This window comes from Halostagnicola bangensis, assembly GCF_054653435.1.
Map to the genome: position 1 here is coordinate 1913252 of NZ_BAAIGG010000002.1, position 898221 is coordinate 2811472.

At 60.4% G+C, this 898221-nt stretch carries 900 protein-coding genes, 11 tRNA genes and 9 pseudogenes (2 of these 920 only partly in view); 481 read left to right on the top strand and 439 right to left on the bottom strand.

The window, feature by feature from the left end; genetic code table 11:
* A protein-coding gene (gene npdG, locus ACYQ14_RS11195; RefSeq protein WP_459888152.1) for an NADPH-dependent F420 reductase crosses the window boundary here: on the bottom strand, positions 1 to 543 show its 5' portion. It extends 123 nt beyond the left edge of the window; 543 of the gene's 666 nt are visible here — the first part of the coding sequence; it begins with the start codon at positions 541 to 543; its stop codon lies off the left edge, out of view.
* Positions 544 to 673: 130 nt separating this feature from the next.
* Here npdG and ACYQ14_RS11200 point away from each other — a divergent pair, with 130 nt between their 5' ends.
* Positions 674 to 1075 carry a hypothetical protein gene (locus ACYQ14_RS11200; protein WP_283835716.1) on the top strand — a complete coding sequence of 134 codons (402 nt, stop codon included), beginning with the start codon at positions 674 to 676 and terminating at the stop codon, positions 1073 to 1075.
* A 157-nt stretch (positions 1076 to 1232) separates the two neighbouring features.
* A complete protein-coding gene (locus ACYQ14_RS11205; protein WP_459888155.1) occupies positions 1233 to 2405 on the top strand; it encodes an MFS transporter in 1173 nt (390 codons plus the stop codon).
* A gap of 47 nt (positions 2406 to 2452) precedes the next feature.
* Here ACYQ14_RS11205 and ACYQ14_RS11210 read toward each other — a convergent pair whose 3' ends face one another.
* Complete coding sequence (locus tag ACYQ14_RS11210; protein ID WP_459888158.1) at positions 2453 to 3865, bottom strand: cupredoxin domain-containing protein; 1413 nt, start codon at positions 3863 to 3865, stop codon at positions 2453 to 2455.
* 143 nt (positions 3866 to 4008) lie between these two features.
* Positions 4009 to 4269 (bottom strand): hypothetical protein, encoded by a 261-nt coding sequence (locus ACYQ14_RS11215; RefSeq protein ID WP_459888161.1) that lies wholly within the window; start codon positions 4267 to 4269, stop codon positions 4009 to 4011.
* A 129-nt stretch (positions 4270 to 4398) separates the two neighbouring features.
* Between ACYQ14_RS11215 and ACYQ14_RS11220 the strand changes: the two genes are divergently transcribed.
* On the top strand, positions 4399 to 5223 hold the full coding sequence (locus ACYQ14_RS11220) for a glycerophosphodiester phosphodiesterase (RefSeq protein WP_459888164.1): 825 nt from the start codon (positions 4399 to 4401) through the stop codon (positions 5221 to 5223).
* Positions 5224 to 5239: 16 nt separating this feature from the next.
* Here ACYQ14_RS11220 and ACYQ14_RS11225 read toward each other — a convergent pair whose 3' ends face one another.
* From ACYQ14_RS11225 to ACYQ14_RS11235, 3 genes are all read right to left on the bottom strand, one after another.
* Complete coding sequence (locus tag ACYQ14_RS11225; protein WP_459888167.1) at positions 5240 to 6820, bottom strand: FAD-dependent oxidoreductase; 1581 nt, start codon at positions 6818 to 6820, stop codon at positions 5240 to 5242.
* A 155-nt stretch (positions 6821 to 6975) separates the two neighbouring features.
* A complete protein-coding gene (locus tag ACYQ14_RS11230) occupies positions 6976 to 7902 on the bottom strand; it encodes a matrixin family metalloprotease (protein WP_459888170.1) in 927 nt (308 codons plus the stop codon).
* Between the two features lie 90 nt (positions 7903 to 7992).
* Positions 7993 to 8874, bottom strand: coding sequence for a TIGR01548 family HAD-type hydrolase (locus ACYQ14_RS11235; protein WP_459890050.1), 882 nt, complete (start codon positions 8872 to 8874; stop codon positions 7993 to 7995).
* Between the two features lie 139 nt (positions 8875 to 9013).
* Between ACYQ14_RS11235 and ACYQ14_RS11240 the strand changes: the two genes are divergently transcribed.
* Positions 9014 to 10450: an MATE family efflux transporter gene (locus tag ACYQ14_RS11240; RefSeq protein ID WP_459888172.1), complete on the top strand. Its 1437-nt coding sequence runs from the start codon at positions 9014 to 9016 to the stop codon at positions 10448 to 10450.
* A gap of 55 nt (positions 10451 to 10505) precedes the next feature.
* On the opposite strand, the gene ACYQ14_RS11245 is transcribed toward ACYQ14_RS11240, so the two are convergent.
* Both ACYQ14_RS11245 and ACYQ14_RS11250 read right to left on the bottom strand, forming a co-directional pair.
* A complete protein-coding gene (locus ACYQ14_RS11245; RefSeq protein WP_459888174.1) occupies positions 10506 to 11084 on the bottom strand; it encodes a DUF3267 domain-containing protein in 579 nt (192 codons plus the stop codon).
* A 65-nt stretch (positions 11085 to 11149) separates the two neighbouring features.
* Complete coding sequence (locus ACYQ14_RS11250; protein WP_459888176.1) at positions 11150 to 11542, bottom strand: UPF0146 family protein; 393 nt, start codon at positions 11540 to 11542, stop codon at positions 11150 to 11152.
* Positions 11543 to 11581: 39 nt separating this feature from the next.
* Here ACYQ14_RS11250 and ACYQ14_RS11255 point away from each other — a divergent pair, with 39 nt between their 5' ends.
* The 3 genes from ACYQ14_RS11255 to ACYQ14_RS11265 all read left to right on the top strand — a co-directional run bounded on the left by ACYQ14_RS11255 (position 11582) and on the right by ACYQ14_RS11265 (position 13906).
* Entirely contained in the window at positions 11582 to 12103 is a 522-nt protein-coding gene (locus ACYQ14_RS11255; RefSeq protein WP_283835732.1) for an archaemetzincin family Zn-dependent metalloprotease, read from the top strand.
* A 106-nt stretch (positions 12104 to 12209) separates the two neighbouring features.
* The gene (locus tag ACYQ14_RS11260) at positions 12210 to 12899 is read left to right on the top strand and encodes a class I SAM-dependent methyltransferase (RefSeq protein ID WP_459888178.1); all 690 of its coding nucleotides are present in this window, start codon (positions 12210 to 12212) and stop codon (positions 12897 to 12899) included.
* 194 nt (positions 12900 to 13093) lie between these two features.
* A complete protein-coding gene (locus tag ACYQ14_RS11265) occupies positions 13094 to 13906 on the top strand; it encodes a hypothetical protein (protein ID WP_459888180.1) in 813 nt (270 codons plus the stop codon).
* Positions 13907 to 13935: 29 nt separating this feature from the next.
* Here the strand turns inward: ACYQ14_RS11265 and ACYQ14_RS11270 are convergent, their stop codons facing one another.
* The 3 genes from ACYQ14_RS11270 to ACYQ14_RS11280 form a co-directional block, all read right to left on the bottom strand.
* Positions 13936 to 14259: a hypothetical protein gene (locus tag ACYQ14_RS11270; RefSeq protein WP_459888181.1), complete on the bottom strand. Its 324-nt coding sequence runs from the start codon at positions 14257 to 14259 to the stop codon at positions 13936 to 13938.
* Between the two features lie 78 nt (positions 14260 to 14337).
* A complete protein-coding gene (locus tag ACYQ14_RS11275; protein ID WP_459888183.1) occupies positions 14338 to 16152 on the bottom strand; it encodes a ribosome biogenesis/translation initiation ATPase RLI in 1815 nt (604 codons plus the stop codon).
* Between the two features lie 2 nt (positions 16153 to 16154).
* Positions 16155 to 16472: an EMC6-like membrane protein gene (locus tag ACYQ14_RS11280; protein WP_459888185.1), complete on the bottom strand. Its 318-nt coding sequence runs from the start codon at positions 16470 to 16472 to the stop codon at positions 16155 to 16157.
* Positions 16473 to 16854: 382 nt separating this feature from the next.
* Between ACYQ14_RS11280 and ACYQ14_RS11285 the strand changes: the two genes are divergently transcribed.
* Positions 16855 to 17151, top strand: coding sequence for a winged helix-turn-helix transcriptional regulator (locus ACYQ14_RS11285; protein ID WP_459888187.1), 297 nt, complete (start codon positions 16855 to 16857; stop codon positions 17149 to 17151).
* A 60-nt stretch (positions 17152 to 17211) separates the two neighbouring features.
* Positions 17212 to 17622, top strand: coding sequence for a hypothetical protein (locus tag ACYQ14_RS11290; protein WP_459888189.1), 411 nt, complete (start codon positions 17212 to 17214; stop codon positions 17620 to 17622).
* A gap of 25 nt (positions 17623 to 17647) precedes the next feature.
* Here ACYQ14_RS11290 and ACYQ14_RS11295 read toward each other — a convergent pair whose 3' ends face one another.
* Complete coding sequence (locus ACYQ14_RS11295; protein ID WP_459888191.1) at positions 17648 to 18520, bottom strand: NAD+ synthase; 873 nt, start codon at positions 18518 to 18520, stop codon at positions 17648 to 17650.
* A gap of 212 nt (positions 18521 to 18732) precedes the next feature.
* Between ACYQ14_RS11295 and ACYQ14_RS11300 the strand changes: the two genes are divergently transcribed.
* From ACYQ14_RS11300 to ACYQ14_RS11310, 3 genes are all read left to right on the top strand, one after another.
* A complete protein-coding gene (locus ACYQ14_RS11300) occupies positions 18733 to 19788 on the top strand; it encodes a M48 family metalloprotease (RefSeq protein WP_459888194.1) in 1056 nt (351 codons plus the stop codon).
* Complete coding sequence (locus ACYQ14_RS11305; protein ID WP_459888197.1) at positions 19785 to 21089, top strand: outer membrane protein assembly factor BamB family protein; 1305 nt, start codon at positions 19785 to 19787, stop codon at positions 21087 to 21089. Before ACYQ14_RS11300 ends, ACYQ14_RS11305 begins: the two co-directional genes overlap by 4 nt.
* A 166-nt stretch (positions 21090 to 21255) precedes the next feature.
* Entirely contained in the window at positions 21256 to 22005 is a 750-nt protein-coding gene (locus ACYQ14_RS11310; RefSeq protein WP_459888200.1) for a hypothetical protein, read from the top strand.
* A gap of 83 nt (positions 22006 to 22088) precedes the next feature.
* Here ACYQ14_RS11310 and ACYQ14_RS11315 read toward each other — a convergent pair whose 3' ends face one another.
* The 5 genes from ACYQ14_RS11315 to ACYQ14_RS11335 all read right to left on the bottom strand — a co-directional run bounded on the left by ACYQ14_RS11315 (position 22089) and on the right by ACYQ14_RS11335 (position 24806).
* Positions 22089 to 22226 (bottom strand): hypothetical protein, encoded by a 138-nt coding sequence (locus ACYQ14_RS11315; RefSeq protein ID WP_459888203.1) that lies wholly within the window; start codon positions 22224 to 22226, stop codon positions 22089 to 22091.
* A 63-nt stretch (positions 22227 to 22289) separates the two neighbouring features.
* A complete protein-coding gene (locus ACYQ14_RS11320) occupies positions 22290 to 22427 on the bottom strand; it encodes a hypothetical protein (RefSeq protein ID WP_459888203.1) in 138 nt (45 codons plus the stop codon).
* Between the two features lie 63 nt (positions 22428 to 22490).
* A complete protein-coding gene (locus ACYQ14_RS11325; RefSeq protein ID WP_459888203.1) occupies positions 22491 to 22628 on the bottom strand; it encodes a hypothetical protein in 138 nt (45 codons plus the stop codon).
* 63 nt (positions 22629 to 22691) lie between these two features.
* Positions 22692 to 22829 carry a hypothetical protein gene (locus ACYQ14_RS11330; protein WP_459888203.1) on the bottom strand — a complete coding sequence of 46 codons (138 nt, stop codon included), beginning with the start codon at positions 22827 to 22829 and terminating at the stop codon, positions 22692 to 22694.
* 63 nt (positions 22830 to 22892) lie between these two features.
* Positions 22893 to 24806, bottom strand: a complete 1914-nt coding sequence (locus tag ACYQ14_RS11335; protein WP_459888205.1) for a PINc/VapC family ATPase — start codon at positions 24804 to 24806, stop codon at positions 22893 to 22895.
* 197 nt (positions 24807 to 25003) lie between these two features.
* Here ACYQ14_RS11335 and ACYQ14_RS11340 point away from each other — a divergent pair, with 197 nt between their 5' ends.
* The gene (locus ACYQ14_RS11340; RefSeq protein ID WP_459888207.1) at positions 25004 to 25606 is read left to right on the top strand and encodes an HAD family hydrolase; all 603 of its coding nucleotides are present in this window, start codon (positions 25004 to 25006) and stop codon (positions 25604 to 25606) included.
* Positions 25607 to 25647: 41 nt separating this feature from the next.
* On the opposite strand, the gene ACYQ14_RS11345 is transcribed toward ACYQ14_RS11340, so the two are convergent.
* Positions 25648 to 26658: a DUF7972 family membrane protein gene (locus ACYQ14_RS11345; protein WP_459888210.1), complete on the bottom strand. Its 1011-nt coding sequence runs from the start codon at positions 26656 to 26658 to the stop codon at positions 25648 to 25650.
* Positions 26651 to 26884, bottom strand: a complete 234-nt coding sequence (locus ACYQ14_RS11350; protein ID WP_459888219.1) for a DUF4177 domain-containing protein — start codon at positions 26882 to 26884, stop codon at positions 26651 to 26653. Before ACYQ14_RS11350 ends, ACYQ14_RS11345 begins: the two co-directional genes overlap by 8 nt.
* A gap of 238 nt (positions 26885 to 27122) precedes the next feature.
* On the opposite strand from ACYQ14_RS11350, the gene ACYQ14_RS11355 reads away from it, so the two are divergent.
* From ACYQ14_RS11355 to ACYQ14_RS11390, 8 genes are all read left to right on the top strand, one after another.
* Positions 27123 to 28079: a glycerophosphodiester phosphodiesterase gene (locus tag ACYQ14_RS11355; protein WP_459888222.1), complete on the top strand. Its 957-nt coding sequence runs from the start codon at positions 27123 to 27125 to the stop codon at positions 28077 to 28079.
* A gap of 123 nt (positions 28080 to 28202) precedes the next feature.
* A complete protein-coding gene (locus ACYQ14_RS11360; protein ID WP_459890052.1) occupies positions 28203 to 29444 on the top strand; it encodes a M20 family metallopeptidase in 1242 nt (413 codons plus the stop codon).
* Positions 29445 to 29540: 96 nt separating this feature from the next.
* Positions 29541 to 29951: a hypothetical protein gene (locus ACYQ14_RS11365; RefSeq protein WP_459888225.1), complete on the top strand. Its 411-nt coding sequence runs from the start codon at positions 29541 to 29543 to the stop codon at positions 29949 to 29951.
* Positions 29952 to 30025: 74 nt separating this feature from the next.
* The gene (locus tag ACYQ14_RS11370; RefSeq protein ID WP_459888228.1) at positions 30026 to 31555 is read left to right on the top strand and encodes a carboxypeptidase M32; all 1530 of its coding nucleotides are present in this window, start codon (positions 30026 to 30028) and stop codon (positions 31553 to 31555) included.
* 60 nt (positions 31556 to 31615) lie between these two features.
* On the top strand, positions 31616 to 32440 hold the full coding sequence (locus ACYQ14_RS11375; protein WP_459888229.1) for an SDR family oxidoreductase: 825 nt from the start codon (positions 31616 to 31618) through the stop codon (positions 32438 to 32440).
* A 110-nt stretch (positions 32441 to 32550) separates the two neighbouring features.
* Entirely contained in the window at positions 32551 to 33063 is a 513-nt protein-coding gene (locus tag ACYQ14_RS11380; protein WP_459888232.1) for a hypothetical protein, read from the top strand.
* 96 nt (positions 33064 to 33159) lie between these two features.
* Positions 33160 to 34098 (top strand): cobalamin-binding protein, encoded by a 939-nt coding sequence (locus tag ACYQ14_RS11385; RefSeq protein WP_459888234.1) that lies wholly within the window; start codon positions 33160 to 33162, stop codon positions 34096 to 34098.
* Positions 34099 to 34137: 39 nt separating this feature from the next.
* Positions 34138 to 34725, top strand: a complete 588-nt coding sequence (locus ACYQ14_RS11390) for a desampylase (RefSeq protein ID WP_459888236.1) — start codon at positions 34138 to 34140, stop codon at positions 34723 to 34725.
* A gap of 44 nt (positions 34726 to 34769) precedes the next feature.
* Here the strand turns inward: ACYQ14_RS11390 and ACYQ14_RS11395 are convergent, their stop codons facing one another.
* Complete coding sequence (locus tag ACYQ14_RS11395) at positions 34770 to 36083, bottom strand: COG1470 family protein (protein WP_459888239.1); 1314 nt, start codon at positions 36081 to 36083, stop codon at positions 34770 to 34772.
* Positions 36084 to 37512: 1429 nt separating this feature from the next.
* Here ACYQ14_RS11395 and ACYQ14_RS11400 point away from each other — a divergent pair.
* The 3 genes from ACYQ14_RS11400 (at position 37513) to ACYQ14_RS11410 (ending at position 40636) form a co-directional block, all read left to right on the top strand.
* Positions 37513 to 38355 (top strand): DUF8159 domain-containing protein, encoded by an 843-nt coding sequence (locus tag ACYQ14_RS11400; RefSeq protein WP_459888242.1) that lies wholly within the window; start codon positions 37513 to 37515, stop codon positions 38353 to 38355.
* A gap of 158 nt (positions 38356 to 38513) precedes the next feature.
* On the top strand, positions 38514 to 39776 hold the full coding sequence (locus ACYQ14_RS11405; protein ID WP_459888244.1) for a HEAT repeat domain-containing protein: 1263 nt from the start codon (positions 38514 to 38516) through the stop codon (positions 39774 to 39776).
* Positions 39773 to 40636 (top strand): CheF family chemotaxis protein, encoded by an 864-nt coding sequence (locus ACYQ14_RS11410; RefSeq protein ID WP_459888247.1) that lies wholly within the window; start codon positions 39773 to 39775, stop codon positions 40634 to 40636. Before ACYQ14_RS11405 ends, ACYQ14_RS11410 begins: the two co-directional genes overlap by 4 nt.
* A 37-nt stretch (positions 40637 to 40673) precedes the next feature.
* Here ACYQ14_RS11410 and ACYQ14_RS11415 read toward each other — a convergent pair whose 3' ends face one another.
* On the bottom strand, positions 40674 to 41381 hold the full coding sequence (locus ACYQ14_RS11415; protein ID WP_459888250.1) for a DUF2270 domain-containing protein: 708 nt from the start codon (positions 41379 to 41381) through the stop codon (positions 40674 to 40676).
* Between the two features lie 299 nt (positions 41382 to 41680).
* On the opposite strand from ACYQ14_RS11415, the gene ACYQ14_RS11420 reads away from it, so the two are divergent.
* The 4 genes from ACYQ14_RS11420 (at position 41681) to ACYQ14_RS11435 (ending at position 45640) form a co-directional block, all read left to right on the top strand.
* Positions 41681 to 42421, top strand: a complete 741-nt coding sequence (locus tag ACYQ14_RS11420; protein ID WP_459888253.1) for a DUF6517 family protein — start codon at positions 41681 to 41683, stop codon at positions 42419 to 42421.
* A gap of 289 nt (positions 42422 to 42710) precedes the next feature.
* Entirely contained in the window at positions 42711 to 43775 is a 1065-nt protein-coding gene (locus tag ACYQ14_RS11425) for a helix-turn-helix transcriptional regulator (protein WP_459888256.1), read from the top strand.
* A gap of 183 nt (positions 43776 to 43958) precedes the next feature.
* Positions 43959 to 44915 carry a hypothetical protein gene (locus tag ACYQ14_RS11430; protein ID WP_459888258.1) on the top strand — a complete coding sequence of 319 codons (957 nt, stop codon included), beginning with the start codon at positions 43959 to 43961 and terminating at the stop codon, positions 44913 to 44915.
* A gap of 2 nt (positions 44916 to 44917) precedes the next feature.
* Positions 44918 to 45640, top strand: coding sequence for a DUF7345 domain-containing protein (locus ACYQ14_RS11435; RefSeq protein ID WP_459888261.1), 723 nt, complete (start codon positions 44918 to 44920; stop codon positions 45638 to 45640).
* 249 nt (positions 45641 to 45889) lie between these two features.
* On the opposite strand, the gene ACYQ14_RS11440 is transcribed toward ACYQ14_RS11435, so the two are convergent.
* The 5 genes from ACYQ14_RS11440 to ACYQ14_RS11460 all read right to left on the bottom strand — a co-directional run bounded on the left by ACYQ14_RS11440 (position 45890) and on the right by ACYQ14_RS11460 (position 48075).
* Positions 45890 to 46183: a hypothetical protein gene (locus ACYQ14_RS11440; RefSeq protein WP_459888264.1), complete on the bottom strand. Its 294-nt coding sequence runs from the start codon at positions 46181 to 46183 to the stop codon at positions 45890 to 45892.
* A 231-nt stretch (positions 46184 to 46414) separates the two neighbouring features.
* Positions 46415 to 46633 (bottom strand): hypothetical protein, encoded by a 219-nt coding sequence (locus ACYQ14_RS11445; RefSeq protein WP_459888267.1) that lies wholly within the window; start codon positions 46631 to 46633, stop codon positions 46415 to 46417.
* A gap of 291 nt (positions 46634 to 46924) precedes the next feature.
* Positions 46925 to 47479, bottom strand: a complete 555-nt coding sequence (locus tag ACYQ14_RS11450; RefSeq protein ID WP_459888270.1) for a DUF7342 family protein — start codon at positions 47477 to 47479, stop codon at positions 46925 to 46927.
* A 156-nt stretch (positions 47480 to 47635) separates the two neighbouring features.
* Positions 47636 to 47863 carry a hypothetical protein gene (locus tag ACYQ14_RS11455; protein ID WP_459888272.1) on the bottom strand — a complete coding sequence of 76 codons (228 nt, stop codon included), beginning with the start codon at positions 47861 to 47863 and terminating at the stop codon, positions 47636 to 47638.
* Positions 47860 to 48075, bottom strand: coding sequence for a hypothetical protein (locus tag ACYQ14_RS11460; protein ID WP_459888274.1), 216 nt, complete (start codon positions 48073 to 48075; stop codon positions 47860 to 47862). Before ACYQ14_RS11460 ends, ACYQ14_RS11455 begins: the two co-directional genes overlap by 4 nt.
* A gap of 671 nt (positions 48076 to 48746) precedes the next feature.
* On the opposite strand from ACYQ14_RS11460, the gene ACYQ14_RS11465 reads away from it, so the two are divergent.
* The gene (locus ACYQ14_RS11465) at positions 48747 to 49079 is read left to right on the top strand and encodes a DUF8065 family protein (RefSeq protein ID WP_459888276.1); all 333 of its coding nucleotides are present in this window, start codon (positions 48747 to 48749) and stop codon (positions 49077 to 49079) included.
* Between the two features lie 2 nt (positions 49080 to 49081).
* On the top strand, positions 49082 to 49696 hold the full coding sequence (locus tag ACYQ14_RS11470) for a hypothetical protein (protein ID WP_459888278.1): 615 nt from the start codon (positions 49082 to 49084) through the stop codon (positions 49694 to 49696).
* Positions 49697 to 49715: 19 nt separating this feature from the next.
* Here ACYQ14_RS11470 and ACYQ14_RS11475 read toward each other — a convergent pair whose 3' ends face one another.
* Entirely contained in the window at positions 49716 to 49847 is a 132-nt protein-coding gene (locus ACYQ14_RS11475; protein ID WP_459888280.1) for a hypothetical protein, read from the bottom strand.
* Between the two features lie 251 nt (positions 49848 to 50098).
* Here ACYQ14_RS11475 and ACYQ14_RS11480 point away from each other — a divergent pair, with 251 nt between their 5' ends.
* A complete protein-coding gene (locus ACYQ14_RS11480; RefSeq protein WP_459888283.1) occupies positions 50099 to 50383 on the top strand; it encodes an AbrB/MazE/SpoVT family DNA-binding domain-containing protein in 285 nt (94 codons plus the stop codon).
* Between the two features lie 75 nt (positions 50384 to 50458).
* Here ACYQ14_RS11480 and ACYQ14_RS11485 read toward each other — a convergent pair whose 3' ends face one another.
* The gene (locus ACYQ14_RS11485; RefSeq protein ID WP_459888285.1) at positions 50459 to 50671 is read right to left on the bottom strand and encodes a hypothetical protein; all 213 of its coding nucleotides are present in this window, start codon (positions 50669 to 50671) and stop codon (positions 50459 to 50461) included.
* A 278-nt stretch (positions 50672 to 50949) separates the two neighbouring features.
* Here ACYQ14_RS11485 and ACYQ14_RS11490 point away from each other — a divergent pair, with 278 nt between their 5' ends.
* The 4 genes from ACYQ14_RS11490 (at position 50950) to ACYQ14_RS11505 (ending at position 53919) form a co-directional block, all read left to right on the top strand.
* The gene (locus ACYQ14_RS11490; RefSeq protein WP_459888287.1) at positions 50950 to 52188 is read left to right on the top strand and encodes a flagellin; all 1239 of its coding nucleotides are present in this window, start codon (positions 50950 to 50952) and stop codon (positions 52186 to 52188) included.
* A gap of 37 nt (positions 52189 to 52225) precedes the next feature.
* Entirely contained in the window at positions 52226 to 52780 is a 555-nt protein-coding gene (locus ACYQ14_RS11495; RefSeq protein WP_459888290.1) for a flagellin, read from the top strand.
* Between the two features lie 83 nt (positions 52781 to 52863).
* Positions 52864 to 53334, top strand: coding sequence for a hypothetical protein (locus ACYQ14_RS11500; RefSeq protein WP_459888293.1), 471 nt, complete (start codon positions 52864 to 52866; stop codon positions 53332 to 53334).
* 240 nt (positions 53335 to 53574) lie between these two features.
* The gene (locus ACYQ14_RS11505; protein WP_459890054.1) at positions 53575 to 53919 is read left to right on the top strand and encodes a hypothetical protein; all 345 of its coding nucleotides are present in this window, start codon (positions 53575 to 53577) and stop codon (positions 53917 to 53919) included.
* Positions 53920 to 54489: 570 nt separating this feature from the next.
* Here ACYQ14_RS11505 and ACYQ14_RS11510 read toward each other — a convergent pair.
* Positions 54490 to 54843 carry a hypothetical protein gene (locus ACYQ14_RS11510; RefSeq protein ID WP_459888296.1) on the bottom strand — a complete coding sequence of 118 codons (354 nt, stop codon included), beginning with the start codon at positions 54841 to 54843 and terminating at the stop codon, positions 54490 to 54492.
* A 510-nt stretch (positions 54844 to 55353) separates the two neighbouring features.
* On the opposite strand from ACYQ14_RS11510, the gene ACYQ14_RS11515 reads away from it, so the two are divergent.
* The 5 genes from ACYQ14_RS11515 (at position 55354) to ACYQ14_RS11535 (ending at position 59665) form a co-directional block, all read left to right on the top strand.
* Positions 55354 to 55842, top strand: coding sequence for a flagellin (locus ACYQ14_RS11515; RefSeq protein WP_459888299.1), 489 nt, complete (start codon positions 55354 to 55356; stop codon positions 55840 to 55842).
* Positions 55843 to 56349 carry an archaellum stator protein ArlG gene (arlG, locus tag ACYQ14_RS11520; RefSeq protein WP_283835783.1) on the top strand — a complete coding sequence of 169 codons (507 nt, stop codon included), beginning with the start codon at positions 55843 to 55845 and terminating at the stop codon, positions 56347 to 56349. It begins immediately after the preceding gene.
* Between the two features lie 21 nt (positions 56350 to 56370).
* Positions 56371 to 57462: a FlaD/FlaE family flagellar protein gene (locus ACYQ14_RS11525; protein WP_459888302.1), complete on the top strand. Its 1092-nt coding sequence runs from the start codon at positions 56371 to 56373 to the stop codon at positions 57460 to 57462.
* Positions 57463 to 57757: 295 nt separating this feature from the next.
* On the top strand, positions 57758 to 59479 hold the full coding sequence (flaJ, locus tag ACYQ14_RS11530) for an archaellar assembly protein FlaJ (RefSeq protein ID WP_459888305.1): 1722 nt from the start codon (positions 57758 to 57760) through the stop codon (positions 59477 to 59479).
* 51 nt (positions 59480 to 59530) lie between these two features.
* A complete protein-coding gene (locus tag ACYQ14_RS11535; RefSeq protein ID WP_283835786.1) occupies positions 59531 to 59665 on the top strand; it encodes a hypothetical protein in 135 nt (44 codons plus the stop codon).
* A gap of 115 nt (positions 59666 to 59780) precedes the next feature.
* On the opposite strand, the gene ACYQ14_RS11540 is transcribed toward ACYQ14_RS11535, so the two are convergent.
* A complete protein-coding gene (locus tag ACYQ14_RS11540) occupies positions 59781 to 60413 on the bottom strand; it encodes a DUF7500 family protein (RefSeq protein ID WP_459888309.1) in 633 nt (210 codons plus the stop codon).
* Positions 60414 to 60923: 510 nt separating this feature from the next.
* Here ACYQ14_RS11540 and ACYQ14_RS11545 point away from each other — a divergent pair.
* The 7 genes from ACYQ14_RS11545 to ACYQ14_RS11575 all read left to right on the top strand — a co-directional run bounded on the left by ACYQ14_RS11545 (position 60924) and on the right by ACYQ14_RS11575 (position 70831).
* Positions 60924 to 63992 (top strand): FlaD/FlaE family flagellar protein, encoded by a 3069-nt coding sequence (locus ACYQ14_RS11545; protein WP_459888312.1) that lies wholly within the window; start codon positions 60924 to 60926, stop codon positions 63990 to 63992.
* Positions 63989 to 64747, top strand: coding sequence for an archaellum protein ArlH (arlH, locus tag ACYQ14_RS11550; RefSeq protein WP_283835790.1), 759 nt, complete (start codon positions 63989 to 63991; stop codon positions 64745 to 64747). Before ACYQ14_RS11545 ends, arlH begins: the two co-directional genes overlap by 4 nt.
* 11 nt (positions 64748 to 64758) lie before the next feature.
* On the top strand, positions 64759 to 66432 hold the full coding sequence (locus ACYQ14_RS11555) for a type II/IV secretion system ATPase subunit (protein WP_459888316.1): 1674 nt from the start codon (positions 64759 to 64761) through the stop codon (positions 66430 to 66432).
* 298 nt (positions 66433 to 66730) lie between these two features.
* On the top strand, positions 66731 to 68386 hold the full coding sequence (locus ACYQ14_RS11560) for a methyl-accepting chemotaxis protein (RefSeq protein ID WP_459888319.1): 1656 nt from the start codon (positions 66731 to 66733) through the stop codon (positions 68384 to 68386).
* Positions 68383 to 69120 (top strand): hypothetical protein, encoded by a 738-nt coding sequence (locus ACYQ14_RS11565; protein ID WP_459888321.1) that lies wholly within the window; start codon positions 68383 to 68385, stop codon positions 69118 to 69120. The genes ACYQ14_RS11560 and ACYQ14_RS11565 overlap by 4 nt, the downstream gene beginning before the upstream one ends.
* Before the next feature lie 139 nt (positions 69121 to 69259).
* Positions 69260 to 69616 carry a chemotaxis protein CheY gene (gene cheY / locus ACYQ14_RS11570; RefSeq protein WP_283835796.1) on the top strand — a complete coding sequence of 119 codons (357 nt, stop codon included), beginning with the start codon at positions 69260 to 69262 and terminating at the stop codon, positions 69614 to 69616.
* A 6-nt stretch (positions 69617 to 69622) separates the two neighbouring features.
* Positions 69623 to 70831, top strand: coding sequence for a chemotaxis protein CheC (locus ACYQ14_RS11575; RefSeq protein ID WP_283835798.1), 1209 nt, complete (start codon positions 69623 to 69625; stop codon positions 70829 to 70831).
* Between the two features lie 41 nt (positions 70832 to 70872).
* Here the strand turns inward: ACYQ14_RS11575 and ACYQ14_RS11580 are convergent, their stop codons facing one another.
* Positions 70873 to 71754, bottom strand: a complete 882-nt coding sequence (locus tag ACYQ14_RS11580) for a CheF family chemotaxis protein (protein WP_283835799.1) — start codon at positions 71752 to 71754, stop codon at positions 70873 to 70875.
* A 126-nt stretch (positions 71755 to 71880) separates the two neighbouring features.
* On the opposite strand from ACYQ14_RS11580, the gene ACYQ14_RS11585 reads away from it, so the two are divergent.
* Both ACYQ14_RS11585 and ACYQ14_RS11590 read left to right on the top strand, forming a co-directional pair.
* Positions 71881 to 72318 (top strand): DUF5807 family protein, encoded by a 438-nt coding sequence (locus ACYQ14_RS11585; protein WP_459888326.1) that lies wholly within the window; start codon positions 71881 to 71883, stop codon positions 72316 to 72318.
* A gap of 112 nt (positions 72319 to 72430) precedes the next feature.
* On the top strand, positions 72431 to 73123 hold the full coding sequence (locus tag ACYQ14_RS11590) for a hypothetical protein (protein ID WP_459888329.1): 693 nt from the start codon (positions 72431 to 72433) through the stop codon (positions 73121 to 73123).
* 30 nt (positions 73124 to 73153) lie between these two features.
* Here ACYQ14_RS11590 and ACYQ14_RS11595 read toward each other — a convergent pair whose 3' ends face one another.
* Positions 73154 to 74365 carry a DHH family phosphoesterase gene (locus tag ACYQ14_RS11595; protein WP_459888332.1) on the bottom strand — a complete coding sequence of 404 codons (1212 nt, stop codon included), beginning with the start codon at positions 74363 to 74365 and terminating at the stop codon, positions 73154 to 73156.
* A gap of 641 nt (positions 74366 to 75006) precedes the next feature.
* A complete protein-coding gene (locus tag ACYQ14_RS11600) occupies positions 75007 to 75858 on the bottom strand; it encodes an IS5 family transposase (RefSeq protein WP_459888334.1) in 852 nt (283 codons plus the stop codon).
* Positions 75859 to 76201: 343 nt separating this feature from the next.
* On the opposite strand from ACYQ14_RS11600, the gene ACYQ14_RS11605 reads away from it, so the two are divergent.
* The 4 genes from ACYQ14_RS11605 to ACYQ14_RS11620 all read left to right on the top strand — a co-directional run bounded on the left by ACYQ14_RS11605 (position 76202) and on the right by ACYQ14_RS11620 (position 79646).
* On the top strand, positions 76202 to 77128 hold the full coding sequence (locus ACYQ14_RS11605) for an ABC transporter substrate-binding protein (RefSeq protein WP_459888337.1): 927 nt from the start codon (positions 76202 to 76204) through the stop codon (positions 77126 to 77128).
* A gap of 167 nt (positions 77129 to 77295) precedes the next feature.
* Positions 77296 to 78006, top strand: a complete 711-nt coding sequence (locus ACYQ14_RS11610; RefSeq protein WP_459888340.1) for an ABC transporter permease — start codon at positions 77296 to 77298, stop codon at positions 78004 to 78006.
* A complete protein-coding gene (locus tag ACYQ14_RS11615) occupies positions 78003 to 78770 on the top strand; it encodes an amino acid ABC transporter ATP-binding protein (protein WP_459888343.1) in 768 nt (255 codons plus the stop codon). Before ACYQ14_RS11610 ends, ACYQ14_RS11615 begins: the two co-directional genes overlap by 4 nt.
* A 99-nt stretch (positions 78771 to 78869) precedes the next feature.
* Complete coding sequence (locus ACYQ14_RS11620; protein ID WP_459888346.1) at positions 78870 to 79646, top strand: LysR family transcriptional regulator; 777 nt, start codon at positions 78870 to 78872, stop codon at positions 79644 to 79646.
* A gap of 27 nt (positions 79647 to 79673) precedes the next feature.
* Here ACYQ14_RS11620 and ACYQ14_RS11625 read toward each other — a convergent pair whose 3' ends face one another.
* Positions 79674 to 80150 carry a universal stress protein gene (locus ACYQ14_RS11625; protein ID WP_459888348.1) on the bottom strand — a complete coding sequence of 159 codons (477 nt, stop codon included), beginning with the start codon at positions 80148 to 80150 and terminating at the stop codon, positions 79674 to 79676.
* Positions 80151 to 80257: 107 nt separating this feature from the next.
* Here ACYQ14_RS11625 and ACYQ14_RS11630 point away from each other — a divergent pair, with 107 nt between their 5' ends.
* The gene (locus ACYQ14_RS11630; protein ID WP_459888351.1) at positions 80258 to 80716 is read left to right on the top strand and encodes a universal stress protein; all 459 of its coding nucleotides are present in this window, start codon (positions 80258 to 80260) and stop codon (positions 80714 to 80716) included.
* 84 nt (positions 80717 to 80800) lie between these two features.
* On the opposite strand, the gene ACYQ14_RS11635 is transcribed toward ACYQ14_RS11630, so the two are convergent.
* Both ACYQ14_RS11635 and ACYQ14_RS11640 read right to left on the bottom strand, forming a co-directional pair.
* A complete protein-coding gene (locus tag ACYQ14_RS11635; RefSeq protein ID WP_459888354.1) occupies positions 80801 to 81367 on the bottom strand; it encodes a GNAT family N-acetyltransferase in 567 nt (188 codons plus the stop codon).
* A gap of 2 nt (positions 81368 to 81369) precedes the next feature.
* The gene (locus ACYQ14_RS11640) at positions 81370 to 81738 is read right to left on the bottom strand and encodes a universal stress protein (RefSeq protein ID WP_459888356.1); all 369 of its coding nucleotides are present in this window, start codon (positions 81736 to 81738) and stop codon (positions 81370 to 81372) included.
* Positions 81739 to 81920: 182 nt separating this feature from the next.
* Here ACYQ14_RS11640 and ACYQ14_RS11645 point away from each other — a divergent pair, with 182 nt between their 5' ends.
* From ACYQ14_RS11645 to ACYQ14_RS11655, 3 genes are all read left to right on the top strand, one after another.
* On the top strand, positions 81921 to 83342 hold the full coding sequence (locus ACYQ14_RS11645; protein WP_459888358.1) for an ATP-binding protein: 1422 nt from the start codon (positions 81921 to 81923) through the stop codon (positions 83340 to 83342).
* An 83-nt stretch (positions 83343 to 83425) separates the two neighbouring features.
* Positions 83426 to 83914, top strand: coding sequence for a DUF2237 family protein (locus ACYQ14_RS11650; RefSeq protein ID WP_459888361.1), 489 nt, complete (start codon positions 83426 to 83428; stop codon positions 83912 to 83914).
* Between the two features lie 2 nt (positions 83915 to 83916).
* Positions 83917 to 84744, top strand: coding sequence for an MBL fold metallo-hydrolase (locus ACYQ14_RS11655; protein WP_459890056.1), 828 nt, complete (start codon positions 83917 to 83919; stop codon positions 84742 to 84744).
* A gap of 202 nt (positions 84745 to 84946) precedes the next feature.
* Here ACYQ14_RS11655 and ACYQ14_RS11660 read toward each other — a convergent pair whose 3' ends face one another.
* A complete protein-coding gene (locus tag ACYQ14_RS11660) occupies positions 84947 to 85969 on the bottom strand; it encodes a DUF5787 family protein (RefSeq protein WP_459888363.1) in 1023 nt (340 codons plus the stop codon).
* A 1128-nt stretch (positions 85970 to 87097) separates the two neighbouring features.
* On the opposite strand from ACYQ14_RS11660, the gene ACYQ14_RS11665 reads away from it, so the two are divergent.
* The gene (locus ACYQ14_RS11665) at positions 87098 to 87826 is read left to right on the top strand and encodes a hypothetical protein (RefSeq protein ID WP_459888366.1); all 729 of its coding nucleotides are present in this window, start codon (positions 87098 to 87100) and stop codon (positions 87824 to 87826) included.
* A gap of 69 nt (positions 87827 to 87895) precedes the next feature.
* On the opposite strand, the pseudogene ACYQ14_RS11670 reads toward ACYQ14_RS11665, so the two are convergent.
* The 3 genes and pseudogenes from ACYQ14_RS11670 to ACYQ14_RS11680 all read right to left on the bottom strand — a co-directional run.
* Positions 87896 to 88468, bottom strand: a pseudogene (locus ACYQ14_RS11670) (IS5 family transposase); the annotation flags it as partial.
* Between the two features lie 296 nt (positions 88469 to 88764).
* Positions 88765 to 88980 (bottom strand): annotated as a pseudogene (locus tag ACYQ14_RS11675) (IS5/IS1182 family transposase); the annotation flags it as partial.
* Positions 88981 to 89267: 287 nt separating this feature from the next.
* Positions 89268 to 90224, bottom strand: a complete 957-nt coding sequence (locus tag ACYQ14_RS11680; protein WP_459888368.1) for an ArsR/SmtB family transcription factor — start codon at positions 90222 to 90224, stop codon at positions 89268 to 89270.
* A 244-nt stretch (positions 90225 to 90468) separates the two neighbouring features.
* Here ACYQ14_RS11680 and ACYQ14_RS11685 point away from each other — a divergent pair, with 244 nt between their 5' ends.
* From ACYQ14_RS11685 to ACYQ14_RS11725, 9 genes are all read left to right on the top strand, one after another.
* On the top strand, positions 90469 to 91701 hold the full coding sequence (locus ACYQ14_RS11685) for a translation initiation factor IF-2 subunit gamma (RefSeq protein ID WP_459888371.1): 1233 nt from the start codon (positions 90469 to 90471) through the stop codon (positions 91699 to 91701).
* A 6-nt stretch (positions 91702 to 91707) separates the two neighbouring features.
* Positions 91708 to 92094, top strand: coding sequence for a type II toxin-antitoxin system VapC family toxin (locus tag ACYQ14_RS11690; RefSeq protein WP_459888374.1), 387 nt, complete (start codon positions 91708 to 91710; stop codon positions 92092 to 92094).
* Positions 92095 to 92667, top strand: a complete 573-nt coding sequence (locus ACYQ14_RS11695; RefSeq protein ID WP_283835832.1) for a DNA-directed RNA polymerase — start codon at positions 92095 to 92097, stop codon at positions 92665 to 92667.
* 2 nt (positions 92668 to 92669) lie between these two features.
* On the top strand, positions 92670 to 92867 hold the full coding sequence (gene spt4 / locus ACYQ14_RS11700) for a transcription elongation factor subunit Spt4 (protein ID WP_459888378.1): 198 nt from the start codon (positions 92670 to 92672) through the stop codon (positions 92865 to 92867).
* A 12-nt stretch (positions 92868 to 92879) separates the two neighbouring features.
* Complete coding sequence (locus ACYQ14_RS11705; RefSeq protein WP_459888380.1) at positions 92880 to 93530, top strand: GTP-dependent dephospho-CoA kinase family protein; 651 nt, start codon at positions 92880 to 92882, stop codon at positions 93528 to 93530.
* Between the two features lie 86 nt (positions 93531 to 93616).
* A complete protein-coding gene (locus ACYQ14_RS11710; protein ID WP_459888381.1) occupies positions 93617 to 94708 on the top strand; it encodes a geranylgeranyl reductase family protein in 1092 nt (363 codons plus the stop codon).
* A gap of 608 nt (positions 94709 to 95316) precedes the next feature.
* Complete coding sequence (locus ACYQ14_RS11715) at positions 95317 to 95700, top strand: ArsR/SmtB family transcription factor (RefSeq protein WP_283835837.1); 384 nt, start codon at positions 95317 to 95319, stop codon at positions 95698 to 95700.
* Between the two features lies 1 nt (position 95701).
* On the top strand, positions 95702 to 96658 hold the full coding sequence (locus ACYQ14_RS11720) for a permease (protein ID WP_283835838.1): 957 nt from the start codon (positions 95702 to 95704) through the stop codon (positions 96656 to 96658).
* Between the two features lie 84 nt (positions 96659 to 96742).
* On the top strand, positions 96743 to 97633 hold the full coding sequence (locus ACYQ14_RS11725; protein ID WP_283835839.1) for an arsenite methyltransferase: 891 nt from the start codon (positions 96743 to 96745) through the stop codon (positions 97631 to 97633).
* A 144-nt stretch (positions 97634 to 97777) separates the two neighbouring features.
* On the opposite strand, the gene ACYQ14_RS11730 is transcribed toward ACYQ14_RS11725, so the two are convergent.
* On the bottom strand, positions 97778 to 98188 hold the full coding sequence (locus ACYQ14_RS11730; protein ID WP_283835841.1) for a hypothetical protein: 411 nt from the start codon (positions 98186 to 98188) through the stop codon (positions 97778 to 97780).
* 156 nt (positions 98189 to 98344) lie between these two features.
* Here ACYQ14_RS11730 and ACYQ14_RS11735 point away from each other — a divergent pair, with 156 nt between their 5' ends.
* A complete protein-coding gene (locus ACYQ14_RS11735) occupies positions 98345 to 98818 on the top strand; it encodes a hypothetical protein (RefSeq protein ID WP_459888386.1) in 474 nt (157 codons plus the stop codon).
* 12 nt (positions 98819 to 98830) lie between these two features.
* Here ACYQ14_RS11735 and ACYQ14_RS11740 read toward each other — a convergent pair whose 3' ends face one another.
* The 3 genes from ACYQ14_RS11740 to ACYQ14_RS11750 all read right to left on the bottom strand — a co-directional run bounded on the left by ACYQ14_RS11740 (position 98831) and on the right by ACYQ14_RS11750 (position 100902).
* Positions 98831 to 99292, bottom strand: a complete 462-nt coding sequence (locus tag ACYQ14_RS11740; protein WP_459888388.1) for a hypothetical protein — start codon at positions 99290 to 99292, stop codon at positions 98831 to 98833.
* Positions 99293 to 99358: 66 nt separating this feature from the next.
* Positions 99359 to 100492 (bottom strand): CAF17-like 4Fe-4S cluster assembly/insertion protein YgfZ, encoded by a 1134-nt coding sequence (gene ygfZ, locus ACYQ14_RS11745; protein WP_459888390.1) that lies wholly within the window; start codon positions 100490 to 100492, stop codon positions 99359 to 99361.
* A 110-nt stretch (positions 100493 to 100602) separates the two neighbouring features.
* Positions 100603 to 100902, bottom strand: coding sequence for a DUF6432 family protein (locus ACYQ14_RS11750; RefSeq protein WP_459888392.1), 300 nt, complete (start codon positions 100900 to 100902; stop codon positions 100603 to 100605).
* A gap of 227 nt (positions 100903 to 101129) precedes the next feature.
* Between ACYQ14_RS11750 and ACYQ14_RS11755 the strand changes: the two genes are divergently transcribed.
* The 3 genes from ACYQ14_RS11755 to ACYQ14_RS11765 all read left to right on the top strand — a co-directional run bounded on the left by ACYQ14_RS11755 (position 101130) and on the right by ACYQ14_RS11765 (position 103172).
* On the top strand, positions 101130 to 102176 hold the full coding sequence (locus ACYQ14_RS11755; RefSeq protein ID WP_459888394.1) for a DUF7093 family protein: 1047 nt from the start codon (positions 101130 to 101132) through the stop codon (positions 102174 to 102176).
* Positions 102177 to 102421: 245 nt separating this feature from the next.
* Entirely contained in the window at positions 102422 to 102805 is a 384-nt protein-coding gene (locus tag ACYQ14_RS11760; protein ID WP_459888397.1) for a DUF5611 family protein, read from the top strand.
* Between the two features lie 178 nt (positions 102806 to 102983).
* Positions 102984 to 103172, top strand: a complete 189-nt coding sequence (locus tag ACYQ14_RS11765) for a hypothetical protein (RefSeq protein WP_283835850.1) — start codon at positions 102984 to 102986, stop codon at positions 103170 to 103172.
* A gap of 32 nt (positions 103173 to 103204) precedes the next feature.
* Here the strand turns inward: ACYQ14_RS11765 and ACYQ14_RS11770 are convergent, their stop codons facing one another.
* A complete protein-coding gene (locus ACYQ14_RS11770) occupies positions 103205 to 104728 on the bottom strand; it encodes a heme-binding protein (protein WP_459888400.1) in 1524 nt (507 codons plus the stop codon).
* A 137-nt stretch (positions 104729 to 104865) separates the two neighbouring features.
* Here ACYQ14_RS11770 and ACYQ14_RS11775 point away from each other — a divergent pair, with 137 nt between their 5' ends.
* Positions 104866 to 105393: a PadR family transcriptional regulator gene (locus tag ACYQ14_RS11775; RefSeq protein WP_459888402.1), complete on the top strand. Its 528-nt coding sequence runs from the start codon at positions 104866 to 104868 to the stop codon at positions 105391 to 105393.
* Positions 105394 to 105637: 244 nt separating this feature from the next.
* Here the strand turns inward: ACYQ14_RS11775 and ACYQ14_RS11780 are convergent, their stop codons facing one another.
* The 3 genes from ACYQ14_RS11780 to pyrH form a co-directional block, all read right to left on the bottom strand.
* Positions 105638 to 107482: a site-2 protease family protein gene (locus ACYQ14_RS11780; protein ID WP_459888405.1), complete on the bottom strand. Its 1845-nt coding sequence runs from the start codon at positions 107480 to 107482 to the stop codon at positions 105638 to 105640.
* Positions 107483 to 107558: 76 nt separating this feature from the next.
* The gene (lysS, locus tag ACYQ14_RS11785) at positions 107559 to 109268 is read right to left on the bottom strand and encodes a lysine--tRNA ligase (RefSeq protein ID WP_459888407.1); all 1710 of its coding nucleotides are present in this window, start codon (positions 109266 to 109268) and stop codon (positions 107559 to 107561) included.
* Positions 109265 to 109990 (bottom strand): UMP kinase, encoded by a 726-nt coding sequence (gene pyrH, locus ACYQ14_RS11790; protein ID WP_459888410.1) that lies wholly within the window; start codon positions 109988 to 109990, stop codon positions 109265 to 109267. The genes lysS and pyrH overlap by 4 nt, the downstream gene beginning before the upstream one ends.
* 156 nt (positions 109991 to 110146) lie before the next feature.
* Here pyrH and ACYQ14_RS11795 point away from each other — a divergent pair, with 156 nt between their 5' ends.
* The 3 genes from ACYQ14_RS11795 (at position 110147) to ACYQ14_RS11805 (ending at position 112816) form a co-directional block, all read left to right on the top strand.
* On the top strand, positions 110147 to 110977 hold the full coding sequence (locus ACYQ14_RS11795; RefSeq protein WP_459888413.1) for a molybdopterin synthase: 831 nt from the start codon (positions 110147 to 110149) through the stop codon (positions 110975 to 110977).
* Between the two features lie 253 nt (positions 110978 to 111230).
* Positions 111231 to 111470 (top strand): DUF7123 family protein, encoded by a 240-nt coding sequence (locus ACYQ14_RS11800; RefSeq protein WP_283835861.1) that lies wholly within the window; start codon positions 111231 to 111233, stop codon positions 111468 to 111470.
* A gap of 173 nt (positions 111471 to 111643) precedes the next feature.
* Positions 111644 to 112816, top strand: coding sequence for a site-2 protease family protein (locus ACYQ14_RS11805; RefSeq protein ID WP_283836359.1), 1173 nt, complete (start codon positions 111644 to 111646; stop codon positions 112814 to 112816).
* A gap of 6 nt (positions 112817 to 112822) precedes the next feature.
* On the opposite strand, the gene thiL is transcribed toward ACYQ14_RS11805, so the two are convergent.
* Positions 112823 to 113737, bottom strand: a complete 915-nt coding sequence (gene thiL, locus ACYQ14_RS11810; RefSeq protein ID WP_459888415.1) for a thiamine-phosphate kinase — start codon at positions 113735 to 113737, stop codon at positions 112823 to 112825.
* A gap of 199 nt (positions 113738 to 113936) precedes the next feature.
* Between thiL and ACYQ14_RS11815 the strand changes: the two genes are divergently transcribed.
* A complete protein-coding gene (locus ACYQ14_RS11815; RefSeq protein WP_459888418.1) occupies positions 113937 to 114392 on the top strand; it encodes a 30S ribosomal protein S19e in 456 nt (151 codons plus the stop codon).
* Here the strand turns inward: ACYQ14_RS11815 and ACYQ14_RS11820 are convergent.
* Complete coding sequence (locus tag ACYQ14_RS11820; RefSeq protein WP_459888421.1) at positions 114383 to 114529, bottom strand: hypothetical protein; 147 nt, start codon at positions 114527 to 114529, stop codon at positions 114383 to 114385. The two genes, ACYQ14_RS11815 and ACYQ14_RS11820, sit on opposite strands and share 10 nt — an antisense overlap.
* A 28-nt stretch (positions 114530 to 114557) precedes the next feature.
* Here ACYQ14_RS11820 and ACYQ14_RS11825 point away from each other — a divergent pair, with 28 nt between their 5' ends.
* The 4 genes from ACYQ14_RS11825 to ACYQ14_RS11840 all read left to right on the top strand — a co-directional run bounded on the left by ACYQ14_RS11825 (position 114558) and on the right by ACYQ14_RS11840 (position 118570).
* The gene (locus tag ACYQ14_RS11825) at positions 114558 to 114908 is read left to right on the top strand and encodes a DNA-binding protein (protein WP_283835867.1); all 351 of its coding nucleotides are present in this window, start codon (positions 114558 to 114560) and stop codon (positions 114906 to 114908) included.
* On the top strand, positions 114908 to 115498 hold the full coding sequence (locus ACYQ14_RS11830) for a DUF7411 family protein (RefSeq protein WP_459888424.1): 591 nt from the start codon (positions 114908 to 114910) through the stop codon (positions 115496 to 115498). Before ACYQ14_RS11825 ends, ACYQ14_RS11830 begins: the two co-directional genes overlap by 1 nt.
* Before the next feature lie 139 nt (positions 115499 to 115637).
* A complete protein-coding gene (hisS, locus tag ACYQ14_RS11835) occupies positions 115638 to 116936 on the top strand; it encodes a histidine--tRNA ligase (protein WP_459888426.1) in 1299 nt (432 codons plus the stop codon).
* Between the two features lie 143 nt (positions 116937 to 117079).
* A complete protein-coding gene (locus ACYQ14_RS11840; protein WP_459888429.1) occupies positions 117080 to 118570 on the top strand; it encodes a sulfatase family protein in 1491 nt (496 codons plus the stop codon).
* A 31-nt stretch (positions 118571 to 118601) separates the two neighbouring features.
* On the opposite strand, the gene ACYQ14_RS11845 is transcribed toward ACYQ14_RS11840, so the two are convergent.
* A complete protein-coding gene (locus ACYQ14_RS11845) occupies positions 118602 to 118847 on the bottom strand; it encodes a DUF7385 family protein (RefSeq protein ID WP_283835872.1) in 246 nt (81 codons plus the stop codon).
* Between the two features lie 238 nt (positions 118848 to 119085).
* Between ACYQ14_RS11845 and ACYQ14_RS11850 the strand changes: the two genes are divergently transcribed.
* Positions 119086 to 119898, top strand: a complete 813-nt coding sequence (locus ACYQ14_RS11850) for a CheR family methyltransferase (RefSeq protein ID WP_459888431.1) — start codon at positions 119086 to 119088, stop codon at positions 119896 to 119898.
* 6 nt (positions 119899 to 119904) lie between these two features.
* Here ACYQ14_RS11850 and ACYQ14_RS11855 read toward each other — a convergent pair whose 3' ends face one another.
* The 8 genes from ACYQ14_RS11855 to ACYQ14_RS11890 form a co-directional block, all read right to left on the bottom strand.
* Positions 119905 to 120945 carry a proline racemase family protein gene (locus ACYQ14_RS11855; protein ID WP_459888434.1) on the bottom strand — a complete coding sequence of 347 codons (1041 nt, stop codon included), beginning with the start codon at positions 120943 to 120945 and terminating at the stop codon, positions 119905 to 119907.
* Between the two features lie 66 nt (positions 120946 to 121011).
* Positions 121012 to 121329 carry a DUF8026 family protein gene (locus ACYQ14_RS11860; protein ID WP_459888436.1) on the bottom strand — a complete coding sequence of 106 codons (318 nt, stop codon included), beginning with the start codon at positions 121327 to 121329 and terminating at the stop codon, positions 121012 to 121014.
* Complete coding sequence (locus tag ACYQ14_RS11865) at positions 121329 to 122789, bottom strand: sodium-dependent transporter (protein ID WP_459888439.1); 1461 nt, start codon at positions 122787 to 122789, stop codon at positions 121329 to 121331. The genes ACYQ14_RS11860 and ACYQ14_RS11865 overlap by 1 nt, the downstream gene beginning before the upstream one ends.
* Positions 122790 to 122904: 115 nt before the next feature.
* Positions 122905 to 125157 carry a DNA mismatch repair endonuclease MutL gene (gene mutL, locus ACYQ14_RS11870; RefSeq protein ID WP_459888442.1) on the bottom strand — a complete coding sequence of 751 codons (2253 nt, stop codon included), beginning with the start codon at positions 125155 to 125157 and terminating at the stop codon, positions 122905 to 122907.
* Positions 125150 to 127939 (bottom strand): DNA mismatch repair protein MutS, encoded by a 2790-nt coding sequence (mutS, locus tag ACYQ14_RS11875; protein ID WP_459888445.1) that lies wholly within the window; start codon positions 127937 to 127939, stop codon positions 125150 to 125152. The genes mutL and mutS (ACYQ14_RS11875) overlap by 8 nt, the downstream gene beginning before the upstream one ends.
* Before the next feature lie 102 nt (positions 127940 to 128041).
* Positions 128042 to 128371 (bottom strand): tRNA-binding protein, encoded by a 330-nt coding sequence (locus tag ACYQ14_RS11880; RefSeq protein ID WP_283835883.1) that lies wholly within the window; start codon positions 128369 to 128371, stop codon positions 128042 to 128044.
* A gap of 115 nt (positions 128372 to 128486) precedes the next feature.
* A complete protein-coding gene (thiD, locus tag ACYQ14_RS11885) occupies positions 128487 to 129833 on the bottom strand; it encodes a bifunctional hydroxymethylpyrimidine kinase/phosphomethylpyrimidine kinase (RefSeq protein ID WP_459888447.1) in 1347 nt (448 codons plus the stop codon).
* 81 nt (positions 129834 to 129914) lie between these two features.
* Complete coding sequence (locus ACYQ14_RS11890) at positions 129915 to 130976, bottom strand: HypE family hydrogenase expression/formation protein (RefSeq protein ID WP_459888450.1); 1062 nt, start codon at positions 130974 to 130976, stop codon at positions 129915 to 129917.
* 151 nt (positions 130977 to 131127) lie between these two features.
* On the opposite strand from ACYQ14_RS11890, the gene ACYQ14_RS11895 reads away from it, so the two are divergent.
* The 4 genes from ACYQ14_RS11895 (at position 131128) to ACYQ14_RS11910 (ending at position 134022) form a co-directional block, all read left to right on the top strand.
* A complete protein-coding gene (locus ACYQ14_RS11895; RefSeq protein WP_459888452.1) occupies positions 131128 to 131955 on the top strand; it encodes a hypothetical protein in 828 nt (275 codons plus the stop codon).
* Between the two features lie 225 nt (positions 131956 to 132180).
* Entirely contained in the window at positions 132181 to 133293 is a 1113-nt protein-coding gene (locus ACYQ14_RS11900; protein WP_459888454.1) for a putative sulfate/molybdate transporter, read from the top strand.
* Between the two features lie 74 nt (positions 133294 to 133367).
* Complete coding sequence (locus ACYQ14_RS11905) at positions 133368 to 133529, top strand: hypothetical protein (RefSeq protein ID WP_459888457.1); 162 nt, start codon at positions 133368 to 133370, stop codon at positions 133527 to 133529.
* Positions 133522 to 134022, top strand: a complete 501-nt coding sequence (locus ACYQ14_RS11910) for a DUF7384 family protein (protein ID WP_459888460.1) — start codon at positions 133522 to 133524, stop codon at positions 134020 to 134022. The genes ACYQ14_RS11905 and ACYQ14_RS11910 overlap by 8 nt, the downstream gene beginning before the upstream one ends.
* A gap of 28 nt (positions 134023 to 134050) precedes the next feature.
* On the opposite strand, the gene ACYQ14_RS11915 is transcribed toward ACYQ14_RS11910, so the two are convergent.
* The 3 genes from ACYQ14_RS11915 to ACYQ14_RS11925 form a co-directional block, all read right to left on the bottom strand.
* A complete protein-coding gene (locus ACYQ14_RS11915) occupies positions 134051 to 134473 on the bottom strand; it encodes a hypothetical protein (protein WP_459888463.1) in 423 nt (140 codons plus the stop codon).
* Positions 134474 to 134514: 41 nt separating this feature from the next.
* A complete protein-coding gene (locus ACYQ14_RS11920; RefSeq protein WP_459888466.1) occupies positions 134515 to 135405 on the bottom strand; it encodes a hypothetical protein in 891 nt (296 codons plus the stop codon).
* A gap of 209 nt (positions 135406 to 135614) precedes the next feature.
* Positions 135615 to 136163, bottom strand: a complete 549-nt coding sequence (locus ACYQ14_RS11925) for an XTP/dITP diphosphatase (RefSeq protein ID WP_459888468.1) — start codon at positions 136161 to 136163, stop codon at positions 135615 to 135617.
* Positions 136164 to 136523: 360 nt separating this feature from the next.
* On the opposite strand from ACYQ14_RS11925, the gene ACYQ14_RS11930 reads away from it, so the two are divergent.
* The gene (locus tag ACYQ14_RS11930) at positions 136524 to 136862 is read left to right on the top strand and encodes a hypothetical protein (RefSeq protein WP_459888471.1); all 339 of its coding nucleotides are present in this window, start codon (positions 136524 to 136526) and stop codon (positions 136860 to 136862) included.
* Positions 136863 to 137391: 529 nt separating this feature from the next.
* On the opposite strand, the gene ACYQ14_RS11935 is transcribed toward ACYQ14_RS11930, so the two are convergent.
* Positions 137392 to 138042, bottom strand: a complete 651-nt coding sequence (locus ACYQ14_RS11935) for a helix-turn-helix domain-containing protein (protein ID WP_459888474.1) — start codon at positions 138040 to 138042, stop codon at positions 137392 to 137394.
* An 82-nt stretch (positions 138043 to 138124) separates the two neighbouring features.
* Here ACYQ14_RS11935 and ACYQ14_RS11940 point away from each other — a divergent pair, with 82 nt between their 5' ends.
* Positions 138125 to 139816, top strand: a complete 1692-nt coding sequence (locus tag ACYQ14_RS11940; protein WP_459888477.1) for an NADH-quinone oxidoreductase subunit D — start codon at positions 138125 to 138127, stop codon at positions 139814 to 139816.
* A gap of 128 nt (positions 139817 to 139944) precedes the next feature.
* On the opposite strand, the gene ACYQ14_RS11945 is transcribed toward ACYQ14_RS11940, so the two are convergent.
* Positions 139945 to 140238: a DUF5808 domain-containing protein gene (locus ACYQ14_RS11945; protein WP_459888480.1), complete on the bottom strand. Its 294-nt coding sequence runs from the start codon at positions 140236 to 140238 to the stop codon at positions 139945 to 139947.
* Positions 140239 to 140339: 101 nt separating this feature from the next.
* Positions 140340 to 140981, bottom strand: a complete 642-nt coding sequence (gene pcp / locus ACYQ14_RS11950) for a pyroglutamyl-peptidase I (RefSeq protein WP_459888482.1) — start codon at positions 140979 to 140981, stop codon at positions 140340 to 140342.
* Positions 140982 to 141104: 123 nt separating this feature from the next.
* Between pcp and ACYQ14_RS11955 the strand changes: the two genes are divergently transcribed.
* On the top strand, positions 141105 to 141464 hold the full coding sequence (locus tag ACYQ14_RS11955; protein ID WP_459888484.1) for a helix-turn-helix transcriptional regulator: 360 nt from the start codon (positions 141105 to 141107) through the stop codon (positions 141462 to 141464).
* A 222-nt stretch (positions 141465 to 141686) separates the two neighbouring features.
* Here the strand turns inward: ACYQ14_RS11955 and ACYQ14_RS11960 are convergent, their stop codons facing one another.
* From ACYQ14_RS11960 to ACYQ14_RS12015, 12 genes are all read right to left on the bottom strand, one after another.
* Positions 141687 to 143459, bottom strand: coding sequence for a bifunctional N(6)-L-threonylcarbamoyladenine synthase/serine/threonine protein kinase (locus tag ACYQ14_RS11960; RefSeq protein WP_459888486.1), 1773 nt, complete (start codon positions 143457 to 143459; stop codon positions 141687 to 141689).
* Between the two features lie 3 nt (positions 143460 to 143462).
* Positions 143463 to 143597, bottom strand: coding sequence for a 30S ribosomal protein S27ae (locus tag ACYQ14_RS11965; RefSeq protein WP_283835901.1), 135 nt, complete (start codon positions 143595 to 143597; stop codon positions 143463 to 143465).
* 1 nt (position 143598) lies between these two features.
* Positions 143599 to 143925 (bottom strand): 30S ribosomal protein S24e, encoded by a 327-nt coding sequence (locus ACYQ14_RS11970; protein WP_283835903.1) that lies wholly within the window; start codon positions 143923 to 143925, stop codon positions 143599 to 143601.
* A gap of 140 nt (positions 143926 to 144065) precedes the next feature.
* Positions 144066 to 145163, bottom strand: coding sequence for a beta propeller repeat protein (locus ACYQ14_RS11975; protein WP_459888490.1), 1098 nt, complete (start codon positions 145161 to 145163; stop codon positions 144066 to 144068).
* A 108-nt stretch (positions 145164 to 145271) separates the two neighbouring features.
* The gene (locus ACYQ14_RS11980; protein WP_459888492.1) at positions 145272 to 145976 is read right to left on the bottom strand and encodes a helix-turn-helix domain-containing protein; all 705 of its coding nucleotides are present in this window, start codon (positions 145974 to 145976) and stop codon (positions 145272 to 145274) included.
* A gap of 244 nt (positions 145977 to 146220) precedes the next feature.
* Positions 146221 to 149178 carry an excinuclease ABC subunit UvrA gene (gene uvrA, locus ACYQ14_RS11985; RefSeq protein WP_459888493.1) on the bottom strand — a complete coding sequence of 986 codons (2958 nt, stop codon included), beginning with the start codon at positions 149176 to 149178 and terminating at the stop codon, positions 146221 to 146223.
* A gap of 206 nt (positions 149179 to 149384) precedes the next feature.
* Complete coding sequence (locus tag ACYQ14_RS11990) at positions 149385 to 149585, bottom strand: hypothetical protein (protein ID WP_459888494.1); 201 nt, start codon at positions 149583 to 149585, stop codon at positions 149385 to 149387.
* Positions 149569 to 149871, bottom strand: coding sequence for a HalOD1 output domain-containing protein (locus ACYQ14_RS11995; protein WP_459888497.1), 303 nt, complete (start codon positions 149869 to 149871; stop codon positions 149569 to 149571). The genes ACYQ14_RS11990 and ACYQ14_RS11995 overlap by 17 nt, the downstream gene beginning before the upstream one ends.
* A 125-nt stretch (positions 149872 to 149996) precedes the next feature.
* Positions 149997 to 150479 carry an Lrp/AsnC family transcriptional regulator gene (locus tag ACYQ14_RS12000; protein ID WP_459888500.1) on the bottom strand — a complete coding sequence of 161 codons (483 nt, stop codon included), beginning with the start codon at positions 150477 to 150479 and terminating at the stop codon, positions 149997 to 149999.
* A gap of 113 nt (positions 150480 to 150592) precedes the next feature.
* Positions 150593 to 150832, bottom strand: a complete 240-nt coding sequence (locus tag ACYQ14_RS12005; protein ID WP_459888503.1) for a hypothetical protein — start codon at positions 150830 to 150832, stop codon at positions 150593 to 150595.
* 146 nt (positions 150833 to 150978) lie between these two features.
* The gene (locus ACYQ14_RS12010; protein ID WP_459888505.1) at positions 150979 to 151416 is read right to left on the bottom strand and encodes a universal stress protein; all 438 of its coding nucleotides are present in this window, start codon (positions 151414 to 151416) and stop codon (positions 150979 to 150981) included.
* Between the two features lie 69 nt (positions 151417 to 151485).
* A complete protein-coding gene (locus ACYQ14_RS12015; RefSeq protein WP_459890058.1) occupies positions 151486 to 151905 on the bottom strand; it encodes a DUF2267 domain-containing protein in 420 nt (139 codons plus the stop codon).
* A 364-nt stretch (positions 151906 to 152269) separates the two neighbouring features.
* On the opposite strand from ACYQ14_RS12015, the gene ACYQ14_RS12020 reads away from it, so the two are divergent.
* Positions 152270 to 153502, top strand: a complete 1233-nt coding sequence (locus ACYQ14_RS12020) for a digeranylgeranylglycerophospholipid reductase (RefSeq protein WP_459888508.1) — start codon at positions 152270 to 152272, stop codon at positions 153500 to 153502.
* 64 nt (positions 153503 to 153566) lie between these two features.
* Here ACYQ14_RS12020 and ACYQ14_RS12025 read toward each other — a convergent pair whose 3' ends face one another.
* The 6 genes from ACYQ14_RS12025 to ACYQ14_RS12050 all read right to left on the bottom strand — a co-directional run bounded on the left by ACYQ14_RS12025 (position 153567) and on the right by ACYQ14_RS12050 (position 158277).
* Positions 153567 to 153878, bottom strand: coding sequence for a hypothetical protein (locus ACYQ14_RS12025; protein WP_459888511.1), 312 nt, complete (start codon positions 153876 to 153878; stop codon positions 153567 to 153569).
* Complete coding sequence (locus tag ACYQ14_RS12030; RefSeq protein ID WP_459888514.1) at positions 153844 to 154317, bottom strand: CPBP family glutamic-type intramembrane protease; 474 nt, start codon at positions 154315 to 154317, stop codon at positions 153844 to 153846. Before ACYQ14_RS12030 ends, ACYQ14_RS12025 begins: the two co-directional genes overlap by 35 nt.
* 349 nt (positions 154318 to 154666) lie before the next feature.
* Positions 154667 to 155518 (bottom strand): ABC transporter permease, encoded by an 852-nt coding sequence (locus tag ACYQ14_RS12035; protein WP_459888517.1) that lies wholly within the window; start codon positions 155516 to 155518, stop codon positions 154667 to 154669.
* Complete coding sequence (locus ACYQ14_RS12040; protein ID WP_459888519.1) at positions 155515 to 156486, bottom strand: ABC transporter ATP-binding protein; 972 nt, start codon at positions 156484 to 156486, stop codon at positions 155515 to 155517. Before ACYQ14_RS12040 ends, ACYQ14_RS12035 begins: the two co-directional genes overlap by 4 nt.
* Before the next feature lie 231 nt (positions 156487 to 156717).
* Positions 156718 to 157458: a TetR/AcrR family transcriptional regulator gene (locus ACYQ14_RS12045; RefSeq protein ID WP_459888522.1), complete on the bottom strand. Its 741-nt coding sequence runs from the start codon at positions 157456 to 157458 to the stop codon at positions 156718 to 156720.
* A gap of 78 nt (positions 157459 to 157536) precedes the next feature.
* Entirely contained in the window at positions 157537 to 158277 is a 741-nt protein-coding gene (locus ACYQ14_RS12050; protein ID WP_459888524.1) for an SDR family NAD(P)-dependent oxidoreductase, read from the bottom strand.
* 114 nt (positions 158278 to 158391) lie between these two features.
* Between ACYQ14_RS12050 and ACYQ14_RS12055 the strand changes: the two genes are divergently transcribed.
* From ACYQ14_RS12055 to ACYQ14_RS12080, 6 genes are all read left to right on the top strand, one after another.
* A complete protein-coding gene (locus ACYQ14_RS12055) occupies positions 158392 to 158847 on the top strand; it encodes a universal stress protein (RefSeq protein ID WP_459888526.1) in 456 nt (151 codons plus the stop codon).
* Between the two features lie 199 nt (positions 158848 to 159046).
* Positions 159047 to 160027 (top strand): ROK family protein, encoded by a 981-nt coding sequence (locus ACYQ14_RS12060; protein ID WP_459888529.1) that lies wholly within the window; start codon positions 159047 to 159049, stop codon positions 160025 to 160027.
* A gap of 121 nt (positions 160028 to 160148) precedes the next feature.
* Positions 160149 to 161555 carry an LVIVD repeat-containing protein gene (locus ACYQ14_RS12065; RefSeq protein WP_459888531.1) on the top strand — a complete coding sequence of 469 codons (1407 nt, stop codon included), beginning with the start codon at positions 160149 to 160151 and terminating at the stop codon, positions 161553 to 161555.
* 139 nt (positions 161556 to 161694) lie between these two features.
* Positions 161695 to 162060, top strand: a complete 366-nt coding sequence (locus ACYQ14_RS12070; protein WP_459888534.1) for a NifU family protein — start codon at positions 161695 to 161697, stop codon at positions 162058 to 162060.
* A 407-nt stretch (positions 162061 to 162467) separates the two neighbouring features.
* Entirely contained in the window at positions 162468 to 163061 is a 594-nt protein-coding gene (locus ACYQ14_RS12075; protein ID WP_459888536.1) for an amino acid-binding protein, read from the top strand.
* Positions 163061 to 164008 (top strand): homoserine dehydrogenase, encoded by a 948-nt coding sequence (locus tag ACYQ14_RS12080; RefSeq protein WP_459888538.1) that lies wholly within the window; start codon positions 163061 to 163063, stop codon positions 164006 to 164008. Before ACYQ14_RS12075 ends, ACYQ14_RS12080 begins: the two co-directional genes overlap by 1 nt.
* A 62-nt stretch (positions 164009 to 164070) precedes the next feature.
* On the opposite strand, the gene ACYQ14_RS12085 is transcribed toward ACYQ14_RS12080, so the two are convergent.
* On the bottom strand, positions 164071 to 164592 hold the full coding sequence (locus tag ACYQ14_RS12085) for a DedA family protein (protein WP_459888540.1): 522 nt from the start codon (positions 164590 to 164592) through the stop codon (positions 164071 to 164073).
* Positions 164593 to 165010: 418 nt separating this feature from the next.
* Between ACYQ14_RS12085 and tuf the strand changes: the two genes are divergently transcribed.
* From tuf to ACYQ14_RS12120, 7 genes are all read left to right on the top strand, one after another.
* Positions 165011 to 166279: a translation elongation factor EF-1 subunit alpha gene (gene tuf / locus ACYQ14_RS12090; RefSeq protein WP_459888543.1), complete on the top strand. Its 1269-nt coding sequence runs from the start codon at positions 165011 to 165013 to the stop codon at positions 166277 to 166279.
* A gap of 5 nt (positions 166280 to 166284) precedes the next feature.
* Positions 166285 to 166593 carry a 30S ribosomal protein S10 gene (rpsJ, locus tag ACYQ14_RS12095; RefSeq protein WP_049953579.1) on the top strand — a complete coding sequence of 103 codons (309 nt, stop codon included), beginning with the start codon at positions 166285 to 166287 and terminating at the stop codon, positions 166591 to 166593.
* A 90-nt stretch (positions 166594 to 166683) separates the two neighbouring features.
* Entirely contained in the window at positions 166684 to 167319 is a 636-nt protein-coding gene (locus ACYQ14_RS12100; RefSeq protein WP_459888546.1) for a rhomboid family intramembrane serine protease, read from the top strand.
* A gap of 105 nt (positions 167320 to 167424) precedes the next feature.
* Positions 167425 to 167496, top strand: a tRNA-Ala gene (locus tag ACYQ14_RS12105).
* A gap of 636 nt (positions 167497 to 168132) precedes the next feature.
* The gene (locus ACYQ14_RS12110; RefSeq protein ID WP_459888548.1) at positions 168133 to 168357 is read left to right on the top strand and encodes a hypothetical protein; all 225 of its coding nucleotides are present in this window, start codon (positions 168133 to 168135) and stop codon (positions 168355 to 168357) included.
* Positions 168357 to 168782 carry a type II toxin-antitoxin system VapC family toxin gene (locus tag ACYQ14_RS12115; RefSeq protein ID WP_459888551.1) on the top strand — a complete coding sequence of 142 codons (426 nt, stop codon included), beginning with the start codon at positions 168357 to 168359 and terminating at the stop codon, positions 168780 to 168782. Before ACYQ14_RS12110 ends, ACYQ14_RS12115 begins: the two co-directional genes overlap by 1 nt.
* A 423-nt stretch (positions 168783 to 169205) precedes the next feature.
* Positions 169206 to 169421, top strand: coding sequence for a hypothetical protein (locus tag ACYQ14_RS12120; RefSeq protein ID WP_459888554.1), 216 nt, complete (start codon positions 169206 to 169208; stop codon positions 169419 to 169421).
* Positions 169422 to 169473: 52 nt separating this feature from the next.
* Here ACYQ14_RS12120 and ACYQ14_RS12125 read toward each other — a convergent pair whose 3' ends face one another.
* Complete coding sequence (locus ACYQ14_RS12125) at positions 169474 to 169875, bottom strand: hypothetical protein (protein ID WP_459888557.1); 402 nt, start codon at positions 169873 to 169875, stop codon at positions 169474 to 169476.
* Between the two features lie 211 nt (positions 169876 to 170086).
* Between ACYQ14_RS12125 and ACYQ14_RS12130 the strand changes: the two genes are divergently transcribed.
* A complete protein-coding gene (locus ACYQ14_RS12130; protein WP_459888560.1) occupies positions 170087 to 170497 on the top strand; it encodes a VOC family protein in 411 nt (136 codons plus the stop codon).
* A gap of 172 nt (positions 170498 to 170669) precedes the next feature.
* Positions 170670 to 170891: a hypothetical protein gene (locus ACYQ14_RS12135; protein WP_459888563.1), complete on the top strand. Its 222-nt coding sequence runs from the start codon at positions 170670 to 170672 to the stop codon at positions 170889 to 170891.
* Here the strand turns inward: ACYQ14_RS12135 and ACYQ14_RS12140 are convergent.
* Together ACYQ14_RS12140 and ACYQ14_RS12145 are read right to left on the bottom strand one after the other, a co-directional pair.
* The gene (locus ACYQ14_RS12140; RefSeq protein WP_459888566.1) at positions 170888 to 171331 is read right to left on the bottom strand and encodes a hypothetical protein; all 444 of its coding nucleotides are present in this window, start codon (positions 171329 to 171331) and stop codon (positions 170888 to 170890) included. The genes ACYQ14_RS12135 and ACYQ14_RS12140 overlap by 4 nt on opposite strands.
* A gap of 216 nt (positions 171332 to 171547) precedes the next feature.
* On the bottom strand, positions 171548 to 171703 hold the full coding sequence (locus ACYQ14_RS12145) for a hypothetical protein (protein ID WP_283835934.1): 156 nt from the start codon (positions 171701 to 171703) through the stop codon (positions 171548 to 171550).
* 213 nt (positions 171704 to 171916) lie between these two features.
* Between ACYQ14_RS12145 and ACYQ14_RS12150 the strand changes: the two genes are divergently transcribed.
* The gene (locus tag ACYQ14_RS12150; RefSeq protein WP_459888569.1) at positions 171917 to 173365 is read left to right on the top strand and encodes an APC family permease; all 1449 of its coding nucleotides are present in this window, start codon (positions 171917 to 171919) and stop codon (positions 173363 to 173365) included.
* A 115-nt stretch (positions 173366 to 173480) separates the two neighbouring features.
* On the opposite strand, the gene ACYQ14_RS12155 is transcribed toward ACYQ14_RS12150, so the two are convergent.
* Both ACYQ14_RS12155 and ACYQ14_RS12160 read right to left on the bottom strand, forming a co-directional pair.
* The gene (locus tag ACYQ14_RS12155) at positions 173481 to 174119 is read right to left on the bottom strand and encodes an NAD(P)-dependent oxidoreductase (RefSeq protein WP_459888572.1); all 639 of its coding nucleotides are present in this window, start codon (positions 174117 to 174119) and stop codon (positions 173481 to 173483) included.
* Between the two features lie 278 nt (positions 174120 to 174397).
* Positions 174398 to 174811, bottom strand: coding sequence for a CBS domain-containing protein (locus ACYQ14_RS12160; protein WP_283835939.1), 414 nt, complete (start codon positions 174809 to 174811; stop codon positions 174398 to 174400).
* A 193-nt stretch (positions 174812 to 175004) separates the two neighbouring features.
* Between ACYQ14_RS12160 and ACYQ14_RS12165 the strand changes: the two genes are divergently transcribed.
* The 4 genes from ACYQ14_RS12165 to ACYQ14_RS12180 all read left to right on the top strand — a co-directional run bounded on the left by ACYQ14_RS12165 (position 175005) and on the right by ACYQ14_RS12180 (position 182764).
* Entirely contained in the window at positions 175005 to 177350 is a 2346-nt protein-coding gene (locus tag ACYQ14_RS12165) for a PD-(D/E)XK nuclease family protein (protein ID WP_459888576.1), read from the top strand.
* Positions 177343 to 178386, top strand: a complete 1044-nt coding sequence (locus ACYQ14_RS12170; protein WP_459888578.1) for a hypothetical protein — start codon at positions 177343 to 177345, stop codon at positions 178384 to 178386. Before ACYQ14_RS12165 ends, ACYQ14_RS12170 begins: the two co-directional genes overlap by 8 nt.
* Positions 178379 to 182194, top strand: a complete 3816-nt coding sequence (locus ACYQ14_RS12175) for a UvrD-helicase domain-containing protein (protein WP_459888581.1) — start codon at positions 178379 to 178381, stop codon at positions 182192 to 182194. The genes ACYQ14_RS12170 and ACYQ14_RS12175 overlap by 8 nt, the downstream gene beginning before the upstream one ends.
* A gap of 81 nt (positions 182195 to 182275) precedes the next feature.
* Complete coding sequence (locus ACYQ14_RS12180) at positions 182276 to 182764, top strand: 8-oxo-dGTP diphosphatase (RefSeq protein ID WP_459888583.1); 489 nt, start codon at positions 182276 to 182278, stop codon at positions 182762 to 182764.
* A gap of 105 nt (positions 182765 to 182869) precedes the next feature.
* Here ACYQ14_RS12180 and ACYQ14_RS12185 read toward each other — a convergent pair whose 3' ends face one another.
* A complete protein-coding gene (locus ACYQ14_RS12185) occupies positions 182870 to 183841 on the bottom strand; it encodes a quinone oxidoreductase family protein (RefSeq protein WP_459888586.1) in 972 nt (323 codons plus the stop codon).
* Between the two features lie 287 nt (positions 183842 to 184128).
* Here ACYQ14_RS12185 and proS point away from each other — a divergent pair, with 287 nt between their 5' ends.
* The 5 genes from proS (at position 184129) to ACYQ14_RS12210 (ending at position 193664) form a co-directional block, all read left to right on the top strand.
* Positions 184129 to 185616, top strand: a complete 1488-nt coding sequence (gene proS / locus ACYQ14_RS12190; protein WP_459888588.1) for a proline--tRNA ligase — start codon at positions 184129 to 184131, stop codon at positions 185614 to 185616.
* 441 nt (positions 185617 to 186057) lie between these two features.
* Positions 186058 to 190608 (top strand): glutamate synthase large subunit, encoded by a 4551-nt coding sequence (gene gltB, locus ACYQ14_RS12195; protein WP_459888590.1) that lies wholly within the window; start codon positions 186058 to 186060, stop codon positions 190606 to 190608.
* 142 nt (positions 190609 to 190750) lie between these two features.
* The gene (locus tag ACYQ14_RS12200) at positions 190751 to 190972 is read left to right on the top strand and encodes a hypothetical protein (RefSeq protein WP_459888592.1); all 222 of its coding nucleotides are present in this window, start codon (positions 190751 to 190753) and stop codon (positions 190970 to 190972) included.
* Positions 190973 to 191143: 171 nt separating this feature from the next.
* Complete coding sequence (locus ACYQ14_RS12205; RefSeq protein WP_459888594.1) at positions 191144 to 192019, top strand: ABC transporter ATP-binding protein; 876 nt, start codon at positions 191144 to 191146, stop codon at positions 192017 to 192019.
* Between the two features lies 1 nt (position 192020).
* Positions 192021 to 193664, top strand: coding sequence for an ABC transporter permease (locus ACYQ14_RS12210; RefSeq protein ID WP_459888596.1), 1644 nt, complete (start codon positions 192021 to 192023; stop codon positions 193662 to 193664).
* Positions 193665 to 193705: 41 nt separating this feature from the next.
* Here ACYQ14_RS12210 and ACYQ14_RS12215 read toward each other — a convergent pair whose 3' ends face one another.
* The 3 genes from ACYQ14_RS12215 to ACYQ14_RS12225 all read right to left on the bottom strand — a co-directional run bounded on the left by ACYQ14_RS12215 (position 193706) and on the right by ACYQ14_RS12225 (position 195816).
* Entirely contained in the window at positions 193706 to 194569 is an 864-nt protein-coding gene (locus tag ACYQ14_RS12215) for an SDR family oxidoreductase (protein WP_459888598.1), read from the bottom strand.
* Between the two features lie 91 nt (positions 194570 to 194660).
* Positions 194661 to 195272, bottom strand: coding sequence for a VOC family protein (locus ACYQ14_RS12220; protein ID WP_283835956.1), 612 nt, complete (start codon positions 195270 to 195272; stop codon positions 194661 to 194663).
* Between the two features lie 130 nt (positions 195273 to 195402).
* Positions 195403 to 195816: a universal stress protein gene (locus ACYQ14_RS12225; RefSeq protein ID WP_459888600.1), complete on the bottom strand. Its 414-nt coding sequence runs from the start codon at positions 195814 to 195816 to the stop codon at positions 195403 to 195405.
* 196 nt (positions 195817 to 196012) lie between these two features.
* On the opposite strand from ACYQ14_RS12225, the gene ACYQ14_RS12230 reads away from it, so the two are divergent.
* On the top strand, positions 196013 to 197170 hold the full coding sequence (locus ACYQ14_RS12230) for a thiamine pyrophosphate-dependent dehydrogenase E1 component subunit alpha (protein WP_459888602.1): 1158 nt from the start codon (positions 196013 to 196015) through the stop codon (positions 197168 to 197170).
* Positions 197171 to 197270: 100 nt separating this feature from the next.
* Positions 197271 to 197762, top strand: coding sequence for a hypothetical protein (locus ACYQ14_RS12235; RefSeq protein WP_459888604.1), 492 nt, complete (start codon positions 197271 to 197273; stop codon positions 197760 to 197762).
* Between the two features lie 17 nt (positions 197763 to 197779).
* On the opposite strand, the gene ACYQ14_RS12240 is transcribed toward ACYQ14_RS12235, so the two are convergent.
* Positions 197780 to 198574 carry a helix-turn-helix transcriptional regulator gene (locus tag ACYQ14_RS12240; RefSeq protein WP_459888606.1) on the bottom strand — a complete coding sequence of 265 codons (795 nt, stop codon included), beginning with the start codon at positions 198572 to 198574 and terminating at the stop codon, positions 197780 to 197782.
* Between the two features lie 231 nt (positions 198575 to 198805).
* Here ACYQ14_RS12240 and ACYQ14_RS12245 point away from each other — a divergent pair, with 231 nt between their 5' ends.
* On the top strand, positions 198806 to 199798 hold the full coding sequence (locus ACYQ14_RS12245; RefSeq protein WP_459888608.1) for a DMT family transporter: 993 nt from the start codon (positions 198806 to 198808) through the stop codon (positions 199796 to 199798).
* A 21-nt stretch (positions 199799 to 199819) separates the two neighbouring features.
* On the opposite strand, the gene ACYQ14_RS12250 is transcribed toward ACYQ14_RS12245, so the two are convergent.
* From ACYQ14_RS12250 to ACYQ14_RS12270, 5 genes and pseudogenes are all read right to left on the bottom strand, one after another.
* On the bottom strand, positions 199820 to 200197 hold the full coding sequence (locus tag ACYQ14_RS12250) for a hypothetical protein (protein WP_459888610.1): 378 nt from the start codon (positions 200195 to 200197) through the stop codon (positions 199820 to 199822).
* A gap of 95 nt (positions 200198 to 200292) precedes the next feature.
* Positions 200293 to 200847: a metal-dependent hydrolase gene (locus tag ACYQ14_RS12255; RefSeq protein WP_459888611.1), complete on the bottom strand. Its 555-nt coding sequence runs from the start codon at positions 200845 to 200847 to the stop codon at positions 200293 to 200295.
* A 50-nt stretch (positions 200848 to 200897) separates the two neighbouring features.
* Complete coding sequence (locus tag ACYQ14_RS12260) at positions 200898 to 201374, bottom strand: VOC family protein (protein ID WP_459888613.1); 477 nt, start codon at positions 201372 to 201374, stop codon at positions 200898 to 200900.
* A 176-nt stretch (positions 201375 to 201550) separates the two neighbouring features.
* On the bottom strand, positions 201551 to 202540 hold the full coding sequence (locus tag ACYQ14_RS12265) for a hypothetical protein (RefSeq protein WP_459888615.1): 990 nt from the start codon (positions 202538 to 202540) through the stop codon (positions 201551 to 201553).
* A 107-nt stretch (positions 202541 to 202647) separates the two neighbouring features.
* Positions 202648 to 203316, bottom strand: a pseudogene (locus ACYQ14_RS12270) (transposase domain-containing protein).
* Between the two features lie 458 nt (positions 203317 to 203774).
* Here ACYQ14_RS12270 and ACYQ14_RS12275 point away from each other — a divergent pair.
* A complete protein-coding gene (locus tag ACYQ14_RS12275; RefSeq protein ID WP_459888616.1) occupies positions 203775 to 204455 on the top strand; it encodes an IS6 family transposase in 681 nt (226 codons plus the stop codon).
* Positions 204456 to 205082: 627 nt separating this feature from the next.
* On the opposite strand, the gene ACYQ14_RS12280 is transcribed toward ACYQ14_RS12275, so the two are convergent.
* Positions 205083 to 205568 carry a deoxyuridine 5'-triphosphate nucleotidohydrolase gene (locus ACYQ14_RS12280; protein WP_459888618.1) on the bottom strand — a complete coding sequence of 162 codons (486 nt, stop codon included), beginning with the start codon at positions 205566 to 205568 and terminating at the stop codon, positions 205083 to 205085.
* Between the two features lie 268 nt (positions 205569 to 205836).
* Between ACYQ14_RS12280 and ACYQ14_RS12285 the strand changes: the two genes are divergently transcribed.
* Together ACYQ14_RS12285 and ACYQ14_RS12290 are read left to right on the top strand one after the other, a co-directional pair.
* Positions 205837 to 207807: an aconitate hydratase gene (locus ACYQ14_RS12285; protein ID WP_459888620.1), complete on the top strand. Its 1971-nt coding sequence runs from the start codon at positions 205837 to 205839 to the stop codon at positions 207805 to 207807.
* A gap of 191 nt (positions 207808 to 207998) precedes the next feature.
* Entirely contained in the window at positions 207999 to 208919 is a 921-nt protein-coding gene (locus ACYQ14_RS12290; protein WP_459888621.1) for a TIGR03571 family LLM class oxidoreductase, read from the top strand.
* A 41-nt stretch (positions 208920 to 208960) separates the two neighbouring features.
* On the opposite strand, the gene ACYQ14_RS12295 is transcribed toward ACYQ14_RS12290, so the two are convergent.
* A complete protein-coding gene (locus ACYQ14_RS12295; protein ID WP_459888623.1) occupies positions 208961 to 209224 on the bottom strand; it encodes a DUF7533 family protein in 264 nt (87 codons plus the stop codon).
* A 99-nt stretch (positions 209225 to 209323) separates the two neighbouring features.
* On the opposite strand from ACYQ14_RS12295, the gene ACYQ14_RS12300 reads away from it, so the two are divergent.
* Together ACYQ14_RS12300 and ACYQ14_RS12305 are read left to right on the top strand one after the other, a co-directional pair.
* Complete coding sequence (locus ACYQ14_RS12300; RefSeq protein WP_459888625.1) at positions 209324 to 209926, top strand: riboflavin synthase; 603 nt, start codon at positions 209324 to 209326, stop codon at positions 209924 to 209926.
* A 106-nt stretch (positions 209927 to 210032) separates the two neighbouring features.
* Positions 210033 to 210668 carry an SDR family oxidoreductase gene (locus tag ACYQ14_RS12305; protein ID WP_459888626.1) on the top strand — a complete coding sequence of 212 codons (636 nt, stop codon included), beginning with the start codon at positions 210033 to 210035 and terminating at the stop codon, positions 210666 to 210668.
* 23 nt (positions 210669 to 210691) lie between these two features.
* Here the strand turns inward: ACYQ14_RS12305 and ACYQ14_RS12310 are convergent, their stop codons facing one another.
* Positions 210692 to 211708: a PrsW family intramembrane metalloprotease gene (locus ACYQ14_RS12310; RefSeq protein ID WP_459888628.1), complete on the bottom strand. Its 1017-nt coding sequence runs from the start codon at positions 211706 to 211708 to the stop codon at positions 210692 to 210694.
* A 211-nt stretch (positions 211709 to 211919) separates the two neighbouring features.
* Here ACYQ14_RS12310 and ACYQ14_RS12315 point away from each other — a divergent pair, with 211 nt between their 5' ends.
* Together ACYQ14_RS12315 and ACYQ14_RS12320 are read left to right on the top strand one after the other, a co-directional pair.
* Entirely contained in the window at positions 211920 to 212297 is a 378-nt protein-coding gene (locus ACYQ14_RS12315) for a DUF7532 family protein (RefSeq protein ID WP_459888630.1), read from the top strand.
* A 49-nt stretch (positions 212298 to 212346) separates the two neighbouring features.
* Positions 212347 to 213831, top strand: a complete 1485-nt coding sequence (locus ACYQ14_RS12320; RefSeq protein ID WP_459888632.1) for a ribonuclease FAU-1 family protein — start codon at positions 212347 to 212349, stop codon at positions 213829 to 213831.
* Positions 213832 to 213861: 30 nt separating this feature from the next.
* Here ACYQ14_RS12320 and ACYQ14_RS12325 read toward each other — a convergent pair whose 3' ends face one another.
* The 3 genes from ACYQ14_RS12325 to ACYQ14_RS12335 form a co-directional block, all read right to left on the bottom strand.
* A complete protein-coding gene (locus ACYQ14_RS12325; RefSeq protein ID WP_459888634.1) occupies positions 213862 to 214341 on the bottom strand; it encodes an NUDIX hydrolase in 480 nt (159 codons plus the stop codon).
* Positions 214342 to 214494: 153 nt separating this feature from the next.
* Complete coding sequence (locus tag ACYQ14_RS12330; RefSeq protein WP_459888636.1) at positions 214495 to 215481, bottom strand: bile acid:sodium symporter family protein; 987 nt, start codon at positions 215479 to 215481, stop codon at positions 214495 to 214497.
* A gap of 271 nt (positions 215482 to 215752) precedes the next feature.
* Complete coding sequence (locus ACYQ14_RS12335; RefSeq protein WP_459888638.1) at positions 215753 to 216871, bottom strand: aldo/keto reductase; 1119 nt, start codon at positions 216869 to 216871, stop codon at positions 215753 to 215755.
* Between the two features lie 172 nt (positions 216872 to 217043).
* Here ACYQ14_RS12335 and ACYQ14_RS12340 point away from each other — a divergent pair, with 172 nt between their 5' ends.
* The 3 genes from ACYQ14_RS12340 to ACYQ14_RS12350 all read left to right on the top strand — a co-directional run bounded on the left by ACYQ14_RS12340 (position 217044) and on the right by ACYQ14_RS12350 (position 218699).
* A complete protein-coding gene (locus ACYQ14_RS12340) occupies positions 217044 to 217283 on the top strand; it encodes a hypothetical protein (protein ID WP_283835984.1) in 240 nt (79 codons plus the stop codon).
* Positions 217284 to 217391: 108 nt separating this feature from the next.
* Entirely contained in the window at positions 217392 to 218291 is a 900-nt protein-coding gene (locus tag ACYQ14_RS12345; protein ID WP_459888641.1) for an acyltransferase, read from the top strand.
* 81 nt (positions 218292 to 218372) lie between these two features.
* Positions 218373 to 218699, top strand: a complete 327-nt coding sequence (locus tag ACYQ14_RS12350; protein ID WP_459888643.1) for a DUF7577 domain-containing protein — start codon at positions 218373 to 218375, stop codon at positions 218697 to 218699.
* 146 nt (positions 218700 to 218845) lie between these two features.
* Here ACYQ14_RS12350 and ACYQ14_RS12355 read toward each other — a convergent pair whose 3' ends face one another.
* The gene (locus ACYQ14_RS12355) at positions 218846 to 219589 is read right to left on the bottom strand and encodes a hypothetical protein (RefSeq protein WP_459888645.1); all 744 of its coding nucleotides are present in this window, start codon (positions 219587 to 219589) and stop codon (positions 218846 to 218848) included.
* Between the two features lie 425 nt (positions 219590 to 220014).
* Between ACYQ14_RS12355 and ACYQ14_RS12360 the strand changes: the two genes are divergently transcribed.
* Positions 220015 to 220257: a PRC-barrel domain containing protein gene (locus ACYQ14_RS12360; RefSeq protein WP_283836369.1), complete on the top strand. Its 243-nt coding sequence runs from the start codon at positions 220015 to 220017 to the stop codon at positions 220255 to 220257.
* A 97-nt stretch (positions 220258 to 220354) separates the two neighbouring features.
* Here ACYQ14_RS12360 and ACYQ14_RS12365 read toward each other — a convergent pair whose 3' ends face one another.
* Positions 220355 to 221149 carry a helix-turn-helix transcriptional regulator gene (locus ACYQ14_RS12365; RefSeq protein WP_459888647.1) on the bottom strand — a complete coding sequence of 265 codons (795 nt, stop codon included), beginning with the start codon at positions 221147 to 221149 and terminating at the stop codon, positions 220355 to 220357.
* A gap of 71 nt (positions 221150 to 221220) precedes the next feature.
* Positions 221221 to 222480: a peptide chain release factor aRF-1 gene (gene prf1 / locus ACYQ14_RS12370; protein ID WP_459888649.1), complete on the bottom strand. Its 1260-nt coding sequence runs from the start codon at positions 222478 to 222480 to the stop codon at positions 221221 to 221223.
* 228 nt (positions 222481 to 222708) lie between these two features.
* Between prf1 and ACYQ14_RS12375 the strand changes: the two genes are divergently transcribed.
* Both ACYQ14_RS12375 and ACYQ14_RS12380 read left to right on the top strand, forming a co-directional pair.
* Positions 222709 to 223584 (top strand): MinD/ParA family ATP-binding protein, encoded by an 876-nt coding sequence (locus tag ACYQ14_RS12375; protein WP_459888651.1) that lies wholly within the window; start codon positions 222709 to 222711, stop codon positions 223582 to 223584.
* Between the two features lie 366 nt (positions 223585 to 223950).
* Positions 223951 to 224496: a DUF8159 domain-containing protein gene (locus ACYQ14_RS12380; protein WP_459888652.1), complete on the top strand. Its 546-nt coding sequence runs from the start codon at positions 223951 to 223953 to the stop codon at positions 224494 to 224496.
* Between the two features lie 82 nt (positions 224497 to 224578).
* Here the strand turns inward: ACYQ14_RS12380 and ACYQ14_RS12385 are convergent, their stop codons facing one another.
* Both ACYQ14_RS12385 and ACYQ14_RS12390 read right to left on the bottom strand, forming a co-directional pair.
* A complete protein-coding gene (locus ACYQ14_RS12385) occupies positions 224579 to 225328 on the bottom strand; it encodes a DICT sensory domain-containing protein (RefSeq protein WP_459888654.1) in 750 nt (249 codons plus the stop codon).
* A gap of 56 nt (positions 225329 to 225384) precedes the next feature.
* Positions 225385 to 225785: pseudogene (locus ACYQ14_RS12390) on the bottom strand (transposase domain-containing protein); the annotation flags it as partial.
* Between the two features lie 1035 nt (positions 225786 to 226820).
* On the opposite strand from ACYQ14_RS12390, the gene ACYQ14_RS12395 reads away from it, so the two are divergent.
* Both ACYQ14_RS12395 and ACYQ14_RS12400 read left to right on the top strand, forming a co-directional pair.
* Positions 226821 to 227144 (top strand): hypothetical protein, encoded by a 324-nt coding sequence (locus tag ACYQ14_RS12395; protein ID WP_459888655.1) that lies wholly within the window; start codon positions 226821 to 226823, stop codon positions 227142 to 227144.
* Between the two features lie 21 nt (positions 227145 to 227165).
* Positions 227166 to 228005 (top strand): hypothetical protein, encoded by an 840-nt coding sequence (locus ACYQ14_RS12400; RefSeq protein ID WP_459888657.1) that lies wholly within the window; start codon positions 227166 to 227168, stop codon positions 228003 to 228005.
* A 113-nt stretch (positions 228006 to 228118) separates the two neighbouring features.
* On the opposite strand, the gene argS is transcribed toward ACYQ14_RS12400, so the two are convergent.
* The 5 genes from argS to ACYQ14_RS12425 all read right to left on the bottom strand — a co-directional run bounded on the left by argS (position 228119) and on the right by ACYQ14_RS12425 (position 233510).
* A complete protein-coding gene (argS, locus tag ACYQ14_RS12405; protein WP_459888658.1) occupies positions 228119 to 229903 on the bottom strand; it encodes an arginine--tRNA ligase in 1785 nt (594 codons plus the stop codon).
* 157 nt (positions 229904 to 230060) lie between these two features.
* Positions 230061 to 230798 (bottom strand): DUF6517 family protein, encoded by a 738-nt coding sequence (locus ACYQ14_RS12410; RefSeq protein WP_459888660.1) that lies wholly within the window; start codon positions 230796 to 230798, stop codon positions 230061 to 230063.
* A gap of 128 nt (positions 230799 to 230926) precedes the next feature.
* Entirely contained in the window at positions 230927 to 232057 is a 1131-nt protein-coding gene (locus tag ACYQ14_RS12415; protein ID WP_459888662.1) for a pyridoxal-phosphate dependent enzyme, read from the bottom strand.
* Between the two features lie 2 nt (positions 232058 to 232059).
* Positions 232060 to 233019 (bottom strand): succinylglutamate desuccinylase/aspartoacylase family protein, encoded by a 960-nt coding sequence (locus ACYQ14_RS12420; protein WP_459890060.1) that lies wholly within the window; start codon positions 233017 to 233019, stop codon positions 232060 to 232062.
* Positions 233020 to 233231: 212 nt separating this feature from the next.
* The gene (locus tag ACYQ14_RS12425) at positions 233232 to 233510 is read right to left on the bottom strand and encodes a hypothetical protein (RefSeq protein WP_459888663.1); all 279 of its coding nucleotides are present in this window, start codon (positions 233508 to 233510) and stop codon (positions 233232 to 233234) included.
* A 610-nt stretch (positions 233511 to 234120) separates the two neighbouring features.
* On the opposite strand from ACYQ14_RS12425, the gene katG reads away from it, so the two are divergent.
* Positions 234121 to 236259 (top strand): catalase/peroxidase HPI, encoded by a 2139-nt coding sequence (katG, locus tag ACYQ14_RS12430; RefSeq protein ID WP_459888665.1) that lies wholly within the window; start codon positions 234121 to 234123, stop codon positions 236257 to 236259.
* A gap of 210 nt (positions 236260 to 236469) precedes the next feature.
* Positions 236470 to 237618 carry an MBL fold metallo-hydrolase gene (locus ACYQ14_RS12435; protein ID WP_459888666.1) on the top strand — a complete coding sequence of 383 codons (1149 nt, stop codon included), beginning with the start codon at positions 236470 to 236472 and terminating at the stop codon, positions 237616 to 237618.
* 189 nt (positions 237619 to 237807) lie between these two features.
* On the opposite strand, the gene ACYQ14_RS12440 is transcribed toward ACYQ14_RS12435, so the two are convergent.
* Positions 237808 to 238137: a nuclear transport factor 2 family protein gene (locus ACYQ14_RS12440; protein ID WP_459888667.1), complete on the bottom strand. Its 330-nt coding sequence runs from the start codon at positions 238135 to 238137 to the stop codon at positions 237808 to 237810.
* A 129-nt stretch (positions 238138 to 238266) separates the two neighbouring features.
* On the opposite strand from ACYQ14_RS12440, the gene ACYQ14_RS12445 reads away from it, so the two are divergent.
* From ACYQ14_RS12445 to ACYQ14_RS12460, 4 genes are all read left to right on the top strand, one after another.
* The gene (locus ACYQ14_RS12445; RefSeq protein WP_459888669.1) at positions 238267 to 240117 is read left to right on the top strand and encodes a Rieske (2Fe-2S) protein; all 1851 of its coding nucleotides are present in this window, start codon (positions 238267 to 238269) and stop codon (positions 240115 to 240117) included.
* Between the two features lie 106 nt (positions 240118 to 240223).
* Positions 240224 to 240427, top strand: a complete 204-nt coding sequence (locus tag ACYQ14_RS12450; protein ID WP_459888671.1) for a hypothetical protein — start codon at positions 240224 to 240226, stop codon at positions 240425 to 240427.
* A 43-nt stretch (positions 240428 to 240470) separates the two neighbouring features.
* Positions 240471 to 240971 carry a DUF367 family protein gene (locus ACYQ14_RS12455; protein ID WP_459888673.1) on the top strand — a complete coding sequence of 167 codons (501 nt, stop codon included), beginning with the start codon at positions 240471 to 240473 and terminating at the stop codon, positions 240969 to 240971.
* A 111-nt stretch (positions 240972 to 241082) separates the two neighbouring features.
* Entirely contained in the window at positions 241083 to 241232 is a 150-nt protein-coding gene (locus ACYQ14_RS12460; RefSeq protein WP_283836009.1) for a 50S ribosomal protein L40e, read from the top strand.
* A gap of 95 nt (positions 241233 to 241327) precedes the next feature.
* On the opposite strand, the gene ACYQ14_RS12465 is transcribed toward ACYQ14_RS12460, so the two are convergent.
* A complete protein-coding gene (locus ACYQ14_RS12465) occupies positions 241328 to 241945 on the bottom strand; it encodes an MBL fold metallo-hydrolase (RefSeq protein WP_459888674.1) in 618 nt (205 codons plus the stop codon).
* A gap of 109 nt (positions 241946 to 242054) precedes the next feature.
* On the opposite strand from ACYQ14_RS12465, the gene ACYQ14_RS12470 reads away from it, so the two are divergent.
* The 7 genes from ACYQ14_RS12470 (at position 242055) to hisH (ending at position 247332) form a co-directional block, all read left to right on the top strand.
* Positions 242055 to 242234, top strand: a complete 180-nt coding sequence (locus ACYQ14_RS12470) for a DUF5786 family protein (RefSeq protein ID WP_283836013.1) — start codon at positions 242055 to 242057, stop codon at positions 242232 to 242234.
* Entirely contained in the window at positions 242234 to 242794 is a 561-nt protein-coding gene (locus ACYQ14_RS12475) for an endonuclease dU (RefSeq protein ID WP_459888676.1), read from the top strand. The genes ACYQ14_RS12470 and ACYQ14_RS12475 overlap by 1 nt, the downstream gene beginning before the upstream one ends.
* A gap of 97 nt (positions 242795 to 242891) precedes the next feature.
* Positions 242892 to 243491, top strand: a complete 600-nt coding sequence (locus tag ACYQ14_RS12480) for a uracil-DNA glycosylase (RefSeq protein WP_459888678.1) — start codon at positions 242892 to 242894, stop codon at positions 243489 to 243491.
* A gap of 119 nt (positions 243492 to 243610) precedes the next feature.
* Positions 243611 to 244576 carry a PhnD/SsuA/transferrin family substrate-binding protein gene (locus ACYQ14_RS12485; RefSeq protein WP_459888680.1) on the top strand — a complete coding sequence of 322 codons (966 nt, stop codon included), beginning with the start codon at positions 243611 to 243613 and terminating at the stop codon, positions 244574 to 244576.
* 68 nt (positions 244577 to 244644) lie between these two features.
* Positions 244645 to 245454, top strand: a complete 810-nt coding sequence (gene phnC / locus ACYQ14_RS12490; RefSeq protein ID WP_283836017.1) for a phosphonate ABC transporter ATP-binding protein — start codon at positions 244645 to 244647, stop codon at positions 245452 to 245454.
* The gene (gene phnE / locus ACYQ14_RS12495; RefSeq protein ID WP_459888681.1) at positions 245451 to 246410 is read left to right on the top strand and encodes a phosphonate ABC transporter, permease protein PhnE; all 960 of its coding nucleotides are present in this window, start codon (positions 245451 to 245453) and stop codon (positions 246408 to 246410) included. The genes phnC and phnE overlap by 4 nt, the downstream gene beginning before the upstream one ends.
* Positions 246411 to 246669: 259 nt before the next feature.
* Entirely contained in the window at positions 246670 to 247332 is a 663-nt protein-coding gene (gene hisH / locus ACYQ14_RS12500; RefSeq protein WP_459888682.1) for an imidazole glycerol phosphate synthase subunit HisH, read from the top strand.
* A 27-nt stretch (positions 247333 to 247359) separates the two neighbouring features.
* Here hisH and ACYQ14_RS12505 read toward each other — a convergent pair whose 3' ends face one another.
* Positions 247360 to 247716 carry a hypothetical protein gene (locus ACYQ14_RS12505; RefSeq protein ID WP_459888684.1) on the bottom strand — a complete coding sequence of 119 codons (357 nt, stop codon included), beginning with the start codon at positions 247714 to 247716 and terminating at the stop codon, positions 247360 to 247362.
* A gap of 365 nt (positions 247717 to 248081) precedes the next feature.
* Here ACYQ14_RS12505 and ACYQ14_RS12510 point away from each other — a divergent pair, with 365 nt between their 5' ends.
* Positions 248082 to 249200 carry a tRNA (guanine(26)-N(2))-dimethyltransferase gene (locus tag ACYQ14_RS12510; protein WP_459888686.1) on the top strand — a complete coding sequence of 373 codons (1119 nt, stop codon included), beginning with the start codon at positions 248082 to 248084 and terminating at the stop codon, positions 249198 to 249200.
* Between the two features lie 66 nt (positions 249201 to 249266).
* On the opposite strand, the gene ACYQ14_RS12515 is transcribed toward ACYQ14_RS12510, so the two are convergent.
* Positions 249267 to 249467: a hypothetical protein gene (locus ACYQ14_RS12515; protein WP_459888688.1), complete on the bottom strand. Its 201-nt coding sequence runs from the start codon at positions 249465 to 249467 to the stop codon at positions 249267 to 249269.
* Positions 249468 to 249566: 99 nt separating this feature from the next.
* Here ACYQ14_RS12515 and ACYQ14_RS12520 point away from each other — a divergent pair, with 99 nt between their 5' ends.
* On the top strand, positions 249567 to 250838 hold the full coding sequence (locus tag ACYQ14_RS12520; RefSeq protein WP_459890062.1) for a YihY/virulence factor BrkB family protein: 1272 nt from the start codon (positions 249567 to 249569) through the stop codon (positions 250836 to 250838).
* A gap of 80 nt (positions 250839 to 250918) precedes the next feature.
* Entirely contained in the window at positions 250919 to 251839 is a 921-nt protein-coding gene (locus tag ACYQ14_RS12525) for a phosphatase PAP2 family protein (RefSeq protein ID WP_459888690.1), read from the top strand.
* A gap of 143 nt (positions 251840 to 251982) precedes the next feature.
* On the opposite strand, the gene glnA is transcribed toward ACYQ14_RS12525, so the two are convergent.
* Positions 251983 to 253338, bottom strand: a complete 1356-nt coding sequence (gene glnA / locus ACYQ14_RS12530; RefSeq protein ID WP_459888691.1) for a type I glutamate--ammonia ligase — start codon at positions 253336 to 253338, stop codon at positions 251983 to 251985.
* Between the two features lie 126 nt (positions 253339 to 253464).
* Between glnA and lrp the strand changes: the two genes are divergently transcribed.
* Complete coding sequence (gene lrp, locus ACYQ14_RS12535) at positions 253465 to 253929, top strand: HTH-type transcriptional regulator Lrp (protein WP_283836026.1); 465 nt, start codon at positions 253465 to 253467, stop codon at positions 253927 to 253929.
* Positions 253930 to 253959: 30 nt separating this feature from the next.
* On the opposite strand, the gene ACYQ14_RS12540 is transcribed toward lrp, so the two are convergent.
* The 4 genes from ACYQ14_RS12540 to ACYQ14_RS12555 all read right to left on the bottom strand — a co-directional run bounded on the left by ACYQ14_RS12540 (position 253960) and on the right by ACYQ14_RS12555 (position 258856).
* Positions 253960 to 255894 carry an ABC transporter ATP-binding protein gene (locus ACYQ14_RS12540; protein ID WP_459888694.1) on the bottom strand — a complete coding sequence of 645 codons (1935 nt, stop codon included), beginning with the start codon at positions 255892 to 255894 and terminating at the stop codon, positions 253960 to 253962.
* A 91-nt stretch (positions 255895 to 255985) separates the two neighbouring features.
* Entirely contained in the window at positions 255986 to 256126 is a 141-nt protein-coding gene (locus tag ACYQ14_RS12545) for a hypothetical protein (protein ID WP_283836030.1), read from the bottom strand.
* Positions 256127 to 256281: 155 nt separating this feature from the next.
* Complete coding sequence (gene thsB, locus ACYQ14_RS12550) at positions 256282 to 257937, bottom strand: thermosome subunit beta (protein ID WP_459890064.1); 1656 nt, start codon at positions 257935 to 257937, stop codon at positions 256282 to 256284.
* A 217-nt stretch (positions 257938 to 258154) separates the two neighbouring features.
* Positions 258155 to 258856, bottom strand: a complete 702-nt coding sequence (locus ACYQ14_RS12555) for an SOS response-associated peptidase (RefSeq protein ID WP_459888696.1) — start codon at positions 258854 to 258856, stop codon at positions 258155 to 258157.
* Positions 258857 to 259720: 864 nt separating this feature from the next.
* Here ACYQ14_RS12555 and ACYQ14_RS12560 point away from each other — a divergent pair.
* Positions 259721 to 260476 carry a hypothetical protein gene (locus ACYQ14_RS12560; RefSeq protein ID WP_459888698.1) on the top strand — a complete coding sequence of 252 codons (756 nt, stop codon included), beginning with the start codon at positions 259721 to 259723 and terminating at the stop codon, positions 260474 to 260476.
* Between the two features lie 803 nt (positions 260477 to 261279).
* A complete protein-coding gene (locus ACYQ14_RS12565; protein ID WP_459888699.1) occupies positions 261280 to 262104 on the top strand; it encodes an IS5 family transposase in 825 nt (274 codons plus the stop codon).
* Positions 262105 to 262156: 52 nt separating this feature from the next.
* On the opposite strand, the gene ACYQ14_RS12570 is transcribed toward ACYQ14_RS12565, so the two are convergent.
* The 7 genes from ACYQ14_RS12570 to ACYQ14_RS12600 form a co-directional block, all read right to left on the bottom strand.
* Positions 262157 to 262237 (bottom strand) — tRNA-Ser (locus ACYQ14_RS12570).
* A 151-nt stretch (positions 262238 to 262388) separates the two neighbouring features.
* A complete protein-coding gene (locus tag ACYQ14_RS12575; protein WP_459890066.1) occupies positions 262389 to 262604 on the bottom strand; it encodes a DUF7981 family protein in 216 nt (71 codons plus the stop codon).
* Between the two features lie 74 nt (positions 262605 to 262678).
* Positions 262679 to 263890 carry a threonine ammonia-lyase gene (ilvA, locus tag ACYQ14_RS12580; RefSeq protein ID WP_459888701.1) on the bottom strand — a complete coding sequence of 404 codons (1212 nt, stop codon included), beginning with the start codon at positions 263888 to 263890 and terminating at the stop codon, positions 262679 to 262681.
* 264 nt (positions 263891 to 264154) lie between these two features.
* Complete coding sequence (locus tag ACYQ14_RS12585; protein WP_459888702.1) at positions 264155 to 264721, bottom strand: gamma-glutamylcyclotransferase family protein; 567 nt, start codon at positions 264719 to 264721, stop codon at positions 264155 to 264157.
* Positions 264722 to 264804: 83 nt separating this feature from the next.
* Positions 264805 to 265953 carry a citrate synthase gene (citZ, locus tag ACYQ14_RS12590; RefSeq protein WP_459888704.1) on the bottom strand — a complete coding sequence of 383 codons (1149 nt, stop codon included), beginning with the start codon at positions 265951 to 265953 and terminating at the stop codon, positions 264805 to 264807.
* 206 nt (positions 265954 to 266159) lie between these two features.
* Positions 266160 to 266333 carry a hypothetical protein gene (locus ACYQ14_RS12595; RefSeq protein ID WP_459888705.1) on the bottom strand — a complete coding sequence of 58 codons (174 nt, stop codon included), beginning with the start codon at positions 266331 to 266333 and terminating at the stop codon, positions 266160 to 266162.
* 196 nt (positions 266334 to 266529) lie between these two features.
* Positions 266530 to 266886, bottom strand: coding sequence for a cell division protein SepF (locus ACYQ14_RS12600; protein WP_283836036.1), 357 nt, complete (start codon positions 266884 to 266886; stop codon positions 266530 to 266532).
* Positions 266887 to 267169: 283 nt separating this feature from the next.
* On the opposite strand from ACYQ14_RS12600, the gene ACYQ14_RS12605 reads away from it, so the two are divergent.
* Positions 267170 to 268135 carry a transcription initiation factor IIB gene (locus tag ACYQ14_RS12605; RefSeq protein WP_283836037.1) on the top strand — a complete coding sequence of 322 codons (966 nt, stop codon included), beginning with the start codon at positions 267170 to 267172 and terminating at the stop codon, positions 268133 to 268135.
* A 66-nt stretch (positions 268136 to 268201) separates the two neighbouring features.
* Here ACYQ14_RS12605 and ACYQ14_RS12610 read toward each other — a convergent pair whose 3' ends face one another.
* On the bottom strand, positions 268202 to 268681 hold the full coding sequence (locus ACYQ14_RS12610; RefSeq protein WP_283836038.1) for an RNA-binding protein: 480 nt from the start codon (positions 268679 to 268681) through the stop codon (positions 268202 to 268204).
* A gap of 154 nt (positions 268682 to 268835) precedes the next feature.
* Here ACYQ14_RS12610 and ACYQ14_RS12615 point away from each other — a divergent pair, with 154 nt between their 5' ends.
* Both ACYQ14_RS12615 and ACYQ14_RS12620 read left to right on the top strand, forming a co-directional pair.
* The gene (locus tag ACYQ14_RS12615) at positions 268836 to 269126 is read left to right on the top strand and encodes a DUF7562 family protein (protein WP_283836040.1); all 291 of its coding nucleotides are present in this window, start codon (positions 268836 to 268838) and stop codon (positions 269124 to 269126) included.
* Positions 269127 to 269212: 86 nt separating this feature from the next.
* Positions 269213 to 270508 (top strand): RNB domain-containing ribonuclease, encoded by a 1296-nt coding sequence (locus ACYQ14_RS12620; RefSeq protein WP_459888707.1) that lies wholly within the window; start codon positions 269213 to 269215, stop codon positions 270506 to 270508.
* 125 nt (positions 270509 to 270633) lie between these two features.
* On the opposite strand, the gene ACYQ14_RS12625 is transcribed toward ACYQ14_RS12620, so the two are convergent.
* Both ACYQ14_RS12625 and ACYQ14_RS12630 read right to left on the bottom strand, forming a co-directional pair.
* On the bottom strand, positions 270634 to 271245 hold the full coding sequence (locus ACYQ14_RS12625) for a GNAT family N-acetyltransferase (RefSeq protein ID WP_459888709.1): 612 nt from the start codon (positions 271243 to 271245) through the stop codon (positions 270634 to 270636).
* Positions 271246 to 271428: 183 nt separating this feature from the next.
* Positions 271429 to 271830, bottom strand: coding sequence for a DoxX family protein (locus tag ACYQ14_RS12630; RefSeq protein ID WP_459888711.1), 402 nt, complete (start codon positions 271828 to 271830; stop codon positions 271429 to 271431).
* A gap of 453 nt (positions 271831 to 272283) precedes the next feature.
* Between ACYQ14_RS12630 and ACYQ14_RS12635 the strand changes: the two genes are divergently transcribed.
* Entirely contained in the window at positions 272284 to 274020 is a 1737-nt protein-coding gene (locus ACYQ14_RS12635) for a methyl-accepting chemotaxis protein (protein ID WP_459888713.1), read from the top strand.
* Positions 274021 to 274059: 39 nt separating this feature from the next.
* Here ACYQ14_RS12635 and ACYQ14_RS12640 read toward each other — a convergent pair whose 3' ends face one another.
* From ACYQ14_RS12640 to rtcA, 5 genes are all read right to left on the bottom strand, one after another.
* The gene (locus ACYQ14_RS12640) at positions 274060 to 276555 is read right to left on the bottom strand and encodes a S8 family serine peptidase (protein ID WP_459888715.1); all 2496 of its coding nucleotides are present in this window, start codon (positions 276553 to 276555) and stop codon (positions 274060 to 274062) included.
* An 85-nt stretch (positions 276556 to 276640) separates the two neighbouring features.
* Positions 276641 to 278125, bottom strand: a complete 1485-nt coding sequence (locus ACYQ14_RS12645) for a dihydrolipoyl dehydrogenase family protein (protein WP_459888717.1) — start codon at positions 278123 to 278125, stop codon at positions 276641 to 276643.
* 771 nt (positions 278126 to 278896) lie between these two features.
* Positions 278897 to 280066 carry a hypothetical protein gene (locus tag ACYQ14_RS12650; protein ID WP_459888719.1) on the bottom strand — a complete coding sequence of 390 codons (1170 nt, stop codon included), beginning with the start codon at positions 280064 to 280066 and terminating at the stop codon, positions 278897 to 278899.
* A gap of 142 nt (positions 280067 to 280208) precedes the next feature.
* A complete protein-coding gene (gene kdgK1, locus ACYQ14_RS12655; protein WP_459888720.1) occupies positions 280209 to 281162 on the bottom strand; it encodes a bifunctional 2-dehydro-3-deoxygluconokinase/2-dehydro-3-deoxygalactonokinase in 954 nt (317 codons plus the stop codon).
* A 120-nt stretch (positions 281163 to 281282) separates the two neighbouring features.
* Complete coding sequence (gene rtcA / locus ACYQ14_RS12660; protein WP_459888721.1) at positions 281283 to 282395, bottom strand: RNA 3'-terminal phosphate cyclase; 1113 nt, start codon at positions 282393 to 282395, stop codon at positions 281283 to 281285.
* Positions 282396 to 282522: 127 nt separating this feature from the next.
* Here rtcA and ACYQ14_RS12665 point away from each other — a divergent pair, with 127 nt between their 5' ends.
* Complete coding sequence (locus ACYQ14_RS12665) at positions 282523 to 283842, top strand: MFS transporter (RefSeq protein WP_459888722.1); 1320 nt, start codon at positions 282523 to 282525, stop codon at positions 283840 to 283842.
* Here the strand turns inward: ACYQ14_RS12665 and ACYQ14_RS12670 are convergent.
* On the bottom strand, positions 283813 to 284778 hold the full coding sequence (locus tag ACYQ14_RS12670; protein WP_459888724.1) for a proline dehydrogenase family protein: 966 nt from the start codon (positions 284776 to 284778) through the stop codon (positions 283813 to 283815). The genes ACYQ14_RS12665 and ACYQ14_RS12670 overlap by 30 nt on opposite strands.
* A 104-nt stretch (positions 284779 to 284882) precedes the next feature.
* Positions 284883 to 285635, bottom strand: a complete 753-nt coding sequence (locus tag ACYQ14_RS12675) for a helix-turn-helix domain-containing protein (RefSeq protein WP_459888725.1) — start codon at positions 285633 to 285635, stop codon at positions 284883 to 284885.
* Positions 285636 to 285722: 87 nt separating this feature from the next.
* Between ACYQ14_RS12675 and ACYQ14_RS12680 the strand changes: the two genes are divergently transcribed.
* Positions 285723 to 287303: an aldehyde dehydrogenase family protein gene (locus ACYQ14_RS12680; RefSeq protein WP_459888726.1), complete on the top strand. Its 1581-nt coding sequence runs from the start codon at positions 285723 to 285725 to the stop codon at positions 287301 to 287303.
* Between the two features lie 70 nt (positions 287304 to 287373).
* Here the strand turns inward: ACYQ14_RS12680 and ACYQ14_RS12685 are convergent, their stop codons facing one another.
* From ACYQ14_RS12685 to ACYQ14_RS12695, 3 genes are all read right to left on the bottom strand, one after another.
* Positions 287374 to 288939, bottom strand: a complete 1566-nt coding sequence (locus ACYQ14_RS12685; RefSeq protein ID WP_459888728.1) for a globin-coupled sensor protein — start codon at positions 288937 to 288939, stop codon at positions 287374 to 287376.
* A 120-nt stretch (positions 288940 to 289059) separates the two neighbouring features.
* Entirely contained in the window at positions 289060 to 290529 is a 1470-nt protein-coding gene (locus tag ACYQ14_RS12690) for a methyl-accepting chemotaxis protein (protein WP_459888730.1), read from the bottom strand.
* A 159-nt stretch (positions 290530 to 290688) separates the two neighbouring features.
* A complete protein-coding gene (locus tag ACYQ14_RS12695; protein ID WP_459888732.1) occupies positions 290689 to 292680 on the bottom strand; it encodes a chemotaxis protein CheA in 1992 nt (663 codons plus the stop codon).
* Between the two features lie 401 nt (positions 292681 to 293081).
* On the opposite strand from ACYQ14_RS12695, the gene ACYQ14_RS12700 reads away from it, so the two are divergent.
* Genes ACYQ14_RS12700 through cheB form a run of 3 tightly spaced genes read left to right on the top strand, consistent with a single transcriptional unit; the run spans position 293082 to position 296122 of the window.
* Positions 293082 to 293981, top strand: a complete 900-nt coding sequence (locus tag ACYQ14_RS12700) for a ParA family protein (protein ID WP_459888733.1) — start codon at positions 293082 to 293084, stop codon at positions 293979 to 293981.
* The gene (locus tag ACYQ14_RS12705) at positions 293978 to 294955 is read left to right on the top strand and encodes a chemotaxis protein CheW (RefSeq protein ID WP_459888735.1); all 978 of its coding nucleotides are present in this window, start codon (positions 293978 to 293980) and stop codon (positions 294953 to 294955) included. The genes ACYQ14_RS12700 and ACYQ14_RS12705 overlap by 4 nt, the downstream gene beginning before the upstream one ends.
* A gap of 24 nt (positions 294956 to 294979) precedes the next feature.
* Positions 294980 to 296122: a chemotaxis-specific protein-glutamate methyltransferase CheB gene (gene cheB / locus ACYQ14_RS12710; protein ID WP_459888737.1), complete on the top strand. Its 1143-nt coding sequence runs from the start codon at positions 294980 to 294982 to the stop codon at positions 296120 to 296122.
* Between the two features lie 236 nt (positions 296123 to 296358).
* On the opposite strand, the gene ACYQ14_RS12715 is transcribed toward cheB, so the two are convergent.
* Positions 296359 to 296823: a chemotaxis protein CheW gene (locus tag ACYQ14_RS12715; RefSeq protein ID WP_459888739.1), complete on the bottom strand. Its 465-nt coding sequence runs from the start codon at positions 296821 to 296823 to the stop codon at positions 296359 to 296361.
* Positions 296824 to 297207: 384 nt separating this feature from the next.
* On the opposite strand from ACYQ14_RS12715, the gene ACYQ14_RS12720 reads away from it, so the two are divergent.
* Positions 297208 to 297786, top strand: a complete 579-nt coding sequence (locus tag ACYQ14_RS12720; RefSeq protein ID WP_459888741.1) for a chemotaxis protein CheD — start codon at positions 297208 to 297210, stop codon at positions 297784 to 297786.
* 257 nt (positions 297787 to 298043) lie between these two features.
* On the top strand, positions 298044 to 298541 hold the full coding sequence (locus ACYQ14_RS12725) for a helix-turn-helix transcriptional regulator (protein WP_283836075.1): 498 nt from the start codon (positions 298044 to 298046) through the stop codon (positions 298539 to 298541).
* A gap of 176 nt (positions 298542 to 298717) precedes the next feature.
* Here the strand turns inward: ACYQ14_RS12725 and ACYQ14_RS12730 are convergent, their stop codons facing one another.
* Together ACYQ14_RS12730 and ACYQ14_RS12735 are read right to left on the bottom strand one after the other, a co-directional pair.
* The gene (locus tag ACYQ14_RS12730; protein ID WP_459888743.1) at positions 298718 to 299155 is read right to left on the bottom strand and encodes a DUF7112 family protein; all 438 of its coding nucleotides are present in this window, start codon (positions 299153 to 299155) and stop codon (positions 298718 to 298720) included.
* 19 nt (positions 299156 to 299174) lie between these two features.
* Positions 299175 to 299564 (bottom strand): 30S ribosomal protein S6e, encoded by a 390-nt coding sequence (locus tag ACYQ14_RS12735; protein ID WP_459888745.1) that lies wholly within the window; start codon positions 299562 to 299564, stop codon positions 299175 to 299177.
* 98 nt (positions 299565 to 299662) lie between these two features.
* Here ACYQ14_RS12735 and ACYQ14_RS12740 point away from each other — a divergent pair, with 98 nt between their 5' ends.
* From ACYQ14_RS12740 to ACYQ14_RS12765, 6 genes are all read left to right on the top strand, one after another.
* On the top strand, positions 299663 to 299941 hold the full coding sequence (locus ACYQ14_RS12740; protein ID WP_459888747.1) for a WNWW family protein: 279 nt from the start codon (positions 299663 to 299665) through the stop codon (positions 299939 to 299941).
* 63 nt (positions 299942 to 300004) lie between these two features.
* The gene (locus ACYQ14_RS12745; protein WP_459888749.1) at positions 300005 to 300790 is read left to right on the top strand and encodes a TetR/AcrR family transcriptional regulator; all 786 of its coding nucleotides are present in this window, start codon (positions 300005 to 300007) and stop codon (positions 300788 to 300790) included.
* A gap of 282 nt (positions 300791 to 301072) precedes the next feature.
* Positions 301073 to 302086: a hypothetical protein gene (locus tag ACYQ14_RS12750; RefSeq protein WP_459888751.1), complete on the top strand. Its 1014-nt coding sequence runs from the start codon at positions 301073 to 301075 to the stop codon at positions 302084 to 302086.
* A complete protein-coding gene (locus ACYQ14_RS12755) occupies positions 302079 to 302417 on the top strand; it encodes a hypothetical protein (RefSeq protein ID WP_459888753.1) in 339 nt (112 codons plus the stop codon). Before ACYQ14_RS12750 ends, ACYQ14_RS12755 begins: the two co-directional genes overlap by 8 nt.
* A gap of 9 nt (positions 302418 to 302426) precedes the next feature.
* The gene (locus ACYQ14_RS12760) at positions 302427 to 303701 is read left to right on the top strand and encodes an MBL fold metallo-hydrolase (protein WP_459888755.1); all 1275 of its coding nucleotides are present in this window, start codon (positions 302427 to 302429) and stop codon (positions 303699 to 303701) included.
* A gap of 153 nt (positions 303702 to 303854) precedes the next feature.
* Positions 303855 to 304412 (top strand): flavodoxin domain-containing protein, encoded by a 558-nt coding sequence (locus tag ACYQ14_RS12765; RefSeq protein ID WP_459888757.1) that lies wholly within the window; start codon positions 303855 to 303857, stop codon positions 304410 to 304412.
* 19 nt (positions 304413 to 304431) lie between these two features.
* Here ACYQ14_RS12765 and ACYQ14_RS12770 read toward each other — a convergent pair whose 3' ends face one another.
* The 3 genes from ACYQ14_RS12770 to ACYQ14_RS12780 form a co-directional block, all read right to left on the bottom strand.
* Positions 304432 to 305184, bottom strand: coding sequence for a pirin family protein (locus tag ACYQ14_RS12770; protein WP_459888759.1), 753 nt, complete (start codon positions 305182 to 305184; stop codon positions 304432 to 304434).
* A gap of 174 nt (positions 305185 to 305358) precedes the next feature.
* Positions 305359 to 306714 carry a restriction endonuclease gene (locus ACYQ14_RS12775; RefSeq protein WP_459888760.1) on the bottom strand — a complete coding sequence of 452 codons (1356 nt, stop codon included), beginning with the start codon at positions 306712 to 306714 and terminating at the stop codon, positions 305359 to 305361.
* A gap of 103 nt (positions 306715 to 306817) precedes the next feature.
* The gene (locus ACYQ14_RS12780; RefSeq protein WP_459888762.1) at positions 306818 to 307246 is read right to left on the bottom strand and encodes a hypothetical protein; all 429 of its coding nucleotides are present in this window, start codon (positions 307244 to 307246) and stop codon (positions 306818 to 306820) included.
* Positions 307247 to 307353: 107 nt separating this feature from the next.
* Between ACYQ14_RS12780 and ACYQ14_RS12785 the strand changes: the two genes are divergently transcribed.
* The 3 genes from ACYQ14_RS12785 to ACYQ14_RS12795 all read left to right on the top strand — a co-directional run bounded on the left by ACYQ14_RS12785 (position 307354) and on the right by ACYQ14_RS12795 (position 309318).
* On the top strand, positions 307354 to 307818 hold the full coding sequence (locus tag ACYQ14_RS12785; protein WP_459888763.1) for a hypothetical protein: 465 nt from the start codon (positions 307354 to 307356) through the stop codon (positions 307816 to 307818).
* Between the two features lie 52 nt (positions 307819 to 307870).
* On the top strand, positions 307871 to 309001 hold the full coding sequence (gene solA, locus ACYQ14_RS12790) for an N-methyl-L-tryptophan oxidase (RefSeq protein WP_459888765.1): 1131 nt from the start codon (positions 307871 to 307873) through the stop codon (positions 308999 to 309001).
* 116 nt (positions 309002 to 309117) lie between these two features.
* Positions 309118 to 309318, top strand: coding sequence for a hypothetical protein (locus tag ACYQ14_RS12795; protein WP_459888766.1), 201 nt, complete (start codon positions 309118 to 309120; stop codon positions 309316 to 309318).
* A gap of 31 nt (positions 309319 to 309349) precedes the next feature.
* On the opposite strand, the gene ACYQ14_RS12800 is transcribed toward ACYQ14_RS12795, so the two are convergent.
* The 4 genes from ACYQ14_RS12800 to ACYQ14_RS12815 form a co-directional block, all read right to left on the bottom strand.
* Positions 309350 to 310462, bottom strand: coding sequence for a M24 family metallopeptidase (locus tag ACYQ14_RS12800; protein WP_459888768.1), 1113 nt, complete (start codon positions 310460 to 310462; stop codon positions 309350 to 309352).
* Positions 310459 to 312366, bottom strand: coding sequence for a UvrD-helicase domain-containing protein (locus tag ACYQ14_RS12805; protein ID WP_459888770.1), 1908 nt, complete (start codon positions 312364 to 312366; stop codon positions 310459 to 310461). Before ACYQ14_RS12805 ends, ACYQ14_RS12800 begins: the two co-directional genes overlap by 4 nt.
* 84 nt (positions 312367 to 312450) lie before the next feature.
* Positions 312451 to 312609, bottom strand: coding sequence for a DUF7563 family protein (locus ACYQ14_RS12810; RefSeq protein WP_459888772.1), 159 nt, complete (start codon positions 312607 to 312609; stop codon positions 312451 to 312453).
* Between the two features lie 204 nt (positions 312610 to 312813).
* Complete coding sequence (locus tag ACYQ14_RS12815; RefSeq protein WP_459888773.1) at positions 312814 to 312999, bottom strand: HVO_0416 family zinc finger protein; 186 nt, start codon at positions 312997 to 312999, stop codon at positions 312814 to 312816.
* 171 nt (positions 313000 to 313170) lie between these two features.
* On the opposite strand from ACYQ14_RS12815, the gene ubaA reads away from it, so the two are divergent.
* From ubaA to ACYQ14_RS12840, 5 genes are all read left to right on the top strand, one after another.
* On the top strand, positions 313171 to 314025 hold the full coding sequence (gene ubaA / locus ACYQ14_RS12820) for an SAMP-activating enzyme E1 (protein ID WP_459888774.1): 855 nt from the start codon (positions 313171 to 313173) through the stop codon (positions 314023 to 314025).
* 148 nt (positions 314026 to 314173) lie between these two features.
* Positions 314174 to 314758 carry a hypothetical protein gene (locus ACYQ14_RS12825; protein ID WP_459888776.1) on the top strand — a complete coding sequence of 195 codons (585 nt, stop codon included), beginning with the start codon at positions 314174 to 314176 and terminating at the stop codon, positions 314756 to 314758.
* Positions 314759 to 314818: 60 nt separating this feature from the next.
* Positions 314819 to 315184, top strand: coding sequence for an Hsp20/alpha crystallin family protein (locus ACYQ14_RS12830; RefSeq protein WP_459888778.1), 366 nt, complete (start codon positions 314819 to 314821; stop codon positions 315182 to 315184).
* Between the two features lie 76 nt (positions 315185 to 315260).
* Entirely contained in the window at positions 315261 to 316865 is a 1605-nt protein-coding gene (locus tag ACYQ14_RS12835; RefSeq protein WP_459890068.1) for an ABC1 kinase family protein, read from the top strand.
* Positions 316866 to 317154: 289 nt separating this feature from the next.
* On the top strand, positions 317155 to 318219 hold the full coding sequence (locus ACYQ14_RS12840; protein ID WP_459888780.1) for an enolase-like domain-containing protein: 1065 nt from the start codon (positions 317155 to 317157) through the stop codon (positions 318217 to 318219).
* A gap of 11 nt (positions 318220 to 318230) precedes the next feature.
* On the opposite strand, the gene ACYQ14_RS12845 is transcribed toward ACYQ14_RS12840, so the two are convergent.
* Positions 318231 to 318818 carry a hypothetical protein gene (locus ACYQ14_RS12845; protein ID WP_459888781.1) on the bottom strand — a complete coding sequence of 196 codons (588 nt, stop codon included), beginning with the start codon at positions 318816 to 318818 and terminating at the stop codon, positions 318231 to 318233.
* Positions 318819 to 318956: 138 nt separating this feature from the next.
* On the opposite strand from ACYQ14_RS12845, the gene ACYQ14_RS12850 reads away from it, so the two are divergent.
* Both ACYQ14_RS12850 and speB read left to right on the top strand, forming a co-directional pair.
* Complete coding sequence (locus ACYQ14_RS12850; RefSeq protein ID WP_459888783.1) at positions 318957 to 319331, top strand: translation initiation factor IF-5A; 375 nt, start codon at positions 318957 to 318959, stop codon at positions 319329 to 319331.
* A complete protein-coding gene (gene speB, locus ACYQ14_RS12855; protein WP_459888785.1) occupies positions 319331 to 320203 on the top strand; it encodes an agmatinase in 873 nt (290 codons plus the stop codon). The genes ACYQ14_RS12850 and speB overlap by 1 nt, the downstream gene beginning before the upstream one ends.
* Before the next feature lie 143 nt (positions 320204 to 320346).
* Here speB and ACYQ14_RS12860 read toward each other — a convergent pair whose 3' ends face one another.
* Positions 320347 to 321267: an acetamidase/formamidase family protein gene (locus ACYQ14_RS12860; protein ID WP_459888787.1), complete on the bottom strand. Its 921-nt coding sequence runs from the start codon at positions 321265 to 321267 to the stop codon at positions 320347 to 320349.
* A 142-nt stretch (positions 321268 to 321409) separates the two neighbouring features.
* Between ACYQ14_RS12860 and ACYQ14_RS12865 the strand changes: the two genes are divergently transcribed.
* The 3 genes from ACYQ14_RS12865 to ACYQ14_RS12875 all read left to right on the top strand — a co-directional run bounded on the left by ACYQ14_RS12865 (position 321410) and on the right by ACYQ14_RS12875 (position 325403).
* Positions 321410 to 322177, top strand: coding sequence for a Nif3-like dinuclear metal center hexameric protein (locus ACYQ14_RS12865; RefSeq protein ID WP_459888789.1), 768 nt, complete (start codon positions 321410 to 321412; stop codon positions 322175 to 322177).
* Positions 322178 to 322710: 533 nt separating this feature from the next.
* Complete coding sequence (locus tag ACYQ14_RS12870; protein WP_459888791.1) at positions 322711 to 323793, top strand: deoxyhypusine synthase; 1083 nt, start codon at positions 322711 to 322713, stop codon at positions 323791 to 323793.
* 218 nt (positions 323794 to 324011) lie between these two features.
* Positions 324012 to 325403, top strand: a complete 1392-nt coding sequence (locus ACYQ14_RS12875) for an ATP-binding protein (RefSeq protein ID WP_459888793.1) — start codon at positions 324012 to 324014, stop codon at positions 325401 to 325403.
* A gap of 104 nt (positions 325404 to 325507) precedes the next feature.
* On the opposite strand, the gene ACYQ14_RS12880 is transcribed toward ACYQ14_RS12875, so the two are convergent.
* Entirely contained in the window at positions 325508 to 325879 is a 372-nt protein-coding gene (locus ACYQ14_RS12880) for a hypothetical protein (protein WP_459888795.1), read from the bottom strand.
* A gap of 240 nt (positions 325880 to 326119) precedes the next feature.
* On the opposite strand from ACYQ14_RS12880, the gene ACYQ14_RS12885 reads away from it, so the two are divergent.
* The 7 genes and pseudogenes from ACYQ14_RS12885 to ACYQ14_RS12910 form a co-directional block, all read left to right on the top strand.
* Positions 326120 to 326317: a hypothetical protein gene (locus tag ACYQ14_RS12885; protein WP_459888797.1), complete on the top strand. Its 198-nt coding sequence runs from the start codon at positions 326120 to 326122 to the stop codon at positions 326315 to 326317.
* Between the two features lie 212 nt (positions 326318 to 326529).
* A complete protein-coding gene (locus tag ACYQ14_RS12890) occupies positions 326530 to 326793 on the top strand; it encodes a transcriptional regulator (protein ID WP_459888799.1) in 264 nt (87 codons plus the stop codon).
* Positions 326794 to 326983: 190 nt separating this feature from the next.
* Positions 326984 to 327253: a type II toxin-antitoxin system HicB family antitoxin gene (locus tag ACYQ14_RS12895; RefSeq protein WP_459888801.1), complete on the top strand. Its 270-nt coding sequence runs from the start codon at positions 326984 to 326986 to the stop codon at positions 327251 to 327253.
* 46 nt (positions 327254 to 327299) lie between these two features.
* Positions 327300 to 327521 (top strand): type II toxin-antitoxin system HicA family toxin, encoded by a 222-nt coding sequence (locus ACYQ14_RS12900; RefSeq protein WP_245779554.1) that lies wholly within the window; start codon positions 327300 to 327302, stop codon positions 327519 to 327521.
* Between the two features lie 166 nt (positions 327522 to 327687).
* Positions 327688 to 327948 (top strand): hypothetical protein, encoded by a 261-nt coding sequence (locus ACYQ14_RS22095; protein ID WP_488193329.1) that lies wholly within the window; start codon positions 327688 to 327690, stop codon positions 327946 to 327948.
* Between the two features lie 41 nt (positions 327949 to 327989).
* Positions 327990 to 328250, top strand: coding sequence for a transcriptional regulator (locus ACYQ14_RS12905; RefSeq protein WP_459888803.1), 261 nt, complete (start codon positions 327990 to 327992; stop codon positions 328248 to 328250).
* Positions 328251 to 328275: 25 nt separating this feature from the next.
* A pseudogene (locus ACYQ14_RS12910) lies at positions 328276 to 328458 on the top strand (hypothetical protein); the annotation flags it as partial.
* Between the two features lie 247 nt (positions 328459 to 328705).
* On the opposite strand, the gene ACYQ14_RS12915 reads toward ACYQ14_RS12910, so the two are convergent.
* Positions 328706 to 329056 (bottom strand): DUF7344 domain-containing protein, encoded by a 351-nt coding sequence (locus tag ACYQ14_RS12915; RefSeq protein WP_459888805.1) that lies wholly within the window; start codon positions 329054 to 329056, stop codon positions 328706 to 328708.
* Between the two features lie 108 nt (positions 329057 to 329164).
* Positions 329165 to 329821 carry a helix-turn-helix domain-containing protein gene (locus ACYQ14_RS12920; protein ID WP_459888807.1) on the bottom strand — a complete coding sequence of 219 codons (657 nt, stop codon included), beginning with the start codon at positions 329819 to 329821 and terminating at the stop codon, positions 329165 to 329167.
* A 196-nt stretch (positions 329822 to 330017) separates the two neighbouring features.
* On the opposite strand from ACYQ14_RS12920, the gene ACYQ14_RS12925 reads away from it, so the two are divergent.
* The 4 genes and pseudogenes from ACYQ14_RS12925 to ACYQ14_RS12940 all read left to right on the top strand — a co-directional run bounded on the left by ACYQ14_RS12925 (position 330018) and on the right by ACYQ14_RS12940 (position 332563).
* On the top strand, positions 330018 to 330659 hold the full coding sequence (locus ACYQ14_RS12925; RefSeq protein WP_459888809.1) for a helix-turn-helix domain-containing protein: 642 nt from the start codon (positions 330018 to 330020) through the stop codon (positions 330657 to 330659).
* Between the two features lie 95 nt (positions 330660 to 330754).
* Complete coding sequence (locus ACYQ14_RS12930; RefSeq protein WP_459888811.1) at positions 330755 to 331108, top strand: HalOD1 output domain-containing protein; 354 nt, start codon at positions 330755 to 330757, stop codon at positions 331106 to 331108.
* Positions 331105 to 331290: a hypothetical protein gene (locus tag ACYQ14_RS12935; RefSeq protein WP_459888813.1), complete on the top strand. Its 186-nt coding sequence runs from the start codon at positions 331105 to 331107 to the stop codon at positions 331288 to 331290. Before ACYQ14_RS12930 ends, ACYQ14_RS12935 begins: the two co-directional genes overlap by 4 nt.
* Before the next feature lie 1010 nt (positions 331291 to 332300).
* Positions 332301 to 332563: pseudogene (locus ACYQ14_RS12940) on the top strand (transcriptional regulator).
* A gap of 366 nt (positions 332564 to 332929) precedes the next feature.
* Here the strand turns inward: ACYQ14_RS12940 and ACYQ14_RS12945 are convergent.
* The 4 genes from ACYQ14_RS12945 to ACYQ14_RS12960 all read right to left on the bottom strand — a co-directional run bounded on the left by ACYQ14_RS12945 (position 332930) and on the right by ACYQ14_RS12960 (position 338985).
* Positions 332930 to 333676 (bottom strand): hypothetical protein, encoded by a 747-nt coding sequence (locus ACYQ14_RS12945; protein ID WP_459888815.1) that lies wholly within the window; start codon positions 333674 to 333676, stop codon positions 332930 to 332932.
* Positions 333673 to 337710 (bottom strand): Eco57I restriction-modification methylase domain-containing protein, encoded by a 4038-nt coding sequence (locus ACYQ14_RS12950; protein WP_459888817.1) that lies wholly within the window; start codon positions 337708 to 337710, stop codon positions 333673 to 333675. Before ACYQ14_RS12950 ends, ACYQ14_RS12945 begins: the two co-directional genes overlap by 4 nt.
* A gap of 158 nt (positions 337711 to 337868) precedes the next feature.
* The gene (locus ACYQ14_RS12955; protein ID WP_459888819.1) at positions 337869 to 338432 is read right to left on the bottom strand and encodes a hypothetical protein; all 564 of its coding nucleotides are present in this window, start codon (positions 338430 to 338432) and stop codon (positions 337869 to 337871) included.
* A gap of 55 nt (positions 338433 to 338487) precedes the next feature.
* On the bottom strand, positions 338488 to 338985 hold the full coding sequence (locus ACYQ14_RS12960; protein ID WP_459888821.1) for a DUF8097 family protein: 498 nt from the start codon (positions 338983 to 338985) through the stop codon (positions 338488 to 338490).
* Positions 338986 to 339251: 266 nt separating this feature from the next.
* On the opposite strand from ACYQ14_RS12960, the gene ACYQ14_RS12965 reads away from it, so the two are divergent.
* Positions 339252 to 339632 (top strand): ArsR/SmtB family transcription factor, encoded by a 381-nt coding sequence (locus tag ACYQ14_RS12965; RefSeq protein WP_459888823.1) that lies wholly within the window; start codon positions 339252 to 339254, stop codon positions 339630 to 339632.
* A gap of 54 nt (positions 339633 to 339686) precedes the next feature.
* On the opposite strand, the gene ACYQ14_RS12970 is transcribed toward ACYQ14_RS12965, so the two are convergent.
* Entirely contained in the window at positions 339687 to 340145 is a 459-nt protein-coding gene (locus tag ACYQ14_RS12970) for a hypothetical protein (RefSeq protein ID WP_459888825.1), read from the bottom strand.
* A 444-nt stretch (positions 340146 to 340589) separates the two neighbouring features.
* Here ACYQ14_RS12970 and ACYQ14_RS12975 point away from each other — a divergent pair, with 444 nt between their 5' ends.
* Positions 340590 to 340856, top strand: coding sequence for a HalOD1 output domain-containing protein (locus tag ACYQ14_RS12975; RefSeq protein WP_283836147.1), 267 nt, complete (start codon positions 340590 to 340592; stop codon positions 340854 to 340856).
* A 254-nt stretch (positions 340857 to 341110) separates the two neighbouring features.
* On the opposite strand, the gene ACYQ14_RS12980 is transcribed toward ACYQ14_RS12975, so the two are convergent.
* A complete protein-coding gene (locus tag ACYQ14_RS12980) occupies positions 341111 to 341626 on the bottom strand; it encodes a DUF8009 family protein (protein WP_459888827.1) in 516 nt (171 codons plus the stop codon).
* A gap of 249 nt (positions 341627 to 341875) precedes the next feature.
* Entirely contained in the window at positions 341876 to 343282 is a 1407-nt protein-coding gene (locus ACYQ14_RS12985; protein WP_459888829.1) for an FAD-dependent oxidoreductase, read from the bottom strand.
* 586 nt (positions 343283 to 343868) lie between these two features.
* Between ACYQ14_RS12985 and ACYQ14_RS12990 the strand changes: the two genes are divergently transcribed.
* Positions 343869 to 345269 carry a cryptochrome/photolyase family protein gene (locus tag ACYQ14_RS12990; RefSeq protein WP_459888831.1) on the top strand — a complete coding sequence of 467 codons (1401 nt, stop codon included), beginning with the start codon at positions 343869 to 343871 and terminating at the stop codon, positions 345267 to 345269.
* 45 nt (positions 345270 to 345314) lie between these two features.
* Here ACYQ14_RS12990 and ACYQ14_RS12995 read toward each other — a convergent pair whose 3' ends face one another.
* From ACYQ14_RS12995 to ACYQ14_RS13030, 8 genes are all read right to left on the bottom strand, one after another.
* Complete coding sequence (locus ACYQ14_RS12995; RefSeq protein ID WP_459888833.1) at positions 345315 to 346361, bottom strand: NAD(P)/FAD-dependent oxidoreductase; 1047 nt, start codon at positions 346359 to 346361, stop codon at positions 345315 to 345317.
* A gap of 176 nt (positions 346362 to 346537) precedes the next feature.
* Positions 346538 to 347542: a DUF7972 family membrane protein gene (locus ACYQ14_RS13000; protein ID WP_488193330.1), complete on the bottom strand. Its 1005-nt coding sequence runs from the start codon at positions 347540 to 347542 to the stop codon at positions 346538 to 346540.
* Positions 347535 to 347738 carry a hypothetical protein gene (locus ACYQ14_RS13005; protein ID WP_459890070.1) on the bottom strand — a complete coding sequence of 68 codons (204 nt, stop codon included), beginning with the start codon at positions 347736 to 347738 and terminating at the stop codon, positions 347535 to 347537. Before ACYQ14_RS13005 ends, ACYQ14_RS13000 begins: the two co-directional genes overlap by 8 nt.
* Positions 347739 to 348005: 267 nt before the next feature.
* Positions 348006 to 348506 carry a hypothetical protein gene (locus tag ACYQ14_RS13010; RefSeq protein ID WP_459888837.1) on the bottom strand — a complete coding sequence of 167 codons (501 nt, stop codon included), beginning with the start codon at positions 348504 to 348506 and terminating at the stop codon, positions 348006 to 348008.
* A gap of 358 nt (positions 348507 to 348864) precedes the next feature.
* Positions 348865 to 349461 carry a hypothetical protein gene (locus ACYQ14_RS13015; protein ID WP_459888839.1) on the bottom strand — a complete coding sequence of 199 codons (597 nt, stop codon included), beginning with the start codon at positions 349459 to 349461 and terminating at the stop codon, positions 348865 to 348867.
* A gap of 426 nt (positions 349462 to 349887) precedes the next feature.
* Complete coding sequence (locus tag ACYQ14_RS13020) at positions 349888 to 351900, bottom strand: hypothetical protein (RefSeq protein WP_459888841.1); 2013 nt, start codon at positions 351898 to 351900, stop codon at positions 349888 to 349890.
* A gap of 7 nt (positions 351901 to 351907) precedes the next feature.
* On the bottom strand, positions 351908 to 352849 hold the full coding sequence (locus tag ACYQ14_RS13025; RefSeq protein ID WP_459888843.1) for a hypothetical protein: 942 nt from the start codon (positions 352847 to 352849) through the stop codon (positions 351908 to 351910).
* A 102-nt stretch (positions 352850 to 352951) separates the two neighbouring features.
* Positions 352952 to 353089 carry a hypothetical protein gene (locus ACYQ14_RS13030; protein ID WP_459890072.1) on the bottom strand — a complete coding sequence of 46 codons (138 nt, stop codon included), beginning with the start codon at positions 353087 to 353089 and terminating at the stop codon, positions 352952 to 352954.
* A 102-nt stretch (positions 353090 to 353191) separates the two neighbouring features.
* Between ACYQ14_RS13030 and ACYQ14_RS13035 the strand changes: the two genes are divergently transcribed.
* Genes ACYQ14_RS13035 through ACYQ14_RS13045 form a run of 3 tightly spaced genes read left to right on the top strand, consistent with a single transcriptional unit; the run spans position 353192 to position 359031 of the window.
* Complete coding sequence (locus ACYQ14_RS13035) at positions 353192 to 354787, top strand: type I restriction-modification system subunit M (protein WP_459888845.1); 1596 nt, start codon at positions 353192 to 353194, stop codon at positions 354785 to 354787.
* Positions 354784 to 356034 (top strand): restriction endonuclease subunit S, encoded by a 1251-nt coding sequence (locus ACYQ14_RS13040; protein WP_459888847.1) that lies wholly within the window; start codon positions 354784 to 354786, stop codon positions 356032 to 356034. Before ACYQ14_RS13035 ends, ACYQ14_RS13040 begins: the two co-directional genes overlap by 4 nt.
* A gap of 12 nt (positions 356035 to 356046) precedes the next feature.
* Entirely contained in the window at positions 356047 to 359031 is a 2985-nt protein-coding gene (locus ACYQ14_RS13045) for a type I restriction endonuclease subunit R (protein WP_459888850.1), read from the top strand.
* A 241-nt stretch (positions 359032 to 359272) separates the two neighbouring features.
* Here ACYQ14_RS13045 and ACYQ14_RS13050 read toward each other — a convergent pair whose 3' ends face one another.
* Positions 359273 to 359482: a hypothetical protein gene (locus ACYQ14_RS13050; RefSeq protein WP_459888852.1), complete on the bottom strand. Its 210-nt coding sequence runs from the start codon at positions 359480 to 359482 to the stop codon at positions 359273 to 359275.
* Between the two features lie 329 nt (positions 359483 to 359811).
* Between ACYQ14_RS13050 and ACYQ14_RS13055 the strand changes: the two genes are divergently transcribed.
* Positions 359812 to 360513, top strand: coding sequence for a glycosyltransferase (locus ACYQ14_RS13055; protein WP_459888854.1), 702 nt, complete (start codon positions 359812 to 359814; stop codon positions 360511 to 360513).
* 162 nt (positions 360514 to 360675) lie between these two features.
* Entirely contained in the window at positions 360676 to 361839 is a 1164-nt protein-coding gene (locus tag ACYQ14_RS13060; RefSeq protein WP_459888856.1) for an AI-2E family transporter, read from the top strand.
* Positions 361840 to 361959: 120 nt separating this feature from the next.
* On the opposite strand, the gene ACYQ14_RS13065 is transcribed toward ACYQ14_RS13060, so the two are convergent.
* Positions 361960 to 362730, bottom strand: coding sequence for a proteasome assembly chaperone family protein (locus ACYQ14_RS13065; protein WP_459888858.1), 771 nt, complete (start codon positions 362728 to 362730; stop codon positions 361960 to 361962).
* Positions 362731 to 362902: 172 nt separating this feature from the next.
* On the opposite strand from ACYQ14_RS13065, the gene ACYQ14_RS13070 reads away from it, so the two are divergent.
* The 4 genes from ACYQ14_RS13070 (at position 362903) to ACYQ14_RS13085 (ending at position 366728) form a co-directional block, all read left to right on the top strand.
* Positions 362903 to 363367 (top strand): copper resistance protein CopD, encoded by a 465-nt coding sequence (locus tag ACYQ14_RS13070; protein WP_459888859.1) that lies wholly within the window; start codon positions 362903 to 362905, stop codon positions 363365 to 363367.
* 120 nt (positions 363368 to 363487) lie between these two features.
* Positions 363488 to 363919, top strand: a complete 432-nt coding sequence (locus ACYQ14_RS13075; protein WP_459888861.1) for a hypothetical protein — start codon at positions 363488 to 363490, stop codon at positions 363917 to 363919.
* Between the two features lie 123 nt (positions 363920 to 364042).
* Positions 364043 to 364942 carry a phosphogluconate dehydrogenase (NAD(+)-dependent, decarboxylating) gene (gene gnd / locus ACYQ14_RS13080; RefSeq protein WP_459888863.1) on the top strand — a complete coding sequence of 300 codons (900 nt, stop codon included), beginning with the start codon at positions 364043 to 364045 and terminating at the stop codon, positions 364940 to 364942.
* A gap of 70 nt (positions 364943 to 365012) precedes the next feature.
* Positions 365013 to 366728 carry an MATE family efflux transporter gene (locus ACYQ14_RS13085; RefSeq protein ID WP_459888865.1) on the top strand — a complete coding sequence of 572 codons (1716 nt, stop codon included), beginning with the start codon at positions 365013 to 365015 and terminating at the stop codon, positions 366726 to 366728.
* A gap of 88 nt (positions 366729 to 366816) precedes the next feature.
* Here ACYQ14_RS13085 and ACYQ14_RS13090 read toward each other — a convergent pair whose 3' ends face one another.
* On the bottom strand, positions 366817 to 366981 hold the full coding sequence (locus tag ACYQ14_RS13090; RefSeq protein ID WP_459888867.1) for a hypothetical protein: 165 nt from the start codon (positions 366979 to 366981) through the stop codon (positions 366817 to 366819).
* Positions 366982 to 367181: 200 nt separating this feature from the next.
* Between ACYQ14_RS13090 and ACYQ14_RS13095 the strand changes: the two genes are divergently transcribed.
* Positions 367182 to 367604 (top strand): hypothetical protein, encoded by a 423-nt coding sequence (locus ACYQ14_RS13095; protein ID WP_459888869.1) that lies wholly within the window; start codon positions 367182 to 367184, stop codon positions 367602 to 367604.
* Positions 367605 to 367653: 49 nt separating this feature from the next.
* On the opposite strand, the gene ACYQ14_RS13100 is transcribed toward ACYQ14_RS13095, so the two are convergent.
* The 5 genes from ACYQ14_RS13100 to ACYQ14_RS13120 all read right to left on the bottom strand — a co-directional run bounded on the left by ACYQ14_RS13100 (position 367654) and on the right by ACYQ14_RS13120 (position 373151).
* Complete coding sequence (locus tag ACYQ14_RS13100) at positions 367654 to 368403, bottom strand: ABC transporter ATP-binding protein (protein WP_459888870.1); 750 nt, start codon at positions 368401 to 368403, stop codon at positions 367654 to 367656.
* A gap of 2 nt (positions 368404 to 368405) precedes the next feature.
* Entirely contained in the window at positions 368406 to 369470 is a 1065-nt protein-coding gene (locus tag ACYQ14_RS13105) for an ABC transporter permease (protein WP_459888871.1), read from the bottom strand.
* Position 369471: 1 nt separating this feature from the next.
* Complete coding sequence (locus tag ACYQ14_RS13110) at positions 369472 to 370578, bottom strand: hypothetical protein (protein ID WP_459888872.1); 1107 nt, start codon at positions 370576 to 370578, stop codon at positions 369472 to 369474.
* Positions 370579 to 370669: 91 nt separating this feature from the next.
* The gene (locus tag ACYQ14_RS13115; RefSeq protein WP_459888874.1) at positions 370670 to 371443 is read right to left on the bottom strand and encodes an enoyl-CoA hydratase/isomerase family protein; all 774 of its coding nucleotides are present in this window, start codon (positions 371441 to 371443) and stop codon (positions 370670 to 370672) included.
* A gap of 118 nt (positions 371444 to 371561) precedes the next feature.
* Positions 371562 to 373151: a sulfatase gene (locus tag ACYQ14_RS13120; protein WP_459888876.1), complete on the bottom strand. Its 1590-nt coding sequence runs from the start codon at positions 373149 to 373151 to the stop codon at positions 371562 to 371564.
* A 311-nt stretch (positions 373152 to 373462) separates the two neighbouring features.
* Here ACYQ14_RS13120 and truA point away from each other — a divergent pair, with 311 nt between their 5' ends.
* Together truA and ACYQ14_RS13130 are read left to right on the top strand one after the other, a co-directional pair.
* A complete protein-coding gene (gene truA / locus ACYQ14_RS13125; RefSeq protein ID WP_459888878.1) occupies positions 373463 to 374326 on the top strand; it encodes a tRNA pseudouridine(38-40) synthase TruA in 864 nt (287 codons plus the stop codon).
* A 105-nt stretch (positions 374327 to 374431) separates the two neighbouring features.
* Positions 374432 to 374674: a hypothetical protein gene (locus ACYQ14_RS13130; RefSeq protein WP_283836182.1), complete on the top strand. Its 243-nt coding sequence runs from the start codon at positions 374432 to 374434 to the stop codon at positions 374672 to 374674.
* Between the two features lie 110 nt (positions 374675 to 374784).
* On the opposite strand, the gene ACYQ14_RS13135 is transcribed toward ACYQ14_RS13130, so the two are convergent.
* Positions 374785 to 376182, bottom strand: a complete 1398-nt coding sequence (locus tag ACYQ14_RS13135) for a M28 family peptidase (RefSeq protein ID WP_459888880.1) — start codon at positions 376180 to 376182, stop codon at positions 374785 to 374787.
* Between the two features lie 176 nt (positions 376183 to 376358).
* On the opposite strand from ACYQ14_RS13135, the gene pepF reads away from it, so the two are divergent.
* From pepF to ACYQ14_RS13165, 6 genes are all read left to right on the top strand, one after another.
* On the top strand, positions 376359 to 378170 hold the full coding sequence (gene pepF / locus ACYQ14_RS13140) for an oligoendopeptidase F (RefSeq protein WP_459888882.1): 1812 nt from the start codon (positions 376359 to 376361) through the stop codon (positions 378168 to 378170).
* Between the two features lie 55 nt (positions 378171 to 378225).
* Entirely contained in the window at positions 378226 to 378612 is a 387-nt protein-coding gene (locus ACYQ14_RS13145; RefSeq protein WP_459888884.1) for a hypothetical protein, read from the top strand.
* 194 nt (positions 378613 to 378806) lie between these two features.
* Complete coding sequence (gene pan2 / locus ACYQ14_RS13150) at positions 378807 to 380039, top strand: proteasome-activating nucleotidase Pan2 (protein ID WP_459888886.1); 1233 nt, start codon at positions 378807 to 378809, stop codon at positions 380037 to 380039.
* 282 nt (positions 380040 to 380321) lie between these two features.
* A complete protein-coding gene (locus ACYQ14_RS13155) occupies positions 380322 to 380801 on the top strand; it encodes a pyruvoyl-dependent arginine decarboxylase (protein ID WP_459888888.1) in 480 nt (159 codons plus the stop codon).
* Positions 380802 to 380859: 58 nt separating this feature from the next.
* The gene (locus ACYQ14_RS13160; protein ID WP_283836193.1) at positions 380860 to 381264 is read left to right on the top strand and encodes a DUF5811 family protein; all 405 of its coding nucleotides are present in this window, start codon (positions 380860 to 380862) and stop codon (positions 381262 to 381264) included.
* Positions 381265 to 381457: 193 nt separating this feature from the next.
* The gene (locus tag ACYQ14_RS13165) at positions 381458 to 382702 is read left to right on the top strand and encodes an RNA-guided endonuclease InsQ/TnpB family protein (RefSeq protein WP_459888890.1); all 1245 of its coding nucleotides are present in this window, start codon (positions 381458 to 381460) and stop codon (positions 382700 to 382702) included.
* An 80-nt stretch (positions 382703 to 382782) separates the two neighbouring features.
* Here ACYQ14_RS13165 and ACYQ14_RS13170 read toward each other — a convergent pair whose 3' ends face one another.
* The 4 genes from ACYQ14_RS13170 to ACYQ14_RS13185 all read right to left on the bottom strand — a co-directional run bounded on the left by ACYQ14_RS13170 (position 382783) and on the right by ACYQ14_RS13185 (position 386630).
* Positions 382783 to 383199, bottom strand: a complete 417-nt coding sequence (locus ACYQ14_RS13170; protein ID WP_459888892.1) for a DUF6276 family protein — start codon at positions 383197 to 383199, stop codon at positions 382783 to 382785.
* 60 nt (positions 383200 to 383259) lie between these two features.
* Entirely contained in the window at positions 383260 to 383982 is a 723-nt protein-coding gene (locus tag ACYQ14_RS13175; protein WP_459888894.1) for a V-type ATP synthase subunit D, read from the bottom strand.
* 96 nt (positions 383983 to 384078) lie between these two features.
* On the bottom strand, positions 384079 to 384822 hold the full coding sequence (locus tag ACYQ14_RS13180; protein ID WP_459888896.1) for a GIDE domain-containing protein: 744 nt from the start codon (positions 384820 to 384822) through the stop codon (positions 384079 to 384081).
* Positions 384823 to 385010: 188 nt separating this feature from the next.
* Positions 385011 to 386630 carry a long-chain-fatty-acid--CoA ligase gene (locus tag ACYQ14_RS13185; protein WP_459888898.1) on the bottom strand — a complete coding sequence of 540 codons (1620 nt, stop codon included), beginning with the start codon at positions 386628 to 386630 and terminating at the stop codon, positions 385011 to 385013.
* Positions 386631 to 386783: 153 nt separating this feature from the next.
* On the opposite strand from ACYQ14_RS13185, the gene ACYQ14_RS13190 reads away from it, so the two are divergent.
* A complete protein-coding gene (locus ACYQ14_RS13190) occupies positions 386784 to 387809 on the top strand; it encodes a PH domain-containing protein (protein WP_459888900.1) in 1026 nt (341 codons plus the stop codon).
* Positions 387810 to 387816: 7 nt separating this feature from the next.
* On the opposite strand, the gene ACYQ14_RS13195 is transcribed toward ACYQ14_RS13190, so the two are convergent.
* The 8 genes from ACYQ14_RS13195 to ahaH form a co-directional block, all read right to left on the bottom strand.
* Positions 387817 to 389241 (bottom strand): ATP synthase subunit B, encoded by a 1425-nt coding sequence (locus tag ACYQ14_RS13195; protein ID WP_459888902.1) that lies wholly within the window; start codon positions 389239 to 389241, stop codon positions 387817 to 387819.
* Between the two features lie 2 nt (positions 389242 to 389243).
* Positions 389244 to 391007, bottom strand: a complete 1764-nt coding sequence (locus ACYQ14_RS13200) for an ATP synthase subunit A (protein ID WP_459888904.1) — start codon at positions 391005 to 391007, stop codon at positions 389244 to 389246.
* 1 nt (position 391008) lies between these two features.
* Complete coding sequence (locus ACYQ14_RS13205) at positions 391009 to 391350, bottom strand: V-type ATP synthase subunit F (protein ID WP_283836203.1); 342 nt, start codon at positions 391348 to 391350, stop codon at positions 391009 to 391011.
* Entirely contained in the window at positions 391347 to 392399 is a 1053-nt protein-coding gene (locus tag ACYQ14_RS13210) for a V-type ATP synthase subunit C (protein ID WP_283836205.1), read from the bottom strand. The genes ACYQ14_RS13205 and ACYQ14_RS13210 overlap by 4 nt, the downstream gene beginning before the upstream one ends.
* The gene (locus ACYQ14_RS13215; protein WP_459888906.1) at positions 392396 to 392977 is read right to left on the bottom strand and encodes a V-type ATP synthase subunit E; all 582 of its coding nucleotides are present in this window, start codon (positions 392975 to 392977) and stop codon (positions 392396 to 392398) included. Before ACYQ14_RS13215 ends, ACYQ14_RS13210 begins: the two co-directional genes overlap by 4 nt.
* Before the next feature lie 19 nt (positions 392978 to 392996).
* Positions 392997 to 393263, bottom strand: a complete 267-nt coding sequence (locus ACYQ14_RS13220; RefSeq protein WP_459888908.1) for a hypothetical protein — start codon at positions 393261 to 393263, stop codon at positions 392997 to 392999.
* A 209-nt stretch (positions 393264 to 393472) separates the two neighbouring features.
* Positions 393473 to 395782 carry a V-type ATP synthase subunit I gene (locus ACYQ14_RS13225; protein ID WP_459888909.1) on the bottom strand — a complete coding sequence of 770 codons (2310 nt, stop codon included), beginning with the start codon at positions 395780 to 395782 and terminating at the stop codon, positions 393473 to 393475.
* The gene (gene ahaH, locus ACYQ14_RS13230) at positions 395769 to 396101 is read right to left on the bottom strand and encodes an ATP synthase archaeal subunit H (RefSeq protein WP_283836212.1); all 333 of its coding nucleotides are present in this window, start codon (positions 396099 to 396101) and stop codon (positions 395769 to 395771) included. The genes ACYQ14_RS13225 and ahaH overlap by 14 nt, the downstream gene beginning before the upstream one ends.
* Before the next feature lie 176 nt (positions 396102 to 396277).
* Here ahaH and ACYQ14_RS13235 point away from each other — a divergent pair, with 176 nt between their 5' ends.
* The gene (locus ACYQ14_RS13235; protein ID WP_459888911.1) at positions 396278 to 396904 is read left to right on the top strand and encodes a methyltransferase domain-containing protein; all 627 of its coding nucleotides are present in this window, start codon (positions 396278 to 396280) and stop codon (positions 396902 to 396904) included.
* Positions 396905 to 397002: 98 nt separating this feature from the next.
* On the opposite strand, the gene ACYQ14_RS13240 is transcribed toward ACYQ14_RS13235, so the two are convergent.
* Positions 397003 to 397527, bottom strand: coding sequence for a type IV pilin domain-containing protein (locus tag ACYQ14_RS13240; protein ID WP_459888913.1), 525 nt, complete (start codon positions 397525 to 397527; stop codon positions 397003 to 397005).
* A gap of 42 nt (positions 397528 to 397569) precedes the next feature.
* On the bottom strand, positions 397570 to 398787 hold the full coding sequence (locus ACYQ14_RS13245; RefSeq protein WP_459888914.1) for a DUF7096 domain-containing protein: 1218 nt from the start codon (positions 398785 to 398787) through the stop codon (positions 397570 to 397572).
* A 157-nt stretch (positions 398788 to 398944) separates the two neighbouring features.
* Here ACYQ14_RS13245 and ACYQ14_RS13250 point away from each other — a divergent pair, with 157 nt between their 5' ends.
* Positions 398945 to 400183, top strand: coding sequence for a helix-turn-helix transcriptional regulator (locus ACYQ14_RS13250; RefSeq protein WP_459888916.1), 1239 nt, complete (start codon positions 398945 to 398947; stop codon positions 400181 to 400183).
* A 97-nt stretch (positions 400184 to 400280) separates the two neighbouring features.
* Here ACYQ14_RS13250 and ACYQ14_RS13255 read toward each other — a convergent pair whose 3' ends face one another.
* Together ACYQ14_RS13255 and ACYQ14_RS13260 are read right to left on the bottom strand one after the other, a co-directional pair.
* A complete protein-coding gene (locus ACYQ14_RS13255) occupies positions 400281 to 401276 on the bottom strand; it encodes a radical SAM protein (RefSeq protein WP_283836382.1) in 996 nt (331 codons plus the stop codon).
* A gap of 126 nt (positions 401277 to 401402) precedes the next feature.
* Positions 401403 to 401963, bottom strand: coding sequence for a cysteine hydrolase family protein (locus ACYQ14_RS13260; RefSeq protein ID WP_459888917.1), 561 nt, complete (start codon positions 401961 to 401963; stop codon positions 401403 to 401405).
* 196 nt (positions 401964 to 402159) lie between these two features.
* Here ACYQ14_RS13260 and ACYQ14_RS13265 point away from each other — a divergent pair, with 196 nt between their 5' ends.
* On the top strand, positions 402160 to 403260 hold the full coding sequence (locus tag ACYQ14_RS13265) for a DUF373 family protein (protein ID WP_283836221.1): 1101 nt from the start codon (positions 402160 to 402162) through the stop codon (positions 403258 to 403260).
* Positions 403261 to 403327: 67 nt separating this feature from the next.
* Entirely contained in the window at positions 403328 to 403807 is a 480-nt protein-coding gene (locus ACYQ14_RS13270; RefSeq protein ID WP_459888918.1) for a cupin domain-containing protein, read from the top strand.
* A gap of 27 nt (positions 403808 to 403834) precedes the next feature.
* Here ACYQ14_RS13270 and ACYQ14_RS13275 read toward each other — a convergent pair whose 3' ends face one another.
* From ACYQ14_RS13275 to ACYQ14_RS13285, 3 genes are all read right to left on the bottom strand, one after another.
* Positions 403835 to 404677 (bottom strand): polyprenyl synthetase family protein, encoded by an 843-nt coding sequence (locus ACYQ14_RS13275; protein ID WP_283836224.1) that lies wholly within the window; start codon positions 404675 to 404677, stop codon positions 403835 to 403837.
* Between the two features lie 216 nt (positions 404678 to 404893).
* Positions 404894 to 405850 carry an electron transfer flavoprotein subunit alpha/FixB family protein gene (locus ACYQ14_RS13280; RefSeq protein ID WP_459888919.1) on the bottom strand — a complete coding sequence of 319 codons (957 nt, stop codon included), beginning with the start codon at positions 405848 to 405850 and terminating at the stop codon, positions 404894 to 404896.
* Positions 405847 to 406638: an electron transfer flavoprotein subunit beta/FixA family protein gene (locus ACYQ14_RS13285; protein ID WP_459888920.1), complete on the bottom strand. Its 792-nt coding sequence runs from the start codon at positions 406636 to 406638 to the stop codon at positions 405847 to 405849. The genes ACYQ14_RS13280 and ACYQ14_RS13285 overlap by 4 nt, the downstream gene beginning before the upstream one ends.
* Positions 406639 to 406884: 246 nt before the next feature.
* Between ACYQ14_RS13285 and ACYQ14_RS13290 the strand changes: the two genes are divergently transcribed.
* The 5 genes from ACYQ14_RS13290 to ACYQ14_RS13310 all read left to right on the top strand — a co-directional run bounded on the left by ACYQ14_RS13290 (position 406885) and on the right by ACYQ14_RS13310 (position 412261).
* Positions 406885 to 407358: a TRAM domain-containing protein gene (locus ACYQ14_RS13290; RefSeq protein ID WP_459888921.1), complete on the top strand. Its 474-nt coding sequence runs from the start codon at positions 406885 to 406887 to the stop codon at positions 407356 to 407358.
* Between the two features lie 324 nt (positions 407359 to 407682).
* The gene (locus tag ACYQ14_RS13295; RefSeq protein ID WP_459888922.1) at positions 407683 to 408141 is read left to right on the top strand and encodes a Tfx family DNA-binding protein; all 459 of its coding nucleotides are present in this window, start codon (positions 407683 to 407685) and stop codon (positions 408139 to 408141) included.
* Between the two features lie 90 nt (positions 408142 to 408231).
* Positions 408232 to 409035: an SDR family oxidoreductase gene (locus ACYQ14_RS13300; protein ID WP_459888923.1), complete on the top strand. Its 804-nt coding sequence runs from the start codon at positions 408232 to 408234 to the stop codon at positions 409033 to 409035.
* Between the two features lie 86 nt (positions 409036 to 409121).
* A complete protein-coding gene (locus ACYQ14_RS13305; RefSeq protein ID WP_459888924.1) occupies positions 409122 to 410393 on the top strand; it encodes a molybdopterin molybdotransferase MoeA in 1272 nt (423 codons plus the stop codon).
* Positions 410394 to 410695: 302 nt separating this feature from the next.
* Entirely contained in the window at positions 410696 to 412261 is a 1566-nt protein-coding gene (locus tag ACYQ14_RS13310) for an HTTM domain-containing protein (protein ID WP_459888925.1), read from the top strand.
* 66 nt (positions 412262 to 412327) lie between these two features.
* On the opposite strand, the gene ACYQ14_RS13315 is transcribed toward ACYQ14_RS13310, so the two are convergent.
* The gene (locus ACYQ14_RS13315; protein ID WP_459888926.1) at positions 412328 to 413476 is read right to left on the bottom strand and encodes a serine hydrolase domain-containing protein; all 1149 of its coding nucleotides are present in this window, start codon (positions 413474 to 413476) and stop codon (positions 412328 to 412330) included.
* A gap of 64 nt (positions 413477 to 413540) precedes the next feature.
* Here ACYQ14_RS13315 and ACYQ14_RS13320 point away from each other — a divergent pair, with 64 nt between their 5' ends.
* The 5 genes from ACYQ14_RS13320 to ACYQ14_RS13340 all read left to right on the top strand — a co-directional run bounded on the left by ACYQ14_RS13320 (position 413541) and on the right by ACYQ14_RS13340 (position 418344).
* A complete protein-coding gene (locus ACYQ14_RS13320) occupies positions 413541 to 414425 on the top strand; it encodes an alpha/beta fold hydrolase (protein ID WP_459888927.1) in 885 nt (294 codons plus the stop codon).
* 63 nt (positions 414426 to 414488) lie between these two features.
* The gene (locus tag ACYQ14_RS13325) at positions 414489 to 415025 is read left to right on the top strand and encodes a DUF7342 family protein (RefSeq protein WP_459888928.1); all 537 of its coding nucleotides are present in this window, start codon (positions 414489 to 414491) and stop codon (positions 415023 to 415025) included.
* The gene (locus ACYQ14_RS13330) at positions 415022 to 415456 is read left to right on the top strand and encodes a toxin-antitoxin system TumE family protein (RefSeq protein ID WP_459888929.1); all 435 of its coding nucleotides are present in this window, start codon (positions 415022 to 415024) and stop codon (positions 415454 to 415456) included. The genes ACYQ14_RS13325 and ACYQ14_RS13330 overlap by 4 nt, the downstream gene beginning before the upstream one ends.
* Positions 415457 to 415584: 128 nt before the next feature.
* Complete coding sequence (locus tag ACYQ14_RS13335; protein WP_459888930.1) at positions 415585 to 417522, top strand: molybdopterin biosynthesis protein; 1938 nt, start codon at positions 415585 to 415587, stop codon at positions 417520 to 417522.
* Between the two features lie 165 nt (positions 417523 to 417687).
* A complete protein-coding gene (locus ACYQ14_RS13340; RefSeq protein ID WP_459888931.1) occupies positions 417688 to 418344 on the top strand; it encodes a helix-turn-helix domain-containing protein in 657 nt (218 codons plus the stop codon).
* A 48-nt stretch (positions 418345 to 418392) separates the two neighbouring features.
* On the opposite strand, the gene ACYQ14_RS13345 is transcribed toward ACYQ14_RS13340, so the two are convergent.
* The 7 genes from ACYQ14_RS13345 to ACYQ14_RS13375 form a co-directional block, all read right to left on the bottom strand.
* Positions 418393 to 419022, bottom strand: a complete 630-nt coding sequence (locus ACYQ14_RS13345) for an HAD family hydrolase (RefSeq protein ID WP_459888932.1) — start codon at positions 419020 to 419022, stop codon at positions 418393 to 418395.
* Between the two features lie 114 nt (positions 419023 to 419136).
* A complete protein-coding gene (gene lwrS, locus ACYQ14_RS13350; RefSeq protein WP_459888933.1) occupies positions 419137 to 419523 on the bottom strand; it encodes an LWR-salt protein in 387 nt (128 codons plus the stop codon).
* A 46-nt stretch (positions 419524 to 419569) separates the two neighbouring features.
* Positions 419570 to 419851, bottom strand: coding sequence for a 4a-hydroxytetrahydrobiopterin dehydratase (locus ACYQ14_RS13355; protein WP_283836248.1), 282 nt, complete (start codon positions 419849 to 419851; stop codon positions 419570 to 419572).
* Positions 419852 to 419915: 64 nt separating this feature from the next.
* Positions 419916 to 421244, bottom strand: a complete 1329-nt coding sequence (gene hemA, locus ACYQ14_RS13360; protein WP_459890074.1) for a glutamyl-tRNA reductase — start codon at positions 421242 to 421244, stop codon at positions 419916 to 419918.
* Between the two features lie 2 nt (positions 421245 to 421246).
* A complete protein-coding gene (locus ACYQ14_RS13365) occupies positions 421247 to 421960 on the bottom strand; it encodes a precorrin-2 dehydrogenase/sirohydrochlorin ferrochelatase family protein (RefSeq protein WP_459888934.1) in 714 nt (237 codons plus the stop codon).
* Between the two features lie 35 nt (positions 421961 to 421995).
* Positions 421996 to 423264 (bottom strand): siroheme decarboxylase subunit beta, encoded by a 1269-nt coding sequence (gene ahbB / locus ACYQ14_RS13370; RefSeq protein ID WP_459888935.1) that lies wholly within the window; start codon positions 423262 to 423264, stop codon positions 421996 to 421998.
* Positions 423265 to 423408: 144 nt separating this feature from the next.
* A complete protein-coding gene (locus ACYQ14_RS13375) occupies positions 423409 to 423813 on the bottom strand; it encodes a DUF5778 family protein (RefSeq protein ID WP_459888936.1) in 405 nt (134 codons plus the stop codon).
* Between the two features lie 151 nt (positions 423814 to 423964).
* Here ACYQ14_RS13375 and uppS point away from each other — a divergent pair, with 151 nt between their 5' ends.
* Complete coding sequence (gene uppS / locus ACYQ14_RS13380) at positions 423965 to 424906, top strand: polyprenyl diphosphate synthase (RefSeq protein WP_459888937.1); 942 nt, start codon at positions 423965 to 423967, stop codon at positions 424904 to 424906.
* 142 nt (positions 424907 to 425048) lie between these two features.
* The gene (locus ACYQ14_RS13385; RefSeq protein ID WP_283836256.1) at positions 425049 to 425279 is read left to right on the top strand and encodes a hypothetical protein; all 231 of its coding nucleotides are present in this window, start codon (positions 425049 to 425051) and stop codon (positions 425277 to 425279) included.
* A 129-nt stretch (positions 425280 to 425408) separates the two neighbouring features.
* Here the strand turns inward: ACYQ14_RS13385 and ACYQ14_RS13390 are convergent, their stop codons facing one another.
* Positions 425409 to 426014 carry an undecaprenyl diphosphate synthase family protein gene (locus ACYQ14_RS13390; protein ID WP_459888938.1) on the bottom strand — a complete coding sequence of 202 codons (606 nt, stop codon included), beginning with the start codon at positions 426012 to 426014 and terminating at the stop codon, positions 425409 to 425411.
* Between the two features lie 229 nt (positions 426015 to 426243).
* Here ACYQ14_RS13390 and ACYQ14_RS13395 point away from each other — a divergent pair, with 229 nt between their 5' ends.
* Both ACYQ14_RS13395 and ACYQ14_RS13400 read left to right on the top strand, forming a co-directional pair.
* Positions 426244 to 426564, top strand: a complete 321-nt coding sequence (locus ACYQ14_RS13395; RefSeq protein ID WP_459888939.1) for a hypothetical protein — start codon at positions 426244 to 426246, stop codon at positions 426562 to 426564.
* 174 nt (positions 426565 to 426738) lie between these two features.
* A complete protein-coding gene (locus ACYQ14_RS13400) occupies positions 426739 to 428064 on the top strand; it encodes a DUF92 domain-containing protein (protein WP_459888940.1) in 1326 nt (441 codons plus the stop codon).
* A 36-nt stretch (positions 428065 to 428100) separates the two neighbouring features.
* Here ACYQ14_RS13400 and dnaG read toward each other — a convergent pair whose 3' ends face one another.
* Both dnaG and ACYQ14_RS13410 read right to left on the bottom strand, forming a co-directional pair.
* Positions 428101 to 429537 carry a DNA primase DnaG gene (gene dnaG, locus ACYQ14_RS13405; RefSeq protein WP_459888941.1) on the bottom strand — a complete coding sequence of 479 codons (1437 nt, stop codon included), beginning with the start codon at positions 429535 to 429537 and terminating at the stop codon, positions 428101 to 428103.
* Between the two features lie 176 nt (positions 429538 to 429713).
* Positions 429714 to 430658, bottom strand: a complete 945-nt coding sequence (locus ACYQ14_RS13410) for an ArsR/SmtB family transcription factor (protein WP_459888942.1) — start codon at positions 430656 to 430658, stop codon at positions 429714 to 429716.
* A 178-nt stretch (positions 430659 to 430836) separates the two neighbouring features.
* On the opposite strand from ACYQ14_RS13410, the gene ACYQ14_RS13415 reads away from it, so the two are divergent.
* From ACYQ14_RS13415 to ACYQ14_RS13425, 3 genes are all read left to right on the top strand, one after another.
* Positions 430837 to 431106 carry a DUF3311 domain-containing protein gene (locus ACYQ14_RS13415; protein WP_459888943.1) on the top strand — a complete coding sequence of 90 codons (270 nt, stop codon included), beginning with the start codon at positions 430837 to 430839 and terminating at the stop codon, positions 431104 to 431106.
* Positions 431103 to 432578, top strand: a complete 1476-nt coding sequence (locus ACYQ14_RS13420; RefSeq protein WP_459888944.1) for a sodium:solute symporter family protein — start codon at positions 431103 to 431105, stop codon at positions 432576 to 432578. Before ACYQ14_RS13415 ends, ACYQ14_RS13420 begins: the two co-directional genes overlap by 4 nt.
* Before the next feature lie 255 nt (positions 432579 to 432833).
* Positions 432834 to 433811 carry an HFX_2341 family transcriptional regulator gene (locus tag ACYQ14_RS13425; RefSeq protein WP_459888945.1) on the top strand — a complete coding sequence of 326 codons (978 nt, stop codon included), beginning with the start codon at positions 432834 to 432836 and terminating at the stop codon, positions 433809 to 433811.
* Between the two features lie 25 nt (positions 433812 to 433836).
* Here the strand turns inward: ACYQ14_RS13425 and ACYQ14_RS13430 are convergent, their stop codons facing one another.
* Positions 433837 to 434190 carry a DUF7344 domain-containing protein gene (locus ACYQ14_RS13430; protein WP_459888946.1) on the bottom strand — a complete coding sequence of 118 codons (354 nt, stop codon included), beginning with the start codon at positions 434188 to 434190 and terminating at the stop codon, positions 433837 to 433839.
* 350 nt (positions 434191 to 434540) lie between these two features.
* On the opposite strand from ACYQ14_RS13430, the gene ACYQ14_RS13435 reads away from it, so the two are divergent.
* From ACYQ14_RS13435 to ACYQ14_RS13450, 4 genes are all read left to right on the top strand, one after another.
* On the top strand, positions 434541 to 437249 hold the full coding sequence (locus ACYQ14_RS13435) for a valine--tRNA ligase (RefSeq protein WP_459888947.1): 2709 nt from the start codon (positions 434541 to 434543) through the stop codon (positions 437247 to 437249).
* A 94-nt stretch (positions 437250 to 437343) separates the two neighbouring features.
* Positions 437344 to 438333 (top strand): immunoglobulin-like domain-containing protein, encoded by a 990-nt coding sequence (locus tag ACYQ14_RS13440; RefSeq protein WP_459888948.1) that lies wholly within the window; start codon positions 437344 to 437346, stop codon positions 438331 to 438333.
* A 134-nt stretch (positions 438334 to 438467) separates the two neighbouring features.
* Positions 438468 to 438683 carry a hypothetical protein gene (locus tag ACYQ14_RS13445; protein WP_459888949.1) on the top strand — a complete coding sequence of 72 codons (216 nt, stop codon included), beginning with the start codon at positions 438468 to 438470 and terminating at the stop codon, positions 438681 to 438683.
* A gap of 209 nt (positions 438684 to 438892) precedes the next feature.
* Positions 438893 to 439267, top strand: a complete 375-nt coding sequence (locus ACYQ14_RS13450; protein WP_459888950.1) for a DUF7344 domain-containing protein — start codon at positions 438893 to 438895, stop codon at positions 439265 to 439267.
* 18 nt (positions 439268 to 439285) lie between these two features.
* On the opposite strand, the gene ACYQ14_RS13455 is transcribed toward ACYQ14_RS13450, so the two are convergent.
* From ACYQ14_RS13455 to ACYQ14_RS13465, 3 genes are all read right to left on the bottom strand, one after another.
* A complete protein-coding gene (locus ACYQ14_RS13455; RefSeq protein ID WP_459888951.1) occupies positions 439286 to 439987 on the bottom strand; it encodes a DUF1405 domain-containing protein in 702 nt (233 codons plus the stop codon).
* Between the two features lie 777 nt (positions 439988 to 440764).
* A complete protein-coding gene (locus ACYQ14_RS13460; protein WP_459888952.1) occupies positions 440765 to 441379 on the bottom strand; it encodes a hypothetical protein in 615 nt (204 codons plus the stop codon).
* A complete protein-coding gene (locus ACYQ14_RS13465; RefSeq protein ID WP_459888953.1) occupies positions 441376 to 441693 on the bottom strand; it encodes a twin-arginine translocation signal domain-containing protein in 318 nt (105 codons plus the stop codon). Before ACYQ14_RS13465 ends, ACYQ14_RS13460 begins: the two co-directional genes overlap by 4 nt.
* A 179-nt stretch (positions 441694 to 441872) precedes the next feature.
* On the opposite strand from ACYQ14_RS13465, the gene pdxS reads away from it, so the two are divergent.
* Entirely contained in the window at positions 441873 to 442781 is a 909-nt protein-coding gene (gene pdxS / locus ACYQ14_RS13470; RefSeq protein ID WP_459888954.1) for a pyridoxal 5'-phosphate synthase lyase subunit PdxS, read from the top strand.
* Positions 442782 to 442991: 210 nt separating this feature from the next.
* Here pdxS and ACYQ14_RS13475 read toward each other — a convergent pair whose 3' ends face one another.
* The 5 genes from ACYQ14_RS13475 to ACYQ14_RS13495 all read right to left on the bottom strand — a co-directional run bounded on the left by ACYQ14_RS13475 (position 442992) and on the right by ACYQ14_RS13495 (position 448350).
* A complete protein-coding gene (locus ACYQ14_RS13475; protein ID WP_459888955.1) occupies positions 442992 to 443372 on the bottom strand; it encodes a VOC family protein in 381 nt (126 codons plus the stop codon).
* Between the two features lie 473 nt (positions 443373 to 443845).
* The gene (locus tag ACYQ14_RS13480; protein ID WP_283836290.1) at positions 443846 to 444727 is read right to left on the bottom strand and encodes a homoserine kinase; all 882 of its coding nucleotides are present in this window, start codon (positions 444725 to 444727) and stop codon (positions 443846 to 443848) included.
* 111 nt (positions 444728 to 444838) lie between these two features.
* On the bottom strand, positions 444839 to 446125 hold the full coding sequence (locus tag ACYQ14_RS13485; RefSeq protein ID WP_283836385.1) for an MFS transporter: 1287 nt from the start codon (positions 446123 to 446125) through the stop codon (positions 444839 to 444841).
* A gap of 231 nt (positions 446126 to 446356) precedes the next feature.
* Positions 446357 to 447583: a polysaccharide deacetylase family protein gene (locus ACYQ14_RS13490; protein ID WP_459888956.1), complete on the bottom strand. Its 1227-nt coding sequence runs from the start codon at positions 447581 to 447583 to the stop codon at positions 446357 to 446359.
* A 137-nt stretch (positions 447584 to 447720) separates the two neighbouring features.
* Entirely contained in the window at positions 447721 to 448350 is a 630-nt protein-coding gene (locus tag ACYQ14_RS13495; protein ID WP_459888957.1) for a DUF6149 family protein, read from the bottom strand.
* A gap of 120 nt (positions 448351 to 448470) precedes the next feature.
* Here ACYQ14_RS13495 and ACYQ14_RS13500 point away from each other — a divergent pair, with 120 nt between their 5' ends.
* The 3 genes from ACYQ14_RS13500 to ACYQ14_RS13510 all read left to right on the top strand — a co-directional run bounded on the left by ACYQ14_RS13500 (position 448471) and on the right by ACYQ14_RS13510 (position 451686).
* Positions 448471 to 449709 (top strand): NAD(P)/FAD-dependent oxidoreductase, encoded by a 1239-nt coding sequence (locus ACYQ14_RS13500; RefSeq protein WP_459888958.1) that lies wholly within the window; start codon positions 448471 to 448473, stop codon positions 449707 to 449709.
* Positions 449710 to 449907: 198 nt separating this feature from the next.
* Positions 449908 to 450135, top strand: coding sequence for a hypothetical protein (locus ACYQ14_RS13505; RefSeq protein ID WP_459888959.1), 228 nt, complete (start codon positions 449908 to 449910; stop codon positions 450133 to 450135).
* Between the two features lie 234 nt (positions 450136 to 450369).
* The gene (locus ACYQ14_RS13510; protein ID WP_459888960.1) at positions 450370 to 451686 is read left to right on the top strand and encodes an MFS transporter; all 1317 of its coding nucleotides are present in this window, start codon (positions 450370 to 450372) and stop codon (positions 451684 to 451686) included.
* 94 nt (positions 451687 to 451780) lie between these two features.
* Here ACYQ14_RS13510 and ACYQ14_RS13515 read toward each other — a convergent pair whose 3' ends face one another.
* On the bottom strand, positions 451781 to 452245 hold the full coding sequence (locus ACYQ14_RS13515; RefSeq protein WP_459888961.1) for an SHOCT domain-containing protein: 465 nt from the start codon (positions 452243 to 452245) through the stop codon (positions 451781 to 451783).
* Positions 452246 to 452398: 153 nt separating this feature from the next.
* On the opposite strand from ACYQ14_RS13515, the gene ACYQ14_RS13520 reads away from it, so the two are divergent.
* The 5 genes from ACYQ14_RS13520 (at position 452399) to ACYQ14_RS13540 (ending at position 461603) form a co-directional block, all read left to right on the top strand.
* The gene (locus ACYQ14_RS13520) at positions 452399 to 452809 is read left to right on the top strand and encodes a DUF7124 domain-containing protein (RefSeq protein ID WP_459888962.1); all 411 of its coding nucleotides are present in this window, start codon (positions 452399 to 452401) and stop codon (positions 452807 to 452809) included.
* Between the two features lie 201 nt (positions 452810 to 453010).
* On the top strand, positions 453011 to 455182 hold the full coding sequence (locus tag ACYQ14_RS13525) for a PQQ-dependent sugar dehydrogenase (RefSeq protein WP_459888963.1): 2172 nt from the start codon (positions 453011 to 453013) through the stop codon (positions 455180 to 455182).
* A 525-nt stretch (positions 455183 to 455707) separates the two neighbouring features.
* Positions 455708 to 456241, top strand: coding sequence for a DUF5815 family protein (locus ACYQ14_RS13530; protein ID WP_459888964.1), 534 nt, complete (start codon positions 455708 to 455710; stop codon positions 456239 to 456241).
* A 511-nt stretch (positions 456242 to 456752) separates the two neighbouring features.
* A complete protein-coding gene (gene carB / locus ACYQ14_RS13535) occupies positions 456753 to 459932 on the top strand; it encodes a carbamoyl-phosphate synthase large subunit (protein ID WP_459888965.1) in 3180 nt (1059 codons plus the stop codon).
* 90 nt (positions 459933 to 460022) lie between these two features.
* The gene (locus ACYQ14_RS13540) at positions 460023 to 461603 is read left to right on the top strand and encodes an acetolactate synthase large subunit (RefSeq protein ID WP_459888966.1); all 1581 of its coding nucleotides are present in this window, start codon (positions 460023 to 460025) and stop codon (positions 461601 to 461603) included.
* A gap of 76 nt (positions 461604 to 461679) precedes the next feature.
* Here the strand turns inward: ACYQ14_RS13540 and ACYQ14_RS13545 are convergent, their stop codons facing one another.
* On the bottom strand, positions 461680 to 463557 hold the full coding sequence (locus ACYQ14_RS13545; RefSeq protein ID WP_459888967.1) for an ABC transporter permease: 1878 nt from the start codon (positions 463555 to 463557) through the stop codon (positions 461680 to 461682).
* Positions 463558 to 463668: 111 nt separating this feature from the next.
* The gene (locus ACYQ14_RS13550) at positions 463669 to 464589 is read right to left on the bottom strand and encodes an ABC transporter ATP-binding protein (RefSeq protein ID WP_459888968.1); all 921 of its coding nucleotides are present in this window, start codon (positions 464587 to 464589) and stop codon (positions 463669 to 463671) included.
* Between the two features lie 338 nt (positions 464590 to 464927).
* Between ACYQ14_RS13550 and ACYQ14_RS13555 the strand changes: the two genes are divergently transcribed.
* A complete protein-coding gene (locus tag ACYQ14_RS13555) occupies positions 464928 to 465551 on the top strand; it encodes a hypothetical protein (protein ID WP_459888969.1) in 624 nt (207 codons plus the stop codon).
* 688 nt (positions 465552 to 466239) lie between these two features.
* On the opposite strand, the gene ACYQ14_RS13560 is transcribed toward ACYQ14_RS13555, so the two are convergent.
* Positions 466240 to 466500: a hypothetical protein gene (locus ACYQ14_RS13560; protein ID WP_459888970.1), complete on the bottom strand. Its 261-nt coding sequence runs from the start codon at positions 466498 to 466500 to the stop codon at positions 466240 to 466242.
* A 179-nt stretch (positions 466501 to 466679) separates the two neighbouring features.
* On the opposite strand from ACYQ14_RS13560, the gene folP reads away from it, so the two are divergent.
* The 4 genes from folP (at position 466680) to ACYQ14_RS13580 (ending at position 471899) form a co-directional block, all read left to right on the top strand.
* On the top strand, positions 466680 to 469196 hold the full coding sequence (folP, locus tag ACYQ14_RS13565) for a dihydropteroate synthase (protein WP_459888971.1): 2517 nt from the start codon (positions 466680 to 466682) through the stop codon (positions 469194 to 469196).
* Between the two features lie 360 nt (positions 469197 to 469556).
* Positions 469557 to 470351 carry a prolipoprotein diacylglyceryl transferase gene (locus ACYQ14_RS13570; protein WP_459888972.1) on the top strand — a complete coding sequence of 265 codons (795 nt, stop codon included), beginning with the start codon at positions 469557 to 469559 and terminating at the stop codon, positions 470349 to 470351.
* 149 nt (positions 470352 to 470500) lie between these two features.
* The gene (gene trpB / locus ACYQ14_RS13575; protein WP_459888973.1) at positions 470501 to 471655 is read left to right on the top strand and encodes a tryptophan synthase subunit beta; all 1155 of its coding nucleotides are present in this window, start codon (positions 470501 to 470503) and stop codon (positions 471653 to 471655) included.
* Positions 471656 to 471728: 73 nt separating this feature from the next.
* Entirely contained in the window at positions 471729 to 471899 is a 171-nt protein-coding gene (locus tag ACYQ14_RS13580; protein WP_459888974.1) for a hypothetical protein, read from the top strand.
* Positions 471900 to 471962: 63 nt separating this feature from the next.
* Here ACYQ14_RS13580 and ACYQ14_RS13585 read toward each other — a convergent pair whose 3' ends face one another.
* The gene (locus ACYQ14_RS13585; RefSeq protein ID WP_459888975.1) at positions 471963 to 473024 is read right to left on the bottom strand and encodes a glycosyltransferase; all 1062 of its coding nucleotides are present in this window, start codon (positions 473022 to 473024) and stop codon (positions 471963 to 471965) included.
* 75 nt (positions 473025 to 473099) lie between these two features.
* Positions 473100 to 473807 carry a hypothetical protein gene (locus ACYQ14_RS13590; protein ID WP_459888976.1) on the bottom strand — a complete coding sequence of 236 codons (708 nt, stop codon included), beginning with the start codon at positions 473805 to 473807 and terminating at the stop codon, positions 473100 to 473102.
* A gap of 402 nt (positions 473808 to 474209) precedes the next feature.
* Here ACYQ14_RS13590 and ACYQ14_RS13595 point away from each other — a divergent pair, with 402 nt between their 5' ends.
* Both ACYQ14_RS13595 and ACYQ14_RS13600 read left to right on the top strand, forming a co-directional pair.
* Entirely contained in the window at positions 474210 to 476102 is a 1893-nt protein-coding gene (locus ACYQ14_RS13595; protein ID WP_459888977.1) for a S9 family peptidase, read from the top strand.
* Between the two features lie 66 nt (positions 476103 to 476168).
* The gene (locus ACYQ14_RS13600; RefSeq protein ID WP_459888978.1) at positions 476169 to 477185 is read left to right on the top strand and encodes a lysylphosphatidylglycerol synthase transmembrane domain-containing protein; all 1017 of its coding nucleotides are present in this window, start codon (positions 476169 to 476171) and stop codon (positions 477183 to 477185) included.
* Positions 477186 to 477301: 116 nt separating this feature from the next.
* Here the strand turns inward: ACYQ14_RS13600 and ACYQ14_RS13605 are convergent, their stop codons facing one another.
* From ACYQ14_RS13605 to ACYQ14_RS13615, 3 genes are all read right to left on the bottom strand, one after another.
* Complete coding sequence (locus tag ACYQ14_RS13605) at positions 477302 to 478363, bottom strand: NAD(P)-dependent glycerol-1-phosphate dehydrogenase (protein WP_459888979.1); 1062 nt, start codon at positions 478361 to 478363, stop codon at positions 477302 to 477304.
* Positions 478364 to 478512: 149 nt separating this feature from the next.
* Positions 478513 to 479319, bottom strand: coding sequence for an FkbM family methyltransferase (locus ACYQ14_RS13610; RefSeq protein ID WP_459888980.1), 807 nt, complete (start codon positions 479317 to 479319; stop codon positions 478513 to 478515).
* Positions 479320 to 479671: 352 nt separating this feature from the next.
* Positions 479672 to 480661 carry an NAD-dependent epimerase/dehydratase family protein gene (locus ACYQ14_RS13615; protein ID WP_459888981.1) on the bottom strand — a complete coding sequence of 330 codons (990 nt, stop codon included), beginning with the start codon at positions 480659 to 480661 and terminating at the stop codon, positions 479672 to 479674.
* 159 nt (positions 480662 to 480820) lie between these two features.
* Between ACYQ14_RS13615 and ACYQ14_RS13620 the strand changes: the two genes are divergently transcribed.
* Positions 480821 to 481183 carry an ArsR/SmtB family transcription factor gene (locus tag ACYQ14_RS13620; protein ID WP_459888982.1) on the top strand — a complete coding sequence of 121 codons (363 nt, stop codon included), beginning with the start codon at positions 480821 to 480823 and terminating at the stop codon, positions 481181 to 481183.
* A gap of 33 nt (positions 481184 to 481216) precedes the next feature.
* On the opposite strand, the gene ddfA is transcribed toward ACYQ14_RS13620, so the two are convergent.
* From ddfA to ACYQ14_RS13635, 3 genes are all read right to left on the bottom strand, one after another.
* A complete protein-coding gene (gene ddfA / locus ACYQ14_RS13625) occupies positions 481217 to 481516 on the bottom strand; it encodes a DdfA family disk-determining factor (RefSeq protein ID WP_459888983.1) in 300 nt (99 codons plus the stop codon).
* A gap of 205 nt (positions 481517 to 481721) precedes the next feature.
* Positions 481722 to 482171, bottom strand: coding sequence for a TrmB family transcriptional regulator sugar-binding domain-containing protein (locus ACYQ14_RS13630; RefSeq protein WP_459888984.1), 450 nt, complete (start codon positions 482169 to 482171; stop codon positions 481722 to 481724).
* Positions 482172 to 482225: 54 nt separating this feature from the next.
* Positions 482226 to 482438, bottom strand: coding sequence for a helix-turn-helix domain-containing protein (locus tag ACYQ14_RS13635; protein ID WP_459888985.1), 213 nt, complete (start codon positions 482436 to 482438; stop codon positions 482226 to 482228).
* A gap of 319 nt (positions 482439 to 482757) precedes the next feature.
* On the opposite strand from ACYQ14_RS13635, the gene ACYQ14_RS13640 reads away from it, so the two are divergent.
* From ACYQ14_RS13640 to ACYQ14_RS13660, 5 genes are all read left to right on the top strand, one after another.
* On the top strand, positions 482758 to 483588 hold the full coding sequence (locus ACYQ14_RS13640; RefSeq protein WP_459888986.1) for a TrmB family transcriptional regulator: 831 nt from the start codon (positions 482758 to 482760) through the stop codon (positions 483586 to 483588).
* 90 nt (positions 483589 to 483678) lie between these two features.
* Complete coding sequence (locus tag ACYQ14_RS13645; RefSeq protein ID WP_459888987.1) at positions 483679 to 484689, top strand: RAD55 family ATPase; 1011 nt, start codon at positions 483679 to 483681, stop codon at positions 484687 to 484689.
* 284 nt (positions 484690 to 484973) lie between these two features.
* Entirely contained in the window at positions 484974 to 485213 is a 240-nt protein-coding gene (locus tag ACYQ14_RS13650; RefSeq protein WP_459888988.1) for a hypothetical protein, read from the top strand.
* Positions 485203 to 485547 (top strand): hypothetical protein, encoded by a 345-nt coding sequence (locus ACYQ14_RS13655; RefSeq protein WP_459888989.1) that lies wholly within the window; start codon positions 485203 to 485205, stop codon positions 485545 to 485547. The genes ACYQ14_RS13650 and ACYQ14_RS13655 overlap by 11 nt, the downstream gene beginning before the upstream one ends.
* Positions 485548 to 485552: 5 nt before the next feature.
* Positions 485553 to 485999 carry a GIY-YIG nuclease family protein gene (locus ACYQ14_RS13660; RefSeq protein WP_459888990.1) on the top strand — a complete coding sequence of 149 codons (447 nt, stop codon included), beginning with the start codon at positions 485553 to 485555 and terminating at the stop codon, positions 485997 to 485999.
* A 23-nt stretch (positions 486000 to 486022) separates the two neighbouring features.
* Here the strand turns inward: ACYQ14_RS13660 and ACYQ14_RS13665 are convergent, their stop codons facing one another.
* The 3 genes from ACYQ14_RS13665 to ACYQ14_RS13675 all read right to left on the bottom strand — a co-directional run bounded on the left by ACYQ14_RS13665 (position 486023) and on the right by ACYQ14_RS13675 (position 488933).
* Positions 486023 to 486469 carry a response regulator gene (locus ACYQ14_RS13665; RefSeq protein WP_459888991.1) on the bottom strand — a complete coding sequence of 149 codons (447 nt, stop codon included), beginning with the start codon at positions 486467 to 486469 and terminating at the stop codon, positions 486023 to 486025.
* Between the two features lie 256 nt (positions 486470 to 486725).
* On the bottom strand, positions 486726 to 488336 hold the full coding sequence (locus ACYQ14_RS13670) for a spermidine synthase (RefSeq protein WP_459888992.1): 1611 nt from the start codon (positions 488334 to 488336) through the stop codon (positions 486726 to 486728).
* Positions 488337 to 488453: 117 nt separating this feature from the next.
* On the bottom strand, positions 488454 to 488933 hold the full coding sequence (locus ACYQ14_RS13675; RefSeq protein WP_459888993.1) for a hypothetical protein: 480 nt from the start codon (positions 488931 to 488933) through the stop codon (positions 488454 to 488456).
* 143 nt (positions 488934 to 489076) lie between these two features.
* Here ACYQ14_RS13675 and ACYQ14_RS13680 point away from each other — a divergent pair, with 143 nt between their 5' ends.
* Positions 489077 to 489715 (top strand): TMEM175 family protein, encoded by a 639-nt coding sequence (locus ACYQ14_RS13680; RefSeq protein WP_459888994.1) that lies wholly within the window; start codon positions 489077 to 489079, stop codon positions 489713 to 489715.
* 100 nt (positions 489716 to 489815) lie between these two features.
* Here the strand turns inward: ACYQ14_RS13680 and ACYQ14_RS13685 are convergent, their stop codons facing one another.
* From ACYQ14_RS13685 to ACYQ14_RS13695, 3 genes are all read right to left on the bottom strand, one after another.
* Complete coding sequence (locus tag ACYQ14_RS13685) at positions 489816 to 490934, bottom strand: hypothetical protein (protein WP_459888995.1); 1119 nt, start codon at positions 490932 to 490934, stop codon at positions 489816 to 489818.
* A 224-nt stretch (positions 490935 to 491158) separates the two neighbouring features.
* The gene (locus ACYQ14_RS13690) at positions 491159 to 493822 is read right to left on the bottom strand and encodes an efflux RND transporter permease subunit (RefSeq protein WP_459888996.1); all 2664 of its coding nucleotides are present in this window, start codon (positions 493820 to 493822) and stop codon (positions 491159 to 491161) included.
* 4 nt (positions 493823 to 493826) lie between these two features.
* Entirely contained in the window at positions 493827 to 495659 is a 1833-nt protein-coding gene (locus ACYQ14_RS13695) for a COG1361 S-layer family protein (RefSeq protein WP_459888997.1), read from the bottom strand.
* Positions 495660 to 495990: 331 nt separating this feature from the next.
* On the opposite strand from ACYQ14_RS13695, the gene ACYQ14_RS13700 reads away from it, so the two are divergent.
* Positions 495991 to 496599, top strand: coding sequence for a TetR/AcrR family transcriptional regulator (locus ACYQ14_RS13700; RefSeq protein WP_459888998.1), 609 nt, complete (start codon positions 495991 to 495993; stop codon positions 496597 to 496599).
* 35 nt (positions 496600 to 496634) lie between these two features.
* On the opposite strand, the gene ACYQ14_RS13705 is transcribed toward ACYQ14_RS13700, so the two are convergent.
* Together ACYQ14_RS13705 and ACYQ14_RS13710 are read right to left on the bottom strand one after the other, a co-directional pair.
* The gene (locus tag ACYQ14_RS13705; protein WP_459888999.1) at positions 496635 to 496769 is read right to left on the bottom strand and encodes a hypothetical protein; all 135 of its coding nucleotides are present in this window, start codon (positions 496767 to 496769) and stop codon (positions 496635 to 496637) included.
* Positions 496766 to 496981, bottom strand: coding sequence for a HalOD1 output domain-containing protein (locus ACYQ14_RS13710; protein WP_459889000.1), 216 nt, complete (start codon positions 496979 to 496981; stop codon positions 496766 to 496768). Before ACYQ14_RS13710 ends, ACYQ14_RS13705 begins: the two co-directional genes overlap by 4 nt.
* 726 nt (positions 496982 to 497707) lie before the next feature.
* On the opposite strand from ACYQ14_RS13710, the gene ACYQ14_RS13715 reads away from it, so the two are divergent.
* From ACYQ14_RS13715 to ACYQ14_RS13730, 4 genes are all read left to right on the top strand, one after another.
* Positions 497708 to 500257 (top strand): BGTF surface domain-containing protein, encoded by a 2550-nt coding sequence (locus tag ACYQ14_RS13715; protein WP_459889001.1) that lies wholly within the window; start codon positions 497708 to 497710, stop codon positions 500255 to 500257.
* A 175-nt stretch (positions 500258 to 500432) separates the two neighbouring features.
* Positions 500433 to 501062, top strand: coding sequence for a hypothetical protein (locus tag ACYQ14_RS13720; RefSeq protein WP_459889002.1), 630 nt, complete (start codon positions 500433 to 500435; stop codon positions 501060 to 501062).
* Between the two features lie 375 nt (positions 501063 to 501437).
* On the top strand, positions 501438 to 504017 hold the full coding sequence (locus tag ACYQ14_RS13725; protein WP_459889003.1) for a PGF-CTERM sorting domain-containing protein: 2580 nt from the start codon (positions 501438 to 501440) through the stop codon (positions 504015 to 504017).
* 357 nt (positions 504018 to 504374) lie between these two features.
* Positions 504375 to 505181, top strand: coding sequence for a cell surface glycoprotein (locus ACYQ14_RS13730; protein ID WP_459889004.1), 807 nt, complete (start codon positions 504375 to 504377; stop codon positions 505179 to 505181).
* A gap of 82 nt (positions 505182 to 505263) precedes the next feature.
* Here the strand turns inward: ACYQ14_RS13730 and ACYQ14_RS13735 are convergent, their stop codons facing one another.
* Positions 505264 to 505869 carry a TetR/AcrR family transcriptional regulator gene (locus tag ACYQ14_RS13735; protein ID WP_459889005.1) on the bottom strand — a complete coding sequence of 202 codons (606 nt, stop codon included), beginning with the start codon at positions 505867 to 505869 and terminating at the stop codon, positions 505264 to 505266.
* 385 nt (positions 505870 to 506254) lie between these two features.
* Here ACYQ14_RS13735 and ACYQ14_RS13740 point away from each other — a divergent pair, with 385 nt between their 5' ends.
* From ACYQ14_RS13740 to ACYQ14_RS13755, 4 genes are all read left to right on the top strand, one after another.
* Positions 506255 to 507964, top strand: a complete 1710-nt coding sequence (locus ACYQ14_RS13740; RefSeq protein WP_459889006.1) for a COG1361 S-layer family protein — start codon at positions 506255 to 506257, stop codon at positions 507962 to 507964.
* On the top strand, positions 507965 to 510442 hold the full coding sequence (locus ACYQ14_RS13745) for an efflux RND transporter permease subunit (protein WP_459889007.1): 2478 nt from the start codon (positions 507965 to 507967) through the stop codon (positions 510440 to 510442).
* 719 nt (positions 510443 to 511161) lie between these two features.
* Positions 511162 to 511689, top strand: coding sequence for a PGF-CTERM sorting domain-containing protein (locus tag ACYQ14_RS13750; protein WP_459889008.1), 528 nt, complete (start codon positions 511162 to 511164; stop codon positions 511687 to 511689).
* A gap of 438 nt (positions 511690 to 512127) precedes the next feature.
* Complete coding sequence (locus ACYQ14_RS13755) at positions 512128 to 512337, top strand: hypothetical protein (protein WP_459889009.1); 210 nt, start codon at positions 512128 to 512130, stop codon at positions 512335 to 512337.
* Positions 512338 to 512611: 274 nt separating this feature from the next.
* Here ACYQ14_RS13755 and ACYQ14_RS13760 read toward each other — a convergent pair whose 3' ends face one another.
* Positions 512612 to 514027 (bottom strand): FAD-dependent oxidoreductase, encoded by a 1416-nt coding sequence (locus tag ACYQ14_RS13760; protein WP_459889010.1) that lies wholly within the window; start codon positions 514025 to 514027, stop codon positions 512612 to 512614.
* Positions 514028 to 514156: 129 nt separating this feature from the next.
* Here ACYQ14_RS13760 and ACYQ14_RS13765 point away from each other — a divergent pair, with 129 nt between their 5' ends.
* The 4 genes from ACYQ14_RS13765 (at position 514157) to ACYQ14_RS13780 (ending at position 516751) form a co-directional block, all read left to right on the top strand.
* Positions 514157 to 514441, top strand: a complete 285-nt coding sequence (locus ACYQ14_RS13765) for a DUF357 domain-containing protein (RefSeq protein WP_459889011.1) — start codon at positions 514157 to 514159, stop codon at positions 514439 to 514441.
* Between the two features lie 511 nt (positions 514442 to 514952).
* Positions 514953 to 515927, top strand: a complete 975-nt coding sequence (locus ACYQ14_RS13770) for a transcription initiation factor IIB (protein WP_283837979.1) — start codon at positions 514953 to 514955, stop codon at positions 515925 to 515927.
* Between the two features lie 135 nt (positions 515928 to 516062).
* Positions 516063 to 516242 carry a DUF7836 family putative zinc-binding protein gene (locus ACYQ14_RS13775; RefSeq protein WP_459889012.1) on the top strand — a complete coding sequence of 60 codons (180 nt, stop codon included), beginning with the start codon at positions 516063 to 516065 and terminating at the stop codon, positions 516240 to 516242.
* A 269-nt stretch (positions 516243 to 516511) separates the two neighbouring features.
* A complete protein-coding gene (locus tag ACYQ14_RS13780) occupies positions 516512 to 516751 on the top strand; it encodes a UPF0058 family protein (protein ID WP_049954084.1) in 240 nt (79 codons plus the stop codon).
* A 442-nt stretch (positions 516752 to 517193) separates the two neighbouring features.
* Here ACYQ14_RS13780 and ACYQ14_RS13785 read toward each other — a convergent pair whose 3' ends face one another.
* Positions 517194 to 517739 (bottom strand): DUF555 domain-containing protein, encoded by a 546-nt coding sequence (locus ACYQ14_RS13785; RefSeq protein WP_459889013.1) that lies wholly within the window; start codon positions 517737 to 517739, stop codon positions 517194 to 517196.
* 264 nt (positions 517740 to 518003) lie between these two features.
* Between ACYQ14_RS13785 and ACYQ14_RS13790 the strand changes: the two genes are divergently transcribed.
* From ACYQ14_RS13790 to ACYQ14_RS13805, 4 genes are all read left to right on the top strand, one after another.
* On the top strand, positions 518004 to 518942 hold the full coding sequence (locus ACYQ14_RS13790) for a DNA-3-methyladenine glycosylase family protein (RefSeq protein ID WP_459889014.1): 939 nt from the start codon (positions 518004 to 518006) through the stop codon (positions 518940 to 518942).
* Positions 518943 to 519504: 562 nt separating this feature from the next.
* Positions 519505 to 519993 (top strand): calcium-binding protein, encoded by a 489-nt coding sequence (locus ACYQ14_RS13795; RefSeq protein ID WP_459889015.1) that lies wholly within the window; start codon positions 519505 to 519507, stop codon positions 519991 to 519993.
* Positions 519994 to 520043: 50 nt separating this feature from the next.
* Positions 520044 to 520637 (top strand): calcium-binding protein, encoded by a 594-nt coding sequence (locus ACYQ14_RS13800; RefSeq protein WP_459889016.1) that lies wholly within the window; start codon positions 520044 to 520046, stop codon positions 520635 to 520637.
* Positions 520638 to 520920: 283 nt separating this feature from the next.
* Entirely contained in the window at positions 520921 to 521679 is a 759-nt protein-coding gene (locus tag ACYQ14_RS13805; RefSeq protein WP_459889017.1) for a maleate cis-trans isomerase family protein, read from the top strand.
* A 91-nt stretch (positions 521680 to 521770) separates the two neighbouring features.
* Here ACYQ14_RS13805 and ACYQ14_RS13810 read toward each other — a convergent pair whose 3' ends face one another.
* Both ACYQ14_RS13810 and ACYQ14_RS13815 read right to left on the bottom strand, forming a co-directional pair.
* A complete protein-coding gene (locus ACYQ14_RS13810) occupies positions 521771 to 522031 on the bottom strand; it encodes a hypothetical protein (RefSeq protein ID WP_283837986.1) in 261 nt (86 codons plus the stop codon).
* A 37-nt stretch (positions 522032 to 522068) separates the two neighbouring features.
* Positions 522069 to 523064, bottom strand: a complete 996-nt coding sequence (locus ACYQ14_RS13815) for an MBL fold metallo-hydrolase (RefSeq protein WP_459889018.1) — start codon at positions 523062 to 523064, stop codon at positions 522069 to 522071.
* A gap of 225 nt (positions 523065 to 523289) precedes the next feature.
* On the opposite strand from ACYQ14_RS13815, the gene ACYQ14_RS13820 reads away from it, so the two are divergent.
* The 13 genes from ACYQ14_RS13820 (at position 523290) to cruF (ending at position 533586) form a co-directional block, all read left to right on the top strand.
* Complete coding sequence (locus ACYQ14_RS13820; RefSeq protein ID WP_459890076.1) at positions 523290 to 524471, top strand: inorganic phosphate transporter; 1182 nt, start codon at positions 523290 to 523292, stop codon at positions 524469 to 524471.
* A gap of 40 nt (positions 524472 to 524511) precedes the next feature.
* Positions 524512 to 524940, top strand: a complete 429-nt coding sequence (locus ACYQ14_RS13825; RefSeq protein ID WP_459889019.1) for a universal stress protein — start codon at positions 524512 to 524514, stop codon at positions 524938 to 524940.
* Positions 524941 to 525057: 117 nt separating this feature from the next.
* Positions 525058 to 525336, top strand: coding sequence for an acylphosphatase (locus ACYQ14_RS13830; protein WP_459889020.1), 279 nt, complete (start codon positions 525058 to 525060; stop codon positions 525334 to 525336).
* A gap of 15 nt (positions 525337 to 525351) precedes the next feature.
* A complete protein-coding gene (locus tag ACYQ14_RS13835; protein WP_459889021.1) occupies positions 525352 to 525789 on the top strand; it encodes a DUF8009 family protein in 438 nt (145 codons plus the stop codon).
* Positions 525790 to 525928: 139 nt separating this feature from the next.
* Positions 525929 to 526123: a hypothetical protein gene (locus ACYQ14_RS13840; RefSeq protein WP_459889022.1), complete on the top strand. Its 195-nt coding sequence runs from the start codon at positions 525929 to 525931 to the stop codon at positions 526121 to 526123.
* A 126-nt stretch (positions 526124 to 526249) separates the two neighbouring features.
* The gene (locus ACYQ14_RS13845; protein WP_459889023.1) at positions 526250 to 526981 is read left to right on the top strand and encodes a fumarylacetoacetate hydrolase family protein; all 732 of its coding nucleotides are present in this window, start codon (positions 526250 to 526252) and stop codon (positions 526979 to 526981) included.
* A gap of 45 nt (positions 526982 to 527026) precedes the next feature.
* Positions 527027 to 527560, top strand: a complete 534-nt coding sequence (locus ACYQ14_RS13850; protein ID WP_459889024.1) for a hypothetical protein — start codon at positions 527027 to 527029, stop codon at positions 527558 to 527560.
* Positions 527561 to 527662: 102 nt separating this feature from the next.
* Positions 527663 to 528775 carry an NAD(P)-dependent alcohol dehydrogenase gene (locus ACYQ14_RS13855; RefSeq protein WP_459889025.1) on the top strand — a complete coding sequence of 371 codons (1113 nt, stop codon included), beginning with the start codon at positions 527663 to 527665 and terminating at the stop codon, positions 528773 to 528775.
* A 143-nt stretch (positions 528776 to 528918) separates the two neighbouring features.
* A complete protein-coding gene (locus tag ACYQ14_RS13860; RefSeq protein WP_082146691.1) occupies positions 528919 to 529203 on the top strand; it encodes a translation initiation factor eIF-1A in 285 nt (94 codons plus the stop codon).
* Between the two features lie 479 nt (positions 529204 to 529682).
* Complete coding sequence (locus ACYQ14_RS13865; protein ID WP_459889026.1) at positions 529683 to 530030, top strand: avidin-fold protein; 348 nt, start codon at positions 529683 to 529685, stop codon at positions 530028 to 530030.
* A 99-nt stretch (positions 530031 to 530129) separates the two neighbouring features.
* Positions 530130 to 531668, top strand: coding sequence for a phytoene desaturase family protein (locus ACYQ14_RS13870; protein ID WP_459889027.1), 1539 nt, complete (start codon positions 530130 to 530132; stop codon positions 531666 to 531668).
* Positions 531669 to 531830: 162 nt separating this feature from the next.
* Positions 531831 to 532739: a prenyltransferase gene (locus ACYQ14_RS13875; RefSeq protein WP_459889028.1), complete on the top strand. Its 909-nt coding sequence runs from the start codon at positions 531831 to 531833 to the stop codon at positions 532737 to 532739.
* Positions 532732 to 533586, top strand: coding sequence for a bisanhydrobacterioruberin hydratase (gene cruF / locus ACYQ14_RS13880; RefSeq protein WP_459889029.1), 855 nt, complete (start codon positions 532732 to 532734; stop codon positions 533584 to 533586). Before ACYQ14_RS13875 ends, cruF begins: the two co-directional genes overlap by 8 nt.
* A gap of 117 nt (positions 533587 to 533703) precedes the next feature.
* Here the strand turns inward: cruF and ACYQ14_RS13885 are convergent, their stop codons facing one another.
* Both ACYQ14_RS13885 and ACYQ14_RS13890 read right to left on the bottom strand, forming a co-directional pair.
* The gene (locus ACYQ14_RS13885; RefSeq protein ID WP_459889030.1) at positions 533704 to 534654 is read right to left on the bottom strand and encodes a phytoene/squalene synthase family protein; all 951 of its coding nucleotides are present in this window, start codon (positions 534652 to 534654) and stop codon (positions 533704 to 533706) included.
* Between the two features lie 237 nt (positions 534655 to 534891).
* Positions 534892 to 536121 carry an ornithine cyclodeaminase, nickel-pincer nucleotide-dependent gene (locus ACYQ14_RS13890; RefSeq protein ID WP_459889031.1) on the bottom strand — a complete coding sequence of 410 codons (1230 nt, stop codon included), beginning with the start codon at positions 536119 to 536121 and terminating at the stop codon, positions 534892 to 534894.
* Between the two features lie 186 nt (positions 536122 to 536307).
* Between ACYQ14_RS13890 and ACYQ14_RS13895 the strand changes: the two genes are divergently transcribed.
* The 11 genes from ACYQ14_RS13895 to ACYQ14_RS13945 all read left to right on the top strand — a co-directional run bounded on the left by ACYQ14_RS13895 (position 536308) and on the right by ACYQ14_RS13945 (position 547363).
* Positions 536308 to 537099, top strand: a complete 792-nt coding sequence (locus ACYQ14_RS13895; RefSeq protein ID WP_459889032.1) for a minichromosome maintenance protein MCM — start codon at positions 536308 to 536310, stop codon at positions 537097 to 537099.
* Between the two features lie 54 nt (positions 537100 to 537153).
* Positions 537154 to 537315: a hypothetical protein gene (locus tag ACYQ14_RS13900; protein ID WP_459889033.1), complete on the top strand. Its 162-nt coding sequence runs from the start codon at positions 537154 to 537156 to the stop codon at positions 537313 to 537315.
* Between the two features lie 127 nt (positions 537316 to 537442).
* Positions 537443 to 537871 (top strand): peptide-methionine (R)-S-oxide reductase MsrB, encoded by a 429-nt coding sequence (msrB, locus tag ACYQ14_RS13905; RefSeq protein WP_459889034.1) that lies wholly within the window; start codon positions 537443 to 537445, stop codon positions 537869 to 537871.
* 144 nt (positions 537872 to 538015) lie between these two features.
* Positions 538016 to 538222: a DUF2196 domain-containing protein gene (locus tag ACYQ14_RS13910; RefSeq protein WP_459890078.1), complete on the top strand. Its 207-nt coding sequence runs from the start codon at positions 538016 to 538018 to the stop codon at positions 538220 to 538222.
* Between the two features lie 303 nt (positions 538223 to 538525).
* Positions 538526 to 539380, top strand: a complete 855-nt coding sequence (locus ACYQ14_RS13915) for a YihY/virulence factor BrkB family protein (RefSeq protein WP_459889035.1) — start codon at positions 538526 to 538528, stop codon at positions 539378 to 539380.
* Positions 539381 to 539462: 82 nt separating this feature from the next.
* Entirely contained in the window at positions 539463 to 542459 is a 2997-nt protein-coding gene (locus ACYQ14_RS13920) for a GAF domain-containing protein (RefSeq protein WP_459889036.1), read from the top strand.
* A 112-nt stretch (positions 542460 to 542571) separates the two neighbouring features.
* Positions 542572 to 542712: a rubrerythrin-like domain-containing protein gene (locus ACYQ14_RS13925; protein WP_459889037.1), complete on the top strand. Its 141-nt coding sequence runs from the start codon at positions 542572 to 542574 to the stop codon at positions 542710 to 542712.
* 3 nt (positions 542713 to 542715) lie between these two features.
* On the top strand, positions 542716 to 544008 hold the full coding sequence (gene gdhB / locus ACYQ14_RS13930) for a glutamate dehydrogenase GdhB (protein ID WP_459889038.1): 1293 nt from the start codon (positions 542716 to 542718) through the stop codon (positions 544006 to 544008).
* A 130-nt stretch (positions 544009 to 544138) separates the two neighbouring features.
* On the top strand, positions 544139 to 544435 hold the full coding sequence (locus ACYQ14_RS13935) for a DUF7990 family protein (protein WP_283838018.1): 297 nt from the start codon (positions 544139 to 544141) through the stop codon (positions 544433 to 544435).
* Entirely contained in the window at positions 544435 to 545406 is a 972-nt protein-coding gene (locus tag ACYQ14_RS13940; RefSeq protein ID WP_459889039.1) for an ArsA family ATPase, read from the top strand. Before ACYQ14_RS13935 ends, ACYQ14_RS13940 begins: the two co-directional genes overlap by 1 nt.
* A 109-nt stretch (positions 545407 to 545515) precedes the next feature.
* Positions 545516 to 547363, top strand: coding sequence for a carbon starvation CstA family protein (locus ACYQ14_RS13945; RefSeq protein WP_459889040.1), 1848 nt, complete (start codon positions 545516 to 545518; stop codon positions 547361 to 547363).
* A 20-nt stretch (positions 547364 to 547383) separates the two neighbouring features.
* Here the strand turns inward: ACYQ14_RS13945 and ACYQ14_RS13950 are convergent, their stop codons facing one another.
* The gene (locus tag ACYQ14_RS13950; protein ID WP_459889041.1) at positions 547384 to 548109 is read right to left on the bottom strand and encodes a DUF8052 family protein; all 726 of its coding nucleotides are present in this window, start codon (positions 548107 to 548109) and stop codon (positions 547384 to 547386) included.
* Positions 548110 to 548309: 200 nt separating this feature from the next.
* Here ACYQ14_RS13950 and ACYQ14_RS13955 point away from each other — a divergent pair, with 200 nt between their 5' ends.
* Positions 548310 to 548534, top strand: coding sequence for a DUF8007 family protein (locus tag ACYQ14_RS13955; protein ID WP_459889042.1), 225 nt, complete (start codon positions 548310 to 548312; stop codon positions 548532 to 548534).
* Positions 548535 to 548573: 39 nt separating this feature from the next.
* On the opposite strand, the gene ACYQ14_RS13960 is transcribed toward ACYQ14_RS13955, so the two are convergent.
* Entirely contained in the window at positions 548574 to 549767 is a 1194-nt protein-coding gene (locus ACYQ14_RS13960; RefSeq protein WP_459889043.1) for a redox-regulated ATPase YchF, read from the bottom strand.
* 369 nt (positions 549768 to 550136) lie between these two features.
* Here ACYQ14_RS13960 and ACYQ14_RS13965 point away from each other — a divergent pair, with 369 nt between their 5' ends.
* The 6 genes from ACYQ14_RS13965 to ACYQ14_RS13990 all read left to right on the top strand — a co-directional run bounded on the left by ACYQ14_RS13965 (position 550137) and on the right by ACYQ14_RS13990 (position 554523).
* Positions 550137 to 550748, top strand: coding sequence for a DUF7344 domain-containing protein (locus tag ACYQ14_RS13965; protein WP_459889044.1), 612 nt, complete (start codon positions 550137 to 550139; stop codon positions 550746 to 550748).
* 302 nt (positions 550749 to 551050) lie between these two features.
* Positions 551051 to 551650 (top strand): DUF7344 domain-containing protein, encoded by a 600-nt coding sequence (locus ACYQ14_RS13970; RefSeq protein WP_459889045.1) that lies wholly within the window; start codon positions 551051 to 551053, stop codon positions 551648 to 551650.
* Positions 551651 to 552038: 388 nt separating this feature from the next.
* Entirely contained in the window at positions 552039 to 552578 is a 540-nt protein-coding gene (locus ACYQ14_RS13975) for a TasA family protein (RefSeq protein WP_283838026.1), read from the top strand.
* A gap of 25 nt (positions 552579 to 552603) precedes the next feature.
* On the top strand, positions 552604 to 553347 hold the full coding sequence (locus ACYQ14_RS13980) for a TasA family protein (RefSeq protein WP_459889046.1): 744 nt from the start codon (positions 552604 to 552606) through the stop codon (positions 553345 to 553347).
* A gap of 7 nt (positions 553348 to 553354) precedes the next feature.
* Positions 553355 to 553900 (top strand): signal peptidase I, encoded by a 546-nt coding sequence (locus ACYQ14_RS13985; protein WP_459889047.1) that lies wholly within the window; start codon positions 553355 to 553357, stop codon positions 553898 to 553900.
* Positions 553900 to 554523, top strand: a complete 624-nt coding sequence (locus ACYQ14_RS13990; protein WP_459889048.1) for a hypothetical protein — start codon at positions 553900 to 553902, stop codon at positions 554521 to 554523. Before ACYQ14_RS13985 ends, ACYQ14_RS13990 begins: the two co-directional genes overlap by 1 nt.
* A gap of 137 nt (positions 554524 to 554660) precedes the next feature.
* Here the strand turns inward: ACYQ14_RS13990 and ACYQ14_RS13995 are convergent, their stop codons facing one another.
* From ACYQ14_RS13995 to ACYQ14_RS14005, 3 genes are all read right to left on the bottom strand, one after another.
* Positions 554661 to 554885, bottom strand: a complete 225-nt coding sequence (locus ACYQ14_RS13995) for a DUF7347 domain-containing protein (protein ID WP_459889049.1) — start codon at positions 554883 to 554885, stop codon at positions 554661 to 554663.
* Between the two features lie 126 nt (positions 554886 to 555011).
* Positions 555012 to 555290, bottom strand: coding sequence for a hypothetical protein (locus ACYQ14_RS14000; RefSeq protein WP_459889050.1), 279 nt, complete (start codon positions 555288 to 555290; stop codon positions 555012 to 555014).
* A 67-nt stretch (positions 555291 to 555357) separates the two neighbouring features.
* Entirely contained in the window at positions 555358 to 556053 is a 696-nt protein-coding gene (locus ACYQ14_RS14005; protein WP_459889051.1) for a class I SAM-dependent methyltransferase, read from the bottom strand.
* A gap of 149 nt (positions 556054 to 556202) precedes the next feature.
* Here ACYQ14_RS14005 and ACYQ14_RS14010 point away from each other — a divergent pair, with 149 nt between their 5' ends.
* The 11 genes from ACYQ14_RS14010 (at position 556203) to ACYQ14_RS14060 (ending at position 565602) form a co-directional block, all read left to right on the top strand.
* Complete coding sequence (locus ACYQ14_RS14010) at positions 556203 to 557225, top strand: polysaccharide deacetylase family protein (protein WP_459889052.1); 1023 nt, start codon at positions 556203 to 556205, stop codon at positions 557223 to 557225.
* Positions 557222 to 558136, top strand: a complete 915-nt coding sequence (locus tag ACYQ14_RS14015; RefSeq protein WP_459889053.1) for a formyltransferase family protein — start codon at positions 557222 to 557224, stop codon at positions 558134 to 558136. The genes ACYQ14_RS14010 and ACYQ14_RS14015 overlap by 4 nt, the downstream gene beginning before the upstream one ends.
* Positions 558137 to 558474: 338 nt before the next feature.
* Positions 558475 to 559086: a translation initiation factor IF-2 subunit beta gene (locus ACYQ14_RS14020; protein ID WP_459889054.1), complete on the top strand. Its 612-nt coding sequence runs from the start codon at positions 558475 to 558477 to the stop codon at positions 559084 to 559086.
* Between the two features lie 165 nt (positions 559087 to 559251).
* Positions 559252 to 559899 carry an HAD family hydrolase gene (locus ACYQ14_RS14025; protein WP_459889055.1) on the top strand — a complete coding sequence of 216 codons (648 nt, stop codon included), beginning with the start codon at positions 559252 to 559254 and terminating at the stop codon, positions 559897 to 559899.
* A gap of 34 nt (positions 559900 to 559933) precedes the next feature.
* Positions 559934 to 560953 (top strand): adenosylcobinamide-phosphate synthase CbiB, encoded by a 1020-nt coding sequence (cbiB, locus tag ACYQ14_RS14030; RefSeq protein ID WP_459889056.1) that lies wholly within the window; start codon positions 559934 to 559936, stop codon positions 560951 to 560953.
* Complete coding sequence (cobS, locus tag ACYQ14_RS14035; RefSeq protein ID WP_459889057.1) at positions 560946 to 561704, top strand: adenosylcobinamide-GDP ribazoletransferase; 759 nt, start codon at positions 560946 to 560948, stop codon at positions 561702 to 561704. The genes cbiB and cobS overlap by 8 nt, the downstream gene beginning before the upstream one ends.
* On the top strand, positions 561704 to 562324 hold the full coding sequence (locus ACYQ14_RS14040; protein WP_459889058.1) for an NTP transferase domain-containing protein: 621 nt from the start codon (positions 561704 to 561706) through the stop codon (positions 562322 to 562324). The genes cobS and ACYQ14_RS14040 overlap by 1 nt, the downstream gene beginning before the upstream one ends.
* On the top strand, positions 562315 to 563355 hold the full coding sequence (gene cobT / locus ACYQ14_RS14045) for a nicotinate mononucleotide-dependent phosphoribosyltransferase CobT (protein ID WP_459889059.1): 1041 nt from the start codon (positions 562315 to 562317) through the stop codon (positions 563353 to 563355). Before ACYQ14_RS14040 ends, cobT begins: the two co-directional genes overlap by 10 nt.
* A complete protein-coding gene (locus ACYQ14_RS14050) occupies positions 563345 to 564409 on the top strand; it encodes an aminotransferase class I/II-fold pyridoxal phosphate-dependent enzyme (protein WP_459889060.1) in 1065 nt (354 codons plus the stop codon). Before cobT ends, ACYQ14_RS14050 begins: the two co-directional genes overlap by 11 nt.
* A 7-nt stretch (positions 564410 to 564416) precedes the next feature.
* The gene (locus ACYQ14_RS14055) at positions 564417 to 565250 is read left to right on the top strand and encodes an adenosylcobinamide amidohydrolase (protein ID WP_459889061.1); all 834 of its coding nucleotides are present in this window, start codon (positions 564417 to 564419) and stop codon (positions 565248 to 565250) included.
* Positions 565251 to 565407: 157 nt separating this feature from the next.
* Complete coding sequence (locus ACYQ14_RS14060; protein WP_459889062.1) at positions 565408 to 565602, top strand: cold-shock protein; 195 nt, start codon at positions 565408 to 565410, stop codon at positions 565600 to 565602.
* A gap of 171 nt (positions 565603 to 565773) precedes the next feature.
* Here the strand turns inward: ACYQ14_RS14060 and ACYQ14_RS14065 are convergent, their stop codons facing one another.
* On the bottom strand, positions 565774 to 566157 hold the full coding sequence (locus ACYQ14_RS14065; protein WP_459889063.1) for a DUF5789 family protein: 384 nt from the start codon (positions 566155 to 566157) through the stop codon (positions 565774 to 565776).
* Between the two features lie 321 nt (positions 566158 to 566478).
* Here ACYQ14_RS14065 and ACYQ14_RS14070 point away from each other — a divergent pair, with 321 nt between their 5' ends.
* Together ACYQ14_RS14070 and ACYQ14_RS14075 are read left to right on the top strand one after the other, a co-directional pair.
* Entirely contained in the window at positions 566479 to 567714 is a 1236-nt protein-coding gene (locus ACYQ14_RS14070) for an FAD-dependent oxidoreductase (RefSeq protein ID WP_459889064.1), read from the top strand.
* A gap of 981 nt (positions 567715 to 568695) precedes the next feature.
* A complete protein-coding gene (locus tag ACYQ14_RS14075) occupies positions 568696 to 568905 on the top strand; it encodes a hypothetical protein (RefSeq protein ID WP_459889065.1) in 210 nt (69 codons plus the stop codon).
* 123 nt (positions 568906 to 569028) lie between these two features.
* Here ACYQ14_RS14075 and ACYQ14_RS14080 read toward each other — a convergent pair.
* Positions 569029 to 569102 (bottom strand) — tRNA-Tyr (locus tag ACYQ14_RS14080).
* 123 nt (positions 569103 to 569225) lie between these two features.
* On the opposite strand from ACYQ14_RS14080, the gene ACYQ14_RS14085 reads away from it, so the two are divergent.
* The 3 genes from ACYQ14_RS14085 to ftsZ all read left to right on the top strand — a co-directional run bounded on the left by ACYQ14_RS14085 (position 569226) and on the right by ftsZ (position 571379).
* Positions 569226 to 569837, top strand: a complete 612-nt coding sequence (locus ACYQ14_RS14085) for a double zinc ribbon domain-containing protein (RefSeq protein ID WP_283838055.1) — start codon at positions 569226 to 569228, stop codon at positions 569835 to 569837.
* A gap of 178 nt (positions 569838 to 570015) precedes the next feature.
* Complete coding sequence (locus ACYQ14_RS14090) at positions 570016 to 570195, top strand: transcriptional regulator CdrS (protein ID WP_049953285.1); 180 nt, start codon at positions 570016 to 570018, stop codon at positions 570193 to 570195.
* A gap of 2 nt (positions 570196 to 570197) precedes the next feature.
* Positions 570198 to 571379 carry a cell division protein FtsZ gene (gene ftsZ / locus ACYQ14_RS14095; RefSeq protein ID WP_459889066.1) on the top strand — a complete coding sequence of 394 codons (1182 nt, stop codon included), beginning with the start codon at positions 570198 to 570200 and terminating at the stop codon, positions 571377 to 571379.
* Between the two features lie 191 nt (positions 571380 to 571570).
* Here the strand turns inward: ftsZ and ncsA are convergent, their stop codons facing one another.
* Positions 571571 to 572536, bottom strand: a complete 966-nt coding sequence (gene ncsA / locus ACYQ14_RS14100; RefSeq protein ID WP_459889067.1) for a tRNA 2-thiolation protein NcsA — start codon at positions 572534 to 572536, stop codon at positions 571571 to 571573.
* A gap of 129 nt (positions 572537 to 572665) precedes the next feature.
* Between ncsA and ACYQ14_RS14105 the strand changes: the two genes are divergently transcribed.
* Positions 572666 to 573373, top strand: a complete 708-nt coding sequence (locus tag ACYQ14_RS14105) for a hypothetical protein (RefSeq protein ID WP_459889068.1) — start codon at positions 572666 to 572668, stop codon at positions 573371 to 573373.
* A 48-nt stretch (positions 573374 to 573421) separates the two neighbouring features.
* Here ACYQ14_RS14105 and ACYQ14_RS14110 read toward each other — a convergent pair whose 3' ends face one another.
* Both ACYQ14_RS14110 and ACYQ14_RS14115 read right to left on the bottom strand, forming a co-directional pair.
* The gene (locus tag ACYQ14_RS14110) at positions 573422 to 574141 is read right to left on the bottom strand and encodes an alpha/beta fold hydrolase (RefSeq protein WP_459889069.1); all 720 of its coding nucleotides are present in this window, start codon (positions 574139 to 574141) and stop codon (positions 573422 to 573424) included.
* Positions 574142 to 574238: 97 nt separating this feature from the next.
* Complete coding sequence (locus ACYQ14_RS14115; protein ID WP_283838065.1) at positions 574239 to 574505, bottom strand: hypothetical protein; 267 nt, start codon at positions 574503 to 574505, stop codon at positions 574239 to 574241.
* 145 nt (positions 574506 to 574650) lie between these two features.
* Here ACYQ14_RS14115 and ACYQ14_RS14120 point away from each other — a divergent pair, with 145 nt between their 5' ends.
* A complete protein-coding gene (locus ACYQ14_RS14120; RefSeq protein WP_459889070.1) occupies positions 574651 to 575313 on the top strand; it encodes a DUF7095 family protein in 663 nt (220 codons plus the stop codon).
* A gap of 105 nt (positions 575314 to 575418) precedes the next feature.
* Positions 575419 to 575610, top strand: coding sequence for a hypothetical protein (locus ACYQ14_RS14125; RefSeq protein ID WP_459889071.1), 192 nt, complete (start codon positions 575419 to 575421; stop codon positions 575608 to 575610).
* Between the two features lie 4 nt (positions 575611 to 575614).
* On the opposite strand, the gene ACYQ14_RS14130 is transcribed toward ACYQ14_RS14125, so the two are convergent.
* Positions 575615 to 576424 (bottom strand): class I SAM-dependent methyltransferase, encoded by an 810-nt coding sequence (locus ACYQ14_RS14130; protein WP_459889072.1) that lies wholly within the window; start codon positions 576422 to 576424, stop codon positions 575615 to 575617.
* Between the two features lie 167 nt (positions 576425 to 576591).
* On the opposite strand from ACYQ14_RS14130, the gene ACYQ14_RS14135 reads away from it, so the two are divergent.
* The gene (locus ACYQ14_RS14135) at positions 576592 to 576840 is read left to right on the top strand and encodes an amphi-Trp domain-containing protein (protein ID WP_459889073.1); all 249 of its coding nucleotides are present in this window, start codon (positions 576592 to 576594) and stop codon (positions 576838 to 576840) included.
* Positions 576841 to 576939: 99 nt separating this feature from the next.
* Here ACYQ14_RS14135 and ACYQ14_RS14140 read toward each other — a convergent pair whose 3' ends face one another.
* The 7 genes from ACYQ14_RS14140 to ACYQ14_RS14170 all read right to left on the bottom strand — a co-directional run bounded on the left by ACYQ14_RS14140 (position 576940) and on the right by ACYQ14_RS14170 (position 584692).
* The gene (locus ACYQ14_RS14140; protein ID WP_459889074.1) at positions 576940 to 577809 is read right to left on the bottom strand and encodes a deoxyribonuclease IV; all 870 of its coding nucleotides are present in this window, start codon (positions 577807 to 577809) and stop codon (positions 576940 to 576942) included.
* 88 nt (positions 577810 to 577897) lie between these two features.
* A complete protein-coding gene (locus ACYQ14_RS14145; protein WP_459889075.1) occupies positions 577898 to 578722 on the bottom strand; it encodes a lipoate--protein ligase family protein in 825 nt (274 codons plus the stop codon).
* 198 nt (positions 578723 to 578920) lie between these two features.
* Entirely contained in the window at positions 578921 to 579859 is a 939-nt protein-coding gene (locus tag ACYQ14_RS14150) for a DUF7551 domain-containing protein (RefSeq protein ID WP_459889076.1), read from the bottom strand.
* 97 nt (positions 579860 to 579956) lie between these two features.
* Positions 579957 to 581087, bottom strand: coding sequence for an ABC transporter substrate-binding protein (locus ACYQ14_RS14155; protein WP_459889077.1), 1131 nt, complete (start codon positions 581085 to 581087; stop codon positions 579957 to 579959).
* A 124-nt stretch (positions 581088 to 581211) separates the two neighbouring features.
* Positions 581212 to 582120 carry an ABC transporter ATP-binding protein gene (locus ACYQ14_RS14160; protein ID WP_459889078.1) on the bottom strand — a complete coding sequence of 303 codons (909 nt, stop codon included), beginning with the start codon at positions 582118 to 582120 and terminating at the stop codon, positions 581212 to 581214.
* A 97-nt stretch (positions 582121 to 582217) separates the two neighbouring features.
* Positions 582218 to 583408 carry a FecCD family ABC transporter permease gene (locus ACYQ14_RS14165; RefSeq protein WP_283838077.1) on the bottom strand — a complete coding sequence of 397 codons (1191 nt, stop codon included), beginning with the start codon at positions 583406 to 583408 and terminating at the stop codon, positions 582218 to 582220.
* A gap of 144 nt (positions 583409 to 583552) precedes the next feature.
* Complete coding sequence (locus tag ACYQ14_RS14170; RefSeq protein WP_459889079.1) at positions 583553 to 584692, bottom strand: ABC transporter substrate-binding protein; 1140 nt, start codon at positions 584690 to 584692, stop codon at positions 583553 to 583555.
* Positions 584693 to 584997: 305 nt separating this feature from the next.
* Between ACYQ14_RS14170 and ACYQ14_RS14175 the strand changes: the two genes are divergently transcribed.
* Positions 584998 to 585906, top strand: coding sequence for a serine/threonine-protein kinase RIO2 (locus ACYQ14_RS14175; protein WP_459889080.1), 909 nt, complete (start codon positions 584998 to 585000; stop codon positions 585904 to 585906).
* A gap of 102 nt (positions 585907 to 586008) precedes the next feature.
* Here the strand turns inward: ACYQ14_RS14175 and ACYQ14_RS14180 are convergent, their stop codons facing one another.
* Positions 586009 to 586170, bottom strand: a complete 162-nt coding sequence (locus ACYQ14_RS14180) for a DUF7838 family putative zinc beta-ribbon protein (RefSeq protein ID WP_283838081.1) — start codon at positions 586168 to 586170, stop codon at positions 586009 to 586011.
* A gap of 348 nt (positions 586171 to 586518) precedes the next feature.
* Here ACYQ14_RS14180 and ACYQ14_RS14185 point away from each other — a divergent pair, with 348 nt between their 5' ends.
* The gene (locus ACYQ14_RS14185; protein WP_459889081.1) at positions 586519 to 587061 is read left to right on the top strand and encodes a twin-arginine translocation signal domain-containing protein; all 543 of its coding nucleotides are present in this window, start codon (positions 586519 to 586521) and stop codon (positions 587059 to 587061) included.
* 136 nt (positions 587062 to 587197) lie between these two features.
* Here the strand turns inward: ACYQ14_RS14185 and ACYQ14_RS14190 are convergent, their stop codons facing one another.
* Positions 587198 to 588580, bottom strand: coding sequence for a metal ABC transporter solute-binding protein, Zn/Mn family (locus tag ACYQ14_RS14190; protein ID WP_459889082.1), 1383 nt, complete (start codon positions 588578 to 588580; stop codon positions 587198 to 587200).
* Between the two features lie 253 nt (positions 588581 to 588833).
* On the opposite strand from ACYQ14_RS14190, the gene ACYQ14_RS14195 reads away from it, so the two are divergent.
* From ACYQ14_RS14195 to ACYQ14_RS14210, 4 genes are all read left to right on the top strand, one after another.
* A complete protein-coding gene (locus ACYQ14_RS14195) occupies positions 588834 to 591149 on the top strand; it encodes a carboxypeptidase-like regulatory domain-containing protein (RefSeq protein ID WP_459889083.1) in 2316 nt (771 codons plus the stop codon).
* A gap of 12 nt (positions 591150 to 591161) precedes the next feature.
* Positions 591162 to 593081: a PKD domain-containing protein gene (locus tag ACYQ14_RS14200; protein ID WP_459889084.1), complete on the top strand. Its 1920-nt coding sequence runs from the start codon at positions 591162 to 591164 to the stop codon at positions 593079 to 593081.
* A 118-nt stretch (positions 593082 to 593199) separates the two neighbouring features.
* Positions 593200 to 593274 (top strand) — tRNA-Val (locus ACYQ14_RS14205).
* Between the two features lie 622 nt (positions 593275 to 593896).
* Positions 593897 to 594190 (top strand): GYD domain-containing protein, encoded by a 294-nt coding sequence (locus ACYQ14_RS14210; RefSeq protein WP_459889085.1) that lies wholly within the window; start codon positions 593897 to 593899, stop codon positions 594188 to 594190.
* 95 nt (positions 594191 to 594285) lie between these two features.
* Here the strand turns inward: ACYQ14_RS14210 and ACYQ14_RS14215 are convergent, their stop codons facing one another.
* The 4 genes from ACYQ14_RS14215 to ACYQ14_RS14230 all read right to left on the bottom strand — a co-directional run bounded on the left by ACYQ14_RS14215 (position 594286) and on the right by ACYQ14_RS14230 (position 600859).
* Positions 594286 to 594546: a cytochrome C oxidase subunit IV family protein gene (locus tag ACYQ14_RS14215; protein WP_459889086.1), complete on the bottom strand. Its 261-nt coding sequence runs from the start codon at positions 594544 to 594546 to the stop codon at positions 594286 to 594288.
* Positions 594547 to 594698: 152 nt separating this feature from the next.
* A complete protein-coding gene (locus tag ACYQ14_RS14220; protein ID WP_459889087.1) occupies positions 594699 to 597185 on the bottom strand; it encodes a cbb3-type cytochrome c oxidase subunit I in 2487 nt (828 codons plus the stop codon).
* Positions 597185 to 598174 carry a cytochrome c oxidase subunit II gene (gene coxB, locus ACYQ14_RS14225; RefSeq protein ID WP_459889088.1) on the bottom strand — a complete coding sequence of 330 codons (990 nt, stop codon included), beginning with the start codon at positions 598172 to 598174 and terminating at the stop codon, positions 597185 to 597187. The genes ACYQ14_RS14220 and coxB overlap by 1 nt, the downstream gene beginning before the upstream one ends.
* Positions 598175 to 598519: 345 nt before the next feature.
* Positions 598520 to 600859: an amino acid permease gene (locus ACYQ14_RS14230; RefSeq protein WP_459889089.1), complete on the bottom strand. Its 2340-nt coding sequence runs from the start codon at positions 600857 to 600859 to the stop codon at positions 598520 to 598522.
* A gap of 372 nt (positions 600860 to 601231) precedes the next feature.
* Here ACYQ14_RS14230 and ACYQ14_RS14235 point away from each other — a divergent pair, with 372 nt between their 5' ends.
* On the top strand, positions 601232 to 601513 hold the full coding sequence (locus tag ACYQ14_RS14235) for an amphi-Trp domain-containing protein (protein WP_283838094.1): 282 nt from the start codon (positions 601232 to 601234) through the stop codon (positions 601511 to 601513).
* Between the two features lie 60 nt (positions 601514 to 601573).
* Here the strand turns inward: ACYQ14_RS14235 and ACYQ14_RS14240 are convergent, their stop codons facing one another.
* A complete protein-coding gene (locus tag ACYQ14_RS14240) occupies positions 601574 to 601981 on the bottom strand; it encodes a DUF7975 family protein (protein WP_459889090.1) in 408 nt (135 codons plus the stop codon).
* Between the two features lie 58 nt (positions 601982 to 602039).
* Between ACYQ14_RS14240 and ACYQ14_RS14245 the strand changes: the two genes are divergently transcribed.
* From ACYQ14_RS14245 to ACYQ14_RS14265, 5 genes are all read left to right on the top strand, one after another.
* A complete protein-coding gene (locus ACYQ14_RS14245; RefSeq protein ID WP_459889091.1) occupies positions 602040 to 602675 on the top strand; it encodes an adenylate kinase in 636 nt (211 codons plus the stop codon).
* Positions 602676 to 602858: 183 nt separating this feature from the next.
* Complete coding sequence (locus tag ACYQ14_RS14250) at positions 602859 to 603809, top strand: DUF106 domain-containing protein (RefSeq protein ID WP_459889092.1); 951 nt, start codon at positions 602859 to 602861, stop codon at positions 603807 to 603809.
* Between the two features lie 157 nt (positions 603810 to 603966).
* Complete coding sequence (cmk, locus tag ACYQ14_RS14255) at positions 603967 to 604542, top strand: (d)CMP kinase (RefSeq protein ID WP_459889093.1); 576 nt, start codon at positions 603967 to 603969, stop codon at positions 604540 to 604542.
* The gene (locus ACYQ14_RS14260) at positions 604542 to 605447 is read left to right on the top strand and encodes an RNA-guided pseudouridylation complex pseudouridine synthase subunit Cbf5 (protein ID WP_459889094.1); all 906 of its coding nucleotides are present in this window, start codon (positions 604542 to 604544) and stop codon (positions 605445 to 605447) included. Before cmk ends, ACYQ14_RS14260 begins: the two co-directional genes overlap by 1 nt.
* A gap of 76 nt (positions 605448 to 605523) precedes the next feature.
* Positions 605524 to 605594 (top strand) — tRNA-Pro (locus tag ACYQ14_RS14265).
* Positions 605595 to 605707: 113 nt separating this feature from the next.
* Here the strand turns inward: ACYQ14_RS14265 and ACYQ14_RS14270 are convergent.
* The 4 genes from ACYQ14_RS14270 to ACYQ14_RS14285 form a co-directional block, all read right to left on the bottom strand.
* A complete protein-coding gene (locus tag ACYQ14_RS14270) occupies positions 605708 to 605884 on the bottom strand; it encodes a hypothetical protein (RefSeq protein WP_459889095.1) in 177 nt (58 codons plus the stop codon).
* 74 nt (positions 605885 to 605958) lie between these two features.
* Positions 605959 to 606375 carry an EamA family transporter gene (locus ACYQ14_RS14275; protein WP_283838102.1) on the bottom strand — a complete coding sequence of 139 codons (417 nt, stop codon included), beginning with the start codon at positions 606373 to 606375 and terminating at the stop codon, positions 605959 to 605961.
* Positions 606375 to 606797: an EamA family transporter gene (locus ACYQ14_RS14280; protein ID WP_459889096.1), complete on the bottom strand. Its 423-nt coding sequence runs from the start codon at positions 606795 to 606797 to the stop codon at positions 606375 to 606377. The genes ACYQ14_RS14275 and ACYQ14_RS14280 overlap by 1 nt, the downstream gene beginning before the upstream one ends.
* Positions 606798 to 607104: 307 nt before the next feature.
* A protein-coding gene (locus tag ACYQ14_RS14285) for an IS630 family transposase (RefSeq protein ID WP_459889097.1) occupies positions 607105 to 608242 on the bottom strand; the annotation gives its coding sequence in 2 pieces (ribosomal slippage) (positions 607105 to 607810 and positions 607809 to 608242; 1140 coding nt in all).
* 130 nt (positions 608243 to 608372) lie between these two features.
* Here ACYQ14_RS14285 and ACYQ14_RS14290 point away from each other — a divergent pair.
* From ACYQ14_RS14290 to ACYQ14_RS14300, 3 genes are all read left to right on the top strand, one after another.
* Positions 608373 to 608846: a hypothetical protein gene (locus ACYQ14_RS14290; protein WP_283838104.1), complete on the top strand. Its 474-nt coding sequence runs from the start codon at positions 608373 to 608375 to the stop codon at positions 608844 to 608846.
* A 300-nt stretch (positions 608847 to 609146) separates the two neighbouring features.
* On the top strand, positions 609147 to 609989 hold the full coding sequence (locus ACYQ14_RS14295; protein ID WP_459889098.1) for an Nmad3 family putative nucleotide modification protein: 843 nt from the start codon (positions 609147 to 609149) through the stop codon (positions 609987 to 609989).
* Positions 609990 to 610061: 72 nt separating this feature from the next.
* A complete protein-coding gene (locus ACYQ14_RS14300) occupies positions 610062 to 610646 on the top strand; it encodes an acyltransferase (protein WP_459889099.1) in 585 nt (194 codons plus the stop codon).
* Between the two features lie 69 nt (positions 610647 to 610715).
* On the opposite strand, the gene ACYQ14_RS14305 is transcribed toward ACYQ14_RS14300, so the two are convergent.
* Positions 610716 to 611870, bottom strand: coding sequence for an NAD(P)/FAD-dependent oxidoreductase (locus ACYQ14_RS14305; RefSeq protein ID WP_459889100.1), 1155 nt, complete (start codon positions 611868 to 611870; stop codon positions 610716 to 610718).
* 267 nt (positions 611871 to 612137) lie between these two features.
* Positions 612138 to 613058 (bottom strand): arginase, encoded by a 921-nt coding sequence (gene rocF / locus ACYQ14_RS14310; RefSeq protein ID WP_459889101.1) that lies wholly within the window; start codon positions 613056 to 613058, stop codon positions 612138 to 612140.
* 89 nt (positions 613059 to 613147) lie between these two features.
* On the opposite strand from rocF, the gene ACYQ14_RS14315 reads away from it, so the two are divergent.
* The 3 genes from ACYQ14_RS14315 (at position 613148) to ACYQ14_RS14325 (ending at position 615620) form a co-directional block, all read left to right on the top strand.
* Positions 613148 to 613828: a metal-dependent transcriptional regulator gene (locus tag ACYQ14_RS14315; RefSeq protein ID WP_459889102.1), complete on the top strand. Its 681-nt coding sequence runs from the start codon at positions 613148 to 613150 to the stop codon at positions 613826 to 613828.
* A 147-nt stretch (positions 613829 to 613975) separates the two neighbouring features.
* Positions 613976 to 614908 carry a ZIP family metal transporter gene (locus ACYQ14_RS14320; protein ID WP_459889103.1) on the top strand — a complete coding sequence of 311 codons (933 nt, stop codon included), beginning with the start codon at positions 613976 to 613978 and terminating at the stop codon, positions 614906 to 614908.
* Positions 614909 to 615086: 178 nt separating this feature from the next.
* Positions 615087 to 615620 carry an Rrf2 family transcriptional regulator gene (locus tag ACYQ14_RS14325; protein ID WP_283838110.1) on the top strand — a complete coding sequence of 178 codons (534 nt, stop codon included), beginning with the start codon at positions 615087 to 615089 and terminating at the stop codon, positions 615618 to 615620.
* A gap of 118 nt (positions 615621 to 615738) precedes the next feature.
* On the opposite strand, the gene gyrA is transcribed toward ACYQ14_RS14325, so the two are convergent.
* The 3 genes from gyrA to ACYQ14_RS14340 form a co-directional block, all read right to left on the bottom strand.
* Positions 615739 to 618255 (bottom strand): DNA gyrase subunit A, encoded by a 2517-nt coding sequence (gyrA, locus tag ACYQ14_RS14330; protein ID WP_459889104.1) that lies wholly within the window; start codon positions 618253 to 618255, stop codon positions 615739 to 615741.
* A 16-nt stretch (positions 618256 to 618271) separates the two neighbouring features.
* Positions 618272 to 620203 carry a DNA topoisomerase (ATP-hydrolyzing) subunit B gene (gyrB, locus tag ACYQ14_RS14335; protein ID WP_459889105.1) on the bottom strand — a complete coding sequence of 644 codons (1932 nt, stop codon included), beginning with the start codon at positions 620201 to 620203 and terminating at the stop codon, positions 618272 to 618274.
* A 150-nt stretch (positions 620204 to 620353) separates the two neighbouring features.
* On the bottom strand, positions 620354 to 621301 hold the full coding sequence (locus ACYQ14_RS14340; RefSeq protein WP_459889106.1) for a biotin--[acetyl-CoA-carboxylase] ligase: 948 nt from the start codon (positions 621299 to 621301) through the stop codon (positions 620354 to 620356).
* 550 nt (positions 621302 to 621851) lie between these two features.
* Between ACYQ14_RS14340 and ACYQ14_RS14345 the strand changes: the two genes are divergently transcribed.
* The 5 genes from ACYQ14_RS14345 to ACYQ14_RS14365 all read left to right on the top strand — a co-directional run bounded on the left by ACYQ14_RS14345 (position 621852) and on the right by ACYQ14_RS14365 (position 628572).
* The gene (locus tag ACYQ14_RS14345; RefSeq protein WP_459889107.1) at positions 621852 to 622148 is read left to right on the top strand and encodes a hypothetical protein; all 297 of its coding nucleotides are present in this window, start codon (positions 621852 to 621854) and stop codon (positions 622146 to 622148) included.
* Positions 622149 to 622644: 496 nt separating this feature from the next.
* Entirely contained in the window at positions 622645 to 622932 is a 288-nt protein-coding gene (locus ACYQ14_RS14350) for a hypothetical protein (RefSeq protein WP_459889108.1), read from the top strand.
* A gap of 299 nt (positions 622933 to 623231) precedes the next feature.
* A complete protein-coding gene (locus ACYQ14_RS14355) occupies positions 623232 to 625892 on the top strand; it encodes a hypothetical protein (protein ID WP_459889109.1) in 2661 nt (886 codons plus the stop codon).
* A gap of 254 nt (positions 625893 to 626146) precedes the next feature.
* Positions 626147 to 627958, top strand: a complete 1812-nt coding sequence (locus tag ACYQ14_RS14360) for an asparagine synthase-related protein (RefSeq protein ID WP_459889110.1) — start codon at positions 626147 to 626149, stop codon at positions 627956 to 627958.
* 212 nt (positions 627959 to 628170) lie between these two features.
* Positions 628171 to 628572 (top strand): hypothetical protein, encoded by a 402-nt coding sequence (locus tag ACYQ14_RS14365; RefSeq protein WP_459889111.1) that lies wholly within the window; start codon positions 628171 to 628173, stop codon positions 628570 to 628572.
* Between the two features lie 346 nt (positions 628573 to 628918).
* On the opposite strand, the gene ACYQ14_RS14370 is transcribed toward ACYQ14_RS14365, so the two are convergent.
* Positions 628919 to 629071: transfer RNA gene (locus ACYQ14_RS14370), tRNA-Met, on the bottom strand.
* Positions 629072 to 629193: 122 nt separating this feature from the next.
* Here ACYQ14_RS14370 and ACYQ14_RS14375 point away from each other — a divergent pair.
* Positions 629194 to 630387 carry a DUF7115 domain-containing protein gene (locus ACYQ14_RS14375; RefSeq protein WP_459889112.1) on the top strand — a complete coding sequence of 398 codons (1194 nt, stop codon included), beginning with the start codon at positions 629194 to 629196 and terminating at the stop codon, positions 630385 to 630387.
* Positions 630388 to 630423: 36 nt separating this feature from the next.
* On the opposite strand, the gene ACYQ14_RS14380 is transcribed toward ACYQ14_RS14375, so the two are convergent.
* Positions 630424 to 630777: a DUF5830 family protein gene (locus ACYQ14_RS14380; RefSeq protein WP_459889113.1), complete on the bottom strand. Its 354-nt coding sequence runs from the start codon at positions 630775 to 630777 to the stop codon at positions 630424 to 630426.
* A gap of 846 nt (positions 630778 to 631623) precedes the next feature.
* On the opposite strand from ACYQ14_RS14380, the gene ACYQ14_RS14385 reads away from it, so the two are divergent.
* The 5 genes from ACYQ14_RS14385 to gcvPB all read left to right on the top strand — a co-directional run bounded on the left by ACYQ14_RS14385 (position 631624) and on the right by gcvPB (position 637837).
* Entirely contained in the window at positions 631624 to 632508 is an 885-nt protein-coding gene (locus tag ACYQ14_RS14385) for a hypothetical protein (protein WP_459889114.1), read from the top strand.
* A gap of 167 nt (positions 632509 to 632675) precedes the next feature.
* Positions 632676 to 633368 (top strand): TVP38/TMEM64 family protein, encoded by a 693-nt coding sequence (locus tag ACYQ14_RS14390; protein ID WP_459889115.1) that lies wholly within the window; start codon positions 632676 to 632678, stop codon positions 633366 to 633368.
* A 129-nt stretch (positions 633369 to 633497) separates the two neighbouring features.
* Positions 633498 to 634835, top strand: coding sequence for a hydroxymethylglutaryl-CoA synthase (gene hmgB, locus ACYQ14_RS14395; protein ID WP_459889116.1), 1338 nt, complete (start codon positions 633498 to 633500; stop codon positions 634833 to 634835).
* A gap of 192 nt (positions 634836 to 635027) precedes the next feature.
* Positions 635028 to 636365 (top strand): aminomethyl-transferring glycine dehydrogenase subunit GcvPA, encoded by a 1338-nt coding sequence (gcvPA, locus tag ACYQ14_RS14400; RefSeq protein WP_459889117.1) that lies wholly within the window; start codon positions 635028 to 635030, stop codon positions 636363 to 636365.
* Positions 636362 to 637837, top strand: coding sequence for an aminomethyl-transferring glycine dehydrogenase subunit GcvPB (gcvPB, locus tag ACYQ14_RS14405; protein WP_459889118.1), 1476 nt, complete (start codon positions 636362 to 636364; stop codon positions 637835 to 637837). Before gcvPA ends, gcvPB begins: the two co-directional genes overlap by 4 nt.
* 175 nt (positions 637838 to 638012) lie before the next feature.
* Here the strand turns inward: gcvPB and secY are convergent, their stop codons facing one another.
* The 25 genes from secY to ACYQ14_RS14530 are packed head-to-tail and all read right to left on the bottom strand — an operon-like array spanning position 638013 to position 652618.
* Positions 638013 to 639467 carry a preprotein translocase subunit SecY gene (secY, locus tag ACYQ14_RS14410; RefSeq protein ID WP_459889119.1) on the bottom strand — a complete coding sequence of 485 codons (1455 nt, stop codon included), beginning with the start codon at positions 639465 to 639467 and terminating at the stop codon, positions 638013 to 638015.
* Between the two features lie 3 nt (positions 639468 to 639470).
* Positions 639471 to 639959, bottom strand: coding sequence for an uL15m family ribosomal protein (locus ACYQ14_RS14415; RefSeq protein WP_459889120.1), 489 nt, complete (start codon positions 639957 to 639959; stop codon positions 639471 to 639473).
* Between the two features lie 2 nt (positions 639960 to 639961).
* Positions 639962 to 640429, bottom strand: coding sequence for a 50S ribosomal protein L30 (gene rpmD, locus ACYQ14_RS14420; protein WP_459889121.1), 468 nt, complete (start codon positions 640427 to 640429; stop codon positions 639962 to 639964).
* Positions 640426 to 641055 (bottom strand): 30S ribosomal protein S5, encoded by a 630-nt coding sequence (locus tag ACYQ14_RS14425; RefSeq protein WP_283835004.1) that lies wholly within the window; start codon positions 641053 to 641055, stop codon positions 640426 to 640428. The genes rpmD and ACYQ14_RS14425 overlap by 4 nt, the downstream gene beginning before the upstream one ends.
* Positions 641052 to 641600, bottom strand: a complete 549-nt coding sequence (locus tag ACYQ14_RS14430; RefSeq protein WP_283835005.1) for a 50S ribosomal protein L18 — start codon at positions 641598 to 641600, stop codon at positions 641052 to 641054. The genes ACYQ14_RS14425 and ACYQ14_RS14430 overlap by 4 nt, the downstream gene beginning before the upstream one ends.
* On the bottom strand, positions 641600 to 642049 hold the full coding sequence (locus ACYQ14_RS14435) for a 50S ribosomal protein L19e (protein WP_459889122.1): 450 nt from the start codon (positions 642047 to 642049) through the stop codon (positions 641600 to 641602). The genes ACYQ14_RS14430 and ACYQ14_RS14435 overlap by 1 nt, the downstream gene beginning before the upstream one ends.
* Positions 642046 to 642858 (bottom strand): 50S ribosomal protein L32e, encoded by an 813-nt coding sequence (locus ACYQ14_RS14440; protein WP_459889123.1) that lies wholly within the window; start codon positions 642856 to 642858, stop codon positions 642046 to 642048. The genes ACYQ14_RS14435 and ACYQ14_RS14440 overlap by 4 nt, the downstream gene beginning before the upstream one ends.
* A 3-nt stretch (positions 642859 to 642861) precedes the next feature.
* Entirely contained in the window at positions 642862 to 643395 is a 534-nt protein-coding gene (locus tag ACYQ14_RS14445; RefSeq protein WP_459889124.1) for a 50S ribosomal protein L6, read from the bottom strand.
* A gap of 2 nt (positions 643396 to 643397) precedes the next feature.
* Positions 643398 to 643790 carry a 30S ribosomal protein S8 gene (locus ACYQ14_RS14450; RefSeq protein ID WP_283835009.1) on the bottom strand — a complete coding sequence of 131 codons (393 nt, stop codon included), beginning with the start codon at positions 643788 to 643790 and terminating at the stop codon, positions 643398 to 643400.
* The gene (locus tag ACYQ14_RS14455; protein WP_283835010.1) at positions 643787 to 643963 is read right to left on the bottom strand and encodes a 30S ribosomal protein S14; all 177 of its coding nucleotides are present in this window, start codon (positions 643961 to 643963) and stop codon (positions 643787 to 643789) included. Before ACYQ14_RS14455 ends, ACYQ14_RS14450 begins: the two co-directional genes overlap by 4 nt.
* On the bottom strand, positions 643956 to 644495 hold the full coding sequence (locus ACYQ14_RS14460) for a 50S ribosomal protein L5 (RefSeq protein ID WP_459889125.1): 540 nt from the start codon (positions 644493 to 644495) through the stop codon (positions 643956 to 643958). The genes ACYQ14_RS14455 and ACYQ14_RS14460 overlap by 8 nt, the downstream gene beginning before the upstream one ends.
* The gene (locus ACYQ14_RS14465; RefSeq protein WP_283835013.1) at positions 644492 to 645187 is read right to left on the bottom strand and encodes a 30S ribosomal protein S4e; all 696 of its coding nucleotides are present in this window, start codon (positions 645185 to 645187) and stop codon (positions 644492 to 644494) included. Before ACYQ14_RS14465 ends, ACYQ14_RS14460 begins: the two co-directional genes overlap by 4 nt.
* The gene (gene rplX, locus ACYQ14_RS14470; RefSeq protein ID WP_283835014.1) at positions 645184 to 645540 is read right to left on the bottom strand and encodes a 50S ribosomal protein L24; all 357 of its coding nucleotides are present in this window, start codon (positions 645538 to 645540) and stop codon (positions 645184 to 645186) included. The genes ACYQ14_RS14465 and rplX overlap by 4 nt, the downstream gene beginning before the upstream one ends.
* 3 nt (positions 645541 to 645543) lie before the next feature.
* Entirely contained in the window at positions 645544 to 645942 is a 399-nt protein-coding gene (locus ACYQ14_RS14475) for a 50S ribosomal protein L14 (RefSeq protein WP_049953233.1), read from the bottom strand.
* Positions 645942 to 646394, bottom strand: a complete 453-nt coding sequence (locus tag ACYQ14_RS14480) for a 30S ribosomal protein S17 (protein WP_283835015.1) — start codon at positions 646392 to 646394, stop codon at positions 645942 to 645944. Before ACYQ14_RS14480 ends, ACYQ14_RS14475 begins: the two co-directional genes overlap by 1 nt.
* Positions 646385 to 646885 carry a ribonuclease P protein component 1 gene (locus tag ACYQ14_RS14485; protein ID WP_283835016.1) on the bottom strand — a complete coding sequence of 167 codons (501 nt, stop codon included), beginning with the start codon at positions 646883 to 646885 and terminating at the stop codon, positions 646385 to 646387. Before ACYQ14_RS14485 ends, ACYQ14_RS14480 begins: the two co-directional genes overlap by 10 nt.
* Positions 646886 to 646896: 11 nt before the next feature.
* On the bottom strand, positions 646897 to 647124 hold the full coding sequence (gene rpmC, locus ACYQ14_RS14490) for a 50S ribosomal protein L29 (protein ID WP_283835017.1): 228 nt from the start codon (positions 647122 to 647124) through the stop codon (positions 646897 to 646899).
* Positions 647124 to 648074, bottom strand: coding sequence for a 30S ribosomal protein S3 (locus tag ACYQ14_RS14495; protein ID WP_459889126.1), 951 nt, complete (start codon positions 648072 to 648074; stop codon positions 647124 to 647126). The genes rpmC and ACYQ14_RS14495 overlap by 1 nt, the downstream gene beginning before the upstream one ends.
* Positions 648075 to 648554, bottom strand: coding sequence for a 50S ribosomal protein L22 (locus tag ACYQ14_RS14500; RefSeq protein WP_459889127.1), 480 nt, complete (start codon positions 648552 to 648554; stop codon positions 648075 to 648077).
* 7 nt (positions 648555 to 648561) lie between these two features.
* A complete protein-coding gene (locus tag ACYQ14_RS14505) occupies positions 648562 to 648984 on the bottom strand; it encodes a 30S ribosomal protein S19 (RefSeq protein WP_459889128.1) in 423 nt (140 codons plus the stop codon).
* Entirely contained in the window at positions 648981 to 649703 is a 723-nt protein-coding gene (locus ACYQ14_RS14510) for a 50S ribosomal protein L2 (RefSeq protein ID WP_283835021.1), read from the bottom strand. The genes ACYQ14_RS14505 and ACYQ14_RS14510 overlap by 4 nt, the downstream gene beginning before the upstream one ends.
* 2 nt (positions 649704 to 649705) lie before the next feature.
* Complete coding sequence (locus ACYQ14_RS14515; protein WP_283835022.1) at positions 649706 to 649960, bottom strand: 50S ribosomal protein L23; 255 nt, start codon at positions 649958 to 649960, stop codon at positions 649706 to 649708.
* Positions 649957 to 650709: a 50S ribosomal protein L4 gene (gene rpl4p, locus ACYQ14_RS14520; RefSeq protein ID WP_459889129.1), complete on the bottom strand. Its 753-nt coding sequence runs from the start codon at positions 650707 to 650709 to the stop codon at positions 649957 to 649959. Before rpl4p ends, ACYQ14_RS14515 begins: the two co-directional genes overlap by 4 nt.
* A gap of 3 nt (positions 650710 to 650712) precedes the next feature.
* The gene (locus tag ACYQ14_RS14525) at positions 650713 to 651732 is read right to left on the bottom strand and encodes a 50S ribosomal protein L3 (RefSeq protein WP_283835024.1); all 1020 of its coding nucleotides are present in this window, start codon (positions 651730 to 651732) and stop codon (positions 650713 to 650715) included.
* A gap of 4 nt (positions 651733 to 651736) precedes the next feature.
* Positions 651737 to 652618, bottom strand: a complete 882-nt coding sequence (locus ACYQ14_RS14530; RefSeq protein WP_459889130.1) for a putative RNA uridine N3 methyltransferase — start codon at positions 652616 to 652618, stop codon at positions 651737 to 651739.
* Between the two features lie 307 nt (positions 652619 to 652925).
* Here ACYQ14_RS14530 and ACYQ14_RS14535 point away from each other — a divergent pair.
* Positions 652926 to 652996, top strand: a tRNA-Gly gene (locus tag ACYQ14_RS14535).
* Between the two features lie 299 nt (positions 652997 to 653295).
* On the opposite strand, the gene ACYQ14_RS14540 is transcribed toward ACYQ14_RS14535, so the two are convergent.
* The 3 genes from ACYQ14_RS14540 to ACYQ14_RS14550 form a co-directional block, all read right to left on the bottom strand.
* Positions 653296 to 653787: a PIN domain-containing protein gene (locus tag ACYQ14_RS14540; protein ID WP_459889131.1), complete on the bottom strand. Its 492-nt coding sequence runs from the start codon at positions 653785 to 653787 to the stop codon at positions 653296 to 653298.
* A 12-nt stretch (positions 653788 to 653799) separates the two neighbouring features.
* Positions 653800 to 654102 carry a ribbon-helix-helix protein, CopG family gene (locus tag ACYQ14_RS14545; protein WP_459889132.1) on the bottom strand — a complete coding sequence of 101 codons (303 nt, stop codon included), beginning with the start codon at positions 654100 to 654102 and terminating at the stop codon, positions 653800 to 653802.
* Between the two features lie 115 nt (positions 654103 to 654217).
* Complete coding sequence (locus ACYQ14_RS14550) at positions 654218 to 655795, bottom strand: HTTM domain-containing protein (protein WP_459889133.1); 1578 nt, start codon at positions 655793 to 655795, stop codon at positions 654218 to 654220.
* A gap of 115 nt (positions 655796 to 655910) precedes the next feature.
* Between ACYQ14_RS14550 and ACYQ14_RS14555 the strand changes: the two genes are divergently transcribed.
* On the top strand, positions 655911 to 656657 hold the full coding sequence (locus ACYQ14_RS14555; protein WP_459889134.1) for a competence/damage-inducible protein A: 747 nt from the start codon (positions 655911 to 655913) through the stop codon (positions 656655 to 656657).
* 84 nt (positions 656658 to 656741) lie between these two features.
* Positions 656742 to 657347, top strand: coding sequence for a GNAT family N-acetyltransferase (locus ACYQ14_RS14560; RefSeq protein ID WP_459889135.1), 606 nt, complete (start codon positions 656742 to 656744; stop codon positions 657345 to 657347).
* Between the two features lie 30 nt (positions 657348 to 657377).
* Here the strand turns inward: ACYQ14_RS14560 and ACYQ14_RS14565 are convergent, their stop codons facing one another.
* On the bottom strand, positions 657378 to 657905 hold the full coding sequence (locus tag ACYQ14_RS14565; protein WP_459889136.1) for a GNAT family N-acetyltransferase: 528 nt from the start codon (positions 657903 to 657905) through the stop codon (positions 657378 to 657380).
* Positions 657906 to 658109: 204 nt separating this feature from the next.
* Between ACYQ14_RS14565 and ACYQ14_RS14570 the strand changes: the two genes are divergently transcribed.
* Positions 658110 to 658637 carry a hypothetical protein gene (locus ACYQ14_RS14570; RefSeq protein ID WP_459889137.1) on the top strand — a complete coding sequence of 176 codons (528 nt, stop codon included), beginning with the start codon at positions 658110 to 658112 and terminating at the stop codon, positions 658635 to 658637.
* A 160-nt stretch (positions 658638 to 658797) separates the two neighbouring features.
* Here the strand turns inward: ACYQ14_RS14570 and gcvH are convergent, their stop codons facing one another.
* Together gcvH and gcvT are read right to left on the bottom strand one after the other, a co-directional pair.
* Entirely contained in the window at positions 658798 to 659181 is a 384-nt protein-coding gene (gene gcvH / locus ACYQ14_RS14575) for a glycine cleavage system protein GcvH (RefSeq protein WP_459889138.1), read from the bottom strand.
* The gene (gene gcvT, locus ACYQ14_RS14580; protein WP_459889139.1) at positions 659181 to 660278 is read right to left on the bottom strand and encodes a glycine cleavage system aminomethyltransferase GcvT; all 1098 of its coding nucleotides are present in this window, start codon (positions 660276 to 660278) and stop codon (positions 659181 to 659183) included. Before gcvT ends, gcvH begins: the two co-directional genes overlap by 1 nt.
* Before the next feature lie 242 nt (positions 660279 to 660520).
* Here gcvT and ACYQ14_RS14585 point away from each other — a divergent pair, with 242 nt between their 5' ends.
* The 3 genes from ACYQ14_RS14585 to ACYQ14_RS14595 all read left to right on the top strand — a co-directional run bounded on the left by ACYQ14_RS14585 (position 660521) and on the right by ACYQ14_RS14595 (position 662562).
* Complete coding sequence (locus ACYQ14_RS14585) at positions 660521 to 661411, top strand: dihydrodipicolinate synthase family protein (RefSeq protein ID WP_459889140.1); 891 nt, start codon at positions 660521 to 660523, stop codon at positions 661409 to 661411.
* 239 nt (positions 661412 to 661650) lie between these two features.
* A complete protein-coding gene (locus tag ACYQ14_RS14590; protein ID WP_459889141.1) occupies positions 661651 to 661863 on the top strand; it encodes a hypothetical protein in 213 nt (70 codons plus the stop codon).
* A 228-nt stretch (positions 661864 to 662091) separates the two neighbouring features.
* Complete coding sequence (locus ACYQ14_RS14595; RefSeq protein WP_283835640.1) at positions 662092 to 662562, top strand: NYN domain-containing protein; 471 nt, start codon at positions 662092 to 662094, stop codon at positions 662560 to 662562.
* Positions 662563 to 662643: 81 nt separating this feature from the next.
* On the opposite strand, the gene pstB is transcribed toward ACYQ14_RS14595, so the two are convergent.
* The 4 genes from pstB to ACYQ14_RS14615 all read right to left on the bottom strand — a co-directional run bounded on the left by pstB (position 662644) and on the right by ACYQ14_RS14615 (position 666578).
* Positions 662644 to 663501, bottom strand: a complete 858-nt coding sequence (pstB, locus tag ACYQ14_RS14600; protein ID WP_459889142.1) for a phosphate ABC transporter ATP-binding protein PstB — start codon at positions 663499 to 663501, stop codon at positions 662644 to 662646.
* A 226-nt stretch (positions 663502 to 663727) separates the two neighbouring features.
* On the bottom strand, positions 663728 to 664663 hold the full coding sequence (pstA, locus tag ACYQ14_RS14605) for a phosphate ABC transporter permease PstA (RefSeq protein WP_283835037.1): 936 nt from the start codon (positions 664661 to 664663) through the stop codon (positions 663728 to 663730).
* Positions 664660 to 665583: a phosphate ABC transporter permease subunit PstC gene (gene pstC / locus ACYQ14_RS14610; RefSeq protein ID WP_283835038.1), complete on the bottom strand. Its 924-nt coding sequence runs from the start codon at positions 665581 to 665583 to the stop codon at positions 664660 to 664662. Before pstC ends, pstA begins: the two co-directional genes overlap by 4 nt.
* Positions 665580 to 666578: a PstS family phosphate ABC transporter substrate-binding protein gene (locus ACYQ14_RS14615; RefSeq protein ID WP_459889143.1), complete on the bottom strand. Its 999-nt coding sequence runs from the start codon at positions 666576 to 666578 to the stop codon at positions 665580 to 665582. Before ACYQ14_RS14615 ends, pstC begins: the two co-directional genes overlap by 4 nt.
* Positions 666579 to 666786: 208 nt before the next feature.
* On the opposite strand from ACYQ14_RS14615, the gene ACYQ14_RS14620 reads away from it, so the two are divergent.
* Together ACYQ14_RS14620 and ACYQ14_RS14625 are read left to right on the top strand one after the other, a co-directional pair.
* Positions 666787 to 667782: a PhoU domain-containing protein gene (locus tag ACYQ14_RS14620; protein WP_283835040.1), complete on the top strand. Its 996-nt coding sequence runs from the start codon at positions 666787 to 666789 to the stop codon at positions 667780 to 667782.
* A 213-nt stretch (positions 667783 to 667995) separates the two neighbouring features.
* Positions 667996 to 668154 (top strand): hypothetical protein, encoded by a 159-nt coding sequence (locus tag ACYQ14_RS14625; protein WP_459889144.1) that lies wholly within the window; start codon positions 667996 to 667998, stop codon positions 668152 to 668154.
* A gap of 276 nt (positions 668155 to 668430) precedes the next feature.
* On the opposite strand, the gene ACYQ14_RS14630 is transcribed toward ACYQ14_RS14625, so the two are convergent.
* Both ACYQ14_RS14630 and ACYQ14_RS14635 read right to left on the bottom strand, forming a co-directional pair.
* Positions 668431 to 668802, bottom strand: coding sequence for a 30S ribosomal protein S8e (locus tag ACYQ14_RS14630; protein WP_459889145.1), 372 nt, complete (start codon positions 668800 to 668802; stop codon positions 668431 to 668433).
* Positions 668803 to 668953: 151 nt separating this feature from the next.
* Entirely contained in the window at positions 668954 to 671209 is a 2256-nt protein-coding gene (locus tag ACYQ14_RS14635; RefSeq protein WP_459889146.1) for an NADP-dependent malic enzyme, read from the bottom strand.
* A gap of 141 nt (positions 671210 to 671350) precedes the next feature.
* Here ACYQ14_RS14635 and ACYQ14_RS14640 point away from each other — a divergent pair, with 141 nt between their 5' ends.
* Positions 671351 to 671824, top strand: coding sequence for a phosphopantetheine adenylyltransferase (locus ACYQ14_RS14640; protein ID WP_459889147.1), 474 nt, complete (start codon positions 671351 to 671353; stop codon positions 671822 to 671824).
* Positions 671825 to 672037: 213 nt separating this feature from the next.
* On the opposite strand, the gene ACYQ14_RS14645 is transcribed toward ACYQ14_RS14640, so the two are convergent.
* Complete coding sequence (locus tag ACYQ14_RS14645; protein ID WP_459889148.1) at positions 672038 to 672346, bottom strand: transcription initiation factor IIB family protein; 309 nt, start codon at positions 672344 to 672346, stop codon at positions 672038 to 672040.
* Positions 672347 to 672588: 242 nt separating this feature from the next.
* Here ACYQ14_RS14645 and ACYQ14_RS14650 point away from each other — a divergent pair, with 242 nt between their 5' ends.
* A complete protein-coding gene (locus ACYQ14_RS14650) occupies positions 672589 to 672810 on the top strand; it encodes a hypothetical protein (protein ID WP_283835663.1) in 222 nt (73 codons plus the stop codon).
* 69 nt (positions 672811 to 672879) lie between these two features.
* Positions 672880 to 672964: transfer RNA gene (locus ACYQ14_RS14655), tRNA-Leu, on the top strand.
* A gap of 179 nt (positions 672965 to 673143) precedes the next feature.
* Here the strand turns inward: ACYQ14_RS14655 and ACYQ14_RS14660 are convergent.
* Both ACYQ14_RS14660 and ACYQ14_RS14665 read right to left on the bottom strand, forming a co-directional pair.
* On the bottom strand, positions 673144 to 674949 hold the full coding sequence (locus ACYQ14_RS14660; protein WP_459889149.1) for a DNA methyltransferase: 1806 nt from the start codon (positions 674947 to 674949) through the stop codon (positions 673144 to 673146).
* Positions 674950 to 675003: 54 nt separating this feature from the next.
* Entirely contained in the window at positions 675004 to 676932 is a 1929-nt protein-coding gene (locus ACYQ14_RS14665; RefSeq protein ID WP_459889150.1) for a hypothetical protein, read from the bottom strand.
* A gap of 258 nt (positions 676933 to 677190) precedes the next feature.
* On the opposite strand from ACYQ14_RS14665, the gene ACYQ14_RS14670 reads away from it, so the two are divergent.
* The 4 genes from ACYQ14_RS14670 to ACYQ14_RS14685 all read left to right on the top strand — a co-directional run bounded on the left by ACYQ14_RS14670 (position 677191) and on the right by ACYQ14_RS14685 (position 682315).
* Entirely contained in the window at positions 677191 to 677772 is a 582-nt protein-coding gene (locus tag ACYQ14_RS14670; protein ID WP_459889151.1) for a hypothetical protein, read from the top strand.
* Between the two features lie 889 nt (positions 677773 to 678661).
* The gene (locus ACYQ14_RS14675; RefSeq protein WP_459889152.1) at positions 678662 to 679876 is read left to right on the top strand and encodes a right-handed parallel beta-helix repeat-containing protein; all 1215 of its coding nucleotides are present in this window, start codon (positions 678662 to 678664) and stop codon (positions 679874 to 679876) included.
* A gap of 516 nt (positions 679877 to 680392) precedes the next feature.
* Complete coding sequence (locus ACYQ14_RS14680; RefSeq protein ID WP_459889153.1) at positions 680393 to 681382, top strand: aldo/keto reductase; 990 nt, start codon at positions 680393 to 680395, stop codon at positions 681380 to 681382.
* Between the two features lie 147 nt (positions 681383 to 681529).
* Complete coding sequence (locus ACYQ14_RS14685) at positions 681530 to 682315, top strand: phytanoyl-CoA dioxygenase family protein (RefSeq protein WP_459889154.1); 786 nt, start codon at positions 681530 to 681532, stop codon at positions 682313 to 682315.
* A 161-nt stretch (positions 682316 to 682476) separates the two neighbouring features.
* Here ACYQ14_RS14685 and ACYQ14_RS14690 read toward each other — a convergent pair whose 3' ends face one another.
* Positions 682477 to 682932 carry a hypothetical protein gene (locus ACYQ14_RS14690; RefSeq protein ID WP_459889155.1) on the bottom strand — a complete coding sequence of 152 codons (456 nt, stop codon included), beginning with the start codon at positions 682930 to 682932 and terminating at the stop codon, positions 682477 to 682479.
* A gap of 181 nt (positions 682933 to 683113) precedes the next feature.
* On the opposite strand from ACYQ14_RS14690, the gene dacZ reads away from it, so the two are divergent.
* Together dacZ and ACYQ14_RS14700 are read left to right on the top strand one after the other, a co-directional pair.
* Positions 683114 to 683926 carry a diadenylate cyclase DacZ gene (gene dacZ / locus ACYQ14_RS14695; RefSeq protein ID WP_459889156.1) on the top strand — a complete coding sequence of 271 codons (813 nt, stop codon included), beginning with the start codon at positions 683114 to 683116 and terminating at the stop codon, positions 683924 to 683926.
* 1 nt (position 683927) lies between these two features.
* On the top strand, positions 683928 to 684692 hold the full coding sequence (locus ACYQ14_RS14700) for a mechanosensitive ion channel domain-containing protein (RefSeq protein WP_459889157.1): 765 nt from the start codon (positions 683928 to 683930) through the stop codon (positions 684690 to 684692).
* Positions 684693 to 684718: 26 nt separating this feature from the next.
* Here ACYQ14_RS14700 and ACYQ14_RS14705 read toward each other — a convergent pair whose 3' ends face one another.
* Positions 684719 to 685540: a nucleoside phosphorylase gene (locus ACYQ14_RS14705; RefSeq protein ID WP_459889158.1), complete on the bottom strand. Its 822-nt coding sequence runs from the start codon at positions 685538 to 685540 to the stop codon at positions 684719 to 684721.
* A gap of 59 nt (positions 685541 to 685599) precedes the next feature.
* On the opposite strand from ACYQ14_RS14705, the gene ACYQ14_RS14710 reads away from it, so the two are divergent.
* Positions 685600 to 686040: a DUF488 family protein, N3 subclade gene (locus ACYQ14_RS14710; RefSeq protein ID WP_459889159.1), complete on the top strand. Its 441-nt coding sequence runs from the start codon at positions 685600 to 685602 to the stop codon at positions 686038 to 686040.
* A gap of 33 nt (positions 686041 to 686073) precedes the next feature.
* Here ACYQ14_RS14710 and cdd read toward each other — a convergent pair whose 3' ends face one another.
* From cdd to ACYQ14_RS14735, 5 genes are all read right to left on the bottom strand, one after another.
* A complete protein-coding gene (gene cdd / locus ACYQ14_RS14715; protein WP_459889160.1) occupies positions 686074 to 686466 on the bottom strand; it encodes a cytidine deaminase in 393 nt (130 codons plus the stop codon).
* Between the two features lie 81 nt (positions 686467 to 686547).
* Complete coding sequence (locus ACYQ14_RS14720) at positions 686548 to 687708, bottom strand: CaiB/BaiF CoA transferase family protein (protein ID WP_459889161.1); 1161 nt, start codon at positions 687706 to 687708, stop codon at positions 686548 to 686550.
* A 44-nt stretch (positions 687709 to 687752) separates the two neighbouring features.
* Positions 687753 to 689156 carry a phosphohexomutase domain-containing protein gene (locus tag ACYQ14_RS14725; RefSeq protein WP_459889162.1) on the bottom strand — a complete coding sequence of 468 codons (1404 nt, stop codon included), beginning with the start codon at positions 689154 to 689156 and terminating at the stop codon, positions 687753 to 687755.
* 56 nt (positions 689157 to 689212) lie between these two features.
* Positions 689213 to 689398 (bottom strand): hypothetical protein, encoded by a 186-nt coding sequence (locus ACYQ14_RS14730; protein WP_459889163.1) that lies wholly within the window; start codon positions 689396 to 689398, stop codon positions 689213 to 689215.
* A 331-nt stretch (positions 689399 to 689729) separates the two neighbouring features.
* A complete protein-coding gene (locus ACYQ14_RS14735) occupies positions 689730 to 690431 on the bottom strand; it encodes a MaoC family dehydratase (protein WP_459889164.1) in 702 nt (233 codons plus the stop codon).
* Between the two features lie 267 nt (positions 690432 to 690698).
* On the opposite strand from ACYQ14_RS14735, the gene ACYQ14_RS14740 reads away from it, so the two are divergent.
* The 4 genes from ACYQ14_RS14740 to phaC are packed head-to-tail and all read left to right on the top strand — an operon-like array spanning position 690699 to position 693552.
* Positions 690699 to 691019: an AbrB/MazE/SpoVT family DNA-binding domain-containing protein gene (locus ACYQ14_RS14740; protein WP_459889165.1), complete on the top strand. Its 321-nt coding sequence runs from the start codon at positions 690699 to 690701 to the stop codon at positions 691017 to 691019.
* Between the two features lies 1 nt (position 691020).
* Positions 691021 to 691506: a hypothetical protein gene (locus ACYQ14_RS14745; protein WP_283835059.1), complete on the top strand. Its 486-nt coding sequence runs from the start codon at positions 691021 to 691023 to the stop codon at positions 691504 to 691506.
* Between the two features lie 39 nt (positions 691507 to 691545).
* Positions 691546 to 692088 carry a poly(R)-hydroxyalkanoic acid synthase subunit PhaE gene (locus ACYQ14_RS14750; protein ID WP_459889166.1) on the top strand — a complete coding sequence of 181 codons (543 nt, stop codon included), beginning with the start codon at positions 691546 to 691548 and terminating at the stop codon, positions 692086 to 692088.
* Between the two features lie 60 nt (positions 692089 to 692148).
* Entirely contained in the window at positions 692149 to 693552 is a 1404-nt protein-coding gene (gene phaC / locus ACYQ14_RS14755; RefSeq protein WP_459889167.1) for a class III poly(R)-hydroxyalkanoic acid synthase subunit PhaC, read from the top strand.
* 26 nt (positions 693553 to 693578) lie between these two features.
* Here phaC and ACYQ14_RS14760 read toward each other — a convergent pair whose 3' ends face one another.
* Complete coding sequence (locus ACYQ14_RS14760; protein ID WP_459889168.1) at positions 693579 to 693794, bottom strand: hypothetical protein; 216 nt, start codon at positions 693792 to 693794, stop codon at positions 693579 to 693581.
* A 478-nt stretch (positions 693795 to 694272) separates the two neighbouring features.
* Between ACYQ14_RS14760 and ACYQ14_RS14765 the strand changes: the two genes are divergently transcribed.
* On the top strand, positions 694273 to 695016 hold the full coding sequence (locus ACYQ14_RS14765; RefSeq protein ID WP_459889169.1) for a beta-ketoacyl-ACP reductase: 744 nt from the start codon (positions 694273 to 694275) through the stop codon (positions 695014 to 695016).
* A 45-nt stretch (positions 695017 to 695061) separates the two neighbouring features.
* Here the strand turns inward: ACYQ14_RS14765 and ACYQ14_RS14770 are convergent, their stop codons facing one another.
* From ACYQ14_RS14770 to ACYQ14_RS14780, 3 genes are all read right to left on the bottom strand, one after another.
* Complete coding sequence (locus ACYQ14_RS14770) at positions 695062 to 695472, bottom strand: hypothetical protein (protein ID WP_459889170.1); 411 nt, start codon at positions 695470 to 695472, stop codon at positions 695062 to 695064.
* A 194-nt stretch (positions 695473 to 695666) separates the two neighbouring features.
* Positions 695667 to 696200 carry a cyclic pyranopterin monophosphate synthase MoaC gene (moaC, locus tag ACYQ14_RS14775; RefSeq protein ID WP_459889171.1) on the bottom strand — a complete coding sequence of 178 codons (534 nt, stop codon included), beginning with the start codon at positions 696198 to 696200 and terminating at the stop codon, positions 695667 to 695669.
* A gap of 3 nt (positions 696201 to 696203) precedes the next feature.
* Positions 696204 to 697664 carry an NAD(P)H-hydrate dehydratase gene (locus ACYQ14_RS14780; RefSeq protein WP_459889172.1) on the bottom strand — a complete coding sequence of 487 codons (1461 nt, stop codon included), beginning with the start codon at positions 697662 to 697664 and terminating at the stop codon, positions 696204 to 696206.
* Between the two features lie 132 nt (positions 697665 to 697796).
* On the opposite strand from ACYQ14_RS14780, the gene ACYQ14_RS14785 reads away from it, so the two are divergent.
* From ACYQ14_RS14785 to ACYQ14_RS14795, 3 genes are all read left to right on the top strand, one after another.
* Entirely contained in the window at positions 697797 to 700712 is a 2916-nt protein-coding gene (locus ACYQ14_RS14785; protein ID WP_459889173.1) for an ATP-dependent helicase, read from the top strand.
* Positions 700713 to 700978: 266 nt separating this feature from the next.
* Positions 700979 to 702118 (top strand): acyl-CoA dehydrogenase family protein, encoded by a 1140-nt coding sequence (locus ACYQ14_RS14790; RefSeq protein ID WP_459889174.1) that lies wholly within the window; start codon positions 700979 to 700981, stop codon positions 702116 to 702118.
* 98 nt (positions 702119 to 702216) lie between these two features.
* Positions 702217 to 702732, top strand: coding sequence for an Lrp/AsnC family transcriptional regulator (locus ACYQ14_RS14795; RefSeq protein ID WP_459889175.1), 516 nt, complete (start codon positions 702217 to 702219; stop codon positions 702730 to 702732).
* 70 nt (positions 702733 to 702802) lie between these two features.
* On the opposite strand, the gene ACYQ14_RS14800 is transcribed toward ACYQ14_RS14795, so the two are convergent.
* The 4 genes from ACYQ14_RS14800 to ACYQ14_RS14815 form a co-directional block, all read right to left on the bottom strand.
* Positions 702803 to 704761, bottom strand: a complete 1959-nt coding sequence (locus ACYQ14_RS14800) for a 3-hydroxyacyl-CoA dehydrogenase/enoyl-CoA hydratase family protein (RefSeq protein ID WP_459889176.1) — start codon at positions 704759 to 704761, stop codon at positions 702803 to 702805.
* A 141-nt stretch (positions 704762 to 704902) separates the two neighbouring features.
* Complete coding sequence (locus ACYQ14_RS14805; RefSeq protein ID WP_459889177.1) at positions 704903 to 705964, bottom strand: phosphotransferase family protein; 1062 nt, start codon at positions 705962 to 705964, stop codon at positions 704903 to 704905.
* A gap of 258 nt (positions 705965 to 706222) precedes the next feature.
* Positions 706223 to 706948 (bottom strand): HAD family hydrolase, encoded by a 726-nt coding sequence (locus tag ACYQ14_RS14810; protein WP_459890081.1) that lies wholly within the window; start codon positions 706946 to 706948, stop codon positions 706223 to 706225.
* 31 nt (positions 706949 to 706979) lie between these two features.
* Positions 706980 to 708188, bottom strand: a complete 1209-nt coding sequence (locus tag ACYQ14_RS14815; protein WP_459889178.1) for an alpha-hydroxy-acid oxidizing protein — start codon at positions 708186 to 708188, stop codon at positions 706980 to 706982.
* 358 nt (positions 708189 to 708546) lie between these two features.
* Here ACYQ14_RS14815 and ACYQ14_RS14820 point away from each other — a divergent pair, with 358 nt between their 5' ends.
* From ACYQ14_RS14820 to ACYQ14_RS14830, 3 genes are all read left to right on the top strand, one after another.
* Positions 708547 to 709323, top strand: coding sequence for an SDR family NAD(P)-dependent oxidoreductase (locus tag ACYQ14_RS14820; protein ID WP_459889179.1), 777 nt, complete (start codon positions 708547 to 708549; stop codon positions 709321 to 709323).
* A 23-nt stretch (positions 709324 to 709346) separates the two neighbouring features.
* Positions 709347 to 710357 carry a TIGR04024 family LLM class F420-dependent oxidoreductase gene (locus ACYQ14_RS14825; protein WP_459890083.1) on the top strand — a complete coding sequence of 337 codons (1011 nt, stop codon included), beginning with the start codon at positions 709347 to 709349 and terminating at the stop codon, positions 710355 to 710357.
* A 131-nt stretch (positions 710358 to 710488) separates the two neighbouring features.
* Positions 710489 to 710665, top strand: coding sequence for a hypothetical protein (locus tag ACYQ14_RS14830; protein WP_459889180.1), 177 nt, complete (start codon positions 710489 to 710491; stop codon positions 710663 to 710665).
* A 68-nt stretch (positions 710666 to 710733) separates the two neighbouring features.
* Here ACYQ14_RS14830 and sod read toward each other — a convergent pair whose 3' ends face one another.
* Both sod and ACYQ14_RS14840 read right to left on the bottom strand, forming a co-directional pair.
* Positions 710734 to 711336: a superoxide dismutase [Mn] gene (gene sod, locus ACYQ14_RS14835; protein WP_283835075.1), complete on the bottom strand. Its 603-nt coding sequence runs from the start codon at positions 711334 to 711336 to the stop codon at positions 710734 to 710736.
* A gap of 138 nt (positions 711337 to 711474) precedes the next feature.
* Entirely contained in the window at positions 711475 to 712017 is a 543-nt protein-coding gene (locus ACYQ14_RS14840; protein WP_459889181.1) for a hypothetical protein, read from the bottom strand.
* Positions 712018 to 712111: 94 nt separating this feature from the next.
* Between ACYQ14_RS14840 and ACYQ14_RS14845 the strand changes: the two genes are divergently transcribed.
* The 3 genes from ACYQ14_RS14845 to ACYQ14_RS14855 all read left to right on the top strand — a co-directional run bounded on the left by ACYQ14_RS14845 (position 712112) and on the right by ACYQ14_RS14855 (position 714275).
* Positions 712112 to 712615 carry a DUF7471 family protein gene (locus tag ACYQ14_RS14845; protein WP_459889182.1) on the top strand — a complete coding sequence of 168 codons (504 nt, stop codon included), beginning with the start codon at positions 712112 to 712114 and terminating at the stop codon, positions 712613 to 712615.
* Complete coding sequence (locus tag ACYQ14_RS14850) at positions 712612 to 713127, top strand: winged helix-turn-helix transcriptional regulator (RefSeq protein WP_459889183.1); 516 nt, start codon at positions 712612 to 712614, stop codon at positions 713125 to 713127. The genes ACYQ14_RS14845 and ACYQ14_RS14850 overlap by 4 nt, the downstream gene beginning before the upstream one ends.
* A 170-nt stretch (positions 713128 to 713297) precedes the next feature.
* Positions 713298 to 714275, top strand: a complete 978-nt coding sequence (locus ACYQ14_RS14855) for an AIR synthase family protein (protein WP_459889184.1) — start codon at positions 713298 to 713300, stop codon at positions 714273 to 714275.
* Here the strand turns inward: ACYQ14_RS14855 and ACYQ14_RS14860 are convergent.
* Positions 714239 to 715387, bottom strand: coding sequence for an NAD-binding protein (locus ACYQ14_RS14860; RefSeq protein WP_459889185.1), 1149 nt, complete (start codon positions 715385 to 715387; stop codon positions 714239 to 714241). The two genes, ACYQ14_RS14855 and ACYQ14_RS14860, sit on opposite strands and share 37 nt — an antisense overlap.
* Positions 715388 to 715487: 100 nt before the next feature.
* Positions 715488 to 716711, bottom strand: a complete 1224-nt coding sequence (locus tag ACYQ14_RS14865; RefSeq protein ID WP_459889186.1) for a lactate racemase domain-containing protein — start codon at positions 716709 to 716711, stop codon at positions 715488 to 715490.
* 123 nt (positions 716712 to 716834) lie between these two features.
* Here ACYQ14_RS14865 and ACYQ14_RS14870 point away from each other — a divergent pair, with 123 nt between their 5' ends.
* The gene (locus ACYQ14_RS14870; protein WP_459889187.1) at positions 716835 to 718076 is read left to right on the top strand and encodes an aminotransferase class I/II-fold pyridoxal phosphate-dependent enzyme; all 1242 of its coding nucleotides are present in this window, start codon (positions 716835 to 716837) and stop codon (positions 718074 to 718076) included.
* Positions 718077 to 718210: 134 nt separating this feature from the next.
* The gene (bioD, locus tag ACYQ14_RS14875; protein WP_459889188.1) at positions 718211 to 718900 is read left to right on the top strand and encodes a dethiobiotin synthase; all 690 of its coding nucleotides are present in this window, start codon (positions 718211 to 718213) and stop codon (positions 718898 to 718900) included.
* A 45-nt stretch (positions 718901 to 718945) separates the two neighbouring features.
* On the opposite strand, the gene ACYQ14_RS14880 is transcribed toward bioD, so the two are convergent.
* Both ACYQ14_RS14880 and ACYQ14_RS14885 read right to left on the bottom strand, forming a co-directional pair.
* A complete protein-coding gene (locus tag ACYQ14_RS14880; RefSeq protein WP_459889189.1) occupies positions 718946 to 719143 on the bottom strand; it encodes a hypothetical protein in 198 nt (65 codons plus the stop codon).
* 60 nt (positions 719144 to 719203) lie between these two features.
* On the bottom strand, positions 719204 to 720769 hold the full coding sequence (locus ACYQ14_RS14885; RefSeq protein ID WP_459889190.1) for a replication factor C large subunit: 1566 nt from the start codon (positions 720767 to 720769) through the stop codon (positions 719204 to 719206).
* A 262-nt stretch (positions 720770 to 721031) separates the two neighbouring features.
* Here ACYQ14_RS14885 and ACYQ14_RS14890 point away from each other — a divergent pair, with 262 nt between their 5' ends.
* Entirely contained in the window at positions 721032 to 721382 is a 351-nt protein-coding gene (locus ACYQ14_RS14890) for a HalOD1 output domain-containing protein (protein ID WP_283835086.1), read from the top strand.
* Between the two features lie 100 nt (positions 721383 to 721482).
* Positions 721483 to 721797 (top strand): MTH1187 family thiamine-binding protein, encoded by a 315-nt coding sequence (locus ACYQ14_RS14895; RefSeq protein WP_459889191.1) that lies wholly within the window; start codon positions 721483 to 721485, stop codon positions 721795 to 721797.
* A 77-nt stretch (positions 721798 to 721874) separates the two neighbouring features.
* On the opposite strand, the gene ACYQ14_RS14900 is transcribed toward ACYQ14_RS14895, so the two are convergent.
* Entirely contained in the window at positions 721875 to 722315 is a 441-nt protein-coding gene (locus tag ACYQ14_RS14900) for a universal stress protein (protein ID WP_459889192.1), read from the bottom strand.
* 236 nt (positions 722316 to 722551) lie between these two features.
* Between ACYQ14_RS14900 and ACYQ14_RS14905 the strand changes: the two genes are divergently transcribed.
* Positions 722552 to 722761, top strand: a complete 210-nt coding sequence (locus ACYQ14_RS14905; protein ID WP_283835089.1) for a heavy-metal-associated domain-containing protein — start codon at positions 722552 to 722554, stop codon at positions 722759 to 722761.
* Positions 722762 to 722899: 138 nt separating this feature from the next.
* Here the strand turns inward: ACYQ14_RS14905 and ACYQ14_RS14910 are convergent, their stop codons facing one another.
* Both ACYQ14_RS14910 and ACYQ14_RS14915 read right to left on the bottom strand, forming a co-directional pair.
* On the bottom strand, positions 722900 to 723145 hold the full coding sequence (locus ACYQ14_RS14910; protein WP_283835090.1) for a glutaredoxin family protein: 246 nt from the start codon (positions 723143 to 723145) through the stop codon (positions 722900 to 722902).
* 87 nt (positions 723146 to 723232) lie between these two features.
* Positions 723233 to 724714: an NCS2 family permease gene (locus ACYQ14_RS14915; protein WP_459889193.1), complete on the bottom strand. Its 1482-nt coding sequence runs from the start codon at positions 724712 to 724714 to the stop codon at positions 723233 to 723235.
* 256 nt (positions 724715 to 724970) lie between these two features.
* On the opposite strand from ACYQ14_RS14915, the gene ACYQ14_RS14920 reads away from it, so the two are divergent.
* Positions 724971 to 725633 carry a potassium channel family protein gene (locus tag ACYQ14_RS14920; RefSeq protein ID WP_459889194.1) on the top strand — a complete coding sequence of 221 codons (663 nt, stop codon included), beginning with the start codon at positions 724971 to 724973 and terminating at the stop codon, positions 725631 to 725633.
* Between the two features lie 291 nt (positions 725634 to 725924).
* Here the strand turns inward: ACYQ14_RS14920 and ACYQ14_RS14925 are convergent, their stop codons facing one another.
* Both ACYQ14_RS14925 and yqeC read right to left on the bottom strand, forming a co-directional pair.
* Positions 725925 to 727061: a DNA methyltransferase gene (locus ACYQ14_RS14925; RefSeq protein ID WP_459889195.1), complete on the bottom strand. Its 1137-nt coding sequence runs from the start codon at positions 727059 to 727061 to the stop codon at positions 725925 to 725927.
* Between the two features lie 30 nt (positions 727062 to 727091).
* The gene (yqeC, locus tag ACYQ14_RS14930) at positions 727092 to 727871 is read right to left on the bottom strand and encodes a selenium cofactor biosynthesis protein YqeC (RefSeq protein ID WP_459889196.1); all 780 of its coding nucleotides are present in this window, start codon (positions 727869 to 727871) and stop codon (positions 727092 to 727094) included.
* A 130-nt stretch (positions 727872 to 728001) separates the two neighbouring features.
* On the opposite strand from yqeC, the gene ACYQ14_RS14935 reads away from it, so the two are divergent.
* Positions 728002 to 729171, top strand: a complete 1170-nt coding sequence (locus tag ACYQ14_RS14935) for a class 1 isoprenoid biosynthesis enzyme (RefSeq protein WP_459889197.1) — start codon at positions 728002 to 728004, stop codon at positions 729169 to 729171.
* 7 nt (positions 729172 to 729178) lie between these two features.
* On the opposite strand, the gene ACYQ14_RS14940 is transcribed toward ACYQ14_RS14935, so the two are convergent.
* Positions 729179 to 729508: a transcription factor S gene (locus ACYQ14_RS14940; RefSeq protein WP_459889198.1), complete on the bottom strand. Its 330-nt coding sequence runs from the start codon at positions 729506 to 729508 to the stop codon at positions 729179 to 729181.
* Between the two features lie 294 nt (positions 729509 to 729802).
* On the opposite strand from ACYQ14_RS14940, the gene ACYQ14_RS14945 reads away from it, so the two are divergent.
* Positions 729803 to 730207 carry a carboxymuconolactone decarboxylase family protein gene (locus ACYQ14_RS14945; RefSeq protein WP_459889199.1) on the top strand — a complete coding sequence of 135 codons (405 nt, stop codon included), beginning with the start codon at positions 729803 to 729805 and terminating at the stop codon, positions 730205 to 730207.
* A 160-nt stretch (positions 730208 to 730367) separates the two neighbouring features.
* Complete coding sequence (locus tag ACYQ14_RS14950; protein WP_459889200.1) at positions 730368 to 730907, top strand: HAD family hydrolase; 540 nt, start codon at positions 730368 to 730370, stop codon at positions 730905 to 730907.
* Positions 730908 to 731037: 130 nt separating this feature from the next.
* Here ACYQ14_RS14950 and ACYQ14_RS14955 read toward each other — a convergent pair whose 3' ends face one another.
* On the bottom strand, positions 731038 to 731271 hold the full coding sequence (locus tag ACYQ14_RS14955; RefSeq protein ID WP_459889201.1) for a DUF5822 domain-containing protein: 234 nt from the start codon (positions 731269 to 731271) through the stop codon (positions 731038 to 731040).
* A 132-nt stretch (positions 731272 to 731403) separates the two neighbouring features.
* Between ACYQ14_RS14955 and panB the strand changes: the two genes are divergently transcribed.
* Positions 731404 to 732216: a 3-methyl-2-oxobutanoate hydroxymethyltransferase gene (gene panB / locus ACYQ14_RS14960; RefSeq protein ID WP_459889202.1), complete on the top strand. Its 813-nt coding sequence runs from the start codon at positions 731404 to 731406 to the stop codon at positions 732214 to 732216.
* A gap of 58 nt (positions 732217 to 732274) precedes the next feature.
* On the opposite strand, the gene ACYQ14_RS14965 is transcribed toward panB, so the two are convergent.
* A complete protein-coding gene (locus ACYQ14_RS14965; RefSeq protein ID WP_459889203.1) occupies positions 732275 to 733045 on the bottom strand; it encodes an alpha/beta fold hydrolase in 771 nt (256 codons plus the stop codon).
* 231 nt (positions 733046 to 733276) lie between these two features.
* On the opposite strand from ACYQ14_RS14965, the gene ACYQ14_RS14970 reads away from it, so the two are divergent.
* The gene (locus tag ACYQ14_RS14970; protein WP_459889204.1) at positions 733277 to 733519 is read left to right on the top strand and encodes a DUF7127 family protein; all 243 of its coding nucleotides are present in this window, start codon (positions 733277 to 733279) and stop codon (positions 733517 to 733519) included.
* On the top strand, positions 733516 to 735780 hold the full coding sequence (locus ACYQ14_RS14975; RefSeq protein WP_459889205.1) for a CDC48 family AAA ATPase: 2265 nt from the start codon (positions 733516 to 733518) through the stop codon (positions 735778 to 735780). Before ACYQ14_RS14970 ends, ACYQ14_RS14975 begins: the two co-directional genes overlap by 4 nt.
* A 268-nt stretch (positions 735781 to 736048) precedes the next feature.
* Here the strand turns inward: ACYQ14_RS14975 and ACYQ14_RS14980 are convergent, their stop codons facing one another.
* From ACYQ14_RS14980 to ACYQ14_RS15000, 5 genes are all read right to left on the bottom strand, one after another.
* The gene (locus tag ACYQ14_RS14980) at positions 736049 to 737338 is read right to left on the bottom strand and encodes an MFS transporter (protein ID WP_459889206.1); all 1290 of its coding nucleotides are present in this window, start codon (positions 737336 to 737338) and stop codon (positions 736049 to 736051) included.
* A 144-nt stretch (positions 737339 to 737482) separates the two neighbouring features.
* Positions 737483 to 737962, bottom strand: a complete 480-nt coding sequence (gene bcp, locus ACYQ14_RS14985; RefSeq protein ID WP_459889207.1) for a thioredoxin-dependent thiol peroxidase — start codon at positions 737960 to 737962, stop codon at positions 737483 to 737485.
* A 62-nt stretch (positions 737963 to 738024) separates the two neighbouring features.
* Positions 738025 to 739011, bottom strand: coding sequence for a DNA replication complex subunit Gins51 (locus ACYQ14_RS14990; RefSeq protein ID WP_459889208.1), 987 nt, complete (start codon positions 739009 to 739011; stop codon positions 738025 to 738027).
* Positions 739008 to 740183: a DNA primase small subunit PriS gene (gene priS / locus ACYQ14_RS14995; protein WP_459889209.1), complete on the bottom strand. Its 1176-nt coding sequence runs from the start codon at positions 740181 to 740183 to the stop codon at positions 739008 to 739010. Before priS ends, ACYQ14_RS14990 begins: the two co-directional genes overlap by 4 nt.
* Positions 740184 to 740425: 242 nt before the next feature.
* Entirely contained in the window at positions 740426 to 740902 is a 477-nt protein-coding gene (locus ACYQ14_RS15000; protein ID WP_283835108.1) for a GNAT family N-acetyltransferase, read from the bottom strand.
* A 196-nt stretch (positions 740903 to 741098) separates the two neighbouring features.
* Between ACYQ14_RS15000 and ACYQ14_RS15005 the strand changes: the two genes are divergently transcribed.
* From ACYQ14_RS15005 to mutS (ACYQ14_RS15045), 9 genes and pseudogenes are all read left to right on the top strand, one after another.
* Complete coding sequence (locus ACYQ14_RS15005; protein WP_283835109.1) at positions 741099 to 741554, top strand: archease; 456 nt, start codon at positions 741099 to 741101, stop codon at positions 741552 to 741554.
* 88 nt (positions 741555 to 741642) lie between these two features.
* Positions 741643 to 742740: a DoxX family protein gene (locus tag ACYQ14_RS15010; RefSeq protein ID WP_459889210.1), complete on the top strand. Its 1098-nt coding sequence runs from the start codon at positions 741643 to 741645 to the stop codon at positions 742738 to 742740.
* Between the two features lie 94 nt (positions 742741 to 742834).
* Positions 742835 to 744319 carry an RtcB family protein gene (locus ACYQ14_RS15015; protein WP_459889211.1) on the top strand — a complete coding sequence of 495 codons (1485 nt, stop codon included), beginning with the start codon at positions 742835 to 742837 and terminating at the stop codon, positions 744317 to 744319.
* A gap of 158 nt (positions 744320 to 744477) precedes the next feature.
* A pseudogene (locus ACYQ14_RS15020) lies at positions 744478 to 744773 on the top strand (toxin-antitoxin system TumE family protein).
* Positions 744774 to 744825: 52 nt separating this feature from the next.
* Complete coding sequence (locus ACYQ14_RS15025; protein ID WP_459889212.1) at positions 744826 to 745227, top strand: HVO_A0114 family putative DNA-binding protein; 402 nt, start codon at positions 744826 to 744828, stop codon at positions 745225 to 745227.
* A gap of 239 nt (positions 745228 to 745466) precedes the next feature.
* Positions 745467 to 745748: a hypothetical protein gene (locus ACYQ14_RS15030; protein ID WP_459889213.1), complete on the top strand. Its 282-nt coding sequence runs from the start codon at positions 745467 to 745469 to the stop codon at positions 745746 to 745748.
* A 70-nt stretch (positions 745749 to 745818) separates the two neighbouring features.
* Positions 745819 to 747276 carry a DNA polymerase Y family protein gene (locus ACYQ14_RS15035; protein WP_459889214.1) on the top strand — a complete coding sequence of 486 codons (1458 nt, stop codon included), beginning with the start codon at positions 745819 to 745821 and terminating at the stop codon, positions 747274 to 747276.
* Between the two features lie 121 nt (positions 747277 to 747397).
* Entirely contained in the window at positions 747398 to 747625 is a 228-nt protein-coding gene (locus ACYQ14_RS15040; RefSeq protein WP_459889215.1) for a hypothetical protein, read from the top strand.
* Between the two features lie 95 nt (positions 747626 to 747720).
* Positions 747721 to 750528 (top strand): DNA mismatch repair protein MutS, encoded by a 2808-nt coding sequence (mutS, locus tag ACYQ14_RS15045; protein WP_459889216.1) that lies wholly within the window; start codon positions 747721 to 747723, stop codon positions 750526 to 750528.
* A gap of 1 nt (position 750529) precedes the next feature.
* Here mutS (ACYQ14_RS15045) and ACYQ14_RS15050 read toward each other — a convergent pair whose 3' ends face one another.
* Complete coding sequence (locus tag ACYQ14_RS15050; RefSeq protein WP_459889217.1) at positions 750530 to 752488, bottom strand: ATP-binding protein; 1959 nt, start codon at positions 752486 to 752488, stop codon at positions 750530 to 750532.
* Between the two features lie 130 nt (positions 752489 to 752618).
* Between ACYQ14_RS15050 and ACYQ14_RS15055 the strand changes: the two genes are divergently transcribed.
* On the top strand, positions 752619 to 752987 hold the full coding sequence (locus tag ACYQ14_RS15055) for a 4a-hydroxytetrahydrobiopterin dehydratase (RefSeq protein ID WP_459889218.1): 369 nt from the start codon (positions 752619 to 752621) through the stop codon (positions 752985 to 752987).
* Between the two features lie 385 nt (positions 752988 to 753372).
* Here the strand turns inward: ACYQ14_RS15055 and nucS are convergent, their stop codons facing one another.
* Positions 753373 to 754089, bottom strand: a complete 717-nt coding sequence (nucS, locus tag ACYQ14_RS15060; RefSeq protein ID WP_459890085.1) for an endonuclease NucS — start codon at positions 754087 to 754089, stop codon at positions 753373 to 753375.
* A 161-nt stretch (positions 754090 to 754250) separates the two neighbouring features.
* Between nucS and ACYQ14_RS15065 the strand changes: the two genes are divergently transcribed.
* Positions 754251 to 754844 carry a hypothetical protein gene (locus ACYQ14_RS15065; protein ID WP_459889219.1) on the top strand — a complete coding sequence of 198 codons (594 nt, stop codon included), beginning with the start codon at positions 754251 to 754253 and terminating at the stop codon, positions 754842 to 754844.
* Positions 754845 to 755010: 166 nt separating this feature from the next.
* Here ACYQ14_RS15065 and ACYQ14_RS15070 read toward each other — a convergent pair whose 3' ends face one another.
* Positions 755011 to 755499, bottom strand: a complete 489-nt coding sequence (locus tag ACYQ14_RS15070; RefSeq protein ID WP_459889220.1) for a DUF7984 family protein — start codon at positions 755497 to 755499, stop codon at positions 755011 to 755013.
* A gap of 322 nt (positions 755500 to 755821) precedes the next feature.
* On the opposite strand from ACYQ14_RS15070, the gene ACYQ14_RS15075 reads away from it, so the two are divergent.
* Together ACYQ14_RS15075 and ACYQ14_RS15080 are read left to right on the top strand one after the other, a co-directional pair.
* A complete protein-coding gene (locus tag ACYQ14_RS15075; RefSeq protein WP_459889221.1) occupies positions 755822 to 757756 on the top strand; it encodes a beta-CASP ribonuclease aCPSF1 in 1935 nt (644 codons plus the stop codon).
* Positions 757757 to 757934: 178 nt separating this feature from the next.
* The gene (locus ACYQ14_RS15080; RefSeq protein ID WP_459889222.1) at positions 757935 to 758897 is read left to right on the top strand and encodes an EamA family transporter; all 963 of its coding nucleotides are present in this window, start codon (positions 757935 to 757937) and stop codon (positions 758895 to 758897) included.
* Positions 758898 to 759014: 117 nt separating this feature from the next.
* Here ACYQ14_RS15080 and ACYQ14_RS15085 read toward each other — a convergent pair whose 3' ends face one another.
* The 12 genes from ACYQ14_RS15085 to ACYQ14_RS15140 form a co-directional block, all read right to left on the bottom strand.
* Positions 759015 to 760250 (bottom strand): MFS transporter, encoded by a 1236-nt coding sequence (locus ACYQ14_RS15085; RefSeq protein WP_459889223.1) that lies wholly within the window; start codon positions 760248 to 760250, stop codon positions 759015 to 759017.
* 191 nt (positions 760251 to 760441) lie between these two features.
* On the bottom strand, positions 760442 to 761245 hold the full coding sequence (locus ACYQ14_RS15090) for an ABC transporter permease (RefSeq protein ID WP_459889224.1): 804 nt from the start codon (positions 761243 to 761245) through the stop codon (positions 760442 to 760444).
* Positions 761238 to 762155: an ABC transporter permease gene (locus tag ACYQ14_RS15095; RefSeq protein WP_459889225.1), complete on the bottom strand. Its 918-nt coding sequence runs from the start codon at positions 762153 to 762155 to the stop codon at positions 761238 to 761240. The genes ACYQ14_RS15090 and ACYQ14_RS15095 overlap by 8 nt, the downstream gene beginning before the upstream one ends.
* A gap of 1 nt (position 762156) precedes the next feature.
* Entirely contained in the window at positions 762157 to 763290 is a 1134-nt protein-coding gene (locus tag ACYQ14_RS15100; RefSeq protein ID WP_459889226.1) for an ABC transporter ATP-binding protein, read from the bottom strand.
* Positions 763291 to 763316: 26 nt separating this feature from the next.
* Positions 763317 to 764459, bottom strand: coding sequence for an ABC transporter substrate-binding protein (locus ACYQ14_RS15105; RefSeq protein ID WP_459889227.1), 1143 nt, complete (start codon positions 764457 to 764459; stop codon positions 763317 to 763319).
* 218 nt (positions 764460 to 764677) lie between these two features.
* Entirely contained in the window at positions 764678 to 765364 is a 687-nt protein-coding gene (gene bluB / locus ACYQ14_RS15110) for a 5,6-dimethylbenzimidazole synthase (protein ID WP_459889228.1), read from the bottom strand.
* A gap of 243 nt (positions 765365 to 765607) precedes the next feature.
* Positions 765608 to 765979, bottom strand: a complete 372-nt coding sequence (locus ACYQ14_RS15115) for a rhodanese-like domain-containing protein (RefSeq protein ID WP_459889229.1) — start codon at positions 765977 to 765979, stop codon at positions 765608 to 765610.
* Between the two features lie 69 nt (positions 765980 to 766048).
* Entirely contained in the window at positions 766049 to 766885 is an 837-nt protein-coding gene (locus tag ACYQ14_RS15120; protein ID WP_459889230.1) for an endonuclease III domain-containing protein, read from the bottom strand.
* 80 nt (positions 766886 to 766965) lie between these two features.
* Positions 766966 to 767469: a DUF371 domain-containing protein gene (locus ACYQ14_RS15125; RefSeq protein ID WP_459889231.1), complete on the bottom strand. Its 504-nt coding sequence runs from the start codon at positions 767467 to 767469 to the stop codon at positions 766966 to 766968.
* A 72-nt stretch (positions 767470 to 767541) separates the two neighbouring features.
* Positions 767542 to 768885, bottom strand: coding sequence for an alkaline phosphatase family protein (locus ACYQ14_RS15130; RefSeq protein ID WP_459889232.1), 1344 nt, complete (start codon positions 768883 to 768885; stop codon positions 767542 to 767544).
* Positions 768886 to 769110: 225 nt separating this feature from the next.
* Positions 769111 to 769233, bottom strand: a complete 123-nt coding sequence (locus tag ACYQ14_RS15135) for a hypothetical protein (RefSeq protein WP_459889233.1) — start codon at positions 769231 to 769233, stop codon at positions 769111 to 769113.
* Between the two features lie 238 nt (positions 769234 to 769471).
* Positions 769472 to 770005, bottom strand: a complete 534-nt coding sequence (locus ACYQ14_RS15140) for an inorganic diphosphatase (protein WP_283835140.1) — start codon at positions 770003 to 770005, stop codon at positions 769472 to 769474.
* A 200-nt stretch (positions 770006 to 770205) separates the two neighbouring features.
* Here ACYQ14_RS15140 and ACYQ14_RS15145 point away from each other — a divergent pair, with 200 nt between their 5' ends.
* Positions 770206 to 770565, top strand: a complete 360-nt coding sequence (locus ACYQ14_RS15145; protein WP_459889234.1) for a PadR family transcriptional regulator — start codon at positions 770206 to 770208, stop codon at positions 770563 to 770565.
* 66 nt (positions 770566 to 770631) lie between these two features.
* Here the strand turns inward: ACYQ14_RS15145 and ACYQ14_RS15150 are convergent, their stop codons facing one another.
* Positions 770632 to 771300, bottom strand: a complete 669-nt coding sequence (locus tag ACYQ14_RS15150; RefSeq protein WP_459889235.1) for a DUF7108 family protein — start codon at positions 771298 to 771300, stop codon at positions 770632 to 770634.
* A gap of 105 nt (positions 771301 to 771405) precedes the next feature.
* Complete coding sequence (gene rnhA / locus ACYQ14_RS15155; RefSeq protein ID WP_459889236.1) at positions 771406 to 771999, bottom strand: ribonuclease HI; 594 nt, start codon at positions 771997 to 771999, stop codon at positions 771406 to 771408.
* A gap of 160 nt (positions 772000 to 772159) precedes the next feature.
* Here rnhA and ACYQ14_RS15160 point away from each other — a divergent pair, with 160 nt between their 5' ends.
* Positions 772160 to 773122, top strand: coding sequence for a transcription initiation factor IIB (locus tag ACYQ14_RS15160; protein ID WP_049953109.1), 963 nt, complete (start codon positions 772160 to 772162; stop codon positions 773120 to 773122).
* A gap of 216 nt (positions 773123 to 773338) precedes the next feature.
* Here the strand turns inward: ACYQ14_RS15160 and gfcR are convergent, their stop codons facing one another.
* Entirely contained in the window at positions 773339 to 773989 is a 651-nt protein-coding gene (gene gfcR, locus ACYQ14_RS15165) for a transcriptional regulator GfcR (protein ID WP_459889237.1), read from the bottom strand.
* A 296-nt stretch (positions 773990 to 774285) separates the two neighbouring features.
* Between gfcR and ACYQ14_RS15170 the strand changes: the two genes are divergently transcribed.
* The 3 genes from ACYQ14_RS15170 (at position 774286) to ACYQ14_RS15180 (ending at position 775860) form a co-directional block, all read left to right on the top strand.
* Positions 774286 to 774579, top strand: a complete 294-nt coding sequence (locus ACYQ14_RS15170) for a hypothetical protein (protein ID WP_459889238.1) — start codon at positions 774286 to 774288, stop codon at positions 774577 to 774579.
* Positions 774580 to 774772: 193 nt separating this feature from the next.
* Complete coding sequence (phoU, locus tag ACYQ14_RS15175) at positions 774773 to 775444, top strand: phosphate signaling complex protein PhoU (RefSeq protein WP_459889239.1); 672 nt, start codon at positions 774773 to 774775, stop codon at positions 775442 to 775444.
* 185 nt (positions 775445 to 775629) lie between these two features.
* Entirely contained in the window at positions 775630 to 775860 is a 231-nt protein-coding gene (locus tag ACYQ14_RS15180; protein ID WP_459889240.1) for a hypothetical protein, read from the top strand.
* Positions 775861 to 775885: 25 nt separating this feature from the next.
* Here the strand turns inward: ACYQ14_RS15180 and ACYQ14_RS15185 are convergent, their stop codons facing one another.
* The 5 genes from ACYQ14_RS15185 to ACYQ14_RS15205 all read right to left on the bottom strand — a co-directional run bounded on the left by ACYQ14_RS15185 (position 775886) and on the right by ACYQ14_RS15205 (position 781695).
* On the bottom strand, positions 775886 to 776260 hold the full coding sequence (locus ACYQ14_RS15185; RefSeq protein ID WP_459889241.1) for a DUF8055 family protein: 375 nt from the start codon (positions 776258 to 776260) through the stop codon (positions 775886 to 775888).
* A 43-nt stretch (positions 776261 to 776303) separates the two neighbouring features.
* Positions 776304 to 778001 carry an FAD-dependent oxidoreductase gene (locus ACYQ14_RS15190; protein WP_459889242.1) on the bottom strand — a complete coding sequence of 566 codons (1698 nt, stop codon included), beginning with the start codon at positions 777999 to 778001 and terminating at the stop codon, positions 776304 to 776306.
* Positions 778001 to 779638: an electron transfer flavoprotein subunit alpha/FixB family protein gene (locus tag ACYQ14_RS15195; protein ID WP_459889243.1), complete on the bottom strand. Its 1638-nt coding sequence runs from the start codon at positions 779636 to 779638 to the stop codon at positions 778001 to 778003. The genes ACYQ14_RS15190 and ACYQ14_RS15195 overlap by 1 nt, the downstream gene beginning before the upstream one ends.
* Before the next feature lie 2 nt (positions 779639 to 779640).
* Positions 779641 to 780504: an electron transfer flavoprotein subunit beta/FixA family protein gene (locus tag ACYQ14_RS15200; protein WP_459889244.1), complete on the bottom strand. Its 864-nt coding sequence runs from the start codon at positions 780502 to 780504 to the stop codon at positions 779641 to 779643.
* A 336-nt stretch (positions 780505 to 780840) separates the two neighbouring features.
* The gene (locus tag ACYQ14_RS15205) at positions 780841 to 781695 is read right to left on the bottom strand and encodes a polymer-forming cytoskeletal protein (protein WP_283835151.1); all 855 of its coding nucleotides are present in this window, start codon (positions 781693 to 781695) and stop codon (positions 780841 to 780843) included.
* Positions 781696 to 781958: 263 nt separating this feature from the next.
* Between ACYQ14_RS15205 and ACYQ14_RS15210 the strand changes: the two genes are divergently transcribed.
* Complete coding sequence (locus tag ACYQ14_RS15210) at positions 781959 to 782156, top strand: DUF5800 family protein (protein ID WP_049953100.1); 198 nt, start codon at positions 781959 to 781961, stop codon at positions 782154 to 782156.
* Positions 782157 to 782176: 20 nt separating this feature from the next.
* Here ACYQ14_RS15210 and ACYQ14_RS15215 read toward each other — a convergent pair whose 3' ends face one another.
* Positions 782177 to 782785: a plastocyanin gene (locus tag ACYQ14_RS15215; protein ID WP_459889245.1), complete on the bottom strand. Its 609-nt coding sequence runs from the start codon at positions 782783 to 782785 to the stop codon at positions 782177 to 782179.
* Positions 782786 to 783014: 229 nt separating this feature from the next.
* Here ACYQ14_RS15215 and ACYQ14_RS15220 point away from each other — a divergent pair, with 229 nt between their 5' ends.
* A complete protein-coding gene (locus ACYQ14_RS15220) occupies positions 783015 to 783644 on the top strand; it encodes a DUF4013 domain-containing protein (RefSeq protein ID WP_459889246.1) in 630 nt (209 codons plus the stop codon).
* A gap of 66 nt (positions 783645 to 783710) precedes the next feature.
* On the opposite strand, the gene ACYQ14_RS15225 is transcribed toward ACYQ14_RS15220, so the two are convergent.
* The 3 genes from ACYQ14_RS15225 to ACYQ14_RS15235 form a co-directional block, all read right to left on the bottom strand.
* Positions 783711 to 784310 (bottom strand): DUF7097 family protein, encoded by a 600-nt coding sequence (locus ACYQ14_RS15225; RefSeq protein WP_459889247.1) that lies wholly within the window; start codon positions 784308 to 784310, stop codon positions 783711 to 783713.
* A gap of 72 nt (positions 784311 to 784382) precedes the next feature.
* On the bottom strand, positions 784383 to 784946 hold the full coding sequence (locus tag ACYQ14_RS15230) for a DUF420 domain-containing protein (protein ID WP_459889248.1): 564 nt from the start codon (positions 784944 to 784946) through the stop codon (positions 784383 to 784385).
* A gap of 221 nt (positions 784947 to 785167) precedes the next feature.
* A tRNA-Leu gene (locus ACYQ14_RS15235) sits at positions 785168 to 785252 on the bottom strand.
* Positions 785253 to 785387: 135 nt separating this feature from the next.
* Between ACYQ14_RS15235 and ACYQ14_RS15240 the strand changes: the two genes are divergently transcribed.
* Both ACYQ14_RS15240 and ACYQ14_RS15245 read left to right on the top strand, forming a co-directional pair.
* Positions 785388 to 785909: a helix-turn-helix domain-containing protein gene (locus ACYQ14_RS15240; protein WP_283835157.1), complete on the top strand. Its 522-nt coding sequence runs from the start codon at positions 785388 to 785390 to the stop codon at positions 785907 to 785909.
* 92 nt (positions 785910 to 786001) lie between these two features.
* Positions 786002 to 787237, top strand: coding sequence for an alanyl-tRNA editing protein (locus ACYQ14_RS15245; protein WP_459889249.1), 1236 nt, complete (start codon positions 786002 to 786004; stop codon positions 787235 to 787237).
* A gap of 33 nt (positions 787238 to 787270) precedes the next feature.
* Here the strand turns inward: ACYQ14_RS15245 and ACYQ14_RS15250 are convergent, their stop codons facing one another.
* From ACYQ14_RS15250 to ACYQ14_RS15260, 3 genes are all read right to left on the bottom strand, one after another.
* On the bottom strand, positions 787271 to 787564 hold the full coding sequence (locus ACYQ14_RS15250) for a hypothetical protein (RefSeq protein WP_459889250.1): 294 nt from the start codon (positions 787562 to 787564) through the stop codon (positions 787271 to 787273).
* A gap of 32 nt (positions 787565 to 787596) precedes the next feature.
* Positions 787597 to 789162: a DUF790 family protein gene (locus ACYQ14_RS15255; protein ID WP_459889251.1), complete on the bottom strand. Its 1566-nt coding sequence runs from the start codon at positions 789160 to 789162 to the stop codon at positions 787597 to 787599.
* A 65-nt stretch (positions 789163 to 789227) separates the two neighbouring features.
* The gene (locus tag ACYQ14_RS15260; protein WP_459889252.1) at positions 789228 to 790682 is read right to left on the bottom strand and encodes a DEAD/DEAH box helicase; all 1455 of its coding nucleotides are present in this window, start codon (positions 790680 to 790682) and stop codon (positions 789228 to 789230) included.
* Positions 790683 to 790850: 168 nt separating this feature from the next.
* Between ACYQ14_RS15260 and ACYQ14_RS15265 the strand changes: the two genes are divergently transcribed.
* Complete coding sequence (locus ACYQ14_RS15265; protein WP_459889253.1) at positions 790851 to 791777, top strand: nucleotide exchange factor GrpE; 927 nt, start codon at positions 790851 to 790853, stop codon at positions 791775 to 791777.
* Between the two features lie 68 nt (positions 791778 to 791845).
* Here the strand turns inward: ACYQ14_RS15265 and ACYQ14_RS15270 are convergent, their stop codons facing one another.
* Complete coding sequence (locus tag ACYQ14_RS15270) at positions 791846 to 792655, bottom strand: alpha/beta fold hydrolase (protein ID WP_459889254.1); 810 nt, start codon at positions 792653 to 792655, stop codon at positions 791846 to 791848.
* A gap of 102 nt (positions 792656 to 792757) precedes the next feature.
* The gene (locus tag ACYQ14_RS15275; RefSeq protein ID WP_459889255.1) at positions 792758 to 793441 is read right to left on the bottom strand and encodes a helix-turn-helix domain-containing protein; all 684 of its coding nucleotides are present in this window, start codon (positions 793439 to 793441) and stop codon (positions 792758 to 792760) included.
* A 205-nt stretch (positions 793442 to 793646) separates the two neighbouring features.
* Between ACYQ14_RS15275 and dnaK the strand changes: the two genes are divergently transcribed.
* From dnaK to ACYQ14_RS15295, 4 genes are all read left to right on the top strand, one after another.
* Positions 793647 to 795629 (top strand): molecular chaperone DnaK, encoded by a 1983-nt coding sequence (dnaK, locus tag ACYQ14_RS15280; protein ID WP_459889256.1) that lies wholly within the window; start codon positions 793647 to 793649, stop codon positions 795627 to 795629.
* Positions 795630 to 795718: 89 nt separating this feature from the next.
* A complete protein-coding gene (dnaJ, locus tag ACYQ14_RS15285; RefSeq protein ID WP_459889257.1) occupies positions 795719 to 796882 on the top strand; it encodes a molecular chaperone DnaJ in 1164 nt (387 codons plus the stop codon).
* Positions 796883 to 797009: 127 nt separating this feature from the next.
* Complete coding sequence (locus tag ACYQ14_RS15290; protein ID WP_459889258.1) at positions 797010 to 797603, top strand: DJ-1/PfpI family protein; 594 nt, start codon at positions 797010 to 797012, stop codon at positions 797601 to 797603.
* 79 nt (positions 797604 to 797682) lie between these two features.
* Positions 797683 to 798489 (top strand): hypothetical protein, encoded by an 807-nt coding sequence (locus tag ACYQ14_RS15295; RefSeq protein WP_459889259.1) that lies wholly within the window; start codon positions 797683 to 797685, stop codon positions 798487 to 798489.
* A gap of 3 nt (positions 798490 to 798492) precedes the next feature.
* Here the strand turns inward: ACYQ14_RS15295 and ACYQ14_RS15300 are convergent, their stop codons facing one another.
* Together ACYQ14_RS15300 and ACYQ14_RS15305 are read right to left on the bottom strand one after the other, a co-directional pair.
* A complete protein-coding gene (locus ACYQ14_RS15300) occupies positions 798493 to 798672 on the bottom strand; it encodes an HVO_2523 family zinc finger protein (RefSeq protein WP_283835170.1) in 180 nt (59 codons plus the stop codon).
* A gap of 159 nt (positions 798673 to 798831) precedes the next feature.
* Positions 798832 to 801957 carry an adenosylcobalamin-dependent ribonucleoside-diphosphate reductase gene (locus ACYQ14_RS15305; protein WP_459889260.1) on the bottom strand — a complete coding sequence of 1042 codons (3126 nt, stop codon included), beginning with the start codon at positions 801955 to 801957 and terminating at the stop codon, positions 798832 to 798834.
* A 417-nt stretch (positions 801958 to 802374) separates the two neighbouring features.
* Here ACYQ14_RS15305 and ACYQ14_RS15310 point away from each other — a divergent pair, with 417 nt between their 5' ends.
* Entirely contained in the window at positions 802375 to 802551 is a 177-nt protein-coding gene (locus ACYQ14_RS15310) for a hypothetical protein (protein ID WP_283835172.1), read from the top strand.
* 117 nt (positions 802552 to 802668) lie between these two features.
* Here ACYQ14_RS15310 and trpG read toward each other — a convergent pair whose 3' ends face one another.
* The 4 genes from trpG to trpD are packed head-to-tail and all read right to left on the bottom strand — an operon-like array spanning position 802669 to position 806673.
* Entirely contained in the window at positions 802669 to 803280 is a 612-nt protein-coding gene (trpG, locus tag ACYQ14_RS15315; RefSeq protein ID WP_459889261.1) for an anthranilate synthase component II, read from the bottom strand.
* Complete coding sequence (gene trpE / locus ACYQ14_RS15320; protein ID WP_459889262.1) at positions 803277 to 804983, bottom strand: anthranilate synthase component I; 1707 nt, start codon at positions 804981 to 804983, stop codon at positions 803277 to 803279. Before trpE ends, trpG begins: the two co-directional genes overlap by 4 nt.
* Positions 804984 to 805009: 26 nt before the next feature.
* Positions 805010 to 805666: a phosphoribosylanthranilate isomerase gene (locus ACYQ14_RS15325; protein ID WP_459889263.1), complete on the bottom strand. Its 657-nt coding sequence runs from the start codon at positions 805664 to 805666 to the stop codon at positions 805010 to 805012.
* Positions 805663 to 806673, bottom strand: a complete 1011-nt coding sequence (gene trpD / locus ACYQ14_RS15330; RefSeq protein WP_459889264.1) for an anthranilate phosphoribosyltransferase — start codon at positions 806671 to 806673, stop codon at positions 805663 to 805665. The genes ACYQ14_RS15325 and trpD overlap by 4 nt, the downstream gene beginning before the upstream one ends.
* 174 nt (positions 806674 to 806847) lie before the next feature.
* Between trpD and ACYQ14_RS15335 the strand changes: the two genes are divergently transcribed.
* Positions 806848 to 806922: transfer RNA gene (locus tag ACYQ14_RS15335), tRNA-Val, on the top strand.
* 269 nt (positions 806923 to 807191) lie between these two features.
* Here the strand turns inward: ACYQ14_RS15335 and ACYQ14_RS15340 are convergent.
* From ACYQ14_RS15340 to ACYQ14_RS15355, 4 genes are all read right to left on the bottom strand, one after another.
* Positions 807192 to 808133, bottom strand: a complete 942-nt coding sequence (locus ACYQ14_RS15340; protein ID WP_459889265.1) for a hypothetical protein — start codon at positions 808131 to 808133, stop codon at positions 807192 to 807194.
* Positions 808134 to 808219: 86 nt separating this feature from the next.
* Complete coding sequence (locus ACYQ14_RS15345; RefSeq protein WP_459889266.1) at positions 808220 to 809002, bottom strand: YihY/virulence factor BrkB family protein; 783 nt, start codon at positions 809000 to 809002, stop codon at positions 808220 to 808222.
* Positions 809003 to 809118: 116 nt separating this feature from the next.
* On the bottom strand, positions 809119 to 809874 hold the full coding sequence (locus ACYQ14_RS15350; protein ID WP_459889267.1) for a CAP domain-containing protein: 756 nt from the start codon (positions 809872 to 809874) through the stop codon (positions 809119 to 809121).
* Between the two features lie 111 nt (positions 809875 to 809985).
* Positions 809986 to 810309 (bottom strand): lycopene cyclase domain-containing protein, encoded by a 324-nt coding sequence (locus ACYQ14_RS15355; RefSeq protein WP_459889268.1) that lies wholly within the window; start codon positions 810307 to 810309, stop codon positions 809986 to 809988.
* Positions 810310 to 810411: 102 nt separating this feature from the next.
* Between ACYQ14_RS15355 and ACYQ14_RS15360 the strand changes: the two genes are divergently transcribed.
* Positions 810412 to 811569, top strand: coding sequence for a CBS domain-containing protein (locus tag ACYQ14_RS15360; RefSeq protein ID WP_459889269.1), 1158 nt, complete (start codon positions 810412 to 810414; stop codon positions 811567 to 811569).
* A gap of 89 nt (positions 811570 to 811658) precedes the next feature.
* Here the strand turns inward: ACYQ14_RS15360 and radB are convergent, their stop codons facing one another.
* Positions 811659 to 812378, bottom strand: coding sequence for a DNA repair and recombination protein RadB (radB, locus tag ACYQ14_RS15365; protein WP_459889270.1), 720 nt, complete (start codon positions 812376 to 812378; stop codon positions 811659 to 811661).
* 243 nt (positions 812379 to 812621) lie between these two features.
* On the opposite strand from radB, the gene ACYQ14_RS15370 reads away from it, so the two are divergent.
* Entirely contained in the window at positions 812622 to 813392 is a 771-nt protein-coding gene (locus ACYQ14_RS15370; RefSeq protein WP_459889271.1) for a RuvC family protein, read from the top strand.
* A 108-nt stretch (positions 813393 to 813500) separates the two neighbouring features.
* Here the strand turns inward: ACYQ14_RS15370 and ACYQ14_RS15375 are convergent, their stop codons facing one another.
* A complete protein-coding gene (locus tag ACYQ14_RS15375; protein ID WP_459889272.1) occupies positions 813501 to 815024 on the bottom strand; it encodes a hypothetical protein in 1524 nt (507 codons plus the stop codon).
* A 722-nt stretch (positions 815025 to 815746) separates the two neighbouring features.
* Between ACYQ14_RS15375 and ACYQ14_RS15380 the strand changes: the two genes are divergently transcribed.
* Positions 815747 to 816307: a hypothetical protein gene (locus ACYQ14_RS15380; RefSeq protein WP_459889273.1), complete on the top strand. Its 561-nt coding sequence runs from the start codon at positions 815747 to 815749 to the stop codon at positions 816305 to 816307.
* Positions 816308 to 816480: 173 nt separating this feature from the next.
* Entirely contained in the window at positions 816481 to 817020 is a 540-nt protein-coding gene (locus ACYQ14_RS15385; RefSeq protein WP_459889274.1) for a hypothetical protein, read from the top strand.
* A gap of 12 nt (positions 817021 to 817032) precedes the next feature.
* Here the strand turns inward: ACYQ14_RS15385 and larC are convergent, their stop codons facing one another.
* Positions 817033 to 818463, bottom strand: a complete 1431-nt coding sequence (gene larC / locus ACYQ14_RS15390) for a nickel pincer cofactor biosynthesis protein LarC (protein ID WP_459889275.1) — start codon at positions 818461 to 818463, stop codon at positions 817033 to 817035.
* Between the two features lie 238 nt (positions 818464 to 818701).
* On the opposite strand from larC, the gene ACYQ14_RS15395 reads away from it, so the two are divergent.
* Both ACYQ14_RS15395 and ACYQ14_RS15400 read left to right on the top strand, forming a co-directional pair.
* Positions 818702 to 820933: a CDC48 family AAA ATPase gene (locus ACYQ14_RS15395; protein ID WP_283835188.1), complete on the top strand. Its 2232-nt coding sequence runs from the start codon at positions 818702 to 818704 to the stop codon at positions 820931 to 820933.
* A 368-nt stretch (positions 820934 to 821301) separates the two neighbouring features.
* Positions 821302 to 821574 carry a DUF8028 family protein gene (locus ACYQ14_RS15400; RefSeq protein WP_459889276.1) on the top strand — a complete coding sequence of 91 codons (273 nt, stop codon included), beginning with the start codon at positions 821302 to 821304 and terminating at the stop codon, positions 821572 to 821574.
* Between the two features lie 93 nt (positions 821575 to 821667).
* On the opposite strand, the gene ACYQ14_RS15405 is transcribed toward ACYQ14_RS15400, so the two are convergent.
* The 6 genes from ACYQ14_RS15405 to ACYQ14_RS15430 form a co-directional block, all read right to left on the bottom strand.
* Positions 821668 to 822576 (bottom strand): DMT family transporter, encoded by a 909-nt coding sequence (locus ACYQ14_RS15405; protein ID WP_459889277.1) that lies wholly within the window; start codon positions 822574 to 822576, stop codon positions 821668 to 821670.
* 137 nt (positions 822577 to 822713) lie between these two features.
* The gene (locus tag ACYQ14_RS15410; protein ID WP_459890087.1) at positions 822714 to 824369 is read right to left on the bottom strand and encodes an ABC transporter ATP-binding protein; all 1656 of its coding nucleotides are present in this window, start codon (positions 824367 to 824369) and stop codon (positions 822714 to 822716) included.
* Positions 824370 to 824413: 44 nt separating this feature from the next.
* Positions 824414 to 825646 (bottom strand): ABC transporter ATP-binding protein, encoded by a 1233-nt coding sequence (locus ACYQ14_RS15415; protein ID WP_459889278.1) that lies wholly within the window; start codon positions 825644 to 825646, stop codon positions 824414 to 824416.
* 6 nt (positions 825647 to 825652) lie between these two features.
* Positions 825653 to 826663: an ABC transporter permease gene (locus ACYQ14_RS15420; RefSeq protein ID WP_459889279.1), complete on the bottom strand. Its 1011-nt coding sequence runs from the start codon at positions 826661 to 826663 to the stop codon at positions 825653 to 825655.
* Positions 826660 to 827649, bottom strand: coding sequence for an ABC transporter permease (locus ACYQ14_RS15425; RefSeq protein WP_283835193.1), 990 nt, complete (start codon positions 827647 to 827649; stop codon positions 826660 to 826662). The genes ACYQ14_RS15420 and ACYQ14_RS15425 overlap by 4 nt, the downstream gene beginning before the upstream one ends.
* Before the next feature lie 127 nt (positions 827650 to 827776).
* Entirely contained in the window at positions 827777 to 829345 is a 1569-nt protein-coding gene (locus ACYQ14_RS15430) for an ABC transporter substrate-binding protein (protein WP_459889280.1), read from the bottom strand.
* A 181-nt stretch (positions 829346 to 829526) separates the two neighbouring features.
* On the opposite strand from ACYQ14_RS15430, the gene ACYQ14_RS15435 reads away from it, so the two are divergent.
* From ACYQ14_RS15435 to ACYQ14_RS15445, 3 genes are all read left to right on the top strand, one after another.
* On the top strand, positions 829527 to 830162 hold the full coding sequence (locus tag ACYQ14_RS15435; protein WP_283835195.1) for a ribonuclease H: 636 nt from the start codon (positions 829527 to 829529) through the stop codon (positions 830160 to 830162).
* Between the two features lie 124 nt (positions 830163 to 830286).
* Positions 830287 to 830745 carry a DUF2240 family protein gene (locus ACYQ14_RS15440; protein ID WP_459889281.1) on the top strand — a complete coding sequence of 153 codons (459 nt, stop codon included), beginning with the start codon at positions 830287 to 830289 and terminating at the stop codon, positions 830743 to 830745.
* 74 nt (positions 830746 to 830819) lie between these two features.
* Positions 830820 to 831227 (top strand): DUF7993 family protein, encoded by a 408-nt coding sequence (locus tag ACYQ14_RS15445; protein ID WP_459889282.1) that lies wholly within the window; start codon positions 830820 to 830822, stop codon positions 831225 to 831227.
* Between the two features lie 16 nt (positions 831228 to 831243).
* Here the strand turns inward: ACYQ14_RS15445 and ACYQ14_RS15450 are convergent, their stop codons facing one another.
* The 3 genes from ACYQ14_RS15450 to ACYQ14_RS15460 form a co-directional block, all read right to left on the bottom strand.
* The gene (locus ACYQ14_RS15450) at positions 831244 to 831903 is read right to left on the bottom strand and encodes an HAD family hydrolase (protein ID WP_459889283.1); all 660 of its coding nucleotides are present in this window, start codon (positions 831901 to 831903) and stop codon (positions 831244 to 831246) included.
* 209 nt (positions 831904 to 832112) lie between these two features.
* A complete protein-coding gene (locus ACYQ14_RS15455) occupies positions 832113 to 832946 on the bottom strand; it encodes an endonuclease V (RefSeq protein WP_459889284.1) in 834 nt (277 codons plus the stop codon).
* A 73-nt stretch (positions 832947 to 833019) separates the two neighbouring features.
* The gene (locus tag ACYQ14_RS15460) at positions 833020 to 834003 is read right to left on the bottom strand and encodes a rhomboid family intramembrane serine protease (RefSeq protein WP_459889285.1); all 984 of its coding nucleotides are present in this window, start codon (positions 834001 to 834003) and stop codon (positions 833020 to 833022) included.
* Between the two features lie 100 nt (positions 834004 to 834103).
* Here ACYQ14_RS15460 and ACYQ14_RS15465 point away from each other — a divergent pair, with 100 nt between their 5' ends.
* From ACYQ14_RS15465 to ACYQ14_RS15475, 3 genes are read left to right on the top strand one after another with little or no spacing between them, the layout of a single operon-like run.
* Entirely contained in the window at positions 834104 to 834544 is a 441-nt protein-coding gene (locus ACYQ14_RS15465; protein ID WP_283835201.1) for a DUF5788 family protein, read from the top strand.
* 33 nt (positions 834545 to 834577) lie between these two features.
* Positions 834578 to 836329: a DNA polymerase/3'-5' exonuclease PolX gene (polX, locus tag ACYQ14_RS15470; RefSeq protein WP_459889286.1), complete on the top strand. Its 1752-nt coding sequence runs from the start codon at positions 834578 to 834580 to the stop codon at positions 836327 to 836329.
* A 40-nt stretch (positions 836330 to 836369) separates the two neighbouring features.
* Complete coding sequence (locus tag ACYQ14_RS15475; RefSeq protein WP_459889287.1) at positions 836370 to 836828, top strand: Mut7-C RNAse domain-containing protein; 459 nt, start codon at positions 836370 to 836372, stop codon at positions 836826 to 836828.
* Positions 836829 to 836895: 67 nt separating this feature from the next.
* Here the strand turns inward: ACYQ14_RS15475 and ACYQ14_RS15480 are convergent, their stop codons facing one another.
* On the bottom strand, positions 836896 to 837660 hold the full coding sequence (locus ACYQ14_RS15480) for a PHP domain-containing protein (protein ID WP_459889288.1): 765 nt from the start codon (positions 837658 to 837660) through the stop codon (positions 836896 to 836898).
* A gap of 114 nt (positions 837661 to 837774) precedes the next feature.
* On the opposite strand from ACYQ14_RS15480, the gene ACYQ14_RS15485 reads away from it, so the two are divergent.
* Positions 837775 to 838062: a DUF7565 family protein gene (locus tag ACYQ14_RS15485; protein ID WP_459889289.1), complete on the top strand. Its 288-nt coding sequence runs from the start codon at positions 837775 to 837777 to the stop codon at positions 838060 to 838062.
* A gap of 546 nt (positions 838063 to 838608) precedes the next feature.
* On the opposite strand, the gene ACYQ14_RS15490 is transcribed toward ACYQ14_RS15485, so the two are convergent.
* Entirely contained in the window at positions 838609 to 839046 is a 438-nt protein-coding gene (locus ACYQ14_RS15490) for a transcription elongation factor Spt5 (RefSeq protein ID WP_283835205.1), read from the bottom strand.
* The gene (locus tag ACYQ14_RS15495) at positions 839046 to 839225 is read right to left on the bottom strand and encodes a protein translocase SEC61 complex subunit gamma (RefSeq protein ID WP_283835206.1); all 180 of its coding nucleotides are present in this window, start codon (positions 839223 to 839225) and stop codon (positions 839046 to 839048) included. Before ACYQ14_RS15495 ends, ACYQ14_RS15490 begins: the two co-directional genes overlap by 1 nt.
* Positions 839226 to 839491: 266 nt before the next feature.
* On the opposite strand from ACYQ14_RS15495, the gene ACYQ14_RS15500 reads away from it, so the two are divergent.
* Positions 839492 to 839680 carry a hypothetical protein gene (locus ACYQ14_RS15500; RefSeq protein WP_459889290.1) on the top strand — a complete coding sequence of 63 codons (189 nt, stop codon included), beginning with the start codon at positions 839492 to 839494 and terminating at the stop codon, positions 839678 to 839680.
* 168 nt (positions 839681 to 839848) lie between these two features.
* Entirely contained in the window at positions 839849 to 841600 is a 1752-nt protein-coding gene (locus tag ACYQ14_RS15505; RefSeq protein ID WP_459889291.1) for a YcaO-like family protein, read from the top strand.
* A 76-nt stretch (positions 841601 to 841676) separates the two neighbouring features.
* On the opposite strand, the gene ACYQ14_RS15510 is transcribed toward ACYQ14_RS15505, so the two are convergent.
* Complete coding sequence (locus ACYQ14_RS15510; protein ID WP_459889292.1) at positions 841677 to 842177, bottom strand: hypothetical protein; 501 nt, start codon at positions 842175 to 842177, stop codon at positions 841677 to 841679.
* Positions 842178 to 842456: 279 nt separating this feature from the next.
* Between ACYQ14_RS15510 and ACYQ14_RS15515 the strand changes: the two are divergent.
* A pseudogene (locus tag ACYQ14_RS15515) lies at positions 842457 to 843966 on the top strand (aldehyde dehydrogenase family protein).
* Positions 843967 to 844093: 127 nt separating this feature from the next.
* Positions 844094 to 844573 (top strand): cupin domain-containing protein, encoded by a 480-nt coding sequence (locus ACYQ14_RS15520; protein ID WP_283835211.1) that lies wholly within the window; start codon positions 844094 to 844096, stop codon positions 844571 to 844573.
* Between the two features lie 120 nt (positions 844574 to 844693).
* Here ACYQ14_RS15520 and guaB read toward each other — a convergent pair whose 3' ends face one another.
* Complete coding sequence (gene guaB / locus ACYQ14_RS15525) at positions 844694 to 846196, bottom strand: IMP dehydrogenase (RefSeq protein WP_459889293.1); 1503 nt, start codon at positions 846194 to 846196, stop codon at positions 844694 to 844696.
* Positions 846197 to 846701: 505 nt separating this feature from the next.
* Here guaB and ACYQ14_RS15530 point away from each other — a divergent pair.
* The 5 genes and pseudogenes from ACYQ14_RS15530 (at position 846702) to ACYQ14_RS15550 (ending at position 850516) form a co-directional block, all read left to right on the top strand.
* Complete coding sequence (locus ACYQ14_RS15530) at positions 846702 to 847598, top strand: DUF5794 domain-containing protein (RefSeq protein WP_459889294.1); 897 nt, start codon at positions 846702 to 846704, stop codon at positions 847596 to 847598.
* Positions 847599 to 847643: 45 nt separating this feature from the next.
* Positions 847644 to 847819 (top strand) — tRNA-Trp (locus ACYQ14_RS15535).
* Positions 847820 to 848533: 714 nt separating this feature from the next.
* On the top strand, positions 848534 to 849214 hold the full coding sequence (locus ACYQ14_RS15540; RefSeq protein WP_459889295.1) for an IS6 family transposase: 681 nt from the start codon (positions 848534 to 848536) through the stop codon (positions 849212 to 849214).
* A gap of 754 nt (positions 849215 to 849968) precedes the next feature.
* Positions 849969 to 850112: pseudogene (locus tag ACYQ14_RS15545) on the top strand (IS5 family transposase); the annotation flags it as partial.
* A 14-nt stretch (positions 850113 to 850126) separates the two neighbouring features.
* The gene (locus ACYQ14_RS15550; RefSeq protein WP_459889296.1) at positions 850127 to 850516 is read left to right on the top strand and encodes a hypothetical protein; all 390 of its coding nucleotides are present in this window, start codon (positions 850127 to 850129) and stop codon (positions 850514 to 850516) included.
* Here ACYQ14_RS15550 and ACYQ14_RS15555 read toward each other — a convergent pair.
* The 3 genes from ACYQ14_RS15555 to ACYQ14_RS15565 all read right to left on the bottom strand — a co-directional run bounded on the left by ACYQ14_RS15555 (position 850497) and on the right by ACYQ14_RS15565 (position 852859).
* Complete coding sequence (locus tag ACYQ14_RS15555; RefSeq protein WP_459889297.1) at positions 850497 to 851237, bottom strand: 3'-5' exonuclease; 741 nt, start codon at positions 851235 to 851237, stop codon at positions 850497 to 850499. The genes ACYQ14_RS15550 and ACYQ14_RS15555 overlap by 20 nt on opposite strands.
* Before the next feature lie 60 nt (positions 851238 to 851297).
* Positions 851298 to 851513 (bottom strand): DUF7692 domain-containing protein, encoded by a 216-nt coding sequence (locus ACYQ14_RS15560; protein WP_459890088.1) that lies wholly within the window; start codon positions 851511 to 851513, stop codon positions 851298 to 851300.
* A 212-nt stretch (positions 851514 to 851725) separates the two neighbouring features.
* Positions 851726 to 852859: a hypothetical protein gene (locus tag ACYQ14_RS15565; RefSeq protein ID WP_459889298.1), complete on the bottom strand. Its 1134-nt coding sequence runs from the start codon at positions 852857 to 852859 to the stop codon at positions 851726 to 851728.
* A gap of 424 nt (positions 852860 to 853283) precedes the next feature.
* On the opposite strand from ACYQ14_RS15565, the gene ACYQ14_RS15570 reads away from it, so the two are divergent.
* Together ACYQ14_RS15570 and ACYQ14_RS15575 are read left to right on the top strand one after the other, a co-directional pair.
* Positions 853284 to 854402: a zinc-dependent alcohol dehydrogenase family protein gene (locus ACYQ14_RS15570; protein WP_459889299.1), complete on the top strand. Its 1119-nt coding sequence runs from the start codon at positions 853284 to 853286 to the stop codon at positions 854400 to 854402.
* Positions 854403 to 854513: 111 nt separating this feature from the next.
* Positions 854514 to 855020: a hypothetical protein gene (locus ACYQ14_RS15575; RefSeq protein WP_459889300.1), complete on the top strand. Its 507-nt coding sequence runs from the start codon at positions 854514 to 854516 to the stop codon at positions 855018 to 855020.
* Position 855021: 1 nt separating this feature from the next.
* On the opposite strand, the gene ACYQ14_RS15580 is transcribed toward ACYQ14_RS15575, so the two are convergent.
* Positions 855022 to 855393, bottom strand: coding sequence for a DUF192 domain-containing protein (locus tag ACYQ14_RS15580; RefSeq protein WP_459889301.1), 372 nt, complete (start codon positions 855391 to 855393; stop codon positions 855022 to 855024).
* 130 nt (positions 855394 to 855523) lie between these two features.
* Positions 855524 to 856558, bottom strand: coding sequence for a glutathione S-transferase family protein (locus ACYQ14_RS15585; RefSeq protein ID WP_459889302.1), 1035 nt, complete (start codon positions 856556 to 856558; stop codon positions 855524 to 855526).
* A gap of 175 nt (positions 856559 to 856733) precedes the next feature.
* Here ACYQ14_RS15585 and ACYQ14_RS15590 point away from each other — a divergent pair, with 175 nt between their 5' ends.
* From ACYQ14_RS15590 to ACYQ14_RS15600, 3 genes are all read left to right on the top strand, one after another.
* Positions 856734 to 858038, top strand: a complete 1305-nt coding sequence (locus ACYQ14_RS15590) for an HAD family hydrolase (RefSeq protein ID WP_459889303.1) — start codon at positions 856734 to 856736, stop codon at positions 858036 to 858038.
* A 174-nt stretch (positions 858039 to 858212) separates the two neighbouring features.
* On the top strand, positions 858213 to 859274 hold the full coding sequence (locus tag ACYQ14_RS15595; RefSeq protein ID WP_459889304.1) for a zinc-dependent alcohol dehydrogenase family protein: 1062 nt from the start codon (positions 858213 to 858215) through the stop codon (positions 859272 to 859274).
* A gap of 956 nt (positions 859275 to 860230) precedes the next feature.
* Positions 860231 to 860446 (top strand): hypothetical protein, encoded by a 216-nt coding sequence (locus tag ACYQ14_RS15600; protein ID WP_283835221.1) that lies wholly within the window; start codon positions 860231 to 860233, stop codon positions 860444 to 860446.
* Between the two features lie 140 nt (positions 860447 to 860586).
* On the opposite strand, the gene gvpM is transcribed toward ACYQ14_RS15600, so the two are convergent.
* From gvpM to ACYQ14_RS15640, 8 genes are all read right to left on the bottom strand, one after another.
* Positions 860587 to 860943, bottom strand: a complete 357-nt coding sequence (gene gvpM / locus ACYQ14_RS15605; protein WP_459889305.1) for a gas vesicle protein GvpM — start codon at positions 860941 to 860943, stop codon at positions 860587 to 860589.
* A complete protein-coding gene (gene gvpL, locus ACYQ14_RS15610; RefSeq protein WP_459889306.1) occupies positions 860940 to 861875 on the bottom strand; it encodes a gas vesicle protein GvpL in 936 nt (311 codons plus the stop codon). The genes gvpM and gvpL overlap by 4 nt, the downstream gene beginning before the upstream one ends.
* Positions 861872 to 862216: a gas vesicle protein K gene (locus ACYQ14_RS15615; RefSeq protein WP_459889307.1), complete on the bottom strand. Its 345-nt coding sequence runs from the start codon at positions 862214 to 862216 to the stop codon at positions 861872 to 861874. The genes gvpL and ACYQ14_RS15615 overlap by 4 nt, the downstream gene beginning before the upstream one ends.
* Entirely contained in the window at positions 862213 to 862827 is a 615-nt protein-coding gene (gene gvpJ, locus ACYQ14_RS15620; protein WP_459889308.1) for a gas vesicle protein GvpJ, read from the bottom strand. Before gvpJ ends, ACYQ14_RS15615 begins: the two co-directional genes overlap by 4 nt.
* A 110-nt stretch (positions 862828 to 862937) precedes the next feature.
* Positions 862938 to 863876 carry a hypothetical protein gene (locus ACYQ14_RS15625; RefSeq protein ID WP_459889309.1) on the bottom strand — a complete coding sequence of 313 codons (939 nt, stop codon included), beginning with the start codon at positions 863874 to 863876 and terminating at the stop codon, positions 862938 to 862940.
* Entirely contained in the window at positions 863869 to 864711 is an 843-nt protein-coding gene (locus ACYQ14_RS15630) for an Hsp20/alpha crystallin family protein (RefSeq protein ID WP_459889310.1), read from the bottom strand. The genes ACYQ14_RS15625 and ACYQ14_RS15630 overlap by 8 nt, the downstream gene beginning before the upstream one ends.
* Entirely contained in the window at positions 864711 to 864965 is a 255-nt protein-coding gene (gene gvpF, locus ACYQ14_RS15635; protein ID WP_459889311.1) for a gas vesicle protein GvpF, read from the bottom strand. The genes ACYQ14_RS15630 and gvpF overlap by 1 nt, the downstream gene beginning before the upstream one ends.
* A gap of 3 nt (positions 864966 to 864968) precedes the next feature.
* Positions 864969 to 865601 carry a GvpL/GvpF family gas vesicle protein gene (locus ACYQ14_RS15640; protein WP_283835229.1) on the bottom strand — a complete coding sequence of 211 codons (633 nt, stop codon included), beginning with the start codon at positions 865599 to 865601 and terminating at the stop codon, positions 864969 to 864971.
* 410 nt (positions 865602 to 866011) lie between these two features.
* Between ACYQ14_RS15640 and ACYQ14_RS15645 the strand changes: the two genes are divergently transcribed.
* The 3 genes from ACYQ14_RS15645 to ACYQ14_RS15655 all read left to right on the top strand — a co-directional run bounded on the left by ACYQ14_RS15645 (position 866012) and on the right by ACYQ14_RS15655 (position 868180).
* On the top strand, positions 866012 to 866350 hold the full coding sequence (locus ACYQ14_RS15645; protein WP_459889312.1) for a hypothetical protein: 339 nt from the start codon (positions 866012 to 866014) through the stop codon (positions 866348 to 866350).
* Between the two features lie 88 nt (positions 866351 to 866438).
* Positions 866439 to 867311 (top strand): ABC transporter ATP-binding protein, encoded by an 873-nt coding sequence (locus ACYQ14_RS15650; RefSeq protein WP_459890090.1) that lies wholly within the window; start codon positions 866439 to 866441, stop codon positions 867309 to 867311.
* Positions 867308 to 868180, top strand: a complete 873-nt coding sequence (locus ACYQ14_RS15655; protein WP_459889313.1) for an ABC transporter permease subunit — start codon at positions 867308 to 867310, stop codon at positions 868178 to 868180. Before ACYQ14_RS15650 ends, ACYQ14_RS15655 begins: the two co-directional genes overlap by 4 nt.
* Before the next feature lie 114 nt (positions 868181 to 868294).
* Here ACYQ14_RS15655 and ACYQ14_RS15660 read toward each other — a convergent pair whose 3' ends face one another.
* From ACYQ14_RS15660 to ACYQ14_RS15670, 3 genes are all read right to left on the bottom strand, one after another.
* Entirely contained in the window at positions 868295 to 869890 is a 1596-nt protein-coding gene (locus tag ACYQ14_RS15660; RefSeq protein WP_459889314.1) for a winged helix-turn-helix transcriptional regulator, read from the bottom strand.
* A gap of 255 nt (positions 869891 to 870145) precedes the next feature.
* Entirely contained in the window at positions 870146 to 870778 is a 633-nt protein-coding gene (locus ACYQ14_RS15665) for a uracil-DNA glycosylase family protein (protein ID WP_459889315.1), read from the bottom strand.
* Between the two features lie 79 nt (positions 870779 to 870857).
* Entirely contained in the window at positions 870858 to 871274 is a 417-nt protein-coding gene (locus ACYQ14_RS15670; RefSeq protein WP_459890092.1) for a CopG family ribbon-helix-helix protein, read from the bottom strand.
* 221 nt (positions 871275 to 871495) lie between these two features.
* On the opposite strand from ACYQ14_RS15670, the gene ACYQ14_RS15675 reads away from it, so the two are divergent.
* Positions 871496 to 871987, top strand: a complete 492-nt coding sequence (locus ACYQ14_RS15675; RefSeq protein WP_459889316.1) for a metal-dependent hydrolase — start codon at positions 871496 to 871498, stop codon at positions 871985 to 871987.
* An 82-nt stretch (positions 871988 to 872069) separates the two neighbouring features.
* Here ACYQ14_RS15675 and ACYQ14_RS15680 read toward each other — a convergent pair whose 3' ends face one another.
* Positions 872070 to 872900: a COX15/CtaA family protein gene (locus tag ACYQ14_RS15680; protein WP_283835237.1), complete on the bottom strand. Its 831-nt coding sequence runs from the start codon at positions 872898 to 872900 to the stop codon at positions 872070 to 872072.
* A 355-nt stretch (positions 872901 to 873255) separates the two neighbouring features.
* Here ACYQ14_RS15680 and purF point away from each other — a divergent pair, with 355 nt between their 5' ends.
* The 3 genes from purF (at position 873256) to ACYQ14_RS15695 (ending at position 876142) form a co-directional block, all read left to right on the top strand.
* Positions 873256 to 874728, top strand: a complete 1473-nt coding sequence (purF, locus tag ACYQ14_RS15685; RefSeq protein ID WP_459890094.1) for an amidophosphoribosyltransferase — start codon at positions 873256 to 873258, stop codon at positions 874726 to 874728.
* A 100-nt stretch (positions 874729 to 874828) separates the two neighbouring features.
* A complete protein-coding gene (locus ACYQ14_RS15690) occupies positions 874829 to 875896 on the top strand; it encodes an mRNA surveillance protein pelota (protein WP_459889317.1) in 1068 nt (355 codons plus the stop codon).
* Between the two features lie 48 nt (positions 875897 to 875944).
* Positions 875945 to 876142, top strand: a complete 198-nt coding sequence (locus ACYQ14_RS15695) for a hypothetical protein (RefSeq protein WP_459889318.1) — start codon at positions 875945 to 875947, stop codon at positions 876140 to 876142.
* 109 nt (positions 876143 to 876251) lie between these two features.
* Here ACYQ14_RS15695 and ACYQ14_RS15700 read toward each other — a convergent pair whose 3' ends face one another.
* The gene (locus ACYQ14_RS15700; protein WP_283835242.1) at positions 876252 to 877784 is read right to left on the bottom strand and encodes a (R)-citramalate synthase; all 1533 of its coding nucleotides are present in this window, start codon (positions 877782 to 877784) and stop codon (positions 876252 to 876254) included.
* 380 nt (positions 877785 to 878164) lie between these two features.
* On the opposite strand from ACYQ14_RS15700, the gene ACYQ14_RS15705 reads away from it, so the two are divergent.
* From ACYQ14_RS15705 to ACYQ14_RS15735, 7 genes are all read left to right on the top strand, one after another.
* Positions 878165 to 879685, top strand: a complete 1521-nt coding sequence (locus ACYQ14_RS15705) for an outer membrane protein assembly factor BamB family protein (protein ID WP_459889319.1) — start codon at positions 878165 to 878167, stop codon at positions 879683 to 879685.
* Positions 879686 to 879979: 294 nt separating this feature from the next.
* Complete coding sequence (locus tag ACYQ14_RS15710; RefSeq protein WP_283835244.1) at positions 879980 to 880951, top strand: transcriptional regulator; 972 nt, start codon at positions 879980 to 879982, stop codon at positions 880949 to 880951.
* A 115-nt stretch (positions 880952 to 881066) separates the two neighbouring features.
* Positions 881067 to 881999 (top strand): methenyltetrahydromethanopterin cyclohydrolase, encoded by a 933-nt coding sequence (gene mch / locus ACYQ14_RS15715; protein ID WP_283835246.1) that lies wholly within the window; start codon positions 881067 to 881069, stop codon positions 881997 to 881999.
* A 2-nt stretch (positions 882000 to 882001) separates the two neighbouring features.
* A complete protein-coding gene (locus ACYQ14_RS15720) occupies positions 882002 to 882457 on the top strand; it encodes a double winged helix-containing putative transcriptional regulator (RefSeq protein WP_459889320.1) in 456 nt (151 codons plus the stop codon).
* A gap of 37 nt (positions 882458 to 882494) precedes the next feature.
* A complete protein-coding gene (locus tag ACYQ14_RS15725) occupies positions 882495 to 883181 on the top strand; it encodes an HAD family hydrolase (protein WP_459889321.1) in 687 nt (228 codons plus the stop codon).
* Positions 883182 to 883241: 60 nt separating this feature from the next.
* Entirely contained in the window at positions 883242 to 883619 is a 378-nt protein-coding gene (locus tag ACYQ14_RS15730) for a hypothetical protein (RefSeq protein WP_459889322.1), read from the top strand.
* A 173-nt stretch (positions 883620 to 883792) separates the two neighbouring features.
* Complete coding sequence (locus tag ACYQ14_RS15735) at positions 883793 to 888007, top strand: ThuA domain-containing protein (protein WP_459889323.1); 4215 nt, start codon at positions 883793 to 883795, stop codon at positions 888005 to 888007.
* Here ACYQ14_RS15735 and ACYQ14_RS15740 read toward each other — a convergent pair whose 3' ends face one another.
* The gene (locus tag ACYQ14_RS15740; protein WP_459889324.1) at positions 888008 to 889681 is read right to left on the bottom strand and encodes a GTPBP1 family GTP-binding protein; all 1674 of its coding nucleotides are present in this window, start codon (positions 889679 to 889681) and stop codon (positions 888008 to 888010) included.
* A gap of 159 nt (positions 889682 to 889840) precedes the next feature.
* On the opposite strand from ACYQ14_RS15740, the gene ACYQ14_RS15745 reads away from it, so the two are divergent.
* Together ACYQ14_RS15745 and ACYQ14_RS15750 are read left to right on the top strand one after the other, a co-directional pair.
* Complete coding sequence (locus tag ACYQ14_RS15745) at positions 889841 to 890020, top strand: hypothetical protein (protein WP_283835257.1); 180 nt, start codon at positions 889841 to 889843, stop codon at positions 890018 to 890020.
* A 59-nt stretch (positions 890021 to 890079) separates the two neighbouring features.
* Positions 890080 to 890352, top strand: coding sequence for a hypothetical protein (locus tag ACYQ14_RS15750; RefSeq protein WP_459889325.1), 273 nt, complete (start codon positions 890080 to 890082; stop codon positions 890350 to 890352).
* A 31-nt stretch (positions 890353 to 890383) separates the two neighbouring features.
* Here the strand turns inward: ACYQ14_RS15750 and pyrF are convergent, their stop codons facing one another.
* Positions 890384 to 891184, bottom strand: a complete 801-nt coding sequence (gene pyrF / locus ACYQ14_RS15755) for an orotidine-5'-phosphate decarboxylase (RefSeq protein ID WP_459889326.1) — start codon at positions 891182 to 891184, stop codon at positions 890384 to 890386.
* 165 nt (positions 891185 to 891349) lie between these two features.
* On the opposite strand from pyrF, the gene ACYQ14_RS15760 reads away from it, so the two are divergent.
* From ACYQ14_RS15760 to ACYQ14_RS15780, 5 genes are all read left to right on the top strand, one after another.
* On the top strand, positions 891350 to 891724 hold the full coding sequence (locus ACYQ14_RS15760) for a methylglyoxal synthase (protein ID WP_459889327.1): 375 nt from the start codon (positions 891350 to 891352) through the stop codon (positions 891722 to 891724).
* A 78-nt stretch (positions 891725 to 891802) separates the two neighbouring features.
* A complete protein-coding gene (locus ACYQ14_RS15765) occupies positions 891803 to 892243 on the top strand; it encodes a MaoC family dehydratase (RefSeq protein WP_459889328.1) in 441 nt (146 codons plus the stop codon).
* 132 nt (positions 892244 to 892375) lie between these two features.
* The gene (locus tag ACYQ14_RS15770) at positions 892376 to 894106 is read left to right on the top strand and encodes a cation:proton antiporter (protein ID WP_459889329.1); all 1731 of its coding nucleotides are present in this window, start codon (positions 892376 to 892378) and stop codon (positions 894104 to 894106) included.
* Complete coding sequence (locus tag ACYQ14_RS15775; RefSeq protein WP_459889330.1) at positions 894099 to 895787, top strand: cation:proton antiporter domain-containing protein; 1689 nt, start codon at positions 894099 to 894101, stop codon at positions 895785 to 895787. The genes ACYQ14_RS15770 and ACYQ14_RS15775 overlap by 8 nt, the downstream gene beginning before the upstream one ends.
* Before the next feature lie 347 nt (positions 895788 to 896134).
* Positions 896135 to 897115, top strand: a complete 981-nt coding sequence (locus ACYQ14_RS15780) for an SDR family oxidoreductase (protein ID WP_459889331.1) — start codon at positions 896135 to 896137, stop codon at positions 897113 to 897115.
* 103 nt (positions 897116 to 897218) lie between these two features.
* On the opposite strand, the gene ACYQ14_RS15785 is transcribed toward ACYQ14_RS15780, so the two are convergent.
* Positions 897219 to 898221, bottom strand: partial view of an ArsA family ATPase gene (locus ACYQ14_RS15785; RefSeq protein ID WP_459889332.1) — the 3' portion only. Its footprint extends 242 nt past the window's final position; 1003 of the gene's 1245 nt are visible here — the last part of the coding sequence; its start codon lies off the right edge, out of view; its stop codon occupies positions 897219 to 897221.

The following is an 898221-nucleotide window of genomic DNA, read 5'->3' on the forward strand; positions in this document are numbered from 1 at the left end:
TCCATCGATTTCGCTCGCCAGCGACGTAACCGTCTGCTTGGCGTTCCCCTCGCCAACGACAAGCGTATCGAGATCGAGGTCGTGATCGAGATTCGAGAGTTCGCCCGCCGCGAGGTTGTGGAACGCGCCGACGACCGGGGTTTCGTCGGGTGCCCGACTCGCGACGAGTTCGGTGACGCTCCCGGCCGACGGCGGATGGTAGTGCATTCCGTCCTCGTCGCCTTTCATCCCAACCGCCGGGGTGACGAGGATCGTGTCCTCGTCGAGTTTTGACGCGACGGTCTCGACGGTGTCACCGGCGTAGTACGGCGGCACCGACAGGATGACGACGTCCGCTCGATCGGTCGCCATTTCGTTCGTGAATCCCTTTATCGAGGCCTCCACGTCACGATCCTCGAGGAGTTTCTCGTACTCTTCGACCGAGTCTCGAGCCTTTTCCGGGTCTCGAGAGCCGATCAGGATCTCGTGGTCGGTGTCGTGTGCAAAACGCAAGGCAAGCCCTTCGCCGATATCGCCAGTTCCGCCGAGTAGCGCGATTCGCATACCTGCCTCTCGGGGAGGCACTCGAATAAAAGGGTGGGAGGTCGGCCGAACTCGCCGGAATCACGGTCGGACCGGCGTTCGAATTCGGTGACCCGACGCATATTTTGGGACGACGGAAAGACTTGTTCGTATGGTACTCTCCGTGTCGGCCCGCACTCGCCGCGTTTTCCTCGTCGGCTGTTTGGCCTACTTCGGTCTCCAGAGCGTCGCCAATCTGCTGAACCATGGCTCGAGCGTGTGGCTCTGGGCCGGCGGGTACGCCATCGCGTCCTTTTCGCTCTTCGGGCCGCTCGCGTGGTTCGTTCGCGATCGCATTCCGGCCGAACGACGCGAAGCGCTCAAATATCCGGTATCTGGTGCTATCTTCCTGTGTTTCGTCCTCGTTTTCGGAGTCGAACTCGCGCTCGGTGGAGTCCTCTTTTTCTTCGATGCGGTCATAGTCGGCGGTCTCGTCGGACTTGTGATCGTACTTCTCGCCGAGAAGACGGTCGTCCCAGCACGGTTCCGGGCGAACGAAAGCGGAGGATTGTAGATCACACCCGGGGGTCGACGGGGCTGGGAAGGGGACTCTACAGATCTTCTTTCGACTCGGCGAGAGAGCCACTCTCGCATTCACTGTCGAACCGCGGAGCATCGAAAACACCACTCTCATACGCTCGCGCTCGAGTCACTCAGGTAGTCTCTCCCCTATGAACTGGCAGTATCGGTATACGGTTCTCGTCCTGTGCATGCTGGCGTTTTTCGTCACCTACTTCGCGCGGCTCGCGATCAGCCCCGTCGTCCCGTTGATCACCGAGGACTTCGGAATTACGAACACGTTGATCGGGTTCGCGCTGACTGGAATGTGGCTCGCGTACGGTCTCGCGCAGTTTCCAAGCGGCGTCCTCGCCGATCGGTACGGCGAAAAGCCGATCGTTCTCGTCGCCGTCGGCGGAACGACGGTGATGAGCCTCGCGCTCGCGCTGTCGCCGCTGTACGGTGCGTTCGTCGCGGCCGCGGTCGTCCTCGGCGGCGTCGCGGGGCTTCACTACGCGGTCGCGACGACGCTGCTCTCTCGGACGTTCGACGATATCGGGACCGCCGTCGGATTCCATTCGATCGGCGGCCCGCTGGCGGGGCTGGTCGCACCGGTTGCGGCGGCCTGGGTCGGCGTTCGGTACGGGTGGCGTCCCGCCGTCGCGCTGACCGCGATCGTCGGGATCCCGATCTTCGTGTTGTTCGTCTGGCGGATCCGTCCGACCGAACCGCGACGGCCGGACGAACCGTTGCGGGATAGCCTCGAGTTACGCTCGCTGGTCGGGCTGATCTCGCGACCGACGATCGCGTTTCCCCTCCTCATCGCGATGGCCGGAACGTACGTCGTTCAGGGACTGTTGTCGTTTTTCCCCGCGTTCCTCGTCGCGTTTCACGGCTACACGCCGACGGCGGCCGGCGTCGCCTTTTCCGTCTTTTTCGTCATCCGGGCGTGCGGCCAGATCGTCCTCGGTCGCGTTTCGGATGTCTACGGACGGGACGTCGCGATCGGGAGTTCGATGATCGCCGGAGCGGTCGGGATACCGCTGGTCGTACTCGGCTCGGGACTGCTCCCGATGGCCGTTGGCGTCGCCCTGGCGGGCGTCGGCTCGAGTTTCTTCGCGGCGATCGATCCACGGTTCATGGACGCGCTTCCAGCCGAAGAGCGCGGAACCGGGTTCGGTCTCGTCCGAACGGTATACACCGTCCTCGGTGCGAGCGGATCGTTCGGCGTCGGCCTCACCGCCGACCTGTTCGGCTGGGGCGTCGCGTTCTGGACCCTGGCGGCCCTGTTTTTCGTCTCCTTTCTCGCCCTCGCGGCGAACCGAGTCTTCGGGCTCGGTTACTAGCTCCCGGTTGATCCGACCGTCGAGCGTCTCCCTGTCCCCGCCGCTTCTCAGGCGATCACTTCGACCATCGTTTCGTCTGCGTCGTCCGCGCCGACGACCCGAACCGGAAACTGCTCGTCCTGGCTGGTCGGATACGTCTCGAACGCGAGCGTGGCGGTGCCGGTATCGCCGCCCGAAACGGTGACCGCCTGGGTGTCGACCCGCTCCGGATCGTGGCCGACGATAAACTCGAGTTCGTCCGAGGCGGTCGACTCGCCGGCGTTCTCGAGTTCGATAATCGCCTCGAGCACCCCGCCCGCCTCGACGGGCGAGTTCGTCTCGAGGATCCGCACCTCAAGCGTTCCGTCGTCAGCACCATCGTCCTCGACTCTATTGACGATCCACGCTCCGTCTAGTTCTCGAGTGGTGCCGTCCGCACAGACGATCCAGGGACTGACCCGGCAGGTGTGACAGAGTGTGCTCTCGGTGGTCGGAAGCGTCGCTGTATCGAGCGTGCCGGAGAGGTCGGTCACGTCGAGGATGGTGTCCGATTGGGTCAGCCACCAGACGACTCGATCGAGGGATCGATCCGATCCCGACAGAGACACTTCGAGTTCGAACTCGAGGTCGTCGTCCGGCGCGAACTCGAGGGTCTCCTCGGCGGGCTGTCGACGTTCGATCGACGGCGATCCCTTGCCGCCGCTCGAGACGTCGATCTCCCAGTACGCAGCGTAGGTTTCGTTCCCGCCGCCGAACCCGCTCTCTCCGCGTCGAGCCACCGACGCAGCGACCTCGTGCGTTCCCGTGGAATCGAACGTGTGCATGTGGAAATACCGCCCGACTTCGGCGAAGTACGCGCCCGTCCACGGCCTCATCCAGGCTCCGGTGGACTCGCCGTCGATCCACCAGTTCACCTCGTGGCTTTCGTCCGGATCGACGGGCTCGACCTCGAACAGCACCGTTGTTCCCGGCTGGACAGTGAGTTCACTATTCGGCATCGCGTTCGGGAGCTCCGACGCCGCGTCCACCGCCACGGTCCGTTCGGCTCCGACCCCGCTGATTTCGATTCGAACCGGGAATTCGTCGTCGCTCCGGACTGGATACGTGTCGAACCCCTGATTGACCGATTCGGTCTCGCCGGCCTCGATCGTCATCGTTTGCCGTCCCAGCCGCTCTTCGGCGTGGCCGACGACGAAATCTACGTCGGCTCGAACGTCCGACGAGCCGGTGTTTTCGATCTCGGCGGTCACCCGGAGATGCTCGCCCGCGTTCACCGGCGCGCTCGTCTCGACGATATCGATCTCGAGGCTCGAGGTGTCGGTCTGCCGGTTCGTGGCATCGGTCTCGAGCGCGGCCGTTGTATCGCGTCCGTTCCGCCCGCCGACTCTCGATTCGTCTCCGACGGCCGTCCCGGTCAGGACGATGCTTCCGGTCGTTACCCCCTGTAGCACCCGCCGCCGCGTGAGTTCCCGTTTCTTCATGACGCACGCTTGCTCCACTCCCGAACGTAAAAGGAGGCTGACCGTTCCGCGATCAAACGCGTCGTTTCGATCCGATGGCCGAGATCGGTCGCGATTCAAACCGGTTTTTCTCCCTCTTGGCGGGTCACGTTCCGCACGGATTCTTACGGCGCATCGTCCTCCTCGGGATTCATCGCGGCTCCGAACCCGCCGCCGTCGTAGGCGTCTCGATTCCGTAGCTCCCGTACCCGTTGCTCGAGTCGGTTCTCGAGCGCTCGGTGGTGCTCCTGGTCGATGTCCGGGTCGTCCGCGAGTTCCTCGAGATCCCGGTTGGCGCGCTCGAGGAGGTCGACCGCGGCTTCGGTCTCGAGGTCCGCCGCTCGCTCGAGGGCGGATTCGATGTCGGCGAGGGTCCTATCCGTCATGGATGGGGTCTCGACGGGAAGCCGTTTCAACGTTTGCGCGCATTTTCAGTCTCCGTACAATGAACGAGGAATACCCGGTCCAACGGACGAGGACTAGATACAACACGACAGCCTGCGTTCGTTTCGCCAATGGCCGAACCCGCCGTTATCGCCCACCGAGCATTCGCCGGTGTCGCCCCAGAGAACACCGTCGCCGCGGCGCGAAACGCCGCCGAGCACAACGACGCGTCGATGCTCGAGATCGACGTCCAGCCCGCGGCCTGCGGAACCCCGGTAGTGATCCACGACGAACGGCTCGAGGGGACCCGCGACGGACGGCCGCTCACCGACGCCGATGGGCTCGTCTGGGAGACTGACCTCGAGACGATCCGCGACGCGAGGGTCCTCGGAACCGACGAAACGGTGCCGACGCTCGAGGCGTTTCTCGAGGCGGTCCCGAACGCGATGGCCGTCAACGTCGAGCTGAAAAATCCCGGGACGGAGTCGCTTCGATTCGGCGAGTCCCTTCCGGAGAGCGACCGCGAGGAGCGAAAGGCGGTCTGGAAGCCGTTCGTCGAACGGGCCGTCGCCGACTGTGACTCCTTCGCCGGCGAGATCCTCTTTTCGTCCTTTTGCGAGGGCGCGATTGCGGCCGTCCGCGATATCGGACCGACCTACGCCGCCGCCGCGCTGGTCTGGGACGACCTCGAGGCCGGCCTCGAGATCGCTCGCCGGTATGACTGCGAGGCGATCCACCCGCCGCGAAACGCGATCGCGGGAACAGCGCTTTCGGGAACGGAGTACGCCGGGTTCTCGGATGCAGAGCCAGAAACCGATCTCCTCGAGGTCGCCCGCGAGGAAGGTCGAGCGGTAAACGTCTGGACCGCCGAGACGTGGACCCAGTTCGACCAACTCGCCGAGGCGGGCGTCGACGGGATAATCGCGGACTACCCCGGCCTCGCCGTCAGGCAGTAACCGCTTATTGAACCGGCTACAGTGAATCGTCGTCTCGAGAAGAGAGATCCTCTGTCGCGGGCCCCTCGAGCACCGTCCCGTCGGGGGCGAACCGCGAGCCGTGACACGGACAGTCCCAGCTACACTCGGCGTCGTTCCAGTCGACGACGCAGTAGGTGTGGGGACAGACCGCGGAGACGGCGTGGAGGTCGCCGTCGCCGTCTCGAGCGGTCGCGATCGGTTTCGGGCCGTCGCGGATGACTCGACCCTCGCCCCGCGAGATGGACTCGAGGTCCGGCGAGAACAGCGTCCGGAGCCAGTCGGTTGCGAACTGGCTCGCGGCGTCGGCGTTTTCGGTGATCGCGTCCGCCGCGGAGGTCTTCGGCGTGAACCGGAGCGGGTCGAACAGGTCGGCTTCGGGCGGGCGCTCGCCGTCGATCAACGCTGCGAGCAGTCGCCCGGCGGCGACGCCGTTCGTCATTCCCCAGCCGCGAAAGCCGGTCGCGACATAGACGTTCTCGCTGGCGAAACCAGCCCGCCCGACGAACGGCACCCGGTCCGCAGTCACGTAATCTTGAGTCGACCAGCGGTAGTCGATCGACTCCACGCGGAACCGCTCGCGCGCCCAGCGCTCGAGCCGCCGGTACCGATCCGCGGTCGAGCCGCCCTGCCCGGTTTTGTGGTTCTCTCCGCCGACGAGGACCAGCGGTTCCTCGCCGTTCCTCCGATAGGTCCGCACCGAGCGGTACGGATCGCCGGGTCGGTAGTACATCCCCGACGGCGGCTCGCCACGGATTCGAATGCCCAGCACGTAGGACCGTTTCGGGTGCATTCTGGTGAAGTAGCCCGCCCGATCGAGGATCGGATAGCCCGTCGCGAGGACGATGCTCGAGGCGGTGACGGTGGCTCCTCGCTCTGTCCGAAGGCGACACGGACTGCCCGGTTCGACGTCGGTTACTCGAGTGTGCTCGTAGACGCCCGTGTCGTCGTTGTTTCCCACTCCCTCGTCGGGGGTATTTCCGCTACCATGCAATTCCTCGGCCAGTCCGAGGAGGTACCGCCGGGGGTGAAACCACGCCTGGTTGTCGAACCGGAGCGCCGCCGAAGCTCGTTCGAACGGTGGCACGGACCGAACTTCGGTCGCCTCGAGTCCCGCCATCGTCGCCGCGTCGGCCTCCCGTTCGATTTCGTCCGGGTCGTCGCCGTAGAGATACGACGGCTGTCGTTCGAACCCGCAATCGATGTCGAGTTCGTCGACCCGCCATTCGACCTCGTCGATCGCCTGCTCGTTTACCGACGCGTACCGTCTCGCGGCTCCGCGGCCGAACTCTCGGCGAAGATGATCGTATATCAGCCCGTGCTGGCTTGTCAGCTTCGCCGTCGATTTCCCGGTGACGCCCGCCGCGACGCGGTCGCGCTCGAGGACGGCGACCGACTTCCCGCGATCCCGCAAGTCGATCGCCGTCGAGAGTCCCGCGATTCCCGCGCCGACGACGGCGACGTCGACCGAGCGGTTCGACTCGAGCGGGCCGTAACTGGCCTCGAGCGTGCTCGCGAGCCAGGGTGAGGTCGGCTCCCCGGGGAGGTCGTCGCTGGGTCGAGTGAATTCGCCTGCCATCTGGTGACCGGTACGACTGCCGGCGGCAAAAAACAAGCGGGGCATGGGCTTTCTGCGAAGTGGAAAACCCTCCCTCTTTGGGCAAAATCACTGCACTCTCGACGACTGATTCACTAGCCTCGACACGTCCGACAACTCGTACGCCAGCAGTACCGTTAGCTGTCGGGTTCGTGCTGGTATTCGGGCGGAGCATCGTCGGCCTCGAGCCCGTGATACCCACCGTACACGCTGCCCATCACGCTCTCGTGGTCGTCCTCTTGAATCCACTCGGTGGTGACTTTGAAGTCGCCGTCGTCTGTGTCGTCGGTTTGGCACACTAACTCCCCGTTGCACGCGTCACGGGAGTCCGTCGCGTCGTAGGCGATCGCCGCGTCGCCGTCGAACTCCTCGACGACATCGACGGTGGTCGTCGTGTCGTGGCCCTTCGATTCTAAGTGAGTGACCCACGTATCCAGTGCCGTTTCGATCCCTCGGACGACGTTTCGTTCGTCGTACGCGTCCGCGATGCGGAGCTGGACGCTCATGTCCCGGTCGATCGCTCGCTCCTGTTCGGGAGCCATGATCGACTGCGGTTCGTCGTCGTGGTCGAGTCCCAGCGTGTGTCCGAGTTCGTGTTTCGTCGTCTCTCGAAGCGTAGTGTTCGTGTATCCTGCCTCGACGCGGATTTCGGCCGTCTCGGGTGCCTGCTCGGTGACGTAGTCCGCACAACCGATGTGGAACGAATCGAACGCCTCTCCGCAGCGCTCGAGGTCGCTGACGAACTCGATGTGCTTGTCCGGGTCCGGATCGGACTGGTTGAGCTCGTACGAAATCGGATACCCGGCGTATTGCTCGCTGTTGTTTTCCCAGTACTCCAATGAGTCCTCGACGATGTGGCGTTTATCCATTTCGACGGCCGAATCGTCGTACGCGACGGTCAGCGTCTCCGTGCCGTAGGGATTCGCGTCGGGGACATCCGAGTTCGCGTTCGGATCGTCGCTCTCGTTCGTGATCCCTTCGAGACCGCCGTTAATACCGAGCCCGGCACAACCAGCCATCACGACGAGCCCAACGACGACGAAGATCCCGAGCGCGGTTCGCATTTGTTGATAGAGGTATCGCGAACGCTTTATGTATTGTGTCGCGTTCTGTCAGTCGTTTCTACATTCGACGGGACGACGCGAAAAGCGGTGTTAGGATTCGTCTTCGGCCTCGAACACGTCCGGCAGTTCGTTGATCGACTCGAGGACAATCGACGCGCCCTCTTCGTCGTACTTCTGCCGCCCGTCCTCGCCCGTCAGCCCGCCGGTCAGCACGCCGATTCCGTGGTAGGTGCGATCCGGATCGCTCTCGCTTGCGTTGACGGCCGTCCGCACGTCGTCGAGTGTGTCGCCGACGAAGACGACGGTGTCGGCGTCGAACTGGGCCGCGAGCGTAGTCAGGGCTCGAGGGTGTGGCTTTCCTTCCTCCCAATCATCCATTGTGAACCGGTTGTCGGCACCGATATCGAGCCCGACGCGCTCGAGAGCGATTTCGGCTTCGGCTTCCGGACGTCCGGTCACCACGCCAACGTCGTAGTCTGCCGTCAGGGCGTCCCGCGTTTCGTCCTCGAGCAACACCGGCTCGTCGTGGATGAACCCGCGCGTTTCGATATCGGGGTCGCCGCCCTCGAGGCCTCGGTAGAGCTCTTCGCCGAGATAGAGCTGCTGGAATACGTCCCGAAGCCGCTCGCGATCCCATCGGTCTTTCACGCGCCGGGTGGCGTTCGCGCCGATTTCCTCCTGGACGACCTCGGTTGCGGCCTCGAGGCCGCCGCCGTTGGCCGCAATTTCGTCCGTGAACCCGTCGATCGAGTCGCGGTACCCCTCCTCGGTCGAAAGCACGTACAGCGCCGCGGCGTCGGTGAGTTCCCAGTCGTTGTTGAACCCGCCGGCGTCCTTGAACTGCTGGATATCTTCCTTGCGAATGCTCCGGTCGTAGACGCGCTCGACGGACTCAACGATCGCTCGACGGTAGGAGTTTTCGACATCGACGAGCACGCCGTCGATGTCGAGGACGACCGCGTCGGCGTCGATGGTGGCGGCTGCGTTCATACGCTGTCGAACGGACCCGAGGTGATAAAGCACGCCGAATTCGGTCGGCTGAAACTCGCGTCTGTGAACGGTCTGACTCGAACCAGCAAACGGAAGTCTCCGTCCCCGAAATGAACGCGTGATGAGTGGGCGAGCGGGAACCGTCGTCGATGCGATCGCCAGGGGGCTCGAGCGGCTCGGGGTCATTTCCGCCGAGCGGTTCCGTCCGACGATGGAGCTCGCGTTGCCCCGGATCGGTACCGGCTTTGCGATCATGTCCAAGCAGACGGCCGACCTCGCGATGGTCGGTATCGCCGTCGGCACGACGGGGACCGCGGGCCTCGCGTTCGCGTTAGCCTACTGGGAGGTCGTGACTATGTTGGGACTCGGGCTCGCGGGCGGCACCGTCACTCTCGTCTCGCAGAATTACGGCGGCGAGCAGACCGAACGCGCATCGATCGTGGTCAAACAGAGCGTTCTGGTGGCAATCGCGTTCGCGATACCGCTTATGGCCGCGTTTTTTCTCTTCGCGGAGCCGTTGATCGGCCTCCTCGCTAACGATTCGGAATCGATTCACCACGGGAGCGTCTACCTCGCATTCGTCGCGCCGGCCATTCTTTTCGAATTGCTCAACTTGATCGCCAGCCGAACGTACACGGGGATCGGCGACACGTTCACGGAAATGATGGCCCGCGGCGGCGGCGCGGTGCTCAACGTAATTCTCAGCGCGCTCCTTATCTTCGGCTTCGATATGGGCGTCGCCGGCGCGGCCATCGGAACCACCCTCTCGACCGGGTTCGTCACCGTCGTCCTCGCGTGGGGGATGGTTGGGCGGAACTACGGCGCGCTGGGGATGGAACCCAGCCCCGTTCCGATTACCCGCACGGGACCCCTTCTGGATGTCGGGATCATCCGTCAACTGATGGAGATCTCGACGCCGGAAATCGGTCGTCGACTCGCACAGGGGATCGTCGTCTTCCCGCTGTTGTGGATCACGGCGGTGTTCGGCCCGGTCATCGTCACCGCTTTCGAGGTCGGCAGACGCGTCCGAAGCCTGATCAACAGCATCAATTGGGGGATGTCCCTGGCCTCGAGTTCGCTCGTCGGCCAGCACCTCGGGGCGAACGAGGAGGACGAAGCCGAGGCCTACGGCGGCGCAATCATCCGGCTCTCGCTGGTGATCTACGTCACCGCAGCTGTGATCGTGGTGGTGTTTGCCGAACCGATCGCCAGTATCTTCGTCTCGAGTCCCGACGAAGTCACGCAAGCCGCGATATTCGTCGCCATCGGCGCGATCAGCGCGGTCGGGTTCGGCCTCGACGGCGCGGCGGCCGGTGCCTTGCTCGGTGCCGGCGCGACTCGCTGGCCGTTCGTCTCCTCGCTGATCGGTCGGTACGTCTTTGCCCTTCCCGCGGCTGCGCTGGGGCTGGTGACGCCGCTCGGCATCGCAGCGCTCTACCTTGCGTTCTTGCTCGAGACGTTCGTTCCGGGCGGGATCAACTACTGGCTCTTCCGGACGGGCCACTGGAAGGCCGTGAGTCGGCGGTATCGTCCCGGCTCGGCAACCGACGGCGACTGATCGGTTCCCGATCGCCAACTCGGAATCTACGCGCTAACGTTGGTCTGAGCACGGCTTAGAACCCGAGCGCCAGCGCGAGTTGCGCCGCAAGGAGCAACAAGCCGACGGCGTAGAGTACGTCGAGGAAGAACCACGACAGCAGGTTCGCGACGTAGATCACGATCACGAACGGGATTCCGAGGAGGACGATCGGCGAGCGCCGCCACTCTGAGAGCGATCGGTTCCACAGCGTCTTCGCGTCGCCGGTGCTGGGAAACGCCTGGACGCCGACGCTGAACCCGAGCCAGCCGAGTACGAGCGCGACGACGACGGTTTCGGTCGTCGTGAGGCTCAGATCGAGACTGGCCCCGACCTCCGGGATGCCACTCGAGAGCACGACCGCGGCGAACCCGACGAACAGACAGAACGCTATCGCCGTGTTGAGCAGAAACGGTGCGACGCTGATGACGAACGACTGCCAGTAGCGGTCAGGTTCGCCGTGTTGGACGTACCCCGCAGGCGTCCCGAGTCGGAAGTACGCGACGTCGACGACGGGAACGCCCATCAGGTCGCAGGCTTTCTTGTGTGCGAACTCGTGGACGACGACCCCGGGAGCGGTGAGGAGACTGAAGAAAAAGCCGATAAACGCGAGCATATGCCAGAACGGCAGTACGGAATCCTAAGTGTTCTGGGTCGGTGTCTGTCGCCGATATCACACGTTCACTCGGCGACGAACAGCGTGTCACCCGGAATCGTCTTTCGATCGACCGGAATGGCTGGCTGGTCGCCGCCGAGGGTCGTAAAGACGAACGGCGCGTCGACCGCTCGAGCGACCTCGAGCGTCGGTCGATGCAACTCGGGCGGCAGGTTTTGGGCGAAGAGCACGTCCGCACCATCATACACCGCGAGGTTCGGATCGACAATGTCGTCGCGGACGAAAGTCACGCTAGCTGGTACGTCGCGCTCGTGGATGTCGGTTCCAGTGACGGAAACCCCCGATTTCGCCAGTACACTCGCCAGATCGGTTCGTCTGCCGATTCCCACCTCGACCACGCAATCTGCACTCGAGAGGTAATCACAGATTGCCTCGAGAGTCCGACGAGAGTGTGCCATGGCGGGACGTTTATGGCACCTGCGGCCATAGTCGTTTTCATGCTCGTCGATATCGTTCCGGTGGGATCCGTTTCCGCGGAGGTCAAGCGGGCGGCCTCCTCAGCGTTGCGTTCGGTCTACGACTGTGAGGTTACGGTCAACGATTCGCAGTCGATTCCAAGCGGTGCGTACGATGACGGACGGAACCAATACTCTGCGGAGTCGTTCATCCAACTCGCGGAACGAACTGGCCGAGGCGATAAGAACATCGCGATCACTCCCCACGACCTTTTCTACCGACGCCGAAACTACGTCTTCGGACTCGCCTACCTCGATGGTAGCGGTAGCGTCGTCTCGACCTACCGGCTCCAGACGTCGTCGGACGGCGGCTTCTCAAACAAGAGCGCCGCCGACATCTTCGAGGACCGTGTTCGAAAGGAGATCGTCCACGAAATCGGCCACACATACGGCCTCGAACACTGCGACAACAACCGTTGCGTGATGAACTTTTCGCCGACGGTTCGCGAGGTCGATATCAAAGAGGAGAACCTCTGTGGAAGCTGCCAGCGGTTGGTAAAGTGATGTATCTCGGGGACACGCCCCGAGGCACTCTCGCTGTAGACCCGCGACATCGCGATTGCGGTCCCGAACACCTCGTTTTTCTTTCTTGCCGTTCTTTCTCGAACCGATGCCCGCCACAGCCCCCTTCGAAACGCTCACCGCCGAGTACGACGCCTGGTTCGAGACGAACCGAGACGCGTACCGAGCGGAACTGGCCGCACTCGAGCAGGTGCTCTCCAAAGACACGCCCTACGTAACCAGCGAAACCGATCCCGCCGGCCCGGCCACCCTCGAGGTCGGTGTCGGAACCGGCCGCTTTGCCGACCCGCTCGAGATTCCGGTCGGAATCGACCCGGCAAGGAACCCGCTTCTCGAGGCCCGAGACCGCGGCGTCGATCCGGTTCGAGGCGTCGCCGAACGGCTCCCCCTGTGCGACGACGCGTTCGATCGGATCCTCTTCGTCACCGTCTGGTGTTTCCTCGACGATATCGAGGACACGCTTTCAGAGACCCGTCGCGTGCTCGCAGCCGACGGGGAACTCGTGATCGCGTTTCTCGACCGCTCGAGCCCGCTAGGGCAGGTGTACCAGGAGAACAAGGATGAGAGCCCGTTCTACGCTGACGCGCAGTTCGTCACCGGAGAGGAAGTCTGCGGTGCGCTCGAGAACGCGGAATTCGTCGTTCGAGAACGGGTTCAGACGGTGTTCGACGAGTCTGTGGAGGAGCCCACCGAGACCGAATTGCACGGCGAAACCGAACGCGTCCGCGACGGCCACGGCGACGGACTGTTCGGCGTCGTTCGAGCCACGCTCGAGTAGCCTCGGCCGACTCGAAAGCCGTCTCCCTCCGCTGGAGAGACAAAGACCACCGCCGGAGGGAACAAGGATTTAGGCTCGAGCGTCCTACGAACGCTTGACACTACTGTCGTGATACCTGCCAGTCTCTCGCAGAGCGGGAGGGTCGACGCGGCCGTAAGTAGCGACTGTCTCGGGGTCGACCCCGGTGAGCGCCGATGACCGGCGACGAGCGGGAGATCGAAATCGAGGTCGAAGCCGAGGGCGACCGCTCGGACGACGGCTCGCTAGACGACGAAATTTCGACCGAGACTGAATCCGACTCCGGCCGGTGGAGCACCGGTCCGAACCCGCTCGAGGATCCCGAGGCGGCGGACGGGGGCGACCTCGGGGACGAACTCGGCCGCATCGACGTCATGTCGACGCCGGAGGGCTACGTCGAGGGTCGCGTAACAGACCTCGAGACGGTCGACGAGACGACGGTTCGTCTCGAGGTCGCGCTCCCCCACGGTCGAACGGCCTCGTTCGCGCTCGAGAAGCCGATTCCGTGGTCCGAGGAGTTTCTCTTGGCCCGGATCGTCGAGGACGTCGGCTACGACGCCGCCTCCGTAGGCCACCTTGTCGGAGAATCCGTGTTCGTCACGCGGGCGGATCTCGAGGACGATGACACGACCGGCTGGGACGGGCTCTGGACGAGCTCCGCTCGCGTGGCGGGCCGGACGGTGAACTCGTTGCTCGAGTCCTCCTTGGGCGGTCGTTTCGAGAAGACCGAAACCGGGCCAACGTGGCGTCTCGTCGATCCGCGGGAACGCCCCGACCCCGTCGAGGAGGGCGATTCCGACGCCGTGACCGTCTCGATCGCGCTCGCGTTCATTCTCGTCGGCGTCGTCACTGCTGCGGCTGGTGCAGTGTTTGGCGTGACAGGAGGTGTTGTCGTCTCGAGTGCCGCGATCGCGTACGCGGTTCCGGGTCTCCTCCTCGCGCTAGTCGGTTTTCTCGTCGCGTATTCGGTAGCTGATCCTCGAGACTAGATGCTGCCGATGTTACCGTCGCGTCGCGCTCACTCGAGCCGACTGAACACAGCGACGCCAGCGACCGTCAGCAGTCCGAGGATACCCAGGAGACGAACGACTCCGGAGAAGGTGAGCAACTGCGCCGCGACGAGTGAGACGAACGCGCCGGAATAACGGACGATTACGGCCGAGTCGATCGCGAGACAGACCGTTCCAGCGATCGTCAGACCGATTCCGAGTGCGAGCACCATCGCCGATAGCCCGGCGGAGTCTGCAAGTATAGTCGCGACGAGCGTGAGGGTAATTCCGAGGACCGCAACCAGTCCTTCCGTCGACCGAGTCGGCAACTGAAAGCGGGAAACTGAATTCACGCGTCAAAATTCTGTCCATTATCGCATGAATATCCCGGTCGTCGACAACTCGAGCCAAAACAAGTCGACCGCCGCCGATCAGACCGAGTAGTAGTACTCGCCTTCGCGTTTCTGCTCGCGATCTAACTGCGAGTCGGGTTTGTTGATACGCGGCCGCGACGTCCGTTCGTCGCGGCGGAACGTGATGTCGAGGTTCTCGAGGAAGTCGTTCATGCCTTGGCGCATCGGCTGTGGGGTCCCGGCGCGGCCCTCGATGGCCGGTTCGCCGTCGAAGACCATCAGGCGATCCGCGAGCAGGTCGATCACGTAGGTGTCGTGGTCGATCACGAGCACGGTCGCGTCCTGCATCTCGGCGTGGCGGCGGATCGCGCTTGTCGCCTGGACCCGCTGTTCGACGTCGAGGTGTGCGGATGGCTCGTCGAGCAGGTACAGATCCGCGGAGTCGGAGAGACAGGCCGCGATGGCGACCCGCTGGCGTTCACCGCCCGAGAGATCCGAGAGGTTCTGTTCCATGATGCGCTCGAGTTGCAGGGGCTGGGCGATTTCGGTGTTCCAGTATGAGGAGCCGAACTGGTCGGTGATCGACGAGAGGAACACGTCGACGCGCATGTGCTGGTCGATGGTGACGTACTGGGGTTTGTAGGAGATATCCAGATCCAGGTCAGCATCCCCGGTCGTCGGCTCGAGATCGCCGGTCAGCAACTGGGCGAACGTCGACTTACCGATCCCGTTCGGGCCGACGATGCCGAGCACTTCGCCTTCCATGATTTCGCCGCCTTCGACCGCGAGTTCGAACTCGCCGTCGCCGTAGGACTTCGTCATGTCCGGATACTCGACGAGCGGGTCGCGGTGGGTCGCGTTCCGCGGCGCGTGTTCTTCGAACTCGATCTGGTCGGGACGGATCCGCATGTTTTCGTTCTCGAGGTAGCCCGAGAGGTACTCGTTGATCCCGTTTCGGACGGATTTTGGCGTCGTGATGACACCGTAGGCCCCGGGCTCACCGTAGGCGACGTGGAGGGTGTCACAGAGCAGATCCAAAATCGCGAGGTCGTGTTCGACGACCAGTACGGATTTGCCCTCCTCCTCGGCGAGTTCGCGGGTGAGTCGTGCGGCGGTAACTCGCTGACCGATATCGAGGTACGGCGTGACTTCGTCGAGGAAATAGAAATCGGTGTCTCGAGCGAGCGTGGCCGCGATAGCGACCCGCTGGAGTTCGCCGCCCGAGAGGTCCTCGATCGCCTGATCCATGACCGGGCCGATCGAGAGTCGTTCGACGAGGTAATCAAGCGCACCCCGTTCGTCGGTGCGCTCGAGCAACTCTCGCGTGTTGCCGTCGAACTGTTCGGGAATCTGGTCGACGTATTGGGGTTTTTGCGAGACGGTTACGTTACCGTCGCGGACGTCCGCGATGTAGTCCTGTAGTTCGGTGCCGCGGTAGGCGTCGAGAACCTCCTCCCAACCCGGCGACTCGTTGTACCGACCCAGGTTCGGTTCGAGTTCGCCCGCGAGGATGCGGACGGCGGTCGTTTTCCCGATCCCGTTCGGACCGAGGATACCGGTGACCTGTCCCTCCTGAGGGGCAGGAAGCCCGTACAGCGAGAAGGCGTTTTCCCCATAGCGGTGGATCGGATCGTCCTCGAGTTCCTGTGGGAGATTAATGATTTCGATGGCGTCGAAGGGACACTTCTCGACGCAGATACCACAGGTTTCGCCGAGACAGATCTCTTCGGAGATACGGACCTGTTCGGGCTGGCCCTGATCGGGTTCCTCGCCGCGAAGGGTGATACACTCCTTGCCCGTCCGGTTCGGCGGACAGTAGTTCTTGCACTCGTAGTTACACCGATCCGGCTGACACCGGTCGAGGTCTACGACGGCGATGCTATCGTCTGCCATCGTTAGATCGTGACCTCCGTCGTGAGCAGAATGCCCCACGTCACGAACCACAGCGAGAAGGTCATGAACGCGATGAACAGATAGTGTTTGAACCCGAACTCGTCCTCATTATAGATGCCGGATACCTGTAAGAGCGGAAACTGGATAATGATCGCTCCGAGGACGACCAACAGCGCCTCTTGATTTTCTGCACCGCCTTCGCCCGTCCCGTAGAGGTAGAGACAGGCGAACGCGGCTGCGACCCCGAGCAAGGCCGACAGCGCCGTCACGCTGATCGAGCGGATGTGCTCGTATCGGTCGCTAATCGATTCCGTCGACATGAGACGCACTCTGTCGCCGTCGGTGAAAAGCCGTTCGCATTGGCGGGAACGCGGGCAATCTGGTTTGCGAGCATTCAGTTCGACGGTTGCAAACTGGGTACGGTCCAGGGCTCGCTCTCGTTCCGGGGCTATCCGTCGCTTTTGGATGCGCCAATTTGTCGACGATCGGCCGGCGACGATGGGGCGGTCGATCCTTCGGTCAACGACTTCCTTCCTGTACCTGCATCTCACGCCCAACCCTGACTGACCAGTCAATTAGGCTCATATGGGGCGTATGAGGGTCTGAAAACAAAATTTTCGCGGTGGCCGTGTCGTATACTTACTCTCTGGTTCCGGGAGCAAGGCTCAACTTTTAAGCCTCTGGGTGCTTTCAAATCGTAGTATGGAAGAGACCGACGGAGAGGAAATCGAAGATCTGCCGCCGAGTGCCAAACTCGTTTTCAAGGTGCTCGAGTACGATGGTCCGCTGACCCAGAAACAGATCGTTCAGGAGTCGATGCTCTCTGCCCGGACGGTCCGCTACGCGCTCGAGCGCCTCGAGGAGATCGGCATCGTCGACGAGGATATCTACTTCGCCGACGCCCGTCAGAGTCTCTACCGACTCGAGGAACCGGTCGCGGCCGACGGTAACGGCGTCGAGGAAGCCGCACCCGAAAAAGACGCCTGCTGTGCCGAATAATCCGGTTTCCGATAACCGCGAGAACGGCAGGATTATTTTATCGTGGTAACGTTCTCGAGTATGGACAAGGAGCGGCTTCCACAGTGGGGTTGGTTGTTGATCGGGTTGTTCGGGATGGCAATTCTCTCGAATTTATTCAATGTTTTCGTCCTCGAGCCCATCGGGCTTCCCCCGAATTATTTCGTCGTCACGCTGATCGCCGCGATGTCGGTCGTCGTGATCTACATCAGCGTCTGGTACGACGACGACCGTGCACACTACTGGGAGAGTTCGAAAGCGAGCATCTTCGGCGACGTGTTTTTCATCCTGCTGGGTGCGATCGTTTCCTCCGGGTTCGTCATCGCGTTCACGCTCGACGCCGGATTGGGGCAACTCGTTCGCGAGCTGTTCGGGATGATCGCGGGATTCGTGACCGCCTGGGGGCTGTTCTACTGGCGAAATACCGACCTGTATCGGGTCGGAAGCGACTAAGCTCGCTGGCAAAATCGAGTTCTTGCTATCGTTCGGTTCGCTCGCCGATTCCGGGCGTCGGTGGAACAGTGCGTTTGTGCTCGGACGCTTCGTGCATCGACAGGACTTCTTCGGCAGTCGCTCGCTCGATACCCATCTCATCGACGGCAGTCTCGAGTGACTGTCCCTGATCCACGACGCGCTCCAGCAGCGGGTCGATGACGGCGTAGGGCGCGCCGAGTTCGTCCGCATCCGTTTGTCCGACGTAGAACCCGGCCGTCGGCTCCTTATCGATGATTTCGTCGGGGACGCCGAGATAGCTCGCGAGGGCACGAACCTCGGTTTTGTAGAGGTCGCCGATCGGGTAACAGTCGGCTGCGCCGTCTCCGTACTTGGTAAAGTAGCCCAGCAATGACTCGGAGCGGTTCGCCGTTCCAAGCACGATCCGCGAGTGGCGATTCGCCGCGTAGTAGAGCGAGACCATCCGCATGCGCGCGGCAACGTTCCCGAGCGCGTGATTGCGCTGGTTCGGCCGGGACATCGACTCTTGATCCGGCTCGAGAGCGGGCGAGACCGTCTCGTCGAAGGAACCGATCAACGACCGGAGGTGAATCTCTCGAAACTCGATCTCGAGTTCCTCGGCGGCCGCTCGAGCGTCGGTCATGTCGGCCTGCTCCGTCTTGTGATACGGCAGTCCGAGTGCGAGCACTTGTTCGCTTCCGACCGCGTCGGCCGCGAGCGTCGCGGTCAGGGTGGAGTCGACGCCGCCGCTCATCGCGACGACGACGCCGTCGACGTCCGCTTCGTTCACGAGCGACTCGACGTACGATGTCGCCCGCTCGTGAACGCTCCGCAGACTATCTCGATCCGTCAGAAACGGACTCCCATCGGATGCGGGGATCGCTTCGTCAGTATTCACGTTTCTCACCGCCACGGTAAAGAGAGTACCTAGTCATTCGACATTCTACTCGTATTTATGAGTGTACCTTAAACAACTAGTAGCCGGAAAGTGCGTACCGTTACCAGTCGGTGCCGTTCGAGGATTCATTTTTCGTCCGTAGAGAGGGTTCCGTCTGTAGACAGGTTTATTTTCCGGACGACTCCAGTAGCTGGTAGCAACGGTTTCCCGCTATGTCCCTCCAGTTCGTCCCCGACGTCGGCCTCGAGCCCGACCGCGAGCTCCGTCTCCGGATGCTTTGCTCGCTCTGTTTGATCGTCTTGCTCCCGTTCGCGTTCGTCTACACCTTCGTCTTTCTCGCGAACACGGTCGGAATCGCCCTGCTCGAGTGGGCGAACGAGCGCCCGTACCACGGCGAGTTCTACGTCGATCCCGTGCTCCTGACCGTCTTCGTCCTCGCCGGCCTCGTCATCCAGTACCGCTACGGGCCAAGAGCGGTCCTCGATTCGGTCGGCGCGAGCCGCGTCGACGCCGACGCGTATCCGACGCTTCACGCGACCGTTACCCGACTCGCGGCCCAAGCCGACGTCCCGAAACCGGATGTCGCGGTCATCAACAGCGACGTCCCCAACGCGTTTGCAGTCGCTGGCGGAGGAACGGAGTGCATCGTCGTGACGACCGGCCTCCTCGAACTTCTCTCGGAGGACGAACTCGAGGCGACCGTGGCCCACGAACTCGCACATCTCTCGAACCGAGACGCGAACCTGATGACGACCGCGTGGCTCCTGCCGACGATCACGTACTTCCTCGCGATCGCGGCGTTTTACGTCCTGTACGGCCTCTTTCGACTGCTCGGATCCGGCGGTGGCACCTCTGGCGGAAACCGCGACGGTCGCGGACTCGCCGTCGCCATCGTCGTTATCGTCGTCAGCGCGGTCGTGACGCTCGCGGTGTCGGCGATGTTTTGGGTCGCGAGCGTCCTCCTCTATCGGGTCCTCTCGAGACACCGCGAGTACGCCGCGGATCGGGCGGCCGCGACCATAACCGGCTCCCCGGCGGCGCTCGCGAGCGCGCTCGAGAAGGTCGACGGGACGATGCCCGAACTCCCGGACGAGGATCTTCGCTCGCTCGACGGCGGTGCCGAGGCGCTCTACCTCGCGCCGCTCGAGTCGCGCGCGTTCGGCTCGAAGGAGCTGATTAGCACGGATATCTTCCCGGAAACCCATCCGAAGACGAGCGATCGAATCGAGCACCTTCGCGACATAGAGCGCGAGGGGGTGACCGGATGAGCGACGACCGGGCGACTCGATCCCGGAGGCAGGTATTGGGGGCGATCGCGGCGGGAACCTCGACCGTCGTCGCCGGCTGCGGCTATCAGCCGGGCGGCGGCGACCTCGACTGGCAGGAGTCGACGGGACACAACGTCGGCTTTGGCTCCTCGAGCGACGAACGTTGGCGCTCGGACGGGACTCACCTCTTCCGGATCCGCAATCGGAGCGGCCGCGATGCGGTTCCGGGCGGGTTCGAGGACGTCAACGGAGCCTACGTTACGGCCTACGACTCGAGCGGTTCGACAGTCTGGAGCGGCGACGCGGGAAGCGAGTACACCGGCGTGCCGAGCATCGCGAACGGGCGGGTCTTCTTCTCGCTCGAGGACGAAACCGTGGCGGCGCTCGAGCGGTCCCCCTCCGACGACGATTCCGGGAGAAACAGCACCGACGACGCCGAAACCGCGTGGACGACCGACTGGGGTGGTCCCTCGCTCGCCCTCTCAGCTTCGGACGACCTCGTCGTCGGCGTTCACGAAGGCGGGGCGGTCGGATTCGATTCGGATAGCGGCGAGGAACGGTTTGTACTCGATCTCGAGGCGGAACCGTTCGACGAAATCGACTCCGTAGCGGTTGGTGGCGAGATTGTGTGGGTCGTCGCCGTCGATACCGACAGCTCCGATGACAACGACGACGATCCCGACGACAACGCCAATACTGACACTAACAACGACAACGACGACGCCGATACTGACACCAACAACGACAGCGGCGACGACCCCGTCCTCCTCGGCTACGATTCCGCGGGCGAGGTGGTCGTCGACCGCTCGCTCCCGTCGACACCCTACTGGCTCGAGACGGCGGGATCAGCCGCACTCGTCGGCGTCGAAACGGACAACGGCGAGGACGAACTGTGGCTGATCGACGATTCGGACGACCGCCGCGGACGAGTGTCGCTCGAGCGGTCCTCGAGCGAGCCGATCGTCGTCGGCGAGCGCGCCTACTTCGCCGCCGGTGGAACGATCTCGGCGATCGATACGTCGACCGGCGAGCGCTCCTGGACGACGGAGGACTACACGGTCCGTGGCGACGTCGCCGCCGACAGCGACCGACTCTACGTGCAGGGAACGACCGAAGCGATGGATCGTTGCGGACTGATCGCCCTCGATCACGACGGCGAGGAAGCCTGGACGGCGTCCGTCCCGCTCGAGGTCGGTTGCTCGGGCGAGCTGTTCGCACTCGAGGATCGACTGGTGGTCGTCGACAACGGTGAGCTGTACGGCTTCCGAAAAACGTTCGGGAGGCGATTCACGCTTTTGTGAAATGCTCGCTCGCCCACTCGGCTCGCGGTACAGACTCGCTTTTTCGCGGTCCGATGCACTCGTTCGCTCGAGGATGGCACGATCGGTGTCGCCCTCACATGATTGCGCCGTGGCTGTGGTAGACGTGTTGCTAATCTTTTATTAGATGGCGGCCATATTCACTTCCATGGCCCGCCTTCTCTCCACGAAGACGCTACAGACGAGAGTCGGAGTTGCTATTGCAACGGTGAGAGATGTGCGGTTCGAACCGGACGCTGATACCCTCGTCGCGATTCTCTCATTATTCGCACTGTGGGGTATTTACTATTTTCAGTCGGTAAGCGATTCGGTTGAGTCGCTTCTCCTGTTCTTGCTGGTCGGAAACTTCGGTCTCACTATTGTGTTTCCCATTTACTACGCGTGTTATGTGCGAGACGAGCCGCTCTCGGAGCTCGGTATTACGACTCGCGGGTGGCGGCGAGCTGTCGTTGCATCAACTATTGCTGCGCTGGTACTCCTTCCCGGCCTCATCTTTGTGAACGAACCTGCCGCCGTTTTAATCCCTCATATCGTCACGGTCGGGCTGATGATCTGGGAACCGTTTTTCGTCCACGGGTGGCTTCAGATTCGGTTCGAGCAGGCGTTCGGTGCTGGTCCCGGTATCGTACTCGCTGGCGCCGCCTTCGCATTGTTTCACGTGGGAACGACGACACTGGCCGGATTACTCATCCTCTTGTTTTTCGGGGCTATTCATGCGGCACTCTTTCGTGCGTTCGACCGGAACCTCCTCGTTCTCTGGCCGATCCTGTGGGCTATCGGAAGTTCACAGGGGACACTCGACAGTATCGTATTCGGCTGGGAAGAAGCAACAGCCTACCTCGGTATTCTCCTCGTCACCGCGGTCATCCTCTTCCTCACTCGGAAACGGTTCAATTGACCTGTCGAACCCTCGGCCTCACGGGTCGCTCACCTCCACTAAAAAGGCCGCTCGCTCACTCCGCTCGCTCGCGGTCCAACTGCTTACGAGGGCACGACGGTAATCGGCTCCGTCCGATCGATCGCCTGCTCGAGTTCGTCGGCGATCGCACTCCCTCGAGAGACCTGAATCTCACACGCGTACCTTTTTTCTCGTCGGGTTCCCCCTTCGGGGTCACCCATCCTCCAAAAAATCTACGCTAAAAAAGGCCGCTCGTTCGCTCCGCTCGCTCGCGGTCCAACTGCTTACGAGGGCACGACGGTAATCGGCTCCGTCCGATCGATCGCCTGCTCGAGTTCGTCGGCGATCGCACTCCCTCGAGAGACCTGAATCTCACACGCGTACCTTTTTTCTCGTCGGGTTCCCCCTTCGGGGTCACCCATCCTCCAAAAAATCTACGCTAAAAAAGGCCGCTCGTTCGCTCCGCTCGCTCGCGGTCCAACTGCTTACGAGGGCACGACGGTAATCGGCTCCGTCCGATCGATCGCCTGCTCGAGTTCGTCGGCGATCGCACTCCCTCGAGAGACCTGAATCTCACACGCGTACCTTTTTTCTCGTCGGGTTCCCCCTTCGGGGTCACCCATCCTCCAAAAAATCTACGCTAAAAAAGGCCGCTCGTTCGCTCCGCTCGCTCGCGGTCCAACTGCTTACGAGGGCACGACGGTAATCGGCTCCGTCCGATCGATCGCCTGCTCGAGTTCGTCGGCGATCGCACTCCCTCGAGAGACCTGAATCTCACACGCGTACCTTTTTTCTCGTCGGGTTCCCCCTTCGGGGTCACCCATCCTCCAAAAAATCTACGCTAAAAAAGGCCGCTCGTTCGCTCCGCTCGCTCGCGGTCCAACTGCTTACGAGGGCACGACGGTAATCGGCTCCGTCCGATCGATCGCCTGCTCGAGTTCGTCGGCGATCGCACTCCCTCGAGAGACCTGAATTTCGCCGCCGCGGCTCACCGTCGCCGTAAACAGGTACTCGCCGTTTGCCTGCAGTTCGACGGTTTCGCTCTGGTGACCGTCGACGGGGATGACGATGTGTCTCGAGGTGATCTCGGGTTGGACGATCTGGCCGGCCTGCTGGCCGCCGCTGTTTCCACCGCCCGCATTCCCGCCGCTTGCGGAACCGCCGCCGGCGTGTTGGGTGCCACCGCTCGCACCGCCCGCCCCGGAGTGGGGGTTTTCGTCGTGGGTGCGAACGTCGATGTCGATGCCGAGTCGGTTCTCGACGTCGTTGATCCGGCCGCCGCCTTTCCCGATCACGCTCGAGATGTCGTCGTCGGTGACGTAGACGACCGCACGATCCTGGCTCTTGAGCTGGACGTCGACGTAGCCGTGGGCGATCGAGCGAATCTCCCGTTCGATCTCCTGTTTGGCGATGCGGTCGACGCCGGATTCCGAACCCGGTCCGCCATCCTCGTCGCCGTCGAGCGGAACGGTGACGACCTGGCGGTTGAAGGTGTAGATTTCGTACTCGGGAACGCCGGTTTCGAACTCCTTGACCTGAATAACCGGTCGCGCGAGGTCTTCCTCGGTGAGTCCCGCGGGGACCTTGACCTCCGTCTGGACGTCATAGACCTTTGCGACCTCCCCGGCCTCGATGTAGACCACGGTGTCGACAACCTGCGGAATCATTCCGAGTTCGACCCGACCGATGAGCCGCTGGAGGGCGTCGATCGGCCGCGTGGCGTGAACGACGCCGAGCATCCCGACGCCCGCGAGTCGCATGTCCGCGAACACCTCGAAGTCGTTGGTTTTGCGGACCTCGTCGTAGATGGTGTAATCGGGTCGAACCATCAACAGGGCATCCGCGGTTTTCTCCATCTCGCCGCCGAGTTCCGTGTACTGGGTGATCTCGGGCCCGACCTGCAGGTCTCGGGGCTTTTCCATCGTCTTCACCGAGTAGTCGTTGTCCGAGATGTACCGGGCGACCGCCTGGGCGAACGTGGACTTGCCAGCCCCGGGCGCGCCGGAGATGAGGACGCCGCGCTGGTGCTCGAGCAGGCGATCTTTCAACTCGTCGGCGTGCTCGTAGTCCTCGATGTCGGTCTGGGCGATCGGGCGAACCGCGGTGATCTCGATCCCGTCCGCGAAGGGCGGTCGGGCGATAGCGATCCGGAAGTCACGGAACTGGACGATCTGCATCCCGGACTCCTTCAGTTCGATGAAGCCGTCGCTCGACTCCTTGGCTCCATCGACGACCTCGCGGGCGTACTCGTCCATCGTCTCCTCATCGAGCGGTTCGTCGGCGATCTCCTCGTAGCGCATCTCGCCGAGTGCGCCGCGTTTTGCCATCGGTACGGTGTCCGTCTTGAGGTGGACGCTCATCGTCTCCTCGTCGAAGTAGCCCTCGACGGAGAGGGTACCGACCTCGCGAACCTTCGGGGAGAGGTACTCGACCTCGAGACCTTTCGCCTGGGCGACTTCGGCTTGCACAATATCGCTCGTGAGGAAGGTCGCCTCGAGATCCTCGGCCAGATCCCGGATCAGGGCGTCGATTTCGCCTTCGGAGGCGTGGCCCCGCTCGATGGCGTTCGGGCGCTCGCCGACGTACTCCACGTCGATGACGCCGTCGTCGGCCAGGTCGGCGAGTCGCTTGAGCTCCGAGAGGCCATCCCAGCCGCTATCGTAGCCGTCGTTTGCCTGCGCCTCGAGTTCCGCGACGACGGCTTCGGGTACCGAAATCGTCGCTCCCTCGAACTGCCCGTCTTCGATCGTCTTCGAGACGCGGCCGTCGATGACCACGCTCGTGTCCGGCACGACGTTCATGTATCAACATAGGGTTGCCGACGCCAATAAGGGTGTTCAACGAGCGGGATGGGTTCTGGTGGGCTCGAGCGCTGTTTTGGGGTCGTTTCTACCGCTGGTCGTTGGAGGCGGTCCGATGGAGAGTCGTCGAACGCTTCGACCGAACCAGGACCGTCAATGGATATTATACGAATCCGACAGAAAGTGTTATCCACGACATGAAAGCGATCTATTTCGACGTAGACGGAACGCTCTTGCACTTCACTCGAGCGTACGACGAGATTCTGGCAGAGACGTTCCGAACGGTCGAGGGCGAGGTTCGAGACGAGTGGGTCGAGACCTACAACGAGAGGTTCTACGATGTATTCTCCGCGTGCGAGCCCAACCCGTCCCGAAACGCGTTCGCGACCGTCGGCGAGAACCCCGACGAACTTCTCGAGGAACTCCGCGAGCGCGAAGTCGAGGCTTGCCAACCGCCCGAACGCGTCCACGCCCACCTCGAGGCGCTGAGCGAGGAGTTCAAACTGGGCGTGCTGACGAACGGGATTCGCTCCTGGCAACTGCGCAAGCTCGAGGCGTACGATCTCGACGCGCACTTCGACGCGATCGTCTCGTCCTACGACGCCGGTGTGCACAAACCCGATCCGGAGCCGTTCGCGCTCGCCGAGCGACGCCTCCCGGCCGACGAGTACGCGATGGTCGGGGACTCCGACGACGATATAGAGGGTGCGGCGCAGGTCGGCTGGGCGACCCACCGATACGAGGAAGACGGGTTCGGGAAGCTTCCCGAGGTTTTCGGCTGGAGCTCTGACCTCGAGTAGAGCTAACGAATACGAGTGAAGCTAACGGCCTCGAGATACCCTCAGCGTTGAGAGTCCCGCAAGATCAGCGCTCCGATTGCCAGGGTCCGTTTCGCGACCGTCGCGATCCGAAGCACGTACGCGGTCAACATGAGGAACGGCACCAGCGTGAACGTGAACGCGAGGCCGACGGCCCAGAGGATGTTCTCCACGCCGAGTGTCGTCCCAGAGAGCATGGTGGCGTCGACGAAGGTCAGCATCATCCCCGAGACGAGCAACGCCGGAATCGCGGCGTAGAGGATCATCCTCGAGAGATCGATGAGCTCCCATTGGAAGTACAACGTCTTGATGTGCTCTCTGGCGGGAGCGAACATGACCAGCGACGTTCGGAGTTCGTCGAAGGCGTCGAAGTGTTCGTCCTCGAGGACGTCCTCGTAGTCGTCTTCGATCCGTTCGATCTGGAAGATCTTCCAGGCGTAGTTGTAGTCCATCGACGCGTAGACGACGTCGAAGGTGCCGAACTTCGCGCCGTCGAGTTTCTCCTGGACAGTTTCGGAGTTGCCGATGATGCTGTCGACCAGTTCGCCGACCTCGTCCTGTAGTTCCGGATCGTTCGTCGACTGTACGCTCTCGCGAACGTCTTCGGCGCGGGTCTGGGTCGCTCCGACGATCTCCCGCAAAAAGGTCGACGGATCCGCCGGCGCGGGTTTTCCGACGAGTTCCTTAATGTAGTCTCGAAAGTCCATCGTCTCGCTCATTCGGGTCCGTTGCTCGCCAAGCGGCCCGTTTTCCTGGGAGACGATCAACTGGCTGATCGTGACGACCAAGGTGACGCCGGTGATGAGCGCGCCGACCATCGAGGAAAACAGCGACTCGATGACGCCTCGATCCTCGAGTAAGTCCGAGAGGGTCGGATCCACGAGGGCACCGAGCATGAACAGCACGAAGAAGGTGCCAGAAAGGACAGCGGTGACGAGTAGTCGGTTCGCGCCGACGAGCAACCAGAGCTTAAGCCGGCTTTCGTCGGCCCGCTCGCGCATCGTGTCCTGCGTACTGACTTGCTCGTCACTCATTGTCGTTTTCCGTCGATCGTTTTCCGTCGCCGTCACCGTGAGCGGGACGTTTGAACACGAGGAACTTCGTGCCGCCGCCGCTGTACTCGATCGTATCGATGAACTCCCACCCCGCGCTCCCGTACTCGTTCAACAGGTCTTCCGGATCATCGGCCTCTTCTCTGGTGGCCCCTCGAGGCGGTCGGGCCGTCTCGTATTCCCATATCGTCTCCGCATTCGATGTCATGGGCTCTCTATCACGAAATCACGGAAAACGATTGTCCCTGTATGTGTCGTCTGCGACGGCACCGACTGGCCGTCCGTCACGTCAACGATTCGGCGGACTTATTTCAACTCACGAGCAGTCATTCCGATACTGATATCTCTATACGCTACTTAATTTGTCTCTCTATATATTTATTAAAAATATAAAATATCAATCGAAAGGACACCAGAACCCAACTGTCATGCGAGATACGACAAGTATGCTGAACCGGCGGCGATTCGTAATCGGAACTGGCGCGGCGGTAACGGGCGGCGCTGTCACATCATCGATCGGTACCGCGGCAGTGGAAGACAGTGAGAGCTGGGATCGGAGCGGTGCTGACGGCGCGGATCCGAACGCTCGCGACGCCCGTGCGACGGTCATCGCCCACCGAGGGTTCGCCGACACATATCCCGAAAACACCGTCGGGGCGTTTGAACTCGCGACTCAGGGTGGAACTGACGATGCCGCTAATCGGCGACGGGCGGATTGGGTCGAACTCGATGTCTATCCGACGCTCGAGGGCGACATTGCCGTGTTTCACGACACCGAATTGGACGACCTGACCGATATCGAGGGCGCGGTCTACGAGACGCCCGCCGAAACGGTGTTCAAGGCGGAGGTCCTCGAGAGCGGGCAGACAGTCCCGTCACTGGATGAAGCCATGGACGCCATTCCAGCCGAAACGGGGGTCAATATCGACCTAAAGGAGGGGTCTCCGAACGTCCAGTTCGGTCGAGTCGAGGACCCGGCGACCGAACGGGAGGAATGGGAGTGGCTCGAGACAGTCGTCGAGATCGCGACCGACTACGAGAACGAACTCCTGTTCTCGACGTTCTGGGAGGGCGCTCTCGCAACTTTGACGGAGATTGCTCCCGACGTTCCGGTCGCTTACCTCCTCTCGGCCTCAATCGAGGAGGGGATCGCAGTAACCGACGAGTACGACGTCGATGCGATCAACCCCCCGCTTGACATGATCTGTAGAACTCCGTTCTTCGACGACGACGCGTACGAATCGATCGATCTCATCGCCGAAGCGCACGACCGGGATCTGCCGGTCAACGTGTGGACGATCAACACGTGGTACGAGGCAGAACGGCTCCTTGAGGCGGGCGTCGACGGACTCATCCTCGACTACTCCGAGATCGTCCGCTGGGGCGCGCTCGAGCGGTACTGACGGATCGTCGGAGTCGCGCCATCGATGGACGACGGTACCGTTCACGAGTTCTCAACGTGGGTTCGCCCCGATCGCTCGTCCGCTTCCGGTGGAACAAACACGTTCGAGGCCGAACCGCTCGGTATGACTGTCGTCGATCTCACGCGAAAATTGGTCTCCATCCCGAGCCACGAGGACGAGACTACGGCGGGTGACTTTCTCGAGGAGTGGCTCCGAACCGAAACTGACGCGGCGGTGACTCGAGACGAGGCAGGGAACGTCATCGCACGAAAGCGCCGGGGAGGTGTCGGACCGGACGAACGATTCTCGAGCAGTGCGGTCGACGGTACCGATAGCCTCGAGCCCGAGTCGCTCGCGTTCGTCGGCCACCACGATGTCGTCCCTCCGGACGAGTCCCAGGTCGCAGACGGCGAGTACGTCGTCGAAGAACGCGACGGCAGGATCTACGGCCGCGGTGCCGCGGACATGAAAGGAGCCGTGGCCGCCGCGGCGATCGCGTTCCGGGATTGTGACCTTGAGTCGGCCCCGGGCGGCGATTTCGACTCGAGCACCGACTCTGATTCGAGCACCGACTCCGACTCGAGCACCGACTCCGACTCGAGCGCCCACGCTGACACCGACGCTCGCCCCGGCGAACTCGTCTTCGCGAGCTTCGTCGGCGAAGAGATCGGCGGGACGGGCGCTCGCCACGCGATCGAAAACGGCTTCGCCCCCGATTACGCCGTCGTCGGCGAAGGGTCGACGAACTACTCCGGGCCGGACGTGACAGATGTCGCCGTCGCCCACAAGGGCCGGCGCGCGAGCACGATCACCGCCCGCGGAGCCGCCGCACACGCGAGTGAACCCGAGGCGGGAGAGAACGCGATATACCGCGCCACCGACGCCGTCGATGCGATTCGGGACCTTGAGGTCCCAACCCTCGAGGTCGCGGGGGACCGACTCGCCGGGAGCTTGGTCGTCACCGAAATCGACGGCGGGTCGGCGTGGAACGTCGTCCCCGAGGTGTGTACGATCACGATCGACGAGCGCACGGTTCCGGGCGAACGGGCGGCCCTCGAGACCGTCGCGGACCGCGAGGGTATCGAGTGGACGATCGACCAGGATCTCCCACCGATGCAATGTGGTGATTACGCATTCGCCGACGCCGTCCTCGAGGCCGCGGACCGGTCCCAATCGGGCGTTCCGGAACTCGTGACGAAACCCCATGCGACGGATGCGGGCTGGCTCTCCCAGGCCGGCACGGAGTGTGTAATCTGTGGCCCCTCCGAACCCGGCGAGGCGCACACGAAGACCGAAAGCGTCTCGATTGCTGTCCTCGAGCGCTGTCTCGAGACCTATCGACGAACCGCGGAACAGTTGATCTGAGTCCGGATTCGAACGCGCCCCACAAGAGTTCAGTCTTCGAGTCTGGCGACGCTGCCAGCGGTGGACTTACGAGCCTTCGGACTGTCAGTTCGGTTAATGGATTCCGGAGGAAACGACCTCGAGCGGACCCGCCGCCGCGAGCGCGCGGATCGGGGCGAGTTACCGACACAGGGTGGCTCCGAACCGACTGAAACGCCCGATTCGGGGACCGATCGGCCGAAAACCGAGGGAATGACGAACGACGGTTCCGACACGGACGATGTCACGGAGACCGACGCAGACGAATCCGGCGACTCCTCGAGTTCTCGAGGCTGGAGCTGGCGGATCGCGATGGCGTTGCGTAACGGAGCCTTCGTCTTGCTCCCGGTCGGCTTCATCGGTCTCACGGTCACCGATACGTGGCTCACCCCCGAGGAGTCGCCGTACTCGCTGGTCTTCGCCGGCGGGATCATCTGTGCCATTGCCTCGATTTATCTGGCGATCTACCAGCACGAGATCGACGACTGAGAACGAAACGCTATCCCACTTTTTGCTCTCCGGAACCCGGACGTTGATGGGTCCGGCTCGAGTACCCCATTCTAATGGCAACGGATCAGACACAGACGACTGACGCGGCCGAGGCCTACGACCGCCTCGAGGAACGCGTCGAGCGGATTTCGAACGTCGGCAACGCCGCGGGCATCTTGCGCTGGGATCAGGAAGTCATCATGCCCGAAGCGGGGACGCCGGCGCGGGCGAAACAGCTCTCGACGCTGTCCTCGCTCAGCCACGAACTGCTGACCGCCGAGGAGACGGGACAGCTTCTCGAGGAGTTAGAAGCCGCGAGCGACGAACTCTCCGGGGATCAGCGGGCGGTCGTTCGCGAGGTTCGCCGGACGCACGACCGCGCGACGAGCGTCCCACAGGAGCTCGTCGAAGAAATCTCGGAGACGACTTCCAACGCGCACCCGACGTGGACCCAGGCCCGCGAGGAGGACGACTTCGAGCAGTTCGCACCAACCCTCGAGAAACTCGTCGAGCTCAAACGCGAGTACGCCGCACACATCGATCCCGACGCGGATCCATACGCGGTTCTGTTCGCGGAGTACGAGCCCTACCTCGACCTTGAGACCGCAGAGGAGATCCTCGAGCGATTGCGGGACGAACTCGTGCCGTTGATCGAAGCGATCGACGACAGCGACGCTGCCCTCGCGACCGACGCCTTCTCCGGGCAGTTCGACGACGACGATCAGGAGGCGCTGGCCCGCGACGTCCTCGACGCGCTGGGCTACGACTGGAGCCGTGGCCGCCTCGATACGGCTCCGCACCCCTTTTCCTCCGGAACCCAGTTCGACGCCCGGGTTACGACCCGCTTCGACGAGGAGGACCTGCTTGGCTCGATCACGTCGGTCATCCACGAGTTCGGCCACGCCAACTACACCATCGGCCTCCCCGACGAGGAGTACGGCACGCCGCTTGGCGAATCGCGGGACCTCTCGGTCCACGAATCCCAATCGCGACTCTGGGAGAACCACGTCGGACGCTCTCGACCGTTCTGGGAGCACTTCCTCCCGACGGCTCGAGAGCGGTTCCCCGAACTCGAGGAGGTGTCCCCGCAGGAGGCCTACGAGGCCGCAAATCAGGTGTACGACGACAACCTGATTCGGGTCGAAGCCGACGAGTTGACCTACCACCTCCACATCGTGATCCGCTTCGAGATCGAGCGCGCGCTCATCTCGGGCGACCTCGAGGTCGAAGACGTTCCCGAGGTCTGGAACGACAAGTACGAGGAGTACCTCGGTGTGCGCCCCGAAACCGACGCCGAGGGCTGTCTGCAGGACATCCACTGGAGCCACGGTTCCTTCGGCTACTTCCCGACCTACTCGCTTGGCTCGGTCCTGGCCGCACAGCTGTATGCGGCCGCCGAGGACGAGTTGGGAGATCTCGACGACCGCACTCGAGACGGAGAGTTCGACGACCTGAACGGCTGGCTCCGTGAGAACGTCCACGCCCACGGGAAACGATACACCACGCCCGATCTGATCGAGGAAGCGACGGGCGAGTCGTTCACGGCCGACTACTTCCTCGAGTACGTCGATTCGAAGTACGGCGCGCTGTACGATCTCGAATAGCGCCAGCTTGCGGACCATTTCGGGACAAGCTACAACCGATTTCGTCTCGAGAACACACCTATGTCCGACGAGCGACACGCACAAGAACCGACGGCGGACTCAGAGGAATCCGAAACGAACGCCGATACTGCGTCGACAACAGACCGCCCTGCCGCCCGACTCGAGGGACAGACGGCGATCGTCACCGGAGCGAGCGCGGGAATCGGAGCGGCGACGGCTCGAGCGCTCGCGGCTGAGGGTGCGAACGTCGTCCTCGCGTCCCGGAGCGAGGACCGACTCGAGGAGCTGGCGGGCGAACTCGAGGGCGATCACGACGTTGAAACGCTCGTCGCACCGACGAACGTCCGAGAGGAGTCTCAAGTTGACTCGCTCATCTCGGAGACCGTCGACCGCTTCGGCGGGATCGACGTGCTGGTGAACAACGCGGGTCTCGCTCGCGGGAGCGCCGTCGAGGACCTTGAGACCGAGGCGTTCGAGACGATGCAGGAGACCAACGTCGGGGGCGTCTTCTACGCGACGCGGGCGGCGATCCCCCACGTTCGAGAGCGCGACGGCCACCTGATCTTCGTCGGGAGCTTCGCGGGGCAGTATCCCCGGCCGTTCAACCCCGTCTATGCGGCAACGAAGTGGTGGGTTCGGGGATTCGCCAAAAGCGTCGCCGCCCAAGTCGGCGACGACGGCGTCGGCGTCACGATCGTCAACCCCTCCGAAGTTCGCTCGGAGTTCGAGACGACCGACGGCGACACCTTCGCCGAGCGCTTCGATCCCGACGAGGCGACCGAGCCGCGGGAGATCGCCGAGGCCATCGCCTTCGCGGCGACGCGCGAGTCCTCGAGCGTGAGCGAACTCGACCTCTTCAGACGGGACAAGTTCAGCGGCTTTTGAGCCGGTCGCTCGCGTCGAGTCGATCGCCTCGAGCGTCGTACTCCCCCCGCTAAAACGGGGTTGGATGTGCCGGGTATACACTCTCGAGCGGAGCCCCCTAGGATCGTCCCATGAAAGTACCAATTCCGGGCTTCAAGGGGGTCTACTACGACACAAGCGCCGAGAACACGGCTGCGACGGTCGCGCTAACGGCCGCCGGACGGCGAGCGCCGAAACCGCACGGCTACGCCGTCCAACTGCTGCCGTACCTGTGGTCGTTCAACGTCGACCTGCAGGAGGTTCCGAACAACCACCCTATTCAGTATCTCCACCCGGAGGGTGCACAGAGTCTCGCCGAACTCGCGGACGACCACGCCGGGCGCGCCGCCGGCACCGACTTCGAGACCGTTCTGCGATTCGCCTGGGAGGTAAACGCGGAAACCGAGGCCGCGGCCAAGCGCGTCTTCGGACGCGACGACCCGTCGAATGACGGCACCGTCATCGAAATCGAAGACGGCACCGTCGACGTCGACGGTAACGAACTCGAGACCGACGAATTCGATATCGATGAGGAAGCCAACGAGTTCAGCACCGACGAGGAGTCCGGCGAGTTCGATATCGACGAAGAGCCCGGCAAGCAGTAGACCGCTCTCGAGAAGAAGCTGTTTGGCGTTGACTGAACGCTCCCGAAGCCACCTCGAGCGACTCCGTTTTTAGTCTTCCAGCCCGACTAGCCGGTTATGCGAATCGTCACGACCCTTCCGTCGGCGACCGAGATCGTTACCGCGCTCGATCTCGAGCCGGTCGGGGTCTCCCACGAGTGCGATTATCCACCGTCAGTGCGGGACATTCCGTCGATTACGGCCTCGAGCGTCGACGTCGACGCCGCGAGTTCCGAGATCGACCGACAGGTGCTCGAGTCGGTGGCGGACGGCGACGGCGTCTACGACGTCGACCTCGAGACGCTCGCGGAACTCGACCCCGATCTCGTCCTGACCCAGGGGATCTGCGACGTCTGTGCGGTCGACGAGGTGGTGATCGAGGAAGCCGTCGAGCGCATCGACGCCGACCCGGAGATTCTGACGACCGACCCTCACACCGCGGGTGACGTACTGGAGGATATCGAGCGCGTCGGCGAGGCAACGGGTCACGGTCGGCGAGCGAGTACGGTCGTCAATGGCCTCGAGAAGCGAATCGAATCGGTTCGATCCCGAACGCGGGAGGGCCTCGCCGACGCGGGTTCGCGTCCCCGTGTCGCCATCTTCGACTGGACCGATCCCGTCATGATCGCCGGCCACTGGACGGCCGAACTCGTCGAGTGGGCCGGGGGCTCCTACGGACTGGCCGATCCCGGCGAGCGCTCGAGACCCCGCGAGTGGGAGGAGATCCGCGCGTACGATCCCGAGGTTATCGTCGCCGCACCCTGCGGATTCGACCTCGAGCAGACGGCCGCGAACATCGAGGATCTGACGGCGCTCGAGGGGTGGGCGGAGCTTTCGGCCGTCAAAGCGGGACGAGTCTGGGCGATGGACGGCAATCACTACCTCAACCGACCCGGCCCGCGGCTGGTCGACACGCTCGAGGCGCTCGCCCAGATTATTTCGCCCGACCCATTCGAGGGACCGCCCGAGGAATCAGTTGCACTGCCGCTCGAGCGTCTCGAGGGAGTTCCGGCGTGAGTTCCTACTCATGAACGAAATCGGTTTTCTTCGAGACGAATGATTGAACTCCCAGCCGATATCCGCGAGGAAATCGTGGCGGCCGCTCGAGGCGGCGTACCGAACGAAATCTGTGGCGTTCTGGGCGGGTCGTTCGGCGTCGACGAGAGTCGCGTTCGATCCCATTACCCCGCCGAAAACGCCGCCCGGAACACCCGGACGCGGTACCGACTCGATCCCGAGGAACAGCTCGAGATTTTCGATCAACTGGAAGCGCGGGGCGAAGAAATCGTCGGGTTCTATCACTCCCACCCGCGCGGCCCGCTCGAGCCGAGCGAGACGGACGCGGCGTGGGCGACGTGGCCTGATCGGTCGTATCTCATCGTCTCGCTCGGGGCGGACGGTTCGGGTGACGACGGCGGGGAGTCCAATGGAGACGACGACTTGACCGGTGAGGGCGACTCGAGCGCTGACGACACGCGGCGAACACGGCTCGGTTCCTGGCGATGGCGCGACGGAGCCGACGCCAAAGCTCCTGACGCCGAAGTTATTGATGGTCGTGTATCTGACGATAAGAATGGGTCCAGCGACAGGGGTGAGTTCGGCGACGAGGGATACTTCGAGCGCGAACGGATCGTCCTCGAGTGAGCTTTCTCGGGATCTCGCGCTGTTTCGGTCCGGTTCGTCCGGCTTCAGAGTTCCGCGATGGTAATGCCGTCCGGTTGGAGCACGACTCCCACGCTGTCGGTCGGCCCCTGGAAGACCTCCGAGTGCGAGGCGACATCGTCGACGCCGACGCCGACCTCGAACTGGCCGTCGTCGGGGAGCGATGGGAACTCCCGCTGTTCGCCGTCCGCGAGCTGGAGGTCCTCCTGAAAGACGACGCCGTTGGCGTCCTTTACCTGTATCCGAACCGTCGAGTCCCGCGGCAGTCCGTTTTCGACGATGACCGACCCGCCGCCGCCAACGATTCCCTGAACGGCGCTCTGGACGGTCGATTGCGCCGTCGCGATGCGGCGTTTGAACGCCTGCGGATCGTCACGGTATTTGAGGGCAACTACGCCGATCACCAGGAGTCCGAGAAGCAAGAGCGGGAGCGCCAGCGACGAGAGCCGATCGAGGAGCGACGTTCCGGAGACGTTGATCTCTGCGCTTCCTTCGGCGGACTCGCCCGCAGTCGCAGTTTCGTTGTTCGCCGTCATGCCAAACCCGTACTCACCGTCTTCCTCGGGCGGCTCGATATCGGCCGAGACCGTTTCAGACTCGTCGGGGTCGAGCGTCACGTTCTTCTCGGTGACCAGTTCTCCGTCCAGCGTGAACTGGATGGTCTGGGTGTCCGGAATCTCGCCCGTGTTCGTTACGTTTCCGCTCATGGTGAGCCCCGATCCGGCGTCGTCCGCTCCCTCGAGTTCGACGTCTTCGACCTCGAACACCGGCCGGTTCGTCGTCGCCGTATCGGACGAGTCACCCGCCTCCGCCGTCACTTCGATCTGGGAGGATGCGTGATCGGTCGGCTCGAAGGTAAATTCCGCTTCGACCGTTTCGGACGCGTTCACCGATAGTTCCCGGCTCTCGCTTCCGTCGGATTCTACGCTGGCTGGATCGTCGACGGACACCGTGAGGTTCACCATCTCCGGTGTGTCGCCGTCGTTTTCTATCTCGACTACCGCCTCGAGGGATTCGTTCGACGCGAACGGATCGTTCACGCTGACATCGGTCGTAACCGCTCGAGCGAACTCGACCGTGTCACTCCGGCCGGGCGTTTCGACAGTTACGCTCGTCACCGGAACGGTATCCTCGTCGAGTTCCGTCGCGAACGTCACGTCCGTCGGCGAGCCGTCCTCGACCGTCACGTTCGTTTCGTTCGCAACCGAACCGTCGACGAGGAACGTCGTCGGAACGACGGTTTCGCCGTCCGGAACGTCCCCGTCGTAGTCGATCGAGGCGTTCACTTCGAGTTCTTCGGAGAGGTTTCCAACTGACGTGTTGAGAATGGTTGCAGACATACTCTCGTTGTGGTCTTGCCTCGAGATTATCGTTATTTCGACCTCATCCTCGTTTGTGATTACGTCTCCATCGCTTTCACTCGACTCAGGAACGTACGCCGTCTCAATTGTTGCTTCTCCGTTTTCGTGAGAACTATTGTTTGTTTCGTACCCGACACTTTCACTTTCACCAGGATCGAGGTCGAACGTTTCGTGTTTGACTTCCTGTCCGTTAATCGAAACTGTCGCTGTCAATTCATCGAACGGAACTGAACCGATACGTTCTATCTCACCGCTGAGGCTCAAATCCTCTCCCTCGACTGGTGTATTCGCATCAAAACTAACAATCGATAGCTCCGCCTCCTTTACATCGATAGCTGTATCCGCCTCTCGCTCGCCATCGAGCTCGAGTTGGAGTTCGTTCATGTCTCCGTATCCGATATCGGTTTCGTCTACGAACGATTTCGTGGTCTGCTCACCACCATCTAACTCAACGTCTTTCCACGAATCAATTCCTTCCTCGAATTCCCCGTTCGAATCTACTCCCGAAAGCTTTGCTGTTTTTTCGACTCTTTCGTAGCCATAATTCGTGAACGTAACATTGACTGACAGCTCTTCCCCCTCCGTGATATCATCAATGCTTTCGAACTCTATTTGCAGTATCTCTTCATCAAAATTGTCGTATTCCGCTGGATCGTCTCCGACTCCAACGAAGTTGGCTTCTTCATCTGCTGTCCGTACTGTTCCATCGTCACTGATCTCTAGGTTTGTACCCCCAACTGCTATATCTGGAGATCCAGATACTTGTTCGACCGGTTCCGTTTCATCACCGTAATCAACTTCCACATCTTCTCTCCCATCCCGTGTCTGAACGACACCCTCTCTTACTACAAGCGGATCGCCGTCAACGGTTACGGCTGGCTCCGGAGGCGTTCCGTCGGCGTATGCCCCACTCACTACGAAATTATCCCCATAATGCACGACTACATCGTCATCGCTTGGGTCAGATGCATCGATAGTAGACTCGACAAGCGAAACCGTCGTTTGTGATTCTTTTCCCTCATTTAGCGCCTCGAAATCTGCACTGGTGTCGCTATCTGCCGCTCCCACCGCCACGCCAGCCCCCAGTCCGACGAGGAGTCCACAGAGGACGAGACCGACGCCGAGCACGGCTAATGCTGGCCGGATCGCTCGAGTAACTCGAGCAAGAACGACCCAACCCGGGTGCGTCCGAAATCGGAAACACGTCTGTAAAGAGAGGTACCTATCGGAACTGACTAGCGAGTGCGAGAGCGGATTCGTTTTCATCCAAACGACACCAATCGTATGTTTCAAACTGTTTGGATGGGGTATTGAAATACTCTCTGGGCGATTATTATACCTATCCTGATATATTGGGTTCGGACGGCCAACGCGCTTTTCACGTAGTTGGTGCTACGCTGACGTATAGATGTCACGGGAAGCCGGCTCTCCCAGTAGGGACGCCGACGACGATCGCGAGTTGGAATTCGATTCCGGATCGTCACGAACAACGCGAACGACGCAGTCGAGACGCACGACTCGATCGGATCGAACGCTCAGCCGTCGCGAAGCACTTGCGACCGCCGGAACGCTGTCGCTGGGTGTGGTTGCCGGCTGTTTGAGTTCCGTTCCCGGTCTCGAGGGCAACGGCCAGGAATTGGTCGAACCGACGGACCCCGGTGACGATCCGGACGGGACTCCAGAAGAGTTCCACTACTGGCTCGAGGACAACGGGATCACCGTCGACGAACTGTACCTCGACCAGGATGACAACAGTTTGCACCTCTTCTACGAGTCGACTGCTGAGGAGGAGATCGAGTCGAACGACGAAATCGTCATCATCATGCAGGTGTACACCGACGGCCTCATCGAACACGGCTCCGATATCGAGAACCTGTTCACGGAAATCCGAGGCGGCTTCGACGGACAGGCTGAAGGGTGGGGAATCCAGACGGAGTGGGCCGACCAGTATCTCGCCGAGGAAATCTCCTGGGAGGCGCTGTTCCAGACGATTATGCAAACCAGAGATTACGGCGGTGATGGTGAAACCGGTGACGACGATTCGCTAAACGAGAGCGATCTCTTGGAAGACGACGCCGGCGACCTTTCCGACGATGGAGATGAGCCGACCGACAGCGAAAGCGAATCGAGCGACGATACCGAAACCGAAGATGACGACGAGTCCGACGACGGATCTACTGACGAAGACGAATCCGACGACGGAAGCGATTCGACGACAGATTCGGAAGGGAACGAAACCGATGCAGAATGACGTTTCGAGCTGTGTTCGGGCAGTTCGCCGTTCCATTGGAAATCCTAACATTCCAAGTTCGTTGAAAATCAACGGAAACAGTAAGTACAGGTGGGGGAGATAGTTGGCCATGCATCGGATGGTGGGACATTCCCCTCGAGGAAGGTGAGAACGCAACAATGACGCTATTCGAACTCGAGCGGAACGCGGAATTCGAGAAACTCGTCGAGCATCTCGAGGCGAGCTCGAATCCCAAGGTACGGAGCCGAACGGCGGAGATACTCGGCAGTCTCGAACCCGAGGAAGCCGACAGTCGATTTCCGAGACAGGATATAGTCGACGCGCTGGTGACGGCGGCGAACGACGACGAGAGTCAGGACGTCCGTGCCTCGGCAATCGACGCCCTCGACCAGTACGGTCAGGAGGCCTTAGAGCAACTTATCGGGGAGATTATCGGCCAGAAACTCGAGGACGTTGCGGAGTGGAAAAAGGCCCAGGCGCTCGCACAGAGCTTGAACGACGATCGACCAGAACTGCGGATGGCGGCGGCGACCGGCCTCGGTCGGATTGGCGAGGATAACGTCGTGGGGCCGCTGGTCAACCAGTTGAACGACCCCAACGCGAGCGTGAGAAAACGCGTCGCTCGAGCCTGCGGTCGTATCGGAGCCGCAGAAAGCGTTCCCGGCCTCTCACAGCTCCTCCACGAGGATCAGTACGACGTTCGCGTCGAGGCCGCCTACGCGCTCGCGGATATCGGGACCGACAACGCGATCCGCGAGCTCTCGAGCGTCACCGACGCCGAGGACGAGACCTTGCGACGGATCGCCGTTGACGCGCTGGGACGGCTCGGAAGCGTCGAGGCGGTCGCACTCCTCGCGGGGGCGTTGCGCGACGACTCCGAGACGGTTCGCCGGACGGCGATGTTCTCGTTGGTGCAGTTGCTCTCTGAGGCCCCGGCGGATGCGAGCCATCAGGTTCGCGAAAAGATCGTCGGCGAGTTAGAGCAGGCTAACGCGAGCGAATCGGTGCAGCCGTTGGTCGACATCTTAGAGCAGAGTACGGAGACCGCCCAGCGCCGGAACGCGGCCTGGTTGCTCGGTCGGGTTGCGGATACCGAACATCGGAGCGAGGCACAGGACGCGTTGATCGAGACGCTAGGCGACGAGGATACGATGACCTCGAAGTTCGCCGCGACGAGTCTCTCGATGCTCGACGGAAACGGGTTAGAAAAGCGCCTGCTCGATCTCGTCGAAAACGGACACATCGACGTGGAGACCCGCGTCAAGGCGCTTTTCGTCCTCGGAAAGGTCGGCGGCGATCCGTCGCGCAAACGGCTTTCGGGATTCGTCGATCGAGTAGAGAACGACCGACTGCGCAAGCGCGGTTTCTCCGCGCTCTCGAAACTCGGCGGTGTTGGCGCACCGACCGGTGACTTCGCATGAGCAAATCCGAGACGAAACTCGCCGACGTGACGGGCCAGTTCACCCAGGTCGTCAAGGAGGGCCGGAAGCTCTCCGATACCGACTGGTCGAACGGCCGAATCGTCCTCTCGAACAAGCGATTGGTGATCGCGAGCAACAGCGGGAAGCAAACGATCCCGCTGGGGAAAATCCAGTCGATCCGCGGCCGGTACGACGTCAACCAGACGATCGCGAAAGTCTCGGACTATATCAGCATCAACGCCGGCCAGAACGTGTTTCTGGTCTCGATGGGCGAGGTCGAGGCGTTCGAACTGCAGATCCAGAAGGCGATCCTGGACGGCGAAATCGTGCTGGTCAAACACCCCGCGGTGAAAGGCGGAGTGATTCAGGACTCCTCGTGGAAGAAAGCCCGCGTCAAGATCAACGAGGGCGTCGCGAACTTCGCCGTCGAGAACGGTAACTTCGTCCAGATCGAAGTCGACGACGTCGGCACCGTCGAAAACGACGAACGAGGGGTTCGCGGACAGGAACGGCCGGTTATCGAAGCCGAACACACCGAAGAGGGCACCAGCGTCCAGACGTACCTCTCGGGCGGCGGGCAGAACTGCGCGATACTCAAGTCCGTCCTCGACCGGGGTGCCGAGAAGAACGCCTCCCAGATCGACCTCTCGAGTCAGGAACAGGAGGTGCTGATGGCGATTTACTCGGGCGTCTCGCCGTTCGAGGTGCCGGAATTCCTCGATATCGACACTGACGACGTCGAGGAGATGTACGAGCGGATGATCGAACTTGATGTCTTAGAGGAGGTCCGTGTTCGCCGCGAGGTCGCGTTGAAACCGCGCGGCCGGAACATCGCGAGCGAGTCGATGAACAGCAAGTGACTTCGCCCTCACTCCTCGCTCAGACTCTTGCCGTTCGCTACTCTTCTTTCCACTCACCGGCCTCCGTGCCGTGTATCTCCCCTTTCGCCTCGCGAGCGTTCGGCCATTTTGCGAGCACGATGATCCCGAGATAGAAGACACAGAGTACCGCGGCGACCCCGGCGCCGTGAATGCCGGGTAACTCCGCGGCTTCCGTCCACTGGGCTTCCGGGGTGAACAGCGTCACTTTCGCGACCCACGCGACGCCAAGCACCGCGAACAAGAGCGCGTAGATTCGGCGCACGCGCCGGGACAGCGCCTCGAGCGCGCTGACTTTGAACGTCGGGGAGCGTAGATCGTCGCCCAATTCTTCGCGCCACCGGGGATGTTCGACGCCGGTCGGATCGAGGGCGTTCGCGAAGACGTTTTCCTGGAAAAAGCGCACTCGAGACCGGTAGACGTCGTAGAACCGATACCGTCGAACTTCGAACGAGAGGAAAACCGAGAGGATGACGATACCGACCAAAAGCAGGTACGCGGGCATGTCCGGACTCGAGAAGACGACCGAAAGGAGGGCCGCCAGAACCGTGATCGCCCAGTTCGTCGTCTGGTCGATCCGATCCTGGGCGGTCGTCGCGTGGGCGACTTCGCCTCGGTAGTAGTGGGGCAGGGCACCGAGGAGCGATTCCGCGTCGCCTGCGATTTCGGCGGCGATCTCCTCGTCTTCGCGCTCGAGCGGTTCGTTGTCGCGGTGGTCGTCAGGCATACGATTTGGTTCGGTACGGACGGCCAAAATCCCGTAGCGGAACTGTGAGGAGTCGGAACTGTCTGCTCTTTGGAGACGCTCTGTAGGGGATACTTATCTCGAGGAAGTGACGTCCGTCGATCTACAGCCGGAATAAGCGAGTGCCTCATTGTGCTTGAGAACTGGCCGCTTTGGCTCACCGTTGCCAGCCCCTTCGTATTCGACGACGTCGAGTGTCGCGAGTCGTCGAATATCCTTGCTTCCACGTTCTTCTAGAAGCCGATAAACTCAAATAAATGAGACAGAGATTCCTTTTCACAATGAATCGAAGACCCCTTCTCGCCAGCGCTGGGACGGTGACCCTCGCAAGTCTTGCAGGTTGCTTGGGTCTTGCTGGACTCGACGAGCATTCCTCGGAACCGGGCGGTGTCGAACAAAGCGTGCTCGAGGAGACGGAGTACGAAAGCGTCGGTATCGAGGAGATACCCGTCGAAGAGGAGGTTGATTTACTGCTTTACGAAGAGAGCGTATCCGTCACCAATCAGCTAACCGAATACGAAAAATCGGTTGATATGGGACCGCTCGGCGACCGGCGCGGTGCCGTCTTTCTCGTGCTTACGACGCCACAGGTGAGTGTCTTCGGTCAAGAGTTCAATCCCGTCGAGGAGATGGATGCCGAAGAGTTAGTCGAACTCGTCGAAGACAACTACGATGACATCAGTAATATCTCACGCGAGGAAGACGATGCCATCACTATTCTCGATCAGGACACGATGCAGTCGCGATTCAGTGCCGACGCGCGATTTGACGGGGAGGATGTCGATGTCTATCTTCACGTGACTGAAGCGATCGAGAGCAACGACGATCACCTCGTGACTATCGGTGTCTATCCGGAGCCGGTGCGGATCGCAGAGGAAGAGAACGTGCTCACGCTTATGGAAAGTGTCATCGAAGAGTTCGATGCGGCTGACGGTGGGCCGTCTACCAACGAGTCGGGTGACGAAGCGAACGGCGACACTCACGAGGACGATATAGCAGATGATGACGACATTGACCTCTGAGACCGTTATCGGGCCGTCAAGTGGGGTTCTGCAATTCTCTGGGCGCTTCCTGTTGTCTACGGAATCGTCACCGGTTTCTCGTCGCGATCGGCGGTTTGAGTTGGGGAACTCGGTGAGGAGGGGTTCCGGATCCGCCTAAGAGAACGCTATTTATTGTTCTAAGCTGATATTTGGATTAGTCGTCTCTCTCAAATGGGCAATATCCTTCCTTATAGGGCTTATGGCCCCATTCAATTGAAAGTTCCTGTCTTTCGAATATTTTATACGAAGCTCTTCACACAGTGGTCGTATGGACGTTCGCGTAGGGGTAATCGTTTTTCTCGTAATGGGTGCGGCCGTGGTGGGTGGACCGACCGTGACTGCAGACGCCGCCCAATCAGATCCACTGGTCTCACAACCCGAGGACATCGACACAGACGAAGTCAGAATGAATATCGCGGTCGAATCCGATGGATCGGCTGAGTGGACGATCGAACTCTGGGTTCACCTCGACGATGCCGAGACGGTCGATGCGTTCGAATCGCTCGAGGACGATATCGACGAGGATCCAGCCGCACACACACAGGAGTTTGCGGACCGGATCGAGGCCACGGTCGACGGGGCAAGTGCGACAACGGAGCGGGAGATGTCGGCGAACGACTTTCACATCGAGACTGATCGTCAATCGTTCGCACGCGAGTACGGCGTCATCAGCTATTCGTTCCAGTGGACAGGCTTTGCCGCCGTCGAAGCTGAACGATTACACGTCGGTGATGCGATCGACGGAATAAATATCGACGACGGAACGCGATTGTTGATCGAATGGCCCGAGGAACACGAACTCGAGTCGATTTCTCCTGATCCAGACGATCAACGCCACCAAGCAGCGCTTTGGCACGGGAGCGAAACCGACTTCATCTCCGGCGAGCCGAGTCTCGTTGTCTCGCCCGCCGAGGATGGACTGAACACCATAGTCGCCGCAATCAGTGTTGGGGCCGTCGGTGTGGTCGTGATCGGTATCGGCTGGTGGTATCGAACTCGTCGAGGCGAGTCCGAACAGGCGGTTGTCGACAGCCCGCCTGCTAGCTCTGCAGATGAAACGTCTGATCACTCGGGCCCCAGTAGCGAACCATCGACCCTCCAACCGGAACTCATGAGCAACGAGGAGCAACTCCTGCATTTGCTCGAGGAAAACGGTGGGCGAATGAAACAACAGGCGGTCGTGGAGACCCTCGAGTGGACGGACGCGAAGACGAGCAAGGTCGTGAGTGGGTTGCGAGAGGAGGGGAACCTCGAGTCGTTCCGACTCGGTCGTGAGAACGTGCTTTCGTTTCCCGATGAGGGTGAGGAGGTGTCGACCGACCACTCGACGTGATGGTTTGTGGTATCTCGTTATAGATCGTGGTATACGATTGATAGATAGGGAAGAGCATCGTCCGTCTGGCGGAATCGCCAGCAGGCGGCGGGACGAAAACCGAGTTAAACCGTCGAAAACGTCGTTGAACCGCCGATAGTATCGTGATAGTCTATTAGTGGAGACTGTCTGGGGTCGAGTACAATGAGCAAAATTACACCGATCGTGCTGGCCGTGGCACTCGTTGTCTCGCTGGCTGTACTACCACTGGGGGCGGCGGGAGCCCTTGCGGATGATTCCGATCAAAGTGCACAGGACGCACAGGAACCGAACGAATCCATTGCCCCCGGAGAACGGCTAACCGGCGTTATCGGAGTGCAGGAGGCCGAGATCGACGCTGAGGTCTCGGATCGCGCGTACGGTATCAAGATTGCGAGCGCTCAGACCAACGAAACGAAAGCGGCCGTTGTTGGCGAGCAACTTGCTGATGTTGACGAACGACTTGCGTCCCTCGAGGAGCGACAGGAATCGCTCGAAGCGGAGCGCGAGGCTGGGAACATTAGCGAGGGACAGTACCGGGCCGCAGTTGCGACAATCGAAGCGGAAACCCGAACCGCCGACCGACTGGCTAACAGTACGGCGACCAATGCGAGCGAAATCCCAGCGGACACACTCGAAGAACGCGGTATCAACACCAGCGCTATTCAGGAGCTCAGCGACCGTGCGAACGAGCTTAGTGGGCCAGAAACGGCTGAAATCGCACGATCAATCGCTGGCGATTCGGTTGGTCACTCGGTTGTGAGTGATCGGGCCCCAGGTGGTCCAGTCGACGCTCCGAACGAGGGCGTCGACGGGAACGAAACGCCGGACGTTGCTGGGGGCCCGGCTGGTCTGGAACAGGAAAACGGCACTAATGACACTGCTTTTGCTGGCTCCGGGAACGGAGCTGCTGAAGAAACTCCCGGAGAGCAGGCCGAAGATAGCGATGAGGACACGGTCGGAGCGAAAGACGCTGACGAAAACGGATCCACGGATGGCGGTTCTGACGGCGAATCCTCGAGTGAAGACAACAGCGGATCCGATGTATCCACCTCGGACGACAGCTCGGACACTCACCCGTCGGATAGCGGCTTTAGCAACGCGCGACCGGCACTCGCTTAATCATGCGAGGAACAATCGCTGTCGCGGGCTTGGTGTCGCTGGTTCTGTTGAGTGCAGTAGCCACACCAGTTGCCGGCTCGAGCGGCATGCAGGACATCGCCGACCCTGCAGGTAGCGAGGAGCCGTCTCTTCACGTCCAGCTTTCCGATGACGGCGATGCAACAGTGACGCTCGTTTCGGTTTACGACATTACCGACTCGGACGAACGCGAGTCGTTCGAATCGATTCGAGCGGACGAGGGGACGCAGGCCGAACTACTCGAGCGATTCACCGATCGATTGGAATCCGTCTCGGCTGAGATCGATACGTCCGACAATACATCGATTGCCGGGGACGAGGTCAACCTCCGGTCCGCTGACGACCGCGGTATCGTGTCGCTCTCGGTAACCTGGCACGAGTTGGCGGCTGTCGATGGTGACTCGCTCGTCGTCGACGAACCGTTTGCGAGCGGTTTCGAGACCGATCGGCCGCTCGTACTCGAGGGCCCAACAGGGTCCACACTCGAGTCGTCGACACCCGAACCGACTGTCGCGGACGGTGAACGGGCGATGTGGGAGACGGAGACCGAACTGGACGGATTCGAAGCGGTCGTCGCTCCGGCGAGCGAGGAATCCGAGAATGAGGTGTCCGACGGCGAGGAGACGGAGTCTGATGGGACACCCGGGTTCGGCGGGATCGTTGCAGTCGGTTCGATCGTCGTTCTCCTCGGCCTTCGGTTACGGTAACTCGAGTCGGTTTCAAACCCCTTCGGGTGTGATCTGTTTACTGAAGCGGTGGAGTCCGTCTGCACCCACCGGGATTGTAAGAACGGGATCGTCGGAAGGGAGCTACTCGAGCAGGTTCCCGCTCACCCGACAGCCACACGGACTCGCGGTGTGGTCGGCGGGGCCGGTGCTGGTCACTCGAGTAACGGGTCGGCCACAGCGGGGACACGGCGGAACCGAGCAACCCTCATACTGTCGGCTGTAAGTCGTTCACGATTCTCGCCGCCCCGAGGGTGCGACAATCTTCACATAGTTACAGCCGGCAGTATCAGGGAACGGGTTCTTTTCGAGGCGGACTTCCCCCATCGAGGCCGAGTTCGCGGGCGAGATTCCAGCCTCGGTCCGGTTCGGGTTTGGAGCCAACCACACCGACACGACCCGCGGGTCGTCGACGGTGGCGAGCAGCGGGATGTCACGAACGCAAGCGGCGAACTGCTGTCGTCGACCTGTCGAATCGAGCACGCGCTCGAGGGGTTCGTCGGTGCGGTGATCGTCGTCGGGCATGGACTGATATGGTCTATTGTCACGATTTACCGGTGGTGAGTCGAACCGTGTGAGACGAGCCTCGGTGGAGGAGCGAAGCGAGTCAACCGTTGCAACCGCAGGACGGTCGCGGTTGCTCCGGCAATGACTTACAATAGTCCGTATGACTCGATACCGACGGCCAAATACCGTACCGGACCCGTGAGATGGGGGATCAGCCGTCTTTTCGTACATCCGCTCACGTGGAACAAATCACCGCGTTGCGCGGTCGGGAACTGTCGGCCGTTCGTCTTCCCACGTGAGCGAATTTATTATCGTTGGAAGGTGAGCCATTCGTCGATCGAACACGTTCAGCGGGTGAGTGTCGAGGTAGTTCCCCGGGACTCGCTGTACGGTCTCTCCCTCGAAATCGACCTGTAGATGGCATTCACCGAGATCCGTGTGCGTTTCATCCTGATGCCATCCGACCATGAGTTGCCGTTCCGGCTCGACCCATTGGATCCAATACCAGTCGAATTCGTTGTTCGGTGGAAAGTCAAATGAAACGTGAAGTTCTGCCTCACTAACGGCGTAGGGGGTATCGAGAAATGATGGGGCGTCGACTTGAGCGCGAACACCGGCTTTGTTCCCGGCTGCCGTCCGATACCACACCCGTTGTATCGGCGAGCTTTCGTTATCTACTCGTGTCCGGAGATTCGTATGGAGGCGCGTGAGGAGCGTCCGTTTGTCGAGATTCGCCCGGTTTGCAAGGAATATCATCTCCTAGGTGGCCGAAGCTGGCGATCCGTTCGATGGATTCGAACCGTGACGGAGCGACTTCGCGTCGTCGTACAACTGGAGAGCGTGTTTTACAAGTCGCTTATTGTCTTCGTAGCGTTCCCACTGACGGAGTATCGAATTTCGGCGGCGAATCTCCGCACTCGTTAGCTCCTCGTCGGTGAGCGTGCCCTCGAGATCTGACCGGGTTTCGACGGCGAATTCGTCGGCCCACTCGTCGATCTCCGCCTGAATATCTGCGATCTGCTCGCGGAGTTCGTCCCTAGTGTGGGTATTGATCAGTTCGGCGACTTCGTCGAAATATCGGCGCTGGTAGTTCGGTGCGTATTTCACGTTGCCGTCGTCTCCGTCCACGGCCCGTATCTGACTGAACTCCACAAGCATCTCGAGTTCGTCCTTTGCAGTCTGCCACGAGGAGATCTGTGCTTCTTCTTTCACCCACTCGACGGACCGCGGTTGCGTGAGCGTCGTCGCAATCTCTCTGACGCGCTCGCGGGCCGTTAACCCGTCAGTCCACGATTCGAGCCCGGAATCGGTCATACGCATCGTACTCGTCACACTCTATTATATATTGTGGTGGCTCTCAGATATACGAGACGTCCCTCGAGCGGTCGCTCGTCCCTTGCGAACTGTTGCTGGCGGTCACACTCGTTTTAGTGAAAAGCAACGCTGTCGGAACTCGTCTCGAGCAGTCCCCTACTCGAGCAGGTTCCCGCTCACCCGACAGCCACACGGACTCGCGGTGTGGTCGGCGGGACCGGTGCTGGTCACTCGAGTAACGGGTCGGCCACAGTGGGGACAGAGCGGGAACGGACAGTCCGCCGGATCCAGGTCCGTCTCGTTCGCCCAGTCGGGGGCCGAATCGGGGGCGCTCTCGAAGTCTGACTCACAATCGGTACTCGAGTCGCGCTCGGAGTCGCTCACGCCGAGACCACCCGTGGACCCTCATCGGTGACGACCAGCGGGATCTCTCGAACCGAGCAGTGGACCGCCGTCCGTGGCCCGCCGGACTCGAGGACGCGCTCGATCGCCTCGGGGTCGATTTCGTCGGCCAGCCGGTAGACATCTCGCGAGAGTCCGTGGGCCTCGAGCGTTTCGACGATTTCGACGGTGAGGGGGGCACTCGAGGCGGTCATCGCGGCTGACCTCCGGACCGGGCGGTCTGGGCTGGCAATCGCTCGAGGGCGCTGGTATCTGGTATTCGATTCAGGTGTCGGACGGGATGTTTAAGCCCGCGGAGAATGAATCCGAACATGGTTGACAAACCCTCTCGGGTTTGGAAGCCACGTCTCGGGTGCTTGGCTCACCCGGGGCATTTCAATACAAAACGCCCCCGTGTGCGGAGTCCATGACTTCCATTTGGGCTGATGTGCTGTAGTGTCATATAATTACTGTTATGGACTGAAAATAACGTCTGTACTTGCTGACTGTCCGCATTTCCGGCACCTGTTTTCGACCCGACACCTCCCGTTTCGGGTGGAACACCGTTCGCCCTGTGGGAACGCCCACCGTGGCTATGTCTTGCGGTTTGGGAACTGTTCTCGAGTGGAAGCGAACGGGTTCGAATCGGGGCGTAATCGGTCGCGTCTGCTTTTCTGAGATCGGGTCTCCGCGCTAGTCTCTTCGTACAGAATTTGCTGGAACACGCGACCGGCGGCCGGTCACGCGGATGCCGGTGATTTGGAAGTGGTCGTCAAACCCATCTAGCGTTGTGAAATACTTCTTTCTATGACTGACAAGTGACAGATAACTTCCACAACTCGAGATATTGTCATGACACGGATGGCGCGTCACAACAGCTATATCGATGCAGAACGAACGGGAAGGCAAGATGGCGACGAACAACGACAAAATCCAGTTCCGGGGGAAAACTGAAAAGGAGGCGACACAGATCGTCGATCAGATGCGCCTCGGAGGAATCAACACCAGTGAGCTTGCTCGACAGGGCCTGCAGGAGAAACTGCGAGAAACGCTTTCCGACGAGGAGAAAATCACTCTCCACCAGCGGTACAAACAAGGAGAGCTCTCTGAAGAGATTGCAGAGATCCTGCTCGGCGATGCGTTGGAGGAGATCGAGCGCGAACGGACGGCCTTCGAGGAGGCTTCGGAGCTTGATACAACGGGAATCTTCCAAGAATAAGGATGGAAACCGATGATGTGCGCCATCCAGTTATCGTCGATACGGATGCATTGATTGCCGTTGCGAACACGAATCTCTGGTCTCGAATCACGGAGAATCTGACGCTGACGACGACGAACGTTTGTTATCAGGAGCTCGAGCGCCACGCTCGGGAGATGTCCGAATATGCACCCGAAGGGACTCGCGAGCAGTGGGTTCACAATGGAAGCAAGATTGCCTGCGAACCGTTCGACGATGCCGAGAACGAGTCGTTTACCGTGGTTCCATGCGTTCCCCGACCGCACGGAGAGGATGCTGGTGAGAAGTCGATAACGCGTGAGATTGAACAGCATCTCGAGATGTACAGATTTGCGATTTTAATGGATAAACACGGCCGTCGGTCTAGTAATCGGGTGTTCGATGAGGCATCGGAAACGACTGGGAAGGCGGTTGCGCCACCGTTTTTGCTGTATTTGCTACTGCGCGAGGACGAATGCACTGTCGCGGAGTTTTGTCGAGCGTGCGGTGAACTGCTTCGCGGAGAAGGATGGACGGGATATCTGGCGATTCAGGCATCCTGGGAAGCAATTCCGGTCGATTGTTCGCAGTATCTCCCGAATACACTGCTTCCGGAATAGAACCCACCTCCTAGAAGCCTTAGAACTCGAATTCGTATTCCGGACGGACGAAATTGTCGTCCTTTGCATCCTGAATCCCTTCCCACAGATCTGTTTCATCCCAGTCGATATCCTCGTCCGGGGTGTCGGATCGGGAGTCAGACTTACTCATACGTCTCTTTATGTTGTGGTGGAGGATAAATATGGCAGTCACAGATACTGCCGAAGAACAAATCTCGAGTACAGTGAATACGACGAGTCCTCCAAGATGTTAGGAGTGCGTTTCGTTCGCTCTCTGCTCGAGGTAGCCCACATCGCGCTCGAGCGACCCTGTCGTTGGTCCGAGAAGTTGCTCATCCACCGCGTAGATAGATTAGTGTGCTGTGCAAAACCGCTACGTTCGTTCCCGCCAAATGTGGGAATATGCTAAAAGTAGATTCGAACGGACGAGTCGTCCTTCCGCAGGAGCTTCGAGAACGGCTCGGGATGACGCCCGGGACAGAGGTGAAGATCTACGAGGAGAGCGGAACGGCGGTCGTCGAACCCGAAGATACCCCCGAACAGAGTATCGAATGCATGGACCGTCTCGTTGCGGAAACGGCTTCAGAAGACGGGGAGACGGCCCCGGTTGACGACGGTGGTGATCCAATTGCCCGGAAGCACCGGGATGCTGTTCGAAGCGGTGTAGCAAACACTACTGACGAGTGATGTGACGTTGAATTTCGAGCCGCCATCTCGTCGACGTGCGCTCGAGATCCAGAAGGCGGGTTCGACCGGCGGCGCTCAGGAGTGGGTTTCGTCCGAGTTCTGCTTGAGGTAGCTCACGTCGCGCTCGAGTTCGTACCCGCGCGGGACGCCGATCCCGTCGAGGCAGTCGTCACAGACCGGCTTGGCGTACGTGCGATTGTTTCGTTTCCCCAGCACGTTGACGTCGTCCAGCGACGTGAGTTCGTCACAGCGACTACACTCGACTTTGGTCCCGTCGATGATGTCCATGGGGAAGAAATTCAGGCCGGTGGGCTTAAGTGTCCCGTCCGAATTAACTGATGGATATTTTATGGTATGGCCGATCGGCAAGTAGAATTAAATAGGAAAACGCGACGACGGCAAGTAGATTTAAGGTATATCGCCATCGGCAAGTAGAGTTATATAGTGTCAGAAATGGCGAATAGACTTAATACAGGTTAGTTAGAAATCGTTGATACGTTCCGGCAGTTCCCAGCGGAGGCACACACGAACTTCGGGGGTGGTGCTGGACGCAAACACAACTAACAATGTTCGAACGAATCACAGACGAAGAAGAACGCGGTCAGGTGGGTATCGGTACACTCATCGTGTTCATCGCGATGGTGCTTGTCGCAGCGATTGCGGCAGGTGTACTGATTAACACCGCCGGTCTGCTGCAGTCGCAGGCGGAGGCAACGGGTCAGGAGAGTACAGCACAGGTTTCCAACGTCGTCCAAATAGAATCAGCTACCGGTCAAGTAGCTGGCTCGGGTGACGTTCTCACTGATGTCGACCTCGAGTTCAATGATATAGGTGATGATGATCCCAACGATGCAACTGATATCACAGTAATCGCTGATGGTGAGGAACTCGCAAATGAAGACGATATTGCCTCACTTGAAGAAGAATTGACTGGTCTGGATCTCTCCAGTGTTGATGAGATTGATATGGTTGTTGATGACGGCAGCGACAACACAGACTCTTCCACACTTGATGTTCACGAAAGCTACGTGGATGAAAATGGAGCCATTGAAATTCAAGTTGACTACAACGACCATGGTGCCGCTGACAATGTGAACCTCGACATCTACAGTCCACTGAACTTCGACCAGAACCCAGAGACGCTCATTACGTTCTACGATGAGATCGGAGAACTTGACAACATAGAAGTGGATTACGGTGGAGGGCAAATTGAAAGTGGTACACCTCACCTTGATGCGGATTTCACTGGTGAAGACCTCTCTGATGGAGATAATGAAGTTTCAGTGACCGTCACTGCTCCTGAAGAGTACGAGGACGAGGACGCCACCATCGAAGTCGACGCTCGTGCGATCGACAACGGTGTCAACATCGTGGACAACAACGATGGCGGAATTGACCTTCAGATGGGTGCTTCCTACGAAAGCAGCGGGGTTGGTGACTACATCGAAAGCGTCTCGATGATGGTTTCCCTCGGACCCGGTGCTGACGCAGTCGACCTCGAGGCAGCGACCTTCGAATTCGTCGGCGAAGAAACCGAGCGCGGACAGGCCGGTGACCTTCAGAACCTCGATATCGAGGACCTCGAAGGTAACAGTCTCTCTGAGGGCGACCTCAATGATGCTGTCCTTACCTCGGACGAACGCTATCAGATTGAACTGAGCCTCAACGGCGGCGGAAACGAGAACTTCACGCCAATCGATGCAGGTAGCTCAGCCGAGTTTACGATCGTCACCGCTGACAGTGCACAGACCACCGAGGTCCTGATGGCACCGTCGACGCTGACGTCCGACGCAATCAGTCTCTAAACCGGTTTAGAGACCTCGCGGGTAATTATATTTATTGATGCTCGAGACGGCCACTGACGAAGAGAGACGCGCACAAGTAGGCATTGGGACGCTTGTCCTGTTCGTAGCGATGGTGCTCATCGCTGCGGTCGCGGCGGGCGTCCTGATGAACACTGCTGGCGTCCTTCAGTCACAGGCCGAAGCGACCGGGCAGGAGAGTACAGCGGAGGTCTCGAACACCCTCGAGGTGTACACCTCAGTCGGGACTCTCGACGAAAACGGACACATCGAGACGGTCGATATGACGGTCAGTTTAGGCCCCGGCTCCAACCCCATCGACCTCGGGAACATCGTCATCGACTATCTCGGGCCGAACGACCACGCCTACGTCAAAGGCGAGCACGTCGCCGTCGACGGCTCCGAGGGCACGGTGCTCGAGGACGGCTCCGACCGCGGGACGATCACGCTCGAGCTCGAGGAGAAAGCCCAACCGCTCGAGCCGGGCGACGGCGCGGCGATTACGATTATCACCAACGACGGAGCCCAGATCAGCCAGGAACTCGTCGTGCCGACCACCCTCAACGGTGAAGAGGGCGAGAAGGTTCGGCTCTGACTGAGTAATTATCGAACTCGATACTACTACGGCCTTTTTGCCGATCCGAATTGTTTTCCCCACCGAACAACATAGTGGATTCAATGACTGATGACTGGCCTGACAAGCGCCGGGAAATTGCTTACTCCGAAGCGCGGGCAGTCATCGACTCGCAAAACGGCACGATGGCAGATATCGATGATAAGGCGATGCGGACTGTCCGGCTGAACGCGGTCCTGCTCGGGTTACTCGTGACAGGACTGCAGTTTGCCCCAGAGATGTTTCAACAGAGGCTACTCCAGGCTGCCTTTGTACTCCTTATTGTCTCAACAGTGTGCGGAATCATTACCTATAACGAATCAAATCTGTACGTCGGGCCTCGAGGTGAGTACGTCGAAGACCTTGCGAAAGACGATTTTCCGAATTCTCCCTGGGAGAAGGATCTACTCGAGACAATGGCTGGAATGATTGCCGAGAATTACGACGATATACAGCGCAATTCTACGTGGTTGACACGCACACAGATTGCCTTGGTCCTCGGTATCATCAGTGCTGTCGCAGCCGTAGCTATTTAATGCCACAACTCGTACGGACAGGTATGAGCGCTGAGAGCCGGGAGAAAGCTGAGGAAAAAGGCCAGAAGAGCGGTAAGGGGTCGGAGCTTGTTTCCAAAGCCGTCGAGAAGGTAACTGGCAGCGACGACGAAGACGATAGCTGAGTAGTGAACAGTACGACCGACTGCTTACGTCTCCGCTCACGGTAAAATTCAACAGCGTACGTATTCCCAACACTTCGCTTAGGGACTACTCGGAGCCATCGACAAAGATGGAACCGCCGAGACTATTGATATGACGGTCAGTTTAGGCCCCGGCTCCAACCCCATCGACCTCGGGAACATCGTCATCGACTATCTCGGGCCGAACGACCACGCCTACGTCAAAGGCGAGCACGTCGCCGTCGACGGCTCCGAGGGCACGGTGCTCGAGGACGGCTCCGACCGCGGGACGATCACGCTCGAGCTCGAGGAGAAAGCCCAACCGCTCGAGCCGGGCGACGGTGCGGCGATTACGATCATCACCAACGACGGAGCCCAGATCAGCCAGGAACTCGTCGTGCCGACCACCCTCCAGGGCGATGCGGGCGAGAAAATCCGCCTCTGAGCGCCCGCCTCGACCGCTGTGTTTGGATTTTGCGGCCTCCCCGTCCCTCCTCGAGTATTCATTTGTCCTCCCCCTCGAGTACCGATTTGTCCTCTTCGAGTACCCCGCTCGGTGAGCGCGCGACCACCTCGAGATTCGCGCCTGTCTCACCGGCAGAACTATTTCTTGAAAGACACCTCTTGTGAAGACTCAACCCACGAACTAGCAATAAGTTTCATAGTGGTATCCTCGAAATCCCGGAACGGGGTCAGGGAGCGACCGATTACGGATGTGAGAGGCACCGAAAATCGACTCCCGCAGCGCCCCGAACTGATCTCTATCAAAAAGGCCATCCCCCGGCCTTTTTCCGACGCAACTATCACTCCTTGCTATCGGGCTGTCGCTCTCTTATCACCGGCTGTCGCCCGCTTACCGGGTGGCTATCAACACTCCTCGCGGCGACGTTACTCGAACGACACTAACGACCGTTCTCGAGTCGCACCGTTCCCCGTCCTCGTACGCGTTGGGGTGGCCGATAGTTCGCGGTAGTCGCCAGTCGGTTTCGAGAAAAGGAACCGGGGCTGTTGTCCGTTACCCGTTGGTTTCGTTCCCGTCCTCGTCATCGTCCGTATCCTCCTCATCCTCATCCGGATCTTCCTCCTCTTCATCCGGATCTTCCTCCTCTTCATCTGGATCCTCTTCCTCCTCATCCAGATCTTCCTCCTCTTCAGCTGGATCCTCTTCCTCCTCAGCCGGATCCTCTTCAGCCGGATCTTCCTCCTCTTCAGCTGGATCCTCTTCCTCTGCGGGGTCCTCGTCTTCGGGAGCCGCTGGATCCTCTTCTTCGGGGTCCTCTCCGTCGTCATTGCAACCGGCCAGCGCAACTGCGAGACCGGATCCGGCGAGTACGGTCAATCGTCGTCGTGTAAGCGTGGGTTCTGTCATGCTGCACTCGAGTCTGAGTCTGTGAGAGGGAATAATACGGTTTGATCGTCCAAGCCGTTAACTCAACTTACCTGTAATTCAGTCGGATTATGGATTCTGAATCGTCGATAAGTCGCCCGTACTACTGAAAATAGGCTCGTATTCACCTCCCGATCAAAACCCCTAGACGGAGTCGTGCTGAAAGGGGCCTTCTCCCCGAAAAAATGTTAAGTTGAAGTTTATCGACTACCTGCCCTCCAGAATCCTCTCACTACGCATTCGTTCGCCAACTAGAGGTACCCCGTCAACGGACTTTTAATTGGTACCATTTCACAATAAACGTTCTCGAGCGGCGAATGCTCGAGTTCGTTCGATCTGCGGGCACACCGCGGCTCCGGTCGAGCGGAAATCACCCCCTGTAGACTCTCGTTTCCGAGACGCCGTCCCTGCTTTTGTGCCTAATTGTCCTGACACTTGCTATCATTCGATGGCCAGAGCGTTTTTGCACGTGCATTGTGTCTCGGAGAACTAATGGGGTTTAGCACGAGCGCTGCGGTTGCGGTTATGCTCATCGGCTTTCTCCTAGCGGCGGGTGTTCTGTTCCCGGCGGTGTTTGCGGCCGGTAGCGATACCGGCAGTGCGTTCTCGGCCCAGGCGGATCAAACTCGAGACCAGATAAACACCGCTATCGACATCTCGACGTTCTCCGAAATCGACGGCGAACCGACCGTCGTCGCGAGCAACGACGGAACGACGACCATCGACGTGATGAAAGTCGACGTTTTGGTCAACGGAGTGTACGTTCACTACGATCACTATACGACCGCCGTCGTGACCGAAACGGCCGGCGGAGAGACCGAATCGAACGGCGAAACCGATATTTGGCATCCGGGCTCGGACCTCGAGATCGTACTCGATTTCGACGAAGTTTCCGCTATCGACGAGGAAGACGTAGAGCGCGTCAAGCTCGTCACCGAGTACGGAATCACGGACAGCGCCGAATACGAGGGGAGTGAGTAGATGGCAAGCGTTTCAGCGACACATCTTATTCTGTTTATCGCGAGTATCGTGGTCGCGGCGGGTATCGCGGGCACGCTCGTCATCGAGGTCGACAACTTGAGCGGGGCGATCGAAACGCAGGGCTCGGCGACGTCCACGGAGATCGAAACGGAGATCAATATCGTTAGCGACGCCGGCCAACCGGATTCGATCTACGACGCCGGCGATGAAGAAACCAACGAGCGGATAACCCTCTACGTCAAGAACATCGGCTCCGAGCACCTCGAGGCCCATCATTCGGCCGTCGATATCCTTGTCAACGGCCAGTACGTCTCGAGCGATCACACGGAACTCGAGCATCTGTACGCCGACAGTAGCTCCTGGCAGACGGGTGACGTGGTCGAACTGACGATCGATCTCGAGGAGGCAAACGGCGATATCGTGATCGATGGCGACACGAGCACGACGGTGATCGTCAACGACAACGAGGACAGCATCGACTTCCACGTCGAGAACGGCGGAGAATAACTCTGATGCGGTGACTCACACATGGTACTGGACTTCAGCGGACTCGGTGGCGATGACGAATCGGACGACATGAGCGGCGGCGACGACCTGATGGGTGGTGCCGACGACGGGCTGATGGGCGACGAGACGATGTTCGCCGACGACGAGGACGACGATTCGGAGATGGAAATCACCTATCAGCTCGACGAAATCGAGAAGGAGGTCGAATCCCTCGAGAACAAAGTCGAGACCGTTCGCGGCGAGAACGAGCAGATCAGTGACTCCATCACGACCGTCGAGAAGAACGTCGACAAACTCGTCGACCTCTATGAAATCGTCACCGAGGGTGTCAACCCCTTCGCCGCCGACCAGGAGATCGGCAACGCCTTCGACACGGAAGAGGGCGGGATGTTCGGCGGCGATGACGATGATCTCGGCGGTGAGATCGACGAGGAAATCGTCGACGCGGAGGCGAACGATTTCCTCGACGACGAGATCGAAGATGAGGACGAAGACGACGGGTTCGGCGACGAGTTCGACGAGGACGGCTCGCTCGAGGACGATGAGTTTACAGACGACGGACTCGAGGACGATGCGTTCTCCGACACGCTCGGTGACGACGAGGATGCGTCGGGAGACGACTCGGAACTCGACGACGAAATCGAGACGTCCTCGCTCGAGGACGAGGTCGCCGAAGAGACACAACCCGATCCGTCCGCCCAGTCTGCGGTCGACGGGATCGACGTCGGCGAAAACGGCCAGGTTGGCGATCCGCCGTATCTCGCCGTCCAGCCCTCGAGAAGCGACGCGGAGCTGGTGACAATCGAGTGGCTCACCTTCCTCGTCGAGACGGTTGGCGTTCCCGGTGCGGCCCAGACGATCGCGTATTACGAGTCGGTCGGCTGGATCTCGCCGCCGGTCGAGACGTACTTACAATCGATGCTCAACGGCTTCGGCGACGACTCACAGCCGGCGACGGAGATCGTCTCGGACCCCGAACCGAAGTCGGTCCTCGAGACCGACGAACACAAGCAAAGTTTGCAGTACATCGCCTGGATCGCGACGCCGGAGCAGGCACCGGAGCTGCTGACCGATGGCTCCGTCCAGGAGGCGATAACCCAGCCGGAGCAGTAGGCGACTGGCCGGTAATTTTGTATACAGCGCACCGACACGTACCAATAACGAACGGTGATGGTCACGGCTCCGACACGGCGGTCACTTTCACCGGGTCGGTGCCCGTCAGGGACCTTCCTCGGCGGCCGTGACTGCGTCGATGCGTCGGGTGACCGTCTCAGCGTGGTGTCCTGCGCTGGAGTGTTACGGGGCGCTGTAGTGCTACGGGATGCTGTAGTGCTACGGGGTGCTGTATTGCTCCGGTGTCGACACCGCACGCGACGAAACTGGCGGACGAAAACGGTTGACGAAGATTATGGGAATCGCAGATAACACGGCGGCGGCGGCCAACGTTAGCGGATCCATCATCCGCTCGTACGAGGAGATGGAACTCCCGGCGAAGTACTACGTGCTGGGGGTCTTGGTCCCCGCCTTCCTGTTTTTCCTCGGGACGTTTGTCGTCGCCTTCCTGCTGGACATCTTTCTGTTCGTCCGGTTGCTGGTTCCCGTTCTCGGGCTGTTGGTCTTCGCGACGGCGCTCGGCTATCCGCGTCTCGCCGTGGACAGTCGCCGAATCGAGATGGAACAGCGGTTCCACCTGCTCGTAATTCACATGACGGTCCTGTCGACGACCAACATCGACCGGATGGAGGTTCTTCGCCAGCTCGCAAGGGAGGATCAGTACGGCGAGCTGGCCGACGAGATTCAGCGGATCGTCGACCTGGTCGACGTCTGGCACCTGAGCCTCGGGGACGCCTGCCGCCGCCGAGCCAAGGCCGTCCCGAGCGAGTCGGTGACGGACCTGTTCGAACGGATGGCCTACACCTTGGAAGCCGGCCAGGAGTTGGACAAGTTCCTGCTCGAGGAACAGGAGGTCCTGATCGAGCAGTACTCGACGGTCTACAGGCAGTCGATGAACAACTTAGACGTCATCAAGGACCTCTACCTGTCGATGATCATTTCGATGACGTTCGCGCTCGTGTTCGCGATCGTGCTTCCGCTGTTGTCGGGGACGAACCCAACGCTGACCGTTTCGCTCGTCATCGTCATGTTCATGTTCGTCCAGATCGGCTTTTTCTTCGTCATTCAGGCGGTCGTCCCGAACGATCCGATCTGGTACCTCGAGGAGGGCTACCGGACGAAAACGAAACAGCGGATGCTCGCGTCGACGATCGCCGGGTTTTCGCTCAGCCTCTTTTTCGTCGTCATGATGACGCTCGTCTTCTTCCGACTGATTCCGCCGCTGTTCCCGGTGCGGTCGATTCCGCTGTTGTTGTATATGCCTATCGCGACGCTCCCGATGTTGATTCCCGGACTCGTATTCTGGTATGAGGAGAAGAACACCTTCGAGCGGGATCGGGAGTTCCCGAACTTTATCCGGGCGCTCGGGACGACCGAGAGCGCAAAGCAAGCCACGACGGGAGAGGTGCTCGACACGCTCCGGACGAAAGATTTCGGGCCGTTGTCCGAGAATATCGACAACCTCTATCGGCGGCTGAACATGCGACTGAGCACGGAGAAGTCCTGGCGGTATTTCACCGGCGAGGCGAACTCGTTCCTGATCCAGAAGTTCAGTAACATGTACCTGATCGGTCGGGAGATGGGTGGCGGCCCGAAACGTCTCGGCGAACTCATCAGCACGAACATGAACGTCATTCTCAACCTTCGTGAGGAGCGAAAACAGAAGGTGACGACGCTCGTCGGCGTCGTGTACGGGATCTCGGTCGCCGCGACGTTCGCGTTGTTCATCGGATTGGAACTGGCCGTGATGCTCTCGGGCTTCGATATCGACACCGGCGAGAACATCGTTTCTGGATCGTTGATTCATACGGATCAGTACAACGTCTACGTCCTTCGATACCTGATCGTCCTCGTCCTGATCTTCAACGCGTTCATCTCGTCGCTCGTGTTGCGACTGGCCGACGGCGGTCACTTCGGAAACTCTTACCTCCACTTCACGGCGTTGCTCTGGATCGGTGGCGTCACCGGCGCGCTCACCCAGCGGTTGATCGATATGCTCATCTCAGTCGATATGTGATTCCGGTGGCCACAAGAGCAATAACCTTCTCATCGAAAAAACCGCACAGAGATGACCCAGGGACCACGACACTTCGGAATGCGTTCGCGTGCGGTCGAATCGGTACACAGCGGAATGTTGTTGTTCGGCTACGCGCTCGTGCTCGCGTTTTTCATGGCCGGCGTAATCTTCCTCAACGGCTCGTAGAACGGGCCGCTCGTCCCTCGATTCGATCCCGGTACGTTCGATTTCAGATCGTTCCCGAGGCTACTGAGGTCGAATGTTGATCGCGGAGAAGCCGTGTTTTAACTGCACATCGCCGCTACTCGAGTTCTGCGAGCAAATCGCCGATCGTACTCGACTCGCTGAGACCGTGTTTTCCGATCGCTTGTCGGATCCGATTCTCGGTCAGTGGCGCGTTGAACTCGGATCTGGCGAGCAAGATCGAGACTGCACGAGTCGTCGGCGTGTTCTGTGAGACGCTCTGGGCGTACCAGAGGACGAGGTTGTCGAACGTTCCGACGACATCGTCCGAGGCGGTCCGGTGTCGGACAGTGTTGTCGTCGAACTGCGAGATGAGATCGATTGCGTACCTCGAATCGAGTCGCTCGAGCTCGTCGGCGAGGACGGTCCGAGCGGCTTCGGGGCTCCGTATCTCTCCCCGTGTCCCCGGCCGGTCGGATCCCCCGCTTCCGTGGCTGGCCCCCGAGCGGGCTGGTTCGGTTGATCGGGACCGGGGCTCGAGTGACTCTTCCTGTGACACGTTCGGCGGGCTCTTGTTCGGCGAGACGACGTACCGACTGTCCGAAATCTCTGCCACGTACGGGCTCTCGGAGATATCTAGATCGTCGGGCGAGAGAATTCCCCCGCTGTCAGCGGGTGCTTGCTGTTCCTCGGGCAGAACAGGCGGAACGTCTGCGTTTTCTTTCGGGTCGTCGGTGTTACCGTCTGTCATGGCCCATCCCTCTACACTGGACTTCGAGCCGGGGGAGAAAGAATCCTTCGCCCAACCTGAGGGTGTGAAAATCTGAACTGTCTGCTGGGATGTCAGCGCTGTTACTCGGTGAATACCCGTCCCTTATCAGTCATTCCACAGTTCTACATGCGCAGATGTAACCTCTGTTGGCGTTTCTCTTTCGTCGTTTTCGACGACTCGTCTCAGCATCCCAGCTCCGACCGACTAGTCTCTTTATTATTCGTGTGATATCTAATGAATTTAAGGATGGGGGCCTGGCCGTTCCGCTCGACAGATAGCGGAGTAGGGGCTCTATACGGCCGATTTTGCATATTGATGAGCTTGAATATAGTCGGCCACAATAACTTAATACATACGTTCATAGTTACATACCATATGAGTACCTTCGTCGTCGAGCAACACGGAGATCTGACGGTTTCTCCTTTGACACGCGGACCAGAACGCTGGGGCGACGAGGGACACAACGACCCGTTTGAGGGATGAATGGTCATGCTATCTATAATCGGAGATATGTTCGGCGGCGGTAACGACGACGGTTCCGGAGGCGGTGATTCCAGTTTGATGGGAGACGACAATATCTCCGGGAGTACGAGCGATGGCGGCTTGATGCCCGAATCAAGCACGGATGGCGGTGGCGGCATGGGGGGCGGTGGCGGCATGGGAGGCGGTGGCGGCATGGGAGGCGGTGGCGGTATGGGGGGCGGTGATGACCTCCTCGGCGGTGGCGGCGGTGACGATATGATGGGCGGCGGCGATGACATGATGGGCGGTGGCGGCGAGATGTCCTTCGACGAGATGGACGAGGGCGACGGTGACGGAGACGGCGCGTCTAACGAAATCGAAGCTCGCGTCGAGGAGATGGAAAACGACGTTGGGTCGCTCTCCTCGACGGTGAACACGGTCCAGAGCGAGAACGAGAAAATCAGCGAATCGCTCGAGGATATCGAAGAGAACATTCGGAAACTGCTGGAAGTCTACGAGATGGTGACACAGGGGGTAAACCCCTTCGTCGAAGGAGATTCGCTGAGCGAGTCGTTCGACGACGGCAGCGGCGGCGCACAAGGAACCGGCAATTTCGGTGATAGTAGCATTTTCGACGGCGATGACGAGGAGGAAGCGGCAGTCGACGATTCTGTCTCCGATGCGGACGCGGAAGACTTCCTCGACGAGGACGTCATCGAGGACGATACGGACGACGGGTTCGGTGACGAGTTCGACGACGCTGACGACGAGTTCGACGACGATACCGGCTCGGACGACGATGTCGGCGGCGGCGACCTCTCGTTTGACGACCTCAAGGACGAATACGAGTCGGGCGCTGCGGAGTGGGACGGCGAGGGAGACGAGATGTCCGACGACCTCGAGACTGGCGAAACTGGGACGGAGATGGATACCGAGTCGGCGGAGACGACCACCGCGGCTGACGTCTTCGACTCGGATGCCACCCAGCCAGAGACGGCCGGATCCGCGGCCGACGATCACATCGAAAACGCCTGGAACGACGGCGGCAGACCATACCTCGAGTCGCTCCCCTCCGAATACGATACGGAGTTTCTCGTCATGGAGTGGCTGGACTACCTGGTCGAGGAGGTCGGCCTCGAGGGAGCAGCCCAGACGGTTCGGTTCTACAGCTCGATTCACTGGGTCGACGACCCCGTCGAAGAGTACCTGCAGACGATGCTCAACGGCTTCGGTGGCGGCCCCGACGTCGATGACCCGCAGCCAAACTCCTCGCTCGGTATCGACCACCGCCGGAGTCTGTGGTGGATCAGTCAGGTCGCATCGCCGAAGAAAAAACAGCGGACGTTCGGCGAGTGGGTCCGGAAAGAGGGGATTCCGACGAGCCGACTGGAGACCGAACTGGATGTCGACGCGATCGAAGAGCGGGCGGCGGCCGCCGAAACGGAGTCCGAATTCGACCGCGATGATGCGTTCGAATCGGCGACCGAGAGCGAGGAGCCAGAAGAGCCGCTCGAGGCGGACTCCTCTGCCGCCGTTTCGGCGGCGACGGGCGCCGGTGACGACCGGTCCGGTGGTCCGAGCACCGGTACGGAGTTTACCTTTGTGAGTTATATCGGCGTCGAGAACGACGACGGCTCGCTGGCACCGGCTTCGAACGGGTGGGTTATCGAGGGCGAATCGGAGCGCGAGCAACCCGAAGCGAACCAGTCCTCTACTCACGACTCGAGTGAACAAGTGACTGCGGGCGAAGATGACTCGAGCGGTGGTGAACCCCTCTCGACTGCTGTCGACACTGACGCCGCCGGAGAGACGATGGCTACCGGTTCGACGGACTCCGGTGAAGAGATGGAAGCCCCACTCGGGAGCATTGAAGAGACTTCCGCCAGCGGAGACATTGGGACTGTCAAAGAGGTTTTAGAGACAGGTGAAGCCGAACCCGAGATAGCGTCCCCTGAGACAGAGACCCCAGCCGCAACCGAAACTGGTGCCGTTGGGGAAGCTCCATCTGCGGCTGAAACTGAGGCTGTTGAGGGCGAGGTTGTTGAGGGCGAGGTTGTTGGAGACGAGGTTGTTGAAGGCGAAACTGTTGAGGACGAGGTTGTTGGAGACGAGATCGTCGAAGAGCTGGCCGTCGACAACGGTGCAACTGAAGCGATTCTGGCTACGGATAACTCGCCGTCTCCGGTTGCAGGTGACTCGCCGTCTTCGGACGACTCGTCGACCCCGGTTGTAGACGAACCGGCGGCGACAGTTTCGGACGATTCACCGCCCGCGGATGACCGGGATGAGACGGCGTCCGAGACGGCAGAACAGGAACTCGAGTGGCAGGAATCCGACGTGGACGAGGCTGGGTCGACCGGACTCGAGCACATCGAGACCGAATCGGCCGGGGCCGAATCAACCGATGTCGAATCGGGCCAGACTGAATTAGCCAAAGCCGAATCAACTGATGGCGAATCGATCGAGACCGAATCGGCCGGGGCCGATCTGACCGAATTCGACCCGGTCGATACCGAACCGGTGGCGGATGTCGTCGAATCAACCGACTCCGAACCGGTGGCGGATGTCGTCGAATCAACCGACTCCGAATCGGCGGAACAGGAGTTCGACTGGGAGGAATCGGACGACTCGGATGCTTCCCAAACCGGTGGTAGCGATGATTCGCCCGCTTCGCAAGCGAACGATTCCGACGACGAGATCGACTGGCTCGACGATTCCGACGATGACCCGTCGGACGGCGACGACGATCCCGGCGATCTCTGGAGCGACTCGGAGTCCGGAGGAAACGGTGCGCTCTGGGACGAGTCCGGATCGGAGTCGTCCCCTCAGGACGACGACGATGGCTTCTGGAACCCGGCAGATGGGTCGGGAGACGGGCCTGAGGCGTCCGGACCCGACGGCGAACCACGCGCTCGAAACACGGCCGATGTCGCTCCACAGGGCGTGGACACTGACGGCGGTCAGGCGCTGTGGGAGACATCGGACGATTCGTCGGCTTCCGCCGACGGCTCCTGGGAGACAAACCAAGACGGGATGTCCGAGAGCCACGACGACGTATCGGTTTCCGAAGAATCGCCGGACGCGGAGGAACAATGAGTCAACTCAATAACATCTTCTCTATCGGCCTCGACGATCGCGACCGACTGAACAAGGAACTTGGTGGCGGCATTCCGACCGGAAGTATCGTCCTCATGGAAGGGGACTACGGTGCCGGAAAAAGTGCGCTGTCCCAGCGGTTTGCCTACGGCCTCTGTGAAACCGGAAAATCGGTTTCCTTTCTCTCGACCGAACTCGAGGTACAGGGCTTTGTCAAACAGATGCACTCGTTGAACTACAACGTCGAAGAGCATCTCCTGTTCGAGAACATGCTGTTTTTACACGGCGACCTCGACAGCGGGAGCGTGTTATCCGCCAGCGACGACGAACAGAACCGACAGGATCTGCTGACCGACCTGATGGAAGAAGAAACCATTTGGACGGCCGACGTCGTGATCGTCGACACCTTCGATGCGATCTTGCGAAACGATCCGAAGTTCGAAGCGCTGGTCAAACAGAACGAGGAACGCCAGGCCGCCCTCGAGATAATCTCGTTCCTCCGGGATATCATTTCCCAGGGGAAAGTCGTCGTGTTGACGGTCGACCCCTCGACCGTCGGCGAGGAGGCGATCGGGCCGTTCAGATCGATCGCGGACGTTTTCATGGAGCTAGAGATGATCGAAGTTGGGAACGATATCCGACGACAGTTGTTCATCAAGCGGTTTGCGGGGATGGGTGAACAGGTCGGTGACCGCATCGGCTATTCGGTCCGTTCGGGCACAGGAATCGTGATCGAGAACCGGAGTGTTGCCTAAGCGAGTTAGCAATGACAGAGCTGGGAACACCAAAGCCGTCGGACGAGCTTCGAGAACTTGCCGCGCGTCGACCGCACCTCCGTGAACATTTAAAGAAGTTCAGACAGATCACGGGCGAGTTTCCGGTCCTGATCGACGAGCCATCCGCAGAGTACGAGACGGATCATCCGAACGTCCTGTACCCGGTCGGTGGCCCAATTTTCAGTCACATTTACGGCGACGTCGGCGCGAAGATGCAGTACTTCGCCGTCGAGCCGACGCTTTCAGAAGAGGAACAAGAGGTCTTTCAGGCGGTCAAAGACTCCCTGTTGCGCCGGAGTACGAGCAAGACCGCACCCGAAAATGACGCCGAGTACGACGACCAGATCGAGGAGTTGCTCCAGGAGGCGACACATATCAAGGGCGACGACCTGAACAATTTCCTCGACCGACTCAAGGTCCAGTTTCATCCGGGCATTCAGGAGATTCCACAGGAGACTTACGAGAACATTAGGTACCGGTTGAACCGCGATATCGTCGGCCTCGGTCCGCTCGAGCCGGTCATGCGCGACCCGGAGAACGAGGACATTCACGTGATCGGCCCCAACGAGTGTTACGTCGATCACGGCACCTACGGCATGGTCGAGACGACCGTCGACTTCGGGACTCAAGAGGAGTTCGATAGCTGGCTGAGCAATATGGGCGAACGGATCGGGAACCCGATGACGGACGCCGAGCCGATTATCGACTCGACGCTTCCGGACGGCTCCCGTCTGAACGTAATTTACAGCGACGATGTGAGTGTGAAAGGGCCCAGCCTCACGATCCGTCAGGGCGACGAGGTTCCGCTGTCGGTCACCCAGATTACGAACTGGGGAACGCTCTCGCCCCAGCTCGCGGCGTATCTCTGGTTGTGTCTCGAGAACGAGCGAACGGTGTTCGTCGTCGGCGAGACGGCGTCGGGGAAGACGACGACGCTGAACAGCATCATGTCGTTCATTCCCCGCGACTCGAAGATTTACACCGCGGAGGACACCGCGGAGGTGCTTCCGCCCCACGACACCTGGCAACAGCTACTGACTCGAGAGAGTCGGAGCGAGGACAGTGCGGACGTCGACATGTTCAATCTGGTCGAGGCGGCGCTTCGTTCCCGTCCGGAGTACATCGTCGTGGGCGAGGTTCGTGGTGAGGAGGGTCGGATGGCGTTCCAGGCGGCCCAGACCGGCCACCCGGTCATGCTTACCTTCCACGCGAGCGATATCGTCTCGATGATTCAGCGATTTACCGGGGACCCGATCAACGTCCCCGAGACGTTCATGGACAACGCCGACGTGGCACTGTTCCAGAACCGGGTGAAACAGGGCGACGACGTCCTGCGTCGGGTCACGAGCGTTCAGGAGATCGAGGGTTACTCCGACCAGATGGACGGCGTCGTCACCCGGCAGGTGTTCTACTGGGACCCCGTCGAGGACGAGATCGTCTTCCAGGGGATGAACAACTCCTACGTCCTCGAAGAACAGATCGCGACGCTGCTCGGGTACGCGGACACGCGAGATATCTACGACGATCTAGAGTTCCGCTCGAACATTATCGAACGGATGATTCAGGAAAACATCCTCGAGTATCACGAGGTAAACTCCACGATCGATCAGTTCCAGCGTGACGGCATCGAGGGGCTTCCGTTCCATATCACCCGTCCGGACTGACTGAACGCATCAGGAGGACTCGTCGTGCTCGCCGACCGAACTGGCTGTGTCCATCCGGTCGGCTCGAACGGCCACGGACACCGTCTCTGTTACGGCGAGAAGAATTAACTGCTTGTAGAATTATTTGGACAGTTAACACGTAGTGTTCGGACCGTGGTCGGTGTGCGTGTAATCGCGAATCAACGGAAGGATAACAATGAATTATGGGTCTTTAGGAGCAGAACGAATTCGGAGCCAGTATAGTGCGAAACTCGCTGTGGTCTTCGCTGGTATACTCGTCACGACAATTATAGCCGGCTTGATCTTTCGCCTTCATATCGTTTCGGGCCCGGCCGAAACCGTCGTCGAGCGCTCGATTGCATCGTTGGCCGGCCTGATGATGGTGACGTTCATCAACCTCGGCGTCGCCTGGATCGTCGTCGGCGGGAACGTCGGGATGGAGTTGCGCCAGCTCGAGTCCGGGGCCGAACGGATCGGCAACGGCGACTTCGATGTCGATCTGAAGACCGACAGAAGCGACGAAATCGGCGCGCTGTACACCTCGCTCGCCGATATGCGCGATTCTCTCGAGACGACCCTCGAGGAAGTGACGGAGAAAGAACGACTGGCACAGGAGGCAAAAGAAGACGCCAGAGGTCGCTCGGAAGAACTCGAGGTTCAACAGGAAAAGCTTCGGGAGGCCCAACAGGAGGCCAAACGACGCAATCAGGAGCTGATCGACGAGGCACAACGGTTCTCCGAGGTGATGGAGGCGTGTGCCGACGGCGATCTGAACAATCGACTGGAACCACGGATCGAAAACGAAGCGATCGAAGCGATCGCCGACTCGTTTAACGAGATGCTCGAGGAGATCACTGGCGTCCTCGAGAATGTACAGACGATGAGTTCGACCGTCGACGACATGGCGGTCGATCTCGAGGCCTCGAGCGAACAGATTCGAGACGCGAGCGGTGACGTTTCTGAATCGATGCAAGAGATCTCCGAGGGGGCAACGACACAGAGCGAGCAACTCGATATCGCGAGTTCGAACGTCAGCGAGCTGTCGGCGGGGAGCGAAGAGGTCGCAGCCGCGACGAGCGACATCGCCGAAACGTCCGAAGACGTGACCGCGAGTGCGAGCGAGGGACAGGAACACGCCGAACAGGTCGAAGCCAACATCGAGCGGCTGGTCGAGATGACCGATTCGGTCGTCGAGACCGTCGAGGCGCTCACCAACGAAGCTGAACAGATCGGCGAGATCACGGAACTCATCGAAGACGTTGCCGATCAGACGAATCTGCTGGCGCTGAACGCGAATATCGAGGCCTCGAGCGCGGGCCAGAGCGGCGAGCGGTTTTCGGTCGTCGCGAACGAAATCAAGCAGTTGGCCGAGGAAACGATGGACGGCGTCGACGATATCGATCGGAGACTTAGCGCGATTCAGGAACAGGCGGAGGTGACCGCCGAGGAGGTCCACTCGGTCGACGGCGAGTTGAAACAGACCTCGCAACTGGTTCGACAGTTGAACGAACAGCTGACCGCGGTCAACGAGGGAATCGAGCAGGTGGATATGCGAATTCAGGAAATCGATTCGACGGCCGACGATCAGGCCGAAGCCGCACAGGAACTCTCCTCGATACTCGCGGACGTGACGAACGTGTCGGCCGAGACGAGCAACCAATCGGAGAAAGTCGCCGCGGCGTCCGAAGAAACGACGGCGACGATCGAACAGGTCTCGAGCTCGGCGGATTCACTCGGCAATCAGGCGGAGAACCTGGCCTCGATGATGAGCGAGTTCGACCTCGGAACCGGATCCAGGTCGGCTTCCGGACGGGCCAAGCTAGAAGCGGACGGTGGCTGGACGGATGATGCGATGCGGGAAGACGATGGTGTGCGAGGGGGAGAGCGGGCACGAAGCGACGACGAACGGGCAACGGACGACGTTGTTCGAACTGACGGGGAGGTGGGCCGATGATCAGTGAACTCGTCCTGTACAGGTGGTTCGGCTTGCTGTTGATAGTCGCTTCTCTCGCGATCATCGGGGCATCGCAGTGGCTTTCCTCGGATATTCGTAAGTACGGCTACCTTCCGGGACTCGCCGCGGCGGGAATGGGTATCTCGTACGTGCTCATGTCGGTCGAGTTCCTAATGATCGAGGTCGAACCCGGCGTCGAAACGTCGGGTGCCCGTTTCATCGGATACACGATCCTGTGGCTCGCGTTCGCCTACGTGTTGAAACAATCAGCCGGTGTCGGTCTTCGAACGACTGGCGCCCTGGTCGTCGCCCTGTTGTGGGCGAACTGGAGTACGCTCGGCGGCTGGCTGACTGACGGGCTTTCCCAGCTCGTTATCATGGCGCTGATGGTGGCCATGATCGGGGTTATGGTCTATCTGCTCACGAAGCCGTTTAGACGGCGGGCCGGTCAGCGAACCGACGAACGACAGCTATTGTACGTGAAAATAATGTACCTCACTATTCTCACGTGGGTCGCGATGCTCCTCTCGGGTGTGCTGGCCGAGTACAACCTCGAGGTGACCGACACGTTCGTCGGCTCGAGCATCGCGATTTACGCCGACGTCGTGTTGATACTCGGGTTTACCGCCATCCTCTTTGGCGGCCGCGAAGCGCTTTCCCATATCGACGAAGCGGATTCGGTGCGGACGGAAGAGAACCGAGTAGACGGTGTTCGGGATCCGGCAGGTTCCTGATCGAGTCTCCGCAATTGAGCGACGATTTCTTCGACCGAACCTCCTGAGACCTGCTCGGAACTCGCGCTGGCGACCTTCCTCCAACCGGAACCGAGAGACGGCCAATTTTATTAAGTAAACTGAGTGTGTCGGACCGCGCATGGACGTATTAATTACGGACGATTCCGGATTCATGCGGGATCTTCTCAGGGAAATTCTCGAGGAGGAACACAACATCGTGGGGGAAGCCGAAAACGGCGTCGAAGCCGTCGAATTGTATCAACAGGAAGAGCCGGATATCGCTTTCATGGATATCGTCATGCCGATCAAAGACGGGATCGAGGCGACCGACGAGATCACCGATCTCGACCCCGACGCGACCATCGTCATGTGTACGAGCGTCGAGCAGGCCGAGCAGATGAAAGACTCGATCAAAGCCGGTGCGGACGGATACATCACGAAACCGTTCCAGAAGGAAAGCGTGCTCGAGGAAGTAAACAGCATCACCGCCGGGTAATTTTTCATGGAAATCGATATTCAGGCCCTCGAGACGTACAACAAGCTCGCTCACGACGGCGCACAGTCGGCGGTCAAGTCGCTGTCTCAGCTCACGGGGATCAACACTCGAGTCGAAGTGACCGACGTTTCGTTGATGTCTCCGTCTGATCTCCAGTACGAGTTCATAGGCAACGAGTACGCGGGTGTCAGCATCGATCTGACCGGAGAGATACAGGGAGAGACGGTCCTCGCGTTCGACGAGCAAGCGCGGACGGCGGTTACGGACGTGCTCGTTCCGGCCGACGACCCCGAGATGAAAAAGAGCAGCATCAAAGAGGTCGGCAACATCATGACCAGCGGCTTCATCGACGGCTGGGCAAACCACCTCAATACGAAGATCAAGAGTTCGCCGCCGACCTATATCGAAGGAACCGGGACGGACGTTCTCCCGCGGTCCGCGACGGAGGGTGACAGCCACCTGCTCGTCTTCCGAAGCCGAGTCGAAGCCTCCCGCGGCGGCGTGAACGAACCCGTCGACTTCCGAATCCTCCTCGTTCCCGATCAGGCATCGCTCGAGACGGCTCTTGAGCCCCGAACCGAGACGAGCATCTCTTTCGAGAAACTCGAGGTGTTCAACGAGATGACCAAGGAGGGAGCGGAGAAATCGGCCGACAACATCACCTCGATGACCGGCATCGAGACGAGCGTCAACATCAGTCGGCTGAGCCTCGTTCCGCTCGAGGACATTCCCGCCGAAGTCGGCAACAAACGCTACGTCGGGACCGTCATGGAGTTCGAGGGCAAACTCAGCGGCTACCTGATCATCCTCTTCGATCAGCCGTCGGGCCGTGCGGTCGTCGATTCGCTCGTGCCGATGGAAACCGAAGGCGAGTGGGGCGAGATGGAACAGGGTGCCTTACAGGAACTGGGCAACATCATGACCAGCGGCTTCATCGACGGCTGGGCGAACGTGTTGAACGCGGAGATCAAACACTCGCCGCCGAAGTTCGTCGCCGACATCGGGTCGTCGATCATGAGCCCGATCATCGCCCAGATCGCCCAGACCGACGACCACGCGTTCATGCTCGACTCGAGCATCGAAACCGACAGCGATCGGGTGTTCACCTGTCAGATGCTCGCCCTGCCGCGTCGAGACGAACTCGAGGAGGCTTTGGACGAAATCTTGATCGAGAACTCCGGTAACACGAAAGTCGACCCTGACGACCTGTTCTGAAACTAGTGCTTTCGTCCGAGAAATCGACTGCTGCGCTTTTGTTACGCGTTGACGTCTTCGATGCGTTGACTCACGACGATTCGACCCTGGGGCGTCAGCGAGAGCCCCTCGCCGTTCTCGACGACCAGTTGTTTGTTTCGAACCGAGTTCAAGACGTTCGTCACGTAGGCCGGATCGCCGTCTAACATGTTCGTAAAGTCGATGTCGCCACCCGTGGCGTGGACCCCGACCAACACGCGTTTTTCCGGATTGGTCAGTTCGATCTCTTCGACCTCTTCGCGAACCTCGTCGTACTCGAGCCTGAAGTATCGTGCCAGCAGATTCACGTACTGGCTCTTTGCGGGCGCGATCTGCGAGGTTTGGGTCATACCGGACTCCTGATCGGTGTGTTTGACGACCAGGGTCACCCGGTCGTCGCTGTCGCCGATCTGGTTCGTTCGGTCGATGTTCATCACCGTCGCGACGTCGATACTGAAGCCGCTGTTTTTCGTCCTGACTTCGACCTGCCTGTTTTTGATGTGAAGGGTTCCGAGAACGACGCTCGAGTCCGTTAGTCGGCCGCCGACCCGCGCCGGGTGTTTGACGGCGACTTTCCGGCCGTCGAGCAGGCAGCGAAAGAGAATTCCGACGAATTTTTCAACCTTTTCGTCCGAGCTTTCGATGACCGCGCTTTGAGTGCCCTCATCCGTCCGGTAACCGATCGTTGCCGTGTCTCCGAAGAACCGTTTGACGTGCTGGGGAACCGTTCCCACGTTCACGTCGATAACTTTGGACAACGGGATCGTTTCCTTCGTTTTCCCCGTCGCAAGCACGACCCGCTTTTCGGTCATAATGATCCGCCCCTCGACCGGTTTGCCCGCGTTCTCACCACCGTTGCTCAAGATAAAGCGACCAGTGATATCCGCGACCACATCCTCGTCCATGGCAATTGCTACTGACTGGATTATCTTAGCTTTTCGGACATTCTCGAGGCCCGACTGGACGGTCGCACGCGCGCTCGCTGGCGGTCAATGACGGCCTTTTTCCCACTCGAGACCCGTTGTCGAGCTATGAGTGATCCACGTGCGGAGTTTTTGGCGGGCGAGCGGCCCGACGACGTCGCGCTGTTTCTGGCCGAATCCTACGTCGAAGACGACAGGTTAGAACAGTTCGGCGAGGAGGTCGAAGGCGGCGTGTTGATCGTCGTCGACGGCGAGAGCGGGCGCAACGCGTTCAAGGCCGCGACCGGCACGGACGCGATGGCCTTCGCGAAGTCGGCGATGGCGACCGAGAGCCCGATCGAGAACGATCTCACCGACGGCGTCTGTCCTGACGCTGACGGTTCCGGCGATGAGACGAACGAGCACAGCGTTCAGTACATCTTCGCGTTCGCCGAAGAGCAAAACGAGGAGGTCGGCGGAGTGTACGCAGATGGGGACGTCGTCCACGCGTACGCGCAGTGTACCTGCGGAACGGCGTACTCGGACCGCTGGGTTGCCGAGCCGTAGTCGCTCCCGTTTTTTGTTGCCGTCCCAACAGTTTCTCTTTGCTCGAGGCGATATCCGCTTTTGAACCCTGATAAAGGACATATTTATCCGTCCTAGAGGGGTACGGCCGTCTATGAGTTCCTTTGAAACGCCACACGAGACCGACCGCGGATTCGGCATCTCGAGTCGCGAGGCTCGCGTGATCGGCGGGGCGAGCATCCTGATGGCGATCAACATCGCCCTGATGTACGTCTTCGTCGAGACGCCGCTCGCGGTGGTCAACGACTACTTGTTCCAGGCACCCATCATCGGCGTGATCGTCTACGGCGCGGCGATCATGGTCGGTGAACTGATCGCCGAACGGGGCATCGAGGGCGGTGATTTCGGTATCGCGTTCGTCGGAATGGTGGTTTTGCAACTCGCGTTCGGCACGTTCGGCGCGGGCGTCCTCTCGTTCGCACCGTCGGAGAGTCAACTCGCGATTCTCGGCGTGACGGCGATCATCGTCGCGATCATGACCGCACTGATATCAGGATACGTCTACGCGCGTTCGAAGACCTTCGAGAGTTGGGGATCGTACGCCAACTACTCGTTCATCGGCGGCGTGATCGCCATCGCCATCGGGACGTTCTTCGCACCGGTCCTGCCGGTCGGGTTCGTCCTGATCTTCCTCGGGTTCATCTTGCGGCTCGGCTGGGAAATCTGGCGCATCCGAGATCAGCGGGACATGCCGGTCGGCCTCCAGACCATCGGCGTCTACATCGCCGTCGCCGGTGTTTTCGTCCACGTCCTGCAGCTCGTGATTCGGTACTTTGCTCGAGAATAGTCGCGACGATTCTTCGGCGTCCGCGATACCTTATTCTTCCGTTGCGTCCGCTTCGCTCGCTTCGTCTTCGACGACGGCTCCGAACGCGTCCAAGATTACCTGCTTCGCGACGGATCCTCGAGTCGTCCAGTGGGTCGCGTAGTCGAGCATGTCGTCGTAGATGTCGGGCTTACAGCCCGCGGCCTTGGGGTGGCCGCCGCCGTTTACCTTCCCGGCGACCTCGTGACACAGTTCGAATTCGTCGGTGCCCCGAATCGAGGCCGAGCCGGCGGGTTTGACTATGATGGAGGCGTCGGCTCCCTGCTCGCGCATGGCTTCGGCGACCTCGTTCTGGGAACACCGGCCGTAGGTGATTCCGACGGTGTAGTCGCCGACCTCCCGGAGCTCCGAGCGGGCGACGGCTCGATCGATTAGAGCCTCTTTCTCGACCCGACGTTCGGCGATGTACTCTTCGACCCACTCGGGGAAGTCCGCGCCGTACTCGCGGACGACCTCGACGTACTCCGCTGGGTCGGTCCAGTAGGCGTAATCCGCGAGGTCGTCGCTCCGGGGGTCCTCTCGGAGCCAGAGGTCGTGATCCCGCGTCACCGCGGCAAGTTCCTCGAACTTCTCGTCGAAGTCGTACTCGAGCGAGCGGTAGACGACGTCCGCCGTGCACTCCTCGTCCGAATCGCCGACGACGAGTGTCACGCCGGCGTCCCGAACCGACGCCGCAACGTTGTCGTCCCACTGGTGGTGATCGTACCACTCGACGCTTCCTGCGGTCTCTTTGGCCGCCTCGAGTTCGTCCTCGACGTACTTGTATCGGTCCGGACAGAGGTCACAGACGTAGAGGTCGATCCCGTCTTTTCCGTGGTCGGCAACCTGCTGGAGCGAATCCTCGAGGTTGTGCGGACTTCCCGGAACGAGCGCGACGCTGTGGGGGGTCGGCTCGGGCTCCTCGAGGAGTTCCTCGTCCTCATCGCCGGTCTCGTCGGTTGCGTTCTCGTCGTCGCTCTCCTCCGCATCGGGCTCCGGAACGTTCTGAACGTCGTCGTAGACCTCGCGCAACAGCGCGACGCAGGCGAGGCCGTCCGCGTCGGGGTCGGCGACGACGGCGACCTCCGCACCCTCGAGGGCGGATTTGGCTTCCTGTTCCTCGAGGTCCTCCTCGAGGGTGTCGGGCATGAAAAAGCCCGTCCCCGGCAGGACGGACTTGCGGGCGAGCGATAACTCGCCGCTCTCGATAAGATCTTCGTACATACCGACAGTTGAGAGGTGACGCGGGAAGAACCCGCCGGTATCGATGCTACCAGTGTTGTCGTAACTTTGGTTACCACTCAAAACCCAGATAAACGTCTCTGCAGCTATTTTTGCGCTATTGATTGATTAAAAGAGACGATATTCGAAAACACCATGGAGTATTTGAAAATAACAAATTCAAATTGATATCTTCTACCTATTTAGTCGCTTGCTTACTAGAGCGTGTCATACAATAGTTCTCGACCGGTCCATTTCGCGCGTTCATCTTTGAATAGAAACTGAAATGCGGTGTTTCCCTGAATCAGGTGTGAGATGAAGCAGCCAACATCACTGCGTAGAGGGTGTGAGTCGTATTCTATGACACGCTATACTATTTAATAATTCCTCACTCAATATCAGTCGATGTATCTAGCTTCCAATTGTTGTCTTCATTGAGATCGGCACCAACACCACCGTATCCAAAGTCCAGATCAATCCACGATGACGTTCGAGTAAATCGGTGACAGTATTCAATTGAAACATATGGATTGTCTCCAGTGACAACCACACTCGTTCCAATATTCACTGTAAAGTCTGGAATGAAACTCTCCAAATTTGGATCAATATGGCCGTGGTGAATCGCCATACGGCGCTTGATTTTGCTAGTTGACGGCACGTTTGATATTGTAGACGACACACATCAGGACGATTTCACGGAACTCACGATACCAGCTTCGCGCACGCACGGCGTCGCCGAGCGTGCGCTTGATCACCGAGAAGACGGTCTCAGACAACGCTCTCTGGCCGTAGAGAGTCCCATCGATCCGCGCGTTATGCGCGTGATCGATGGGACGGAACTCTCGATGCTTGATTAGCGGTCTTACGTCCTTTGCCCGGAGTTTATCGCGTAATTGCTGCCAGTCGTACCCTTTGTCAGCGGCGAGGCTGCGCAACTCGCCCGCATTGCGGCGGGCGAGTTGCCAGCCGATCTGCGTGTCGTGACGTTTCTTGGTCGTGCAGTGAACGTCGAGGACAGCTTGTGACGCTGTATCGACGAGTGCGGTTGTTTTGAGCGTCTGAACACGATAATTCGTCCGACGGCAGTAGTGTTTGCTCGCGTTTTCGCGGTCGAAAAACGTCGCATCCATCGCAGCGTGACCAGATGGCTCGTGCAGTTGCGCCGACAGGCGCAACAGCACTCGCCAGACCTCCATCTTGATCCTGTCAAACGCCTTCACTAGCGTCGAGTGATCAGGGAGATCGGCCTTCTCAAGGCCGATCTCCGCCAGTATTTGTGGCATCTCGCTCAAGAGATCAAGCGCTTCCCGGTAGGTCAAGAGATCAAGCGCTTCCCGGTAGGATTTCTCCAAGTAAATCCGCAGACAATGCAGCGAAACGACGGCGTAGTCGGCGAATCCGCCGCCACCCTTCGGGGCGGCGGATTCACCTTGGCCACCAACAGCACTTTTAGCCAACGTCACTACTTTCCCAGTGAAGCGGGAAATTTTGGACATAGAGCATCCGCCGTTTCCCGCTTCAACTCCCTAGTTCTGACGGTCGAAGTCTACGTAGTCATGCGATTCACCAGAGCCGATCAGATAAGGACCCACCGCATCCGGACGCAACCGCAAGAGTAACTGGACAAGTAGCAAGTAGCGTACGTCTCGTTTTCATATTGAATTTCTCACCAATGAGTAATATGTGTTTCATATCTGAGACCTATAAACTTTATCTTCCAATATCCACCAACTAGTATCAACTTTGTCCGTGGCAGACCATATCCAAATTGTTGGGTCTGTATTTGGGAGTAGTATTTCTATCGATAACTATTTTTAGATAGTCCACATCGTGGTATCCATGTCGATACAACGACGGACGTTTCTCGCTACTGTGGGGAGTAGCGCTGGCGTCGGGCTCGCTGGCTGTCTCAGCGGGGATGATTCAAGTGGCGAGGCGGAGATCAGCGGCACGACGCTTACGCTCACCACGACGACGAGCACCTACGACACGGGCCTGCTCGACGAGATCAACCTCCCGTTCGAGGAACGCTACGGTGTCACCGTCGACACCGTTTCCCAGGGGACGGGTGCGGCCCTCGAGACCGCCCGATCCGGCGACTCGGATGTCGTGATGGTCCACGCCAGATCGCAGGAAGACGAATTTCTCAAGGACGGCTACGGCGTGAACCGACGCGATATCATGGTTAACGATTTCGTCGTCGTCGGGGATTCCGACGACCCGGCGGGGATCGGCGGGGGCGAGGACGCGCCGAAGGCTTTCGAATCGATCGCCGACTCGGGGTCGTTGTTCGTCTCGCGCGGAGACAACTCCGGAACGTACACGAAGGAACTCGAGATATGGGACGAGGCGGGGGTCACCGTCGAAGAGTCCGGCGACTGGTACGTAGACGGCGGCGGCGGGATGGGTGAGATACTGACCGAAACCGACATGCAAGGGGGCTATACGCTCGCTGACCGGGGGACCTACATTTCGATGCAAAGCGATATCGACCTCGAGATTCACGTCGAGGGCCCGATTGAGGACGGCCCCGAGTTGCTCGCGAACCCCTACGGGATCGTCGCCGTCAATCCCGAGGTCCACGACAACGTCGAGTACGATCTCGCGATGGCCTACATCGGCTACATCACGGGTCCCGAGGCTCAAGAGATAATCGAGGAGTACACCGTCGAGGACGAGCAGTTGTTCTTCCCCGAGGCGCTCTCGGAGGATCCGAACTTCCAGCAGTACGTTTCCGAAGAGTGGAGCGGAGGCGACGGTGAGTAGCTGTCGGGTTGCTGTGCGATGATGACCGCGCGTATCACGTGCTTCGGGGAATCGCGACGCTGGACTGAGAAACATCTGTTAGCCGCGTCCGCGACGATGCTTCGTTTCGAACACTACTTCCCGACGGAGTCGAGCTATCCGGACACGAAAACACGAGTGCGTTCGCCATGATATTCGACACCTTTCTCCCCCTCGTAGCCGCGTTCCCCTTCGAGTGGACCTACGTTCGGAGCATCATCGAGGTCTCGTTGTACGTAAGCCTCACCGCCGTTTTCCTCAGCACGATCGTGAGCGTCCCGATCGCGTTGCTCGTCGGATTCAGGGACTTTCGCGGCAAGAACTTCCTCACATCGATCATCACGACCGGGATGGGGTTTCCCAGCGTCGTCGTGGGACTGGTCGTGCTCTTTGCGGTCTCGAACGAAGGACCGCTCGGTTCGTTCGATCTCGTCTTCACGACCGAGGCGATGATCCTTTCACAGATCGTCCTCGCGGTACCGGTTATCACCGGCGTGAGCCTGGCCGCGGTCTCGAGCGTCGAACAGCAGGTCAGGGACGCGGCGTTCGCGATGGGCGGCACGCGCTACGACGTGGCGCTCGTGACGATCAAGGAAGCCCGGTACGGACTTGCGACCGCCGTCCTCGCGGGTTTCGGGCGGGCGATCAGCGAGGTCGGCGGCGTCCTCATCGTCGGCGGCAACATCGCGGGTGCGGACGGCGAATCCGTCACCCGAACGCTGACGACGGCGATCCAACTCGAGGCTAGGCAGGGCCGCTTCGAGACGGCGATGATCCTCGGCGCGATCCTCGTCGCACTCGTCTTGCTCGTAAACGCCATCGTCGTCCGACTGGGCGACGACCGAGGTAGGTACCGATGACGCTTCGAACCGTCGGCGTCGAGCACGGCTACGACGGCGAGGCCATCCTCGAGGACGTGTCGCTCGACGTTCCACCCGGCGAAATCGTCGCGATCATCGGCCCCTCCGGCGTCGGCAAGACGACGCTCCTGCGCTTGCTCGCGATGTTCGAGCGCCCGCGCGGCGGCTCGCTCGAGTACGACGGCACCGACGTGTGGGACGCATCCGAACAACGCCGACTCGAGTACAGACGCGATATCGGGATGGTGTTCCAGGAGGCGAGCCTCTTCGACGCGAACGTCCGGCGGAATGCCGAGTACGGCCTCCACATTCGAAGGTCGTGGCGAGATCGGCTCCGTCGCGAATTCGCGGACCTCGTCGGGCTCCGAAACGGAACGAGCCCGGCGATAGAGGCGCTCGAGGTCGTCGGCCTCGAAGAGAAACTCGAGCAACACGCCGAGTCGCTCTCGGGCGGCGAAGCCCAGCGGGTGGCGTTCGCCCGCGCGCTCGCGTACGAACCCGATTTCCTCCTGCTCGACGAGCCGACGTCGGATCTCGACCCCCGAAACACCGCGGTGATCGAGGAGGCGGTCCGCGAGGCCGGAGATCGCGGTATCGGCGTCGCGATTGCGACCCATGACATGAACCAGGCCGAGCGGATCGCCGATCGTGTCGCCGTCATCCTCGGCGACGGGATCATCGAGGTCGGCGAGACCGAGACGATTTTCGAGGATCCGTCGGACCAGCGCACACAGAAATTTATTGATGGCGAGTTGATTTACTGAAAGACGAACTCGACTCGATCAGGTTTGGCGGAGCCGCGAGAACCGACGGCTCATCGACCGACTCACCGACGACCGACTCACTGACGACCGAATACACCGATGACACTCGAGAAAGAGTACAAGACCGAATTGGCCGTAGACGGCAAGACGATCGACCGGCGTGACATCGAGATGCTCGAGGCGATCGACGAGCACGGCTCGATGCACGCGGCCGCCGACGCCCTCGGGCGATCGTACGCCCGGCTCCAGGGCCGGATCGTCGAACTCGAGGAGTCACTCGGCGACCTCACGGAGCGACGCCGCGGCGGCAAAGGCGGCGGCGGGACCGAACTCACGCAAACGGCTCTCGAGGTCCGCCAGCAGTTCGAGCGCCATCAGACGGAGCTCGATGGGGTCGCTCGAGCGACCGAATCGGTGTTTCCGGGAACGGTTCGAGAGCGGACGGGAGCCCTCGGCACCGTCGAGACGGCCGTCGGCCCCGTCGTGGCGCTCGTTCCGAAGGGGACGACCGACGTCCAGGTCGGCGTTCGATCCGACGCGGTCGTCCTCTCCGACCTTGAGGAATCCCCTGCGGGAGGGGAGACGAGTTTCCGCAACCAGTTCACCGGGACGGTTTCGTCGGTCGACGCGAGCGACGGGATCGCGAGGGTTACGCTCGCGCTCGAACGGGCTCGAGATTCGGCGCCCGACTCCGACGCGGCGGACGACTCCAGCGATCCGTTCGAACTCGAAACTATCGTTACGCAGACGAGCGTCGACACGTTGGATATCGACCCCGGAACGCGAATGCGCGCCTCGTTCAAAGCGACGGCCGCTCGAGCGATTCCGAGGGCTGTCGCCCCGTCCAGCGACGGCCAGCCCGATCAGCTGGATTGAAAACGAACTATCGGCTTCGCCGCAGAATCAGGTGTTGACGGCGTCTTTTGCGGCCGAATCGCCACTCGAGGGGTCGTTGGACGGCTCGAGCTGTCGAACCGTGAGCACGGGAACGGGCGAGGTTCGGACGACGCGTTCGGCGACGCTTCCCAGGAGCAGTCGGTTTTCGCCGTGGCGCCCGCGCGTTCCGGTCACGACGAGGTCGGCGTCGATATCGCGGACGTACGAGCAGATTTCCGCGGCGGGACGGCCTTCGCGAACGTCGGTCGTGAGCTCGAGGCTCGAGCGCTCCTCGACGGTCGCGAGCGCGGCGTCGGCGTGGGTCTCGAGGGCCGTCTCGAGTTCCTCGCGGAGCTGTTCGGGCGAGGCGTCGACTTCGCCGGCGTCGATGACTGAGAGGGCGTGGACCGTCGCGTCGAAGCGGTTCGCGAGGTCGAGCCCGACGTCGACGGCACGTTTCACGCTTTCGGAGCCGTCAGTTGCGACGACGACCGTTTCGAACATACGGGGACGTTGCGTCCGAACCGGTATAAACGTACAGCAGAAGCGACGCCGAAAACGGACGGGAACGAGGAGGGGGCTTTTTGAAGACCGGGTACGCACTCACGAGTATGGACGCCAGCGATCCCGCCACCGTCGATACCGTGCTCGCGCCGGTCGATGGCAGTGTCGAGTCGGCTACCGCCTCCGAGTACGCCGTCGCCGTCGCCGATCGGTACGATGCGTCCGTCCACACGCTGTACGTTCTGGGACGCGGCGTCGTGCGCGGTATGGACGCCGGAACCGTCGAGGAGTCCGATATCGCAGAAAGCACGCAGGATTTTCTCGAGGACATCGGCCAACTCGCAGCCGACTCTGATATCGCGTTCTCCCGGTCGGTGACACACGGCTTTTCACAGACGCAGAAGACACGCCACCCCGGCAGCGCCGTTCTCGACGCGGCCGACGATATCGGCGCTGACTTCATTGTCCTCCCGCGGGAGTCCGTCACTGATTCGGACGCCGATATCCTCGAGAAAGCGGCCGAATACGTGCTCGCGTACGCGAGTCAACCGGTCTTATCCGTTTAACGCTTGCCGGTAAGTCCCCTCCACCGAGTTTGATGGGGGAGTGTTTTGGGCCTCCTTAGAAGAGATCGTCATAGAAGAGATCGTTCACTCGAGTCGGATCGTCATCTCCTGTTCGAAGCTCTCGCTTCCCGTCTGATCGAACCCGACCCGTTCGTAGAGTGCGATCGCTGGGCCGTTCCACCGTTCGACGGTGAGCCAGACTCGCCCGATCCCGACATCGCTCGCGTGGCCCAGCAGGTGCTCGAGCAACTGGGTACCGATTCCCGCTCGCTGGTAGTCCTGCAGGACGAAAATGGCGAGTTCCCACTCGATATCGGCAGGGTCGTCGACGTCAGCGGGGTCGTCTGTGTCTGGGACGAGCGTCGCGTGACCGACGGCGTCGCCGTCGTGGCTAGCGATGACGTTCACCCCGATGTCGACGATGGACTCAAGCCAGTTGCGAATCCGCTCCTCGCCCGTCGGTGGGATACCCTGTGCGCGGTCGACTGGGTCGAACGCATCGTACATTCCAACCAGGTTCTCGAGCACCTCGTCGTCGACTTCGCCCGGAGCCCGGAGTTCGATCGTCCGTCCGTCGCCGTCTTCGAACGAACCGGGCGGCTTCGGAAACGGCCCGGAGGGTTCGTCCGAATACTCTCGTGTTCGTTCCATCGTTATCGAACCAGTTTGACAGTCGTCGGTGCGTTCAACAGGACGAACTCGGCGATCGGACCGAGTCTGATCTTCCCCATCGGGCTGACGGTTCCGCCCCCGATGACCAGCTGATCGAACTCGCCTTGTTCCGAAAAGTTGACGAGCGCGCTTCCGGGATCGCCCTCGAGGGTCTTGACCTCCGTCTCGATGCCGGCCTCGGTGAGGAGCTTCGTCGCCTGTTCGCGCATCTCTTCTTGGGATCGCTTGGATTCGGGTTTGTCGACGACAACGACGGTGAGCTCGTCACCGACGTCCGACGTTCGCTCGATTGTTCGCCGAAGCGTTTTTATCGACTCGTCGCTCCCGGCGAGACCCAGCAGTACCTTCATGCTTCCGTGTGTGTGCCGACGGACGAAAATGATTGTGCCCGGACGCTCGCGCTGACACGCGCCTGGTGAGATCGTCCACCGTCAAGGAGATAGGCTAAACTGTGCATGGGACTCTCAGACGCATATCGCACAACATGTGCGTGACGACGGCGTTAAGACCGTGTGGCCAATAGGCTCACGGAATGAGTGATGCGGCGCTCGATGTCGTCGAGTTCTTGCTCACGACGAGCGTATATTCAGACGACAGATCGCTAGACGAGAACGACTTGCAACCCGACGTCCGGCAGGTGTTCTGGACCAGCGGCTCGGGGGACGAGGACGAACAGAGCGGTAATCGACAGGGTGGAATCACCCGTCCGCTGTCGGCGACCAACCAGACGATTCGCGAGGCGACCGGCGTGGAGGCTCCGTGGAACGCCGTCGGTGATCTCATGTTCACCGATCGCGACGAGTTCTCCGGAACCGTCTCGCTCACCCAGCAGGACATGGCCGAGGACTGGTTCGCCGAACGCGCGAGCGACGAGCGGGTTCTCGAGAATCCGACCCTCGCAAAGCACTTCGAGGACCACGAGGGCCTCGACGTAGACCACGAGGAGGCGCGGGATCGAAATCGCCCGATTCAGGCCGATCGGGTCTGGATCGACGGCCTGCTCGAGGAGTACTTCGACGAGGAAGAGGACGATGACATGCTCGACCTCGTCGAGATCCGCGCGCCCGAAGAGGTCGATATCACGCTCGACGACCTGGTGTTGACCGGGAGTCAGGAGGACGAGATCGACAAGATCGCGAAGGCCATCGAACACCGCGATTACCTCGCGAATATCGGCCTCCGCGAGATCGGAAAGCTCCTGTTCGTCGGGCCGCCGGGGACGGGGAAAACGTCGACGGCACAAGCGCTGGCTCGAGACATGGACTTGCCATTCGTCGAGGTCAAACTCTCGATGATCACGAGCCAGTACTTGGGCGAGACGGCTAAAAACGTCGACAAGACCTTCGAGGTCGCAAAGCGACTCTCGCCGTGTATCCTCTTTATCGACGAGTTCGACTCCGTCGCGAAGACTCGTCGGAGCGACGAACACGCGGCGCTCAAGCGCGCGGTCAACACGCTCTTGAAGAGCATCGACAACATCTCGCTGATTCAGGACGACGTATTGTTGATCGGGGCGACGAACCACCCCGACCAGCTCGACGCGGCGGCGTGGCGGCGCTTCGATGAAATCGTCAACTTCCCAAAGCCCGACTCCGGAATGCGCTCGGACATCCTCCAGGTGATCACGAGCACGATGGATATCGAGGAGTTCGATCCGGGTGTCATCGCCGAAGCGACCCAGGGACTCACCGGGAGCGACCTCCGGATGGTGCTTCGCGAAGCCGTTCTCGAGGCGCTAACCGAGAATCGCCGTGATCTCACCCAGACGGACCTCCTCAACGCCGTCGAGGAGTTCGAAGAGCGCGACAACTTGAAGAACATGGACATGATCGACGGCGACCACGACGCGCTGGTCGCCGGCGGCGACGTGGGCGGTGGCGATAGTGGTAACTCACACGATCACGATCATGACCACGACCATGATCACGCGCACGACCACAGCCACGACGATTAAGCCGAAAGCTAGCTGAATCTCGCGACACCTCGAAGCAGTTTCTGACGCCACTCTTTTCGTCCCCCCGTTCGATAGCTGTACGTATGTCCACTGATCGGAACGTCTACGGAACCGAACTCCAGCCCTGTAGCACCGATCCGGAGACCGGCTTTCTCCGCGACGGCTGTTGTCAGCGCGTCGAGGGCGACCGCGGTCGGCACGAACTCTGTGCCGTGATGACCGAGGAGTTTCTCACCTTCAGCAAGGCGCAAGGAAACGACCTCACGACGCCCAAACCACAGTTCGAGTTCCCCGGCCTCGAGCCCGGCGATCGCTGGTGTCTCTGTCTCGGCCGCTGGCTCGAGGCCGAAGAGGCCGGCCACGCACCGCCGGTGATCCTCGAGGCGACCAACGAGGCTGTCCTTCGCGATGTCGAACCCGACCTGTTGCGCGAGCACGAACACGAACGCGAGAGCGGTAGCGCTTGGAGAACCGGTGATCGAGGATCGGTCGAGAACGACCGAGACAATTCCACCGACGACGGCCGAGGAAGTACCGACGACGAACGCGGGACTATCGACGGCGAGACGTGACGATGCGAATCACGCTACTTGGAACCGGGGATACGACGGGAACGCCGACCGTCGGCTGTGACTGTGATACCTGTGAGGCCGCTCGAGACCGCGATATCGAACGCACTCGGTTTTCGGTCCACGTGGAGAACGAGCGGACGGACGAGTCGCTCCTGATCGATTTCAGTCCCGACTTTCGGTACCAGTTTTTGCGCGAGGACGTCCCGTTGCCCGACGCGGCGATCATCACGCACATCCACTTCGACCACCTCGACGGATTGGGCAACGTCTTTCGAGTGCTCGACGAACTCGACGTCTACGCGGCGGACGAGACCGATCCCGAGACGGGAAAGAGCGTCGCCGAAACCGTCGACAGCGATTACGACTATCTCGACCCGGTGACGGTCCATCCGACGACGCCGCTCGACCCGGTTCGCATCTGCGGCTTCGACGTGACGCTCGTCCCCGTTTTACACCCGCCGCTGGTCTGTTACGGCCTGGCGATCGAGGACCCCGAGACGGGCGCGAAGCTCTCGATTTCGGGCGACACGAGCTACGCCGTCCCCGACGATTCTCGAGCGGTGCTCGCCGACCCCGATCTCCTGCTCGCCGATGGAATCGTTCCGGCACACCTTTGTGAGTTTCACCCCATCGGCGGCCGCCACGAGAATTCCGACGGCGTCCCCCGGACGTTCGGAACGAAACACATGACTCGAGAAGGGGCAATCGAACTCGCCGACGAACTGAACGCCGAGAAGAGGCGACTGGTTCACGTCGCCCATTACTACCCGGCCGACGAAGCGTTCGAAGAACCGCTGGCGCTCGACGGCGAGCAGTACGTTCTCGAGTGAATTTGTCCCCAAGTAGAGCTCCTCGAGAGCCTCTCTTCGAATCGGGGCTCCTCGGGCGGACTCACAGTCCGCGCCGTGTGGCCTCGCCCCGAACCATCCACGTAAATGCGTCGTCGATTTCGCTCAGCGATCGCTCACTTCGAAGATTTAGGAGGCCTTTCGCGGTATCGGAGCGACGACGGGCTCGAGTGACGCGACCCGATCACCCGAACTGATCTAGCCCTGACTGCCGTCGGCGCTCGCCGCTCGGCTCGCGCCGCCACGGCGTTCGGCGGTCGCGTTCGGCCTCGAGATCGATTTCCAGGCCGCTCGCCGGATCGTGACCCGGACACGAAGCGCCACACTCCGACTCGGCGTCGACGATTCGCCCCTTCCAGGAACAAAACGGGAGCGGCGTCGAAAACTCCCCGGCGGATGGCTCGCAGGCCCCGCAGTCGGGAAACCGGAACGTTCGCCACCCCTTCCCGAACGCGCGCTCGGCGATTCGCCGCCGTGTCCGTGCTTTTTGCTCCGCCGAGACGACCGCCACGTCGGTGTGGCCCGGGTGGTACTCGAGCGGTTCGATTCCCGACTCGTCCGTCGAGAGTGACATCGGTTCGCGGACTACTTCGATCTCGAGCTTGCGGTTTCCGACGCCATCGCTCGTATCTCCCCTCGAGACGCGCCAGACGCCGATCTCCCCGGGAATCCGGTTCAGGTGCGCGCCGGTGACGTAGCTCTCCGTTGCGAGGATCGCTTCGTCCACGAGCCCGAGACTCGCGTCGGTCCGGAGCTGGGCCTCGAGGTCGCCGGGCGTTCCGAGATCCGGTTTGTTCTCGATGCCGATAATGCGCGAGTACCAGTCGGGATAGCGCGCGACCTGCCGGACGTACTCGCGGCCGTTTCGCAGTTCGGATTCGAAGAAGTCGATCTCGAGGGCGCGTTCGAGCGCGCTTTTCGCCCGCTCGGGGTGACAGTCGTCGGCGAAGGCGTCTTTCCAGTAGCGAGCCGTTCCGGGGCCGATATCGGCCTCGATTGCGGCGTCGGGGATCGTCTCTCCCGTCAGCGCCAGTCGCTGGTCGAACGCCGGCCCCGGCTCGACACAGACGATGTCGAGGATTCGTCCGCCCGGCTCGGCGACGGCTCCACCGAGTTGTCGAGCGACGATGCCGTTCCTTTCCGTTCCCGGCTGGCCGACGGACTCGAGGTGGGCACACAACTCGAGTTCGAACGCGAACTCCGACACGACCGAAGAGAGGGTGATGAGTGGAAAAAATCCTTGGCTTGTCCACACCAGTCGGTGCCTCGAGTGCGGCGCTCGACGGCGGTGTACGTCTCAGGTACTCGACAAGCGTTTAGAAGAATCTCTTAAGATCAATCGCAGTCATTAACAGGTCTGTGTGCGATGCTGTTGCCTCTCTTTTGCCTATGATTGTTTGCTAAGGCTATATTAAATATCAAGAATTGGCCATCCAAAAAACTTAATATGTATGATCTCGAACCTTTGGGATATGGTCACAAATATGTCGGACTCAGATAGGTTCTTTTCAGCATTACATCGATCATTATTAGGTGCTCTTCTCTCAATAGCTGCCATAATTGGGACTGCGGCCACATATTATGGGTTTTTGAACATTAATATTCTATTCATCCTAGGAGGATTAGTTGTTGTAGGCATTTCTGTCGCCTGGCTTGGTCTTCTTTTTCTTGAGGGGCTCCGAGAGCGATAGACAATCATTGAGCCACCGTAGCTCACTTCAATCATCACATGTCCTATTTATTATAAAAAAGCTTTTGTATGATTATATCACTTGATTAGTAGGTATGATATATTGGATATTTTGGTACAATAGTGGTTAACCCTGTTAGTGGAAAATATTTAAGAATCAAGAAAAACTCACAAATACTATGTGTTATCTAAGACTACTCTATTCTTAAGTGTGGCTTGTGATTAGGTTTCGGAGAATGAACATCGCCTGAACACCTTGGTGGGGTCGGTGCGCAGTACATTTACGGGCTTTCGAGAGATTACCTCAATATTAATTTACTAGGTATTACTCTCCTCGGGACGTAAGTGAGGAACAGGCGCACGCGGTCTTAGATTTTCATAGCGCTCCGTGATGGTTGAACGTTACCGGGTCGCACTTGATGAGAAACAGGATCAGAATGTTGACGAAACAAGGGTTGTACGCCGTCACCGATACATATGATGGTACTGATGAAGATCAATATTTCTGCCTCTTGTATTCCGTAGACTTTAATCTGCACAATTATCCCACTCATAACTTATTATTCGCCAATTTCTATATACAATACCCGAAATACGAGAATATAATTATGATGTTCTTTATATATCTTACAACAAACACCTTAGATGGATATTGTGCTTAGATTCATATACTTTCAGGATTTATTACTAGATGCAATGCGAAAAGCTAACAGACGAAAGATCCTTGGAAACGTTGGAAAAGCCTCGATAATCGGTATTACGGCTGTAAGTGGTGTCGGAAAAGTGGCTGCTGACACAGGCGATCAGTCGAACAACTTAGACATTGATACTAATTTCAATCCTAACAATATTGAGGAGGTCACTGAATTTATGGAAGATCTTGGCGATCTTTCTGAAGAAGACCGTATAGAGGCACAGGAAGCTCTCAACGAACCAAGATCAGAAGCGGTGATTGACTGGTTGGAAGGTATTGAATTTAAACACGAAACTCAGGAACCAGAAGAAGTTCGTACGACATCAACAGGGTGGGATAGTATTTCAGTCACAGGCACAGAAAGTGCTGAACATTGGACCGGAACGCACACTGTTTTGGAATTCGAATACACGGTTGAATGGGAATATAACAGTTGGGAGAACGAAATTAGGAATATCTCAGAACAGCCACATGGTACCACTCCTGACCCATCATGGTCTCACGATGGAGTGGTCAATAACTGGATAAATGAGGATGATGATGAGTTTAATGCCTATCGTCAACATCAGTTTTCATATGTTGGTGGTGGATCGATTCCTTCCCTAACTTTAGAACCATATATAGAAATCACTGGTGATCATAATGGCTTTGGAAGAGTAGTTGACTCTGGAGGTACTTGATAGCGAGCACGCCAGGATCAGTTTCAAATAAATCGGCCGTGGTGAATCGCCATACGGCGCTTGATTTGGCTAGTTGACGGAACGCTTGATGTTATAGACGACACACATCAGAACGATTTCACGGAACTCTCGATACCACCTTCGCGCACGCACGGCATCGCCGAGCGTGCGCTTGATTACCGAGAAGACGGTCTCAGACAGCGCTCTCTGGCCGTAGAGAGCCTCATCGATCCGCGCGTTGTGCGCGTGATCGATGGGGCGGAACTCTCGGTGCTTGATCAGTGGTCTTACGCCTTCTTCCCTGAGTTTATTCGGTAACCGCTGCCAGTCGTAGCCTTTGTCGGCGGCGAGTTGCCAGCCGATCTGCGTGTCGTGACGTTTTTCGGTTGTGCAGTGAACGTCGAGGACAGCCTGTGAGGCCGTATCGACGAGAGCGGTGGTTTTGAGCGTCTGCACGCGGTAATTCGTGCGACGGCAGTAGTGTTTGCTCGCGTTTTCGCGGTCAAAAAATGTCGCGTCCATCGCCGCGTGACCAGATGGCTCGTGCAGCTGCGCCGACAGGCGCAACAGTACTCGCCAGACCGCCATCTCGATCCTGTCAAACGCTTTCACCAGCGTCGAGTGATCAGGGAGATCGGCCTTCTAATGGCTTAGAGAAGGTTTGAAAGTTAATTCGTGCGTGCAAAATAACAGCCTGAAAGAGCCGTGCACCCGGTGCACGGCAATGTAATCGCGTCTCAGAACTACTGTTACTTTTCTGTACTTTTTCTCGATCGAATTTTGAGCTTGAATTCAGCCAGGAGCCGCCCTACTGTGCCTGTTTTCGTGACCTGTATATAAACGACGAACAACCATGCCACGTCTTCTGAGAACTACTCGTAGAGGTCTCCTGTCTCCAGAATTGAGTAGTAGGTTTCAAACCGTCCCTGAATCATTACAAGGCCGATCTCCGCCAGTATTTGAGGCATCTCGCCCAGAAGATCGAGTGCTTCGCGGTAGGATTTCTCCAAGTAAATCCGAAGACAATGTAGCGAAACGACGGCGTAGTCGGCGAATCCGCCGCCACCCTGCGGGGCGGCGGCTTCGCCTCGGCCACCAACAGCACTTTTAGCCAACGTCACGACCTTCCCAGTGAAGCGGGAAATTTTGGACATGAACCATCCGCCGTTTCCCGCTTCAACTCCCTAGTTCTGACGGATCAAGTCGCCGCCGTCTGGTGATTCACCAGAGCCAATAAATCTAATCACTTAGTTTGGATGCCTATTGTGATAAGAGGATGTCGACTTTAGTATCTTTATGGAAGAATGTCTATTGAGTGGCCGATACAACCTCTATATTTCATTTCAAGACCACAGATTAGGTGAATATTGTTGAAATATAGATTTCGTCCGATCGAATTGGGTATTTCGAAAAAAGTGACTGTCTCGAGAAACGCGGGCGGTCAGTCGCAGCGTTCGACTACCGTCTCGAGGACGTCCAGATTGTCGTTTAAGATGATGTGAAGATTGTCTCCCGCCAGCGGAATGTCGACCTCGAGTCGGTACGGATCGCGCTCGAGAATCGACGTATGGTGATCCGAAACGCACCACGGGAGCGTCCAGTACGGGCGCTCGTCGAGCGAAACGCCGCGTTCGCGGTGGAAGCTCACGACCGTCGAGTGGTCGAGCAGTTGTAGTCCGACGGCCGAACATAGGCTGTGGCCACACTGTTGGCAGTCGTGATCGACGCGGATGCCAGCGCCGAGACAGCACTTGCCGTCGGCGTCCTCGACGATGGTCGACTCCGTTCGGCCGTTGCATTCCGGACACACCCCGTCGGCCGCCAGACAGTGCAGGTGCCGAACTCGTTGGTCGAACGCCTCGGCCACCTCCTCGAGCGTGCGGTCGTTCAATCCGCCGGGCGGAAACGAATACTCGCCGTGGCGCTGGCCGCAGTCGGTGCACTCGATGGCTAACTGCTCGTCGACGTACTCGGCTTGCAGCGGACCGCCGCAGGTGACACAGCCGCCTTGGACGGGAAACGGCTCGATCGTCGGCGTTTCGGTAAACGAGCCGGCGATAACCGACCGCACGACCTTCTCGCCGGCGTGTTTGAACTCGTAGCCGCCGTTCGCGGTCGAGGCGGAGTCGCCGTCGAGCGACCCCTCGACGTTTCTGATGAAGTGTCCCGTCAGCTTCTGAAGGTGGTAGTTGAATTGTGCGGAATCGCGCATCCCGACCTCGCGCCTGAGTTCGGAGAACGAGACGGGGTGTTCGTCGGCGGCCCACAGCGCCTCGAGGATCGCCAGGCGCGTTTCGTTTCCGATAAGCGCGAACGCGTCGGCGGGATCCAGACAGTCGGTACACTCGAGGATCCCCTCGGAATCACCCGATTGTAACGATACGTTTGATCGACTCATGGGGGTAATTCACGCGGCCGACTGACAAAGCCATTCCCTTAGCCGAATTTTTGTAACTTTCCCAACCGCTTTGGCCGGTCCGCCTGAACCGTCCACGAAATTCAGCCGCAAATACGTGCGGACGAACTACCAGTTGGGGTGACCGATAGCCACTCGAGTACGTTTCCGGCGGGGAATTCGCTCCTAGAACAGTAGGTTTATCAAGCGCACACGGGAAGTCATATTCAAGATTACTCATCGTCTTATGGCAGGAAATCAACAACCGGAGGTGAACATCGGGCTCGTCGGCCACGTCGACCACGGCAAGACGACGCTGGTACAGGCGCTCAGCGGCTCGTGGACGGACCAACACAGCGAGGAGATGAAACGCGGGATCTCCATCAGACTGGGCTATGCGGACGCGACGTTCCGCACGTGTCCCGGAATGGACGAACCCGAGTGTTACACCGTCGAAGAGGAGTGTCCGGACGGCTCCGAAAGCGAACCGCTCCGGACCGTTTCGTTCGTCGATGCACCGGGTCACGAGACCCTGATGGCGACGATGCTCTCGGGAGCGTCGCTGATGGATGGCGCAGTGTTGGTGGTCAGCGCCAACGAACCCGTCCCACAGCCCCAGACCGAAGAACACCTGATGGCGCTGGATCTCATCGGCATCGAGAACATTGTCATCGCACAGAACAAGGTCGACCTCGTCGACGGCGAGACGGCACGAAACAACTTCGAACAGATTCAGGAGTTCGTTGAAGGGACCGTCGCCGAAGACGCCCCCGTTGTCCCCGTCAGTGCGGGACAGGACGTGAACATTGATCTGCTCATCGGCGCTATCGAGGAGGAGATTCCGACGCCCGAGCGCGGTCCGGGAACCGATGCTCGGCTCCACGTCGCCCGCAGCTTCGACATCAACAAGCCGGGAACGACCTTCGAGGACCTCACCGGTGGCGTCCTCGGCGGTAGTCTGGTCGCCGGCGAACTCGAGAAAGGCGACGAACTCGAAGTCAAACCCGGCCGCGAGGTCGAAGAAGGCGGTCAGAGCGAGTACGTTCCGATCGAAACGACGATCCGATCGCTGCAGGCGGGCGGCGAAAACGTCGAGACCGTCACGCCCGGCGGCCTGCTCGGCGTCGGAACCGGTCTCGATCCGTCGTTGACGAAAGGTGACGCTCTGGCTGGCCAGATGGCTGGTCCTCCCGGGACCCTTCCGCCGACGTGGGAGAAGTTCACGATGGATGTGGATCTGCTCGAGCGCGTCGTCGGCGTCGACGGCGGCGAAACCGTCGACGAGATCAGTACGGGCGAACCCCTCATGATGACCGTCGGCACGTCGACGACCGTCGGCGCGGTCACGAGCGCGCGCGAGGGCGAGTGCGAGGTCAAACTCAAACGTCCCGTCTGTGCGGACCCGGGTGCGAAAATCGCGATCAACCGCCGAATCGGCGCTCGATGGCGGCTGATCGGCCTCGGTACGCTGACGGAGTAAGTCACAATGAGTTCGCGGGTTGCTCTCGATACGAGTGCGCTGATGATGCCTGTCGAACTCGATGTGCGGTTGTTCGACGAACTCGATCGCCTGCTCGGAGAGTTCGAGCCGACGACACCCCAACCCGTCGTCGAAGAACTTCGGCGCCTCTCGGAGAAAGGCGGCACGGAGGGCACCGCGGCGAACGTCGGCCACGACCTGGCGACCGATCGCTGTCTCGTGGTCGACACGGAGGAATCGTACGCAGACGACGCCCTGGTCGAACTTGCCCGAGAGGGCGCGGTCGACTACGTCGTCACGAACGACCGCCCGCTACGCGACCGGGTGCTTGAGGCGAGTAGACCGGTAATTGCATTACGCGGGAGAAACAAGTTGGCAGTAACTCAACCATAGATGTACAAACGGGCTAGATTAACGGACACCGTAGAAGTACCGCCAGAGGAACTCGGCGACGTTTCGCCGCTCCTCGTCAAGCGACTGCTCCAGGACAAGCTGGAAGGACGAATGGACGAGGAAGTCGGAAGCGTCGTCTCTGTCACCGATGTTATCGATATCGGTGAGGGAACGGTTCTTCCGAACGAACCGGGCGTCTACTACGAGGCCGAGTTCGACGCGATCACGTTCGACCCACAGATGCAGGAGGTCGTCGACGGCACCGTCGTCGAAGTCGTCGAGTTCGGTGCCTTCGTCGGCATCGGCCCCGTCGACGGACTCCTCCACGTCTCCCAGATCAGCGACGAGTATCTCGCGTTCGACGGGGAGAACCAGCAACTCGCCTCGAACGAGTCGAATCGTACGCTCGGCGTCGACGACGCCGTCCGCGCGCGAATCGTCACCAAGAGCATCGACGAGCGCAACCCGCGTGACTCGAAGATCGGCCTGACCGCGAAACAGCCCGGTCTCGGGAAACACGGCTGGCTCCAGGAAGACCGAGAGCAACGCGAAGAAGCCGCGGCGGGTGAATAACGATGGCTTCGGATCGTCTCGTCTGTCGAGAGTGCCACCGTGTCAATGACGCCGACGCCGAAACCTGCGAAAGTTGTGCGTCGTCGTCGCTGACCGAGGATTGGGCGGGCTACGTTGTCATTGCCCACCCCGAGGAGAGCCAGATCGCAACAGAGATGCAGGTCACCGAATCCGGCGCGTACGCGCTCAAGGTTCGGTGACGCGGTAGGACCGTGACTCGAACTGGCCCGGATGGCGAAGACGACACGGAAACGGGCCATACCGCCGGTAATACCGGTGACGAAGCCGAATCTCCTCCACCAACTGACGCCGATTCCTCGAGCGACGACCACTCCTCGCTCTCGCTCCCGGTCGACGCACGAGGCGACCTGAAGGATCCGTTCGGACCGATCGAGACCGACGCCGACGTGTTGCTGGCGTCCGTCTCGGGGCCGCTCGTCGCCGTCGGCGATGTCGTTACGTATCACTTCTTGCAGGCTGGCCATCAGCCGGATGTCTCGCTCGTCGACGGCCGAACAAAACGAAGCGCCGTCGACGAAGAGGTCGAACGCGCCGTCACCGACGGCGTCAACCTCGAGGTCGAGAACCCGCCCGGAGTCATCACGGAAGAACTCGTCGGCGCGCTCCTCGAGGCGCTGGTGGCCGACGATCCCATCACGATCCTCGTCGACGGCGAGGAGGATCTCGCCGCGCTTCCTGCGATCGTCGCCGCACCCGACGGCGCGAGCGTCGTCTACGGCCAGCCCGACGAGGGGATGGTCCACGTCCGCGTCGACGACGACGTTCGAAGTCGCGTTCGAGCGTTGCTCGAGCGCTTCGAGGGCGAGGGCGACGCGATATGGGCTCTCCTTGAAGATACCTAATACGCCGATTGGGGTCCTAAAACGTTGATTCAGATACACAGCGAGAGTCGAGAAACTATTTATTCGGCGGCGTGAACGTGACGAACATGTACGATTTCGTCGTCGTCGGCGTCGGGCCGCCGGGAGCGCGCTTCGCCCGACGAGCGGCCAAGAACGGCCACGACGTGCTCGCCCTCGAGAAAGGATCGATCGGCGAGCCGCTGGCCTGTTCGGGACACGTCAGCACTGACGTCTGGAACTTTACCGGGGAGGGCGCTCGCGAGGAACTCCTCCAGAACGAGGTTCGGGGAGCGCGGTTTCACGTGCAAGGGCCAGGAAGCGATTTCTATCCCTTCTACAAAGACGAGGTCGTCTCGAACGTAATCGACCGCGTCGGGCTGGATCGTCACCTCGCGGAGCTCGCGCGGGACGCAGGTGCAGACGTCCGCGACGAACACACCGTAACTGCCGTTCGCGAGTCCGCAGACTCCGTCGAAATCGACGCGAAAGGCCCCGACGGCGAGCGGACGTTCGAGGCGAAGATGGTCGCCGGCTGCGACGGTCCGCGCTCGAGGGTTCGCGAGGCGCTGTCGCTCCCGGAACCGGACGAACTGCTCCACGGCGTGCTCGCGTTCTCGGACGAGGCCGACGACGAGGATTTCGTCGACGTTCACCTCACCGCGCCGCGATTTTTTGCGTGGCGGATTCCCCGAGGCGATGCCGGCGTCGAGTACGGCCTCGCCGCGCCGCCGGGCGTGCAGGTGAACAAACACTTCGAGGAACTCGTTGACGGCTACGAGGTCGACGTCTCTCACCGCTGTTCGGGGGCGATCCCGATCGGGCCGCCGGACCGGGTCACGACGCGTCGAGGCTTCCTGCTCGGCGACGCCGCCGGGCAGACGAAACCGTTCACCGGTGGCGGCATCCTTTATAGCATGACCTGTGCCGACCACGCCGCCCGCGAGATCGATCCCGACCGTCCGACCTCGCTCGCGGCCTACGAGCACACCTGGCGCGAGGAACTCGAGCGCGAACAGCGACTCGGCCACCTCATCCGGCGGGCCTACTCGCTTCCCGAACCCGTCCAGCGGATCGGACTCGGTGCGCTCTCGGGCGAAATCGGGGTTCACATGGACCGGCCGACATCGGCGTTCTCGCTCGAGCACGCACAGGCGATGGTCTCGAGTCTGCGACGGTGACCGGATAGGGGACGATTCTTCTCGGGTTGGGCTGCTCTCAGTTCTTGTACCGCCCCTCGAGCAGAGGTTCGGAAGGTGAGTAGCTACAGATCATTATATTTCTATCATGGTGAGTCGTATATTTAATCACTCCAGTGGGAAGCAGTCCGGGGGACCACAAACCTGATCGCTATTTACTCCAGTAGGGAGTAGCGAGACTATTTTTGTAAAATCTCGCTGGACTCTTCAAACAGGTCGATAACTCGCTGTTCGATTTCATCGCGAATTTCATGCATGTAGTCTAGATTCTGTCTTTTGAGGTCATCAAGCGCCCACTCACGTCAACGTCGCTCTCGCTAAGTATTGTGCTGAAGCGTGACCATGCAAATCCTCTTCTCAACTGCGAGGCTAAACCTGTGCCACCATAACCTTCATGTAAATCGAGAAAATACGATATGATGGTGATGGCTCAGAGTACCCTTAACCGAATCTGGAATCGTCTCGCAAACCGATACAGGCAGGATGAAGAGTCCGAATGTTGTGGAACGGCTATCGAAGAAGTCCAATCTGATTCGACAGAAACCGAGTCCGAAAGCTGTTGCAAATAACTCGGACCGAGAAAATCAAATATGTCTAAGACAGATTCGCTACCCGACGAAGCCTACAGCGCACTCGAACGGCTGTACGACGACCCAGAAGAACGAATCGCCACCTTACAGGATATCCGACCATCTGAACAAGATGTCGCCGGTCAGGAGACCGTCTTCAAGGCCCTCGGGAATGAGGATCGCCTCCGAATTCTGAGTGCACTCCGCGAATCCGAGTGCTGTGGTTGTGAGTTACAGATCGTGCTCGACGCACCCCAATCGACGGTCGCCACCCACCTCCGGAAGCTGAAAGAGGCAGGACTGGTCAAATCCCGGAAGAAGGGTAAGTGGAGCTATTATCGCATCGCCGATACCGCAGTCTTCGAACTGCTCGACCTCGCCCACGCCATTCAAGAGGACGTTTGAAATGCTTCCACCAGGCCTTACCAACGCACTCCTCGACTCGTGGGATTACTTTCTGCACCTCGCCGTCGTTCTCGTACCGCTGTTCATTGGGGCCTCCTTCCTCGTGGGCCTTGCACAGGAGTATCTCCCCCCAGAGAAGGTCGAACGCAAGCTCCATGGTCATGACGAAGGGACTGGCAACGTTGCTGCAGCTGGCTTCGGTGCGGTAACTCCGTTTTGTTCGTGTTCGACTGTCCCTATCCTCGCTGGTTTGTTGCAAGCAGGTGCGCCGCTTGGACTCGCGTTCTCGTTTCTACTTGCATCGCCCCTGGTCAACTGGATTGCAGTGGTTCTGCTTCTCGGCCTCTTCGGAATTGGGGTGACTGCCTACTACGTTACGATCACCTTCGTTGCCGCTGTCGTCGGTGGTATCATCATCGGACGGCTCGGATTAGTTGACCACGTCAAAGAGGTCCGCATTACGGATAGTACGAGTCAGGCCGTAGCGGACGGCGGGACCGTTGATTGCTGTGCCGGAGGGACAGCGAATGTAGAGCAGACGCATCGACAGCATTTCGAATTGGCCGCGCGTGAAGCGTGGTCGTTCTTCGTCGATACACTTCCATATCTTATACTCGGAATGACGATCGGTGCGCTGATTCACGGCGCCGTTCCGGTTGATCTGCTTCATACCGTCGTTGGTCCGGAGAACCCACTTGCCGTGCCGTTAGCGGCGTTGGCAGGTGCCCCGGTCTACATTAGCCTCAGCGGTATGCTTCCCATCGCCGCCTCGCTCAGCGAACAGGGGATTGCAATCGGGACCGTTCTTGCGTTCGTCATCGGTGGCGCAGGTGTGAGCATCCCGAATCTAATTCTCCTAAACAAGCTGTTCAAACGCCGGCTATTGCTCGTCTACGCTGGAACCGTCGTCACAATCGGTATTACCGTTGGCGTCGTGTTCAATCTCTTCATCGTCTGACATCCAAAATATGAGAGACCAACAGTCGACACAATTCTCGTCGCAGTGGGCTCCAAAAAAGTGACACCTACCCGACAAACAACAATGACTGAAAACACAACCGCTCCAGAAGAGTCTACTTTCACTGACGATGAACAGCACGAGACAGTCCGCGACCGATACGCGGAGGTGGCATCTGATGACACGGGCTGTTGCGAATCGAGTTCGAACGCTGATTGTAGCAGTAGCACGGAGTCACCAACAAGTGACGATACCGACACAGAGACACTAACTGGGTGCTGTACAAACGATGAAACATCAACAACATGGGCGGAACAAGTTGGGTATAGTTCTGAAGAGATCGAGTCGGTTCCGACTGATGCGAACCTCGGACTTGGGTGTGGCAATCCGACCGCTATCGCAAACCTGACCCAAGGGCAGACGGTTCTAGACCTCGGCTCCGGCGGAGGGTTCGACTGTTTCCTCGCTGCAAACGAGGTTAGCACGGATGGACACGTCATCGGAGTCGATATGACACCCGAGATGATCGAAAAAGCCCGTACAAATAGTGAGGAAAACGACACTGAAAACGTTGAATTCCGACTCGGTGAGATAGAACATCTCCCTGTTAGTGACGATACCATCGACGTCATCATCTCGAACTGCGTAATCAATCTCTCACCCGACAAGCGCCAAGTGTTTGAAGAGGCCTATCGAGTGCTTCGACCCGGCGGTAGGCTGGCTATCTCGGATGTCGTTTTGACGGCTAAACTCCCTGACGAGTTGCGTGCAGATCTCGACTCAATCGCGGAGTGCGTTGGCGGTGCAACACGAATTAGGGAATTAGAGGGTCTTCTCGAAGAGGCAGGATTCCAAGACGTCCAAATCGAACCTCAGGACGAAACCCAAGACTTCATCCGCGAGTGGGGTGACGACCGCGACTTAGACGAGGTGCTCGTTTCGGCGACTATCCGGGCACACAAACCGAGCAATTAGCCACTACGGTGGAATTTGCTCGTAACCCTTTCTGAATAAGTACCAGCGAGTAGCGATTCGAACTCGCTGTTTCCCCCTGTTCACCGCTCGAAAAACCGCCTGTTCTCGTTCGTAGATTCGTTATCCTTCGAACTTGTACGCAACTCACTCGTCCGGTTCGTCGGCCGCGCCGACCATCCCGCAGACGATGTTCTCGGGTTCGAGAATTTCCTCGCCCGACACGGCGTCCGGATCGAGCAGTAAAATCGTGTCCTCGGGCATCCCCTCTTCGACGCGAACCTCGTGGCCCAGCCGGTCCTCGAGATCCTCGGTGTCGTCGATGTCGGCCTCGTCGGTCTCGAACACGAGTTCCGCGTTGAGCGACGAAAGGACGAGCACGAGATCCTCCGTGTCGGTGTTTTCGACCGCGTACACCTCGAGCAGCGATTTGATCCCGTCGTAGCTCACCTCCTCAAGCGATCTGATCGTCACTCGTTCCGTGTCCGAACCCGCGGCGTCTTCGGACTGGGTTCGCATGCGTGCAGACAGCTCTTCGAAATCCGTACTCGAGTCCATACTGGATCGGTATCGTGTGGAACCAAGTCGCTGTGCCCGGCTAGTACAGGCGGCCGACATTTCGTTCCCGAAATCTGGCTTCGAGATGCTATGCTACCGGTCCCGTTCTGACAAAAGCTTTAAAGGTCGGCCTCGAAGGTATTTCAACTGAATATTATGAGGAACTACCTGTCGACGGCGGCCGTGCTGTCGGGCTCGCTGTTGCTGTTCGTTCCGTTGACTTTCCTGACGGTCCTCGCTGCGGCTGATACCCTCCGGATCGTCGCGGGTCTCGGCCCGATCCAGAACGGGTTCGTCCACGCGACGGTCCTGTTCTCGTCGTTGGTTCTCGGGTACGTCACCGCGATGGAGATCTGTCGTGTCCGTTTGCACGGATTCGCGGAACTCCACAGGGGAACGCGCTCGCGGCAACTGGCCCGACACGGCGTGTTGGGCGTCGTCGCACTCGCTGCGACCGTTGTCCTCGTTCGGATCCTGGTCGCCGCGATATCGTTCGGTTTCGCGAACAACGATCCGACCATTCTCGGACTCGGTGTCGCAGGCGCACTGGCGCTCTCGTGGGCCGCTCTCCGCTCCGTAAACGCGTTTCGCAGGGGAACTCGCCACATTCGAAACGAGGCCTCGAGGTAACCGCCACTCGAGTCACTCCTCCGAGGAGCTCGCGTCCAGATCCACAAACGCGAGCGAAATGAGCGATCCATTGATCCCGACGAGCGCCACGACGAGCAGCCCCAGAGGCGGTTCGCCGTCGGGCGAAAGGGCGACCAGAACGAGCGCCCCGACGCCGACCACGCCGAGTCCGAGCGCGAGGACGAGGTCGGACCACCTGTTCCACGACTGCTCGAGCGTCGGCTCGAGTCTCGCGAGCCACCAGTCGCCCTCGACGGCGTTTGACTCGTTCGTTCTCGGTCTAATCCCGAACAAGCGGAAGATTCCCGCGGGCCCCACGGCTCCGGCGAGCGAGCCGATGCCGACGACCAACAGGGCGACTGCGGCCCGAATCGACAGCACTCGAGACTCGAGGAGCAAGTAAAGGAGGAGAAAAGAGAGGCCGGCGAATCCCGCCAGAAGACCTCGAAGCGCCCGAATAATCGAACTCCGCATACGTGGCGTGACGTACGATGCCGGTGATAGAAACTGTTTGGATACTCGACGACGGGAGCGTCGGTACTACTCGTAGACGGGCAACCGAGCAGATCGGTCGGACCCTTCGACGAACGGCAGCGTCGTTCGCTCTGCAGGGACTTCTTCCCCGTCCACTCGAACCGCTAGCCTCTCAGCCTCGAGTCCGTACTCGACGGTCGCGAGCGCGATCGGGTGCTCGAGCATCGGGCTCGTCTCGGCGCGGGTCACTTCGCCGACGGCGTCGTCCCCATCGAAGACGGCCGCGCCGCTCGAGGGAATCGGGTCGTTTCCGTCGCTCCCGTCGTTGTCGCTTTCCCCGTCGCCGCTGGCCTCGAGCGACAGGCCGACGAGTCGCTTGCTCGGTCTCCCCCGGTTTTCGACCCTCGAGACGACCTCCTGACCGACGAAACACCCTTTCTCGTAGTCCACCGCGTGATCCAGCCCGAGAACGTTCGGAATGCGTCCCTCGAGTTCGGTCTCGAACAGCGGTGAACCGGCCTCTACCGTGAGCGTGTCCCAGGTTCGGTAACCGAAGGGGGCCGCGTTCAACCCCTGATTCAGGAGGGTGTCGTAGACGGCCGCCGCGTCGTCGGCTCCGCAGATCACCTCGTAGCTCTCCTCGCCGGTGAGCGCGTCCGTTCGGATCACGGTTACGCCCTCGTCGCCCATCGATCCGCGCACGAAGGAGTAGCGTTCGTCGGGCGTCGACGATTTGTTCAACACGCTGGCGACCTTCTCGGTGGCTTTCGGGCCGTGAACGCCGAATGTCCCGTACTCGTCGGTCGCGACTCGTATCTCGACGTCCTGAATGAACACCTTCTCGGACCACTCCGATGCCAGTTCCTCGGCGAGATCCGGCGGGGTGAACAGAAGCAGTCGCTCGCCCGCGTTGTAGACGTAGAGTTCGACCTCGATTCCGCCCTGTGGATCGAGAACGAGTGCGTAGCAACCGTCACCGTTCTCGGTCGGAACGCGATTCGTAACGACGTTGTCGACGTACTCGACGCGGTCGTCTCCTTCGACGACGAGGACGCCGTAGGCGGACTCGATCAATCCGGCCGCGTTTCGAACGGCTCTGTGTGCTCGCTCCGGGCGACCGTAGTGTTCGACGATAGTTCGCCCCGCTCGGTCGCCAAACGTTGCCCCGTGATCCTCGTGTAGCGACTCGATGACACTCATACCGTGTTCGAAGGGCCAGACGATATCAGGCGTTTCGATCTCTCGAGTGATTCATCCGTTCGCACAGAGCCTCGAGTGGTTCGCCCGCTGTTCGAGTGACGCTGTGCTCGTTAGAACGGGAACCGCTCGCGAACCCAGTCGCGAAGTGACGCCCCCTCGTTCTCGTCGTCCGGTTCGTCGGGCACCACTCGATCGTCGGGTCTGATGACCGCGCCGCGCCCGTCTCGCTCGACGACGATCAGATTATCGTCTTTGAGCGTCGCCAGCGCGTCCTCGAGATCGTCTATTTCGACCGAAACGGCCGCGCGAAGCTCGAAGACGGTCATGCCGTCCTCGATATTGTTGACAAGCACGTCGAGTACCGCCACCTGCGTTCGCTCTCGGTCCCGGTACTCTCGCTTCGCTTTCATCCAGTGACGTATTTGTCGACCCGGGATTTGACGTTTGCCGTTCGACTGGGGGTCTAGACGCGGCTCGTTCTTTCGTTCGTTGACGTCTCTGCTGGAGTGTCGTCGTATTCACTGGATCAGAGGGCTCTCGATGCGCTTCTCGCGATATCGGCTAGCGACTGTCTAGCCGTCAACGAGTATACCACTTGCAGTACGTTTTTTATGCCGTGAATAGATACGATTGGATAATGGTACTGCGATGTTCGCTGCTCGGCCACAGTTACGGCGAGCCCGAAGTCGATCGCGAGCGTGAAGAACGGGGCAGCGAAGTCGTCCTCACTGTCACGGAGTTTCAAGCGTGTCAGCGCTGCGGTGAGCGAAACATCATCACTGAGAACACGGAAGTGACAAGCATCGTCCCTGATGAGACGCCTGCTCGCGCTTCGAACGCACCTGATGATTCCGACCAAGCGCCAGACCCTGCTCGTTCTACGCCGCCTGAACCGTCCACCGAACAGGCTACGGGCATCGAGCCCGACTCGAGTGGTATCGTGGATGCTGAGCGCGATGCTGAGCCCCTCGATGCCGAGGCCGCCGTCTCGGCTGAACAGATGCCGGCCGAGGCCGCTTCGGATGACGGCGCCGACGAAATCGACGTTCCGACGGACGAAAACGACGAGCCGATCGTCGACGACGGGGAAATCCTCGAGGACGACGGCGACGATGACGACCCGATTTCGGGCGATCGGCGCCACGGCGAGTGGCCCGACTCGGCGGACGTCGGCCCGCCCGTCGGAAGCGATACCGAACCCAGCGCCTGGCCCGACGACGAACAAGAGCGTGCACAGGCCGTAGCCGACGACGAAGACGTCGGCGACCGGCCATCGGAACTCGAGGAACAGCCCGAGGACGACGCCGTAATCCTCGAGAGCGGGTCGGAGACGACGGCCGACTCGAGCGGCAAGCAGTTCGACCACTCCGTCGATGCGAGCGGCGAGCCGGCTGCTGAACCCGGTTCCGATCCAGAGCCCGCTGACGGCTCCGAGACGAGCGCCGTTCAGGTTGAGTCTGTCACCGAGCCCGCCGCTGGCTCCCGGTCGTCGGGTCCCGAAACCGGTATCACCAGCGCAGAGAGCGCACCTGCTCCGGGAGAGAGTTCGCTTCCAGACGGTGCGACTACGGAGTTTTTCTGTCCGCAGTGTCGCTTCGTTGCGCCGGGAGATAGCGGCTCGCTCCGAACCGGCGACATCTGCCCCGAGTGCAAGAAGGGCTACATCGGCGAACGAACGGCGTAGTCGGCCCCCCGGACGCCGACTTACGCACGCTATCGGAATTCCGCCGCACACTGCATCGCTTCGTTCTGATTTCGCGTTCCGGTCGGCAGGTGTCTATTGACATCCTCCCCGCGCTGAAGCGCGAGGTTTTCTCCCCGATTTTCCGTAACTTTGCGTTTACCCGAGCGGCGTCCATCTCCATCCCGTGACTTCGCCAGCCGGAGACTATGAAAAGAGGTAAACACTCCGCCGTATATCTCCAATTTATGAAGGAGTACAAGATGCGACGTGGTGAACACCTCGAGGATCGGATTCCGGATATGGAAGCCACGGTCGAGGAGTACTTCGGACCAATCACCGGCACAGAGGAGTTCAAAGGAAGCGATCTCTACGTTATCGCCGAGCCGGACAACCCCGTCTTCGAACGTATTATCGTCGGTGCGGTCGAGTACTCCGGCAAAAAGGATAAACTCGCCGTCGATTTCGTCGAACGCGATCCCACCGAACTCGGCCCCGACGAACTCGAGGCCGCTGGCGACGCCGTCGACGCGAAAAACGATTTCCTCCTCGAGGCGACCGCTCGAGACGCCAAGTCCCGACGCGACTCGCTAAAACGCTCCGTCGAGGACGATCCGGACCACGATTTCTAGAGTCGGTTTCTTGTTCCGTTTCGATCCATTCACCGCCGAGAGCCTGCGGCTTCGCCCGTCGAAACAGTCGGTTCTGGAACTCCGAGGGACGTTCGCCTCTGAGACTTGAGACGGCGTCTCGCGCTCCGGAGCGTCTGCTTCGAAATAGCTAAAACGTTTTCACCGCAATCGCCCGCTAATGGAACTGCAGACGTTCATCTTTGCGACGGCAGTTGCACATCTCGGTTTCGCGATGTTCATCGTCGGTCACGCCTACTGGACTGATCAGGAGTCCGGAAACTGGCCGTACATCACGCTCGCGTTCGGACTCGCGGGGCTTGCAGGCTATTTCTTTTACGACGAACTCGAGGGGTCTGGCGGGATTTAACCCAAGGAGGGCGATCCGCAGGTTCGGCTGGATTATGCCAAGAAGACGTGTCGCGGCCGGTCCGCGAGAACGTCGCGTCCGAACTCGACAGTTTCAGCGAACGCGTCGCTTCGGAAGAACTCCATCGCGTCCTCGCGGGAATCCCAGCGGCTGGCGATGAACATATCGAGTTCGTTTTCGCGGTTGATCAGCAGATCCGTTTTCCGGTGGCCGTCCATATCGGCCAGCAGACCCGCGACGTCGTCGAACGTTTCGACGAAATCCTCCTGGTGCTCATCTTTCACCGTGTAGAACATTCCCATTGTTCCCCAGGAATCGGACTCGTCGTCTCCGGCCTGTCGAACGATCTCAGGGAGGTCTGAGAGAAATCCGGCCGCCGTACTCGCCGCACGCTCGGTGTCCCAGAGACTCACAATAGCCGTTTCGGCGTCCTCGGCCTCGCTTTCGTAGACGGCCGTCTTCACGTGCGTGTCGTAGTGATCGAAATTCGTTCGCAGGCCGTCAACTTCCTCGAACAGTTCCTCGGGGCTGGCCGCCGAGTAGAGGACGACCGCGTGAACGTCCTCGCCGTGTGGCTGGCCGGCGTAGACGCCCACGTCCTCGAGTTCCTCTCGGATGTCCGCGTCGTCTTCGTCGTCGCGGTCGGAGCCGCCGCCGTGGTCGTGGTGGCCGTCTCCGCCGGACCCGCCGTGATGTCCACCGGACCCGCCGTGGTGGCCGCCTTCGTCACCGTGACCGCCTCCGTGTCCGTGGCCCGAACTTGCGGCCTCCTGTGGCACGAACTCACCCGAGAGGTACGCGCCGAGGTTTTCGGGTGCAAACCGGCGGCCGAAGAGGAATCGGCCGAACTCGCCGAACCGGGAGCTCGAGGGATCGAATCGCATTTCATAAAGCAGTTCCTTGATATCGGTCGGATCGTCGCCGAAGAGCGTGATGCCCCACTCGTGGTCGTCGAGGCCGATACTCCCGGAGATGATCTGCGTGACTCGCCCGGCGTACTGCTTGCCGATATCGCCGTGGCCGGACATGTACTCGGCTCGCTCGTCGAAGGAGAGGTCGTACCAGTTCCACTCGTCGTCGCGGCGCTTGTCCATCGGGTAGAAGTTCGCGTACTCGAAGTCCGGAATTTCGGGTTTGAGCCGCGATTCGATGTACCTGGCCATGCCGGTGTCCTCGACCTCGCTGTCCTCCTCGAAGTACTCCTCGGACATGTAGCCCGAGACTTCGGTCACCGACACGTAGGAGTCGACCTGCTCGGTAAACTCCGCGAGGGCGGTGTGTTCGAACCGCCGCTCGAGCACGTCGATATCCGCGGGTGACGGCCGAAGATGCAAGAACATGAGGTCGGCCTTGTGGCCGAGGATCCCGTACGTCGCCGAGTCGCCTTCCTCGGCGTCCTCGAGTCGTTCGCACGCCGAAAGGTACTCGATTCCCTCCGCGATTGCCTGCTCGCGACGCCGTTGCGGTGCGTCTCGCCAGGCGTCCCAGTCGATCGACCGGAAGTCGTGAAAGACGTACCAGCCTTCCTCGGTCTGTGGCGGTCTGCGTCGTTCCATACGAGCGAGTTAGGCCGGGGTCGCTAAGAAGGACGGGGTTTTCGTCGCAGGGAGAGCGTAGCGCGGATATCCCGTCGCCGGCTGGCAGTTGCGCCGACCGAAACCATTTACGTTCGCCGATTTAAATCAGGGCGTATATGCGGAAAAGCGGGCCACCGAAAGGACTCATCGCCTATCTCGTTCTCGAATTGCTCGAGGAAAAGCCGCGATACGGCTACGAGATACTCAAAGAAATTCGCGACATCAGCGGCGGTCACTGGGAACCATCCTACGGCTCCGTCTACCCGATCCTGTACAAGTTCGAAGAGAAGGGGTGGACCGAGCGAATCGAGCGCGAGGACGAGCCCGACCGAAAGTACTTCGAACTCACCGACTCGGGGTACGAGGAACTCGAGGACAGGCGCGCGAGCGGCTCAGAGAAGGCTCGAGACTTCGCCGACGTCATCCTCGGCTTTTTCCACGTCTACGCAGCCTTCTCGACGGACGAGCGGTTCGAAATCCCGAATCTCGAGGGCGAATGGCGCTTCGACGAGGAGTTCAGCGCGTGGGTCGTCGAACAGGTCGTCCGCCATCACGAACATTACTTCGACAACGACTTCGAACGCATCGAGGACACGCCCGAGGAGTTTTACGAGCGCCACGACGTCGAGCACGACGACGAGTGATTGCGGACGGGTATGCGGACCAGTCGTTCGTCGTTGGTTTGCTCGAGTTCTTGTGGTAAGTATAGGCGGAGGTGTTACCGCTGCGGTCGTGACGCAAGCACTGCACCCGCGAGCGACCAACGGGAGCGAGCGGCTTTTTAGCGTAGATTTTTGGAGGAGTGGTGAGCGAGCAACGCGAGCGAACCCGACGAGAAAAAGGTACGTTTGCAGGCGTAGTGAACACCAGCAAGCTATTGGACGCTTCTCAGGCCAGCATTCCGGGCGCGAATATCATTGCGAGGAAGCTGATCAGCATGGTGACGCCGACGATCGTCGTGACCATCCGGATCATCCCTCGAGTCGTCTCGATGGGCAACCGGGAAGCGACAGCTTCGGTGCTCGTTCGGAGGATGTGACCGCCGTCGAGCGGGAACGCGGGAATGCAGTTGAAGAAGCCGAGTTGGACGTTGATCCAGCCGGTCCAGAACAACAGGTTCGCGATGATGAACACCGTCCCGTCGCCCAGTGCCGCCAGCGACCCCTGCACCTCGTAGAAGTTCTCGACGCCGCCGGTGAAGCCGGCGAAGTTAAACGGCAACAGATCTGTGATCCCGATAATTGGGAGAAACAGGACCAGTACCATCTTTCCGAGGAACGAGTCCGTCATCCCGCCAAAGCTGTCGTCTCCGTCGCCACCGAGAATGGAGAGATACTCGCCGGCGGGGTAGTACTGAACCCCGAGGTCGTTCATCGATATTCCCGAAACCTCCTCAATCGTGCTCTGTGCGCCGATGAGGCCGTAGTCTACGTCCGAACTTTCTCCGAGCGTCACGTCGTACTCGACGGGTTCGTCACCGGCGTATCCCGAAACGACGACCTCCTGACCGGGTTCGGTTCCCTCGAGGAACGTGTAGAGTTCTTCGGTCGACTGGATCGGCTCTCCGTCGATCTCGGTAACGATGAGCGGCTCGTCCGTCGGCGCACCCGCCTCTCCCACCGGCCCGTTCTGTGCGACTTCGATGGCCGCGCCGATCGGTACGTCCTCGAGGTCGACGATCTCGCCGTTATCACCGCGTTCGACCGTGAGCGTGACGGTTTCCTCGTCACCGACGGCGTCGAAGAAGGCGGCTTCCGTGCCGACGTCTTCGCCGTTGACCTCGAGAATCGTATCGCCAATGTCGACATCCGCTGGCCCGCCTTCGATCGCGACAGTGACGAGTAAGGATCGCTCGACGGTCGTCGTCTCCTCGCCGTTGAGTTCTACCTCGACCTCGTCGCTGTCGATTCCTGCGAGCAGTTCGTCGAGGTGGTCGTTCGATTCGACCTCGGTCCCGTCGATCGCGGTGATCCGGTCGTTCGCACCGATATCGGCGTTAGAGGCCGGTGAATCTGGTGCAGCTCCGGCAACCGATGCGCCGGGTGCGACGGCGATCGAGCCCGCGATCGGACCGAACAACAGGACGAAGACGACGATGGTGATCGCGAAGTTGTTCGTCACGCCGGCCGCGAACATCCGCGTCTGACCGCCGCGACTCGCGTTTTTCGAACTCTCCTGTTCGGGTTCGACGAACGCCCCGATCGGCAATAGTGCGAGCATCGCGACGCCCATCGATTCGATGTCGATATCCTCGACGCGACAGAGCAATCCGTGGCCACCTTCGTGGACGACGAGTCCGACGAGCAGGCCGAAGACGATACCGGGAGTCGCAGAGAGCGGGAGGAAATCGTTGACACCGGGGATAACGAGGACGTTCCGCGGCGTCTGGATTCCCGACGGCTCCGGCGACAGGAGCGCGCCGACCGCCGCGAGCAGGAGGAAGACGAACATACTCCCCATCACGACGATGGCGATGCCGACGCCGAAGTTCGCCCAGGCCCGCCAGAATCGCTTCGGGCCCGCTAACCAGTCCAGAAATGCCCGTCCACGTTTCGTGTGGATCGTCAGAATCGGTCCCTGCGCGCCGACGTACGACGGCAACAGATTTCGCTTCCGAAGCGCGATGATCGCGAGCCAGTACGCCGCGAGACCGACGAGAATCCACGATAAGATCCCCGAGGTAAACATCTCGAGGAAAGCAGGTGATGTCGCTGTAAACGGACCGGACTCCATTATCACCCTATCAGGGAGGGGCTCTCAAATGGCTTTTGTCTACGAACGCTCCGAAATTCGACGGCCCACCGTCCCGTTACCGTTCGCGTCGAAGCCGGCCGACGACGAATTCCTGGTCTACTTTCGCGAGAAACGGTCCGAGCTTCGGTCCCTGTTCTTCGTCGAAAAAGAGCCTGTAGCCGGCCGAGAAGAACGATCCCATGTCGACGTCGTGGCGCTTTGCGGTCTCGTAGATCTCCTCTTGGATTTCGTCGGGACCGTGTCCCTCCTCGATGAAATCCGCGAGTTCCTCGAGGGCCGTCTCGGTCGTCTCGTCGAAGTCGTGGTCCGGAATCGCGCTGCGTTTGAGTTCATAGTCGAACTCGTTCTCGGTTCGGCGCGCCCAGTTTCGGGCCTGCTCGACGCGACCGAGCGCGCCCTCGACGGCCCATTCTGGCGCGTCGTCGGGAATGTGTCCTTCGTGACGGGCGATTTCTTCGCGCAGGTCCGGGTCGTCGGTCATGCCCAGTACCGCGGCAAAGGTGTAGGGAAGCCGGATCCGTTCTTCGTCCGGTTCGTCGACGACGAGCGGGTAGACGCGCTCTGCGAACGCCTTCTCGTCTTCGCTCGCCTCGACCTCGTCGTAGTAGATCGATTCGAAGCGGTCGAACTCGTCGACGAGCAGATCGAGTCGCTCGACGCTGAAGTCTCGAGCCTTGCTCGGGTCCTTCGCGAAGAAGTACCGGAGCACTTCGGGCTCGATCAGATCGAGCACGTCGGAAACCAGAATCACGTTTCCGGCGGAGGAGGAAAACGGCTCGCCGTCGAGCGTGAACCACTCGTAAACCATTGGAACCGGCGGTTCGATCCCGAGTACGTTCTCGGCGACGTCGATCCCGCTCGGCCAGGAGCCTTCGGCGTGGTCCTTACCGAAGGGCTCGAAGTCGACGCCCAGCGCCTGCCACTGGGCAGGCCACTCGAAGCGCCAGGGCATCTTCCCCTCGCGGAGCGTGGCGGTTCCCTCGTGGCCGCAGCCGTCGATCGTCTGGTCGCCGGCGTCCATGTCCGTACAGCGGTAGTCGACGGTTCCGGCCTCGAGGTCGATCCCCGTCACCGTCTCGGTAATTTTCCCGCAGTCGGCACAGATTGGGTTGAACGGAACGTATTCGCCGTTCTCGTCCACTTTATCCTGATATTTCGAAAGTACTTCGCGCGCCGTGTCCCGGTTCTCGAGGACGTGGCGAGTGATCTCCTCGAGATCACCGTTTTCGTACAGCTCGGTCGTCGAGACGAACTCAAGGGGCACGTCGACCGCCTCGGCGCTGTCTCTGATGATTTGTGAAAAGTGGTCGCCGTAGGAGTCACAGCACTCGAAGGGGTCCGGAATGTCGGTGTAGGGCGCGCCGAGATTTCGGCCGAGCGCGCCGGCGTTTACCTCGCCCAGGTCGACGAGGTTCCCCTCGAGGTCACAGAGCGTCCGCGGGAGTCCGCGAAGCGGGTCGCGGTCGTCGCCGGTGAACACTTGCGTGACGTCGTGGCCGCGTTCTCGGAGGACCTCGGCGACGTAGTAGCCGCGCATAATCTCGTTGACGTTCCCGAGGTGGGGAACGCCGGAGGGCGAGATTCCGCCCTTGATGACGACGGGCTCGTCCGGATTTCGGGCTTCGACTCTATCCGCAACGTCGTCCGCCCAGAAGGCGTGGTGCGTTTCGTTCCCGTCCTCGCGCTGGAGGGTGTACGGACTCTCCGAACCGGTCGTTTCGGTTTCGTCGATCCCGTCTTCGGGTGCGTCCGAATTGGGACTCATTGCTCGTCGTTCGCCCAGTAGGTCGGTTCCTCGCCCGCGCGTTCCGGAATAACGTCGGTTCCGTCGTGTTCTCCTCGGCGAACGGCTCGCGCGACTCGGTCCGGGTCGGTGCCGTCGAGGACGATGGTTCGCATCCCCGAGCGCTCGATAATCTTCGCCGCCAGCAGGTCGACGGGTGCGGACGCTCCGGCGTTCATCTCGAGGCCGGCGATCACGTCGACGAGTTCGCTCGCGGTGAGTTCGTCGTACTTCGTCGCGTCCTCGGTCTCGTTAGGGTCGTCGCTGTAGACGCCGGGGACGCTGGTCGCGTAGATCAACAGGTCGGCGTCGACGTACTCCGCGAGGGCGGCTCCGACGGCGTCGGTCGTCTGTGCGGGTGCGACGCCCCCCATTATGCAGATATTCCCGCGGCGGAGCGCTTCGCTCGCTTGCTCGTAGTTATGTGCCGGTGCGGTGACCGACTCCTCGCTGAGCGCGGCGATGAGCAATCGCGCGTTTAGCCGAGTGACGTCGATCCCGAGCTGATCGAGTTCGATCTCGTTCGCGTCGAGCTCTCGAGCCGCGCCGATGTAGTCCCGAGCGACGCCGCCGCCGCCGACGACGGCGCCGACGCGACACCCTTCCGAGACGAGGTTTTCGACGACGTCGGCGTGTTCTGCGACTCGAGCCGTACTCGGGTCGGGCACGAGAACGCTGCCACCGATAGAAACGACCACTTTCATACTACAGCGGTGTAGCGTGGTGGCGGGCTTAAGGATTATCAAGCCCGGCTCCGAGCGGGTGGGACTCTCTTTCACCGTACTCGTTGCCGCCCACAATTCGGCTGCTCGCCTTCGAGGGCGACAGCTACAAAGACCAACACGTCCTACCGTTCTCGTATGCACGTACTCGGTATTCTCGAGCGCGACTCGAGCGACGAACTGCTCGATCAGGTCGTCGACCGCGTCGTCGATCGGCTCTCTCGAGCGGGTCGCGTCGGCGTAGTTCGATACGATGCGACGATCGCCGACGGCACGCACGAGTCACTAACGCCTGGTGGCGACGTTACGTACGACCTCGGTGCCGACGGCGACTGGACCGCCGCCGGAACAGGGCTCTCCGTCGGGGATGCTCTCGACGCGCTGGCCACCGACTGTGAGTATGCGGTCGTCGTCGGCGTCTCGACGCTCCGATACCCCTCGATCGTAGTCGGAGCGGCGGACGAACCGTCGGCTGCCGGAACCGTTCTCACGTCGGTCGCGTCGGCCAGCGACCTCGAGGAGGACGACCTCTTCGACGCGCTCGAGCGCCACGAACCGTACGAAACCCTCGAATCGCTCGTCACCGACGTCAAACGCTCGCCGGAGGCGGATCAAGCGGGTGCGATCGCCACGTTCACCGGCCGCGTCCGCGCAAAAGACGACCCCGACGACGAGCGCACGGAGTACCTCGAGTTCGAGAAGTACGAGGGTGTCGCACAACGGCGCATGGCCGCGCTTCGGGAGGATCTCGAGTCTCGCGACGACGTCTACGAGGTCGTGATGTACCATCGGACGGGGGTCGTCAAGGACGGCGAGGATATCGTGTTCGTCGTCGTTCTCGCCGGTCACCGCGAGGAGGCGTTCCGAACGGTCGAGGACGGGATCAACCGATTGAAGGATGAGGTCCCGTTGTTCAAAAAGGAGGTCACCGTCGAGGACGAATTCTGGGTACACGAACAGTCGCAATAATTTATATCTATGCATTAGGATATGTATTAATGAGTTTAGTATCATAAAGCGAATGTTTGAAAATCGTGAGTTTCAAAATCGAAATAACGTATTAGATTCGGTTATAAAACTTCTAACTGAATATGAAACAGTCATAATGGCGATTATAAATGGGTGTGAAACGTCTCTGGCCCCCCTTCTTCCTGAATACATCCGAAATTCTGCTAACCGACCTCCCTTTATAACATACTTCCCCGACAAGGAGCTACTGTCGATGAGCACCACAGCCCAACCCTCCACGGAAAGCAAGGAACGTCGCCTCAAGAATTACCTGCGCAATCGCGCAGAGGACGGCGAACTGTACTTCAAAGGGAAGTTCATCGCTGACGATGTCGGCATGTCCCCCAAAGAGATCGGCGCGCTAATGGTCAAGCTCTCGGAGTCCGCGACGGACCTCGAGGTCGAGAAATGGTCGTACACGAGTGCAACCACGTGGCGCGTCGAACCAGCCTGATCACCGCTTCCACCTCCAAGTCACACGTTGTACACCTCCTGTCCGTGTCGGCGCGTCAGTGACGCTATCCGACACACCCCTTCCCGCCGTTTTTCCCAGACACGATATCCGCCAATCATCACTGTCTGTCACCCGGCACGTTATTTATACGACACGAGGGTGAACCACCGATGATGGACGGTCCGGATTCGTCCGATGTCGGACGACACTGGTATTCCTCCGCCGGAACTGACGTCGACCCTCCCGCTGATGGTCCCTCGCTCGAGCGAATCGAGTCGACGTTCGTCGTTGCTGAAACGCGAACGGAGGACGAGACGCTTCTGTACTTCGGCACGCCGCTCGTTTCGCCGGAAGCGATGATGCGCGAGCTGTGGTCCGTTTTTCGGGAGTCAGGCTACGAGGCGCAGCTCACGGTTCGGGAGGGAAACTACGTGATCGTCGCAGAGCCGACCCAGATCGGCATCAACGGGATTCCCTGGACGAACCTCTTTTTGTTCGTCGCGACGGTCGTCTCGACGCTCTTTGCCGGTTCGATGTGGTACTACATCGACCCGTTTTCGAACCCGACTGAAATTTGGCGGGCCTGGCCGTTTACCGCGGCCCTTCTCGGCGTCCTCGGCGTTCACGAGATGGGACACTATTTGATGAGTCGGTACCACAAAGTCGACGCCTCGCTCCCCTATTTCATCCCCATACCGACGCTTATCGGGACGATGGGTGCGGTCATCAAGATGAAAGGTCGAATGCCCGACCGAAAGGCGCTGTTCGATATCGGCGCTGCGGGCCCGCTCGCGGGGTTGATAGCCACGATCGGCGTAATCAGTATCGGCCTCCATCTGCCACCCGTCGAGCGGCCCGATACCCTCCTCAACAATCCGAACACCGTCGAGTTCATCCTCGGCTACCCGCCGTTGATGGAGTTTCTCGCATCCGTCTTCGATCAGCCACTGTATCAGGACGACCCCACGAGAGACGTGAATCCGGTCGTCATCGGCGGCTGGGTGGGATTGTTTGTCACGTTCTTAAACCTCATCCCAGTGGGCCAACTCGACGGCGGGCACATTCTCCGTGCGATGGCTGGCTCCGTTCAACGAACGATTGCAGCACTCGTTCCCGGCGTCCTGTTCGCCCTCGCGGGATATCTCTACTACGTCAGCGGACACGACATCAACTCGGTACTCATCTGGGGTTTCTGGGGGTTGATAACTGCATTTATCGCCACTGCAGGTCCTGCCCATCCCGTTCGAGAGGAGACACTCGATACGAAACGACTCGCGCTCGGAATACTCACGTTCGGCCTCGGTATTCTCTGTTTCACGCCGGTTCCGGTAACGGTGGTCGGCTAGTTGATCTTATTCTTTCTCTCCGTGCGTGTATCCTCGATCAGGAAGGGGTTCCCCGTCCATCGTTATACCATCGTCGACGACAGCCCCGATCGGTGTGAGTGCCACTGTAATCGCTTTTCGAGCCGATTCGAACGCCGATTCGGGAATCGTTACGACGAGTTCGAAGTCCTCGCCGAAGGTGGTCGCCCGCTCGAGCGCCTTCCCCTCCGTTTCGGCCGTCTCGAAGACGGCGTCGTCGATCGGGATCTCGTCGGCGTCGACGGCGAACCCGCAGTCCGACGCCTCGGCGAGTTGGTGGAGCGACCTGGCGAGCCCGTCACTCGAGTCCATCATCGCCGTCGCGTGGGGCGCGAGCGCTCGTCCGGCGGCGACTCGCGGTTCGAACCGAAACAGCTCGTTCGCGCGTTCCCTGTCCGCATCCCGATCGCTCGATTGGGTTCGGTCTCGAGCGCGCTCGAACAACTCGAGGGCGGCCGCGCTGCGCCCGAGCGTCCCGGTGACGCAGACGAGGTCGCCGGGTTGAGCACCGCTTCGGAGAACGGGATCGGCGGTCGTACCGAACGCCGTCGTTACGGCCGTAAACTCCTCGTGGTCGTCGAGATCGCCGCCCACGTACTCCGCGTCGACGAGCGCGCAGACGTCGCTCGCGCCGCGGACGAACGCGAGCAGTTCCTGCCGGTCGAATTCGGGAGCGGCGTAGGCCGCGACGGCGGCGGTCGCCTGCCCGCCCATCGCCGCGACGTCGGAAAGCGATGCGCCGACTGCTCGCCACCCCGCGGTGTATCGGCTCGTTCCCGGTGGAAAATCCGTCGTCTCGTGAAGCATATCCGTCGTCACCACGAGGTCGTCGACGACGGCGGCGTCGTCTCCCACCGACTCGAGTTCGTCCTCGAGCACTGCCAGCGCGGCGCGTTCGTCCATGCCCTCCCTTTCGCCTCGAGTGCGAAAAACGGTCCGGCACGATCGAACGATCTAGATCGTGCCGGGGACACGACTGTGGCGTCCGTCGGCCGTCGTAGCGTGCCCGGCGTCGACGGCCGTGGCGTGTCACGACAGGCCATAGTTGCCGGCTGCACCCACAACGATGGTCTTAAATGCCGCGGAAGGGAACCAAACGCCAATGGCTACGATGTACGACGTTCCGGCGGACGCGCTCATTCAGGCGCTCGCCGAGGACCTCGAGGACCGACTCGACGAACCCGACTGGGCACAATTCACGAAAACTGGCGTTAGCCGCGATCTTCCGCCAGAGCAGGACAACTTCTGGGCAGTTCGCGCCGGCAGCCTTCTCCGCAAGGTCGCCGACACCGGACCGGTTGGCGTCGAGCGCCTCTCGACCGAATACGGCGGTGCGAAGAGCGGATCGAACCGCTACCAGGTCTCGTCGGACAAGCGAACCGACGGCTCGCGCAACATGATTCGAACCATCCTCCAGCAGCTCGAAGAGGAAGACCTCGTCGAGACTGCAGAAGGAGAAGGTCGCCGAATCACCGCCGAGGGACGCAGTTTCCTCGACGAAACCGCCGGTAACGTCCTCGAAGACCTCGATCGACCGGAACTCGAACGCTACGCGTAGAGACCGACACCGCCGTCGACAGTGGGCGTATTCGCGTCCGCAAGCGGGAGATTGGGACGAGGGAACGGAACGATCGACTCGTTTTCGAACCGATCACGCCCGGAGCGGTTGCGCTGATCGCCCCGGTCCGTAATCATTTTCCCCACTGCGAGAGTAGGCGATTGTATGAGTGGCACCCCTGACGACGAGAATATCGAAGAGCTCCGTCAGAAGAAAATGGAGGAGCTACAGAACCGTGCGGAGAACCAGGGCGGTGACCAGGGACAGGAAGCCGCAAAACAGCAGGCCGACGCCCAGAAACAGGCGCTGCTTCGAAAACATCTGACCGATGAAGCCCGCCAGCGGCTTAACACCGTCAAGATGAGCAAAGAGCAGTTCGGCGAGCAGGTCGAACGACAGGTCGTCGCCCTCGCCCAGAGCGGGCGCATTCAGGGCAAGATCGACGACGAGAAGATGAAACAACTGCTCAAGGAACTCCAGCCCGAGAAGAAGAGCTTCGATATCAAGCGGCGCTGATGGAGCTCGGATTGCTCTACAGCGGCGGCAAAGACTCGACGCTCGCGGCGTTACTTCTCGAGGAGTTTTACGACGTCACGCTATTGACCGCCCACTTCGGCGTTACCGACGACTGGAAACACGCTCGAGCGACCGCCGAATCGACGGAATTTACGTTCGAACGCCTCCAGCTCGAGCCGGGCGTTGCCGAGGAAGCCGCCGAGCAGATACGCGAGGACGGGTTTCCGCGCAACGGCATTCAAATGGTCCACCAGCACGCACTAGAGCGGGCGGCCGAGGAAGGCTACGACGCTGTCGCCGACGGGACGCGCCGCGATGATCGTGTTCCCACGGTGTCGCGCGCGCAAGCCCAGAGCCTCGAGGATCGCCACGAGGTCGATTACATCGCCCCGCTCTCGGGTTTCGGGCGGACCGCCGTCGATTGTCTTGTCGAGAACACCCTCGACGTGACCGTCGGCCCGAGCGAAGAGATCACGCGGGCCGATTACGAGGCCGAACTCAGAGCGCTTCTGGTCGATTCGGCGGGTGAGGCGGCGATCGGAGATCTCTTTCCCGATCACGAACAGACCCACGTGACGGACGTTCGGTGACGGGCGGCCACGTCGCGGATCGGTCAGTAGCGAGGCGACCTGCGTCACGGATTTTCGATTTCTCGAGCGGACGACCACTCGAGGAGAACCGCGGCCGCGAACGAAAGGTTAGAAGTTCGCGCTCGCCAAACGACTGCTCATGTACGACCGGATCAAGGGCTTTCGTGATATCTATCCCGGCGAGATGGCCGCCAGACGCGAGACCATCGACACGCTGGAGGAGACGGCCCGTCAGTACGGCTTTCGCGAGATCGAAACGCCGGCCTTAGAGCGCGCGTCGATGTGGACGGACAAGAGCGGCGACGATATCGTCGACGAACTCTATTCGTTCGAAGATCAGGGCGGACGCCACGTGACGCTCACGCCCGAGCTGACGCCGACCGTCGCGCGGATGGTCGTCGCCAAGCAACAGGAGCTTTCGAAGCCGATTAAGTGGTTCTCGACGCGGCCGTTCTGGCGCTACGAGCAGGTCCAGCAGGGCCGCCAGCGCGAGTTCTATCAAACCAACGTCGATATCTTCGGCTCGAGCGAGCCCGAAGCCGACGCCGAGATTCTGGCGTGGGCCGCCGACGCCATGACCGGGCTCGGCCTCGCGGCGGAAGACTTCGACTTCAGAATATCCCACCGCGACATTTTGGGCGGCGTGCTCGAGACCTACGACGCCGATATCGACACCGAGGCGGCGATCCGCGCCGTCGACAAGTCGGATAAGATCTCTCAGGCCGAGTACCACGATTTACTCGTCGGGGCCGGACTCACCGTCGACGAGGCAGTAGAGTTCGACGAACTGATCGCTTCCGGCGACCTGGAGGCCGTCGAGTCGTTCGCCGGGACCGAGCGCGTGACCGAGGCGGTCACAAACCTTGAGAACGTGCTCAAGGCCGCCGAGGACTTCGGCGTTCGGGAGTACTGTACGATCTCGCTCGAGACCGCGCGCGGACTCGATTACTACACGGGGATCGTCTTCGAGTGTTTCGACTCCGCTGGGGAGGTTTCGCGGTCGATTTTCGGTGGCGGCCGCTACGACGACCTCATCGAGCAGTTCGGCGGCCAGCCGACGCCAGCCGTTGGCGTCGCGCCGGGTCACGCGACCCTGCCGCTGTTGATGCAACGGGCGGGCGTCTGGCCCGAGGAGGAAGTGACGACGGACTACTACGTCCTGCAGGTCGGTGACACGCGAACGGAGGCCGCCCGGATCTCTCGAGCCCTCCGCGAGCGCGGCCACATCGTCGAAACCGATATCGCCGGCCGTTCGTTCGGCGCACAGCTCAACTACGCCGACTCGATCAACGCCGAGACGACGGTTATCGTCGGCGAACAGGATCTCGCGAACGACGAGGTGACGATCAAGGATATGGAGTCGGGCGATCAGATCCAGGCCCCGGTCGAGGATTTCCCTGGCGACCTCGAGCGGCCGACAACCGAGGACTTCTCGTAACCCGATAGTGCCGTCTCTGGTTCGTCGGAACGTGTGGTTTGTCGGAACGTGTCTTGCCCGACTCCCAGTTCCCCTCTCAGTTGAGTTGTGCCCACTTCCATACTGGTGCAAGCGTTAACTGACCGAGCGGTGTAGCCGACCCGATGGCCGACTCACCGCCGAACGTCTTGCTCGTGCTCACAGATCAGGAGCGCTACGACTGTAGCGCCCCCGACGGCCCGCCGGTCGAGACCCCGACGATAGACAGCCTCTCGAGCGAGGGGATGCGATTTGATCGGGCGTTCACCCCGATCAGCATCTGCTCGAGCGCTCGCGCCTCGCTTCTGACCGGGCTGTTTCCACACGGCCACGGCATGCTCAACAACTGCCACGAGGACGATGCGATCCAGCCGAATCTCCCGCCGGAACTGACGACGTTCTCGGAACTGCTCGCGGAGTCGGGCTACGAGCTGACCTACACCGGAAAGTGGCACGTCGGCCGGGACCAGACCCCCGAGGACTTCGGCTTTTCCTATCTCGGTGGGAGCGACAAACACCACGACGACATCGACGACGCGTTTCGCGAGTACCGCGACGAACGCGGTGCACCCGTCGACGACGTCGACCTCGAGGAGGTGATCTACACCGGCGACGATCCGCGCGACGGGAGCGAAGGGACCTTCGTCGCCGCGAAGACGCCAGTCGACGTCGAGGAGACTCGAGCCTGGTTCCTCGCGGAGCGGACGATCGACGCGATCGAAGCCCACGCAGAGGGATATAGAGACTCCCCGTTCTTCCACCGAGCCGATTTCTACGGCCCGCACCATCCCTACGTCGTTCCCGAGCCCTACGCCTCGATGTACGATCCCGAGGAGATCGAGCCGTGGGAGACCTACGCCGAAACCTACGACGGGAAACCGCAGGTTCACGAGAACTACCTCGAGTATCGCGGCGTCGACGGCTTCGACTGGGAGCTCTGGGCCGAAGCGATCGCGAAGTACTGGGGCTTTGTCAGCCTGATCGACGACCAACTCGAGCGGATCCTCGAGGCCCTCGATCGAGCCGGTCTCGCCGAGGAGACGGTCGTCGTCCACGCCTCGGATCACGGCGACTTCACGGGCTCGCACCGGCAGTTCAACAAGGGGCCGCTGATGTACGACGACACGTACAGGATTCCGTTGCAGGTTCGCTGGCCGGGCGTGGTCGGGCCGGGATCGGTCTGTGAGACTCCGATCCACCTCCACGACCTGGCGGCGACGTTCCTCGAGATCGGCGACGTTTCGGTTCCGGACTCGTTCGACGCTCGGAGTCTCGTACCGTTGCTCGAGGGCGGTGACGGAGCGGTTGCAAGCGACGAAGGCCAGGGCACGGATAGCCCGCTGGACTGGCCGGACTCGACGTTCGCACAGTATCACGGCGACGAGTTCGGGCTATACACCCAGCGAATGGTCAGGACGGAACGCTACAAGTACGTCTACAACGGCCCCGACGTGAACGAACTGTATGACCTCGAGGCAGACCCAGCCGAACTTCACAACCTGATCGACCATCCAGATTACGAGCGCGTTCGAGCGGAGATGGCCGAACGGTTACTCGAGTGGATGGAGGCGACGGCGGATCCGAACCGAGCGTGGGTGCCACAGACGTTCAAATAGCTGGTCGTCGGGAAATAGCAGTTCCGTGTACTCAGTGCGACAAAAGAAGCAGTTTCTCTTCCGTTCGAGCGAGACAGAACGGCTTTTCCGGGGGGCTGTCGAACGATGCCGTCGCGTTCTCCGTGACGAACAACCGGTCGAACGGCTGGCCACACGACGGACAGCCGAGTTCTTCCCGGTTCTCGAGCACCCGCGTGTCTCCGTTATCGTTCAAGAGTTTCAGTTTCGTTCGGTAGTCGTGAATGCTGAATCCAGCAGTGATATCGATCCGTCCCATTTCAGTTAGTGTATACTCTTTCCAGAGCCCATTTCAACTTCACTGCCTCTGACAACTATTTGACGATTATAGTATTTTCGGCTGATATTTGTGTCATGCTATTACCCTTCTCTTGAGACTGTCTCCCCGTCACGTCTCTGATTTCGCGACGAAAACATCTAAAAAACATAACTTCAACTTGCCGGTACGTATAAGACCGGTGATTACATGTGTCGATATATCTCGGACCGCGTACGCTATGAGCACATCAGATACTATTCAGCCGATTCTCGAGTTCGTTGAGGAGGAACTCTCCTTTGCGACGAGTTACTACAACGAACGATATCTCGATCGTCGCGTTTCGTCTCGAATGCGTCGAACGGACTCCGAATCGTACAGAGATTATTTCAGCCTGTTGAAACGTGATGAAACCGAACAGGAGGAACTCCTCGACGCGCTGAGCATCAACGTTACCGGGTTCTTCAGGAATCCCAGCGTTTGGGAGGGAATTCAGACCCTGCTCCGGAAATTGACCGACGAACAGTCCCGCGTCCGCATCTGGAGTGCGGCGTGTGCGGACGGCCGCGAGCCGTATTCGCTGTCGATGCTCGCCCACAGCGATCGCAAGATCGACGAATCGCGAATCAGTATCCTCGCGACCGACATCAGCGACGACGCACTCGAGACCGCACGGGGCGGCGTTTATCAGGACCTACAGACGGACGACGTCTCGAGCCAACTGGACTTTCTCGAACGCCCGAATCGCTACATTACGAAAGGCGACGGGCATATCGAAGTCGCGGATACGATTCAAGAACCGGTCGAGTTCGAGCGCCACGACCTGATCAACGGCCGCTCGAAGTCCGGTTTCGATATGGCCGTCTGTCGGAACATCCTCATCTACATCAACGACGAACACAAGACCCCGATTTTCGAGACTATCCGCGACTCGCTCGAGGAGGGCGGCTATATGGTGATCGGGAAATCGGAGACGATCCCCCTCGGTATGCGCCGGGAGTTCGATTCGGTGAACGCGGGAGATAAGACCTATCAGTACCCCGCTGTTGAGTGATCTCGCCTACAGCGTATCCGTTCCGGTACCGTCCGCCGATCCGGTCAACGAAAAGCCCGTCACGGCGTCTTCGGGATCTTTTAGGAACGTGTGGCGTCCGGTAATGTGTGCAGAGCCTCTGATTTCGGGGGTCGTAACCGTAATCCCGTCCCGTTTCTCGGCCTCGAGCAACCGCCCCGTAAATCGGGTTCCGATGACGCTTTCGTACGCGTACGGTTCCTCGACCGCGAGGGCCCCTTCCCGATGGAGGAGCGTCATCTTCGCGCAGGTACCCGTCCCGCAGGGGGACCGGTCGACCTGTCCGTCGCCGAAGACGACGACGTTCCGATCAGCATCGCCGTCTCCGCCGCGTTCGTAGAACTCGACGAGTGAGACGGGTTGGTGCTCGCCCGTGAACGGATGGACGACGTCGAGTCGGTCGTTGATCGCTCGCCGGATCTCGAGACCGTCCTCGACGAAGGCCTCGACCCGTTCGGGTTCGATCGCTCGCTCGAGGGCCGCGGCGTCGACGAGCGCGAAGACGTTTCCGGCGAAGACGATGTCGACGGGCACGGATCGGGCCGACTCGCCGGTCTCGAGCGACACCGTAAGCGCGTCGTAGACGAACGATTCGACGTTTCTGATCGCGACCGATTCGACTCGGCCCGTCTCGTCGACGGTGGGGTGGGTCCGTACGAGTCCGGCCGGCGTTTCCACGGTGATCGTCTCCCGGGCCTCGAGCTGGCCAGTCTCTAAAAGCGCCGTGACGGCACCGATCGTTCCGTGACCGCACATCTCGAGGTAGCCGCCGGTGTCCATGAAGAACAGTCCGAGGTTGGCTTCCTCGGCGGTCGGTTCGACGGGGACCGCCCCGAACATGTCGTCGTGGCCGCGCGGTTCACAGAGGACGAGTTCTCGGAGCCAGTCCTGTCCGTCGGCGAACCGGCGACATTTCTCCGCGACGGTCCCGCCGCGGAGCTGTGATCGATTCGTTCCGCTCGTGATGATTCGCGTCGGCTCTCCGGCTGTGTGCGTGTCGAGCGTTTCGATAAGCGTCTCAGTGTGCATTGTATTGCGTTTGTAATCGTGATTCGGGGCCTGCAAAGCCCGTCTCCAGCGTTCTCGCTCGAGGGGTTAGAGCCGCTCGAGTGACTCGATCTCCCGGTCGCTCCAGTTGTAGAAGTGTTGATCTGTCGTCTCGAGGGTGTCGACGCACTCGTTGTACTGCGCCCTGGCTTCCGCCGCCAACGGGTCGTTCGGATTCTGTTCGATCCAGTCGCGCAGTTCCGCGAGCGCTTTCGGCGAGTAGGTGTCGAGTCGGTCCTGTTGCTCAAGCATCTCGACCTTGCGACTCTCCTGGCGGAGCGTTCGGGTGAGCGCCCAGATAGCGACTCCCCAGAACGCGAGCAGGGTGAACGCGAGCATGCCGAGGACGCCGGGAGTGAGCGGCATTAGTCGTCACCTCCGGTGACCTCGGCGGTATCAGTTTCGGTCGCCGTGCGATCGACTACTGACATGATCCCGTAGCCGATGATCGGGAACAGGATGATGACCAGCATGCCGCCGATCATCTCCGGGGTCCCGAACTCGTCGACCGCGAAGTAGCCCATGATGAAGATCATGACGATCGGGATCACGTACTTGATGACGGGATCCCACCACTTGCCGACATAGATACCGGCGTTCTTGTTTACCGCGAGGACGCGCAGCCGCTCCGGCCCCATCACCCAGCCGATGACGAGGATGATCGCGAGCGTCGCCAGCGGCAGTCCCCAGCTCCCGAAGATGAAGTCCGCAAAGTCGAGGAAGTCGGCCGAGAACGCACTCGGTAGCCCGATGAGCCAGATGAGCCCGCAGATACCGAGTACGGTTTGGGTCCGGTCGAACCGCGTTTCCTCGGCGACCGTCGTGACGCTGACCTCGGTGATCAACAGCCCCGAGGTGAACGTCGCGATGAAAAAGCCGACGAAAAACAAGATTGCGAGGATCCCACCCAGCGGAATCTCGGGGAACACCTGCACGAGCGAGACGAACGCGAGTCCCGCGCCCGCGTCGGGTTCGACGCCGACCGCGAAGACGACCGGGAAGATCGCGAGCGCCGCCAGGATCCCGATGCTCGATTCGCCGATCGCCGTGAAGACGCCGCCTCCGAGCGGAACGTCGTCGTACTCGCGAAGATAGCTCCCGACTGTCAGGGCGATACCCCACCCCAGGCCCGTCGAGAACAGCGCCTGGCCGAGGGCCTCGATCCAGGTGCTACTGTAGGTGAGATACGCCCAGTCGATGCCGAAGGTGAACGCGATCCCCTCGCTCGCACCGTCCAAGGTCAGCCCGTAACCCGTCATGATGACCAGCGAGACCACGAGTGCGGGGACCGCGTAGACGACGATTCGCTCGACGCCCCTTCGGATCCCGAGGATGAGGATCCCGGCGACGCTCGCCATCACGAGCGTGTGGAGCCCGATCATGAGCCCCGAATTCGCAAAGAAGGCCTCCATGAACGGTTCGGCCTCGAACCCGCTCGAGGTGAACGTAAACAGCAGCGAATGTGCCGCGTAGTACAGCGTCCATCCGATCAGCGGCGAGTAATAGGACATCAGCGCGATGTTCACCAGGAGGACGACGACGCCCAGCCCGACCATCCCGCCGGGCCCGAGAACGTCGCGAAACGCGCCGATAACGCCCTTGTTCGTGTACCGTCCCAGCGCGACTTCGGCCATGAGCCCGGGTACCGCCAGCAGGAACAGCAGTACCAGAAACGCCAGGACGAACGCGCCGCCGCCGTTGTCGCCCATCACGTACGGAAACCGCCAGACGTTGCCGGCACCGACCATCGCCCCGACCATCGCCATCAAGAAACCGAACCGAGTCCCCCATTCCTCTCGAGCAGTTTTCGCCTCACTTTCTGCCATGTTTGACACTAGCTACCATAATACTTGCAAACGGGTTATACGTGGTGTTCCCATGGTCGGGTCACGCCGAGTTCACCCGCCGATATGGCGCGCTGTTAGTTACTATCGGCAGCTGTTATCCGCCATGGCCCGGATAATCCCGCTCGAACCGATCCTCGATCTCTCCCTCGTCGAACTGGATGACGACCGGCCGGCCGTGCGGACAGGAATATGGATTCTCACAGGAATCGAGCGCCTCGAGCAGGTCGACGACCGACCCCTCGGTAAGCGACGTGTTGCCTGTGATCGAGGGGTAACACGCCAGATCGCCGAGGAACTCGTCGGCCAGCGCGTCGACCGTCTCGGAGCCGGCCTCGCGGTCGCCGGCGATGAACGACGCGAGCACGTCTCGCAATCGGCTCGGCTCGAGCGTTTTCTCGAGCACCGCGGGGACGGTCGTTACGGCTACTGTCCGGTCGTCGACCCGGTCGGCGTAGAACCCGAGTCGCGAAAGCGCCTCGCGGTAGTGTTCGAACGCCTCGGCTTCGGCGGCCGTTAACTCGAGTTCGACCGGCGAGGCGAGCGCCTGCGCGGCGGGGTCGGCGGCGAAGGCTTCCTGGAGTCGTTCGTAATTTACGCGTTCGTCCGCGGCGTGTTGATCGATCAGCGCGAGGCCGTCGGGCGTTTCACAGACGAGGTACGTGTCCTGTATCTGCCCGAGGACGCGAAGGCTGGGCAGGGAGTCAAACGATGTCGCTTCGCCGGTCGCCACCTCGCCCGCGAGCGTTCGCTGGTCGGTGTCACCGGAGAACTTGCGACCGGACTCGAGGGCGGCTTCGCGTTTGGACCCCCCTGATTCGGATCGATCCGGTGGGGACGACTCTGCCGAACCCAACTCGGCTTGACCCGTTTTTCCGGGAGACTCGCCGCCCGTCGGGGACTCCGGATTCGTCGTCTCGGCCTCCGTTCGTTCAGCTGAGTGCTCCGATTCTACCGCGGTAGTCTCCGTTTCCGAGGATCGGTCGTCCGGGTTTGACGTCGCCGGCCGTTCGCCGTCGTGGGTCGCCGGCCTCGTCTTCTTAGTTTCGGCTCCCGCGTCCGTCTCCGCGTTTGCCTTTCGATCCGTTCGCGTTTTCGGCGCTCGAGTCGTCTCGCCCGTCTCCGACTCGGCCTCTCGGCTCGACTCGGCTCCCTCGTCCGGTTCGTCAACCTGGCCCGATTCGACTTCCCGGTTCGATCCGGCGCTCGCCTCCTCGAGTTCCCCGTCACGACCGGAGCGATCCGGCTCGATTTGGGCTTCTCGTGGCGCGGATCGACCTCGAGGAGCGCTCGAACGGAGCAGTCCGTGCTCCAAGAGTGCAGATTCGACCGCTGAATCGACCGCCCGGCGCACGGCGTCGTCGTCGTCGAAGCGCACCTCGCGCTTGCGCGGGTGGACGTTCACGTCCACGGCCTCGCCCGGCACCTCGAGAAAGAGGACGACGAACGGGTAGCGATCGCTCCCGAGTTGGGTCCCGTAGGCACCCATGATCCCCTCACGGATCGCATCGGAGGTGACCGCCCGGCCGTTGACGTACGTCGCGAGATAGTCTCGGCTCGAGCGGTTGGTTTCGGGGTGGGAAACGAGACCCGTGACGGACTCGAGCGGGCCGACTGGGAGTTCGTCACCGTCGGCCTCGACAGGGAGCATCGCTTTGGCGACCTCGCGGCCGTAGACCGAGAGGACGGCCTCCTGAAGGTCGCTCGTTCCCGTCGTCGCGAACACCTCGCGGTCGTCGTGGGTCAGCGAGACCGCGACGTCGGGATTGGCCAGCGCGTAGCGGGTGACGACGCGGTTGACGTGGGCGAACTCCGTCGCCGTCGTCTTCAGGAACTTTCGGCGGGCGGGCGTGTTGTAGAACAGATCCGCAACCTCGACGGCGGTTCCCTCCGGACAGCCCGTCGGCTCGACAGTCGTCACCTCTCCGCCCTCGTAGACGAGTTTCGTGCCCGTCGCGGCCGACGCTCCCTGTTTGGCTCCGTCGCCGTCGGCTCGAGGCCGAGTCTCGACGGTTAGCCGCGAAACGGAGCCGATCGTGTGCAACGCTTCGCCGCGAAAGCCGAGCGTGGCGACGCCTTTCTCGAGATCCTCGAGTCCCTCGATCTTGCTGGTCGTGTGCTGACGGATCGCCGCGCGAACGGCATCCTCGGTCATGCCGTAGCCGTCGTCGGCGACTCGAATCAGTTCCGTCCCGCCGTCCTCGACCGTAATGTCGATTCTCGAGGCGTCGGCGTCGAGGCTGTTCTCGAGAAGCTCCTTGACCGCGCTGGCTGGCCGCTCGACGACTTCGCCGGCGGCGATGCGGGCGACGGTGTCCTCGTCGAGTTCGCGGATTTCGTGGTCACTCATCCTCGAGCCTCCGTTGCCACTCCTGGACCTTCGTGATCAGTTCGACCGGTGGCGTCTCGTTCACGTCGACGTCCTCGAGGTCCTCGAGCACCTCGACTGTTTCGGGCTTGAGGCCGGCGCTCGCCTCGGCTTCGGAATCGGCGACGGATTCCGCGTCAGCGGCGGACGCTTCGCCAGTGTCAGCTGTGGTGTCAGTTGCCGATTCTGTACCGAGACTGGCCTGCGTACCCGCCCCCGACGCAGCTCCGCCGTCGGTCGTCGCCGCCCGCTCCATCGTGCCACTCGAGAGGTCGAAGACCGCTTGAACCGGTTCCGAGGTGCCGTCGCCCTTCGCTTCGATGGCTTTCTCCTCGCGAAGCCGCTCTAAGACGTCCTGTGCTCGATCGACGACCGGGCCGGGAACCCCGGCGAGGTCGGCGACGTGGATTCCATAGGAGCGATCCGTCGGCCCGTCCCGAACCGTCCGCAGGAAGGTCACGTCGCCGTCGCGTTCGTCCGCCGCGATATGGACGTTCGCGACGCGCGGCAAGTGCTCTGCTAACCCCGTCAGTTCGTGATAGTGGGTTGCAAAGAGGGTCTTCGCTCGAATCTCGTTGTGGAGGTACTCGGTCGCCGACCACGCGATCGAGATGCCGTCGTAGGTCGCCGTTCCGCGGCCCACCTCGTCTAAAATCACCAGCGATTCGTCGGTCGCGGTGTGGAGGATGTTCGAGAGCTCGCTCATCTCGACCATGAACGTCGAGCGGCCCTGAGCCAGTTCGTCGAGCGCCCCGACCCGGGTGAAGATGCCGTCGACGAGGCCGATTTCGGCCTCTCGAGCGGGCACGAAGCTCCCGACCTGTGCGAGCAAGACGATACAGGCGACCTGACGCATGTACGTCGATTTCCCGGACATGTTCGGCCCGGTGACGACCAGAAAGCCCCGGTCGTCGGTCATCCACACGTCGTTGGGGACGAACTCCGTCGTCTGCTCGACGACGGGGTGGCGTCCCTGATCGATGTCGAGGTCGTCGCCTTGGTGGAGGTCGGGTTGTACCCAGCCGTTCGCCGCGGCGTGGCTCGCCAGACTCGAGAGCGCGTCGACGGTTGCGAGCGCTCGTCCGACGTCCTGCAAAAGCGCCGCCTCCGCGGCGACGTCCTCGCGAAGCTCCTCGAAGAGTTCGTACTCGAGGTCGCCCCGCTGTTCCTCGAGCCTGAGTATTTCGCGTTCTTTCTCTTCGAGTTCGGGCGTCGTGAACCGCTTGGAGTTCTTCAGCGTCTTGATCTGCTCGTAGTGATCCGGCACCTGATCCGCGACGGAACGGCCGACCTGGATGTAGTAGCCGTCGGTCTTGTTTCGATCGACGATGACGTGGCTCAACCCGTGCTCTCGCTTCTCGCGGTCGGCGAGGTTCTCGAGCCACCGCTTGACTTTCTCGTGGCGGTCGATCACCTCGTCTAATTCCTCGTGGTAGCCACGCTGGAGCAAGCCGCCCTGGGTGACCGTTGACGGCGGTTCCTCGGCGAGTGCATCGGCGAGCATCTCCCGGAGGTCGGCGACGGCCGCGCGATCCGGCCGATCAACGATCGACGAAAGCGGTGAGCCGGCCAGTTCCTCGTTCGAGGCGATCACGTCCGCGATCCGCGGGAGAACTGCGAGGGTCTTTCGGACCGCGACCAGATCCTGCGCATCGGCGCTTCCGTGGGTCGATTTCGAGGCCAGGCGCTCTAAGTCGTAGGCCTCCCCGAGCACGTCCCGGAGTTCGTCGCGGGCCAGTGCGGCCGAGGAGAGCGCGGCGACGCTCTCCTGGCGCTCCTCGAGAACGGAGAGCGATCGACGGGGCCGCTGGAGCCATTCTTTCAGGCGTCGTCCGCCGGCGCTCGTTTCGGTGTGGTCGATGGTCGCAAACAGCGAGCCCTCGCGCTCGCCCTGCATCGTCTCGGTTAACTCGAGATTCCGCTGAGTGGTTCCGTCGAGGGTCACGTGGTCGTCGCTATGATGGGTCGTGATCCGAGTCATCGACGCGAGCACGCCGGCTCCCGTCTCCTCGACGTAGGCGAGGATCGACCCCGCCGCCGAAATCGCAGGTTGGGGTGCGTCGAGTCCCTCGAGGGGTTCGCGCCCGAACTGCTCGCGAACGACGTGTTCGGCTCGCTTGGGCGCGAACGATTCGGTATCGTGGAGGGTCAGCGTCGCGTCGGTCCGGTCACGTATCTGCTGGAGGATCTCGTCGTCGTTGCGAACTGCGGGGCCCGGAAGCACTTCCACCGGATCGAATCGGTACAGTTCCGTCAGCGTTTCCGCAGCGTCTTCGGCACCCGCGACCAGGAATCGTCCTGTCGTCACGTCGGCGAAGGCCAGTCCGTACGTCGAGCCGTCGCTGCCGCTGGTGGTGCCAGCCGTGCTGGCCGACCCACCGCCGGAATCGCCCTTGAGGACGGCCGCCAGATACTGCGCGTCGGCGTCGGTCGTCTCGAGGAGCGTGCCGGGCGTCACGACGCGAACGATTTCGCGTGCGTGGCCGTCGTCGGTTTCGTACTGGTCGGCGACGGCGACGCGGTAGCCGCGCTCGACCAGCGCCTTGAGATACGGCGTGAGATCGTCGAGTGGAATACCCGCCATCGGGTACGACGACCCGTGGGAGGACTTCTGTGAAATCGTGAGGTCGAGTTCGTCAGCGACGAGTTCGGCGTCCTCGTCGAAGAACTCGTAGAAATCGCCACACTGCATCGCCAGCACCTCCGCGTCGGTCGTCTCCTTGAGCGAGAGAAACTCGCCGACGATACCCGTCGCCTCTGTCATACACGGGAAGTGTCCTTCCATCGCAAAAGACCTGCGGGTTCCGCGGCGGAAGTGGTCGCGGACGTTCGTGTGGGCGTATCGACTCTTCAGAAAACGACGTCTTCAGAACAACAGGCCCCCGAGCGGGACCTCCTCGTCGGGTTCGACGAGAACGGGAAACCCCTCTTCGTCCGGAACGCCGACGGTCAGCGCCTCGGATTTGAAGCCGGCGATCCGAACGCTTCCGAGGTTCGTCGCACAAAGAACCTGCCGCCCCTCGAGTTCGTCGGGCTCGTAATGGTGATCGAGCTGTCCGGCGGACTGAATTTCGCCGTCTCCGTCGCCGAGATCGATCCACAGTTTGGTCATCTTCGGCTTGTTCGCTTCCGGGAACGATTCGGCCTCGAGTATTTCGCCGACTCGAATGTCGACGTCGAACGGGCTTTCGACCATACGCGAGCGAACGGGGGCGGGAACAAAAACGTCAGCGGAACGTCCCGTTGGTGGTGGTCGACCGTCCCGCCCGCTTTCGCGGAACGCCCTCCCTATCGACGGGACAGTCGCCCCGCTAGTCGAGTTCCGAATAGAGCTCGAGGACACGATCGGCTACCGTCTCGGCCTCGACGGCGACTATATACGTCATCGCCTCTTTCCCGACGGCTCCGCGGTCGATAATCGCGGTCGGGTGGTCGCCGTCGCCATCGAAGAGCGTTTCGACGGCCGTCGGCGTCACCCACTCGTCGGTTTCGGACTCGGTATCGCGGGATAGTTCCGTGATCACCCATCCGAGTTCCTCGAGCGCTTGTTCGACCTCCTCGTTGAACCGGAGGTTACACGCAAACCGTAGGCTTGGACAGACCTCTCGAGCGTCGAGCAGGAATCGTGCGACGTTTTTCGAGGCGCCGAACCGAATCGCGCCGTTCGGACTGATCCCGCCCAGTGTTCGGGTGATTCGCCCTTCGACGGCCGCAGTCTCTTCGACGGCGTCCGCGTACGGCGTCGCACCGACGACATTGGTGCCGACTTCCGGCACGAGTGGCGAGATATCCGCTTCGACGATCCGCTCGACGGCAGTCCGTACCAACTCGGTCGTTGCCTCCATCGAGGCCCGATTTCGCTGTTCGACGCCGTGATTGACCGCGCCCGCACCCTGTCCGACATCGTAGTGGTACCGAACCGCGCGGGTGAGAAAGTCGGTCGCGCCGCTGACCGCGTCCTCGAGCGACTCTCCTTTCGCGAGGCGCGCGGTGATCGCCGCGGCGAGCGTACAGCCCGATCCGTGGGTTGCGTCGGTGTCGACGCGCGTGTGTTCGAACGTCGTGGATCCGTCGTCGGTGACGAGTACGTCGCTGATCGTTTCACCGGGGACGTGACCGCCCTTGATCAGGGCCGCGTCCGTTTCGAGCTCGAGGAGCGCCTCGCCGGCCTCGATTGCGCTATCCTCGTCTTCGACGGCAACGCCCGTCAGTACCTCCGCCTCGTCCGCATTTGGCGTGACGACCGCCGCCTCGCCGACGAGATCTTCGTACGCTCGTTCGGCTTCGGGCTCGAGCAACCGATCGCCCGACGTCGCGACCATGACGGGATCGACCACGAGCGGAAACGCGAACCCCTCGGCCGCCATCGCGACGGCCCGGACGATTTCCGTCGTCGCGAGCATTCCCGTCTTGGCCGCGCCGACGTTGAAGTCCCCTGTCACTGCCGAAAGCTGTCCTTCGACTTCCTCGAGCGGGAGCGGGTAGGAGCGTTCGACGCCGCGGCTGTGCTGGGACGTGACCGCGGTGATAGCGCTCGTGCCGTAGACCTCGTGGGCGGCCATCGTCGCGAGGTCGGCCTGGATGCCGGCACCGCCGCCGGAGTCGCTACCGGCGATCGTCAGGGCGACCGGTGGTGTGTCTGGTGCTGGCGTTCGCATACCTACGTGTATTTCTCCGTTATACAAATGGATAGTGGGCTGCGTCTTCCACTTTTGGTTGCCGCGTCGACTGTTGCGCTGTCACTCCTCGGCTAACTCGGCGTATGCCGCCCACGATGGGTCGACGTCCGGGTGCTCGAGGTTCTCGCCGTCGACGGAGACAGTTCCGCCTCGAGTATCGCGCTGTAGTGTCTCGGCTCTCTCCACATCTACAACTCGGCCGATTTCTGCGACGACCGTCTCTCGATCCTCGAGCGCCTCGCGAACGGCGTCGACGCCCGCCGGATCGACGGCGATGACGAGCGAGCCACAGCTCGTCGCGTGCCACGGGTCGATCTCGAGGGCGTCACAGACTTCCGCTACGCCCGGACACATTGGGACGGCCGCGCGATCGATCTCGAATCGAACGCTCCGCTCTCCCGCCCTCTCCGCGCCGTCGGCCATCTCGTTTAACGCCCCGGCGAGGCCGCCTTCGGTAACGTCGTGCATCGCCGTCACAGGGCCGGCCGCGGCGGCAGTGAGCGCGTCGCGGACGCAGTGGACGTCCTCGAGCCGTTCTCGCGCGTCCTCGAGCACGTCGTTCGGGAGTTCCATCTGATCGCCAAACAGCGTACTCAACAGGCCGACCGATTCGACGCCGGGACCGGTCGTGAGGAGGAGTTCGTCGCCGGCTCGAGCCCCGTCGGGGCGAACGATTTCGTCGTGGTCGCCGACCCCCATGGCGGTCGCCGCGCCGACCCACGGATGGGACGGGTCGGAGTAGCGAGCGGTGTGACCGGTGACGACGGAAACGCCCAGATCGACGCACTCGGCGTGAATCGTCTCCCAGACGGTTGCGAATTCCTCGTCACTCATCGATTCGGGAAGGGTAAAACAGATCGAGAGGTGCGACGGCGAAACGCCGCTGACGGCGACGTCCGCGAGCACCAGATCGAGCGCGAATCGGGCGGCGCGCTCGAGGCCGATCTGGGGAAGGATCGAGAGCGGGTCGGTTGCGGTGACCAGCGCTTTCCCGTCGATGTCGAGGACGCCGAAGTCGACCCCGTGTCGAGGGCCGATCGCGACATCGTCTCGCCGCGCGCCGAGGTTCGGGGCGACGTGGCACTCGAAGAACGTCCGGTCGATTTTTCCAAGGTCGCTCACGCGGGTTGCTTTCGGTGCGGGTCTCTTATCGGTGCTGATCGCCGAACAGCTTCGGCCGTCCCGAGACAGTAACGGTTCTGTGACAGTCATCTCTCGCGAAATGAATCGTGGGACAACGGTTTAGAAGCCGTGCGTTGAGCGTTCACGGAACGTGACACATTCAATTCGAAAAAGCGCGATTTTGGCCGTCGTACTGGTCGTTCTGATCGCCGGTTGCTCCGGCGCGATGCCCGGCGGAGACGATCCCGGAGACGAGGAGATCGAGCAGACGGAGATCCTCCAACAGGTCGAAGCCGTCGACACGTATCAGTACGAAATGACGCAAACGATCGAAACGCCAAACGGTGAGGAAACGGTCGTCTCGGAGGGAACGATCAACGAATCGGCGAACAGATCCCACGTGAGTTCGACCACCGCCAACCAACTGATTTCGGAGAACGAGACCATCGACGTCGAGGAATACATCATCGAGAACACGATGTACGCCTCGATCGACGGCGACTGGTTCGAGATGGACCTCGAGGGCGACGTCTGGGAGGAAAGCGCCCAGCTCGCGGCACAGACCGACTTCATCGAATCCGGTACGCTTACCGAAAACGGTACTGAGACGGTCAACGGCGTCGAAACGACCGTCGTCTCCGTTGAGGCGACCGACGAACTCAAAGAAGAACTCGAGAGCTCCCGGGACTTCCAGGCGACCGGAGCGACCGTCGAGGACGTCTCCTACGAGCTCTACGTCGACGAGGAGACGAACTACATCCACGGTATCGACGCCGACCTGACAATGACGTCCGGCGGTGAGACCATCACCTCGACGACGGAGATGATAATCTCCGAGCACAACGAACCGGTCGATATCCAGCTCCCCGAAGACGCCGAAACGGCGGAGGACGTCGAAGACGGCGAGGATATTGGGGATATAGAGGATGCCCAAGACATCGAAGACGCCAACGGTAGCGACGGTAACGAGTCAGCGTAGCGGTGGCGAATCAGTCGGATAGCAAAGACGAGTCACTGTCGGACAGAGATGCCTTCCAGACCACGTCTGGACCCTCGTCGGTTTCTCAGCGTCTCTCGTCACAGCGTGGTTAGGGACCTTCCAAACCGAGCAGAGTGGCAACTGATATCAGTTACGTTTGCTCGAGAAATAACGTCGCAGAGTTTCTGGCAAGAGTAAAAGGGACCGTCAGTCTAGTGGCTACAGATGGCGCATTCGTCACAGCACTCGACTCGAGAATCGCTCGAGTTTTCGACGAGCGAACTGACGGGTGCGCTAGGAGATTCGGTTACGGTTCTGCCCCTGATCGTGGCGCTCGCGGCGACGACATCGGTGTCGTTACCCCACGTTCTCGTCGGTTTCGGCGTGTTCCAGATTGTCTGGGGGCTGTACTACGGGATGCCGTTGTCCGTCGAGCCGATGAAAGCCCTGATCGGCCTGGCGATTGTCGGCACGCTTTCGTACCCGGAACTCGCCGCCGCGGGATTGCTCGCGGGAATCGTCTTACTCGTCGTCGGTCGACTCGGACTCGTCGGGAGGCTCCAAACCGTCGTTGGCGAGCCCGTCGTCCGCGGTATTCAGTTCGCCGTCGCCCTGCTCCTACTCGAGGCCGCTGTCGACCTCTCGATCGAAAGTCTTCCCGTCGCAGCCGCCGGCCTTGCAGTCGTCGTCGTTCTTACGCTCGTCGGATACCGCAAGCAGAGCGTGTTGGTCGTGCTCGGCCTCGGAGCCGTCGCCGCGGTCGCGTACGCGGGCCTTCCGACTCCTCGAGTGCCCGAGGCGATCCTCTTCCCGGCGGGAACACCCGCGTTCAGCGAGGCCGCGCTCGAGGGCACCGTTGCCCAAATCGGGATGACCGTCGGCAACGCGGCTATCGCGACCGCGTTGCTCTGTGGCGATCTCTACGACCGGGATATCTCCGCGGACAACCTTTCACAGAGCATGGGCGTCACCTGTCTCGCGGCGGTGCCGATCGGGGGCGTGCCGATGTGTCACGGAAGCGGCGGACTCGCCGGGAAGTACGCCTTCGGTGCTCGGACCGGCGGCGCGAACGTCCTGCTCGGTATCGGTTACCTCGCGCTGGCGCTCGTCGCGGCCGGAGCCTTACTCGCGGCCTTCCCGATGGCCTTGCTCGGCGTCCTACTAGTTGTGGTCGCGCTCGAGCTCGGTCGCGCCGCCTTCGATCCCGTCGATACGCGACAGTCACTCGCGCTCGTCGTGGGCGTCGGAGCCGTCGGCCTGCTCGTCAACGTCGGCGTCGCGTTCGTCCTCGGCACGGTCGTCTTCTGGGCGCTCGCGCGCCGAAAGCGCGGCGTCTAGGTTCGAGCGGCGGACGGCCGATACCGACGGAAAAAAGGGCACGCCTTTTTCGGTTCGGCCCCAACTCCCGTCTGATGACGATGACGAACTGGGCGGACCTTTTCGATCGAGCCGAGTCGGCCAACGTCGACCTCGAGACGATTCGAGAGACGCTCGAGTCGCAGCGTCACGATTCGTCTGCGGACGAACGCGAACCGGGATCCGACGGGGACGAGGAGGTGGGAGACGATGACTGAGCACCCGGATCCGACCTGCGTCGTGGCCGATGCGGACGTCCTCGCGGCCGATCTGCTCGTCGGCGGCGAGGCTCGAGATGCGCTCGATCACGTTCGACGCCACTCCTGGGTCGACCTCGTCGCGAGCGACGAACTGCTCGACGAGACCGAACGGCTCGTGGCCTCGCTGACCGACGCGGATCTCGCGGCCGACCACCGCGCGCGACTCGAGGCCGAACGCGTTCGCGTCGAACAGCCCGCGGAGGACCACCCCGCGCTGGCCTCGGCCTATCAGGGTAACGCCGCGCACCTGCTGAGCTACGACGAACGGCTCGGGTCGGCGAAGGCCGGGCTGACGCTCCAGTCGCGAGTATCGCTCAGTATCCGCCCACCGGACGCGTTCGCAACGCTGTTCGATCCAGCGAGTTTGTACCAGACCGTGGAGGGTCACGACGGGGAGTATCCCGGCCCGGACTGTGATCCTCGAGAAGACGGCTCGTTCTCGAGCGAGTAATTGGCATCTACTGCGTGTGGGACCGTCGCTAGTTCTCGTCGGGAGCGCAGTCGTGAGAAGAGTGTGGACACTCTTGGATGCCAACGTAGTACCCCGTTCCGCGTTCGTCGACCCAGACGCTCACGCTTACGCATCCGTCGTGATCGTTCGTCTCGAGGACGTTCCACTCTGCCTCATCGTGTCGTTTACTCAGTACTCGAAGCGGCTCATCGGGCCAGTCACACTCGAGCAGGTCGTCGCTGTAGATTTCGCCGGTAACCTCTAGTCTCTCTTCGTAAACCGAATCGTCGTTCTCGCGTTCGACGCGGAGATCCACCGATGGTTCTCCGTCGAGCATATTCAGGACCCTAATTCCCTCGAGGGTCGCGTACTCCTCCTCGGAGTCGAGACAGCCTGCTGTTACTCCGGCCCCTATTCCGGCCGCAAGTCCGAGAAACCGTCTTCGTCGCATATTTCTAAATTATATTAAACATATGAAATAATGACTGTTATCTACACTGTTCCGACGTGACGGTGCCGTGCGACGACGTACATCACCGTCGCTGCCCAGAGGGTGGTAAGGAATCCGAACATGCCGGGAGCCGACGGCCCCGGTACTTGTTGAACCGCCGCCACAAGATAGACGAGCGCGTAGCCGCCGATCGGGAGACCAACGTACAGCCACAGATTCGGAATCCAGTCCGTCTCCGCGGCTCGAGGGGCGGTCGCGTCGATAAAGAGCGAGACGAACGCGATCACCGAAACGAACGCGAGACAGATCGTGAGCAGAGCAGCGAGCAGTCCGTGAAGTTCACTCCGGGACTCGAGGGCGAACGCCCCGACGAGCGTGATCGGTGCCGCGAGCGCGTACGCCGCCACGGGGATCCACCAGCGCGAGTTCCGAACGGTTCGATCCACGGTCTCGTGCGAGTCGACGACTCGCCGGTTTCGGTCGAGTCGCGTCCCTACCCAGCCGCTGAACATGGCGGTCGCCGTGGTCACGAGGACGGTGAGCCCGACCCCGAGGATAATGGTGGGCGGGGTTAGGAGGGCGGCGATCGCGGCCAGTTCCGCGGAGGCATCCCACATCGTGGTCGCGGTGTTTGCCAGATAGATGAGTATCGTCCCGGCTGAGGCTCCGAGCCCGGTCCATACGCCGGCGCGTCGAGCCGTCGTTTCCCGGTCGCTGTAGCGGTAGCCGACGACCAGCGCGGCCAGTAGCAGGGGCGCTCCCGAGATCGTTCCGCCGAGAAAAGCCACGTCGTCCGTGACGACCTCCCAGGAGAGGAGCAGGGTAATCGGAATCGTCGCGAGCCCGGCGAGGATCGCGAACCGCAACGACTCGTCCGTCAGGCCGTCGCGAACGGGTTGGATGGGTGGGAGGGGAGATCGAAGCGAGGTCATGCGATGATTGTGTTATATTGACACCTACCCTTGAAGCTACCGTTCGTTACGAGGGTTGTCGGCCGACAAAAACCAGAACGGACTCGGAATCGACGACCGTCGATCATCACTCGAGGACACTGTAGATAGCCCGCCCGAGAAACCCGTCGATAACCCGCTCGAGAATACCCCACTTTGCCCGCAAAACGAAGTAGCAATTCTCGGCGCGCCTATCGTTCTTCGGCGTACCATTCCGAAAACGTCGCCAGCGCCCGGCCGCGGTGGGAGACGGCGTTTTTCTCTTCGGTGCTCATTTCGGCCATCGTCTGGCCGTTGTACTCGAAGATGGGATCGTAGCCGAAGCCGCCCTCGCCTCGAGGCGCGACCAACGTCCCGGCCACGGAGCCGTCGAACGTCTCGGTGCCGTTCTCGTCGCAGTAGGCCAGTACCGTCCTGAATCGTGCGCGGCGATTGTCCTCCTCGCTGGCAAGTCGCCAGAGTCGTTCGACGCCGACGGTGTCCTCGACGAAGGCGGAGTACGGCCCCGGAAAGCCTCCGAGGGCGTCGACGAACAGTCCCGCGTCGTCGACCAGCACGGGCTCGTCGGCCCCGAGTTCTTCGTAGGCCTCGAGCGCCCCGTGGGCGGCGATCTCCTCGAGTCCGTCGCTCTGGATCTCCGTGTAGTCGTACTCGACCTGCTCGACGGGTTCGATTCCCTCGAGGTAGGCGGTCGCCTCGCGGACCTTCCCCTCGTTTCCGGTGACGAACTGGATGGTCATACGAGAGGAGGTGTTCGGGAGGGCTAAAGCGTCGTCGGTGTCTGGCGCGATAACTACACTCTCTGTCCTTCCCGAACTCTCTCCACGAAATCTCGAGCAGCCATATGGCAGGGGACAGTCTATCTCCTCTTGAACGAAGGTATGTTCAAACTGGTGAACGTACAGAATTCTCAGAGAATACGGAACTGTTAAAAACAAAAACCTTATGGATAGGTTAGATCTGTGTGAATTATGGATCTCTCTCGAAGGAAATTCGGTACTCTGTGCGGAGTCTGTCTTACCGGAACTGCTGGCTGTCTCACCAACTCGTCGGACGATACTACGATTACCGGTGAAGTCGGAGTTAGACGGTTGCTCGGAGTGACAGCCGATGGCGGTCATGGAACCATTCTCTCCGCCAACGAGGACGGAATCGAAGGATTCGCCTTACCAGATGGAGTTGACGCCGACGAACTCGATCCCGCTCTCGAAGCGGGGGATTTGCCCATGAGCGAATTGCACGACGAATTCGAACGGCTCGAGGCAGAAATCGGCATCGAGCTCGCAACCGACGACCCAGAGAACGATCTCGAAGCCAATGATCAGAGAACGTATCTGACGTACTTCGACGTGTTTACGGCCGTTCGAGTCGATCAAAGCTACGAGTTCGTCGTTTCGACTGACAGCGATCGGTTCTTGCTCGAAGCAGTTCCCGAATGACGGGAAACCATTGGTCGTGTCCCACAGTCGTCTAGAGTTCGCCTCTGGTAGCGTCAACTGATACGGATTACTGTAACGATTTACCGGCGGTGAGTCGAACCGTGTGAGACGAGCCTCGGTGGAGGAGCGGAGCGAGTCCACCGGTGCAACCGCAGGACTGGACGCGGTTACGCCGGAAATGACTTACAGTAAACCGTATGACTCTCCATTGCGATTGCAGTTTTGGCTGACCGCTCGAGCGTTCTGCTCGCACGGGCCACAATGAGAGCCGCGTCCTCGCCCTCCCCAACCGACTCGTTCGCTGTCGCGCGACGCATGCGTCGCGCTCCGCTCACTCGCCCACTGGAAGACGCTTCGCGACTTCCAAGCCGTTCGGTCACTCCGTGACCGAAGACCTCGCGTTTTCGAGTCGGGGCTCGCGGTTCCTGCTAGTCACCGTTCGCTTCTCGAGGCCTTCTCCGTTCACGCCTCGCTTCGCTCGCCGCGACTCAGCGCGCGCCACCGCACACTACTCGCCTCTACTACCAACTCACAACTCGAGGCCGCGGATCACCCTTGATTCGGCCTTCTGCAGGTGTTCGGCGGCCGTCCCCGGTGCAACCCCCAACTCCTCGGCGACATCCTCGACGCTTGCTTCGCGCGGAATCGCGTAGTACCCCTTCGCTCGAGCGACGCGAAGGGCCTCCCGCTGGCGCTCGGTCAGGGACATCGGGGCCGAGTCGGGTCGTTCGTACTCGCCGATCCGCTGGACGGTCGCGTCGATCCCGTCCGGAACCGTCTCGAGGGCGCGCCGGAGGTCGTCCGATTCGCCGACGACCGAAAAGCGGATCGTCCAGTCGTCGCAGTATTCGACCGGCGGGAGGGCGACGAGCGTGCCCCGCGTAAACGCCGCGAGCAACTCCTGGCCGACCTCCTCCGGGGCGTCGCGGACGTAGACGGAGAACGACCGAGCGCTCGTTTTCGTCAGATCGGAGGATATCGTCCCGCCGAACTCCTCTAGGGCTCGTTCGTAGACCGTCGCGTCGCCGACGACGTGGAAGATGAACGATCGCTCCTCCTCGCCGCTGAAGTTTCCGTGAACCATTCGGTAGGAGTCGAACGCGTCGTGCTCGGCGACGAACCGGTGCATCGGATGGATCGTCTCCGCGTCGTGGCGCAGGATCAACCGAACGGTCTTCATCGTCCGCAGATCGGCTCGAGTATATAAATAGCCTAGCGACTGGCGCAGAAACGATTCGCAATACTCGTTCGAACGCCCAGCTATGTCGACAGGTTCCGAATCCGAGGCGCTCGAGGCGGACGTGCGAATCGACACGGCGAACGCGGGGGACGGGCGGATCGAAGCCGATCTCGAGGACCTGCTCGGCGAGGCGATCCTCGCTCGAGACGACCACCTCAACGCGCCAGGGATCGTCGTCAGGCCCGACGAGGTCGCGGGGGTTCTCGAGACGCTTCGCGAGCGAGCGGAACTCGATCACTGCTCGTGTGTCACCGCCCAGCAGTACCCGGACCGGTTCGAGACGATCTACCACCTCCGGTCGTACGCCGATCCGACGCGGGAGCTGAGCGTCGTCGTTCCGACGGCGGTCGACGATCCGGTGAGCGAGTCGGCATCGTCCGTCTACACGACCGCGGAGTGGCACGAACGCGAGGCCTACGACCTCGTCGGGATCGAGTACGAGGACCACCCCGACTTACGACGGATCCTTCTGCCCGAAACGTGGCAGGGTCACCCGCTGGCGCGAGACTACGACCGGACGAAGCCACAGGTCGTCACACTCGCGGAGCACGCGAACCCGATCGCGGGCGACGAACGCGACCCCGAGTCGGAGACGATGTTCCTCAACATCGGTCCGCACCACCCCTCCACGCACGGCGTGCTCCACGTCAAGGCAGTTCTGGACGGCGAGACGGTCGCTGACGCCGAACCCGATATCGGCTACATCCATCGCTGTGAAGAGCAGCTGTGCCAACAAAGTACCTACCGCCACCAGATCATGCCCTACCCCGACCGGTGGGACTGGGTCTCCTCGGGCCTGCTCAACGAATGGGCCTACGCCCGAACCGCGGAGGACCTCATGGATATCGACGTTCCCGACTACGCGCAGGTGATCCGAACGATGGGTGCAGAGCTCTCGAGAATGGCCTCGCACTTCATCGCGCTCGGCACCTACGCCCTCGACGTCGTCGGCGAGTTCACCGTGGCCTTCCAGTACGCGATGCGCGACCGCGAACTCGTCCTCGACATCCTCGAGGAACTCACCGGCCAGCGAATGATGTTCAACTATCTCCGACTGGGCGGCGTCGCCTGGGATCTCCCGGAGCCTCGAGAGGAGTTTGTTGCCCACACCCGTGATGTCCTCGCGGACCTCCCCGCGAAAATCGACGAGTATCACGACCTGCTCGCGCGGAACGAAATCTTTCAGCTTCGCTGCGTCGACACGGGCGTCCTCGAGCCCGACGTTGCAAAGGACTACGGCTGTACTGGCCCGGTCGCTCGCGGCTCGGGCATCGACTACGACCTTCGGCGCGACGATCCCTACGGCTACTATCCGAACCTCGAGTGGGACGTCGTCACCGAAGACGGTTGCGACAACTACAGCCGCGTCCTCGTTCGAATGCGGGAGGTCGAAGAGTCAGCCAAAATCGTCGCGCAGTGTCTCGACCTGCTCGAGGAGTGGCCCGAGGGCGACCGGGAGGTGCAGGCGAACGTACCCCGAACCCTGAAACCTGACGCGGATGTAGAAATCTATCGCGCCGTCGAAGCCGCGAAGGGAGAACTCGGGATCTACATCCGAACGGACGGCACCGAGACGCCGGCGCGGTTCAAGATCCGAAGCCCCTGTTTCTCGAACCTCTCCGTGCTCCCCGAACTCGCTCGGGGGGAGTACGTCGCCGACCTGATCGCCTCGATCGGGAGCCTCGATTGTATAATGGGCGAAGTCGATCGATAGCGATGGGTCCCGAAACGTAGCGTACGAGGCCGTTCTGATACGTTGAGTACTCACGCTCCACCGAAACGATGCGCTCGAGGTACCGGCTATCGGAAACGAACGAGGAGCGTGAGTCCGTTAAGAGACGATCAGTCGTCGCCGTCGTTGTCGACGATTACTTCGACCGGTTCGTCGTCCTGGGCGTCTTCGGTTTCGTCCGCGGAGCCGCTCGCTTCCTGCTGGTAGAGCAGGGCACCGGCGACGAGGACGACGATCCATGACCGCCAGTTGGCGAGGTTCAGCGTGTAGCCAACGCCGAACGGTTTCTCGACGAGCATTCCCTCGCCCGGTTTCCAGTACGAAGAGAGCATCCGGCCGATACTTGGGCGTTCGAAGTTGTACGGTACCCCGAGGATCTCTCCGGAGGTCGGCTTGTCTACCATGGACAGACGTACGGCCTCACCTGATAAGAATATTGTGTGACCTTCTCGGTCCTCGATGAATCACATCTGCACCGATAACTACTCCGTCGCTATCCGTTCGACTACGACCTCGTCGTCCGCTCGACCGCGACCTTGAGACCCGAAATCAGCCCGCATTCCATTGTTTCTACGGACATACTCGGCTCGCCGTCGTCCCGTCGCGCGGCCTGTTCGTGGGAGAAGGGTACGTGGATGAACCCGGAGTCGAACTCGGCGGGACACGCGCTCATCTCCGCCAGGTAGCGGGCGGTGTACAGCAGGTTGTTACAGAGGTGGGTTCCCGCGTCGCTCGAGCGAGTCGTCGGAACGCCGGCCTCGATCATCGCCGTTTTCATCTCCCGTAGCGGAAGCGTCGCGAAGTACGCTGCCGGGCCATCTTCGACGACCGGCTCGTCCGCGACCTCCCGGTCGGCGTTGTCCGGAATTCCCGATGTCGTCGTATCCCTGCAGTTGATCCCGACGCGCTCGAGCGAGAGGGTGTTTCGACCCGCAGCGAGACCGAGCGAACAGACGATGTCGGGGTCGTGTTTCTCGAGGGCGTCCTCGAGTCGGTCCCGCGCCAGGTCGAACGTGACGGGGAGCACCACCCCGACGATCGCGGCGTCTGCGATTTCGGTTCCGTCGAGTCGCTCCGCCAGTCGTTTGGCCGGGTTCGTCTCGAACTCGCCGAACGGCTCGTAGCCGGTGAGGAGGACTGTACTCATGAGTCGTATAGTGGTTTCAGGCTCGAGGAGCGGGAGAAGGGTTCCGATTCGAACAGCCGTGCGTTTTCTGGCATTTACCGAATATGCCAATACATCTAATACATTCGGTGACAACCTATACATATGCCGATCGATATCGAGACGTTCGAATCTGCCGCTGAGGATCGGCTCACAAACGGTGGCGAGACGAACGCCGAGCGAGTCATGCGGTTTCTGGCTGCCCATCCAGATCAAGCGTTCACCCAGAGCGAGATCCGCGACGCGACCGACGTGAAAGCTGGTAGTATCAGCGTCGTCCTCTCTCGTCTCGAGGATCGAGACCTCGTTCGACACAGAGGCAATTACTGGGCTCTCGGTGCAGACGAAGAGATTGCAGCGTACGCGAGCACGCTCGAGAGCACACGTGCCGCGAACGATCGCTTCGGAGAGGAGGATATGGACGAGTGGCTGGAGCACGCTGTCGAGGACGAGGATCAGAAATGAGCTATCAACGAGGGGACGTTGTTTGGGGACCTGACCCGTTCAAATCGACTGAAAACCCTCGTCCGTGGCTCATCCTCAACAATGATGCGCATCCATTCGGCGAGGAGCAGTATATGACAGTTACACTGACGACGACGCCGCACGATGGTACCATCCCGCTCGAGTCTGCTGACTGGATAGAGGGGGGTATGCCCCGCCAGAGCTATGCGTCGCCGTGGTCGACTACGACTCCGAAACGTACCGCCCGCGCCCTTCCACGTCCTCGAGTCGCTCGAGAACCCGCTGCTCCCCCGTGTCCCGATACCCCTCCCGAAGCGCCGCTCGGAGCGGCTCGGGATCGTCCGCCGTTCCGACGAGGCTCTGGTCGAAGACGTGGATGTCCATCGCGTAGTCCTCGACGTGGTCAGTGTGGTAGCCGAGTCCGAAGTCGATCAGGTAGGTCCGATCCGAGTCCTGCTCGCGAACTCCATCCGTTCGCTCGTTCGGCGACACGTCGTGTCGCCCTACCCTGACGTTTCGCGTCGTCGGATCGCCGTGGACGAACCCCGCCCGGTGCAGCGTCGCGAGGTGGCGGCCCACGTCGCGAACGCGTTCGGGGGTCAGCGACTCTCGAAGATCCGACTCGCCGACGTGCTCGAACTCGAGCGTTGCTTCCGTGGTATCGATATCGGTGAGAACGGGCGTCGGAACCCCTTCGCGTCGAGCCAGGTTCGTCAGTCTCGCCTCGATCCGGGTCCGCTCGCGTCGCAGTCGCTCGTCGAGTTCCGGGTGGCGGTAGGATTTCGACCGGCGGTTCTTGGTCACCCGGCCGAGCCGTCCGTGGTGCGGCTCAAGGGTCACGAGCGCCTCGGCACCGCGAACGTCGTCGGTGTCGCTCTCGAGGGCGTCGCTTCGGTCCGACCTCCCGCGCCAGGTGATCGGCACCTGATCGGGCCGGAAGTCCGGATCGACGTGGGAGTCCTCGAGTTCGAGCGTATCGCCCGCTTCGTACATTTTCGCGCCGAGGACGGCGATCATGCCGGCGTTGTCCCGCAGGAATCGCGGGTCGGGCGCGTGGAAATCGGCCCCGCGCTGGTCGCACATCTCCTCTAACATCTCCCGCAGGCGCGCGTTCTGGCCGACGCCGCCGCCGAGGACGAGTTCGTCACTGCCGGTCAGCGAGAGCGCGCGTTCGGCGACCTCGGTGAGCATCGCGAAGATGTTCTCCTGCAGGGAGTAGCAGATGTCTTCGACGGCGACTCCGTCGTCGTGGCGCTGTTTCGCCGCGCTCATGATCCCCGAAAAGGAGAAGTCCATCCCCTTGACGACGTAGGGAAGATCGACGTACTCGCCGTCTTTGGCCGCGGCCTCGACCTTGGGTCCGCCGGGGTGGCTCCAGCCGACGTGTCTGGTAAACTTGTCGATGGCGTTGCCGACGCCCGTATCCATCGTCTCCCCGAGAACGCGATACCGTCCGTTTCGGTAGGCCAGCAGGTGGGCGTTCGCGCCGCTGGCATTCAGGCAAACGGGCGAGTCGAATCCGGAGGTGTGTCTGCCGATCTCGAGGTGGGCGACCATGTGATTGACCCCGATCAACGGCACCTCGAGCGTCTGGCTCAGCGCGCGGGCCGCGGTTCCTACGATGCGGAGACAGGGGCCGAGCCCGGGGCCTCGCGCGAAGGCGACGGCGTCGACGGGTGGGCCATCCGTTTCTCCTGTTGCCCCGTCAGACCGCTCCTGTGTGCGTTCTTGGCGTTCTCGAGCGTGCTCGAGGGCCGTCTCGACCACGCGCGGAATCGCCTCGTGCATGTGCTCTGCGGCTTCTCGAGGGTGGATGCCGCCGCTTTCGGGTTCGTACGCGTCGCTTTCGATAAAGATGGCGTCGGAAGCGCTCGCCTCGCCGACGGCCGCACGACTCGTCGGTTCAGCCTTCGAAGAAATGTCCGCGTCGGCGTCGGAATCGTAGACGGCCGCGCTGGCCGCCCAGGCGGTGCCCTCGATTCCGAGGATTCGCATTCGTTATTCCCACTCGGTGTAGCCGCACTTGCCGCAGTGCTGGCGGTCACCGTGGTCGGCGAGGTACGTATCGCCACAGCGCGGGCAGTTCTCGCGGTCTGGGGTGCCGTCGTCGTTGTAGACTTCGTGTCGAGCCATCTTATGCCTCCTCCGCTTCCGCTTCGGCGGTTTCCTCGTCCTCTGCATCGGCGACGATCTTGTTGCGCTCGAGCATGTGGTCCTGTTCGACGTCTCGAGCGAAGTCCGCGGTTTCGTAGACTTTCGCCTGTCCGACGGTCTTTCGCATCCCGAACTTGGTGTCAAGCTTGCGGATGACGACCTCGCCGGCCTCTTTGTTCAGTTTCGCTGCGAGACTGTCACGGACCTGAAGACGAGACGGCGTGGCCTCGTCGTGGGTCAACTCGAACGTGACGTCCGTTCGGTGCAACATGGGGTTCTCCGTTTCGGAGATGATGTCGACGTCCATGATATCACTCAGTTACTCTATTATCCCCGTGTAGCGCCTAAAAGGATTTCGAAGCCGGGGACGCGACCGGTGGGTCAGTTCTCCCGCGGGTTTTCACCGTGACTGGTTCGTTCCGGTCGCCAGCTGAGACAGGGAGGCGCTTAGTGAACGATCAATCCCCGCGGCGTCTGGGTCTCGAGTTCGTCCGGCCACTCGAGGCCAACCCGTTCCCACGAGTCGCCGAAATCACGGCTCGCGAACAGCCCCTGGTTGTTCACGCCGTAGACGACGCCCGGCTCCCCGGTCGTCGCGAAGACGGTTCGAACGACCCCGTCGCCCGTAGGAAGCCCGCGGCCATCGAGTCGCTCCCACGGTGCTCCGTTCCGTTTTCGGTAGACGTGGGCGTCGGCCCGATGGGCGGTGTGAGCCGTCGTCGCGCCGCTCGCACTCGAGACGAGCACCGAGTCGGGATCGCCGGGGTCGACGGTGAGTCCCCAGCAGTAGCGGTGCTCGAGGCCCTCCTGCGGTTGGGACCACGACTGGCCGCCCTCGTTGCTCTCGGCGTAGCCGTCACCCGCCGCGGTATAGACGCGCCCTTCCGCGTCGGCGTGAGTCGCCAGGGTGTGGTTGTCCCGCCTCGAGCCCTCGGGCCGTTCGTGCCACGTTTCACCGCCATCCGCGCTGTAGACGAACGCCCCGGCTTCGATGCCGACGTAGAGTCGATCCGGGTCGAATGGATCGACCTCGAGCCAGCGGGCGTGGTGAGTGCTCGGCCGCGGCGGGAAGAACCACTGCGGTTCGGATGGCAGATCGTCGACCCCCTCGAGTTCCGTCCAGGTGTCGCCGCCGTCCGCTGACCGGTAGACGCGGCTGGGTTCCGTTCCCGCGTAGAGCACGTTCGAGTCGTGGGGACTGATCGCCAGCGACATGACGGCCTCGTCCCCGGCGTACACGTCGCCGTCATCGCTGCCGTCGGTTCCACCGAGTTCTGGTTCGCTCCCGTCGTGTCTCACGAATCCGGTCTCGAGGCGAACGAATGTCTCGCCGCCGTCCGTACTCCGGAAGAGGCCGTTTTCGAACGTCCCGACGAAGATGCGGTCGGGTACGTCGGGAGAAGCGGCCACGCACTCGAGGTCGTAGTCCTCGAGGCGCTCGGTCACGTGCCACCCTCCCTCTTCGGTTTCGTCGAGTCCGCTACCGTCGTCGTCTCGTTCGCAGACGAGCAGTCGATCTCGCATCGCGGCGTACGCTCGAGTCATGCCCGCCCCTACGGCGGCGACTGTGAGAAGTGTTCGGCTCTCGAGTTGTCGTTCCGTTCGCGTCGAATTCGTCGGCGGCCACGTCGAACTCCTCGGCTTCCGGGGGAGTCACCGCGACGATCCCGTCGCGCGAACGGTTTCTCGCCCCGAACCACTCCCGGCGACGATCGTGGACATGAGCCTCGCTTCGATCCGACGAAGGTGTTGCCCGACGGTACCCGGCGAACAATCGAGCTGGGCGGCGATATCCTCGTAGGTCACCTGCCGCGGCTCCTCGTAGTACCCCGCTTCGACGGCGAGACGAAGCACTTCCCGCTGGCGATCCGTGAGGCCGGCGAACGCGCGCCGGTCGGTGGGCTCGTAGCCGCCGAGGCGCTCGATTTCGACGTCGATCGTCGAGCGCGTTTCCTCGAGTAGCCCCCGTAGCTCCTCCTCGGGGCCGACCTCGGAGACGCGGAGCCACCGGTTTTCGGGTCCCGTGTACTCGAGTGGGTAGTCCAACAACACGGCGTACCGCCGGTGGATGTCGAGCAACTGCCGCGTGAGATCGCTCGGCTCGTAGTGAAGCTGGAGGATTGTACTGGTGTCAACCCTCGTGAGTTGGAAATCGATGACGCTCGAGCCGCCCTCCTCGAGGTAGCGCCGGACGTCTCTTTGATCGCCGCGAAGTTCCTTTCGCATGATGACGGTATCGTCGGTGAGCCGGTCGATATCCTGGATGGTCTCGAACGTGACTCCGTGCTCACGGAGGCGCTCTTCTCCCCGATCGAAGTATCCCTGTTGTGGCTTGAGAACGTATGTCACATATCGCATGAGGGTAGCGTACCATTTTAACGATAATAACCATTACGAATTTTCATTGAGCAAAAACAGTCTTGACCGGTAACAAACTTCCCTCGTCTCTTCTCGGACGGATTTTCGCCCAGTCGAAATGGAGTCTTCCGTCCGTCTTTTCGGCTCGAGTAGCCTCGCGAAAAGAAACACCGACTCAGTCCGCGAATCTAAGGGACTCAGCGCGAGTTCCACGGGTCACCCGACCCGTGGTCGTCTCCTCGATTCAGTCGTCGTCCGTCGGTGCCGTAACGGGATCGACGCGTTCGCCGCGAGGGCCCTCGAGGTCGACGGCCGGCAACAGGTCTCGAAGATACCGCCCCGTGTGTGAGGCCTCGAGTCGAGCGATCTCTTCTGGTGTCCCCGTCGCGACGACCTCGCCGCCGTTCTCGCCGCCTTCGGGGCCGAGGTCGATGACGTGGTCGGCGTTTTTCACGAGGTCGAGTTCGTGCTCGATGACGGCGATCGTGTTGCCGTTGTCGGTAAGCCGGTGGAGTACGTCGATCAGCTTCCGTTCGTCCTCCGAGTGAAGGCCGGTCGTGGGCTCGTCGAGCAGGTATAGCGTCTCGCCCGAATCTTTCTTGCCGAGTTCCTCGGCGAGCTTGATCCGCTGGGCCTCCCCGCCCGAGAGCGTCGTCGAGGGCTGGCCGAGTTTCATGTAATCCAGTCCGACGTCTTTCAGCAATTTGAGCCGACGACGGATCTGGCTCGAGGACTCGAAGAACTCGTGGGCCTCCTCGACGGACATCTCGAGGACATCGGCGATCGTCTTGTCCTTGTAGGTGACGTCGAGTGTGGCGTCGTTGTACCGTGCTCCGCCACACTCCTCGCAGGGGACGTAGACGTCAGAGAGGAAGTTCATCTCGATCTTCACCGTTCCCTGGCCGCCACACTCCTCACAGCGGCCACCTTTGACGTTAAAGGAGAATCGCCCCTTCTCGTAGCCGCGCTGTTTCGAGAGTTTGGTCTCGGCGAACAGCTTGCGGACGTAGTCGAAGACGTTCGTGTAGGTCGCCGGGTTCGACCGCGGCGTCCGACCGATCGGCGACTGGTCGATCAGGCGCACGGTCTCGATCTCGTCGAGCCCCTCGAGCGAGTCGTGCTCGCCCGGGATAACGCTCGTGTTGTCGTTCATCTGTCGGGCGAGTCCCTTGTACAGCACGTCATGCATGAGCGTCGACTTGCCGGACCCCGAGACGCCCGTGATCGCGGTGAAACAGCCGAGCGGAATATCCACGTCGAGGTCATCGAGGTTGTGCTGGCGAGCTCCCAAAATAGTCAGCGCACCCTCGGGATCGCGTCGCTCTTCGGGCACCGGAATCGCCCTGCGTCCGGAGAGATAGTCGCCGGTGATCGACTCCTCGCAGTCTTTGAGCTCGTCGACGGTGCCGTTGACGACGACCTCGCCCCCGCGTTTGCCCGGGCCTGGACCCATGTCGATGACGTTGTCCGCCCGGCGCATCGTCTCCTCGTCGTGTTCGACGACGATCAGGGTGTTTCCGAGGTCCCGAAGCTCCTCTAAGGTATCGAGCAGTCGGTCGTTGTCCCGCTGGTGGAGTCCGATCGAGGGCTCGTCGAGGACGTATAGCACACCGACCAGTCCGGACCCGATCTGGGTGGCGAGCCGAATGCGCTGGTTCTCTCCGCCCGAGAGCGTCGAAGCCTCCCGGTCGAGCGTGAGATACTCGAGGCCGACCTCGCACATGAACCCGAGGCGGGCGCGGATCTCCTTTAGAATCTCCTCGGCGATGACCTTCTCGCGCTCGGTGAGGTCCGCTTCCATCGACTCGAAGTGGCCGAGTGCGTCGCCGATACTCGCGGCGTTGATGTCGGTGATCGCCGTGTCGTCGACCAGGACCGCTCGGGAGGCCGGCTTGAGACGCGTTCCGTCACAGGCCGGACACTCGGTGACGCTCATGTAGTCCTCGATGTGTTCGCGCGTCGAGTCGGAGTCGGTCTCGATGTATCGGCGGTCGAGGTTCGGAATGACGCCTTCGAATCGCTTTTTCTTGCGCCGGGTGCCGTTTTTCGTTTGACGCTTGAACAGCACCTGGCCGTCGGTGCCGTAGAGAAACGCCTGCTGAATATCCTCGTCTACCTCCTCGAAGGGCGTCGACAGCGAGACGTCGAAGTGCTCGGAGACGGCGTCGAGTCTGGTCTGGTAGTACGAGCGATTGTAGCTCCAGGGCTCGAAGACGTTTTTCAGGGTCTTGGATTCGTCCTGAATCACGAGGTCCTCGTCGACCTCCTTGGCCTCACCGAGGCCTTCACACTCGGGACAGGCACCGTGGGGCGAATTGAAGGAGAAACTGCGCGTCTCGATTTCGGGAACGTCGATCCCGCAGTGGGTACACGCCAGATCTTTCGAGAACTCGACGACGAGCCGGTCATCGTCGCCGGCTTCGTCGCCGAGCGCGCCGGTCGAGCGCGATTCGGAACCGAGTTCGACGTCTTCGGGCGCGTCCGGTAGGATCACCTTCATGACGCCGTCGGCCTCCTCAAGCGCCGTTTCGACGCTGTCGATGATCCGCGGTCGGTTTTCCGTCGAGACCGAAATTCGGTCGACGATCACGTCGACCGTGTGATCGAAGTTCTCGTCGAGGTCCGGGTTCTCGAGGCTGAGATCGTGTTCCTCGCCGTCGACTTCGACGCGGGCGTACCCCTCCGAAACCAGTTCGTCGAACAGGTCTTCGAAGGCACCCTTCTGGTCGCGCACAACGGGTGCCGCGAGCTTCACCTTCGTTCCTTCGGGAAGCTCGAGGATGCGTTCGACCATATTCTGGGCGCTCTGTTCGCCGACTTCGCGCCCACATTCGGGACAGTGTGGCGTGCCCACGCGGGCATACAGCAGTCGGAGATAGTCGTGCAGTTCCGTGACCGTCCCGACCGTCGAACGGGGGTTGTTCGCCGCGTTCTTCTGATCGATCGAAATCGCCGGGGAGAGCCCTTCGACGGTCTCGACCTGTGGTTTGTCCATCTGCCCGAGGAAGTTTCGGGCGTACGCCGAGAGGCTCTCGATGTATCGGCGCTGGCCTTCGGCGTAGACGGTTTCGAACGCTAGCGAGGATTTGCCCGACCCCGAAAGGCCGGTGACGACGGTAAACGACTCGCGGGGAATCGAGACGTCGAGGTCCTTGAGGTTGTGTTCCTCTGCACCCCGCACCTCGATGTACTCTTTGCTCATCTAGACGTTGGCAACCGCCCCAGAAATGAAGGGCTGTCGGTTACGAGGTCGCCCGGAGTGAAAGTGAACGCCGAACTGGGATCGCTGACTGTCACTGCCGCTATCGGGTAGTGCGATATATCGCTTTCAGCTGCTCGTTTCGCCGGTCTGTAAAATGCGGTAAACGACCACGGGTCGGGTGACCCGCCGAACTCGCGTTGAGTCCTTTAGAACGTCGTCGGTTCCAGCAGCTCTTCGAGCAGAAGTTCTTCACAGACCGCCGGTACCTGCGGCCGAATTACGGAATCGCTCGAGTCGACCGTGTGGCCCGTTTCAATGTGGTGCTCGAGCGCTCGTTCCGAACGTTCTTGCTGGGTTGATCCGTCCGTCTCGTGGACGGCCCAGTCGCAGTTATGACAGTATTTCATCTTGGGAATTCTTCGGCGGATCATTCTCGCTGATACCGATCTCGACTCGATCGTTTTGCTCGACGACGACCGTGTGTCCGCGATAGTCGAACGAGACTCGTCCGGTTCGTGAGTGGCCGTCGTTCGCTGGTTCGAAGAGCGAGTCCAGTGCGCTGGTGTCGATAACGCTGTGTAAGGGGGGCGACACATCGACCGGGTCGATACCCTCGTGGGCAGCGACCTGTTTGATCACCTGAACTGACACCGGGTCTGCTGGATTCGAATTTTGTGGAGGGCAAGTTTCCATTATCCGAGTAAGATCGTATTGACGTATAAGGGCTGTGAACAGTTCCATCTCGTTATACCAGCAGAGAAGATCAATTCTGGTCAGTGACCACTGTGAAAACTCGTGGGCTACCAGCCCTCCCTCTGTTACTCCTCATCTGATTCATCCACCAACGTATTCCCGAAATGATTGAACGGCTGTGAGTACTCCTCGCGAAGGATCTCGGACATTTCTATTTCGAGTCCGAGTTCGTCTAACTCCTCTGCAACCGTCTCGATGCTCTTGGCATCGAGACAGACGATTTCGACGTGGAGGTTTCGCTGTCCCGTGAGGAGTTCGCGAACGTTGACAACCCCGTCGATGTCGGTCGCCTGCTCGGCGAACTCTTTGCGTTCTGCGATCGGGGCCGTACAGACGAACAGAAAGTGATGTGGAACGCCCGCTTCCTCGTAATCGATTCTCGGTTGATAGTCCTGGAGAACCCCTTCTTCTTTGAGTTGCCGAATCCGATTCCCGACGGTACTCGAGGAGACATCGATCCGATCGGCGATATCGTTGTGACTGGTGTTGGTCCGCGTTTCTTCCTGCAGCAGATAGAGAATTTTTCGATCCGTGTCATCGAGGTTCATACCGTCTCCATCACGTGATACCATGTTGACTGTTTTCTCCGTTCTCTATTGTCAACGCCTGCTCGAGACCCCGCTCTCGGTCGCTTGTTGTCTCACTTCGAGACGGTTCCTCCTCAGATCTCGCCGCGGAGAACGACCTCCTCGCCAACCGACTCGAGCATATCCTCTGTCACTCTATATTCCTCTCCGTCGGTATCTTCCATCCCGATCTTCGACAGCAGTTGTTCAAGAAGGCTCGGATTCGGGTCGACGAACGCGGTGTCGTCCTCGACGCTCGAGACGATTCCGAGCGTCTTGCCCTTGGCGTCGACGACTGTTTTGCCGACCTCGTCGTTGGTGATCGGAGCGGCCATGCCGGATATAACAAAACGACCCGGATAAGCCTAGACCCGTCGTATTCCAGCACCGTTTCAGCAGTAGCACCGTTTCAAATCAGTATGATCTCGATCCAGCGCCGTTTCAACACCGGACGCTGACTCCGCCTCAAGCGCTCGATCCGTCAACTCTTGTCGTCCGCTTTCGGCCCGGGAACGATCGTCATCGGGGTCGTCGTTAGTTTCGAAATCCGCTCGGTCGTACTGCCGATTATCGCCCCCGTCAGCCCGCTCGTTCCTCGCTGGCCGACGACGAGCAGATCCGCGTCGATCTCTTCGGCGTACTCGAGGATGGTGTCGGACGGCTTCCCTCGCAAGATGTCGACTCGGATCTGGAGATCGTTGCCGCCGTAGGCTTCGCGCGTCTCTTCGACCAGCCGGCTCGCGGCCTCGTTGAGTTCGTCGACCTGTTCGACGCCGAAGGTCATCGGCGACGTCGTCGTTTCGACGACGGTGAGCACGTGGACGACCGCGTCGGTGCTCTTAGCGAGGCCGATTGCGTGCTTGAGGGCGTTCTCCGCGGAATCGCTGTCGTCGATCGCAACGAGGATGCGGTCGTACATAGTGGATATAGCGGTCGTGCGTGTCTCGTTTGTCAACCAATATAAGAGATACCGGTTCCGACGCCTCGATCACTCCTCCGCTGTGGTCTCCTCGCTCGTCTCGTCTGCTTCGTGATCGACGGCCTCGAACAATCGCTCGAAATCTTCGGGCAACTGGCTGCGGGCTTTCTCGAGGTTCCCCGACGGTGTATCCTCGGCGATGACGGCCACGATTTGCTGAGCGTGATAGTTGGCATCGGAGCGGTCGACCCCCTCCCGCTCGGCGACTCGGTCGAGAAACTCCGAGTAGTCAAAGCGCTGTCCGTGATCCGCTTGGGTGAGGTAGCGATCGATCTCCATCGGCAACGGGCTTGCGAGATCGGTCGCTTCCCCCTCGTGGAGGCGCTCACCGAGCGTCGTCAGGGTCGCCCGTATCGCGCGGACCGCCTGGCCCAGCTGTGCGAACTCGAGTCTGTGGTGTACCTGTCCGGTGAACTCCTTGTAATTCATCGTCACTGGGGGCCACACCGTGAAGCGGTATATAGCGCAGGGACCGGTATATAATGCAGGGAGCAAACGAACACGCGTGGGTCTTACGCCGATTTCGTCCGCGGACTTTCATTCGCGGCCCTGGTCCCGAATACGATCAGAACCGTGACCGTACGACCTGCAGGGGAAACTGGGACAAGTCCTGATCTCGTATTATTTTCAATGTGGTTTATGGCCGCCAACACGGACTGAAATTTCCCGGCGCTAGGAAGGAACGGACTGGCGTACGCGCCGAATCCAACGCCGAGAACTCCCCACTGATAGTGAATACCGCACCGATCCCGGACAAGGTACACTCTTTATCGTCCGGGACAGTCGGGATAACATGAACGACGAGTACGATGTGGTGATCGCCGGCGCAGGCCCCGCTGGGGCCCAATGTGCACGGGATCTCGCGGCGCGGGACTACGACACCGTCGTCCTCGAGACGGAGGTCGAAGACGAGTTCCCGCGACAGTCGAACAAATCGACCGCCGGCACCTTCCCGTCGATGATGTCCGCGTTCGGGATACCCGACGACGTCGTGATGAACTACACCGAGAACGTCGTCCTCGAGTCGCCCAACGAGTACTACGTCCGACAGCAACCGGGTGCGGTCCTCGAGTTCGCCGACTTCAAGCGGTACCTGGTCGCAGACAGTCGGGACCTTGGTGCCGAGTACATCTTCGACGCCCACGTTACGGAACCGATCACGGAGAACGGGACGCCAGTCGGCGTCCGGTACAACGGTTCCGAGGAGGTACACGCCGATATCGTGATCGACGCGACGGGCCCGAGCGCACCGCTCGCGAAGAAACTCGGCGTCAGCGATCTGGAGCGTCAGAATCACGCCATCGGCATCGAGTACGAACTCGAGGGGATCGAGATCGACCGACAGGGCTATGCGGACCTGACGGACGCGATGATGCTCAGGCTCGACCACGACCTCGCGCCCGGCGGCTACTCGTGGATCTTCCACACGGGCGAGGACACGGCCAAGGTCGGCCTCTGTTACATCCAAAACGACAGCCACCAGAACTACGCGCGGGACGATTTCAGCATCGACGACTACCTCCAACACTGGCTCGACACCGACCCCCGATTCGCCGACGCCTCGAGACTCGAGGGGAAACAACACCGCGGCTCGGCCCACATCCAGATGCCGAGTCAGCTGTACATGGACCGGTTCATGGCCATCGGCGACACCGTCCCGACCGTCGACCCGCTCTGGGGAGAAGGGATCAACAAGTGCATGCGATCCGGTCGGGCCGCCGCGACCGCGGCCGACGCTTGCCTCAAACACGGCGAACTCGAGCCGACCGCCGAGAACCTCGAGGTCTACGAGACTCTCTGGCACCGAGACGTCGCACCCAACATGGATTCGCGGCTCCTGATGACGGAACTGCTCTATCTCGCGTCGAACGAACGATACGACCGGCTGATGGCGGACCTCTCGGACCTGGACGACGACACCCTCGCGAAGGCCAACAAGGGGAGCAAACGGGCGATTTTACAACTGTTGTCTCCCGGCGATCTTCCGTTGCTCGCGACGTTCGCCCGTCAGCGACTCGGCCGGTAGTCGCGTTATTCGACCGAATCGCGTTTCTCTCCTACTTATTCTCTCTTCTTTCTCTCCGCCGTCCTCACTCGATTGAGCCTCCGTTGACGACCTCCGGTTCGTCCCAGTCCGTTTCGGTATCCACGAATAGTTCGAGCACCACGAGCGAGAGCGCGAAAGGAACGATTCCGAACGCGATCATCTCGAGCGTTCCCGGATTGGTGACGACGAACGCATCGCCGGCCCACCCGCCGGCGAACAACTGCTGGACGGTCTGGAAGGTGACGTGAAAACCGATACACGCCCAGACGTCGCCGGTGATGGTCGGATCAGCCCGAACACGGCGGCCACTGCGAGGAAGGTTACGCGACGCGTTCGACCGTGGGCGCGGCCCCAATGGCGACCGCCCAGAGGGTGAACAGGACCGCCTGACCGCCCACCGCCAATCGCTGTGGATACGCGGTGGCGAGGTTGCGATAGAGGTATCCGCGAAACACCAACTCCTCGGGAAACGCCTCGTAGAGGAACACGAGTACCATCAGACTGGCGACGAGCAGGAGTAGCTCGCTGAGGGACGCCACGAGGGTTATCTCGACCCATCCGAGGGCCACGACTGCCGTCAACCCGACGGCGGCGGGAAGTAAGTAACACGCCGTTCCGATCAGGAACGACCGCCAGCCGGACCGAAGCGGAGAGAGTCCCAACCCGGCCCACGGGCGTCGGTCGAGAACGTGGCGGGCCAGTACGACCACCGGAACGGTCAGTACGGTAGCGAGGACGGCCGACATGACGTGTCCGGTACGATCGTAGCCCGCGCCGAAGGCCGCTCGGCTCACGTACTGGATGACGAGCTAGATCAGCGTTACGGCGACGAACACGGCTGTGATTCGCCAGAATAGCGAGATACGACGACCGGAGTCATCGTGCGGTCGATCTCCGCCGGAACCATCCGTTCGGACGTGACGCGAATCCGTCATCTCGATTCACCTTCGTTCGATATCGGCTCTGCGACGAGTCGTTCGGATCCGTGAGCAGGCCTCGGAACGGCTCGACGGGCTGTTTCCGCTCTCGGCTGTTCTCGTCCTTTACCGTTCTCGCTCTTCGCTCGTTCCCGCTCGAGTCCTGCGTTCGGTCCGGGACGATTTGACGGTGTAATCGTGAAGTGCATGTTTTGGCTTTGGGGGGTTAGCTCAATACCGCTCGATTGAATCGGTAGTAGCCGATGCCGAGCGGGACGATGATCCACGCCGCGACGAACACCCAGGCGAACCAGGCCTCGAGGTAAAACGGGACGTCGCCAGCGATTCGATCGGCCATCGGAACCGTCTCGACGCCGGCGATGTCGACGATCGAGCTCGAAATCGCGGCCAGGGGTTCCCAAACGCCGAACCGTTCGATCAGAAGGTACCACGCGGGAAGGTCGGTGGCACCCGGAAGCTCGCGCTCGAGGAGCCAGTAGATCCCCATCGGAACGGCCCACCAGATCCAATCGAAGACGACGTAGATACCGAGGACCCCGGCGACGGCCTTCGCACGCGTACTGACGGCCGCGGAGACGCCGACCGCCACCGAAACGTACACGAGCCCCATGAGGATCGAGAAGGCGAAAAGTCCGACATAGTCTGCGACGCCGAAGCCGTCGTAGAGGGCGGCGATCACGACCGCGCCGACGAGAAAGCCGATAGCTGTCGGGACGGCAACGACGGCGGCCCGTCCCAGAACCTTCCCGATGACGACGTCTCGGCGGGTGTTCGGAAGCCCGAGAAGGAATCGAATGCTTCCGGACTCTCGCTCTTTGACGATCGCCTGGTAGCCGACGACGAGTCCGATAACCGAGATCATCAGCGTCATCCACGTGAACATGAAGCTCATCGCCTCGTCGAACCCGGGAGCAGGTCCCTCGCCGGAGGTGTAGAGGAGGTGCGGTATCGCTGAGATCCCCGCAACGGTCAGAATCATCAGGATGGACAGCGCCCAGAGCATCATCGATCGAATCGCGTCCTCGAAGTCCTTGCGGGCGACGTGGACCCAGCTCATGCGCTGCTTTCCTCCTTGGCAACGACGGTCTGGTCGCGCGGCGGGCTATCGGTCGGTGAGTTGGAACCGTTCGTAAACGCCGCGAACAGGTCCTCGAGCGAGGGCTCCTCGCTCGTGATATCCGTTACGATGGCCCCGGTCTCTTCGACGGTGTTGATGACCGGTGCTTTCCGCCTCGAGTCGGTCAGCGCGGCGGAGATCGTCGTTCCGTCGACGAACACGTCCGAGACGCCCTCCAACGCCTCGAGCGCGGGAACAACGCCGTTCTCGACGGCGTCGACGGTAACGATCAGTCGTGAATCGGACGCGAACTGATCTTTGAGTGCATCGATGGTGTCTTCGGCGACGAGCCGTCCGTCGCGCATGATCCCCACGCGATCACAGATTGCCTCGACCTGTTCCATGATGTGACTCGAGAAGAAGACCGTCGTTCCGCGTTCGTTCTCCGATCGGATGATCTCGCGCATCTCCCGGGCACCGTTGGGATCGAGCCCGGAGGACGGCTCGTCGAGGACGAGCAGATCGGGATCGCCGACCAGCGCCATCGCGAGTGCAACGCGCTGTTTCATCCCGGTGGAGAAGCCGCCGGCTTTTCGGTCGGCCGCGTCGGCGAGCCCGACGCGCTCGAGAAGGGCGTCGGGATCGTCGTCGGCTCCTTTCGTGTCGACGGCGAACTGGACGTGTTTTCGAGCGGTTAGGCGCTCGTACATCCCGAAATCTTCGGGAAGCACGCCGATCGATTGCCGGACGGCGAGCGACTCGTCTACGATGTCGTGCCCGAGTACCGTTCCGGATCCCGACGACGGCGGCGTGAACCCGAGGAGCATGTTGATGGTCGTCGACTTTCCGGCCCCGTTCGGCCCGAGGAAGCCGTAAACTTCCCCCTCGTGGACCTCCAGATCCAGGGATTCGACCGCCGTTATGCTCCCGAACTCTCGAGCGAGTGATTTTGTGTGGATAGCCCGCATACCCCACCGTTAGTTTTCCGATCGGCAAATAGGTTGCTACTTCCCTCGAATCCTTCTCGGATACCTGAATATCTCGCCCACAATCACCTCGAGGCCGCCGTTTTCGCCTCGAGTTGGCCTCTCGTTCTCGAGATGTATCCGTCTCGTTCCACGGAGCGGGCACCGATTGCTCTGGTAGCGTTCTCCACTCGTAGCTCGAAATGAGATAAGCAGAAACGAACGTCGGCCCGGTCACTCCGCCGAGTCCAGCAACACTCGCGAAATCAGGATTTCGTCGATCGTCTCTCGAGTTTCCGCGGGTGCTTCGTCCTGGCCCAGATTGATCTTTCTGATGTGTGCGCCGGTGATCAGACCGTCGATAATTCTCGCTATTCGCACGGGATCGACGTCGGTAAAGACGCCCCGATCGATTCCGCCCCGTATAATCTCGCTCAAGTGATCGATGTATTCGTCGGATATCTGGTTGATGAGCTCTTGATGATCCGGGTTGTGGTGGGCCTGAGATTGGATATCGTAGATTACGGTCATGAACATCCAAAATTCGTCGTCGTTCATGTTCGACCCGAGCAGTATATTGTCGATATCTTCGTTCAATTTTGCAACCGGATCGTCGTCCGACGGTTCGAGCGGCTCTTCGTCGAACTCGAGGAGGTACAACAGGAGCTCCGTTATCAGCTCGTCTTTCCCGTCGAAATAGTGGTTGATGAGCTGCCGACTTTTGCTGAACTCGGCGTCGATATCTCGAACCCCTAGATTAGCGTACCCCTTTTTGTACAGCGCGGCGACTGTGGCTTCGATCAGTTCTTCGTACGTGTCGTCCGGAATCGATGGAGAGTGTGAGGACGTCATTTCGTGGTCGATACTACCGGGGAGTAACTGCTGAAGCGACTTGAACGGTTCACCTGACTCGTCGTTCGGCGAAATCGTCGCGATAGGCGCGTTCGCCCCGCGAACGAACGATTTCTCCGCCACGTCTCTATTGATTGCTCCCGGAGACCTCGAGCCCGATCCGGTCGAATCGCTAACGACGAACCGCGGCGTCTCGCACGACTACACCTGCTCGGGCAGCCAGCCGCCGTCGACCTCGACGTTCTCGCCGCTCACGTACTCGTTGTCGGGATCGAGGAAGAAGTACAGCGGTCGGATCAGATCCTCGAAGCTCGCCGGCCGCCCTCGAGGCAACTCCTCGGGGAACTCCTCGGAGTTTTCAACGACGTATGGCGAGATGGCGTTGACGGTGATCCCGTCGTCCTGCGTGTCCGCGGCGAGCATCCGCGTGAACTGGAGGACGCCGGTTTTGGCGACGAAATACGGGAAGTTTTTGGGATTGACCATCGCCCGGTCGCTCGAGGCGTAGCCCACGTTGACGATCCGGCCGTAGCTCGCCTCGCGCATGTCGGGGAGGACCCGCTTCGAACAGAGGGCGGTGCCGTTGAGGTTCGTCTCGAGCACCCGGTTCCACGTCTCGAGGTCGATATCTTCCCAGTGTGACGGGGCGAAGTCGCCGACGTTGTTCACGAGCACGTCGACGGAGCCGAGTTCGGATTCGACGGCCGAGACGAGCCCGTCGACGGAGTCGGGATCGGTGACGTCTCCCTGCACCGTCATCGAGTCGGCCGCGCCGCGTTCGTCGGCGGTGGCGGCGACCGCTCGAGCCTCGTCGGCGCTCGTGTGGTAGTGAACCGCGGTTTTCGCACCGCGTTCGGCCGTTGCCAGCAGAAGTTCTCGTCCCACCCCTCGTCCGCTGCCGGTGACGAGGACGACCTGGTCCGTGAGGTCGGGTCCGTTCATACACGCTCTCCGTCTGCCGCGGGGTTAGAAGTATTGCACCGTGTCCGATGTTCGCGACCTTCAGTACTCGATAGTCAGTTAACGTTTAAGCGGGTAGAGTGAGTTTTCGGTTGTATGTCGCTCGATACAATTTTACTGGCCGTCGGCCCGACCGACTCCGACCGAATCGATGCGCTCGCACAGACAGTCGTCGACGTCGCCGCTCCGGCGGACGCGACCGTCGTTCTCGCACACGTCTTCACGCAGGACGAGTACGAGGAAGTCTGTAGCCGTCTCGACTTCGATCAGGCTCGAGAGGATTTCGACGCGGACGACGTCGCGAACCACCACGCGACGATTCGGGATCTCGAGGACGTGCTCGACGACCACGACGTCGCGTACGATGTCCGCGGTGCCGTCGGCGACCACGGTGAGACGATCGTCGATCTTGCGGAGGCCGTCGACGCGGATCGGGTCGTCGTCGGCGGACGGAAACGATCGCCGGCCGGCAAGGCGGTGTTCGGCTCGACTGCACAGGATATCCTGCTGTCGTCGCCGGCTCCCGTCACGTTCGTCCGCGGCGAAGACTGATCGGTTCACGACCGCGTAGCCGCCCGTTGCCGCGGAGGGTCTGTTCTGGCCGCGTTCAAGCGGAGACCCGTTCTCCGTCTCCCGAGCCGATAATCGGCTCCGAATTGGGACTTGCTCACCCGAACACTGTGGTATATGTTAACTCCAATTCGAGTAAACTGGCAACTTAAGTAACGCCGCGGTCGTCAATACGATAGGAATGGTCTACTACGCGGGCGTCGATCTCGGCGCGACGAACGTGCGTGCGGTCGTCGCTACGGACGACGGGACGATCATCGGTCGGAGTCGGAACGCGACGCCACACGGTCCGACCGGGATTGATGTCACCGAAGGCGTCCTGGCGACGATACGAAACGCGTGTGACGAGGCCGGCATCGGCCCGGAACAGGTCGTCGCCGCGGGAATCGGTTCGATCGGGCCGTTCGATCTTGCCGAGGGGGCCGTCATCGATCCGGCGAACCTCCCTGATACAATCGACCGGATTCCGCTGACGGGTCCGATCTCGAAACTCCTCGAGACCGACGAGGTCCACCTCCACAACGATACAGCCGCGGGGGTCATCGGCGAGCGCTTTCACGCAGACCGAAATCCGGACGACATGGTCTACGTCACGCTCTCCTCGGGTATCGGGGCTGGCGTCTGTTGCGACGGGAAAGTACTCACCGGGTGGGACGGCAACGTCGGTGAGATCGGCCACTGCGTCGTCGATCCGCGGGAGCGACTCACCTGCGGTTGCGGCCGGGACGGCCACTGGGAAGCCTACTGTTCGGGGAACGGGATCCCGGACTACACCCGACTGCTCGCCGAAGACGACCCGACGATTTCGACCGACCTCCCGCTCGAGGACCCCGATTTTACCGCGAAAGATGTCTTCGACCTGGCCGGCGAGGACGAATTGGCCGACTACACGATCGAGCAACTCGCCCACTGGAACGCCATGGGCGTGACCAACATCATCCACTCGTTTGCACCCCTCCTCGTTTCCTTCGGCGGTGCCGTCGCGTTGCACAACGAGGAACTCGTCGTCGACCCGATCCGGGAACGCGTCTCGGAGATGGTGATGACGAACGTTCCCGAGATTCGCGTAACCGATCACGGCGACGACGTCGTCGTCGAAGGTGCCATCGCGAGCGCGCTGACCGGCGGAACCGGCGACCGACGTCGCTTCGAGAGCGATTGAGAAGAGCGCGAGCGAACTCGAAGGAGCCGTCGGACGTTCGCAGGGCGGTTGCCGTACTCGCGAGGTGGTGATCGCGTTCGTGAGGCGGTGCATTATTGGTCGCCGCGCCCGGTTTTCCAGTATGCGACGACGAGCCGTCCTGCAGGCGACCGGTGGTGCGGGATTGTCCTTCTCGGTCGCCGGCTGTCTGTTCGACACCGGACCCGAAGACGTGTCCGACCCCCTCTACGAGCCCCTCAACAGTACCTCGCTCAAGGGGGCCGCCGAAGCCGTGGTCGGCGACGACGGCGAGACCGCCTACGTAGCCAGCGTCGACGGGTTCGCGACTGTCGACGTGACCGATCCGGAGGAGCTGACGGTGCTGGCCGAGCTGAAGAACCTCCTCGAGGACGAGAACGCGGGCGCGTTCGAGGGCGAACCGTTTCTGGACATCCTCGACGTGAAAGTCGGTGACGAGCGACTCGTGGTTCCCGGCCCGGCCAACGAGGGGATGGGGGATGTCTTTCACGGGTTTTTAGTGTACGACGTGAGCGACCCCGCGGAGCCGGTCCTCGCGGCCGAACCGTACGAAACGGGCTATCACATACACAACTGCTTCGTCGACGGTGACTTGCTTTACGTGGTCGCGAACTACGTTCGCGCCGACAACTCGAGTGCTGGCGGCGGTTCGACGCTTGCTGACGATGGTACCGACGACAACATCGCCGACGCGCCGACGAACCCGCTCATCGTCTTCGACATCTCGGGGGGCGACATCGAGGAGATCGGTCGGTGGTCCTTACTCGAGCACGAACCCGAGTGGGCTGGCGTCGACTGGATCCTCCGCTATCTCCACGACGTGTACGTCCGCGACGACCTCGCGGTGCTCGCCTACTGGAACGCGGGAACGTTCCTGCTCGACGTGAGCGACCCTGCCGACCCGCAGTTCGTCTCGCGGCTCCGCGAAACCGACCTCGAGGACCAACTCGAGTACGACACCCGGTCGGAGATCCGGGACGCCCAGCTCGGTCTGCCGGGCAACGATCACTACTCCGCTGTTGACGACACCGGCGAGATACTCGCGATCGGCCGCGAGAGCTGGGAGACCAACCACGAGGGGGCGGACGGCGCGGGCGGCATCGATATCTACGATCTGAGCGACCCGTCCGATCCGGTCTACCGATCGACGATCGACGCCCCGGAGGGGTACGACGAGTCGTACAACGGCGAACCGTGGACGACCTCACACAACTTCGAGTTGCGGGACGGAGAGCTCTACTCGTCGTGGTACGAAGGCGGCGTGAAGATCTACGACCTCTCCGATCTCGAGTCCCCGGAAGAGCTCGCCTGGTGGCGCGAACCGACAAACGGCTCCTTCTGGACGGCTCGCGTGCTCGAGCCCGGCGAGTCGTTCGTCGCGAGCAGTACCGCCTACACGAACACGGACGGACCGGAGAGCAGGCTGTACACGTTCCCGATCGAGTCGGGTGAACAGGCCGATCCGCCGTCGCTGACCGACTCGGGCGTCTTCGGTTCGGACGACGAGTGACCGTCGATTCCGACGAGAGTGACCGTCGAATCGACCACCGTTCGTCCGATCGACGGCTCGAACGAATCAGCCCTCTAAACCTTCACAATCGTTCGGACGCAGCGGAACGTATTCTTTCCTTGAGACACTAGTGGGACCAATGAGTGAATCCCAGGAGGAATCGTCGCTCCACGAGCGCGTCGAAAAGTGGCTCGCCCGGGAGATGCCGATCATCCAGATGCACGGGGGAACGAGCGCAGTTCGGACGGCGGATCCGGACACCGGCGAAGTGATCATCGAACTCGGCGGCGGCTGTAGCGGCTGCTCGGTGAGCGACGTGACGACGGGAAACATCGAAGCGGAACTCCTCAAATGGGACGAAATCGAGGAGATCACCGTTCGGGTCCCCGACGCTCGGGACCAACTCGGCGGCCCCGATCAGGCCGAATCGATCATGGGAATCGACCGAACCGAAGGCGGTCGCGGTGATTGGGGGTCGTCCAACCCCGGCAAGGACCATCTGTAGGTAGCTGGCAAGGCCTCTTTGTAGGTGGCTGGCAGGGACCATCTGTAGGTAGCTGGCAAGGCCTCTTTGTAGGTGGCTGGCAGGGACCATCTGTAGGTAGCTGGCAAGGCCTCTTTGTAGGTGGCTGGCAGGGACCATCTGTAGGTAGAGTAGTTAGCCGAACTCGGACCGCATCGCGTGTTCGGGATACCGTTTCTGGATTTGCATCTGGTTTTCTCATCCCGCTGGGACTCCCGTCCTGCCGGGACACAACGGTAGGATACGTCGACAGTCGGCCAGCCCTCGGGCAATGTATGGTAGGCGTTAGCGAGGCCGGACAGTTTTGGGAACGACTATACGTTTTTACCCGCCCATTACTCAGATACTGACTATGACGACGTGTAGACGCCTTCGGGGAGGTACCGACGATGGGTGATTCGTCCGTCCCCGACGACACGGGATCCAGCACAGTAGACGGGGTAACGTCCGCCGAACCGAGCGCCGACGGCGGCCTTCGTGCCTACACCGTCCGCCTCGAGCTCGTCGACGAACCCGGCGAGTTGCTTCGCGCGCTCGAGCCGATTTCGAAAAACGGCGGCAATCTCCTAAGTATACATCACGAGCGCGGGAACATCACCCCGCGCGGACACATCCCCGTCGAAGTCGACCTCGAGTGCCCGCCGGACCGGTTCGAAGACGTCGTCGAATCGCTCCGCCAGGGCGGCGTCAACGTCATCCAGGCCGGTGCCGAACGCTACGGCGGCGAGGTTTCTGTCGTCCTCGTCGGCCACGTCGTCGACACCGATCTCTCGGATACGCTCTCCGCGATCGAAACCGAAGCGAACGCCGTCGTCCTCGACCTCTCGCTGGCCGCCCCTGACGGCACGAAAGGCACCGCCAGCGCCCGCCTGCGACTCGCGATCGACACCGGCCGAGCCGACGAGGTGCTCGAGACGATCCGATCTATTGGCGCAAAAAAGGATCTCACTGTCGTCGAACCGCTCCCCGGAGGTGACGCCTGATGCGACTCGCCGTGTTAGGTTCCGGCTCCGTCGGCACGTCCGTCGTCAACCTCGCGGGCGAGTACGGCCACGAGGTCGTCGCCCTCGCGGATTCAAGTACCGCGGCGATCGACGATGGCGGAATCGACGTTGAGAACGCCCTCGAGCGCAAGGCCGGCGGTAATCCCGTCGGCGATCACGACCCGGACGCCGTCTTCGAGACCGACTACGACGTCCTCGTCGAGGTCACACCGACGACGCTCGGCGATGCAGAGCCCGGCTTTACGCACACGAAACGCGCATTAGAAGCCGACCGCCACGTCGTCCTGGCGAACAAAGGCCCCGTCGCCGAGCGGTACGAAGAACTGCAGGACCTCGTCGCCGCGAGCGCCGCTTCGATCCGATTCGAAGCGACGGTCGGCGGCGCGATTCCCGTCCTCTCGACCATCGAGGACTGTACGCCCGAAGCAGTCACGGCCGTTCGGGGCGTCCTCAACGGTACCGCGAACTTCATCCTCACTCGGATGGCCGCGGAAGGACTGGACTACGAGCACGTGCTCACGGAAGCACAGGATCTGGGCGTCGCCGAAGCCGACCCGTCGTTCGACGTCGACGGCACCGATGCGGCGCTCAAATTCGTCATCCTCGCGAACGTCCTGAACGACGGCGGCTTCTCCCTCGAGGACGCCACCGTCGACGGGATCGAAAACATTCCCGGAAGCGCGCTCCAACTTGCCGCAGAAGACGGCCGGACGATCCGACTCATCGGCGAAGCGACCCGCGACGGCGTTCGCGTCGGCCCGCGATTGGTCCCCGAACACGGCGCGCTCGCGGTGACGGGAACGCAGAACATCGTCGAAATCGAGACGCGACACGCGGGCTCGCTGGCCTCGAGCGGTCGTGGCGCGGGCGGTCCGGAGACGGCGACGGCCGTGCTCTCGGATGTCGGCCGACTGCCGGAACTGTAGTCGGAAGCAGTTGGTTCTTTTTTCGCGTTAACAGTTCGACTCCGCTTGGAACTTCGCTTCGTTCAGGACACGACGTGGAGCCCGGCGAGTGCAACCCCGACGTACAGAACGTGATAGAGCAGCGTCGACGTCCCCATATGGACCGTATACCTGGTCGTCGAATACGAGCTCGCGCCGGCCGGGATGGTGAGCAGTCCCCGAATCCAGGGGATGAAGTTCGTCACGAAAATCGACGGGCCGCCGTACCTGTCGAACCACTCGTCGAAGCGCTCGAACTGCGTGGATTCTGGCTCGAGCGTCGTATAGGGGACTCGAGTGACGAACAGCGGCCCGTAGCGTCTGCTCCCGACGAAAATCGCAAACTGGCCGACCATGTACCCGATGGAGACGACGACGGTGATGATCCCGATCTGGAGATACGTCGCTCCGCTGGCGATCACGTACCCCGGAAGGAAGACGCTCGTCGGAAACACCTTCCCGATGAACGCCCCCTTCAGGATAAAGATCACGAACAGGAGGGGAAGGCCGAGAAGCGCGATCGATCCATCGGTGAACGTCGATGGCGGGTGGAGGAGTTCGAACATTGGATTTCGCGGACTCGTGTACGGGTGAGGGGGGTTCGTTCGGAGAGCGGGACTTGGTTTTCGTTCGGATAGCGGGGGACTCAGTTCGTTTTCTGAGACCCTTCACTTGTTTGAACGGTGGCGGACGATATAAAACGAGATTCGGAGTTTCAGGTTCGGAAAACGCTGATTGGTCCGATACTGGTTGTTCCACGGGGTTCATCGATATTCTGGGAACCACGGGGATTGCCGGACGCGAGTTCGATGGACTGGCGAACGCCGATGGTTGCTTCAAGGGGTTTCGCCGACACCTTTGTTCGTGTGAACGTTGCGCAAACCGACAGACGTGACCGGGCTCGTTCGAATACACTTTCGAAATGGTTTTAACCGCTACTGCCAAAAGAGACCGATATAAGCGCCTTGCGCGTGAGCTACAACAATGAGCGAAGACAAACCACACCAGAACTTGGCCATCATCGGCCACGTTGACCACGGGAAGAGTACGCTCGTGGGGCGACTCCTCTACGAGACGGGGAGCGTACCCGAGCACGTCATCGAACAGCACCGCGAAGAAGCAGAAGAGAAAGGCAAGGGTGGCTTCGAGTTCGCCTACGTCATGGACAACCTCGCCGAAGAGCGAGAACGTGGTGTCACCATCGACATCGCACACCAGGAGTTCGACACCGAACAGTATTACTTCACGATCGTCGATACACCTGGCCACCGGGACTTCGTCAAGAACATGATCACCGGCGCGTCCCAGGCAGACCACGCAGTTCTCGTCGTCGCGGCAGACGACGGCGTCGCTCCACAGACTCAGGAGCACGTCTTCCTGTCGCGAACGCTCGGTATCGAGAAACTGATCGTCGGTGTCAACAAGATGGACATCGTCGACTACTCCGAGGACGACTACAACGACGTCGTCGAAGAAGTCAACCAGCTCCTCGATCAGGTTAACTTCCAGGTCGACGACGACTCGTTCATCCCGATTTCGGCCTTCGAAGGCGACAACATCGCCGAGACCTCCGACAACACGTCGTGGTACGACGGCCGTTCCCTCCTCGAGACCCTCAACGACCTGCCGGAGTCCGAGCCGCCAACGGATGCGCCGCTTCGACTCCCAATTCAGGACGTCTACACCATCTCCGGTATCGGTACCGTCCCAGTCGGACGCCTCGAGACCGGTGTCATGAACATTGGCGACAACGTCTCCTTCCAGCCATCGGACGTCGGTGGCGAAGTGAAGACGATCGAAATGCACCACGAAGAAGTGCCAGAAGCTGGCCCCGGTGACAACGTCGGATTCAACGTCCGCGGCATCGGCAAGGACGACATCCGCCGCGGTGACGTCTGTGGCCCAGCCGACGACCCACCGAGCGTCGCCGAGACGTTCCAGGCACAGGTCGTCGTCATGCAACACCCATCCGTCATCACGGCGGGTTACACTCCGGTCTTCCACGCACACACCGCACAGGTCGCGTGTACGATCGAATCCATCGACAAGAAGATGGACCCAGCCTCGGGCGAAGTCGCCGAGGAGAACCCAGACTTCATCCAGTCGGGTGACGCTGCCGTGGTCACGATCCGACCACAAAAGCCACTCAGCATCGAGCCATCGAGCGAAATCCCAGAACTCGGGAGCTTCGCCATCCGCGACATGGGTCAGACCATCGCGGCAGGAAAGGTCCTCGAGGTCGACGAGAAGTAATATAGATGCAACAGGCACGCGTTCGACTCGCGGGCACGAGTCCAGAAGACCTCGACGACATCTGTGACGACGTCCGCGAGATTGCGAACAACACCGGCGTCAACCTCAGTGGACCGATTCCACTGCCAACGAAAACCCTCGAAATCCCAACCCGGAAGTCCCCAGACGGCGAAGGGACTGCGACGTGGGAGCACTGGGAGATGCGCGTCCACAAGCGCCTGATCGATCTGGACGCCGACGAACGCGCACTCCGTCAGCTCATGCGCATTCAGGTGCCAAACGACGTTTCGATCGAGATCGTCCTCGAAGACTAAGTTCGAAGCCGATCGCGGTCGCGTTTTTCACTATCGATTCGAGCCGCGTACGGAGTGCACACTTTTGTATTTCCCCGTCCGAGTACAGGTATGTCGACTCGCTCCGGGAACGGAAGTCCAATCCTCGAGTTGGTAGTCGTCTTTCTTCTCGTTCTCGTCGCGCAGTTCGTGACGGAACTCGTCGGTATGATGAGCGGACTGTTCGTTCTCTCGACGCCGATATCGAACGATCCGTGGACGATCGTGACGAGCGTCTACGCCCACAACGGGATCGGGCATCTAGTATCGAACTCGATCGCGCTCGTGCTCTTCGGCTGGCCGATCGCTCGAGCGACGACCAGGCTCCGATTTCATGCCTTTTTCCTCGTGACCGGCGCTATCGCGGGCGTCTCACAGATTCTGGTGATGTCCGGGATCATGTCGATTTCGGGGATCGGCGGATCGGCTCCGGGTGTGCTCGGTGCGAGCGGTGCCGTCTTCGCGCTACTGGGCTATCTCATCGCCGGCAATCGGGTCTCGAGCGGGTTCGCATCGGTGATCGAGGTGCCGAGGTGGGTGACCTACCTCGTCTTCTTCGCGCTCGCCGTGATCGTTACGCTGACGACGCTTGCTCCGGGCGTCGCGTTGATCGCACACTTCACCGGATTCCTGGTCGGCTTGCTTGCCGGCCGCGCTCGAGTGTTACGAACCGGTTCGTCGACGCGGCGGGATCAGCCCACGATATAATCACACCTTGGACGACCCGCTCGAGGTCGGTTGCTCTCGGGCTTTCGTTTCGAGGCGTCCCCGAAACACAAGCCTCAAATAGAAACCTGAGTTAGGTTTGCTCGAGGGCTCGTAGATCAGTGGTAGATCGCTTCCTTCGCAAGGAAGAGGCCCTGGGTTCAAATCCCAGCGAGTCCACTATTTTGCGCCGCGAGCAAATCCGCGAGCGGCGCACATCGTTGTCGAAGCTGGGATTTGAAGCCCTGGAAGTCGTAGCGCGAGCGAAGCGAGCGACCGTCTTCCTCTGGGTTCAAATCCCAGCGTCTTCGTGAGCAACGCGAGCGAAGGCTCGGGAGACTTCGTCTCCCGTTGAGTCCATTTCCTTCACATCGCTTTCGCTCGTTCAGTCAATAGACTCGCCGAACATCGCAAACCCTTCGGGTTTGCTCAATCCCGGCGAGTCCACTCGGCTTTTGCCTCGTCAACAATCCCAACACGGCGGACGATTCCACACACTTCTTTAAGTACAAAATCGCCCATAGGTGAGACTCTCCAGTGACGTTCTCCGCTTGAGTTGAGTCGTTCTTCGCTTCGTCATGGCTTCCGTCCGGGGGTAGCTACAATAACACGTCACTATTCTGAACTTTACTTTTCCGGAAGGGGGTGTGGCTCCGTTTCTTTGCTCCCTGCGGTGGTTGCCTTCGGGGATTGGTTCACTCACGGCTCCCTGGCGGTCACTGGTTGCGACGGTCCGTTCTAGAACAATCTGCTCGAGACGGCCTTATTAATTCTCCAGAAACTTTTTAGTAATACTGTCTCGTAATACTCGCACGTATGACTACCGTATCAGCAAAGATCCCTGATGACATGAAGGAAGAACTCGAAAAGGAAGATATCAACGTTAGCGAGGTTATCCGTAACGCGCTCAAGGAGGAAATCACCGAGCGCCGGCGCGAGAAACTTAGACAGGATGTAGATTCCCTTCGAGAGAAGGTAGGTGACGGTGTTGAAACTGACGAGATTGTTGAAGCAGTTCGTGAAACCCGTCAAGAGAACTAATGTCTGAATATCTCTTTGACGCAAGCTCAGTGGTAGAAATTATCATTGGTGAACACGGAGCCGATGTAGACGTTAGTATCTTGTTCGATGAGTATATGCTCGACTTGACGATGTACGAGGCGGCGAATGCACTTTGGAAAACCGGCCTTGATCACGATAATCTAACTGATTCTGAATTAGAAGACGCTGTTACTATTCTCTCACGACTTGGTACAGAGGCTCAACTCGAGACTGTAATTAACGAAAAACTCTCTACAACGATGGACCTCGCCCAATCAAACGGACTCACGTTCTATGACGCGGCGTATCTTGCAACCACAGAGCGTAATGATCTCACCTTGGTAACTGAAGATAGCGCGCTTCGAAAGGCTGCACGTGGGCAAGAGATTCCTGTAGATAGCGTGCGTACGGATAGCTCACTATAGTTCTCACTTTCCAATCTGACAGTCGGGAACGGGACGAGAGAGGGCATTGATCTACTCTAGGTGAGTCCATTTCCTTCACGTTGCTTTCGCTCGTTCAGTCATGGACTCGCTGAACATCACAAACCTTCGGTTTGCTCAATCCCAGCGAATTCGATCGTTATTAAACTGTTTTGCGCATCGGTATACCATGAACTCGAATAACCTCGCTATATTGTACCGTTTCGCCTATCCGCTTCAATTCGGAAGTGGTGCTGTGTGGTGCCTAATAGAGAGAAGACGTATTGAACCCTATTCCGAGAGATGGTGTCGCGTTTCTGGTTGCTCCCGCCGGAGTGGGCCAGCCGAAAATACGCGAACGGAGCAGGGTGCGATGAGCATACTGCAAGCTATAAGTTCGCATCGGCTCCACCACTCGAGTAGCAGATGGCGACCGAATATCAGGAGTTCTCGAGCGACGGTGAGCGGATCGTACAGATAAAGCGAGGCGGGAGCATCTGGTCGTTTCAGGTGCTCGACGACGATCACCTCGACGCAAAGACGGACGCGGCCGCGTTCGTGACCGACGAGGATGGACAGTTACCGGATCCGGTCAGGCGGAAGCTCGAGGCGGAGGGCTGGGAGCAGATCGATCTGGACTGAGTCAGCGGTTCGAATTAACTCAGGGATGGCTGCGTCGCGATTTCGAACTGAGTCAGAAACGCGAGCCGACGGTCGTCTCTGTGGGCTCCCGATGACCGCCGACCGACCGCTGATCGGCCGCGAGATCGGGATGGATCCACTCGAGGTAGTACCGGTGGTGAGCGAGCCAGTCCTTGAGGTCGCGGCCCGTCCAGACGGTGCCGATTTTGGGGAGCCGGCCGTCGACGCAGACCTCGTGGATGGCGAGTTCGTTGCCGGTCGCAGACGTGCGTTTTTCGTGGAGCAACACCTCGTTTCCGCGGCGTCGGAAGCCGATGACCCGGTAGCCGACGCTGTGTTTTCTCGCGAGCTCCTGGGCGATTCGTTCGGTATCGCCCGCTCGATTGCACTGAGTTAGGTACCGACGGAGTTCGTTTTGGAGCGTTTCTGCTTCACACGGTGTCGTCTGTGCCATGGGGGAGTGGACGGTGGGGAAGGGGTTATTCTCGAGGGGACGGGTTCCGTTTCCGATTTTGGCGTTTCGACGAACGGTAGTTCCAATCGATTGTTCGCAGTCTCTCTCGAGCGACCTCCTTTCGTCTACCTTTCGCCTGCAGACTCGCCCCTATACGGTGTCAGACCGCGTAGAATCCTCGGGGAAATACCCCTCCACGGAAATTCACAATATGACGCACGCACTCAATTGGTTCGAACTCCCCAGTACCGACTTCGACAGGGCAGTCGACTTTTATTCGATCGTTCTCGAGCGCGATATCGAGGTTCACTCGCCCGAGGACGACGACCCCGCCGGACGGGCTGGCATGTTCGATACCGAGGACGGAGAAGTCGGTGGCATGATCGTCGAAGCCGACGAGTATACGACAGAAAGTGGCGATACGATCGGTTATCACCCGATGGACGACGGACTCGTGATCTATCTGACCGTCGACGGCGATCTGGACGACGTAGTCGCTCGAGTCGAATCGAACGGTGGCGAGACTCTCATTCCGAAAGAATCGATCCCCGAGATGGGGGGCCACTACGCGGTTATTACGGATTCTGAGGGGAACCGGGTCGGACTGGTATCAGAGGACTAACGTCTGGATACGTCTTTCTTTTCGAGAGTGCTTTCGGTTCGGCGTGAGTGCCTCGATTTTCGTGTGCTGTTCCCGGCTGGCGTTCGATCGCAGTCGGAGACAACGCTGTTTCTTTCCAACTACTCGAGGACCCATCTCCCCTCGAGTCACACCACATTGGCGGTGATTTCCGGTGAGCATCTCGAGTCCCTCGATCACCGCCGAAATCGTCGAGACGCTCGAGTCTCATGGGATCGCTCGAGACGAGTACCGACTCGCCGACGAGGTCGATCCGGAGGCCTTGGCGCGCGTCGTCGATTCCGCTGCTGGATCGATCGAGGTTCGGGTCGCGATTCTACCTACTCAACTGAGCGGACTAGGCATGCAGTGGCGGGAAACGAGAGTGGGCCGTTAGGATGTGCGTTCAGCGACTTTCCGCACACCGACACCGATGAGGTACGCGAGGCCACCCAGAACGAGCGCGCCAGCGAGCGCGTACAGGGGGCCGTGGGTAAGCCCCTCCTGCAGTTCGCCGGGCGGATCGAGTTTGTAGGCGAGCAGTCGGGGCGGCGTGTAGCGGGTGTCCATCGACCACCGGAGGTAGCCGACGAGCGGCGGAACCACGAATCGCCAGAGGATCGCGAGGAAAACGGCACCGAGGCCCGCGAGGATGCCGGCGCGGGCCAACCCCGCGTAGAGGGCGATTCCTAGCGCCAGAGACAGGGGCCAGAATCCGAGGACGAGGTCGTACTCGAGCAAGAACGCTACCGAAGCGAGGATCGGGAGTGCGAGCGCGAGCACTCCCGCCCGGATACGCGGCGAGCGGTCGCCCAGGAGCGCGTCTCGAGCGTTCACACTCCGATATCTGAGTTCGGCCTGATAACTGTTTGGCACGCTCGAGTCGAACCGCTCGAAGGACGTCCTCGAATCAACTCGTCGGCTTCGCTCCGGCCTACTCGAGCGGCTAGTACTCGGTGATGACCCGGTCAGGAGTGACTGCGATGTCGACTCCGTCCTTACGGCGACTCCATTCTTATGGCGACTCCGCACGGATGCACCCGACTCCCGCGCTCACACTGCGCGCTGGAAGTCGGTGCTCTCGCAGTCGCTGCACTCGTTGGCTCCGTTTTCCAGAATCCCGGCGTACGGTGAGAGAAACATCACCAGGTCGTCGCCACAGTTCCCACAGACACCCGTTACTTTCGTTACCCCTGGATAGAGATCCATGGTCGTGTGTTACATTATCATTGTGCACGATAAAGCTTACCACATGGGTTCGAGCTATGGCGGACCATCGGTGCCTGATTAACGGCGGTTAACACAAATATAGATATATTAACGAAGATGGTGTATCTATTCCATTTACATTACTCTGGTAACAATTTGTCACGGGAGATACATTGAAGGTGCATTGGGTGTCATACACTATCGTGATGGTTGATGCCCGCTGAGGACTACAAATTGATCAACGAACAGGTGGGGCCGATCGCAGCAGTCGCGTTGCTGATCGGAACGGCGGTGGGGATGAGTATTTTTATCGTACCGACGCAGATGGCGGCCTCCGCGGGGCCGTCGATCACGCTCGCAATTCTCGCGTCCGTTATCCCGATGATCCTCGGGGTGTTGTTACTCTTACAGCTCGGGGGGTCGATTCCGGTCGCCGGCGGGACCTACGTCTACGCCTCGAGACTTGTCGGTCCGTACTGGGGGTTTCTGGGAATCGCGGTTCCTGTGATGGCCGTCTGGTCGTACCTCCTGTTCGCGGCACTTGGCTTCGCTGAGTACTTGCCCGTCTTTATCGAGACGCCCGTCGTCGTCGCCGTCTGGCTCCTGCTCACGGCGTTTCTGGCGCTCAACTACGTGGGTATCCAGATGGCCGCGAAGATCCAGATCGGACTCGTCTGCGTCTTGATCGCCGCGATGATCACCTTCATCGTCGGCGGCTTCTCCTCGATGGACACCGCGAACTTCACGCCGCTGTTCCCCGCCGGCGAGGGCGAACCGTTCGCCGAGGGCCTCGGTCCGTTCTTCCTCGCCATCGTCACGCTGTACATTCCCTTCCAGGGGTTCGCGATGATCATCGAAATCGGCGAGGAGATCGAGGAGCCGGCGAAGAACATCCCCCGAGTGCTCGCGGTCGGCATGACCCTCGTCGCCGTGTTGACCATCGGCGTCATCGTCGCGCTCGTGGGGGCCGTTCCGTGGGAGCAGGTCGCCCAGGACGGAGAGGCCGTCGACGGCGGGCTTGCGGCGGTTAGCGAGGGGGTCCTTCCGGGATGGGCGATCGCCTTCATCGCCTTCGGCGCGCTCGTCGCGGCCGCCACGACGGTCAACACCCTGTTGACCTCCTACTCTCGGACGATTATGCGCGCGGCTCGAGACGATGTCGTTCCGGAGTTCTTCGCGGGGATCCACGACGAGTTCAACACGCCGCACCGAGCGCTCCTCTTGCTCGGGCTCCCGCCGTTGCTCGTCGCCCCCTTTACTGGAGCTCTCGACGGGGTTCTCGCCGTCGATATCCTCGACTGGCTGGTCACGGTGACGGTGACGGGTATCTTCATCGCCTTCATGATCAGTGGCGTCGCGCTCTGGAACCTCCCGAAGGTGTTCCCGCAACGCTACGAGTACTCGTTTTACAAACTCCCGATGCCGGTGCTCAAGGTCGTCGCGGTCGGGAACGTCGTCGCCTCCGGGATATTTATGGTGCTGGTCGCCGCCAGCGCGCCCTCCGCGCTCGTCTTCGTGTTCTCGTGGATCGCCCTCGTTACGGGGCTGTACGTCTACCGCATCCGAGCGGCCGAAAAGAACGGAGAGGACCTCCGCGAACGGATGGCGCTGTTACACAAACACGAAACGATCGGCGGCGGGAGTGGCGACGGCGACGACTGAACCCGAACACCGAACTTCTTCGACGTGTTTGGCTTGCTCCTCCCGGTTGATCACTTCCACAATTTTCTCGAAGGGCGCTCTCGAACCGGAAGCCGCGATCGGATCCGATCGGCCGTCAGTATCCGACGCCGAGTTGCGTGTGGATCGCATTGCCGCTTTCGAGTTCGTCGACGAACGCGACGGCGAAGTCCTCCATCGAGATGTGACTCTCGCCGTCGTCGGTGGCCACGAGCTGTCCCTCGGCGGTTCGGTACTCGCCGGTCCGCTTGCCGGGTTCGATCCGGGCCGCCGGCGCGACGTACGACCACTCGAGGACGTCGGCGTCGCGAATCTCCTCGAGGGCGTCGATGTGTGCCTGTGCGAGGGGAACGAGACCGTCCGGAAACTCGTCGGTCTCGATGAGTTTCGTGTCCGGGCCGACGCTCAGTCCGCCCGCGCCGCCGGTCCAGACGAGGCGGTCGACGTCCGTTCGCCCAACTCCTGTGATGAGGGCATCCGCCATTTGGGGGAGGACGTCGACTTCCTCGTTTTCTGCGGGGCCGAGCGCCGATGCGACCGCATCGTGTCCCGCGGCGAGGTCGGCGACGTCGTCCGCGTCGGTCGCGTCGCCGGCAACCGCTTCGACGTTTGGATCATCGACCCCTTCGATCTCGCCGCTTCGAGAGACGCCGGTTACCTCGTGACCGCGCTCCGTGAGTTCGTCCGTTATTCGCCGTCCGATTCGTCCGCTCGCGCCGAATAGGAGTACGTTCATGATGTTTTTCGTGGCTATTGGTATTGTCTCCCACAGTAAAATAGAATATGGTCTCTGTGGAGCGGACCTCTCGAGAAAGCCAGTTCGTTCGGCAAACGGCGGTAATTCTTGCCACCCGAGAGACCGTTTTGATTCGACAAACACAGTCGCGTAGCAACTAGGAACGTACGATCGTCATCATTGACCGTCGACGGTGGTGAAGAGAAACCGCGTTGAACGGCAGTTGGAAGCGCCACTCGTCTCGGCGGTGTCAGGTCCTGTACCTTCGGCTGGTGCCGCTACTCCGCTCCGCCGGGACTCGGCGTCTCGACGTGGGAAAGATAGGCCGTGAGGTCCGAAGTCGTGATGATTCCGATGACGCCTTCGTCGCCGTTTACCACCGGAACGTGGTGGAAGCCGTGCTCGACCATCACGTCCGCAACTTCTCGTATACTGTCCTGTGCCGACGCCGTGATGACGTCCGTCGTCATATAGCGCGAGACTTCGGTCTCGGCTTTGGGATAGCTCTCGGCGACGATCGTGATGAAGTCCGTCGAGGTGAGAATACCCTCGAGCTGGTTCTGTTCGTCGACGACGACGACCGAGCCGATTTCGTTCTCGAGCATCCGTTGTCCCGCCTCTTCGACCAGCGTATCGGGGCTGACCGTGTGAAGGGACGTAGACATCAGTCTCGCGACGAAAATATCGTCCATGCAGATGTGTTATGCGTGAACACTATAATGTGTATCGGAGCCGGATTGTTCCAACGCCGAACGTAATGGCTTCAGTTTATCCTCGAGTTGATGGACCGTGGACATAAATCTGGCAGATATGTTTCGACCGGAGACAGTCCGTCGTGCTTGCGTTTAAATACGAGACAGCCACATAGGATGACTAGACGAACCGATGGTCGGAACCACACCCACCCTCGAGGGAACGCTCGCGGTCTTGCCGACGCTTTCCAGCGACCTCCTCGAGCTCGTCGCAACCGAGTACGATGCCCTCTGTCGGGAACACGGGTCGGGTAACGTCCTCGTCTTGAAGCGCCATCCGACCGGACTCGAACGCGTTCGCGAGGCGCTCGCCCGCGAGCGCATGATCGCGGCCAACGGAAGGAGTGCGGACGAGAACAGTGCAGGCGAAAACCCCGTGACTACCGGTCCCCGGTCGCCGCGTCTGGAGTCGCTTCCCGAGCACGCCTCGAAGGTCCTCGAGGAGTACGATCCGACGCTCGACCGCCTCGAGTACGAAGAGCGGATCGAACTCATCTCGCTGGTTATCGACGGTGCAAGCCGGGACGTGCCGCCGTATCTCGAGCGGGCGGCCGACCACGAGAGCTTCGGCCGCGACGTCGGACAGCTGTTGCTCGAGGCGACGCGACAGCGGATCCGCCTCCGCCGCGACGAAGCTGATTCCGCCCGTTCCGATACGCAGATCCCACCCGAGGAGCTCCACGACTGCCTCGAGTTCCTCTACGCGATGAACGACCGGTTTCACGAGGAACTCGACGCTCGAGGATACGTCGAACGTGCCGACGTTGTCCCGAAGGCGGTCGACCTTCTCGAGGAGAACCGAGACGGCGTCCGCACCCGCATCACTTCGTCGTTCGACGCCGTGCTCGCGCTCGAATTCGAAGAGTTTCGCCATCTCGACCGACGGTACCTCGCCGCGCTCTCCCAGGACGCGACGCTCGTCTGTCTCGGCGAACCGCACGCGAGCACCGAGCGGACGCGGGTCGAACCCGGCTCGCTCGAGGAAATCGCCGACGGGCTCGAGGTCGAATACGTTTCCGAGCGGCGAGAGGCTGCATCTGATGGTGAGCCAGATACCACTTCCAACGCCCGTCCCCCACACCGCCTGATCACGAAATTTCTCGCAACGGGACGAACGGTTGGATCGGACGAGACACGAACCGAACCGGGGACCGCTCGACGCATCCGGGCTCGAACGCGTCGCGAGCAAGTCGATGCGGTCGCGACCGAGATCCAGTCGATCCGTGACCGACGGGACTCCCTTCGATACGACGACATCGCGGTCGCCGTCCCTCGAGTCGAACAGGTGCCCGAAACCCGAACGCGGCTTCGAGATGCGGCCATCCCAACGGCGACGATCGGCGTCCCTTCGCTCGCGGAGGATCCGGCGGTCAACGAACTCTACGCCTTCGTCACGCTCCAGTGTGCTCGTGAGGACGGGATGCTCCCCGCAGATTTTGGTGAGTCAGAGCTACCGCAGACCCGTCGTGACACTCGTCGAAACGAAACACGAACCGTCGCATACGATCGCCTTGAGGCCCGCGTCGACGGATTCTCCTCGGACCTGCTCGAGGAGTGTGCCGGCGCGAGCGTCTCGAGATCGGTCGAGCGCTGGGCCGTCCGAACGAACTTGAAAGATCGAATCTCGAACGAGGAGGAGTGGGTCGACGCCAGAGAACAGTTCGAAGGTATCCAGCGGGTGCTCGAAATCGCTCGTTTCGTCGAGGAGACCGACCTCGTCGGCCCCGACTGGGAGGGGCTTCGACGGATGCTCGAGCGGACGATCAGGTACGATGCGCCCCACGTCCACGCGGTCGACACCCGCGCTCCGACGGGCGGGGTGACGGTCTGTGCGATCGATGAACTGGCGTACGATCCACACGCCGTCGTCTTCCTGCTCGACGTGACCGAAGCGAACTATCCCGGCGACCCCGCACTCACGCAGCTGTTTCCGACGGCTTGGCTCCGCGAAATGTCTCACTACCCGGCCGTCACCGATCCCGACCCGCGGGAGCTCGAGCGAACCTTCGAGCCGGTTGCAGACGCGGAGTCCGTCACGAATCCCTTCGAGACCTATCACGCCCAGCGCGCTCGCAGACGATTGGCGATCGGCACACGAGCGGCGACTGAGCGTCTCTACTGCTGTTCGTACGAACGCGGCTCGGGCGGGCTCCGCCGAACGCACGACGAATCCCGCTATCTGAAACTCCTCGAGCGGGAACCGAACTGTTCGCTCGAGGACGTCGACGTGACGGGCAGAGAGGCGGCGATCTACGGCGAGTCGAACGCACTCGAGGCGCTGCTCGACCAGCCCCGCGGCGAACTCGCTCGCCTCCTGCGGGAGGCGAGCACGGGTGGCGACGCCGACCTCGCCGAGACCGAAGCGCTGCTCGAAGAGATCGCGCTCGTTCTCGCGGAAGGCGATATCGACGAGGAACTCGAGACCGCGGTCTACTCCCAGTTTGAGTTCGCCGCGGGGGAGGTGAGTCGCCGTGAGTGATCGACGGCTCTCGGTCGGCGCGCTCGAGTCGTATCTCCGCTGTCCTCGCCGGTACGAGTTCGCCCACGTCCAGGAGTTACACAGCGACGAGGCCGACTCGCCGTCGACGGATCGAGTCGATCTGCTCCGACGAGCTATTTGCGACGGTCTCCGGACCGGTGAAACCGATCCGGACCCCCTCGAAAACGCCGTCCTCGATCGCCTCTCGACGCTCTGGAGCGAGTACGACGAGCGGTTTCACTCGCGAGCGCAACGGGAGTTCGAACGTCGCGTACTCGACGCGACCGCGCGGGCGTACGTCGATGCGGTCGGGGCGGCCCACGCGTCGGGACTCGCCAAGCTTCGAAACACGGGCACGGCCGGAGAGCTGCTCGGTCCGGACCTCCCGCTGTCGTCGACGGTTTCCGTTTCGACATCGAGTTCGGCTCCGTCCGACGCCGACGATTCGCTTCGTTCCGTGGCTCTCGAGTCGGCCGTCGACTACGTCTACGGTGAAGGTTCTTCACTCGTGGGCGTCCGCTTCGTTCCGACGATCGACTCGCTCGGGCTCCTCCGATACCGGTCCTCGTGGGAAGGAGACGTCGAAACGCTGTTCGCGGACCACTTCGACCCCGACGACTCGACCTTCGAACCCGGACCGGTCGGCGCGCTCCTCGAGACGGCCGTCGTCCTCGACGGACTCCGCGAACTGTGCGATCGACTCGGCCTTGAGGGCCGAACCTGCCGGTACCTCCTGATTCCGCTGGCCGACCGATCCCAGAACTCGGTCAACTGGGTCAGCGAAACCGTCGAGACGACTGTCGAGGGGATCGATCTGACCGACATCTTCATCGACCACCACACGTTCGGAATGACGCACGAACACCGAAACGGGACGATCGAGAACCGACTTGCAACCGTCGTCGAACAACTCGTTTCCGGATCGTTCGACCCCTCGAGACAGTGGGACCAGATCGAATCCGAATCGTGCCCGGACTGTGGGTACGCGGTCTGTTGTCCCGAGTACCTCTCTCAGGAGGTGCGTTTCGATGGATGAGTCCCTCGAGCCGGAGATCGGTGATTCCGTCGGATCGGACGGATCAGATGCCTCTGATCCGAACGATCCAGACCCGCTCGAGCCGAAGGGCAATCAGCGAGCCGTCATCGAAAGTCAGAGCGCGTCGACCTCCGTCGACGCGGGTGCCGGAACCGGCAAAACGACGACGATGCTCATGCGGATCGAACGCGCTATCGGCCGCGGGGAGGTCGATCCCGAGAACGTGCTGGTACTGACCTTCGCGAACGAGGCCGCCTCGAGCATCCGCGAAGCCGTCACCGAACGGCTCGACCCCGAAGCCGCGGCGGCTATCGACGTCTACACTTACCACTCGTTCTGTTACCAGCTCGTCCGCGAGTACGCCTACTACCTCGGCCTCTCGCCGGACTTCGAAATCGTGACCGAACGCAAGCGACGGCGGATCGTCGGCCGGCTACTCGCCGAAACGGAGTACGACTTCGCGGCGGCTCCCGCTCGCGGCGACGGCTCCCCAGAGGACCTCGCCGACGCCGTCGACTGGTTCATCACGACGATGAGCCAGGAGAACGTCGGTCCCGAAACCCTCGAGTCCCAGCTCCCCGCGGTTCGCACGCTCGAGCTGTGTACCGAGTTCGTCCTCTGGCTCGAGGATCTCGCGACCGCCGAGTTTTCGTTCGACAACGAGGCGTTTCGGTTCTTCAACGATCCCGACCATCTCGAGGCCGCACGCGAATCGCTGATCGAGTACGGCAAGCTGGTCGGCTTCTGTCGCGAGAAAATCGCGGAAGCGCCGAGCGAGTTTCGAGCCGATTCCGTCGTTCGGACGATCGATCGATATCTCCGGGCGCTTCAGACGTGCGTGACCAACACGCTCGAGACACTCTCGCTCGAGGAACCGACGACGAAACACCTCCCGAGAGCCCTGTTTGGAAACGAAATCTGGGGCGATTCGACGGGTCGACTCGAGCAGACGCCGTTCGGTCGGTTGAAACACTACGTCGAGTTCCTGCGGCTCGCTCGACACTATACGGATGTCTACGCGGATTACCGGGAGACCTTGGCGAACGAGCACGCTGTCGACTTCGACGAACTCGTTCGAACGGCGACCGGACTACTCACCGACGAAGACGACTCGCGGCCGCCCGAGGGCGAGACCGGAACGAATTCCGTCGCCGACGAAATCGCGGGTCGCTGGGAACACGTCTACTGCGACGAGTTCCAGGATACCGACGAGACGCAGTTCAGACTCATTCGGTCGCTTACTTCAGGAACGGATCGTCCCGACCTGCTCGCCATCGGCGACAAGGATCAGGCGATCTACGGCTGGCGCGGCACCGATCGGAAGGGCCTCGACCGACTCGCCGACACCGACGACGATCACGAGTCGATCGAACTCGAGTTGAACTTTCGCTCGCGCCAGGAGATCCTCGATCTGACGAACCACTGTTCGTACGGCCCGCAGTCCTCGAAGACGCTCCGGGAGAACGACCGAACGATCGGTGAGTATGACGAGCCCGACCCGCCCCACCGGGTCCTGAAGGTCGAAAGCGATGAACTCCCCTGGTCGCCCCCGGAACAGGTCGGAAAAGCGACCTCCCGCTTGCTCAACGGCCAGTTCGAGAACGTCCCGCGGCGCTCGCTCGAGGACGTCGCGATCATTGTTCGAACGAACCGGCAGGCACAGGCCGTCGCCGACGAACTCGAGAACCTCCGGATTCCCTACGAGGTTTCCGGGTCGCCGCGAGGCGAGATTTCACCCGGTATCCGGACGGTCCTCTCGTATCTCCGCGTGCTGGTCGATCCGGATGCTGATTCCCATCTCCGGCGCGTGTTGCTCTACCGATATCGAATCCCCGAGTCGGACCTCGAGACGCTCGCTCGCCGCGACGGCTCGCTGTACGAGGCGTTGTTCGACCTCGAGTTCTCTGATAACGGTGACACCGACGGCGATCAGGGATCGGTCGACGCCCTCGACCGACTCGAGCGGGCCCGCGATCACCTCGCCGCGCTCGAGTCCATTCAGGACGTCTATCCCCTCTCGGAGTTCGTCCGTCGCTTCCGAGAGCGGACGAACCTCGAGTGGTTCCTGACCGCCGACGAGCGGACGGAACTCGAGCGGATCGATCGGTTCGTCGAGGCGTACGATGGGGACTCGGTGCTGGACCGGCTCACGCCGCGGTTCGTCGACGCACTCGAGCGAACGCTCCGCGGGAGCGAGTCGTCGTTCAGTCGCGGATCGCGGTCGGCTGATAGCGTCGACGTGATGACGGTCCACCAGGCAAAGGGACTCCAGTTCGATACCGTCCTCGTCCCCTTCCTCTCGGACGAGGAGTGGTGCGTCGACGGCGATTACGCCCGCCGAGATCGGTACCGGCTCCTCGAGGCGACGCTTGACGACGAAATCGACTCACCCCTGCTCGAGAACCTCGCGGCCGACCCGCTCGGCGAGGAGTGGCGCGTGTTACACGTCGCGCTCACTCGAGCCGAAAATCACCTGTTCGTGTTCGGGTCGGCGTACGAGTACGACGGCGATGAGACGCAGTTGTCCGTCTCTACGGCCGAGAGCTGTCTCGCCGACGAAATCGGGTGGTCCGTCGCGGGGAAACGAATGGATCTCTGGACGACGGTGACCGAGAGCTTCGAAACCGTTCGCGAGCAGTATCCGGAGACTGTCGTCGACTGTACCGAGACGCTTGGGTCCACCACACGGACGAATCCGGGAACGATCACCTACTACCAGGATTACGACGACCGGCGGATCGAACCGCTCGAGACGCGACAGGCCATCGAGACGGTTCACCAGCTTGGTCGACTACTTCGCGAAAACCGATTGCTTCCGGCCGCCGACGCCTCGAGCGTGCCCGGACTCGAGGACCGGTTCGACGTTCCGACGGATCGACAGGCGAGCGCGCTGACGACGGAGACGGTTCGGTTTCCCGTCGAGACGCTCTCGACCGTCTCCGAACTCGAGGCGACGATCCGACACAGTTACAGCGCGCTCGAAACCCACGAGACGTGTCCGCGAAAGCACTACCTCGATCACGTCGTTCGGGCGTTCGACGATCCCGACCGAACGCTCGCTCGAGACCTCGAGGCGTCGCCGACCGACTCGAGTTCGTCGGCGATGGACGGACGGGAACACGGCCGTCTCGTCGGCTCTCTCTTCCACGATGTCGCCGAGGAGGCGTTCCACCGCGGCTACGACACCGAGGACGCCTGGCGAGATGCGGCTATCAGACAGCTGACCGCCCGAAACGTTCCGGAGCACCGCGAGGCCGTTCTCGCCTGCATCGAGCGGTATTTCGAGGCCGAGTCGCCCGACTTCGACGACCCCGTCGCCGACTGGGAGCCCGTCGCGGCCGAACTCCCGTTCGTCCTCGAGAACGTTGCGGGCGTATCGGGTGATGTCGTTGGCTACGCCGATTCGGTGCGGCGAACGCCTACAGGAGAGCTGGTCGTCCTCGATTACAAGGCAACGGCCGAGCGGATCGATCCCGACGACGCCGTTCAACTATCGTTGTACGCTCGAGCGTGCGAGCAGGTGTTCGAGGACCCGATCGCCGCAGTGGGCTACGTATACGTCGGTGACGTCGACGGGCCGCGGGTGGACCTTATCGATCCAGACGAACTTCCCGCGTGGTCGACTGTTCGAGGGTCGCTCGAGTCCGTTGACGAGCCGGCGTTTACCGAAACGACGCCGGGCTCTCACTGTCGATTCTGCGCGCACCGCTCGCTGGGCTGTGGTCCCGACGAGTACGGGCTCGAGGGGGTAGACGAACCCGAAGAAGTCGGCTCGCTCGAAGTAGACGGCGGCAGTACCCCAGAGTGAATCGCATCGATGCGCTCGAGCGACGCGGTTTCACGCTCGAGCTGCGAGACACATTTGGTGGTAGGGAATCCACCGTTGAACATGATCGAAGCGACGCTCTGTTTCGTCGTTCGCGACGGCCGTGTACTACTGATCGAGAAACGCCGCGGACTCGGCGAAGGACTGTACAACGGCCCCGGCGGAAAACTCGAGGACGGCGAAACGCCTCGGGCGTGTGCGATTCGGGAAACGCGCGAGGAGGTGGGTATCGAGGTGTCGGAGCCGGAGAAGGCAGGAACACTCGAGTTCGTTCTCGACAAATCTCTCCACACGAAGTGTCACGTTTTTCGGACGGACTCGTTCGACGGCGAACCGACGATGACAGCGGAGGCGCGACCGGAGTGGTTCGCCATCGACGACGTTCCCTACGACAGGATGTGGGAGGACGACCGATACTGGCTTCCCGGCGTCCTCGAGGGCAAAACGGTGCGAGGCGAGTTCCGCTTTGCGGGCGGTGAGCCGCTCGACGAGGCCGAGTTCGTTGACTACGATCTCGAGTGGTCCGTCTCGTTCCCGGGAACGCACCGATGATCGATCACAGAATCGGTTCGCTGATCGTTTTTGCTCGATCGTCTTTCGAAAAGAGCGTCGCGCTCGGACTGTTTCGGATGGGCTGTTCTGCCCTTTCGAAACTCGCTACGGCGTTAGAACGACTTTGCCCGCACTCTTGCGATCCTCAATGTACTGGTGGGCCTCGGCCGCGTCCACGAGCGGGAACGAGTCGCCGACGATGACCTCGAGGTCCCCGGACGTAAGCCCCTCCGTGAGTTCGGGGACGGCCTTCATAATCTTGCTCGGGTCGTGGTAAGACGCCTGGCCGAGGTGAAAGCCGGAGACGGTTTTGTTCTCGAAGAGGAGCCGTCGATTCTGTGCTTCGGCCGGGACACCGCTGGCGACGCCGTAGGTGACGAGCCGACCGAAGTGTGAAAGCGCATCGAGGCTTCGGTCGAAGACGTCGTCGCCGACGCTTTCGAGGACGAGGTCGACGCCCTCGCCGTCGGTTTTCTCCTCGATCGGTTCTCTGAAGTCGACCTCCGTGTACTGGATCGGGTGATCACATCCCAGTTCTTCGGCGAGTTCGAGCTTTTCCTGCGTGCTCGCGGTTCCGAAGACCTCGGCACCGGCCTGGGAGGCGAGCTGTACCGCGGCCGTCCCGACGCCACCCGCCGCGGCCTGGATCAGCACCGATTCGCCCTCCTCGAGGCCGCCCCACTCGAACAGACAGGAGTGGGCGGTGAGAAACTGGACGGGAAAGCCGGCGGCCTCCTCGAAGCTCATGCCGTCCGGTATCGGAAACAGCATCTGTGCGTTCGCAGTCGCGTACTCTGCGTAGCCGCCGGTGTTGAGCATCGCGACGACGCGGTCGCCCTCCTCGAGGTCGACGCCTTCACCTGTGGCGTCGATCGTTCCGGCGGCTTCCATACCGGGCGTGTAAGGCGCGTCGGGACCGCCCGGGTAGACTCCGCGGCGTTGCATGATGTCCGCGAAGTTGATCCCGGCGGCTTCGACCTCGATGCGGACCTCGCCCGGTTCGGGCTCGGGTTTCTCCTCGTCGACGACCTCGAGTGCGTCACTTTCTCCGTACGCTGTTACCTCGATAGCTCGCATGGGCTACCATTTGTAACACAGTCGCATAAAAGGGCGAGAACTGATAAGAACCGGGCGGCCGTTTCTACTCGAGCGGTTGAAAATCAGGACCAGCCGCTTGGCTTCGAATGCGGATCAGTCCATCCCGGGCCGACTGGTACACTACGTGGAAATGATCTCGCCGACGGGAAGAACGAACAACGTTCGCGTATTCAAGATGGTCCATCCGGGGTGACTTCTCGAGTGGCTGTGACACTCCCCGACCCACCTTCGCATCGTTTAAGACCGCGCTGACTGCATGTCGTGGTATGAGCAACGAGAGTCAGGAACTCGGGATCACCGAGTCGAAATCGCACAAACCGGGCGAGTGGTACGCCGAAGTCGTCCAGAAGGCCGACATCGCCGACTACGCGCCGATGGGCGGATTCATCGTGACGAAGCCGCGTGGCTACGCCCTCTGGGAACGCCTGCAGGACGAACTCGACGGCTGGTTCAAAGAGACCGGCGTCGACAACGTCTACTTCCCGATGTTCATCCCCGAGTCCTTCTTAGAGCGCGAGAAGGATATCGTCGAAGGGTTCGACCCCGAAGTCGCCTGGGTCACCCACGGCGGCCACGACGAACTCGAGGAGCGACTCGCCGTCCGGCCGACCAGCGAGTCGATCATTGCGCCGTTCATGGCCGACTGGACCCGAAGCCACCGGGACCTGCCGCTTCGGCTCAACCAGTGGTGTTCGGTCGTTCGCTGGGAAGCGACTGAGACCAAGCCGTTCTTCCGGACGAAGGAGTTCATGTGGCAGGAGGGCCACACCGCCCACGCGACCGACGAGGGCGCGTGGGACGAAGTCTGGACCAGACTCGGGCAGTACGAGCGAGTGTACGAAGACGTGCTCGCAATCCCCGTGCTTCGCGGGAAAAAGCCCGAACACGACAAGTTCCCCGGCGCGGATACGACGACGACCGTCGAGGCGCTGATGCCCGACGGAAAGTCGGTTCAGGGCGGAACCAGTCACCACCTCGGACAGAGCTTCGCCGAGGCGTTCGACATCACCTTCGTCGACGAAGACGAGGAAGAACAGACCGCCTACACGACGTCGTGGGGACTCTCCTGGCGCGCACTCGGTGCTCTCATCATGACACACTCCGACGATCAGGGGCTCGTGCTTCCGCCGACGATCGCGCCGACGCAGGTCGTCATCGTCCCGATCTGGCAGGAAGATACCAAAGATAAAGTCCTACAGTACTCGTCCGAAATCGCCGCGGAACTCGAGGACGCCGGCGTTCGCGTCGAACTCGACGACCGGGACGAGCGAAATCCCGGCTTCAAGTTCAACGAACACGAACTCAACGGCGTTCCACTTCGACTCGAGATCGGCCCGAACGAGGTCGACGACGAGGAGGTTACGCTGGTTCACCGGCCCGACAACGAGAAGATCTTCGAGGATCGCTCCGGCATCGTCGATACCGTCGAATCGAACCTCGATACCGTCTACGACAAACTGTACGCGGCCGCCGAAGAGACCCTCGAGAACAACGTTCGCGAAGCGGACAGTCCCGAGGAGATCATGGGGACGATCGGCAAACACGGCGGCTACGTTCGAGTGCCGTGGTGTGGCGACCCGGCCTGCGAGGAGGCCATCAAGGAGAAGGTCTCGGCGGAAATCGTCATGCAGCCGTTGGCCGAAGAGGGCGGATCGACGACGGGCGTCCCGGAAACGCCCGAGGACGACGATGCGGAGTGTGCAGTATGTGGCGAATCTGCGGATCAGATCGCGTATTTCGCGAAATCGTACTAAATCGTTCGATTCGGTCGTTGACGCGTACTAACTCTTGCTTTTCGCGTGGGACCTGCCGTTCGATGAACTCGTGCCCGTCTGGTCGAACTCATCGCCATTCACCATTCTGTTCCTCACAACTGAGAAGAATGTCGTTTCCGTCAAAGAGTATGGAAAGTAGTACGATGACCGAGTCTTTTCTGCCCCCAGTAACCAATGCTAATCGTTGCTTGTTGTATATGAACACACCTAATCAATTAGCCCGCAACTCCTTGCCACCGGAAACCAACCCGAATACGTGGTGTTCGCTTGCCCAAGCGACCACTACGTGCCTCTGACACTTTTGTAGTAAATTCGATAGTCCAAACTGTGAATACAACACCTTATATCTGATTATATGTGTCTATAATACACCTAGTCATTATGGGTCAGCCTCTTATGGAAGACGCTCACAGTGGGGGTATGCCACAGCCACAAAGAGCATCATCCACCGACCGTTCACAGGGCCTTGCGGACCCTGCGGACGAGCGGTCGAACTGCGGTGTCGGCGTCGTGATGGACCTCGACGGTGCGGTCGGTCACGACATCGTCGCCGATGGACTCGAACTACTCGTCAATCTCGAACATCGCGGCACGACCGGTGCCGAGGAAAACACCGGTGACGGCGCCGGGATCATGTTACAGAAACCCGACGCCTTCTTCGATGCCGTTCTCGACGCTTCGCTTCCCGAAACCTACGCCGTCGGTTCGCTCTTTTTGCCACAGGACGACGACGCACGCGCCGCTCTCGTCGATATCGCCGAAGAGACGTTTGCTACCTACGACCTCGAGGTTCTCGAGTGGCGAGACGTCCCGACGAACAACGACGGACTCGGCGACACGGCGGTCGCGTCCGAACCCGACGTCTGGCAGGTCGCACTCGCCCCAGAAGGGGATCTCTCTCAGGAGGCGTTCGACCGCCGACTCTACGTCGTTCGGCGCGCGCTCGAAAATTCCATCGAGTCCGCCTCGATCGAAAACGCCGAGCGCTTTTACGTCTGCTCGCTCGATTCGAAGACCATCGTCTACAAGGGACTGTTGAAGGGCGAACAGGTCGAATCCTACTATCCGGATCTCAGCGACGAGCGTATCAAATCGAACTTCGTGATGGTCCACGAGCGTTTCTCAACGAACACGCTCGGGGCCTGGCATCTGGCTCACCCGTATCGAAACATCATCCACAACGGGGAGTTCAACACGATTCAGGGCAACATCAACTGGATGCGCGCCCGCGAGACGGACATCGAGAGCGATGTCGTCTCCGATATCGACGCCGTCAAGCCGATCATCGACGACCCCGACCAGTCCGATACCGCGAGCGTCGACAACGCGCTCGAACTCCTCATGCAGGACGGCCGCGATCTCGAGCACGCGCTCCGGATGCTCGTCCCCGAAGCCTGGCGCGGCGATGACTCGATGGATCAGGATCGGAAGGACTTCTACGATTTCCACGCCTCACTTGTCGAGCCGTGGGACGGACCCGCACTTGTCGCGGCGACCGACGGCGAACGCGTCGGTGCCGTTCTCGATCGGAACGGGCTCCGTCCGTGTCGGTACGACGTGACCACCGACAACCGGCTCATTATGGCCAGCGAGGCCGGCGCGCTCGAGACGAGTCCAGATGAAATCGCCGAGCGCGGTCGCCTCCAGCCCGGTCAGCTGTTCCTCGCCGATCCCAAGGAAGGCCGCGTGATTCCCGACGACGAAGTGTTCGAGGACCTCGTCGACGACCGCTACGGCGAGTGGGTCGCCGACGAACAGGTTTCGCTCGACGATATCGTTTCGACGGGCGATAAGACGCCCCAACAGCAGGTTTCAGATCTGCGTAACTTCCAGGCCACCTTCGGCTACACGCACGACGAACTCGAGAACCTGATCGAGCCGATGACCAAGAAGGGCAAGGACCCGGTCGGCTCGATGGGCGACGACACGCCGCTGTCGGTGCTCACCGAGTTCAACCGCCCGCTGTTTTCGTACTTCAAACAGCTGTTCGCACAGGTCACCAATCCGCCGCTGGATTACATCCGCGAGGAGCTCGTCACCTCGATGGAGTCCCGGCTGGGCTACCAGCGCAACTTGCTCGACGAGTCGCCCGAACACGCCCGACAGCTCGTCCTCGACTCGCCGATTCTCACCGACGCGGAACTCGAGTCGGTTCGAGACTGCGAGGCAAACGGGATCACGTCGACGACGATCGACATCACCTACGAACCCGAAAGTGACGAGCCCGGTCCGGATCTCGAAGCGGCGATCGAACGCGTTCGCGAGGACGCCGTCGCGGCCATCGAGGACGGCTCCGACATTCTCGTCCTCTCCGATCGCGGCGTCGACGCCGAGTCGGCGGCGATCCCGAGCCTGCTCGCGACGGGTGCGGTGCACCACCACCTCGTTCGCAACGGTCTGCGCAATCATGTCGGACTCGTCGTCGAGTCCGCGGATCCGCGAACCGTCCACCACTTCGCGACGCTCGTCGGCTACGGGGCGGGCGCGATCAACCCGTACCTCGCCTACCAGACCATCGAGGACATCACGTCCGGTCCCGACGGCGCGGACACCGACGTGGCGATCGACGCCTACGTCGGCGCGGTCGAAGACGGCCTGCTCAAGATCATGGCCAAGATGGGTATCTCGACGGTCGAGAGCTACCAGGGAGCCCAGATCTTCGAGGCCGTCGGTCTCGATTCGGACCTCGTCGCGGAGTACTTCGCGGGCACCGAGAACCGAACCGAAGGGATCGGGCTCGCCGAGATCGAATCGGACGTCCGCGAACGCCACGAGACGGCCTTCGGCGACGACGAGTCCAAACTCGACCGTCAAGGTGAGTTCGAACACCGATCGAACGGGATCCACCACCAGTGGAACCCCGAGACCGTCGGCGCACTCCAACAATCGGTCCGCTCGAACGACTACGAGCGCTACCAAGAGTTCGCCGAACTGATCAACGACCAACAGACGGAGCTCCAGACCCTCCGTGGGTTGCTCGAGTTCGATTCCGATCGAGAGTCGATTCCGGTCGAAGATGTCGAACCTATCAAGGATATCGTCCAGCGATTCTCGACGGCCGCGATGAGTCTCGGGAGCCTCTCGCCGGAAGCCCACGAGAACAACTCCATCGCGATGAATCGCTTGGGTGCGAAGTCGAACTCCGGCGAGGGCGGCGAACCGCCCGAACGGTTCGACACCGAACGCGAGTGCAACGTCAAACAGGTGGCTTCCGGCCGGTTCGGCGTCACCTCGACGTACCTCTCGAGTGCGGACGAACTCCAGATCAAGATGGCCCAGGGATCCAAGCCCGGCGAGGGCGGTCACCTCCCCGGCGCGAAGGTCAACGAGATGATCGCTCACGTCCGCAAGTCCACGCCGGGCGTCGGCCTCATCTCGCCGCCGCCGCTTCACGATATCTACTCCATTGAGGACCTCAAACAGCTGATATTCGATCTCAAAGCGGCGAACGAGGACGCCGACATCAACGTCAAACTCGTCTCCGAAGCCGGTATCGGCACGGTCGCTGCGGGCGTCGCGAAGGCAAACGCCGACGTGGTCCACATTTCGGGCCACTCCGGCGGCACGGGTGCCTCGCCCCGAACCTCGATCAAGAGCGCCGGCCTCCCCTGGGAGCTCGGCCTCGCCGAAGCCAACCAGATGCTTCGGGAAACGGGACTGCGCGATCGGATTCGCGTCTCGACCGACGGCGGAATGAAGACGGGTCGCGACGTCGCCGTCGCCGCCCTGCTCGGCGCCGAGGAGTACATCTTCGGCACCGGTTCGCTCGTGACCAGTGGCTGCGTGATGGCCCGACAGTGTCACAAGAACACCTGTCCGGTCGGCGTCGCCACCCAGCGTGAGGACCTCCGGAAACGGTTCCCCGGCGAACCAGAACACGTCATCAACTACATGACGTTCATCGCCCAGGAACTGCGCGAGATCATGGCCGAACTCGGCTTCGAGACGGTCGACGAGATGGTCGGCCGCGTCGAGGTCCTCGCACAACGAACCGACGTCGAGCACCCGAAAGCTCGCAAGCTCGACCTCTCCGCACTGCTTGCCAACCCCGAGGGCGACGTCCGCCGGAAGATCCGCGAACAGGATCACGAACTCGAGGAGCAACTCGACCGCAAACTCATCGACGCGGGCGAGCAGGCGATCGAGAACGAGAAGCCGGTCACGCTCGCGACCGACGTGTCGAACGTCGACCGCGCCGTCGGTGCGATGCTCTCGAACCGCGTCACCGACCGCTACGGCGAAGCGGGACTGCCCGAGGACACGCTGACCGTCGACCTCGAGGGAACCGCCGGACAGAGTTTCGGCGCGTTCCTCGCAAGCGGCGTCTCGATGCACCTGAACGGCAGCGCGAACGACTACGTCGGCAAGGGACTTTCCGGCGGTAAGGTGACGATCCGGACGCCCGACTCCGCGACCTACGATCCGGCTCAGAACGTCGCCATCGGCAACGTCGCACTCTACGGCGCGACGGGCGGCGAACTCTACGTCAACGGCGTTGCAGGCGAGCGATTCGCCGTGCGAAACTCGGCGGCCAAGGCGGTCGTCGAAGGCGTCGGCGATCACGGCTGCGAGTACATGACCGGCGGCGTCGTCGCCGTGCTGGGCGAGACAGGCAAGAACTTCGCCGCCGGGATGTCCGGCGGCGTCGCCTACGTCTACGACCCCGACGAGGACTTCGACAACCGTGCCAACACCGGCATGGTGACCCTCCACGAAACGCTCGACGACGAGGACGAAGCGATGCTCCGCCGACTCGTCGAGAACCACGTCGCCTACACCGGCTCCGAGCGCGGGCGGGAACTGCTCGAGAACTGGGAACGCACCCTTGAGTCGTTCGTGAAGGTCATGCCCGACGCCTACCACGAGGCGATCACCGAGGAGGGCCGCGACGACGTTCGTGCCGAACTGCCGGCGACGCCCGAGAGTCCGGCCGAAGCCGAATCGGCGGGCTACGCGGCGAGCGACGACTGATCGGCGTTTTTGTTCTTGGATTGAACGTCAGTTGAATCGGCTCGTTGTCGTGTGAATTTGGTCCACTCGTGTCAGCGACTCTCGCAATCGAGGATGCGAACCCGCACATATTTCAACAAACAATATAGTATAGCTAATAACAATGTCGGGCATAAAAAGGAAGCTACTCACGAGAAAAGCATGGAATCACGGATGGCTCTTCCTTTCGAGCGCCCTATTAGCCGTTTTTCTCGGATCTGCGATTAGGGTTTTCGTCTTCCCCTTCGACTCCGAACTCGTTGAGTTCGTGCTCTATGTGGGAACCATCACGGCGCTCATCCTCTCTTTTGTATACGTGGCCGCTCACATCGACGAACGGATTTGACAGTGCTACGAGGCACGCTGTTTTTGTTTTCTGTCGTCGCGGGTTGCTGTTTTGTTCGCCGTCGTCTAATTCGGCGCTCGAGGTAGCCGTCGGTAGTCGTATACGCCAGTATGGGTGTCCTATTCATGATATTCACTAGCACTTATTTGTGTTCGCTATCTAACTCGATCAATGAATCTGCGATTGACGAACGTCGGCAAACGGTACGCCGAAGGCGTCTGGGGCGTCCGCGAAGTCGACCTCGAGTTGGGCGAGGGAATTCACGGACTGCTCGGGCCCAACGGAGCCGGCAAGTCGACGCTGATGCGGATCATCACGACCGTCTCCGAGCCGACCACCGGGAGCACCTACTGGAACGGAACCGATACCGGCGAGACGCCCGCTGCCGTCCGGGACGTGCTCGGCTACCTGCCACAGCAGTTCGGGGTCTACCCCGATCTGACCGCGGTGGAGTTCCTCGAGTACATCGCCGCGCTCCGCGGACTGGATCGGGAGACCGCCGACGCCCGGATCGAGGAACTGCTCGCGCTGACGAACCTCCAGCAGGTTCGAGACGACAAACTGCGGACGTTTTCGGGCGGCATGCGCCAGCGAGTCGGCATCGCACAGGCGCTGGTAAACGACCCGGAACTGCTGGTCGTCGACGAGCCCACGGTCGGCCTCGATCCGGAGGAACGGGTCAGGTTCCGAAACGTCCTCTCTTCGACCGCGAGCGATCGCGTCGTCCTTCTTTCGACCCACATCGTTCCGGACATCGAAGCGACGGCAACGACGGTCGCGCTGCTCGACGAGGGCGAACTCGTGACCCACACCGATCCGGAATCGCTCGTCGAGGCGACCAACGGCAAGGTCTACGAGTACGTCGTTTCCCGCGAGGACCTCGAGGACGTTCGACGCGAGTACCAGGTTTCGGGCACCGTCCAGCGAGCGGACGGCGTCAGCGTGCGGGTGATCGCCGACGAGCGACCAGCCCCCGACGCGACGACCGTAACCCCGACGCTCGAGGACGCCTACCTCGATCGGATCGAACGGCGCGGGGCGGCCTGATATGCGCGTAGGCGGACTATCCACTCGACGGGTGTACCACGTCGCTCGAGCGGACTTTCTCCAGCGGATTCGTTCCCGCCGGTTGCTCGTCGTGTTGGCCGCGATTGCGTACGTCGGTTACCTGGTCAACGTTGGAACCGTCGAAATCTTCTATCAGGACTCGAGCAACGAACAACTCTACCAGTACGCCGGCGAGCCGACGGCGGCGTACATCGGTCTCACCGCCGGCGTGACCGGCGCATCGATCCTGTTTCTCGCCGGCTACTACGTCCTCAGCGGATCGCTCGAGCGCGATCGGACGACCGGCGTCGAGCGTCTCGTCGGCAGTACGTCGACCACCGACCGAGAACTGCTACTCGGAAAGTGGTGCAGTCACGTCGGCTTCGTCGCCGTCCTGCTGGGAACGCTCGGGGCGGCCGCTCTGCTCAATCACCTCGTTCACGGGACCGGCTCGACCGACCCGCTCTGGATCCTCGGTCCGGTCTTCTTGCTCGGCTTTCCGATCGGCTGTCTCGTCGCCGGCGTGACGATCCTGTTTCAGTCCATCGACCGACTGCGCGGGACGATCGGAAACGTGGTGTACTTCTTCGGCGCCATGCTGCTCGCGGTCGCGGCGGTTCCGGCGGTGGGAGATCGAGCGCCGGCGGAGATCCCGCTCTGGGCCCGGATGACCGATACGATCGGACTGTTCGCACTGGGCGAACTGACCTACGACGCGGTTCTCGAAATCGAGTCGGGCTACGACGGGCTGGGCGTGGCGAACTTCGGCGCAGGGTCGGCCGGCGCGGAAGTCGTCAGGTTCCACTGGACTGGCGACTCGTGGCCGCTCTGGTTTTACGCGAATCGATTCGGACTGGTTCTGCTCGGCGCCGGGTTCGCGCTCGCTGCGGCCGTTCCGTACGACCGATTCTCGTCCGCCAGTTCCTCGAGCGGAACCGGTCTAGTCGATCGCTTCCGAGGAGTAGTTCCGTCCCTGGGATCGGCGACCGACGAGGCGAACGAAACGGTTCGGCGTCCGAACGAGACGACCTTGACGCCGGTAACGGACCGATCCGCTGGCGGCTTCGGCCGGCTCCTCCGCCAGGAGCTTCGGCTGTTCGTTCGGGGTCAACCGTGGTGGTGGTACGCCGGCGCGCTTCTGATCGGGTTTATCGGACTCACCGGATCGGCTCCCTCTGAAGTGATCGTCTCGGTCGCGGCGGTGTGGCCGATCTTCCTGTGGTCGTCGATGGGCGTTCGCACGCTCGAGAACCGCATGACGCCGTTTATCGTCTCCTCGAGACAGCCGTACGGACAGCTTCTCGCGGAGTGGACTGCCGGGGCGATCGTGACCGCGGCGTTTTTCGGCGTCGCGCTCTGGCCCATGGTCCTCGAAGGCGGCGTCGGTGGAATCGTGGTACTTCTCGGCGGCATTCTCTTCGTGCCGTCGCTCGCGCAGGCGATGGGCCTCTGGAGTCGAACGCGACGGCTGTTCGAGTTACTCTATCTCCTTCTCTGGTACGTCGGCCCGCTCAACGGCGTTCCGGCGCTTGACTTCGCGGGCGCGACCGCGGAAACGGCCGGGACGGCGACGCCACTGCTGTTCGGGGCGGTCGGCGTCGGTGCGCTAGTCGCGGCGCTGACCCACCGATACCGCCAGACTTGAGCCAGTTCTTCGGCTCGAGCCGTCGATCGGTGGACGGGATATCACTCCGAGCGACTGAACTCGGGATCGAACATCTGGGCCGACATCGGCGCTGGATCTCCTTCAGTGAGGTTGTATGCAGAAAAGTCCTCGAGACCGGCTTCCCGAAGCAGTTCCTCGTCGTAAACCGCGTTTCCGGTGTACGCTGCGGGGTCGCGACTGAGAATCTCGAGGGCGGTATCGGAGACGATCTCGGGCGTCCGCCAGTCGTCTTCTGTGCCGAGCCCGAAGTACCGCGTTGCGCGGGTGTCGATCGCGGTGACGGGCCAGAAGGCGTTACAGCCGACGTCGTGGTTTCCGAGTTCGCTCGCAAGCGAGAGTGTGAGGAAGGTCATGCCGAGTTTTGACCAGGCGTATGGAGCCTCGCCGGGCGCTCGGTCGACGGTGACCGGCGGCGCGTTGGTCAACAGCCACGAATTCTCGACCTCTTTGAGGTGCTCGAGGAAGGCTCGAGAAGTGAGATGCGTTCCGCGCACGTTCACGTCGGTGAGCAGGTCAAAGCGGTTTGCGGGGAGATCTTCGACGTTGGCGATCTGAATCGCGCTCGCGTTGTTGATGACGATGTTGACCTCGCCGAACTCGTCGATCGCTTGGTCGGCGGCGGCCTCGACCTCCTCTTCGTCGCGGACGTTCACCTGGATAGGCAGGGCGTCGACGCCGCGCTCGCGAGCTTCGCGGGCGGTTTGCTCGATCGTCCCCTCGAGGTCTCGGTCCTCGCCGTAATCGTCTTCCTCGCTCGTCTTTCCGGTCGAGACGATGTTACAGCCCTGTTCGGCGAGCGCCAGTGCGATTTCCTTGCCGATTCCTCGCGTCGTTCCGGTGATAAAAGCGGTTTGTCCGGACAGGTCTGGTTTCTCGAGTGCCATGGTACACTATTGCTCAGCACGACTATAAAACTTCAACCTAGTGGAGAATTGTCTTCGTCGTCAGTGGTAACGGCGAGGACGATGGACCGACTCAGATTCCCGCGCCGGTCGGCGCGTCCGGCAGATCCGCCGGTTCGGCGTCGAGGCCGAGTTCCTCGAGCGCGGCGGCCAGATGTTCGTCTTCGGCGAATTCGGAGCCGTCCTCCTCGCGGATGCGCTGGGTCGTCGCGAGCACTTCGGCGCGGCGGTCGTCCGGGATGTCGTACTTGTCGGCCGAGAGTTCGATCGTGAGGCCGTTGTGATCCCGCGTGTACAGCGAGTGGAAGATGCCCCGATCGAACTCGTTGTAACCGTACCGGGACTCCTCGAGCGCGTCGCGGATCTCGACGAACTCTTCGGCGTCGATAGAAAAGGAAAGGTGGTGGACTGAGCCGACCTGATTGCGAAGCGGTCGGTGATCTGACTGCCGGTCGTCGGTCACGAAGAAGGTGAGGATCCGCCCGTCGCCCGTGTCGAAAAACAGGTGCGTGGAGTTTGGATCGTCCAGGTTCGGTTGTCTAAGCACCAGCGGCATACCGAGCAGGTCGCGGTAGTATTCGATGGTGTCTTCCTCGTTACTTCCGATGAGCGTGATGTGGTCGGTTCCGGTGACGCTGATCGGACTCTTCGGCGGCGTCGCGGTGATCTCGGGTTCGTCGGTCATCGTTCGTGTTCGGCCTACGGGTGCCATCCGTATACCTGTAGTCCCTTACGCATGTTCGGGTCTCTGTACTCGCCCCAACGGGAGAACGGCACACTCGAGGAGTTGAAACTCCCATCGGGTGAGCCGAACGCTACCCGCCGCCGGTGACGACGACCGGCCGTTCCGTGTTGAGGATCGTCGACTGGGTCACGCTCCCGAAGACCGCTTTACCGACCGGGGAACGCTTTCTGCCGCCGAGGACGATCAGGTCGACGTCCCGGTCGTCGGCTTCGATGAGGATGTCTTCGGCCGCGTCGCCGCTATCCTCTGCAATCACGGTCTCGATATCCGCTTCCTCGAGGATCTCTTTCGCTCGACGCACCGACGCGACTCGAGTCGCGGTCTTGTACTGGCTGTACTCCTCGGGAATCTCGTCGTCGTCACCGAAGACGAACAGGAGGGTCGCTTCGATGTCGTCCGTTTCATGTGGAAGCGAAGCGACGTACTGCGCCTGCGCTCGAGCGCGGTCTTCGTCCGTATCGACAGGCACCAGAACCTGATACATGCCGTACGGTTCGGTTTCTGCAACTATAAAATCGACTCCGGGTTTCGAACCCACTCGAGTGGGTTCTCCCGCCGAGTAGCCCGACTCGCTCTCGTGGACCGGTCGACGGCGCTTCTGTTCGACCGGTCGGTCTCTCTGACTATCACTGTTCAGCACTCGATTTTAAGGTGGTTCACTGCCACCGTGGGAGTATCAGATGTCACGCGACGTGCTCGATCGGGACCCCGACGACCGTGTGCAGATTCTCGACCCGACCGGCGACGTGGTCGCGCCGGATCTCGTGCCCGATCTCGAGGCGGAGACGCTTCTCTCGATGTATCGGGATATGAAGTTCTGCCGGCGCTTTGACGAGCGGATGATCAGCCTCCAGCGACAGGGTCGGCTGGGGACCTACGCCTCGCTCGCGGGACAGGAGGGCTCTCAGATCGGGTCGACGTACGCACTCTCCGAGGAGGACATGCTCTCCTTTCAGTACCGCGAGCACGGAGCGATCGTCTCGCGGGACCTCCCCTGGGAGTACCTGCTGTACTGGATGGGCCACGAGGACGGCAACGCCGCCCTGACCGATCTGAACGTCTTCCCGCTGAACATCTCCATCGCCGGGCACATTCCCCACGCCGTCGGCTGGTCCTGGGCGGCCAAACTCAAGGGTGACGAGCGGGTGGGTGTCGTCCACTTCGGCGACGGGTCGACCTCCGAGGGCGACTTTCACGAGGCGATGAACTTCGCGGGCGTCTTCGACACGCCGACGGTCTTTCTGTGTCACAACAACCAGTGGGCGATTTCGGTCCCTCGAGAGCGCCAGACGGCCTCGAAGACGATCGCTCAGAAGGCACACGCCTACGGCTTCGACGGCGTGCAGGTCGACGGGATGGACCCGCTCGCGACCTACGTCGTGACGAAGGCCGCTCGAGAAAAGGCGCTCGGATCGGTCGAAGACGCCCCGGACGAACAGGGAGCCGAAGACGAGGACGACTCGAGCGAGCAGTTGCGACCGACACTCATCGAGGCGGTCCAGTACCGCTTTGGCGCGCACACGACCGCGGATGACCCGAGTGTCTACCGGGACGACGAGGAGGTCAAAGAGTGGCGCGAGCGGGATCCGATCGACCGGTTCGAACTCTACCTCCGGAACGAGGGGCTCATCGACAACGGTCACATCGAGTCCGTCGAAGCCGAAGTCGAGGAAACACTTGCGGAGCTACTCGAGCGGGCGGAAGACTACGAGGCGGATCCTCGAGCGATGTTCGAGTACACCTACGACGAGCCGACGCCGCGACTCGAGGCACAGCGCGAACAGCTCGAATCGCTCCGTTCGATCCACGGCGACGACGCGCTCCTCGAGGACGAATAGTGGACCTTCCCCGGCTACTGCAAGCTCGGTCTTAAAGCGTCAACTGGGACAGGCTAACCGCTTTGGGTCGCGTCTCGAAATCACCACGTAACAGCTCTCCATGCAACTCGAGCAATCAGCGACCGAAACCGGAACAGACACCGATTGGACCGATACGATTCCGAGCGCGTTCGACGCCAGAGTGCTCGGACTCGTCGTGATCCTCGCCGGACTCGCCGCCTCGGTGAACGTCCCCTACGGCGGCCTTCCGATGGCGGGCGTCGCGTTCGCGACGCTCACCGTTATCGGTGTCGTCGGCCACGTTCTCGGCGAGCGAAAACTGCGCCGGATCACCGACGGCCTCGCCGAGCGTTGGAGCCAGAAGGGGGTCGCGATCGAACGGGTTACCCGCTCCTCGAGCGGGATGCGGACCGAATGGACGCTCCACACGCCCGACGGTAACGTGACCGTCGGCGGCCTCGCACTCGCTCCGATGTCGCGGCTGTCAATCGAGTGGGAGGGAATCAGCGACTCGATGTCCGCGGGCGAGGCCGAAGACGACCTCGAGACGCTCGCGAGCGGACTGTATCGCGAAATCTTCGAACTTCCGTAGCTCTCCTTTCGGATCGATTACCCCTCGAGCATCGCTACCTCGAGCAGGTTCGATTCCTCCCAGTACCGCTCGTGGAGGTCTTCGCCCCACATGCGGACGTGCTGATTGTCGGTGTCGAGCGCCGCCTGCAACACGCCGTCGTCGTCGCGGACCATCAGACTCACCACGTCGTCGGCGACGGTCACGGCGTGGGGAACGCCGCCGTCGAAGACTCGAATCTCGGCCCGATCGGTCTCGAGCAACTCTCGAAGCCGCTCTCGGAGCGTCGCGTCGTCCGCGAGCGCGTCGATCGCCGTCGCCGAAAACACGCCCTCGAAGGTCTGGTCGTTCTCGAGCACCTCCCGACACACTGTCTCGAGACTCCGCTCGTTGAACGCGTAGGAGACGATTCGAACGCGGCTTGCACCCCGAATCGTTTCGGTCACTCGCCCGACCGGTGCCCCCGGCCTCGTCTGTGAGGGCGTTGTAATCGTCGCGTCCCGAAGCGCGAGGAGATCGAACGCCATCTCGTCTGTTGGCAACCATTCGACGACGTCTCGGAGCGTGAGTTCCGTCTCGACGATCTTCCGAAGATCCGTAAACCCGGCCGCGATAAGCCGTCCCGTCGCCGTCACGTCGTAGCCGTCGCTCGTTCGGGCGATCCAGTTTCGCTCATCGAAATCACGAAGGATACGCCCGAGCGTCGGCTGTGAAGCACCCGTCGCCTCCTCGAGTTCACGTCGTGTCGAGGACGACTCTCGCAACGCGTTCAACACCGCGACCCGATTCGGGGAGAGCGCGAGAAATTCGATCTCTTCGAGCGCGAGGTCCATACCCGTCGTTCGAACCGTTCCTCAAAGTATGTTTTGGGCCGTGAATAGATTTCACCCCGTGAACGACTGCACCGCTCGAAAGAGTAGCGCACCGCCCCATAGTTTCTTCCTGTGTAATAATTACTGAATTAACTTATGTGGCTCACGCCCTTCTGTTCTCACAAGAGATGATTACGGAACTGCTGACATTCGGTCGGTTCGAACGAGACGCCACGGAGGTGTCGAACTAACGTGTCTCGAGTCCGAACCCTCGTTCTATTCGCCCTCGCGAGCGTCTTCTTCGGCGGGACCTTCGTCGCGGCCAGAGCCGGGCAGGAGTTTATCCCACCGCTTTTGTTCGTCGCGCTTCGCTTCGACATCGCTGCGGTCCTGCTGATCGGCTACGCCGTCTTGACGACGCCTCGCGAGGATCTTGTCCCTACAACTCGAGGCGATATCGCCGGCATCCTCGCCGCCGGCGTCTTCGCCATCGGACTGGCGAACGGGCTCCTGTTCGTCGGTCAGGGTTACGTCACGAGCGCGGTCGGTTCGATCGTCTTCAGCCTCGTTCCGATCTTCTCGCCGTTGCTCGCCAGCGTGTTGCTTACCGACGAGCGCCTGACGGCGACGGGTGCTGTCGGCACCGCCGTCGGACTGGTCGGCGTCGCGATGGTGATCGGCATCGAGCCGGGAAACCTCCTCGGAGCCGCAAACGGCGGCACCGCGATCGTCCTCTTCGGCGCGATCAGCGGCGCGCTCGGTGCCGTCCTGATTCGACGCGCCGACGTGACGACCTCGAGTACCGTCCGGACCGCCTGGGCGCTCCCGGTGAGCGCGCTGATGCTCCACGCGATGAGCTTCGGTGCCGGCGAGTCCGTCGGCGCAATCGAGTGGACGACCGGTGCGATCGTCGCGCTCGTCTACGTGAGCGTCTTCGCCGGTGCAATCGCCTACATCGCCTACTTCGAACTCATCGACGAGGTCGGCGCGATCCGCTCGAGTCTCACCTTCTACGCCAGTCCGGTCTTCGCGACGCTCGGTGGCTGGCTCTTCCTGGGCGAACAGCTCTCGGGACTGGCCGTCGCCGGGTTCGCGGTCATCGTCGCTGGCTTTACGATCATCGGCTACCGGACGATCGTCACCTCGCTCGAGGGAACGGTGCTCCGGGTGGTCCACCGCGTTCCGCCGATCTACCTTCACGGTGATGACCGTCGGGACTCGAGGTTCGACACTGACAGCGACTAACGATGCTGATTGACCGCTCGTTCAGAGTACGTGACTTCGCAACGCTGCAACCGAATGCGGCCAGTCGTCCTCGAGTTCGACCAACGCGGCCTCGACTGTGGTTCGGTTCTCTCGCATCCACGCCTCTTCCTCGTCGAGTCTGTCCGACCACTCTGCGCGCGAGTCGATTTCGAAGTCCGCCGCGGTGTAGGTGTCGCCGTCGACGGGGACGGTGCCGTGAATATCGCCGCAGCTCGAACACCTCGTCGAGGCGATGATGAAGTACCGCTCGAGGCGGTCGACGACCGAGTCGTCGATCCCCTCTGGCGGTGTCGGTTTCTCGTCCGCGGATTCACAGTCATGACAGAGCGTCGTCCGGCTTCCCAACGGTTTCCCGCAGTTCAGGCAGCTGTTCACCATGGGTTCGCTGGCCTCCTTTTTGCGTAAAAACTCTTGTTCGAGCCGCTATTCGACCGGGCTCCTCCTCGAGTCACTTGAGCGGTGTTCTACTCGACCTACTCGAGCCACTCGGGCGTCCACTCCACGATCCGTCGGCGAACCGCCGCGTACCCCACTGAGAGCACCAGTCCGCCGACGATGACGGCACTGATCCATCCCTCGAAGACGAGCAGGCCCGGCACCGCGAGTGCGATCGCGAGAGCGGCGTCTTCCGGCGCGCCGTCGTATCTGATCCACCGCCGCGGACGGATCCACCGAGCACGGACGTGGTCGTACACTGCCCGATCGCTGCGATCGTTCCACGGGTCCATCTCGGGGCCGCCGCCCAGCGCGTCGCTCATCGCGTGGAGCCACGCGGCGACGGCGAACGCGGCGAGTGCGGCGGTCGCGGCCGTGGGAGCGAGCAGAGCGAGGGCGACGAAGCCGACCGCGGCGACGCTCCCCAGTACGGGCGCGTGAAGCGTTCGCCGGTGCTCGAGAACGAGGTCGAAGTCGGGGACGAGTCCGCCGCAGATGGCCCCGACCGCGAGCGGAACCGCGAGTTCGGGAACGGCGTAGGCGACCGGCGCGACGACTGCGAGCCCAGCGAACACGTGCGTCGTCGCCATCATATCCGTGCCTACGGGACCGGAGGGGAAAACTGTAGGCGAATCGCGGTTAGCTAGCTATCACTCGCCGAGTTCTCGGGTACCAGTCCCTTCTCGGCTAACTCCTCGAGCGCCCCCTCGGTCTTCTCGAGGTGGTCGATTCTCATCCCCTCCCGAACTGATTCGGCTTTCGTGAACTGGATCTCCTCGTAATCGACGACCTGCACGCGATTACCCCACGGATCTCGGAAGTCGAGCCCGCGCGTGTCGAGCACGTCGACATCGAACTCCTCGAGTCGCCGCTCGAGGGCTTCGGCGTCGTCGACCACCAGTCCGAAGTGGCGATGTTCGTCTTCGTTCGGCGTCTCGTGTTCTGATAACGCGATGAACTGGTCGCCCATGTCGATAAAGGCGCTCGTGTCGCCTCGACCGCGCAGTTCGAACTCGAAGAGGTCGCCGTAAAACTCGAGGGCGGCGTCGATGTCGCCCACCTCGAGGGCGACGTGGTTGATTCCGACGGGACGAACACGATCGGCGGGTGAGTCGGTCATCGTGTGGCTGAACGTCGTTGATGCTGATAACGTTAGGGACGATCTTGTTTTCGAGTCCGTGCTCAGTGTGGTGGTTTTTCATAGCCTGGATACGGTTCGTCGTCGATTTCGTCCTGATCGGTAACTACGAGACGATGTCTACCCCCTCGGGATCGACCTAAGAAATTATCCACAATTCAACACTGGTGGGTATTTAACCCCTGGATTGCTCTTCCAACGGTAGTATCGCGCTTAATTAGCAACGAACCAGTGTCGTCAAGGATCTCTTTCGGCTCTTCACTCAATAGAATATCCTTCTGATCGTCTGTTATAATATCATCAGTAACACGGATAAGTCCCTCCTCACTAAGCGATTGTTGATTCAACGAATACGCGTTTGAACATGTCGGTGCAGATACTGTAAAGTTAGTAGTCGAAATAGCCGAAGAACTACCGATATCGGTTGCTGATGCGCTTGCATCAATCTCAGCACTGTTGCCATCTCTGGTAGTCACGTCCATTCTTGCATACACACAACTGTCTGTGGTACCCTCGCCAGCATCCCCAACGTTGTTGATCCAATCCCAAATTAGTTCGTAAGAGTGGTTGTTCTCATCCGCACTTCGTTCTGTAAGATAGGTGAAGGCCATAGAAGCAGCAATAGTGCTAGCTGGATTGGAAAAGGCTAACGCCGTTCCAGCACTGACTGCACCAGAAACAGCAGTCTGAACGAAATTTTCGTCAACGTCACTCGGCTCTTCCTCAAAAGCTTCGTACCCACCTATTGCTTCATTATGATCCTGTTGGCTGGTACTGACTATGTTTCCACTGGCATCAATTGATAACTCGTTTGATGCAACAGAATTCCTCTCAAGATAGTCTTCTCCGTCCCAAACAAACGCATTTCCTGTAGCTCCGAAATGGATCCGATGAGTAAAGTCACAGTAATTCTCATCTGCCCAGGAATTATATTCCGAAGCATGAAGGGTTGATTCTAGCCTATACTGACCATCATGAGCATCACGAACGATCGATTCTGAGTCTGAATTCAATGTTGTTGAGGACCCACTTCCACCGCAAAGGGGCGCATATTCATCAGAGTTGTTTTCTTCTTGAGACGCTCCAACTGCACTGACAAAACTGAGACTGGAGATCCCAAGGCTTGCTAATACATTGCGTCGATTCATGGATCGTTTCTCAGACACCATAGGATATATCGTATGCGAATTATTATAAACCCATTAATATAGGAAAGATTAACTTCAAGAATGAGAGATAATACTTAAATTCCTACTTATATATGCCAACCACTTTGTTTGATCCTGCATAGATGAGGGTCTGAGGAACAAGCAGGTAGTGCCGAGAACCGCTTATGCAACTCGCCAACCTGCTCAGAGAACTTGGCCGTGGAATTGAGGTTCGGAAATTGGTGGGCATCGCGTTTGAGTCCTTTCCAGACCTGTTCAATTGAGTCAAGATGTGGTGAGCCGACTATAAGAAATTCGAAGTCAATGCCGGAGCCACGTTGCTGAATCGACGAAAAACACGGCGTCACTGACGTCATGCTTCTCCCGGAGTTCAGTGAGAGAATATTGGGCTGAGAGCGATTGTTCGTGTTGGATAGTGCTCAACATGGAGAAATTCGCTGATTTCGGGATCGACGGCAGCGTACAGCCAGTAGAGCTGATTATCAAGCTGGATCCGGTTTCGTCAAGTGCGATGTGATCCGGTTGTTTCCGTCTGTCGGCTTGTAGGTCAGCTTTCTGAATCCCCAATTGTGAACAGTTGATCTCACCCATTCGACACCGACCCCTTCTAATGCAGACACAGTATCCGAAAGTGATAATCCGAACAGATGGAGCTGGATACTCAATCGCATCAGCTCGCGCGGTGTCGCCTTGCGCTCCACAAAATCTAATTGAACTTCGCTGCCAGAACTGGTGAGATTGCTGAATTCGAGCATAGGAACCACGAATTCCATTATCCCGTTCCTTCAAACTCTAATCTGAACGGCGCCCATTTGACGGTTGGCTGGTTATTTAGTAAGATTTCATCCACCAGCACCCTTCACTTCATATGTTATTAATCAACAATATCACAGGGGTTTTCAGGATAGTTCTCACAATCCCGTTCAATTAGATAAGGAGAGTCTGATTCAAGTTGCACTGCGACCCATTGACAACTGGTCTCACTAGAATCAGCACTGAGAACGATATTGCTCCACTCTTCCGACTCGCCAGTTCTCGCCGCAACAATATATTCGTGTTCTGCTCCAGTATTCCATTCACAGTCGACGATTTGAGTTGAAGGTGAGTCTGAAGCGGATGATATCGTGATTGTTGTTTGCTGAATCGTCGTTTCGTCCGGCAGTGTCTAGTTAGCCCAGTTTGAGAAGCGAGCAGGCCGTAGAGTTACTTTGGCATGAAGCTCGCAGACCTGCTCAGCGAGTCCTACGCGGCGGAATTTGATGAAGTTTGGGAGCGTGAGCGGACGGCGACGCCCGTCAGGGTGTTCGCCGTCCGGCTCCACGCGACCGGTTGTTCGCTTCGAGAAACACAAGCAATTCTTCGCTTGATAGGCGTTGAACGCTCTCATCAAGCAATCTGGAACTGGGTACATCAGCTGGCTGACAGCGTACCAGACCCGCCGGTGGCGAAGCCATCGCGGGTCGCGGTTGATGAGACTGCTGTCAAAATTAACGGCGAATGGTCTTGGTTGTACGCTGCAATAGACCTCGATACAAAGTTGATTCTCGATGCTCAGTTGTTCGGTCGCCACGGCACCGATCCGGCGGCTGCGTTCCTGCATAGACTCCGCGAGAAACATGATCTCTCCGAGACGGTGTTTCTCGTCGATCAGTTTGGCTATCGGACTGCCCTTGCTCGATTAGGACTAAACGGTCGGGTTGACTACACCGACCGAAACCTCATCGAAAAGTGGTTTCACACATTCAAAATGCGCGTTGACCGTTTCCATAACTCGTGGGTGGGCAGTCGGCGGAGCGCTCGCAAATGGATTGAACATTTTGTGCATTATTACAACCACCAGAGACCGCATCAATCGCTCGATGGACGAACGCCGGTTGAGGAGGTTCTAAACTAGACAGTGCCTTTCGTCCTCATCTATCCGAACCTCGACATTTATCTCCTCATCATGAAAATTTTCCACTCGAACACCTCCAAGCTGTGTACCGGTATCCGAAGAGATGCATCCTCCAATTAATGGCGAGTTAGCTAGGATTAGTAATTCTCTTCGTTTCATAGTTCAATCTCATTCCCATCGCTAATAAGTCTACTCTATGATTAGGATCTATTTTGTGGTGACTAACTGCCGAGATGCACTGGTTCCAAGGGTAGCAAAATCGGCAAATAGCAGATGTGTGCAGTAAAAATTGACTTTGCGATTAAAAATTCATACAACTGGAATCGGCTTATCATATTACGATATTGGAATCTGGATTACAAGAATAGACGCAAGAAGCGGTTTACTGATAGAGTCTGAAAATCATCCAATCAGTAATTGAGATACACACGAGTGATAAAGTCGGCGTTCACGCCGATAGTTCCCTCTTCCGGATTGCACACAGCATGCGGCTTGATCCTGCGTGTCTGTCGGAACGTCGTCTCACCCGTTCGTATCACCCGTGAAATATTGGGATATGAATGTGAAAAACTGAGCAACTGGAGAGATCGAACGGCACGTAAAATCCCCCCTTGAGACTGTGCCTCGCTACCCCTCGAGGTTCTCGCCCTGATAACTCCCGTCGTAGAAGTCCTCGTGATCGGCTTTGACTAGAACGAGCTGGGCGATCCGGGCACCACGCTGGATTTCGATGTCGTGGTGGACCTGCAACAGCCCTTCGCCGCGGCCCTCGTAGCCGGCGTCCCAGACGGCCGTATTGAGCATGCAGGAGTTGCGCATGAGCGAGGAGCGCGGATAGACGAACCCGACGTGGCCCTCCGGAATCTCGATCTGTTCGCCGTAGCGAGCCACGTAGGCCCCCTCCGGGAGGTAATACGTCTGGGGCATCTTCTCCTCGAGTTCCTCGAGGGGTCGGGCGACGCGCTCGCCGACGGACTTTCCATCTTTCGTGATACGGCCTGGCTCGAGTTGCTCGAAGACGATCTCGAGGGTGAGATCGACACCGTTAGGTTGAATCTGCTCGTCGGTCGCCGGCGAAACGTAGTCGGCGACGAAGGCACCGGAACGGAACATATCCTCGAAAACGGATCGGAACCGGGAAAAACGTATCGCGTTCCGTCCGATTCGCGGTGGTGTCACATTCTCACGGTACTACCGGACCTGTTCTCCTGATATTGGTATGTTCACTATTCACGTAGGCCTGCCGATTTCGAGTGTGTACATCCGTGTACTTCCGGCGCAACATTTGCGCCATTGATACCGATTTTTCAGGAACTAGCATGGTCGACCCGGACGGAAACACGCTGGATTTATCAGGACGGAAAGCCGAGATTCGGACGCTATGGGACAGACTCTCACCGAAAAGATTCTCGAGGATCACCTCGTCGAGGGCGAACTCGAAACTGGCGAGGAGATCGGCATCGAGATCGATCAGGTACTTACACAGGACACGACCGGTACGATGGTCTGGCTGCAGTTCGAAGCGATGGGACTGGACGAAGTCCAGACCGAAATCGCCGCCCAGTACTGCGACCACCAGACGTACCAGTTCGACTTTAAGAATACGGACGATCACCGCTTCCTGCGTTCTGCGGCCGGTACATTCGGCGCTCATTTCTCCCGACCCGGAAACGGTATCTGTCACAACGTTCACCGCGAGAACTTCGCAGCGCCCGGCAAGACGCTGCTCGGTTCCGACAGCCACACCCCGACGCCCGGCGGGCTCGGCCAGCTCGCGATCGGCGCGGGTGGAATCGACATCACCGTCGCGATGGGCGGTGCACCATACTACGTCGAGATGCCCGAAGTCGTCAACGTTCGCCTCGAAGGCGAGCTTCCAGAGTGGGCGACCGCAAAGGACGTCATCCTCGAGATGCTCCGTCGTCTCACCGTCAAAGGTGGCGTCGGCAAGATTCTCGAGTACACCGGCCCTGGCGTCGAGACGCTCACCGCCCCAGAGCGGATGACGATCACCAACATGGGAACGGAACTCGGCGCGACGACGTCGATCTTCCCGACCGACCACCAGACCGAGGACTACCTCGAACGGCTCGGCCGCGAAGAGGAGTACGTCGAGCTACAGCCCGACGACGACGCTGAGTACGACGACGAGATCGTCGTCGACCTTTCGGACCTCGAGCCGCTGGTCGCCCAGCCCTCGATGCCCGACAAGGTCGTCCCCGTCAGCGAAGTCGCGGGTCAAGACGTCGAACAGGTTATCGTCGGCTCTTGTACCAACGGTGGCTACGAGGACATCCTCCCCGTCGCCAAGATGCTCGAAGGCCGCGAGGTCTCGATGGAAACCGAAACGATCGTCGCACCCGGTTCCAAGCAGGCCTCAGAGATGCTCGCCCGTCAGGGCTGGGTTGCCGAGATGATGGCCGCCGGCGTCAACTTCTCCGAGGCGACCTGCGGTGCCTGTATCGGGATCGGCCACGTGCCGGCCTCCGATTCGGTCTCCATGCGAACCTTCAACCGCAACTTCGAGGGTCGCTCCGGTATCGAAGACGACAACGTCTTCCTCTGCTCGCCGGAAGTCGCCGCCGCTGCCGCGATCGCTGGCGAAATCGTCGACCCACGGGACCTCGAGGACGAACTCGACGATCTCGAGGCACCGGGCGTCGAGCTCCCAGACGAGTACGACGGCTCCAAGACCGACCTCATCGCACCCGACGAGGCGGTCGACGACGAACTCATCAAAGGTCCGAACATCGGCGACGTCCCGATCCGAGACCAGCTCGATTCGGACATCTCCGGTGAAGCGCTCCTGAAGATGGAAGACAACATCACGACCGACCACATCATCCCTGCGACCCAGGACATCCTGATGTACCGGTCGAACGTCCCGAAGCTCTCGGAGTTCACGCTTAGCCGCGTCGACGAGACCTTCGCGGAACGCGCACTCGACGCCGACGGCGGCTTCCTCGTCGCCGGCGAGAACTACGGTCAGGGCTCCTCGCGCGAACACGCAGCCCTCTGTCCGATGTACCTCGGCATCGAGGGCGTCCTCGCACAGAGCTTCGCACGGATCCACCGCGCGAACCTCTTTAACTTCGGTATCGTCCCGCTGACGATCGACGAGGAAACCTACGAGAACATCGATCAGGGCGACGAGATCGAAGTCATCGACGACGTCTACGACGCAGTCGCGAACGGACAGGAGGAGTTCTCCGTCCGCATCAACGACGATTACGAAGTCACGGCGACGCTCGACGCTTCCCAGCGCGAACGCGACATCCTCGCGGCTGGTGGCAAACTCTCCTGGACGAAAGACCAGGCGGAAGGAACCGGCGCCGCACCCGCTGACGACTGATCGGAACCGACTCGAGGTTCCGAGCCCGCAGTTTTGCGGTTTTCTCTTTCCTTTTTGTTGTTGAACGCTGTCCCGCAGTCGCTCGTCGGTGTCGACGGGCTTTGCGTTCGTTCGAAGTCGTTGCTCCGTATTTACGGCAGATCCAACGCCAGAGAAGATATACGACGCAGAGCACTACTTCCGGTAACCGAATGCCTGGATACGAAAACGCGGGTTACCGGCGACTGTTTGAGGACGAGGGACTCTCGTTCGGGCTGAGCTTTCCGCTCACGGACTCGAGCCGCTCGAGGCCGAACGTCGCCGAAGAGATGCGCCTCGCCCGCCGAGCCGAGTCGCTGGGCTTCGACGCGCTCTGGTGTCGCGACGTGCCGACGTACTGGCCGAAATTCGGCGACGCCGGACAGACGTTCGATCCGTGGACCTGGCTCTCACACATCGCCGCCCACACCGACGAAATTGCCCTGGGAACGGCCAGTATCGTCCTCTCACTTCGCCATCCGCTCCACGTCGCCAAGGCGGCGGCGAGTATCGATCGGCTCTCGGACGGCCGACTCGTCCTCGGCGTCGCGACCGGTGACAGGGATCCGGAGTTTCCCGCTTTCAACGTCGACCCCTCGAGTCGCGGTGCCCTTTTTCGGGACGCTATCGAGGTTCTCCGAACTGTCTGGTCCGAACCGGCACCCGAACTCGAGAGCCGGTGGGGAACGCTTTCGGGCGAACTCGAACTCGTCCCGAAGCCGACTACCGAGACGCTTCCGTTGCTCCCGACGGGTCACGCTCGCCAGGATCTCGAGTGGATCGCGGAGAACGGCGACGGCTGGCTGTTCTATCATCTCCCGGAGTCGACTCTCGAGAGCTTTCTTACCGATTGGCGCGAGCAGGCGGGCGAGAAGCCGTTCTCCATGGCGATGGGCGTCGAATTTGCCGATGAATCGGGTGCCGAACCCACGCCGATCCATCAGGGAATGTGCGCCGAGCCCGAGTGGTTCCGTGAGTACTTTCGGGATCTCGAGCGAATGGGCGTCGATCACGTTATCGTCGGACTCGGCGGCGACGATCGAGAGCGTGCACTCGAGATGTTCGAAGCGGAGATTCTCACAGAGTTGTCGTAACGAGGTTTCCCGGCCACCGATACACCGCTGAGTTCGCCGACTCAGTCTCTCTCGGCCGACTCCTCGTGCTCGGGATCGGGCTCGCTCGTGACCGACCCGGCGACGCGTTTGGCGACCGCGGAGGGAACGTCGGAGGGCATCGTGAGCCGACGCTGGATGAGAACCAACCCGGCCGAGAGAACGAGTAACGTCCCGCCGACGAACGGGTCACCCCGAACGAAGAGGAACTCGAGTCCCGCGAGGGCGGCGGGAATCGCGAGGATGAGCACGCCCGCGAGCTTGAACGTGTCGATGATGCCGGCCATTGGGTCGGGCTACGAACGACAGCCCCAAAAAGACGCCGACGTCGGTCAACCCGGAACGGCTTTGGCTCGTCGCCTGCCATCTTCGGGCGAGAGTAGATCATGTTCACGGGAATCGTCGAGGAGACCGGCGAAATCGTCTCGCGCGAGCAGACCGAGGACGGGCTTCGGTTCCGAATCGCGGCCGATACGGTCGCTACGGGGCTCGAGCACGGCCAGAGCATCAGCGTCAGCGGGGCCTGTCTCACGGTCGAACGTTTCGAGGACCGGTCGTGGTTCGAAGTCTTTCTGGCGAGCGAGACGGTTGACCGCACCTATCTCGGCGAACTTGATGAGGGCGATGTCGTTAACCTCGAGCGGGCGATGCCCGCCGACGGACGTTTCGATGGCCACGTCGTGCAGGGTCACGTCGACGCCGTGGCGACCGTTGAGGCCGTCGAATCCGTCGGCGAGGACTGGTACTTCGAGTTCGCCCTCCCCGAGGGCTACGACCGCTACGTCGTCGAGAAGGGGTCGATTACCCTCGACGGAATCAGCCTCACGGTCGCAGAGCTAACCGAAGACGGGAACGTGACGGTCGCGATTATCCCGACGACGTACGACGAGACCGCCCTCTCCGAGAAATCGCCCGGCGATCCGGTCCACCTCGAGGTCGACGTCCTCGCGAAGTACGTCGAACGGTTGCTCGAGTCACACCTCGAGTAGGAGCGTGGGAAGCGAAACTATCGTCGTCGGATGGACAAACTGGCAAACTGGTAGGTAACTGTCGTCATCAAAAAGCTATTCCAGTGGCGATCTCGGAGAGCAGTATATGCACGTACTCGTCGCGGGAGCCCACGGACAGGTCGGACAGCACGTCACGAGCATTTTGGCCGAAAGCGACCACGACGTGCGAGGTATGATCAGGAGCGAGGATCAGGTCGAAGCTATAGAGGATCTCGGCGCTGAGCCCGTTGTTGCGGACCTGACGGAGGAGGTCTCCCACGCCGTGGAGGGCTGTGACGCCGTCGTGTTCGCCGCCGGATCCGGCGGCGACGCCGTCTGGGACGTCGACCGCGACGGCGCGATAACCCTCATGGAAGCCGCCGAGGATCAGGGCGTCGAGCGGTTCGTCATGCTCAGTTCCATTAGCGCTGACACGCCGGAGGAGGCCCCCGAGGCGCTCCGAGACTATCTAAACGCGAAGGCTGAAGCCGACGAGCGGCTCCGAGAGAGCGACCTGACGTACACCATCGTTCGCCCCGGTGAACTCACCAACGAGAACGGAACCGGTCGTATTCGGACGAGTGCCGAACTCGAGCGGACTGACGGCGACGTTCCGCGGGAAGACGTAGCCCAGACGCTGGTCGCCGCACTCACCGCGGAACGCACCGAGGGCCGTACCTTCGAGGTGCTCTCCGGAGACGACACAATCGAAGCGGCGTTGGAGGACCCGCTCGAGTCATAACGGAATCGATAGAACAGCACTCGCTATCGCTGAGCCGGTTCGAACTCCGTCCGTTCCGGCGTGAGGTCCCGATCGGCGATGTCTTCTCGAACATCGCGGTACGTCCGCCGGTAGTGGGCGATTTTTCGGTAGAGGTAGTAGCCGAAGATGGCGTTGAACGCGACGACGAAGCCGACGAAGGCGGCGTCGGGCCCGATTGCCAACAACTCGGCGGCTATCGCCGGAACGAACTGTACGGTGGAGTTGTACAATCCGTGGACGAACGCGGCGACCAGCAGTCCTTTGACGACTAGCGGACCCGCGTTCTGCGGATTGAACTTCGCCAGCCCGAGGTAAAATCCCGCGATGGCGGAGTAGATAACGTGGCCGGGACCGGCCAGCGCTCGAGTCGTCGCGATTTCGGTTGCGGCGACGAACAGTCCGGTCCCCGACTCGAGATCGGTCAGGTAGCCCCCGATGTAGATTGCGTTCTCGATGGAGGCAAAGCCAAGTCCCGCGACGGCACCGTACACCGCGCCGTCGATCACCGCGTCGAAACTGTCGCTTCGATAGGCGTAGACGCGGACGGCGAGTAGTTTGACGGCTTCCTCGACGGGCCCGACGATCAGGAAGAAAAAGAGAAGACTGCCGAGGACGGTCGCCCTATTGATGAACTCGCCGCCGACTGTGTTGATAACCGCGGCGAAGGGTGCAAACAGGATTACCAGCACGAACGTCGCGACGAGCAGACCGAGGGGTTCTCTCGTCGTGATATCCGCGTACCAGATGTACGCCGCGAGCAACGCGGCGGGGACGACCGACAGCAGGAAGAAGACGCTCACGAGCGGTTGCTCGGCGACGATGATGGCTGGAGACAACAGGATCGACGCCGTGATCGCCAGCGCGACCAGTAAGACGATGGCGGGAAATCCGTAGCTGAGTGCGGTGTAGACGCCGTAGGCGAACCGGTCGAGCAACGAGCGCGGCTCCCAGGTCGATACCTCCTGTAAATCCCTCGAGTCGTCTGCGGCCCGTTCGATCGGATCGCGTCGACGTGGCATATCACCCGAATCACCGCCCGCTCGGAAAGACGTTTCCGCCGCAGGCTCGGACTCGCAGTGAGACGCGGGGATTTGGCGTGTGGCTTGGGCGACGGTGAGGCTGTGGTTTTAGTCCGGTGGGGCGTGGCTTGGGCGCACGGAAAGACGGGGATTCGGCCGCACCTCGTTCAAACACGGAATTCACAAAGGTCTCCTGTTCGTATGGAGACGCATGCACTTCGATCAGCGAACCCAACGCGCGCTTCGGGACGTCGGCCTCGAGACCGAGGATCTCCGCGAGGCGTCGACGGCTGTCGTCGAGGCCGTCGAGGACGACGCTCACGCCCTCGAGGCGTTTTTTGACGAGCACGAAACGATCTACTCCGATATGGACATGGCCCACTCGAGCGAGGAGCACCCCGAACACGCCGTCGAGTACCTGGATCTGATGACTCACGCCGACGAGATGCGCGGCTGGCTCCGATTCGACAGCTGGGGCGTCTACGTCGAGGGCGGGCGGATTCTCGAGGACGAACACGTCGAACTGACTCTCGGGCCGACGATCAACGGCCGGGTCAGATTCGCACCGGATCGCGACACCCTCCGATGAGCGGGCGGAATACGAGAACGGCCCAGAACGGAACGATGGAGGGCGAGAGATGACGACGGCTCGCGTCCGCGGAATCTACACGACCGCCGTCACACATCTGCTCCGAGAGGCCGACCTCGAGGTCGTGCAGGCCTCCGAACCGATTCGCGAGCGCTTCGACGATGAGTTCGAAGTCGCTCCCGCGGCCGTCACCGTCGACACCACTCGAGACAGGCAGGGTGTCGGGGTCTCCGGCCCGCCGGAGGCCGTCGAAACCGTCGCGAACGAACTCGAGTCCGTCGCTATCGACGCCTTCCGCTGGGAGAGCGAGGTTTCCGACGGGGCCGTTTTCGACGCCGAAGTGCTCGAGGCCTCGGGCGGAAGCGGCGCGGTCGTCGACCTCGGTGAGGGCCGTCGCGGCTATCTCAACTACGACGATGCGGACGGCTACGTCGACTCGGGCGATCGGTATCGCGTGCAGGTTCGCGAGTCGACGCCGCCGTGGGCCGACGACCGGCCTCGCGTCGTCCCGACGCTCGAAGTCCGGAGCGGCCTCTGTACGCTCTCTCAGGATCGAACCGGCGTCTCGGCCGCGCTTTCGGGCGAGCGTGCCAACGAACTCGTCGGCATGACGGACCTGCTTTCGACGGACGTTCCCGACGGCTGGGGACTCCGCTGGCACCACACGGCCGCCGACGCGGACCTCGAGGCAATGGGCGACGCGCTGGCGGCGATCGCCGAGCGAGCTGAGGCGCTCGAGAGCGAACTCGCAGACGCCCCTCCGGAGCCGGACGAGCCGTCACAACTCGTCGCGACGGAGACCACGATCTGGCTCTGGTTCGGCCGCCGATCGCGGTTTGCGCTCGACGAAGCCCGACGCACGGTCGAGACGACGATGCCGGGTCATCACCGGACCAAGGCCGCAACCAGAGCGGCGAGTTCGGCCGTGGACTTTGCCGAAGCCGTCCGTGGCTCGCTCACGGTTGATTCGAGTTCGGACTCGAACTCGGACTGGCATTCGCGGGCGGATCCGAGCCAAGGCGCGGACGGCGCGTTCCCCTTCGATGCCGTTGCCAAACAGTTCGGCCCCGACTCGGGCGACCGGATCGAGATCGGACACGGCAAACCAGACGGGCGGCTGATCTCGCTCGGTTACGGCGACGTAACCGACTGGGAACCAGACGGGAAGCTCACGCTCGAGCGGAGCATGCGCGGGGGCGGCAGTTACGACGCGCTGGGAACGCCGAAGGAGGACGGCGACACGGCCGTCACGAAGTTCCGGGAGGGTCGCTGGTGGTATCCGACGACGTACAAAGCCGACGACGGCTCGACGAAGGGAACCTACGTCAACGTCTGTACGCCGGTCGAACTCTTCCCCGAGACGGTTCGGTACGTCGATCTCTACGTCGATGTCATTCGGGCGCCCGACGGAGAAGTCGAAATCGTCGACGAAGCCGAACTCGAGGCGGCCGTCGCAGATGACATCGTTTCGACGGAGTTAGCGGAGAAGGCCCGAAGCGTCGCGGGAGCCGTCGAACGGGCGCTTTCGAAGTAGCGCAAGCGAGGCGTCGCTGTCGACTCGAGTTCAGTCCGAGGCCGCCGCGATATCGCCGACACGTTCGACCGGCTCGCCGGGGAGGTCGGCCGACGGGAGAAGGTGCGCGTAGTCGTCGAGGTCGAGCGCGAACTCGCGGTCCGTTGCCGGGTCAACCCAGTAGAGGTCGAACTCGGCGCCGTGTTCTCCGCCCCCGTCCGTCACCGTGTGCGTCCACGCGTCGCGCGGTTCGTGGACGGTCGCGTGAAAGAAGTGGCGCACGTAGCGCTTGGGCGGGGACTCTCGTCGCGTCCAGACGTCGGTCGTGAGGTGGCGGGTCGCGCCGAGCGTTCCGAGTCCGCTCTCCTCCATAACTTCCCTGAACAGCGCCTCTCGAGGGGTTTCTTCCTGCTCGAGGGTACCCTTCGGAATCTGTAGACCGTCGTGTCCCGGTCCGTCGAACACCAGTAACTCACCCGTGTCGCGCGTCACGTAGGCACACGCCTTCTGGACGTACGTGATCTCGGTCATGATACCAGGTGGCACAACGACCGGCGTGAAAAGCGTATCCTCAAGGGAATTAAGTGTGATTAAGGGGATTCGGACGCGGACCTATCAAGAATAGTGATAGTTACGACGATGGGGGCGCGATCTTGACGGTGGGCGAGGACGATGGGTCCCGATTCAGTCTGCAGTCGACGTCGCGTCGGATTCCGTGATCGACACGTCGTCTCGCCGCGTGAAAACCGTCGCGAGGGCGGGTCCGGAGATGTTGTGCCAGACGCTGAACAGGGCCGGGATCAGTGCGGCGATCGGGTCGAAAAACGCCACCGCGAGCGCGACAGCGAGCCCGCTGTTTTGCAGACCGACCTCGAACGCGCAGGCGCGCGCTCGGTCCGTGCTCATCCCGGTCAGATAGCCAGCGCCGTAACCGGCACTGAGCCCGAGCGCGTTGTGGACGATCACCGCGAGGAAGACGACCGCGCTCGCGGCGAGGATCTCCTCGACGTTGAGGCCGACGATCGCGCCGACGATGAGGACGATGGCGAGCACGCTAATCGCGGGGAACACGGAGAGGCCTGCCTCCGCGACTGTCGGTGCGTACCTGTCGAGTACGATTCGCAGGCCTAACCCGGCAATGACCGGGATCAACACGATAAGGACGATCTCCTCGGCCATCGCGCCGAAGGTGACGGTAACCGATTCTCCCGCGAGCAATACGACCCACGCCGGCATCACAAGCGGCGCGGCGAGCGTCGTCACCGACGTGATCGTCACCGAGAGCGCGACGTCGCCGCGGCCGAGGTAGGTCATCACGTTCGAGGCCGTTCCACCCGGCGCGGCACCGAGCAAAATCAACCCGACTCCGATCTCCCACGGCAGACCAAGCAAGACGACGAGCAAATAGGCGAACACCGGCATGAACACCCACTGGGCCGCCGCACCGATGAACACGTCTCGAGGCCGCTCGAGAATTCGTCGAAAATCTGCCGGAGTGAGAGTCAGTCCCATCCCGAGCATGATGACGCCCAGAAACACCGAAATGTAGTCTCCCAGGGGCGTAAACGTCGACGGCGAGTACAGCGCAAGCGCCGAGCCGAGCAGGATCCAGACGACGAAGTACGTGCTCGTGAACGATCCGACGCGCTCTAGGTGTCGTATCAAGCCCATCGGATCGCCTCGTCGTATCCTGTCATACTCTTCCATGGTAGCGCGTCGGCTGATAAACGAATCGGTGGCCGACTAACGGTCGCTTTCTCGAGGAAGTAAATCGTGTTAAAACGGGGTCCAGTCCGGTGGCGCGCTTAGGGATCGAACCCGCTCACTGAGGCTTCATAGGGTCGTCGTAATTCTCTCCCGACATAGATACTCAGTCGCCGGTTTCGTTCGGCGAAACTCGTTCTCCGCTGAGGCTGGCTGAAAATAGTTACGAACGACCCTATCAGTCGGCGGCCAGCTTGTCGAGTCCCGCCGATTCGATATCCGCGCCATCGACCGACGAGCGAAGCGAGTCCATGCCGTCGTCGCGGTCGATATTGAAGTCGTTCTCGTACAGCTCCTCGACGCGGGCCATCTCCTCGTCGGTAAGTTTGGGGACGTCGCTTGCGGCCGCCCACTCGTCGATGTCCGCCTTCGTGCGGAAGGTTGGTGTCACAGTCGCGACGGCGTCGTGTGAGAGGAGCCACGCGATCGAGGCCTGCCCCATCGTGCGTTCTCCCGCCGCGGCGTCCGCGTGCTCTCGCGACCCCTGCACGCTCGAGCTATTCGTAGAGTCCGACTCCGCCCGCTCTAGGAACCGGAGCGCCTCGAGTTTCTCCCAGCCCGTCTCGTACCACTCGTCGGGACGGAAGCCGCGGTGGTCGCCCTCGCCGAGTTCCGTCTCGGGGGTGACCTGCTCGTTGAGGATACCCGAGGAGTGAGGGACGCGGGGGATGAGACTCGTCGAAGAGCCCGTCCGTTCGATCGTCTCGAGGAAGTGGTTGCCGACCTCCTGCTCGAGCATGTTCCAGACCAGCTGGACGGAGTCGAACTCCTCCTCGATGGCGAGGTCGCCCTCCGCGAGCCAGCCGATCGAGGGGCCGAGCGCGAGCCCGGTCGCGTCGATCTTTCCTTCCTCCTCGAGTTCGTCGAGCAGTTCGAGTACGTCGGGCGTGATTTCGGAGGCGTCCGCGTTGTGGAGCTGGAGCACGTCGATCGTCTCAATCTCGAGGCGCTCGAGGCTCTTCTCGACGGCCTCGCGGAGGTACTCCGGATCCATCTCCTTGGGAAGCTCGCCGTGGCCCGCCTGGGGGTTGTTATAGAAGTCGTAGCCGACCTTCGTGGCGAGGGTCACGTCCTCGCGCACGTCGGCGAGCGCCTCGCCGATGAGTTCCTCGCTCCGTCCGTGGCCGTAGACGTCGCCCGTGTCGATGTACGTGACGCCCTGCTCGACGGCGTACCGGACCATCTCGATCGCGTCTTCCTCGGAACGGTCGCCCCACCAGTCGGTGCCGACGACCCACGCGCCGAAGCCGACCTCGCTGACCTCGAGGCCGGAGTCGCCGAGTTCGCTATAATGCATATGCGATCGTTCGGAGCGAGGGGACTTAGGGTGTACGGAACGTGCCCATTCGGTGGGAACCCACCCGCCATACGGTGGTGTCTCAAGGCGGCCGTACCGTCAACGCCGCGATCGGACGCGCCGTCCACGGGGAGATCGAACCCCTTACGGTAATTGTCTACTAGATGCGCGTATGGACGAGTTCCGCTCTCGAAAGAGACATTGGGTCCTCGCGTCGATCGCCGTCATCGTAGCGGTCGTCGGTGTGTTCCTCCTCCAGTCCGGGGCGGTGGCTCTTCCCGGTCCGCTGGGAATGGTGGGTGTTGTTCTGGGAACCGTCATCGGATTCCTGATGGTTATTACGGTAGTTTTGATCGCTGGTGTCCTGTGTGCGTTCGTGGTTGCTCGTCTCGCATCGCTCGTGTTTTCTTGAGGCTGTACCGACCTCAAAAAAATATTTTGCGCTGACAGGAACGCGGAGGTCCGGCAAGTCGATCGGACAACCGAACCCCTATGACCTCCCCGTGAGTAATACGTCTATATGACAAAGCGGTACGTCTCGCTTCCCGAGAAGGCAGAGGCGGGGATGCGGGAGTTCGTAGCGGAGGTCGACGACCGACTCTCGGGCGACGAAGATACGTGCAGCGTCGTCGAAGACGTCCTAATCGACCTTTCCGGTGACAGAGATGCCTACGATCGATGGCAGGCCGGAGCGTCGGTCTCGACGGCCGAACGCGTCCGACTACAGAGCTACGACCCGTGTCACACGACCCTCGAGAGCGAGTACTACGCCGAAAAGGACGAGGAGACGTTTCGCAGGTCGAAACACCTCCAGTGGCTCTGGCGGCAGTTCGACAGTCTCCCGATCGCGGACAACGTCGAATTCGCGCTTCGGTTCCGCCGGATGCTCGCGGACCACCTCTTCGAGGACTGTGGGGAGAACTGCCGATTTTTCAAGGGAATCTCGTTCACGTACGGGCACAACATCACGATCGGCGACAACACGGTCGTACACGACGATGCCCACCTCGACGACCGAGGGAAGCTAACGATTGGCGACCGCGTCTCGATCTCGGACGGTGTTCACGTCTACAGCCACGACCACGATGTCGTCGACCAGACGGCGGTTCGAAACTTCCACACGATCGTCGAAGACGATGTCCGTCTCACGTACGATTCGATGGTCCGCGCCGGCAACAGGGTCGGCGAGAACGCGATCGTCGGCGCACGCGGGATCGTCCAGCACGATATTCCCGCCCACCACATCGCCGTCGGGATGCCCGCCAAAAGCGTCAAAATCAAACCCGGCTGGGAGTCCGTCGCCACGCCGATCGAGGACGCCGGCGTTAACCGACAGGAGCAACGCCACCTCGAGTACGATTTGGACGACGACCTCGAGGTCTTCGACGAGTTCCAGCGCGATCTCGAATCCCCGAACTGATTGAACTGTTTCCCGACGCTGACTCTCTCATGGCTTGAACGCAGGGAATAGCCAAGTGTGTGGAGTGCGTTATGTTCACACATGGACCCCTGGGGGTGGCTCGCCGGTTACGTGGTCCTGTTCGCCCTGCTCCACCTGTTACTGTATTATTTCTACGTCCGCCGAGCGAGCGACGACACGGCGTCGTCGCCGTCGTTTTCGGAACCGGATCAGGGCCGTCCGAAATCGTCACCCCAGACGCCGTACGAACGCTATCCCGCTCGGGAAGCGTTCGACGACCCGTCGGAACTCGAAGAAACCCTCGAGTTCGACGGCGACACGATGCAGTGTCCCCACTGTGGCGCTCGAAACGAGTCTGACCAGACGTTCACGTACTGCTGGAACTGCGTGTCGTCGATTCATCGATAGCATTCTACCACCGCCTGACTCGCTGTGAGCCCGCCTGACTCGCTGTGAGCCCCGGTAATATCTACTTTCGTGAGGACAAGATCTCCTTGTGAGGTGCGATACGGATTCTCGAGATCGAGGAATCGCGTACTCCCACCGGACAGGACCTACGTCGAGGCCGATAATCCGGCCTCGAGCGCGTCGAGGTGGTCCACGCCGACGACGGCGACGACGGACCCTCGCTCTCGGAGGTCTCGTAGTTTCTCGATCATGCACCGTTCGCGGGTCTCGTCGCGGTAGTCGATCGAACTCGGCGGGGTCCCCGTTGTCCCGCCAAGAAGCGCCTGGACGCCCGCGACGTGTGCCCGCTCGTGAGCGGCCTGGGTTTCCGGGTCGTCGTCGTGCTCGCAGGAGTACTCGATCGGTTCATCGCAGGCGACGGTCATCGAGGTCACGTCTGTCAGTGTCGCAGCGACGCGGCAGGTGAGCGCATCCCGCGTCGCGCCTCCGAGGCTCGAGACGACGCGGCGGGCAGTCGAGGGCGAGACGCGATCGGCGACGAGTCGAGCGACGAGGCGACGGAAGAACGGCCAGTTCGGGGCGTCGATACCAGTAATATCTGCGTTCGAAACGGCGTCGATCGCCGCGCTCATCTCGCCGCCGAACCGAGGCGGCGACTGATCGTCTCGAGCGTAGGCTCGGTACAACGCCACGGAGGCCGAGGGCAACTCGAGGGCGAGGATATCGGGCTCGGCCCGTTCGAGGACGGTCCGGACGCGGCCGACGCTCGCCGGGTGGTCGTGGACGACGCCGAGGAGAACGACGTCGCCGTCGGGATACCGAACGGAGCGACAAAACTGGGGGGTGACTCGGGGATCATCGACGGCGGTCGCGATCGAAGACGATGCCATATGGAGACGAATAATACTACGGTAGGACGGTCATAACCCTTCTGTTATTCGCGGAAGTCGCTCGTTTATCGTGCGAAACGGTCATCGGAGCTGGGAATCGGCGGTCGTCGTCGAGACCGGTTCGATCGGAGAGAACCCATTGTTCGCCCGACTCGAGGCGACAAGGTGGACTTATCGGAGTCTCGCCTCCGTTCGGGCTCGTTCCGGGAAGTAACATTCTGTGAGCTATGACAACGGTTTCGATGGTTTATCTAATGTGCGTTCCTGCGTAACGGTGGATACTCGATAGCGAACATCGTCCTGCGATTGTGGACGACCGATTGCGCGTCGGACGAACGCACGCCGACCGAAAAACCAGCCGTTCGCCGACCGAAGCGGCAGTCGCGCCGATCGAATTCAACGGAGTCGAACGCCGGAACTACACTATGCGGGAGAAACTCGAACCCTCGGACACTGGAAAGCGCGTACTAAACGCCGACGGGACTGCAGTCGGACGCATCGCCGACGTGGAGAACGGTCGCGGCTACGTCGTTCTCGACCCTGGCCTCACCGAGACGATCAAAGCGAAACTCGGCTGGGGGTCCGTTACCGACGAGGCGCACCCGCTCGATTCGGGAAGCATCGAGAAGATCACCGACGATGCGGTCTATCTGCGCGGGACGCTGTGAGCGCAGGCGGCGGCTCATAGGGTCGGTTGTACCTTTTTACTGGTTTGTCGCCAGAGCGGGGTGGCAAATGGCCGGAAATGGCGTACAACCGACCCTATCAGCGATCGTCGAACGGGGACAACGAGGTCGCGCTTGCCCGGTGCCGCCGAAACAATCCGTGTGCCCACTCGATTGCGTCCGCGGAGTCATTTCGGATTACCCCCCGGTGTGTCAGGTCCGAATTAAGCAGGATGACGTAGACGACCGATTTTGTCGGCGTTTCGACGATCGATAGCTCGTAGGGCACCGTTTCGACTGCGTAGAGATCGACGCCGCCGTCGACGATCAACTCGCGGAGTCCCTGCGTGTATTCCGTCAGCGTAAACCTCGCGAGATCCTCCGTGAGAAGTAGTTCGACATCGAGATCTCCGTTAACGGACCCGTCGTAGAACTGCCGTCGGAACTGCGGCATCCTGTCGGCCGCAGCCATCCCGCGGACCCGGTCGGCCCGACCGATCAGGTCGATGATTTCCTCGAGCGGTTCACTCGGCGCGTGCGGTGGGGTCTCGAGCAGAGTCGCACCGCGTACCATCTCGACGGCTATCGGCGTCTCGGCTGGCAAGTCTCGCAACAGATCGCTCAGCTGAGAAACCGATTCGAACGTCCGGAGACTTCGGCGATGCTCGGATAGCGCGAGTCGACCCGCGACGGTCAGTTGAAAGCCGTCGTCGGTTCGCCGAATGCAGTCTAATCCCTCGAGTTCGCGGATGGCTCGATTGATCGTCGACCGGGAACAATCGAGGACCTCAATGAGTTCGGGCTTGGCCGCCGGACCGTCCTCGAGTCGCTCGAGCAGTGGCGATCGCTTGGCGACCGTTTGAAGAATATCAGGATCTGCACTCGAGTTCCCCATCTCACCTATTGGACGCAGAGGAGCGGCTAAAAAGTTCTCGGTCCAGATGACGCTTCCCTTGGCCGCTATCGCTAGACGCCCGTACTGTAACGCAAGATCCCTGCAAAGCCACCGAAGGCGTTGTACAGCTGTTCACCCTTCTCGAAGTCGGTCGAGATGAATTTCGTCTCGGTGCCGCGCTGTTCGGCGATTTCGATGAGGTGATCGATCGCGTCTTCTCGATTCTCCTCATCGGCCTCGATCGCAGTGCCACACTCCGTACACTCGTGGTCCGGCGTCGATTTGCGCCGATCGATCACTTCGTAATCGGTGTTCGAACACTCCGGACAGTCGAAGATGACGACGTCGGACCGGAGATCCTCGCTGATCAACAGCGTTTCGACCGACCCCATGATGAGATTGTCTCGCGTCTGTTCGAAACCGTAGGTCGCCTTCTCGCCGGCGTGGAGCTCCTCGAAGAACTGCTCCATCTCCTGCTTTTCTTTCATTACCTCCGCGTCCGCGAGAGCGTCCTCGGCGTTGTCGACGAGTTCCTTCAGGCCGGATTCGTCGGTATAAGAGACATCGAACTTGCCGATAACGTTGTCCTGAATCTCGTGGTGGAGGTAGTCGCCGTCGAGGAACTCGTCTTTGGTCGGTGACGGGCCGCCGACGAGGATGCCGTCCATCTCGTGTCGCTTGGGAACGAACAGGTCGTTGCCCATCTCGGCGACCTCCTGATAGAAGTTATCGATCGCCTCGAGACGGAGTCGAGCGAATCGCTGGGCGGACTGACCACCTTTTCGCTGTTTGCCGGGAACCAGCGAGGAGGCGGACTTGACAGGTTCGATGCGTTTGCCTCGAAGCCAGCCGACGTTTGCCTCGCGTCGATCGAGCACGATCAGGCCGTACAGGCCGTTATCCGCGAGCATGTGCTCGAGCGGTTCGGTGAGAAAGTCCGAATCGCAGTGATAGCGGAAGGATTCGACGGGCTGAGGTGGGCTCTCGAGGACTTTCGTGACCATTTCGGTTCGGCCGCCGCCGGAGTCGACGGCCCCCGAGAACAGGACGAGACCGTTGTCTGGCGGATACGTGTCGTAGTACCGAAGCCGGTCTTTGATAGAGGTTAGCGCGTCCTGAACGTTGGTTCGGGTCTGTTTTGACTTGATGTTAGCCGCTTCGGAGTGTTCCTGGGTGACGTGTGCGACGACGTCACTGATCTGGCGATCGTCGGGGACGTAGATCGTAACGAGTTGTGTTCCCGACCCCTCGAAATTCTTGAGATCCTCGATAACCTTCCGGAATTCGTATTTTTTCCGGTCGGAATGTTCCTGCTCGCCCTCCTGACTCATTGGTCGTACAAAACGGTGCTGCGGGTAAGTATTTGTTGACCTGTTCGAGCACGCGCGCAAAAGTGGCTCGCGGTCGGCGTGAACGCCAATTTTCTCCGGGATTGATCGAGAGTTGTGATCGAATTCGGTTCGGCCATTCCGTTAAATGAGTTAAATTCCACACCAGTTATGGAAGGATATATGTCACGATTTAAGGTGTTCCCGCCACACTGTGGCGATATAATCAATATGTCCGACAAGACGGTATTCGCCATCGGGAGTGGAAAAGGCGGTGTTGGGAAGACGACGACGACGGTAAACCTCGGTACTGCATTGGCACAGACGGGCGAACGCGTGGCGATCGTCGACACCGACCTGGGAATGGCAAACCTCGCGGGGTTCGTCAGCTTGAGTACGGATTCGACCACCCTACACGACGTGCTTGCCGGAAACGCCTCGGTCGCGGACGCGACGTATCCGTTGACGGACAATATCGTGGCCGTCCCGAGTGGAACTGGACTCGAGGAGTACGCCGAGACCTCGCCCGAAGGACTCCGGGAGGTCGTCGATGAACTGCGCGACGAATTTTCGTACGTCTTCCTTGATGTCGGCGCTGGCGTCAGCCACGAAACCGTTCTCCCGCTCGGACTCGCAGATGCCGTCTTGCTCGTCTCGACGCCGGAACCCGCGTCGGTCCACGATACGAAAAAGACCCTCGAGTTGACCGATCACGCCAAGGGGAAAGCCGGCGGATTGATCGTTACTCGGACCCGCTCGGGGAGCAACGTTTCCCCCGAGGACATCGCCTCCCGGCTCGACATTCCGCTGGTCGGTGCGATCCCGGACGACACCGCAGTCCGTGAAAGCGTCTACGCCGGGACGCCCCTCGTCGTGTACGACAGCCAGCGTCCCGCCGCAGTCGCGTACAAACAACTGGCAGCCGAATTTTCCGAGATCGTCTCGGATATGACTACCGCGGACGGGTCGGACGGTCCCAGCGGTGAACCAGCTATCGCTGGAAGAACCGGCGGTGAAGCGTCCGGTTCGTCGGATTCATCCGTGGACGGCTCGGCTTCCGCTGAAGACCGCCCGGAGGGTATCACGGAAGCTGAGACCGATCCCTGATCGACGACTGGTTTGGGCACGACCCGCCGCTCCGTTTTCCACTACCGCGAAGGATTTTGTGGGCATTCCGGCTGTTTTTCCCACCGTCACGAATTTCGTCCGGGTAGCTCCTTGCTACCACGACGACCTTCGACTCTTTCGGGGGCACGGACTCTCTGTGGCTGATCGACGAGCGCGGATTTGGGTGAGTACTGACCCAATAAACCGACACCTGAATAGTTGCACGACGTACTACCACGGCTTCTGAACGGTTATTCGCGGCCAACAGCCCGATATCGAGGGGTTACAGGAAAGATTTCCGGATAGCAACCCATTCCGGAAAGAATGATATGATTACTAATCAGGGGTGGTCTGGAGTGGGTGAATATGGAGCGAAGAAAGATCCTCCTCGGCAGTGGTGCCGTGTTCGCAACCGCACTCGCGGGTTGTTCAGACAGTACAAGTGAAGAGAATGGCGGTGATGACGACGACGGCGGTGACGGTAGTGGAGATGACGGCGACAATGGTATCGACGATAGTAATGGAAACGAAAGCGACGACGATTCCGACGACGAGGAATCGGACGAAGTCCCCGGATTCGATAAAGATAAGATCGATCTCGGTCACACGGACGTGAAAGTCGACGACATCAAACGCGACGGCTATCACGTCGACGTCGAGGTAACGCTCGAGGACACGCTGAGCCAGGACGAACTCTACGCGGTCGTCGAAGAGCTCGGCATCGTCGCCGCGGAGGCGATCGACGATCCGGAAACGTTCGTGGAATCGGTCGAAACCATCGAGTTTACGATCTTCAACATGGACGGAAACACGGTGTTAAGCTTCTACGTCGACGTCGCGTGGGCGGTCGCGTTCGTCCAGAACAACATGTCCGAAGAAGAGTTCAAACACAAAGCGCTCGCAACCGCATAACGGAAACCGACTTTTTTCGGGGAAACGAAACGGCGATGAGTGCCCAGAGTCGCCGTTCACCGTCTGGACCGAGCGTTACCGGCTAAAGCTCCCGTCGAATGTACGCCTCGATTTCCGTTACCGTCTCCGCGTCGAACGTCCAGAACCCCTCCCACGAGCGCGGACTCCTTTCGACGGCGACGAGCGCCGAGTACTGCTCGGCGGCATCGTCGGGGACGTAGACGACGAACCACGAGTCGCGAAACTCCTGCGATCGTCCTCCGTGAACCGTCACGTCGTAGTCGGGGGTCCAATCGGGGATGCCGTAGACGTGCGTGTTCGTATCCGTCTCAGCGAGGTTCCGATACACCGATTTCGTTCCGCGTTCGTCCGCCAGACGTGAAAGCCGTTGAAACGACGCCCGGTGGGTTCCACCGCCCCCTTCCAACCCCAGCCGCTCGATGTATCGGGAGATCGTGATGAGGAGCAGCTTCTCCTTGCTCGAGTCGGGGAATCCGCGAAGGCGAAAGCGAACGTCCTCGAGCCCCTCGAAAACGTCCGGAAGGTCGAGGTCGGCGGGGTCACGGTTCCCGGTGATATACAGGTCGGAGTTAACGAGGAGAATCGAATCTCGAAGTTCGCTGAGCGGTGAGGCGGCCAGCACCTCCCCGTCGTCGAGGAGGTACACCATATCCGAATCTTCGTCGGCTCGCTCCTGTTGTTCGATCGAAACTGGCTGCCCCTCGAAGAGTTCTTCGAGCATCGTCTGAAGCTGACGCGGTGCTTCCCGGTTGACCACGGCGAGTGCGAGCTCCGATCGATCGGTGGTTTCGATAAACTGCTTCAGACTCACGCTTTCGTTCGAATCAAGTGGGTTTCTAGAGCATAAGCGCTCGCCCTCGAGGGATCGTCGTGTTTCTCTCGAAGCTTACGAATGAAGCTGCTCGCGAGAACCTTGGTTCTCGTCGGCTCGAGCTTCGTATGGAGCAATTTGTTCGATCCAGGATCAACGGTAGCGTACAGCCAGTACTGTTCGTCGTCGAGTCCGATCACCGTCTCGTCAACCGCGACGTGATCCGGACTCCGACTGGATTCCGGTTGTAGATCCGCCTTGTGAATCCAGTTGTGAACGGTCGATCGCGCCCGATCAACACGAAATTCCTCGAGGATTCGAACAGTATTCGAAAGCGAGAGTCCAATAAGGTAGAGCTGAATACAGAGCTCATCAACAGTCACGGTGTTGCTTCCCGCTCCACAAAATCCGAGTCTATCTGGACGATGCTTCCTGTGAGGCGTGCGTTTTCGGGCATGAAGTACTCAGAAAACGCCACGCCTCACTCTTCGAATCTTCCTGAACACCACCGAGATAACCCAGAAACACCATTATCCCGGTTTGTTAAGAGTTCTATAGCTCCATCACCCTTCTGTGTACTATCGAGAACGTATTTCGAGCCATAGGAGGGATACAACAGTAGCGGAAAACCTCAACAAACGGACTCATGACTTTCATATAGGATATATCAGGTATCACCGCAACATATTTGATAGTAAAATCATATTATCTCAAATATGGACGAAAAATTACTCGGGATACTCGGCTTTCAAATTTCGATAGTCGCTGGAATCGATCTGCTGCTCCGGGAAATTGGCCCTACCCCGAGGGAGCGGGCTACACCTTGATCTGGGTGGGTGTACTGATCACGGTCGTCGCTGTCGGTCTCAACCACTTTTCATCTGATTAATTGGTTGTGTTCTTAAATCACATGTGACACGGTGAGCAGCACCGAACAGGCTTGGAGCACACGCCATGGGTTGCTTGAGCATGGGAAGTTAGGCGACAGCACAATCGAATACATGAGCTTCACATCGACAGCATCTTGGTCCAGTTCAGTAGGCGTTGAATCTGCGTTAGCTGTGTTCGGCCAGGCGTTGGAAAGGAAGAGACGGTGAGTTTCGGTGTCGACAGTCTCTGTCGGCGGCGATTCACCGCTGACGCGACGTATTTCTACTCACGAGAACCACACTAATCGGGGGAGACTATCGGATGAACCATTCGTCGAGTGATTGATTCGCTGAGGCAGCCCTGCGGACACCAAGGGCTGTTCAGGTAGCGCGAATAACCATCTCAAAGAATTCTCCGAACGACCACTACCAGAGGCGGTGCATCGTTGCAGGGGGAGTCTAGCCAGGGCATGCTGCTGGCTCAGTTGGTGAGACTCTATTTCATTCAAAGTCGACCGAACCAAGCGCTTAATGGCCGAGAACCTGCTGTAGAGGTGCTGAAATAGATAATATCTGAATAAACGAATGTTTTTCATACTAACTAAATATATATTGATTGTAGCATGGATAAAGATAGTGCGAGATTGACGCGGCGATCGATTTTGAAAAGTAGTGCAGTAATTAGTGGATGCGCCATCCTTTCCACTTCGAGTTCTGCAGATGAATTCGAAGCGACCCCGGAAAATTATGCTGTACTTCGAGGTTCTGTCGATGATCCAATCACGGATGGGATGATTCAAGATATGCGAACAGATTTTGTGGGTAGTGTTGCAACATTGGACCACAGTGATTCGCGAGAGGCCTATCTTAATTTAGAGGCGTTCAAAGATGATGAAGTGTATGGGTACAACATATTCACTGACGACAGAGAAAATACTCGAGAATAATTTGTAGTCGTGGGTTCCGGGATGGATTCTCAACCGTTGGTGGCCTCAAGTTCAGATTCGGATCGTTTAACGAGAAAGGCTGACGAGTACTTAGAGGATGCCGCTGCCGAATTAGTGAGTTCTAACGAAGTATCTGCACAAGATTGGGACATTGATTGGACAGATTGGGATAGCGTAGCAAATGATACTGTTCATTGGGAAGCTGAGAAAACTGGAAGTGACTACACAAGTGATGCTCGTCCCGGGAAGGTTATATTCCAAAACAGAGTGAGAAGTAACTGGGACGATGAGCGGATTGCTGCGCGGACAGAAGTGCGGCTTGAGGCTGGTCGTGAGCATTGTCTAGATGATAATGAGGAGTATTGTAAGGAAAATAACACTGTCCATACAGGATGGCGAAATAAAGAAGCTCATATTTACCACGACTGGAATCAAGGCGGAAATAGCGAAGGTGAGGTCATGGGACTCGATCCATCCGGTAATACCTCAGAGGGGTCAAGAACCCGTAGTGCCGAAATCGGCTTGAATTTATCGCGTAATCCCAGCGCTACCCTTGGTTATCAGACCAGTTTGACGATGGAAGAATCGGAATTGACAGAACGAACAACGACTGGCGACCAACGGACGCATCACCAATGGGAGGCATTAAGCTCTGATGCTGATTCTGCGAAGTATTCGGCAGAATTCGAAATAGGAACGGCTGCCAAATATAATGATAACTGTGGAGGTTCTACTCGAATCATTGAGATTGAAGCGGACATCGAATGGGGGATTCGTACAACTTGGCCTGGTTGGGTTAATGATGTAGAACAAGACGTTTGGCTACCATACGATCTCGACTGTGGTGGTTTCCCCCACTAATAATCACTATACGAGAGACACCACTCCACCGTCACCGAACCAGTTCCGCGAGGGAAGTCTCCGCCGCCACCGCTATCGGATCGGTCTCGCGGAGCGATTGCGACGCCCGGTTTTTACATCGAGCGCGGAGCGGCGACGCCGAGCACCGATAGCGCGTTCGAGACGGTGTGTCGCGACGCCGCAACCAGCGCGAGTCGGGCTTCCCGCACCTCGGGTTCGACATCGTCGGCGAGTACAGGGCACTCGCGGTAGAACGTATTAAACGCGTCCGCAAATTCGCGGGTGTAAGTCGCCACCTGATGAGGCTGTAAGTCCTCGGCCGCCTCGTCGATCACCGACGGGAATCGCGCGATAGTCTCGAGAAGGTTTCGTTCGGCTTCGGTCTCGAGCAGATCCGCGTCCGCAGCCGCCGACAGGTTCTCGACGGCTGCGTCCGCGTCGTCCGCAGCGTCGCTTTCTTCTAAGATCCCGCAACAGCGCGCGTGGACGTACTGGACGTACGGCGCGGACTGGGCCTCGAAATCGAGCGCTTGCTCCCACTCGAAGGTAATCGCCTTCGTCGGCTGTTTCGAGACGATATCGTACCGGACCGCCCCGATGCCGACTTGGTGGGCGATGCGCTCGATGTCGTCCTCCTCGAGGTCATCGTCGCGGATGCGGTCGTCGAGACGCGTTTCGACTTCGTCACGTGCGCGCGAAATCGCTTCGTCGAGGAGGTCGTCGAGGTCGACGCCCGTTCCACGGCGGGTCGACATCTTCCCCTCAGGGAGGTTGACGTAGGAGTAAAGCACCTGCCGAAGGCCGTCCGTGTCGTTGCCGAGTAACTCGAGCGTCGTTCGAATCTGTTTGGCCTGCAGTTTGTGATCCTCGCCCAGCACCGTGACGGCGCGGTCGTAGTTGTCGAGTTTCCATTCGTGGTGGGCCAGATCCCGGGTCGGATACAGCGAGGTGTCATCGGAGCGCAGGAAGACGAGGTTCTTGTCGATTCCTTGCTCCTCGAGTTCGAGTTGCCAGGCCTCTTCCTCGTAGACCGCGCCGTCGAGTTCCTTGAGTCGGGCGACGACGTCATCGGTCGAGCCGTCCTTCATGAACCGCGTTTCCTTGACGAACTCGTCGAACTCGGCTGGGAGTCTGGCGAGACACGTCTTCATCCCCGAGAGCACCTGATCGACGACCTCGGTGACGCGGTCGTAGGCCTCCTCGTCGCCGGCCTCGAGGCCCTGCATGATCGACTCGATTTCGGCTTCGGCTTCCTCGACCTCGGCCTCCGAGGCGTCCTCGAGGTAGGCGTTGCCCTTGCGGTAGTATCGAACCAGGTCGTACTCGATGCGGTCGCGTTCGGGGTCGTCCTCGAGGTCCGCCTCGTCGAAGGTCTCGTAGGCCCACGTGAAAACGGCCATCTGTCGTCCCGCGTCGTTGACGTAGTAGTGGCGGTCGACATCGTAGCCAGCCGTATCGAGGAGGTTCGAGACGGCGTCGCCGATGATCGGATTCCGGGCGCGACCGACGTGGACCGGCCCCGTCGGGTTCGCGCTCGTGTGCTCGACGACGACGGATTCGTCCCGATCCTCGAGGTGGCCGTAGCGCTCGTCGGTAGCCCGCTGTAAGGTCGCCTTGAAGTAGGCGTCACTGGGCAGAAAGTTGAGATACGGACCCTGCGTTTCGACTCGAGCGACGTACTTGAGTTCGTCGGTGTCGATTTCGTCCGCGAGTTGCTGGGCGACCTGAGGCGGCGGCGCGCCCGCTTCGCTCGCCAGTCGGAAGGCGACGCTCGAGGCGATCACGCTGTCGACGTCTTCGGGCGGCTCTTCGATCCCGAGGTCCCCGGTCGGGTACTCGAGGGCCGAGAGCGCCCCCTCGAGGGCGTCTTCGACCGATTCGCGTAGGGCTAGGAACATACCGACCCGTATTCAGGGCTCGAGTAAAGGGATGTCGGGTTCGAACGATACCGCGTCGTGGCTCGCGGACCGAACTATTCGGGTTCGAAACGATCGGATTCGATTCGGTGGAAAAGTGTCGTGTCGAACGATCCGTCCGTCTTTCGCCTCGAACCGTTCAAATACCCAAAATGCCTTCGTCCTCGTCTTCGTCGTCGCCCCCATCGCCGTTTTCGCTGTCCTCAGACTCGTTCCCGTTTTCGTTGCCGCCTTCGGGTGCAACGTCGGAAACGCTCTCCATGAGCGAGATGACGTTCGGTTCCTCTTCGTCCCGGAGTTCGTTCGGATACACGCCGACGGTCACGAGGAGGTCGTTGTCGGTTTCGACCGCTTCGCTGATGTGTATCGAAACCTCGACGCTCGAGCCGTCGTAGGTCGCGTCGGCGGTGAATCTGATCTGGGTCGTCTCTTGATCAAGGATCGTCACGGTTTCCTCTCCCTGCGGAGTGACGTTCTCCATCCCGTCGTAGTTGTCTTCGATTTCTGCGACGAGCTCTCCGGCTGACATATCCTCGACGGGATTGAACTGCTGGCTGAGGATGCTAACCTGAGGCGTCGAAACGACGAGGAAGACGCCGCCGTCGTCCAGCGTGAGCGGCCCGACGGACACCGATTTCTCGTGTTCAGTGACGTAGTTCGTCACGCTCACTTCCTCCGAGGTGATCACGAGATCAACCGACTCCTCGAGGGTGTCTTCGACGACCGCGCTCTGTTCGTATCCGGTCTCCTCGCGTGCAGACTCGTCGACGCTCGCGGGCGACGCTTCGTGTTCATCCATTCCGATCGTCCCGAGACAACCGGCGACGCTCGATATCCCGAGGACGGTCGCGCCGGCGAGCAGGCTTCGACGATTCATACGTGAGAATTACTGTCCGGTTTATAAGTGTTTGTTGGATACGTGAGAGACTGTCGCCGGCCTAACAGCTCTTTGATCGACGTCTACGCCCGCTGTGGATCATGGGGGCGTCCCAGACTCCGGCCCGGCTACGAGATTTTAAGGCCGCTTCCAGTCAACGGGACGACGATATCGTCATCGTCTCCGAGTATCCCCAATTCGCGGTATCGAGAAACCGCCGCCGGCGCGATCGCGCTGGTCGGTTCGACGTAGAAACCGCTTCGATGGAGCCGATTCAGCGCGGTTTCGATCGGCTCGTTCTCAAGCGCGATTGCATCTCCGCCGCTCGCTTCGATCGCCTCTACGAGTTCGTCTTCGCGGGCCGGCTCGGCGATCTGGATTCCGTCGGCGACCGTCGCCTGAGGTTCGTCGACGCCGCTCGGAACGCCCGCACTCGTTTCCCCCTCGAGGCGTCGAACGACCGGCGCGTGGCTCGTCGCCTGAACGCCGAGCAGACGCGGGATGTCGTCGGTGATCCCCGTTTCCTCGAGGCGGGAAAAGCCTCGGTAGGCCCCGAGAAAGAGCGTGCCGTGGCCGATCGGGAGGACGACAGCGTCCGGGACGGTCCACCCGCGTTGGGCCGCGAGTTCGAACGCGAACGTCATTGTCCCCGCGTAAAACGCCGGGTTCCACGCGTGGCTCGCGTACCATCCCGTTTCCCCGTCTTCTACGGCCTCGAGGCACGCGGTCGTCACGTCAGCGCGCGTCCCCTCGACCTGCACGGGACGAGCGCCGACGCGTTCGATGGCCCGTAGCTTGGATCGTTTGACGTCCGCCGGAACGTAGATGTCCGCCTCGAGTCCGGCGCGAGCGGCGTAGGTGGCGATCGCCGCACCCGCGTTCCCCGACGAGTCTTCGATCACCTTCTCGACGCCGAGTTCGACGGCTCGAGAGAGCGTCGTCGTCGCGCCGCGGTCCTTGAACGACCCCGTGGGAAAGACGTACTCGAGCTTGAACGACGCGTCCCACCGGGGAGCGTCGACGAGCGGTGTGGCTCCTTCGTGAAGCGAGACGTGTTTCTCGATCGGAAGGAGATCTGCGAACGCCCAGAGGTCGTTCCTCGGTTCCTCGAGGCTCAACTCCGTCGGCACATCCTCCGTCTCCTCGAGCGGCTCGCCTTCCAGAAACTCGAGAGCACGTCCACAGGAACAGCGCCAGGGTTCGTCAGGACTCGCATCGTAGACGGTGTCACACGCGGGACAGACGAGATCGGCCGGCATCGTCAGAAGGAGTCGACGTCGGTTCCGACCGAGCAGACGTACTCTCCGGTCGCGACCTGCGGGAGCCGCCGCGTTCGCCAGAGGACGCCGTCGCTGTCGGCTGTGACCTCGGCTTTCGTTTCGCCGAAGACGCTCGTCACCTCGAACAGCGTTTCGCCCGAACGAACCTGCTGGCCGAGTTCTTTCTGAATCGTGACGAGCCCGCCGACGGGCGAGCCGTACTGCTCGAAGCTGCTCGCGCGAATCTGTCGATTCAGGTCGTAGCTTTCCGGGAGAAAGTCGTAGTACCGAAGGACGTTGAACACGCCCTCGGCCCCCTTCTGAATGCTGGTTTCGTCCCAGCCGACGCAGCCGCCGAGTTCCGGATCGACGGTCGGAATCCCTTTATCGGGTGCTGCTCGTGCGAGCTGTCCGTCCGGCCCCTTCTGGTCGAGCACGTAGCCGCAGCCGAACGCCTTCGCGAGTTCGAGACAGTCGTCGTGCAGGCGGTGGCGTTTCCCACAGCGGACCCGAACCTCGTCGATCATCCGACTCGTCGATCCCTGGTGGAGGTCGAGGATCAGATCCGCCTTCCGTGCCACCTCGAAAACTGCGTGGGCGATCCGCTCGCTCGAGGTACCGTTTTCCGAGCCGGGAAAGGCCCGATTCATCTTCGTATCGTCGATCGGATTTCGATGTTCGGCGACCTGAAACGCGTGATAGTTAACGATTCCGACGATGAGAATCGTCCCTGAAATTTCGGCGGGATCGAGCCGAGGAACGACTCGCGTAAGCACGCCGACACCGTTCAACTCGTCACCGTCGCTCGCCGCCTGCAGGTACAGCGTTTTCCCGGGCTCCGCGCCGTTTACCACGGCGACGGGTAATCCGAACGGGCTGCCGTCTCTCGTCTCCCCGATCTCGAGACGGCCCGTGGCGATCTCGCCGGGCCCCGCGCTTGCGGTTCCGAGCGTCGTCGTCATATCACCGACGACGAGAGCGCTCGCCTTTACTGGTTCGGTCTTCCGGTCTCCGATCGCGCGGTTCTCCAGTTCGGCGCCACCGCTGACGACCGGAACTGTCACTAGCAAAGAAAATCTCTATCGAGCAGACGACCACCGCTCGCTTCGTCCGGAGTGACGGAAAATCAGTCCCTTCCGCTCCGATATCGGCGGAAGTGTTATCGCCAAAAAGCCTATCGGAACGTTCGATCGCCGAATTCGTCGTCCGCTGCATCGTCGTCGTCGCTGCTACCGGAGAGACGCGGCGTGAAGCCGCCGGTTAGGATGACCGCGACGACGATCAGCGTCGAGGAGAGAACCACGTAGTCATCACCGGGGTTGTATCCGGCGAGGTCCGATCCCGTCGAAACGACGAAGATCGTGATGAAAAAGACGACCGTTGCGAGCAACACCATGACGGCAATTCCGATGACGATCATCAACAGCGACGAGAGATACTTGACGAGTGACATACTCGCGATTCACAGTAGGCGTATGTAGTGATTTCGTCTTCGAACACGCTCGGCGCGGGCCGACGATCCCGCGACAAGGATATCGCTCCTCGAGTTCCCTCAAGCCAATTTGGCGAGTTCGACATCGAACACCGAAAACAAATTCGGGAATTAGGAAACTATGTATTGGATACGAGAAGGAACCGGTGCAGGTAGTAATACAACGTCTAACCGAGGACAGGAGGAGGCTACCGACGGCAGGGGAGATTACCAACGTGCAAGGAAGACTCACTGAATCACGGCCTCGGAGAATCCGTTCGAGACGGGTGACGCTTTCGAGACGGATGGCGCCGACTGCGACACACTGGGAACCCGCTTCGGACAACCAGAACCCCCACAGCGTCGGTCCTCCCGGACCGTTGCTGATAGACGGCTATCCTAACGTCGAGAAAATAGCTCTGTTACCCGTTGAATGGCTCAATCTGTGACGGCTGTCAGCGGTTGTACCGGTGACAGAGCACGCCTCATCGCTGATAAAAATTCCCAAAATAGAAATATTACTTGGTTCGTGCCGAAGACTTCGTTAGCAGATTAGAAAATCTTAATAAGCGAAAGTAGCAATACCCTCATGATGACTAGGTCTAACCAAGACTGGTGGCCGGAGAAGTTGAACCTGAAGCTCCTCGACCAGAACGCTCGTGACGACGACCCGATGGGCGAGGACTTCGATTACGCCGAGGAGTTCGAAAAACTCGACCTCGAGGAAGTGAAGGCGGACATCGAAGACGTGCTGACGACGTCTCAGGAGTGGTGGCCGGCGGACTACGGCCACTACGGGCCGTTGATGATTCGGATGGCGTGGCACAGCGCGGGTACCTACCGTACCACCGACGGCCGCGGGGGCGCGTCCGGCGGTCGACAGCGTTTTGCACCCCTGAACAGCTGGCCGGACAACGTCAATCTCGACAAGGCACGACGCCTGCTCTGGCCTGTCAAACAGAAATACGGCCGCAAACTTTCGTGGGCCGACCTGATCGTCCTGACCGGGAACGTCGCCCTCGAGTCGATGGGATTCGAGACGTTCGGCTTTGCCGGCGGACGCGAAGACGCCTACGCCCCCGACGAGGCCGTCTACTGGGGCCCCGAGGACGAGTGGCTTGGATCCGAGCGCCACGACGAAGAGGGCACCCTCGAGGAACCGCTCGGGTCCGACCACATGGGCCTGATCTACGTGAACCCTGAAGGCCCTAACGGCGAGCCCGATCCGGAGAAGGCCGCGGACTACATCCGACAGACGTTCGATCGCATGGCGATGAACGACGAGGAAACGGTCGCGCTCATCGCCGGCGGACACACGTTCGGGAAAACCCACGGCGCCGCCCCCGACGATAACCTCGGCGCACAGCCCGAAGAGGCCCCTATCGATTTACAGGGCCTCGGCTGGGAGAACGAACACGGCACCGGCAAGGGCAACGACACGATCACCAGCGGCCTCGAGGGCGCGTGGACCGACGCGCCGATCTCGTGGGACAGCGGCTTCCTCGACAACCTGTTCGAATACGAGTGGGAACTCGAGCAGAGCCCCGCCGGTGCACACCAGTGGAGACCGAAGGACGAGTCCGCCGACGACGACGTGCCGGACGCCCACGAGCCGTCGGAATCGCACCCGCCGATGATGCTCACGACGGACCTCGCGCTGAAGGAGGATCCGGACTACCGAGAGATTTCACAGCGGTTCCGCGAGGATCCAGCGGCGTTCCAGGAAGCCTTCGCGAAGGCGTGGTACAAGCTGATCCACCGCGACATGGGCCCGCCGATCCGGTTCCTCGGTCCCGAGGTTCCGGACGAAGAGATGCTGTGGCAGGATCCCCTTCCCGACGTCGACCACGACCTGATCGGGGACGAGGAGGTCGCCGAGCTCAAGGAAACGATCCTCGGTACGGATCTCTCCACCTCCCAACTGGTCAAGACCGCCTGGGCGGCGGCCTCGACCTACCGCGACAGCGACAAGCGCGGCGGAGCGAACGGCGCCCGCCTTCGCCTCGAGCCCCAGAGAAACTGGGACGTGAACGATCCGGAGGAACTCGAGACGGTGATCGAGACGCTCGAAGCGATTCAGGAGGACTTCAACAGTTCGCGCTCCGACGGGACGAGGGTCTCGCTGGCCGACCTGATCGTGCTGGGTGGCGCTGCAGCCGTGGAGGATGCAGCAGCAGATGCTGGCTACGACGTGACCGTTCCGTTCGAACCCGGCCGCACCGACGCCTCACAGGCACAGACCGATGTCGAGTCCTTCGAGGCGCTCAAACCCGAAGCGGACGGGTTCCGCAACTACCGCAGTGACGAGGCAGATCGCCCGACGGAGGAACTGCTGGTGGACAAAGCGGAACTCCTGAATCTGACGCCCGACGAGACGACGGTTCTGGTCGGCGGCATGCGCGCGCTGGACGCGAACTATCAGAACTCAGACCTCGGCGTCTTCACCGACCAGCCCGAGACGCTGACCAACGATTTCTTCGTGAACCTGCTCGACAACGACACGGAGGTAGAAGCGTCCTCGGAATCCGAAGAGGTCTTCGAGGTTCGCGACCGCGAAACGGGCGACCTAAAGTGGGAGGCGAGTCGCGTGGACCTCGTCTTCGGTTCGAACTCCCGACTTCGAGCCATTGCGGAAGTCTACGGAACCGACGACGCCGAGGAGAAGTTCGTGCACGACTTCGTCGACGCGTGGAGTAAAGTGATGAAACTCGATCGGTTCGACCTCGAGTAATCGCACTCGAGCGCTTTCGATTCGGTGACCGCGGACGCGTTTCGATCGAGTGTAGCCGCGGTCCATCACCCGGTTTCACAATCGTGTCGTGACGACGTCTCGAACGATGCGACACCTTCGTTTTCAGGACGGTCCGTGATCGTTCCGGCCCGCTCTCGTACACCGCAGTTAGCAGTCGATATTTAGGTCTCAGACCGCCTAGGAACAGGTATGGTCACCACACTCTCGGCGGAGAGACTCGCGGAGCTACAGGACGACGGCGAGGCGTACGCGCTCGTCGATACGCGCCCCGAAGAGAGCTTCGAGTCGTGGCACGTCGCCGACGCGATCAACTTTCCTTTCGGCCCCGAGGAGGAACTCGACGGCCGCCTCGAGGAACTCGAGGAACGCCTCGATGGCACGGACCGAGTGCTCACCATCTGCGCGAAGGGGATCTCCTCGGCTAACCTCGCGACTCAACTCGAGTCCACGACCGACGAGTACGATGTCGCGGCCGTCGAGGGCGGGATGAAAGGCTGGAGTCGGGTCTACGACCGGGCGGAGATCAACGTCGGCGACTCCGTCGAACTCGTCCAGATCCAGCGGCGGGCGAAGGGGTGTCTCTCCTACGTCGTCGGCTGTCCCGAAACCGGCGAGGCGCTGGTGGTCGATCCGACCGCGGACACCGACGAGTTCGCCGTCGCCGCCGAAGAAGCCGGACTCTCGATCGTGGGCGTCCTCGATACGCACGTCCACGCCGACCACGTCTCGGGTGGACGCGAGCTCGCAGACAGGCTCGAGGTCCCCTACTACCTCGGCGAGCGGGCGGCCGAACGCGGCGTCGAAATTTCCTACACGCCCCTCGAGCGAAACGAGGTCCTTGAGGTCGGCACGCTCGAGCTGAAGGCCCTCGAGACGCCGGGTCACACCAGCGAGATGATTTCGGTGCTGATCGACGACCGTGCACTGCTGACCGCCGACACCCTCCACGTCGATTCGACGGGCCGGACGGAACTCGAGTTCAACGAGGACGAGGGTGAGAAAGGAGCGCGGATGCTCTATGAAACTCTCCACCGAACCGTGCTCGCCGAACCCGAGCCGATCGTCGTCTGTCCGGGCCACGTCACCGTCACCGCCGATGGCGAGTTCGCCCACGGCGCACCCAGCGAGCCGATCTCAACGACGGTCCGGGATGCCAGGACCGGGATCGACATTCTCGAACTCGAGGAAGAGGAGTTCGTCGAGCGGATGGCCGACGCGGGCGAAAAGCCCTCGAACTACGAGGAGATCATCGACCGAAATCGCGGCGCGCTCGGAGAGGAACTGGATTCGGAGGATCGAGTCGAACTCGAATTGGGTCCGAACAACTGTTCGGCCTAACGGTGGGGGGTGTCACTTTGAAGGAGACGGTAAGTACAGGCGGAGGCGTTCCGCTGCGGTCGTGACGCAAGCACTGCACCCGCGAGCGACCATCGGGAGCGAGCGGCTTTTTAGCGTAGATTTTTGGAGGAGTGGTGAGCGAGCAACGCGAGCGAACCCGACGAGAAAAAGGTACGTTTGCACGTGTACTTATCGACTGTACGTCTCCAGCCGAACGATTGATTCATCCGCCATCTCGAAGAAATCCGCGAACTCGAATAACTCAGTCTCGCCCTCGAGCACCCGCCCTCGAGCGGCGACCCGACCACACTCTTCGTCGACGACGAGTTCCTCGAGTTCGTGGCTCGTGTCGGGATTCGGCCGTTCCCCGCGCATGAACTCGACGAACGCCTCGCGGCCGTCGAAGGTCCGATCCGGCCGTCGCTGGACGAACGCCGGGTCGAGGATTTCCTCGAGCGTCTCGTACTCGTGGTCGTCAAGTGCGCCGTAGTACCGTCTCACGAGGAGGTCGCCGTCCATATCTGGACGGGTTCGGTCCCGCGGGTGAAAAGTGCAGGCGTCTCGTCGCCGCGTCTACAGACGAATCAGTTAGTGGACAAAAACCTCGTTCAGGGAACGGTTTTCACTCAAGCCGTGGTGGCAATTCGCATGGCTACTGATTCCGACAACCTGTACGAAGTCTCCTCGCTCGAGGAACTCGAGGAGGAGGGGCGAACGTTGGTCTCCCGCGGCGGGACAGCGCTTGCCGTCTTCGCCCACGAGGGCGAGATACGCGCGGTCGACAACCGCTGTCCGCATATGGGATTTCCGCTCGCGGAGGGGACCGTCGATGACGGCATCCTCACCTGTCACTGGCATCACGCGCGATTCGAACTCTCCTGTGGCGACACGTTCGATCCGTGGGCCGACGACGTGCAGACGTATCCGGTCGAGGTTCGGGACGGAACGGTCTACGTCGATCCCACGCCGGAGCGAGCGAAACCTCCCGAGGAGCACTGGGTCGACCGCCTCGAGACGGGACTCGAGGAGAACCTGCGACTCGTTGTCGCCAAGTCGACGATCGGATTGCTCGACGCGGGAGCGGACTACCGCTCGCCCGTCGAAGCGACCCTCGACTTTGGAACCCGATATCGCGAGTCGGGCTGGAGCTCCGGGCTGACCATCCTCGGCTGTATGACGAACGTGATGGACGACCTCGAGGCCGAGAATCGAAAGCGGGCGCTGTACACCGGCGTTCGTCACGTCGCGAGCGACTGCGACGGCGAACCACCGACCGTTTCTCAGCCCGCGTTTTCGACGACCGACGTCTCGCTCGAGCGGCTGAAATCCTGGTTCCGCGAGTGCATCGAAGTCCGGGATGCCGACGGGGCGGAGCGGTGTCTTCGCACGGCGATCGAGGCCGGACACGACGAGGCGGCGGTCGCGGAACTGGTCTTTGCGGCCACGACTGACCACCCCTACCTCTCGACTGGCCACGTCCTCGACTTCGCGAACAAGGCCTTCGAGACACTCGAGCACGTCGGCTGGGAGCGCGCGCCGACGACGCTCGCGAGTCTGGTCGAACCGCTCGCAACCGCTTCCCGAAGCGACGAACGGTCGTCGTGGCGACAGCCGACCGACCTCGTGACCCTCCTCGAGGAGGTCTACGGCGGCGACGTGACCGAGACGAGCGGGCTCGAACGACTCGCCGCTGACGGTGAGGACGTGACGGCCGGTCGCAATGGCGGTAATAGCGGAGATGGCGGATGTGATGGTGATGGCGGCGATTGGGAATCTCCCTCCGGCTTCCAGGAAATATTACTCTCGGACGACCCCGAGGCGATCGTCTCGAGTCTTGCCGACGCGATACGAGCGGGGGCGAGCACCGAAGCCCTCGCACGCGAGACGGCGCGGGCCGCGGCGACTCGAGTCGCCCAGTTCGGCACGGCCAACGAGTTCTCGGACTGGAACACCGTCCACCACACGTTCACCTACGCGAACGCCGTCCACCAATCGACGCGCCGAACCGACGCGATCGAACTCTATCGGGGCGTCTTTGACGTCGCGCTCAACGTCTACCTCGATCGCTTCCTCAACACGCCGCCCGCACCCGTTCCGTCACCCGCCGACAACGAGACGGGCCGCGATCCGGACGCGATCCTCGAGGACCTCCTCAAGACGTTCGACACCGAAGGCGAGGTAAATCGCGCGGGCCGCCTCGTGGCCGAGTTTGTCGGCTGCGGCGGTGATGCGGCCAAACTGAAGCGTACTTTGGGTCACGCCCTCCTGCGCGAGGACGCGGGCTTTCACACGCTCCAGAACGTCGAGGCCGCGTTTCGGCAATTCGACCTGGCTCGAGAACGGATCGGGAGGGCAGACAGCGACGATGTCCGGCAGTGGGTCCCCCTGATCGCGACGGCGCGCTATCTGGCCGCGCACTTTCCGACTCGACGGGAGGCCGAACAGACGTTTACGATCGCGGCCAGATTGAACCGCGGCGAGACGATCCACGAGTCGTAGTCAGGCCGGGCGGAAGACGGTTCGATGCGGCCCGGCCGGCTCATTCCTCGAGACTCGGCGAATTCAGGCACGCTCCTTATCGAACTCCGGGGACTACCCGCTCGCGATGGCCGACCGCAACCTCGTAATCATCCTCGTAACGGCTACCATTTTCGTCGGATTAGTGGCGGGATGGGTAGCCGGGGTCTTCGGAGAGAGGATGGCCGGCCAAACGGCGACCTTCGGATTCACTGTCGGCGCGTTCCTCCTCCTCGTCGTTCTCACCTTCGCCTGGTTCATCGTCACGGACAGCTTCGGAGAAGCGGACTGATCCGAGTCACACTCCTTTTCTCTCACCCCGTCCTACCACGGGTGTGGAGTGTCACGTCTACTACGAAGGCGACGACGATCCGAAGAAGTGCACCGCTCGTCGCCTCGAGAAGTTCGACCGAGCCATCCTCCATCGGTCGATGAGGCAGGTTCCCTACGGGGTCGTCCTCAACCCCCACGCCGAGCAGGCGCTCTCGCCGGCGGACGCCGACGATGGACTTCGGACGCTCGTCGCGCTGGACTGTTCGTGGGAGTCCGCCGAGGAAGCGTCGTTCGCGATGAACGGCGTCCACCGTGCGCTCCCGTTTCTCGTCGCCGCCAACCCGGTGAACTACGGCAACCCGTTCCAGCTGACGACGGTCGAAGCGCTCGCGGGGGCGCTCCGTATCTTCGGCGAGGACCAAGCGGCCGAGGATCTCCTCGAGCCGTTCCGCTGGGGAGAGACGTTCCTGACGCTCAACGAGGAGCCCCTCGATCGGTACGCCGAGTGTGAGGACTCGAGCGACGTCGTCGCCGTGCAGGACGACTACCTGGCCGACGAGTGACTAGTTGCAAACGCTCGCTCTTCCCCCAACGAGCCCCGCGAGACGTCCCTCGCGGGAACTCCCGTGAGTTCGGACCGCAGGCATTATATGCGCCACGAACAACCGACCTGTATGGCCAGTTTCGACGCTGCGGAAAAACGGATGCTCGAGAAGATGATCTGCATGCGCTGTAACGCTCGTAACTCGAAAGACGCGAACCGCTGTCGCAAGTGCGGATACAAGAAGCTCCGACCGAAAGCCAAGGAAGCACGCGCAACGTAAGGTTCGACTCGACGGCTCGATTTTCGTTCGGTGCGCCCGTTTCTCGAGCGACGGGATCGTTCTCGAGCGTCAGAATTAGCCGCTGAGCGATCGCGCTACTCGTCCGGATACTTCGGCTCGCGCTTTTGGGCTCGCTCGAGGGCCGTCTCGACCACGTCGGTGACGTCGCCGTGGAAGACGCCGCCGTGTCCCGCGTACATGTGTTCGACGGAGTCGGGGAGCCGCGAGAGCAGTTCCTCGAGGCTCTCGATGAGGGTCTCTCGAGACTGGCCGGCCATGTCGGTTCGGCCGAAGCTCCCGTAGTCGAACGCGCCGTCGTCGTGGACGACCACGTCGCCGGAAAACAGCGTCGCTCCGGAGACGAACGAGACGTGGTCGTCGGCGTGACCGGGGGTGTAAATGACTTCGAAGGACTCGTCGCCGATCCGGACAGTATCGCCGTCATCGATCTCGTGCGTTCGAAGGGGGTGATCCGCGTACGCGTACACGTCCGGATCGAACGCGTCGCAGACGGCCTCGAGTTGGGCGACGTGATCACCGTGTTGGTGAGTCAGGACGATCGCGTCGATCGTTTCGCCGTCGAGAGACGTTCGGATCTCCTCGACGACGCCGTCCCACGCGCCAGCGTCCACAAGTATCGTTTGATCGCCACGAACGAGAAACGCGTTACAGGTGAACGTCTCCGCATCTTCGGTGACGTGTTGAACCTCCATGGACGGGTTCTCGGTATCTGGTGATATAATACTGGCGTCGATAGTACCGAAATATGATGTTTTTGCCACCCATGGAACTTTTGATGCCCCGGGTCGTATGTACTACCGTATGGGATTCGGAAGCTACGACGAATCCGAACAGCAAGAGGTTGACGCCGATTTTGATGATGATGACGCGGTAGAGTCCGAACAGAGCCACCACGACGGCACGCTCGAGTTCGAAAACGGTGCCTCGAGCGACGAACTGCTCGATCGGCTCGAGGAGATCAAGGACGAAGACGACTCCTGATGAAATCCGGGGCGCGGGCGCTGGGTATCGCCGAATCAGCCACCGGTGAGCGAAGCACGCTCGCCGGCGCGGTCGTTCGGGCCGACCGAACCGTCGAGGAGTTCGCGTTCTCCTCGTGTACGGTCGGCGGAACGGACGCGACTGATGCGGTCATTTCGCTTATCGACGAGTTCGATCGGCCGGACATCGATGACGTGATACTCGGTGCCATCGCCCCCGCGTGGTACAACATCGTCGACCTCTCACGTATCGCGAGAACAACTAATCGATCGGTTATCGCGGTGACGTTCGAAGACAGCGACGGCCTTGAAGACGGCCTCAGAGACGCTTTTTCTGGTGACCGGCTTGCACAGCGCCTCGAGCGCTATCGCTCTCTCCCGCCGAGACAACCGGTGTTGGTCAACGGCGAGACGGTGTACGTCCGCGCCGTCGGGCTCGAGCATTCGAAGGCGGTAGAACTCGTTCGCGCGTTCACGCCCGATGGTGGTCGACCGGAGCCGATTCGGGTCGCTCGAGCGGCCGCGCGAGCGGGCCACGAGTATCGATTTGGCGACCGGTAGCGACTCGAGCCGTCTGTGACTCCATCGTAACCAATCGCTGGCGGGCCACGCAGTTGCGACCCGAAACACGTAGTACCGGGGCGTCCAAGCGACGACCATGGACGAGGAGCTGGACGGACTCGAGGTGACCGCCTGCGAACGATGCCCGAAACTGGTCGACTCGCGGAGTCAGATCGTCAACGGAACGGGCCCGGAAGACGCCGACATCTTGTTCGTCGGCGAAGGACCGGGAGCGAACGAGGACGAACAGGGCGAGCCCTTCGTCGGCCGGAGCGGCTCGGTGCTAGACGACACGTTGCTCGTGGTCGGCCTCGAGCGTGGAGACGTTCGGATTACTAACTGCGTTCGCTGTCGACCGCCCGAGAACCGCGACCCGGCGAAATCGGAACTCGAGAACTGTCGCGGCTACCTCGAGACCGAAATCGACCGAATGGAACCGGACGTGATCGTCACCCTCGGAAAGGTTCCGAGCGAACATTTGCTCGGTCGATCCGTTTCGGTGACTTCGGAGGCTGGAACCGTCGAGGAGATACGGGTCAACGAGACGGCTCGTCGGGTCGTGCTCTCCGTGCATCCGGCGGCGACGCTGTACGACCGAAGCCAGGAGGACACGTTTCGGGAAGCGCTGGAGACGGCCGCTGACCTCGCTGGCGTCGACGGAAGCTCGAGTAACCAGCGGCGATTAGACGGTTTTTAACCGCCCTCGGGAAGAAATATTAAGTTACACATCATATATTCTCTATAGTCCTCTGTTCGTGACATAGAAAACACTAAATGCGTTGCACATCAGTAGGAACTATGTCCGAACGTGGTCGAATGGGTAGTAATCGACGTACATTCTTAACAGGTACCGGTGTCGCTGCAACCGTTGGACTCGCGGGTTGTATCGGGGATCTCGTTGGCAGTGACGACGACGACGTGATCGATATGGTCCTCAACCCGGCGGAGGGCGGCGTCGATATGTCCGAACAGTACGCGCAGTTTTTCCAGTACGTAGAGGACGAAGCCGATATTACGGTCGATTACAGCGAGGCCGAAAGCTACACCGCGACGGTTGCGGCCATCGAGAACGAACAGGCCGAACTGGCCGATATTTCGCCGACCGGCGTCGTCGCCGCTCCGGATTCGATGGACATCCTCGGAATGCGCATTCAACACGGTGCCGCAGTGTATTTCTCGACAATCGTGACGACCCCCGATAGTCCGGTCGATGAACTCTCCGACATCGAAGAAGACCACGATGTTCATCTCGCCGACCAACTTTCGGTTAGTGGCGGACTCTACCCGCTTATGATGCTCCACGAAGGTGGGTTAGATGTTGGCGACGCACCCGACGGCTCACCGGAAGACTTCGAGGTTAGCTATTCCGATCACGACACAGCATTGAATCAACTGTTTGAACGGGAGGACGTCGTCGCAGCGGGGACCGGTGCGTTCGTTTCGTCCGAGTACCTCTCCGAGGACCAGATGTCTGACGATTTCATGGAACACTCCGCCGAAGTCGGCAATCTCGACACGGGCGACGAAGAGTTGCAGTTGCTCGCTGTTTCTGACCCGATCCCCCGCGCACCGATTGTCGCACGGTCGAACTGGGACGACCCCGTTGTCGAAGAAATCGAAGAGGCCTTGTTGGAAGCAGAAGAAGAAGACTTAGTTGATGAAGATGCCGAGGATCCGCTCTGGTTCACTGGTGTCGAAGAAGCGACGATCGAGGATTACGAACCGATCGAAGACGCGATGGACACCCTTGATCTCGCGTTCGAAGACGTGGCTGACGAATAATCTCTCGTCACCGCACGTATCGACTCAGCACCGCTTGATGAAACGAAGACTCTGTATGCTCACGATAGATGAGTAGTATCGAAGTAAATAATCTCAGTAAACGATTTGGCGAAACGCAAGCGTTAGACGATGTCTCGTTTACGATACCCGATGGCGAGTTCGTCGTGGTGTTGGGAACTTCCGGATCTGGTAAATCTACCCTTCTCCGGTGTATGAACGGATTGACCCAGCCCACATCAGGGGAGATCGTCATCAACGGAACTGAGATCACTCAGCCGCACCCCGACACGGCGATGATCTTTCAACAACACAATATTATCGGACAGATGAGCGCCTACTCGAACGCACTCACCGGTTCGCTCAAACGCACTGGCCTGCTCAGTAGCATTCTCAAACGAAACGATACCGAAGACAAGTACCGCGCACTTGAGGCCCTCGAAACCGTCGGATTGCTTGACGAGGCTCAGCAAAGTGCACGCCGGATGAGTGGCGGTCAACAACAGCGAGTCGGAATTGCCCGTGCGCTCGTCCAGGAACCCGAGACGTTACTGGCTGACGAACCCGTTGCGAGTCTGGATCCCGGCAGTGCCCAACAAGTGATGGAATACCTCCTGACAGCAACGGAAGAACACGGGCTAACGACGGCTATAAGCCTCCACCAGGTCAACCTCGCCCAGGAGTTCGGTCAACGCTTTATCGGGCTGAAACACGGCGAGCTCGTCTTCGATGGCTACAAAGACGAATTCGATCTCGATGTGATCGAACGGATCTATGAAGACGTTAACATCGATCAACTGACTGGCCTCGGCGCTCATCGGGAAGACGAAAGCGATAGCGACTCGGGAGCAACGGGGGCAACGGGGGTCGCCGACGTATGAGCACGGACACAGAACAGCCTTCAGAAACGGTTTCACCTGCCGTCGAAGAAAAGCTCGAATCTATTCAACGCGCTCGGCGGCGTCGTTGGATTTTTGCAGGCGGGGCCCTCGGAATCTTGCTATTCGCGTTTAACTACGCGTTGACGATGGTCGGATTTTCGATCCACGAGCTTTTCTACTACGCACCGTTTTTCGCTGAAGCGCTTGATGAGTACTTTCCGCGAACGACCTACTTCGGGTTTTTGCCATTTATCGACTTCATGCAGTACGTCGATTTCATCGTCGAACAGAACCTCTTCCACGAGGCCGGCATCACGCTCGCGATCGGATTCGGCGGCACCATTCTTGGCTTCCCGTTAGCCCTGCTGTTCGCAGTGCTCGGATCGGGTCGAGTGACGCCGTTCCCGTTTAACTTCCTGTTCCGCGGTATGATGTCGTCGATCCGCGCGATCCCAGCGCTCGTCTGGGCGCTGATCTACGTCCCGCTCGGTGGCGTTTCGCCGTTCACGGCGACACTCGCAGTTGCGACGGATACGGTCGGAAATCTGGGTCGCTTGTTCACGGACGAACTCGAGGAGATCGAAGACGGTCCGATCGAGGCCATCCGTACCACGGGTGCCGGCCGAATTCAAGTGATCGTCTTCGGCATGCTCTCGCAGGTGTACACGCCGTTCATTGCGTGGACGTTGTACATCTTCGAGATCAACATCCGAATCGCCGTCACACTGGGTATCATCGGCGGTGGCGGTATCGGGCTCATATTGAACACCCAACAGCGGTTGTTCGCCTACACCGAGATGATGGCGACGATCCTCGTGATCCTGCTGTTGATCATCACCGTCGAAATAATCAGCCAGCGAACCCGGTCGTACATTCGAGAGGGCGACGAAGCGATGGGAATCGTGGAATTGCTGAAGGGGTTCCCCAAACGGATGGCGGAGTCGCTCGCGAAGTAACGACGGCCACCTATTGCTCACGGATCAATCGAGTTTTCGCTGACGTCACGAGAGAGCTATCCTTCCCGGTGATCGGTATCAGGAGTGTATGGAGACTAGTTCACGCTCGAGGTGCTCGCAGACGGCTTTAGCGTCTAATGCGGTTTCCGAGATCATGTGACAGACGGCGTACGACGAGTGCTAAGACAACGGTACTCGATTTTCCGTAATCGATTGTTCGAAGAGTAACGCACTTGCCTTCCCACACGAATCTACGGTTATGAGCACGATGCCATCGCCGCCCGAGGAGGAACTCGCCTCGGTCGTCGTCGTCGACTACGGCCTGGGGAACCTCCGGAGCGTTACCCGCGGATTAGAGCGTGCGGGTGCGGCCGTCGAGATCACCGACGACCCAGAGGCCTTCGAGGCCGCCGACGGCGTCGTCCTCCCCGGCGTCGGCGCGTTTCGGGAGGGCGTTGAGAACGCCGATTCGATCCGCGAGGATCTCGAGGCGGTCGCCGACCGCGGTCAGCCGCTCTTCGGAATCTGTCTCGGAATGCAGATGCTTCTCACCTCGAGCGAGGAGGGAGAGACCGACGGCGACGCCGCGGTCGAGGGTCTGGATTTGATTCCCGGGACGAACGTTCGCTTCGATAACGGACAGAAAGTACCCCACATGGGCTGGAACGAACTCTCGATCGAGCGAGACCACCCGCTGGTTGAGGGCGTCGATGGGGAGTACGCCTACTTCGTCCACTCCTATTACGCCGTTCCGGACGCGGCGAACGCGACAGTCGCCTCGACCGACTACGAACAGGAGTTCCCCTCGATCGTCGCGAACGAGGACGGAACCGTCTTCGGGACGCAGTTCCACCCTGAAAAGAGCGGTGAGACGGGACTGCAGATACTGCGGAATTTCGTCGAAATTTGCGCCGAGGATTGACGACTCGTCCGTCTTTCGTTCTCGAGTTTACAAAAATTCCCGAACTTCTGAGTACCACATATCGTGGTAATCGACGTGGCCGACGCGTCGGGCGATGGCGACCGCAAGCGCGTGCCAGCAGAGGTCGGTCGGATCGTCGTTGTCGAGGTTATACTCGCTGTCCTTGCACGTACAGCCTCGTCCCTCGACGATGTACTCGTCGTCGTAGCCGACGACGATCGTGAAATCCTGGTAGGATTTCACTCGCCGCTCCCCGACGGCTTCGATGGCGCGAACCCCGCGGTCGTCGTGCAGCCTCGTGATCTGCTCGACGATGTCGGGCGTGAGCTGTCCCGACTCCTCGAGCCGGGCTTCCCACTCTTCGACGGGGTTCGAATCGGGCACGACCGAACCTCTCTTCCGAACTGTAAAATCCGTTTGGTTGTCTACGTGCTTTTGGGAGCTGGTAGTGATCTCCGCTCGAGTTGCTCTGATACTGCCGGCTGTAACTATGTGAAGATTCTCGCACCCCCGGGCGGCGAGAATCTTGAACGACTTACAGCCGGCAGTATGAGTGAATTAGATGGCTAAATAGACTGAACCCGCATACGCAGTTGTCTCGGTTGCTGTGGCGGTACTACCGCCCTGAAAGCCGCCGCCCCGGTCGACACTACCCACCGCACCCTCACTGGTGGGACAGGCCCAAACGACACACAAAGATGCTCGAGTCAGACCACGCTGTTTTTCGCCCCGCTCTACGGAGTACGGATATGCGCGTCACGGAGGGAAACGTCGAACTCGAGGTACCCGGCGAACAAACGGAGGGGTTCGAGGAGTCGGTCTTTTATAACCCGCGCCAGGAAATGAACCGCGACCTGACGATCGCGACGCTCCGTGCCTTTCGCGGACGCGAACCGCGAGCCGAGACGTATTTCGATGCGATGACCGCGAGCGGCGTCCGCGGCGTCCGCGCGGCTCGAGACGGGTGGGACGTTACGTGCTGTGATATCGACCCCGAGGCCGTGTCGCTCGCCCGGGAGAATTTCGAGCGAAACGACTGCGAGGCGACTGTCGAGCGGGCAAACGCCAACGCCCTGATGCACGAGTCGATGTTTGACGTGATCGACCTCGATCCGTTCGGAACGCCGATGCCTTTCGCCGACGCGGCCTTCGCCAACTGTCACAACCTCGTCTGTGTCACCGCGACCGATACCGCACCGCTGTGTGGTGCCCACCTCAACAGCGGGATGCGGTCCTACAGCGCCGTGCCGCGAAACACCGACTACCACACCGAGATGGGCGTTCGAACGCTCCTCTCTGCGCTCGCTCGAAGCGGTGCTCGCTTCGACGTCGGCGTCACCCCAATCTTGACCCACGCGACGAGTCACTACGTTCGCACGTACCTTGAGCTCGACCGGAAATCGACCGCCGCGGATCGCGCGCTCGAGGAACTCGGCTATCTCTCTCACTGCGAGGACTGTCTCCACCGCGAAGCGTCCGCAGGACTGATCGCGGAGCCGCTCGAGACGTGTCCCAACTGCGGCGGCGAGCGAATCCTCGTCGCTGGACCGATCTGGCTCGGTGCGATTCAGGACGACGAATTCCTCGAGGCGGTCCGCGGAGAGCTCACCAGCGAGTTCGAGACCGCAGAGACCGCTCGGGAGTTACTCCGCACGCTCGAGGCCGAACTCGAGGAGCCGACCCACTACGATCAACACAAACTGTGCAAAAACTGGGGGCTTCCGGCGAACGCGATGGACGACTTCCTCGCGGATCTTCGTGATGCGGGGTATCGAACGTCGAAGACCCACTACGGCGGAACGACGTTCAAGTCCGACGCGACCGTCGAGGAGATTTTCGACGCGACCGCGGCGTCGCTCGTGGAGTAGCCCGAACAGTTGCGGTACTATCGTTCTCGATCTGTGTCGAAGAATTTCTCAGGTAATCGAACTGCGTTAGTTTCCGTCCGCGTAGAGGCGAACGAGACCGCACTCCGGGCACCGGACCGATTCGACAGCTGTCGACGTACTCATTCCGACCTTCTCGAGGACGGCACTCCCGTCGTCGGAATCGGCGGTGAGCGCCCCGCCGCTCTCTGACTGGATCGCCGTTTCCTCCATGGTCACGTGGCAGTCGGGGCAGTGATATTCGGCCATACACGAACGGTCGAAATGAAATAACAAAAAAGTATCTATAGCAACACTTCGGGTCGCTCGAGGTGGCGATATTTGCCCCTCGGTCACGACTGGGTACACGTGATCGATTACAGACGACTGTTCGAGGTGGGTCGACGAGTGATCAATCTCGCGCGCACCGAACAGTTGACACTGTTAGCCGCCGGTGTCGCCTTCTACGGGTTCATTTCGCTCGTGCCGTTGACGTTGCTCGCGCTCGCGCTCGCGGTGACGATCGGCGGCGAAGCACTAGCGAACTACGTCTCGACGGCGGTTAGTGACGTCCTTACGCCGTCGGCACAGGAACTGCTCGCGGAGACGCTCGTCGACCAGACCGGGGTTCGAAGCGCGACCGTCGTCGGTGCGCTGGGATTGCTCTGGGGTTCGAGCCGGGTCCTGCGCGGGCTCGATCGGGCGTTCTCGAAGATTTACGGAACTGCCGCTTCAAAATCCCTCGTGGATACGTTCTGGGATGCCTTGCTCGTCGCAGCCGCTGTTACGGGCGGGCTCACGGTCGTCGCGATCGTCGAAGGGGTGATCGCGTTCGTTCCGTTCGTCGGCGTCGCGGTAGTCGGTCCACTTCTGGTCTTGTCCGGCCTGTTTGCCGCGTTTCTTCCGATGTTCTTTATCTTTCCGGGCGTCGATATCGAACTCCGCGAAGCGGTCCCCGGAACCGTCGTCGCTTCGATCGGCTGGTTTCTCCTGAGCCGAACGTTTTCGGTGTACGCCGGGTTCGTGGACGACTACGCCGTCTACGGCGTGTTGGGTGCGGTATTGCTCGTTCTCATTTGGCTCTACATCGGCTCGATTATCATCATCTTCGGTGCGGTCTTGAACGCCGTCCTTGCGGGTCGTGATACGGATCGGCAGCTACAAAGTCCCGGCGTGCGACAGGTTTCGACAGAAGCGATGACCGACGACGCCACGGGTGCCGACGGAGATCGATCGGAAGACCGCAAGAGCGCCCGCACGCGGGACAGATCCGACGATCCGGAAGCGCTCAGAGAAGAAATCGAGCGACTTCGCGATCGCCTCGAGTCGTTCGAGGAAGATGTCGACCAGCGGACGGTCCAGCGTGACTCCCTTGAAGGAGAACTCAAACGCTACGTCCGGAAACGAGTGCGCCGGGGGCACCTGGTTGGCTGGGGGCCGTATCTCGTCTTGCTCTACGGAACGGCTATGGCGATTGCGGCGTTTTACTTCCTCGAGGGCGGCTGGGCCATTCTGGCCATGTTCGTCGTCTGGACGTCGACGCTCGGCGTCTACGTCTTGATGGTGTTATTCGGCACCGGAATCTCGATTCTCGGGATCCCTGGTCGAATACGCAACCGAATCGGCGAGTGGCGGTCCTGAAGGTGCCGAGTTCTCGACGGATGCTCTGACTGAGAAACCCACCGAAAGTTATAGTGTTCCAAGGGGTAACCGGTGAGAACATGCTCTTCGAATCGGCGTCCGTCGAAGCCGTGCAGAACGCCTTCCCGGAGTGGATGGCCTTTCTATTCGCGTTTCTCTCCTATCTCGGTAGTGTCTGGTTCGTCGCACCCGCCGTCATCCTCGCGTACTGGCTCGTCGACCGCCATCGGTTCGCGCCGTGGCTGGGGATCGTCATGGGTGGCTACGCGATCATGGTTGGTTTGAAAGGCTATTTCACCGTTGAGCGGCCGGGTGTCGGTCCGACGATCGCTCCCGAGAGCCTCCCGCCCGTTCTCTCGCATCTCTACGCTCCTGCGGTCGAAGTCGGAACAACGAGTTTCCCCAGCGGACACGCTATCGCAGGAACGGTGATCTGGACGATGCTCGTCCTCGAGACCGATCTCGGTTCCAAGCGGGCTCGATACGCGGCCGGAGCTGCGATGATCTCACTCGTCGGGTTCTCGAGGATTGGAGTCGGGCTTCACTACCCGATCGACGTAGCTGTCGGGGTGGGGATCGCGCTTGCGTACCTGTTTGTCGTCCTCTCAGTCAAACGGCGACTCGCTGACCGCGGGACGCACACGGCGACAACCGGCGTCTTCGTGACCGTGGCCGCGATTTCGCTCTGTTCGCTGCTCGTCGGGAACCGGCTGGATGCGGCGGCCCTTCTCGGTGGGGCGATCGGTTCGTTGGTCGTCTGGGAGTATGCACCACCAGCCCGAACCGGGTGGTCGATGACGATACGGACCGTCGCGGGACTGCTCATCGGACTGTCGGTGCTGGGTGCCGCCGCGGGACTCCTGATCCTGTTCGAGAGCTATCTCGTCTGGTTCCTCGTCGGACTCGTCGCTGGAGGAATCGTTCTGGCGTTACCGCAGTTCGGTACGGATGGTGCCGCCGCATCGACGAACGCGAACGGGTCCTCGGGGACGATACGATAGCCTAGCCCCCAATTCGATAGCCCGGAGCCGATTCGAGGGAATCGTCGATGTGACTCATCAGCTGAGAAAACGAAAAGGAAGAATATAGACAGCAAGCGGCCACAGTAGCTGGTTTGAAGCCGTCAACGAGCGGTTCGACGGTCTTAGAACGTCTCGAGGTACCGGTCGAGTTCCCACTGGGAGACATCGACGAGGTAGTCCTTGAACTCCTGGTTCTTGGCTTCGACGAACTTCGGTCCGATGTGGTCGCCGAGCGCGTTGTAGATAACCTCGTCCTCTTCGAGCGCGTCGACCGCTTCGCCGAGGTTCGTTGGGAGCGTCTCGATACCGTACTCTTCGCGTTTTTCCTCGTCGAAGTCGTAGATGTTCTCTCGAACTGGGTCCGGGCACTCGAGATCCTTCTCGATGCCGTCGAGACCGGCGTGGATGAGGGCAGCGAACGCGAGGTACGCGTTACACGACGGATCGGGGAAGCGAGCCTCGATACGGGAGGCGGCTGGGACGCGCGCGGCCGGCTTCCGAATAAGCGCCGAGCGGTTACGGTCGGACCAGGCGACGTAGACGGGTGCCTCGTAGCCGGGAACGAGTCGTTTGTAGCTGTTAACCGTTGGGTTCGCGACCGCCGTGATCGCCGGTGCGTGCTCGAGGATACCGGCGGTGAAGGCGTGGGCTTCCTCCGAGAGGTCGAACTCGTCGTCGCCGTCGTGGAAGGCGTTGTCGCCGTCCTCGGTGAACAGCGATAGGTGCGTGTGCATACCCGAGCCGTTGATCTTCGGAATCGGCTTCGGCATGAACGTCGCGTGTAGGTCGTGTTCGGCGGCGATCGCACGAACGACGGTACGGAAGGTTCCGACGTTGTCGGCCGTCGAAAGCGCGTCGTCGTACTCGAAGTTAATTTCGTGCTGGCCCTGTGCGACCTCGTGGTGGCTGGCTTCGATTTCGAAGCCCATGCTCTCGAGGCCGTAGATGATGTCACGGCGTACGTCGCTGGCGAGATCTTTCGGTGCGAGGTCGAAGTAGCCACCGGCGTCGTTCGTTTTGGTCGTTGCGCGGCCGTCTTCGTCCTCCTCGAACAGGAAGAACTCGGGTTCCGGTGCGGCGTTGACTGTGTAACCGAGATCGTCTGCACGCTCGAGCGCTTGCTTGAGCACGTAGCGTGGGTCCCCCTTGAACGGCTCGCCCGTCGACGTGTTGTACACGTCACAGATCATTCGGGCGGACGCGCTCTCTTCGCTATCTCTCCACGGGAGAATCGCAAACGTGTCCGGATCGGGGACGAGGCGCATGTCCGATTCCTGGATGCGAACGAAGCCCTCGATCGAGGAGCCGTCGAAGTAGATACCGTCGGTGAACGCCTTCTCGGCCTGACGGGCCGGAACGGAGACGTTTTTGACGGTGCCGAGGATGTCGGTAAACTGGAGACGAAGGAAGTCGACATCCTTCGTTTCGATCTCGTCCAATACGTCCTGTTCTGCAGATGTGATGTTTCCGCTTGTCATCTTTCTCGTCGTCCTATCCGATGATCCCTACTACTAAAACCCTACTGTATCGAGCAAATCTTCTACTCTCCCGAGGAAATTGGATATTCGTAAAGTTCTAATGTGATGGGCGAGTGGGTTGATGTGATGACGTACGAAAATCTCGATGCAAAGTTGGTGAATGCACTGCTCGGCGATGGCCGAGCAAGTCTGCGAAGTCTTGCCGAAGAGCTCGACGTGTCTGTAACGACCGTTTCGAACCACCTTTCGGATCTCGAGGATCAGGACGTAATCGACGGCTACACGCCGCGCGTTGACTACGACGCGGTTGGATACGATGTGACGGCAGTTATTCAGCTCAAAGTCGAGGGGAACGCGCTTCCCGATATCACGGAAACGCTCCGCGACCACAAGCAAATGACCAGCGTCTACGAGGTCACCGGCGACTACGATGTGATCGCCATCGGCAAGTTCGTCGACACCGACGGGATGAACGACCAGATCAAAGCATTGCTTACCGACCCGGATATCAAAGCCTCGAACACGAGCGTCGTGCTCAACTCGGTTTCGGAAAACGAACAGTTCGAGCTCGAAGTCGACGAAGACGCGTAGGCGCACCCGATTTCCCGCGGTTTTTCTCCACTACTCGACGAGCGCGTCCGCCGCCGATTCGCGATCGCCAGCTTGTGCGCCCCAGAGCGTTTCGTATCTGCCCTCCGCCTCGAGTAGCTCCTCGTGCGTGCCTCGTTCGACAATCTGGCCGTCCTCCAGAACGAGGATCGCGTCGGCGTCTTTGACCGTCGAGAGCCGGTGTGCGATAACGAGCGTCGTCCGGTCTTCGGTCAACCGGTCGATCGATCGCTGGATCAGGAGTTCGGTCTTCGTATCGACCGCGCTCGTCGCCTCGTCGAGGATCAACACCTCGGGATCGATTAGAACGGCCCGCGCGAGGGCGATCCGCTGGCGCTGACCGCCCGAGAGCTTGACGCCGCGTTCGCCGACGCGCGTCTCGTACCCCTCCGAGAGGTCCTCGATGAACTCGTGAGCCTGTGCCGCCTTCGCAGCGTCTCGAACGGCTTCATCGTCAGCCTCGAACCGACCGTATTGGATGTTGTCGGCGATCGTCCCGTCGAAGAGGAACGTATCCTGACTCACGTAACCGACCGTCGACCGGAGATCCGAGAGTGTCACGTCTCGAACGTTGTGGCCGTCGAGACGGACCGCTCCCTCCTGAACGTCGTACAACCGAAGTAGGAGTTTCAGCGCCGTCGACTTCCCTGCCCCGGTCGGACCGACGAACGCGACCGTTTCGCCGGGATCGGCTTCGAAGGAGACGTCTTCGAGGACCGTCTCCTCGAGTTCCCGTTCGTCGTCTTCACTCGCCGTCGAGTCGCCCGCGCCCCGCAACTCGTTGTCGACGTAGCCGAAGGTGACGTCGTCGTACTCGACGCGCCCCTTCGGGTTCTCAAGGGGAATCGGGTCGTCCGGGTCCTCGACGTGGACAGGGATGTCCATCAGCCCGAAGACGCGCTCGCTCGAGGCCTTGGCGTTCTGGTACTGATCGACGATGTTCGAAACCTCCGCGAGCGGGTCGACGATTCGCTGGGTCAACATCAAGAAGACGACGAAGTCGCCCACGGAGAGGGTGCCGGTGAGCGGCCCCGGGGCGGCGTCGTTGACGAGCCAGAGGCCGCCGACGAGGAAGGTTGCGGCGAACGCAACGCCTGCCAGGAGCTCCATTCCCGGCCGATAGAGGTAGCTCATCTTGAGCACGTCCATCGTCTTCTCGAACAAGTTTCGTGAGGACTTTCGAACGCGACCGACCTCGTACTCCTCGCTCGAGGTCGTCTTGGTCAGACCCATTCCTGCGATAGCGTTCTCGAGGCGGGTGTTCAGTCGGCCGACGGCCGATCGCTCGCGAACGTAGCGCGGTTCGACCACGCGCATGAACCAGACCGTAAAGACAACCATCGCCGGAATCGCAAACAGCGTGACGAACGCGAGTTGCCAGTTCAGGTAGAACAACACGGCCGTGATACCCCCGACCATCACGACCAGACGCGCGGAGTTCATGAGGGCGTTGTCCAGGAACATCTCGAGGTTCTGGGTGTCGTTGTTCAACACCGCCATGACCTCGCCCGTCTGCTTGTCGTCGAAAAACGTCATGTCCAGTTGTTGCATCTTCTCGAACGAATCGACCCGCACCGCGTGCATCACGCCATGGGCGAACATGTTCGCCGTGACGCCGTAGATCCACGTAAAGAGCGCGACGATCAGAAAGGAGCCGGCGATCGCGATAACGGTGAACCAGAACTGCTCCGTTTCCCCCGCCGGGAGCCACGCGTCGGGAACGAGCGGCAGTTCGAACGGCCCCTCGTTAGTAAACAGCGCGTCGATCGCGATCCCCAACAACAACGGCGGGACGAGACTCGCCATCCGCGCGACGAAGTTCGCGACCATCCCCGCCGAAAACCAGCCTGCGCGGCCGGGCGTGTACTCGAGGAACAGCCTCGAGAGCGGTCGATCGACCTCCTCGCGGTAGGCGTCGAACGGCGTCTCGTCGTCGTGGGTACTCACTACGAACGGCGTACCGTGTCGAAACGTAAACCAGATACGGTTCTCATTGCCATTGGTGATCCGCTTCGAGAGGATTTGCTCGGCCCATTGCTCACCGCACGTACAGGATGACCAATCCGAGGACGAGGAGGCCGATACCCCACCACAGGGAATCGCCGGGAAGGACGAACAACAAGAGCGTGACGAGTCCCGAGGAGAACAGCGACCAGCCGATCGTGGTTTGGTAGGTCATACGCTTCGTTCGTGGGCCACGAATAAAGAACGCTGTCCCTGCTCGATTATCGAACGCGATCGCCGATATTTACACAGGTAATAAAAAACGCGGTCGAAGTCATCGTTTCTGGGCTATCCGAGCGGTCGGGGGTTGGATGTGTTTACGGGCCGAATCTACATCATGCCGCCCATGCCGCCGCCCATGCCGCCCATGCCGCCTGCGCCGCCGGGTGCGCCACCCTCGTCGTCGCCCTTATCGGTCGAGAGGTCGCCGGCGGAGATGATGTCGTCGATCTTGAGAACGAGGTTCGCGGCCTCGCTCGCGGAGGTCACGGCCTGCTCTTTGGCGTGGGCCGGTTCGACGACACCGGCGTCGAACGTGTTCTCGACTTCGCTCGAGAAGACGTTCAGACCGGCCTGCACGTCGCCGTCCTCGTGAGCCGCGCGGAGGTCGACGAGCGTGTCGATGCTGTCGAGGCCGGCGTTCTCGGCGAGCACGCGCGGGACGAGCTCGAGGGAGTCGGCGAAGGCTTCGACGGCGAGCTGTTCGCGTCCGGAAACGGAGTCAGCGTAGTCGCGCAGACGCGATGCGAGTTCGACCTCGATTGCGCCGCCGCCGGCCAGGACGCGGCCGTCGGAGACGGTCTGTGCGACGACATCGAGTGCGTCGTTGACGCCGCGCTCGAGTTCGTCGACGACGTGGTCGGTCGAGCCCCGAAGGAGGAGGGTAACGCCGTGTGCGTCCTCTCCTTCGACGTAGAACAGTTCGTCTTCTTCGTCGCGGGTAACGTCACCGAAGCCAAGGTCGGCCTCGGTCGCGCTTGCGAGGTCCGAGACGACCGCGGCGTCGACGACTTCCGAGAGGAACTCGAGGTCGCTTTTCTTGGCGCGGCGGATGGCGAGAATGCCTTCCTTCGCGAGGTAGTGCTGTGCGAGGTCGTCGATCCCTTTCTGACAGAAGACGACGTCGGCGTCGAGGTCGACGATCTGCTGTACCTTCTCCTTGAGCTGTTCTTCCTCGCGGTCGAGGAACTGCTGCAGCTGATCGGGGTCCGTCACCGAGACTTCGGTGTCGACGTCGGTTTCCTCGATCTCGATCGGGTCGTTAAGGAGGAGGATGTTCGCGTCCTCGGCCTCGGTCGGCATGTTGTCGTGGACTGGCTCCTTGTCGATGATGCCGCCTTCGAGAAGGTCGGATTCGCCGACTGCGCGGCCGGTCTGGGTCTCGATGTTGAGGAACTCGAGATCGACGACGTTCTCGCCGTCCTGGGTCTCGACGGTGACGCCGGAGACGGCGTCGACGATGAGCTGGGCGAGGTGCTCTTTGTTGACTTCCGCACCTTTGCCGGTCATCGAGGTTTCGGCCGTTTTCCGGATGAGCTCTTCGTCGCTCGGGTCGATATCCTCGGCGATGTTGTCGACTTCAGCTCGAGCCTGCTCTGCGGCCATGTGGAATCCTTTGATGATGGCCGTTGGGTGAATGTCCTGTTCGAGAAGGTCCTCGGCGTTCTTGAGGAGCTCGCCCGCGATCGCGACGGCGGTCGTGGTACCGTCGCCGGCTTCGTCTTCCTGGGTTTCGGCGACCTCGATGATCATCTCGGCTGTCGGGTTGTCGATATCCATCTCTTTGAGGATGGTGACGCCGTCGTTCGTGATGGTTACCGATCCCATCGAATCGACGAGCATCTTGTCCATTCCCTTCGGGCCGAGTGTCGAGCGAACGGCCTCTGCGACCGCTCGAGCGGCGCTGATATTGTAGTCCTGCGCGTCCTGGTCTTTGACGCGCTGGGAGTCCTCGCTCATCACGATCATCGGCTGTCCCTGTTGCATTCGCTGACTCATAGTCAGCTGATTCTATGTTTGTCCTTCTATATAAATCTTATCTCTCTACGATACCGGCCCGCGTTCGTGAGTCGTCCAGCTCCCCCTCGAAACCGCAGTACAACGATAACCCTACTCGCTGATCATGTGTGTATGTGACACGAGTTTGTGGAAATCCGCATCTCCGTTTCCGCCCTACTTTTATATTCTTTCCCCGGAACGTCGGTCAAACCGGTTCGACCAGCGACGGGTCGTCGGTCGCCGGGCTGTTCACCGCGGTCGAAACCGGATAGGCGACCATCTCCTCGTCGGAACGGGGCTCAAGAACCGACGGTGACTCCTCACCTTCCAGCCACTCTCGTTCGCTGTCGCGCTCGAGAATTGCCGCCATCCGGTGGTGAAGGTCTCCGACGAGATCGTTCGTCGTCGTCGTGATAATTGTAAAGGTCTCGAGCGGTCCGCCTTCGCCGCCGTTCTCGGCGTCCTGGCTCCCGCCCCCGAACGCCTCGAGTCCGGTCTGGGTCGTCGACGGTTCCCAGCGCTCCCAGAGCCCCGCCATCGCGAACGGTCGATCGTCCTCGAAGGCGACCCTGTACGGTTGTTTCCGGCCGTCGTCGGCCTCAACCCATTCGTAGAAGCCGTCCGCGAGAACCAGCGCCCGACGATTTTCGTACGCATCGCGAAAACTCGGCTTCTCGTCGAGCGTCTCCGCACGCGCGTTAATCAGCCCGTCCCTATCGTCGTCGGCCCACGACGGAACCAGGCCCCACTCGAGGGACCGGATCGATTCCGGCTCCTCGTTCGTGATAACGGGAAGTCGCTGACCCGGGGCCATGTTGTATCGCGGCCCAAACGACTCGGAAAAGCGAGCGTCGAACCGATCCTCGAGGTCGTCCTGATCGACGAACAGCGTGTAGCGGCCACACATACCCATAGCTACGGGCTACACCGATAAGGACCTTTCATCGCCGGACGTCGGCGAGTTGTCCCGGCCCAATTTTCGTTCCTAAAACGATTTCTCGAAACGGTATGGGGTCCGTACCCCCTCGAGATCGGCGGGTAGGTGCCCCGTTACCATAATCGATCTCGGTGGATCGACGATTGCTATGGACGATCGATACGAACTCGTGGTGTGTGAGGACGGACTGCTCGAACTACGCGACCGGGACGACCCCGACTGCTGGATCGCGACAGACTCGCCGCTCGAAATCAAACAGTGACCGGGAAGTGAAGGGCTCGAAGCGAAGTGAGATTAATACCGACTGCTCGAGAAGTGACTTATATTACTCGCTTTTGTGTAGCATTTTGTTGGCTTCATAGTATTACTTTGAGGTCGTCTTTGAGAGCTTTTAACTGGTTTTCGCAAGAGTTTGCGACTTACTGGAACGCTCGGTGATACTGTCGGTTCGACAGCCACAACTGAGAAGTCCACTATCTCCTACAGAAGAGCGCTCAGGGTGTTCAAGAGTGTTCCCTAAGCTGATTCAGAGGATTTGTGAGGGTGATATATCGTGAATATCTTATAATAGTATTGAGTAAGAACGTTCAATAACTTTATCCCCACAACATGTGTGTCAATTATACAGAATATCGCCCTCCAGAAGTCGGAGATACCCACCCACAAGCGATTGAAGCTGAATTCAATATTAATCTCGACAATAGAGTATATGTACGGCAGATCTCGCCATCATACCATCGACTAACAGACGGTGAGATCCAAAAATTAAATGAAGAATTGAAAACGAGATATTCAGAGAAGTCAGTTGGTGTTCTCCTTACGTTTTTCCGGAATATGAAAAATGCGAGTATGGAGCCAGAAAACTCACAAACATATGATTGGTTGGTACGACAAGCCCTTGAATGCACAGGCTACATACGACAGGGTGGTAATGCAGTTCAGAAATTATCACCAGAGGTCTGTGATCTATATACAGAATATTATCGAGTAACACAGGCATTTTTGCGCAGAGAGTTCCCCTCTCGTAGTGTAAATATTTATCGAGGGTTATATTCAGAGGAATACAGTAAAATCGCGGAAGCGATGATCAAAGAGCCTTATCGAGAGGGGTACTTGATTCAGTCGCCGGCGGCAACGAGCTATAGCTTGAGCCGAGACATCGCAGAAAAGTTCGAGGAGGGAATTATTGCTGAATGGACATTAATAGATAACACAATTGCATTCGCTGCCGATATGTTGCATAAGCACCCCTCACATCAAGATCCAGAAGGCGAACTCCATGTTATGGCCGGCAATGCGTTCGTGAGAAGTGATTCGTTCGTAATGCGATTTAACGATGAAATACCACTGATTAAGGCAATACGGTTAATGTCTACTCCAAATTCACTCGATGAGGACGATCACGGATCAATTCTTGACCTCCTCAATGAATTATTTGCTCAAGAGATCCAGATTGATGATCAACAGGCGAATACACGGCTCTGGACTTGGTTTGAACACTGCGAGCGAAACACCATATTTGATTCAAAAACCGAAACATTCGCTAGAAAACTTGTTCAATATGTGGTTGGAAAAAAAGAGACGGAGTAGGATCTGCTTAGAGAGAAAGTTTTTAGTAGACACACCGGGACTACTGAACAAGCTATGACTCAGGATAGTGGGACGGATGGCTCCGGAAATGGTACGTATGTACCAGTTGCTGTTGACCCACGAGTGAGTTCGCTCCCTGAAGATCCGGTTGTCGTCCGGTTGAACACGGATTCTGAATTGCGGTGGATCCAATCAGCGCGTAAGGAAAAAACTCGTACTAAACGAGTGCAGGAGTATTCGGATGATGAATTGCAAGAGCGAATTAGTGAGGTTTCTGCTGCTCTTGACCAACGTGGCCAGCAACGCACAAATGACCATGTTCCAGCAAGCGACTAACTGACTTTTCGATTGTTCACCGTTCCCATTTACGCTCTTCCGTAGGAGATTGTTGATACAGTTCCATTCTTGCTCATATTAACAAAATGCCGTGTAGAGCGACTTATGATCAGTAACTCAATTCGGAGTACTCAATTCAAATCGTAAGACGGCACTACATCAACAATGCGCTACACAAGAGCGTATAATAATTTGAGCGCCAGGACAGGGATTTGAACAGCATACGAGACGGTTGCTCGCTTCGCTCGCGGCAAGCCGCTCACATCGCGGTTCTCACTTCGTTCCGAACCGCGCACTGCTCGCGCTGCGACTCGTATGTTCAAATCCCCTCTTCGGGTTTTTGTCGAAATCGTGACTCGCTCAGCTACGCTTCGCTCGTCGGTTGATTTGGCTCTGGTGAATCACTAGACGGCGTCGAGTTGATCCGTTACAACTAGGGAGTTGAAGCGGGAAACGGCGGATGGTCTATGTCCAAAGTTTCCCGCTTCACTGGAAAAGTGGTGACGTTGGCTAAAAGTGCTGTTGGTGGCCGAGGCGAATCCGCCGCCCCGCAGGGCGGCGGCGGATTCGCCGACTATGCCGTCGTTTCGCTGCATTGTCTGCGGATTTATTTGGAGAAATCCTACCGCGAAGCGCTCGATCTCTTGAGCGAGATGCCGCAAATACTCGCCAAGATGGGCCTTGACGCGGCTGATCTCCCCGATCATTCGACGCTAGTGAAGGCATTTGACAGAATCAAGATGGCGATCTGGCGAGTGCTGCTGCGCCTGTCGGCGCAGCTGCACGAGCCATCTGGTCACGCTGCGATGGACGCGACATTCTTCGACCGCGAGAACGCCAGCAAACACTACTGCCGTCGCACGAATTACCGTGTTCAGACGCTCAAAACGACCGCACTCGTCGATACAGCGTCACAAGCTATCCTCGACGTTCACTGCACAACCAAGAAACGTCACGACACGCAGATCGGCTGGCAACTCGCCCGCCGCAACGCGGGCGAGTTGCACAGCCTCGCCGCCGACAAAGGCTACGACTGGCAACGGTTACGTGATAAACTGCGGGAAGAAGGCGTAAGACCGCTGATCAAGCATCGAGAGTTCCGTCCCATCGATCACGCGCATAACGCGCGGATCGATGGGACTCTCTATGGTCAAAGAGCACTGTCTGAGACCGTCTTCTCGGTGATCAAGCGCACGCTCGGCGACGCCGTGCGTGCGCGAAGCTGGTATCGAGAGTTCCGTGAAATCGTCCTGATGTGTGTCGTCTATAACATCAAACGTGCTGTGAGCTAGGCAAATCCAACGCCGTATGGCGATTCACCACGGCCGTTGATTTCGACAAAAACGCCAGGACAGGGATTTGAACCCTGAATCCCAAAGGGAACACGCTTTCCAGGCGTGCGCCTTACCATTCGGCCATCCTGGCTCACTCGTAGATAACCGGGACGGTCGTTTAAAGACTACGATCGGAGAATCGTCCGCCCCACCGCGGTCAGTGTGGCGGGTGTTGGCATCACCGGACAGTCTTACTAAGAGCCGATTAACGAGTTTGGCGCTTCAGAACTCGCTCGAGTCGGTTACTCTCCTACACGCGCCGCCGACCACTCGGCGACGCGATACTCGAGCGCGTAGGTAAGCGCGGTCGTCCCACAGCCGACGAGCACCGCAACGGGAACCGCTTGGGTGATCGAAAGCAATGGCCCTCGAGCCAGCGCGTAGCCTTGAATCAACACGAGAAACGCCATCGTGCCGACCGCACCCCAGAGTACGGCTGATTTGATTCGTGGATTCACTCGATCGATCGATACGGCGGGGTCGACGTAAACGTACCGAAGGCAACCCAGGTGCGCGCCGGCTCCGGTCCCGCTCACACCAGCACGTCGACCTCGTACCCCTCCGATCGGAGATCTTCGAGAAACGTCGCGACGTGGTCGTGGCCGCGCATCTCGAGGTCGATCTCGACTTCGGTGTCGCTCATACTGATGTCTCGAGAGGTTCGGTCGTGCTGGATGCCGTAGATGTTCGCTCGATGAGCCGAGAAGATATCGAGCAGATCCTCGAGCGCCCCGGGGCGGTCCTTGAGAACGGTGCGGATTTTGAGGTATCGTCCCGTTTCGACCAGCCCGCGGACGATGACCGTCGAGAGCATATTCATATCGATATTGCCGCCACAGAGTGCGGGGACGATGACCTCGTCCTCATCGTAGTCGAACTGCTCGAAGAGCACAGCGGCCAGCGGCACAGCGCCCGCTCCCTCGACCAGGATCTTCGAGCGCTCGAGCAACTGCACGAGCGCCGTCGCGATCTGCGGATCGGAGACCGTGACCACTTCGTCGACGCGCTCCTGGATAATCGGGAACGTCTGCTCGCCGATGCTTCGGGTCGCGATTCCGTCTGCGACAGTGTCGACCGAATCGATAGTGACGAGCTCTCCTTTCTCGAGCGAACTGGCCGCGCTCGAGGCACCCTCCGCTTGCACGCCGATGACGCGAACGTCCGGGCGCTGTTCTTTGATCGCCGTCGCGATGCCGCTGATGAGCCCCCCACCGCCGATTGGGACAACGACGGTGTCGACGTCGGGACAGTCCTCGAGGATCTCGAGGCCGATCGTCCCCTGTCCCGCCATCACGTCCGGATCGTCGAAGGCGTGGAGGTAGGTCCTGTCTTCCTCGCGTTCGATCTCGTGGGCGCGTTCGGCGGCCTCGCTGTAGTCGACGCCGTGGAGGACGACCGACGCGCCGTAGTTTTTGGTCGCTTTGACCTTCGCGATCGGCGCGTTTTCGGGCATCACGATCTTCGAATCGACGCCCGTCCGCGTAGCGGCAAGGGCGACTCCCTGGGCGTGATTTCCCGCACTCGCGGTGACGACGCCAGCATCCTTCTGTGCCTGCGAGAGCGTCGCGATTCGGTTCGTCGCGCCCCTGATCTTGAAGGCTCCCGTTCGCTGCAAGTTCTCGAGTTTGAGATGTATCTCGGCATCGGTCATCGCGGAAAACGTGTGTGAGTACTCACACGGCGTGTGTCGGGCCGTCTCTCTCACTCGCGGCCGGGCGTCGAGAATAGCGTCCAATCCGAGCATATACACGAGTACTCGGGACGAAGTGTAAGGATTGCTGTCGGATACTGTCTATCGCCGGCCGCTTGATATGCATTGCTCGACAGAATTGTGGGAAGGTAGTGCCGTCAAAAGAACAGCACTACGGGAATACAGGGAATGCACGGCGTGTGACGTGCGACTATACAGGGGGACCGGGAACATATAAATCTCATGCCTCCGAGGCGGAAGTGTAATCGCAAGCAGGAAGCGTGGTGAAACTGATGTCTGACACTGAGCAGACGATCGTCATTCGGTCATGCGCACGCCGACGGTACCCCCCTCTAGATGCCGACGAACCTGATCACGGAACGGTCCGGCTTCGGGCCAGTACTGGTCGTCATCCCGTACACTCCCAACGCCGAGCCGGTCAGGATCACCGATATAGGTCCAGACGACGTTTTGAGAGCCCGTTTCCCGCGCGCTACCGCTGTCGGAGTCGGTGCTCGGTGACGCCTCGTGATCACAGACAGAGATCGCGTTCTCTTCGGCGGATTTCTCGTCCGCTGTCACTGCGCTCTCGGGACCGTCGATCCAGGGCACTCCCGCGCGGACATACAGCCCGCGGTCGACTCCTTCGTAGGTGTCGAGTGCCTCGAGACCGCGCTCGTCGACCTCGAGCACTCGCCCGTCGACGCTTCCGCCGGGAACGAGCGTCGGATACTCCCCGTCGACGCGGTGGAGGCCCTCGAGGGTCGCGTCGCCGGCGAACTCGTATTCGATCGAATCGGTCGTTCCAGCTCCTCGAGTCGTTTCGTCGAGTACCGCTTCGGCTCGTGCGGCGTTCGTGAGGGTTCCGTAAACGAAGACGTGCATACATTCTTGTCTCACTCTCGAACTCCTTGCTCGTGTCGCCTCGTAACCCGCTCGTACTCGCAAAAATCAGCTCGAAGTTCGTCCTATCGCTCGTCGACTGAGACGAGGTCCTGATCCTCGGGGCCGGTGTAGCGTGCGCGTGGTCGGATGAGTCGGTTGTCCTCCTGGTACTCGAGGACGTGTGCGATCCAGCCGCTCGAGCGGCTCATCGCGAAGATCGGGGTGTACATATCGATCGGGATGCCAAGCTGATAGTAGACCGAGCCGGAGTAGAAGTCAACGTTCGGGGCGATTCCCTTCCCGACGAGTCCCTTATCGTCGGTGAGGTAGTCCTCGATCGTGTTCGTGATGTCGTCCCACTTCGAGTCGCCGGTTTCGGCGAGTTCGCGGCTTCGCTCCTGCAGGATTTTCGCCCGCGGGTCCTTGACGTTGTAGACGCGGTGTCCCCAGCCGGGGATGCGCCGACCTTCCTCGGTCGCCTGTTCGACCCACTCGAGGGGATCGAGGCCGCTCTCGTCGATCTCGATGAGCACTTCCATGACGTCCTGATTCGCGCCGCCGTGGAGCGGCCCCGAGAGGGCACCGATGCCGCCGGTGACCGCGGAGTAGATGTCGGCCATGGTCGAGCCGATGACCATCGAGGTGAACGTCGAGGCGTTGAGGCCGTGATCGGCGTGGAGGATCAGCGCTTGATCGAACGTTTCGGCGGCGACCTCGTCCGGCTGTTCGCCGGTCATCATGTAGAGGAAATTCGCCGCGAGGCCGAGGTCAGGGTCGGGATCGACGGGCGTTTCGCCCTGCCGATACCGTTCGAACGCCGCGAGGATCGTCGGGATCTTGGCCGTGATCCGGCGACCCTTTCGGAGTGACGCCTCGCGATCCGCCGGATCTGCGTCGGGTTCGGGTTCGGAGGCAGAAAGCATCGAGACGCCGGTGCGCATCGCCGCCATCGGTTGCTCGCCGGCATCGGCCAGCGCCTCGACCGTCTCGAGAATGTTGTCGTCGACGGCACGTTCTGCGGCCATCGCGCTGGAAAACTCCGCGAGTTCCTCCTCGTTCGGAAGTTGGCCGTGCCAGAGAAGATACGCGACTTCTTCGTAGCTCGCCCCGCGGGCGAGGTCTTCGATGGTGTACCCGCGATAAACCAGGCGACCCTCGTCGCCGTCGATGGAGCTGAGTCCTGACTCTGCGACCAACACTCCCTCCAGCCCTTTCTTGAGGTCGTCTGCCATACCTGTCGTTTCGGACCCCGATGGAAAAGTATTGTCGTTTGTCCGCTGTCACGGCCGAATGCGGGCGATGTTCCGGTTACTGGGTGGAACACCGAAATTTTCGTGAATATATCGATTTCGACGATTTTACTATAAATAGAACTATTGTCCGAGTTAATCGCACGGAAAATATACGAACGTGAATCAGAAACTCGTCGAGCGATTCATCACTCGTCCCGAATGGATTCGACAGCCCACGAGACGAAGACGAATCCGATCACGGCGATGACGGCGATAGATAGCGTAAACTCGCCGCGAACGGCTATCTGGAAGATGAGAATTGCGGCCAATAAGATGGCCGCCTGCCAGAGATAGTCCGGAACCGAATCGAAACGGGTCATGGCTATCGGTCGTTCGACGGCCCCCAAGTAACTGTCGAACGTTTGGAACCCGTCGAATCCCCCAACAACGAAACGCGTGGTCCCGATTACGACCGGCCGAGAGCGCCGCCCCGAACGACGCGTCATCTCGAGAGCGAATGTATCGAAGTCGGATCGGTCGAATGCGGGTACGAAGTCGGATCGGCCGAACGCGGTGCTATCGACCGAGTTTCTCGCGGCCGATTTTCACGCCGGTCGGAGTGATGATGATCTGGTCGTCACCTTTCCGAACGATGTCGCCGTCGACTTCGTTCGCGACCTGTCGAAGTTCGTCGACGATGTGTTCGACCGTCTTGTCGTTGGTGCGTAATCGCGTGATATCGGCGATAACGATATCGCCGTCGTAGACGGTATCTTTGATGTCGATGGCGGCCTCCTGTCCGTCGACCTCTGCCACGTGTACCTGCATCGCCGCTTCGGTCGTGTTGTCGGTAACGTCGTCGAGATTCAACTCGACGTAATCCTCAGCGGATCGGGACTGGTCCCCGCCGAGAATTTTGGTCATAAGTCCCATTGACAAAATCCAGCCTCGCCGTGAGTATAGTTCTTACGTCAGACACCGTCTGGATTGAACGAACAACGGCGACGAGAACAATTCGCCGAGGCCGAGTTTGCCGCGAGCCGAAAGCGCCCGGGTCGAGTATAATGTTCTGTGTTAACATATCGTGGGATCGAATGCCGTCGAGATGGGCTTGAAACAGCAGACAAATCGATCCTCGTCGTTCTCGAGGACGGTCGAATCACGGGTCTCTCGGTGGGGAGGTGTTAAGGTACCAGGAAGCGAGTACCAATACGAAATGGAAAGTCCCACCCGTCAGCGCGAGCGTGAAACCGAACCGGAGCAGGAAGCGCACGAGTCGGATGGAGAACGGGTGTGTGCTGAATGTGAATCCGGAACACTCGTCAACAGCGACGATCAGGGCGAACTCGTCTGCGATCACTGCGGATTGATCGCCGAAGAGACGAACATCGATCGCGGCCCGGAGTGGCGCGCGTTCAATCATTCGGAACGCCAGAACAAGTCCCGCGTCGGCGCGCCGACGACGAAGACGATGCACGATAAGGGACTGACAACGTCGATCGACTGGAAGAATCAGGACGCCTACGGCCGCTCGCTTTCGGCGGACAAGCGCAGTCAGATGCGACGGCTCCGCAAGTGGCAGGAACGAATCCGGACCAAGGACGCCGGCGAACGAAACCTGCAGTTTGCGCTGTCGGAAACCGATCGGATGGCTTCCGCGCTGGCGATCCCCCGTTCCGTTCGGGAAGTCGCCTGTGTGATGTATCGCCGCGCGCTCGACGAAAACCTCATTCGCGGCCGATCGATCGAGGGCGTCGCGACGAGCACGTTGTACGCGGCCTGTCGGATGGAGGGGATTCCGCGGTCGCTCGAGGAAGTTGCCGCCGTCTCCCGCGTCGACCGCAAGGAAATCGGTCGAACCTACCGGTACATCGCACAGGAGCTGTCACTGAAAATGGAGCCGGTCAACCCGAAAAAGTACGTTCCGCGCTTTTGCTCGGAACTCGAGCTCTCGGAGGAAGTCCAGGGGAAAGCGAACGAGATTATCGATACGACGACGGAGAAAGGACTGCTCTCGGGTAAGTCGCCAACGGGCTACGCCGCCGCCGCGATCTACGCCAGCTCGCTACTGTGTAACCAGAAAAAGACCCAGCGCGAAGTCGCCGACGTTGCACAGGTCACCGAGGTCACGATTCGAAATCGGTATCAGGAGCAGATCGAAGCGATGGGCATTCACGAGTAAGAAGGGAAAATACGAGAGAGCGGATAATTACACGCTATTTTCGACGATTACGCGCTATTTTCGACGTTATCCGGAGAATTCGTAGAGATCGTCGCCGACGTGATGAAGCGAGTCGACGACTTTCCCTTCCTCACCCACCATCTGCGTGCCGTCGACGCGGGCACGACCGACCGCGAGTATCTTTCCGTGTGACTCCTCGGCGATGACGACGAGATCGCCGTCGTCGATGTCTCCAGACGCCTCCGTGATGCCGGGACGCATGACGTCTGCGCCGTCGCTGACGAACGAGATCGCACCGGAGTCGACGGTTACCAGCCGCTTTTCGGGCTCGTAGACGTTTGCCCCGCGAACCGTAAGAAACGGCTCTTCGTCGAAGTACGCGATTCTGGGTTCCCCGTCGACGAGGATAACCTCCCAGTCGACCGCTTCGAACTCGACGCGTTCGTAGGCGTCGCCGTCGAGTTCGATGCCGAGCTGGTTGGCAAGCGTCGTCTCGAGATCAGAGACGACATCGCTGCGGAGATGGTGTCGAGATTTAACCTCCATGCTCGTGTGCACGGGTGGTTCGTGTATAAAACGACCGTTCTCGGGGCCGGAATTCATCGGCGCTGTGGATCGTTCGATTGCTCACCCCGGCGGACAATCGCCGTCATCAACGGGTGTGGTAATCGCTAAGTACTCTCGCACCCACCCGGTGTATATGTGGTCCGTCAGCTCCGATACCGAGACGGTCACCTGCGTCGCCTGCGGCGAGACCGTCGAACGTGAGATGGCTCGAGAGTACGATAAGTACGGCAACCGCTGGGAGCGCGACGGGAAGTGCTTCGAGTACTTCTGTACGTCTTGTCACGACGAACTCTGTCATCACGCTCGAGCCGAACTCGAGGACCTGTTGGTCGATATCGAGGCGGGGGGACACTCCCAGCTCGAGTTTCTGACTCGCTACGTTGCGACCGTCGAGGATCGGTACGGCCCGCTCGAGGAGCGGTGAGCGAAGCTGGTTGTGGCGTTCGGGTTTCGAAGTAAGGAGGAAGTCGTCCCGACACGGCTTTCAGGGACACGTCCGTACGCATCCGTATGAGCGACGAGACACAGGCCGACGCAGGCACGGCCGAAGGGCAGGGCCCGGTCGAGATCTCTGAGGATCTCGCCCGTCACCTCGAGAACAAGCGCGAGGAGTTATTCGAGAAGTTCGAGATCCGCGACGAGTTCCCACAGGAGGTCCTCGATGAGGCCGAGGAACGCACGCAGAACGTTCAGGCAGAGATCAGCGACGAGATCGACGACCGGGAGGATCTTCGCGACCTGACGACCTGGACGACCGACCCGATCGACGCCCAGGACTTCGACGACGCGATTTCGGTCGAAGAGCGCGAGGAAGAGTACGTCCTCTGGGTTCACATCGCCGACGTTACCCACTACGTCAACCCGGAAACGGCGATGTGGGACGAGGCCGTCGAGCGCGGGAATACGGTCTATCTCCCGGCGTACACCATCCACATGTTGCCACCGGTTCTGGCCGAATCGGTTTGCTCGCTCGTTCCCGACGAGGAGCGCTTCGCCCACACGGTCGAGATGCACCTCGACAAGGAGAACCTCTCCTACGAGACGATCGACATCTACAAATCGGTCATCGAATCCAACGAGCGACTCACCTACTCGCAGGCCGAAAACCGACTCGAGGATCCCGACGCGCCGTTGCACGAGGAGAACAAACTGGTCCACAAGCTCGCCGACCGGATGCACGAGATCCGCAAGGAAGACGGCTCGCTCGTGCTCAATCCGAGCCGGGATCGCGCCCATACCATCATCGAGGAGTGCATGCTGAAGGCGAACAAAGCCGTCACACACGAGCTCATGTGGTCTCGCGGCGTCGAAGCGATGTATCGGGTTCACCCACAGCCCAGCCCTGACGAGTGGTCGAAGGCGCTCCAGGAGATTCAGGATCTCGACGGCGTTTCGATCCCCGGCGACAAGTGGGAGGACCCGCGAATGGCGGTCAATGCGACGCTTGAGGACGCCCCAGGTCGCCAGCTCGACAAGATCCAGTGGGCGGTGATGAAGGTCATGCCCCGCGCCCGGTACATGAACGATCCCTTCGGCGGTCACCACGCGCTGAACTTCGAGATTTACGGCCACTTCACGAGTCCTATCCGGCGGCTGTCGGATCTGATCAATCACTGGATCGTCTACCAGAACGACGTGCCCGAGAACCTCGTGGCCCTCTGTGACCGGGCCAGCGATAGGCAGAAAGACGCCGAACAGTGCGAACGCGAGTACAAGACGTTCCTGCAGGAAGTCGGCCTCGATCCGACCGCGGTCAACAACCGCGGCATCGAAGTCGTTGAGGGCGACGCCGAAAACACGCTCTGAGAGGGTCCGATTCTTGAAGTAGTCTATTCTCGAGGCGAGCTATTTTGAGGGGGCTTTCCCAGACACGCTCTCTGACAGCGGTTTTTCGTAGACGTGTCCTATAGCGGTTCTTCCTAGCGATGTTCCTATAGCGGTTTCTCGTAGACGTGCTCCTCGACTGGGTCATCGATCGAGCCCCTGTCATCGATAATCTCGCCAAGGCCACTCGCTTTGGTCTCGAGACGTTCGAAACCGATCGATTCGTAGAACGAGATGCCGACCGTGTTGCCCGCGAGGACGTTCAACCTGAGCCGCTCGAACGACTCTTCGAGTTCTCGCTCGACACCCTCGAGTAACGTCGACCCGACGCTGTTGTCCCACGCGTCAGGATCGACGTAGATCCGATTGAGTTCGGCGGTCGTCTCCGCATGTCGGGTTGTGTCGTCTCCGTTATCTGCAGGAGTTGCCTGAGCGAAGCCGACTGCCGACATTGATCGGTCGTCTTCACTGGGCTCGACTACCGTCTCAACCCCGCTCGGAGCGGTCTTCTCGAGGGTCCCGATCAGGAAGACATCCGTTTCACGACGAGCCGTTCGCTGGATGCTTTCTTCGAGGGCGCTCTCGGTGTACCATTTGTCGATCAGCGCTTCGATCGCTTCGGAACCGAGTATCTCGTCGTAGGTCGCGTGCCAGCTATTGCGGGCTATCCGACGAATAGCCGAAACGTCCTCGAGTGTCACTGGTCTAACTTGTGGCATTTCGGCTCGAGTATCGCCGGGAACTGATAAACAAGTTGTGGTGGTGTGGGAAGGTTACTGACGACGAAACGCCGTCTGCGGACTCGAACGGTAGACTCGAATCTCGAGTCAGAACGTCGCACGAGCTAAGTGATACTAACCGGTGATTCGGAACGCTCGGGGTCGATCGGCTTCGACCGACGATCAGAAGAGACCGAGATTGACCGCGTACGGCCACGAGGTAGCGCCGAGCGCGAGGAATACGAGTGACGCACCGAGCAGCCCGACGTTCTTCAGAAAGCTGTTCACTTCGCCCTGTTTCTGCTCTTCGGGCGCGTTCCAGAAGTCGTGCATCTTCGGCGTGACGACGACGAAGAAGACGACGAGTGCTCCCGCGGCAAGGATCGGGAAGACGCCGAGGGCGATCCCTACTCCGCTAAAGAGCAACATCGCACCCGATACCGGGATCGCGATCGACGCCGCAGGAACGCCTTTCGCTTCGGCGTACCCGATCATACTCTCCGCGTCGAGGAAGTGATTGAGGCCGGTAAACGCGATAACCAGACCGAACAGTATTCGACCGACTAACAGCAGTTCTCCGCTCATGGAATTCTCGAGCACCATCAGTTGCTCACCCGCGGTTCGGCGACAGCGTCGTTCGGCTTCGTCCAACCATCCATCGCTCCGTATTGTAGTTGCATTACGTAACCACGTTCAGCTCCGAACCGACATATATGTTTGCTGATGTTATTGTTATCAGGTATCCCCTGTGTTACCAACGCATTCGGTGACTGGGGCGACTATCACTGCGAAAAAGATACCGCTATAAAAATATCAACATAGATATGGAAAGAGCATAAAACCGGAAACGAGATTCGAGAATGCGGTGACGTGGGAGTTCGTCTCGAACCGTCACCAGCCGTCACCTCGGCCGTTCATCCGACGCCCTTGAACGGAACCGATGAATTGAAAAAGACTGTGCAGTATGTTCCCAAGAGTTCTGATTGTCGGTGGAAATCCGCCATCCGATTTAAATAATGGCTCTACATAACGCTTCACATGCGCAACTCGTTGACGGGATTGGTTGGACTTTCCAATCCGGAAGAATCGGAGGGGACCTCTACGGAATCTACGCCAGCATCCGGTGAGACCGCCGCGTCGGAGTCGTTCGGTCTCACCGACGAGTGGGAGACGACCGATGGTGCGCTGGTCGACCCCGCCGGCGACGTCGAACGCGTTTCGACGGAAACGCCGTTCGGAGAGGCCACCGCGGAATCGATCATCGTCAGCTATCTTCGAGGCTCGAGCGACCCCATCTTCGTCATCGACTCGGACGGAAACTTTACCCACTCGAACGCGGAGTGTCGCGACCTCTTCGGGCGCGTTCCCGGCGAACTACTCGAGAAGAACCTCTTCAACCTCGACGAGGCCGATAACTCCGTCATGAAGGAAGTCCTCGAGACCGAAGAGTCCATCCAGAACCTCGAGGGCGTCGTCGAGGTGGACGACGAGACGATTCACGTCAGCCGAACGTTTTTCCCGCTGTTCGACGCCGCAGGAGAGCTCACCGGTGCGATCGAGATCAATCGCGACGTTTCCGAACGCGTCGAGGCGGTCAACCGTCAGGAGACCTTAGAGCAGTACCAGGCCTACCAGCAGGACGTCGTCGAATCCTTCCAGGGGTGGATGGACAGACTCAGCGGCGGCGATTTCACGATCGAGCCGGAGGTTCCGGAGCCGGAGGGTGACTTCGAGGAAGTGCAGGACGCCTACGACCGCTTTTCGACGATGGCCGAGGATCTCTCGAGCGCGATCGACACCATTCACGATGCGCTCGCGGAAGTGCGACACAACTCCGAACAGTTGGCCCAAATTAGCGACGATCTCGTCGACGCGGCCGAAGAAACCTCCAGCGCGACCGAACAGATCGAACGGGCGAGCGAAGCTGTCGATTCGAAGACGAGCGAACAGGCGGAACAGGCCGCAGTCGCCGAGGAAAACGTCTCGAACCTTTCGGCGGCGATCGAGGAGATCACGGCGAACGCGGGCACGATCGAGCAACGTGCCGCCGAGGCCAGTAATCGGACCGATCAGGGTGCGACGGAGGCCGAAACCGCACTCGAGCGAATGGACGAGTCGATGGCGGCGTCCGGAAAAACGGTGACGCAGGTCCAGACGCTCCAAGAGCAGATGAGCACGATCGGGGAGATGGCGGAACTCGTCAGCGAGATCGCCGACCAGACGAACCTGCTGGCGGTCAACGCCAATATCGAAGCGGCTCGAGCCGACGGCTCCGGCGATCGGTTCGCGGTCGTCGCACAGGAGATCAAGCGCCTGGCGGACGAGTCAAAAGACACCGCCGAAACGATCTCGAAAGACCTCGAGGGGATCCAGTCGGACGTCGAAGAGACCGTCGAAACGATCGAACGGAGCAATCACACGGTCGAGACGAGCACCGAGGCCGTCGACGGTGTCGTCGATCACATCGACGAAATCGACGACGCGGTCCAGGAAACGGACCGAGGGATTCAGAATATCGCTCGAGCGGCAGAAGATCAGGCCTCGGATGCACAGGCCGTCCAGGACGTCGTAAGCGACCTCTCTGAACGGAGCGCGGAGATCGACGATCGGATGGCGGCCGTCGCCACGAACATCGACCAGCAGACGGAGACGATCGACCGGATGGCAGATATTTCGGAAACGATCGACGAGATGGCCGTCGAGATGGAGACCCGCCTTGCTCGTTTCGAACTCGAGACGGTCGGGGCGGGCACCACCGCCCCGAAGGCGTCGTAGTACGCGATTCGGCTCCGGTCGTGCCGAAGTCGTTTTCCGCTATCTCGCCCGCCGGTTTCGGACCGTCGCAGTTCCGAGTATCGCAAGCACCGCTATCACCGCCGTTGCGATCCCGAACCCTGGCGTCGGGAGCAGGTCGTCGGAAAGTTCGACGGTCACCGTTTCGGTCGACTGACTTTCGACGGGCTCGCTCTCTGTGGTTCCCGACCCGGCCTCGGGATCCGTCGCCTCGAGGGTGTACCGGTCACCCGTTCCGGGCACCGTAACCTCGAGCATCCCGTTCTCGTCGGTCCGGTTCGCCGGTTCGAACGAGTCACCCGACTCGAGCGAAATAGAAAGCGTCGCACCGTCGACCGGTTCGCCGTCGCCCGTTTCTGCGGTAATCTCGAGGGTTGCATCTCCCTCGAGCGCGTACGACTCGCTAATTCGATCGCCCGCCGACTCCAGGGTGACGACGCTGTCCTCGTTCGCGTATCCGTCGGCGTCAACGCGCAGTTCGTACTCGGCGAGGCTCGGCACGTTCGCGGCGGTGTAGGTCCCGTTTTCCACGTGACTCGCGGTGTACGTTCCATGGTCTCCGACGAGTTCGACGGTTCCCCCGCCGATTCCGGTATCGAAGTGATCGTCCGTGAGTTCGATTTCGGCGTCACCGTCGCCGCTCAGCGCGGAATCGATTGTCGTCGTCTTGTCGGCGGGAACGTCGCTCGTCTCGCTGACGCCGTCGTAGCCGTCCGCTTCGACGGCAACGGTGTACTTCTGCTCGCCTAAGAGCCCGGTGAACGCGAAGACTCCATCTGTTCCCGTCTCAGTTTCGAACTCCGTGCCGTCCTCGGCGCTGAGGAGGACCGTCGCGTTCGGGACCGCTTCGTTCGTTTCTCGATCAGTGACCGTTCCCTCGACGGTGGCGTGGGTTCCCACTTCGTCGATGGCGGCGTACACGTCGATAATGCCGTTCCCGTACCGCGTGTCGCTCTCCTCGAGGCAGTCGCCCGTGTTTTCGTCCCCGCCGCTCGGCGATCCGTCCTGGTCGCTCGACGACTTATCCTCGAGCGGACACGCATCGTCGGGTTTCCAGGCCGTCTCTCGGAGCGCATCCGTGATTTCAGCCGCCTCGAGTTCCGCCGCCGTCGCCGACTGAACGAGTGCGACCGCGCCGGCAACGTGTGGCGTCGCGATGCTGGTCCCGCTTGCCGTTCGGTACTCACCGTCGGGAATCGTACTCTCTACGCCGACGCCCGGCGCGACGATGTCTGGCGTGGTGTACGTTTCGGGCCAGTGCTTCGGCGCGTCCGACCCCCACGCCTCGTCGGTGTCGATTTCCTCCCCGCTCGAGAACGAAGCCACGCCCGCAGATTCGTTCGCGGCTCCGACGCTTAGCGCGTCGTAGACGTTCCCCGGGGTGAGCGAGGAATCGGCCCCCTGATTGCCGCTCGCGCCGACGACGACTGTTCCGGCGTCGTTCGCGGTTTCGACCGCGCTGATGAACGAGCCACTGTAGCGATACCAGCCGAGGCTGATGCTGACCGCGTCCGCATCGTTCTCGACGGCCCACTCGATCCCCGAGAGAACCGCAGATTCGGACGTTGTACACGTGCCGCCGTCGCAGTCGGAAACGACGGCACCGTGCATGAGATTCGCCTCCGGTGCGACGCCGATCGGCGTCCCGCTCTCGTTGGCGCCCGTCGCGACGCCCGAGACGAGGGTCCCGTGCTCGTCGTAGACGGTCGGTTCGTCCGACGGATCGGTCGTGAAATCCTTCCACGCCTCGAGTTCGATGTCCGGATGGTCGTCGTCGACGCCCGAATCGAGGACGGCGACCGTCGCCCCGTCGCCCTTCGTGTGGAACCCGTCCCAGACGTCCGTGACGTTCGTCTGCTCGAGGTTGTACGGAGTCGAATCGCCACCCGCCGAGACGAGGTCGGCTTCGTCGGTTTCAGTCTGTGGCTGTTTGTCCGTCGCCGCCTGAACAAAAACCTCGTCCTCGAGTCCTATCTCCGTCACGCCGTCGAGTTCGGCGAGTTCTTTCGCGACGGTCGACGAATCCACGCGGTCGGCGTCGATCATCACCGTCGCCGCGTTAGCGATCCAGAACCCGTCTTCGAAATCGACGCCGCCGGTCGCGTTCGCGTACGCCTCGAGCGGTGCCTGTGTCTCCTCGGCGGCCGCTTGCCGCGTCGAGACCGAGGCGTCGTCCGTCCAGTCCGGTTCTCCGGCGTCGTCGGCGAACCCGACGAGCACGGATTGGTTCCCGGAGGCGTTCTCGAGTGTCGGATCGATCGTCGTTGGGTTCGAGTTTGCCGGTGATTGACTCGACTCGAGCGGCGTCTGGCTCGAACCGCCTTCCGATACAATCGTGTTGAATTGGTGCGTCTCGGTCGTCTCCGTCCCTGTTCCCCCGGCGTAGCCCGCCGCCATGCCCCCTCCTGCGACGGCCGCCGGACCGGCCGCGAGCGCGAGCGATATCGCAAGAAGTACCGCCACAGCGGTCGAGTAGGCACACCGCTCTCGACCCTCACCGTTCGATGAACACGACATTATGCGAACGGAGAAAGTCCGGTTGCTTAAGGCGTATGGCTACGTTCCATTGCACCGACAGAACGCCGGGAACGACGATCGAGCGTTACTCGGAGCGCTGGAAGTCCGACGGCGGATCGTCGACGACGCAGTCGGAGCGGGCCGCGAGTTCGGCACAGGCCTCCCGTAACAGACTATCGAGAATTTCGGGCGTCGTCGGGTGGTAGGCCCGACTCGGAATTTCGCGAACGTCGAGGGCCATCTCCACGGCCAGTTGCATCGTCTTGGCCATCACGTCCGCGTGGAGGTGCAAGCCCTGATACCCCAGCACGGAACCGTCTTCGGCGTTGACGACGAGCGTCGCCCGCCCCTCCGGGTGATTCTTCGACTTGAACACGCCCTCGGATGAGGCCTCGCTCGAGACGACGATGGTCTCCATCTCGCTCGTGCCCACGGTCGCCGGCGTGTGTCCGATTCGGGCGAACGGATAGACGCCCAGTCCCGAGAAGATGACGTGGTGGGGGACGTTGGCGTACGGCTCGAGGTCGGCCCCGCGGTCGTGTCGAACGATGTTCGCACCGGCGGTGAACCCTTGCTCTTTGGCGACGTGGAGAATCGGTTCCCTGCCGTTGACGTCGCCGACCACGAAGACCCGCTCGTCGTCGCGGGCTTGCATGGTCGAATCGACCCAGCCCTCGTCGACCTCGAGTGCCGTCTTCTCGAGTCCCAGCCCGTCCACGTTGGGCCGTCGTCCGGTAAAGAGGTAGAGCTCCTCGGCCTCGAGAATCTCTTCGGTTCCGTCCCGTTCGACGATCATGCGGACATCGTTGGTTTCGTCTCCGGCAGATTCAATTCGCTTCTCGTCGGTCTGTGTTAGGATATCCGCGTCGAACTGCTCCCGGTAGAGCTCCAGAATCGTCTCGCCGTACTCGGGCTCCATCTCGTCCAGCGGACGCTCGTCGTGTTCGATGACCGTGAGATCGACGCCGCCGACTTCGGAGAGGTACGGCACCAGCTCGAGGCCGATGTAGCCAAAGCCCATCACGATTGCGCTGTCGGGAAACTCGGTCGCCTCGAGCACGTCTGCACTCGTCGAGAACGAAACGTCCTCGATGCCAGGCAGATCGGGGACGTTGACCACCGAGCCCGTCGCGATCACCACGTAGTCGGGCTCGAGCGTTCGATCACCGACCTCGAGTACGCGCTCCTCGACGAACTCGGCGGTGTCGTGAATAAATTCGACGTCGTCGCGCTCGGCCAACTCGTGGACGTGATCCCGACGATGCTGTGCGAATCCGTGGATGTGCTCGTCTTTCTGGTCGATTACGCGCTCGGGAACGACCTCGGGAGTCCCCTCGAGTCGCTCGTCGTGTCTGACCTGATACCGGTGCTGTGCGGCCGAAAGGATGTCCTTCGAGGGCATACACCCCTTCAGAATGCAGAGCCCCCCGCCCGGCTCCCCGTCGTCGATTAGCGTTAGCTCGAGATCGGAGACCGAACGCTCGGCGTCCTCGCCGGCGCGTTCGACCAGTTCGTCGGCGACGGCGACCCCCGCGCTCCCGTACGCACCGACGATCGCGACGTGTACCATACCTCGTCTTTCGGGGCGATACAAAAAGTCGTTCCGCGCCTCGTACAGAAGGTGGTAGTTGATCGCCTCAATTCTCATATGTTTGAGTGCAGCTCCAGAACTGTCTCTGCGAGGGTGAACTAATAGAAAGCCCTCAGCGGTCTCGCGGTCGCTGTGACGGATATCTTCGTGGTCCACGGATCTCGCTCACTGCGTTCGCGTCGATCCGTGGGCCACTCAGATAGTGCCGCCACAGCAACTCCACTCCGCCGCGAGACCGTTCACGGGTCACTTCCTTCGAGAGCTTCTCCGTTCAGGCCTCGCGTTCCCCGGTCGCGATCGCGGTTCGGAGCGAGCGAAGCGAGTGAGAACCGCGTCCGCTTCGCCCTTTCAGTCCACCTGAAGACGTTCTTGCTCGCTTCGCTGCGGGCTGTGACTTCCGAGCCCACACTCGCTTTGCTCGCATGGACGCCAGGAGTAGCGCTCCGCCTGCCCTTCCCCGGGAAACACGGCTCTCGAAGTACTCGAGCCGTGTTTCTGGCCGAATGCCGCACGCTTGTGGCGTTCACGCAGCTTGTAGCGTGGACGCGAACGCTGTGAGGATACGTCGACGACACTATGCCCGACGGGGAACGAAATGACTCGGAAGCGGTGGGAAAATGGGTGAGAGAAAAAGAGGTGAGGCATTCCTGTGTCGTGGCCACAGCAGAACTACGAAGCCGAAAACACTGGCAAACATCCATATACAGTCGTACTACCCGATAGACGTCCCACTTCTACTCTCCGTCCCGATTAGAGACCGACTCGAGCGGCGGCGGCCGAGAGCAGTGCCGCGATCGAGACACCGACCCCGAATCCGGGCACGCTGTCGCCGAGTGCACCATCGTCGTCGCCGCTCGCGTTCTGGACCGCTACGTTTCGCTCCGAGAAGTGGTTGATGCCGATCAGGACGTCAGCCGCCGCGTCGGCTTCGCTCGAGTGGGTGACCATGTACGCGGATTCGTCGCCGCCGATGGCACCCTCGAGTTCGCTGAAGGACGAGGCTTCGGCCGCGACCTCGCCGTCGACGGTCACCTCAAGGTCCTCGGCCGATTCGGCACCCGCGAGCGCCGCCTCGGAGACCGTCGTGATGATGACCGTTCCCTCGCTCTCTGCGCGTTCGGCGGTCATCTCGAGTCGGTCTTCGCTTTCGGCCTGCGTTTCGACGGCGATATCCTGACCGTACGTGGCCACGTCGGCGACCCGTTCGCCGTCCTGCTCGTCGGCGTAGACTTCGGCGGTCGCCGTACCGTCGGCGATCAGCCGTTCTTGCTCTTGGGCCGCGTCGTCGCGTTCGCCGTCGTCGTACGAGCGGTAGACAAGCGTCGAGTCGCTCCCGAGCTCAGCGGTCACGTCGCCGTTGTCGTTGACGTCGACCTCGCCGTCACCGGCGACCACGAACGCACCGCTTCGGTTGTCGCTCTCGACGACGACGACGTCACCGTCGCTCTCTGCGGTCGCGTTGCTCTCACCGGAGAGCGTCGCTTCGACGTACTGTGACTCCTCGCCGGCGTTGACGGTGAGGATCCCGCGTTCGCTATCGTGGACGCTCATGGAGGCGGATCCCTCGGTTCCGATCTCGGCTCGCGTCTCGGTCTGGGCGCTCAACTCGAGTCCGAGCCCGGAGATGTTCGTCACGGCCGAGAGTCCCGTACTCCCACCGATTCCCGCTGCACTATCGTGGTCGCTCTGGGACTCAACGGAGACGTTCTCGAACACCTCTTCGCCGCCAACGCTGTAACCGGTCACGGCGTTACTCGAAGTCTCGAACGTGACGTGGGTCCCAGCGTACGCCCCGCCGTCCGCGTCAGCCGACTGGGTCGATTCCTGTGCACCTGCACCCGCAGCCCCACCGACGGCGGCGACTGAGAGCGTCGCGGTCGTCAGCAATACGACGAGTGCGATTGCCGTTATTCTGGACATGACAGTCCTGACTTCCGACGGTACCCTAAAGCAGTTTCTGGCAAAACCGTCCAATAGTGTTCGGCATTCACTCTCACAATCCTGCGGCGGCGGTGTCTCCTCCGGCACACCGCAACAAGTCGGAAAACGCGCTTCGAGGGGGTTAGCGCGAAATGTCCGACGTCTGCTCACCGATAACCGATTCGACCTCCGCTTTCGTTACGACCGCGATATCTCCCGGAATCGTTCGCTTGAGCGCCGCCGTCGCCGCGCCGTACTCGAGCGCGCTCGAGACGCCGTCGCCGTCGATTCGGCGGGCGAGGAACGCGCCGGTGAAGGCGTCGCCCGTTCCGATCGGGTCGACGGTGTCGGTCTCGTAAGCATCGTGATCGTGGAACTCGCCTTCGTGCCAGGCGAGTGCACCCTCTGCACCGCGGGTGACGACGACGGTCTCGAAGTCGTATTCGCTTCCGAGGGTCTCCGCTAACTCCCGAGCGTCGCCCTCGAGATCGAGGACGTTACGCGCGTCTCGTCCGGCGACGACAAGCACGTCGATATTCTCGAAAAGGGTTGTCAGGGTCTCTCTGGCCTCGGACGGACTCCAGAGCTTGTGCCGATAGTTAAGGTCGAACGCCGTCGTCGTCCCGTTTTGGCTCGCGGTCTCGAGCAACGTCGCAGTCGTCTCCTCGAGCGTCGCAGAGAGCGCGGGCGTAATTCCCGAGGTGAAAAAGATCTCGGCGTTTCGGATCTCCTCGAGGTCGAACTCCTCGGCCTCGGCGGTCGTCACCGCCGCGTTCTCGCGATCGTAGATGACGTTCGTTCCGCGGGGTTTGCCTGCCTGCTCGAGGTAGTAGGTGCCCTGTCGCCCCTCTGTGGTCCAGACCGGATCGGCGTCGATACCGTACTGATCGAGTTCGGCGGCGACGCGGCGGCCGAGCGGCGATTCGGGGAGTTTCGAGAGCCAGGTCGCCGACGCACCCAGACGCTGGGCCGCGATCGCGACGTTGCTCTCGGCACCGGCAGCGCGAACCTCGAACTCGCCCGCCGTTTCGATCCGTTCGTTTCCCGACGGCGAGAGTCGAAGCATGGTCTCGCCGAACGTCACGAGTTCGCTCACGGGTCCGGTCCTCCCAGCGGTCGTTCCGTCCGCCGTAATTCGGTCATGTCTGGCAAAACGAAGGGGTGTGATAAAAGGTATACTGATCTCTCGAAGGGGTTCGGCGGGACTGTCCTCCGCCTACGCTCGACCCACGAGAACGGCGTCGTCCGCAGGCTCGCGACCGAAATCGAAGCCGAACTCCTCGAGCAGTTCCAGGCTGGCCTCGACGTGTTCGGTCACGGTCGGTATCCGAACCCGTCCACCGGCGAGGGCGAGAAAGACGAGCAACTGATCGCCCAGGTGTCGGTCGACCGCGGCGCTCGATTCGAGAAACCGATTCGCGGCGTCGGCCGCGTCTTCGCCGACTCGCTCGGCCGGCTTCCCGCGCTCCCCGAGGGCGCTGAAGCCCGCCAGTCCGCCGGCGTGTTCCAGCCGGAGTACGATAGCGGAGCCGGGAGAATCGCTCGCGGCGGTCGTCTCTCGCCGGGTCCGAACCTCGAGTTCTTCGTGCTGGCCCACTTCGCCCGCATCGCCGGACCGGTTCGACGCCAGGGACTCGTTCGTCCCCGACAGGCGCTCGAGCGCTCCCGAAACCTGCCGCGAAGCGACATCGCTGTCCGAAAGCGATGCTGACTCCGTCGAGTAACACCGAACGCCGTCGATGCTCCCGCGCATCTCGAGGGCGATCGGCTCGAGGCTCGAGGGAGCCACGTGGAGCGTCGCCTTCCCGCCGCCGTCCGGATAGAACCCGCGCCGATCCACGTCGACGCACGCCTCGAGTCCGAAACTTCGGAGCAGCGGGAGTTTAACCTGTGTCGAGTACTCGATCGCCGGCGACCACGCGACGTCAGTTCCCCCGGTGACGGTAATCGTGAGGGGCCCTTCGAGGGCGGTCGCCAGCGACAAAACGGCGTCGAACAGGAGCGTGATGCTCCCCGCAGTGTCGATGTCGACTGCGTAGCTTCCGCCGGAAATCCCGTTTTGGTCGGACACCCGACAATCGCTGTTCGGTTCGAACCCGTCGTTCGGTTCGAACGTCACCGTCTGCGAGCCGACGTCAGCACCGGAAACGTCGGCGTCGCAGATCGCTTCCATGGTCTCGAGGACGGCGAGGTGTTGCGGTCGAAGGCCGGGCGTCGACCGGTCCCCTCGGACGTTCTCGATCCGGATCGGTTCGCTCTCGAGAGCCGAGAGCGACAGCGCCGTTCGGAGGAACTGACCGCCGGCGTCCGCGCCGTCGAGTTCGCGCATGGGTACTGCTGTGAGGTCGAGGGTAATCCATCTACCGCAGTGGAGTCGTCGTGTTCCGTTGGGAGAGTGGCGTAACTCGAGTTCGCTTTCGAGAGATTTTCGGTGTTCGGAGGGAGAGTGCAACCGAATGCGACTCTGGCAGGATCCGCTCCGACGCCGCTGGTTACTTTGGGGCACGCTCGGCGTGACTTTTCTTCTGGTAAACGTCAATCGACTGTCCTCTGCCGTGTTAGCCGAAGATCTCATGGTCGCCTTCGGAACCTCCGGGGCGCAACTCGGGACGCTCCACGCGGTCTTCTTCTGGGTTTATGCGTTCATGCAGATCCCGACGGGGATCCTCGCGGACCGCGTCGGCCCGCGACTTACGGCGGCCGCCGGCGGGGTGGTGATGAACGTCGGCGCAATCTGGTTTGCGCTCGCTGACAGCTACTTCGCCGCCGGCGTCGCCCGCGGGCTCGTCGGCCTCGGCGGGAGCGTCATCTTCGTCTGCATCCTCCGATTCTGTGCGAACTGGTTTCGAGCCGACGAGTTCGCGACGGTGAGCGGCCTGAGCTTCGCCGTCTCCGGCATCGGCGGCGTGCTCGCAACCACGCCGCTTGCCGTTGCCGTCGACGCAACCGGCTGGCGCGCCTCGATCGGCTGGCTCGGCGTCGTCGGCCTCCTCTGTGCCGTCGCCGTGTTTGTCTTCGTCCGAGATACGCCCGAGGCGGCCGGATTCGAGCAAATCGACGGCGTCCCCGGCCAGTCGACGCTCACCAACGCCGAACTTCGGACCCATCTCTCTGCGGTCCTTCGCGACCGCTGGATCTGGGTCGTGAGCATCATGCTCTTTTGTGCGAACGGCGTCAACCTCACCATCTTCGGACTCTGGGGTGTTCCCTACGTCGTGCAACTGTACGACGTCTCGGTCACCTACGCCTCGGTGTTCACTTTGCTCGGCGGTCTCGGTGTGATGGTCGGCCCGCCCGCGTTCGGCTGGCTTTCGGACCGCCTCGAGCGCCGCGTCGAGTTGATGATCGTGGGCGGAGCCTGTTTCGCGGTCACGCTCGCGGTGATCGCCGTTACCGGCGACCCGCCGCTGGTGGTCGTCGGCCTCGCCTTCTTCCTCACCGGGGTGTTGTTCGGCTCGTTCCTGCTCGGGTACGCGATCGTTAAGGACAGGCATCCCAGCAGCGCGAGCGGTATCTCGACGGGGACGATAAACGGCGCGTCGTTCTTCGGCGCCGCAATGCTCCCGACGGTGATGGGCTGGGCGCTCGACGCCTACTGGACGGGAGAACTCGTCGGCGGCGTCCGAGTCTACACGGAGACCGGTTACCAGCTAGCCTTCGGAATCGCAACCGTCGCCGGAGTGATCGCCTTCGCGTGTACCGTCTGGCTGTTCGTCAACACCGATCGCTCGAGCCCGACCCCTCACTCACGACAGGATCGCTCGAGCGGCGAATAACAGGTTCTCCTTGCGTTCGCGGACTCGCCGGTAGAAGTACAACAACCAGCGAGAACCGTAGGGAACGTACTGATAGACGGTCACGCCATCGGCCGCCAGCTCGCGCTGGACGTCCTCCCGAACGCCCATCAGCATCTGGACTTCGTAGGGCGTTCCGTACTCCTCGTGGAGTTCTCGAGCGTACGCGATCATCGTCGGGTCGTGGCTCCCGATCGCGATGCCGCCGTCGCGGTTCTGGAAGGCGTCCTCGAGCAGGGTTCGGTACGCCTCGTCGACCCGGTCTTTGTCCTTGTAGGCGATCGATTTCGGCTCGTCGTAGGCTCCCTTGACGAGTCGGACCTTGCCGGGAACGTCGTTCAGCCGCTCGAGATCCTCACGCGTGCGTTTCAGGTTCGCTTGGAGACAGAGCCCGACGGCTCCTTCGACGGCCGCTCGGTCTTCGAGCGCCACATCGTCCTCGAGCACTACTCCTTCGGAGCCCGTTCCGCCTTCGACGGTTTCGACAACCTCGAGCTCCGCCGATTCCATCGATTCGGCCGTCTCCACAGAGGCGTACTCTCGAGCGAGCCGTTCGTAGGCCTCGAGCGTCGCGTCCGTCGTCGTGTGGTTTTCCATGTCCACCCAGACGAAGACGTCCCGTTCGGCCGCGTGGGAAACGATCCGCTCGAGGTTCGATTCGAACACCTCCGGTCCGATATCGAGGCCGATCTGTGATGGTTTGACCGAGATACAGACATCGAAGCCCGACATCGCAATCGACTCGACGAGTGAGCAGTACGCGTCGGTATCGTCGGCGACTACGTCAGGGTCGTCGTGGTGTTCGCCGAGCAAATTGAGGATCGCCCCGACGCCGTCGTCGTTGAGCTGTTGGACGTGCTCGAGCGCTTCGGGTGGCGACTCGCCGGCGACGAACCGACTGGCGATCGGTGGAATCATCTAGTCGGATCTAGAAAGCGGGAACTCTTAACCACAACACCGACCAAATGATTCAACAACATATTACAGAAATTATCGTGTCTAATAGGCGATTTCTCGGACGGTCACAGTGGATCGGTCACTTCCTCGATAGCCGGGTCGAGTAGCTTCGCCTCGGCTTTCCGGAGGTGTTCGAGCAACGTCGTTTTCGAAACGTCCGCCTTTTCTGCGAGCTCTCGAGTCGTAATCTCTCGCGGCCAGGCGTAGTAGTTGTGTTCGCACGCGAGTTCGAAGATTTCGCGCTGGCGCGTCGAAAGCAGGGCAACGCGGCCAGGGCTTTCGTCGCTGAACGCGTCGTTCGTGGTGATTTTCGTGACCGTAATCTCGGCCGACCCCTTCTCCCTGACGGCCTCGAGGCGCTCGTGAAGTCGGTCGCGATCGGTGTCGCCGACGAAGACGGACCAAAATTCGGTGCCGTCGCGGATCCGCACTGCCGATTCCTGGATGAACCCCTCCGACGCGAGCGCGTCGCTGATCGTGTGGGTCGGGTCGTACTCGACGAACAGTTCGCGTGCGGTGTTGCCCGGAACGGACTTTGCCTCGTCGAACCCGTACCGACGTTGCATCACGACAACGGAGTCCGTCAGCCGCGAGTTTCGGGTCTCCTGAATCAATTCGTTTGTTTCCTCGAGCGAGTCTCCGTACGCCGTGAAGTGTCCCTTGACCCGGCCGTCGGTCGCGTTGTAGACGGTGTGTGCGAGAAGACTGGCGTCGGTCGCCTCCGTTACCTCGAGCGTCCAGCAGTCCGGATGCCAGATCTCGAGTGTGAGACGAGCACCCCCCATTGGATAGTCGTCCGTTGTCTCTGTCGTCGCCATTGTCAGCTAGTATCACACACTCGTTTAAACCTCTGTCCCGACCATGGGAGGGGAGCCTACTATTCTTCGGAGGAACGATGAATATCCATGGCTCAACAATCTGCCGACGACGTGTACAACCACTACATCGCGGGTGGGTGGTCCGACGGCGACGGAGGAGAAACGTTCGAGAGCGAGAACCCGGCTACGGGAGAGACGCTCGCGACGTTCGAACGGGGGACCGAGTCGGATGTCGACGCCGCACTGGAGGCGGCCGATGAGGCCGCCGAGGAGTGGCGAGCACTCTCCTACATCGACCGGGCGGAGTACCTCTGGGACATCTATCACGAACTACGCGAGCGGACGGACGAACTCGGCGAAATCGTCACGAAAGAGTGTGGCAAGGAGATCTCTGAGGGGCGAGCCGATGTCATCGAAGCCTATCACATGGTCGAGTGGGCCGCCGCCAACGCCCGTCACCCTCACGGCGACGTCGTTCCCAGCGAAATCGCCTCGAAGGACGCCTACATGCGTCGAAAGCCCCGGGGTGTCGTCGGCTGTATCACCCCCTGGAACTTCCCCGTCGCGATCCCCTTCTGGCACATGGCCATCGCGCTGGTCGAGGGGAACACGGTCGTCTGGAAACCCGCCGAACAGACCCCGTGGTGCGGCCAGATCATCGCCGAGATGTTCGAAGACGCGGGCATCCCCGACGGCGTCTTCAACATGGTACAGGGCTTCGGCGACGCCGGCGCGGCTATCACGGACGACGAGCGCGTCGACACCGTCCTCTTTACCGGCTCAGCGGAGGTCGGCCACGAGATCGCCGGCAAGGTCGGTGCCGAACCCGGCAAACTCGCGGCCTGCGAGATGGGCGGCAAAAACGGGATCATCATCGCCGAGGATGCCGACATGGATATCGCGATTCACTCCGCGATCATGTCCAGTTTCAAGACGACCGGCCAGCGCTGCGTCTCGAGCGAGCGCCTGATCGTCCACGAGGAGATCTACGACGAGTTCAAAGAGCGATTCGTCGAGGTTGCACAGAGCATCTCCGTCGGCGATCCGCTGGCCGAAGAGACCTTTATGGGTCCCGCCATCGAGTCCCAGCACGTCGAAAAGATCGCGAAACACAACGAACTGGCCCGACAGGAAGGAGCCGAGGTGCTCGTCGATCGCTTCGAACTCGAGGACGAGGAGATACCCGACGGACATGAAGAGGGGGCGGCTACTGCCGCCGATGGTGAGCGAAGCGGGAGCTTCGCGAACGGTCATTGGGTCGGCCCGTTCGTCTACGAACTCGAGTACGACTCCGACCTGCGGTGTCTACAGGAGGAGTGTTTCGGCCCGCACGTCGCCCTGATCGAATACTCGGGCGATATAGATCGAGCGCTCGAGATCCACAACGACACGAATTATGGGCTCGCCGGGGCGATCGTCAGCGAGGATTACCGGAAGATTCACCGCTTTCGCGACGACGGCGAGGTCGGACTGGCCTACGCGAACCTGCCGTGTATCGGCGCGGAAGTCCACCTCCCCTTCGGCGGCGTGAAGAAGTCGGGGAACGGCTATCCAAGCGCTCGAGAAGCCATCGAAGCCGTCACCGAACGAACCGCGTTTACGCTCAACAACTCGAAAGACATCGAGATGGCACAGGGGCTCTCGGCGGATATCTTGACCGACGACTGAGCGGGGACAACAGTGCGAGAAGTCGATCGATGAAAATGGTGAGAGTGAGAAGTCGATCGGAACCAGCCGATCAGAAGTCGTTGTCGCGCAGCCGGTCGACTTCGTCCTCGATCTCCTTTGCGAGTTCGGCCTGCTGTTCGTTGGCCCTCGCGATCTGTTCGCTCGCAGCGGAGATTTCTTCGGCTTTCCCCATCGAGGAGTCGGTCATGCTGGCGACTTCCTCGGTACTCGCGGCCTGATCGTCCGTGGCGTCTGCGACCTCCTGAATGCCCGTCGTGGCCTCTCGAACCGAGTTTTCGATCCGATTCAGGTCCTCGACCGCGTCCTCGACGAGATCGACCGCATCGTCCGTCTCCGTTCCCGCCCGGTCGATGCTTTCGACGGTGTTTTCGGTATCTTTCTGAATCTGATCGACCATCTGCTCGATGTTCTTGGCCTCCTCCTGAGACTCTTCGGCGAGGGACTTGACCTCGTCGGCGACGACGGCGAAACTGTCCCCGGCTTCGCCCGCGGTCGCCGCTTCGATCGAGGCGTTGACCGCGAGCAGATTCGTCTGATCCGCGATCGTGTTGATGACTTTGACGATCTCGTCGATACGCTCAACTCGCTCTCTAAGCTTCTCGACGTCGTCCGAAACCTCCGCCGCGGCCGCCTCGAGGCTCTCCATCTTCTCGAGCGCGTCTTCGGCGGTATCGGAGGCGTTGTCGGCGATGTCCTTTGCGGTCTCGCTCGTCGAGCTGACCTCCTCCGCGTTCGAGGCGATCTCCTCGACGGTGGCCGAGAGACTCGAGACTTCGCCTGAAACCTGCGACATCGATTCGACCTGGTCCTCGGCGAGCTGACCGACTTCGTTCGACTGTGCCACGGCGCTGTCGGCCGAATTACGGAGTTCTGAAACGCTCTCCTCGACGCTTTCGGTCACCCGTTCCCGGCGCTCGAGTTCCTCCTCGATATCCGCATAGGAGTGAATGTACGTGTCCATCACGACCTGCTGGTCAAGGTTGATAAGTTTGAGCGCCGAGAGCGCTCGGTCGACGACCTCGTCGACGGCGTCGTCAACCGCCTCCTGAGCCTCGCTCGCGGTGAGCATCGGTTCATCGTGCTGTGTCCCCGCGGCGGTCGTGGCGCCGTCCGGGACCGAATCCGAATCGGCTTCGGACAGCTCCGGTCGCTCTTTCGCTTCGGTACCGATTTCGCCGAGAATCCCCTCGTAGTAGATCGAATACGCCCCCAGATAGATTTCCGGACCGAGATCGAGCATATCGTGAAGCTTCCCGATCTTGGCACGCCGGTCGACGTACTCTTTGCCGTACTCTCCTCGGCCGAGGTCTCTGAGATACTCCGCCTGCGTCCGTTTGAGGCTCTCGACCTGCTTGCTCGAGGAGTCTATTATCGCGACCGTCTCCTCGTGAGACTGCAGATGCGCGTAGAATTCGTCGACGAGATCGTCCGCAATATCGTCGAACAGGCCCGACATCGACTCGAGGCGGGCGGCGTCCTCCCGATCGAACCGCGTGTACTCTTTTCGCCACTCGATTCGGTCCGCGTCGATGTCGAGTTCCGCAGTCAACTGCGACCCGATTACGTTCCTCCTGTCTCCATCAGAGATTTTATACTCGCTCCCATCGCCGGTCATAATAACACGTTTGTAATTCTCTGTTACGTATATAAATCCACTTGCTATTCTAACGGATCATGTCTCTAAAGACGCAACTGATTGCTCTCTGGGAGGGAATACGAACCGAACGTATTCGCCTCAAACGTCCTCTGTTAGCCGTTTTGCCTCCGCTTCGATATCGTCCATAAGTTCGAACTGTTCGTCCGCGACACCGGAGATCTCCTCGGATTTCGAGGATACTTCTTCAGTCTGACGATTTGCCTCTTCTGTCATACTTGCAACCTCCTCGATGCTCGCCGCCTGATCGTCCGTCGCCTCCGCGACTTGATTGATCCCTTCGGACGTATCGCTCACCAGATCCTCGATCTGCGAGAGATTATCGACCGTCTCCTGGACTCGCCGAACGCTCTCGTCGAGTTCTTCTATTGCCGTTTCGAGGCTCGTTGCGGTATGTTCGGTATCCTGCTGGATCTGGTTTACCGTCCGTTCGATATTCTTCGCCTCCTCTTTCGAATTTTCGGCCAGGGACTTCACTTCGTTTGCGACGACGGCGAATCTGTCTCCCGTCTGGCCGCTATCTGCGGCTTCGATGGATGCGTTGACGGCCAGGAGGTTCGTCTGGTCGGCGATGTCGTTGATGACCTCGACGACCTCGTCGATCTCTTCGACCCCCTCTCGCAGGGCTTCGACGTCTTCGGAGACCTGCTCCGTCGCTTGCTCGACGCTTTCCATGCTCTCGATCGCCTGTTCGCCGTTCTCGAGAGAATCCTCGACGAACTCGGCGCTCTCGGCGCTCGTCGAACTAACCTCTTGTGCGTTCGAGGCGACCTCCTCGACGGTCGCAGAGACCGTCGAGACCTCGCTGGTGACCGTCGAGATCGATTCGGACTGGTTCGTGGTCATGGAATCGATCTCGGTGGTCGCCTCCTGGACCGCTTCAGTTGCGTCTCGGAGTTCCGCGATCATTTCCTGAGTGTTCTGGGCGATCGATTCGCGACGTTCGATATCCTCCTCGAGGTTGGCGTAGGACTTGACGTACTGGTCGACCGCGACCTGCTGGTCTAAGTTCAGTAACTTGCCCATCGACACGATCCGCTGGACCATCGTTTCGACACCGTCTTGGACGGCACCAGCAGCAACGTCGGCATCGGGATCCGCGTTCGCGACACCGATCTCCTCGAGCACATCGGTTGCGATTCCTTCGGCCAGTGCCTCGAAGTACACTGTGTAGGCTCCGATGACGATACTCGGCTCGACTCCCATCTGCTCGTAGCGCTCACCGGCCTCCGCCCGCTCCTCGTAATACTGCTGACCGTACGATGCGGACGCCATCTCGTCTACGTAGCCGTCTGTTTGCTGTCGAAGTCTCTCGGCGCCGGCCGAGTCGATGGTTCCCATCTCGATCGAGTGATCTGCAAGGGTTTGGGAGATGCGGTCGGACTCCGATCGGATAACCGACGAAATTTCCTCGAGTCGTTTTCGATCGCTCTCGTCGAATCGCGTGAACTCCTTTTGCCACGCCAGCGATTGGCCGCCGATGCCGAGTTTATCGAGTTGGTCCACCCCGGCCACAGTCCCGCCGTCCGTTCGATATGAATCCTCGTTCATGTGGGTAGTAATTGGTATATTTCCTCGCTATCGGGGTTTAGGTTTACTGGCCCCTAGCACGCTCGAGCGCCGTGCTCGTTCGCACATGGGCCCCGAGAATTTGCATTGGGTTCCTGAAAAATCGGGTCGCTCGAGAGTATCGCTTCCGCGACGAATCGGCTACAACGATTCGACGTCGAGGATCATCACGACGTCGCCTTCCCCGAGGACGGACGCGCCGCTGATCCCCTCGGTGCTACTGAGCGAGCCGTGGAACGGTTTGATGACGACTTCCTCCTGGCCGTTCATCCCGTCACATCGCAGTGCAACTTTTCGGATGCCGTCTTTGACCCGAACGATCAGGTCGTCGTCTTGCTTTTCGGTTTCCGGGACGTTGAGGGACTCGCCGAGATCGATAATCGGGTAGGTCTTCGAATCGTGGCTGAGGATCTTCGAGTCGTCGAACGACTGAATGTCCAGATCAGAGATGACGGAGATGTCGTCGACGTTCTTGATCGGGATTCCGTACGCTTCCTCGCCCGTTTCGATGAACAGCACCCGTTCGATTGCGACGCTGACGGGCAGGGTTAGCGTGACACACGTCCCCTCTCCGGGCTCGCTCTCGACGTCGATATCGCCGTCGACACTTTGAACGACGCGATTGACGACGTCCATCCCCACGCCGCGGCCGCTGATATCGGTCACCTCGTCGTTCGTCGAGAACCCCGGATGGAAAATCAGCTCGTAGACCTCCGAGCGCTCGAGCGACTGGACTTTCGCGGGGCTCATCACGTCCTTTTCGATGGCTTTCTTGCGAAGTCGCTCCGGATCAAGACCCGCTCCGTCGTCTTCGATCGCCAGCGTCACCGTATCTCGTTCGCGCGTTCCGCGAAGCTCGATGGTCCCCCCTCTCGATTTCCCCTTCGCTTCCCGAACATCCGGTTTCTCGATCCCGTGGTCGATCGCGTTTCGGATGAGGTGAACGAGCGGATCGCGCATCTCGTTCAAGATCGAGCGGTCCATCTCGATGTCGACGCCGGTCATCTCGAAGGTGATCTCCTTGCCCTGTTCCTGTGCGATATCCCGAACGAGCCGCGGGAAGTGGCCCGCGATGGTCCTGACGGGAACCAACCGCATCTCGAGAACGGTATCCTGAATTCTGGACGTAATCTTGTCGTGCTCGCTGAGTTCCTTTTCGACCTCGGAGACCCCCAGATCCTCGATCGTGTTCCGGAGTTTGATCCGACTCGTGACCATCTCTTCGACCTGGTTGTACAGTTCGTCGATGGTCGTAACGTCGACCCGGATCGATTCGATCTCCGTATCGTGGTTATCCAGAACCGATCCACCGCTTTCGTCCGCCGACGAATCGTCGTCACTGGGTTCTTCGCCCGTGAGCCCACCACGTACGTCGTCGGTCACGTCGACGACGTCGACCGATTCCAGGTAGCGATGACCGTCGTACTCCTCGAAGATCGCATCGGCGTCAGCCGGTTCGTCCGGAGAGACGTACAACTCGAATCCGTCGTCGAACTCGCCGGATTCGATATCGGTTATCGGTGGCTCTCCCGCGTGAACGGTGTACCCATCCTGAATGTCCCCGAGAATGAACATTGCATCGACGAGATTCGACTCCCCATCGCCGATGGCGAGATCGAGGTGAAAGACCGAATCGGCTTCGGCCGCATCCGTCTCCTCGAGCGTATCGAACGGAATATCGATCGACGCCGCTCCCGTTTCAGTATCGGAGTCGGCCGCAGTTCCGGATTCGGAGTCACTGGCGACTTCCGCACCGTCGCTCCCGTCGATTTCGGCCCGGAGCTGATTGACCGTCGCGCTCGGATCCAGTTGAACCTCGCCCGATTCGTCGATCTGCGTGACCATCTCGTCGAGCGAATCGACCGCCTCGAACAGGAGGTTCATCCGGTCGTTCGTCACCGCCATCTTTCCCTCACGGACTTCGTCCAAGAGGTCCTCGAGCGCGTGTGCGAGATTCGACGGCGCTTCGAATCCCATCGCCCCAAAGTTCCCTTTGAGGTTGTGACTCACCCTGAATACCGCATCGATGGCTTCTGCGTCACTCGGATTGTCCTCGAGAGCCAACAGCGAGTTATTGAGTTGGAGAAGGTCGTCCTGACTTTCGCGAATGAATGTATCAAAAACGTCACTCATACCTTGATACGTAGTACGTTGAATACCAATGATTTAGGCTTGTTGGCTGAATTACCAGATCAATGGGGTTTCGGTATCGGTTGCTTACGCTCGTTACAGGACCTGCCAATCCACCTCTGGAGCCAATTGGGGTGTCGTTTCTATCCACGACTCATCAGATGAATTGAACAATACTGAACTGGAGTCTGACTTCGAACTTCCGTCTCCGCGGAACGCTCAGGTATCCTCTACAGAGGGGGCCAGAACAGTTATCCGGATTGCGTTTGACAGTTCTCGTGTAACAGTACACGAACTTCGTATTACGGAGGGAATACAAATAGCAGTGTCCGAGGGAGTCGGTTTATGACGAACCACTATAACAGTACGATTCTATCACGCAACCAGACGGGGGAAATGTCAGAATGACTATGGACGACGAGACGCCGGAGGTGATCGCCGTTTCGCTTCAGAAGGGCGGGACCGGAAAAACGTTCACCGCCATGAATCTCGCAGGGGGGCTGTCAGCGCGGGGGTTCGACGTTCTTTTGGTCGATTTCGACCCGCAGGGAACGCTGACAGCGAACCTCGGCAAACGCGAGCAGTACTTCGATCTCGATACGCTCTCGCTGGATGAGGTATTACTCGACCCCTCGAAGTGGGATCAAGTCACCGAACTGGTAGAAACCGATCACGAGGAGTTCGACCTGATTCCAGCGAACCAATCGTACAACGGGAACAAAACGCCACTCGACGCGGCTGACGCCGGTGAGAATCGTTTCGGACGCCTTCTCGATCAGTTCGAGGACGACTACCACTATATTATCTGTGACTGTCCGCCGGATTTCTCCCCGTACGCGAAGAACGCGGTTACGGCCGGCGAGAAGATCGTCATCCCGATGATTCCGGAGACGGAAATGCCCCACTCCGTCGACCTGCTTTTCGATCAGTACGACGTCCTCGAGATGATGCACGATCTCGATATCGAGTATCTCGCTTCGGTGATGACGGTCAACTCGACGAAGATGACCAACGAACACCAGCGGATCGTCTCCTGGTTCGAGGAGACGTTTGCGGAGAAAGGCGTCGTCACGGACCACCGGGCCGCTTTCGCGAGAGCGAAAAAGAACCAGCAGTCGCTCTATGCCTACGAGGAGTCCTTATCCAACGCGGAACTCGAGACCTACGACAGGCTCGTCCAACTCGTTATGGCACAAACGGACCCGCCGGCGCTCGGAATCGACGTCGAGGCGGCGAAACAGCTCTCGATCGACGGCATTCGCCGTCGTCGAGAACGGAACCACGAACAGGAGGTAAACGCATGAGTGAAGACCCATCAGATCCAGACGACGAGTTCGAGGATCAGCTCTCCGACGTTGGCTCTCGAACTCGAGAGAAGCTTTCGGCGGAAGAACAGAAGAAGGCCGAAAAACTCGGCGTCTCTCCGAGCGCGTCGACGACACCGTCATCCGATGAAGAATCCAGCGAAGCCGCCGGAACCGACGACGGATCCACCGCTGGTGCCGGTACGGATTCTACCACCGGTGACGACGATTCGACCGAGCAACCCCCTCCGTCATCGGACGGATCCGTGGATACCGGCTCCGATTCGGGGACGGTATACGAATACAACGACATGAATTCGGAACTCGAACACGAACCTGAGGCATCTCTCGACGATCAACAGCCGGCGGCCGAACCGGGCACTGACGAACCCGCCAGCGGACCGACGGCCGGGCTAGGCAGTGTCGCTACCGGCGAACGAATGGCTGTCACCAAAACGGAGATCGACTTCGTGACGGGCGACGAGGCCGAAACGAAAGAAACGGAGAAGACGAAGCTGCTGTACTTCGAACTCAACGACGAACTGTTCGCCGCTCCGCTCGAGAGCATTAGTTCCGTCGAGGAGCTGTCGGGACTGACTCGCTACCCGCGTTCACCGGCACCGATCGACGGTGTAACGGATATGCGAGGGAAGATCATCGCCGTCCTAAACCCGAAAGTGATCGTCGATCTTTCGAACGCGAGCCACGAAGACGGCGCGGGCGGGGACTACATTATTGTCCAGGAGGAAATCGAAGACGAACATCGCCTCGGGGTTCGCGTCGACGACATCAGCCACGTCGAATCGGCGACCGAATCGGACATCACCCCGATCTACGACATCTCGGAGATGGACCTCGTCACAATCGACGAATCGTATCTCGAGGGAATCATCCATGGCTATCGCGCCGACGAGCAAGCTCAGGTGCCTCTGGTTGATTTTTCGGCATTGATGGAAACACTGAAAGAGTATTAGTACCCGCCCTGATACGTTATTTATATGGTTACTGTTGGAATCGTGGATGACTCGGCATTCATGCGGAATATTCTCACCGAGATTCTCGAACAACGCGGACACGATGTCGTCGGGGAGGCGAGCGACGGTGAATCCGCCGTCGAACTCGTCGAATCGACCGATGTCGAAGTCATCACGATGGATATCTCGATGCCGGGACAGGGGGGCCACTGGGCGGTCGATAAGATCATGGAACGCCATCCGGTTCCGATCGTCGTTCTGAGCGCCCACGTCCACGAGGACGCCGACGAGGCGCTCGAGTTGATGGAACGTGGTGTCGTCGATATCATTCGAAAGCCCGGCGGAAAGGAGCGATCGGTTTCCCTCTGGGACCGGGCCGACGAAGTCGTCGAGCGGATCGCCGGCGCATCGCAGTCCAGTTCTCGAGCGAGTTCGTCGATGTCGACGTCGGCCGGGTCGGCTCGAGGGTCGAACGCCGAGACCGGAACGAGCACCCGTTCATCGGCGTCGACCGCGTCGGATCGCTCGTCGATCGGATCCTCGACGCGAGCGAGTTCGTCATCCACGGCCGCCGTCGACTCCACGCGAACGACGACGTTACTCATCGGGTCCTCGACAGGCGGCCCCGAGACGGTGGAAACGCTGCTTGCAAATCTCCCGACCGGGCTCGATCTCCGCGTCATCGTCGTCCAGCACATGACAGATGCCCTGACCGGTTCGTTCGCGGACCGCCTCGACGCGGCGACGGAGTTTGAGTTTCGCGAGGCCGGTGCCGACGAGACGATTACGGCCGGCGAGGCCGTCCTCGCGAAGGGGGGCTACCACCTCGAGGTGACGGGGTATCGACGGGGGAGAATCGACATCGATCTCTCGAAAGCGCCGAAAATCAACAACGTCAGGCCGGCCGTCGACGCCATGATGCGGACGGCGGCGGACGTCATCGACGATCACGTGATCGGCGTTATTCTGACCGGAATGGGACAGGACGGAGCGGTTGGAATCCAGTCGGTCGCGGACGCTGGCGGTCGAACGATCGCACAGGACGAGGAAACGTCTCGAATCTTCGGAATGCCCAAAGCGGCGATCGAAACCGGCTCGATCGAACAGGTTCTCGCGATTGAGGATATTCCGGAGGCAATCGTCGATCTCTGTACTGACGAGAACTGATACTGTCGACTGTACGTCGTTCACATTTTCGTCGCCTGGGGGGTGCGAGAATCTTTACAGAGGTCCAACCGACAGTATAAGGCGAGCAATACTCTCGAGCAATCTCTTTTGAGAAGTTCTGTCGACGAGTAAATCTGAATCGTGACGGAGCCGGTTGGAGAGTCTCGTTTCGGTGCGTCCGAAGCTGACACGAAATCGATATCGTTCGGTCTGCTATCGCCGTGGCTCGGTCGTCCTTAAATACGCATCTGGGCCGGATCGAGCCAGATGACGAAATCCTCGTCCTGTCGAATAACACCCTCGACGCCAGGTGCGTCTCCCCCCGCTTCCACGTCGTTCGGGGCAAACGAGTGAACTCCTCTGACGCCGTCGACAAGCCATCCGAGGCGACTGTCTGCACCGTCTTTTCGCTTGAAAACGATCAGCTTTTCGTCGTTGTAGGTGCCCCCAACGTCGAGTAACTGTTTGAGATTCACTACCTTTACCGCCTCGTCTCGCAGGTTGAGGACCCCCTCGATGTGCGATGGCGTACTCGGAAGGGAAGTCAACTCACCGCAGTTGACGATCTCCGCGATATACCCGATTTCGACGCAAAACCCGTCAGTACCGAGTTCGAACTCCAGTACCTCTACCGTTTCCTGGTCGTCCGACTCCTCGATACCTTCTCCAACGCCGTCTTGATCGTACTCTTGTGCTGCCATACGTTACATTCGCCCCCGATTTCAACCGCTGTTGAAACCGTTGTCGTCCCGAACTGTTTCCGAGACACCTACTTAATTCTCGCGGCCCCGCCGTGACTCCTGGGGCCGTTCTCGAGGGTCCGATCGGCGCTGTATGGATATGTGTTAGAAGAATGGCCAGAGTCCTTTTGCCGGCTGGCAACAAGAATTCACTACTACTCGCCGCTCGGTCACACGTCCAGAAATACGATTTACATGACTGATAATTTTGTTGATGGGTTTGGTACGTCGGAATCGCGCGAAGGGCGCGTCAGTCAAACGGGTGCGACTCTGTCCCGATCACCGTCGAACGATCGGTCGAGCGCGAGTCGATCGTTCGAATCGAGAAAACCCGCCTCGAGACGGGTGACGCCGCAGGCGGGCGACCCGGTAACGGTCCATCAGGCGGCACGGGTCGAAGCTCCCGCCGTGGTTCCCAGTCCGGATGAAAGCGTCGCGAAATCGGCGTTCAAAGTCGGCATCGCCGAGTACGCACTGACGGCCCAAAGCGAGTACCGGTCGCTTCGCTCGAGCGGGTTCGGATCGTGCATCGGCGTCGTTGTTCACGACGAGTCGGCGGCCGTCACCGGGCTGTTGCACTTTATGCTCCCATCGGTCGAGAAAATCTCCAATTCGGGTCCGAATCCGGCGAAGTTCGGAGATTCGGGCATCGAAGCGATGATTGACTCGATCAAGAAGGTCGGCGGTGCGGTTTCGACGATGGAAGCCAAACTCGCGGGCGGTGCGAAGATGATGGATTTCGAGAAAAACGGTCAGTCGATCGGGAAACAGAACCTCATCGCCGCACGGACCGCGCTCGAGGCTCGTGCAATACCGATCACGTCGACGGATACCGGTGGTGCGATCGGACGATCGATAACCGTTGATACGGGAACCGGTTCGGTTTCTATTCAGAGGTCTGACGGATCCGAGCTGGTTATTTAGCATATACTGCCGCTTCCCGTCTTCTTAGACCGTACCGACCTTGTTCGCGCTCTCTTCACGAACCGCCTTCACGTTATTATGGTGGTCAAAAACACTTGAATTATCAGAAGATATGCTGGTCAGTTCCCTGTCGTTTATAATGAGGCCGTTCCTCGAACTCAGTAGTCGTGGTTACGTTCCAATCCTGACTGCCATCGGCGATGTGTGGTCGGTGGTGGATTGACCGAACCACGGAACCCCCACAATGGTGATCGAGAATGCGTGAGGAACCACCTGATAGCATGTCCCTTTTCGCAAAATTATCGAGAGTGATTGCTACGAACAAGACGTCGGAATCGCACGAAACACCACTGAACGAACCCGAAGAGCCCGTCGATGTCGAGCACGAATTCGAGGAACTGATGGCGCAAGTCGACGACGTGCTCCAGACCGATGGCGTCCACTTCGAGGACGCGATGATCAAAGAGAACCTCGATGACATCTTGCTCATGCTCATTTCGTTACATGGTGAAACACACGGGAAGGAGCTCCTTTCGGATCTGGATTCGTTGTTCGAGACGGAACTGAGTCCTGGAACCGTCTATCCGCGGCTACACGACCTCGAGGACGAAGAGATCCTCTCGATGCACTCGAAAATTCGAACGAAGGAGTACGCAATCGCGGACGACGACCACGTTCGGTCGAGCGTCGAGGAAACGATGGTCCAGCATCTGGCGTTCGGGCTGCTGTTGTACGCGTTTCTCTATCGACTCTAACTCGACCGGCCATCGTCGATGGCACGCGTATACGTTCTCAAGCCACCGCTCTCGAATTTCTCGCCGCTCTCGAGGCCAAAACCACCGTGCGTAACAGGCCGATCTCCGGCGAGAATAGAGCGCTCGTCACCGCACCGGTGCAACCGAGTCACACGGTTCAGCGGTTGAGCGAGCCGCTACGACTCTTCGATATCGTTCGCGATATCGGACAGGCTGCTCTTTGGCGGCTCCGAGGCGTCGTAGTAGTTCGTTTCGCCGGGACTTCGAAGGCCGTAGGCGAACCCGGGTTCGATGATGTCGATGAGGACCGACCCGCCGTCTCGAACCGTGTGGTCGCCACACCAGTCGGGCAAAATGTCGGTTCCCTCGCGTGGATCGCGAGCGCCCTCCGCCGTCTCGTAGACGCCCTCGATCGTAAGTTCGTCTCCGGTGAGCGCTCGTTCGATCTGTGCGAAACGTTCGGTTCCCTCGATCGTGATTCGGACCAGTTCGTCGACCGAAAAGCCGTCGCTCTCCTCGCCCGGTATCTCCAATCTGACACCCGTTGTCGTCTCCGAAAGCGTCGCTCTGACGGTGCGAATCGACGGATGATCACTCGAAAGTCGATCTGCCATAAAACTGGATGTGCTGTCGTTACTCGTCCTCGGCGAGCAGTTCCTCGACGGCAGTGTCGCCGGATTCGACGACCGAGGCGTTGATCTGTGCGACGGCGTCCGAAACTTCGCGGCCACGAACCGTGATACGACGGCGCTCGCCGTCTCGATCCGGATTGTAGCCCGTCTGCTTTCCTTCCATCAGCACTTCCTGCAGATCCGCCCCGGCGACGGTCTTGTTCAGCGGTCGTCCCGCATCGTCCGAGCCGCCGGTAATCTCGAGCGTGTAGCCCTCAAGACCGACCGCGGAGCCGTCGACTTCGTCGCCGATTGACTTACCGAGGAATCGATTTGCGTCCTGTCCGTCCGCCTCGAGTTGGTGTGCGAGCCCGGAGTCCGGGTCGCCGACAACGACAGTGAAACTTGCCATGCCCGATGGAAAACGTCCTGCAGTCAAAAATACGTCGATCGACCTTCTCGTTGCGCCCCGCCGGTCGAGTCAAGTATCAGCCCGTCGTTTCTCTTCCTGTGGTGATCGGCCCTGATCTGCTCGAGGACCGTCTCCGCGAGCACTTCGACGGAACGACGGCGGAGTCCCGCGTCGTTGCCCGTCAAGCCGTCGACCTCGCCGATTCCGGCCGGTACGAAGCGGATATTGACCTCGAGCTGACTAACGACCTGGTGATCGACGAACTCTCGGACGCCCCCGATGGCACCCCCGCTGAGCGCTGGAACTGGTGGATCGGTTCGCTCGAGGTCGCCTTCGGCGGCTACGAGCAGTTTTTGATCCGTCGGTATCGGCGATAAGACGCCTCTACCGTCCGATGGAAGCGAAACCTCTTTGAGCGTATCTGACTAACTAGTCAGTTAGTGACTGATCCGGACGTTCGCGAAGCGATCATGGCCGCAACGTACGACGCGTTGTGTACCCACGGGTATACCGATCTGACGGCACAGGATATCGCAGACCGAACTGACAAGAGCAAATCCCTCCTGTTCTACCATTACGACTCCAAGGAGGACCTCGTCGCGGATTTCATCGATTACCTGCTCGAGCGCCACGACAAGCGCGTCGAGGCCGCCTCGTCGCGTTCAGCAGTCGATCGATTGGCGACGTTCGTCGACCTTTTCTTGTATGGGCCCGACGACGACGACGAGCGCACGTCCTTTCACACGGCGATGCTCGAATTGCGAGCGCAGGCACCGTACAACGACACATACCGCGAGCAACTCCAGAAGAGCGACGAACGACTCCGGACCACCCTCGAGCGGATTCTCGTGGACGGGATCGAATCCGGCGAGTTCGTCGATCACGATCACGAAGCGGTCGCCGCGTTGCTGGTCGCTTCCTTCGACGGCGCTCGTATCCGTCAGATTACGATCGAGGGGAACAGCTACCTCGAGAAGGTCAGATCGGCGGCCGTCGACCGGATCATCGACGATATCCTCGCTGAGGGCGTCGAGTTCCCGACAGAATCGCGTGCCGAAGATCCGCTCGGACCGGACGAGCAACTCGAAACGTTCGAACTCGGAGCAGAAGTTACAAACGAGTTGGACAACGAACAGGTAACTGGATCGCGGGACGACGAACAGCAGAGCGAATCGACGAGTACCGATCAATCCACCGGCGACGAACGCGATGAACGAACTCAGTAACCATTCACGGCGCACGTCCGAACGACAGCCCCGCCGGTCAGTCGTTCGAAGCGGATTCCTCGCCGGCGGCGGACGGCCTTCGACCGCCCCGACGCGACTCGTGGAGCGGCGAGCGCACGGAACCAGTGAGTGTTCGTTCCCCGTCGCCGAGGAGACGTTTCGAACGCCGCCTCGAACTCGTCTGCACCCACGACGCCCGGTGACAGTAGCTGGTGATCGAAAATGACCGAACACACCTCCACATCCGTTTCAGAAACAGTTGCCGATCGTTTCGATCGAACAATGCCCGCCCTCTCCCCGGCCGTCCGGACGATCGCGTTCGATGCGCTCGAACCGGTCGATCACTCGCTTCCGGTTGCGCTCTGTCAAACGACCGCCGCGGCCGCCTCGAGCGAACGCCCCCCCGAGCAGATGCTCGAGGCGATTACGGTCGCGATAGAGGCACTCCAGGGCTACGTTCAGCTTCGGAGCCAGTTGCTCGAACACGACCGATACACGAGTTCGGTCGACCGAGACGCGGCCATCCTCGCAGGAGATTACTTACACGCGTTCGCACACGCCTCGATCGGCGATTTGTCCGCCGACGATGCCCGACAACTCGAGCTGTTTCGCGTCTTCACAAGCGGCTCGAACGCGCTTTCACGGGCGTATCTCGAGCCGAGTAGCGGCCTCGAGAACTCGGGTATCGATCGATCCCGACGGGCGGAATCTCAGCTGTCGGAGAGCGTCCCTGCCGTCTCCGCGCCGGATGCGATACTCGCGGGCATCGCCGCCGAACTCGGCGCGACGGCAGTCGACGCGACCGAAACCGTCCGTGAATCTATCCGAACCTACGGCTACTCGCTCTCGCGGGCGCTCGCGATAGCGTCTGAGTCGTCGAGTTCGTCTGACGAGAGTCCCCATTCGATCGCGATTCGCGTTCTTTCGGGCCGAACCGCGAGCGACATTCCCGGCGGCCCTCCGACGGCGAGTCCCGACGAATTAGCGACGGAGACCGGGAGAGAGCTGAATTATTCGGAACCGATCGAGTGCGAACTCGAGTACGCACGCACCGCGCTCGAAACCGTTCACACGGTCGAACAGTCCGCTGGTGCGGCGGGTACGCTCGCCCGCACGACCGAAACCGACGCCGGTAGCGGTGACAACTCCGGTTCAGTTACCCCGAGACAAACGGGTAGGTCCCCACCGGATCCCCCGGAGGAAGGACGAACCGAACGTGCTGATCCTCGCCCTCGAGAGCGACTCGAGCGGGCAACACGAATTCCGTTCGAGAACGTACTCGTCTCCAATGAGTGAGTCCAGCCGGCCCTACTGGCCAGCGTACCTATTTACCGCACTCGTCGCGGGGCTCGGTCACTGCTATCTCGGCGAGTGGCGTCGCGGGGTCGCCTGGTTCGGCCTCTACGTTCTCGCGCTGGCGTTTTTGAGCGCACGCACGCTGTCGGGTGCTTTCGAGCCCGGCGAGCCGTTCGTCGTGACGGCGCTCCAGATCGAGTCGGTCACCTACACCGACGTCGCCGTTCCGCTCGCGGTTTTGCTGATCTGTTTGCTCGACGTCTATCTCATCAGGCTGACCGAGGTCGCCGGCCCGAGCGAACCGATGGAGGAAAACCACTCGAACGGCTAGGATCGCCAGATGGAACTCGAGTTTCGTGGCGGTGCCGGCGAAGTCGGCCGGAGCGCACTCCTTATCGACGAGACGCTGTTGGTGGATTTCGGGATGGATTCGGGGAACCCGCCGTCGTTTCCCGTCGGCGACGTCGATCCCGAGGCTATCGTCGTCAGCCACGGCCACCTCGATCACGTCGGTTCGCTCCCCTCGCTGCTTTCGGGGGACGCCCGCCCGGAGATCCACTGGACCCCGCCGACGCGGGACCTCGCGATGGTGCTCGCTCGAGACACACTGAAACTCCACGGCGTCTCCTCGAACGGGCCGACTCAGCGGGGTGGAACCTACGACTGTCCGTTTACCGAGGCCGAAGTCGCGCGGGTAAGTCAGGTGTCGGAAACCCACGGCTACCGCGAGCCCTTCGAGGTCGCCGGCTACGAGGTCACGTTCTTCGACGCGGGCCACATCGTCGGCAGCGCACACGTGCTGATCGACGACGGGGAGACCAGACTCCTCTACACGGGCGATTTCCAGGCGGAAGACCAGCAACTGGTCGAGCGGACGACCGCTCGGCCCGACGCCGATATCGTCGTCTGCGAGAGCACCTACTCGGACACGACGCGAGCGCCCCGCGGGACGATCGAAGACTCGTTCGTCGAGAGCGTTGAGGGGACGATCTGGGAGGGCGGCACCGTCGTCGTCCCCGCATTCGCGATCGGACGCACGCAGGAACTGCTCTGTCTCTGCGAACAACACGACCTCGAGTGCTACGTTGACGGGATGGGAAAGCGCGTGACGGAGCTGTTTTTGCGGGAGCGAAACCGGGAGTTTCTCCGGGATCCGGATCTGCTCCGCCGTGCGAAAGGGAACGCTCGATTCGTCACCGGCAGGGACGGCCAGCGAAAGCGAATCGCCGAAAAAAACACGGTGATCGTCACCACGAGTGGGATGCTCCACGGCGGTCCAGCGATGACCTACGTCCCCGAGGTCCGGAGCCACCCGGTGAACAAGATCGCCATGACGGGCTACCAGGTCGAGGGGACGCCGGGCCGCGACCTCCTCGAGACGGGCAGCGCCGAACTCGACGGGCGGATGATGCCGGTCAGCGCGCAGGTCGAGGCGTACGACTTCTCGGCCCACGCGGATCGAGACGGCGTCCTCGAGTTCCTCGAGTCCTACCGAGAGACCGAGGTTCTCGTCGTCCACGGCGACCGATGCGAGGCGTTCGCGTCGGAACTGGCCGACAGCGGGTTCGACGCGAGTGCACCCGTGGTTGGCGATACGTGGACCAGTGCGGACTGAGTGGCAGACAATCTTCTCGAGAGAGGGTTGCGTTTGATGGCGAGGGAGCCGCGTTTGATAACGAGGCAGGGTCGCGTTTGATGGGTCTCGCCGTCGTCGAGCGACTATGTCGAACCCGAACCCGCGATCGAGAGCCGGCGACGGTGATCGTTAGTGGCTCGAGTACTCGTCTGCTACGGCTCGAGCGAGGGACAGACCGCAAAGATAGCCGACCACATCGGTGACGTTCTCAGCGAGGCGGGCCACGATGTCGTCCTGTCGACAGCGAAGTATCCGCCGAGTGCGTTGACCTCGAGCGAGTTCGCCTACGACGGCGTCGTCATCGGCGCGTCGATCCACAAAGGCAGCCACCAGGGATACGTCGAGGAATTCGTTCGCGAGTACGTCGACGGCCTGAACCGGGTTCCCTCGGCGTTTTTCTCCGTCACCCTCGCATCCGCACAGTCAGATCCGGACGCACAGTCCGAAGCCGAACAGTATCTTCGGGAGTTTCTCGAGGACACTCGATGGGATCCGGACCTGACCCACCCCGTCGCCGGCGCGCTCAAGTACAGCGAGTACGGCTTTCTCACGCGGTTCGTGATGAAGCGCATCGCCTCAAGGGAAGGACTCGATACCGACACCGATCACGACTACGAGTATACAGACTGGGAGGACGTCGAAACCTTCGCGATCGAGTTCGAGGAACTGGTTTCAGCTCGAGCGACGTAACCGACCTCTCTCTCGAGATTCACCGCCCGATGGTTCCCCGCCGGGTGATCGACGCGTCGGGATTGACCAGAAAGGCGACCAACACCGTTTGTTCCTGGGCGGTGACCGTCAGGGATTCATCGCCGACGAGGAGCCCGCTTTCGGCCTCCTCGAAGCGGACGCCGTCGACCTCGAGCGCCCCCTCGAAGACGTAGAAGTACGTATCCCACCCCTCGATCTCGGGAAGCGCAACGCTGGCTCCCTCCTCGAGTCGAGCGTCGTAGAAGTTGACGTCGTTGCGCACGAAGAAGGGCGCATCAGATCCGTCGGGACCGAAGAGGTGTCGCCACTCGTTGGCGACGGGATCTGGGACGGGGCCGTGTTGGATCTCCGGCGTGAGATCGAGACTGTGCGGTCGGACGAAGATTTGCAACATCCGCAACGGCGGGTCGTCTGCGAGCGTCCGTTCCTCGTGCCAAAAGCCGCTTCCCGAGTTCATCACCAGCAGGTGGTCGGCGTCCGTGACCAGCGCGTTCTCCTCTCGGTCGTTGTGACGCATTACGCCGGACGGAACCCAGGAGACGATCTCGTCGTTCCGGTGTGGATGCATCGAAATCAGCGTCTCCGGATCCATGAACGACTCGACGACGGCCGCGAGCGGTCCGTACCCGTGGTCGTCGTGGTCGGGGTGATTCCGGCCGGGAAAGTTAAAGTGGATTCTGAACGATCCCTGATCCTGGGAGACGTCCGTTCGCGGGGCTCCGTAGAGTTCCGATTCGGAACTTGTGTTCATTGTGGCCGCCACTACGGCCCAGAACGCATATATACTCCCTCACTGTCGAGAATATACTCCCTCACAGTCGGGAGCCGAGTCCATCGACACGGCCGTTTATACGGACTGCTGTCGGTCATTTCCGGTGAGCCGCAGGACTCGAGGTTGTACCGGTACTCGCTACAGCAGACCATATCAAAGGACGCCGGCGCTGCTCAACAGTACGAACGCGACGAACAGTGAGGCGAAGACGACTCCGACGGCCAGCGCGACGTTCTCCCGTGCTTTCTCGTGAATCGGCATCTCGTCGTACCGCCGGCGGAACGTTTCGAGGTTTTCCTCGTCGGAGAAGTACTTCGTCTTCAGCGCGAACCGTTCGGTGACGGCACAGCCGGTACAGATCGGCTCGTCCTCGAGGCGTTCGGTTTCGATATGATCCTCGCAGTTGATGCTCCCGCAGTTTTCACAGTAGGTGTACGTTCCGTCGGCCGCATCGCAGTGAACGCACTGGTGGAGGTCGTTCGCAGTCGTCGCTCGAGAGGGGCCAGCGGCGTAGTATTCGTAGGCGTAGTCATATTCGCCAAGCGAGAGACGGGATCGGACGTGCGGAAGGTAGACCGAATCGATATCGAGAACGCTGACGTCGGATCGATTCGGCGTGCACGTCTTCTGATAGTCGACGTTGTTGTCACCGGTGTAGTGTACCGTCGTTGTCTGTCGTTGTTGGATCTGGTCGACGGCCCACTCCTTGTACTCCGTCTCCGTCTGGCCGTATCGCTCGCGAGAGACGGCGTCGAATCGATTCTCGAGAGGTGTTTCCTCGAGGTCGATCCGAGGTGCGGATCGGTTCGCGACGAGTTCGCGAACGGCTCCCTCTGCGACTCGTGGATGCCCGCGGTTCGCGTGCAAGACCAGATCGTTCGTCTCGTCGAGCGAGTGGATCACACCGACGCCGGTCTCGAACGTTGCGCTCGTTCGTGTGCTGACGGTGACCATCGGCTCGAGGTCGACGGCCGTCCGGGGTGAGGGAATCCTCGTCGGATCGAGGTTCTCGACCTCCTGTGTGGCCTCGAAGACGGGTGCATCTCGGCCGGCGGTGGGGTGAGTCGGGCGGAGGGTTTCCTCACAGAGGATTTCGATTCGGCCGTTGTAGAGGTCCATTCCGATCTCGTCGCCGATCTCGCGGAGGTCGCTTCCATCGAGGAGCGCGACGCCACCGTCGCGATTCGCCCCCAGGTTTTCGGCGTACTCTCGAGCAGGGCCGGTAAATCGGCCGGTCGTCGCCACCATGCCGCGTTTGGGGCCGTCGTAGTCGTAGGTCGCGACCGCCGAGTGCAGCTTCTGGACGACGGGCCGGCTTACCGTGTCGGTGTGTTTGCACTCGACGACGACCGCCCGGCGTCGTCCGTCGACGACCTCTTCCATCAGGATATCTCGACCTTCGTCTGCACTGCGTGCAGAGACGCGAACGTTCTCGTATCCAAGGTGTCTGAACACGTCCTCCATCAGGTCCTCGAACTCATAGCCCGAGAGATCGTCGAGTATCGCCATCAGCTTCTCGGAGGATTCTCTCTAGTCGACTGCCGATAGTCTTTCGGCCTCGTGTCGTGCCTTCGCCGGCCTCAGTCGTGTTCGCCGATCGACACTCGCGCGCTCACCGCCGATCGGTCCACCAGCCGGATATCTCTCCGGCCCTGGCGATATACACGACCAGAAACAGTACGCACGCGAACACGCCACCGACCCCGACGTCGGCGAGTAGATCGTTCGGTATCGACTCCACTCGAGCCGTCCCAACGATGACCGCGAATAGACTAATGACGGTAGCGCGGCCGGCAAAGCCGATCCGCCGAAACCACTGCCCGATTCGTCTTCCGAGGGCGGTGTTGGCCCCCGGCCCGATAGCCGCGGCGAACCCGACGAACCCGACGATCACGGCCGGCCACGACAGCGAGTCGAAGAGCACTCGAGGAGCGAAGCCGACGATGACGAGGACTGCGAGGCCGACCTCCGTCCACGTCGGCGACCGATCCGGAAAATACCGATCCGGGAAAGCCGTCGATACTTCGTTCCGTTCGTTCATACGCGGATATTCACGTCAATCGCCATCAGTATTCTCCCGATCGAAGCGGGTCGGCCTGCTCTCGCGCCTGAAACTGTTTTCCCGCGTCTCGTCGTCGAAAGCCTACGATGACCGATTCAGACGGGACTTCGAGTCCGGATGCCGACGACCTCGAGTTGAGCGACGCCGAACTAGAGGCGCTTCACGATCTGCAGTTGGGGATCGAGTACGTCCACCGAGCCTACGGAACGTTGCTCTCCTTTCATCACGAACTCGGCCACGCGATGGATCGAATGGCCGCCGCGGAGGACAACCTTCGAACGGCCGGGCACGGGTCATGGGCCGACGAACTCCAGAATCAGCATCTCCCGGCGGGAGCGGTGAGCGACCAGTGGACGTTCGAACTCGTCGAAGAGTTCTCGGCGGAGTTCCTCGAGGAAGTAGACCGATTCGAAGGAGAGGTTCGCGAGGAGTTAGCCGACGGCCTCGATCACGTGAGCGAACGTCGCCAGAAACGTCGTTTGCGCGAACGTGCGGCGGACGATCAACAGACTGTCGGCGACGAGCAGGATGCGGGCCCAACGGACGGGTGACCGACGCCCATAAGTACGAAACGTTTTCGTTCGCCACGTGATAGGTTGGTGCATGACCGATCGGTACGACGTTATCGTCCTCGGCGTGGGTGGGATGGGAGCCGCGACGGTTTCTCACCTCGCCGAACGGGGGGTGGACGTGCTCGGACTCGAGCGCTACGACGTTCCGCACGGGTACGGTTCGTCCCACGGTATCACGCGCATTATCCGGCTCGCATACTACGAGGACCCAACTTACGTTCCGCTGCTCCGACGGGCGTACGACCTCTGGCGAGACCTCGAGGACGATCACGATCGACAGTTATTGTACCAGACGGGCTCGATCGACGCCGGTCCGTCGGGGAGCGACGTGATCGAGGGCTCGAGACGTTCCTGCGAGAACCACGGCCTCGAACATGAAGTGCTCTCGAGTGCGGAGCTCACCGAGCGCTATCCGGGCTATCAACTCCCCGAGGGATATGAAGCCGTATACCAGCCCGACGGCGGGTTTCTCGTCCCCGAACAGTGTACCGTCGCACACGTCGACCGGGCCCACAGTGAGGGGGCGACGATCCGGGCTCGAGAGCGCGTCGTCGACTGGCGACCAACTGACGACGGCGGTGTGACGGTCGCGACAGACCACACCACCTACGAGGCGGACAACCTCGTCATTACGGCCGGCGCGTGGGCCTCGAAGTTCGTCGACGAGCTCAAGGGCGTCGCCGTCCCCGAACGGCAGGTGTTGGCGTGGCTCCAGCCCGAAACGCCGGCCTACTTCGAACCCCAGAACCATCCCGTCTGGAACCTTGAAGTGCCCGAGGGCCGCTACTACGGCTTCCCAGTCCACGGCGTTCCCGGGTTCAAGTTCGGCCGGTACAATCACCGGGAGAACGACGTCAAGCCTGACGCTTTCGAGCGCGAGCCGACCCAGGCCGACGAACGCCTCCTTCGCGAGTTCGCCGAGGAGTACTTCCCGGAGGGAGCTGGGCCGACGATGCGGCTGAATACGTGTCTGTTCACGAACACGCCGGACGACGATTTCGTTCTCGACACGCTCACAGAACACCCACAGGTCACCGTCGGTGCCGGCTTCTCCGGCCACGGCTTCAAGTTCGCCACCGTGATCGGCGAGGTGCTCGCGGACCTCGCACTCGAGGGCGAAACCGAACACGACATCGATATGTTCTCGCTGGATCGGTTCTGAACTCGAGCGGCCGAACGCTTGCTTCGAGTCTGATTCTGCCGACAGAAACCGTCTCGAGTGCCGAGTGAACTGGTATCTTCCGGAAGCTTCAGTATTTCGTGGAGAAATTCGTTCGTATGTCGGATCTTGCCCTCTACGTCTTCCTCGGGTCGCTCGCTATCCAGTACCCGGCCGCGGCGTTCGTCTACTTCGACTCGAGGCGGTTCGACCTCGAGCCGATGGAACGGTACGACGTCGGCGTGCTCATGCCCGCAATCGGATTTGTCGTGCTGGCGTACTACCTCGCGAAGCGTCGGACTTTCGATCGAAAACTGTAAGCAGAACCGTTCACCTGAGTCTCCTCGAGCGTCACGCGACCGAAAATCGGTCGTAGGCCGCGGGGTCGAGCGACCGAGACGGCGACTCGAGCCACTGGGCGGGTTCGCCGGGAACGAGGATGTCGGCGAGACGAACCGACCGTTCCTCGTCGACGCGAACCGCCGCCTCGATTCGGACCACCGTTTCCGGTCCGACGTCGGCGTCGGCGGCCGTGGGCGCTTCTCGCGGCTCGAGGCCGACACCCGTCACTCGAGCTTCGATGCCATCGGCATCACCAAAGCCGAACGCACGAATCTCGGCCTCGAGATCGGCTTCGACGGCCGTCACCGAGTGCGTCGCGTCGGTCAGCTTCGACCGGACGGATCGAAACGCCCGCGTCAGCGCGACGTGGGCGCGTCGGTGTCCGCCGCCGTCGCTCTCGACGACGAACGTTCGAGTCAGCCCGCCGTGGTACCCCTCGAGCCCTCGAGGGGAGAGTTCGGCGACGATCGGTTCGCCCGCTCGGAGCGACTCCTCGCCCGTCGCGGACGTGATTCCGGTGAGTCCCGCGGGAAGCGCGCCTGCCGCGGCGATCGACGAAGCGATCGCGGTTCGGAGTCGCTCGCTCGTGAGCTGGTCGCCGTCGAAAATGAGCGTCCTGTCGTCGGCAACCTCCGTCTCGGCCAGAACCGTCGCCGCCCGTTGCATTCCGCTCGCGGCCGCCTTCTGTGCCCGTTCGATCCGCACGCGCTCGTCGTCGGATTTCGACCGACGGGCGCGACTCAGCACGTCGCTCGAGGCGAGTTCGAATCCGGCCTGCTCGAGGTAGAGAGCGGCGTCGTGGGGAATCGTCGCCGGCGTCAGTACCGTTCCGGAGACGCTCTCGTCGGCGAGTCTGGTTGCGAGGTCGTCGGCCGGATGGGATCCGGATTGCCCATTGCCGATTTTTTGACCCTGTGAGTGGTGCCAGCTCGAGCCGTCGAAGCCGATAGCGTGAATCGTCTCGACGGAATTGAGGCCCCAAGGACGGCTTTCCGGATCGGATTCTGTGAGACAGTATCGAATAGCTGGCACTCGGGCGGAACCGACGTGAACGAACGCGCCGGCGTCACGCGAGGATAGGTCGAACTCGAGCAGTGCGGTCGGGGGCTCCGCTCCGATCACGGCGCTTCCGCTTCGACCTCGGGTTCGGATCCGTCGACGTCCGGGTCCTGGGCCTGCTCGACGAGTTCTTCCAGGCTCGTGTCGGTCAGTCGGTTATTGAGCAGGACGTCGACGGGGAGCGTCGGCGCGCCGTCGACGAGATTCTCGAGCAAGACCAGCCGTTCTCGGGCGCGAGACATCCCGACGTAGAAGACGCGTCGCTCGTTATCGGTGAGGACAGGAACCGGGGAGGTCGTCTTGGTGAACTCCTCGCAACCGGGGATGTCCGTAATCCCGCCCGATTCGGTCTTGAGGTCTCCCGTCGATCGGTCCTCGATGGTCGCGACCATCTGCTCGACGACCTTCTCGGTGAGGTCCGTTCCGACGATGACGTGGTCGGCTTCGCGGCCCTTCGCGGAGTGGATCGTTCCGACGCGGACGCGATCGGTGTCCATCTTCTGGTAGGTCCCGATACCGAAGTACGACTTGACGCTCTTTTTCTGGAAGTTCGTCACTTTCCGGAGCATGTCCGAGGCCGATTCCGGGCCGGGCATGAACGGCGTGTGATCGGCGATTACCTCCGCGGGGATCATGAGCTCCTCGAGGTCGTCGATTCCGGCTTCTTCTTGTCGGTCGTCGATTGTGTCGAACAACTCGTCGCGCTCGTTGGTTCCGAACGCAGAATCCTGTAGCATGTCTGCGAGCCGGCGGGCCTGTAGTCCGGTGACGTCGTCGCCCTTGTCGATCGCTTCGACCGCGCGGACGTACTGCGTGAGTCGATCGGTCCACATCCGCTGGTCGGTTAGCGAGGTGAAGGGGACCCCTTCGGTGATGAACTCATCGATAAACTGGAACATCTGGTAGCGCGCACGGAACAGCACCATGATCGTCCCCTCTCCCTCGACGAGCGTCTGGCGGACGAGCCTGACGACGTCGAGCATCGAGGCGTTTCGGTGGGCCTCGACGGCCCCGCCCTCTTTGCGCGGTTTGAGGTCCTTGTCCTGGCGCTGGTCGATGTGTCTGATCTCCTGGTTGACCGCGTTGAGAACGTTCGACGGCAGTCGGTAGGAGTTCGGCAGGATGACGTCGTCGTCGACGTCCTCCTCGAGCAAGAGCGCGGGGTCCGCTCCCTGCCAGGAGTAGACGACCTGGTCGTCGTCCCCGGCGATCAGGACCTGATCGACGTAGGGTTTCCACTCCTGATAGACGTCGTACTGCAGGGTCGTAATATCCTGAAACTCGTCGATGACCAGGTAGTCGACGTTTGGCACGAGCGAGCGCTGTCTAACACGCTCTAACATGTCGGCGAAGCCGATTTTTTCTTCCGTTCCTTTGTAGTTTCGCCAGGCGCGGATGACCTCGGGAACGTCGATCCGGTCGTCGTCGGAGGGCCACGTCGGCGTGTACTTGTTTCCTTCCTGTGCGTTCGGGTCGATATCCGGCGGGAGCCGAACCTCTTCGACGTCCCACTGGAAGGGAACGTCGTACCAGTCCGAAACGTCGCGGCGAGTCCGCTGGAGCCACTGACTGGTTGCGATGACCTTGTTCCCGATGGTCGTCGAACGTGCGGTTCGTCGGCCGGCACCGCTGTACTCGTCTTCGAACTCAATGCCGAAGTCGTCGCAGAACTCTTCCTTGTCGGATTCGCCGATAACGTCGCCGCGAGAGAGATCCAGAAGATCGTAGGCTTTGGCGTGCATCGTACAGACGTTGCCCTGTAGCGCTCGCGGGCTTTCGTCGAGTCGTTCGGCGAGCCGCTCGCGAACTTCCTGTGCCGCTGCACGCGTGTACGAGACGACGAGGATATCTCGGAACGTCACGTCGTCTGCCTCGAGAATTTCTTCAACGTGGTCGAGGAGGGCTGTCGTCTTCCCGCTTCCCGGGCCGCCGAATAGCCGGGTCACCTTCGTCTCCGTGGTACTCATTGTACCTGTTCAAGAGCGCAATACCCATAAGTCACGTGGATTGTCGGCGAGAAAATCCGTTCGAGGCGTTCGATTTCGGGTACGTCAGGAATTCCGTGGCGAACGCGTGTTCCTGATCTCGGCACCGTCACGGATCTTGTCGGGACACTTTGGACAGACTCGAGGTTCGTCAATCCCTTCCGGAGTGAATACTCGAGCGTATCGTTCTGTGACGAACGATCGACAGTTCTGGCAGGTGGGCATCTCCAATTCGTGTTAGAAATTTATCGTATATAATTGTTACTACTGTTTATAGATAAAACAATCGGAGAAAATGAAATTAGGAGCGGAAATTCGCTGCGGTGAGTCGATGGGTTCCCGTCGGCAGGGTTCAATTGTGGCTCCTCGGTCGATATGAAGCCACTACCGTGCGGAAAAGGGGATTGTCGCCTGGATACCGGTAGGCCCTCAGAGCTGGGGGGCCCACCCGCAGACGCTACAGTTCGTCGCTGCTGTATCGTGAATGCCGCCGCATTCGGGACACTGTTTCTTGTTATATGTGTTTTCCCACCCTGCTTCGCTGACATCGTGGCCGCGGTCCGTAAGGAACTGGTCGAACATGTCGTCTTCGGCACCACTGGGTGAGGTTGCCATAGTCATGGTATGGCACACCAGAGTATTAAATCAATTGGTTCCGTGCAACATTGTCACAATGCGGGCTTTTCTCGTCACCCTCAACAGGTGAACACACCGATCACTGCTTTCGGCAAAACTCGAGTTTCTCGGACCCACGTACTTTTCTTCGAGGTTCCCCAATAGTCGACTATGAGCGACCTTCGCCTCGATGCGACCCAGCTCGACCGATACTCGAGACACGTGATCATGGACGAAGTCGGCCCGGAGGGCCAAAAGCGGCTCCTCGAGGGATCCGTGCTGGTCGTCGGTGCCGGCGGGTTAGGCTCGCCGGCGATTCAGTACCTCGCCGCCGCGGGTGTCGGGCACCTGGGCATCGTCGACGACGACGTCGTCGAACGCTCGAACTTACAACGCCAGATTATCCACGCCGACGGTGACGTGGGAATCCCGAAAGTCGAGAGCGCGGCGTCGTACGTGACCGCACTCAATCCGGATATCGACGTGGAAACCTACGAAACGCGGCTCACGGCCGATACGGTCGAGGATATCGCCGATGGGTACGATATCGTTCTGGACGCAAGCGACAACTTCGCCACTCGGTACCTGCTAAACGACTACTGCGCGCTTACCGGAACGGCGCTGTCACACGGCGCGATCTACCGGTTCGAGGGCCAGATCACGACGTTCACAAACGATGAATCCGATGCCAGCATCGACTCGAGCGAGGAGCGTCCGTGCTACCGCTGTCTCTTCCCCGAAGCGCCCGAACCGGGCACCGTCCCGGACTGTGCGACGACCGGCGTCCTCGGTGTTCTTCCCGGCACCGTCGGCTGCATTCAGGCGACTGAGGTCGTCAAGTACCTCCTCGGGAAGGGCGACCTTCTCGAGGGGCGCTTGCTGATGTACGACGCGATGGACATGTCCTTCGAGACGGTCGAAATCCGTCAGAACCCGGACTGTCCGGTCTGTGGCGAAACGGGTGCGATCGACTCCATCGAGGAAGTCAGTTACGAGGGAACCTGTCAGGTAACGCATGCGGAATAACATCGGCCTATTCTCATAGAACACGTCCAATACCGGTTCTGTGCGCTTTTCTCGTCGCCATTTTTGATCGGAATTACGAATCACCAGATAGAATAAAATATCAATTAATCCAGAACGTTCAAAACCCCTGACTGTCGACTGGATAGACATGGAACAATCCAACAATGCAGACGACCAGGTGGACAGCACGGGGAACGATGGGGTACCATCCAACGGCGGCGGCGACGAGTCGATCGTCGACCTCGCACAGCAACCGATCGTCAAGCAGTGGACGAAGTTCGTCACGATCCTGTTTGCGTTCGCTGGCGTCGGAGCGGGACTCACCGTTATTCTTCGAGACGTCGTCGATCAACCGATTATAGACTCGAACACGGCAGGTGCACTCACGTTCCCCGGCGTTGACCTCCCGACCGTTGCTGCGATAGTCGCCGTCTTCATCGGCGTCTATCTCGGCTGGAACCTCCAGACGGACGACCAGACGGCGTATCTGGCCGGCGCGATTTCCGTGTTCGCCGGGACTATCGTGAGTATACTGCTGTTCGTGATTTTCTACTCGGTCGCGACCGATCTCTCGATCGACTTCGGCGGTCTCATCGTCAGTTCGATCGTGAGCGGCCTCGGCGTGAGCGTCGCCGCCGCAGGCGGTGTCTGGGCCAGTCGAAACACCGCACCGGAGACGACGGAATCACAGCAGACGGTCGAGTCACAACACGGCGCACAGACGAGCGACTGAGCCTCGCCGATAGCATCCGCGACCGCGGGCTTTTTCGTATCCGCGTGCCAACGTGTAGGCATGTCTACGCTCCGCGAGGCGCTGGGAGACCTTTCCGACGACGTCTTCTTCGATTTGCTCGAGAGTGACGAGTCGTATCTCCTCGTTCTCGACGTGCCGGGCGTCTCGGCCGAAACCCTCCAGGTGACCGTCGACGGCGGCCAGATCGTAATCGACGCGAGCCGCGAGAAGTCGATGGACGACGAGTACCGGTACGTCGAGGAGAACCGATCGCTGTTTCTCGATATCACGCTTCCCATGCCGACGGATGCGACCGACACCGGCGCGGCCGCAACCGTCGAGCGCGGCGTCCTCGAGTTGACCCTGCCCAAGCGAGCGGCGGCGGACGAAACGACGATCGATGTCGTCGCCGGGGAGGACGTCTAACGCGAGGTGGGTTGATCTGTCGACTCTCCGCGCGTACCGACGGTTCGTCGTCGTCGCGTGGCAGTTCCTTCCGCTGTTGGTCGCCTACGCTCGCGACCGGCGGCGGTTCTTCCTGTTCGGTCGCTCGAGACGAATCGATCCGGAAACTCACCGGCACCGAGCGGAGGTCTTGCTCGAGTCGCTACTAACCCTCGGGCCGACGTTCATCAAACTCGGGCAACTGTTGTCGACCCGTCCAGACGTCCTTCCGCCGGAGTACATCGACGTCCTCTCGGCGTTACAGGACGAGGTCCCGCCGGCCGACTGGGACGAGGCGAAGGTCGTTCTCGAGGAGGAGTTGGGGCCGCTCGACGAGCGATACGAGGAGTTCGACACCGACCCGATCAGCGGCGCGAGTTTGGGGCAGGTCTACCGCGCCAAGGCTGACGACACGGACGTCGCGGTGAAGATTCGCCGCCCCGGAATCGAGGAACTCGTCGAGGCGGACCTTCGGGTGATCCGGTGGTCGATGCCGTTCTTGTTGTACTTCGTCGATGACTCCCGATCCTTTTCTCTCGAGAACTTAGCCGAGGAGTTCTCGAAGACGATTCGCGAGGAGATGGACTACGAACGCGAGGCGCGGATGCTGACCGAGATCAAGTCGAACTTCGCGGACGACGAGGAGATCCGAATGCCCGCGGTGCTCGAGAGCCACTCCGGATCGCGCGTGCTCACGATGGAACACGTCGAGGGAACGAAGATCAACGATGTCGAGGAACTCGATCGGAAGGGAATCGATCGAAGCGAGGTCGCGGAGACCCTTCAGCGGGCCTACCTCAAGATGATCATCGACGACGGTGTGTTCCACGCCGACCCGCATCCGGGGAATCTGGCGGTGACCGACGACGGACGGGTCGTCTTCTACGACTTCGGGATGTCGGGCCAGGTCGACGAGTTCGTCCAGGAGAAGATCGTCGAGTTCTATATCGCGGTCGCGAATCAGGATATCGACGCGATACTCGACGCGCTGATCGAAATCGGAACCCTGAGTCCGGATGCTGACCGCGCGGTGATGGCCGACGTGATGGAACTCGCGATCCAGAACGCTCGCGGGGAGGCCGTCGAACAGTATCGCGTCCAGCAGATCGTCGGCCAGATCGAGGATTCGATCTACGAGTTCCCGTTCCGACTGCCGAAAAACCTCGCGCTCGTCCTCCGAGTGGCGACGGTCGTCGAGGGGGTCTGTCTCACCCTCGATTCCGAGTTCGACTTTATCTCGACGGCGACGGACTACCTCACCGAAGAGGGCTACCGCGAGGAGTCGATCCGCAAGTACCTCGCCGAATCCGGCCAACAGATCAGGCGCTCGGGCGAGTCCCTGACGCGGATGGCACCGAAAGTCGAGCGGACGCTGGACCGTCTCGAGCGGGACGACCTCTACGTCCGAATCGGCGTCGAGGACGAAAAGGACGTCTTCGCCGCACTGGCAAAACGCCTCATCTACGGGATGTTGCTCACGATGTCGCTCTTTTCGATGGGGGTCCTCTACGCGCTGGATGCGCCGGAGGCGTCGGTCGTTGCCGTGGTCTTCGCGGCGGCCATGTCGGTCCAACTGTATCGGTCCTTCCGAAAGCGACGCGGCCTCAGAGCGGAGCCGCAGTTCGCACAGAAGCGGCTTCGCCAGCGCCAGCGCGACGACTGATAGGGACGTTCGTACCTATTTTTAGCCCGCCTGAGCAGAGAACGAGGTTCGGGGGATGAAACCGGCGATGGAGTATCTACGTCGGGAGAGAATTATGAAAGACCCTATATTGACCCCGTGGCGAGAGAAATCCCCTGTAGCGCGAGAACTGGCTCCTGTGGCGCGAGAACTGGACCCCGTAGCGTGAGATTGCGTCCGGTGGTTCGACAGTCGGTTGGGACTCCGTACCGACCCGCTCGAGAGGCGATCGGGGTAAACCGATAACTCGTTGGGACCCAACGTAGGGTCTATGGGCTACGAACGAATCGCCGACCTTCCGGTCACCATCGAATCGGTTTCGACGAGTCAACTCGAGGCCGATACCACGAGTGACTTCGCCCGCGTGACGACGCTGTTCTCGCTGTCGGGGCCCGGCGAGAACGGGCAGGTTCGTACGGGAGAGGGTGAAGACGTCACCTACGAAACTGAGGAACACCGCGCGCTGGCCGACGCGGAACTGCCAGCCCTTTCCGGGGAGTACACGATCGATTCGTTTTCGGCGCGACTCGCCGACGTTGATCTCTTCCCCGCGGGGGCTCCCGACCGCGAGGAGTTTCGAAACTACCGACAGTGGGGCCTCGAGAGCGCCGCGCTCGATCTCGGGCTCCGACAAGCGAAGACGGATCTGGCGAGCGCACTCGGGCGATCGTTCGATCCGGTTCGATTCGTCACGAGCACCAGACTCGGCGATCCGCCGTCGACGGACCGACTCGAGAAACTGCGAGAGCGCGTTCCGGGCGTCGAGTTCAAACTCGATCCGACGCCGGAGTGGGACGATGCGGTCGTGGAGGCGGTCGCAGAGACGGTCCCGGTCCGGATCCTGGATCTGAAGGGACAGTACGAGGGAACCGACGTCGACGTACCCGCGGATCCGGAGCTATACCGACGCGTTCTCGAGGCGTTCCCCGATGCGGTGATCGAGGACCCCGCACTGACCGAGGAGACCGACGGCATCTTCGCGGATCCGGCTGTCCGGTCTCGAGTCTCCTGGGACGCCCCGATTCACGGCCTCGAGGACGTCGAGGCCCTCCCGTGGGAACCAGATTGGCTCAACATCAAGCCCTCACGGTTCGGCTCGCTCGAGTCCGTACTCGAGACGATCGCGTTCTGCGAGGATCGGGAGATTCGGATGTACGGCGGCGGGCAGTTCGAACTCGGCGTCGGCCGAACGCAGATACAGACGCTAGCCTCGTTGTTCTACCCGGAGACGCCCAACGATGTCGCGCCGCGGGCGTACAACGTCCCCGAAATTGCAGACCAGTTGCCGGCGAGTCCGCTCGAGATTCCGAGCGAGGGGACCGGGTTCGGGTGGTGAGTCGTCGAACGTTAGCATTCTTCCCACAACACCGGTTTCGAGCCGTCGTTCTCTCCGTGGCGATCGGTGCCGTCGTCGCCGCGTTCGACATCCCGCCGGAGTTCGAGCGCTCGATAGCCGTCCTCCTCGAGTAACCGCGTCGCCATCGACGGTGGAACTGACACCTCTCGGCACTCGCCGGAGACGAGCAAGCCATCCGGACCGAACGTAAACTGGACGTCGTATCGACGAACGCGGACCTCCTCGTTCTCGAGTATCGGATGGATCGTCTCGAGGACGCTCGCGACGTACTCGAAGACGAAATTCAGTTTCGGCGCGTCGACCGTTCCGAAATCGATCCGAACGGTCGGAACGGAGACCGGCTCGCCCTCCTCCCCCGCGTCGACGACGGAGAGGTCCCGAACCGTCGGCGGCGACTCGAGGTGCGTTCGGGTTTCGGGGTGGTCGGCCTTGAGGGCGTTCTCGAGTTGGTGAGCGAGCCGATTGGTTTTGCTGACATCCGTCGAACCGCCGGTACTCGAGGCGTCGCGCCGTCGCCAGAATAGTGTCAGCAGAAGTATCGTGATGGCGAGCGCAACCAGTGGTCCGATCACGTCCATAGACGCGAGATCGACCGGAGTTTGCAAAGTCGTTTCGTCGAACTGTCTCCGCAGCAGAAATCACTTCCCGTCAGAACCGCTGACAGGGTGCTCCGCCGATCCAAACGGTTTATGCCGTTCGGTTGATTATCCCGGCGTATGGCGAAAAAGCAGCAAGAAGTTCGTGATCTCCAGGAAGGTAGCTATGTCGTCATTGACGACGTGGCGTGTAACATCAACTCCTACAGCACGGCAAAGCCCGGTAAACACGGCAGCGCCAAGGCCCGTATCGAGGCCGAGGGGGTCTTCGACGGGAAGAAGCGATCGCTCTCCCAGCCCGTCGACGCGAAGATCTGGGTCCCGATCATCGAGCGAAAGCAGGGACAGATCGTTTCCGTCGACGGCAACGATATGCAGGTAATGGACTTAGAAACCTACGAAACCATCACGATGCGCGTCCCCGAGGAACAGGACGTCTCGCCCGACGAGAACATCGAATACCTCGAGATGGAAGACGAGCGAAAGATCGTCTAATGTTTCCCGGGGCGGCCGACTACCGACGAGCCGACACGCACGGGCCAGACGGAGCGCCCGACGCGGACTTCGTGGTCGTCGGCGCGCCCCTGGACGCCTCGACGACCTTTCAGCCGGGGACCCGATTCGGTCCCCGTCGCATTCGAACGTTTTCCGAAAGTTACGACGATTACGACAATCGGACCAACCAACATTTTTCCGAGCTCCGCGTCTTCGACGACGGCGACGTTCGCGCCTGGGACGAGGTCCCAGAATACCTCGAGTTCCTCGAGAGTTCGATTCGGGAGGTCGTCTGGGACGACGCCGTTCCGCTCGTACTCGGCGGCGAACACACCGTCTCGCTGGCGGGAGCCCGTGCCGTCGAACCCGAGGTGTTCGTCTGTCTCGACGCCCACCTCGATCTGCGCGAGGAGTACGACGGCAACGAACTCTCTCACGCCTGCGTGACACGGCACATCCTCGAGAGCGTCGATTCGGTCGAGGAAGCGATAATTATCGGTGCCAGAACCGGAAGCGAAGAGGAGTGGGAGCGGGCGGAAGCCGACGACGTGACCGTGATTCGACCTGAAGCGCTCGAGCGACCCGGCTCGGGCGACGAGGGAGTCGCTCCACCCCTCGAGTCGACGCTCGACGGGCGGGATGCGTACCTGAGCGTCGACATCGATAGTGCCGATCCCGCCTACGCGCCGGGGACGGGGACGATGGAGCCGTTCGGCCTCGAGCCACGGGAACTCCGATCGGTGGTCCGAACCGTTGGGCCCGCGGCGAGCGGGTTCGACGTGGTCGAGGTCAACGACCGCGACGACGGGCAGGCGGCGGCCCTGGCCGGAAAGCTCCTCCGGGAGTTCGTTTTTTCGGCCGCTGACGGTTGATAACCACCGTGAGCAGCGCGTCTCGCCGGCCGACTCAAGCGGGTCGGAGGCTTTCTGGGAGCGAAATGTAGTTCGGTACGAAGCTATACGCAAGTGGTTCGCAGAAGAGACGTCAGAACCTGCCCGATCGAACCCTCGCTCCGTTACTTAAGATCGAACGGATCCGAGAGGTACGCCTTCGGAATCGCGTTCCGAACCGTCACGAGCGGGTCGACGACCTGGCTGATCTCGAGGCCGCCGACGAGACTGGAGAGCATGTGGGCCTCGGTGGCGTCGAACCCGTGTTCGGCTGCGAGCAGTTCCACGGCATCCTTGTTCGCGATCTCGCAGGCCTCGAGCATCGACTCCGCGCTGGCAATGGGTTTCCAGGCGTCGGACGTTTCGATCAGTGGCCGCTCGAGATCGAATTCGGGCTCTTCGATCACCTCGAGCGAGACGTCGATTTCGGTGGCGACCTCCGCGCCGGTGCCACACATCTCACCGTCGGCCATCGCGATTTTGCAGTCGCCCATCGCGAGCATCGCGCCCTCTTGGAACACCGGGAAGTAGATCGTGTTGCCGGCCGTTACGTCCGTCGTATCCAGGTTCCCGCCGTGGTCGTGGGGGACGAGCGTGTCGTAGGATCCCTCGGCGGGGGCGACGCCGATCGTTCCGATGACGGGATCGACGGGGATCTCGAGGCCCTCGAAGGTGATCGCCGTTCCCGACTCCTCGAGGGGCGTCATCTTCGATCGCGGGGCCTCGATCTCCTCGTCGTCGTTGAGCAGGCCGAACCCCTCGATCGTGATCACGCGGCCCGCGTCCTCGGCGATTCGGATCTCCTCGATTTCGACGGCGAGGACGTCTCCGGGCGAAGCCGCTTCGACTTCGATCGGTCCCGTTGCGGCGTTTACCTCCTCGGGGATTGATTCGATCACGTCGTCCTCGGACTGGACCGCTCCCTCGAGGCTGTCGAGCGTCTCGATCGTGAGCGCGGCGTCGTCGTCGACGCTGTGGATCCCCTCGAGGTCTGGCGTGAAATCGTAGATGACACCGTCGGTCGCAGAAATAGCGCGTCGTTCCATACGTGACGCTTCGACATGAGAGCATGTAAGTCGCCGACTATCGGAATATCGGACCGGTTTCGGTCCTCGAGAGCCGGGCCGCTGTGGTGTTGTCTCCCGCGAGTGGTACAGATACAAGCCCCGGGAGTTCGAATCAGTCGGTATGGAACTCGCGGAATTCGCGACTCGACTCGACGAGGAGCTTCGACACGACGCCTACGCAGAGCTCGATGCGAGTGCGAACGGCCTGCAGATCGGCCCCGACGAAGGGGAACTCGAACACGTCGCCTTCGCCGTCGACGGCGTCGCGGAGACGTTCGAGAAGGCGGTCGATGCGGGCGCGGACGCGCTGGTCACTCACCACGGGATCTCCTGGGGCGGCTTCGATCGCGTGACGGGCCGAAAGTACGACCGCATCGCGGCGCTGATCGAAAACGACCTCGCGCTGTACGTTTCCCACCTTCCGCTTGACGGCCACCAGGACCACGGCAACGCGGCGGGCGTCGCAGACGTACTCGAACTCGAGAACCGCTCGCCGTTCGGCGAACTCGGGCCGGAGTACATCGGCCAGCAGGGAACCGCACTCGAACCCTACACGCTCGAGTCGCTGTGTGATCGCCTCGAGTCCGAACTGGATACGGGTGGGCGGGAGGTTCGCGGCCTCGAGTTCGGTCCCGAGGAGATTTCGGAGATCGGGATCGTAACCGGGAGCGGCACCGACTGGCTCGAGGAGGCCGTGGATACGGACGTCGACGCGCTCGTGACGGGCGAAGGGAAACAGAAGGTCTACCACGAAGCACAGGAAGCCGGCGTTCACGTCGTGCTGGCGGGCCACTACGCGACCGAGACCTTCGGCGTGCGTTCGTTGCAGGAACTAGTCGAGGACTGGGGCCTCGAGACGACGTATCTGGACGTTCCGACCGGGCTATAGTCGGACTTGCTATCTGGCCATCCCCCACCGAGAGACTAGCCGACCTCCCGCCGGGGAAGTCACCGACTTACCGCTGGTCGATCTACCGCTGCGGTGGCGCGCGCCGTGTCACGGTGAGGCGCTCACCGTGACACCATCATGCGCGAGGAATGAGAGAGCGAGCGAATCGGCTGGGGAGCGCGAGATCCGAACGAAGTGAGGATCTCGGAACATGAACGGGGAACGGAGTGACCCGTGAATGACGTGGAAATCCGTGTTGCCAGGACGAGTATCGCTGCCGCGTTCGTCGGAATCCTGGCGCTGAAATCGCCGAATCCTCATTTGTGTCGAATTCGTCGATCTGTCGCTAGAACCGAATTCACTAGTCGCTCTCTCCGAGAACGATCCGTTGGAGAGAGTCCACCGGGAGATGGAGGGGTTTCGGGAGACCAGTTTGGGACGATCTTGTACAACAAGACTGCACTGACTGGCTCGTTCGAGCGCTCGAGAAACGAACCGCGGCGTTGAACACCCTCGGTCCCCCATCCGCGAGTATGACCGACGAGCACGAGCGCGACCACGGACACGAGGCCGAAAGCGGGGACGATCACAACGATCCGGACGACCACGCTCACGGGACCGACGAGGGCCGGGAGACGTTTTCCCACGACCCGATCGGCCACGCCGAGGCTCGAGCCGGGATGACCGTGGGCGAGCTGGCCGACGAGTACGGCAACGCGGGCGTCGGCGCGGCGAACATCCACGAGGCAGTCTCGATTACGGAGGCGATGTTCGACGACGACGTGACCGTTTTCTTCGGCCTCGCGGGTGCGATGGTTCCGACGGGAATGCGTCGCATCGTCGCCGACCTTATTCGTGACGGCTACATCGACGCGCTCGTGACGACGGGGGCGAACCTGACCCACGACAGCATTGAGGCCATCGGCGGGAAACACCACCACGGCTGCGTAACCGCTGAAGGGAAAACCGAGCGCGAGCACGACGAAACCCTTCGCGACGAGGGCGTCGACCGGATCTACAACGTCTACCTGCCACAGGAGTTCTTCGCGACGTTCGAGTCCCATCTCCGGGAGGAGGTGTTCCCGACGCTCGAGGACGAAGGCGTTGTCCCCATCGAACGGCTTACCGAAGAACTCGGACGGGCGAATTCGGAGATTAACGAGCGAGAGGATATCGCGGAGGGTCCCGGCATCGCCGCGGCGGCCTACGAGAACGACGTGCCAATCTACTGCCCCGCGGTTCAGGACTCCGTGTTGGGCCTGCAGGCGTGGATGTACTCCCAGACGAGCGACTTCTCGCTCGACGCGCTCGCGGACATGACCGCGCTGACCGACATCGCTTACGACGCTGAGGAAGCCGGCGCGTTCGTCGTCGGCGGCGGCGTCCCGAAGAACTTCACCCTCCAGACGATGTTGGTGACGCCGGGGGCGTACGACTACGGCGTCCAGCTAACGATGGACCCCAAACAGACCGGCGGGCTCTCGGGTGCGACCCTCGAGGAAGCCCGCTCGTGGGGTAAACTCGAGAAAGACGCGCGAAACGTGTCCGTCTACGGTGACGCGACTATTTCGTTGCCGCTGGTTATCGCGGCGGCTCGAGAGCGACTCGAGGGCTAGGCGTTCCAGCGACGCGCTCTAACAAAACCTTCGGGCCACCGCGCCCGAGTTCGTTTACTTGCGAGGATTCGTGAGATTTGTCGTCTCTCACGACCAATATCTCCCACAGCCAAGATGATACTTTGAAGTTTGATACTCTCGAGTATCATTATTCGAAGTACGATACTTTAGAGTACGATAGTGGAAAACATTATATTACGCAGCCTCTTATTGGCAGTATGACCGAGTTCGTGAACCGAACGGCAGAAATCGATCGCCTTCGGGAGCTATACGAATCGACGGACGCCGAACTCGCGGTGGTCTACGGTCGGCGACGACTCGGCAAGACCGAGTTACTCAAACAGTCGCTCGAGGAGGACGACGACGCCATTATCTATCAGGCGAAGCAGAAAACGAGCGCGTTACAACTCGAGCAGTTCGTCGAGACGGCGTCGGAATCGTATCCCGACGTCGCTCGAATCCGCGAGGACTGGGAGGCGGTACTCGGCTATCTGACCGAGCAAGACGCGATTATCGTCCTCGACGAATTCCCGTACCTCGTCGAAGAGGATCGGAGCCTGCCATCCGTACTTCAGGCGATGTTCGATCACGAGCTCGACGAGTCGGCCGCGACGATTGTACTTGTCGGCTCCTCGATCAGCATGATGGAGGAAGCGGCACTCCTCGGAAACAGTCCACTCTACGGCCGCTCGTCGGTGAAGCTGGATGTGAGACAGCTTCCGTTCGACGCCGCGATGGAGTTTTTCAACAGCGACTACTCAGCTGACGAACAGATCCTTACCTGGGGCGTTTTCGGTGGTGTTCCGTACTATCTCGAGGAGGTATCATCGAGTGCGACCCTCGCGGAGAACCTCCATCGAACGATCCTCTCTCGTCACGGTTCGTTACACGACGAACCGGACTACGTCCTCCGGATGGAACTCACCGAACCGACTCGATATTTTTCGATTCTCGAGGCCATCGCCGGCGGGAGCACGAGTCGGAACGAAATCGCCGGGACGACGGGCATCGACTACAATCAGCTCTCGAAATACCTCAATCGACTCGGGCGACTACGGTTGGTTGACAAGCACGTGCCGATCACCGAGCAAAAAGAGCGGAGTAAACGAAGCAAATACCGTATCAGAGATCCGTTCTTCCGGTTCTGGTTCCATTTCGTCTACGGCACTGGTGATCGATACGACGACCTCGGCTCGGAGGCCTACGACGCACTCATCGAACCGGAGTTACCGGACTTCGTCAGCCTGTCGTTCGAAGAGTTGTGTTGTTCCGCGCTTCGGACGCTCTACCCGGAGCAGACGATCACGGACACGGGACAGTGGTGGTACGGCGAGCACGAAATCGACGTTGTCGGGCTGTCGACCGACGAGACGTTGATCGTCGGCGAATGTAAATTCCAGCGCTCGCCGCTCGGGTACGATGCGCTTTCGTCGCTCCAAACCCACGTCGACGAACTGCGCTGGACGCCCGACGACGGCGGTGACCGTCTCGAGCAGTACGCGCTCTTCTCTCGAAGCGGATTCAAACCGTCCGTCGAGGAAGCTGCCGAGGATCGGGAGGACCTTCGACTGTTTACGGCCGAAGACGTCGTCGAGTCCTTGAACCGCTGACTTGTTGGGGTCGCTTGTTCAGTATTCGTTCTCGAGGAAACTCGAATGGTGCCCCCGATGTCTCTCGTCTATCCGTCTCTTCCCGTGAGGCGTCCGCTTTCGAACTATCCGTCGACCTCCGACGCTTCGGGGTCTGCGTCCTGAACCTCGACGATCACGGCCTGCTCGAGGTGCTCGATGTCTCCACCCGTCCGGATTTGGAGCGTTCGTCCCGGGAGGTCGGGATCGTCATCGTCGGTCGGCTGTTCCGGAACGGAGACGGCGGTCGCCTCCGTAATCGTAACGTCCCGGCGCTGGATCGGGTCGCCCTCGTGCTCGACGGTCTCCCACGTCGCGATGTCGAACTCGTCGATGTCTTCGCCGAAGTATTCCTCGGAATCCCTGTCGATCGAGTCCGCCGTCTGTGACTCTCCGGTCGTTCTGTTGTCGTCGAACTGGACTTCCTCGTGTTTGTACTGCTGAAGATGGACGAGCATGTGCGTTACCATTACTCATGGTGACTAAAGCGTATGACCGGCCAGTGCAAGAGGGTGTGTTAGTGTGCCGTCGCTCGAGTCCGCATCGCCCGTCGCGGGCTCGTCGTTCGTCTCGGAATCTCCCGCCGTGGACGCCTCGTCCGTTTCGGAATCGGGCTCGCGAAGGAGTCGATGCGCCCACTCGGCTTCCGCCCGAATTTCACGGACGTGGCGCGTGGCTTCGTTGGTCGAGGAGTCGGGGTGGTCGGCCTCGAGTTGCTCGAGGAGGATTTCGGCCTGTCTGTCGATCAGCTCGAGACGGTCGAAGGCGCTCGGATGGGTGAGCCGTCGTCGATGCGGAGGGCTCGAGTCCCGGCGTTCGTCGTCGATGCGTGCGGTCGGTCGGGGCTTTCAAGTCCCCGTGAATCGTCGTTGTACATGGCTTCCGTACTGTCTTAGGGAGCTGTCGCGGATCGGTGGCCAAACACCGGTCCGTTTGCTTTCTGGTGGATCAACGCGTAATCAGAGCCAGCAGTTCATCCCGTTGTGTAACCTCACTTTCATCATCTGTGATAAATCTAATCACTGTAAAGTGATCAATAGGTTGGTTATTAGTGATCCAATTCTGATGTATCGACAGGCGTAAGCATCTAATCGAAGATAATCGATCAATGCGAAAGCCCGGTAACTGGATGCAATTGCCGACTGACGAGCGGATCCTCGAAGTCCTTCATTCGTCGGATCTGATTCTGTCCCCTGCTGTTATCGGAAAGAACATTGATAAAAGCCGAGAACAGGTAAATCGGCGTCTTTCTGTTCTTGTCGAGTATGGACTTGTTGTCAGGATTAAGAGCGGTTATTACGAAATCGATGCGGATGGGATGCAGTATCTCGAGGGGAATCTTGACGCGGATTCGCTCGAGGAAGGCGAGTGAGAGGTATTCGGTCCTGTTGAAACCTATTTTGGACACTTATTCTCATGGAACTTTTGTACACTACTATCCACTATTAACCAACACTTCGAACGGTCCCCCGAACCCGTTGGTTAATGGCGAGTGGTTCTCGAGGCACTGAACGAATAGCACTTGCCGAACGCTTAACCACCCACCGAGCATATCACAGCACATGAGTACTGACACTGGCTCGAACGGTTCCCCCGAGCCCGAGACGACGATCACGCTCACCGAGGAAAGCGAGTGGTGGGTCGCAACGGACGAAGCGACCGGCGTCACCAGCCAGGGGAAGACGCGAACCGAGGCGCTCGAAAACCTCGACGAAGCGGTCGCTGGCTACAACGGCGAGGGCCGAGAGCCAACAGACGCAGAACTCCGGAAACTCGGCATCGATCCCGAAAAGAACGTCTCTGGAAAATCACTGCCAGAGGAATTTCAGTAGGCCCAATCTCGAGATGTCGAGGCGAACATATTCTGGCGACGACGTGATGAAAGTCCTCGTGAACCACGGCCCGTTTTATCTCGACCGAATCAAGGGCGACCACTTTATCCTCCGCTGGGAGCCGCCCGACGACCACGATTCGGACGCGCGGACGGTCCCGGTACCTCGACACGACGAAGTATCGACAGGGACGCTCAAGAAGATCGGCGAGCAAGCAGGCATGAAAGAGTTCCAGCGATTCTTGGATTGGCTCGATCGGAACTTGTGACGACCCTCTCACGACAACCGAATCCGAAAAAGAGCGTCTATATCGTAATCAAAACGTAGTGTCCTTGCGGAACGCGCTCGAGGTCCGGGAGTGAGATTTCATATACTATCACGTAGCTACGCGGTATGTATGACCGATATATCTTCCATAAAACGGTATCTCTACTATGCGAGAACGTGCTGACTGGATGGTTCCAACCGATGACGCCCTTCTGGAATATGTGCGGGATGCGGGCGAAGTTCCACCAGCAGTTATTGGACGCAACATCGACTCTCACCCGAACTACGCTGGACAACGTAGCAGGCTCCTCGCTGAGCATGGCTTGCTAGATCGGGAAAATGACGGCTACTATTCGCTTACTGAGCTGGGTCGTCGATATTTAGACGAGTCCCTCGAGTCCGGGGAACTAGACGCTGATCAAGAGTAATAATTGAATCGACACGGTGTACGCATGACCTCTTTCAATCTATGAGACGACCCGGCGACTGGATGCAATTACCTACTGACGAACGTATTCTAGAGATCCTCGAGTCGGGGCTCATTCTCTCGCCACAGGTGGTCGCGAAGAACATCGACAAGTCACGCGTACACGTGAACCGTCGACTTACTGCTCTCGTTGATTACGGACTCGTTGTGCGAGTCGAACGAGGATACTACGAAATTGCTGTGGATGGGGTGCAGTATCTCGAGGGGAATCTTGACGCGGATTCACTCGAGGACGGTGAATGAGAGGTATCCGGTCCTGTTGAAACCTATTTTGGACACTTATTCTCATGGAACTTTTGCCCACTACAGGTGCGTATTGATCGCTGCCCTCGCTGAGTTCGTCACCGAGCAGAACATCGAATCGGTGGTCGAGATCCTCGATGCAGCCCGTGTCGAGGCGCTCTGTGGCGAAAAACACGCCCACGACAACGGTGACCAGCGCTTCCAACGAGAATTCATCCGCACAGAACACTCGTCTATGAGGGACCGCTACCGTCGCCCTTTGCTATCGCTTGAAACACTGATTCCCCACACCGACACCTATCTTTCCGCCCAATAACGTGGATCGAGCTGTCAGGAAGCACCCACGCTGAGTAGACCGCACCACACTCACAGCACCTCGCAGCCACTTTCGTTCGGTCATCTATTTTTGATACGAGCACTCACCCGTGAGAGGGTCTTGACACTGCTTCACTTGTTCAGCACGCCGCATACGTATCAATCAGCGCCAGTGGCTCTTGGTCCAGTTCATCGGTACCGTTCCGGACCTGATTCGTTTCGGTATCGTAGACGATCATGCCGCAGTCTTCCAGCTGTGGGAGATGAATGTGGTGAAGTGCAGTGTGGACGCGTTGTCGATGGTCATCGTCCGGTGGTTCTCCATCTCGAATGCGTTCGGCAACCTGGTCTACGAGCGCGCTAACCTGCATCGCCTCCCCCTCGGTCTGGTTTAGTGACCGAAGGACAGCCCGTCGGTGTTCGTTGGCGACTGCCGAGAGAACCACATCGAGTGGGATCGATTTCCCACTCTCGAAGGTACTGGCTGTCATGTGGTTTCTCCGGAAGCCAATCGTTCCATTCTCGGATTACGGTGCATACTCACCAAGTAATGTGCAAGTTCTGTGAAACTTTGGCATGGTGTGCAAGGGGGACACGGTTCACGTCCCTGACTCGGCGGGGATAAGTGTGTACGTGACGAGCGCCACGATAGCACGGCGGAGTCGTTCCGTCACGGCCTGATCGGAAATCCCGATCTCGTCCGCGAGATCCTTGGTCGTACAGCCTCTCGGGATATCGTAGTACCCCTTCTGGACGGCGAGACGAATCGCTTCGCGCTGGGGCTCGCTCAAGCCGTACCACGGACCGTCGTCCGGTTCCGTTGGATTATACACACGAGTCGTCTCGACCGAGACCTGTGCATCCTCACAGTGCGTCGTGAACTCGCTGAGGGCGCCGTGGCTGGGAAACCGCAACTCGAAGTCCCACGCGTCGGGTGTTCCGACGGCGCTCAGTAGCTGCCCCTCGCTCTCATTGATTCCGCGGAAGATGTGGTCCTGGTTCGCATCCCAATCGAGCGTGAAGAGTGTCCGGTCGTCGAACACGTCCACCGCCGATGCACTGGTGACAGCCGGATGGCGTTGGACGATTTCGAGAAACGACTGTCGTGTCGAGTTGTGGATCCAGAAAAGCGGAACGGTGGCATCACCAACCGGGACGAGGTTTTCGAGTTCGATGGACGTTACCCCCTCGACGCGGAGAATCCGTCCGAGTTCGAAGTCAGCGGATGGAATGCGAACTTCAGCAATAACGCTCATTACTCGCTCTTGGCACATGGTTGGTCCTGCCCGTACAAAACGGAGCGGCTTGGTACACCATGCCTGCGCGAAATTGACGCCGATTCCCGTCCGCTATCCCTTACCAGGCCCGCCATCCACCGCGTGTGGGCCAATCGTAATCGGCCCTTGTACACCATCCACGTCGGTTATCCGCCTTCGTGACCAATCAGTCGATATGGCCACCGTGATGGAGTTCACGATGCCGGCAGCCGAGTTTCCGCTGGGAACGGTTTTCGAAAATTTACCGGAGGTGATGATCGAAATGGAGCGACTTCTCCCACAGGAGAGCCTGATAATCCCGTACTTCTGGGTCCGTGGCGGGCAACCCGAGGATATCGAATCCTGTTTCGAAGCCCACCCTGGCGTGAATAGCATCGATCTCATCGATAGCGTCGAGGACGAGTATCTCATGCGTGCGGAGTGGGATCAGGAGTACGCTGGCATCCTGAACGCCCTCGCCGAGGACAACGTCGTCGTTCTCTCCGCGATCGGGACGAAAGACGGGTGGGACTTCGAGGTCCGGGGTGAGAGTCACGAGAAGATCAGCGAATTTCGCTCCACTGTTCAGGGGTACGATATTTCGATCGAAATTACCGCTGTGCACGCATTGCTCGCGATACACGAAGATGGCTACGAGTTGACTGACACCCAGCGAGAGGCACTGGTGTTGGCCTACGAACACGGCTACTTCGATTCCCCACGCGAGGCGTCGCTCGAAGATGTTGCCGAGGAGCTCGGAATCACCCAGCAGTCGCTTTCGTCTCGACTCAGACGCGGGCACCGACGGCTCATTGGCGGGACGCTCATCACTCCGTAAGCTCGCCCGAACCGCTCGGTGCCCCTATTTATACCTCCTGTATAATCAGTATAGCTGTTCAACCGGTTCAGGCCGCTATATTGGTGTAGAACAGTATGGTAGCCAGCTTAGCCAGTACCGAGTTGGAGTCGATTGGGTATCATTGCAAGTCAGAAACGTGCCGAGCCCAGTACGATCTAGATGAGACCTCCGCAAGCATGGCCGTCGTCGCGGCGCTGTCGGACGTGATGGACAGCGATCCGACCGAACTGGAACCGCTCCACGCGTCCGTCGACACTGGCGCGCTCGATGAGTTCGTCTCTCTTCAGGACGCGGCGAACGGAGATATCTCGGTCACGTTTACCGTCGCGGAGTACGAGATAACCGTCTACAGCTACGGTGTGATCGCAATCGATCCACTAGGACACAATCGAATCGACGACCTGAACGAGGGCGTCCCTCACAAATGACCTCCGAAAAGACGCCGCTCACGACTCGAGCTGAATTAAACACCGAACTGAAAGCGCTCCTTCGTCGGGCGTACACCAACGGGGTCGACGTCGAAGGTGGGTGGAACTGTCGGAACGGTGCCGACCATCCGGACTGGGACGTGATCGTCACCGAAGTACGAAAGAACGAGGGGTCAGATTGACATCCTCTCCGCGCTGAAGGGGCATGACGAGACGCTTAATGAATTAGCTAAGTTCTGGGAATAGGGTCTACCCCACTTATCGGCAGCTGGGGCCTGTAGTGGTACTCCCTCGTACAGCTGTTCCCAATACTTCTCTCGATCATTATGCGTCTCGTTGCACCCGAAAACGCTTCGCGTTTTCGAGGACGAGGATTCCCACGGTACCGCACCGCTGAGTTGGGATGGTTACGGTTTGTAACCCGATCGGCATGGCAGGGCTACTGGCTGTGCCAACCAGCCGTTACTCCTATCCCGGCATGGGATTCGGAGATACTTTTGCTGACTGCATCCCTGAGTTCCAGCACAGTGCTTTCTGCGTGGAATCAGGGAATCCCGATATTGTCCGATTAGCAGGGCGGGTAGACCACCTCGGATACCTGTTGGTACAAGATCCGATTCCTAAAAATCCGTTCAGCAGGTCAAACGAGGCTCGTGAAGGGGTTGTCGGATTCATTCCCGTCCTCGAAAAGCGAAGCTTTTCGATTGTGGTTCGAGACGCTACGCGTCTCGTCATCAAGCGAGACCTCCGGTCTCGCGGGCATCGCGGAGTCTGGCGGGAGCTGCGCTCCCGCTTAGCTTCGCTCCGCTCAGTCACGAAAGACGTACGTCTTTCGAACGACAGCGAGAGCTTTGCTCTCGCCATGCCGCTAAAGCACGGGGCTTTCTCCTTGAACTTCCGTAACTGTGTACCGGAACAACCCCAAGACAGTTCGAGGTTGCTCCAGAAATGACTGACAGCTGACCGTCTCACTCCCCCAGATCGCTCCCACGTTCGGTCTTCTGATAGGGTCGGTTGTCACTGTTTACCGGTCATTCGCCAGAGCGGGGTGGCGAATAACCGGAAATGACTTACAACCGACCCTATGAAGGATGAACGGTCCCATCGCCAGCCGACCGTTCTTTCGGCACCGATGGGAATAGTCAAACAAGAAGCGAGTGACCGATAGCCATATTGCTTACTCGAGTGTGCCATGAGACGACCCGGCGATTGGATGCAATTACCAGCTGATGAACGGATTCTCGAGATTATCGAGTCGGGGCTGGTTCTCTCTCGCCACAAGTAATCGCGAAGAACATCGACAAGTCACGTGTACACGTGAACCGTCGACTTACAGTTCTCGTCGACTACGAACTTGTTGTGAGAGTCGAACGAGGATACTACGAAATTGCTGTGGATGGGGTGCAGTATCTCGAGGGGAATCTTGACGCGGATTCGCTCGAGGCTGGCGAATAATTTCATTTCAAATTTGATCCGAGACGGAGCAAATTAGCAGTAGCTACCGCTACGAATTGAGCCTTGTTGAAAGCCCTCTGGTTGCTCGCGGCCGCTCTTCCGGATATCCTCGTTTGCTCACGGCTCACTTCGTTCCCCGTTCGCAGTCGCGCGGATAGGGTCGGAAGAGCGACGCTCCGCTTTCGCGGCGCAAGCAACCATCGCCCTTTCATTCCGCCAGGTCTCCTCCCTGCCCTACCCCGGATCCCACGACCCGCGCTTTGCGCGGGCACGTGCTCTCGGCCAACTGATGAATGAGGGAGACAGTCCGAATTCCACACGAAAATACTCCTGACCCAAATAAAATTGGTTGGAATGTGCCAGAATCTACTCAAATTGCTTGCGCACGTAACTGACAATTGTGCGGGCCGAAAATACTGGAACGAATTCCTTTCTGAGAAACTCCCGGGTCGCAACAATATCCCACTCTGGATTAGGATCGCCTTCGATCACCCTATTGCGCTGAGCAATCGCTTCGATCGAATCTGAAAGGTCGACCTCAGCTACAGCCCCCTTCGTCTCATCGGAACGGACGTCTTTCGCCCAGAGGACCCATCGCAGGCCATCCGTTCCGATAGCAACTAGATAGCGCTTTTCGCGACTCGTGAGGTATTTTGCAAATGTGCTTGAGTCAACGTAGTCTCTAATGTCATCGGTTGCCTCTCGTTTCGCACCGGTCGCTTGTTCTTCGTTTACGGCTTTTGCTTCCAGAATACAGGCAATCTGAGGCGAGATATTTTTCAGCAAGAAATCGGGTCGCTTGATCTCTATTTTACGATAGGTACTCGGTCGGCGAATGAAGTGCGGTCCCGTTCCAACGTATTCGTCTGATATTGGATTCCGGTAGCCGAGTCCGTGGAGCACCGGCTCGATTAGATACTGCTCTGTGAAGTGCTCTCGTTGCTGTTCTACGATTGGCCCAGAGAGCGTGTGTGGCGTTCGACAAAGCTTTCGTAGTTCACCGCCCTCTCCGAGTTCACGAAATTTCTCTGGGAACGTCTCGAGTTGCTGGCGAACTCGTTCGGCGATCACTGGATCAGGACTGAGTTCAGCGTTGACCTGCCTATCGGTCATTCACTAACGGCCTCCTCGACGATTTCGATTTCTTCGTCGGTCAGGCCGTACAGTTCGTAGACGATTTCATCAATCAACTCGTCCGTCTTCTCGATCTGCTCCTCGAGTTCCTCCGCCCGTGCTTTCGTCTCGAGATAACTCTCTAACCCGTCTCGAACGTCCTCGACGGCGGGAAGGGTGAGCTTCCGCAGGCGGTCGACGGGCGAGTTGGTCTTGGTGGCGGTCTCGCGGAAGTTCGCGAAGCCGCCAGCCTCGTCGACGGCGACGGGGACGAAGACCTCGATCAGGTCGGCCTCGGTTTCGGTGAGGTCCGAAATCTCGAGGGCCGGTAGGGGTTCGGTTTCGGTGTAGCCCCACTGGTCGGTTTTGTAGTTATCTTCATTTTTGGGTTTGTAGCGGGCTGTGAGTTGGATCTCGAGAGAGGTTGGGGATTCACGGATGATTTCGACTGTGCCGATGCGGAGGTTCTCGCGGTCCTCAGCGGTGTCAGTGAGAATAGAATTCGCAGAACCCTTTGGTGGTTGGCTTAGGCCAACCTCGGCAAGGGTTTGTTCCTCTGAATAAGAACCAAGATGATCGAGAAGGGAGAGATTAAGATTTCCTTTCATTTTCGCCTTTTCTATTATTGTCTCGGAACTATGAGACAATTTTTCTTCTATCTCTTCAGAAATACCATCAGATATTGGTAGCGACCGAACATCGTCCGGGTTCATTTTTGGAAAGCTATTCTTTTGCGCATTAGGTGATGTTTTCAGGTTATAATAGCTGAGGAGTTTAGAATTTACAATAGAAAGGAGAGCAGGACCAGCTATCTGTGAATCAGAAGTAAGAACAGGAATCACACTATGTCCATAGTAGTATTCCTCATTTGTGTAACCTGCAATAATTCTATCCTTTCCACCAGTTACTTCTCTAAACAGCAACCGCTCCTCTGCGAAATATTTCGGTTCACGAGGTCGCGAAAGCCAGTTACCATAACTCAGCCATTCACCTTCCCACTCAAAATAAAACCGTGTCACATCCCTGCCATTCAGCCACTTTCCGTATGTTTCGTCCTCTTTCTCATCTGCATGGTATGCTCGATTTTCGATTATTTCTGGATCTTGTCCTGCATGTCGATCATAAGCCGTAACACCTTGTGAAACATCACATATGTTACCTAGGTTTGTTGAAACCGACTCAATATTATTAAGTAACTCTCGCTCATTGATATTCGACATATCATAATCAATCACCTTATTTTCATTCTGGATGAAATGATCTTGGTGGGTAGAATGTTGTAATGCGAATTCTGATGAAGCTAATCTTTCTAGCCGATCTTCATGGGTCCCGGAATCATCAATAATTCCAATATTAATCTCAGAATTCGTTTCTGTCTTAGATAGTGTTATAATTATACTTTCAACAGTAGCATCTTTAAAAACTTCACCACAGTCTATCAAGTTCTGAATTCCAAATTCAGTTAATACAATCTCTCGCAACTTTTCATCACTCTTTAATTTCGTCCATATATTTGGGACAATATATCCACAATATCCTCCTTGCTTGAGGACCTCTCTTGGCTTCTCCATGAAGATGGTATAACTGTCATATTCTCTACTTGCTGTGAAGTAGCTTTCATGGAGATACTTTTGTTCGATTGAACTGAAATCGACACCGTATGGCGGGTTACCAATTACCGCATCAAACCCAGCATCCTCTCGCTTCACTCCATCATCGTCGAAGAACACCTCGGGATACTCTAACTCCCAGTGGAAAAACGCCTCTCCACCGGCCATCTCCTGTGCAGTCTGGAACCACCCCTCCTCGCGAACCTCGAGCCACTCGTCCTCATCGTCGATCGCTCGAGCCATCCGCTCGTACGCCCCTTCAGGAACATCTAGATCGAACCGTTCCGCAGTATGCACGTTCGTCAACTCGAACAGTCGCTGGTAGAACGGATCGGCCCGCACCTCGTCGTAGATCTCCTCCATCGATTTGACGTCCTCGAGCGACTCGTTGTCGATCTCGAGGAGTTCCTGCATCCGTTCCATGACGTGCTCTAACGTATCCTGTCGGACTCGAGCCAATGCCTGATGGAGCGTCAACTGCCCGTCGCCGTCGGCGCTCTCGCTCGAGAGCACCTCAGTCACGTCCGAGCCGACGAGCGAGTTCCCGGCCTTGAGGTGGTGGTCCAGAAACGCCAGGGGCTGGTCGGCCGCGAGCGTCTCGAGCCACATCGAGAGCTTCGCGAGTTCGACGGCCATTCCATTCAGGTCGACGCCGTAAATGCACTCCTTGGCGACGTCTCGGCGAACGCGCTGTTCGTCGAACGCCGTCGCCTCTTCGATCTCGCGAACCTCGGTCATCACCTGCTCCGCGAGGTACTCCGTCGCCCGCGTGAGGAAGTGCCCGCTCCCCATCGCGGGATCGAGGACCTTGAGATCCAGCACCCGACGGTAAAAGGCCCCGAGATACTCGTGTGTGCCGGGCTCGAAGCCCTGCTCCTGTAAGTCCTCGCGGATCTCGTCGATCAACGGATCAACCGTCTCCTCGACGATGTAGGTTACCACGTAGTCGGGCGTGTAGTACGCCCCCGTGGCCTTTCGCTCGCCCTCGTCGTTGACGACGTAGAGGTCGCCGTCATCGACCGTTTCGACCGCGTCCGCAACCGAAACCTCCGTTGCCGGCTCCCAGACCTGCCCGCCGTCCGCCGAGACCGCCGCGTACTCCTCCGGTGCGATCCGGAACTGGTGCTCGAGCAGTCCTTCGTAGACGCTCCCGAGGTGGCGCGTATCAAGATCCGCGTAGTCGGCCAACACGTAGCGACCCTCGTCGTTTTCGGTGGTCGAAATCCGGTAGATGACCTCCGCGAGATGTCGATTGCTCACCTGATGGTCGGTCAGGAAATCGTGTTTCTCCCGGTTGAACAACCCTCCGTTGTACGGCGGAATCCCCAGCGACTCCTCGCCTTCGTCGACGAGCCGGAAGAGATCCTCGAGCCGACTCCACATCGTCGTCGAACGCTCGCTGTAGGCGTCGTCGAATCCGTCGTCAACCTCGCCGATCTCGTCGTGAATCTCGAGTCTGAGTTCGTCCAGGCTGAAGTTCTCCTCGTACTCCGTGACTGCGTCGCCTCCTTCGGGGTGAATCAGTCCACGAGATTCGGCGTAGAGGACGAACATCAGCCGGTATAACAACACCAGCGACTGCTCTTTGAGCTTCTCGAGTCCCTCGTCGTCGTCTGGATCGATATCGAGGTCGTTCGTCTCGGCGAAGCCGCGGCCTAACACCCGCAGTGCCGTAAAGACGTTATCCTGGAGGTCCTCGCCGAGTTCCTGGGCGACCGTTTCGCTCTCGGACCACACCGAATCGAGAAACGTCGTTCCCGACTGTTCGCAAAACGCGTCCGGACGGAAAAAGACGTAGAAGTATTTGAACGCCTCGAGGTCCCCTTCCTCGAGTAGCTCGGGCAAATCAATCTCGTAGTATGTCTGCGTTTCGTAGTCTTTCGTCCCGTAGAGTCGCCACTTGCGTCCGTTGGTCAGCACGCCCCACTGGATGTTTTCGGGCGTCCGCTCGAGATAATGTTTGATCTGGTGGGACGCGTTGCGATACGGGCGCTGTTCGCTAAATCGTTGGCTAAAATCGGCTTCCCATTGTTTGGCTTCGACGAGTCCGATACCGCCGTCGAAGAGGTCAGCCGTATCCTCGGTGTCGAGATAGACTGCGGCGGCGTCCCGCCGAGCGTCGGTATCTTCGAAGAGCAGATTGTCGACAAATCCGCCACCGTCGGGGAGCGTCGTCTCGACGTTCGTTCCGAATCCAAGCACGTCGAGTACCTCGTCGATCCAGTTATCGATCAGCGGATCCTCGTCGTATCCCGAGACGAGATCTTGCTCTAGCTCGTAGAGTGATCGTAACTCCTCGAATACCTCGCGTGCGTCTTCGTCGCAGTCCCACTCGTCTCGTTGCTGGATTCGCTCGTCAAGATAGTGACCGGAGAAGAGATTCGAATTCGTGTATGGTCGCTTTGAAAGCGTCGCCTGACTCATTTTGGATATGAGATTCACCTCAGGACAACCACAAATAGGTGGCGGTGACTTTGGAAAAACAGCCTGTTACTGCCCGTACTCAATTGTACACGATTCCAGAACAAACCACGTCCAACTCGAGCAAGTACGTTCCTGCGAATAACGTTCTACAGACGTAACTACCGCAACTGCTCGAGAATCTGCAAAAACCGGAACGCGGGTTCTCCGTACCCTTTTGTGTCTTCTGCCGCGAGTGCTCGTAGTTCTTCGACTCGTTCGGTGTACGTTTCGTTGATCACGAATTCGATCGACTCGTCGTTCTTTTCCTCGAAATCAGCAGTCAACCTTTCGAATCCGTCGGTGAGATGCCCGTCCGAGATGTAGGGTGCCCAGAGTTGGAACGCGTACTCGTCGGCATCGTTGAAGACTCGAGTGACGTAGTCGTGGTCCGACTGGAACTTGGTCTCGAGTTTCTCGAGTGAGTGCTGGTAGCTATCGTTTCCGTAGTCTTCCCATTTATCGGTATCTGGCGTCCCGGAGTACGCCGAGCCGTTCAGATGCGTAATTACTTCACAAGCGTAGACGGTCTGTGTCCCGTTGTTCGAGTCGATGGCGACGACATCGATCTCGAGTTGATCGCCCTGTTCTTTCGACCTCGAGTTGTAGCTGACCACCTCTGCGTCGGTGATGAGTTTGTGGTACGCGCCGACGATGAGTTCCCCGATCTGAGCGTTAGAAGACATCCATATCAAACTCCTCGCTCTCCTCATTTAATTCATCACACATCTCGAGCACCCCTTACTCCCCAGGCGGTTCGTTGAGAAGCCCGTATTTTACGCGGTAGACAGCCGCTCCAGCACAGCTACCGACGCCGAAGCTGTGGGACGCGTTTTCGTCGTAGCGCGCCAGGAGAAGACCGGAAAGCACCTCGAGCGCCCCGAACCCGATCCGTCGGGCTCGAGACTGTCGGATCGACCCCACGTCGTGATCGTAGAGGTGTCGATAGCCGACTGCAGTTGCGAACCCGTACAGAAACCATCGGGGTGAGAGGGGACCGTCGGGGGTTCCCTCCGCGACGCCTGCCACGAACGCGTTTCCCGGCCGTTGGTGGTCCGGGTCTCGAGTCGGCACACTCGAGTCCCGTGGTTGCATCGCCGCGTCGCTCGTCCCTGGGGTCGGCCCGTCTTCGATTCGGTCGCCGTTTTCGCGACGCTCCAGCAGGGGACGGATCGATATCGCGAGTGCGAACAGGCTCGCGAGCAACTCGAGAATCGCACGATTTCGGCGGGAAATCATCGTGTTGTATTGACGTGTGAATCATATAATAGGTTTCGGACGTTCCCTCTCCGATAGCGCCGAACGCTTCGGATGGGACGGTTTTGAGACACGGCGATACACCGCGTCTTGGCGTGATCGAACCATGTCCTCGAGACCCTCCGGTTCGAATGGATCCGCAACCCCCTTTGAGTCTCGAGGCGACCGCTCGCCCCCTCTTCCTCCCGTTTTGCGGCCGCCAAAATCCCGGAGGGGTTTATCACTGTTCCAGTATCAGCCGGGAGCACATGCAACGGACATCGTATCGCGGCGATCCGACGGCGACCCAACCGATCGACCTCACCGAGACGATCGAGTTACTGGCCGACGACCACGCCCGGGAGATCCTCCAGTCGCTCGACGAGACGAAACGTTCCGCGGCCGAGGTCGTCGACCGCTGCGATATCTCTCGAGTGACCGCCTATCGTCGGCTAAATCGGCTCGAGGATGCCGGGCTCGTCACCGCCGAAATTCGTCCCGTCGCCGACGGGAATCACTGTACGGTGTATGCTAACGCGCTGGACACACTGACGCTCTCTGTGCGTGCGGACGGATTCGAGGGAGCGGTCGAGACCGCTCGAGGCCCGCCTACCGGCCGATCGAACGGGGCGATCGCTGGTGATGACTGACGCCGGAAATGCCCGTCAGGAGTTTCGCCGAGTCGGCCGGATAGTACCAACCGATCAGGCGAACAGCAACAAACCCAGAAAGACCGACGGGAGGAAGATCAGGATCGCGAACACGTGTCGCCAGGTCCCAACCGGCGGCTCTCGAGGGTTGCCGTACTGTTGTTCCCGTTCGTAGGCGACCCACGAGCCGGTTACGACCGCTGTGATCCCGACGGGAACGATTGCGAACATGACGAAACTCCAGCCAACCACCATCGCGAACACCCAGAGACCGGCGAAAAGCCCCAGTAGTTCGCCGCCGAGAAGCGCTCCCGTTGTGAGATGCCGCCACTCGGCGAGCAGTATCGTTCCACCGATGAGACCGACCGCCCAGGCCACTACTCCCATCCCAGAAATTGCTGGAAAAGACTCCGCGAGCGGGCTACCCAACGTCGCGTAGAGAATCCCGGCCGTGGCGAGTAGTCCCAAAACAAACGCCTCTGCCACCATGAAGAGGTCCGGCCTGTCTTTCATATCTTCGTGTCTTCCTGACAGCATATGAACGTATTGGATTACCATAACGACATGGTCTGTGTTTCGTCCGTCTCACCGTCTCTAGCGGCACATATTCAGCACGATACCCTCGAGCAGTGGGAGTGTCTGTGGGGTTGGCATTCCTCGAGAGGACCGCTCGTGCTCGCGACCGGTCGATCGAATTCACTGACGGCGACTGTTCATGACCGACGGCGACCGTTTAGGTACCGATTCGGGATCATCGACGTCGATTTTCAGGGATAGGAGTGACTGAATTCGGCTGCCGTTTCGACAAACTACGGCTTCTCTCTGTCAATGAGACTGTCAATATATTATGCTATTTTGGTACTGATGTCGGTATAATTCCATGACGCTTCAACTCAATGATCAAGTTTAGCGAATTTTCGACAGTTTTAGACCAGTGGCCACGAGTTCGGTAGGTAGATGGATTTGATACGCTCCACTCAAACAACGACATCAAACTGTATCTGGGATCTCATCGATGCGGTCGCGGAATCGAAGGGAGTCGAACCCAGCCAGCTCCCTCCAATTTACGAGACGATCGATCCTGAACCGATAGAGAGTCTGATCAACGGCTCCGGTTCAGCGTTCGAACTGACCTTCGAGTACGTCGGATACCAGATTCGGATAACGCGAGACGGCTACGAGATAATCGATGACGGGACGATAGAGGCGAGCGAAAACTGGTAACTGATCGATCGGATCCCAGCCGTTTACGCATACTTTTCGACGAAAGAGACACAACGGAACCGGATTAGGAACGACGACCCTCGAGCAGATCGTGTTGGCCCACGACTGGGAAATCGAAATCGCGAACAGTAAAATCTCGACGGTGTACGATTCGATATCGACGTTTCGTGAGACGCGGCTTCCCTCGAGCGGTCGAAAGCCACTGAGTCCGAATTCCCCTTCGCGGCCTCGGCAGTGAATTGTCCGGAGCCGTATCACTCGTCCGAGGCGACGTACCGGGCGTTCGTCCAGATTTCGTCGGCATCCCTGTGATCGAAGTAGATCCGGACGCTGGTGATCAACGAGTCTCGCACCTGACTCTCCCACTCCTCGAGCGCCGCTTCGTACTCCTCCTCGAGAACGTCCTCGTCGAGTTCGTCGTCGTGATCTGTTGTCGCTCGCTCGCGGACCGCTTCGCGCGTCGGGACCGTGAGGTGAGTTTCGTTCGGGTGAACGCCGGCTTCGTTTCGGACGAACGTCGCCGGGTCGAGGTGGATCGGTTCCGGATCCCTGTCCGGTGGATACCGCTTTGGCCCCTCCTGTCCGTACGGCTCCGCTTGCACTTCTCCCTCGAACGGCGGCGTGAGTCGAAGGACGTGTGTTCGAAGCCCCTCCTCCTCGTGGTTTCGTGTGAACGCCTCGATGATATCCTCGGGATCGGCGACGACCGTCTCGATATCCGCCGCCGGGTGGGTCCTGAGCGCCCGGTCGGTAGTCTGATTCTCTCGCATGTTTCGTCTACTGATGGTGCGCTCATTTAACGCTGGTGAGATGACTGGGTCCAGTATCCGCGTGACCGGTGCTTGGATGGGAGCGGGTATCCGAGAGCAGAAATCGTCGATGCGCTGGTCAGCGGTGGAGTACGGTTCCGATTTTGGCTTGTCACGTCGCCACTCGAGCGATCGATCAGAAGTAGATCACCTTCGGTCGATCAGCTTCGGCGTCCGAACGGCTGTTGCCCACCCCGTCTGTCGAGCCGATCAGTCGTCGTCGTCCGCGGTCGCAACCGCATCGGCGCGCGCTTCGGGTGCTGCGTCTGAATCGGATTCGTCAATGCGCGGGAAGTTCCCGATCGTCTCCTCGCGGAGTGCGGTCTCGTCGAACTCGTACTCGCCGTCGAGGAACTCGAGCACCCGTTCGGTGTCCTGCACGGCGTTTTTCAGACAGGTCGACGCGCCGGGCGAGGGAGTGATGTTGAAAACGATGTCGTCGCCAACGATTTTCGCCTCGCCCATGTCTAAGGACTTGTTCTTCGTGTCGACGATCTGCGGTCGAACGCCGCCGTAGCCTTTGGCGCGTTCGATATCCTCGAGTTCGGCGCTCGGGACGACCTTCTGGACGTGGGGAAGGAATTGACGAGGGCCGACCTCGGGCAGATCGTAGACGAGGTTTCGGAGCACGTACGGAAGCAAGACGCGATCCGAGAGGATGTTGGCGTAGCTGAGAAACGCCGCCGCGTTCAGGCCGAACACGTCGAGGAAGTCTTTCACGGTCGAGATTCGGCCACGCTCGAGCGTCGGGACGAGTTTTGCGGTCGGTCCGAAGCGCGTGATGCTGTCATCGTGGACGTCAGCGTCGCCGTGGACCGCGGCGAAGGGTAACTTCTTCATCTGGAGGGTGTACACCTTCCCGTTGAGGAGGTCGTCTGCGAGGAAGAAGCTCCCGGCGATGGGGAGCAACACCTTGTCCTCGCCGTAGCCGAGTTCCTTCGCGATCTGGAGACTGTGTGATCCCGCGGCGACGACGGTGGCCTCGCAGTCGAACCGGCCGTTGTCCGTCTCGATGGTGTATCCGTCGAGCGTCGGGGTGATATCCGTGACCTTCGTTCCGGTGTAGACGTCGACGTTCGCCTCTTCTTTCGCGTCTTCGACGAACGACTTAGTCGTCTCGCCGTAGTCGACGACGTAGCCGTCCGGCGTCTGGAGCGCGAGCATTTCCGTCGACGGATCGCGGCCCTCGACGACTGCCGGTTCGATCTCGGCGATCTCCTCGCGGTCGATTGCGCGTAGTTTCGGGAAGAGTTCGCCGAAGCCTTCCTCGTCGTACCGGTACTCGAGTTGCTCGACCTCGTCGTCGCCGACGGCGAGCACCATTTTCGAGCGCTTCGAGTGCATCTCGCGGTCGGGATCGTTCTCCTCGAGGTAGCCCGCGAGCAGTTCCGCGCCCTCCTTGACGTCCTCGGCCTTCTCGAGCGTGTAGTTCGTCTCGATATCTCCGAAGTGGAGCGTCTGGGAGTTGTTCGTGACGTGAGAGTTGATCGCGGCAATTTCGGGCTCTTTCTCGATCAGTGCGATGGAATCGATATCGGTGAACTTCGCTGTCGTGTACAGTAAGGAAGCACCGCTGATACCGCCGCCGACGATGACGAGGTCGTATTTGCCAGACATGGTTTTGGAAGTAGCTAGTTTCGTGACTGCACTCCACACGGATAACTCATATTCTTTCAATCGAGATTTCGTCGATCGACGAAGCTGATATCGACAGAGAGGGCGTTCGATTCAGAAAATCGACGATTAGTTCCCGTTTGGGAATAAACAACTCCACGATCGGATAGTTGTTGAGGAGGCCGAGTGGGGATCCGACTGAAGCTACGCGTGGAGCCGAATGAAGCCACGCGTGAAGCCGACTGAAGTTACGTGGAGGATCGTCACGTGGAGACTCAAGCCACAGTGGGTTCGAGAGTGCCACGCTGGCACTCAAGCAGTGTCTCGAGCCGGGATTGGAGGATTCCGGAATTATCGGCGAGTCGCTCCTGTGGAGTTTCGAGCAGATCTCCTCGAGGTCGACCGGGTTCGGCGATGGAACCGGCGTCGTCCCGTTCGAGAATTGGGTTGTTAGGGGCAATCGATAACTCTCGAGCGGGAGACGCCACACTATGAGCCACAGACGCACAGCTCGGTCCGGGGGAACACGACCGGGCCCTCTCGCAGTCATCGAGATGACTACTACTCCGCGTGGCGGGCCCACCGCGCCATGAACGTTCATTGGCACCGCCGAGACCTTCGACCCGCGGACAACCGCTCGCTTCACGCCGCGGCGGAAACGGGTTCGGTGATACCCGCGTTCGTCTTCGACCCGGCGGTCCTCGAGTTCGCCTCGCCGCCCAGGGTGGCGTTCATGCTCGAGTCACTGTCGGAACTCCGGGCCTGGTATCGCGAGCGTGGCGGCGACCTCCTCGTCCCCATCGGCGATCCCCGAGACGAACTGCCGCGGATTGCCCGCGAGCACGGCGCAGAGCGCGTGTCGTGGAACCGAGACTACTCCGGGCTCGCCAGCGAGCGAGACGAGGCGGTCCGCGAGGCGCTGACCGACGCCGGACTCGAGGCCACGTCCTCCGACGATGCGATCCTGTTCGAACCCGGCTCAATCACCACCCAGCAAGGCGAGACGTACGCCGTCTACTCGTACTTCTGGCGCAAGTGGCGCGATCGCGAGAAGGATTCGCCCGTCCCGGCACCGAACGGCGAGAAACTGGCGTCGGTCTCCGGCAACTCGCTTCCGTCTCAGGAAGCCCTCGGCTTCGACGACCCCGAGGCGGATATTCCCGACGGCGGGATTGAGGCCGCACGCCGCCGGCTCGAGACGTTCTGTGCTGATCCCATCTATCGGTACGCGGACCAACGGGACGACCCCGCGGCCGACGTCACCTCCGGTCTCTCGCCGCATCTCAAATGGGGGACCATCGGCATCCGCACGGTGTACGAGGCGGTAGAGCGTGCGAAAACGGAGACACCGGACGAAGCGGCGGCCGAATCCTGCGAGGAGTTCGAATCCCAACTCGCCTGGAGAGAGTTCTACGCCCATGTACTCGCCACGAATCCGAACACCGTCAGGACGAACTACCGGTCCTACGAGAACCCGATTCAGTGGCGAACCGATTCTGTTGCACTCCAGGCCTGGAAGGACGGGAAGACGGGATATCCGATCGTCGACGCCGGAATGCGCCAGCTTCGAGCCGAGGCGTTCATGCACAACCGCCTGCGAATGATCGTCGCGTCGTTCCTGACGAAGGACCTCCTGTTCGACTGGCGTGAAGGGTACGCCTGGTTCCGCGAGAAACTCGCCGATCACGACACCGCAAGCGACGTCGGCGGCTGGCAGTGGGCGTCCGGAACCGGCACCGACGCACAACCGTACTTCCGGATATTCAACCCGATGACCCAGGGCGAGCGCCACGACCCCGACACCGAGTACATCCGAAACTACGTCCCGGAACTCGAGGAAGTCCCCGCCGAAACGATCCATGATTGGGTTGCCCTCGAGCCCGATGAGCGAGCGAGTGTCGCACCGGAGTATCCGGACCCGATCGTCGACCACGCGGAGCGTCGCGAGGCGGCTATCGACATGTTCGAGGCGGCTCGCGGTGACGAGTAGGTCCCGATTGTCGCTTCGGGTGGTCCGTCTCGTAGCGGGTGTCGTTCAGTTACCGTTCGAAACAGAGTTAGCGACCCGTTCGCCGGTTTCGAGTCCGTTACGGAGCGCGGCGTGGAGCCGTCCCTCGCCGGCGACCCAGTCACCGAGACAGTACAGCCCCTCGCGTTCGGCCGATTCGACTGCGTTCCGGTCGACGCCGCGTTCCGGTTGTGCGTAGCGCCATCCATGGTAATCCGTCCACACCGGCTCCTCGAGGCGGTCGTCGCCGACGACGTCGGCAGTCAGTCGAGCCAGTTCCGCGACGGTCTCGGTCGGATCATCGTCATCCCGTTCGACCGACCACGAATCGTTCGCCTGAACGATCAGGACCGACTCGCCGTCGGGAACGTGACCGGGTTTGCACTCCTCTCTCGCGATCCAGCCGATCTCGTGGTGTTTGTCGGTATTGACGAGCGCGTAGTAGGGGACCTCGAGTTCGAACTCAAAGCCGAGGACGGCGGTCAGGATGGTCCGGTAATCGACCGCTTGGGCGGCCTCGAGGAGCGCGTCGCGGCGCTCGCTCTCCCAGTCGGCCTCGCGGAGGAGGTTCGCAGTTTGCGGTGCCGGCGGATTGCAAAGGAGCCGATCGTACGGTCCCCACCGGTCGCCGTCGGCGTCGGTTAGGTTCCACTGCTCGCCATCACGGCGTATCGCCATGATTCGCGTGTTCCGGTGTACCGTCGCGTCCGTCGCTCCGAACAGACGTTTTGCGAGTTGTGTAATACCCGTCCGATAGGTCAACTTCCGTTCGGTCTCTGCGCGCCCTTCGCTGACCGTGCCGTCCTCGTCGAAGACGTGTATCGGTCCCGAAACGGACGTGAGTCCGTCGGTCTCGAGCTGTTCAGTTACGAGCGAGATCACACGCTCGTCGTCGTCTTTCAGGTAGTTCGCCCCGTAGTCGTAGTACCGACCGTCCGCGCGTCGCGTCGCCGCCCGCCCGCAAACGCCACCGGATTTCTCGAGTACCGTACACTGCGCGTTCGGTGCCTCCTGCTGGATGGCATACGCTGCGGCCGCACTCGCCGCACCCGCGCCGATGATCCCGATTTCCATACGCGACGTACGAACTGACAGAGTAACTGTCTAGGGCTCGCGATTGCGCTGCCCGCTCGAACACTGCGATGACGATATCCACGATGTTTAGGCCCAAAGACGACTGCTGGTGTGTCGTCGGTTGTGTTCTAAATCAATGGCCTCGGCACTCGAACAGGAACGACTGGTGTCCCGTCCTAGACGTTCCGGAGGATGAGTGGATCGATCGCCAGCGTTCGCTTCGCGACCGTGGCGATCCGGAGGATGTATACGGTCAACAGCAGGAACGGGACGAGCGAAAGTGTAAAAGCGGCTCCGATGACCCAGACGAGGTTTTCGACCATCATCGTCTGTCCGGTAATCGTCGTCGAATCGACGAACGCCAGCGTTACCGTGGATATGACGATTCCGGGGACTGCAGTGTAGAGGATGAGCCGTGACAGGTTGATTAACTGCCACTGGAAGTATAGCGTCTTAATATGTTCACGCACGGGCCCGAATATAACGAACGCCTGTTTCAACTCGTCCAATGCCGTGAGCTGGTCGTCGTTCAATACATCGGCGTATTCGTGCTTGAGATGTTCGGTCTGGACGATCTTCCAGGAATAGTTGTAATCCAGGAGCGCAGACACCACTTCGAACGTTCCGAACTCTGCGCCGTCTAGTTTTTGTTTCACGTGTTCGGTGTTCTCGAGTACACTGTCGAGAAAGTCCCCGACCGCCGACTCGAGCTCCGGCTCGTTGGTCGCGTCGATCGTTCGACGAACCGTCTCCGCCCTCGATTCGGTCGCGATGATGATATCGCGAGAAAATTCGGCCGGTTCTGCCGGCAACGGTTTCCCAGTGAGTTCCGAGACGAATCCCCGGACGGTCATCGCGTTACTCATTCGTTCGTGTTGGTCCCCGAGCGGTCCGTTTTCCTGCGAGATGATCAGCTGATTGATTGCGACGACGAGCGTCACCCCCAAGATCAACGCGCTGATCATCGTTCCGAAGATGCTTTCGATAACGCTGCGCTCCTCGAGAAGCACGGCGACGGCCGGGTTAATCGAGCCGATCAGTACGAACACGGCGAAGACGATACCCGCGAGGAACATCGTGACGAGTAGTCGGTTTGCGACCAACAGAAGCCATATTTTCAGCGAACTTTCGTTGGCCCGATCACGCATCGTATCAGCTGTCCCTCTCGAGCGATCACTCACTCGTCACACCCCGTCGACGCTTGAATACCAGATACTTCGTCCCACCGCCGACGTAGTCGATTGTTTCGGTAAGCTTCCACCCGTGCGTTCCAAATTCGTTCAACGTCATTTCCGGATCCCCGGCCTCTTTCAGCGCGACGCCTCGCTCCGGTCTGATGATCTTGTACTCCCACGAAAAATTTCCACTATCTGAGATACAAATCCCACTACGCCAGGAGAGATAAACCTAGTACAGAGCACACTAACTGGGCGCTGCTTCTGTCTTTCTCACACAGGACTCGATCGATCAAATGCCATATTCATCGAATTTCTGAGACTATTTACTGGCATTACCGGACGGTATCGTATTGTGGACGCAGAGTTCAGTACGGGTAAATCGATGGCCTCGGCACTCACGACTCACAATCTATCCATAGTGAATGTGTTTAGCGCGTTTATAGAGCTTTCTCGTTCCGTTATTGAGTCACTCTCGACGTGGGTGAATACGATATGCTACCACCGTACCCACCCCTAGCACGATGCCATAGAGGCCAAGCAACACCCATTGATTTGAGGATAGGACATCGAGTAGGATAGGGATTGCTTGGAAAATAGCGGTAACCGCGAGAACAATTGTAGCGATTGTCAACATCTGATTGCTATATGCACTCTCTTTCCGCCACTCAAGTTGTCGCTCGGCCTGCTTTTGCTCATGAATCATCTGAAGCCCCTCTTTTGTAAGGCGATGCTGCTTGAATTCCGTTGCCATCTCATCCGTGTCAATCCAGGTGATGAGCTCAGCATCTAGGAGATATTTTATTTCGGATGCGACTTGTTCCTCGTTCAATTCCGTAGTATCGAATACCTCGGCGTCGGGTTGAATCGAAATTTTTGGCCCATACGCTTCAATGGTCAGTTCATTTTCATATAACGCCTCAAGAACTTGCATCCATGGTTGTTCGCTCACAGCAATCGATGACGACATATCTGTATGCCCTCTGGATGACTTAATTATCGTTCCGAAACGAACAACCGGACTGGTTAAGACGAACTACTACTTGGCCATATTTAATTTTCAAGTGGCGGATCCTCCGAAGGGATATAGACCTGCTTCAACGGAACCGTTATTTGGTTATCTGAGGCGAGGTCTCGTAGTGCTGAATCCAGAAATGACCGGAGCCTCTAGATACCACGGCCCAGATAAATCGCCACATCCTATGGTTTGACCGCGAAAATTGGGGCCACTGCACTCACAACTCGGAATCTATTCACAGTGAATGTAATTAGCGAGTCTGTCGTGCGTTTTCAAAGTATAAATCAAATTATAAGATTCACTCCAACCATTATTTTTCTAACATCCACTCTCGCTTAAAATCACTCACTCCGTTATAGGCGAAAATGAACCCATACACAGTTAGAATAATCACCACGATCGTTATTCCGACAATTGCCCAGCTAGTAATAGTTCTCTCCATACCAATCTGGGAGATGACGGATAACGAGCTCAAGAATACTCCTCCCAAAGAGAACCCAACTGAAGCGCCAACTACTCCACCCAGGATTCTGTTTCCTACACCGATCCGGTTCACGACGTTGTGATACAACTCGGAAAACTCGGCTATGAAATGCTGATCATCCTCATCGCTAATATCTGGTAATTTTTCATTCAGCCTGTTTTGTCGTTCAGCTAATATACTTGCATATGGCTGGGGACTTACAGTCGTGTGGATAAAGACGAATGTGGCTAGAATAACTCCAGTCGCGATCAACAACCCACCCCAGATCAGTGGATTCTGGACATCAACAAGGCCCGTTTCAATTTCCTGACGGAATAATGATAGAGATGCCACAATTATACCGAATAACAGAATTGAAATCTGCAAACTAGCCTTAGAAGAATCTTGTATCAAAGCTCTACTTGCGTAAACTTGCTCAAGCAAGGTCCCTGCTCGATCAACAATTAAATCACCTCCGTCGTTGTCGAACTCATTAGAGGGGTAATTTCGATTGGGCCCCCTCCCTCCACTCGGATCCGAATAGAATTTTGAGGAATCGATGCGTTCTCTCGAGTCGTATGTCGGTGATCAAGCAAACTTCGACAGTAGCAAATGCGTCGTCATTTTCGAACCTGGCTCTCTCTATGAGTTATCCGATCCGATTCCGCTAGAAACTCGTGTTCCATATGGTCTACGCTATACGGATCTGGGATCGTTTCGTACGGCAGAAACGACGGACGATCTTCTCTAAGTCTCGCCTCGAACCAGGTGAATCAAAGGGGCCTTCTGAATTCCTATTGCTTCCTTTCATGATTTCCACCTTTAGTATCTGAAAGAATTTATTCAGCTTGTTTAGTCATTGACTCAGAACTATATCAATTCAAGTAAACTACCTGCTGAAGTGGCAGACAATATCATGGCTAAAATAGATGCAACGAGTAACAGTTGTGTTGGCGTCAAACTCAATGGGAAATTAGCATTATTTTTGTTATTTAATCGATTATACATACTCACGACATCTGCTTCACTTTCTCTATCTTGCTCCACATCTTCGATATCCGTAGTTTCTTCAAATTGTGGTGGATCAAAGGTATAGTATAACCGTTCTTGAGACTGAGAACGATATGTGAGCATGAAATATAACCCAAACAGGCCTACTTGACTAATAAATAAATATAGATGGCTCGCTTCAGGAACTGATGAGTCAGTTGTGGTTATAATATATGTCGTATAGGCAGAGATCAGAAGGCCAACAAAAACCAGTATTGCTAATGTTCTTCGAAGGCGGCGTTGTGCATCACATACTCGGCGATACACGTGCTTATTATATTCTTCGCGGCGATCATCCAAATCAGAGATATTGAGTGCTTCTCCTGCGTATTCTCGAACAATCGAACGGTATGCGTCGAAATCCTCTCTCGTGTACCTTCGAAGTGTGTTCAACTCATCGACCCGTTCTTCTACGATCGGAAGATATGCTAAAATGAGCAATCCAACAAGTGCATACGAAAGGCCGAGAACAATATCTAATGAATTCTGACTCGCAATCAGGAAGAAATTAGCAAGTAAAGCGATTGCGACAGTCAGTGTTAAGCGTTGTAATTCGTTAGAGAGGTTTGCTGAAGCAGTTGTCACTTGATTTACAAGATCATTCATAAACGTATGTACATCTCGAATTGCATTACTAAGATCTTGAAGCTTAGAATCAACGAGTTCTTCCTCAAAGGTCCGATAATGGTCAACAATATCATCTACTTGTGCAGGTAATTCGCCAAAACTATCACAGTGATGTGTAAGACTCCGCTGCCAGAGATCGATAAACGTCTCTTGGTCTTCGTGGATCGAGATAGCGTCATAAAACTCTTTGAGATCATCCACTGCCTCTATATCGGTACAAATTTCCCCTACATCAACGGGACCGGAAATCGTCGCTGAGGATCCCTTGACAACAAAATCAAATGTATTTGCTTCTTCTGGAACGGATTCTATCCGGTCTGAAAGAAGCGAGAAGAGCGCATAAACAAACGGGATAGTAAGGGCACCGTGCTCGCTAGTCGACGTAAAAGCAGCAGGTGGAATCGCACGGGTACCCTCTCCAAAAGCGGAAAATTCACCCATTGTCTCGGTTTTACTTCGGTAGCGCTCGAGTTCCCCCTGCGTTAGTTCACCAGGGTTTTCGATAGTGAAAACCGAGAGAAGTTCTGGGCTCGGATGATTCTCTGGAAGGTCCTTAAGGAATAGCACTGGTTGCTGCTTTGCTTTAAATTCCTCTAGATATCGACTCATCCCGTTCTGACGAATACATTCTTCTAATGTATCCAGTGATGTCCAAAACTGCGGAGAGTAGTCTTCAGTCGAAGTTCCATTGAGTTCTGTATTCGCTAAAGATTCGGTAGCGATAGTTTCCTTCGAAATTTGTAGCGATATGTCTACCTCGCAATCTTCACTCTGAGAAAGGATGGTAACTAGCTTAGCGATCCCATCATGTGTTCTCTCATCGGGACCTCGAATCATGAGTCGGCATTCTTCAATCTTATTAGCCAATAAATCCTCCCCAAAAGTGACCCCATCCTCTCGGAGTATCTCATAGAAAGTTTCAAAGTAGTCAGATATATCAATACCTTCTCCTATTAGAAGGAGATAATCGCGCCTGGAATCATAGGATACGGTGATTTTCATCCGACCGCGAAGGTATGTAGATTCTCGCTGTACATACTCGGTCAATGATTTGACTCTATCCTCAATAGGTGAATTTTGACTGATTCCTGAATCAATAGTGATATAGTTAAAGTCTTCTTGAATAGAACATCCTATAGAATCTGAAAACAATTCAACTTCTTGAAGAAGACCAAGAGCGGGTTTTTGGACAAGAGAAGAGCACATCGATTATTTATCCTCGTCTATCGCTGACGATCGACGTCTCTTTTCGTCCTTGTTTTGATACTACCTTCGCTCGTTGACCTTGGAGGATTATACGGGTAGAGTTCCCATCTCTTTCGATCGAGAATTGCTCCGGATCAAGTATGTTCTTTAACTCAGTACGGAATTCGATTTCTCCAATAGAGACCTTTACATTTCCATTTAATAGTTGTGTGTGAAGGTCATCCCGCCGATCTTGGAGGTCGTCGATAGTCTCCGATTCTACAAATGGTTCTTCCCCTCGAGATACCTGCTCGAAGAGTTCTTCATCCGGTGTGAGGCTCCGTTTTAGCCCTGCAAAATCCTGCCAATATTGAGATGGTTTCGAAGTATTAGCCTGATAGCTTTTTATCGATTCCTCGTTCGCATCACCGTTACTCGGTTCGATTGCTGGGTAGATTAAGCTCTTATCTACGTCCTTCTCGATGATCCTCTCTGCAGCAGTAACGTCATCTTCCCCGGTCTGATAAACCTCCTCTTTGTAAGGTATCTTGAGTATAGCTGCACAATCTATCCCTTCGTATCGATAGGATGCAACAACGAGTGCATCTCCTCGAGATTGACTCTGCTTTTTATACAGACGGCCTAGGGCTTTTGCGTCTGCAGCCATCTCCTCCGCAGTTCGAACCCGCTTTATACACTCAATGGCTTTTTCTTTCTCCTGATCGAGGTCGTCTCCGATATCCTGTATTCGAGCACTTTTTGATCCACCGTAATTCGGCGAACTACGGGCATCTCCGTACCGTTTGTCTTCGATAATGTTTGAAACGACACCTTCAGATAAACTGCGTATGTCTTCATTTTCACTGTCTTCGAGGTTAGATGAATCTAAGGTACAGATATGGCTGATCTCGTCATGTTTCGGTACGTGCACGACCGATACTGCATCTAATTTGACCAGATTGTCTGTCAATATGATCTAGTGAGGTTAATAGCATCTAATAATACTAACGAACTATGTCTATATTTAGGGATAGAATGAGGCGCTATCGTACATCATTTATAATGTGGTTGGTTAGATTAAATCCGAGAGTTCCTGTTGGTGCTCCTCGAAAGTAACTTCTGCAGTGTGTAGATCCTTTGCCCCAGTGAGAACAACTCGTCCAGTAGCGAAGATCAAAACTACACAATCTCGAGAATACGGGCGATAAATTAGACCAGGAAATTGCTCTGGTTCATGCTCTGTCTTCTCGAGATACGATTTGAAGAGCCATCTAACACAACTTTTAACAGGCCTTGATCAACAGTCTTCCCTATGTCTATCGCGGGAACTTCTAACGGCGAACTTGAACGAAAACTCTGGGAAACCGCTACAAAACTACGAGGTCCTGTTGACCCCTCCGAATACAAAGACTACACTCTCGGCCTCCTGTTCCTCAAAAAAATGTCTGAGGCGTTCGAAGAGCGCCGACAAAAACTAGAAGAGAAAACCCGTGATCCAGACTCACGATACTACGTTGGAGACGATGAAGAAGAGCGAGAGTACATTCTAACCGATAAAGACGAATATACCAGTGAAACCGTTTTTTACATTCCTGAAGAAGCTCGCTGGCAGTACTTAGTCGACAATGCTACTGATCCACAGATTGGGCAGCAAATCGACGAAGCAATGCGAGCGGTTGAAGAGGAAAACCCTCGGCTCAAAGGAATGCTCCCCAAAGGATACTCCCGCTCCACACTGCCCCATGACTCTCTAGAGGGCCTAATTAATCTCTTCGCAGATCTCGAGATGGATGAGCGTGACGAAAACGGAGACAAAAAAGAAGACGAAGATATCTTTGGACGTGTCTATGAATTTTTTATTAAAAAGTTCGCTATGGAAAGCGGGCAAAAAGGAGGGGAATTCTACACCCCTAAAAGTGTAGTCGAACTTCTTGTTGAAATCCTTGAACCCTACGAAGGCCGGATTTTTGATCCGTTCTGCGGCTCTGGAGGGATGTTCGTACAGAGCCACAAATTCCTACAAAGCCACGGAGGAGACACTGATCAAATTTCAATCTATGGCCAAGAAATCAAAGAATCGACTTGGCGAATCAGTAAAATGAATCTGTATCTCCGAGGGCTTGACGGGAACATAAAGCTAGGTGATAGTATTCGAGATGATCAACATCAAGGGCTAGATGCAGACTACATAATCGCAAATCCCCCATTCAACATGGATGGCTGGGGGAGAGACGCAGTTGCAAGTGATGACCCTAGGTTCAAATATGGTGTACCTCCTAACAGCAGTGGTAATTTTGCTTTCATTCAACACATGATACACCATCTGAATGACGGAGGTATCTGTGGTACAGTGATGTCTAATGGGGCTCTCGCAGTTAAAGGAGAAGAAGGAGATATACGGGAAAAGATTATTGAAGATGATTTGGTAGATACTATTATAGCATTACCTAATCGGCTATTTTACACTACGGAAATTCCAGTTTCGCTCTGGATCTTATCCAAGGGCAAAGGAAAACACACTGAATCCCAGCGTAATCGAAAGGATGAATCCTTATTTATAGATGCTCGTGAGATGTTTTTAAAAGTCGACAAGACCCATAAGACCTTGGATAAGGACCATATTACAGAAATTGCAGAGAAAGTGCGGTCTTATCGTGGAGAACCAGAGGCAGATGAATATGAGGATGAGCCCGGATTTTGTAAAATCGCGACTCGTAAGGAAATACAGTCACAAGACTATATTCTAGCGCCTGGACGTTATGTGGGAATTGAAGGCGGAATTGGAAGACCGGATATACCATTTGAGGAACGCATGGATGCGCTATCTGAAGAATTACGGATGTCATTAGACGAAGAGGCCGAATTGAGAAAGAGAATAGAGGCAAGTCTTGACGAGGTGGGATTTTGACGACTCAAACTGAGATCGATGGCTTTCAGTCGGACTGGGAGACAGTTCGACTATCAGATATCATCACGATCAACGACTATCCTAATCTCAAAAAGGGGGAACTTCAAACATACGTCGCAATGGGCAGTCTCAATGAATATGAAAGAAAAATCCAATTAACTGAGAAGAAAAATTACAAATATTCTGCTCCGAGGTTTATTAACGGAGATACTCTTTTCCCAAAAATGTCTAGGTGTCTTGAAAACGGAAAAACAGCATTTGTTGATATCCTTGACGATCATGAAGTTTCTTTTGGATCTACAGAATTTGTGGTTCTCAGAGCAACGGACAAAATCCTTCCAAAATTCATATATTATACGGTCCGAAGGCCAGATATTCGTAGAAAAGCTTACAAATGGAGAAATGGAACCACCGCAAGGAGACAGAGGATATCTACAGATGTCTTCGATAATATTGAAATAAAGCTGCCCCCAAAACGAGAGCAGCAGCAGATCGTTAATCTTTTCGATCAATTAGACTCAAAGATCGAGTCAAGTCAAAAAGCAGACCGAATTATAGAACAGATCACCCAATCAATTTTCACATCTAAATTTCTTGAATTCAACGAAGAAATTGAATTTAAGGAAACTGAAGAGTTTGGAGATATTCCAAAATCGTTCCGGGTTAGCACTCTGTCTGGATTAGCAGATATTAATATGGGCAGTTCACCAAAATCTGAGTATTATAATACAGAAGGGGACGGGCTCCCGTTCTTTCAAGGTAGTAAGAATTTCGGCCTGAAATACCCAGAAGTCGAAAAGTATTGTTCAGAACCAGTGAAAATTGCAGAAGAAGATCAAGTTCTTTTAAGCGTTCGTGCGCCAGTAGGAGATATCAATTGTTCAGAAACTAAATGTTGTATCGGAAGAGGAGTGGCAGCTCTCACTATGAAAGACCATCAAAACTATTTCCTTTATCATCTATTAAAACTCAACAAACGGAGGTGGGACATATACAAAACTGGTACTACGTTCAACTCTATCAACTCATCAGACATAGCTGAATTCCCTATTATAGTACCTCCTTCAAAACTCATTAAACAATTCAATGATATTGTATCTCCGCTCGAAAAGCTGATGAAGAACCATTTTAATCAACGACAGATCATAAGTGAAACCCGAGACCTGCTTTTGCCTAAGTTGATGACTGGGGAGTTGAGAGTAAGTGACATTAATATAGGGGAGAAACCTTCTATAGAAGAGGTATAATCTTTAATGTCGATGAATGAGATGGAGTTGTCGGAGAAACCAGCTCTAATGGTTTTTCAGGACCTTGGCTACGAGTATAGATCAGGTTCTGATCTTGGACCAAATAGTAAAGATCCAGAACGAGAATCTCTTTCGGATATCGTTTTACGCGATCGGTTGCGGAATAAAATACGAGAATTTAATAAAGAAATCCCGGAAGCAGGGGTGGAGGATGCAGTTTCTCAGCTACTCGGTTTTAACTCTCCAAACCTTCTCAAAAATAACAAGAATTTTCACGAAATCCTCACTCAGGGAGTCCAGGTTGAGTATGAGGAGAACGGAGAGACGCGAGCTAAATTTGTTGATATTGTTGATTTTGAAAAGCCGGAGAGAAATAATTTCTTAGTCTCTAATCAGTTCACAGTCCAGATCGGGGATGGTCCTCAGAGGAAACCAGATATCGTTGTTTTTGTGAATGGATTGCCGATCGGGGTTCTCGAGATGAAGAATCCGACTGATCCAAATGCTACGATTGGGAAGGCGTACAAGCAGGTGACTAACCGGTATGTCAACGATATTCCTGACATATTTCACTATAATGAGCTGATCGGTGTGATGGATCTGAGTAATGCCCGACTCGGCTGCCTCTCTGCTGGCTGGGAGTGGTTTTCTCCATGGAGATATATTGACGAGGAGAAGGATGCGACCGATGAGTATTCGCCGGCAGAGGTTCTGATTCGTGGAGCGTTCGATCCTAACCGAGTTTTAGATCTTATCCGTTACTTTGTTCTCTACTCGGATGAAGACGGGAAACTGAGCAAGAAGCTAGCAGCTTACCACCAGTTCTACGCAGTTAACAACGCTGTTGAAAGCAGTCGGAATGCTGTGACAGGTCCTGACGAGAATCGGGCTGGTGTAGTCTGGCATACACAGGGCTCCGGCAAGTCACTGTCTATGGTTTTCTATGCTAACAAGGTTCGTCAGACCAGTGGAATGCGGAACCCGACACTGGTTTTCTTGACTGACCGGAACGCACTAGACGAGCAACTGTTCAAAGAGTTCAAGAATCACGGGCTTCCAGCTGAATGGGCGGACAACGACAACCGAGTAGAGCTAAGAGACCGGTTGGATCGAGAGGCTGGAGGGATAATCTTCGCCACCGTCCAAAAGTTCCAGACCACCGATGAGGAAGCAGTCTATCCCGAGGTAAACGACCGAGAGAACATTTTGGTGGTTGCGGACGAGGCGCACCGCACCCAGTACAAGGATTTAGCTGCAAACGTCAGGAGAGCGCTTCCAAACGCTTCATACCTCGGGTTTACCGCGACACCGATCGAAAAAGAAGACCGTTCCACTACTAACACGTTCGGCGGTTACATTAGCCAGTATACAATCGATCAGTCTCAAAAAGACGGGTCGACCGTACCAATATACTATGAGAGCCGGTTGGCTAAGCTTCAGATCAATGATCCTCGTATCGGAAAACATTTTGAGGAGTTGATGGAGTCGAAGTCGGACGACTTGCGGCAGGAGATGACACGGAGATGGACCAGTCTCCGACGTATAATCGAGAACAACGAGGAAAGAACCGAAGAGATCGCGAAGGACATTGTTGAGCATTTCAACGACCGAGAGCTCGACGGAAAGGGAATGGTCGTTGCGATCAGCCGTGAAACCGCGGTCAAATACAAAAAATCGATAGAAGCGATCCCTGAAGCACCCGAGGTCGAGGTCGTTATCTCTGGCGCAGAGGACTTCATTGATGATCCCGCGGACAATGAAACGCTGAAACGTCGGTTCAAAGACGATGAGGACTCGTTGAAGCTGGCTGTTGTCTGTGACAAATGGTTGACTGGTTTCGACGTTCCATGCCTTCACACGATGTACGTTGATAAACCGATGAAGAACCATAACCTGTTGCAGGCTATCGGTCGTGTAAACCGGGTTTACAAGGACAAACCAGGCGGTCTAATTGTCGACTACATCGGTATCGGAGACAACCTGAAACGGACGTTGAGCAAGTACACGTCCGAAATTCAGGAGACTGCGATGCTCGATCTTGAGGAAGCGGTTGAGGTAATGCGGCAGAAGCATCAGAAGGTAGCTGGCTTCTTTGACCGTATTGAGTATGATGACTGGCCCCAACTCGATCAGTTGGAACGTCAACGTCTGATACATAAGGCGCAGAATGAGGTTTTGGTGACTGAGGAACGTGAAGAGAAGTTCAAGGAGGCGATGGTTGAACTGAAGAAAGCGTTTGCCTTAGTTAGTCCTCATCCCGAGTCAAACGAGATCCGTGTTGATGTCGTGTTCTTTGATGCGGTACTTGACAGTATCAAGAGTATGGAGAACCCCGGAAGGGACGAAGAGGCTGAAGAACTTGATTCCACGATGAAAGAGCTCGTGGCTGAAGGGGTTGGAATCGAAGACTTGGTTGAGCTTTCCGGATTCGACAAGTGGGAGAAAGAGAAACCGGTACTGAGCGAGGGTTTCCTTTCCGATGTCAAAAACGTAGAGTTCGAGAACCTCCAGGTGAAGATGCTTGAACAGCTGATCCGGAACGAAATCTCCACACGGAAACAAGGCAACTTAGCGAAGTACAAATCGTTCGAAGAAGAGCTCGAGAAAACGATCACCGACTACAACAATGATTTCCTCACAACTCAGCAGGTGATCGAGGAACTCAAAGAGTATGCTGACGAGATCCAGAATACCGATGACCGTCAACAAGAGTTAGATTTGAGTGATGAGGAACTTGCGTTCTATGACGCGATTTCGTCGAACTCGGAAACGGAGATAGAAGAGGAGAAGTTGAGAGATATTGCTCAAGAACTAAAACAGAATCTCAAAGAGAGTATTGAAGTTGACTGGACTAACAGAGAAAAGATCCGGGCCGAGATCAAGATTGAAGTCAAAGCAGTACTTCGGAGTAACGGGTTGAAGCTTAGTAAACACGAGCACTTGGTAGATCCGATTGTTGCTCAGGCAGAAGCGTTCTACGGCGGTACAGCCGCTTAGAATTGAAGAGTTTGTTACCCAGTCTAATTTCAATAAAGCTCAAAACCGGAGTGGTACATGTAAATCGATGGCCTCGGCACTCATAGGGCTCGTCACAACCGGTTGCCGAGACCGGCTCGGAGCGGAGGCATCGTCATCGGCCACTCGAGCCTACAGCCTCCGTCGAAAAGTCAGTTCGGATCGCCAGCCAGCGAGGTCGGTCGTCCGTTCGGGTCACAGACGACGACAGGATTTCGGAGATTCAGTCGGACGGCGGCTTCGAATTGCCGGTGACGAACGCGGAGTTACACTCGTCGATCAGGTTCTCGAGTCGGTTCGTTTGCTGTGTCGAAAACGTCTGTTGAACGCGCTGGGATGGATTCCGCCGATCTCGAGTCGGCTGATGATCAGGTGTGGTTGGCGTTCGGTTCGGCGTTTGCGTCGTCTGGGAGTGTAGATTTTGTGTGCTCATGTCGGTCGGGTGATGGAGTGGTGTCCGTGGCTTCAGTCGGTGAAACCCTGCGGGAATCGATACGTTGGCTCGAGAATCGTCTGGGGGCGGCGTTTTCACCGTGCTACGTGTACGACCGACATCTGTACTCACCCCTACAGAGCCGACCACCATAAAAGTTCATGATAAACCAATTCTGGCCGCAAAGTGGCGTGAAAACAATGCACACGGTCGTTTCGAGCGAACGGCCGTTCCGTTTCTTCGATCGCAGTGTCGCCATCTCGAGCGAGGACGGTTGCTCGGGGCGTCATAGTTACAACGCGTGCCGCTAAACTGTCGACCGAATAACTGTGAGCGAGTCGACTGTCGGTTCGGATTCCCCAAACGGGTCGGAAGCCCCGGTCGCCAGTTTCGTTATCCCGGCGCGAAACGAGGCCGACTACCTTCGAGGCACCCTCTCGAGTATCGCCGCGTTGGATACCGCCTACGAGTACGAGGTGATCGTCGTCGACGGCGGCTCGACCGATGGAACGGTCGACATCGCACGCGACTACGATACAACGGTCGTTTCCGACGACGGAGCCGGAATCGGTGCCGCGCGGACACTGGGCGCTGAACACGCCGACGGCGAGTGGCTGGCGTTTATCGACGCCGACACGATAGTCCGGGCGAACTACCTCACGGCGATGCTCGGAGTAGTCGAGGCGAACGGGCTAGCCGGGGCGAGTTCCGCCTGCCGGATCACGGGTCCCCTCCGGGCGAAGCTGATGGAAGCGACGATCAACCACGTCTTTCCCAGACTCGAGTACCCGATTCTACCGGGGTTCAACTGCTTCGTCCACCGACGGGCCTTCCACGATATCGGCGGCTTCCCGAACGTAGCCAACGAGGATACGGCGTTCAGCCGGCGACTCGCTCGCTCTTATCCCACGGGCTACTGCTCGCAGGTGCTCGTCGAGAGTTCCGGCCGAAGGATCGCCGAGTCGGGGCTCACGGGGACACTCTGGCATTACGGTCGACTGGATCTCGAGCGTGTTCGCACACGGTCGTGAGCGAATCGGTAGCCGTTCTCTTTCGGTTGCGAATCGGTAGCCGTTCTCTTTCGGTTGCGAATCGGTAGCCGTTCTCTTTCGTTTCGAATCACGTTCTATCGACTGTCCAACTCGAGGAGCGGTCGGGAGAGTGAAATAGTTCACCTGTCTATCAGTGGGTAGATGGAGTACGACCGCACCTTCGCCCGCCGGTTCGTCGTCGGGTTGGTAGTCCTTGCGCTCTTCGCGCTCGTCGCGTACGTCGCCGTTCGGTTCATCGCAGTGCTCGTCTTTGCGGTCTTTCTGTACTACGCGGTTCGGCCTATCCACAGGTTTCTCGAGCGGTTCGGGCTCCCGCGGCGAGTCAGAGCGGGACTCGCGCTGGTGCTCTTCGGGGTGCCCTTCATTATCCTGGTCGCGTACACCATCGCGATCATCGCGCTGGAAACGCAGACTCTTCTCGAAGCTTACGACGTTCAGGGACAGATGATCGATCAGATCCTCGATGAAGCCGGCATCGCCGATTTCGAGGAATTCCAGAATCTTCTCTCCGGAGCGGTCTCACAGGCATCGCTCGGCGTCCTCGGGGTGACCCTCCTCGGAACGATCAATCTACTCAGCAGTGTGTTCGTTCAGTTGCTTATCCTCGTTGTCCTGACCTACTACATGCTCGTCGACGGGCCGCGGTTCGTCTCGTGGCTCCTCGAGACGTTCGACGAGTCCGGGGTGATGGACGAGTACATTCGGGCCGTAGATCCCGAACTGTCGATGACACTCTTTGGAAACATCGTCAACGTGTTCGTCACGGCTATCGTCGGCATTGCGACGTTTTACACGTACAATCTGTTCGCGCCCGCTGCCGTTCAGGTTCCGTTTCCGGCGCTGATCGGTGCACTGGCCGGAATCGGCAGTCTCATTCCGGTCGTCGGCATCAAACTCGTCTACCTCCCGGTAACCGCTTTATTGGCGGTTACCGCGTGGCTCACTGGTGGTCTCTCGCTTTTGGTTCCCGTCGGCGTGTTGCTCATCGTCAGCGCCGTCCTCGTCGACTTCATCCCCGATTTCTTCATCAGAGCCCACATTAGCGGCGACCAGACCCACACCGGGATGTTACTGGTTTCCTACATCGTCGGACCGGTCGTGTTCGGCTTCTACGGTCTCTTTTTGCTCCCGATCCTGCTTATCCTCGTGATCAACGCCGCACACGTCCTCCTTCCGTACGTGCTCTCTGGCAATCGACCTCCCAGCCGGCAGTCGCGTCTTCAGGAGTACACGGACGGTAAATCCGATCCGACGACATCTGATCCGACGCCATCCGATCGGCTCGAGGGGACCCATCGAAGGTGAGCAAAGAGCCCTAACGAGGACGACCGAAGCGACTGTCGACCACGAGGTACTCGACACGGCGCTTTTTCGCTCGGTGACTGACGGATCGTTTGATTCCGTCTCGAGAAGCTCACATGGGTTTTACATGTACATCCGATTTTCCGGGAAATCTCGGTTTTCGACTGACTGTTCGTTCTGTTGAAGGACGTTCAATCGAGCGGCGAGTTCTTCGTAGTAGCGGTGCATCTCTTCGGAGCGTGCCTGTAGTTCCTGCTCGTCGACGTCGATTTCGTACAGCCGCGCCAATGCGTCTAGAAGTCTGAGCGCAGCGTCGATGTCGGGTCCCGGTGGATGCGAGGGTGTGGTGAGTACGCCGACCGACGGGTCAGTTTCCTCGAGACTGCGAACGAGAATCTGGGCGTGGACTCCGTCGAGGACACCGCCCGGAAGCGCCTCGATATCGGCAGTGCTCTCGTTTGTGAAGTGTGTCCGGCGATATGCTTCGGTGCCGACGTGAAAGACCAGGTGTTCCTCCTCGCTGTGTGGAAACGGTGTTCCTTGCACCAGCGTTATTTCGCCGATTCCGTTGGCATTCGTCCATTCGAGGACTGCATCGACGAACGGGGCCGCGACCGGAACGGGGACGAATAGTTCGCTGAGAAGAATCGTTATCTCCGTGTCGTCGACGGAGTACAGTCGGATCGGATGGCGCGGTTCTCCGTCCGAGACCGGGGCGACGACGGGAAGGTTGCGCGTACTGACCCACCCGATCTGCGTGGTCTCGAGGTGATCGACGAGGTAATCGATTCCCGTGAGTCCCGCAGCACCGATGTCGGCGATACCACCGAGGAGCACGGTTCCGGCGTCGGCGTCGTCTTTCGTGTGTACCTCGAACGATGGAGTTCGTGTCATGTCGGCCGTACACTGTGTGTGACTATAGTTCTGCTAGGGGTACAGACTGCTTCCTACAGAACCGATGCCCACCAAATCAACTCGTTCTCGAAACTCGTGTGAGCCGTGATCTACTTGTGACGGCTAGACGCGAGTCGGAACGCTGATAGGGTCACTGTCTAACCGTTCTCGTATGGTCGATTATCTCGTCGCGACGACGGTCCATCTCATCTTCGCCGCACTCTGGGCCGGAAGCGTCTTCTTCGTCGCGTTCGTCGTCGTTCCGCTGGCTCGAGACGGCGCGTTCAACTCCACGTCGCCGCTGGAAACGATTTCCGGCAAACTGACGACGATCTCCCGCGTGAGCTCGCTCGTGCTTTTAGCGTCGGGTGGCCACCTCGCGGGAACTTCCTACACCTCCGAGAGCCTCTTTTCGAGCTTCAACGGCCAGCTAGTACTGCTGATGGTCGCGCTCTGGCTCGTACTGACCGCGCTCGTCGAAGTCGCAACCAAGCGATTCGAAGCGGGACTCAACGGCAAGAAACTCCGAGAACCCGCTCGAGACGCGCTTCCGCTGTTCCGCGGGGCGGCGGTCGTCGGCGTGGCGCTTCTGGTCGTCGCCGGAGCGCTTTCCGGTGGTCTCGTCGGTCTCGTATAAGCACGAAATTAGTCGGGGAGATAACTATTGTCTGACGTATGTCTGCTTTCCGGCGCGAAGACATATCAAACGGAGATATTTTGACGAAAGATACTTAGTTGATTGCTATAACGTAGGTTCATGATGATCAGGGGGAAAGACGTGGCACTGTCTGCACTCGTCGTCGGCTCAGCTGCGGTCGCAGGCTACGTATTTCGGTCGGGTCGGACGAGAACCACCGGCGCGCGCTCGAAGGCCGACCTCGGCGCGCGCGTCGTCGAGGACGTCCCCGTCGATGCGACCGTTATCGACGCCTCGAGTCGATCGCTCCACGAAATTCCGGGCGCGAGAAAGGCGATCCGCCGAGCGATTCGAAACGACGCCCGCGAAGAATGGGAACACGTCACGTTAGAACGCGATGGCGCCTGGTCGATCGTCGACGCGATCCGGGGGTCGCTTCCCTACCACGAGGGACGACGCGGCGGATACAACGGCGTCTACGTCCGCTACAAGGGCCGTATCGTCGTGCTCGACGCGATCGGCTGGGCCCGCCTCGAGGACCCGATTCAGTAGCTCGCTGAACCCGATTTTCCGACGAAGGCAGTTTTCCCGGCCAGTTTTCGTATCCAGAATCTCGCGTTCGAGAGCCATCGACGAATCACAACCACTACCTCACCCGCCCGCCCAGCCACTGGTATGCAACTGGGCGTAATCGGACTCGGACGGATGGGACAGATCGTCGTTGACCGCGTGCTTGAGGCCGGACACGATGTCGTGGCCTTCGATCTCGACGAGGAAGCGGTCGCGGCGGCCGCCAATGTGGGTGCCGAGCCCGCCGACTCGATCGCAGACTTTCTCGAGCAACTCGGCGAGACGAAACGAATCTGGCTGATGGTTCCCGCGGGCGAAGCTGTCGACGTAACGCTCGAGGAACTCGAGCCGAACCTCGACGGCGACGATATCGTCGTCGACGGCGGGAACTCGAAGTTTCAGGATTCGGTTCGACGCGCCGAATCCTGTCCCGCCGCGTACCTCGACTGTGGCACCTCCGGCGGCCCCGCGGGTGCGGAACTGGGTTTCTCGCTAATGATCGGCGGCCCGACCGAGGCCTACGCGGAACTCGAGCCGATCTTCGACGCGGTCGCGACCGGTCCCGACGGCCACGGGCACATGGGTCCAGCGGGCTCGGGCCACTACGTCAAGATGGTCCACAACGGCGTCGAATACGCGCTGATGCAGGCCTACGGAGAAGGGTTCGAACTCCTCCATGAGGGCCGGTACGACCTCGATCTCGAGGAAGTCTCTCGGGTCTGGAACAACGGCGCGGTGATCCGTTCGTGGCTCCTCGAGCTCTGCGAGGAAGCGTTCCGCGAGGAGGGAGCGGATCTGGGCGACGTGGCGGACCGCGTCGAGGGCGGCTCGACGGGAACGTGGACGGTTCAGGAAGGACTCGAGCAGGAAGTGCCCGTTCCGCTGATCTACACCGCGCTCTCCGAACGGTTCGGCTCACGAGCTGACGACGGTCGATTTTCGCGCCGACTCGCGAGCCGACTGCGGTACGGATTCGGCCGCCACGAGGTCCCGCGGCGGGAGTAACCGCGCTCTTTTTCTGCTCGTCGAAGACCCTTCAAAATATTGATCACCTCGCCACTCCTTGGTCGGGACAGTGTCTGACGATCCCCGCGAGCCGGACGATAGTCCGTCTCGGCGAGAAGATAGCGCCTCTCCTCCGCCCGATGACGCTTCTACTGGCGATTCGACGCCGTCGGACGATCCTCCATCGGGCCCGGCAGATGATTCACTCGAGGATTCGGATGTAGATTCAGGCGAGACGGACTCGAGTTCGGAGTCGGACGAAGACGACTCGAGCGTGTCGTTCAGTCCGTCTAGTTCGATTACGGAGGGGTCGCTCATCGGGCCGCTGTTTCACCTGGCCTGGCCGATCGTCGTTATTCAGCTGTTGCAGGTCACCTACAACGTCGTCGATACGCTCTATCTCGGTCGACTCTCCGCGGAGGCGGTCGGGGCTATCAGCCTCGCGTTCCCGCTCATCTTCCTCCTGATCGCGGTCGCCGGCGGGTTCACGACCGCGGGTGCGATCCTCGTCGCCCAGTACATCGGTGCGAAAGGGAGCCGTTCAGCTGGGCTTGTCGCGGGCCAGACGGTCTCGTTCGTTTCCCTCCTTTCGGTCGTGATCGGCGTCGTCGGCTACTTCTACACCCGACCGGCGCTCGAGATTTTGCCGAGCGATCCCGACACTGCGGCGTCGGTCGTGCCGCTGGCCGCCGACTACATGGAAATCATCTTCCTCGGTATGCCGCTGATGTTCGGCTTCTTCGTCTTCTCGGCGCTCATGCGAGGCTACGGCGACACCCGAACGCCGATGCTCGTGATGGTCATCTCCGTCGTCGTCAACGTCGTCCTCGACCCGCTGTTCATCTTCGGGTTCGACGATAACCCGCTCACGGGTTGGCTCGAGGCCACACCCGTCATCGGGGCGCTCGACTTCGCCGGTGCTGAGGCCTTTTTCTACGCCGCCACCGGCTTCAGCGGTTGGGGAATCGAGGGTGCCGCGTTGGCGACGATCGGCGCTCGCGGCGCGGCCACCGTCGTCGGCCTCTGGATCCTGTTCGCGACGACGCGCGGCCCCGCCGTCTCGCTCGATCACCTTCGACCCGACTTCGAGTTCATCGAGGATATCGTTCGCCTCGGCGTTCCGAGCATGGTCGAGCAGTCGACGAGCGCGCTGGCGATGATCTCCTTGACGGCGATGGTCGTCACGTTCTCGCCGCCCGTAGTCGCCGCCTACGGGCTCGGCAACCGGCTCATCTCACTGGTCTTTCTCCCGGCGATGGGTCTCGGACGAGCGATCGATACCGTCGTCGGGCAGAACCTGGGTGCCGACAGGGCGGACCGCGCCGCGCGTGCCGTTCGCCTCGCGGCCACGACCGGCGCGGGGGTGATGATCCTCGTCGCCGTGGTCGCGGTCTCCTTTACCGAACCGATCGTCAGCGTGTTCCTCGGAGATGTCGAGGACGCTCCCGAAACCATCGCACTGGGCGTCGAGTACGTGCAGATACGCTCGGTCGAGTTCGCGTTCATCGGGGTCTCGCAGGTCGTTCTCGGTGCCTTCCGGGGTGCCGGAAACACGAAGACCGCGATGGTTATCTCCATCTTGACCCTCTGGGTCGGGCGGGTCTCGAGCGTCTTCGTTCTCGTCTTCGTCCTCGATATGGGCGCAACAGGAATCTGGATCGGGATGGCCGTCGGGAACGTCCTCGGCGCAATCGTCGGCGCCGGCTGGTTCGCTCGAGGAACCTGGCGAAACCGATACATCGATGATCCGGATCCAGCGACCGGGACCGAGTCCGCAGAAGACTGATACTGCCGGCTGTACGTCGTTCACAATTCTCGTCGCCCCGGGTTCGAGAATAGTCACACAGTTACAGCCGGCAGTATGAACGCCCCCCTCAGGACGGATGTTGGTGACTGAGTTTTTCGCCGATCATCCCCGGCACTGGCGTCGCACAGTCTTTGCACCGCCACGTTCGACTCGTCGCGCCACGGTCCGATTCGATATCCTGTTTGTACTCGAGCAGCGCACCGCAGATACACCGATACGTTGCGCGGGACATCGGCGCGTTCTACGTTCGGCGGGTGCTTAAACGCCCAGCCAGCGTTCGACGTCCGAATACGTGCGTCTTTGGCAGGCGATCTGAACTCTACTCGTCGATTGTCACCTCTCGGCAACGGCGACCTCCGCCAGCACGGTTGACTCACCGACCGCCGCTCTTTCGTCCGATCGTTTATATATCAAACCGCGGCCAACGAGCCCATGGCAGAACGACCGACCGTCGACCGCCGAACCGTCCTGCAAACCATCGGCTCGAGTACCATCGCCGGGGGCGCACTTGCCTCGAGTGCCGGTGCAACCGACGACGCTCCATCGGATTCTAACGCTTCGGAGTCACGGGCAACCGGAGCCGATTGCGACGACATTCCCTCTGTGACCGAGGCGGCGGCAAACCCGCCCGAATCGTACGTCTCGACCGTCGACCGCGTCGTCGACGGCGAACACGTCGTCATCTTGCTCGAGGACGGCACCCAGACCGTCGGCCAGATCGTCGTTCCTTCGTCGGAGTACCCGTGTCTCGAGGAACGCGACAGGATCGTCGCAACCGTCGAGGACGACGATCTCACGTGTTACCGGTGGCTCGAGCAGCAAACCTCGGACCGTCTATCCGAGTTACTCGACTAACGGGTTACTCGACTGAGTCGAGTAATCTGGCTCACTCTACTGATCCGACTCACTCGAGGGTGTCCCGATACTGCTCGACGACGTCGGCTTCGGGTTCGCCGTCGGCGCGCAGTGTTCCGTCGACGAGGACCGTCACGCGATCCAGCGCCGATTCGAACGCGTCGACGTTGTGCGTGGAGATGACGACGGTTCGATCGCCTGAGTTCGGCTCTGACGCCGACTCGTCTCCGCGCCCACCCTCAATCGTTCCCGACTGGTACGACTCGAGGAACGCCCTGATACGCCGCCTCGAGTGGTCGTCGACGTCGGCCAGCGGCTCGTCGAGCAGGAGGAACTGCGGGCGCTTGACCAGCGCCAGCGAGAGGTCGAGCTTCTTCCGGAAACCGCCGGAGAGCTCGTCAGCCCGTCGGTGGGCGGCGGGTTCGAGTCGAAGCTCCTCGAGGAGCGTCTCGATCCACGAGTCGGGCGGTGGATCGCCGACGAACCCGCGAAACACTTCGAGGTTCTCTCGAGCGGTCAGGGAGGGATAGAACCGGGGTTCCTGAAAGCTGTATCCGACGGTGGCCTCGCCCCGATCGAGGCTCCCGTTCGTCGGCCGTGCAAGGCCGGTGAGTAACCGAAACAGCGTCGTCTTGCCGGAGCCGTTCGGACCGACGAGGCCGTGGAACTCGCCGGGGCGGAACGCGAGCGTGGCCCCCTCGAGATCGAGCGCGGTCGTTTCGCCGTAGCGTTTCGTCACGTCCGTGAGTTCGAGGGGTGTCGTTGGCATGGCTTGCTGGCTTGAATCGGGTTCTGCCATCGTCATCGCCTCCGTCGATACAGCGCGATCGTTAGCAGGAGTGCGATCAACGAGACGCCCGCACTGCCCGCGAGCCACAGCAGGTAATCGGCGTACAGCGAGGGCGGTGTGTCACGCAACAGCGCGCTTCGCAACGTGATCGCCGAGTAGTGCGTCGGGAGCGCCCGCGAGATGGTCGTCTGGGTTGAGGAAAAGAACCCGACGGGATAGACGAGACTCGAGAGCGCGAAGACGCCGAGTGTGAGCCCGAGGTTGACGAACAGCGCGGTCTTCCGGAGCTTCAGCAAGAAGAGGACGGCGAGTCCGGTCGACGCCAGCAAAACAAACGTGAGCGCGACGACGCCGAGCGCCATCGGCGAAAACGCCGCGACGGAGTAACCGAGCCACGACGTTACGGCGGTGATAACCCCGACCGGAACGACCAGTAACAGGCCGTAGAACAGCAGTTTGCTGGCGACGACCGTCTCGAGTCGCGATTCGGTCTGCAACCGATCGAGGACCAGCCGCTCGGAGTGAAGCTGATAGGGGAGATAGACCAGTCCGTAGAGCGCGACAAATGCAAAGAGGCCGGTCGGGACGAGGAACTCCGAGAGGCTTCGTTCCTCGCCGATGCCCTCGCTTTCGACGGCCACGTCCGCGGGGAGCGAGCTGTCGAACTCGGATTCGATAACACCGGCGCTCTCGTTGACCGGTTCCTCGAACGGCACGAACGCGCGGTCGGAAGTGACGGTATAGTTCGCCTCCGCACCCGGTTCCATGAGATCACCCGGTACGTGGACCACGATGTAGACCTCCTCACGCTGGAGCGCTTCGGTCGCTTCCTCGGAACTGTCGTAGGTCTCGGGGGTCGAAAACGCGGTGATTCCGGCTCGAGTGATATCCACTTCGTCGCTCGAGGCGTCCCCTTCGGCGACGAGGCCGACCGGAACGTCCTGGGGTATCGTCTGCTCGAATACGACCGTCCCGCCGGCGAGTGCACCGGGGATCAGTATCAACAGAACGACGACGAGACCCAGGTTTCGTCGGACCGCGATCGCCTCCTTGGACAAGAGGGCCAGTAGATCCACGCTACACCTCTTCGATCAGGTCGATGACGGCCGCTTCGTCGCCCTCGTACCGTATGCTGACGACGGTTTCCGCTCGCTCGAGGTCGACCTCCTCGAGTGCGTCGCCGAGTTCGTCGTCGCTGGTCGATCGCAAGGCCGCGATGGCACCCCTGAGGACCTCCTCGAGTTCCTCGGCGTCGCTTTCGGCGTCGGTGTAGAGACCGGCCTCGAGACGCATGCCACTGTCGACGACGTTGTATGCCCTGCTGACCACGGTCACTTCCTCGAGGATGTCGAAGCTGACCGGGATCGGAATGTCGAACGCATCCAGTTCGTCGGGATCGAGTGTCCCGTCTGCTCGCGTCACCACCGTAAACTGAGCGTCCTGCTCGTCGTGGGCCTCGAGGAGCTGTCCCGATATCGGGTCGTCATCGCCGTATCGAACCTCGAGGGAGTCGCGAACGGCGGCTTCGTTGCCGAGGGCGAATTGGCCCTCCCCGACGACGCCGACGGCGGGGGCGGTCGCCGACCCCGATTCGCCGGTTGGCTCGTACAGGTTCCCGTCGAAGTCGGTGGCCTCGTATTCGGTGCCCTGTCGAGCTTCGATGCTGTCGATCACGTCGTCGGTATTCCAGTCTCCGTCCACGGCCGCGGTGACCGTCGTGGAATCGAGGAACGAAGGCCCGCCACTGGACCCATCTTCAGACTCGTCACTGGATTCGGCTTCAGATTTGCCACCGGATTCGCCTCCGGACTCGTCGTCGAATACCAACACTCTAGTTGCACTCCGAGTGTCGATGTCCGTCTCGGCCTCGAGTCCGTCCAGCGTTTCCACAATGCCAATCGCTCCGCCTTCGATATCGTCGAGTTCCTCGAGCAGTCGGTCGTATTCGTCCGCTTCGAGCGCGTCTCCGTTCAGTTCGGCGAGCAGCTCCGTCTCCGCCGGAACGATGTCCTCGAGGGCTACTGGTTTAGTATCGTCATCTCCGTTTCCCAGGAGGGTATCGGTACAGCCTGCGGTTCCGACGGCGACGGCAACGCCGAGACCGCCGGCGAGTAACTGCCGTCTCGAGCGTTGTCCTCCCGACAGGGCTTCCTCTGGAGAGCGAGACAGAGACCGTTCGATCATGTTGGTTTATCTCACTGACGTGTTCTCTTAACTATGGGGGTATCTCACTACCAGTCGGCGTCGGCTGACAGCTGACCTGCGGTCGTCGGAACTACTGCCCCTGAAAGTCCGGATCGCGGTCTTCGGTGAAGGCCGCGACACCCTCCATCATGTCCTGCGTGTAGAACATCCGCTCCTGTTCGCGCGCCTCGAGTTCGAGCTGTTCTTCGAGGGTGTTGGCGTTCGATCGAAGGAGGAGCCGCCGAAGCGAGGAGTGGACTCGAGTCGGTCCGTTCGCGAGATCTGTCGCCCGTTCGTGCACTCGTTTGTCGATGTTGCCATCCTCGACGACTTCGGTCAGGAGTCCTGCCTCCTCGGCTTCGGGTGCGGGAAGGATGTCTCCGCTCATCAACAACTCCGCGGCGGTGCGGACGCCGACCAGTCGCGGGAGGATAAACGTCGCCCCCGTATCCGCCGTGAGCCCAATGTTCGAGAACGAGAAGCCGATCCGTGCGGATTCGTCGGCGTAGACGAAGTCACAGGCCGTCGCGAGCGATGCCCCTGCGCCGATCGCCGCGCCGTCAACTTTCGCGATCACCGGCTTCGAACAGGTCATGATCGCCTCGACTGCGGCGTGAAAGCCGCGATCGATGGATTCTGCGGTGGGTGTGGAGCCGACCGAGGTGAGGTCCGCACCCGCACAGAAGGCGTCTCCGTCGCCGGTCAGGACGAGACAGCGGACGTCGTCGTTTGCATTGAGTTCACGGAAGGCGGCCGCGAGTTCCTCGGTATCCGACTCGCTCACCGCGTTTTCACGTTCCGGGTTCGAGATCACGACGGTCGCGTACGGTTCGTCCTCGGCGATCTCTGTTCGAATGGTTGTCATAGTACACAGTCACTCTCGATAATCGTATAAAACCCCGCGAACAGCTTTCAATCGGCGTTCAGTTTCTCTACGGCTCGACCAGGTCAGGATGATCTTGGCTTCTCGAGGCTGGACGTGTTCAGAGATAGCCTAAGTCAGCCAGTCGCTCTTTGGTTCCTGCACGCATCGAAACGTTCTCGCTGCCCGCCTCGATCCCGATCGAATCGATGTCTCCGAGTTGGTCATCGAGACGGCGGCGCAACTCCTCGAGCCGGTCGCGACACGACGGCTCGTGTTGGTGGGTTTTGGATTGCTTTCGGTCGTGTTGCTGGCGTTCACCCTGTTGTCGACCGCTTTCGGCTCCTCCGGCTGTCAGCTCCTCGAGTAAATTCCGCTGTTCGTACGGATCCATTTCGAGGTCGTGGAACCGCTCGAATCCGTCGTCGCCGCGGACGTACTTCGCGTCCTGGGTCCGAACAGTCTGTAGCCGGCGGTCGAACGAGCGGACCCGATCCGGAACGTCGCCGAACCGCGCCTCGAGTCGGTCGATCGATGGTTGTGGTGCGACGTACTCCGCGAAAACGGCGTCCCGTGAATCGGTTTCCGAGGCCGGATGCATCGATTGACCTCGGCTCTGCTCGACGAACGCTCGATCCTCGACGCCGGTCGCCTCAAGCAGCGTTTCCGGAAGGTCGAGCAACTGGACGAAATCGCGGCGTTTCCCGCCGCCGGTGAACTCGCCGCCGTGAAGAACCAATGGGACGTGAAGGAGCGTGTCGTACAGGTTGTACTGGTGTCCGAAAAAACCGTGTTCGCCGACGTGTTCGCCGTGATCTCCGCAGACGACCAGGAGCGTGTCCTCCCACTTGCCCGTCCGCTCGAGCGCGCGTTGCAATCGCGCGATCTGTTCGTCGACGTAGGCGAGTTCGGCTCGATAGAGACCGCGAAGCATGGCAAACTCTCGGTCGTCGATCTCGTAGTCGCCGCAGTCGTAGGCTCGAGGGTCCTGTCGAATCGTCGCGGCTTCCTCGTAGCTTGCGCCCTCGGGAAGGTGCTGTTCGGCGAGTTCCTTCGGCGGATCGTACTCGACGTGTGGTTCGATGTAGTTACAGAACAGAAAGAACGGTCGGTCGTCGTCTCGTCCCTCGAGCCAGTTCTCGACCCACGACGTGGTTCGGTCGGCTCCGTCGTCTCCGGCCGGTTGAATCAGCTCGCTGTAAAGGATGTTCGTGGCGTTGACCATCGGATTGCCGTTGAAGAGATTGTCTCGAGTTGCGTCGAGTTTCTCCCGAAGGTCCTCACCGCGAACGACCGCGCCCATGTCGTCGTCGGATTGAATGTACTGCCAGCCCCGCCGCAGGCGGTCGAACCCACGGTCGAAGCCAAACTCTTCGGTGATCCAGGTGTTGTTCGAAACGCCGACGGTCTCGTAGCCGGCGTCGGAAAACGCCTCGGAAAGGGTCCGCAGCGATTCGTTCAAAAACGGGTGGTCTCCGTGTGTTCCGTGCTCCGAGGGGTACGTTCCGGTAAACATCGACGCGTGGGAAGGAAGCGTCCAGGGTGCGGTCGCGAACGCGTTTTCGAACGCCGAACCCTCCGACGCGAGCTTCGAAAGGGCCGGCATCGTCCGATCACTCACGCTTGTCGCTCGAGCGGTATCGAGGACGACGAAGACGACGTTTCGCGAACGCTCATGTGGCTCTGGATCACTGTCAGCTTGTGACTCCATTGTACGCTCTTTCCACCTCCCTCAGGGAAGGTCACCGACCCGGAGTGTGCAGGCCGCTCATACCAAATGGGCCCTGCGGCTCGCCGAACACGCCCGATATTGCCACTCGTTCGGGCGTTGGTGGGTTCAATAGCGATGTTGGCGAATCAGTAGTGGCTCTCCACCGCGCGCTGATACTGTCGACTGTACGTCGTTCACAATTCTCGTCGCCCCGTGGATGTGAGACGCTTCACAGAGGGACAGCCGACAGTATGAGGGCCGGCACCCGACGGAGCTAACAGACAGGGGGTTCTCGGTCGAATCGAACAGTGATGCGCGCCTTTCGGATCGCCTACGACGGCACCGACTACTTCGGCTTTCAGCGCCAGCCCGACGTGGACACCGTCGAGGATACGATTTTCGACGCACTCCGACGTCTCGAGGTACTCCCAGCCGATGCCGACAAACCCGACGGCTACGCCGCCGCCGGTCGCACGGACGCCGGCGTTTCGGCCCTCGAGCAAACGGTCGCCTTCGAGGCTCCGGACTGGCTCACCCCTCGAGTGATCAACAGCGAACTCCCCGCGGACGTGCGAGCCTGGTCGTTTGCCGATCCACCTGCAGGATTTCACGCCACGCATCACGCGACCAGGCGAACGTACACCTACCACCTCTACGCGCCACCTGTAGGGGGGTTGGCGGACGACGAATCACCTCCTTCTGAAGGGATACTGGAGAGGGCGGTACGGATCGAAGATGACCGATTCGACGCCGCGCTCGAGGCGCTTTCGGGCTCGCACGACTTCCACAATCTCACACCGGACGAGCGAAACACCGAGCGGTCGCCGACGCTCGAGGCGGCTCGCGACGACGATTTTCTCGTCGTCACCGTTTCGGCGGGCGGCTTTTCACGCGAACTCGTCCGCAGACTCGTCTCGCTCGCACGCGCAGTCGGGACGGGAGAAGCATCGCTCGAGAAAATCGAGCGAGCGCTCGAGGGCGAACAGTTACCGGGCCACGAGGGTATCGCCCCCGCACCGCCGGAACCGCTCGTGCTGACGGCCGTCGACTACCCGGACCTCGAGTTTCGTGTGGACGAGGAGGCGGCGACGAGCGCGCGACAGATCTTTGAGCGGCGTCGAATCGAACAGCGAACCGCGGATCGGGTCTCGAGACAGCTTCGTGACGGGATGTGAGCGCGGATCGGGATCAGTTATGACCCCATCTGATTTGAGGCGGGGTACTGCTCGGAGAACAGATTGGCGAGTGGGTTTATTAGATTCGGGCGACGACGACGGGGCATGGAACTGTCGCCCGAGGAGTATGGCGCGTACTGGCGAGCGTCGCTTCTGGTCGCCGCCGGTGTGCTCGTCGGCTATCTCGGCTATCGCGTCGCCGCACCGCTTCTGACGCATTCGGAGGCGGGTGCCACGTTGTTCGGGCTCTTCTTGCTGATCGCACTCATCGTCGCCGGGAGCTATCTCGTTACGCTCGGCGTCGCCAGAACGGTTCGGACCGCCGTCGATGCCGAGATGCGCGGTTGAATCCTCCCCGCTCTGAGGCGAGGTTTTGTGCCTGTTCCTCACAACTCCCATCCGCCTACCTCTGCGACGGTTCATAGGGTCGGTTGTCAGTCATTTCCGGCTATTCGCTATCAGTCCCAGCCGTCGGGCCAGATGTTCGCCGCGCGCATGCCCGACTCGTAGTGTTGTTCCTCGAGTGCGCTCAGGAGAACTTCTTTCCCGACTCGAGGGATGTCGGCTCGAGCGGATGCGAGTTCCCGAATTAGGAGGGCGGTCACCATCGCGTGCTCACGGAGATTCCGCGAATCGACTTTATCGCGGGTGTCGGCTTCGGTGTGGCCCCAGCCGCGTCCGCGCTCGCTCCCCGAGGGCGGTTCGCTGTGAAGTTGCAACGCCGGCACGCCGTCTCGAAGAAACGGCCAGTGATCGCTGAAGGGATGCGGTTCGGGAACGTGACCGATCGGCTGGCCGAACTCGTCGGCGACCCGTTCGGCGAGTTCCTCGATCGACTCCGATCCGTGGCTGAACGCCCGCAGGTTTCGGTATCGTCCGGCCCCGTCGACGTTGACGACCGCCCGAACCGACTCGAGATCCGTCCTCGTCGCGAGGGATTCGGCTCCCAGCAATCCGACCTCTTCGCAGCCGACCGCGACGACCCGAACCCGACACTCGAGGTCTGCGGAGAGAGCCGAGAGGATGGACGCCGCGCCGAGGGCGGTTGCGATTCCACAGCCGTTGTCCAGTGCTCCCTCGGCGATGTCGTGGGCGTCGTAGTGGGCGAGCAGAAGGATCTCCGCTGTCGATTCGTTTGTCTCGGCCGCTTCGGTCTCTCCCCCGTCTGCGTTCTTTCGGTCGGGTTTTACCACGCCGTGGACGTTCTGACTCGAGCCGTCGGTCGTCGTCGCTCCGACCTCGAGACGCGCACTGCCGTCGCGGTCGGCGTACTCGCGAAGCCAGTCGCCGGTTTCGTTACTCACGCCGATCCCGGGGATAGGGACTTCGCCGTCGAAAGAAAGCGCGCCGGTTGGGGGCAACTGGCCAGAAACGTGATTCGCGAAGACGAACGCCTCGGCTCCCGCGTCGACGGCGTGGCCGAACTTCTCCATCCGATGGACGAATCGCTGACCCGGCGGCGTCGTCGTACTCGCGACCGCGATCGCCCCCTGCACTGCGTCTCCCGCGGCATCGATCTCTTCGGGGGTTCCGTGGCCCACATCGACCAGCGTCCCCTCGAGATCGCCCGACGGCGAGTAGGGAAGCGAAATCGCGTCGAACGTCCGCTCGACGGGTTCCATGACGGTGAACGACGTTTCTCCGCGTTCCCAGTAGGGCATCGAAAACGCCTTGAGACGAACCTCCTCGAGGCCGGCGTCCCTGAACGAGTCGCCGACCAGTTCCGCCGCGCGCCGTTCGCCCGGCGAACCGGCCATTCGATGCGGGAGTTCGGTCAATTCAGTGAGGAGCTCCCACGGCCGATCGTCGTGCCACGCCCGCCCGAGGACGCGCTCGAGCTGAATGCTCTCGTTCATATCCCGAATTGCACGACGAACGGCAATACGCTGCCGGTGAAAGGCGGTGCGATTGTCGTTTCCGAGAACGGAAGTTCTCCCTCGGGAAGCCGAAACGAACGATCGAGATGCATATTTGATCTCTCCCGCTGACCGGCTTCGGTAGCTTTTCACAGCTTCGTTCCGAAATACGGTGTATGAGTTCTGTACCCAACCGCTCCGAAATCGACCAGGAATATACCTGGGATCTCGAGAGCATCTACGCGACCGACGAAGACTGGGAGGAGGCCTACGCGACGGTGAGCGAGCGCGTCGACGAACTGGCCGACTACGAGGGTCAGACGACCGACGACGCGGAGACGCTCTACGCCGTTCTCGAGCTTCGCAACGACATCATGCGCGAAGTGTCGACCGTCGCGGCCTACGCCAGAATGCGCCGCGACGAGGATACGACTGACCAGGAGTACCAGGCGCTGACCGCGCGCTCGCAGTCACTCGCCGCCGAGGCCCAGTCCGCGGCGTCGTTCATCGAACCCGAACTCCAGACGCTCACCCGGGAGGAGTTCGAGTCGATGGTCGAGACCGAGTCGGCGCTCGAGACCTACGAACACTACGTGGACGACGTGTTGCGGATGAAACCCCACACGCGCTCGGCCGAGGTCGAGGCCCTCCTCGCGGACCTGAGCGAGGTCACGGGTGCCACCGGCGAGGTGTACAACATGCTCTCGAACGCGGACATGACGTTCCCAACCGTCGAAGATCCGGACGGAGACGCCGTCGAGATAACCCAGAGCAACTTCACGAACCTGCTCAAACAATCCGACCGCGAGTTCCGAACGCGCGTCTACGAGGGCTACTTCGACGAGTGGGAGACGGTGCGAAACACCGTCGCGGCGTCGTACAAGAACAGCGTCAAAGCGGACGTCAAGACCGCACGGGCTCGAAACTACGACACCGCTCGCGAGGCCGCACTCGACGGACCGAACGTCCCCGTCGACGTCTACGACACGCTGGTCGACAGCGTCAACGACAACCTCGATAAACTCCACCGCCACGCCGAACTCAAACGGGACGCGCTGGGGGTCGACAATCTTCAGATGTGGGATCTCTATATGCCGCTGACGGGCGGCGAAGGGCCTGACCTCGACTACGACGATGCAACTGACCACGTCGTCGAGGCGGTCGCACCGCTGGGTGAGGATTACCAGTCCCGCGTCGCCGAGGGACTCGAGTCACGCTGGGTCGACGTCTACGAAAACGAGGGCAAACAGGCGGGCGCGTACTCCGGGGGGACCTACGACACGCAGCCGTTCATCCTGATGAACTATCAGGACGACATCACCTCGATGTACACACTGGCCCACGAACTCGGTCACTCGATGCACTCCGAACTCACAAAGGAAGAACAGCCCTACGTCTACTCGGGCTACGAGATCTTCGTGGCCGAAGTCGCCAGCACGGTCAACGAAGCACTCCTGACGAATCACTTGCTCGAGACCGTCGACGATCCCGCGTTCCGAAAGGCCGTCCTCAACGAGTTCTTAGAGCGTGTGCGCTCGACGCTCTATCGCCAGACGCTGTTCGCTGAGTTCGAACACGAAACGCACCAACTCGAGGAGAACGGCGAGCCGCTCACCGCCGACCGCCTGGACGAACTCTACCACGGACTCAAAGCGAAGTACTACGATCCGGCCGTCGTCGACGATCGCATCGCCCGCGAGTGGATGCGCATTCCGCACTTCTACCGGGCGTTCTACGTCTACCAGTACTCGACAGGGATCTCCGCCGCACTCGCGATCGTGGACAATATCCTTCCGGACGGTCCCGGTAGCGACCCGAACTGCGCCGCGGCGGAAGACTACCTCGAGTTCCTCCAGCGGGGCTCTCGAGAGTATCCCCTCGAACTCCTCCGGATCGCCGGCGTCGACATGAGCACCAGCGATCCGATCGACCGCGCGCTCTCGAGCTACGGCGACCGACTCGACGAGATGGCGACTCTGCTCGAGTAGGAAGAACCGACGGCCAATGGTTGTATTTTAGTCACTTGACGAACTATAGCACGGTATGCCCACCTCGAAACGTCTCCGCGCTTCGATAGCCTCACTCGAGTGGACGCCTGTCTCCATCCTGCTCGCCGCACTCATGGCGGTACAGATCACGGTATTCTACGGAACCATCGGCGGCGAACCGAGCGACATTGCCCTCTCGTTGGCCGCATTGTACGTCACAGCGCTAATTCTCGTTGTCTCGCTCGTGGACAGCCTTCACCAATCGAACGTGTTCTTCTTTGCATTGTTTGCTGGCTGGTCGGTCTTCATGTGGATATCATACATATTCGGCCCGTCCACCGTCGCGGCGATTATCGGAACGTTCACCGCCGTCTACACGCTCTATTACGCGGTCAAATACCGGTACGACGGGAATTTCTCTCTTGTCACAGCCGTTCGTTGACGCCGATCTGACTCCTCTAGCACGCACTTCTGGTAGGCTCGGTTGCCTCCTTGAGACGCCAGTTCCGCCCGAAACCGCCTAAGTCTCATCCTTCGACTGGTTCGTGACAATATGCCCCCGGTTGTCGTCCACCCGAAAACCAACCGCGACCCAAAGGCACATTTATCGTGGGTATCTTATCGATGTACATCACGATGTCTCGAAGCCCATCTGTTCCTGAGCGACCACATCGAGAGATCGATCCCGATCTCTCCGATGACGAACGGCTCGAGGCGCTCCGTGGACACTTCGAAGATCTCACCGACGTTCGAGATCAGCTGTCCGAGCAGCTCGATTCTGCACAGGAGCGCCGCGAACGGTTACAGGAGAAAGTCAACACCGTCGAACGCGAAAACGAGACGCTCAAAAGCTCCTCGTTGTACATTTCGACGGTCGAAGACGTTCTCGACGACGACGAAGTGGTCGTCAAACAGCATGGAAACAATCAGGAGGTCCTCACGGACGTCTCTCCACGAATCGCAGAGAAAGTCGAAAGCGGCGATCGCGTTGCCGTCAACGACTCGTTTTCCATTCAAACGGTTCTGGACGCGGAAACCGACGCCCGCGCACAGGCCATGGAAATCTCCGAAAAACCCGATGTCGATTACGACGAAATCGGCGGAATCGACGAACAGGTTCAGGAGGTCCGCGAAGCGGTCGAACAACCCCTCGAGGATCCCGAACTGTTCGAGGATGTCGGTATCGACCCGCCGAGTGGCGTCCTGCTCCACGGACCGCCGGGGACGGGCAAGACAATGCTCGCGAAGGCCGTCGCGACCGAAACCGACGCCACCTTCATCAAGATGGCCGGCTCGGAACTCGTCCGCAAGTTCATCGGCGAAGGCTCCCGCCTCGTTCGGGACCTCTTCGAGATGGCTCGCGAGCGCGAGCCGGCAATTATCTTCATCGACGAAATTGACGCCATCGCGGCGACCCGAACCGAATCGAAGACCTCTGGCGACGCCGAGGTCCAGCGGACCATGATGCAACTGCTCTCGGAGATGGACGGCTTCGAAGCCCGCGGCGAAATCCGCATCATCGCCGCGACCAACCGCTTCGATATGCTCGACCGCGCTATCCTCCGTCCGGGGCGCTTCGACCGCCTCATCGAAGTCCCCGAACCGAATCGGGAGGGCCGCGAACGGATCCTCGAGATCCACACGCGGGATATGACCGTTTCCGACGAGATCGACTTCGCCGATCTCGCGGACGAAACCGACGGCTACTCGGGTGCCGAAATCGAGAGTCTCGCGACCGAAGCCGGCATGTTCGCCGTTCGAGACGACCGCACCGAAGTCCGTCACGAAGACTTCACCGACGCCATCGAGAAGATCGAAGACGACGACTCGAGCGACGTGATTTCCTCGGCCGGGTACTTTTTCCAATAGAACCGACCGTTTGCGCTATCGTTCGAACGCCGATATGTTTCGTTGCGCGGCGAAACCGCCAGCGAAACGTCCCTCGGCAAAATGTCGATCAAAAGCACCGGAAGACGCACCAGCTCACTTCGCTCGCGGTGAGTACCAGTGTGGTCGCTTGCCCTCCCCCGCCTCGCGGCCCCCTCAATTCCTCGGGGGACGCTCGTGGCCACTGCACGTTCTCCGTCAATCCGTCGAAGTGACTCGAATCGAATCGCAACGCCTTACGCTATCGATCCCCGAAATCGGATAATGAGCACGATCCGAATCGTCTGGGGGACCGCGTCGGCCCCGACGGCGATGGCATCTTACGACGCCGCACTCGCCGAAGCCGGCATCGAGAACTACAACCTCGTCGCTGTCTCTTCCGTTATTCCCGCAGACACCGCCGTCGAGGCCGTCGGCACCGCGCCCGATCTCGGCCCCGCCGGCGACCGGCTCACCGTCGTCGAAGCTCGAGCCACGACCGCCGGACCGGGGCGGGTAAGCGCGGGATTGGGTTGGTCCCAATCAGCCGATGACGGGCCGGGGATCTTCTACGAAGCCGCCGACGAAACCGACAGCGAGGACGTCGAAACTCGAGTCCGAGAGGGACTCGCGGCCGGCCAGGAGCTTCGGGAGTGGGAGTTTGCCGATCCTCGAGTTCATGTCGAGAGCGCGCAGGCGAACACGGGTACGTACACGACGGCGGTCGTGTTGGCGGTCTACGGAACGAGCGAGCCGATTTGCTGAATTGTCGGAAGCCGAATCCTTTTTATTGCCCGTCCCCATTAGACTGGTAGGACTTCTCATGAACGGAAATACGCCGTACGCGGGCTTGCCGGGTGTCACTGGGGCTGGAAAGCGTGCAGCGGCGGATATCCCCGATCTGTCGAACACACAAAAACGAACGCTTCACCGCGACGTCTCGCGGATCGCCGCCCGAACGCGGGAGTTCCTTCCGAACGAGTACATCGTCGATTCCGATATCTCGCACGGTACCGGCGGTCCACAGGTGACCGTCGCCGTCCGACCACCCGTCGGTCACGCCGTCAGCGCCGGCTTTACGCCGGACCTTGAGGCGGATATCGAGAACGCCGCCGAAGAAGTGATCGACGCCGACGAGCGCGACGAGGTCGCTCGCGGGCTCGCCGCGAGTGCCGCACTGCAGGTCAAACAGGCGCTGAGCAACAACGTCACGCCGACGGCGAGATAGCGGAGACACAGATCGCCACTCACTCGTTTTACTGGCCGATTCAGCATAATTCGAGGTGGAGCCTCCGACCTCAAGGAGCGAGCGAAGCGAGCGAGTAGGTCGGGAGAGGAAACCGGCAACGGACGACGCAACCGCACGACGGTAGCTACCCGACTCCCAAGCGTATACGTATCGTTAGACAATAATCTGAAACATGGAGGTTCGTCGAACCGCGCCGGTCAAACTCATTGTTCCGGATGAGCGCCGCGACGACCTCCACGAATCCGCCCGACAGTTCCTCCACTGTGCGAACCACGCCGCCGAGTTCTGTTGGGACGACAACTCCTACACGAACTGCGTTATGGCGAACACGACCGCACGGGACGCGCTCTACACGGAACTACGAGAGGAAACCGATCTCACCGCAAACCTCGTTCAAGAAGCCATCCGACGCGCCGTCCAAGCGACGAAAGGGTGTGTAGAACGGTGGAAACAGGGCAAGCGGGTGAGCCAGCCGGAGTTCACGTCATGGAGCATGGTCTACGACAAGCGGAGTGCGACCTTCTACCGCGACCGTGTCTCGCTCTCGACCGTCAACGGACGCGTCGAGTGCGACTTTGAACTTCCGGCAGACAGTCCGACCCCCTACGAGCAGTATGTTCTCTCGCAGGACTACGAGTTCCGAGCAAGCACACTCCAATACGACAAGGAGACCGACGAGTTCTACTTCCACATCACGACTCGGAAGTACGATTCTGACGATGACGAGGTTTCGGAAGATACTGAGCACCAAACAGTCCTCGGTATCGACCTCGGCGTCAACAGCCTCGCAGTGGCTTCGACCGGCACGTTCTGGCAGGGCGACGAGTACGACCACTGGTGCCGCGAGTTCGAGAAGCGACGGGGAGAGATGCAACAGCGCGGCACGCAAGCCGCGCACAACGCGCTGCTTCGCCTCGGAAAACGCGAAGAAGCATGGCGCAAACAGTACATCCATACCGTCGCTAACGAGATCGTTACGGAAGCCGTTGAGAACGGGTGCGACGTGATCGTGTTCGAGGACTTAACGGACATCCGTGAGCGGCTTCCACAGGCTAAATGGAACCACGTCTGGGCGTTCCGCCGCCTGTACGAGTACGTCGAGTATAAGGCCGCGGAACGCGGCGTCACGGCGAAGCAAGTTGCGCCGAACCACACGTCACAACGCTGTTCTCGGATTGACTGTGGGTTCACACACGAAGCGAACCGTGACGGCGAACACTTCGAGTGCCAGAAGTGCGGCTACGAGGTCAACGCGGACTACAACGCGGCGAAAAATATCGGGCTACGCTATGCCCGGAAGCGGAAACACAGACTCCGTTCCTCGCCCAAGTCGGGGAGCGGAGACGCACCAGTAGACGTGCGTGTAAATGGTGGGACGTTGAACGGCAAGAGTCACCGGCCAATTGCTGGTGACTGATTGCCGGGAGTCCACATCAAAGCCCTACCCTCAACGAGCGAACCTCGTATGGGGTGAGCGAAGTAGGGTAGGGTAGTTTACTACACGAGCTGCTCGAGCTGATGGAGCCGACGCTCGAGATCGATCGCCGGCTCAACTGAAGGATCCTTACACACTCTTTCGAGCGTCAGTAACGGATCCGTTCCCGTCCGTTCGAGGTCGGTAAGTAGTTCCTCGAGGGCGGTCCGATTGCGCGCGAGCGACGAACATAATCCGATCACAAGTGCGATCCCGGCGGCCGGCTCCGCACGAGTCGGAAACGCGTCGCTGACGCTCGTAAAGTCGGTCGTCTCCCGAGAAACCGTCCGTGAATCCGTCCCGTCGTCTTTTTCGAGTGCATCGACGGTCAGACACTGCGAGCAGATCGCGGCCGCAGGTGCTTCTGACGGCGAAAACTTACGATAGGATTCCGGAACGGCGAACGAAACGGTCGACGAACCGCAGGTACAACAGCGCATAGGTTTCGGGTATCCGCAGATCGAGTCCCGAGCCGAACGCACGGCACGGAATCGAGGCCCTCAGTTGCCGCCCGCCGCGCTTCCGACCGGCGGCGCCTGTCCGCCCTCGAGGTCCTCTGCTTCCTCGGCTTCTTCGGCAGCTTTTTCTTCTTTTTCTTCCTGTTCTTTCTTCTCCTTGATCTTCTTCAGGCGGAACGTCTCCTCGCGTTCTTGTTCCTCGAGCGACTGCTCGATGTACTCCTGGCCCTCGTAGAGCTCCGGTAGGAGTTTGAACTCGAGGGCGTTGACGCGCCGTTTGGTGGTTTCGATCTCTCGAAGCATCTTCTTCATCGCCGTTTCGACTTCGGCGGCGAGGATGATGCTCTCTAAGAGGTCCTCGTAGGCTTCCGCGGCTTCGTCGATGCGTGCGGAGGTGCCCATGATCCCGTAGCCTCGCTGGCCGAGATCCTTCGAGACGCGCGAGGATTCGATCTGTGGCACGACGACGCCCATGATATTCTTGGACTCGGTCGTGATCTCCGGGTGCTCTTGTAGGGCCGCCGCGGCTCCGCGGACGGCGACGTCGCCTTCCATGGCTCGAGCCATGTTGATCTTCTTTTGTGCCTCGTCGTAGTCCTCGGAAAGCTCGCCGCGGACGTCCTGGGCCTTGTCCAGGATGTCCATGAACTCCATGATGAGACCGTCTCGTTTCTTCTCGAGGGTGCCGTGGCCGCGCTCGGAAAGCTCGATGCGATCCTCGATCGCCATCAAGTTTTTGCGGGTCGGCTTGACGTCCTTGGCCATGTTGTGGAGAGGTTGCGCCCCCAGTCGGATAACTGTTTACAGTTGCTCTCGAGGGAGGCTGTTTCGAGAGTGGTCAGCTTCAGCGACACCGATCGGTCACAATAATTCCGCGCCCATGATCACAACGCCAAACGCACTCGCTGCGAGTCCCGCGAGAGCGTAGCCCGCTCCGCGCATCAGGAGTCGCATTCGCGTTTCTTTCTCGGTGGCGTCCGAGAGCATAAACGTGGGTGCCCCGGTGCCGACAATCGCGACATCGGCGTCGACGCCGGCGGGCGGCCGTTCGGCCGTCCCGACCGCATAGCAGTGGCCGCCGACGTCGAGTCGTTTCTCGGTGTATCGTTTGTTTCCGATGCCGACGCTTCCTAACCCGGGAATGTTAGCCGACACACTGAGATTCCACGAGCCGTCGTCCGGAACCGGCTCGCCTTGCGCGTTCGTCTTTCGCGTTCGCTCCTTCTCGAGGGAGAACGATGCCCCTTCGGGATCGACGTACGCTGTCCCCGACTCGTCTTCGAGGACGAACGGCCGGAACGCTTGGCCGGAATCGATCGTTCGCCAGCTCGAGTTCGAACTCCCGGAGCTGTTACGTCGCTTCTCGACTTCGTACTCGTAGGCAACGCAGTCCTCGCCGAAGTGGACCGACTCGAGGGTCGAATCGTGGCCGCGAATATCGCCCTCGACTTCGACCGTTCCGGATGCGGTGATCGCCTGATTGATCGGGACCGGATCGTTCGCGCTGAGCTGTCGCCACTGCCGGAGCGCCTTTCCCCCCACTACGAGACCGGCGATACCGAGTCCGGCGATGACCACCCCGATGAGTACCGTTACGATGTCCATATCGCTTCCCCCGCAGGCCAGGTACTATTAGGTTTCGCGCTGTTTCCGGGCGAGTAACTCGGTTTTCGACCGACCGTCCGGAACTCGAAGTCGGCGCTTGGCGACCGCGCGAACCAGCATCATCGACGATCGGTTGGCCGTAGCCGCTCGGGTGACGTTCTCGAGCGGGTCCTAACGCGTTCTGCGGCCTACCCCTGTCCGACCATCCGATCTTCGTCCTCCCACTCCTCCTGGCGAAGTTCGTACTTCTGGATCTTGCCGGTCGCGGTCGTCGGCAGTTCCTCGACGAACTCCGTCCGCCGAACTGCCTTGTAGCCGGCCAGATTGTCCCGCGTGAACTCGAGGAGGTCCTCGGTAGTCACTCCCGGTTCCTCGAGGTCGCCGCTTTCGGGGACGACGAACGCTTTCGGCGTCTCGCCCCACTCGTCGCTCGGCGCGGGGATAACCGCGACGTCTGCGACCTCGGGGTGGTCGAACAGCGTGTCCTCGAGTTCGATGCTCGAGATGTTCTCTCCGCCGGAGATGATGATGTCTTTCTTGCGATCCTGAATCGCGATCATCCCGTTTTCGTCGATCGTTGCGAGGTCGCCCGTGTGGTAGTAGCCCTCGATGCGATCGGAGAAGGCCTCCTCGGTCGCGTCGGGTTTATTCCAGTACTTCTCCATGATCTGGTTCCCGCGGACGACGACTTCGCCGAGCGTCTCGTCGTCCCGCGGGACGTCCGCTCCGTCCTCGTCGACGACTCGGATCTCGGTTCCCAGGTAGGCCAGCCCCTGTCGTTTCTTGATTCGGAACCGGTCGTCGCTGTCGTCCTCGAAGTGTCGGCGCGCGTCGGAGGTGGTGATCAGCGGCCCCGTCTCGGTCGCCCCGTAGACGTGTTTTAGGTACCAGTCGAACTCCTCCTCGACGGTTCGGATGGTCGCTTCCGGCGGCGCGCTTCCGGCGGTTGCGAGTCGAACCGGCGAGTCGCCGGTCGTCTCCGGCTCGTGGTCGCCGTAGTAGTCGACCAGCATGTTCAGGACCGTCGGCGCGCCGCACATGTAGGATACGTCCTCGCTTCGGACCGCTTCGAAGATATCCCCAGCGTCGACGCCGCGCGTACAGACGTGTTTCGCCCCGACGCCTGTCACGGCGAAGATGTGTCCCCAGCCGTTGGCGTGGAACATCGGCAACGTCCAGAGGTAGGTGTCGTCGTCGCTGATCTCCTGGTGGGTGACCACCAGATACGCATGAATCGTTTCACAGCGGTGGGTTCGACAGACGCCCTTCGGTTCGCCCGTCGTTCCGGAGGTGTAGTTGATCGTGATGATCTCGTCTTCGTCCATCTCCGGGCGGTCGTACTCGGTGCCGGCCGACTCGATGACCTCATCGAACTCTTCCCACGCTCCATCCCCACCCACCTCCTCCACGTCGTTCGTGATGAACGTCTCCGTGGGAACCTCCTCGCGGACAGCCTCGATGGCGTCCGCGAACTCGTAGTCCGCGTAAATCGCGTCGACGCCCGCGTCAGAAAGGATGTATTCGAAATCGTCTGGCGTCAACCGATAGTTCAGCGGCGTGTGAACCCCGCCGACCTGCATGATCCCGTAGGCCGCCTCGAGGTGATAGTGCGTGTTCGGATCCAACACCGCGACGCGGTCTCCCTTCTCGATACCTCGTTCCTGCAAGGCCGCGGCGAACCCGTCGGCGCGCGATCCGACCTCGTCGTAGGTCAGTCGCTCGCCGGTCGTAGCGACCACCGCCTCTTCGTTTCCATAGTGGCTCCGTGCCCGGTCGAGGAACTCCGTCACGAGCAGTGGTTTGTGCATGCACAGTAACCATCATTATCGATTGGCACGTTTGTTTCGGTCAGTCCACTCGCTCGAGAGTCTCTCCGACGAGGCAGATTCCTCATAATCTCGAGACGAACTGCCCTCGAGCAAAGATTTTGTAATCGTCACTCGTACGAACTACCACACACCGTGTCACGTCGAACACAGTCCGGGACGCTTCCGGAGACGCTCGAGGAGCCCGACGTCGGATTCGTCGCCATCGCAGGCGTCTACGTAGGTGCCGTCTTGCTAGCACTTTTGATCACCGGCGGGCTCGCAGTCGGCGCGTCGGCTCTGGCCATCGTCGGAAGTATTTCGACCGCCGGAACGGTCGGACTCATCGCCGGTGCCGTGCTCGCACGCCGAGCGAACGGCTTTCCCGAGCGACTCGGTCGTAGAACGCGATCGCTGGCGCTCCCGTTCGTGATTCCAGGATTGTTCGCCATCGTCGGGATCGCAGGAGTCGTCTTCTCATCGATCTCCGCGGTCGTAGCGCTCGCGGCTGGGGCTAGCGCCGTCGTCACCGGCTCCGTCACCGCGGTCGTCGCCAGAATGGCACGGACCCGATACGCTCGAGCGGCAACCTCGACGAACCCGATCGTGACGGTACCCTGGTTACTCCCGAACCGCGGCCTCTATTGGATCGGATTTGGCGTGGTCTGTCTCGCCATCGCCGGGCTGTTCGCCCTTCGAGATGGATCGATCCTTCGAGGACGCCCGCTGTGGTGGTCCGTACTCATCGGACTGTTCTCCATCTTCTTCGGCATCTCGATCAGGGTCAACAGAAGGGGTGGCATTCGAGAGGCGATCCGGTCCGGTCCGCCTCGTCGCAGCGTCCTCGACGCGGAGTGGGGGATGGCCGGTTCCGGCACTCTCGAGACGGCAACGAAACTGCAGATACACGACGCGGGAATAGTCCTCAAGCGACCGATGCGCCGTACGTTTGTCCCGTGGTCTGTCGTCGACGATATTCGATTGACCGACACCAAACTCGTGATCGAACGCCGCCGCTGGTTCGATATTCGGTGTGATCGTATTCTACTCGACGACGCTGAAGCGGTTCTCGAGACGATTACCGAGGCGTGGACTGATGCCGTCCGTTCACCTGATCGGGACTATTCGGCTTCCTGTCGGTCGATGTCTACCCAAGAACAAGCAGAATCGGAATCGAAATAGAGCGAATTTAGTCAGCCGAAACGGCTTCGGCTTCTTCGCCGTCTTCTTCTTCGCGGTAGTGCTCTTCGATGAGCTCTTCGTCGATACGGTTGAGAGCCTCTTTCGGCAGCATCGAGAGCAGATCCCAGCCGATCTCGAGGGTTTCCTCGATCGAGCGGTTGGTGTCATAGCCCTGCTGGACGAACTCCGTCTCGAAGCGATCGGCGAAGTCGAGGAACTTGTTGTCTCGTTCCGAAAGCGCTTCGCGACCGACGATGTTCACGAGGTCGCGCAGGTCCTCACCCTCCGCGTACGCGGCGTACATCTGGTCGGAGACATCGCCGTGGTCCTCTCGAGTGAGGCCCTCGCCGATACCGTCGTCCATCAGCCGGGAGAGGCTGGGCAGGACGTTGACCGGCGGTTCGATACCCTGACTGTTCAGATCCCGATCCATCATGATCTGGCCTTCCGTAATGTAGCCGGTCAGGTCCGGAATCGGGTGAGTGTCGTCGTCGCCGGGCATCGTGAGGATCGGAATCTGGGTGACCGATCCCTCACGGCCTTCGATTCGACCTGCCCGCTCGTAGAGCTGGGCCAGGTCGGTGTACATGTATCCGGGGTAGCCACGTCGACCCGGAACCTCCTCACGTGCGGCACCGATCTCTCGGAGCGCCTCACAGTAGTTGGTCATGTCCGTTAGGATGACCAGCACGTGGTAGTCCTTCTCGAAGGCGAGGTACTCGGCGGTCGTCAGGACGAGCCGCGGCGTGACCTGGCGTTCGACTGCCGGGTCGTCCGCGAGGTTCATGAAGACGACCGAGCGCTCGAGTGCGCCCGTTCGCTCGAAGTCCTGCATGAACTCGTTTGCCTCTTCTGCGGTGATTCCCATCGCGCCGAAGATGACTGCAAACTCCGATCCGTCCTCGTCGTCTCCTTCCTCCTCTTCAGGCACGGTCGCCTGCCGGGCGATCTGGAGTGCGAGTTCGTTGTGCGGCAGACCCGATCCGGAGAAGATCGGAAGCTTCTGGCCGCGAACCAGCGTGTTCATGCCGTCGATGGCGGAGACGCCGGTCTGAATGAACTCCTCTGGATACTCCCGGGAGTAGGGGTTGATCGCTTCGCCGACGATGTCGTGTCGTTCGTCGGGGACGATTTCCGGACCGCCGTCGATCGGGTTGCCGGAACCGTCTAACACCCGTCCGAGGAGATCCTCGGTGACGGGCATCTTCATCGTCTCGCCCAGGAAGCGAACGGATGCGTTGCGGTCGATTCCGCCCGTCCCCTCGAACACCTGGATCGAGACAATCCCTTCGCTCGATTCCAGCACCTGACCGCGCAGCGTTCGACCGTCCTCGGTCTCGATCTCGACGATCTCGTCGTAACCGACCGGCTCGTCGACCTCGGCGAACACCAGCGGACCGCTGATTTCCGTGATAGTCTGGTACTCTTTCATTGTTAGTACAGTGCTCGCAGTTGTTCTTTGAGATCGTTCTGGATCTCGTCGATGAACTCCTCGTACTCCTCGGCCGTTCCCATTCGGTTGAGCCGCGGTGCGGCGTCGACGTCCTGGATCTCTTCGACGGGAATGCCCGCCTCGAGGGCCTCGAAGGCCTCGTCGTTGAACGTCTTGATCGCTCCGAGCATCTGGTAGGTCTTTTCGGGTTCGCAGTAGGTGTCAACGTCGTGGAGCGCGTTCTGCTGGAGCCATGCTTCACGCAGGTAGCGTGCGACCTCGAGGGTCAGCTGCTGGTCCTCCGGCAGGGCGTCCTTGCCGACGAGCTGGACGATCTCCTGAAGTTCGCCCTCCTCGTCAAGGACGTCGACCGCCCACTGGCGAACGTCCGACCAGTCGCCCGCGATGTTGTCCTCCCACCACGGATCGAGCTGGTCCTTGTACAGCGAGTAGGACTCGTTCCAGTCGATCGATGGGAAGTGCCGACGTTCCGCGAGGTCGGCGTCGAGCGCCCAGAACGTCTTGACGATACGCAGGGTGTTCTGGGTGACCGGCTCGGAGAAGTCCCCGCCGGGTGGCGAAACCGCACCGACGACCGAAATCGATCCTTCGCCGCCGTTGATCAGCTGGAACTTGCCGGCGCGCTCGTAGAACTCCGAGAGTGACGCGGCAAGATACGCCGGATACCCTTCTTCGCCGGGCATCTCCTCGAGTCGACTCGAGATTTCGCGCATGGCCTCTGCCCACCGGGAGGTGGAGTCGGCCATCAGCGCAACGTCGTAGCCCATGTCGCGGTAGTATTCTGCGATCGTAATTCCCGTATAGATACAGGATTCACGCGCCGCGACGGGCATGTTCGACGTATTGGCGATAAGGCAGGTCCGGGCCATCAGCGGGTTCCCGGTCTGTGGGTCCGGCAGTTCCGGGAAGTCCTCGATGACCTCGGTCATCTCGTTGCCGCGCTCGCCACAGCCGATGTAGACGACGATGTCCGCGTCGGACCACTTGGCGAGCTGTTGCTGGGTGACGGTCTTCCCGGATCCGAACGGACCGGGAATCGCCGCCGTCCCACCTTTTGCAAGCGGGAAGAGTCCGTCCTGGACGCGCTGTCCAGTGACGAGGGGCTCGGTTGGGGTCTCCTTGTCACCGGCGGGACGGGCCTCACGGACCGGCCACTCCTGGTGCATCTGGATCTCCTCGCCGCTGTCCAGTTCGACGACGGTCTCCTCGACCGTGAACTCGCCACTTTCGACGCTCGTGACTTCTCCGCCTTCGTAGTCCGGCGGGACCATCACTTTGTGTTCGATGGTGACCGTCTCCGGCACGACGCCGACGACGTCACCGGGTTCGACCGAATCGCCTTCCGCGACTTCGGCCTCGAACTCCCACTCTTTCTCGAGGTCGATACCGGGGGCGTCGACACCGCGGTCGAGAAACGCCGTCCCCATCTTGTCCTCGAGGACATCGAGCGGGCGCTGGACGCCGTCGTAGATGGAGTCCAGCATTCCCGGTCCGAGGTCGACGCTGAGCGGTTCGCCCGTGTTCTCGACGGGTTCGCCGGGGCCGACGCCGGAGGTTTCTTCGTACACCTGAATCGTGGTCAGGTTCCCTTCGATTTCGATAACCTCGCCCATCAGCCCTTCGTCGCCGACGTAGACGACGTCGTTCATCCGGGCGTCGAGGTCCGCGGCGGTCACGACTGGACCGCTCACGCTTTCGATGACACCGCCAGATTCGGCGGCTTCCGTGTTGTCTGCCTGACTCATACTAGTTCTCGTTATCGTCTTCGTCCTCTTCCATCAGGTCGATACCGATCGCGCGCTTGATCTGGTCACGGAGTCCGCCGCCACCGGTACCGCTTCCGATGGTGACGACGACCGGTTCGACACTCGTTTCGACGTTCTGTCGGACGTTTCGAGAGAGGTGCTCGAGATCGTCGTCGTGCATGACGACGATGCCAACTCCGTCGTCGTTCAAGACTGTGGTGACGGCGTCGTCTAAGTCTTCTCCCTTCTGGTCGTCCGGCACGTTCTCGAACCGGCGGACACCCGCCAGCCGAAAGCCGGTGGTAAACTCCGAACTGCCGACAACTGCGATTTCCTGGCTCATAGGATCACCAGTTCCTCTTCGATCTCGGTTTCGTCCAGTCCGACTTCGCGACCTCGTGCAATCGCGCGAATGTTCTCGACTTCGCGTTCTTTCGCGAGGATGTAGGACAACACTGCCGATACCGAGACCGGGTAAATACTCGAGAGTCGATCCGAGTACTCGAGGAGTGCGGCATCGAGTGCGTGTTCGAACTGAATGAGGCTCTCTGCGTTACGAAGTCGTCCGAGCGCGGTCGAGAGGCGATCGCCGTATCGTCCGCTCTCTGCGATGTGATCGACGAGTTCGTCGTAGTCCGTGACGAGTCGGGAGAGTTCGGACTCGTCGAACAGGACGCCGCCTTCGATGTAGTACTCCGCCGGATCGAGGCCGGAGCCACTTCGTGCGAGCCGAAGCGCGTTCCGAGCGTTCCGGAAGTCGATCTCCGCCTGCAGGAACTCGACGTAGAGGGCGTCCGGCCCTTCGGACGGTCGTCCGAGGTCGTCGAGTAAGTGCTCGTAAAACTCCCTGTCGAGTGCGTTCTCGAGCGGAACGAGAACGCCGGTCTCCTCGTACACCTCGTAGGCTTCAGAAAGCGGCTCGTAGTACATCGTTCGACCGAGCACCTCGATCGCGTCTTCGATCTCGTCGACCTCGAGCAGTCGATCGATCGTCGCCTCCTCGAGTTCGCCGGCGCGGATGAGGTCGGTTTCGATCTCTTCGGCGGGCGTGTCCGTGTAGATGCCGCGGATGATCGTTTTTAGGTTCCAGACATCGAACTTTCTGAGGTAGCGGGCGATACGGTCGTAGACGCGACCGTTCGACCAGTCTAGCAAGTCCTCGAAGTGTCTTGCGAGGTTCTGGTTCAACGCGTATTCGATCAGGTCGACGCCGGAAAACCGCGTGCCGAGCTGGTTGATTTCGCGTTCGTACTCCGTCTCCTCCATAAACCGTGCGATCCCGCTCGGCCCCATCCGGACCAACTTCCGATAATCCTCGTCTGCGAACAGCGCGGCTCGGCGTGACCGAACACGTGCGTTCACGTATTCCGGATTTGAGGCACCTGCGCTCATTGCTCGAATAGTTGGTCGCTGATCTCCCGGAGGTTGTCTTCCCAGACGTTCTCGAGCAGCGAGTCGAACGTGTTGTTCACACGGACTCGCGATTGCTCGCTCTCGACGACGACGCCGCCGAGACAATCGTAGTCTCCGGCGAACGTGTAGCCGTCGTACTCCTCGAGGATCGACTCGAGAAGCTCCTGGTCGTCGGATCGACCGTAAACGCTCACGTCTTCGCCATCGTCGAACTCGACTGCCGCGGCGTCGAGGAGTGTTCGCGTGAGTTCTTCACGGGTGTCTCCCTCGAGCGCTACGAGTTCGTCTTCGACGGTTTCGTGAACGTCGTTGAGGACGTCGCGGCGTGCCTCCAGGCGCTGTTGTTTCGCCTCCAGTTTCGCACTGGAGAGTCGCTGTTCGCGAAGCTGCTCGATCTCACGTTCGACCTCGCGCTCTGCTGAGGCTGTAATCTCCTCGGCGTCTGCCTCGGCTGCCGATTCGATCTCCTCGGCGCGGGCGTCACCCTCTGCGCGTATGTCTTCCGCACGCGCGTGGGCTTCTTCTCGAATGTCTTCAACGACTGTGTCCAAACTCATTGTGAGAAAAGGGGGGCGATTACAGGGCGAGGATGACGATGAGGAGCGCGAAGATAACGAGTGTCTCCGGAAGCACCGTCAGGATGATCCCTGGGATCAGCATGTCTCGGTCCTCGGCGACAGCACCGACGGCAGCGGCGCCGATACCACGTTCTGCGTATCCTGATGCAAGCGCTGCCAGTCCGACAGCGATCGCTGCGGCACCGTAATCAGTGAGGAACGGTGATTCTTCGACGGTTCCGTTCTGCAGTACGACCTCGGTAAGTGCGGCTCCAATTTCAATCATGTGTAAGGTAGTTCTCGGTGTCGTTCAACGGCTTCGAACAGGCTATTCTCGCCACGCGGACACTATAAATCCCCCGAAAGAATTCGACATAGCTAAGCCCTCTCATTAGGCCTTAGACTGCTGTGTTTGGGAGTAACACGAGTGTCGATTCGAGTCGTTCCGTGACTTCGAACGAACGATGAGAAAAACGAGATTCGACGTAAACGCGCTTAATCCGCTGTGTGTGTCTGATCTGTGTGTGTTCGATCGTCACCGAACGGCTCGTACTCTTCGCCGCCGCCCTCGTAGAACTTCTGGAAGAACTCGACGTACTCGAGGCGGAGCATCTGAATGCCCGCCGCGGTGATGCCGAGCAGGAGGACGACGATGTGACCGACAACGAACACTACGACACCGAGGATGATGCCGAGAGCCGAGAGCGCGATCCCGTCACCGAGGTGGATGAGTCCGACGAACTGTTGGGAGAGGTCTCCTGTCCCTGCGACAGTTTCTGCCCCAACGCCTGGGATGTCGAAGTACATGTAGCCGTTGGGAGCCTCGTAGGCACCGAACACCAGGAGGTTCACAACGAACGCCATGACACCCTTCGCGAGCAAGACGGCCACGATTCGTAGGTACGAAAGGACGTGACCGAACGCCCAGGCTGGCGTTTCGGCGACACCTGCAATTCCCTCACCGACGGCCACCATGACGAAGCCGACGAGGAACGCGACGAGGCCGATCACACCGACGAGTTCGGGGAACCCGGCGAAGCCGAGATCCATGAAGTAATCGGAACTGTGGAGCACCGCTTCCTCGCCGCTTCCGACGAGGAACGGCGGTTTGTACTCCGCCGCCGTCAGGTCCGTGCCGAGTCCGAGAGTTCCCGCGTCCTGATGGCTGAAGATCCAGATGAACAGCCCGTTGAGCGCGAGGATCCACGAGAACTTCTCGAAGATCGCGGCTTTCAGGCCGTGATCAAGCTCGTTAATGAAGCCGATGATCAGCCCGATGTTCAAGTGAACGAGGCCGAAGATGACGCTCACGACCGCCCACAGTAGGACCCACTCGACGGTCTGGATACCCTTCGAGAGCGAGCCAGCGAGCGGCAAGTACAGGCCGAGATCGGCCATGTGGACGCCGAAGATATCGTCGAACAGATAACCAAAGAAGACGGTAAATCCGCCGGCCCAGACTGCGATCGACCCGATCGCGCTCATCGCGTCGGAGTCGAAGAACTTCCAGCAAGCCCAGCCCATAGCCATGTAGAGGATACCGTAACCGATGTCCCCGATCATGAACCCGAACGCGGCCGGGAACGTCAGGAAGACGAGCAACGTCGGATCGAGCTCCCTGTATTTTGGCTGGCTGACCATCTGCACCATCATCTCGAACGGCTTGGCTGGCGTGAGATTGTCGAGGACGACCGGTGGATCCTCGTCCATCGTCACGGCACCGTCGTCGCGGTTCGCCGTGCCGCCGTCCGTTGCCGCCTTGGGTTTCTCGCCGTCTTCTTCGGCGGCCGTCTCGTCGGTGTCCTCTTCGTCACCGACGACGCCTCCTTCCTCAGCTGGAACCGGAGCCGAGTGCGTCGGCGCGCCGTGTCGATCGTACTCGGCGCGCTCAAGCTCTTCGATCTCGACGCTGTCGCCGACCGCGTCGTTCAACGATGCGACGAGTTCGTCGTACTCTCCGGAGGGAATCCATCCCTCAGCGATGAACGCTCGACGCGTCGTCGCGAACTGGAGCGGGGCATCGGCCCGTTGCGCTTCGATGCGAAGCTCCTCCTCGATCCGCAGGAGGAATCCGCCCTCCTCGAGTTTGATCTCGCCGAGTTCGGCGTCGGTCGCGTCGAGTTCGTCCTCGAGAGTTGCTTTGCGCTCCTCGAGTTCGCTGACGTACTCCTGTGGACTCTTCTCGGTGTCCGGGACAGCGTAGCGATTGAACTCGATCCCGACGAGCGCATCGTCGATGATGCCCGCCGGCTCGTCACCCTCTGCAGGTGCCGCGACGATTGCGACGACGTCGCCTCCCGTAAACGTCTCGTACGCGTCGATCTCCTCGGCGTCGTCGAGCACCGCGTCGACTTCCTCGGGCGCTCCTTCGCCGACGAGCACGTCGACGTGCTTGTAGCCCGAAAGCAGATCGAGGTCGATTCCGAGTTCGGCGAACGGACCGACCCGGTCGAGTCGCTCCTCGACTTGTCGGAGCTGTTCGCGGACCTCGCTTCGCTCGTCGTCGAGCTCGTTTACACGGGTCCGGACGCGCTCGAGGCGCGCCTCCCAGTCGTCAACGAGCGTTCCCGGGGCGACGTCGTCGGCCGAGAGATCGAGCGTACTCTCGAGCGCTCGAACCGTCACCAGCTTCTCGGAGACGTTGTCGGCTCCTTCCATGGGGTTGCCGTTTTCGAACCCCTCCCAGGTGCCGTCGTAGTCCGAGAGGTGGACCAGGTTGAGCTCGTGAATCGTCTCGATGACCGCGGGCATGACGCCCTTCGAGCCGGTCACCGAGATCTTGCTCATCTGCTCAGGTCTGAGCATGGACGTCCTCCTGGAACAGGGAAACGACGTGATCGGTCACGTCGTCGACCCGCTCTTCGGCTCGTTCGACGAGTGCCTCGCGATCCGCCTTCCCCTCCTCGAGGACGCGTTCGCACTCGTCGTCTATTTGTTCGCGCGCCTCCTCAAGCCGGCGTTCTTTGAGTTCACGCGCTTCCTGTTCAGCGTCTGTGCGAATCTCCTCGGCGCGTTCCCGGGCCTCGGCTATTCGCTCGTCGCGGTCGTTTTCTGCCTTTGCGACGATGTCGTCGGCCTCGTGTTCGGCCGACTGAAGTCGTTCGAGAACCTCTGGCCTCGGCATAATCTAAGCAAGCGAACGTTTGCTCAAGCGCGTATATGGTAGTTGCGAAAGTGATCCACTGATTGGGCCGTCAAAACGCCTAAATCATGACATGGTTACGCAATACACAATTCCGAAATTCGTCCAAAAGGACAGAACAGCAAGCATATTGTGTTCGAACTGAAACCCTACGACTAATGGGAATCCTCGAGAACAAAGCCAGGGCTCGGCTCTTTTATAAGTACCTCTCGACGGTGTACGACCGGATCAACCCGTTCATCTGGAACGAACAAATGCGAACCGAGGCCCTCGACTTGCTCGAGTTTGCGGAGGATATGACGGTGCTCGATGTCGGTTGTGGGACCGGATTCGGGACCGAGGGCTTACTCGAGGAAGTCGATCACGTCTACGCGCTCGATCAGAGCGAACACCAACTCGAGAAGGCCTACGGAAAGTTCGGCAAACGAAATCCGTCCGTCCAGTTCCACCGCGGGGATGCCGAGCGGCTCCCCTTCGCGACAGATACGTTCGACGTCGTCTGGTCCTCGGGATCGATCGAATACTGGCCGAATCCGATCCTGGCGCTTCGAGAGTTCCGTCGCGTCCTGAAACCGGGCGGACAGGTCCTCGTCGTCGGACCGAACTATCCCGACCGCCTCGCCGCACAGAAACTCGCCGACGCGATGATGCTCTTTTACGACGAGTACGAGGCCGACCGAATGTTCAAAACGGCCGGCTTCGAGGAGGTCAAACACAAGTTCATGGGGCCGTCTTACGAACCCGACGTTGCGATCACGACGATCGGTCGTGCCCCCGAGAATTGACTCGACGCGTTTCGCTTACCGCGTCGCGTTTGGTCTCTAGCTCGCGTCGATCGGCGTCGCGTTCTTATCCCTGTTAGGTTGCCATCTTCTCAAAGCCGTCAGGTTGCCGTCTCCTCGAGTACCGCGATTCGATGGGTATCAATAGCGAGCGTCACGGTAACCGTATCGCCCGTCTCTAATCCCGGTTCGTTCGTCGACGCCAGTCGGACGCTCGCAGATTCTCCTCCGCGCCAGATCGAATCGCTTCTGGCGTTGAACGGTCCGGTCGGCGTCTCATCGAACCCCTCCGCACCGACGAACGGAACGGGCGGCTGTGATTCGAGGGGGTCGCCGTTTATTTCGATGGTTATCGCGAGTTTGTCGACGTCGATCGAGTCTCCGCCGATGTGTTCGAGTTCGATCGTCGACTGCTGACCGTCGGCAGCGAGATCGAATCCGGCCGCCGGCGGAGACGGTGCCGTTCCAATCGAGTTTGCACCGGCTGCGACGACGGCTGCGAGAACGACGGTAACGACGAGCAACGTCAGTATCCCGACGAGCGAGCTGACCGCTCGAGTCTCCGCTTTCGTTCCCCGCGGAAAGTCTGAATTTCGCGTTTGGAACGCCCTATCGTTCGAAGCCACACGGAACGATGGATCCGTTATCCGGGATAAACCCTCGGCCAGCTAGGGTCTCGTCAGTTCGACTTCCCCACCGTTTGCCTCGACTTCGACGGTGTACTCTTCGTCCGGTGGCAAGAGCCAGATTGTCCCTTTGTCGTCGGTCTCACCGGCCTCGATTCCGTCGATGGATACGGTTGCAGACTCGACGGGATCGTCTGACTCCGAGTCGTTGACGATGATCTCGATTGGACCGTTCGACGGCGTCTCGTTGTGGGTGAGAACCAGGCCGTTGTCCGTCTCCGTCGTCGTTTCGGAAATCGGTAACGAATCGAGGCTCAACTCCTGGACCTCGTGGTAGATCTCGCCGGAGTTACTGTCGAGGAACGTAGAGAGGACTCCCTGACTGTGGGATATTTCGGCGTGATAGAAGTTCGCTGGGTCCTCGTTGCGATCGCGGAAGCTCGTTTCACCGTCTTCTGCCGCCCACGGGTACAGGTCTTCCGTGTGATGGAACGCATCTATCGTTTCATCGAACTCGTCCCAACCATCTCTATCTCGGTTGTCGAAGCGAGTCGTTTCGACGACGTACGTGTCATCGACTATCGTTTCGAGTTGATACCCGTTTTCGGACGTTTCGATCTCGATAGTCTGTCCCGTTGCGGTTTCCTGCGTCGTTCCATCGGCTAGCGATCGAACCGACCCCTGTTGCATGTCGAGTCGATGTTCGTCTTCGGTGAGGTCGATGCTGTAGCCCAGAATCTGGTCCTCTTTGTCGTCGATTTCGTCGATCGTGTCAGCGAGCGAGTTCGCCTCGTTGTAGTTCCTGATGAGCTTTTGGATGAACTGTTCGCTAGAGATTTCGTTGTTCGCGTGAGCGGCGGCGGCCGTGTGCGAGCGGTCCTCGAGCTCGTTCGTTCGGTTCTGGACGTACTCTCTCGCCGACCTGATCATCGAGATCTGCTCGTCGCTCGTCGCTTCGTCGAACTCGTGGTCGAGGATTGTGTATCGATCGTATTCGCTCCGCAGTTCGTCGTCAGCGGTCGCGAGTTCGGTCCCTAATGTTGTGCTATAGTCGACCGTGTCCGTCCGAGTCTCTCCAGTTAGTTCGAGGCGGTTCGTCGTGCCGTCGAGGGCCGTCGGTTCGACGGATTGGACGGTCGTCGCCTCGTATCTCTCATCAACGTGGCTACCAGCGGCTGATGGATTCGCCGCACTGACGGCCATCGCTGGGAGGGAGAAGACGAGAAGCAACGCGAGGAGGGCGGGCATCGCGTTCGTCATTACATTACTCTATAACCCTCTGGTACAAAAATGAGTCGACAAGTGACGATCGATAGTAATCGCGGACTACCACCAGACTGCGAACGCACCCGACGAAGTAATACGTGATTTTCCGATGGAAAGTGTTTTTTCCCCTGGGAAACCACCGATTGTACGTATGCGGTTATCGACCGCCTTCACGCTTGCCCTCACAGCCCTCCTCGTTACGTCGACGCTCGGAGCAGTGGCCGCCTCTCCATCTACGCCCGCACCGACGGTGGACGATCGAACCGCCGTCCACGCTTCCACCGCAACGACTGTCCAACACTCGGACAGTTTCGGGGCCGCGGATCCGAAACAGGTCTTCACCATCAACATAACCGAATCCGGAGACGCTGAATGGACCGTCGAAAGTCGCTTCATTCTGGAAGACGACGACGAGACTGAACGGTTTATGGAGTTTGCTACCGACCGAGTCTCCAACGACGACTACCCCATAACGGCGTTCGATCAGGCCAGAGCAAACGCCGAGCAGGCGGTCGATCGAGAGATGTCGATTGAGGACGACCAGTGGAACGAGCCCCGTACCGAGGCACCGACAGAAGACGAACACGACACGATCGAGGCCGATGACGACCTCGATGTCGAAGACGCGAAAATCGGAGTCATCTCCTATTCGTTTACCTGGACGAATTTCGGGAAGGTCGACGGTGACCGTATCTACGTCGACGACGTGTTCCAGAACGATGACGGTAGTCTGTTCTCCTTCCTCAACAGCAACCAACAACTCGTTATTCAGGTCCCGCCAAATTACGAAGGGGCGACCCCGGGCGAGGACGACGGTGTCTACACCTGGACCGGTCCCACGGAATTAGACAACGAACCCGACCTCGTCTTCCTGTCGTCGGTCGGTACGAACGGTGGTGGCTTCGACGTCGGATGGATCGGGGGTGGACTCCTCCTGTTCGCGCTCGTGTTCGGCATCGGCGGTTATCTTCTCGCTCAGCGCCGCTCGGATCTCGAGAAACTTTCCGAACGCGTTCCGTGGGTTTCACTGCCGGGAACAGCGGACGGTGATGCCGGTGCGGAGGGCAACTCTTTCGGGACGAATCGCTCGGTTCCGCCGGCGGGCGAGACTCCGGTTTCTGACGGTCGTCGCGACGCCGAACTCGAGTTTGACGAGGTCGAGGATGTCGATCCGTCGCTGTTGAGTGACGAGGAACGCGTCCACAGAATGCTCAGTGATAACGGCGGTCGAATGAAACAGGCGACGATCGTCAAAGAAACCGGATGGTCGAACGCGAAGGTTTCCCAACTGCTCTCGAAGATGGACGATGACGAGGAGATCGAAAAACTCCGAATCGGTCGCGAGAACCTGATCACGCATCCTGAAGTCGACCCAACCGAGATCGACTGACGAACGGCTGGCACTTCGAACGGAATTTTACCCAAATATCACATCCAACCGTCGACAAAAAAGTTGCTCGTCTACCGGCCGGTCACGGTCCAAGACACTACGCGAGCGGCGTTCGTTCGACTACTTGTCCGTCATACGTGGGATACTGCTCGACGATTTCCCCGTCCTCGAGGTCGCCCTCGTCGATCATCTCCTCTAAGAGCCACCAGGCGACTTCGACGTGGTTCGTCTTGACGGTGTAGAACTCCTCCGGAACGCCGAGATCCGCAAGTCGATCCGGTTCGGCGTACGTTTTTCCGTAGACGAGCGTGCCGTCGTCGGTGACATCGTCGAACTCCCTGCGAACGTTCCGTGCGACTCGTTTGAGTCGCCGTCGGTGCTGGGCGGCGTCTTTGAACACGGAGGTACAGAAGTAGGTCCGTTCGTGATCGCCCATTACGTCGAGGATCTTCTCGCGGTCGTTGTCCACCGCACTCATGTGATCTTCTTTGAGTTCGTACCCCTCTTCTTGCATCCGGCGGAAGTTCCCGTCGCTCATCTCGAACTCGTTGATGTTACAGAACTCGGCCGCGCCTTCGTCGAGGAACTCGAGGAACTCCGGTTCGGGGCGAATGCCCGGAATCTCGAAGGCGGGTGTGAGTCCTTCCTCACGCGCGATGTGGAGAATATCCTCCCATTCGGTCCCGTGGAGGTCGCCCCACTGCTCGAGCGGCGGGTGGAACCGTATCTCGTCGAGGCCGGCTTCGGAGAGTCGGCGCATGTTCTCTCGGCCGCCCGGAATCCCGGTGTAGAGGTGGGTGTGGTGGTCCTCGCCGAACTCGTCTTTGAGCAATTCGAGGTAGTGACAGGTGCGCTCTAAAGCTTCCTGGGGTTCCCCGCCCGTGATCGACGTTCCGAGCGCGTCCATCCGATGGGCTTCGGTGAGCACGTCCTCGTCGTCCTCGACGAGCCGTTCGTTCGCGTAAACGTCCGTGACGTTCTTGCGGTTCTCGCCGAGCGGGCAGTAAAAGCAGTCGCGCTGGTCGCAGTAGCCGTAGACGAACAGCACCATCTTTCCGCCTTTCGCACACTGCTCACAGCCCTTCGAAATCATTCGACTCTTCATACAGTCTCGAGGGTCAAAAGCCGTGCGAAACGCGCGATGGGTGTGTTGCATGCTCACGCCGCAGTCGTCGCTCGCGTCCGAAAGCGGCCGCCGCTTCCCGATCTGGGCGGGTCGTTACTCGAGGAGGGCGGCGGTCTCGAGAACCGTCGCGAATTCGCCTCGAAGATGTGCAAGCGCGTGCTGGTGGGTCGTCTCGGCGTCGAAGGTCGTTCCGTCGTTCCCCTCGCGGTCGAACGTCGCGGTGGCGTCCGCGACGACGATCGGATCGAAACCGCGGTTCTCGGCCATCCGGGTCGTCGTCGACACGCAGTGGTCTGTCGTAAACCCACAGCAGACGATCGTCTCGATGTCGCGCTCTCGGAGCCACGACTCGAGTTCCGTTCCGACGAACGCGCCGTTGACCCGCTTTTCGACGACGGGTTCGTCATCTCGAGGCTCGCCCACCGGCTTGAACGCGTTGCCGGGTTCGTCCGGTCGAAGCGGCGAGTCGGGTTCGGTCGAGCTATGTTTGACGTGGACGATCGGCTGTCCGGCCTCGCGCCACCGCGAGCGCAGCTCGCCGATCCTCGCCTCGGCGTCGGGATTGTTCCGCTCGCCGTAGACGGGATCGTCGAATCCCTTCTGCACGTCGATGAGGAGGAGTGCGACCGGCCGGTCGCTCGCAAAGAGGCTCATACCGGCTCTTGGCGGGTCGATGGGTTGAACGCTTCGACCGGGGCCCTCGCTCGATCGGATGCTGTCTGCCCGATCGCCGGCCCCTCGAGGCAGCCTTTTCGACCGTGGTTCGATCGATTGGCGGTCCGTCGCTTCACCTCCCTTCGAGGGGCCGTACCCCGAAGATGGAAATACCACGCCCCCGTACCCCGAGGCGATGCTGTTGGTCCTGTGCGTCGATCTCGACGACGATCTCGGCCGCAAGACCGGCTTCTCGACGCCAGTTATCGGCCGCGAGCCAGTCGAGGAGGCGGCCGTCGCGCTGGCGACCGCCGATCCCGAGGACTCGGACGTCAACGTCATTTTTCAGGGGATCCACGTCTACGACGACCTCACAGAGCGCGACGAGAGCGTCGAGGTCGCGGTCGTGACGGGTAACGACGGCGGCGACGTCGACGCGAACCGAGAAGTCGGCGACGAGGTCGATACAGTCCTCGCGAGCCTCTCGACTGCAGAGGACGTCACGACGCTGGTCATCACCGACGGCGCACAGGACGAGTCCGTTATCCCGATCATCCGCTCGAGGGCCCCCATCGACGGCGTTCGGCGAGTCGTCGTTCGCCAGGCCCAGAACCTCGAGTCGATGTACTACACGATCAAGCAGGTGCTAAACGACCCCGAGACACGCGGAACCGTCCTGATTCCGATCGGGATCCTCCTGCTGATCTACCCGCTCGCGCTGATCGGCGCGCTCCTCGAGCTCCCGGGGCTCGTCCTCGGCGTCACCTCGACGTTGCTCGGGCTGTATCTCATCTCCCGAGGTCTCGGGCTAGGCGAGTACCTCGACGCGACCGTCGAGTACGGCCGCAGATCGCTGTACGCGGGTCGAACGACCCTGCTCGCGTACGTCGTCGCCGCCGCGTTGTTCGTCCTCGGGGGCGTCAGCGGGGTCAATATGCTCGAGGACACTCGAGCGGCCTCCTCGAGCGAGCTCGGGATCCCCATGATGCTCGCCGCGCTGGTTTACGGCTCGGTTCAGTGGTTCGCAGCGGCGGGGATAACGACCAGCCTGGGCCAGATCACCGACGAGTACATCGCCGGCCGGCTCGAGTGGCGATACCTCAACGCGCCGTTTTACGTGATCGCGATCGCGGTCGTTCTCTACGCGGTCAGCGGGTTCTTCCTCGACGAATTCGGGATCGCGACGCTCGCGACCGCACTCACCGCGGGCACCCTGCTCGGTATCGTGAGCACGCTCGCGTTCGCGGTCGCAGAATCGAGGTTCTCGGAGGGGTCCCGGCGAGCGGATAGCGCGTAGGAACCCGAGGTATCGGCACGAACACGGTTCGCAAAAAACTATTTTCTCTCCCTTCTGTACGTGGGCTATGGCCCCGATAAACGCGGACGACCTCGAGTGGACGAACCTGAACCAGGGAACGATGAACGTCCGACGAAAACAGTTGGGCGAGGCGGCGGACGGCGACCAGCTCGGATGTAGTCTCTACGAAATCCCATCCGGGAGCGAATCGTGGCCGTACCACTACCACACAGCAAACGAAGAAGCGATGTACGTGCTCGCGGGGACCGGAACGCTTCGACTCGCGGACGAGATGTACGACCTCAAGGACGGCGACTACGTCTCCTTCCCGGCCGACGAAACGGGCGGGCACAAGGTGATCAACGACTCGGGCGGTCCCCTCCGGTACCTCCTGTTCTCAACGATGAACGAACCCGATGTCTCCGTCTATCCGGACTCGGAAAAACTCGGCGTGTTCGTCGGCGCACCGCCGGGCGGACGCGAGGAACGGTCCGTTCAGGGGTACTATCCGAGGGACGGCGACGTCGACTACTGGCAAGGAGAGTGAGCCCGATATCCACGGATGGGCCAGCGACTACCGCTCGCGCTCGACGACGAACTCCGCCAGCTCGAGCAGGTAGTCTCGTGCCTCCGCATCGACGACGTCGACCGTTCCCAGGGCGTCGATCGCCCGATCCGCTTCCGTGCGTGCACGCGTGTTCGCTTCTTCGGGCGTCAGATCGGTTACCTGCACGACGGAGGGTCGCTCGAGGGCGGCGTCGTGGCCCGTCGGTTTCCCGAGTTCCGACGCGTCGGCCGTGGCGTCTAACACGTCGTCTCTGATCTGGAAGGCGACGCCGACGCGTTCGGCGTACTCCCCGAGCGCTTCGACCGTGAACGGGTCGGAGTCGGCCGCGATCGCGCCGAGTTCGGCCGCGGCGCGAAACAGCGCACCGGTTTTTCGCCGCGCGAGGGTCATGTACTCGGCTTCGTTCGATGGCTGTGAGGAGAGCTCGGTCGCCTCGCCGACGCCGAGTTCGACCATCGATTCAGCGACGACCTGCGTCGCTTTGGGATCCGCCGAAAAGAGCGCGAACGCCTCGCCGAGTAACCCGTCGCTGGTGATAATTGCGGGCCCGTGGCCGAACTCGGCCCAGGCGCTGGTCGTCCCCCGGCGAAGTTCCGAGCGATCGATGATATCGTCGATCACGAGCGACGCGCTGTGGACGAGTTCGATGCCGACGCCGAAGTCGACGGCGTCCGTCCGATCGCCGCCGACGGTTTCACATGCCAGTATCGTCACCATCGGCCGCACTCGCTTCCCCCCCGAGAGCGTCACGTGGCGAACTTCCGACCTGAGCGTCTCGGGGTCGACGCCGTCGACGACCTCGAGGAGACGCTCCTCGATCAGCGCCCGGCGGCGCTCGAGAAGTTCCATTGCCAGCGCTTTGGACGGGGGAAAAAAGTACGTGACGGTTACGGCCGAAGCAGTTCGGTTTCTCGAGACTGTTCGCACGAATTGGCAAACGGCCGGACGGTGAAAATAGCGCTCGTTTATCGCTATACCGTGGTTCTCGCTTCGCTCGAACCACGCGACTCACGGGCGTTCGCCCGTTCGCTATACCGTGGTTCTCGCTTCGCTCGAACCACGCAACTACTGAAACTCTTCGGTCAGCGCCGGCACGACGTCGAAGAGGTCGTCGTAGATCGCGTAGTCCGCGATATCCATGATCGGCGCGTTCTCGTCGGTGTTGATCGCGACGATCGTGTCCGAACCTTTCATCCCGGCGACGTGCTGGACCGCCCCGGAGATACCGATGGCGATGTAGACGTCGGGGGTGACGACCTTTCCGGACTGGCCGACCTGGCGGTTCTTCGGGAGCCAGCCGTTGTCGACGATCGGGCGCGACGAGGACAGCGTCGCGTCGAGCGCGTCCGCGAGATCGCGGATGATGTCGAGGTTCTCCTCCTCTTCGATCCCGCGGCCGACTGAGACCAGCACGTCGGCCTCGCTGATGTCGACGTCGCCGCCGCCGACCTCCTCGAAGCCGTTGACGCTCGAGCCGACCGCGTCCTCGTCGATATCGGCGTCGAAGGCTTCGATCGAGGCGTCGCCGGTGCCCTCCGCGGTGGGCCACTCGGCGCTTCGGATGGTGGCGACGGCCGGACCGGAATCGACCTCGACGGTCGTTTCGACCTTTCCGCCGTACATTTCGCGGTTGGCAACGAGCGTTTCGCCGTCTGACTCGAGCCCGACCGTGTCGGTGACGATGGGGAGGTCGAGTTCGTTCGCGACGGCGGGTGCGTAGTCGAGTCCGTTGACGCTGTTGGGCGCGAGGACGAACTGTGGACCGCACTCGTCGTAGAGCTGGCTGATCGCCTGCGTGTAGACGTCGTGGTTGAACTCCTCGCCGTGGTCGACGGTGTGGATGACGTCGACGCCCTCGCGGTTTGCCTTCTCGGCGAACTCGTCGACGGTGCCACTAATGATCACGAGGTGGAGTTCGCCGCCGGTCTGGTCGGCGAGTTCCCGTCCGGCGGTGATAATCTCGTAGCTGACGTCTCGCAGTTCGCCGCGTCGGTGGTCGGCGACGGCCAGGATATCGCTCATGGCGCCACCCCCTTCTCGCGGAGGAGATCAGCGAGCTGTCCGGCAGTGTTGTCTGCACCGCCTTCGAAGACGGTGACGTCGCTCTCGGTTTCCGGTTCGAACATTCCGGTGAGCGTCAGGTCGCCCTCGATGACGCCTTCGTCGACGCCGAGGTCGGCGAGACTCTGCACGTCGAGTTCCTTTCGCTGGGCCTGTCGGATGCCCCGAAGGCTCGCGTACCGGGGCTCGTTGATCCCGGTCTGGATCGTCAGGACCGCTGGCAGTTCGATATTCGTCAGCTCCTCGACGCCGCCCTCGAGTTCACGTCGAACCGAGGCTGTGCCGTCCTCGAAGTCGTGCTCGAGGTCGTTGACGACGGCTCCCCACTGGAGGCCGAGGTCCGCGGCCAGAGAGACGCCCGTGGCACCGAAGCTGTCGTCGCCGGACTGAACGCCCGACAGAACGAGGTCCGGGCCTTCTTCCTCGACGACGGCTCGGAGGATATCCGTTTTCGCACCGACGTCGAGCAGGTCGACGCCCTCGAGGGAGTCGTCCCAGACGCGGATGGCGCGGTCGGCACCCTTCGCGAGCGCCTGGCGGATGGTCTGTTCGCAGTCCTCAGGGCCGATCGTGACCGTGACGACCTCGTCGGCGACGCCGTCCTCTTGAAGCTGGACGGCCTCTTCGATGGCGTAGTCGTCCCATTCGTTGAGATCGGCACCGAGGTACTGGTCGGCGATCGCAGTACCGTCGATGTCGAACTCGTCTTCGACGGTCGCGACTTCCTTGACCGTAACGAGAATCTTCATCATTGTTTCGTGCGTTGCCATCCCCGTAAACGTTTTCGAAACCCTGTTTCATACACAAGCAGTTGACTCGATATCTTTTCGAGGGGGCGAGGACGTTCGTTGGATTGGTCGGCGACAATCGTAACGGCTCCCCGTTTCGGCGGCTCGGTTCGAGTCATTCGCAGGAAAAACCGGGAGTTCGCTATCGAGAGCAAACGTCGTTTCCAAGACGCAAGCGGTTTAACGCCGCCGCTGATAGGGAATCATATGGCAGACTGTCCACTTGCCGACGACTGTCCGAGCTTTTCGGAGCGGATCTCGGGTATGGGGTGTCAACACTACGGTGACCGTGGTGGAAAGGAGTGGTGTCAACACTACAACCAGCCGATCGACGATCTGAAGAGCCAACCGATCAAGCGCGGGGAAGAGGTCGTCGTCGACATCGTCGATATGCACGAAAGTGGTGCCGGAGTTGGGCGAACCGAAGACGGCTTCATCGTGATGGTCGACGGCGTGCTCCCCGAAGCTCGTTCTCGGGTCGAAATTCAGCGCGTCCACAGCAGCCACGCTCGAGCCGAAGAGATCGAACGGCTTCCGATGGAGTCGGACGAGGACGACGAGTCAGACGGAAGCGACGGCGAACGCGACGATGGCGCTGACAGCGAGACGACTGACGACAACCGAAGTGGGCAGCCGGACCGTGAGCGGCTCGGAAGCCGCGACAACTTCTGGGGATCGTAACGCTCTCACAGCGACAGCCTTTACGGTGGACAGTCGCTTCCATGGAGTCGGTATCGGAGATCGATTGGACAGTTCAGGATGTTCGTCTGGCAGTTTTTATGGAGGGGGCTGACAGCCCCCGTTCGTTCTCGAGTCGTTCGGGCATTGTTTAGATAAGGCGGTTCTAGTAGTATGCGTAGCCGCCGAAACGTTCATGCTCGTTTCACGAGCCCACGCTCCCCAAATACGGTTCGGCCACCCGATTCGATCGTAGACGCTTTGAGCCCGCCGACACGTAGTAGATCATATGAACACGCTCACGAACCTGCTCGGGAGGCCATCGTCGTGATCGACGACATCGAGGAGTTGCTCGAGGATATCGGGTTCGAGGCCGAGACGAGCATTCTGACCCACAGACAGGCACAGGTCCTCGCCTTGCGGGAGCGAGACGTTTCTCAGGCCGACATTGCTGATGCCCTGGGAACCTCGCGGGCGAACGTCTCCTCGATCGAGTCGAGCGCTCGAGAGAACCTGAACAAGGCCCGCGAGACTGTCGCCTTCGCGGAGGCGCTTCGAGCGCCGGTGCGGGTTCGAGTTCCGTCCGGAACGGACCTGTACGACGTGCCGCAGCTGGTCTACGACGCGTGCGACGAAAACGGCGTCAAGGTCGATCACACCGCCCCCGATCTAATGAAGGTCGTCAGCGATGCGGCCGGACCGGCGGTGAAAGGTCGAAAGATTTCCACCCCGCTCATCGTCGGCGTGACCTCGAATGGCCTTGTTCGGGTCCGACATCGGGAATAATCTGTTCGCTACCCTTTTGGGCTGCGCCCCTTCGATTGCGCTCGGTCGGTTTCCCTGAAGCCTTTGTCCCCCTACCCCGTTTGCCCCCGCATGGATCTGGACGTAGACGGTAACGCGGCACTGGTAACGGCATCCTCGAGCGGCCTCGGACTCGCGAGCGCGACGGCACTGGCCGAAGCGGGAGCGAACGTCGCTATCTGCGGCCGCACCGAGGAGAAACTCGAGAGCGCCAAAAAGTCGATCGAGGACGCCCGCGAATCCGCAGATGGAGCGTCCGGAGACGTTCTCGCAGTGCAGGCAGATCTCACGTCGCCCGAGGACATCGCCGATCTGGTCGAGGAGACCGTCGACGCGTTCGGCGGGATCGACCACCTGGTAACCTCTTCCGGCGGCCCGCCGAGCACGACGTTCCTCGAGACCGAACAGAGAGAGTGGTATCAGGCCTACGACCTGCTCGTGATGAGCGTCGTCTGGACGATCGAGGAGGCACACCCGCACCTGCTCGAGTCCGAATACGGCACGATCACCTCGATCACGTCGCGGACGGTCCAGGAGGTCGCGGATGGGCTCCTCCTCTCGAACGCGGTTCGCCGGGGTGTCATCGGACTCATCAAAACTGTTTCTCGAGAGTTCGCACCCGAAATCAGGGCCAACGCCGTGCTTCCGGGGACCATAGAGACGCCCCGAATCGAGGAGCTGATCGAAACCGGAATCGAGCGAGGAACCTACGAGGACTACGAGGCGGGACTCGCCGATCTCTCCGATGAAATCCCGATGGATCGAATCGGTCAGCCCGAGGAACTCGGCGAGACCGTCGCATACCTCTCGAGTCCCCGGGCGAGTTACGTCAACGGGGCCGAGATCCCGATCGACGGCGGCTTGCTCCGGAGTTAGAGAGTCCTCGAGGCCCTCGATAGCCCCACGAAATGCGACCGCGACGGTCCCGCACGTTTTTCCCCTCCGCCCGCACGTTTTCGAGTATGAAAGGTGCCGACCACGAGCGAACCGAAGCCGGGTTCAAGGTACGTACGCCCGTCGACGAGGCTCGCGCCGTCTTGAAAGACGCTCTCGAGTTCGACGAGCGCGAACCTGATACCGAAGCGCTCCCCATCGAACAGGCCAGCGGACGCGTGATCGCCCAATCGGTGACGGCGTCGCGAAACGTCCCCCACTACCAGCGCGCGGCGATGGACGGCTACGCGGTCCGCGCGGCGGACACGTTCGGAGCCAGCGACCGGTCTCCCGCCGTTCTCCGGGTCGCCGACGACGAGTCTGTCACCCCCGAGACCGCCGTCCGAGTCCACACCGGGAGTTCGATCCCGGAGGGGAGCGACGCCGTCGTGATGATCGAACACGTCGAGGAGTTCGACTCCTCGAGCGAACTCGAGGTCGCCGATGCGGTCGCCGAAGGGGAAAACGTCGCGCCGGTGGGCGAAGACGTCGAATCGGGACAGGTGCTCTACGAACCGGGACACCGCCTCAGGCCGTCGGATCTTGGCCTGCTCAAATCCGTCGGACTCGCGCGCGTCCAGGTCGCCAAGGAGCCTCGAGTCGGCGTCATCCCGACGGGCGAGGAACTCGTCCAGCACGACCCTGACCCCGGAGAGGTCATCGAAACCAACGGTCTTACCGTCTCAAGGCTGGTCGAAGGCTGGGGCGGACGAGCGACCTACCGAAACATCGTGACCGACGATCACGACGCGCTCCGGGCCGCCATCGAACGGGATCTGACCAAAGACGTCGTCGTCACGTCCGGCGGCTCGTCGGTCGGCGAACGCGACCTGATCCCGGAGGTCATCGACGACATCGGCGAGGTCGTCGTCCACGGCGTCGGGCTCAAACCCGGCCACCCGGTCTGTCTCGGCGTCGTCGAAGAGACGCCCGTTCTCGCCCTGCCGGGCTATCCCGTCGCCTGTATCGTCAACGCCGTCCAGTTCCTGCGTCCGGTGATGCGCTGGCTCGAGGGAACCGAGCCCGAGCCCCACCCGATGACGATGGCCCGACTTGATCGAAAGATCCCGAGCGAGCCCGCGACGCGGACGTTCGCCCGCGTCAAACTCGAGGAACGCGACGCGGACGACGCGGCGGATACCGCTTCCGAGGACGAACCGGATTTCGACGCGGTGCCGACGAGAGCCAGCGGCTCGGGCGTGCTCTCGAGCGTCTCGCTCGCGGACGGATGGGTCGTCGTCGACGACGACCGCGAGGGGATTCCGGCGGGCGAAACCGTCGCGGTGCAGCGGTGGGAGTGAGCGGCGCGAGCCGCCGTGTGCTCGAATGACACGACGTTTGAAAGGACGCGCCGTCTGCCTGCACGTGATGTCTGTCTGCAGTCCTCTCTGATACGGTCGGTTGGGGGAATAGCGTCAGAAACCTCCCGAGCGACGGTTCTCGAGGATCGTCTGTGTACTCTGCTACACACAAAGCTTATTTCAGAGACGTACACAGAAACGATCATATTTCCAGAATATGATCGTGATCGAACAATCGATCGGAGTGGCCTGCATGCGGTTGGTGTGGAACCGCTCGTTCGAGTCTACCGGGAGCACCTAACATGGGCGTCGCGTCGAAGTTGGGACAGATCGGGCCGAATACTGAACGGTACCAGCGGTTTCTCACCCACCTCGAGCCGGTTCGACGGCGGGTTCGATCCCGGTTCTCGATCGATACGCGCGCGCTCGCCGCCCTTCGAATTTCGCTCGGGCTCATTATTCTGGGCGACCTGCTCTACCGTGCCGGAAACATAGAGCGGTTTTACACCGACAACGGGGCCTACCCTCTCGCGGCCTACGAGGGGACCTACGGGCAGGTCGTCGACTTCTCATTTCATGCGATGTCAGGGGAGCTGTGGGTGCAACAGCTGCTATTCGTCATCGCAGGGGTGTTCGCCATCGCGTTCGTGCTCGGCTATCGGACGAGGCTGGTCGGCGTCGTCTCGTTGCTTCTCTTGCTCTCGTTACAAGCGCGAAACCCGACGATTCTCAACGGCGCGGACCGACTGCTCCGGATCATGTTGCTGGTCGCACTCCTGACGCCGCTGGGAGAGCGATGGTCGATCGACGCGCTTCGTCGCGGTTCGGCCCGGTCGACCGCGCTTAGCTTCGGAACCGCCGCGCTCCTCATCCAGCCGCTGATGGTGCTCTCCCAGAACGCGGTGCTCAAGTACGAAGGGAACACCTGGTACGAGGGCGAAGCGGTCCAGATCGCACTCTCGAACGACGTGATGACCGTGTTTCTGGGCAACTACCTCGTCTCGTATCCCGGACTCCTCGAGGTACTCAACTGGATTTGGGTTGGTTTGCTCGCCGGGTCCGTCGTTTTCCTCTTCCTGACCGACGGGCGGCTCCGGGCGTTTTTCGCGCTCGTCTATATGGGTGCGTTCGCGGGGATGGTGACCACGATGTCGGTCGGGCTGTTCCCGTTCGTCCTGTCGGCGACCATGCTCCCGTTTCTCACGGCCCCATTCTGGGAGACGCTCTCCCGTCTGGCACCCGCCGCGCTGACCGACCGGCGACCGTCCGCGTCACAGCTCGGCCCCCTCGGCCGACCGCCCGTCGAACGCCGCGTTCTCGACGCGCTCGACCGGCGCGGGTACGAGTCCAAAACGTCGTTCGTCCGCGCGTACAGCGGCGCGTTGCTGACCGTCCTCGGCGTTATCGTTCTCGCGTCGATACTGCTGTACGGGACGACCTACGTGACGGGACACGACGTGCCAAACGAACTCGACTCGAGTTACCTCAACGAACAACACTGGGGACTGTACTCGCCGAACCCGTCCGAGGCCTACAGCTGGTACAGCGTCGAAGCGGAACTCGAGTCCGGCTCGCAAGTCGACGCATTCGGGGGTGGAAACGTCACCGCCGATCGCCCGCCGGACGCCTCGCAGGAGTACGATACCTTCCGCGATCGGAAGTTCATGGAATCCGTTCGCGACTCCGGACAGGGTGATTCGAACGGCATTATCTCCCGGAGCTACGCGGAGTGGGCGTGCGAAGAAGCCACCGTGACCCACGACGAGTCGGTCGAAGCGGTGACGGTCTACCGGTTCTACCAGCCCAGCCCGATCGACGGCGAGTACGAGGATACGGGACAACTCACCATCATCGAGACGAAGTGCTAATCGATCTTCACCGAGAGCGCAGCCAGCTTCCGTCGTAATTGCCCCTTCGCTGAACCGCGCCGAACGTCACCGATCGAGCGCCAACCGAACCGCGTCCGCGAGCGTACTTACTCGAGTGATGTGCTCGTAGGTTTCCTCTCGGACACCGTTTGTCACGTACGAGAAGGCGACGTTTCGCTCCGGGTCGGCCCAGCCGACGCTACTGCCAAGCCCCGCGTGGCCGAACACGCGCGACGGCGTGAGCGACCCGAACGGATCCGCACTGGTTCCGCCCTTCCAGACGCCGAGGCCGTACCGCGACGGCCGGTGAAGCGTTCCGTCCTCGTCCGTCGCCGCCCAGAGCGTCGTCATCGCGTCGACGATGTCGGCGTCGAGAACGCGCGCTCCCTCGAGTTCGCCGCCGTTCGCGAGGCAGGCATAGAATCGGGCCATGTTTCGAGCCGTTCCGATCCCGTTCGCGGCAGGGATCACGGACCGGCGGATCGACTCGTCGTTGAACGACTCCGCGAGCTCGGCGTGATCGCCCAGCCCTTCCTCGAGTTCGTGACAGCTGTCGAAGGAGGCGAAGCCGGTGAGCGTCGCGACCGAATCATCCTCGTCGTCTCGGAGTCCGATCCCGGTGTCGTCCATCTCGAGCGGTTCGAAGACCCGATCGGCGGCAACCGCTTCGATGGGTCGACCGGATACTCTCCTGACGAGTTCGCCGACGAGCCAGCCGAATGTCAGCGAGTGGTAGGCAGGCTGTTTGCCGGGCGGGAAGATCGGCTCCATCTCCTCTACAGTCTCGACGACGGCGTCCCAGTCGTTCCAGAGATCCGGACGGCGATCGATTTCGCCGTAGGGAAGCCCCGCCGTGTGGCTGAGGACCTGACGGACGGTTATCGTCGCCTTCGCCGACCCCTCCTCGGCGAACGACGGCCAGTGATCGACGACTCGGTCGTCGTACGAAACGTCCCCGTCCCCGACGAGTGCGTGCAACGCCGTCGCTGCGTACGGTTTCGTACACGAGAACAGGACGTGGCGGGTTTCCGGCGTCGTCGGTTCGACGTCGTCCGGCGCGTCCTCGCTGAGCCCCATCACGCCGCCAGCGAGATCGATCTCGAGTCGCCCGTCGACGTACACGGCACACTGTGCGCCGTGGTGGAGACCGACCTCGAGGTGCCTCTCGAAGAGTTCCCCAATGCGTTGCCGATCCCCCTCGCTAAATAGTGACATACCACCGACTCAACTGGCATTTTAATAACTATTCCTATCTAAGATGTACGGTACTGACTCGGCTATGTACACCGACGCCTCACTCCTGTCCGCTCCGACCGCCGAATCGACGTATCGCGATGTCAACGGCGTTCGCCTCCACGTCGTCGCCGCGGGAGACGAAGACGACCCGCTCGTCGTCTTGCTCCACGGGTTTCCCGAGTTCTTCTACGGCTGGCAAAATCACGTCGAACCGCTTGTCGACGCGGGGTATCGCGTGCTCGTGCCCGACCAACGTGGATACAACTTGAGCGAGAAACCCGACGGCGTCCGCGCCTACAGAAAGAGCGAACTCGCTCGGGACATCGTCGAACTCGTCCACAGCGAAGGCCGCGAGTCCGCCCAGGTCGTCGGTCACGACTGGGGCGCTAGTGTGGCGTGGGAGCTTGCGCTCCGATACCCGGCGACCGTCGACCGACTCGGAATCATCAACGTTCCCCACCCCGACGTTCTTCGACATCACATCCTGCGAAACCCCTCGCAGCTCAAAAAGAGCTGGTACGTCTTCTACTTTCAGCTCCCGCGGATCCCCGAGTGGTCCTGTAGCCGGAACGATTTCGCATACTTGGCGCGGGCACTTCGGGCGAACGCGTCGCCGGGGACGTTCACCGACGAGGATATAGAGCACTATCGCGCCGCGTGGAGCCAGCCGGGTGCGTTGACGGCGACGATCAACTGGTACCGCGCCGCGGTCCGTCACGCTGCCTCGCCACCACGCGAAATCGTGACCGCTCCGACGCTCGTCGTCTGGGGCGAGCAGGATTTCGCGCTCGAGCCCGAGATGGCTCCCGAGAGCCTCGCCTACTGCGAGGACGGCCGCCTCGAGCGGTTTCCCGACACCGGCCACTGGGTTCCTCACGAGGAGCCGGAAGCGGTCTCGGAGTTGCTCCTCGAGCATCTCTCCGAGTAGAGTATACTATTCTTCTATGGAGCAAATATATACGCCTGGCAATCGAATACGAATACAACTCGCATGCCAGATGCTGGATATCCGGACGATGCGAACGCCGTCGAAGAACAACGAGAGCGGTGGGATCAGGATCGTTCGACCCGCGATCGTGTGTACGAAACAGTGATTCAGCTCTCCGAGCCGGCGACCGCGGAGGCCGTCGCCGAGCGCGCTCGGTGTTCGGCGGGTGCCGCGCGGGAACACCTCGAGTGGTTCGAGGAACGAGGGATCGTCGAACCGCTCGAGGGGCGTCCCAAGCGCTATCGACGAAACGACGCATATTTCGAGTGGTCCCGAGCCAACGAGCTTCGACGAGAACACGGCGACGCTGAACTCGAGCAGCTCCTCGGCACTCTCGTCGAGGAAGAACGGACGTATCGCGAACGATATGATGTCGATGGGCCCAACCAGATCGACGCACTCGAGGAAGGAGGGTACGACGACCTCGAGACTGTGTGGGAGGATATCGGCGAATGGAAGTCGATTCGTCGAGATATCCGCGTCGTCGAACGAGCTCGCAAGGATCGAGAGGCCGTCGATGGCACCACGAGTCACGGATGAGCGGAGACGACGAAACCGACTCGGGGCCGATCGACATCGACATCCTGCGAATCGTTCGCCGCCGATTGTCTCGGGACGATCGATTCCAGCGCGTCGAATTCGAACCGTCTTCGGACAGGATCCGGAATCTGGTTGCTCGGTATGATCAGTCACTCTTTCCCGACCGTATTCAGAGCGCGCGACTCGAGATACGGTGGTACGTCGGCGGTGATTTCTCGGTGCACTATCTCGAGGAGCCGACGGATGGAACTCGGTGGGACTGTCGCTGGGATCGACACCCAAAGCCCGTGGGTCGAACACACTTTCATCCGCTGCCGGATGCGGGACGTGCGGTTGAGGCCGAACTTCCGACCGACTACCGCGACGTTCTCCCGATCGTACTGGCGTACGTTTCGGAGCGAATCGATACCCTCTGGGCCGATTCGTCCTGATTTTCGTTCCTCCCAGCCAACTCCCTTGACATCCTCCCCGCGCTGAAGCGCGAGGCTTTCTCCTCGATTCTCCGTAATCGGCCCCGCAATCGACCGACGTTTTTAGCCCCCGCGACCAAACACCCGCTATGGACCGCAAGGAATTTCGCGATCTCGCCTCGCCCGCCGAGGCGCGCGAGGCCATCGACTCGCTGTCGCTCGAGGGGGGCATCGAACGGGTACCGCTCGAGCAAGCCCGCGGCCGCGTGCTCCTCGCGCGAATAGACGCCGAACTCGACGTTCCGGGATTCGATCGATCGAACATGGACGGCTACGCGCTCCGTGCGCGAGAGACGTTCGGCGCGGACGAAGCTGACCCGGCCCGACTCGATCTCGTCGGGACGGTACACGCGGGCGAGAAACCCGACGTGACCGTCGGCGAGGGCGAAGCCGTCGAAATCTCGACCGGCGCGGTGATGCCCGAGGGTGCCGACGCGATGGTCCCCGTTGAGCGGACGGACGAGGCGGGTGCGGGAGCTGACGACGGCGAAAGCGATGCCGCGGCTACCCCTTCCGAAGTGCTCGTCCGAACGAGCGTCGCGCCTGGCGACAACGTGATGTTCGCGGGTGCGGACGTCGCTGCGGGCGAACGGGCCCTCGGCCCCGGAACGCGACTGACGCCGCGGGATATCGGCCTCCTCTCCGCGCTCGGGCGCGAGGAGGTCCCGGTTCGGGCGAAACCTCGAGTCGGCATCGTCTCGACCGGCGACGAACTCGTCAGACCCGGCGGACGCGTCGAAAGCGCTCGCGGGGAGATCTACGACGTCAACAGCTACACCGTCGCCGCGGGTGTCGAAGACGCCGGTGGGGAACCCGTTCTCTACCCCCACGCCGGCGACGACCAAGAGGAGATGGAGCGCGTGCTTCGCGAGGCCGCTGCCGAATGCGACCTCGTCCTCTCGTCCGGCTCGACGAGCGCGAGCGCCGTCGACGTCATCTACCGCGTCATCGAAGAACAGGGCGAACTTCTCTTACACGGCGTCGGCGTCAAACCCGGCAAACCGATGCTCGTGGGCCGACTCGAGGACGCCGGACCGCGCTCTGGCGACTCGGAAGGTGGGTCGAACCCGTCCGCAGGTGAATCGGCCTACGTCGGCCTCCCCGGCTATCCCGTCTCCGCGATGATGGTCTTTCGAACGTTCGTCGCGCCGGCGATCCGGGAGGCAGCGGGCGTTCCGGAGCCTGCGAGCGCAACCGTCTCGGGAGCCATGGCAACGGAAGAGCGCTCCGAACAGGGTCGACTCCGACTCATGCCCGTCGGCGTCACGACCAACGGTGACGGCGAGCGCCTCGTCTATCCAGTCGACAAGGGAAGCGGCGCGACGACGAGCCTCTCCGAAGCCGACGGCGTTGTCGAGGTCCCGGCGGACACGGATTACCTCGAGGCCGGCGAATCCGTCACGGTCCAGCTCTTTTCGCCGGACGTTCAACCACCGACGCTGTTGGGCGTCGGCGAAGACGACCCGTCGCTCAATCGCCTGCTCGACGACCTCGAGAACCCCCGATATCTCCCGGTCGGGACGCGACCGGGCCTCAGGCGGCTTCGAAACGGCGTTCCGGATTTCGCCGTCGTCGCCGGACCGTTCGAGCGAGACGTCGACGCGTCCGAACTCGGCCGCTGGACTCGCGAGTGGGGCCTGATCGTCGAACCGGGCAATCCGCGAGAGATCGAGGGACTGGCGGATCTCGTCGATCGCGATCTCAGTTTCGTCAATCGGACGACTGACTCGGGGCTTCGGACGAGTCTCGAGCGCGCGATCGACGACCTCGCCGACGAACGCGACGCGTCGCGAGGCGAACTCACCGAGTCGATCGACGGATTCGATCTCGGACTCCGAGCACACGAGAGTCCGGCTCGACGCGTCATCACCGGCTCGGCGGACGCCGCCGTCGGCCTTCGCGAGACGGCCGAGCACCTCGACCTCGAGTTCGTCTCCCTCGGCGACCAACCCGTTCGCGTGCTGGGCGATCCGGATCGGCTCGAGAAACCCGGCGTCCGCGCACTCGTCGAGCGCCTCAAGGAGTGAAGTTAATTTGAACTGCTCGATTACGGATTCGACAGCTGTCGAACGACACCTCTCGTCTGAACAGTCCGCGTTCGCTGTCGTTCACGGCATCGTTGGAAACCACTCGGGAAGACTGTCAGTCAGTTCGGAATAGGAGTTTTACCGCTCTCTGCTGTACCAGTAGTGATGTCGACGATTGCCGAGTTCCGTTTCCCAGCGACGGAGACGATGCTCGCAACCACGTTCGAACGAGTCCCCGACGTTCGCTTCGAACTCGAGTCATCCGTCTCGCAGAATCGTCCCTGTTTGTGGGTTATCGGGGCCAATCCCGAGAATATCGAAGCGTCGTTCGACGCCGACCCGGCGGTCGAACGGTTCGAGCACCTCGTCGCGGCGGGGGACCGACTCCTCTACGATGTCACCTTCGCCGGGACGACACCTATCCTCTCCGACGAGTTTCTCGAGGCGAGTTGCTCGCTACTGGCAGTCTGGGGGGTCGACGGGTGGTGGCAAGCCAGGGTCCGCGTGCAGGATCGGGATGCGCTCTGGACGATCAGGGATCGACTCCTCGAGGAGGACGTTTCCGCCGATTTGCGCCGGGTATCCGACGTCACCTCCGAAACGACCCGGGACACGCGACTCACGCCCGAACAACAGGAGGCGCTTGAAGCCGCACTCGAGGAGGGCTACTTCGAGATCCCTCGCCAGATCTCGATGGAAGAACTCGCCGCGACGCTGGATATCTCCCATCAAGCGCTCTCCGAACGACTGCGGCGAGCCTACGAGACACTGGTCAACGAGGAACTCCAACCTGCGGGCGAACCCCCGACCTCGAACCAGTGATCGGGGGGATTCGACGGCGGATCCCGACCACGAACTCCGCTTGAGTGATCAAAACAGTTCGTCGAACGACCGGACTCGGTAATCGCCCAGCACGCACCGCCCGCGCCGATCGTGACCGACGCGCTCGACGTGGATGGCGTCGAGGCCGGCGTTCCAGGCCGCGCCCACGTCGTTCGCTCCGTCGCCCGCGAGAACGCCCGTGTGTCCGTTTTTCGCGACGCCGAGATCGTTCATCACCCGCTCGACCGGCGTCGGGTCCGGCTTCCACCCCGTCTGTTCTGTACAACAGAGCGTCGTATCGAACCAGTCCGCGATCCCCACGTGCTCGAGGACCGGTTCGGCGAGAAACTCCTGGCAGTGCGTGACCAGTCCCACCGGCTCCTCGAGTTCGGCGACGAACTCGGCGTCCTCGTGGAGGTAAGTTTGTTCGGCTCGGACGAGCGGATCTTCCTCGGCGTGGAACGCCTTCCAGAACGCCGTCGGTTCGATCCCCCACTCCAGCAGCTGTCGATCGCGCGAGCCGGTGAGCCCGCTCCAGATAATGTCCGCCTCTTTGTCCGAAAACTCGCGGCCGATGCTATCGCCGACGCGATCGAAAACGTCGCGGGTGTAAGACCACTCCACGTCGACCAGCGTCCCGTCGAGATCGAGGAGCCAGAAATCGTATTCGGAGACCATCTGGACGGTGTCTTACGAGACTCTCGAGTAAGAGTTTGTCGCCCGCACGGACTGGTCGGGAAACTCACGTGACCGTTCGATAGCAGTGAACTAGTGTACCCGCATCTGGCGCGGTTACGAACCGTTCCCTACGACGCGGATGCTCGAGCCGAGGTACTTCGAGAGGACTTCTGAGACGTTCTCGGCGTTGAACGCCTCGAGATCGATCGCGATTTCCTCTTTTAGCGCCTCGAAGTACGCCTCGTCGGTCTGCAGTTCGCGAAAGTCGACCTCCTCAACCTCGAGCGGATGCTCGAGCCACTCCTCGGCGAGTTGGCGTCCATACTGCTGGTCCGACAGTTCGCCGCGCCAGAGCGTGTCTCGAAAAAAGCGCCAGCCGTCGGTTCCCGGTTCGGGTGCCTCGAGCGAAAGCACGGTCTCGACCGTCGCCGGCTCGAGGGAGACGTCGGGCCGGTCGGGTTCGAAGCGGAGTCGAACGCGGAAAACGTAGCGGGCGTTCATCTGTGGATTCTCGGTCCGGATTGCAGTGGTCGTCTCCTCGACCAACTCACGCCGATTGCTCGGATTCGATCAGTTCGGCCATCTCGATGTCCGCGTCCGTGATCCCGCCCTCCTCGTGGCTCGTCAGCCGCACCTCGAGCTCTTCGTACCTGATGATGATCTCGGGGTGGTGAAACTGCGACTCGGCGATTTCGCCGACCATCTGGGCGGCGTTGACGCCGTCGAGGTAGTCGTCAAACTCGTAGACGCGGACGATTTCGTCGCCCTCGCGATCCCACTCCTCGGGAAGTTCCTCGTTGATTTCGTCGTCGGACAAGAGATCTGCCATATTGGTCGAACGGAACGCAGTAAAATAATGATTGTGCCAACCCGACGACCGGCAGAGAAACCGCTTAGTCGTCGTCCGTTGCACCGATCGCTTTGGGGGATGCGTTTCCGAACAGCGACTCCGGTGTCTCACCGCGTTCTCGTCCGCCCGATCCAAAGTCCGGATCGAACAGCTCTAATGCAGTGTTGATCGTGCGCCAGTCGTCCTCCTCGGCGGCCGCTCGTAGGCTCTTGGTCGGCGGCGCGAGCAGTTGACTCACCAGCGAGTCGGCCATCGATTCGATGATCTCGCGCTGTTCGTCGCTTAGCCCCTTTCCGTCCTCGTCCTCGAGCCTCGAGATGGCCGTCTCGAGTTCGCGGGCCTTGATCCGCTCTGCGGACTCGTACATCGTCCCGATGACGTCGTCCGCCCGCGCTCGCTTGTACTGACTCCGAAGGTGGTCGAACTCTCGCTCGATCATCGCTTCAACCTTCGAGGCGGCCTCGGCGCGCTGGCCGCGGGTTCGTTCGGTAACGGTCTCGAGGTCGTCGAGATCGAAGACCGTCACCGACTCGAGTGCGCCCGCGTTCGGGCGGACGTCGCGTGGCTGTCCGAGGTCGACGACGATCTGTTCTCGACCGCCGAGATGTCGTTGTTCGAGTAGCGGATCGTCGCTACTGGTCGCTGTGACGATGACGGTCGCCTGTCCGGTGACCGTCTCGAGCGACCGGAGGGGAACGGCGCGTCCGTCGATGTCGAACTCCTCGACCAGATGCTCTGCGTGGGAAACGGTTCGGTTCGCGACGACGAGCTCCTCGATGCCGGTTTCTGCGAGACTTCGGGCGGCGAGTTGCCCCATCTCGCCGGCACCGATGACGAGCCCCGTCGTTCCCTCCAGCGACCGTTCTCTGGTCGCGAGTCTGGCCGCCGCCGAGCCCAACGAGACGACGCCCTCGTTGATCTTCGTCTCCGTTCGCGCGCGTTCGCCGACGTGGATCGCCTTCGTGACGGCCATCTCGAGCAGGGGACCGATGCCGCCGGCGGTCCGGGCGTCCTCGTAGGCCGTTCGAACCTGTCCGATGATCTGATCCTCGCCGAGGACGACCGACTCGAGCCCCGTCGCGACTCGAAGCAGGTGTTTGAGGCTCTCGCCGTGGTCCGTCCTGACGAGCGCCTCGTCGTCGGTTTCGCCGAAAAATTCCTCGAGCGCCGCCTGGCCGACTGCGCTGTCTCCCGTGACGACGTACGCCTCGACGCGGTTACACGTCGAGAGGACGATCGCCTCTTCGACCTCCGGTATCGAGAGGAACTCGGCGACACTAGAGCGTTGGCTCTCGGGACTTGCCGTTGCAAGATCGTCGACGGTCCCGCTTTCGTGGGTTACTCGCGCGCCAGTAACGACACCTGCTGGCATCATCACGGCTCACCTCCTGTCGCACATTCCTCGTCCAGCACGTCCTCGATCACTTGCCCATAGTTCGAAGTGCCAGTACGTAAAGCTGTCCAAGTGGACGAAGAATTGACGACGCTCGAAACGATGGCCCGTCGTCGGTCGACCGAAACCTCCCGATCTTTGAGTTCGGTTCGCAACTCGCCGAGAACCGTCGCCATCTCGCCCGCGCCCTCGAGCGTCCCCTCAAGTTCCTGTCGGAGGTACTTGCTCAGGACTGGTGCGGTTCCGCCGGTCGAAATCGAAACGACGACCTGATCGTCTCGAACCGTCGCGGGAACGACCACGCTTCCGGGTTCTCGCTCGCCGGACCGATCCGCGCGGTTGACGAGGACGCCTCGGTCGCGAGCCGCTTCGACGGCGGCTTCGTTGACCGCCTCGTCGTCGGTCGCGGCGACGACCAGCGCCGGATCGACTCGCTCGATCCACTCCTCGACCACTTCGGGTTCCGGTGCGGCGCGGACCAGTTCGACGCTTCCCACGGTTTCCGCATCGCTGTGGTTCGCTGTTTCGTCGTCGCCCCCTTCGTTCGAGCTACCGAACGATTCGTCGACGAATTCGGGACTCACAACGGTAACGTCGGCTTCCCTGGCGAACCGGCGTGATTTCCGCGCCCCGACGGGTCCGCCGCCGAAGACGAGCACGGGAACGTTCCTAAAGTCGTGTAGCAGTGGAATCATCGATGTGTGAGTTGGGACTGTTCTCCTGTGCTGTCTTACCGTGTCGTCGTGTTCGCGTCGGCGCGTTCGGCCAACCGAATGCCGGTCTTCTTGAGGATCTCCGTCGAGAACAGGGAATCCCAGTCGTCTTCCTCGACCGCCCAGTGTTCGCTCATCGTCTCCCTGACCTGTTCGATCCGTCGCTGGCTCTCCGCTTCGCTCCGACCGTGCGTCATCGCGAAGAAGTTGTACGGCCAGACATCGTCGTGGCGCGGCCGTTCGTAACAGTGAGTGACGAACGACAGGCCGGCGACTTCGGGACCGACGGTCGAAACGAGATCGTCGGGCACGTCCCAGACGGTCATCCCGTTTTCCGTGTAGCCCAATTTGTAGTGGTTCGGAACCACGCCGATGCGGCGTATCTTCCCCTCGAGATCGAACCGTTTGACGGTCTCAAGGACCCAGCCCGTCTCCTGACCGATGGTTTCGGCCACATCCGCGTAGGGCGTCTCCGTAAGCGGCAGGCCGTCTTGCACCTCGAGGAGCAGATCCCGTTCGTCCGGCGAGAGCGTGTCCCGGTCGGCTGGCGTAACGTCCGGGCCGAGATCGGAACAGTCGACGCCAGCGGATGCGGTGTTTGCGGCTGTCTCGCCCGAGCCGTCTGCACTCGAGCCGAACGGTCCGTCGACGTAGAACTTTGCTTCGACGCGGAACTCCTGTTGTTTCGGGAGGTTGTAGGTCTCCTGTCCGGTTTCGGCTTCGATTTCGGAGAGCACCTCCTCCACACGGCTGCTCACGGCTTCGCCGTTGTCTCGCGGCTTCGCCGTCTGCTCGCGGGTCTTTGACCCGCTCGCACGGTTCGAGGGACTCTCCGAGTCCCTCGCAACTCGACTGTTCGCGGAACTCTGTTCCGCGCTCTTCGCTCGTTCCGAGGCGCTATGCGCCTCGCGCTCGGCGACGCTGACGACAAACCACACGTTGAGGTGTGGATGCTCGCGTCGGTAGTTGTGGGCGACTTCGCGGTGGTCGTTGACGGCCTCGACGATCTCGTCGAACCGATCCTCGGGGGCGTGCATGGCGACCAGCGTCGCCGCTCCGCCGATCTCCTGGGCGTTGACCAGCGGCCCGAACCGCGAGAGCACGCCGCGCTCGTCGAGATCCGCGATCGTCTCGAGAAGTTCGCCCGCGGTGATATCGACGCCTCGCTCAGCCATCGCGCTCGCGGCCGGTTCGAACGGTCGCTCCGTGACCGGAAACCCGCCCTGAAAGGCGTTGACGACCGCTCGCTCACGTTCCGACAGATCGACGCCCGAAGCCGCGTTCATACTGGTTCGTCAGGAGTCGCGTCACATAAGCGAATCGGGACCGCGTGTTCGGCTACGAGCCACGCATGAAAACGGACCGAACGGTCGAAAACGACGAAATCTGGCGTTGAAGCCGAGTCGCTACTGGTGTTTTATGCGTGGCAACTACTCGCCTTCGACGCCGGTCGCGTCGAAGCCGAGTTCGCGCACGTCCTCGAGGATCGCCTCGTGATCCGCGCTCGCTTCGTAGTAGATGACGATATCGAAGCTCCCGTTTCGGAGGAGTTGCTGGCACTCCCAAACGAACTCCTCGTCCTCGAGGGTCAGTCCCTGATGCTGGTTCGAGGAGAAGTCGGTGTCGTCGTTCCCCGAGTAGACGTAGCAGTTGGTCGGGTCGTGGCCCGCGCGCTTGGCGATGATGTCACCGACGTCGATCGTCGCTTGCATCATCTTTACGTCTTCTTGCCCGTCGTACTCGGTATGGACGACGGTCGCGTTGAGTTCGATGTCGCCGGGCTCGAGCAGTGCCTTCGTCCGCTGGTAGAGGTCGTCGTCGATCGCGTCTGGCATTGACGGAGACGAGCCTCCGGGGACTCATAGCCGTCACGGTTCAACGATCGGAGACGTCGCGACCGCCCGCCCTATATAATAGTTTCCACACATATCATTGGTTCCAACTACCACACAAGACACATAGTGATCGGACCCGTTACGATAGGTGATGAAGCGGTGGCTTCGCCGACGCGTCGACTGGGCCTACGAGCAGCTTCTTTCTCGAGAAATCTCCGGTGCGCCGACTCACGTCGCCGTTATTCAAGACGGGAACAGACGCTACGCGCGACGCCACGGCGGCAACGCACCCGACGGGCACCGTGCTGGCGCGGAAACGACCGAACAGGTCCTCGAGTGGTGTCAGGATATCGGCGTCGAGGAGCTTACCCTCTATACGTTTTCGACGGAGAACTTCAACCGTCCCGACGAGGAAAACGAGGAGCTGTTCGATCTCCTCTGTGAGAAACTCCACGAGTTCGCCGACGCCGACCGCGTTCACGAAAACGAGGTTTGCATCCGCGTTATCGGCGACGTCGACCGGCTCCCGGGTCGGGTTCGGGAGGCCATCGACTACGCCGAGGATCGGACCCGCGGTTACGACTCGTTTGTCCTCAACATCGCGCTGGCGTATGGCGGCCGTTCGGAACTGCTCTGTGCCGCCCGGAGCGTCGCTCGAGACGTCGACGAAGGAGACCTCGAGCCCGAATCGATCGACGTCGAGACGATCGAATCGAGACTCTACGACAGCTCCGTCAGGGATGTCGACCTGATTATCAGAACCGGCGGCGACGAGCGGACCTCAAACTTCCTGCCGTGGCACGCCAACGGCAACGAAGCCGCGGTTTTCTTCTGTACGCCCTACTGGCCGGAGTTCTCGAAACCCGATTTCCTTCGAGGGATCCGCACCTACGAACACCGTGAGGCTTCCTGGCGTCGTACCCGTGCCCGTCGTGCGCTGGCACTGCTGGGCGCGGTCAGCGAACCCGAACTCTCGGAAGCGAAATCGGTCGTCGACCGCTTCCGAGATTCGCTTCCGACCGGCGAACAGCCCGAGGAGGGAGACGATGAGGATCTCGAGGGCCTCGAGACGGGACGACAGGCAGCGGACTAGCAGACCGTGCATCGAAGCGCACCGATTTGCATCGTCGCGTGTTTGGTTTCGAAGAATACTGTTTTCGGTTCGCCTGGAAGATCGGTTTTTGGTGCGACGATTCGAAACGTTGAATCACCAACACCCGAAATAGTCTGGTAGGATGGATCGCCGACTATTCGCGATCGGACTCGCGGCAATTTTTCTCGGCGTCGCCGGGCTGGGATACCTCCTCGCAACCGGCGTCTTACAGCACCCGAGTGACGCCGCCGACCAGTACGAAACCGCCGATTTCGTCTTGATCGCGGGATCGTTCACGTCGGTAACTATCGGCGTCGTGTTGACGTTTCGCTCGTACGTTGATCTCGACCCTGACTCGAGGTCGAGGAACTGAACGCCTGCTACTGCGTTTCGAACCCATGGGCTCGATAGAAACTCTCGAATCGACAGGTTTCACGAGGATCGACAGGTTTCACGAGGATCGACAGGTTTCACGAGGATTGACGACGGACGATTCGAGCGCCTACTCCCCGAACCGGCGCGACCGATTGCAAAACTCTCGGACAGCACGAAGGAAGTCCCGTTTTCGGAAATCTCGCCAGTTGACATCAGTAAAGTACAGCTCCGAGTAGACCGACTGCCAGATCATGAAATCCGAGAGCCGTTCGGCTCCGGTCTTGATGACGAGGTCGGGTTCGGAAGGGAAGATCAGGTGTTCTTCAACCGCCTCGTCGTCGATCTCTTCGGGCTCGAGTTCTCCTTCGTCGACGCTGGTCGCGAGGGTCCGAATGGCGCTGGTAAACTCGTGTTTGCCGCCGAGCCCGATCCCGATCTGAATCGGCGCGTCCGCCGGCGTCTCGTCGTCCGGCCCGCGAACTGCGCTTTCGCGGGGTGTCTCAACCGTCTCGAGATCGCTGCGAAGCGTTGGCACTGCCGCTGCGTCGAGGACGCTGACGTAGACCGTCACGCGCTCGGCGTACTCGAACGCCCACCCGAAGAAGTCGGTGAGCGTCTCGTAGGCACCCTCCTCGAGGAGGTCGCGCTCCGTGATGACGAGCGCGACGTGGTCGGGGCCGTCGGCCTCGTAGCGACCGATCCTGTGCGTCAGGTACCGTTCGTACAGTCCCACGGCCGTTGGTTTTTCTGCGAGACCCATACCCGTTTCGGGATCCTTCACGTCTCGATTCGCGGTCGGCCCCCGTTGACGGACGAGACACTGCGTTCGGATCTGTACTTGTATTTTCCGACAAGACCGCGTCAATTCGGGCAGAATCGCGTTCACTCGGAGAGAACGCGTCCGTTCGGATAGAATGCCGTCCGCTCGAAACCATTATGTCATTCGGCCATCCTGTCCCAGTATGGTCCTTTCGTACATCCTTTTCGTGACAGTTGCAATCGGCGGGTACGTCGCCTTCCTTTCGTATTACGACCGTGAAAGCGAGACCCTGATCGGGACGGTGTTCCGAGCCGTCGTCGTAGTCGCCGTTTTGCTCGTTTCACTGCCACTCGGGGTCTTTCTCGGTTCGAGTATCGTCTCCGCGTTCACCGAGAGTCTCCTCGCCAGCTCACTCGTTTTCACCGGCTCGCTTGCCCTGCTGACCGTACTCGGTTTCGGGCTCTATCTTGTCGCCGAGGGGGAGTTCCCGACATCCCTTCGGCGACATGTGTCGGCCGAATAGTCCATACTCGCCCGTTTACCGGAGCGCAGATACGGATTCTCTGCGGTACCACACCCGAAAATCGTTTCGTGATCTTCCTCGGAAAATCGAAGCACAGTTCCTCTACTAGTTTATTTCACCGTCTGTATCGGTTCGGGAAGCTTAAAGTAAACCCCACAGAAAGGATCGGGTACCGTGACAGCACCCGTCTGGCGAGCTGGCGCATTCGCAGTGCTCTCGACGCTTTCGCTCGTCCTTCCACTCTTCGGGCCGGAATCCGCGCTCCTTCTCGCGTCAGTACTGATTCTGGGCGCGCTCATCGTCACCGACGGCCGGCTCTTCGATCTCCTCGCGTACCCTGACGACTACGAAGATGGCCGCCTCTACGGCGTCATCGCGTTCGTCTTCGGCGCCGGCATTCTCGGCTCCTTTACCACGGCGTTCTCGATGCCCGTTTCCGTGCTGGTGGGAACGATCTTCCTCGTCGGCTACGGGAACCTCGCGGAGCGACTCGCTCGCCGCAGACTCGATCACGGGGTCCGCTCCGTCGCCGCGTTCTGCGTCGGCGGCGCCGTCGCCGGCGTGGTCGGCCAGATCGCCACGCTTTCGATCATCGATAACTCGCTGGAGTCCGCACTACCGGCTGTCCTCTTTCTGGCCGCTAGCGGCGCCCTGCTCGCCGCCCTCTTGCGAGACGTCCTCCTGTTGTACGACGACCCGGTGATCATGCTCTCGGTCGGGTTGCTCCTCTGGTTGCTCGCCGAACTCGAGACGACGATCGGCCCGGTCGAGATCCTCGCCGCGCTCGCGGTGACGATCGCACTCGGATACGTTTCGTACGCGCTCGAGACGGCCTCGATCGCGGGAATGCTGACCGGCGTCTTGCTCGGCCTGCTAACGATCGTTCTGGGGGGCTACGGCTGGTTCGTCGTCCTCATCTCCTTTTTCGCGATTGGCGGACTTTCGACGAAGTTTCGATACGACGAAAAGGAAACGCGCGGCGTCGCCGAAGAGAACGACGGTGCGCGAGGGAGCGGGAACGTGCTCGGTAACGCCGCCGTGGGACTGGTCGCAGTTCTCGCCTACGCGGCGAGCTCGGCCGGCATGATACCCCGCGAACCCGAACTGTTTCTCTTCGCCTTCGCGGGATCGGTCGCGGCCGCGATGAGCGATACGCTCTCGAGCGAGGTCGGGAGCGTGTTCGATAAGCCGTTGTTAATCACGACGCTCGAGCCGGTCGACCCCGGAACCGACGGCGGTATCACCTGGCAGGGAACTGTGGCCGGGTTCGGCGGTGCGACCATCGTCGCAATACTGTCTTATGCCTTTTTCGCCGAAGTGGGCCTCGCCGGTGCGGCGATCATCGCGACTGCGGGATTCGTCGGCATGATCGTCGACAGTATTCTGGGTGCGACACTCGAGGGGTCGTCGCTGGGCAATCAAGGCGTGAACTTCCTGGCGACGCTCTCCGGAGCGATCCTCTGTGCGCTGCTCGTACTGTCGTTAGCGATCCTCGGCTGAAAATGAGATTCGATTCCGTTCGAACGGACCGCTTGTCTACGCTTGCTCCGGCGGTTCGTCGGCGATTTCGTCGATCGCGTGGATACGGACTGCGGTCGGTCGCTTCGTGAACTGTCCGAGCGAGCGAGCGACGATTCGATCGACTCCTGCGTCGGTTGCGATATCGAGGAGCCGTTGTCCGAGAATCCCGTCGAGAACGATCGTCGCAGGGTCGTCCTCGAGGCGTTCCAGCGCTTCGTCGGCCTCGCTCGCGGCCTCGTCCTCGAGAATCGTTCCGTCTTCGCCGAGGAACCGAACGCCGTCAGTCCCTTCGCGAATAACCTCGTTTGCGTGCTCGTAGACGGTTCTCGGGCCGCCAGCCGGTTTCGTCTCACTCGAGTGATCCGGACCAACGGACGCGTCTCCCGTTACCGTCTCGGGATCCTCCGCCGTGGCGTCTCCTGTGACCGATCCGTCGTTTGCTGTTGGGTCGGCGTGTTTGGGTGCTGGCGAAGCCGTCTCGATTCCGCTCTTGGATTCGACACCGCTGGAAGAGCCGGCTTGCCGACTCGAGTTCTTCGCTCGCTCGACGGTGTCCTCGAGCGGTGCCGTCTCGGTCGTGCTCGTCACCGGCGGTGACGGCTTCGCGCTGCCGTCGGTCGCGGCGACGGCCTCCTGCGGTTCGTTCAGTTCCGAGATGGTTTCGTAGGGGACCTTGTTCCGCAGCGCCGCGAACAGCTGGTGGTGGTCGAGATCCTCGACCGATTTCTCGGCCGGTGCGAAGGTGACGAAGTCGACTTCCCCGACCTGTGCGAGTTCCTCGAGGATGAGGTCGCCGCCGCGGTCGCCGTCAAGAAAGGCTGTGACGGTCCGGTGGTGCGTGAGTTCCGCAATCGGGTCCGGGATGTTCGTTCCTTCGACTGCAATCGCGTTTTTGATGCCGTATTTGAGGAGTGTGAGGACGTCAGAACGGCCCTCGACGACGATAATCGCGTCGCTGTCCGTTACTCTCGGGCCGGCTGGCAATCCCTCGTATTCGGTGACGTCCTCGACGCGGACGTGCTGGCGGACCTCCGTGAGGATTTCGTCGGAGGTCATCACGGAGTCGTCAAAGCCCGTTCTCAGCAGTTCTTTCGCCCGGTCGACGACCTCGTTTCGCTTGGCCGCCCGAACGTCTTCGATCCCGGTGATCTCGAGTGAGGCTCGACACGGGCCGATTCGGGTGATCGTCTCGAGCGACGCGGCGAGCGTCGCGGTTTCGACCTTATCGAGGCTGGTCGCGATCGTTAGCGTCCCGTGTGATTGGCCGTTCGTGCTCGCGATTTCGACGTCTATGCGACCGACCTTCTGCGATTGTCTGAGGTCGCGGAGGTCGAGTTCGTCGCCGAGAAGCCCTTCGGTTTGTCCGAAGATCGCACCGACGACATCGCTGCGCTCGACGACTCCTTCGGCCGTGACGTCCGCGTGGATGAGATATTTCGACGTGTCTTCCATTGGAGATCCGCCCCGCGAGAGACCTGTTCGGAGACTCGGAGACTCGTTACCTGAAATTATGTCCGACAATGGCAAATAGTTGTTGACCTCGAGTCACAGCCTACGTCTGGTCGCCTATCCGTGTTATTCTCCCACAAACCTTCCGTTCCGTTAGAATTTGGTACACGTTGTGTACTTCAGTAAGCCGACCAGTACCAGTACGCCGTCACGACCGTCAGCACGGATACGCCGCCGAGGAAAAAGAGCAGTCCCGGCGGAACGCTCGAGAGTATTGCTTCCGTCGTCTCGGCGGGGTTTTCGCCGAACACGTCCGCCAGTATACCGCCGTCGTCGGAACCGTCGACGTCCTCGCCGCCGTACCTGTCGGCATCGCTGTCTTCCGAGGGAGCCGCGTCGTCTCCCTCATCCGCTGTTGTCGCGTCGTCGTCATCAGTTCGGTCGTCGGATTCGCCCGGGTCGTCGGATTCGTCCTGTTGAATGGCGACATCCTCGGATTCCGCGTCGTCGGTTCCGCCCTCGTCCTGTTCCTCGTCGTCTCCGACAGCATCGTCAGTCGACCCGTCGTCCCCGTCGCCGGCTCCACCGTCACTTCCGTCGTCGGTTTCTCCATCGTCTCCAGCCCCAACGCCGTCGCCGGTATCTCCGGTAGCGGGTGCCGCCTCGTCCTGTTGGAGTCCCGATCCGACGTACTGCTGGAGGCCGTACTGGACGAGCAAACTGCCGGCGGCGAGTGCGCCGACGCCGCCGAGAAACCTCGAGAGGGCGGTTCGTAACTTCGACGCCGTCGACTCGTCGCTCGTGACGATTAGTGGTCCGTCGGCCGTCGCGTAGACGCTCATTTCGTTGCCACGAGAGGAGTACCAGGTGTCGACGACTTCGACGAGCCCCGCATCCTCGAGTTTCTCGAGGTGGTATCGAACGTTCTGAATCGAGGAGTCGACCGCCTCGGCGATGTCGCTCGGCGTTCCCGGTTCGTCGGCCAGCGTCGAGTAAATCTCCCGAGCCGTCGAGGAAGAGAGCGCCCCGAAGACGGCGTCGGCGTCCTCGTCCTCGAGGTCGACGACTCGCGGTTCCCCCTCGCTCGAAGGCGTGTCGGATCGAAGGGGGAACAGCCGGGCCATAGTGGGTTCAGATTAGGTTCTCTCGCCGACAGTTATACTCCTTTTCCTACGTGAAAACGCGATTTCACCTTGGAAAATCACCCGACGGAATCGCGTCGGGATATTGAACGAAAATATCTCTTCGATCCCCGAAATCGAATAGAAACTATTACCAACGCCGCTGCTCGAGGGAGCACAAATGAGTCGCGCTGAGCTCGTCGGGTGGGGGATCGTGGGGCTCGTTCTCTGCGTGTTCGCGATTCCGTGGTTTCTCTGGGGGACGGAGACACTCGTCGCCGGGCTCCCGCTGTGGATCTGGTGGCATGTTGGGTGGATGCTACTCGCCTCGCTTGTCTTCTGGGTTTTCACGAAGCGCGCGTGGGGAATCGGGATCGAAACCGACGCTGGGGGGACACAGACTGCCAACGGGACTGAATCGGGCCTCGAGGAGCGCGGTGATTCGCCGTGACGCTTTCGATTCAACTGGGGATCATCGTCGGCTATCTGCTTCTCGCGCTCGTGATCGGGCTCGTCGCCTACCGGATGACCGAGCGGACGGCGGAGGATTTCTATCTGGCGAGTCGGACGGTCGGAACGGTCGTCCTCCTGTTTACGACCTTCGCGACGTTACTCTCGGCGTTTACCTTCTTCGCCGGTCCCAACATGGCCTACGCGTGGGGGCCCGAATGGATCCTCGTTATGGGGCTGATGGACGGGATCATCTTCGCGATTCTCTGGTACGTCATCGGCTACAAACAGTGGCTGCTCGGCCAGCTCTATGACTACGTTACCCTCGGAGAGATGCTCGGCGATCGGTTCGCTTCGAGGGAGCTTCGGGGACTCGTCGCCGGCGTCAGTCTGATCTGGCTCTTTCCGTACGTCATGCTTCAGCAGGTCGGCGCGGGAACGGCCCTCGAGGCGCTGACCGAGGGCGCGGTCTCCTACGCGGTGGGGGCCGGGCTCATCACCCTGTTTATGATCCTCTACGTCGTCGTCGCGGGCTTTCGCGGCATCGCCTGGACCGACACGCTCCAGGGCGCGTTCATGCTCGTTACGACCTGGATCGCGTTCATCTGGATACTCGTCGCCGTCGGCGGCCTCGAGACCGCGACGGGAACGCTCCAGAACTCGCCGGCGACGAGTGAATTCCTCGCGCTTGGAAGCGCTAATTACACGCCCCAGTGGATGCTCTCGACGGCGATCACGATCGGCTTCGGCGTCGCGATGTTTCCGCAAGTGAACCAGCGCTTTTTCGTTGCGGGCTCCAAGCGGGTCATCAAACGCTCGTTCGCGCTCTGGCCGATCCTCTGTGTCTTGCTGTTCGTTCCCTCGTTTCTACTCGGCGTCTGGGCGCAGGGGCTGGGCCTCGAGATGGGCGAGAGCGGGAACATCCTTCCCGTCATTTTGAGCGAGTACACCGCGGTCTGGTTCGCCGCGCTGGTCATCGCGGGCGCGATGGCGGCGATGATGTCCTCCTCTGATTCGATGTTGCTCTCGGGATCGTCGTACTTCACTCGAGACCTCTACAGACCGTTCGTCGAGGCCGACCTCTCCGAGCGGCGCGAAGATCTGATCGCCCGCATGGGCGTCGTCTGTTTTGCCGTCGCAACCTTCCTCGCGAGTCTTTACAACCCCGCGACGCTGTTCGAACTCGGCGACGCGGCCTTCGGCGGGTTCGCTCAGCTCGCCCTGCCGGTCATCGTCGCCCTCTACTGGCGCGGGACGACTCGGACAGGACTTATCGCCGGAATTGTCGGGAGTCAGGTGTTTTACCTCTCGAGTCTGTTCGTTTCGCTCGTCCCGAATGCGTACGCCGGGTGGACTGCCGGTGTGGTCGGCATGCTCCTCGGACTGGCACTAACCGTCACCGTTTCGTGGGCCACCACCTCGGTTGTCGAGGAGCGTCGATCGCGGTATTTCGAGGGGCTGTCGGGGGACTGATAGGGTCAGTTGTGCCTGTGTACCGGTTTGTCCCAGAGCGGGGTGGTGAATGGCCGGAAATGACTAACAACCGACCCTATGAAGGATATGTCGAGAGCGATTTCTCGAGTACTGTTCTCCTCGTCCAACCCAAGAGTGACCCCTCGAGAATACTCGAGAAACTGGGACGATACTGGGCGGGAACCGCCGGTGTCGTTTCGCGATGGAATCACTCGAGTTGCTGGGATTCATAAAGACCCCGACGAACTGTATCGTATGCAAACCCACATCGTTCCGGTCGGCTTTGATTACGACCGGCTGATCGCGCCGCTGGTTCGCGATCAGATCGACGTCGATCGCGTTATCTTACTCGAGGGGGCGGTCGGGAGCGAGGCCAACGTCGAGTACTCGAGACACCTCTCGGGAAAGCTCGAGGCCGATTTCGAGAACTTGCTCGGCGCGAGCACGAATCGGTTCGTGCTCGAAAACGTCTACGACTACGACGAGGCGTTCGAGCAGGCCTACGACCTGATCACGAACGAACTGGATCGGGACAACGAGGTCTGGGTGAACATCGCGGCGATGCCCCGAACCGTGAGTTTCGCCTTCGCCAACGCCGCCCACTCGCTGATGGTCGAGCGCCAGGAGGAACGCGAACAGATCCACACCTACTACACGGCCCCCGAGAAGTACCTCGAGACCGAACTCGCCGAGGAGCTTCGGCGGCAGTCGTCGCTGCTCGAGAAACTACTGGAGGGAGGCGATGCCGATAACGAAGCACCCGTCGACCAGCAGGCCGACAGCGTGACGGGCGTCGAGACCGACCGAATCGCGGATCGCCTCGAGAGCGCTCGAGATCTGCTTTCGGAGTTCGACGAGCGCGGAACGACGATCGGTGCGAAGGAGATCGACGGCTCGCACATCGTTGAACTGCCGGTCGCGTCGTTCTCGAATGTCAAGCCCTTCGAGGAGTTCATCCTGTACAAACTCGGCGAGGAAGGCGAGTTCGACTCCGTCTCGGAACTGGCCGAATCGCTGGCTCGAGAGCTCAACGAGGAGTACACCGACAGTTTCCGCTCGAAAGTGATCTACAACGTCGACAGGCTCGGTCCCGGCGGAAAGGGGTACATCGAGCGCGAGGAGCACGGCAAATCGTACCGGACGAGACTCTCCCGAATCGGGGAGCTGTGGGTGCGGTCACACTCCGACGAGGTGCTTTCGGACGGCGACGACCCCGTGTCCACGTCCGACTGAACCGACCGATCAACCGACACCAGTTTCACCCGCTCGCGGTCGCGAAGAACAGATCTTGATCCGCTCGAAATGGAAATCGTTCTCGAGCGGTGTTCTCGAGGGTAACCGTATTCGTCTCTCGATCGTACTCGACGAGACTGTGATCGACGAGCCGCGGGATGTGACAGTGGACTAACGACGTGACGACTCGAGTGTGCGTTTCCTCCTCAATGTCGCGTTGGTGCTTCCCACATTCCATTGCAGCGACTTTGCGTCCGAGCGTCTCAACGGATTCGTGTTTCTCTTCGAAAAGGACCGTAAGTAAGCACCGTCGTCGTGATTTCGAGAGGAGTTGGAACGCTGTTTCTCGACTGATCGGCTGAAGGTTAGCGGAAGGCATACAAATTACTTATGGCTATCTCCTATACAATACTTCCCCCTAATAGTATAAATAATTGAACCTGGACGTCGGGTTCGAACGAGGGACGAAACACATAACATGCCTGCTCGAGGATTGTACTGCATGTCCGACGCCGGAACGAGGGGCTTCACCAGCTTCGAAGACCCACCCAAATCGGTTTTCGTAGGGCCGTCCTAGGCCCCATTCTCTACCCCGTTTCGACGGATGTATTGTTCGCGACTGGATTCAGGCGAGTAACGACCGGTATTACCGATGTTCGAACACCAACTGCGATTTCGACGACAGCGCCACCGACAGTATCGACGACGCCCATTGCGGGCGGTGAGAGCATGAGTACGGAGACGCCGGATAACGACCCCGGGAGCGATTCCGGGCAGTCGTTCGAAGATCCCGACCTCGAGGGCGGGTACGACCCCGAAACGGTCGAATCGCGCTGGCAGGACCAGTGGATCGACAAGGATGTTTATGCCTATGACGGCGACCCCAAACGGGATCCCAACACCGTTTACGCCATCGATACCCCACCGCCGACGGTCTCGGGAAGCCTGCACATGGGACACCTCTACGGCTCGACGCTGCAGGACTTCGCCGCTCGATTCCGTCGAATGTACGACGGCGAGGTATTGTTCCCGTTCGGATACGACGACAACGGGATCGCGAGCGAACGCCTGACCGAGTCGGATCTGGATATCCGACACCAGGACTACGAGCGGCGGGAGTTTCAGGAACTCTGCCGGGAAGTCTGCCAGAAGTACGAGGCGGAGTTCACCGAACAGATGCAGTCGCTGGGCTGTTCGATCGACTGGAATCACACCTACAAGACAATCGAACCGCGCGTCCAGCGCATCTCCCAGCTTTCCTTTATCGACCTCTACGAGAAGGATCGGGAGTACCGCAAGAAAGCGCCCGCGATCTGGTGTCCCGAGTGCGAGACGGCGATCTCGCAGGTCGAAACCGAAGACGACGAGCGCCACGCACACTTCAACGACATCGCCTTCGAACTCGTGGGCTCGGACGCGCCGCGCGAGGAGTTCGTCATCTCGACGACGCGACCCGAACTCCTCCCGGCCTGCGTCTCGGTGTTCGTCCACCCCGACGACGAGGAGAACGAGGACCTCGTCGGCGAGACGGCCCGCGTTCCGCTCTTCGGCCACGAAGTGCCGATCATCGCCGACGAGCGCGTCGACATGGAGAAAGGAAGCGGCGTCGTCATGTGCTGTACGTTCGGCGACCAGAACGACATCGAGTGGTACCAGGCCCACGACCTGCCCCTGCGGGTCGCGATCGACGAAACCGCGACGATGACCGAACTCGCCGGCGACTACGAGGGGCTGTCCACCGAAGACGCTCGAGAAGCCATCGTCGAGGACATCGAAGCCGCCGGGCACCTCCGTGACCGCCGCGATATCGTCCACGACATCGGCGTCCACGAACGCTGTGACACGCCGGTCGAGTACCGCGTCTCCAAACAGTGGTACGTCGAGATTCTTGATCACAAGGAGGAGTACCTCGAAGCCGGCCAGGAGATGGACTGGTACCCAGAGAAGATGTTCACCCGGTACCGCCACTGGATCGAGGGTCTCGAGTGGGACTGGCTGATCTCCCGCCAGCGCGACTCGGGGATCCCGTTCCCGGTCTGGTACTGTACGGAGTGTGACCACGAGGTCGTCGCGGAGAAAGCGGATCTCCCCGTGGACCCGCTCTCGGACGAGCCGCCGGTCGACAGCTGTCCTGAATGTGGCAACGACGAGCTCGAGCCCGAAGAGGACGTCTTCGACACGTGGGCGACCTCCTCGCTGACCCCGCTGATCAACGCCGGCTGGGACTGGGACGAGGGAAGCGAGTCCTTTGAGATGGATAACCCCGAACTGTATCCGTTCGATCTGCGTCCGCAGGGCCACGACATAATCTCCTTTTGGCTGTTCCACACCATCGTCAAGTGCTACGAGCACACGGGCGAGGTGCCCTTCGACGCGACGATGATCAACGGCCACGTTCTGGACGAGAACCGAGAGAAGATGTCCAAGTCCCGCGGCAACGTCGTCGATCCCGACGACGTGCTCGCGGAGTATCCCGTCGACGCGATCCGATTCTGGGCGGCCAACGCCGCGGTCGGCGATGACTTCCCGTATCAGGAAAAAGACCTCCGAGCGGGCGAGAAGCTGCTTCGGAAGCTCTGGAACGCCTCCAAACTCGTCGATACCCTCGCACCCGCCGAGCCCGAGGAACCCGCCGAACTCGAGGCGATCGACCGCTGGATGCTCGCGGAACTCGACGACGCCGTCGTAGAGTTGACTGGCTACCTCGAGGAGTACGAGTTCGCGAAGGCTCGCGACCGCCTGCGGACGTTCTTCTGGAACACGTTCTGTGACGACTACCTCGAGATTGCGAAGACTCGGGAAGACAGTCCGTCGACTCAGTACGCACTACGAACGGCTCACCGAACGTTCCTCGAACTCTGGGCACCGATCCTTCCCCACGTAACCGAGGAGATCTGGCAAGCGATCTACGCCGGCGAAACGAGCGGTGCAGACGCTGGCGACCTCGAGAGCATACACACCCGCAACTGGCCCGAACCGCGCGGCTATGACGCCGACCTCGAGGCCGGAGAGACGGCCATGGAGGCCATCTCTGCACTCCGGCGGTACAAGAGCGAGCGCCAGTTGCCGCTCAACGAAGAACTCGATTCGGTCGCCGTCTACGGCTCGATTTCCGGGTTCGAAAACGCAGTTCAGAACGTGATGCACGTCGCCGATCTCGAGGTGCTCGACGATCAGCCCGAGATCACGACCGAGGTCGCCTCGATCGATCTGGATTACTCGACGCTCGGGCCAAAATACGGTTCGAAGGTCGGTGATATCGACTCGGGTATCGAGAGCGGAGAGTACGAGATTGACGACGACGCAGGCGTACTACGTGTTGCTGGCGAGGAACTCGAGGACGACCTGTTCGAGGTCTCCCTCAAGCGGACCTATTCGGGCGACGGCGAGATGCTCGAGACGGAGTCGGCGGTCATCATCGTCGATCACGACGAATAACGCAGGGACAACGAAGATGCGGTGGTAGCAACGAAGGTGCGACGCTCGTTTCACCTTGGGATATCGTTTTTTATTGCCGGACTGAACTGTCGCTATGGAACGATTCAACCGCCGACACGTACTCGGCGTTATCGGAGCCGGGACACTCGCCGGATGTCTAGATACTGGTGGATTGACGGGCTTGTCGAACGGTCCCGGTGAATCCCCCGGAAACGGCGACGACCCGCTCGAGTCGTCCGATCCACCGAACGACCTGCCATCGTCCTGTCCGGATTACGGCGACAGCGTTGATCGGGTCGTTTGTTACGACGATATCGATTCCGAAGCGGACGACGCGCATCTCGAGCCCTCGGTTCGGACTGTCGATGAAGGGGAGGAGATCGAGTTCACGCTGGTCAACGGTAGCGCCGTCGGACTGGAGACGAACTTTTACAATTGGCGAGTCGACAAGTACGTCGACGACGAGTGGCACCGCGTCGCCCCGCGGGCGGTCAACCAACCGTTGATGCGACTCGAACCCGGGGAGACGCACACCTGGACAGTGACGATCGACAACGACGGGATCGAGGACGGCGAGACGGTCGGATTGGTCGGCGGAACGTCCGATATCGACCTCGCGGGGCTCGGTGCCGGCGCGTACGCGTTTCGGGGTCGCGGCTGGTTCGAAGACGAAGGCCACGACAAGGCAATCGCGTTTGCGGCGACGTTCGAACTCGAGGGTCGAACCCTCGGATTGACTGCCACGGACGCCGTTGTCGACACCGAATGGGAGGGAGAGACGCTCGTCGCTCACTCGGATCGGGGCGACCCGGACGACGAGTATACCACCCTCGGCGCGTACGAACTCGAGGAAATCAACAACGACGTGCTCGAGGGTGTCGAACCCGAACCGGTGATCACCGAACAGCTGCTTCGACAGCCCCAGCTCCGGGATACCATCGCGCTCGCACACGAATACGAGAGTTCGATCGTTCGTCTCGAGGAGTACCACGGGACGATGCCGATTTTCGGCCGCGACAGCGATGGCATCTACGAGTATCAGGGGACGTATTATCGGGTTCGTACTGAGGAACTCGAGGAATGAGTACGAAGCGGTCGTCGCCGTTCGGCCGGCTATTCGTCAACCGACCCGTCTGTCAGTTGATCGTGACGGCGAGTTTTTACCCTCCAGATGACTAGCCCACTGAAGTGTACGCCACGTTGTACACCATAGACGCTATGGCAACAAATTATCACGACGAAGACACCGCGGCGGCGATCACCCAGTTCGAGCGGGATCTCGAGGCGCTTATTCTCGAGGCCTTCGCCAACGGTGTCCCTATCGAAGGAGACTGGGTGTTCGTTTCCGAGCCGCCCGCCGTTCCCGATTGGACCGTTCTGATCGAGCAGCGCTCGAGCGCTCGAGACGATGACGAAGCAACTGGACACCACTGAGCCGAAACCCGAACCACACTCACTGTTTTGTGAAACTTCGAGATGGAGTAAGAAGTTTAACTTTGATGGGTGAGCTCGACATACTTTCAACCGAATTGGGAAGCGGGGGAAAGGTTATAAAATTGTCCGCCAATCTCATGTCGTGCTCAGCTGAAGTCGGTTCGAGACGACCACTCGCCAGCCGCCATGTAGGCCGAGTATAGGACACTATGAAGACAGATACCACGGACGTCAAGCACCGAAGTGGCGATGTACCTCTTCCGACGAACACGATTTTCGACCTATTACTCGATCAGCGGAGACGGTATGTGCTTTATTATCTCTCTCGACGGGTCGGGGCGGTGTCAATCGAAGAGCTCGCAGAAGCGATCGAGCTTCGCGAGGGAACCCAGCGCACGGACAGCCTCGAGCGTATCAGTACGGGCCTCCACCACAATCACTTGCCGAAACTGGTCGATGCGAACGTCGTCAAATATGACCCGGCCACCGAACGAGTCGAGCGACTACCGGCGGCGAGCAAACTCGACCCGTATCTCGAGCTCGCCGCGATCGACGATCTCTCCCAGAGAGCCCGTTGCAGTTGACGGTCGAACCGGGTGCGGTCAGGTCGATGGATCCCGTTTGAGATGCCCCGACTCACACAGTTTGATCCGAATAGCGAGCGCGAAAAAGAGCGCGATGAGCGTGAACGTCACCTCCCCGGCGGCGATGACGCCGAGTGCGTCGGCCTCGAGGAACATCTCGGTGTCTCGAGCGACGGGAATCGTCGTGTGGTGGGGTTCGCCGGTGATCGGAACGAAGTAGTCGACGATGAGGTTACTGCCGTACCAGAGGAGTGCAATAGCGACCGCGTAGACCGGGAAATCGGTGATCCGGTGGAGGACGAACGCCTGGAGGACCATCGCAAGGTGACTCCAGAAGAGGAACTGGTACATCGCCCAGTGGAGCCCGGCGTAGGCGTCGGCGAAGACGATCAGGGTAAAGGGCGTCCAGAGTCCGAGGATGATGTTCCCGAAAAAGGCCAGCGCGGTGAGCCACGGGATTTCGTGACCGAGTTTCCAGCAGGCGATCGCCAACGCGATAAACAGCGTCGCGAGCGGGCTGTCGGGGACCCACGGCCACATGACCGCCGCGGTTTCGGACAGCTGCGGGCTGTAGTACCAGAAGCCGAAGACGGTTCCCAGGAGATTGATCGCGACGACGACCCACGCCAGTCGCAATCCGAGATCCTCGAGCACCCGCGGAACGGGAGCGAAGTACCTGGGCAACGGCGCTCGGTCGGGTAACCGGGTCGGTGTGGACATCGTCTCGTACGGCGCGACGGACGGACGGGGCAAAACGATAGCGGTTGACGACTGTCTCTCGTGACGTGAATTTCGAGCGCAAGACTCGTTCTCCAGGGTTGGGTCGAGTGGTAGGCCTGACTCAACAGTTCACCGGTGGCAGTATGGTCGGGGGTCGTCCGGAATACGCACTACCTGGAATATCACCGTCTGCACCGCGTCGTTCGCTATGAGATCGGACAGTGGCTTTATAGAACTGGCAGCAGCATCGAGGAGGCGAACCGGACGTTGGTACGAGAGCTGAATTCCCACATGGAGCTCGTCGTTTCTGCCCTTGAAGAATAAGCCAGGCAAGCACAGATACTAGTAAAATCATCACTGGCAAGCCTCTTGTGGAAAGAATGCCAAATATCATTCCTCCAGCAAGTAGATGAACAACTGTAGCGAATAATAGTCTAACAAAGTCAATTGTTAAAATACCGCTGCGAATCTTCTTTTGGATAGAATTTATGAACATATATAATATGCCAACCCATAGAATTCCAATTATTCCTAACACAACTGTTTCCACCGATGGGATAATTACAAAACCATCCATCTGTATTATGGTATTCAATCTAAAATAATAAAACTTTATTGATCGAGGCGAGCATCGAATTTTTCACTCGTTTAATCCCCACCAAAGTCTATATCCAAGGTGTCTTTGAGCAGGTTGGCGGACTTTACCGACAGCACTTGATATGACCTGCCCGCATTTCAACTTTCTTGAACTAGATCATATTAATTTCAAACGAACTATCAGAGCATTGTGTCAGCAAGTGCGAAGAGAGAGTTGCAGAGCGCTTGACCAGAAGCATTACAACCGTATCTACTGACTACCTCTGCAGCGACGAGACAAAATCCACCACAAGCAGCCGTGAGTTGCGGATTCAATCTTCCTTGTCTCACACAGGTACTAACACATTGTCTTCTGGTCAATGAATCCCCATATTCGTCACAAGCCTCTGTGACAATAACTAAACATGTTGGCGGTCCAATCGGGCCGATACTTTGGTTCGTGCTAACCTCGTTGTCTGATGCATTCTGCGGTGTAACCGTTTTATTTGTTGAACTAATTGTTTGGACAGCGCGGCCTTCTGATTGAGATGTACTTGCTGGACGGAGCGATGAAGTCTCTGCAGTATCTTTCGCTTCAAAGGCTACAGTATCCACTTTCATCTCTGAAGGTTGTTCTGAATCGGATGACGACTGAAATTCTTCGCTAACTGTTGCAAATGCATTAATGGGAGCTGCTTCGTCTCCATCTTCAGTATTTGCCACAGTTGTAACTATTAGTCCAAATTCTGTTTCCGACTTCGCACAAGGAATGAACAGAACACGTGGGTTAATATCATTAAATTCACTTGCAGTCACCTCTTTCTCTTCGAATTCTGATGGAAGGCTTCAATTGCCTCCACATCCGCTGCTTGTGCATGTTCGAAGCCAACAGTGAAGCCTCGGTCAGTAATCGACTCCAACAGGTTGCTCGTATCTGGGTGTTGTTCCAAATTCTCGTAATCTTTCGTAGTTGCTTCCCTGGATGTAATATCGAACACTTCGGACTGCTCCGAAGCCGAGACAGTATTCGTTGCGCCAAGGCCTGTGACACCCATAACCCCTGCTGTACCTACTGCTTGAAGGAGACTTCTTCGATCTATTCGACTTGAATTACTGTTTTTCTGTGACATTCATGTAGGATGATATGGTAATTACCATTAAATGTTTCTATTGAGGTACACTATGTAAGTTATTATTAAATGAAAATACCAAGGTAATATATGGGTTAGTAATAATAACATGGTGTCGGACAGTTGATCTTCGTTGGTCAAAGGACACGCGTAAGTGCGGTGCGTTCAAACGCCATACTATGACCGAGAAGACCGATCTCGAGGAACTACGACGCGGAACGGACCTCATCAAGCGAGGATTCGCCCGGATGCAAAAGGGCGGCGTCATCATGGACGTCGTTAATCCCGAACAGGCCCGGATCGCCGAGGAAGCCGGTGCGGTGGCCGTGATGTCGCTCGAGGCCGTCCCCGCGGATATCCGAAAGCGCGGCGGCGTCGCCCGGATGGCCGACCCAGCCGATGTCGAAGAAATCGTCAACGAAGTTTCGATCCCCGTCATGGGCAAATCCCGTATCGGCCACACGAAAGAAGCGCAGATTCTCGAGACCGTCGGCGTCGACATGATTGACGAGAGCGAGGTGCTCACCCCCGCGGACAACGACTACCACATCGACAAGCGCGACTTTACGGCTCCGTTCGTCTGTGGCGCGCGCAACCTCGGCGAAGCCCTCCGACGGATCGGCGAGGGAGCGGCGATGATTCGAACCAAAGGCGAAGCCGGAACCGGCGACGTCAACCAGGCGGTCTACCACCAGCGGACGATCAAAGGCGAGATTCGCAAGATCGAGGGGATGACCCACGAGGAACGCGAAGCCTTCGCTCGAGAGATCGAAGCGCCCGCCGAACTCGTCCACGAAACCGCGGAGATGGGTCGCCTGCCGGTCGTCAACTTCGCCGCAGGCGGCATCGCGACGCCCGCCGACGCCGCGCTTATGATGCACCACGAGTGCGACGGCATCTTCGTCGGCAGCGGCATTTTCGGCGCGGAGAACCCGCCCGAGATGGCCGAAGCGATCGTCGAAGCGACGAACAACTGGGACGACCCCGAGACGCTCGCGGACATCTCGAAGAACCTCGGCAAGAGCATGAAAGGCGACGCGAACGTCGACCTCCCCGAGGACGAGCAGATGCAGGGTCGGGGCGTCTAAAGAAAAAGCAACGAGAGTTCCACGGGTCACCGGACCCGTGGTACTTCACGCGGATAGATCGACTCGAGGGGTTCGAAGCGACGGTACTTCACGACCCGTCCTCGACTAACTGATTCTGATTGCCGAGTGAACAGCCGACCGAGGTCGCCCTCCGCGATATCGTCGTCTCGAGAACCGGTCGCACAAACTTTCGGCCGTCAAGCGTTCGTGTCAGTCGGGCAAATCGTAGACGGCTTCGATCCGGTTTCCGTCCGGATCGACGACGTATGCGGCGTAGTAGTGTTCTCCGTACTCGGGTCGAAGCCCCGGCGCTCCGTCGCTCTCGCCGCCTTGCTCGAGCGCTTGTTCGTGGAATTCGTCGACGGCGTCCCGCGTTGGGGAGGCGAAGGCCACGTGTTGTCGAGACGACGGTGGTTGTGCGTCGTCGTCCGCTCGAATCCAGAAACTCTCCGCTTTCTGTGAACGGTAGCCGCTCCCGCCCTCCCAGTCCCACTCCTTGAATCGCGGATAGTCCAGCGGATCGAGAACGGCATCGTAAAACGATCGCGCCTGTTCAACGTCTCTTACGGCGAGTGATACGTGTGAGTACATCGGCGTTCGGTAAGATGTAATACACTATCCCTGTTGCTATTACTGTCATCTAAGTGCAAGGACGATCGTAACCTCGACATCACCGGTCCCCACGTTGACGGATGCGTTTTAGGGTACGTTGCGGACGATAACGACGGTTCCGAGCAACAGTACAGACGTCACCAGGGCCCCGATCTCGGCGGAGAGAACCCTCAAGGGGCGATCAGCCCCGACACCCACAACGCTCGAGCCGCACTCCGCCTCGAGGTCCTGCGGACCTCGCAGCTTCCGGCCGTTCCCAGTACGCTCGCACCGTCTCGGTGTCTCGAGTCGCCACCAGTTCGAACGCGAAGGTGGCGAAGCTACCGAGAACGAAAAACGGGATCGAAACCGACGTCTCGATGAAGACGAACGCGAGACAGAAAGCCGCGAGCGCGCAGACGGCAAGCAGCGCGTCGATTCTTGCCTGTCTGGAACTCGTTCGCTCGAGGCGGTCAATCGCGATACAGCGTCGCGCCCGAGCCGACCTGCGTCTGATAGGCCCGACTTTCGATGTCGTTGTCGTCGAACGCGTCGATCATCGCGCCGGCGACGTTGCGTCGATTATTTCGACCGCAGACGGCGAGGATTCCCGGCCCGGCTCCGCTGACGGTGACGCCGGTCGCACCCGTCTCGAGGGCGGCTTCGCGAACGTCGTCGTAGCCGTCGATGAGCGCGGCGCGTTCGGGGGTGACGATCCCGTCGTCCATACCGCGGCCGACGAGTTCGGGGTCGTTACGCGTCATTCCGACGGCCAGCGTCGCGGCGTTGCCGACAGTCGAGACGACGTTCTCGAGGGCGGCGTCGTCGGGAACGACCCCGCGGGCGTCTCGCGTCGAGACGGCGGTTTCGGGGAGGCAGGCCACCAGCGGCACCGAGGTATCAACCTGCGTGACGCCGCTGTCGGTGACGATAGTAAAGCCGCCCAAAAGCGATGGGGCGACGTTGTCCGAATGCGCTTCGCCCGAGACCAGCGCTTCGCCTTCTGCGGCGATCGGGACGAGTTCCTCGCGCGAGTATCCTCTGTCGTAGAGGGCGTTCAACGCGACGGCGGCCGCCGCGGCGCTCGAGGCCGAAGAGCCCAGACCCGAGGCCGGGCGAACCCCCTTGTCGATTTTGATGTGTGCCGGTGCGTCGAGTGCCTTCGCGACCGCACCGACGGTGTTCCCTTCGGGGTCTTCGGGAATGAAATCGCTTCCCGCGCCCGTCACTGTGATCGTCGTTTCCTGGGCCCGTTCGACGCGGACGATGTCGGCGGGCGTCTCGAGAGCGACGCCGAAGACATCGAAGCCACTCCCGAGATTCGCGCTCGTCGCAGGTGCCCGCACGGTGAGCATGTCGATTCATTCCCAGAGTGCGGCCAAAAAGGTAGCGAACGAAGCCGAAGCGAAACTCGCGTTCAAAGCCGGACCCGAGGGCGGGTTCGAGCCTTGAGATTGGTCTCGCGCTCAGTCGTCCGTTCCCTGTCCGGAGACCGCTGATTCGCCGGTGTAGAGTCGATCGAGCCCGAACAGCAGTCCGGTGGCGAGTCCTGCGCCGACGAGCGAGAACGTTGCGATCATGGCGAAGAAGGTCGCGTTCGAAACGCCGAGGAAGAACCCGCCGAGCGCGATGCTCGCCGAGCCGAGGCCGAACTCGCCGAGGTAGGTGTAGCCGTAGGACAATCCGCGGCTATCGGCGTCCGTGTAGACGGCGACGGCGTTCTGGTAGAACGGCTGAATCGCGAAGAGGAAAAACCCGAAGACCCCACAGAGGACGACGATGGCACCCAGCCCCATTTCCGTCACCGGAACGAACGCGAGCGCGAGCGCGGTGAGGATCGCGAAGATGCCAGCCAATCCCCGCGCCGGCGAGACGCGACTGATGAGCTTTCCGGCGACGTACTGGCCGGCCATCCCGACGACCAGCAGGCCGACGTAGATGTAGAACTCCGGATCGATATCGTACTGCTCCAACGCCGGCACGATTTCAATCCCTTCGATCGCTGGCAATCCGTGGAGGATTTCTGGCAGGTAGGTAAGCATTCCGCGGTAGTACAGCCCTTCGAAGGTGACGATGACGAAGATGATCGCGAACGCGCTCGCGAAGAGGGCTCGAGAACTCGAGACCAGTTCCGGAAGCGAGAGCGCTTCGTTCGGCCCGGCATCGACGTCCTCGTCGACGGCGGCGACGGGATCGAAGTTCGCTTGTAGTCCGTACGCGGTCGCGAAGAAGCCGGGGACGGCGAGTATCGCGGCGACGACGTGCCAGTCGAGGAAGATCAGGAGCGTGGCGGCGACGAACGGACCGAGCGCGATGCCGACGTTGCCGGCGATGCCGTGCCAGGCGAAGACGGTTCCGCGATCCTCGACGCCGGTGCTGATGAGCGCCAGGCCGGCGGGGTGGTAGATGCTCGCGGCGATCCCCCAGAGGACCAATCCGACTGCGATTGCGTAGATCGAGTCGACGAACGTCGCGCCGGCAAGCACGACGAAGGAGAGACTCATCCCGAGCAGACAGAGCAAAATGAGTCGCTTCGTTCCGTACTTGTCCGCCAGAATACCGCCCGGGAGCGCGCCGATACCGAACGGCGCGTAGCCGAGCGCGACGATAATGCCGATCAGTGCAACGCTCACGTCGAACTCGGCGAGCCAGACCACGAGAAAGATCGGGATCGACGTCTCGAACCAGTGGACCAGCGCGTGGCCGGCCATCGTGAAGTTCGCGATCGATTTATCGTTCGCATTGAGAGCCATAGCGACAGTAGTGAGTACCGAAAACGCATCGTCGGGTGTACTTATCCCCTTGGAAAGCCCGCCGATCAGCCGGCACATCTCGCCGGTTGTTTGCCGACTCACCTCGCTCGACCCCTTCGGAGCAAGCCGATCCCCGAACGGTACCGTCTCATACGAACTGCTGTAAGTCATTGCCGGCGCAACCGCAGGCCAGCTTGCGGTTGCGCCGGTAAATCGTTACAGCAGACCGTCTCAGAACAGCAGTTCCTGCTCGAGATCCTGCGGGAGGATCACATCGATCTCGCCGGCAGATTCGTACTCGTGGAGAACCTCGAGCATGTCCTCGAAGTCGGTGAGCAACTCGTCTTCGAGTTCGTGATAGAAGACGCTCGTAATCCCCGGCATCCGTGCGGTTCGTTCGAACTCGAGTTCCGCGCGTTCCCTGCCCGGTTCGCTGATGCGGGAGGCCAGCGCGGTGTTCGAGGTGTATCCCTGCACGGGGTGTCCCCCGCCGAACCCGATTTCGTGATACTCGTCGACGAGTTCGACCGTGGTCGCGTCGAAGTCGCCGAAGGGGTACGCGAAGTATCTGGCACCCTCGTCGTAGCCTCGTTCCTCGAGCCACTCCTTTCCCTCGCGGATCTCGGCTTCCTGTTCGTCGCGGTCCAGATCCGGCAGGTTCGCGTGGGTCACCGTGTGATTGCTCAGACACCACCCGGCGTCGTGGAGGTCAGCGAGTTGCGATTCGCTGAGGCGGGGATAGTCGGTCCCGTTCCGGCCGACGTAGTCGGGATTGATGAACGTGACCGCCTCGTAGCCGTAGTCCTCGAGAAGCGGCAGGGCCTCGGTGTGGTCGGTGACGTGGGTGTCGTCGAACTGGATCATCACCTTCCCGGTTTCGGGACGCGGAACGAAGTGGAGGTCGTCGAACCAGACCGTCCGGGCGGTCTCGTCCGGCGTCCAGAGCTGTAGTTGGACCTCCGTCACCGCGGTTTCGTCGAACTTGTCGTCGAGTTCGTTGATACCGAAATTGTACCGCATGAACGGAATATCGCCGCTTACCGTCCGTCGGTAGTCGATCCGATTCCCGTCTTCGTCCAGCAGCCTGATCCAGGGCGAAACGATCGACTCGGCGGTGACCGCGACGCCCGGAACGACGTTCGAGACGTCGATCGGTTCGTCGAACGTCTTCGAAACTCGTCCGGTCGAGGTCGACGACCCGACCTCGAGTCGAGCGCTCTGGGAGCCGATGAGCGACCGATCGCCGTCCGCAGAAAGCGACCCCGCGCCTTCGTTCCAGTTCGAGAGGTCCTCGAAGTCGTCTTCGGACCCGGGTTCGACGACGCCCGAAGCGGGGACCACTTCGCTGTCGTCTTCATATGATTCGTCTTCGGAAGGATTGCTCGAGCCGTTCGATTCGCTGGGTGCGGATCCCGAACAGCCCGCGAGACATATCGTCGTCGCCGCAGTCGCCGTCATAGCCAGATATGCGCGCCTGTCCATGCCGTCGAAACTATCAACGGACGCTATTGTTATGGCTCGGTTAGCGTCATCATCTCTGAAGTAGGCGGCGACAACCGCGGGACTGAAGCGGTTTCGAGAACGAAACGGTCCGTTCAGGACCGATCGACTGATTCGTCTTCGGCGGTCTCATCTGGTGTGGATGCGGCGTCGACGCCGACCGCGCTCGAGACGTCGATTTCGTCGTCGGGTTCGTCTTGCCCGCCGATGATCAGTTCGCCGTCCTCGGTTTCGACGTAGACGTCGTCTGCGAACCCACCTTCTGCATGCGGGTGATCGGGATCCTCGAGTCGCTCCGGTGTCGAGGCCGCTTCGGGGAGGCCGCCGGCCGGCGCAAACTCGCCGAGCGGGTCGTCGATGGTGATCCCCCACGTCTCGAAGAAGTCGGCGTATCGATCGTAGTGGTCCTCGAGTTCGTCGCCGGGAAATTCCATCATCTCCGTCCAGCCGTGGTTGTAGAAGTCGAAATTCGACTGAATGTGTGTGATTTCGCGCGCCTCGGCTTCCGAGAACCCCTCCTGAAGCGCCGCGAGGTAGGTATCCATCGTCGCGTCGAAGAAGGCGTCGAGTCGCGGCTTGCGCTCCTCAGCGTGTGCGGGATCGGCTTTCTTCATGAATATTTTCGTGTGCATTCGGACGAGACCCGATTTGGCGACCGATCGGACGACGGGCGTCTCGAGGGCTTTTCTCGAGGCGAAGTGACGGGCGTTCTGGCGGATCTTCATACTGATACGTGTGAACCCGAGGATAAAGAGGCGTTTGGATAGCAAAAAACTGCATAATCGAACACGGAAACGTCGCCGAGATAGCAATCCACTTTAACCCTCGTTACGAACGGTCCGAATATGACCGAGTACGTAATCATCGGTGACGGGATCTCGGGTAGCTCGGCCGCTGAGACCCTCCGGGAGGAAGACCCGGACGCGAACATCACGATCATCACCGATGAGGGGGAGCCACTGTACAATCGCATTCTCATCAAAGAACACGCGAAAGGCAAACTTCCGGAGGCTCCAATTTCGATCCACGACGAGGACTGGTACGCCGAACGAGAGATCGAACTCTCGTTGAACACCCACGTGACGACGATCGACTCTGAGGAAAAGATCGTCCGGATTCACGAGGGCGAGGACATCCCCTACGACAAACTCCTGATCGCGACAGGCGGGACACCGACACAGCTTCCGGTTCCCAACAGCGACGCCGAGGGGATCCACCACTTCTGGACGTTCCAGGATGCACGTGCGATCCGCGAGAGCGCCGAAGCCGCAGACGATGCAGTCGTCGTCGGTGCCGGTCTGCTCGGAATCGACTTCGCGGCCGTCTGTGGCGCACAGGGTGTCGAGGGCAAATATCTGATGCGCGGTGACCGCTGGTGGCGCTACGCGCTCTCGGCCGACGGTGCCGAGATCATGCACAATGGTATGCGCGATGTCGGCGTCGAACCGGTGTTCGACAGCGGCGTCGATCACTTCGAGACGGACGACGATGGACAGGTCGCCGCGGCGGTCGATCCGAACGGCGAGCGCTACGAGTGTGACTTCGCCGGCGTCGCCATCGGGCTCACGTTCAACACCGAGTTCCTCTATGGAACCGACCTCGAGATGGACAACGGGATCATCGTCGACGAGTATATGGAGACGAACCTCGAGGATGTCTACGCCGCCGGCGACATCACGCGGTTTTACGACGTCTTGCTGGGCGAGCAGGCCCAGAACGGATCGTGGGGCTCGGCCAAGGAACAGGGCCGCGTCGCCGCGACCAATATGGCGGCTGACGCCCAGTCCGAGGAGTTTCAGTGGGTTTCCTCCTATTCGATCACGCACTTTGACTTCCCGTTCCTCTCGTTCGGTCACCCGACCCTCGGCGACGAGCACGCGGAACGTCGCTACAGCGACACCGAGTGGCGACGGGTCGCGTTCAAAGACGGCAAGATCGTCGGCGGCGTCCTGATCGGGGATCTCTCCCCGCAGAGCACGTTCAAAAAGCTCATGCGCCAACAGCGCGACGTCGCGGATCAGGCGGAGCTCCTCCTCGAGCAATCCGTCGACATGGATAAGCTCGCACCGGCACAAGAGCAGTAATCCGTCGCAGTACGTAACCCGATTGGGTCTTTTCGTTCCTTTAAACTCTTTGTCGACCCGTTGGTGCGGTGACGAGACACCGCGATTTTCGCGGATATTGGAGGATTTCGTCGATAAGCTTGTAAGTCGTCGTCGACCGGCCGGCGTCTCCTCGAGGCAAACGTTTATGTTCGATCGTGTTAGTTGATACCAATAGACATGGCAACCAGTGAAACCGTCGACCGATCACCGACGCTTCGTCGCGTCGAGTCAGTTCCCACGGATGCAACCGTCCGTCACGTCGACCAGCTCGAGGAGTCGTCGTTGACGTGGTTTCTCGAGACTCTTGATTCCAGTGCCACCGCGAGCGCAACCGTCGACGCGCCCGGTCTGGAAGACGGCGACGTGATCGTTTTCACTGCGTGTTATCGGATCGAACTATCCTGAGGTTGGTGTAGTCAGTCCAAATTCGGTTTCGGTGCGTTGTCAACCGGATCGACAGCGGCGAACCCCCACAGAACCCGGCCCAGGTTCGGACGGACTCGAGGGTTGCATATGTCACGTTCCGTGAACGATTAGACAGTCTCACATCCGTTCCCGATAAGCCGCCGTAGCGAGAGATTCCGTGCTCGAGAGTGCCGGAACACAACGATTTAGTGAGTTATCCGACCATAGCCGTTCATGGCACGACAACAGGCCGAAGTGTCCGGGCCCTACGACGCGTTTCGGCAATTTTTCTCCCTCCGACGGGACGTGTTGGTGCTCTCGGTCGCGATGTTCGCGTTCAGCCTGGGCTTTCAGATGACGAACCGGTTTATTCCGGACTATCTCGTCTACCTCGGCGCGGGCGGCTTCGTCGTCGGCCTGTTCGCCACGCTCGGAAACGTCATCGGCGCGGTCTACCCCTACTACGGCGGGATCGTCTCGGATCGCGTTGGTTCTCGGTACGCCCTGACCGTTTTCGGCTTTCTCTCGACGTTCGGATTCGTGATCTGGCTGGCTTCGGCCTACGTTCCGAATATCGATCTCGGTGCGATCGTCCTCGAGCCGTGGGTCTGGGTCTTCGTCGGCCTGCTGTTGGCCCAGTGTTGGAAGTCCTTCGGGATCGGCGGCCACTACGCGATCGTCAAGCAGGCGACCGAGCCCAGTCGGTTGGCTCGCGGCTTTGCCAGCACGGAAACGTTCCGGCGGACGGCGTTCCTGATCGCCCCGCTGATCGTGGCCGTTCTGGTGGTCGACGATCTGATGCCCGGGTTCCTGTGGGTGCTCGTCATCGGGATCGTCTTCGCGCTGTTGGGCACGATTGCACAGCACCTCCTGTACGACGCCGACGCGGACACCGTCGGCAAGGAGTTTCAGGGCGTCGGACAGGTGGTCGACGACTTGCGTTCGCTTCCCGACCCGTTAGGTCCGCTGTTGGTCGGCGACGCGCTGGTTCGATTCGCAAACGGGATGGTGTACGCGTTTTTCATCCTGGTCATCACCCTCGAGATGGGAATCGGGCTGGCGCTGTCGCTCCCCGTTGTCGGAACGATCAGTCTCTCGCCAGCCGCGTTCTTCGGCGTGCTATTGAGCGTCGAGATGCTCGTTGCACTGCTGACGATGGCTCCGGCCGCCAAAATCGCGGAGTACACCGGTCTCAAGGCGGTCGTCGCGCTCGGATTTTTCGTCTACGCGATCTTCCCGATCATGCTGATATTCGCGCCGGAGAACGTCTGGATTCTGATCGCCCTCTTTGCCTTTTCGGGCCTTCGATTCGCCGGACTGCCGGCCCACAAGGCCCTGATCGTCGGCCCGGCCGAGCGGGGCGCGGGCGGTCGAGTGACGGGCTCGTACTATCTCGTTCGCGGCGCAATCGTGATCCCGAGCGGGGCGCTCGGCGGGTTCCTGTGGCAGTACGCCACCCCGGAACTCTCGTTCGTGATCGCCTCGATCATCGGGATGGTCGGCGTCGTCTACTTCCTGGTCTTCGGCGAGGAATTCGAGGCCTACAAGTAGCGCCACGCGGTGATCTCTGCCTCGAGCGGTTCACCACCGATACCTGCTCGAGCAGTTTCCCCCGATACTCGCCTCGAGTGAGTCGGCCCGGTGCTCACGCCAACTCCCGTTCGTCCGGTTCGGCGTCGCGCCGATCGAAGTCGGAATCGGCGGCGTTCTCGTTGCGGGCAGACCGCTCTTTCGAACCGGCCGCGCGATCGCTATCGCTCGCTCGAGCCAGTTCGTCGACCTCGAGAAGTTGCTGGGTTTTGTGCTCCAATTCCGCTTCGGAAAGTTCCCCGCGGGCGTATCGACCCTTGAGTTCCTCGAGCGGATCCGTCTCTTTCTCGCCGGCGTCGATCTGTTCTGCTTTTTTCTCGCCCCACCACTCCTCGACGGCCTCGCGGTCACCGAACAGGAGCGCGACGAGCGCCGATCCGAAGAAGACGCCGAACGCTCCCGCGACGATAAGCCAGATCGTTCCGGTCGCGAGCCCGACGGCGGCGACCCCGGCCATCAGAATCGCGAACACCCCGGTAACGTTCCGTCGAAGGCGCTCGAGCGGACCGGCTTCGCTCATGACAATTGCGTACGACTTTCGAGTTGAAAAACGTTGCCGGTCGACCCGCTGGGACCGCCGGGCGGTTTCGGTATCAATCACGGTGGTTTGAACCTCGGCCACGTCGGTTTCGGTATCGAAGCCGTTTTGCCTCGGCCACGCCTTCGTCCGTGCATGAACGGCGATAGCGACATGACCCTGGCGTTCGAACTCGAGGCGCTCAAGGAGGTCGCCTCTCCCGAAGCGGTCTTCGAGGACGCCAGAAGCTGGACCACCTACATCGGTGTCGTCTCCGAGAAACCGACCTACGTCGTGACGAACTTCACGCGAAAGAACCGCGTTCGTCAGGACTTCTTCTCGGGACCGCGGGGCGTCGACGAGAGTCTCAGCGGCGTCAAAGGGCAGTTCGACACGGACCGTTACGTCTTCATCGGAGCGAGCGACGACGACGAAGCCCGAGCCGAGAAACTCGACTGGGAGTACCTCGACATCGAGGACGCCGCCGAGGCCGCCGACTGGACGATGGCGGCTGAAACGGAACCCGAGGAGATCGAAACGGACTCGTCTCGAGACGACTGGCCCTGAGCACATTACTCGATTTTTCTTTCGTCGCTCGATCCAACAGGAGATTGATACGAGAAGCCATCCAGATAGCTACGCGTTCCTATAAGTCCGTGGTCGTTCCAGCGGGAAATCTTGTGATAATCGACGGTTCCAGCCAACAGCATCGGACTGTCGGTGTAACGGTCGGGGGTACCCTTTGAGTGTCTCGGGAAGATTTAGACGATGGCGCACAACAACGATCGGACGAGAGACGCATCGGAAGCGGGCGACGGGCGAGCAGGGGAACGCCCCGACGGGCGACGGGATGATGCGAACGGCGGGCGGCGGGATGGCGCGGACGGCGGGCGACCGAACGAAGCGGGCGAAGGACGATCCGCTGGGGAAGGACGATCACCCGTTCGACCGTCTCGACGACGATTCTTGCAGACAGCGGCGGCAACCACGGCTGTTGCCGGACTTGGCAGCGTCGGCGCGGCACAGCTCGAGGAGTCCGAAATCGAGCTCGAGGGCGTAAGCGACGGCTGGGTCGGCGTCTCGCCCGAGGAGATCGAAGACGAGACGAACCCGACGCTAGTTCTGGAGGAGGGTGAAACCTACGAGCTCACGTGGGAGAACATCGACGGCATCGGCCACAACTTCGTCATCATCGACGACGACGGCGACCAGTTGGTCGAGACGGAGATCATCGAGGGGGAAGGCGAGACGCAGACGGTCGATTTCGAAGCCACCGACGAGATGACCGAGTACTACTGTGAGCCCCACCCCCAGACGATGCGTGGGGACATTACGACCGACGAGGAGGAAGAAGAAGCTCCCGACGAGGAAGCCGAGCCGTACTTCCCCGAGGGACCGACCGTCGGCGTCGAGCCCGTCGCGGAGGGACTCGTCGCGCCGACCGACTTCCACGACCCCGAGGGAACCGACTACCAGTACGTCGCAGACCAGATGGGAGAGATCTACCGCATCGGGGAGGACGGCCTCGAGGACGAGCCGTTTCTCGATATCGGCGATCGAATGGTCGACGTCGGGGAGGAGTTCGCAGGCGGCTACGCCGACCCCGATGGCGATTACGACGAGCGCGGCCTGCTCGGCCTCGAGTTCCACCCGGAGGACGAGACGCGCGTGTTCGTCAACTACAGCGCGCCGCCGGACGACGAGACGCCCGACGGCTGGTCGCACGTTCAGGTGCTCTCGGAGTTTGAGGCCGACGAGGACGGTGAAACCGCTGATCCGGACTCCGAGCGGTCGATCCTCGAGATACAGCACCCGCAGTTCAACCACGACAGCGGTCCGATGGCCTTCGGTCCCGACGGCTACCTCTACTACCCGATGGGCGATGGCGGCGGCGGAAACGACTCGGACTACGGCCACGTCGAGGACTGGTACGACGAGAACGAGGGCGGCAACGGCCAGGACACCGAGGAGAACCTCCTCGGGGGCGTCCTTCGGATCGACGTCGACGAGGAGGAAGACCAGGAGTTCGGCGAGTACGGCATCCCCGACGACAACCCCTTCGCGGAAGGAGGGGACCTCGAGGGCGAGGGCTTAGAAGAATACTACGCGTGGGGACTGCGCAACCCCTTCGGCATCACGTTCAGCGAGGACGATCGGTGCATCGTCGCCGACGCCGGACAGGTGCTCTACGAGGCGGCCTACGAGATTGAGGCGGGGAACAACTACGGCTGGAACGTCAGGGAAGGATCGCACTGTTTCAGCACGGATACGCCGGCGACGCCGCCGGAAGAGTGTCCGATGGAGACGCCCGATGATGTCCGCGGCGGCGAACCGCTCGTCGATCCTGTCGTCGAGTATCCGCAAGTGTACGAGGGACAGGGCGTCGGCATCGTCATCATCGGCGGACACACCTACGAGGATGATACGGTCGAGGAACTCGAGGGACAGTACATCTTCGGCGACTGGACGGTTGATCAGGGTCGTCAAATGCCACAAGGCCGCGTCTTCGCGGCCACGCCGGAGGACATCGACACGAATCCCGACTCCGTCGAGCGCGACGAGTACGGCGGTCGGCCGCGAGACGACCTCTGGGAGATGGAGGAGGTTCTCTTCGACGGCGGCGAGGACGGCGAACTCCACCACTTCGTCCGCCAGTTCGGCCGCGGAGCCGACGGCGAGGTGTACATCCTCGCGAACCAGATCGGCATCCCCGAGGGAGACACCGGCGTCGTCCTCGAGATCGTTCCCGAGGGCGAGGGCATCGAACTCGAGGCCCCCGAAGAAGTTGAAGAAGAGCCAGATGACGACGAGGATGTCGAAGACGAAGACGAAGAGCATCCAGGTGACATAGACGAAGAAGACGAGGAAGAAGCAGATGACGAAGAAGTGGACGACGAAGAAGCGGACGACGGGAACAACGAGTCGGCGAACGACGACTGATCGGAACTCCCTTCAGTTCGTTCGATTCGTTTGTTTCGTCCGTGGATCGCTCGTTTTGGGATGGGACTGCTCGCCTGAGGACTCCTTAGTCATAGATGATTCGTACGTGCGCGAACTCATGCGAACTCGTCGCTATCTGTCCGGAAGCCGTCGCTGTCAGTTCGGTGTTCACTCGAGTGCGGGCGCAGTCGCTCGCGAGTTGTAGAAAGACGGGGTAGGTCAGTCAGCGTGACCACACGTGGAAACCACGCGGGTCGAAAGGTAACTGCCAGACCGTGCCGTCTACATGCATCTCTTTTCTTGCACTACAAAACCCCTCCGATATGGGGACCCGAAAATGTGGGTTTTCGAGGACTCTCGTTCAGCGAGCCCCTGTCACTCTTCCCGCCTCGAACCACTGTCCGATTGTGACCTCGAGATACCGCCTAGCATCGGGCCGAGCCACTATCCGGCTCGGCCTCAAGGTACCGTCCAGCTCCGCCGCGAGGCGTCGCGCTTATCCCGTCGCCGGTCGAACGTGGCACAATGGCAACACCCCGCGTTCCGGGTGACGATATCGGCAGCTTCGAGCTCCCCTGCGGGACCGAGATCGATCCGCGGGACATCGATCTGGGGATGCGCGAGTACGACTGCTCGTGTGGCGAGACCCACGCCGTGGTCACCGACGTACATCCACCCTCGAGGTTCTTTCCCGAATCGTTCGTCGACGTCCTCGAGGAGACCATCGAAGTCGAAGACAAGTTCGAGAGTTTTGGCACGCCGCACCTGCTGGGGGTCACAATGGAGGAGTTCCCCGAGGAAGTCGCGTCCTACGATGCGGCCGAGGACGGCAGCGTCGGCTACACGCTGGTCTGGGTGACTGATTTCGACTCGAGGCGGCTCCACGAGATCGTCGTCGAACTCGTGATCGAACTCATGGACCACGCGATGAGCCACGCGGGCGACGACCAGGCGATTTCGCAGTTCGAACGGCAGATGCTCGAGTTCGACGTCGAGGCGTTCGTCGAGGAGTATCGCCGGGAGCGGGAGTTCAAGACCGAGCACGATCAGGCGCTATGATTCAGATCGCAAATTTCAATTCATTCATCTGATTGTTCTGTCCGTCTTCGCAACGAATCGAAGCGACCGTTCCTCACACTGGCAACGAGGAGTTCCTCGTCATTCACGGGTCACTCCGTTCCCCGTTCATGTTCTGAGATCCTCACTTCGTTCGGATCTCGCGCTCCCCAACCGATTCGTTCACTCTCGAGTTCGTTCGCTCATCCACTGGAAGACGCTTCGCGACTTCCAAGCCATTCGGTCACTTGGTGACCGAAGACCTCGCGCGCCGGTATCGAACCTCGCAGTAGCTCACGGTTCCTGACAGTCACCGTTCGCTTCTCGAGGCCTTTCACTCCGTTCACGCCTCGCGTAGCTCACCGTGCCACAGCGCGCGCCACCGCTGAGTGGTGGTCCGGTCGTTTCGACACGATAACAGTTCAACGCAATTCGAAATTCGAAATTGGGTTTCGAGAATCGTACTATTTCGTGGGGCTTATTACGATGTGCGAACTCCGGACGAACAAGACCAATGAGTACGGACCACCAGAGCGAGGGGGATGTCACGGGCGACGAGCGTACAATCTTGCTGATCGGTAGCGGCCCGATCCAGATCGGGCAGGCGGCGGAGTTCGACTACTCCGGCGCGCAGGCCTGCCGAGCCCTGCAGGAAGAAGGCGCTCGAGTCGTCCTCGTGAACTCGAACCCGGCGACGATCATGACCGATCCGGAGATGGCCGACCGGGTCTACATCGAGCCGATCACGACCGAGGCGATTTCCGAAATTATTGCCGAGGAGAATCCTGACGGCGTTATCGCCGGTCTGGGTGGCCAGACGGGCCTCAACGTAACTGCCGAACTCGCAGAGGAGGGCGTCCTCGAGGAGTACGATGTCGAGATCATGGGCACGCCGCTGGAGACGATCTACGCGACCGAGGATCGGGATCTGTTCCGCCAGCGCATGGAGAAGATCGGTCAGCCGGTTCCGGCCTCGACGACGATTTCGCTCGACGAGGACGAAGCCGTCTCGGAGATGACCGAGGCGGACCTCGAGGACCGCGTGCAGGCGGCCGTCGACGAGGTCGGTGGCCTTCCCGTTATCGCACGCACCACTTACACGCTCGGGGGCTCGGGATCGGGTGTCGTCCACGAATTCGACGAACTCCTCCAGCGCGTCCGCAAGGGACTGCGCCTCTCGAGAAACAGCGAGGTCCTGATCACCGAGTCCATCGCGGGCTGGGTCGAGTACGAGTACGAAGTCATGCGCGACGCCGACGACTCCTGTATCATCATCTGTAATATGGAGAACATCGACCCGATGGGCATCCATACGGGAGAGTCGACGGTCGTCACGCCCTCCCAGATCGTCCCCGACGAGGGCCACCAGGAGATGCGTACCGCCGCGCTCGACGTGATCCGCGAACTGGGCATTCAGGGCGGTTGTAACATCCAGTTCGCCTGGCACGACGACGGCACCCCCGGTGGCGAGTATCGCGTCGTTGAGGTCAATCCCCGCGTCTCCCGTTCCTCCGCGCTGGCCTCGAAGGCGACCGGATACCCGATCGCCCGCGTCACTGCGAAGGTCGCACTGGGTAAGCGCCTCCACGAGATTGACAACGAAATCACAGGAGAGACGACCGCCGCGTTCGAGCCCGCGATCGACTACGTCGTCACGAAGGTGCCCCGGTGGCCCAAGGACAAGTTCGACGATGTCGATTTCGAGCTGACGACTGCGATGAAATCGACCGGCGAGGCGATGGCCATCGGACGAACCTTCGAGGAGAGTCTGTTGAAATCTCTGCGCTCGACTGAGTACGACCCTGATGTCGACTGGGACGATGTCTCGGACGAGGAACTCGAGGAGCGCTACCTCGAGCGCCCGTCGCCGGACCGTCCGTACGCGATGTTCGAGGCCTACGAGCGCGGTTACACCACCGAGGAGGTCGTCGAGCTCACGGGTATCTTCGAGTGGTACGCAGAGCGATACCACCGCGTCGCCAAGTCGATGCGCGCCGCACAGGATGGTGACTTTACCGAGGCCGCAATCGCGGGACACACCAACACCTCAATTGCCGCGACGACGGGCTCGACGGTCGATACGGTCGAAACTGACGTTCCCGGGCGCACGTACAAGCAGGTCGACACCTGCGCCGGCGAGTTCGAAGCGGAGACGCCGTACTACTACTCCGCGCGTAAATCGGAGTTCGACAAGGGGCCGCTCGTCGGCGATGCCGCCGCGGGCGAACTCGAGGTCGACCGCGACGTCGAGAGCATCATCGTTGTCGGCGGCGGCCCGATCCGAATCGGGCAGGGCGTCGAGTTCGACTACTGTTCGGTCCACGCGGTTCGCGCCCTCAGAGAGCTGGGAATCGACGCTCACGTGGTGAACAACAATCCCGAAACGGTCTCGACGGACTACGACACCTCCGACGGGCTGTTCTTCGAGCCGATCACGGCAGAAGAGGTTGCAGACGTCGCCGAGGCCGCGGACGCCGACGGCGTCATGATCCAGTTCGGCGGCCAGACCTCGGTCAACATCGGCGAACCGCTCCACGACGAGATCGAGCGCCGCGGGCTGGACTGTGACGTGATGGGAACCAGCGTCGAAGCGATGGACCTGGCCGAGGACCGCGACCGGTTCAACGCGCTGATGGACGAACTCGATATCGCCCAGCCAGACGGCGGCACGGCGACCTCGAAAGAGGAAGCCCTCGAGCTGGCCCACGACATCGGCTACCCCGTGCTCGTCCGCCCGAGCTACGTGCTCGGCGGCCGCGCGATGGAGGTCGTCCACGACGACGAGGAACTCGAGCGCTACATCGAGGAAGCGGTTCGCGTCGCGCCGGACAAACCGATCCTCGTCGACGAGTTCCTCGCGGACGCCGTCGAACTCGACGTCGACGCCGTCGCCGACGGCCGCTCGGTGCTCATCGGCGGCATCATGGAACACGTCGAGAGCGCGGGGGTTCACTCGGGCGACTCCGCCTGTATGATCCCGCCGCGCTCGCTCGAGGAGGAGACGCTCGAGCGCGTTCGCGAAGTGACCGAAGACATCGCGTCGGCGCTCAAGACGAGGGGGCTGATGAACGTTCAGCTGGCCGTCAAAGACGGAGAGGTGTACGTACTCGAGGCCAACCCGCGTTCCTCGCGTACCGTCCCGTTCGTCTCGAAGGCGACGGGCGTTCCGATCGCGAAGCTGGCCGCGAAGGTGATGGCCGGGGAAACCTTAGAGAGCCTCGGCATCGACGAGCAGATCCCCGAACACACCTCGATCAAGGAAGTCGTCCTCCCGTTCGACCGACTGCCGGGCTCGGACCCGCGCCTCGGACCGGAGATGAAATCGACCGGCGAAGTGATGGGAACGGCGAGTGAGTTCGGAACGGCCTACTGGAAGGCCCAGCAGGCGTCTTCGAACGCAGTCAGCGATGGAACGGCCGTCGTCGACTTCGACATCGACGGCTTCGAGGACCACTTCGAGGTCGCGACCTTCGACGACGTTCCGCAGGCGATCCGCGAGGGCAAAGTCGACTTCGTCGTCAGCCGCGACCGCGACTCCCTCGAGATGGCCGTCGAGGAGGAGATCCCGTATCTCTCGACGGAAGCCAGCGCGAAGGCGTACGTCGAGGGACTCGAGGCGGCAGACGGCGACCTTGAGGTCGAGACGATCTCCGACCGTCCGAAGCGAACGGCTCGCTGGGGCACCGGCGAGTAATTTCCCCGACCCGCCGCTAATTTCACGAACCGCCGCGTCGGATCTTCTGCAGGGAATACACTATTCTATTGAGAGCGCGGAGCGACGCCCATGCCGACAGCATCTGATCTGCTCGTCGACTGTCTCGAGGCCGAGGGGGTCGACCGCGTCTTCGGGGTACCGGGCGAGGAGATCGAGGACCTGCTGTTCTCGCTTCGCGACTCGGAGATCACGTTCGTTCCGACGCGCCACGAACAGGGGGCGGCGTTCATGGCCGACGTATTCGGCCGGTTGACCGGCGAGGCGGGCGTCTGTCTGTCGACGCTCGGCCCCGGCGCGACGAACCTCGTCACCGGCGTCGCGGACGCCCAGCTTGATAAGAGTCCGGTCGTCGCGATCACCGGGCAGGGCGATCGAGAACGATTGCACAAGGAAAGCCACCAGGCACTCGACGTGATCGACGTGTTCGAGCCGGTCGTCACGTGGAACGCACAGATCGCGGACTCCGAAACCGTTCCCGAGTCGGTGCGAAAAGCGTTCAAGCTCGCGGAGTATGAAAAGCCCGGCGCGACCCACCTCGAGTTCCCCGAGGACGTCGCTCGCGAGGAGATCGATGCCACGCCGATCCCGATCCGCGAGCAGGTTCGGCGTCCGGACCCCGACGACGAATCGGTCGATCGAGCCGCCACGTTGATCGAGTCGGCCGAATGTCCCATTATCCTCGCCGGAAACGGTGCCGTTCGGACGCGCGCCGCCGACAGTATTCGTGCGCTCGTCGACCGGCTCGAGATACCGGTCGTCGCGACGTACATGGGCAAGGGTGCGATCTCCGATCGCGACGCCGCGTCGCTGATGACGCTCGATTCGGGGTCGAACGGTGAAGCCTCGCAGGCGGTCGAGCGGGCCGATTGCGTCGTCGCGGTCGGCTACGATGTCGCCGAACACGATCCGTCGGGCTGGAATCCGGACCTCGAGAAGTCGATCGTCCACGTCGATCTCGAGCCCGCGGAAGTGTATCGCCAGTACGTGCCAGAGGTGGAGATCGTCGCCGACATCGGCGCGTCGATCGCTGCGATCGACGATCGAATCTCGGCTGACGCCTGTTCGTTGTGGTGTGAAAATCTCCACGACCGGATTCTCGAGGGAGCGACGACGAAGCCGAACGAGGACGACCCCATCACCGTCGAAGCTGCCCTTCCGCTCTTGCGCGAGTCGATGGCCGAAGAGGACGTGCTCGTCTCGGACGTCGGCACGCACAAGATGAAAATCGCGCAGGGGTTTCCGACCTACGAGCCCAACACCTGCATCATTTCGAACGGACTGGCGAGCATGGGGATCGCCGTTCCGGGCGCGCTCGCAGCCGACCTCGCGACCGACGCGAACGTCGTCGCGGGAACCGGCGACGGCGGCTTCCTGATGAACGCCGCGGAACTCGAGACCGCGACGCGGCTCGACTGCGGGTTCACGGTCGTGGTGTTCAACGACGAAGATTACGGCCTGATCTCCGAAAAACAGCGCGGCCACCGCGGGGAGCAGTTCGGAACCGAGTTGACGAACCCGGATTTCGTGACGTTCGCCGAGTCGTTCGGGATCGAGGCCCACCGTCCCGAAACGTGGTCGGAGCTCGAGCGAGCCTTCGAGACCGCGGTTCCCTCGGACGACCTAACGCTCATCGAGGTTCGCCTCGAGTAAGCACACGAACCATGCGCGTCCTTCTCTTCGGTGCGAGCGGTCGAATCGGCACTCGAATAGAGTGTGTATCTGTCGGCTAATCGACACTATGGTGGCGATAGAACAGGAGTGCGACGCCGAGTGGAATACTAACCAAGAGCAGGAACTGAACAAACGCGACTGCTGGATGGAGGTACCACGCCGGAACATTCGCGCCATACTCGATTTGTGCGACGACAATATTTGTGCCGCGGTTCGGCTGAAGGTCGCTAATCACGCTCGTGGCAGTGCCCGCTGAATTTGGAACGCCGATAATGGCGTTGGTCACGACGTTGAACAACTGCAGCGGGTGTAGCCACCGTATGAAGAGATATAGTGGATTGTCTGGGGGGGCAAACCCGGTTACGCTCGTGCCTGTGAGTGTACTGTACACTGTGTTTGATATCTCGTACCACAGGATATGAACGACCGGGAAAACCAGTACCGCAACACCAGCGGCCGATTGGCTCTGGAGGATAGTCGATATTGAGACCCCCAGGCCGGCCATTCCGACTACAAACACAAGCGTGAATCCGAGAAATACGCCGAGCCTGCTCAGTGGAACTAGTCCATGCTGTGGTGTGGCAACGAGACAGGTGAGGACGACTGCAGAGACGATGGGAAGGGCAAATGCACCTGCTCGCCCGAGAACGATACCAACCAGGGTGTCTCGCCGAGAAACGGCGGTACTGGCTGTCAGTCGAATCGTCCCGGTATCGCGTTCGCGGACGACTGACCGAAACGTTCCAAAGAGGATTCCAATCGCACCGAAGAGGGATAGCGGTGTCTGCAGCGCAGCAAGCGGGACACGCGCCTCGAGTGATTGCTGAACGTACGTTTCTGGAGAAAGACCGGTGACGCCGCCGATAAAAACGAGAATTCCGACCACCCAGACGAGCGGTGTACGGACGAGACGGTGGAATTCACGCCGAGCAAGCGGCTGCCACGAGCCGGGAAGTAAATCGATGAATCCACCTCGTCCAGTTATGCTTCGGAACCGATGACCGCCGAGCCGAGGAAGTGAAGAGTACCGATTTAGAAGCGCACGAAAGATCCCCGTCCGGCTATGGGTGGCAAGGTCGGTGCGCTGGAAGATCGATATGCCACCACACAACGACAAAACAGGCCACATGAGAAGGAAACCGACCCCACTCCACGCAGGGAGAGGAGCATCTGTCGGCGTGTACGCTCCGGTTTCACTAATCGCTCCGGAGACCTGCGAAACGGCTACTTCAGGTCCTACAGGAACACCGAAAAGCCAGTTTGTGAGAACGTTGTATGCGCTCATAAGTGGGAACCATTTGGCGATTTCGAACGCGGTTGCGTACGCCATCTGATCCCCGGGTGGAGATCCGGTTGCGAGCCGCCAGAGAATCGCGAGGGTCACATCGTTCCAGAATACAAGCGCGAACGTCACGACAGTTCCAAGAATAATCGCGCGGGTTGTGGACGAACTAGCAGCGGAGAGGCCGACGATCACGCCCATCCAAGCGAACACGTACACTGTTGAAAAAAAGAGAAAACCGACCAGCAACAGCAGCGAGAAGCGACCATACTGGACGGCGTCGTAGCTAACTATACAAATCGTTCCGATGAGGATTGGAACGAGGAGGGCAATGGCGCGTCCGAATACTGCGCCCAGAACGAATTGACGTCGAGTGAGTTTGGTCCCAGCGAGTATCCGAGCGGTGCCGGTTTCTCGCTCACGGATTATAGAACGGAAACCGAGAGCAGCGGCTGCAAACGGCACGACCGTTGCGACAGCGACCTGTGCGTTCACCAGCATTACTGCATCAGAGAGTATGTGAATTTCCTCAGAATTCGGTTCCATTGCAAATCGGCTTATAAGGATGACACAGATTCCGACTATCCACGGTGTCTTCCCGCGAAGATAGCGCCGACATTCAGTACGGGCAACTGAGATGGAGGGTATCATTACTACTGTAAATGCAACATATCTAACTTAATAGTCTCGATAGTAAACACACCTGATCTGTCGTGATACGGAACGCCACTAGCGCCTCCGCATCCATTACAAGACCCACCACTATCGATCGAGGCTGTTAGACCGAGCGTCGTTCATCGTAACGAAAGCGTCCTCGATAGTTCCTTCTTCGACGGCAAACGACTGGATAGTCGCTTCTGTTCTATCGAGTGTCTCTAAAACCCGATAGCGCGCCGTCCGGGGACACGTGACGACAACGTATTCATCTTCATGAGAGACATGCTCAACACCATCAAGATCACGAATAGCTTTGATCGCAGTAGTGTCGGCATCGGTCTCGATCCGAAGAGCGGTTTCGACACCAGCCATTTCCCGGAGTTCCGTCGGCGATCCCTCAGCAATCAGCTGACCACCAGCGAGCAGGCCGACACGATCGCAGATGCGTTCGACCTGATCGAGAACGTGACTCGAGAAAAAGACAGTCGCTCCGCGGTCACGTTCGTCAGTAACGACCTCGCGAACGAGCCGTACTCCGTACGGGTCGAGCCCGGAGAACGGTTCGTCGAGGATAAGAAGTTCTGGATCTCCCGCAATCGCCATCGCAAGGCCAAGACGTTGGCGCATTCCTTTTGAATAGCTACCAGCGCGCTTATCGGCTGCGTCATCGAGACCAACTCGGTCGAGCGTTGTCTCAGGATTGCCGGTCGTGTCGTTCGCGTCGAGGATGTACTCGACATGTTCGCGACCGGTAAGAGAACTGTAAACACCAAACTGATCCGGGAGGATCCCTGTTTTAGCGTGAATTGCGCTGGCCTCTTGGCGAACATCCATCCCGAGTACAGTCGCGTTCCCCTCTGTTGGTCGGGTATAATCCATCAGGATGTCGATTGTCGTTGATTTCCCAGCACCATTTGGCCCTAAAAAGCCATACACTTCCTCTTTTTGGACAGTGAGTTCGAGATTGTTGACAGCGGTACTCCCATCGTAGCGTTTTGTGAGGGTAGTTGTCTCGATTGCAGTCATCGTATTACTCCCAGAGATGAACCGACACCGTTGCAAATACCGGTGTTTGAATATCGTGGCTCATAGAGGTTATATAAAAAACACAATTATAAAAACTTTCTTAAATAGGGATGAATATGGCCTATAACTAAATTGTATTTCTTTGATGAAAGCCAAATAGAATAGCCGTAGGATATTAATCTAGGATATTGATATTGTCTATGGACAAAACTTATTGCCTATTCTGGATTTTTCATTGACGTGTTCGGGCTCACCGAACATATGATGATTCCATGACTAGGCAAAAGCCAACCGAAAACCCGCAACGATCGACAACCAACCGGCGACAGATCCTGAAAATGAGCGGAATCACGGCAGCATCTCTCGCTGGAGCATCTACAGTAGGATCCGCTTCGGCAGAATCAAACGCCGAACCCGACACTGATTTCACTCCTCAAAGCCGCAAAGAAGTCGTCGGATTCCTCAACGATGTCGACGAGTTCCCCGAAGAACAACAACAACAGTACGCTAATGAGCTTGACGGTGAGCAAAAACAAGCTATCGTGGACCTCTACGCTGATGCTGAATGGGAGTTCACCACATACCAGGTCGACCGCGGTAGCGATCTGCAGCCATTCTCATCGTACGAAACAACAACCGAAGTCACAGTGGCTGAAGGGCAAGTTACCGGCATTGGAACTGTCTATGAACATGAACAGACTCTAACGTGGGATTATAACGGAAGCGACTATGAAAACGTCTCACAGGAACTCGACTACGATCTCGATGGGCCTTTCGCTACATTTAAAGGGAAAACAGAGGATACCATCGACGAACGTTCGACATCCTTCACTGCCACTCTTTCGGCCGAGTACGAAGCCGACGTCCTTGGTTATACGAGGGGAGGAGAAGCGACGATCGTCACACAAGGGGATGAAGACGGCAATTTCGAACTCCTGTCACGGGACGCCCCAACTAGCTAAACACGCAGAGTAGTGGCGCTCCAAGCCTGAGATCCAGGGTCGACCGGACCGCACCAATCGGGTTCGACCTGTAGTCGACGGGTGATCAGAACGGATGATCAGGAAAGTGCTGCTACTGGCAGACTCTCTGCTTCTTTTACTCCCTACTACGGGAAATTCTTCGGGGCGTGTACTCCGCTGTCTGATCCCAATCACATCCTTTGTGTTCCATCACACCCTGGATAGTTGATTCTCGAATGATCCGAGCGTCTGCTCGTCGAGGGGACGGACGGGTCCAAGCCGATCGTGCGGGCCCACGCCGACGAGCTCGAGTGGTCGATGGTCCATCGGCTGCGCAAGTGGTCGGTAGAACGTCGGTTGCGAGGCCGATCGGAACTCTGTCGAGTACGAAAAGAGACCACGACTCGGTCGTTGGATCGGCGCAGCCGATTATCAGTCTGGGTTGGACGATCCCAAGTTCTCGAAACGACGTCGCGATGGCGAGTGTCGTGACTTTCCGACACGTACCGAAAGCGGACAGTTCGCGCGACTGAGCCTGCTCCTCGTCGTCTGCGTCTTCATCGATTCTACGATTCCCGTCGATGGAATCGGTACTAAGCGATAGCCAAAGTGGCCCAAAGAGAGAGAATTCCAGTTGCGAACGGCAGACCCACTCGAGGGTCGACCGCTACGCTGGCGCCGTCGAGGCCTACGCGACGTATTCGGTCGGATCGACGGACTCGCCGTCGATCGAAACGTCGGTTTCGCCACCGGTGACGGTAATGTCCGTTACTTCGCCGGAGAACTGGAACTCGAGGTGATCCGAGTCGACGGCTCCTTCGACGGTGGTCCCCGAAGCGATGATTGCGTCTTCGAATGGGTCCTCGGAAACCGGTTTGATGGTTCCATCGACGGTAATTTCGAAGTTCGACGGCGTTTCGGATCCTCCTATCGTCAGTAGCTGTGTCATACACTGCATCAAATTCGAACACCACCTCATAAGTTTTCCCTCTCATAGAACAGTAAGAAAGTCCGAACGTCGAGAATCCCTGACAATCAGCGGCGCGTATACGGGCCGTTTGCTCGCAGTATAACCGACACTCCGGGCCGTTGCGCAACCCTAAAGCGGACGGACTCTGTGCAGCAGATATGGAGTATCACGAGGCGGCGGATTTCCTCTTTGGTCTGCGACGATTCCGCCCGAAACCGGGGACGGAATCGACGGCTGCGCTCCTCGCCCACCTCGAGAACCCGCACGAAGACATCGATTTCGTTCAGGTAGCGGGCTCGAACGGAAAGGGGTCGACGGCACGGATGCTCGAGCGAACGCTTCGCGAAACCGGCCTCTCTGTCGGGATCTACACCTCGCCACATCTCGAGGATCTGCGCGAGCGCGTTCGTGTCGACGGGCGCAAGATTCCTCGCTCGGCGGTCTGTTCGTTCGTCGAGTCGAGTCGAGACTATATCACCGAACGCGGCGCGGACGGCGAGTCGCCGACCTTTTTCGAGACGATGACCGGCCTCGCACTGTGGTATTTCGGTCGTGAGGACGTCGATGTCGCGATTCTCGAGGTCGGTATCGGCGGCAAGTTCGACGCGACGAGCGTGGTCGACCCGATAGCGAGCGCCGTGACGAGCGTCAGCCTCGAACACACCGGAATTATCGGCGAAACGAAGGCGGAAATCGCGCGAGATAAAGCACACGTCGCGCCCGCGAACGCACCGCTCGTGACCGGTGTTACCGACGAGACGCTCGAGCCGATCCGCGACGTTGCGGGCGATGTCGTGACGGTCGGAAGGGACGGCAAAGCGCTCGCGAACGAGTCGACTGATCTGGAATCGAGCGATCACCGACCGGACGTTCGCGTCGCGTACGGCGGCCGGGTGAATCACATCGAGGCCGAAATCGAGATCGACGGCGGTGATTGGGGGCTCGAGACGCAAATTCCGCTACCGGGCGAACATCAGGCCGAAAACGCGGGGATCGCTGCGACGCTCGCTCGACAGGTGACCGACGTTACCGACGCCGAACTCGCCCGCGGACTGCGAAACGCCCACTGGCCGGGCCGGTTCGAGGTGCTCGACACCGAGCCGCTGGTCGTTCTCGACGGAGCGCACAATCCAGCCGCGTGCGAGCGAGTCGCCGAAACGCTCTCGACCTACGAGTACGACGACCTCCACCTCGTCTTCGGCGCGATGCACGACAAGGACCACCGGGGGATGGCGGCGGCGCTGCCGACGCCTGACTCGCTCATCGCTTGCGAGCCGACGCTCGACCGGGCCGAGGACCGGGCCGTCCTCGCCGAGGTGTTCGACGACGCCGGCCTCGAGACCGACAACGTACACACCGAATCGGCCGTTCAGGACGCCCTCTCGAGTGCGCTCGAGGCCGCGGGAGAGAACGATGCGGTGCTCGTAACGGGCTCGCTCTTTGCCGTCGCCGAGGCTCGGTCTCGGTGGACCGCGGCGGACGTGCTAAAGCGGATCCGCTCGCTCGAGGACGCCCGCGAAACGCTCGAGGGCGCACAGGTCACGGAGAAGGGCGTCTACCGAATGCGCGGGAAGGCCGTCCACCGCGTCGTCAAGACGAACTTACAGTACAGGCAGGCCTCGTATCTGAAACAGGAACTGTTGAGCCTCGGCGGCGAGTGCGCCCTTTCGGGACTCCAGCGCGAGGACGAACGGACCGACGCCGTCCTGATGGGGACGCTCTCGCAGTTCAAGCGATTGACCGACAAGCTCGAGGCCCAGCCCTACGGGTTGGCCGACGTCGCTCGCGAGCTGCGCGAGACGCTCGAGATCGGCGTCTCGGGACCCGACCATCAGTACCCGTGGCGGGATCGAACGGCGGTGATGGGCATCCTGAACGTCACGCCCGACAGCTTCCACGACGGCGGCGAGTACGGCGACCTCGAGGACGCCGTCTCCCGCGCCGAGGCGATGATCGACGCCGGCGTGGACGTGATCGACATCGGTGGAGAGTCCACCCGCCCGGGTGCCGATCCCGTCTCGCTCGAGGAGGAGATCGACCGCGTCGTTCCCGTCGTCGAGCGGCTCAGGGAGGGTTCGTTGGCGGACGACGTGCTCATCTCCATTGACACGCGCAAGGCGGCCGTCGCCAAGGCGGCACTCGAGGCCGGCGCGGACATTTTGAACGACGTGTCGGGTCTCGAGGATCCGGAGATGCGCTTTGTCGCCGCGGAGTACGACGCGCCGCTGATCGTGATGCACAGCATCGACGCGCCCGTCGTTCCGGATCGGGACGTCGAGTACGACGACGTCGTCGAGGACGTGATCGACGAACTCACCGAACGGGTGTTGCTCGCCGAGAAAGCGGGGCTCGACCGCGAGCAGATCATCGTCGATCCGGGGCTCGGATTCGGAAAGTCGCCCCGCGAAGGGTTCGAACTCCTGGGCCGGACGGAGGAACTCCGGGCGCTCGGCTCGCCGATCCTCATCGGTCACTCCCACAAATCGATGTTCGATCCCGTTACCGACGAGTCGGACGACCGACTCGTCCCGACCGTCGCGGCAAGCGCCCTCGCGGCCGACCGCGGGGCCGATATCGTCCGCGTTCACGACGTGCCCGAGAACGTCGCCGCCGTGAAGACAGCCCTCGCCGTCGGAAATCCGGATCTGGTGGCCGACGACGAACTCGAGTGGTAGGTCGGACTCGGCTTCCCACGGACTGGTTAGGAAACGATCATATATATCCGCTCTCTGCACCGGAGTATGACCTCGTCCGCTGTCGATACGCCGCTTGATTCCCCACTCGAATCGATCGCGTTCATCGTCGGGTTTACGGTGATTTTTCGTCCTAATTCAGGTCGGATTGATAGTTCCTCCTGGTGATCGTCGCCGGACTTGAACCTGGCCGTGATCTACCTACTGTACAAGGTACTGGTCGCCGTCGAAGCCATCTCTCACGAAAGCTGATCTCGGCCGTGTAGTCAGCTGCCGGCCCACGTTTCAACCGTCTCGAGTACGTATCCTCTCCGAATGCGGGCCTCGCCCGCGACTACTACAATGACTGAGGACGCTCTTTCCGACGCCGCGGATGAACCGGGTCTCGAGACGAACGACGGTGACGACGATAGCGCGCAACCGGGACTCGAGGCGGCGAAGTCGCTTCTCTGGACGGGCGCGAGCGACGGCTCGCTGGCGCTTGCCGGCGGTGGCGCGTTCGTTCTGGCGGGCGTTCGATCGATCGTTCGAGGCAGGTTTCGAGCGATCGGACAGCTCGCGCTTGGTGGCGGACTCCTCAAACTCGGCCAGTATCAGCGACGGAACCGCGACGGAACGGCGGTAGAACGGGCGCTCGACCTTCCGGGTGCCCTTGACGGCGAAGAAGACGACGAACCATCGTCGGACGAAACGGATGGGAAAACGAGTTCCGACGAGGCACACGCGGCGACCGAGCGCCACGACCTCGGTCGCGTTTCACAGACCGACGCGGAGGGCGACGTCAGCGCCGATGCCGAGTTCGGGGCCGCCCGAGAGGACGACTCCGAGTCGGAGATCGAATTCATCGAGGAAACCGACGCCGAGCCTCGAGACAGACCGGGGGTCGATGCCGAGAATGACGATCCAAGACGGAACACGGGCGACGAGCGGGTCGAAATCGACGTCTCGGATTCGGCGCTCGCGGATGAACCGGCCGAGGCGACCGGTCCGGATCCGGAACAGGCCCAGCCGTCCCAGACGGAGGGAACAGAGCCCGAGGGAACCATCGAAGAGGATGCGTCCCACATGCGGGCCGACACCCCGGACGAGAGCGGGGATGACGAGGAAAACGAGAGTGGCGAGGAAAGCGAAGAGTGAGGTGTTTGTTGAGTCTCTGTCTGCAAGGAAAACCAGTGGTGACAACTTTGATCGAAACGTTGTTTCGACGGTTCGATACTACGATCAGAGACTTCGCCGATGACTTTCACAAACATACATTATGATGAAGGCGTAACTGCACCCAGACTATGTCTCATGGAAACTTCGAGGGGTACGGCGGTCGACACGTGCCGGAACCGCTCCAAGAGCCGCTCGAGCAACTGGCGACCGCGTACGACGAAATCGGGACCAGCGACGAGTTTCAGGCCGATCTTCGGGATCTGCTCGAGGAGTTCGCTGGCCGACCGACGCCGCTGTATTACGCCGGAAACCTGAGCGAGCGCTACGGAGCCGAAATCTACCTCAAGCGCGAGGATCTGCTCCACGGCGGCGCTCACAAGATCAACAACGCGCTCGGCCAGGCGCTACTCGCGAAACGAGCGGGTCGGGATCGGCTGATCGCTGAGACGGGCGCGGGCCAGCACGGCACCGCGACGGCGATGGTCGGTGCCTTGCTCGGCCTCGAGACGGAGATCTACATGGGGAAAAAGGACGTCCAACGACAGGAGATGAACGTTTTCCGGATGCGATTGATGGGTGCCGAGGTCAACGAAGTGACCCGCGGCGGCGAGGGGCTGGCCGACGCCGTCGACGCCGCGCTCGAGGATTTCGCCGAAAACGTCGAGGACACCCACTACCTCGTCGGGAGCGTCGTCGGGCCGGACCCGTTCCCGCGGATGGTCCGGGACTTCCAGAGCGTCATCGGGACGGAGGCTCGAGAGCAGTTCCTCGATCGGACGGGCGAACTGCCTGACACCGCGGTCGCCTGCGTCGGCGGCGGTTCGAACGCGATCGGATTGTTTCACGCCTTCCGAGACGATGATGACGTCGCGTTCTACGGTGCCGAAGGCGGCGGCGAGGGTTCGGACTCAAGTCGCCACGCGGCACCGCTCTCGAGCGGTAAAGACGACGTTATCCACGGGATGAAAACCCGCGTCATCGACGAGGACGTCGACGTCCACTCCGTCTCGGCAGGACTGGACTACCCCGGCGTCGGCCCCGAACACGCCATGTTTCGCGCCGTCGGTCGGTGCGAGTACAGCGGCGTCACCGACGACGCGGCGCTGGCCGCGTTCAGAGAACTCAGCGAAACGGAGGGGATTATCCCGGCCCTCGAGTCCAGCCACGGACTCGCTCGAGCGATTCAACTGGCCGAAGAGACGGATCACGAGCAGATCCTGGTCAATCTCTCGGGGCGAGGTGACAAGGATATGGAGACCGCCGCCGAGAAATTCGACCTGTAGTCGTTCGGACGCTCCTCCGGAGATAACGGCTGTTACCAAACCTATTTGTTGGAAGAAAATTATTTTCAGAGTAATGCCCGACGACGTGATCGTTCATCGCCTCAACGTCATCATTGTCTTGATCATCGCCGTCCTGGCCGTCCTGCTGTGGCCCGTTTTCTCCCAACTTCTCGTCTACGCCGTCGTCCTGTTGTTTCTCGCCGTCGCCGGGGCAATCGGTTGGTCGCTCGCGCAGTCGATCTGAATCTTCCCTCGACTGCCCGATTCACCTTCCCTTCCCCGATCACTGCTCTCCTGTACGCCCTGCTCACAGTATGCCAGCGTCTTCTCGAAGCGTTCGATACGTCTCGAGATATCGCTCCCGAATCGAACGCTCGTCGTAGGCGGCGAACCGGTCGTCGTAGTCGCGGTACTCGAGGTCGCCGGCGCTGACGATAGCGTTCGTCAGTTCTTCCTCGCTGGTGGTTCGAAAGCCTCGATCCCAGCCCTCGACGAGTTCGTGAGCGCTCGAGTCCGCGTGGTACTCGACGATGCCGACACAGCCCGCGGCGAGCGCCCAGAGCATCTCCGTCGGAAAGACGCAGTGTTCGGCCGTCTGGGCGAAGACGTGTGCCCCGCGGTAGACGGCGATTCGGTCCTCTCGGGGGAGTTCGCCGGCGAACGTGATCCGATCCTCGATCCGAAGATCGCTGGCCAGCCCCTCGTAGTACTCGCGCTCGGGGCCGTCGCCGATGACGACTGCGTTCCAGCTTCGGCGTCGCATTTCGGCCAGCGCGAGCAACAGGCTCTCGAGGTTCGCTCCCTCGTCGAGGCGGCGGGCGTAAACTACTTCCACGCGCTCTCCGGGGGCGACTCCTCGTATCCGCTCGGTATCGATCTGATTCGGGATCGGCGTCACCTGTTCGCTGTCGGCTCCGATTTCTCGGACCCAGGTTCCTACGAGCTCCGAGGGAGCCACGATCCGGTCGGGCTGGTTCGTTGCCCACCGGGTGACCCTGTCGTCGCCGACGCCGCCGTCGCCGTACCACTCGACGACGAGCGGGACGCGAGCGAGTCTCGAGCCCCAGTTGGCCGCGATACCCTGTTCCGGCGGCTGTGCGTTCGCATGGATGATGTCGGGCCCGAACCTGGCGAGGACGAACGGGAGCCGAAGCAGAAACGACGTTTGGGCGTCGAGGCCGGTCGACACGCCGTGGTAGGTAATTCCGTCGCGTTCGAAGACCGACTCCTCGCCGGGCCAGAACTGGGCACAGAAGACGTGGACGTCGTGACCGCCGTCTCGGAGCAACTCGAGGACCGCCTGAAACCGCTGGTTCGTCTCGGTATCGCGGTGATCGACCGTTTCGAACGAGACGAACGCGATGTGCATATGCCGTCGGGACGTAGCCCCGGATTAAAAAATCACCTAAGTTATCGAAGCGCCCGATTGAGTCGAATCAGAGACTCAGTCTTCGTCACCGCCGGGCATTGCATCTTCTACCGTGTCGCTGATGTAATCGCCGAGTCCATCCAACGGCCCGCTATCGTCGTCGTCCGAGGCGTCACTGTCCGATTCATCGTTGCTATCCGATTCGTCTGCTTCGCTTTCATCCTCGTTATCGGATTCCTCCTCGTCCGTTTCGTCGCCAGCGTCGTCCGCAGATTCGTCCGTCTCGTCATTGGCCTCGCTACTTTCCTCGGAGTCGTCCGTCTCGTTAGCGTCGTCGCTGCTTTCGTTTGTGTCGTCGTCTGACTCGGTCTCGTCGTTGCTCTCGCCGTCAGACCCGTCCTCGCCGTCCACCGACACGTTCACGTCGCTATCGGATTCATTTTCTATAGCGTCTACCGATTCATTGATCGCTCCATCCACCGATTCGTTGTCCGCATCGTCGGTCGATCCGTTATCGCCTTCAGCCGACGAATTCTCGTCGCTTTCGGTCTCTCCACCGAGAATCTCTTCGGAGTCGGTATCCGACGTGCCGTCGGAGATCCCGTCAAGGACGCCGATCGACTCTGGGACCCCGTCGCCGCCGGACGCTTCGCCATCTAAAAACTCGGGGCCGACCACTGCGATTGTCAACCCGAACGCGACGAGGACGACCAGCACCGTGACGAGGACTGTCGTGACTGGCGCGGCCTGTTCTTCGCCGGTGGACTCGTCCTCGTCTGCCATCGTCCTGTTTCGTTCCGGATTCGGTCGTTTTGTTATGCACACCGAACAGCGCCGCGGCGTTGCCCCGTTTCGATTCGAACGGTTTGTGTAATAGGGTCGGTTGTCCGTCATTTCCGGCCATTCGCCACCCCGCTCTGGCGACAAACCGGTACACAGGGACAACCGACCCTATGAGAGAACGCAAGAAGGGCAGTGGCGCCACGAGTTCTCCGCGGACAACCGTTCGACGAGAACCGACAGACCGCGATGACCGGCAGACGGACGACGACTAACCGCCAGGAAGAACAGTTGCACCCGCTGGAACAGAGACTAGGCCGGACCTACAGGCGGAACGGTTTTCACTCACGATCGAAATCGAGGGGAAACGGTTACCGGGTTGTCCCGACATGTTCTACGCACCCGATGTACGATATCGAACGCTATCTCAACATCCGCAGCGCCTACGGCGCGTCGTTCGGTCCCGAGGGCGAGCGCCTCTCCATTCTGATGAACACGACCGGCGTTTCGCAGGTCTGGACGCTCGAGGAGCCGGTATCCTGGCCCGAACAGCGAACGTTTACCGACGAACAGGTGAGCTTCGCGTCGTGGTCGCCCGAACGCCTCGAACTGATCTTCGGGATGGACGAGGGCGGCGATGAGCGCGCGCAGTTGTTCCGACTCGACGCCGAGACCGGCGTCATCGAGAACCTGACACGGAAACCCGAGTCCAAGCACCGCTGGGGCGGCTGGAGTCACGACGGCGAGCGGTTCGCGTTCACGTCGAATCGCCGAGACGAATCCGTCTTCGACATCTACGTTCAGAACCGAGACGAGACTGGCGACGGAGCAACGCTCGTCGCCGAGGGCGACGGCTGGCTCACCCTCTCGGGGTGGAGTCCGGACGATTCGAAGCTCCTGGTCTCGAAGGCCTACTCGAACTTCGATCAGGACCTCTACGTGCTCGACCTCGAGGCGGCCACAGACGATACCGACGACCTCGAGTCCATCGATCCGAAATCGGTCGAGCTCGAGCACCTCACGCCCCACGAGGGCGACGTTCGGTACCAGAGCGCGAGTTGGGCCTCGATTCCCGACGGAGCCGACGAGAGTCCGGGACTCTACCTGGTTACTGACAGGGATTCCGACACGCTCGAGCTGGCGTATCTGGATCTCGAGACGAAAACGCTCGAGACCGTCGCCGACGGCGGCGGGTGGAACGTCGACGGAATCGCCGTAGACGACGAGACGGGACGGTTCGTCTACTCGCGGAACGTCGAGGGCTATACCGATCTTACCGTCGGCGAGTTCGACGCCGCGGAGCCGACCGTCTTCGAGACGTTCCCGGAACCGGACCTTCCGGGCGGAATCGCTGGCGGCGTGAGCTTCGGGCCCGACGCCGACCGATTCGCCCTCTCGACCTCGGGCGATACGATCAACACGAACGTCTTCGTGGTCGAGGTCGAAACCGGCGAGACCGAGCAGTGGACCGCGGCACCGACGGCGGGTATCCCCCGCGAAAGCTTCCGCGAGTCGAGCGTCGAACACGTCGAGAGCTTCGGCGTCGACGGGGAAACGCCGCCCGACGGTCTCGAGGTACCCGGCTTCCTCACCCTTCCCGAGACGACCGAGAACGGAGAAACGCCCGTCATCGTCGATATCCACGGCGGTCCCGAGAGTCAGCGTCGACCCTCGTTCTCGAGCGTCAAGCAGTACTTCCTGAATCGGGGCTACGCCTACTTCGAACCGAACGTGCGGGGCTCCTCAGGCTACGGAAGCGAGTACGCGAGCCTCGACGACGTCGAAAAGCGCATGGACTCGGTTGCGGATATCCGCGCCTGCGTCGAGTGGCTCCGGGATCATCCCGCGATCGACCCCGACAGAATCGCGTGCAAGGGTGGCTCCTACGGCGGCTTCATGGTGTTGGCCTCGCTCACCGAGTACCCGGACCTCTGGGCTGCGGGTATCGACGTGGTCGGCATCGCCAACTTCGTCACCTTCCTCGAGAACACCGGCGACTGGCGTCGCGAACTCCGGGAGGCCGAGTACGGCTCGCTCGCCGAGGATCGCGAGTTCCTCGAGGAAATATCACCGATCAATAACGTTTCGTCGCTCGAGGCTCCCCTGTTCGTCCTCCACGGCGAGAACGACCCTCGCGTTCCGGTCGGCGAAGCCGAGCAAATCGTCGAAATGGCCCGAGAGCAGGGCGTTCCCGTTCGGAAGCTGATATTCGCCGACGAGGGCCACGGGTTCTCGAAACTCGACAACCGCATCGAAGCCTACGCCGAAATCGCCGACTTCCTCGACGAACATGTTTAATCGACAACAATCGGAGAACGTCGCCGATGCACGATAGTTAACCGTCCGTGTTCCCGAAAGAGTCGTATGCGCTGGCGACGCGCGGCCGGCGGACTCGGTGTCGCGATAGCGCTCGTTGGGCTTCTCATTTACGGCGTCGGCTGGGAGAATGTCCTCGAGAACGTTCAACAAGCTCATCCGGCCACACTCATCGCGGCGCTCGCCGCCGGAGTCGGAATGCTCGCGCTCCGTGGATTGGTCGTCAAACGACTGCTCGTCCCGATCGGAGACGGCGCTCGAGGCGTCTCGTTCGTCACCGCGTTCCTGTCGGGGTATTTCGCCCGGAGCGCGCTACCCTGGGGCCGTTCGACCGGGACGCCGATCACGGCCTATCTACTGGCGGCGAACTCCGACTCGAAGTTCGAGGATAACCTCGCGGTGGTGGCCACCGCCGAGGTGTTCAACTTCGTCGCCAGCCTCCTCGTCGTGGTTCTGGGCTTTGCGGTGTTCGTGACGACGGGCGGGTCGACGGAAGAGGTGTTTACGAACGTCCTCATCCTCGGGAGCGGCGGTGCGATCGTTGCCGGTGCACTCATCGTCGCCGTCAACCGCGGCTGGGCGAAAACGCTGGTGTACGAAGGCGCTTCGCGGTGTGAAACCCTCATCAAAAAACTCCCTCGAGTGCCGGCTGAGCAGGGCGTCCTCACCGATCGCGTCGAGGGCTTTTTTACGGCACTCGAGCGGATTCAGGCCTCTCGTCGAACGCTCGTCGCCGCGTTTTCGATCGCGATCGTCGGCTGGATCGTCAACGCCTTACCGCTTTACTTCGCCTTGCTCGCCCTCGGCGTCGACGTCTCCCTGGCGCTGGTGTTCGTCTGTGCGCCGTTGGCCTCCTTCGGCGGGATTCTCCCCGTTCCCGGCGGAACGGGCGGTATCGAAGTCGTGCTCGCGAGTCTCCTCATTGCGACGGCGGGCGTTTCGGGAGATGTGGCGACCGCCGCGGCCATCCTCTACCGGCTGACGACCTACTGGACGCACCTCGTGGTCGGCGGGTTCGGGGCGGTATATCTCTCCGTTAGCGGTACGCACCGGGTTCGCGTTTAACTCCAGTATATCTCTAGCAGGACGCTGTTGACATCCTTCTCGAAAAATCCAATTTGCGCGTTCTTCGTAGTCGCCAATCAATTCTCACTGCTTTACCCGCTCGAGCGAGCGAACAATTAGGAGATGACGCCGGTCTTTCTCGCAACCTCTCGAGCGGCTCGTTCGTTCATCCCGTCGCCCAGAATCGTATACCGATCGCGGATCGCGTGACACGTCGTCAGCGATTCGATGACCGTCTCGTCGTCGATACCGAGTTCGTCGGCGGTCGTCGGCGCGTCGATGCTGTCGAGGGCGTTCCTGATGTCCTGCCAGATGCCGCGTTCGCCATCGTGGAGGTAGGCGGTCATGATCGAGCCGACGCCGACCTGATGGCCATGCAGCGCCGCCTCGGGCGCGAGCCGGTCGAGCTGGTGGGAAAAGAGGTGCTCGGCACCGCTGGCGGGTCTCGAGGAGCCCGCGATGGACATCGCGACGCCCGAGGAGACCAGCGCCTTGGTGACGATCCAGGACGACTCCTCGAGTCCGGGACGGACGTGATCGGCGTTGTCGACCAGAATTTCGGCGGTCATCTCCGCGAGTGCGGCGGCGAAGCCGGAGTATTCGACGTCCTTGAGCCGGTGGGCGAGTCGCCAGTCCATCACGGCGGTGTAGTTCGAGATGATGTCCGCGCAGCCGGCGGTCGTGAGTTCCCACGGCGCGTTCGCGAGTATTTCGGTGTCCGCGACGACCGCAAGCGGCGGCTCCGCGGCGACGCTGTGGCGCGTGTCGCCGTCCGGAACCGAGCCGCGATTGCTGACGATGCCGTCGTGGCTCGCCGCCGTCGGAACCGAACAAAAGCCCATGTTCAGGTGGTGGCTAGCCATCTTCGCGATATCGATCGCTTTCCCGCCGCCGATGCCGACGAGGTAGGAGACGTCCTCGGTCTCGGCGGTCTCGATGACTTCCTCGACGGCTTCGAACGTCGCCCGCTCGATGGTTACGATCGCCGGGTCGATTCCGGCCGCCTCGAAGTCGGCCGCGATCGGATCGGCCGCGACCTCTCGAGGTGTCGGACTCGTGACGAACAGCGGTCGTCCCTGGAGGTGGAGGTCCTCGACAACCTCGAGGAACTGCGAGCGAACGCCCTTGCCCACGACGACGTTTCGTGGCAAGCGGATCCACGTCGACTTATCGAACATATCTCTGTGGAGGGCGGCCGCGATATAAAGGCGTTCTCGTCGTGACGTATCGTTCCCCCGTTCGATTTCTCACCGAACGGATGGCTCTGTCGCCTCGAGCGATCTAACCCGTCGATCTGACCCCCGCCTCGAGCGGCTTCGTCGCTCGATCAGGACTGGGTGGCTTTGATGTGAATGTCGAGTCCTCGATCCTCGATCGTCTGGACCGAAAAGCCGAGGTCTCGAATCGACTCCAGAAACGCCGAAACCGACGACCCGTGGTCCTCGATCGACGGGCGGGTATCGGCCTCGGTGTCGCCGACGGCCGGTCGGTGTACTTCGCAGTAAACCGTTCGACAGCGCTCGTCGCGGAGCGTATCGGCCATTCCATCGACGACGCGCGGTTCGGCTCCCTCGACATCGATCTTTACGACGTTCGGCTGTGGAAACCCGTCATCGGCGAGGCTATCGCCCCGATAGGCGGGAACCGTCACCGAGCCGTTCCCGCTGGTCGCGGCGCTTTCGTGGTCCAATGTGAGCTGTTCGTCGGCGTCCCACAGCGCGTACTCGTGGACGGTCGAGTCGACGCCGTTTCGCTCGAGGTGCGTTCGAGCCTGCCCCGCAGTGTCCGGCGTGGGTTCGAACGCTTCGACGCGGTCCGCGCGCTGTCCGGCGAGACTCGAGTGAAAGCCGATGTGCGCGCCGATATCCCAGAGGACGTCCTCTGACTCGACCTCCGAGAGCAGGTCTCGAACCATTTTACGTTCTCCGCTATCGAATATCTGGAGCGAGCGTGCGGCACGGCCTCGAGTGTCGAACGTCGCCGCCGTGTCGCCGAATTCGAACGTTCGCGATCCTCGAAGTCGCCAGTATGCAAGCGTCGCGCGTCTTCGTAGGCTCCGGACCGTTTTCGCCGAAAGCGTCGTTATGCCGTCGTCGCGATAAATGTTGACCGCCCGATGGAGCGGAGTTACCATGTACGGCACACTTCGAAATACGCTAATAAGCTTTGTCGTATCGACTACCCAGGGTGTTCGGCGAATTAGCTAAAACCCGAAAAACACCGATTCCGGAGAGGAATTTGGTCTGTTTGTAAAATCGACCACTCAAATATAACAGATCGATAGCTTTCGATGTGTGCGAACGATAGCTAAATAGATCAACTACATTATATTTGTTGCGTTAGGAAATCACCAATGGTTAATCGGTGCCGTTGACGGGAAAATTCCACTCGTCGTTCCACTTCGGGACACCTTTTACGTACTCTCTGTCCGTTATGTATCTCTTAAAGCCACAGATCGGTCGTTTAGAGGTCCGTTCCCCTCCCAGTCACATCGTCTCGAGCACGCCGAGAACGCGCTCTTCTCTTTCACGCCCGGGATCGTGCTCCGTTCCGTCGCGGTCGCTTTCGAGGTGGTCGGCGACCGACTGGTCGATCGCCTCCTCGAGCGGGGTCGACTCCCAGCCCAGTTCGGCGAGTTTCGCCGTCGAAAGGATGTGTGGGTACTCTCGATAGAAGAGGTACTCCTCGGGCTCGAGTTCGCCCGCCGCAAGTTCGCGCGGTCCCGCGGTGACGACCTCGACCGACGTCTCGAGTGCATCCGCGATCAGTTCGATCGATTCCTCGAGCGTGACGAGTCGTCGATCCCCGACGTTGTACGCTTCGCCCGGGTCGCCGCGCTCGGCGACGATTCGGAGCGCGCTGGCGACGTCTTCGACGTAGGCCCGGTGCCAGACGTTCGTTCCGTCACCGGGAACGAGGACTCGGTCGTGCTCGTTCACCCGGTCGATCCAGAAGTCCAGTCGCTCGGTGTAATCGTGGGGGCCGTAGACGATGCTCGGTCGGACCGCCATCGCGTTGACGCCGCGGTCGGCCGCCGCGAACACCGCACGATCGCCCTCGGCTTTCCGGTTCCCGTAGCTCTCGCTCGAGTCGTCGGTCTCCTGTTCGGTCGGACAGGACTCGAGGGCCGTCACGCCCTCTCGTTTCGGAATCTCTTCGCTTTCGTAGGCCGCCCCGCTCGAGACGTAGACGTAGGCCTCGACGTCGTCGAAGAGCCTCGTCGCCGCTCGGACGTCCTTCGGGTGGTAGGCGATGCAGTCGAAGACGGCGTCGGGATCGGCGTTCTCGGCGGCCACCTCGAGCGCCGAATCGTTCGTCCGGTCGCCCTCGAAGTGGGACACCCGATCGTCCTCTGCGAACGGGTTCTCGTGGTTCCCACGGGTGAAAATCGTCACGTCGTACTCGTGTGCGAGCAGTTCCTCGACGAGGTGGCGGCCGATAAATCGGGTGCCGCCGATTACGAATGCGTGTTCCATACCGCCTCAAGGACGGTCATCGGGAAAACGGTAGTGAACCAACTTCGCAAACGGGGTGTGAGGATTCGAGTTAACGCCATTGATTTCCGCGACGGAGGTCAAGCTGCTCATTCATGTTCTTGCGATCGGACGTTCCGTCTGAACATGGTGGGACTATCTATGGATGCCAATACACAGACGATTTCGACCGAAACAATACTTCAATTAGTCGCCCACCCACGGCGGCGAACGATCCTTCACCAGCTCCGTGAAACTGGTGACATGGTCGTCCCAATCGACGAACTCACCGCCGCTGTCGCGATTCAACGGACCGGTCCGTCGCCGAAATCCGCAACGAACACCCCGCTGTCACGGAACTCGGAAGATAACACGAGCGATAAAGCCGAACTTCACCACAACCATCTCCCGAAGCTAGCTGACGCGGGAGTCATCGAATACGACCGATACGATGGGACCGTTCGATATCGGTCTCACGACCGCGTCGAGGCTCTCCTCGAGTACATTTCGACACACTTAGAGTAGTGGTAGTTTCATTCCGGAGCCGACGGCTCACTCCTAATCGGCCCTCGGTGGCCGGATTTCGATGCTGCCGTCGCTATCGACCGTCACATCAATGTCGTCGTACTGAAATGAGACGCTGATCGTGTCGGTTCTTCCGGTTGACTGGTTCGCTATGATTGTGTCCAGCGCCTCGAGATCGATAAAATCGTATATGGACGGCATCGCTACCGGTTCGGAGTCCGTTACCGCAGCGATCGCTTCGATCACCGCTGTACTGGGTCGGCCCGGCTCAGTCCACTCGTATCGAATCAGGTCGTCAGTTCCCGGTTCAGTGGGAGCGTCATCGGAGGTCATCGTTGAAATATACTGTGGTAGTACCGATGACGCTTCGATCTTAGGGTGCGTCATCGTATCGAGGGATACGGAACCGATGCGGAAAGTAGTTTTGTGATTATGTGAGTGACAACGTGCGTCGGCGGTATCAGCTCCGGTTTCCGTCTAGTTGCCACGTAAACATCGCCTTGAGTACAATCACCAGACTGTTCGTTTCTCCCGCCCCTCATATCGCCGTTTCGTCGCAAGGCTCCGGTCCATCTTCACCCTCATCGGCCACGAGGACGCTCGCCAGCGTCTTCTCTTGATCGGCCATTAACAGGCGTCCGGCGGGTACGTCCAACCAGTCCCACAACGAATCGAACAGTTTGGCGTCGGGGACCCCCTGTCGAATCTTCTCCGTTGCGGCTGGTGACATTCCTGCGAGCCAAATCGTGACACCGCGCTCGGTAGCGGCTTGCAGGGCGTCGATAATTGCTTCGGTGAGGAGATTCGCGACGGTCATGTAGACGATTTCCTCTGTCGCTCCCTCGATGAAGGTTATGACCCTCTCGGTGATCGGTTCACGGTTCGTAACGGTCCAGACGCCGTGTTGTTCCGTCGTCCGGCTTTTCGGCTCGAGGTCGTTGAGGGCGTCCGTCAGCGCGTTTGCCCGGTGAGCGTAGTTCTGGTGCAATCGCCGGCCGATGGTTTCTGCAGAAATCGCGACGAAACGCTTGGGACTCGAGTGTTACACATCGATGAGCCCACGATCGTGTAACTCGTCGGCCGCATCGTAGACGCGCGTTCGAGGAACTTCGGAGGCGTCGCTTACGTTCTGGGTCGTTCCGCCGCCGAGACCGACGAGGGCGACGAACGTCCGGGCAGCGTAGGTACTCAGCCCGAACGCTTTGAGTTGCTTCGTAGCGAGAGTCCGTGGCTCGTCCGACGTGTCGTGGGACATGATCGGTAGGTGGGTATTCCGGTTCAGAAACCTCCCTAATGGGGAGTTCGGTACACAGCGACAGCGTGGTTGGGACCCAGTCTGGGGCTGTGTACCGGTTACCCTTTCACAGTCATCCCGTATATTCTTGTTGTGATTATCTGAGTTAATACCTATCTCCTCCGCGAATCGTTCGAACGGGTGCTCCTCGAGCGAGTTCGCGAGAAACCAGTACCGAAAGCGGGAATTCCCTGCAAGAGGGTACCAAACGGAAGGTGTTTTCACGTGGAGGGTCAAGCGGTAGTCAGCTACTGGGCTACTGGTAGCAGGGTTGGGACCCATGGATAAGTTATCGAATCAGGAAGAGGCAGTCGAACTGCTTCAACAGCTCGGGCTTCAGGAGTACGAGGCGAAAGCATTCGTCGCACTGACCCGTCTCCGACAGGGGACCGCAAAGGAGATCAGCGAGGTCTCAGACGTTCCTCGAACGCGCGTCTACGATGCTGTTCGAGTGCTGGAATCGGCCGGATTAGTCGAGATCCAACACTCGAACCCGCAACGATTTCGCGCCGTTTCAGTCGGCGAGGCGGCCGACACGCTCCAACAGAAATACGAGTCACGGACAGACTCGCTTCGGGACTCTCTCGAGGCGATCGACTCGGTGTCTCCCGACATGGAAACAGACGTCACCCACGAGGTGTGGGCACTCTCGGGATCGACCGGGATCTCGAGCCGGACACAACAGTTGATCGACAAGGCCGACGAAGAACTGATCTTCGTCCTCGGCGACGAAGCCATTTTCACCGACCAGCTCGTTTCTCAGCTCCAGGCGGCACAACAACGCGGTGTGGCTGTCATTATCGGGACGACCGACGAGACGGTCCGCGAACGAGTACAGGACGACCTCCCCGAGTCCGAGGTCTTCATCTCGGGTCTCGGGTGGCTCAGCGACTCTTATTGGGTCAGCGATGACACGGAAATCAGTCGGTTACTCCTGGTGGACCAGAGTTCGATTCTGGTGAGTACGTTCCACGGAACGTCCGAGAACGCTCGCGAACACGAGCAGGCCGTCTTCGGCCGCGGTTTCGATAACGGCCTCGTGGCGATCGCGCGACGCCTGATGGCGACCGGCCTTTCCCCGGTTGATGATCCCGGCACCGACGACCCGTGAGGTTGCGGGACTTCCCGTCCAGGCCCACTTTCTCGACGCTCCACCGAACCGTACGGGGGTTCTTTTTCGCCGCTCGTAGAGCAGACTCCTATGCCATCCCATCCTCGACGCGAGCACGACGGTATCGGACGGCAGTGTGATCACTGCGGCTATCCGATTCCACAGGATCCACACCAGTCGGACGATGCAGCGGTGACGTTCTGTTCCTTGTCCTGTCTCGAGGCGAGCGAAGACGGCGGATCGATTCCCGATCCCGCCGGCTACAAACGAGTCGTCACCGGGGTCGAGCCACTCGATGCGCTCCTTCTGGACGGACTGCCGACTGACTCGTTCGTCCTCCTTTCGGGCGACGAGGGCGCTCGTCGCGAAGAGCTCCTCACCGAACTCGTCTGGCGTGCACTCAAGCGAAACGAACCCGCCGTCGCGCTCACCTACGCCAACCCGCCGACGGCGATCCTCGAGCGGTTCTTCGAGAGCGGCTGGAACGTTATCCCCGCGCTCGAGAACGACCGGCTGCGGATCATCGACGCGTTCACACATCGGCTTGAGGATCGGGATTCGTTTCTCGACACGCGGACGGAGTGGACGGCGTTTCTCGGCGAGGTCGCGTCGGATGCGATCGTCGAAATTCGGGACCCGAGCGACGTCCGCGAAGTCGCGAACAGCCTGACTCGGACCCTCGGAGCGATGGAGATGTCCAAGACCGGCCTGGTCACGATCGATTCGATCGACGAGATCGAGACGCTGATCCAGGAGCAACTGATTCACAACTTCCTCAAAGATATTCGGGCGACTGTCTGCAAGGCTCGATACGTTCCGATCGTTGCGGGCGGAACGACTGCGGGAGATGAGGGCGCTGCCGTCGCCGACGAGTACCTGTTCGACGGCATCGTTGATCTTCGGATGACCGGCCACGTCGCGTCTGATACTCGCTTCACCCAGCTCGGTGTTCGAAAGCTCACGACGGCGCGAGTTCGCACGGAGTGGATCACGACCGGGTACGCCAAACACCGCGGCCTGTTCGCGGTCGATCCGCCGGCCGAGACGCACTCGCTCGCCGACCACAGAACCGGCGCACAGCGGATGGATTCGCCCGACTAATCGGCTGTTACCGTTCCGTGGTACGCGGGGGCGAAGCGGCGCTATCTTCGATTTGAATGCGATTTTCCGGCTTGCACGCGATTGCCCGACTGATCGTTCCGCGGAGAAATCTCGCGGTTCTCCGGAGAACCGTCGCATTCACTCGCGCGGCCTCGAGTGCACTCGTGGAAGCGCGAGCGGGTTTTATTCTCCAGACTGACCAACCCTGCCGGCGCGAGAAACATCGATATTCCAACGGCTGCGGCATTCGATTCGAACCGCGCTAACGGAGGCCTGACAGAGCTATGAACGACAGATACGATTACCGACGGACGAGCGACGGGGACTCGAGCGACAACCAGCGGGTCGACGGGCGACCCGAGGAGAACTCTCCTCGACAGCCGGACGAGCGCTGGAGCGCTCGGGGACAGCAACGCAAAGCGGGTGATCGACAGGCCGGTGACCAACGGCGGGGACAGGAGCGAGGACGACGACAGGAACAAGGCCGGAACCGCGGTCAGGGGCAGGGCCGAGATGAAAACTGACGCCGAGATGAAAAACGGGGCCGAGACCGGGATGGACGAGGTCCCGAACGCGGCGGAAATCGCGATCAGAGTCGACGAGAAGAAGGGGATCTACAGGGTTTCGCCGACGAGCGCGCGAATCTACGCGATGACGATACGGGCACCCGGCGACACGTCGATGATCCGGACCGAGAACGGGGATACGAGGACCGATGCGACTGATTCCGAAAGAGATCCGATTTGGGAGGCTGATCCCGACTGGCGGAGACCTGGAAGGCGGAAGCACCGTCCGGTTCGGCTCTCGAGAACAGCGAAACCGACGCCATTTTTCTCGCGGCGATCCCAGACCGGGTAGTGAGCATGACCGGAACGTACGTCCTCGTAATCGACCTCGAGCGAGCGACGACGCTCGAGGTCGGCGCGCTGGGATCGATCGAGTTCGAAGCCGGTGTGTACGCCTATGTCGGCACGGCGTTTGGACCCGGCGGGTTCGCTCGCGTCGACCGTCACGCCGAACTCGCTCGAGGGGACCGCGAAACTCGCCACTGGCATATCGATTACCTTCTCGGCTGTTCCGAAACAAGCCTCGAGCGGGCCGTTTTCTTTCCCGGCGAAGACAGCGAATGTGCACTCGCCCGAACCCTTCCCGGCGAGCGAGTTCCGAGATTCGGCGCGTCGGATTGTGACTGTCTCGGTCACCTGCTCGAGTCCCCATCGGTGGAGGTCCTTCTCGAGACCGCTCGGGACGCCGGCGGGTCTCTCGATCCAGACGAACCGACGAGTGACGTCACTGGGCCTGAGCGATAGAACAGCGGATACGCTTTGGGACGCTACGAAACCGATGGCGGAAGCTGTACCTCGTCGAACCAGAAGGATTCGATCGTTTCGACCATCTCTACGAATTCGTCGGGACTCCCCGGTTTGGTGAGGTAGGCGTTTGCAGAGAGTTCGTAGCTCTTGAGGATGTCCTCCTCGGCTTTGGAGCTCGTGAGCACGAGGACCGGAAACTTCGGGTGTTCGCCGTTATCTCTGAGTTCCTTGAGAACGTCGAAACCGTCGGTTCTCGGGAGGTTCAAGTCGAGTAACAACAGTTGTGGGTACGGTTGCGAATCGCCGCAGTCAGTCAGATACGCCAGTGTTTCGTCTCCGTCCGCAACGCTGTCTATCACGGCGTCGAACGCCGAACTTTTGAACGCCTCCCGTGTCAGTCGAACGTCTCCCGGGTTGTCCTCGACGAGCAAGACCGTGGGTGACTGAGACGGGTTCAAATTCGTCACACCTACTGTTCGCGTGTCGGGAAGGTAAGACTGACCACTACATGATTTGGAACCGATCGAGATTCGGGTGATCGAGTACCCGATTGTACGCTGTTTGGAGTCCCCCTCCGAACGGTTTCGCGTTGTTGGATTCGAACGGATTTGGATGCGACTCGAGGTTGATACTGTCGGCTGTAAGTCGTTCAAGATCCCCGTCGCCTCGGGGGCGAGAATTTTACACAGTTACAGCCGACAGTATGACTATTCTCTCCGTGGGCTATGGGTGTGCTATCGGGGCCATCGCCGAACTCGAGGCTGTGGCTTCCGATTCGTGCGGATCGTCTGACTCTTCGATTACGTATCGTTGTCCCATCATCGGATCGAGGAGCCTGTCGACGGGCGCGTAGTCGTCCTCTAACAACGGCGCGCCGTCGGTATCGGGCTCGTCCATGTAGTTATCCAGTGCCCCTTCGAGGTCCACGGCCAGATCGCGTTGGTCGTTTCGCTCCTCGAGTTCGGCCTGGCTGAAGTCAGTCTCCTCCTTGGTCGCGACGACCTGGACGTTCTGGACGGAGTTCAGATCGGACGTTCGGAAACTGTAGACGTCCGGAAAGACCCGATCGATCGTCTCGTACTGGGCGTGGTAGAACTCCGCGGCCGACCCGGTCGGCGCGGAGACGACGTTCGCGGTGAGGATACCGTCGTCGGCGAGTCGATCGGAGATGAGTTCCATGAACTCGACTGTCGTAAGCTGGAACGGGACCTGATCTTTCTTGTAGGCGTCGAGGACGATCAGATCGTAGCCGTCGTGCGAGTCGTCCATCTCGGCGAGGTACTGTCGACCGTCGTCCTCGTAGGTGGTCAGGTTCTCGCCGTGCTCGAGGCCGAAGTACTCCTCGGCGGCGTCGGTCACGTCCCCGTCGAGTTCGACCACGTCGACGTTGACGTCGTACTCCTCTTCGAACTCCTGTGGGCCGGTGTAGCCCCCGCCGCCGATAAATAGGACATCGTCCATCTCGTCGGGCCCGTCGTTCATCAACAGCGGAAGGTTGAAGTAGGTCGTGTACTCGAAGACATGCCGATCCGGGTTCTCCATGTCCATCGCGCTGTGTCTGGCTCCGTCGAGGTACATGGTTCGCGTGTCGCCGTCGTCGATCACCTCGAGTTCCTGTTCGCCGGTGTGAGTCTGGTAGATCACATCGCCTCTCGGGTCGAAGGCGCTCGCGCTTCCGACCGCGGCGCCGACGAGCAAGAGCGAGACGACGACCGCCGCGCCGGCGGAGTTTCGAGAGAAGTCGGGGAGCGTAAGCGCCAGGGCGGTCGCGACCAGCAGGAAGCCAAACAGCAGACCGATCCGTTCGACGCTCAGTTCGGGGATCAGGACGAACGTCGTGAGGGCACTGCCGAGAATACTCCCGATGGTGCCGACGGCGTAGACGTGACCGGACGCCTCGCCGACCCCTTCCTTATTACAGAGCTCTGCCCCGTAGGGACTGATGAATCCCAGCAGGTACGTCGGCGGTCCGAACAGGGCGATGACGGCCGGAATCGACGCGTACCGCGCGCCAAGGGGCATCGTCGACGTGTAGAGCAAGAGCAGATCGCTCGCGTAGATCACGATAGCGATGTAGATGGCCGTTCCGAGGAGAATCCAGGACATCTCGCGGGTGGTCGCGGTTTCGGCTCGCTTACCGCCTTGCCAGTATCCCAGACTCAACGCGGCCAGACAGATGGTGATGATACTCCCCCAGGTGTAGATGCTACTGCCGAACTGGGGTGCGATGACTCGTCCCGCCAAAATCTCGAGACCCATGCTCGCGATACCTGCCACGAACACCGCGAGTTCGGGCTTGGTTAACCGGTACGACGCGAGCGTCCGAACGTCCATTATCGAAGCTCAGTCGGTCCGCCGTTGTGTACTTGTTGGATGGGGAATCCTCGAGTCGGCCGATCGTCGACTGACGGCCCGCCGAGCCCATACGGGTCGGTTCACCGTCCCCTCGAGTCAGGCGAGCGCGGCGACATCCGATTTCGATAACTCCCGATACTCGATATCCTGCTCCTCGAGCACCGCATTTAGCTCCTCGAGTCCGCGGTCGATATCGATCCCGACTCGGTCCACGTGGGCGTCCGGCGTCTCGCTCGGATCGGTTTCGAAGTGTGCGGTCAGTTCGAGACCCTCGGGATGGTGGTAGCCCCGGACGTGTACCTGCCACCACTCGTAACCGGTCGGGTGATCGGTGACGTACTCCACCCGGCGCAGATTGAGCACCTCGCCGAAGTACGAAAAGGACATGTCCCAGTTCGGCGCGAAGTGGCGTTCGCCGAGGAGTCGTTCGGCTTCCGACCGGCTGAGCGGAACGAGCACGGACGGCTCGAGCGGTTTCGGTCGCGAGAAGAACCGGCCGCGAACAGAGAGGACGATGCGTCGAAGTTCCCGCAGGACGGCGTCGAGGATGTTCGCTCGAGAGACTCGGCGAGTCATGGAGACAGTACGTCGGCCGCGATAATGAACCAACAGGGCAGTCCGTTCTGAACGCGTGTTCGATGGCTTCCGATATCGTCCGTTCAATCCAACTGGCAGTCTCTAGCCCACTGGATTTTGCATATCGCCGTGGACGGATGCATATGGTTCGGGTGCATATGCTCGAGGGGGAGACGACCGATCGAATGGAGGCGCTGAGCGACGGCGTGTTCGCGATCGTTCTCACGCTTTTGGTCCTTCAGTTCGAGGTACCGGACGTCCCGGCGGATCGCGCCGCGGCCGAACTTCCCGGCGCGCTGGCCGACCAGCAGGCGTTGTTGCTCAGTTACCTGCTTTCGTTTTTCGTCGTCGGCATCTACTGGATCGTCCATCATAACCTGTTTCAACAGATCGTCCGCCACGACAGGCTGTTGCTCTACCTGAACCTCGCTTTCTTGCTCGTCGTCTCCTTTCTTCCGTTCCCGACGGAATTGCTCGGCGTCTACGGCACCCACCTCACCTGGACGCTGTACGCGATCAACATCGCCCTCGTCGGTATCGTCCTGACGATCCTGTGGTGGTACGCGGATCGGCGCGCGTTTACCAGCGACGCCATCGACGACCGAACGGGATTCCTGATCACGCTTCGGGGTCTCATCGCGCCGGCGGTCTTTCTCCTCTCGATCGGCGTGGCCGCGGTGAACCTCTCCGCGGCGTTTTTCGTCCCGCTGTTGATATTCCCGCTGCAGGTGCTCTGGACCAGGCGATATCAGGATCCCGAACTAACCTCCGAGACGGGGTAACGCCGAGTCCCCTCGAGTCAGAGGGTCGGTTGTCCCTGTGTACCGGTTTGTCGCCAGAATGGGGTGGCGACTGGCCGGAAATGACTGACAATCGGCCCTATCAGTCTTCGACCGACTCGTTTCCGTCGTCGCTTTCGGACACCGACTTCCACGTCGCCGTGGCGAGAACGCGGTGCAGATTGGTGTTCACCGCGACCGACCGCTCCGTCGCGCTCGAGGCGAGGCGTCCTCTGAGCGTCGCTTCGAAGCTGTCGTCGATGGTATCGTACTCGTAGTAGGCGCCAAAGGTGGCGTTCGTGGTCGCCGGCTCCTCGAAGGTGATCGAACTCACGGCCCCGTTGACGAGTCCGAACTGGGAGAATGGTTTCGCGACCGAATTCGTGTTCCCCCAGCGATCGTATTGTTCTATCGGTGTTCCGACCGTAATGTCCGTCGGCTCACCGTAGCCCCCGAAGACGATGTGGCCCTTCCCGGCGTGTTCGAGCAACCAGTCGAACTCCTCGATCGAATCGTTCGCTCGCTCGCTCTCGCCGGCCGCGGTTTCGATGACCGCAGTAATCGGTTCGATACCGTCCTCGCCCCGGGAAGCGACGATCGCGTCGTCGCCGACCGCAAGTGTCGGGTCGCCGATCGAGAACTCGCCGTCCGCCGGCGCGTAGATAGTGTAGTCTCCCAGCGTGTCGGTCCGCTCGTACTCGCGACGAAGCGTATTCTCCTCGGGTGTTTCCCTCAGTACGACCGCTATCTCCTCGACGTCGATCGATCCTGACAGGACGAGTGCATCGTTGACCGCCAGGACGTCTTCGACCGTCGAATCGTACTCGTCGGGATCGGCTTCGTCGCGCTCGGTGTCGAACTCTCCCAGCGACGGATACGGCCGGAGCAAGTCCTTGAGTCCCGGCCCGGCGAGTTCGACTGTCAGTCGTTCGGAGAGCATCGTGATCCCCTCGAGCGGATACCCGTGCATCACTTCGCCGGGATCCAGCTGCGTCTCGTACTCCTCGACCACATCGGCGTCGCGCGTGGCCGCCGTCAGTTCGTCCCAGTCGATGTAGCCGAACTCGACCCAGCCGTCGTCGTCGGTGCCGAGTCGGTCGATGTACGCCGGGGGTTGCTCTTCGTCGACGGACGCGAGAACCTCCAGACAGCCCGCGAGCCCAGCCGTCGCCACCGTCGTCAGGGCCCCGGTCTGTTTAAGCAACGTCCGACGATCATACATGAGTTAGTTGAACTCGTCGTTCCAATAGCAAATTACTTCCTTTTCGTGGCACGGTCGCTCTCGCGTGCCGTCGGCACCCGACCGGCCTCAATCTCGAGCGGACTGGATTCCGTTCGACCGCGATTCCGTGCTCACGGGGCGTCGATCGACCGTCGGCCTCGATAGATTGTCGGCTTCGATAGATCGGCGGGAAGTCTGGAGGGCGGATCGACTGCGGCTCTCGATCACTGCCAAGCGGGTAATCCAAGACTCCCGTTCTCGAGTTGATCCCAGACGACGATCACCGAGGGGAGCACGAGGATCGACGTAAAGCAGGCGTAGAACACGCCCAGCGCAAGGAGCAAGCCGAACTCCATGATGAGCGGGATCAACGCGACGTACAACACGCCGAGCCCGCAGACGGTCGTGAGCATACTCCCGGTTAGGGCACCGCCCGTTCCGCGGACGGTCACCATCAGCGCCTCGTGGACGTCGTTGCCGTCCTCGAACTCGTCGACGAATCGGTGCATGAAGTGGACCGTGTAGTCGACCCCCAGCCCGATCGAGACCGAGAGAATCGGCGCGTTGATCGGACTCAACGGGATGTCGAAGTACCGCATCGATCCCGCCAGGAGGGCAACGGTCAACAACACCGGAATCAGGTTGATAACGCCGTAGACCGCCCGGCCCTCGAGCCACCAGTAGGTGAGCACGAGGAAGACGGCCGTCAGCAAGAACGCGATGAGCAAGCTGTTGATCGACGCGTCCGTCGTTTCGTCGATCACGGATTCGAAGATGACGAGCTGGCCGGTCGCCGTCGCGTCCATGGGGATCTCCTCGGCGGTCTCCTGAGCGGCGACGACGGCTTCGTCTTGCTCTGCGTCGACATCGATCATGATGTCGATCTGGGCGGCACCGCGGTCGGTCGTCAGTCGCTGACTCGCCTCACCGCTTGCCTCGGAGTCGAACAGTTCGTCGTAGACGACGTCGACGTCCCGGTCAGGGATCCCATCGCCCGTCGAGTCGTGCCGGGCGACGACCGCGTCGAACTCCGGATCTTGCTCGGCGTGAGACTCGATGACCGAGAGGATGCTTTGTGCATCGGCCTCCCGGCTGTTGCTCCTGAACTCGTCCGGCGGGTTCTCGAGCGCCCTGTTGATGTCTCTCAGGGCGGTATCCGATCGTAAGTCCCCGTCCTCGATGTAGATCGTGACCGACCCCTGCATTCCCTGCTCGAAGTCCTCTTCCATGTAATCGAGGACGGTCATGAAGGTGTACTCGCCGGGAGAGAGCGGGCCGGGTAAGTGCTGGTACTGATCGACGCGATCTTGCTCGGGGAAAAACGCTTCTTCGTCGAACTCGGTATCGACGCCGGTTCCGTAGGCCGCGGCGCTGCCGCCGATGACGAGAATCGCGACGAGGAAGAGCACGGGTGCCGCTTTCGAGATGTGGACGCCCACGGGGAGGATCTTCCCCATGTAGGAGTCTTCGCGGCCCAGCGGGGTGGTTCCGAACTCGGGGAAGCGCGTTCCGTCCCGAAGCCGGTCGAAGCCGACCTTCCCGGCGGGGAGGAAGACGCCGAAGATGAGGAACGTGAAGATCATTCCGAAGGCGGCCACGATCCCGAAGTCTTGCATGCCGTCCATCGAACTGACGAGGTTCGCGGCAAAGCTGAAGACCGTCGTGATCGTCACGATGAGGAACGCGGTCGTCAGCTGTGCCGACGTGACGGTCATCGACTCGCCGATCGAGACACCCTTGGCCCGTTCCTCGCGATAGCGATTGATTATGTGTATCCCGAAGTCGATCCCGACCGCCAGCAGTAAGGGGAAAACGACGATTAGCGAGTCCGAGAAGGGAATGTTCGCAAAGCCCATGAAGCCGAACGTCCAGATCATCGTCATCACGAGCGCCGCCAGACCCAGCCCGAGGTCGATCGGATCCCGGTAGGCTACCAGCAGGAAGAACATGATGAGGACGATCGCGGCCGGGAAGACGACGATCGCGGTATCGCCCAGCAGCTGAAGCGTTTCCTCCTCGATGATCGCGTCGCCGAAGATGACGATGTTCTCGCCGCTCTCGAAGCCGTCGATCTCGTTGGCGATATCCTCGGTCTCGTACTGCAGATCCGCGTAATTGTCCGTGTCGGCCATCGGCGCGGTGTCGTAGGTAATCGCCACCTGCGCGACGTTCGCCTGTGCCGATTCCCGCGTGAAGTCGGTGCTTACGGGCAGGCCGGCGACTTCGTCGGCTTCGGCGATCGCCTCGTCAATCTGGCGCTGAGAGGCGCTGTTGACCGCACGATACTGTTCTTCCGATGTTTCCGCCTCGGGATCGAGCTGTTGTGCGATCAGGGACGCCGGGCTCGTCGACGACTCGACCCGGAGGCCGTCGCGGGTCTCGATCTCGTCCTGGAACTCGAGCATCCGCAAGAGGTTCGGCTCGGAGAGGACGTTGCGATCGTCTTCGATGAACAACTGGGCGGTCGTGCCCCCCTCCTCGTGACCCGTCTCGCCGAAGTCGTCCTGGATGTCCTCGTAGGCCTGGGCCTCCTCGGTGTCGTCGGCGAACTGATCGGCACCGGCTTCCTGGCCGCCGTCGCCCATACCGGCCCCGGCCATGAACACGCCCGTCAGCAGGAGAAAGACGATGACGATCGTCCACGGCCGCTTCGAGATCAGCGGGTTGACTCGCCGAGTGAACGGGTCGCTCCCGCGACCGTCGTCCGGACTTCCGCTCGAGCCACCCAGAGAGCCGACGTGACTCGAGAGCGAGCCGAACAGGCCGCCTCGGGTATCGTTTTCCGAACCGCCTCGAGCGCTCCCGCCGTCGCTTTCGAGACTGCCGTCGCCGGAGCTGGTGGCGAGACTGTCGTCGCTGACGCGGTCGGGGCGATCGGAGTCGGTCATGCAGTTATCCTCGTCGCCACCAGAGGGTGATTCCGACGCCGGCGACGGTGAGCGCGCCCAGGATGCCGACGAGCGTGCCCGTGATGCCGCCGCCGTCGTCTTCGGCGTTCTCGACCTCGATCGGGTGCTGGTAGGTGTCCGAGATCGTCGTATCGCCGCGCTCGGTGTCATACTGGAAGTCCAGCTCGACCGGATGCGTTTCCGTGGTCGCCACGTCGCTGGCCGAGACGTCGAAGGTAATCTCCGCGGATTCGCCGGGGGCGAGTTCGGGGACGAACGCCTCGTCGTTGTCCGTGTCGAGCTCGCCGCTCGTGTACAACATCGCGTCGATGTTCGAGAGCGTCTCCGAGCGCTCGTTGGTGATCTCGAGGGCGAACTCCGCGGTCTCGCCCTGTCGGACCGTGATGTTCTCTCCCTCGAGGGAGAACTCGTCCTGGTAATCCTCGACGACGACGCGTTCTGCGTGTGGCCCGTCCTCGAGCGGCGAGTTGTCGCCGCCGGTGTACTCGACGGTGAACCGGAGCTGGCGGTCGCCGCCGTCGGCCTGGCCGCTGACGTCGGTCGGGAAGCGGAAGTCGGCCGTTTCACCGGGTTCGATTTCGGGGAGGGCATAGCGGGTGTCCTCGATGAACAGCGTTTCGCTCATCGGCTCGACGACCAAGACGGCGTCGTCGACGGATCGGGGCCCGTCGTTGTGGACCTGTCCGGTCACATCGCCGTCATAGCCAACCGCGAGGTCGTCCTCGAGGTTCTGGATGGAGAACTCCTGTTCGCCGGCGGGCGCGAGACTTGCGGTCTCTGGCTCTGCTTCCTGCTGGACGCCGTTCGAATCGCGGTAGGTAAACTCGAGATCGAGTGGTTTCTCGCCGCCGCTTGCGGCCTCGTCGATCCGGACGTTAACGATCGCCGTCGCCGATTCGCCGGGCTCGATGTCGCCGAGGACCTCTTCGGCCGCTTCGCCGTCGATAACGACCCCGCCACCGCCGGCAATGGTCGCTCGAGTCTCGTTCGCGGCTTCGGTGCCGATGTTCTCGACTTCGATCACTGCGTTTCCGCTGGCACCGGGCTCGACGTTGGTGCTGACGTCCGCGACGCTAAAGCGCGGTTCGTCGGGAACTTCGACGGTGATATCGACCGTTTCGCTATCGCTCGTGCGATCGACGCTTCCGTCCGTGCCGATCGTTTCTGCGTACGTGTACTCGATCTCGAGTGTGATGTCGTACTCGCCGGCGTCGATGTTCTGGGGAACTGCCACGGGGAACACCGCCTCGGAGACGCCGCCGTCTTGTACAGGTCCGATGGAGATCTCGTCTAGCTGTGAATCGAACGGGCCGTCGTCGTCCATCTCGACGGTGACGCTCTGGGCGTCGGTCACGCCCTCACCCGAACCAGTCGTGATGTCGCCGTCGTTCGTAATTTCGAACTCGAGTTCCTCGACTGTTCCCGGTGCGACCTCGTTACTCGGGAGGTTTGCGGAGATGTCCGGCTCGCCTCTGTCGGGCGGGACGTAGCCGCCGCCACCCGTGCCCGTATCTGGAAGTCCGCCTTCCATCTCTTCATCTGCGAGGATAAAATCTACAAATCCATCAGCCAGTGCCTCATCCAGTTCCTCAGTAGTATCTATCTCTAGGCTATCGATAAGTGTGCGCAGATCTGATGTACTCACGTCATCTTCATCGATATCATGTTCTTCGTCGAGATGATCTAATGCGTCCTCTAAATCGAGGTCACCGCCTCCATTCTCATCTGCAACTGTTCCGATGGGCGCAACTCCTATACTAATCGTCACAAGGAGTGCGAAGAGGCCTGCAATCAGTGTTTGACGTTGTGCGTTCATCCTCTCACACCCTGTTCCCCTCGAGATAGTCATTCGGTGAAACGTTCACCGTTTCACGAGCGTGCAAATTGAAACTATTAGCTCGTTGAATGTCTGTCATTGTTTCAGGTCGGCAGAGGACACTCATAGGCTTTGTGATTGAACGTTCAATCAACTCCTTTTTTGGTCCCCCGTCTCGTCCACCATGTTATGCATCACAGGGAACCACCGGCCATTGTCAGTTTTCGAGACAACCACGGCTGGCAGGGACGAACAATTGCTCGAGCTCCGACGCCGAACTCGCCGCGAGTCACCGAGTGTTTCAGACTCGAGCATCGAGGGGTGAGTATCTATGTCTCGTGATCTTTTGGAAGATCCCTCGGGAACCCGCGAGGAGATCCTCGCCGCGACGTTCGATACGCTGATGGAACACGGCTACGCGGATCTGACAATCGACAAGATCGGCGACGAGTTCGACAAGAGTCAGTCGCTGATCTACCACCACTACGACGGCAAGGACGACGTCGTTCTCGAGACCTTAGAGCGGTTGCTCGAGGAGCACCGAACGGAAACCTTCGAGGAGGAGATCGACGAGCCGCGGGAATGGCTCGAGGAGATTATCGCAAGACCGCTCGACGAGGACATCGACGAACAAAAGCGCATGTCACTCGCGACACTGTTCGAACTGCGGGCTCGAGCGATCCACGACGACGCCTACCGAGAGCACTTTACCAGAAGTGACGAGGTCTTCGAGGAGTTTCTGGCCGACATCATCGAAGAGGGCAAAGAACAGGGCGTCTTTCGCGCGTGTAACCCCGTCGGCGTCGCAGCGACGGTCATTACCGTGATCAACGGCGCGCTCGTGCGACGCTCGACGAGCGAGAGCGACGACTGGATCGGCGACGTTCGAGACGAAGTGCAGTCGTACCTCGAGAAGTGCGTCTACGCGAACGATTCGTAACTGCGTCAAAAGGAACGAAGCGATTTTGTTCTCGTTTACTCGAGCAGATCCTCTCGAACCTCACACCCGCAGGGATACGCGTTGTGGTGGGTCGGAACGATCTGGACGACCGCGGTAACCGGAACCCCGCAGTGTGGGCACGGAACCGGATCCGGCTCGTCGTCGGTCATTCTTCGAGCACCTGAATCTCCTCGCTCGTCACGACCAGCGGGATTCCTTGCACCTCGAGTCGGACTTCGATCGATTGGTCCGCCGACTCGAGCAGCCGCTCGAGGGCTTCGGGATCGAACTCGCTCGCGAGCTGGTAGGCGTCTTTCGGGAGGCCGTGGTCCTCGAGCGTGTGAACCATCTCGACGGCGAGACACGGCTGGAGTTCGGTCATCCGGCGATCACGCTCCCTCGAGGAGTGGTCGTCGTTCGAGAATCAGTCGTCTTCGCTCGTGAGTCGAGTTCTTTAGGTCGAGAGTCGGGCACCGCTGCTCGAGGGATTGGGTGTGTTGACTCGAGGACCGTCTGTAGTCGACTTCGATTCGTCTGTCGGACGGGATGTTTAAGCCCGCGGAGAAGCAATCGTATCATGGCAACCGATCCAATGTGCGATTGGAAGCCACGTCTCGGGTGGTTCCAGCACCCGGGGCATTTCAAATACGAACGCCCCCATGCGCGGAGTGTGTGGCTTCCATTTGGTGTTACGTCCCGTAGTGTCATATAACTACTGTTTCCGGTCGGGAATAATGTGTGCAGTCTGTTTCTAGCTGTTTGTGGCTGGGGAGGGAATGTGATCTCGAGAGATTTGTGTTCTCGAGAAGCTATTGTTTCGCGTGCGTGTACTATTTCGGCGAGTAATATACTCATAAAAGGGTATTACTCGAGTTCTAACGAGTTGAGCAGTATCCATTGGAAACCCCCTCTAACTGCATATATCGGCCGTAACGATCGTTCCAGATGCGGGAAATTCCAGAAAGCTTATTACTGAAAGCCTACTCCTCTCATCTACCCCTACCCGGTGCAAGCCAGATTCGACGGGGAGTAATCCTCTGTTGTTAGCTGATTGCACTCCAGTTGCATCGCTCGCAAACTACACGAAACCGAAACTACCAATCATAACATGACAAACGACGCAACCTACCGCGAAAAGGGACGTGCGCTGTTCCTCGCCGCGATGATGGTCCTGTCTGTTGTTGCTATGTCCGCAGCGTTTGCGGGCGCGGCAGCGGCAGTCAATGAAGACAACGTTGACGATGGACCCACTTACAGTGACGCGAATAATATCGACGAAGTATGGATCGGCCAAGAAGTAACAATTGAAGGCGGAATCAACGACGGTTACATCGGTATTGGTGAAGGTCCAACTGGTGATGGAGATGATACTATTATGGACGAGAACGTTGACTCTGGTCCTTCGGTAACCATTGATACCAGCGATCTTGAAGCAGGTAACACATACCATATCTTTGACTTCGATGCAGGCACGGACGGAGAAGTTGTGACTGCCTTCGAAGCCGAGTACGAAGACTTAGATGTCGAATTCAGTAGCGACTCCGTTTCTGATGAGGGTACGGTAACACTTGACTTCGAATCTGATCGCGACCGTAATTCCCAGTTAGCTGCAGAAGATGGACACCTCAGTAGTAGTGTTGGTCAAACCCAAGACGTGAACGTCTCTGCTGATGGTATTGATGGGGACGATCTCAATAACATTATCAGCATCAACAATGGTGCAGACAATGTTGAGCATTTCCACGACGGGGAGAATGTAACGCTTACGAACGTTGATGATGAGGCCGACTTCGACTTCAACTTCAATCAAGCTGATGTTGACACAGGTGAGTATGTGTTCTACTTCAATGTAACAGATTCAATGGCAGCGGCCACTGTTACGCTGGAAGTGACTGATGCCGATGAAGACCGATACGTTCTGGACAACGACGATCCCGAGCAGGGTGACATCGCGAACGTGACGATCGGTGTCGAAGAAACGGACGAAGCAATTGTCACGTTGGGTGACTACCAAGAAGATGGTCATGCGTCGATCATCGCTGTTGAAAACATTGAGCACGACAACGTTACACTTCAGTACAATACCTTCAACGCACACGAAAATAATGCTTGGAGCCTGTACGATGACGATGAGGCTGACCTCGTTGGAAGTTATACCCACTCCGACCTTGATTCATCTTCGGAAATTCTCCCAGCTGGATCGTGGAGCCTTGGAGTAGGTACGTATGATCCCGACGAAGTTGCGGACATTCACGCCTTTGACTTGACAGAGGTGGAGGACCTTGGTGACTACGATGCCTATGACCAGGATGATCGTGACAATATGGTCATTAGCGACCGCTCAGCACCAGGTGATATTGTCACACAGACCGCAGCAGAGGACTACAGTGTAACTAGTCTCGACAACTATAACGACGCACACGTTACTGCTACCGAAACCATCGCTACGCAAGAAGGCGATGACGACGAAGTCGGCGACGAGGGTGACTCGCTGTTCCTCTCCGTTGACGACTTTGGTGGAAACGGATCGATTGACCTTCTCGGTAGTGACCCAAGCGGCGTTGACCTCTACAACGATGCAGGCATTTCGATCGAAATCGTTGAGCAGGACTCGGGAGCCGTTGGTTCGCCAACTACCTGGAACACCAGCTACGATGTTGGAGACCACCATGAAGACCTCGACAATGGTCTCCCAGTCGAACTCTACACAGTTGAAGATGATTATGAAGGTGAACTGATCTTCGTGATCAATTACAACGATCTAGAAGGACAGAGCATCTCCGGAGATCAGGATGAATTCGAACTTGACGAAACCTACAACATCTACTTCAATATTACCGAAAGTGAGACTGTTCTCTTCGACGAGAGCTACTCTGACAGTGGCGAACTAACCTTCGAAGAGCCTGAAGTCGAGTGGGACGAGATCGACGAAATAGGTAACTCGAGCGAAGCAACTGCCACCGGAACGACCAACGTGGCACCAGGGACGATTCTCGACGCTGACGCTGACAGTGATGAAGGCAACTTCATTGAGACAACTGATGCAAACGTCTCCGACGATGGTACCTTCGAAGCCGTCTTCGACCTGGGCGATGAAGAACTCGGCGTTATGATGGACCTCTCCGTTGAGGAACCACTCGCTGGTGAGGACGACGAACTCGAGGATGTCCGACTCGTCCAAGCAGAAGACGATGACGACGATGACGAGGACGAACCCGAAGAAGGCCTCGACCTCAGTGTTGACTACGACGACATCGAAGAAGGCGACACCGCCGAAATCGATGCGACTGTAGACAACCACGGCGAGAACGAGACGACCGTCGACGTGGTCCTCGAGATCGACGGCGAGGCTCACGAAGAGTCCTTCGAGATTGACGGCGGCGACTCCGCCTCGCACACCTTCGCAGTCGAAAACCTCAGCGTCGGCGACTACGACTTCACTGTCACCGTCGAAGACGACGAGTTCGACGAAGAGTACGACGGAACGATCTCCGTCAGTGAAGAAGGCGTACCTGACGATGACGATGATGACGCCGACGCACCTGAAGATGACGACGATGATGACGACGACGATGACGGAACGCCCGGATTCGGTGTCGCTGTCGCCCTCGTCGCACTGCTCAGTGCCGCAATGCTCGCACTGCGCCGTCAGGACTAACGCGTCACACTAACCACCGGATCACTCCGGTTATCGCGACAGACATTTCATTTTTGCAGGCGAAACAATGCTCCTTCGAGCGGTTGCAGTCAAGGGAACAACTCTAATTATGAGGTAGATGGGATAGTCTCCAAAATGCGAACGTTCAATATCTGGTCATAGTTAGCCTCACGTAGTGACCAGAGCATTCGAACAACTGTCTGAGAGTCCCCAGACAGATTTCAACATCAACGATCTTTCCTACGCAGAACGAGGGCTGGCTCGGAAGATTAAGGTTCAACAGACTTCCACTGTGGAAAACGACCATAGTGAAGGGAGTTTTACGACTGTTTTCTATCTCGAAGGCGACGAACGCGAAGCCGCAGACGTCTTCGTCGATGAACACAGTGATCGGCTTGCAGAACTCGATTTCTCGAAGCGCAACGTGATCCAGACGAGCGTTTCTCAACATATCTATGACTGGATTCTCCACGCAATGGGTGAGCGGGAGTTAACGAAACACGAAACCGTTGTGCTCGAGAAACGGTCCGATGGAACGCGGTGGATTATCGACCGCGAACAGTACGAAACGAGTCCGAATCGTCGGTATTCGATATCGGAACAGTACGCTGTTCGGATGGATGGACTTTCGGTGAGCACAGTTTTTCACGCGCACGAAGATGCCATAGCTGAGTCGGATCTCGAGGATTGTGACGCGATAGCCGGTGAGGTACGGTATTTACTCGAGTATTTTCGAGTAGAAGAGTCCCTTGAGTGTCGACCGGTGAGTCTCGAGGGTGAAATGGCAGTGCAAAAGCCCGAATGAGGTGTGTTGTACTGGGCCTCTGTGTGGTTCTGGTTGATTTACGCTATTCCTTGGCCAGTTTCGAGGTTCTCATTGGTTAGCTATTATGGTGTTCTCGACAGATAGAACATCTCTATTCTCGAGACTATATTTTCGGTACCACCTTCAGTAGCTCGAAAATCCACATGGAGAACGGTTTAGTCTACTCTTACAACTTTCCTAAAAATGGACCTATCGTACAAGAAGACTTATTACAAACCATCGAAACCACCCAAACACCCCTATCCGGTAGGCTGAGTAGTTCGACGACGGCTCCGTTGGTAGGAAGCCGGTAACGGTCGCCTAACCGCGAATCGCACGCGAAACAATGCAGTACGAAACAATAACACAACATAAATGACAAACGAAAATTCATATCGCGAAAAGGGACGCGCATTGTTCCTTGCCGCGATGATGGTCCTTTCCGTTGTTGCCATGTCCGCAGCGTTTGCGGGAGCGGCAGCAGCTGTCAACGAAGATATTGACGAAGGACCTGTATTTGACGGTGTAGAGGATGTCGATACAGTATGGCTCGGCCAAGAAGTAACAATTGATGATAGTATGGCAATCGGCGACGGCTACGTCGGCATTGGAGAAGGTCCAACAGGTGACGGTGACGACACCGTTGACACCGAAAGCACTGATTCCGATGGCGTTGTGAGCTTCGAAACCAGCGACCTTGAAGCTGGTAGCACCTACCACGTCTACGACTATGATAGTGAAGAAGTAGTCGCTGCATTCGACGTTGAGTCCGAAGATCTTGACGTTAAATTCAGCAATGACGAAGTCCCACAGGACAGCACTGCTACGCTTGAATTCGAATCTGATCGAGAAGATGACAATTACGGGGCTGACGAATTCGGTTACCAGAATGTCAATGTATCCACTGACGAGTTCGATGGTGGGGAATTAGAAAGCCTCGTCTCGGATGACAGTGATGCAGATGCTGCAACGTTTAATGATGAGGATGATGTGAACAACGTCACCTTCGAAAATGTTGATGACGGAGACGACCTCGTCTTCAACCTTGACAACAACGACGTTGATGTTGATGAAGGTGAATACGAGTTCATTATTGATGTCATTGACTCGGACGCACAGACAAACGCAACACTCGAAGTCACTGACGAAGATGTTGACCGATACTTCTCTGCCAACGATGACCCAGAGCAGGGGGACATCGCGAATGTGACTGTTGATGTCGAAGGAACCGATCACGCCGTTGTGACTTTCGGTGACCTCGACGAGAACCACATGTCATTGATCGCTGTCGAAGACATCGAGCACGACAACGTTACGCTTGAGTACAACACCTTCGATGCAGGTCAGGACGATGCATGGCAAGTCCACGAGGATGACGATGCTGAAATCGCCACAGACGGCGAAGGCAACGAAATCCAGTACACCGACACTGAACTCGACCAGAATGAAGAAATCCTCCCAGCCGGTTCCTGGGATCTTGGAGTCGGTGCCTTCGAGAACGGTGACTTCAGCGACTTCAATGGCGAAGATCAACTCGATGATGACGAAGCTGTAGAGACGATCATCGACCACGATGACTACGATCAGGATGACCGAGACTCGATGCTCATCCAGGATCGAACGGCACCGAGCGAGATGGTGACCGAGGTCATTGCTGAAGATGAGACTATTAACGGTATCGAAGACTACGAAGATGCCCACGTAACCGAAGCTGACACGATCGCCACGGAAGGTAGCGATGAAGTCGACGGAGTCGGTGACACGCTGTTCGTCACCGTCGACGACTTCGGTGCAAACGGCAGCCTCACGGACTTCGATGAGACTGTTTCAGGTGAAGACCTCTACGACGAGACCGGCATCTCGCTCGAACTTGTCGAGCAAGATAGCGGTGCAGTCGGCGACGCAGCCGCCTGGAACTCCAGTGAAACTGGCACGGACAACCTAGACATCACGGTTCACTCGCTCGAAGACTACGAGAACGATCTCGTCTTCGAAATCGATTACGAGGAATCTAATGAGCTCGAAAACGATGAGAGCTACGACCTCTACTTCAACATCAGCGAAGAGCTAGAAATCGAAGTTGATGATGGAGAGGGAGGTACTGAGTGGGTTGACGTAGATAACCCACTGACTGCTGGCGACTACAACGACAGTGCCGAGGTAACCTTCGAAGAGCCTGAGATCGAACTCGACGAAATCGACGAGATCGAAGCCAGCGACAGCGCATCTGCAACAGGCACGACGAACGTTGCACCAGGTTCGTTCATCGATGCTGACGCAGACAGTGACGAAGGAAACTTCATCGAGACGACCGATGCTAACGTCTCCGATGATGGAACCTTCGAGGCTCTGTTCGACCTTGAAGGCGAGGAAGTTGGCGTTGGTGATGTCGAAATCAGTGCCCAAACGCCGTTCGGTGACGAAGATGACTCCATCGAGGATGTCCGACTCGTCGAAGCAGAAGACGACGATGACGACGACGATGACGACGACGGAATCTCGCTCGACGTTGACTACGACGACATCGAAGAAGGTGAGGACGCTCACATCGATGCAACCGTAGACAACAACGCGGACAACGAAACCTCCGTTGACGTCACGCTCGAGATCAACGACGAGAGCTACGACCAGACTCTCGACATCGACGGTGACGACTCGGCAACCGCCGAATTCACCGTTGAAGATCTCGACGTTGGCGACTACGACTTCGACGTCACTGCTGACTCTGACGACGACTCCGCCTCCTACGACGGAACGCTTGCCGTCGCAGAGGAAGGTGTCGACGATGACGATGCACCAGCAGACGATGAAGACGACGCTGACGACGACGCACCTGAAGATGACGACGACGATGACGATGACGATGACGATGACGGAACGCCCGGCTTCGGTGTCGCTGTCGCACTCGTCGCACTGCTCAGTGCCGCAATGCTCGCACTGCGCCGTCAGGACTAACGCGTCACACTAACCCGGAACTCTTCCGGATTTCGCCGCATTTTCTACTTTCTTTCGAACGCTACACCGAACAGCGACAGCTCAAGCTTCTCGCGCTTTTCAGACCTAAAGACCCGAAACTCGAGCGTACACGCATCAATTACTCCGGAGAACACACCTCCTCGGTCGAACACGCCTCGAGTATGACTCGAGACGATCATTTCCGTACGGAACCTGCGCCAGAGAGCCTGCGATCAGCAGGAACCGATTCAGAATCTCCGCTATTGATTGCACCGAAACCGTTCGCTTCGAGAATGTACGATTACGCAACTGATAAAATCATGTACACTTATTGAGTGATAATTTCGATGCTCGTCTATGCACCGACGGAAACTGCTAGCGGGGAGCGGAGTAACACTGACGACGATCATCGCGGGCTGTACAGGCGATGCGGACGACGAGGACGGCAACGAAACCGAGAACGGCGACGGCGAGGGCCCGGCGGAGGACACGCCGGAACCCGACGATAATGGAGAAGATGATACCGACGAAGCGAACGAGGAGGACGAACAAATGCGCTCGGGCGACCAACTCCTCTCTTTCGTCGACACCCTCGAGGACGACGAACCGCTGTTCGATCCGGACACCCGTTCGTTCGACGGCTCTGGCCAGACCGTGACCGACGAGTTCTCCCTCGAGGCTGGCCTGACCGCAGTTACGTTCGACCATTCCGGCGAGGGGTATTTCGTGATCACTCTCGAGGGGCAGGAAGAAACGCTACTCGTTAACGAAGTCGGCGACGTAACTGGCGCGGCGGCGATCCCCACCGAGGCCGGAGACTATACGCTCGAGGTCGAAGCCGACGGGGAGTGGGAGATCCACGTAGGGGAACCGATCTCGCCGGAGGACGAACTCCGAGCGATCCCCGTGCAAGCCAGTGGGACGGGCGATGCCGTCGTTGGACCGGTCAAGATCGAGGACGACGTAACGGTCGAGGGCGAACACACTGAAGACGGCACCTTCATCGTCACGATGTACGACGAAAACGACAGCGCCGGAGTCGATGCCGGCGAGACAGTGTTTAGCCAGATCGAAGCGTTCGAGGGCGAGACTCGAGCGCCCCATCCCGGGGTGATCTGGATCGACGTCGTCGCCGACGGCGAGTGGTCGCTCGCGCTCGAATAATAATTAGATCGGTCGAATCCGACTCTTTCCGATAACTGACCGACTGAGATCACCGCCGGACTTCTGTCCGTGTGTCTCGAACCTACTCCTCGAACAGGCCGTCGACGACGACGTCGATCAGTGCATCTCGAGCATCGTCGTACTCACACGTTTCGGAGCCCGACGACAGGTTTTTCGCCCGTGTCGAGAAAACCAGCATTCGGAAGAGTTCGTCTACCAGCACCTCGTCGTCGAATTTGAACGAGTCGAGTTCGGTCCACTCGGAGATCGAACTGAAGATATTGTTCTCGAGCTTTTCGACGAGAGCCTCCCGGTTCGACGTCGAGAGCTGGGACTGGAACGTTCGCAGTTCGTCGCCGACGATGAGGTTCTTGACGATCGGATTCGATTCGACCTCTTCGAACGTTCGCTTGAGGTTGATCCGCACCTGCTCTCGAGGATCGGCCGCGTTCTCGACCTGTTCCTCGAGGTCTTCGTTGAACCGTTCGACTTCCGTAAGCAGGACTTCGCCGTAGAGGACCTCTTTCGAGTCAAAGAACTGGTAGAAGGTGCTGGTGCCGATATTGACCTCGTCGGTGATATCCTTGATGCGGGTCCGTTCTAACCCGTACTGAATGAATAGCTCGCGCCCCGAACTGATCAGCTCTCCCCTGATTCGTTCGCGTTCCTCGTCACTGAATCCCTTCATTTGTGCCTCTGATACTGGTGGATTTGGTGAACAGCCATATATCAATTCTCACTCCGTTCCTGCCCGATACGACGGCACCCATCGGTCTCCCGCCGGGCCCGAACGGATTTCGGCCGGCTGGCACCGTCGGTAGGTGTCCGGAATCGGGTGCCCATTCCGTCGTCGCTGGCTTCCCGTCGATAAATTCGTGTTATACGTCCACACCCACCATTAGGAACTCAAAAATGAAAATCTTTTTTATTCGTGTATTCCCAATAGTCACTATGAGCGATACGAACGGCGTCGGTTACTCCCTCCGTACAACGCGACGGCTTCAGCGTTCTGTCGGCCGTCGACTGGATCCGCGACAACGGTTTCGGCCAGCACAACTGTCGGGTGATCGGCCGTGAAGCTCCGATCCGTCGGAGCCGCCTCGATGGTCTTGCTGTTGGTCACGTCCGGCGTGTTCGTCGCCGGCGTCGATTTGGCCCAGGCCGAGGAGGACGGTGAGGAGGACGAAGTCACGGTAGAGGAACTCCAGCAACAACTGGAGTTCCAACAACAGCAACTCAACCAGATGCAAGAACAGAGTCCGCCGCCCGCTCGCGGTGAGCCGGACCTGAACCTTCGCGTCCCGAATCCGACCGTCCAGACCGGCGAAACCAACGAGGTCAACGTACAGGTGACCAACGACGGCGACTTCGAATCCGGCGTAGACGAGATGCGCGACGCCGTGACGACCGCCCGAAACGTCGAGATCGAAGCCGACGCGGACGATACGCCACTCGAGGTGCGAAGCGGAACGATGTCCGTCGGAACCGTCTCCGACGCACAGCCCAACGAAGCGCCGATCGCGATCGACGTTCCCGAGGATGTCGACGCGGGAACGTACTCGATCGACGTCGACGTCTCGTACATGTACACGGAGCGCTCGACCTCGAGTAGCAACGTCTACGAGGAGTCCGAAACGGAGACGATGTCGATCGATGTCGTCGTCGACGACGACGCGCAGTTTGACATCGTCGAGACGAGAACGGACGCCCAGATCGGCGATTCGGGAACCCTCGAGGCCGACGTCGAAAACACGGGCAACGAAACGGCGACGGACATCAACGTCGCCCTCGAGACGATGAGCGGCGGATTCATGTTCGGGAGCGCAGAGCACGAGACGGCCACAGAGGCAGATAGCGCCTGGATCGACGAACTCGAGCCGAACGAGACGGCGACGGTTTCCTACGACGTCTCGGTGATGCCGGATACGTCCGAACGCCAGTATATGCTGGATGGAACCGTGGCGTTCAAAACGGCCGATGGCTACGACCGCGTTGACGAGAGTCCGGCGGTCGGCGTGATACCGCAGGCCGAACAGCAGTTTACCATCGATACCGTCGAATCCACCCTCTACGTCGGCGAAGACGGCGATATCCGGGGCGTGGTCACGAACGACGGGCCGGCCGACGCTGAAAACGTCGTCGTGCAGTTTACCGAGGAGTCACAGACGATCGTTCCGATCGAGCGAAGCGTTGCCGTCGGAACGCTCGGCGCGGGAGAGTCCGAATCCTTCCAACTTCCGCTCGACGTGAGCGGACAGGCGGAACCGATCGATAGAGCGATCGATCTCGGCGTCCAGTACCGCAATGCCGACTTTGAGCAACGGATGTATCAGGATCTCGAGGTCGTCACCTCGGTCAACGAACAGCGCGATCAGTTCGAGGTCGAGGTCCTCGACCGCGAAATCGGTGCCGGCGACGAGAAACACGTCGACGTCGAGGTGACGAACAACTTAGACGAGACGGTGACGGACGTCGAGGCGAGCCTGTTCGCCGACGATCCGCTCGATAGCGACGACGACGAGGCGTTCGTCGAAACGCTCGAGGCGGGCGAATCCGTGACGATGACGTTCGATCTCGAGGCGGACGACGAGGCGACGGCCAAGACGTATCCGATCTCGTTTGACTTCCGATACGATGATGAGAGCGGGAACAGCCAACTCTCCGACACCACTCGCGTTGCGATCGATGTCGGTGAAGGAAGCGGCGGACTTCCGGTTGGAATCATCGCCGTCGTGACCCTCATCGGAGTCGGTGCGGGTGCGTACGTCTATCAGAGGAGCTAGATGACGGGGCTTGGTGAGCGAATCGAAGCGGGGACCAAACGGCTCAACGAGACGATCGTCTCTCGGCCGCGGACGGTTATTCTCGCGTTCCTGGTTCTCACCGCGATGTTTGCGGGTGGCATGACCGCCATCGAGACCGAAACCGATGCGACGGAGGGCTTTACCGAGGACCTAGCGGAACAGGAGGCCCTCGATGCGATCGACGAGGAGTTCGAAGGGCCGTTTGCGGTCAATGAGGAAACCACCCAACTCGTCCACACCGGCTCTGACGTCCTGACTCGCGAAGAGTTACTCGCTAGCTTGCAGATCATCGAGGAAATAGAAGCGCAGCCGGAGCTTCGCATGGAGTCGGCAAACGGCCCAGCGCCGGCCGTTGCTCAGGCGCTCGAGGAGGATGCACACACAGCCGCCCAACAGCGTCAGGTTATCGAAAGCGCGACGAACACTGAAATCGATCGTGCGATTCAGGCGATCGCCGACGATCCGGCGTTTGCAGGTGTCGTTTCCGACGATCTCAACGAAAACGAGGGGTCGGCCTCGGCGTCGATAACCGTCGTCTCTCACGACGTTCCACAGGAGTTCGATGACGATGACCTCGCGGAAGTCCAAACGTCCGTCCAGGAGATCGCCGACGAGGAGTCGGCCGATGTCATCGCCTTCGGTGGCGGCGTCGTCGCCGAGGAGTTCGAGAACGTCATCGGCGACTCGCTGGCGATCGTGATGCCCGTCGTCGTCGCTCTCCTGCTCGCGTTCCTCGTCGCGGCCTACAGGGATCCGATCGACCTCTCGCTGGGGCTTCTCTCCCTCTTGTTGACGATCGTCTGGACGTTCGGATTCCTCGGCTTCTCGGGGATTCCCTTCGATCAGCAACTAATCGCCGTTCCAGTGTTGTTGCTCGCGGTCGGGGTCGACTTCGGGATACACATCATCAACCGGTACCGAGAGGAGACGATTCAGGGCTACGAACCGTTGACGGCGATGCGGACCGCGAACAACCAGCTCATGATCGCGTTCGTCATCGTGACGGTGACGACCGTCTTCGGGTTCGGCGCGAACGTCGTTTCGGATCTCGATCCGATTCGAAACATGGGGATCGTCTCATCGGTTGGAATCATCTTCACCTTCCTCATCTTCGGGATCTTCCTTCCGGCGGCGAAACTCGAGGTGGACGAACTCCGGGAACGACATGGTGTTCCCGAGTTCAACTCCTCGCCGATCGCATCGGAGGACTCCTCGCTCGGCCGGTTGTTGTCTGTCCCGGCGACTGCGAGCCAGCACGCGCCGACGCTGTTGGTGATCGCCCTACTCGTTTTCAGCGGCGGCATGGGCGTCTACGGAATGGGCGTCGATACGTCGTTCGACGAAGAAGACTTCCTGCCGCCCGAGGAAGAAGCCTGGTACGTCGAACACGTCCCGGAACCGTTTGCACCGGAGGAGTACACGGTCACGCAGACGATCAACGTCCTCGAGGACCGCTTCGACGCCGACCAGGACGAAACGGTCACGCTGTACGTCGAGGGGTCGTTCGAAGAGGACCACGCGCTCGAGTCGCTGGCCAGTCCCAACGAGGATCCGCCCGACAGTTTTGCTGTCGGCCCGGGTGGCCAAACTGATGAACAGAGCATCGTGACGGTCATCCAGTCCTACGCCGAGGAGGACGAGGAATTCGGCGCTCTCGTCGACAGGAACGACGCGAGCGGCAACGGGATTCCGGATCAGAACCTCGATCGTATCTACGACGAACTGTTCGCCTCGCCGGCCGGACCACAGGCGGAGCAGTACCTCACCGAGGATCGCCGTGGTGCCCAGGTCGAGTACGTGATCGACGCCGAAGCGTCCCAGGAAGAGGCGGCCGCCGACGGCGAGGAGTTCGCAGAAGAATTCCGCTACGCCGCGACCGCAACCGGAATGATCGTCATCTTTGACGCGATCACCGGGATGATCTTCGATTCGGCGGTCCAGGGCTTGATCGTTGCGCTGGCCCTGTCGGCGGTGTTCCTCGTGATCGCGTACTGGATTCTCGAGCGAAAGCCACTCCTGGGCATCGTCAACGTGTTCCCGATCGCGATCGCCGTCGCCTTCCTGATCGGGACGATGCGGCTGTTGGGCATGCCGTTGAACGCGTTGACGGCGACGATCCTGTCGATTTCTATCGGCCTCGGGATCGCCTACTCCGTCCACACGACGGCGCGATTCATCGACGAGTACGATGCTCACGGCGACACGCTCGAGGCGCTGACGACGACGTTGTCGGGAACCGGCGGCGCGCTCGCCGGCAGCATGCTCACGACGTCGCTCGGAACGGGGGCGCTTGCGCTTGCCATCACTCCCGTATTAGGCGACTTCGGGCTGTTGATGGCGCTGAGCGTGTTCTACTCGTTCGTCGCGGCCGTCGTCGCGCTCCCGCCCGCGTTCTTCCTCTGGGCGCGAGTCGACGACAGGGAGACGAGTCTCACGGGGCTTCTTCCCGGCTTCTAGTCCGGTGGCTCCGTTGAGACGCGCAGATTTTCCGACCGACGACGTTCTCGTTCGGTGGTTCGGTCCGACGTTCGACACCAGAGCGTCGGTGGCGAACTCATCGTCGTCAGCTGGGTCGTCTCGTGCTCGCACCTGTCGATCAACGGGACTGCAGTTACGGAAGCGTCTTCGTGTCTCGTCGATCACTGCTTCGGATTGCCGGTTAACAACGTCTTTCCTTTCGGAGAGCGAGCTGACGGTTCCCCGTCGCGAACGATCGGTGTAACTTCCGGCGATTGCAACAGTACTGATTACCGAATCCAATTTCCCATCATGTCAGTAGCGAAGATTGATAGCATTGAGCGCCCTAGAAGAACATGCGTCGGGGAGAACCACCGTTTCGACGGCTCGATCACCATTCGACGCCTCTCCTCCGACGCACGTTGTCAACAAAAGGGCCCGACACAGGCCCTTTCAACTGCGTTGTTGATTGGTTCGTTCCTCGAGTGCGCTACACAGTAACGCCGGTGACTTACAACGCAAATAATGACAGTCAATATTTCAATTACAATTCGACTGTAGTAGCGAAAACGGTCTTAGCGCTACCCCTGAGTGGGTTTCGCTATCGCAAACGAATCAACGAAGTTGAAATTCACGGAAATCGCGCTAACCCGGATACACTCACTCGGAGGGTCGGCATCCTTTATTCGAAACCTCGGCCATGGACTGGATGCAGTAACATGAACGTACGCTCCACACTACTGGTCGTGCTCACCGTGACGATGCTCGTTTGCTCGAGTTTCGCGATGGGCGCGGCTGCAACGTCGTCGGACGCGAGTATCGCGACGCTTCAGGACGACCCAGCTGACGATGATGAATTGGACGACGACATCGACGACGAAGCTGAAGATGACGAGGCCGATGACGATATCGGCGACGACGAAGCTGAAGATGACGAGGCCGATGACGGAATCGGCGACGATGAAGCAGAAGATGACGAAGCCGATGACGGAATCGGCGACGATGAAGCAGAAGATGACGAGGCCGATGACGGAATCGGCGACGACGAAGCAGAAGATGACGACGCTGGCATGGACGACGAAGCGGATGACGATGACGGAATGGACGATGACGAAGCAGGCGATGATGCCGGCGTAGACGATGGAGCGGATGACGAGGAAGACGACGAGACGCCTGGCTTTGGCGTCGCCGTTGCACTCGTCGCAGTCCTCGGTGCTGCGCTGTTCGCAGCCCGATCGCAGAACTAACTGTCTGGGCTCTGCGGACCGTTTCACCCAGCATTTCTCACCGTCGCTTTTTTCGGACCGCTCCGAATACCTCGAGTTGCTTCACCGTCGGTTTGACGACGCAACCAAAGCGATGTTTGAGACGCGCTTCGACACGATATTTGAGACGCGCTTCGGCACAATTTACGACCGCGCGGGAAGTGCCACCAATCGAAGTCAAACATCGACTATCCTCCCCGGCGCACACCTACCGGGGACATCACCGGCTTTTCTCGCCGTAATATATTCTGCGCTCTGACATGAACTGCTCGAGACGACAACACTCATTATCTCCGATTGTGTGAAAACGCCTATACTGGCATCACGGGCACTTCGACGGGGCGGTCGCAACGAGATCGGCCACGAACCCGCGACGGGAATCCGAGTGACGGTTGCTGTCACCGAACCCGATAGGCATCCATGAACCGTCCACGCACGAACCGGTGGAAGACGCGACTCGCGGCGTTCGTCACGATCGCGATCGTCTCGATGGCGAGCGTCGCGATGATCGTCGCCGTCGTCGTCTCTGCCGTCATCGCAACGGCGATTCAGTACGCTCGAGCGAAGCTCCGAACCCGAAGCGACTCTCGCTCCGAACGCGAACCACCAGCGGGCTTCGAAGAGCGCTGAGGCGGTCTCGAGATGGACTCCGTTCTCCCTTGGGGCTGTTTCCGCCCGACCCACTCGATTCGATCTCGGCGTGTCGGACCGATCCGAGAATTGCGCTGATCCGGGACGTCGTTCTGGCTCGAACATTGCGCTGGTGAGAGACGTTGCTCTCGATCATGGAACTGTTCTGTCACCGTAGATACTGGTGGGATTGGTCGAGTCGGCAACTGCTCGAGACGAACGGTGTCGGTCACTCGGAGCAGAACCTCGAAACGATGATCTCCGGATGGAACTCTCAGTCGTCTGCGGCCGCCGCCTCGACCTCGCCCGCGGCGCTGGCTCGCTCCTGGTCCTCGAGGTACTCGTCGACGTCGAGTGCGGCTTTCGAGCCCATGCCCGCAGCCGTCACGGCCTGTTGGTAGTGGTAGTCGACGACGTCGCCGGCCCCGAAGATGCCGGACACGTCGGTTTCCGTTTGGCCGGCCCCGTCGCCGCCTTTTGTCTGCAGGTAGCCGTCTGCATCCATCTCCACGCCGGTGCCCTCGAGATAGTCGGTGTTGGGGGTGTGGCCGATGGCGAAAAAGACCGCGCCGACGTCGAACTCGAACTGGTCGGTTTCGGGGTCATCGAGTCGGTCGGTGGGGTGGCCGGCGTCGTTTTGGGCGAGGGTGACGTGGTCGACGCCTTCTTCGGGCGAGCCGTGGATCTCGAGGAGTTCGGTGTTTTTCATGATCTCGATGTCGCCGTCTTCGACCTGCTCGTGGACGCGGTCGATCCAGTACTGCTCGGCGCGGAACTCCTCGCGTCGGTGGGCGATGTAGACGGTGTCGGCGAACTTGGTAAGAAAGGAGGCTTCCTCCATGGCGGCGTCGCCGCCGCCGACGACGAGCATGTCCTCGTCGCGGAAGAAGGCTCCGTCGCAGGTTGCACACGTCGAGAGGCCGTAGCCCATGAGTTCGTCCTCGCCGGGAATACCAAGCGTCCGCGCGCTCGCACCCGAAGCGGCGATTACGGCGTCGGCCGTGTAGACGTCGCCGTTGGTCAACTCGACCCGGAACGGCCTGCTCGAGGCATCCACGTTGGCGATGATGCCATTTTTCAGCTCGGCACCGAACTGCTTGGCCTGCTCTTTCATGTTGTTGACCAGCTCGGGGCCACCGATGCCGTCAGGGAAGCCGGGGTAGTTCGCGACGTCGGTCGTCAGCGTCAACTGGCCGCCGGGTTCGTCGCCCTCGATCACCAGCGGGTCGTTGTCGCCGCGGCCGGCGTAGATCGCGGCCGTCAGCCCGGCGATACCCGTTCCGGCGATGATGAGTTTCCGGTGTTCGACGCTGTCGGCGGCTTCGCCGTCCTCTCGCGGGCTTTGCCCGCTTGAGTGGTTCGCGGAACTCCGTTCCGCACTATCTCCGTTTCGATGTCCCTTCGGCACATCGCCGGTCTCGGTTTCGATCCCTAGTTTCTCGTCGAGTTCGCCGGTTTCGTCGAGCGCGCTGGTCTCGTCCCAGCCGCCGATCAGTTCGTCGTCGATGAACACTTCGGGTGCCGTCTTGCGTCCGTCGGCGCGCTCGATCATCTCCTCGAAAAGCTCCTCATCACCCGTAACGTTGTAGGTCTCGTATTCGACGCCCTTCGCATCGAAGAGGTCCTTTGCCTTCTCACAATACGGGCAGTTCTCCTTGGTGTAGATCTCGACTCGAGGCTCGTCGCTCATACGGTACCGTTGGGACACAACGCCTAAAACGCCTTCTGTTTCCCAGCTTTTCCGGTCTTATCTCTCTTCGCCACCGGCGGTCGGGACGACGCACTTACGGACTCGAGACCCGATAGCTACGCCATATCGATGACCGCAGATCTCGAGGAAAAGACGAACCGGTATGGCGAACTACTGGCCGAAGCGCTAGCGGAAGCGACCGTCGCCCCGCCGGAGGGGACGCCGATGGCCAAGGCTGCGGCCGAGTGCTACGAGATGGCCGAATCCTACCTCGAGGACGGTACCCACTTTCGCGAGCAGGACGACCTCGTCAACGCCCTGGCGTCGTTTTCCTACGGCCACGCCTGGCTCGACGCCGGGGCTCGAGTCGGCCTGTTCGACGTTCCGACGGAGGGTCATCTCTTTACCGTCTGAGGTGGACGGTACCGTGTGAGATGCGCAGTACCTGGAAAATCTAAACCGGCAGGGACGTTTCCCTGTCGCCGAGCCAGGGGAGTCCATCCGGCGTATTCCAGAGACAGCGCTCAGGTAACGGGTATCAGAGACGAAATCCACATAACCGGTACGGAGACGGCGCTCATGTGTCGGAACCCGTCGCTTTCGCCGGGCGTTCCCAGTCGGTGAGAGCGATGACGGTTACTTACCTGTAGACCGAACGAAGTTCATACTACGGTGAGTTCGAACGTGAGTCAACGCACACCTGGCGCGGACCGACATCGTTATATCCACCAGGTTGATTGTCTCCCCCGAAACGATCACGTTTGATCACTATATAGGCGAAACCTATATAACCAAATCGCCGATCAGTTTATAAAGTAGGCAAAAGCTTTATAAACTCTTCGCCCTTACACTATGTTAGCTGCGACGACCGGGTTTTCTTCTGGTTCCCCCACCCGGGAGTCCCAAGTAACTAACTCGATACACCATGACTGATACATCAATCCGAACGTACTCACGCGAAAGTGAGACCGAAGAGGAAACGAGTACGAACGCCGAAGAACAGGAGCGCTGTCCGGAGTGTGGTGGACGGGTCGTCTCCGATGCCGAACACGCCGAGACCGTCTGTGAGGATTGCGGACTCGTCGTCGAAGAAGACGAGATCGACCGCGGTCCGGAGTGGCGAGCGTTCGACGCCGCCGAGAAAGACGAGAAGTCCCGCGTCGGTGCCCCGACCACGAACATGATGCACGATCAGGGGCTCTCGACGAACATCGGCTGGCAGGACAAAGACGCCTACGGGAACTCTCTGAGTTCCCGCCAGCGCCAGAAGATGCAGCGCCTGCGCACCTGGAACGAGCGCTTCCGAACGCGTGACTCCAAGGAGCGAAACCTGAAACAGGCACTCGGCGAGATCGACCGGATGGCCAGCGCCATCGGCCTCCCGGAGAACGTCCGCGAAACGGCGTCGGTCATCTACCGACGCGCGCTCGAGGAGGACCTCCTCCCCGGACGCTCGATCGAGGGGGTCGCGACCTCTTCGCTGTACGCCGCCGCTCGACAGGCCGGCACGCCGCGAAGCCTCGACGAGATTTCGGCCGTCAGCCGCGTCGACAAGATGGAGTTAACGCGAACCTACCGGTACGTCATCCGGGAGCTCGGCCTCGAGGTGCAGCCGGCCGATCCGGAACAGTACGTTCCCCGGTTTGCCAGCGGACTCGACCTCTCCGAGGAGACCGAACGGATGGCTCGAGAACTGCTCGACGCCGCTCGCGAGGAAGGCGTCCACAGCGGGAAATCTCCCGTTGGACTCGCCGCCGCATCGGTCTATGCCGCGGCATTGCTGACCAACGAGAAGGTCACCCAGAACGAGGTCAGCGAGGTCGCGAACATCTCGGAAGTAACGATCCGCAACCGCTACAAGGAACTGCTCGAGGCCTCGGACACGGCGACACCGGCCTAAGACGACGATCCGATCGATCGATGCTGTCGGTAGCGAACCGAACTTTTCCCGTTCGAAATCGACCTCGTAGCAGAAATCTTGTCGTGTCGACATAGCCAAGGAAGTTTTTTCACCCTCGGTGTGTAATACCATGCCATGGACGAGACGTCGATCCAATTGTTGTGTCCTGAATGTACGAAAGATTGGCAGCGAACACCAACTGACCTTCCCGACTCTTCGGAGCTTTTTCATTGCCCGAACTGTCACGCCTCGAGACAGACCTCGGAGTTTACTCGAACCGACCGCGATCTCCGGACGCTCAAACAGTTAGGATAGAGAGTCGTCTCGACTGGACGATGGGCCGCTGGCCATCCGTCATCGTCGCCGACGAGTGGCCCGGCCGCAGTGTCCGTGAAACGGTCGGCGAGCGAAGCCGATTAGGAAAGTCTTAATCGGCTTTTCGCGACTCTTGCTGAGAGTTTTGGTGAATTTGCCTCAACCCGGAATCGTCCAGTGTGGAAACAGGCAACTACGCGGACAGGCCCAGTGTGTTAACATCTCTCAAGATAATAATATAACCCTGCAGTGGTTAGAATTGCATGGTTATGAAGAAACAGGAGCTCATTCACCTTCACGGCCTTCTTGCCGAAGTATCGAACCAGTGTGCCGCGTGGGAAGACTGTCAAATTAACCTCGACGAATACGAATCGCTTGGTATTCGACCGACATCAATCCACAAATCAAAGACAGACCACAAGGCCGCTGTTTTCGCAATCGCAGGGGGAATCACGTACAACATGCGTGAGGAAGAAGAACAAGAAGCAGTCGCTGCAACCGCAGACTGAAGACACGTCGACTCCTCTGAAACTAACTACTCTAGTGACAACGCTGGTGACACTGGTTCTGAGTTCCAATCTCGTTCCGATCAGTATCCTCTTGTTCCGATAAGTATCCGCCTGTTATCGCACGATATCTCTTTGGGGTTACCCGTTTCGTATAATCGTTCCAGGGGCGACTGAACCGCTCGCTGTGCTGATATGGGTATCCTACTCGCTTAATATCGTCCCTTTCTCGCTCGATCGTTGTTCCGTTCGAACGGTTTCGAATTACCGAAGCTGGATCTGGTCGGTAACACGGTATTTCGGACGAGCGTTCAATACCAACGAAACGTTTTGTGTCGTTTCACGCCCCCTCGACGCTTTGGTTTTCTCCAGTTTATCACAGGACTGAGTCCCCCAATATCACTAGAATTTCACGACGGAACCGTTTCGACGGCGACCCGAAAAATCACTCGAGCAGCTCTTCGAACTCGGGCAGAACGTCGTCGTCTGCAGCCGCGTCGACTTCGGCGTCGCTCGACTCGTCGTCGTCCTCGGGAACTGGCTCGTCCGTTTCTTCGTCGTCGCTCGATTCTGCGGTCTCGTCGTCCGCTGATGCGTCTTCATCCGCCGGCGTTTCGTCGTCGACCGCTTCGCTCTCTTCGTCTTCCTCGTCATCGTCTTCGATCACCTCGACGTGGAGGACCTCGAGCGGAATGTTCTCGAGTCGCTGACCGATCTCCTTGCGGGCGATTCGGGAGGCGTGTTCCTCGCGTTCGACGTTGAATACGGTCATCTCGAGTTCCAGCGCGACGAGCGCTTCGTCGGCGGCGATGAAGGCGGGCTCGAGTTCCTCCCCGGAGGGGGACGTCCGCGTCCCCATGTTGATTTCGACGTAATTCAGATCAGGGTTCAACATCTCACCGGTCTTCGAGATCCCGATTCGAATGGCCTCGTTCTCCGTCTCGACGTCGTATACGGGCACGGCGGCCTCGACGACAACCCTGCAGTTCATATCGTGATATTGTATAGCCAACAGTATGAAGCTTCGCCCCACGCAACTCGACTGAGAACCGCCCGCGGCGGAGTTCGCCACAGATCGTACGGTGTCGTCGTGAAGCGGCGAGACTGTCTGCCACCTGCGTCCACCCCACACTCGCTCAGTTTGTCGCGCCCGAGTCAGTTTCCCGTCTCGTCGGAATCGATGCCCGTTCGAATCGCTCGTCGTAACCGACAGCGCTTCGAAAGGCCCAAGCCGTCGCTACCGAATTGCGAGGCAATGGAAACGGGAACGATCCCGATCGCGGAGTGTTCCGGTGGATTCGATCTGTATCGAACGCTCGAGAGCGGACAGAGCTACCTCTGGCGGCGCGAAGACGGCGAGATGTACAACGACGACGCCGAACCCGGTCCCGGCCACGACCGCTGGTATTCGACCGTCGTCGACGGAGACGTCATCCGCGTTCGACGCCGCGGCGGCGATCAACCGGGGGCGGCCGACGATTCGAGCGCCGGCGTCCTCGAGTGGGAGGCGAGCGACGACCGCGAACCGACGATCCGCCGCCTGCTTCGGCTCGACGACGACCTCGAGTCGATCGTCGAATCGGCACCGGCAGATCCGTTCCTCGAGGAGGCCTACGAGGCCTACCGCGGCCTCCGACTGGTCGAGGATCCGCCGTTCGGAACCCTGATCTCGTTTATCTGCTCGGCCCAGATGCGAGTCAGCCGAATTCACGGGATGGTCTCGACGCTCGCCCGAACCTACGGTGACGAGATCGAGTTCGACGGCGAAACCTATCACGCGTTCCCGCGGCCCGAACAGCTCGCGTCATCAACCGAAGCCGAACTGCGCGACCTCGGACTCGGCTATCGCGCCCCCTACGTCGTCCGAACGGCCGAAATGGTTGCGAACGGCGACGGCCATCCGGCGGACGCACGCGACCTCGAGTACGAGGACGCCCGCGACCATCTCACCCAGTTCGTCGGTGTCGGGGACAAGGTTGCTGACTGCATCCTCCTGTTTTCGCTCGGGTTCGACGAAGCCGTCCCGCTCGACACCTGGATCAAGACCGCAATCGCCGACTACTATCCCGACTGCGACTGCGGGAACTACGCTGAAACCTCTCGAGCTATTCGGGAACGTTTCGGCGGGAAATACGCCGGCTACGCCCAGACGTACGTCTTTCATTACCTCAGAACGGACGGAAGCAACCTGTAGACGGTGGCTCTTCTATAGTCAACTTTTGCCTGACAGGATTGCTTGGCGTGGCTGTCTTGAACTGAATCTGTCCGTAATTCGTCTGTCAGTGCCGTTTGCAGAAAACGCCCGAGACAACTGTTTTGTTCGGTTTCTCGACCAAGCAGTTCAATGAGTGAATCTTTCACTGAACGACATGAAAAGATAAACGACGCTATTTAACCTTCCCCATGGTGTCTTCTGTAAATTATGTTCTTAAGGCAATCTCGCATTTCTGTGTCGAAAAATACAGGAAGGCAATAGAACAATGAACAACTCACTCACACAAGAATATATGTGGTCTTCACATCATTTCAAAAACAAAAATAAATCGTTATTATACTTATTAAATTCCTGCCAATAAGGTATAGAAATACCACCAGTGAAGGCTTGATAGGAACAATATAGTGTTGAACGACCGGTAATTTCGGAACAACCACTATTGTTTTTTTAAAGGGGGGTAGAAGCGATGGTCGCCCAAACCGGGCAATGAACGGACATGAGTGATTACACCAATTCAAACGACGAATCGAGACGATCCGTTATGAAGAAAGGCGCACTGACCGCAACGGCTCTCGCGGTCGGTGCAGGAGCGTCTGCGGGGACGGCAACGGCCCAAGAAGAAGAGGGTGAAGTCGTCATAAGCGGCCAGGATTATTACCCGAACGCCGATTTCGAGGTTCTCGCGGAGTTCGAATCCGGCACTCGCGACGAAATCATGGAGTCGGAGAACTTCGAGGGTGAGTTCGACAACGTCGGCGATTGGGACGCCTACGCGGTTAACTTCGACATTGGAACTGGCGGTGTGTTGGGATACTTCTTCGTCGACGAAGACGACGCGGACATCAGTGCCGGAGACACCGGCTCGATGACCGGAAGCGCCTCATTCCGCAACGCAGAGACGAATCTGCTCGAGGCGAACGTCTCCACCGAACCTGCCGAAGAAGAACCGGAAGAGGAAGAGGAAGAACCGCCTGAAGAGGAAGAAGATGAACCGGAAGAGGAAGAAGACCCAGAGAACGAATCGAACTGATACTCATGGAAGATAACGTCAGTTCAGACGGAGAGTCGAGACGGTCCGTTATGAAGAAAGGAGCACTGACTGCAACCGCTCTCGCGGTCGGTGCAGGCGCCTCCGCGGGGACGGCAACGGCCCAAGAAGATGATGAACAAGAGGAAAATGGCCAGGAAGATGAGGGTGAAGTCGTTGTAAGCGGGCAGGATTATTACCCGAACGCCGATTTCGAGGTTCTCGCGGAGTTCGAATCCGGCACTCGCGACGAAATCATGGAGTCGGAGAACTTCGAGGGTGAGTTCGACAACGTTGGCGATTGGGACGCCTACGCGGTTAACTTCGACATTGGAACTGGCGGTGTGTTGGGATACTTCTTCGTCGACGAAGACGACGCGGACATCAGTGCCGGAGACACCGGCTCGATGACCGGAAGCGCCTCATTCCGCAACGCGGAGACGAATCTGCTCGAGGCGAACGTCTCCACCGAACCTGCCGAAGAAGAACCGGAAGAGGAAGAACCGCCTGAAGAGGAGGAGCCCGAGGAAGAGGAGCCGCCCGAGGAAGAGGAGCCGCCTGAAGAAGAGGAACCCGAGGAAGAGCCCCCAGAGGAAGAGGAGCCGCCTGAAGAGGAGAACAACGACAACGGTGGAATTTTCGGTTAAAACCACTCTCTCTTCTTTATTCGGCCAGACATCTCCATATCCTTTTTGTTAACGCACTGTTCTGTTAACGCCTTCTTTGAGAGGGTAGTGCTACGGCCGGAGGGCTTGTAGGTACTACCAGCCTCGCCCGACTGTCTCATGAGCCACGCACTACGCTCCGTGCTCCCTAGATCAAGTATTCTCGAGACAACGCCCCCTCTCGACTGATCGTTGGAAGCACCCATTTCAGGTATCCGATACGCTGTAACTTTCTATACGGCTGGACCCGTAATCCCATCGACCGATGTCAGATCCCTTCAGAATCGGACTCATCGTTCCGAGTTCGAACGTCACGATGGAGACGGAGATTCCGGCAATGGTGAACGCTCGCCCAGATCACTACGGCGAATCGTTCACGTTCCACTCGAGTCGCATGCGGATGCAAAGCGTCACCCAAGAGGAACTCGAGCGCATGGACGAACAGTCCGAGCGCTGTGCCACCCTCCTCTCGGACGCGAGATGCAATGTGCTCGCGTACGCGTGTCTCATCGGAATTATGGCTCAAGGGCCGAGGTATCACGAAGAAAGCGAGACGACACTTCACGAGAAGACCGTCGAGAACGATGGCGACGCGCCTGTCGTAACGAGTGCGGGTGCGCTCGTCCGAGCGCTCGAGCGCCTCGAGGCCGAGGAAGTCGCCCTGATCGCGCCGTATGTAGAGGACCTCACGCGGACGGTAATCGATTACTTCGAAAGCGCCGGCGTCGACGTGATCGACTACGAGACCCTCGAGTGTCCGGATAATCTCGAGGTCGCCCAACTCGACCAGCGAAACCTCATGGATATCGCCGCCGATCTCGACACCGACGCCGCCGATGCGCTCGTCCTCTCATCGTGCGTCCAGATGCCGTCGCTCAACTCCGTCCAGGCCGCGGAGGATCGGTTCGGGATTCCGGTGTTCTCGGCGGCGACCGCGACGACGTACGAGATTCTCGACCACCTTGATCTGAGTACGCAGGTTCCCGGCGCGGGACGACTGCTCGCGGGGCGGATGAACGAGTAAGCGGATCTTGGCGGCTCATCCGTCCACCGCCTTCCTCGCCCTATTCGCTTCGATACTCATTCCTGTCTCACCCGTCCGGACAGTCTCCGTCTCACCTGTCTTTCCCGTCTCGATAATCGTCCCTGCCGGCAATCGCCCAGTACGCCTGCGAGAGGATCGTGATCGCAAATATCGCGCCGAGGACGCCGGTCACGACGAGCGCTTCCGTTCGACCGATGAGAACCGCGGTCAACCCGTACGCGACGCCGAGAAACAGGATCGAGCCGGCGACGAGTTCGAGTAACTCCCGAATATCGGCTCGAGAACTCGAGACGTCGAGAAACTCCTCCTCGAGGCGCTCGATCGGTCCCATCAGCGAAACAGCACCTGATTACGATCGAGGAGCATCATCAGCAGAACTCCTCGAGGGTCGTCTGATTTCGCTTCAGCGGCCGCGCTCGATAGCCGTAATTCGTCTCGAGGACGTCGGCGAACGCCTCATCGAAGCCGTGGTTCGTGTAGACGACGTCGGGGTCGACCGCTTCGACGGTCTCGATGAGTTCGTCGTAGTCGCAGTGGTCGGTGAGCGGGAAGGTAACGTCGTAGTTGCCGCGATACAGGAAGCCATTGTCGACGGCCCAGCCCGAGAATCCGGCTTTGTGCCCGCCGACCGCTTCGACCGTGCGTTCGACCCAGTCGGCTCTAGCCTGATTCGACGGGAGTACGACGATTTCGTCGCTTAGATCCCGTAACTCTCCGTCTCCGTAGGCTCGAGCCGAAAACGAGAGGTCGGTGGCCGCTTCGATGGCGCGGTTGACGCGGTCGATCGATTCGGAGATGAGGAGTTCGCGATCCGAGACCTCGCTCGCGAGCCACTGGAGCTTTTGGGCCCGTCCGAGGGAGTAGCCAAACAGGAACAGCGGCCGGTCGTTGGTATCTGTGATCCAGTCGCGAATTTGCGCCTCGAGTTCGGCTTGATCTGGAAACCGGTATTTTGGAAGCCCGTAGGTCGTCTCCATTACCAGCACGTCGGCCTCGATAGCGTCGGGATCGAACCCCTCGAGATAGGCCCGATCGCGGATCGAAAAGTCGCCCGTGTAACAGTAACGTCGACCGGACGCGTCCTCGAACAGGGCCGCTCGAGAGCCGACGACGTGGCCCGCCGGGACGAGGTCGATCGCCGGCGTCGACTCGACGAACGCGAACTCGGTTCCCGAGCGCGCCTCGGCGATTTCGGCCGTCTCGGCCGAGCAAACGATCGTTTCCGGTGAGCTGGTCGTCGATCCGAACGTGTGATCGGCGTGGGCGTGGCTCACGATATTGACGTCACCGACGGCACTCCGCGCGTCGGCGACGACGTGTGGCTCGCCCTCGAAATGAATGCCGTCGCGATGTCGAACCGTCACTACGTCCACAGACGGGCTCGAGCATCCTTGGCTTGTCGATTTGTTGGTTCTCGAGACTCCATGTTCTCGAGCAGTCGGCCAGAAATCGCGTACCCGTCAGAAATCGTGTTCACTGCGGATAGGAACTGAGCGGCGTTAGTCTGTTAGAAACGGATCGATAAGTTATGGAAATGGTCCGGAAAAGGTCCAGTACTTACTTTACTGATACAGTCGTATTTTCTGATGATGGTCGAAACTCTTCTGCTGATTGGGATCGTCGCCTCGGTGTTCGTCGGAGTCAACATTGGTGGGTCATCGACCGGGATCACGTGGGGGCCGTCCGTCGGTGCCGGAATCGTCAAGAAGACGACTGCGGCGGCCGTCATGACCGTCTTCGTCTTTCTCGGCGGAATAACCGTCGGGCAAAACGTGATGGAGACACTCAGTGAAGGCATTATTACGACCGATCTGACGCTGGCTGCGGGGGTTGCCGTCCTCTTCTTTATCGGATTGGGCATTCTCGTCGCCAACATCTTTGGCGTGCCCGTTCCGACATCGATGACGACTGTCGGTGCGATCGCGGGACTCGGATTGGCAACCGGGACCCTCAACTACGTGACCATGGCGGAGATCATCACCTGGTGGATCGTCACTCCGATCATCGGGTTCTGGGTCGGCGGGGTCATCGGGCGATATCTCTATCCGGCGGTCAATCAGCGGGTCGATATCAAGAAATCCGAGGGCCCGCTCCTGATTCTTGATCGACAGGGAACGGTTCCGACGCCCGCGTTCGGTCCGAACACGACCTGGCGGGAACTCGGTACCACGACAGCCGTCCTTATTATCGGGTGTTACATGGCGTTCAGTGCTGGGGCGAGCAACGTTCCGAACGCCGCTGCGCCGCTCGTCGGCGAAGCCGGGCTGGAAGTGACGAACGCAGTCATTATCGCGACGATTGCGATCGGTATCGGTGGGTTCACCATCGCTCGGCGAACGATGGATTCCGTCGGTGGTGAGCTGAGTGACATTCCACTACTCGCAGCGCTTTTTGTCATGGTGACCGCATCGTCGATCACGACCGCCCTTTCGTACATCGGCATCCCAATCAGCCTCGTGATGGCAACGGTGATGACGATCGTCGGCATCGGCTGGGGTCGGGCGACTCGGCCGATCACCTTCCGCGAAGCCGTCAGTCGCGACAGCGAGGGTGAGGACCGTGAGATCGAGTTGGGTGCGATCGTCACCGAAGAACAAGAAGACAAACCGACACCGCCGATCGGCGAGGCAGAAACCGAAGAAGTGCTTCACGGAAGTGATCTATTCAACCCACAGGCGGTGATCAAGTACGTCTCGATGTGGATCATCGGCCCGTCGATGTCGACGATACTGGCCTACGGGTTCTTTGTTCTCGTCCCCGGGGTCGCCTGACGGAGGGAAACTTACGTCCCTGGTTGCTGTATCTCGAGACATGCTTTCGAGCATTCTCGTCCCGATGGACGACTCCGAACCGGCCGGTCGCGCCCTGAAATACGCGCTTGAAAACCACCCCGACGCCGAGGTCACCGTCCTCCACGTCGTCGGCGCCCCATCGATGATGATGGGCGACGCGGTGGGTCTCACGCTTGAAGACGACATCGACGAAGCCGCCGACGAACGCGCCGATCCTATCTTCGATCGCGCCCACGAGATCGCTACAGACCAGGACAGGGAGATCGAGACGATCGTCAGCGTGGGCCACCCGGCCCGGAACGTCATCGATCGCGCCGACGACTACGATACGGTTGTAATCGGGGCTCACGGTTCGGACCGGAGCCGCGCGGCGCACCGATTTCTCGTCGGTAACGTCGCTGAGACGGTATCAAAGCGGTCGTCGGTGCCGGTAACGATCGTTCGCTGAGCTCCGGTCGGCCCGTACGGTTCGAAGCCGTCTTCGGCGGACTCTTCGATTCTCCAAAACCCGTTACGTATCCGAAAGAGAGCCGGACTTTTACCCCTCGCTCGCCTCCCATCCAACATGACAGATCGAACTCGAGTGCACGTGTTCGTCTCCGGAACCGTCCAGGGCGTCTACTATCGGGCGACGACTCGAGACACGGCTCGAGACGCCGGGGTCGACGGTTGGGTGAAGAACTTGGAGGACGGGCGCGTCGAGGCGGTGTTCGAGGGCCCCGAGGACGCCGTCGCGTCGATGGTCGAGTGGTGTCACGAGGGAAGTCCTGCCGCGGACGTCAGCGACGTGCAGGCCGAGTTCGAAGAACCCCAGGACGAAGACGGGTTCGAAATCCGGTACTAACGCAACCGATCCACCATGTCCGATTCAGAGCCGTCGTCGATCCGATCGCTCGCCGTCGCCGCCGAGGACGTCCTCGACGCGGCGATCTACACTCGAGAAAATCCCGGCACCGCCGTCCTTCGAGCGACGCCGCCGTTTCACGGCCGGATGCGCGCCCGGCTACACGTGTTTCACGATCCGGAGGCTCGAGTGCCCGACGCGATTCACGTAGCGCCGGCCGATCTCCTCGAGGACGAGGTTCTCGAGGCCTACCCCACATTCGGCGAGCAACTCGAGGAGACGGACGGGACCGATCCGGACCGGATCGGGGAACGACGAGAACGGGAACTCGAAGCCTGGCGCGACCGCGCCGCGGACGCGATCTGCGAGTCGGTCGTACTCGAGTCGGTCACAGTCGAGGAGGGCCACGGCGAGGGCCGGAAACACCGCGTCGACGTGAAGCGACTCGGCTGATACTCACCGCTCGAGAACGGAGCCGCGATAGGCGGAGCGGACGGAAACCCCCGTTCGACGGCGACACCTCCTCCGTCACGTACTTTCACTTTCACTGTGGACGGATCGCTTTCACGTACTATCGCTCCAACTGACTGGTATGAATCAACTCGTAAAGCAGTTCGACGACGAACCGAGCGACCGAGAACCGGGAGTCGACTCCGACAGGCCGCGGATCGATGTCAGCGACCTGCGAGCGAAAGGCGTCGAGGAGTTCGTCCGGACGAACGTGGGCACGGATCGCGTCTCGCTCGAACACCGCGGGTCGCACACCTATCTCGTCGTCGAAGAGTAATTCTCGCCGTCCGGAAGTCGCTGTCGCCGTCAAGAAGCAACTCTCGGATTCGCCGGGAGAACGTTCGTTCTGCGCTCGTTTCGGAAAACCGGTACGACTACCCTGCCGCGCTCTCGAGTACCACGCATGCGAATCGCACGGCTCGCGACTCCGGACGGACCGGTCGCTGGACGGTACGAAGACGGCGTGATACATGCAGACGACGGCGAGTACGAGGTGGGCATCGACGGTTCGTTGCTCCCGCCGTCTGTCCCCGACGCGCTGTACTGCGTCGGTCGGAATTACACGGCAACGCTCGAGCAGATGGAGTACGAACGCCCCGATGTACCGGACTTTTTCATCAAGCCACCGACGGCGTTGCTCGGCCACGAACAGCCGATTCCGTACCCCTCGTTTACCGACGAACTGACCTACGCGGGCGAGCTCGCGGCCGTCATCGACGTGCGCTGTCGGAACCTCGAGCCTTCGGAAGTCAACGATGTTGTCCGAGGCTACACGATCATGAACGACATGGACGCGCTCGACCAGGCCGGACGCAGTGCACGCAAGGCGTTTGACAACTCCGGCCCGCTCGGACCATGGCTCGAGACTGATCTCGATCCGACGGGGATCGATATGTGGACGGACGTTGGCGGAGAGCGCCGACAGGAAGCCAACACGGAGCTAATGTTGTTCGATCCGTCCGAAATCGTCTCGCACCTCTCCGAACGCGTCACGTTCGAACCCGGCGACGTCGTCGCCTTCGGCAGTCCGGCGAACCCCGGCCTCGTCGAACCCGGCGAGACAGTCGAAATCACCTACGAGGGGGTCGGAACGTTGCGAAATACGGTAGTCGATCCGGGCGAAGCGGACTCCTAGGGCCGGGCAGAAAGGCACTTCCGAACGCACCTCATTTCCTCGAGTGTGAGTACCGACACGTCGAACGAGCGAGGAACCGGCCCGCAACGAATCGAGGTCTACGACGGCCGAGAGGCGATCGTTGAGTTCGATCCCGACCTCACGTTCGAGTGTGTCGAGGACTGTACCTGGTGTTGTCACCACGGCGTCTTGCTCTACGACCGAGATCTGATCGAGCTCGCCGCTCGAGCGAACCTTTCGGAGACGACGACCGACTTTCGGGGCGAGAAGTTCGTCACTCGCGAGCAAAAAGATCGCGAGGAACACGTCGACGAGGACGGCAACGCCTGTGCGTTCCTCCGGGAGGACGGCCTCTGTTCGCTCCACCTCGAGGAGGACTGGAAACCCACGCGCTGTTCGGTCTTTCCGCTGGGCGTCTGGCTCGAGGACGGCGACCTCCACGTCGACATCCGCGATTCGGCACACGACCACTGCGAGGGGTTAAACGTCAGCGACCGGCGCGTTATCGAGAATCTCGAGGCGTTTCTTCCGAAAGTATTGTGGGACCTCGAGAACCCGGATTCCGAACGAGTCCTGTGATCGACGGCGGTGTGTCTCGCGAATAAGTTCCTTTTGATCGGCTCAGACCTTGTGTAATTGTTCATAACGTACTTGGCAGTTCCTGTGGTAAGTGCTACCGTTATGCAGATAGATGCAGCGGTCGTTAACGAAGAAGGGGGCGCGTTCGATATCGAGGGTGTCGAACTCGAGGAGCCACAGGACAACGAAGTGCTGGTTCGAATCGTCGGCGCTGGCGTCTGCCACACGGATCTGATCGTTCGGGATCAGCTGTATCCGACGCCGTTGCCGGCGGTACTCGGCCACGAAGGGTCCGGCGTGGTCGAATCGGTCGGGGACGGCGTCGCGGCCGTCGAGCCGGGAGACCGAGTCGTCCTGAGCTTCGATTACGACGAGGAGTGTTCCAACTGTCGCGACGGCCACCCGGCTTACTGCGAGGACTTCTTCGCCCACAACTTCGGCGGCGCACGACCCGAAGACGGAACGTCGCCGCTCTCTCAGGACGGCGAGACAGTGAGCGGGCGCTTTTTCGGCCAGTCGTCGTTCGCGACGCACGCGATCGCGACCGAACGGAACGTCGTTCCCGTCGAGGACGACGTTCCGCTCGAGTTGCTCGGGCCGCTCGGCTGCGGGATCCAGACCGGAGCGGGTGCGGTCATCAACTCCCTGGCACCCGAAACCGGCTCTTCGATCGCCATCTTCGGTGCGGGTTCGGTCGGCCTCTCGGCGGTGATGGCCGCGGAGATCGAGGGCTGTACGGACATCGTCTCGGTCGAATTGAAGGACAACCGTCGCGAGTTGGCCGCGGACCTCGGCGCGACTGAAACCGTCGATCCGGCGTCGGTCGACGACGCAGTCGAAGCGGTACGCGAACTGACCGACGGTGGAGTCGACTACGCGCTCGAGACGACCGGCGTTCCCGAGGTGGCCGAACAGACGATCGCCGCGCTCACCCAGCGGGGGACTGTGGGAATCGTCGGTGCCCCGGCGCTCGGGACCGAAGCGAGCTTCGACGTCAACGATCTCATCCTCAACGGGCGATCGATTACCGGAATCGTCGAGGGCGATTCGAACCCAAAGCAGTTTATTCCCGACCTCATCGAACTCTACCGCCAGGGGAAGTTCCCGTTCGACGAACTCGTCACCTACTACGAGTTCGACGAGATCGAAGAGGCGGTCGAGGCTTCGGAGAACGGGGAGACGATCAAGCCGGTACTTCGTATCAGCGAACCATAATATAAAGAATCGTTGACTTCTTGTTTTAGCTCGAAACAGCTCTGGACCTGACTATCTCGACGAGTTGGGAAATTGTGTGGCAGTGAGTGTCATGATAACGTGCGACTCAAATGATTTAACTGTCGGCCGACCGTATCGCTAGTGTGACTGAAGATACAGGGCGGCGGAACCTCCGCATGCCTAACAACGATGAGGTGTTCGCTGTCGTTACCGAGCATCTCGGTGGAAACCACGTCCGGCTTCGCTGCCAGGATGGTGAAGAGCGTCTCGGCCGGATCCCTGGCCGCATGAAGTACCGGACCTGGATTAACGAGGACGATATCGTCGTCGCGGAACCGTGGGACTGGCAGGACGAGAAGGCGACCATCGAATGGCGTTACTCCGGACAGGACGCCGATCAGCTCCGTCGCGAAGGACACATCGACTAATCGACTTATTGCGTCCGTGGTCACACACGGAAGCTTCTTAGCCTCGAGAGAGATCTCTCTTCGTCGCTCGATTCGCCGTTCGCTTTCTGGATTAGCCCCGGCCATCAGTCGAATAGATCTATGCGTGATATTGTCTCCCACAGTTTTATATAGAAGCCGCCCATACGTAGAGATACCGCCGGTCGATAGCAAGTCCGGTGACAGACGTGCAGTGTGTCGCATGTTGAATACCGAACATACCGACACGGGTCGCGCATCCTCGTGGGAGTAGAGACGTGGCGAGGACTCGAGCTTCCTATTCGCGCGACCCTCTTTTCGATTTCTTGGGCATCCATCGACGCGCTACTCGTTGATACCGACGGGTAGTCCGTTCCGTCTGGCGAACGGCCGTCGGTTGTCTCTTGTATCATATAATTATATCTTGAGCCATGGTACCGCAAACCCGGAACCGTTATTCGACGAGCTACCGCTTTCCGTATATGGCAGACGATATTTCGCTGGACGGCCGAACGCTCGCCGGCGTCGCAAATGACGAGGAAGGAGAAGTCGGCGCAGATACACGCTTTCACTTCGAACAAACGGGAGACCGGATTTACGCGAGCTATTCGGGAGGAGCGGTCGTGGACGGTCACCTGGTCGGGACGTTCGACGGGGACCGGTGGGATATCCGATACGCGCAGATCAATGCGGACGGCGAGACGGCGACCGGCCACTCGGTCGGCGACGTCGAACTACTCGAGGACGGGCGCATCAGAGTCGAAGACGAGTGGGAGTGGGAATCAAAGCCCGGCAGTGGAGAGTCGGTCCACGAAGAAATGCTCGAGTGACGGCGCTGACGGGTCACCGCGACTCTCCGGTGTTTCGTTCAGGAAACCCTACGTATGTGTGACCTACCCTTATCAACCAGTCTATACTATCTATTCCCAATGAACCCGTTGGCTGGCGAGTCCGTGGTCGTCGTCGGTGGTGGTGTCGGCGGGCTGTCGACGGCCTGTCACCTCGCGGATGCGGGGGCCGATGTCCGCGTTCTCGAGAAGAACGAACAGTTCGGCGGCCGGGCGTCGGTGCTCGAAAAAGACGGCTTCCGGTTCGATATGGGCCCGTCGTGGTACCTGATGCCCGACGTCTTCGAGCGCTTTTTCGGGCAGTTCGATCGAACGCCGACGGACTACTACGAACTCACCCACCTTGATCCGCATTATCGGATCTTCTTCAAGGACGGCGACGAGGTGGACATCACGCCGGAGCTTGCAGAGACGAAAGTACTCTTTGAATCCTACGAGGACGGTGCCGGCGAGGCGTTAGAACGCTACCTCGAGAAATCTCGAGAGAATTACGAGGTCGGGATGAAACACTTCGTCTACGAAGATCGAACGCGTTTGCGGGACTACCTCGACCTCGACGTCGCCCGGCAGGCCCGCGGGCTCTCCCTGTTGGGGACGATGCAAGGACACGTCGAGGAGTACTTCGACCATCCGAAGCTCCAGCAGATCATGCAGTATACGCTGGTGTTTCTCGGCGGCTCTCCGAACAATACCCCTGCGCTGTACAACCTGATGAGTCACGTCGATTTCAACCTCGGCGTCTGGTACCCCGAAAACGGGCTCGGCGGGGTGATGGACGGGCTCGTCGAACTCGGTCGGGAACTCGGTGTCACCTACGAAACGAATCGCCCAGTAACAGCGATCAAGGGACGCCGCGGCGCGTTTCTGGTCGAGGCTGAGCCGCAGGGAACGGAATCGAACTCGGTCGCCGAGACACTCGAGGCAGATGGCACACCCGGCACGTTCGAGGCGGATCTCGTGGTGAGCAACGCGGATTACGCACATACCGAACGGGAACTACTCACGGCCGAACAGCGGGGGTACGACGCCGACTACTGGGCGTCGAGAACGTACGCGCCCTCTGCGTTCTTGCTCTATCTCGGTGTCGAGGGCGACATCGACGAACTCGCCCACCACACGCTGGTCCTCCCGACAGACTGGGACCAGCACTTCGAGCAGATTTTCGACGACCCGGCCTGGCCCGACGATCCCGCCTACTACTGCTGTGTCCCCTCGGAAACGGACGACGATGTTGCCCCCGACGGCCACAGCGCCCTGTTCGTCCTCGTTCCGATCGCTCCGGGCCTCGAGGACACGCCCGAACGACGCGACCAGTACCGCGAGCAGGTGCTCGAGGATATCGCGGCGAACACGGGCGAAGAGCTCCGCGATCGGATCGTCCTCGAGGAACGGTTCAGCGTCGAGGATTTCGCGGACAGGTACAATAGCTATCGAGGAACGGCACTCGGGATGGCACACACGCTCCGTCAGACGGCGCTCTTTCGGCCGCCCCATCGGTCGAAAGCCGTCGACGGTCTCTATTTCACCGGCTCGTACACGACGCCCGGTATCGGCGTCCCGATGTGTCTCATCAGCGGCGAGTTGACGGCTGAGGCGGTACTCGAGGACTACGGCCAATAGCCCAGCCGAACGGGCATCGACGCTCATCGAATGTCGGAGACAGGACGACCAAACCGACGACGGAGACAGGATGACCAAACCGACGACGGAGACAGGATGACCAAACCGACGACGGAGACAGGACGACTAAAGCCGAACGACGATTCGAAATGACAAACCGAGATGACGAACGACGATGAACTGGGCGGGAACGCCGAATCAACCCGCTTTGGAAGCCGTGACGGTTCGGGCGGCCTCGAGTCACAGCTCCGGTACCTATTGGCGCTCTCGAGACCGCGCTTCTGGCTGTACCTCGCGGGGCCGGTCCTCGTGGGGGTCGCCTACGCGGCGGAGTCGGTCGGCGACCTCGTTTCGGTGTCGGTCGTCGTCCTGTTCGGCTACTTTCTGCTCCCGGCGAACGTGTTCCTGTACGGGATCAACGACATCTACGACCGGGACATCGACGCTGCAAATCCGAAAAAAGCGGACCAAGAAACCCGGTACGAAGGCCAGCGGATCGTCCCCGTCGCCGTCACTGGGTGTGCACTCCTTCCGATGGTGTTCTTCCCGACGCTTTCATCCGGGGCGTGGCCGTGGATCGTCCTGTTTCTCGCGCTGGGAGCCGCCTACAGCGCGCCGCCGCTTCGATTCAAAACGACGCCACTCCTCGATTCGCTTTCGAACGGCCTCTACATCGCCCCCGCCGGAGCGGCGTACGCGGCCGTCGCAGGGAGTCAACCGCCGCTTCTGGCGATTTTGGGCGGCTGGCTCTGGGCCATGGGCATGCACACCTTTTCGGCGATCCCCGACATCGAACCCGACAGAACGACCGGAATCCGGACGACGGCGACGGTGCTGGGCGAGAAACGGACCTACGCCTACTGCGGCGTCTGTTGGCTACTGGCCGCCATCGCTTTCGGCACACTCGAGTATCGACTCGGACTCCTGATGCTCGTCTATCCGACGCTCGTCGTCGCCGTCGCGACCGCGAGCGTGGCCGTCGACCGGGCCTACTGGTGGTTTCCCGCGATCAACACCGCCGTCGGCACCGTTCTGACGATAGGCGGGCTTTGGGGGGTGTTCTATGGCTGAGGAAGCCGGGACGTCAGCGATGCGGGCGGCGACCCAGCGACGACTCGAGGAGACCATCCGGAACAACCGGTTTACGATCGCGGTGGTGTTTCCGATCGTCGGCGCGCTGACGCTACTCGCCAGTGCGGAGGGGATCCTTCCCGAACCGTTTGCGTACAACCCGCTGTTTATCCTGTTCGGGACGGCGGTCATGCGCTCGCCGCTCGTGGTCGGGTTGGGTCCCAGAATCGGCTGGCGGGCGCTCGGCCTGCTCGGCCTGTTGACGGCGTACACCTACGCGATCGAATTCGTCGGCGTCCGAACCGACTGGCCCTACGGAGCCTTCGAGTACACGATCCAGTTAGGCCCGATGCTCTTCGATGAGATCCCGATCGCCCTCCCGCTGTTCTTCGTCCCGCTCGTCCTCAACGCCTACCTGCTGACGTTGCTCGTGCTCGAGGAGTCCGCCGACAGCGCGCTCGTTCGCCTGCTCGTCGCTATCGCGGCGGTCGTCGCCGTCGACCTCGTACTCGACCCCGCCGCGGTCGCGATCGGCTTCTGGACGTTCGACCCTGCGGGCGTCTACTACGGCGTCCCCGTCTCGAACTACGCCGGCTGGATCCTTTCGGGGACCGTCGCGGTCGTCCTCGTCGATTTAGCGTTCGACCGATCAGCACTCCGGGCTCGAGTGGCCGACTGTGAGTTCATCCTCGACGATCTGGTGAGCTTCGTGTTGCTGTGGGGGACGATCAACGTTTTCTACGCGAACTGGCTCGCAGCCGGCGTCGCGCTCCTGTTCTGTGTCGCGCTCTTTCGGACCGAGCGCTACGACCTCGAGATGGTGACGTCGGCGGTTCCCGAGCGGTAGCGGGAGAATTTCTACTAGAAAGAGGCGAAGCTATCAGCTGCGCCGTTCGCTGATATCCTCTCAGGAGATGTCCGAGAACACGCAAATCGCCGGACCAACTCCCCCCACAGAACGACGTTAGTGTGTCGGAACGTTCTCCCCGTGGCCGGGGCCGCGGTGGCAGGTATCGCTCGGCGGCACGGCGGACACCCGCTGAAAGACGGCCTCCGGATCGCGGTTCCAGTGCCAGTGCCAGCGCGTCTTCGCCAGACACCACAGCTTTCGAGTCGTCGAGAGCGACGGTTCCTCGTTCAACACGTCGTAGTTTTGCGCCCGGATAACGGCGTGATGTTCCGCGTACAACACCGCCGCGAGCAACACCGGGAGCTGACAGTCCTTCGGAAGGTACCGGATCCCAGCTACGCCCTCGCGGTAGAGCCGTTCGGTTCGCTTCAGTTCCGACTGCATCACCGAGGCGAACGGGTCGGAGAACTCGAGGTTCTCGACCTCCCGTTCGTCGACACCGTGGTCCTCGAGACTCTCGAGCGGGAGGTAGATTCGATTGCGCTCGAGAACGTCCTCGCGAACGTCCCGCAAAAAGTTCGTCATCTGGAACGCCTCCCCGAGTTTCACCGCGTGGGGACGAACGGTGTCGGCCTCGTCGGATTCCATGATCGCCGTCATCATCACGCCGACGGATGCGGCCGACCCGCGCATGTACTCCTCGAGGTCCTCGTAGCGCTCGTACCGGTTCGTCTCGATGTCGGTCTTCATCGCGTCGATGAAGACGTTGATCTCGCGCTCTCCGATGTCGTAGCGTTCACAGAGCTGTTGAAACGCGATGAGCACGTTGTCCTCGGGCGGTTCCTCGCCGAGGGCCTGCGCTCGGAGCGACTCGAGGTGAGCGGCCTGTTCCGCCGGCGGCGTACCGTTCGCGTCGTCGACGACCTCGTCGGCGATTCGGAAGAACGCGTAGAGCACGTGCGTGGCGTGGCGAACCCGTTCCGGAAGAAATCGCGTCGCGAGATAGAACGTCTTTCCAGTTCGCTTCTGGATCGCCTTGCCGGCCTCGATGTGTTCCTGTTGCATTCTCTCTTTCTCTCCTGACTCGCGTTCGGGCTCTCCCGGTTGGCACCCGACTCTCCTGGTTCGTCCCCAGTCTTCCCGGATTGCGACCCGTCGAGGATGTAGTCCGTACTACAGGTGGATATAAAATAGAAACCCCTCACCAGTTGGGGCCGACGGACGTTCCGCTCGACGTGAACCGATGAGATTTACGCCCTCGACCCGACCGAAACTCGGACGACAATGGCGGTCAGGACCGTTTCACTCCTCGAGCAGTTCCTCAGCCAACATCGGGGTGAACGTCCCGATATCCGTGACCATCCCGATCGCCTGAGCACTGCCGCGATCGAGCAGTTGCGTGACCGTTGCCGGGTTGATATCGACGCAGACGGTTTTCGTCGTCGAGGGGAGACAGTTCCCCACGGCGACCGAGTGGAGCAACGTCGAGAGCATCAACACGAGATCTGCTTCGTGGGCTTGCTCGCGAATCGCGTCCTGGGCCTCGATAGCGTCGGTGATCGTATCCGGTAAGGGCCCGTCGTCGCGGATCGATCCCGCCAGCACGTAGGGAACGTCGTTCTGGATGCACTGGTACATCACGCCCTCCTCGACGATTCCTTCCTCGACGGCCGCTTCGATCCCGCCGACGCGGCCGATCTCGCTGATCGTGTAGATGTGGTGTTTGTGACCCTTGCGCGGATGCTCGAGGCTCTCCGTGTCGACGCCGAGTGAGGTCCCGTAGAGGTCCCGTTCGAGGTCGTGGACGGCGAAGCCGTTGCCCGCGCTGAGCGCGTCGACGTATCCCGCTCGAACCAGGTCCGCGAGCGCGTCCCGGCCGCCGGAGTGGACGATCGCGGGTCCGCAGACGACGAGGACGGTGCCGTCGTTCTCCCGAACTTCGCGCATCTCGTCTGCAATCTCCTCGATCAGCGAAGCGGAGGGGCGCTCGCTCGAGACGCCGCCTTGCATGAAGCCGAACGAACTCCCGCCGTTCCGTGGGCGCTCGGGCGGTTCGACCCTGATCCCTGTCTCGCCGGTGACGACGAGATCCCCTTCGTCGACTGCGTTGAGGACCTTCGTGTGGGCCGCGGGTCCGTCCTCGGTGCGCTCGACGACGAGCGCGCAGTCCATCTCGGGATCCTCGACCTCGATCCACGCGCCGTCGACCCGGACGAACGTCGGATGGTTCGTGGTCGAGTAGAACTCCACCGGGACCACCTGATCGTCGGGCGCGGCCTCGAGCGTTGCGTCCCGCGGATCCGCAACAGTTGCCCCGTTTTGATTCAGTTCGTGGAGGATCGCCCGGAGATCCTCCTCTTCCTCTGCGATGACTCGCATGCGACAATAGGTCTCGGCGTGTTTGTGCCGTCCGACGTTGAACTCCTCGACGTCGAACTCGCCGCCGAGATCCATCACGACCCCGAAACACCGGCCCATCGTCCCCGAGTCGATGATGTGGCCCTCGAGTTCGACCGTTCGCGTCACTGTCATTGTCGACACTTTGCGGCCGAGCGTCGTCAATGTGTGTGTCTTTCGACCGTGGTTCTGTGTCGTTCGACCGTGGTTCTGTGTCGTTCGACTGATCCTCTCTCGATCCCGTCGGGATCAGCACTGTCTTATCACTCGCAGGGAAGTAATCCACAACTAACGAAGGCCGCTGGTGGAGAAGAACGAGTGATGATCTCCGAGCAGGAACTGATCGAGAAGTGGCACACGCACGTGTTTCAATCCGTAGAAGACGACATCAGGGACCTGCTCGTCGCGTTCCCCGATCGTCGGAACCTATCGATCTCGTTCGAACAGTGTGGAACGGACTACCGCTTCACCGCGCCGTTACTGAGCGATCCCGATCGGACCCTCGAGGCCGGTCGAACGGCGCTCGCGGCGTTCGTCGATCAGCGGTTCGACGAACTCGAGACCAACCTCCGCGCGGACGAACGGCTCTACTTTCGCCTGCAGGACGTCCCGGATAGCGTCCGCTACCCGCTCACCTCGATTCGCTCGAGTCACCTGAACAGGCTTATTACCGTCGCCGGAACGGTTCGCTCGCTCGAGTCGCCACAACCGCGGGTCGTGACGGCGGTCTTCGAGTGCGACCGGTGCGGCGAGGAGACGACGGTCCCCCAGCACGATCGACGACTTCGCGATACGGTCCGCTGTCAGGCCTGCCAAACCGGAACGTCGCTCAGACTCGTTCCCGACTACTGCGAGTACGTCGACGCGCAACTCGTCCAGTTGACCGACGGCGATCGAACGCTTCCCGTGTCGCTCGAGCACGACCTCACCGGGTCGGTCGAGGCCGGTGACCGCCTCGAACTCGTCACGATTCCGCGAGCGCGACTCGACAGCGAGACGACTCGAGCCGAAATCGAACTCGAGGCGGTTAGCCTCGATCGACGGCCCCTCGACGAGCACCCCGAAGGGACCGAATCGGCGGCTCCGGTCCCTGAAACCGATAACACGGTTTGACTTTCATTACTCGGTGGAAAAACCTCTATGCAAGTTCATACCATACCCTCGCGTATGGCTTACGAATCAGGGGCGGTCACGCGGTCGCGCTGTTTGAACTGCGGGTTCGAAGCGGAGGGTGGCTCGACGGAGTGGCGACGACTCGAGGTGCCGAAACTCGGCCGGATGACCCAGTGTCCCGAGTGTAAGAGCACGAACGTCATCACCGGGAGATAGGCGGCTTCCACCGTTGGCAGCAGTTTCGTTCGACGTTTCACTCGCCGGTCCCGCTCGAGGAACCTGCAAGCGCGACGGGCCGCGCTGGCCGGACAGACTCTTGAGTCTCTCGTCCCTAGAGGGGAGTATGGAACCTGAAACAGACGCGAGTTCGAGCGAGAGCGGCCGCGTTCCGACGGAAAAGAGCGACGAGGAGTGGCGCGAGGAACTCACCGACGAAGCGTACGAGATTCTCCGCGAGGCTGGAACGGAACCGGCATTCAGCGGCGAATACGTCGACCACAAGGCCGACGGAAGCTACGCTTGCGCCGGCTGCGGAGCAACTTTGTTCGAGTCGGATACCAAGTTCGAGTCCGGTTGCGGCTGGCCCAGTTTCTACGACGTCGACGACGCGCGGGTGAAAACTCGAACGGATACCAGCCACGGAATGCGACGAACGGAGGTTCTCTGTGCGAACTGCGACGGCCACCTCGGTCACGTCTTCGAAGACGGCCCCGAACCAACGGGGAAACGGTTCTGTATCAATTCCGCGGCACTCGAGTTCGAGGACGAGTAGGGCCTTCGGATCGTCTGCTCCAAATGGCGACGCCGAATATGCAGGCCCTGAACGACGACGCCGAATATGCAGGCCCTGAACGACGACGCCGAATATGCAGGCACCATGTTTTCGGACGGCTTTCTCGGACTTCTAGCTAGTCCAATGTCCTCCGAACGACCAACTGCCGAGGAACTCCGACAGGGAATGACCGTCGAAATCGTGCAGGAAGATACCGACATCGAATCCACCGACCAGGAGCCGATCCACGGCGAAGTCGGAACGATCTACGGCGACGACCCGGACGGCCCGCATGTGAAGCTAAAAAGCGGCATCGTCGGCCACGTCCAGTCGGTCGTCGTCGACGAGTAGCGAGACGCCGCCCCCATGGGTGCTCCCGTCCCCTGACGTGTTCGTTTCCAGGCCCGGCACCTCCTTCCGTCAAGCGGTGTCTTCCGTCGAGCGGTGCCTTTCGTCCGGTGTCGGTTCTCGGCCAGCACCGCGGTTCGCCTGATAGGGTCGGTTGTACGTCATTTCCGGCCATTCGCCACCCCGCTCTGGCGACGGACCGCTAAACAGGTACAACCGACCCTATGACACCACCACCCCAGTGCCGCGGCTCGATGCCGTATCCTCGAGACGAGGATATTTCGGTTCCGTCAGTGAACGATGACTATGATCCCCTCGAGCATCCGGACACTCGCTACGGATGTCACGGCCGTCGCTCGCGAACGCCAGATCAGCGTCAAGTCCGCCGGGTTGGCCTACCACGCGTTCAATACGCTCGTTCCCCTCGTTATCCTGTTGCTCGTCGCCGTCACCATACTCGAGTCCCTCGAGGTCGTCCTAGAGGCCCTCGAGACCGCGACCGGGCTCGAGGGAACGATCGGTCGAGACCAACTCGACGAAGCCGCCGGGGACGGTGCGAATCGAACGCGAGCGGCCCTGCTCGCGCTCGGTATCCTACTCTGGAGCGCGGCTCGCCTGTTTCAGGCCGTAAACAGCGCGTTTACGGCAGTCTACGGCTCGAGACAGTCCCAGTCGTCGGTCAAAGCCGCCCTCTCGGCGTCGTTCGTGACGATTCTCTACGCGTTCTTGCTCACGGTTACCGTTGCGGTGGGCGTCGCGCTCGTCGGGTTCCTCGGCGTCAGCGTCTCGCTCTTTTTCGAGGGACCGCTCGCGATGGCAGCGAGCACGATCTCCCTGACGGGGCTGTTGTTCGTCCTGTTCGTCCCGATGTATTACGTGTTTCCCGAACCCGACGTTTCGATTCGCGAGGTGCTTCCCGGAACGGCGTTCGCCGCCGTGACGTGGTCGATTCTCGCCGTCGGCTTTCGCATCTACGTGTTGACCTCCGAGAGCGTCGCCCTGTTCGACATCGCGGGTGCGATCTTGCTGGTCCTGACGTGGGTCTACTTCGGCGGCCTCTGCTTGCTTTTGGGCGCGGTTCTCAACGCAGTGCTCGCCGATCGCGTCGATCCCGACGACGGCTGGGTTCCGATGTCCGAGGAGTTGGCGAAGACGACCTGACCACCACCTTGGCCCGACTCGGGCTGTGATCCCCCCGTCGAGATCGGTGGTTTCTATCCTCCCGAGCGCGTAGCAATGACGAATGGAGTTTTCAGACCTCATCGACGATATCCACGTGCTCGTCGTCGAGGCGGCCGACGGTCCGGATAACGGGGCGCGTTCGCTCGAGTCGACGCTCGAGAGCGTCGCCGGTGACGTGCCCGTCGAAACCGTCTCGGTCACCCGCGTGGAAACGGTCGCGGATGCGCTGGAGTGCGTCGAGACGGCGACGACCGAACTCGGCCCCGCTCCCGGAGCTGATCTCGTCCCCGGCGATATCGATTGCATACTTGCCGCCGCAGAACTTCCCGACGGAACCGGAGTGGAGTTACTCGAGCGATTACAACTCGATCGGTCGACGGCACCGGTTATCCTCTCGCCGTCCGAGGGCTCCGAAACGCTGGCGAGTGCGGCGATTGGTGCCGGCGTTGCCGAATACGTTCCGCGCTCACAATCCGTCGACGAACTTCCCGCGGCCCTCGAGCGAGTGATCGATCGCGAGCGCACGCGTCGCCACGCCCGGGCGTCCCGACGCCGCTTCAGGACCATCTTCGACGACCCGGAGACGTACGTCTGGGAACTCGCCCTCGACGGGACCGTCGCTCGAGCGAATACGGCCGCACTCGAGGCGATCGATGCGGACCACGCCGACGTTCGCGGACGGCCGTTCCAGACGACTACGTGGTGGCGAGCGCAAGACCGCGAATCGATCGAAACGGCGCTCGAACGAGCCGCGTCGGGCGAAGTGGTCGAGCGTGAACTGCTCAGTCGGTACAGCGGTGACGGAGCCGACGACGCAACGGACGCCACGAAACGGGTACTCGAGGTGACGCTTCGCCCCGTTCGCGACGACTCGGGAGTCGTCGTTTCGATAGTTGCCGAGGGAAACGACGTTACCGACCGTATCGAACTCGAGAAGGAACTGCGCGAGTCCGAGGAGCTCCATCGAGTGACGCTCAACCACATGACCGATACGGTCCTCATCACGGACGAGTCCGGTGAGTTCACGTACGTCTGTCCGAACGTTCACTTCATCTTCGGTTACACCGACGACGAGATTCACGAGATGGGATCGATCGAGGAACTGCTCGGCCCCGGTCTGTTCGACCGCGAGGAACTCGCGGCCGACGGCGTGTTGACGAACATCGAGTGTACGGCGACGGACAAGAACGGCGACGAACACGCGCTGTTGGTCAACGTTCGCGAAGTCTCGATTCAGGACGGGACGCTCCTCTACAGCTGTCGCGATATCACCACCCGAAAGCGTCGCGAAGAGGCGCTGACGGCACTGCATAGAACTTCCAGACGACTGCTACTGGCGGAAACGCGGGACGAAATCGCCGACATCGTCGTCGAGGATGCCGTCGACGTGCTCGATCTCGAGGCCAACGCCGCGTACCTGTTCGATACCGACGAGAGCGCCATCCGACCGGCGGCCGCAACGAAGGAAATGGAGCGCGCGGAGGGCTCGCTCTCCGAACATCGGGCGACGGCCGATTCGATCGTGGGCCACGCCTTCGTCGAGGGCGAGCGACGGTTTTTCGACGACGTTCGCGAGTCGGAACTGTTGTCGAACGGGGGCACGAAGCTTCGCCGCTGTGCCTACGTTCCGCTGGGGGAAAACGGCGTCTTCGTCACCGGATCGACGGCCGAGGGAGGGTTCGACGACGTCACTCGAGAGGTGATCGACCTACTCGCGACGACGGCTGAAGCGGCGCTCGATCGGATCGAGCGCGAGTCTGCGCTCTACGAACAGGAGCGCGAGCTGAAAGATCGAAATCAGCGGTTGACGCGACTCAACCGGATCAACGAACTCATTCGAGAGATCGATCAGGCCATGGTTCAGGCCGAGACCCGCGACGAAATCGAAGCGGCTGTCTGCGACCGACTGACGAGCGCGGATCGGTTCTCCTTCGCCTGGATCGGTGAACTGGACCCCGACGGAACGCGCCTCGAGGCGCGTACACACGACGGCGAGAATCGCGGCTACCTCGATACCGTCACCGGCCCCGTCGACAGGCAAACGGGAGAACCGGCCAGCGACACCGCGCAGTCGGGGACCGTCGCGGTCGTCTCGAACGTCGCGGAGGGGATCCACGAGGAACCCTGGCGCAAACAGGCGCTCTCCCAGGAGTTCCAGTCCGCGATCAGCGTCCCGCTTTCCTACGACGAGTTCTCCTATGGCGTGCTCGCGGTCTACGCGGACCGTTCGGCCGCGTTCGACGAAGTGTCCCGCGCCGTCTTCGAGGAACTGGGCGAAACGATCGCGTCGGCGATCGCCGCCGTCGAACGCAAAAACGCGCTACTGACCGTCTCGAGTACGCGCCTCGATCTCGAGGTCGACGACGAGACGTTCGTGTTTCAGCAGCTGGCCAGCCGGGCAAATTGCGAGGTGGCGTTCGACGGCGGCGTCCGTCAGCACGAGGACGGCTCCGTCGTCTCCGTCTTCGCTTCGATCGACGGCGCTCCGGTCGAGGATGTCGCAGCCGCCGCCGAGGATCTCGTCTCGGTCGACGACGTGCAGGTTGTCAGCGACGGTGTCGGCGCGGGCGAATCGTCCGGCCCTGAAGCGCAGGGAGGCGGATCGATCCTCCTCGAGCTTTCGATGCCGTTTCTCGCCCTGCGACTTGCGGACCATGGCGTCGTCCTTCGACGGGTACGGGCGACGCCGACCGGTTCGCGGATCGTCGTCGATGTCCCGAACAACGTCGATGCGAGAGCGCCGACCCGAATGGTGACGAACAGCTTCGAGTCGGTCGAACTTCGTTCGAAGCAACCCGTCGAACGGACGTCCGCGGGCGACCTGCGAACGGAACTGCTCGAGGAGTTGACCGAGCGACAGCTCGAAGTCGTCCGGATGGCCTACCACGGCGGGTTTTTCGAATCGCCGCGCGAGCAAACGGGCGAGGAGATCGCCGACTCGCTCGATATCTCCCCGGCTGCGTTTTACGGACACAACCGAACCGTCCAGCGAAAACTGTTCTCGCTCCTGTTCGACGAAATCGGCCTCCCGGCGACGGGAACACCTGGGGTTGAATAGTGAACCCTCACCGGGAAGTTGTGCTAGTAATATAACGGATACTGTTATCCTAATATCCCTATTATAAATCTGTACGGACGAACGCCGCGTCTCCGGTTCGTCAGTGATACCTATGAAAGACGTAACTACAAATCCCGACGAGGAATCGACCTACGAGTGTTTCGCCTGCGGTGCGGTCGCCCGAGCAACGTCCCCGATCGATTGTCCGGAGTGTGGCGCCGAGATGCGGAATCGAGAGATCCCGATCGAGTAACTCATGTCCTCGGACCTTTCATCCGAGCCGCCTCGAGCGCAAGCGGCCGCGAACGAGCCGGAAACGGCGCTCGAGACGGCCAGACGACAACTCGCTCGTGCCGGCTCACAGCTCGAGATTACCGACGACGTACTCGAGCGGTTGAACCACCCCGCGAAAGTAACTGAGGTCACCGTCCCGGTCGAACGAGACGACGGGAGCGTCGACATTTTCACCGGCTACCGAGCCCAGCACGACAGCGTTCGGGGGCCGTACAAGGGCGGCCTGCGATTTCACCCTGACGTCACTCGAGACGAGTGCGTCGGGCTCTCGATGTGGATGACCTGGAAGTGCGCCGTGATGGACCTCCCCTTCGGCGGCGCTAAAGGCGGCGTCGTCGTCGATCCCAAATCGTTAAGCGAGGACGAACGCGAGCGACTGACCCGCCGGTTCACACAGGAGATCCGGGACGTAATCGGCCCGACGCGGGACATTCCGGCCCCCGATATGGGGACCGACTCGCAGGCGATGGCCTGGATCATGGACGCCTACAGCATGCAACAGGGCGAGACCATCCCCGGCGTCGTCACCGGAAAACCGCCCGCGGTCGGCGGAAGCCACGGTCGTGAAGAAGCGCCCGGACGCAGCGTCGCCATCATCACTCGAGAAACCTGCGAGTACTACGACTCCCCGCTCGAGGACACGACGGTCGCCGTCCAGGGATTCGGTAGCGTCGGCGCGAACGCCGCCCGCCAGCTTGAGGAGTGGGGCGCGACCGTCGTCGCGATCAGCGACGTCAACGGCGCGATTTACGAACCCGACGGGATCGATGTGGCGTCGATCCCGGCTCACGACGAGGAGCCCGAGGCGGTCACCGGCAACGCTGACGACGTCATGCCGAACGAGGAACTGCTCGAGTTAGACGTCGACGTGCTCGTCCCCGCGGCGGTCGGGAACGTCATCACGGAGGCCAACGCCGACGATATTCAGGCCGATCTGGTCGTCGAGGGCGCGAACGGACCGACGACGTTCGCCGCCGACGCCATCCTCGCCGAGCGCGGAATTCCGGTCGTCCCCGATATCCTCGCGAACGCGGGCGGCGTAACGGTGAGTTACTTCGAGTGGCTTCAGGATATCAACCGCCGCGCGTGGAGCCCCGAGGAGGTCAACGCCGAACTCGAGGCCGAGATGGTAACCGCCTGGAACGCGGTTCGATCGGAGGTCGAGTCTCGAGACGTCAGTTGGCGGGACGGGGCCTACATCGTCGCGCTGTCGCGGATCGCGGACGCCCACGAGGCTCGAGGCCTCTGGCCATAATCGCGGCCGCGTACCGAACTGAGCGGGGCTTTGGATTCCAGACTCGTCCGTTCCGGCGACCAACCAGTCGCCGAACTACCCACTTACGGACACGACAGCTTTTTGGCTCCGTACCCGAGCATGGTTGCTAATGACGCTCGCAGACCGTATCGCTACCTTTCGGGCGACTCTCGAGGAGTGGCTCCGTGGGCTCTATCACGGCATGCTTTCACATCCCGCTTACGAGAAGATTGAGGCCGAGGCGGAGGATCTCGAGGATGAGTTCATGCTGTCGTGTTTCCCGGACGCCTTTGGCGTTCCGTCGCCGGTGTCGTATTACACGGCCGAACTCCTGCCGTACCTCGAAGACGAGTTCGAGGCTTGGGAACGACGGCTGTGGGACCGGGCATCGCTCGTCGAACGAAAAGGGAGACAGTACCACTTCTGATGGACCGGTACGTCTTCTTCGGCGGGAAGGGCGGCGTCGGGAAGACGACCGTTTCCGCCGCCTACGCCTACAAGTGCGCCGAGGCCGGTCTCGAGACGCTGGTCGTCTCTACCGATCCGGCCCACTCCGTAAGGGATCTCTTCGACCAGCAGTTCGGTGACGACCCGCGGCCCGTCGAGGGCGTCGAGGGCCTCCACGCCCTCGAGATCGATCCCGAGCAAGAGGTTTCTGAGCACCTGACACAGGTCAAGCGAAACCTCTCCCAGCAGGTTTCAGCGGCGATGGTCAACGACATCGACAGACAGATCGAGATGGCCCACGGCACCCCTGGTGCCTACGAGGCGGCGCTGTTCGATCGGTTCGTCGACGTTATGGAGAGCAGCGAGGCGTACGACCGGGTTGTCTTCGACACCTCGCCGACCGGCGGCACGCTCCGATTGCTCTCGCTCCCGGACTACCTCGAGGGATGGATCGATCGCCTGATGGCCAAGCGTCGCCAAAGCATCGACCTCTTCGAGAAGGCGGCGATCGGGAATCAGGAGCCACGTCGGGTGATGGACGGCGACCCCGTACTCGCCCACCTGCAGGATCGAAAGGAGTTCTTCGAGACCGCGGGCGAGACGCTCCGAAACGACGCTTCGTTTTTCCTGGTGTTCAACCCCGATTCGCTCTCGATTCGGGAGACGAGCCGAGCGATCGACGACCTCGCCGAGCAGGGCCTCGAGGTTCGCGGACTGATCGCGAACAGGCTCACCCCCGAGCCGGATCCCGAAGAGGATGGTCGGGGAGCCCGATACCTTCGCGATCGAGTCGAGACGGAAACCGACCGACTCGAGACGGCCGCGGAGGAGCTATCACCGCCGGTCGTCGCCGAAATCGAGACGCAGGTCGAGGAGATCAAAGGAGATCGGCTCGCCCGAGTCGCCGAGACGCTCGAGATCGACGTCCCCCCTTACAAAAATAGCGACTAGTTGTTTCGTTCTGGACGTTTTTCCCTGAATAGTGGCGCAACTCTACCACTCGCTGTTACCATCCCACATGATTTATGTGGGCATAAAATAATCGGGAGGGTAGACACTTATGACAGGGGTAATTTGGATCGTCGCCACTATAGTCACTCTCTTTACGATTGGCTATATCGGGTACGGGCGATACCTCAAGCGATTCGTCGAACTCGACGACTCGCGCGAGACGCCCGCACACAAGTATCAAGACGGACAAGAGTACGTCCCGGCGAAGAAACCGGTCTTGCTGGGACACCACTTCTCGAGCATTGCAGGGGGCGCGCCGATCGCCGGTCCGATCACGGCGGCGCTCGTCTGGGGTTGGGTCCCGGCCATGCTCTGGGTTGCGATCGGGAACCCGCTGATGGGGGCCGTTCACGACTTCATGTCCCTGTCCTCGAGCGTTCGCCATGAGGGGAAATCGATCGGGTACGTGATCGGCCAGTACGTGGGCGAGCGGGGGAAGAACATGTTCCTCTGGTTTGCTTTCCTGGTGATAATCCTTGTCGTGGCTGTCTTCTCCCTGCTGATCGCGATCATCCTCGACGCGTATCCGCAGGCGGCGACCGCGAGCATTCTGTACATCTTCCTGGCGCTTCTGGCTGGCGTCTGGCTCTATCAGCTCGACCTTCCGTTCGTTGCCGGGACGATCGTTTTCGTCGCTGGCGTGTTCGCCAGCGTGTTCGTCGGTATCCAGTTCCCGATCGCGTTGTTCGAATCCGCCGGGATGCCCGAGAACACGTTCGTTCTCTTGTCGGGTGACGGAATGTGGGTTCCCGGTGCCGCAGTATTCGACAGCGGGAACGTCGCCGCGTGGATAATCGTCTCGCTCGGCTACGCGTTCGTCGCGAGCATCCTTCCCGTCTGGGTGTTGTTGCAGCCGCGTGACTACCTCTCTTCGTTCCTGCTTTACTTCGGTGTCGGCGGGGCGTTACTGGCGGTCGTCGTCGGCACCGCACTCGGAACGCCCGACGAGTCCCTGACGATCGAGCTCCCTGCCTACACCGGGTTCTTCGGCGGGGAACTCGTCGGCGAAGCGATGCCCCTGTTCCCGCTTTTGTTTATCACGATCGCCTGTGGGACGATCAGCGGATTCCACTCGCTGGTCTCCTCGGGAACCACGGCGAAACAGCTCAACAAGGAGAGCGATGCCCGCCTGATCGGCTACGGCGGCATGCTCGCGGAAGGATTACTCGCAGCGACGGCGCTCGCCGCAGTTTCGGTCATCGCGATCACCGATGTCGACGATATCGGCGGTATCGCTGCCGCACTCCCGAACTTCGCCGAAGGCGGTGGGCTCCTCCTCACGGGACTCAACATTCCAATTCAGTACGGTGAGGTGTTCATGGCGCTCGTCTTCGTGAGCTTCCTGCTGACCAGTCTTGACACCGGACTTCGGCTCGGCCGGTACATGGTCGAGGAACTGATCGCGACGCCCGACTCCTCGGCACAGGAGGTCGTCAAGAACAAGTACGTCAACACGGCGATTGCGACGCTGGCCGCGTTCTTGCTCGTCTCGAGCGGCCAGTGGGAAGAACTCTGGCCGCTGTTCGGCGGCGCGAACCAGTTGCTCGCCGCGTTGGCGCTGTTGACGGCGACCATCTGGCTCGCCAACTGGAAGGACTCGAAACAGCTGTTGAGCACGGGTATTCCGGTCGTCGTGATGATATTCATCACGATCCTCGGACTCCTGTGGCTCGCCCTCTACGAGAACCTGTATATGGGTCTGCTCAACTCGGAATGGATGGCCGAAGCCTCGCTCTTAGAGCAGGTCTCGAGCGGACTCCGGATGCTGCTCGCGTTCATCCTAATCTGGCTCGCGATCGCGATCATCAGATTGGGCTGGTCGAACCTTCAGGAGAATCGAGATAACCTGCTCTCGACGGACGAACCGACCAGCGCGACGGGCGAAGACGACGACTAACTCCGACGCGACTCGAACGACTACAGAAACAGCGCCGACCGAACTCGGCTAACTAATCCGCGCTTTTTCTCGACGGGACCCCACAGCGAGAATGCACCGCTGATTTCGGTTCGATCGCTCGCAACGATATCCTCTTCGGCGGGTGCAACCACGCAGAGGTGAACCTCGTAGTGGCCGTGATAGCCGTACTTCAGAAGCGTTCGATTCGAGAACCCGTCGACGAACGAGCGAACGTCGGTCGGAATCTCGGGAGTGACGAGCACGAACGTAAATTCCGTTGCGCGATGTTCGTCGCTCGGGTCGACCCGTTCGTCGGCCAGTTCGTGGCCGAATTCGACCAGTCGCTCGAGGTCGGCAACCGTCACGCTCGAGCGTCGGTCGCCATAGAGGAACTCGCGCATGTGGTGGTTCGCGTACTGCACCGAGGGGTGAAACAGGTGTTTGCTGCTCTCGACGCGGAGTTCGCCGTAGAGGTCGAAGGACTCCCCACGCTCGCGGACTTCCTTCTCGAGGTCGTAGGTGTGCATCAGCCGGTCGCTGACCCGATCGAGGTACTCGTCCTCCCAGACGGGGACGGCTTCGCGGATTTCGGAGGGAAGTTCGTCGAAATCCTCGCCGAACTCCCCGTCGTCGGCCTCGAAGTCGGAGTTTCCTGCCCCCGCGTTGGTGCAGTCGTCGGTGGTCTGTGCTTGGTCTTCTGGTTTCGATTCCCCGTCTTCGGGACTCGTGCCATGTCGTTCACTCATCGACCGTCACCATCCGCCGGTCGCTCGAGTCGATTCGTTGCCCCACGACGGTATCCGCTCATGGTGGGTGATACCACGGAGTCACCAAAAACGCGTCGGCGTGTCGTCGTCCGCCGCTTTGTCCCAAAATTGTCCTCGGTGGTTGCTGGGTCTACAGGAGGCTTAAAGCGAACAAGTTCGTACGTGAACCAGAGTAACCGATGGCGGACGAACGAGAGGCCTGTGGCCGCTGTTCGATGTCGACCACGGTCGATGTTGCAAACGCGGGCCGGAACGAGGACGAGCGCGCCGCCCGTGACCCCTACGCCGGCGACCGGATCGAAGTCGACGAGGACGAACTCCGTCTCGTGTCGCCAGCCGCCTGGCTTTCGGGCGTCTCGAGTCGACTCAACAGTGCTGTCGATGCCTTCGTTTGGAAGCGATAACAAACCCGCAGTAAACCGACCCTTCAGTTTTTCGCCACCTCAGTTCGTCGTCGTCACTTCGATAACGTCTCGCGGTTCGACCTCATAATCCTTGCCGAGCTGTCGGTTCGTCCGACAGTCCGTCGCGTAGAGGAAGCCGTCGCCGATATCCGAGTGCAGGCTGTAGGCAAAGTCCTCCGCGGTCGAGTTCGGATCGATCAGGTAGCAGTCGGGAAGCACCTCGCCGCGTTCGTTGCCCAGCCCGTTCGCGCCACCGGGGAACACCGGAATCACGCCGAGGACGTCGAACAGCGCCGTCTCGAGAGCTGCCTGAACGCCGGTCGCGCCGTACTCGGAAAGGAACTCCCGAATCTGCTCGAGTCCTTCTTTCTGCGAGCCGGAGACATCATCCGTAATCTCGAAGTCCTCATCGCCCGGTCGGTAGTCGACGACGCCGGATTTGTCCGCGGACTTGAGCGCCTTTTCGGCGTGGGCGCTGCAGGGAACGATCGTCAGGTGCTCGTACTCCGGATCGGTCGTAATTTCCTCGTAGTTCTCCTGGGCTTCGGGCGTGTCCATCTTGTTCGCCGCGATCACCATCGGCTTGGTCTCCTTGCGGATTTCGCGGGCCAGCTCGAGTTTGTCCTCGTCGTCCCACTCCTCGGGCTCGAAGCCGACGTCGACCCGCCGAATCAGGCGTTTGATCTCGTCTTCGTTGGTCTTGAACGCGCTCATCTGCTCGGCGAGTTCCTCCTCGATGGCGTCGTCCTCGGTCGTGTACCCCGAGGCGTAGCGTTCGATGCCCTTCTCGAGAACGCCGAGGTACCACTGGTCGAGTTCCTCCTCGAGGAAGGCGATGTCCTTTCGCGGGTCGTGGCCCTCGGTGGGTTCGCCCTCGAGGTCGGTTTCGCCCGAGAAGTCGACGACGTGGACGAGCACGTCGGTTTCGTTGAGGTCGGTGAGGAACTGGTTGCCCAGGCCCGCGCCCTCGTGTGCACCGGGGATCAGGCCGGCCACGTCGACGAGTTTCGTCGGGACGAATCGAGTGCCGTGATCGCAGTAGCCGACGTTCGGCGTACACTCCTCGTCGAATTCGGGCGCGGCACACTCGACGCGGGCGTAGGCCTCGCCCACGCTGGGATCGATCGTCGTGAACGGATAGGCTCCCTCGGGAACGTCGTTCATGGTCGCGGCGTTGAAAAAGCTCGATTTACCGACCGATGGTTTCCCCACCAGTCCGATCCGATAACTCATTGTCCGTTGTGGTCGGCCGGTACCTAAACGGGTTTCTGTCCGTCACTGTCGTGTAACGTCACTACGTACCACGGTTTTCCCTCACTCTTAATGCCCATCCAACATATTGAATAAACTACTATAATATGTTATTCGGAAGTACTAATTACTATTTTATCATGTGTACTATTGCAACGTGTTCGATCTGGAAAGTGATGGTGTGAGCACGGCGAACGACAGGAAGACGACGCGGGAAGATCGGTCGAAAACGAATCGGCCGAACATCCAATCGGCGATGAGAGAATCGTTGTCGGGGGCGTCGAACCGAATCGTTCGTCGAGGCCGGTATCACTTCGACCGAACATCGAACTAACCCGAGTAGGGGGGACTATGAGCATTTCAAAACAGTACAATCTGCGTCAGCTGGGGGAACAGCACCGACGGGAGGACGGTAATCTGGTCGACCGGGAAGTCGCCTATCAGGCGTTGAGCAATAGACGCCGTCGCTTTATCGTTCACTTCCTGTTACGAGAACGGAAACCGATATCGCTCCGAGTGTTATCGAAACAGGTTGCGGCGTGGGAAAACGCCGTCCCGCGGAAACAGGTCACGTCGAAACAGCGAAAGCGCGTCTACACCGCGTTGCATCAGGCGCACTTACCGAAACTCGATAAGATGGGGATCATCGAGTACGACAATCGAGAGATGGTCGCTCACCCGACCGAGAAACTCGGGACGCTTCGGGTCTACATGGATGTCGTTCCCGAGGACGAAATTCCCTGGAGCGTCTTTTATACGGGTATCGCGCTAAGCTTCGGCTCGGGTGCGCTGTTCGGGTGGGCTGGATTCCTCCCCTTCGACGTTCTTCCGGGCTATCTCTGGGCGCTGATAATCTCTCTGGTAATAGTTACGACGGGCCTCTTTAACATCCACAGTGAGTATCGGAATCAGCTCGCAGTAGAGGGCCCGCCGCCGGAAGTTGAACAGACCGAACCGTCCTGAGGACTCGAGGGATCGGACGACCACTACGGTCCGTTCGGCTACTATGACCCGTTCGACCGCGTAGTATACACCGAATACGAGCAGTATACGATCATTGTCGGCCAATAGACACTGTTTGTAGCGTCGCAAACACTCTTTGTCGATTCTGCATATAGTGTATACAAAAGTACAACTCTTCCCTTCTCGAACTCGCGAATGGCAGGTAACGAAACTACTCATCGACACAGCGCCCGGGGTTGTACCGCGTTCGACGGAAGGAATCTGCGTTCGGCCCGCTTCGTGATCGATGAGGGGGGAGACGAATGAGTATTACAGAGCAACAGCGACCACGAACACGGTCCCGCTCGAGTACCACTCCGATCGATCGGGAAATCGCGTACCAGGCGTTGAGTAACAGACGGCGACGGTTTACCGTTCACTACCTGATTCAACAGTGGGAGCCGGTCACGCTCCGAACGTTATCCAATCAGGTTGCGGCGTGGGAAAACGCCGTCCCGCGGGAACAGGTCACGTCGAAACAGCGAAAGCGCGTCTACACCGCGTTGCATCAGGCGCACTTACCGAAACTCGATAAGATGGGGATCATCGAGTACGACACGAACGAAATGGTTGCCCATCCGACCGACAACATCGAAACGCTTCGGGTCTACATGGATGTCGTTCCCGAGGACGAAATTCCCTGGAGCGTCTTTTATACGGGTATCGCGCTAAGCTTCGGCTCGAGTGCGTTCCTCGGATGGATCGGGCTAGTTCCGTTCTCCGTGATCCCGGGCGGTGTATGGGCGGTACTCACCGCATCGATAATCGTCGCCATCGGTACCGTCAACATCTACAGAAACCGCCAGAATCGGCTCGGAACCGAGGGGCCGCCGCCGGAAGTCGCACACGTCGATCCACCCTGATCGTCACGTTTCTCGTCACTTTGGTTTGTCTGGACACTCCTCACTCCGATTCGTCTGGACACTCGTCACCTCGATTTGTCCGGACAGCATTAGAGTAACGACCCTGTCCGGATGTCGCCGCTTCGGCCCCGAATGCGGGTGCAATTTGACGGCTCGAGGTATTCTCAAACCGTGTCATAATCGGCTTGCGAGCGGCGTTTTGAAACTGGTCCTGTCGCGATTGATTTTCGCGACAGTACACACCGTTTGTCCTCTCGTAGATCCGTTATACGGGCTGTAAACGATGGGTACCGATTCGTACGATTTCTTTGTAACATTCACAGCTCGTGTATACAAAAGGAGGTCTCGTCCCTCGCCGAAACTGCGTGAAAACGCAACTGAGAGACAGATGACGAAAGAAATCCAACTGACGCGACGGAAGATACTCGCAAGTACAGCACTCATCGGCGGCGCCGGTGCCACCGCAGGCGCAGGCACGTGGGCGTTCTTCAGTGACGAAGAAACCAGCGAAGGGAACACGATTTCCGCAGGCACGCTCGAGCTCGATGTGAACGAAGGCGACGGCTTCTCCTACACGTGGGAAAACGCCGCGCCGGGTGACGAGGAGGAAGTCAGTGTCTCGTTCCAGAACACCGGTTCGATCGACGCCGCGGAGCTGGCGATCGATACCGACGTTTCCGGCGACGAGGATCTCGCGGAGTACATCGACCTCGATCTCGAGTACACTAACGGCGACGATCCGGACGGACAGACGCTCGCAGAACTCGCCGACGGCGAACTCTCGCTTGAAGGAATCTCCGCCGGTGAGGGCGCGAGTATCAGTATCGACGCGACGTTCAACGAGGGGGCGGGCAACGACCTGCAAGGCGCGTCCGTCGAGATCGATCATACGTTCACTCTGCGACAGGAACCCGGCGAGGACGGCTGATCGAGCGGCCGCTTTTTCGATACTTATGACAAACGACTCAAATCGAACATTGACGAGGCGGAGTGCGCTGGTCGGAGTGGCCGGTATCGGACTCGCCTCCGCGGGGGCGGGTGCGGGGACGTTCGCGTACTTCAGCGACGCCGAAACGTCGTCCGGAAACAGCATCCAGGCCGGAACAATGGAACTGGACGTCTCGAACGGCTACTCGTTCGAATACGCGTTCAAGGATGTCGCTCCGGGCGATACGACGGCGCAGGCGTACGTCGGCGACGGATGGGCGAAACGGAACCTCTCGTTCAACGGCGACGCGGTCAACACCGGCAGCGTCGACGCCGCCTGTCTCGCCGTCTACATCGGGCACGAAACGACACCCGGCGAGGGTCGAGACGGCTCGAGTATGGAGGACGAACTCGAGATCGAGGTCCTCTCCTGGGAGGGGTATGACTACGTCGACGGATTCGAAGTGCTCGGCGAGAGCGAGGCCGACCTTCCCGGTGACTTCGGATTCGAAGTCGACGGCGACGACTTTTTCGACGTCTTCGAAGCAGGCGAGTCGCTGACGCTCGCAGATCTCTCGGAGCGGGAGCTCAGGCTCAACCCCTCGCCGCGGACGAACGGCGACCCGTCCTCTGACGGGCGAACGTTCCACTACGACTTCAGGGTCGGCGAAGGGATGGGCAACGAGTATCAGGGGGCCGAACTGATCACCGACGTCCACTTCGCGCTCTTGCAAGACGAGAGCCAGACGTTCGACGGCACGGTCGGGTAACACCATCATGAGTAGGGGGATCAGCAAACGACGGGCGCTTCACGTTTCGGGAGTAGTGCTGTTCGTTGCGCTGTTGGTACCGTTTCTCGTGTTCGCAGTGCCCGACGTCGCCGGGGCCGACGAGAGCTACGTCGTTCTCTCGGACAGCATGAACCCGACGATCGACGCGGGCGACGTCGTGATCGTCCAGGAGCGCGATCCCTCGAGCATCGAAGAAGGGGACGTACTGACGTTCGACGCGGCTGATCCCGACGAGTTCGATGCGGCCGACGGAACGAGCATCGTCACGCATCGGGTCGTCGACATCGAACAGGCGGACGACGGCCTCGAGTTCGTCACGCAGGGCGACGCGAACAACGCCCCGGATAGCTCCGCGGTCGACGAAGAACAGGTGATCGGGACTGTCGCGTTTTCGATTCCCTCCATCGGGCGCGTCGTCTCGTTTGCAGGGACCCGAACGGGGCTCGCGCTCTTCGTCGTCGTTCCGTGTGCCCTGCTCGTCGTCAACGAACTGTACGAACTCACGGTGAGCGACGAGGGAGGAGAGAGCTGATGGGACGGGTTGCGACCGTATTCAAGCTGCTCGTCCTCTGGGCTGCTGTCCTCATGCTTGTGAGTTCCGTCGGCTTCTCGGGGGCGTACTTCAGCGACCAGTCCTCGAGCGACGCCGCGCAGATTACGGTAGCGGAACCCAAGCCGTCGGACGGAGCCCTCAAATTCACGCCGAAGTCGCTCTCGACAACTAATCAGGGAATCACGACGATCCATCTCGAGCGACCGCCCGATTCAACGATCGATTCCGAGACGGTCGTCGTGACCGTCGGCGGCGACCCGGTCGATGCACCAGTGCGTACCTGCAATCCGCAAAAATGCCTGTTCGAGCCGACCGCACAGGACGTCGTCGACGCCGGGGGCGTCGGCGAGCCGTTGCTCGTAGTGACGGCCGAACTCGAAAACGGCGCCGAACTCGAGGCCTCGACGACCATCGAGATCTTCGAACCGCGCGCCTCGAGCGACGGACCGGATTCGTCCGATTGGAGGAAAGTTGACTCGAGCGCTGGTTCGGCGAACGACGGTACCGACGGCGACCGTGAGACGACTCACGCCGACGAAAACGCGAGCGATGACGATTCCGAGGAGTCCGCGAGCGTGATCGCGGATCGGCCGCTGCAGTAGGGGCAGGGCTCGTTGATGGTGGTCGCCTCGAACTCCCGCTGGTCCGTGATCGTTCCCGCTCTGATCGCTCGAACGATTTGGATGCCCGCCTGTTTGATGCGGTACCCTCCGTCGACTCGTTCGATGAACTCGACGTCTCAGAGCGTCCGCAAGTGGTAACTGAAGTTACCTGAATCCTGGCTGAACTCGCCCGAGCGTCGCTCGGCGACGCGGTCGGCCAAGTCGGGATAGGCCAGGGGATTACCTGCGAATTCGTCGGCCGGTTGCGTCCGCTCGAGAACATCCAATACGGTGAGCCGAAGGTCGTGACTGAGCACCCGAAACACGTCACCGGGCAATTCGTCACCGCACTCTCGGCTCATCTACAACCCTGTAAATCGGCACAGTTGAAACTATCGGAGATATAATTATGTGATTTGAAAGCCATGACGAGAGTATCACGCCTTGGTATCTTAAGAAAAACCCCTACCAGCAAGAGTAAATTTAACCTATCCAACAATTTCTTTCCAACTCCAGGCGGCGAGTGCGATCACGGCGAGGGCAATCACGAAGAAGATGCCCCACTGCTGGGTTCCGGTTTCCGCGAAGGGAGCGAAGACATCCACCACGCCGGTCGCCTGCATCATTCCGATCACGATCGCCAGCAACGTGAATATCGAGACGACGGCGACCCCGATCCAGTTTCGAGCCATCCCCTTGCCCTCCTGCTCGGCCTCCTCCACGTCGTGCGTCGGTTTTTCGGTCGGCTCTCGATCGGGTTCAGACATGTTCTATCCTATACCGGACAGACGTGAAACAGTTCCACCTGCAGCTTCAGGGTGGAAACGCTTCCCTTTAGCCGGGTAGCCACCGCTCTTGTGTCCGGTACAGCGTCCCCCGGACGACCGGGTTGACGGGAAAGACGCCAAACTCGAGTCGCTCGAGTTCCCTGACCGAAAACTCGTCGCGGCAGACGAATCGTTCGACCGTCTCCCGATTTAACTGACAGCCCCCGGCAAGTCGTTCCCACAGCGGGTTCAACAGGTTCTGTCCCGCGCCCTGCCAGCCGTCGGCGTGGACGTGTTCGAGAAAGCGGAACTCGCCGCCGGGTTCGAGAACCCGGGCAACTTCCTCGAGTGCGGCGTCGGGGTCCTGAATCGTACAGAACACGAGTCCGGAGAGTACCACGTCGAAGCTATCGTCGGGATAGGGAAGTGACTCCGCGCGTTCGTCTCGAAGAACCACCTCGAGTCCGGCCTCGGTCGCGCTACGACTGGCTCGCTTGCGCATGTGTGGATCCGGTTCGACGGCGTGGTACTCGAGGGGTTGTTCGGGGTCGTCCTCCCGTTCGTCCACGACGTGGGAGAACATGGCTCCGGCACCCGCTCCAACGTCGAGGACACGACCAGCGAGGTCGGTTGCGAGATATCGGCGGTGTGGTGCCAGTAGCCACTCCATCGGCGAGAGCCCGTCGTACAGCGTCGCAAACAGCGGGTGTGAAATCTCCTCGGTAGCCATCGGCGTGTGGTGGCTCTCGAGGCGAAGTCGCATATAATTCGGGGTCGACCGTCGTGCTGAGTCTGGTTCGGCCGGTAGTGTCCCTCTCGGTTGCTCGCCGACCCGAGCCCGACCGCTCTCGGGAGTCCGCTGTCTGAAAATCGACGGTGTCTATTTAGTTCTCGTTGGGGTGACCTTCCGGTATGGCTTCACGCGGAGACGGCGCGTACACGTTCGCGGTCTGTCTCACCCACGATATCGACCGCGTTTACAAAACGCCACAGAACTACCTCTTCGACTGTCTCGAGCAACGAGACCCTCGGGAGCTGACCGGCCTACTCGCCGCGAAAAATCCCTACTGGCAGTTCGAACGAATCATGGCCCTCGAGTCGATGCTCGGCGTTCGGTCGGCGTTTTACGTCCTCGACGAGCGCCATATCACGGAGCGACCCAAGTGGGAGTGGGCGACGCTCTCGGGCTGGAGCCGGTACTCCGGCCGGTACGACGTGACCGACCCGCAGCTGGTGTCGACGCTCGAGAGCCTCGAGAACGGCGGCTGGGAGGTCGGGTTACAGGGATCGTACACGTCGCCGAGAGATCCCGCTCGGCTCCGATACGAGAAAGAGCGCATCGAGGACGCGACGGGACGACCCGTTCGCGGGAACCGCCAGCACTACCTCAACCTCTCGAAACCTCAGACCTGGGAGTTCCACCGAGAGATCGGTCTCGACTACGACACCTCGCTGGCAGACCCACACAGTCTCGACTTTCAGTACGGCCACGAACTGCGCCGGCCCTTCGACGACGAGTTCGTCGTCTTCCCGTGGACGATCATGGACCAGACGACGATGGAGTCCGCGCGGACGATGTCGGGGATCAAGGACAACGTCGAACGGATCCTCGAGGAGGTGCGCGAGGAAAACGGCGTTCTCGTGCTGGACTGGCACCAACGGACGTTCTACGACCCGGACTTCCCCGGCTGGGGGAGCATCTACCGCTGGGCGATCGAACGCGCCCTCGAGATGGGCGCGTGGGTCGGCCCGCCGCGGGAGTTCTACGATGCGACGAGTCACCCGGACGGAACTGTCGAGGAAACGCTCGGGACACTGGCAAACGATGAAAGTGCCCGAATCGGATCGAACGGCGAACGGGTTCGAACGGCGTCGAACGAGATCCGCGACGGTACCGTCCTCGAGGAACCACCGCACACTCAATCGAGCGAATGAGCCGCACGGAACCGAGCGGGGCGGCGGATCGCGAGTACGAGACGGGTCCCGAAACCGGCCCTCGGCGCGTCTGTATCCTCGCCGACTCCTACCTCGAACGCTGGCAGATCCTGGCCCTCGAGCGGGCGATCGAGCGAACCGACGTCGAAATTCCGCTCGTCTTCGTCGCGGACCCCGACGACCACGACGTCGATCCCGAAGCTGCCGCGTCGGTCGTCAACGGCGGTCTCGGGGTCGACGCGCTCCGACTGGGCGCGAATCTCCTCGCTCGAGAGCGGGCCTGGACGCTGGTCGTCGCCGAGCGGAAGCTGGCCGAACTGGTTGGAAACGAAGCACATCCGCTTGAGCACCGACAGCGAGTCGAGGAGGTGGACTGTCTCGAGGAGTCGACGATCCGACGGGTGAGGCCGATTCGGGACGGCAACTGGAACGAGCTTCCCGAATCGGCCGTCGAAGCCGCCACAGAGCGGTGTGACGTCGTCGTCAGGTTCGGCTTCGGGCTGATTCGCGGCGAGATCCTTTCGGCGACCGACCACGGCGTGTTGAGTTTCCACCCCGCGGATATCAGGCGGTATCGCGGCCTCGGCCCGCCGAAGGTGTTCGTCGACGGCCGCTCGAGAATCGGCGTGACGCTTCAGCGGCTCTCCGAGGAAATCGACGGTGGCGAAATCGTCGCGGAGGATTCGATTCGTATCGACGACTGTCCGACGCTGTGGGACGTCTACGACCGGGTCCACGAACTCGAGGTCGAGTTGCTCGCGACCGGGATCGAGTCGCTTCGAGATTCGAGCCTCGAGCCGACCGTGCCCGACTCGCTCGGACCGTACTACTCGACGAAATCGCGGCGGGAAGTCGGGTTCGCGTTTCGGGCCCTTGCAAAGAATGTTCGTGGGCGGATTGCCAGCTCGTGACGGGTCTAGCACAACTTTTGGTATTACCGTGTCTGAGCACGAGTACGCGCGTAACCGAAAAAGGACAGGCGACCATTCCGAAGGACCCGCGTGAGAAGTATACTCTCGATCCACCAAGCATTGGAAACTGACACAGTCATCACATCCGACGGGGCTGTCCGAGACGCCGGTATCAACATCGTTTGGGAGTAGGGAGTTCATTGCTATCTCCGGCGGCACTGTCGCTGGCGCTATTTGTAAGGGGACAGTTGGGTATCTAGCAATGGGGCGAACGGCTCCACTCGAACCACGAACACCATAGCAGAACGGATTTACGTTCCCGTGGCTTTTGCCCGGATATGGATTACGAATCGAGTCTCGACCGAGCGATGGAGAACGTCCCCGATATCGGGGGCGACGAAGAACGGTTACAGATTCCCGATGCACAGCCACAGAAAGACGGTGCGTTCACCCGATTTACCAACGTTGGCGATGTCGCCGACGTGCTCTCTCGAGAGACCGAGCACCTCCACCGGTTCGTCCAGCGGGAACTGGGAACCAGCGGGAAACTCGAGGGAGGTCGTGCCCGATACAACGGGACCTTCTCCCAGACGGACTTCGACGCCGTGGTCGATTCCTACGTCGAGGAGTACGTTCTCTGTTCGGAGTGTGGCCTGCCCGACACCCGTCTCGTCCGCGAAGACCGCACGCCGATGCTTCGCTGTGACGCCTGCGGTGCGTTCCGCCCCGTCACCAAACGCTCCTCGAGCGCCCAGCAACAACAACAGCGCGAGGCCGTCGAAGAGGGCCAGACCTACACCGTCGAGATCACCGGCACGGGTCGGAAAGGCGACGGCGTCGCGGAGAAAGGCAAGTACACGATCTTCGTCCCCGGTGCGGAGGAAGGCGATGTCGTCGACATCTACATCAAAAACATCTCGGGCAACCTCGCGTTCGCTCGACGCGACTGATCTCTCGGAATCAATCCTGCGTGACTTCTGCGGTAATTTTGTGTGGGGTCTGAACCGACGCCGTACCCCTTCTTTGGTATCACTTGCCACTCACAGCGTTGTCTCCTCCTCGAGGCTCGTCGGCCGACCGCGAAACTAAAGTCAGCTTGTTCCAGTTACACGCACGTGGGAGTTACGTTCGATCTGTTCGACACGCTCGTGACCGCGACGAAACCCGAGGATCCGGCGGCGGCGGTCGCCGCGGAACTCGAGGAGCGAGGCGTCGACGTGCCGCCCGACTGGGGCGACGCATACACCGAAATGCACATCGACGCACCCGAGGGCGCGGAGGTTCCCCTCCCGGCCCACGTCGCTCGAGCGCTCGCGAGCCGCGGCGTGGACTGTCCGTCGAACGCCGCGAGACGGGCCGTCGTCGCCGCCTTCGATCCGGAGGTCGAAACCAGAAACGGCGCTCAAGCGGCCCTCGAAGCCGCTCGAGCGCGCGGTCCAGTCGGGCTCTGTTCGAACTGTAGCGTTCCCGAACTCGTCGGCCGGACGTTGGTTAGGGCCGACGTGAGTCGGGACGATTTCGACGCCGTCGTGACGAGCGTCGGCTGCGGCTGGCGCAAGCCCGCCCCCGAGATGTTCGAGGTGACCGCTGATCGACTCGGCGTCGAGCTGTCGACACTCGTCCACGTCGGCGACGACCCGGCGACGGACGGCGGCGTCGAGGCCGTCGGCGGAACCGCACTGCTACTCGGGGGGAACTCGTCTGCGGGCGTCTCGCTCGAGGAGATCCCCCGGCTACTCGAGGGGGATGAACTGTGGGAGTGACCCGCTGTGAGCTCCACTCGAGGGGGAAATCGCGATGTCCCTGACGACGCCTGCGGTCATCGCGTTGGCGTTCACCTTCGATCTGCTGATCGGCGAACCGCCGAACAAGGTCCATCCGGTCGCGTGGTTCGGCCGTCTCGTCGGCACAGTCGACCGGGGCTGGGGCGGCGACGACCGTCGACAGCGCCGAATCGGCGTCGTCATCGCGCTCGTCCTCCCACTCGTTCCCGTCGTACTCGCCGTCCTCGCCGTTTCCGCGGCGACTCTCGTTACTCCCGCACTCGGCGCGCTCGCCGCCGCGCTCGTCCTCTTTTCGGCGACCAGCCTGCGGCTCCTCCTCGCGCTCACCGGCTCCGTCCTCGAGGCGACGGAGACGGATCCCGAACGAGCCCGCGAGGAACTCCGAGGGCTCGCCGGCCGGGATGCGGCGGAGCTGTCGCCGGCCCAGATTCGGAGTGGAGCGACCGAAAGCGCCGCCGAAAACCTCTCGGATGGATTCGTCGCGGCGTTGCTTCCGTTCGCGGTGCTAGCTCCCGTTTCGTTGCCGGCGGCGGCCGGAGCCGCGGCCTGGGTCAAGGGCGTCAACACCCTCGACTCGATGCTCGGCTACCGATCGAAGCCGATCGGAACCGCGAGTGCGCGTCTGGACGATCTCGTCATGTGGGTTCCCGCGCGTGTGACGGCGTTCTGTCTCGCGGTCGCGACGGCCGATCCGGGTGCGCTACGTTGCGCTCGTCGCTGGGCTCGCGTTCCGTCCTCGCCCAATTCGGGCTGGCCCATGGCGACGCTCGCCTGTGTCCTCTCGGTTCGACTCGAGAAGCCGGGCGCGTACGTGCTCAACGACGGTTCCGGGACCGAACTTCCGACCGTCGAAGACGGCGAACGAGCCGTTACGGTGGTGGGAGTCGCCGCTGCTGTCGCCGTCGGGATCGCCGTTCTCCTGGCGGCAGTATCTGGCGCGATCGGCAACCATGGTGGCATGCTCGTCCTCGAGTCGGCGCTCGAACTCGAAGCAATTACGTTTCCCTGGGAAAGGGTAGGATATAATGAATAAGTGGATCAGTGCGCTTCGGGGTGCTTTCGCCTTTCTTACCCGGCTTCCCGTCCCGCAAGCCGAGGGCGATTGGGACGCCTTTCTCTCGAGGCCGTGGACCTTCCCGATCGTTGGATACGTGGTCGGATGGCTGGTTGCAATTCCCGTGCTCCTTTCGGGGTATCTCCCTGCAGCGGCGGTGGCGTTCGGGTACCTCCTCGCAGTGTATGCGGTGACCGGAATTCACCACCTCGACGGCGTGGCGGATCTAGGCGACGCGCTGGCCGTCCACGGCGACGTCGATCGACGTCGGGAAGCATTGAAAGATACGACGACGGGTGTCGGCGCGATCCTCGCAGTTTCGCTCGTCGCGGCGGGACTCGCGTTCGGCGGACTCGCGCTGACGGAACTCGACACGCTCACCGCCGTCGGTATCATCGTCGTCGCAGAGATCAGCGCGAAACTCGGGATGGCGGCGATGGCCTGCCTCGGAAGCACGGAATACGAAGGGATGGGCGGGACGCTCACCGACGTGGTCGGTCCCCTCGGGTTCGGTATCTCCCTGCTCGTCGCTCTCTCTATGATCGGCCTCACGTGGCCGACTCCCACTGCGGTCGCGACGGTCGCGGGAGCGCTCTTCGGCGTCGGGCTCGCGTGGTTCCTCGCGGTTCGACACCTCGGTGGTCTCAACGGCGATATCTTCGGTGCCGCGAACGAAATCGGCCGCGTCGCCGCTATCCACGCCGGGGTGATCGCGTGGATGCTCTTATAATGTGTGGCGGTCGAGGCACTCGCCTCGAGAGTCCACACGAGAAGCCGCTCCACCCGATTGACGGGACGGCGATGATCGACCACGTTCGTCGCGCGCTCGAGTCGAGCCGCGTCGAGTCGATCTACGCCGCAGTCTCGCCGAATGCGACCGAGACGGCGGCTCACCTCAAGGCCGTCGACGAAATTAAAACGATCGAGACTGCCGGTGACGGATACGTCACGGACCTAATGAGCGCCCTCGAGTGCCCCGAACTAACGCCACCGGTGCTAACCGTAGCCGCGGACCTCCCCGCGCTCGAGGGAACTGTCCTCGACCGACTCCTCGTGCGCCACGGCGACGATACCGACTCCCGGACGATCTGTGTCCCCGCGGCTTTGAAACGTCGACTGGGCATCTGCATCGACTCGCGACTCGAGGACGCACCCCACCTGGTGCCGACTGGGGTCAACGTCGTCGGCACTACTTCCCAAGATATGACAGACGTAAGCTACGACCCGCGATTGGCGATCAACGTGAATCGGCTGGAAGAGACGCGAGTTGCGTCCGAAATTCGATCAGATCGAGCTGGCGAGCGAATTCGATCGGATCGGGCCGGAAAGCGGGGTGACCCGTGCGAGTAGTCCTCGCCGCCGGCGGCACCGAAACGGCGCTGATCGACGGCATCAGTGCGGCGGGTGCCACGCCGGAGCTGATGGCACACACGCCGCCCGCGGACGCCGAAATCGTCGTCTACGGGGAGCCGACGGCGTCCCCGGTGACGCCCGTCAGTCCGAACGGCTGTCCGACGCCCGCCGCGATCACGCGAGCCGTCAGGGAAGTCGTCGGATTCGATCTGACCGTCCTCGACGCAGGCCTTCCCGAGTCGACGGCCGCACCGACCGTATCTCTCGAGGCGGCGCCTGGAAACGACATCCGATCCGCGGAGGCCGTTCCCGACGCGACGGCGATCTACGACCGCGCTCGGGAGTTCGGCGCGAGCCTGCCGGATGACGAAATCCTGGTCGGCGAGACGATTCCCGGCGGAACGACGACCGCACTCGGCGTCCTGACGGCGCTCGGCGAGCCCTCGAGCGTCTCATCGTCGCTTCCGACGAACCCGATTGAGCGCAAACGTGCCGTTGTCGACGAGGCGCTCGCCGCGAGCGGTCTCGCCGTCGGTGAGTGTGCGGACCAGCCCCTCGAGGCGATTCGACGGGTTGGCGATCCGGTCCAGGCCGCGACGATGGGCGTCGCTGCGGGAGCGCTCGAGGCGGAAACGTCGGTGACGCTTGCCGGCGGAACCCAGATGGTGACCGTCGCCGCCCTCTTGGACCACCTCGGGATCGACGACGAACTATCCCTCGCGACCACGTCGTTCGTCGCCGACGAGCAAGCCGGCTCACTCGGGGAAGCCTGCTTTCGCTTGAACTGCGAGCTGATCGTCACCGATCCCGGTTTCGACGACTCGGATCACGTCGCGATGGAACGGTACTGCGCCGGCGAGGCCAAGGAAGGCGTGGCTATGGGCGGCGCGCTCTCGCTCGTTCCCGATGGGGAGCTTCCGGCAGTCAGAGACCGTCTCGAGGTCGTCTGTGATCGGCTCGGAATCGAGGCGTCAGGTGGCGAGCAACTCTCCTCCGAGACGGACGAAGGAACGACACATGGATCCTGACTCGGTTCGCGAGGGACAACGAGTTCCCCACGGCGGCGAGCCCGACAAAGAGATTCTCGATGCGTCGGCGAACACGAACCCGTTCGTTCCCAACGGCGTCGAGGAGGTCTACGCGGACGCCCTCGAGGATTCGCGTCGCTACCCCGACGACGAGTATCCCGAGTTCCGGGCGGCGGCCGCCGAGTACGTCGGTTGCGAGAGCAAGAACGTCGTCCCGACGCCGGGCGGGCTGGCCGCGATTCGGCTCGCGATGGAGACGGCCCTCGAGCCCGGCGACAGGGTGCTCTTGCCGTACCCGAGCTTCGGAGAATACGCCAGAGAGGTTACGTTGCAGGGTGGGGTCCCGATTTTTGCGCCCCACGACGCGATGCTCGAGGCGACGACGAACCTGCTCGAGTCCTGTGCGCTCGCGGTGGTCTGTACGCCGAACAATCCTACGGGGGACGCCGCGGATCTGAGCGCGCTCGAGACGTTCGCGAACCGCTGTGGGGAGGCCGGGACGACGCTACTCGTCGACGAGGCGTTCCTCGGGTTCACCGATTTCCCCTCCGCAGTCGGCCAACTCCAGCGGTCGGGCCAGCGCTGGGAACACGTCGTCGTGGCTCGTTCGCTCACCAAACTCTTCGGACTGCCGGGAATCCGGGCCGGCTTCGCGGTGGCCTCGGGAGAACACGCAGAACGCCTCGAGACGGCCCGCCGCGCGTGGTCTCTTGGCACGCCAGCGGCTCGCGCCGGCGCGTACTGTCTCGAGCAGGATGCGTTCGTCGCGGAGACACGCGAGCGCGTCGAACGCGAACGCGAGCGGATGCGCGACGCGCTGGAGTCCCGGTTCGACGTGTTTCCGTCGGATGCACCATACCTCCTGTGTGACGTCGGCGACGAGGACGTTCCGTCGATCATCGCGAGCGCACGCAATCGCGGTGTCGCGGTCAGGGACGCGACGACGTTTCGGTCGCTCGAGTCCCACATTCGGGTCGCGGTGAAAGATCGAAGACGAAACGATCGAGTGCTCGAGGCGCTGGACGTCGAACCCGCGGAGGGAGTGAGATGGTGACGGACGGATGACTGACGATCGGATGACCGAGACGATTGCGTTCTATACGACCCGACGAGATGGCGTCCTCCAGCTACACCGGGAGGGCATGGAGTGGCTCTCGAGCGGTGCGAACGGCGGTCGGTGGACGACCGATAATGCGTACAACCTCTCGGTTCCCGACGGCTGGCCGCGAACGGACCTCGAGACGTACGTTGTCGACCGGCTCGAGCGGGCCGGATTCGCGGAACGCGGTCCCGCGTTACTGACCGGCGTCGATGTGGCGGACGCTCGCGGTGCTCGGTGCGGATCGGTCGCTGCAGTGGTGACTGCGGGGATTTCGAACCCGGCCGCGCTCCCGATGGATCCGTCGGGCGGAACGCTCCCACAGGAGGGTAAAAGAGGTGACAAAGGGGACGACGAACCGGTCGGTACCGTGAATATTCTCCTCGGAACGACCCGGTCGCTTTCCGCCGGCGCGCTCGCGAACCTCCTCACCGTTGCCGCAGAGGCCAAGGCCGCGACGCTCCTCGAGACGACGGGATTTCCCGGAACGACCAGCGACGCCGTCATCGCCGGACACGATCCAGCTGGATCGCAAACCGAGTTCTCCGGAACTGCAACGGCGATTGGAAGCGCGGCGAGAGCTTGCGTTCGGGATGGGCTTCGCGCCTCGCTCCGTGCACACTACGACGGGAGTGGATTCGAGGATAGCACTGTCGCCGGTGATCGCGCCGACGGTAAAACTGCCGACGCGGCCGCTACCGAAAACGGAACGGCGGTCGGGCTCCCGAACTCGCTCGAAGACGCCAAATATGGGATCTCAACGGATGTCAAAGCGGATGTCTTTTCTCCGAACTGAACGTCTTTCTCCGGGCTGTATACGTTCTCCGGGCTGAGTAGATCGATAACGAGCCCGTTCAGTCGAGGACCGAGGAACGCCGAGCGTGAGCGGTGATGGTCGTGGTACCGTGACCCTCGCAAGGGTTATCCGCGGTGTGGCCCTACATTTGTTTGTAATGGCAAACGGTAACGTTGATTTCTTCAACGACACAGGCGGCTACGGTTTCATTTCGACGGACGACGCGGACGATGACGTATTCTTCCACATGGAAGACGTTGGCGGTCCGGACCTCGAAGAAGGCACAGATATCGAATTCGACATCGAACAGGCACCGAAAGGTCCCCGCGCGACGAACGTCGTCCGCAACTAATCTGATTTCCCCGTCGCCGTCAGGCGACGCTGAATGACGACTTCATTTTTCGACGAACACTACCGACCCGACAGTGATTGCTCTCGCCTAGTGAAGTACCACGGGTCCGGTGACCCGTGGAACTCTCGTTGCTTTCTCTTTAGAAGGGGCCGACCTGTCCGCTCTCGTGTCTCACAGCGAATTCGTATCGCGTTCGTCGACCGGGTTCTGAGATTGGTCTTCGAGGTCCTCGAGGTCGCGTTCGGGATTCGCCTCGTGTAAACCTCCAGCCTGGCCCGTAATCTCTCCGTAGACCGCTTCGCGGGCTTCTTCGGCCGAATCGAACTCCTCGCCCGCCAGCCGATCGAACACGCTCCCCAGCGATTCGGTTTCGTTCGGAAGCTCCATCGGATCGCCGCCGTACTCCGAGGCGATCTCCTCGCTGGTAACCGGATACTCGAGTTCGCCGAGGTGTTCTTCGACGTCCTCGAGGATCGACTCGCTTGTTTCCGCTCGGCTGGCTTTTCGATCACCGATACTATCCTGCGCACGGTCACGGTCGGGTTCCTCAGACATGCTCGGGCGTATCCGCGGCGCGCTGAAAAACGGTTGGCTGGCGAGCGCGTGGGGGTCAACCGAGACGGCTCCGACTCGCTCCGGAGCCGACCGTTGAGCGGATCACCTTCGTCGACCCATCGGCTATTCCCTTCGATATCGAACCCGACGGATCCTCCCTTGCCTTTGACGCCGGTCCGTACAACTATCCGCGGATAGTGTACTCACCCTGCGGTAGCAACCATCATCACACCATCTACCTAGCTACCGCGGGGTCTTTCTCCCCTCGAGGGTGACGTTCTCGAGTGAAACATATGTCCGTCTGCGGCGCTTGATTCGCCTATGAACAGCCGAACGGACGTCCTCGTTATCGGCGGCGGTGCAACCGGCACGGGAATCGCCAGGGACCTCGCACTCCGAGACGTGGACGTGACGCTGGTCGAGCGCGACGGCCTCGCTTCGGGTGCGTCGGGTCGGTCACACGGCCTTCTTCACAGCGGTGCGCGCTACGCCGAAGCCGACGAAGACGGCGCACGAGAATGTCTTCGGGAAAATCGAATTCTGCGAGCGATCGGTGGCGAATGTGTCCGACACACTCGAGGATTGTTCGTCCAACTCGCCGGCGACGATCCGACGTACTTCGACGAGAAGCGCGCGGCGTGCGAGGAAATCGGCATTCCGACGGAGGTCGTCGACGGAAACGCGATTCGAGCCGAACTCCCGGAACTCAACCACGAGGTCGAACGGGCCATGTGGGTCCCCGACGGCGTCGTCATCCCCTCGCGTCTGGTCGCCGCAAACGCTGCGGATGCGCGCGATCACGGCGCCGAAATCCTGACGCACGCTCCGGTGACGTCGATGACGCTCGAGGAGGATGAACGCGGAGAGACGAAAATAACGCGTGTTTCGATCGGCGGCGACATCGACGGAACGATCGAACCCGCCGTCGTCGTAAACGCCACCGGAGCGTACGCAGGTCAGATCGGTGAGCTTGCGGGCGTCTCCATCGAGATGCGGCCGACGCGAGGCGTCATGATATCGGTCGAGTACGACGGTCTCGAGCCGGTGCTCAATCGCTGTCGTGATCCCGACGACGGGGATATCATCGTTCCCCACGACGAGGAGGTCGTCCTCGGCACGACGAGCGTTCCGGTCAGCGATCCCGACGACTACGAACAGGCCGAATGGGAGATCGAAGAGACGGTTACGGAGTGTGCAAAGTTGCTCCCGGACGTCAGCGACCGAACCGCCACCAGAACCTGGTGGGGTGTCAGACCCCTGTACGAACCCGACGAAGTGACTCGAGGCGGCCGCGGAATCTCGAGAGGATCCGTCCGGTTGGATCACGCCGAAGACGGCGTCGAAAACTTCGTTAGTATCGTCGGCGGAAAGCTCACCACGTACAGGGAGATGGCCGAAATGACAGCGGACCTACTCTGTGAGAAACTGGGCGTCGACGCGCAGTGTTTGACGGCCGAGGTTCAACTGCCGAATGCGAACGATCCGGCGAAGCTAGACGAGTACGTTCGCGAGTTCGACGCGCAGGGGCCGACGGATACGGACCTCGTGACCCGGTAATTTTCACCGGGATATCGCCACTCGAGAATATTTATTGGGTTTTTGTCACTCGAGGATCTTTATGGGGATATCGTTTCAGTACGCTTCGTCACGCCTCTCAGCATACTCTCTCGTCAGTGTCAACCAGCGTCTCTCTCGAGGCTCGGAATTGGTTAGTGAATCGATATAGATCGAATTCGACCTCTTACGCAATTTTGTTGACCCACCTCTACCGGTAGAATCTGTGGGAGACGGGATGAATTCGACGGAGCGTTTCCGGTGACTAAAGAAGACAAATACGCAATACTACGGCCGATACATATACGACAGTTCCCCCAGGAATTGAGCACCATGGGAGCGCATATACCAGGGGAGGACATCTCTATCGATACTTCTCTCGTATCGACCTTGTTAGTCGAGAGTGGGTATCGCCTTCGAAGGGTGAGTACCGTATGACGACGCAACTCTGTCCGCAGTGTCTCTACAACGAGAAGAAGGTCAAGAAACCGCCGGATCCGACGCCCGGCACGAAAACGTGCGACAAGTGCGGCGAAGAGTATTGATTCTCGAGCAAACGCGTTTTTGACCGGTGGCCGATGACGAGCTGTCGTCGAACGTAGGAGTTCGTAGCGCCCAGTTCTCAGCTCTCCGATCCTATCGGCGTACGTAACAAATCCAAAACGAATATCGGAACCTCAGAACAGGGAGAAACGAAGAGACAGTTACTCCTCCGACAACTTCAACTCCTGTTGTTCTCCGGGCGCGTTTTTCGCGGAGCGACCGCCGAGCCAGAGGATCGGTGTCGTTTTCGTGATGTGGCAGGCGTCCATCTGGACTCACGGGGATTCTCGTACCCTTGGGGCGACGAGAATCGTGAACGACGTACAGCCGACAGTATACGATGACGCGTTCGTCGGACAGTTGTCTTCGACCCTCGTACTACCGCTCGCGTGGCCAGCTCAGGCTGGCCGTTTATATATGCTCGAGTGGGCAACTTAGGTGATGAACGTGCCCACTGATCGGCTCCTGGTCATGATCATTGCGGCGACCGGATTCGCCGTTCTGGTGGGCGGATGGGCGGGCGGACTCGTCCACGCCGAGGCAACCGGCTGGGAAGAAATCGGGCTCCGTGTCGCAATCGGGATCGTCTTTTTCGCGATCCTCCTCGGTCTCTGGTCGAAGTACGGCGACATCGACGAAGGCTCGAGTTGAGTACGGGTTTTGATTGAAGCGTGGTACGTGCGGTCTCGCTCGTTGCACTCGCGAGCGTACGACTCTCGTGTTCAAATCGGCTCAGGATAGACTTCTCACTGCTCACGTTGTTCGCAAGAGAAGTCCGCCCTCCCCGATTTGAACGGGGGGCAAGTCGATCTACAGTCGACTGCTCTACCAGTCTGAGCTAAGGGCGGGCACTCGAATATAGCAGACGAGGCAGACATAAGGGTTATCATTCGATGGCTGTGTGACAACCGTCCGACAAAGGCAAATGTTCATATGGACGGGGCTAAAATAGGTATCCGATCGAGACACTCATGAGCAAGATCACGTTCCGTGCTGACGACGAGCTCATCGACGAACTCGAGACGTTCGACGCGTCGAAAAGCGAAGTCATGCGCGACGCGCTTCGGACGTACCTCGAGGCTGGTGAGACGAGTCAGACCCACGACTCCATCACCCAGGCCGAGCCGGCACGGACCGACGCTGCCCATGAGAACGACAGTATCGACGAACTCATTCGAGAGCGCGTCGATACGCTGCTCGAGGATCGGCTGACTGAGCACCGTCACCGTGAGACACAGGACGTAAACGTCACAGTGGCACTCGAGAACGCACACCAAACGCGTAAGACACCGAACGCGGTCGAGGACGAACCCGTCGCCGACCATACCGAGCCGCCGCGTCCGACACGAGAGGCAAATCACGGCGGACATCCGTCCGGGGACCAACAGTGCGGGCAGTGCGGTGAATCCCTTTCTGGGGAACACGTATACTGTCCAAACTGTGGTGAGAAGGCCTCACACCGCTTGTTCTGTGAATGTGGTGACGAGCTCCGGTCCGACTGGGCGTTCTGTCCCGGCTGCGGTCGTCGGACGGCCGCAGCTGATGTCCTCGACTCGAACAGCCAACACTCGAGAAATTCGTAATACGGAAAATTTCTCGTCTTACGGAAGTTTTATTACTCATCAACAGCATGCTATAGTTGCGTAAGACGATCGTCTTACACAGGCCGAATACGCCGGGAAACTGGCTATACAGGCGGTCTATCGTGTAAGACAAAGCGTCTAACAGGGGCGCACCGTCTTACCCAGAGGGAATACAACAATGGAGCGTGTGACACTGCGAATTCCGGAACAGCAGATCGACGAGGTCGAACAGCTGGTCGACTCAGGCGAGTTTCCGAACCGGAGCGAGGCAATCCGGTCGGCCGTCCGAGAGATGATCAACGAACAACAAAACGGTCGTCGCGACCAAACAGGCAAACGCGGCTGGGCGAAGGTGTAACGATGCAGGATATCGTACAAGACGCCCTCGACAACGCCGAAGCTGAAGCTCGTCAGATGGACGAGTCGATGGACGACGACGAGTTCGGCGATCCGCGGATCGTGATCGTTGGCTGCGGTGGCGCGGGCAACAACACGATCAATCGCCTGTATAACATCGGTGTCGACGGCGCGGATACCATCGCGATCAACACCGACAAACAGCACCTGAAGATGATCGAGGCCGACACCAAAATCCTCGTTGGGAAATCGCTGACCAACGGGCTCGGTGCCGGTGGCGATCCGTCGATGGGTGAACGCGCGACAGAGATGGCCCAGAGCACGATCAAAGAGGTTCTCGGCGACGCCGACCTCGTCTTCGTGACCGCCGGCATGGGTGGTGGTACCGGCACGGGTGCCGCCCCCGTCGTTTCGAAAATCGCGAAAGATCAGGGCGCAATCGTCGTCGGAATGGTCTCGACGCCGTTCAACGTCGAACGTGCTCGGACGGTCAAAGCCGAGGAAGGCCTCGAGAAACTCCGAGAACAGGCCGACTCGATCATCGTCCTCGATAACAACCGGCTGCTCGATTACGTCCCGAACCTTCCGATCGGGAAAGCCTTCTCCGTGATGGATCAGATCATTGCCGAGACGGTCAAGGGAATTTCGGAGACGATCACCCAGCCGAGCCTGATCAATCTGGACTACGCGGATATGTCCACGATCATGAATCAGGGCGGCGTCGCGGTGATGCTCGTCGGGGAGACACAGGACAAGAACAAGACCCAGGAAGTCGTCAGCGACGCGATGAACCATCCGCTTCTCGATGTCGACTATCGGGGTGCCTCCGGCGGCCTCGTTCACATTACCGGTGGACCGGATCTCACACTGAAAGAGGCCGAAGGCATCGCGGACAACATCACCGAACGACTCGAGGCGAGTGCAAACGTCATCTGGGGCGCGCGCATTCAGGAGAACTACAAGGGCAAGGTTCGCGTCATGGCCATCATGACTGGCGTCCAGAGCGCCCAGGTTCTCGGCCCGACGACGCAGAAACAGGCGGACAAGTCCCGACAAAGTATCGAAGGGATAAACGAGGCCGATTTCGATGCGAGCCAGAACGTCGAAAACTCGCATCCCGGCACCCAGAGTGACGGTGGCAGAGACAAAGTCGAGCAGAAAAACGGCGTCGACGTCATTCGATAATCCGTTCGGTCCGTTCTCGTTTCTCGTGTCTTACTCGACAGTGACGAAGACTGACGAGTGTCTCTCGGCAATCGTTGCTCTTCTGTTAGTCCCTACTCGAACGGCTCGGTTGCTGATTACCCGCTCGCTCGAGAGGACGTGGAGCAGGAAACTGATCTGCATAACGAATCGTTTGACTGCTGAAGCCGTCCTCAGACGAGCGCGTCTAACAACGAACATTTCCGACAGCGTTCTCGGGTCGTCGTGGATCCGCACTCGACGCACTCCCGGAGGTCGGCCCCCTCCTCGTTGTCGCCGTTGTACCGGTTCGCGACGATTCCGGCGAGCTCCTCGTAGCCCGAGAGGATCGAGTGTCGCGTCCCCGGATGGTTCTCCTCGAGGTCATACAGGAGCTGTTGGATCTCGGCGCGGTAGGCTTCGCTCGAGTGGGGACACTCAGTGATGTGGGCGGGGAGGTCCTCGAGGTGCGCGTAGAGGGCGACTTCCTTCTCCGGAACGTCTCGAAGCGGCTTGGCCCGTGGGACGAACGCATCCTGATCTTCGCGTTCCGATATCGGCCCGAGGCTCGCGTCGAAGTGTTTGGCGATCTGGGCGACGTCGCCCTCGAGGAAATTCATCATCGCCGTTTGGGCTTCGTCATCGAGGTTGTGTCCGGTCAGCATGAGGTCGGCCCCGAGTTTCTCGGCGTACTCCTCGAGAAGGTCCCGTCGGAAGACCCCGCAGTAGGCGCAGGCGGCCATGTTTTCGGGGTCGTCCTCGACGACGTCGTCCATCTCGACGCCGAACTCCTCGGCGTAGCTGACGACTTCGTGGCGGATATCGAGGTCGTCGGCCAGCTCGATGCAGGCGTCGACGGACTTGTCGCGGTACCCTTCGATCCCTTCGTGGATGGTCAATCCGACGAGTTCGATGCGGGGGTCCTCTTCGAAGGTGTCGTAGAGAAGTTGTGTAAGAACGACGCTGTCTTTGCCGCCGGAGAGGCCGATAACCCACGTTTGCGGGTTTTCGGGCGTGGCGTCGTGGGGGACGAGGTCGTCCCGACGAACTCTGCGACGGACGCGTTTTTCGACCGATTCGCGAAAGTGAGCCTCACAGAGGTGGGCTCCCGAGTACGCGGCGTGCATGACCGAGGGCTCTTCACACCGGTTACACTCCATTGCGAGCGCCTAGTCGGTCCGGGTGTATGTCGGTTTCGTCTCTGACGGTGTTCTCGAAACTCCCTGATCCGGTTTCGGACGGTGGCGGCGAAACGTCTATGGGACAACACATCTCACTCTCTCGAGAAGATGGTCATGTACGACCGGCCGGACTCGAGTGGCTACCGGATGATCGATACGTTCGACAACGGCTTCGGCTGGCTGGCTCATCCTCAGGAAACGGGACTGCGTGCGAGTCACGCGTTCGTCGGTGACGACGGCGACGTCTGGTTGTTCGATCCCCTCGACGCACTCGGTATCGACGAGGAAATCGACGCGCTCGGCGACGTCGCCGGTGTCGCGGTCTGTTCGCGGTACCACGCCCGCGATTCGGCGGCGTTTGCACGGCGGTACGACGTTCCCGTGTACGTCCCCTCGTGGATGGGGCGCGTACCTGAGCGCCTCGAGGTACCACTCGAGTATTACGAAAGCGAGCTCGGTTCGTCCGGATTCACCGTCGAACAAGTCGGTCCGGTACCCGGGTGGTCCGAAGGCGTCGCCTATCGGGAGAGCGACGACACGCTGTACATCCCCGACTTGCTCGGCACTGCACCGCTGTATACGGTTGGTCCGGAGCGCCTCGGTGTCTTCCTTCTCTGTCGCCCAATGCCGCCGTTCGAGGCGTTTACGGGCCTCGATCCGGCACGGATTCTCGTCGGTCACGGGACCGGACTCTTCGACGAGCCGGCCGGTGCGCTCGTCACCGCGCTGGCGAACGCTCGGCGCGGCTTTCCGCAGGCACTGCTCGAGCACGGTCCGACGCAACTTCGCGCGTTGGCCGGGGCGCTCGGCGACTAGTCGGTCATCGGGCCCCCTCGGAACGAGGTGTTCGGGTGCTGATACCGATCAGGCTGGAACCGTTGGGCGGTTCTCGACGGCTTCGGCCCCGTCTTTCAGGGAGGCGATGAGGGTATCGATGTAGCGTTCTCGAGGGCGGGAGGAAAACAGTTCGTGACCGCCGCTGTAGAGGACGACATGTTCGGACGGCACCCGTTCGCCGATCGGTCGAAGGCTGATGACGGGGTCACGGAGCGAACAGAAGACGACGGCGTCGTGGTCGATCGTGAGCAACTCCTGTTGTGCTCGTCGCGTCTCCCGGATGAACGCCGGTGAGACCCATTCGGGAGTCGTGGCGATCTGGTGGTCCGTCGCGAGACTTCCGAGTTCGGTCTTTCCCATCCCGCCGAAGGGAACGAACGGGAAGCTCGTCGGGATTTTCTCGATCATGTCGAGGGCGAATTCGGGGTGGTCTTCGCTGTAGCCCCACCAGGGGCTGAGATAGACGTGGTTTTCCGCCCCGTCGAGAGCCTGTCCGATGAGCGCGCCCGCACTGTGGCCGAGCAGCTGGTAGCCGTCCAGGTCGATCACGTACTCGACGATCGGCTCGAGCCAGTCGGCTTTGAAGTCATCGATATTCGTCGGGGGTTCGAAGGCGTGGATTCGAAACCCGGCGTCCGCAAGCTTTCCGATGAGCCAGCTCACGTTCTCGTGGGTCCAGCGATTCCCCCAGCCCATGATGAAGACCAGGTCGTCGTCGCTGCCCTCGTTGAAGATCCGATGTCTCATACCCGGTCGTTCGTCGGGCGGAACCAAAAATCTGCGCTCTTGACACAAGCGGTTGCGGATCGATCCTCGAGAACACGGGACCTGCGACACTATTCCCTTATGGGAACAGATCGAGGAGAATAGCGGCACCGAGAGCTCCGACGGCCATCATCGCCCCGCCGATCGCGAGGGCCGGTGTCGTTCCTCCGTCGATCACGATGAACGCACCGACGGAAAAGAAACTGAATGCGAACGCGAGCAAAACTACCGTTCCGATGACGCTCAACAGGGCGTCTTCGATGGCGCGTCGAAGGATCTCGTACTGTCGGCGATTCTCGAGGGCGCGGTCGTCTCCACCGTCGTCTGGAGGGACTGACTCGTCCATCAATGGATTTTCAGACTGATTGATATAAAGCCCTTCTGTCCAGTGTTTCCGGGACTCCCTTTGCCCGGAACGAGCTTTTCTTCGTGTCGGGACCCCTCGAGCGTGCGAGGAAACGATTTTGCGCGTCGAGCCCCTACGAGGCGTAATGACTGGATTTGACCGCTCTACGGCGGTCGATCGACTCGAGGAAGTCGTCGATACCGTCGAGGACGAGCTCATGCCGGTCCCCGTCCGCGAGGTGTGGGCGTTCGGGGACGTGGCGCTGGGACTCGATCCCGTCGAACGGCTCGATATCTACCTCACGAAAGACGTCCTCATGCGTGAAAATTCGGGCCAGGGGCCGTCGGTCGAGGGGAACGAGGGCTCGTACGACGTCGACGGCGTCGGCAAGTCGGTTCGCACCGAGTGGGCGGAGGAGTACCCCCAATTCCTTCGCGCGAACCGGAACGGTCACGCCGCACCCGAAAAGTGCCTTGCGGCTCACCTGCTCCCGTCGGACGAACCGGTCCACCTCGAGGTGTGTAATACGCCCTTCGAGGACAACGTCACGCAACGTCTTCGGGGTGCGAAGCTTCGAGAGGACTACACCCAGCTGCTCGATCCGCGGGGCGTCTGTCTCTGGATCGACGGCACGCGAAGCGACGAAGCGTTTCGGAAACTCCGCGAGAGCGATCTCGCGCTCCCGACGCTCTCGTCGGCCCTCGAGATGCTCGGCATGGACGAGCCGGAGGCGGGCGAAGCCGCACAGACAGTCCACGAGTGGCGCGCCGACCAGGAGGGCGTGACGATCCGCGGTGACGTCGTCTGAGCCGAGTCGTCGATCGTTCAACCGAGTTCTCTTTGCTGTCGTCCGTCCGAGTCGGACATATCCGCGTGACGAAACGTCTTTGCCGTGGCTCTCTGATCTGTGCGTATGAGCAGTGACTCGTCGATCGTCGGCAAAATACTCACGCCGCGGGTCGCAGTGTTTGCGAACGTCGGTCTCGTCGTAACCGGCTCCGTCCTCGGACTGTTGAGGCTGATCGATTCCGTCTCGGGTATTCTGATCGTCGTTATCGGCTTTCTCGGTGTCCTCGCCTCGATATTTGGGTATCGAGAGGAATAGTTGCTTATCGACCGTCGACGCGCCCGACGGTGACGTAAAACGGAACGCGTTCTGACCGCTGGTACTCCTCGTCCTGCATCTGGTCGATCACGCATCGCCCCATCTCGCGCCAGGAATGTCTGAGGTCTCCATACCCCTCCTCGGTCAACTCGCCGGCGAGGAGCGTTTCTTTGTCATCCGCCAGTCCAGCACCCGTCGCTTTTCGACGGGCGACAGTAAGTGCATGTTCCTCGTACGGGGGAGAGATCGTCCGAACGTGATCGTACGATCGCGTTTCGCACACCTCGAGGCCCGCAGACTCGAAGGCCTCGTTCGCGTCGCTACCCAGTGTAACGTCGGTTCCGACGCCGTCGAGGTAGGCTCGACGCGCCCGTTGCTCGAGTCGTTCTTCGCGGTCGACGCTCGAGGCGATTTCGACGGCTGCGTTGTCGGGTTCGACCGCCGCGACGAGGTCGCTCGAGACGCGGGCGAACTCCGAAACCGCCGCGGCCGGATCCGGGAGGTTGATCAACAGCGCCTGACAGACGACCAGGTCGAACGTATCGTCTGGAAACGGAAGTTCGAGGGCGTTCCCGGCGACCGCCGAAACGCCGTTTCTTGTTCGGGCGGCCTCGAGGAGCGTCGAATCGACGTCACAGCCGATTACGGTCCCCGGAGACTCGGCTGCGAGGACTCGACTCAACTCGCCAGTCCCACAGCCGACGTCCAGAATTCTCTCTCGCGACTCGAGGGCCAGCGGAGCGAGCGCGTCTCGAGAATCGTCCCACATCCCCTCGCGGGTTCGACGCAGGTACTCGGCTGCAAACTCGCGCACGAATGGATACTGCGGCGTCTCGAGTAAAAGCGGGTCGGTTCGGACCGGATGCGCTTTCGCGACCGTGGCACTCGAACACTTCTTACAACCTGGCATCCAATTCCCGCTCTGATCGTGCCTGCGGATTCGCGCCAAACCTATTTCCCTTCGATTGATGAATATCCTCTATGGGCGATACGACCTCCTACGAAGACGAAATCGCACGGGAAGAGGCATCGGATCTGGTACAGGAACTGGCTCGAGAACTGCGAAACGACGACGTTGCGGAGATTCGAATCGGAAACAAGATGGTTACGCTGTCGCCGGCATCGTCGATCGAGTACTCCATCGAGGCTCAGGAGCGGTCGCCGATGCTTGGGGGCGCTCGAGAAGAGATCACGCTCGAGTTGGCCTGGAAAGTCGAGGAAGATACCTGAGAAAATCGCAGGCGGCGGTTCGCGGTTCCGCTCCGCGGTCAAGGTGTGGCCCGGGCAAGGTCGAGGTATGAACCGGGCAAGCGAGAACGCTGTTTGACCTTACTCCTCGCGCAGTTCTTTGACCTTCTGGATGTTCCACGCGAAGCCCCGGCCGTCTTCGGTGGGCGTCTCGAGTGCGAACGGAAGCGCTCGTAGATCGGGGTGGTTGACGATTGCCTTCATCCCGTCCTCGCCGATGTACCCCTCGCCGATGTGGGCGTGTTCGTCCTTGTGCGTCCCGACATCGTGTTTCGAGTCGTTGAGGTGGAGGTACTCGAGGTACTCAAGGCCGACCTCGTCGTCGAACCGACCGATCGTCTCGTCGACGGCCTCCGGCGTCGTAAGGTCGTTGCCCGCGACGAGGGTGTGGGCGGTGTCGATACAGATGCCGATATCCGTCTCGGTGCGGTCGATAATGCCCGCGAGGTGCTCGAACTCGCCGCCGAGTTTCGTGCCGCTTCCCGCGTCGGATTCGATGAGAATCGTCACGTCCTCGGGGACGTCGAGGTCGTCGATGACGCCCGCGGCGTTGTCGAGACCGCCTTCGACGCCAGCGCCGGTGTGTGCGCCCAGATGGACGTTTACGTACGGAATATCGAGCCGCTCGGCCGCGTCGAGTTCGGCCTGCATGCTCTCTTTTGACTTCCGGCGGAGGTCCTCTTTGGGCGTACAGAGGTTGACCAGGTACGCAGAGTGGATCACCCACGGCCCCTCGAGTTTTTCGTTGGTCTCTTCCTGGAACCCCTGTGCGGCCTCTTCGCCGATTTCGGGTTGAGCCCAGACCTGTGGCGAGGTCGTAAAGACCTGTCCGCAGTTGCCACCGAACGCGACCTGACGGTGGACTGCATTCCGAATGTCGCTATAGGGTGGAGTCTCTTCGTCCGATGAAACGCGCGAACCGGAAATCGAAACGTGTGCGCCGACCTTCATGGATTCTCGTCAGTACCGAGCCGTGATAGGTATAACGAACCGATGTCGGCGCTTTGCTCTGCTATCGATAGCCGTCGGCTGTACTATCTCAGTGCTCGCTTTTCTCGAGCACGTCCCGATTTCGAACCCACGAGTCCGCCCCGAATTTTCGTGTGGCCAGTTCGTCTGCGGCCTCGAGTTCGGCGTCGCGCCACGTCCCTTCCTCGGCGTCACACCATTCGCCGAGACAGTCGGCGAGTGTCCCGAACGCTTCCTCGCGGTCGATTCCCGCCTGCTCGCGGATGCTCGTCACGCGCTCGGTGAAGGTCGTCCCCTCGAGATCGGTGTCGAACACGCCGACGTGGCGCTCGGGCTCGAGGTCGTAGCTCACCGACCCGTGCTGGATGACGACATCCCGTTGTCGATACTGGGCGTTGCCGCTGATCTTGGCTCCGTCGACGACGATGTCGTGGGCCGGGTGAATATCTCGCAGATAACACGACGGCTGGTAGATCGCCTCGCGTTCGGTGCTCGCGAAGTCGGCGTCGACACCCATTCGGGAGAACGCCTCGAGGATCGGTTCACAGAACAGGGCGTAACAGTCCATGAGGTCCCCGGGAACCTCCTCGGCGGGGGCGACGATCGTGTAGGAGATGTCGGCGACCGAATCGTGGTAGATGCCGCCGCCGCCGGTCTGTCGACGCGTCACGTCGACCCCGTTTTGCTCGCACCACTCCCAGTCGACCGACTCGGCGTCCTGACGATACCCCATCGAGAGCGTGCTGGGTTCCCACGAATAAACGCGAACCGTCCGCAGGTCGTCCTCGAGGGCCGTTCGGGCGGCAACCTCCTCGAGTGACATCTGCGTCGCTCCGTCGCGAGGGTCGTCTCTGATCAGTCGCCAGTCCCGACGCTCGAGGTCGTCCGTAGTCATGTGCTCACGGATGGGCGGAATCGAGTTAGTGATTGCGGAGCTTCGGAGGTCTCGAGGGGACAGATCGATAATCGAACCGATTTGAAGGGAACGTCGAACCGATTTGAACGCAAAGCTGGCAGACTCGAACGCAAAGGTGAACGATTCATACCTAAGATCGCCAGTTCGTTACTTTGGTGAGAGAACGCTGTCGGGTCGTTACTCCGGCGGGACGCTCACCAGTCCGGACGGCTCCTCGTTTGACGCAGTCGTCAGCACGAATTCCCACGTTGATTCGTTGTCAACCGACTCGGCGCTCGAGATCGTGATATTCGGTTCGGAACAGTATCGGAGCAGTTCGATCACGATTGGGAGCGTCACGACGCCGGTTTCCGCTCGGCCGAGCGCGTAGGCGGCGAGAGTCACGGTCCACGACCGCGATTCGACCGACCGGTCGACCGCAATCCGCTCGAGGGTGTAGTCCTCGAGGAGTGCGACAGACTGGAGTCGCGATAACGTCACCTCGAGTGGTTCGTCGCTCGCCGGTGGCGACGACAATCGCTGTGCGGCGGCGAGCAATAGTGGTGCCTGCTCTCCCGGCTCGAGTTGCCGCTCGAGTTCGATCGCCATGCTCTCGAGCAGTCGAAGGCAGAGTTCGTCCGGCGATTCGACCGTTTCCGCGATCTCGAGGTACGTATCCATGATCGCCCGCTCGACCGATCGGTGGGAGGATTCGGCGACGGTTTCGAACACCGACCCCGCGATGGCGTGACAGAAGTCGATGAGTGATTCCTCACTGCCTGGCTCGTTGGGAGGAAACGACAGGGTCGTCTCGGACGCGTCGTCCGATCGTCGCCCGGTCTCGCCAGACGCGACACCGTCGTTCGCGGGATCGTCGGCGATCTGCGACGTCAGATCGTCGTCCTGACAGACGATCACGTCATACCGGGGTAGTTGCGGGTCGTACTGACGGAGGGCGGCCCGGTACTGTTCTGTCGCTCGCGCGCCCGCTCGAGCGGTCGGCCTGTTTTCGAAGCGAAGACCGATGGCGGGTGCGGGATGTTCTCCGGTGCGTCCACATCGCAGGTAGTACGGTCCCGTCTCGTCGGCGAGCGCCTCTAAGTGCTGGCGAATGTCTCCGAGTGTCGTTCCGATCATTGTGTAGTCTCGTTTCAGCTGGTCCGCGTGGCAACCGCGAGTAAAATTCGGTTAGTGGAGTCGCGGATCGTTGTTTTCGTCGTTCGGTGGTGGGGACTCATAGATCGCTGTTGACGATATCTGCGACGCGCTCTCGATCGAAGAGCTGTTCGTCCGTCGGAATATCCTCCGAATCTCCGGGCCACTCGCCGAACTCATCGGGATAGACCTGCTTTGCTAACGCTTCGGTCGAAAACAGATGCGTGATCGGCCCCATGAACTGGCCGGACGACCGGACGACGTTCCCGCTTTCGACGGCTTCGAGCTCGCTCGCAGTTGAGTGATTCTCGAGGGGGTCGATGACCTCGGTTTGCCACTCCTCGTCGGTCATCGAGGAGAGGTTATACGCCCCGAGATAGTCGGGCTCGACCTCGAGCAGGGTCTCGTACCCTACCGGCCCATCGGGTTCAATGTCCGCGAAGGCATCTTCGAAGCCGAGGTCGCGGAAGCTCTGGGCGTCGTTTCGTTTGTCGGCGATCGGTGCCGGTTCGAACTGGCCCGATTCCGCGCTGATCCCCCGCCAGAAGACGGCCGCACTCGGGCGTTCGTCTTCGGGTGGGAGTCCAGCCTCGATATCCGCGATGAATTCGTCGCGGAGTTCGACCCAAGCCTCGTACTGTTCCTCTCGTCGGAATATCTCCGCGATCTTTTCGAACAGTTCGTACATCGTGTAATACGGCTCCTCGTTGCCGTCGAACTCGAACCGAATGTACGAGCCGAGATACGGAGCGACACTCGTTTCGATTTCCTCGAGGTCGGCGTCCGACCAGCCCGAATAGCTCTGGAGCATCCGCGGGTCCATCAGGTGGACGTCGGCGCCGACTTCGTAGAAGATCTCTTTATCGTACGTTCGGGCGGATTCTCCCTCTCCGTACTGTAGAATTTCGTCCGGGTCGTGCTCGACGCCGGGCAACTGGTCGTAAAACTTGTAGGGCTTCCGGTCGGGATAGGCGTGGGCTTCCGGTTGCAATCCGAGAGCCATCGCCATGTCCTCTTGCGTGCCCGGAATGACCGAGAACGTTTCGGGGACTGATTCGAACGTGTGACAGCCCGCCGGTTCGATACAGACTTCGTAAGACTCGGTTTCGCCCGAACCGTTCGATGTCTCGCTTTCTCCGTTCATACAACCCGCGATTGCGGTCGCAATCGCTCCTGAGCCTGCTGCCAGTAACTGGCGTCTGTGCACCATGCTTTTAGGTTGGCCTAAAATATTAAAAGTGCTTTGTTTTAGGCAAACCTAAAAATGTGGCTCAGAGAGCCGAGATAGCTACGCCGACGAAACGCTCACAGAGAAACGACCGATACAACCCTTCTTAGCGCCGTAGTGCGCGTTGGCGCGACGCTTCGATCGAATCATCGTGAAGCGGGCTCACGGGGGTGATCCGTATGCCGTCGTTTTCCTTGACGCGGGCCTCGATCCCGAACACCTCTTCGAGAAGGGCTTCGGTCACGACTTCCGCGGGCCGGCCGCGGGCGTGGATCGAACCCTCGTTGAGCGCGAGCAAGTAATCCGCGTATCGTGCCGCCTGTTCGATATCGTGTAAGACGAGCACGACGGTGACGTCGCTGTGGTCTCGAAGCGCCTCGACGATCTCCATCACCTCGAGCTGGTGGTGGATATCCAGAAACGTCGTGGGTTCGTCGAGCAACAGGATTTCCGTCTCCTGTGCGAGGACCATTGCGATCCAGACTAACTGCTTCTGGCCACCGCTTAGACTCCCCACGTCGCGGTCTCGAAGGTGATCGACGCCGGCGAGCGAGATCGCTCTGTCGACGGCCTCCTGATCGGCCTGCGTCACCGATTCGAAAAACCCTCGATGCGGGTATCGGCCGTGATAGACGAGGTCTTCGACCGACAGGCTTCCCGGGGACATGTTCTCCTGTGAGAGCAGGCCGAACTTCCGAGCGAACTCCTTCGAGTCGAGTTCGTGAGCGTCTCGCCCGTTTAACAGCACCGTTCCCGATTCGAGCGATATCTGCCGAGCGATCCCCTTTAGGAGCGTACTCTTCCCGCTTCCGTTTGGACCGATGAGCGCGGTCACATCGCCTTCCGGAACGACGATCGATTCATCGTCGATGACCGGTTCCTCGGCGTTCGGATAGCCGACGACTAACTCCTTGCCGACGAGCTGTTCGCTCTCGTCGTCATTCGGTCGTTTTCGTTCGGTAATCGGTTCATCCCGTTCTATCTCCGTGTTTTCTCGATGTGTTTCTACGGACATTCGTAATCGCCTCCACGTGCACTGTTTGGTGTTCGTCCTCGTCGTCCGATATGCGCTCGAGCGTGATGGCACCGACAGGTATTCGCCCTTTCGATCATCAGATCTCACCGAGTTGCTCTTTCTTTCGCATTAGATAGAGGAAGTACGGCCCGCCGATCAGTCCCGTAACGATACCGACCGGTATCTGGACGGGGTTGAGTGCGAGTCGCGCACCGACGTCCGCGGCGACCATCAACGCCGGTCCGACGAACAGACAGCCGATGATCAGCCGTTTGTAGTCACTTCCGACGATGTTCCGAACCATGTGCGGGACGATCAGCCCGACGAAGCCGACGATACCGGCCACGGCGATACTCGCGGCGGCCGCGAGGACGGCGACACCGGAGAGGGCGAATCGCACTCGCTCGACGGACATTCCCAGCGACGACGCCGTCTGTTCGCCGAGCAAGAGCACGTTCAGTTGGCGGGAGCTAATGATCGCAAGCCCCATCGCGACCACCGTCCACGGCAGGACCATCCGCACCTGCTGCCAGTCGACGCCGGTGAGCGATCCGCTCGTCCACGCGATAGCTTCCTGAACGATGCCGATATCGTCGGCGAAGAAGAACATCGCGGTCTGGAGCGACCCGAATACCGTTCCGACGATAACGCCGGCGAGGACCAGCCGAATCGGACTCGTTCCGTTCTTCCAGGCGATGACATATACGAGCAGGAACGCAACCGCGCCACCCGCTGAGGCGACCAGCGGAAGGACCGTCGTCAATCCGCTGAAAACCGTCAACACCAGCAGAATCATCAACCCCGCGCCGGAGGAGACGCCGAGGATGAACGGGCTCGCGAGTTCGTTTCGGGTAACCGCCTGAAAGATCGCGCCGGAGACGGCGAGGTTCATGCCGACGAATATCGCCACGAGTACCCGGGGAAGCCGAAGGTTCCAGACGATGAGCGTCTCCGTCGACAACTCGGGTAGCTCTCCCTGATAGCCGGTGAGAAACCGCATCAGATCCTCGCCAACGAAAAAGTTGAGGAGCCATCGGGGATCGAGCAAGACCGTCGTGTCGAACACGGCCCGAATTGCCTGTCCGAACGTCATCGAATACGCCCCGTACCTCACTTGGACGAGCCCGGAAATGGCGACGATTATCGAACTTCCGAGACACAACGAGAGGAGTTTGCCATCAATAAGCGAGGGTTCGTTCCGCCGACGGCCGGCGCTCGCATCGGTACTCGAGGAACCCGGTGATCGTTCAGCGGATCTGCTGGATCGATCCGTTCCAGTTTCGGTCATCGTGGCACTCCGTCTATCCCCATCGAATTCTCGAGACTGTGGGCTACTGTGGTCACATCGATAGCGTACTTCTCGGAGCCGATGCTACCGGGTGCTATCGAGGTGTTAGTCCACTCGCCGTTGCTGTTCGGTTCTCCACGCATGCTATGAGTCGGTACTGATATCTGCGACGCGATCTCGGTCGAACAGGTCCTCGTCGGGCTCGAATTCGTCCGGATAGAGCTGTTGTGCCCCCCGCTCAAGTTCGAACAGGTGGCTGATCGGTCCGAGGTACAGCGGCCCGCCCTGAAAGACGCGACCGTTCTGGACCGCTGTCAGTTCGCTCCCCACGGAGTGGTCTTCCATGTACGAAAGCACGGACTCGCGGAACTCGTCACGGGATTTGTGGTGGTGGCCGCGGATCAGGATCACGTCGGGGTCGACTTCGAGGACGGTTTCATAATCAAGGGTGCCTCGTTCGGTCGTACTCAACCCGTCAATCCCGGTCCCCGAAAGTGCGTCCTCGAGTCCGAGTTCGTGCCAGTGTTTGTTGTCCGTTCCGCGGTCGGAGAGTCGATACGGCGTAAACTCCTCCGGCTCGTCCGAATTGTCGTGCGTGAGTAGTGCGGTTGGTCTGTCTTCGATTGGGGGCAGTCGTGACTCGACGTCCGAAACGAACTCGTCGTGAAGGTCGGCAAACTCCTCGAACCGATCCCGTTGCTGGAATACGTCCGCGACGAGTTCGAATGCCTCGTACATCGAATAGTATCGGTAGTCGTGCCAGTCGTCGGTTCGTCTGAAGATCGTGTTGCCGATGAACGGGGCGACGTTCTCATCGATTTCCTCGACATCTGCTTCTTCGAGCCCGAACGCCGAGTTATGGACGAGCCAATTCGGGTCTATCAGGTGAACGTCTGGGTCTAGTTCGTAGAACAGTTCCCTGTCGACGCCGTCGTTCCAGAGCTCGGTCAGCGAATCCAGATCGAACTCAATGCCGAGTTCGTCGAAGTGCTTCGTGACGATTCGATTCAACTCGCCGGCGGCGAGCAGTCCGTCGCCGACGCCGAGTGCGATTCCCATCTCGGCGTAGTTGCTCTCGTAGACCACCCACTCCTCGGGAACGTCCTGAAATTGGACTTTTCCAACTGGTTCCATCGAGACTGTATACGAATCTTCTCCCCCGCCACCCGAGTCGACTTCGGGCGTCGAACAGCCAGCCAGTAGTACTGATCCGACGGCCGTTCCGCCGGTCGCTAACACTCCCCTTCGAGTTGTCCCGTTTGTGCGTGCTGAGACGACCATCATTCTTTAGGCCCACCTAAATCATTATAACCGCTTCGATTTTTTGGCACACCTAAAACTAGGCGATCCGGTAGAACGTGCGGTGAGGTACTAAATCACAGCTCGACTGCCGTCCGACAGTTCGGCTAAAATCCGTTTTATCCCCGGAATGCCTGGTGAGTGGCTGATGCTCAATACTTGTCTGTTCACAAACTCGGGATTTTATATCTCATTATGTGGTTTATAAACTACTCTCATCGAAACGGGCGAGCGTCTGGACTGGAGTCACACGTCACGACGTTTTTACGTACCCGGCGGGTACACCGTCCATGGTGCGGAATATCGCCGGTCTCTTGCCGGAGCTCGAAACCGAGGACTTCTATCTCCTCTCGGGGGTCGAACAGGGGATGCGTTTCTCCGAGTGGGTCCAGCGAGAGAAATTGACGGACTTCTCCGGCTTGACGCCGGAGGAGGTCGACTACCGCCTCGAGCGCTGTCTCAAACGCGGGTTAGTCGAGAAAAAGACGATCCAGTACGAGGGATACACCCTCCAGTTCGAGGGCTACGATACGCTCGCATTGCGCGCGCTCGTCGAAGGCGACACGATCTCCGAATTCGGAGCGCCCCTCGGCGTCGGCAAGGAAAGCGACGTGTACGAGGTCAAATCGTACAAACCCCTCGCACTGAAGTATCACCGCGAGGGCTATACGAACTTCCGAGAGGTCCACAAAGAACGCGATTACACCGCTGACAACGATCACGTCTCCTGGATGTACACCGCAAGAAAAGCCGCCGAACGGGAACACGACATCCTCGAGTCGCTGTATCCCGACGTATCCGTCCCTCGTCCGATCGAACAGAACCGCCACGCTATCGTCATGGAGAAGATGGACGGCGTCGAACTCTCCCAGACCAGACTCGAGGACGAACAGGTTCGAGGTGTGCTCGACCTCCTGTTGAGAGAGCTCACTCGAGCGTACGAACTCGGCTACGTTCATGCCGACATGAGCGAGTACAACGTCTTCGTCAGCGAGTCAGGGGTAAAAATCTTCGATTGGCCCCAGTCCGTCCCGACGGACCACGAAAACGCGACGACGTTCCTCCGACGAGATCTGAAGAATCTCGTGGGCTACTTCCGCCGAAAGTATCCGAGTCACGTTTCGGACGACCTCGAGAGCGATCGCGTCGCGGATGCGATCGCAGACGGCTCCTTCGAGTCGATCGCGGATATCGAATAGCACCGTTCCGAGGTACTGCTGAGTCGGTATTGTTCTCTGGTCTCGAGTCTCTCCGGAGCTAAAACGTCGATCGGTACCTGATTGGGGAATTCTTGTGGTGAGTTAGGCTGCACTCGAGTCGATATCGTTGATCTGGACGAAACCGTACTCACAATCCGGGCAGTGCCACTTAATTTTCTCGCCGAGGTGCAGGGTCGTACTGGCGGCGCGGTAGAAGGTTTTGACCCCACACTCCGGGCACTCGTGTTCGAGTTCCTGGGACATACGAGTCGATAACGAACGAACCGAGTTTAACGTACTGATTTCGAGTACGCACCCTGGCCATCCCTTATGTAATACATCCCATGTTGCTATATAGAATGTGTGGGCTTCGAACGAAACTCTCGGAGTTCATTCCTCGAGTTAACACCCACACGCCGTCGCGCCGAGATGTCGGCGGCGACGAATGCACACGATTAGGGGCCGTTGGCTGATTTTCGAGAACGGCCCGTCGCACTCGCAAGCGACGACCGGAGTGAATTTCGCTGGCTTTCTGGACCACCCTTGCGACGAGAGATATTAAAAATAGATAAGATGGTAACAATTTTAAACAATACGTGTGGTAGTACTGTTATGAAGCTCTCAAGACGAACGGCCCTCAAGGCCGGTGTCGGAGCGATATCGATGGCCGTACTCGCCGGATGTGCATCTGACGATGCATCCGAAGAGACTGACGACGGTACCGAAACGCCGGATGACGGTGATGACGATGGCTCCGAGTCAGATCCCGATTCCGAGCCGGAAGAACACTCCCTCGAGTTACTCGTCGAGGAAAACGTCGCCCACGAACATGCGTGTCTCCATTCCGACTTCGACGATCGGATGCCGCTCGAGGCCAGTGACTCGAGCGAGGACGCACCGACGGAAGAAGAGACACACGTGATCTGGGAAATTTCGTACGAGGGTGACCAGGGATACTTCGCCTTCGATGCCGACGCCCACGAGTACGACGGGCCGTTCGTCTTCTATACGGCTGAGGGATCGGCCGAACCGGTCGAGGGAACCGAACAAGAACGCGATGCGGTCGACGATGACGAGTGCGAGACCCTCGATGAGTACGTCGAAGTCGAGACGCCTGAGGATGGACGGATCGTTCTCGAACTGCAAACGTCGTAACAAATCGGTTTCTGGGACGCGTCGTCTCGAATTGGCTTTCTTTCGCAAAAAGCGCTTCCACCCAAACGCATCCTCGCCAGCGCTCTCGAGACTACTCTGATCGATCCCGTTTTCGCGGTTTTTTCTCCGCGCGAGACTATTCTGCTCCGAGCGCCTGTCTCAACGACGGGAGGTTAATCTCCTCCATCTGTTCGATCCAGCCGTATCCGGCCTCGTTCCACTCCTGAATGGTCCCTTCGACGGGCGACAGCGGCTCGTAGTGCTCCGCGTCGGTTTCCTCGAGGAGTACCTCGACCATTTGGGGGATATCCTCGCCGGGATTTTGGGTTTCGAAGGGGTCATAGAGGATCGTTTCGATGTCGTGCTCCTCGACGAGTTCGATCATTTCGGAGATGTCCGCGCTGGTTTCTGCTTCGTCAGGAGAGATCCCGACGGGCGTATGTAACTCGAAGTCGTAGCGGGCTTCGATGTACTGGTAGGAGTCGTGACCCGCAAAGACCGCGACGTCGCGGCTCGCGTTCTCGGTGAGTGCTTCGAACTGCGCGTCGATCTCCTCGAGTTTCTCGACGTATGCCCGTGCGTTTTCCTCGTACAGCTCGGTGTTGTCTCCATCGGCGTCGCCGAGTCCGTCCGCGATCGTCATCACGATATCCTGCGCGATAACCGGATCCACCCAGACGTGCGGATCGGGGTACTCCGGCGCTTCGGTCTCCTCGAGTTCCTCGACGACCGAGACCAACATCGCTTCGTCGCTTGTGTCCCAGACGACGTCGCCATCAGCGACGAGTTCGAACACGATTCGGGCCTGCGTCGGCCCGTCTCCACCGAACACGATGTCGTCTCCCCGCGATTCGATCTCGATATCTTCGTCTTCTTCCTCGACGAAACTGGCCTCGAGCTGGAACTGTTTGTCGTCGCCGATCGGCAAAACTCGTCCTTCGTCGTCCTCGAATATTCCAGTGATCACGACCTCGCCGCCAAGTGGAATGTCGGGGACGCCGCCGTGCCAGTGGTCGATGTGCCAGTAGGCGATTTCGTTCCCGGTTCGTTGGTTGTAGACGTCGAACCCCTCGATTTCGAGATCGTTCGGATCGAAGTCGTACTCCGGCGGTTCGCGATCGATGTCCCCATCGGAATCCATCTCGAGAAGCTGGTTCTCGAGCCCGTCCATGCCATCTATGAGCGTGACGTTGTCGTGATTTTGCTCGAACTCCGAGGCGTACTCTTGGGCCCACGGAAATTCGTCGGTGTCGAGATACACGAACACGTTCGAGTTGGCGATATTCCGCTGGAGGTCGCTTGGCGGTTCCCAGCCGTGGCCCATTTCACCGGTCTCGATCGCGTTCTCGAAGTCGATCTCGCCGTCTGCGATCTCATTGGCCCAGTCCCAGAGCGGGAAGAACGCGGCGTATCCACCCTCGGGCTGCTCACCGTCGGGCTCGCCGAGACAGCCGGCGATCGCTCCCAACGCGATAGCTCCTCCGCCCGCTTTCACCATCGAACGGCGTGTCAGCTCCATACGAACGTGTACGAACAGGTACATAAATAAGTTATTATTTTAATGGGCGATTTTGTTAATAAGGGCCATAATCAAACTCCGAATTGTTATTCATACCGGCGGTTGGTGGATGTGCCGGCCGCTCGGACGACCCGAGTGCGCGAATCATCCCCCCACATACTCAAACTAAATCCCAATAGAGAATTATTAGGTATTATTAAATTTGTCTATATTCATAACATATTTAGGAGTGACTGCTAGACTGGTTACTCGAATGACTAATACCGATGCAAGACGTTCGTCTCGAGGAACCGAACTGGGCGTATTCGCAATCGTCTGTCTCGTGTTAGCTGTCGTCGGACTCCTGGCCGCCACCGGGACGGTCGCCACCGAGGCGGGCGAAGACGACGCGACACTCGACGTAAGTACCGTCGAGCTCGTCGATGCGGAGTCCGGTGAGGTCGTTGCCGTCCTCGAGGACGGCGAGTGGGACGGCTCCCTTCCCGCGATCGAAGAGCCGCCGTTAGAGCAGTCGGGGTCGGCCGCCCTAACGCTCGAGGCCGACGCCGAAGACGAGGACGGAAACGAGATCGATCTCGGAGAGTACGACCTGGGTGCAGAGCCGGCCGATGGTACAGACGACGAGCTAGTAAGCGTCGACGAACGCGGGGATGCCGTCCACCTGGACGGCTCCGGTGAGGGAGAAACAGACCTCGTCTTCGTGCTTCGAGACGGCGGGGCCGTCGCCTACGAGACGCCGAGTATCACGGCGGACGTCGACGTGCCACCGGGTGTCAGATTCCTCGTCGAGACCACTATCAATCACACGCACGCCTGCTTCCACGGCGACTACGACGATCGGGTCCCCCTCGACGCAGGTGACGCGCCGGGCTCCGGACCGATCGTCGACGACGATCACGTCCTCTGGAACGTGACCCACGACGGAAACACGGGCTACGTCTCCTTCGACCCCGAACCGATCGGGTACGACGACGTAGACTTCGTCTTCTACTCGGCGGAAGGGTCGATCGAGCCCTTAAACGCCGACGTTCTCGAGCGCGGCGACGTCGACGAGTGTCCGACGATCGAGGAGTACGCGCAGGTCGAAACGCCCGAGGACGGAACGATCGAATTCGCGCTCTCCGGCGAGGATCGCGACGACGGCGACGAACCGGCTATCGAGGTTTCGAACCTCGATATCGCCGAACAGGGAGCCGACGCGGCGATCGACACCGATGAGGACGCACCCGTTACCGTGGACATCGAGAACGTCGACGACGAGGGCGGCGAGAGCACCGTTGAACTCGACGTCCTCGGCGGCGAGCCCGCGAGCGAAACCGTCGACCTCGAGCCCGGAGAGACCGAATCAGTGACGTTCGAGGGCCCGATCGGTGACCTCGACGCCGGCAGTTACGTCGTGTACGCGTCGACCCCCGACGACGGGGAAAGCGGCTCGCTTCTCGTCGATCCCCCGTCGATCGCCGGAACGGTGACGGACTTCGAAGGCGAACCGGTCGAGTCCGCGACAGTGAACCTCTTTCTCGACGGGAACGGGACCGACGGCGACGCCGACCGAACCGTCGAACCCGAGCCCGACGGAACGTATGCGATCGACGACGTCGACGCACGCTTCGGGGCTTCGACCCTCGAGGTGACCGATGTCGACGGTCACGCGGCGGCCGAACGAACGGTCGAGACCGAATTTGGAGCGGATATCGACGCGGACGTTCGACTCGGGCTCGCCGGTGCGGAAACGAACGCCGGCAACGACTTCGCCGGTATCGTCTCCGACGACGAGGAGCTTCCGGTAACCGCGACCGGCCTTACCGGCCCGGACGAGAGCGAACTGGCCGACGACGAGGTTACTATCCAACTGATTCGCGGGGACGACGTCCTCGTGGAGCGTTCCGGCGTCGATATCGAAGACGGTGCCGTTCTGGAAACGACACTCGAGCTCGACTTGATCGATCCCGAGACGGAGCCGGGTCCGGCGACCATCTCGATAAATGAACTCGAGATCGACCGCGAGGGCGAGATCGAACTCGTCCATGAGGTCCGGTCCCTCGAGGACGGTTTTACCACCACTTCGCTTCCGCAGCCCGCCGTGCTCTACACGGACGGTGTCGACTCGATCGAACAGTGGGATACCGAAAACGAGAGCTACGTCAGCCTCGGCGCGAATTACGACGACGGCGATCTCATCGACGGAGCCGACGCGCTCCACCGCGGGTTGTCCGTCGACGCCGACGGCGACGCCCGCCTCGGCTACGAGTTCGAGACGGACGGAGCGCCGACCCCCGGCGAAGTCCACCTGGAAAACGGCTGGCACCTCGCGGGCTCGAACTTCGCGCTCGGCGAAGGAGACGGCACACAGGACGTCGACGACGACCTCGGGACCATCGACGCGGCCGGCGACGGCATCGCGATCTACGACGATCGACAGCGCGTCGGGCCCGCCCCCTCGCTGACGATCGGCGGCTTCGATTCCTACTGGGTCTACGTCGACGACCCGGATCGGGCCGACCGACCGGTCCTCACGCCGAACTACGACGCGACCGCTCGAGCCGACGCGCTGGCCGAGTCCGAGTAACATTTACTACCAATGAACAACTCACGAACGCTCGTCGCGGCGCTGGTGGTGCTTTCGGCGGTTGCAGTCGGCGCCACGTTCGCCGTGACCGCACAGGATGGCAGTCCACCCGGCGAGCCGGCGAATTTCTATGGATCCGTCGTCGACGAAGACGGTATCGAGGCCGACCCCGGCACGATCCTCGTCACAGTCGTCGACGGCGAGGTTGCGGGCGAGATATCCGTCGAAACCGCTGGCGAATACGGCGGCGACGGCCCATTCGACGAGAAGCTGAGCCTCGACAGCGCCGCCGGCGAGGAGGTTTCGTTCCGCGTTGGGGACGCGTCCGGCCCGGAAGCCGTCGAGAGTCCGGTCGATCTCGAGCCTGGAACCGTCGAACGGCCCCTCGAGTTCCCCGCCGGCGCATTCGAGTACGAGCCGACCGAACTCGAGTCCATCACGGTTGAACTGGCCGAAGCCGCACTCGAGCCCGGCGAAACGACCGAAGCGACGGTGACGGCCACCTTCGACGACGGGACGACCGAAACCGTCACCGACGAGGCGGTCCTCTCGAGCGCAGACAGCGAGGTCGCGTCCGTCGACGGAACGACGATCAAGGGAGAAGCCAACGGCGACGTGTCCATCGTCGCCGAGTACAGCGACGGGACGACCGAAAGCGACAAAATCGACCTTACGGTCGAGGACGATGCTGACTCCGGATCCGGATCGGGGCCCGGCTCTGGCCCCGGAACGGATCCCGAGCCTGACCCCAAACCGGAGCCCGACCCGACGACCTACAGCCTCGAGCTTCTCGGCGAACAGAACGTCAACCATGCTCACGCGTGCACTCACGGGGATTACGACGAGCGCACGCCCCTTGAGGCGGGCGACACTGCCGATACCGGACCGATCGTCGACGACGATCACGTTATCTGGGAGGTGACCTACGAGGGCGAGGACGGCTACGTCACGTTCGACGCCGAAGCCCACTGGTACGACGGGCCGTTCGTCTTCTACACGGCTTTCGGTTCCGTCGAACCCGTCGATGCGGAGGTCTTAGAGCGCGGCGGCGTCGACGACGAGGAGCACTGTGACACCCTAGACGAGTATATCGAAGTCGAGACGCCCGACGACGGCACTATCGACCTCGAGCTCACCGGCGGCGAGCCCGTCGACGGCGACACGGGCCCCGGTACGGAACCAGGTGCGGGATCCCAACTCGAGGCCACGTTCGACGTCGAGCCGTCGAACCCAGTCGTGGGAGAAACGGTGACCCTCGACGCCAGAAACACCACGGGCGACGATATCGACGCCTACAACTGGACGGTCGGCGACGCGGAGGCAAGCGGCGAACGGACGAACGTTACCCTCGAGTCTGCCGGCGAGACGAAGATCGAACTGACCGTCGAGAACGCGGACGGTGAGACGGATACGAGTACGGAGACGGTCAACGTGTCGGCGGCCGCCGACCCCCTCGAGGTGACCCAGATCGAGGTTCCCGAGGAGGCGACCGCGGGCGACTCGCTCGAGGCCACAGTCACGGTCGAAAATACGGCCGATGCCAACGCCACCGGCGAGATCACCTACGAGTTCGATGGCTCGGTACGCGACGAGGAGTCGTTGAACCTCACTGGCGGAGCGTCGGAGACGCTCTCGTTTACCGTCACCGCTCCGGACGACCCGGGGACGTATCGCCATGCGGTCGAGACGGGCGCAAACAGTCGTAACGCAGCCACGACAGTCGAGCCAGACCGAGCGGAGGGCGAATCGGACGAAAGTGAACGGGACGACGAGACCCGCGGTGATGACCCGGACGAGAGCGATCTGCAAGGTGACGATGATTCAGGTGACGACGATACGGCTGACGACGGAATTCCGGGATTCACCGCTCCGGCTGCAATCGCGGCGTTCGCTGTTCTCCTCTCGATGAATCGTTTACGGAGATCGAACTGACCGTTCTTCAAGGCGGCGTCACGATTTCGACGGTCGAATTCGGTGGGGGCGCTCGAGAAGTCGCCGACCGGCGATTGAAAGGAAGTCTTAAGTCGAACGCTCGGATACAATCTGGTGCGGGTTGGTGATCTAGTCCGGTTATGATACCTCCTTCACACGGAGGAAGTCGGCAGTTCAAATCTGCCCCAACCCACTACTTTTGCTGCGAGCAACTCCGCGAGCAGCAAAATCGTTATGTTGGGCAGTTTGAACTAAGCAAGTCACGCGCAGCGAAGCGAGCATGTCTTGAAGCAGTTCAAATCTGCCCCAACCCATTTCTCAGCGACATCATGCGACGAGCGGAGCGAGGCGCTCGTCGCTGAGACATGGTGCGGGTAGATTTGAATCAGGGAGAGAAGCGAACGTAGTGAGTGGAACGACCGTGGTTCAAATCTGCCCCAACCCACTAGTTCTGTCGCAAGCAAATCCGTGAGTGACGGTCTCGTAATGTTGGGACAGTATGAACGAGACGAGTCGCACGCCCGGGAAGCGAACGAAGTGAGCGACCCGGAACGTCTCGGCGTGGTTCAAATCTGCTCGAGCACTACTTCTGTCGCAAACGAACCCGGAAACGGCTCAAAATCCTAACGAGGTTCAGATCCAATTCGACCATTGGTACCGGCTACTCGAGACGAACGCTGATTCGTCTCGAGAGGCCCCCAGACCCTCGAGGCCGACCGATCTGAAGCCGACGACCGTGAATATTCGCGAGTCGATGTTTGTCGCTGGCCCGGTGGTAGGGGTTTATCTCTCGAGCCGGTGGCGGTACCACCGCAATGTCCACGTACGTCACCCTTTGGGAGTTCACGGAGCAAGGTTCACAGACGGTCAGAGACAGCCCGGAGCGCGTCGATCGGATCGAGGAACTGTTCGACGAGATGGGCGGGCAACTCGAGGAGTTTTACATGCTGATGGGGCGGTACGATACGATGACGATCAGCGAGTTCCCCGACGACGAAACGGCCGCGCAGGCGGTCCTCGCGGTCACCGAAAAGGGCAACGTTAGTTCGGAGACGCTCAAAGCCTTCTCGAGGGAGGCGTCGAGAGAGCTACTCGAGGGAATCCCGTAGATATCGATTCGGACGTGCGAACGAACGGCGGCCCGATATTCGAACTCTCGAGTCGAACGGAAAGACGAACCGAAAACAGCGTCGGCTGTGACTGATTACTGGATGGAGAAGCCAGCGGCCACGGTGAGCAAGAACACCATGAATACGGCAACCACCATCATGTATGTTATCGCGCGCGGTTCTTCGATAAGGTGCTGGTAGTAGCCGGCGATCAGGAGGGTTTTGGCTACCGCTAGTAGCATAACCCCGCCCATCGCCGTCCAGTAGTCGAAGTCGAATTCGAAGAATACGAACTTCGCAGTACCCAGCACGAGCAACACCACGTAAATGATCGCGTAGGTCCGAACACTCGCCATTGATAGCTGATTGGGGTTGAAGGGCACTTATAGCTTCCTCATATCGCTCGAGATCGAGCGTCGAATTCTCCACGACCGCGCGGCTATTGACCTGTTTTCGAGCGTTGTGGATTCAAAAACAACGTAAAAAGAACGCGTCGTCGCGACGGCCGCTACATCAGGTAGAACAGTGGGAACAGGAAGACCCACACGATGTCGACGAAGTGCCAGTAGAGGCCGAAGTACTCGACGGGCCGATGATCCTCGAGGTAAGCGTCTATCGAGAGGACTCGATAGATCATAAAGCCTGCAACGATCAGGCCGAGTATCACGTGTAACGCGTGGAGCCCCGTCGTCACGTAGTACAGCGAGTACTCGAGCCCGGTGAACCAGTACTCTCCGTCACTGAACTTGACGCTGTACTCGTAGGCTTTCACGCCCATGAACGCGAATCCGAGTAACATCGTCGCGCCGAGGGTTGCGAGAAGCCCTTTCTTGTTCTGGCGTTCTGCCATCACGAGCGCGAGGATGACGGTGAAACTCGAGGTGAGCAGGATGTACGTGTTCAGTAGGCCGGGCCAGGAGGCGAACGGAATCGTCTCCCATTCGGTCCAGCCCATGTGGATACGCATGAACACGTACGCGCCGATTGCCGCGCCGAAGACCACGACGTCGGATGCAAGGAACACCCAGACGCCCATCTTGGTGTTGTCGATGCCGCCGAACGGCCAGCGTTCGGCGATGGCCATCTCGGGTGCGTTGAACTCCTCGACACCGAACTTGAACAGCGTGTACGTGAGAATCACGAGTCCGATAACGGTGAGTATCGGGTACATGATGTCCGGTTCAGCGGCGGGGCCAGCTGGCATCCCGTTGGCGATTTCGGCGTCGCCGGCTTCGACCGCCGACTCCATGAACTCGTAGACGTACGGTGTCAGTCCACTGATGCCGATGAAGGTCACGAAGGTACCGAGGCCGATACCGAACGGCCAGATGCTCGCGTGATCTGCGTGTTCTTCTTCCGCCTGTGCGGCGGGTGATTCGGTTGCGACGCCGCCGTCGGTCGCTTTCGCGGTGTCGTCGACGAACTCGAGTTGGCCGCTCGCGTAGGATGGGCGGCCGCTCCAGTTGTCAAGCGGCGGTGGTGATGGAATCGCCCATTCCGCCGTTCGGGAGTACTTCCACGGGTTGTCCGGCGCTTTCGGCCCGTAGAGGTAGCTGTGGCCGAACGTGATGAACATGATCGCGAACGACGTCGCAAGGACGAACGCGCCGACGGTCGCCATCTGGTGGTAAATCTGCATCCCCTCCCCGTAGTGGAAGACACGACGTGGCGTCTCCCAGGCGAGGAACATCGGGAAGTAAAGCAGGTTGAACCCGAAGAAGTAGACGGCGAAGTTGAGCTTGCCGAGCTTCTCGGAGTACATCTTCCCGGAGATCTTGGGCCACCAGTAGTAGAGCCCGGCGATCAACGCAGTGACGCCGGAGACCATCACGTAGTGGAAGTGAGCGACGACCCAGTAGGTGCCACGGAACTCGTAGTCAAGCACGACGGCACCGAGGAAGACCCCCGTAATACCGCCGAGGATGAACAGGACGAGCGCACCGAGACTGAACAGGAACGGCGTCGTGAATCTGACCCGCCCCTTGACCATGGTGTAGATCAGCGCGAACACCATCAGGTCGAACGGTAACGAAATCCCGATGGTGGTCGCCATGATCAGCGTCTTGATCTCCAAGTTGATCGTCGTCAGGAACATGTGGTGCATCCAGACGAGGAACGACTGGACCGCCACGAGGACCATCGCGATGATGACCCATTTTCGGCCGACGAGACGGCGACCACAGAAGGTCTGGAACGTCTCGAACATGATCCCCAGTGCGGGGAAGAAGACGATGTACACCTCCGGATGGCCGAAGAACCAGAACAGGTGCGCCCAGAGTAAGCCGGACCCTTGATCGGTCGCGAAGTACTGGGTCATCATGACCCGGTCTATTCCTAACAGTAAGAGCGCCGCGAGCAGAGCCGCGAACGCGAACAGCATCATCCAGACCGTGAGCAGCCACGACCAGGTAAACAGCGGAATGTTCCACAGGCCGAGCCCTTCAGCACGCGACCGGTGGATGGTCACGAGGAAGTTTATCGTCCCGAGGGTAATCGAGAGGACGAACAGGATTAACGCGAATACCGTTATAGTCCCCCCCGTCGTCGCCTCAACCGCGGGCGTGTACGTTGGAACGTTTAGCGGGGCATACATCGTCCACCCGCCGGCGAACGTTCCACCCTGGAAGAACGAAAGCGCGATCATGATTCCCGAGAACAGGTAGAACCAGTAACTCAGGGCGTTCAGTCGGGGGAACGCGAGGTCCTTGGCTCCGATCTGAAGCGGGACGAAGTAGTTCGCGAACCCGGATGCAATCGGGGAGAGGAACCAGAACACCATTATCAGCCCGTGAGCTGTCACAGCCTGGTTAAAGCCGTCACCGGAGAGGATTCCGGTGCCGCCGGACTGCCACAGCTGGGCCCGGAACAACAGCGCCATCATCCCGCCGAGCACGAGGAAGAAAAGCGCCGTGGCGAGATAGAGCGTCCCGACGTCTTTGTGGTTCGTCGTGACTAACCACCGCTTGATCGACGTTTTTGGCGGTAGATCACTCATCAGTTCTCACCACCCTCTTCGTCGTTGTCCGTTTCGTCGTTGCCTTCATCCTCGTTATTCTCTTCATCGTCTTCTTCGTCTTCCGGCGATTCGAGCGTGAACGTTTCGTCGGACGGGCCGGTGAATACGATACTTTCTTCGACCGGCTCGAATTCGTCGCCTTCCGGCGTGATTTCGACATCGTAGTCGCCGCCCTGATCGATTTCGTTGATCGTTATCGAGCCATTCTCGAATTCGTCACCGTCGTAGGCGTACTCGTGGTCTTCCTCTTCCTGGTGAACGAGGGTGAGTTCGTCGACGCCTTCGGTCACGGGCTCTTCGTCTTCGTCCTCGAGGGTGATGTCGAGCGTGAACTGCTCGTCGACCCATTCCTCGTAGGCCTCCTGGTCCTCGAGGACGACGAAGTCATCATCCATGCTGGTGTGACTCTGGCCGCAGAGTTCGAAGCACTCGATCGCGTTCTCGTACTCGCCTGGATCTTCGGCGATGAACCACGTTTCGTCGTGTTCACCGGGGATAGCGTCGGCTTTCACCCGTTCTTGTGTTATCCCAAATGTGTGCCAGACGTCAGTTGATGTGACGCTTATTTGGACCGGCTCATCGGCCGGAACGACCAGTTCGTTCGGCTCGAGTCCGTTGTCGTACTCGTAGGACCAGCTAAACGCGGACCCCTGGACATCGACCTCGATCGCGTCTTCGTCGAGTTCGTCGGGGCCGTCTTCGACGTACAGGAGCATCCCGTACGTCCAGACGATGAGCGCGATCACGACGATCGCACTCAGAATGAACGAGACGAATAGTTTCTTGCCGCTGCCTCCGCCTGTCGGAAGTTCTCCGAGCGCCGGCAGATCTTTGTCGTCGGTTCGGTCCTCCGTATCACGGTACTTGTACGCGTTGTACAGTGTATACGAGACGACGATAATACCGACGAGTGTACCGAGTGCGAGGAAGACGAGGAAGATGTCCTCGAACACGTCGACACGTGTCATGTCCTCGGCACCCGTGCCAATCTGCAATGGAGTCGGAGTTGGAAGTGCGCTGTAGATTGTGTTCACCTCTATTTGGAAACCGGGTATATGTCGGACGATGCTCGCTGGGAGCACTTATCTATTTGGAAACGCTGTCCGCGACACTGTCACGACCGCGTCTTACGAGGTATCGTTCGTGACCAGTTGTGTACTCCCCTAGTCCGTCACTAGTCTGTTTGACCCACGGGTCTTTTTTCTGTCGCTCTCAATGCGCTATTCGTCGCCAGAAACCGCGTATTACCGCTCTAATCGGCCGATGACGCGAATATGTTCGGCCGCTCCGAAATGGGCCCCGTTCGACGACCGTCACTCCTCTCGGCGGCCGAACAGCTGTTCACGAAGCGTCCGCGAGGAGCGTTTTTCGGTCAGAAGCACCGGTACGTCGAGTCGTTCGACGATGTCCGAAACCTCCGATCCGCGAACGTATCTCGAGAGCAAGCCGCGTCTCGTCGCGCCGATAAGCACCATCGAGTGATCCGCCGCTTCCCGCTCGATGGCGCTTCCGACGTCGCCCGAATCGTCGACCCGAAGCGTCGCGTCCGCGAGGTCGTTCTCTGTCGCCCACTCCCTGATGAACGCTTCGCCCTCCTCGCGTTCTTCGGGGCTATCGACGACGTGAAGCAGAGTGATCTCGCTCTCATACTCCTCGCGGAGTGCGCGAGCGATCTCCCCACTCAGTTCTGACTCCTCGCCGCCGGCTGTCGGAACCAGCAGTCGATCGGGTGCGACTTCCTCCCCGTTGAGTACGAGAACGTCGGCTGGCAGGTCGGTAGTCAACTCCTCGAGCGGTCGTTCGACGCGACCGCTCTCGAGCATCGAGCCGCCGCTTCCCATGACGATCGCCTCGATGTTGTCGGCTCGTCCGGCGTCGAAGACCTCGTCGAGCGAGCGGTGGGAAATGATCGTCTTCGTCTCGACGTCGACGTCGAACGTTTCGGTGCTTTCCTTGGCGTCGGCGAGCAGTCGTTCGGATTCGGAGCTCACTCGATCGAGCTGGTCTGCGCCCTGTTGTAGCGGCGTCTGATCCGGAACCTGCACGATGTGTGTCGCCAAAACAGAACCATCTTTCTCCCGCGCGAGCGCGCTCCCGAGGGTAAGGAGTGCGCGTTCCGTTCGCGGATTCGCGATGGCGACCATCACTTGTGGTTCGTCCTCGCCGTGTGGTTTGACGGCGCTAACGGCCGAGACCGCTGGATCGGGCATTTCGTCGGAGCGCTCGAGGATGTAATTACTCAGTAGCCCCTCCCGATCGGTGTTGTGCCGGGCGTAGACGAAGTACCAGACGACCGCGAAGACGACGAACAGCAACCCGATAGCGGACGCGATGGGGTCCATGAAGTAGATCAACGCGAGCGAGAAAACGAAGCCGAGAATCGGCGTGAACGGGTAAAACGGCACCGTAAAGTCCGGGTCGTACTCGGGCGCGTCGGCCTCCCGGAAGACGATCAACGAGACATTGATCAGCGCGTAGACGACCAGGTGGAGCACGCTGGCCGCACTCGAGAGGATTTCAACCGTTTCGCCAAGAACGATGATGAAGACGACGATCATCGCTCCGGTGACGGCGATCGAACGGTACGGCGTCGCGTAGGTCGGGTGGATCTCGTTGAGCGAGTCGGAAACGATCTTGTCCCGTCCCATCGCAAAGTTGATTCGCGCGGACGCGAGGATCGACGCGTTCGCGCTCGAGGCGGTCGCCAGGAGTGCGGCGAGGGTAATCGATGTTACGCCGACGCCCAGTGCGGAGAAGTCGAATCCGGCGACTGCGAATTGGATATCGAAGACGACTCCCGCGGCTTCGGACATGGGTGCGTCTTCGTCGAGGACATCGTAAGGGATCAGTCCCATCAGCAGGCCGACGAGGATCGTGTAGATGACCATCACGATCGCGACGCTCCCGATAATCGCGATCGGAAGGTTTCGACCGGGATTCTTGAGTTCTTCGCCGATAGTGGCAATCTTCGCGTAGCCAAGATAGGAGACGAACACGAGTGCGGCACCCGGCAGGATTTCGAACGTTCCTTCAGGGGTGAGACTGCCGCCGGTCATGACCGTGTCCCAGTCGAACGAGAAGAACCCGACGACGGCAAAGATCGTAAGGATACCGAGCAACAGCGTGACGATCACCGTCTGAATGCTTCCCGTTTCTTTCGCGCCGATGTAGTTGACCCCGACGAAGAGCACGCCCGCGATTATCGCGCCGATCTGGATCCCGCCCAGCGTGAACGGACCGAGACCGATCGTCGGGAGCAACGCGACGGAACCGAGCAGTGGCAACGAGACCGTGACACCCTCGAGAAGATCCGCCAGATAGCCACCGAATCCGATGCAGTAGAACGCGGAGGCGAACGCGAGACCGATCCAGTCGCCCATCCCGGAAATCGATCCGAACAGCGGTCCGAGTGCGCGGTTGATGTAGTAGTACGCACCGCCGGCTTTCGGCATCGCCGTTCCCAGTTCGCTTACGGACATCGCGTTGATCAGTGCGATCATCCCACCGAGAACGAACGAGATGACGACGGCCGGACCGACCTCCTGTGCGGCCACGCCCGGCAGGACGAAAATACCCGCTCCGATCATCGTCCCGATACCGATCGTCAGCGCGGAGAGGAGTCCGAGGTCTTTCGCAAGTTCTTCGTCACTCATTTTCGGCGCTCACCCCACCTGCGGTACCGAAGCACGCTTTGACGGGCACCGACTGCGCTACTCGATTGCTATTGTCCCTCTGTGCTACCCCTTCGACATCGAATTGTCGTCTCAACGGCCGGCTATCGGCGTGTTGTGGAGGCTGATTGCTTTTACCATCCATTCAATACACCCCCGTGAATCCGCCCTCGAAACTGCAGACAAAAGATTCGCCTGAACGTTATTTCGTCTGGTATCATGTGCGGAGCAAGACCCTCAGAAGGTAAAAATAGGACGGTATCGAAGACAGATCACCGTTTAAGAACGTCTTCTATCGTCCAGTCACCGAAACCCGGTCGATACTCTTTATATTACCGCTGCCCTACAATTCGTATGCCAGAAGAAGTACTCTTCTCGTTCGAGCGGCGGATGGATCGAGCAGAAATCGCTGATTACCTTCGAACGGTCGCCGACACGCTCGAGGGCTCGGACGACCTGACGCTCGAAGCTGGATCCGAGTCGGTGACGATGGAGCCGCCATCTCGCCCGACGTTCGAAATCAAAGCCGAGCGAGAAACCTCGAGTTCCGGCGGCCCGGCCGAGTTCAGTGTCGAGTTCGAACTCGAGTGGGACGAGGGCGAGGGCGATGAGGACGGATCGCTTTCGATCCAGTAGATACTCTTCGTTCGTAAACGACCACGGGTCAGGTGATCCGTGGAACTCGCGCTGTACCCTTTAGATTTCGACGACCCAGACCTTGCTATCTTCAGGGAGGTCGTAGACACGTTGAATCGCCGCCTCGAGAAACTGTGCGATCCGGTTCGGATCCGCTTTCGCGCTCACACGCGCGTTCGTCCCGTCGGCGTTTTCCGGACGCGTCAGTTCGTCGATCTTGAACGCGGGAAACTCCGAAAGCAACGACTTCAACCGCTCGAGTTCCTCATCCGTACAGTCGAGGTTCACGATACCGTCCGCGAACTGGAGCCACGGAACGCCGAGTTCGGCGGTTTCGGCGTCCGTTCCGAGTGCCCCCTCGTCGACCTCGATCGTCAGAAACGGACTTGCTCGCTCGCGGTGGGCGGTAATCGCGTCGATGAACAGTGACCGGCGCTCTGTGGGTTTGGCCGCGTCGAATCGGCTCATACCGATTCCACGTCCTCGTTTCTTTAAGACTTTATGCGACGGTGCGTTAGGTCTCTGTATGGCACAGCCACGAATTCTGATCCTGGGGGCACCTGGGGCCGGGAAAGGAACACAGAGCGCGAAGATCACCGAACACTTCGATATCGACCACATTACGACCGGCGACGCCTTGCGAGGAAACAAGGAGATGGACATCTCCCACCTCGACCTCGAGTACGACACGCCCGGCGAGTACATGGATGCGGGCGAACTGGTTCCCGACGAAGTCGTCAACGCCATCGTCGACGAGGCACTCTCACAGGCAGACGGCTTCGTTCTCGACGGCTATCCACGGAACCTCGAACAGGCCGAGGAACTCGAGGGAATGACCGATCTCGATCTGGCTCTCATGCTCGAGGTCAGCGAGGAGGAACTCGTTCATCGACTCACCGGCCGCCGAATGGATCCCGAAACCGGCGACATCTATCACGTCGAGTACAACCCCCCGGAAGACGACGAGGTCGAAGACCGTCTGGTTCAACGCGACGACGATACCGAAGAAACCGTCAAAGAGCGACTTCGGGTCTACCGAGAAAACACCGAACCGGTAATTGAGCACTACGAGGACGAGGGAGCGCTCGAGCGTGTCGACGGCGAGCAGGCCCCCGAGCAGGTCTGGGACGACGTCAAGGAAACGATCGAGTCGGAAACCTGAGACCGCTCACCAACGAGGATTCCGGCCACTCGAGCGAGCGACTCACCCGATCTGTCGAGACACGTACGCCCCGTTTCGTCGCTCTGTTCTGCATCCGTCCGCTGCAACGGTATTTTGTGTTTGATCTCCAGTTCGCTGTCGAAGATAAACACTTGTATATCGGACCACCCAAAGAGCGAATAGATGACGCGTACAGCCGATAAAATCAATTCTCTCGTCCGAGAGGACGGCTCGATGACCGAGGCGCTCGAGGCGATCCGCGAAACGGCGGATCAGAACGGAGGAGAGATCGAATGGTCGGACGTCCGCGACGACCTCACGAGCGGGCAGTGGGGACGACTGATCGAGAAGGGAATCCTCGTCGACGGCGAGGAAGGATTCGAAATTGCCGATAGAGAAGCCTACGACGAGGCACTGGACGGCGACGGTAGCGGTGGCGGTATCGATGTCCCCGATGTCGACATCGACGAGGAAGAAGCCAAGTGGTCCCAGTGGGACAAGATGGCAGCCGTCGGCTCCGTACTCATGATGCTCGGTTACATGCGAAATTCAATTCGAAATACGATCGGGAGCACGGTCGACATTGTGCTCGGCCCGCTCGACACTGCGCTTCCGTTCTACGCCGTGATTCTCGCGGTTGCGATGCTTACGGGACTGTATTCGACCCTGCTGCAGGCGAATCTGATGAACACCGAACGCATCGGCAAGTATCAAGAGCGGATGAAGGCCATGCAGGAAAAACAAAAGGACGTTCGCGAGCGCAAGAAAGAAGCCGAAGAGCGCGACGCGAGCGAGGCGGAACTCGAGGCGCTCGAAAACGAGATGCAACAGGCTCGCGAAGAGCAGATGGAAGCCATGGCCGACAACCTCGGGATGTTCAAAGAGCAGTTCCGACCGATGGTTTGGATCATGCTCTTTACGATCCCGCTGTTCCTCTGGATGTACTGGAAAGTCCCGACGCTTGAGGGTACCGAACAGTACGTCATTATGCCGCTCGTCGGCGAGGTGCAGTGGCAAGAGGGATTTATCGGACCGATGTTCGTCTGGATTGTCTGGTACTTCCTGTGCTCGATGGGCTTTACGCAGTTGTTGCGAAAAGCGCTGAACATCGACATGACGCCCTCGAGTACCTGAACCAACTCGATACTCTCCCCAGAAATACGCTTCTCACGCCGTCTTAGTCGCGTCCGTTTCGAGACCACTTTGTTCGAATCGAAACTCCGACCACCGGAACCGAACGGTCAGCGTCGCGATTCAAAACCCATTTTACCCGGTAGCGTGGAGGTGAGATATGTTACTCACCGTCTCCGGACCGCCGGGAAGCGGAAAGAGCACGACAGCAGAGTTACTTGCTGAAGCCTTCGATCTCTCCCACGTGAGCGGCGGTGATATCTTTCGTGAACTCGCCGACGAACGCGGATACACGCCCCTCGAGTTCAACAAACTCGCGGAGGAAAACGACCAGATCGACCACGACCTGGACCGTCGGCTCCGAGAGATCGCGACCCAAGAGGACGACCTCGTACTCGAATCGCGACTCGCCGGCTGGCTCGCTGGCGATTGCGCGGACTTTCGGTTCTGGCTCGACGCGCCCGCGAGCGTTCGCGGCGAGCGGATCGCCGAGCGAGAGGACAAAGACCCGATCCGGGCGACGGAGGAAACCCAGGCTCGAGAGGCGAGCGAGGCCCAGCGGTACGAAGAGTACTATGGGATCGATATCCGCGATCTGACGATCTACGATCTCTCGGTCAACACCGCCCGCTGGGAACCGGATGCCGTCCTCGATATGCTCGTCACCGCAGTCGGCGAGTTCGACTGCGAAGGTGACGAAGGACAAACCCCGATCGAATTGGACTACGAGTTTTGATGCATCTCCGCGGCCCACCGGACGACCGTTCACCCGCCGAGTTGCTCACCTTCGGCGTCGTCAACCTCGACAAACCGCCCGGCCCGTCTTCCCACCAGGTCAGCGGGTGGATCCGAGACGCCGTCAGCGATTCGCTCGAACGAGCCGACGCCGGAACGACGATCGATCGCGCCGCCCACGCCGGAACGCTCGATCCGAAGGTTACCGGCTGTCTGCCGGTCATGCTCGGGAATGCGACCCGCCTCGCGCAGGCGTTTCTCGAAGGGCAAAAGGAGTACGTCAGCGTCCTCGAGTGTCACGCCCCGGTTCCTGCGGACGCCGAATCCGTGATTTCGGCGTTCGAGGGGCCGATCTATCAGAAACCGCCCCGGAAAAGCGCCGTCTCGCGTCGGCTGCGCGTTCGCGAACTGTACGATCTGGAGGTTCTCGAGGCGACCGAGCGACAGGTCCTGTTACGAATTCGCTGTGAGAGTGGCACCTACGTCCGAAAGCTCTGTCACGATATCGGATTGGCGCTCGGAACCGGCGGCCACATGGGGCACCTTCGCCGGACGGCGACGGATCCCTTCGACGACCGAACGCTCCACACCGCCGAAGAGTTCCTCGACGCGCTCGAATTCTGGCTCGAGGACGACGATCCGGAATCGCTTCACGAGATCGTCCTCCCCGGGGAACGGATCCTCGAGCACATTCCCTCGGTCGTCATCGCCGAAAGTGCCGCCCGCGAGGTCGCCGAGGGCGCGCCGGTGTACGCTCCCGGCGTGCTCGAGGTCCCCGACGTCGACCGTGGCTCGCTCGTGACCTGTTACACCCCCAACGGGGCGGCGGTCTGTCTCGGGACGCTCGTCGGCGACGCCTCGAGTGAATCGGGAACGGTCGTGGAACTCGAGCGGGTTCTGGTCTGATCCTCGAGGGCGGCCCGGTCGGGCGGTCCTCGCGAAACGACACGCTTAAACAGCCCACTCCCATCGATCAATATGCGGGACCGTGGGGTAGTGGTATCCTCTGCGGATGGGGTCCGTAGGACCTGAGTTCGACTCTCGGCGGTCCCACTTTCTGTCGCGAACAATTCTGTGAGCGACAGCAATGGAAGAGCCGAGATCGAGCATGCGTATCTCAACGGTTCCATACTTTGGGGAAACTATCTAGAAACCACCCCACTTCGCTATTCCTCGGCCTCGAGGCCGATTCCAGATTCTACCTCGAGAAACGTCGTCCCGCCGCAAGTGCATCCGTTTCGGACGCCGATGGGGAGTACCGATCCGTCCGCTTGTTCGCGCGCCGCGTACGCCGATCCACAGTCGGCACAGACGCCCATCGTTCGAACTTTTTCACCAGTCATTGCCACGGTAAGGCCGCCAGAGCGGTTAAGTATGACTGATCGGAGCAGCCGTGCGACGGCCCGTCATCGAGCGATCAGATCGACATCAATACGATAGCCAACACGGCGAACCCGATGCCCGCCGCCTTCCGAACCGTGAGCGACTCCTCGAGGAAGGCGATGCCGATAACAGAGCTCACGGCGATGAAGAGGCCGTAGATCGGGACGACGACGCTGACCGGGCCGAGCTCGAGCGCGCGGTAGTACGCCAGCAAGCCGACGGCAAGTGCGACTCCCCAGGCGATGACGTAGGTCATCTTGGAGTGGCGGAGATATGGACGGACCGAAACCCCTCTGTAGAGTAACACGCCGCCGATCAGTACGAGCATGACGAAATTCGAGAGGAAGACGGCCACGGTGCTCGGGATCGTTTCCATCGCGATTTTCATCAGCGGGGCCACCAGGCTGTAAGCGACGAACGCGACGAGCGAGAGGCCGAGATATCGCCGCATTATCGCTCGTCACCCGCGCTGAAATAGATCGCGACGATGGCACAGACGATCCCGGCACCTCGAGTCACCGACAGCGTCTCCTCGAGGAAGACGATACCGATGACGGAACTCCCGACGATGAACATTCCGAAAATCGGGACGACAACGCTCACCGGCCCCGCCTCGAGGGCGGACGCGTACGCCAGGATACCGACCGTGAGGAAGAATCCGCCGACGTAGATGTAGACGGCGTCCTGAGAAATCACGGTGGCCGGCTCTCCAGTACCTGTCAGTACCAACACGCCCGTCGTAATCACCAGGAAGACGTTCGTCGCAAAGAACAGACCGACTGCGGCCGGGATGTCTCGAGTCGCGATACTCGTAAGCGGAGCGACGACAGAATACGCGAGCAGTGCGACGATCACCCACAAAAGATACTCCATGTCGTTCTGTGGTTCCGAGTCGGGTATATCAGTTGTTGCCATTTTGTTTGATCGCCTTCGTTTTGTTCGATCGTCCTGCCTCGAACGTGCGTTCCGCGAGTATTTGCCTCGAACGTGCGTTCTGCGGGTTTTTGAGTCGGTGAACGGCAAACGAGTCCGACCGTCGGCTGGCGAAGCGTCAAATCTATCCGTCGAGTCTCGTGGATACGCTGGAGGGTGATTCCCTCGTGTTTGTAAAAAGCAATCACGATAATTGGGTCGGCACTACCCGTTCCAGTCCGCTAGTGCCCTCGCAAGTGTGGATAGCCTAGTTCTGCTCTTTCTCCTTGATGGTTGGATAGAGCCGGTGTAGCTTCGTTCGGGCATTATCGGTAGTGAACTGCCAGTCGATCGAGACGGTAGCCTTGTTGCGCTCGGTTTCCCACGCGGCGACCTCCGTTCGGAGTGTCGCCGCGTCAGGAATGCGTCGGCTGAGGCACTGGGTGCTAAGCGCACTCAACTCGATTTCCGCCATGTTGAGCCAGCTCCCGTGTTTCGGCGTGAAGTGAAACTCGAATCGGTCGAGATACTCTCGTGCTTCTTTCGGGTTACAAAACTCGTAGAAGGCAGCCGGATTGTGCGTGTTGAGGTTGTCAAGAACTACCCGGATGCGGTCTGCATCCGGGTAGTGCTCATCCGCGAGTTCTTGCATTTGGTCGACAAACTCGCGCTTGCGTCGTCTCGGTGTAACCGTGATGTGGCGCCAACCGGTGAGCGGTTCGGTGGCGATATGGATTTTTCGCTCACCGTTGCGTTCATAATGAGTGTCCTCGCGTGCGACCGCTCCCGGTCGCACCGGGAGCGGGTCGCTGACGTGCTTGTGAAGCGTCTTGCTGGACTCATCGAAGCAAATGACTGGACGATCTTCATCGTACGGCTCGTGGTAGAGCGCAAGCACGTTTTCCATGCGGTAGACGAACTTAGCGTTCTGTTTCGGTGGAATCAGCCAGTACTTCGAGCGGTGCGGTTTCAGGTCGTTTTTTTAACCGCTGTCGAACGGTCTCTCGGGAGATCGACTCAAGGTCGATCTCCTCGAGAGTGACTAAGCGATCGGCGAGGAGCTGATACGTCCAGCGAGAGTGTCCGTCTGGTGGGTCAGAGCACGCAAGTGAGAGCAAATGAGCCTCACCACGGCCATCGAGCTTTGGCTCGTAGTCGCGGTCGGGCTTGCGGCGATGGAGCGCCGCAAGCCCTCGCTCAGAGTACGCTTTTCGCGTGCGGTACGGTGTAGAGATCGAACAATCGAGGTGCTCACAGATCGCGGGATCTGTGAGCCCTTCGTCAGCCTTTAGAAGGATTCGTGCACGTGTGATGTCCTCTGCTCTGTGTTCACCCGTCGAAATAATCGCCTCAAGTTCGCTTCGTTCCTCGGTGGAGAGGTTGATGATGTGCTTCTTCCGTCCCATTCCTGTAGAGAGGTGCTCAGAAGAGATAAGCTAAGCAGTCGACGCTTGCAAGTGCACTAGTCGACACGTACAGGTGACTAGCAGAACTAAAACCAACGTTTTATCAGTAATTGCCTCCATTTTTACGGTAATGAGTTCAAATGTATTTCTCGTGCCGTACGACTCCGAAGATTTCGAGCAAACGGTTCTCTCCGAAGTCGATCTGGGCGAATTTCCAGATCACCCCGCGGAGTTTTCCCAGTCTGGGCCGGTCCGGTTCTGGGGTGCACGCGAAGGCTCGAACAACGAAACCTATTTCGAGAAAATGGACGAGGGAGACCTCCTGCTGTTCTATCACGAAGGCGAATATATCGGGACTGGCCGAGTCGGAACCACGTTCGTGGACAACGACGAATGGGCGAGTACAACGTTCTGGAACGGCGATACCGCCACGTTGATCTACACGATCGAAGAGTTCACGTCGGTGTCCGTTCCGAAAGCCGCACTGAACAACATCTTCGATTACTCCGACGGGTACAACCCGCAGGGGCTCATTCGAGTCGCTGACAACCGAGTCGACAACAATCTCGACGCGATCGAACTCGCCGTCCAGAAGTACAACTAGCTGGGAATCGATCACACGTCCGGTCACCGCTTTGGCTCTCGAGAGCGCTGGCCACGACTTCCGGGCGAGACCGAAAAAACGTTGACGGGAACACCCACGAGATGACAGGTCCGACGCGCCACGGGCGCCGTGCTGTCGTCTGGGGAACGGCGACGTTCCGTAATCGACGAACTGGATCTTTAGCCTTCCCTCGCTGCTCAGTGGCGGCGAGACACCGGAACAGTGGAATTGACCCAGAGCAACGACTCGGTCGCTCCATCCATCAGCGGACTTATCCGCTGGCTTGACCCACCGTCGACTATGACTGTCGTCCTCGCCGGTGTCGGCGCTGATAGCACGAACCTCGGAACGCTCGGAAGCCTCACCGAGGACGGGTGCTTCGATTACATTCCGATCCCCGAGAAAACCAGTCAGACCAGCGAACCCGAAACGCTCGGATCGTGGCCGCTCCGAACCCGTGACGATGTCGCGGCCGATCTCGCAACGACGATCTCGCCTCAACCGGTCGCGGACGGCGAAATGCGCGTCTCCGGCGACGAACTTGCCGAGTGGCCGCTTCACCGTGACCCGAATTTCGATGCGCTGACCTACGGCGAACACCGAACGAGCGGGTACGTCGGCCGGTTACGAACCCTCGAGCCGGGAGACATCGTCGGCTTCTACGCCGGTCTTCGGCGACCGGACGGCGACCGCGCGCATCGATACCTCATCGGCTACTTCACCGTCGAGGAGGTCGGCGTTCTCGAACCCGATACGCCCGCCGGTCGACGACGGCAAATTCTCGAGACGCATTCCGAAAACGCCCATGCGAAGCGTGCACGCGACGGGAAAGCGTACCTTGAGGACAAGACGATCGTGATGATCAATGGCCGAGAACCCGGCGGGTTGTTCGATAGGAATCCGATTCGACTCAGCGACTACTACGTCAAACCCGGCAACGAGCGGGCGCAGTACTACCTCCGCGAGGAGGTCGCCGACGCGTTTTCGGTCGTTGCGGGCGGGGAGAACATGATGTACAAGCCGGCCTACCGCTGTTCGATGTCCGGCGACTCGTTTTGCGACCTCGTTGGACTTCCCGGCGAACGCTCGAGCGGGAGTGGACTCGTTGCGGAACTCGAGCGAATCGCTTCCGAGCTCGAGTGAGTCTTCGCTCGCTGCTCGAGGGACCGGAAAATCAGTCGGTTTCATGATGAAAGACGACGAACGAACGAGACAGTGACCGACGATACGGATCAAGGCGACGGGACGAACCGCCGACACGACCGCGTTCGGGTTCATCCGACGACGGGTCCATCGAACTCGCTCGCTCACTGGACAACCGCCCGGAATCCGATGCGGGTCGCGATCAACTATATCGTTGTCTGGCTCGTCCGGCTCTCGCCGAGCCTCGTGCTCAAGCGGTGGCTGATGCGTCGAATCGGCGTTACCGTCGGAGACGGCGTCTCGTGGGGGCTCGAGGCGACGCCGGACGTGTTCTGGCCCGAACTGATCACCGTCAGGGAGCACGCGATCGTAGGCTACGACGCGACGATCCTCTGTCACGAGTTTTTACAGGAAGAGTATCGAACGGGCGAGGTCATCGTTGGCGAACGGGCGATGATCGGTGCCGGAGCCATCGTACTCCCCGGCGTCGAAATTGGGGCCAACGCGCGCGTCGCGGCGAACTCGCTCGTGACGCGAGACGTTCCCGCCGGGATGACTGTTGCGGGTGTTCCGGCGCGACCGATGGGCACCGACTCGAGCGACGAATCCGGTGATAGGACTCCCGATGATGTCGAATGCGACTCCGAGTCGAAGTGAACTCGGATCGAGAACGAAAGCTGGCCGAAATAGAGCGATACTGGGCGTCTAAGGGAGATAACGGCTGAATTACAGCGAGGACCAGGACTTTCGGGCCCGGTTCCAGGAGGTGATGTCGGCGATCCAGCGGGCGGCGATGAATTTCTTCAGGTTCTGGGCGGAGAAGCCGCCGAAGGTATCGAACGGAAGCATCTTGACGTCGTGGGCGACGGCCTTCTCGCCGACCGAGATGACTGTCCCTTTGTCGTCGTACTCCCAGGTTTTTAACGGTCGACCCTCGATCGCTCGAGAGATGTTTTCGCCGACGACTTCGGCGGCTTGCCAGGCGGCCTGGGCCGTCGGTGGTGCGGGCTGGTCGCCCTGATCGATGATAGCCGAGTCGCCGATGGCGAAGACGCGGTCGTCGGAGGTCTGGAAGTTCGCCTCCGTGGTGACGCGATTGTGCTCGTTCTCGAGTTCGGTGTCGTCGAGCGCCTCTCGACCGGTGATTCCGCCGGTCCAGACGAAGGTATCGAAATCGAGGGGTTCGCCCTCGTCGAAGTGGATGACCCCTTCTTCGGCTTCCGTGATCGGGTCGTCGGTGTGAATCTGAACGCCCGCATCCTCGAGGAGGTCACGCAGCGCCTGCTGGATCTCCGGATCGTTTCCGGGGAAGATTTCGTCGAGCGCTTCGACGAGGTGGATCTCGATCGGTGCGCGGTGGATATCGCGGAACTCCGCGATTTCGCCCGCCGTCTGGATCCCCGAGAGACCCGCGCCGCCGATGACGATCTGTGCGGGCTCGCCGCGTGTCGCGTCCTCGCTGGCTTCTTTGATCGCTTCGTGAATCTCGAGGGCGTCGTCGAGACTCTTGAGCGTGAGCGAGTGTTCGTCGAGACCGGGAATGCCGTAGTAGGCCGTTTGACTTCCGAGTCCGACCATCAGGTAATCGTACTCGACGTCTTCGCCGCCCTCGAGGGAGACGTGCCGTTCGTCGGTGTCGATTCCGGTGACCTCGTCTTTGATGAACTCCGTCGAGCGGTCGGCGATATCGCCGACGGGAACCGTGATATCCGATCGAACGTCGGGGTCACGGATCACGCGATGTGACTCGTGTAGAACGAGGTGATAGTTGACGTCGGCGATCCACGTGAGTTGGGCGTCAGCATCGAGCTCCGATTGGAGTTTCTTGACCGCGCCGGCCCCGGCGTACCCGGCACCGAGTACGACAACATTCTCTGTCATACCCAACAGTGGGAAACACACTGATACAAAGGTGTTGAAACACAAACCACTGTGCCGCTAGTTCACACACATATATCCGAAAGACATCATTTCCACGATTGAAAGTTACTCGGTCTATAGTAATTTGTGAAGACGTCTACCAGAGATTTGCAACAAAAAACTCTCTCGACGGCTTACCAACTATCGCTATAGTTCAACGTATTCTCATTTCGTGAACACGGAACGTTCCGCTTTCGAATTCCTCACTCACAGAACCACGACATCGTCTCACAAAATTCGTTTGCCGAACGCACTCGCGGTGAGTTCGGCGGCCAATGTCGCCGTTTCGTTTGCCTCGTCGAGGATCGGGTTTACCTCGACGATGTCCATCGATCGGAGCACGCCATCCTCTGCGTGGCGGGTCGAAACGGTCTCGAGGGCGGAATGCGCTTCTCGGTAGGTAACGCCGCCGCGAACGGGCGTCCCGACGCCGGGTGCGGTTTTGGGATCGAGCCAGTCCAGGTCGAGGCTCACGTGGATCCCGTCGGTCTCGGTTGTCGCGACCTCGAGCGCTTCTTCGACCACGGTCGCAATTCCGCGATTGTCGATATCGGACATCGTAAACGACGTAATCTCGCTGTTCCGGATGAGTTCCCGTTCGCGGTCGTCGATACTTCGAAGGCCGACGTACGCGACTGACTCTTCGCGGACGCGTGGGGCGTGTGCCCAGTCCATGTCTTCGAAGAGACCGCGACCGAGGGTAGCCCCCAGTGGCATCCCGTGGACGTTCCCGCTGGGCGAGGTTTCGGGTGTATTGAGATCAGCGTGTGCGTCGAACCAGACGACGCCGAGATCAGCATCGCGCGCCGACCCGTTCATCGAGCCGATTGCTATCGAGTGATCGCCGCCGAGGACGAGCGGAAAAATCCCCTCTTCGATCGTTTCGTGAACCTGTCGAGCCAATCGAGTATTGACGTCCTCGACCTCTCGGAGGAACTTCGCGTTTCCTCGGCTCGGTTGATTCGCCTCCGGGTCTCGCTCCTCCGCTCGAGGCATTCGAAGATCACCCGAGTCGGTCACCTCGAGGCCGGCGCTCTCGAGTTTTTCGGCGACGCCGGCGTACCTGATGGCCGACGGTCCCATGTCGACACCTCGTCTGTTCGCACCGTAGTCCATCGGCGCACCGATGATTCGAACGGTCTGGTCCATAGTCGGCAGTTCACGTCCAGTCGCTTGGTGGTGACGATCCGTTTCCGGCTGTCGACAGATTTAGGGTTAGACGACTCTAAACTACATCTATGATGCTGAGCGACGTGATGGAGGATTACCTCAAAGCCATTTACCAGCTTCAGCGCGGTCAGGACGACCGCATCAAAACCTCCGAGATCGCGTCGGAACTCGACGTCACGTCGCCGACGGTGACGAGCATGCTCGGGAAACTCGAGGAACGCGGGCTCGTCGACCGAGAAAAGTACCGCGGTGTGACCCTAACCGCGGAGGGCGAGACGGTCGCACTCGAGGTCGTTCGCCATCACCGACTCCTCGAATCGTATCTCACTGAACATCTCGACTACGACTGGTCGGAAGTCCACGAGGAGGCAGACCGGCTCGAACACCACATCAGCGAAGACTTCGAACGGCGTGTCGCGGCCGCACTAGACGAACCGGATGTCGACCCGCACGGGTCGCCGATTCCGGGTGCCGACCTCGAGCCACCCGCAGAACGAAATGGGGACTCCGTGACCGAGTTCGAACAGGGCGATGTCGTCGTCGTCGAGGAAGTCGCCGACCACGATGCGGAGATCCTCTCGTATCTCGCGGATCACGGCGTCGAGCCCGGCGTCGAACTCGAGATTCTCGAGGTCGCTCCGTTCGGGATGGTGACGACTCGAGCTGCCGATCACGACGATCCCGTGTCACTTCCGGAGGGCGTGGCACATCACGTTCGCGTTGCCCCGCTTCCCGAACTAGAGTCCTGACGTCCGGGCACTCTCTGCTGTTCCGTTCCATCCGACTCATTAGATTCGACTCAATCTAAGACTCCGTAGCCAACATATAAGTTTAGACGCCTCTAAATAGCACTCAATGAACTTTTGGGCTTTGCGCTGTCGAGGTGAGTCCGGTCGATGACCGACCGATCGTTCGCCGATCTTCCACGGTGGGTACTCGCAATCGGTCCCGTCGTGGTCCTCGGATCGATCTTCGTCTTCTTGTACGCGACTTCGCCGTTTGGCGACCTCAGCGGCGTCGAAAACGCGAGCAGACTCGAGATTCTGTGGATGTTGACGATCATCGGCGCGTTAGCCGGCGTTGTTCCCGTCGTCGTCGGAATGCTCTGGTTTCCGTTTATTCGGGCGCTTGATCCCCGATATCTCCATGCGTTTCTGGCGCTCGCGGCCGGTGTTCTGGCGTTCATCGCCGTCGAAATGACCGAAGAGGCGGTCGAACACGCCGGAGAGGCCGAGAGTACGGTTTTCGCTGCAGGACTCGCGGTTCTCGGAGTTGGCGGGACCTTCGCGGTGATGTACGCCGCCAGTAAGTGGCGACACCGAAAGATGGCGACTAGCGGGAAGAGCGGTCTCGAAATTGCCTATCTCGTTGCGCTTGCACTCGGATTACACAGCATCGGCGAAGGGCTCGGTATCGGCGTCGCGTTCATCGGCCAGGATGCTTCGATGTTGACCCTCCTCGTCCTCGCGTTTATCCTCCACAACGTAATGGAGGGGCCGACGGTCGTTGCTGCCGTCGCCCGAGACCGATCCGCGCCGCCGCTTCGACACTTCGCGGCGATGGGACTCATTGCCGGTGGCCCGGTCATCCTCGGTGGGTGGATCGGCAGTTTCGGCGAATCTTCCCTGCTCGCCGTCCTGTTCTATGCGATCGCGGTCGGTGCGATCGTTCAGGCGCTCATCGAGGTCGCGGAACTAATTCGATTCGACGCCGAAGCGGTCCTGACTCGCGTCAACGCAGCAACGTTCGTGGTCGGTTTCATCCTCATGTTCCTGCTCGAGGACGTTCTCACGGACGTGTTGCTCGAGGGATGGCTCGTTCCCGCGTGAGTCCGTCTTTGTGACTGTCAGTACTGGTCGTTTGCCCAACGTCGGTATGGGTCGCCACCGGCCCGATCCCCTCTCAAAGAAAGGAAACGCCTTACTACTCACGGGAACAACACAAAATTGTAGAAGAAAACCGGGCTCACCCGCCGGGTTTAAGGAAATCAATTACGTAAGATTCCATATGTCATCAATCGAACTCACACCAAGTCAGAAGAAAATATTGCGCGCCCTCACAAACCTTCACAACGAAACCGACGACGCGATCAAGGGCGAGGATATCGCCGAACAGGTCGATCGAAACCCGGGAACGATTCGCAACCAGATGCAGAGTCTCAAAGCACTCCAGCTCGTCGAAGGTGTCCCCGGTCCGAAAGGGGGATACAAGCCGACAGCGGCGGCCTACGAGGCACTCGAGATTCAGCAGATGGACGACCCGGCTTCCGTCCCACTCGAACACGAAGGTGAGCCTGTAACGGACGTCATCATCGAAGAGATCGATCTCTCGAGCGTCCACCACCCCGAACTCTGTCGCGCCGAAATTCATGTCCAGGGTGCGATCGGCGACATCAACGAGGACGACTCGGTCGTCGTCGGTCCGACACCGCTCTCGAAGCTTCTCATCGAGGGAACCGTCGACGGAAAGGACGATACGAACAACATCCTCATTCTTCGCATCGATGAGATGGTCGCACCGTCCGAAGAACCGGCTCACTGACCGGTTTCAACACCGATCTCTGCTCCTCTTTCTGATTCGTCGGTTTACTTCGGATCGGTCTGTTATCTCGGAACGCAAAATCAGGCCCGCGTATGCCGGTTAGCGCTGCGTTTTCCGGTTAACTATCGTCCGATTCGGGTGACTCACTCGCGTCGTCGTCACCCGCAGCGATCGACGGGATAACGTCGACGCTCGCGACGGCATCCTCGGAATTGACGTCCATGATGGTGACGCCCATGGTATTGCGCCCGACCGTCGAGATTTCGCCGGCTCGAGTCCGCATGATCTGTCCGCGTTCGCTCATCGCGACGAGATGATCGTCTTCCGTGACGGCTTTGACGGCCGTGACGGGGCCGTTTCGGTCGTTGGTCTTGATGTCTATCAGCCCCTTGCCGTACCGGGACTGGGTGCTGTACTCCGAGAGCAACGTCCGCTTTCCGTAGCCGTTCCGGGTGACCGTCAACAGCGCGCGGTCGTCGTCTCCGTCCCGGTCAGTCGCGACGAGCCCGGCGACGGCGTCGCCGTCTTCGCCTTCACCCTGTAGTTTGATCCCGTTGACGCCGCGGGCGTTCCGTCCCATCTCGCGCACTTCGCTCTCGTCGAAGCGGATGGTCATTCCGCGTTCGGTCGCAATGACGAGGTCGGCCGAGCCGTCGGTTACCTCCACGTCGACGAGTTCGTCGCCCTCCTCGAGGCTGGCCGCGATGATCCCCGTCGTGAGGATGTTGTCGAACTCCTCGCCCGACGTGCGCTTGACGTAGCCGTTTTTCGTCACCATCGTCACGCACTCGTCGTCCTCGAACGAGTCGGTGTCGACGACCGCCGTAATCTCCTCGCCGTCGTCGAGGTCGAGAATGTTGACGGCGGACTTGCCACGCGCCGTCCGACCCATCTCCGGAATCTCGTAGGTTTTCAGCTGATAGACCTGCCCGTGGTTGGTAAAGCAGAGCAGGTAGTCGTGGGTGTTCGCGTGGAAGACCGTCGTGACGCGGTCTTCGTCCTTGATATCCGCGCCGATGATCCCCTTCCCGCCTCGGCCCTGGGGGTCGAAGGCGTCGATCGGCATTCGTTTGACGTAGTCGTCTTCAGTCATGACGACGACCACGTCTTCTTCCGGAATGAGATCCTCGTGTGTGACCGTCCCCTGATCTTCGATGATCGAGGTCCGACGCTCGTCGTCGTACTCGTCTTTGATCTCGCGAAGTTCGTCTTTGATGACGGTCAGCAGTTTCTGCTCGCTCTCGAGGATCGCAGTCAGACGTTCGATCTCGGCCTGAACGTCCTCGTACTCGTCTTTGATCTCCGTCGATTCCATCGACGTGAGACTGCCCAGTTGCATCCTGACGATGTGCTCCGCCTGAGCCTCGGAGAAGTCGAACTCCTCTGCAAGCCCGGATCTCGCGGCCGATCGATCCTCGGAGTTTCGGATCAGTTCGACGACGTCCTCGACGTTCTCGAGGGCTTTCAATCGACCTTCGAGAATGTGAGCGCGATCCTCGGCTTCGGCGAGGTCGTACTCGCTTCGTCGGCGCACGACTTCCCGACGGTGGGAGATGTACTCCTCTAAGGTTTCTTTGAGCGAGAGGACCTGCGGTTGGCCGTCGACCAGCGCCAGATTGATGACGCCGAACGTTCGCTCCAAGTGATTCTCGAGTAGTTTGTTCTTGACGACGTCGCTGTTCGCGCCGCGTTTGAGGTCGACGACGATGCGGACGCCGTTTCGGTCCGACTCGTCTCGGAGGTCCGATATCCCCTCGATTTCGCCCTCGTTGACGTCTTCGGCGATGCGCTCGACGATTCGGGCCTTGTTCGACTGGTACGGAAGTTCCGTGATGACGATGCGCTCGCGGTCGTTCTTCCACTCTTCGACCTCGAACTCGGCGCGGACGCGGAGCCGCCCGCGACCGCTGGCGTAGGCCGAATAGATGGCGTCGCGACCGACGATGTTCGCACCCGTCGGGAAGTCGGGACCCTTGACGTGTTCCATCAGGTCCTCGACGGTCGAGTTGGGCTCGTCGATGAGTTCGACCGTCGCGTCGATCACTTCGCCGAGGTTGTGCGGCGGGATGTTCGTCGACATCCCGACCGCGATTCCCGACGAGCCGTTGACGAGCAGGTTCGGGAACGACGACGGAAGCACGGTCGGTTCCTCGAGTCGGTCGTCGTAGTTCGACTGGAAGTCGACGGTATCCTTGTCGATATCCTCGAGTAGCTCTTCTGAGAGCGAGGACATCCGAGCCTCAGTGTATCGTGGCGCTGCGGCCGGATCACCGTCCATCGATCCGAAGTTCCCCTGCCCGTCGACGAGGGGATAGCGCATCGAGAAGTCCTGTGCCAGGCGGACGAGCGTATCGTAGATCGCGCTGTCGCCGTGAGGGTGGTAGTCACCCATCGTTTCGCCGACGATCGAGGAGGACTTCCGGTGGGCCGAACCGCTCGTAATCCCCATCTCGTACATTGCGTACAGGATGCGTCGGTGGACGGGTTTGAGTCCGTCTCGAGCGTCCGGCAGGGCCCGACCCGCGATGACGCTCATCGCGTAGTCGATGTAACTCTGCTCCATCTCGTCTTCAATGCGGACGGTTTCGACCGTCCGGGCCTCTACGTCCGTAGGTTCGGGTACGTCTGAACTCATGTGTGTTGTCTCTCTATCAGATGTCGATCCACTCGGCTTCCGGCGCGTTGTCCTTGATGAACTGCTTTCGGGGCTCGACCGCGTCGCCCATCAGCACGGAGAACATCTTGTCCGCGGCCGCGGCGTCCTCGACGGTGATCTGTTTGAGGATGCGGTTGTCGGGATTCATCGTCGTCTCCCAGAGCTGTTCGGGGTTCATCTCGCCGAGACCCTTGAACCGCTGGACCTGGGTCGGATTCCCGTCGCACTTCTCTTCGACGATCTCGTCGCGTTCCGCGTCAGTCATCGCGTCGTAGGTCTCCCCTCGATACCGAATCCGGTAGAGGGGCGGCTGGGTCGCGTAGACGTACCCGCCCTCGAGCAACGGACGCATGTGCCGATAGATGAACGTCAACAGGAGCGTTCGAATGTGTGCCCCGTCGACGTCCGCGTCCGTCGCCATGATGATCTTCTTGTATCGGATCCCGTCGGTGTCGAACTCGTCGCCGATTCCTGCCCCGATCGCGGTGATCAGGTTCCGAATCTCGTCGTTCTCGAGGATTCGATCGAGTCGATGCTTTTCGACGTTCAGAATCTTTCCTTTGATCGGCAAAACGGCCTGGTACTCGGGGTTTCGAGCCTGTTTTGCGCTTCCCCCTGCGGAGTCACCCTCCGCGACGAACAGTTCGGCTTCCTCTGGGTCTTTGGTCTGACAGTCCGCGAGTTTGCCCGGTAACGAGGTCGAATCGAGTGCGGACTTTCGCCGAGTCAGCTCTTCGGCTTTTCGGGCCGCCATTCGTGCCTTGGCCGCTTCGACGGCCTTCATGACGACCGCCTGGGCGGTGTCGGGATTCTCTTCGAAGTAGATCCCCAGCCCCTCGTGCATGGCACTCTCGACGATTCCCCGGACTTCGCTGTTCCCGAGTTTCGTCTTGGTTTGGCCCTCGAACTGCGGGTCCGGATGTTTGATCGAGATAACCGCTGTGAGCCCCTCGCGGATATCTTCCCCTTTGAGGTTATCCTCGAGGTCCGAGAGGAGGTCGTTTTCCTTTGCGTAATCGTTGACCACGCGGGTGAGTGCGGTCTTAAAGCCGGTGAGGTGCGTCCCGCCTTCGCGCGTGTTGATGTTGTTGGCGAACGCGTGGATCGACCCCTGCAGTTCCTGGGTCGCCTGCATCGCCACCTCGACCTGAATGTTCTCGTCTTCGTCCTCGAAGTAGATGATCTCCTCGTGCATCGCCGAGCGCGTCTCGTTGAGATACTCGACGAACTCGCGGATACCGCCCTCGTACTCGTACGCTTCGGAGACGAACTGGTCGTCATCGTCTCGTTCGCGCTCGTCACGCAGAGTGATGTGAACGCCGGAGTTGAGGAAGGCAAGCTCCCGAAGCCGGTTAGAGAGCGTCGAGAACGCGAACTGGTCCGTCTCGAAGACTTCGTCGTCGGGCCAAAACGTGATCTCGGTGCCCGTATCCTCGTCGTCTGCGAGGTCCCGAACCCGCTCCATATCGCCCTGGGGTTCGCCGCGTTCGAACGCGTGTTCGAAGACGCCGCCGTCGCGCCTGACCTCGACCTCGAACCGACTCGAGAGGGCGTTCACCACGGAGACGCCGACGCCGTGGAGGCCGCCCGAGACCTGGTAGGACTTGTTGTCGAACTTCCCGCCGGCGTGGAGGACGGTTAAAATCACCTCGAGCGCCGGACGGTCGTATTCTTCGTGGGTGTCGACGGGAATCCCACGGCCATCGTCCGTGACGGTAACGGCTCCGTCGTCGTGGATCGAGACGGTGATATCGTCACAGTGGCCTGCCAGTGCCTCGTCGATCGAGTTGTCGACCACCTCGTAGACGAGATGGTGTAATCCTCGAGAATCGGTAGAACCGATGTACATCGCCGGGCGCTTGCGAACGGCCTCCAGGCCTTCTAAAACCTGAATCTGGCCGGCGCCGTACTCGCTTTCCTGAGACATGAAAACCTGTTTTCGGATAGTGGTTCGGGGGTTAAAAAGGTCACGTACGCGCGCGAGCGCGAACAGAAAATACAAAGCTTGTGACGGTTACTGGATATGTGAAGCCGCGCGTAGTTTCTCTCGGGGGAGCATGAATACCCGAAAGCCGGTTTAGGCCCTTCGCAAGTGTTCACAGTCACCTGCGGAAACGATTTGCTCTCCGTCGTCCGTCTCTACCACCAGCGATCCGGTCTCGGTGATGTCGACGGCGGTGCCGACGACTGCTTCGTTGGTTCTGTCGACTCGAACGCGCGTTCCAATCGTTAGCGCGTGATCCCGCCACGCATCGGCGACTTCCTCGAGGGAGCCTCGTTGGGCGTCGAACTCCTCGAGCAGCCGCTGGACGAACACGCGCCGGTCGACGTCGTCGGCCTCGGCTCGAATACTGGTTGCTTCCGGTGGCAGAGACGATGCGTCGATGTTCGCGTTTACGCCGATACCGACGACGACCCAGGCGACGCGATCGGTTTCACCTTCCATTTCCGTGAGAATTCCCGCGAGTTTTCGGTAGGGCCGGTCGAGACTCTCGTCGTCGCTGGGGACGACGACATCGTTTGGCCACTTGATTCGGGCGTCGACGCCCGCTTCGCGAGCCGCTCGCGTTGTCGCAACCGCAGCAGCCAACGTGTACAACGGCGCTCGCGTCGGGGGGATGTTCGGCCGGCAGACGAGGCTCGTCCAGACGCCGCCACTCGGTGCGCTCCAGGTTCGCTTGAGCCGACCTCGTCCGCCGGTTTGCTCATCGGCGAGGACGGCCACGTCTGTGACGCCGTCGGTCGCGAGTTCGCGTGCGCGATCGTTCGTGTTCCCGATGGCGTCGTGATACTCGACGGAAAACGGTGCCTCGAGACCGTACTCGACGGCGTCCGCGTTGTACTCCGTGATCGCGTTGAGAACGTAGCCGTCCGACCCGCTTTCGATCTCGAAGCCCGCATCGCGTAGTTCGTCGATCTGCTTCCAGACCGCCGCCCGCGAAATATCGAGCGACTCCGCGAGCGCCGGTCCACCGACCGGCCCTTCGGATAGCGTCTCGAGAATCGCTCGTCTCGTCTCGTTCATACTCTCGAAAGCGGGGGACGCACACTTCAATTCGCCGGATACGTCTCCGCTCGAGGTCCTCGGATCAGTGACGGCGTTTTACGTTGTCGTTGCTAGTACGTGTTTTCTACTCCGGAACTTGTTCTCGAGTGCGTCGCTGCCCGGCGTTAGTTCCTGAAAATCCGTACGAGTTCTTCGACTCGGTTTTCGCGAGTGCGTTATCCGAGCCTCGGCGTCGTACGTGGCTTCCGGGGGCTTTTACGGCCACGAGTCGGACGCGCCATCCCCTATCGGCGGTGGGCTCGGCTCGGACGGCGGTGCGGGACGCCGGATCCAAACGTCCGTTCGCGCCGTCGTGTGCCTTCGCCGGGAACCTTCAGCGATGACCGTTCCGTCTGTGGTTTGTTTCGCCGGAAGCGGAGCATACGCCCCGTTTCGGACAGCTACCGGAGACCGCTTAATTGTTCCTTTCTTCTCCGATACCGTGGCACTGTGGGTTTTGATCAGGTACCGGCTGTGGAACTTTGATTCCGCTCGTCGTGTTCTCTCTCTGAACAGCGCGAGCGTTCGCGTGACAACCGTTTCGATTGGGTTCGTCGTTGCTACAGGATGCGTTCTCTCCGTCGTCGAATTTCGCGCGACGTTCTCGGCGATTGTGACTGCGAACCGGACCGTTCTCGTCGGCGTTCTCCTCGCCGTCGTCTGCTGGGTCGGCGCGTGGTCGGTTACTCTCTCGCTGGTCTTGCAGATACTCGACGTCGAATACGGGGTGGCCGACGGCATCCTCCTGTTCGGGAACCTGCTCTTTGCGAACAGCATCGCCCCGTCGACGTACCTCGGCGGTGAACCCCTCCCGCGTTTTTATTGACTCGATATCTGAAAAGCGACTACGAAACCAGCTTCGCGACGGTCTCGAGTCTCGATCTTCTGAACTACGTGCCGATGTTCTCGCTCGCAGGCATCGGTCTGGTGTATTTCGTTGCGACGGCCGCGCTCGGCCGACGAATCGAACTCGTTCTTCTGGGCGTGTTTGCCGTGTTCGCCCTGTTGATCCTCGGGATTAGCTACGGCTGGTGGCGACGGAGATGCACCGTTCGAGCCATAGCTAGCGTCGTCAGCGGAGTTTCGACCCGAATGAGCGCGGTCGTCCCCGGCGTTCGCGCGGTATCGCCCGAGACGTTTCACCGACACCTCGGGCTGTTCGTCGACGAAGTCGAACAGGTCGCCGCCGATCAGCACAACCTCAAACGCGCTCGCGTACTCGACGGTCGGCTGGCTGTTCCTCTCGAGTGCGCTCTGGCTCGCGCTGTATGCCGTCGGCTACGCCGTTTTACCCGAAGTAGTGTTGTTCGTCGTTCCACTGGGTGCGATCACGAACGGTCTCCCTCTCTCTGGCGGGTTGGGGGAGCGTCGAGTCGGTGTTCATCGCCTTGCTCGTCGCCGCCACGACCGTTCCCGTACCCGAGGCGACGGCGGCGACGCTACTCTACCGAGCGACGACGTACTGGCTCCCGCTGTGTTTCGGAGCCTGTGCGGTCATCGCGTCGCAGGTTCGATCAGTTGGAAGTTCTAACATCCGAGAACGACGTTCGCCCGAGGCGAAATCGATTCCCTGTTGTCGCTCTCGAGCGGTTTTTGGCACGATTTCGTGAGAGACAATCGACTCAATGGACTTGAAGGGGTGAACTGCTCCCCTTCAGGGGGGTTGTATCGATTCCGTTACTGAGCAACGTCAAATCTGCGTTCAGATCTAAAGTGTTAATTTCTCTTGAAATGTATATTACTTTTCTGTTACTCCACATCGTTTCGTCTTTGAAATAGTAGTACTATGACAGTATTTATTACCTATGGAAATATATAATCTATCATGTCTGAAAAGACAAAACGTAACAGTACCGGAAATAAAAAAGATCGCGGTTCAACCGCAGATACGTTCGGACGCCGCGACTATATGAAAGCCAGCGGCGTGGGTCTCGGCGCTTCGTTGCTCGGAATCAACTCCGGAATAACAGCAGCAACTACGTCCGCTCGCACGACTCGCGTCCAATCCGATGACTACTACGACCTTACAGCCGACGTCCCGGACGACGCCTGGGACCTCTGGCAGGCAAAGCCTGACGTGCGCGAAGAATTCGAGACGGTGGACGCCTCGAATTACGACGGTCGAAACGGCAACCTCTCGAACCGTATCGAGGAGGCGGCCGATCAGAACGCGATCGTTGACCTCGGAAGCGGGATCTACGAGATGGAATCGACGGTTAGCGTCCACTCGGGAACTGTTGGCATTGTTGGCGACGGGGCGAGGATCTACTACGTCGGCGCAGACGACGGCGTCGAGTGGCTATTCGAGACAACACCCGACTATCTGGTAATGGAGGGCGTCACGTTCGATATTTCTGAGGATCCGGGTAACGGATTGAGTACAGACGTTGGTATCCTCAGCAGCAACGGTATCGGGTCGCGGGCGTGGCTCGAAGACGTTAGACTCGACGGATCGAGACACCGCCAACAGATCATCGACGGCGAACTCGAGACGGTCGGCGGGTGGGGTACCTTTCTCGTACAGGCGGCCGACGGAGCGACTGCGTTTATCCATCGATGCGAATTCCCGGACGGCGGAACATCGATGATGGGTGAGCATCCGGACGCAGACACTCACGACCACGCCTACGGTCCGAATGCAGACCCCGCACACGACGGGCTGAACGTCTGGAAGGAGTGTGTCGCCGAGGGCTTTCACTCCAATGCGTTTTACGTTCATAGCAATGACGAGGCGGGACGGAACGTCCTGTGGGACTGCACCGCGAGAAACAACGGACGTGGCAATATGCGGATCTCGCATAACGATCAGATCATCGGCGGCGTCACCGAAGTTACCGACAGACCGGACGGTGAGGAAACCCAGAACGGAACTCCGTTTGTTGTCAACGCTGGCGATAACATGAGCGTGATCGGACTCGAAATCATTGCGGACGGTCCCGACTGGGGGAACGAGGTGATCCAGATCCGAACCGAAGCGGACGAAATCGCCTTCGAAAAAACGGTCGTACACATCCGGGGTGGGTCCAACCGTCCGATTAGAACGGGAACCCCCGATGCAGATGTCGACGTAACGTTCGAGGACTGTTGCATATTGGACGAGGGGTCCAACAACAACACGTTCTGGATCAGTTCCCGTTACGAAAACGATTCCGACGTCTATTTCGAAGACGACGTCCGTGTCGCATCGGACAACGGAAACGAATTCAACATCGGATCCGTTGGCACGCTCCACCACGACGGTGATACGTACAGCGATACCACGGTTTCCGCCGCAGATCTCGGACTCGAGAGTCCAGTAGATGACGACGGAAATCTCCCGGCGTTCTCTTTCGAGTACGAAGACGACGAAAACGGTGACGACGAGACACCAGGGACCGTCATCGACAACTTCGAAGACGGGAACCTCGACAACTATTCGGTCGAAACCGAAGCGACCGTCACCCAGTCTGGCGCCTACCGCGGCGACTACGGCTTAGAACTCGACGGCGATAGCGGGTTCTCGGGTGCGGTTCGATCCGATACCGGATTGAATGCGTACCCGGGACGGAACGATCGGTGGGAGTTCTGGTGGAACACACAAACTCTCGAGGAGGCGTTCTACGCGTACTTTGGGACCCAATCTGACGACTATTCGGAAACGTTCCGACTGGGCGTCTCCTTCGATGATGCCGAATCCTCCCTCTGGTTCCAAGAGCGCGGAGCGGATGGCGATTCGTACCTCGGGAGTACCGACGTGCCCGTCGAGACGGCGACGTGGTATCGGCTGGTCGTCGACGGGACGGACGGCGACGATTGGACGATCTCGATCGACACCGGCGACGGGACGGAAACGATCGGGGAGCTCACAACCGATTCGACGCAGTACACGGGATACGAGCGGTCGAGTATCGCGTACTGGATCAGCGGTAACGATCGGATGTATTTCGACGAGATCACGATCCGCGAACAAAACGACGGCGACGACGGGGGGACAGGAGAACTCGTCGTCGATGACTTCGCAGAAAGCGGCCTGGACGAATGGCAGATCCCATCACAAACGGGGACCGTCGACGCTCACAGCGATAGTTACGACAACTCCTACGCGCTGCGGTGTTACGATGATGGACTCACTCGAGCGTTCGCAAACGAGGACAACAGCCCCTCGCTCGAGAACTTTCCACAGCCGGGCGACCTCTGGGAGTTCTACGTCCAGATTCATACCCCGGGCCTAACTCGCTTCCAGTTCGGTCGTCAGGGCTCCGAAGGTGGCGACGGCCACTATCGCGTCGAGTTGAGCTCGAGCGGGTTTCGGGTCGATCTCCACGACGGCAGTTCGAGCACGACCGTAGGAACCGGCGAATACGGGCTGAGTTACGACACCGGAACGTGGTACCGAGTGCGCCACTGGTGGCACCATCCCGATCAGGACGAAGACCACGTCTGTGAACTCTACGACACCGCTACGGAGGAAGCCGTCGCGACGGTTTCCGGAAACGACACGACCTGGGAAGACGGGGATATCGGCGTATGGGCAAACGACGAGACCGACGTCTCGTTCGATCTCATTCGGATCCTCGACCGGACGCAGTAACGTCGTAACTTTCGAACAACTGGTTGGTTACGCGTTCTACCCCTTTCCGATCGAACCTCCGCCGAATTCGTCGGTAACTGTACAGTTTTGTTCACTCGAGGTATGCCCCTCTATCGATTCCAGTGGTTTCCCTCCTATTTTCTGTCGAAGAAGTAGTTGAAGCTAGCACGAAAGTAATCTTCACTAATCGGATACTGTACGTTGGCGCGTTTAACAGCTCTATAATAATCCCTGCCATCTCCCTTCGATGTCGTATGCCAGGCATTACTGTCGCCCGCGATCCACTCGATCACGAGGCCGTCGACGATGCACTTCTTTCAGTCTGTTTCAACGACAGCTACGACTGTCACCACGTAACCGATGGCGACGAGCAGGTCGTCGCATACACCGGGTACGACGAATATCCAGTCGAAGTTTTCGAGACGGACGAATACACGATCGTTCTCGAGGGCCATCTCTACGGCACAGACGACGTTGCGGCGGCGGTAACGGAGGTTGCCGAGTTCGTCTCGGCGGATCGACAGTCGGAACTCTCCGAGTGGGTCGCTCAGCGAGACGGCGATTTTCTTCTGCTAATCGTTGATCAGACCGACGGCACGACGTGGGCGATAAACGATGCGTTCGGTCGACTGCCGACCTACCGTGCGACCGTCGGAGAGACGACGATACTCACCCGCGAACTCAAGGTCGTCCGCGAACTGGCTCAACAGTTCAGCGATGGACTCTCCGCCGATAGGGTTGCTCTCGGCCAGATGCTATTGTTCGGCTACCCGCTCGGCACGCGGACGCTGTTCGACGGCGTCGAGCAACTTCCGCCGGGTTCGGTCCTCGAGGTTGACTCGGGGACCGTCCGGTCGACGTACGAGTTCCGGTTCGATGAACACTCGAACGAGAATCACTCCGTCGACGAGAACGCCCGTCGCCTCCGGAACGAATTCATCGAAGCTTGCCAGAACCGCGCCCGTGCAACCGACAAAACGATCGTCTCGCTGAGCGGCGGCCTCGACTCGCGGGCGGTGATCGGCGGCTACACCCATACCGATACGGAACTGGTAGCAGCGACGTCAGCGCGTAAAAACGGCGGAAACGCGGCGGAAGTCGATGTCGCGAGGCAGGTCGCGAACGCGCTCGACGTTCCGTGGCAATCGTACGTTGCAGACAGAACCGACCAGCATCGGGAACAACTTCTCGAGATGAGTCAAGGGATGAACAATCTCGGGATGTCCCTCGGACTCAACTTCGCCGAACAGGTGTCGACGGACCACCCCGCCTGTACCTTCGTGACCGGCGACGGGGGAGACAAGGCGATGCCGGACCTCACCCCGTCGAAAGACGTCGAGTCCATGGACGAACTTGTCGAACTGGTCATCGACGGACAACACGTCTTTTCGCTCGAGGAGGTGACGGACATCGTCGATATCGAACGCACCAAACTCATCAGTTCGATCAGCAACAGACTGCTGTCCTATCCCGAATCGACGCTCGAGGGGAGATACGTTCACTTCCTCGTCCGAGAGCGCGGCATCAACTGGCTCAACCACGGCGAAGACCGAACGCGATACTACACCTGGTCGACGACGCCGTTTTACTCGCTTCCGTTCTTTACCGAGGCGATGGCCTGTCCCCCGGAACAAAAGGACGGAACCAAGCTCTACCGGGAGTTCCTCTCCCAACTCCACCCTGAGACGGTCGAGATCGACTACGTCGATTTCGGCGCGCCGATCGACTCGCTCACCTACCGTGTCAAGCGGTTCGGCTACGAGTGGCTCTCCGAACATCCCGCCCTCAAAGACCGCGTCTTCAACCTTCTGGGCCAGGGTGCAAGCGGAGCCGAGAGCCCTCCGGTCGCCCTCGCGGAGGCGACGGGCGATCCATCCGAACTTGAGGACCACTTCTCGAGCGAGGCGGTTCAGCGAATCACGTGGTCGAGCGGGGAGTACACCAGCACCCACCAGTACTTCCTCTTGACGCTCATCGCCGCCACCGCAGAGCAATCCGACGACTCGAGCGAGTCGCAGTCCGGATCGGTTGACGACGAATCGGATCCCCTCTCGGTCTCCCAGTAGTTCGACGCTGTCGACGAACGACGAACCGTCTGCACCGAATAGAGTGTGTTTTTTACCCGTTTGCCACTCGAAACAGACTCGCTGCTCGGTAGTGAGATCGATCGGATTCCTGAAAAATCAGAGAAAGGCTATGAACAGCAGGGAGACATTCAGCACGATCGATCAGAGAGCGGACTGAGGGGTATTTACACTGCGATATATCCGGAATAGATATGGCAGGCGAGCATGTTCTTCGACGGCGAACTATACTTGCGGGTGTTGGGATAGCCACGGCTAGCCTCCCAACCGTACAGGCGTACGACCACGACGACCGTCGTCACCCGTATACACGGGAGGCCGAAGGCGTAGCCGTCACGTTCCACGACTGCTCGCGAATAACAGTCGCCGTCGACGACGACTACCCAGAACCCGAGGAAATCATCGTGGAGATTTCTTACCATGATGGCCCGACGTCAGCGCCGGCGACCGAGGATTTTGACGACGACGACCCGGACTATCCCCGCGAGTTCGACGTGAACTGTCCGTCGGTACTCGGGGAGATCGGTGCTATCAACGACACGTCGGCGGTCGTTCGAGGCGTTCGCATCTATCGAGACGGTAAGCGGCTAGTCTGATGGTTGAACTCGCGTGAGGGTTGTATCGGACTCGAGGACGAGTCCGTCGATCAGGAAGGTATCAAAGCGTACTGCGAGGACTGATATCGTGTGATTCGGCCGCCATGTGAGCGTAGATCGGCATAATGGGTGATTGACTGGTTCTCCGGGCTCCGAACCACGGAAAGACTCACTCCGTTCGTCTTTCCTGCCTTCACCTCGCTCCGCTCGCGGCTTCGCCGCTCGCATTCCCGAGACGCTCACGATGTTCGCGTCCCGCTTCGCTCGGTGAAGACCACCGGGTTCTTCGCCTCCCCGGGCATTTTTCGGCGTCGTCACTCACTTCGTTCGTGACTTCTTGGGAAAATGCCCGGGGAGGGCTCCGAACCCTCGATCTCCGCATGTCCCAGGTTCGAGGCTCGGCAGAGTCCTCGAGGGACACGGAGGCTTCCAAGGCGAAACCGCACCGAATCTCTGAACCCTATGAGTGCGGCGCTATGTCCAGCTAAGCCACCCGGGCCTATTCTTCCGTAGTGCGGTCTCTTTCTTTAACCTTCTCATTCAACTCGTGCATGCACAGCCCCCGCATGGAATCCGTGACTACCCACGGATTTATCACAGGGCATTGCGAACACCGGAACCATGAGCGTCCCCGGCATCGTACAGTCCACTTTGGATGGCAAAGAGATCGTCACGCGCGTTTCTCTCGGTGGCGACGATGAGCTCTTTGTCACCCCCACGGACTCGATCATCTATCGTGCGGATGGCCTGTTGAGCGACGAATCAGTCGAGGAGTTTCCTCACGACGCCGACCGGCTGACGATCTCGGAAGGCCGTCGAAAAACGCGTTTTTCACTCGAGTACGCCCTCGACGGCACTCGCGAGTTCACGATTCCCTCGGGATCGACGAACGCCGTGCTTACCCCGCTTGTCGCGGGTGTACTGAACGGAAACGGAATCTCGGACGCCGGTGAAGAGGTTATTCAAACCTACCGGTTCAGCGAACTCACACTGATCGTCACCAGCGACCGACTCGTCAAACACATCGGAGAGGCGGTATGGGACGAAGACTTCGAGCAGTACCACTTCGACGATGTTACCAACCTCTCGTTCGAGGACGGCAGCGTCGCAACTCAAATCGTTCTCGAGGTTAACGGCCGCCCGAAACGAATCAAGGCCCCGAACGACGAGGCCGTCGATCTCCGAGAACGCCTCGAGCGAGCGTTGTTCGCCTATCACGGCGTCGATTCGCTTCCACAACTCAACGCCGCCGTCGGTGAAAAAGCGGATCCGGAACCGAGCGAGGATCCGGCAACGGCATTCGGAGAGGGCGTCGACCCGCTCGATGCGAACCCGCCGACGCCGGACGAGACGGATCAGGAGTCACCCGAGCCTGTACGCGAAGAGAGTGCAACTACGGACTCGAGTGCGGCGTCGAACGCGGAGCAGGATCACCAACCGGTCGACGGTCCGAGTTCCGCCCAGGAGGCTGAGGAACAACCCGTTGATCCCCTCGCAGAAAGCTCGTCTCGAGACGAGCCGTCGAACCAACAATCCGACGCGGACGCCACACAGCGGGGAACGGTATCCCGGTCGTCCGGGGCCGCAGTGCAAACGGACCGTCCTGCCGAAGGGGACACCGAACGCACTGCCGACGGAACGTCGTCCGCATCCTTTGGCGAGAGCGGATTCAAGTCCGCAACTGCGGGGACCGATCCCGAACTGCTCGAGCGGATCGACGAACTCGAAGCGCAGGTCGCCCGACAGACCGAACTCCTCGAGAGCCAGCAGGAGACGGTCGAACAGTTGATTCAGGAGCTTCGGCAGGGACGATAACAGCCGTCGTTAGCCTGACACGCACAATTTTCGCAACTACTCTCGTCCAGTAACTTTCCGGATACACGAGGAGCCGAACGGACCGATTTCTCCGGCGTCGAGATTCAGGAAGTAGCCAGTCGAGACGCTCGAGCCACAGCGCTGGCAGTGAAAGTCACCTTCTTTCGTGATCACGTCTTCGTCGAAAGTGACGTACTGTCTGCTCTTCGGGCGGATAATCCCGTCTTCGCGCTCGATAATCCCCCGAAGTTCGGCTTCGTCGAGGATCGTTCGGGTGACGGTCGGGTCGTTGGTCACTGTCTCGATTCGATCGACGGCGTCGGCGAGCGATAACGACTCGTGTTCGAGGCGCTCGAGTAATGCCAGCCCACGTTCGACGCGGTCGTCCATCGATGAGTGCTGATCTGCGGAGTAGAATAAACGTTGCGTCCGAACTCGAGGGGCAATGGAACTTGGGAGATCGGCGCAGACGAGTTCCTTGCGCCGTCGAGAAGATGGACCTTGAATAATAGATTTTGTGGTTTCTCGACTACGCAGCACGTTTCCATCCATTTACCCAGACTATGTGAGAGTACATTATTAGGTTTTGACAAATAAATGACTGTCAACCGATCCAAGATCAATCTGTAGGCATGAACTCATACATAACAACAAATAGACGAGACTAATAAATTTTAAATGATGATAGAATCCTATGACACTTTCTATACCCTCCTGACAATGGAAAAATAGGATGTCGGCGACGAATATATTACATGCATCGTCGTCAGATCATTGCTACACTTTGCTCCTTGCCAGTTGGGGTGGTAGTCTCTGGATGTAGCTATTTCAATGATAGACACCAGCAGGAGTCAATTCCTATTGACGTTCATAACGGTTGGGACGAGGTTTTAACCATTGACCTTACCGTGTTATCTAATTCTGGAGTAATGTTTGAGCATCGATATGAGATGGAACCGGGCTCCGGTGACCAGACCCAATCTATTCAAAGAACCCCAACCGAAATCCACCTTGGGTTGAACGAATCACAATCCGAAGAATTCGAATATAATCCGCCGCGTGATTGTGTAATAGCAGATGATGATCCACGAATTACGCTGATGATCTACGAACCTGACGACGTAACGTTGACCTATGGATGTGCCTGGTAGTTTGTTGATCATAACTCACAACCGAGTTAAATCCCCTCCATAAATATTGCGAAATTTATATTATTGGATGTGATTGCTTCTGGTAATGGATCAGGTAAGCAACCAGTGGATTGATCGGAGAAAAATCTTAAAATCAACTGGACTTGCCGGAGTTAGTAGTATCTTAGGGACATCGATGGTATCCGCCGATCAACAGCGTGGTTACAGTCAGGAGGAGTTCGAGCGGCATATCCAGAAAGCAAACAAGATTGAACTGCGCGCGGGCATCGAAGAGCGGGTGAATTACCTGGAGGAGCACGATATCCCAACTACGTACACCCGACTCGTGAACTCTCGACCTGATAAGGAAGAGGGCATGAGTACTCAGGAAGGTACTGGTCAAGGAGGTTTTTGTGTTGAGCCAGACAAATGTGATGGCGATATTGGTCTCAGGCTGACGCTGAGTTTCAATTATCAACTAGCCCGGTACTACGCGAGTCTCTCAATGCGGTATTACTACATGAACCACACTGATATGTACGGGTATGAGGGCCCAGAAAATCCAACGGATGGTGCTGGGATTCTTTGGGATGAGGACCATTGGCAGGTCATTGATCGCAACGATCTTCCAGGCTCGACAACGACCAGTGAGGATGTCTCATGGGATAACGGCAGTTGGAATCAGGAGGGTGTCGGGTATCGTGTTAACTCGAAAATTGCCTGTATGAAGACCGGCACTACTGACAGAGACGAATACGATTGGAGTCGGCCACGAATCGCCGGTGTCTACCTGAGGACTGGTCCTGATCACGAGGACGACTCTGCGATCCACGCCGCTTATGATTATTCGTGGGAAGAGGGCGATGTCAGTGGCGTCTCGGTCGCATACCCGTGGAGTGTGAGTCATGATGTCTCGTATGAGACAAAAACGCAGAACCTCCAGACCGATATCGACGGGGACTCACTTCGAGTCAAACGTAGCGACTCGTAACGATACTGGCCACAGTTTCGTATTTATATCGTAATCGAATTATCAGAGTTACCAACCCCCGTTTCGGGATAACATTAGCAGCGTGGTCAGCTAACAGCGTTAGGATCAAGAAGATCACCAGTCCAAGAGTCACAACACCTTCAACGATAGCGTTCGAACGTCGGTTGATGTCACGGATCCCGCGGCGTGCGATCGGAGGCATACTTCTCGTGAGTGGGATCCTCACTGCTGGGGTAGTGCTTTCACCCGGTTCGACGGCAACGTTTCTCGAGTCAGTTGCCGGCGACCCGGTTCTGTTCGGGCTGGTTGTTGCCGGGTTGTATCTGGTTCGCCCGCTGTTCGCCTGGCCGACCACGCCGCTCGCGCTCGTCGTCGGCTACGGGTTCGGCGTGGCACTCGGCGTTCCGATCGCACTGGTGGGAGTGATCGTTACCGTGACGCCGGTTTTCGTCGCGGCTCGATGGTTCGTTTCGGATCCGAACGACTCGTCGTTGGCGGAGCTCCCATTCGGTGGTGCCATCGATCGAACGGCGACCGCCATCTGTCAATATTATCGAACCGCCGGTCAGATTCGCGGGGTCGCGGTCTCGAGACTCGCTCCGATTCCGTCGGATATCTCGACGTGCACTGCGGCTGTAAGCGGCGTTTCCTATCCACGATTCGTCATCGGGACAGTTCTCGGCGAACTCCCGTGGACGATCACCGCGGTCGTCGTCGGTTCCTCCGCCGCAACCGTGCGTACGGACGGACTCGGCGAACTGGGCTTGTTCCTTACCGCTGGCTGTCTCGTTGCCGTTGTCGTTTTGCTCGCGGGCCCGGCGTACCGAACGATCCGATCGCAATCGCCTGACGCCCAGTAGTCTTCGTTCGTTTTGTCGGTCGCGTTTGGTAGACATCTTCTCGAGCGTGGTTTCTCTCCGTAGCGGAAATCGACAGTCGTCGAAACTCCAAACGACAATACCATGTATCCCGACCCACATTACGGAAGTATGACCGCAGTCGGTATCGACGCCGTCGAGATCTGGACCGGGAATCTCAAACTCGATTTACCTGGTGTATTCGCACCCGAAAAGGGCGAAGACCCCGAAAAATACACCAAGGGACTCGGCCTGAACGCCAGTTCGTTCCCCGATAGCTACGAAGATATCGTCACGATGGGAGCTAACGCGGCTCACCGGTTGATGGAACGCAAGGGCCTCGAACCCGACGATGTCGGCCGGATCGACGTCGCGACCGAGAGCGCGTTCGACAACTCCAAACCGGTTTCGACGTACATCGCCGGCTGCCTCGAGTCGGTCTTCGAGGGCGACTTCCACCATGCAAACAAGGGCGAGCGGAAGTTCGCCTGTATCGCCGGCACCCAGAGTTTGGACGACGCGTACAACTGGATCCGCGCGGGTCGGAATCGTGGCCGCGGGGCGCTCGTAATCGCGACCGACACGGCGCTGTACGCTCGAGACGACCCCGGCGAAGCGACTCAGGGAGCAGGGGCCGTCGCACTGTACATTACCGAGGACCCGGATCTCGTCACGCTTTCGACCGAACAGGGCTACGGTTCGGCCGATGAGACGGACTTTCTCAAGCCCAACCAGCAGTTCCCGAGCGTCGACGGTAAACGATCGGTGCAGGTCTATCTCGCCCGGATGCGGGAGGCGCTGGTCGATTACCAGAGCGTCGCCGGAGAGATTCACCTCGACGACGTCCGGTTCGTTCCGTTCCACACGCCGTTCCCCGGAATGGTCCGGAAGGCGGCGATGCTGGCCTACCGTCACATCATCCGGGATACGGCCGTCGAAGACGAACTCGCAGACGAAATCGGTCGGCAGCCGCGTCCGGAGGCCTTCGAAACTGACGAGGAGTTCCGCGAGGCCCTCCGGGAGTACATGGACGGTCTCAAAGAGACCGACCGCTACCAGGAGTGGTACGCCGAAACGATCGATCCGACGCTGACAATCGCTCGAGAGGTCGGGAACTGGTACACGGGCTCGGTCCACGTTGCGCGAATCAGTGCGCTCAAACACGCCCTCGAGCAGGGCGAAGACCTCTCCGGCCAGAAGCTGGCTGTCGGTTCCTACGGAAGCGGTGCGCAGGCCGAGATTCACACCGAAGTCGTTCAGGACGCCTGGAAGGACGAAATCGGTGCGTTAAACGTCGACGAACAGCTCGAAGAGCGGTACGAACTGAGCTGGGACGACTACGAGGAGATACACGACGTTCACAACCACAATATGGACGTCGATGTCGAGTCGCTAACCACCCCGGAGGGCGAATTCGTCTTCGGCGGCTGGGGCCGGATGGGCGAACGAGAGTACGAGTACGTCGAGTAACGTATCAAATCCGACTGCGGCGAGGACTGTTTTCGACGCGACTATCGGTCGATTTTCGATTCAGCGCTCGACTGAAAGAGGTGCGTTCATTACCCTCTGTTCGGTAGTAGTTACTAACGTGTTTCGGACTGACCCCTCGGGTGCTCGCGGTCTGAGAACGCAGTTTTTGTCCGTCCGAGACCTTCGCTACCCATGAACGGATTACATGCAACGGGGAGTCCGTACGCCCCCCATACGAACGAAAATACCGAGTCCATGCTCGAGGCGGTCGGCGTCGAGACCGTCGAGGAACTGTTCGACATTCCGGAGGAGGTACAGTACGACGGCGAGTTTGAAATTGACGCCAGAACTGAACGCGAAACTCGGCAACTGGTCCGTTCGATACTCCAACGGAACGACGATCTGACGGAACTTCTCGGACGAGGTCACTACGGCTACTACATTCCCTCGGCCGTCGATCACTTGGCGGACCGCTCGGAGTTTTTGACCTCCTACACGCAGTACCAGCCCGAGGTCTCGCAGGGGTTCTTGCAGGCGCTGTTCGAGTACCAGTCGTTGCTCGTCGAACTGACCGGCCTCGGGATCGCAAACTGTTCGATGTACGACGCCGCGACCGCACTCGGCGAAGCGGCAACCCTCGCAGAACGGGTTCGTGACAGCTCGGGCCACCGCGTTCTCGTCCCCGATATTCTGCGCGACGGGAGACGGAGCACCCTCGAGAACTACGTCGCGGGAACCGACCTCACCGTCGAACCTTACGCGACCGACGACGGAAACGTCGATCTCGAGGCGCTCGAGCGCGCGGTCGACGAGGAGACCGTCATGATCTACGCCGAAAACCCGACGGTTCGGGGAACGATCGAAGAACGACTCGCGGAAATCGGTGCGGTCGCCGACGATGTCGACGCGCTGTTTGTCCTCGGAACCGATCCGATCGCGCTCTCCTTGCTCCAGAAACCGGCCGACATCGGCGCGGACGTCGTCATCGGTGACGCGAGCGTTCTCGGTCTGCCGACGAGTTACGGCATGGGTCTCGGACTGTTCGCGACCCGCGAATCCTACCTTCGGCAGGTACCCGGCCGACTCGTCGGCGTGAGCGAAGACGCGACCGACAGGCGAGCGTTCACGCTGACCTTACAGACACGAGAACAACACATTCGCCGCGAACGCGCAACGAGTAACATCTGTACGAATCAGGCGTGGGTCGCCCTTCGAACGGCCATGCACGCCGCCGAACTCGGTCCCGACGGGATGGTCACGCTCGCAAAACGCGGCGTCACTCGAGCAGAGTCCCTCGCCGAGGATGTCGACGCGCTCGTCGGCGTCAAAGCACCTGTCCACAATCGCCGGCACTTCCGCGAGTTCGTCGCTCACGTCGACCAACCGGCACAGCCGATCGCCGCCGATCTCGAGAAACACGGATTCGCGGTCCATGTCGTCGGCGAACACGAGATACAGATCTGCGTCGCCGGCGTTTCCGACGCCAAACTCGATGCGTTCCTCGAGGCCCTAGAGGAGGTGCTTCGATGAGCGACGATCCTCCCGGAAGTACTGACGACGAGGGCAGTCGACCCGAACAATCGCGATACGATCAGGCTCGCTACGTTCGAAACGGTCGATATGAGCCCTTGCTCATCGAGAAGGACAGCACTCGCGTCGAAATCGGCGACGACTCGCCGCTTCCCGAGGAGTTAACGCGAGACGACCTCGAGTTACCTGCTCCATCCGAACCCGAACTGGTTCGTCACTACACGCGACTCTCCCAGATGATCTACGGCATCGACAGCGGCCCGTACCCGCTGGGATCGTGTACGATGAAGTACAACCCGAAATTCACGGAGGACGTCGCGGCCCTGCCAAGCGGTCTGGTCCATCCGGATCGCTCCGACGAGTCGATTCAGGGGACCCTCGAGGTGCTTGCCCGACTGCAGGAGTACCTCGGTCGAATTGGGGGTATGGACGCCGTTACCCTGCAACCGCCCGCGGGCGCTGCGGGCGAGTTCGTCGGCATCCGCGTCGCGACGGCCTACCACGAACACAACGGCGAGGGACATCGCGACGAAGTGATCGTTCCCGAGAGCGCCCACGGGACCAACTTCGCAACCGCCGCACTTGGCGGGTACGACGTCGTTTCCCTACCTAGCGACGAAGAGGGACGAGTGAACATAGAGGCGCTCGAGGCCGCACTTTCGGAGAATACCGCGGCGTTGATGCTGACGAACCCGAACACGCTGGGGCTGTTCGAACGCGACATCTCTGAGATCGCCGAAATGGTCCACGACGCCGGTGGCCTGCTCTACTACGACGGAGCGAATCTGAACGCCCTCCTCGGCCGCGCCCGCCCCGGTGATATGGGTTTCGACGTGATGCATTATAACGTCCACAAGACGTTCGCAACACCCCACGGCGGCGGCGGACCAGGTGCTGGACCCGTCGGCGTCGTCGAGGAGCTCGCCCCCTACCTTCCTGAACCCCGCGTTCGCGAATCCGGCGGCGGCTACGAACTGTTCTCTCCCGAGCACTCCATCGGACACGTCCACGGCTATCAGGGCAACTGGCTCGTCCTCGTCAAGGCCTTCGCCTACATCGCCAGACTCGGCGACGAGGGGCTCACCGACTCGAGCGCAAAGGCCGTCCTCAACGCGAACTACCTCGCGAGTCAGATCGAGTACGACGTTCCGTACGGCCCCTTCCATCACGAGTTTGTCGCCAGCGCGGGCGACCAGGATGCGGCCGATGTCGCCAAGCGAATGCTCGACTACGGCGTCCACCCGCCGACGACGAAGTGGCCCGAAATCGTCCCGGAGGCGCTCATGACCGAACCCACCGAAATCGAGAGCAAAGAGACGCTCGATCAGCTCGCCAGCGGGTTCAACGCGGTAGTCAAAGAGAACGACGAGACGCTCGAGGCCGCACCCGAGCGAACGACCGCGCGTCGAATCGACCAGACCAGCGCGGCTCGGAACCCGCGGCTGTCCTGGCACGCGCTCGAAGAGAAGTAATAACGTTTTAACTTCGAACTCTTCTGAAGAAGGCAAATTTCAGGCAGTACCGATCGGAAGCGTCCTTCGCTATCGGATACGGATGACTCGAGAGTTACACCGCTAAACCATCCGTTAACCGTTTAGCAGCAGTCCAAAAATGAAACCGTAACGCACGAAACGAATCGAGAGCTGCCTACTCCCGACCGAACATCTCGCGCATCATCGGGTGCATCTCCATCATCTGCTCTTCTGCGATCTCCTCGTACAGTTTGTACGTAATGGAGACGGCGAGCAGGAGGCCGGTTCCGTCGACCATCCCGATGGTCCCGAGCATGTTCGCCCAGACGGCGAGCAGTCCGACGAGTGCACCGCCGATGACGGTCACTTGCGGGATGTACCGCTCCATGACCTTCTCGATGACGCCGACGTTCTGTCGGAAGCCGGGAATCTGCATCCCGGAGTTTTGGATCTGGCGCGCGGTCGCGTCCGGACCCATGTTGGTCGTCTCAACCCAGAAGATGGCGAAGATCGCGCCACCGATGACCATAAAGGAGAGGTCGACGCTGACCCGAATCATGACCATCCACCAGGCCTGATCGACCGCGGCGGTCCACCACATCCAGTCTTCTGGTGAGTAGATCGGCGCGGTGTAGTAGAAGAACCCTGAGACGGGTTCGCTCGCGCCGTCGTAGACGCCGAGTGCGGCTGGCATGCCGACCTGACTTTCGAGAATCTGACCCATGAACTGAATGTTCGCCTGCAACGCACGAACGAGGATCATTGGCAGGACGCTCGCGTAGATGAGCTTCACGGGGAAGCGACCGCGAGCACCCTTGACTCGAGCGTGACTCAGCGGGATCTCGACGCGAACCGACTCGGCGTAGACGACGATCCCGAAGATCAGGAACGTCGTTAGCAGAGCGATGATCTGGCCTTCCTCGAGGAAGAGCGTGTACAGGCCATCGCCCGCAAAGATCGAGCCAACGGTCACATCACCGAAGAGGATACGGTACCAGTCGTAGAGGAACCCGCCCTGTTCAGGCTGGATAAATCCGGTGACCAGCCGCTGGCTGACCCCCGCGATAATGAAGAGACCGATACCGCTCCCGATCCCCCATTTGCTCACGACCTCGTCCATGTAGAGGATGAGCACGCCGCCGATGAAGATCTGCGCGAACATCAGCAGCTGAATCTCGGTCGTCGAAAACGCAAAGCCGCCGAGTTGAAGCGACTGCTGGGCTGGGAGGAAGTCGCCGGCAAACACCATTGGCAACGCCGTCAATGCCGTCATGATGATGACGAGCAGTTTCTGAAGCCCCTGATAGAGAACCTGGTCTCGTGGGTCGTCCGTGTCGAGACCAAGCAAGTTCGCACCGCCGAGTAGTTGCATGACGATGCTGGCCGTGACGATCGGGCCAATACCCACCTGCAACAGTGAGCCGTGTTCCCCGGCAATGACCGAGCGGAACTGACCGTAGATGTCCTGTCCGCCGGCTGAGCCGAGCAAGTCGATGTTTGTCAAGAAGAAATACAACACGAGAATACCCGCCGTCCACGCCAGCTTACGCTTGAAGGGAACGTGTCCCTCCGGACGGCGTACTGTCGGCATCCTCGTCAAAACCGGTTCGGCGGCTTCCTTCCATCCCATATGTTATTCCTCGTCGGGTTCGTCGTCGGCTTCGGCTTCCGCAGCTTCTTCGGCGCGTTCGGTGAGGACCGGTTCCCCACCTGCGTCCTCGAGTTTTTCACGGGCGGTGTCGGTAAAGGCATCGGCCGTTATCACGAGCGTGTTCCGGACTTGCCCGCTACCGAGGACTTTTACGACATCTGCCTCGTGACCGTCTTCGACGACGTCACGGGCGTCGATCTCGTAACCGTCGCCGGATTCCTCGGCGAGATCGTCGGCGACGTAGAGCGCGACATCCTCGTCGAGCTTCTGGACGTCGATTTCGACGACCTCCTCTCGGATACCCTGTGGTCGTTTGAAGCCGTGTTTGTGCTTCGGTTCGTAGTTGTGGAACTCGTGTTTTGAGCGCCCGGCACGGCCGCGTCCGCCACGGTGGCCGGCTCCACGCCGGTTCTTATGGGAGCCGCCACTGTGCGTTCGCGAGCCGCGTTGGCGTCGTTTTTTACTCGTCATGATTATCGCATCGATTCTAGGAGCTCGTCAATCTCCGTGGTTGTATGTTTTCCGAGTTGGCCACCTTCGATAGCGGCGTGTTTGACGCCGTCGTGACCACCGCGCGGTGGGTGCAATCGAAGCGTCGGCGAGAGGCCCTGATCGCGGAGGGTCGTCTCCTCTGCCTCCAGTGCCTCGGCCAGCTCGCTGAAATCACTGTACTCCGTGTTCTCGTCGATCCACTCCTCGTCGACATCGGATTGGCGCCCTTCGAGGGGCTCCGCCCGATTCGCGAGCAGCGTTTCGACGACTTCCAGACTCGGCTCACCGTGGGCGACGAAGTCGTTGACCTTCGTGACCATTCCACGGTAGGCGTCGGTGTCCGGAATCAGCGTCGCGTGATTGACGCTGTGAATGTTGAGCATCGAGAGCGTGTCGTCGACGTCCGTGTTGCGGTTTACCTCGCCGCGAATCTGCACGATCGCCTTCATCCCTCGACCACCTCGGGTTGGCGCGCTTGCGAGGCGTTCTCGAGCGCGTTGTAGGTAGCCTTCGCCAGGTTCACCGTCGTCCGGGTGTTGCCGTGGCTCTTGGTCCAGGCGTTCTCGATTCCGGCGAGCTCGAGGACGGCGTGGACGGTGTCACTCGCCGCCAGTCCCAGTCCTTCCGGAGCGGGGATGAGTTCGACCTCGACGGAGCCGGCTTTGCCGGTCGTCTGGTGGGTCAGCGAGTGTGGTCGGTCCGAACGGTCCTCCCACGATCCCGAACCGCGCGGGACCTTGATCATGTTGAGCTTTGCAATACCGATCGCTTTCTGGATGGCAGAGCCGACCTGATCGTCTCGTCCTTCGGCGTAGCCGATGAATCCGTCGCGGTTACCGACGACACAGACACAGCGGAACTTCACCCGCCGTCCGGAGTCGGTCATCCGCTGGACCATGTTGATGTCCAGTACCTCGTCGTCCAGTCCGGGAAGGAGCTGGTCGACGATTTCGGGCTCCTTCAGCGGGAGTCCCGTGTTGAGGGCGTCTTGCATCGTCTCGATTTCGCCCTCCTGGACCTTTCGGCCGAGACGGGTGACTGGCTGCCAGCCGTCGTTGTAGTTGTTTCCACTCATTCTAGGATTGCCTCTCGTACGTCATCGAAGTGTTCGGGTAGTTCGGTTGCATCGAACTCGCCGCTGTAGAGTGGTTCGTCTAGGCTCTCAGCGTACTCGGCGATATGTTCGCCGCGAGTTCGTTCCCAGTCCGCGAGCACACTATCGTTGTGTGGAATCTCGAGACCGGCGTCGATTGCACCCTCCTGAACGGCAAACGCCTTGTTACCGGGTGTCGCCGTGTTGAGGCCGATATCGAGGACCGCTTCCTCGAGACCGGATTCGACGGCGCGCTGGCCAGCTAGTAGGCCGGTCAGATACGCTGCCGGAATGTTTCCTGTTGGTGCTTCCCAACCGTACTCTGCTAAGTCGCTCGAATGTGCACTTGCGTGCGTTTCGTCGCCTTCTGGGCCGGGGGAGATCAGCTGCGCCGTAGTATGCTTGTTGCTCTTGCGAGCAACGAGGCGGGGCTTGCCCGATTTCAGCAGGCGCAACCTCTGGTGGTAGTCCGTCCGGACCTCGCGGCGACGACGCATTGGCACTTTATATCGTGGTCCTGTCGCCATTATTGGTCACCGTAGTTTTCGTCGATGTAGCTCAACAGGTACCGAACGCTTCGGAACTCGCCACCGCCGGCTTTCTTGTAGAGCTGGCGGTACTGCCTCGGCGTCAGCTCGCCTTTGTCGCGGAGTTCACGGAGCTTTCGGCGCTGTGCGCGAATCTGTTTCGTCCACTGTTCTTTCTCGTTCTGGCGTGCGCCCTTCTTTCCTTTACGCTTGCCCGGGCCGTTTTGGTGGCCGTAGGCACGTTTCTTGTTGCGCTCGCGGGCACGGCCGCGGGAGTTTCCGCTGGCATCTTCTGCCTGAATGGTGCCCTCGTCGACGAGTTCGCGAATTTCGTCTCGCGTAATCGCCTCGGCGATATCCGCCTGGGCATCGGGGTCGAGCCAGATTCGGTTCTTGCCGACGTCTAGGACGTCGGATGCAAGTCGTTTCTGTGCGGAAAGATCAGTCATTGTTCGTCCTCCACTTCGACTTCGACGTAGGTTGGGTTCAGCACCCGGACGCCGTCGTCTTCGGCGACTTCCTCGATTCGCTCGCGTTTGCGAGCGCCGACCGAGGAGGCGATTCGGACCGCCTGCGTGTCGCCGTCGACACCCTCGAGGTCGTCAGTGTTCTCGACGTAGACCTCTTCGAAGCCGCTGGGGTGTTTTCCACGGACGGCTTTTGGCGTTCGGTAGCCGGCCTGAACTTTCGGACCCTTTCCTTTGACGCCCCTGCGTTGCTTCGATAGCTGACCGCGCGGGCGTCGCCAGGATTCGGGGGTCCGCTTTTTCATGTGGTAATCCTGCCGGTTGAACTGCGGTTTGCCTTCGCCGCTTCGCTGGCTCAGCAATCGCTGTTCGGTATCCGAGAGGTCGGGCGTCTTCTCGACGAGACCGCGCGGTTGCAGTTCCGTCTCGACGTCTTCCTCGACCGCTTCGGCGTCTTCGTCTTCGATCTCGGCTTCGGTCTCCTCTGTGACCTCGAGATCGCCGACGTCGGCCTTGATACGGGCGGCGAGTGCATTCCCGACGCCTTCCGTGTCGGCCAGATCGTCCTGAGACGCCTCTTTGACGTCTTCGATGGACTCGAATCCGGCTTCGCGAAGTGCATCGGCCTTGCTTGCGCCGACACCGCTGATACTCTCGAGATCCTCCGGTTCGTCGCTTTCTTCGGCGACTTCCGGCTCGGATTCGGTCTCTACGTCCTCGGTTTCCACGTCACCGTCAGTCTCCGAGGGAGCCTGTTCGTCAGCATCGGATTCGTGTTCATCTTCTGCCATTTATCAGGCACCTCCGGCTGCTGGTTTTTCGGTGATGTAGACCCCGTCCTGGAAGACGCGGGTATCCTTTCCTTTGACCTTCGTCAGCTGTTCGATATCTGCTGCGGTCTGTCCAACGTCCTCTTTGTTGGGGCCGACGAGGGTGAGTTTTTCACCGTCGACGGAAACGTCGGTATCACCGTGGATAGTCGTTCGTCGCTCTGCCTTTTCGCCAAGGAAGTTCTCGATGACGACGTCGCCGCCTTCCGAGCGGACCTGCATTGGGAAGTGAGAGTAGAAGACTTCCATCTTGTACTCCCAGCCCGTGGTCACGCCGTGGAAGGCGTTTTCGACGTGGCTCTCGAACGTGCCAACGGTCGCGTTCGTTTTCGCGTCCTCGTTGTCGCTTTCGATGACCACGGTGTCGTCTTCGACCTCGACCGTCACGTCAGGATACCAGAGACGCCGCGTAATGGTGCCTTCTGGACCCTCGACTGTCACGTCGAGATGATCAACCTCAGCGGTTACTTCGTCGGGAATTTCCAGTTCAACTCGCATTGTTAGTAGACGTATGCGATCACCTGCCCTCCAATCCCCTTCTCGCGTGCCTCGTAGTGGCTCATAATGCCACTGCTCGTCGTGACGACGAGCGTCCCGAAGTCTCGAGCCGGGAGGAATCGTTTCTCCCATTTCTCGAAGCCATCGGCACCGACGGCGTAGCGGGGTTTGACGGGCCCACATTCGTTGATCGCTCCTTTCAGTTCGACTTCGAACGTTCCGGCTTTTCCATCGTCGACGAGATCGAATCCGTCGATGTACCCGCGGTCGTAGAAGACCTCGAGTACGCTGCCGATTTCGTTCGAGGCGGGCTGTACCTCGTGGCTCAGGTGCCCGACATCTTCTGCGTTGTCGAGCCCCGAAAGCGCGTTACTGAGCGGGTTATTCCCTGTCATCTGTACTTCTTGAATCCCATGTCGCGGGCGATTTCTCGGAAGCACTGCCGGCACAGGTTGATGTCGTACTTGCCGACGAGTCCCTGCTTTCGACCGCAGCGCTGACAGGCCTCGATCTGGCCCGTGCGCTTTTCGGCGTGTTCGCCCGTTCGTTCGTTTTCACTTTCACTCATCTGTGGACTCCTCCACGTCGACGTCGAAGTTCGACTCGAGGTACGCGATGGCGTCCTCGGGCGTCAGTCGGTGACTCGCTGGAATCTGCTGGGTCGCCTTGTCGCGTTTCGAGACGCGGTAGCCTGGTCGGACCAGGTTAACGGTGACGTCCAGCCCGTAGATCCCGATGCTCGGGTCGTACTCCTGGCTCGGGAACTCGGTGTGTTCTTCGACACCGAAACTGAAGTTCCCCGTATTGTCGAACTGGTTCGCCGAGAGATCGGCGAGTTTCAGTGCCGTCTCGAGGAACTCAGCCGCGTCGTCGTCACGAAGGGTAACCTTCGTGCCGATCGGTTCTCCCTCGCGGATACCGAATTCGGGTTCGGTCTTCTTGGCTTGGGTACGAACGCTTTTCTGGCTGGTAACTTCCTCGATGATGTCTTCAGCTTTCCCGAGGTCGCGACCACCGCGGCCGACGCCCATGTGGACGACGACTTTTTCGACGCGCGGTTTGCGCATCTCGTGGAACTCAGCGTCGCTGGCTTCGCTCATTCATCATCACCCGTGAATTTCTCGTCGATGACGAAGACGTACTCTTCGACGGTTTCGAACAGTTCGTCGTCGGTCTCGACTGTCACGATGTTCGATCCGCTTCCTTGCGTGACTTCGATCTCCTCGATCGTGCCGATCTTGCCGGCGTGGTTGCCGCGAACGGCGGTCACGAGTTCGCCCTCTTCGTACGGGAAGTGAGCGACGATCGATTTGTCTTCGTTGTCGATGACGACCGAGTCTTTCGCGCTGTACTCGTCGTCGACGATGATGTTCGTTCCGTCGTGAAGCGTCAACTGGGTATCGCCGCCAGTGACTTGCTGTTTGCCGTCGATTTTACCGAGGCGGCTGTCGGCCGCGTCGGCGTCGATCGGCGTCAGCGCGAGTCGGCCGCCCTCGTCGGGGAAGATACGGTAGTATTCCTCGAGGTCGGGGAACGCGACGATGTCGAACATCCCGATGGGACGCTGTTCGTCGTTGATTGCGTCTCCGTTGATGAGGATCGAGTCCTCCGAGAGTGCGTAGCGCGCTTCTTTCTTGGAGTCGACGTAGCCGAGAACGTCCCGCAGGAGAACGACGAGCGGAACGCCTGCTTCACCGTGCGGGCCGGCGCCGGCCTTGACGGTGAACGTCTCGGTCTTGCGCTCGACGGGCCAAGATTTCGGTACCGAGAGTCGTTTCTGATGGTTGCTCATGCAGTCTCACCTTCCAGGCGCGCCTCGCGTCGGTCGTCCTCGAGATCGAGGTTCGTGATTCGAACGTTCGAGGGCTCGAGCGGTCGCGGCACTTCTTCGCCGTCTGCCGTCTCGATCGTCACGTCCTCGACGTGGATAACCTGCTCCGTGAGGTCGACCGTCAGCACTTCACCCTCCTCCCCGGCGTGATCGCCGCGCATGACTTCGACCGTGTCGCCCGCGTTGACGCGGGTGCGACGCGTGTCGTACTCATCGCGAAGATCGTCCGAGAGAGTGGCGTGAATTTGCTTCTGTCGCTGGTGAAGCGGGGCACGCGCAGTTTCGTTTCGCTGTTTGTGTGGTTGCTTACTCATTGTCTATACGATCATCGTTGCCGTGCTGGCGATTGCTCCGAAGCGCTCTGCGACTTCGCGGGCGATCGGGCCCTTGATTTCCGTGCCGCGTGGCTCTTCGTTCTCGTCGATGATGACTGCCGCATTGTCCTCGAACTTCAGCCGCGTGCCGTCCGGTCGGCGGATCGATTTCCGCTGACGAACGACGACGGCTTCGAGGACCTGACGGCGCATTTCCGGGGTACCCTTTGTGACCGAAACGGTCACCTTGTCACCGATTCCCGCCTTCGGCTGGCGGCTCTTGGTGCCGTGGTAGCCCGAAACGCTGATGATCTTGAGTTCGCGTGCGCCGGTGTTGTCGGCACACGTGACCAGCGACCCCTTCTTGAGTCCCTGGGTGACGTCGGCTTTCATTGCCTCCATCATTGATCACCGTCGGTTTCGTCTTCCTCGTCTGCGTCCGCCGAAACATCCTCGGCCGAGAGCTCCCGTTCAGGTTCGCTCTGACGGGTCAACTCAGCGAGGTCTTCGGCGGTCGCTTCTTCGGTTACTTCGACGACCACGTGCGATTTCGTCTTCGACAGTGGTCGGGTCTCTGCGATCTTGACCGTGTCACCGACCGAGAGCGGCTCGAGCACGCCCGGCACGTGTGCCGGAATGCGCGAGCGACGTTTCATCTGACGGTCGTACTTCGGAACCGTCACGTCGTACTCTCGCTCGACGACTACGGACTTGTCCATGTCCGTCGAGACGACCGTTCCCTCGAGGATCTGTCCTCGAACGGAAAGCTCGCCGTAGAACGGACACTTCTCGTAGTCGTATTCCTCCGGGTTTTCTGGTTCCGGAGGTGTTGTTACGTCTAGTCCTATTGCCATGGTGAATCACCTGACGTTTCTGTTCGTCGGGCGGGTCGTGAGAGCAGCCGCGATCCATCGACCGTAACGTAGGCTACATCCTCGCCGGCGGCGTCGCGGCGGTCCCCTACGGGATCCTCGCGACGACAGCTAACGGTGGAACCGTTAGCTCGGTCCTCGTCGGTCGACGAGGGTTGAGTGTCGGCCAGTTTGGACGCAGTCCCCGAGGACTTCTCGTCCTCGGCGGCTTCATCTGTGATCGCGAACTCGAACACCGAGCCCGATTTCGGCACCATCACCACTCGAGACTCTCCGTCCTCGTGCTCGACGGTCGAACCGTCTCGCCATCGCTCCGCTTCCGGCGGAACGCAGACCTCTATCGAGAGCGTGTTCGTCGTCTCGACGACGACGCGGCCCTCGAGTCCCTCCCGTCCGTCGTCGTCACTTTCGACGACGCGGACCGGAAGTCCGTTGAGTTCGTGTCGCGGGAGTGTCTCTGGTGTGAGTGCCATCTGTATACTGTTTATTCGGCGTCTGTGTCTTCGTCTTCGAAGTCGCCTTCTTCTTGCTGAATCGTCTTGATCCGCGCGATGGTACGGCCCAGTTCGCCGATGCGACCTGGGTTTTCCGGTGCACCACCGGCTGCGAGGACGGACTTCTGGTTGAGAAGCTCGGTCTCGAGTTCCTCGAGTTCGGCTTCTCGTTCAGCAGCCGTCATGTCGCGGATCTCCGCAACGTGGAGGATCGCCATCAGGAATCACCCTCGTCGGCGTCCTCGTCGTCCGCTGCTTCCATTTCGTCGAGTAGCTCCTCGGCTTCGGCTTCGACGTCTTCCTCGAGTTCATCGAGCTCTTCCTCGATGTCCTCGGCGGAGTCGTCGTCTGCCTCGGCGTCGGCGTCCTCAGACTCGACTTCTTCTTCGATGACCTCCTCGACGACTTCTTCGTCGAGGTCGGGCTCGTCCGCGTCGGCGTCGGTGTCCGCCTCAGCATCGCCGTCCTCCTCGTCGGCCTCTGCAGTTTCGTCTTCTTCGGGCTCGGCCTCGAGCAGTTCTTCGACGCCTTCGTTCGCTTCGACGGCGTCGGGAACGACCTCTTCGGGATCCATATCGTCGTAGATCTGGAAGTCGTCAGGAAGTTCGGCTCCCGGCGGGATGATCTTGACGTCCACGCCGATGGTGCCGAGTTTCATGACCGCGACGCCCTGTCCGTGGTCGACGACCTCTTCGGCGGGTTCGCCGTTGTGTTTGATGTAGCCGCGGTTGAACTTCTCAACGCGCGAGCGTGCACCGGTAACCTTCCCGGAGAGGACGATTTCGGCACCGAGCGCGCCGGCTTCCATGATCCGGTCGATCGTCGTGTGACCGGCCTTTCGGAAGTACCAACCGCGTTCGAGTGCGTTCGAAAGTCGGTCGGCAACGATTCGGGCGTTCAGATCGGGTTCTTCGACCTCCTGAACGTCGATCTGTGGGTCCTCGAGGTTGAACCGGTCTTCGAGGGCCGTCGTCACCTTCCGAATGTTCTCGCCGCCTTTGCCGATGACCATTCCTGGTTTTTCCGCTTTGAGAACGATCTGCGTTCCCATCGGCGTCTTGGCGACGTCCATACCACCGTAGCCTGCGCGACCGAGCTCTTCTTCGAAGAACTCGTCGATCTGCGATCGCTGTAGGCCGTTTTCGATGAATTGGTGTTCGTCTGCCATTTAGTTGTCACCTCCCTCATCAGCGTCGACTTCTTCGACGACGATTTCGACGTCGACCTGCGGCGTGTTCCACGCCGAGGCACGTCCCATCGCTCGAGGTTTCCGACCAACGGATTCGCCGACCTTGTGGGCGGCGACGTGGGCGATCTCCATCGATTGACCGTCGAATCCCTGATGATCTGCGTTCGAGGAAACGTTCTCGAGGAGATCGAGAAATGCCTCGCTGACTTTCTCCGGATAGCGGCCGGCGTCCCAGCCGTCGATATCCGATCGGTGACCGACGCCGCTGTTGTGCGAGCGGAACGGAACCGATTGATTCTCGTCGATGACGTCCTGGAGGTACGCCTGTGCGTCCTCAACGGTTCGACCCTTGAGTTCGCGTGCGACCTCCTTGCTGTGCTTGTGGCTCATGTGACGCTCCCGAAGCATCGCTTTCGCGGTGGCGTCTGGGTCGGCGTCGACTGAGTAGTTGATTCCCATGCGTTGATCACTTCAGTGGGACGAACTTCGACGAGCGAGTTGCACCGATGCCGGCCTGTCCGTGTTCGACGGACGTCCGGGTCAACTGGAACTCGCCGAGATAGTGTCCGATCATCTCGGGTTCGACGCGCACGCGCTCGAAGGACTGGCCGGTGTACACGGCAAACGTCAGTCCGACGAACTCCGGAAGAATCGGCATGTTCCGGAGGTGCGTACGAATCGGTGCGTTCGCGGTCGTCTCCTCGTCTTTCTCGCGGGCTTTCTCGAGCAGCTTCTGCTGTTCGACCGAAAGACCGCGTTCGATACTTCGCCGCTTGCGAGCGGGGAGCAGTTCCACGACGTCCTCGAGTTCCATCTCCTGCAGTTCCTCGAGCGTGTGACCGCGGTAGGTGAACTCACCTTCACGGCCGGTTCGGTAATCAGAACTCATTTGTCACCACCTCGGCCGGTACGGCGCGAGGAAATGTCTCCCACCTTCCGTCCCGGCGGTGCGTCGCGAGAGACGGACTTGGGCTTGCCGGGGTGCTGGCGGCCACCGCCACCGAAGGGGTGGTCGATCGCGTTCATCGCAACACCGCGGACGCGGGGCCACTTCGTGCCCCGGGCCTTCATCTTGTGATACTTGTTCCCTGCCTTGACGAACGGCTTTTCCGTTCGACCGCCGCCGGCGACGACGCCGACGGTTGCACGGCACTGCGGGTCGAGGCGTTTGACCTCGCCGCTGGGGAGTTGAACGACCGCGGCGTCGCGGTCGTGGGTGATTAGGTCCGCGTTGACGCCGGAGGACCGGGCGAACTTGCCGCCGTCGCCCTGGTTCGCTTCGACGTTACAGATTGGGACACCTTCGGGGATCTCCGCCAGCGGGAGCGTGTTCCCGGGCTTGATCTCCGCGGAGATGCCGACCTGAATCTCGTCGCCGACCGTGACTCCCTCGGGAGCGAGGATGAGTCGCTGGTCTCCGTCTTCGAACTCGACGGCGACGACCGGAGCCGAGCGGGCTGGATCGTGCTCAATGTCGACGATCGTTCCGCGAACGACGTCGCTGTCCTCCGGTTTCTTGTGTTCGAGCTTTGCCTTGTATCGGTGGGACGGGGCGCGGAACGTCGGCGTCCCGCGTCCACGTCGCTGTCCAAGAATACGTCGTCCCATTCTCAGAACACCCCGATTCGCGAGGCGACTTCCTGGGCGTCGTCGTCCTCGGAGAGTTTGACGGTTGCTTTCTTGTTCCCGTTCATCGTTACCTGCGTGTTGACGTCAGTGACACCGACGTCGAAGCGCTCTTCGACGACATCCGCGATCTCCGGTTTGGTGGCGTCGACGTCGACGACGAACTGGAGCTTGTTCTCAAAGTCCATGTCGTTCATCGCCTTCTCGGTGACGAGCGGGTAGTCGATGATCGAACTCATCGGTCTGCCACCTCCTCGAGTGCGCTTTCGGTCCAGATCGTCAGTCGACCCGGCTGGGTGCCCGGCGCGAGATCCTCCGCGTTGACTTCGGCGGCGGTCGCGACGTCGGCACCAGCGAGGTTGCGAGCGGCCCGCGATGGACCGGTCTCGCTCGAGGTGACGAAGAGGATCGATGTCGGCGTGTTGTACTTTCGGCCACGGGTTGTCCCGCGTCCGGATCGTACGTTCCGACCCTCGTCGGCACGCTCGATATCGGCGTCGACACCGACCTCCTCGAGGAAGGAGACGACCTCCTTCGTTTTGACGAGGTCTTCGAAGTCGTCGCTGACGACCAGCGGAATTTCTGTGTCGTCGTCGAACTCGTGGCCGCGGTCGGCGACGAGTTCGGCGTCGGTCGTCGCAGCGATCGCGCTGCGGACGGCCAGTTTCTTTTCTTTCGTGTTGATCGATTCAGTCTGATCTTTCTCGGCTTTCGGCGGGTGTGCCTTTCGTCCCTTGACAGCCTGTGGAACGCGGCGAGCGCGTCCGTTCTGTCGTGGAACGTGGGCCATGCCTCGGCCACTACCGAACGATTCCGCAGGCGTTCGCATGCCCGCGAATTCGTCGGCGCCGTAGTCCTGTTTTCGGTTGGCCTGTGACGTGCGGACGGCACGGGCGATCAGGTCCGGGCGGAACTGCGTGTCGAAGACCGCCGGGAGCTCGATTTCCCCTGCGTCTGCACCGTCCAGGTCGCGTACTGTTGCCTGCATGGGTTATCCCTGGTTTGATGCGGTGGAGACGTACCGAACCTCGGGATCGAGGCGCGGCTGGTCTCCGGGTCGGATCGCCGGGCGGAAGCGTACGAGACGCTTGTTCGGCCCGGGGAGCGAGCCCTTGATCAGCGCGTGCGGCCCGTCGACTTCGCCGTAGTTGACGAAGCCGCCGTCGACCGTCGCGTCTGCGCCGTCGCCGATGTCGACGAGGCGTTTGTTCAGTTCGGTTCGCTGGTGGTAGCCTGTCTGTCCCTGCTGTGGAACCGTCGATCGAACGCGGCTCGGGTTCCACGGACCGAGGTTACCGATGCGGCGGCGCCATCCCTGACGGGCGTGTTTGCCCTTTCGCTTCTGGACGCCCCAGCGTTTGACAGGACCCTGGGTCCCTTTCCCTTTCGTGACGCCGCTTGCGTCGACGTACTCGCCGGCACGGAAGACGTCGTTCAGGACGTGTTCGCCGCCGTCGGCGACCACGTCAAGCGCGAAGTCGACGCGTTCCTCGACGGAACCGCCGCCGACGCGCGTCTCCATGACGTCCGGCTTCTTCTTGGGGATCGACTGCAGAGATCCGGGTACTGTGTGGGTGATGACGCGGATGTCGTGGACGCGACCCTGTTCGAGCAGGTCGCGAAGCTTGGCCTCCTCGGCCTCGACATCATAGTCATCCCCGGGAAGGTCCAGAACGCGATCGAGATCGTCGTCGAACTCGTCGGTCCAGACCTCGGTTATCGGCTTGATACCATACGGTGTGTCTTCGTACGCACGCAGAGCAACGGCGCGCATTGGCGGCGTCTCCACGATGGTAACGGGAACGGTCGTCTCCATTCCCTCGGTCGTCGAGTTAGCGGCGTCGTCGACCATTACCACGTGGGTCATGCCGGCCTTGTAGCCCGCGAAGCCCTGGAGCGTTGGCTGTCCATCGTCGTCCGGCCACGAGTTGAATCGTGGGACCTCGCTGGTCGCACGCTGTCGTGGACCGAACCCGAGTGAGCCTTTGCGTGGTGCGTTTGGTTGTGGCATTCTATCACGCTCTCAATGTGAGGGGAGCGAGCGTGGCGAACAGAGCCTCCTCCGTTCTCACCACGCCGCTTCCCTGGTTCGGAACCGTATTGAGCCAGAGGTCGAACCCCGGATCGCCGTTGGGTTCGACGTCTGCGTCGTCCTCCGCATCGAGCCGTTTGACACCGTCTTTCTGAACGGCGTCGGCGTCGATGCCGAGGATTGCCGGCAGCCCTCTTTCGGGCGCACCGAACGCGACGGTGAGACCGTCTCGTTCGATCCGTCCGGCCAGCGTCTCGAGTTTCCCCACGGTGAGCGATTCACCGAACCGGGAAGCTGCGATTCGGACGCCAGCGTCCTCACGGCTGAGGGCCGCCGAAAGGTCCGTTTCCTCGATCGATAGCCCCTGCGTGGGCTTGTCGACGATTTTCGCACGGACCGGTCGTCGCGAAGAGATCCTGACTGTCACGCGCTCTCCCTGCTCGAGTGCCATATCCGACGGCACGTTGAGAGAGATCGGGTGTTGCAGACCGCAATTGACCCGGACGCGTTGATCAGGTCCGACCTCGGTCACGATTCCTTGTCTTTTCGACCCCGAATCGTCGGATTCGGAGCCGGTCTGTGACGTGGCGCGGAGCGGCGGTAAGACACCCACGTACTCCAGTTCGTCCCGTTTGCCCCAGATCTCCTTTCGAAGATGCGGAGGCGTCGTGGCGTACCGCAGTACGGTGCTTACGAACCCGCCGTCGAGATCGCCCCGTTCGCCGTCCCGATCTGGGTAGACGATCAGGCGATCGGCCCGATAGATCGTCGCCGCGCGGGCGACGTATCCGAGTTTGCGAGTAGCCTCGCGTTTGTCCTCGGCTTCTCGAGCGAGTGACGACGGCACGAGTACGCTTGTGGTCATACCGTGACGCTTCGGCGCCTCGTCACTAGACTGTAGCGATATTTTCCCGACGGGATCTTAAAAGGGTAGCGGAATCTCTTTCCGGCTGTGAACCTCTCACAGTATCGAATTCGTGCGTATCAGACACATACACAGTTCCGCTGCGTAACGTGTCCGGAATTTTGACTTACTGCGGGCAAATATGCGGGTTTCGAAGGGAGTGGCGCTCGAGCGAGTGAAATCGCCGCCCTCGTGTGATTGTCTCTCGATATCGAATCAATTCGCAACCCTTATACACCTCTCCAGATGTATTTAGAAGTGTAGCAGGGCGTTGGTAGTGTAGTGGTATCACGTGACCTTGCCATGGTCACAACCTGGGTTCAAATCCCAGCCAACGCATCTTTCTCCGAACAATTACGTGAGGAGAAAGATCTCTCTGGGATTTGAATCAGAGAGTGAAACGAACGAAGTGAGTGGAACGACCGTGGTTCAAATCCCAGCCAACGCACTTTTGTCACGAACAAATTCGTGAGCGATGAGAGTCAACTGGGTTTGAACGAAAGAAGTCGCATGCTCACGAGCAGTGCGCGGTTCGGAACGAAGTGAGAACCGCGATGCGAGCGGCTTACCGCGAGCAACGCGAGTGAGACCGTCTTCGAGTAGTTCAAATCTCAACCAACCATATTCCTCCGAACAATTCATTCTTCGAAGAGACGCTTTGCTCGGCGATATATCGGCGTCCCAAGCCAGTCACGATTTTCGGCCAGCGTTTCGATCCGCTCTCGAGCCTGCTGATTCTCGAGTTCGCCACGTTTGACCAGTGCCTTCAGGAGAAGCGGTGGGATGGCCACTTTCGAACTGGTCACATGCTGTAGCTCTGGAAGCGCCCTGAAATCATCAGTGATCAAGAAATCTGCGTCGAGTTCTTGCGCGAGCGTGACACAGCTTGCTTCTCCCTGATCGATTCGGGATGAGTGTATCGTTGATTCGTTTGTGAGATGAACGACGTAATCTCCTTCGTGCTCAAGGACTGCCGTTGCAGCGGTTCCGTGAATATCATTGTACTCCGCCGTGTTTTCGAGTTCCTGTCTCACCGATTCGGTTGTGTGACTATCGAATTGCTCGAGGATGATCTCGAGAGAATTGACAGTTGCGAGAGAGATAGCGGCGCTTGTATCGATAACGATCATTCCGAAACTATCCTACAGACTCGCGAGTTCGTCTGCGAGTTCGTCACCCTGATCGAGAATCGTTTTCGAGGTTCGAACGGCTTCGGCATCTCGTCGCCCGATAAACTCTCGTAGCGTCTCGAATTCGATTTGGTCGTCGAGATAGAGTTCGACGACAGCTTCTTTGAACTTCTCGTCGTCTTCGACTTCTTCGAAGTACGCCTGGAGAGCTTCTTTGAGTATCTCTGTTCGGTTTCTGTGCGTAACCTCGGCTGCAACGTCGGCTTTCTCGACCAGCTCTTCTGGAAGGCGGAAATTCACTCGTGTTGTACCCATATTGCTTGCCTCGTTGTACATACATTGTACGCACACACTCATAAACGTTATCCGAGCGGCTGATTCGTCTTCACTGAACCGCGTATTACTGTGCGAGAACGATTTCGTCTCGCTCTCAACACGTCCCGGTAATCCGCTCGAGAGCCTCGGGATCATCGACCGGCCCGTCCGGCCCGACGGGTTGCTCGAGGTAGTAGATCGTCAGCTCCGCGATCTCGTGCTCCGAACGATCACAGAGGTACTCGAGTACGGGTTCGTACTGGCTCTCGTCGGCGTGGCTCATATCCGTCCCGTAGCGTTTCCAGAGCGTCGTCGGGAACGTTTCGGCGGGGTTCGGCGGGCGATCCAGCGTGGCTTCGCCGCCGTGAGTGAGATCGACCGTCTCCCCGGACTCGAGTTTGGCTTCGGCGACGTAGCCACTCGAGGCGTCCGGCGGACTCGGAGCGAAGAACGTCCAGCCGACGTCATCCATGTCTTCTTCCAGTTCCGGAGCGGGCGAGTCGACCAGACCGACCTGAGCGGTCTGCCAGAACACCAACGTGAGGAGCACGACGACAAGGAATCCAGACGCACAAATTCCCCCGATTCGGCGGGTCGCGGACGGAACCGTAATCGACGGAATCGAACGCGTTTCGAGCGGCGAACCTCGGGGAAGGGTGGCCCGGATGCTGGTTTCGATGCGCTCGAGTGCGTCTCGAGCCCGACTGCGTTCGATCGACTCCCAGATCTCCGGCGGGAGGAACAATAGCAATCCAGTTATCAGCACGAAAGGGAACACACCGAGACGCATCGTCGCGGCCATTCCGAGGTGGGTGCAGATGAACGCGAGAACGACTGCGGTTCTGAGTTTTCCGCTACACAGGATGAGAAGCGGAGCGGCCGACAGCGTCGCGATCCAGAGCCAGTTGACTGCGGTTAGGACCGTCGAGAGATCCGAGAGATACGGACCGAGCAGAACGACGAACTGCTCGAGATGCATGGTTCGTCGGACGGCGATTCCGTTCATCCAGGCCTCGCTCTGGAACTTGAAAACCGCGTTCGTCGTGTAGATGAGGACGATGTGGGCGAGAATTGTAACCGTCGCAACGGAGACGACTTGCGCCGCGTCGCCGGTCACCCCGTCTTCTGTTTCACCAGTCCCTGCTCGTTCTCGGTTGCCGGTGACTTCTCGAGACCGTCTTCGAGCGGTTCTTTGGGCATCGATCGACCACCGAGTACCGAGCGGGAGGAACAGACCGAGAAACAGAAACGAGGTCAGGATGGTGTCGCCGCCGTTGAGAACGTACGGATTCCGGGTCTGAAGCGAGGCGAGGAGGACGAACGAAACGAACGTTGCGAGGCGAGTTCGGTAGCCAAGAGACAGGGAGACGGCGAAGAGTCCGGCGACCGCGAACAGAACTGCCTGCACCCACATCGATCCTGATAGCGCGTGGATCGACGCCGATGTAAACGCCGGATACACCTCAGCGAGCGCGGATCGTGGAAGGACGCCTGCATCGGTGTAGAACGGCACGGTTCCCGGGACTCGAAGGAGAAGCAGATCGAGGAGGATGACGATACCGAGGGCGATTCGGAACGCGGCGAGGGCTCGAGGGTCGATTCCGAGGTGCCGACCGCCCCTCGATTGGATCGCCGAGATGATCCCTGAACCGCCGGAAACCCAGTTCGAAACAGGGGAACGATCTGCGGTCATCGACGTGGTTCAATCGCTTTCGGGGTTGTCAGCCCCTCTATAAGTGCTTTCCCCTCTTTGACGAACGAGAACGATCGGCGCGAAATATAACTGCTGAGGACGAGAACGATACCGTATGCAGGTTGGGATTTGCACGATCGGTGACGAACTGCTGGCCGGACAAACGACGAATACCAATGCGTCGTGGCTGGCCGAGGAGATCACCGACCGTGGCGGCTCCGTCCGTCGGATACTGACGATTCCCGATGATCGGACGCTCATCGCAGAGACGGTCGCCGAGTGGAACGACGCGTTCGACGCCGTCGTCGTTACCGGCGGTCTCGGCGGGACGCCGGACGACGTGACGCTCGAGGCGGTCGCGGCCGGTCTCGAGCGGGACCTCGTGGTCTTTCCCGACGTTCGAGAACAGATCCTCGAGAAGGGACGCGAACTGCGGGCGGAACGACCGGAGTTCTTCGAGGAGTACGACCTCGAGTTCGACGTCGACGCCGCGGCCTCGCTTCCCGATGGTGCCAGACCGATCGTCACGGATGCCGGCTGGTCGCCGGGCTGTGTGATCGAGAACGTCTACGTCTTCGCTGGGATCCCTGACGAAATGAAGGCCATGTTCGATGTCGTCGAAACCGAGTTCTCCGGCGACATCGTTTCGCAGACCGTGTTCACGCCTGCCCCCGAAGGGTCCCTTCGGGCGGTTCTCGAGGGGGTGAGCGAGCAATTCGACGTCTCGGTCGGCAGTTATCCTCAGAGTGAGGACCGATTAGGACGACTTCGGATTACCGGAACTGACGAGGCCACCGTCGAGGATGCGACGGCGTGGATCCGAGAACGGGTCGAGACGGGTCAACCACCCGACTCGAAGTAAGCTCGGATTCGGCGGATGGCGGACCGAGTCAACGAAGATCCTTGCTGACTATTTTATACAGCGTGTGCGTACGGTGACAAACGAATGTTCCCCGAAACCCTCGAAACCGAGCGCCTCGAGTTCAGAAAACTCACTCGAGAAACGATCGACCCGCTCGAACTGTACGAGTACCGAAACCCTGACAGCGGATTCGACGAGGTTGCGACCCATTTGACCGACGAGGTTCATCACACCCCAGAGGAGTCCCGGCAGTATCTCCTCGAGTCAGCGGAACAGTGGGATGAGCGTACGCGCGCGAACTGGGCGATGTATCCGGCCGCCGAGGAACCGAACGCCGGCGAGTTCGCGGGTGTTGCCAGCCTGATCCCGCTCTGGGAGAAACGAACCGCTCGGCTGGGCATCTGGCTCAGGAAACCGTTCTGGGGTCGTGGCTACTCGGGTGAACGGGCCGCCGCGTTGATCGAACTCGCGTTCGAGGACCTCGATCTCGAGGTTGTTTCGGCGGGACATCTGGCCGGAAACGAGAACTCGAAGCGGGCCATCGAAAAGTACGTCGACCGCTTCGACGGCGAGTACGACGGGCTCCTCCGAAACTGGGTCCCGATCGAAGATTCGGTTCGCGACCTTCACCGCTACACGATCACTCGAGAGCAGTATCGCGAGTCGCGACGTTCCTCGGACTCGAAGTGAGATAAGCGGGCTACCGAGGTTATCCGTCCGTCACTCGAGCGACCGAGAAACGAGTTCGCCCCAGTAGTCGAACCCGTATCGCTCGTAGAAGGCTTGGGCGCGGTCGTTAGCCCGATCGACGTCGAGGACGACACGCTCGAGGGGGAGGTCCTGTTCGGAAAGAACCTCGAGCGCGCGTTCCATGAGTCGGTCGGCAACACCAGTTCCTCGGTGTGGCTCTGCGACGAAGAGTTCGTTCACGACGCCGGCATCCCAGATGAGCGAGAGCGACTCTGGCAGGACGAATATGTAGCCGACGAGATGTTCGCTTCCGTCGGTCGTTCGACCGGCAGTCGCGTTCCGTTCGGCAACCAGGATTGATTGGGCTGATTCTTCGGTACAGCGTTCGGCCCACTCGAGATACCGAGTCCGGTACTCGTCGGTCAATTTCTGCTCGTAGATCTCGGCTTTTTGTTCGTCCCCAGTATCAGTTCCCAGTCTGAGTTCGAACTGGCGTTTGAGCCGCCAGAGGCCGTCGCGGTCCGTCTCGAGGTCGGTGGAGCGAATCTCGATCGACATACCGGAGAATTGAAATCGAGCCGTGTGGCTCTATCGATTAGAGGTGGTGCGTTTCGACCCAAAATCCGGGATACCGTCTGATTTTGGCCTTTTCGGTACGTACAGGTGACACGCATATCGTACAGTTCGTTGAGCGACTCAGCTTTTACCAAGAACGGTAGATGTATCATCAAAATTATTTCTCACGAATAACAATGCGTCGATATGCTTGATCTTCTCTGGAGTATCCTCGGGTTCGTAGTGGTTGTATTCGGTATTATTTTTATCCATGAACTAGGGCATTACATGACTGGACGGTGGGTGGTTGGAATTCCCTCAGCGGATATCAAACTCGTCATGGCGGAGTTTCCCCAGCACGTTGCATTGTGTGACGATGATGAGTGGGTTGGGCCGGACGAATTCGAACGGTACAGTGAACTGTACGAGGGACACGACCCTGACTATGAACATCTCGAAGTCTACATTGGTGCCGGAGAACTTGTCCAGACCCTTGGTGTCGTCGCGATCGCAGCCGTTTTTGTTGGTCTCGGATTGCACAGCATGGCTGCATCAATCGTCCTCATTTCGCTTCTCATGACCGGAGTGTATCTCGCTTGGGATGTTTCTATGGCAGTATATAGCGGGCAGCCAGTCGGAGATTACTCGGCACTCTGGCTAGCAACACCACTTGCTGCTGTTGCAGTATTGGTGGGATTTCTTATTCCGCATGTTGTGATGTATCTGTGGATATAGTTATTTAGGACCGGTGTTCGTAGCTGTAGTGAACGGCCGATACGTGCGACGTGACATCTGACCGGTCCTGACGGGCGGGACTTTCTCCTTGCCCTCTCGTAACCGAAACAATGGTTGTCGATTCGAACGCTGATTCCGAGAAACGAACTGTCGTTGCCGTTCAGGCAATCTGGTCTTCGTACTCCTCGCCCGTCAGCAACGCCTCGAGTTCGTCTTCCTCCGCAGGTTCGATCTCGAGCATCCATCCGTCGCCAAACGGGTCGTCGTTGACGAGTTCTGGCGTGTCGAAGAGTTCCTCGTTGACCGCGACTACCTCGCCGCTGACGGGCGCGTAGAGGCCCGAGACGGCTTTGATCGACTCGATGACGCCGAACTCCTCGTCCCGAACGACGTCGTCTCCTTCGTCGGGGAGTTCGACGAAGACGACGTCGCCCAGTTCGTCTTGTGCGAAGTCCGTGATGCCGACGCGGACGACGCCGTCTGTCTCGAGTGCCCATTCGTGCGATTCTTGATACCGTCTGTCTGCTGGGATGTCGAAGCTCATTATACTGTGTCGATAAACGGAATCGTTTCGACTCTTGCTTTCTTGGACTGTCCGCGGACAACGACTCTGAGCGTCGTGCCCGGATCCGCGTACTCGACCGGAACGTAGCCGAGCCCGATCGGCGACTCGAGGGTTGGACTCATGGTCCCGCTCGTCACCGTCCCGATAACGCGGCTGTCTGTGTTGGTGATGTCGTAGCTGTGTCTCGGGACGCCGCGGTCGATCAGCTTGATGCCGACGAGTTTCTCCTCGACGCCTTCCTCGTGAACTCGCTCGAGTGCGTCCCGACCGACGAAGTCGGTCTCGAGCTTAACCGCAAACCCGATGCGAGCTTCGTAGGGGTTTCGAGGATTGGACTCGCGGTCGAAATCCTGCCCGGCGAGGAGGAAGCCGGCTTCGATCCGGAGCGTATCGCGAGCGCCGAGTCCGCACGGTTTACAGTCGAACGCCGACCAGACCGTTTCCGCGTCGTTCCACGGGACGACGAATTCGAATCCGTCCTCCCCCGTGTACCCGGTTCGGGCGGTCCAACACTCGACGCCGGCGATCGTCGCGTACCGCGCTTCGAACCGAGAGAGATCCGCGATCGATTCCTCGACGACGTCGCCGATGAGACCGGCCGCGTTCGGCCCTTGAACGGCGAACATCGCGTACTCGTCGGTCATGTTGTCGACCGTCGCCTCGAGATCCCACTCGTTTCGGTGGGTGATCCAGCGCTCGTGCATCGCCTCGTCGGTACCGGCGTTCGGAACGAACAGGTACGTTGCCGTCCCGTCCTCGTCGGGGAGCCGATAGATCACTGTGTCGTCGATGATCGTGCCGTCCTCGTCGGTGATCGCCGCGTACTGGGAGTCGCCGACCTCGAGTGCCGCCACGTCGTTCGAGGTGAGTCGCTGCATGAGCCGGGTCGAATCCGGGCCGGTGACGTGAATCTCGCCCATGTGCGAGACGTCAAACTTTCCGGCGTCTTCTCGGACCGCGACGTGTTCGTCGCGGATCGACTCGAACTCGACGGGCATATCCCAGCCGCCGAACTCGGTAAACTTCGCTCCGTAGTCGTCGTGGACCCCACGTAACGGCGGCGTCTGAAGCGGCATAATCGACTGGACACCCCCGGGATAGTAATGTCTTTTCGTCGCTGTGGGCGAAGCAACTCGATTCCGGTTGGCGATCGCCGATCGATTCGACGGTAGTCCGTCGAACTAAACTGTCGATCGACTGCCGAACCGCACGGTAAGCCGTCTGCCGCACCGCACGGTCCGGGTTCGGCTCCCTATCCGGAACCGGAGAGAGGATTCTCGAGGAGTACGGCTTTAGGGATGGACGAAGCACTTCTCGTATGGACATTCGAGATCAGTTGCGGGGCATCACCTGTCCGATGATCACCCCCTTCGCCGACGGGACCGTCGATACCGGTGCAGTAACCGATCTGATCGACCACCTCGAGGCGGGATCGATTGACGCGCTGTTTCCGGCCGGGACGACGGGTGAGTTCGCGAGCTTGTCGCCCGACGAACGGCGACTGCTCGTCGAACATACCGTCGAACAGGCCTCGGTTCCCGTCGTCGCGGGCGCGTCAGCGACGGATGTCGAATCCGCGGTCGAAGCGATCGACGTCGCTTCCGCCGCGGGAGCCGACGCAGCAGTGCTTACGCCGCCGTACTTTCATACGGCGAACGCACCGCAGGGAAACCAGCGATTCTTCGAGATCGTAGCCGATCGGTCGTCGCTTCCACTGCTTCTGTACAACATTCCCGCCTGTACCGGCCGGCAGATTGCCCCGGAAACCGTCGTTTCCCTGGCTGACCACGACCGAATACTCGGGCTCAAAGACTCGAGTGGCGATCTCGAGTACTTTCTTACGGTGCTTGACCGAACTCCGGAGGAGTTCCTCATGCTTCAGGGGTACGACTCGCTTCTCGTCCCGGCGATGCGGATGGGCGCAGACGGCGGTGTCAACGCGCTCTCGAACGTGCTCCCGAACGTCTACGATAGCGCATTAACACGCAAACACGACGAGCGTGGCCGAGCGCTTCAGGAGAACGCGATTAGCCCGCTGTTCGAATCGTGCAAGGAGTTCGGATTCGCGCCGGCGACGAAAACCGCACTCTCCCATCGGGGAGTTATTCGATCAGATCGGGTCCGACCACCGCTGGTGGCCGTCGAAGACGACGGTACAAGACGGATCGCTACCTCCGTCGATCAGGCACTCGAGGAATTTGCGGACTGATAGGGTCGGTTGTAAGTCATTTCCGGAGCAACTGCGAGTCGTACTGCGGTTTCTCCGGTAAATTGTTACAACTGCCCTATGAACTGATCGGTGATCGGGAGCCGATCACGAACCGGTATCGCCGAAGAACCGCTCTCACCGTTACATCTGTTTGACCCCCAAAACTCACTGGTTCCAGTGCTAACACCTCCAAAATAGAAAGACTATTGCGTGGTATATCTCCTCTTGTATCGTATCGAATGGCCAAAAGAGAGGACGTTGAGAGGGTGTTAGCATCCTGTGAGAACTGCGAATCGGTATATGCAGCACGACAGTGGCCGAATGATGATATCCAGATTATTGGTAAGGATGGCTGTAGTTGCGGGGCGAGTACGTTCGAAATCATCGAAGAGACTGACGTTCTCGACGATCCCGACGAGTTCGATGCGACTGCTGGGACAGGCGCCGAGTAAACGACGTACGCCGTGAGCGCGTCGGACTGGGGACAAGATAACTCGAGTACTGATCCAACGCACCGTCGGTCGGTTTCGGAGATCGGTCGCCCTCGAGTACCGGACGGTTTCGAAGACTGGTCGATCCGAATATCGGACCATTCGGAGGGCATATTGGACCGACTGTCGACCCCGCTTCTTTCGTCACACCTATTTCGCGACCCCCGCTACGGAGTAGTATCGATGTCCATCTTCGACCGCGTTCGCTCTCGTCTCGAGTCTTCGTCCGATCCCCCTTCTGACTCGCCGCCCAGCGTCGGGCTCTTCGTCGACGGACCGAACGTGCTTCGCGACGAATTTGACGTCGATCTAGACGACGTCCGGGACGAGGCACTCGAGTACGGACGCGTCGGGATCACCAGGCTCTATCTCGACGAACATGCGACGCCGGGATTGATTCAGGCCGCGGAGGCCCGCGGCTACGAGGTCATTATCACGAGCGGCGACGTGGACGTCAAACTCGCCGTCGATGCGACCGCTTTTAGCGCCGACGAAACCATCGACACCCTCGTCATCGCCTCGCGGGACACGGATTTCAAGCCGGTACTCGAGTACGCGGGCACGGCCGGCATCCACACCGTCGCAATTGCGCCGGGGAGTCACGGTCGCTCCGACGCCCTTCGGAACGCGGCCGACGAGGGGGTTACGCTGGCGGAGTAACGCCGAAGGGTGTCAGCGAACGGAAAAACAGATCTGGGAGAAAAACGATCGAGCGTGTTTCTTGCCTTGCGGAGGGACAGACTACCCGAACTTGCCCGTGATGTAGTCCTCGACGCGCTGGCTCTCCGGGTTGTTAAAGATCTTGTTCGTCTCGTCGAACTCCACGAGTCGACCGCCGGTCAGGAACACGGCCGTCTTGTCCGAAATCCGGGCGGCCTGTTGCATGTTGTGGGTGACGATAACGACGGTGTACTCCTGAGAGAGTTCCTCGACGAGATCCTCGATCTTCGAGGTCGCGACGGGGTCGAGTGCGCTCGCCGGCTCGTCCATCAGAATGACTTCGGGGTCGGGCGCGATCGCGCGGGCGATACAGAGTCGCTGTTGTTGGCCGCCCGAGAGATCGAGCCCCGAGGAATCGAGCTGATCCTTTACCTCGTCCCAGAGTGCGGCTCGCTCGAGAGCCTGCTGGACCTGTTCGTCGACGTTGTCCTCCTGATCTTGGACGCGAAGGCCGTAGGCGACGTTGTCGAAGATACTCTTCGGGAACGGGTTCGGTTTCTGGAAGACCATTCCGATCTTTCGACGGAGTGCAACGGGATCGACGTCCTCGTCGTAGACGTTCTTCCCGTGGAAGTAGAGATCGCCCTCAACGCGAGCGACGTCGATCAGATCGTTCATCCGGTTGATCGATCGCAGGAACGTCGACTTGCCACAGCCCGAGGGCCCAATGAGCGCCGTTACCTGCCGTTCGGGAATATCCATGTCGATCTCGTCGAGGGCCTGTTCGTCGCCGTAAAAGACCTCGAGGTCCCGAGACTGGATTACGGCCTCGTCGCCCCACGCGTCCTCGAGCGTCTCGCTCGAGGTCGTTTCTGCCGGGGGAGAATCGTCGATTTGGTGCTTCGAGACCGTCTCAGGTCCGCCGCTGTTTGCCGTCATACGGGTTACTTGATTGTCGGCCCTCAGGCAGTTACCTGTTCCGGAATCGAGCGCCGAGTGGGTCCCGCTCGAGGCCTCCCGCGGCCGTTCGATAGGCGGCGCTACTGATTCGACATCCCTGGTTCAGCTCGAACTTGGTTCAGTTCAAATCCAGTTCAGCTTGGATCCGGACCAGCTCGAATCCGGACAAGAAACACATTCGCAAGCCGTAACTGCGTGACGTCCGCTATCCTCGCCGATCGTACCTGTTCCTGATAAAAATCGCGACTGCGTTCATCAGCAACAAGATCGCGAGCAAGACGACGATCCCGGCGGCAGCGACATGTTGGAAATCGCCTTCGGGTAAACTCGCCCACTCGAAGATTTGCATCGGCATCGCGGCGAATGGGCCCGTGGGATCAGTTACTTCCGGCGGGGCGAACATCGACGTGGCTGCACCGACCATTAGAATCGGTGCTGTTTCGCCGATCGCCCGCGAGAGCGAGAGAATTATTCCGGTCATGATCCCCGGGACTGCCTCGGGAAGTACGACGTTTCGGACGGTTTGCCACTTCGTCGCGCCCGATCCGTAGGATGCGCGACGCATCGAGTCCGGGACGGCCCGGAGCGCCTCCTGTGAGGAGACGATGACGATCGGGAGGATGAGCAGCGTCAGTGTTAGCGCGCCCGCGATAAGACTCGCGCCGGTGTGGAGCGCCCGGACGAACATCGCCAGTCCGAGTAGACCGTAGACAATCGACGGAACACCGGCGAGATTGGAGATGTTCGCCTCGATAAACTGTGTAAGTCGGGTATCCGGCGCGTACTCTTCGAGATAGATCGCCGCACCGACACCGAGGACGAGGGTAAAGATCGCGGTCAGGCTAATCAGATAGATCGATCCCACCAACGCAGGGTAGATCCCACCGGGTCCTGTTGGAAGATCGCCGTAGTTTGCGGGGTTGTAGTTCTCGACCAACTGCGACGGAGGATAGGTCAAGAATTCCCAGGTAAGCCATCCCCACGCCTCGACGAGCACGTCGAGTAACAAGGCGACCAGTGCAACGATGCCGACCATCGTCGCGCCAACGCAGAGGCCGAGGAACACTCGGCCGATCTGGCGTTTGCGTTTGATCGAAGTGCCGTCGAACTCGAACTCTTCGGATTCAGTTGGAGCGCTCATTCGTACTCCTCCCGGTACCGTGACCGGATCCACATACTTCCGATGTTCATCGTGAATGTCATGATGAATAGTGTCAAGCCGATCGCGAACAGGCTCTGGTAGCCGATCGAGCCGACGGAGGCGTCACCAGTCCCGATTTCGACCATAAATGCAGTCATCGTCTGGACCTCATCGAGCGGATTCGTCGTTATCTGAGAGAGCGCACCTGCGGCGAGCGCCACCGCCATCGTCTCCCCGATTGCCCGCGAGATCGCCAGAATATACGCAGCTAGGATTCCCGACAGCGATGCGGGGACGACGACCTGTGTCGACACCTCGAACTTCGTTGCACCGAGGCCGTAGGCCGCATTTCGAAGCGAGTCCGGAACCGAACTCATCGCGTCTTCCGAAAGGGACGACACCATCGGAATAATCATCACACCGACGACGATCGCACCCGACGCCGCGTTGAACGTTCCCGTTTCCGGGAAGAAAAACTGAATTACCGGTGTAATGAACGACAGGGCAAAAAAGCCATAGACGATCGTCGGGATACCTGCGAGAACCTCGAGTGTCGGTTTGACCGTTTTTCGCACGCGCTGGTCGGCGTATTCGGAGAGGTAAATCGCGGTAAGCGTTCCGACTGGAATCGCAACCAGTGCCGAGCCGACGGTGATCATAAGCGTTCCCCAGACCAGCGGTAACACACCAAACCCGGGATCGTCCGTTGCCCGCGGGGACCAGTTGGTGCTAGTCAAGTACTCGAGGAGAGACACCTCCGAGAAGAAATCGAGCGCACCGTTTACCAAAACAGCGATAATCGCGACCGTCGTTGCGACGGTTACCAGCGCACAGCCGAAGAATACGTAATGTGCGAACCGGTCACCGAGCCCGCCGACATCGTTCGTGCTTCTGGAGAGGTCGATCGAATCAGAACTCATGTGTGCTCCTCGATTGCATTTTCGAGTTTCTCGCGTTGGTTAGAAACTGTCTCCTCGGGAACTGCGTAGAACCCGACCTCACGTGCTGTCTCTCGAGTGTTTTCGAGGTAATACCGTAAGAACTCACGGTAGACCTCTCGACTCAGTTCCTCTGTTCGGACGTACAGATACATCGGTCGAGCAAGCGGTGTGTACCGATCTTCTTCGTCTTCGGCTTCGATCGTTTCCGGGGTCGGGCGTGTACACCCGTTTCCATCGTCGATCCCAATCAGTTCGAGATCGTCTTCGTTCTCGTAGTAGTAGCCAGCACCGCCGAACCCGATCGCGTCCTCGTTTCCTCGAACACCTCTGACGATGACGTTGGTATCGGGGGAACCGCTGTAATCGTCACGAATGTTTGCGACGCCGCCCGTCGCTTCCTCGGTAAAGTAGTCGAACGTCCCGGATGCCGCGTCGCGTCCGTAAAACGAAATCTCTTCGTCGGGCCAATCGTCATCGATATCCGCCCAGGTTTGGATCGGCGAGTCGTTTCGCCAGAGTTCTTCGAGCTGGTCGCTCGTGAGACAATCACACCAGTCGTTATCTGGGTGTTTCATAACCGCGATTCCGTCCATCACGACCTCAAGCTCAAGGATGTCCTCGTCCGGATCGATGCCGTTATCACGGCAAAGTTCCCGTTCGTCGTCACTGATCTCGCGGCTCGCGTTCTGGAGGTCTGTCTCGCCCAAACAGAACTGTTGGAATCCGGCACCGGTGCCGGACCCGCTGACGGGGATTTGCACTTGATTGTTTTGCCAGAGGAATTGCTCTGCAACTAGCGCACTGTTTGGCAACAATGTGTTCGAACCGTCGATGACGATACGCCCCTCGAGTCCACTGTCTTCACCGCGGGTGAGACACCCGGCCAGCCCGGTCAGGGCCGTTCCCGCGGTGCCGAGTAGAACGCGACGGCGAGAAACGCCCCCGCCGCGTCCCGATATCGGCTCAGTTTCCATCACGAAATCATTAGAAGATGGGATCTAAATACCCTTCTATTATTTCTATATAGTACTATGTGGGACAACCATTAACAGGCCCTATATATTGATGGATACTGATCATAATATGCGCGGTTTGCGGCCTTCGAACGCTTCTATAGTCGATTACTGGTGTGTCTCTATAGATTGGAGTAGATTTATAGTACCATGTCCAAAACCCCTGACTATGGAGACGCGAAAAGTCCAGGTGACGGGCGGGTCGACGTACACGGTATCGCTTCCAAAATCCTGGGCAACGGAGAACGAGGTCAGCGCCGGGACGACCGTCGAGTTCTACCCCGAGGACGACTCGCTCCTGTTGACTCCACAGAGCGACGTCGACAGACAGGAGGGGACGCTCGATGTCTCGAATCTCGAGGACGAGCGGTTGACCCGGGCCGTCATGACGATGTACGTCAGCGGGTTCGACCTCATCCGACTCGAGGCAAACCGGATCACGACCGACCAGCGCCGGGCGATCCGGAACGCAACCCAGAGCCTCGTCGGCGTCGAAGTGCTCGAAGAGACCACCGACAGCGTCGTTATCCAGGATCTACTCGACTCCTCGGAGCTTTCGATCGTCAACGCCGTCACCCGCATGCGGCTGATCTCTTCGTCGATGCTCGACGACGCCGTCACCGCCCTCGTCGAGAACGACGACGACATCGCGCGCGACGTGATCGAACGCGACGACGATGTCGACCGTCTCTGGCTGGTCGTCTCGCGGATTTTCCGTGCGACGCTCCGTTCGCCGCGCGCCGCCGAAGAGCTGGGGGTTCCCCGGGAGGACTGTTTCGATTACCACTCGAGCGCCAGACAACTCGAGCGCGTCGCCGACCACGCGGTCAAGATCAGCCAGCTCGCGCTCAAACTCGAGGAGATTCCCGAGGGCGTTGCCAGTGCGCTCGTCTCGCTTCACGACGACGCTTTCGACGTGCTGGAGAAGTCCCTGGACGCGCTGTTCGCCGAAGACGGTGAGGAGGCGAACCGGCTTGGCCACGCCGCTCGAGAGCTAATTTTGGATATCGACGAGCATACCCGGACGATCGACGACATGCTTCGAGAACTCGACCCGATGCAGGCCCAATCGCTCGGCCTGATCATCGACTCGCTGTCTCGGAGCGCAGATTACGGGGGTAACATCGCGGAAACGGCGTTACAGAAGGCCGCGCCGAGCCCCTGAGTTAGGCGTTTACGGTTGACGAGCTGATCGGGCAGCCGGGTTTTCAAGGACCGCTCAATATGGTATTGAACGGTGGACGGATGCTGTAAAAATACCCGCTCGAGTACCGTTCTCTCTTCTTCGTGTCACGATCAGTTACCGAGATCACACGACGAGTGAGAAAGAACTGCGGACACCGGCAGATTCATTTCCGTCTACTGTGATAGGAGGTGTATGTTCGATACCTTACTACACGCCGGGCACGGTCATCCGAATCTCTGGTGGATCCTCGTTCCGAGTTATCTGACGTTCGTGATCGGACTCGGCGTCGGCATGTACTCCGACAGGCTCCGCGAGTTCGTCAGCGGACAGGAAACGCAACCTGCAGAGTGAATTCAGCGGTTTTCGGTCGCTTGGCGCGTTGAAAACACCGTTCTACAGCCGAGGTAGTACGAATCTTCGAGGGCGACCGGAAGACCCTCCGGCTTCCGTGCTCTACTGAAACCGTCGGTTTCGCGGACCTCGCGAGAGATTCGTTCCCATTCAGTGACGAGGGCCCAAAGCTCTCTCGAACCACCTGACCTCGAGTTGGTTCACTGCTCGATGTGAACGGATAGTTCGCGCCGCTCGGGATAGGAGAGACGAACTCGAGAAAATCGAATCCGACAGTTATTCGACGAGAACGGCGTTAACCTGTCCGTTCTGGCCGGGACGGGAGGTGACTCGAGCGTTCCCTTCGTCGGTGTCGATGATTGCGCCCTTGGTGATGATGTTTCGTCGGACGTAGTTCGGGTTCGCGTCGTTTTCGACGACGTCGTTGATCTCGGTCGTCACGGTTTCGCCGCCCTTGTTGACGTTTACGACGTTCGTCGCGAGTGCTCGCGTCTTCTCGCCGTTTCCGCGGACGTCGACGGTCCGGTAGCGCGGTTCACCGACCTGGGTCTCGGTCGGAAGCCGGCCGAGTTCGTATTTGCGTCGGTTTCGGATGTGCTTGAGTCGCCCGCCTGTTCGCTTGCGTGTAGAACGGCCTTGATCTTGCATATCCGTTGAAAGTCCGGGCGGATACTTGAATGCAACCTTTTCGCCCGGGCTGTCAGAGCCGACGGACTAGAGTAAACGACGGACCGATACGTGGTGTAGCGGCGGACCGATACGTGGTGTAGCGGCGGACCGGTGGGTGCGGTCGAAGGCGTTACTCTTGCTGTGCGTCGACGACCGCGACGCCCGCCAGGTTTACGATGTCCTTGACCTCGTCGCCCCGCTGGAGGACGTGAACGGGTTTGTCCATCCCGGTCAGCATCGGACCGATCGCGTCGGCACCGCCCAGACGCTGGAGCAGTTTGTAGCCGATGTTCCCCGACTCGAGGTTCGGGAAGACGAGTACGTTCGCCGGCTCCTCGAGTTCCGAAAAGCCGTAGGTCCCCTCGAGGATGTCCTCGACGACGGCTGTGTCGGCTTGCATCTCGCCGTCAACGGGGAAGTCGACCGCGGGATCGTCCTGGAGTTGTTGTGCCGCCTTGCGCGGTTTGACGGTATCTTCGTTCGTGACGCTGCCGAAGTTCGAGTACGACAGGAGCGCGGCGCGCGGTTCGACGTTGAACCGTCGGGCGAGCTTGCCCGTCTGTTTGGTCACTTCCGCGAGAACGTTCTCGTCGGGCGACTGGTTGACGGTCGCGTCGGCGATGAAGATCACGCGATTCTTGAACGTGAGCATGTAGACGCCGGCGGCGTAGTCGACGTCGTCCGCGGTACCGATAACCTGAAGCGGCGGTCGAAGCGCCGAGGGGTAGTGGTGAGAGAGGCCGGTCAGGAACGCGTCGGCGTCGCCCTCCTCGACCATCACGCTGCCGAAGTAGTTCGTGTCCCGGCGAACGAGTTCGCCCGCTTCGGTGCGCGTGATTCCCTTGCGCTGGCGGAGTTCGTGCAACCGTTCGGCGTAGCGTTCGTAGTCACCCGCATCCGGATCGGCAACTTCCGGTTCGAAGTCGAGGCCGAGGTTCGTGGCGGTCGATTTGATCTCGGCTTCGTCGCCGATGAGAATCGGGAGGGCGATCCCTTGTTCCTGCAGTTGATAGGCCGCCCGGATCATCTTCTCGTTCTCGCCCTCCGCGAGGGCGACCGTTTTGGGTTCGCTTTTGGCCTTGTTGAGGACGACGCGCATCATCTCTCTGGACTTGCCGAGTCTGGCCTCGAGTTGTTCTTCGTACTCGTCGATATCGACGTCCGCGCGAGCGGCACCGGAGTCGACCGCGGCCTCTGCGACGGCGGGTGCGATCCGGAACAGGACTCGAGGATCGACCGGTTTCGGAATAATGTAATCGGGTCCATACTGGATGGGGTCGTCGCCGTAGGCTTTGACAACCGCGTCGGGGACGTCCTGGCGGGCCAGATCCGCCAGCGCACTGGCCGCGGCGACTTTCATGTCTTCGTTGATCTCGGTCGCGCGAACGTCGAGTGCGCCGCGGAAGATGAAGGGAAAGCCGAGGACGTTGTTGACCTGGTTCGGATAGTCCGAGCGGCCCGTCGCCATGATGACGGTGTCGTCTCGAGCCTCCTTAGCTTCAGCGTAGCCGATTTCCGGGTCGGGGTTGGCCATCGCGAAGATGATCGGGTCGTCGCCCATCGACCGAACCATATTCTGGTCGACGACCCCGCCGATCGAGAGGCCGACGAAGACGTCGGCTCCCTTCATCGCGTCCGAGAGATCGCCTTCCGGCACGTCTCGAGCGAACTCCCGTTTGTACTCGTTGATGTCGTCGGCCGCGGCGCGGGCTTGCGTGATGATCCCCGAGGAGTCACACATGAGGATGTTCTCCCGCTTCGCGCCGAGCGAGACGTAGAAGCGAGCGGTTGCGAGCGCGCTTGCGCCGGCTCCGGAGAAAACGATCTGTAGATCCTCGAGATCTTTGTCGGCGATATCGGCCGCGTTGAGCAATGCGGCCCCGGAGATGATCGCGGTTCCGTGCTGGTCGTCGTGGAAGACGGGAATGTCCATCTCTTCGCGAAGCCGTTCCTCGATGGTGAAACAGCCGGGTGCTTTGATGTCCTCTAAATTGATTCCGCCGAAGGTCGGCTCCATCATTTTCGCGGCTTCGACCACCTTCTCCGGATCCGCCTCGTCGAGCTCGATATCGAAGACATCGATATCGGCGAATCGCTTGAAGAGGACGCCTTTTCCTTCCATGACTGGCTTGGACGCCTGGGCACCGATATCGCCCAGTCCGAGCACCGCGGAACCGTTCGAGATCACGCCGACGAGGTTCCCCTTGGCGGTGTACTGAAACGCTTCAGATTCGTCCTCGTCGATCTCGAGACACGGCGCGGCGACGCCGGGCGAGTATGCGAGTGAAAGATCGCGCTGCGTATTCGTCGGTTTCGTCGTCGAAATCTCGAGTTTTCCCGGCGGATCGATTCGGTGGTACTCCAGTGCGTCCTCATCTAGTCCCATACGGGGATCACTAACGTGAACCACTAAAAACAATGCGAAGCCGCATTTCGACAACCGTCGAATTATTTGTCGTCGCGCTCTCGACACGTCCGGGTTCGACGATTCGACCCTTTTATACGGCCTGCGACAGTCCAACCGGGTATGGATGTCGCGCTTGGTGGGACGTTCGACCCCGTCCACGACGGCCATCGGCGGCTGTTCGAACGGGCGTTCGAACTCGGAGACGTGACCGTCGGGTTAACGAGTGACGACCTCGCACCGAAAACGCGCCACGAGGACCGACCCGTGCGGACGTTCGATCAGCGAAAGGATCATCTCGAGGACGAACTCGAGCCGTTCGCCGAGGAGTACGATCGGACGTTCGAAGTCCGGACCCTCCGCGAGCCGACGGGAATCGCGACCGAGCCACAGTACGATTATCTCGTCGTTTCGCCGGAAACCGTTGATGGGGGCGAGAAAATCAACGAAATTCGGCGCGAACGAGGCCACGATTCTCTCGAGGTAATCGTCGTGCCCCACCTTCGGGCCGAAGACGGGGACATTATCTCGAGTACGCGAATCGTCAACGGCGAAATCGACGAACACGGGCGACTGATCGATTCGGACGACCAGTAGCGGGCGCATCGATCCACGTTCGGCGGGTGTCGCCGAACTGCTGTTCTCGCCGCCGCCCCGTTCTCATCGGCCCTTGCCGATGGTTACCGTTTCATCACCGTAGCTGGCACTTACGTGGTTTTGATTTCGGTAAACCGTTTGATAGCGCCGCTGATCCGGGTGGAATTCGTAGCCGGCGCGGCGATCGGTAGCCATCGCGGCCGGTGACCGGTGCTACCAGCGTGGTGGCTCGAGCCCGGCGGTCTCGAGCAGATCCTTCCACCGCTGTTGGATCGAGAGTCGCGAGACGTCGGCGGCGTCGGCGACCGTTCCCTGGGTGCGGCCGTCGCCGGCGACCAGCGAGCCGGCGTAGACGCTTGCGGCGAGGACTGCGCGCTTGGATCGATCCGATTCCGGGACGTCGGTGAGAAAGAGGTCGCCAGCGTACGACCGCGCCTCGGTCGAGAGTTCGAGCCGGTCCGCGACGGTTTCGAGTTCCTCGAGCCAGGGTTCGTACTCGACGCGGTCGCGCGCACTGTGCATGCACCGAGATTTCAGCGCCATCGAAATAAATCCACGGACGTCCTCACTCGGCTGGCCGCGTCGCTTCGGCTGACCGTTTTCCCTGCTCGAAGTTATGGACTCCGTGAACTGTCTCTGGGGTTGGATACTCTTCGCAATAGGGGGCTATACCGGGCAACGTTCAGCTACGAACGACTAGAAAAACTGGCCGTTCGCTGGCGATTTCAATAGGTCACGATTACTAAAGCCGGGGGAGCCGGAAGGTGGATGCGACGCCCGTCGCTCGCTCCCGCGACTCGCGTCTCATCATGAGTACCGAGCCAACTTGCAAACTCGTCTGTACCGGCTGTGGCCTCGAGATGCCGTACAGAGACAGATCGCTGGCCGAGCAGGCGGCGGAACTCCACCAGTTGCGGGATTCTGAGCACGTCACCTTCATCGTTCCACCGGATTGGTCGCCCGAGGAGCCGTTAGTTCACGACTGAGTGCGATGCGTCATGAGGACTAGGACGGATCGACAGGTTCTTACTCGAATCGCGAAAACGATAGCCTGCGCGCGGGTAGCCAAGCTAGGCCAACGGCGCAGCGCTTAGGACGCTGTCCCGTAGGGGTCCGCCGGTTCGAATCCGGTCCCGCGCATTCCTGTCGCTCGCAAACTCGCGAGCGACGGGAATCGCCAATACGGATTCGAACTAGAGAAGTCGCGTGCAGCGGAGCGAGCACGTCTTCGCGTAGTTCGAATCCGGTCCCGTGCACCGTTCACTGAGGATAATATCTGCAACAGAGAGAAGTCTCGTTCCGGGAAGTGGACGATTCGATTAGACGGTACCGTCGCGTGGTTTTTGAAGGATCGTTGCCCATTCACACTCGATAACTCCTCCTTCGTGTTTTCGTCCCTGGAATAGGTCGCGGTTCGTAATACTGTCCCACGCTGAACCCACTAAACGGAAGCCTTCTTCCTCCGAGAAGTCTCCACCGTGTCTCTCGAACTTACCGAGATTTTGTGCAATATCGGCAATATATTTGTGGCTATGGATGAGTTGTTCTCCAATTGTGTTTTCTCCGATTACGAAAAAGTAGTACGCTCCCGGTTTTAGATGCTCGTAGACTCTGGCCAAATTCTTCAACATCCCATCCGCGAAAAATTTCCATGTTACGTATGCTTTGCGTTCTGCTTCATTGTGATCGAGGTTGTGAATAGTCTTAATGTCTGCATCTAGATTCGGGAGTCGAGTCGCTTCGAACGCTTCGTCAGTACCGAGCCAGATGTCTCGAAGAGTTGCCGGTAGGTTTCTTTCTACGGTGCTCATTGAGACGGAGTTGGTCCCAATGATGGACTGGCGCAGTTCCTTTGCTTCGAACTTTTCATCCTCTTCGAGGAAGTCGTAGATCCAGAACAGTCGCAATTTCGAACCCCGATAGTAGTTCATTGCGTTGATATACGGTGGCGAAGTAATTGCGATGTCTACCTCTTCCCGGTATTCCGGGATATCGAAGGTTCTTGCATCTCCGAGACGAATGTCGACCGCCGCATTATGGGCCGCGTTTTGCTCGAAACCGTTCTCAGTATCTGAGGAGTCAAATCTCTGTAAAGTCCGCTGGACAGTCCCACCACTGTAATTGGTTGCGTAGATCTCGTTCCACAATTCAACGAGTTTTCCCCTCGACTCTGCGATCTCCTCCTCGTGGGTTTCGATCACATCAGGCGGATGTTCGTCGTTTTCTATGCGACGACGCATTTTCTTTGATTTGTAAGCCTTCGAGATACCGGGGTCCGCGTTCGAGACGGTAAACACGGTATTGGCAATCATCAAAGTGAGCCAGCGATTGAGTCGGTTTTTGATCTTTTTATTGTCGATACCCAGGTCTCCCAGAGCTTCGGTTTCACTCTCTGTAAGATCCTCGAGAAAGTCAAAATCGCTTTCTTTGAAATCGGCGAGAGCCTTTCTGATGCGAGAGAGGTCACGTATTACTTCCGGCTCGAACCAATGGTCCTTCTTAGTCCTATCAAGAAACTCCGCATCGTATTTCTCATATAGCTTCGCTTCCGTTTCATGGAGTAAACTGACATATTCCGCTTGTGCCTGTTTCAGCGCATTCGGAGGGAGAGGAGAGGTAGAAACCTCAGAAACCAGTCTGGATAGTGGATTGATTTCGATACCCAGGTAGTCTCGACCGGTGATTTTTGCTTCAAGTCCTGTCGTTCCGCTCCCCGAAAACGGGTCGAGAACGATCGGTCTGTCGCCCGATTCGTTCCGTTTGGAGGTGAATTGTCTAATAATGTAACTCGGGATTTGAGGTATGAATATGGCCGGGTGTTTGTGGATATCGTGAGTGAGGTATGTCGTGTTTGGAATCGTCCTCCCGTCGTCCAAATCGTTAGCCAGGGCACGAAAATCCATTTCTGGATACTCGTCAGGTTCTCCTTCGAATGCATAGTTGACACCCTCGCCTTTCGGGACTTCTCCGAGCTGATATCCAGGTTCGTCCGGAACGTGACTCATACCCGGATTGTCTTCAAAACGAAAATCCGGAAAAACGCGGTTTCCCTTCCGTTTCATTTCCACGTTTCCATGTTGGGTATAGATGGATGGGATTTCTGAACCCGAGGCTTCCTCATTCATTGAGTGTACGTTCCTGCTTGCTCAGTTAAAAAGTACTGGAAGCGTGTATTGTCGTTAGGATGATAGAACGGTCGGTTGTTCAGCCTCCCTTTTGGCATCCTCGGGCAGGTCCCGCATAAAACGACCCATGCGGTGACTGACTCGGGCTGGGACCGCAAATTTATCACCTCTCTTTTCGAAGAGCCCGCCTTTGTTCTTGGAGGTTCCAGTAGCCATGTTCTTGAGAAGCGATGTCGGTGTTGCAATGTCCAACAAATCGCCGATCTCGGATTTCGTTGGCGCGTTATCCCAATCGATCGGGTCATCTTCAGATGCAGGGATATTCGTTCCACTCCGCTCATATTCCGTTTTATTTCGAACGGCCCGGACGATGTTCTGTTTCTTGGTCGTATCGTCCTCAACGTCGAACAGGTACGTTTCTAGTGTATGCCGAACATCCCCGAGAGAGGCCTCAACGATATCGTCTTTCTCGTAGTCCGGTTCAGGTGGTGTGGCTTCAGGAAAACGACGTAAGAAGAGGGGTCGGGAGATCGAGTCGTAAACGAGCGTCTCGATCGTAACGTCTTGCAGATAATTGAGCGGATTCCCTCCGAACACCCACTCGACATACTGGTTGTCGCGTTTTTCATCGTACATCTCGGCAACGTCTCGAGCAAACGCCAATAACTCTCTATCGGCCTTTCGACGTTTTCCGGTGCGGCACAACTCTCGAAACTCGACAAGACGGTCGGTCAGTTGGTCATCCTCGAGTATGAGGTCCGCGATCTCCATCGCGTTGTTTCGGTTCTGTGTAGAAATTTCGAAGACCTTGTTTTCCCGCTCTGCGATTGAGAACCCGAGCCAAAGGTCGTCGGCGTCGTTCTCGCTGATGATTCCTCGAAGCGAGCGTGGCGAATCGAACGTCTCTACCGAACCACTTTCACCGGTGGCAATCCGCGAGCCAGTGTATATTGTATTCAGATACACATCGCCGTAGAGGAACGACATGTGGAACTGGATCGTTTCATCGCTATTTGGTGACACCGGTACCTCAAACTCGAGTTGTAGGTTCTGCGAATCTAGATTGATATTACGCAGGTCTTTTGTAAGATTTGTTGGCAGGTCCTCTTCGAATTCTTCGATGAGTCTCCGACTGGTTCCTTGTTGTGGGTCTTCCTCCCAGCGTGCAGGTGTTCTTTTTTCGTTGAAAAGGATCCCGACGTGGAAGTGAATCTCCTCGACTCCAACCTCGTTTAATAATTCGGTTAACGCATACGAATCCGATGAGATGTCGTATTCCTGTCCAATATTATCTGGGATTGTGACGATATTGTTTGACTTTGTTAGCTCACGGACCAACGCTCGCGGCTTTCGCATTAGCGACGGTCTCGCAGTCGTTCCACCGCTGACAACACTCGTCCTGTGCTCTCCGAAAACGAGCGTCCCTTCTTCCTCAAAAAAGAGCGTGGCGTCTGCGTTCGCTTGCTGGTTGTTTTCGGCAAGGTCGAAGGTAATGGAGTCCAGGTCGCTCAATCGATCCTCCTCATCAGCATCGAGCGTCTCGCGGGTATAGTTGAGCGATTTCCAACACAGTTCTGGTTCCAGGAGATACTGTAAGAGATGACCGAGGTTTCGGTCCACATCGAGTCGGTGTGAATCCTCTTCGGCGGCTATCACCTTCTCGAAGAACTTGCCCTTGACCGCGTCAAAGGACCGGGTAAAGTACTCTGCCACGGTGAACAGTCCGCCATAGACTGCGGGCAGGGAATCCTCTGGATTGGCCTCCGTTAGCTCCCGTGCACGTTGGACGCCACCGACGCTCTGATTAGTCAATTGGTCACTGCTCTCGTCACCGTCGCCGTTCGATTGTTTCTCGTGTTCTTGAAACGTCGCTAACGGGAGTTTGCGAACGGTCCTGTTTACCGTCCCTTTGAGTATAACTTCAGCTTCGTTCAACTCTTCATCGTTATGAATAGAGATGATTTTCCTGTCGAAGTAATTCATATCTACTACGTTATCGACGGCATGGATAAATATAGGTACAACTCGTTCGCGATCCTGTGTCTTTTGCAACAGCAAAACGAGTATATCCACAGTCTTTGCATCGAGTTCTTTAGCAAAATTAGTCAAGCAAGCCACTTGCGAATCAGTTAACGCGTAATCTCTCGAGAATCGACCAACGAGCAAGTAGTTCGACTCGTTTGCCCGTCGATCGGAGATGGTATCGGAAAATACTCAATAACTGTCAGTAATGCTCCTCCAGTGAAGTCACGAGCCCTCCTGGGAGTCGCGGTCCTCGTCGCGCTTGCCGTTTCTGTCGCCTTTTTCGTTGCACCCGGGTTGTATTCCTATCCGATCGAGAACCAGAGCTACGGAATCGCCCACGAGTCGACTGAGGCGTTCGATACGGCGCTCGAGGAGACCGCCCTCGAAACCGAGGACATCACCCCAAAGGACGAACTGTCGGGGCCGACACAGCGGGCGCTCGAGGAACCGCGAACGGAGTCTGGGGGCTCGAGCGGTGGATGGGAGGAGATAGCCGTCACCGTCTGTGATGAGGCCGTGCCGCTCTGTCCCGGATATGCTGTCGAGCCTGATTTCCCGGAATCAGCGAGCCGAGATCCGGGATGCGGACTGGAAACCGGTTCGGAATCGTCGAAGACGGCGGCGACACGTACGTCGTCGAGACTCGGTACGGCGGCGGCCCCGGCTTCGGGATGCTCTACATCCTTCCGGCCATGTGGCTCTCACACATCATGTACGGGCTGTATCTCGCTAAGACTGCCGTCACTTATATCGATTCCCGGCCACGTCGGGTTCTGGGCTGTACCGCATACGGGCTAATTCTACTCGGTTGGCCGGCGCTCGTTGTCCTCTCCGGGGAGCCAATGTGGGCGCTGGTCTCCCCACTGATCGCAATCGGCGGATTGGTCGGAACTTGGTGCTGGTACAGCTACAGATTGTGGTGGCGAGACTCCGAAGAGACGTAGGTACTGCCTTGAGGCGAAGCCCGACGCGAACGAACTCGAGACCGAATGTCGCCTTACCCGAAATCGAGTCGGTCGTAGTGCACCCGACACCCGCAGGGGTGAGCCGTGTGGCGTCTGGGTCCGGAGGTGACCACCCGTAGAACCGGTGTCCCATATCGCGGGCAGTCGGGAAACGGCGACTCGTTGCCGCCGTCGGTGTCGACGCCTGCAGGGTCGTCTGCCCTATCGCTTGTGCAGTCGTCTGTTTGATCGTTCACGACGAACGCACCTGGACACCCACACTGGTCACGAGGAGCGAGATTCCGCGAGCGGTAACGCGAACCTCGAGTGTCTGATCCGCGGAGTCGACGAGGCGCTCGAGTGTTGTCGGTGGTGCTCGAGGCTGTTGCTAGTATGAGTTCGGTGCGACTGGCGTACGGGACGTTTATGCCCGCGGAGAAGTAATCCAATCATGGCAACTGACCCGTACGGGTTTGGAAGCCACGTCTCGGGTGCTGGTTCCACCCGGGGCATTTCAATACGAACGCCCCCTTTCGTGGAGTTTTTGGCTTCCATTCGGACAAACGCGCCCACATGTCATATAGCTACTGTTTCAGGGTGAGTGTCGCGTTCGACTCAGGACTCGAGGGCTTGTGGAGCTCCGTGTTTCGTCGACGAGACGAGTACGGAACTGTGGGTTGAATGTCCGAGGAATCGCACAAACGGTTTATTACACGTGTCGGGGTTTAACCAGTGGTGTTTGAATGCTCCCTCAGAGTGAACAGACGCGATTCGGTCGGTCCGTCGGTATCGGAATTATAGTCGTTCTCGCAGTTACTGGCCTCACAGCGGCCGGCATTGGGCTTGGTAGCGTTTCCGGCGAGAACGTCGACGTAACAGAGGTTGATTCCTGCACGACGATCACCGAGCCGGGGAACTACCAACTCAGTACGGACATCGAAGACGCTTCAGAAGATATCTGCATCGAGATAGAAGCGAACAACGTCGTTCTCGACGGGGGCGGGCATACGATCGATGGCGACGTCACCGAGGGTGAAAAATCGGAGTTCGTCACTGCCGTCGAAGAAGACGAGGAAACCTTCCCGACCGATCCCGAGTGGCAACGCATCGGCGTGTCAGTGGGTGCTGAAGCCGATCTCTCGTCCGTCGCGGTGCGCAACGTGACAGTTACCGATTGGTTTTTCGGCGTCAACTACGAGAGCGTGACGAACGGCGAGGTGCAGGGCGTGACGGCGGAGAACAACGGTGACGGCATTTCGGCTTATAACTCGAGTCAGGTTACGTTCGCTGATTCCACGGCGAGTAACGGCAGTACCGGATTCATCTTCGACAGCTGGGACGACGGCGTATCCGAAGACAACACGATACGGAACGTTGACAGCCAGTCGAATACCTTCGACGGCGTAGCGGTCTGGGAAACGACCGACCTTGAGGTGACCGAATCCACGATTTCGGATAACGACGTCGGACTCGTTCTCGGTATCGAGACCGACGACAGCACCGTTTCGAACGTCGAGGTCGACGGAAATACTCAGATAGGCGTGTTATCGCTAGAGTCAAGCGGTCAACAATTCCAAAACGTGGCGGTTAGGAACACGCGAGGAGACGTGGAAACGGAAGGGTGGGCTGACCTCGAGCCGGGTGCGTTCGTGTTCGTCAATACCGCAAACTCCACCATCGAAGATTCGACGGCGCTTGACAACGAGCAGTGGGTTTACCACTCGTCGGACGAGTCAGCGGACAACACCGTCGAAAACCTCGAGACCGAAGCGGGAACGTTCGCGTTCTCTGGAACCGACGTCGCCGTTCAACACGTGCCGCCCGAGGAGGACGAGCAAGCGCCTGAACCAGAGGAAGCGGGAGAGATAACCGCAACTATCGAACGGGCGACCATTTCCGCCATCACCGACCACCTCGAAGAAACGCCGGCCGAAGCGGTGGTTCCCGAAAAAGAGTAATGTGACCGACCATCTCGCACTGTCGCGTCGCGGCTCGCATTGTGCGCAGTTCGCGCTGGTCACAGTTCGCTATTTAGGTCCATAATCGGTCAAGCCGGATGGCCGGCCTTCGAGAGCGGGAGGATGGCTGATTCGTGTATGAATTTCGATCGACCAAATCTGGGCCTCGATCGATCTGAATCTGCGTTTCTTGCTCGACCTGAATCTGCGTATCGACCGAATTAGCTCTACGTTTCTTGCTCGCGCTGGCAACACGGATTTCCACGTCCTCCCCAACCGACTCACTCGCTTCGCTCGCGGTTTCGCCGCTCGCAGTCCGCGACGCGTTGCGTCGCGCTTCGCTCGTTCGTCCCTCGCACAGTTGGGACGACGCGCCTTCGCCGTGCTCAGACGCGCCGACAGCGCGTGCCACCGCACGTAGCTGTGGTGGTTCTGAGCGAATTGCCGTTCCCACAAGTCGACGTTCTCGCTCGGCGAGTGAAACAGATCCAAATACCCCCTTGCCAACAACTACCTATGGACAAGCGACGACTCGGTTCGACGGACCTAAACGTAACGGAGGTCGGCCTCGGCACGTGGAACATCGGCTCGGCCTGGGGCGACGTTTCGGACGAGGAGGCTCGAGCGGCCGTCCGGACGGCCCTCGAGGAGGGCGTGACGTTTCTGGATACCGCCGACGTCTACGGGGACGGTGCAAGCGAGAAGTACATCGGGGAAGTTCTTGAGGACTGGGACGACTCGGCGGAGGTGACCGTCGCCACCAAGGTCGGCCGACGGCTCGAGCCCCACGAAGCCGCGGAGTACACCGCCGCAAACCTCGAGGAACACGTCGATCGGTCTCGAGAGAATCTGGGCGTCGAGACGCTGGATCTCGTGCAACTACACTGTCCGCCGCGGGAGGTCTACTATCAGCCTCGAGTGTTCGAGGCGATGGAGTCACTGGTCGAGGATGGGAAGATCGACCACGTCGGCGTGAGCGTCGAAAAAGTCGAGGAGGGGCTGAAAGCCATCGAGTACCCATGTGTCGAGACCATCCAGATCATCTTCAACCCGCTTCGCCAACGCCCCGCGGAGCTGTTCTTCGAGGAGGCTAAACGCCGTAATATCGGCGTCGTCGTCCGCATTCCACTCGCCTCGGGACTCCTGACGGGCGCGCTCTCGACGGACACGACGTTCCCCGAGAGCGACCACCGGAATTTTAATCGCGATGGCGAAGCCTTCGACCGCGGCGAGACCTTCAGCGGGCTGGCATTCGAGCAGGGGCTCGAGGTCGTCGACCGGATCGAAAGCCACGTTCCCGAGGGGATGACGACCGCGCAGTTTTCCCTGCGCTGGATTCTGGACCACGACGCCGTTTCGACGGTCATCCCCGGCTCGAGTTCCCCCGAGCACATTCGCGAGAACGTCGCCGCCGCCTCCCTGGACTCGCTTTCGAACCAAACCCGCGGCGTCGTTCGAGATATCTACGAGGAAGACGTCTACGACGTGGCCCACCATCAGTGGTGAGCGCGAGAGGCTATTTCACGCCTCGCTCTCGGAGGTCGTAGGCGAGTCGACTCGACCATACGAGTAAAATATCTTACAACGGCTGTGCAAGCGAATGTTTTCGAAAGGACCGAAAGCATTACCTCCGAATACCATCGAGTTGTGGTCATGAAACTCACCGACGAGCAGTTCGAACAGTATCAGTCCGAAGGCTACGTCGTCGTTGAAGACGTGCTCGCCGACGAAACTGTCGATCGAGTGAGAGACCGGCTTCGGGAGTACACCCATGGCGATCGGGAACCGGAGACGTTCGGCAAAATGCTCGAGCCCGCCGTCGAACGCGGCGAGGTGGATGTCGAGGAACCCGGCGACGCCGTTCGAAAGATGGAAGGACTGGGGATGGTCGAGGAGGACGAGGTCTTTGAGGAGGTCGCGAGGGACGAGACCATCGTCTCGATCAACGAACACCTGCTCGGCGAGCACCTCAAGTTGCTCCGAAGCGCCGCGATGCTCAAACCGCCCCACGTCGGCAGCGAGAAGAGCTTCCATCAGGATGCGGCCTACTACCCGATCCGTCCGATGGACCACGTTACTGTCTGGATCGCGGTCGACGAGGCGACCCTCGAGAACGGTTGTATGTCCGTCGTCCCCGGCGAACACACGGAGGGCATCATCACCCACGAAACTGACGAATACGAGACCGATATCGTGATCGACGGCGAGGAGTACGACGACGAGAACCTCGTCAAACTGCCGATGGAGCCGGGTGACGCACTCTTCCAACACTGCCTGCTTCCCCACTACACTGAACCGAACACGACCGACAGTCCCCGCCGAGCGCTCATCATGTCGTACATGGACGCCCGCTCGAGGTTCACTCAGAGCGACGAAGAACGACCCGACTGGGTCGACTCGGTACACATTCAGGGCAAGGAGTTCCCGGGCTGCGTCTGAGCGTTCGCAGACAGCGTTCTTTCTCGTACATTTGTGCTCTCGAATTTGTGCCTCGCCGACTTGTCTCTCTCACCGATTCGATCCCTGCTGAAGTATTCCGACGGGGTGTGTGAGTATTCCCGACGCGCTATTGCGGTTTCCGTGCGCGGGACCGGCATCCGTTATCGCGGGTCGGCGTACTCGTCGGAATCTGCCGATTCGTGATCCGTTTCGTCGTCACTGTGAGACGCGGTTGGATCGCTCGCTTCGTTTCCGCTGGGAGCTGTGACTGTTTCGTCCGTGTCGTCGTCTGAAGCGTTCGGTATCGGATCCGAACCCTCGTGAGTCGTCTCCGCATCGGCGAGCGTGTGCGGATCAGCGGGTTCGTCGCTGTGTCTGGTGTCATCGCGTTCGAAGACGTAGAAAACGGGGCCGATGAGGACGATGACGAGCAGCCCCGGAATGGGAACCGTCGGAACGAACAGGAAGAGTCCGAGCCCTAGCATTCCCGTACTGAATACCAGAAGCGCCCAAACCGGCGGCCAGACGACATCGACTCGTCTCGCGTCCCAGTAGACGACCGCCGAGACGATGCCGATCACCACGGGACCGAGAACGCCGAGGAGGAGATCGTTCATACTCGAACGATTCGAGCGCCCGGGAAAAAGCGTTCTGAGATCACGTCGGGATCCGACGCGAACGAGATTTGGGAAATCTCGAGAGCCGATCGTTTTGCTGAGCGTTCGGCGGAACCCGTGGTAACAGCTATCACCATCAAGCCCACAACGTTTATTCGATCACGAACGACTTCTAGGAGTAATGGACGGATTAGACGATGTGTTCGGGGACATCTTCTCGAGTGTCGATGCCGTCGTACTCTTCGGGCCGAGCGGGTCGTACTACGAGCGCTTTTCGTCGGCCGAAGACCTCGACGTCATCGTCGTCGGAACGGAAAACGTCGTGAGTGCGGACACGTTCGTCGAACTCCCCCTCGAGTTCGAAGACGTCACAGAGCGAGTCTCGTTCGGGCTCGAGGGCGCGTTACAACAGGGAATTATCGAGGACGGCGACGAACTCGCGTGTGCGACGAGCGTGTTCGGAAACAGTATCGACACGGTCTCGCGGGTTCGAGCCGACGCCGAGTCGAAGACGGGTATTTACGACCTGTTCTCGAGATCGCGCGCGGATCCGGAGGTTATCAAGTCGGTTCTCGAGTTAGCGGTCGAACTCGGGAAGAAAGGACAGAAGGGCAAGCCCGTCGGCGCGCTGTTCATCGTCGGCGACGCCGGGAAGGTGATGAACAAGTCCCGGCCGCTTTCGTACAACCCCTTCGAGAAGTCCCACGTCCACGTCGGCGACCCGATCGTGAGCGTGATGCTCAAGGAGTTCTCGCGACTCGACGGCGCATTCGTCATCTCGGATTCGGGCAAGATCGTCTCGGCCTACCGGTACTTAGAGCCCTCCGCGGAAGGTGTCGACATTCCCAAAGGGCTGGGTGCGCGCCATATGGCGGGTGGTGCGATCACCAGAGACACGAACTCGATCGCGATCGCGCTTTCAGAGAGCGACGGAATGGTACGGGCGTTCAAGGGCGGCGAGCTCCTGATCGAGGTCGATCCGGAGGCGTACTGATATGGAGTGGCAGACGTTCGTCGACGAGCCGGCGGTCATCGCCGTCGCAGTGCTCGCGCTCGGATTCGTCGTTGGATATCTCGTCGGCAAACTCAACAAGGAACTGCTGAACGCGGCCGGAGTATCCGACGCCGTCGAAGGGACACCGTTCGAGCGGACCGCCCAGAGTCTCGGGACCTCGACCGTCGAGATCGTCGCCCGGATCAGTTCATGGTTCATCTACGGTATCGCGGTCCTCACCGCGATTCATATCGCACAGCTGCTTCCGACCGACGCGTTCTGGGCGCGTATTATCGAGTTTATCCCGCAACTGTTCATCGCCGTTCTCGTGCTTATTCTCGGATTCATCATCGCCGACAAGGCAGAACTGGTCGTCAGCGAATACCTCCGCGGCGTCAAGCTCCCGGAGGTCGTGATTATCCCGAAAGTCGTGAAGTACACGGTGTTGTACATCGCGTTCATCATCGCGCTGGATCAGGTCGGCGTGGAGGTCTTCGCATTGCTCATCCTGTTGGCCGTCTACGCCATCGGCATCGTCATCGTCGGCGGCTACGCGTTCAAAGATTTCCTCGTCTCGAGTGCCGCGGGCATCTATCTCCTGTTGAACCAACCCTACAGCATCGGCGATCAGGTGAAGATTGGCGACCACTCCGGCATCGTCCAGGAGGTCGATCTGTTCGTGACGAAGATCGAAGACGATTCCGAGGAATTCATCGTTCCGAATCGGAAGGTGTTCGAGGAGGGCGTCGTTCGGATACGAGGCTGATCGGGAACGTTTGATTTCTCTTGGACCTACTCAAGGCTCAGTCCCGCGTGCCATCGATCTGCACCCGCTTTGCGTTTTACGTCGTCCATTTTCGCGAGAAGGTGCGTCGCCAGCGAGGCGGTTTCTGCGGATCTGGACTCCCCTTCGGTTCGGAACTCGCCGGTCTCTCGGTTGGCGTAGACCGAACAGACGGCTCCGGCCCGAAGGCCGTAGATCGATGCGATCGTCATGATCGCGCTGGCTTCCATTTCGATGTTTTTCACGTTCGCTTCTTTGAGATCGTCGACTAACTCCGACGATCCGGCGGCTTCGAATCCCTCGAATCCGGGTCGTCCCTGTCCCGGATAGAAGGCGTCAGCGCTCATCGTAACGCCGGTGTGATAGTCGTAGCCGAGTCGCTCGGCGGCGGCGACGAGCGCACAGACGACCTCGTAGTCCGCGGTCGCGGGATAGTCTTCGCGGACGTACTCGTCGCTGGTTCCTTCCTGGCGGACGCCGCCCGTCGTGATCACCAGATCGCCAACTGCCATCTCTTCTTGTAACGCGCCACAGGAGCCGACGCGGATGAAGGTATCAGCGCCGACGCGAGCGAGTTCTTCGACCGCTATCGCCGTCGACGGACCGCCGATTCCCGTCGAGGTAACCGAAATCGGCGTCTTGTCGTACGTTCCGGTTGCAGTGCGGTACTCGCGGTGATAGGCGCGCTCGTCGTACTCGTCCCAGTGGGCGACGATCTTCTCGATCCGTTCGGGGTTGCCCGGAAGCAAGACGGTGTCTGCAACGTCCGTCGCCCCGACCTCTAAGTGGTACTGTTCGTCCGCGTTCGGGTCTTCGCTGTGACCTGCCATGAGGTTCGAGTGATTCGATCCGGGACCGTATATAAATACGGGGCGAACGAAGCGAACGTATGGGAAACGGTCACCTCGCGGACACCTACGTCGCGGCGATTCAGCACGATCTCGCCGACCTCGAGCCCGAAACCACTCTCGTGGGCGTGGTCCGACACCCGACGTCGTGGTTTCACGCGGCGGTCGACGAGAACGTCCCCGAACTCGGTCCGCCCGAAGAGCTGCTCGAGTCGACCCGCGCCGCCGAAGAGGACCTCAAGATGCGCGGCTTCTGCGGGGAAGGCGCACACAACGCCGCCTGGGAGGAGGTTGGATTCGAGGGGGAGTATCGCACGTTCCTCGAGGAATCGGCGGCCGCACAGGCCGAACTCGCCGCGCTCGAGGAGCGCCTTGAGGAGGGGGAATCACTCGCGCTCGTCTGTTTCGAGAACACGGCGAAAAAGCGGTGTCACCGGACGATTTTGTGTGAGCATCTCGAAGATCGATCCCGGTTCCGGTAGTCGACCGGTATCGCCCCTGCCCGTCATCGACGTTCACTCGAGCATCTCTTCGGTGATCGTATTGGGGAGCAATTCGCCCAGCGTGTACTTACTGGTCGACTCTCCCTCGTCGCAGACGACGACGAGGTCGTCTCCGCAGAACTCGGCGAGCGTCTGCCGACACATCCCACAGGGGGTGACGCCGTCGCGTTGGCTCGAGCTGACGGCGATGCGCTCGAACTCGGTTGCGCCGTTTTTGACCGCCTCCGCGATGGCGACCTCCTCGGCGTGGAGGCTGTTGCTGTAGTTTGCGTTCTCGAGGTTACAGCCGACGTAGACCTCGCCTTCGGCCGTCTCGAGGGCCGCGCCGACGCGATACTCGGAGTAGGGGACGTGCGCTTGCCGCTGAATCTCTCGAGCCGAGTCGATCAGTGTCTCGTCGTTCATGGAACACGATACCGCGACCGTGGGCAAGAAAGCACCGACCCGTTGATTTCCGCCGCATTTGCCGTTTCGAGCGACTGCTGTTCAACGGTTGTCCGCTAGCGCTTCGATTTCGGCTTCATCGTATCCGACGGCCTCGAGCACCGCCTTCGTGTGTTCGCCGTGTTCCGGAACGCCCTCTCGACCGGACGATCCGTCGGCGGTGATCGGTGAAACGATCGCGGGGTACCCCTCCTCTCCCTCTTTTTCACGGCGAACCATCCCTCGAGCGTCTATCTGTGGATGCTCGAGTGCTTCCCCAGGGGAGAGAACCGGTTCGACCGGAACGTCGGCTCCCTCGAGGTCCGCCCACGCCGAGCGAGTCCGGCCGGCGAAGATCGCCTCGAGTTCCTCGCGGAGTGCGTCGCGTTCGGCGGCGTCCTCCGTTCCGTGAACCGTCTCGAGGTCGGGGCGGTCGATCGCCTCGCAGAACGCGATCCAGAATTTTTCCTCGAGGGCCGAGAGCGTGACGTACGCTCCGTCGGCGGTTTCGTACACGTCGTACCACGGGAGTGCTCCGGTGAGGCTGGTCTCGTCCGGACGCGGCTCGTCTCCGAGGAGTGCCGGTAGCGCCACGACCTGCGAGAACGAAACCACCGCGTCGGTTAGCGAGATATCGAGATAGGTTCCCGTCCCGTCGCCGAGTTCCCTCGAGAGGAGCCCGGAGACAATTCCGAACGCCGCGGACATGCCCCCGGCCATGTCCGCGATTGGATAGCCGGGAATCTGGGGCGTCGCGTTGGGATCTGATCGGGTCATATCGAGTAAGCCCGAGAGGCCGACGTAGCCCAGATCGTGTCCGACGCGGTCGCTATAGGGCCCGTCCTGTCCGTAACCGGTCACCGAGCAATAGACGATTTCGGGATTGTGATCGGTGACGGTCTCGTAATCGACGCCGAGTTGATCGGCGACGCCCGGCCTGAACCCTTCGACGACGACGTCCGCGTCCTCGAGGAGCCGGTAGAATGCCGCGGTGGCCTTGTCGGTTTTCAGATCGAGCGCGACGCTTTGTTTGTCGCGGTTAACCGCCGCGAAGATCGCGCCCGTTCCGTCGTCGGTCCGGGGCGGCATCCACCGCGCGTAGTCACCGACGTTCGGCTCTTCGATCTTGATGATCTCGGCACCCAGATCGGCGAGGAGTTGGGTCGCATACGGGCCCGGAAGCAATCGAGTGAGATCGAGGACGCGAACGCCGTCGAGTTGCATAGCCTGGCTAACGGAGCCGAGGGACTTGAAAAGGGGCGTCAGGCTCAGTCCGCGTTTTCGATCGCCGTTTCAACGACGTCGCGTGCCTCAGCAACGAGTTCGTCGACATCGTCGCTTTCCGCATAGATCCGGACGTACGGCTCGGTGCCGCTCGGGCGGACGAGCACCCACGAGGCGTCGGGGAACTCGAGTCGGACGCCATACTCCGTCTCGACTTCGGCGTCCGAAAACGCGTCCGGAAGCGCGGTCTCGAGCGTCTCCATCGCGGATACTTTGCTATCTTCGGGACAGTCAACGCTCACCTTTCGGTAGGGACGTTCGGTGACGGGCTCGCGAAGCGCGTCGGTGTCGCCGGCCTCGAGGGTCAGTGCGGCGATGACGCCCGCGCTCGCGACGCCGTCGATCCAGCCGCCGAAGGAGGTGTGGATGTGTTTCCACGGCTCGGCCGCGAAGACGACCTCGGTGTGTGCGTCGCCCTGTTTGCGTTCGCGGGCGATCCCTTCGTGGAGGGAGCCGAGTCGGACGCGTTCGACGCGACCGCCCGCGGACCGAACCTGTTCGTCGATCCGCGCGGAGGCGTTCGGTGTCGTGACCACGACGGGATCCTCACGGTCGGCGCTTCGCGTGTAATGAGCGGCGACGACCGCCAGAATCGTGTCCTCATGAATCACGTCGCCGTCGGGACCCATGACGACGAACCTGTCGGCGTCTCCGTCCTGTGCGATTCCGAGGTCGAACGAACCCGACTCGAGAAACGCCGAGAGGTCGGTGAGCGTTTCGGGGGTCGGTTTGCTCTCCCGGGCCGAGAAGTGCCCGTCGACGGTTGCGTTCAGCGCGGCGACGTCAGCGCCGAGTCGCTCAAGGATCTGCGGCGTCGCGAGCGCGCCGACGCCGCCTCCGCAGTCGACGGCGATCGAAAGTCCGGAGAGCGGCTTCGACTCCCCGGCGGACGAAACGGCTCCTTCCCTCCCGGACAGGTTCGGGAACTGCTCACGGACGTACGCCGTCACTGCGTCGCGGTAGCCGCCGAGTGCCTCGAGTTCCTCCGATCGTCCCCACTCGTCCCAGCGAGCGAGTTCGGGACTCTCGACGGCGGCCTCTACGGCTCTTTCGGCGTCGCGGTCGTATTCGATCCCGTCGACGAACAGCTTGATGCCGTTGTCTTCCGGCGGGTTGTGACTCGCCGTAAGCATCACACCGCGCCGACCCTGGGAGGCGAACGCGAGCGCGGGCGTCGGAACCTGTCCGAGACGACTGACGTCGGCACCCGCGCTCTCGAGGCCCGCTTCCATCGCGGCGGCCAGCGCGGGGCCCGTTTCGCGCCCGTCGCGCCCGACGACGAACGTCTCGCCGGGTTTTCCGGCGGCCTGTCCAACCGACAGTGCAACTGCCGGTGTTACCGTTTCATCGACTGGCCCACGGATTCCCGCCGTCCCGAACAGCGTCATAACCGGGGGTTTCGCGAGCAGCCACTTATGTGTTGATAGCTTCAAACGACGGCTCTTCAACCCTGCGTAGGTGAGTTCGTAGCGATCGTCGGCGTCTTTCCGAAGGGACAGGCCGACGAGTTGGTCGAGGTGGTACGCAAGCCCGCTGAAGTATCGATGGACAACGCCGTGAACAACGCCGAGAAGGTCCTACCCGCGTTGCTTCCGCCGGTTCGATCGAGCATCGTCTCGAGGATACCCATCCGGACTTCGTTGCCGAGCGACTGGAAGGCGTCGCTCGGCTCGGAGGCGGTTTCGGCTGTCGCCGTTCAGGATCCGTCGACCGTCTCGTTCGCGTCCCCCATCGAGACCGGTTCGACGGTCGTCTCCGGGCTCGATTCGAGACCGCTCCGGTGACGGGATCCGTCGGACTCGTCCTCTGTCGTCATATTCAGTATTCGCGGCGAAGAAAAATACGTCTTCGCGTCGGGAGCATCGCCTTCCGGAGTGAGTAGAGACTTCCGTGTCGATATTGCCCCAGCAGAAACGGATTTGGACGTCCTCTTTTACGCAGGCCCGTTCCCAGCTTTTCAGCTATTCGGGGAACTCGTCGATGAGCACGACCGCCTCCCCCTCGACGACGGTCTCGTCGGCGTCCTCGTCGCGGACGAGCGTCTCGAGCCGATACTGGTCGTTACCAAGCGAATCGACGATTTCGACCCGCGCCGAGACGCGGTCGCCGATCCCGACGGGTCCCTGAAACTCGAGGTCCTGGGAAAGGTAGATAGTGAGTCCGGGAAGGCGCGCGAGTGCGGCGCTGATGAGTCCGGAGACGAGGGTCCCGTGGACGATTCGTTTGCCGAATCGGGTTTCGGCTGCGAAGTCGTCGTCCAGGTGGAGCCGGTTCGTATCGCCGCTGATGTGAGCGAACGCTTGGACATCGTCCTCCGAGAGGGTTTTCTCAAAGGTGACGGTGTCGCCGACGCTGATGTGGTCGGGGGTGTCCGTAGTGCGTTCGAACTCCCAGTCGAGATCCGAGTACTCGACTGACGGGATCGGCGCCGAGACGATGTCCGCCGATTGTTCGACACCCGTAGGGCCGTTCGATCGAGGCTCGTCGGAACTGGATCGACTCGAGCCGTCCTCGTCCGAACCGTCCGTTACGATGGGAGGAACCATCGCGGATACCGCCGCTCGGTTTGCGGCGGCCGTGGTCTGGATAAAACTCCGAGTCATCGCGGACCAGGCGTCGGTCATAGCGGAAACATCCGTTTTCCCCGAATTCTGTTGGGACATCTGATCGATAGCTACGCGAGTCGTCGTTAAGTCTTCTTTGGCTGAGATGGAAACCGATTAATAACTGATAAAACGGCATTACAGGACGTAAAATGGCCGCTAACTGCGGACTGGGTAAAAATCCTGACGTATTTCCACTCCGAATTGTGAACGTTCTGCCCCATCTGAACACACTGAAATGCAATTCACTCCATCAAATGTATCTGAATGGTACTCAATGGTAGCTGGTGGAAACGCTTATTACTGCTCGCGCCATTGGAACACGTGATGACGGACGACTCCGACCAGTCACCCTGGTTTCCGCCTGCGATGTTTACGGAGCAGCTACAGGAAGCCGGTGAGCAGGTCGCCCAATCCCAGCAGGAGCTGATGAAACAGATGATGCAGTCCGGTTCGACGAATCCTCTCGAAGGGATGTCGTCGTTCGGCCCGATGAACATGGGCACGGCGACGTTCAAAGCACGTGTCCAGAGCGGCGGCCGGGTCAGCATTCCCGGCCCGGAACGAGACGCCCTCGATATCGAGGAGGGAGACATCGTTCAGACGATCGTCGTCCCCGTCAAACGCGACCGAGAAGAGGACGAATAACATGACCCAGACCCCACTCACCCAACTGTTCGACGCACAGCGCACCGCAGTGAAACAGAGCCAGACGCTTACCCACGACGCCGTCGAGGCACAGAAGCAGTCGATCGACGCCTTCGCGACTGTCGTCGACTCCTCGAGTTCGATGCTCGAGCAGAACGCCGACCTGACGAAAGGCGCGATCCACGCGTCTCTCGACGCCGTCGAATCGTCGCTTCCCGAGGACGCCGCGAACGTCGACGAACTCCGCGAACTCGTCGACGAGGGCTTCGAGACCGCGACCGAGGCACAGGTCGAAACCCTCGAGACGGTCGTCGAAGCGGTCGAAGAATCCGGCGAAGCCTACGACGAACTCGCCAACAGCTACACTGAGACCGTCGATAGCTCGTTTGACGCGTTCCTCGACGCTCACGAACAGGCCGAAGCCAACATCACGGCCGTCGCCGAAAACGTCGAAGACGCCGCCGAGGAGTTCGACACCTCCGCGTAGCCCCGAAGCGCTTTCACGCTCCAACCCACAATTTTATTCATGACAGACCCAGCATCCCAGGGCCACGACTGGAACGCGGCCGCCGAACAGTGGAACGAACAGTTTCTCGAGGCGCTCGAGCAGAACATGGAAGCTCAGGCCCAGTTCGTCGAGAGCTGGTCAGAAACGGTCGGCGAAGCCGCCGAGGAAAACGAAATCTCTGAAGGCGTCGAGGGCTACGCTCGGGCCTACGAGACGTGGATGGACGCATCCCAACAGATGGTCGATCGGATGAACGACCAGCTCGAGGGCGAGGATGTCGATACCGAAGAGTTTCGCGATATCTGGCTCAACACGGCCAACGACGCGTTCAAAGACGTGATGTCCACGACGGCGTTCGCCAAGATGACCGGCGAGACCGTCGGCGACGTCCTCGAGGCCCAACAGCAAGCCGACGAAGCGGCCGAAACGACGCTTCGAACGCTCGGGTTCGCGACCGAAAGCGACGTCGTCGAGGTCGGCGACCGACTCGTCGAACTCGAGCGACGCCAGCACGCCGTCGAGAAGAAACTGGACCGCGTCCTCGAGCACGTAGAAGAGTAAAACGAGCAGTAACTACGGACTGCCGAGGGACCGATCACTGACACACGGATCACCGACACAATGAAAAACCCATACACACTCGCGATGGACATGCAACGGCAGGCCTGGGAAGGGGCTGCCGAACTCGCCGAGAAGACCCGCGTCGCGCCAGAGCGGACGGAAACGCTCGAGAACGTCGAAGTCGGGCAGACGCCGAGCGAGGTCGTCTACGAGGAGAACAAACTCGAGCTGTTGCACTACGAATCGAAGACCGAAGAACAACACGACGTGCCGATTCTCATCGTCTACGCCCTGATCAACAAACCCTACATCCTCGACCTACAGCCGGATCGGTCGGTCGTCCAGACCTTACTCGAGGCGGGTTACGACGTCTATCTCATCGACTGGGGCGAGCCCTCCGCGCTGGATCGCTCGCTCACGCTCGACGACTACGTCAACCGGTACATCGACAACTGCGTCGATACCGTTCGCGACCGGTCTGGCGAGGACGAGATCAACATTCTCGGCTACTGCATGGGCGGCACGAAGTCGGCCATGTACGCGTCCCTCTATCCGGAGAAAGTCAAGAACCTCGCGCTGATGGCCTCCGGCCTCTGTTTCGCCGGTGACGGCGGCGTCCTCGAGCTGTGGGGGACCGAGGACTATTATGATCCGGATCGGGTTACGAACACGTACGGCAACGTTCCCGCCGAATTCCTTGACGTCGGCTTCGCGCTGATGGATCCCGTCGCGAACAACGTGACGAAGTACGTCCGCTTCTACGATAACATGGAGGACGAGGATTTCGTCGAGAACTTCGCCCGGATGGAGCGCTGGCTCTCGGAGGGGATCGACGTCGCCGGAGCCGCCTACGAGGAGTTCATCACCGACATCTACCAGGAGAACAAGCTGATGGCAAACGAGCTCGTCCTCGGGGGCGAACGCGTCGACCTCGAGAACATCGAGATGCCCGTTCTCCAGATCGTCGCCGAGTACGACCACCTCATCCCGCCGAACGCCTCGAAGCCGTTCAACGACGCGATTCCCTCCGAGGACACGGAGATTCTCGAGTTCCCGACGGGACACATCGGCATGTCGGTCTCCTCGCGGAGCCACGACGAACTCTGGCCGCAGGTCTGTGAGTGGTTCGAGGAGCGGTCGGGGAACGATCTTGCGGGAGAAGCGAAACCGGATGCCGCGAAAGCGGACCCTGACGAGTCGGACGCCACACTCGCTGCGGACGCCGAGGGGGACGAAGCTGGTGTGGATGACGACGGGGTCGAAATCGAAATCGACGGGGTCGACACCGACGAGGACCTCACCGATCTTTCCGGCGTCGGCGAGGCATACGCCGAAAACCTCCGCGAAGCGGGGATCGAGACCATCGACGAACTCGCCGCGGCAGACGCCGCCGATCTCGCGACTGAGACCGGACTCTCCCCGGCACGACTCGAGGACTGGATCGACCAGGCCGCCTCGAGATAGCTCCGGCGGGGCGAAGCTTCGAACAGTCAGCAATCGTCCGTCGGCTCGAGTTCGGTTTCCAATCTGTCCGCCGTTTCGTGTTTCTCGATCTGCCTGTAGACGCAGAGAAGCTCCTCAAGTGGCAACAGCGGGACCGCCGGCTCGGCGGCGCTTTCCATCTCGACGCCGTGGAAATCGACGAGCGGCTCGTGGTGGGCGTTTCGACCGTCGGCGAACACCACCTCGAGTTCCTCCTCGCGCACTCGATACTCGTCGATTTGTGAGTCGCCGACGTCGCGACTCCGGACGAACTCGGCGGAAAACGCGTCCCGAAAGCGTTGGGCTCCCGAATCCGTGGTGAGAATATCGATGTCGGCCGGATCGTCCTCGAGACCCCGCAGAACGGAATCAGTGCTTCCGATAATACACTAGGTTGTGCCGCGTGGAATCTCTGCCACGATCTCGCAAAGGATCGCCGCTTGAGAGTCGGATAGGGCCATTCGAGTCCGTCTTCGTCTCGTGCGTAATGAGTTATTTGGCTGTCGTGTCGGTCCGAAACGGAGGTCCGTCGAGAGATTGAACGCGGCGTTTTCAACTCTCGTTTCTCAGCCACACCGAAAGTACGGTTCGAGGTTACAGTTGTTTGACTATCTCGCGTTCGTATGATCTTGCTTCGATATCGTACAAACTGAGAGCCCGCACGTCATTATATAGGGTATGAGGTTTATTGACTAGGCATCTATGTCAATGGAGGGGCGAACCTGCGTCATCACCGGATCAGCTCGAGGCATTGGTCGAGGGATCGCCGAGTACCTCGGAGCAGAGGGTGCGAACGTCGTGATCAACTATCGCTCGTCGGAAGGGGATGCTCACGAAGCGGTCGATACGATCGAGACGGCCGGCGGGTCGGCGATCACCGCCCAGGCCGATGTCGCTGACCGCGCGGATGTCGAACACATGCGCGAGGTCTGTCTCGAGGCGTTCGGCCCGGCGGACGTACTGGTGAACAACGCCGGTATCACGGCGGACCACCAGTTCACCGAGATGACCCGAGAGGACTGGGACCGCGTGATGGACGTCAACCTCGGCGGGATGTTCAACTGCAGTCAGGTCTTCTATGACGACCTCTGGAACGCCGATGAGGGCCGGTTGATCAACATCTCGAGCGTCGTCGGCAAGCAGGGTAACTTCGGGCAGGCGAACTACGCGGCGGCCAAGAGCGGCATGTTCGGCTTTACCCGCACGATCGCTCTCGAGCTCGCACAGGGCGGCTCGACGGCCAACTGCGTGGCTCCGGGCTTTACCGCGACGGACATGGTCGAGACGGTCCCCGAACACGTCCTCGAGCGGATCATCTCGAGCGTTCCCTTAGAGCGGCTTGCTGACGTGGAGGATATCGCCGCAGTCGTCCGATTCCTCGCAAGCGAGGATTCGTCGTACGTGACTGGCGAAGTGATCGACGTGAACGGCGGGATGGATCTCTAACCGATTCGACCCAATACTCGTTCGTCTCTTTGCCCTCCAAGTGACCTACTGGACTTCTGCACTACCCGGCCCAACGCCGTAACAGAGATTCATCGCCAGCGGAACGAGAACGAGCGCCGCCGGAAACGTCAATAGTACGAGGGTGAACGGATCCGGCGGTGCGATGGTCGTGGCGAGCGCCCATGCGGCGGTCGCACCGATTCCGAACGAACCGGCCCACCGCTCGATCTTCGACGACGAATCCGTCCGTTCCGGGAGCCGCGTTCTGTACACGAGATACGCCGGGATCGCGATCGGTATGAGAACGAACGTAAAGAACCCCCAGAGGAATCCGCTCGCCCCTCGAGCGCTGGCGTCCACCGCGACGGCGTAGCAGAGACACCAGGCCCCTGCAATGAGGAGGAGCAAGAACGCCAGCAACAAGAGCCCTGCAAGATCGATCGATTCGGAAACCATAGTGTTCTCATCTGACAAGTGTTCGAATAAGTAGCTTTCGTTCGCTCGAGAAATGTCTGAAAGTTGTTTCGGAGTTCGCTACTCGCTCGCACGGTTGCGTTTCGATGCGCCCACAGCTCCCCTCGATGCGCCCACAGCTCCCCTCGATGCGCCCACAGCTCCCCTCGATGCTCCCACAGTTCCATCGAGGCGATTTACAACTCTCGTTTTTCCTTCTCGAGCACTTGCACGTTCTCGATACCCGTCGCCGGATACTGGCCGTCCTCGTCCTTTTCGACGGCTTTGACCATATCCCAGACAACGTTGAGTCCGGTCGTGACGCCCTCGAGCGCTTCCATCTCACAGCCCGTCTTCCCGGTCGTCTCGACGGCAACCTCGAGCGCCACGCGGTCGTCCTCGAGCGAGAAGCTGGTCTCAACGTTCGTGATCGGAATCTGGTGGCACATCGGGATCGTCTCCCAGGTGTGTTTGACGGCCTGAATCGCGCCGATTCGGGCGGTCGCGAGCACGTCGCCCTTTCCGATCTGGTCGTCGCGAATCGCCTCGAGCGTCGAGGGCTGGAGCCGGATTTCTCCCGCGGCGACGGCCCGGCGGCTGGTGTCGGGTTTGTCGCCGACGTCGACCATCTGCACGTCGCCGTCGTCGGTAGTGTGGGTGAGTTCGTTGGCGTCGGTTTCGCCGGTATCGCCGGCCCCCTCCGGAACGTTCGTTGGGTGATCGTCGCTCATTCGTTACTCGCCCTCGTCGGTCTCGCCCCAAAGCACTGCTGGAATATCCTCGAGCAGGTCGGACGCGAAGAATCCCTGTCCCATCCGTTCTGCCCGTAGTTCGCCCGCTCTCCCGTTGACGTAGGCACCCGCCGTCGCGGCCTCGAGCGGCTCCGCGTGCTCGAGCAGTCCGGCGACGATGCCCGCGAGAAGGTCGCCGGTTCCGCCGACGGCCATTCCGGGTGTCCCGGCTCGACAGATTCGGGTACGTTCGCCGTCGGTCGCTACGTCGTCGACGCCCTTCGCGAGAACGACGTGACCGAGGTCGGCGGCGAACTCCTCGAGTTCGTCCGCGGCGGCCTCGAGGTCGTCCGTCTCTGGTCCGCCCATCCCCGCCAGTTCGCGACGGTTCGGCGTACAGACCAGCGTCGCCTCGGTCTCGAGATCCGGGACGATCTCGAGGGCGTCGGCGTCGACGACCGCCGGACCCGTGTAGGACTCGAGGAACTGGCGCGCGGCCTCGAGGGTTTCGTCGGCGGTTCCGAGTCCGGGGCCGAGGATCACCACGTCGTCGTAGCGCTCTGCAGTCTCGACGAGGCCTTCCACCTGCTCCGGAACGAGGCGGTCGCCCTCATACGGCTGGACGATCAGGTCCTCCGCGTAGGACTGGATCTCGCCGCCGACGCCCTCCGGTGCGGAGACGAACGAGAGCTCCATTCCGCTCCGGAGGGCGGCCTGCGCGGCCAGCGCCGGGGCCCCGGTGTACGGACCGCCGCCGATGACGAACGCCCGTCCCGTTCGCCCGTCGGGTCGCGCGACGCGGAGATCGCCCGGACCGGCGTAGCGCTCCGCCGCCGCGGGGATCCCGATGTCCGCGACGGAGATGTCGGCCGATAGCTCCTCGAGGCCGGGTTTCTCGTCGTGGAACGTGACGACACGATCCGCCTCGACGCCGTTGTCGGCGTGGGTGTCGCGACCTTCGCCATCCGAATCCGCCGCCGCGTCGGCGTCGAACCCCGAGGGAACGTCGACCGCGATCACGGTCGCGTCGCTCTCGTTGATCGCCCGCGCGGCGGTCGCCTCCGGTTCTCGGAGTTCGCCGCTGATTCCCGTTCCGAGCATCGCGTCGACGACCACGTCGGCGTCGGGGAGAGTAAACTGACTCGAGTCCGTCACCGTTCGCGTCTCGGCGTCCGCGTTCTCGAGTGCGTCCCAGTTCTCTCGCGCGATTTCGGTGCCGATCGCCGCCGGTCGACCGAGCAAGATTGTGGTGCAGTCATAGGCCTCGAGAAAGCGAGCGGCGACGAACGCGTCGCCGCCGTTGTTTCCTCTGCCGGCGACGATTGCCACGCTCGCGCCCGGCTCCGCGGCTTCCCGAACCGCCCTCGCGACGGCGTTCCCGCTCGACTCCATCAGCTGTTTCTGGCTGACGCCCAGCGCGGCCGCGTTCTCGTCGACGGCGGCCATTCGCTCGCCTGTGATCATGGTCGGTCTTCGACGGGCGGTCCGTTGAAGATTGCGGACGGGTCGGTGTTCCGGGGACACCTACCCCGCCGCCGTTTCACTTCCGTTCCGGTGGCCAAACCCTCTTACCTACACGGACCGCAGACGCGTACAATGGATGGGAGCGCGCTGCCCGTCGACGACGAGCACCTGCAGTTCGATCCCTCGATGGTCGAACTCGAGGATCAGGAGGTGTTCGACCTGCTCGAGCCCGCCCTCCAGGAGTGGTGGCTCGAGGAGTTCGGCGAGTACGTTCCCGAGAACGACGGCTTCTTTACGCCGCCACAGGAGGGCGCGATCCCGAAGATCCACGACGGGACGAACACACTGATCTGTGCGCCGACGGGTTCGGGCAAGACGCTCGCTTCCTTTACCGCGATCATCAACGAACTCTTTGAGCGCGATCGTGAGGCCGAGGACGGGTTAGAGAACTCCGTCTACTGCCTGTACGTATCGCCGCTCAAATCCCTCGCCAACGACATCCACCGGAACCTCGAGGTACCGCTGGCGGGAATCGAGGAAATCGTCGAGGATCGCGGCGAGTCGATGGGCGAGATCCGCCATGCGATCCGCCACGGCGATACGTCCTCGAACGACCGACAGAAGATGCTCGAGGAGACGCCCCACATTCTGAACACGACCCCCGAGACGCTGGCGATCTTGCTGAATTCCCCGAAATTCCGCGAGAAGCTCCGAACCGTCGAGTACGTCATCGTCGACGAGATCCACTCGCTGGCCGGAAGCAAGCGCGGCACGCACCTCTCGGTGAGCCTCGAGCGCCTCGAGGCGATGAGCGAGACGGAGATCACCCGAATCGGCTGCTCAGCGACCATCGAACCGCTGTCTCGCGTCGCAGAGTTTCTTGTCGGTTACGAAGATTCTGAGGGACAGGAAGCCGAGTCGAAGGCAGTGGACGATGATTCGAATACAGCAGAAGTCGAGTCGAAGCCAACGGAGGGTGATCCAGACCAACCGGCCAACGAGTCGGGCGACTCCACCTCGGCGAATCTCGACGCCGAGTCCGACCCCGCGGACGAACGAGAATGGGGACCACGACCCTACGAGATCATCGACGCCAGATTCGCCCGCGAATTCGATTTGCAACTCGAGTGTCCGACCGACGATCTGATCAACACGTCTCGAGAGGTCGTTCAGGGACGGTTCTACGAACAACTCCACGAACACATTCAGGACCATACGAACACGCTGGTATTTACGAATACGCGCTCCGGCGCGGAACGCGTGCTCCACAACCTGCGCGAGCGCTTCGACGAGTACGACGAGGAAAATTCGGGCTGTCATCACGGCAGTCTCTCGAAAGGGGTCCGACAGGAGGTCGAAGGCCAGCTCAAAGCGGGTGAACTGGATGTCGTCACCTCCTCGACCAGCCTCGAGCTGGGGATCGACATGCCCCACGTCGACCTCGTGGTGCAGGTCGGCTCGCCGAAATCCGTCGCCGCACTCCTCCAGCGAGTCGGCCGCGCGGGCCATCGCGTCGGCCAGACCGTGACCGGGCGCGTGATCGCACTGGATCGGGACGAACTCCTCGAGTGTGCGGTGATGTTGAAGAAGGCCAAGGACGGATTCGTCGACTCGGTCTCGATCCCCGAAAACGCACAGGACGTCGCCGCCCAGCAGGTCTACGGGATGGCGATCGCCGAAATTCGACCCGAACGCGAGATGCGGACGATCCTCCGCCGGGCCTATCCCTACCGGGACTACTCCGAAGACGAGTACGAGTCCCTGATGAGCTACCTCACGGCCGACTACGCCGGGATGGAGGATCGAAACGTCTACGCGAAGATCTGGCGGGACGAAAACGATCCGCTCGACGGCGAGCACCACCACGAAGAGTTCCCCGTCGGCGAACCCCTGATCGGCAAACGGGGGCGGCTCGCTCGAGTCATCTACATGACCAACATCGGGACGATTCCCGACTCCTTTACCTGCGACGTCCACACCAGAGCGAACGACGAGTGGGTCGGTCAACTCGACGAGAACTACCTCGACACCTTGGAGAAGGGCGACGTGTTCGTTCTTGGCGGCGATCACTTCGAGTACCAGTACCGGCGCGGCTCGAAGGTGTACGCCGATCGGACGAGCGCTCGTCCGACCGTTCCCTCGTGGTACTCCGAACGCCTGCCGCTGTCATACGACCTGGGCTGTGAGATTCTCGTCTTTCAGGGCGAGTTGCTCTCTCACCACGCCGAGGGCGGCTCGCCGCGGGTCCGCGCGTGGCTCCGCGGGTTCCCGCTCGGGGACGACTGCGTTCGGGCGATCGCACGGCTGTTCGATCACCAACTTCGGTACGCGGGTCCGGAAAGCGTAAGCACCGAGAACCGACTCACCATTGAGGTCGAACGCGACCGCGAGGAGTACGAGCGCCACTACTACGTTCACTCGAATTACGGACGGAAGGTCAACGACGGACTCTCCCGGCTGTTCGCCTACCGCTGTGCCCAGGAGGCGACTGCGAACGTCCGCGTTGCCGTCGCCGACAACGGCTTCGTCCTCTCGATGCCGCTCAACCGGAAGATCGACCTCAAGGGGATCGTCTCGGATCTCGAGGCCGAGCAGGTTCGCGAGGATCTTCGAAACGCCATCTCCGGCACCGACCTGCTCCAGCGGTACTTCCGAATCAACGCCACACGTGCGCTGATGATCCTCAAACGCTACAAGGGCTACGAGAAATCCGCCAGCGAACAACAGGTCTCGAGTGAGATGTTGCTGGGCTTTGCGGAGGACCTCGAAGAGTTCGCCGTTATCGAGGAAACCTACCGCGAAATCCTCGAGGACAAACTCAACGTCGAGGAGATCGAAGGTATCATCTCCCGTATCGACGGCGGCGAGCTGGCCGTCGAACGACAGCTGCTGGATTCGCCCTCGCCTCGAGCGTTCGGCCTCGCGACGCTTTCGGCGAGCGATGTCGTCCTCGCCGAGGACGAGAGTGCGGCCTTACAGAACTTCCACGAGCACGTACTCGAGGAGATCGGCGAGGAGTCGGTTCGGGGCCTCCCGACGGACGACTGAGTTATCATCGACGGCCGATAGTGCAGTTAGGGATAGTTCCACCAGAGTAGTACCACGAACAGCTTCACGGATACTATCAGGACTGGTAGAGCGGACAACACCACGGTAGCAAAGCCGGGGTAGCTGGAAAGACCATACAGCTGGGAATACTATTGCAATCTCTCGCTCTCGGAATTGTGCTACCACTCATTCTCAAAATACTACTGTAGTTTAACGTAACTAATAAATACCCAAAAATACTTTTCGTTGGAAAGCGAGTGTGTGGTATGTCCTTTCAACTGACGGACGAACAGCGCGCGATCCGAAACAGCGTCAGGGAATTCGGGAAAGAAGAGATCGAACCGGTCGCTCGAGAGCACGACGAGAACGGGAAGTATCCGGCAGAACTCGTCCAGAAGGCGGCCGAACTGGATCTCGTCGGAACGAGCATCCCGATCGACTACGGCGGCGCGGGGATGGACCTCCTCTCGGGCGTCGTCGTCACCGAAGAACTCTGGCGCGCGGATCCAGGTATCGGGAGCGCCATCGGGAGCCGAGCGTTCGGCGCGACGATGATCGACGAGTTCGGCGACGAGTGGATGAAAGAGGAGTGGCTTCCGGCTATCGCCTCCGGTGAATCCGCCTGTGCGAGCGCGATCAGCGAACCCGCACACGGCTCGAACGTCGCGGGGATCGAGACGACCGCAGAACGGACCGACGACGGCTTCGTGATCAACGGCAACAAAATGTGGATCACGAACGGCACCGTCGCCGACGTCGCCGTCGTGATGGTCAAGACAGACCCCGGCGAAGGGCACAAAGGAATCTCCGCGCTGCTCGTGCCGACCGATACGGACGGGTTCGCCGCGGAGAAGATCGACAACAAACTGGGCATCCGCGCGTCCGATCTGGCCGAACTCATCTTCGACGACGTCTTCGTCCCCGAGGAGAACGTCGTCGGAACCGAAAACCGCGGGTTCTACCAGCTCATGGAGTTCTTTGCGTCGGGCCGAATCAACGTCGCGGCCCAGGCGGTCGGCACCGCACAGGCCGCACTCGACGCCGCCCTCGAGTACGCGGGAGAACGCGAACAGTTCGGCCAACCGATTTCGGAGTTTCAGGCGATTGAACACAAACTCGCGGAGATGGCGACCAACGTCGAGGCGGCCCGCTCGCTCACCTATCGGGCGGCTAGCTGTGCGATGGAGGGCGATGAGGAGATGGCCGCGAAGTTCGCGAGCATGGCGAAGCTGTTCGCGAGCGAGCACGCCGTCGAGGTTGCAGACGAGTCGATTCAGGTCCACGGTGGCTCCGGATACGTCTCCGACTACCCCGCCGAGCGCTACTACCGCGACGCCCGAATTACCAAGATCTACGAGGGGACCAGCGAGATCCAGAAGAACATTATTGCCGATAACCTTCTGTAGCGGTCGACTCAAACGAAACCTCCGAGAACAGATACTAAGATTGATAACTCGAGTTCCTGATCGAAACGCACAGGTGAGATGACTCGAAACAAGCCGATATGACTGAAGACGAGCCCCCGAACTGGGACTTCAAAGACCGCGATATCGCAATTCTCTGTGAACTTGCGGACGACCCGCAACTTTCCTCTCGAGAGTTGACCGACGTCCTGGCATCGGAGTACGATATCGAGGTCTCACACGTCACCGTCAGCGAGTCGATCCGTCGAATGCGCGACGAAGGCGTCTTTCGGGAGGCGATTATCCCGAACGAGGAGTACTACATCTTCGCGCTGTTCGAGTTCAAGTTCAACACCGAACACTTCGCCGAGAGCTGGCAGGAGGCAATGGAGTACATCCGCGAGGACAAGCACACGCTGTTTTTCTTCCTCTCGGATGGCGAGTACCAGTGGAAAACCGTGATGATGTTCCGGGATCGCCAGGAAGTCTCTCGGTGGATTCACGAGTGCTACAAGGACTACGGCGGCGTCATTGCGAACATCCGGAACTCCGCGGTCCACAACGTCCTCAAGTTCCGAACCGATCCGCGGATCTACGAGGACCTCCGCGAGGAGTAACGACGCGTTCAGAGCCGACGCGAGAGCAACGGCGCGTTCGAAACGGAACCGTTTTTCCGCCCGTTTCCGACTACTCTCCTTCGAACTCGGGCTCTCGATCCTCCGCGAAGGCCATCGTCCCTTCCATCACGTCGTCCGTGCTGATCAGGAGGCCAAAGCCCTGACTCTCCATCGCGAGGGCGGCCTCCATGCTCGCGTCCTCGCCCTCGTTCATCACCTTCTTGGCGACCTCGAGGCCGATCGGCGGGCCGTTTCGTAGGTCGCTCACGAACTCCTCGACGATGTCGTCGAACGCCTCGCGATCGACTGTGCGGTTGATCAGGCCCCAATCCTGGGCCCGTTCGGCGTCGATGTGCGAGCCGCGGAAGACGAGCTCTTTCGCTCGAGTCTCCCCGAGGATACGCATGAGTCGCTGGGTGCCCCCGCCGCCGGGGATCAGACCGAGACCGATCTCGGGTGCGCCGAACTGCGAGCGTTCGGTCGCGAGGCGCAGGTCGCACGCGAGTGCAAGCTCGAGCCCGCCGCCGAGACAGAAGCCGTCGATCTTGGCGATGACGGGTCGCGGAAAGTCGTTGACGGTTTCGAATGCCGGCGTCACCTGCATCATATCAGTCGGCTTCGTACTGCTGAACCCGGAGATGTCCGCGCCAGCGCTGAAGGCGCGGTCGCCCGCCCCTTCGATCGTTACACAGCGAACGTCATCGGTGTCGACGCTCGAGAAGAGGTCGTCGATCTCGCCGAGCAGGTCCTCCGAGAGAGCGTTCATCCGCGACGGACGATCGAGTTCGATCTGCAACACGCCGTCCTCGAGGTCGACGTTGATGTCGTGATACGAATCGAGGCCGCCCTCGTCGGTATCGTACTCGTAAAAGCCCGCCCCGGCGTCTTCGCCGGTCCGTCCCTCTTCGACGAGTTCCTCGAGATACGGATGCGGTTCAAAGCGATCCGAGCCGGTCTCTTCCTGTAAAGTCTCGAGTTTCTCTAGAATGGTGTCGATGCCAATCTTGTCCGCGCGGCGGCAGATTCCCTCGGGAAAGCCGAGTCCGAGTCGGACGCCGATGTCGACTTCCTCGGGCGTCGAGACGTCCTCGCTGACGATGTACGCGGCACGATTAGCGAGACGAGCCTCGATCCGGAGCGTGTCGAACCCTTCGCCGTCGCCCGGTTCGTAGTCGGCTCCGTTGCCGTCTTCATAGTTGTAAAATCCCTCGCCAGTCTTCTGACCGAGATTCTCGTTTTCGACCTTCTGTTCGATGATCGGCGGAATCGGATCGCCGCCTTCCTTCCGGACGTGATAGCCCACGTCGATGCCTGTCAGGTCAGCGAGTTCGAACGGCCCCATCGGGTACCCTCGCTGGTGGACCATCGCCGCATCGGCTTCGCGGATCGTCGCTTCGTCTTCGGAAACCATCCACGCCGCTTCGCCGCCGAAGGGGCCGAGGACGGTGTTGACGACGAAGCCGCGGACGTCTTTCCGAACGTAGATCGGCGTCTTGTCGATCGATTCGACCCACTCGTAGCCGGCTTCTGCGACCTCGTCGGTCGTCCGTTCGCCGTAGATGACCTCGACGAGGTCCATCTTCACCGGCGGGTTGAAAAAGTGAAGCCCGAGCACCCGTTCCGGCGTCTCGAGGACCTCCGCGATGTCGCTGATCGGCAGACTCGAGGTGTTCGACGCGAGCAGGGTGTCCTCGTCGGTTAACTCCTCGAGGTCGGCGAAGATGTCGTGTTTCAACTCGAGGTTCTCGGGGGCGGCCTCGATAACCAGATCGGCGTCGGAGACGGCCTCGTCGAGGTCGGTGGTCGTCTCGATTCGATCGAGGACGGCCGCCGCGGGCTCGTCGAGTCGGTCTTTTTCCTCGAGTTTCTCGAGGCTCCACTCGATCTGCTCGTATCCGCCGTCGACGAGGTCATCCTCGATGTCCCGCATGGTGACGTCGTAGCCGGCCATCGCGGTGACTTCGGTGATCCCATGACCCATGTTTCCTGCGCCCAAGACGGCGACGCGGTCGATGGTTCCGTATGACATAGTTATCGTGTCGGTCGATACTCCCTTAATTCCTCCGAACGGACCTTACCAATGTTAAGGAGTATTCGAGCATCGCCACAGATCGTATTCGGCCACGAAAAATGAACGAACGTCGTAATATATTAGTGAACTGTGAACCCGCTACAGCGGCTCCTCTCCGTTGATGATCCGTTTGGCTCGAGCGGCCAGCGCCGGCACCCGATCTTCCATTTTCGGGTACATCGGATCGTCGCTGTTGCCCTCGAGGTAGCGCCGGAAGAACATCTCTCCGAGACCAGCGAGTTTGTAAACTGCGAGTGCACGATAGAACCGATCGTTCGCGAATCTGTAGCCGGTCTGGGACTCCCAGCGATCGACCAGTTCGCGGCGACTCGAGTACCCCTCGCGTTCCATAAAGCGAGTCGTCAATTCCGGAATGGACGGCTCGGGATCCTTCGAATCGCGCCAGTACGAAAGCATCCAGCCCAGATCCGCGCGCGGATCGCCGAGGGTTGCCATCTCCCAGTCGAAGACGCCGACCAGCTCGGGCGTCTCGCCCGGACCGAACATCACGTTATCGAGCTTGTAGTCGCCGTGGACGAGCGTGTGCGGGTGTTCTTCGGGAACGTTCTCCTGAAGCCACTCGCCGACGTCATACAGGTCTGGCACTTCGCGTTCCTCGGCGGTCACGTCGAAGGCCCACATAAGTTGCTGGCCCCAGCGATCGACCTGTCGCTGGGTGTAGCCGGCTGGCCGTCCGAACTCGCCGAGACCAACCGATTTGTACTCCAGGTCGTGGATCGTCGCCAGCGTGTCGACGAGTTCCTCGCCGATCCGGGCTCGAGCGTCGAGGTTCGCAAAGCGCTCGGGTTCGTCCTCCCGAAGGACGTCACCCTCGAGCCGTTCCATTACGTAGAAGTCGCTTCCGATGATGTCGTGATCCTCGCACGCGAAAAGCGGCTCCGGAACGGGAATATCGGTGTAGGCGACGGCGTTCGTCACCTGATACTCCCGGAGCACGTCGTGGGCCGTATCCGCGGTTTCGCCCGGCGGCGGCCGCCGGATGACCAGTTCCCGCTCGCCCCACGTGACGAACAGCGTCTCGTTCGAGTGGCCCTCGCGGTGTCGGCGGACTTCGTACTCCTCGACCGACTCGAGATTGTCGTCCAGAAACGCCGCCAGCGCATCCTCGTCGACGAGGCGTTCGTAGTACTCGTCGCTCATGGCCTCCCGCCGGTCCTTTTATCGCCGTTCGTAGACGAACGCTCGTCGTTCGCTTCGATCCCGTTCGACATAGGTGTGTTCGCTACTGTTCGGCTGGTTAACGAAAATAGTTTCGACGAGAGTAATATCTTACAATGTTTTGGTATGTGGAACTTCGAGTGTCCCGACGGTGCGGTCGCTCCTGTGGACGCCAACCGAGAGCGTCGAAAGCGTCGAAAGCGTCGAAAGCGTCGGAAGCGTCGGAAGCGTCGAAAATGTTCACGCACCATCGACAATATCAAGCACCTCCAGGGGGTCTTCGATCCGGTACGAGACGGCGGGGCCCTCGTCCGCGCCGAACGCGACGCCGTGCAGTCCCGCCTCGGCGGCCCCCTTTACGTCGTGTTCGTACCGATCGCCGATCATGAGCGACCGTTCGGGAGAAACGCCGGCTTTCTCGAGCGCGGTCTCGAACATGGCCGGATCGGGTTTGGTCCGGCCGACCTCCTCCGAGGTCGTGATCGAGTCGAACTGCGACCGAACGCTGAAGCGCTCGAGCATCCGTTTCCCTTCGGCGTCGTCGACATCGCTGATGACGCCGACGTGGAGATCCCGCTCGGCGAGTCGCTCGATGGCCTCAGGAGCGCCGAGAACCGGCTCGATGGACTCGCTTACAGCCGCTTCGAAGGTCGGCTTCCACTCGTCTCGAGGAACGTCCTTACCGACGAGTTCCTCGACAGCGCGGGCGTAGCCCTCCCGAGCCGAGCGAAACGCCGTCCCGTCTCGGTCGCGGAAGTAGTCTCCGACGGTCGTCCGCCACGTCTCGAGTGCCCGTTCTCGTCCCATCTCGAGATCGTACCGGTCGACGAGGCCGGCGACGAACGAGGCGTGGGCCGCCTGCACCGACTCGAGGTCGAGGATCACGCCGCCGATGTCCCAGAAGACGGCGCCCCACTCCGTCGGCGCTCGTTCCGGATCGGCGTCTCGGTCGTCGACGCCGCTCATCTCGAGGCCGCTCACGACCGGTCACATCCGTTCATCGCCGACCCCGTTCACGTCGTCGGATCGTCGAGCGATCGATCTCCTCGAGCGTTCGACAGCCGGCGAGTCCGACGGTTAGGTCCAGATCCGCGAGGAAGTTCCCGAGCACCGACCGGACGCCGTCCTCGCCACCGACCGCGAGTCCGTAGGCGTAGGGTCGTCCGAGGAGTACGGCGTCGGCACCCAGCGCGAGCGCGCGGAACGCGTCGCTGCCCCGCCGAATTCCGCTGTCGAAGAGGATCGGAACCGTTCCGTCGACGGCCTCGACGACCTCCGGAAGCGCCTCGAGGGCGGGAATCGCGCCATCGATCTGGCGACCGCCGTGGTTCGAGACCACGATCCCGTCGACGCCGCGAGCGACGGCCTCGCGCGCGTCGTCCGGGTGGAGAATTCCCTTGAGGATAATCGGCAGATCCGTCTGCTCCTGGATGAACTCGAGGTCGTCCCACGTCAACGACGGGTTGCCGAAGCAGTCGGTGAAGGACTCGAGCGCCTCGACGAGGTTGTGTTCGGGCTCGCCGTCGATCCGGTCGCAAAACGCGGGATCCTCGAAGTAGTTCGTGACGCCTTCGCCCTCGAGGAAGGGGAGGTAGCCGAGTTCGATGTCGCGCTCGCGCCAGCCCATCTTGGGCGTGTCGAGCGTGACGACGATGGCCTCGTAGCCCGCGTCTTCGGCCCGCTCTATGAAGCTCGCGGCGACGTTTCTGTCGGAGCTCCAGTAGAGTTGGAACCAGCCCGGCGAGTCGCCGAGTTCGTCCGCGACGGCTTCGAACGTGTAAGAAGCGACAGAGCTACAGACGAAGGGGATATCGAACTCGCTCACCGCGCGTGCAACGGCGAGTTCGGCCTCGTCGTGCAAGATCCCCTGGACGCCGATGGGCGCAAGCAAGACCGGTGCGGGAAGCTCCGTGTCGAACAGCTCGAGCGAGAGGTCGCGCTCGGCGATGTCACGGAGCATTCGGGGAACGATTTGCCACTCGTCGAACGCCCGGTCGTTGGCCTCCATCGTTGATTCCGAGCCGGCTCCGCCTGCCACGTAGGCGGCTGCCTCGTTGTCGAGCTCCTCGAGGGCCCGTTGCTCTAAGTCCTCGAAGGAGACCGGATACTCCGGTAACTCGTTTCGGAGCATCCCGCTCCGATAGATCGCTTCCTGTCGGTCCGGTCCGTACTGCGTCTGATCTGCTGATGTGTTGTCGTCTGACATGTGTTCCTCCCGTGGACGAGAGCTGGACTGGGTTGTGTGGCTGTTTCGGGCCGTGTGGGCTGTTTCGGGCCGTGTGGGCTGTTTCGGGCCGTGTGGGCTGTTTCGGGTCGTAGATGGGTTGTTTCGGGTCATCTGGGTTTGGTATCCGAGTGCGTCCGACCCGGCTCTTGACCCGTCGTTTCCACCCATCTCGATGGACGGGCCCCCGCGTATGCGTGACTGTGACAAGGAATGTGATGTACTTAACGATAGGGTATCCATCCTCATCTTTATTAACAGTGTCTTCGTATTTCATCTCGATGCTAACAATGGTAATAACACAGTCACAGACAGTACTGACTCGAGAAGGTGAGCACCGATGAGTACCGACCAGTTCAGCGTCGACGGGGCCGTTGCGATCGTAACGGGTGCCTCGAGCGGGATCGGGAAGGCGATCGCGGAATCGTTCGCGGCCGACGGCGTCGACGTCGTGATCTGCTCGCGCGAACAGGACAACGTCGATCCGGTCGCTGAGGGAATCATCGACAGCGATCGGCCGGGCGAGGCCGTCGCCGTGGAGTGTGACGTGACCGACCGCGACGCCGTCGAGGCGCTCGTCGAGACGACCGTTGAGGAGTTCGGCGGACTCGACGTGCTGGTGAACAACGCCGGGGCGTCGTTCATGGCCGGCTTCGACGACATCAGCCCGAACGGCTGGGAGACCATCATCGACATCAACATTAACGGAACCTACCACTGCACCCATGCCGCCGCCGCACACCTCAAAGAGGGCGGCGGCTCGGTCATCAACCTCGCGAGCGTCGCGGGCCAGAAGGGGTCGGCGTACATGAGCCACTACGGCGCGGCCAAGGCGGCCGTCATCAACTTGACGACGTCGCTGTCCGCCGAGTGGGCCGGCGACGACGTTCGAGTCAACTGTATCGCACCCGGCTTCGTCGCCACGCCCGGCGTCGAGAGTCAGATGGGCGTCTCTGCGGACTCGATCGACCGCTCTGAGGTCGACCGGCAGATCGGAACCGTCGAGGAAATCGCCGACGTCGCGCAGTTCCTCGCGAGCCCGGCGGCGTCGTATCTCGTCGGCGAGACGCTGACCGTGAAAGGCGTTCCGAGAGTCGAGGAATCGCCGGACGTATGAGCTCTCGAGTGGGACATCGAACGATGACCGCTCGAGACGTTCACCTCCCGGTGGCGGCACAGCCGAGCGTCGACTCGCTCGTCGAATACGCACAACTGGCCGAAGACGGCGGCTACGACTGCGCGTGGTTACCCGAGACGTGGGGACGCGACGCAGTGACGGTGCTCACATCGATCGCCGAACGAACCGAGACCATCGATCTCGGCTCGAGCATTGTCAACACCTACTCGCGCTCGCCCGCACTTCTGGGACAGACCGCGGCCACGTTACAGGAGGTTTCGGACGGCCGATTCCGGCTCGGCATCGGGCCGAGCGGCCCAATCGTCATCGAGAACTGGCACGGCGTCGAGTTCGACGAGCCGCTTCGGCGCACTCGAGAGTACGTCGACGTGATCCGGCAGGTGCTCTCGGGGGACCCGGTCGAGTACGACGGCGAGTGTTTCTCGCTGTCGGGGTTCAAACTTCGAAGCGAGCCCCCGGAGCGAACGCCGCCGGTCGAAGTGACCGGCATGGGTCCGAAAGCCGTCGAACTCGCCGGCCGGTTCGCCGACGGCTGGCACGCGATCATGTTCACGGCGAGTGGCATGGACGACAGACTCGAGGACCTCGAACGCGGCGTCGACCTCGGCGACCGCTCGCTCGAGGACGTACGGGTGACGGTCGGCGTGACCTGCTGTGTCCTCGACGATGCTGAGCGGGCGCGGGAACTCGCCCGTCAGCACGCCGCCTTCTACGTCGGCGGCATGGGAACCTACTATCGGGACTCGCTCGCTCGACAGGGCTACGACCAGGCCGAGACGATCCACGATGCGTGGCAGGAAGGCGACCGCGAGCGCGCGACAGCGGCGCTCGACGACGACCTGCTCGACGACCTCTGTGCCGCGGGCGACCGCGAGACAGCTCGAGATAACCTGGCGGCGTTCGAGTCGCTCGAGGGCGTCGACTCCGTCGCAGTGAGTTTTCCCCGCGGCGCGAGCGAAGACGACGTTCGCGAGACGATGTCGGCGCTCGCCCCCGAAGAGCGTTCGAACTGAGGCCCGCGTTCGATCTCGACCTCCTTCTCGACTCGGCTCGTCTCGCATTGTGAACGAATCGAACCCCGCCCCGACCGCTCTCCTCCGCCCCACGTTTAACACGCCGATCGGTGTAGGGTGCCCCGATTTACATGGACATTACAGTCGAGGATACGCGGGTCGTCGTCGATCACGAGGGGACAGATTACCGATTCGACGTGATCGGCGAGAACGAACTCGAGTTCGCGGCCTCGAGCGGGGAAGACGTCGCAGCGCCCGAAGGCGTGATCGAGTCGCTCGAGACGAGCGGGTACATCGTTCATCCCTGAACGAACCGCCGCGCCAGTGCTTCGAGTTCGGAGAGGTCTTCCGACAAAAATCGTGCTCCGGACGAGTGCTATTCGAACTGTTCGACGGCTTGCTCGTAGCGATCGGACGGCTCCTCCCAGTCGACGACTTCGAAGAAGTTCTCGACGAAGTCGCCGCGCGCTGGGCCATAATCGTGGTAGTAGGAGTGCTCCCAGACGTCGAGCGCGAGGATCGGGTGGCTTCCCCAGAGCGCTCCCTGGTCGTGCTTGTCGACGACGACGTTGCGAAGCTGATTCGAGAAGCTGTCGTAGACGAGCAACGCCCAGCCGCCAGCTGCGGACGCGGCGGCTTCGAATTCCCCCTTCCAGGCGTCGTAGGAACCGAAATCGTCGGCGATACGGTCGGCGAGTTCTCCGGTCGGCTCGTCGCCGCCCTCGGGCGACATATTCTGCCAGAACAGGTCGTGAAGGACGTGGCCGGAGCCGTTGTGGGTGACGTTCCGGAGTGCGCCGGCCGAAGAGGAGAAGTCGCCATCTTCGCGGTTCGCCTCGAGGGTTTCCTCGGCGCTGTTCCAGCCGTTGACGTAGCCCTGATGGTGGGTGTCGTGATGCCACGTGAGGACCTGTTCGGAGAGGTGCGGTTCGAGCGCGTCGTAGTCGTACGGAAGCGGATCGAGTTCGTAGTCAGTCATCGGTTGTTACCAGCTGTTCGAAGGGGCGAACTCGAGATAAGGATTCCCTGAAATTCGTTTTTGTAAGCTCGATGTCGCTCCTGCAGTGAGCGATCTACAACTCCGCAAAAATCCTCCTCGAGCGTGTCTGACTCGCTATTATCGCTCGAGAGCGTACAGGGCAAAGAACGCGATTGCAGCGCCGGTTTCTGCGACCTTCGTCGAAAGTGCGGTCACGTCCTCTCGCAGGTGATCGATCACGACCTCGTGGGCGGCGCCGTCGTGATCGTCTCCATTGTGGTCGTGACCGTCGTCGCCGTTGTGATCGTGACCATCCCCGTCGTGACTGTGGTCGTCGCCGTTGTGATCATGGCCGTCACCGCCCCCGTGATCGTGCATGTCGACACCGGTCGCCGTCTCGAAGTACCCTAACGCGTGGACATCGGCGTAGGCGAACAGATGTAAGACCATGAGCACGCCACCCGCCAGATAGACCGTCGGCGGGGCGAGCGTCCCTCGAGCGAGGGAAACGAGGAGAGCGACGACGAGCACGGCGCTGACGATGAACAGTATCGGAACGACGCTCAGTGCGCCGTCCGCGACCGATCCGAGGAGGCCTTCGAATCCGATAATGAGATGTGCAAATGCCGAAAAGCCGGCGAGCACGACGGCAGCGCCGAGAAGTACCGATAGTCGTTCCATTGTACCGATAGCACATAGTCAGTGAGTAAACTGGTTTTGGTACGAACGCCGAAAAAGCGAGAGCGAAAAGACCCTTCGCTCGTAACGGTGGTGTATGCAACCGGTTTCGGACGTGGCTGTCCCCTCGTCCACTCATTTGGCTCGATCGGTCTTCGCCGAGTCGAGCCGCTGGATCTTGGACGGCTCGAGCCTTCCGTCGATAGGTGGCCGGGATCCGGGGCCGGCCCGTTCCGTTCGTCCGGAAACGGTCGTCCTCGAGAGTTCGATCGGATCGGGCGAGGTCGACTGGCATCTGGCGCTGTTGTTGGCAATTTCTGCGATCGGTGCCTTGATCGTGTTCGCGTTGGCCGCGACGGCGTTTCGCCGCCGGAGGTCGCTTCCGTACCTGTTAATTACGGCCGCGTTAGGGGCGCTCGTATTGCGCCCGATCGTGGGTGCTGGGACGGTTCTCGGCCACGTTCCGATGGGGCTCCATCACACGATCGAGCACTTGCTCGACGTCGTTATTGCGGGATTCTTGATCGCTGCGGTGCTTTCCGTCGGCACCCTCGAGACGGAGTCGAACGCTGAGAGGAAACCACCGAACGAGGACAAATGAACGAAACTAGAGTACGAATCGAGGACGAAATCGGAACTAGCCCAGGTATCCACTTCAATGCCCTCGTGCGTGATCTCTCGCTCGCACCGGGACAGATCCAGTATCACGTTCGGCGACTGATCGACGACGACCGAGTGATTCGACACGAGCGGTTCGGTCGAACGCACTATTACCCGCCCGAGTACGACGAGTGGGAACGCGACGCCGTCGCCGTCCTCCGACGGGAGACCGCCGGTGCCGTTGCCACGACGCTCTATTCTCGAGAAATCGCCAGCCCGGGAGAACTGACCGACGCGCTCGATGTTCCGCGAAGCACGCTCGAGCACCACCTCTCTCATTTAGAAGATTGCGGCGTCGTCGAGCGCGAGTATGTCCGCGGTAATCGGGTTTCGCTCTCACTGGCACGTCCCTCGGAGACGGCGGCCCTGCTCGAGGCGATTTCACCGGCGCCCGGCACGCGACTGGTCGACCGCTTCGAGCGACTGGTTGACTCCTTGCTCGATGAGGAGTGAGACGATCCGCTGTAACGATTTACCGGTACAACTGTGACTATCCTGCGGTTGCACCGAAAATGACCTTCTGAAGTTAGTCTTCTGATAGGCACTCGTTTCCGTGGCCCCAGTCGGACGGGTCCGCGATCGGAGCCGACAGCTACAAACCGCCGATAGACCCAGACGTAGGTATGCCCGGGAAAGTAAGTCCATCAGATCTGCTCGAGCACGTCTTCGATCGGACGGGCGCGGCCGACGAGACCGTCACGCAGGGGCCCGCCGACGGCGAAGACGCCGCCGCGATCGACTGGCCGGGCGGCACCCTCGTTGTGAGCTCCGATCCGATTTCGCTCGCGGCCTCGCAGGTCGGCACGCTCGGCGTTCACGTCGCGTGCAACGACGTCGCGGCCTCCGGTGCCGATCCGCGGTGGCTCACCGCGGTCGTCATGCTTCCCGAGGAAACCGATCTCGAGCCGATCAGTCGCGATCTCGATGCGGCGGCCCAGGCGGTCGGCGCGTCGATCGTCGGCGGCCACTCCGAGTACGTCGACGCGCTGGATCGCCCGCTCGTCTCGCTCACCGCGATGGGATCGACCGAGGCGTTCGTTCCGACGGGCGGGGCGGAACCCGGCGATAGGGTCGTCTTGACGAAGGCGGCGGGGCTCGAGGGAACGGCGATTCTCGCCGCCGATTTCGGCGACGACCTCGAGGTGGACGCGGCCGCCTGCGAGCGAGCCGAGGCGTTTCTCGAGGAGATTAGCGTCGTTCCGGACGCCAGGCTCGTCCGCGAGTACGCGACGGCCATGCACGACCCGACGGAGGGCGGCGTCGCCGCCGGACTGCTCGAGGTTGCGAGAGCGTCGGAGTGTCGGCTCGATATCGACCGCGACGCCGTCCCGGTCCGCGAGGAGACGGCCGCCCTCTGTGCGGCCGCGGGCGTCGACCCGCTCCGGATCTTCGGATCGGGAGCGTTGGTCGCGACGGTTCCCGACGACGACCTCCAGGCCTGTCTCGATGCGCTGTCGGGCGCGGGGATCGAGGCCGCGGTGATCGGGACCGTGCGGGAGGCGGTCGATCGACCCGAACTCCGCCTCGGCGACGAGACGATCACGAACCCCGTCGAAGACGATCTTTATCCGCTGTGGTCGGCCGTCGACACGGCGGAGTGATCGGCGTGCGAACTCGAGCGGGCCGCGTCGCCGACGATGGCGTTCGCCAGTAGTTCTCCGGGATCGACGACAACGTCGGCGCCGGCTTTCTCGAGAGCGTCCGGGTTTCCGTCCTCGGTGCAGACGACGATCCGAGCGTCGGTTAGCTCCCTCGCGGTGATCACGGCGTAACTGTTCTGGGCGTCGTCCGCCGTCGCGACCAGGAGAGCGGTCGCCTCGGCTACGTTCGCCCGCTCGAGTGCCGCTTCGTCCGCCGGATCGCCGGCGACGATGCCGATGGATCGGTTCTCGAACTTGCTCGTGACCGCCTCATCGGTGCTAACGACGCAGACGTCCGCGTGATTCTCGAGGCCGTCGACGAGGGATTCGGTCAGATCGTCGTACCCCAGGACGACGATTCTGTCGCGTCCGTCACCTCGATTCGGTGCTTTCGCTCGACGGCCGGTTCTCGAGAGCCGGTTTTCGATTTCGGGGCCGATAAGGGAGCCGACAGTCAACCCGACGGTCGTCGGTCCGAGGACGATGAGCGAGATGGCGAACAGCCGCGCACCCTCGGTCAACGGGTGGATGTCCCCGTAGCCGACCGTACTCGAGGTGACGAACGTGAAGTAGACGGCGTCGAGCACGGTGTTTAACTCGTCGAACTGGGCGCGAAGCGCGTACGACCCGGCGGTTCCGTACGAGAACACGCCGATGATGGCGATCAGCGTTCCGAGTTGAGTCGCGCCAAGCGACGTTGAGCGGGTAAACCGACTACTTGTGAGGACGAGGACGATCAGCCCACCCAGCGAGAGGACGACGAGCGGGACCGAGAGGAGCCGCGATTGGGCGATCCCGTGAACCGCGGCGAGGAGGACGAGCGCCCCGGCCGCGACGTAGGCGAGCCGATAGCCGCGGTACATTCCCCAGGCCGTGACCAGCAGAGCGAACCCGAGGACGGTTCCGCTGAACTCCGAAATCGCCTGCAGGTCGCCCCAGAACCCGCTCGCTTGGACGGTCGGGGCGGTGATGATTGCGACGACGCCGGTCGCGATCGAGAGCAACGCGATGGCCGTGACGAGCCAGACGGCGACACGGCCCTGCGGCCGATGTGAACGGATTCGCTCGAGCATGGGCGTTTCCACCACGCCCGTAGCGATAAAATGGGAGCGGCACTCGCCGCTTGCAATGACCCCACCTACCTCGGCGCGCTCGCTCGTTCGGAGCGCCGAACTACCCCTCGACGAGCAGCGTGTTCAACGCGTCGGGGACGACGAGCACGTCGCTGCCGGGTTCGACGGCATCGGCTACGTCCGCTCGAGCGCTCATCAGACAGTCCTCGACGACCGCCGGCGAGGTGCTGTTCGCTACGGTGATGTCGTGCTCGCGGAGCACTCGAGCGACCACGAACGCTCGCTGCGCCCCGGGCTGATAGCCCCGTCGCATCTCCTCGTACAACGTTTCCGCGTCGGGTGCGGTCCGAAGCCGTCGATAGAACCGCTTTTCGCCGTCACCCGCTCCCGCGCCTTCCGGAAGTTCGGCGGGGATAACTAGTTTCCCGCCGGGTTGCAGGGGATTCCGATCGCCCAGCGCGACGTAGGTGGCGGCTCGGGTCGCCTGATAGAGGTTCGCGTCCTTCGGCGCGCCGACGCCGCAGACGACGGCGTCGAACTCGTCACCGACGGGAACGGAGAGGGCGTCGCGAGCGACGGTTGCGAGTTCCCGCACGATCGCCCGGTGATCGCCGGCCGCGACGCCGAGGACGCCGTTCGGGCCGTGGGTCAGGTTGAGACAGAAGTCGATTTCGGCGAGGTCGCCCGCGCGGTCGAGCGCGTTTCGGAACGGGTTCCCGTCGATGCGTCCGAGCCGAACGCCGTCTCGGGCGAGCATCTCGGGACCGTGCGTATAGCGGATCAGCGACTCGCTTCCAGCACCGATCGCGACGGTTTTTGCGCCGCCGCTAAACCCCGCGTACTGGTGGGGTTCGACGACGCCCGTCGAGAGGATCGAGTCCGCCTCTGCGACCGGCGTGCCGATTTCGACCGGACAGCCGTCGACGGCTCCGACCGTCACGATGTCATCCGGATCGTGGTTCACCGCGAGGTCAGCGTGCTGGCCGAGCATCGCATCGATCTCCGCCTCGGTCATCGGCCGGTGGAGCCCGAGACCGACGACGACGGTAACCCGTTCTCGAGCGATGCCGTGATCTGCCAGTCGCTCGAGAAGGGCGGAGAGAAGCACGTCGTCGGGGACCGTTCGAGTGCCGTCGGTAACGACGATCGCGACGTCGTCGTCGGGAGCGACGCGCGACTCGAGTGGCGCGCCGTGTGGGTTTTGGAGCGCCCGATCTGCGGCCGTACGAACGTCGACAGTGTCGATTCCGGACGGCGTGGCGACCGAGACGTCACACTCGGGCAGTCGGAGCTCGATCGTCTCCGTTCCGAGCGAGAGGTTCATAATCTTCTTTCAAACGCCGTCAAAGAAAGTCGCTGTGGTCCGCAGGCCTGCAAATCGCCACGAACTGGTTCGACGGCGTCGAACCGTGAAAGTAAAACCGTGGGGCGGTCACCATCCACGTAGATGGTAGACCGTGGGTTCGAGTTGGAAACACGCCTCCGTCAACGCGAGGCGAACGACTTGAAGCGGGCGCTTTCGCCCGTCGATAGAGTCGCCGAGCGAGGGTACTTTGCAGAACCCTCGGGCGGCAACCTCCCGGTACTCGAGTCCGAGGAGGCGCTGGTGTTCGCGTCGAACAACTATCTCGGACTCACCGACGATCAGCGCGTGCAGGACGCGGCGAGACAGGCCGCGGCGACCGTCGGCACCGGAGCGGGTGCCAGCCGACTCGTGACCGGCGATACGCTCGTTCACCACGACCTCGAGCGGTTGCTCGCAGAAACCAAACGAACGGAACGCGCGCTGACCTTTTCGTCGGGCTACGCCGCGAACATCGGGACGATTACAGCGCTTGAACCCGACGTGATTTTCTCCGATGAGTTGAACCACGCCAGTATTATCGACGCGAGTCGCCTCTCCGACGCCGAGGTCGTAATCTACGACCACTGCGACGCCGACGACCTGCGGGCGAAGCTGACGGCTCGAGCCGAGCGGGCCTCGGAGTCCGCGCCGTCAGGAGAAGCCGGCTCGCCCGCGGCGGACGAATCCTGGCTGATCGTCACGGATTCGGTCTTCAGCATGGACGGAACCGTCGCCCCGCTCGAGGCGATCTGTAGCGCCGCCGAGCGGTTCGGTGCGTGGGTGATGGTCGACGAAGCACACGCGACAGGACTGTACGCCGACGGCGGCGGAATCGTCCAGTCGGAGTCGCTCGAGAATCGCGTCCACGTCCAGATGGGGACGCTCTCGAAGGCCCTCGCGAGTCAGGGCGGCTACGTCGCCGGAAGCAACGAGTTGATCGAGTTGCTGGTCAACGATGCGCGCTCGTTCGTCTTCTCAACGGGGTTGACCCCGCCGGCGGCCGCGACCGCGAGCGAGGCCCTGCACGTCTCTCGCCACAGCGACGCTCGCGAACAGCTCTGGGAGAACGTCGCCCACCTCCGGGACGGACTGGAAGCCCTCGGTCTCGATATCCTCGGCGATTCGCAGATCCTACCCGTGATCATCGGCGACCGTCGGGACGCACTCGACCTCGCCGCCGGCCTCCGCGAGCGGGAAATCGTCGCGCCGGCGATCCGGCCGCCGACCGTTCCCGAAGGAACGAGCCGGATTCGTATCGTTCCGACAGCGGCACACGACGAAGCCGATATCGTCACCTGTCTCGAGGCGTTCCAGACCGTCGGCAACGAAGTTGGATTGCTATGAGCGAGCCGCGATTGTCCGGACGAACGCGGATGACCGATCAGCGCGGATGATCGACCGGGGTCCTCGTACGCGACTACTGACGTAACGATTCCGAGCACACTACTGACGTACAATTTCGAGCACACTACTGACACATGATCCTCGAACATGACGACGAACGGATCGCGGTCGTCGGCACGGATACCGGCGTCGGAAAGACGGTGATTACGGCCGGCGTGACGGCAACGCTTCGCGATGACGGAATCGACGCTCGAGCGGTCAAGCCCGTCCAGACCGGCTACCCGCCCGACGACGACGCCGGGTTCGTGGCGAACGCGTGCGACGATTCCGACGCGGCGAGCTGTTTTAAATACCTCGAGGAACCGCTCGCGCCGCGAGTCGCCGCCGAACGTGCGGGCATCGACCTGTCCGATGGTGAAATCCGAGAGCGGTGTGATTCTGCCCTCGAGTCGGCCGAGATCGGCGTTCTCGAGGGAGTCGGCGGACTCCACGTCCCACTCGTCGAGGGGTACGAGGTGATCGACCTCGTGACGGATCTCGAGTGCCCGGCCGTCGTCGTCACCCGATCGGGTCTCGGAACGTTGAACCACACGACACTGACAGTCGAGGCGCTCGAGCGCCGCGGTGTCGACGTGCGCTCGATCATCTGTAACGAGTATCGCGGCGAGACGGTCGCCGAACGGACGAACGTCGGGGAACTCGAGCGGATGACCGGCCACCCCGTGGAGACGGTTCCGCCGCTCGAAGGTGAAACGCCTCGAGAGCTGGCTCTCGGCGTCCGCCGGTCGATTTCAGGGCCGGTCCGACCGGATGCCGACAAGTAGAGAGGGGCCAAGAGACGTAGCCGAGAGAAACCCGTCGAACTCCTCTCAGAGGGGCGGCGTCGGACGGGTATCTATGTGCGTTTCGTTCTCTGGCTCGGTGACTGATTCGGACGAGGTCGCCTGATCGTCGACGAGATATGTCACGAGTTCGGACTTTCTGTGTTCGACCTCGAGGTGGACGGTAAGCCTCCTTTCGTTCTCGAACGCGTCGGTACAGAGTGGACAGGGGTGTCTTGATGTCATGGGACTCACTCGAGACGAGTTCACACCAAGCACGAACGTAACTGTACGGATCGTTCGCTTCTAGAAAAACTCGTTGAGGCCTGACTGATCGTCGTCGGTCTCGGTTTCGTCAATCGTCTCGCGGGCGTCGTCCTCGTCGGATTCGGTCGCGTCCGATCTGGCAGTTTGGGCGCTCGAGTCGGTGAGCGTCGCTTGATTGTCGGATCCTCCGCCGGAGACGTTCGATCCGTTAGTCCCGTCGGATCGATCGCCAGTACTTCCGGCTGCTTCGTCGCCACCGGTTTCGCCATCGGCGTCATCATCCGACGAACGGACCGCGTTCTCGAAGGCGGTTCCGGAGTGCTCGACGGCGACCTCTGCCGTCCGTTCTTCGGCGTCCTCGACGATAGACTCGACCTTGTTCGTGTCCGCGCCGCTACCGGTGATGAACGAGATTTCGTCGGCGTCCAGCTCGTAGGCCGCCGCCATCGTTACGGTCAGGTCGCGAGGCTTGCAGTGGTGAGTCATCGACTCGAGAAACGGGACGATTTCCCGGCGGGCGGTTCCGACGCTCGTTCCCTCGCGTTCGGCGATTCGCTCGGCGATCGAATCACGGGTGTCTCGAGCGCCGCGGGTTCGGCCGAGCTTCGACCAGTAGCTCGGCGGGCCATAGCGGGTCCAGCCGCCTTTCGATCCCTGTCTCGAGGCGGCGACGCCGGCGGTCATGTTGTCCGAGGCGTACCGCCAGTAGGAGTAGTCTTGAGTGGCTCGGACGCGTCCGAGCCAGCGGTCGGCGTTGGCGAGGAACTCGTAGGCGTCGGCGAGTTCGTCGCCCTCGTAATCTTTCGGAACGTTGTCCTCGATCCAGTTGATAAGATCGTCCGGCGTCTCGTCGACGTCGTACGATGATTTGAGCGCACCTTCCGCGTCTTCCTCTTTGATCAGCGCGTCGAGGTAGTCAAAGATCCCTTCCGTCGTATCCCGTTCGCCGGTGACCACGTCCTCGACGGTGAGTCGATCCGTCTCCTCGGCGACGGCCTGAAGATCGTTGACCGCAGAGCGCAGGTCGCCGCTGGTCGAGTCGGCGATCGCTTTCAGCGCGTCCTCGTCGAATTCAATCCCCTCTCGGCGACAGATATCTCGCAGAACTGGAATGATCGAGCGCGTCGAGACGTCCCGGAACTCGATCGTCTCACAGGAGTTGCGAAGCGACTGGCTCATCTCGTAGAACTCGTTGGCCACGAGGACGATCGGCTGCTCGGCGTCCTTGACGACTCGAGTAACCTCTCGAGAGCCGCCGTAGTCCGCGTTGCCATGGAAGTTGTCGGCCTCGTCTAAAATGACGAGCCGCCGCCCCGTCTCTCCGGCCGTGAGCGTCCCGCTTTTGGCCGCTTCGCCGGCGATCCGTTCGATGACGTCGGCCTGTCTGTCGTCGCTCGCGTTGAGTTCCATCACCGGCCAGCCCATATCGTTGGCCAGCGCGTGTGCCGCGGAGGTCTTGCCGACGCCGGGACTGCCGTGGACGATAACGGCGTCGCGGTGGTCGTCCCAAGTCTCGGCCCACTCCTCGAGTTGGTCGCGAGCCTTGTTGTTCCCACGCACCTCCGAAAGCGTCGTCGGCCGGTACGTTTCGGTCCAATCACTCATTGGTCGTGATAGGAGTGAGCCGCGTTTAGTGGTTGCGGAGCGTCACTCCTCGAGGACTGTTTTCAGGTCGAAGCGGAAGATGTCTTCGTCCACATCCTCGCTGAGGACGATTCTATCGCTGTCAACGAGAGCGATACGTCCACTCCGAAACGACATTCTCTCCTCTATTATTGTAACAAGTGTCTATATTTCAACACTCCGATTGGCTTTTATACGATGAGTCAGTACGAACAATTGGACAATCGAACGAGCAGATATCGAAATGCAAACGGAAGTACATACCTCAGACGAGGCGAGCGAGATCCAGTACGACCAGACGAACGATCGGTACGTATTCGAGTACGACACCGACGGCAGTGCGACGCTGACGGCGACGGTTGTTCACGCACTCGCGTCGATCGCAGATACCGACGTTTCACAGGGCGAGTTCTCACTGTACGATAGCGTCGATCCCGACGCACTGGAACGGCTCTTCGCGTCGAAGGCGGACGGCAGCGATCGAACGGGCGGCCACGTCGCGTTTACCGCCCTCGAACACGAAGTCTACGTCTACGCTAACGGAGATATTATCGTCTACCCACCCAGATCCCAGCGCCGCCGGCCCCCGAACTGACGCGTTCGGCCCTCTTAACCGTCGCTGTTGGCCTGTTTTCTCTACCCGATCACTCCCGAGAGAGGAACGGATTTAGGGACGTCGCCCGTTGTTCGAACCGATGACCGTCATTGGCTTTCTGAGTACGGCACCAGTCATCGAAGACAGCATGTCCGGCGAGGTCGCGAAAGCCGTGGATGCACTCGAGGAGTACGACGTCGAGTACGAAACGGGCCCGATGGGGACGACGATCGAAGCGGAGACGACCGACGAACTCTTCGCCGCGGCCCAGGCCGCCCACGACGCGATCGACGCCGATCGGGTCAGCACGGTCTTCAAAATCGACGACAAGCGGACGAGCGATCAGACTGCGAGCGACAAGGTCGACGCCGTCGAATCGCATCTCGGACGAGCGGCGAAAACCGGCGGAGAGTAGGGTTCGAAGCCCGCGCCTTTCGCTCAAGCAGGGCAGTGACCTCTATCGAACGAAGGGAGTCGGTCGACCTTCGTGGCTCAGTTCGGAACGACCATCACCGGCCGATCGCTGTTCAGGATGATCTTCTGGCTGACGCTGCCGAAGATCGCTTTTCCGGCGGGCGTTCGCCGGCGAGCGCCGAGGACGAGCGTGTCGGAATCGAACTGGTCGGCGACGTTGAGGATCCCGGAAGTCGTGTTGCCGGCGATGGTATGAAAGGCCGTCTCGACCCCCGCCCCGGCCAACAGATCGCGGATCAGGGGTGCGGTCTCGGGGAGTTCCTCGAGCGAGTCGCGATCCTCTTTGAGTTCACCGATTTCGGGCTCCTCCCCGTCGCCATCGAAGATTTCGATATCGGTCTCGACGTAGAGCACGTCGACCCGAATAGCCGAGTCAGCATCCGGTAACTCGAGCACTGCTTCGGCCTGTGAACGGACGCGATCATCGCGGTCGTCGATCGGAACTAGCACACGATACATGTCTAGTACAAGACAGTGATCACATATTAAATCGATCCCTCAAAGACGCTCGAGGCGATCGGTGATCGGACCTCCGTTCGCGTTCCACTACCACCACTACCACTATCACCCTCACCGCTACCACCTCATCCTCACCACTACCACCCTCACTACCCTCACCGCTACCACCCCATCCTCACCACTATGTAGACAGCCGGGAGGGCAAGGCTCACCTTGTCGGAGCCGAATACGCACATATGGAACAGACGACGCTCGAGGTCACCGGCATGAGCTGTACCGGCTGCGAACAGAACGTTGTCGAGGCCCTCGAGGGGCTCGATGGCGTCTCAGAGGCGACCGCGGACCACGAGTCGGACGAGGTTCGCGTCGAACACAATCCGGCTCTCGCGGACGCCGCATCGATCGGCGGTGCGGTCGAGCAGGCAGGATACACGGTTTCAGCGTAAGGGTTTCCCGACGGGCCCACAAGTTCGATTCCGGGAGCAGTAACGACTTTTTTCGCCTGAACAGATCTCGAAAAGTTGTGTGAGTACCGTCGAGTTGACCGGCAGACTTCCGACCGAGTGGTCTCGAGTTCTCGATTCCTAGTTGTACGTCTCTTCGAGATACGCGACGATGTCGTCGCTTTCGTGCATGCCGTCGACGTCGTGGGCCTCGTCGACGATGACGGGAACGCCCGTCTGTCCGCTGAGTTCCTCGACTTCGGTGCGCTCGCCGTGGGATCGCGGCACTTCGACGGAATCGTACTCGAGTTCGAGCTCCTCGAGTTTCGTTCGGACTTTCGCACAGAACGGACAGCCTGGCAGTTCGTAAAACGTGATGTCAGCCATGGATGGGTGTTGTCCGCCCTCCCGTATGAGTACGTTGGTTGCCATGTACGGCGGCGAAAACGGGTCGGTACCGGAACGAGCGACCGATCAGAACGCGATCGCGCCGGCTTCGACGGCGAAGTAGGCGATGAAGTAGACGATGAACGACAGCGCGAGCAGCCACTGTCCGAGCGAGACGTCTCGGCGCTCGCCCATCGCTGATTTGACGAGCGGATAGCTGATAATCCCTGCCGCGAGACCGTTCGCGATCGAGGTCGTCAGCGGCATGATCGTGATCGTCAGGCCGCCCGAAATCGCCCATGCGGGGTGTTGCCAGTCGATGTCGGCAACTCCCTGGAGCATGATGATCCCGACGACGACCAGCGCGAGGTAGGTCGCGTACTGGGGGATCGCGGACATCAGCGGCACGAAGAGCAGAGAGAGCGCGAAGAAGCCACCGACGACGAGCGCGGTGAATCCGGTTCGCCCGCCCTCCTCGAGACCCGTCGAGGACTCGATAAACGTCGTCACCGTCGAGGTGCCGATCATCGAGCCGACGGTCGTGCCGACCGCGTCGGCCATGAGCGGTTTCTCGGCCTCAGGCAGATCGCCGTCTTCGTCGAGGAAGCCGCCGATCTGGGAGACGCCGATGAGCGTCCCCGCGGTGTCGAAGAAGTCCACGAAGAAGAACGTAAAGACGACCAGCAGGAAGACGAGCGGTTCGTCGGTGATCATCCCCAGCCCGTCGACGAATCCCCAGAACAGGGGCGTGAAATCGTACTGAACCGACGCGAGCATCGAGAGGATCCCGTCGTTAGTGACTTGCTCGTAGGATCCCTCGGGCGTGAGAACGTCGGGTTCGAAGACGCCGGCAAGGGTCAACGCCCAGCCGGCGACCGCGGTCGTGATAATGCCGATGACGATCGACCCCTTGACGCCTCGAGCGTACAGTAAAAGCATGAGAACCAGTCCGACCAGAGAGAGTCCCGCAACGGGGCTCTGGAGGACGTTCCCAAGCGTGATGAGGGTCCCGTCGTAGGGGACGACCAGTTGAATCTCCTGCAGTCCGAGAAACAGCAAGTAGACGCCAATACCGGCCCCCACGGCGAATTTGACTGGTTCGGGGAACAACTCGAGAACGTATTTTCGTGCGCCGACAGCCGTCAGCGCGATGAAGATGATTCCTTCCACGAACACCGCTGCGAGGGCGAGTTCCCACGGGACGCCGAGGATGACGACGACCGTGTAGGTGAAAAAGGCGTTCAGCCCCATCCCGGGTGCAAGTCCGAACGGGCGGTTCGCGTACAGTGCCATTACCAGAATAGCCACGATCGAGGCCAGTATCGTGACCACGGCGAGCATCTGGAAAATCTCGCCCGACGTGTATTCGACGCCGTTGATCATCGTGGTCTCCTGGAACTCCCCGGCGTCGTGATCGTAGAGGATCGCGTCGCTGAGAATCGCCGGGTTCACGACGATGATGTACGCCATGGCCAGAAACGTCGTGAGTCCCGCCAGCGTCTCCGTTCTGAAATCGGTCCCGTGCTCGTCGAAGTCAAAAAACTCCGCGATCGTCTCACGTGCCCCCATGTTGGATGAACGAGCATAGCGACACCGGCAATTTAACCCTTCCTGTCTCGCCTAGCGAAATTTTATGCAAGTTCGTGTATATTTGTTCGGGAAACGAATCGAGATTTGGACTCGAACGGTGGCAGTCTGGCTCTCGATGTTGGACCGCACGGTCCGTTGCTTTCGGAATTCCTTACGCTCGAGTCTCGAGCGGGGACGACCGTCTCGCTCGTCGACGGGACCAACGTATTTGACCGTCCGCCACGTACCCAGAGCCATGAGGTTTGTTATCGTGGGATACGGTCGTGTCGGATCGCGGACGACGCGGGTTCTCTCGGAAGAGGGACACGACGTCATCGTCGTCGACAACGATTCGGACCGGGTCGACCGAGCAGCAGAGAATGGGTTCGAAACCCTCCGCGGCGACGGCGCGGACGAGGCCGTGTTGCTGGAGGCGGGAATCGATACCGCCGATGCGATCGGGGCGTTCACGCCGGACCTGAACGTCAACTTCGCGGCGTGTATGGTCGGTTCCCACCACGGCTGTCGGACCGTTCTCCGAATCGACGAAGACTATCGTCAGGACATCTACGAGAAGTACGCCGAGGACGTCGACGAAATCATCTACCCCGAACGACTCGGCGCGGCGGGCGCGAAGACCGCCCTCCTCGGCGGTGATTTCAACGTCGTCGTGGACCTGACCGCGAACCTCCAGCTCACGGTCGTCGAAATTACGGACGACTCTCCGGCCGTTGGCAAACGGATCAGCGAACTCGAGTTACCGGGCAACGCTCGAATCTACGCCCACGGACACGACCTCGAGCCGCTGACCATCCCGCTCCCCGGAACCAAGCTGTCGGTGGGAGACGAGGTTGCCATCATTACGGAGACCGACGTCGCAGACGACGTACACACGACGTTGTCGCCCGCCTCGAGCTGAGTTGCCGACTCGTCGATGGGATTCGTTCGACTTATTCTCGATAGTTCTCGCTCGAGCGTTTCGATCCGAGGTCGACCGCAGGTAGAACGCGAGTGGAGGATGGTGTGAAAAGTGGGGAGCGAATGGGGGGAGGCGCGCTGACGGGAGGATGGGGGGAGTTGGTACCCGTCACGCGGTGCGCGCCTGTTTGATTCGTCGGCACGATATATGATAAAACTGTGTCAGACGATTGCGTGACGATCGTCAGACGGTGAGGAAATGTGCTTCAATCGCCCAGTCTTTAGATAGTGGTCACTCCTCCCGGTCGGGTCGAAAGACGAGCACGTTCTGGTGGACCATCGACGGAACGAACGAGAACGGATAGCCGTAGACGTGGAGGTCTTTGGACGGGTCGTACCAGATCAGATTGGCGACCAGCCGAACAGGTGCGGTCGACTCGATCGCTCGAGCGAGATCGGCCGAAAGGAACTCGTAGGACCGGTCGCGGTACATGTCTCCAATGAAGACGACGAGGTGACCGTCCGGATCGACGGCTCTGGAAAAACGGGCGAACTTTTCGGCCATATCCTCGAGCCACGCCGTTTTCGTCTGGCCGACCGGCTCCCCGTCGCCGTCGTCGGGTGCCTCTTCGTCGGTAGTCTCGCTATCGTCGGCACTCCTTTCGTCGGAAGCCGCGCTATCGTCGATTCCGCCTTCGGCGATGGGACCGCTTTCGCCCTCCCCTGCCGATCCCCCGTCGAACGAACCCAGTTTGCTCTCTCGAGTCGCCCGTTCGTTCCGGGTTTGCTCGAGTTCGTCCATGTGCCAGTAAGGGACGTCGGTGAGCAGGAGGTCGACGGAATCGTCCTGGATCTCCTCGATCAGTGACGCACAATCCCCGTGACGGACGTCCTGTTCGGCGAGTGGCGGATCGCCTCGCTCCCGGCGCTCGGCGTTCTCCTGCGCTAAGACTTCTTCGTAGATGTCGATCCACCGCTTGTTTCGCTCGAAGCCGATGGCCTCGCGAAGCCCCGTTCCCTCGTGCTCGCAGAAACTCGCGCCGAGTAGGGTACCGCCGACGCCGGCGAACGGATCGAGAACCGTGTCGCCGGCCTTGCTGAATCGCCCGATCAGTTCCGCACAGAGTCGAGGGGGTTTCTGTCCCCCGTGTTCGCTTCGCAGGTCGTGCTGGACATCGGGCGGGTATCCCTCGGCAAGCACCGATTTCGTCGCGTACTTCCACTCTCGGCCGGTCAGGTCGTTCACCCGATTCCGTTCGTCGTAGATCCCTCTTCCCTCGAGGTACTGCTGGTGGTCGGAGAGGTCGTCGGTATCGACCACCTCGCCGTCCTCGACGGGCAGGGACTCGTCTCGAGCGCGTTCGGCGTCGAACGTCCCGTCGTCGTCGGTAAAGAGGCGGCTCTGACGGTGGCGCTCATCCTCGGTCATATGCGGAGTGGTCGTCGATCCGGCTTAAAGCTACTCGAGAACGTCGACGAGCGGATCGTCGGCAATCATCTGTGCCAGGACGACCCGATCGACGTGATCGGACCGCTCGAGCAGTTCCGTCGCGATTTCGACTCCCGCGTCGCGAAGCGCTTCGTCATCGACTTTGTTGAGCAACGGAACGACCGTCGCGTCCTCGGGAACGTCTTTCACACCACCCTGCTCGCTCGCGAGCACGGCCGCCACGTCGGCCGGTCGGATCTCCTCGCCCAGTTCGAGTCCGGTGATGTCGGCGACGAGTTCCGGTCGGTGGACGAGCCCCGTCGACAGCGGTTCGCCGACGACGTGGGTGCTCGCGATCGGAATCACGGTATCAGTGCACTGGGGGAGCTGGGGCTCGTGATCGTCCGGTGCCTTGAAATCCCGCATTCGCGCCCCGTCGGCTTTGACGAGAACGAGATCGGCTTCCCCCGACGCGTCGATCTCGTCGATGATCTCGTTGTCGTAGCCGCCGTACCGTTCCTCGTCCGCGCGTTCAGGAACGAGACCAAGCGGCCAGTCTCCGTTCGCGTCGCTCGTTCCCGTTCCGCCGTCCGCTCGCTCCTCGAGGGCCGAAACCGGCTCCTCGGTCACGTCGACCCGCTCGACGTGCGAGTCGAAGAACGGAATCCGAACGCTGGCCGTGACGACGGTTCTGGGTGCGACGTCCTCGGTCGCACGCGAGGCGAGCGTGTAGAGTGTCGTTTTCTTCCCGCCCGCACCCACCGTACAGACGGTTCCCGACTCGGCGCGAAGGGCCTCGAGAATGTTCATACGGATACGTTAGGCGGGCTAGCCAAATTAGTTTGGCGAGAGGCCTTCGGAGTCGTTGACTGCCTCGAGGCTCACCGCCGACGAGGGCGAGTCCACTACACTGATTTGCCCACCACTCCATGTCAGCAGTATGTCCCTACTACCTTCTGATTTTCTGGACCATCAGGAGATCCACCCTTCCCTGCGGGAGAAACTCGAGCGCTACGGCGATCAGGGTGGACTCCTCGGTATTCTGGTCTACGTATTCACGTATCTGGAATCCGAAGATGAACAACTCGCGGGCACTGCCGCCGAAATTCCTCCGCTCTTGTTCGTCTCGAGCAGTCTCCACGACGACGCGATCGACGAGACGGATCTCGACTCCGCAGTAGAACGCGCTGGCAAGTCCTCGACGAGACTGACCACCAGACAGTTCCTGAACCAGCACGTGACGATCGGTGATCTGGTGTTTACGCACCTGATCGACCGTCTCGATGACCTCCCAGACGGATTCGAGACGGGGAAGGTCGCGTCCAGCATCCGCACCATCGGTTCCGGGCAACTCGACGAAGACGGGTTCGGCTCTTCCGAGGCGTCGAAAGCCGACGCGATCAGACGGCTCGACCAGCGAGGCTCGGTCTGGGGAGACCTGGTCGCAACCGTCGTCGGCGCGTCCGGCTCCTATTCCGACGACCAGCTCGAGCGGCTCACGACCGTCTCGCGGAACATCCTGTTCGTCTACACGGTTTTCGACGACGTCGAGGATCTCCCCGAAGACATCGAAAACGGCGTCGCCAACGCGCCGGTCATGCTTCTCGAGGAGGGTGCCGTCGACGACGCCGACTCGAGTGAGGCAGTCGTCGACGCCGTCCTCGAGTCGGACGTTCCTGATCAGCTTGACGCCCTCGTCGAGGCACGCGAGGCAGAAGTCGAGGCCGCAGTTCGTCGATTCCACAAGGATGGGGGCTACTCGAACGAAGCGATTCTCGAGGCGACGTCGCGGGCGCTCGAGTGGTACGCTGAATCCGTCTGCTCGAGGCCGCTCGAGGAGTCGGTCTCCGAAGCGTCACAACGAACGATCCGCGAGCAACTCACGGGCGACGACGCGACGAAACGCGAGTATATCGACTCCATTATGCAGGATGCTCCACTTTACGGCGTTCCAGCCGACGAAATCGGCCGCGAAGCGGCGACGCTGTCCGGCCGGCGACTCGCGCCTGCGATCACCCATCTGGTGCACGTCCAGACGCTCGCTGCCGCGACGATGCCGATGCATCTCGAGGATGCCTTCTCCAGACTTCGGGAGAAAAACGCGGCCTGAGCTGCCGTCAGTTGTAGCCCCGCCACCGGTAGCCACACTCGGTACACTTGAAGAACCGCGTCGGGGGTTCATCAGCAGAGGCGGTCTGTTTGAGTTCGTACCACGCTTCCTGATTTCCACAGTCGTCGCAGATGATATCCGTCGCGATGGGTTTCCCTTCGAAGTTCGCTTCCTCGCTGGATTCGATCACCTCGTCGTCGGTCTGGGCCTCCGTGGTGACGAACGCCGATTCGCGCTCTCGATCCCGGTCGCTCGAGAGCCCACAGTCGTCGTTCGTACAGACCATTTGCTCACCGTCGGCTTTCATCATCGAACCGCACTCGTCGCAAAACTGCATACCACCCGTTGGGAGTCGACGCGCAAAAACCCTAAGGATAGCTCCGTTCGGTTTCCGGGTTCGTCGTTGTGTCTGTCCGGTATTTTCCTTGTGCCTGTCCCTTGTGTCTGTCCGATTCTGTCGTTTTCCCTGTCCGAATACCCACTAGAAATACGAGGACTACCGCCGAAGAAGAGCGTGTTAGCTTCATTTCCTTGTGACACGTATGAATAGACGGGTCTCTCGGCGTCGTCTCGGCACTCAGCGTACCGCCGAACGCGATCGCGGTAAGATCCAGAACTGAGGAGGAGAAATATGGTATCGAAAGAGACAGAAACAGAAATAACGGAGTATTTCGGACAGGTTCCAGGCTGGATCGAAGCGCTTCCCGAGTCCGCGGCGGATCACAGTTGGGAAGTCGTCCGGGATCTCCAGCTCGGAGAAACCGAACTCACACAGCGCGAAAAGGCTCTCGTCGCACTCAGTGCGGCATCCGCCATACAGTGTCCCTACTGCATCCACTTCCACAGGGAAGAAGCGAAACTCGAGGAGGTAACCGACGACGAGATGGCCGAAGCGGTCGCCGTCGCCGGCGACGTTCGATACTTCTCGACAGTCTTGCACGGAGCAGAGATGGACTACGACGAGTTCGTAACCGAAACCGGAGCGATCGTCGACCACATCAAAGAACAGCAGGCACCGGCTCCCGGCGACGACTGAGCCGCCGTGTCTGAAATTATTTTGTCTCCGACGTTGCACGATTCTTGGCGCATCGGGGACGAAGTTCTCGGCGCTTTCGGACGACTCGAGAGCAGTCTCCGGTCGAGAACCGATTGCCAGAATCGAAGTCTCTATTCAGGTTCGACTGGTACCTTCGAACGTGACCGAGTACGACGCGGTTGTGTACGATCTGGACGGGACGTTAGTCGACCTCGCCGTCGACTGGAAAGCCGTCGCTATCGACGTGCTCGCCGTCTACTCATACGATGGGGTCGAACCCCCAAGCACCGAACTCTGGGATATGCTCGACGCCTCGAGCTCCGTGGGACTGGCCAGCGAAATCGAAGAGACGATCGCCGACCACGAACGCGAGGGAGCTCGACGCTCCGAGCGGCTCGCTCACGCGGATGACCTCCTCGAGCGCGAGGTTCCGGTTGGCGTCTGCTCGCTCAATTGCGAAGCGGCTTGCCGGATCGCACTCGAAGAACACGGGCTCGCGGATGCAGTCGGGGCCGTCGTCGGTCGTGATACGATGCCGATGAGAAAGCCCGATCCCGAGCCGTTGATCGAGACCATTCGGTCGCTCTCCGTGAACCCGACGACGACGCTGTTTGTCGGTGACTCCGAACGGGACGAACTGGCCGCAGAACGGGCGGGTATCGACTTCGAGTACGTCGACGGTCGGATGCCGGGCTATTAACCGGCGGTCGGATGCCGGGCTATTAACCGGCGGTCGGATGCCGGATTTCTAATCGGCGAACGGAGCCGATCCCTGTCGGTACCGTTTGAGGGTATGTGACCGCGAGAACGACGGTTGTCCCACTCGGGCGCTATTCTTGCTGACGTTTCGCATACAGAAATACCGACAGCGCGGTGATGATCCAGATGACTGCACCCACTCGGATAGCGAACTCTACACGAGCACCCCAGCTCGGAAGATCAACGGGGACCGACAGGAGCGCGACAATTGGCGCTCCGACGGCGATGGTCGCGACGAACGTAACCTGCATCACCCATCCGAAATCGACGCCGTCGGGTGAACTGGTTTCGACGGGTTCTGGCACGAGTACGAGTTGACCTCGCCGTGCAGTCCTAATAAGTGCCGCGGGACGAGCCAAATACGTCCCGGAGAAGGGGTCGTCGCGGGCGTGCTCGAAGAACGATGCTGTTTACTGATCGGGTACGAAGGTGTGTGTATGGTAACCGTACGCGACCTCAGAGAGCAGATGGGTGAGGACCCTATCACGGTGCTGACCGCCTACGACGCACCCACGGCCGAAATCGTCGACGAGGCGGGCGTCGACGTCGTTCTCGTCGGCGACAGCCTCGGAAACACCACGCTCGGGTACGAGACGACGGTCCCGGTGACCGTCGACGAAATGGCCAGCCACACCGGTGCCGTCGCTCGAGCGACCGACGACGCGCTGGTCGTTGCGGACATGCCGTTTCTCTCCTTCGGCGTCGACGAGGCAACGACCATCGAAAACGCCGGACGGATGCTCAAAGCGGAGGGAGCGTCGGCGGTCAAACTCGAGAGCGGCCAGCACACGGTCGATATCACGGAGAAGATGGTACAGCTCGGAATCCCGGTCATGGCCCACCTCGGGTTGACCCCCCAGCACGTCAACCAGTACGGCGGCTATCCTCGGCAGGGTACGGATCAGAAGGCCGCGGACCGAATGCTCGAGCTGGCGAAAGCCCACGCGGATGCGGGTGCGTTCTCACTGGTCCTCGAGCACGTGCCCTCGAATCTCGCCCGGACGATAACCGAAGCGATCGATATCCCGACGATCGGGATCGGTGCGGGACCCCACTGTGACGGACAGGTACTCGTTTTCGACGACGCCGTCGGTATGAGCGAGTGGACGCCGTCGTTTTCGAAACAGTTCGGTGATGTCCGCTCGGAGATGGAGTCGGCGGTCGACGAATATATTTCAGCGGTCGAGGAGCGCGAGTTCCCGGCCGAGGAACACAGTCACGAAGAGAGCGACCTCGAGGACATTTACTGATCGCGCGGCGACGAGGATTTTCGCGGATCGGACGAAGACACTCCCTCGGCTCGGGACGCTACCGGGACTCGAGGAACTCAGCTATCGTCTCGTTGAAGGCGTCGGGTTGTTCGACCATCGGAAAATGCGCTGCCTGTTGGATTTCGGCTACTGCTCCGTTGGGGATCTCGTCGGCGAGATACTCGTGGTACCACGGCGGTGTAAGCTGATCGTACTCGCCGTAGACTGCGAGCGTCGGGACCTCGACTCTGTGCAGTTCGTTTCGAACGTCGAACCGGTGGCAGGTGAGAAAGTCGCGATACGTGACCGCCTGTCCGCACTCGAGCATTCGTTCGCGCGACGCCGCGAGCAGTTCCGGATCGGGATCGTGAAAGATTCTGTTCGGCTCGTGGAGGAACTCGACGGCCCGCTCGAAATCGGACTTGAGCCAGGCGAGGAGATCGTCGAGCACGCCCATTCGGGCACCCGTCCCGGTCAGAATCGCCGCTTCGGGTTCGAACGACCGCTCAAGGAGGATGTGGAGGACAACGGCACCGCCGAGCGAGTTCCCGACGAGGGCGGTCGAATCCGTTTCCTCGACGACCGCGAGCACATCGTCGGCGTACGCCGACAGTGCGGTGTAGCCGGAGTTCGCCTGAATATCGTCGGATTCGCCGTGTCCACTCAGGTCGAGTGCGACGATCTCGTAGCGATCCGACAGCGATTCTTGAAAGCGCCAAACCGCGTGTGAACCGCCGCTGCCGTGCACGAAACAAACCGTTTCGCTGGATGTTTCTCCCTCGGTCACAGTGTATGCCGTCTCCCGTCCGTGGTGGGCGAGCGTTCTCATACGTTGCTAAAGGATAACAGCCCGCATAAATACCCGAGTCAGCTTCGCGGCTCTGCGCGCCGACTATCCTGATGGGGCTGATCGCCAAGACAGGGGCGACCGCTGACGGAGACGAAGTTGCAAAGATAGCGTGGAACTGCGTTCAAGCTCCTCTTCTCTATCCCTTCGCCTTCTGGGGGTTTGCCTGCGACAGATATAAGTACTAGAAGACCTAACTTAGGGTTAGTCACAATGAACTCTGAGCAATTCACGAGCGATCAACTCGCTCGCAAATACGAGTACGACGACGGGTCGGTCATCGCGATCGACCTCGGCACGAGCGTGCCGGAGCCGTCAGTCGATCTCGTCGATGGAACGGTCATTATCGTCAACGGCGACGAACAGTACGAGTTCGATCTTCCAGTCGAAGAGAACGACGCGGACACGTTTATCAGAAACGGCGTGCTCACTATCGAACTGGAGGACAACGTATGAAACTCACCGTCAAACCCCTCAAGCAAAAAGACGCAGGTCGCGGACTCGCAGCGATCGATCGTGTCTCGATGAGCGAGCTCGGCCTCGAGAACGGGGATTACATCACAATCGAGGGCAAAGGTGACGGACAGTCCGTTGCCCGAGTCTGGCCCGGCTATCCCGAAGACGAGGGACGAAACGTCGTCCGAATCGACGGTCGTCTCCGACAGGAGGCAAACGTCGGGATCGACGACAGCGTCTCCGTCGAGAAGGCCGATGTCAAACCGGCGACGGCCGTCACCGTCGCGCTCCCGCAAAACCTTCGTATTCGGGGCGATATCGGCCCGCTCGTCCGCGATAAGTTGAGCGGACAGGCCGTCACCGAGGGCCAGACGGTTCCGTTTTCGCTCTCGTTCGGTCCGATGGCCAGCTCCGGCCAGTCGGTTCCGCTGAAAATCGCGAGCACCTCGCCGTCGGGAACGGTCGTCATCACCGACTCGACCGATATCGAAATCTCGGAGACGCCGGCCGAGCAGATCAGCTCCGGCCCCGGTGGAGCGTCCGAAGGCATCCCGGATGTCACCTACGAGGATATCGGCGGTCTCGACGACGAACTCGATCAAGTCCGCGAGATGATCGAGCTGCCGATGCGCCACCCCGAGCTGTTCCAGCAACTCGGCATCGAACCGCCGAAGGGCGTCCTCTTGCACGGACCACCCGGTACCGGGAAGACGCTGATGGCGAAAGCGGTCGCCAACGAGATTGACGCCTACTTCGAGACAATCTCCGGACCGGAGATTATGTCGAAGTACTACGGCGAATCCGAGGAACAACTCCGCGAGGTCTTCGAGGAAGCCGAGGAGAACTCCCCGGCGATCATCTTCATCGACGAACTCGACTCGATCGCCGCAAAGCGCGAGGAAGCTGGCGGTGACGTCGAACGTCGCGTCGTCGCGCAGCTGCTCTCCCTGATGGACGGCTTAGAGGAACGGGGCCGCGTCACGGTCATCGCGGCGACCAACCGGATCGACGATATCGATCCCGCACTTCGTCGCGGCGGTCGGTTCGATCGCGAGATCGAAATCGGCGTTCCTGACAAGCAGGGACGCAAGGAGATCCTGCAGGTCCACACCCGCGGAATGCCCCTTTCGGACTCCGTCGACGTCGAACACTACGCGTCGAACACTCACGGCTTCGTCGGTGCGGACCTCGAGAGTCTCGCACGCGAAAGCGCGATGAACGCGCTCCGACGGATCCGGCCCGAACTGGACCTCGAGTCCGACGAGATCGACGCGGACGTTCTCGAGAGTCTCCAGGTAACCGAGCGGGACTTCAAGGAGGCGCTCAAGGGCATCCAGCCCTCGGCGCTTCGGGAGGTCTTCGTCGAAGTTCCGGACATCACCTGGAACGACGTCGGCGGGCTCGGCGATACGAAAGAGCGGCTTCGCGAGACCATCCAGTGGCCGCTTGACTACCCCGACGTATTCGAGGCGATGGACATGCAGGCCGCCAAGGGCGTCCTCATGTTCGGGCCACCGGGGACCGGAAAGACCCTGCTCGCGAAGGCGGTCGCCAACGAGGCCGAATCGAACTTCATCTCGATCAAAGGCCCCGAACTGCTCAACAAGTACGTCGGCGAGTCCGAGAAGGGCGTCCGAGAGGTCTTCGAGAAAGCCCGGTCGAACGCACCGACCGTGATCTTCTTCGACGAGATCGACTCTATCGCCGGCGAACGCGGCGGGAACACCACTGACTCCGGCGTCGGCGAACGGGTCGTCAGCCAGCTGCTGACCGAACTCGACGGCCTTGAGGAACTTGAAGACGTGGTCGTCATCGCAACGACGAACCGACCGGATCTGATCGACAGCGCCCTGCTCCGTCCGGGCCGACTCGACAGACACGTTCACGTCCCCGTGCCGAACGAGGAAGGCCGCGAACGCATCTTCGAGGTCCACACGCGTAACAAACCGCTCGCAGACGCCGTCGACCTCGAGTGGCTCGCCGCCGAAACGGAGGGCTACGTCGGTGCCGATATCGAAGCCGTCTGTCGCGAGGCCTCGATGGCGGCCAGCCGCGAGTTCATCAACTCGGTCGATCCCGAGGAGATGGGAGACAGCATCGGCAACGTTCGAATCAGCCGCGAGCACTTCGAACACGCCCTCGAGGAGGTCCAGCCAAGCGTGACCCCCGAAACTCGAGAGCAGTACGAAGAGATGGAAGAGCAGTTCCAGCAGGCAGAGCCAAGCGGTGAGAGCGACCAGCTGGGCCGAACGTTCCAGTAAGTCGCTTGAGACGGTCTGACTTTTTCGATCTGCGATTCTCTCGGATACGACTCAACTCGAGGAGTGTCGATTGTCGAGCCGATGATCGTGTACTCGTCGGACTGTCAACCGGATAGTACAATAGAACGATATATTTCACGATAGCGTAGATATCGATGCAGAATATGAGAGCGGTGTTGATCGGAATCTTCGCCCTTTAGCTAACGGAAATTGCAAGAGTAAGTGCCATCATCAACGGGATGGCACCGGACGGACTCGAGAGGCACGCTCAGTCGTCTGGCGCGGTCGCCGAATCGGTCGATCGAGTTTCTCTCGGTGCCGGTCCAACCAGCAACTTCACCGAAATGCCCGCACCGACCAGTGCGATCGACGAGAGCGTGACGAAAAACGTCGCCATCGTCGCGTGATCGAGGAGAAAGCCGCCGAGAGCGATGCTCGCCGAGCCGAGGCCGAACATGCCGAGGTAGGTGTAGCCGTAGGAGAGCCCACGCGTTTCCGGCGGGGTGTAGACGGCGACGGCCTCCTGATAGAAGGGTTCGATTGCGAACAGGGCAAAGCCGAGGACGCCGCAGTAGAGCAGAATCACGACGAGGCCCATCGAGGAGACGGGAACGAACGCGACGGCGAGCATCGCGAGGCCGACGAAGACCGCGACCAGCCCCCGTGCAACGGGCACGCGACTGGTTAACTTGCCGGCGACGTACTGGCCTACCATCCCCGCGACGAGCAGGCCGACGTAGAAGTAATCGCCCAGTGAGAGCTCCTCGAGGCTGCCCGGCGGGTCGATCCCCTCCATTGCGGGAAGGCCGTTCAGCAGTTCCGGCAGATAGGTGAGGACGCCGCGGTAGTAGAGGCCGACGAACGTGACGACGGCGAAGACCAGCAGGAACGAACTGGCAAACAGCGTCCGCGAGTTCGAGATGAACTCGCGAGCGGAGAGCGATCCCGTCGAGGCGCTTCCATCGTCGCCGCCGTCGCTGTCGTCGTCTCCCAGTGCGGCGGCGGGATCGAACTGCGCTCGGAGCCCGTACGCGGTCGCGAGAATCCCGGGAACGGCCAGCGCGACGGCGACGAGTCGCCACTCGAGGACGAGCAACATCGTCGCGGTGGCGAACGGGCCGAGCGCGATGCCGACGTTGCCCGCGATGCCGTGCCAGGCAAAAACCGTCCCCCGGCTCTCGACGCCGGTGCTGATCAGCGCCAGCCCGGCGGGGTGGTAGATGCTCGCGACGATTCCCCAGCACAGCAGGCTGGCCGCGACGGCGTAGATCGAGTTCGCGAAGGCGAGGGTCACAAAGGTGACGCTCATGCCGGCCAGACAGACGAGGACGAGTCGCTTCGGGCCGTACCGATCGGCCAACAGTCCTGCGGGTAACGCGCCCAGGCCGAAGGGCGCGTACCCGAGCGCGACGATGAGGCCGACGAGCGCGACGCTCACGTCGAACGCGTCGAGCCAGACGACGAGAAAGATCGGGATCGCCAACTCGAACCAGTGGACGAGCGCGTGGGCGAGCATCGTAAACGCCGCGATCGACCGGTCGTTATCGCTGAGTGCCATTTCGCTGTCGATATTGGGTGGTACCAGGCAGACTACTTAGAGAACCCGGAACCCCTCGTCGCTTGCGCGACGCACTCGAGTGTGCTCGCGCAGTACGGAACACTCGTCAAATCACCCCGTCGCAAATTCGACGGCCGCGACGACCTACGGCAACGCTTCCGCCGGCGCGTCCTCGAGATCCGAGAGGACCTCCTCGGCGTGACCCTCGGGGGTCACGTTTTCGTAAACCGCCTGGATGGCTCCGTCGGGACCGACGACGTAGGTGTTCCGGAAGACGCCGTCGAACGTGTTGCCGAACAGTTGCTTTTCGCCGTAGGATTCGTACAGCGTCGACACCTCACCCATCTCGTCGGCGAGGAGGTCGAACTCGAGGTCGTACTCCCCGGCGAATTTCTCGAGGTCGGACACCGAGTCGTCGCTGATCCCGACGACGGCGGTATCGAGGTCCTCGAGTGCGGCGAGTGTGTCGTTGAAGCCACACGCTTCGGTCGTACAGCCGTCGGTGTTCGCCCGCGGATAGAAGTAGATAACGAACCGTTGGCCGTCAAAATCCGCTTTGCGAACGGTCTCTCCGTGTTGATTCTGTAGTTCGAACTGTGGTGCGTCGTCGCCAACCTCGAGCATAGAAGCGTCTTCGAGAGCGTCGTTGTATGTATTGTGATTCGACCGAATCACCCAATAACCGTTCACTCGAGTTGTTCGGCGGCCTCGCGCTCGACCAGCGGCGTCGCGTTCTGTTCGGGCAGCGTGACGACGTCGTCGGCCGCGAGCGTATACTCTCGGTCGTCGACGCCCAGAATCGAACCGACATCCTCGGTGATCTTGACGGTAAGGCGCTCGAGTGAAGCCCCGTCGTTCGTGTCACCTTCGGTACCGGTCGACGGCGTGGTCGAGTCTGCCCCTTCGTCACCGCCGGGAGCCGGTGGCTTCGGCGGGGCTTCCGGCTCTGGCTCCACCGGATCCGTCCCGGACGACTCCACCGGATCCGTCCCGGACGACTCCGCTGGTTCCGGCGGATCGCCACCCATCACGTCCGCGGCGGTGACGGTGCTCGAGTCCGGGGACGAATCCGACGCATCGGATACCGATTCGTTCGCGTTGGCACTCTCCGGCTGTGACTCGGGTGGTGCGGGCGAGGTCCGATCTTCGGGGTCGATAGCTGACCCGCCGGTCGCCTCCTCGCCGGTTTCGGCCGATACCGTCGGTGAGCCAGTTCGTTCTGACGCCGTCGGCTCGCCCTCGCCCTCGAGCGCTTCGGTCTCGGCTTGCGTTCCCGCTTCGGCGTCGACGCCCTCGAGCACGTCGAGCACTCGGTTTTTGTTCGACTGGATGCGGTCGATGAGGTCGTCAAAGAGATCGGCTTCCTCGGCCGTGAGTCCCTCGTCGTTCGCCGCCATGCCGGCCGCAGAGAGGCTCGCCTGCTTGACGAGTTTCCCCATTCGGCGTTCGTAGATCGCCTCGACGACGTCTTTAGCGGTCTCGATCTCGTCGGTGAGCTGGCTCACTTCCGGTGAGGCAAACGGATCGTCCGTGGCTTCCGCGACGCGATCGCGCTCGTCCTCAAGGTCTGCAATATACTCGCCGACTTCCTGATAGAACGAGGGGCGCAGATTCTGGAGGCTATCCTTCTGGCGCTCCTTGCTCTGGACCGAGCGTAGTTCGTCGAGATTCATTCTTTTTCCTTTTCGGCACGGCCACGCGCCATGAGAAACATGGCGACGTACTCCGGTAGTGACTGGTCACCCTCCTGGACTGTAAAGATATCGCCCCCAAGTTCGACCTCGCCGCCGCGGTCGACATTGATTGCCACTTCGTGGCTAGTAAACGTCTCTGGAACGGCGTCGACGAGCGGATCGAACGCCTCGAGGTCCTCGGGAGCGATCCGCTGTGTCGTCAGGGCGCTCCCGCCGTGGAGACTTCCCGGCAGTCGGATGAGTCGATTCGTGTCGGTCGTCACCGGTTCGTCGATCGGGGCGTTGTCGCGTTCGACCGCCGTCGACGCGAACCGTTCGGCCAACTGCGCGATGGCAGTGTGAACGGTCACGTTGCCCGCCTCGAGGCCCTCGCGGTTGTTCCGGGCGGCCGAGAGCGTCGCTTCGGCTTTTCCCTCGCCGATGCCGTCGAACTCTTGCAATCGCTCGAGCGCGTCTTCTTCGTCCATCTCGAGCAAATCCTCGATGAAGGCCATGAAGTGCTCGTGGATTCGGGACCCCCAGCCGCCGTCGACTCGCAGGTTTCGCCGTTCGGTCGGCGTCTTTCGACCGAGTCCGGCGACCGTCTCGGTTTCGATCAGCTCTTCGAAGTCGAGACCGATCCCGCGAACGTAGTCGACGATCTCGCGGCGGTGTTCCCGGTCGAGGTGTTTGACGTTCTCGTCGCGAACGTGGACGTGGTAGCCTCGCCCGCCGGAGAAGACGATCTCGATGTTTTCGAAGGCGAAATCGTCCTCGAGAAACTCGAGCAAGCGAAGGAGGGCGTCCTTACACTTGCTGAGCATCTCCGCGTACGAATCCTCGCCGAGGGTAACTCTCGGCAGGTGATCGGCGTCGAGGTCGAAGACCAGATCCGACGAGCGCCACTCCTTTTCGGTCATCGAGCCCGCACCGGGGTCGCGATAGCGTCCCGCGGAAAAGTAGACGTGTTGGGGCCGTTTGCGGACGAGAAACTCCTCGATATCGCCGAGTTCGAGGAGCGATCGGTGTCTGACCATCGTTGTTCCCGGCCCCTCGGTCCACGGGATGAACCCCCACTCGCGCTCGTTAGCCTCGGGCGGGAGCGTGATCTCCGTCCGACGGTAGTGATCACGGAACCGGCCTCGAAGATACGCTCTCGTTCGCTCCTCCATTCGTCCACGGTATCTGAGACGGGAGACTATAATCTTCCCGAAAGTCTCGAACGCTCGAAAGACAGCGAACGGGAGGACTCACCGCGAATGATATAAAGACGAACTATGTGCAGGTGACGGTAGCGTATCGATTTCGTGACGTTACGGTTGTGCGATAATATCGAGAAGATTGTAGCTGGTGCGTTTATAGCGAAGAGTGTGACTCGAGCGGTGGAAAACAACTGATATGCGACCGTTCGCGGCTACCGGCGCATCAGTTCGGAAATCTTGTCCGTAATACCGCTGCTCGAGCCGAGTTTGAGGTAATAGGCGTCGCCGCCGTCTTCGTAGTAGTTGTCGATCCGACGGTTGATCTCGAAGCCAAGGTGTTCGTAGAATCGAAGCGCATCCTCGTTAGTCGTTCGAGCGTGACAGGTGATCGTGTCGTACTCCTCTGCGACGCGTGCGACGAGACGCTTGCCGATCCCTTCGCCCTGATAGTCGGGCGAGACCGCCAGAAAGAGAATGTAGCCGTCCCGTCGAACGGCCGCAAAGCCGATCAGTTCCTCGTCTTGCAGATAGATGTGAACGGTCGAGCGGCGATAAGCGTCGGTGAAGAAACTATGTCGCTGTTTGAGGACACCAACACGGTCGTTGATCTCCTCTTTGAGTTGCCAGGCTTCGTCGACATAATCGTCACTGCCCGAGGTGACGACGCGACTGTCGATATTGACGCTCACTGCTGTCTTCTAACAGTCTCGTCAATATAATTCCACCGGCATGCGAACTCGTGGAGCGGATATCATACCTTTGATGTTTTCGGCTGAGAAGGCGATTTTCGAACTGTTGGCGACCGGGCAATCGGCATGCTAAATCGAATGTGTCCGGGTCGTGGAACCGACGGCCATACGGTCCTCGCCGATAAACCGGGAACCGATGGGTTTCGAACTCCGAGAACACACTGCCGATATCGCGGTTGGGGCAACCGGGGACAGTCTCGAGTCGGTTTTCGGCGCAGTCGCGGACGGACTCGCCGCGGCCTCGACCGAGGACATCCCCCAAACTGGCGGAGACCGGTTCTCGCTCACGGTGAGTGCGGAGAATCTCGAGGCGCTGCTTTTCGATTACATCGATGAACTGATCTACCTCCGCGACGTTCGCCTCGAGCTTCCCGTCGATAATCGGGTCGAGAAACTCGAAATTGCCGAACTCGGTGAATCGCGAACCAAAGACGACTCGGCTGACGAGACAGCCTATTCGATCGAGGCCACTGCACGCGGCGTTCCGTTATCCGAAATCACCGCACGAGAGATCAAAGCGGTCACGTACTCGGAGATGCGCCTCGAGGAGACCGACGACGGCTGGGAGGCGTACGTCGTGTTCGACGTTTGAGTGTTAGGTGCCCCGTTACCGGGTTGGACGGCCGCGAAAAGTAGATCGTAGCCACGTCGTTTTTACCGCCGTCCTCGTATCACTAGGTATGTTTCGAAAATCCGACGTTCGACCGAGCCGGATCGGTGTCTGGCTCGCAATTGCCGCCTGCTGGTTCGGCGCGACGGTCGGTTCGGTCAGTGCTCACGAGGAGTATGTCGTCGACGGGGAGCAGGACGTTCCGGTCGACGAATTTCTCGCCGATGCGCTCACCGATCCGATGGTCGTCGGCCCGTTGCTGGCCGGCGGACTCGTCGTTTTCGGCATCGTAACTCTCTACCTCTGGTTCCAGCCGTTCCAGCGGGATATCGGCGCGTTCAGTCACGCGATGGACGAGTACGTCGAGTACGTCCCGTGGCTGTTGCGGATCTCCTTTGGCATCCCATTGATCGGTGCCGGTTTCGGCGGCTACTTCATTAGCCCCGCCCTCGAGGTCGAGCTTCGGATTCTGCAGGTCGGGCTCGGCTTTTTGTTGTTGTTCGGGTTCGCAACTCGAGTCGTTGCGCTTGCAACGTTGGCGGTCTATCTCGCCGGAGTGGTAATCTGGCCGACGCTTCTCTTACAACTCGAGTTCGTCGGCGGCCTGCTCGCCATCGCGTTGATCGGGAGCGGGAAGCCGAGTGCCGATCACGTTCTCCAGCGAGTTGCCGGCACTCCGGGGACCGTCTACGGGCGGTTCGATCCGATCTACGATAGCGCACGGTCGTTTCAGGACCGAACGGCTCCCTACAGACGGTATCTTCCGACGGTCGTTCGATTCGGCCTCGGGACGACGTTCATCTATCTCGGTGCGACACAGAAGATCCTCCGGCCCAGACTGGCTCTTGAGGTCGTCGATCAGTACGATCTCACGGCGGTCGTCCCGGTCGCGCCCGAGCTCTGGGTTATGGGTGCCGGACTCGCCGAGATCGCGCTCGGAACCGCCCTTATTCTCGGGCTGTTCACCCGAGCCAGTGCGGCGACGGCGATCGGGATATTTACGCTCACGCTGTTCGCGCTGCCGGACGATCCCGTCCTCGCCCACGTGGCTCTGTTCGGGATGGCCTCGGTCTTGCTTATCACCGGTAGCGGTCCGTACGCGCTCGACAATCGCACCGAACGGGTCGAAGAAGAACTCGAGGAGGCGGCTCCCGTTGCGAACCAGTAGCGCGTCGCATCGGGAACCGCATAACTGATCGACAGGTGCTATTCGGCGGCCAAAGAGACGAACACCTTTCACCGTCGGCGTCCGATTTTCGGGTATGACTACGTTCGATGCGGACGGCGTTACGCTCGAGCAGATTCGAGAGTACGTCTGGGAAGTAAAGACAGAGGGCGAGATGAGAACGCCCGCGCGGGTCCTCGCGAGCGAAGCGCTCCTTGAGGAGATCAGCCAGGACAAGACCTTAGAGCAGTTACAGAACGCGACGCACCTGCCAGGGATGACCGACTACGCGATCTGTATGCCCGACGGCCATCAGGGCTATGGCTTCCCCGTCGGCGGCGTCGGCGCGCTCGACGCCGAAGACGGCTGTATCTCGCCGGGAGCCGTCGGCTACGACATCAATTGCGGCGTCCGCATGATGCGGACGAACCTGACCTACGAGGAGGTCAAGGGCCGGGAGGAGGAACTCGTCGACTCGCTCTTTGCGAACGTTCCATCGGGGCTCGGCGGCGGCGGCATCGTTGAATCGGGAATCGACGACGTCGAGGAAATTCTCGCTCGCGGCGTCGACTGGGCGCTCGAGAACGGCCACGCCGTCGAGGAGGATCTGCTCCACTGCGAGGACGAGGGGATGCGCGAGGGAGCGGATCCATCGAAGGTTTCCCAGAAGGCCAAAGACCGCGGGAAGAATCAGATCGGCTCGCTCGGATCGGGGAACCACTTCCTCGAGGTCCAGCGCGTCACCGATGTCTTCGATGACGAGGTCGGCGAGGCGTTCGGACTCTCCGAAGACCAGATCGTCGTCCTGATCCACTGTGGCTCTCGAGGGCTCGGTCACCAGACGTGCAACGACTACCTGCGAAAGATCGAACAGCAACATCAGGGAATGCTCGAGCAGTTGCCGGACAAAGAGCTGGCGGCGGCACCCGCCGGATCCCAACTCGCCGAGGACTATTACGGCGCGATGAACGCCGCGATCAACTTTGCGTGGGTCAACCGCCAGTTGATCATGCACCGCACCCGGAAGGTCTTCGAGCGCGTCTTCGAGCGCTCCTGGGAGGAGATGGAGATGGACCTGCTCTACGACGTGGCCCACAATATCGCGAAAAAAGAGACCCACACCGTCGGGTCGGCAGGAGACGGGAGCGACGCTCGGGAGGAACGAGAACTCTACGTCCACCGCAAGGGGGCGACTCGAGCGTTCCCGAAGGGCCATCCCGAAGTGCCCGCGGCCTACCGCGACGTCGGTCAGCCGGTGATCATCCCCGGAAGCATGGGCGCGGGAAGCTACGTCCTCCGTGGCGGCGAAGCCTCGATGGATCTCACCTTCGGTTCGACGGCCCACGGCGCGGGACGCCTGATGAGCCGCACGCAGGCGAAAAACGACTACTGGGGCGGCGACGTACAGCAGGAACTCGAGGATCAGGAGCAGATCTATGTGAAGGCCCAGTCTGGAGCCACCATCGCCGAGGAAGCGCCGGGCGTCTACAAGGACGTCGACGAGGTCGTCGAGGTTTCGGACGAACTCGGGATCGGGGACAAGGTCGCGCGGACGTTCCCGGTGTGTAATATCAAGGGGTAGATTCGGCTCGAGACTCGTCTGAACGCTCGTACGCAACTGTACCGTTCGGTTTCATCGAACTGAACCCCTTTTTGCAGATCTATCGGGGCAGTCTTCACTCGTGCTGTTAGGGTTCACCCTTACAGTTATTGTGGTAGGGATCATACTAACATATGAGGATGGGCGACGATGTTACCGTGCTCGAAGATGAAATTGAGGCATATGCTGATGGAACCGTTGCACGGGTCCGCGTACTCTCCGTTCCCAAATCCGATCGGTTCGAAGAAGGTAACAAATACGCATTTCACTACGGCAAAGCCGGTGCTGACGATCCCGTCATCCGATTCGACAACCATCACGGTCCCCACGAACTCCACTTGGGTCCGACCACGTTCGAGATCGAGTTCGTTGGATTGGCTACACTCTATCGCGTTTGGCGTGTACACTCCCGCCGAAGAAGCGAGTTGATTGGTAAATTACCCGACCCGGAGATCTCATCCGACTTCAGAAACTCACACTGATACACCATGACGCAAACACTTCACGTTCAGATCGACTCGTCATCCACGGACCGTCGCGGTCTCGAAGAGACGCTCGCCGCGATCGACGCTGACGAGGATGTCGAGTCCGGCGAGCCTACGCTCTCGATCGAGAACCTCGAGACGTTCGGGAGAGTGTTTCGGGCGACGAATCTCGAGTTGCTCGAAGCAATCGTCGAGCACCAGCCCGAGAGCATTCGCGAACTTGCACGCGCCGTTGATCGACATCCGCCGGAGGTCCTCGATAATGTCAACGAACTCGCGGATTACGGACTGGTTGAGCTCGAACAAGAGGGGCGCTCGAAACGACCAGTCGTCTGGTACGACGAGATCGATGTCGATCTTCCGCTTACCAGACGGGGCGGTAGCCAAGACAAAGCGAACGCTTGAGTGACCGCTAACAATTCCGTCTTTGATGCTGTTGCTGTAATTATGTGAAGATTCTCGTACCCCCGGGGCGACGAGAGTTGTGAACGACTTACAGCCGACAGTATGAGTACCAGTCGCTACCCAATGGTGTCGAGTTTTGAGCCGACACCGTACGGACTCGCGAACCTCTTTGCCAACTAATTTTTGTACGCGCAGTCGCCGGGCGGGTGACTACGTTACCAACCGATGTACGACGGTCCATGCCAGACCAACACAGTTCCACGGAGGTCGGAACGGCGACGATCGTCTACGAGACGCCCGAAGACGGACAGGAATCCGTCACCGTCGACAACGATCGTATCGCGTACTTTCAGGACCACTGGCTGTTCGCCTACGGAACCGACGAGGACGGTAACGACACGGTTCGCCGGGTCCCCCACGGGCGGGTTCACTACGTCGAACGCTCCGTCGAAGAGATCGAGGAGACGTTCGAGTCAACGCTCGAGAAAGCCAAAGACAAACTCGACGACGTTCGGAGCTAAGAGCGTCTACCCGTTGACAGGCGACCGGTCGGAACGTTCACAACCGCACAGACGAACCGACTGATAACGGATGAACGACGGGCCGCGGCTACCGGGGGTCGAAACCGTCGACGAGGAGGATAGAATCGTCCTTCACGTCGACGCGGATTGCTTTTATGCGTCCTGCGAGCGGCTCAAAGAGCCGAAACTCGAGGGCGAACCCATCGTCGTCGGGATGGGCTACGAAGCCGGCGAGACCATCGGTGCCGTTGCGACCGCGAGCTACGAGGCACGCGAGTTCGGCGTCGAAAGTGCACAGGCGATCTCGACCGCACTCGAGAAGCTTCCGCGGCGGGCATTGCTCGAGGACGAGTCGGATGCGGGTTCGGATGGCGATGGCGACTCGAGTGCGGCGGCGGATATGGATGGCGCTGCTGACGGTGACTCCGACTCGAGTGCGGCGGCGGATCTCGACGTCGAAGATACCGGCTACTACCGGTCGGTCGACATGGACTACTACGAGTCCGTCGCCTCGGAAGTTCGGGAGATCCTCCACGATTGTGCCGACGTGGTCCGCGAGGTGAGCATCGACGAAGCCTACCTCGACGTGACCGACAGAACCGCCTGGGAAGTCGCCGACGGCTTCGCCCGTCACGTTAAGGGACGCATCGAACGCGAGGTCGGCGTCACCGTCAGCATCGGCGTCGCGCCGACGATGAGCGCCGCCAAGATCGCTAGCGACTTCGACAAACCCGACGGGCTGACCGTCGTTCGCCCCGGCGAGGTCGAGTCGTTCCTGGCACCGCTCGAGGTCGAGTTGCTCCACGGCGTCGGCCCCGTGACGGCTCGCGAGCTTCGCGGTATGGGCCTCGAGACGGCCGGTGATGTGGCGGCCGCCGATCCGGAGCCACTCGAGGAGCGCTTCGGCGAGCGCGGTCGCGAACTCTACGACCGAGCGCGGGGCGAGGACGACCGACGCGTCGAACCCCGCGGCGAACCCAAGAGCTTCTCTCGAGAGTCGGCGTTCGCCGAGGCGGTCGAGGACCCGGAGCCGAAGTACGAGTTGATCGAGACGCTCGCGACTGCGGTCGCGGACCGGGCGACTCGAGAGGGCGCTCTCTACCGAACCGTCGGGGTGAAAGCGGTTTTCCCCCCGTTCGAAGTGAATACGCGCGAGCGGTCGCTTTCCGGACCCGTCGACGACCCGGAACTCGTCGAGCGGATCGCACGAGACCTGTTCGCCGAGTTCGAGACCGAGCCGGTTCGAAAGCTCGGCGTTCGCGTCGCGAACCTCGAGTTCACGGGGGCCGACCAGGCGAGTCTGGACGGATGGGATGACGTGGAGAGCGGTGGGACGACCGAATCGGGGAACGACAACTCGGATGACGACGAATCTGGACTCGAGCACTCAAGCGAGCCGACGGCGATTACTGATGAGTGGCAAGCGGACGATGAACCGGACGGATCGGATGACACCCTCGAGTCCTCGTCGGAATCCGACGGCCTGCCGTCGGGACAGTCGTCGCTCAGCGATTTTGGTTCGCGATAGCAGGTCGGCGACAGGAGGTACCGAACCGCGACCCGGCGAGTGCGCTTTCGTCGCGAGTCCGGCGTCGGTCGATGACCGTTCTTCACAAACCCTTTGCTGTTGGCTGTGAAACACGTTTGTAATGAACGCCCGAACGTGGACTCCGCAGGCAGGTCCCCTGCTCAAGGCCCTCGCGATTCTAGTCGGGGCGCTCGTTCTTGTTCCGGCGGTCGGATTTACCCTCGGAGCACCGCCCGGGACCGACGGAACGATGTCCTACTTCCTCTCGAGGGGGCTGTGGTGGGGCGGCGTCAGCGCGTTTTTCTATTACGTGTTCGCGACAAAAGAATCGTCCGCTGACGGCTCGTAGTCGTCCTCGATTCTCCAGCTGGCGGCCGATATAACGCAGGTGCTGTGCGATCGAATCCAGCAAGCTATTTCAGCGTCCGGGGGCCGGTATTGGGTATGAACTCGGCCTGTGGCCCGCCACCGGAAATGGCCGAACAGCGCGAGGAGTTGACGCCCATGATGGGCCAGTATCACGACCTCTGTGCGCGCTATGACGACGCCATCGTGCTCTTTCAGGTCGGCGATTTCTACGAAACGTTCTGCGGTGCCGCCGAGCGAACCGCCCGCCTCCTCGAGTTGACGCTCACGAGTCGCGAGGATTCGACGGGAGAGTACCCGATGACCGGCGTTCCGGTCGACAACGCGGCCTCCTACATCGACGAACTGCTCGAGGCTGGCTACCGCGTCGCCGTTGCGGATCAAGTCGAAGAGCCCGGAGAGTCTCCCGGCGTGGTCGAACGCGCCGTCACGCGGGTTATCACGCCCGGGACGCTCACCGAGGACGAACTGCTCGCGAGCGACGACAACAACTTCGTCGCCGCGCTCGCTCGAGACGAAGATACCATCGGACTCGCCCTCCTCGATGTCTCGACGGGGGATTTCCTCGCGACGGGTTCGACCTCGAGCGACGCCATCGCGGACGAGATCAGCCGGTTCGATCCCGCCGAAGCCATCGTCGGTCCGGCGGTCGACGGGACGCTCACGCCGGACGACTGTATGGTCACTCCCTTCGACGAATCGGCGTTCGGACGCGAACGCGCCGCGGAGATACTTTCGGAGTATTTCGGCGATCCGGATTCGTTGCTCGCCGGTGACGCCGAAGTTCGGGCCTGTGGAGCACTGCTCGCCTACGCGGAGTACGCTCGAGGCGGCGTCGAAGAGGATGAACCGGCCGATACGGGAGAAACGAGATCCACGGACGGATCGAGTCAGGATGCGACCACGCGGATGCTCGAGAACGGAAGCGCAACGACGCGCCTCGAGTACCTCACCCACCTCACGCGGTACGATCCGCGGGAGTACCTCCTACTCGACGCCGTCGCGCTCCGGAGCCTCGAGTTGTTCGAACCCAGAGCCGTCTACGGCAGGGACGAAGCCACGCTGTTCGGCGTCCTCAACGAGACCTCGAGCGCCCTCGGCGGGCGGAAACTTCGAGATTGGCTTCGGCGACCGCTGCTCGAGCCGGCCCAGATCGAGGCTCGCCTTGACGCAGTCGAGGAGCTGACCGGTGCGGTCCAGACCAGAGAGGAACTCCAGGATCTGCTTCGGGACGTCTACGACCTCGAGCGACTCATCGGACGGATCTCCCGAGAGCGGGCCAATGCGCGGGATCTGCGTTCGCTTCGGGACACACTCGCAGTGGTCCCGGAAATCCGCGACCGGCTCGAGGCCGCCGAGGCGGACTGTGATCGGCTACAGACACTGCAGGAGAACCTCGATCCGCTCGCCGACGTTCGAACGCTGATCGAGAACGGCATCGTCGCCGATCCGCCGATCGAGATCACCGAAGGTGGGGTCATCGCCGAAGGATACGACGAGGACCTCGATCAGCTTCGGGATACCGCTCGAGATGGGAAGCAGTGGATCGACGACCTCGAAGAATCCGAACGCGAACGGACCGGGATCGATTCGCTGTCGGTCGGTTACAACTCGGTTCACGGCTACTACATCGAGGTCACGAACCCGAACCTCGAGGCGGTGCCAGAGAACTACCAGCGACGACAGACGCTGAAGAACTCTGAGCGGTTCGTCACGCCGGAACTCAAGCAACGGGAGGACGAGATCGTCGGCGCGGAAGAGCGCGCGGACGAGCGCGAGTACGAACTGTTCTGCGAGATCCGGCGGGACATCGCGAACGAGGTTGAACGCGTTCAGGGGCTCGCGGAGGCCGTCGCGACCCTCGATGCGCTCGTCTCGCTCGCGACCGTCGCGGCCCAGTACGACTACTGTCGGCCGGAACTCCTCGAGCGAGGCGACGATCAGGTGCTCGACATCGAAGGGGGGAGACACCCGGTCGTCGAGCGCACACAGGAGTCGTTCGTCCCGAACGAGGCTCGCTTCTCGAGCGAGCGACGACTCGGGATCATCACGGGGCCGAACATGTCCGGCAAGTCGACGTACATGCGTCAGGTCGCCCAGATCGCCTTGCTCGCGCAGGTCGGGAGCTTCGTCCCCGCGCGATCCGTTCGGCTCACGCCGCTCGAGCGGATCTTCACCCGCGTCGGCGCGAGCGACGACATCGCTGGCGGGCGCTCGACGTTCATGGTCGAGATGGACGAACTCGCGACGATCCTCGAGGAGGCCGACGAGCGCTCGCTCGTTCTCCTCGACGAAGTCGGCCGCGGCACCTCGACGGCCGACGGACTCGCCATCGCGCAGGCAATCACCGAACACGTCCACGACGAGGTCGGCGCGACGACGCTGTTTGCGACTCACCACCATCCACTGACCGAACTCGCCGACGACCTTGAGGCCGCGTTCACGCTCCACTTCGAGACGAGCCAGGAGGACGACGAGGTCGTCTTCCACCACGACATCGCCCCCGGTGCGGCCGACGGCTCCTACGGCGTCGAGGTCGCGACCGCAGCGGGCGTCCCAGCGGACGTGGTCGAACGCTCGAGGGAACTCGTTGCGAAAGCGGAGGCCGACGAGGACACCGACGCTGACGGAGCAACCGACAGCGTTGATGGGTCCCCCGACCTCGAGGCTGGATCCGGAACGTCCGAACCCGCCGCGACGGCGACCACGGATGGCGGCGAACACTCGGCCAACGCCCGGTCCGAGGCGGCATCGGCCCTCGAGTCAGCGAACGGGGACGGTTCCGACGAACTCGCGGCGGAACTCCGAGAACTCGACCTCGCCCATCTTACCCCCGTGCAAGCGCTGACCGAACTGGACCGACTGAAACGGCTCCTCGAGGAGTAACCTACCGATCGGGCGCTTCGACAGCGGGAAGCGTAAACGAGAAAGTAGCCCCTTCACCGGGTTCGGAGTCGGCCCATATTTCGCCGCCGTGGCGCTCGACGATGCGTTGGGCGAGTGCAAGTCCGATTCCGGTGCCCGCGTGTTCCTTGCGGCTGTGCAACCGTTCGAACACCTCGAAGATACGGTTCGTCTCGTCGGGATCGATTCCGATCCCCTCGTCCGCGACGGAAATGGTCCACATCGAATCAGACCGTTCCGCGGAGATGCGAACCCGCGGCGGCTCGTCGCCGCTGTACTGAATCGCGTTCGACAGGAGGTTCTGGAGGAGCTGGCGCAACTGTCCGGGATCGCCCTTGATTCGAGGTAACTCGCCGACGCTGATCTCGGCATCGTTGTCCTCGATCTGGAGCTGGAGATCGTCGAGGACGTCCTCGGTAACGCGTTCGAAATCGATGTCTTCGAGCGGTTCGCCCCGGGTTTCGATCCTCGAGTACTCGAGTAAACTTTGTATCATCGCGCGCATCCGTTCGGCCCCGTCGACGGCGAACTCGAGGAACTCCTCGCCGTCCTCGTCGAGTACGTCTCGGTACCGGTGCTCGATCAACTGTAGGTAACTCGAGACCATTCGTAACGGCTCCTGGAGGTCGTGAGAAGCGGAGTACGCGAACTGCTCGAGGCGTTCGTTCGACCGCTTGAGCGCCCGTTCACGTCGGACCTGGTCGCTGATATCTCGGAAGTAGACCGAAATCCCGGTCTCGGACGGGTAGAGATTCGCTTCGACCCAGAACTCGAGCGTATCGTAATAGAGTTCGTAACTGGTCGGCACCTGCTCGTCTCGCGCCGTCTGGAAGGCGTCCCAGACCTCGTCGATTTCGGCCGCGGAGGGGAACACGTCCCAGAGGATCTCGCCGAGCAGTTCCTCCTCCGAGTGCTGGAGGAGTTCTTCGGCGCGTTCGTTGACGTGAGTGAAGCGAAACTCGTCGTCGAGAGCGTAGAACGCGTCGGATACCCGCCCTAACATTTCCGTGAACTCGGTCTCGAGGCGCTTTTGTTCGGTGATGTCGGTAAAGGCGAAAACGGCGCTTCCGTCGTCGTCAATTCGCAACGGCGAGCCGTTGACGGATATCCAGACGCGTTGCCCGTCGGGTTGGCGCAACCCGAGTTCCATATCGAAGATCGATTTTCCTGTCGTCAGTACCTGCTCGAAGGGAGTTTCGTCCTCCGAGAGCGGCTTTCCGTGCGTATCGACGAGATCCCAGCGAGAATCATCGTGGGAGTACGCCTCGAGTTCTTCTCGACCCCGACCGTAGATTTCCTCCGCGCGCTCGTTAGCGAATTGGAGGGTTCCATCAGCACCGACGACGACGATTCCCACCGGACTGGTCTCGACGAGTTGCTCTCTGATCCACTTTTCCGTTTCGAGTCGTTGTTCGGTCTCCCTGTTGTCGATTGTCGAGGTGAGAATGTTCGAAACGTTTCGGACGAAGTTACTATCGTGTTCGGTGAACGCTCGCCGCTCCGTCGTATATACCCCCAGCACTCCCCACGGGTCGTCGGATGAACCGATGATGACGCTCATCCCGCTGACGACGTCGTGGTTGACGAGCAAGTCGGGTCCGGAAAACCGTTTGTCAGTAGAGAGGTCATCCACGATGACCGGTTCGTCGGTCCGAAGCGTATACCCGGCCTGCGAACCGGTTTCCGTCGGTACCGTCGCGGTGCCGACGAGTCCCTCCTCCCAACCGACCCCGTGGCGCAACAGGAGTTCGGTTCCTCCCGGACGCAACTCGAGGACCTTGCAGTACTCCGCGTCGAGCGTTTCGGCGACGACATTCGTCGCGTCCTGTAATAGTCGGTCGAGTTCGTCGGTCTCGAGGGCTTGTTGTCCGAGTTCGACAACCACTTCCTGTTGGTGAATTCGATCGTGAAGTTCAGCATCTGCTTCGGAAGTCGAACCCATTCTGAAACAGCTAACAGCGAGGGACGTGTAAACCCTTTTGTTGCTGAGTCCTCGACTCGGCTGCACTTACCGTTTGATGGAAGAGTAGCTGTGCAAACGAGTTTTCCACCTTCGGTTCGTACGACCTTGCATGTCCAAACTCGCAGAAGAGGAGTGTGTTGCCTGTACCAGCGACGACGACCCACTCACCGGCGAGGGAATCGAGGAACTGTACGGTCGGATAGACACCGATGTCTGGACAGTTGTCGACGAACACCACCTCGAGGGAACGTACGAACTCGAAGACTTTCGCGACGCCCTCGAGTTTACCTACGATATCGGTGAACTCGCCGAGGAGGAGTGGCACCATCCAGATATCGAACTCTCGTGGGGCGAAGTGGTCGTCGAGATGTGGACGCACAAGATCGACGGCCTCCACAAGACCGACTTCGTGATGGCCGCGCGGATGGATCGGATCCACGAGGAGTACGCGCCGACCGATGACTCCGACGACGAGTAATTTCGTAGCGGCGTTCCGTTCGATTTAGTCGCCCAATTTTTCTGTTTGTATTTTGGAACTGGGAGGGACCACGTAGAAATCATTGTACCGTTCGAACAAACAACATGCAGTGGCGCGCGCCGTATCGCGGTGAGCTATGCGAGCGGGAGAAGCGATCCGCGAGCCACTGGCGATCGCGATTCAACATTTTGCGAGGTCTTCGATTACCTCGTGACCGACTGGCTTGGAAGTCACGAAGCGTCTTCTAATGGATGAGGGAAGGAACGAAGCGACTGAACGAATCGGTCGGGGAGAGTGTGGAAATCCGTGTTGCCGGCGAGACGTGGTATACTTCCTGAGCCCCCGACGATTCGGTACATCGGTCGAGGATTGTACTGGTAGAACGTCACGCAGTACTCGTCGGCTCGAGCGAGACGAACTCGAGGCCGTGCTCGCCGAGCAACCCCTCGGCTCGATCGGTCACCGACGGAGCGACCAGAACGCCCCGGATCGAGGCGTCGGCATGTAAATCACGCTCGAGCGCATCGACGTAGCGTCGCAACTGGCTCACGGCGTCGGGGCCGACCCTGCGTCGTTTGAGTTCCACGACGACCGCGCGCCCGACCGAGTCCTCGCCGTAGATGTCGATCGCACCCGCGGGCGTATCGCGCTCGGTCGCCAGCGGTCGAAAGCCGGGCTCAAGCAGGCCCGGATCCTCGAGGATTCGCTCTCGGAGGTCCTCCTCGGTGCCAACGAGCGTGAGTTCACTCGAGTCGGAGACAGGGAACACCGACACCTGAAGCACGCTCTCGAACGCGACCAGAAGCCGCTCTTCGGGCGTCGATCGGTAACTCTCGAGCCGTAGCTCCTCGCTCTCGCAGAACACCTCGTGCGTACAGCCCGGCGGCTGCCAGTTGACCGGCTGCTGGCCTTCGTCGGTGTGGACCAGCATCGTTCCGTCGGGTTTGCACATGACGTGTCGATCCCCGGCGTCGAGTCGGCTCGAGGCTCGGCCGTCGTACTCGACGGTACACCGACCGAAGATAGTCACGAGGGCGTCTCGAGCGATGCCGTCCGAGATCGTCTCGCACGCGGTCTCGAAAGCGGGCTGCTCGAGCGTCATCGGGACTGTGTGATCGGAGGCGGTCACTGTACTCAGATAGCGTCCAATCGGACAAAAACAACTCGACACGAGTGTGGCTCGAACGAGAGTGTGGATCAGGCCGATGTGTGTTTCGTCGATGGAGAACGCTTATACGGATTTGGACCCGCGAGCTAGTACTTATGCCAGCCGATCAGAACCGTCGTCGGTTTCTCCAACTCACTGGAACGGGTCTTACGGCGTCCATCGCCGGTTGTTCTGACGCGTTTTCGATCGGAAGCGACGAGGAGGGCGACGGATACGTTACGGCGATCGTCCAGCCGTCCCAAGAGGAGTTCGAGGCCGCGATAGACGAAGAGATGAGCCAGGAAGAGCTCATCCAGCAAGAACGCGAACTCTTCGAAGAAGCCGTCGAAGGGTTCGAATCTCGAGTCGACGACTCTACGATAACCATCGAAGAGTCATCAGAAGATATCGGTCTCTTTCTGATCGACGGCGCGCCCGAAGCGATTCTCGACGGCCTCGTGAACGGGAACGTCTTTACGTTGTACGACGGCGGTGCGTACGAGATCCTCTTAGCACAGAATCAGGGCGGGCAACAGGAGCCGCCGACCGAGGAAGACCTCGAGGGCGGTGAAGACGACGATGGAGACGAGGACAGCGAAGACGACGATGGAGACGAGGACAGCGAAGACGACGGGGATGGCGAATCGGACGGAGACGATGAAGACAGCGGGGACGACGAACCTGAGGACGGCGACGAAAGCGACGAGTGACGGATTCACCCACACGACTACAGTCGTGGGATTTCTCCTGTACTTCGTGTAAAGGCGGTCGTTCGAACGACTCCCCTCAAGTCGACTGTGACTACTCCCCAGCACGAGGACGGCCTCCCGCCGCCGTCTCCCGTCTCAGTTCCTGGCGACCATCACGATCCTTCTCTCACGCGGAGTCGACGGCGAACGGACTGTCGCGCTCGGTCCACTCCCAGCCCGGAATTCGTTCCTGAAATCCCGCAGTTAGCGCCGCCTCGAGGTCGTCGACGCCCGCGTTTTCGTCGCTCGAGCCGTGGACGTGGACGTCTGCGTAGTGAAACGTGGCTTCGCCGAGCGTGCGGAGGGGCTGAGTGCCCGAAATCGTCGCCGCCAGTTCGCGCCCGAGCAGTTCATCGACGACGAAGCCAGGGTAATCGCCCTCCACGTCGAGGTCGCGTAGGATGGTGACCAGCGCCGCGACGTTTACGGCGAGGTCGCCGTCGGCGAAAACCGCGTCAACTTCCGTTTGATACTGTGTCTCGGTGACGTGATCGACCTCGGTCTCGAAGAGTTCCCCGAGATCGTCTCGAACGTCGTTAATTGTCGGCACGACAGTCTTTGCCTGTCCTGCTACCCAGTCTCTTTCGTCGGCGACGCGGTTCGGTGTGAGTCGCATACCGTCGATTCGTGGCGAATCGCCCTCATCTTTGCGAAGGCTTTTATACCGCGCACGGAATAGCCTCGGGTAAGCGGGTTCTCCCTGGAATCTTCCCGCACGGACCAGGATAACCGATCTGGGAGCGTACTCCAGTACGAAGACGGACGCTGTACCCGAGATATCTATCGACTTCGTGAGATGCTACGGATAACAGCCCCCGTTTGGGGCGGTACTTCGATATCATCAACGGATTCGGTACGAACGCGACGTTCTCGGGTTCGCACACCGCCCTGGCTCCCCGCTTTCCGTCGGCCGTTCACGCAATCCACATTCGGCGATTATGAGCACTGTAGAGCAGCAACTCGACGATTTGGAAGAACAGATCACGAGCGAGTTACCGGCAGATATCTCGGTCTCCTCGGTGAAATACGAAGGCCCCGAACTGGTAGTCTATACGCGCGACCCGAAGAAGTTCGCTCAGAAAGGCGACCTCATTCGACAACTCGCAAGTAAACTTCGAAAACGCATCACCGTTCGGCCCGATCCGAGCGTCCTCTCGAGACCCGAAGAGGCTCGCGAGGAGATCATGAGCGTCATCCCCGAAGAAGCGGGGGTTACCGACCTCGATTTCCACGCGGACACGGGCGAGGTCGTTATCGAAGCCCAGAAACCCGGCATGGTGATCGGTCGCCACGGCTCGACGCTTCGTGACATCACGAAAAACGTCGGCTGGACCCCGGAGGTCGTTCGCACGCCGCCGATCGAGTCATCGACGGTCTCAAACGTTCGGAACTTCCTCAAGCAAGAACGCGACGAGCGCCGGGACGTTCTCGAACGCGTCGGCAGACAGATCCACCGCGAGGAGATGTCCGACGACGAGTATGTCCGGATCACTACGCTCGGATGCTGTCGCGAGGTCGGACGAGCGTCCTTTATCCTCTCGACGCCCGAGACGCGCATCCTGATCGACTGCGGTGACAAACCCGGTGCCGAAGGCGAAGTGCCGTACCTCCACGCGCCCGAAGCCCTCGGAGCCGGCCCACAGACGATCGATGCGGTCGTGCTGACCCACGCCCACCTCGACCACTCCGCGCTGATCCCACTCCTGTTCAAGTACGGCTACGACGGCCCGATTTACTGTACCGAGCCGACCCGAGACCTGATGGGACTGCTCACGCTCGACTATCTCGACGTCGCCGCGAAGGAAGGCCGGACGCCGCCGTACGAATCCGAGATGGTTCGCGAGGCGATCAAACACTGCATTCCGCTCGAGTACGGCGATGTCACCGACATCGCGCCGGACGTCAAACTCACGTTCCACAACGCGGGCCACATTCTCGGTTCGGCCGTTTCCCACTTCCACATCGGCGATGGCCTCTACAACGTCGCGTTTTCGGGCGACATTCACTACGACGACACGCGCCTGTTCAACGGCGCGACGAACGACTTCCCGCGGGTCGAGACGCTAGTTCTCGAGTCGACCTATGGGGGCCGGAACGATTACCAGACCGACCAGCGCGACTCCGAGGAGAGACTCAAGGAAGTCATCAACGAGGCGGCGGATCGCGACGGGAAGATCCTCATCCCGGCGTTCGCTGTCGGTCGTTCTCAAGAGATCATGCTCGTTCTGGAAAAGGCGATGCGCGAGGGAGATATCCCGCGCATGCCGGTTCACCTCGACGGGATGATCTGGGAGGCAACGGCGATCCACACGACCTATCCCGAATACCTCCGCGACGATCTCCGAGACCGGATCTTCCACGACGACGAGAATCCGTTCCTCGCCGAGGAGTTCAACCACATCGACGGCGGCGAAGAGGAACGTCAGGACGTCGCGGACGGCGACCCCTGTATTATCCTCTCGACGTCCGGGATGGTCACCGGCGGCCCGATCATGTCCTGGCTGAGCCACCTCGGCCCGGATCCGGATTCGTCGCTCGTCTTCGTCGGCTATCAGGCGCAGGGTACGCTCGGTCGACGCATCCAGAACGGCTGGGACGAGATTCCGACCAGCGAAGTCGGTGCGATGGGCGACGGAAACAGTCGCGGCACGCTCTCGCTCAACATGGAAGTCGAAACTGTCGATGGCTTCTCCGGTCACGCCGACCGCGAAGGCCTGATGAACTTCGTCGATACGATGAACCCGCGCCCGGAGAAGGTCCTTTGTGTCCACGGTGACGAACGCTCGACGCAGGATCTGTCCTCCGCGCTCTATCACGATTACAATATGCGCACGTTCGCGCCGAAGAACCTCGAGACGTTCCGCTTCCTCTAGGTCTAGAGTCACAGTTTCGGCGCTGCCTGCAGTTGTTTTCGACCCGGTTCAGATTCACGCCGCAACCGACTCCACTCTCCTCCGAGTCGCGACCCCGAATTGAATCCAAGCGAGTTTTCTGCATCGAGGTAATATCATCTCCGTGAACTATTGTGAGTGGCCGGAGGCTGAATGCTGAGTGATACCGATCTGGTTCGTCTACGCGCTATTGACTGCGGTCGTCTACGCCGGGATCGCGCTGCTGGCAAAAGTCGTTAGCGGAACCGAGATCGACGACCCGATCACGTTGACGATCTACTCCTGTGTCCCGTTCTACGCCGTCTACGTCGTCGCCGGGTTGGCACTCGAGCCAACGACGATTTCGGGTATCGCTGTGACCGACCCGACGCCGGTTTCTGCGGTGCTCACGGCGCTCGCGTTCGGCGTCGTCTCGACGGTCGGCTACGGGATCTACTACTTGGGGCTCGTCAGCGGCGACGTCTCGCGGTTCGTTCCGGCATTAGCTATCGAAACGATCTTCGTGCTCGCACTCGGCTTCTTGCTCCTCGAGGAGTCGTTTCCGGCGGGCGTCTACGGGGGCGTCCTGCTCGTGGTTTTCGGCGCGTTGTTTATCTCCTACGAGCACGGCGGCGGATCACTTCGGGGAACCGTGGGCCCGTCGACGATCGGCGTCGCGGTGGCCGCCGCGGCCGCCTTCGCCGTCCTCAACACGGGAATAAAAGTCCTCACGACCGAGTTCGGGACGCTCGAAATCCTCTTCTGGATCAGCGTCGGCGGACTGGTCTCCGTTCTCGCGATTGCGCCGTTTCGCGAGGGAGCGCGGTTTCGGCCGACCGCGGGCTTGAGCGACGTGCTATCCTGGCGGCTCTCGAGGGGGACCACCCTGCTGGTCGTCGGCGGCCTGCTTAACGCCGTTGCGCTGTTGACGTTCGTTCGTGCGCTCGAGACCGGACCGGTCTCGCTCGCGACGGCGATCACCAAACTCGACGTGATGCTCGTCTTCATCGGATCGCTATCGCTGAGCAAGCTAACACCTCAGTTGCTCACCGAGCAGTTCGACCCGTTTACGCTGTTCCAGAAAGGGACGGCGTCAGTGGTGATACTCGTGGGTTGTGTGTTGATTCAGTTTGGATCGGGGTGAAGACGGGACAGAACCCGCAGACCCGAGTCCATTCTCCGAGGGCGACAGATCCGGGTTCGCTTTCCGGGGCGACGGATCCGGAGTCCTCCCTTCGCGAACGGTTCATCGAACGCCCAGTTAGTGCCGATCTCCCGTTGTGTACCACAACAGTCCCGAACAGACGCCCCCGAGCAGAAGCACCGTCGAGAGGAAGCCGAATCCGACGAGTCGACCGAGCTGGGCGAACGTTAACCCGACGACGACGGCTCCGATCCCGCCCCCGAGGTAATAGCACGATCGGAGCCCGCCGATAATCGCCCCGGTTTCGGAGCTCGAGCACGCTCTCGCGTGTGCGTTGATGACGCGATCTCGAGCGGGAAGAATACCGTTCAAGGAGAGACTGAACGCGCCGAGCACGACCAGAATCCAGCCGAGACTCGATCCAATTCCCAACAGCGGAATCGCGAGCATCGCGCCGCCGAATCCGGCCAGCAGGATCGGACAGGCACCGATTCGATCGCGAAGGACGCCGCCGACCACCGCAGATATCGCACCGACGCCGAATACCACGCCGGCATAGAGGTTCCCCGTCGTTAGTGACAGTCCCGTCGTATCGATGATATACCACGGGAGAATCGCGATCAATGCGTTGGTGGTCGTGGAAAACGCGGCTCCGAATCCGATCACCAACAGTGTCGTTCGCGTGTGGAGATGCTCCCGGACCGTGGCGAGCCCGGTCCGAACCGACGGCGTCTCCACGGTCGTCTCTTCCGGACGATGGTGGCCGCTCGTACTCGAGTACAGCAATGCGACGAACGGTATCGGTGCGAGCGCAAGAAATAGCGGCATCGTAAAGAGACTAGTTCGTTCGATCAATAGGGCGACGAGCGCTGGTCCGATGACGTAGCTAAACGGTTCGGCCGCAGTGAGCAGACCGAGTGCTTTCCCTTCGTTCGCTTCCGAAGTGTAGGTCGAAATAGCGACCTGGCTCACGGACCGGAAACTTCCGAGTCCGACGCCGACGAGAAACAACGCGGTGAACACGTGCACGTAGCTACCCGCTACGGAGAGGGAGGCGAGCGCGATACAGGCTATCGTCGCTCCACCGAGCAAAATCGTCCGAACACCGAGCCTATCTGCGAGACTGCCTGCAGGGAACTGGCTAACTGCGTACCCGACGAACAGCGCACCGAACAGGAACGTCGCCCCCGTATAGGTCACGCTCGTTAGCTCGGTAGCGTCCGGGATTGCAACCGAAAACGTAACTCTGTATATACTGAGAACGAACCACGTCAGTGCGAGGAGAACGACGAGTACGACCACCGGGTTGAGGCCGTCCCAGTCCCGTCCCTGCACGAGGTTTGTGGTACTCACTACTGCCGAGAATCCTATACAAAGATATCAACCTTTTGTTCATTATGTCGTTTATCGTTCGTCGGATACTATCTGAACAACGACCAATTTCCGCTGGCGTCTCTCTCTCTCCCGAACGTACCAAGACGTGAGAGAACAACTCGAGGGAAACGAGCCCCTTCGGAAAAAAGTGAGCGACCTGGAGCGGTCGATCAGGACAGCTGTTTCGACAGCCACTCGAGGTTCGTCGCGATAACGGCGACGACGATGGCCCCAACCGAGATCAGGATCAGGAACGTCGAGACGACGCTCACCATCGGATCCAGCGCCTGCCGGATTTCAGTCCAGGCCAACACCGGGATCGTCTCGGTGTTCGGCGTCGAGAGGAACAGCGCCATCACGAACTCCTGGAGGCTGATGATAAAGGCGAGCAGTGCGCCCACGAAGATTCCATGTTTCACGTTCGGCAGGACGACCTGGACGAACGACCGGATCGGACCGGCTCCCAGGTCGTGTGCCGCGTCTAACTGCTGCCAGTCGAATCGACTGAACACCGATCGCATGACGAAGTAGACGAGCGGCGTCGCCCACAGGGTGTGAGCGAGGACGATGCTCGCGTAGGATCCGCGAAGGCCGACCTCGTTGAAGTACATCAACAGGGTGATCCCGAGGATGACCGGCGGGATCAAAAGCGGGATGAGAACGAGCGGTGCCAGGAGCTTACCGAAGGATCCGTCCTCTATCTCCTGTCCGAACGCGCCCATCACCCCGAGTACCGTCGCGGCCAGCGCGGTCCCGAAGCCGACGATGAGACTATTCGTGAACGCATTGAGCCAGCGGATGCTCTCGAAGAACTCCCCGTACCATACGAGCGAGAAACTATCCGGCGGGAAGGCGATCCGACCCGATCCGGAGAACGAGGTCACGATGACCACGAGCAAGGGGAGTAGCATGAATACCAGCAACGCCAGGTATCCGGCGCGGAACGCCACGTTTTCGAACGTTTCTCTATGCAAGTTCGAAGTCACCTCCGAAGCGGTTGAGAACGGCAAATAACACGCCGATACAGACCAGCATCAACACGAGCATCACGACCGAGAACGCGGCCGCAAGCGGATACCGGAGCCCCGAGAGCATCAGGCCCTCGACTTGCATCGCAAAGGAGATGCTGTTCGAGAGCAGATCCGGCGCGGCGTACGCGCCGACGCTCCAGGCGAAGGAGATGACCGCCGCGACGATTATGCCGGGCATCACCTGCGGGACGACGACCTCGAGCACGGATCGCGGTCGACTCGCGCCGAGGTCGCGCGCGGCTTCGACGACATGCCAGTCCATCGTCGCCATCACGCTGTAAATCGCGAGTACGGCGTAGGGGAGAACGATGTAGGTCTGGCCGATGACGACACCGACGGTGCTCGGAACGATCTGAATCGAGCTATTGATGATGCCGAGCGAGAGCAGTATCTCGTTGACGGTCCCCGTCGGCGAAAGCAACGGCTGGAACGCGTACGTTCTGATGACCAGCGTCGTTAGCAGCGGGAGAACCACCGAGAACAACAACAGTGACTTGATGAGTCCGTCCGATCGCCAGATGGCGTACGCATAGAAGATGGCGATCACGACGGTGACAAGCGTCACTGCGATTCCGAGCATGAACGAGTACCCGACGATACTCCGTAACAGCCCGGACGTGAAGACGTCTACGTACGCCTGAAGCGTCCACGTTCCCTCGGCGTAGACCAGATCGGATGATTCCTCCGCGAAGCTGATCCGCAACAGGATGAAAAACGGAACGACGAAGACCAGTAACTCGAAGACGATCAGCGGCGCCATCAACAACAGCGCCCGGTTCGATCTGGACTGGTCGGCAATCGGTTCCCAGGCCGACGCGAGCGAACTCGGGAGTACGGAATTCCTCTCGGACATGTTACAGTGAGACCCTCGTTCCGTCCGCGCGGAACGCCAGGACGTCCGCGCCGTTCCAATCGATGCGGATATCGTCTCCGGCGGTTAGCGCGTCGGTACTCGCTCCCGTTCGTTCGACGAACATCGTCGTGCCGTTGCCCGAGACGGAGTATCGAACGGTCGAACCGCGATAGAGGACGTTCTCGACGGTTCCGATAACTGCATTCGTCGTGCTTCCGTCCGCGAGCACCGTCTGGCCGCCGTCGGATTCGGCGCTCACCGGCTGATCGATCGAGAGGATTTCTGGCCGAAGCGAGAGCGTCAGTTCGGCTCCCTCGGCGATGTCGGGTTCGTGGTCCGCCGGAAGAACGATCTCCCGCCCGAGTTCGGTCTCGACGTGGACGGTTTCGGCGGTCGTTCTGTCGACTTCGCCGTCGATGAAGTTCGTGTCACCGAGGAACCCCTCGATGAATCGGTTCTTCGGGTTCTCGTAGACTTCGTTCGGACTGCCGACCTGAACCAGATTCCCGTCGGCCATGATCCCGATTCGGTCGGCAAGCGTGAAGGCCTCGTCCTGATCGTGCGTGACGTGGACGAACGTCTCCTCTAAGTCCTCGTGAATCTCTCGAAGCTCGATCTGCATGTCCTCACGGAGCCGTTTGTCGAGGTTCGACAGCGGCTCGTCGAGCAACAGAACGTCCGGATTGACTGCGAGCGAACGCGCGAGTGCGACTCGCTGTTTCTGCCCACCGCTCAAGTTCGTCGGGTCCTCGTCGTCGTAGCTTCCCATCTGGACGCGTTCGAGCATCGCTCGAGCGCGTTCCTCGCGCTCTTCGGCTGGAACGTCTCGCATCTTCAGGCCGAAGGCGACGTTCTCGAGGACCGACTTGTGCGGAAAGAGCGCCCAATCCTGGAACACAGTAGAGGTGTTGCGCTCGTAGGCCGGCCGATCGGTGACGTCGTCTTCGCCGATGGAAATCTCCCCATCGGTCGGCGTCTCGAGGCCGGCGATCATTCGAAGCGTGGTCGATTTGCCGCTGCCGCTCGGTCCGAGCAAACACAGCAGCTCGCCGTCGTTGATTTCGACCGAAACGTCTTCCACGGCGGTTGTCTCCCCGTACTGTTTCTCGAGTTCGCTCAGCGTGATTTCTGACATTGGTTGCTGGTATCGGTTGTCGGCGTCTAGGAGCTCTGCTGGATGCTCGAGATTTCGTCGGAGAGATCGTCGTCGTGCTCGGCGAGGTACTCCCAATCGGGGAACGCGATGTTCTCCGCCTCTTCGGTCGTGGTCGGGAGGTCTTCTTCCATTCCGTCGGCGTAGTCGACGTCCGAGTTGCTGAACGCCAGCGGCGCTTCTTCGGACCACTCCGACTGTACCTCAGCATCCATAAGGAAGTTGATGAACTGTTCTGCCTCGTCTCGTCTGTCGGTGCCGTTGACGACACACCAGTTGTTGAACCAGCCGGTGGTCTGTTCGGGCATCGTGTGGGTCAGCCCGTCGTAGTCGTCGATGACGTTCTCGGTCTGATCGTAGTACCACTGGGCGACGTCGATCGTTTCGTTCTCGAACGCCTGCCAGATGTCTTCGCCGGAGCTGGCCCAGCTATCGACCTCCCAGTCCTCGACCTCCTCGAGGACATCGTCGTGGTACTCCTCGTTGTGCATTTCTTCGGCACCGTCTTCTTCGTCCATGCCAAGCGCGGCGGCGTAGAGCGGGTACCACCAGAAGCCGGTATCAACCCCGATACCTTCGCCGTTTTGGACGGCGTCGGAAGAGAGGTCGCCCCAGCTATCGGGGTCGATATCCATATCTTCGCGGTGGATGATAGTACACGGCGCGCCGTCGATCGGCATGCCGTACTCCGGATCTCGAATCTCCGTATAGAAGTCGATGAGTCCGTCGGCGTTGGGAACGTTTTCCTCACGAATCGGCTCGAAGAGATCGCCCTGCCGACCGTAGTAGTAGAAGTTCCCTTCCGCGACGGTCACGTCGAACGGCGGTTCGTCGTCCGGTGCCGACTGGATGTCGGTGAGGATCTCGTCCCAACCGCGTTGAACGTCGAGTTCGACATCGTATTCGTCCTCGTACAACGGAACCACGCTTTCTTCAAAGTGATCAGCGTAGTTTCCACTCCAGACCATGACGCGCAGTTGGTCCGTGCTGCCGAGGAGCTCCGCACACCCTGCGAGAGCCGTTGCCGAACCCGCTGCCGTAGCCGACAGCAGACGGCGTCGAGACGTCGTTTTCCCCCCAGATTCAGTTGATGACTCTAACTTCGACTCGGATCCATTGGTTGCGACATCCCGTTGTCGGTCTGCACCCATGGTAGGAAGCCTTACCCGGACTCATACATTTAACCGTTGTGAAGTCTGAAGAGCATGCAGACGAACGAATTGGGTCCTGTGAACGGTCGAAAACACATACACTCGGATCGGCAGATCAAAACACCTGTATTAGGCTCGTTACGGGCCATACCGCTCGTCATCTGCCGATGCGGGACGTTCACAAGTGATTCCCCCTCATGCTCGAGTGTAATCACTTGTTACCGTTCCGCACTATCGGCAGCGTTTTGCGGTTCCGTTTTCGCTTCCCACCGCTCGTCGTGGACGATCGTTTCGCGCTCGAGTCGCTCGCGCCACCCCTCGGTCTCGAGTACCGGCTCCTCGGGAAAGCCGGCTTCGGGATACCCCAGGCAGAGATACGCGACCGGTTTGACGTGGGGCGGTATCTCGAGCAATTCCTGTAGTTCGGAGGGATAGAGCACGCTGACCCAGCCCACGCCGACGCCTTCCGCTCGAGCCGCGAGCCAGAGGTTCTGGACGGCCAGACACGTCGAGTACACGTCCGTGCGCTTCATCGAGCTTCGACCCAGTACGTGGGGCGCACCCCGCGTCGGGTCGCACGTGACACAGATGTTGAGGGGTGACTCGAGAATACCCTCGAGTTTGAGCGCGGCGTACTCGGACTTGCGCGGTTCCTTGTAGCCCGCTTCGGCGGCCGCGATTGCCCGATCCGCGATCGATTTAACCGCCCGTTTCGTCTCCTCGTCGCTGATCATGATCAGGTCCCACGGCTGGGAGAAGCCGACGCTCGGCGCGTGGTGGGCGGCATCGACGAGTCGCTCGAGAATCCGTTCGGGAATCGGGTCATCTCGAAACCGGCGGATGTCCCGCCGCGCGTAGATCGCTTTGTAAACGGCCTCGCGGTCGGCGTCCGTGAATTCAACCATGCCTTCAGTAGAACAATTTCGGTGGGTGAGAAAGTCGTATCGAAGTGGAATCGCGCTGTGGGGAGTGTCGCGCCTCGAGGATGCTCGTCGGGTCATACGGTCGGTTGTCAGTCATTTCCGGAGCAACCACGAGTCGTCCTGCGGTTGCTCCGGTAAATCGTTAACCGACCGTATCAAACCGAGTGCATCCAGTCACACTCACGGAATACAGCTTCCGCGCTCACGAAAGCACGGTGCCTGCGCTCACGGAAGCACTGAACCCAGTACCGAACGCACCCGGTAGCCGAACGAATCGCTTTCGTAGCCCTTCCAACGGCGGATTCCGCCGGCAAGCGTCTCCGACTCGTAGCCCTCGTCCTCGAGAATTCGGGTCGCTTTTCGGGCGACGATCCCCGCCTTACAGACCGTGACGACGCGCCGATCCGAATCGAGATCCTCGAGGTGTTCGCGAAACCCCTGACTCTCACCGTTTCGAAGCTCTCCGTAGACGGGAACGTTTCGACTGCCTTCGATGTGGTCGTCCCGAAAGTCGGCGACTGGTCGAATGTCGAGAACCACTGGGGCGTTATCGCTCGCGAGTTGCTCGTCCAGCGCCGACGGCGAGATTTTACTCATTGCTCGAGGTGGACGAGCGACCGCCAAAAGCCTTGAGGATCGTTTCGGCTCACCCGTTCCGTCCGGCCGTCACTCCACGGCTTCGGACGGATCGACGACCTCCTCGGTCGCCGGGTAGACGCCGACCTGATCGCACAGTCCGGCCATCGGACAGGCGTCCGGATCCTCGAGACACGCCGGCTTTCGCGCGGTACAGTACTCCCGCCCGAACTGGATCGTCGCGGTGTGGCCGAAGCCGCACTTCGCGGCAGGGATCTCGCGTTCGACGACCTCGCGAACCTCCTCGTGGTCCGCGTCGGGCGGTGCGATTCCGAGCCGTCGGAAGATGCGGTGGACGTGGGTATCGACGGGAAAAACGCCGCCTCGTCCACCGGCGAAGAGCAACACGCAATCGGCTGTCTTCGGTCCGACGCCGTTGACCGCCAGGAGTGTGTCGCGAACCGTCTCCGGCGGCTCGTCCTTGACGAACGCGTCGAACGCCGCCGCGGAGCCGAACTCCGATTCGACCCACTCGGCAGTGTCGATGATGGTCTCTGACTTCTGGTTGTACAACCCCGCAGAACTGATCGTCTCGGCGAGTTCGCTCTGCTCTGCGTTCGCGAGCGCGGTGGCGAGATCCGACGCGGTAGCTGGATCGTCGTCAATGCCGTCGGCGTCGTACCGCTCGAGGAGCGCGTCGTGGGCCGGCTGGCTCGCCTTGTCGCTCGTGTTCTGGCTCAAAATCGTGCGGACGAGACAGATAAAGGCGTCCTGACCGCCGTAGGTCTTCTGCCAGTACAGTTCGCCGAGTTCGTCGACGACGGCTTCCGCTCGCGTGTCCGCGGTCGCTGGATCGAATTCTGCCGCGATACCGCCACCCTCGAGGCCGCCGCTGATGTTCCGGGACGGCTCCGGATCGTTGGTCATGCACTCGCGTACGCGTCGAGCGCGCAAAACGCCGGTGGATTCGCTCGAGTACGTCGCGCACAACGTCACCACGAGACCAGTTACTCCGAGCCGCCTCGAGAAACGGTGATCGTTACGGTCACGTCTGCGCCGTCCGCGAGCGCACCGACGAGCTCTCGATCGAATCCTTCTGCCGCGTGCTCCGCGCCGAGCATGACCGTCCGCTCGTCGATGTAGTCGCTCGTTCGACCCACGGCGCTTCGTTCGCTCGAGAGTTCGAGTTCCGGATCGCCCCGTCCCTGTACGACATCACGGTGGCCGTCGGTCTCGAGGGCGACCGTGATCGTCGCCTCGGAGTTTCGGCAGGCCTCGACGAATTCCGGGTCGAAGTCAGCCGGGGCGCGGTCGGCTTCGATCGCGAGGATGCAGTCGCCGGCGGGGGTGAGAAAGTCGTCGGTCGAGATCTCGAAGGTGCTCGCGTGCGCCGCGTTGACGTGTTCGTGGCCCTGGGCGTGGATTATCTCCTCGAGGGGTGTCGACGTCGCGTTCTCGTCGTCAGTCCGTTTGCCGCCATCGCTCCCGCCACCGTCGACTGAGTCGTTCATATCGAACGTACCAGCTTAACTCGGAAAATGGGATCGATCGCGAAGTCGTGCCCGCTTGCGGTATCTTCTCGCTTAGACGAGACTCGCGCCGTCGAACTCGCCGCGACTGTACTCGATCTCCATCAGGTCGAGGATCGTCGGCGCGATGTCGTAGAGGTCGACGTCGTCGATCGTCACGTTCGGATCGTCGACGTACAGCGACGTGTCGTCGAAGCTGTGCATGCCGTTTCGGGGGCCGGTCGTGAACACATTCGAGTCGGCCTTGAACCCGGACTTGAGGTCGAAGCCGTTCGATGGGATCGCGACCAGATCAGGCGCGATTTCGTCGTGGTCGCCGCGGAAGGCGGCTTCCTTTTCGACGACGCGGTCGACCACTTTTCGGCCATCTGGTCCCTCGAGAGCCTCGAGTTCGGCCTTGAGTTCGTCGCGAACCTCGTCGTACTCCTCCTCGGGGACCGAACCGCGGGGCTCTCGGCCCTCGAGGTTGATGTAGAACCGCCCCGGGATGAACGAGTAGGCCTTGGTGTCGTCGGTGATGTCGCCGAGTTCCTCGGGTTCGTCGGTTCGAAACGAGAGCCAGTCGTTCTCTCGAAGCCACTCGTTGAAGTGGACTTCATGGTCGAGGCTCGTAAAGCCGTGGTCGGAGGCGACGATCATCGTGACGTCCTCGGGGAGCGCATCGCGAAGTTTCCCGATGTAGTCGTCGATCTTCTCGTAGAACTCGAGGAACTCCTCGCGGAACTTGCCGTCTCGCTCGTAGTCTTTGAACAGGAAGTGGTTGACCCGATCGGTCGTCATGAAGACGCCGAAAAAGAGGTCCCAGTCGTCCTGCTCGATGTAGTGTTTGAACGATTCGAAGCGCGCGTCGACCGTCGCGTGTGCGTCCTCGATGAACTCGGCTTTGTCCTCCTTGTGGCCGAGTTTTGGGTTGACGTCGATGCGGTACTCGAAGTCTTCGAGCGTGTCGCGGACATCGTCCGGATAGGCGGCCTTGTCGAGACCGGGCGAGAGGAATCCGGAGACCATCCGCTGGACGTTGCGCTGTGGGGGGAAGGTGACGGGGACGTTCATGACCGTCGCGTTTCGCCCTTCTTCCTGGACGCGGTCCCAGACGCGGTCGGCCTGCACTTCGTTGCCCATCGGAACGTAGGTATCGTAGGTGCCTACTTCGCGGTCCTGAAAACCGTAGACACCCGTCTCTCCGGGATTCATTCCCGTCGTCAGCGAGGGCCAGCAGGCGCTGGATTCGGGCGGTACGATACTCGAAATCTCGTTTGCGGTCCCGTCGTCTGCCAACGCCGCAAAGTTCGGGAACCGCTCTTCGTTGTCCGTGAGAAGACTGTACGGAACACCATCAACTCCGATAAACGCGACTCGAGGGCTTCCATCGCCCCGTAACCGGTCAAACAGACCCATGCGGGGTCGTAGTCCGAGCGCATACAAGAAGGTTCGTTTCCACACACTGTTTTCGAGAACGGCCACGCGGGCTTTGACGCTCGAGAGCAACGGCGAACCGCAGTTACACGCGAGAACGCTACTCCGGCAACTGTTCCGTTCTCAAGGAGGGATAGACCGGATCGAACGTCGGCGTCTCGAAAACGTCTCGAAGCAGCATCCGCGACGTAGCGAACGACTTCAGCGTTACTCGGAAACGTCCGGATCGAAGTTCGTCGGAACGATGGTTGGATGTGCCATGCCGACGCCGGCGTCGGTTTCCGCGAGGTCTGAACGCTGGTATCCAACGGGGGACTCTTTGGCTGCCATAACGAGTAAACCAACGGCCCGACAGTCAATAAAATTACCCATGCTCATAATGCATGAGTGCTCGAGCGTTGATTACCACCGTGAATCAGCGGTTTCTTCCGGGGAGAACTGGCTCGCCGGTGTGCTCGACTCGGGGTGCATCGCGATAACTGTCTGGAGAAGGACGCCGGTCGAAAAATACGAGGTCGGTTGTGGTCGTCAGAACGACCGCAGTGTGGGCGGTCACGACCGCGTCCGATCAGGCGAAGTTCTCTTCGTAGAGGTCCTGTGCGTGTTCGATCGCGTCGTAGGCCGCCTGTCGGTCCTCCCAGCCCAGGGTTTCGACTTCCTTGCCCTCCTCTAAGTTCTTGTACGTCGCGAAGAACTCGTCGATTTCGTCGAGTTGTTGTTGTGGAATGTCCTCGAGGTCCTCGATGTGGTCGTAGCGTGGGTCCTCGGACGGGACAGCGATCACCTTATCGTCCTGCTCGCCGTCGTCGTCCATCTTCATCAGCGCGACGGGACGTGCCTCGATGACGCAGCCGGGGAACGTCTGGTCTTCAACGAGGACGAGCACGTCGAAGGGATCCTCGTCGTCGTAGTACGACTGTGGGATGAAGCCGTAGTCGGAGGGATAGTGGACGTTCGAGTGGAGCACGCGGTCGAGGACGACGCCCGGGACGTCCTTGTCGTACTCGTACTTGTTCCGTTCGCCCTTCAGACATTCGACGACGGCGTAGATCTCTTCGGGCGCGTTCGGTCCGGTTTCTAAGTCTTCCCAGAGGTTTACCATACCGGAACGATTCAGGGTCGATCAAAAAGTACTTTCGTAATCGAACTGGAACCTATACTTGATGGCCACCAGACGAATCGACGAGGTGAGCCGACGAAACCGTCCGAAAGACGTTGATACTGCCGTCGTCGGCAGTATATCTGTGCTATCTGGACGAATAGTTGGCAAGTCTTAAATAGTCTGGTGACATTTACAAATCTATGTCAGAGGCACAAGCAGTTACGGGCGAACAGAGCATTGCACGCGAATTGACCGCGTTCCAGAACAACATTCTCGTTATCCTCGCCAAAGAGCCGATGTACGGGCTGGCGATCAAACGAGAGCTCGAGGACTACTACGGGACCGAAGTGAACCACGGTCGACTCTACCCAAACCTCGACGAACTCGTCGAACTCGGTCTGGTCGAAAAGAGTGAACTCGACAAGCGAACGAACGAGTACTCGCTGACCGACGACGGCTACGACGCCGTCCTCGACGGTATCAACTGGACACTCTCGAAGGTCGTCACGGGCGACGACCGAGCGGACGAGATCACCGACATCGTCGAAGACAGCTACTGAAAACGACCTCGTCGAAGACAACGACAACACCGATTTCCAACGGGACGAGACGCGACGTACCGACGACTATCGGGACCGATACTCGGGCACCGGTTCCCCGGCCGTTTCGTAGACGAGTTCGATCGAGCGATCGAGCGCTTCCTGTTGGGCTTCGGACGGCCACGCATTTCTAACGACGTACTCGGTACGGAACTCCGAAAGCTCCGCGGCCGTCGCAGATTCGATCGGTTTCGCGTAGTGGTTACCCATAAAATCCGCGAGCATCGCCGCGTTGTCTCCGTGGACGTCGCCGTGGTCGGCACGAATGTCGTCGACGAGTGTACGGTTTTCCGCGTCGACGGCCTCCCAGTCGTCGGGATCGGCGGCCCCCTCGAGCGGAATTTCGACGGCGCGTCCGAGGTCCTCTATCCGGTCCGTTCTGATGACGCCCGCCTCTTCGTCATGCCACTCCTCGGGGTGAAGAACGAGGACATCGTTGTCCTCCGTTCTGACGCGTGCGGTGTACTCACGATCCTCGAGGAGCGTTTCTCGCTCGGCTTCGTACGCGGCGGCCTCCTCCTCGTCGGCGGCGCTTCGCTCGAGTCTGGTGAGCCGTTCCGCGTCATCGATCACCGACCTCGGGAGCGGCGGTTCGGTTTCGTCGACCGCGGTGGATTCGTCCGGTTCGGTCTCTGTCCGGCCGTCGTGATCAGTGCGGTTCGATCCGATAGGAACGTCTTCGTTCGAGTCACTCATGCGGCTTACTCGAGAAGTAGGGCGGCCGGCTTTTCAGTTGCACGTTGTCGGTGAGAACGAGTGGTTCGCCGTCGCAATAGATCTGTAGAAAAACGACGAGTCAAATCAGGCCTGATCGAGCGCTTCGTTTGCGAGTTCGTCAGCTCTGTCGTTTGCCTCTCGAGGGATGTGTTCTAACGTCCACTCGTCGAATCCCGAGAGTAACTCGAGCGCGGTCACGCGTCGCTCGCGGAGTTCGGGATTGTTCGTATCGTACTCGCCCCGAACTTGTTTGACGATCAGTTCGGAGTCCCCGCGGACGTGTAGCTCGTCGTAGTCGTAATCGCGTGCGGCCTCCAGAGCGGCGATGAGCGCCTCGTATTCGGCCTGGTTGTTCGTGGCGCGACCGATCGTATTGTTCCCTTCGGCAACGATTCCATCGCTCGTGACGATCACCCAGCCGATTCCTGCGGGACCGGGATTACCCCGTGCACCGCCGTCAAAATAGACGTGCGCGCGACCGCCGCCCTCGCGCAACAGCGACTCGAGATCCTGTGGGTTCGAACCCTGGATGACGACTTTGTCGTCGTAGGCGATACCCGTCGCATCGCCGCGGCTCGCCCGCCAACGCTCGTGATCTGTGTTTCCGGATTCGACGCTGACGCCAGCTTCCTCGAGCCGTTCGCGCGCCTGCTCGACGTCGCATTCGATGACCGGCATTCGTGAGAACTCGGCCAGATCCGGATAAAGTCTTTCTGGTTTCGAATCGTAAACTTCGTCCATGAGTGTCTCTACCAGGGGATTTCGGTGTTTTGGAGCCATAGTCAAAAAACCCCAACCAAGGATTTATATATGCCTGTGATACTACTATAAAAGTGCGATGACACGGTCCACCCGCCAGCGGGAGCGAACACGTGAGACGGACGAGACCGAGGAACAGGAAGGGGTACGTGCCTGCCCCGAGTGTGAATCGGATAATCTCGTGAAAGACTCCGACCGGGGTGAGCTCATCTGTCAAGACTGTGGGCTCGTCGTGGAAGAAGAGAAAATCGATCCCGGTCCTGAGTGGCGGGCGTTCAACCACCAGGAACGGCAACAGAAGTCCCGCGTCGGCGCGCCGACGACCCAGACGATGCACGACAAGGGATTGACGACGACGATCGACTGGAAGGACAAAGACGCCTACGGACGTTCTATCTCCTCGAAAAAGCGCAGTCAGATGCACCGACTACGCAAGTGGCAAGAACGCATCCGTACCAAAGACGCCGGCGAACGGAATCTCCAGTTTGCACTCAGCGAAATCGACCGAATGGCCTCCGCACTGGGCGTGCCGCGTTCGGTGCGCGAGGTTGCTTCGGTCATCTACCGACGTGCGCTCAAAGAAGACCTCATCCGCGGCCGCTCGATCGAGGGCGTCGCGACGTCTGCGCTGTATGCCGCCTGTCGAAAGGAAGGCATCCCGCGCAGTCTCGAGGAAATTTCGGAAGTCTCACGTGTCGAACGCAAAGAAATCGGGCGAACGTATCGATACATCTCGCAGGAACTCGGCCTCGAGATGCGACCCGTCGACCCGAAAAAGTACGTCCCCCGTTTCTGTTCTGAACTCGAACTCTCCGAAGAAGTCCAGACCAAAGCCAACGAGATCATCGAGAAGACGGCCGAGGAAGGACTCCTCTCGGGGAAGTCACCGACCGGATACGCCGCAGCGGCGATCTACGCGGCCTCACTGCTCTGTAACGAGAAAAAGACCCAGCGCGAGGTCGCAGACGTCGCACAGGTCACCGAAGTGACGATCCGGAACCGCTATCAGGAACAGATCGAAGCGATGGGGATCCACGGCTAACGAACCGTACTCCCGATTTTTTAGCGCTGGTGCGATGGGTACCCAAGAGCGGCGTCTATACTTCGCGGATCGACATTGACGGCTGAATCCGGTGACATTGACGGCTGAATAGGATAGCGCATCGCGCGCGTCGCCGAAGCAATTCGCGCCGTACCGGAACCCCCCAGCGTCCCGACGAATCCGTGTGGTGTCGAGAATCCTCGAGAAATCGAGGGTTTAGTCGTCCTTCCCGACGCTGATGACCTGCAACAGCGAGTAGACGGGAACGCCGTCGATCTCCTCGACGCCCTGTTTGTCCGCGAGCACGACGCAAGCGAGCGGATTGCCGCCGTCGGCACGGATGGCCTCGATGGTCTCTCGCATCGTCGTCCCGCTCGTGATGGTGTCGTCGACGATGTAACAATCGCGGTTGCGGATCGTCGCGAAGTTGCGGGAGAACATGCCGCCGAGTTCGTCGATGTCGCCTTCCTCCCACTGGTGTTTCGCCGGCGTGTACGTCCCGAGGTCCGTCTCAAGCTCTCGAGCGACCAGCGTCGCGATCGGACCGCCCGCTTTCTCGATCCCGATCGTGAGATCGACGTCTTCACCGTGTTTGGCGAGGAGGTCGGCCATCGCCGACGCGATCGACTCCATTCGGCCGCTGTCGCGGCCGATGGCGGACCAGTCGACGTGGATGTCCTGCGGACCGCTTCGGGTCGCGCCGTTGGACTGGCCGGAGTCGGACGGCTGCGGTTCCGTATCGCTCCGCTCGACGAGCCAGCTCGCGGTCTCGCGGGAGACGTTCAGTTCGTCTGCGATTTCGCCTTTCGAGAGGCCGCGCGTCGCGAGTTCTGACGCGCTTTCGATGAGGTCGTCGACGTTTTTCATACGCGGAGTTTTGGGCCCCGTTTTTATAGGCGTATCGTCATTCGCGAATGCGGCCGTTACCTCGAGAACTCGCGTACAGAAGTTCCGGTCGTTGACCGTCGCCGAAGGGGGTGATTTCTCTCGGCGTGTTTATCACGCTCCGCTCTTGTAGCGGATTTGCTTCTCGAGCGTCGATAATCGATATCCTTCCATACGAGCACCGCGAGCGAGACGTATCAAACTACTCGTAACTTCGTGGGCCTCTATCGAAAACAGCTCCCCAACGTCTGTTCTGTTCTGTTCTGTTCGACTCCGCCTTGCGGAATCTGGTCCGGAACGGTGAGGGAACACCGCCCGTAGACATCGTGGTGTTGTCCCTCGGTCTGTTCGGGCTCGGGGGACTCGCGTTCTGGAGCGCGTTCATTTCCCAGTTTGCTGGCCCCGTCGTCGAAGACGGTGTGAGCCCGCAGACGATCGCAGGCATCCAGTTTGGGCTGGTGGGCGTTTCGTGTCTTGCGCTCTCGATCGCTGTCTACCAGCGCCGACCGATCGGGTGGCTCGGCTCGTTCCTCGCGGGAATCGTTGCAGTGATCGTCACGACCGTCGGATAGTTCGATATCGCGACTACCCACGCGTTCGCGTTCGTCGGAATCGTCGCCCCGCCGCTCGTGCTCTGGTATCTGTTCTTCCGCCGATCAGTTTTTTCGAGTAACTCGAGGAATTCTGACTGCAGAGAGTCCATTTCGAACGCAAAAACCGACACCGGGCGCAAGCTATATCCCCGCCCGGAATGGTCCGTGAACCATGGCCAGAAAATCTTATCAAGAGAAGCTCACGGAACTCCGTGAGGATGTCTGTTACATGGGTGAGGTCGTCATGGAGCGGCTGCGAATGGGTCTCGACGCCCTAGAGCAGAAAGACCACGATCTCGCGGAGGAGTTGATCAAAGGCGACGGCGAGATCAACCGAATGTATCTCGATCTCGAGCAGGACTGCATCGATCTCCTTGCGCTTCAACAACCCGTCGCGAGCGATCTCCGCTTTATCGCCGCCTCGTTCAAAATCATCACCGACTTAGAGCGCATCGCCGATCTAGCGGTCAACCTCGGGGAGTACAGCATGGAGGCAGAACGCGACCTCTTTCCCGACGTCGACGTGCAGGCGATGGGCGAACTCACCCTCGAGATGGTCGACGACGCCATCGCGGCCTACGACGACGAAAATGTCGAGGCGTGTTACGACCTGTCGACCCGCGACGACGAACTCGACCACTTCGCCGAGCGGGCGAGCGAAATCGTCGTTCGCGATCTGATCGAGCGCGAGCTCGAGTCACCCGACGAAGTGGAAACGATCCTGCAGGACGTTTCGCGTCTCCTCCTGACGATTCGCGACCTAGAGCGCGTCGGCGATCACTCGGTCAACATCGCCGCTCGGACGGTCTACATGGTCGAAAACGACGACGAGCTCATCTACTGAGGCGACGACCGAATTGAACGGATTTCCGTTCACAAGCCTGGCCGAGGAATCTCCACTCACCTGACGATGGTTCGAATCGTGCGTTCGATTCGCACACACGACCTAATTCCAGCACGTTCACCCACACAGCTATCAATTCCGTTTATCCCACACAGCTATCAATTCGGTGCTCGAATAGGTAACGCATGAGCGATCGAAACGTGATCGAAGAACTCGAGGCACGACTCGAGTTCGTTCCTCGAGAGCGACTGATACTCGGCATTGTGCTCTTGATTCCGCCCCTCACGATACTGGGAGTCGCCCTGCTCGGTTACGAAATCATGCGGGCAGGGGAACCCCTTCGCGAGGCCGAGGGCGAACGGCTCATCGGTCCCGACCCTGACTCCGAGGACGTCTCGAGCGAATACGAGCAGTAACGAGACTGTCTCTTCCCCTCGTCGGTCACCGCTTCGTTGCGGTCGTTCGACTCGGCACCCGCGTCAACAACTGCGCCGTATCGAACACGTTTCGCGTCTCGAGGAGCACCTCCGCGGCCCCTCGAACGGTAAAGTCGGCCTCGAGTTCGACGCCGTGACAGCGCGCGTAACACTCGAACCACGCGTTCATCGCCCGGCGAAGCGCCTTCAGTTCCGATTCGGAGAACGGAACCAGCCGACCGCCGGTTCGCGCCTCCACGTAGAGCCAGATCACTTGGCCGGCACCCTCTCGGAGATACGTCTCTCCGTCGGCTGGCGTCGCCGTCTCGGGATCGAACGTCCGGCGGTCGCGTTCGGCGCGCCGCGCGAGGGCTGCGATTTGCGGACCGTATCGGCTCATTGTCGTGACGAGTCGGTCATTTCGGTGCTCATCTCGAAATCGTTCATCCCTCTCGATACTCGACGCCCTTTCCGCCGCGAGGGTGTTCCCACTCGGTGTCGGCGACGATGGCGCAGGTGCCACACTCCACGCAGGGCTGAGTGTCGAGACTCACGAGCGTCTCCTCGCTTCCATTCGTCTTTACGGTTTCCGATCGATAACAGCCGCCGCCGAAGTCCTCGGCGCTGACCGGACAGGCGTAGACGGCGTCACCGCTCGCCTCGAAGGATTCGTCCTGGAGGCGAATGTGTGGATTTCCGACGTCCGTATCGTAGGTCAGGTCGCCGATCCGTTCCTCGAGCGTCGGCGGTTCGACCTCGTTCTCCCAGTGGATCGTTCGGCCGTGTTCCTCGCCAATGATCGACGGGAGCGTCACGTAGCCCGTGCTGGTGTCGGGCAACATCGAAACGAGGAACGGGGAGTTGTACGCCCGTTTCATGGCTCGCTTCGAGAGCGGGTTTCCGACGGCGACGCTTCCGATCGGTGACTCGAGAACGCGGTCGACGGCGTTGGCGACGATATCGCGCTCGCCGACGGTTCGGGCCACGTCGTACCGCCGGGGCCGGAGTTTGTCCATCGTCCCGGATCGCTCGAGCATCTTGGCGTAGCGCCGGCCGGCGCTTTCTGGGTCCGAGTTGCCGCGGGAGACGACGAAGGCGTCCGCCGCGAGCGCCCCTGCGCTGACCGCGTGGTTCATCCCCTTGATGATCGGGCCCTGGGCCTGCATCTGGCCCGCCGCGTCGCCGACGAGGACGAGCCGATCGCGGTAGGGCTCTTTGTGCGCGACTTTTTTCGAGTCGGGGACCAACTTCGCGGCGTACTCGCGCTCGCGATACTCGCCTCTGAACCACTGAGCGAGAAGCGGATGGGTGAGCAACGAGTCGAGCAGTTCGTGGGGTTCGGCTTGCTCTGCCACGAGACTGTCCAGGTGAAAGACGGTCCCGATCGAGAGCGAGTCCTCGTTCGTATAGAGAAAGCCCCCGCCCCGAACGTCGTCGAACAGGTCGCCCGAAAAGAGGTGTGCGACGCCTTCCTCGTCGTCGATTTCGAACCGATCGGCTATCGTCTCGCCGTCCATCTCCACGGTCGCTTTCACGCCCTGGAACCACTCGTCGGGCTCATCCCAGTCCATCAGTCTCGCGTCTCGAGCGAGTTCCGAGTTCACGCCGTCGGCCGCGACGATGACGTCCGCCGTGATCGGATCGAGTTCGTCACAGGTAACCCCGACGATCTCGCCGTTTTCGCGCAGAAGGCCGTTGACTCGAACGTCCGTCAGGACCCCGCCGCCCGTCTCGCTCGTCTTCTCGTGAACTCGTTGCTCGAGCCAGGAGTCCATCGGTCGCCGAAGCACGGCGTCGCACCAGTCGGTATCGTGCTCGTGGAGATCGGTCAGGTCGTAGGTCTTGACCTTGTTCCCGGCGATGTTGTGGATCTTGTAGTCTGTGACCGGCCGTTCGCTCGCTTCCTCGCGGAAGTTCTCGAAGAGGTCGTCGATCGTGTACGGTGCCGAGTCCTCGGCGTAGATCAGCCCGCCGGAGACGTTCTTCGAACCGGCTTCGGTGCCGCGCTCGAGGACGAGCGTCTCGACTCCGTGATCCGCAAATCTCGCCGCCGCGGCGGCTCCGCCGGGTCCACAGCCGACGACGACGGCCTCGTAGTGTTCGTACTCTTGACCGGCCTGGTCGGATTCACTGGCCGCCATCAGTCGTCACCTCCGTTCGCGTCGGTCGCTTCGTTCTCCGCGTTCGAACCGCCGTCGTCGCCGCCAGCACCATCTCCAGCGTCGATACCGTCGCCGCCGTCCGCGACTGCCTCGAGTTTGAACTCGCCCGATTCGACTGCCGCCGTGAGTTGCGGGAGTACCTCGAAGAGGTCCCCCTCAATGAAGTAATCACTGAAGTCCCTGATTCTCGCGTCCGTGTTCGTGTTTATCGTCACGATCGTATCCGATTCGTCCATCCCGACCTTGTGCTGGACGGCACCCGAAACGCCCGCCGCGATGTAGAGGTCGGGTGCAACGACCTGGCCCGTCTCGCCGATCTGTCGCTCCTCTTTTGAGTACTGCTCGACGTGACCCTCGAACTGATACGAAGAGGTAACGATCCCCCGCGTAATTCCGAGCGCGGCGTCCTCGAACGCGTCGACCAGCTCGAGGCCGAGTTCCATCCCCCCGGTGGGGTCGTCGCCGATCCCTCGACCCAGACAGACGATCACGTCGTGGCCGGTCAGATCGATCCCCTCCTCGAGTTGGTCGTATTCGGTAATCTCGACCGAGAACCAGTCCTCGTCGAGGTCCATGTCGTGTTCGACGACGAGCCCCTCTCTGTCGGCGTCGGGCTCCATCGGCTCGAAGCTCCCCGGGATGATCGACGCGCCTTGCGGGTGAAAATCCCGGCCGGGGTTGTCCAGACAGAGGATTGTCGAGTACTCGAAGCCCGAGAAGTCCGGCCGCTTCATGTGGAGGACCTTCTCGAAGGTCTTCTTGACGCCGGGTTCGCCCGTCTTCACCGGGTTCGAGACCTCCTCTTCTTCGATGAAGAGGTCCGAACAGTCCGACGCGAGCCCGGAGTCGAGTTCGGCTTGCACCTTCGCCGAGAGGTCCCGGCCGTTGTTCGTCGCCGGGAACAGGACGTACCGCGGTTCGTCGTACTCGCGCCAGTCCGTGCTCTCGACCGTGCCCTCCCCGCGAGCCATGTGCGCCGAGACTTCGGTGTAGGGCTTGTGCAGGAATCGCTCGAGTCGTTCGTCGTCGTGGTAGACGGCGACGTCCGCGCCGTAGGCGATACACTCCTCGGCGAGTCCCTCGCAGTCCTCGCCCATGAGAAACGCGACGACGCGCTCGTCGTCCCCATACTCGTCCTCGAACTCGTCCATCAGCGTGCGAGCCTTGCCGAGCATCTCCTTCGAGACCTCGAGCAACTCGCCCTGCTGGGTCTCACAGAAGACCCACATGTCCTCGTAGTCGCCGCCGTCGAGTGCGCGCACGTGACGTTTGTCTCGAGTCGGGTGTGAGAGGGCGTCGTCTTCTTCAGGTGTTTCTTCGTCGGCGTCTTCGCTTTCAGCTTCCTCCGCTTCCTCGAGTTCCTCGCCTTCGGCTTCCTCGCCGACGTCTTCTTTCGTCTCCTCGTACTCCCCTTCGGTTTCGTCGTCCGTTTCGACGCCTGATTCCGACTGTTTGTCGAGATCCTCGAGTCGCTTGTGAACGGCCTCTCGAGCGGTCTTTCGATCTTGTCCAGCTCGTTCGGCCTCGAGCACCGCGTTCAGTTCTTCGGTATCGTCGATCGTCTCGAGTTCCTCCGTCAGTTCGTCGATCGTGTGTTCTTCCGGATCGATCCCCATTCTTAGTCACCCCCGGCGTACGGTTGGAGTTCCTTGAGTACTCGTTCCATCCCTTCGCCGTCATCGGGTTCGATCATCGTCGCTTCGCGTTCGGAGGGCGCCTTCGGAATCGGATCGACCGACGAGACGATGGTCGGCGAGCCGTCGAGGCCGATGTAATCCGGATCGAGATTTAGATCTTCGTGGTTCCACGTCGTGAGGTGGGCCTCGTGATCGGCGGCTCGTTCCTCGGTCTCTCCGCGGAGCCGTTTGTGAGTCAGCCGATGGGAGGCTTTGCGGTAGGTCGGCGAAAATTCCGGATCGGCGATGACCATACACGGCAACGGCGCTTCGACAGTCTCGATCTCGTCTACGTCGCCCTGAACGAGGCGCTTCGCCCGAAGCACGCGCTCGTCGGGGTCGATATCCAACGCGAGCACGTGCGTCACGATCGGCCGCTCGAGCGCCCAGGCGGTCTGTGGCCCGGTCTGTCCCGTCTCCCCGTCGGCCGTTTTGAAGCCAGCGAAGATCAGATCAATCTCCGCGACCTCCTCCTGGTACTTCTCGAGTGCCGAACAGAGCGTGATCGCCGTCGCCCAGGTGTCCGACGCCGCGAGTTCCCGATCGGATAGCAGGTAGCTGTCGTCGGCGTACACCGACTCCATCGCCTCCTCGAGAACGCTCGCGTACCCCGGCGGGCCCATGCTCATCCCGCTCACGTGGCCGCCGTGGCGAACCTTCGTCTGGAGCGCGGCCTGCAGAGCTACCTCGTCGTTGGGATTCATCACCGTCGGCGTCTTCCCGCGCTCTAAGTGCCCCTCCTCATTGAAGGAAACGGCACCCTCCGAGAAGTCGGGGACGCCTTTCGTCAGCACGACGGATCGCATGCGCCCCTCCATGTCTGTGGTATGTGTATCCGTGACATAACTCACCTTACTCTATCGTAACTAGTACTATTAAGAATGTGGGTGAGAATCACCACCGGAAAGACGTCGAGACGCCGATTTTGCGGATCGGCGTGAGAAGCCGGTCGAACGCTCCGTCGAGATCGGCTCGCGACCGGTTCGGCGTAACCGGCTCGCCGTGAACGGCCCGACGGAGTGTCGTTGCCCGAACCGTCTCGCTTCTCCGAGAGGGGTCGACGCGCTTTTGCCGGTCTCTCCGCTCGAGTTCGCTCGGACACTCACCCGCGTTCGGATCGATCGCTCGAGCGAAGAATCAGTTTATTCCGGGTCGCGTTCGGTCGTCCCCATCGAAATTTCGCCGTCCGCCCGAATCGTCCCGTCGACCTCCGCTCGAGGCGCGATATCGAGCGTGTCACACGAGACGTCGCCGAGTACGCGAACGTTTTTCTCGAGGATGACATCGCCGTCTCGCGTCGTCAGGTCGCCGTGAATTCGAGTGCCGCTCCCGACGGTGACATCACCTCGAGCGCGGAGGCTCCCGAAGACGTTGCAGTCTTCATCGACGTCGATCGTCTCGGCTCGCACGTTTCCGTGGAGTCGACAGTTCGACCCGATTCGTGCGGGCGTTGAAACGCGCCAGGCGTCGTCGTTGACCGTAGCGTTGCGCGGGATAACCAGCGGATCTGCTTCGACCTCCTCCTCTTCGTCGACCATCTCGGAAATGAGCTTCTGAGCGGCGTCGTCCTCGCCGATTAACAGGAGGTGCTTGAGGTAGACGAACAGAAACACGATGGTCGGCATCGGATTCCGGATTACGATCCAGCCGTTGGCCTCGAAGCCCTCCTCGATGTCGACGTCGTCGCCGATATCTAAGTCACCGGCGACTTTCAGTTCCCCGTTGATATGAACGCGTTCGCCGAGATAGGCGTCCTGCCCGACGAGCACGTCGTCGTCGATATCACACCACATGTCGAGCCGACAGTCGCCTTCGGCTTCGATTGCGCCGTCGACCTCGACGTTCTCGCCTAGCAGTACGTTCCTGCCACGGACGCCGAACTCGATGGTCGAGCGACCGCCGACGAGAACGTCCCCGTCGGTCACGAGGTCGACTTCTTTGGCTTCCGTCCCGTCGGGAACGACGAGTTCGTCGAGCGGATCCCTACTGAAGGCCACACTCGCAACGAATGTGGCCCCCCGGTATTAAACCTCTCGCGCCGTCCGCCGTTCGTCAGACGAACCTGTCAATTTGTTACCTTCTCGTTGCCGATTGTCGCCGATCGCGATTCCACAGTTCGGTACCAAAACCTGGCGGGCGAGAATTCCCGACTAGCCGCCCGATCAGCGAGGTCCCGGACTACCGACTCGAGTGATCGGCGAGCCGACGCCACGAAAGCGCAGTCGCCTCGTTTTTAATCCACCGCCGCATACAGTCAGCTATGACAACGCTTGCATTCGACGACACCGGCGTCGATGTCGTCTACGAAGGAACGGAATTTCGCCTCGAGCAGGAACTCATCGAAGAGGCGACCGAAAAGTCCTACTACGACGTCACCGACCACGAAGTGTTACAGATCGTCGCCGAGCAGCCGGACCTGCAGGGCGAGCCGCGACGAATCGGCGACATTCTCGAGTAGCGAGCAGACGGAGGCGGCCGTCAGTCCGTAGATACGATTTCGACGTCGCCGCGTTTTCCCCAGCTGACGTGGACCTCGCAGGTGTACTCGGCCATCTCCTCGGCGGCCACGATCTCGAGCGACTGGGTTTCGTTCTCCTCGGCCATCAACTCGGTGCTGTAGTCACTGACGACTTCCTCCTGGTCGTCCCAGATCTCGAGATTGTGGGACTGTCCGTCGGCGTTCTCCCAGGTGATAACGTACTCGTTTCCCGCAGTGAGGACGAGCGTGGGGTTCTCTACCCCCTCGATGGGGTCGGGCTCGAGGCCTTCCAAACTTGAGGTCGTGGCGCTCAACACGATCTCGTCGACGCCCTCCCAGGCTTCGGGATCGGTGTTCGAATGTGGTTCTTCGTTACCCTCACCGTTCGCCGAATCGGATTCGTCCCCGCCGTTCGATCCGTCGTCATCGCCTCCTCCGTTGGCTTCACCATTGGCGGTCTCGTTGCCGCCGCTCGACGTTTCGTTCCCGCCGTTCGAGCCATCATCGCTGTCGTCCCCGCTGAGACAGCCAGCGACAAGCGCCGTACCAGTCACGCTTCCCGCAAGTTTCAGTGCCCGTCGCCGAGCCACCGAATCAGGTCGTTCCATCGGGTCGACTATCCAGTTACCTCACTATTGGTACGCTGTCCATACTGTCCGTAACTCGTGATTGTCGGATTCATTCGTTTCGGTGAACCGTTTCACCGACAGCAAGCGCCGCGATCCTAAGTCCGCAACTCGAGCACGTTGTCACCCCAAACCCCCACCAGTCAGCGGGTTGTGTCCAACTCGGAAACACCAACGAAAACTTATGAGTAGCCGGATACGACCTCAGATCATGATCGTTAATGCGCTGAAATACCCGCTCGAGGATGACGACTATCCCAAGACGCTGCTCATCGGATCGCTATTGCTCGTTACTTCCTTCCTAATCATTCCCGCATTTATCTTAACGGGGTATATCACGAGAGCGGTGCAAAACGCTTCTAAGGGCCTCGAGCCGCCGCAGTTCGAGGACTACGTCGGGTTGCTCATAGACGGACTGAAACTGACCGGCGTCTTCCTCATCTATTTCGTCGCCTTCATGCTCGCGGCGGTAGCGATGCTTCTCGTTCAGGAACTCAACCGGACGGCAGGGCTGGCGCTGTTCTGGGTGTTGCTCGTTCCGTCCTACTTCGGGCTTATCTACGGTACGGCCGCTATCACGTACCACTTCAGTCGAGAACGGCGAATAAGCGACGCGTTGAAGGTTGGGGCTGTAGCGCGGACTGCCCTCTCTCTCCGGTACCTCGCCGTCTTCTTGCTCGTTATACTCATCGGCCCGATCCTCTTCTTGATTTTCCAGGTCGCGCTGGCGTTCACGATCATCGGACTGCTGTTGGTCCCCGCAACGCTGATCTACGAATTTATCGTCTACTCGAAACTGATGGGCGAGGTCGACGGACCGGCTCGTCGCTCGAGCGCGTAGTATTCACTTCGGGGGAAGCAAGCTATTCGGAGGAACAAGTGACTCCAGACGCCGCTTTCGTTTCGCTCACTCCGTCCCGTATCGATCCGCCGCCGACTCGAATCCCGTCTCCTCGAGTTCGCGCCCGCGTCGTTCCTCAAGCGCGGCGACGGCTTCCGGATCAGGGGCGACGTCGTCGGTAATCCGCGCCCACGAGTTGTGGACCTTCGCGTGACACCACCGACAGAGGTAGATGGTAATCTCGTGGGTAAGCTCCTGATCCTCGTCGGCATCGACGTCGGTGCCGGTGTCGCCGGTGGTGGGATCGTCAGCACCGCTGTTGCCAGCCGCCTCGAGGGTATCACTGTACGAGAGGTGGTGTTCCTCCAGGAGCGGTCGCTCGTCGGTCAGTTCGTTTCGCTTCTCCTCGAGTCCGCAGCGAACGCATTCCCTGTCCTGATTCCGCGATCGAAAATGCGGGCAATCTGCCCACGTCTCCTCTGTTTCGGGGTTTGCGACCGGGCACGTATAGTCGTCCTCGGCGCGTTCTCGAGCGAACTCCGGGTCGTGTTCGTAGTGGTCGAAGGCGTACCGGCACTGTCCCTCGCCGGTCAGGAAATCACAGAGGCCCGCGAACTCGTAGGGATCGTCGACCCCGACCGACGTCCCTCGCGGCGTTTTCTCCATTTGAGAGGGGATTGGACTCGAGGCGGTTTGAATCCACTGGGCTCGAAAGAACACGGACGCCCCACATTGGCGTCAGTACACGCCGTGGACAAGCAGATAGACGACGATCCCGAGCGAAAACGAAATCAGCCAGAGGCTCGCGGCGATCCGGCCGAATCGTGCGTGACTGGTCTGAGGAAGCTCCTCGAGCGGGTACGCGATCGCCTGCAAGAGCGCGTAGTAGAGGAACGGAATGCACGCGACCGCGAGCAGGATGTGAACGGCGAGGATCGGCAGGTAAACGAACTGGTAGACAGTTTCGGGACCGGGAAACGCCTGCGGTCCGCCGGTCGCAACCAGCCGGTAGAGGTAGAGAACCAGAAACGACGCGAACAGGCCAAACGAGGTCAGCATCGCGGCTCTGTGTTTCGAGATCTCGCCGCGTCGAATCGATCGCCAGCCCAGCGTTATCGTTCCGATCGCGGTCAGGCTGATGAGCACGTTGACGTGCGGAATCGCGTCGAGTAGCCACTCCGGTGCGGTCGGAACGACCGACGGGGGAATCTGTCCACCCGCCGCCGCAAAGACCACCGCAAGCGAAACGACGCTCAGTATTCCGGTGAGAGGGCCGACGCGCTCTCGAGAGACGTATTCCATACATATTCGTTAGCCTGTCGGGGGAAAGCGGTTACTGTCCTCAAGTAGGGACTCGAGGGATAGCGACCGAACGAAACCGCTGGACGAGCGCTCTCGCTTGCGGTTGTTGGCTCCAGTAGAATTGTGCGTGGGTGATGTCCTCGGAGGAGATCACCTGCATCGTTGCGCTCGACGGCGATGCCGTCTCGCGCTGTTATGGTGGACTTCGTCCACCCATGCGATGCGTGGGACCGGATTTGAACCGGCGGACCCCTACGGGACAGCGCCCTCAACGCTGCGCCGTTGGCCTGGCTTGGCTACCCACGCTCGCGTTCTCTTTCTGCATTCAATCGTATCCAGTGTGACTATTAAAGCCCTTTCCTTTAGTCCGACGCCTGCGTCGATATCACATGGATCCGTCACAAACGGAGCGTTCAAATGCGCGAAATGCCAAATGGTATCATGGCCAAGTACTCGACTGGATCGTCCTCCGGCAGCGGCGGGACGTCCTGTGAACTCTGTGGCGCGGAGAGCGACTCGCTTACTCGAGCGAACGTCGCAGGCGCGGAGCTCGAGGTCTGTCCGAGCTGTGCTCCCCACGATGACGCCCAGCGAACGAGCGGTTCCAGCGGGGGCAATCGGGCGCAGAGCGACCGAGGCGGAGACGGGCCGAGCCGGAAGCAGAAAGCGGCCCAGAACGTCGCCAAAGCAAATCCGATCTGGGACGGCGACTCCGAGCACTGGGAGAAAGAGGGGACCAACTACGACGATGACCCGCTTCCGTACCTGGTTTCGGGCTACGGCGATATCCTGATCGAGGCTCGACAGGAAGCCGGATTACAACGTGGCGAACTCGCAGAGGAACTGGGCGTCCCGGAAAGCGACCTGCTCGCCGTCGAACAGGGACGAGCGACCCAGGCCGGAATCGGCGGTGGGCTGATCGCCGCACTCGAGGAGCGACTGGATATCGAACTCGAGGAGTAACCGTCTCTGGACTCGGTTCTCGAACGGAGGAATCGACGGCAAGCCACGGGTCGGCGAGCAGACTTTTATTGCGGGCAAACGGATATCAACCGATGAGCGGGCAACAAGCGGCCGCAGAGCCGTATACGACGCGATTCGAGACCGAGGTGGTGGCCGTCGACGGCCGACGGGTATGGCTCGAGACGAGTTATTTCTACGCCGAGAGTGGCGGACAGCCGGCCGACAAGGGGACGATCGGTGACGTCGACGTCGAAGACGTCCAGCTTACCGACGGCGAACAGGTTCACGTGCTGGCCGAGGAGCCGTCGTTCGACGCCGGCCGTCGCGTGCTCTGTCGGATCGACTGGTCGTTTCGCATGTACTGCATGCGCGCACACACCGCGAGCCATGCGCTCTACGGAGCGGGCAGAGAGCTCCTCTCCGATCTGGGATACGGAGGGTTCGACATCGGCGAGGAGAAGGTCCGCGTCGACCTCGAGAGTTCAACCGAAATCGACGACGAGATGCTGGTGGAGTTGAACGAGCAACTCAATCGAGTCGTCTGGGAGTCCCGCTCCGTTTCCTGGGAGGACGTTCCGGTCACGGATGCGCGCGAGCGTGAAGACATCGCCTTCAACGAGGCGACTGAAGAAGGCGCGTTCGAGAAAGGGCGCGTTCGACTCGTAACGATCGGAGAGAAAGACGAGAACGGTACCAGCGGTGTCGTTCCGCAGGATCCGTGGGACGTCGCGGCGTGTGGCGGCACGCACGTTCGGAACACGCGCGAAATCGGCCCGGTAACCGTTCTCGGCCGATCCAATCCGGGAGAGGGAATGACTCGAGTCGAGTTCGCCGTCGGCCCGAACGCTATCGATCGGCGGGCCAGGGAGAAGGAAACTGCGTTCGCGGCGAAGACGAAACTGGGTGTCGGCCTCGAGGACGTGACCGACGAACTCGAGCGTCGTGACACAGAGCGCGAGGAGCTCGCAGAGGAACTACGAGCCCGCGAACGCGAACTCGTTCGGGAACGCCTCGAGAACGGCCGAACGCTCGAGGATGACGAGGGCGAGGGCGGACGATGGGTACTCACAGACGTCGGCGAGATTTCGGCGGGAGTCGTCAGTGACGTTCTTGAGGACCGCCGAAGCGAATTCGGAGATATCGTCGTCGCAACCGGCGAAACCGATTCCGTCTTCGCCGTCGTCGGCACCGACGGATCGACAGCCGCGACGGCGGTACTCGAGGAGATTACAGCCGAGTTCGGCGGCGGAGGCGGCGGTTCGGATCGGCTCGCCCAGGGCGGCGGGTTCGACGCGACGCCAGCGGAGATTATCTCGGCACTCGAGTGAGTGGGGCCGTTTCCGACCTATTTTCCTTCCCGACTACGTTCGCGTCCTCGTCGTGGACTTGATCTCGTCGCCCTCGCGCCACTGGTAGTAATGGTACTCGGTTCCGGCGATCTCCGTGACCGAAACGGTCGCCCGATCGGGGACGCCCTCGGGTAACTCCACATTGGATCGATCAACATCTCTCGATTCCTCCCACGCCGCGCGCTCCTCGAGATATGTTGCGACCGCCCGGAGCGTCGACGGTTCCTCCGCCTCGAATACGGCGAGAGAGTCGAGAACGTCCTCATCGAGGCCTTCGGGAGGAAGCGGTCGGTCGGCATCGTTCATCGGATTAGCATCACCCACGAAGCGTCAAAACGTCACCGCTCGCGAACGGTACCGCCGGATAACCCCTCCCAGTCGACTCCGTATCCGAGACGGGAGAGCAGCGCGCTCGAGTCAGAGACACCGTACGACTCGAACACGGCTTCGGCGTCGGAGAGATCCATTCCGTCTTCGATCTTCGCCTCGAGTTCCTCGAGGACCGCCGGACGGACGAGCGTCCGACCGACGAGTTCGTGGTCGGGATAGGACGGTTCTGCGAGGGCGTCCTCGCTGACGCCGTACGTCTCGGCTAGCGAAGACAGTGTCACCGCGTCGTCGTCCGGTTCGATCGTTTCCGGAAGGGACGCCACACTTTCGGCGACGAGATCGGATTCGAACTCTCTGAGTACGCTCGCGACGTCTTTGAGGCGAACGGATTTCGAATAGGGGATCGCCCGATGATCTCGAGCCGCGATTTCTTCGCCGACGCCGAGCGATTCGTCAACCGCGACGATCATGTCGACGTCCTCGAGATTCTCGAGTTGCTCGAGTTTCTTCTCGACGTACTCGGGCGTCCAAAAGCCCATAATCTCGAGATACACGCGGAAGTCGGCGTGTTGGTACTCGAAGGCGAAATCGGGGATCATCACGCGGGTCCCGCTCTCTAAGGCCTCGGGCTCCCGGACGAGGTCCCACTCGAGGTCGACCGCTCCGACGCGGGCGGCGAACTCCGATTCGACGCCGCTGTCGAAGGAAACGTCCACGACCGGTTCCGCGTCGGGGATGGATACCGGGTCCTCGCTCGAGAGCGTCATCGTCCGCTCCGTTCCGCGGTCGTCGACCGTCGCCTCGAGTCGCCACTCCTCGGTCTTCGCGACGGTTCGCAAGAGTCTAGCAAATCGCGTCCCGTACCGCCTCGTGGCCCGAAAGAGACGCGTCGGCCCGGTGACGATGACCTCGCGTCCGTCGGTCGTCTTCTCGATTTCGTACATCAGTCGCAGGCGTTTGATCGCCGAAATCAGCGCCTTCGGATCGCTCGAGCGGACGCGGATCTCCGTGGCGTCGAACAGCGCCGTTTGGGCCAGCGAAAGATTGTACTGGGCCAGCAGTTCGTCTGGACTCCACCGCGCGTCGACCTCCTCTATGATCTGTCGGTCCTCGAGATCGGCGTACAACGACGCCGCGATGTCGTCCGCGGAGATCTCGAGGGTTTCGCCGGCCCCAACCAGCGCCATCGCGCGTTCCTCCTCGGAGGCGACCCCGCCGACGGCCTCCGCGGCTTCGAACGCGGCCCGCCTCGCCCGGACCGGCTCGAGCGGCGCTTCGGTCTGGACGGTCGTCTCGCGATCCAGAAGCGCACCGAATCCCCGAATCAGTTTGAATTCGTCGACGGGACGCTGGTTGCCACCGCCCGCGAAGTCGGTCTCCGGCGCGTCTCCCGCACTGGTGATCCCCCGTTCGAGTTCCTCCAGCGACGACTCGAGCGCGCCCCGCGGCTCGCCGACGTGGCCCTGATAGATCCCGATCACTCGGGCCGCGAGCGGCCGGTGTTCGCGTCCGGCAAAGCGCGGCTGGTACCCCCCTCCTGCGCGCGACACGCGCAACAGGTCCTTCGTCAACATCTACCAACCTATCAGTCGAGGGAGGGTAAAAGTCACCCGGAATGTGAAGTCTCCCGTGTCCCGATCTATCGCCGACGGTCGGCGACCCGTTCCTCGCTCGTCTCCTGACTTACGACTTCGTACAACAGCGCCCGTCCGCCGTCGGATTTCGGTCGAAGAATTCGACCGAGACGCTGGGTAAACTCGCGTTCGCTGCCGCTCCCAGAGAGGACGACGGCGACCGAGGCGTCGGGAACGTCGACCCCCTCGTCGAGAACGTTCGAGGTAACCACGCGCGAGTAGGTTCCCTCGCGAAAGCGCTCCAAGATTTCTCGGCGTTCGTCCGTTCCCGTCCGGTGGGTGATCGTGGGGATTAAGAATCGTTCGCTCACCTCGTAAGCCAGATCGTTCGACGCGGTGAAGACGATGATTCGTTCGTCGCGATGGTCGTCGAGAATCGTCTCGAGCGTCTGGATCTTGGCATCGCTTCCGCGGGTGATCTCGCGTGCACGCTGGCGTGCGAGCAACGCCTCGCGCGCCTCGGGGTCGTTGCCAGATCGCTTGACCAACTGCTGGTAGTCCGAGCCGCTGGTCATTCGGATGTTCGAGCTGGCGAGGTAGTCCGTGAAGATTGACTGGTTTTTCTCGTACTCCTCGCGTTCCTCGTCCGTGAGCGAGACCTCGAGCCGTTTGACGTCGTAGGGCGCGAGGTGGTCGCCGGCGAGTTCGTCGACCTCGATCCGGTGGACGAGCGGACCGACGAGATCTCCGACCACTTCGTGGGCGTCGTCCGGCCGCTCGAACGTCGCCGTGAGTCCGAGCCGTGCGGGTGCCGCCAATAGCCGTGCGATGTCTCGATACCCTTCGCCGCCGAGGTGGTGAACCTCGTCGAAGACGACGAGTCCGAACCGGTCGCCGACCGAATCCGCTTTCAGGTACGCCGAGTCGTACGTCGAGACGGTGATCGCCTCGAGTCGCTGTTCCCCGCCACCGAATCGCCCGATAGGAACGTCGAACTCGGCCTCGAGTTCCCGTTGCCACTGCTCGAGCAGGTCGATCGTCGGGACCACGATCAGCGTCGGTCTCGAGAGCCGCTCGATCGCTTTCAGCCCGATAACGGTCTTTCCGCTTCCCGTGGGGAGTTCGAGAACGCCTCTCGGAGCGGGTGCCAAATCACCGGCGTTCGCGGTCGAATCGGTCTCGAGCCAATCCTCGAGCGCCGTGTTCTGGTAGTCACGAAGCGTGTAGGCCGACTCGAGCCGAGGGAGGTCCTCGAGCGACAGTACTCGATCGTCGACGGCGGTTCCCCGAAGATTCTGACCGCCGTCTTCATCGATGCTTCGGAGGGCCTCGAGAAGGTCGGCGTATCGAACGGCCGGAATGCGATACGTCTCGGATCGCGAGTCCGACTCGAACTCGATGGTGGTCGAGTCGAGAAGTCTCGAGCGAACGCGTTCGGGGAGGGCTCCGTCGAGACGGACCGTCCCGTCTTCGTACCGAAGCGTGAGGTCGACTCCCTCGTCCGATTCCGGAGACGTCATAGCCCCAAGTCACGCCGGACGCACATATATCGATTGGCTGAGCACGTGTGGAGGTGGTGAGCGCTCGAGTTCAGTCGTATACGCCACACTTACGATCGCTATCGGGGGGGTTGACACGTCCGGGAGCGGACCTCAATCCTTTTATTACCGCTGTTCTTTGACTGGGATATGAGCGAAGACGAGGGCACGAACGCAGACGCCCAGGCCGTTCCGTCCGAGGAGCAATCCAACGACGTTGCCGAAGGGGATGAGCATTCGGCAAGCCAAACCGATCACACTGGCACCGCCGAGGATACCGAAGATTCGGCCGCTTCGGAGTCCGACACCGAAGCAGTCGCCGACGACTCGACCGGGGGCGAGATCCATCTCGACCCCTCCCTCTCGCCCGCGCTATCGGAATCCGTCGCGGATATTTCCGAGGCGGAAACGTCCGAGGAGGTCGACCGACTTCTCGAGGACGCGATCGAACGTGAGGAGGATCTCGCCGGTCGTATTGAGGAGCAAGCCGAGACAATCGGGGAGTTGCAAGCGGCACTCGAGGAACGAGACGGACGACTCGAGGAGGCAGAAGCCGAAGTCGAGGACCTCCAGAGCCGGCTCAAACGCAAGCAGGCCGACTTCCAGAACTACAAGAAACGAGCCAAAAAGCGCCAGGAGCAGATGAAAGAGCGCGCGACCGAGGACCTGGTCGAACGACTGGTCGGCGTTCGGGACAACCTCAAACGCGCGCTCGAGGAGGAAAGCGGCGACGTCGAAAGCCTCCGAGACGGCGTCGATATGACGCTCCGGGAGTTCGACCGAATCCTCGAGGACGAGAACGTCACGGAGATCGATCCGGAACCGGGAGCCGAGGTCGACCCACAGCGCCACGAGGTCATGATGAACGTCGACAGCGACCAGCCCGAAGGAACCGTCGCGGACGTGTTCACACCCGGCTACGAGATGGGCGAGAAGGTCATCCAGAACGCACAGATAACCGTCTCGAACGGGGAGTTAGCTGACGAAAGCGACAAAAACGGGGCAGAGGCGAGCGGCGCGACCGACGACGAAACGCCGAACGGGTCCGGAGACGACGAAGCGGAAGCCGAGAACTGACGCAGTTAGAAACCTGCCATGTAATTAGTGGAACAGCCGCCTGTTACCACATCATCCCTTGCAGCCCTTCATTTTCCGTCGATCGTCGAATCCGGTGCTTCCATTTCCTCGAGAAACCGCCGAACCTCACTCTCGATCCGATCCGTCGCTTCGACCGGTCCGAGGTGATTGACGCCCTCGAACTCCACGAAACGACTATCTGAGAGTGCGTCGTGAACCGCGCGAACGCTATCCCGAAGGTGTGACGGTCCCTCGCTCCCGCTGAGCAAGAGTGTCGGCGCATCAATGTCCAATACGTCGGGAAGCGGATGGTCCTCGAGCGCGCGATCCATTCGAACGGTGTTTTCGACGTGTTCGACGCAGTCGGGCCAGGCCGGCCACTCCTCGAGCCATCGGTCGAGGTCGTCGATCTCGCCGCCGTGGATCACTTCCTCGAGATGCAGTTTCATCGCCTCGCGGCAGTTTCCGTCCTCGAGCTTCGCTTGCATTCGGGACGCGAGGTCCGCTCGCTCCCGGTACTCGCCGACGAGATAGGCGGGTTCGTAAGCGACGACCGCCGTAACCGACCGCTCGCGGGCGGCCTCGATCGCCTGGAGGCCGCCGAAGGAGTGGCCGAACAGGATCGGATCGCCGGTGACCGAGTCGATCACTGCTCGAGCGTCTCCGACTTCGCGTCCGATTCCGTACTCCTCGGCGTCGCCGCTGTCGCCGCGTCCGCGCCGGTCCGAACGGACGACGGTAAAGTCGTCGGCTAATCGGGGAACGAGCGATTCCCAGTAACGGCGCGTCCCCCCGCCGTGGAGCAAGACCAGCGGTGGGCCGTCTCCGTGTTCGTCGTACGCGATACTGGTGCCGTCTGCTGACGTGATTGTCTGCATGTGGACTCTCCGATTCGCCGCCAGCTGGGCTAAGCGTGTCTCGAAATCGTTCGACAATTTATATGCGGTCGTACGACAAGCGACCGTACTGGACGTGACGAGCTATTCCGGCAACGGCGGCCAGGTCGAAGCGACGGTGGTTTCGATCAGGTGCGTCTGCGCGCGACGGAGCCGTTCGGAGAGCGACGACGGCGAAATCTCGAGTTCGCCTGCGACCGCCTCGAGCGAGGCACCACGGGGGATCTCGTAGTATCCCATCTCGTAGGCGATCCGGAGCGCCTCGCGCTGGGGATCGGTCAGTCCGTCGCCCGGCTCCTCAGGTTCGCCGACGCGGCCGAGTCGTCGAAGCGAAAATCCCGCGTTCTCCTGCCAGAATCGGCGAAACTCGTGGAACGCGCCGCGGTCGGCGAACCAGCCGGTCTGGATCCACCCGTTCGGTGTGGCTCTGATCCGCTCGATGGCCGACTCGGTGGTCGCCAGGGCACGGAGCCCCGAGAGGTCGACCTGACCGCCGAGCTGATCCGCTAACCCGACAGCTGGGACCACCTGATAGCGACGGGTCTCGCCCGCCTCTCCGAGCACCGTATACGCCGCGACAAAGGACGACGACTCGAGCGCGCGCTCGACCGCGTCGTGTGAACCGTGGATTACGTGGACGATAAACGGGGGGCGATCACCGTGGTTGAACTGGATCTGAACCTCGATGGTCGCCGCCGGGACGGCGTCGGCCACTTCGACTAACGGGAGCGCTTCGCAGTGGATTTCGAACTCGGCGACCAGTCCCATGCTGAGACGGTTTCGGTCGATGACTATCCGTGTGTTGATACGATCGAGCCCGTCGGTTCGCGGACCGGAAGACTCGAGCGCACCAGAATTTTACTCGCGACCAAACTAACGAGAAACGACGGTAAACGCGCTCACGTTGCATTTTATTCGAACGACGACCCCAGCTAGTAAGCTTTAAAACAAAGTGCGCGTTATACCCGGCCAGATGACGAGCAACAAGATTCTCGGGATCGACCTCGGGACGACGAACAGTGCCTTCGCAGTGATGGAAGGCGGTGACCCGGAGATCATCGTCAACTCGGAGGGAGACCGAACGACGCCGTCGATGGTCGCGTTTACCGACGACGACGAACGGCTCGTCGGCAAACCGGCGAAGAATCAGGCGATTCAGAACCCGGAGAAAACCATCTCCTCGATCAAACGCCACATGGGCGAGGAGGACTACACCGTAGCGGTCGAGGACGAGGAGTACACGCCCGAAGAGATCTCGGCGATGATCCTCCAGAAGATCAAACACGACGCCGAGGAGTACCTCGGTGACGACCTCGAGAAGGCCGTCATTACGGTGCCGGCGTACTTCTCGGATCGACAGCGCCAGGCGACCAAGAACGCCGGCGAGATCGCCGGCTTCGACGTCGAGCGGATCATCAACGAGCCGACAGCGGCGTCGATGGCTTACGGACTCGAGGACGACTCCAATCAGACGGTCCTCGTCTACGACCTCGGCGGCGGGACGTTCGACGTTTCCATCCTCGATCTGGGCGGTGGCGTCTATGAGGTCGTCGCGACCAACGGTGACAACGACCTCGGTGGCGACGACTGGGACCACGCCATCATCGACTGGCTGGCCGAACAGTTCGAGAACGAACACGGCGTCGACCTCCGCGAGGATCGACAGGCACTCCAGCGGCTCAAAGACGCCGCAGAGGAGGCCAAGATCGAACTCAGTAGCCGAAAAGAGACCGAGATCAATCTCCCCTTCATTACGGCGACCGACGACGGCCCGATCCACTTAGAAGAGAGCATGACTCGAGCCAAGTTCGAGTCGCTCACGACGGACCTCATCGAGCGCACCGTCGAACCGACCGAACAGGCACTCGAGGATGCGGGCTACGGGAAGGGCGAGATCGACGAAGTGTTGCTCGTCGGCGGCTCGACCCGGATGCCACAGGTATCGGACAAGGTCGAGGAACTCATCGGCGAGGAGCCACAGAAGAACGTCAACCCCGACGAAGCCGTCGCGCTCGGCGCGGCGATTCAGGGAGGGGTTCTCGGCGGCGAAGTCGACGACGTCGTTCTGCTCGACGTGACCCCGCTCTCGCTCGGTATCGAGGTCAAGGGCGGCCTCTTCGAACGACTCATCGAGAAGAACACGACGATTCCGACCGAGGAGTCGAAGGTGTTCACGACCGCCGCGGACAACCAGACGTCGGTCCAGGTTCGGGTCTTCCAGGGCGAACGCGAACTCGCCGAGAAGAACGAACTGCTCGGGGAGTTCCACCTGACTGGCATCCCGCCGGCACCGGCCGGAACGCCGCAGATCGAGGTCGGCTTCTCGATCGACGAGAACGGGATCGTCAACGTCTCCGCAGAGGACAAGGGAACCGGCACGAGCGAGGAGATCACGATCGAAGGCGGTGCCGGCCTCTCCGACGACGAGATCGATCGGCTCCAGGAAGAAGCCGAGGAACACGCCGAAGAGGACCAGCAGCGCCGCGAACGGATCGAGGCTCGCAACTCCGCCGAAGCCGCGATCCAGCGCGCCGAGACGCTCCTCGAGGAGAACGAGGACGTCGACGACGAACTTCGCGAGAACGTCGAAGCCGCCGTCGAGGATCTCGAGGAGACGATCGACGACGAGGATGCCGAAGCCGACGACATCGAGGAGGCGACCGAGACCCTGAGCAAGGAGCTTCAAGAGATCGGCAAACAAGTCTATCAGGACGCCGGCGCAGGCGCGGCGGGCGGTGCAGGCCCCGGCGCTGGGGCGGGCGGAGCCGCTGGCGCCGGACCGGGCGCTGGTGCAGGACCAGGAGCCGCAGCCGGTGCAGGGATGGGTGGCGGCATGGGCGGTGGACCCAACCCGGGAGCGGGCGGCCCGGATGCAGATGACGACGAGTACGTCGACGCCGACTTCGAAGACGTCGAAGACGATAACGACGAAGACGGCGATAGCGACGACTCCTAACGACCTCGAGCGCTCGTCCTCGTAGTTCGTTTACGAGGTAGCACAAACGTTCGTTTCAAGTGGCTCAATCGATTATCGGGGAGTAACGAATGAGTGAGGATTTCTACGATGTTCTCGGCGTGAGCCCGGACGCGTCTCCCGAGGAGATCAAGCAGGCTTACCGGTCGAAGGCGACGGAGTATCATCCAGACGTCAGCGACGACCCCAACGCCGAAGAGAAGTTCAAGAAGATTCAGAAGGCAAAGCAGGTCCTGACTGACGAAGAGAAACGAAGCGCGTACGACCGAATGGGCCACGATCAGTACGAACAGGCCGAAAAGCACGGCTACGACGCGAGCGAAGGTGGTGCCGGCGGCATGGGTGGCGGCCCCTTCGGCGGCATGGGCGGTGGCGGGATGGGCGGCGGTGGCGGCCTCGGCGATATCTTCGAGCAAGTCTTCGGCGGAGGCGGCGGCCGCGGACGGCGCGGCCCGCGGAAGGGCAGAAACATGCGGACCAACCTCGAGATCGATCTCGAGGAGGCCTACGACGGGGCCCAAAAGCAGTTCACGATCGCCCGCCCCGAGGAGTGTGACACTTGCCACGGCGAGGGCCACCCGCCGGAAGCGGACGCAGAAACCTGTCCGGAGTGTCAGGGACGCGGACAGGTCACACAGGTCCAGCAGACGCCACTCGGGAGAGTCCAACAGACGACAGCGTGTCCGCGCTGTGAGGGCGAGGGAACGCTCTACTCGGAAACCTGTAGCGACTGTCGCGGCGAAGGATACGTTCGCGAGGAAGTCACCCTCACCGTCGACGTTCCGGCGGGGATCCAGGACGGCCAGACGCTCAGGATGGAAGGCGAAGGAAGTCCGAGTCCGGAGGGCGGCCCGAGCGGCGACCTGCTGATCGACGTCTCGATCCGCGAGCACGAGGAGTTCGAACGCGACGGAAACGACCTCCGGTACAGACTCCCAATTTCGTTCCCGCAGGCGACCTTCGGCGACACGGTCGAAGTGCCGACGCTCGACGGCGCGGCCGAGTTCGAGATTCCCGACGGCACCCAGAGCGGCGAAACGTTCCGCCTCGAGGGCAAGGGCATGCCGCGACTCCAGCGACGCGGCAGCGGCGACCTCTTCGTACAGGTCCAGATCGTCACGCCCGACAGCTTGAACGCCGAACAGCGGGAGGCGCTCGAGGCGTTCGCGGAAGCCGGCGGCGACGAGATCGAGGTCAACGAAGGCTTCTTCGAGAAGATCAAGCGAGCGTTCTAGACCCGCTCGTTCTCGTGTTTTGAACCGTCTCTCGAGATCGAACGATTGGATTTCCTGTTTGTCTCGGGATCGCGAAACGAGGCTTATTTCGATCGCCGTTGGAGCGCCCAGTGGGTGAATACGACCCATGCCAGCACAACAGATTCTGCTACTCGCCGGCGATTTTGTCGAGGACTACGAGGTGATGGTTCCGTTTCAGGCTCTCGAGATGGTCGGACACGAGGTCCACGCGGTCTGTCCGGAAAAAGAGGCCGGAGACGTCTGTCCCACCGTGATTCACGACTTCGAAGGCGACCAGACCTATACCGAAAAGCCGGGGCACAACTTCGAGCTGAACCACGATTTCGACGCCGTTGATCCGGACGAGTATGACGCGCTCGTCGTCCCGGGTGGCCGCGCGCCGGAGTATCTCCGAACGTACGAGGACGTCCTCGAGATCGTCCGTCACTTCTTCGAGGCCGAGAAACCCGTCGCATCGCTGTGTCACGGGGCACAGATCCTCGCCGCTGCGGATGTCCTCGAGGGACGAACCTGCACGGCCTATCCGGCGCTTCAGGCGGACGTCGAAGGTTCGGGCGGCACGTGGGAAGACGGCGTCGTTCGAGACGATAACCTCGTCACGGGACAGGCCTGGCCGGACCATCCCGAATGGCTCGCCGAGTTCCTCGAGGTTATCGGAACCGAGATCGAGCACGTCGAGCCGGCACCGGCGGACGACTGACGGCGGACGATTGACGATTCGTCCCCATTGTGCCGACTCGAGTCGGCGTCTTTTTTCCGCTCCGAACGAATCTTCACGTATGACCGCAGCAACGGTCGGTGAGCTGTTCACTCGAGACCGACGATCGGACCGGCCCTCGCTCGAGGACGCGACCGGCCGAACCTACGACACTCACTGGCTCTGTACGAGCACCTGGAAGGCCGGGAATTTCCTCCGGCACAGCGGGGTTCGCGAGGGCGTAAGCGTCGGCGTCGCAGGCTCCGGGCCGATGGCGCTCCTGTCGTTTTTCGGCACCGCGTTGCTTGAGGGAACTACCAGGTTCGATCCGTCGGAGAATCTCGCGTCTGAGGGCACAAGAGAACCGACCGTGGATGGCCAGCCGTACCGAGCAGTCGTCGCCCCGACCTCGAGGGTCAGCGATTTCGAGTTACCGGACGGTGCCCAGCGGATCGGCTACGGAGCGAGTTCGGACGATCCGGCCGTTCACCACTTCGATAAAGGGCTCTGGAGTGAGAACCCCTCGTTTCCACCGATCGATATCGATTCGGAAACTCCTCTGCTGACCGACGGTGAGCGAACGGTCACGCACGGCGAAGCACTCGAGTGCGCGCGGGAGATCATCGAAACTGAGGAGATCGAGGTGGGAGACCGAGTCGTCCTCCGGGCTCCGCTAGGCGATCCGCGGACGGTCGCCGCCGGCGTGATCGCGCCCCTGCTCGCCGACGGCGTCTGCGTTCTCACGGAAGAGATGAACGGGCTCGAGACACGGGATCCCGACAACCGCGGCGCGTACGCGGACAACCGTGGCGCGTACGCGGTTACGACACGCGAGCGTCAATCGGTTCCCGAACCTCGACGTATCGACCTCGAGGGCGTCTCGCTGTAGTACTCAGAGAAACGGATCGCTACAGTCGATGATGACCCCGTGTTGCGGACAAACGTACTTGCAGTGGCGTTTGTACATTGGCGTCTCACAGAACGGACACGGTGGTCCGGTTCCGGCCTCGAGGTCGCGTTCGTCTCCGGAGTCGCTTTCTTTCCTGGAATCTGTCTCGTTACGGTAGCTCATCGGTAATCCTTCGTTCGCGCTTTGGACGACTTCTCGTATCACGTCCGAAGACCGGCGACACTATCAACGTGACGACCGCTTGAGGCAGAAGAATACGAAAATCGAATCGGCGAACGGAGTTCGAACCGTCGGAATCAGTTACTGGTCGGTACGACTACGTTAACACTCGCTCCAGCCACAGGACTCGCAGGTCTTGCAGCCTTCGGAGAAGTAAAGCGAGAGCGATCCGCAGGACGGACACTCCGGCGACTCGCCGGCGTCAATGAGGTCCTGGGTCGCGTCGTGGTCCTCTTCGACCGGTGACTGGGCTTTGGCACCGCCGTCGGTCTCGTGAGCGTCGGTCGGTTCAACGGCCACGTCGGCGTCGGCCGACTCCTCGAGGGTCGCCTGTTTCGGGTATGGTTTGTCGATCTCGTTGTCGAGGTAGCGACGCATCGCGGAACCGATGGCGTCCGGAATCGACTGGATCTGCTCGCCTTTGTCCCAGGCGACTTTCGGGCTGCGCGTGCCACAGAGTTCGTCGACGATTTCCTCCGGATCGACGCCCGAGCGAAGCGAGGTCGAGATGACCTTCGCCAGCGCCTCGGTGAAGGAGTTCGTGAAGCCGCCCGAGTGACCGATGTTCGCGAATAGCTCGAAGGGTTGTCCGGTCTCGGGGTCCTCGTTGATCGTCACATAGACTTTTCCGTAGCCGGTGTCGATGCGCTGGCTGACGCCCTGCAGGGCGTCCGGCCGCTCGCGTTTCTCAGTGAAGTCGACGTGAACTGGTTCACCCTCGACATCGCCGAGCAGCGAGTCGATGTCGTCTTCGAGAATCTCCTGGACGTCCTCGCTCTCGAGGAACGCCTCGAGCCCGCCGAAGATTTCCTCAATCTGGTCGACGAGCGCCTCGGCCGCCTCGGTCTCGTCGGCGAAGTCGGCGTTATCTGCGCGGGTCGTCAGCACCTGCTTCGAGCGGGTGCCGTCGCGGTAGTAGGTAACGCCCTTTCCGCCGTTGTCGTAGACCCACTCGAAGACCTCTTTGGCGTCCTCGAGCGTGGAGTCGTTCGGCGCGTTGACCGTCTTCGAGATCGCCGAGTCGACGCCGTTCTGGCAGGCACACTGGACCGCGGCGTGTTGTTTCGCCGAGAGGTCGCTGGTGATGACGAACAGTTCGCCGATAGCGTCCGGAACCGTCTCGAGGCCCTCGACGCCGTCGAACTGGTTGGTCGCCATCTGCTCTTGAGCTTCCGCTTTCACGGCGTCGACGTCGATGTCGTTGTCCTCTAAGGTGCGCAGGAAGTAGTCGTCGAACTCGACCAACATCTCGTCGCCCTGCACGTCGTCGGTGACGTTCTTGTAGTAGGCGACGTTGTAGATCGGCTCGCAGCCGCCGGTCGTGTTGCCGACCATCGACGTCGTGCCGGTCGGTGCGATCGTGGTGACGTTGTGGTTGCGGATCGGGAAGCCGTCTGCCCAGTTGTCGGCGTCCTCGTTGGTCTGGTGTTCGAACCACTCACGGTACTCGGTGGGGTTCGCGTACTTGGATTCGTCCCAGTCGGCAAAGGAACCGCGCTCGAGTGCGAGTTCGTGGCTTTTGGCCTTCGCGCCGTGGTTGATGTGGGTCAACAGCTGGCTGGCGATTTCGTTTCCTTCCTCGCTACCGTACTTCACGCCGAGCTGGACGTACAATTGCGCGAGACCCATAACGCCGAGACCGATCTTGCGCATGTCGCTGACCGTCTGCTCGATCTCCTCGACGGGGAAGTCCGACATCGTGACGACGTTCTCGAGGAACCGGGTGCCGTACTCGATGCGTTCGTCGAACTCCTCGAAGTCGATTGCCTCCTCGAGGAAGGCTTCGATGGCGGCTTCGTGGGAGTCGTACTCGTCAGTGTGTTCTTCGGACCAGACGCGCCAGTCGGGTGCGTCGAGGTCTGCGAGCGTCGAGAGGTTGATATGGCCGAGGTTACAGGCCTCGTTCTCCTCGAGGGGCTGTTCGCCACACGGGTTCGTCGCGAGAATCTGGTGATCCGGCTCTTCCTCGACGTCGAAGGAGTGTTGCTTGTTCACTCGCTCGAGATAGATGACGCCGGGTTCGCCGTTTTCGTGAGCACCTTCGACAATGCGCTCGAAGATGAGTTCGGCGGGAATCGAGAGCGGTTCGCCGACCTCGACGTGCTCGGCGAGGTCGTAGCGACCGTACATCTCCTTGGTCTCCTCGGTGGCGATGTGTGGTTCCTCCGTGCGCGGATTGGTGAAGGTGTACTCCTCGTCGTTCTGGACGGCTTCCATGAAGTCGTCCGTGACGCCGACGGAGATGTTGAAGTTCGACAGGTGGCCTTCGACGGCGTTACGAAGGTGTTTGGGAACACGCCCGTCCTCGTCGATGAGGTCTCGAGACTCTTCGAGTGCCTCGCTGAAGGAGGTGTAGGTGTAGTCGTCGGGGTCGTTGAGACGGAGCGTATGCGCCAGTGAGACGTCCTTGTTCTTCGCGTGGATGAACTCGATAACGTCGGGGTGGGAGACGCGCATAATTCCCATCTGGGCACCGCGTCGGGTCCCCCCCTGGGCGATCGTCTCGCAGAGCTGGTCGTAGGTCCGCATGAAGGTGATCGGTCCGGAGGCGATGCCGCCGGTCGAACCGACGGAGTCGCCGAACGGACGGAGCTTCCAAAAGCCGTAGCCGACGCCGCCGCCGGACTGGAAAACCTCGGCCGCCTTCTTTGCGGTTTCGTGAATATCCGAGAGATCGTCGTCCGGAGACATGACGAAACAGGCCGAGAGCTGCTGGAGCTCGTCGCCGGCGTTCATCAGCGTCGGCGAGTTCGGCATGAACGAAAGCGATTCCATTCCCTCGGTGAACGTCTCGGTGACGTCTTCGACGTGTTCGCGGACCTCCGCGGGGAGTTCCGGAACGACGGTCTCGTAGGCGAACTTGTTGACGTTCGATTCCGTGAGCGTCGTTTCAACGTCGTCGGTTGCCGTGACTCCCTCACCGAACACCTCCTCAGCGAGTTCGTCCCGCCGCGGGTGGTCCGGCTTGAGCTGGTCGGGCGTAACGGTAATCTCGAGATCGCGTTGTTCGGCTTCATACGGTGCTTCCGCGAGCGCAATGTTCCGTCCGACGCGCTCGAAGAGATCCTCCTGACTCTCGATCAGGTCGCCGTTTGCGTCCTTGCGAAGGTAGCGAGCCGGCAGAATATTCTGATAGGCGTTGTCGGTCATGCGCGCCTCGAGGGTGTCCCCGTCGGTACGCTTGATCGGCAATGTTAGATCGTCCGCAGAGAGGTCTGTCTTACTCATGCGCGAGACACCTCGAGGCAAACGCGTCGCCGCCTGCCATTTCCGTACTGAAGTTGGTCCTTGTTCGAATCATTCGTGACGAAAGTCTGGTATTCATCCATTCCTCATAAAACGTGGTGATGTAGTCCTACGTTTCTTGTATTAGCACAATTTCACTTGTACAGAAGCCTCTGTCAAGTGTTGTGCGGTGGTCTGTATTGCGACAGCCGAGACGGCCGTCTGCGTGGGTAACAGCTAGTACGGAGTGGACGGTCTTAATGATTTTCAGACCGATCTGAAAGTAGAATCGTTAGTTGAATCATTCGTCCAGATCGACCTATTGAGGGGCTACAGAACAGTCTCGCGTCGGTTACGTTCACCCCAACTCATTTTTCATAGTACCAGAAAGGTTACGTCCTTCCGTTCAACACATCCAATATGATCGGCGTACTCACAGGATCAACGATGTTTCTCGTCATGGCAGCACTCGCCGCCCTCCTGGTCGCTGTCATCGCTATCCGTATCGCAATCAAACTCGCTATCCGAGTTGGCGTACTGGCCGCGGTCGTCCTCGGTGCCTACTATACCGCCGGCTACCTGGGATACGTCGGGTAATCGATATCAGTTAACCGCAGTATCGCTTCTAACTCCGATCACGCGACGGTTCTCTTTGCGTTCGGTTCGAAGTAATCAGACCTGTCGAGTAGATTTGGCGACAAGTCGTGACCCCTTTTAAACGGTCTCGAGGAAGTTCTCGATCAGGTCGTGTCCGACTGCGGTCAACACGCTTTCGGGGTGGAACTGCACGCATTCGATCGGGTACTCGCGGTGACGCACGCCCATCACGAGCGTTTCCGAACCGTGTTCGGCCGTCGCCGACACGTCGAAACAGTCGGGAATCTCCGTCGCGACCAGCGAGTGGTATCGGCCTGCGCGGAACCCGTCCTCGAGTCCGTCGAAGACGGTCGTTCCGTCGTGATCGATCGAAGACGCCTTTCCGTGAATCGGGTCCGGGGCCCGGCCGACCGATCCTCCGTACTCGTAGACGGCGGCCTCGAGCCCGAGACAGACGCCGAGCGTCGGAACGTCGGTACTCACCTCGCGAAGCACGTCCATGGAGACGCCGACATCGCGGTCGTGTTTCGGGTGGCCGGGACCGGGGCTGATGATGATCGCATCCGGATCAACGGCCCGCACCTCGGCGAGCGAGGCGGTGTTTTTCAGGACTGCCGTATCGGCGTGCTGGCTCACGTACTCGACGAGGTTGTACGTGAACGAGTCGAAGTTATCGATGAACAGTACGGTCGGGCGGCCGGCATCGCTCGAGGACGCGGTCGCGCTCATCGGGGCACCTCCGCGGGTGATGGTTCGGCGGGTGGCTTCTCCTCGATACGCTCGAGTGCGGCGAGGACGCCGCCCATCTTCTTCTCGGTCTCCTCGTACTCCGCGGTTGGATCGCTGTCGGCGACGAGCCCCGCGCCCGCGCGAACGGTTATTCGTTGCTGACTCGAGGTTGCATCCGGCGTCTCGTCTTCCACCGTCGCCGTCCGGATCACGATCGCGAAGTCCGCGTCGCCCGTCCACGAGTAGTAGCCGACGCCCCCGCCGTACAGTCCGCGCGGTTCGGTCTCCAGATCGTCGATGATCTCCATTGCCCGAACTTTCGGCGCGCCCGAGAGCGTCCCGGCGGGGAACGACGCTCGAGTCGCGTCGAATGCGTCGGCGTCCGCGGCTAACTGGCCGGTAACGGTCGATTCGATGTGCTGGACGTGGCTGTACTTGAGGACGTTCATGAACTCCTCGACGCGGACCGAGCCGGGTTCCCCGACGCGCCGGACGTCGTTTCGAGCGAGGTCGACTAGCATCGTGTGCTCGGCTCGTTCCTTGTCGTCGGCGAGCATCTCGCCCGCCAATCGTCGATCCTCGACGGGGCTCGAGCCCCGGTCGCAGGTTCCGGCGATCGGATTCGACATAACCTCTCGTCCGCGAACCGAAAGCAGCGTTTCGGGACTCGCGCCGACGACGGTGAGGTCGCCGTGATCGAGGAGGTACATGTACGGCGACGGGTTCACGTCGCGCATCGCCTCGTAGAAGCCGAGCGGGTCGACGTCGCCGTAAAGCTCTCGGGTCCGCGAAATCACGCCCTGGTAGATGTCGCCGTCGAGGACGTGTTCTTTCGCTCGTCGGACGCTCTCCTCGTACTCGTCTTTCGAGCCCGCGACCTCGTCTTCGCGAACGAATCCGCCCGTGTCGGGCTCTTCGGCGGCTTCGAGGATCGAACCCACCCGTTCAGCTTCTTCGCGGATATCCTCGTACACGGCGGCTGGATCGTCGTCGGGTTCGAGAACCGGCGTAAACACGAGCGAGAGCGTTCCGTCGCGCTCGTCGAACGCGAGCGTCTTCGTCGTGAGGACGAACTGGGCGTCCGGGAACCGCGAGTCCGGGCGCTCGAGGCCGACTTCCTCGAGCCAGAGATCGTAGACGGCGTCGTAGGCCAGGAAGCCGACGAGCCCTCCCTCGAGATGCTGTCGATCGTGGTCCGGGACGTTCGCGAGTCGGACGTCCGGTAACGCGCCGCGGAGGGAATCGACGGTGTCGCCGCCCTCGTTCGGTTCGATTAGATCCATCGGTGCGCTGTCGGAAAGCGCCTCGACGGTCGTCCCGTCGGGACCGACCGTTACGACCGCCTCGGGATCGTAGCCGACGTACGAAAACCGGGCGTGGCGCTCGGCCTCCGCAGAACTCGGTCGAAACGCGCCGTCGGGATCGCTCGAGGGTGTCTTCTGTGCGCTCTCGAGAAGGAAGGCGTACGGGTTTTCATCGGTGTCTGTCGTCTGTGCTGGTTTCGACTTCGAGGATCGTCCGGTGAGTGCCGCGTAGGCGGCAAGCGGCGTCGTCTCGAGGTCGTACGTCGCGACGAGACGAACCACAGCCGGTCGGTCCTCCGAAGCGCCGGCGTGTTCGCAGAACTCGGCACGGTCGAGGTCGAACGCGGGCGTCTCGCTCGTTTGGTCCGCGTGTTCGGAATCTGTGGTGTGTTCAGTCATGAATCGAATACGTTGGATGTGAGGGGTCAGGGGCCCGGTTCGACCGTCTGTGTGTCGTCGGTCGCGCGTTCGACGAACGAAGCAACTGCGTCCGGATCTTTGACACCACCGCTGGCTTCGACGCCGCTCGCGACGTCGACGGCGAACGGATCCGCAGTGCGGACGGCGTCGCTGACGTTATCAGGAGTCAGTCCGCCGGCGAGAATAACGGGCGAGTCGAGGTCGGTCGTTTCGGCTCGCGTTCGTTCCCAGTCGTGGGTCCTGCCGGTTCCGCCGCCGCCGTCTTCGCCCGTCGAGTCGACGACGAAGCCGTCGACCATATCGTCGTACGCTTTCGCAGACGAGACGTCTCCGGCGTCGACCGCCAGCAAGATCTGGGTTTCGAGTTTTGCGCGCAGATAGGCGAGATCTCCGGGTCGGATATCGCCGTGCAGCTGGATCGCGTCCGGTTCGATTTCGGTCACCAACTCGATCGCCCGCGCGTAGTTCGACGGCATCGTTACGAGGACAGTCGTAACGAACGGCGGGGCCGCCGCAACGAGTTTCGCCGCGCGTTCCGGGGATACTTTTCGCGGAGTATCGACGGAAACATCGGAAATGATCCCAACGGCGTCCGCGCCCGCATCGACTGCCGTCTCTAGGTCTTCGACCCGAGTGACGCCACAAATTTTGACTCGCGTCATCGTACCTCCGGGGAGACCGACCGAAGCCGATCGAGTTTCGCCGCCGCGTCGCCGCTGTCTATCGCCTCGGCGGCGATCGATGCGCCCTCCTCGAGCGAATCCGCTTCGTCGGCGATGTAGATCGCGGCCCCCGCGTTCGCGAGGATCACGTCTCGTTTCGCGCCCGTAACGTCCCCTTCGACGATCCCGCGGAGATCGGACGCGTTCGCTTCTGGTGACCCACCCGCGATATCGGAGATGTCGTGGGAGTCCAGACCGATGTCGGCCGGCTCGAGCGTCGTCGTCTCGACGTCGGTGCCGTCGACCTCCGCGGCGACGGTTTCGCCGTGGACCGCGATTTCGTCGGTTCCGGCCCCGTGGACGACGAGTGCGCGTTCGACGTCCATGCGAGAGAGCGCCTCTGCAAGAACGGGGACGAGTTCCGGATCGTAGACGCCGACGATCTGGCCGTCCGCGCCGGCGGGGTTGGTCAGCGGACCGAGCACGTTGAATATCGTCCGCATCCCGAGTTCCTTTCGCGGGCCGATGACGGCTTTCATCGCGGGGTGAAAGACCGGGGCGAGCATGAATCCGATCCCGTCCTCTTCGATCGCTTCCTCGACGGCGGGCGGTTCGGCCTCCACGTTGACGCCGACCTCCTCGAGGACATCCGCGCTGCCCGAGGACGAGGACACCGAGTAGTTGCCGTGTTTGGCGATCGGCACGCCGCTGCCGGCGGCGACGATGGAACTCGTCGTCGAGACGTTGATCGTGTCGTAGTCGTCTCCGCCCGTGCCGACGATGTCGACCAGTGGCTCCCGGTCGGGCGAAATCGTTCGGGCCGCGGCGCGCATTCCTTCGGCGAAGCCGGCGATTTCGGTTTCCGTTTCTCCTTTCGCGCGCAACGCCGCGAGCAGTGCACCGATCTGTGCCTCCGTCGCGTCCTCGAAGACGGCTACCGAGGCCGCTCGAGCGTCTTTCTGTGTGAGATCTTTGCCGTCAGTCACTCGTTCGACGTACTCCTGCATAGTGAACACCAATGTACGTAGTTGTCTTACAATGTTCAAATGAGTACATCGGCTTAAACGTATCGGACCACCCGTGGGGATGGCTCGCGTACGCCGACCGATTCGAAACCTTCAATTACGGTGGTCGGCAACGATTAGTTGCACGAGGCGCGACGGGCGCCGAGAAAACCGGACGGGTTGGTGGTCTAGTCTGGTTATGACACCTCCTTGACATGGAGGAGGCCGGCAGTTCAAATCTGCCCCAACCCATTTTCACGACGCAATAACGAAGAACGGAGTGATGAGTTCGCGTCGTGAAAATTGTTGATTGCAGATTTGAACGAGACAAGTCGCAGCCCGGGAAGCGAACGAAGTGAGCGACCCGGAACGTCTTGGCGTTGTTCAAATCTGCCCCACTCCGCTTTCGAAGAATCAATTTCTCCTCGAGAATCGGTCTCCCCTCGAAACGGCCCAACCACAGGAAGACCCAATCTCGAGAAAACAGCAATTCCGAAAACCGTTACCCGACAGAAGCCCGGCTACCTCGAGAACAGTCCTCTGAGACGATCGAACAGCCCGCTGGGACCCTCGTCAGTTTCGGAATCTTTCGTCGCATCGGATTCGCCGGTTTCGGGATCAGCCGCAGACGGTCCGATCGATCCGGAGAGCGGCCCGTCAGTCGATGACCTGCCGCGAGTGGCCCTCGAGGACGAACCGGAACCGGTCGTCGACTCGAGGTCGTCCATCGAAAGCTCGATATCGCTGATATCGGTCGTCTCCTCGCGGCCTTCGCCGGCCTCGGCCGCGCGGACATCGGAGCCGGTGACTTCCCCGCGTTCGATACGCGAAGAAAGGTCAGGTTCGGCGTCCTCGAGCGAATTTTCGGTTTCCGTTGTTGGTCCGGATTCCGTCGTGGGTTCCGATCCCGGTGTGAGAGCTGGCTCCGTAGTGGATTTGGACTCCGTTTCGGGTTCCGGCTCTGTGGGTGGCGCTTCGCCGGAAACGATGTCGTCTTCGGAACCGGTTCCAGGAACTCGATTCGCACTTGCGTCGTCGTCGCTCGAGTCGTCGGCGAGCACGGCGGATGGATCAGCTGGTGGGCCGGTTTCGATGGTCGTGGTGTTGGGCTTCGGGTCGCCGACAGCGTCGGGTTCAGAGTCGGCTTCGGTTTCGTTGTGGCGCTCAGAGTTGTCTCGGGTTTCGCTATTGCGCTCAGAGTCGGCTTCGGTATCGCCGTCGCACTCAGGGTCGGCTTTGGTATCGTCGTCGCGCTCGCTCAAGTCCCCCTCTCGGTTCGTCTTCCCGTTTCGGTTTGTCTCTTCGGTTTGCTCGCTTTTTTCGGGCCGGTCGTCGCGATCAGGTTCAGGAGACGAGCTGATCGAGTCGAGAATGTCGTCGACGCTCGTCTCCGATACGACGCGGTTCGGACCGCCACCGGGCGTCGGCCCGTCCACAGAATCCGTCTCCGAATCGTCAGTCATCGGTTCGGTCTCCCGGCGCTGACGGCATAACCTTTCTCCACGAACTCGAGTCGGTTCCTCTGTGGCTCGGATCGAACTGACGACAGTCACTCCGCGAGTTCGGGTCTCGAGAGAACGACGTTGAGGACGGCACCGAATAGGATCAACACGCCCGCGAAGTAGAGCCAGGTGACGAACAACAAGACCGCACCGACGGCCCCGTAGGCCTCATACTGCGCCGCGTTGGCCGCGTAGAGCTGGAATCCCGCCTGAAGAACTGCCCACCCGATAGCGGCGAACACAGCACCGGGGAGTACTTCCCGTATCTCGACATCAATGGGCGGAAGGACGTAGTACATCGGCAGGAAGACGAGGAGGAGCCCGAGTATCAACAGCGGCCAACTTAGCAGTCCCACGAACGGCACCGTGCCGGCGAGCAGTCCCAGCACCGCGGCCATCGCGACCATCAATCCGATTCCGCCTGCACCCGCGAGGATGACGACCAACCCGTCGGTAATCTGTTCGACCATCGAGTCCTCGGCGGCGGTATCGTACACTCGATCGAACGCGAGGCTGAGGCCCCTGAACACCTTCAGGCCACCCCAGGCGGCGACCAGCAGTGCGACGACAGTCGCTTCCGCGCGACCGGATTCGGTCGTTAGCGCGTCCGTGACGAGTTCCTCGCCGGCTTCGGGGAGGAAGTCACCGGCGACTAAAATCAACTGTTCGGCCGCCTCCTCGCCGCCGAGGAGCGAGCCGACGACGATCGCGAGCAGTATCAGCGGAATCACCGAGACGAACGCGTAGTAGGCGAATCCCGCGGCGAGATACGTGACGTCTCGTTCGCTGGCCGTGTTGTAGATCTCGAGAACGGTTTCTTTCGGGTTCATAGCAGGTACTCGTTCAGACTTGTCGTTCGATCTCGCCAGCTGAGACTGTAAGAACCAGCGGCCGAGATCGTGGAACCGAGACGATAGACGGTCATCGGAGCGTGTCCACGCACTCGTTACCACTCCGTACAGAAATTGTGGGTGGCGTAGACCTCACCGCCTTCGGAGAGGTAGACGCCGACACCGCCGCGATCCCACGCTTGTGTCTCGCCGTCCTCGAGGATCGCATCGCGGTGGTCCGGTGAGTTCATCCACTGTTCGACCAGCCCCTCGGCGATCCCCTCCGCGGTCTGGTACTCTACTGTCGTGCTCTCGTTCGGCGCCTCGACGGATCGCTCGAGCCAGTTCATCGCCAGATTCTCGCCGTAACTTCGACAGTACCCCGCGACGTCGTCGAACCGATCGTAGGGATCCTCTCCGTCGGGGTTCGTGTGCGCGAAATACTCCCGTTCGTGCATGTCGGCACTGTGGGCTCGAGAGACGGAGGCGACCGTTCCGTCCCACTCGAGGGCCTCGAGGTCGTGTTCTGCACGACGGTCGTTAACCTCCGCGTGGACGAAGTCCTCGACGTCCTCGGAGGTTACCGTCTCGACGTCGGTTTCGTACGTCGTTCCGTCCGGGTCATCGGGGTCGGCGACCTCCGGATCGCGTTCGCCGGCTGGTGGTGGGTCCTCGCTCGGTGCAGGCAGATCGTCGATTTCGTCGACGACCGACGGAGCGATCGCCATTGCTCCGATAACGAGTCCGCAGAGTAGTCCAAGCGTTAGCAATAGTCGAAGCGCCGCTCCCACCTTCGACCCGCCGGAAGCAGACTGGTCGTCGAGTGAGTCGGTTTCGGAGGCGTCGGTTTCGATCGGGGGACCACGGCCCATTCGTTCGCATTCAAGCGACCGAGTAATAAGACGTTCATGGTTAGTCGCAGTACGTGACATGTGCCACACATGCCTTCTCGAGAGTACAGTTACGCGCCCGAACAGCTACGGTCACGCGCTCGATCCCTCGGCGTCGCACGATCCGAAAATCGTCTCGTGAAAGGCAATGACCAGTCCGGGAACGACGGCCATGAAGAGGTGTTCCTCCAGGGGGATGCCGGCGATATCGATGCCCGTTCGGAGCTTGATATCGAAGACGCCGACCGCGAGCGTGTACCGATCCCAGAGGTAAGCGATCGGATACAGCGCGAGAATCGTCACGGCGGCTTTTCGGAGGGCACCCGCTCGTCGAAGCATCAATACTGCGATCGCTCCCCAGAACAGTTCCGTCGCGAGGTAGGTGTACCGACCGAAGACGCTGATATCGGGGGCCATGCCCCCTGATGTACTTCCAGCGGCAAAAAAGCGTGTCCCCCGGAAGCGTGCGTGGTAGGCGTTATCTTAAATACCCCAGCGCGAGTAGTCCTTCCCGTAACGATGGATATCGCTGATATCGCCACCAAAGACTACATCGAAGTAGACGTCGGAACGCGCATGGGGAAAGTCCGTTCGACCTTCGAGAACGGGAACCCCAAAGGAATTATCGTCACCGACGACGGGGAGTACGAGGGCGTCATCAGCGAGCGGGAAGTCCTTCAATCCCACGTCGAGGACGACGCGAAAGTCTCGGCCCTGATCAAACCGAGTCGGAACTCACCGGCGCCGAAACTCGACCGGTACGAGAACGTTCGCGAGACCGCCCGACTGCTCATCGAGAGCAACTCGAAGGTCGCACCCGTATTCGAAAATGACAGCCTCTGGGGCGTCGTAAGCGGCGATGCGATTCTCGAGGCCGTCCTCGAGAATCTCGATACGCTCACCGTCGGAGACATTTACTCCGACGATCCGATCACGGTCAACGAGGACGACGGGGTCGGAAAGGCGATCAACTACCTCCGCGAGAACGGGATCTCTCGGTTGCCGGTGCTGAACGAAAACGGCTACCTGACGGGCGTCGTCACGACCCACGACATCGCGGACTTCGTCATCCGCCAGAACGAACGGATGACGACCGGGGATCGAACCGGCGACAACAACCGAATGCTCGACGTTCCGGTCTACGACATCATGAACAGCCCCGTCGAAACGACGACCCTCGAGGCGACGGCCCAGGAAGCCGTCGAGGAGATGCTCGACGACGATTACGCCGGCTTGATGGTAACCCCAGGGGACGACGACCGCATCGTCAACGGCATCGTCACGAAAACGGACGTCCTCCGGGCGCTCACCTACACCGAGGAAGAGCACATGGACGTCCAGATTACGAACGTTTCGCTGCTCGATACGGTTACTCGAGAATCGATCACCCAGAGCATCCAAGAAGTCGCCGACAAGTACCAGGAGATGCAGGTGATGCACGCCCACGTTCGCCTGCACGAGCACAACGAAAAGCTCCGAGGGACGCCCCTGGTGCAGGTCCAGATTCGGCTCCGAACGAACAAAGGACAGGCCGCAGGCACTGGCGAAGGCTACGGCGCGGAGAACGCCTTCCGCGTCGCACTGGACAAACTCGAGCGCAACGTCCTCGAGATGAAAGGGATCGCCAGCGATGAAGAGTACCGCGGACAGTTGCTTCGAAAACTCAACGAGATCTAACTGCCCGAGACGGGCAGTCCGACTTTTTGCGCTTGGTGGCCGACAAATACGGTAAACCGGCTATGGAGACAGATCACGGTCTCTCCCGATCAGAATCCAGACCCGTCTGCACTCCCCTCGAGACCGGAATTCGTGATCGTAAACTGCGCGGATTCACCGGCCGCCTTGGACCGATGCTTTTCCAGCGTCGCCCGCCGATTGCCACCGCGGAATCGCTCGATTCGGACGACGACGCCCGTCCAGTGCTCGAGGGTGTTCCCGCCGAGCGCCCGCGTTCGGTCCGAGTCCGGGTCCGCGAACACCTGGTTCGTGAGCACGACCGCGAGGTCGTACTTGCGCGCGAGCGAAAGGAGATGAGTCACCTGTCGAGTGACGCTTCGTAGTGCCTCGCCGCTGTCGCTGTCGCCGGTTCGCTCGAGTCGGTAGAAGCCGGTCGCACTGTCGAGAACGATCAGATCCGCGCGCTCTGCGAACTCCTCGGCATCGCGGACGGCTTCTTCTTGCTCCTCGAAGTCGAGTGCGTCCTCTATGACGATGCGGGAGGCGACGTCCTCGACCGTCTGATCGGATTCGCCGGATCCCACGCGGGCGGACAGTAGTTGTTGAAACCGATCGACGGAGACGCCTTCGGTGTCGATATAGACCGCCGTCCCGCCGTTCGCGCCCGTTTCGACAGCGCTCGAGAGCGCGAGGTTCGTCTTGCCCGCGGCGGGCGGGCCGTACAGTTGTGTCACGGTGCCGCGCTCGAAGCCACCGCCGAGCAACTCGTCGACCGGCGGACAGCCGGTTAGAATCGCCTCGTCGTTCACGGTCGAACGTAGGCGGCTGCCAGCAAAAACCCCCCGGAACCGCTCTCGAGCGGATCAGGTGCGCGCTCGCGCGGTGTCGTGACTGAATTCGTCAATCTGGAACGTCTCCGGACGAAGATTATCCGACGCGCAGAACAGACCATCGATTCGAACGATCCGAACGAATCGTCCCCGGCCGTGGATGCCGATCCGAAAATCACGAGAACAGGATAGTTTATTCCGGATCGCGGCGAACGGTTCGGTGTGATTGTCGTCGCAACCACCGACTTCGAAGTCTACCACGGTGCCGTCAACGAGCTCCGCGACCGCGGAGCAACGTTTACGACGATCGAAGCCGACGAGGACCTCCCCGAACAGACCGCCGTCGTCATTACGGACGAAGACAACGCGAACTCCTTCACAGACGTGACGACGATCGTCGCGGCTCCCGAAGAATCGCGTCGTGCGGTCGAGCAGGCCCTCGCCGCGCTTCGCGGCGACGGCGGGCGAACGATCATCGGCGTCGATCCCGGGCGAAAACCGGGTATCGCCGTCCTCGCCGGGGAGATGATCGTCGCGACATTTCAGGTTCCGGTCGCCGACGCCGTCGAGGTGATCCGTCGCGAGGCGGCCGAAGCCGTCGATCCGCTGGTCCGGATCGGCGACGGCTCCCGTCTCCAGAGTGCGAAACTCGTCAACCAACTCGAGGGGGTTCGCGTCGAGCTCGTCGACGAAACGGGGACGACACCGTATCTCGGCGTCGGCGCTCGAGGTGCGGGTGACGTTCTCGCGGCCGCAAATATCGCGAGACTCGAGGGCGAGCCCGTCGAAAGTCGGGAGATCGAACCCACGGCTGGAGAGTTGCAGGTGATCAAAGATCGGTCCCGCGAGCAAAGCAAAACCAATCGTGCCATCGACGACTCGCTCGCAGAACGCGTCGCGGCGGGAGAGTTGAGTATCGACGAAGCGCTCGCCGAACATCGGAGCGACGGCGACTCGGGGACGACGTCCCAGAACGAAACTGACGAAGCGTGATCGGCGAATCGGTCAGCAAAGCTGTCGCTACGCGGTTAGTCGTTCGTATTGTAACGCGAAAATCGGAAAGATATCGTTGTACCGTTCTCGAGACCGCCTCGAGATTCGTTAGGCTGGGATCGCTGACGGAGCGACTGCGGAGCCGAACTGAACGTTTTCGTTCGACTGCATGCTCACTTGCGAGGAGGTCGCTTCGCCCCCATCATCGGCAACCGCGAACGCAGCCTGTTGGTTGTTCAGGTTCTCCTGGAAGAGTGACTGGTACTGATCGATTTCTGCGTCAGGCTGGTAGGATGCATCCTGCTTTTGCTCGCCACCAGCGTCCGCATCGATCGTCAGAATCGGGTTGTCCGATTCGTTGTCACCGTCGAGCGAGACGGTCGTTTCTTCGGTGTAGATAACGCCCGGACTCGATCCAGCATCACCTGCTGGCAGTGCCTGTGAGATGCCAACCTGCGCGTTGTGGTTCTCCTGGTAGGAGAGCTGGATCGCAGTCGCTTCGCTTCCGTTGAGTGCAACTGCGACCGCCGCGCTTTGCTGGTTGAGGTTAAGCTGGCTTACGTCCTGGTACTGGGTGACGCTAGCCTCGGTGTCGTCTTTGTCTTTCTTGTCGTCGTGGGTCTTCTGTTTGTCACTGGCGGTTTCGACGATGTCCGATCCGCCGTTCGTGTTGGCCGATGCGATGTTCATACCGTCAGTCGAGTCGAGAACGGAGGCCGAGTAGGCGCTTCCGACCTGTTCGTTGATGTTCGACTGATCGGTCGTCTGGATCGACGTCGCGGTGGATTCGTTGCCGATCGCGATCGCGACTGCGAATCCTTGTTCGTTAATGTTGGCCTGCATGCTCTGCTGGGATTGTGCTAGCTCCGAGCCAGCGACTTGACTCCCACCTTCGGCATGACTAGGGTTGACGTTCACAGCGTTTGCAACCGCTCCCTGGTAGTTCGAGTTCTGCTGAGAGCTGTCCTGTATCGCGAGCGCGTTGCTCCCGTTCTCGGCGATCGAGAAGGCGACGCTTTGTTCGTTGACGTTCGCCTGGTCAACGTTCTGCGCCTGCGTGACCGATGCCTGCGAGTACTGGATCTCTTTGTCGTGTTTCTCATCGTGGTCGCCTTTCTCTCCTGCGACAGCCCAGCCGTCGAAGCGCTGGTGATCTTCCTCGCCGAAGAGGAAGTAGACGTCACCGACGTCTTCGAACTCGACGTTTTGCTCTCCTAGGTACTGGTTCTCGGAGATCGCTTCACCGTCCTGCGTGTTTTCGTTAACCTGGCTCGACTCTTGGATGGCGGTCGCCTCGCCACCGTCGATCGAAATCGAAGCCGCGCCTTGCTGGACGTCAACGTTCGCCTGGTTCACGTCCTGATACTGGACGATTTCGCTAGTCGGATTCACACCTTCAGATTCGGCGTTATCGTCGTCCGAGAGGTGTGCGTCTACGTACTCTTCGAGCGACTGGTCACCGATATCCGCACCGAAGACGAAGTAGAGATCTTCTCCGTCCTCGAGCGTGTGTATTGTTCTATCGTCTTCGCCGGGATCCTCGACTGCGGTCGCCGGGAGTGCGGCACCCGTCATCGAGAGCGCTAGCATCGCGGCGACGAGAACTGTCGTGAGTTGTGATCGTGATATCATCGTGTAAGTCGTGTTTCGTTTCAAATGCCCTGTGAGGGTCTTTTCTTACTGCATCTTCGCGGTGCGAACCATCATTTTCCGAATAGTGTCTTTGTTATCTGTAGGTTGTAAGCAAGAACAAGGTCGTTACCGCTCCGAACGGCCCGTGGGAGTTTTCGAAGGAAGTTACTACCCGCCGAAACTCCCAGACTGGAGGCTATCGATGCGATACGTCGAACAATTGATCACCGAAATGACCCGCTTTCGTTCAGGGACTCGAGAACGTAGGCGCCGACATCCACGGGTTGGAGAATCATACCGTAGAGAGACTATCAGGGGTAGAGGACAAACATCGGTTGTAACCGATGTATAACGGATATTACACCGATAGCGAAGCGACACAAGAACGGAGTAGGAGCCTCGTACGGTCCCCAATATGTCGATAGGATGGCCGTTCCGGCGATAAATGGGCCATACGATGACTAACAACTCGCTGGATAGGTGTAACGTTGATCGAACGAAAACACAATCGGAAATATATCATTGAAACTGTAATTCGGGTTAATACGGTCCCTGATGGTCGGGTTCAACCGGGCAACGCGCCGTGGCATCGCTCGGATCGGTCGAAGATCCCGCAAGGAACCACGCGCTCAGTGCGCTGGTAACGAACCGGACATTCGGTGCGCTGGTGACGAACCGGTTTCGGCGGTCCGCGCGTGTAGGCCCGGACGATAACGAAAACTATGAAACGTACATTCACAGCGCTGATGGTATTCGCGATGATCGGCAGCCTCATGTTCATGGGGATGGCCGGAACGGCAGCGGCACAGAACGATATTGACGACGTTGACGGCGAGAATATCGGCGTCGGCGTCGGCGGTGACGGCGGTGACGGTGGAGACGCCACGCACGAAGGACACAATGTCGACGTGAGCACAGGTCCAGCAATCGTTGACCAGGACCAGACTGCTACGAACACCAACACCCAGGCAGCGAGCAGCTCCAGTCCTGGTGACAACCCACACCACAACAAGCACGGCGGCGCTGCAGACGGCGGCGTCGACCAAGCTCAGAACGTGAACCAGCAGATTGATCAGGAGCAGGTCGGCTACGCTGACTCCTCCGCTGAAGTCGGTGACATTAGCGGTGACGCCAACGCCGGCGACGGTGGCGACGGCGGCGACGCTAACGTTGACCAGAGCACTGACAGCAGCGTAGATGAAGGTGACACTACTGAGGGTATTACCGAAGGCATCATCGCCAGCCTCTCCGACCTCCTCGGTGACGTTCTCGGTTTCCTATAACCAGTTCTAAGGGAATCGGTTCGTGAACTGACTAATGTTATTTTTTATGGACTTACCAACCACCAAGAGCGTATAGGTGAGATAACGTTTCTATAAGATATTCAGATAATATACGAATCTAATAAAAATGTTTTCAACGAACAACGTTGATAGACGAATCAGCTAAGGAAATTATGATACGATCAACAACGAGCGTCGTACTGGTGATCTGCCTACTCCTCGTGATAAGCGCTGGCGCTGTCGCCGTCGCCGGCATCGGCGGTTCGACGGATAGCGACGATGCCGAGAACGAGAGCGTCTCGAGCGACGAGTGTCGGGACATCGTCGAGAGTTCGGCGGACGCCATCGTCACGAACATCTCGGTCGACGGCTCGAGCGACGATTTCGAGTGTGAACTGTCGGAGAACGGTTCGACGGTGAACATAACCGTTGACTCGGGCGCGTCGGGCGCGGATGGAACCAACGTCACCTCGGAGTCGGAAACGGTGACGTGGGACACGGAGAACGGAACGGTCGTTTCGGAGAGTAGTACCTCCGTCTCGCAGAGTAACGGGAACGACGGCGATGAGCACGACATGAACTCAAATATCTCGGTCAGTCAGGACAGTGAGGTAGTGAGCGGAACGGATGACGTGGAAGTCGAGGAAGGCGACGTTGTCGCCGAAGACGGAGAAGACGGTGAAGACGGCGACGTCAACATCAGTACTAGCTAGCCGACTCGAGCACTACTCGAGCGATTCCCTGCCTTTCTCTTCTGCTTGTCGAAGAACCTCTTGAACCGGCAACTGCGTCTCGAGTGCAACCTCGGCCGCGTCGTCGTACTCCGCGCTCACGTCGTAGACTTCTCCGTCGGCGTCGCTCGCGATTTTCACCGTTACCTCGTACTGTTCTCCGCCGCGCTCGAGCGTCACGCTCTCGAACTCCCTGTTCGCGATCCACCGGTGTGTCGCACCCGCGTCCCGGATGCCGAGCGTTCCCGTCTCCTCGGCTAACGCTCGAGCCACGCGTTGGCGGTCCGCGGGCTTGCAGATGACCTTCACGAGGTGGCCGGGGCGGGACTTTTTCATCGTGACAGGGAGGATCGAAACGTCTCGAGCGCCCGCCGCCGAAAGCGTCTCCTGTAGGCCGCCGAGCACCTCCGGGGTCGCGTCGTCGAGGTTCGTCTCGAGAACGGCGATATCGTCGCGAACGAGTTCGCCCGCAGCGTCACCCTCGCCGACCAGCACGCGGAGGACGTTCGGGTGCGGATCGAGATCGTAGCCCCCTGCACCGTAGCCGGATGCTTCGAAGGACATCGACGGAAGCGACTCGACGCCGTCCGCGACGTGTCCCAGAATCGCCGCCCCCGTCGGCGTGAGCAACTCGGCGTCGACCGGACCGCCCCGAAGCGACCAGTCCGCTCGTTGAGCGATTTCGACCACCGCCGGCGTCGGAACTGGGTACTCGCCGTGGCTCATCGAAACCGTTCCGCCGCCGGTCGAAAGCGGCGTGGTGACGACGCGGTCCGGCTCGAGGTCCTCGAGCAACAAGACCGCGCCGACGATGTCCGCGATGGCGTCGTCCGCTCCGACCTCGTGAAAGTGGATATCCTCGAGGTCCTCCCCGTGGACGCTGGCCTCCGCCTCGCCCAGCAGTTCGAAGACGGCGAGCGCGTCGCGTTCGATTGCCGGTTCGAGGTCCATCTCCTCGACGATTTTGCAGACCTCGAGGTAGCTCCGATGGGGGCCGTGTCCCTCGGCGTGGACACCGCCGTTCCCGCCGTGAGCGGTCCCGTGGTGGTGATCGTCGTCGTGGCTGTGACCGTGTTGGTCGTGGTCTCCGTGGTCGTGTGAGTGATCTTGATCCTCGTGATCGTGTGGGAGGTCCTGGTCTCCGTTGTCGGGTGAATTGGTCTGGTCGTCGTGGCCGTGATCGGAACGATCGTTGCCATCGGCACGACCAGATTTAGCGTCAGTTTCACCCTGGTAGTCGGTCAATACCACGTCCACCGTCGTCGAGGCGATTCCGCACTTGGTCGTCTCGTCGATCCGGTACTCGAGAGCCAGCGCGTCTTCGACTGGCTCGAGGACGGACCGGTCCCCACCGGCATCGAGAAGGGCCGCGAGGAGCATATCGCCGCTCGCACCCATTCGGCCGTCGAACGCCAGGAGTGTCATGTCTACGTGGGCGGTAGGCGACACCAAAAGTCCTCGTTCTTTCGATCAACGAAGCCATGAGAAACACGCCGTGACGGCGAAATCGGACGACGCCGGTACATCTATGTAGCTCCCTATCTGACGACTATGTGTTAGTGTGTAGCATGGTTAGACTCTCCCTCACAGCGGCTCCTCTCACGAGCACAAAGCCTATCCGGTCACGTACCGGAGTTAGCAACAACGCCGTCCATTCCGAATTATGAACGAAGTTCAACTCGAGGTTGCGAAGGCGTACCCGAACGACTCGGGTCGCGGTATCGCCCGACTCGATCCGGACACGCTGTTACATCTGAAGCTCAGTCCGGGCGACATCATCGAAATAGAAGGTGCAGACACGACCGCCGCGAAGGTGTGGCGCGCGGACCGACAGGACTGGAACACGGACACCGTCCGCATCGACGGATTCACTCGCCAGAACGCCGACGTGGGGATCGGCGAACGGGTGACGATCCGGAAGGCGGAGGCGACGAAGGCGAACAAACTCGTCCTCGCGCCGCCCGAAGAGGCGTCGGTGCAGTTCGGCTCGGACGCCGCTGGCATGGTCAAACGTCAGATTCTGAAACGCCCAGTCGTCGGGAAGGACATCGTCCCGGTTATGTCCTCGACGAATCACCCCTTCATGCGATCGCCGGGACAGGCGATTCCCCTAATCGCGGTCGAGACCGAACCGGAGGGGGTAGTCCTTATCACCGAGGATACTGACGTGGAACTTCGAGAAGAGCCCATTTCGGGCTTCGAGAAAACCGGCGGCGGAATCACCTACGAAGATATCGGCGGTCTCCAGAGCGAGATCCAGCGGGTGCGCGAGATGGTCGAGTTGCCGATGAAACACCCGCAGATCTTCAAGAAATTGGGGATCGAACCGCCACAGGGTGTGTTACTCCACGGGCCACCCGGCACCGGAAAGACCCTCCTCGCGAAAGCGGTCGCCAACGAGACTTCGGCGAGCTTCTTCTCTATCGCGGGGCCGGAGATCATCTCGAAGTACTACGGCGAATCCGAACAGCAACTCCGGGAGATCTTCGAGGACGCGAGCGAGGAGTCGCCCGCGATCATCTTCATCGACGAACTCGACTCCATCGCACCCAAACGCGAGGACGTGACAGGCGAGGTCGAACGCCGCGTCGTCGCACAGCTGTTGACGATGATGGACGGCCTCGAGGCCCGCGGACAGGTCATCGTCATCGCCGCGACGAACCGCGTCGATTCGGTCGACCCAGCGCTCCGTCGACCCGGTCGGTTCGACCGGGAGATCGAGATCGGCGTGCCGGACGAGGTCGGCCGCGAGGAAATACTCCAGATCCACACGCGCGGTATGCCCCTCTCGGACGACGTCAGCCTCTCGCATCTGGCGGACGAAACCCACGGCTTCGTCGGTGCCGACATCGAGAGCCTGACCAAAGAGGCCGCGATGAAAGCGCTCCGACGATACCTTCCAGAGATCGACCTCGACGAGGAGGACATCCCGCCGAGCCTGATCGATCGGATGATCGTCAAACGCGACGACTTCGGCGGCGCGCTCAACGAGGTCGAGCCGTCGGCGATGCGGGAAGTCCTCGTCGAGCTCCCTAAAATTTCCTGGGACGACGTCGGCGGTCTGCACGATGCCAAAGATCAAGTTCAGGAATCCGTCGAGTGGCCGTTGAACAACGCCGATCGGTTCGAACGGATGGGCATCGATCCGCCGGCGGGCGTCTTGCTGTATGGCCCGCCCGGGACCGGCAAGACGCTGATGGCGAAGGCGGTGGCCAACGAGACCAACGCCAATTTCATCTCCGTTCGCGGTCCGCAACTGCTCTCGAAGTGGGTCGGCGAATCCGAGAAGGCGATCCGTCAGACCTTCCGCAAAGCGCGGCAGGTCTCCCCGACGGTGATCTTCTTCGACGAACTCGACGCGCTCGCCCCGGGTCGCGGCGGCGAAGTCGGCTCGAACGTCTCCGAGCGAGTCGTCAACCAGCTCCTGACCGAACTCGACGGCCTCGAGGACATGGGTAACGTGATGGTCATCGGCGCGACCAACCGTCCCGATATGATCGACCCCGCGTTGCTCCGTTCGGGTCGGTTCGACCGCCTCGTCATGATCGGCGAGCCCGATATCGAAGGTCGAGAGCGGATCCTCGAGATCCACACCGAGGACACGCCGCTGGCGGCGGATGTCAGTCTCGCCGAGATCGCCGAAATTACGGACGGCTACGTCGGCAGCGACCTCGAATCGATCGGGCGCGAGGCGGCCATCGAAGCGCTTCGCGAGGATACGGAGGCCGACATCGTCGAAATGCGTCACTTCCGACAGGCGATGGAGAACGTTCGCCCAACGATCACCGACGACATCCTCGACTACTACGAGCAGATCAAGGAAGACTTCGCGGGCGGCTCGAGCGTGACCGAACCCGGCACGGGTCGGCGCGGCAGTCGGATCGGCTTCCAGTAACTCGCTTCGACTCTGTCCTCGAGACGAGACGTTCGCGCGTTCAGCCGGATTGTCATCTCTCAGACCTATTCGTTTGCGAGCGCGTTCGACGCGTTCGACCTCGAGTTCGAGTACGGCCGTAATCACTGATTACTCAACGTTCCAGTATCGAATCCGTCTGATTTTTCCAGTCAATCGGAAGGCGTCACTCGCCTGCTAAGTCACGAGTAGTTGGCAACTCCGTCGTTCATTGGCCGTGTTTCCCGGCGGTAGCCGGTGCCAACGAATGGTTCATCGGCCTGTATTCGGCTAAATTCTCCACAAGTTGATGAGACGATCGGTCCCCTATTTCCACGATGTGGGCATAGAAATTCCCGTCAGGTACCGCAATGTCGAACCAATCATCACGCGACCAGCAACCTGCGACGACAGGTGTATCCGCTGACGGCCAGGACGCGGATCCGCGAGTGCTCGAGCAGTATCTTCCCTCTCTCGCGAAACCAATCCGGGTCGGGAGTTTCTGGTTGGCGATCGTCTTGCCGTTCTTGTACGTTCCACTGCTCGTCACCGGCCTCTCGAGCAGTGTCGAAACGGGATTGTTCCTCGGGTTGCTCGCCCTCAATATCGTCGTCCTTTACGTGGGACACTCCTATCAGCAGTAGCGCATCGGTTGAGTTCCGCCCACACTGGCGTTTTTGGGTCGCCGATCCACTCGTCGTTCACCGTACTCGATCCGTCTCCGTACTCGAGTTCTTTCATCCGAGAGCGCCGAGTGCGTCTCGAATCGCCTCTCGCTTGACGACGAAAAACCCGGCGACGATGCATCCGAATCCGACGGCAGTCGCGAGGCCGATCGCTTCACCCAGGTAGAGCCACCCCACCACCGCAGTGACGATCGGAGCGACGTAGGAAACCATGTTGATCTCGACGGCCCCGAGGCGTTCGAGCAACTCGAAGTACAGTAGGAATCCGAGCGCGCTCGAGACGACCGCGAGGTAGGCCAGCGCGCCGATCGCCTCGGGGTGTATCCACGCGGACGGCTCGACGGGCTCTCGGAGCGCGAGGCTCATCCCGTGCATCAAGAGCGCGCCGCCGAGCATCGACCAGGCTTCCATTGTCTCGATCTCGATTTCGGCGTCGATTCTACGGGTGAGGACGCTACCGAAGGCAAACGCCGTCGCGGCGAGGAAAACGAGTACCGTCGCGACGACATCGGTTGCGAGCAGGTCGGATGGATCGGGTTGGGCGATGATGGCGACGCCGACCAATCCGAGGAGGACGCCGCCGATACCGGCCGGTGAGAGCGCGTCTTTCGGGAACAGCGCCCGTGCGAATCCGGTGGTCAACACCGGCGAGAGACTGACGAGGATGGCCGCCGCGGCCGCCGTCGTGTGTTGCTGGCCGACGAACAGGAACGCGTGGTAAATCGCGATCAGGAACACCGCACCGACGGCGACGACCCGCCACTCGTCTCGTCCTCGAGGCACCCATTCCTCGGCCGCGTAGGCCGCGTAGCCGAGCATCAGGAGCCCCGCAATATCATAGCGCAACGCGGCGTACAACACCGGCGGAAAGTACTCGAGCCCGGCGCTGATGGCGACGAACGCCGATCCCCAGAAAATCGCGAGGAGCAAGAACAACAGCAGGTTACGATACCGACTCACGAGTTGGCTTTCCGTCCGCGAATCCTATACGTTGCGTTTCGAACCACGCGACTGGGTAAGTAACACCACGCCGCCGATACCGACGGTCGTCCCGCGGCGAACTCGAGAGGAAAGACGGACGGCCAGAAACGACTCGATCAGGATTGACTCGACTCGAGTACGTCCGCGTTTCGCTCCGCCGCCTCGCCGTAAAGGTGACACGCGACCGGGTGGGCGTCGTCTCCGAGACCGGGATTCTCCCGTTCGCAGACGCTCTCGTATTCCTCGAGGAGAATGTCTGCGGCCTCGTCCCAGTTCGTCTCGGCGACCTCGAGAAGGGCGTCCTCGACGATCTCGTCGTGTCGCATCGGCAGTTCGTGGTCAAACAGTCGGTCCTTGACCGTGCGAACGAACGTCCGCGTGTCCTCGTCCGAGTCGTCGCTCTCTCCGACCTCGAACTCGGGCTCGTCGCCGACCGACTCGAGCGTGATATCCCGCTCTTCGACTCGCTGTCGAAGGGTCATCAACTCGCGGAACAGTTCCTGCTCGTGCTCGAAATCCGCGGGCGGAATCACTTCGGGACAGCGGGTTCGGAACCGACAGCCGCTGGGCGGGTCCCGTGGCGACGGCACGTCCCCCGAGATCGTCTCCCGATCCCGGTTGCGTTCCTCGGTAGAGGCTCGAGGGACGCTCTCGAGCAACGCCTGCGTGTAGGGATGTTTCGGATCGCTGAAGATCTCCTCGACGGGGCCGATTTCGACGATTTCGCCGAGGTACATCACCGCGACGCGATCGCAGACGTGGCGGATGACCGAGAGGTCGTGACTGATCAGGAGGTAGGTCAGATCGAACTCGTCCTGAAGATCGTCGAGCAGGTTCAGCACCTGCGCCTGGACCGAGACGTCGAGCGCGCTCGTGGGTTCGTCCAGAACGAGAAACTCCGGCCCGAGCGCGAGCGCCCGGGCGATGCCGATCCGCTGGCGTTGCCCGCCGGAGAACTCGTGGGGGTATCGATCGAGCTGGTCGACCGAGAGCCCGACTCGCTCGAGTAGCCGGTGGGCGTGGTCGGTTCGGAGCTGATCAGTCGAACGTTCGATGGAAACGTGGACCTCGATACCGTCACCGCGACTCACCTCGAGTGTGAGATTCTCCTCGACCTCGGCGACGACGCCTCGAGCGGTATCGACGCGGCGGGACGTGCTCTCGCCATCGTCGTCACCGTTGGCAGCATTGGTATCGGTCCCGTCGCCGTCGCCCTCACCGCTCGCACGAACGGTTACGTGAACCGTCGAGACGCCGTCGACGGGCGAGACGAGTTTGTCGATGTCGTCGTCGACGGTCACCGAGACGATGTCCCGCGATATTCCATCAGTTCGGAGTTCGGCCGTCGTTTCCACGTCCGGATCCGTCTCGGGCCAATCGTGGATCCCAAGGGGCTGGGTGACGATCTGCCCGATCGTCATCCGCGGGTCAAGACTCGAGAACGGGTCCTGGAAGACGACCTGGGCCTCGCGACGGAACGCCGTTTCCTCCTCGCCGGTTAGCTCGAGGAGGTCCTTGCCGTCGAACTCGACGGTGCCGCCGGTCGGCTCTTGCAACTGGAGGAGGGTTTCCCCCGTCGTCGATTTTCCACAGCCCGACTCGCCGACGAGTCCCAGCGTCTCGCCGGGATAGATATCGAAGCTCACGCCGTCGACTGCCCGAACTGGGACCGGCTCCGCACCGAGGAGCTGGTCGAGTATCGAGTCGTTCTCCCAGAAGTACTTCTCTAACTCATCGACGCTGACGAGCGGGCCGGATTCGGTATCGCTCATCGGATTCGGGTCGCCGTTGCTCGCCGGATTTGGATTGGCGTCGCTCATTGGCTCTTGACCTCCTCTGCCTGCTCGGTCGCTGTCGACTGCCTTTCGGGTTCGTCCTCACCGAAATAGCCGTCGGGCAATGCCTTCAGCTCGCTGTACTCCGTCTCGGCGAGGTAACACTTCGTCGCGTGCTCGTCGCTCCCGTCGGCGTCGAACTCCGGTGGCTTCTCGAGACACTCCTCCATCGCTTTCGGGCACCGATCCGCGAAGTAACACCGATCGGGCATCTCCTCGTCGATCAGGCTGGGGACGTTCCCCGGAATCGGTTCGAGTCGCTGCCCGGCTTGTTCGAGGTCCGGAACGCTCCCGAGTAACCCCTCGGTGTAGGGATGGACGTGATCGTCGAAGACATCCTCGAGCGTGCCGCGTTCGACGATTTCTCCGGCGTACATCACGCCGACGCGGTCACACATTCGGGCGATGACGCCGAGGTTGTGCGTGATCAGCAGGATCGTCATGTCGGTTTCTTCCTGCAGGTCCGCGAGCAAGTCGAGAACCTGCGCCTGGATGGTGACGTCCAGGGCGGTCGTCGGTTCGTCGGCGATCAACACGTCTGGTTCGCCCGCGAGCGCCTGGGCGATCATCGCCCGCTGGAGCATCCCACCGGAGTACTCGTGTGGATACTCATCGGCTCGCTTGGCCGGGTCCGGAATGCCGACCATCTCGAGCAGTTCGACGGCGCGGTCGCGGCTTTCACTCGAGACGTACCGCCGCGAGGGGAGCACCGTCGAGAGGATGAACGACCCCATCGAGTACTCCGAAGATTGGGTCTTCGCGCGCGTCGAACGCGGGTTCGCGCTTGCCCGCCGCTGGACTTCGACGGCTTCGGCGAGTTGCTCTCCGACCGTGATGCTCGGATTGAAACTGCTCATCGGGTCCTGGAATATCATGCTGAACGACGCGCCCCGAAGCGAGTGGCGCACCGATTCGGGCACCGACAGCAGGTCGACGAACTCGCCGTCGACGGCCTCCGGATGATCGTCTCGAACGCTCTCGGCGAGGTCTGCGTTCCGATACTCGATCTCGCCTTCGGTGATCTCGCCGGGCGGTTCGATCAGGTGCATCATCGACCGAGCGGTGACACTCTTGCCGCTTCCGCTCTCGCCGACGATGCCGAACACCTCGCCGCGTTCGATCCGCAGGTCGAGATCGGAGACGGCGTTTACCTGCCCCTGTTCCGTGAAAAATCGTGTCGATAGTCCGTTTACGCGTAAGATATCCTCAGTCATGAGCTATTAGGCACCCCCTTCGCCGCTGATGTTCGGATCGAGCGCATCTCGAAGCCAGTCGCCGAGCAGATTAATGCTAACCACCGCGAGCAAAATTCCGATACCCGGAATCGTCGCGATCCACCAACTCGTCGCGAGGTGGTCTTGGCCCTGCTGAATCTCGTACCCCCACGAAAGCGTTGTTCCTGAGAACCCGAGATAGGAAAGCGAGCTCTCGAGCAGGATGATCGCGGCGACCTGGATCGTCGCGAGCACGATCACGGGTGTGAGGCTGTTCGGAAGGATGTGTCTGAGCAGGATCGTTCTGTTGCTCGCACCCATACTCTTGGCGGCTTTGACGTACTCCTCGTTTCGCAAAGAGAGAGCCTCACCGCGTGCAACGCGGGCGAACCAGACCCAGGTGACGAGCGCGACGACGATAGTCACCGTCCCGGGTAAAGCGATCGATGTCGGCATGCCATCGGCGAACCCCGCTCTGACGATCGGATCGGGAATTCGCTGAACGCTCTGGCCGAAGACGCCGATGAGGGCGACGGCGAAGACGAGCGACGGAAACGCGAGCATCATATCCGCGATGCGCATCATCGAGTCGTCGATCCGCCCGCCGTAGTAGCCGGAAACGAGTCCGAACGGGACGCCGAACGCCGCGGCTAACCCCGTCCCGATCAACCCGACGAGCAGGGAGATTCGAGCGCCGAACAGCGCCCTCGAGAACGTATCCTGCCCGATCTGGTTCGTGCCGAGGTAGTGATCACCGCTTGGCTCGACCGTGTAGGAGACGCGGTCGCGTTCCCCGTCGCTGTCGTCCCACGTGTGCGAGGTGTCGGTCGTTCCCCACGGTGGGTACGAGTTCCCCTCCTCGTCGAAGTGGCCCGTCGTGTGGGGGTTGTGCGTCGCGAGAACCGGCGCGAACAGCGCCATCAAAATGATGAGGATAGCAATCGCGAGTCCGACCTTCGCCAAGAAACTCTGACGGAACTCCGTTTTGAGACTGGATTTGAGGCGATCTGAAATCATTCGTCCGTCACCTGTGGGTTGAGATACGCGTACAGCGAGTCGACGACGATGTTGATGAGCACGAAACTAACCCCGATAAAGATCAGGATACCCTGGATCAGCGGCCAGTCGAGCGAGCGGATCCCGCCGATGAGGCGCAACCCGAGCCCGGGCCACGAGAACACCTCCTCGGTAACGACCGCACCGCCGATCAGCGTGCCGAGTTGCAGGCCGAGTACGGTGATGATCGGGATCATCGTGTTTCGGAGCACGTGTTTGTACCGAATCAACACGCCGGGAAGTCCCTTCGCCTCGGTCGCCGTAACGTACGGCTTCCCGAGTTCGTCGATCATCCCGCTCCGCGTGAGTCGGGTGATCAACGCCGTAAAGTACGTTCCGAGCGCGATCGCGGGTAACGTGATGTGGTGGAGCCACGTGAGGAGATCGCCGACGTAGCCGTAGGTCACGAGCATCCGCATCGCTTCGACGAACCCGACCGGCCGGTGACTGGTCGGGAACAGCCCGAACTGCACCCCAAGCACCAGGATCAACATGATTCCGAGCCAGAAGTTCGGCGTGCTGATCCCGACGAGCGAGAAGAGCGTCGCGCCGTAGTCCGCGGGTTCGTTTCGCCTCGTCCCGCTGATAACGCCCAGCGGAATCGCGATGATCATGGCGACGACCGTCGCCGCGATGGCTAGCTCGAGGGTCGCCGGAACCCGTTCGATGACCAGCGTGGTCACTTCGCGGCTCGATTGGTATGAGTAGCCGAGATCACCGACCAGAATCCCCTGTAGATACTCGAGATACTGGACGTATATCGGTTCGTTCAGCCCGAGATCCTCCCTGACCCGCTCGCGGAATTCCTGGGATGCCGCGTCGTCGACGATCAGGTTCACCGGGTCGCCGGGAGAAACCGCTCGAAGGGCGAAGGTGATCGTCACGACCCCCCACACGACGACGATCCCCTGCAAGATACGTTTTATCAGGAACTTTCCAAAGGACATCGAAATTTATGATTGAAGTGTTTGGCGAGTGGTAATAGGGTTTCGTTCTTGACCTGATTATCCGCGGACGGGATCGATTCGTGATCCGTCGAAGCCACTTCGCCTCAGTCCGTAGATCGGTGGGCCGTTACTGATCCATCTCGTCCACGTAAATGCTCTCGTCTGAACGTGGATCCCACTCGAGGTCCTCGTTGATGCCGTAAATACTCTCCTCGAGGTGGAGGAACACCCACGGCGCTTCCTCGCGGAGGTCCGCGTTGATGTCTTGGAGCATCTGTTCGCGTTCTTCCTCGTCGTTTTCTTCCTGGCTCTCGAGGATTCGGTCTTCGATTTCCTCGTCGCTGAAGTTGAACTGCCCGCCCTCGCTCGTGAACCACGGCGCGAGGCCGTAGTCAGCGTCACCGGTCGGGTTGCCCCAGCCGATCAGGAAGAACGGGTACTCCTCGTAATCGGGTCCTTCCGCCGCGGCATCCGCAATCGTATCGAAGGGGACGTTTTCGAAGTTACAGTCGACGTTATCCAGTTGATCGATCTGGTCCGCCGCGGTCTCTGCGACGTCCGAATCGTTGAGATACCGGCCGTCCATCGAATAGAGCGTGATCTCCTCGCCCGCGTAGCCGCTATCCTCGATCAGGGACTCGGCTTCGTCCTGATCCTGTGAGTAGGGCTCGAGGTCCTCGTTATAGCCGAACAGGCCCTCCGGAATCGGTTGGGTCATCGGCTCTCCGAAGCCACCGAGGTTGTTGCTGATGATCCCCTCGTTGTCGACGGCGTAATTCATCGCCTGTCGGAACTCCTGACTGTCGAACGGTTCGACCTCGTTTTTCATCACGAGGAAGATGTTGCGGAAACTGACTTCTTCTTCGATCATCACGCCGTCCTCGTCGTCGATCGTCTGGACATCCGTCGGCGGGACGTTGACGACGAGATCACTTTCACCGGCCCGCAGGCCGCCGACGCGTCCGCTCGAGGTGCTTTCTGCGTTCATTCGAACTGTTTCGAACGCGGGCTCGTCTCCCCAGTAATCGTCAAAGCGCGTAAAGACCGCCTCGACTTCGGCTTCGTACTCCTCGAGTTCGTACGGACCCGTCCCGTTCATCTCGGGTTCCGTTATCGGCTGCTCGTCGAACGATTCTACCCAGTCCTCGTTGACGGCTCGAGTGAAGTTCGCGAGCTGGTATTCGACGAGCGATTCCGCGGCCGAGTGTTCGACGAGAACCGTCTCGTCGTCTTCGGCTTCAGCCCCGTCGATAGCGGTCATGCCGGCGACCTGATCGCTCCCGAACCCGACCTCTTCGTCTACCTGCCGATTGATCGTGTACGCGACGTCGCTCGCGGTCAGATCGTCGCCGTTGTGGAAGACGACGTCGTCTCTGATCGTGAGCTCGACGACTCCGTCTTCGGGGTGTTCCCAGTCGGTGACGACCCGACCTTCGATCTCGCCGTCTCGCGTGACGTTGAAACAGGGTTCGTAGACCTGGTCGAAGACGTTGTAGTACGGCGTCGCGTTGTGGTCGTTCGGATCCGTGTTCTCGATGAACTCCCCTTGCGTGATGACCAGTTCGTCGATGTCGCCGTCCCCCGTTGGATCGTCTAAGCACCCCGCAATTGCACCGAGACCGGTCGTTGCTGCCGCTATTCCCGTAAGCTCTAAGACCTGCCGCCGATCGACAGTATGTTCGTTAGCACCCGTCATATTCTCTGTAGAGAGAGGGCAGATATTTATAAATATTGGTAGTCAATCCGTAGAATTACGGAGATAGAGCCGTGTTGTACGTATTTGGTTACTAAAGAACAGTAACTGACGTTGTTTTGTTGAACTTTCACAGCCAGATTCCTGGCAAAAGTTTAAGTTACCTACAGGACCAACTGATGGTATGGCCGCCCACGGCCGCCCCGCACTGCGGGACTTGTTCGACGAGTCACCGACCCCGCACATCGCACATCCACCGCGGACCCATCATCGCGACTTCTACGTCGCGACTGACGGTTCGTTCCGGAAAACAGGTGGTGGGCTCGGTGCAGTGATCGAAACCAGAGACGGCACTCGCGTCGCACGCATCGCGACAACGGATGCCCCGCCCGACAACAACGTCGCCGAGTATCGGGCGTTACATCTCGGACTCGACGTACTCGCCGAACGGGCTCCCCCCAATGCGAGCGTCGGCGTTCTCATCGATCACGATTCACTCGCCAGCAACGTCAATAACGCAATCCTGGCGACGAACCATCCCGACCGAAAACCGCCGCGACCGTTTTCGGTCCCGCCCGAAACCGAGTATCACTGGCGCGGCATCCAGGCTCGAGTGAACGGGTTCGCGGAGATTCGCGCGGCACGAATCGATAGCAACCAGAATCCCGCACATCCGCTCGCGAACGAACCGACACAGTACGAACACGTCAACCGGGAACTCGATCGGTGTGTCCTTCCCGATCCGCCGGAAACGGCCGTTTCGAAGGTTCCCCCACCGTCTCGAGCCAACCGAAACGGCAGCGGTCGAGCCTCGGATTGAGCAAGCTGTCGGTCAAAACGGGTGTAATCTGAAGGAGCCGCCCTGTTCGCCCGGGCGAGTCCAGTGCCGACTGGCTCGATGCGAACCGCCATCGTTATTTCCTCGCTTCGAAGAGTCCAGTTCGATGAGTCTTCGTGTCGCCGTTGCCGCGCCGTTCGTCCAGGACGGCAGTGCCCAACTTCGGGAGAACGAGTTCGTCGTTTCGCTCTCGCTGGATCGGGACTGGTTCTCCCCCGATCAGGCCAAGCGACTGATCGACGTCGCGACCCAGGAGGACCTCCTCGTGCGCGACGGAAACGACCTCGAGCTGACGTTCGATCCCGCGACGGTATCGATTCCCGACGAGTTCGTGCCGGACGAGGATATCCTCACGGAGCGATCCGCCTTCGAGCGAGTGCTCGACGCGCTCGTCGCGGAAGGAACCGAGAAACACGAAGCGGTCGGCGCGATCAATACCCTCCAGCAAGAACTCGGCATTACGATCGAGGCCGCGGCGGTCGTCTACGCCCGTCGGGAGGGGATCGACGTCTCCGAACTCGTTCCCGTCGCCAGGAACGCGCTGACCAGCTCCGACGGCGACTGAGGTCGGAAGACGCCGTTAGCAACCGCCTTTTCTCCGATCGAAGACGGTTAACCCGTCCGTCGGCAACCTCAGGCATGGTCGAGAAACGGATCACGGACGGTCGGCGGATCGCCGAACTCCTCTCGAGCGAACTCGACGGGCGCGAGGACGGCCACCTCGAGCACCTCGCGGTCGTCAACGCCGACGCGGACGTCGAGCCGACGGCCGACGGCGCTCGAGCGTACGACGTCGAACGAGAGGGAGAATCCGGGGAAACGACGCGCTTCGCTCGCGTTTTCATCCACGACGACCGAGCACACGTCGAGTTCGAACGGGGACAGGACCGCGCCGCAGCGGTCGCCGAATCGTCGGGACTCAGGGTTCGACCGAAAGCGACGACACCCCCGAAGACGCTCGTGTTCGTCGAGGACGGCGGCGAAGTCAAACGAGCCTCGGACGTCTTCGACGCCGCGAGCCGAGCGCTCGAGGACGAAGCTTCGTAACGAGAGCTGTACGCACTCACTCGAGCGTCTCGAGGACGGTCGGCAACTCATTCGCGATCGAATCCTGCTTGAGGTGAGCGAGCGCTCTGTCGTCCGGTGCGGGTCCGTCGGATTTTAAGACCTGAATCGCGTTCATTCCCGCGTTTGTCGCGCCGGCGATATCGGCCTCGATGTTGTCGCCGACGTAGACCGCATCTCCGGCCTCGACGGCGAGTTCCGACAGAATAGCCTCGAACGCTCGCGGATCGGGTTTTCCTGCCTCGAGTTCACCCGTGACCAGCGCGGCGTCGAACGTGTTCTCCCAGCCCAGGGTTTCGAGTTTATCTCGCTGGGCGCGAACGGGACCGTTCGTGAGCAAGCCGACGCTGTAGGCCGCTTTGAGGTCCTCGAGGAGGGGTTCAACGCCGGGGATCGGCGAGAGCGAATCCGCGATCGTCTCCCGGTACGCGACGGCTAGCGCTTCGGCGTCGGCGTCCGTCTCTCGGCCAGCCAGCAGATCGGCGAAGATCGGCTCTCGAGTGTGCTTCGTGAGGTTCTGGCTGTGCGCGTCGAGATACGCCTCGCGGCTGATCGATGGCGTCCCAGCCGCGGCCGTGACGTCCTCGAGAATCGTCTCCCGATCCCGGTCCGGAACGGCGAGTGTTTCGTCGAGATCGAAGACGATCGCCTCTACCATGATCAATGGAACGAACCCAACGGGTTTGAAGGTACCTTTTTTACAATACGTGACTCGACGAGCGGTGGAACGTCCCACCGGAGTTGAATTGGCAGGTTTCAAGTAGCGCCGAAACTCGACGAAATAGCGGCTTCCGAGCGGCGAGATCCGGATGATTTTCTCGAATCTCTGAACAGAACGAACCGCCCGCAAAATTAGCGGATGGGGACTCAACCATCGATCGTTTTCGCTTCATCCGCGTAGCTATCCGCCAGCCGAACCGGCTCCGGGAGTTTGTACCCCGAACTCAGTTCCAGCACGACGTCGGCGGCCGTTTCGGGGCCGACGCGGTGACCGGGGCTGACGTACAGCGGATTCACGTACCGACTCGAGGACTCGTACTGCTTGGTCTGGACGGCGTACCCGAGCAGGGTTCCGTCGGCAACGTCGACTCGCGAATTCGATTCGATCGGCACCCTGGTTCCGGCGGGGAGGTTTTCGAGATCATCCGCGGGCTCGCCACAGAGGAGGCTCTTCGCGACGCCGATGGCCGGGGCGTCAAGGAGCACCCCGATGTGGGTCGCGATGCCCGCCTGCCGGAAGTGGATGCGACCGCTCCCGTCGAACAGGAAGAGATCGGGTTCGACCGATAGCTCCTCGATGGCGTCCAGAATCGGCGCGCCTTCGCGGAAGGCCAACAATCCGGGGATGTAGGGAATCTCGAGCGGCGTCACCGCGTGAACCCGTTCGATCACTTCGCCGCCTTGCATCGCGACGACGGCACTCAGCGCTCGTTCGGGTTCGTTCTCGAGGAGAAAGGATTGATCGACACCCGCGACGATCGGCGGCTCGGTGTCGCTCGAGGCGGCTTGAAGCGGGTTCGAGAGCATTGCCGGATCGAATTCCGAGCCACCGCCGGTTTCGGTTTCGCCTCCGGGTGCCGATCCGATATCGATATCGTCCTCGAACACCGCACTGCTGGCGATCTCCCGCTGGAGGGACTCCATGTCCTCGGTCGAAAGCGAGGCGTCGGGGAGGAGGTCGGGTCTCGAGAGCTGGGTCATTGGCGTTTCGTACTCGGCGAGCGAAAATGAGTGTCGGGATTTGAGAACTGATCGCGGGAACAACGGCTACTGCTCAGAACGGACCGCGTCCGCGTCCTGGGCCGCCAGGTCCGCCCGGTCCACCCGGCCCGCCGCCACCGCCGAGTTGTAACTGGTTCGGTGTCCGGATGTTCTTCGTTCGTTTGATATACTCCCCGTAGGCGAAGCCGACCAGCAAACCAACGAGGTGGGCCGCGTGAGCAATCCCGAGGGCCCCTCCCATGCCGCCGCCGACCAGCAGCAGACTGATCACGGCGAACCCGCCTGTCAGCACCCAGAGCGGCATCGGGATGAAGAACATGAAGTACACCTTGAGGTTGGGGTTCAGAATCGTGATAACGCCGAGGATGGCAAGTGCACCCCCAGATGCGCCGAGAACGCCGCCCTCCCAGGGTGCGAGCGCGCCTTCGGTCATCTGTATGAATACCTGGGAGAGCCCGGCCAATATCCCGCTTCCGAGGAACAGCAACCAGAAGTTCCGGTCACTAACGTACCGACTCAGGAGCGGCCCGAAGAAGAAAATCACGATGCTGTTAAAGGCGATATGCATCAGCCCGCCGTGGGCGAAAATAGATGTTACCCACGTCCAGACGTACTCGGGATTCTGTGGCGTGAGAGCAAATATCGAGCGGTAGGTGAGATATGCCGAACCTTGAAACATTCCGAGCGAACCGACGGGTGCAAGCAACAGTCTCGCCACCTGCTGGAGCAAGAACGTGATCCACATCAACAGCAAAATTGTGTACGTTACGTTTCCTCGGAAGTACCCCAGCGGCCCGCCCGGCCCCGTATCGAACGGAAGTTTCGAGGCAATCTTCGCCTTCGCCGACGTCTCCTCGCTCGAGTTCACGCTGTCGTCGAACCCGCTGTTGAAGACGCCCTTCGGATCGTTCCAGTCGTGTAAGCCTGAGCAGTTGTGGTTCTCCGGTAAGCGGTGCTCACCGCAGTGGGTCCCCCCGCAGTGGCGACACTCGTAGGGCATGCTCTCTTGTTTCCCACACACGTCGCACTTGGCCATTGACCGGGGGTATGCGTGGCACGGCTAAGGGATTTGGGGTTTCGGCGGGCTCGTGCCACGCCCCGATTCCTTTTTGCTGGTTACGGCCGAACACGAACCCGTGCAAGAGTACGAGCGAAAACAGCTCCTCGAGCGCGTCGGGCGCGAAGGCGCGACCGTCGGCGCGGACATCCCGGAGACGATCGCCGTCCAGGGCGAGGAGATCGACCTCCAGACGTTCGTCTTCGAGATCAAGCGCCGGGAGACGGTGCCCGCCGGCGAGCGCGAGCGCGTCGAGCGAGCGAAGAAAAACCTGCGACGCGAACGCCTCGAGCGAATCGAACGGATCGAGGAGGACGACATCAGCCGCGAAACTGGCGAGGAACTCGCCCGGAGCGTCGTCGGCATCGACCGCGCGTTGAACGCCCTCGAGAACCTGGGGTCGACAGACATCGAGCGCGAGCAACAGACCAAGCAAGCCGCAGACACCAAACGCTGGATGTCGTTCCTGCAGAAGGCCCTCGGCCGAGAAGATACTGCGACTTCACGAGGTGGCAGATAGTATGCTGAGCGCCGACAATCGGAGGCGGACGAGATGACGACCAACGCCGAACTCGCCGCCCGCTTCGAGGAGTTCGCGAACCTACTCGAGGCCGACGACGTCGAGTACAAACCGAGAGCGTATCGCCGCGCCGCAGAGAACATCCTGGCCCACCCCTCGCCCATCGCCGACCAGCTCGAGGCCGGCAACGAGGAGGCCGTCGAGAACATCGACGGCGTTGGAGACGCCATCTCCTCGAAGATCGTCGAGTACGTCGAGACGGGCGAGATCGAGGAGCTCGAGGACCTGCGCGATGAACTCCCCGTCGACATGGCCGCGCTGACCCGCGTCGAAGGCGTCGGACCCAAGACGGTCGGCTCGCTCTATCGCGAACTCGAGATTCAGGATCTCGACGACCTCGAGGCCGCCGCCGAGGCGGGCGAGATTCAGGAGGTCAAAGGATTCGGCCCGAAGACGGAGCAAAATATCCTCGAGAACGTCGAGTTCGCGCGGACGATCGGCGAACGGCAACTGCTGGGCGAGGCGAGGCCGCTCGCGGACGACGTGCTCGAGTACCTCGAGTCCATCGACGTGATCTCCGAAGTCGAAGTCGCTGGCTCGATCCGCCGGTGGCGGGAGACGATCGGCGATGTCGATGCGCTCGCGGCCACGGAGTCGGGACAAGAGGCGGTTGAGTCCTTCCTCGAGTGGGACTCGATCGACGACGAAATTGAGTCCGGCCCCGCGAAGGCGAGCGCGCGGGTCGGCGACGTTCGCGTCGATCTCCGCGTCGTCGTCCCCGAGGAATTCGGCTCGGCGCTACAGTACTTCACCGGGAGCAAGGATCACAACGTACGGCTCCGGAACTACGCGATAGAACGCGACATGAAGCTAAACGAGTACGGCGCGTTCGACATAAGCGAGATCGACGATCCAGATGGCGGTCAGCGCGTCGGCGACCGCGTCGCGGGCGAGACAGAGGAAGGGATGTACGAAGCGCTCGGCTTACCCTGGATCCCGCCGGAGCTCCGCGAGGATCGGGGCGAAATCGACGCCGCGGACGCCGGCGAACTTCCGGAGCTGATCACTCGAGACGACATTCGAGGCGACTTACACACCCACACCGAGTGGTCCGACGGCAACAACACGATCGAGGAGATGGTCGACGCCGCCGAGAAACGGGGCTACGACTACTACGCCGTCGCGGATCACGCTGACGGACCGGGCGTCGTCGGCGGGATGGGCCTCTCCGATACGGAGATCCTCGAGCAGATCGAGGCGATTCGGGAGGTTGATGCCGCGGTCGATATCGAGGTGCTCGCCGGGATCGAAGCTAACATCGACGCTGACGGCAAGATCGGCCTCGGTGACGAGGTTATCGACGCACTCGACGTGATCGTCGCCTCACCCCACAGCGCGCTCGATCAGGACTCCGAAGACGCCGCGGAACGACTCCTCCGAGCCATCGAAAACCCCGCGATTGACGTGATCGGGCATCCCAGCGGCCGCCTGCTCAACCAGCGCGAAGGGCTCGCGATCGACGCGACGGCGCTCGGGGCCGCGGCCGCCGAACACGACACCGCGCTCGAGGTCAACAGCGACCTGCGTCGGCTCGACCTCTGGGGAAGTGCCGTCCAGGCCGCACTCGAGGAGGGCGCGACGATCGCGATCAACACCGACGCCCACCAGCCGGCGACGCTCGAGTACGTTCGCTGGGGCGTCCACACGGCCCGTCGCGGCTGGGCGGAACCAGCGGACGTAATTAACACGTGGGAGCTCGAGGAGCTCCGGGAGTTGCTGCACTGAGTGTACAGAAACCGAAATAATCGCGTCTAAACTCGATTCAATGCGCTTTCTCGTCGACCTAATGTGCGGCGGAATCGTCTCGTACCTTCGAATGTGCGGCTACGATACGGCCTACGCCGGCGAGAGGGATCTCGAGGAGGACGACGAACTTCGGCGAGTTGCAGATTCGGAGGGCAGGGCACTGGTCACTCGAGATGTGGCCCTCTCCGAGCGAGCCGAGGGTTCGATCCTGCTCACCTCTCGAATAGTCGAGGGCCAGCTAGAAGAACTCGCCGCGGCGGGCGTCGATCTAACGCTCGCAGAAGAACCGGTACGGTGTGGACGATGCAACGGGAGTCTCGTGCGTGTACAACCGCCTTCGGAAGAGTTGGCGAGCGAGGTACCCGAATACGTTCCGGACGGAACGCGACCGATATGGCGGTGTCGAGCGTGTGGACAGTACTTCTGGAAAGGAAGCCACTGGGACGACGTGCGATCAACACTCTCGGAAATCGATTGAACGATCCAGGGCGAACAACGGCGGCGAAAGGGAGAAACGGCGCTGGGAGGAACGGCGGCTCGAGCACTCAGTATACGGAGTCGTCTTCAAACCGACCGTCATAGGCGATGTGATTCGCGTGCGTCGGCTCCTGGCCGGAGAGAAACAGTCGCTCGACTTTCTTCCAGGTGTTTTCGTAGCCGAGGTGGGCAAGTTCCGTCGCCGTCGTCTTCCACTTCTCGAGTCCGTCCGCGTGAACGATCCGTCTACTGGCGCCGTTCTCGAGCGCATCGAGAACGTCGGCTTCCGACTCGAGGTCGTCCTCGAAGGCCGTGTACGCGACACCGACCGTGCTCGGTACGTGGGCATAGGAGGACGTAAACGGCGGTATGGAAGTGAGATCCGCAATCTCGAGCGCTCGCCGATTCGTCGAGGGAAGATGCTTCGGATTGTATATTTCGACGGCGTCGATGACATCGTCGTACGCCCGGATATCCTCCTCCGTGAGGCCCACGTTCGCGAACTCGGGATGGGGTGCAAGCACCGTCGCATCCTGACGCTCGAACTCCGCTATCGCCGCCTCGAGCGAAATGAAATCGGGAACGGGCTCGGACAGCCCGAGCGCGAGGACGTGTTTGCGCTCGCGCCACGAGCCGGTGAACACTTCTCGAGCGGGGATGACGAGCAAGTCGTCGCTCGAGTGGGTTTCGGCTCGGCGTCGGATCTCGGGGAGCCGAGTGAAATGCGGTGCATACACGATGGCATCGAGTCCCGCTTCTCGAGCGTTCGCAACGACGTCTCTGTCGAGCACTTTAACGTGGCAATCAACTCGAAACTCGGCTCCGGCAGTCACGTCCGCCAGTTTCGAGACAGGGAAGTTATGGATTCTGATTCGTCAATCCCACCAATGTGTCGATGACCCGAACGGTCGAAAAGACCTTTAGGTGTCGTTGTCTCACAGGTACCAATGGTCTGGGATTGTGGAATCGATGGCTGTGGAGACGTCTTCGAGGAGGTCGAACAAGCAATTATTCATCAGGCGACCGAACACGAACGTCGTGAGTGTAAAGTATGCGGAACGATCGTTCCGGACGGATACCTCTCGATCCGCCACGTCTTTACCGACCACAGCCGCGCCGAGTACGTCAGAGCCTACAGCGCCAGTTCAGAGGACGTTCGAGAACGCGAGGACCTGCTCGAGGAAATCGAGTCCGTCGCGGATATGGAACTCATCGCGAACGAGTTGAAACGATGAAAAACATCGGTAACGCAGGCAAGTACCGAGCGCGATAGCCTCGAATCGAAACCGAGTTCCAGACCGCTGGCAGTTGCCCAATTTGTGCTACAGGCCCACTTTCGGGAGAGACTACCCTGCATTTCACGTCGTCGGATGGCCCCGCTTCGCGTCGGCAACCACTCCTCGCAAAAGTTAGTATAAAACTTCCTCGGCACTCGCTCCGACCTCACTCCGTTCGATCATCGCTCGCCCCGGCTCGCGGGTCGTTCCTCCCCGCTCACTACTCGAGGCCCTCACTCCGTTCGGTCACCGCTCGCCCCGGCTCGCGGGTCGTTCCTCCCCGCTCGCTACTCGAGGCCCTCTCTCCGTTCGGGCCTCGCACCGAGCAAACCGACTCGCTACCGCTCGTCGGAATCGAGCACACGAATCTGGTCGCCCCGAACCGTCACACGGCTAAATTTTACGTCGTCGGGTTCCCTCACTCCGTTCGGTCACCGCTCCTCGCAAAATTTAGTACAAAACGACCTCGCCGTTCACTGCGTTCACGCCGAGTAAACCGACTCGCTACCGCTCGTCGGAATCGAGCACACGAATCTGGTCGCCCCGAACCGTCACCGGAATCGGAACCGTCGCCTCGTACAGTTCGACGGTCACCTGATCCTTGCCTTCGTCGATACGCTGAACCTGTGCCTTCTCGCCCTTGAACGGTCCTGCGATGAGTTCGACGATGTCTCCCTCCGCGATCCCTTCGACATCCGGTTTCGGCGAGAGGAAGTGCTCGACTTCCGAGATATCGGATTTGCCCGGCACGATGCTCCGGGCGTGTGGAATATCCTCGAGGACACGATTGAGCACCGCGTTGTCGTCCGCCTCGACCATAACGTAGGAGGTCAACGAGTCGGGCGCGAGCGCGGCGTGGATATCCGGCTCCTCGCGGTTGATGATCATGTCCGCGACGGTGCGTTCTTGACTCGCGGTGGTTTTGACTGCGTAGATCGCCATTAGACGCCACCTGATCCAGTCAGGAGCAGCATGATTGCGCCGATGATGAAGCCGATGAATCCGACGAAGAGGATTCCGGCTCCGGCGATCTTCGAGACCTGCAGGAACTCGTTCGTCGTCGGTGTCGTTGCCATTTTCAACACCCTGACGTACGAGGTGAGATCGTACGGAACGTCCATATATGTGTATTCACAGTGCGCGCCCTTTTATCTGTCTTTCGTGTCCGGTTTGGTTCACTCGAGTGTACTCACGAAGCAGTTACCGTCTCGCTATCGAACCGTTTTGCTCGGGAGGACCACTGATCCTCCCTGGGGACGGAGATCAGGCGAAGGCGAGTTCGATAGCGAGACGCACCGTCCGATACTGCCGACAGTATGAGAATCGACTCACTCGACGTTGCAGATGACGGCACGTCGATCATCCGGCTGGCATCCCAACCGTCGGTATGGCAGAAGACGACACAGATCGAAAGGACGAGTACGAGGCCGAACGAGAAGCTGAGATCGAAGACGAACTCGAGCGAATCGATCGGGACCCGGACGAGGTCGACGACGGCGATGACAACCTCGGGACTCAGAACGCGCCGCGATCGGAGAACGAGGAGGGACTCGAGAAGGAAGAATCCGAGGAGTAAGCTCGTCCCGCGAAACTGGATTTCGCTCGGTGCAGTGCCGGAAAGTCGGACGGAATTCGCGGGCCGCCACCGATTTCGACGGCGAATGTCTCCCGCACAGCGCGAACCAGCGAACGGTTCGGACCCGCGAGCGGGATTCTTTTGCCCCCGGCCTCCGACCGTTCGGGTATGCAGGTCCACGTCGTCGCCGATGACCCGGTTCGAGCGGCTATTGACGCCGCGCTATCCGACATCGACGTTACCACACGAGACGCCGACCCGACAGCACTGGACGAGGCCCGGTTCGCGATCGTCAGCGATGTCGCCGGTTCGAACACCTTCGAGCAGGCGACCAACGCGACTCGAGCGGGAGATACGCCGTGGATCGCCGTCGAAATCGGCGGCGTCGGCGGCCATCCCATCGAGGAAGTCGACGCCGCGGTGTCCGGCTACGCCCCGGGAACGGGGTGTTTCAACTGCCTCAGCACCCGAGTTGCCTCGACGCGAGATACCGACGAACCGCCGGAGCAACCGAGCGCGGATCGAAGCGAAGCACGGCTCGCCGGTGCGATCGCCGGTCGAGAGTGCGTTCGAGTGTTCTCCGAGGGAGAGCGATCAATCATCGGCCACGTTCGAGAGCTCCCCTACGCCAGACGACACTACCTCCCGGTTCCGACCTGTGGCTGTCATAGCTCCGAGCGAAACCGAACGCTCGACCTCGAGGACGACGACTCGCTCGACCTCGAGCAGGCGGCCGACCGCGCCGAGATCGCGATCGACTCCCGGCTGGGGCCGGTGCTTTCGATCGGCGAAGTCGAGTCGTTCCCGGCTCCGTACTACCTCACGACGCTCGCGGAGACCGAGTCGTTCAGCGACGCATCCGCGTCGAAGCAGGCGGCGGGCGTCGACGAGGACTGGAACGCGGCGCTCATGAAAGCCGTCGGCGAGGGGCTCGAGCGGTACTGCGCTGGCGTCTACCGCGACGAGGAGTTTCGCCACGCGAGCGAGGACGAACTCGAGAATCCGGTCTCGCCGCTCGAACTCGTTCGGCCCGACGACGCGCCGTCGTTCGATTCGTCGACCGAATGTCGTTGGGTCGAGGGCGCGAACCTCGAGACCGGCGAGTCCGCACAGCTTCCCGCCGCCGCGGTTCAGTTCCCCCAGCCCGGCGACCGCCTCGTTCCGGCGATCACGACCGGCCTCGGGCTCGGTTCCTCGACCGTCGACGCCCTGCGTTCAGGGCTGACGGAAGTCCTCGAGCGGGACGCGACGATGCTCTCGTGGTACTCGACGTACGAACCCCTCGGGCTCGCCGTCGAGGACGAAACGTACGACGCCCTCTCCCGGAGAGCACAGAGCGAGGGACTTTCAGTGACCGCGTTGCTGGTAACTCAGGACGTCGATGTTCCCGTCGTCGCCGTCGCCGTCCACCGCGACGGCGCGGGCGCTCGCAACAAGAACGACTGGCCGCACTTTGCCGCAGGCTCTGCGGCGGCCCTCGACGGAACGGCCGCCGCCCGGTCGGCGCTGTCCGAGGCGTTACAGAACTGGATGGAACTTCGGGGAATCGGCCCGGAGGACGCGGATACTGCAACGGGCCAGATCGGCCACTACGCCTCGTTCCCCGAACCGGTACAGGAGTTCGTCGACGTCGAGCGGACGATTCCCGCCGAGAGCGTGGGTCCGGACCCGGTTCCCACCGGAGCCGACGGCCTCGAGGAACTCGTTTCCCGGACGAACGAGGCCGGACTGACGCCGTACGCGGCTCGGTTGACGACACGCGACGTCGAGGACCTCGGCTTCGAAGCGGTGAGAGTTGTCGTTCCTGGTGCACAGCCGCTTTTCACCGGTGAGCCCTACTTCGGCGACCGTGCGACTGCAGTTCCGGATGAACTCGGCTTCGAGCCGGATCTCGAGCGGGAGTACCATCCCTACCCCTGAGAAATCGTCGAAAAAGCAACGCCGGATCCGAGACGAGTCGCGCGTCAATCGGTTTTCGATAGAGCCAGTCCGCAACTCACTCTTCTTCGGACGGCCACTCCTCTTCGTCGAACTCCTCGGTTTCGTTGTCCTCAAGCTCGTCCCCTTCGGATTCGTTGCCGTCGAGTGCCGGCTCGTCTTCCTCGTCGGTGGATATCTCGAGTTCGAGATCGTCGTCGTAGATCGTTATCTGGATGAGCTGCGTCTCGTCCGTAACGGTCCCGACTTCGACCCAATCTTCGTCCCCCGACTGATCGATTCGCATCACGCGGAAACTCTGGTCGAACCCATCGAGCGACGGCGCGCTCACGCGTTCCCCGGGCGTGACGGAGTACCCCTGATCGTACGTCCCGCGGTCGGTTCCGCGCTCGATCGCCTCGAGTCGAATGTTGTGGGTTTGGTCGCTTTCGTTGAATATTTCGATCGGAACCGGACTTTGAATCTCCCCCTGAAAGTGCTCTTGAACGCCGTCGATACAGCCCGCTATCCCGACGGTCGCGAGCACGGCACCGGATCGAAGTACAGTACGGCGATTCACATCCGAGCCTCGGTGCTGGATCGTTGTATGTATTACTTTTCGAATCAACCGCTCGTTCACCTCGGTATCGTCGACTCGCTTCTACGCCGCACTCGCAACCATACTCCGGGTCCTCTCCTCCTCAAGGGACGCAGAGACGTTCTCGAATTGACCGTAAGAGACGGAGAGCCGGATCCGAAGATAACATCGTCCACTCGGCGCGGATACTCCCAGCCTCGAAAATTGAGTCTGCATCGCCGGACCAAAAATGTAATATAATTTAAAGTGTTGTATACTGTCATGGGAGATATTACCACCCAACCGAACGACCAGTACGGAAGCATAGACGACGTGAACATCGCTCCGGAAACAGGATGGAACGCACAGTACATCGGCGGCGAGTGGCGACCACCGGGTGATCGTGAAACCATCCGAGTGAACGCGCCGGCGACCCAGAGCGCGGTCGGTGAGGTTCCGTGTGGAACGATCGACGACCTCGACGAGGCCTTCGAAGTCGCCGAGGACTCACAAGGGGAGTGGGCCGACACGCCGCCCCAAGAGCGCGCACAGATCGTTTCGACGGCCGCACACTTACTCGAGGAACACATGGAGGAGTTCGTCCACCTGGTCGCGATCGAGGGCGGCGGGGTACGAGCGAAGGGGGGAATTCGAAGGCGGAGCCGCCGTCGGCGTGGCCTCCCACGCGGCCGGCATGGCGCTTCGCAACCGAGGCGAGCGCTCGGAGTCGACGGTACCCGGGAAGGAAAACATCGTCGTCGAGGAGCCGGTCGGCGTCGTCGGAGTGATCACGCCGTGGAATTTCCCGACGGTCCTCTCGATTCGGGCCGTCGCGCCCGCGCTGGCACTCGGCAATAGCGTCGTCCTGAAGCCGGACGAACACACGCCCGTCACCGGCGGATTACTGCTCGCTCGAGTGTTCGAGATGGCGGGACTTCCGGACGGCGTCCTCAACGTCGTCACGGGCTACGGCGACGATATCGGCGATCACTTCTCGGGTCACGAGGTCCCGGACGTGATCTCGTTTACCGGTTCGACCGAAATCGGCCGCCGCGTCGCGACCAACGCGGTCAAGAACTTCCACTTCCCGGCGCTGGAACTGGGCGGGAACAACGCCCACATCGTCACCGACGACGCCGATCTCGAGCTGGCTATCGAGGCGGGGGCCTTCGGCTCGTTCACCCACCAGGGACAGGTCTGTATCTCGATCAACCGACACCTCGTCCACGAAGATGTCTACGACGACTACGTCGCGGGATTGGCCGAAGCCGCCGATCACGTCCCGGTCGGCGACCCCCTCGAGGAGGGCTCGATCGTCGGACCGATCATCAACGAGTCCCAGTTCGAGGAGATGACCGCTTACCTCGAGGAAACCGTCGACTCGGGCGCGGTCGTCGAAGCCGGCGGCGACTACGACTTCCCCTACGTCGAGCCGACGGTCCTCTCGAACGTGACCAACGAGATGGCCGCGGCCTGCAACGAGCACTTCGGACCTATCGCGCCCGTGATTCCGTTCTCGAGCGACGAGGAAGCCATCGAACTGGCAAACGACACGGAGATGGGGCTGTCAGGCTCGGTTCACAGTAAGGATATCACGCGAGCGCGAGATATCGCCGCGCAAATGGAAACCGGTATGGTCCACATCAACGACCAGCCGATCAACGACGATCCGCAGGCCCCCTTCGGTGGCGTCAAGTCCTCCGGAATGGGCCGGTACAACGACCAGTGGATTGCAGACGAGTTCACCACCACGCGCTGGATCTCCGTCCAGCACGAACCTCGAGAGTACTGAACGGCCATCACGAGTGGACCTCTCTGAACGAGCTCCCGATCTCACTCGTGGACACGGCACGTTCGAGCCGATTCGTGATTCGAGGGCGACGAGTATTTTCAAGGCGGAGCCGTTCGTTATTCGAACGATGGAGAAAGTCTCAATCGAGGCGGTCGACAACCAGCCGAACCCGATGGCGGCACAAACCGTTCGACGGCCGGTGTCGGACGCGCTCGGGACGACCGACTTCGCGATGAACTACTTCGAACTCGAGACGGGCGAGTCATTTTCCGGCGGCTACCACACCCACCACGATCAAGAAGAGGTATTCTACGTCCTCGAGGGCACGGCAACGTTTGAAACCGAAAACGGCCAATTTTCTGTCGAGGCCGGCGAGCTCGTTCGATTCGCCCCGGGAGAGTTCCAGCAGGGAACGAACGAGGGCGACGAACCCGTCGTAGGCTGGGCCTTCGGCGCGCCCGATTCGAGCCACAACTGGGAGGATATCGAGTCGGTAATTTACTGTCAGGACTGTGAATCCGAAACCAAACACGGGCTCGAGATCACGGACGAAGGCGGATTCCGCCTCACCTGCACGGAATGCGGGAACTCGATTACGGTCGCTTGAGCAGGCCTCGAGCGAACGAGTAGATGAACGACAACAGAAAGCCGGAACGGGCTCCCGATACTGCAGAAATCATAGCACGTTGCTCCCGATGGGGCTCGACAGTACTACTTGGTGAATTGACTACTCGTCAGCTGGCGAGTAGTTCGGCGCTTCGTCCGTGATCACGACATCGTGGGCGTGGCTCTCTGCCTGTCCGGCCGCCGAGACGCGGACGAATTCGCTTCGCTCTTTGAACTTGGGAATCGTTCCGGCACCGACGTATCCCATCCCCGACTGCATGCCGCCCGCGAGCTGGTGGAGCTCGGATTTGAGCGTGCCCTTGTATGGCGTCGCCGCTTCGACGCCTTCCGGGACGTACTCCTCTTCGTCCTGCGGTTCGTCTTTCAGGTATCGGTCGCCGTCGCCCGACTTCATCGCGCCGACGGATCCCATGCCGCGGTACTGCTTGTATTTCTTGCCGTTCATCGTTACGACTCGACCGGGGGCCTCTTCGGTCCCCGCAAAGTACGACCCGAGCATCACCGCGTCGGCACCGGCGGCGATCGACTTGATCGCGTCGCCGGAGTATCGAATTCCGCCGTCGGCGATCACCGGAACGTCGTGTTGACTCGCAACGTCTGCGACCTGCGAGACGGCGGTGATCTGTGGCATTCCCGAGCCGGAAACGACTCGAGTCGTACAGATCGATCCTGGGCCGATGCCGACCTTGATGCCGTCGGCGAACTCGACGAGGTCCTCGGCGGCCTCCCGCGTACCGACGTTGCCGACGACGACATCGGCGTCAACGGATTCTTTGATTTCTCGAGCGCCTTCGATGACGTTCAGGTTGTGAGCGTGCGCACAGTCGATGAAGAGGATGTCCGCGTCCGCTTCGTCAGCCGCGGCGGCGCGTTCGGTTTCGAACGGACCGACGGCGACGCCACAGCGGAGTCGGCCGTCGTCGTCGCGGACGGCCTCGTTGTACTCGCGGCGCTGGAGGATTCCCTGCATTGTTACTAATCCGACGAGGAGGTTCTCGTCGTCGACGACGGGAACGCGTTCGATCTTGTGTTCGTACATCAGATCGAAGGCTTCGCGCGCGTCGATATCCTCCGGTGCCGTGATGACTTCGTCGGTCATCGCCGCGGTAACGGGGTCGTCCTCGTTGACCTCGAGGTGCGGTCGAATGTCCGTACTCGAGATGATACCCAGCACTTCGCCGCGTGTGTTGACGACCGGCGCGCCGCCGACGCCTTCGTGGACCATCATCTCGTCGATCTCGCGGACGCTCATTTCTGGATCGGCCGTCACGACCGAGTCGGTCGGAATGATGAGTTCGTCGGCGCTTTTGACGCGGTTGATGGCTTCGACCATCTGGTCGACATTCATGTTTCGGTGGAGCACGCCCAGGCCGCCGTGGCGAGCCATCGCAACAGCCATCTCGCTCTCGGTGACAGTGTCCATCGCCGCAGAGAGAATCGGAACGGAGACATCGACAGATTTCGAGACGCGACTCGTCAGATCCGCATCGTCGGGTTCGACGCGGCTCTCTTTTGGCCGTAGGAGCACGTCGTCGAAGGTCAGCGCTTCCGGTACTTGGAGCTTCGAGGAATAGGTCTCGTGGTCAGGAACGTCGTTCGCCATGTAAACTGTCCGGAATCGGGAGCCAAAAACGTTGCGTGTTGCACTTTCAGCCCTGTATAACGTGAACGACAACCACGGAGACAGTCAGCGGACTCGGCTGATACGAGGCTAGCTCGAGACGCGAGTAAAATCGAAATTCGAGACGGATCGGCTCGAGTTCACCAACGGCAGAATTTAACGAATGCAAACCGGATGAGGACAGTCGTTCATTACCGTCACGAAATGCACACTGTTGTCGGACGATCCGCCGAGTGCTGTAACCAGTTCTCACACAACGTTTATTAATAATGCAGGACTCCGGTAGAGTATGTTCGCTGTGAGTTCCACCACGGCCCGAACCGGTGATCAGATGAGTATTCTCTCCATCGCACCGTTTACATTCGGGGTTTCGAAACTCACAGCAGGCCAGAAACGCTCGAATGACTGGCTCGCCGCGAGTCAGTCTGGGCGGGACCGCCGGTTACACTCCCATCTGGCCCCGGGTCACGGCCATCGTTCCTGATTGATGAGCACGTCACAACACCCGGTTGCGCTCAGCCTCGAGCGATTTGCCAGCGACGACGCGAAGCTTCTCGCGCTGGTCATGGCACTGCCGCTAATCGACGGCGTCTTTCCGGCGATGATCCTCGCTGGCGCGATCGACGACCCGCTCGGCGCGATTCAGGTCGGACTGCTGATCTTCGGCGGCAGCGCCACCGTCGCCGTCATCCTCGCGGAGATGAACGGGTCGCCTCGAGAACAGGCGGCCATCGTGCTAGTCGTCGGCATCCCGCTGATTATCCTCGCCGCGATACAGGCCGCGCTCGCGCCCACGATCGAGAGCGTGCTGAATATCGTCATCTTCGAGCGTTTCGCGGCGCTGGTCATCGCGGCCATCGCGGCCCACACCGCGAGTGCGACCGTCGGCGAGTACATCCCGAACCCCGGTATCATCATCGCGCTCGGACTCCTCGCGAGTCTTGACCCGAGCGGCGCCGCGCTGGTGTTCGACGCCGATCCGTCGCTGATCGCCAACGCGACGCTGGCGGCCACCGTCGGCGTCCTGTTCGCGCTCTCGATCGCACTCGGCGGTCCCTACCTCCGAACCTACATGGACATCGACCGATTCCGATTCGGAAGCGCCGTCGCGTTGGGTCTCCTCCCGCTTTCGCTCCTCGGGATGGCCTTCGGCGAAGCGCCGCTTGCGGCCCTGATCGTCGCCGCCGTGCTCTCGATCGATCCCCAGTTCGACGGCGAAGCCGCTCGAGAGACCCTCGGAAGCGATGCGCGACCCGATGGCGGCAACGAGGAAGAACGGGCCGACTCGAGCGAACCCAAGGTCCCCGAATCGTCCGAGTCCGACGATGACACCTACCCCGGCGACGACTCGACGGACACCGCCGGCCGAGCCCCCTGGTTGTGATCGAATCGTAACGGCTTTAGGGAGGATCGCTCTATGATTGCTCGAGGGGTCGTGGCCAAGCCAGGCATGGCGGCTGACTCCAGAGGCTACGGCGCCCGGGACGACACTCCAGACTGATATACTGATCGGACACCTGATCAGTGTCCGTGTGATGACCCTCTGGAGTTCCGAGGCGCACCGGAGATATCAGTAGATCGGGGGTTCAAATCCCTCCGACCCCACTTCTCACCGCGAACAACATCGTGAGCGGTGAGTATAGAAGAGGCGGGATTTGAACTAGACGAGACGTGCGAACGGAGTGAGTCCGTCTCGGCGTAGTTCACAATCCCTCCGACCCCACTCACCTTCCGACCGATCCGTAACCCACAGAGGCGGCCCATTTCCCGAGTTTGTTTATATACTCGAGAGGCGCTCTGATCTTGATTTCGTTACGTTAGCTATCGATAGGTGTCTTCGTGATGTGATTCTAATAGTGATGCTCAGTGAAAGTATACGATTATCACGCGGCACCCCTTCCCGCTGATCTCGACTGCACTGATGAGGATACTCCTGTGAGGTGTGTAGAGCGATACGTACAGGCGAAGCAGGTAACAGAGAGAGGATTAATCTCCCTGGGTGCTGTCAAAAACCGCCTGCTGAATATAGAGGATGGGCTTTGTTTAGACGCTCCCGAATGGGCGGTCCGGGAGTCATTTCGGCTGAGCAGAACGCAGTAGAGAGCACCTCACGGTACATATTCACACGTTGAGAACGAAGCGTTAGAGCCGATTCCTGCTGCGTCTAAACAAGGCCCAAATGGCCCGCTTGGGTTCCAAAACGAGCACGACGCTGCTGTATCTCCCATACGCACGAACTGTCTTTCCTCAGTGTACGCTACGCGGCAGTGTCTAGTTAGCCCAGTTTGAGAAGCGAGCAGGCCGTAGAGTTACTTTGGCATGAAGCTCGCAGACCTGCTCAGCGAGTCCTACGCGGCGGAATTTGATGAAGTTTGGGAGCGTGAGCGGACGGCGACGCCCGTCAGGGTGTTCGCCGTCCGGCTCCACGCGACCGGTTGTTCGCTTCGAGAAACACAAGCAATTCTTCGCTTGATAGGCGTTGAACGCTCTCATCAAGCAATCTGGAACTGGGTACATCAGCTGGCTGACAGCGTACCAGACCCGCCGGTGGCGAAGCCATCGCGGGTCGCGGTTGATGAGACTGCTGTCAAAATTAACGGCGAATGGTCTTGGTTGTACGCTGCAATAGACCTCGATACAAAGTTGATTCTCGATGCTCAGTTGTTCGGTCGCCACGGCACCGATCCGGCGGCTGCGTTCCTGCATAGACTCCGCGAGAAACATGATCTCTCCGAGACGGTGTTTCTCGTCGATCAGTTTGGCTATCGGACTGCCCTTGCTCGATTAGGACTAAACGGTCGGGTTGACTACACCGACCGAAACCTCATCGAAAAGTGGTTTCACACATTCAAAATGCGCGTTGACCGTTTCCATAACTCGTGGGTGGACAGTCGGCGGAGCGCTCGCAAATGGATTGAACATTTTGTGCATTATTACAACCACCAGAGACCGCATCAATCGCTCGATGGACGAACGCCGGTTGAGGAGGTTCTAAACTAGACAGTGCCAATACATCCAATATGTAAGTGTATTCTAGTCTATATTATAATGGCTATAGTAAATTAGATTGGCACTCGTCTTAGTCAGCCTTATAGCCGTTCTTGACGCCGATTTCAGGTCTTGCTGCTTATTTCCCGGCCCCATTAACACAAACTGCTCAGCCGGTCGTGTTCGCTCCGAATCCGTGAGCCATCTGGCGAATTCGGCCCACGGTGCGTAGTCGGCATGCTCGAGCAGCGCCCTCGGGTCCGGTGGGTTTTCGGTCCAGAACATGAGCCGTAGTTTCCGAATCGGTAGACGACCGCATCTGGAGTTCGACCGATAAGTTCTGCCGTATCCCGAACTATCGGATCGGATTTGTCCTCTGTGATATCCTCATTGAGGTACAGGTCCAGCGTAACTAGGAACTCGTCTCGTATCCACTCTCGATTAGCCATGGGAGTACGATCATGTAACCACGTGAAATGATTAGCCGATAGCGTGCCGTGGGACAAGGTACCAGTTAACGAAAATATTTGCCACTGTGGTGGAGGAAGTGACCTACATTCGCAACAGCCGACGAGGATTTCCGGTCATGACCGATACGTTCCCTGTATCCGGGAGAAGCTGAGCTTCCTACTCTCATTCTGTCAGAAGATGCCTACTGAATACAGATCATTGGCCTTGTTTAGACGCTTAAACGTTAGCAGTATAGAGCCGATCGAACTCTTATCGCTGTGCTAGTAGCTCGGGGAAATACCAGATCTACTAGGAAATGAAGCGGGACGGTTTCGTTGTGCACACGAAGACCTCCCGCTTCACAGAGAGGGTTGTATCGCTCGGCCAAAAAGCCGTCGTTGGCCAGCCAGCTCCGGCTTACCGTCCGGGAGAAGAAGGCTACGCTGACTGGGTAATTCTCGACGAGAGGGATTTATGATCGCGACAGCAATTGCGCTGATGGGATCAGTGCTCGCGATGTCGCGATTGGTGATCTCCGGAGGGGAGACGCGTGACCAATCCCGACCACGCCGACCGCGGACTCAAGGCATCGGACTACCGCACGATGCCGCGCGTGGTGTTGAAGGAGAAGATGGCGACAACGTGCTGGTGCCGGCGATCGACACCGATCGCTGGTCTGACGATCTCGATATTGCAGAGGGCGACGCGGAAATCGATTCCGTGCAGTTCTCCGGTGAGGGATTGGCGACGCGTACACGTCAAGCGGTCGTTAGGCGCAGGTGTCGCGTACGCACCGTGCAGGCGATAGGTGTGATCCGACGATCACTAGAGGATTGCACAGAAGTCAATTCGATACCGACATAGACTCACTGAAGGGGCGCTTATTGTTGAGTTCGAATAGCGGAATAACATCGGTTGTTGCATAGTGTTTGATTGCCTCACGGAGTTCCTGAAATTGTGGGAGATTGGTTGCACCAATTCTCTTAAAATTTAAATATCGCTCACCGAGCAATGGAATGTCACACCCCATCATGTAGGGTTCGATTCCTTTCCAAGTAGGCCGATGAGGAACAACATCGATATCAAAGTCGTACTCTTGGAACGGTGTTCGAGTCACATCAACACCAACAGTTTCGCAAATGTTCTCAAACGAAGTATACTCATCACCACAGAAATCACACGCCTCGGGCATAAGATCGATACTCTCTATATTGTCGACGAACTCCTCGGCTCGCTGTGCCACATCGAATCGTCCCTCAATCGTTTCGGCGGCAATCTGCGCTCGCCCTTCTAAGTGCGGCAAATCGAACTCGTTTCCATTATACGTGAGTACTGACTCCGGTGGTTTGGTCTCGAGATAATCAAGTGTTTGTTCAATCACTTTGAGTTCATCTTCAGCACTGTTTCCCTCGCGGAAGATGATCTCGTAGTGAGGATCTGTACCAGGTTCGGTCTGGTGGGCAACGCATACGCAAAAAAATTCGACGTGCTCAGAATTCTGCGCATCCATTTCCTCATCATCTGGTCGCTCAGCATTGATTGTTTCAATGTCGAAGGCAAGTCGACCGGAACTGTCGGCACCCATTACATATTATAGGTTATGATAATATGTGAAAAGTATACCGGGAAAATCAGGAGAAAGATACTAGCTACTCGGCGTTTCGACATCGACGGTAGTCGCGATTTCGAAGGGAACTTTCCTACCGGAGAGGATTTCAGCAATTTCCTGGCACAGGGCGAGCGTGAGATCCGGGCGCTCGAGGGCTCGACGAGCGCTGGCGACGATGCGGGTAACGTCGTGACAGTCGAACGCGGCGGCGTTGGATCGATTACAGTCGTAATAGCCGGCGGCTTTCTCGATTTCGTCGAATCGCTATTCCGTTGCTGTCGTCGGTTCGGATCCGGACAGACCCGGGACTGTCGTTCATACCAACCGAGTTGACTGAATTCGAGACACTCCTCGAGCGCGAACTCACCTGCCACCACTCGAGAAACCAAGCCTCCACCTCATTCGAGGCAAAACCGCTTTCTACCAAATACGCTACCGGAGCACCCTCGATCCCCGTGAGAAGCCTACATCGAGAACAACTCACCTAACCCCTGTGGGAACTCGACGCCAGATTCCTCGAGCGTGTCCTCAATGTCCTCGAGTTCGTCCTGGATCTCTTCGGCGTCGTCGCCTGAAGTTGACGCTTCGCCGTCCGTTTCGGACGGCTCGTCTGACTCGTCAAACGTCCGGTCGCCGCCGCCACAGGAGTCGAACTCGAAGACGCCGTTGAGCGCCATCGAGTGGGTGTCGTAGTAGGTGTACAGATTCTTCGGAGCCTGGTACCGGCCACCGTAGTGACCGACCGGACCAGTGGTGTCGATGATGTTGTCACCGAGGTCCGACGTGAAGCTGAAGTTCTCACGTTCGAAGATGAGCTCGTCATTGAGCCAGTAGCGGACGATACCGTCGTCATTTGGCTCGCCGTTGGAGATCGTGTTCACGCACACGTAGCTCTCGAAGTCGTACCAGACGCCGGGTTCGATTTCGGGCTGGGCGAGCGCGTACTCGTCGTCGTCCATGATGTAGTTGTGGTCCTGTGGTTCATCGATGTGGTAGGTGTCCGAGAGGAGGTGGAATGGGCCGTCCGGATCGGTGCCTCGACTCGAGACGTACATGCGGTTGCTCCAGCCGTTGGTGCCGTCGGGGACGTTCCCGCCGGCGCTGGCCTCGCCGATCGACAGCGCGCAGTTCCAGATTCGGCAGTTCGCAAGGTTCCGGCCCTCCATCGACCAGTTCGTGTTGAGCGCGAAGCGCATGCGGTTGTTGAGTTCGAAGAGTCCGTCTTCGAAATCGTAGTGGGCGTTCGCACCCCAATGGTCGTTTTCGTTCACCTGCAACTGGATGGCGTTCTCGCCGGTGTAGGTCGGACTGGAGACGAAGTTCAGGTCGGCGCTGTCTCCGTTCGACAGTCGGTAGATGTCCGACCAGCTATCGTAGTCGTCGTAATCGAGGTGAACGATGTCGTCGGGTCGGCTTCCCTCCGCCGCCGCCGCGACGCCGTCCGCTCCGAACCCGACTGCGCCGAAAATACTGCCGACGCCCACGAGTCCGCCCAACTGTAGCGTTCGTCGTCGCGTTACTCCCAACTCGTCCGTCCGTCTCGTCGATGCCCGTTCGTCGTCTGATTCTACCGTTTCGCGATTCGATTGCTCTACCATGCACTCGGATAATTCCATAGCTTCGATAATTGTATTGTAGCGGTTACCCGTTCGGCAATCGTTTCACTTGACACAACCGGGACAGGAGGGCTGAGACGGCTATACAGGCCCTTACAGTAGCAAACACCAAACGGACACTTTCAACGAGTCAAACGGTAGTAGCAGTCATCAAATACCCTATTATCCGCACGGATATCCGCTCTGGCCCCGATATCGAACCTAGTTGACCGGCTGACATTCCGTTCTCGAGGCGCGTTTCAGACTCGTTTCGGACGAGACGGCTGTCACCGCGCTCGTCCGTCGGGAAACGTCATCTTCCGCCTACCGAATTCTCCCCGGGCCCGCTCGAGTCACGCGATTTCGTCCAGGTAGGTGCCGGGTTCCAGTGAGAACACCTATCCCGGTCGCCGCGGATGGCGATAGTATGCGCGCTGCAGTTCTCGAGGCTTATGGCGAGCCACTCTCGATCGAGTCGGTTTCGGAGCCGGATCTCGCTTCCCACGGTATCGTCGTCGAGGTCGAAGCGTGTGGCGTCTGCCGAAGCGACTGGCACGCCTGGCAGGGTCACGGCGAGTGGGCCGACGATCGGGTGTCACGGGGACAGATTCTCGGCCACGAACCCGCGGGGAGAGTGGCCGCCGTCGGCGGGGGCGTCGACCGACTCGAGGTGGGCGATCGGGTCGCGATCCCGTTCAACCTCGGCGACGGCTCCTGTGAGCAGTGTCGAAGCGGTCACGGTAACGTCTGCGCGGACGGCTTCGCACTCGGGTTCGAATCGAGCGTTCCGGGCGCGTTCGCAGAGCGGGTGCACGTTCCCTACGCCGACTTTAACGCCACGAAACTCCCCGAATCGGTCAGCTCGACCGACGCCGCCGCGCTCGGGTGTCGATACGTGACCGCTTTTCATGCACTGGCCCATCGCGCCGACGTCCGGGCGGGCGACTGGGTAGCCGTCCACGGCTGCGGCGGGTTGGGCCTCGCCGCCGTCCAGATCGCCGCGGCCTTCGGCGCGAGCGTGGTTGCCGTCGACGTTCGGGATGAGCCACTCGAGCTAGCCGCCGACGCGGGTGCCGACGAACTCGTCGACGCGAGCGCGGTAAGCGACGTTCCGGCCGCAATCGCCGAGGCGGTCGCCGTCGGAACCGACCGCGACCGATCGTCCGAAGGCCGCCGCGACGGTCGTGGGACGAACGCGGGCGTTGACGTGTCCGTCGACGCGCTCGGCCGAGCGGAAACCTGCCGAAACAGTCTGGACTCGCTTCGGATCCGGGGCACTCACATCCAACTCGGCCTGACCACGGATGCCGAGCGCGGCGAAGTCTCCCTGCCGATCGACGAGCTCACCCGCTGGGACATCGACTTCCTCGGCTCCCGCGGGATGCCACCCTCGAGGTACGACGAGATCCTGCGGATGATCGCCTCGGGCCGGCTGAATCCCGGCCAACTCGTCACGAAGACTGTTGCGCTCGAGGACGTCTCGGATCGACTCGCCGCGATGACGGCGTACGAGACTCGCGGCATCGAGGTCGTTACGAAGTTTTGAGCGTCGCCGTCTGGAGAAACGAACCAATACGAACGGCTGAACTTTCGATATCTGTGACTAGCCAAAATCGTAAGGCGATATTCTCAACCGGCCTCGGAACCCAACCGTTGCATGAACGTCTTTTGGCTCGACGAGGAGCCGCGGCTGGCCGCGCGCTATCACTGCGACCAGCACGTGAACAAGCTTCTCCTCGAGGCGGCTCAGGTCCTCTGTACCGCGGCCCGAGAGAACGGGCTCGACGCGGGGTTTCTCTACAGCCCGACCCACGCGAGCCATCCCGTGACCGAGTGGGCGACCGAATCTCGAGCGAACTGGCTCCGGCTTCGCGAGCACGCTGAGGCGCTCAACGCGGAGTTCGTCGAGCGCTACGAGAAGGACGAGGACCACGCGAGCTGGCAGGTAATCGAGCAGATCGACCCGGACGAGATCGAGTTTCCGCAGTCAGCGCCGACTCCGCGGCCCCAGGCCATGCCCGACGAATACCGGTGCGACGATCCCGTCGAAGCCTATCGAGCCTACTACGCGGGCGAGAAAGCAGAGTGGGCCGAGTGGCAGTACACTGACCGGCCGCCGTGGCTCGAGACGCAACTGGCGGAACTCGAGGCGCTCGAGGAGTAATTTACTCGTTCTCGAGAACGTCATCGCTATCCTCGAGAAGCACTTCGTCGCCAACTTCGACATCGCTTGCGGTACCGGCGGGAAGTTCGACGATCAGGTCGGCCGTTTCTTTCGCGAACCCGCGCCAGGGCCGAAGGGTTTCGACGCGCTGGACGACATCCTCGTGAATCCAGATAACGTCGAGCGACATGAAGACGAACAGCATGTGGATGTCTCGAGCTTTCGCGGTTTCGTACGTGAACGCCAATCCGTACCCATCAGCTATCGATCGCTTGAACATTAGCCCTCGGGTTTGACTCACGAGACCATCCGCAATCTCGATGTCGCTCGCGAGCGGTTCCCGTTCTCCGTCGGCGTCGTGGACGAGTCGCACGCCCTCGAGTCGAGGCCACGCGGTCAAAAAGATTCTCGCCGGTGCGTTGCAGATTCCGGTTCGACAATCGCTTCTCGTCGTTCCGGTTCGACAATCTCTTCTCGTCGAATGACGGTCCCCTTCGATCCACTTAGTCGTCGGCGCTCGAGGCCGCAAGCGCCGAGGGCGGTCCGCCCGGAAGCTCGTCGCGGTCGTGTGGTGCCTCGAACTCGAGGTCCGGACCGCGGGCGATGATTCCGGAGGGAGTCACGTCCGGATGGGTCGTGTAGTAGTGTTCTTTGATGTGATCCATGTTGACGGTCTGAGAGACGCCAGCGGTCCCCTCCCGATGGTCGGTGACGCCCGTCTGGTACAGGTCTCGCAGGTAGGGCCAGAGGTTCTCGTACTCGCGGACGAACTGGACGTTACACATGAAGTGGGTGTGATAGACCTGGTCGAACCGGACGAGCGTCGTGAACATACAGATGTCAGCTTCCGTGAGCCGATCACCGGCGAGATAGCGCTGGTCTGCTAACACCTCATCCCAGTGTGCGAGCGCGCCGAAGAGGTCGTCGATCGCCTCGTCGTAGGGCTCCTGATTCGTCGCGAATCCGGCGCGGTAGACGCCGTTGTTGATCGGCTCGTAGATCTCGTCGATGATTCGATCGACTTCGTCCTGATACTCCTCCGGATAGAGGTCGACGTCCCGATTCGAGATCTCGTCGAACTCGGTGTCGAGCATTCTGAGGACCTCGCTCGATTCGTTGTTGACGATCGTTTCCTCCTGTTTGTCCCAGAGGACCGGGACCGTCACGCGACAGGTCGCGTCCGGATCGGCTTCGACGTAGAGTTCCCGCAGGTAGTCCGAATCGTACAGGTGGTCCGGCGTACAGCCGTCTTTCTCCGGGGTGAACTGCCACCCGCCCTCGCCGCGGTACGGGTCGACGACCGATACCGAAATCGCGTCCTCGAGGCCTTTCATCGCCCGCACGAGTAGAGTTCGGTGCGCCCACGGGCAAGCGTAGGAGACGTACAGGTGGTAGCGGTCTGCTTCCGGCTGGTATCGTGCATCCGGCTCGTCTCGAATTTCGTCTCGAAAGGTGGTCTCCTGTCGTTCGAACGCTCCGTCCTCACCGGTCGTTTCGTGCGCGTCCGTCCGCCACTCCCCATCGACGAGTTTGTTCATACTTGAGTGGAGGAGATCCAGACACAAAATGAGCCAGCGTACATCAGTGTTACCGGGCAGCGACGGATGGAGGTTGAGTTGGTGATCGTGCGGACAGTACTGCGAAACACGTTGGTCGAGACCCAACCGCTCCATCCGGGAAACGATTATCCCACTGCCCCCACCTGTAGGGAACATGGAACGATACGATCTCGTCTATCGCCTCTACGACGAGTACGACACGAAGACACTACGGGAGTACCAGGAGTTCGTGGACGTCTTTCCGGCGATCGATTCCCGAGCCGCCCTCGAGCACTGGCAGGAAGCCAACACGGTTCTCGAGGAGCGAAAGGACGAGATTCGAGGGGACTTCGCCGCCGGAGAGACGTTCGCCGACATCGCCGCGCGGGCCACTCGAGAGCAGGCGTTTACCGCCCTCGATCTGGGTGCGAAGTACGACCGCGCCGTGAACGTGCTTGTCCTCGACGTCGACGAGACGCTTCGCTCGGCCGGCGGGACGGACAACGAGATTCCGCGGGACACCCTCCACATGCTCACGGAATTTCATGAGGCCGGGATTCCGATCGTCATCTGTACGGGACAGACCTTAGAGAACGTCAAAGGATTCGCCATCCAGGGACTGGGCAGTGAAATCGTCCACTCGGGTGACCTCTCGATCGTCTACGAAGCGGGAACGGGCGTCTTCACGCCGGGTCACGGCGCGAACACCAAGCAGTTGCTCTACGAAGATCTCGACGAGGCAATTCGGGCGGTTTTCGACGACATTCGAAGCCGCGTGCTTCCCGAGGCACCGACGGATCTCCGACGGGGCTGTCACCTGCAGGGCAACGAGTTCAACGTGACGATGAAGCCGAACTACGAAACTGGGACCTCACAGGCTCGAGCCGTCATCGACGAGGCGCTGGTGTATCTGATCGATCTGCTCGCCGACGCCGTCGGATCGACGCTCGAGGTCGGGACCGCCGCCGGGAGAGCCGAAGACGACGATGACGGCACCAACGGCGCTCGAACGATCGACAACAACACCGTCAGCGAGTGGACGCGAGCGTTCTACGCCGATCAGGACCCCGAGATCCGTGCCGTCCTCGAGAGCGAAAGCGCCTATCCGGATCTCGATGCTAAGGAGGTCCCGTCCGAACTAACCGGCCCGCTCGAGCGCATCGACGTGGCCTACTACGAGGCCGACGCCGCCGAGATCGGCAGTCTCGAGTTGAACAAGGTCGTCGGCGTCGAGCGGGCGCTCGACGTGCTGGGTCTCGAGGACCCGTTCTCGCTCGTGATGGGCGACTCCAAGAGCGACCTGCGGGTGATGGAATGGGTCGACGAGAACGACGCCGGCATCGCGGCGGCACCCGAACACTCCTCGCAGGATACCCTCGATCACGTCCTCGGGACGGATGACCTCGTCTTCGATCAGGGGAAAAGCGTCGACGTGTTGCGAACCGTCTACGCGCTCAATCTCCTTGCGAGACTCGAGTAAGAAGCACATATCCGCGCCCGAGTGATGAGCGAGACCGACACTTGGAAGAAACGCGTGCCGCCACTCGAGTGGGACCACCTGCCGACTCGAATTCGAGAGAGGAGCACTCGAGCGTCGACAACTGGCATAAATATTCCTGCTAGATATTTATGTTGACCTGTTGATGGTGTAATCATGCGAGCCGCAGTACTCGAGGAACACGGCGAACCGCTCGCGGTCAAAGAGGTCGACTACCCTAAACCGGGGCCAGACCAGGTGATCGTCGAGCCGGAAGCGTGTGGCATCTGTCGGAGCGACTGGCACGCGTGGCAGGGTGACTGGGGCTGGGTCGGCGCTGAAGCTCCCGAAGGCCAAATTCTCGGCCACGAACCGGCGGGTATCGTTTCCGAAGTCGGTGAGGACGTCGAAACGGTCTCGGAAGGCGATCGAGTGACGGTCCCGTTCCACCTCGCGGACGGAAGCTGTCCGCACTGTCGAGCGGGCCGAGCGAACGTCTGCGATACGGTGATCCCACTGGGGTTCACCGGCATCGCACCCGGCGCGTTCGCCGAGGCGTTTCCCGTTCGGGAGGCCGATTTTAACTGCGTACAACTCCCCGACGATGTCGATTTTACCGAAATGGCGGGACTCGGCTGTCGGTTCATGACCGCCTACCACGCGCTCTCGGATCGCGCGGATTTGCGCCCCGGCGATTGGGTGGCGGTCCACGGCTGCGGGGGCGTCGGTCTCTCGGCCGTTCACATCGCCGACGCGCTGGGTGCACACCCCATCGCGGTCGACGTTCGCGAGGACAAACTCGAGCGGGCTCGAGAGTTGGGTGCGGTCGCGACGGTCAATGCGGCCGAGACGGACAACGTGGCGAGCGAGGTAAAGTCGATCGCCGACCGCGGCGCGGACGTCTCGATCGATGCGCTTGGCATCGCAGAAACCTGTACGAACTCCATCGGGAGCCTCGGCAAGACCGGAACCCACGTGCAGGTCGGGCTCACGACGGGCGAAGAAGGCGGCGAAGTGTCGGTTCCCGTCGACGCCATGACGATGCAAGAGATCGAGTTCCACGGCTCGTTCGGGATGCCCCTCGTTCGCTACGGCGAGCTGTTCACTCTCATCGCACAGGGGACCCTCGATCCAGGAAAGATAGTCGGCGAGACGCTTTCGCTCGAGGAGGTTCCAGAGACGCTCGCCTCGATGGATACCTACGATACTGTCGGCATTCCTGTCATTACGGAGTTTTAGCGTAAACCCGAACGGGGGCGGGAACCCGTCCTGGTGTGAGAGACATGAGCTTCCCCGACGCGGGGGCGAACCGCTTCGAGGGAACCGGGCACGGACACGCAATCGTATGGTCAGTACGTGATGAGCACTGGGCACGCACCCGACGGGGTCTGTTCCCCGCAATTGAGTCGACGAGAGGCTGTTGTTTTGTTATGAACAACCTGTCTGACAGTAGTCCAAGAAAACTAATCGCCACGATATCGGGATCGAGACGTATCGGCCGACTACGCGGTCACCCTAACCGCGTTACGCATCTCGATAGCTGATGCTTTCTTTCGGTGGGAACTCCCTACGGGGCCGTCTGAGGCGGATTGGGTGGCTCACCAGACTTCTCGAGCCCTCCAACCACTCGAGCCCCGAACGAAACGACCCGGCTCACTCGGCGAGTCAGATCGGGCGGAGCCGTCGGGAAACGACCGTTGCAAACCGTTGAAGGGTGAGATACCGGCCGCTGAAAGCGGCCTTCACGGAGGTTCGCTCGCTCTTTTCGGTTGCCATGGATACTCGAGAAGGGACGACATATGCGTATTCTACCGACTGAACCGGTTTTGAATCAGCGTCGCGTAACCGTTTCAATTCGGACAAGTAACAGGAATTGATCAAACCGGTGACGAAACGATTTCGAACTGTCGTGCTATAGCCCAACAATGAAATCGTCGCCAAAGGGTGTCGGCGAGCGTCGGTAGAATTCGTTTTACCGGCCGATTCGGAGCCGATGAAAGAAGGGGAGATCCCGGCGTCGTCTAGCGGTATACGCTACTTACCTGGTTACTAATTAGTACTCGTTTACGTGTCGTGATTTTCCACTACACGATGGGTGCTTGATAGAATAGCGAGTCGGTTAATTCAGTCATAGAAATCACCTACTTTCGGTTACAAGCCGGATAACTACAACCAGTCCCGGCCGAGAGGTCGGTATGATCACCTGCACGAACTGCGAGACCGCCCAGTTCCTCCAGATTACCCAGAGCCGGGTGTATTTCGAGGACGGTGAAATGATCAACGAAATCACCGAACACTACGAGTGTACCCTCTGTGAGTCGACCGGCCAGTACATCTACGACGAAGACCGCGACGAGGCAAACGTCACCGGCGATGTCGAACTCACGAGAGAACGACCGAAGTTCGCGTGACAGGTTTCCAGTTTCAAGATTGAAACCGGCTCTCGGTGTCGAGTTCGGGGAACTCGGCTTGGTCATCCGTTCTTTCGACACTCCTTCGTTTTCTTCACCCGACGTTTTTCTCACCGGCTATTCTTCACCCGACGTTTTTTTCACGGCCTTTCGTCGTTCTCCTCCGGTTGGATACCGTTGGCGTCCCGACTGCGCTGGCCGAGCGCCGTCGATTCACCTCGAGTGCCCACCGAAATGGAGTCACGTTCCCCGCGTCGTTTCGTCGAATTGCCGTACTGTCTCCGGGTGATCGGCGATCGTCGCCGTTCGACATCCCACTCCTCGAAGAGGCCGTACTCCGTCATCGTATCCATCCCCGCGAGCGCGGCCGTGAGTTTGAGCCCGACGAGCGGGATTTCGGCGACCGAAATGATCACGTCGGCCCGAAGGATAACGCCGTCTCGCAGGATCACGTCGAGGAGATCGACCAGCGCCTCGTCGTCCTTTTTGGGCATCATCCGTCCTCACCACCGAGTTCGGGGGCGAACGTGTACGGCGGCCACGGACCGGTGAATTTGACCGCGAAACCCGGGTTCGATGCGACGTCATCGAGCACCGAACCGACCGCGGATTCGTCGTCCTCGTGAGCCAGAACCGTGAACCGACACAGCGTCTCCCCGGCGTCGATCGACATCTCTGCCGAATCAGTCGATCCGTCCTCGAGCGTGGCGGCCGGCGATCGTTCGAGTGCGTGAACCTCTCGGACGTCTTCGTCGATCCGGACTCTCAGGTCGGCTTCGACGGATTCCCGGCGATCAGCTCGAAGCTGTTTGACGCGCTGGTCGTACTGTTTCTCGAGGAGGTGTGCGGTCCCCGATCCCGAGTCGTCGATTCGTTCCCGAAGGTCGGCGAGTTGTTCGTCGCGTTCTATCAATCGCTCTTCCTCGATCGGATCCGTTTCGACGACTTCGATTCGATACTCCCAGTGGCCCGCAAGTTCCGCAAGCGTCGGCTCGAGCGTGTCGTACTCGTTCCGGAGCCACTCGCGGACCCCCGCGTCGTCGGTTCGGATGATCGTATCGAACTGGAACGGCACCGGCGTTCCGAACCGATCGCCTGCGGCATCGACGACCGTCTGATGGCGGACGAGCCAGCGTTTGACCTGCTCGAGATCCCCCGAATCGTAGATCGCGTCACAGTCGTGACAGACGACGCCGATGTCGTCGACGGCGACCACGGAAACCGGTTCGTCGTCGATCCCCGCCTTCTCGAGTTCGATTCGATCCCGGTCCTGGAAACCGTCTTCGCCGTCGATTCGAACCGCACAGTAGAGGTATCGTCCCTCTTCGATATCAGGAAGCGAATCCGACTCGCCGTCGGAGCGCTGTTGGTCTTGGGAGGAGTGTTCCTCTCGAGCGTCGACGTCGGACCCCGCTCGATCGCGACTCACTCTTGTTCACCTCCGAAAACGGAGTAGCCGGGTTGTCTGTGCTCGGAGTAATCTCCTCCTAACTGCTCGATCGCGTCGCTTACCAGTCCGTCGAGGTCGCCTCGAAGATTGTCGACGCCGTCGTCGATACCCTCGTCCGATTTCAGCTCCTCGAGTTCGGCTTCGATGGTGGCGAGCTGTTCTCCGAGCCGTTCGATCTCTTCGTCGGCGAGGTCGCCGGACTCCATCCGGCGGACGGCCTCGCGCTCTAAGGCCTCGATGAGCAGTTCGACGACGGTCACGACGAGCGTCATGAGACCGTCTCGAGCGTCCTCGCCGTCGCCGACGTCGATCGTCGTCATTGGGTATCCGCCTCCGTCGTCGCTTCGGTTTCTTCGTCGCCCGCCTCGTCGTCGTGCTCCGTATCGTCTCCGTCATTGTTACTCAGCATATTGAATCCGCCGCTGGTCGGCCGATTCGGATCGGGTCGAGTGCCGACGCGCTCGCTCACACCGCTGGGTGCTTCGTAGGACTCGTCGCCGCTCGAGTCGTCGATTTCCCCTTCTGGCCTGCCGCCGTCCGTTTCGCCGGATTCGGCTTCCGCCTCGCTTTCGTCTGCTTGTGCGGCCTCCTCGTCCGACTTCTCACCATCGTCGTCATCCTCGGGATCCGGCGTGACGTTGACGCCTCGAGTCGGGTCGATCGCAGGGTTGGGACGATCCATCTCGGCTAGCTCGGGGTCGCCGACGGCCTCGGCGACACGCCGCATGTCGGTCCCCTCCGGGAACTCGAGGCCGTACTTCGCCGCGGTTTCGAAGGATGCGATCGCCGCCCGAACCTGAATGCCCAGTAGCTGTGTATCACCGATCGAAACGGCGATATCGGCGTTGATGACGATGCCCTTGTCGAGGAGCATTTCCACGACTTCGGCGAGGTCGGTCTTCTGTCGACTGGGTTGGAAGTCATCGACCACGCCGCTCACCTCCGTGCTCGGCCGTCCGAACGAACCGCTGGTGTTTATAGTCGATTCGGGCCGGTCCACCGACCGCCGGATATCGTGAGGTAACTAGCATGATATCACCGTTAGTCATCGTCGTATCCCCGCCGCTTGCGCTCGAGTTCGAACCGTCGGCCGTAGATCCGCTTTCGCGTCGGTGCGGTGGAGTACTTCACCTTCCGCGGAACCGTCGAGTACCGAGCGCCGCCGCCGAGGTCGCGTCGGTCGGTCTGGATGGTCGACGCCGCCGTCGGATTTCTCGAGTTAGTGCTCGTATCCTGCCGACGCATCTTCTCGCGGTTCAGCTCGTAGAGTTTCTCGAACTTGCCGTGGGTCTTCAACAGGGCGTCCCGAAACTCGTCAATCCCCTCGGTGGCCTGTTGCTGGATGAATACCTGGTACGCTTCAGGATTTTGCTCTACGTCGATCGATCCCAGCGCATCTTTGGGGTCGACGTCGTCGAGGAGCCCGTCTTCGCCGCCGAGGACCCCATCGTCTTCGTCTCCGCCGAGTAGCCCGTCTTCGCCGCCGACGAGTTCGTCTTCCCCGGTCACCGCAGATGCGGCCTCGGAGGCCAGTCCACCGTCTTCGTCGCTGGCAAGGTCATCGACCGCCTCCTCGAGTTCCTGGGTCTCCTCCCAGATGTCGGTGAGGTCGGTCGCGTTCCAGGCGCTTAGCAGATCGACCGCATCGAAGACTTTGCTGAAATCGACGACGTCGCCTACGCCCTCTTCGTCGTCGCCGTCCAGCGCCTCGGGTACCTCGCCGACATCGATCGCCTCGAGCAGTTCGTCGCCGTCGACCGCTTCCGGCAGGTTCTCGAGGTCGACCGCTTCAAGGAGGTCCTCGAGCTCCGTCGCGACATTGACGAGCGCATCGACGTCTCCGAGGACGGACTCGAGGGCCTCGTCGTCGAGTTCCTCGAGCGACTCGACGGGCTCAAGTTGTGCTTCGAGCGACTCGAGGTGTTCCGTCGCCTCCCGAAAGATCGAGTCGGCGGCGCTCGCATTTTCGTCCTCACTCATCGGGATCACCGCGAAAATCGCCGTTGTCGTCGGCTGTCCCGCTTTTCGACTCACCGTCGTCCATCGAAACGGTAACCGTGAGAACGCCGTTTTTGATCCGGGCATCGGCCTCGACCGACGACCGATCCCACGGAACGTCGATGCGCTCGAGTTCCCGATCGCTAACGCCGACAACGAGCGTGGTGTTGCCGATGGTCCCGTCGTCAAATCCGACGGTGATCGATTCGGGATCGACGCTCGAGACATCCGCGATGACCAGCACTTGGTCGTCGTAAGTTCTGGTCGTCACATGCTGGGTGGACAGCGACGATCGATGGCGGCGCGTTCGCGAGGGACGGCCTCCGGAGGAGCTTCGCCTCCGGTCGGGTCCTCGCGGGTTCTGCGACGCTCGATTCGGCGAGTCTCGGACGGAATCCGAGTCGATCGATTCGAGTCCGGACCCGATCGAGAGGTCGTAATCGAGCCCGAAACGACCGCCACCGCCGGATCGACCCGATCGCGACGCCTTCGAGGACCGATCGAGGGAGTCGAGGAGGCTCAGGAGGCTCGAGAGCCAGTGACCCCCACTGGAGTCACTCGATCCCGGCGGCTCGTCGGACAACCAGTGGTCGGTCGACCCCGGACCGATCGGCGGCTGTCGATCGCCGGGTTCCGACGGCTCCTCGTCGGCGGGCTCATCGGAACCGGCGTCGGATCGACTCGAGTCTCGGTTCGACGCTTTGTGATCGTCGTCGCTCGACTCGTCCGGTCTGTCATCGTCTCGTGGTTGTTCATCGCCCGGTGATCGATCGTCGTCTCGTGGTTGTTCGTCGTCTGGTGATCGCTCGTCGGACATTATCGTTTCACCTCTACGCGTCCGCTTCGTAGCTCCTGATGAACCTCACGGGCGACCTCGATCTCCTCCTCGAGGGCCTCCTTTCGTTCGAGATACTCCGACTCCGAGCGCTCGCCGAGTTCGTACAGAAGCTGGTTTTCCTTGCGTTCGTCCTCAAGCCCCTCGAGGTCGTAGAGTTCGTCGAGCGCGATCGTGTGGATCGCGTCGAGGATGCTGACGAACGGCCGGAAGAGCAAGTCGTCGAGTACAAACATGGGTTATCGTTGTGCTCCGATTTTCACGTCGACGAAGCTATAGGGTGCGAACGGGCCCGTGTACTGCACCATGACATCCTCGAGGTCGGGGTGGTCCTCGAGTTCCGCGACGGCGTCGTCGAACGTTTCGCGCTCGTCTTCCTCGACGAGGTACGAACGATTGAGAACGAGCCGATCGCTGAAGTGATCGTTCTCGACCGATTGAGCGGCGAGCGACTCGAGCGCGTCGGCGACGGTTTCCTCGATCGCCTCCCGGTCGACGTCGGCATCTTCTTCCGTGACGAGTTTGAGACCGAGTTCGATTCGGCCCTCGATATCGCGAATGGCGCGTCGGAACGCCGGTCGAGCGCCTCGAATAACGTTCTTCAGCGCGCGGTTGCTCTCGAAGGCCATTCCGAACTGCATCGGGATGATCGAGTGCCCGTTGGTCCGCTCCATGATCTCGCGGAGAACTTCGTCGTGGCGCTTTGCATCCTCGTCCGTCTCCTCGGGATCTGTTGTGTCGATGTCCGAGACGACGGCCTGGTACCGACGATGGGAGACGGTGTAGACCTCGTTCGCACCGCCGACCGCGTCGGTTTCGAACTCGAGGTCGGCACCGGATTCGACGATCCCGTAGACGTATCGGTTAGTCACGGAACCGTCACCCCCGACGAGTCAGCAATTCTTCTCGCTCGAGGCGGTCGCGCCCCCTCTCGAAGCGGGCGATTACACCGTTCGTCCGCTGTGATAGTACGGAATTGCGTATTCATGGTAGATCTGTGATGGTCTCGAGTATCGCGCTGTGGTCTCTCCGAGTGCAGAGACGCAAGCGCACCGAGAGCGCTCGATGGGTAGGAGTCGTCCCTGAACACCGTTCTCACAATCCGTTTCGAACGGATACTACACTACCACCGCTCGTTATCCTCGTGCTTGCAGTCGCAAGAATTCGCTCACTGTTCAAAATAATATAGAGAGTTTTAAATATAATCAAACTAAAGGCATAAATTGAAATACAGTTTCCTATGAGATCTGACTCAACGATTTCACGGTGGAAACACGTAATCATGATCGTTCCAGTCGTGTACGTTCTCATGCTATCCTTTCTCGTGACGTTCGGTGCCGCGCTCACTTCCGGCTTCGAAAGCGTACCCGTCGACGAGACGGCCGTAACGATCATCGGAATGGTCGTTATCACCGGCGGTTCTCTGGTCACGATCGCACTGCCGTACGCGCTGTATCGCGACATCTCGATCCTCGAGGCGGCCGGTGTCACGGCTGAGTGGGAGCCCGACCGGACCAAATTCGTGCTCACGGCGGCCTTCGGATGCTTCGTCCCCGGGTTGAGTCCGCTCGTGTCGATCTACTATCTGTACCAGCGACGAACTTACGCGGGGATTCGATAAGTGCATGTAGCTGACAGATCCACAACGGACAGGCTCAGCGGAAACAGCCGCTATCGAGCTCGAGGGTGCAACGAAACGGTACGGTGATATCGTCGCCCTCGAGACCGTTTCGCTGACGATACCGCGCGGAGAGATCTTCGGATTTCTCGGGCCGAACGGCGCGGGAAAAACGACGCTCATTCACCTCTTGCTCGGGTTCGCCCGACCGACCGGTGGAGAACTGCGCGTGCTTGGCGACGACGTACAGGAGGCCCCACAACAAATTCGCGAACGGACCGGTATCCTCCCCGAGCGTGCCGCGGTCTACGATCGCCTGACCGGACGAGAACACGTTTCTTTCGCGATCAAGTCGAACGGGGCAGATGACGAGCCACAGTCGATCCTCAAGCGCGTCGGAATCGCCGACGCGGCCGACCGAAACGCCAGCGACTACTCGAAAGGCATGAAACAACGACTCCTACTCGGGATGGCCCTCGTCGGCTCGCCCGACCTGTTGGTCCTCGACGAGCCATCGACCGGGCTCGATCCGCAGGGCGCTCGCGACCTACGAGAAATCGTCCGAGCGGAGGCCGCTCGCGGCGCGACGGTTTTCTTTTCGAGTCACAGCCTCGACCAGGTCGAAGCGGTCTGTGACCGCGTTGGCATCCTCGCGAACGGGAATCTGATCGCCGTCGATTCGATAGACGGGCTTCGGAATACGGCGAAATCGAAGACGACGCTTACGGTCGACGTCGATCGTCTCCCCGACGGCGCGATTTCGTCGATCGAAGCGATACCCGGGGTCGCCGATGCGAGCGGGAACCACACGACCGTCACGGTCTCGTGCGAGGACGAAGCGAAACCGGACGTACTGGCCGAACTCCAGGCCGCCGGGGCGTCGGTCAACACCTTCGATACCGAGGAACCGTCCTTGGAGGAACTGTTCGTCGCACACACGTCGTCTTCGGACGGTGAACCATGAGCGTCGGACGGTGGACGACGCGGGCGATGCTGGTCGGAAAAAAGGAGTTTCTGGTTGCGATTCGGTCGCGAGTGCTCCTCGGATTGATCGCGTTGTTCGTCCTCTTTACCGTCGGCGGGATCGTTCTCGCGGCGCAGTTCGGGAACCTCGTGAACGCGGACAGTAACACCGTTAGCATCCTCTTCGGACTGCTGTCACCGGCTGCAATGTTCGTTCCGATTATCGGGACGTTGATCGGATACAAGGCGATCGCGGCCGAGCGAGAAAGCGGGAGTATTTACAGTCTGTTGGGTATGTCCCACTCTCGAGGCACCATCGTTTTCGGGAAGATTATCGGTCGATCGTGCGTGGTTGCCGTCTCGATCGTCCTCGGGTTTTCGGCCGGAGCAGTTGCACTCGTCGCCGCCACAGGGACGATCAGACCAGTTCAGTTTCTCGTCTTCGTGGGAGCGACGCTACTCCTCGGCGTCGCGTACGTCAGCCTCGCCGTCGCGATCTCCTCGGCGACCGGTTCGACGACTCGAGCCGCCTGGGGCGCGTTCGGAACGTTCGTCGTGCTCAACTTCCTCTGGGAGTTACTCGCCTTTTTGTTGCATTTTCTCCACACCGGAACGACGTCAATTGAGCCGCCGCTCCCCGAGTGGTTCGTTCTGTTCTTCCGCCTCTCGCCCGCGGTCGCATATCAGATCGTGGCGACGGCGACGCTTCCGGAAGATGATCTGTTTCTGTCAGGGCTCGCTGAGGTATCGGGAACGGCCGGCGAAACGCCGTTTTACCTCGAGCCGTGGTTCGCGGTCGCGATCCTCGGCTTCTGGATTGTGGTCCCCGCCGCCGCGGGATACGTCCGGTTTAAACGCCTCGAGATTTGACCGGACACTCCGTTCGTATTTGATGCGATCACGCGTTCCGATCACTCTCGAAACCAAACCGAAACGGCGTAGTCACGAAAATCGTCGGACGCTTCGGTGGCCGTTCTCGATCGATCAATCGGCCGGTGCTTGTGGCGAGGGATCATCGAGCGTCGTGTTTTCGTCCTCGAACAGCGCCGCCCTCGTTGCCGCCGCGAGTTCGTTGACGATGGACCGTCCCTCGCGTTCGCGAACGACCAATCCGTCGTCCTCGAGCGTCGAGAGGTGGTGAGTAACCGTACTCGGATCGCGGTCGAGTTCCGCCGCGAGTTCGCTGTTGTTCGCTCGCTCGAGCGTTGCGAGCGCCTCGAGTACGTCGCGTTTAGCGGGTTCCTCGAGTGCGGCCTGAAGTTCGGAATCGATTTCCTCGAGGTAGTACCGTCGCTTGCCGTTGATTTTGGCCGTCGTCAACAGGTCTTCCTCCTCGAGAATCCGAACGTGGTGACGAACCGTCGACAGCGGGACGTCGATTTCGTCGCTGATCTGGGAGAGGTACCGTCCCGGATCCGCCTCGAGCGTCTCGTAGATCGCCTGGCGCGTCTCGTTCTCGAGCGGGTCCGAATCGTCGTACCTGCTGTACTTGAAAATCGGGATGAGCTCCCATGGAATCGCCGCGAGTGCGCGACGAAGTGACCGGCGGCCGGATGCTGACCAGTTCGCGACCGCGTTGCTGGCACCGCCTGCCAGACCGCCGCCGCTCGCTCCGCCTGCTCCGCCAGCCGCGCCGGCACCTGCTGTAGCGCCACCGAGACCAGCACCTGCCGCCGCACCTGCACCACCCGTCGCCCCTGCACCACCCGCCGCACCTGCACCACCCGCCGCACCTGCGCCAGCGACTGCCCCGCCTGCGCCACCGATCCCGCCCGCCGCTCCTGCCGATGCCGTCATCGCTCCCATCAATCCGACCAGCACCGCATCGGCCGCGATCTGGCCGGTTCCGGGATCCGTCGGTGCTCCGCCGGCTACCGCTCCGAGCGCCGATTCGCCGTCGACGATCGACGAAACCGAGACGTCGGTTCCCGGAATCTGAACCGACGCGGCCGTAGAGACTGGCGACGAGATGGCGTCTTCGACTCCGCCTACCGCAGACTCGAGCGCATCCGTCGTCGAGTCCACCGGCTCCTCGAGGAACGAATCCGCTTCGTCAGCCGTGCCGTTGGTCACGTCGTCGACTCCGTCGGTGGTCTCGTCGACGGTCTCCTCGAGTCCGTCCGCGGTTTCATCGACTGCGTCTTCTACCGTTTCCGTGGGTTCGGCCGTCGCGTTCTCGATCGCACCGGTCGTCTCGTTGATACTCTCATCGGACGTATTATCGACGGAATCACCAGTGTCGGTTACGGCGTCGGTCGTATCGTCTAGTAGCTCGGTCGAGCCGTTGTCTGCCTCATCGGTTAAATCATTGGCCGCCTCATCGGTTGAATCGTTGGTCGTTTCGTCGATGGTATCAGACGTCTCAACGTTCGTCTCGTTGCCATCGCTCGTCACGTCGTCCGTGGATTCGTCTACCGTATTGGACGTATCACCGTCGATCCCGCTGACATCCTCGAGCGATCCGTTGGCCGCTAAGGTTGCCACTACAATTCCTGTCGCTCCTGCGACCATCGAGCAGACCACCAGCAGGGAGAGGAACGCCACTGTTCCGCTCGAAATCGCCGAGCCCATCGATCTCATCACCTACTCGAGAGTCATCTGTAATACCTTTTTTCCGTTATCCGACGACATCTGTTAGAGAGACTCTCAGTCGCGTTCGTCTATCCGGCATCAGAGATTGTCTCGAGAAGCACCCAATGTCGTTCGAACGGGGAGAGGCGTCAAGCCGAAATACCCCAATATCAAGTCTCGGGCCTTCTACTGCCGGCTATAACTATGTGAAGATTCTCGCACCTCGGTGCGACGAGAATCCCGAACGACGTACAGCCAGCAGTGTTAGCCGACGGTCGTCGCGACACCCTTCGTCTGACGATAATCGCTCGCCAGAATCGACTCGAGCGTCTCGAGGATCGTTTCTCGATCGGCCTCCTCCCACTCGGTCGGGTTCCGAATCGGCACGACCATGAATCCTCGGCCGCGGATTTCGCTGGCGTGGAGCGTTTCCATCTCGAGGTCGAGTTTTCTACGCTGGGTCGTATACTGACCGAGCACGTGATCGGTTGCGCGTTCGCCCACCGGAAGCAGGATGTGTGCGTTGATCGCTCGGAGTTCGGCGTCGAAGTACCGCTCGAGTTCGGCGTACTCTGCCGGCGTCGGTTCGCGACCGTCGGGAAGCGAGCACATGTGGATGTAGTCGGCGAAGAGATCCTCGAGGCGAGGGCTGTCCTGTGGGCCTGTGACGAAACCGGCGTCTCGAAAGAGGTTCTGAACGCCGATTCCGGCGTCCGTCGCGGTGAACGGAACCCCGGTCGTTTCGCCGCCGTGGCGGCCTGGATGATCACCGATCACCTGAAAGTCGGCGTTGGCGTCACCGTAGCCGAAGACGGCGGGGTGGTTTCCCGCATCCTGTCGCTTGAACGGCGGCCGCATACCGAAGGGATTGCTCGTTCTATCGGTGACGTTTTTCACGGGAGACGAAACGAGTGCAGAACAAATAATTCGAGCGGTTTCGGGAGCGGTGGATCATCTATCGTGAGGAATACTGCCATCATTGGTCGAATTCGGCCGTTGTCTCTCCGGCCGTCCGGAGCGATAGGACCGAGACGCGCCCGACCGCATCGAAGTCTTTCAGTCGGTAGACGAGTTCCCGAATACGAGACGCCTCGCCGTGACAGAATACCGTCTCGAGACACCACTCGCCGTGGTGGACGTGACTCGTCGTATCGATTTCGGTCTGGAACTCGTGTTGCAGTTCGTGGAGCGATTCGATGATCTCGTCGTGGACATAATCGAAGACGACCGTCGCGGCGACGGTTCCTCGGATCTGTTCGAGTTGATGGTGTGACTCGATGTACTCCTGGATCGCCTCGCGAAGGGCTCGAGACCGCGACTCGAGTCCTTCCGACTGCCACGTCTGGTCGAACTCGGCGAGCATGTCGTCCGGAATGTTAAGACTCGTCCGCATGGGTTTCCGTTGGACGGCCGTAAAAAAGAGTTCGCGGTCTCGTTTTGGGTCCGAGTCGACGGGTGGCACGGACAGGCCGGGACTAATACTGTCGGCTGTACCCATGAAACGATTCTCACACTCCCGAAGCGACGAGAATCTCGAACGACGTACAGCCGACAGTATAACTTGGCCCCGAAAATCACGAAAGGTATAGTCACCGCGACCGAATCCTTGGTCGAATGTACCAGTTGGGTCACTACGGCGTCGCCCTCCTCGCGTACGCACCACTCGGCGTTGCCGTCGCGCTCTCGGGTGCGGAGGTGCTCGCCGTCGCTGGCGCGCTCGTCTGCGTCTCGCTGTCGACGCTTCCGGACTGTGACCATCACGTGGCGTTTCTCGAGCACCGCGGTATCACGCACACTCTGGCTTTCGCGGTCCTCGTCGGCGGTGCGCTCGCCGCGGCGGCGTCGATGCTCCTCACGTCCGGAATATCCTTCGTGACGGAGTCGATCGTCCCGTTCGCGTTCGTCGTCGGAACGCTTTCGATCGTCTCGCACCTGCTCGCAGATGCAATCACGCCGATGGGAATCCGCCCGTTTCGCCCGTTCTCGAGCTACCATTACACGGCGAAACTGACGCCGGCGGCGAACCCGGTCGCGAACTACGCGCTGTTCGGACTCGGCGTCTGTGCGACGGCCGGCGCTGTGTGGCTCGTTTCAGTTCTCGGATAGCCGCGCTTCGCATCGTCCGTATTGCAAACGCCGTCTCGGATACTGCCGACCCGGAGAATATCGAAGTGGCGTCGCTACCGGCTTACTGACTCCTTTTGGTCTTCGTGAGCCAGATTCCAGCGATGATGGTCACGAATAGTACTGCGGTGATTCCGATGTACGTCAGATCGATCAGCTGGTCGAATCCCGAACCCGATTGGCGACCGAAAAATATCATCAGGAACGCGAGTATCGGGGTTGCGAGGAGTACTCTGCGGATTTGAGCGCGCTCAAAGCGACGACGGCCGACCATCGCTGCGAAGATACCCGCCGACAGCAGTGCGAGCGAGACGCCGTACTGGGCAATCTGGACGCTCGGCGAATAGCTGGTGATATCGGTGAGATTCAGCGGACTGAGCGCAACGTGAAACGGCACCGTTACGGCACCGAGCGTGAGGACGGCGGTGACGTGGCCGGCCGTGAGCCGGGGTGCCCAGACCAGAATCGTCGCGACGACGAACAGCGTGAAGATGAGGACGGCCGTCCAGAAGTGAAGCGAGAGAATGTCCATCGTGTACTGTTCGACGGTTTGCCAGCCCAGGACGACCTGAATCGGCGTCAACACCGTTCCCAGAACGACCAGCGCGGTGACGCGGCGGTCGACCGAGGAGAGGCGAAGCGAGGCGACTGCGGTTCCGATGATCGCGAACCCGGCGAACATCGAGACGAAGCGATGGAACCACTCGTAGAAACTCACGATGTGTGCCGGAAACAGGTTGAACGGGCCGGCATCACACTGAGGCCAGTTCGCTTCGCAACCGAGTCCGGCCCCCGTCGCTTTCGCCGCGACGCCGAGAAGGATCGTTGCACCGACCAGCACGAGCGTCGTTGCTAACAGATGCCGAAAGCCGAACCGATTGCGGAGCGAGCGCATTGTCGAATCGGATGTGTGTGTAGTAGACGACACAGGCGTTCGTTCGCCGCTTAGAATCGCCCGCATTTAGGTTATCCGAGTCGGTCCCAGCACTCGAGAATCGTCCAGCATCCGGCTGGAATGGGAGCGGCCTACGGCGTCTCTCGAGTCGAGCGAGACGCGTGATCGAGCAAGTACTTCGATGCGTAGTTCCCGCTCTCGAAAACAGTCCGAGGAGATGATTATATACACAGGGGTGCATATCTTTCACGTTTTCAAGCACGATTCGAGCACAAACAAGGAGGTTTTTTATCGGTTGGGCTCCGTAGAGTGATTCATGACTGAAGCGCGGGGCGAAACTCCCCGGCGAACAGGAATGACCGAGAAGTGCGGTGTCGTCGGCGTCGCACTGAACGGTCGAGACGCGGCACGACCGTTGTACTATGCACTCTACGCACTCCAGCACCGCGGCCAGGAGTCCGCAGGGATCGTTACTCACGATGGGTTTCAACAACACAGCCACGTAGACATGGGGCTCGTCGGAGACGTGTTCGACGAAGACGATCTCGACGTACTCAACGGCGCTGCGGGCATCGGTCACGTCCGCTATCCCACGGCGGGATCGGTCGACTCGAGTTGTGCACAGCCCTTTTCGGTCTCGTTCAAGAGCGGCTCGCTCGGCCTTTCTCACAACGGTAACCTCGTCAACGCCGAGGAGATCCGCGACGAACTCGCGAGCGTCGGCCACGCCTTTACGAGCGACGGCGACACGGAGGTGATCGCCCACGACCTCGCGCGAAATCTTCTCGAGGAAGACCTCGTCCGCGCCGTCAAGCGCACGATGCAACGAATCCACGGCTCGTACTCGCTGACGATCAGCCACGACGAAACGGTCATGGGCGTGCGCGACCCGCAGGGGAATCGCCCGCTCTGTATCGGGAAGCTCGAGGACGGGTACATCATCGCCTCCGAATCCGCGGCGATCGACACGCTCGACGGCGAACTCGTCCGCGACGTTCGCCCGGGCGAACTCGTCGTCTTGCAGGACGACGGGCAAGGATTCGATTCTTACCAGTTGATCGAACAGGAGAACACGGCCCACTGCTTTTTCGAACACGTCTACTTCGCACGCCCGGACAGCGTGATCGACGAGACGCTGGTCTACGAGGCCAGACGCGAACTCGGTCGCCGGCTCTGGGAGGAAAGCGGCGTCGAAACCGACGTCGTGATGCCGGTTCCGGACTCCGGGCGAGCGTTCGCGTCGGGCTACGCGGACGCGGCCAGCGAGACGACCGCCGACGGCGACCCTCGAGCCGAGGACGACGACGGCGTCGAGTTCGCCGAGGGACTGATGAAAAACCGGTACGTTGGCCGGACGTTTATCATGCCGACCCAGGACGAACGCGAGCGCGCAGTTCGCCTGAAGCTGAATCCGATCAAGTCGACCGTCGAGGGCAAGACCGTCACGCTCATCGACGACTCGATCGTTCGTGGCACGACCTCCACGCAGCTCGTGCAGTTGCTCAAAGACTGCGGCGCGGAGGAGGTTCACATGCGCATTGGTGCCCCGCCGATCGTCGCACCGTGTTACATGGGCATCGACATGGCGACCCGCGACGAACTCATCGCCGCCGACAAGCGCACCGAAGAAGTCTGTGACGAGATCGACGCCGACAGCCTCGCGTACCTCTCGACCGACGGCGTCGCCAACGTCCTCGAGAACGACCGCGACGACCTCTGTATGGGCTGTGTAACCGGCGAGTACCCCTACGATATCGAGGGCGAGGAGACGGATCGCGACGTGGTCCGCCCACAACTCGAGGGGACGACCCTCCACGCCGACGACTGACGAGCGATGAATCGGTTCGACATCTCTTTCTGGTAAAACTCACACCGGGCCGTCTCGAGGGATCGCAGAGCACTTACCCACCCCCGCGGAACATGCTCCCATGCAGATCAAGAGCCGGGAGCAGGTCGAAGGCGGCCGCGAGCGCGTCGAGGTCGTCCCCGAGAGCATCGACGACCTCTGGCACTTGCAGTACGTCCTTGAGCCCGGCGACCGCGTCGCGGGCGATACGACGCGCCGGATTCAGCGAAATGACGAGCAGATGCGGGATACGGGCGGTGAGCGCGAGCCGATGTGGGTCGCCATCGCCGTCGACGACATCGAGTTCCACAAGTTCGCGAACCGCCTGCGCGTCGGCGGCGAAATCGTCGCCTGTTCGCGGGAGGACCAACTCGGCTTTCACCACACCTTAAACGTCGAGGAGCGCGACGAACTCTCGATCGAGAAGCGGTTCAAACCCGATCAGGAGGCCCGTCTCGAGGAAGCCGAAGAGGCGACCGAAAACCCGGACGTCGCGATTGCCACCGTCGAGGAGGGAGCCGCTCACGTCCACACGGTCGCCCAGTACGGGACCGAAGAGCGCGCGACGATCTCCGGACCCACCGGCAAAGGCGATTTCGCCCGCGACCGCTCCGAGCTGTTCGACGAACTCGCCGCCGTACTCTCGCGGATGGACGTCGACGCGATCATCCTCGCGGGCCCCGGATTCACCAAGCAGGACGCGCTGAAGCACTTCGAGAAGAACAATGCCGACCTAACGGACCTAATCACGATGGTGGACACATCGGCCGTCGGCGACCGCGGCGTTCACGAGGTCCTCAAACGGGGTGCCGTCGCGGACGTCCAGCAGGAAACGCGAATCGAGAGCGAAGCTGAGGCCATCGACGAACTCACTCGCCAGATTGCCGAGGGTGCCAAAGCGGCGTACGGCCCCGAGGAAGTAAACAAAGCCGCCGAGTACGGGGCGATCGAGGAACTGCTGATCCTCGACGACAAACTGCGAAAGGAGCGCGGTCCCGACGGCGAGTGGGCACTCAACGTGGACAACATCGTCCGCACCGCCGAACAGAAAGGCGGCGACGTGACCGTCTTCTCGAGCGAGTTCCCACCGGGCCAACAACTCTCGAATCTCGGCGGTATCGCGGCGCTGTTGCGGTACCGGCTCGAGTGACCGACCGAAACCTAATCTATTCTAATCCTTGAAGCGAAACGACCACCTATGGACAAACGATCACGCCTCGTTATCGGAACGATCTGGATCGCAGTTGCGGGTGTGATGGCGATCACGCTCGAGCCGGCCGTCCCGACCTCCGGAAGCGAAATCCTCCGGGTGTTCGTCGTGCTAATGGCGCTGTTTCTGGCGGCTATCTATCTGTTCGACCCCCGGGGAATAATCAGCGGGAAGGGATTCGACTGAGCGGTAACGGATAATACGATAGAAGAGATCACTCGACTTAGCCTGCCGTAGCCCGGGTTTTACCCGATATCCGGACCGCTCGCATCGAAAAGGACGCCGGGACGCGAACTCAGTCGTCGGCCATTGCGAGGGCCTGCTGATCGGACTCGAGGAGTCGATCGAGGGCGTCGACCATCGCCTCGACGCTGGCGCGGGTGATGTCGGCCTCGCTTCGGGCGACGGTGACGGTGCGGTCGTCGCGGCTCATCGTCACCTCGACGGTGACAACGGCGTCGGTGCCGCCGGTAACCGCGTCGACGTGATAGGACTCGAGTTCCGCATCGGCCGCCGAACCAAGCGCCTCACGGACGGCCGAAACCGAAGCGTCGACCGGACCGGATCCGGTTCCGCTGGCGACCCGTTCCTCGCCGCCGACGTCGAGTCGAACGCTCGCGGTCGGAACGGGACCGCCGCTCGAGGCGGCGATATCGATCAGTTCGACTACGCGCTCGCGCTGCGTGCCGGTGACGTCCTCGGCGATGGCTAAAAGATCCGCATCCGTCACGTGTCGACCACGATCGCCGAGCTCGGTCACTTTCTGGGCGATTTCGGCGACTTCGTCGTCGCTCGCGTCGACATCGTGTTCCTCGAGTGCCGCCTGCACGCCGGCTCGACCAGCGTGTTTACCGAGCGCGAGCCGCCGTTCGCGGCCGACGGTTTCGGGCTCGTAAGGCTCGTACATCTTGTCGTCCTTGAGCGTGCCATCGGTGTGGATCCCGCTTTCGTGGGTGAAGGCGTTCTCCCCGATTACGGCCTTGTTCGGCGGAAGGGAGATCCCCGTCGCCCGCGAGCAAACTTGCGCAAGGTCGTACACCTGCTCGAGATCGAGGGTTTCGACATTGTAGACGTGCTCGAGCGCGATCGCGACCTCTTCTAAGGCGACGTTGCCCGCCCGTTCGCCCAGCCCGTTGACTGTACAGTGGACGAGGTCGGCACCCGCGGAGACGGCCGAGAGGGCGTTTGCGACGCCCAGTCCGAGGTCGTCGTGGGTGTGGGCGCTTACGGGGCCAAGTTCAGCGAGTCGAGAGACCGCCTCGGCGGTGCGCTCCGGACCCGTGTGGCCGACGGTGTCGGCGAAACAGGTTCGATCGGCACCGGCCTCGAGTGCGGTCTCCATCAGCGTCTCGAGATAATCCAGATCCGCCCGCGAGCCGTCCTCGCCGATGACTTCGACCCAGAGATCGTGCTCTTTGGCATAGGAGACGAGCTCTGCGGTTTTCTCGAGATTGTCTTCTCGAGAGGTTCCGACTTTGCCCTCGACGTGGCGATCACTGGCGGGAACGACGAGATGGATACCGTCGACCTCGCATTCGAGCGCGAGGTCGATGTCGGTCTGGATCCCGCGACAGAAACTCGTGATGCGTGCGTCGAGATCGAGGTCGGTCACTCGAGAGATGGCCTGTCGTTCGCCCGCGCCGGTACAGGCGCTTCCGGCCTCGATTACCGAAACGCCCGCTCGCTCGAGTGCGCGAGCGATTTCGACTTTCTCGTCGGGTGATAGCGAGACGCCGGGTGCTTGTTCGCCATCGCGCAAGGTGGTATCGAGAAGGCGGACGGTACGATCGGACGGAATCGTCTGTTCGGGGGTGTGAGTTACAGGCAAGAGTGATGAACTGCGATTATCAGAATCGCGGAATTTCGCATCCAGCCGGGTCGCCCCGACTTCCTCTATCCTCGGAGTTCGGCGTTGAGATGGTATCTCGTGCCATTGTACACGAACAAATGAACAGGGAGAACTTAAAACCGCCGATGATGGCCCGTTTCTCGTTCTGGGAGACTGCCACGTAGCAGCGTCGCTGGTGATTCGTTTGACGAAGAACGAGCCACGTCACCGACTTCGACGGCGCTGGCAAACGACCGCACGTTTCACCTATTTTCACGTCATTTTTCGAGCGAGAGAGCGTCAAAGCTATCATTTGACTATCAGCAACAGTCCCTACAGAGTCCATAGGAAAGGGAGAACGATCGATATCTCTCGTTCGTATGACCAACCACGGCAGGCGACGTATCCTCAAGTACGCCGGAATCGCGGCAACAACTGGTGGGTTGTTCGCCACGACCGGCGCAGCTCGCAGTGACACGGCTGGAACGAGCGAAGACGAATCCGGGTCAGTGACGAGCGTCGATGGATGGTCGTCTCTTGGTGGTGGTCCGGGAAACAACGGGTACGTCCCAGAAACGGACGGGCCGGACGAGCCCGTCGTTGACTGGGAGTACGACCACGGCGGCTCCGTCGCGATCGTTGACGGCATCGTTTTCCTGTCCACCGGCGGAGCCGTTCACGCCCTCGCGGCCGCTGACGGATCGCTCGAGTGGAAAACACACGATATCGGTGCCGGTGGAACGCCTGCGGTTACTGCCGACGGCGTCTATGTCGGCGGGGAACGCCTGACCAAGATTTCCCCGCGAAACGGGGATATCTGTTGTTACGCAGAACTCGAGTACGACAGGACGATTCCCGCTCCTGTCGTCGCGAACGATCTGGCACTCGTCGTCGCCGATGGCGTTCTCTACGCCGTAGACAGCCGCGAGATGGAGATCGAATGGGAGTTCGACCCGGAGGGCGATTCACTGTACGAACAACCGGTCGCGGTCGCCGACGGGGCGGTCTTCGCCGTGAGCAAATCTCGAGTCTTCGCGCTCGAACTCGAGGACGGAACCGAACGGTGGACGATTGACGACCCGCCACGACAGGCGGACAGCTACTTCGCGGAGCCGAATCCGAGACACGTCCGGTATCCGGTCGCAACCGACGACGTCGTCTCTGTCGGGACGGTCAATCCCGCCGGAGCGAGCATCTGGCAAAACGGGCAAATCGTCCTATTCGATACCGAAACCGGAAAAGAGCGAGTGAAGAGCGAAAGCCAGCCGCTCAAGCCCGCCCCGATCACTGAGGATCGGTTCTACGGGATAGGGACCCACAGCGTTCGAGGGTACGACAGGGAGTCGGGGTCGCAAACGTGGGAGACGGATGTCTCGACGTATGTCGTTTCCTCGCTTGTCAGTAACGAAGACGCCGTTTTCGCCGGCCTGCAGGTCGACGGCGAGGTGTACGGTCCTGGCGAGGCTCCCGAGCCCGGAATCGGCGTCTACGCGTTCGACGACAGCGGAGAGACCTCGTGGAAAATCGAAACCGACGACGTTCCGACGGTCGCACTCGCCGACGAGACGCTCTATGCCTGCACGGAGGAAACACTGGTCGCGATTCGGGCGGAGAGTAGCGAGGGGGATGGCGACACAGAGACTGGAGACGAGAACGCAGACGTCGAAGACGGCGAGAACGACGAAACAACGAACGAGTCGTCCGAATCCGAAGGTCCCGCTGACACCGACAGCGACGGGAACGGATCCGAGACAGGCGGCGATAACGAATCGAATACGGGCGAAGATGGCGGTTCCGATGAAGCACCGGGATTCACTGCTGGCGCGGGAATCGCCGGCGGCGCGGTGGCACTCGAGTGGCTGCGTCGTCGCGTGAATGCGAACGAAAAACCATCCGACTGATCACGAGCTGTCGAACGGTCACGAACTGTCGAACGGATTTCTCAATGCGCGTGCGCTGGAAGCCGAAACGGCGTCCCTTTCTCGGCCTCGAGCAATGGGTCGTCCGTTCGGGGTACAACCGGAAATCGTTACACTGGACACTCGCTGAATTCTAGACGACTGCGGTCCCATTGGTCGCCGAAAGGGAAGGATTATACTATATAAATATACTGCCGATATTTCGGAAAAACGCAATACGGAACGGACCCGTTAACGGGGAAACACTTATGTATAATGAGTCGCTTACTTTACCCTATGTCCCGATCCGCACTGGTCGGTAACGTTACCGCGATGCTCGAGGACGCGGACTTTGTGGTCAGCGACCGGTGTGCGATTCGACCGAAGAGTTTCGATATCGCAGCACGCCGCGGCGAAGACCTGCTTCTCGTCAAGATCCTCGGCAACATCGACGCGTTCAATCGAGCGACCGGCCACGAGATGCAACGACTCGGAAACTACCTGCACGCGACGCCGCTGGTCATCGGCCTCCGGAGTCGCGACGAGGACCTCAAACCCGACGTCGTCTACTTCCGTCACGGCGTTCCGGTCTTCAGTCCGGACACCGCCTACAACCTCTTCATCGAGGGCGTTCCGCCGCTGATTTACGCCGCACCGGGCGGTCTGTACGTCAACATCGACGGCGACCTGCTCGCAGACGAGCGCGAAGACCGCGAGTGGAGCCTCGGCCGCCTCGCGAACGAACTCGGCGTCTCTCGGCGCACCGTCTCAAAGTACGAAGACGGGATGAACGCCTCCATCGAAGTCGCGATGGCCCTCGAGGACATCTTCACGTCGGAGCTTACCAGCCCCGTCGACGTCCTCGAGGGAGGAGAAGACGTCCACGAGAGCGACTCGACGCCGGAGGATCCGGCGGCTGATCCGGACGACGAAGAGGTCGTCGCCGTGCTCTCGAGAGCCGGGTACAGCGTCCACCCGACGCTTCGATCGCCGTTCAAGGCGGTGAGCGAAGACGAGGACGAAAACGACAACGAGGTCGTGCTCACCGGCCACTCCGAGTTCACGAAAGCCGCCGAAAAGCGCGCCCGAATCATGAGTTCGATCGGACGGGTAACGCGAACCCAGTCCGTCTACGTCGTCGACAGAGCCAAGCGCGACTCCGTCAACGGCACCGCACTCGTCGAACGCGACGAACTCGAGGAACTGCGCGAAGCCGACGACCTACGTGACGTGATCCGCGACCGAGCGGAGCGCGAAGAGGTCGCCTGATTCGACGCCGGCCGTCCCCGAGAACGATCTATTCTAGCCGAACGCAAGACACGCGTCAGCCGGAACGCAGTTCGGACTGACAAACTGTTTTAGGGAGGCTGGCGAAGCGACCCCCATGGAGAGTCTTAACCGAATGGCGATTGAGCTCGTCGACGAAGCTCTCGAGTACGCCGAGGAGCTGAACATCGGCGGCTACGACCTCGAGAACGAGTCGACCGTGCTCGATTTCGGCGTCGAGTTCGACGGCGGGATCGAAGCGGGACTGTTGCTGACCGAAATTCAGACCGCCGGACTGGCGACCCCGAGCAACGAACTGGGCGAGGTCGACGGCGCACCGATTCCCTACATCGATCTATCGACCGATCAGCCAGCACTCGCACTCCTGTGTTCACAGAAGGCGAGCTGGGAACTGACGACGGAGGATTTCGAAGGCCTCGGGAGCGGCCCCGCTCGAGCGCTGGTCGCCGAAGAAACCGAGTTCCGACAGATGGGCTACACCGACGCGTTCGATCTCACAGCGCTTGCGGTCGAAACCGACGAACCACCGACCGAAGCCGCGGCGGCGCAGGTCGCCGACTTCGCGGAGGTCGAAACCAGCGGCGTCTTCCTGCTCGCGTACTCGACCGGAAGCATTGTGGGTAGCGTGACGAGCGCGGCCAGAGCGGCCGAACTGGCGACGTTCCGGCTCACCGAACTGGGGTACGATCCTCGAGATATCGTCTCCGCGACGGGACGAGCGCCGGTCGCGCCGGTCGCTGAGGACGAACGCGAGGCGATCGCCCGGACGAACGACGCGATTGCCTACGGCGGAACGGCCCACCTCGTTGTTCGAGAGGATTCAGAGGTCTTCGAGCACGTTCCCTCGACGGCCGCCGACGATCACGGTCGTCCGTTCGCCGAAATCTTCGACGACCTCGACTGGGAGTTCTCCGAGGTTCCCGCCGATCTGTTTGCGCCCGGCAAGGTGACGATCGACGTACTCGGCGGCCCCACCTACGTCGTCGGCGAGACGAACGAGTCGCTGCTCGCCGAATCGTTCGATCTGTAGCCGTGCGATTCAAACCCGTCCCCGAACCGCCCGACACGCTCGAGGAACTCGAGGCGATTCGAGCGGCGGTCCCGGCGACTCCCGACGAGAACGTCGATTGCTGCGCTCGATTGATCGGGCACAGTCACGTCTCCGACCGCGACGAGGCGGCGGACTGGTTGACGTTTCTCCGGGCGCTCGAGCTAGCGACCAACGGCTCCGTGGGATTCGCTCGAACGCCGCGAGATATCGACGCCGGGCATCTTCGGGCGGCGTTTCGAGAGCGGGTTGCCGGTGCGGACGCCGTCCTCGAGTATCTCGAAACGACGGATCGACCGCTCGAGGTTCGGGAGGTGAGCACCCAACTTCGAGGGCGAACCACCGTCGAAGAACCACTCGAGCGCGCGGAACGACTCCTCGACTGGGCGGCCCTCCTCGGAATCGTCGACGATGAGGAAGGCGAATATCGGCCGCGGTAACTACCTTTTTACGGGCTCGCCGAAAACGCCGATATCGATGAGTGACGCGATCGAAACGGTCTGTTTCGACCTCGACGATACGCTCTGTACGTACACCCAGCGGAGCGAGGACGTTCTCGAGGCGGCGTTCGCTCGAGCGGGAGTCGAGCCGCTGTTTCCGATCGGGGCGTATCACGACCGATACAGGAATTACCTCGAGGAGAGCGACGGGATCGGAGCGCTCCGGCGAGCGTGTTTCGCCGATCTCGCCGCCGATTCGGGACGGGATCCGGAGACGGGTCGTGCGGTTGCGGACGCGTTCGCGAGCATCCGTGATCAGACGAGCGTCGATCTCCTCCCGGGTGCCAGCGCCGCGGTGGAGGCGCTTGAGGACGAGTACAGGCTCGGGCTGATAACCAACGGCGCACCCGGGATGCAACGGGCGAAACTCGAGGCCATCGGTCTCGAGGACGCCTTCGAAACGGTCGTCTACGCGGGTCACGAGACGCGAGCCAAACCCGATCCCGAGCCGTTTGAAGTCGCTCTCGAGGCACTCGAGGCCGACCCGGAACGGAGCGCCTACGTCGGGAACTCCCTCGAGTCGGACGTCGGCGGCGCACGCGCCGCGGGAATGCGGGCGGTGTGGGTACCGACGGACGGCGCGAGTCGAACGACATCGGAGCCGGAGCCGACGCCCAACTACGTCCTCGAATCGCTCGAGGAACTGCGAACGACCCTCCGGTAGCGGCTACCTTCTCGGGACCGAGTCGGCCTGTTTTTGTCCGCGGCGCTCGATGTCGAGACGATGACCGACCGCGCGATCAATTTCAGCGCACTCCTCGCGGAGGTACGGGCGTTCGATGAAGACGGCGAGTCGAACGGCCTGGTGACCGTGACGGGAGCCGATCCGTTCGCCGTCTGTCGCTCGTTATTCCAGCGAGTCGACGGCCAGGTAGAGACGGCTCGCTGCGAGTTCGTCATGAGTCACAACGTCCGGCGAGATCTCGAGCGCACGCTCGCGAATCGAGAGCCGTCGGCCGTTACCGAGCCGTTTCTCGAGCGGCAGATCCGAACGGACGTATCGATGCCCGACGACGTGATTCTGTTTGCGGATCCCAATGCGGTTACGCTCGGTGGAACGGTGCTCGAGGCGGATGCCGTCGGAATTGGCGAGATCGATTGATACGTTCTACAGCCTGATTGACGCGTCTGTCGTTGCGTATTGTGACAAACGGTGACCCGGCATAATTCCTCTGCAGAAGCACTATAAGCTATTGAGACCGATTATATTGTTTGATGAACGTTTATCCATAATGTATTTATAGGATGTTATTATTGGTTATGGTGTGTGTTGACATGAGTGATACAAGAGACCGCGAACGGAAAATTCGCCTGAATAGGCGGCTGTTCATGCAAGCGACGGGCGGGGCTGGCGTCGCTGGACTCATCGGGATAAGCGGACAGGCCGGAGCGCAGGCCGAGAACGTGATCGAGCTCGAGTCGATAGAAATCGGTGGTGATCACGGCGGAGGACCGCCGGACCACGCGGGCCCACCGGACCACGCAGGGCCGCCGGACCATGCGAACGGACAGGGACCACCGGACCACGCGGGCCCACCGGACCACGCAGGGCCGCCGGACCATGCGAACGGACAGGGACCACCGGACCACGCGGGCCCACCGGACCACGCAGGGCCGCCGGGTCACGGCGACTGTGAGTACGCGTGGATCGGCGTTTCGCCAACGGAGATAGAAGATGAACGGAATCCGACGCTCTCGTTGGTTGCGGGCGAAGCGTACACCCTCGAGTGGACGAACACCGACGGCGAGTACCACAACTTCGTCATCGAGGACGACGACGGCGACGAACTTCTCGCGTCCGATGGTGTTTCTGAGGAAGGTCAGATGGAGACCGTCGAATTCACCGCAACCGACGAGATGGCCGCGTATTTCTGTGACCCACACCCCGACGAGATGCGGGGGGCGATCGAAGTCGGTGAACCGGCCGTCTTCGAAGTGAGCGACCTCGATCCGACCGATATCACCGTTACTCGAGGCGACCCAATCGACGTCAGCGCGACGATCACCAACACCGGTAGCAATTACGGGGCACAAACGATCGAGTACCGCATCAATGGCGATACGATCACAGGTGGCCCCCTCACGCTCGAGGCGGACGAAGACGCGACGATTTCGTTTGAGGACGTGGATACGATCGACCTACCTGCAGAAGAGTACACCCACTCCATCGCGAGCGACGACGACGAGGCGTCGGGAACGCTCACGGTCGAACCGTCGGAGGAGGACGAGGTCAACGTGCTGGTTTTCTCGGTCACGGACGAATTCAGGCACGATATCATCGAGTTCGCGAACGAGCAAATTCAGGCGATGGACGACCAGATCGCCGCCGAAACCGGCGCCGAGGAGGTTACGGTCGACGTGATCGACGACCCGGACGGTGACGCCTCCGCGTTCCCTTCGGCTGTCGATGAGCTCGAGCAGTACGATACGATCGTCTGGAACAGTACCACCGGAAGCGTTCTGGACGCCGATCAGCGTGACGCCTTCGAGCAGTACATCCAGTCCGGCGGCGGATACGCCGGGATCCACGCCGCGTCCGACACGCACTACGATTGGGAGTGGTACGGCGATCTGGTGGGCGCGTATTTCGACGGCCATCCCGAGATACAGGAGGGTGAAGTCGCCGTCGAGGATCAGGTACATCCGTCCACACAACACCTGCCGGCGCGGTGGGACGTGTACGATGAGTACTACGACTTCGATCGGAACCCCCGCGGCGACGTACACGTCCTCGCGACGCTGGACGAGGACAGCTACGACGGCGCTGAAATGAGTCGCGCCGATCACCCGATCGCCTGGTGTCACCGGTATCAGGGCGGGCGATCGTGGTACACCGGCCTCGGTCACACCGAAGAGGTGTTCGAGGACGAGGACTTCCTCGAGCACGTGCTGTACGGAATACTGTGGTCGGGCGACTTCGTCGAGGGTGACAGCTCCCCGACGGTGTGGGATTCGTACGATCGGGTCGAACTCACCAACGAGGTGGACGCGCCGATGTCGATGACGATCGCACCCGACGGGCGCGCGTTCGTCATCCAACGCCACGAGGACGTCGTGGCCATCGATCCGGACACTCACGAGGTCACCACCGCGCTCGAGCGGGAGTTCTACAGCGGTCACGAGGACGGCGGCCTCGGCGCGGCGTTCGATCCGAATTTCGAAGACACCGGCTGGCTATACCTCTACTACTCGCCGGTTGACGACGAGCTCGACCCAGACGTCGAGATGCCGTACAACCTGCTGTCTCGGTTCGAGGTCGACGGCGACCAGATCGACCCGGATTCGGAGGTCGAATTACTTCGGGTCCACCAGCAACGAGAGGAGTGCTGTCACTCCGCCGGCGAAATCCAGTTCGGACCGGACGGTCACCTTTATCTGTCGACGGGCGACAACGTCACGCCCTTTGAGTCGGACGGGTTCACGCCGATCGACGAGACGAGCACCGACCCCAATATCGCCGACGCACAGGGAACGTCCGGCGATTCGTCGGATCTCCGGGGGAACATCCTGCGGATCACCCCCAAAGACGACGGTTCGTACTCGATTCCCGACGACAACCTGTTCACCGAAGCGCAGGGATACGAAGACGAACTCGAGGAGGGGCTGGTCCGGCCGGAGATATACGCGATGGGCTTTCGGAACCCGTTCCGGTTCAGCGTCGACGAGGAGACGGGGTGGACGTACATGTCGGATTACGGCCCCGACTCCAACGAGTGGGGCGACGACCGCGGTCCGATCGGCATCCGCGAGTACAACCAGATCCGCGAGGCCGGCAACTGGGGCTGGCCGTTCGTTCGCGGACCGGGATACCCCTACTACGAGTACGACTTCGCCGCCGGCGAGTCCGGCGAGCCGTTCGACCCGGACGGCCCGATCAACGATTCGGTGAACAACGACGGGCTCGAGCAACTGCCGCCGGTCGAAGAATCAACGTTTTACGTTCCGCAGGGCAGCTGGGACGACTACCTCGACGCGCCAGAGGACGGCATCTGGGACGTACCAGAGCAGGCACCCCATCCCGAGGTATCCGACGGGGCGCCGAACGGCGGTCCGCTGGTTCGACTCGATGACGACCGTGCGGATACTGCACTTCCCGATTACTTCGACGGCAAGTGGTTCATCGGCGAGTGGAACAACGGCAACTTCCACGTCGTCTCGTTCGACGACGATGGCGAGTTACTCGAGATCTCGCCGTTCCTCCCGGAGTTGGACCTAGAGAGCCCGCACGACATGGAGATCGGACCGGACGGTCGGTTCCACTATATCGAGTGGGGAGCCGGATTCGACGGTGACGGCCCCGGTATTTACCGAATCGAACACACGGCGGACGGAACCGGAACTGCCGCGTTCTCGTTCTCTCTCGACGACCAGACGATCGCGCGGGAGGAGTCGGCGTCAGCGGACACCACGCTCACAAACACGCTCGAGATCGACGTGGCGGACCTCGAGTTCGCGGTGACCGCAGAAAGCGACGATCTCGAGGTTACCGCCGTGGACGAGACGAACGTCGGAACGCTCCCAGCCGGAGAATCCCAGTCGGTCGAGTGGGAGGTAACGGCGACTGCGGAGGCTCCCAGCGACGAATACGAGTTGACTGCTACGGTTACGTTCGTCCAAGACGGCGAGCAACGGGAGTTTATCCGAAGCGCTTCGATCGCGGTTTCCGAACCCCTGACGGTTCCGTACGGACTCAACTCAGGTGGCGAAGACATCGACGATCCGTCCGTCGAGATCGACGGCCTCGAGTTCGAGACGTTGCCGAACTCGTCCGTGACGCCCACCGACGACCTAAATCCGAACTCTACGGGAGAATCGATCGAGGATACCGACCATCAAGCGCTCTATCGAAGCGAACACTACGGCCAGAACCTCGGATACGATATCGCACTTCCTAACGGCACTTACGACGTGAGACTCCATTTCGCGGAGCACTGGGACGGCGCCTTCGAAGAGGGCGTCCGCGTGTTCGATCTGGATGTTCAGGGCGAACCCATCCGCGAGGACTACGATATCTACGCCGAGGTCGGTGCCCTCACGGCGACGTCGATCACGGTCGAAGACGTCGAGGTGAACGACGGAATACTGTCTATCTCCTCGGAGACTCACGCGAACAACACGAAATTTAGCGGGTTCGAAATCCGCGAGGAGATCGACGACGGCGACGGTGAAAACGGTGATGACGGGACGATCGAACTCGACGGAGAGATAAGCGGATGGATGGGGACGTCGCCATCAGCAATCGACGGCGAGACGAACCCGACGCTCTCGCTTGAAGCGGGCGAGGCGTACACCGTCGAGTGGACGAACACCGACGGACGGGCCCATAACTTCGCGATCGAAAACGCCGACGGCGACGAGATACTCGCGTCCGACCTGCTGAGCGACGAGGGCGAAACCCAGACCGTCGAGTTCACCGCGACCGACGAGATGGCCGAATACGTCTGTCAGCCGCATCCGGTCGATATGCGGGGAGCGATGGAGGTTAACTGATCAATCTGCAGGGTGGACGTCCGTCACGGTACCGACGCCCTTGCTTCGGCCCTCGCGGAAGACGAACCGCTGTCCCTCCTCGACGAGGTACGGGCGGAACTTGAACTCGACCGTCGTCTTCCCCTTATCCCCCGGCAGGAGCCGCCCGTTCTCCGGATAGAACGCAGCGGCTTCGCCGATCGTCTCGAGGTGGACGACGGGTTCGTATCCCTCGCCGATGCGGGTGGGATGGTTCAGGACCATGACCTCCGCTTCGAACTCTCGGACGGGTTGGGGATCGGCGTCGGCGGGCAAGAGAACCATCCCGCGGCCGATGGCGTTCTCCTCGATTCCTTTGAGCGCGATGCCGACGATCCGACCGGCCTGAGCCTGGTCGACCCGGTGGTAGTGCATCTCGATGGAACGCACTTCGACCTCCTCGAATCGGCCGTCGGGCATCGGGCCGAGCAATAACTCGTCGCCCGCCTCGACGGATCCCGACATAACTGTTCCCGAGGCGACCGCACCGACGCCGGTCACGGAGTAGCTCCGGTCGACGTACATTCGGAACTCCCCGTCGTTACCCGCCGTCTTCGGAAGCCTGTCGAACAGTTCGTCGAGCGTCTCGAGGCCCTCCATCGTGATCGCGCTGGTGCCGACGATGGGGACGACGGTGTCGTCGATCTCCTCGATCGCGGCGTCGATGCCGTGGCGTTCGACGCTGAGCGGCGATTTGCCGACTTCCCGGAGTAGTCGTTCGACCTCCCGTTCGACTTCGCCGACGCGCTCTTCATCGACGGCGTCGACTTTGGTGATCGCGACGATGGTCGGCAGTTCCGTCGCGAGTAAAATTCCGAGGTGTTCGCGGGTCACTCGAGTCGGGCCGTCGTCGGCTTCGACCACCAGCAGGCCGTAATCGAGCTTCTGGCCGACCAATCCGCGAATCGTCGTCCGAAGCCACGGCTCGTGACCGACCGTATCGACGAACGAGACCAGTCGGTCGGCCTCCTCGACGACCTGCGCGCGGTCGCTCTTTCGATTCGGGTTTCTGACTCGAATCGGTCCGTCGTCGTCGAAGCCGTAGACGGCATAAGAGAGGTCCGCGGAAAGCCCGCGGTCGACCTCGTGAGGTTGGACGTCGAGGAACGCCCGCGTCGCGCCGTCGCCGTCGTCGGCCTTCCCGGTTACGAGCGAGCCGACGAGCGTACTCTTTCCGTGGTCGACGTGGCCCGCCGTCCCGACGACGACGTGCTCGTCGTCGGTCTCGAGGACGGCACCTTCGCAGATGCGGGCGACGCCGACGAGGCCGTTCCCCTGGGAGGAATCCGCCGTGGTATTTTTCGTGGAGTCGTCATCGCTGTCCGAAGGTATCGAGACCTCCGTACCGACACCCCACGTTTGCACGTCGTCGATGTGGCAGTCGGCTTCCTCGGCGAGCAACGAGAGGATGTCCATCGATTCGGAGAACGTCTCGGCGTCGATCCCCGCGAGCCCGCCGTCGTCGGTTACGCCGACTACGTAGGTCGCTTCGCCATCGCCGGAAAGGACGCGGTGTCGCAGCTGGGCGGCTAAACTCTCCCGACGCCCACCCTCGAGGTGGACGTCGCGGATGAGGCGTTCTTTAAATTCGACGCTGCCGCCGTCCTGTTCACCACGTTCCAGGGCCCGCTCGAGTAAGACCCGGTCACGGCTCATGTGCCTCGCTAGAGAGTCACAGAGCAAAAGCCTTCTCGTTGAATGTCACCTGTTGACACCAGCCAAGGGTGATTTCAGCGGGTTTCTCTCGAGGATGGTTCGTGACGAACGATCTATTCCGGGGGCGGCTTCAAGCGTCTGGAGTCCCTACTGGTACGTATGAGCGTGAGTGGTCTCTGCCAGATCTGTGAATCGCGGCCGGCCCAGGCCCGATGTGACAACTGCGGGACGCTAACCTGCGAACAACACTACGAGCGCGAATTAGGGCTCTGTGCCGACTGCGCCGCGCAGGCGCAACCCGGCGAGCAGTCGGACGAAACCGATATTCACCGGTTCTGACCGCGACCGGGTGATACCGAACTCCCTACTCTGAACCCAATGATCCTGACCTCCCTTCCATGACATCAATTCGCGACATGCTCGGCGAATCGCTGGGTATCGGCGAGCGGTTTCACATCGAGCCTCGGGAGCTGGATATCGACAGATCCGAGGGATACCTGGTCGCGTCTCATCCCTACGACGCGAGCCCGATGGATATCGCCGTCGTCGAAGGTTGTGACCGTCTCGCGAACCCTCCCGAAAAACAGCTGCCGGGGGAACCGATTACGATCGAAATCGTCGGCAAGATCGTCGACGGAAGGGTCGCCGGTCGCGTCGTGGACGCGGAGTGAGGACGAGAATCGGCGACGGTCAGCCGACTCGTTACTCCCGGTACTGATTCAGTCGCACTTTTAACCGCTTTGCGGCCTGGCCGGCCGCTGGCGCGAACTCTTCACCTGCGTCCTCTCCCGCGAAGATGATTCCTCGAGAGGAGTTGACGAGTCCGACGCCGTTTGCGAGTCCATGCTCGACGGCGGCTTCGGCGTCGCCGCCCTGCGTGCCGATTCCGGGAACGAGGAACGGAAGCTCCGGGACCTGTTCGCGGAGCTCCTCGAGTTCCTCCGGCTTCGTCGCGCCGACGACGAGCCCGACGTTGTCGTTTTCGTTCCAGAGATCCGCCAGCGCTGCCACGCGCTCGTAGAGCGATTCGCCCGTCTCGAGTTCGAGATCCTGCAGATCCGAGCCGCCCGGATTCGAGGTCCGACAGAGGATGAAAACGCCGGATTCCTCGTCGTCGAGGAACGGCTGAAGGGAGTCTCTGCCCATGTAGGGGTTGACGGTTATCGCGTCGACCGTCTCGAGGACCTTCGCATACTGGCGCGTCGTGTTTCCGATGTCAGCGCGCTTGGCGTCGAGCAGAACTGGGACGCCTTTACCGTGGGCGTAGGCGACGGTTTCCTCGAGGGCGCGCCACCCGTCGGGATCCTCGTAGAACGCGGCGTTGGGCTTGTAGACCGCGGCGTGTTCGTGGGTCGCGTCGATGATCCGGCGGTTGAACGCCCACCGCGGAAGGTCGTATTCCTCTAAGTGGTCCGGGATGCGTTTCGGGTCGGGGTCTAACCCGACGCTGACGACACTGTCGACCGAGACGATCCGGTCGTGCAGCCGGTCGAAGAAGTTCATGCACTCGAGTGCAGACCCGACGGCCGAAAGTGTTGCTATCGATCACGCCCCCGATGGCGGTGATGCGAGATCCTCCCCGATCCTGTGGAAGTAACGCGAGACGGTGCGACGGTGCCGGAACGGCGACACCAGAAACTATCACGGCACTCGCCGTACGATCGGTAGATGACGCGACTGGCCCTTATCGCACACGACGAGAAGAAATCGGAGCTCATCGAGTTCGTCCAGACCCACGAATCGCAACTGCTCGAGTACGATCTTATCGCGACCGGAACGACGGGGAAACGGCTACTGGAGGCCACCGAACTCGAAATCGAACGCATGGAGTCGGGCCCGCTCGGCGGCGACCTGATGATCGGCGGGCAGGTGGCGGAAGGGAGACTCGACGGGATCGTCTTCCTCCGGGATCCCCTGACAGCCCAGCCCCACGAGCCGGATATCTCGGCCCTGTTGCGTATCTGTGACGTTCACGATACCGCGCTGGCAACGAACCTCGAGACGGCCGAGTACCTGCTCGAGGGTGTCGCCAACCGAGAGTAGCGGTCGACGGGGTTCGGCCGACACCCGACGGTATCCTCACCAACAAGCTATTTCTCGTTCCACCAACGTTCTCGAGGCATGCCGACGTACTACGAAGACCTCGAAATCGGCGACACGCAATCCTTCGGCGACCGAACGATTTCGAAAGACGAGATCATCGAGTTCGCAGAGCAGTACGACCCACAGACGTACCACGTCGACGAGGACGCCGCAGAGGACTCAATATTCGGCGAACTGATCGCCAGCGGCTGGCACACGGCCTCGCTATGCATGCGCGAATTCGTCGAACACGTCGCCGACGACGCCTGGCTCGGCGCTCGAGGGATCGATAAACTCCGCTGGATCAAGCCAGTCAAGCCCGGCGATACGCTCTCGGTCACCGTCGAGGTCGTCGACAAGCGGCCGCTCGAGGACGATCCAAGTATCGGCCACGTCGATACGAAACTCACGGCGTACAATCAGGACGACGAGCCGGTCATCACGTGGATTGGTCTCGGTATCGTCGAGCGGACGAACTGAGTCATCGCTTGAGCAAAAGCTCCACTATACATATCCTCCGAGACCGATAACTGGTATCGTCTGACATACGTTTCTAAAAGCGAATATATAAACCCTTCATCCCCAAATGCGAATCCAAGAGTTGGGTACGCGATGAATGAGATTGCGCTCGCAGCGGACTTTGCTATAATTGTCGTCGTTGCGACAATAGTTGGGCTGATCGCACGTCAAACAGGTCAGCCGACAATTATCGCGTACATCCTCACCGGCCTGATTCTCGGTCCCGTAATGTTTGATGTCGTCACCGAGGACGCACTCGTCGAGAACATGGCCGAACTCGGCCTCGGATTCCTCCTGTTCTTGCTCGGGATGAAGATGCGCTTCGACGATATTCGCGAAATTTTGCGTCCGATAATCAATATTGCGGTCTGGCAAACGATCCTTCAAACAGCGCTGGCCCTCGCCGTCGCCTGGGCGCTCGGATTCGATCCCACCGAGATTATCATTATCGCGCTCGCGACCGTCTTCGGCGCGACGCCGATCATCGTCAAGATCCTCACCGACAAGGACGAGATCACGTCGTTGCCGGGGAGAATCGATGTCGGCGTCCTGATCGTCCAGGATATCTACCTTGTCGTCGTTCTCGCACTCCTCGGCGCAGATTCGCTCGGAAACCCGACCGAAATCGCCCAAACGCTCGGCGTCATCGCCATCATGATGACGTTCATCGCTCTCTTCTCGATTGCCTCCTCTCGCTACCTGCTCCCGCGGTTATTCCGTCGCGTCGCGGACAATAAAGATGTCTTCCTCATCATCGCCATCGCTTGGGCGTTCCTCTTTATCGCCATCTCGGAGTACTTCAACCTCTCGCTCGAGGTCGGAGCCTTCCTCGCCGGCATCAGCATCGCCCAGTTGCCCTACAGCAAGGAACTCGAAGATCGGATTACGCCGATAACGGACTTCTTTATCCTCGTCTTTTTCGCCAGCATTGGACTCCAGCTCGAAGCGAGCGAACTGCTCACCTATTGGCAGGAGGCGGTGATCGCCTCAGTCATCCTGATGGTCGGTAACTTTTGGATCATGTTTTACTTGATCTATCGCGAAGATTTCAGCGTCGAAACCTCGTTCCTCGGTTCGATTAACATGATCCAGGTTAGCGAGTTCTCGCTTGTCGTCGGTGCGCTGGCGGTGAACCAAGAGTTCATTGAGAACGAAATTCTCGGCTATCTCAGCCTGATGGCGCTATTAACAATGAGCGTCTCGACGTATATTATCGCCCATAACCATACCATCTATGCTAAGTTAGAGCCGTGGTTCAGGCGGTTCGAATCCGACGACAAGAAAGATGTCGATCTCGACGTGTACGAAAATCATGCGATTACGATCGGCTACGATGAGATCACCGAACGTGCACTGCCAATGCTCGAGGAGAAGTACGGCGAAGTCGTCATCATCGATCGCCAGACCGAACATATCGAGGCTCTCGAGGAAGAAGGCCGGTACGAGTACATCTACGGCGACTTCCGCCACGGCGAGATTCGAAAAGCGGCGAACCTCAAGAAGGCGTCGTTCGTCCTCAGTTCGACGGTGCAGACGGATGTTAACAAGGCACTGCTCGAGGAGGTTAGCGACAATGCAATCGTATTCGCCGAAGCCGAACAGATCGACGACGCGCGTGAACTCTACGACCGTGGTGCGGACTACGTAATTATGAGCACCTACCTGACCGCGGCCAAATTGAGTGAATACCTCGAGCAGTACTTTACGGATCGGGAATCGCTCGAACGGTCGTTCGAACGCGATATCGCACGTATAGAGCGGGAAGAGTCAGTCGGGTTCGAGGGCGACCTCCGGAAGCAGACGGGGGGTGACGACGATGACTGAACTCATCACCGCCCTCGCCGTCTTGTTCGTCACGGCTGGTGCGTTCCTGTTGGTTGCAAATCATTTTTCACTTTCTCCGGTTCCGTTTTACATTCTGGCCGGGCTCGTCGCGGGGACATTTCTCGATCAACCGGAATTGATCGAGCTCGCCCAGTGGGGTATCGCGTTCTTGGTCTTCGTCTTCGGGTTTACGGTCGACTTCAAATCGTTACAGGCGGTTATCAGGGACAGCGAGGCCGCGGCGGTGACGCAGCTGATAGTCGTCGCGCCGGTTGCTTTCGCCGTTGCAACGGTCTACGGCTTCGACACGCAGAACGCCGTCTACTTTAGCGTCGCCGCAACACTCAGTTCGACCATCGTCGGCGCCGGACTGCTCGAGCACGAAATTCGGGACAATCTCGTTCACGGTCGTCTGGCCTCGTCCGTCCACTTCTTCGACGATCTCCTTGCCATCGGGCTCATTCTCATCCTCTCGGCCGAGACGTACACGACGACACTAGTCACGTCTCAGATCGGGTTCGGCGTGCTCTTTCTGATCGCCGCATTATTAGTTTATCGACACGTCTTCCCGCTACTCGTTCGGCTATCAGGTGATTCGGACGAACTCATCATGATGGGCAGTATTTCGATACTGATCGGGTTTCTCGCCGCGGCAGAACTGGCGGAAATCTCGATCGTCGTCGGCGCGTTCGCGGCCGGCATTTCCATCCGTAGCGGCGACGCGTCGACGATCGGCGTGCGCAACGGGATCGAATCCATCAAGGACTTCTTCGTTGCAATCTTCTTCGTCACGGTCGGTGCGCTCGTCGAGGTTCCGGATCTGGAAGTGCTCCTCGTCGCAGTCACACTTACGGCGCTAGTGCTCTTCGTCAATCCCCTCGTTATCATGCTCTCGTTTGTGTACGAGGGGTACGACGCACGAACCGCGTTCCTCTCGAGCTCGACACTCAACCAAGTCAGTGAGCTGTCGCTGGTAATCGCAATCCAGGCAACGTTTGCCGGTTCGATTTCGGACACGCTCTTCGAAGCGATCATCCTCGCTGCAGCTGTGACGATGATCCTGACGTCCGTCGCTAGCCGCCACGAAGAGACGGTCTATAGAACGTTCGTCGAGGATTTCTTCGCCGGTCATCTTACTCGGAAGATCGACGAACGGAGTTACGTCGGCGACGATCTCGAGGGTCACGTCGTCATCATCGGCTACGGTCGACAAGGTCGCCGGGTCGTAGAGACATGCGAACAACTCGATCAAGAGTATGTCGTCATCGAAAACGATCCGGTGCTCTGGGACGATCTACGAGCGGAGTGTCAGAACTACGTCCTCGGTGACGCCATGTCGACCTACCCACTCGAAAAAGCACATATCCACGATGCATCACTACTTATGTCGACAGTCGCTCACCGCCCCGTTTCCGAGCGTATTCTGTCACTCGAAACGGATACCGACATTATCCTTCGGGCAAACACGTCGGCAACTGCTCGAGAACTGCTTCAGAACGGTGCCGAATACGTGAGTGTCCCGAACGTGCTCGCTTCCGATCAACTCACAGAGATAGTTGAGCGATCCCTCAGTGACGAATACACGAAGGGCGACCTTCGAGACGGACATCTGGAAACGCTCGATACGCTCGAACGGTATGGGTTCGATACGCGAACAGGCGACAATTTTATCGACTCATAAGGTGAGCCTTCTCGACGTGACGGACTCTTCTCACGTGCATTTATCGAGAAAGGTCAGGATGGCTCGAATATACGCCTGTGGGGACTGTGGCCGTTACGGAACGACTCAGTTTGAGTTCGTGCCTGCAAGTCACGTCATTGAATCGGGAAGCCTAAGGATAGGTCGAGAGCGAAGCTCTCTCATGATGACGAGGATCTCACCCGTGGGGAGTTTACTCGAGATTCAAACCTCTTCCTCGAGTTTCGGGGCGCACCCCAGTGTGTCGATCTCTGGGACACAGAACGCCATCGAACGACGGGCGAGAAAAACCGTCGGTACTTAGGTGACGTCTCACGAACCCAACCTGTATGGCCATTGCTGAGGAAGCCGAGGGAACGGACGATGACGGGGATCAGGACTCTCCCGGAGCCAGCAACGAGTACGGAACTGACACCACGGCCGGCGAACGGACGGCCTCGAGCGACGAACGGGACCGAACGACGACCCAGGACGCCGACGATCGGTACACCCGAAAGAAGTGCATCCTCATCACCGGGTGTTCGTCGGGTATCGGGAAAGCAACGGCCGAGGCTTTCCTCGAGAAGGACTGGCAGGTCGTGGCAACGGCGCGCAACACCGCCGACATCGCGGATCTCGCCGAGGCAGGCTGTAAGACGCTCGAGCTGGATGTTACTGACCCAGATCAGGTCTCGAGGGTCGTCGAGGAGACCGTCGAAATCGGCGGCGCGATCGACTGTCTGGTAAACAACGCCGGCTACGCGCAGATGGGGCCGATCGAGGACGTCTCCACGCTCGATCTCCACCGCCAGTTCGACGTCAACGTCTACGGCCCGCACCGTCTCGCTCGAGCCGCGCTTCCCCACATGCGAGCCCAGGACGAAGCCCGAATCATCAACGTCTCGAGCATCCTCGGCCGTCTCTCCTTCGCTGGAACCGGACCGTACTCGGGCTCGAAACACGCCCTCGAGGCAATGAGCGACTCGCTCCGGGCGGAGGTCGAGGAGTTCGGCATCGAGGTCGTCCTGATCGAGCCGGGCACCGTCGAAACGGAGTTTATCGACCGTACGGACGACGAACTGCCGGAGAATCGAACGCCGGCCTACGAGACACTGTACGAGATCTACGACGACGCGCAACTGATCGGCGGCGGTGGTCCGCTCGCGATCGAACCGGAGGAGGTCGCGGCGGCGATCCTCCACGCAGGTACCTGTCCGGAGCCCCCGGCGCGGTACCCCGTCGGCCCGATTGCGGAGTACGGCTCTTACGTTCGATTCCTCCCGGACCGGCTCCGAGACGCGGCCTACGGTCTCTTGCGGAAGTTCGTTTGAGCAGTCGACTCCGCCTCTTTTAGCCGCGTGCGGACTCCGCTCTATCGGGTTCCTCTCTAATCGGGAAGCTCTCTATCGACTCGTTCGAGAAACTGGCCGATTCCTATCGAAGACAGGCCGCGACGACCTCGAGCATCTCCTCGCCGCGAACTTCGTCGGCGAACAGCGGGACACGTCGAACGTCGGTGCCGCGGAAGAGTTCCTGGGCTTCCATCAGCGCGTTCTGTTGAACATCCCAGCGCCGTTGACAGAACTCACACTCCTCGAGGTTCGGCTCGAGGAACTCGCCCTCGACGTCGTCGGTGACGTCCATCAGCGGTTCCATTACGCGGTTTACCACGAGCGTGCCGACCGGGATTTCGAACTCGCGTAACTGCTGGCGGAGCCGCTTGGACTCGAGCACGCTCATCTCCTCGGGGACCATCACGATACGGAAGTCGGTTCGCTGGGGGTCTCGAAGCGCGGCCCGCAGGCGTTCGATTCGCTCGCGAAGTTCCTCGAGGTCGTCCATTCCGGGCTCCTGTTCGGGGCCGCCCTGGCCGCCGAACATCCCCTTGACACCCTCGATCATCCCGCCGATTCGCTGGCGGAACTGCATCATCTTGCCCATCATCGAATCCATCAGTTCCGGCAACTGCAGGAGCTTGAGAGTGTGTCCCGTCGGTGCCGTATCCACGACGACGCGATCGAACCGCTCGTCGTCCATGTACTCGAGTAGGAGTTGAACTGCTGCCGCCTCGTCAGAGCCGGGCATCCCGCCGCCGAGCATGGCGTCCATCGGGGAATCGCCGCCGAGCATCTCGCCCATTCCACCCAGCGGGCCGTCCGGATCGCCAAGCGGCCCGTCAGTCCCGGCCGACGGATCGCTTCCGAATCCGTCTCCAGCGCCGCCACCAGCTCCTGCGTTCGGGCTGGCACCACCTGCGGTATCGCCACCCTCTCCGGCTCCTTGTGAAAAGATCGTCTCGGCGTCCTCAAGCGCCGCTTCGGGGTCGATCTCGGCCGCGAAAAGCGGCACGTCATCGCGGATGCGCGTCGGCTTCGCCGGGATATCCGTTTCGTAGGTATCCGAGAGCGAGTGCGCCGGGTCCGTCGAGACGACGAGC

Coding starts and splice junctions, on each gene's coding strand:
- ACYQ14_RS15220 (WP_459889246.1), top strand. CDS start 783,015: ATGATCGTTAATGCGCTGAAATACCCGCTCGAGGATGACGACTATCCC.
- ACYQ14_RS13275 (WP_283836224.1), bottom strand. CDS start 404,677: ATGGAACTTCTCGAGCGCCGCCGGGCGCTGATCGAGGAGCGTCTCCTC.
- ACYQ14_RS13840 (WP_459889022.1), top strand. CDS start 525,929: ATGAATCAACTCGTAAAGCAGTTCGACGACGAACCGAGCGACCGAGAA.
- pstA (WP_283835037.1), bottom strand. CDS start 664,663: ATGAGCGCTCCAACTGAATCCGAAGAGTTCGAGTTCGACGGCACTTCG.
- ACYQ14_RS13900 (WP_459889033.1), top strand. CDS start 537,154: ATGGCTTACGAATCAGGGGCGGTCACGCGGTCGCGCTGTTTGAACTGC.
- ACYQ14_RS13560 (WP_459888970.1), bottom strand. CDS start 466,500: ATGACACAGCTACTGACGATAGGAGGATCCGAAACGCCGTCGAACTTC.
- ACYQ14_RS11540 (WP_459888309.1), bottom strand. CDS start 60,413: ATGACAGACGGTAACACCGACGACCCGAAAGAAAACGCAGACGTTCCG.
- ACYQ14_RS11710 (WP_459888381.1), top strand. CDS start 93,617: ATGTACGATTTCGTCGTCGTCGGCGTCGGGCCGCCGGGAGCGCGCTTC.
- gnd (WP_459888863.1), top strand. CDS start 364,043: ATGCAACTGGGCGTAATCGGACTCGGACGGATGGGACAGATCGTCGTT.
- moaC (WP_459889171.1), bottom strand. CDS start 696,200: ATGAGCGACGATCACCCAACGAACGTTCCGGAGGGGGCCGGCGATACC.
- ACYQ14_RS14855 (WP_459889184.1), top strand. CDS start 713,298: ATGCCCGGGAAAGTAAGTCCATCAGATCTGCTCGAGCACGTCTTCGAT.
- ACYQ14_RS14215 (WP_459889086.1), bottom strand. CDS start 594,546: ATGGCGAGTGTTCGGACCTACGCGATCATTTACGTGGTGTTGCTCGTG.
- ACYQ14_RS15105 (WP_459889227.1), bottom strand. CDS start 764,459: ATGGGTGCAGACCGACAACGGGATGTCGCAACCAATGGATCCGAGTCG.
- ACYQ14_RS14135 (WP_459889073.1), top strand. CDS start 576,592: ATGGGCGATACGACCTCCTACGAAGACGAAATCGCACGGGAAGAGGCA.
- rpmD (WP_459889121.1), bottom strand. CDS start 640,429: ATGAAGGCGATCGTGCAGATTCGCGGCGAGGTAAACCGCAACACGGAC.
- ACYQ14_RS11880 (WP_283835883.1), bottom strand. CDS start 128,371: ATGGTCGAAAGCCCGTTCGACGTCGACATTCGAGTCGGCGAAATACTC.
- ACYQ14_RS13580 (WP_459888974.1), top strand. CDS start 471,729: ATGCCCGACGACGTGATCGTTCATCGCCTCAACGTCATCATTGTCTTG.
- ACYQ14_RS13235 (WP_459888911.1), top strand. CDS start 396,278: ATGGGAATCCTCGAGAACAAAGCCAGGGCTCGGCTCTTTTATAAGTAC.
- ACYQ14_RS13955 (WP_459889042.1), top strand. CDS start 548,310: ATGGCGGACGAACGAGAGGCCTGTGGCCGCTGTTCGATGTCGACCACG.
- phnE (WP_459888681.1), top strand. CDS start 245,451: ATGAGCACGGACACAGAACAGCCTTCAGAAACGGTTTCACCTGCCGTC.
- ftsZ (WP_459889066.1), top strand. CDS start 570,198: ATGCAGGATATCGTACAAGACGCCCTCGACAACGCCGAAGCTGAAGCT.
- ACYQ14_RS13425 (WP_459888945.1), top strand. CDS start 432,834: ATGCAAACCCACATCGTTCCGGTCGGCTTTGATTACGACCGGCTGATC.
- ACYQ14_RS13260 (WP_459888917.1), bottom strand. CDS start 401,963: ATGAGCCTCTTTGCGAGCGACCGGCCGGTCGCACTCCTCCTCATCGAC.
- ACYQ14_RS11500 (WP_459888293.1), top strand. CDS start 52,864: ATGACTGATGACTGGCCTGACAAGCGCCGGGAAATTGCTTACTCCGAA.
- ACYQ14_RS13020 (WP_459888841.1), bottom strand. CDS start 351,900: ATGTGCTCTTCTCTTGTCCAAAAACCCGCTCTTGGTCTTCTTCAAGAA.
- ACYQ14_RS11395 (WP_459888239.1), bottom strand. CDS start 36,083: ATGTCTGCAACCATTCTCAACACGTCAGTTGGAAACCTCTCCGAAGAA.
- ACYQ14_RS12810 (WP_459888772.1), bottom strand. CDS start 312,609: ATGCCCACCTGCCAGAACTGTCGATCGTTCGTCACAGAACGATACGCT.
- ACYQ14_RS15150 (WP_459889235.1), bottom strand. CDS start 771,300: ATGAGTGACTCGAACGAAGACGTTCCTATCGGATCGAACCGCACTGAT.
- ACYQ14_RS15265 (WP_459889253.1), top strand. CDS start 790,851: ATGAGCGAAGACGAGGGCACGAACGCAGACGCCCAGGCCGTTCCGTCC.
- ACYQ14_RS14450 (WP_283835009.1), bottom strand. CDS start 643,790: ATGACAGGGAATAACCCGCTCAGTAACGCGCTTTCGGGGCTCGACAAC.
- ACYQ14_RS14690 (WP_459889155.1), bottom strand. CDS start 682,932: ATGAACGATCTCCTCCTCGGCGTTCTCGGTCCCGTGGTGATCGGCATC.
- gdhB (WP_459889038.1), top strand. CDS start 542,716: ATGTCCTCGGACCTTTCATCCGAGCCGCCTCGAGCGCAAGCGGCCGCG.
- ACYQ14_RS13610 (WP_459888980.1), bottom strand. CDS start 479,319: ATGGTAACTCCGCTCCATCGGGCGGTCAACATTTATCGCGACGACGGC.
- ACYQ14_RS11795 (WP_459888413.1), top strand. CDS start 110,147: ATGCACGTACTCGGTATTCTCGAGCGCGACTCGAGCGACGAACTGCTC.
- ACYQ14_RS14705 (WP_459889158.1), bottom strand. CDS start 685,540: ATGGCAGGTCACAGCGAAGACCCGAACGCGGACGAACAGTACCACTTA.
- ACYQ14_RS11265 (WP_459888180.1), top strand. CDS start 13,094: ATGACCGGCGACGAGCGGGAGATCGAAATCGAGGTCGAAGCCGAGGGC.
- ACYQ14_RS15645 (WP_459889312.1), top strand. CDS start 866,012: ATGATCGTTCCAGTCGTGTACGTTCTCATGCTATCCTTTCTCGTGACG.
- ACYQ14_RS15180 (WP_459889240.1), top strand. CDS start 775,630: ATGAGCGATCGAAACGTGATCGAAGAACTCGAGGCACGACTCGAGTTC.
- ACYQ14_RS13280 (WP_459888919.1), bottom strand. CDS start 405,850: ATGAGCGATATCCTGGCCGTCGCCGACCACCGACGCGGCGAACTGCGA.
- ACYQ14_RS15675 (WP_459889316.1), top strand. CDS start 871,496: ATGTACCAGTTGGGTCACTACGGCGTCGCCCTCCTCGCGTACGCACCA.
- ACYQ14_RS14170 (WP_459889079.1), bottom strand. CDS start 584,692: ATGATGGTCGTCTCAGCACGCACAAACGGGACAACTCGAAGGGGAGTG.
- prf1 (WP_459888649.1), bottom strand. CDS start 222,480: ATGAGTCAGGAGGGCGAGCAGGAACATTCCGACCGGAAAAAATACGAA.
- ACYQ14_RS12960 (WP_459888821.1), bottom strand. CDS start 338,985: ATGATTTCCCGCCGAAATCGTGCGATTCTCGAGTTGCTCGCGAGCCTG.
- trpD (WP_459889264.1), bottom strand. CDS start 806,673: ATGCAGGAGTACGTCGAACGAGTGACTGACGGCAAAGATCTCACACAG.
- ACYQ14_RS14125 (WP_459889071.1), top strand. CDS start 575,419: ATGAGCAGTGACTCGTCGATCGTCGGCAAAATACTCACGCCGCGGGTC.
- ACYQ14_RS15420 (WP_459889279.1), bottom strand. CDS start 826,663: ATGATTTCAGATCGCCTCAAATCCAGTCTCAAAACGGAGTTCCGTCAG.
- ACYQ14_RS15485 (WP_459889289.1), top strand. CDS start 837,775: ATGGTCTGGGATTGTGGAATCGATGGCTGTGGAGACGTCTTCGAGGAG.
- ACYQ14_RS12015 (WP_459890058.1), bottom strand. CDS start 151,905: ATGAATTACAAGGAGTTCACCGGACAGGTACACCACAGACTCGAGTTC.
- ACYQ14_RS15055 (WP_459889218.1), top strand. CDS start 752,619: ATGTCCAAACTCGCAGAAGAGGAGTGTGTTGCCTGTACCAGCGACGAC.
- ACYQ14_RS13755 (WP_459889009.1), top strand. CDS start 512,128: ATGAACCGTCCACGCACGAACCGGTGGAAGACGCGACTCGCGGCGTTC.
- ACYQ14_RS14785 (WP_459889173.1), top strand. CDS start 697,797: ATGGATGGGAGCGCGCTGCCCGTCGACGACGAGCACCTGCAGTTCGAT.
- gfcR (WP_459889237.1), bottom strand. CDS start 773,989: ATGAAAAACGTCGACGACCTCATCGAAAGCGCGTCAGAACTCGCGACG.
- ACYQ14_RS14550 (WP_459889133.1), bottom strand. CDS start 655,795: ATGACCGCAGATCGTTCCCCTGTTTCGAACTGGGTTTCCGGCGGTTCA.
- ACYQ14_RS14055 (WP_459889061.1), top strand. CDS start 564,417: ATGACTGACGATCGGATGACCGAGACGATTGCGTTCTATACGACCCGA.
- folP (WP_459888971.1), top strand. CDS start 466,680: ATGGAGTATCACGAGGCGGCGGATTTCCTCTTTGGTCTGCGACGATTC.
- ACYQ14_RS12375 (WP_459888651.1), top strand. CDS start 222,709: ATGTCCGACAAGACGGTATTCGCCATCGGGAGTGGAAAAGGCGGTGTT.
- ACYQ14_RS11595 (WP_459888332.1), bottom strand. CDS start 74,365: ATGTACGAAGATCTTATCGAGAGCGGCGAGTTATCGCTCGCCCGCAAG.
- gyrB (WP_459889105.1), bottom strand. CDS start 620,203: ATGTCTCAGGAAAGCGAGTACGGCGCCGGCCAGATTCAGGTTTTAGAA.
- ACYQ14_RS13820 (WP_459890076.1), top strand. CDS start 523,290: ATGGTCGAAACTCTTCTGCTGATTGGGATCGTCGCCTCGGTGTTCGTC.
- gvpF (WP_459889311.1), bottom strand. CDS start 864,965: ATGTTTGTACTCGACGACTTGCTCTTCCGGCCGTTCGTCAGCATCCTC.
- ACYQ14_RS15120 (WP_459889230.1), bottom strand. CDS start 766,885: ATGACCAACGATCCGGAGCCGTCCCGGAACATCAGCGGCGGCCTCGAG.
- ACYQ14_RS12100 (WP_459888546.1), top strand. CDS start 166,684: ATGTCGACTCGCTCCGGGAACGGAAGTCCAATCCTCGAGTTGGTAGTC.
- ACYQ14_RS13155 (WP_459888888.1), top strand. CDS start 380,322: ATGAGCACGATCCGAATCGTCTGGGGGACCGCGTCGGCCCCGACGGCG.
- ACYQ14_RS14185 (WP_459889081.1), top strand. CDS start 586,519: ATGAAGCTCTCAAGACGAACGGCCCTCAAGGCCGGTGTCGGAGCGATA.
- ACYQ14_RS12955 (WP_459888819.1), bottom strand. CDS start 338,432: ATGTCTTCTAACGCTCAGATCGGGGAACTCATCGTCGGCGCGTACCAC.
- ACYQ14_RS13285 (WP_459888920.1), bottom strand. CDS start 406,638: ATGAAGATTCTCGTTACGGTCAAGGAAGTCGCGACCGTCGAAGACGAG.
- ACYQ14_RS13540 (WP_459888966.1), top strand. CDS start 460,023: ATGCCGACAGCATCTGATCTGCTCGTCGACTGTCTCGAGGCCGAGGGG.
- ACYQ14_RS12775 (WP_459888760.1), bottom strand. CDS start 306,714: ATGGCGATACTCGACGATCTCTCGGGCTATGAGTTCGAGGACCTGATG.
- ACYQ14_RS13590 (WP_459888976.1), bottom strand. CDS start 473,807: ATGGCAGACGAGGACGAGTCCACCGGCGAAGAACAGGCCGCGCCAGTC.
- cheB (WP_459888737.1), top strand. CDS start 294,980: ATGGTTACTGTTGGAATCGTGGATGACTCGGCATTCATGCGGAATATT.
- ACYQ14_RS13555 (WP_459888969.1), top strand. CDS start 464,928: ATGAGCGGAATCACGGCAGCATCTCTCGCTGGAGCATCTACAGTAGGA.
- ACYQ14_RS15295 (WP_459889259.1), top strand. CDS start 797,683: ATGACCGCAGCAACGGTCGGTGAGCTGTTCACTCGAGACCGACGATCG.
- ACYQ14_RS14485 (WP_283835016.1), bottom strand. CDS start 646,885: ATGGCACTCACACCAGAGACACTCCCGCGACACGAACTCAACGGACTT.
- ACYQ14_RS15095 (WP_459889225.1), bottom strand. CDS start 762,155: ATGTCCGAGAGGAATTCCGTACTCCCGAGTTCGCTCGCGTCGGCCTGG.
- ACYQ14_RS15775 (WP_459889330.1), top strand. CDS start 894,099: ATGACTGAACTCATCACCGCCCTCGCCGTCTTGTTCGTCACGGCTGGT.
- ACYQ14_RS12610 (WP_283836038.1), bottom strand. CDS start 268,681: ATGGAGGTTAAATCTCGACACCATCTCCGCAGCGATGTCGTCTCTGAT.
- ACYQ14_RS15145 (WP_459889234.1), top strand. CDS start 770,206: ATGTCAGAGGCACAAGCAGTTACGGGCGAACAGAGCATTGCACGCGAA.
- ACYQ14_RS12990 (WP_459888831.1), top strand. CDS start 343,869: ATGAACGTTCATTGGCACCGCCGAGACCTTCGACCCGCGGACAACCGC.
- ACYQ14_RS13170 (WP_459888892.1), bottom strand. CDS start 383,199: ATGCGCTGTTGTACCTGCGGTTCGTCGACCGTTTCGTTCGCCGTTCCG.
- ACYQ14_RS11205 (WP_459888155.1), top strand. CDS start 1,233: ATGAACTGGCAGTATCGGTATACGGTTCTCGTCCTGTGCATGCTGGCG.
- ACYQ14_RS14430 (WP_283835005.1), bottom strand. CDS start 641,600: ATGGCGACAGGACCACGATATAAAGTGCCAATGCGTCGTCGCCGCGAG.
- ACYQ14_RS14825 (WP_459890083.1), top strand. CDS start 709,347: ATGACCGCTCGAGACGTTCACCTCCCGGTGGCGGCACAGCCGAGCGTC.
- ACYQ14_RS14480 (WP_283835015.1), bottom strand. CDS start 646,394: ATGGCAATAGGACTAGACGTAACAACACCTCCGGAACCAGAAAACCCG.
- ACYQ14_RS14475 (WP_049953233.1), bottom strand. CDS start 645,942: ATGGAGGCAATGAAAGCCGACGTCACCCAGGGACTCAAGAAGGGGTCG.
- ygfZ (WP_459888390.1), bottom strand. CDS start 100,492: ATGAGTGTCATCGAGTCGCTACACGAGGATCACGGGGCAACGTTTGGC.
- ACYQ14_RS11365 (WP_459888225.1), top strand. CDS start 29,541: ATGGATTCCGGAGGAAACGACCTCGAGCGGACCCGCCGCCGCGAGCGC.
- ACYQ14_RS13490 (WP_459888956.1), bottom strand. CDS start 447,583: ATGACGGCGACTGCGGCGACGACGATATGTCTCGCGGGCTGTTCGGGA.
- ACYQ14_RS13415 (WP_459888943.1), top strand. CDS start 430,837: ATGAGTCGCGCTGAGCTCGTCGGGTGGGGGATCGTGGGGCTCGTTCTC.
- ACYQ14_RS13185 (WP_459888898.1), bottom strand. CDS start 386,630: ATGCACAAACCACTGCTCGTGACGGAGTTCCTCGACCGGGCACGGAGC.
- larC (WP_459889275.1), bottom strand. CDS start 818,463: ATGACACTCCTGGCGTTCGACGGCCGAATGGGTGCGAGCGGCGATATG.
- ACYQ14_RS12675 (WP_459888725.1), bottom strand. CDS start 285,635: ATGGCGACGACAGAGACAACGGACGACTATCCAATGGGGGGTGCTCGT.
- ACYQ14_RS13695 (WP_459888997.1), bottom strand. CDS start 495,659: ATGAACGCACAACGTCAAACACTGATTGCAGGCCTCTTCGCACTCCTT.
- ACYQ14_RS13925 (WP_459889037.1), top strand. CDS start 542,572: ATGAAAGACGTAACTACAAATCCCGACGAGGAATCGACCTACGAGTGT.
- ACYQ14_RS12760 (WP_459888755.1), top strand. CDS start 302,427: ATGGAACTCGAGTTTCGTGGCGGTGCCGGCGAAGTCGGCCGGAGCGCA.
- ACYQ14_RS12070 (WP_459888534.1), top strand. CDS start 161,695: ATGAGTGAATCCCAGGAGGAATCGTCGCTCCACGAGCGCGTCGAAAAG.
- ACYQ14_RS15555 (WP_459889297.1), bottom strand. CDS start 851,237: ATGGGTGCCGACAGTTCCGGTCGACTTGCCTTCGACATTGAAACAATC.
- ACYQ14_RS14530 (WP_459889130.1), bottom strand. CDS start 652,618: ATGACCACAAGCGTACTCGTGCCGTCGTCACTCGCTCGAGAAGCCGAG.
- ACYQ14_RS14820 (WP_459889179.1), top strand. CDS start 708,547: ATGAGTACCGACCAGTTCAGCGTCGACGGGGCCGTTGCGATCGTAACG.
- mch (WP_283835246.1), top strand. CDS start 881,067: ATGGAGAGTCTTAACCGAATGGCGATTGAGCTCGTCGACGAAGCTCTC.
- ACYQ14_RS13655 (WP_459888989.1), top strand. CDS start 485,203: ATGAAAACTGACGCCGAGATGAAAAACGGGGCCGAGACCGGGATGGAC.
- ACYQ14_RS13225 (WP_459888909.1), bottom strand. CDS start 395,782: ATGCTCAGACCTGAGCAGATGAGCAAGATCTCGGTGACCGGCTCGAAG.
- ACYQ14_RS11580 (WP_283835799.1), bottom strand. CDS start 71,754: ATGGACGAGGATGTGGTCGCGGATATCACTGGTCGCTTTATCTTGAGC.
- ACYQ14_RS11590 (WP_459888329.1), top strand. CDS start 72,431: ATGAGTTCCTTTGAAACGCCACACGAGACCGACCGCGGATTCGGCATC.
- ACYQ14_RS12075 (WP_459888536.1), top strand. CDS start 162,468: ATGGGTGATTCGTCCGTCCCCGACGACACGGGATCCAGCACAGTAGAC.
- ACYQ14_RS13220 (WP_459888908.1), bottom strand. CDS start 393,263: ATGATTGAAATTGGAGCCGCACTTACCGAGGTCGTACTGCAGAACGGA.
- ACYQ14_RS14665 (WP_459889150.1), bottom strand. CDS start 676,932: ATGAATTACTTCGACAGGAAAATCATCTCTATTCATAACGATGAAGAG.
- ACYQ14_RS13160 (WP_283836193.1), top strand. CDS start 380,860: ATGAACGGAAATACGCCGTACGCGGGCTTGCCGGGTGTCACTGGGGCT.
- panB (WP_459889202.1), top strand. CDS start 731,404: ATGGTAACCGTACGCGACCTCAGAGAGCAGATGGGTGAGGACCCTATC.
- ilvA (WP_459888701.1), bottom strand. CDS start 263,890: ATGCTCGGATTGGACGCTATTCTCGACGCCCGGCCGCGAGTGAGAGAG.
- ACYQ14_RS14980 (WP_459889206.1), bottom strand. CDS start 737,338: ATGGCACTCAGCGATAACGACCGGTCGATCGCGGCGTTTACGATGCTC.
- ACYQ14_RS11735 (WP_459888386.1), top strand. CDS start 98,345: ATGAGGAACTACCTGTCGACGGCGGCCGTGCTGTCGGGCTCGCTGTTG.
- ACYQ14_RS12880 (WP_459888795.1), bottom strand. CDS start 325,879: ATGCTCGTCCATCTTCAGCAGTACAAACACGAGGAAGTCCAGTTCGAC.
- ACYQ14_RS11355 (WP_459888222.1), top strand. CDS start 27,123: ATGCTGAACCGGCGGCGATTCGTAATCGGAACTGGCGCGGCGGTAACG.
- ACYQ14_RS13530 (WP_459888964.1), top strand. CDS start 455,708: ATGGCAACACCCCGCGTTCCGGGTGACGATATCGGCAGCTTCGAGCTC.
- ACYQ14_RS13090 (WP_459888867.1), bottom strand. CDS start 366,981: ATGTCCCGCGCAACGTATCGGTGTATCTGCGGTGCGCTGCTCGAGTAC.
- ACYQ14_RS13790 (WP_459889014.1), top strand. CDS start 518,004: ATGGAAACGGGAACGATCCCGATCGCGGAGTGTTCCGGTGGATTCGAT.
- ACYQ14_RS14105 (WP_459889068.1), top strand. CDS start 572,666: ATGGTCATGTACGACCGGCCGGACTCGAGTGGCTACCGGATGATCGAT.
- ACYQ14_RS13130 (WP_283836182.1), top strand. CDS start 374,432: ATGGAACTGTCGCCCGAGGAGTATGGCGCGTACTGGCGAGCGTCGCTT.
- ACYQ14_RS11690 (WP_459888374.1), top strand. CDS start 91,708: ATGAGTTCGCGGGTTGCTCTCGATACGAGTGCGCTGATGATGCCTGTC.
- ACYQ14_RS15740 (WP_459889324.1), bottom strand. CDS start 889,681: ATGAGCCGTGACCGGGTCTTACTCGAGCGGGCCCTGGAACGTGGTGAA.
- ACYQ14_RS12110 (WP_459888548.1), top strand. CDS start 168,133: ATGACTACCGTATCAGCAAAGATCCCTGATGACATGAAGGAAGAACTC.
- ACYQ14_RS13200 (WP_459888904.1), bottom strand. CDS start 391,007: ATGAGTCAGGCAGACAACACGGAAGCCGCCGAATCTGGCGGTGTCATC.
- ACYQ14_RS12220 (WP_283835956.1), bottom strand. CDS start 195,272: ATGACCGACGAACCCGAGATCACCGCGACGCCGCCGAAGAGTCCGATC.
- ACYQ14_RS13545 (WP_459888967.1), bottom strand. CDS start 463,557: ATGATACCCTCCATCTCAGTTGCCCGTACTGAATGTCGGCGCTATCTT.
- phnC (WP_283836017.1), top strand. CDS start 244,645: ATGAGTAGTATCGAAGTAAATAATCTCAGTAAACGATTTGGCGAAACG.
- ACYQ14_RS12905 (WP_459888803.1), top strand. CDS start 327,990: ATGAGACGACCCGGCGACTGGATGCAATTACCTACTGACGAACGTATT.
- ACYQ14_RS13290 (WP_459888921.1), top strand. CDS start 406,885: ATGGCAGACTGTCCACTTGCCGACGACTGTCCGAGCTTTTCGGAGCGG.
- ACYQ14_RS12325 (WP_459888634.1), bottom strand. CDS start 214,341: ATGACCGAGATCACGTACGTCCAGAAGGCGTGTGCCTACGTGACGCGC.
- ACYQ14_RS12335 (WP_459888638.1), bottom strand. CDS start 216,871: ATGCATTATAGCGAACTCGGCGACTCCGGCCTCGAGGTCAGCGAGGTC.
- ncsA (WP_459889067.1), bottom strand. CDS start 572,536: ATGGAGTGTAACCGGTGTGAAGAGCCCTCGGTCATGCACGCCGCGTAC.
- ACYQ14_RS15240 (WP_283835157.1), top strand. CDS start 785,388: ATGGCCAAGTACTCGACTGGATCGTCCTCCGGCAGCGGCGGGACGTCC.
- ACYQ14_RS15275 (WP_459889255.1), bottom strand. CDS start 793,441: ATGGGACTGGTCGCCGAGTTCGAAATCCACTGCGAAGCGCTCCCGTTA.
- ACYQ14_RS15130 (WP_459889232.1), bottom strand. CDS start 768,885: ATGGGTCTGTTTGACCGGTTACGGGGCGATGGAAGCCCTCGAGTCGCG.
- ACYQ14_RS15725 (WP_459889321.1), top strand. CDS start 882,495: ATGAGTGACGCGATCGAAACGGTCTGTTTCGACCTCGACGATACGCTC.
- ACYQ14_RS15375 (WP_459889272.1), bottom strand. CDS start 815,024: ATGATATCACGATCACAACTCACGACAGTTCTCGTCGCCGCGATGCTA.
- ACYQ14_RS15435 (WP_283835195.1), top strand. CDS start 829,527: ATGGCCGCCCACGGCCGCCCCGCACTGCGGGACTTGTTCGACGAGTCA.
- ACYQ14_RS13335 (WP_459888930.1), top strand. CDS start 415,585: ATGGACCGCAAGGAATTTCGCGATCTCGCCTCGCCCGCCGAGGCGCGC.
- rpl4p (WP_459889129.1), bottom strand. CDS start 650,709: ATGCAGGCAACAGTACGCGACCTGGACGGTGCAGACGCAGGGGAAATC.
- ACYQ14_RS11990 (WP_459888494.1), bottom strand. CDS start 149,585: ATGAAATACTGTCATAACTGCGACTGGGCCGTCCACGAGACGGACGGA.
- ACYQ14_RS13265 (WP_283836221.1), top strand. CDS start 402,160: ATGCTGTTGGTCCTGTGCGTCGATCTCGACGACGATCTCGGCCGCAAG.
- ACYQ14_RS13975 (WP_283838026.1), top strand. CDS start 552,039: ATGACGAAAGAAATCCAACTGACGCGACGGAAGATACTCGCAAGTACA.
- ACYQ14_RS14270 (WP_459889095.1), bottom strand. CDS start 605,884: ATGACTGGTGAAAAAGTTCGAACGATGGGCGTCTGTGCCGACTGTGGA.
- hmgB (WP_459889116.1), top strand. CDS start 633,498: ATGACCGCAGTCGGTATCGACGCCGTCGAGATCTGGACCGGGAATCTC.
- lysS (WP_459888407.1), bottom strand. CDS start 109,268: ATGAGTCCCAATTCGGACGCACCCGAAGACGGGATCGACGAAACCGAA.
- ACYQ14_RS14590 (WP_459889141.1), top strand. CDS start 661,651: ATGGCCAAAAGAGAGGACGTTGAGAGGGTGTTAGCATCCTGTGAGAAC.
- ACYQ14_RS14945 (WP_459889199.1), top strand. CDS start 729,803: ATGGTATCGAAAGAGACAGAAACAGAAATAACGGAGTATTTCGGACAG.
- citZ (WP_459888704.1), bottom strand. CDS start 265,953: ATGGCAGACGACCTCAAGAAAGGGCTGGAGGGAGTGTTGGTCGCAGAG.
- katG (WP_459888665.1), top strand. CDS start 234,121: ATGACTAGGTCTAACCAAGACTGGTGGCCGGAGAAGTTGAACCTGAAG.
- ACYQ14_RS14865 (WP_459889186.1), bottom strand. CDS start 716,711: ATGAACCTCTCGCTCGGAACGGAGACGATCGAGCTCCGACTGCCCGAG.
- ACYQ14_RS12440 (WP_459888667.1), bottom strand. CDS start 238,137: ATGGACGGCGACCTCCTCGTGAGACGGTACTACGGCGCACTTGACGAC.
- gvpM (WP_459889305.1), bottom strand. CDS start 860,943: ATGATGCCCAAAAAGGACGACGAGGCGCTGGTCGATCTCCTCGACGTG.
- ACYQ14_RS13730 (WP_459889004.1), top strand. CDS start 504,375: ATGCACCGACGGAAACTGCTAGCGGGGAGCGGAGTAACACTGACGACG.
- ACYQ14_RS13920 (WP_459889036.1), top strand. CDS start 539,463: ATGGAGTTTTCAGACCTCATCGACGATATCCACGTGCTCGTCGTCGAG.
- ACYQ14_RS15570 (WP_459889299.1), top strand. CDS start 853,284: ATGCGCGCTGCAGTTCTCGAGGCTTATGGCGAGCCACTCTCGATCGAG.
- gcvH (WP_459889138.1), bottom strand. CDS start 659,181: ATGAGCTTCGACATCCCAGCAGACAGACGGTATCAAGAATCGCACGAA.
- cbiB (WP_459889056.1), top strand. CDS start 559,934: ATGTCCCTGACGACGCCTGCGGTCATCGCGTTGGCGTTCACCTTCGAT.
- ACYQ14_RS14735 (WP_459889164.1), bottom strand. CDS start 690,431: ATGTCCCAACAGAATTCGGGGAAAACGGATGTTTCCGCTATGACCGAC.
- ACYQ14_RS15680 (WP_283835237.1), bottom strand. CDS start 872,900: ATGCGCTCGCTCCGCAATCGGTTCGGCTTTCGGCATCTGTTAGCAACG.
- ACYQ14_RS11780 (WP_459888405.1), bottom strand. CDS start 107,482: ATGGAGTCCGGTCCGTTTACAGCGACATCACCTGCTTTCCTCGAGATG.
- ACYQ14_RS12085 (WP_459888540.1), bottom strand. CDS start 164,592: ATGTTCGAACTCCTCCACCCGCCATCGACGTTCACCGATGGATCGATC.
- ACYQ14_RS11555 (WP_459888316.1), top strand. CDS start 64,759: ATGACAGAGCTGGGAACACCAAAGCCGTCGGACGAGCTTCGAGAACTT.
- ACYQ14_RS11200 (WP_283835716.1), top strand. CDS start 674: ATGGTACTCTCCGTGTCGGCCCGCACTCGCCGCGTTTTCCTCGTCGGC.
- ACYQ14_RS14245 (WP_459889091.1), top strand. CDS start 602,040: ATGGCACAGCCACGAATTCTGATCCTGGGGGCACCTGGGGCCGGGAAA.
- ACYQ14_RS15410 (WP_459890087.1), bottom strand. CDS start 824,369: ATGAGCGATACCGAATCCGGCCCGCTCGTCAGCGTCGATGAGTTAGAG.
- ACYQ14_RS14085 (WP_283838055.1), top strand. CDS start 569,226: ATGAGCAAGATCACGTTCCGTGCTGACGACGAGCTCATCGACGAACTC.
- ACYQ14_RS15695 (WP_459889318.1), top strand. CDS start 875,945: ATGGACAAACGATCACGCCTCGTTATCGGAACGATCTGGATCGCAGTT.
- cmk (WP_459889093.1), top strand. CDS start 603,967: ATGTTACTCACCGTCTCCGGACCGCCGGGAAGCGGAAAGAGCACGACA.
- ACYQ14_RS14385 (WP_459889114.1), top strand. CDS start 631,624: ATGGATCAGGTAAGCAACCAGTGGATTGATCGGAGAAAAATCTTAAAA.
- ACYQ14_RS11320 (WP_459888203.1), bottom strand. CDS start 22,427: ATGGGTGACCCCGAAGGGGGAACCCGACGAGAAAAAAGGTACGCGTGT.
- ACYQ14_RS12420 (WP_459890060.1), bottom strand. CDS start 233,019: ATGACGACGACGCTCGGAACCGCAAGCGCGGGGCCCGGCGAGATCGCC.
- ACYQ14_RS14155 (WP_459889077.1), bottom strand. CDS start 581,087: ATGGTGCACAGACGCCAGTTACTGGCAGCAGGCTCAGGAGCGATTGCG.
- flaJ (WP_459888305.1), top strand. CDS start 57,758: ATGGGAATCGCAGATAACACGGCGGCGGCGGCCAACGTTAGCGGATCC.
- ACYQ14_RS14790 (WP_459889174.1), top strand. CDS start 700,979: ATGTCCTTTCAACTGACGGACGAACAGCGCGCGATCCGAAACAGCGTC.
- ACYQ14_RS14465 (WP_283835013.1), bottom strand. CDS start 645,187: ATGAGCAACCATCAGAAACGACTCTCGGTACCGAAATCTTGGCCCGTC.
- ACYQ14_RS11260 (WP_459888178.1), top strand. CDS start 12,210: ATGCCCGCCACAGCCCCCTTCGAAACGCTCACCGCCGAGTACGACGCC.
- ACYQ14_RS15445 (WP_459889282.1), top strand. CDS start 830,820: ATGGTCGAGAAACGGATCACGGACGGTCGGCGGATCGCCGAACTCCTC.
- ACYQ14_RS14635 (WP_459889146.1), bottom strand. CDS start 671,209: ATGGGACTAGATGAGGACGCACTGGAGTACCACCGAATCGATCCGCCG.
- mutS (WP_459889216.1), top strand. CDS start 747,721: ATGAACTCGGCCTGTGGCCCGCCACCGGAAATGGCCGAACAGCGCGAG.
- ACYQ14_RS14160 (WP_459889078.1), bottom strand. CDS start 582,120: ATGTCCGTAGAAACACATCGAGAAAACACGGAGATAGAACGGGATGAA.
- ACYQ14_RS11315 (WP_459888203.1), bottom strand. CDS start 22,226: ATGGGTGACCCCGAAGGGGGAACCCGACGAGAAAAAAGGTACGCGTGT.
- ACYQ14_RS11435 (WP_459888261.1), top strand. CDS start 44,918: ATGCGAGGAACAATCGCTGTCGCGGGCTTGGTGTCGCTGGTTCTGTTG.
- ACYQ14_RS11960 (WP_459888486.1), bottom strand. CDS start 143,459: ATGCGAATCCTCGGAATCGAGGGCACCGCCTGGGCGGCCAGCGCGGCC.
- ACYQ14_RS13430 (WP_459888946.1), bottom strand. CDS start 434,190: ATGCCTTCCGCTAACCTTCAGCCGATCAGTCGAGAAACAGCGTTCCAA.
- ACYQ14_RS14830 (WP_459889180.1), top strand. CDS start 710,489: ATGGACATTACAGTCGAGGATACGCGGGTCGTCGTCGATCACGAGGGG.
- ACYQ14_RS12315 (WP_459888630.1), top strand. CDS start 211,920: ATGCACTTCGATCAGCGAACCCAACGCGCGCTTCGGGACGTCGGCCTC.
- ACYQ14_RS15035 (WP_459889214.1), top strand. CDS start 745,819: ATGAACGACGGGCCGCGGCTACCGGGGGTCGAAACCGTCGACGAGGAG.
- ACYQ14_RS12410 (WP_459888660.1), bottom strand. CDS start 230,798: ATGAATCGTCGAAGCCTGCTCGCCGGCGCGACCGTCCTCGGGATATCG.
- ACYQ14_RS11480 (WP_459888283.1), top strand. CDS start 50,099: ATGCTAAAAGTAGATTCGAACGGACGAGTCGTCCTTCCGCAGGAGCTT.
- ACYQ14_RS11240 (WP_459888172.1), top strand. CDS start 9,014: ATGAGTGGGCGAGCGGGAACCGTCGTCGATGCGATCGCCAGGGGGCTC.
- ACYQ14_RS15750 (WP_459889325.1), top strand. CDS start 890,080: ATGACATCAATTCGCGACATGCTCGGCGAATCGCTGGGTATCGGCGAG.
- ACYQ14_RS12260 (WP_459888613.1), bottom strand. CDS start 201,374: ATGACCGACTCACCCGCCGATCGTGTTCGTCCCGTCGGAATCAACCAC.
- ACYQ14_RS14390 (WP_459889115.1), top strand. CDS start 632,676: ATGTCACGGATCCCGCGGCGTGCGATCGGAGGCATACTTCTCGTGAGT.
- ACYQ14_RS15495 (WP_283835206.1), bottom strand. CDS start 839,225: ATGGACGTTCCGTACGATCTCACCTCGTACGTCAGGGTGTTGAAAATG.
- yqeC (WP_459889196.1), bottom strand. CDS start 727,871: ATGAACATTCTCGAGGCCCTTCGCGCCGAGTCGGGAACCGTCTGTACG.
- guaB (WP_459889293.1), bottom strand. CDS start 846,196: ATGGCGAACGACGTTCCTGACCACGAGACCTATTCCTCGAAGCTCCAA.
- ACYQ14_RS15380 (WP_459889273.1), top strand. CDS start 815,747: ATGAAACGTACATTCACAGCGCTGATGGTATTCGCGATGATCGGCAGC.
- ACYQ14_RS13750 (WP_459889008.1), top strand. CDS start 511,162: ATGAACGTACGCTCCACACTACTGGTCGTGCTCACCGTGACGATGCTC.
- ACYQ14_RS13830 (WP_459889020.1), top strand. CDS start 525,058: ATGACAGATCGAACTCGAGTGCACGTGTTCGTCTCCGGAACCGTCCAG.
- uvrA (WP_459888493.1), bottom strand. CDS start 149,178: ATGAGCAAAGAGTACATCGAGGTGCGGGGTGCAGAGGAACACAACCTC.
- ACYQ14_RS15040 (WP_459889215.1), top strand. CDS start 747,398: ATGAACGCCCGAACGTGGACTCCGCAGGCAGGTCCCCTGCTCAAGGCC.
- lwrS (WP_459888933.1), bottom strand. CDS start 419,523: ATGAACGCCCGCTACGTTTTCCGCGTTCGACTCCGCTTCGAACCCGAC.
- ACYQ14_RS13775 (WP_459889012.1), top strand. CDS start 516,063: ATGGACGAGACGTCGATCCAATTGTTGTGTCCTGAATGTACGAAAGAT.
- sod (WP_283835075.1), bottom strand. CDS start 711,336: ATGACTGACTACGAACTCGATCCGCTTCCGTACGACTACGACGCGCTC.
- ACYQ14_RS12415 (WP_459888662.1), bottom strand. CDS start 232,057: ATGCCGGCCGATCTCGTCTGTCCCGCGTGTGACACCGTCTACGATGCG.
- ACYQ14_RS12515 (WP_459888688.1), bottom strand. CDS start 249,467: ATGGCCGAATATCACTGCCCCGACTGCCACGTGACCATGGAGGAAACG.
- ACYQ14_RS13270 (WP_459888918.1), top strand. CDS start 403,328: ATGGCCCCGATAAACGCGGACGACCTCGAGTGGACGAACCTGAACCAG.
- ACYQ14_RS15360 (WP_459889269.1), top strand. CDS start 810,412: ATGGATATCGCTGATATCGCCACCAAAGACTACATCGAAGTAGACGTC.
- ACYQ14_RS11730 (WP_283835841.1), bottom strand. CDS start 98,188: ATGGACTCGAGTACGGATTTCGAAGAGCTGTCTGCACGCATGCGAACC.
- ACYQ14_RS11310 (WP_459888200.1), top strand. CDS start 21,256: ATGGCCCGCCTTCTCTCCACGAAGACGCTACAGACGAGAGTCGGAGTT.
- ACYQ14_RS14905 (WP_283835089.1), top strand. CDS start 722,552: ATGGAACAGACGACGCTCGAGGTCACCGGCATGAGCTGTACCGGCTGC.
- ACYQ14_RS12735 (WP_459888745.1), bottom strand. CDS start 299,564: ATGGCAAGTTTCACTGTCGTTGTCGGCGACCCGGACTCCGGGCTCGCA.
- ACYQ14_RS13525 (WP_459888963.1), top strand. CDS start 453,011: ATGGCGCACAACAACGATCGGACGAGAGACGCATCGGAAGCGGGCGAC.
- ACYQ14_RS11830 (WP_459888424.1), top strand. CDS start 114,908: ATGGAGCTCGGATTGCTCTACAGCGGCGGCAAAGACTCGACGCTCGCG.
- ACYQ14_RS14620 (WP_283835040.1), top strand. CDS start 666,787: ATGGAGACGCGAAAAGTCCAGGTGACGGGCGGGTCGACGTACACGGTA.
- ACYQ14_RS12445 (WP_459888669.1), top strand. CDS start 238,267: ATGGCTACTGATTCCGACAACCTGTACGAAGTCTCCTCGCTCGAGGAA.
- ACYQ14_RS15005 (WP_283835109.1), top strand. CDS start 741,099: ATGGGTTTCGAACTCCGAGAACACACTGCCGATATCGCGGTTGGGGCA.
- nucS (WP_459890085.1), bottom strand. CDS start 754,089: ATGACGCTCGAGCAGCCCGCTTTCGAGACCGCGTGCGAGACGATCTCG.
- ACYQ14_RS13520 (WP_459888962.1), top strand. CDS start 452,399: ATGAACGGCGATAGCGACATGACCCTGGCGTTCGAACTCGAGGCGCTC.
- ACYQ14_RS14005 (WP_459889051.1), bottom strand. CDS start 556,053: ATGCGACTTCGCCTCGAGAGCCACCACACGCCGATGGCTACCGAGGAG.
- ACYQ14_RS15455 (WP_459889284.1), bottom strand. CDS start 832,946: ATGACCCAGCTCTCGAGACCCGACCTCCTCCCCGACGCCTCGCTTTCG.
- ACYQ14_RS14640 (WP_459889147.1), top strand. CDS start 671,351: ATGGATGTCGCGCTTGGTGGGACGTTCGACCCCGTCCACGACGGCCAT.
- ACYQ14_RS14525 (WP_283835024.1), bottom strand. CDS start 651,732: ATGCCACAACCAAACGCACCACGCAAAGGCTCACTCGGGTTCGGTCCA.
- ACYQ14_RS12010 (WP_459888505.1), bottom strand. CDS start 151,416: ATGTACGACCGCATCCTCGTTGCGATCGACGACAGCGATTCCGCGGAG.
- ACYQ14_RS12485 (WP_459888680.1), top strand. CDS start 243,611: ATGGGTAGTAATCGACGTACATTCTTAACAGGTACCGGTGTCGCTGCA.
- ACYQ14_RS14800 (WP_459889176.1), bottom strand. CDS start 704,761: ATGTCATACGGAACCATCGACCGCGTCGCCGTCTTGGGCGCAGGAAAC.
- ACYQ14_RS12645 (WP_459888717.1), bottom strand. CDS start 278,125: ATGGTACACGTCGCGATCGTCGGTGCGTACGGGAGCGCGGGGGTCGCC.
- ACYQ14_RS13960 (WP_459889043.1), bottom strand. CDS start 549,767: ATGAGTTATCGGATCGGACTGGTGGGGAAACCATCGGTCGGTAAATCG.
- ACYQ14_RS11935 (WP_459888474.1), bottom strand. CDS start 138,042: ATGAAGACCGTTCGGTTGATCCTGCGCCACGACGCGGAGACGATCCAT.
- ACYQ14_RS14870 (WP_459889187.1), top strand. CDS start 716,835: ATGGTAGACCGTGGGTTCGAGTTGGAAACACGCCTCCGTCAACGCGAG.
- ACYQ14_RS14565 (WP_459889136.1), bottom strand. CDS start 657,905: ATGTCGATCGAGATTCGCTCCACCGACCTCGAGACGGACCGCGACGGC.
- ACYQ14_RS12700 (WP_459888733.1), top strand. CDS start 293,082: ATGACTATGGACGACGAGACGCCGGAGGTGATCGCCGTTTCGCTTCAG.
- ACYQ14_RS14015 (WP_459889053.1), top strand. CDS start 557,222: ATGAGCCGCACGGAACCGAGCGGGGCGGCGGATCGCGAGTACGAGACG.
- ACYQ14_RS13340 (WP_459888931.1), top strand. CDS start 417,688: ATGTCGACGATTGCCGAGTTCCGTTTCCCAGCGACGGAGACGATGCTC.
- ACYQ14_RS11460 (WP_459888274.1), bottom strand. CDS start 48,075: ATGACCGCCTCGAGTGCCCCCCTCACCGTCGAAATCGTCGAAACGCTC.
- ACYQ14_RS14920 (WP_459889194.1), top strand. CDS start 724,971: ATGAGGTTTGTTATCGTGGGATACGGTCGTGTCGGATCGCGGACGACG.
- ACYQ14_RS11340 (WP_459888207.1), top strand. CDS start 25,004: ATGAAAGCGATCTATTTCGACGTAGACGGAACGCTCTTGCACTTCACT.
- ACYQ14_RS15520 (WP_283835211.1), top strand. CDS start 844,094: ATGGAGAAAGTCTCAATCGAGGCGGTCGACAACCAGCCGAACCCGATG.
- ACYQ14_RS15475 (WP_459889287.1), top strand. CDS start 836,370: ATGCGCTTTCTCGTCGACCTAATGTGCGGCGGAATCGTCTCGTACCTT.
- ACYQ14_RS11770 (WP_459888400.1), bottom strand. CDS start 104,728: ATGGAACGACGCAGACCGCCACAGACCGAGGAAGGCTGGTACGTCTTT.
- ACYQ14_RS12240 (WP_459888606.1), bottom strand. CDS start 198,574: ATGGACCTCGCGCTCGAAGAGATCGAATTTCTCGCGCTCTCCCCGAAT.
- ACYQ14_RS12160 (WP_283835939.1), bottom strand. CDS start 174,811: ATGGACGATATTTTCGTCGCGAGACTGATGTCTACGTCCCTTCACACG.
- ACYQ14_RS14260 (WP_459889094.1), top strand. CDS start 604,542: ATGCATCTCCGCGGCCCACCGGACGACCGTTCACCCGCCGAGTTGCTC.
- ACYQ14_RS14965 (WP_459889203.1), bottom strand. CDS start 733,045: ATGAGAACGCTCGCCCACCACGGACGGGAGACGGCATACACTGTGACC.
- cheY (WP_283835796.1), top strand. CDS start 69,260: ATGGACGTATTAATTACGGACGATTCCGGATTCATGCGGGATCTTCTC.
- proS (WP_459888588.1), top strand. CDS start 184,129: ATGAGCAACGAGAGTCAGGAACTCGGGATCACCGAGTCGAAATCGCAC.
- ACYQ14_RS13950 (WP_459889041.1), bottom strand. CDS start 548,109: ATGAGTGAACGACATGGCACGAGTCCCGAAGACGGGGAATCGAAACCA.
- ACYQ14_RS12850 (WP_459888783.1), top strand. CDS start 318,957: ATGGCGAAAAAGCAGCAAGAAGTTCGTGATCTCCAGGAAGGTAGCTAT.
- ACYQ14_RS11920 (WP_459888466.1), bottom strand. CDS start 135,405: ATGACCTCGCTTCGATCTCCCCTCCCACCCATCCAACCCGTTCGCGAC.
- ACYQ14_RS13855 (WP_459889025.1), top strand. CDS start 527,663: ATGCAGATAGATGCAGCGGTCGTTAACGAAGAAGGGGGCGCGTTCGAT.
- ACYQ14_RS14210 (WP_459889085.1), top strand. CDS start 593,897: ATGTCCACGTACGTCACCCTTTGGGAGTTCACGGAGCAAGGTTCACAG.
- ACYQ14_RS12665 (WP_459888722.1), top strand. CDS start 282,523: ATGCGACTCTGGCAGGATCCGCTCCGACGCCGCTGGTTACTTTGGGGC.
- spt4 (WP_459888378.1), top strand. CDS start 92,670: ATGGCTTCGGATCGTCTCGTCTGTCGAGAGTGCCACCGTGTCAATGAC.
- ACYQ14_RS13645 (WP_459888987.1), top strand. CDS start 483,679: ATGCCATCCCATCCTCGACGCGAGCACGACGGTATCGGACGGCAGTGT.
- ACYQ14_RS12555 (WP_459888696.1), bottom strand. CDS start 258,856: ATGTGTGGCCGCTACACGCTGTTCGTCGATCAGGACGACCTCGAGGAT.
- ACYQ14_RS12465 (WP_459888674.1), bottom strand. CDS start 241,945: ATGGAGGTTCAACACGTCACCGAAGATGCGGAGACGTTCACCTGTAAC.
- ACYQ14_RS12130 (WP_459888560.1), top strand. CDS start 170,087: ATGACGCACGCACTCAATTGGTTCGAACTCCCCAGTACCGACTTCGAC.
- ACYQ14_RS14515 (WP_283835022.1), bottom strand. CDS start 649,960: ATGAGTTCGATCATCGACTACCCGCTCGTCACCGAGAAGGCGATGAAC.
- ACYQ14_RS13250 (WP_459888916.1), top strand. CDS start 398,945: ATGCGGTTATCGACCGCCTTCACGCTTGCCCTCACAGCCCTCCTCGTT.
- ACYQ14_RS11285 (WP_459888187.1), top strand. CDS start 16,855: ATGGAAGAGACCGACGGAGAGGAAATCGAAGATCTGCCGCCGAGTGCC.
- ACYQ14_RS13990 (WP_459889048.1), top strand. CDS start 553,900: ATGGGACGGGTTGCGACCGTATTCAAGCTGCTCGTCCTCTGGGCTGCT.
- ACYQ14_RS13320 (WP_459888927.1), top strand. CDS start 413,541: ATGTACACCGACGCCTCACTCCTGTCCGCTCCGACCGCCGAATCGACG.
- ACYQ14_RS15250 (WP_459889250.1), bottom strand. CDS start 787,564: ATGAACGATGCCGACCGACCGCTTCCTCCCGAAGGCCTCGATGAGGAC.
- ACYQ14_RS14090 (WP_049953285.1), top strand. CDS start 570,016: ATGGAGCGTGTGACACTGCGAATTCCGGAACAGCAGATCGACGAGGTC.
- ACYQ14_RS11415 (WP_459888250.1), bottom strand. CDS start 41,381: ATGCCTGACGACCACCGCGACAACGAACCGCTCGAGCGCGAAGACGAG.
- ACYQ14_RS15415 (WP_459889278.1), bottom strand. CDS start 825,646: ATGACTGAGGATATCTTACGCGTAAACGGACTATCGACACGATTTTTC.
- ACYQ14_RS13210 (WP_283836205.1), bottom strand. CDS start 392,399: ATGAGCGCAGGTGCCTCAAATCCGGAATACGTGAACGCACGTGTTCGG.
- ACYQ14_RS13635 (WP_459888985.1), bottom strand. CDS start 482,438: ATGTCCCACGACACGTCGGACGAGCCACGGACTCTCGCTACGAAGCAA.
- dnaK (WP_459889256.1), top strand. CDS start 793,647: ATGACGAGCAACAAGATTCTCGGGATCGACCTCGGGACGACGAACAGT.
- pstB (WP_459889142.1), bottom strand. CDS start 663,501: ATGACGGCAAACAGCGGCGGACCTGAGACGGTCTCGAAGCACCAAATC.
- ACYQ14_RS15160 (WP_049953109.1), top strand. CDS start 772,160: ATGACACGGTCCACCCGCCAGCGGGAGCGAACACGTGAGACGGACGAG.
- ACYQ14_RS11575 (WP_283835798.1), top strand. CDS start 69,623: ATGGAAATCGATATTCAGGCCCTCGAGACGTACAACAAGCTCGCTCAC.
- ACYQ14_RS12425 (WP_459888663.1), bottom strand. CDS start 233,510: ATGTCACTCGTCAAGTATCTCTCGTCGCTGTTGATGATCGTCATCGGA.
- ACYQ14_RS13870 (WP_459889027.1), top strand. CDS start 530,130: ATGAACCCGTTGGCTGGCGAGTCCGTGGTCGTCGTCGGTGGTGGTGTC.
- ACYQ14_RS13205 (WP_283836203.1), bottom strand. CDS start 391,350: ATGAGCCAGGAAATCGCAGTTGTCGGCAGTTCGGAGTTTACCACCGGC.
- ACYQ14_RS14000 (WP_459889050.1), bottom strand. CDS start 555,290: ATGTCTGAACCCGATCGAGAGCCGACCGAAAAACCGACGCACGACGTG.
- ACYQ14_RS14435 (WP_459889122.1), bottom strand. CDS start 642,049: ATGACTGATCTTTCCGCACAGAAACGACTTGCATCCGACGTCCTAGAC.
- ACYQ14_RS15340 (WP_459889265.1), bottom strand. CDS start 808,133: ATGACTGACGATTCGGAGACGGATTCTGTGGACGGGCCGACGCCCGGT.
- ACYQ14_RS14290 (WP_283838104.1), top strand. CDS start 608,373: ATGAGTTCAAATGTATTTCTCGTGCCGTACGACTCCGAAGATTTCGAG.
- ACYQ14_RS11565 (WP_459888321.1), top strand. CDS start 68,383: ATGATCAGTGAACTCGTCCTGTACAGGTGGTTCGGCTTGCTGTTGATA.
- ACYQ14_RS11305 (WP_459888197.1), top strand. CDS start 19,785: ATGAGCGACGACCGGGCGACTCGATCCCGGAGGCAGGTATTGGGGGCG.
- ACYQ14_RS12785 (WP_459888763.1), top strand. CDS start 307,354: ATGACCGATTCAGACGGGACTTCGAGTCCGGATGCCGACGACCTCGAG.
- ACYQ14_RS14230 (WP_459889089.1), bottom strand. CDS start 600,859: ATGAGTGACGAAGAACTTGCGAAAGACCTCGGACTCCTCTCCGCGCTG.
- ACYQ14_RS15065 (WP_459889219.1), top strand. CDS start 754,251: ATGCCAGCCGATCAGAACCGTCGTCGGTTTCTCCAACTCACTGGAACG.
- ACYQ14_RS13995 (WP_459889049.1), bottom strand. CDS start 554,885: ATGAGCCGAGAGTGCGGTGACGAATTGCCCGGTGACGTGTTTCGGGTG.
- ACYQ14_RS11475 (WP_459888280.1), bottom strand. CDS start 49,847: ATGAGTAAGTCTGACTCCCGATCCGACACCCCGGACGAGGATATCGAC.
- ACYQ14_RS14895 (WP_459889191.1), top strand. CDS start 721,483: ATGACCGTCATTGGCTTTCTGAGTACGGCACCAGTCATCGAAGACAGC.
- ACYQ14_RS11940 (WP_459888477.1), top strand. CDS start 138,125: ATGTCGACAGGTTCCGAATCCGAGGCGCTCGAGGCGGACGTGCGAATC.
- ACYQ14_RS14315 (WP_459889102.1), top strand. CDS start 613,148: ATGATGCTGAGCGACGTGATGGAGGATTACCTCAAAGCCATTTACCAG.
- ACYQ14_RS13330 (WP_459888929.1), top strand. CDS start 415,022: ATGAGCGGAGACGACGAAACCGACTCGGGGCCGATCGACATCGACATC.
- ACYQ14_RS12690 (WP_459888730.1), bottom strand. CDS start 290,529: ATGAACGAGGATTCATATCGAACGGACGGCGGGACTGTGGCCGGGGTG.
- ACYQ14_RS12450 (WP_459888671.1), top strand. CDS start 240,224: ATGGCCGACCGCAACCTCGTAATCATCCTCGTAACGGCTACCATTTTC.
- ACYQ14_RS13810 (WP_283837986.1), bottom strand. CDS start 522,031: ATGGGACCGATCGAGCGCCTCGAGGAGGAGTTTCTCGACGTCTCGAGT.
- rtcA (WP_459888721.1), bottom strand. CDS start 282,395: ATGCGCGAACTCGACGGCGCGGACGCCGGCGGTCAGTTCCTCCGAACG.
- ACYQ14_RS12830 (WP_459888778.1), top strand. CDS start 314,819: ATGTCTACGCTCCGCGAGGCGCTGGGAGACCTTTCCGACGACGTCTTC.
- ACYQ14_RS14445 (WP_459889124.1), bottom strand. CDS start 643,395: ATGCGAGTTGAACTGGAAATTCCCGACGAAGTAACCGCTGAGGTTGAT.
- ACYQ14_RS13255 (WP_283836382.1), bottom strand. CDS start 401,276: ATGATTTCGAAGGGCTGTGAGCAGTGTGCGAAAGGCGGAAAGATGGTG.
- ACYQ14_RS13435 (WP_459888947.1), top strand. CDS start 434,541: ATGAGTACGGAGACGCCGGATAACGACCCCGGGAGCGATTCCGGGCAG.
- ACYQ14_RS11845 (WP_283835872.1), bottom strand. CDS start 118,847: ATGGGACGGATCGATATCACTGCTGGATTCAGCATTCACGACTACCGA.
- ACYQ14_RS11980 (WP_459888492.1), bottom strand. CDS start 145,976: ATGCGATATGTGACATACGTTCTCAAGCCACAACAGGGATACTTCGAT.
- ACYQ14_RS11805 (WP_283836359.1), top strand. CDS start 111,644: ATGGACGGTCCGGATTCGTCCGATGTCGGACGACACTGGTATTCCTCC.
- ACYQ14_RS13515 (WP_459888961.1), bottom strand. CDS start 452,245: ATGAGCGAAGCCGGTCCGCTCGAGCGCCTTCGACGGAACGTTACCGGG.
- ACYQ14_RS14645 (WP_459889148.1), bottom strand. CDS start 672,346: ATGCACAGTGCGCGCGACCGCGTCGAGTACGAACCCTGGCTCGAGGAA.
- ACYQ14_RS14040 (WP_459889058.1), top strand. CDS start 561,704: ATGTGTGGCGGTCGAGGCACTCGCCTCGAGAGTCCACACGAGAAGCCG.
- ACYQ14_RS14460 (WP_459889125.1), bottom strand. CDS start 644,495: ATGAGCGAAGCCAGCGACGCTGAGTTCCACGAGATGCGCAAACCGCGC.
- ACYQ14_RS13895 (WP_459889032.1), top strand. CDS start 536,308: ATGATCTCCGAGCAGGAACTGATCGAGAAGTGGCACACGCACGTGTTT.
- mutS (WP_459888445.1), bottom strand. CDS start 127,939: ATGACAGAGGCGACGGGTATCGTCGGCGAGTTTCTCTCGCTCAAGGAG.
- ACYQ14_RS13495 (WP_459888957.1), bottom strand. CDS start 448,350: ATGAAGATCCGCCAGAACGCCCGTCACTTCGCCTCGAGAAAAGCCCTC.
- ACYQ14_RS12125 (WP_459888557.1), bottom strand. CDS start 169,875: ATGGCACAGACGACACCGTGTGAAGCAGAAACGCTCCAAAACGAACTC.
- ACYQ14_RS12320 (WP_459888632.1), top strand. CDS start 212,347: ATGACGACGGCTCGCGTCCGCGGAATCTACACGACCGCCGTCACACAT.
- ACYQ14_RS13935 (WP_283838018.1), top strand. CDS start 544,139: ATGACGCTCGCAGACCGTATCGCTACCTTTCGGGCGACTCTCGAGGAG.
- ACYQ14_RS14710 (WP_459889159.1), top strand. CDS start 685,600: ATGGGAAACGGTCACCTCGCGGACACCTACGTCGCGGCGATTCAGCAC.
- ACYQ14_RS14970 (WP_459889204.1), top strand. CDS start 733,277: ATGAACTCTGAGCAATTCACGAGCGATCAACTCGCTCGCAAATACGAG.
- ACYQ14_RS11695 (WP_283835832.1), top strand. CDS start 92,095: ATGTACAAACGGGCTAGATTAACGGACACCGTAGAAGTACCGCCAGAG.
- ACYQ14_RS15400 (WP_459889276.1), top strand. CDS start 821,302: ATGTCGAACCAATCATCACGCGACCAGCAACCTGCGACGACAGGTGTA.
- ACYQ14_RS13035 (WP_459888845.1), top strand. CDS start 353,192: ATGTCTATCGCGGGAACTTCTAACGGCGAACTTGAACGAAAACTCTGG.
- ACYQ14_RS11605 (WP_459888337.1), top strand. CDS start 76,202: ATGTCGATACAACGACGGACGTTTCTCGCTACTGTGGGGAGTAGCGCT.
- ACYQ14_RS11400 (WP_459888242.1), top strand. CDS start 37,513: ATGTCACGGGAAGCCGGCTCTCCCAGTAGGGACGCCGACGACGATCGC.
- ACYQ14_RS13685 (WP_459888995.1), bottom strand. CDS start 490,934: ATGTATGATCGTCGGACGTTGCTTAAACAGACCGGGGCCCTGACGACG.
- ACYQ14_RS15690 (WP_459889317.1), top strand. CDS start 874,829: ATGCAGATCAAGAGCCGGGAGCAGGTCGAAGGCGGCCGCGAGCGCGTC.
- ACYQ14_RS12400 (WP_459888657.1), top strand. CDS start 227,166: ATGGATTCTCAACCGTTGGTGGCCTCAAGTTCAGATTCGGATCGTTTA.
- ACYQ14_RS11440 (WP_459888264.1), bottom strand. CDS start 46,183: ATGCCCGACGACGATCACCGCACCGACGAACCCCTCGAGCGCGTGCTC.
- dnaJ (WP_459889257.1), top strand. CDS start 795,719: ATGAGTGAGGATTTCTACGATGTTCTCGGCGTGAGCCCGGACGCGTCT.
- ACYQ14_RS13700 (WP_459888998.1), top strand. CDS start 495,991: ATGTCTCGTGATCTTTTGGAAGATCCCTCGGGAACCCGCGAGGAGATC.
- ACYQ14_RS12380 (WP_459888652.1), top strand. CDS start 223,951: ATGGAGCGAAGAAAGATCCTCCTCGGCAGTGGTGCCGTGTTCGCAACC.
- ACYQ14_RS13885 (WP_459889030.1), bottom strand. CDS start 534,654: ATGCAACAGGAACACATCGAGGCCGGCAAGGCGATCCAGAAGCGAACT.
- ACYQ14_RS13805 (WP_459889017.1), top strand. CDS start 520,921: ATGTCAGATCCCTTCAGAATCGGACTCATCGTTCCGAGTTCGAACGTC.
- ACYQ14_RS12475 (WP_459888676.1), top strand. CDS start 242,234: ATGAAATCCGGGGCGCGGGCGCTGGGTATCGCCGAATCAGCCACCGGT.
- ACYQ14_RS13215 (WP_459888906.1), bottom strand. CDS start 392,977: ATGAGTTTGGACACAGTCGTTGAAGACATTCGAGAAGAAGCCCACGCG.
- ACYQ14_RS11495 (WP_459888290.1), top strand. CDS start 52,226: ATGCTCGAGACGGCCACTGACGAAGAGAGACGCGCACAAGTAGGCATT.
- ACYQ14_RS12950 (WP_459888817.1), bottom strand. CDS start 337,710: ATGAGTCAGGCGACGCTTTCAAAGCGACCATACACGAATTCGAATCTC.
- ACYQ14_RS12925 (WP_459888809.1), top strand. CDS start 330,018: ATGGCCACCGTGATGGAGTTCACGATGCCGGCAGCCGAGTTTCCGCTG.
- ACYQ14_RS12920 (WP_459888807.1), bottom strand. CDS start 329,821: ATGAGCGTTATTGCTGAAGTTCGCATTCCATCCGCTGACTTCGAACTC.
- ACYQ14_RS14140 (WP_459889074.1), bottom strand. CDS start 577,809: ATGAAGGTCGGCGCACACGTTTCGATTTCCGGTTCGCGCGTTTCATCG.
- ACYQ14_RS13325 (WP_459888928.1), top strand. CDS start 414,489: ATGCCAGATGCTGGATATCCGGACGATGCGAACGCCGTCGAAGAACAA.
- ACYQ14_RS13450 (WP_459888950.1), top strand. CDS start 438,893: ATGAAGACAGATACCACGGACGTCAAGCACCGAAGTGGCGATGTACCT.
- ACYQ14_RS13120 (WP_459888876.1), bottom strand. CDS start 373,151: ATGGAGTCACAAGCTGACAGTGATCCAGAGCCACATGAGCGTTCGCGA.
- ACYQ14_RS13735 (WP_459889005.1), bottom strand. CDS start 505,869: ATGAAGGGATTCAGTGACGAGGAACGCGAACGAATCAGGGGAGAGCTG.
- ACYQ14_RS14615 (WP_459889143.1), bottom strand. CDS start 666,578: ATGGAAACTGAGCCGATATCGGGACGCGGCGGGGGCGTTTCTCGCCGT.
- ACYQ14_RS11775 (WP_459888402.1), top strand. CDS start 104,866: ATGCGGAAAAGCGGGCCACCGAAAGGACTCATCGCCTATCTCGTTCTC.
- ACYQ14_RS13195 (WP_459888902.1), bottom strand. CDS start 389,241: ATGAAAGAGTACCAGACTATCACGGAAATCAGCGGTCCGCTGGTGTTC.
- ACYQ14_RS14900 (WP_459889192.1), bottom strand. CDS start 722,315: ATGTATCGTGTGCTAGTTCCGATCGACGACCGCGATGATCGCGTCCGT.
- ACYQ14_RS15215 (WP_459889245.1), bottom strand. CDS start 782,785: ATGGAACGACCTGATTCGGTGGCTCGGCGACGGGCACTGAAACTTGCG.
- ACYQ14_RS13395 (WP_459888939.1), top strand. CDS start 426,244: ATGGTCCTTTCGTACATCCTTTTCGTGACAGTTGCAATCGGCGGGTAC.
- ACYQ14_RS13890 (WP_459889031.1), bottom strand. CDS start 536,121: ATGACAGTGACGCGAACGGTCGAACTCGAGGGCCACATCATCGACTCG.
- ACYQ14_RS14730 (WP_459889163.1), bottom strand. CDS start 689,398: ATGGGTATCCTCGAGACGATGCTCGATCGAACCGGCGGAAGCAACGCG.
- ACYQ14_RS14805 (WP_459889177.1), bottom strand. CDS start 705,964: ATGAGCGACGAGTACTACGAACGCCTCGTCGACGAGGATGCGCTGGCG.
- ACYQ14_RS15550 (WP_459889296.1), top strand. CDS start 850,127: ATGATCGCGACAGCAATTGCGCTGATGGGATCAGTGCTCGCGATGTCG.
- ACYQ14_RS14880 (WP_459889189.1), bottom strand. CDS start 719,143: ATGACATCAAGACACCCCTGTCCACTCTGTACCGACGCGTTCGAGAAC.
- ACYQ14_RS13980 (WP_459889046.1), top strand. CDS start 552,604: ATGACAAACGACTCAAATCGAACATTGACGAGGCGGAGTGCGCTGGTC.
- ACYQ14_RS15505 (WP_459889291.1), top strand. CDS start 839,849: ATGCAGGTCCACGTCGTCGCCGATGACCCGGTTCGAGCGGCTATTGAC.
- ACYQ14_RS13660 (WP_459888990.1), top strand. CDS start 485,553: ATGACCGGAACGTACGTCCTCGTAATCGACCTCGAGCGAGCGACGACG.
- ACYQ14_RS12250 (WP_459888610.1), bottom strand. CDS start 200,197: ATGGTGAACAGCTGCCTGAACTGCGGGAAACCGTTGGGAAGCCGGACG.
- ACYQ14_RS15780 (WP_459889331.1), top strand. CDS start 896,135: ATGGCCATTGCTGAGGAAGCCGAGGGAACGGACGATGACGGGGATCAG.
- ACYQ14_RS14295 (WP_459889098.1), top strand. CDS start 609,147: ATGACTGTCGTCCTCGCCGGTGTCGGCGCTGATAGCACGAACCTCGGA.
- ACYQ14_RS11650 (WP_459888361.1), top strand. CDS start 83,426: ATGTCCACTGATCGGAACGTCTACGGAACCGAACTCCAGCCCTGTAGC.
- ACYQ14_RS22095 (WP_488193329.1), top strand. CDS start 327,688: ATGCGAGAACGTGCTGACTGGATGGTTCCAACCGATGACGCCCTTCTG.
- ACYQ14_RS14540 (WP_459889131.1), bottom strand. CDS start 653,787: ATGATCGTTATCGATACAAGCGCCGCTATCTCTCTCGCAACTGTCAAT.
- ACYQ14_RS15540 (WP_459889295.1), top strand. CDS start 848,534: ATGAAGCTCGCAGACCTGCTCAGCGAGTCCTACGCGGCGGAATTTGAT.
- ACYQ14_RS11350 (WP_459888219.1), bottom strand. CDS start 26,884: ATGACATCGAATGCGGAGACGATATGGGAATACGAGACGGCCCGACCG.
- ACYQ14_RS12685 (WP_459888728.1), bottom strand. CDS start 288,939: ATGACCGGCGATGGGAGCGAGTATAAAATCTCTGATGGAGACAGGAGG.
- ACYQ14_RS13940 (WP_459889039.1), top strand. CDS start 544,435: ATGGACCGGTACGTCTTCTTCGGCGGGAAGGGCGGCGTCGGGAAGACG.
- ACYQ14_RS15735 (WP_459889323.1), top strand. CDS start 883,793: ATGAGTGATACAAGAGACCGCGAACGGAAAATTCGCCTGAATAGGCGG.
- ACYQ14_RS15670 (WP_459890092.1), bottom strand. CDS start 871,274: ATGCGGACGAGTCTTAACATTCCGGACGACATGCTCGCCGAGTTCGAC.
- ACYQ14_RS14890 (WP_283835086.1), top strand. CDS start 721,032: ATGCAAACGGAAGTACATACCTCAGACGAGGCGAGCGAGATCCAGTAC.
- ACYQ14_RS11635 (WP_459888354.1), bottom strand. CDS start 81,367: ATGGAACGAACACGAGAGTATTCGGACGAACCCTCCGGGCCGTTTCCG.
- ACYQ14_RS11545 (WP_459888312.1), top strand. CDS start 60,924: ATGCTATCTATAATCGGAGATATGTTCGGCGGCGGTAACGACGACGGT.
- ACYQ14_RS13065 (WP_459888858.1), bottom strand. CDS start 362,730: ATGACACGAACTCCATCGTTCGAGGTACACACGAAAGACGACGCCGAC.
- ACYQ14_RS14505 (WP_459889128.1), bottom strand. CDS start 648,984: ATGAGTTCTGATTACCGAACCGGCCGTGAAGGTGAGTTCACCTACCGC.
- ACYQ14_RS11470 (WP_459888278.1), top strand. CDS start 49,082: ATGGAAACCGATGATGTGCGCCATCCAGTTATCGTCGATACGGATGCA.
- ACYQ14_RS12875 (WP_459888793.1), top strand. CDS start 324,012: ATGACCGAGTTCGTGAACCGAACGGCAGAAATCGATCGCCTTCGGGAG.
- pan2 (WP_459888886.1), top strand. CDS start 378,807: ATGTCTCGAAGCCCATCTGTTCCTGAGCGACCACATCGAGAGATCGAT.
- ACYQ14_RS11345 (WP_459888210.1), bottom strand. CDS start 26,658: ATGAGTGACGAGCAAGTCAGTACGCAGGACACGATGCGCGAGCGGGCC.
- ACYQ14_RS15705 (WP_459889319.1), top strand. CDS start 878,165: ATGACCAACCACGGCAGGCGACGTATCCTCAAGTACGCCGGAATCGCG.
- ACYQ14_RS12780 (WP_459888762.1), bottom strand. CDS start 307,246: ATGAACGAACGGAACGAAGTATCGACGGCTTTCCCGGATCGGTATTTT.
- ACYQ14_RS11860 (WP_459888436.1), bottom strand. CDS start 121,329: ATGCCGCTCACTCCCGGCGTCCTCGGCATGCTCGCGTTCACCCTGCTC.
- ACYQ14_RS13510 (WP_459888960.1), top strand. CDS start 450,370: ATGGCACGACAACAGGCCGAAGTGTCCGGGCCCTACGACGCGTTTCGG.
- ACYQ14_RS12635 (WP_459888713.1), top strand. CDS start 272,284: ATGCGCAACTCGTTGACGGGATTGGTTGGACTTTCCAATCCGGAAGAA.
- ACYQ14_RS12285 (WP_459888620.1), top strand. CDS start 205,837: ATGGGACAGACTCTCACCGAAAAGATTCTCGAGGATCACCTCGTCGAG.
- ACYQ14_RS12255 (WP_459888611.1), bottom strand. CDS start 200,847: ATGATGGCGACGACGCACGTGTTCGCTGGGCTCGCAGTCGTCGCGCCG.
- mutL (WP_459888442.1), bottom strand. CDS start 125,157: ATGAGTGACCACGAAATCCGCGAACTCGACGAGGACACCGTCGCCCGC.
- ACYQ14_RS15310 (WP_283835172.1), top strand. CDS start 802,375: ATGATCGGCGTACTCACAGGATCAACGATGTTTCTCGTCATGGCAGCA.
- ACYQ14_RS15245 (WP_459889249.1), top strand. CDS start 786,002: ATGAGCGGGCAACAAGCGGCCGCAGAGCCGTATACGACGCGATTCGAG.
- ACYQ14_RS15100 (WP_459889226.1), bottom strand. CDS start 763,290: ATGTCAGAAATCACGCTGAGCGAACTCGAGAAACAGTACGGGGAGACA.
- ACYQ14_RS12080 (WP_459888538.1), top strand. CDS start 163,061: ATGCGACTCGCCGTGTTAGGTTCCGGCTCCGTCGGCACGTCCGTCGTC.
- ACYQ14_RS11225 (WP_459888167.1), bottom strand. CDS start 6,820: ATGGCAGGCGAATTCACTCGACCCAGCGACGACCTCCCCGGGGAGCCG.
- ACYQ14_RS13780 (WP_049954084.1), top strand. CDS start 516,512: ATGAAGAAACAGGAGCTCATTCACCTTCACGGCCTTCTTGCCGAAGTA.
- ACYQ14_RS15630 (WP_459889310.1), bottom strand. CDS start 864,711: ATGTCCGACGAGCGATCACCAGACGACGAACAACCACGAGACGACGAT.
- ACYQ14_RS12050 (WP_459888524.1), bottom strand. CDS start 158,277: ATGAACGGACCCGACCTCACGGACCAGGTCGTCCTCGTCACCGGCAGC.
- ACYQ14_RS15585 (WP_459889302.1), bottom strand. CDS start 856,558: ATGAACAAACTCGTCGATGGGGAGTGGCGGACGGACGCGCACGAAACG.
- ACYQ14_RS12175 (WP_459888581.1), top strand. CDS start 178,379: ATGGATGAGTCCCTCGAGCCGGAGATCGGTGATTCCGTCGGATCGGAC.
- ACYQ14_RS14380 (WP_459889113.1), bottom strand. CDS start 630,777: ATGGACGACCGCGTCGAACGTGGGCTGGCATTACTCGAGCGCCTCGAA.
- ACYQ14_RS14770 (WP_459889170.1), bottom strand. CDS start 695,472: ATGGTTTCCGAATCGATCGATCTTGCAGGGCTCTTGTTGCTGGCGTTC.
- ACYQ14_RS12060 (WP_459888529.1), top strand. CDS start 159,047: ATGGTCTACTACGCGGGCGTCGATCTCGGCGCGACGAACGTGCGTGCG.
- ACYQ14_RS12895 (WP_459888801.1), top strand. CDS start 326,984: ATGAGTACTGACACTGGCTCGAACGGTTCCCCCGAGCCCGAGACGACG.
- ACYQ14_RS14910 (WP_283835090.1), bottom strand. CDS start 723,145: ATGGCTGACATCACGTTTTACGAACTGCCAGGCTGTCCGTTCTGTGCG.
- pepF (WP_459888882.1), top strand. CDS start 376,359: ATGAGTTCTGTACCCAACCGCTCCGAAATCGACCAGGAATATACCTGG.
- ACYQ14_RS11465 (WP_459888276.1), top strand. CDS start 48,747: ATGCAGAACGAACGGGAAGGCAAGATGGCGACGAACAACGACAAAATC.
- ACYQ14_RS12395 (WP_459888655.1), top strand. CDS start 226,821: ATGGATAAAGATAGTGCGAGATTGACGCGGCGATCGATTTTGAAAAGT.
- ACYQ14_RS13620 (WP_459888982.1), top strand. CDS start 480,821: ATGGATGCCAATACACAGACGATTTCGACCGAAACAATACTTCAATTA.
- ACYQ14_RS11765 (WP_283835850.1), top strand. CDS start 102,984: ATGGAACTGCAGACGTTCATCTTTGCGACGGCAGTTGCACATCTCGGT.
- ACYQ14_RS13585 (WP_459888975.1), bottom strand. CDS start 473,024: ATGCACATCGCGTTCGTCTCGTTCGAAACGGTCGATCACCGCGATACC.
- ACYQ14_RS13315 (WP_459888926.1), bottom strand. CDS start 413,476: ATGTCACTATTTAGCGAGGGGGATCGGCAACGCATTGGGGAACTCTTC.
- ACYQ14_RS11840 (WP_459888429.1), top strand. CDS start 117,080: ATGGCCGACTCACCGCCGAACGTCTTGCTCGTGCTCACAGATCAGGAG.
- ACYQ14_RS13945 (WP_459889040.1), top strand. CDS start 545,516: ATGACAGGGGTAATTTGGATCGTCGCCACTATAGTCACTCTCTTTACG.
- ACYQ14_RS11645 (WP_459888358.1), top strand. CDS start 81,921: ATGAGTGATGCGGCGCTCGATGTCGTCGAGTTCTTGCTCACGACGAGC.
- ACYQ14_RS14190 (WP_459889082.1), bottom strand. CDS start 588,580: ATGGAGCTGACACGCCGTTCGATGGTGAAAGCGGGCGGAGGAGCTATC.
- truA (WP_459888878.1), top strand. CDS start 373,463: ATGCGCGCCTTTCGGATCGCCTACGACGGCACCGACTACTTCGGCTTT.
- ACYQ14_RS12000 (WP_459888500.1), bottom strand. CDS start 150,479: ATGAACCTCGATGACACGGATCGAAAAATTCTCTATCTGCTGCAGGAA.
- ACYQ14_RS11910 (WP_459888460.1), top strand. CDS start 133,522: ATGACTGAGCACCCGGATCCGACCTGCGTCGTGGCCGATGCGGACGTC.
- ACYQ14_RS12725 (WP_283836075.1), top strand. CDS start 298,044: ATGCGTGAGGAACCACCTGATAGCATGTCCCTTTTCGCAAAATTATCG.
- ACYQ14_RS14340 (WP_459889106.1), bottom strand. CDS start 621,301: ATGAACGAGACGAGACGAGCGATTCTCGAGACGCTATCCGAAGGGCCG.
- ACYQ14_RS13760 (WP_459889010.1), bottom strand. CDS start 514,027: ATGAGCGACGAGCCTCGAGTCGAGATCTACACCAAGGAGAACTGCCCG.
- ACYQ14_RS12365 (WP_459888647.1), bottom strand. CDS start 221,149: ATGGGGAACTCGAGTGCAGATCCTGATATTCTTCAAACGGTCGCCAAG.
- gltB (WP_459888590.1), top strand. CDS start 186,058: ATGCCACAGCCACAAAGAGCATCATCCACCGACCGTTCACAGGGCCTT.
- ACYQ14_RS15125 (WP_459889231.1), bottom strand. CDS start 767,469: ATGAACGACTCAGTCGACGGTGGCGGGAGCGATGGCGGCAAACGGACT.
- lrp (WP_283836026.1), top strand. CDS start 253,465: ATGACGTACGAAAATCTCGATGCAAAGTTGGTGAATGCACTGCTCGGC.
- cdd (WP_459889160.1), bottom strand. CDS start 686,466: ATGAACGACGAGACACTGATCGACTCGGCTCGAGAGATTCAGCGGCAA.
- ACYQ14_RS12670 (WP_459888724.1), bottom strand. CDS start 284,778: ATGATTCCACCGATCGCCAGTCGGTTCGTCGCCGGCGAGTCGCCACCC.
- ACYQ14_RS13445 (WP_459888949.1), top strand. CDS start 438,468: ATGGCAACAAATTATCACGACGAAGACACCGCGGCGGCGATCACCCAG.
- ACYQ14_RS13385 (WP_283836256.1), top strand. CDS start 425,049: ATGGATCGCCGACTATTCGCGATCGGACTCGCGGCAATTTTTCTCGGC.
- ACYQ14_RS14780 (WP_459889172.1), bottom strand. CDS start 697,664: ATGATCACAGGCGAGCGAATGGCCGCCGTCGACGAGAACGCGGCCGCG.
- ACYQ14_RS12295 (WP_459888623.1), bottom strand. CDS start 209,224: ATGGCCGGCATCATCGACACGTTCAAGCTCGCGGGCGTGCTCATCCTC.
- ACYQ14_RS12035 (WP_459888517.1), bottom strand. CDS start 155,518: ATGAGCTGGGTCCACGTCGCCCGCAAGGACTTCGAGGACGCGATTCGA.
- ACYQ14_RS12970 (WP_459888825.1), bottom strand. CDS start 340,145: ATGAAAGACAGGCCGGACCTCTTCATGGTGGCAGAGGCGTTTGTTTTG.
- ACYQ14_RS11220 (WP_459888164.1), top strand. CDS start 4,399: ATGGCCGAACCCGCCGTTATCGCCCACCGAGCATTCGCCGGTGTCGCC.
- ACYQ14_RS12340 (WP_283835984.1), top strand. CDS start 217,044: ATGGACGAGTTCCGCTCTCGAAAGAGACATTGGGTCCTCGCGTCGATC.
- ACYQ14_RS12305 (WP_459888626.1), top strand. CDS start 210,033: ATGCACGTACTCGTCGCGGGAGCCCACGGACAGGTCGGACAGCACGTC.
- ACYQ14_RS11250 (WP_459888176.1), bottom strand. CDS start 11,542: ATGGCACACTCTCGTCGGACTCTCGAGGCAATCTGTGATTACCTCTCG.
- ACYQ14_RS11420 (WP_459888253.1), top strand. CDS start 41,681: ATGAATCGAAGACCCCTTCTCGCCAGCGCTGGGACGGTGACCCTCGCA.
- ACYQ14_RS12770 (WP_459888759.1), bottom strand. CDS start 305,184: ATGAACACAAGTTCCGAATCGGAACTCTACGGAGCCCCGCGAACGGAC.
- ACYQ14_RS13095 (WP_459888869.1), top strand. CDS start 367,182: ATGGCAGAACGACCGACCGTCGACCGCCGAACCGTCCTGCAAACCATC.
- uppS (WP_459888937.1), top strand. CDS start 423,965: ATGAAGCGGTGGCTTCGCCGACGCGTCGACTGGGCCTACGAGCAGCTT.
- ACYQ14_RS12350 (WP_459888643.1), top strand. CDS start 218,373: ATGGACCCCTGGGGGTGGCTCGCCGGTTACGTGGTCCTGTTCGCCCTG.
- ACYQ14_RS11755 (WP_459888394.1), top strand. CDS start 101,130: ATGGTACTGCGATGTTCGCTGCTCGGCCACAGTTACGGCGAGCCCGAA.
- ACYQ14_RS12510 (WP_459888686.1), top strand. CDS start 248,082: ATGCGCGTCACGGAGGGAAACGTCGAACTCGAGGTACCCGGCGAACAA.
- ACYQ14_RS15355 (WP_459889268.1), bottom strand. CDS start 810,309: ATGGCCCCCGATATCAGCGTCTTCGGTCGGTACACCTACCTCGCGACG.
- ACYQ14_RS13485 (WP_283836385.1), bottom strand. CDS start 446,125: ATGGCTCTCAATGCGAACGATAAATCGATCGCGAACTTCACGATGGCC.
- ACYQ14_RS12995 (WP_459888833.1), bottom strand. CDS start 346,361: ATGGAAATCGGGATCATCGGCGCGGGTGCGGCGAGTGCGGCCGCAGCG.
- ACYQ14_RS12310 (WP_459888628.1), bottom strand. CDS start 211,708: ATGCCACGTCGACGCGATCCGATCGAACGGGCCGCAGACGACTCGAGG.
- ACYQ14_RS12525 (WP_459888690.1), top strand. CDS start 250,919: ATGCTCTTCGAATCGGCGTCCGTCGAAGCCGTGCAGAACGCCTTCCCG.
- argS (WP_459888658.1), bottom strand. CDS start 229,903: ATGTTCCTAGCCCTACGCGAATCGGTCGAAGACGCCCTCGAGGGGGCG.
- ACYQ14_RS12815 (WP_459888773.1), bottom strand. CDS start 312,999: ATGGCAACCTCACCCAGTGGTGCCGAAGACGACATGTTCGACCAGTTC.
- ACYQ14_RS15395 (WP_283835188.1), top strand. CDS start 818,702: ATGAACGAAGTTCAACTCGAGGTTGCGAAGGCGTACCCGAACGACTCG.
- ACYQ14_RS11825 (WP_283835867.1), top strand. CDS start 114,558: ATGAGTGGCACCCCTGACGACGAGAATATCGAAGAGCTCCGTCAGAAG.
- ACYQ14_RS14375 (WP_459889112.1), top strand. CDS start 629,194: ATGAGCGTCCCCGGCATCGTACAGTCCACTTTGGATGGCAAAGAGATC.
- ACYQ14_RS11995 (WP_459888497.1), bottom strand. CDS start 149,871: ATGGAAACTTGCCCTCCACAAAATTCGAATCCAGCAGACCCGGTGTCA.
- ACYQ14_RS11490 (WP_459888287.1), top strand. CDS start 50,950: ATGTTCGAACGAATCACAGACGAAGAAGAACGCGGTCAGGTGGGTATC.
- ACYQ14_RS14675 (WP_459889152.1), top strand. CDS start 678,662: ATGCTCCCTCAGAGTGAACAGACGCGATTCGGTCGGTCCGTCGGTATC.
- ACYQ14_RS11330 (WP_459888203.1), bottom strand. CDS start 22,829: ATGGGTGACCCCGAAGGGGGAACCCGACGAGAAAAAAGGTACGCGTGT.
- ACYQ14_RS11685 (WP_459888371.1), top strand. CDS start 90,469: ATGGCAGGAAATCAACAACCGGAGGTGAACATCGGGCTCGTCGGCCAC.
- ACYQ14_RS14700 (WP_459889157.1), top strand. CDS start 683,928: ATGGAGTGGCAGACGTTCGTCGACGAGCCGGCGGTCATCGCCGTCGCA.
- ACYQ14_RS12300 (WP_459888625.1), top strand. CDS start 209,324: ATGTTCACGGGAATCGTCGAGGAGACCGGCGAAATCGTCTCGCGCGAG.
- ACYQ14_RS14935 (WP_459889197.1), top strand. CDS start 728,002: ATGTCCCTACTACCTTCTGATTTTCTGGACCATCAGGAGATCCACCCT.
- ACYQ14_RS14745 (WP_283835059.1), top strand. CDS start 691,021: ATGACCCAGACCCCACTCACCCAACTGTTCGACGCACAGCGCACCGCA.
- ACYQ14_RS13365 (WP_459888934.1), bottom strand. CDS start 421,960: ATGATTCCACTGCTACACGACTTTAGGAACGTTCCCGTGCTCGTCTTC.
- ACYQ14_RS14685 (WP_459889154.1), top strand. CDS start 681,530: ATGAAACTCACCGACGAGCAGTTCGAACAGTATCAGTCCGAAGGCTAC.
- bcp (WP_459889207.1), bottom strand. CDS start 737,962: ATGCTCGAGGTTGGCGACGACGCACCACAGTTCGAACTACAGAATCAA.
- ACYQ14_RS14860 (WP_459889185.1), bottom strand. CDS start 715,387: ATGCTCGAGCGAATCCGTTCACATCGGCCGCAGGGCCGTGTCGCCGTC.
- ACYQ14_RS14165 (WP_283838077.1), bottom strand. CDS start 583,408: ATGACCGAAACTGGAACGGATCGATCCAGCAGATCCGCTGAACGATCA.
- coxB (WP_459889088.1), bottom strand. CDS start 598,174: ATGACACGTGTCGACGTGTTCGAGGACATCTTCCTCGTCTTCCTCGCA.
- ACYQ14_RS11625 (WP_459888348.1), bottom strand. CDS start 80,150: ATGTTCGAAACGGTCGTCGTCGCAACTGACGGCTCCGAAAGCGTGAAA.
- ACYQ14_RS12975 (WP_283836147.1), top strand. CDS start 340,590: ATGGATTTGATACGCTCCACTCAAACAACGACATCAAACTGTATCTGG.
- ACYQ14_RS14355 (WP_459889109.1), top strand. CDS start 623,232: ATGAAAGCCAGCGGCGTGGGTCTCGGCGCTTCGTTGCTCGGAATCAAC.
- ACYQ14_RS13865 (WP_459889026.1), top strand. CDS start 529,683: ATGGCAGACGATATTTCGCTGGACGGCCGAACGCTCGCCGGCGTCGCA.
- ACYQ14_RS11615 (WP_459888343.1), top strand. CDS start 78,003: ATGACGCTTCGAACCGTCGGCGTCGAGCACGGCTACGACGGCGAGGCC.
- ACYQ14_RS15565 (WP_459889298.1), bottom strand. CDS start 852,859: ATGGTAGAGCAATCGAATCGCGAAACGGTAGAATCAGACGACGAACGG.
- ACYQ14_RS13310 (WP_459888925.1), top strand. CDS start 410,696: ATGGGCGTCGCGTCGAAGTTGGGACAGATCGGGCCGAATACTGAACGG.
- ACYQ14_RS12840 (WP_459888780.1), top strand. CDS start 317,155: ATGGGCTACGAACGAATCGCCGACCTTCCGGTCACCATCGAATCGGTT.
- ACYQ14_RS13050 (WP_459888852.1), bottom strand. CDS start 359,482: ATGAGCACACAAAATCTACACTCCCAGACGACGCAAACGCCGAACCGA.
- trpG (WP_459889261.1), bottom strand. CDS start 803,280: ATGAGCGCGACCGCGTCCTCGAGCGATGCCGGCCGCCCGACCGTACTG.
- ACYQ14_RS12235 (WP_459888604.1), top strand. CDS start 197,271: ATGCAACTCGAGCAATCAGCGACCGAAACCGGAACAGACACCGATTGG.
- ACYQ14_RS14545 (WP_459889132.1), bottom strand. CDS start 654,102: ATGGGTACAACACGAGTGAATTTCCGCCTTCCAGAAGAGCTGGTCGAG.
- ACYQ14_RS11965 (WP_283835901.1), bottom strand. CDS start 143,597: ATGGCTCGACACGAAGTCTACAACGACGACGGCACCCCAGACCGCGAG.
- ACYQ14_RS12945 (WP_459888815.1), bottom strand. CDS start 333,676: ATGACCGATAGGCAGGTCAACGCTGAACTCAGTCCTGATCCAGTGATC.
- thiL (WP_459888415.1), bottom strand. CDS start 113,737: ATGGACGAACGCGCCGCGCTGGCAGTGCTCGAGGACGAACTCGAGTCG.
- ACYQ14_RS11370 (WP_459888228.1), top strand. CDS start 30,026: ATGGCAACGGATCAGACACAGACGACTGACGCGGCCGAGGCCTACGAC.
- ACYQ14_RS12265 (WP_459888615.1), bottom strand. CDS start 202,540: ATGAATCGACGCAATGTATTAGCAAGCCTTGGGATCTCCAGTCTCAGT.
- pcp (WP_459888482.1), bottom strand. CDS start 140,981: ATGAGTACAGTCCTCCTCACCGGCTACGAGCCGTTCGGCGAGTTCGAG.
- ACYQ14_RS12935 (WP_459888813.1), top strand. CDS start 331,105: ATGACCTCCGAAAAGACGCCGCTCACGACTCGAGCTGAATTAAACACC.
- ACYQ14_RS11385 (WP_459888234.1), top strand. CDS start 33,160: ATGCGAATCGTCACGACCCTTCCGTCGGCGACCGAGATCGTTACCGCG.
- priS (WP_459889209.1), bottom strand. CDS start 740,183: ATGGAGGAGCGAACGAGAGCGTATCTTCGAGGCCGGTTCCGTGATCAC.
- ACYQ14_RS12480 (WP_459888678.1), top strand. CDS start 242,892: ATGGACGAGGAGCTGGACGGACTCGAGGTGACCGCCTGCGAACGATGC.
- ACYQ14_RS13500 (WP_459888958.1), top strand. CDS start 448,471: ATGACCGAGTACGTAATCATCGGTGACGGGATCTCGGGTAGCTCGGCC.
- pyrH (WP_459888410.1), bottom strand. CDS start 109,990: ATGAAAGTGGTCGTTTCTATCGGTGGCAGCGTTCTCGTGCCCGACCCG.
- ACYQ14_RS15325 (WP_459889263.1), bottom strand. CDS start 805,666: ATGACGCGAGTCAAAATTTGTGGCGTCACTCGGGTCGAAGACCTAGAG.
- ACYQ14_RS12290 (WP_459888621.1), top strand. CDS start 207,999: ATGCCTGGATACGAAAACGCGGGTTACCGGCGACTGTTTGAGGACGAG.
- ACYQ14_RS15440 (WP_459889281.1), top strand. CDS start 830,287: ATGAGTCTTCGTGTCGCCGTTGCCGCGCCGTTCGTCCAGGACGGCAGT.
- ACYQ14_RS11720 (WP_283835838.1), top strand. CDS start 95,702: ATGCTTCCACCAGGCCTTACCAACGCACTCCTCGACTCGTGGGATTAC.
- ACYQ14_RS14500 (WP_459889127.1), bottom strand. CDS start 648,554: ATGGGAATCAACTACTCAGTCGACGCCGACCCAGACGCCACCGCGAAA.
- ACYQ14_RS12865 (WP_459888789.1), top strand. CDS start 321,410: ATGGAACTCGCGGAATTCGCGACTCGACTCGACGAGGAGCTTCGACAC.
- ACYQ14_RS13180 (WP_459888896.1), bottom strand. CDS start 384,822: ATGGACATCGTAACGGTACTCATCGGGGTGGTCATCGCCGGACTCGGT.
- ACYQ14_RS13985 (WP_459889047.1), top strand. CDS start 553,355: ATGAGTAGGGGGATCAGCAAACGACGGGCGCTTCACGTTTCGGGAGTA.
- ddfA (WP_459888983.1), bottom strand. CDS start 481,516: ATGACCTCCGATGACGCTCCCACTGAACCGGGAACTGACGACCTGATT.
- ACYQ14_RS13710 (WP_459889000.1), bottom strand. CDS start 496,981: ATGACCGAACTCCAGCCGTGTCTCGCCGTCGAGATGGTTCACACGCTC.
- ACYQ14_RS15115 (WP_459889229.1), bottom strand. CDS start 765,979: ATGAGTAAAATCTCGCCGTCGGCGCTGGACGAGCAACTCGCGAGCGAT.
- ACYQ14_RS15225 (WP_459889247.1), bottom strand. CDS start 784,310: ATGGAGAAAACGCCGCGAGGGACGTCGGTCGGGGTCGACGATCCCTAC.
- ACYQ14_RS11210 (WP_459888158.1), bottom strand. CDS start 3,865: ATGAAGAAACGGGAACTCACGCGGCGGCGGGTGCTACAGGGGGTAACG.
- ACYQ14_RS11865 (WP_459888439.1), bottom strand. CDS start 122,789: ATGGCAGAAAGTGAGGCGAAAACTGCTCGAGAGGAATGGGGGACTCGG.
- ACYQ14_RS13705 (WP_459888999.1), bottom strand. CDS start 496,769: ATGACCGACGACGAGCCGGATCCGGTTCCGTGCCCACACTGCGGGGTT.
- speB (WP_459888785.1), top strand. CDS start 319,331: ATGTTTCCCGGGGCGGCCGACTACCGACGAGCCGACACGCACGGGCCA.
- ACYQ14_RS11335 (WP_459888205.1), bottom strand. CDS start 24,806: ATGAACGTCGTGCCGGACACGAGCGTGGTCATCGACGGCCGCGTCTCG.
- ACYQ14_RS15135 (WP_459889233.1), bottom strand. CDS start 769,233: ATGGCAGCCAAAGAGTCCCCCGTTGGATACCAGCGTTCAGACCTCGCG.
- ACYQ14_RS11680 (WP_459888368.1), bottom strand. CDS start 90,224: ATGAGTCGATCAAACGTATCGTTACAATCGGGTGATTCCGAGGGGATC.
- ACYQ14_RS15490 (WP_283835205.1), bottom strand. CDS start 839,046: ATGGCGATCTACGCAGTCAAAACCACCGCGAGTCAAGAACGCACCGTC.
- ACYQ14_RS13690 (WP_459888996.1), bottom strand. CDS start 493,822: ATGACCGACTCCGATCGCCCCGACCGCGTCAGCGACGACAGTCTCGCC.
- arlG (WP_283835783.1), top strand. CDS start 55,843: ATGGCAAGCGTTTCAGCGACACATCTTATTCTGTTTATCGCGAGTATC.
- ACYQ14_RS14065 (WP_459889063.1), bottom strand. CDS start 566,157: ATGTCTGAGGAACCCGACCGTGACCGTGCGCAGGATAGTATCGGTGAT.
- ACYQ14_RS11230 (WP_459888170.1), bottom strand. CDS start 7,902: ATGCGAACCGCGCTCGGGATCTTCGTCGTCGTTGGGCTCGTCGTGATG.
- ACYQ14_RS13165 (WP_459888890.1), top strand. CDS start 381,458: ATGGAGGTTCGTCGAACCGCGCCGGTCAAACTCATTGTTCCGGATGAG.
- ACYQ14_RS14240 (WP_459889090.1), bottom strand. CDS start 601,981: ATGAGCCGATTCGACGCGGCCAAACCCACAGAGCGCCGGTCACTGTTC.
- ACYQ14_RS14455 (WP_283835010.1), bottom strand. CDS start 643,963: ATGAGTGAAAGTGAAAACGAACGAACGGGCGAACACGCCGAAAAGCGC.
- ACYQ14_RS14180 (WP_283838081.1), bottom strand. CDS start 586,170: ATGTCCCAGGAACTCGAACACGAGTGCCCGGAGTGTGGGGTCAAAACC.
- ACYQ14_RS11655 (WP_459890056.1), top strand. CDS start 83,917: ATGCGAATCACGCTACTTGGAACCGGGGATACGACGGGAACGCCGACC.
- trpB (WP_459888973.1), top strand. CDS start 470,501: ATGTCTCATGGAAACTTCGAGGGGTACGGCGGTCGACACGTGCCGGAA.
- ACYQ14_RS12120 (WP_459888554.1), top strand. CDS start 169,206: ATGGCGACCGAATATCAGGAGTTCTCGAGCGACGGTGAGCGGATCGTA.
- ACYQ14_RS14110 (WP_459889069.1), bottom strand. CDS start 574,141: ATGAGACATCGGATCTTCAACGAGGGCAGCGACGACGACCTGGTCTTC.
- ACYQ14_RS13745 (WP_459889007.1), top strand. CDS start 507,965: ATGACGGGGCTTGGTGAGCGAATCGAAGCGGGGACCAAACGGCTCAAC.
- ACYQ14_RS12730 (WP_459888743.1), bottom strand. CDS start 299,155: ATGGCAGATCGACTTTCGAGTGATCATCCGTCGATTCGCACCGTCAGA.
- hisS (WP_459888426.1), top strand. CDS start 115,638: ATGTACGACCGGATCAAGGGCTTTCGTGATATCTATCCCGGCGAGATG.
- ACYQ14_RS15140 (WP_283835140.1), bottom strand. CDS start 770,005: ATGGTAAACCTCTGGGAAGACTTAGAAACCGGACCGAACGCGCCCGAA.
- ACYQ14_RS13725 (WP_459889003.1), top strand. CDS start 501,438: ATGACAAACGAAAATTCATATCGCGAAAAGGGACGCGCATTGTTCCTT.
- ACYQ14_RS15600 (WP_283835221.1), top strand. CDS start 860,231: ATGATCACCTGCACGAACTGCGAGACCGCCCAGTTCCTCCAGATTACC.
- ACYQ14_RS11525 (WP_459888302.1), top strand. CDS start 56,371: ATGGTACTGGACTTCAGCGGACTCGGTGGCGATGACGAATCGGACGAC.
- ACYQ14_RS13910 (WP_459890078.1), top strand. CDS start 538,016: ATGTCCTCCGAACGACCAACTGCCGAGGAACTCCGACAGGGAATGACC.
- ACYQ14_RS12205 (WP_459888594.1), top strand. CDS start 191,144: ATGAATCTGCGATTGACGAACGTCGGCAAACGGTACGCCGAAGGCGTC.
- phoU (WP_459889239.1), top strand. CDS start 774,773: ATGGCCAGAAAATCTTATCAAGAGAAGCTCACGGAACTCCGTGAGGAT.
- ACYQ14_RS13550 (WP_459888968.1), bottom strand. CDS start 464,589: ATGACTGCAATCGAGACAACTACCCTCACAAAACGCTACGATGGGAGT.
- ACYQ14_RS13970 (WP_459889045.1), top strand. CDS start 551,051: ATGAGTATTACAGAGCAACAGCGACCACGAACACGGTCCCGCTCGAGT.
- ACYQ14_RS14220 (WP_459889087.1), bottom strand. CDS start 597,185: ATGAGTGATCTACCGCCAAAAACGTCGATCAAGCGGTGGTTAGTCACG.
- phaC (WP_459889167.1), top strand. CDS start 692,149: ATGAAAAACCCATACACACTCGCGATGGACATGCAACGGCAGGCCTGG.
- ACYQ14_RS13305 (WP_459888924.1), top strand. CDS start 409,122: ATGAAAGGTGCCGACCACGAGCGAACCGAAGCCGGGTTCAAGGTACGT.
- ACYQ14_RS13480 (WP_283836290.1), bottom strand. CDS start 444,727: ATGCTCACCGTGCGGGCACCTGCGACGAGCGCGAATCTCGGGAGTGGC.
- ACYQ14_RS13070 (WP_459888859.1), top strand. CDS start 362,903: ATGGTCGATTATCTCGTCGCGACGACGGTCCATCTCATCTTCGCCGCA.
- ACYQ14_RS11620 (WP_459888346.1), top strand. CDS start 78,870: ATGACACTCGAGAAAGAGTACAAGACCGAATTGGCCGTAGACGGCAAG.
- ACYQ14_RS11610 (WP_459888340.1), top strand. CDS start 77,296: ATGATATTCGACACCTTTCTCCCCCTCGTAGCCGCGTTCCCCTTCGAG.
- hisH (WP_459888682.1), top strand. CDS start 246,670: ATGAGCACGATGCCATCGCCGCCCGAGGAGGAACTCGCCTCGGTCGTC.
- ACYQ14_RS12985 (WP_459888829.1), bottom strand. CDS start 343,282: ATGTCTGGCAAATACGACCTCGTCATCGTCGGCGGCGGTATCAGCGGT.
- ACYQ14_RS15730 (WP_459889322.1), top strand. CDS start 883,242: ATGACCGACCGCGCGATCAATTTCAGCGCACTCCTCGCGGAGGTACGG.
- ACYQ14_RS14555 (WP_459889134.1), top strand. CDS start 655,911: ATGCAGGTTGGGATTTGCACGATCGGTGACGAACTGCTGGCCGGACAA.
- rnhA (WP_459889236.1), bottom strand. CDS start 771,999: ATGCCGGTCATCGAATGCGACGTCGAGCAGGCGCGCGAACGGCTCGAG.
- ACYQ14_RS14020 (WP_459889054.1), top strand. CDS start 558,475: ATGGATTACGAATCGAGTCTCGACCGAGCGATGGAGAACGTCCCCGAT.
- ACYQ14_RS12860 (WP_459888787.1), bottom strand. CDS start 321,267: ATGGAACGACGCGCTATTTCTGCGACCGACGGTGTCATCTACGATTTC.
- ACYQ14_RS15660 (WP_459889314.1), bottom strand. CDS start 869,890: ATGAGATCGATGGGCTCGGCGATTTCGAGCGGAACAGTGGCGTTCCTC.
- ACYQ14_RS14060 (WP_459889062.1), top strand. CDS start 565,408: ATGGCAAACGGTAACGTTGATTTCTTCAACGACACAGGCGGCTACGGT.
- ACYQ14_RS13110 (WP_459888872.1), bottom strand. CDS start 370,578: ATGATCGAACGGTCTCTGTCTCGCTCTCCAGAGGAAGCCCTGTCGGGA.
- ACYQ14_RS13615 (WP_459888981.1), bottom strand. CDS start 480,661: ATGGAACACGCATTCGTAATCGGCGGCACCCGATTTATCGGCCGCCAC.
- ACYQ14_RS15200 (WP_459889244.1), bottom strand. CDS start 780,504: ATGCGATCCGTCGTGCTGACGAAAGGCGTCCCCGACTTCTCGGAGGGT.
- ACYQ14_RS11535 (WP_283835786.1), top strand. CDS start 59,531: ATGACCCAGGGACCACGACACTTCGGAATGCGTTCGCGTGCGGTCGAA.
- ACYQ14_RS14850 (WP_459889183.1), top strand. CDS start 712,612: ATGAACGAAACTAGAGTACGAATCGAGGACGAAATCGGAACTAGCCCA.
- ACYQ14_RS14250 (WP_459889092.1), top strand. CDS start 602,859: ATGACGCGTACAGCCGATAAAATCAATTCTCTCGTCCGAGAGGACGGC.
- ACYQ14_RS13795 (WP_459889015.1), top strand. CDS start 519,505: ATGAAGAAAGGCGCACTGACCGCAACGGCTCTCGCGGTCGGTGCAGGA.
- ACYQ14_RS13175 (WP_459888894.1), bottom strand. CDS start 383,982: ATGGCCAAGGACGTCAAGCCGACCCGCAAAAACTTGATGGCGATCGAG.
- ACYQ14_RS14120 (WP_459889070.1), top strand. CDS start 574,651: ATGACTGGATTTGACCGCTCTACGGCGGTCGATCGACTCGAGGAAGTC.
- ACYQ14_RS12065 (WP_459888531.1), top strand. CDS start 160,149: ATGCGACGACGAGCCGTCCTGCAGGCGACCGGTGGTGCGGGATTGTCC.
- ACYQ14_RS13045 (WP_459888850.1), top strand. CDS start 356,047: ATGAATGAGATGGAGTTGTCGGAGAAACCAGCTCTAATGGTTTTTCAG.
- ACYQ14_RS15195 (WP_459889243.1), bottom strand. CDS start 779,638: ATGGGGATCGATCCGGAAGAACACACGATCGACGAACTGACGGAGGAA.
- ACYQ14_RS12200 (WP_459888592.1), top strand. CDS start 190,751: ATGTCGGGCATAAAAAGGAAGCTACTCACGAGAAAAGCATGGAATCAC.
- ACYQ14_RS12870 (WP_459888791.1), top strand. CDS start 322,711: ATGACCGACGAGCACGAGCGCGACCACGGACACGAGGCCGAAAGCGGG.
- ACYQ14_RS13785 (WP_459889013.1), bottom strand. CDS start 517,739: ATGAACTGCAGGGTTGTCGTCGAGGCCGCCGTGCCCGTATACGACGTC.
- gcvPB (WP_459889118.1), top strand. CDS start 636,362: ATGAGCGACGATCCTCCCGGAAGTACTGACGACGAGGGCAGTCGACCC.
- ACYQ14_RS15460 (WP_459889285.1), bottom strand. CDS start 834,003: ATGGCCAAGTGCGACGTGTGTGGGAAACAAGAGAGCATGCCCTACGAG.
- ACYQ14_RS15070 (WP_459889220.1), bottom strand. CDS start 755,499: ATGCGACTCACACCGAACCGCGTCGCCGACGAAAGAGACTGGGTAGCA.
- ACYQ14_RS12460 (WP_283836009.1), top strand. CDS start 241,083: ATGGCCAGTTTCGACGCTGCGGAAAAACGGATGCTCGAGAAGATGATC.
- ACYQ14_RS15595 (WP_459889304.1), top strand. CDS start 858,213: ATGCGAGCCGCAGTACTCGAGGAACACGGCGAACCGCTCGCGGTCAAA.
- ACYQ14_RS12615 (WP_283836040.1), top strand. CDS start 268,836: ATGTGGTCCGTCAGCTCCGATACCGAGACGGTCACCTGCGTCGCCTGC.
- ACYQ14_RS13075 (WP_459888861.1), top strand. CDS start 363,488: ATGATGATCAGGGGGAAAGACGTGGCACTGTCTGCACTCGTCGTCGGC.
- ACYQ14_RS11445 (WP_459888267.1), bottom strand. CDS start 46,633: ATGGTCGGATGGCATCAGGATGAAACGCACACGGATCTCGGTGAATGC.
- ACYQ14_RS15015 (WP_459889211.1), top strand. CDS start 742,835: ATGACTACGTTCGATGCGGACGGCGTTACGCTCGAGCAGATTCGAGAG.
- ACYQ14_RS11425 (WP_459888256.1), top strand. CDS start 42,711: ATGGACGTTCGCGTAGGGGTAATCGTTTTTCTCGTAATGGGTGCGGCC.
- ACYQ14_RS11410 (WP_459888247.1), top strand. CDS start 39,773: ATGAGCAAATCCGAGACGAAACTCGCCGACGTGACGGGCCAGTTCACC.
- ACYQ14_RS15350 (WP_459889267.1), bottom strand. CDS start 809,874: ATGGGCCGTGGTCCCCCGATCGAAACCGACGCCTCCGAAACCGACTCA.
- ACYQ14_RS14680 (WP_459889153.1), top strand. CDS start 680,393: ATGGACAAGCGACGACTCGGTTCGACGGACCTAAACGTAACGGAGGTC.
- ACYQ14_RS11715 (WP_283835837.1), top strand. CDS start 95,317: ATGTCTAAGACAGATTCGCTACCCGACGAAGCCTACAGCGCACTCGAA.
- ubaA (WP_459888774.1), top strand. CDS start 313,171: ATGAGCGACCTTCGCCTCGATGCGACCCAGCTCGACCGATACTCGAGA.
- ACYQ14_RS15450 (WP_459889283.1), bottom strand. CDS start 831,903: ATGGTAGAGGCGATCGTCTTCGATCTCGACGAAACACTCGCCGTTCCG.
- thiD (WP_459888447.1), bottom strand. CDS start 129,833: ATGCGAACGCCAGCACCAGACACACCACCGGTCGCCCTGACGATCGCC.
- ACYQ14_RS13245 (WP_459888914.1), bottom strand. CDS start 398,787: ATGACGAACGCGATGCCCGCCCTCCTCGCGTTGCTTCTCGTCTTCTCC.
- glnA (WP_459888691.1), bottom strand. CDS start 253,338: ATGACAAGCGGAAACATCACATCTGCAGAACAGGACGTATTGGACGAG.
- ACYQ14_RS15185 (WP_459889241.1), bottom strand. CDS start 776,260: ATGAGCCGATACGGTCCGCAAATCGCAGCCCTCGCGCGGCGCGCCGAA.
- ACYQ14_RS11390 (WP_459888236.1), top strand. CDS start 34,138: ATGATTGAACTCCCAGCCGATATCCGCGAGGAAATCGTGGCGGCCGCT.
- ACYQ14_RS12715 (WP_459888739.1), bottom strand. CDS start 296,823: ATGGCAGCACAAGAGTACGATCAAGACGGCGTTGGAGAAGGTATCGAG.
- ACYQ14_RS12980 (WP_459888827.1), bottom strand. CDS start 341,626: ATGCGAGAGAATCAGACTACCGACCGGGCGCTCAGGACCCACCCGGCG.
- ACYQ14_RS12215 (WP_459888598.1), bottom strand. CDS start 194,569: ATGGCACTCGAGAAACCAGACCTGTCCGGACAAACCGCTTTTATCACC.
- ACYQ14_RS12355 (WP_459888645.1), bottom strand. CDS start 219,589: ATGGCATCGTCTTCGATCGCGACCGCCGTCGATGATCCCCGAGTCACC.
- ACYQ14_RS14145 (WP_459889075.1), bottom strand. CDS start 578,722: ATGACTACGGACGACCTCGAGCGTCGGGACTGGCGACTGATCAGAGAC.
- ACYQ14_RS13825 (WP_459889019.1), top strand. CDS start 524,512: ATGCTTTCGAGCATTCTCGTCCCGATGGACGACTCCGAACCGGCCGGT.
- ACYQ14_RS15345 (WP_459889266.1), bottom strand. CDS start 809,002: ATGAACCCGAAAGAAACCGTTCTCGAGATCTACAACACGGCCAGCGAA.
- ACYQ14_RS13100 (WP_459888870.1), bottom strand. CDS start 368,403: ATGGCAGAACCCGATTCAAGCCAGCAAGCCATGCCAACGACACCCCTC.
- ACYQ14_RS12890 (WP_459888799.1), top strand. CDS start 326,530: ATGCGAAAGCCCGGTAACTGGATGCAATTGCCGACTGACGAGCGGATC.
- ACYQ14_RS15050 (WP_459889217.1), bottom strand. CDS start 752,488: ATGGGTTCGACTTCCGAAGCAGATGCTGAACTTCACGATCGAATTCAC.
- ACYQ14_RS14765 (WP_459889169.1), top strand. CDS start 694,273: ATGTCAATGGAGGGGCGAACCTGCGTCATCACCGGATCAGCTCGAGGC.
- ACYQ14_RS15625 (WP_459889309.1), bottom strand. CDS start 863,876: ATGAGTGAGGACGAAAATGCGAGCGCCGCCGACTCGATCTTTCGGGAG.
- ACYQ14_RS12695 (WP_459888732.1), bottom strand. CDS start 292,680: ATGAGTGACGTTTTTGATACATTCATTCGCGAAAGTCAGGACGACCTT.
- ACYQ14_RS14175 (WP_459889080.1), top strand. CDS start 584,998: ATGGTGCGGAATATCGCCGGTCTCTTGCCGGAGCTCGAAACCGAGGAC.
- ACYQ14_RS14510 (WP_283835021.1), bottom strand. CDS start 649,703: ATGGGACGACGTATTCTTGGACAGCGACGTGGACGCGGGACGCCGACG.
- ACYQ14_RS13800 (WP_459889016.1), top strand. CDS start 520,044: ATGAAGAAAGGAGCACTGACTGCAACCGCTCTCGCGGTCGGTGCAGGC.
- ACYQ14_RS12625 (WP_459888709.1), bottom strand. CDS start 271,245: ATGCCACAAGTTAGACCAGTGACACTCGAGGACGTTTCGGCTATTCGT.
- ACYQ14_RS15075 (WP_459889221.1), top strand. CDS start 755,822: ATGAGCACTGTAGAGCAGCAACTCGACGATTTGGAAGAACAGATCACG.
- ACYQ14_RS12825 (WP_459888776.1), top strand. CDS start 314,174: ATGGAACAATCCAACAATGCAGACGACCAGGTGGACAGCACGGGGAAC.
- ACYQ14_RS14115 (WP_283838065.1), bottom strand. CDS start 574,505: ATGGACGAGTCAGTCCCTCCAGACGACGGTGGAGACGACCGCGCCCTC.
- pstC (WP_283835038.1), bottom strand. CDS start 665,583: ATGAGTTCTGATTCGATCGACCTCTCCAGAAGCACGAACGATGTCGGC.
- ACYQ14_RS13845 (WP_459889023.1), top strand. CDS start 526,250: ATGCGAATCGCACGGCTCGCGACTCCGGACGGACCGGTCGCTGGACGG.
- ACYQ14_RS14305 (WP_459889100.1), bottom strand. CDS start 611,870: ATGACAGAGAATGTTGTCGTACTCGGTGCCGGGTACGCCGGGGCCGGC.
- ACYQ14_RS12435 (WP_459888666.1), top strand. CDS start 236,470: ATGGTCACCACACTCTCGGCGGAGAGACTCGCGGAGCTACAGGACGAC.
- ACYQ14_RS15770 (WP_459889329.1), top strand. CDS start 892,376: ATGAATGAGATTGCGCTCGCAGCGGACTTTGCTATAATTGTCGTCGTT.
- ACYQ14_RS11280 (WP_459888185.1), bottom strand. CDS start 16,472: ATGTCGACGGAATCGATTAGCGACCGATACGAGCACATCCGCTCGATC.
- ACYQ14_RS15745 (WP_283835257.1), top strand. CDS start 889,841: ATGAGCGTGAGTGGTCTCTGCCAGATCTGTGAATCGCGGCCGGCCCAG.
- ACYQ14_RS15615 (WP_459889307.1), bottom strand. CDS start 862,216: ATGACGACGATCGACGTCGGCGACGGCGAGGACGCTCGAGACGGTCTC.
- gcvPA (WP_459889117.1), top strand. CDS start 635,028: ATGAACGGATTACATGCAACGGGGAGTCCGTACGCCCCCCATACGAAC.
- ACYQ14_RS12565 (WP_459888699.1), top strand. CDS start 261,280: ATGTCCAAAGTTTCCCGCTTCACTGGAAAAGTGGTGACGTTGGCTAAA.
- ACYQ14_RS11945 (WP_459888480.1), bottom strand. CDS start 140,238: ATGGTAGACAAGCCGACCTCCGGAGAGATCCTCGGGGTACCGTACAAC.
- ACYQ14_RS13355 (WP_283836248.1), bottom strand. CDS start 419,851: ATGGCAGATCTCTTGTCCGACGACGAAATCAACGAGGAACTTCCCGAG.
- ACYQ14_RS13145 (WP_459888884.1), top strand. CDS start 378,226: ATGCCCACCTCGAAACGTCTCCGCGCTTCGATAGCCTCACTCGAGTGG.
- ACYQ14_RS14275 (WP_283838102.1), bottom strand. CDS start 606,375: ATGCGGCGATATCTCGGCCTCTCGCTCGTCGCGTTCGTCGCTTACAGC.
- hemA (WP_459890074.1), bottom strand. CDS start 421,244: ATGCCAGCAGGTGTCGTTACTGGCGCGCGAGTAACCCACGAAAGCGGG.
- ACYQ14_RS12360 (WP_283836369.1), top strand. CDS start 220,015: ATGCGGGAGAAACTCGAACCCTCGGACACTGGAAAGCGCGTACTAAAC.
- ACYQ14_RS13965 (WP_459889044.1), top strand. CDS start 550,137: ATGAGCATTTCAAAACAGTACAATCTGCGTCAGCTGGGGGAACAGCAC.
- ACYQ14_RS12605 (WP_283836037.1), top strand. CDS start 267,170: ATGGAAAGTCCCACCCGTCAGCGCGAGCGTGAAACCGAACCGGAGCAG.
- ACYQ14_RS11740 (WP_459888388.1), bottom strand. CDS start 99,292: ATGCGGAGTTCGATTATTCGGGCGCTTCGAGGTCTTCTGGCGGGATTC.
- ACYQ14_RS12165 (WP_459888576.1), top strand. CDS start 175,005: ATGGTCGGAACCACACCCACCCTCGAGGGAACGCTCGCGGTCTTGCCG.
- ACYQ14_RS14840 (WP_459889181.1), bottom strand. CDS start 712,017: ATGGAACGACTATCGGTACTTCTCGGCGCTGCCGTCGTGCTCGCCGGC.
- ACYQ14_RS11450 (WP_459888270.1), bottom strand. CDS start 47,479: ATGACCGATTCCGGGCTCGAATCGTGGACTGACGGGTTAACGGCCCGC.
- ACYQ14_RS13505 (WP_459888959.1), top strand. CDS start 449,908: ATGGCAACCAGTGAAACCGTCGACCGATCACCGACGCTTCGTCGCGTC.
- ACYQ14_RS12055 (WP_459888526.1), top strand. CDS start 158,392: ATGTCGCTCGATACAATTTTACTGGCCGTCGGCCCGACCGACTCCGAC.
- ACYQ14_RS14940 (WP_459889198.1), bottom strand. CDS start 729,508: ATGCAGTTTTGCGACGAGTGCGGTTCGATGATGAAAGCCGACGGTGAG.
- ACYQ14_RS13375 (WP_459888936.1), bottom strand. CDS start 423,813: ATGCCAGACGCGATCGACGACGACCTCTACCAGCGGACGAAGGCACTG.
- ACYQ14_RS12040 (WP_459888519.1), bottom strand. CDS start 156,486: ATGCGGGCTATCCACACAAAATCACTCGCTCGAGAGTTCGGGAGCATA.
- ACYQ14_RS13455 (WP_459888951.1), bottom strand. CDS start 439,987: ATGTCCACACCGACCCGGTTACCCGACCGAGCGCCGTTGCCCAGGTAC.
- ACYQ14_RS14660 (WP_459889149.1), bottom strand. CDS start 674,949: ATGAATGAGGAAGCCTCGGGTTCAGAAATCCCATCCATCTATACCCAA.
- carB (WP_459888965.1), top strand. CDS start 456,753: ATGAGTACGGACCACCAGAGCGAGGGGGATGTCACGGGCGACGAGCGT.
- msrB (WP_459889034.1), top strand. CDS start 537,443: ATGGAACCTGAAACAGACGCGAGTTCGAGCGAGAGCGGCCGCGTTCCG.
- ACYQ14_RS14415 (WP_459889120.1), bottom strand. CDS start 639,959: ATGACGAGTAAAAAACGACGCCAACGCGGCTCGCGAACGCACAGTGGC.
- ACYQ14_RS13570 (WP_459888972.1), top strand. CDS start 469,557: ATGACTGAGGACGCTCTTTCCGACGCCGCGGATGAACCGGGTCTCGAG.
- ACYQ14_RS12210 (WP_459888596.1), top strand. CDS start 192,021: ATGCGCGTAGGCGGACTATCCACTCGACGGGTGTACCACGTCGCTCGA.
- ACYQ14_RS12630 (WP_459888711.1), bottom strand. CDS start 271,830: ATGAGCGGAGAACTGCTGTTAGTCGGTCGAATACTGTTCGGTCTGGTT.
- ACYQ14_RS11640 (WP_459888356.1), bottom strand. CDS start 81,738: ATGAAGGTACTGCTGGGTCTCGCCGGGAGCGACGAGTCGATAAAAACG.
- ACYQ14_RS14750 (WP_459889166.1), top strand. CDS start 691,546: ATGACAGACCCAGCATCCCAGGGCCACGACTGGAACGCGGCCGCCGAA.
- ACYQ14_RS11725 (WP_283835839.1), top strand. CDS start 96,743: ATGACTGAAAACACAACCGCTCCAGAAGAGTCTACTTTCACTGACGAT.
- ACYQ14_RS11970 (WP_283835903.1), bottom strand. CDS start 143,925: ATGGACGTCGACATCATCTCCGAAACGGAGAACCCCATGTTGCACCGA.
- ACYQ14_RS11815 (WP_459888418.1), top strand. CDS start 113,937: ATGGCTACGATGTACGACGTTCCGGCGGACGCGCTCATTCAGGCGCTC.
- ACYQ14_RS12155 (WP_459888572.1), bottom strand. CDS start 174,119: ATGAACGTACTCCTATTCGGCGCGAGCGGACGAATCGGACGGCGAATA.
- ACYQ14_RS14630 (WP_459889145.1), bottom strand. CDS start 668,802: ATGCAAGATCAAGGCCGTTCTACACGCAAGCGAACAGGCGGGCGACTC.
- secY (WP_459889119.1), bottom strand. CDS start 639,467: ATGGGATGGAAGGAAGCCGCCGAACCGGTTTTGACGAGGATGCCGACA.
- ACYQ14_RS11900 (WP_459888454.1), top strand. CDS start 132,181: ATGGCGCATTCGTCACAGCACTCGACTCGAGAATCGCTCGAGTTTTCG.
- ACYQ14_RS15530 (WP_459889294.1), top strand. CDS start 846,702: ATGAGCACGTCACAACACCCGGTTGCGCTCAGCCTCGAGCGATTTGCC.
- ACYQ14_RS14440 (WP_459889123.1), bottom strand. CDS start 642,858: ATGGCAGAAGATGAACACGAATCCGATGCTGACGAACAGGCTCCCTCG.
- ACYQ14_RS15430 (WP_459889280.1), bottom strand. CDS start 829,345: ATGACGGGTGCTAACGAACATACTGTCGATCGGCGGCAGGTCTTAGAG.
- ACYQ14_RS14010 (WP_459889052.1), top strand. CDS start 556,203: ATGGCTTCACGCGGAGACGGCGCGTACACGTTCGCGGTCTGTCTCACC.
- ACYQ14_RS13135 (WP_459888880.1), bottom strand. CDS start 376,182: ATGAACGAGAGCATTCAGCTCGAGCGCGTCCTCGGGCGGGCGTGGCAC.
- polX (WP_459889286.1), top strand. CDS start 834,578: ATGACGACCAACGCCGAACTCGCCGCCCGCTTCGAGGAGTTCGCGAAC.
- ACYQ14_RS12345 (WP_459888641.1), top strand. CDS start 217,392: ATGACAAAGCGGTACGTCTCGCTTCCCGAGAAGGCAGAGGCGGGGATG.
- ACYQ14_RS15425 (WP_283835193.1), bottom strand. CDS start 827,649: ATGTCCTTTGGAAAGTTCCTGATAAAACGTATCTTGCAGGGGATCGTC.
- ACYQ14_RS11750 (WP_459888392.1), bottom strand. CDS start 100,902: ATGAAAGCGAAGCGAGAGTACCGGGACCGAGAGCGAACGCAGGTGGCG.
- ACYQ14_RS15260 (WP_459889252.1), bottom strand. CDS start 790,682: ATGACGTCTCCGGAATCGGACGAGGGAGTCGACCTCACGCTTCGGTAC.
- ACYQ14_RS12915 (WP_459888805.1), bottom strand. CDS start 329,056: ATGACAGCCAGTACCTTCGAGAGTGGGAAATCGATCCCACTCGATGTG.
- ACYQ14_RS13600 (WP_459888978.1), top strand. CDS start 476,169: ATGCGCTGGCGACGCGCGGCCGGCGGACTCGGTGTCGCGATAGCGCTC.
- ACYQ14_RS12275 (WP_459888616.1), top strand. CDS start 203,775: ATGAAGCTCGCAGACCTGCTCAGCGAGTCCTACGCGGCGGAATTTGAT.
- ACYQ14_RS15300 (WP_283835170.1), bottom strand. CDS start 798,672: ATGAGCTACCGTAACGAGACAGATTCCAGGAAAGAAAGCGACTCCGGA.
- ACYQ14_RS12545 (WP_283836030.1), bottom strand. CDS start 256,126: ATGACCTACCAAACCACGATCGGCTGGTCGCTGTTCTCCTCGGGACTC.
- ACYQ14_RS12150 (WP_459888569.1), top strand. CDS start 171,917: ATGCCCGCTGAGGACTACAAATTGATCAACGAACAGGTGGGGCCGATC.
- ACYQ14_RS12620 (WP_459888707.1), top strand. CDS start 269,213: ATGAGCGACGAGACACAGGCCGACGCAGGCACGGCCGAAGGGCAGGGC.
- ACYQ14_RS13465 (WP_459888953.1), bottom strand. CDS start 441,693: ATGTCACAGAAAAACAGTAATTCAAGTCGAATAGATCGAAGAAGTCTC.
- ACYQ14_RS13410 (WP_459888942.1), bottom strand. CDS start 430,658: ATGGCCCGGCTGTTCCCCCTTCGATCCGACACGCCTTCGAGCGAGGGG.
- ACYQ14_RS13770 (WP_283837979.1), top strand. CDS start 514,953: ATGACTGATACATCAATCCGAACGTACTCACGCGAAAGTGAGACCGAA.
- ACYQ14_RS11630 (WP_459888351.1), top strand. CDS start 80,258: ATGGACGCCAGCGATCCCGCCACCGTCGATACCGTGCTCGCGCCGGTC.
- ACYQ14_RS14280 (WP_459889096.1), bottom strand. CDS start 606,797: ATGGAGTATCTTTTGTGGGTGATCGTCGCACTGCTCGCGTATTCTGTC.
- ACYQ14_RS12805 (WP_459888770.1), bottom strand. CDS start 312,366: ATGAGTACCACGGAGACGAAGGTGACCCGGCTATTCGGCGGCCCGGGA.
- ACYQ14_RS11665 (WP_459888366.1), top strand. CDS start 87,098: ATGGATATTGTGCTTAGATTCATATACTTTCAGGATTTATTACTAGAT.
- ACYQ14_RS15760 (WP_459889327.1), top strand. CDS start 891,350: ATGACGCGACTGGCCCTTATCGCACACGACGAGAAGAAATCGGAGCTC.
- ACYQ14_RS11600 (WP_459888334.1), bottom strand. CDS start 75,858: ATGTCCAAAATTTCCCGCTTCACTGGGAAAGTAGTGACGTTGGCTAAA.
- ACYQ14_RS15590 (WP_459889303.1), top strand. CDS start 856,734: ATGGAACGATACGATCTCGTCTATCGCCTCTACGACGAGTACGACACG.
- ACYQ14_RS14720 (WP_459889161.1), bottom strand. CDS start 687,708: ATGCAACTCGACGGCGTTCGCGTCCTCGATCTCACTCGATTGCTTCCG.
- ACYQ14_RS11800 (WP_283835861.1), top strand. CDS start 111,231: ATGAGCACCACAGCCCAACCCTCCACGGAAAGCAAGGAACGTCGCCTC.
- ACYQ14_RS15230 (WP_459889248.1), bottom strand. CDS start 784,946: ATGGAATACGTCTCTCGAGAGCGCGTCGGCCCTCTCACCGGAATACTG.
- ACYQ14_RS12280 (WP_459888618.1), bottom strand. CDS start 205,568: ATGTTCCGTTCCGGTGCCTTCGTCGCCGACTACGTTTCGCCGGCGACC.
- ACYQ14_RS15290 (WP_459889258.1), top strand. CDS start 797,010: ATGCCAGCACAACAGATTCTGCTACTCGCCGGCGATTTTGTCGAGGAC.
- ACYQ14_RS12650 (WP_459888719.1), bottom strand. CDS start 280,066: ATGTCCAGAATAACGGCAATCGCACTCGTCGTATTGCTGACGACCGCG.
- ACYQ14_RS13010 (WP_459888837.1), bottom strand. CDS start 348,506: ATGTCGTCATCGATTGCTGTGAGCGAACAACCATGGATGCAAGTTCTT.
- ACYQ14_RS13835 (WP_459889021.1), top strand. CDS start 525,352: ATGTCCGATTCAGAGCCGTCGTCGATCCGATCGCTCGCCGTCGCCGCC.
- ACYQ14_RS11855 (WP_459888434.1), bottom strand. CDS start 120,945: ATGCACACTGAGACGCTTATCGAAACGCTCGACACGCACACAGCCGGA.
- ACYQ14_RS11360 (WP_459890052.1), top strand. CDS start 28,203: ATGACTGTCGTCGATCTCACGCGAAAATTGGTCTCCATCCCGAGCCAC.
- cobS (WP_459889057.1), top strand. CDS start 560,946: ATGAATAAGTGGATCAGTGCGCTTCGGGGTGCTTTCGCCTTTCTTACC.
- ACYQ14_RS11975 (WP_459888490.1), bottom strand. CDS start 145,163: ATGACTCGAGCGTACGCCGCGATGCGAGATCGACTGCTCGTCTGCGAA.
- ACYQ14_RS12470 (WP_283836013.1), top strand. CDS start 242,055: ATGGGATTCGGAAGCTACGACGAATCCGAACAGCAAGAGGTTGACGCC.
- ACYQ14_RS12145 (WP_283835934.1), bottom strand. CDS start 171,703: ATGGATCTCTATCCAGGGGTAACGAAAGTAACGGGTGTCTGTGGGAAC.
- ACYQ14_RS15305 (WP_459889260.1), bottom strand. CDS start 801,957: ATGAGTAAGACAGACCTCTCTGCGGACGATCTAACATTGCCGATCAAG.
- ACYQ14_RS14585 (WP_459889140.1), top strand. CDS start 660,521: ATGGACATTCGAGATCAGTTGCGGGGCATCACCTGTCCGATGATCACC.
- ACYQ14_RS13440 (WP_459888948.1), top strand. CDS start 437,344: ATGGAACGATTCAACCGCCGACACGTACTCGGCGTTATCGGAGCCGGG.
- ACYQ14_RS11430 (WP_459888258.1), top strand. CDS start 43,959: ATGAGCAAAATTACACCGATCGTGCTGGCCGTGGCACTCGTTGTCTCG.
- ACYQ14_RS13300 (WP_459888923.1), top strand. CDS start 408,232: ATGGATCTGGACGTAGACGGTAACGCGGCACTGGTAACGGCATCCTCG.
- ACYQ14_RS15010 (WP_459889210.1), top strand. CDS start 741,643: ATGTTTCGAAAATCCGACGTTCGACCGAGCCGGATCGGTGTCTGGCTC.
- ACYQ14_RS11485 (WP_459888285.1), bottom strand. CDS start 50,671: ATGGACATCATCGACGGGACCAAAGTCGAGTGTAGTCGCTGTGACGAA.
- ACYQ14_RS11380 (WP_459888232.1), top strand. CDS start 32,551: ATGAAAGTACCAATTCCGGGCTTCAAGGGGGTCTACTACGACACAAGC.
- ACYQ14_RS12330 (WP_459888636.1), bottom strand. CDS start 215,481: ATGGGCTTGATACGACACCTAGAGCGCGTCGGATCGTTCACGAGCACG.
- ACYQ14_RS14075 (WP_459889065.1), top strand. CDS start 568,696: ATGAACGTGCCCACTGATCGGCTCCTGGTCATGATCATTGCGGCGACC.
- ACYQ14_RS11820 (WP_459888421.1), bottom strand. CDS start 114,529: ATGATTACGGACCGGGGCGATCAGCGCAACCGCTCCGGGCGTGATCGG.
- thsB (WP_459890064.1), bottom strand. CDS start 257,937: ATGCAACAGGGACAGCCGATGATCGTGATGAGCGAGGACTCCCAGCGC.
- ACYQ14_RS14915 (WP_459889193.1), bottom strand. CDS start 724,714: ATGGGGGCACGTGAGACGATCGCGGAGTTTTTTGACTTCGACGAGCAC.
- ACYQ14_RS11215 (WP_459888161.1), bottom strand. CDS start 4,269: ATGACGGATAGGACCCTCGCCGACATCGAATCCGCCCTCGAGCGAGCG.
- ACYQ14_RS13915 (WP_459889035.1), top strand. CDS start 538,526: ATGATCCCCTCGAGCATCCGGACACTCGCTACGGATGTCACGGCCGTC.
- ACYQ14_RS15655 (WP_459889313.1), top strand. CDS start 867,308: ATGAGCGTCGGACGGTGGACGACGCGGGCGATGCTGGTCGGAAAAAAG.
- ACYQ14_RS14320 (WP_459889103.1), top strand. CDS start 613,976: ATGACCGACCGATCGTTCGCCGATCTTCCACGGTGGGTACTCGCAATC.
- ACYQ14_RS14560 (WP_459889135.1), top strand. CDS start 656,742: ATGTTCCCCGAAACCCTCGAAACCGAGCGCCTCGAGTTCAGAAAACTC.
- ACYQ14_RS11905 (WP_459888457.1), top strand. CDS start 133,368: ATGACGATGACGAACTGGGCGGACCTTTTCGATCGAGCCGAGTCGGCC.
- dacZ (WP_459889156.1), top strand. CDS start 683,114: ATGGACGGATTAGACGATGTGTTCGGGGACATCTTCTCGAGTGTCGAT.
- ACYQ14_RS13680 (WP_459888994.1), top strand. CDS start 489,077: ATGGTTCGGGTGCATATGCTCGAGGGGGAGACGACCGATCGAATGGAG.
- ACYQ14_RS14360 (WP_459889110.1), top strand. CDS start 626,147: ATGCCAGGCATTACTGTCGCCCGCGATCCACTCGATCACGAGGCCGTC.
- ACYQ14_RS11955 (WP_459888484.1), top strand. CDS start 141,105: ATGCCGATCGATATCGAGACGTTCGAATCTGCCGCTGAGGATCGGCTC.
- ACYQ14_RS15385 (WP_459889274.1), top strand. CDS start 816,481: ATGATACGATCAACAACGAGCGTCGTACTGGTGATCTGCCTACTCCTC.
- ACYQ14_RS12230 (WP_459888602.1), top strand. CDS start 196,013: ATGTCACGCGACGTGCTCGATCGGGACCCCGACGACCGTGTGCAGATT.
- bioD (WP_459889188.1), top strand. CDS start 718,211: ATGATCCTCGAACATGACGACGAACGGATCGCGGTCGTCGGCACGGAT.
- ACYQ14_RS15765 (WP_459889328.1), top strand. CDS start 891,803: ATGCCGACGTACTACGAAGACCTCGAAATCGGCGACACGCAATCCTTC.
- ACYQ14_RS15030 (WP_459889213.1), top strand. CDS start 745,467: ATGCCAGACCAACACAGTTCCACGGAGGTCGGAACGGCGACGATCGTC.
- ACYQ14_RS12600 (WP_283836036.1), bottom strand. CDS start 266,886: ATGGGACTTATGACCAAAATTCTCGGCGGGGACCAGTCCCGATCCGCT.
- ACYQ14_RS12845 (WP_459888781.1), bottom strand. CDS start 318,818: ATGGACGTGATCGGACCACTGGTTGCGCTCGCCATCACGATACTTCTG.
- ACYQ14_RS14365 (WP_459889111.1), top strand. CDS start 628,171: ATGGCAGGCGAGCATGTTCTTCGACGGCGAACTATACTTGCGGGTGTT.
- ACYQ14_RS12225 (WP_459888600.1), bottom strand. CDS start 195,816: ATGTATCAGGTTCTGGTGCCTGTCGATACGGACGAAGACCGCGCTCGA.
- ACYQ14_RS14325 (WP_283838110.1), top strand. CDS start 615,087: ATGTCATCAATCGAACTCACACCAAGTCAGAAGAAAATATTGCGCGCC.
- ACYQ14_RS11585 (WP_459888326.1), top strand. CDS start 71,881: ATGAGTGATCCACGTGCGGAGTTTTTGGCGGGCGAGCGGCCCGACGAC.
- ACYQ14_RS11275 (WP_459888183.1), bottom strand. CDS start 16,152: ATGGCAGACGATAGCATCGCCGTCGTAGACCTCGACCGGTGTCAGCCG.
- ACYQ14_RS14625 (WP_459889144.1), top strand. CDS start 667,996: ATGTTCGATACCTTACTACACGCCGGGCACGGTCATCCGAATCTCTGG.
- ACYQ14_RS13875 (WP_459889028.1), top strand. CDS start 531,831: ATGACGAACGACGATGAACTGGGCGGGAACGCCGAATCAACCCGCTTT.
- ACYQ14_RS15710 (WP_283835244.1), top strand. CDS start 879,980: ATGTCCCGATCCGCACTGGTCGGTAACGTTACCGCGATGCTCGAGGAC.
- ACYQ14_RS11290 (WP_459888189.1), top strand. CDS start 17,212: ATGGACAAGGAGCGGCTTCCACAGTGGGGTTGGTTGTTGATCGGGTTG.
- ACYQ14_RS12705 (WP_459888735.1), top strand. CDS start 293,978: ATGAGTGAAGACCCATCAGATCCAGACGACGAGTTCGAGGATCAGCTC.
- ACYQ14_RS12595 (WP_459888705.1), bottom strand. CDS start 266,333: ATGACCCGTTTCGATTCGGTTCCGGACTATCTCTGGCAGGCGGCCATC.
- ACYQ14_RS13345 (WP_459888932.1), bottom strand. CDS start 419,022: ATGGTCTCCGAATACGATTTCTGGCTCCTCGATCTCGACGGGACGCTG.
- ACYQ14_RS11245 (WP_459888174.1), bottom strand. CDS start 11,084: ATGCTCGCGTTTATCGGCTTTTTCTTCAGTCTCCTCACCGCTCCCGGG.
- ACYQ14_RS13715 (WP_459889001.1), top strand. CDS start 497,708: ATGACAAACGACGCAACCTACCGCGAAAAGGGACGTGCGCTGTTCCTC.
- gcvT (WP_459889139.1), bottom strand. CDS start 660,278: ATGCCGCTTCAGACGCCGCCGTTACGTGGGGTCCACGACGACTACGGA.
- ACYQ14_RS14795 (WP_459889175.1), top strand. CDS start 702,217: ATGACTGAAGACGAGCCCCCGAACTGGGACTTCAAAGACCGCGATATC.
- ACYQ14_RS14235 (WP_283838094.1), top strand. CDS start 601,232: ATGCCAGAAGAAGTACTCTTCTCGTTCGAGCGGCGGATGGATCGAGCA.
- ACYQ14_RS12900 (WP_245779554.1), top strand. CDS start 327,300: ATGAAAGTCCTCGTGAACCACGGCCCGTTTTATCTCGACCGAATCAAG.
- ACYQ14_RS14200 (WP_459889084.1), top strand. CDS start 591,162: ATGAACAACTCACGAACGCTCGTCGCGGCGCTGGTGGTGCTTTCGGCG.
- ACYQ14_RS12640 (WP_459888715.1), bottom strand. CDS start 276,555: ATGTCGTGTTCATCGAACGGTGAGGGTCGAGAGCGGTGTGCCTACTCG.
- gyrA (WP_459889104.1), bottom strand. CDS start 618,255: ATGAGTTCAGACGTACCCGAACCTACGGACGTAGAGGCCCGGACGGTC.
- ACYQ14_RS13115 (WP_459888874.1), bottom strand. CDS start 371,443: ATGACAACCATTCGAACAGAGATCGCCGAGGACGAACCGTACGCGACC.
- rocF (WP_459889101.1), bottom strand. CDS start 613,058: ATGGACCAGACCGTTCGAATCATCGGTGCGCCGATGGACTACGGTGCG.
- ACYQ14_RS12560 (WP_459888698.1), top strand. CDS start 259,721: ATGAAAAATGCGAGTATGGAGCCAGAAAACTCACAAACATATGATTGG.
- ACYQ14_RS13595 (WP_459888977.1), top strand. CDS start 474,210: ATGTACGATATCGAACGCTATCTCAACATCCGCAGCGCCTACGGCGCG.
- ACYQ14_RS14425 (WP_283835004.1), bottom strand. CDS start 641,055: ATGAGTGGAAACAACTACAACGACGGCTGGCAGCCAGTCACCCGTCTC.
- ACYQ14_RS15190 (WP_459889242.1), bottom strand. CDS start 778,001: ATGGCGGCCAGTGAATCCGACCAGGCCGGTCAAGAGTACGAACACTAC.
- ACYQ14_RS12585 (WP_459888702.1), bottom strand. CDS start 264,721: ATGCACGTCTTCGTTTACGGAACCCTCACGAACGCCGCACGAGCCGAA.
- ACYQ14_RS12115 (WP_459888551.1), top strand. CDS start 168,357: ATGTCTGAATATCTCTTTGACGCAAGCTCAGTGGTAGAAATTATCATT.
- ACYQ14_RS12020 (WP_459888508.1), top strand. CDS start 152,270: ATGAACGACGAGTACGATGTGGTGATCGCCGGCGCAGGCCCCGCTGGG.
- ACYQ14_RS12965 (WP_459888823.1), top strand. CDS start 339,252: ATGCAACGGACATCGTATCGCGGCGATCCGACGGCGACCCAACCGATC.
- ACYQ14_RS12680 (WP_459888726.1), top strand. CDS start 285,723: ATGGCTCAACAATCTGCCGACGACGTGTACAACCACTACATCGCGGGT.
- ACYQ14_RS14925 (WP_459889195.1), bottom strand. CDS start 727,061: ATGACCGAGGATGAGCGCCACCGTCAGAGCCGCCTCTTTACCGACGAC.
- rpsJ (WP_049953579.1), top strand. CDS start 166,285: ATGCAACAGGCACGCGTTCGACTCGCGGGCACGAGTCCAGAAGACCTC.
- ACYQ14_RS11760 (WP_459888397.1), top strand. CDS start 102,422: ATGAAGGAGTACAAGATGCGACGTGGTGAACACCTCGAGGATCGGATT.
- ACYQ14_RS15575 (WP_459889300.1), top strand. CDS start 854,514: ATGAACGTCTTTTGGCTCGACGAGGAGCCGCGGCTGGCCGCGCGCTAT.
- ACYQ14_RS13670 (WP_459888992.1), bottom strand. CDS start 488,336: ATGGACGTTCGGACGCTCGCGTCGTACCGGTTAACCAAGCCCGAACTC.
- cruF (WP_459889029.1), top strand. CDS start 532,732: ATGGCTGAGGAAGCCGGGACGTCAGCGATGCGGGCGGCGACCCAGCGA.
- rpmC (WP_283835017.1), bottom strand. CDS start 647,124: ATGGCGATCCTCCACGTTGCGGAGATCCGCGACATGACGGCTGCTGAA.
- ACYQ14_RS11510 (WP_459888296.1), bottom strand. CDS start 54,843: ATGACAGAACCCACGCTTACACGACGACGATTGACCGTACTCGCCGGA.
- ACYQ14_RS12185 (WP_459888586.1), bottom strand. CDS start 183,841: ATGCGAGCTATCGAGGTAACAGCGTACGGAGAAAGTGACGCACTCGAG.
- ACYQ14_RS11515 (WP_459888299.1), top strand. CDS start 55,354: ATGGGGTTTAGCACGAGCGCTGCGGTTGCGGTTATGCTCATCGGCTTT.
- ACYQ14_RS14810 (WP_459890081.1), bottom strand. CDS start 706,948: ATGAGCGGCGTCGACGACCGAGACGCCGATCCGGAACGAGCGCCGACG.
- ACYQ14_RS15255 (WP_459889251.1), bottom strand. CDS start 789,162: ATGTTGACGAAGGACCTGTTGCGCGTGTCGCGCGCAGGAGGGGGGTAC.
- ACYQ14_RS14990 (WP_459889208.1), bottom strand. CDS start 739,011: ATGAATCTCGACGAACTACGCTCGGTCCAGAGCAAGGAGCGCCAGAAG.
- ACYQ14_RS12930 (WP_459888811.1), top strand. CDS start 330,755: ATGGTAGCCAGCTTAGCCAGTACCGAGTTGGAGTCGATTGGGTATCAT.
- ahaH (WP_283836212.1), bottom strand. CDS start 396,101: ATGCCGAGGCCAGAGGTTCTCGAACGACTTCAGTCGGCCGAACACGAG.
- ACYQ14_RS14495 (WP_459889126.1), bottom strand. CDS start 648,074: ATGGCAGACGAACACCAATTCATCGAAAACGGCCTACAGCGATCGCAG.
- ACYQ14_RS15025 (WP_459889212.1), top strand. CDS start 744,826: ATGACGCAAACACTTCACGTTCAGATCGACTCGTCATCCACGGACCGT.
- ACYQ14_RS12755 (WP_459888753.1), top strand. CDS start 302,079: ATGAGTGAGTCCAGCCGGCCCTACTGGCCAGCGTACCTATTTACCGCA.
- ACYQ14_RS11915 (WP_459888463.1), bottom strand. CDS start 134,473: ATGCGACGAAGACGGTTTCTCGGACTTGCGGCCGGAATAGGGGCCGGA.
- rplX (WP_283835014.1), bottom strand. CDS start 645,540: ATGAGTAAGCAACCACACAAACAGCGAAACGAAACTGCGCGTGCCCCG.
- ACYQ14_RS12180 (WP_459888583.1), top strand. CDS start 182,276: ATGATCGAAGCGACGCTCTGTTTCGTCGTTCGCGACGGCCGTGTACTA.
- ACYQ14_RS13475 (WP_459888955.1), bottom strand. CDS start 443,372: ATGTACTCACACGTATCACTCGCCGTAAGAGACGTTGAACAGGCGCGA.
- ACYQ14_RS14195 (WP_459889083.1), top strand. CDS start 588,834: ATGACTAATACCGATGCAAGACGTTCGTCTCGAGGAACCGAACTGGGC.
- pyrF (WP_459889326.1), bottom strand. CDS start 891,184: ATGAACTTCTTCGACCGGCTGCACGACCGGATCGTCTCGGTCGACAGT.
- ahbB (WP_459888935.1), bottom strand. CDS start 423,264: ATGAACGCGGCTTCGGGCGTCGATCTGTCGGAACGTGAGCGAGCGGTC.
- ACYQ14_RS14150 (WP_459889076.1), bottom strand. CDS start 579,859: ATGATCGGAACGACACTCGGAGACATTCGCCAGCACTTAGAGGCGCTC.
- ACYQ14_RS14725 (WP_459889162.1), bottom strand. CDS start 689,156: ATGACGCTGTTCGGGACGGCGGGAATCCGTGGGCCAGTCGATGAAACG.
- pdxS (WP_459888954.1), top strand. CDS start 441,873: ATGACCGAGAAGACCGATCTCGAGGAACTACGACGCGGAACGGACCTC.
- solA (WP_459888765.1), top strand. CDS start 307,871: ATGACCGATCGGTACGACGTTATCGTCCTCGGCGTGGGTGGGATGGGA.
- ACYQ14_RS11925 (WP_459888468.1), bottom strand. CDS start 136,163: ATGACCATCCAGTTCGTCACCGGAAACGAGGGGAAGGTCCGCGAGGCG.
- ACYQ14_RS11255 (WP_283835732.1), top strand. CDS start 11,582: ATGCTCGTCGATATCGTTCCGGTGGGATCCGTTTCCGCGGAGGTCAAG.
- ACYQ14_RS14050 (WP_459889060.1), top strand. CDS start 563,345: ATGGATCCTGACTCGGTTCGCGAGGGACAACGAGTTCCCCACGGCGGC.
- ACYQ14_RS14845 (WP_459889182.1), top strand. CDS start 712,112: ATGCAACCGGTTTCGGACGTGGCTGTCCCCTCGTCCACTCATTTGGCT.
- ACYQ14_RS15270 (WP_459889254.1), bottom strand. CDS start 792,655: ATGCAGACAATCACGTCAGCAGACGGCACCAGTATCGCGTACGACGAA.
- ACYQ14_RS14975 (WP_459889205.1), top strand. CDS start 733,516: ATGAAACTCACCGTCAAACCCCTCAAGCAAAAAGACGCAGGTCGCGGA.
- ACYQ14_RS15210 (WP_049953100.1), top strand. CDS start 781,959: ATGACAACGCTTGCATTCGACGACACCGGCGTCGATGTCGTCTACGAA.
- ACYQ14_RS11325 (WP_459888203.1), bottom strand. CDS start 22,628: ATGGGTGACCCCGAAGGGGGAACCCGACGAGAAAAAAGGTACGCGTGT.
- ACYQ14_RS12750 (WP_459888751.1), top strand. CDS start 301,073: ATGCCCGCCCTCTCCCCGGCCGTCCGGACGATCGCGTTCGATGCGCTC.
- dnaG (WP_459888941.1), bottom strand. CDS start 429,537: ATGGAAGACACGTCGAAATATCTCATCCACGCGGACGTCACGGCCGAA.
- tuf (WP_459888543.1), top strand. CDS start 165,011: ATGAGCGAAGACAAACCACACCAGAACTTGGCCATCATCGGCCACGTT.
- ACYQ14_RS14885 (WP_459889190.1), bottom strand. CDS start 720,769: ATGAGTGATTGGACCGAAACGTACCGGCCGACGACGCTTTCGGAGGTG.
- ACYQ14_RS15500 (WP_459889290.1), top strand. CDS start 839,492: ATGGCAGAAGACGACACAGATCGAAAGGACGAGTACGAGGCCGAACGA.
- ACYQ14_RS13640 (WP_459888986.1), top strand. CDS start 482,758: ATGGATAAGTTATCGAATCAGGAAGAGGCAGTCGAACTGCTTCAACAG.
- ACYQ14_RS11405 (WP_459888244.1), top strand. CDS start 38,514: ATGACGCTATTCGAACTCGAGCGGAACGCGGAATTCGAGAAACTCGTC.
- ACYQ14_RS11850 (WP_459888431.1), top strand. CDS start 119,086: ATGAGCACATCAGATACTATTCAGCCGATTCTCGAGTTCGTTGAGGAG.
- purF (WP_459890094.1), top strand. CDS start 873,256: ATGACCGAGAAGTGCGGTGTCGTCGGCGTCGCACTGAACGGTCGAGAC.
- ACYQ14_RS13605 (WP_459888979.1), bottom strand. CDS start 478,363: ATGTTCGATAAGTCGACGTGGATCCGCTTGCCACGAAACGTCGTCGTG.
- ACYQ14_RS12005 (WP_459888503.1), bottom strand. CDS start 150,832: ATGGCCGCTCCGATCACCAACGACGAGGTCGGCAAAACAGTCGTCGAC.
- ACYQ14_RS14740 (WP_459889165.1), top strand. CDS start 690,699: ATGACGGACGACTCCGACCAGTCACCCTGGTTTCCGCCTGCGATGTTT.
- ACYQ14_RS11375 (WP_459888229.1), top strand. CDS start 31,616: ATGTCCGACGAGCGACACGCACAAGAACCGACGGCGGACTCAGAGGAA.
- ACYQ14_RS14815 (WP_459889178.1), bottom strand. CDS start 708,188: ATGTCAGACGACAACACATCAGCAGATCAGACGCAGTACGGACCGGAC.
- ACYQ14_RS13765 (WP_459889011.1), top strand. CDS start 514,157: ATGACCGCAGATCTCGAGGAAAAGACGAACCGGTATGGCGAACTACTG.
- bluB (WP_459889228.1), bottom strand. CDS start 765,364: ATGGTTGAATTCACGGACGCCGACCGCGAGGCCGTTTACAAAGCGATC.
- ACYQ14_RS13650 (WP_459888988.1), top strand. CDS start 484,974: ATGAACGACAGATACGATTACCGACGGACGAGCGACGGGGACTCGAGC.
- ACYQ14_RS11300 (WP_459888194.1), top strand. CDS start 18,733: ATGTCCCTCCAGTTCGTCCCCGACGTCGGCCTCGAGCCCGACCGCGAG.
- arlH (WP_283835790.1), top strand. CDS start 63,989: ATGAGTCAACTCAATAACATCTTCTCTATCGGCCTCGACGATCGCGAC.
- ACYQ14_RS14570 (WP_459889137.1), top strand. CDS start 658,110: ATGCTTGATCTTCTCTGGAGTATCCTCGGGTTCGTAGTGGTTGTATTC.
- ACYQ14_RS14070 (WP_459889064.1), top strand. CDS start 566,479: ATGAACAGCCGAACGGACGTCCTCGTTATCGGCGGCGGTGCAACCGGC.
- ACYQ14_RS13675 (WP_459888993.1), bottom strand. CDS start 488,933: ATGACTCGCCGAGTCTCTCGAGCGAACATCCTCGACGCCGTCCTGCGG.
- ACYQ14_RS12795 (WP_459888766.1), top strand. CDS start 309,118: ATGTCGGATCTTGCCCTCTACGTCTTCCTCGGGTCGCTCGCTATCCAG.
- ACYQ14_RS13060 (WP_459888856.1), top strand. CDS start 360,676: ATGGAGTACGACCGCACCTTCGCCCGCCGGTTCGTCGTCGGGTTGGTA.
- trpE (WP_459889262.1), bottom strand. CDS start 804,983: ATGACTGAACACACCACAGATTCCGAACACGCGGACCAAACGAGCGAG.